At 67.7% G+C, this 790,959-nt stretch carries 726 protein-coding genes, 8 tRNA genes, 2 rRNA genes, 18 pseudogenes, 2 CRISPR repeat arrays and 2 riboswitches; of the genes and pseudogenes, 396 read left to right on the plus strand and 358 right to left on the minus strand.

Annotated features, from left to right (window positions below; all coding sequences use genetic code 11):
* Positions 1–9: 9 nt before the first annotated feature.
* The 3 genes from ACWPN7_RS13740 (at position 10) to ACWPN7_RS13750 (ending at position 3,806) form a co-directional block, all read left to right on the plus strand.
* Positions 10–639 (plus strand): calcium-binding protein, encoded by a 630-nt coding sequence (locus ACWPN7_RS13740; protein ID WP_051657900.1) that lies wholly within the window; start codon positions 10–12, stop codon positions 637–639.
* An 81-nt stretch (positions 640–720) separates the two neighbouring features.
* Positions 721–2,454, plus strand: a complete 1,734-nt coding sequence (locus ACWPN7_RS13745; RefSeq protein WP_492273324.1) for a type I secretion system permease/ATPase — start codon at positions 721–723, stop codon at positions 2,452–2,454.
* Between the two features lie 14 nt (positions 2,455–2,468).
* On the plus strand, positions 2,469–3,806 hold the full coding sequence (locus ACWPN7_RS13750; protein ID WP_459196995.1) for an HlyD family type I secretion periplasmic adaptor subunit: 1,338 nt from the start codon (positions 2,469–2,471) through the stop codon (positions 3,804–3,806).
* A gap of 160 nt (positions 3,807–3,966) precedes the next feature.
* Here the strand turns inward: ACWPN7_RS13750 and ACWPN7_RS13755 are convergent, their stop codons facing one another.
* The 9 genes from ACWPN7_RS13755 to epsC form a co-directional block, all read right to left on the minus strand.
* Positions 3,967–5,664 (minus strand): Calx-beta domain-containing protein, encoded by a 1,698-nt coding sequence (locus ACWPN7_RS13755; RefSeq protein ID WP_492273325.1) that lies wholly within the window; start codon positions 5,662–5,664, stop codon positions 3,967–3,969.
* A 377-nt stretch (positions 5,665–6,041) separates the two neighbouring features.
* Entirely contained in the window at positions 6,042–6,527 is a 486-nt protein-coding gene (locus ACWPN7_RS13760; protein WP_149649526.1) for a hypothetical protein, read from the minus strand.
* 421 nt (positions 6,528–6,948) lie between these two features.
* A tRNA-Met gene (locus ACWPN7_RS13765) sits at positions 6,949–7,023 on the minus strand.
* A 131-nt stretch (positions 7,024–7,154) separates the two neighbouring features.
* A complete protein-coding gene (gene mnmA, locus ACWPN7_RS13770) occupies positions 7,155–8,288 on the minus strand; it encodes a tRNA 2-thiouridine(34) synthase MnmA (protein ID WP_349619447.1) in 1,134 nt (377 codons plus the stop codon).
* A gap of 138 nt (positions 8,289–8,426) precedes the next feature.
* Positions 8,427–8,756 (minus strand): ferredoxin family 2Fe-2S iron-sulfur cluster binding protein, encoded by a 330-nt coding sequence (locus tag ACWPN7_RS13775; RefSeq protein WP_035672428.1) that lies wholly within the window; start codon positions 8,754–8,756, stop codon positions 8,427–8,429.
* Positions 8,757–8,802: 46 nt separating this feature from the next.
* The gene (locus tag ACWPN7_RS13780; RefSeq protein WP_014239838.1) at positions 8,803–9,468 is read right to left on the minus strand and encodes a molecular chaperone DnaJ; all 666 of its coding nucleotides are present in this window, start codon (positions 9,466–9,468) and stop codon (positions 8,803–8,805) included.
* A 144-nt stretch (positions 9,469–9,612) separates the two neighbouring features.
* A complete protein-coding gene (locus ACWPN7_RS13785; RefSeq protein ID WP_459196994.1) occupies positions 9,613–10,725 on the minus strand; it encodes a cysteine desulfurase family protein in 1,113 nt (370 codons plus the stop codon).
* Between the two features lie 27 nt (positions 10,726–10,752).
* Positions 10,753–11,235 (minus strand): Rrf2 family transcriptional regulator, encoded by a 483-nt coding sequence (locus ACWPN7_RS13790; RefSeq protein ID WP_014239836.1) that lies wholly within the window; start codon positions 11,233–11,235, stop codon positions 10,753–10,755.
* Between the two features lie 77 nt (positions 11,236–11,312).
* Entirely contained in the window at positions 11,313–12,086 is a 774-nt protein-coding gene (gene epsC, locus ACWPN7_RS13795) for a serine O-acetyltransferase EpsC (protein ID WP_109138512.1), read from the minus strand.
* Positions 12,087–12,351: 265 nt separating this feature from the next.
* Here epsC and ACWPN7_RS13800 point away from each other — a divergent pair, with 265 nt between their 5' ends.
* Together ACWPN7_RS13800 and ACWPN7_RS13805 are read left to right on the plus strand one after the other, a co-directional pair.
* Entirely contained in the window at positions 12,352–13,014 is a 663-nt protein-coding gene (locus ACWPN7_RS13800) for an alpha/beta hydrolase (protein WP_014239834.1), read from the plus strand.
* A 5-nt stretch (positions 13,015–13,019) separates the two neighbouring features.
* Positions 13,020–13,163, plus strand: a complete 144-nt coding sequence (locus ACWPN7_RS13805) for a hypothetical protein (protein WP_160174813.1) — start codon at positions 13,020–13,022, stop codon at positions 13,161–13,163.
* A 9-nt stretch (positions 13,164–13,172) separates the two neighbouring features.
* On the opposite strand, the gene ACWPN7_RS13810 is transcribed toward ACWPN7_RS13805, so the two are convergent.
* On the minus strand, positions 13,173–14,264 hold the full coding sequence (locus ACWPN7_RS13810; protein ID WP_372684150.1) for an anhydro-N-acetylmuramic acid kinase: 1,092 nt from the start codon (positions 14,262–14,264) through the stop codon (positions 13,173–13,175).
* Positions 14,265–14,357: 93 nt separating this feature from the next.
* Between ACWPN7_RS13810 and tyrS the strand changes: the two genes are divergently transcribed.
* Complete coding sequence (gene tyrS / locus ACWPN7_RS13815; protein WP_459196993.1) at positions 14,358–15,611, plus strand: tyrosine--tRNA ligase; 1,254 nt, start codon at positions 14,358–14,360, stop codon at positions 15,609–15,611.
* 159 nt (positions 15,612–15,770) lie between these two features.
* On the opposite strand, the gene ACWPN7_RS13820 is transcribed toward tyrS, so the two are convergent.
* Positions 15,771–19,403, minus strand: coding sequence for a YhdP family protein (locus ACWPN7_RS13820; protein WP_459196992.1), 3,633 nt, complete (start codon positions 19,401–19,403; stop codon positions 15,771–15,773).
* Positions 19,404–19,505: 102 nt separating this feature from the next.
* On the opposite strand from ACWPN7_RS13820, the gene ACWPN7_RS13825 reads away from it, so the two are divergent.
* From ACWPN7_RS13825 to bcp, 3 genes are read left to right on the plus strand one after another with little or no spacing between them, the layout of a single operon-like run.
* Entirely contained in the window at positions 19,506–19,727 is a 222-nt protein-coding gene (locus tag ACWPN7_RS13825; RefSeq protein ID WP_492273326.1) for a hypothetical protein, read from the plus strand.
* Positions 19,684–22,527 carry a bifunctional [glutamine synthetase] adenylyltransferase/[glutamine synthetase]-adenylyl-L-tyrosine phosphorylase gene (locus tag ACWPN7_RS13830; RefSeq protein ID WP_492273327.1) on the plus strand — a complete coding sequence of 948 codons (2,844 nt, stop codon included), beginning with the start codon at positions 19,684–19,686 and terminating at the stop codon, positions 22,525–22,527. The genes ACWPN7_RS13825 and ACWPN7_RS13830 overlap by 44 nt, the downstream gene beginning before the upstream one ends.
* Entirely contained in the window at positions 22,524–23,009 is a 486-nt protein-coding gene (bcp, locus tag ACWPN7_RS13835) for a thioredoxin-dependent thiol peroxidase (protein ID WP_200776725.1), read from the plus strand. The genes ACWPN7_RS13830 and bcp overlap by 4 nt, the downstream gene beginning before the upstream one ends.
* A gap of 48 nt (positions 23,010–23,057) precedes the next feature.
* Here the strand turns inward: bcp and ACWPN7_RS13840 are convergent, their stop codons facing one another.
* Together ACWPN7_RS13840 and parA are read right to left on the minus strand one after the other, a co-directional pair.
* On the minus strand, positions 23,058–23,771 hold the full coding sequence (locus tag ACWPN7_RS13840; RefSeq protein ID WP_492273328.1) for a glycosyltransferase family 61 protein: 714 nt from the start codon (positions 23,769–23,771) through the stop codon (positions 23,058–23,060).
* Positions 23,772–24,081: 310 nt separating this feature from the next.
* Positions 24,082–24,729 (minus strand): ParA family partition ATPase, encoded by a 648-nt coding sequence (gene parA, locus ACWPN7_RS13845; protein WP_492273489.1) that lies wholly within the window; start codon positions 24,727–24,729, stop codon positions 24,082–24,084.
* 111 nt (positions 24,730–24,840) lie between these two features.
* On the opposite strand from parA, the gene ACWPN7_RS13850 reads away from it, so the two are divergent.
* The 4 genes from ACWPN7_RS13850 to ACWPN7_RS13865 all read left to right on the plus strand — a co-directional run bounded on the left by ACWPN7_RS13850 (position 24,841) and on the right by ACWPN7_RS13865 (position 28,207).
* The gene (locus ACWPN7_RS13850; RefSeq protein WP_459196989.1) at positions 24,841–25,812 is read left to right on the plus strand and encodes an L-threonylcarbamoyladenylate synthase; all 972 of its coding nucleotides are present in this window, start codon (positions 24,841–24,843) and stop codon (positions 25,810–25,812) included.
* Positions 25,813–25,999: 187 nt separating this feature from the next.
* The gene (locus ACWPN7_RS13855) at positions 26,000–27,439 is read left to right on the plus strand and encodes an FAD-binding oxidoreductase (RefSeq protein ID WP_459196988.1); all 1,440 of its coding nucleotides are present in this window, start codon (positions 26,000–26,002) and stop codon (positions 27,437–27,439) included.
* A gap of 103 nt (positions 27,440–27,542) precedes the next feature.
* On the plus strand, positions 27,543–27,989 hold the full coding sequence (locus tag ACWPN7_RS13860) for a hypothetical protein (RefSeq protein WP_492273329.1): 447 nt from the start codon (positions 27,543–27,545) through the stop codon (positions 27,987–27,989).
* A gap of 5 nt (positions 27,990–27,994) precedes the next feature.
* A complete protein-coding gene (locus ACWPN7_RS13865) occupies positions 27,995–28,207 on the plus strand; it encodes a hypothetical protein (RefSeq protein ID WP_492273330.1) in 213 nt (70 codons plus the stop codon).
* 16 nt (positions 28,208–28,223) lie between these two features.
* On the opposite strand, the gene ACWPN7_RS13870 is transcribed toward ACWPN7_RS13865, so the two are convergent.
* Entirely contained in the window at positions 28,224–29,264 is a 1,041-nt protein-coding gene (locus tag ACWPN7_RS13870; RefSeq protein ID WP_459196987.1) for a lysozyme family protein, read from the minus strand.
* A gap of 254 nt (positions 29,265–29,518) precedes the next feature.
* Between ACWPN7_RS13870 and ACWPN7_RS13875 the strand changes: the two genes are divergently transcribed.
* The 3 genes from ACWPN7_RS13875 (at position 29,519) to ACWPN7_RS13885 (ending at position 32,493) form a co-directional block, all read left to right on the plus strand.
* The gene (locus ACWPN7_RS13875; protein WP_459196986.1) at positions 29,519–31,318 is read left to right on the plus strand and encodes an acyl-CoA dehydrogenase; all 1,800 of its coding nucleotides are present in this window, start codon (positions 29,519–29,521) and stop codon (positions 31,316–31,318) included.
* A 135-nt stretch (positions 31,319–31,453) separates the two neighbouring features.
* Positions 31,454–32,131: a hypothetical protein gene (locus ACWPN7_RS13880; protein ID WP_051657908.1), complete on the plus strand. Its 678-nt coding sequence runs from the start codon at positions 31,454–31,456 to the stop codon at positions 32,129–32,131.
* Positions 32,132–32,217: 86 nt separating this feature from the next.
* A complete protein-coding gene (locus tag ACWPN7_RS13885; RefSeq protein WP_200775256.1) occupies positions 32,218–32,493 on the plus strand; it encodes a hypothetical protein in 276 nt (91 codons plus the stop codon).
* Positions 32,494–32,513: 20 nt separating this feature from the next.
* Here ACWPN7_RS13885 and pcsA read toward each other — a convergent pair whose 3' ends face one another.
* From pcsA to ACWPN7_RS13905, 4 genes are all read right to left on the minus strand, one after another.
* On the minus strand, positions 32,514–33,251 hold the full coding sequence (pcsA, locus tag ACWPN7_RS13890) for a phosphatidylcholine synthase (protein WP_407825787.1): 738 nt from the start codon (positions 33,249–33,251) through the stop codon (positions 32,514–32,516).
* Between the two features lie 232 nt (positions 33,252–33,483).
* Positions 33,484–34,830: a glycolate oxidase subunit GlcF gene (glcF, locus tag ACWPN7_RS13895; RefSeq protein WP_459196985.1), complete on the minus strand. Its 1,347-nt coding sequence runs from the start codon at positions 34,828–34,830 to the stop codon at positions 33,484–33,486.
* Positions 34,831–34,837: 7 nt separating this feature from the next.
* A complete protein-coding gene (locus ACWPN7_RS13900; RefSeq protein ID WP_456524953.1) occupies positions 34,838–36,142 on the minus strand; it encodes an FAD-binding protein in 1,305 nt (434 codons plus the stop codon).
* 10 nt (positions 36,143–36,152) lie between these two features.
* Positions 36,153–37,640 carry an FAD-linked oxidase C-terminal domain-containing protein gene (locus ACWPN7_RS13905; protein ID WP_038528913.1) on the minus strand — a complete coding sequence of 496 codons (1,488 nt, stop codon included), beginning with the start codon at positions 37,638–37,640 and terminating at the stop codon, positions 36,153–36,155.
* Between the two features lie 255 nt (positions 37,641–37,895).
* Here ACWPN7_RS13905 and ACWPN7_RS13910 point away from each other — a divergent pair, with 255 nt between their 5' ends.
* Positions 37,896–38,156: a phage tail protein gene (locus ACWPN7_RS13910; protein WP_038528916.1), complete on the plus strand. Its 261-nt coding sequence runs from the start codon at positions 37,896–37,898 to the stop codon at positions 38,154–38,156.
* A 109-nt stretch (positions 38,157–38,265) separates the two neighbouring features.
* On the opposite strand, the gene ykgO is transcribed toward ACWPN7_RS13910, so the two are convergent.
* The 7 genes from ykgO to ACWPN7_RS13945 all read right to left on the minus strand — a co-directional run bounded on the left by ykgO (position 38,266) and on the right by ACWPN7_RS13945 (position 44,370).
* Complete coding sequence (gene ykgO / locus ACWPN7_RS13915; RefSeq protein ID WP_012973122.1) at positions 38,266–38,391, minus strand: type B 50S ribosomal protein L36; 126 nt, start codon at positions 38,389–38,391, stop codon at positions 38,266–38,268.
* A 120-nt stretch (positions 38,392–38,511) separates the two neighbouring features.
* A complete protein-coding gene (locus ACWPN7_RS13920) occupies positions 38,512–39,477 on the minus strand; it encodes an SAM-dependent methyltransferase (RefSeq protein ID WP_038528919.1) in 966 nt (321 codons plus the stop codon).
* A gap of 103 nt (positions 39,478–39,580) precedes the next feature.
* Positions 39,581–40,540, minus strand: a complete 960-nt coding sequence (mepA, locus tag ACWPN7_RS13925; RefSeq protein ID WP_038528922.1) for a penicillin-insensitive murein endopeptidase — start codon at positions 40,538–40,540, stop codon at positions 39,581–39,583.
* Between the two features lie 138 nt (positions 40,541–40,678).
* Positions 40,679–41,812, minus strand: a complete 1,134-nt coding sequence (locus tag ACWPN7_RS13930; protein ID WP_459196984.1) for an ABC transporter permease — start codon at positions 41,810–41,812, stop codon at positions 40,679–40,681.
* Positions 41,813–41,837: 25 nt separating this feature from the next.
* On the minus strand, positions 41,838–42,779 hold the full coding sequence (locus ACWPN7_RS13935; RefSeq protein WP_459196983.1) for an ABC transporter ATP-binding protein: 942 nt from the start codon (positions 42,777–42,779) through the stop codon (positions 41,838–41,840).
* Positions 42,776–43,723 carry an HlyD family secretion protein gene (locus ACWPN7_RS13940; RefSeq protein WP_459196982.1) on the minus strand — a complete coding sequence of 316 codons (948 nt, stop codon included), beginning with the start codon at positions 43,721–43,723 and terminating at the stop codon, positions 42,776–42,778. The genes ACWPN7_RS13935 and ACWPN7_RS13940 overlap by 4 nt, the downstream gene beginning before the upstream one ends.
* Entirely contained in the window at positions 43,720–44,370 is a 651-nt protein-coding gene (locus tag ACWPN7_RS13945; protein WP_349619464.1) for a TetR/AcrR family transcriptional regulator, read from the minus strand. Before ACWPN7_RS13945 ends, ACWPN7_RS13940 begins: the two co-directional genes overlap by 4 nt.
* A 367-nt stretch (positions 44,371–44,737) precedes the next feature.
* Here ACWPN7_RS13945 and nifA point away from each other — a divergent pair, with 367 nt between their 5' ends.
* Positions 44,738–46,612 carry a nif-specific transcriptional activator NifA gene (gene nifA, locus ACWPN7_RS13950; protein ID WP_459196981.1) on the plus strand — a complete coding sequence of 625 codons (1,875 nt, stop codon included), beginning with the start codon at positions 44,738–44,740 and terminating at the stop codon, positions 46,610–46,612.
* Between the two features lie 44 nt (positions 46,613–46,656).
* Here the strand turns inward: nifA and ACWPN7_RS13955 are convergent, their stop codons facing one another.
* The gene (locus ACWPN7_RS13955) at positions 46,657–47,682 is read right to left on the minus strand and encodes a hypothetical protein (RefSeq protein ID WP_459196980.1); all 1,026 of its coding nucleotides are present in this window, start codon (positions 47,680–47,682) and stop codon (positions 46,657–46,659) included.
* Positions 47,683–47,946: 264 nt separating this feature from the next.
* On the opposite strand from ACWPN7_RS13955, the gene ACWPN7_RS13960 reads away from it, so the two are divergent.
* The 12 genes from ACWPN7_RS13960 (at position 47,947) to ACWPN7_RS14015 (ending at position 56,975) form a co-directional block, all read left to right on the plus strand.
* On the plus strand, positions 47,947–48,837 hold the full coding sequence (locus ACWPN7_RS13960; protein ID WP_459196979.1) for an adenylate/guanylate cyclase domain-containing protein: 891 nt from the start codon (positions 47,947–47,949) through the stop codon (positions 48,835–48,837).
* Between the two features lie 379 nt (positions 48,838–49,216).
* Positions 49,217–50,770: a nitrogenase cofactor biosynthesis protein NifB gene (nifB, locus tag ACWPN7_RS13965; RefSeq protein ID WP_459196978.1), complete on the plus strand. Its 1,554-nt coding sequence runs from the start codon at positions 49,217–49,219 to the stop codon at positions 50,768–50,770.
* Between the two features lie 79 nt (positions 50,771–50,849).
* Positions 50,850–51,041 (plus strand): 4Fe-4S binding protein, encoded by a 192-nt coding sequence (locus ACWPN7_RS13970; protein ID WP_014239802.1) that lies wholly within the window; start codon positions 50,850–50,852, stop codon positions 51,039–51,041.
* 44 nt (positions 51,042–51,085) lie between these two features.
* The gene (locus tag ACWPN7_RS13975) at positions 51,086–51,652 is read left to right on the plus strand and encodes a hypothetical protein (RefSeq protein WP_051657910.1); all 567 of its coding nucleotides are present in this window, start codon (positions 51,086–51,088) and stop codon (positions 51,650–51,652) included.
* Positions 51,649–52,422, plus strand: coding sequence for a 4Fe4S-binding leucine-rich repeat protein (locus ACWPN7_RS13980; protein ID WP_459196977.1), 774 nt, complete (start codon positions 51,649–51,651; stop codon positions 52,420–52,422). Before ACWPN7_RS13975 ends, ACWPN7_RS13980 begins: the two co-directional genes overlap by 4 nt.
* 19 nt (positions 52,423–52,441) lie before the next feature.
* Positions 52,442–52,738, plus strand: a complete 297-nt coding sequence (locus ACWPN7_RS13985) for a nitrogen fixation protein NifZ (protein ID WP_038528952.1) — start codon at positions 52,442–52,444, stop codon at positions 52,736–52,738.
* A gap of 23 nt (positions 52,739–52,761) precedes the next feature.
* Entirely contained in the window at positions 52,762–53,073 is a 312-nt protein-coding gene (locus ACWPN7_RS13990) for a nitrogen fixation protein NifZ (RefSeq protein WP_014239798.1), read from the plus strand.
* Between the two features lie 34 nt (positions 53,074–53,107).
* A complete protein-coding gene (locus tag ACWPN7_RS13995) occupies positions 53,108–54,259 on the plus strand; it encodes a cysteine desulfurase family protein (protein WP_459196976.1) in 1,152 nt (383 codons plus the stop codon).
* 38 nt (positions 54,260–54,297) lie between these two features.
* Positions 54,298–54,507 carry a putative nitrogen fixation protein NifT gene (nifT, locus tag ACWPN7_RS14000; RefSeq protein ID WP_035672252.1) on the plus strand — a complete coding sequence of 70 codons (210 nt, stop codon included), beginning with the start codon at positions 54,298–54,300 and terminating at the stop codon, positions 54,505–54,507.
* Positions 54,508–54,512: 5 nt separating this feature from the next.
* On the plus strand, positions 54,513–54,797 hold the full coding sequence (locus ACWPN7_RS14005; RefSeq protein WP_103040295.1) for a DUF6129 family protein: 285 nt from the start codon (positions 54,513–54,515) through the stop codon (positions 54,795–54,797).
* 14 nt (positions 54,798–54,811) lie between these two features.
* Positions 54,812–56,008, plus strand: coding sequence for a DegT/DnrJ/EryC1/StrS family aminotransferase (locus tag ACWPN7_RS14010; RefSeq protein ID WP_349619470.1), 1,197 nt, complete (start codon positions 54,812–54,814; stop codon positions 56,006–56,008).
* Positions 56,009–56,096: 88 nt separating this feature from the next.
* On the plus strand, positions 56,097–56,975 hold the full coding sequence (locus ACWPN7_RS14015; RefSeq protein ID WP_103040297.1) for an SIR2 family protein: 879 nt from the start codon (positions 56,097–56,099) through the stop codon (positions 56,973–56,975).
* Between the two features lie 165 nt (positions 56,976–57,140).
* Here ACWPN7_RS14015 and ACWPN7_RS14020 read toward each other — a convergent pair whose 3' ends face one another.
* From ACWPN7_RS14020 to ACWPN7_RS14040, 5 genes are all read right to left on the minus strand, one after another.
* Positions 57,141–57,767, minus strand: coding sequence for an FMN-dependent NADH-azoreductase (locus tag ACWPN7_RS14020; protein ID WP_014239794.1), 627 nt, complete (start codon positions 57,765–57,767; stop codon positions 57,141–57,143).
* Positions 57,768–57,916: 149 nt separating this feature from the next.
* Positions 57,917–58,684: a class II glutamine amidotransferase gene (locus ACWPN7_RS14025; RefSeq protein ID WP_038528966.1), complete on the minus strand. Its 768-nt coding sequence runs from the start codon at positions 58,682–58,684 to the stop codon at positions 57,917–57,919.
* A gap of 75 nt (positions 58,685–58,759) precedes the next feature.
* A complete protein-coding gene (locus ACWPN7_RS14030; protein WP_038531125.1) occupies positions 58,760–59,188 on the minus strand; it encodes an ArsC/Spx/MgsR family protein in 429 nt (142 codons plus the stop codon).
* Between the two features lie 8 nt (positions 59,189–59,196).
* Positions 59,197–60,090: an ADP-ribosyl-[dinitrogen reductase] hydrolase gene (draG, locus tag ACWPN7_RS14035; RefSeq protein ID WP_014239791.1), complete on the minus strand. Its 894-nt coding sequence runs from the start codon at positions 60,088–60,090 to the stop codon at positions 59,197–59,199.
* Between the two features lie 27 nt (positions 60,091–60,117).
* Positions 60,118–61,005 carry an NAD(+)--dinitrogen-reductase ADP-D-ribosyltransferase gene (locus ACWPN7_RS14040; protein WP_038528972.1) on the minus strand — a complete coding sequence of 296 codons (888 nt, stop codon included), beginning with the start codon at positions 61,003–61,005 and terminating at the stop codon, positions 60,118–60,120.
* Between the two features lie 337 nt (positions 61,006–61,342).
* On the opposite strand from ACWPN7_RS14040, the gene ACWPN7_RS14045 reads away from it, so the two are divergent.
* The 14 genes from ACWPN7_RS14045 (at position 61,343) to ACWPN7_RS14110 (ending at position 76,245) form a co-directional block, all read left to right on the plus strand.
* Positions 61,343–62,599, plus strand: a complete 1,257-nt coding sequence (locus ACWPN7_RS14045; RefSeq protein ID WP_492273331.1) for a hypothetical protein — start codon at positions 61,343–61,345, stop codon at positions 62,597–62,599.
* 272 nt (positions 62,600–62,871) lie between these two features.
* Positions 62,872–63,753 (plus strand): nitrogenase iron protein, encoded by an 882-nt coding sequence (nifH, locus tag ACWPN7_RS14050; protein ID WP_014239786.1) that lies wholly within the window; start codon positions 62,872–62,874, stop codon positions 63,751–63,753.
* A 141-nt stretch (positions 63,754–63,894) separates the two neighbouring features.
* Entirely contained in the window at positions 63,895–65,334 is a 1,440-nt protein-coding gene (gene nifD, locus ACWPN7_RS14055; protein ID WP_014239785.1) for a nitrogenase molybdenum-iron protein alpha chain, read from the plus strand.
* A gap of 30 nt (positions 65,335–65,364) precedes the next feature.
* Positions 65,365–66,924 (plus strand): nitrogenase molybdenum-iron protein subunit beta, encoded by a 1,560-nt coding sequence (gene nifK / locus ACWPN7_RS14060; protein WP_038531127.1) that lies wholly within the window; start codon positions 65,365–65,367, stop codon positions 66,922–66,924.
* 208 nt (positions 66,925–67,132) lie between these two features.
* Positions 67,133–67,663 (plus strand): RrF2 family transcriptional regulator, encoded by a 531-nt coding sequence (locus ACWPN7_RS14065; protein ID WP_349619474.1) that lies wholly within the window; start codon positions 67,133–67,135, stop codon positions 67,661–67,663.
* A gap of 146 nt (positions 67,664–67,809) precedes the next feature.
* Complete coding sequence (locus ACWPN7_RS14070) at positions 67,810–69,018, plus strand: NAD(P)/FAD-dependent oxidoreductase (protein WP_459196974.1); 1,209 nt, start codon at positions 67,810–67,812, stop codon at positions 69,016–69,018.
* Between the two features lie 452 nt (positions 69,019–69,470).
* Entirely contained in the window at positions 69,471–70,958 is a 1,488-nt protein-coding gene (locus ACWPN7_RS14075; protein WP_051657912.1) for a methyl-accepting chemotaxis protein, read from the plus strand.
* A gap of 204 nt (positions 70,959–71,162) precedes the next feature.
* Positions 71,163–72,578: a nitrogenase iron-molybdenum cofactor biosynthesis protein NifE gene (gene nifE, locus ACWPN7_RS14080; protein WP_459196973.1), complete on the plus strand. Its 1,416-nt coding sequence runs from the start codon at positions 71,163–71,165 to the stop codon at positions 72,576–72,578.
* Between the two features lie 5 nt (positions 72,579–72,583).
* On the plus strand, positions 72,584–73,996 hold the full coding sequence (gene nifN / locus ACWPN7_RS14085; protein ID WP_038528995.1) for a nitrogenase iron-molybdenum cofactor biosynthesis protein NifN: 1,413 nt from the start codon (positions 72,584–72,586) through the stop codon (positions 73,994–73,996).
* Between the two features lie 47 nt (positions 73,997–74,043).
* Positions 74,044–74,445 (plus strand): nitrogen fixation protein NifX, encoded by a 402-nt coding sequence (gene nifX / locus ACWPN7_RS14090; protein ID WP_038531130.1) that lies wholly within the window; start codon positions 74,044–74,046, stop codon positions 74,443–74,445.
* A 4-nt stretch (positions 74,446–74,449) separates the two neighbouring features.
* A complete protein-coding gene (locus ACWPN7_RS14095; protein WP_038529001.1) occupies positions 74,450–74,914 on the plus strand; it encodes a NifX-associated nitrogen fixation protein in 465 nt (154 codons plus the stop codon).
* 10 nt (positions 74,915–74,924) lie between these two features.
* Positions 74,925–75,131: a CCE_0567 family metalloprotein gene (locus tag ACWPN7_RS14100; protein WP_149649555.1), complete on the plus strand. Its 207-nt coding sequence runs from the start codon at positions 74,925–74,927 to the stop codon at positions 75,129–75,131.
* A gap of 171 nt (positions 75,132–75,302) precedes the next feature.
* On the plus strand, positions 75,303–75,596 hold the full coding sequence (fdxB, locus tag ACWPN7_RS14105) for a ferredoxin III, nif-specific (protein ID WP_014239775.1): 294 nt from the start codon (positions 75,303–75,305) through the stop codon (positions 75,594–75,596).
* Between the two features lie 58 nt (positions 75,597–75,654).
* Positions 75,655–76,245 carry a nitrogen fixation protein NifQ gene (locus tag ACWPN7_RS14110; RefSeq protein ID WP_407825035.1) on the plus strand — a complete coding sequence of 197 codons (591 nt, stop codon included), beginning with the start codon at positions 75,655–75,657 and terminating at the stop codon, positions 76,243–76,245.
* A 34-nt stretch (positions 76,246–76,279) separates the two neighbouring features.
* On the opposite strand, the gene ACWPN7_RS14115 is transcribed toward ACWPN7_RS14110, so the two are convergent.
* Positions 76,280–76,777: a hypothetical protein gene (locus tag ACWPN7_RS14115; protein WP_103040306.1), complete on the minus strand. Its 498-nt coding sequence runs from the start codon at positions 76,775–76,777 to the stop codon at positions 76,280–76,282.
* A gap of 281 nt (positions 76,778–77,058) precedes the next feature.
* On the opposite strand from ACWPN7_RS14115, the gene ACWPN7_RS14120 reads away from it, so the two are divergent.
* The 12 genes from ACWPN7_RS14120 to ACWPN7_RS14175 all read left to right on the plus strand — a co-directional run bounded on the left by ACWPN7_RS14120 (position 77,059) and on the right by ACWPN7_RS14175 (position 88,915).
* A complete protein-coding gene (locus tag ACWPN7_RS14120) occupies positions 77,059–77,439 on the plus strand; it encodes a HesB/IscA family protein (RefSeq protein WP_014239772.1) in 381 nt (126 codons plus the stop codon).
* 48 nt (positions 77,440–77,487) lie between these two features.
* On the plus strand, positions 77,488–78,405 hold the full coding sequence (gene nifU, locus ACWPN7_RS14125) for a Fe-S cluster assembly protein NifU (protein WP_038529006.1): 918 nt from the start codon (positions 77,488–77,490) through the stop codon (positions 78,403–78,405).
* Between the two features lie 3 nt (positions 78,406–78,408).
* The gene (gene nifS / locus ACWPN7_RS14130; protein WP_145679125.1) at positions 78,409–79,614 is read left to right on the plus strand and encodes a cysteine desulfurase NifS; all 1,206 of its coding nucleotides are present in this window, start codon (positions 78,409–78,411) and stop codon (positions 79,612–79,614) included.
* A 235-nt stretch (positions 79,615–79,849) separates the two neighbouring features.
* The gene (nifV, locus tag ACWPN7_RS14135) at positions 79,850–80,995 is read left to right on the plus strand and encodes a homocitrate synthase (RefSeq protein WP_349596386.1); all 1,146 of its coding nucleotides are present in this window, start codon (positions 79,850–79,852) and stop codon (positions 80,993–80,995) included.
* A gap of 13 nt (positions 80,996–81,008) precedes the next feature.
* The gene (gene cysE, locus ACWPN7_RS14140; protein WP_459196972.1) at positions 81,009–81,878 is read left to right on the plus strand and encodes a serine O-acetyltransferase; all 870 of its coding nucleotides are present in this window, start codon (positions 81,009–81,011) and stop codon (positions 81,876–81,878) included.
* Positions 81,879–81,895: 17 nt separating this feature from the next.
* Positions 81,896–82,219 (plus strand): nitrogenase-stabilizing/protective protein NifW, encoded by a 324-nt coding sequence (gene nifW / locus ACWPN7_RS14145; protein ID WP_035672214.1) that lies wholly within the window; start codon positions 81,896–81,898, stop codon positions 82,217–82,219.
* A 347-nt stretch (positions 82,220–82,566) separates the two neighbouring features.
* Positions 82,567–83,418: an electron transfer flavoprotein subunit beta/FixA family protein gene (locus ACWPN7_RS14150; protein WP_038529018.1), complete on the plus strand. Its 852-nt coding sequence runs from the start codon at positions 82,567–82,569 to the stop codon at positions 83,416–83,418.
* Positions 83,419–83,471: 53 nt separating this feature from the next.
* Positions 83,472–84,551 (plus strand): electron transfer flavoprotein subunit alpha/FixB family protein, encoded by a 1,080-nt coding sequence (locus ACWPN7_RS14155; protein WP_094305905.1) that lies wholly within the window; start codon positions 83,472–83,474, stop codon positions 84,549–84,551.
* A gap of 30 nt (positions 84,552–84,581) precedes the next feature.
* On the plus strand, positions 84,582–85,883 hold the full coding sequence (locus tag ACWPN7_RS14160) for an FAD-dependent oxidoreductase (RefSeq protein ID WP_103040309.1): 1,302 nt from the start codon (positions 84,582–84,584) through the stop codon (positions 85,881–85,883).
* Entirely contained in the window at positions 85,880–86,173 is a 294-nt protein-coding gene (locus ACWPN7_RS14165) for a ferredoxin family protein (protein ID WP_081862943.1), read from the plus strand. The genes ACWPN7_RS14160 and ACWPN7_RS14165 overlap by 4 nt, the downstream gene beginning before the upstream one ends.
* A 223-nt stretch (positions 86,174–86,396) precedes the next feature.
* A complete protein-coding gene (locus ACWPN7_RS14170; RefSeq protein ID WP_038529028.1) occupies positions 86,397–86,696 on the plus strand; it encodes a hypothetical protein in 300 nt (99 codons plus the stop codon).
* A 227-nt stretch (positions 86,697–86,923) separates the two neighbouring features.
* On the plus strand, positions 86,924–88,915 hold the full coding sequence (locus ACWPN7_RS14175; protein WP_459196971.1) for a methyl-accepting chemotaxis protein: 1,992 nt from the start codon (positions 86,924–86,926) through the stop codon (positions 88,913–88,915).
* A gap of 50 nt (positions 88,916–88,965) precedes the next feature.
* Here ACWPN7_RS14175 and ACWPN7_RS14180 read toward each other — a convergent pair whose 3' ends face one another.
* From ACWPN7_RS14180 to recD2, 5 genes are all read right to left on the minus strand, one after another.
* The gene (locus tag ACWPN7_RS14180) at positions 88,966–91,083 is read right to left on the minus strand and encodes a hybrid sensor histidine kinase/response regulator (protein WP_492273490.1); all 2,118 of its coding nucleotides are present in this window, start codon (positions 91,081–91,083) and stop codon (positions 88,966–88,968) included.
* On the minus strand, positions 91,062–91,946 hold the full coding sequence (locus ACWPN7_RS14185; RefSeq protein ID WP_492273332.1) for a DUF3369 domain-containing protein: 885 nt from the start codon (positions 91,944–91,946) through the stop codon (positions 91,062–91,064). Before ACWPN7_RS14185 ends, ACWPN7_RS14180 begins: the two co-directional genes overlap by 22 nt.
* Before the next feature lie 144 nt (positions 91,947–92,090).
* Entirely contained in the window at positions 92,091–92,810 is a 720-nt protein-coding gene (locus ACWPN7_RS14190) for a Crp/Fnr family transcriptional regulator (protein WP_137102554.1), read from the minus strand.
* 209 nt (positions 92,811–93,019) lie between these two features.
* The gene (locus ACWPN7_RS14195) at positions 93,020–93,625 is read right to left on the minus strand and encodes a cold-shock protein (RefSeq protein WP_051657916.1); all 606 of its coding nucleotides are present in this window, start codon (positions 93,623–93,625) and stop codon (positions 93,020–93,022) included.
* A 351-nt stretch (positions 93,626–93,976) separates the two neighbouring features.
* Positions 93,977–96,172, minus strand: a complete 2,196-nt coding sequence (gene recD2 / locus ACWPN7_RS14200; protein ID WP_492273333.1) for an SF1B family DNA helicase RecD2 — start codon at positions 96,170–96,172, stop codon at positions 93,977–93,979.
* Between the two features lie 239 nt (positions 96,173–96,411).
* Between recD2 and ACWPN7_RS14205 the strand changes: the two genes are divergently transcribed.
* Entirely contained in the window at positions 96,412–98,583 is a 2,172-nt protein-coding gene (locus ACWPN7_RS14205; protein WP_459197003.1) for a malate synthase G, read from the plus strand.
* A 156-nt stretch (positions 98,584–98,739) separates the two neighbouring features.
* Here ACWPN7_RS14205 and ACWPN7_RS14210 read toward each other — a convergent pair.
* Positions 98,740–98,814: transfer RNA gene (locus ACWPN7_RS14210), tRNA-Val, on the minus strand.
* Between the two features lie 234 nt (positions 98,815–99,048).
* Between ACWPN7_RS14210 and ACWPN7_RS14215 the strand changes: the two genes are divergently transcribed.
* From ACWPN7_RS14215 to glk, 3 genes are all read left to right on the plus strand, one after another.
* Positions 99,049–99,927, plus strand: a complete 879-nt coding sequence (locus tag ACWPN7_RS14215) for an N-formylglutamate amidohydrolase (RefSeq protein WP_456524938.1) — start codon at positions 99,049–99,051, stop codon at positions 99,925–99,927.
* 463 nt (positions 99,928–100,390) lie between these two features.
* Entirely contained in the window at positions 100,391–101,788 is a 1,398-nt protein-coding gene (otsA, locus tag ACWPN7_RS14220; protein ID WP_038529040.1) for an alpha,alpha-trehalose-phosphate synthase (UDP-forming), read from the plus strand.
* A gap of 10 nt (positions 101,789–101,798) precedes the next feature.
* Positions 101,799–102,773: a glucokinase gene (glk, locus tag ACWPN7_RS14225; RefSeq protein ID WP_456522584.1), complete on the plus strand. Its 975-nt coding sequence runs from the start codon at positions 101,799–101,801 to the stop codon at positions 102,771–102,773.
* Between the two features lie 6 nt (positions 102,774–102,779).
* Here glk and ACWPN7_RS14230 read toward each other — a convergent pair whose 3' ends face one another.
* Positions 102,780–103,373 (minus strand): uracil-DNA glycosylase, encoded by a 594-nt coding sequence (locus ACWPN7_RS14230; protein ID WP_247881563.1) that lies wholly within the window; start codon positions 103,371–103,373, stop codon positions 102,780–102,782.
* Between the two features lie 101 nt (positions 103,374–103,474).
* Between ACWPN7_RS14230 and ACWPN7_RS14235 the strand changes: the two genes are divergently transcribed.
* Positions 103,475–103,876 (plus strand): 4a-hydroxytetrahydrobiopterin dehydratase, encoded by a 402-nt coding sequence (locus ACWPN7_RS14235; RefSeq protein ID WP_149649566.1) that lies wholly within the window; start codon positions 103,475–103,477, stop codon positions 103,874–103,876.
* Positions 103,877–104,042: 166 nt separating this feature from the next.
* Positions 104,043–105,227 (plus strand): glycosyltransferase family 4 protein, encoded by a 1,185-nt coding sequence (locus tag ACWPN7_RS14240; protein ID WP_459196970.1) that lies wholly within the window; start codon positions 104,043–104,045, stop codon positions 105,225–105,227.
* 3 nt (positions 105,228–105,230) lie between these two features.
* Here ACWPN7_RS14240 and ACWPN7_RS14245 read toward each other — a convergent pair whose 3' ends face one another.
* The 10 genes and pseudogenes from ACWPN7_RS14245 to minC form a co-directional block, all read right to left on the minus strand.
* Positions 105,231–106,433: an aminotransferase class V-fold PLP-dependent enzyme gene (locus ACWPN7_RS14245; protein WP_459196969.1), complete on the minus strand. Its 1,203-nt coding sequence runs from the start codon at positions 106,431–106,433 to the stop codon at positions 105,231–105,233.
* Positions 106,434–106,494: 61 nt separating this feature from the next.
* Positions 106,495–106,812, minus strand: a pseudogene (locus ACWPN7_RS14250) (cupin domain-containing protein); the annotation flags it as partial.
* Positions 106,809–107,807 carry an N-acetyl-D-Glu racemase DgcA gene (gene dgcA / locus ACWPN7_RS14255; RefSeq protein ID WP_103040317.1) on the minus strand — a complete coding sequence of 333 codons (999 nt, stop codon included), beginning with the start codon at positions 107,805–107,807 and terminating at the stop codon, positions 106,809–106,811. The gene dgcA and the pseudogene ACWPN7_RS14250, both read right to left, overlap by 4 nt.
* A 79-nt stretch (positions 107,808–107,886) precedes the next feature.
* Positions 107,887–108,993: a methyl-accepting chemotaxis protein gene (locus ACWPN7_RS14260; RefSeq protein WP_038529058.1), complete on the minus strand. Its 1,107-nt coding sequence runs from the start codon at positions 108,991–108,993 to the stop codon at positions 107,887–107,889.
* A 430-nt stretch (positions 108,994–109,423) separates the two neighbouring features.
* Positions 109,424–110,734, minus strand: coding sequence for a methyl-accepting chemotaxis protein (locus tag ACWPN7_RS14265; RefSeq protein ID WP_451991517.1), 1,311 nt, complete (start codon positions 110,732–110,734; stop codon positions 109,424–109,426).
* Positions 110,709–111,257, minus strand: coding sequence for a PAS domain-containing protein (locus ACWPN7_RS14270; protein ID WP_051657919.1), 549 nt, complete (start codon positions 111,255–111,257; stop codon positions 110,709–110,711). The genes ACWPN7_RS14265 and ACWPN7_RS14270 overlap by 26 nt, the downstream gene beginning before the upstream one ends.
* A gap of 278 nt (positions 111,258–111,535) precedes the next feature.
* Positions 111,536–112,939, minus strand: coding sequence for a CRTAC1 family protein (locus tag ACWPN7_RS14275; RefSeq protein WP_137115821.1), 1,404 nt, complete (start codon positions 112,937–112,939; stop codon positions 111,536–111,538).
* 240 nt (positions 112,940–113,179) lie between these two features.
* Positions 113,180–113,575 (minus strand): cell division topological specificity factor MinE, encoded by a 396-nt coding sequence (minE, locus tag ACWPN7_RS14280; RefSeq protein ID WP_014239739.1) that lies wholly within the window; start codon positions 113,573–113,575, stop codon positions 113,180–113,182.
* Positions 113,572–114,387 (minus strand): septum site-determining protein MinD, encoded by an 816-nt coding sequence (gene minD / locus ACWPN7_RS14285; protein ID WP_035672130.1) that lies wholly within the window; start codon positions 114,385–114,387, stop codon positions 113,572–113,574. The genes minE and minD overlap by 4 nt, the downstream gene beginning before the upstream one ends.
* A gap of 141 nt (positions 114,388–114,528) precedes the next feature.
* Positions 114,529–115,287 carry a septum site-determining protein MinC gene (gene minC, locus ACWPN7_RS14290; RefSeq protein WP_038529070.1) on the minus strand — a complete coding sequence of 253 codons (759 nt, stop codon included), beginning with the start codon at positions 115,285–115,287 and terminating at the stop codon, positions 114,529–114,531.
* Positions 115,288–116,028: 741 nt separating this feature from the next.
* Here minC and ACWPN7_RS14295 point away from each other — a divergent pair.
* The 11 genes from ACWPN7_RS14295 (at position 116,029) to ACWPN7_RS14345 (ending at position 126,132) form a co-directional block, all read left to right on the plus strand.
* On the plus strand, positions 116,029–116,766 hold the full coding sequence (locus ACWPN7_RS14295; protein WP_014239734.1) for a PhoH family protein: 738 nt from the start codon (positions 116,029–116,031) through the stop codon (positions 116,764–116,766).
* 288 nt (positions 116,767–117,054) lie between these two features.
* Positions 117,055–119,199, plus strand: coding sequence for a bacteriohemerythrin (locus ACWPN7_RS14300; RefSeq protein ID WP_451991513.1), 2,145 nt, complete (start codon positions 117,055–117,057; stop codon positions 119,197–119,199).
* Between the two features lie 27 nt (positions 119,200–119,226).
* Complete coding sequence (locus ACWPN7_RS14305) at positions 119,227–119,457, plus strand: hypothetical protein (RefSeq protein WP_038529079.1); 231 nt, start codon at positions 119,227–119,229, stop codon at positions 119,455–119,457.
* Between the two features lie 71 nt (positions 119,458–119,528).
* A complete protein-coding gene (locus tag ACWPN7_RS14310; protein ID WP_038529081.1) occupies positions 119,529–120,131 on the plus strand; it encodes an SCO family protein in 603 nt (200 codons plus the stop codon).
* A 176-nt stretch (positions 120,132–120,307) separates the two neighbouring features.
* On the plus strand, positions 120,308–120,670 hold the full coding sequence (locus tag ACWPN7_RS14315) for an AtpZ/AtpI family protein (protein WP_014239729.1): 363 nt from the start codon (positions 120,308–120,310) through the stop codon (positions 120,668–120,670).
* Between the two features lie 12 nt (positions 120,671–120,682).
* Complete coding sequence (locus ACWPN7_RS14320) at positions 120,683–121,426, plus strand: F0F1 ATP synthase subunit A (protein ID WP_035672105.1); 744 nt, start codon at positions 120,683–120,685, stop codon at positions 121,424–121,426.
* A 73-nt stretch (positions 121,427–121,499) separates the two neighbouring features.
* A complete protein-coding gene (locus ACWPN7_RS14325) occupies positions 121,500–121,724 on the plus strand; it encodes an ATP synthase subunit C family protein (RefSeq protein WP_014239727.1) in 225 nt (74 codons plus the stop codon).
* 87 nt (positions 121,725–121,811) lie between these two features.
* Positions 121,812–122,462 (plus strand): F0F1 ATP synthase subunit B family protein, encoded by a 651-nt coding sequence (locus tag ACWPN7_RS14330; RefSeq protein WP_051140136.1) that lies wholly within the window; start codon positions 121,812–121,814, stop codon positions 122,460–122,462.
* A complete protein-coding gene (locus ACWPN7_RS14335; RefSeq protein WP_038529084.1) occupies positions 122,459–122,938 on the plus strand; it encodes a F0F1 ATP synthase subunit B family protein in 480 nt (159 codons plus the stop codon). Before ACWPN7_RS14330 ends, ACWPN7_RS14335 begins: the two co-directional genes overlap by 4 nt.
* A gap of 112 nt (positions 122,939–123,050) precedes the next feature.
* Positions 123,051–123,854, plus strand: coding sequence for a DODA-type extradiol aromatic ring-opening family dioxygenase (locus ACWPN7_RS14340; RefSeq protein WP_459196968.1), 804 nt, complete (start codon positions 123,051–123,053; stop codon positions 123,852–123,854).
* Positions 123,855–124,209: 355 nt separating this feature from the next.
* The gene (locus ACWPN7_RS14345) at positions 124,210–126,132 is read left to right on the plus strand and encodes a sensor histidine kinase (RefSeq protein ID WP_459196967.1); all 1,923 of its coding nucleotides are present in this window, start codon (positions 124,210–124,212) and stop codon (positions 126,130–126,132) included.
* Positions 126,133–126,134: 2 nt separating this feature from the next.
* Here ACWPN7_RS14345 and ACWPN7_RS14350 read toward each other — a convergent pair whose 3' ends face one another.
* From ACWPN7_RS14350 to fdhD, 13 genes are all read right to left on the minus strand, one after another.
* On the minus strand, positions 126,135–126,833 hold the full coding sequence (locus tag ACWPN7_RS14350) for a class II aldolase/adducin family protein (RefSeq protein ID WP_459196966.1): 699 nt from the start codon (positions 126,831–126,833) through the stop codon (positions 126,135–126,137).
* Positions 126,834–127,077: 244 nt separating this feature from the next.
* Entirely contained in the window at positions 127,078–128,082 is a 1,005-nt protein-coding gene (locus ACWPN7_RS14355) for a WD40 repeat domain-containing protein (protein ID WP_459196965.1), read from the minus strand.
* A 115-nt stretch (positions 128,083–128,197) separates the two neighbouring features.
* Positions 128,198–128,575, minus strand: coding sequence for a hypothetical protein (locus ACWPN7_RS14360; RefSeq protein WP_456522590.1), 378 nt, complete (start codon positions 128,573–128,575; stop codon positions 128,198–128,200).
* An 11-nt stretch (positions 128,576–128,586) separates the two neighbouring features.
* Entirely contained in the window at positions 128,587–129,645 is a 1,059-nt protein-coding gene (locus ACWPN7_RS14365) for a formate dehydrogenase subunit gamma (protein ID WP_456522591.1), read from the minus strand.
* Positions 129,646–129,691: 46 nt separating this feature from the next.
* Positions 129,692–129,886 (minus strand): hypothetical protein, encoded by a 195-nt coding sequence (locus tag ACWPN7_RS14370; protein ID WP_456522592.1) that lies wholly within the window; start codon positions 129,884–129,886, stop codon positions 129,692–129,694.
* Complete coding sequence (fdh3B, locus tag ACWPN7_RS14375) at positions 129,883–130,479, minus strand: formate dehydrogenase FDH3 subunit beta (RefSeq protein ID WP_038529096.1); 597 nt, start codon at positions 130,477–130,479, stop codon at positions 129,883–129,885. Before fdh3B ends, ACWPN7_RS14370 begins: the two co-directional genes overlap by 4 nt.
* A gap of 20 nt (positions 130,480–130,499) precedes the next feature.
* Positions 130,500–133,412 (minus strand): formate dehydrogenase subunit alpha, encoded by a 2,913-nt coding sequence (locus tag ACWPN7_RS14380; protein ID WP_492273334.1) that lies wholly within the window; start codon positions 133,410–133,412, stop codon positions 130,500–130,502.
* 15 nt (positions 133,413–133,427) lie between these two features.
* Positions 133,428–133,628 carry a hypothetical protein gene (locus tag ACWPN7_RS14385; RefSeq protein WP_038529100.1) on the minus strand — a complete coding sequence of 67 codons (201 nt, stop codon included), beginning with the start codon at positions 133,626–133,628 and terminating at the stop codon, positions 133,428–133,430.
* Positions 133,629–133,804: 176 nt separating this feature from the next.
* On the minus strand, positions 133,805–134,416 hold the full coding sequence (locus ACWPN7_RS14390) for a TorD/DmsD family molecular chaperone (protein ID WP_149649725.1): 612 nt from the start codon (positions 134,414–134,416) through the stop codon (positions 133,805–133,807).
* Between the two features lie 290 nt (positions 134,417–134,706).
* Positions 134,707–135,297 carry a DUF3306 domain-containing protein gene (locus tag ACWPN7_RS14395; protein WP_149649577.1) on the minus strand — a complete coding sequence of 197 codons (591 nt, stop codon included), beginning with the start codon at positions 135,295–135,297 and terminating at the stop codon, positions 134,707–134,709.
* A 201-nt stretch (positions 135,298–135,498) separates the two neighbouring features.
* The gene (locus ACWPN7_RS14400; RefSeq protein WP_456524925.1) at positions 135,499–135,993 is read right to left on the minus strand and encodes a DUF3305 domain-containing protein; all 495 of its coding nucleotides are present in this window, start codon (positions 135,991–135,993) and stop codon (positions 135,499–135,501) included.
* The gene (gene mobA / locus ACWPN7_RS14405; RefSeq protein WP_459196963.1) at positions 135,990–136,616 is read right to left on the minus strand and encodes a molybdenum cofactor guanylyltransferase MobA; all 627 of its coding nucleotides are present in this window, start codon (positions 136,614–136,616) and stop codon (positions 135,990–135,992) included. Before mobA ends, ACWPN7_RS14400 begins: the two co-directional genes overlap by 4 nt.
* Entirely contained in the window at positions 136,606–137,487 is an 882-nt protein-coding gene (gene fdhD / locus ACWPN7_RS14410; protein ID WP_038529108.1) for a formate dehydrogenase accessory sulfurtransferase FdhD, read from the minus strand. Before fdhD ends, mobA begins: the two co-directional genes overlap by 11 nt.
* A gap of 119 nt (positions 137,488–137,606) precedes the next feature.
* Between fdhD and ACWPN7_RS14415 the strand changes: the two genes are divergently transcribed.
* Positions 137,607–138,302, plus strand: a complete 696-nt coding sequence (locus ACWPN7_RS14415) for an ABC transporter permease (RefSeq protein ID WP_459196962.1) — start codon at positions 137,607–137,609, stop codon at positions 138,300–138,302.
* A gap of 112 nt (positions 138,303–138,414) precedes the next feature.
* Complete coding sequence (locus ACWPN7_RS14420; protein ID WP_081862945.1) at positions 138,415–139,251, plus strand: ABC transporter substrate-binding protein; 837 nt, start codon at positions 138,415–138,417, stop codon at positions 139,249–139,251.
* A gap of 78 nt (positions 139,252–139,329) precedes the next feature.
* Here ACWPN7_RS14420 and ACWPN7_RS14425 read toward each other — a convergent pair whose 3' ends face one another.
* Positions 139,330–140,538: a serine hydrolase gene (locus ACWPN7_RS14425; protein WP_307832911.1), complete on the minus strand. Its 1,209-nt coding sequence runs from the start codon at positions 140,536–140,538 to the stop codon at positions 139,330–139,332.
* 496 nt (positions 140,539–141,034) lie between these two features.
* On the opposite strand from ACWPN7_RS14425, the gene ACWPN7_RS14430 reads away from it, so the two are divergent.
* Complete coding sequence (locus ACWPN7_RS14430) at positions 141,035–141,757, plus strand: hypothetical protein (RefSeq protein WP_247887684.1); 723 nt, start codon at positions 141,035–141,037, stop codon at positions 141,755–141,757.
* Positions 141,758–141,866: 109 nt separating this feature from the next.
* Here ACWPN7_RS14430 and ACWPN7_RS14435 read toward each other — a convergent pair whose 3' ends face one another.
* Positions 141,867–142,628, minus strand: coding sequence for a proteasome-type protease (locus tag ACWPN7_RS14435; RefSeq protein WP_038529116.1), 762 nt, complete (start codon positions 142,626–142,628; stop codon positions 141,867–141,869).
* Between the two features lie 420 nt (positions 142,629–143,048).
* On the opposite strand from ACWPN7_RS14435, the gene ACWPN7_RS14440 reads away from it, so the two are divergent.
* The 4 genes from ACWPN7_RS14440 (at position 143,049) to clpA (ending at position 147,445) form a co-directional block, all read left to right on the plus strand.
* The gene (locus ACWPN7_RS14440) at positions 143,049–143,585 is read left to right on the plus strand and encodes a phasin family protein (protein WP_051657922.1); all 537 of its coding nucleotides are present in this window, start codon (positions 143,049–143,051) and stop codon (positions 143,583–143,585) included.
* Between the two features lie 268 nt (positions 143,586–143,853).
* Positions 143,854–144,339: a phasin family protein gene (locus ACWPN7_RS14445; protein WP_014239701.1), complete on the plus strand. Its 486-nt coding sequence runs from the start codon at positions 143,854–143,856 to the stop codon at positions 144,337–144,339.
* A gap of 455 nt (positions 144,340–144,794) precedes the next feature.
* A complete protein-coding gene (gene clpS, locus ACWPN7_RS14450; RefSeq protein ID WP_038529118.1) occupies positions 144,795–145,121 on the plus strand; it encodes an ATP-dependent Clp protease adapter ClpS in 327 nt (108 codons plus the stop codon).
* 8 nt (positions 145,122–145,129) lie between these two features.
* Complete coding sequence (gene clpA / locus ACWPN7_RS14455; protein ID WP_014239699.1) at positions 145,130–147,445, plus strand: ATP-dependent Clp protease ATP-binding subunit ClpA; 2,316 nt, start codon at positions 145,130–145,132, stop codon at positions 147,443–147,445.
* Between the two features lie 78 nt (positions 147,446–147,523).
* Here clpA and ACWPN7_RS14460 read toward each other — a convergent pair whose 3' ends face one another.
* A complete protein-coding gene (locus tag ACWPN7_RS14460) occupies positions 147,524–147,715 on the minus strand; it encodes a YegP family protein (protein ID WP_038529120.1) in 192 nt (63 codons plus the stop codon).
* Positions 147,716–147,869: 154 nt separating this feature from the next.
* On the opposite strand from ACWPN7_RS14460, the gene ACWPN7_RS14465 reads away from it, so the two are divergent.
* Positions 147,870–148,982: a CaiB/BaiF CoA transferase family protein gene (locus ACWPN7_RS14465; RefSeq protein WP_492273335.1), complete on the plus strand. Its 1,113-nt coding sequence runs from the start codon at positions 147,870–147,872 to the stop codon at positions 148,980–148,982.
* A gap of 3 nt (positions 148,983–148,985) precedes the next feature.
* Here the strand turns inward: ACWPN7_RS14465 and ACWPN7_RS14470 are convergent, their stop codons facing one another.
* The gene (locus ACWPN7_RS14470; RefSeq protein WP_051657923.1) at positions 148,986–150,296 is read right to left on the minus strand and encodes a pentapeptide repeat-containing protein; all 1,311 of its coding nucleotides are present in this window, start codon (positions 150,294–150,296) and stop codon (positions 148,986–148,988) included.
* Positions 150,297–150,475: 179 nt separating this feature from the next.
* Here ACWPN7_RS14470 and ACWPN7_RS14475 point away from each other — a divergent pair, with 179 nt between their 5' ends.
* Positions 150,476–150,952 (plus strand): nucleoside deaminase, encoded by a 477-nt coding sequence (locus ACWPN7_RS14475; protein WP_103040326.1) that lies wholly within the window; start codon positions 150,476–150,478, stop codon positions 150,950–150,952.
* A 21-nt stretch (positions 150,953–150,973) separates the two neighbouring features.
* Here ACWPN7_RS14475 and ACWPN7_RS14480 read toward each other — a convergent pair whose 3' ends face one another.
* On the minus strand, positions 150,974–152,194 hold the full coding sequence (locus ACWPN7_RS14480; RefSeq protein ID WP_459196960.1) for a GNAT family N-acetyltransferase: 1,221 nt from the start codon (positions 152,192–152,194) through the stop codon (positions 150,974–150,976).
* 90 nt (positions 152,195–152,284) lie between these two features.
* A complete protein-coding gene (locus tag ACWPN7_RS14485) occupies positions 152,285–152,752 on the minus strand; it encodes a RidA family protein (RefSeq protein WP_038531171.1) in 468 nt (155 codons plus the stop codon).
* 405 nt (positions 152,753–153,157) lie between these two features.
* Between ACWPN7_RS14485 and ACWPN7_RS14490 the strand changes: the two genes are divergently transcribed.
* Complete coding sequence (locus ACWPN7_RS14490) at positions 153,158–155,023, plus strand: flagellin N-terminal helical domain-containing protein (RefSeq protein ID WP_349619504.1); 1,866 nt, start codon at positions 153,158–153,160, stop codon at positions 155,021–155,023.
* Positions 155,024–155,136: 113 nt separating this feature from the next.
* Here the strand turns inward: ACWPN7_RS14490 and ACWPN7_RS14495 are convergent, their stop codons facing one another.
* Entirely contained in the window at positions 155,137–156,741 is a 1,605-nt protein-coding gene (locus ACWPN7_RS14495; RefSeq protein WP_459196959.1) for a S10 family peptidase, read from the minus strand.
* Positions 156,742–156,952: 211 nt separating this feature from the next.
* Here ACWPN7_RS14495 and ACWPN7_RS14500 point away from each other — a divergent pair, with 211 nt between their 5' ends.
* Positions 156,953–157,435, plus strand: a complete 483-nt coding sequence (locus tag ACWPN7_RS14500) for a bacteriohemerythrin (RefSeq protein WP_103041355.1) — start codon at positions 156,953–156,955, stop codon at positions 157,433–157,435.
* A gap of 124 nt (positions 157,436–157,559) precedes the next feature.
* On the opposite strand, the gene ACWPN7_RS14505 is transcribed toward ACWPN7_RS14500, so the two are convergent.
* Positions 157,560–161,279, minus strand: a complete 3,720-nt coding sequence (locus ACWPN7_RS14505) for a vitamin B12-dependent ribonucleotide reductase (RefSeq protein WP_492273336.1) — start codon at positions 161,277–161,279, stop codon at positions 157,560–157,562.
* A 528-nt stretch (positions 161,280–161,807) separates the two neighbouring features.
* Between ACWPN7_RS14505 and ACWPN7_RS14510 the strand changes: the two genes are divergently transcribed.
* Complete coding sequence (locus ACWPN7_RS14510) at positions 161,808–162,317, plus strand: PRC-barrel domain-containing protein (protein WP_492273337.1); 510 nt, start codon at positions 161,808–161,810, stop codon at positions 162,315–162,317.
* 50 nt (positions 162,318–162,367) lie between these two features.
* On the opposite strand, the gene ACWPN7_RS14515 is transcribed toward ACWPN7_RS14510, so the two are convergent.
* The 3 genes from ACWPN7_RS14515 to ACWPN7_RS14525 all read right to left on the minus strand — a co-directional run bounded on the left by ACWPN7_RS14515 (position 162,368) and on the right by ACWPN7_RS14525 (position 165,007).
* A complete protein-coding gene (locus ACWPN7_RS14515; protein ID WP_175428670.1) occupies positions 162,368–162,832 on the minus strand; it encodes a bacteriohemerythrin in 465 nt (154 codons plus the stop codon).
* A 98-nt stretch (positions 162,833–162,930) separates the two neighbouring features.
* Positions 162,931–163,944: a DUF6352 family protein gene (locus tag ACWPN7_RS14520; protein WP_201043759.1), complete on the minus strand. Its 1,014-nt coding sequence runs from the start codon at positions 163,942–163,944 to the stop codon at positions 162,931–162,933.
* A 121-nt stretch (positions 163,945–164,065) separates the two neighbouring features.
* Positions 164,066–165,007 (minus strand): alpha/beta fold hydrolase, encoded by a 942-nt coding sequence (locus tag ACWPN7_RS14525; protein WP_201043758.1) that lies wholly within the window; start codon positions 165,005–165,007, stop codon positions 164,066–164,068.
* Positions 165,008–165,139: 132 nt separating this feature from the next.
* Here ACWPN7_RS14525 and ACWPN7_RS14530 point away from each other — a divergent pair, with 132 nt between their 5' ends.
* Positions 165,140–165,772, plus strand: a complete 633-nt coding sequence (locus ACWPN7_RS14530) for a septal ring lytic transglycosylase RlpA family protein (RefSeq protein ID WP_038529136.1) — start codon at positions 165,140–165,142, stop codon at positions 165,770–165,772.
* Here the strand turns inward: ACWPN7_RS14530 and ACWPN7_RS14535 are convergent.
* Positions 165,769–166,590 carry an SDR family NAD(P)-dependent oxidoreductase gene (locus ACWPN7_RS14535; RefSeq protein ID WP_201043757.1) on the minus strand — a complete coding sequence of 274 codons (822 nt, stop codon included), beginning with the start codon at positions 166,588–166,590 and terminating at the stop codon, positions 165,769–165,771. The genes ACWPN7_RS14530 and ACWPN7_RS14535 overlap by 4 nt on opposite strands.
* A 353-nt stretch (positions 166,591–166,943) precedes the next feature.
* On the opposite strand from ACWPN7_RS14535, the gene ACWPN7_RS14540 reads away from it, so the two are divergent.
* From ACWPN7_RS14540 to ACWPN7_RS14585, 10 genes are all read left to right on the plus strand, one after another.
* Positions 166,944–167,393 carry a MaoC family dehydratase gene (locus ACWPN7_RS14540; RefSeq protein WP_014239679.1) on the plus strand — a complete coding sequence of 150 codons (450 nt, stop codon included), beginning with the start codon at positions 166,944–166,946 and terminating at the stop codon, positions 167,391–167,393.
* Positions 167,394–167,575: 182 nt separating this feature from the next.
* Positions 167,576–168,532: a bifunctional riboflavin kinase/FAD synthetase gene (locus ACWPN7_RS14545; RefSeq protein WP_200475970.1), complete on the plus strand. Its 957-nt coding sequence runs from the start codon at positions 167,576–167,578 to the stop codon at positions 168,530–168,532.
* Between the two features lie 3 nt (positions 168,533–168,535).
* The gene (locus tag ACWPN7_RS14550) at positions 168,536–168,712 is read left to right on the plus strand and encodes a hypothetical protein (RefSeq protein ID WP_014239676.1); all 177 of its coding nucleotides are present in this window, start codon (positions 168,536–168,538) and stop codon (positions 168,710–168,712) included.
* Between the two features lie 64 nt (positions 168,713–168,776).
* A complete protein-coding gene (locus ACWPN7_RS14555; RefSeq protein ID WP_459196957.1) occupies positions 168,777–169,259 on the plus strand; it encodes a DUF29 domain-containing protein in 483 nt (160 codons plus the stop codon).
* Positions 169,260–169,341: 82 nt separating this feature from the next.
* Positions 169,342–170,049: an orotate phosphoribosyltransferase gene (locus tag ACWPN7_RS14560; RefSeq protein WP_200479574.1), complete on the plus strand. Its 708-nt coding sequence runs from the start codon at positions 169,342–169,344 to the stop codon at positions 170,047–170,049.
* A gap of 207 nt (positions 170,050–170,256) precedes the next feature.
* Positions 170,257–173,112 carry an isoleucine--tRNA ligase gene (ileS, locus tag ACWPN7_RS14565; RefSeq protein ID WP_459196956.1) on the plus strand — a complete coding sequence of 952 codons (2,856 nt, stop codon included), beginning with the start codon at positions 170,257–170,259 and terminating at the stop codon, positions 173,110–173,112.
* Between the two features lie 127 nt (positions 173,113–173,239).
* Positions 173,240–173,743, plus strand: coding sequence for a signal peptidase II (lspA, locus tag ACWPN7_RS14570; protein WP_014239673.1), 504 nt, complete (start codon positions 173,240–173,242; stop codon positions 173,741–173,743).
* An 84-nt stretch (positions 173,744–173,827) separates the two neighbouring features.
* The gene (locus ACWPN7_RS14575; RefSeq protein ID WP_200777075.1) at positions 173,828–174,436 is read left to right on the plus strand and encodes a DUF3035 domain-containing protein; all 609 of its coding nucleotides are present in this window, start codon (positions 173,828–173,830) and stop codon (positions 174,434–174,436) included.
* 139 nt (positions 174,437–174,575) lie between these two features.
* Positions 174,576–175,994, plus strand: coding sequence for a M16 family metallopeptidase (locus ACWPN7_RS14580; RefSeq protein WP_459196955.1), 1,419 nt, complete (start codon positions 174,576–174,578; stop codon positions 175,992–175,994).
* A gap of 1 nt (position 175,995) precedes the next feature.
* Positions 175,996–177,456 (plus strand): M16 family metallopeptidase, encoded by a 1,461-nt coding sequence (locus ACWPN7_RS14585; RefSeq protein ID WP_459196954.1) that lies wholly within the window; start codon positions 175,996–175,998, stop codon positions 177,454–177,456.
* 87 nt (positions 177,457–177,543) lie between these two features.
* Here ACWPN7_RS14585 and ACWPN7_RS14590 read toward each other — a convergent pair whose 3' ends face one another.
* Positions 177,544–177,711, minus strand: a complete 168-nt coding sequence (locus ACWPN7_RS14590) for a hypothetical protein (protein WP_459196953.1) — start codon at positions 177,709–177,711, stop codon at positions 177,544–177,546.
* Between the two features lie 189 nt (positions 177,712–177,900).
* Between ACWPN7_RS14590 and pgi the strand changes: the two genes are divergently transcribed.
* The gene (gene pgi, locus ACWPN7_RS14595) at positions 177,901–179,544 is read left to right on the plus strand and encodes a glucose-6-phosphate isomerase (protein ID WP_149649593.1); all 1,644 of its coding nucleotides are present in this window, start codon (positions 177,901–177,903) and stop codon (positions 179,542–179,544) included.
* Between the two features lie 519 nt (positions 179,545–180,063).
* Here pgi and ACWPN7_RS14600 read toward each other — a convergent pair.
* Positions 180,064–180,405 carry a calcium-binding protein gene (locus ACWPN7_RS14600; protein WP_492273338.1) on the minus strand — a complete coding sequence of 114 codons (342 nt, stop codon included), beginning with the start codon at positions 180,403–180,405 and terminating at the stop codon, positions 180,064–180,066.
* Between the two features lie 467 nt (positions 180,406–180,872).
* Between ACWPN7_RS14600 and ACWPN7_RS14605 the strand changes: the two genes are divergently transcribed.
* On the plus strand, positions 180,873–181,427 hold the full coding sequence (locus ACWPN7_RS14605; RefSeq protein ID WP_492273339.1) for a hypothetical protein: 555 nt from the start codon (positions 180,873–180,875) through the stop codon (positions 181,425–181,427).
* Positions 181,428–181,945: 518 nt separating this feature from the next.
* On the opposite strand, the gene ACWPN7_RS14610 is transcribed toward ACWPN7_RS14605, so the two are convergent.
* Positions 181,946–183,151 (minus strand): hypothetical protein, encoded by a 1,206-nt coding sequence (locus tag ACWPN7_RS14610; RefSeq protein WP_492273340.1) that lies wholly within the window; start codon positions 183,149–183,151, stop codon positions 181,946–181,948.
* A gap of 330 nt (positions 183,152–183,481) precedes the next feature.
* Between ACWPN7_RS14610 and ACWPN7_RS14615 the strand changes: the two genes are divergently transcribed.
* Both ACWPN7_RS14615 and mutL read left to right on the plus strand, forming a co-directional pair.
* Entirely contained in the window at positions 183,482–184,324 is an 843-nt protein-coding gene (locus ACWPN7_RS14615; protein ID WP_459196950.1) for a hypothetical protein, read from the plus strand.
* Positions 184,325–184,400: 76 nt separating this feature from the next.
* Positions 184,401–186,299, plus strand: coding sequence for a DNA mismatch repair endonuclease MutL (gene mutL, locus ACWPN7_RS14620; protein ID WP_137115785.1), 1,899 nt, complete (start codon positions 184,401–184,403; stop codon positions 186,297–186,299).
* Between the two features lie 289 nt (positions 186,300–186,588).
* On the opposite strand, the gene ACWPN7_RS14625 is transcribed toward mutL, so the two are convergent.
* From ACWPN7_RS14625 to ACWPN7_RS14650, 6 genes are all read right to left on the minus strand, one after another.
* Positions 186,589–187,833, minus strand: a complete 1,245-nt coding sequence (locus ACWPN7_RS14625; protein ID WP_459196949.1) for an aminotransferase class V-fold PLP-dependent enzyme — start codon at positions 187,831–187,833, stop codon at positions 186,589–186,591.
* Between the two features lie 92 nt (positions 187,834–187,925).
* On the minus strand, positions 187,926–189,086 hold the full coding sequence (locus ACWPN7_RS14630) for a mandelate racemase/muconate lactonizing enzyme family protein (RefSeq protein WP_459196948.1): 1,161 nt from the start codon (positions 189,084–189,086) through the stop codon (positions 187,926–187,928).
* A 36-nt stretch (positions 189,087–189,122) separates the two neighbouring features.
* Positions 189,123–190,793 carry an ABC transporter ATP-binding protein gene (locus ACWPN7_RS14635; protein ID WP_456531282.1) on the minus strand — a complete coding sequence of 557 codons (1,671 nt, stop codon included), beginning with the start codon at positions 190,791–190,793 and terminating at the stop codon, positions 189,123–189,125.
* Positions 190,790–191,635 carry an ABC transporter permease gene (locus ACWPN7_RS14640; RefSeq protein ID WP_492273341.1) on the minus strand — a complete coding sequence of 282 codons (846 nt, stop codon included), beginning with the start codon at positions 191,633–191,635 and terminating at the stop codon, positions 190,790–190,792. Before ACWPN7_RS14640 ends, ACWPN7_RS14635 begins: the two co-directional genes overlap by 4 nt.
* Entirely contained in the window at positions 191,632–192,585 is a 954-nt protein-coding gene (locus ACWPN7_RS14645) for an ABC transporter permease (protein ID WP_014239631.1), read from the minus strand. Before ACWPN7_RS14645 ends, ACWPN7_RS14640 begins: the two co-directional genes overlap by 4 nt.
* Positions 192,586–192,600: 15 nt before the next feature.
* Positions 192,601–194,166, minus strand: coding sequence for an ABC transporter substrate-binding protein (locus ACWPN7_RS14650; protein ID WP_349619521.1), 1,566 nt, complete (start codon positions 194,164–194,166; stop codon positions 192,601–192,603).
* Positions 194,167–194,318: 152 nt separating this feature from the next.
* Here ACWPN7_RS14650 and ACWPN7_RS14655 point away from each other — a divergent pair, with 152 nt between their 5' ends.
* On the plus strand, positions 194,319–195,272 hold the full coding sequence (locus ACWPN7_RS14655; RefSeq protein WP_349619522.1) for a LysR family transcriptional regulator: 954 nt from the start codon (positions 194,319–194,321) through the stop codon (positions 195,270–195,272).
* Positions 195,273–195,550: 278 nt separating this feature from the next.
* Here ACWPN7_RS14655 and ACWPN7_RS14660 read toward each other — a convergent pair whose 3' ends face one another.
* The 6 genes from ACWPN7_RS14660 to ACWPN7_RS14685 form a co-directional block, all read right to left on the minus strand.
* The gene (locus ACWPN7_RS14660; RefSeq protein WP_451991424.1) at positions 195,551–196,600 is read right to left on the minus strand and encodes a formylglycine-generating enzyme family protein; all 1,050 of its coding nucleotides are present in this window, start codon (positions 196,598–196,600) and stop codon (positions 195,551–195,553) included.
* An 80-nt stretch (positions 196,601–196,680) separates the two neighbouring features.
* The gene (locus tag ACWPN7_RS14665; protein ID WP_451991422.1) at positions 196,681–198,390 is read right to left on the minus strand and encodes an arylsulfatase; all 1,710 of its coding nucleotides are present in this window, start codon (positions 198,388–198,390) and stop codon (positions 196,681–196,683) included.
* A gap of 118 nt (positions 198,391–198,508) precedes the next feature.
* Entirely contained in the window at positions 198,509–199,396 is an 888-nt protein-coding gene (locus ACWPN7_RS14670) for an HpcH/HpaI aldolase/citrate lyase family protein (RefSeq protein WP_459196947.1), read from the minus strand.
* A gap of 126 nt (positions 199,397–199,522) precedes the next feature.
* Positions 199,523–200,794 carry a metal-dependent hydrolase family protein gene (locus ACWPN7_RS14675; protein WP_456531278.1) on the minus strand — a complete coding sequence of 424 codons (1,272 nt, stop codon included), beginning with the start codon at positions 200,792–200,794 and terminating at the stop codon, positions 199,523–199,525.
* A 186-nt stretch (positions 200,795–200,980) separates the two neighbouring features.
* Positions 200,981–201,745, minus strand: a complete 765-nt coding sequence (locus ACWPN7_RS14680) for an alpha/beta fold hydrolase (protein ID WP_349619527.1) — start codon at positions 201,743–201,745, stop codon at positions 200,981–200,983.
* Between the two features lie 42 nt (positions 201,746–201,787).
* Positions 201,788–202,669, minus strand: coding sequence for a fumarylacetoacetate hydrolase family protein (locus ACWPN7_RS14685; RefSeq protein WP_451991414.1), 882 nt, complete (start codon positions 202,667–202,669; stop codon positions 201,788–201,790).
* 244 nt (positions 202,670–202,913) lie between these two features.
* On the opposite strand from ACWPN7_RS14685, the gene ACWPN7_RS14690 reads away from it, so the two are divergent.
* Both ACWPN7_RS14690 and ACWPN7_RS14695 read left to right on the plus strand, forming a co-directional pair.
* On the plus strand, positions 202,914–203,621 hold the full coding sequence (locus ACWPN7_RS14690) for a FadR/GntR family transcriptional regulator (RefSeq protein WP_459196946.1): 708 nt from the start codon (positions 202,914–202,916) through the stop codon (positions 203,619–203,621).
* Between the two features lie 78 nt (positions 203,622–203,699).
* Positions 203,700–203,811, plus strand: a pseudogene (locus tag ACWPN7_RS14695) (IS630 family transposase); the annotation flags it as partial.
* Positions 203,812–204,006: 195 nt separating this feature from the next.
* Here the strand turns inward: ACWPN7_RS14695 and ACWPN7_RS14700 are convergent.
* The 6 genes from ACWPN7_RS14700 to ACWPN7_RS14725 form a co-directional block, all read right to left on the minus strand.
* Positions 204,007–204,792, minus strand: coding sequence for an SDR family NAD(P)-dependent oxidoreductase (locus tag ACWPN7_RS14700; RefSeq protein WP_492273342.1), 786 nt, complete (start codon positions 204,790–204,792; stop codon positions 204,007–204,009).
* A gap of 60 nt (positions 204,793–204,852) precedes the next feature.
* Complete coding sequence (locus ACWPN7_RS14705; protein ID WP_459196944.1) at positions 204,853–205,986, minus strand: acetoin dehydrogenase dihydrolipoyllysine-residue acetyltransferase subunit; 1,134 nt, start codon at positions 205,984–205,986, stop codon at positions 204,853–204,855.
* A gap of 18 nt (positions 205,987–206,004) precedes the next feature.
* Positions 206,005–207,036 carry an alpha-ketoacid dehydrogenase subunit beta gene (locus tag ACWPN7_RS14710; RefSeq protein WP_038529182.1) on the minus strand — a complete coding sequence of 344 codons (1,032 nt, stop codon included), beginning with the start codon at positions 207,034–207,036 and terminating at the stop codon, positions 206,005–206,007.
* 41 nt (positions 207,037–207,077) lie between these two features.
* A complete protein-coding gene (locus ACWPN7_RS14715) occupies positions 207,078–208,061 on the minus strand; it encodes a thiamine pyrophosphate-dependent dehydrogenase E1 component subunit alpha (protein WP_459196942.1) in 984 nt (327 codons plus the stop codon).
* Between the two features lie 54 nt (positions 208,062–208,115).
* A complete protein-coding gene (locus ACWPN7_RS14720; RefSeq protein WP_459196941.1) occupies positions 208,116–209,174 on the minus strand; it encodes an ATP-NAD kinase family protein in 1,059 nt (352 codons plus the stop codon).
* A gap of 175 nt (positions 209,175–209,349) precedes the next feature.
* On the minus strand, positions 209,350–211,284 hold the full coding sequence (locus ACWPN7_RS14725; RefSeq protein ID WP_459196940.1) for a sigma-54-dependent Fis family transcriptional regulator: 1,935 nt from the start codon (positions 211,282–211,284) through the stop codon (positions 209,350–209,352).
* An 878-nt stretch (positions 211,285–212,162) separates the two neighbouring features.
* On the opposite strand from ACWPN7_RS14725, the gene ACWPN7_RS14730 reads away from it, so the two are divergent.
* The 19 genes from ACWPN7_RS14730 to ACWPN7_RS14820 all read left to right on the plus strand — a co-directional run bounded on the left by ACWPN7_RS14730 (position 212,163) and on the right by ACWPN7_RS14820 (position 229,788).
* Positions 212,163–213,971, plus strand: a complete 1,809-nt coding sequence (locus ACWPN7_RS14730; protein WP_492273343.1) for an ABC transporter ATP-binding protein — start codon at positions 212,163–212,165, stop codon at positions 213,969–213,971.
* 349 nt (positions 213,972–214,320) lie between these two features.
* Positions 214,321–215,346 (plus strand): aldo/keto reductase, encoded by a 1,026-nt coding sequence (locus ACWPN7_RS14735; RefSeq protein ID WP_149649620.1) that lies wholly within the window; start codon positions 214,321–214,323, stop codon positions 215,344–215,346.
* Between the two features lie 432 nt (positions 215,347–215,778).
* Positions 215,779–216,225: an excinuclease ABC subunit A gene (locus ACWPN7_RS14740; protein ID WP_349619539.1), complete on the plus strand. Its 447-nt coding sequence runs from the start codon at positions 215,779–215,781 to the stop codon at positions 216,223–216,225.
* A gap of 66 nt (positions 216,226–216,291) precedes the next feature.
* Positions 216,292–217,398, plus strand: coding sequence for an alpha/beta fold hydrolase (locus ACWPN7_RS14745; RefSeq protein ID WP_459196938.1), 1,107 nt, complete (start codon positions 216,292–216,294; stop codon positions 217,396–217,398).
* Between the two features lie 78 nt (positions 217,399–217,476).
* Entirely contained in the window at positions 217,477–217,884 is a 408-nt protein-coding gene (locus ACWPN7_RS14750) for a hypothetical protein (protein ID WP_459196937.1), read from the plus strand.
* A 14-nt stretch (positions 217,885–217,898) separates the two neighbouring features.
* Positions 217,899–218,630, plus strand: coding sequence for a beta-ketoacyl synthase chain length factor (locus tag ACWPN7_RS14755; RefSeq protein ID WP_492273344.1), 732 nt, complete (start codon positions 217,899–217,901; stop codon positions 218,628–218,630).
* Positions 218,620–219,402 carry a lysophospholipid acyltransferase family protein gene (locus ACWPN7_RS14760; RefSeq protein WP_492273345.1) on the plus strand — a complete coding sequence of 261 codons (783 nt, stop codon included), beginning with the start codon at positions 218,620–218,622 and terminating at the stop codon, positions 219,400–219,402. Before ACWPN7_RS14755 ends, ACWPN7_RS14760 begins: the two co-directional genes overlap by 11 nt.
* Complete coding sequence (locus ACWPN7_RS14765) at positions 219,389–219,649, plus strand: phosphopantetheine-binding protein (protein ID WP_014239598.1); 261 nt, start codon at positions 219,389–219,391, stop codon at positions 219,647–219,649. The genes ACWPN7_RS14760 and ACWPN7_RS14765 overlap by 14 nt, the downstream gene beginning before the upstream one ends.
* Before the next feature lie 5 nt (positions 219,650–219,654).
* Positions 219,655–219,903, plus strand: coding sequence for an acyl carrier protein (locus tag ACWPN7_RS14770; RefSeq protein ID WP_014239597.1), 249 nt, complete (start codon positions 219,655–219,657; stop codon positions 219,901–219,903).
* Positions 219,884–220,465, plus strand: coding sequence for a COG4648 family protein (locus tag ACWPN7_RS14775; RefSeq protein ID WP_459196935.1), 582 nt, complete (start codon positions 219,884–219,886; stop codon positions 220,463–220,465). The genes ACWPN7_RS14770 and ACWPN7_RS14775 overlap by 20 nt, the downstream gene beginning before the upstream one ends.
* Positions 220,462–222,165 carry an ApeI family dehydratase gene (locus ACWPN7_RS14780; RefSeq protein ID WP_459196934.1) on the plus strand — a complete coding sequence of 568 codons (1,704 nt, stop codon included), beginning with the start codon at positions 220,462–220,464 and terminating at the stop codon, positions 222,163–222,165. Before ACWPN7_RS14775 ends, ACWPN7_RS14780 begins: the two co-directional genes overlap by 4 nt.
* Positions 222,162–222,569, plus strand: a complete 408-nt coding sequence (locus ACWPN7_RS14785) for an acyl-CoA thioesterase (protein ID WP_038529199.1) — start codon at positions 222,162–222,164, stop codon at positions 222,567–222,569. The genes ACWPN7_RS14780 and ACWPN7_RS14785 overlap by 4 nt, the downstream gene beginning before the upstream one ends.
* Positions 222,566–223,183: a LolA family protein gene (locus ACWPN7_RS14790; protein ID WP_038529201.1), complete on the plus strand. Its 618-nt coding sequence runs from the start codon at positions 222,566–222,568 to the stop codon at positions 223,181–223,183. Before ACWPN7_RS14785 ends, ACWPN7_RS14790 begins: the two co-directional genes overlap by 4 nt.
* Positions 223,180–225,498 carry an MMPL family transporter gene (locus ACWPN7_RS14795; RefSeq protein WP_492273346.1) on the plus strand — a complete coding sequence of 773 codons (2,319 nt, stop codon included), beginning with the start codon at positions 223,180–223,182 and terminating at the stop codon, positions 225,496–225,498. Before ACWPN7_RS14790 ends, ACWPN7_RS14795 begins: the two co-directional genes overlap by 4 nt.
* A 49-nt stretch (positions 225,499–225,547) precedes the next feature.
* Positions 225,548–226,162: a DUF3261 domain-containing protein gene (locus tag ACWPN7_RS14800; protein ID WP_459196932.1), complete on the plus strand. Its 615-nt coding sequence runs from the start codon at positions 225,548–225,550 to the stop codon at positions 226,160–226,162.
* A complete protein-coding gene (locus ACWPN7_RS14805; RefSeq protein ID WP_459196931.1) occupies positions 226,159–227,370 on the plus strand; it encodes a beta-ketoacyl-[acyl-carrier-protein] synthase family protein in 1,212 nt (403 codons plus the stop codon). Before ACWPN7_RS14800 ends, ACWPN7_RS14805 begins: the two co-directional genes overlap by 4 nt.
* On the plus strand, positions 227,367–227,843 hold the full coding sequence (locus ACWPN7_RS14810; RefSeq protein ID WP_038529210.1) for a hotdog family protein: 477 nt from the start codon (positions 227,367–227,369) through the stop codon (positions 227,841–227,843). Before ACWPN7_RS14805 ends, ACWPN7_RS14810 begins: the two co-directional genes overlap by 4 nt.
* Positions 227,840–228,565 (plus strand): 3-ketoacyl-ACP reductase FabG2, encoded by a 726-nt coding sequence (locus ACWPN7_RS14815; RefSeq protein WP_200775137.1) that lies wholly within the window; start codon positions 227,840–227,842, stop codon positions 228,563–228,565. The genes ACWPN7_RS14810 and ACWPN7_RS14815 overlap by 4 nt, the downstream gene beginning before the upstream one ends.
* Positions 228,565–229,788, plus strand: coding sequence for a beta-ketoacyl-ACP synthase (locus tag ACWPN7_RS14820; RefSeq protein WP_459196930.1), 1,224 nt, complete (start codon positions 228,565–228,567; stop codon positions 229,786–229,788). Before ACWPN7_RS14815 ends, ACWPN7_RS14820 begins: the two co-directional genes overlap by 1 nt.
* A gap of 22 nt (positions 229,789–229,810) precedes the next feature.
* Here the strand turns inward: ACWPN7_RS14820 and ACWPN7_RS14825 are convergent, their stop codons facing one another.
* The 3 genes from ACWPN7_RS14825 to ACWPN7_RS14835 all read right to left on the minus strand — a co-directional run bounded on the left by ACWPN7_RS14825 (position 229,811) and on the right by ACWPN7_RS14835 (position 233,655).
* Positions 229,811–231,340, minus strand: a complete 1,530-nt coding sequence (locus ACWPN7_RS14825) for a phytoene desaturase family protein (RefSeq protein ID WP_459196929.1) — start codon at positions 231,338–231,340, stop codon at positions 229,811–229,813.
* A gap of 139 nt (positions 231,341–231,479) precedes the next feature.
* Positions 231,480–233,153, minus strand: a complete 1,674-nt coding sequence (locus ACWPN7_RS14830) for a glycosyltransferase family 2 protein (RefSeq protein WP_459196928.1) — start codon at positions 233,151–233,153, stop codon at positions 231,480–231,482.
* Between the two features lie 76 nt (positions 233,154–233,229).
* Positions 233,230–233,655 (minus strand): hypothetical protein, encoded by a 426-nt coding sequence (locus ACWPN7_RS14835; RefSeq protein WP_459196927.1) that lies wholly within the window; start codon positions 233,653–233,655, stop codon positions 233,230–233,232.
* A 149-nt stretch (positions 233,656–233,804) separates the two neighbouring features.
* Between ACWPN7_RS14835 and ACWPN7_RS14840 the strand changes: the two genes are divergently transcribed.
* From ACWPN7_RS14840 to ACWPN7_RS14865, 6 genes are all read left to right on the plus strand, one after another.
* A complete protein-coding gene (locus ACWPN7_RS14840) occupies positions 233,805–234,392 on the plus strand; it encodes a YajG family lipoprotein (protein WP_459196926.1) in 588 nt (195 codons plus the stop codon).
* Positions 234,393–234,901: 509 nt separating this feature from the next.
* Complete coding sequence (locus ACWPN7_RS14845) at positions 234,902–236,548, plus strand: ABC transporter substrate-binding protein (protein WP_247881569.1); 1,647 nt, start codon at positions 234,902–234,904, stop codon at positions 236,546–236,548.
* Between the two features lie 16 nt (positions 236,549–236,564).
* A complete protein-coding gene (locus ACWPN7_RS14850; RefSeq protein ID WP_459196925.1) occupies positions 236,565–240,245 on the plus strand; it encodes a hybrid sensor histidine kinase/response regulator in 3,681 nt (1,226 codons plus the stop codon).
* Between the two features lie 30 nt (positions 240,246–240,275).
* Entirely contained in the window at positions 240,276–240,695 is a 420-nt protein-coding gene (locus ACWPN7_RS14855; RefSeq protein ID WP_038529223.1) for a response regulator, read from the plus strand.
* Between the two features lie 168 nt (positions 240,696–240,863).
* The gene (locus ACWPN7_RS14860; RefSeq protein WP_456522682.1) at positions 240,864–241,199 is read left to right on the plus strand and encodes an antibiotic biosynthesis monooxygenase family protein; all 336 of its coding nucleotides are present in this window, start codon (positions 240,864–240,866) and stop codon (positions 241,197–241,199) included.
* A 26-nt stretch (positions 241,200–241,225) separates the two neighbouring features.
* Positions 241,226–242,140: a sigma-70 family RNA polymerase sigma factor gene (locus ACWPN7_RS14865; RefSeq protein WP_459196924.1), complete on the plus strand. Its 915-nt coding sequence runs from the start codon at positions 241,226–241,228 to the stop codon at positions 242,138–242,140.
* A gap of 20 nt (positions 242,141–242,160) precedes the next feature.
* On the opposite strand, the gene ACWPN7_RS14870 is transcribed toward ACWPN7_RS14865, so the two are convergent.
* Positions 242,161–242,895, minus strand: a complete 735-nt coding sequence (locus tag ACWPN7_RS14870; RefSeq protein WP_038529227.1) for an SDR family oxidoreductase — start codon at positions 242,893–242,895, stop codon at positions 242,161–242,163.
* Positions 242,896–242,957: 62 nt separating this feature from the next.
* Between ACWPN7_RS14870 and ACWPN7_RS14875 the strand changes: the two genes are divergently transcribed.
* The gene (locus ACWPN7_RS14875; protein WP_459196923.1) at positions 242,958–243,905 is read left to right on the plus strand and encodes an AraC family transcriptional regulator; all 948 of its coding nucleotides are present in this window, start codon (positions 242,958–242,960) and stop codon (positions 243,903–243,905) included.
* Between the two features lie 34 nt (positions 243,906–243,939).
* Here the strand turns inward: ACWPN7_RS14875 and ACWPN7_RS14880 are convergent, their stop codons facing one another.
* Entirely contained in the window at positions 243,940–244,896 is a 957-nt protein-coding gene (locus ACWPN7_RS14880; protein WP_459196922.1) for a LysR family transcriptional regulator, read from the minus strand.
* A gap of 166 nt (positions 244,897–245,062) precedes the next feature.
* On the opposite strand from ACWPN7_RS14880, the gene ACWPN7_RS14885 reads away from it, so the two are divergent.
* From ACWPN7_RS14885 to ACWPN7_RS14980, 20 genes and pseudogenes are all read left to right on the plus strand, one after another.
* Entirely contained in the window at positions 245,063–246,454 is a 1,392-nt protein-coding gene (locus ACWPN7_RS14885; RefSeq protein ID WP_459196921.1) for an MmgE/PrpD family protein, read from the plus strand.
* Positions 246,455–246,776: 322 nt separating this feature from the next.
* On the plus strand, positions 246,777–248,279 hold the full coding sequence (locus ACWPN7_RS14890; RefSeq protein ID WP_103041773.1) for an ABC transporter substrate-binding protein: 1,503 nt from the start codon (positions 246,777–246,779) through the stop codon (positions 248,277–248,279).
* Positions 248,280–248,346: 67 nt separating this feature from the next.
* Positions 248,347–249,303: an ABC transporter permease gene (locus ACWPN7_RS14895; protein ID WP_038529233.1), complete on the plus strand. Its 957-nt coding sequence runs from the start codon at positions 248,347–248,349 to the stop codon at positions 249,301–249,303.
* 1 nt (position 249,304) lies between these two features.
* Entirely contained in the window at positions 249,305–250,183 is an 879-nt protein-coding gene (locus ACWPN7_RS14900) for an ABC transporter permease (protein ID WP_459196920.1), read from the plus strand.
* Positions 250,184–250,187: 4 nt separating this feature from the next.
* Positions 250,188–250,553: pseudogene (locus ACWPN7_RS14905) on the plus strand (ATP-binding cassette domain-containing protein); the annotation flags it as partial.
* A pseudogene (locus tag ACWPN7_RS14910) lies at positions 250,451–252,313 on the plus strand (dipeptide ABC transporter ATP-binding protein); the annotation flags it as partial. The pseudogenes ACWPN7_RS14905 and ACWPN7_RS14910, both read left to right, overlap by 103 nt.
* A gap of 116 nt (positions 252,314–252,429) precedes the next feature.
* Entirely contained in the window at positions 252,430–252,852 is a 423-nt protein-coding gene (locus tag ACWPN7_RS14915; RefSeq protein WP_014199765.1) for a RidA family protein, read from the plus strand.
* 58 nt (positions 252,853–252,910) lie between these two features.
* Positions 252,911–253,870 (plus strand): agmatinase, encoded by a 960-nt coding sequence (locus ACWPN7_RS14920; protein ID WP_014199764.1) that lies wholly within the window; start codon positions 252,911–252,913, stop codon positions 253,868–253,870.
* A gap of 110 nt (positions 253,871–253,980) precedes the next feature.
* A complete protein-coding gene (argE, locus tag ACWPN7_RS14925) occupies positions 253,981–255,129 on the plus strand; it encodes an acetylornithine deacetylase (protein WP_149649640.1) in 1,149 nt (382 codons plus the stop codon).
* Between the two features lie 365 nt (positions 255,130–255,494).
* On the plus strand, positions 255,495–256,154 hold the full coding sequence (locus ACWPN7_RS14930) for a flagellar hook assembly protein FlgD (protein WP_038529240.1): 660 nt from the start codon (positions 255,495–255,497) through the stop codon (positions 256,152–256,154).
* Between the two features lie 58 nt (positions 256,155–256,212).
* A complete protein-coding gene (gene flgE, locus ACWPN7_RS14935) occupies positions 256,213–257,523 on the plus strand; it encodes a flagellar hook protein FlgE (RefSeq protein ID WP_459196918.1) in 1,311 nt (436 codons plus the stop codon).
* A gap of 17 nt (positions 257,524–257,540) precedes the next feature.
* Positions 257,541–257,798, plus strand: a complete 258-nt coding sequence (locus ACWPN7_RS14940; protein ID WP_038529244.1) for a hypothetical protein — start codon at positions 257,541–257,543, stop codon at positions 257,796–257,798.
* 156 nt (positions 257,799–257,954) lie between these two features.
* On the plus strand, positions 257,955–258,431 hold the full coding sequence (locus tag ACWPN7_RS14945; protein ID WP_459196917.1) for a hypothetical protein: 477 nt from the start codon (positions 257,955–257,957) through the stop codon (positions 258,429–258,431).
* A gap of 22 nt (positions 258,432–258,453) precedes the next feature.
* A complete protein-coding gene (flgK, locus tag ACWPN7_RS14950) occupies positions 258,454–260,175 on the plus strand; it encodes a flagellar hook-associated protein FlgK (protein WP_459196916.1) in 1,722 nt (573 codons plus the stop codon).
* Between the two features lie 95 nt (positions 260,176–260,270).
* Positions 260,271–261,176, plus strand: coding sequence for a flagellin (locus ACWPN7_RS14955; protein WP_459196915.1), 906 nt, complete (start codon positions 260,271–260,273; stop codon positions 261,174–261,176).
* A gap of 106 nt (positions 261,177–261,282) precedes the next feature.
* The gene (locus ACWPN7_RS14960) at positions 261,283–262,107 is read left to right on the plus strand and encodes a flagellin (protein WP_038529252.1); all 825 of its coding nucleotides are present in this window, start codon (positions 261,283–261,285) and stop codon (positions 262,105–262,107) included.
* A gap of 120 nt (positions 262,108–262,227) precedes the next feature.
* Positions 262,228–263,925 carry a flagellar filament capping protein FliD gene (gene fliD, locus ACWPN7_RS14965; RefSeq protein WP_492273347.1) on the plus strand — a complete coding sequence of 566 codons (1,698 nt, stop codon included), beginning with the start codon at positions 262,228–262,230 and terminating at the stop codon, positions 263,923–263,925.
* 53 nt (positions 263,926–263,978) lie between these two features.
* Positions 263,979–264,458: a flagellar export chaperone FliS gene (locus ACWPN7_RS14970; RefSeq protein WP_459196914.1), complete on the plus strand. Its 480-nt coding sequence runs from the start codon at positions 263,979–263,981 to the stop codon at positions 264,456–264,458.
* Between the two features lie 52 nt (positions 264,459–264,510).
* Positions 264,511–265,089 (plus strand): RNA polymerase sigma factor, encoded by a 579-nt coding sequence (locus ACWPN7_RS14975; protein WP_041814143.1) that lies wholly within the window; start codon positions 264,511–264,513, stop codon positions 265,087–265,089.
* A 4-nt stretch (positions 265,090–265,093) separates the two neighbouring features.
* A complete protein-coding gene (locus tag ACWPN7_RS14980) occupies positions 265,094–265,390 on the plus strand; it encodes a hypothetical protein (protein WP_459196913.1) in 297 nt (98 codons plus the stop codon).
* 57 nt (positions 265,391–265,447) lie between these two features.
* Here ACWPN7_RS14980 and ACWPN7_RS14985 read toward each other — a convergent pair whose 3' ends face one another.
* The 3 genes from ACWPN7_RS14985 to ACWPN7_RS14995 form a co-directional block, all read right to left on the minus strand.
* On the minus strand, positions 265,448–267,280 hold the full coding sequence (locus ACWPN7_RS14985; RefSeq protein WP_492273348.1) for a tetratricopeptide repeat protein: 1,833 nt from the start codon (positions 267,278–267,280) through the stop codon (positions 265,448–265,450).
* Between the two features lie 191 nt (positions 267,281–267,471).
* Complete coding sequence (locus ACWPN7_RS14990; RefSeq protein WP_247887691.1) at positions 267,472–268,134, minus strand: TetR/AcrR family transcriptional regulator; 663 nt, start codon at positions 268,132–268,134, stop codon at positions 267,472–267,474.
* A 214-nt stretch (positions 268,135–268,348) separates the two neighbouring features.
* Positions 268,349–269,287, minus strand: a complete 939-nt coding sequence (locus ACWPN7_RS14995) for a LysR substrate-binding domain-containing protein (RefSeq protein WP_038529260.1) — start codon at positions 269,285–269,287, stop codon at positions 268,349–268,351.
* Between the two features lie 240 nt (positions 269,288–269,527).
* On the opposite strand from ACWPN7_RS14995, the gene ACWPN7_RS15000 reads away from it, so the two are divergent.
* From ACWPN7_RS15000 to ACWPN7_RS15025, 6 genes are all read left to right on the plus strand, one after another.
* Complete coding sequence (locus ACWPN7_RS15000; protein ID WP_200775870.1) at positions 269,528–270,277, plus strand: SDR family NAD(P)-dependent oxidoreductase; 750 nt, start codon at positions 269,528–269,530, stop codon at positions 270,275–270,277.
* A 25-nt stretch (positions 270,278–270,302) separates the two neighbouring features.
* The gene (locus ACWPN7_RS15005) at positions 270,303–271,148 is read left to right on the plus strand and encodes a transketolase (protein WP_459196911.1); all 846 of its coding nucleotides are present in this window, start codon (positions 270,303–270,305) and stop codon (positions 271,146–271,148) included.
* Positions 271,145–272,170: a transketolase family protein gene (locus ACWPN7_RS15010; protein ID WP_038529267.1), complete on the plus strand. Its 1,026-nt coding sequence runs from the start codon at positions 271,145–271,147 to the stop codon at positions 272,168–272,170. The genes ACWPN7_RS15005 and ACWPN7_RS15010 overlap by 4 nt, the downstream gene beginning before the upstream one ends.
* A gap of 122 nt (positions 272,171–272,292) precedes the next feature.
* Entirely contained in the window at positions 272,293–273,348 is a 1,056-nt protein-coding gene (locus tag ACWPN7_RS15015) for a TRAP transporter substrate-binding protein (protein ID WP_103040199.1), read from the plus strand.
* Positions 273,349–273,461: 113 nt separating this feature from the next.
* A complete protein-coding gene (locus ACWPN7_RS15020) occupies positions 273,462–275,351 on the plus strand; it encodes a TRAP transporter large permease (protein WP_459196910.1) in 1,890 nt (629 codons plus the stop codon).
* 40 nt (positions 275,352–275,391) lie between these two features.
* The gene (locus ACWPN7_RS15025) at positions 275,392–276,321 is read left to right on the plus strand and encodes an NAD(P)-dependent oxidoreductase (protein WP_459197002.1); all 930 of its coding nucleotides are present in this window, start codon (positions 275,392–275,394) and stop codon (positions 276,319–276,321) included.
* A 67-nt stretch (positions 276,322–276,388) separates the two neighbouring features.
* On the opposite strand, the gene ACWPN7_RS15030 is transcribed toward ACWPN7_RS15025, so the two are convergent.
* From ACWPN7_RS15030 to ACWPN7_RS15040, 3 genes are all read right to left on the minus strand, one after another.
* Entirely contained in the window at positions 276,389–277,150 is a 762-nt protein-coding gene (locus ACWPN7_RS15030) for a substrate-binding periplasmic protein (RefSeq protein ID WP_081862962.1), read from the minus strand.
* A 176-nt stretch (positions 277,151–277,326) separates the two neighbouring features.
* Positions 277,327–278,013, minus strand: a complete 687-nt coding sequence (gene ribB, locus ACWPN7_RS15035) for a 3,4-dihydroxy-2-butanone-4-phosphate synthase (protein WP_456530571.1) — start codon at positions 278,011–278,013, stop codon at positions 277,327–277,329.
* Positions 278,014–278,164: 151 nt separating this feature from the next.
* Positions 278,165–278,317: riboswitch (FMN riboswitch) on the minus strand.
* A gap of 63 nt (positions 278,318–278,380) precedes the next feature.
* Positions 278,381–280,069: an alpha-amylase family protein gene (locus tag ACWPN7_RS15040; protein ID WP_456530572.1), complete on the minus strand. Its 1,689-nt coding sequence runs from the start codon at positions 280,067–280,069 to the stop codon at positions 278,381–278,383.
* Positions 280,070–280,264: 195 nt separating this feature from the next.
* Between ACWPN7_RS15040 and ACWPN7_RS15045 the strand changes: the two genes are divergently transcribed.
* Entirely contained in the window at positions 280,265–281,479 is a 1,215-nt protein-coding gene (locus ACWPN7_RS15045) for a calcium-binding protein (RefSeq protein ID WP_456530573.1), read from the plus strand.
* Here the strand turns inward: ACWPN7_RS15045 and rsmD are convergent.
* The 3 genes from rsmD to ACWPN7_RS15060 are packed head-to-tail and all read right to left on the minus strand — an operon-like array spanning position 281,470 to position 283,510.
* The gene (rsmD, locus tag ACWPN7_RS15050) at positions 281,470–282,048 is read right to left on the minus strand and encodes a 16S rRNA (guanine(966)-N(2))-methyltransferase RsmD (RefSeq protein WP_456530574.1); all 579 of its coding nucleotides are present in this window, start codon (positions 282,046–282,048) and stop codon (positions 281,470–281,472) included. The genes ACWPN7_RS15045 and rsmD overlap by 10 nt on opposite strands.
* Positions 282,029–283,240: a pseudouridine synthase gene (locus ACWPN7_RS15055; RefSeq protein ID WP_459196909.1), complete on the minus strand. Its 1,212-nt coding sequence runs from the start codon at positions 283,238–283,240 to the stop codon at positions 282,029–282,031. Before ACWPN7_RS15055 ends, rsmD begins: the two co-directional genes overlap by 20 nt.
* Positions 283,241–283,300: 60 nt before the next feature.
* Entirely contained in the window at positions 283,301–283,510 is a 210-nt protein-coding gene (locus ACWPN7_RS15060) for a dodecin (RefSeq protein WP_014239544.1), read from the minus strand.
* 112 nt (positions 283,511–283,622) lie between these two features.
* Between ACWPN7_RS15060 and ACWPN7_RS15065 the strand changes: the two genes are divergently transcribed.
* On the plus strand, positions 283,623–284,063 hold the full coding sequence (locus ACWPN7_RS15065; protein WP_459197001.1) for a nucleoside deaminase: 441 nt from the start codon (positions 283,623–283,625) through the stop codon (positions 284,061–284,063).
* Positions 284,064–284,082: 19 nt separating this feature from the next.
* Here ACWPN7_RS15065 and ACWPN7_RS15070 read toward each other — a convergent pair whose 3' ends face one another.
* The 4 genes from ACWPN7_RS15070 to purD form a co-directional block, all read right to left on the minus strand.
* Entirely contained in the window at positions 284,083–285,624 is a 1,542-nt protein-coding gene (locus tag ACWPN7_RS15070; RefSeq protein WP_459196908.1) for a M48 family metalloprotease, read from the minus strand.
* Between the two features lie 8 nt (positions 285,625–285,632).
* Complete coding sequence (locus ACWPN7_RS15075) at positions 285,633–286,004, minus strand: hypothetical protein (RefSeq protein ID WP_459196907.1); 372 nt, start codon at positions 286,002–286,004, stop codon at positions 285,633–285,635.
* The gene (locus tag ACWPN7_RS15080) at positions 286,001–287,521 is read right to left on the minus strand and encodes a CHASE2 domain-containing protein (protein ID WP_103040207.1); all 1,521 of its coding nucleotides are present in this window, start codon (positions 287,519–287,521) and stop codon (positions 286,001–286,003) included. The genes ACWPN7_RS15075 and ACWPN7_RS15080 overlap by 4 nt, the downstream gene beginning before the upstream one ends.
* Positions 287,522–287,985: 464 nt before the next feature.
* Positions 287,986–289,272 carry a phosphoribosylamine--glycine ligase gene (gene purD / locus ACWPN7_RS15085; RefSeq protein WP_103040208.1) on the minus strand — a complete coding sequence of 429 codons (1,287 nt, stop codon included), beginning with the start codon at positions 289,270–289,272 and terminating at the stop codon, positions 287,986–287,988.
* A gap of 75 nt (positions 289,273–289,347) precedes the next feature.
* Here purD and xseA point away from each other — a divergent pair, with 75 nt between their 5' ends.
* Complete coding sequence (gene xseA / locus ACWPN7_RS15090; RefSeq protein WP_149649657.1) at positions 289,348–290,961, plus strand: exodeoxyribonuclease VII large subunit; 1,614 nt, start codon at positions 289,348–289,350, stop codon at positions 290,959–290,961.
* A 128-nt stretch (positions 290,962–291,089) separates the two neighbouring features.
* Here xseA and pyrC read toward each other — a convergent pair whose 3' ends face one another.
* Positions 291,090–292,145 carry a dihydroorotase gene (pyrC, locus tag ACWPN7_RS15095; RefSeq protein WP_038529292.1) on the minus strand — a complete coding sequence of 352 codons (1,056 nt, stop codon included), beginning with the start codon at positions 292,143–292,145 and terminating at the stop codon, positions 291,090–291,092.
* Positions 292,146–292,324: 179 nt separating this feature from the next.
* On the opposite strand from pyrC, the gene hisS reads away from it, so the two are divergent.
* The 3 genes from hisS to ACWPN7_RS15110 all read left to right on the plus strand — a co-directional run bounded on the left by hisS (position 292,325) and on the right by ACWPN7_RS15110 (position 298,870).
* Positions 292,325–293,674 carry a histidine--tRNA ligase gene (gene hisS / locus ACWPN7_RS15100; RefSeq protein WP_038529294.1) on the plus strand — a complete coding sequence of 450 codons (1,350 nt, stop codon included), beginning with the start codon at positions 292,325–292,327 and terminating at the stop codon, positions 293,672–293,674.
* 25 nt (positions 293,675–293,699) lie between these two features.
* On the plus strand, positions 293,700–295,625 hold the full coding sequence (locus ACWPN7_RS15105; protein ID WP_051657949.1) for a tetratricopeptide repeat protein: 1,926 nt from the start codon (positions 293,700–293,702) through the stop codon (positions 295,623–295,625).
* A 218-nt stretch (positions 295,626–295,843) separates the two neighbouring features.
* Positions 295,844–298,870 carry a transglycosylase domain-containing protein gene (locus tag ACWPN7_RS15110; protein ID WP_038529297.1) on the plus strand — a complete coding sequence of 1,009 codons (3,027 nt, stop codon included), beginning with the start codon at positions 295,844–295,846 and terminating at the stop codon, positions 298,868–298,870.
* A gap of 99 nt (positions 298,871–298,969) precedes the next feature.
* Here the strand turns inward: ACWPN7_RS15110 and ACWPN7_RS15115 are convergent, their stop codons facing one another.
* From ACWPN7_RS15115 to ACWPN7_RS15125, 3 genes are all read right to left on the minus strand, one after another.
* Positions 298,970–299,239, minus strand: coding sequence for a hypothetical protein (locus tag ACWPN7_RS15115; RefSeq protein WP_038529299.1), 270 nt, complete (start codon positions 299,237–299,239; stop codon positions 298,970–298,972).
* Positions 299,240–299,406: 167 nt separating this feature from the next.
* The gene (gene bfr, locus ACWPN7_RS15120) at positions 299,407–299,883 is read right to left on the minus strand and encodes a bacterioferritin (RefSeq protein WP_038529301.1); all 477 of its coding nucleotides are present in this window, start codon (positions 299,881–299,883) and stop codon (positions 299,407–299,409) included.
* 414 nt (positions 299,884–300,297) lie between these two features.
* A tRNA-Leu gene (locus ACWPN7_RS15125) sits at positions 300,298–300,380 on the minus strand.
* Positions 300,381–300,567: 187 nt separating this feature from the next.
* Here ACWPN7_RS15125 and ACWPN7_RS15130 point away from each other — a divergent pair.
* On the plus strand, positions 300,568–300,735 hold the full coding sequence (locus ACWPN7_RS15130) for a hypothetical protein (protein WP_014239529.1): 168 nt from the start codon (positions 300,568–300,570) through the stop codon (positions 300,733–300,735).
* Between the two features lie 51 nt (positions 300,736–300,786).
* On the opposite strand, the gene ACWPN7_RS15135 is transcribed toward ACWPN7_RS15130, so the two are convergent.
* Together ACWPN7_RS15135 and ACWPN7_RS15140 are read right to left on the minus strand one after the other, a co-directional pair.
* Complete coding sequence (locus ACWPN7_RS15135; RefSeq protein WP_014239528.1) at positions 300,787–301,032, minus strand: hypothetical protein; 246 nt, start codon at positions 301,030–301,032, stop codon at positions 300,787–300,789.
* 100 nt (positions 301,033–301,132) lie between these two features.
* Positions 301,133–301,915, minus strand: coding sequence for a competence/damage-inducible protein A (locus ACWPN7_RS15140; RefSeq protein WP_137115711.1), 783 nt, complete (start codon positions 301,913–301,915; stop codon positions 301,133–301,135).
* 91 nt (positions 301,916–302,006) lie between these two features.
* On the opposite strand from ACWPN7_RS15140, the gene sfsA reads away from it, so the two are divergent.
* From sfsA to ACWPN7_RS15160, 4 genes are all read left to right on the plus strand, one after another.
* Positions 302,007–302,735: a DNA/RNA nuclease SfsA gene (gene sfsA / locus ACWPN7_RS15145; protein ID WP_349619573.1), complete on the plus strand. Its 729-nt coding sequence runs from the start codon at positions 302,007–302,009 to the stop codon at positions 302,733–302,735.
* 85 nt (positions 302,736–302,820) lie between these two features.
* Entirely contained in the window at positions 302,821–303,654 is an 834-nt protein-coding gene (gene map / locus ACWPN7_RS15150; protein ID WP_035671623.1) for a type I methionyl aminopeptidase, read from the plus strand.
* Between the two features lie 55 nt (positions 303,655–303,709).
* The gene (gene radC, locus ACWPN7_RS15155; protein WP_349619574.1) at positions 303,710–304,501 is read left to right on the plus strand and encodes a RadC family protein; all 792 of its coding nucleotides are present in this window, start codon (positions 303,710–303,712) and stop codon (positions 304,499–304,501) included.
* Between the two features lie 84 nt (positions 304,502–304,585).
* A complete protein-coding gene (locus ACWPN7_RS15160) occupies positions 304,586–305,011 on the plus strand; it encodes a tellurite resistance TerB family protein (RefSeq protein WP_038529309.1) in 426 nt (141 codons plus the stop codon).
* A gap of 25 nt (positions 305,012–305,036) precedes the next feature.
* On the opposite strand, the gene ACWPN7_RS15165 is transcribed toward ACWPN7_RS15160, so the two are convergent.
* Positions 305,037–308,291, minus strand: coding sequence for a bifunctional diguanylate cyclase/phosphodiesterase (locus ACWPN7_RS15165; RefSeq protein WP_459196906.1), 3,255 nt, complete (start codon positions 308,289–308,291; stop codon positions 305,037–305,039).
* A 338-nt stretch (positions 308,292–308,629) separates the two neighbouring features.
* On the opposite strand from ACWPN7_RS15165, the gene purB reads away from it, so the two are divergent.
* On the plus strand, positions 308,630–309,925 hold the full coding sequence (gene purB, locus ACWPN7_RS15170; RefSeq protein WP_035671612.1) for an adenylosuccinate lyase: 1,296 nt from the start codon (positions 308,630–308,632) through the stop codon (positions 309,923–309,925).
* 158 nt (positions 309,926–310,083) lie between these two features.
* On the opposite strand, the gene ACWPN7_RS15175 is transcribed toward purB, so the two are convergent.
* Entirely contained in the window at positions 310,084–310,404 is a 321-nt protein-coding gene (locus ACWPN7_RS15175; RefSeq protein ID WP_137102436.1) for a DUF1476 domain-containing protein, read from the minus strand.
* Positions 310,405–310,556: 152 nt separating this feature from the next.
* Between ACWPN7_RS15175 and ACWPN7_RS15180 the strand changes: the two genes are divergently transcribed.
* The 5 genes from ACWPN7_RS15180 (at position 310,557) to ACWPN7_RS15200 (ending at position 313,968) form a co-directional block, all read left to right on the plus strand.
* Positions 310,557–311,351, plus strand: coding sequence for an NRDE family protein (locus ACWPN7_RS15180; protein WP_459196904.1), 795 nt, complete (start codon positions 310,557–310,559; stop codon positions 311,349–311,351).
* Positions 311,352–311,467: 116 nt separating this feature from the next.
* Positions 311,468–312,232, plus strand: coding sequence for a phosphoribosylaminoimidazolesuccinocarboxamide synthase (gene purC / locus ACWPN7_RS15185; protein WP_014239519.1), 765 nt, complete (start codon positions 311,468–311,470; stop codon positions 312,230–312,232).
* Between the two features lie 46 nt (positions 312,233–312,278).
* The gene (purS, locus tag ACWPN7_RS15190; protein WP_038529315.1) at positions 312,279–312,521 is read left to right on the plus strand and encodes a phosphoribosylformylglycinamidine synthase subunit PurS; all 243 of its coding nucleotides are present in this window, start codon (positions 312,279–312,281) and stop codon (positions 312,519–312,521) included.
* Between the two features lie 92 nt (positions 312,522–312,613).
* Positions 312,614–313,282, plus strand: a complete 669-nt coding sequence (locus ACWPN7_RS15195; RefSeq protein WP_459196903.1) for a DNA-3-methyladenine glycosylase family protein — start codon at positions 312,614–312,616, stop codon at positions 313,280–313,282.
* A complete protein-coding gene (locus ACWPN7_RS15200; protein ID WP_459196902.1) occupies positions 313,279–313,968 on the plus strand; it encodes an MOSC domain-containing protein in 690 nt (229 codons plus the stop codon). The genes ACWPN7_RS15195 and ACWPN7_RS15200 overlap by 4 nt, the downstream gene beginning before the upstream one ends.
* Positions 313,969–313,972: 4 nt before the next feature.
* Here ACWPN7_RS15200 and ACWPN7_RS15205 read toward each other — a convergent pair whose 3' ends face one another.
* Positions 313,973–315,148, minus strand: coding sequence for an MFS transporter (locus ACWPN7_RS15205; protein ID WP_459196901.1), 1,176 nt, complete (start codon positions 315,146–315,148; stop codon positions 313,973–313,975).
* Positions 315,149–315,249: 101 nt separating this feature from the next.
* Between ACWPN7_RS15205 and ACWPN7_RS15210 the strand changes: the two genes are divergently transcribed.
* The 7 genes from ACWPN7_RS15210 (at position 315,250) to rarD (ending at position 321,791) form a co-directional block, all read left to right on the plus strand.
* A complete protein-coding gene (locus tag ACWPN7_RS15210; protein ID WP_038529321.1) occupies positions 315,250–316,146 on the plus strand; it encodes a LysR substrate-binding domain-containing protein in 897 nt (298 codons plus the stop codon).
* A 99-nt stretch (positions 316,147–316,245) separates the two neighbouring features.
* On the plus strand, positions 316,246–316,950 hold the full coding sequence (purQ, locus tag ACWPN7_RS15215) for a phosphoribosylformylglycinamidine synthase subunit PurQ (protein ID WP_094303166.1): 705 nt from the start codon (positions 316,246–316,248) through the stop codon (positions 316,948–316,950).
* A 32-nt stretch (positions 316,951–316,982) separates the two neighbouring features.
* Entirely contained in the window at positions 316,983–319,163 is a 2,181-nt protein-coding gene (purL, locus tag ACWPN7_RS15220; RefSeq protein WP_459197000.1) for a phosphoribosylformylglycinamidine synthase subunit PurL, read from the plus strand.
* A gap of 306 nt (positions 319,164–319,469) precedes the next feature.
* The gene (locus ACWPN7_RS15225) at positions 319,470–319,709 is read left to right on the plus strand and encodes a BolA family protein (protein ID WP_014239509.1); all 240 of its coding nucleotides are present in this window, start codon (positions 319,470–319,472) and stop codon (positions 319,707–319,709) included.
* A 47-nt stretch (positions 319,710–319,756) separates the two neighbouring features.
* Positions 319,757–320,098, plus strand: a complete 342-nt coding sequence (grxD, locus tag ACWPN7_RS15230) for a Grx4 family monothiol glutaredoxin (protein WP_014239508.1) — start codon at positions 319,757–319,759, stop codon at positions 320,096–320,098.
* 153 nt (positions 320,099–320,251) lie between these two features.
* Complete coding sequence (locus ACWPN7_RS15235) at positions 320,252–320,686, plus strand: hypothetical protein (RefSeq protein ID WP_014239507.1); 435 nt, start codon at positions 320,252–320,254, stop codon at positions 320,684–320,686.
* A gap of 100 nt (positions 320,687–320,786) precedes the next feature.
* Positions 320,787–321,791 carry an EamA family transporter RarD gene (gene rarD / locus ACWPN7_RS15240; protein WP_051657952.1) on the plus strand — a complete coding sequence of 335 codons (1,005 nt, stop codon included), beginning with the start codon at positions 320,787–320,789 and terminating at the stop codon, positions 321,789–321,791.
* Positions 321,792–321,797: 6 nt separating this feature from the next.
* Here rarD and ACWPN7_RS15245 read toward each other — a convergent pair whose 3' ends face one another.
* The gene (locus tag ACWPN7_RS15245) at positions 321,798–322,469 is read right to left on the minus strand and encodes a TetR/AcrR family transcriptional regulator (protein ID WP_459196900.1); all 672 of its coding nucleotides are present in this window, start codon (positions 322,467–322,469) and stop codon (positions 321,798–321,800) included.
* 206 nt (positions 322,470–322,675) lie between these two features.
* Here ACWPN7_RS15245 and ACWPN7_RS15250 point away from each other — a divergent pair, with 206 nt between their 5' ends.
* Positions 322,676–323,779: an alkene reductase gene (locus ACWPN7_RS15250; RefSeq protein WP_459196899.1), complete on the plus strand. Its 1,104-nt coding sequence runs from the start codon at positions 322,676–322,678 to the stop codon at positions 323,777–323,779.
* A 92-nt stretch (positions 323,780–323,871) separates the two neighbouring features.
* On the opposite strand, the gene ACWPN7_RS15255 is transcribed toward ACWPN7_RS15250, so the two are convergent.
* The 8 genes from ACWPN7_RS15255 to cimA all read right to left on the minus strand — a co-directional run bounded on the left by ACWPN7_RS15255 (position 323,872) and on the right by cimA (position 329,318).
* Positions 323,872–324,207, minus strand: a complete 336-nt coding sequence (locus tag ACWPN7_RS15255; protein ID WP_407823344.1) for a type II toxin-antitoxin system PemK/MazF family toxin — start codon at positions 324,205–324,207, stop codon at positions 323,872–323,874.
* The gene (locus ACWPN7_RS15260) at positions 324,197–324,421 is read right to left on the minus strand and encodes an AbrB/MazE/SpoVT family DNA-binding domain-containing protein (protein WP_407823343.1); all 225 of its coding nucleotides are present in this window, start codon (positions 324,419–324,421) and stop codon (positions 324,197–324,199) included. Before ACWPN7_RS15260 ends, ACWPN7_RS15255 begins: the two co-directional genes overlap by 11 nt.
* Before the next feature lie 119 nt (positions 324,422–324,540).
* A complete protein-coding gene (gene rpsD, locus ACWPN7_RS15265) occupies positions 324,541–325,155 on the minus strand; it encodes a 30S ribosomal protein S4 (protein ID WP_014239501.1) in 615 nt (204 codons plus the stop codon).
* Positions 325,156–325,339: 184 nt separating this feature from the next.
* Positions 325,340–325,636: a N(2)-fixation sustaining protein CowN gene (gene cowN / locus ACWPN7_RS15270; RefSeq protein WP_014239500.1), complete on the minus strand. Its 297-nt coding sequence runs from the start codon at positions 325,634–325,636 to the stop codon at positions 325,340–325,342.
* 154 nt (positions 325,637–325,790) lie between these two features.
* Complete coding sequence (locus tag ACWPN7_RS15275; RefSeq protein WP_038529333.1) at positions 325,791–326,003, minus strand: hypothetical protein; 213 nt, start codon at positions 326,001–326,003, stop codon at positions 325,791–325,793.
* Positions 326,004–326,159: 156 nt separating this feature from the next.
* Entirely contained in the window at positions 326,160–326,852 is a 693-nt protein-coding gene (locus ACWPN7_RS15280; protein WP_459196898.1) for a LytR/AlgR family response regulator transcription factor, read from the minus strand.
* A gap of 74 nt (positions 326,853–326,926) precedes the next feature.
* A complete protein-coding gene (locus ACWPN7_RS15285) occupies positions 326,927–327,697 on the minus strand; it encodes an RNA methyltransferase (RefSeq protein ID WP_451991254.1) in 771 nt (256 codons plus the stop codon).
* A gap of 16 nt (positions 327,698–327,713) precedes the next feature.
* Positions 327,714–329,318: a citramalate synthase gene (gene cimA / locus ACWPN7_RS15290; RefSeq protein WP_459196897.1), complete on the minus strand. Its 1,605-nt coding sequence runs from the start codon at positions 329,316–329,318 to the stop codon at positions 327,714–327,716.
* A 352-nt stretch (positions 329,319–329,670) separates the two neighbouring features.
* On the opposite strand from cimA, the gene ACWPN7_RS15295 reads away from it, so the two are divergent.
* Both ACWPN7_RS15295 and ACWPN7_RS15300 read left to right on the plus strand, forming a co-directional pair.
* Positions 329,671–330,045, plus strand: coding sequence for a response regulator (locus ACWPN7_RS15295; RefSeq protein WP_129557171.1), 375 nt, complete (start codon positions 329,671–329,673; stop codon positions 330,043–330,045).
* Between the two features lie 14 nt (positions 330,046–330,059).
* Positions 330,060–331,916 (plus strand): CHASE domain-containing protein, encoded by a 1,857-nt coding sequence (locus ACWPN7_RS15300; protein ID WP_456524844.1) that lies wholly within the window; start codon positions 330,060–330,062, stop codon positions 331,914–331,916.
* Positions 331,917–332,029: 113 nt separating this feature from the next.
* On the opposite strand, the gene ACWPN7_RS15305 is transcribed toward ACWPN7_RS15300, so the two are convergent.
* On the minus strand, positions 332,030–332,494 hold the full coding sequence (locus tag ACWPN7_RS15305; RefSeq protein WP_038529341.1) for a preQ0 transporter: 465 nt from the start codon (positions 332,492–332,494) through the stop codon (positions 332,030–332,032).
* A 328-nt stretch (positions 332,495–332,822) separates the two neighbouring features.
* On the opposite strand from ACWPN7_RS15305, the gene ACWPN7_RS15310 reads away from it, so the two are divergent.
* The 3 genes from ACWPN7_RS15310 to ACWPN7_RS15320 all read left to right on the plus strand — a co-directional run bounded on the left by ACWPN7_RS15310 (position 332,823) and on the right by ACWPN7_RS15320 (position 338,142).
* The gene (locus ACWPN7_RS15310; RefSeq protein WP_459196896.1) at positions 332,823–334,019 is read left to right on the plus strand and encodes an acyltransferase family protein; all 1,197 of its coding nucleotides are present in this window, start codon (positions 332,823–332,825) and stop codon (positions 334,017–334,019) included.
* A gap of 275 nt (positions 334,020–334,294) precedes the next feature.
* Positions 334,295–335,431, plus strand: coding sequence for a nitric oxide-sensing protein NosP (gene nosP / locus ACWPN7_RS15315; RefSeq protein ID WP_459196895.1), 1,137 nt, complete (start codon positions 334,295–334,297; stop codon positions 335,429–335,431).
* Positions 335,428–338,142, plus strand: coding sequence for a NahK/ErcS family hybrid sensor histidine kinase/response regulator (locus ACWPN7_RS15320; RefSeq protein WP_456524842.1), 2,715 nt, complete (start codon positions 335,428–335,430; stop codon positions 338,140–338,142). Before nosP ends, ACWPN7_RS15320 begins: the two co-directional genes overlap by 4 nt.
* 79 nt (positions 338,143–338,221) lie before the next feature.
* Here ACWPN7_RS15320 and ACWPN7_RS15325 read toward each other — a convergent pair whose 3' ends face one another.
* The 3 genes from ACWPN7_RS15325 to ipdC form a co-directional block, all read right to left on the minus strand.
* Entirely contained in the window at positions 338,222–338,470 is a 249-nt protein-coding gene (locus ACWPN7_RS15325; protein ID WP_459196894.1) for a hypothetical protein, read from the minus strand.
* A 157-nt stretch (positions 338,471–338,627) separates the two neighbouring features.
* Positions 338,628–339,197 (minus strand): hypothetical protein, encoded by a 570-nt coding sequence (locus ACWPN7_RS15330; RefSeq protein WP_038529345.1) that lies wholly within the window; start codon positions 339,195–339,197, stop codon positions 338,628–338,630.
* 206 nt (positions 339,198–339,403) lie between these two features.
* On the minus strand, positions 339,404–341,041 hold the full coding sequence (gene ipdC, locus ACWPN7_RS15335) for an indolepyruvate/phenylpyruvate decarboxylase (RefSeq protein ID WP_149649681.1): 1,638 nt from the start codon (positions 341,039–341,041) through the stop codon (positions 339,404–339,406).
* Positions 341,042–341,442: 401 nt separating this feature from the next.
* Between ipdC and gltX the strand changes: the two genes are divergently transcribed.
* Together gltX and cysS are read left to right on the plus strand one after the other, a co-directional pair.
* Positions 341,443–342,786 (plus strand): glutamate--tRNA ligase, encoded by a 1,344-nt coding sequence (gene gltX, locus ACWPN7_RS15340; protein WP_459196893.1) that lies wholly within the window; start codon positions 341,443–341,445, stop codon positions 342,784–342,786.
* A gap of 35 nt (positions 342,787–342,821) precedes the next feature.
* The gene (gene cysS, locus ACWPN7_RS15345; RefSeq protein WP_038531290.1) at positions 342,822–344,195 is read left to right on the plus strand and encodes a cysteine--tRNA ligase; all 1,374 of its coding nucleotides are present in this window, start codon (positions 342,822–342,824) and stop codon (positions 344,193–344,195) included.
* A 259-nt stretch (positions 344,196–344,454) separates the two neighbouring features.
* On the opposite strand, the gene ACWPN7_RS15350 is transcribed toward cysS, so the two are convergent.
* Both ACWPN7_RS15350 and adh read right to left on the minus strand, forming a co-directional pair.
* A complete protein-coding gene (locus tag ACWPN7_RS15350) occupies positions 344,455–344,838 on the minus strand; it encodes a DUF779 domain-containing protein (protein ID WP_038529350.1) in 384 nt (127 codons plus the stop codon).
* A gap of 98 nt (positions 344,839–344,936) precedes the next feature.
* Entirely contained in the window at positions 344,937–346,457 is a 1,521-nt protein-coding gene (adh, locus tag ACWPN7_RS15355; RefSeq protein ID WP_035679551.1) for an aldehyde dehydrogenase, read from the minus strand.
* A 253-nt stretch (positions 346,458–346,710) separates the two neighbouring features.
* Between adh and ACWPN7_RS15360 the strand changes: the two genes are divergently transcribed.
* From ACWPN7_RS15360 to ACWPN7_RS15385, 6 genes are all read left to right on the plus strand, one after another.
* Positions 346,711–347,118, plus strand: a complete 408-nt coding sequence (locus tag ACWPN7_RS15360; protein ID WP_149649684.1) for a winged helix-turn-helix domain-containing protein — start codon at positions 346,711–346,713, stop codon at positions 347,116–347,118.
* Positions 347,119–347,175: 57 nt separating this feature from the next.
* A complete protein-coding gene (locus ACWPN7_RS15365) occupies positions 347,176–347,571 on the plus strand; it encodes a c-type cytochrome (RefSeq protein WP_038529355.1) in 396 nt (131 codons plus the stop codon).
* A gap of 87 nt (positions 347,572–347,658) precedes the next feature.
* Positions 347,659–347,904, plus strand: a complete 246-nt coding sequence (locus ACWPN7_RS15370) for a hypothetical protein (protein ID WP_038529357.1) — start codon at positions 347,659–347,661, stop codon at positions 347,902–347,904.
* Between the two features lie 109 nt (positions 347,905–348,013).
* A complete protein-coding gene (locus tag ACWPN7_RS15375) occupies positions 348,014–348,592 on the plus strand; it encodes a YqaA family protein (RefSeq protein WP_038529360.1) in 579 nt (192 codons plus the stop codon).
* An 85-nt stretch (positions 348,593–348,677) separates the two neighbouring features.
* A complete protein-coding gene (locus ACWPN7_RS15380; RefSeq protein WP_459196892.1) occupies positions 348,678–349,661 on the plus strand; it encodes an SDR family oxidoreductase in 984 nt (327 codons plus the stop codon).
* A 68-nt stretch (positions 349,662–349,729) separates the two neighbouring features.
* On the plus strand, positions 349,730–350,605 hold the full coding sequence (locus ACWPN7_RS15385) for a TrmH family RNA methyltransferase (RefSeq protein WP_459196891.1): 876 nt from the start codon (positions 349,730–349,732) through the stop codon (positions 350,603–350,605).
* A 12-nt stretch (positions 350,606–350,617) separates the two neighbouring features.
* Here ACWPN7_RS15385 and ACWPN7_RS15390 read toward each other — a convergent pair whose 3' ends face one another.
* Positions 350,618–351,064: an RNA polymerase sigma factor region1.1 domain-containing protein gene (locus ACWPN7_RS15390; protein WP_038529366.1), complete on the minus strand. Its 447-nt coding sequence runs from the start codon at positions 351,062–351,064 to the stop codon at positions 350,618–350,620.
* Between the two features lie 165 nt (positions 351,065–351,229).
* Between ACWPN7_RS15390 and msrA the strand changes: the two genes are divergently transcribed.
* The 4 genes from msrA to ACWPN7_RS15410 all read left to right on the plus strand — a co-directional run bounded on the left by msrA (position 351,230) and on the right by ACWPN7_RS15410 (position 355,484).
* Entirely contained in the window at positions 351,230–351,871 is a 642-nt protein-coding gene (gene msrA / locus ACWPN7_RS15395; protein WP_200776687.1) for a peptide-methionine (S)-S-oxide reductase MsrA, read from the plus strand.
* Positions 351,872–352,076: 205 nt separating this feature from the next.
* Positions 352,077–352,805 carry a PAS domain-containing protein gene (locus ACWPN7_RS15400; RefSeq protein ID WP_459196890.1) on the plus strand — a complete coding sequence of 243 codons (729 nt, stop codon included), beginning with the start codon at positions 352,077–352,079 and terminating at the stop codon, positions 352,803–352,805.
* Positions 352,802–354,862, plus strand: coding sequence for a DNA translocase FtsK (locus ACWPN7_RS15405; protein WP_459196889.1), 2,061 nt, complete (start codon positions 352,802–352,804; stop codon positions 354,860–354,862). Before ACWPN7_RS15400 ends, ACWPN7_RS15405 begins: the two co-directional genes overlap by 4 nt.
* Positions 354,863–354,992: 130 nt before the next feature.
* Positions 354,993–355,484 (plus strand): DinB family protein, encoded by a 492-nt coding sequence (locus ACWPN7_RS15410; RefSeq protein ID WP_103040235.1) that lies wholly within the window; start codon positions 354,993–354,995, stop codon positions 355,482–355,484.
* 26 nt (positions 355,485–355,510) lie between these two features.
* Here ACWPN7_RS15410 and ACWPN7_RS15415 read toward each other — a convergent pair whose 3' ends face one another.
* From ACWPN7_RS15415 to ACWPN7_RS15425, 3 genes are all read right to left on the minus strand, one after another.
* Positions 355,511–356,239, minus strand: coding sequence for an MgtC/SapB family protein (locus ACWPN7_RS15415; RefSeq protein WP_038529375.1), 729 nt, complete (start codon positions 356,237–356,239; stop codon positions 355,511–355,513).
* 72 nt (positions 356,240–356,311) lie between these two features.
* On the minus strand, positions 356,312–356,662 hold the full coding sequence (locus tag ACWPN7_RS15420) for a hypothetical protein (RefSeq protein WP_200776690.1): 351 nt from the start codon (positions 356,660–356,662) through the stop codon (positions 356,312–356,314).
* 47 nt (positions 356,663–356,709) lie between these two features.
* Positions 356,710–357,543, minus strand: a complete 834-nt coding sequence (locus ACWPN7_RS15425) for a PAS domain-containing protein (RefSeq protein WP_038529381.1) — start codon at positions 357,541–357,543, stop codon at positions 356,710–356,712.
* 330 nt (positions 357,544–357,873) lie between these two features.
* On the opposite strand from ACWPN7_RS15425, the gene carB reads away from it, so the two are divergent.
* Together carB and greA are read left to right on the plus strand one after the other, a co-directional pair.
* The gene (gene carB / locus ACWPN7_RS15430) at positions 357,874–361,125 is read left to right on the plus strand and encodes a carbamoyl-phosphate synthase large subunit (protein ID WP_038529384.1); all 3,252 of its coding nucleotides are present in this window, start codon (positions 357,874–357,876) and stop codon (positions 361,123–361,125) included.
* 82 nt (positions 361,126–361,207) lie between these two features.
* Entirely contained in the window at positions 361,208–361,681 is a 474-nt protein-coding gene (greA, locus tag ACWPN7_RS15435) for a transcription elongation factor GreA (protein ID WP_081862970.1), read from the plus strand.
* Between the two features lie 143 nt (positions 361,682–361,824).
* Here greA and ACWPN7_RS15440 read toward each other — a convergent pair whose 3' ends face one another.
* Together ACWPN7_RS15440 and ACWPN7_RS15445 are read right to left on the minus strand one after the other, a co-directional pair.
* Positions 361,825–362,739 carry a dienelactone hydrolase family protein gene (locus ACWPN7_RS15440; protein ID WP_459196888.1) on the minus strand — a complete coding sequence of 305 codons (915 nt, stop codon included), beginning with the start codon at positions 362,737–362,739 and terminating at the stop codon, positions 361,825–361,827.
* Between the two features lie 283 nt (positions 362,740–363,022).
* Positions 363,023–363,529, minus strand: coding sequence for an Lrp/AsnC family transcriptional regulator (locus ACWPN7_RS15445; protein ID WP_492273349.1), 507 nt, complete (start codon positions 363,527–363,529; stop codon positions 363,023–363,025).
* Between the two features lie 176 nt (positions 363,530–363,705).
* On the opposite strand from ACWPN7_RS15445, the gene ACWPN7_RS15450 reads away from it, so the two are divergent.
* From ACWPN7_RS15450 to trxB, 4 genes are all read left to right on the plus strand, one after another.
* Positions 363,706–364,695 carry a mitochondrial fission ELM1 family protein gene (locus ACWPN7_RS15450; RefSeq protein ID WP_038529392.1) on the plus strand — a complete coding sequence of 330 codons (990 nt, stop codon included), beginning with the start codon at positions 363,706–363,708 and terminating at the stop codon, positions 364,693–364,695.
* 164 nt (positions 364,696–364,859) lie between these two features.
* Positions 364,860–365,516: a 2OG-Fe(II) oxygenase gene (locus ACWPN7_RS15455; protein ID WP_149649689.1), complete on the plus strand. Its 657-nt coding sequence runs from the start codon at positions 364,860–364,862 to the stop codon at positions 365,514–365,516.
* A gap of 40 nt (positions 365,517–365,556) precedes the next feature.
* Positions 365,557–366,201 carry a 2OG-Fe(II) oxygenase gene (locus tag ACWPN7_RS15460; protein ID WP_459196887.1) on the plus strand — a complete coding sequence of 215 codons (645 nt, stop codon included), beginning with the start codon at positions 365,557–365,559 and terminating at the stop codon, positions 366,199–366,201.
* A gap of 171 nt (positions 366,202–366,372) precedes the next feature.
* The gene (trxB, locus tag ACWPN7_RS15465; RefSeq protein WP_035675595.1) at positions 366,373–367,359 is read left to right on the plus strand and encodes a thioredoxin-disulfide reductase; all 987 of its coding nucleotides are present in this window, start codon (positions 366,373–366,375) and stop codon (positions 367,357–367,359) included.
* A 36-nt stretch (positions 367,360–367,395) separates the two neighbouring features.
* Here trxB and ACWPN7_RS15470 read toward each other — a convergent pair whose 3' ends face one another.
* The 3 genes from ACWPN7_RS15470 to ACWPN7_RS15480 form a co-directional block, all read right to left on the minus strand.
* Positions 367,396–367,872: a DoxX family protein gene (locus ACWPN7_RS15470; protein ID WP_247891796.1), complete on the minus strand. Its 477-nt coding sequence runs from the start codon at positions 367,870–367,872 to the stop codon at positions 367,396–367,398.
* A 143-nt stretch (positions 367,873–368,015) separates the two neighbouring features.
* Positions 368,016–368,483 (minus strand): Dps family protein, encoded by a 468-nt coding sequence (locus ACWPN7_RS15475; protein ID WP_035675596.1) that lies wholly within the window; start codon positions 368,481–368,483, stop codon positions 368,016–368,018.
* A gap of 252 nt (positions 368,484–368,735) precedes the next feature.
* The gene (locus ACWPN7_RS15480; protein ID WP_247874596.1) at positions 368,736–369,179 is read right to left on the minus strand and encodes a cache domain-containing protein; all 444 of its coding nucleotides are present in this window, start codon (positions 369,177–369,179) and stop codon (positions 368,736–368,738) included.
* 304 nt (positions 369,180–369,483) lie between these two features.
* On the opposite strand from ACWPN7_RS15480, the gene ACWPN7_RS15485 reads away from it, so the two are divergent.
* From ACWPN7_RS15485 to nhaA, 3 genes are all read left to right on the plus strand, one after another.
* Entirely contained in the window at positions 369,484–370,422 is a 939-nt protein-coding gene (locus ACWPN7_RS15485; RefSeq protein ID WP_103040241.1) for a ketopantoate reductase family protein, read from the plus strand.
* 246 nt (positions 370,423–370,668) lie between these two features.
* On the plus strand, positions 370,669–372,708 hold the full coding sequence (locus ACWPN7_RS15490) for an elongation factor G (protein ID WP_456524832.1): 2,040 nt from the start codon (positions 370,669–370,671) through the stop codon (positions 372,706–372,708).
* A gap of 153 nt (positions 372,709–372,861) precedes the next feature.
* Positions 372,862–374,088 (plus strand): Na+/H+ antiporter NhaA, encoded by a 1,227-nt coding sequence (gene nhaA, locus ACWPN7_RS15495; protein ID WP_459196886.1) that lies wholly within the window; start codon positions 372,862–372,864, stop codon positions 374,086–374,088.
* 79 nt (positions 374,089–374,167) lie between these two features.
* On the opposite strand, the gene ACWPN7_RS15500 is transcribed toward nhaA, so the two are convergent.
* Positions 374,168–374,515 (minus strand): hypothetical protein, encoded by a 348-nt coding sequence (locus ACWPN7_RS15500; RefSeq protein ID WP_200775932.1) that lies wholly within the window; start codon positions 374,513–374,515, stop codon positions 374,168–374,170.
* A 180-nt stretch (positions 374,516–374,695) separates the two neighbouring features.
* Positions 374,696–375,901, minus strand: coding sequence for an aspartate transaminase (locus ACWPN7_RS15505; RefSeq protein WP_103040243.1), 1,206 nt, complete (start codon positions 375,899–375,901; stop codon positions 374,696–374,698).
* Between the two features lie 262 nt (positions 375,902–376,163).
* On the opposite strand from ACWPN7_RS15505, the gene ACWPN7_RS15510 reads away from it, so the two are divergent.
* A complete protein-coding gene (locus ACWPN7_RS15510) occupies positions 376,164–376,592 on the plus strand; it encodes a c-type cytochrome (protein WP_038529411.1) in 429 nt (142 codons plus the stop codon).
* Positions 376,593–376,655: 63 nt separating this feature from the next.
* Here the strand turns inward: ACWPN7_RS15510 and ACWPN7_RS15515 are convergent, their stop codons facing one another.
* Complete coding sequence (locus ACWPN7_RS15515; RefSeq protein ID WP_451991210.1) at positions 376,656–377,303, minus strand: cytochrome b/b6 domain-containing protein; 648 nt, start codon at positions 377,301–377,303, stop codon at positions 376,656–376,658.
* 261 nt (positions 377,304–377,564) lie between these two features.
* Here ACWPN7_RS15515 and ACWPN7_RS15520 point away from each other — a divergent pair, with 261 nt between their 5' ends.
* The 13 genes from ACWPN7_RS15520 (at position 377,565) to ACWPN7_RS15580 (ending at position 389,427) form a co-directional block, all read left to right on the plus strand.
* A complete protein-coding gene (locus ACWPN7_RS15520; RefSeq protein WP_014241380.1) occupies positions 377,565–377,804 on the plus strand; it encodes a DUF4170 domain-containing protein in 240 nt (79 codons plus the stop codon).
* Positions 377,805–377,866: 62 nt separating this feature from the next.
* The gene (locus ACWPN7_RS15525) at positions 377,867–378,382 is read left to right on the plus strand and encodes a metallophosphoesterase family protein (RefSeq protein WP_451991208.1); all 516 of its coding nucleotides are present in this window, start codon (positions 377,867–377,869) and stop codon (positions 378,380–378,382) included.
* A 329-nt stretch (positions 378,383–378,711) separates the two neighbouring features.
* Positions 378,712–379,338 (plus strand): malonic semialdehyde reductase, encoded by a 627-nt coding sequence (locus tag ACWPN7_RS15530; protein ID WP_103040247.1) that lies wholly within the window; start codon positions 378,712–378,714, stop codon positions 379,336–379,338.
* Positions 379,339–379,403: 65 nt separating this feature from the next.
* On the plus strand, positions 379,404–380,210 hold the full coding sequence (locus ACWPN7_RS15535) for an HAD family hydrolase (protein ID WP_459196885.1): 807 nt from the start codon (positions 379,404–379,406) through the stop codon (positions 380,208–380,210).
* 17 nt (positions 380,211–380,227) lie between these two features.
* Complete coding sequence (locus ACWPN7_RS15540; protein WP_459196884.1) at positions 380,228–381,130, plus strand: LysR substrate-binding domain-containing protein; 903 nt, start codon at positions 380,228–380,230, stop codon at positions 381,128–381,130.
* 117 nt (positions 381,131–381,247) lie between these two features.
* Positions 381,248–382,057 (plus strand): ABC transporter permease subunit, encoded by an 810-nt coding sequence (locus ACWPN7_RS15545; RefSeq protein WP_459196883.1) that lies wholly within the window; start codon positions 381,248–381,250, stop codon positions 382,055–382,057.
* 6 nt (positions 382,058–382,063) lie between these two features.
* Positions 382,064–382,912 (plus strand): ABC transporter ATP-binding protein, encoded by an 849-nt coding sequence (locus tag ACWPN7_RS15550; RefSeq protein WP_459196882.1) that lies wholly within the window; start codon positions 382,064–382,066, stop codon positions 382,910–382,912.
* Between the two features lie 26 nt (positions 382,913–382,938).
* On the plus strand, positions 382,939–383,973 hold the full coding sequence (locus ACWPN7_RS15555) for an ABC transporter substrate-binding protein (protein WP_459196881.1): 1,035 nt from the start codon (positions 382,939–382,941) through the stop codon (positions 383,971–383,973).
* A gap of 53 nt (positions 383,974–384,026) precedes the next feature.
* Entirely contained in the window at positions 384,027–385,163 is a 1,137-nt protein-coding gene (locus tag ACWPN7_RS15560; protein ID WP_459196880.1) for an LLM class flavin-dependent oxidoreductase, read from the plus strand.
* A 7-nt stretch (positions 385,164–385,170) separates the two neighbouring features.
* Positions 385,171–386,142 (plus strand): D-isomer specific 2-hydroxyacid dehydrogenase family protein, encoded by a 972-nt coding sequence (locus tag ACWPN7_RS15565; protein WP_459196879.1) that lies wholly within the window; start codon positions 385,171–385,173, stop codon positions 386,140–386,142.
* A 28-nt stretch (positions 386,143–386,170) separates the two neighbouring features.
* On the plus strand, positions 386,171–386,956 hold the full coding sequence (locus ACWPN7_RS15570; RefSeq protein ID WP_145702822.1) for a class II aldolase/adducin family protein: 786 nt from the start codon (positions 386,171–386,173) through the stop codon (positions 386,954–386,956).
* Between the two features lie 193 nt (positions 386,957–387,149).
* Positions 387,150–388,154: an ABC transporter substrate-binding protein gene (locus ACWPN7_RS15575; protein ID WP_459196878.1), complete on the plus strand. Its 1,005-nt coding sequence runs from the start codon at positions 387,150–387,152 to the stop codon at positions 388,152–388,154.
* 46 nt (positions 388,155–388,200) lie between these two features.
* Positions 388,201–389,427 (plus strand): acyl-CoA dehydrogenase family protein, encoded by a 1,227-nt coding sequence (locus ACWPN7_RS15580; RefSeq protein WP_459196877.1) that lies wholly within the window; start codon positions 388,201–388,203, stop codon positions 389,425–389,427.
* 64 nt (positions 389,428–389,491) lie between these two features.
* Here the strand turns inward: ACWPN7_RS15580 and ACWPN7_RS15585 are convergent, their stop codons facing one another.
* Positions 389,492–391,297 carry a putative bifunctional diguanylate cyclase/phosphodiesterase gene (locus tag ACWPN7_RS15585; protein ID WP_459196876.1) on the minus strand — a complete coding sequence of 602 codons (1,806 nt, stop codon included), beginning with the start codon at positions 391,295–391,297 and terminating at the stop codon, positions 389,492–389,494.
* A 409-nt stretch (positions 391,298–391,706) separates the two neighbouring features.
* Between ACWPN7_RS15585 and ACWPN7_RS15590 the strand changes: the two genes are divergently transcribed.
* The 4 genes from ACWPN7_RS15590 (at position 391,707) to ACWPN7_RS15605 (ending at position 395,931) form a co-directional block, all read left to right on the plus strand.
* A complete protein-coding gene (locus ACWPN7_RS15590) occupies positions 391,707–392,861 on the plus strand; it encodes a glutathione-independent formaldehyde dehydrogenase (RefSeq protein WP_492273350.1) in 1,155 nt (384 codons plus the stop codon).
* 76 nt (positions 392,862–392,937) lie between these two features.
* Positions 392,938–393,267, plus strand: a complete 330-nt coding sequence (locus tag ACWPN7_RS15595; RefSeq protein ID WP_038529458.1) for an FmdB family zinc ribbon protein — start codon at positions 392,938–392,940, stop codon at positions 393,265–393,267.
* A gap of 61 nt (positions 393,268–393,328) precedes the next feature.
* Positions 393,329–394,564, plus strand: coding sequence for an NADH:flavin oxidoreductase (locus ACWPN7_RS15600; protein ID WP_459196875.1), 1,236 nt, complete (start codon positions 393,329–393,331; stop codon positions 394,562–394,564).
* Between the two features lie 530 nt (positions 394,565–395,094).
* The gene (locus ACWPN7_RS15605; RefSeq protein WP_198129112.1) at positions 395,095–395,931 is read left to right on the plus strand and encodes a DUF4344 domain-containing metallopeptidase; all 837 of its coding nucleotides are present in this window, start codon (positions 395,095–395,097) and stop codon (positions 395,929–395,931) included.
* Between the two features lie 141 nt (positions 395,932–396,072).
* On the opposite strand, the gene ACWPN7_RS15610 is transcribed toward ACWPN7_RS15605, so the two are convergent.
* The 10 genes from ACWPN7_RS15610 to ACWPN7_RS15655 form a co-directional block, all read right to left on the minus strand.
* Positions 396,073–396,252 carry a hypothetical protein gene (locus ACWPN7_RS15610; protein WP_149649706.1) on the minus strand — a complete coding sequence of 60 codons (180 nt, stop codon included), beginning with the start codon at positions 396,250–396,252 and terminating at the stop codon, positions 396,073–396,075.
* Between the two features lie 104 nt (positions 396,253–396,356).
* The gene (locus tag ACWPN7_RS15615) at positions 396,357–396,884 is read right to left on the minus strand and encodes a hypothetical protein (protein WP_149649707.1); all 528 of its coding nucleotides are present in this window, start codon (positions 396,882–396,884) and stop codon (positions 396,357–396,359) included.
* Between the two features lie 99 nt (positions 396,885–396,983).
* Positions 396,984–398,081: an alcohol dehydrogenase AdhP gene (gene adhP / locus ACWPN7_RS15620; protein ID WP_492273351.1), complete on the minus strand. Its 1,098-nt coding sequence runs from the start codon at positions 398,079–398,081 to the stop codon at positions 396,984–396,986.
* Between the two features lie 58 nt (positions 398,082–398,139).
* Positions 398,140–399,363, minus strand: coding sequence for a porin (locus ACWPN7_RS15625; RefSeq protein ID WP_149649708.1), 1,224 nt, complete (start codon positions 399,361–399,363; stop codon positions 398,140–398,142).
* Between the two features lie 104 nt (positions 399,364–399,467).
* On the minus strand, positions 399,468–400,961 hold the full coding sequence (locus ACWPN7_RS15630) for a Na+/H+ antiporter NhaC family protein (protein ID WP_200474730.1): 1,494 nt from the start codon (positions 400,959–400,961) through the stop codon (positions 399,468–399,470).
* A 43-nt stretch (positions 400,962–401,004) separates the two neighbouring features.
* The gene (gene arcC / locus ACWPN7_RS15635) at positions 401,005–401,958 is read right to left on the minus strand and encodes a carbamate kinase (RefSeq protein ID WP_038529466.1); all 954 of its coding nucleotides are present in this window, start codon (positions 401,956–401,958) and stop codon (positions 401,005–401,007) included.
* Positions 401,959–401,962: 4 nt separating this feature from the next.
* Positions 401,963–402,967, minus strand: coding sequence for an ornithine carbamoyltransferase (locus ACWPN7_RS15640; RefSeq protein WP_459196873.1), 1,005 nt, complete (start codon positions 402,965–402,967; stop codon positions 401,963–401,965).
* A gap of 47 nt (positions 402,968–403,014) precedes the next feature.
* Positions 403,015–404,244, minus strand: a complete 1,230-nt coding sequence (locus tag ACWPN7_RS15645) for an arginine deiminase (RefSeq protein ID WP_459196872.1) — start codon at positions 404,242–404,244, stop codon at positions 403,015–403,017.
* A 71-nt stretch (positions 404,245–404,315) separates the two neighbouring features.
* Positions 404,316–405,806, minus strand: a complete 1,491-nt coding sequence (gene arcD, locus ACWPN7_RS15650; protein ID WP_459196871.1) for an arginine-ornithine antiporter — start codon at positions 405,804–405,806, stop codon at positions 404,316–404,318.
* A 449-nt stretch (positions 405,807–406,255) separates the two neighbouring features.
* Positions 406,256–406,564: a hypothetical protein gene (locus tag ACWPN7_RS15655; protein ID WP_145704168.1), complete on the minus strand. Its 309-nt coding sequence runs from the start codon at positions 406,562–406,564 to the stop codon at positions 406,256–406,258.
* A 208-nt stretch (positions 406,565–406,772) separates the two neighbouring features.
* Here ACWPN7_RS15655 and ACWPN7_RS15660 point away from each other — a divergent pair, with 208 nt between their 5' ends.
* From ACWPN7_RS15660 to glgX, 4 genes are all read left to right on the plus strand, one after another.
* On the plus strand, positions 406,773–407,567 hold the full coding sequence (locus tag ACWPN7_RS15660) for a cyclic nucleotide-binding domain-containing protein (protein ID WP_456524815.1): 795 nt from the start codon (positions 406,773–406,775) through the stop codon (positions 407,565–407,567).
* A 226-nt stretch (positions 407,568–407,793) separates the two neighbouring features.
* The gene (locus tag ACWPN7_RS15665) at positions 407,794–410,214 is read left to right on the plus strand and encodes a phosphoketolase family protein (protein WP_459196870.1); all 2,421 of its coding nucleotides are present in this window, start codon (positions 407,794–407,796) and stop codon (positions 410,212–410,214) included.
* Positions 410,215–410,298: 84 nt separating this feature from the next.
* Positions 410,299–412,824, plus strand: coding sequence for a glycogen/starch/alpha-glucan phosphorylase (locus ACWPN7_RS15670; RefSeq protein WP_459196869.1), 2,526 nt, complete (start codon positions 410,299–410,301; stop codon positions 412,822–412,824).
* A complete protein-coding gene (glgX, locus tag ACWPN7_RS15675; protein ID WP_459196868.1) occupies positions 412,809–414,953 on the plus strand; it encodes a glycogen debranching protein GlgX in 2,145 nt (714 codons plus the stop codon). The genes ACWPN7_RS15670 and glgX overlap by 16 nt, the downstream gene beginning before the upstream one ends.
* Before the next feature lie 647 nt (positions 414,954–415,600).
* Here the strand turns inward: glgX and ACWPN7_RS15680 are convergent.
* The 8 genes from ACWPN7_RS15680 to ACWPN7_RS15715 all read right to left on the minus strand — a co-directional run bounded on the left by ACWPN7_RS15680 (position 415,601) and on the right by ACWPN7_RS15715 (position 422,372).
* Complete coding sequence (locus tag ACWPN7_RS15680) at positions 415,601–416,527, minus strand: hypothetical protein (protein WP_456523531.1); 927 nt, start codon at positions 416,525–416,527, stop codon at positions 415,601–415,603.
* 38 nt (positions 416,528–416,565) lie between these two features.
* The gene (locus tag ACWPN7_RS15685) at positions 416,566–417,567 is read right to left on the minus strand and encodes an MlaD family protein (RefSeq protein WP_200776255.1); all 1,002 of its coding nucleotides are present in this window, start codon (positions 417,565–417,567) and stop codon (positions 416,566–416,568) included.
* Positions 417,564–418,229: a P-loop NTPase family protein gene (locus tag ACWPN7_RS15690; RefSeq protein ID WP_456523530.1), complete on the minus strand. Its 666-nt coding sequence runs from the start codon at positions 418,227–418,229 to the stop codon at positions 417,564–417,566. The genes ACWPN7_RS15685 and ACWPN7_RS15690 overlap by 4 nt, the downstream gene beginning before the upstream one ends.
* Positions 418,229–419,059: an ABC transporter permease gene (locus tag ACWPN7_RS15695; protein ID WP_200776254.1), complete on the minus strand. Its 831-nt coding sequence runs from the start codon at positions 419,057–419,059 to the stop codon at positions 418,229–418,231. Before ACWPN7_RS15695 ends, ACWPN7_RS15690 begins: the two co-directional genes overlap by 1 nt.
* A complete protein-coding gene (locus ACWPN7_RS15700; protein WP_492273352.1) occupies positions 419,056–419,733 on the minus strand; it encodes an adenylate/guanylate cyclase domain-containing protein in 678 nt (225 codons plus the stop codon). Before ACWPN7_RS15700 ends, ACWPN7_RS15695 begins: the two co-directional genes overlap by 4 nt.
* Positions 419,730–421,394: a GAF domain-containing protein gene (locus ACWPN7_RS15705; RefSeq protein WP_492273353.1), complete on the minus strand. Its 1,665-nt coding sequence runs from the start codon at positions 421,392–421,394 to the stop codon at positions 419,730–419,732. The genes ACWPN7_RS15700 and ACWPN7_RS15705 overlap by 4 nt, the downstream gene beginning before the upstream one ends.
* 474 nt (positions 421,395–421,868) lie before the next feature.
* Positions 421,869–421,997: a hypothetical protein gene (locus tag ACWPN7_RS15710; protein ID WP_492273354.1), complete on the minus strand. Its 129-nt coding sequence runs from the start codon at positions 421,995–421,997 to the stop codon at positions 421,869–421,871.
* Between the two features lie 132 nt (positions 421,998–422,129).
* Positions 422,130–422,372, minus strand: a complete 243-nt coding sequence (locus ACWPN7_RS15715; RefSeq protein ID WP_349619630.1) for a hypothetical protein — start codon at positions 422,370–422,372, stop codon at positions 422,130–422,132.
* A gap of 395 nt (positions 422,373–422,767) precedes the next feature.
* On the opposite strand from ACWPN7_RS15715, the gene ACWPN7_RS15720 reads away from it, so the two are divergent.
* From ACWPN7_RS15720 to ACWPN7_RS15755, 8 genes are all read left to right on the plus strand, one after another.
* On the plus strand, positions 422,768–423,355 hold the full coding sequence (locus ACWPN7_RS15720) for a tyrosine-type recombinase/integrase (protein WP_459196866.1): 588 nt from the start codon (positions 422,768–422,770) through the stop codon (positions 423,353–423,355).
* A 125-nt stretch (positions 423,356–423,480) separates the two neighbouring features.
* Complete coding sequence (locus ACWPN7_RS15725; RefSeq protein ID WP_459196865.1) at positions 423,481–424,386, plus strand: LysR family transcriptional regulator; 906 nt, start codon at positions 423,481–423,483, stop codon at positions 424,384–424,386.
* A gap of 140 nt (positions 424,387–424,526) precedes the next feature.
* On the plus strand, positions 424,527–424,805 hold the full coding sequence (locus tag ACWPN7_RS15730) for a helix-turn-helix domain-containing protein (protein WP_459196864.1): 279 nt from the start codon (positions 424,527–424,529) through the stop codon (positions 424,803–424,805).
* A gap of 115 nt (positions 424,806–424,920) precedes the next feature.
* Entirely contained in the window at positions 424,921–426,489 is a 1,569-nt protein-coding gene (locus ACWPN7_RS15735) for a recombinase family protein (protein WP_459196863.1), read from the plus strand.
* Positions 426,486–427,403 (plus strand): plasmid partitioning protein RepB C-terminal domain-containing protein, encoded by a 918-nt coding sequence (locus ACWPN7_RS15740; RefSeq protein WP_459196862.1) that lies wholly within the window; start codon positions 426,486–426,488, stop codon positions 427,401–427,403. Before ACWPN7_RS15735 ends, ACWPN7_RS15740 begins: the two co-directional genes overlap by 4 nt.
* Positions 427,400–428,311: a plasmid partitioning protein RepB C-terminal domain-containing protein gene (locus tag ACWPN7_RS15745; protein ID WP_459196861.1), complete on the plus strand. Its 912-nt coding sequence runs from the start codon at positions 427,400–427,402 to the stop codon at positions 428,309–428,311. The genes ACWPN7_RS15740 and ACWPN7_RS15745 overlap by 4 nt, the downstream gene beginning before the upstream one ends.
* A 428-nt stretch (positions 428,312–428,739) precedes the next feature.
* Positions 428,740–429,696: a tyrosine-type recombinase/integrase gene (locus ACWPN7_RS15750; protein ID WP_038529503.1), complete on the plus strand. Its 957-nt coding sequence runs from the start codon at positions 428,740–428,742 to the stop codon at positions 429,694–429,696.
* A 9-nt stretch (positions 429,697–429,705) separates the two neighbouring features.
* Entirely contained in the window at positions 429,706–432,420 is a 2,715-nt protein-coding gene (locus tag ACWPN7_RS15755) for a P-loop NTPase family protein (RefSeq protein WP_459196860.1), read from the plus strand.
* A 9-nt stretch (positions 432,421–432,429) separates the two neighbouring features.
* Here ACWPN7_RS15755 and ACWPN7_RS15760 read toward each other — a convergent pair whose 3' ends face one another.
* The 3 genes from ACWPN7_RS15760 to ACWPN7_RS15770 form a co-directional block, all read right to left on the minus strand.
* On the minus strand, positions 432,430–433,089 hold the full coding sequence (locus ACWPN7_RS15760) for a methyltransferase domain-containing protein (protein WP_174449738.1): 660 nt from the start codon (positions 433,087–433,089) through the stop codon (positions 432,430–432,432).
* Complete coding sequence (locus ACWPN7_RS15765) at positions 433,086–434,324, minus strand: PLP-dependent aminotransferase family protein (RefSeq protein ID WP_459196859.1); 1,239 nt, start codon at positions 434,322–434,324, stop codon at positions 433,086–433,088. The genes ACWPN7_RS15760 and ACWPN7_RS15765 overlap by 4 nt, the downstream gene beginning before the upstream one ends.
* Before the next feature lie 271 nt (positions 434,325–434,595).
* Positions 434,596–434,739 carry a hypothetical protein gene (locus tag ACWPN7_RS15770; protein WP_174449736.1) on the minus strand — a complete coding sequence of 48 codons (144 nt, stop codon included), beginning with the start codon at positions 434,737–434,739 and terminating at the stop codon, positions 434,596–434,598.
* A 243-nt stretch (positions 434,740–434,982) separates the two neighbouring features.
* Here ACWPN7_RS15770 and ACWPN7_RS15775 point away from each other — a divergent pair.
* A pseudogene (locus tag ACWPN7_RS15775) lies at positions 434,983–435,150 on the plus strand (transposase); the annotation flags it as partial.
* Between the two features lie 43 nt (positions 435,151–435,193).
* Positions 435,194–440,077: direct repeats of the CRISPR family, unit length 32 nt; unit sequence GTTTCAATCCACGCCTCCGCGCAGGAGGCGAC.
* A gap of 190 nt (positions 440,078–440,267) precedes the next feature.
* Here the strand turns inward: ACWPN7_RS15775 and cas2 are convergent.
* From cas2 to ACWPN7_RS15830, 11 genes are all read right to left on the minus strand, one after another.
* The gene (cas2, locus tag ACWPN7_RS15780) at positions 440,268–440,558 is read right to left on the minus strand and encodes a CRISPR-associated endonuclease Cas2 (RefSeq protein WP_114859317.1); all 291 of its coding nucleotides are present in this window, start codon (positions 440,556–440,558) and stop codon (positions 440,268–440,270) included.
* Between the two features lie 4 nt (positions 440,559–440,562).
* Positions 440,563–441,588: a type I-C CRISPR-associated endonuclease Cas1c gene (gene cas1c, locus ACWPN7_RS15785; protein ID WP_459196858.1), complete on the minus strand. Its 1,026-nt coding sequence runs from the start codon at positions 441,586–441,588 to the stop codon at positions 440,563–440,565.
* Positions 441,585–442,250 carry a CRISPR-associated protein Cas4 gene (cas4, locus tag ACWPN7_RS15790; RefSeq protein WP_174449731.1) on the minus strand — a complete coding sequence of 222 codons (666 nt, stop codon included), beginning with the start codon at positions 442,248–442,250 and terminating at the stop codon, positions 441,585–441,587. The genes cas1c and cas4 overlap by 4 nt, the downstream gene beginning before the upstream one ends.
* A gap of 4 nt (positions 442,251–442,254) precedes the next feature.
* Entirely contained in the window at positions 442,255–443,136 is an 882-nt protein-coding gene (gene cas7c / locus ACWPN7_RS15795) for a type I-C CRISPR-associated protein Cas7/Csd2 (protein WP_459196857.1), read from the minus strand.
* A gap of 5 nt (positions 443,137–443,141) precedes the next feature.
* Positions 443,142–444,983 (minus strand): type I-C CRISPR-associated protein Cas8c/Csd1, encoded by a 1,842-nt coding sequence (gene cas8c / locus ACWPN7_RS15800; RefSeq protein ID WP_459196856.1) that lies wholly within the window; start codon positions 444,981–444,983, stop codon positions 443,142–443,144.
* Positions 444,980–445,639, minus strand: coding sequence for a type I-C CRISPR-associated protein Cas5c (gene cas5c, locus ACWPN7_RS15805; protein WP_459196855.1), 660 nt, complete (start codon positions 445,637–445,639; stop codon positions 444,980–444,982). Before cas5c (ACWPN7_RS15805) ends, cas8c (ACWPN7_RS15800) begins: the two co-directional genes overlap by 4 nt.
* Positions 445,640–445,909: 270 nt before the next feature.
* A complete protein-coding gene (locus tag ACWPN7_RS15810) occupies positions 445,910–446,095 on the minus strand; it encodes a hypothetical protein (protein WP_459196854.1) in 186 nt (61 codons plus the stop codon).
* 178 nt (positions 446,096–446,273) lie between these two features.
* Entirely contained in the window at positions 446,274–448,520 is a 2,247-nt protein-coding gene (locus ACWPN7_RS15815) for a CRISPR-associated endonuclease Cas3'' (RefSeq protein WP_459196853.1), read from the minus strand.
* A 676-nt stretch (positions 448,521–449,196) separates the two neighbouring features.
* Positions 449,197–449,322 (minus strand): hypothetical protein, encoded by a 126-nt coding sequence (locus tag ACWPN7_RS15820; protein ID WP_459196852.1) that lies wholly within the window; start codon positions 449,320–449,322, stop codon positions 449,197–449,199.
* A 15-nt stretch (positions 449,323–449,337) separates the two neighbouring features.
* Positions 449,338–449,820, minus strand: a complete 483-nt coding sequence (locus ACWPN7_RS15825) for a very short patch repair endonuclease (protein ID WP_459196851.1) — start codon at positions 449,818–449,820, stop codon at positions 449,338–449,340.
* Positions 449,820–451,157: a DUF2357 domain-containing protein gene (locus ACWPN7_RS15830; RefSeq protein ID WP_459196850.1), complete on the minus strand. Its 1,338-nt coding sequence runs from the start codon at positions 451,155–451,157 to the stop codon at positions 449,820–449,822. The genes ACWPN7_RS15825 and ACWPN7_RS15830 overlap by 1 nt, the downstream gene beginning before the upstream one ends.
* Between ACWPN7_RS15830 and ACWPN7_RS15835 the strand changes: the two genes are divergently transcribed.
* Both ACWPN7_RS15835 and ACWPN7_RS15840 read left to right on the plus strand, forming a co-directional pair.
* Positions 451,120–451,590 (plus strand): hypothetical protein, encoded by a 471-nt coding sequence (locus ACWPN7_RS15835; protein ID WP_492273355.1) that lies wholly within the window; start codon positions 451,120–451,122, stop codon positions 451,588–451,590. The genes ACWPN7_RS15830 and ACWPN7_RS15835 overlap by 38 nt on opposite strands.
* Complete coding sequence (locus tag ACWPN7_RS15840) at positions 451,583–451,966, plus strand: hypothetical protein (RefSeq protein WP_492273356.1); 384 nt, start codon at positions 451,583–451,585, stop codon at positions 451,964–451,966. The genes ACWPN7_RS15835 and ACWPN7_RS15840 overlap by 8 nt, the downstream gene beginning before the upstream one ends.
* A 364-nt stretch (positions 451,967–452,330) precedes the next feature.
* Here ACWPN7_RS15840 and ACWPN7_RS15845 read toward each other — a convergent pair.
* Positions 452,331–452,421, minus strand: a tRNA-Ser gene (locus tag ACWPN7_RS15845).
* 120 nt (positions 452,422–452,541) lie between these two features.
* Positions 452,542–453,345 (minus strand): alpha/beta hydrolase, encoded by an 804-nt coding sequence (locus tag ACWPN7_RS15850; protein WP_459196848.1) that lies wholly within the window; start codon positions 453,343–453,345, stop codon positions 452,542–452,544.
* 42 nt (positions 453,346–453,387) lie between these two features.
* On the opposite strand from ACWPN7_RS15850, the gene ACWPN7_RS15855 reads away from it, so the two are divergent.
* Positions 453,388–454,629: a glycosyltransferase family 4 protein gene (locus ACWPN7_RS15855; protein WP_456511955.1), complete on the plus strand. Its 1,242-nt coding sequence runs from the start codon at positions 453,388–453,390 to the stop codon at positions 454,627–454,629.
* 39 nt (positions 454,630–454,668) lie between these two features.
* Positions 454,669–455,544 (plus strand): TIGR01459 family HAD-type hydrolase, encoded by an 876-nt coding sequence (locus ACWPN7_RS15860; RefSeq protein WP_459196847.1) that lies wholly within the window; start codon positions 454,669–454,671, stop codon positions 455,542–455,544.
* Positions 455,545–455,569: 25 nt separating this feature from the next.
* Here the strand turns inward: ACWPN7_RS15860 and ACWPN7_RS15865 are convergent, their stop codons facing one another.
* On the minus strand, positions 455,570–455,947 hold the full coding sequence (locus tag ACWPN7_RS15865; protein WP_247891419.1) for a ribbon-helix-helix domain-containing protein: 378 nt from the start codon (positions 455,945–455,947) through the stop codon (positions 455,570–455,572).
* 212 nt (positions 455,948–456,159) lie between these two features.
* Here ACWPN7_RS15865 and ACWPN7_RS15870 point away from each other — a divergent pair, with 212 nt between their 5' ends.
* The gene (locus ACWPN7_RS15870) at positions 456,160–457,308 is read left to right on the plus strand and encodes a hypothetical protein (RefSeq protein WP_459196846.1); all 1,149 of its coding nucleotides are present in this window, start codon (positions 456,160–456,162) and stop codon (positions 457,306–457,308) included.
* An 8-nt stretch (positions 457,309–457,316) separates the two neighbouring features.
* On the plus strand, positions 457,317–457,976 hold the full coding sequence (locus ACWPN7_RS15875; RefSeq protein WP_459196845.1) for an SH3 domain-containing protein: 660 nt from the start codon (positions 457,317–457,319) through the stop codon (positions 457,974–457,976).
* Here ACWPN7_RS15875 and ACWPN7_RS15880 read toward each other — a convergent pair.
* The 6 genes from ACWPN7_RS15880 to ACWPN7_RS15905 all read right to left on the minus strand — a co-directional run bounded on the left by ACWPN7_RS15880 (position 457,973) and on the right by ACWPN7_RS15905 (position 465,397).
* Entirely contained in the window at positions 457,973–459,814 is a 1,842-nt protein-coding gene (locus tag ACWPN7_RS15880; protein ID WP_492273357.1) for a transglycosylase domain-containing protein, read from the minus strand. The two genes, ACWPN7_RS15875 and ACWPN7_RS15880, sit on opposite strands and share 4 nt — an antisense overlap.
* Positions 459,815–460,014: 200 nt before the next feature.
* Positions 460,015–460,542 (minus strand): translation initiation factor IF-3, encoded by a 528-nt coding sequence (gene infC, locus ACWPN7_RS15885; RefSeq protein WP_038529535.1) that lies wholly within the window; start codon positions 460,540–460,542, stop codon positions 460,015–460,017.
* A gap of 84 nt (positions 460,543–460,626) precedes the next feature.
* Positions 460,627–462,591, minus strand: a complete 1,965-nt coding sequence (gene thrS, locus ACWPN7_RS15890; protein WP_349619639.1) for a threonine--tRNA ligase — start codon at positions 462,589–462,591, stop codon at positions 460,627–460,629.
* Positions 462,592–462,726: 135 nt separating this feature from the next.
* Entirely contained in the window at positions 462,727–463,929 is a 1,203-nt protein-coding gene (locus tag ACWPN7_RS15895) for an EAL domain-containing protein (protein WP_459196843.1), read from the minus strand.
* A 20-nt stretch (positions 463,930–463,949) separates the two neighbouring features.
* Positions 463,950–465,023, minus strand: a complete 1,074-nt coding sequence (locus ACWPN7_RS15900) for a quinone-dependent dihydroorotate dehydrogenase (RefSeq protein WP_103041100.1) — start codon at positions 465,021–465,023, stop codon at positions 463,950–463,952.
* Complete coding sequence (locus tag ACWPN7_RS15905; protein WP_038529543.1) at positions 465,020–465,397, minus strand: DUF952 domain-containing protein; 378 nt, start codon at positions 465,395–465,397, stop codon at positions 465,020–465,022. Before ACWPN7_RS15905 ends, ACWPN7_RS15900 begins: the two co-directional genes overlap by 4 nt.
* A gap of 306 nt (positions 465,398–465,703) precedes the next feature.
* On the opposite strand from ACWPN7_RS15905, the gene ACWPN7_RS15910 reads away from it, so the two are divergent.
* Positions 465,704–465,952 (plus strand): hypothetical protein, encoded by a 249-nt coding sequence (locus tag ACWPN7_RS15910; protein ID WP_456526456.1) that lies wholly within the window; start codon positions 465,704–465,706, stop codon positions 465,950–465,952.
* 97 nt (positions 465,953–466,049) lie between these two features.
* Here the strand turns inward: ACWPN7_RS15910 and ACWPN7_RS15915 are convergent, their stop codons facing one another.
* The 10 genes from ACWPN7_RS15915 to ACWPN7_RS15960 all read right to left on the minus strand — a co-directional run bounded on the left by ACWPN7_RS15915 (position 466,050) and on the right by ACWPN7_RS15960 (position 477,475).
* A complete protein-coding gene (locus ACWPN7_RS15915; RefSeq protein ID WP_149651641.1) occupies positions 466,050–466,532 on the minus strand; it encodes a cell wall hydrolase in 483 nt (160 codons plus the stop codon).
* Positions 466,529–466,864, minus strand: coding sequence for a hypothetical protein (locus tag ACWPN7_RS15920; RefSeq protein WP_051657977.1), 336 nt, complete (start codon positions 466,862–466,864; stop codon positions 466,529–466,531). Before ACWPN7_RS15920 ends, ACWPN7_RS15915 begins: the two co-directional genes overlap by 4 nt.
* Before the next feature lie 105 nt (positions 466,865–466,969).
* Complete coding sequence (locus ACWPN7_RS15925) at positions 466,970–467,602, minus strand: hypothetical protein (protein ID WP_456526457.1); 633 nt, start codon at positions 467,600–467,602, stop codon at positions 466,970–466,972.
* 594 nt (positions 467,603–468,196) lie between these two features.
* Positions 468,197–469,009 carry a TniQ family protein gene (locus tag ACWPN7_RS15930; protein ID WP_459196842.1) on the minus strand — a complete coding sequence of 271 codons (813 nt, stop codon included), beginning with the start codon at positions 469,007–469,009 and terminating at the stop codon, positions 468,197–468,199.
* 167 nt (positions 469,010–469,176) lie between these two features.
* Positions 469,177–470,394, minus strand: coding sequence for a TniB family NTP-binding protein (locus tag ACWPN7_RS15935; protein ID WP_492273358.1), 1,218 nt, complete (start codon positions 470,392–470,394; stop codon positions 469,177–469,179).
* Positions 470,373–472,577 (minus strand): TnsB C-terminal domain-containing protein, encoded by a 2,205-nt coding sequence (locus ACWPN7_RS15940; RefSeq protein ID WP_459196840.1) that lies wholly within the window; start codon positions 472,575–472,577, stop codon positions 470,373–470,375. The genes ACWPN7_RS15935 and ACWPN7_RS15940 overlap by 22 nt, the downstream gene beginning before the upstream one ends.
* Positions 472,578–472,831: 254 nt before the next feature.
* Positions 472,832–473,257: direct repeats of the CRISPR family, unit length 32 nt; unit sequence ATTTCGATCCACGCTCCCGCGTGAGGAGCTAC.
* A gap of 217 nt (positions 473,258–473,474) precedes the next feature.
* Positions 473,475–474,473, minus strand: coding sequence for a type I-C CRISPR-associated protein Cas7/Csd2 (cas7c, locus tag ACWPN7_RS15945; RefSeq protein ID WP_459196839.1), 999 nt, complete (start codon positions 474,471–474,473; stop codon positions 473,475–473,477).
* A 5-nt stretch (positions 474,474–474,478) separates the two neighbouring features.
* On the minus strand, positions 474,479–476,344 hold the full coding sequence (gene cas8c, locus ACWPN7_RS15950; RefSeq protein WP_459196838.1) for a type I-C CRISPR-associated protein Cas8c/Csd1: 1,866 nt from the start codon (positions 476,342–476,344) through the stop codon (positions 474,479–474,481).
* Positions 476,345–476,346: 2 nt separating this feature from the next.
* Positions 476,347–477,081, minus strand: a complete 735-nt coding sequence (gene cas5c, locus ACWPN7_RS15955; protein WP_459196837.1) for a type I-C CRISPR-associated protein Cas5c — start codon at positions 477,079–477,081, stop codon at positions 476,347–476,349.
* A gap of 79 nt (positions 477,082–477,160) precedes the next feature.
* The gene (locus tag ACWPN7_RS15960) at positions 477,161–477,475 is read right to left on the minus strand and encodes a hypothetical protein (protein WP_492273359.1); all 315 of its coding nucleotides are present in this window, start codon (positions 477,473–477,475) and stop codon (positions 477,161–477,163) included.
* A gap of 11 nt (positions 477,476–477,486) precedes the next feature.
* Between ACWPN7_RS15960 and ACWPN7_RS15965 the strand changes: the two genes are divergently transcribed.
* Positions 477,487–478,266 carry an ATP-binding protein gene (locus ACWPN7_RS15965; protein WP_459196835.1) on the plus strand — a complete coding sequence of 260 codons (780 nt, stop codon included), beginning with the start codon at positions 477,487–477,489 and terminating at the stop codon, positions 478,264–478,266.
* Between the two features lie 588 nt (positions 478,267–478,854).
* Here the strand turns inward: ACWPN7_RS15965 and ACWPN7_RS15970 are convergent.
* Positions 478,855–480,051, minus strand: a complete 1,197-nt coding sequence (locus ACWPN7_RS15970; RefSeq protein WP_459196834.1) for an MFS transporter — start codon at positions 480,049–480,051, stop codon at positions 478,855–478,857.
* A 101-nt stretch (positions 480,052–480,152) separates the two neighbouring features.
* Here ACWPN7_RS15970 and ACWPN7_RS15975 point away from each other — a divergent pair, with 101 nt between their 5' ends.
* The gene (locus tag ACWPN7_RS15975) at positions 480,153–481,115 is read left to right on the plus strand and encodes an AraC family transcriptional regulator (protein ID WP_459196833.1); all 963 of its coding nucleotides are present in this window, start codon (positions 480,153–480,155) and stop codon (positions 481,113–481,115) included.
* Between the two features lie 267 nt (positions 481,116–481,382).
* Here ACWPN7_RS15975 and ACWPN7_RS15980 read toward each other — a convergent pair whose 3' ends face one another.
* Positions 481,383–482,015, minus strand: a complete 633-nt coding sequence (locus ACWPN7_RS15980) for a 3'-5' exonuclease (protein WP_459196832.1) — start codon at positions 482,013–482,015, stop codon at positions 481,383–481,385.
* A 248-nt stretch (positions 482,016–482,263) separates the two neighbouring features.
* On the opposite strand from ACWPN7_RS15980, the gene ACWPN7_RS15985 reads away from it, so the two are divergent.
* Positions 482,264–482,632, plus strand: a complete 369-nt coding sequence (locus tag ACWPN7_RS15985) for a DUF427 domain-containing protein (protein WP_459196831.1) — start codon at positions 482,264–482,266, stop codon at positions 482,630–482,632.
* Between the two features lie 430 nt (positions 482,633–483,062).
* Here ACWPN7_RS15985 and ACWPN7_RS15990 read toward each other — a convergent pair whose 3' ends face one another.
* The 13 genes from ACWPN7_RS15990 to ACWPN7_RS16050 form a co-directional block, all read right to left on the minus strand.
* Positions 483,063–484,271 (minus strand): IS91 family transposase, encoded by a 1,209-nt coding sequence (locus tag ACWPN7_RS15990; protein WP_459196830.1) that lies wholly within the window; start codon positions 484,269–484,271, stop codon positions 483,063–483,065.
* Positions 484,272–484,281: 10 nt separating this feature from the next.
* Positions 484,282–485,148: a tyrosine-type recombinase/integrase gene (locus ACWPN7_RS15995; RefSeq protein ID WP_459196829.1), complete on the minus strand. Its 867-nt coding sequence runs from the start codon at positions 485,146–485,148 to the stop codon at positions 484,282–484,284.
* Between the two features lie 455 nt (positions 485,149–485,603).
* Entirely contained in the window at positions 485,604–485,891 is a 288-nt protein-coding gene (locus tag ACWPN7_RS16000) for a hypothetical protein (RefSeq protein WP_459196828.1), read from the minus strand.
* 218 nt (positions 485,892–486,109) lie between these two features.
* Entirely contained in the window at positions 486,110–487,981 is a 1,872-nt protein-coding gene (locus ACWPN7_RS16005) for an ATP-binding protein (RefSeq protein ID WP_492273360.1), read from the minus strand.
* Between the two features lie 228 nt (positions 487,982–488,209).
* A complete protein-coding gene (locus tag ACWPN7_RS16010; protein ID WP_492273361.1) occupies positions 488,210–490,120 on the minus strand; it encodes a UvrD-helicase domain-containing protein in 1,911 nt (636 codons plus the stop codon).
* Positions 490,117–492,513, minus strand: a complete 2,397-nt coding sequence (locus ACWPN7_RS16015; RefSeq protein WP_459196825.1) for an AAA family ATPase — start codon at positions 492,511–492,513, stop codon at positions 490,117–490,119. The genes ACWPN7_RS16010 and ACWPN7_RS16015 overlap by 4 nt, the downstream gene beginning before the upstream one ends.
* Before the next feature lie 270 nt (positions 492,514–492,783).
* Complete coding sequence (locus tag ACWPN7_RS16020; RefSeq protein ID WP_459196824.1) at positions 492,784–493,236, minus strand: DUF1810 domain-containing protein; 453 nt, start codon at positions 493,234–493,236, stop codon at positions 492,784–492,786.
* Between the two features lie 217 nt (positions 493,237–493,453).
* Positions 493,454–494,326, minus strand: a complete 873-nt coding sequence (gene istB, locus ACWPN7_RS16025) for an IS21-like element ISAzs30 family helper ATPase IstB (RefSeq protein WP_456531118.1) — start codon at positions 494,324–494,326, stop codon at positions 493,454–493,456.
* Positions 494,326–495,609 carry an IS21 family transposase gene (gene istA / locus ACWPN7_RS16030; RefSeq protein WP_492273362.1) on the minus strand — a complete coding sequence of 428 codons (1,284 nt, stop codon included), beginning with the start codon at positions 495,607–495,609 and terminating at the stop codon, positions 494,326–494,328. Before istA ends, istB begins: the two co-directional genes overlap by 1 nt.
* Positions 495,610–495,873: 264 nt before the next feature.
* On the minus strand, positions 495,874–496,491 hold the full coding sequence (locus ACWPN7_RS16035) for a recombinase family protein (RefSeq protein WP_459197992.1): 618 nt from the start codon (positions 496,489–496,491) through the stop codon (positions 495,874–495,876).
* Between the two features lie 131 nt (positions 496,492–496,622).
* Complete coding sequence (locus tag ACWPN7_RS16040; RefSeq protein ID WP_459197993.1) at positions 496,623–496,991, minus strand: DUF4186 domain-containing protein; 369 nt, start codon at positions 496,989–496,991, stop codon at positions 496,623–496,625.
* A gap of 48 nt (positions 496,992–497,039) precedes the next feature.
* A complete protein-coding gene (gene tenA, locus ACWPN7_RS16045; protein ID WP_079285244.1) occupies positions 497,040–497,723 on the minus strand; it encodes a thiaminase II in 684 nt (227 codons plus the stop codon).
* Positions 497,724–497,815: 92 nt separating this feature from the next.
* Positions 497,816–498,460 (minus strand): hypothetical protein, encoded by a 645-nt coding sequence (locus tag ACWPN7_RS16050; RefSeq protein WP_459197994.1) that lies wholly within the window; start codon positions 498,458–498,460, stop codon positions 497,816–497,818.
* Positions 498,461–498,734: 274 nt separating this feature from the next.
* Here ACWPN7_RS16050 and ACWPN7_RS16055 point away from each other — a divergent pair, with 274 nt between their 5' ends.
* Positions 498,735–499,385, plus strand: coding sequence for a dioxygenase family protein (locus ACWPN7_RS16055; protein WP_459197995.1), 651 nt, complete (start codon positions 498,735–498,737; stop codon positions 499,383–499,385).
* A 69-nt stretch (positions 499,386–499,454) separates the two neighbouring features.
* Here the strand turns inward: ACWPN7_RS16055 and ACWPN7_RS16060 are convergent, their stop codons facing one another.
* The 6 genes from ACWPN7_RS16060 to ACWPN7_RS16085 all read right to left on the minus strand — a co-directional run bounded on the left by ACWPN7_RS16060 (position 499,455) and on the right by ACWPN7_RS16085 (position 504,980).
* Positions 499,455–500,279, minus strand: coding sequence for a 3'-5' exonuclease (locus tag ACWPN7_RS16060; RefSeq protein ID WP_456511561.1), 825 nt, complete (start codon positions 500,277–500,279; stop codon positions 499,455–499,457).
* Positions 500,280–500,563: 284 nt separating this feature from the next.
* Positions 500,564–500,989, minus strand: coding sequence for a hypothetical protein (locus ACWPN7_RS16065; RefSeq protein WP_459197996.1), 426 nt, complete (start codon positions 500,987–500,989; stop codon positions 500,564–500,566).
* 414 nt (positions 500,990–501,403) lie between these two features.
* Positions 501,404–501,856: a ribbon-helix-helix domain-containing protein gene (locus tag ACWPN7_RS16070; RefSeq protein ID WP_459197997.1), complete on the minus strand. Its 453-nt coding sequence runs from the start codon at positions 501,854–501,856 to the stop codon at positions 501,404–501,406.
* An 82-nt stretch (positions 501,857–501,938) separates the two neighbouring features.
* A complete protein-coding gene (locus tag ACWPN7_RS16075) occupies positions 501,939–503,246 on the minus strand; it encodes an APC family permease (protein ID WP_459197998.1) in 1,308 nt (435 codons plus the stop codon).
* The gene (locus tag ACWPN7_RS16080) at positions 503,233–503,568 is read right to left on the minus strand and encodes a Rieske 2Fe-2S domain-containing protein (RefSeq protein WP_035683850.1); all 336 of its coding nucleotides are present in this window, start codon (positions 503,566–503,568) and stop codon (positions 503,233–503,235) included. Before ACWPN7_RS16080 ends, ACWPN7_RS16075 begins: the two co-directional genes overlap by 14 nt.
* A complete protein-coding gene (locus ACWPN7_RS16085; RefSeq protein ID WP_459197999.1) occupies positions 503,565–504,980 on the minus strand; it encodes an iron-containing redox enzyme family protein in 1,416 nt (471 codons plus the stop codon). The genes ACWPN7_RS16080 and ACWPN7_RS16085 overlap by 4 nt, the downstream gene beginning before the upstream one ends.
* Positions 504,981–505,135: 155 nt before the next feature.
* Here ACWPN7_RS16085 and ACWPN7_RS16090 point away from each other — a divergent pair, with 155 nt between their 5' ends.
* The gene (locus tag ACWPN7_RS16090) at positions 505,136–505,564 is read left to right on the plus strand and encodes an Lrp/AsnC family transcriptional regulator (RefSeq protein WP_051141069.1); all 429 of its coding nucleotides are present in this window, start codon (positions 505,136–505,138) and stop codon (positions 505,562–505,564) included.
* A 10-nt stretch (positions 505,565–505,574) separates the two neighbouring features.
* On the opposite strand, the gene ACWPN7_RS16095 is transcribed toward ACWPN7_RS16090, so the two are convergent.
* On the minus strand, positions 505,575–505,931 hold the full coding sequence (locus ACWPN7_RS16095) for a hypothetical protein (protein ID WP_459198000.1): 357 nt from the start codon (positions 505,929–505,931) through the stop codon (positions 505,575–505,577).
* Between the two features lie 460 nt (positions 505,932–506,391).
* On the opposite strand from ACWPN7_RS16095, the gene ACWPN7_RS16100 reads away from it, so the two are divergent.
* From ACWPN7_RS16100 to ACWPN7_RS16120, 5 genes are all read left to right on the plus strand, one after another.
* Positions 506,392–507,444 (plus strand): DNA/RNA non-specific endonuclease, encoded by a 1,053-nt coding sequence (locus ACWPN7_RS16100; protein ID WP_459198001.1) that lies wholly within the window; start codon positions 506,392–506,394, stop codon positions 507,442–507,444.
* 44 nt (positions 507,445–507,488) lie between these two features.
* Positions 507,489–507,743, plus strand: coding sequence for a hypothetical protein (locus ACWPN7_RS16105; RefSeq protein WP_456511572.1), 255 nt, complete (start codon positions 507,489–507,491; stop codon positions 507,741–507,743).
* A 154-nt stretch (positions 507,744–507,897) separates the two neighbouring features.
* Positions 507,898–508,077: a Fic/DOC family N-terminal domain-containing protein gene (locus tag ACWPN7_RS16110; RefSeq protein WP_459198053.1), complete on the plus strand. Its 180-nt coding sequence runs from the start codon at positions 507,898–507,900 to the stop codon at positions 508,075–508,077.
* 40 nt (positions 508,078–508,117) lie between these two features.
* Positions 508,118–508,426 carry a hypothetical protein gene (locus ACWPN7_RS16115; protein WP_459198002.1) on the plus strand — a complete coding sequence of 103 codons (309 nt, stop codon included), beginning with the start codon at positions 508,118–508,120 and terminating at the stop codon, positions 508,424–508,426.
* 60 nt (positions 508,427–508,486) lie between these two features.
* Complete coding sequence (locus tag ACWPN7_RS16120) at positions 508,487–508,741, plus strand: DUF4167 domain-containing protein (RefSeq protein WP_459198003.1); 255 nt, start codon at positions 508,487–508,489, stop codon at positions 508,739–508,741.
* A 28-nt stretch (positions 508,742–508,769) separates the two neighbouring features.
* Here ACWPN7_RS16120 and ACWPN7_RS16125 read toward each other — a convergent pair.
* Together ACWPN7_RS16125 and ACWPN7_RS16130 are read right to left on the minus strand one after the other, a co-directional pair.
* Positions 508,770–508,943 (minus strand): annotated as a pseudogene (locus ACWPN7_RS16125) (transposase); the annotation flags it as partial.
* 307 nt (positions 508,944–509,250) lie between these two features.
* Positions 509,251–509,745, minus strand: coding sequence for a hypothetical protein (locus ACWPN7_RS16130; protein ID WP_459198004.1), 495 nt, complete (start codon positions 509,743–509,745; stop codon positions 509,251–509,253).
* Positions 509,746–509,795: 50 nt separating this feature from the next.
* Between ACWPN7_RS16130 and ACWPN7_RS16135 the strand changes: the two genes are divergently transcribed.
* Positions 509,796–510,509: an IS6 family transposase gene (locus ACWPN7_RS16135; RefSeq protein ID WP_459198005.1), complete on the plus strand. Its 714-nt coding sequence runs from the start codon at positions 509,796–509,798 to the stop codon at positions 510,507–510,509.
* A gap of 256 nt (positions 510,510–510,765) precedes the next feature.
* On the opposite strand, the gene ACWPN7_RS16140 is transcribed toward ACWPN7_RS16135, so the two are convergent.
* From ACWPN7_RS16140 to ACWPN7_RS16165, 6 genes are all read right to left on the minus strand, one after another.
* Positions 510,766–511,344 (minus strand): GNAT family N-acetyltransferase, encoded by a 579-nt coding sequence (locus tag ACWPN7_RS16140; RefSeq protein ID WP_459198006.1) that lies wholly within the window; start codon positions 511,342–511,344, stop codon positions 510,766–510,768.
* The gene (locus ACWPN7_RS16145; protein WP_459198007.1) at positions 511,344–512,519 is read right to left on the minus strand and encodes a type III PLP-dependent enzyme domain-containing protein; all 1,176 of its coding nucleotides are present in this window, start codon (positions 512,517–512,519) and stop codon (positions 511,344–511,346) included. The genes ACWPN7_RS16140 and ACWPN7_RS16145 overlap by 1 nt, the downstream gene beginning before the upstream one ends.
* Complete coding sequence (locus ACWPN7_RS16150) at positions 512,504–513,277, minus strand: class I SAM-dependent methyltransferase (RefSeq protein WP_459198008.1); 774 nt, start codon at positions 513,275–513,277, stop codon at positions 512,504–512,506. Before ACWPN7_RS16150 ends, ACWPN7_RS16145 begins: the two co-directional genes overlap by 16 nt.
* 11 nt (positions 513,278–513,288) lie before the next feature.
* Positions 513,289–514,326 (minus strand): ThiF family adenylyltransferase, encoded by a 1,038-nt coding sequence (locus ACWPN7_RS16155; RefSeq protein WP_459198009.1) that lies wholly within the window; start codon positions 514,324–514,326, stop codon positions 513,289–513,291.
* Positions 514,327–514,329: 3 nt separating this feature from the next.
* Positions 514,330–514,668, minus strand: a complete 339-nt coding sequence (locus tag ACWPN7_RS16160; RefSeq protein WP_459198010.1) for a hypothetical protein — start codon at positions 514,666–514,668, stop codon at positions 514,330–514,332.
* Positions 514,669–514,919: 251 nt separating this feature from the next.
* A complete protein-coding gene (locus tag ACWPN7_RS16165) occupies positions 514,920–515,273 on the minus strand; it encodes a hypothetical protein (RefSeq protein ID WP_459198054.1) in 354 nt (117 codons plus the stop codon).
* Between ACWPN7_RS16165 and ACWPN7_RS16170 the strand changes: the two are divergent.
* The 5 genes and pseudogenes from ACWPN7_RS16170 to ACWPN7_RS16190 all read left to right on the plus strand — a co-directional run.
* Positions 515,178–515,411, plus strand: a pseudogene (locus ACWPN7_RS16170) (IS6 family transposase); the annotation flags it as partial. The gene ACWPN7_RS16165 and the pseudogene ACWPN7_RS16170 sit on opposite strands and share 96 nt — an antisense overlap.
* Before the next feature lie 58 nt (positions 515,412–515,469).
* Positions 515,470–516,596, plus strand: a protein-coding gene (locus ACWPN7_RS16175) for an IS3 family transposase (protein ID WP_492273363.1) whose coding sequence is annotated in 2 segments (ribosomal slippage) — positions 515,470–515,713 and positions 515,713–516,596 — 1,128 coding nt in all. Because the reading frame shifts where the segments join, the coding sequence is not laid out codon by codon here.
* Between the two features lie 57 nt (positions 516,597–516,653).
* Positions 516,654–517,109, plus strand: a pseudogene (locus ACWPN7_RS16180) (DDE-type integrase/transposase/recombinase); the annotation flags it as partial.
* 246 nt (positions 517,110–517,355) lie between these two features.
* A complete protein-coding gene (locus ACWPN7_RS16185) occupies positions 517,356–518,117 on the plus strand; it encodes an SDR family NAD(P)-dependent oxidoreductase (RefSeq protein ID WP_459198012.1) in 762 nt (253 codons plus the stop codon).
* A gap of 303 nt (positions 518,118–518,420) precedes the next feature.
* Entirely contained in the window at positions 518,421–518,972 is a 552-nt protein-coding gene (locus ACWPN7_RS16190) for a flavin reductase family protein (RefSeq protein ID WP_459198013.1), read from the plus strand.
* Positions 518,973–519,334: 362 nt separating this feature from the next.
* On the opposite strand, the gene lipA is transcribed toward ACWPN7_RS16190, so the two are convergent.
* Genes lipA through ACWPN7_RS16225 form a run of 7 tightly spaced genes read right to left on the minus strand, consistent with a single transcriptional unit; the run spans position 519,335 to position 524,954 of the window.
* Positions 519,335–520,291 carry a lipoyl synthase gene (gene lipA, locus ACWPN7_RS16195; RefSeq protein ID WP_459198014.1) on the minus strand — a complete coding sequence of 319 codons (957 nt, stop codon included), beginning with the start codon at positions 520,289–520,291 and terminating at the stop codon, positions 519,335–519,337.
* The gene (locus tag ACWPN7_RS16200; protein WP_459198015.1) at positions 520,288–520,782 is read right to left on the minus strand and encodes a MaoC family dehydratase; all 495 of its coding nucleotides are present in this window, start codon (positions 520,780–520,782) and stop codon (positions 520,288–520,290) included. Before ACWPN7_RS16200 ends, lipA begins: the two co-directional genes overlap by 4 nt.
* Before the next feature lie 22 nt (positions 520,783–520,804).
* Entirely contained in the window at positions 520,805–521,041 is a 237-nt protein-coding gene (locus tag ACWPN7_RS16205) for a lipoyl domain-containing protein (RefSeq protein ID WP_376999398.1), read from the minus strand.
* A 10-nt stretch (positions 521,042–521,051) separates the two neighbouring features.
* Positions 521,052–521,843 (minus strand): enoyl-CoA hydratase/isomerase family protein, encoded by a 792-nt coding sequence (locus ACWPN7_RS16210; protein ID WP_459198016.1) that lies wholly within the window; start codon positions 521,841–521,843, stop codon positions 521,052–521,054.
* Complete coding sequence (locus ACWPN7_RS16215; protein ID WP_459198017.1) at positions 521,840–522,820, minus strand: alpha-ketoacid dehydrogenase subunit beta; 981 nt, start codon at positions 522,818–522,820, stop codon at positions 521,840–521,842. The genes ACWPN7_RS16210 and ACWPN7_RS16215 overlap by 4 nt, the downstream gene beginning before the upstream one ends.
* A gap of 5 nt (positions 522,821–522,825) precedes the next feature.
* Positions 522,826–523,782 (minus strand): thiamine pyrophosphate-dependent dehydrogenase E1 component subunit alpha, encoded by a 957-nt coding sequence (locus ACWPN7_RS16220; protein ID WP_459198018.1) that lies wholly within the window; start codon positions 523,780–523,782, stop codon positions 522,826–522,828.
* A gap of 20 nt (positions 523,783–523,802) precedes the next feature.
* Complete coding sequence (locus ACWPN7_RS16225; RefSeq protein ID WP_459198019.1) at positions 523,803–524,954, minus strand: acyl-CoA dehydrogenase family protein; 1,152 nt, start codon at positions 524,952–524,954, stop codon at positions 523,803–523,805.
* A 362-nt stretch (positions 524,955–525,316) separates the two neighbouring features.
* Between ACWPN7_RS16225 and ACWPN7_RS16230 the strand changes: the two genes are divergently transcribed.
* From ACWPN7_RS16230 to ACWPN7_RS16245, 4 genes are all read left to right on the plus strand, one after another.
* The gene (locus tag ACWPN7_RS16230) at positions 525,317–526,897 is read left to right on the plus strand and encodes an AMP-binding protein (protein WP_459198020.1); all 1,581 of its coding nucleotides are present in this window, start codon (positions 525,317–525,319) and stop codon (positions 526,895–526,897) included.
* A 31-nt stretch (positions 526,898–526,928) separates the two neighbouring features.
* The gene (locus ACWPN7_RS16235; protein WP_376999410.1) at positions 526,929–527,519 is read left to right on the plus strand and encodes a TetR/AcrR family transcriptional regulator; all 591 of its coding nucleotides are present in this window, start codon (positions 526,929–526,931) and stop codon (positions 527,517–527,519) included.
* Positions 527,520–527,701: 182 nt separating this feature from the next.
* Entirely contained in the window at positions 527,702–528,949 is a 1,248-nt protein-coding gene (locus ACWPN7_RS16240; RefSeq protein ID WP_492273364.1) for a CaiB/BaiF CoA transferase family protein, read from the plus strand.
* Between the two features lie 14 nt (positions 528,950–528,963).
* Positions 528,964–530,559, plus strand: coding sequence for an AMP-binding protein (locus ACWPN7_RS16245; protein ID WP_459198022.1), 1,596 nt, complete (start codon positions 528,964–528,966; stop codon positions 530,557–530,559).
* A gap of 491 nt (positions 530,560–531,050) precedes the next feature.
* On the opposite strand, the gene ACWPN7_RS16250 is transcribed toward ACWPN7_RS16245, so the two are convergent.
* From ACWPN7_RS16250 to ACWPN7_RS16280, 7 genes are all read right to left on the minus strand, one after another.
* Positions 531,051–531,704, minus strand: a complete 654-nt coding sequence (locus ACWPN7_RS16250; RefSeq protein ID WP_459198023.1) for an EthD domain-containing protein — start codon at positions 531,702–531,704, stop codon at positions 531,051–531,053.
* A 33-nt stretch (positions 531,705–531,737) separates the two neighbouring features.
* Positions 531,738–532,919 carry an NADH:flavin oxidoreductase/NADH oxidase gene (locus ACWPN7_RS16255; protein WP_459198024.1) on the minus strand — a complete coding sequence of 394 codons (1,182 nt, stop codon included), beginning with the start codon at positions 532,917–532,919 and terminating at the stop codon, positions 531,738–531,740.
* 35 nt (positions 532,920–532,954) lie between these two features.
* Positions 532,955–533,662, minus strand: a complete 708-nt coding sequence (locus ACWPN7_RS16260) for an ABC transporter ATP-binding protein (RefSeq protein ID WP_459198025.1) — start codon at positions 533,660–533,662, stop codon at positions 532,955–532,957.
* Positions 533,646–534,407 carry an ABC transporter ATP-binding protein gene (locus ACWPN7_RS16265; RefSeq protein ID WP_459198026.1) on the minus strand — a complete coding sequence of 254 codons (762 nt, stop codon included), beginning with the start codon at positions 534,405–534,407 and terminating at the stop codon, positions 533,646–533,648. The genes ACWPN7_RS16260 and ACWPN7_RS16265 overlap by 17 nt, the downstream gene beginning before the upstream one ends.
* Positions 534,408–534,416: 9 nt before the next feature.
* A complete protein-coding gene (locus ACWPN7_RS16270; RefSeq protein ID WP_376999424.1) occupies positions 534,417–535,421 on the minus strand; it encodes a branched-chain amino acid ABC transporter permease in 1,005 nt (334 codons plus the stop codon).
* 8 nt (positions 535,422–535,429) lie between these two features.
* The gene (locus ACWPN7_RS16275; protein WP_376999426.1) at positions 535,430–536,296 is read right to left on the minus strand and encodes a branched-chain amino acid ABC transporter permease; all 867 of its coding nucleotides are present in this window, start codon (positions 536,294–536,296) and stop codon (positions 535,430–535,432) included.
* A 76-nt stretch (positions 536,297–536,372) separates the two neighbouring features.
* Positions 536,373–537,647: an amino acid ABC transporter substrate-binding protein gene (locus ACWPN7_RS16280; protein ID WP_459198027.1), complete on the minus strand. Its 1,275-nt coding sequence runs from the start codon at positions 537,645–537,647 to the stop codon at positions 536,373–536,375.
* Between the two features lie 301 nt (positions 537,648–537,948).
* Between ACWPN7_RS16280 and ACWPN7_RS16285 the strand changes: the two genes are divergently transcribed.
* The 5 genes and pseudogenes from ACWPN7_RS16285 (at position 537,949) to ACWPN7_RS16305 (ending at position 542,349) form a co-directional block, all read left to right on the plus strand.
* A complete protein-coding gene (locus ACWPN7_RS16285; protein WP_459198028.1) occupies positions 537,949–539,115 on the plus strand; it encodes an acetyl-CoA acetyltransferase in 1,167 nt (388 codons plus the stop codon).
* Positions 539,116–539,142: 27 nt separating this feature from the next.
* The gene (locus ACWPN7_RS16290) at positions 539,143–539,892 is read left to right on the plus strand and encodes an electron transfer flavoprotein subunit beta/FixA family protein (RefSeq protein WP_459198029.1); all 750 of its coding nucleotides are present in this window, start codon (positions 539,143–539,145) and stop codon (positions 539,890–539,892) included.
* Between the two features lie 15 nt (positions 539,893–539,907).
* Complete coding sequence (locus tag ACWPN7_RS16295; RefSeq protein WP_459198030.1) at positions 539,908–540,846, plus strand: electron transfer flavoprotein subunit alpha/FixB family protein; 939 nt, start codon at positions 539,908–539,910, stop codon at positions 540,844–540,846.
* A gap of 910 nt (positions 540,847–541,756) precedes the next feature.
* Positions 541,757–541,930 (plus strand): annotated as a pseudogene (locus ACWPN7_RS16300) (NAD(P)-binding domain-containing protein); the annotation flags it as partial.
* A gap of 20 nt (positions 541,931–541,950) precedes the next feature.
* On the plus strand, positions 541,951–542,349 hold the full coding sequence (locus tag ACWPN7_RS16305) for an NADPH-dependent F420 reductase (protein WP_459198055.1): 399 nt from the start codon (positions 541,951–541,953) through the stop codon (positions 542,347–542,349).
* Between the two features lie 62 nt (positions 542,350–542,411).
* Here the strand turns inward: ACWPN7_RS16305 and ACWPN7_RS16310 are convergent, their stop codons facing one another.
* The 7 genes from ACWPN7_RS16310 to ACWPN7_RS16340 form a co-directional block, all read right to left on the minus strand.
* Positions 542,412–543,683 (minus strand): carboxymuconolactone decarboxylase family protein, encoded by a 1,272-nt coding sequence (locus tag ACWPN7_RS16310; RefSeq protein WP_459198031.1) that lies wholly within the window; start codon positions 543,681–543,683, stop codon positions 542,412–542,414.
* 163 nt (positions 543,684–543,846) lie between these two features.
* Positions 543,847–544,752: a LysR family transcriptional regulator gene (locus ACWPN7_RS16315; RefSeq protein WP_459198032.1), complete on the minus strand. Its 906-nt coding sequence runs from the start codon at positions 544,750–544,752 to the stop codon at positions 543,847–543,849.
* Between the two features lie 207 nt (positions 544,753–544,959).
* Positions 544,960–546,098, minus strand: a protein-coding gene (locus tag ACWPN7_RS16320; protein ID WP_459198033.1) for an IS3 family transposase whose coding sequence is annotated in 2 segments (ribosomal slippage) — positions 544,960–545,843 and positions 545,843–546,098 — 1,140 coding nt in all. Because the reading frame shifts where the segments join, the coding sequence is not laid out codon by codon here.
* Positions 546,099–546,526: 428 nt separating this feature from the next.
* Positions 546,527–546,712 carry a hypothetical protein gene (locus ACWPN7_RS16325; protein WP_459198034.1) on the minus strand — a complete coding sequence of 62 codons (186 nt, stop codon included), beginning with the start codon at positions 546,710–546,712 and terminating at the stop codon, positions 546,527–546,529.
* Positions 546,700–546,936 (minus strand): helix-turn-helix domain-containing protein, encoded by a 237-nt coding sequence (locus ACWPN7_RS16330; protein ID WP_459198035.1) that lies wholly within the window; start codon positions 546,934–546,936, stop codon positions 546,700–546,702. The genes ACWPN7_RS16325 and ACWPN7_RS16330 overlap by 13 nt, the downstream gene beginning before the upstream one ends.
* A gap of 40 nt (positions 546,937–546,976) precedes the next feature.
* Positions 546,977–547,885: a recombinase family protein gene (locus tag ACWPN7_RS16335; RefSeq protein WP_459198036.1), complete on the minus strand. Its 909-nt coding sequence runs from the start codon at positions 547,883–547,885 to the stop codon at positions 546,977–546,979.
* A gap of 1,531 nt (positions 547,886–549,416) precedes the next feature.
* Positions 549,417–549,677, minus strand: coding sequence for a hypothetical protein (locus tag ACWPN7_RS16340; protein WP_456526540.1), 261 nt, complete (start codon positions 549,675–549,677; stop codon positions 549,417–549,419).
* Positions 549,678–549,833: 156 nt separating this feature from the next.
* Here ACWPN7_RS16340 and ACWPN7_RS16345 point away from each other — a divergent pair, with 156 nt between their 5' ends.
* Positions 549,834–550,184 carry a helix-turn-helix domain-containing protein gene (locus tag ACWPN7_RS16345; RefSeq protein WP_456526541.1) on the plus strand — a complete coding sequence of 117 codons (351 nt, stop codon included), beginning with the start codon at positions 549,834–549,836 and terminating at the stop codon, positions 550,182–550,184.
* A gap of 177 nt (positions 550,185–550,361) precedes the next feature.
* On the opposite strand, the gene ACWPN7_RS16350 is transcribed toward ACWPN7_RS16345, so the two are convergent.
* The 3 genes and pseudogenes from ACWPN7_RS16350 to ACWPN7_RS16360 all read right to left on the minus strand — a co-directional run.
* A complete protein-coding gene (locus tag ACWPN7_RS16350; protein ID WP_456526542.1) occupies positions 550,362–550,634 on the minus strand; it encodes a hypothetical protein in 273 nt (90 codons plus the stop codon).
* Positions 550,635–550,708: 74 nt separating this feature from the next.
* Positions 550,709–550,876 (minus strand): hypothetical protein, encoded by a 168-nt coding sequence (locus tag ACWPN7_RS16355; protein WP_456526543.1) that lies wholly within the window; start codon positions 550,874–550,876, stop codon positions 550,709–550,711.
* Between the two features lie 316 nt (positions 550,877–551,192).
* Positions 551,193–551,510: pseudogene (locus tag ACWPN7_RS16360) on the minus strand (phage capsid protein); the annotation flags it as partial.
* A 421-nt stretch (positions 551,511–551,931) separates the two neighbouring features.
* Between ACWPN7_RS16360 and ACWPN7_RS16365 the strand changes: the two are divergent.
* Complete coding sequence (locus ACWPN7_RS16365) at positions 551,932–552,369, plus strand: PRC-barrel domain-containing protein (protein WP_109138353.1); 438 nt, start codon at positions 551,932–551,934, stop codon at positions 552,367–552,369.
* A gap of 58 nt (positions 552,370–552,427) precedes the next feature.
* Here the strand turns inward: ACWPN7_RS16365 and ACWPN7_RS16370 are convergent, their stop codons facing one another.
* From ACWPN7_RS16370 to ACWPN7_RS16400, 7 genes are all read right to left on the minus strand, one after another.
* Positions 552,428–554,785, minus strand: coding sequence for a putative bifunctional diguanylate cyclase/phosphodiesterase (locus ACWPN7_RS16370; protein ID WP_459198037.1), 2,358 nt, complete (start codon positions 554,783–554,785; stop codon positions 552,428–552,430).
* 206 nt (positions 554,786–554,991) lie between these two features.
* Positions 554,992–555,711, minus strand: coding sequence for a capsid assembly protein (locus ACWPN7_RS16375; protein ID WP_407825114.1), 720 nt, complete (start codon positions 555,709–555,711; stop codon positions 554,992–554,994).
* Between the two features lie 26 nt (positions 555,712–555,737).
* Positions 555,738–556,010 (minus strand): Bbp19 family protein, encoded by a 273-nt coding sequence (locus tag ACWPN7_RS16380; RefSeq protein ID WP_038529568.1) that lies wholly within the window; start codon positions 556,008–556,010, stop codon positions 555,738–555,740.
* Positions 556,003–557,520, minus strand: a complete 1,518-nt coding sequence (locus ACWPN7_RS16385) for a portal protein (RefSeq protein WP_459198038.1) — start codon at positions 557,518–557,520, stop codon at positions 556,003–556,005. Before ACWPN7_RS16385 ends, ACWPN7_RS16380 begins: the two co-directional genes overlap by 8 nt.
* A 4-nt stretch (positions 557,521–557,524) precedes the next feature.
* Positions 557,525–557,926 (minus strand): hypothetical protein, encoded by a 402-nt coding sequence (locus tag ACWPN7_RS16390; protein ID WP_038529572.1) that lies wholly within the window; start codon positions 557,924–557,926, stop codon positions 557,525–557,527.
* A gap of 83 nt (positions 557,927–558,009) precedes the next feature.
* Positions 558,010–558,408, minus strand: coding sequence for a hypothetical protein (locus ACWPN7_RS16395; RefSeq protein ID WP_459198039.1), 399 nt, complete (start codon positions 558,406–558,408; stop codon positions 558,010–558,012).
* Positions 558,409–558,449: 41 nt separating this feature from the next.
* Entirely contained in the window at positions 558,450–558,815 is a 366-nt protein-coding gene (locus tag ACWPN7_RS16400) for a hypothetical protein (protein WP_038529575.1), read from the minus strand.
* A 196-nt stretch (positions 558,816–559,011) separates the two neighbouring features.
* Here ACWPN7_RS16400 and ACWPN7_RS16405 point away from each other — a divergent pair, with 196 nt between their 5' ends.
* A complete protein-coding gene (locus tag ACWPN7_RS16405) occupies positions 559,012–559,644 on the plus strand; it encodes a S24 family peptidase (RefSeq protein WP_014241596.1) in 633 nt (210 codons plus the stop codon).
* A 74-nt stretch (positions 559,645–559,718) separates the two neighbouring features.
* On the plus strand, positions 559,719–559,985 hold the full coding sequence (locus ACWPN7_RS16410) for a hypothetical protein (protein ID WP_459198040.1): 267 nt from the start codon (positions 559,719–559,721) through the stop codon (positions 559,983–559,985).
* Between the two features lie 60 nt (positions 559,986–560,045).
* Here the strand turns inward: ACWPN7_RS16410 and ACWPN7_RS16415 are convergent, their stop codons facing one another.
* Both ACWPN7_RS16415 and ACWPN7_RS16420 read right to left on the minus strand, forming a co-directional pair.
* On the minus strand, positions 560,046–560,690 hold the full coding sequence (locus tag ACWPN7_RS16415) for a hypothetical protein (RefSeq protein ID WP_038529579.1): 645 nt from the start codon (positions 560,688–560,690) through the stop codon (positions 560,046–560,048).
* A 137-nt stretch (positions 560,691–560,827) separates the two neighbouring features.
* Positions 560,828–561,676 carry a branched-chain amino acid aminotransferase gene (locus ACWPN7_RS16420; RefSeq protein WP_200776213.1) on the minus strand — a complete coding sequence of 283 codons (849 nt, stop codon included), beginning with the start codon at positions 561,674–561,676 and terminating at the stop codon, positions 560,828–560,830.
* A 153-nt stretch (positions 561,677–561,829) separates the two neighbouring features.
* Between ACWPN7_RS16420 and ACWPN7_RS16425 the strand changes: the two genes are divergently transcribed.
* The gene (locus tag ACWPN7_RS16425; protein ID WP_035675800.1) at positions 561,830–562,033 is read left to right on the plus strand and encodes a hypothetical protein; all 204 of its coding nucleotides are present in this window, start codon (positions 561,830–561,832) and stop codon (positions 562,031–562,033) included.
* A gap of 84 nt (positions 562,034–562,117) precedes the next feature.
* Here ACWPN7_RS16425 and ACWPN7_RS16430 read toward each other — a convergent pair whose 3' ends face one another.
* From ACWPN7_RS16430 to ACWPN7_RS16455, 6 genes and pseudogenes are all read right to left on the minus strand, one after another.
* The gene (locus tag ACWPN7_RS16430) at positions 562,118–562,894 is read right to left on the minus strand and encodes a succinate dehydrogenase iron-sulfur subunit (protein WP_459198041.1); all 777 of its coding nucleotides are present in this window, start codon (positions 562,892–562,894) and stop codon (positions 562,118–562,120) included.
* Between the two features lie 30 nt (positions 562,895–562,924).
* Positions 562,925–564,706 (minus strand): succinate dehydrogenase flavoprotein subunit, encoded by a 1,782-nt coding sequence (gene sdhA / locus ACWPN7_RS16435; RefSeq protein ID WP_035675802.1) that lies wholly within the window; start codon positions 564,704–564,706, stop codon positions 562,925–562,927.
* A gap of 6 nt (positions 564,707–564,712) precedes the next feature.
* Complete coding sequence (locus tag ACWPN7_RS16440; protein WP_492273365.1) at positions 564,713–564,895, minus strand: succinate dehydrogenase, hydrophobic membrane anchor protein; 183 nt, start codon at positions 564,893–564,895, stop codon at positions 564,713–564,715.
* A 79-nt stretch (positions 564,896–564,974) separates the two neighbouring features.
* Positions 564,975–565,109: pseudogene (locus tag ACWPN7_RS16445) on the minus strand (succinate dehydrogenase, hydrophobic membrane anchor protein); the annotation flags it as partial.
* Positions 565,110–565,120: 11 nt separating this feature from the next.
* Positions 565,121–565,510 (minus strand): succinate dehydrogenase, cytochrome b556 subunit, encoded by a 390-nt coding sequence (gene sdhC, locus ACWPN7_RS16450; protein ID WP_014241603.1) that lies wholly within the window; start codon positions 565,508–565,510, stop codon positions 565,121–565,123.
* A 248-nt stretch (positions 565,511–565,758) separates the two neighbouring features.
* Positions 565,759–566,022 carry a hypothetical protein gene (locus ACWPN7_RS16455; RefSeq protein WP_014241604.1) on the minus strand — a complete coding sequence of 88 codons (264 nt, stop codon included), beginning with the start codon at positions 566,020–566,022 and terminating at the stop codon, positions 565,759–565,761.
* A gap of 132 nt (positions 566,023–566,154) precedes the next feature.
* On the opposite strand from ACWPN7_RS16455, the gene ACWPN7_RS16460 reads away from it, so the two are divergent.
* Together ACWPN7_RS16460 and ACWPN7_RS16465 are read left to right on the plus strand one after the other, a co-directional pair.
* On the plus strand, positions 566,155–567,174 hold the full coding sequence (locus ACWPN7_RS16460; protein WP_459198042.1) for an aspartate-semialdehyde dehydrogenase: 1,020 nt from the start codon (positions 566,155–566,157) through the stop codon (positions 567,172–567,174).
* Positions 567,171–567,638 (plus strand): acetyltransferase, encoded by a 468-nt coding sequence (locus tag ACWPN7_RS16465; protein WP_459198043.1) that lies wholly within the window; start codon positions 567,171–567,173, stop codon positions 567,636–567,638. Before ACWPN7_RS16460 ends, ACWPN7_RS16465 begins: the two co-directional genes overlap by 4 nt.
* Before the next feature lie 5 nt (positions 567,639–567,643).
* Here ACWPN7_RS16465 and ACWPN7_RS16470 read toward each other — a convergent pair whose 3' ends face one another.
* Positions 567,644–568,528: an NAD(P)-dependent oxidoreductase gene (locus ACWPN7_RS16470; protein ID WP_459198044.1), complete on the minus strand. Its 885-nt coding sequence runs from the start codon at positions 568,526–568,528 to the stop codon at positions 567,644–567,646.
* 26 nt (positions 568,529–568,554) lie between these two features.
* Entirely contained in the window at positions 568,555–568,959 is a 405-nt protein-coding gene (locus ACWPN7_RS16475) for a tellurite resistance TerB family protein (RefSeq protein ID WP_038529588.1), read from the minus strand.
* Between the two features lie 147 nt (positions 568,960–569,106).
* Here ACWPN7_RS16475 and ACWPN7_RS16480 point away from each other — a divergent pair, with 147 nt between their 5' ends.
* The 3 genes from ACWPN7_RS16480 (at position 569,107) to ACWPN7_RS16490 (ending at position 573,176) form a co-directional block, all read left to right on the plus strand.
* On the plus strand, positions 569,107–570,054 hold the full coding sequence (locus ACWPN7_RS16480) for an AEC family transporter (RefSeq protein ID WP_451991109.1): 948 nt from the start codon (positions 569,107–569,109) through the stop codon (positions 570,052–570,054).
* A gap of 255 nt (positions 570,055–570,309) precedes the next feature.
* Positions 570,310–572,001: a methyl-accepting chemotaxis protein gene (locus tag ACWPN7_RS16485; protein ID WP_459198045.1), complete on the plus strand. Its 1,692-nt coding sequence runs from the start codon at positions 570,310–570,312 to the stop codon at positions 571,999–572,001.
* Positions 572,002–572,074: 73 nt separating this feature from the next.
* Positions 572,075–572,179: riboswitch (SAM-I-IV-variant riboswitch) on the plus strand.
* Between the two features lie 49 nt (positions 572,180–572,228).
* Positions 572,229–573,176, plus strand: coding sequence for a homoserine O-succinyltransferase (locus ACWPN7_RS16490; RefSeq protein WP_459198046.1), 948 nt, complete (start codon positions 572,229–572,231; stop codon positions 573,174–573,176).
* Here ACWPN7_RS16490 and ACWPN7_RS16495 read toward each other — a convergent pair.
* On the minus strand, positions 573,163–573,642 hold the full coding sequence (locus ACWPN7_RS16495; protein WP_146041881.1) for a hypothetical protein: 480 nt from the start codon (positions 573,640–573,642) through the stop codon (positions 573,163–573,165). The two genes, ACWPN7_RS16490 and ACWPN7_RS16495, sit on opposite strands and share 14 nt — an antisense overlap.
* 753 nt (positions 573,643–574,395) lie before the next feature.
* On the opposite strand from ACWPN7_RS16495, the gene ACWPN7_RS16500 reads away from it, so the two are divergent.
* Positions 574,396–575,946: a methyl-accepting chemotaxis protein gene (locus tag ACWPN7_RS16500; protein WP_492273366.1), complete on the plus strand. Its 1,551-nt coding sequence runs from the start codon at positions 574,396–574,398 to the stop codon at positions 575,944–575,946.
* A complete protein-coding gene (locus ACWPN7_RS16505) occupies positions 575,922–576,074 on the plus strand; it encodes a hypothetical protein (RefSeq protein WP_459198048.1) in 153 nt (50 codons plus the stop codon). The genes ACWPN7_RS16500 and ACWPN7_RS16505 overlap by 25 nt, the downstream gene beginning before the upstream one ends.
* 25 nt (positions 576,075–576,099) lie before the next feature.
* Here ACWPN7_RS16505 and ACWPN7_RS16510 read toward each other — a convergent pair whose 3' ends face one another.
* Positions 576,100–578,868, minus strand: coding sequence for an ATP-dependent DNA helicase (locus ACWPN7_RS16510; protein ID WP_201044131.1), 2,769 nt, complete (start codon positions 578,866–578,868; stop codon positions 576,100–576,102).
* Positions 578,869–578,986: 118 nt separating this feature from the next.
* On the opposite strand from ACWPN7_RS16510, the gene mtgA reads away from it, so the two are divergent.
* Both mtgA and ACWPN7_RS16520 read left to right on the plus strand, forming a co-directional pair.
* The gene (mtgA, locus tag ACWPN7_RS16515; RefSeq protein ID WP_038529602.1) at positions 578,987–579,673 is read left to right on the plus strand and encodes a monofunctional biosynthetic peptidoglycan transglycosylase; all 687 of its coding nucleotides are present in this window, start codon (positions 578,987–578,989) and stop codon (positions 579,671–579,673) included.
* 335 nt (positions 579,674–580,008) lie between these two features.
* A complete protein-coding gene (locus tag ACWPN7_RS16520; protein WP_459198049.1) occupies positions 580,009–580,656 on the plus strand; it encodes a hypothetical protein in 648 nt (215 codons plus the stop codon).
* Between the two features lie 4 nt (positions 580,657–580,660).
* On the opposite strand, the gene ACWPN7_RS16525 is transcribed toward ACWPN7_RS16520, so the two are convergent.
* Entirely contained in the window at positions 580,661–580,984 is a 324-nt protein-coding gene (locus ACWPN7_RS16525; protein ID WP_038529606.1) for a DMT family transporter, read from the minus strand.
* Positions 580,985–581,127: 143 nt separating this feature from the next.
* Here ACWPN7_RS16525 and ACWPN7_RS16530 point away from each other — a divergent pair, with 143 nt between their 5' ends.
* The 4 genes from ACWPN7_RS16530 (at position 581,128) to ACWPN7_RS16545 (ending at position 584,527) form a co-directional block, all read left to right on the plus strand.
* Entirely contained in the window at positions 581,128–582,696 is a 1,569-nt protein-coding gene (locus ACWPN7_RS16530) for a lysine--tRNA ligase (protein ID WP_459198050.1), read from the plus strand.
* 118 nt (positions 582,697–582,814) lie between these two features.
* The gene (locus ACWPN7_RS16535; protein ID WP_200776564.1) at positions 582,815–583,072 is read left to right on the plus strand and encodes a hypothetical protein; all 258 of its coding nucleotides are present in this window, start codon (positions 582,815–582,817) and stop codon (positions 583,070–583,072) included.
* Positions 583,073–583,298: 226 nt separating this feature from the next.
* Positions 583,299–583,487, plus strand: a complete 189-nt coding sequence (locus tag ACWPN7_RS16540) for a hypothetical protein (protein WP_492273367.1) — start codon at positions 583,299–583,301, stop codon at positions 583,485–583,487.
* A 20-nt stretch (positions 583,488–583,507) separates the two neighbouring features.
* On the plus strand, positions 583,508–584,527 hold the full coding sequence (locus ACWPN7_RS16545) for a DUF2336 domain-containing protein (protein WP_492273368.1): 1,020 nt from the start codon (positions 583,508–583,510) through the stop codon (positions 584,525–584,527).
* Between the two features lie 30 nt (positions 584,528–584,557).
* Here the strand turns inward: ACWPN7_RS16545 and ACWPN7_RS16550 are convergent, their stop codons facing one another.
* The gene (locus ACWPN7_RS16550; RefSeq protein WP_459198052.1) at positions 584,558–585,058 is read right to left on the minus strand and encodes a hypothetical protein; all 501 of its coding nucleotides are present in this window, start codon (positions 585,056–585,058) and stop codon (positions 584,558–584,560) included.
* A 272-nt stretch (positions 585,059–585,330) separates the two neighbouring features.
* Between ACWPN7_RS16550 and mdh the strand changes: the two are divergent.
* The 5 genes and pseudogenes from mdh to odhB all read left to right on the plus strand — a co-directional run bounded on the left by mdh (position 585,331) and on the right by odhB (position 592,989).
* Positions 585,331–586,300: pseudogene (gene mdh, locus ACWPN7_RS16555) on the plus strand (malate dehydrogenase).
* Positions 586,301–586,550: 250 nt separating this feature from the next.
* Complete coding sequence (gene sucC / locus ACWPN7_RS16560; protein ID WP_038529614.1) at positions 586,551–587,747, plus strand: ADP-forming succinate--CoA ligase subunit beta; 1,197 nt, start codon at positions 586,551–586,553, stop codon at positions 587,745–587,747.
* Position 587,748: 1 nt separating this feature from the next.
* A complete protein-coding gene (gene sucD / locus ACWPN7_RS16565) occupies positions 587,749–588,624 on the plus strand; it encodes a succinate--CoA ligase subunit alpha (RefSeq protein WP_014241630.1) in 876 nt (291 codons plus the stop codon).
* Between the two features lie 147 nt (positions 588,625–588,771).
* Entirely contained in the window at positions 588,772–591,696 is a 2,925-nt protein-coding gene (locus ACWPN7_RS16570) for a 2-oxoglutarate dehydrogenase E1 component (protein WP_038529616.1), read from the plus strand.
* Positions 591,697–591,738: 42 nt separating this feature from the next.
* Entirely contained in the window at positions 591,739–592,989 is a 1,251-nt protein-coding gene (gene odhB, locus ACWPN7_RS16575) for a 2-oxoglutarate dehydrogenase complex dihydrolipoyllysine-residue succinyltransferase (protein WP_038529618.1), read from the plus strand.
* Positions 592,990–593,126: 137 nt separating this feature from the next.
* On the opposite strand, the gene ACWPN7_RS16580 is transcribed toward odhB, so the two are convergent.
* Positions 593,127–595,388 (minus strand): ATP-binding protein, encoded by a 2,262-nt coding sequence (locus ACWPN7_RS16580; protein WP_349621999.1) that lies wholly within the window; start codon positions 595,386–595,388, stop codon positions 593,127–593,129.
* A gap of 260 nt (positions 595,389–595,648) precedes the next feature.
* Between ACWPN7_RS16580 and ACWPN7_RS16585 the strand changes: the two genes are divergently transcribed.
* From ACWPN7_RS16585 to ACWPN7_RS16620, 8 genes and pseudogenes are all read left to right on the plus strand, one after another.
* Positions 595,649–597,028: a GGDEF domain-containing protein gene (locus ACWPN7_RS16585; RefSeq protein WP_459197697.1), complete on the plus strand. Its 1,380-nt coding sequence runs from the start codon at positions 595,649–595,651 to the stop codon at positions 597,026–597,028.
* Between the two features lie 101 nt (positions 597,029–597,129).
* Entirely contained in the window at positions 597,130–598,284 is a 1,155-nt protein-coding gene (gene zapE / locus ACWPN7_RS16590) for a cell division protein ZapE (protein ID WP_492273369.1), read from the plus strand.
* A gap of 139 nt (positions 598,285–598,423) precedes the next feature.
* Positions 598,424–599,422, plus strand: a pseudogene (locus ACWPN7_RS16595) (IS630 family transposase); the annotation flags it as partial.
* 177 nt (positions 599,423–599,599) lie between these two features.
* Positions 599,600–600,831, plus strand: a pseudogene (locus ACWPN7_RS16600) (IS3 family transposase).
* 354 nt (positions 600,832–601,185) lie between these two features.
* Positions 601,186–601,943 (plus strand): annotated as a pseudogene (locus ACWPN7_RS16605) (IS5 family transposase).
* Between the two features lie 417 nt (positions 601,944–602,360).
* On the plus strand, positions 602,361–603,599 hold the full coding sequence (locus ACWPN7_RS16610; protein WP_492273370.1) for an AAA family ATPase: 1,239 nt from the start codon (positions 602,361–602,363) through the stop codon (positions 603,597–603,599).
* The gene (locus ACWPN7_RS16615; protein ID WP_492273371.1) at positions 603,574–605,856 is read left to right on the plus strand and encodes a S8 family serine peptidase; all 2,283 of its coding nucleotides are present in this window, start codon (positions 603,574–603,576) and stop codon (positions 605,854–605,856) included. Before ACWPN7_RS16610 ends, ACWPN7_RS16615 begins: the two co-directional genes overlap by 26 nt.
* 39 nt (positions 605,857–605,895) lie before the next feature.
* On the plus strand, positions 605,896–607,455 hold the full coding sequence (locus ACWPN7_RS16620) for a patatin-like phospholipase family protein (RefSeq protein WP_492273372.1): 1,560 nt from the start codon (positions 605,896–605,898) through the stop codon (positions 607,453–607,455).
* Between the two features lie 484 nt (positions 607,456–607,939).
* On the opposite strand, the gene ACWPN7_RS16625 is transcribed toward ACWPN7_RS16620, so the two are convergent.
* A complete protein-coding gene (locus tag ACWPN7_RS16625) occupies positions 607,940–611,557 on the minus strand; it encodes a hypothetical protein (RefSeq protein ID WP_492273373.1) in 3,618 nt (1,205 codons plus the stop codon).
* A 368-nt stretch (positions 611,558–611,925) separates the two neighbouring features.
* Here ACWPN7_RS16625 and ACWPN7_RS16630 point away from each other — a divergent pair, with 368 nt between their 5' ends.
* Entirely contained in the window at positions 611,926–613,044 is a 1,119-nt protein-coding gene (locus ACWPN7_RS16630) for an IS110 family RNA-guided transposase (RefSeq protein WP_492273374.1), read from the plus strand.
* A gap of 442 nt (positions 613,045–613,486) precedes the next feature.
* Here ACWPN7_RS16630 and ACWPN7_RS16635 read toward each other — a convergent pair whose 3' ends face one another.
* Positions 613,487–615,550, minus strand: a complete 2,064-nt coding sequence (locus ACWPN7_RS16635) for a PIN-like domain-containing protein (protein ID WP_492273375.1) — start codon at positions 615,548–615,550, stop codon at positions 613,487–613,489.
* Positions 615,551–616,276: 726 nt separating this feature from the next.
* On the opposite strand from ACWPN7_RS16635, the pseudogene ACWPN7_RS16640 reads away from it, so the two are divergent.
* A pseudogene (locus ACWPN7_RS16640) lies at positions 616,277–617,184 on the plus strand (ISAzo13 family transposase).
* Positions 617,185–617,230: 46 nt separating this feature from the next.
* Here the strand turns inward: ACWPN7_RS16640 and ACWPN7_RS16645 are convergent.
* From ACWPN7_RS16645 to ACWPN7_RS16655, 3 genes and pseudogenes are all read right to left on the minus strand, one after another.
* Positions 617,231–617,564: pseudogene (locus tag ACWPN7_RS16645) on the minus strand (IS110 family transposase); the annotation flags it as partial.
* A 16-nt stretch (positions 617,565–617,580) separates the two neighbouring features.
* The gene (locus ACWPN7_RS16650) at positions 617,581–617,823 is read right to left on the minus strand and encodes a helix-turn-helix transcriptional regulator (RefSeq protein ID WP_492273376.1); all 243 of its coding nucleotides are present in this window, start codon (positions 617,821–617,823) and stop codon (positions 617,581–617,583) included.
* The gene (locus tag ACWPN7_RS16655) at positions 617,792–618,073 is read right to left on the minus strand and encodes a helix-turn-helix domain-containing protein (protein WP_492273377.1); all 282 of its coding nucleotides are present in this window, start codon (positions 618,071–618,073) and stop codon (positions 617,792–617,794) included. The genes ACWPN7_RS16650 and ACWPN7_RS16655 overlap by 32 nt, the downstream gene beginning before the upstream one ends.
* A gap of 109 nt (positions 618,074–618,182) precedes the next feature.
* On the opposite strand from ACWPN7_RS16655, the gene ACWPN7_RS16660 reads away from it, so the two are divergent.
* A complete protein-coding gene (locus ACWPN7_RS16660; RefSeq protein ID WP_492273378.1) occupies positions 618,183–618,365 on the plus strand; it encodes a hypothetical protein in 183 nt (60 codons plus the stop codon).
* A 221-nt stretch (positions 618,366–618,586) separates the two neighbouring features.
* Positions 618,587–619,087: a hypothetical protein gene (locus ACWPN7_RS16665; RefSeq protein ID WP_492273379.1), complete on the plus strand. Its 501-nt coding sequence runs from the start codon at positions 618,587–618,589 to the stop codon at positions 619,085–619,087.
* A 719-nt stretch (positions 619,088–619,806) separates the two neighbouring features.
* Here the strand turns inward: ACWPN7_RS16665 and ACWPN7_RS16670 are convergent.
* From ACWPN7_RS16670 to ACWPN7_RS16680, 3 genes are all read right to left on the minus strand, one after another.
* The gene (locus ACWPN7_RS16670) at positions 619,807–620,058 is read right to left on the minus strand and encodes a hypothetical protein (RefSeq protein ID WP_492273380.1); all 252 of its coding nucleotides are present in this window, start codon (positions 620,056–620,058) and stop codon (positions 619,807–619,809) included.
* On the minus strand, positions 620,055–620,372 hold the full coding sequence (locus ACWPN7_RS16675) for a hypothetical protein (protein WP_237904880.1): 318 nt from the start codon (positions 620,370–620,372) through the stop codon (positions 620,055–620,057). Before ACWPN7_RS16675 ends, ACWPN7_RS16670 begins: the two co-directional genes overlap by 4 nt.
* Positions 620,373–620,827: 455 nt before the next feature.
* A complete protein-coding gene (locus tag ACWPN7_RS16680; RefSeq protein WP_492273381.1) occupies positions 620,828–621,013 on the minus strand; it encodes a hypothetical protein in 186 nt (61 codons plus the stop codon).
* Positions 621,014–621,078: 65 nt separating this feature from the next.
* Here ACWPN7_RS16680 and ACWPN7_RS16685 point away from each other — a divergent pair, with 65 nt between their 5' ends.
* The 6 genes from ACWPN7_RS16685 to ACWPN7_RS16710 all read left to right on the plus strand — a co-directional run bounded on the left by ACWPN7_RS16685 (position 621,079) and on the right by ACWPN7_RS16710 (position 624,713).
* Positions 621,079–621,303: a hypothetical protein gene (locus ACWPN7_RS16685; RefSeq protein ID WP_492273382.1), complete on the plus strand. Its 225-nt coding sequence runs from the start codon at positions 621,079–621,081 to the stop codon at positions 621,301–621,303.
* A complete protein-coding gene (locus tag ACWPN7_RS16690) occupies positions 621,300–621,611 on the plus strand; it encodes a hypothetical protein (protein WP_492273383.1) in 312 nt (103 codons plus the stop codon). The genes ACWPN7_RS16685 and ACWPN7_RS16690 overlap by 4 nt, the downstream gene beginning before the upstream one ends.
* On the plus strand, positions 621,611–623,035 hold the full coding sequence (locus tag ACWPN7_RS16695) for a hypothetical protein (protein ID WP_492273384.1): 1,425 nt from the start codon (positions 621,611–621,613) through the stop codon (positions 623,033–623,035). The genes ACWPN7_RS16690 and ACWPN7_RS16695 overlap by 1 nt, the downstream gene beginning before the upstream one ends.
* Before the next feature lie 52 nt (positions 623,036–623,087).
* A complete protein-coding gene (locus ACWPN7_RS16700) occupies positions 623,088–623,615 on the plus strand; it encodes a hypothetical protein (RefSeq protein ID WP_492273385.1) in 528 nt (175 codons plus the stop codon).
* Between the two features lie 197 nt (positions 623,616–623,812).
* Positions 623,813–624,436, plus strand: coding sequence for a DUF5681 domain-containing protein (locus ACWPN7_RS16705; protein ID WP_492273386.1), 624 nt, complete (start codon positions 623,813–623,815; stop codon positions 624,434–624,436).
* Entirely contained in the window at positions 624,423–624,713 is a 291-nt protein-coding gene (locus ACWPN7_RS16710; RefSeq protein ID WP_492273387.1) for a hypothetical protein, read from the plus strand. Before ACWPN7_RS16705 ends, ACWPN7_RS16710 begins: the two co-directional genes overlap by 14 nt.
* A 92-nt stretch (positions 624,714–624,805) precedes the next feature.
* Here ACWPN7_RS16710 and ACWPN7_RS16715 read toward each other — a convergent pair whose 3' ends face one another.
* The 7 genes from ACWPN7_RS16715 to ACWPN7_RS16745 form a co-directional block, all read right to left on the minus strand.
* Complete coding sequence (locus ACWPN7_RS16715) at positions 624,806–625,639, minus strand: hypothetical protein (RefSeq protein WP_492273388.1); 834 nt, start codon at positions 625,637–625,639, stop codon at positions 624,806–624,808.
* Positions 625,640–627,539: 1,900 nt separating this feature from the next.
* The gene (locus ACWPN7_RS16720; protein WP_492273389.1) at positions 627,540–627,935 is read right to left on the minus strand and encodes a hypothetical protein; all 396 of its coding nucleotides are present in this window, start codon (positions 627,933–627,935) and stop codon (positions 627,540–627,542) included.
* Positions 627,936–628,142: 207 nt separating this feature from the next.
* On the minus strand, positions 628,143–628,442 hold the full coding sequence (locus ACWPN7_RS16725; protein ID WP_492273390.1) for a hypothetical protein: 300 nt from the start codon (positions 628,440–628,442) through the stop codon (positions 628,143–628,145).
* A gap of 355 nt (positions 628,443–628,797) precedes the next feature.
* Positions 628,798–629,346 carry an HD domain-containing protein gene (locus tag ACWPN7_RS16730; protein ID WP_492273391.1) on the minus strand — a complete coding sequence of 183 codons (549 nt, stop codon included), beginning with the start codon at positions 629,344–629,346 and terminating at the stop codon, positions 628,798–628,800.
* A 36-nt stretch (positions 629,347–629,382) separates the two neighbouring features.
* Entirely contained in the window at positions 629,383–630,747 is a 1,365-nt protein-coding gene (locus ACWPN7_RS16735; RefSeq protein WP_492273392.1) for a tyrosine-type recombinase/integrase, read from the minus strand.
* 417 nt (positions 630,748–631,164) lie between these two features.
* Positions 631,165–631,419 (minus strand): helix-turn-helix domain-containing protein, encoded by a 255-nt coding sequence (locus tag ACWPN7_RS16740; RefSeq protein ID WP_247891854.1) that lies wholly within the window; start codon positions 631,417–631,419, stop codon positions 631,165–631,167.
* A gap of 355 nt (positions 631,420–631,774) precedes the next feature.
* Positions 631,775–631,969: a transcriptional regulator gene (locus ACWPN7_RS16745; RefSeq protein WP_247874970.1), complete on the minus strand. Its 195-nt coding sequence runs from the start codon at positions 631,967–631,969 to the stop codon at positions 631,775–631,777.
* Positions 631,970–632,029: 60 nt separating this feature from the next.
* Here ACWPN7_RS16745 and ACWPN7_RS16750 point away from each other — a divergent pair, with 60 nt between their 5' ends.
* On the plus strand, positions 632,030–632,641 hold the full coding sequence (locus ACWPN7_RS16750; protein ID WP_492273393.1) for a hypothetical protein: 612 nt from the start codon (positions 632,030–632,032) through the stop codon (positions 632,639–632,641).
* A gap of 133 nt (positions 632,642–632,774) precedes the next feature.
* Positions 632,775–633,188: a hypothetical protein gene (locus ACWPN7_RS16755; protein WP_038529648.1), complete on the plus strand. Its 414-nt coding sequence runs from the start codon at positions 632,775–632,777 to the stop codon at positions 633,186–633,188.
* A gap of 12 nt (positions 633,189–633,200) precedes the next feature.
* On the opposite strand, the gene ACWPN7_RS16760 is transcribed toward ACWPN7_RS16755, so the two are convergent.
* Positions 633,201–633,779 (minus strand): LOG family protein, encoded by a 579-nt coding sequence (locus tag ACWPN7_RS16760; protein WP_038529650.1) that lies wholly within the window; start codon positions 633,777–633,779, stop codon positions 633,201–633,203.
* A 48-nt stretch (positions 633,780–633,827) separates the two neighbouring features.
* A complete protein-coding gene (gene pdxY / locus ACWPN7_RS16765; RefSeq protein ID WP_407825575.1) occupies positions 633,828–634,688 on the minus strand; it encodes a pyridoxal kinase PdxY in 861 nt (286 codons plus the stop codon).
* Between the two features lie 165 nt (positions 634,689–634,853).
* On the opposite strand from pdxY, the gene ACWPN7_RS16770 reads away from it, so the two are divergent.
* Positions 634,854–635,735 carry an HpcH/HpaI aldolase/citrate lyase family protein gene (locus ACWPN7_RS16770; protein WP_459197699.1) on the plus strand — a complete coding sequence of 294 codons (882 nt, stop codon included), beginning with the start codon at positions 634,854–634,856 and terminating at the stop codon, positions 635,733–635,735.
* A gap of 30 nt (positions 635,736–635,765) precedes the next feature.
* Here the strand turns inward: ACWPN7_RS16770 and ACWPN7_RS16775 are convergent, their stop codons facing one another.
* Positions 635,766–636,284, minus strand: a complete 519-nt coding sequence (locus ACWPN7_RS16775) for a hypothetical protein (protein ID WP_183181398.1) — start codon at positions 636,282–636,284, stop codon at positions 635,766–635,768.
* A gap of 213 nt (positions 636,285–636,497) precedes the next feature.
* Here ACWPN7_RS16775 and ACWPN7_RS16780 point away from each other — a divergent pair, with 213 nt between their 5' ends.
* Positions 636,498–636,818, plus strand: a complete 321-nt coding sequence (locus ACWPN7_RS16780) for a con-10 family general stress protein (RefSeq protein ID WP_079285003.1) — start codon at positions 636,498–636,500, stop codon at positions 636,816–636,818.
* Between the two features lie 103 nt (positions 636,819–636,921).
* On the opposite strand, the gene leuB is transcribed toward ACWPN7_RS16780, so the two are convergent.
* Together leuB and leuD are read right to left on the minus strand one after the other, a co-directional pair.
* Complete coding sequence (gene leuB / locus ACWPN7_RS16785; RefSeq protein ID WP_014241645.1) at positions 636,922–638,037, minus strand: 3-isopropylmalate dehydrogenase; 1,116 nt, start codon at positions 638,035–638,037, stop codon at positions 636,922–636,924.
* Between the two features lie 150 nt (positions 638,038–638,187).
* Entirely contained in the window at positions 638,188–638,799 is a 612-nt protein-coding gene (leuD, locus tag ACWPN7_RS16790) for a 3-isopropylmalate dehydratase small subunit (RefSeq protein ID WP_014241647.1), read from the minus strand.
* Between the two features lie 261 nt (positions 638,800–639,060).
* On the opposite strand from leuD, the gene ACWPN7_RS16795 reads away from it, so the two are divergent.
* The 32 genes from ACWPN7_RS16795 (at position 639,061) to ACWPN7_RS16950 (ending at position 673,370) form a co-directional block, all read left to right on the plus strand.
* Positions 639,061–640,680 carry a hypothetical protein gene (locus ACWPN7_RS16795; RefSeq protein WP_459197700.1) on the plus strand — a complete coding sequence of 540 codons (1,620 nt, stop codon included), beginning with the start codon at positions 639,061–639,063 and terminating at the stop codon, positions 640,678–640,680.
* A 64-nt stretch (positions 640,681–640,744) separates the two neighbouring features.
* Positions 640,745–641,776 carry a glycosyltransferase family 2 protein gene (locus ACWPN7_RS16800; RefSeq protein ID WP_038529663.1) on the plus strand — a complete coding sequence of 344 codons (1,032 nt, stop codon included), beginning with the start codon at positions 640,745–640,747 and terminating at the stop codon, positions 641,774–641,776.
* 2 nt (positions 641,777–641,778) lie between these two features.
* The gene (locus ACWPN7_RS16805; RefSeq protein WP_038529665.1) at positions 641,779–642,237 is read left to right on the plus strand and encodes a GtrA family protein; all 459 of its coding nucleotides are present in this window, start codon (positions 641,779–641,781) and stop codon (positions 642,235–642,237) included.
* A gap of 139 nt (positions 642,238–642,376) precedes the next feature.
* A complete protein-coding gene (locus ACWPN7_RS16810) occupies positions 642,377–642,691 on the plus strand; it encodes a hypothetical protein (RefSeq protein WP_038529667.1) in 315 nt (104 codons plus the stop codon).
* A gap of 75 nt (positions 642,692–642,766) precedes the next feature.
* Positions 642,767–643,603 (plus strand): diaminopimelate epimerase, encoded by an 837-nt coding sequence (gene dapF / locus ACWPN7_RS16815; protein ID WP_038529668.1) that lies wholly within the window; start codon positions 642,767–642,769, stop codon positions 643,601–643,603.
* Positions 643,604–643,648: 45 nt separating this feature from the next.
* A complete protein-coding gene (gene mtaB, locus ACWPN7_RS16820) occupies positions 643,649–644,908 on the plus strand; it encodes a tRNA (N(6)-L-threonylcarbamoyladenosine(37)-C(2))-methylthiotransferase MtaB (protein WP_349621877.1) in 1,260 nt (419 codons plus the stop codon).
* A 16-nt stretch (positions 644,909–644,924) separates the two neighbouring features.
* Entirely contained in the window at positions 644,925–646,199 is a 1,275-nt protein-coding gene (gene ftsY, locus ACWPN7_RS16825) for a signal recognition particle-docking protein FtsY (protein ID WP_459197702.1), read from the plus strand.
* A gap of 76 nt (positions 646,200–646,275) precedes the next feature.
* Positions 646,276–647,805 carry an AMP nucleosidase gene (locus ACWPN7_RS16830; RefSeq protein WP_492273394.1) on the plus strand — a complete coding sequence of 510 codons (1,530 nt, stop codon included), beginning with the start codon at positions 646,276–646,278 and terminating at the stop codon, positions 647,803–647,805.
* A gap of 103 nt (positions 647,806–647,908) precedes the next feature.
* Positions 647,909–648,982 (plus strand): lipid A deacylase LpxR family protein, encoded by a 1,074-nt coding sequence (locus tag ACWPN7_RS16835; protein WP_038529674.1) that lies wholly within the window; start codon positions 647,909–647,911, stop codon positions 648,980–648,982.
* Between the two features lie 140 nt (positions 648,983–649,122).
* A complete protein-coding gene (locus ACWPN7_RS16840) occupies positions 649,123–649,698 on the plus strand; it encodes a septation protein A (RefSeq protein WP_038529677.1) in 576 nt (191 codons plus the stop codon).
* Between the two features lie 34 nt (positions 649,699–649,732).
* Complete coding sequence (gene puuE / locus ACWPN7_RS16845) at positions 649,733–650,671, plus strand: allantoinase PuuE (protein WP_456530895.1); 939 nt, start codon at positions 649,733–649,735, stop codon at positions 650,669–650,671.
* A 183-nt stretch (positions 650,672–650,854) separates the two neighbouring features.
* Positions 650,855–651,997, plus strand: coding sequence for an SPOR domain-containing protein (locus ACWPN7_RS16850; RefSeq protein WP_144243529.1), 1,143 nt, complete (start codon positions 650,855–650,857; stop codon positions 651,995–651,997).
* Between the two features lie 219 nt (positions 651,998–652,216).
* Positions 652,217–652,633, plus strand: a complete 417-nt coding sequence (locus ACWPN7_RS16855; RefSeq protein ID WP_459197704.1) for a response regulator transcription factor — start codon at positions 652,217–652,219, stop codon at positions 652,631–652,633.
* Positions 652,630–654,837, plus strand: coding sequence for a 3'-5' exonuclease (locus ACWPN7_RS16860; protein WP_459197705.1), 2,208 nt, complete (start codon positions 652,630–652,632; stop codon positions 654,835–654,837). Before ACWPN7_RS16855 ends, ACWPN7_RS16860 begins: the two co-directional genes overlap by 4 nt.
* Entirely contained in the window at positions 654,834–655,067 is a 234-nt protein-coding gene (locus ACWPN7_RS16865; RefSeq protein WP_038529684.1) for a hypothetical protein, read from the plus strand. The genes ACWPN7_RS16860 and ACWPN7_RS16865 overlap by 4 nt, the downstream gene beginning before the upstream one ends.
* Position 655,068: 1 nt before the next feature.
* Positions 655,069–657,858, plus strand: a complete 2,790-nt coding sequence (locus ACWPN7_RS16870) for an ATP-binding protein (RefSeq protein ID WP_459197706.1) — start codon at positions 655,069–655,071, stop codon at positions 657,856–657,858.
* 125 nt (positions 657,859–657,983) lie between these two features.
* Entirely contained in the window at positions 657,984–658,295 is a 312-nt protein-coding gene (locus ACWPN7_RS16875; RefSeq protein WP_407824420.1) for an STAS domain-containing protein, read from the plus strand.
* Complete coding sequence (locus ACWPN7_RS16880; RefSeq protein WP_014241666.1) at positions 658,280–658,657, plus strand: response regulator; 378 nt, start codon at positions 658,280–658,282, stop codon at positions 658,655–658,657. Before ACWPN7_RS16875 ends, ACWPN7_RS16880 begins: the two co-directional genes overlap by 16 nt.
* A gap of 30 nt (positions 658,658–658,687) precedes the next feature.
* Entirely contained in the window at positions 658,688–660,922 is a 2,235-nt protein-coding gene (locus ACWPN7_RS16885; protein WP_407824419.1) for a chemotaxis protein CheA, read from the plus strand.
* A 9-nt stretch (positions 660,923–660,931) separates the two neighbouring features.
* Positions 660,932–661,489: a chemotaxis protein CheW gene (locus ACWPN7_RS16890; RefSeq protein WP_014241669.1), complete on the plus strand. Its 558-nt coding sequence runs from the start codon at positions 660,932–660,934 to the stop codon at positions 661,487–661,489.
* Positions 661,490–661,612: 123 nt separating this feature from the next.
* The gene (locus tag ACWPN7_RS16895) at positions 661,613–664,183 is read left to right on the plus strand and encodes a methyl-accepting chemotaxis protein (protein WP_459197707.1); all 2,571 of its coding nucleotides are present in this window, start codon (positions 661,613–661,615) and stop codon (positions 664,181–664,183) included.
* A complete protein-coding gene (locus tag ACWPN7_RS16900) occupies positions 664,180–665,100 on the plus strand; it encodes a CheR family methyltransferase (protein WP_038529694.1) in 921 nt (306 codons plus the stop codon). The genes ACWPN7_RS16895 and ACWPN7_RS16900 overlap by 4 nt, the downstream gene beginning before the upstream one ends.
* Before the next feature lie 3 nt (positions 665,101–665,103).
* Positions 665,104–665,730, plus strand: a complete 627-nt coding sequence (locus ACWPN7_RS16905) for a chemotaxis protein (protein ID WP_014241672.1) — start codon at positions 665,104–665,106, stop codon at positions 665,728–665,730.
* Between the two features lie 3 nt (positions 665,731–665,733).
* Positions 665,734–666,798: a protein-glutamate methylesterase/protein-glutamine glutaminase gene (locus tag ACWPN7_RS16910; RefSeq protein WP_459197708.1), complete on the plus strand. Its 1,065-nt coding sequence runs from the start codon at positions 665,734–665,736 to the stop codon at positions 666,796–666,798.
* 11 nt (positions 666,799–666,809) lie between these two features.
* Positions 666,810–667,976: a methyl-accepting chemotaxis protein gene (locus ACWPN7_RS16915; RefSeq protein ID WP_014241674.1), complete on the plus strand. Its 1,167-nt coding sequence runs from the start codon at positions 666,810–666,812 to the stop codon at positions 667,974–667,976.
* Between the two features lie 112 nt (positions 667,977–668,088).
* The gene (locus ACWPN7_RS16920) at positions 668,089–668,394 is read left to right on the plus strand and encodes an STAS domain-containing protein (RefSeq protein WP_014241675.1); all 306 of its coding nucleotides are present in this window, start codon (positions 668,089–668,091) and stop codon (positions 668,392–668,394) included.
* Positions 668,395–668,399: 5 nt separating this feature from the next.
* Positions 668,400–669,128: an ATP-binding protein gene (locus ACWPN7_RS16925; RefSeq protein ID WP_451991058.1), complete on the plus strand. Its 729-nt coding sequence runs from the start codon at positions 668,400–668,402 to the stop codon at positions 669,126–669,128.
* Complete coding sequence (locus ACWPN7_RS16930) at positions 669,128–670,303, plus strand: response regulator (protein WP_459197709.1); 1,176 nt, start codon at positions 669,128–669,130, stop codon at positions 670,301–670,303. The genes ACWPN7_RS16925 and ACWPN7_RS16930 overlap by 1 nt, the downstream gene beginning before the upstream one ends.
* Positions 670,300–671,502, plus strand: coding sequence for a PP2C family protein-serine/threonine phosphatase (locus tag ACWPN7_RS16935; RefSeq protein ID WP_038529704.1), 1,203 nt, complete (start codon positions 670,300–670,302; stop codon positions 671,500–671,502). Before ACWPN7_RS16930 ends, ACWPN7_RS16935 begins: the two co-directional genes overlap by 4 nt.
* A 24-nt stretch (positions 671,503–671,526) precedes the next feature.
* Positions 671,527–671,979 carry a putative toxin-antitoxin system toxin component, PIN family gene (locus ACWPN7_RS16940; protein ID WP_459197710.1) on the plus strand — a complete coding sequence of 151 codons (453 nt, stop codon included), beginning with the start codon at positions 671,527–671,529 and terminating at the stop codon, positions 671,977–671,979.
* 114 nt (positions 671,980–672,093) lie between these two features.
* The gene (locus ACWPN7_RS16945) at positions 672,094–672,540 is read left to right on the plus strand and encodes a hypothetical protein (RefSeq protein WP_459197711.1); all 447 of its coding nucleotides are present in this window, start codon (positions 672,094–672,096) and stop codon (positions 672,538–672,540) included.
* 254 nt (positions 672,541–672,794) lie between these two features.
* Complete coding sequence (locus ACWPN7_RS16950; protein WP_038531402.1) at positions 672,795–673,370, plus strand: DedA family protein; 576 nt, start codon at positions 672,795–672,797, stop codon at positions 673,368–673,370.
* A 94-nt stretch (positions 673,371–673,464) separates the two neighbouring features.
* Here ACWPN7_RS16950 and ACWPN7_RS16955 read toward each other — a convergent pair whose 3' ends face one another.
* Genes ACWPN7_RS16955 through ACWPN7_RS16965 form a run of 3 tightly spaced genes read right to left on the minus strand, consistent with a single transcriptional unit; the run spans position 673,465 to position 675,737 of the window.
* Positions 673,465–674,622, minus strand: a complete 1,158-nt coding sequence (locus ACWPN7_RS16955; protein WP_038529710.1) for a PP2C family protein-serine/threonine phosphatase — start codon at positions 674,620–674,622, stop codon at positions 673,465–673,467.
* Between the two features lie 19 nt (positions 674,623–674,641).
* Entirely contained in the window at positions 674,642–675,424 is a 783-nt protein-coding gene (locus ACWPN7_RS16960) for an ATP-binding protein (protein WP_038529712.1), read from the minus strand.
* A gap of 7 nt (positions 675,425–675,431) precedes the next feature.
* Positions 675,432–675,737, minus strand: coding sequence for an STAS domain-containing protein (locus ACWPN7_RS16965; protein WP_038529714.1), 306 nt, complete (start codon positions 675,735–675,737; stop codon positions 675,432–675,434).
* A gap of 237 nt (positions 675,738–675,974) precedes the next feature.
* Between ACWPN7_RS16965 and ACWPN7_RS16970 the strand changes: the two genes are divergently transcribed.
* From ACWPN7_RS16970 to ACWPN7_RS16980, 3 genes are all read left to right on the plus strand, one after another.
* Entirely contained in the window at positions 675,975–678,308 is a 2,334-nt protein-coding gene (locus ACWPN7_RS16970; protein ID WP_459197712.1) for a PAS domain-containing sensor histidine kinase, read from the plus strand.
* Between the two features lie 10 nt (positions 678,309–678,318).
* Complete coding sequence (locus ACWPN7_RS16975; protein ID WP_459197713.1) at positions 678,319–681,303, plus strand: hybrid sensor histidine kinase/response regulator; 2,985 nt, start codon at positions 678,319–678,321, stop codon at positions 681,301–681,303.
* An 85-nt stretch (positions 681,304–681,388) separates the two neighbouring features.
* On the plus strand, positions 681,389–682,729 hold the full coding sequence (locus ACWPN7_RS16980; RefSeq protein WP_038529718.1) for a DUF1329 domain-containing protein: 1,341 nt from the start codon (positions 681,389–681,391) through the stop codon (positions 682,727–682,729).
* A gap of 30 nt (positions 682,730–682,759) precedes the next feature.
* Here the strand turns inward: ACWPN7_RS16980 and ACWPN7_RS16985 are convergent, their stop codons facing one another.
* Both ACWPN7_RS16985 and ACWPN7_RS16990 read right to left on the minus strand, forming a co-directional pair.
* Positions 682,760–682,984, minus strand: coding sequence for a hypothetical protein (locus tag ACWPN7_RS16985; protein ID WP_014241688.1), 225 nt, complete (start codon positions 682,982–682,984; stop codon positions 682,760–682,762).
* Entirely contained in the window at positions 682,981–683,451 is a 471-nt protein-coding gene (locus ACWPN7_RS16990; RefSeq protein WP_051657984.1) for a Fur family transcriptional regulator, read from the minus strand. Before ACWPN7_RS16990 ends, ACWPN7_RS16985 begins: the two co-directional genes overlap by 4 nt.
* A gap of 465 nt (positions 683,452–683,916) precedes the next feature.
* Here ACWPN7_RS16990 and ACWPN7_RS16995 point away from each other — a divergent pair, with 465 nt between their 5' ends.
* Positions 683,917–685,353, plus strand: a complete 1,437-nt coding sequence (locus ACWPN7_RS16995) for a DEAD/DEAH box helicase (RefSeq protein ID WP_137115529.1) — start codon at positions 683,917–683,919, stop codon at positions 685,351–685,353.
* A 23-nt stretch (positions 685,354–685,376) separates the two neighbouring features.
* Here ACWPN7_RS16995 and ACWPN7_RS17000 read toward each other — a convergent pair whose 3' ends face one another.
* The 9 genes from ACWPN7_RS17000 to ACWPN7_RS17040 all read right to left on the minus strand — a co-directional run bounded on the left by ACWPN7_RS17000 (position 685,377) and on the right by ACWPN7_RS17040 (position 693,645).
* Positions 685,377–685,886 carry a hypothetical protein gene (locus ACWPN7_RS17000; RefSeq protein WP_459197714.1) on the minus strand — a complete coding sequence of 170 codons (510 nt, stop codon included), beginning with the start codon at positions 685,884–685,886 and terminating at the stop codon, positions 685,377–685,379.
* A gap of 188 nt (positions 685,887–686,074) precedes the next feature.
* On the minus strand, positions 686,075–686,509 hold the full coding sequence (locus ACWPN7_RS17005; protein WP_200775767.1) for a VOC family protein: 435 nt from the start codon (positions 686,507–686,509) through the stop codon (positions 686,075–686,077).
* Between the two features lie 92 nt (positions 686,510–686,601).
* On the minus strand, positions 686,602–687,207 hold the full coding sequence (gstA, locus tag ACWPN7_RS17010) for a glutathione transferase GstA (protein WP_103040402.1): 606 nt from the start codon (positions 687,205–687,207) through the stop codon (positions 686,602–686,604).
* Between the two features lie 86 nt (positions 687,208–687,293).
* The gene (locus ACWPN7_RS17015) at positions 687,294–688,367 is read right to left on the minus strand and encodes a sn-glycerol-3-phosphate import ATP-binding protein UgpC (protein WP_459197715.1); all 1,074 of its coding nucleotides are present in this window, start codon (positions 688,365–688,367) and stop codon (positions 687,294–687,296) included.
* Positions 688,368–688,370: 3 nt separating this feature from the next.
* Entirely contained in the window at positions 688,371–689,243 is an 873-nt protein-coding gene (ugpE, locus tag ACWPN7_RS17020; RefSeq protein ID WP_081862990.1) for a sn-glycerol-3-phosphate ABC transporter permease UgpE, read from the minus strand.
* Positions 689,240–690,124, minus strand: coding sequence for a sn-glycerol-3-phosphate ABC transporter permease UgpA (ugpA, locus tag ACWPN7_RS17025; protein WP_014238552.1), 885 nt, complete (start codon positions 690,122–690,124; stop codon positions 689,240–689,242). Before ugpA ends, ugpE begins: the two co-directional genes overlap by 4 nt.
* Before the next feature lie 139 nt (positions 690,125–690,263).
* On the minus strand, positions 690,264–691,601 hold the full coding sequence (ugpB, locus tag ACWPN7_RS17030; protein WP_200775769.1) for a sn-glycerol-3-phosphate ABC transporter substrate-binding protein UgpB: 1,338 nt from the start codon (positions 691,599–691,601) through the stop codon (positions 690,264–690,266).
* Between the two features lie 314 nt (positions 691,602–691,915).
* Positions 691,916–692,308 (minus strand): hypothetical protein, encoded by a 393-nt coding sequence (locus tag ACWPN7_RS17035; RefSeq protein ID WP_200775770.1) that lies wholly within the window; start codon positions 692,306–692,308, stop codon positions 691,916–691,918.
* 206 nt (positions 692,309–692,514) lie between these two features.
* Positions 692,515–693,645: a PAS domain-containing sensor histidine kinase gene (locus tag ACWPN7_RS17040; RefSeq protein WP_459197716.1), complete on the minus strand. Its 1,131-nt coding sequence runs from the start codon at positions 693,643–693,645 to the stop codon at positions 692,515–692,517.
* A gap of 198 nt (positions 693,646–693,843) precedes the next feature.
* Between ACWPN7_RS17040 and ACWPN7_RS17045 the strand changes: the two genes are divergently transcribed.
* The 3 genes from ACWPN7_RS17045 (at position 693,844) to ACWPN7_RS17055 (ending at position 695,910) form a co-directional block, all read left to right on the plus strand.
* Entirely contained in the window at positions 693,844–694,662 is an 819-nt protein-coding gene (locus ACWPN7_RS17045; RefSeq protein ID WP_103040407.1) for a M48 family metallopeptidase, read from the plus strand.
* Positions 694,663–694,726: 64 nt separating this feature from the next.
* On the plus strand, positions 694,727–695,536 hold the full coding sequence (locus tag ACWPN7_RS17050; protein ID WP_492273395.1) for a multidrug effflux MFS transporter: 810 nt from the start codon (positions 694,727–694,729) through the stop codon (positions 695,534–695,536).
* Entirely contained in the window at positions 695,491–695,910 is a 420-nt protein-coding gene (locus ACWPN7_RS17055; RefSeq protein WP_492273396.1) for an MFS transporter, read from the plus strand. The genes ACWPN7_RS17050 and ACWPN7_RS17055 overlap by 46 nt, the downstream gene beginning before the upstream one ends.
* Here the strand turns inward: ACWPN7_RS17055 and ACWPN7_RS17060 are convergent.
* Positions 695,894–696,421, minus strand: coding sequence for an MgtC/SapB family protein (locus ACWPN7_RS17060; protein WP_149650587.1), 528 nt, complete (start codon positions 696,419–696,421; stop codon positions 695,894–695,896). The genes ACWPN7_RS17055 and ACWPN7_RS17060 overlap by 17 nt on opposite strands.
* Before the next feature lie 442 nt (positions 696,422–696,863).
* On the opposite strand from ACWPN7_RS17060, the gene ACWPN7_RS17065 reads away from it, so the two are divergent.
* The gene (locus ACWPN7_RS17065) at positions 696,864–698,000 is read left to right on the plus strand and encodes a type III PLP-dependent enzyme (protein WP_014238560.1); all 1,137 of its coding nucleotides are present in this window, start codon (positions 696,864–696,866) and stop codon (positions 697,998–698,000) included.
* 165 nt (positions 698,001–698,165) lie between these two features.
* Here the strand turns inward: ACWPN7_RS17065 and ACWPN7_RS17070 are convergent, their stop codons facing one another.
* On the minus strand, positions 698,166–698,384 hold the full coding sequence (locus ACWPN7_RS17070; RefSeq protein ID WP_014238561.1) for a DUF1127 domain-containing protein: 219 nt from the start codon (positions 698,382–698,384) through the stop codon (positions 698,166–698,168).
* Positions 698,385–698,695: 311 nt separating this feature from the next.
* Here ACWPN7_RS17070 and ACWPN7_RS17075 point away from each other — a divergent pair, with 311 nt between their 5' ends.
* Positions 698,696–699,382, plus strand: coding sequence for an HAD family hydrolase (locus ACWPN7_RS17075; protein WP_201043023.1), 687 nt, complete (start codon positions 698,696–698,698; stop codon positions 699,380–699,382).
* A 14-nt stretch (positions 699,383–699,396) separates the two neighbouring features.
* Positions 699,397–699,753 carry a cupin domain-containing protein gene (locus ACWPN7_RS17080; RefSeq protein ID WP_459197717.1) on the plus strand — a complete coding sequence of 119 codons (357 nt, stop codon included), beginning with the start codon at positions 699,397–699,399 and terminating at the stop codon, positions 699,751–699,753.
* A gap of 150 nt (positions 699,754–699,903) precedes the next feature.
* On the opposite strand, the gene ACWPN7_RS17085 is transcribed toward ACWPN7_RS17080, so the two are convergent.
* The 6 genes from ACWPN7_RS17085 to ACWPN7_RS17110 form a co-directional block, all read right to left on the minus strand.
* The gene (locus ACWPN7_RS17085) at positions 699,904–700,293 is read right to left on the minus strand and encodes a hypothetical protein (protein WP_459197718.1); all 390 of its coding nucleotides are present in this window, start codon (positions 700,291–700,293) and stop codon (positions 699,904–699,906) included.
* Between the two features lie 149 nt (positions 700,294–700,442).
* On the minus strand, positions 700,443–700,847 hold the full coding sequence (locus tag ACWPN7_RS17090) for a gamma-butyrobetaine hydroxylase family protein (RefSeq protein ID WP_038529747.1): 405 nt from the start codon (positions 700,845–700,847) through the stop codon (positions 700,443–700,445).
* On the minus strand, positions 700,847–701,083 hold the full coding sequence (locus ACWPN7_RS17095) for a Trm112 family protein (protein ID WP_014238566.1): 237 nt from the start codon (positions 701,081–701,083) through the stop codon (positions 700,847–700,849). Before ACWPN7_RS17095 ends, ACWPN7_RS17090 begins: the two co-directional genes overlap by 1 nt.
* Before the next feature lie 48 nt (positions 701,084–701,131).
* A complete protein-coding gene (locus ACWPN7_RS17100) occupies positions 701,132–701,821 on the minus strand; it encodes an LON peptidase substrate-binding domain-containing protein (RefSeq protein WP_174440763.1) in 690 nt (229 codons plus the stop codon).
* A 127-nt stretch (positions 701,822–701,948) separates the two neighbouring features.
* Entirely contained in the window at positions 701,949–702,899 is a 951-nt protein-coding gene (locus ACWPN7_RS17105; RefSeq protein WP_456530880.1) for a tetratricopeptide repeat protein, read from the minus strand.
* Between the two features lie 54 nt (positions 702,900–702,953).
* Positions 702,954–703,520: a prolyl-tRNA synthetase associated domain-containing protein gene (locus ACWPN7_RS17110; protein ID WP_456530879.1), complete on the minus strand. Its 567-nt coding sequence runs from the start codon at positions 703,518–703,520 to the stop codon at positions 702,954–702,956.
* Positions 703,521–703,669: 149 nt separating this feature from the next.
* Between ACWPN7_RS17110 and ACWPN7_RS17115 the strand changes: the two genes are divergently transcribed.
* The 5 genes from ACWPN7_RS17115 (at position 703,670) to ACWPN7_RS17135 (ending at position 709,501) form a co-directional block, all read left to right on the plus strand.
* A tRNA-Gly gene (locus ACWPN7_RS17115) sits at positions 703,670–703,744 on the plus strand.
* 687 nt (positions 703,745–704,431) lie between these two features.
* Positions 704,432–705,109, plus strand: a complete 678-nt coding sequence (locus ACWPN7_RS17120) for an RraA family protein (protein WP_038529755.1) — start codon at positions 704,432–704,434, stop codon at positions 705,107–705,109.
* A gap of 78 nt (positions 705,110–705,187) precedes the next feature.
* A complete protein-coding gene (locus ACWPN7_RS17125) occupies positions 705,188–706,117 on the plus strand; it encodes an AEC family transporter (RefSeq protein WP_137103977.1) in 930 nt (309 codons plus the stop codon).
* Between the two features lie 546 nt (positions 706,118–706,663).
* Positions 706,664–707,647, plus strand: a complete 984-nt coding sequence (locus ACWPN7_RS17130; RefSeq protein ID WP_038529773.1) for a Bug family tripartite tricarboxylate transporter substrate binding protein — start codon at positions 706,664–706,666, stop codon at positions 707,645–707,647.
* 156 nt (positions 707,648–707,803) lie between these two features.
* Positions 707,804–709,501, plus strand: a complete 1,698-nt coding sequence (locus tag ACWPN7_RS17135) for a methyl-accepting chemotaxis protein (RefSeq protein WP_038529775.1) — start codon at positions 707,804–707,806, stop codon at positions 709,499–709,501.
* Between the two features lie 118 nt (positions 709,502–709,619).
* Here the strand turns inward: ACWPN7_RS17135 and ACWPN7_RS17140 are convergent, their stop codons facing one another.
* Together ACWPN7_RS17140 and ACWPN7_RS17145 are read right to left on the minus strand one after the other, a co-directional pair.
* On the minus strand, positions 709,620–710,552 hold the full coding sequence (locus ACWPN7_RS17140; protein WP_492273397.1) for a tripartite tricarboxylate transporter substrate binding protein: 933 nt from the start codon (positions 710,550–710,552) through the stop codon (positions 709,620–709,622).
* Positions 710,553–710,837: 285 nt separating this feature from the next.
* The gene (locus tag ACWPN7_RS17145; RefSeq protein WP_038529778.1) at positions 710,838–712,505 is read right to left on the minus strand and encodes an HD domain-containing phosphohydrolase; all 1,668 of its coding nucleotides are present in this window, start codon (positions 712,503–712,505) and stop codon (positions 710,838–710,840) included.
* Positions 712,506–712,723: 218 nt separating this feature from the next.
* Here ACWPN7_RS17145 and ACWPN7_RS17150 point away from each other — a divergent pair, with 218 nt between their 5' ends.
* The 5 genes from ACWPN7_RS17150 (at position 712,724) to ACWPN7_RS17170 (ending at position 722,217) form a co-directional block, all read left to right on the plus strand.
* Complete coding sequence (locus ACWPN7_RS17150) at positions 712,724–717,580, plus strand: NAD-glutamate dehydrogenase (protein ID WP_459197720.1); 4,857 nt, start codon at positions 712,724–712,726, stop codon at positions 717,578–717,580.
* Between the two features lie 128 nt (positions 717,581–717,708).
* Positions 717,709–719,343: a tetratricopeptide repeat protein gene (locus ACWPN7_RS17155; RefSeq protein WP_459197721.1), complete on the plus strand. Its 1,635-nt coding sequence runs from the start codon at positions 717,709–717,711 to the stop codon at positions 719,341–719,343.
* A gap of 129 nt (positions 719,344–719,472) precedes the next feature.
* Positions 719,473–720,480, plus strand: a complete 1,008-nt coding sequence (locus ACWPN7_RS17160) for a hypothetical protein (RefSeq protein WP_459197722.1) — start codon at positions 719,473–719,475, stop codon at positions 720,478–720,480.
* A 78-nt stretch (positions 720,481–720,558) separates the two neighbouring features.
* A complete protein-coding gene (locus tag ACWPN7_RS17165; RefSeq protein WP_149650595.1) occupies positions 720,559–721,869 on the plus strand; it encodes an MFS transporter in 1,311 nt (436 codons plus the stop codon).
* Positions 721,870–721,950: 81 nt separating this feature from the next.
* Positions 721,951–722,217 carry a hypothetical protein gene (locus ACWPN7_RS17170; RefSeq protein ID WP_149650596.1) on the plus strand — a complete coding sequence of 89 codons (267 nt, stop codon included), beginning with the start codon at positions 721,951–721,953 and terminating at the stop codon, positions 722,215–722,217.
* A gap of 119 nt (positions 722,218–722,336) precedes the next feature.
* On the opposite strand, the gene purH is transcribed toward ACWPN7_RS17170, so the two are convergent.
* The 6 genes from purH to htpX all read right to left on the minus strand — a co-directional run bounded on the left by purH (position 722,337) and on the right by htpX (position 730,045).
* A complete protein-coding gene (purH, locus tag ACWPN7_RS17175) occupies positions 722,337–723,941 on the minus strand; it encodes a bifunctional phosphoribosylaminoimidazolecarboxamide formyltransferase/IMP cyclohydrolase (RefSeq protein WP_200774794.1) in 1,605 nt (534 codons plus the stop codon).
* Between the two features lie 234 nt (positions 723,942–724,175).
* Positions 724,176–725,807, minus strand: a complete 1,632-nt coding sequence (locus tag ACWPN7_RS17180; RefSeq protein WP_103040417.1) for a heparinase II/III family protein — start codon at positions 725,805–725,807, stop codon at positions 724,176–724,178.
* Between the two features lie 148 nt (positions 725,808–725,955).
* Complete coding sequence (locus tag ACWPN7_RS17185) at positions 725,956–727,272, minus strand: RsmB/NOP family class I SAM-dependent RNA methyltransferase (RefSeq protein ID WP_407824403.1); 1,317 nt, start codon at positions 727,270–727,272, stop codon at positions 725,956–725,958.
* Positions 727,273–727,358: 86 nt separating this feature from the next.
* The gene (locus ACWPN7_RS17190; RefSeq protein ID WP_459197723.1) at positions 727,359–728,120 is read right to left on the minus strand and encodes a hypothetical protein; all 762 of its coding nucleotides are present in this window, start codon (positions 728,118–728,120) and stop codon (positions 727,359–727,361) included.
* Between the two features lie 8 nt (positions 728,121–728,128).
* Positions 728,129–729,061: an exopolyphosphatase gene (locus tag ACWPN7_RS17195; protein ID WP_459197724.1), complete on the minus strand. Its 933-nt coding sequence runs from the start codon at positions 729,059–729,061 to the stop codon at positions 728,129–728,131.
* Between the two features lie 93 nt (positions 729,062–729,154).
* On the minus strand, positions 729,155–730,045 hold the full coding sequence (htpX, locus tag ACWPN7_RS17200) for a zinc metalloprotease HtpX (protein ID WP_038529798.1): 891 nt from the start codon (positions 730,043–730,045) through the stop codon (positions 729,155–729,157).
* A gap of 155 nt (positions 730,046–730,200) precedes the next feature.
* Here htpX and ACWPN7_RS17205 point away from each other — a divergent pair, with 155 nt between their 5' ends.
* The 3 genes from ACWPN7_RS17205 to ACWPN7_RS17215 all read left to right on the plus strand — a co-directional run bounded on the left by ACWPN7_RS17205 (position 730,201) and on the right by ACWPN7_RS17215 (position 731,500).
* Positions 730,201–730,416, plus strand: a complete 216-nt coding sequence (locus tag ACWPN7_RS17205; RefSeq protein WP_137115499.1) for a DUF1674 domain-containing protein — start codon at positions 730,201–730,203, stop codon at positions 730,414–730,416.
* Between the two features lie 162 nt (positions 730,417–730,578).
* Entirely contained in the window at positions 730,579–731,064 is a 486-nt protein-coding gene (locus ACWPN7_RS17210; RefSeq protein ID WP_137103968.1) for a thermonuclease family protein, read from the plus strand.
* 79 nt (positions 731,065–731,143) lie between these two features.
* Positions 731,144–731,500: a hypothetical protein gene (locus ACWPN7_RS17215; RefSeq protein WP_459197725.1), complete on the plus strand. Its 357-nt coding sequence runs from the start codon at positions 731,144–731,146 to the stop codon at positions 731,498–731,500.
* 84 nt (positions 731,501–731,584) lie between these two features.
* Here the strand turns inward: ACWPN7_RS17215 and acs are convergent, their stop codons facing one another.
* The gene (gene acs, locus ACWPN7_RS17220; RefSeq protein WP_014238596.1) at positions 731,585–733,525 is read right to left on the minus strand and encodes an acetate--CoA ligase; all 1,941 of its coding nucleotides are present in this window, start codon (positions 733,523–733,525) and stop codon (positions 731,585–731,587) included.
* A 311-nt stretch (positions 733,526–733,836) separates the two neighbouring features.
* Between acs and ACWPN7_RS17225 the strand changes: the two genes are divergently transcribed.
* Positions 733,837–734,172, plus strand: a complete 336-nt coding sequence (locus tag ACWPN7_RS17225) for a hypothetical protein (RefSeq protein ID WP_103040423.1) — start codon at positions 733,837–733,839, stop codon at positions 734,170–734,172.
* Between the two features lie 45 nt (positions 734,173–734,217).
* Here ACWPN7_RS17225 and ACWPN7_RS17230 read toward each other — a convergent pair whose 3' ends face one another.
* From ACWPN7_RS17230 to tsaD, 5 genes are all read right to left on the minus strand, one after another.
* The gene (locus ACWPN7_RS17230) at positions 734,218–734,631 is read right to left on the minus strand and encodes an EVE domain-containing protein (RefSeq protein WP_035669391.1); all 414 of its coding nucleotides are present in this window, start codon (positions 734,629–734,631) and stop codon (positions 734,218–734,220) included.
* Positions 734,632–734,647: 16 nt separating this feature from the next.
* A complete protein-coding gene (locus ACWPN7_RS17235) occupies positions 734,648–734,932 on the minus strand; it encodes a YciI family protein (protein WP_149650601.1) in 285 nt (94 codons plus the stop codon).
* A 387-nt stretch (positions 734,933–735,319) separates the two neighbouring features.
* A complete protein-coding gene (locus tag ACWPN7_RS17240) occupies positions 735,320–736,330 on the minus strand; it encodes an NAD(P)H-dependent glycerol-3-phosphate dehydrogenase (protein WP_038529806.1) in 1,011 nt (336 codons plus the stop codon).
* 83 nt (positions 736,331–736,413) lie between these two features.
* Complete coding sequence (locus ACWPN7_RS17245) at positions 736,414–736,881, minus strand: GNAT family N-acetyltransferase (RefSeq protein ID WP_459197726.1); 468 nt, start codon at positions 736,879–736,881, stop codon at positions 736,414–736,416.
* A 13-nt stretch (positions 736,882–736,894) separates the two neighbouring features.
* Complete coding sequence (gene tsaD / locus ACWPN7_RS17250) at positions 736,895–737,983, minus strand: tRNA (adenosine(37)-N6)-threonylcarbamoyltransferase complex transferase subunit TsaD (RefSeq protein WP_459197727.1); 1,089 nt, start codon at positions 737,981–737,983, stop codon at positions 736,895–736,897.
* 76 nt (positions 737,984–738,059) lie between these two features.
* Here tsaD and ACWPN7_RS17255 point away from each other — a divergent pair, with 76 nt between their 5' ends.
* The 5 genes from ACWPN7_RS17255 (at position 738,060) to ACWPN7_RS17275 (ending at position 743,977) form a co-directional block, all read left to right on the plus strand.
* Positions 738,060–738,911, plus strand: coding sequence for a class I SAM-dependent methyltransferase (locus ACWPN7_RS17255; RefSeq protein WP_200774804.1), 852 nt, complete (start codon positions 738,060–738,062; stop codon positions 738,909–738,911).
* Between the two features lie 55 nt (positions 738,912–738,966).
* Positions 738,967–739,893 (plus strand): hydroxymethylbilane synthase, encoded by a 927-nt coding sequence (gene hemC / locus ACWPN7_RS17260; RefSeq protein WP_459197728.1) that lies wholly within the window; start codon positions 738,967–738,969, stop codon positions 739,891–739,893.
* A 12-nt stretch (positions 739,894–739,905) separates the two neighbouring features.
* Positions 739,906–740,661: a uroporphyrinogen-III synthase gene (locus ACWPN7_RS17265; protein WP_456522772.1), complete on the plus strand. Its 756-nt coding sequence runs from the start codon at positions 739,906–739,908 to the stop codon at positions 740,659–740,661.
* A 62-nt stretch (positions 740,662–740,723) separates the two neighbouring features.
* Complete coding sequence (locus ACWPN7_RS17270) at positions 740,724–742,571, plus strand: mitofilin family membrane protein (protein WP_459197729.1); 1,848 nt, start codon at positions 740,724–740,726, stop codon at positions 742,569–742,571.
* Complete coding sequence (locus tag ACWPN7_RS17275; protein WP_038529821.1) at positions 742,568–743,977, plus strand: heme biosynthesis protein HemY; 1,410 nt, start codon at positions 742,568–742,570, stop codon at positions 743,975–743,977. Before ACWPN7_RS17270 ends, ACWPN7_RS17275 begins: the two co-directional genes overlap by 4 nt.
* An 86-nt stretch (positions 743,978–744,063) precedes the next feature.
* Here ACWPN7_RS17275 and ACWPN7_RS17280 read toward each other — a convergent pair whose 3' ends face one another.
* Together ACWPN7_RS17280 and ACWPN7_RS17285 are read right to left on the minus strand one after the other, a co-directional pair.
* Positions 744,064–745,302: a pentapeptide repeat-containing protein gene (locus ACWPN7_RS17280; protein WP_247875065.1), complete on the minus strand. Its 1,239-nt coding sequence runs from the start codon at positions 745,300–745,302 to the stop codon at positions 744,064–744,066.
* A gap of 43 nt (positions 745,303–745,345) precedes the next feature.
* Positions 745,346–746,323, minus strand: a complete 978-nt coding sequence (locus ACWPN7_RS17285) for a protein phosphatase CheZ (protein ID WP_149650611.1) — start codon at positions 746,321–746,323, stop codon at positions 745,346–745,348.
* Positions 746,324–746,731: 408 nt separating this feature from the next.
* On the opposite strand from ACWPN7_RS17285, the gene ACWPN7_RS17290 reads away from it, so the two are divergent.
* Positions 746,732–747,847, plus strand: a complete 1,116-nt coding sequence (locus tag ACWPN7_RS17290) for a Do family serine endopeptidase (RefSeq protein WP_492273398.1) — start codon at positions 746,732–746,734, stop codon at positions 747,845–747,847.
* A 34-nt stretch (positions 747,848–747,881) separates the two neighbouring features.
* Complete coding sequence (locus tag ACWPN7_RS17295; protein WP_247894770.1) at positions 747,882–748,619, plus strand: hypothetical protein; 738 nt, start codon at positions 747,882–747,884, stop codon at positions 748,617–748,619.
* 10 nt (positions 748,620–748,629) lie between these two features.
* Here ACWPN7_RS17295 and ACWPN7_RS17300 read toward each other — a convergent pair whose 3' ends face one another.
* Both ACWPN7_RS17300 and ACWPN7_RS17305 read right to left on the minus strand, forming a co-directional pair.
* Complete coding sequence (locus ACWPN7_RS17300) at positions 748,630–748,899, minus strand: DUF2934 domain-containing protein (protein ID WP_014238612.1); 270 nt, start codon at positions 748,897–748,899, stop codon at positions 748,630–748,632.
* 77 nt (positions 748,900–748,976) lie between these two features.
* Positions 748,977–749,642, minus strand: a complete 666-nt coding sequence (locus ACWPN7_RS17305) for an NnrU family protein (RefSeq protein ID WP_459197730.1) — start codon at positions 749,640–749,642, stop codon at positions 748,977–748,979.
* A 219-nt stretch (positions 749,643–749,861) separates the two neighbouring features.
* On the opposite strand from ACWPN7_RS17305, the gene ACWPN7_RS17310 reads away from it, so the two are divergent.
* The 4 genes from ACWPN7_RS17310 to ACWPN7_RS17325 all read left to right on the plus strand — a co-directional run bounded on the left by ACWPN7_RS17310 (position 749,862) and on the right by ACWPN7_RS17325 (position 753,426).
* Positions 749,862–750,386 (plus strand): hypothetical protein, encoded by a 525-nt coding sequence (locus tag ACWPN7_RS17310; protein WP_456522774.1) that lies wholly within the window; start codon positions 749,862–749,864, stop codon positions 750,384–750,386.
* A 229-nt stretch (positions 750,387–750,615) separates the two neighbouring features.
* Entirely contained in the window at positions 750,616–751,077 is a 462-nt protein-coding gene (locus ACWPN7_RS17315) for a DUF4398 domain-containing protein (RefSeq protein ID WP_038529833.1), read from the plus strand.
* Positions 751,077–751,844 (plus strand): OmpA family protein, encoded by a 768-nt coding sequence (locus ACWPN7_RS17320; protein ID WP_459197744.1) that lies wholly within the window; start codon positions 751,077–751,079, stop codon positions 751,842–751,844. Before ACWPN7_RS17315 ends, ACWPN7_RS17320 begins: the two co-directional genes overlap by 1 nt.
* A 274-nt stretch (positions 751,845–752,118) precedes the next feature.
* Positions 752,119–753,426 carry a methyl-accepting chemotaxis protein gene (locus ACWPN7_RS17325; protein WP_247875103.1) on the plus strand — a complete coding sequence of 436 codons (1,308 nt, stop codon included), beginning with the start codon at positions 752,119–752,121 and terminating at the stop codon, positions 753,424–753,426.
* 21 nt (positions 753,427–753,447) lie between these two features.
* On the opposite strand, the gene ACWPN7_RS17330 is transcribed toward ACWPN7_RS17325, so the two are convergent.
* A complete protein-coding gene (locus tag ACWPN7_RS17330; RefSeq protein ID WP_459197731.1) occupies positions 753,448–755,046 on the minus strand; it encodes a phospholipase D-like domain-containing protein in 1,599 nt (532 codons plus the stop codon).
* A gap of 326 nt (positions 755,047–755,372) precedes the next feature.
* Between ACWPN7_RS17330 and ACWPN7_RS17335 the strand changes: the two genes are divergently transcribed.
* Positions 755,373–755,807, plus strand: coding sequence for a hypothetical protein (locus tag ACWPN7_RS17335; protein ID WP_051657996.1), 435 nt, complete (start codon positions 755,373–755,375; stop codon positions 755,805–755,807).
* Between the two features lie 59 nt (positions 755,808–755,866).
* Here ACWPN7_RS17335 and ACWPN7_RS17340 read toward each other — a convergent pair.
* The 4 genes and pseudogenes from ACWPN7_RS17340 to ACWPN7_RS17355 form a co-directional block, all read right to left on the minus strand.
* Positions 755,867–758,148: pseudogene (locus tag ACWPN7_RS17340) on the minus strand (sensor histidine kinase).
* Between the two features lie 189 nt (positions 758,149–758,337).
* Positions 758,338–759,051, minus strand: coding sequence for a gamma-glutamyl-gamma-aminobutyrate hydrolase family protein (locus ACWPN7_RS17345; RefSeq protein ID WP_038529840.1), 714 nt, complete (start codon positions 759,049–759,051; stop codon positions 758,338–758,340).
* 10 nt (positions 759,052–759,061) lie between these two features.
* The gene (locus ACWPN7_RS17350) at positions 759,062–760,060 is read right to left on the minus strand and encodes an amidoligase family protein (protein WP_038529843.1); all 999 of its coding nucleotides are present in this window, start codon (positions 760,058–760,060) and stop codon (positions 759,062–759,064) included.
* 53 nt (positions 760,061–760,113) lie between these two features.
* Positions 760,114–761,787 carry an ATP-binding protein gene (locus tag ACWPN7_RS17355; protein WP_459197732.1) on the minus strand — a complete coding sequence of 558 codons (1,674 nt, stop codon included), beginning with the start codon at positions 761,785–761,787 and terminating at the stop codon, positions 760,114–760,116.
* A gap of 627 nt (positions 761,788–762,414) precedes the next feature.
* On the opposite strand from ACWPN7_RS17355, the gene ACWPN7_RS17360 reads away from it, so the two are divergent.
* On the plus strand, positions 762,415–765,378 hold the full coding sequence (locus ACWPN7_RS17360; protein ID WP_459197733.1) for a PAS domain-containing protein: 2,964 nt from the start codon (positions 762,415–762,417) through the stop codon (positions 765,376–765,378).
* A gap of 43 nt (positions 765,379–765,421) precedes the next feature.
* On the opposite strand, the gene ACWPN7_RS17365 is transcribed toward ACWPN7_RS17360, so the two are convergent.
* Entirely contained in the window at positions 765,422–765,655 is a 234-nt protein-coding gene (locus ACWPN7_RS17365; RefSeq protein ID WP_200775671.1) for a hypothetical protein, read from the minus strand.
* 289 nt (positions 765,656–765,944) lie between these two features.
* Here ACWPN7_RS17365 and ACWPN7_RS17370 point away from each other — a divergent pair, with 289 nt between their 5' ends.
* From ACWPN7_RS17370 to ACWPN7_RS17380, 3 genes are all read left to right on the plus strand, one after another.
* Positions 765,945–766,895, plus strand: a complete 951-nt coding sequence (locus tag ACWPN7_RS17370; RefSeq protein WP_103040433.1) for an ABC transporter substrate-binding protein — start codon at positions 765,945–765,947, stop codon at positions 766,893–766,895.
* Between the two features lie 129 nt (positions 766,896–767,024).
* Positions 767,025–767,813: an ABC transporter permease gene (locus ACWPN7_RS17375; protein WP_038529855.1), complete on the plus strand. Its 789-nt coding sequence runs from the start codon at positions 767,025–767,027 to the stop codon at positions 767,811–767,813.
* A gap of 9 nt (positions 767,814–767,822) precedes the next feature.
* Positions 767,823–768,611 (plus strand): ABC transporter ATP-binding protein, encoded by a 789-nt coding sequence (locus tag ACWPN7_RS17380; protein WP_014238630.1) that lies wholly within the window; start codon positions 767,823–767,825, stop codon positions 768,609–768,611.
* Positions 768,612–768,689: 78 nt separating this feature from the next.
* Here ACWPN7_RS17380 and ACWPN7_RS17385 read toward each other — a convergent pair whose 3' ends face one another.
* The gene (locus tag ACWPN7_RS17385; RefSeq protein WP_459197734.1) at positions 768,690–769,064 is read right to left on the minus strand and encodes a hypothetical protein; all 375 of its coding nucleotides are present in this window, start codon (positions 769,062–769,064) and stop codon (positions 768,690–768,692) included.
* A gap of 417 nt (positions 769,065–769,481) precedes the next feature.
* Between ACWPN7_RS17385 and ACWPN7_RS17390 the strand changes: the two genes are divergently transcribed.
* Positions 769,482–769,709: a YMGG-like glycine zipper-containing protein gene (locus ACWPN7_RS17390; protein ID WP_459197735.1), complete on the plus strand. Its 228-nt coding sequence runs from the start codon at positions 769,482–769,484 to the stop codon at positions 769,707–769,709.
* Between the two features lie 114 nt (positions 769,710–769,823).
* Here ACWPN7_RS17390 and ACWPN7_RS17395 read toward each other — a convergent pair.
* Both ACWPN7_RS17395 and ACWPN7_RS17400 read right to left on the minus strand, forming a co-directional pair.
* Positions 769,824–769,897: transfer RNA gene (locus ACWPN7_RS17395), tRNA-Gly, on the minus strand.
* Positions 769,898–769,932: 35 nt separating this feature from the next.
* Positions 769,933–770,592, minus strand: coding sequence for a GNAT family N-acetyltransferase (locus ACWPN7_RS17400; protein ID WP_456526328.1), 660 nt, complete (start codon positions 770,590–770,592; stop codon positions 769,933–769,935).
* A 417-nt stretch (positions 770,593–771,009) separates the two neighbouring features.
* On the opposite strand from ACWPN7_RS17400, the gene apaG reads away from it, so the two are divergent.
* Positions 771,010–771,402, plus strand: a complete 393-nt coding sequence (apaG, locus tag ACWPN7_RS17405; protein WP_014238636.1) for a Co2+/Mg2+ efflux protein ApaG — start codon at positions 771,010–771,012, stop codon at positions 771,400–771,402.
* A gap of 284 nt (positions 771,403–771,686) precedes the next feature.
* A complete protein-coding gene (folE, locus tag ACWPN7_RS17410; RefSeq protein ID WP_198129123.1) occupies positions 771,687–772,352 on the plus strand; it encodes a GTP cyclohydrolase I FolE in 666 nt (221 codons plus the stop codon).
* Between the two features lie 12 nt (positions 772,353–772,364).
* On the opposite strand, the gene ACWPN7_RS17415 is transcribed toward folE, so the two are convergent.
* Positions 772,365–772,952 carry a helix-turn-helix domain-containing protein gene (locus tag ACWPN7_RS17415; RefSeq protein ID WP_459197736.1) on the minus strand — a complete coding sequence of 196 codons (588 nt, stop codon included), beginning with the start codon at positions 772,950–772,952 and terminating at the stop codon, positions 772,365–772,367.
* A 236-nt stretch (positions 772,953–773,188) separates the two neighbouring features.
* On the opposite strand from ACWPN7_RS17415, the gene ybaK reads away from it, so the two are divergent.
* From ybaK to ACWPN7_RS17430, 3 genes are all read left to right on the plus strand, one after another.
* Entirely contained in the window at positions 773,189–773,671 is a 483-nt protein-coding gene (gene ybaK / locus ACWPN7_RS17420) for a Cys-tRNA(Pro) deacylase (protein WP_459197737.1), read from the plus strand.
* A gap of 123 nt (positions 773,672–773,794) precedes the next feature.
* Positions 773,795–774,706: a DMT family transporter gene (locus tag ACWPN7_RS17425; protein ID WP_014239117.1), complete on the plus strand. Its 912-nt coding sequence runs from the start codon at positions 773,795–773,797 to the stop codon at positions 774,704–774,706.
* A gap of 123 nt (positions 774,707–774,829) precedes the next feature.
* On the plus strand, positions 774,830–775,357 hold the full coding sequence (locus ACWPN7_RS17430) for a MarR family winged helix-turn-helix transcriptional regulator (RefSeq protein WP_456530865.1): 528 nt from the start codon (positions 774,830–774,832) through the stop codon (positions 775,355–775,357).
* Positions 775,358–775,362: 5 nt separating this feature from the next.
* On the opposite strand, the gene ACWPN7_RS17435 is transcribed toward ACWPN7_RS17430, so the two are convergent.
* From ACWPN7_RS17435 to ACWPN7_RS17455, 5 genes are all read right to left on the minus strand, one after another.
* Positions 775,363–776,139: an ABC transporter ATP-binding protein gene (locus tag ACWPN7_RS17435; RefSeq protein ID WP_149651729.1), complete on the minus strand. Its 777-nt coding sequence runs from the start codon at positions 776,137–776,139 to the stop codon at positions 775,363–775,365.
* Positions 776,136–776,984 (minus strand): ABC transporter ATP-binding protein, encoded by an 849-nt coding sequence (locus ACWPN7_RS17440; RefSeq protein ID WP_459197738.1) that lies wholly within the window; start codon positions 776,982–776,984, stop codon positions 776,136–776,138. The genes ACWPN7_RS17435 and ACWPN7_RS17440 overlap by 4 nt, the downstream gene beginning before the upstream one ends.
* Positions 776,985–776,995: 11 nt before the next feature.
* Positions 776,996–777,916 (minus strand): nickel transporter permease, encoded by a 921-nt coding sequence (gene nikC, locus ACWPN7_RS17445; protein ID WP_459197745.1) that lies wholly within the window; start codon positions 777,914–777,916, stop codon positions 776,996–776,998.
* A gap of 10 nt (positions 777,917–777,926) precedes the next feature.
* A complete protein-coding gene (locus tag ACWPN7_RS17450; RefSeq protein ID WP_149651732.1) occupies positions 777,927–778,946 on the minus strand; it encodes an ABC transporter permease in 1,020 nt (339 codons plus the stop codon).
* Positions 778,947–779,136: 190 nt separating this feature from the next.
* Positions 779,137–780,744, minus strand: a complete 1,608-nt coding sequence (locus ACWPN7_RS17455) for an ABC transporter substrate-binding protein (RefSeq protein WP_149651733.1) — start codon at positions 780,742–780,744, stop codon at positions 779,137–779,139.
* A 228-nt stretch (positions 780,745–780,972) separates the two neighbouring features.
* Here ACWPN7_RS17455 and ACWPN7_RS17460 point away from each other — a divergent pair, with 228 nt between their 5' ends.
* Both ACWPN7_RS17460 and ACWPN7_RS17465 read left to right on the plus strand, forming a co-directional pair.
* Complete coding sequence (locus tag ACWPN7_RS17460; RefSeq protein WP_160174824.1) at positions 780,973–781,131, plus strand: hypothetical protein; 159 nt, start codon at positions 780,973–780,975, stop codon at positions 781,129–781,131.
* A 52-nt stretch (positions 781,132–781,183) separates the two neighbouring features.
* The gene (locus tag ACWPN7_RS17465) at positions 781,184–781,411 is read left to right on the plus strand and encodes a hypothetical protein (protein ID WP_247875141.1); all 228 of its coding nucleotides are present in this window, start codon (positions 781,184–781,186) and stop codon (positions 781,409–781,411) included.
* 14 nt (positions 781,412–781,425) lie between these two features.
* Here the strand turns inward: ACWPN7_RS17465 and ACWPN7_RS17470 are convergent, their stop codons facing one another.
* The gene (locus tag ACWPN7_RS17470; protein ID WP_492273399.1) at positions 781,426–783,219 is read right to left on the minus strand and encodes a tetratricopeptide repeat protein; all 1,794 of its coding nucleotides are present in this window, start codon (positions 783,217–783,219) and stop codon (positions 781,426–781,428) included.
* Between the two features lie 81 nt (positions 783,220–783,300).
* On the opposite strand from ACWPN7_RS17470, the gene ACWPN7_RS17475 reads away from it, so the two are divergent.
* The gene (locus ACWPN7_RS17475) at positions 783,301–783,708 is read left to right on the plus strand and encodes a hypothetical protein (RefSeq protein WP_459197741.1); all 408 of its coding nucleotides are present in this window, start codon (positions 783,301–783,303) and stop codon (positions 783,706–783,708) included.
* Between the two features lie 7 nt (positions 783,709–783,715).
* On the opposite strand, the gene ACWPN7_RS17480 is transcribed toward ACWPN7_RS17475, so the two are convergent.
* A complete protein-coding gene (locus ACWPN7_RS17480) occupies positions 783,716–785,278 on the minus strand; it encodes a helicase HerA domain-containing protein (RefSeq protein WP_459197742.1) in 1,563 nt (520 codons plus the stop codon).
* 184 nt (positions 785,279–785,462) lie between these two features.
* Between ACWPN7_RS17480 and ACWPN7_RS17485 the strand changes: the two genes are divergently transcribed.
* Positions 785,463–787,316, plus strand: a complete 1,854-nt coding sequence (locus ACWPN7_RS17485) for a bifunctional diguanylate cyclase/phosphodiesterase (protein ID WP_349621363.1) — start codon at positions 785,463–785,465, stop codon at positions 787,314–787,316.
* 193 nt (positions 787,317–787,509) lie between these two features.
* Here ACWPN7_RS17485 and rrf read toward each other — a convergent pair.
* From rrf to ACWPN7_RS17505, 4 genes are all read right to left on the minus strand, one after another.
* Positions 787,510–787,625 (minus strand): 5S ribosomal RNA (gene rrf, locus ACWPN7_RS17490).
* A gap of 132 nt (positions 787,626–787,757) precedes the next feature.
* A 23S ribosomal RNA gene (locus ACWPN7_RS17495) occupies positions 787,758–790,505 on the minus strand.
* A 254-nt stretch (positions 790,506–790,759) separates the two neighbouring features.
* Positions 790,760–790,835 (minus strand) — tRNA-Ala (locus tag ACWPN7_RS17500).
* A gap of 30 nt (positions 790,836–790,865) precedes the next feature.
* Positions 790,866–790,942: transfer RNA gene (locus tag ACWPN7_RS17505), tRNA-Ile, on the minus strand.
* Positions 790,943–790,959 lie beyond the last annotated feature (17 nt).

Raw genomic sequence — 790,959 nt, forward strand, 5'->3', positions numbered from 1 at the left:
AACGCATCAATGGCAAACGTCTATGGCACCAACAACGCCGACTATCTCGACATGATCAAGTACGGCGTCAGCAATGACTACGTGCAGGGTTACGACGGCAACGACACCATCCTCGGCTGGTCCGGCAACGACACGCTGGACGGCTGGAACGGCAACGACGTGCTGTACGGCGAGTCGGGCAACGACCTGCTGATGGGCTATTACGGCGCCGACACGCTCTATGGCGGCAGCGGCAACGACCAGCTCTACGGCGAGAGCGGGTACGACAAGCTCTACGGCGGCGACGGCAACGACACGCTGAGCGGCGGCGACACCTTCGACGACCTCTACGGCGGCACGGGCAAGGACCAGATGACCGGCGGGGCCGGGGCCGACTGGTTCTTCTTCGAGACTAAGGACAGCGGCGACATCTACGCCGGCAACGCCGACACCATCACCGACTTCAAGGACGAGGACCAGATCTGGCTGAAGGGCAGCTACAGCTACGCCGGCGCGACCAGCGCACCCGCCGACGGCCAATACAGCATCTGGCAGAAGGACGGCTACTACGTCGTCACGTGGAACGCGGCGAACGACACCGGCTATCACGACCTGATCGTGAAGGGCGACAACCCGATGGGCGACATCTCCTTCTACTGATCCGCCTGACCGAGGTCCCGGGCGCGCCGTCCTTCCCGGCGCGCCCCTTTCCCTTCTCCGGACGACAGGAGCGCCCTTCCCATGGCCGCACGGGAAACCCGCCGCAGCCCATCCGCCAGCACGCCGGCCCTGCGCGCGATCCGCCGGCGCATCGCCACCGGCCTCGCCGCCGCGGGCGGATTCAGCGTCTTTCTCGCCCTCATCCAGCTGGCGATGCCGCTCTACACGATGCAGGTCTACGACCGCGTGCTGGGCAGCCGCAGCGTGGAGACTTTGGTGGCCCTGTCGCTGCTGGCGCTGGGCTGCTTCGCCGTGTTCGGGCTGGTCGAGGCGATCCGCGGGCGGCTGACCCAGGCCATGGGCCATCTCGCGGCGCGCAGCCTGACCATGGACGCGCTGGAGGCGTCGATGGGCGGCCTGCTGCGCGGCGGCGCCAGCCGCCCGGCCCAGGTGCTGCGCGATCTCAACGAACTGCGCCAGTTCCTGTCCGGGCCGAGCCTCACCGCACCGCTCGACGCGGCACTCAGCCTCGTCTTCCTGCTGTTCCTGACGCTGATCCACCCGCTCTACGGCCTCGTCTGCGGGGGGAGCATCCTGTGTCTGGTCGGGGTGAGTCTGCTCGGCCGCCTGCTGACCATGCCGGGGGCTGCGGAGGCCAACCGCGCCCTGTGCCGCCACGGCGCCGAGGTCGAGGCGGCGTCGCACGGCGTGGAAGCCGTTGCCGCCATGGGCATGATGGGCAATCTGCGCCGCCGCTGGCAGGCGGTTGAGGACGACCATCTGCGGCTGGTCAACCAGACCGCGGGACGGGCGCAGGCCGTGGCCTCGCTCGCCAAGGTCTGCCGGATGACCGCCCAGGTGGCGATCCTCGCCGCCGGCACGATGCTGGTGTTGGACCGGCAGGTGTCGCCGGGCAGCATGCTGGCCGCCTCCATCCTGATGGGCCGGGCGCTGGCGCCCTTCGAGCAGTTGATCAACTCCTGGCGCAACTGGTCTTCGGCCCGCGAGAGCCTGCGCCGCCTGCGCGGCCTGTTCACGGTGGATGCGGTGCCCGCGCCGGCCGCCCCCCTGCCCCGCCCCAGCGGCTCCCTGCTGCTGGACCGCGTGACCTACGTCCCGCCGGGGTCGGACCGCCCAACTCTGCGTGGCCTCTCCTTCTCGGTGGAGCCGGGCGAGGCGGTGGGCATCGTCGGCCCCTCGGCGGCGGGCAAATCCACGCTGGCCCGGCTGCTGGTCGGCGTGCTGGAGCCGACCCAGGGCGGCGTCTACCTCGACGGCCACAATGTGTGGCGCTGGCACCGCGACGACTGCGGGCGGCATGTCGGCTACCTGCCGCAGGGCGTCGGCCTGCTCGGCGACACGGTGGAGGACGCCATCGCCCGGCTGGGCGATCCCGACCCGGCGCTGGTCACCGCGGCGGCGCGGCGGGCCGGCGTGCATGAGATGATCGGACGGCTCTCCGACGGCTACCGGACGGCGATCGGCGAGGGCGGCGCCCTGCTCTCCGGCGGGCAGCGGCAGCGCATCGCGCTCGCCCGCGCCCTCTACGGCGATCCCCGCCTGCTCGTTCTCGACGAGCCCAACGCCAACCTGGACCAAGCCGGCGAGGCGGCGCTGCTGCGCGCCATCGCCGAGGCCAAGGCCGGCGGTGCCGCAGTGGTGGTGATCGCCCACCGCCGCTGCGTCCTCGACGCGGTGGACCGCATCGTCGTGCTGCGCGACGGCATGATCGACCAGACCGCGACGCGGGCCGAGATGGTCCGGCGCCTGGGGAGCACCACCCCGCAGCCGGTTGCCGCCACCGCCACCCCCTGATTGGAGACATCGAGATGACGACGACCGATACGCTGCTGGGCCGAAGCGCCATCCCGACGGAGCCGCGCCGCACCGAACCTTCCATCGGCGGAGCGGTGCGGGCGGGCTGCGCGGTGATCGCCCTGGCGCTGGGCGCCGGGCTCGGCTGGGGCTTCCTGGCCCCGCTGGACAGCGCCGCCCACGCGCCGGGCACGGTGGTGGTGGACGGCAACCGCAAGACCATCCAGCATCTGGAAGGCGGCATCATCGCCGAACTGGCGGTGCGCGACGGCGACGCGGTGGCCGCTGGCCAGACCCTGCTCCGCCTGGAAGGGACGCAGAGCCGCGCCACCCTGGAGGAGCTGTCCACCGAACAAGCCGCCGCCCTGGTCCGCATGGCCCGCCTGCGCGCCGAATACGCCGGCCAGCGCGCCTTCTCCGTCCCGGCGGAGCTGGTGGATGGGAGCGCTGCCGCCCGGCGCGCAATGGCCGTGCAGCAGCAGCTGTTCGCCGCCCGCTGGACCCGCCATGACGGCGACATGGCCGTGCTGCGCGAGCAGCGCCTCCAGGCCGAACGCGAAGTGACCGCCCACCGCGCCCAGGAGCGTGCGGCGGCCGAGCAGATCGTCTTCATCGAGGAGGAACTGGCCGGCGTGCTCGACCTCTTCAACAAGGGTCTGGAGCGCAAGCTGCGGGTCCTGTCGCTGAAGCGCGCCATGGCCGACCTGGCCGGCACCCGCGATCAGTCCCACGCCCGCGCCCTGCTGGCCGAGCAGGCGGTGACGGTCGCCGACACCCAGCTCCACGCCAAGGAGACGGCCCGCCGGTCCGACATCGCTGCCGAGATGGAGGAGGCGCAGAACGCCCTGGACCAGACCGCCGCCCGCCTGAAGGCCGCCCGCGACGCGGTGGAGCGCACGGAGATCCGCGCCCCGGTTCCAGGCCGCGTGGTCGGGCTGACCGTCTTCACCGTGGGCGGGGTGGTGAAGCCGGGCGAGCCGCTGATGGACATCGTTCCGGACAGCGGCCCGCCAACCATCGAGGCGCGCATCGACCCGCTGGACATCGACGTGGTGAAGGCCGGCCAGACCGCGCAGGTCCGCCTCAGCGCCTTCAAACCCCGCCGTACGCCCTCGATCGACGCCACCGTCGTGGACGTCTCCGCCGATCGCCTGACCGATCCGACGACCCACGCCCCCTACTTCGTGGCCCGCGTCCGCCCCCTGCCCGGCGCGCTGGAGCGCATCGGCCCGGCGGCCCTGCATCCGGGCATGCCCGCCGACGTGCTGATCGCGACGGGCCAGCGCCGGGCGATCGACTATGTGCTGGCGCCGTTGCAGGACGCCATGGCGCACGCGCTGACGGAGGATTGAGGGGCATCGCCGCTTCACATCTCCAACGTCAGCGCTGAGGCGACGAGCGCGCCCCGCCGTGCACCAGGAACACCAATCAAAGTCCCGGTTCGGTCATATCAAGCCATTGGCTTTCCTCAAACCCCGAGTTGATGCCGATCCGCACTCCGAATGGGCATCCTCATTTCAAGGTGATGGCCAGATACGGCGAATCGCCCATTGTCCACGATGCGCTCATCAGCGCCGAAACGGCAACGCCGGCAAAGGTCATGGCGGCATCAATGCTGCCATTGCCGTCCAGGTCACAGAAGGCCGTCGCGCCTTTGAACCCATCGGTTCCCGACATATCCTGCCAAGTCAGCTTCGAGACCCCTTCCCTGAAACCCCAAATCGTCGCCCATTCCCCTTTTTCCAAATCGGTCACCGTCGACCACGTCACCCCGCCGCCGCGACCGTCCACAAAAAAAGTATCCTGCCCCGATCCGCCCGATAGAAAGTTCGATCCGGTCCCGCCATCGAGAACATCGTCACCATCACCGCCGGATGCAGCGTCGTCTCCACCAAACAGATTGATAAAGTCATTGCCGCTTGAACCGGCAATAACTTCACCGCGCTCGTCGCCCAAATGCTGCCACTGCAGATAGGTTACGGGACCTTCATACACACTGGCCGTCACACGATCGGCACGTCCATCTACATAGCGTTCCAATAAAGGCGCAGCGCCAACATGCGGGTTATCGGTAGGGGGTTGTGGTGTTGGGGTGGTTTCGACTGGAGGCGTCGGTTGCACATCATCGTTTCTGATGACAACGTTCACGCTCGATCTTTCCAAGGCAGCTTGGACGGGGCTGGAGAGTACAATCGAGAAGGTCTCATCCGGCTCGTAGTCGATATCACCAGCTATTTGTATGGTAACCGTCTTGGACAACTCACCAGCCGCGAAATGAACGACTCCCGACGGAAACGCATTGCCGACAAAATCGGCCGGATTTGCCGCGGCAGAACCTGACCCGACAACCGTGTAGGCGACGGTGGACACGCCGGAGCTGTCGCCGGTGCGCGTTACCGTGAAGGTGAACGGATTTGCACCAACGCTTCCCTCATCGACAATGGCCGAATCGACGGAAACGGACAACATGCTTGGAGTGTTTGGATCGGGCGCGGTGAGAATGGGATCGACCGATATGAAACCTGTATAGTTCAAGCTGTCGTTCCGGTCCATCACCATGGCGTTGATGATGGCCGGATCAACCGTGCCGAACCAATTGTGGTCAGCAATCATCGCTACGTCGGTAGCTTGATACGCCAGCGCTAACGCCACTTTATCAGTAGATAAAAAACTATTATACTGGACGAGCAATTTTGCCGTGTCATATACGACCAAATTTTCGACAGCATAATAGGTTGTCTGATCGATGAACACATTATTCTTAATGTTTACAGTTTTCCCATTACTAACACCGACAGTGAACCCGCCACTGTTACGAAAAACATTGCGCTCAATGTCAACATCCTGTTTTGGATACAGGACATAAATATAGTTTTGCAGACCGTTCAATTCCGAATCTTTAAGAGAGAAAGAACCGTAACCGGTTCCCATGGCGGGATTCAACATCCCCCCACCGTTCCACAATACATGGGATATATCGATCCTCCCAGGCTGGTCGGAGGTGGTGGTGGACCCATAATTGACATGCACATTATTAAGGGTTACGGGTTGCTCTTCAGAACCAACAATCTGAAGATTACCAAATACCTCAATATATTTGTTGTTTAGAACTGCACCAGGCCCAATAGTTAATGTCGCGCCGGGGGCAATCTGTATTATTGCGTCCGTGAATTGGTTGGAATCCCAGACGGCGTCTTGGGTGATGATCACGTTAGCTCTCCGCTTGTGTTCTTGTTCGTTCCAGAACAGGAGGCGCTATGATCACCGCCCGCTTGCAGCCTGTCCGGAAAAGAAGCGTCCATACAGGCAACGACAGGAAGCAATCGCTATGGATGACCATCCCATTCATAGCATTATCATAGGTCGAAACCATGATAAATTGCAATGAAACATGTATTGCCAAAAAAGCGCCTTAACCGGTGTGTTTCCACGAGAGCCAAGCTGGCTCAAGGCCCATCTGCGGTGTCGTCGCACGGACCGGCCTCGGCGTCGATGCTTGCGCGCGGATCAAAACCCCGCCTTGATGAACTCAAGCCATTGCGCTTGCTTGGCTCGGGAGAGGTTCTGATCGGCTCTCTGAATGGGTTTCAGGCTTTAAGTTCGCTAACCTTCTCCACGGAAGCGCCCGTTGCCCGAACGTTTTCAAGCACAGCGTCAATGGAGCGCTGAATGAATTGACTGCTGTCGCCAACAACAGAGCGGGCGAGATCAGTGCCGATGTTTGCGATACCACCGGACTGAATTGAGAAGCTCGTGAATATATCGAGGCTCACGCCATCTTGGTACGGCCAAAGACACACATAATAACCCGTGCTTTCACCATAACCGGCCATGCTTTTATCAGCGCCAGTGGCGATGTATGGAGCATCCTGGCAACTTGGCACCTGAATGCGGCTTCCCGAAGCCTCGGCAAGCGCACCCAACTTGCTGCCCGAGAATGGGCTTTTCAACTCAAGGCGAGCAGGTTGAGCTGCCAGTTGCGCCGGGGGAAAGCTACGGTCGATCTTAACCGAATCGGCATTCGTCCCTTGAAGCCCCTTCGTTACCGCCGCGGCAACGGCCTCATAGGACACGCCCGCCACTCGATAAGTGGTAAGCGACCGTGTCGTCTGCTGAGTCGGTTTCGTTTGGCACCCGCTCAGAAGCAAAGTGATGGCTGCAGCAGCAGCGAACAAAGAGACACACTTCAACGCCCAACCTCCTTTGGTAGAACAGGAGGTTATGAATACACCAAAATTCAGAAAATGCGAACGATTCGGAGACCAACCGGATGGCGAAAGCCTCAAGCAGAAGAACCACGTGAGGATGCGGCAGTCGAACACCGCGTCAAGGAGACGGAGCGGAAGTGCCGGCGACGTCGCCGATCACCAAACTGGACCGCGCGGAACAGCGGCGGCAGTGATGGTGTCTAACTGGTTGTCTAACTGCTCTCCGCCGAAAGGAGAGCAAAATCATAAAGGCCAGCCAACCCATTGGATTGACTGGCCTTCATGATGGTAGCAGCGGAGGGATTTGAACCCCCGACCAAGGGATTATGATTCCCCTGCTCTACCACTGAGCTACGCTGCCATCGTGCTTACCATCATCTCCCGGCGCGGTCCGTTTCGGTGTTGGCCGCCGCGGTTCGTGCCGGGGCCGCTTATGTATTCCAGGGGGACCGGGGTGTCAACGCTGAAATTTCACTTTTTGCGAAGTTTTCGTCAGGCCCCCGTTCCGGCGATCCAGCCGCCGCCCAGCACCCGGTCGCCCTGGTAAACGACGCAGGCTTGGCCGGGCGCCACGCCGTATTGCGGCTCGTGCAGTTCGGCCTGCGCGGTGCCGTCCGCACCCAGCCGCCACACCGCCGGGGCCGGCGGCTGGGCGGAGCGGAGCTTCACCTCGACCTCCAGCCCCTCGCCGGGGGTCAGGGCGGGGCCGAGCCAGTTGACCTCGCGGATCGTCACCACGCGGCGCGCCAGATCGCGGCGCGAGCCGACGACGACGCGGCGCTGGCCGGGCTCCAGGCGGACGACGAACAGCGGCTCCTCCTCGCCCCGGATGCCGCCAATGCCCAGCCCCTTGCGCTGGCCCACCGTGTAATGGACCACGCCGCGGTGGCGGCCCAGGACGCGCCCGTCGACATGGACGATGTCGCCGGGCTCGACCGAGCCGGGGCGCAGCTTTGCCACCACGTCGGCGTAGGAGCCGTTGGGGACGAAGCAGATGTCCTGGCTGTCCGGCTTGGCCGCCACCTCCAGCCCGTGGCGCTCGGCCAGAGCGCGGGTCTCCGGCTTGGTCAGGCCGCCCAGCGGGAAACGCAGGAACTCCAGCTGCTCGCGGGTCGTGGCGAACAGGAAGTAGCTCTGGTCGCGGCCGGGATCGATGGCGCGGTGCAGCTCCGCCCCCGCCGCCCCCTGGACGCGGCGCACGTAATGGCCGGTCGCCAGCGCGTCGGCGCCGAGGTCGCGGGCGGTGTTCAGCAGGTCGCGGAACTTGACCCGCTGGTTGCAGCGCACGCAGGGGATCGGCGTCTCGCCGCGCAGATAGGTGTCGGCGAAGTCGTCGATCACGTCCTGGGAGAACTTGCCCTCGTAATCCAGCACATAATGCGGGATGCCGATGCGGTCGGCCACCTGACGGGCGTCGTAGATGTCCTGCCCGGCGCAGCAGGCGCCCGGCTTCTGCAGGGCGATGCCGTGGTCGTAGAGCTGAAGCGTGATGCCGACCACGTCGTAGCCCTCCTCCCGCAGGACGGCGGCGGTGACGGAGGAATCGACGCCGCCGGACATGGCGACGACCACGCGGGTGTCCTGGGGACGCTTGGCGATGCCGAGGGAATTGGCGTAGGAGATCATGGCGCCCTATATGGGCTGGTTCCCAAAAAATTCACCACCGGAGAACCGGGGGCGCCGCGCCCGCGAGCGGGCTGGCGCGCCGGTTCCCCGGTGGCGGGTGCAGACCGCGGCGGCCCCGCAAGGCGCTGCGGCGGTGGGTCAGCGCATGGCGTTGTTGGTGCCGCCGGGAAGGCGCACGGCCAGACCGTCCAGTTCCTCGCTGATGATGATCTGGCAGCCCAGGCGCGAGGTCTTGGTCAGGCCGAAGGCGAGGTCGAGCATGTCCTCCTCGTCCTCCGAGGCCTCGTTCAGAACGTCGAACCACTCCGGCTCCACGATGACGTGGCAGGTCGAGCAGGCGAGCGAGCCCTCGCAGGCGCCTTCCAGGTCCAGGCCGTGCTTGTGCGCGACCTCGAGCACGGACAGGCCGAGCGGGGCGTCCACCTCGTGGCGGGTGCCGTTCGGCTCGATGAAGGTCATCTTGGGCATTGGGGTGCTCTCCTGAACAAAGGCGTCGGTGTGCGAGTGGCGATGGTTAGAGTGTCTTCGGAGCAAGGCCGGAGCGCCGCGTCCGGGATTCGGCCGCCAGCGCCTCCAACCGCTCCAGCCGCGCGAGGATGCGCGCGGCGTTGTCGGTCTGCCCGTTGCGGAAGGCAATGGCAAGATACTTGATGCAACTTTCCACGCGCTGCCCGATGTCCTGGGCCAGCCGGTCCACCGCGGCGGCGTCCGGGGCGCCGTTCAGCCGGTCCGCCAGCGCCGTCACCTCCTCGTCCTCCTCCGCGGTCAACGCGGCGGCGGGAGCGTCCAGCAGGTCCAACAGATAGCGGGCGCGGCGCACCGGGTCGCGCAGCGTCTCATGGGCTTCGCCCAGCGCGTCGGCCTGGGCGCGGGCGTTGGCCTGCTGCCGCGCGCCGCGCGCCGCGAAGCGCTCCGGGTCCATGGCGCGGGAGAAGCCGGCGTGCTGGCGGGCCAAAGCCTCCGGCTCGATGTCGAAGCGGCGCTCCAGACCCAGCCGGGAGAAATGGTCGAGCGGGCGCGGCGCCTGCACCGCCCCGCAGGAATGGCAGAACATCGCGCGCGCCGCGACCGAACGGCCGCACAGCCAGCACGGCTCCAGATCGCCGTCGATGGTCCCGGCGATGCCCTTGGGAGACTCTCCCTTGGGAAAGCGCGGCGGGCCGGAATCGGATGTCGTCATGCTTGCCGTCCGTTGAAACGCTGCACAGGTCGGCCGTGAGGGCGGCGGGTCGCCGCCGTCCCTTCGGCCGGGTGATACCCAGAAGCGGGGCGCCGCGCAACCTTACACGGCCCGCGGCGGGAGGTGGAGGTCATGGAGAGGCGATTACGCCGCAGGGGCACGGGCCAGCCTTGCCGCCATCGCGGCGTAGGCGGCGGAGAAACGCTCCACCGCCGCGCCGTCGCTGTCCCAGCCCAGGCTGATCCGGATGGCGCAGGCGGCGTCCCCGGCGCTCTCGCCCATGGCCGCCAGGACGTGGGACGGCTTCACCTTGCCGCTGGAGCAGGCCGAACCGGCGCTGACCGCCACCCCGGCGAGGTCCAGCGCCATCACCTGCGTCTCCCCCGCCACGCCGGGCAGCAGCAGGTTGCTGGTGTTGCCGACCCGCGCCGCGCCGGCCCCCATCACCCGCGCAGCCGGAACGGCGGCGAGCGCCGACGCCTCCAGCGCGTCGCGCAGGGCGGTCAGGCGGGCGCTGTCGGGCAACTCCTCCCGCGCGAGGCGGGCGGCGGCGCCGAAGCCGGCGATGCCGACGACATTCTCGGTCCCGGCGCGGCGGCGCTTCTCCTGCCCGCCGCCGCGGATCAGCGCCTCCGGCTCCAGCCCGTCGGCGAGGATCAGGGCGCCCACGCCGGCGGGGCCGCCGATCTTGTGAGCCGACAGGGTCAGCAGGTCGGCGCCGAGCGTCGCAAGGTCGAGGGGCAACCGCCCGGCGGCCTGCACCGCGTCGCAATGGACCAGCGCGCCACGCGCGTGGGCGATCCGCGCCGCCTCGGCCACCGGCTGGATCACGCCGGTCTCGTTGTTGGCGAGCATCAGGGAAACGAGCACGGGACCGTCTGCGTCGGCGAGCCGGCGGTCGAGCGCGGCCATATCGGCGACGCCGTCGCGGTCCACCGGGACGCGGGCGGCGCCGGGCACCGCCTCCAGCACCGAGTCATGCTCGATCGCTGAGGTGACCACCGTCCGGCCGGGAAAGCCGCGCAGCGCCAGATTGTTGGCTTCCGTCCCGCTTCCGGTGAAGAAGACCTGGGCGGGCCGCACCCCGGCCAGGGCGGCGACCTGGGCGCGCGCCTCCTCCACCGCGCGGCGGACCGTGCGGCCGAAGCCGTGCACCGAGGACGGGTTGCCGGCGAGATCCATGGCCTGGATCATCGCCGTCTTCACCGCCGGCTTCAGAGGCGCCGAGGCGTTGTGGTCGAGATAGACGCGGGTCATCGGAACGAAGGGCCGGAGGGCGCTCCCTTACTCCGCCGCGACCGCAGCGCCCTCGTCCGCCGGCTGCGGGCCGCGGATGGTCAGGCTGCTGGTGCCGATGATCCGCCGCTCCACCACGTCCGCCACGGTGACCGAGCTGAGATACATGTGGATCTGGTTGCCCAGCTCCTCCCACAGGTCGTGGGTCAGGCAGCGCGAGCGGTTGGTGCGGCAACCCTGCGGCGTGCCGTTGGCGCAGCGCGTCGTGCGGATCGGCTCGTCCACCGCCAGGATGATGTCGGACACGCGGGTTGCGTCCGCCGGATGGGCCAGCAGATAACCGCCGCCGGGGCCGCGCACGCTCTTGACCAGACCGCCCTTGCGCAGCTTGGCGAACAGCTGCTCCAGATAGGAGAGCGAAATCTCCTGCCGGTCGGCGATGTCGGCAAGGGCGACGGGGCTCCCCTGGCTGGTGGCAGCAAGATCGACCATGGCCATGACGGCATAGCGTCCCTTGGTGCTGAGTCTCATTTTACCCTCCTTACCCTTCCTTCACCCCGGCCCGACCGTCCAGCGGATCGGCGCCAAGCCTCGTGTTTGTGTTTGGTTCAACAGGACGCCGCCGGACCGCCGTCGACGGACACCGGCTGGCGCACCCCATTGTCGGGCCGGGCGCTCCCGTTGGGAACGCCCGATGTTTCGTATACGGATGAATTATGCGCGTCCCCGCGCTCCGATTCCAGTTCCTCGACGCGCCGGCGCAGGGTCGATACCTGATCGAGCAGGCCGTTCAGCGCGCGCGCCACCGGATCGGGGATGTCGCCACAGGGCGTGCCGTAGGGCATGAACTTCTGCGTCTCGACGCGGTCGCGCGTCACCACCGCCTTGGCCGGGATGCCGACCACCGCGATGCCCGGCGCCACATCCGCCACCACGACGGCGTTGGCGCCGACGCGGGCTCCGCGCCCGATGGTGATGGCGCCCAGCACCTTGGCCCCAGCGCCGACGATCACGCCGCTTTCCAGCGTGGGATGGCGCTTGCCCTGGTTCAGCGAGGTGCCGCCCAGCGTAACCCCATGATAGAGCATCACGTCGTCGCCGATCTCGGCGGTCTCGCCGATGACGACGCCCATGCCGTGGTCGATGAAGAAACGGCGCCCGATGGTGGCGCCCGGATGGATCTCGATGCCGGTCAGCGCGCGGGCGATCTGCGAAACGGCGCGCGCCATCAGGTGCCAGCGGCGATCCCAGCAATAGCGCGCGACGCGGTGCAGGACGATGGCATGGAAGCCCGGATAGCACAACGCGACCTCGGCCCGTGACCGCGCGGCCGGGTCGCGGGCCATGATACCGTCGATCTCTTCGCGAAGATGCTTGAACACCGGAACACCCGCCGTGGTATAGTCCGCCCTCTTGCCGGAAGAGGTGATCTTTCGCAAGAGCCCTCGACCCGTGCCTCGCCGGTCGCGCGGGTTGCCCTGGAAGGACGCATCGACGCATATATGATGACCAAGCAAAACGGTCAAGAATTGTGTGCGAAAAATCCATGCTTGTCCATGGGCAACCACGTCCGCTTGCCGTGGCGTCCGCTCACCGCTCCGCCGGTGGTCCGGATCACCTTATATTCGCGTCAGGATCGCCGTTCCCATGCCTGAAGTGATGATCAACGGTCCGGCCGGACGGCTGGAAGGGCGCTACACACACGGCACGATCCCCAACGCGCCAATGGCCTTGCTGCTGCATCCACACCCGCATCACAACGGGACCATGAACAACAAGGTGGTCTTCACCCTGTTCCAGTCCTTCACGAAGCGCGGCTACTCGGCCCTGCGCTTCAATTTCCGCGGGGTCGGCCGCAGCCAGGGCACCTACGACAAGGGCGAGGGCGAGCTGGCCGATGCGGCGGCGGCGCTGGACTGGCTGCAGACCCACAACCCCAACGCCCCGGTCTGCTGGATCGCCGGGGTCTCCTTCGGGGCCTGGATCGGCATGCAGCTTCTGATGCGCCGCCCGGAGATCGACGGCTTCGTGTCCGTCTCCCCGCCGGCCAACCTGTTCGACTTCTCCTTCCTGGCGCCCTGCCCCTCCTCCGGCCTGATCATCCACGGCGACAAGGACGAGCTGGTTCCGGGGGCGGCGGTGAACAAGCTGGTCACCAAGCTGTCGCACCAGAAGGACATCCGCATCGACCACCGCGTCGTGCCCGGCGCCAACCATTTCTTCGCCAACCGCAGCGACGATCTGGCGGTGCAGGTGGACGACTATCTGGACCGCGCCATGGGCAACCCCGTCGCCGCGGTGGCGGAATGACGGCCATGACCATCCTTCGCCTCGCCATCATGACCGGCCTCGCGGGGGTCCTGCTGTCCGGTTGCAGCAACACCCAGATCGCCAGCGCCTTCGGCAACTGGTGCAAACACGCCGACAATTGCACCGACAACAGCCGGACGCGCCCGTAACCTCCGGCGTCACACCGGGTGGAAGCGCCCGCCGGTCATCGGCCGGGGCGCGCCGGTCGTGGCCGGCAGGCTGAGCGGCAGGCCCTTGCGGCTGCGCACCGCCAGATAGGCGAATGCCTCGGCCTCCAGCGCGTCGCCGTTCCAGCCCACCGCCTCCACCGGATCGACGGGCACGCCCAGCCGGTCGGCCAGCATCCCCATCAGCGTCGCGTTGTGCCGCCCGCCGCCGCAGACCAGCCAGCGCACCGGCGCGTCCGGCAGATGCGGGACAATGCGGGCGACCGACGCGGCGGTGAAGGCGGTCAGGGTCGCCGCCCCATCCTCCACCGACAGGCCGCGGACCGGCGCCGGGTCGAAGGCGTCGCGGTCGAGCGACTTCGGCGCCGGCAGGTCGAAATAGGGATGGGCGAGCAGCGCCGCCAAGGCGCCCTCGTCCACCGTGCCGCGCGCCGCCAGCGCCCCGCCGGAATCGTAGCGGGCGCCCTGGCCGGACAGCACCCAATCGTCCACCAGCGCGTTGCCCGGCCCGGTGTCGCAGGCGATGACCGCGTCCGCACCCTCCCCGATCCAGGTGACGTTGGCGACGCCGCCGATGTTCAGCACGGCCAGCGGGCGCGGCAGGGCGTCGGCCAGCGCGCGGTGGAACAGCGGCACCAGCGGGGCGCCTTGCCCGCCCGCCGCCACGTCCGCCGTGCGGAAGTCGTTGACCACGGCGATGCCGGTCGCCCGCGCCAGCCGCGCGCCGTCGCCGATCTGCCAGGTGCGGCGCTGCGCCGGGTCGTGGAAGATCGTCTGGCCGTGGAAGCCGATCAGGTCCACCGCGGCAGCGTCCGTCCCGGCCTCCGCCAGCAGGCGGCGCACGGCGTCGGCGTGGGCGTCGGTCAGGGCCCGCTCGACCGCCTCCACCGGCCCCTTGCCGCCCAGGCAGGAGCGCAGCTCGGCGCGGAAGCCGTCCGCGTAGGGGATGGTCACGAAGGCCAGCGGCTCCACCCGGCGTTCGCCGTCGGTGCGGACCAGGGCCGCGTCGATCCCGTCCATGGAGGTGCCGCTCATCAGCCCGACGACCGTCTGCATTCCCTGCCTCATTCTATCGGGCCTCATCTCCGATCAAACCGGCCCCGAGAATTGTGGGGCCGCGCGTTCCATGCTAACAGACGCGACCCTGGACCCTACCACGACAGCCGGATCGCGGCCATGACGACGCTGACATCGGATTTCCTCCGCACGCTGCAGGAACGCGGCTTCATCCACCAGTGCACCGACCTCGCCGGGCTCGACGAGCGCGCGGCGAAGGGGCCGATCATCGCCTACATCGGCTTCGACTGCACGGCGGACAGCCTGCATGTGGGCAGCCTGCTGCCGATCATGATGCTGCGCTGGCTGCAGAAGACCGGCCACAAGCCGATCGTCCTGATGGGCGGCGGCACGACCAAGATCGGCGATCCCTCGGGCAAGGACGAGGCGCGCCAGCTCCTCACTGACGAGGCCATCAACGCCAACATGGCGGGCATCAAGCGCATCTTCGGGCGCTACCTGTCCTTCGGTGACGGGCCGACCGACGCGGTGATGGTCAACAACGCCGACTGGCTGGACGAACTGAAATACATCCCGCTGCTGCGCGACATCGGCCGGCACTTCACGATCAACCGCATGATGACCTTCGAATCGGTCAAGCTGCGGCTGGATCGCGAGCAGCCGCTGACCTTCCTGGAATTCAATTACATGATTCTCCAGGCCTATGATTTCGTGGAGCTGTTCCGGCGCGAGAAGTGCATGCTCCAGATGGGTGGGTCGGACCAGTGGGGCAACATCATCAACGGCGTCGAGCTGGGCCGCCGCACCGACGGGGCGGAGCTGTTCGGCCTGACCACCCCGCTGCTGACCACCTCGTCGGGCGCCAAGATGGGCAAGACCGCCGCGGGCGCGGTGTGGCTGACCGCCGACAAGCTCAGCGCCTATGATTTCTGGCAGTACTGGCGCAACACCGAGGACGCCGACGTCGGCCGCTTCCTGCGCCTCTACACCGAGTTGCCGCTGGACGAGGTGGCGCGGCTGGAAGCCCTTGAGGGCGCCGGCATCAACGAGGCCAAGAAGATCCTCGCCCATGAGGTGACCAAGCTTGCCCACGGCGAGGCGGCCGCCCTGGAGGCCGCCGAGACCGCCCGCCGCACCTTCGAGCAGGGCGCTGCGGCCGAGGGCCTACCGACCATCGACGTGCCCCGCGCCGAGCTTGAGGGCGGCGTCGCGGTGGTTGACCTGCTGGTCTCCGCCGGGCTGGCCGCGTCGAAGGGCGAGGCCCGCCGCCTCATCAAGGGCGCCGGCGCCAAGATGAACGACGCCGCCATCCCCGACGAGGCCGCCAAGGCCACCGCCGCCGACCTGAACGCCGACGGCGTCATCAAGCTGAGCGCCGGCAAGAAGCGCCACGCTCTGGTCAAGGCGGTGTGATTTTCCCTTATCGCATCGAATGCGTCCCCTCTCCCCTCCGGGGAGAGGGTTAGGGTGAGGGGGTTGCGCGTGGCGGTACGTCCGGCAAAAGCGCAACCCCCTCACCCGCCCGCTTCGCGGGCACCCTCTCCCCGGAGGGGCGAGGGATGAACAATCCCCCTACTTCTCGAAAGTCCCTGGCGACGGCGCTTCCTTGCCGTCGCCTCCGTCACCCAGGAAGAACAGGTTGCGCAGAAAGCCCGGCGCCAGCATGGCGAGCGGGTTCACCGTCACGTCCGGGTCGGCCAGCGGGCCGCGGACGTGCCAAGTGGCGCTGAAGATGCCCTGCCCCTCGCCACCGCTCAGAGCGTCGCCCAGCAGCGGAATCTGGCCGATCAGCCGGTTCAGCCCGTAGATGGGCACGATGGTGCCGCGCAGGTTGGCGGTGTCGGTCTCGATGTCCACCTCCCCCGTCAGCGTCAGGCCGAGCGCGGAGCCGGAAGTGCGCAGGTCCTTCACGGTCAGCAGGCGCCCGTCCTTGCGGTAGTCGCTGACCGCCCGCCCGAAGCGGATGCCCTTGCCGCCGCCCATCAGCTCGGCGAAGCCGGAGGGGGAAATGGAGTTCAGGATGCGCGCCAGGACCGGCGGGTCGACCAGCGCGTAGTCGGTCAGTTCCATCCGGCCCTCGATGGCGGCGTCGGCCCGCGGCTCCACCGTGCGGCCGGTGATCGCCAGCGCGCCGCCCTGCACCCGGTCGTTGATGTCGAGCGCGCGGAAGGTCGCACCGGCGTCGCTGGCCGAGATGGCCACGTCGTAGAAGCCCTGGGCGCCCGGCAGATAGCGCAGGGACACCGCCCCGTCGCGCCCCGCCTTCGCCGTCACGTCGAGCGCCGTCCAGGACAGGCGGTCGCGCTTGATCCGCCCGGCCACGTCGGACAGATGGCGGCCATCCCCGAAGACGACGCGGTTCAGCTTCAGGTCGAAGTCGAGCGGCAGCGGCTTCTCGTCGGGCGGTCCCTGCTTCTTGCCGCCGGGCGGGTCGGCCTTGCCGGCCAGGACGCGGGCGTCGAGGCTCTGGCCGGTGATGGTCCCGGAATAGCCGCTCTTGCCGCCGTCATGCACCGTCACGTCGGCCTTCAGGTCGGTCTGGCCCACCGACATCTGGCTGACCGCCACCTTGGTGACCGCCATGGTCTGCGGCGCGAGGTCGACGACCGCCTGGGCACGCAGCCCCCCGGCATCGACGGACAGGCCGGTGATGCGGGTCACCCGGTCCTTCTGGAATTCCAGCGCCAGCTTGCCGGTGCCGGGCACGCCGGGCCGCTTCTCCCAGCCCAGCTCGTCGATGCGCAGGTGGGTCTTCTCCAGGTTCAGCCCGGCGGTCAGGCCGAAGCGGCGGCGCTGGTCCACGGTGAACAGCACGTCCGCCCCCAGCGGCCCCGCGACATGCTCGCCGAGGTCGATGCCGTGGCTGCGCAGGTCCTGGGCGTCCACGTCGCCCTTGACGGCGATGCGGGTGCGCGGCCCCTTGGCGGTGGAGGTGAACTGCTCCTTCCAGTCGATGGTGACGGGGATGCCGTCCAGCTTGGTGTTGCCCTTCACCGTCATGGCGTTCATGTCGAGCGCCAGCGTCAGCTCGCCCTCGGTCGCGGTCAGCCCGGCGGCCACCTTCTCCACCCCGACGCCGCGCAGCTTCGCCGCGACGTCCAGGTTCAGCTGCTCCACCTTCAGATCGACCAGCAGCGGGAACTGGAAATGGAGCTGCGCGTCGGCCTGCCCCTGGGTGCGCTTGGGGTCGAGGTCGAGGCGGCTGGGATAACCCAGCGGCGGGCTGTCCAGAACGGTCAGGATGGTGCGCACCGGCCCGCGGACCGGGACGCGGATATCCATGGTCTCCTTGCCGGTGTCCAGGCCGCCGATGACGATCGTGCCCTCGCCGAGCTGGACGTCGTCGATCCGCCCGCCCTTGGTGTGGATGGTGAAGGTCTTGCCGTCGGTGGACACCTCCGCCCCCAAGCCGGTGACCTTGGGCAACGGGTGGAAATAGTCCACCGTCATGTCCTCGGCCCTGATGCCGGCCTGGAAATGCGTCACGTCGATCGCCGCGAGGTCGGACAGCGGCCCGCTGGCCCGGACGGTCGCCGTCGCCTCCGGCACGACGCCGCGCGACAGGTTTGCGGTGACCCACTCCCGCGGGTTCTTCCCCACCCCCAGCGGCCACAACCGGGGCAGCTCGTCCGCTGGCACCCGTTTGGCCTTCACGGCGGCCTCCACCGACAGGCGGGCGTCCGGCGTGCCGAACTGGTCGATGGTGGCGTGCGCCGTTCCCTCCACGGTCGGCCCGCCGAGGTCGATCGCCAGCCGCTCTACATCCAGTTGGCCCGAGGCGCGGTCGCCGGCCACCGTCAGGGCGGCGGAGGCGACGGGCAGCGGCTCCGGGAACAGGTCCGGCCGAACGACGCGCCCGGCGCCGGCCTTCAGCTCCGCCCGGCCGCTGCGCGGCTGCCCGTCGGGGTCCAGCTCCAGGCTGGCCGTGCCGGACAGGGGAAGCTGCGCCGCGGCAAGCGGCGCCAACGCCGGGACGAACCCGGCCAGGACGGCGGGCACCAGCCCGTCGAGCTTCGCGGCCAGCGACGCGCCCTTGTCCCGAACCTGCGTGCCGTCGAGGTCGAGCGAGGCCCGCGTGCCGCCCGCCGTCAGGTCGAGCCGCAGGCTGCCGCTGCGCTGCCCCCCCTGCTCCCGCAGGTCGCCCCGCCCGGCCATCGCCATCCCGTCGAACGCAAGGTCCAGCCGCTCCAGCTCCGCCCGCCGGCCCGGCACGTCCAGCCCGCCGCGCAGCCGCACACGGTCGACACGGTAGGGGTCGGGCCGCAGCGCGGGCAGGCTCACCTCCCCGGCGCCGCCCTGCAGGTCGAAGCTGAAGCGCACCGGCTCGAACCGCGAATCCAGGGTGGCGTCGATGCGCCCGCCAAGGGGAACGGTCACCGCCGACAGCGGCGCCAGCAGCGGGCCGATCTTGGCCAGCGCCGCCGGCTGCAGCCCGTCGAAGCGGGTGGACAGCGCGGTTTCCGCGTCGGCCATGCGATGGACGCCCGACGCCTCCACCGCCGCCATCCGCCCGTCGAGGTCGAGCAGAAGCCGCGCCCCGCCGACGATCTCCGTCCCGTCGCGGGTCAGCACGATGTCGGCGCGGTTGGCGTGCCAGGAGAGCCCCAGCATCCGGTTCGTCACCGTCAGGTCGGCGCCGACGACGGTCAGCCGCCGCAGCAGGCCCAGCGGGCGGGCGATGTCCGGGGGCTGCATCAGGGTGGAGACGATCTCCCCCGCGAAATCGGGGCCGCCGTCCGGCTCGTCCTTCTCCGGCTGGCCGGGAGACGGAATCGAGCGCACGTCGAAATCCAGGCTGCCATCGGCCCGGCGCACCACCTGGAGGCGCGGCCGCACGAGGTCGAGCCGGGTCGGCGACAGCTTGCCCTGGAACAGCGCGCGCACGGAGAAGCCGACGCCCAGCTCCGGCACCGCCGCAAGCTCGTCCCCCTCGGCGTTGACCGCGTGCACGTCGATGGCGCGCAGGTCCAGGCGGGTCAGCCCGTCGCTCTCCTCCTCGTCTACCCAGGACAGGACGAGCTGGCCGACATCGACGCTGTAGCGGCCCTGCGGGTCGCTCAGCGCCCGCTCCACATAGGGGGTCAGCGGGTCGAGGGCGATCGGCCCCTGGGCCAACCGCCACGCGAACAGCCCGCCGGCAGCGCCGACGACGACGACCGCGCCCGCGGTGGTCCAGGCGAGAATCTTCGCGGTGCGCCGGATCACGGTCGGTGTCCCGGCGACGATGCCCGCGCGTTGTCACAGTTGACCGGACCCTCGCGACCGCGCACCTTCCTGCTCAGTTCTTGTGCAGGGATAGCCGCGACCATGACCACCACGCTGCCGAAACCCTTCGACACCGCCCTCGCCGAGCGCGGCCTGGAGCGCTGGCGCGCCGAGGCGGCGAACGCCGCCGACAACGACGGCGACAGCACCGGCGACGCCTTGCGCGCCTGGGCCGAGGCGTACGCCGAATTCGGCCGAGGGCCGGGCGCTGATCGACGCGGTGTGCGGCAACAGCCCGTATCTCGGCCAGATCCTGACGCGTGAGCTGCCCTTCGTCCGCGAGATGGTGACGCGGGGGTACGACGACGCCTTCGCGACGCTGCTGCGCCGGCTGGAGGCGGACTGCGCGGAGGAGCGCAACATCGACCGGCTGATGACCGCCCTGCGCATCGCCAAGCGGCGGGCGGCGCTGCTGATCGCCATCGCCGACATCACCGGCGCGTGGGAGCTGGAGGCCGTCACCGGCGCGCTGTCCGACATCGCCGAGACGTCGGTGCGGATGGCGGCAAACCACCTGCTGCGCCGCGCCGCGGAGGCGGGGACGCTGACGCTGCCGGAACCGCAGCGGCCATGGGTCGGGTCGGGCCTGATCGTGCTTGGCATGGGCAAACTTGGTGCGCGCGAACTCAACTATTCCAGCGATATCGACCTGATCGTCCTGTACGACGACGCCGTCGTTCAAACGCCCCAGCCGGACAACCTCGCCCGCACGTTCATTCGTATCGCGCGCGATCTTGTCCGCATTATGGATGAACGGACCAAGGACGGCTACGTCTTCCGTACAGATCTGCGGCTGCGCCCCGATCCCGGTGCGACGCCGCTCGCGGTGTCCGTCTCGGCGGCCGAAATTTATTACGGCAGCGTCGGGCAGAACTGGGAGCGCGCGGCCATGATCAAGGCCCGCCCCATCGCCGGCGATCCGGAAGCGGGGGCGCATTTCCTGCGTTTCCTCGAACCGTTCGTGTGGCGGCGCCACCTCGACTTCGCGGCCATCCAGGACATCCATTCCATCAAGCGTCAGATCAACGCCCACAAGGGCCATCGTGAAGTGACGGTGAACGGCCACGACATCAAGGTCGGCCGAGGCGGAATCCGCGAGATCGAGTTCTTCGCCCAGACCCAGCAGCTGATCTTCGGCGGGCGCGACATCCGCGTGCGCATCGCCCCCACCCTGCTGGCCAACAAGGCGCTGTGCGCGGTCGGCCGCGTGCCGGAGGCGGCGGTGGAGGAGCTGGAGGAGGCCTACCGCTTCCTGCGCCGGGTCGAGCACCGCATCCAGATGACCGACGACCGCCAGACCCACCAGATCCCGGCGGACGACGAGGGGGTGGCGCATCTCGCGACCTTCCTCGGCTACGAGCGGGTGGAGGATTTCCGCGCCGATCTGCTGGCCCAGCTCGGCCGGGTGGAGGACCGCTACGCCGAGCTGTTCGAGGAGGCGCCGTCGCTGTCCGGCCCCGGCAATCTCGTCTTCACCGGAACCGACGACGACCCCGGCACGGTGAAGACGCTGGCCGGCATGGGCTACCGCGACCCCAGCCGGGTCATCGCCGTGGTCTCCACCTGGCACCGCGGGCGCTACCGCTCCACCCGCTCGGGCCGCGCGCGGGAGCTGCTGACCGAGCTGGTGCCGGCCATGCTGAACGAGCTGGCGAAGACGCCCGCCCCGGACGACGCGCTGGTCAAGTTCGACAGCTTCCTGGAGCGGCTGCCGGCGGGGGTCGGGCTGTTCTCACTGTTCATCGCCAACCCCTGGCTGCTGGCGCTGGTGGCGGAGATCATGGGCACGGCGCCGCAGCTGGCCGAGACGCTGTCGCGCAACCCGTCGCTGCTCGACGCCGTGCTGTCGCCCGACTTCTTCGACCCGCTGCCCGACGCGGCGGGGCTGACGCCGGAGTACCAGCGCTTCATCGCCGGGGCGCACAACTTCGAGGACGTGCTCACCCTGTCGCGGCGCTGGACCAACGACCAGCGCTTCCGCGCCGGGGCGCACATCCTGCGCGGCATCACCGACGGCGACCGCTGCGGCCCCTTCCTCGCCGATCTGGCCGACGTGGTGGTTCCGGAACTGGCCGCCCGCGTCGAGGAGGAGTTCGCCGCCCGCCACGGCCGCATCCCCGGCGGCGCCTGGGTGGTGGTGGCGATGGGCAAGCTGGGCAGCCGGCAGCTCACCATCACCTCCGACATCGACCTGATCGTGGTCTACGAGGTGCCGCCGGGCACCCGCCAGTCGGACGGAGCCAAGCCGCTGGCCCCCAACGAGTATTACATCAAGCTGACGCAGCGCCTGACCAACGCCATCACCGCCCCGATGGCCGACGGGCGGCTGTACGAGGTGGACATGCGGCTGCGCCCGTCGGGCAACGCCGGGCCGCTCGCCACCGCGCTGGACGCCTTCACCGCCTATCAGGCCAAGGACGCCTGGACGTGGGAGCACATGGCCCTGACCCGCGCCCGCGTCATCGGCAGTGATTCCGGCGGCGGCGATCCGGCGCTGGGTCATAAGGTCGAGTCGGCGATCCGCGGCGTGCTGACCGGCCCGCGCGATCCGGCCAAGGTGCTGCGGGACGTCGCCGACATGCGCCGCCGCATCGACAAGGAGTTTGGCACCACCAACCCGTGGAACGTCAAATACGCCCGCGGCGGCCTGATCGACATCGAGTTCACCGCCCAGTATCTCCAGCTCCGCCACGGGCACGCGCATCCGGATATCCTGTCCATCGCCACCAGCCGCGCCCTGCTCAACGCCGCCGCGGCCGGGCTGCTGGCCCCGAAAGTGGCCGAGGAACTGGTGGCGACGCTGAAGCTGTGGCGCCGCGTCCAGGGCTTCCTGCGCCTGACCACCGACGGCGTGCTCGATCCGCAGCAGGTTTCGCCCACCCTGCGCGAGGGCCTGTCCCGCGCCGCCTTCCCGGACGAGGAACCGGCGGTTGACTTCGCCGCGCTCGACAGCAGAATCCGGGACATCGCCGCCCGCGCCCATCGCCATTTCGTGGCGCTGGTCGAGGAGCCGGCGTCAAGGCTGCCTCCCCCAGAGACCAACGAAGAAGCCAGACTCCCATGAGCGAAGCCAACAACGCCGCCCCGATCGAGGCCGGCACCCCGGCCCCGGACTTCACCATGCCGACCGACGGCGGCGGCAGCGTCACGCTGTCCGCCCTGCGGGGCAAGCCGGTGATCCTGTACTTCTACCCGAAGGACGACACCTCGGGCTGCACGTCGGAGGCCTGCGGCTTCCGCGACCAGCTCCCGGATTTCAGCGGGCTCGACGCCGTGATCATCGGCGTGTCCAAGGACAGCGTCGCCAGCCACGACAAGTTCAAGGCGAAGTACGAGCTGCCCTTCACGCTGGCCTCCGACAAGGAGACCGGCGTCGCCGAGGCCTACGGCGTCTGGGTCGAGAAAAGCATGTACGGCCGCAAGTACATGGGCCTGGAGCGCGCGACCTTCCTGATCGACAAGGACGGCATCGTCCGCAACGTCTGGCGCAAGGTGAAGGTCACCGGCCATGTCGCCGCGGTGCTGAAGGCGCTACAGGCGCTGTAAGGCCTTGATGGGCGGCGGGGAAGTCGATTCCCCGCCAATGCCCGAGCCTCAACCGATGCCGGCCCCGGCAAGGCAGTGGCGCAGCGTGTCGAGCGGAACGACATAATCCCGCTCAACGATGTCGGGGTGGCTGTCGGGCAATTCGGGACAGGCCAGATCGACGTGGCGCATCCCCTTCTGCGCGGCGAGGTTCCCGAAGAAGGGCTGCCGAACGCTGTTCCGGAGTTCGATCAGGGTGGAGCCTCCCGGAGCGAACAGGATGTTGGCCAAGGCCGCCCCGTGGCAGCCGACGATCACGTCCGCGTCACGGAACAGGGCGGTCTGCTCGCCGAAGGAAAGGCTTCCCGGATCGATGGCGAGGAACCCCTGCGGCTTCAGCGCCTCCGCCACGTCGTCCTGATTCACGGCGAAACGCTTGGTGGCGTTTGTGCGCAGGATGAACAAGCGCTTCGCCCCGGACGGCGGTGGCAGGACGTCGCGGGCATGGTTCAGAACCACGTTCCAGATCGCCACCGCCTGCGATCGCAACGGCAGCGGCACGAGGCAATCGGAATAGACGCTCCAATCGCCGCGGCTGACATGCAAGTCCAGCGTGTCCAGCCTCAACCCGGCCATGAACAGGCGCAACGAGGCTGCCTGCCACGGGTTGGGCGGACCGTTCATGATGACCCGCCGCTCCGCCCCGTCCGGGGAGAGCATGCCGAACACCAGCCGCGGCAGGAAATCCAGGCACCAATGGTAATAGTTGTCGCTGCCGCCCATCCCCAGATATCTGCCGGGCGGTTCGGGCTGATCGAGAGCCTGGAGGAAAACCGCGGACGGCGCCTGTCCCACCATCCCGTAGACCGCATCCCGGAAGATGCCGAAATCCCGCCGAAAGCAACGCAGATCCGGCGTCACCGGAAACATGAGGTGGTTGTTCAGAACACAGCGGTTGAAGACGGCGCCGACCGGGCTGTCATCGCTGCCGCGCAGAAGGCGGCCACGATGCGGATTGGCCGCCAGATGTTCGACAAGATCAACGCTCTAAATCGTGCCGTCCATGCGACCCCTCCGTGCAATCGCCCCGGACTTATCCGGCGCGGGACAGGATTTCCTCGGCCAGCGCCTGCATCTCCGCCGCCGCCTGGGTCTTGCGCGCCGCCTCGGTCACCGACAGGCCGGACAGCAGGGTCCCGGCGTAGGCGGTGCGGTTGCCGATCTGCAACTCCGCGATGTCCACGGCCGGCGGGTTCACAAGCTCGCGCACCCGCGCGATCAGCTCGTCGGCGATGCGGGCGCGCGGCGGCACGCGGTTCAGCACCAGCAGCAGCCGGCGCTTCTCCTGCGCGGCGAGGTCGAGCGTCGGCTGCACCGCCCACAGGTCCATCGGGCTGGGCTGCACCGGGGCAATGACGAGGCTGGCGGCGCGCACGGCGATGCGCGCCTCCGTCTGGGCGTGGGGCGGGCTGTCGATCAGCACGATGTCGTGGTCGCGGGCCAGCTTCTCGACCTCGGTCTGGGTGCGCCAGCCGGTGATCTGGACATGGGTGAAGCCGGGCGCCCCGCCCGTGGCCTCCGCCCGCACCGCCTGCCAGCGGGTCAGGCTGCCCTGCGGGTCGATGTCCACCGTGGCGACCGAGCGGCCAAGCTGCATCCAGGCAATGGCGAGGTGCGCCACCAGCGTGGTCTTTCCGGCCCCGCCCTTCTGCTGAGCCACGGTGAAGACCTTGCCCGCCATGCCCACACCCATCATTTGGTTGTTTATCGCGCACACCCGTCATAAGGCTTGGACCGAGACGGCGCAACCGCGCGAATTGACTTCATCCTCCCACGCTTTACAAATCGTCCCGTGACCGACAAGCATCCCGACATCATCCCCGCCACGCCCGCCGGCCTCGCCCGCGCCGGCGAGGCCCTGCGCAAAGGCGACTTGGTCGCCTTTCCGACCGAGACCGTCTACGGCCTCGGCGGCGACGCCACCGACGACCGGGCCGTGGCCGCGATCTTCGCCGCCAAGGGCCGCCCGCAGTTCAACCCGCTGATCGCCCATGTGCCGGACCTGGAATCGGCCGAGGCCATCGCCGTGCTCGACGAGCGCGCGGTGGAGCTGGCCCATCAGTTCTGGCCCGGCCCGCTGACCCTGGTCCTGCCCCGCCGGGCCGAGGCCGGGCTGTCGCTGCTGGTGTCCGCCGGGCTGGACAGCGTGGCGGTGCGCGTGCCCGGCCATCCGGTGGCGCAGGCGCTGCTCAAGGCCGCCGGCAAGCCGATCGCCGCACCCAGCGCCAACCGCTCCGGCGCGGTCAGCCCGACCGCCCCGCACCACGTCATCGAGAGCCTGGGCGACCGGGTCAGCATGGTGGTGGCCGGCGGCAAGTGCCAGGTCGGGGTGGAATCCACCGTGCTCGACCTGACCGGCGCGACGCCCGTGCTGCTGCGCCCCGGCGCGGTGCTGCGCGAGGAGATCGAGCGGCTGATCGGCCCCATCCAGGTTTCCGCCGGCAACCCGGACGCCCCGAAGTCGCCCGGCCAGCTGGAAAGCCACTATGCCCCCAACGCCCCGGTGCGGCTGAACGCCACAAGCGCCGAGGAGGACGAGGCGTTCCTGACCTTCGGCCCCGACCGCTTCATCCGCGGCGGCAAGGCCCGGCTGAACCTGAGCCTCCAGGGCGACCTGAACGAGGCGGCGGCGAACCTGTTCGCCCATCTCCGCGCGCTCGACCAGGAGGGTGCCCGCGCCATCGCCGTGATGCCGATCCCGGACGAGGGGCTGGGTATGGCCATCAACGACCGGCTGCGGCGGGCCGCCGCGCCGCGGAGCTAGAATCCCGGCCCGCAAGGCTGTAGAAGTTCTGCGGTTTGCCCCCACCCTCCCGCTCCGCGGGTCCTTCCCTCCCCCGCTGCGCGGGAGAGGGCCGATTTGCAAGGACGGCGGCGGTCCCCTCTCCCGCGCAGCGGGGGAGGGTTAGGGAGGGGGCCCAGCGCTTACACCAGCCTCGGACGCCCTGCCCATGACCTCCGCCAGCCCTGACGCCGCCAGCCTCGCCGCCGCCCTCGACCGGATCCGCGCCATCGTCGGGCCGAACGGCCTTCTCACCGCGCCGGAGGACATGGCCCCCTACCTGTCGGAATGGCGCGGGCGCTTCAAGGGCAACAGCCCGGCGGTGGTCCGCCCGGCCAGCACCGAGGAGGTCGCGGCGGTGGTGAAAATCTGCGCGGAGGCCGGCATCCCGGTCGTCCCGCAGGGTGGCAACACCAGCCTCGTCGGCGGCTCCATCCCCTACGAGGAAGGGCGCGAGATCGTCATCAACCTGTCGCGGATGAACAAAATCCGCGGCATCGACACGCTGAACTACACCATGACGGTGGAGGCCGGCGTCGTGCTGAAGACCGCGCAGGAGGCCGCGAAGGACAAGGACCGCCTGCTGCCGATGAGCCTGGGCGCGGAGGGCACCTGCCAGATCGGCGGGCTGATCTCCACCAACGCCGGTGGCATCAACGTGCTGCGCTACGGCAACATGCGCGACCTCGTGCTGGGCCTTGAGGTCGTGCTGGCCGACGGGCGCGTCTGGAACGGGCTGCGCAGCCTTCGCAAGAACAACACCGGCTACGACCTGAAGCACCTGTTCATCGGGGCGGAGGGCACGCTGGGCATCGTCACCGCCGCGGTGCTGAAGCTCTACCCGCGCCCGCGCCAGGCGGAGACGGCCTTCATCGCCGTGCCCAGCCCCGCCGCCGCCATCGAGCTGCTGGCCCGCCTGCGCGAGGCGTCGGGCGACGCCGTGGCCGCCTTCGAGCTGATGTCGCGCCGCTGCCTGGAATTCGCGCTCAAACACGTCGCCGGCACCATCGATCCACTGTCGGAGCCGTCGCCCTGGTACGTGCTGACCGAGTTGACCGCCGGCACCCAGTCCGACGCCTTCCGCGAGACGGTCGAGGCGGCGCTGGGCGAGGCTTTCGAGGCGGAGTTGGCCACCGACGCCACCATCGCCCAGTCGGAGACCCAGGCCAACCAGCTCTGGTTCATCCGCGAGGCCATCGTCGAGGCGCAGAAGTTCGAGGGCGGCTCGATCAAGAACGACGTGTCGGTCCCGGTGTCGCGCGTCGCCGAGTTCATCGAGCGCGCCGAGGCCGCCGTGGCCGCGGCCTGCCCCGGCATCCGCCCCACCCCCTTCGGCCATGTCGGCGACGGCAACATCCACTTCAACCTCAGCCAGCCGGAAGGCGCCGACACCGCCGCCTATCTCGCCCGCTGGGACGAGATCTGCCACGTCGTGAACGAGGTCATCTTCGACCTGGACGGCTCCATCTCCGCCGAGCACGGCGTGGGCCGCTTCAAGAAGGACGAGATGCCGGTCATCAAGAGCCCGGTCGAGTTCGACCTGCTGCGCGCCATGAAGGCGGCGCTCGACCCCAAGGGCTTGCTGAACCCCGGCAAGATGCTGCCGTAAGGGGCGCCATCCGAAAGAGGTCCCCTGCCCGCCTCGGGCAACCTTTCACGGTTCCGACCTGTTCGTCGTCGTGCAGGTCGGTAACCGCGGAACGGAGGCGGCGATGCTTCTCGCGATGTCGGCGTGGATGCGCCTGATGTTGGGCGAGGCCGAGACGGCGCCGGTGCACGGCACGTCCACCACATGCGCCCTGCCGCCGGAGCGGGAGCGCATCCGGCGGGCGGTGCATGACGCCGTGACCGCCCATCCGCTGCACCGCGAGTTGGTCCACACCCACCGGCTGGGCGGCTGCCAGTATTACGCCTTCGCCGGGGCGATGCTGCTGGAGGCCCTGGGCCACGGCAAAACGGAGGTCGCGCTGGGCCGCGTGGCGTTCCGCAAGTCTGAGGCCCACGGCCGGGGGCGCTGGCTCGGCTATCCGGCGGCGCCCGCCGACGTCCGTCCCCCGATCCGGCGCAACGGCGGCAGGAGGCGGAATCCTTCCCGTTCCACGCCTGGATTCGCCTCACCGGCCCCGGCGGGCGGCGGCTCCTCATCGACTTCGACCTGACCAACGTGCTGCGGGAGGTAAGGCTGCGCGAACCGCGCCATGCCCCGGGCCTGCGCCATCAGCCGCCGGCCTTCTGGGGAAGCGCCGCGGCAGCGCACCGGGCGGGGTTGCGGTTCGAGCCGCACCGCCGGCTGACCGCCGACGCGCTGCTGCCCGGCGACCGCCGGGTCTTCGCGTCCATCGCGGCGGAGGCCTGCGCGCGGCTCAAAGGCGTGTAGCCCGGCGGTTAGCCGGTCAGGCCGCCGTCGCGGTGGTCGTTGTGTCCGTCGCCGCAGTCCCGGCGGCAATCCCCTGGCCGACCACCTTGGACAGGCCCAGCCCGAGGCCCAGCCCGGTGTGCTCGTTCTGATCCGTGCGGACCGGCTGGTCGCGCATGCGGCGGTTGTCCTTGTCCTCGCCGTCCGGGCGGCGGCCGCGGGCGGGTCTGCCGGAGATGCTGTCCACCTCGTCCGGGGTCTCCAGCGCGTTCAGCGCCAGAACATGGTAGATCGACAGCGGCGTGCCGTTCAGCGCCTTCTGCGGCATGCTGGGCACCTGGGTGGTGAAGCCGTCCGGCATGTCCTGGCGGCGCACCCGGTCGATGGCGGTCTGGGCCGGGGCGAAGTCGGCGTTGGGCGACTCCGCGAACTTCGTCGCGAAGCGGTCGTAGATGTCCTTCAGCGACTTGGCCCGGCCGGTGTCCTTGTCGAAGAACACCGCCTTGTTGGCCGAGGCGGCGTCGGGGAACAGCTCCTTGGCGGCGCGGTTGGGGTTGTCCTGCATGGCGTTCAGGAACTTCGACGCCCCGCCCGCCCCGAGGAAATGCGCCATGTAGAGTTCGGTGGACCCGACCTTCCCTTTGACCGTGTCCTCCAGATACTCCTTGTTGTCGCGGGTGTATTCCGCGGCCATCAGGGCCGAGGCGTTGGGGTCCTTGCGCAGGTCCAGGATCTCGCGCTTCAGGTCGGGATCGGTGACGTAGGGGCGCCCGTCGCCGCGCGTCTGGATCGCGTTGGCGTATTTGGCGTAGCCGTGGTCCGCCCCATGGTCGCGCATCGTCGCCAGCCACGTGCTGTCGATGAACTGGTAGAGCCCGGTCGCCGAGGAGGAGGAGGACTTCACGTCCGTCCGGTACCCGCTCTCCACGGCAGCTTTTTCCATGAGGTAGGAAAAATCGACCCCGGTCTTGGCGCTGGCGTTGCGGACCGCCGCCTCGACAGTTTCCGGCCCGCGGCTGGTCTTCGCGGCCTGGATGGCGGATTCGGCCTGACGGGCAAGGGCGGAGGCGATGGTCATGGGAGGAACCCCTGTGAGCGGTGCTGCCTCACTCTTGCAACCGCGATGCCAAGACCGGCGCCCTCTCCTGCGTCGCAGGCGCGCTGTTCGCACCGCAACCCAGATGCCAATATTCATGCCCGACAGCGAGGCTCGCCATGCACCATTCGGTACGGTATGGTGACGCGCACGTAAACCGCCCAAGACGCGTCCACGGACCATCGGGCACGCGCAATCGGGCACGCACAATCGGGTCACGGGAGGCCGCTCCATCCATGATTCCCTACACCGCTCCGGTCGATGACCTCCGCTTTGTCCTGAACGAGGTGGTCGGCCTCGAAACGGTCGCCGCGCTGCCGAACTGCGATTCGGCGGCCCCCGATCTGGTCGACGCCGTGCTGGAGGAAGCCGGCAAGTTCGCCTCCGGCGTGCTCGCCCCGCTGAACCGGGTCGGCGACAAGGAAGGCTCGGTGCTGGAGAACGGCGTGGTCCGCACGCCGACCGGCTGGAAGGACGCCTACACCCAGTTCATCGAGAGCGGCTGGAACAGCCTGCCCTTCGAGCCGGAGTATGGCGGGCAGGGCCTGCCCTGGACCGTCGCCTTCGCGGTGAACGAGATGTGGCAGGCGGCCAACCTGTCCTTCGGCCTGTGCCCCCTGCTGACCCAGGGCGCCGTCGATCTGCTGACCGAGCACGCCAGCGCGGAGCAGAAGGCGCTCTACCTGCCGAAGATGATCGCCGGCGAGTGGAACGGCACCATGAACCTGACGGAGCCGCAGGCCGGCTCCGACCTCGCCGCCGTGCGCACCCGCGCGGTGCGGGCCGACGACGGGACCTACCGCATCACCGGCCAGAAGATCTTCATCACCTACGGCGAGCATGACCTGACGGACAACATCGTCCATCTGGTGCTGGCCCGCCTGCCCGACGCGCCTCCGGGCATCAAGGGCATCAGCCTGTTCATCGTGCCGAAGTTCCTGCCCAACGCGGACGGCACGCCGGGCGCGCGCAACGACCTGCGCTGCGCCAGCCTGGAGCACAAGCTGGGCATCATGGCCAGCCCCACCGCCGTGATGGCCTTCGGCGACGACGGCGGCGCCACCGGCTTCCTGGTCGGCCAGGAGAACCGCGGCATCGAATACATGTTCACCATGATGAACAACGCCCGCCTCGGCGTCGGCATCCAGGGCGTGGCGATCGCCGAGCGCGCCTACCAGCAGGCCCGTGACTACGCCAAGGGCCGCGTGCAGAGCAAGGATCTGGCCGACCCGAAGGGCTCCGGCGTCGCCATCATCCGCCACCCCGACGTGCGCCGAATGCTGCTGGACATGCGCGCCAAGACGGAGGCCGCCCGCGCGCTGGCGCTCTATGCCGGCACCCAGCTCGACGTGTCCCGCCACCACGAGGACGCCGCGGTGCGGGCCGCCGCGACCGCCCGCGTGGACATCCTGACCCCCATCGTGAAGGCGTGGAGCACCGACATCGGCTGCGACGTCGCCTCCACCGGCGTGCAGATCCACGGCGGCATGGGCTTCATCGAGGAGACGGGGGCGGCCCAGCATTACCGCGACGCCCGCATCACCCCGATCTACGAGGGCACCAACGGCATCCACGCCAACGACCTGACCTTCCGCAAGACCGGCCGCGACGGCGGCGAGTCGGCCCGGACCTTCATCGCGGAGATGCGCGCCACGGTGGCGGAGTTGGAGAGCATCCCCGGCGACGACATGGAGGCGATCCGCACCAACCTGTCCGCCGGTCTGGACGCGCTGGAGCAGGCGGTGGCCTGGGTGGTGAAGACCCAGGCCGACGGCGACCTGCGCGCCGCCGCCGCGGGGGCCGTGAACTATCTGAAGCTGTGGGGCACCGTGGCCGGCGGCTGGATGCTCGCCCGGTCCGCCGCCAAGGCGCTGGAGGGGCTGCGCCAGCCCGGCGCCAACGCGCCCTTCCTGGAGGCCAAGCTGGTCACCGCCCGCTTCTACGCCGAGCAGATCCTGGCCCAGGGGCCGGGCCTGCTGCTGCCGATCCTGACCGCCCACCGCACGGTCATGGCACTAAGCGAGGATCAGTTCTGAGCACGCTCAAGACCCATCGCTGTGGCTGTTTGGCCACAGCCAGCTGAAACGCGGCCGGCGCCCCACGCCGGCCGCAACTTTTGCGGTTGGTCCGCGTTCCCCGTTCGATCGAGACGTCTCAAGGGGAAACGCCGCATGCGCACCGCCGCCCTTCTCGCCTTCGCCCTCGCTGCTGCCGGAGCCTCCGCCGCCACCGCCCAGACCATGGATGGTCCGGTCGAGTCTCCCTTCCATGTCGGCGCGCAGGCCAGCACGCTGGGTCTTGGGCTGGAGGCGGGTTACCGGGTGAATCCGATGTTCGGGCTGCGGCTGGGCGGCAACATGTTCACCTTCAGCACCGACCGCGGCATCTCCGGCGTCGATTACGATTTGGATGTGAAACTGCGCAGCTTCGGCGCGGTGCTGGACGTCTATCCGGTCGCCGGCACCGGCTTCCGCATCAGCGGCGGCGCGCGGATCAACTACAACAAGGCCGACCTGACGGGCACCCTGTCCGGCCCGCGCAGCTTCGGCGGGGTGGTGGTCACGCCGCAGCAGGCCGGCCAGCTCGACGGCGAGGCCAAGTTCGACCGCTTCGCCCCCTATGCCGGCATCGGCTACAACGGCACGGTGTTCAGCCCCAACTTCAGCGTCGGCGTGGATCTCGGCGTGCTGTTCCAGGGCAAGCCGCGGGTCAGCCTGAGCGCCCCCGGCGTGGCGACCACGCCGGCCATCGCCGCCGTTCTGGAGGACCAGCGCCGCGAGGTGGAGGATTCGATCCGCGCCGCCCGCTTCTGGCCGGTCGTCGCGATCACCGCCTCCTACCGCTTTTGATGGAGGGCCCGCTTTTGAGGGAAGGCGGGCACCAAACACCCCCGTGAGCCGTTACGCCTCCATGGATCAACTGTGGAGACCAGTCCATGGCTCGTCATAACGGGATTCGCACCGCCGTCCTTGCCCTTCCCCTTCTGGCCCTGCCGCTGCTGGCCGCCTGCGACGACCAGCAGTCGGCGGAAAAGACCGGCCAGGAGATCGGGCGCGCGGTGGATCAGACGGCGGAGCGCGTGGGCGAGGCCGCCAAGGGCATCGGCGCCGAGGCCGGCCGGATGATGCAGGACGCCGGCGCGGCCATCCAGCAGAAGGCCCGCGACGCCAAGGACGACATCAACCGGGAAACCGCCCCCGAAAAGCCCTGAGGGAAGCCCTGAGGCGCGCCTTACGCCTCGACCGGCCCGCGCAGCGTCCGCCACAGGCAGACCGCCGCGTAGTAGGCGCTGCTGGCCAGCCAGACGTACCAGACGGCGTCGGGACGGTCCGGATAGAGGACCACCAGCGCCGCGCTGGAGGCCAGCCACGCCCCGCTGACCAGAAGATTAAGGCGCATCCAGCGGCGCACCCGGAAGGGGTGCAGGAACTTCACCGTCGTGAAGGTCAGCAGGCCGAGGACCAGCACCACCGCGGTGTTGATCCACGGATCGAGCGCCAAAATCCACAGATAAAGCGCGACCACGTTCCAGATCGCCGGGAAGCCGACGAAGTAGTTGTCGCCGCTCTTCATCCCGGTGTTCGAGAAGCAGTAGAGCGACGTCATCATGATGAAGGCGGCCAGCGCGACGCCCAGCCCGTCGGGCAGCAGACCGAAGCGGTACAGGAAGACCGCCGGAACGACGACGTAGGTCAGATAGTCGATCACGAGGTCCAGCGCCGACCCGTCGATGCCCGGCAGCACCTCCTTCACCGAGGCGCGGCGGGCCAGCGTGCCGTCCACCCCGTCGACCACCAGCGCCAGCCCCAGCCAGCCCAGGCACGCCTTGGCCTCGCCATTGACCGCGGCGAGCAGCGCCAGCAACCCCAGCACCACGCCGCTGCCGGTGAAGGCGTGCACCCCCCAGGCCGACAGCCGCCGCACGATCCCGTACCCGCCGTCGCTGTCGTCCTTGAACCCGCTGTCCACTGAGCGCCTCATCGTCCCGTTGGCGCCAACCTAGCCATACGCCGCAAAAAGTCCAAGGGGGTCAGTGGGTCCCCTCGCAAGGAGGCCGGATGAGCCAAAATAGCCCTCTCCCCTCTGGGGAGAGGGTGGCCCGAAGGGCCGGTGAGGGGGTTGTACATGGCGGTACGTCCGGCACAAGCACAACCCCCTCACCCTAACCCTCTCCCCAGAGGGGAGAGGGGATATGGCCGACCTACTCCGCGGCGCGCGGCGCAGCACCCGGCGCCTGGGCAGGACCGGCGAAGGCCGGGCTGTCCCTCAGCGCGTCGGGTTTCGGGCCGCCGGTCGCCCAGTCGAGCAGTTCCACCGTGTGGACGACGGGCAGCCCGGTCCCGGTGGCGATCTGGGTGATGCAGCCAAGGTTGCCGGCGGCAATGGCGGCCGCCTTCGTGCTTTCGATGTTGCGGACCTTGCGGTCGCGCAACTGCACGGCGATCTCCGGCTGAAGCATGTTGTAGGTGCCGGCTGAGCCGCAGCAGAGATGCGCCTCCGGGATCTCCTTCACCTCGAAACCGGCGCCGCGCAGCAGATGGCGCGGCGGGTCCTTGATGCGCTGGCCGTGCTGCATGGAACAGGCGGAATGGTAGGCGATGGCCTGCCCCGTCTCGATCACCGGGGCGGACAGACCGATCTCCGCCAGGAACTCCGTCACGTCGCGGGCGATGGCCGCCACGCGCAGCGCCTTGGGCGCGTATTCCGCGTCCTCGCTGAACTGGAAGGCGTAGTCCTTCACCGTGGTGCCGCAGCCCGAGGTGTTGACGATGATGGCGTCCAGCCCCTCCCCGTCCATTTCGGCGATCCAGGCGTCGATGGTCTTCTTCGCCGCGGCGTCGCTGAGGTCGGTCTTGCCCATGTGATGGGTCAGGGCGCCGCAACAGTCGGCCCCCTTGGCCACCACCACCTCGACCCCGTGGCGGTTCAGCAGGCGGATGGTCGCCTCGTTGATCTGCGGGGCCAGCACCTGCTGGGCGCAGCCGACCAGCAGGGCGGCGCGCTTGCGGCGCGGCCCGACCGCCGGATAGGTGCCCGGACGGTCGCTGTGGCTCGGCCCCGGCACCGACTTCGGGGCCAGCGCCAGCAGCGCTCCCAGCCGACCCGGCAGCAGACCGGCGAAGGGCTTGCCGAACCAGGCGGCGATCAGGGCCAGCCGGAACAGCCGCGGGTTGGGCAGCACGCGGGCCAGCAGATCGCGGATGGCCCGGTCGGCCGGCGGGCGGGCGTGGGTCGACTCGATATGGGCGCGGGCGTGATCGACCAGATGCATGTAATTGACGCCCGACGGGCAGGTCGTCATGCAGGACAGGCAGGAGAGGCAGCGGTCGATGTGCTTCACCTGATGCTCGGTGGGCGGCCCGCCCTTCTCCAGCATGTCCTTGATCTGGTAGATGCGGCCGCGCGGGCTGTCCAGCTCGTCGCCCAGCAGGACGTAGGTCGGACAGGTCGCCGTGCAGAAGCCGCAATGGACGCACTTGCGCAGGATCGCTTCCGAGTTCCGGTAATCGGCGTTGGCGAGCTGGGTGAGCGTGAAGTTGGTCTGCATGGATGCCTTACACTCCCGCGTACATGCGGCCGGGGCTCAGGATGCCGCAGGGGTCGAAGCTCTCCTTCACCCGGCGGCTGAGCGCCATCACCGGATCGGGCAGCGGGTGGAACACCTCCGCCGTGGTCCGCACGTCCTCCGGCGCACGCACCAGAGTCGCGTGGCCGGCGGTGCCAAGCGCGCCACGGATCGCGGAGGCGGCGTCGGGCGTCGGCGCTACCGCCGCCCAGATCAGCCCGCCGCCCCAGTCGAAGTACAGGTCCGCGTCCAGCGCCCAGCGGATCGACTCCGCCACGCGCGCCCCTTCGGAGGGCTGGACGGAGATTTTCCAGACGTGGCGGGAGGAGTGGCGGGAGTCGTCGCCCCCACCCCAGCCCTCCCCCGCTGGGCGGGGGAGGGAGTCAAGTTCCCTCCCCTGCGTCAGCGGGGGAGAGTTAGGGAGGGGACAAAAGAACGCCACGTCCTTGATTTCCCTCCACACCGCCAGCGACTCGTCCCGGTCGAGCACGGCGTCGGCGCCAAGCTCCTCCTTCAGCGCGGCGACGCGGGCGGTGACGGACGGGCCGAAGCCCTCCACCCGCAGCAGCGTGACCGCCCCGCCCACCGCGGCGACCGCCCGCACATGGGACCGCGCCGCCACCGCGGCCGGCAGATGGGCGGCTCCGGACACGTCGTAGGGGCTCTGCAGCGCCGCGGTCAGCGCCGCCACGGCCCCGGCGTCCTCGCGCCCGGCCAGCAGAAGCGTCCGCACGTCTTCCGGCGCCGGCAGCACCTTCACCGTCAGTTCGGTCAGCACGGTCAGCGTGCCAAAGGAGCCGGCCATCAGCTTGGGCACGTCGTAGCCGGTGACGTTCTTCACCACCTTGCCGCCGCCCTTGTAGAGGTCGCCGCGCCCATTCACCCCCTCGATGCCCAGCGTGTGGTCGCGGGCGGAGCCGGCGCTGATGCGCCGCGGCCCAGCCAGCCCGCTGGCCACCACACCGCCCAGCGTCCCCTGCCCCTCCGGCCGGCCGAACAGCGGCCCGAGGTCCTGCGGTTCGAAGGCGAGCTGCTGCCGGCGCTCCGCCAGCATCGGCAGAATCTCGGCCATCGGCGTGCCGGCCCTGGCGGTCAGCACCAGTTCCTCCGCCTCGTAGGCGACGACTCCGGACAGGCCGGAGAGGTCGAGGGTGTAGGCGGTCTGGATCGGGCGCCCGAGGCCGCGCTTGGACCCCGAACCGGCGACGTCCAGCGGCGTCCCTTCCGATAAGGCCCAGCGCACCGCATCGGCGGCCTGGGCCGCCGAGTCGGGCTTGACGGTGGTCACGGTCATGCGGATGGCCTCAAAAGCGGGGGATGTCGGGGAAGCGCAGCTCCCCCTTGTGGATGTGCACGCGGCCCAGCTCGGCGCAGCGGTGCAGCTTGGGGAAGACCTTGCCGGGGTTCAGCAGCCCGTCGGGGTCGAAGGCGCATTTGATCCGCTGCTGCTGGTCGAGATCGACCTCGTCGAACTGGTCGGTCATCAGGTCGCGCTTCTCCACGCCCACGCCATGCTCGCCGGTCAGCACGCCGCCGACTTCCACGCACAGGCGCAGGATGTCGTTGCCGAAGGCCTCCGCCCGCTCCAACTCGCCCGGCTTGTTGGCGTCGTAGAGGATCAGCGGGTGCAGGTTGCCGTCGCCCGCGTGGAAAACGTTGGCGACCCGCAGCGCGTAGCGGTCGGACATCTCCTGCATGCGGTGCAGCACCAGGGGCAGCGCCTTGCGCGGGATGGTGCCGTCCATGCAGTAATAGTCGGGGCTGATGCGCCCCACCGCCGGAAAGGCCGCCTTGCGCCCGGCCCAGAAGGACAGCCGCTCCTCCTCCGAGGTCGAGACTCGGGAGTAGCAGCAGCCCTTGGACCGCGCGATCTCCGCCACCTGCTCAATCAGATGGTCGACCTCCGCCGCCGGGCCGTCCAGCTCGACGATCAGCAGGGCCTCGACGTCCAGCGGGTAGCCGGCGTGGACGAAATCCTCCGCCGCGTGGATGGCCGGCTTGTCCATCATCTCCATGCCGCCGGGGATGATGCCCGCGGCGATGATGGCGGCCACGCAGTCGCCACCCTGCTCGCTGGTCGGGAAGCCGATCAGCACGGCGCGGGCGGTGGCCGGCTTCTTGAGGATGCGCACCGTGACCTCGGTCACCACCCCCAGCAGCCCCTCGGAGCCGGTGACGACGCCCATCAGATCGTAGCCGCCGGCGTCGAGGTGCTTGCCGCCCAGCCGCAGGATGGTGCCGTCCATCAGCACCATCTCCAGGCCCAGCACGTTGTTGGTGGTCAGCCCGTATTTCAGGCAATGCACCCCGCCGGAATTCTCGGCGATGTTGCCGCCGATGGTGCAGGCGATCTGGCTGGAGGGGTCGGGCGCGTAATAGAAGGCCTCATGCGCCACCGCGTTGGAGATGCCGAGGTTGGTCACCCCCGGCTGGGTCACCACGCAGCGGTTGGCGAAGTCGATGTCGAGGATGCGGTTGAACTTGCCCATCCCCAGCAGCACGCCGTCGGCCAGCGGCAGCGCGCCGCCCGACAGGGAGGTGCCGGCGCCACGCGGCACCACCTTCACCCCCATCTCCTTGCAGGTCCTGAGCACCCGGCTCACCTGCTCCGTCGTGCTGGGGAGCACCACGACCATGGGAAGCTGGCGGTAGGCGGTCAGCCCGTCGCATTCATAGGCGCGCAGTTCGCTTTCGTCGACGATCACCCCCTCGCCGGGCACGATGGCCCGCAGCGCTGCGATGATCTCGCGGCGGCGCGCGATGACGCCGTCGTCGGGCGCGGGCATCCGCATGGCCGGCCGTCCTCCCCCATAGTCCGTCGCCCGGATTGTTCCCGCGGCGTTCCCTTCCACAGGTAACATCGGACGGCGGGCGATGCCAGCCCCCTTGCGTTCCGCCCTGCCATAGGCAGGTTTACCTCTTCAACCTTGACGGAAGAACGATGCCCGGATTGCCATTTTTACGGCAGCCAATAAAAAGGGAACCACGGCGCGCCGCCCCGGCGCGCCGGCCACACCTTACGAATGCCACGGAACGGAGATACGCGAATGCACCCCGGCAATCCCGAGATCGATGTCTACATCGGCGAAATCCGCCTGTTCTCCTACGCCCGGCTGCCCCTCGGGTGGTTGCCGGCGGATGGACGCCGGCTCTCGGTCAACCATTTCATCGCGCTTTTCTCGCTGATCGGCACGACCTATGGCGGCGATGGGGAGAAGGAATTCGCTTTGCCGACGCTGGAGTCGCCCGCTCCCGGCCTGCAATACTGCATTGCCGTTGGTGGCGTGTTTCCGCGCCTGCAGGACTGAACGCTTTCCGGACACGCCAAAACGCGACGCCGCGCCGTCCCAAGGGAACGGCGCGGCATCGCGTTCAACAACACAGCACTCGTCGGCCGGGCGGACCCGGCCGCCGGTCTCAGCCCTGACGGGCCTTGAAGCGCGGGTTCTGCTTGTTGATGACGTAGACGCGGCCCTTGCGGCGGATCACGCGGCAGGCCTTGTGGCGCGTCTTCATCGACTTGAGAGAGTTAACGATCTTCATAGTTCTTCATCCTGGTCGGTCGGCGGCTCGATCGAAGGCGCGCACCATAGTGCGGCGCACCCCCGCTGTCAACGGCCCCCGTCGCGGTTGCGTTTCCCGCCGGACGCGGCCGTTTCGACGCTACTCCGCCGGTTTCAGCGCGTAGAAACGGCACACCTTCATGCCCGCCTCGATGGCGGACACGCGGCGGACCCACAGTTCGACCTCGTCCATCACGGCGAGCTTGGTTTCGTGATCCAGATGATGGCGCTCCAGATGCTCGACCAGCCCCTGGATGGCGCTCACGATCAGGCCGCGGTGGGTGTCGGTGATGTCCTCGGCGATTCGCAGGTCCAGGTTCCGCTGGGCGAAGGCGGCGGCCATCTGGTCCTTGGACCACAGATGCGGCTGCATCGGCTCCTTGTCGCACCAGATCTGGACGGCCTTGGCCCCGGCCAGCGCCGGCTCGATCACGTAATCGGTCATCAGCAGGTGGCCGCGCGGCTTCAGCGCCAGTTCCATCCCGTCGAAAAGCTGGTCCTTGCCGCGGACGGAGAACATCCCTTCCTTGTAGACGATGGCGTCCACGCGCTTGGGATAGCTGAAATTCTCCGGGTCGTAGGTTTCGATCGGGGCCTTCTTCTCCAGCCCCTCCTTGAAGGAGCGGATCATCCCCTCCTTCGCCAGAAGCTCCGAGGCCTCCAGGCCGGTGACCCAGCAGCCGTACTTGCTCGCCATGGTGCGGCTGGTGCCACCCAGCCCAGCGGACAGGTCCAGCACGCTCATCGCCGGGTTGAGGCCGAGCGGTTTCACCAGATAGGGGATGTGGTCGTGGCCGCCCGGCGTGTTGAAGCCCTCGCCCCACAGCTTCTCCGCGACCTCGATCCGCGTGGCGCTCCACAGCGGCTTTCCCCAGCGGTTCACGCCGGGGCCATGCCCGCGGGCGGCGGGCTGGGCCGGAGCGGCGCCAGCCTGCGGCTTGCCGTCCCCTTCCCCGCCCCGGCCCTTCAGGCCGGAGAGGTCGTACCCCTCCCACCAGGCGTGAAGGCGGGTCTTGAGCGTGATGCGGGGAGCGCCCGCGTGATCGTGTCCGCTGTTATCGCTCATCGCCTTCGCGCCTGCCCCGTTGCCTGGACCGCCGGACGAATTCATTCCGACTTTCACAGTATCCGGGCGCTCCGTTCGCGCAAGCGCAAAATCCTGCGTCACATTACCGTAGTGCCTTCTCCACGTGCGGATCGTCCATGGCGGCGACCCGCGTCCCGGCGGCGCGCAGCACCGCGGTGCAGGCGGGCGGCATGCTGACGTAGCGCGGCTGCGGCTTGCCGTTGTGCCTCTCCACCACCGGATAGACGGAGCCGAGCCAGGACGCGACCTCGTCGCCGCAGCCATCGCCGTCGGGAATGTCGCGCTGGTCCTCGCACTGCGGGCTTCCCGCCGGGCAGCCCAGGCGGATGTGCATGTGCCCGTCATGGCCATGCCAGGGCCGCAGCTTGCGCAGGAAGGCGCGATCCGGCCAGGAATGGCGGCACATGGCGAGCTTGATCGCCGGGTTGACGAAGATGCGGGTCACCCGAGGGTCGCTGGCGGCGATGCGGACGAGTTGGGCCTGCCGCTCCGACCAGTCCTCGGTGACGCGGACGCGCCCGTAATCGACGTATTTGATCTCGTTCAGGCTTTCCCGCGCGTTGCGCCCCATCGGCGGGTGGTCGAGGCGCAACCAGACGTCGGCGTCGAGCCCGATCTGGTGGCTGGCGTGGCCGAAGCTCATCGGGCCGCCGCGCGCCTGCCCCATGTCGCCGATCAGCGCGGTCCCCAGCCCGGCCGCCGCGACCTTCCGCCCGAAGCCCTTCAGATAGTCGATCAGTTCCGGATGGCCGTAATAGCGCTGGCGGGACATGCGGATCACCTGATAGCCGGTGCCCTCCCCCGGCAGCGCCTGCGCCCCCGTAATGCAGCCCGCGGCGTAGCCGCCGATGGACTGGGCCGGTCCCAGGGCGGGGCCGCTCACCTGACTCCAGGCGATGGAATTGGGAGCCGGCGGTGCGGGCTTCTTCTTCTTGGACGATCCGGCTTCGGCCGGTCCGGCGAGAGCGGCGGCGACCAAGCCGGCTGCGACCAAGGCCGCCGCAAGAATCCCGATCGTCGGGCCAATCGCCAAGCGCCCCATCATCTTCCCCCACGGACCGCCAATCGGGAAAGATTAGAGCCAATGTTCCTTAACGAAATGTGAGGCTCACGCTCATGTCACAGCCGATTTCAACTTGCCGGCTACGATGAAGAGCCGTGCCCGGCCTCCGTTTACTGCTCAGTCCAAGGTCTGCCGGTAGCGCTTCAGCGCGACGACGGTGACCACCGCCAGGAAAATCAGCAGCGCCGCCACCTCCCCCGCGATTTCCGCCGGACCGTTGCCCTTCAGGAGGATGCCGCGGACGATGCGCAGGAAATGGGTCAGCGGCAGCACCTCTCCCACCGCCTGCGCCCAGCCGGGCATGCCGCGGAAGGGGAACATGAAGCCGGACAGCAGCATGGACGGCAGAAAGAAGAAGAAGGACATCTGCATCGCCTGGAGCTGGTTCTTCGCCACGGTGGAGAAGGTGAAGCCCACCGCCAGATTGGCGGCGATGAACAGCACCAGCACGGCGGACAGCAGAGCCAGACTGCCGACGATGGGCACGCCGAACAGCAGCCGGGCGGCCAGGACGATGATGACGACCTGGATGTAGCCGACCAGGATGAAAGGCACGATCTTGCCCAGCATCACCTCGAACGGGCGGACCGGCATCGCCAGCAGGTTCTCCATCGTCCCGCGCTCCCGCTCGCGGGTGACGGCCAGCGCGGTCATCATCACCATGGTCATGGTCAGGACCACGCCCATCAGGCCGGGCACCACGTTGTACTGGGTGATGCCCTCCGGGTTGTAGCGGCGGTGGACCCGCAGCTCGACCGGGTCGGAGGTTGAGCGCAGGGAGGCCAGCGGGCCGGTCAGGTCGGGGTCCAGCGCCTGCCGCGCGAGGGTGGACAGGGCGGCCAGCGCGTTGCTGGTCGCCGCCGGGTCGGTCGCGTCGGCCTCGACCAGCAGCACGGGCCGCTCGCCCCGCTGCAAATCGCGGGAGAATCCGGCGGGAATGGTGACGGCGAACTGCACCCGCCCCTCGGCCAGCAGGCGGTCCAGCTCCGCCGGGCTGCCGGCGGCGCGGGTCACGTCAAAATAGCCGGAATTCGCCATGGCCGACACCAGCGTGCGCGCGAAGGGGCTGGAGTCGGCGGCGTGGACGGCGGTCGGCAGGCTCTTGGGATCGGAGTTGATGGCGAAACCGAACAGTACGAGCTGGAGCACCGGCACCCCCACCATCATGGCGAAGGTCAGCCGGTCGCGCCGCATCTGGATGAACTCCTTCACCATCACCGCGACGAAGCGCGCGAAGGAAAAGTGCGTCATGGCATTCCTCCTTCCACCGGCGCGGTCATGCGAAGTTGTCCGTGCTGCGGTTCATCAGGTGGATGAACACGTCCTCCAAGGTCGGCTCCGTCCGCCGCACCAGCAGGCCCGGGTCGGCGGCCCAGGGGCGCAACGCCTCCTCCAGTTCCGCACCATCGCCGCCGCTGACATGCAGCCGGGCGCCGAAGGCGGCGACCATCTCGACACCCGGACGGTCGCGCAGCGCCGCCGCGACGTGCCCGAGGTCCGGCCCACCACGCCCCCGCGCGCCGACCTCATAGGTGACCAGACCCGAGGTGGCGATCACCTCCTCCACGCTGCCCTGGGTCATCAGCCGGCCGTAGGCGAGGTAAGCGATGGCGTGGCAGCGTTCGGCCTCGTCCATGTAATGGGTGCTGACCAGCACGGTCAGCCCCTCGGCGGCCAGCCGGTGGATTTCGTCCCAGAACTCCCGCCGCGCCTTGGGGTCCACCCCGGCGGTCGGCTCGTCGAGCAGCAGCAGCTTCGGCTCGTGCAGGATGCAGGCGGCCAGCGCCAAGCGCTGCTTCCAGCCGCCGGACAATTCCCCCGCCAGCTGCGCCCGCCGGTTGCCCAGCCCCAGCCGCTCCAGCGCCGCGGCGACCTTCTGCCGCCGGTCCGGCAGCCCGTACATGCGGGCGACGAAATCCAGATTCTCGGCGATGCTCAAATCCTCCCAGAAGCTGAACTTCTGGGTCATGTAGCCGACCTGCCGCTTGATGGCGGCGCTCTGGCGGCGGATGTCGAGCCCGAGGCAGGTCCCCTCCCCCGCGTCGGGAGTCAGCAGCCCGCAGAGCATGCGGATGGTCGTCGTCTTGCCCGACCCGTTCGGCCCCAGGAAACCGTAGATCTGCCCGCGCGCCACCCGGATGGAGAAGCCGTCCACCACCGTCTTGGCGCCGAAGCGCTTGACCAGGCCGCGCACGTCGATGGCGGGCTCCCCGGTCATGGCGGCAGTTCCACATCCACCGGCAAACCGGGGTTGAGCGTCGCCCCGTCCTCCAGCCGCGCCTCGACGCGGAAGACCAGCTTCTCGCGGCTGCCGACGCTGTAGATCACCGGCGGGGTGTATTCCACCCGCGGCGCCACATAGGTCACGCGTGCCGTCAGGCCGGGCGGGCAGCCGTCGCAGCGCACCGTCACCCGGTCGCCCGGACGGACGCGGGTCATCAGCGGTTCCGGAACGAAGACCACCAGCTTCCGCTTCCCCGGCGGCAGCAGCGAGACCACCGGGGCGCCCGCCGGCACCCATTCGCCGGGGTTGAACAACGTGGCCTCGACCAGCGCCGCCTCGGGCGCCGACGGGGCCAGCTCGGCCAAGCGCTTGTCCGCCTGGGCCAGCGCCGCCTCGGCCTGGGCCACGGCGTCCTCGGCGGCGCGGATCTGGTCGGGGCGGGCCGGCAGGTTGGAGACGGCCAATTGCGCGGTCAGCTCCTCCAACCGCGCCCGGTCGCCGTCGCGGCTGGCGCGGGCGGCGTCCAGCCGGTCGTCAGAACTGACCTTGCGCGCCACCAGCGTCTGCTGCCGCGCCAGCTCCGCTTCGGAATAGCGCAGCGCCGCCTCGGCCTGCGCGCGCTGGGCGGCGACCACCGCCAGTTCGTCGGGGCGCCGGCCCGTCCGCAGGTCGGCCAGTTGCGCCCGCGCCTGCCCCAGCGCGGCGGCCAGCCGGTCGCGCTCCGCCCGCGCGCTGGTGCGGTCGAGCGCGAAGAGGGGCGCGCCCGCCTCCACCCGCCCGCCGCGCGTCACCGCCAGCGTGTCGAGCGTCCCGGCCACCGGGGCGGCGATGCGAAGATATTCCCCTTCGGCGTAGCCGTGGGCCAGCGGCACGGCGTCCCCGCCACCCAGCCCGAGGACGGACAGGGCCGCCGCCAGCGTTTCGGCGATCCAGCTCATGACGGCGGCCCTCCCTCCGGAGCGAGGGTCCGGCGCAGCGCGTCGAGATGGGCGGCCAGCAGCGCCGCCACGTCCGGCGGGCGGCCCTCCAGCGCTTCGAAGGAGGAGCGCCACAGCGCGCTCATCAGCATCGGCGCGACGATCAGCCGGACGGTCGAGTCGACGTCCACCGGGCGGAACTCCCCGCGCGCCATGCCGCGCTCCAGCACCGCCGCCAGCAGGGCGAAGGCGCGGCGGATCACCTCGTCGTAATAGAAGCGGGCGAGGTCGGGGAAATTGCCGGCCTCGGCGACGATCAACTTGGGGATGGCGCCGGCACGGGATTTCAGGATGCGCGTCGCGAAGAGCGTCAGCAGAGTTTCCAGCACGGCGAAGCTCGGCCCCTGCGCCCCGGCCAGCAGACGCTCGGCCATGTCCAGGTTGGGCAGGATGGCCTCGCGGACCACCGCCTTGAACAGCTCCTCCTTGTTCGGGAAGTAGAGGTAGAGCGTGCCCTTGCTGACCCCGGCCTGCGCCGCGACGTCGTCCAGCCGGGCCGCCGCGAAGCCGCGCTCGCCGAAGACGGTCAGGGCCGCATCGACGATCTCCCGGGGGCGCGCCTCCTTGCGGCGGCGCCAGCGCGGAACGGCGGGATCATCCTCCGGCATGCCGTCCTCCAGGGTGGAGAAAATATTACTGACCAGTCAGTTATTAGCTGTTTAACGGTAGAAATTCCAGTTTTCTCAAGGGTTGCGCCGTTCTGCCGCAGCCATAAGTCATTGTGCGCCGCAGCAACTGATATGCAAAAGGGCTTGCCTTTCGACCGAGAGTTTCCGAAACTTTCGACAGTCCGCAGCGCGAACGGCTTGTCACGGAAGCACGCGCGGCGGGCGCACCGGTGGTCAAAGGCGCCGATCAGCAACGAGCGCACACCCCACCCCGGGAGGAACGGTTCAAGGCGCCGTGCCGGGATCAATGCGACGAGCGCGCCGGTGCGCGACGTCCGGAGTCCCGGTTGAGCAGGGGGTGTCGATCATGCCGGGTGCAATGCGCCAGTCCACGTCGAACCTGGAACTGCTGACCATCTATGAGGTCAGCAAGATCCTCGGTTCCTCTCTCGACCTCCAGCAGACGTTGCGCGAGGTGCTTCGCGCGCTGGCCTACCAGCTGCAGATGCACCGCGGGCGCGTCTATCTGGTCGGCGAGGACAATGTGCTGCGGCTGGTCGCCGCGAACGGCCTGTCGAACGAGGCCGCGGCGCAGATCGAATTCCGCGACGGGGAAGGCATCACCGGCCGCATCCTGAAGACCGGCATGCCCGCCGTCGTCCCGAACTTGGCGGAGGAACCGTTGTTCCTCAACCGCACCGGCGGGCGCGAGGACCTGGACGAGCAGGTGGCCTCGCTGGTCGGCGTGCCGATCAAGGCGGCGGGGGTGGTCGTCGGCGTGCTGACCATCGACCGCATTTCCGACGAAGGGCCGCAGGGCCATTTCGGCAGCGACGTGCGCTTCCTGACCATGGTCGCCAACCTGATCGGCCAGACCGTGCGGCTGCACCGCACCGTAGCCGAGGAACGCCGCTTCATGATGCGGGAAACCTTCCGCATGCAGAAGGAGCTGCGGCCCGTCGCCGCCCCGATCAACGACGTGGTCTGCACCAGCCCCAACATGCTGGAGGTGATGGCTCAGGTCCACCGGGTGGCGCCCTTCAAGTCCACCGTGCTGATCCGCGGCGAGAGCGGCACCGGCAAGGAATTGATCGCGCGGGCCATCCACAACATGTCGCCGCGCAAGGACGCCCCCTTCATCCGCGTGAACTGCGCCGCCCTGCCCGAATCGCTCCTGGAATCGGAGCTGTTCGGCCACGAGAAGGGCGCCTTCACCGGCGCGCAGAAGGACCACAAGGGCCGGTTCGAGCTGGCGTCGGGCGGCACGCTGTTCCTCGACGAGATCGGCGACATCTCCCCCAACTTCCAGGCCAAGCTGCTGCGCGTGCTGCAGGAGCAGGAGTTCGAGCGGGTCGGCGGGTCCAAGACCATCAAGACCGACGTCCGGCTGATCTGCGCCACCAACCTGAACCTGGAGGAGGCGGTCGGCCACGGCAAGTTCCGTGCCGACCTGTATTTCCGCATCAACGTGGTGACGATCCATCTGCCGCCGCTGCGCGAACGGCGCCAGGACATCGGCCCGCTGGCCCGCCATTTCGTGGCGAAGTTCGCCAAGGACAACGGTATGAATCTCGTCATGGAGGACCAGGCGTTGGAGGTGCTGAACCGCTGCACCTGGCCCGGCAACGTGCGCGAGTTGGAGAACTGTATCGAGCGCGCGGCCACCCAGTCGCGCGACGGCATCATCCGCACCGAGTCCCTATCCTGCAGCCTGAATCTCTGCAACTCCTCGGTGCTGTTCCAGTACCGCACGCTGGGCGCCTCGGTCGGCGGGCTCGCCCCGTCCATGGGGCCAGGGGCCGTCAACCGTGTTCCTCCCGGACGCCCCGGCGGTCCGGCGCCGGCCACCGCGCCGAAGATGCCGGCCCCGGTGCCGGAACCGGCGGGTGCCGGCGGCGGCGCGTGGCCGGCCTGCGCGTCGGGCTGTTCCGCCGGCCCGTCGCCGGTCTGCGGCGCCGCCCAGCCGGTGGTTCCGGTCCCCCTGATCCCGCTGCCCCTGCCCGAGCCGAGCGCGCCCGCCGTCGCGGCTCCCGCACCCGCATCGACGGCCAACGCCGCTCCGCCGCCCGCCGCCGAGGTGCCGCTGGACGAGCCGGAGTCGGGATCGCTGCGCGACCGCCTGCTCTGGGCGATGGAGCGCACCGGCTGGGTGCAGGCCAAGGCCGCCCGCCTTCTCGGCATGACGACCCGTCAAGTGAGCTACGCCTTGCGCAAGTACAACATCGAGATCAAGCGCTTCTGAGGGACGGTGCTCCCCGGCAATTGCGGCCGATCAGGAGCAGCCAATCAATAGCGAACCGCCAGACCGGTTATGTACTTCATGTGCGCCTCCTGCGCCTGGGCATCGGCGGCGCTCGTCGGGGACGGCGCCGGAAGCGAGGGAGGCGTCAGATGGTTGGGCCGGTCGATCTGATAGACCGTGTGGCCCGCCAACGTGCCGGCCTTACGGGTTTCCGCCGAAGAGGCTTGGAGGAATGACCTCAGCTTTTCACCGTAGGTGAGAAGGGCATCCGACGACAAACCGCCCGATGGCACGGTCAGGGGCTTCACCAAGGCGTCGTCCGACGAATAATCCTGATCGGCCGCCACCTTTCGGGATGTCGGCAAACCCGCCCGCTCCGACAGGATGGCAGCGGCGTCCTCTTCGCCGGTCTTGCGCAGTGCCTTGTCGATCGCGTCGAGATCGACGCCCAACGCCTTCAGGCTGTAGGTGGCATCCCCTTGTTTTTTGGTGGAGTTCAGGCGGGAATCGGAAAAGTCTATGGAGAAGAAGCCCGGCATGATGTGCCGTGACATCCCCGTCCGGTCCTTCGCCAGGAGCGGATTCACCGTGCGCGCCGCTAAATCGTTCGACGCCGACGCCCGCTCGTCCTCGCTCATCGCCGCGGTCAGCTTGTCCATCAGCGACGACCGCCGGGCCAGCGTCTGTGACAAAGCACCGCGCAGGTCATCGCTGCTGGTCGTCTCATCGAGGAAAAGGGCGGCGTGATCGTTGTTGTACATGCGCTGCGTCGCGCCCATCGCGCTGACGCGGGCCTGCTTCAACCGCTGTGTGAGGGCATCGTTGACCGTCTCGCCACTGATCTTCCCGCTGTCGACGAGATCGGCCAATTGCTGGCGCTGAGCGTCCGAAAGCGCGCCGAAGGCGGCCAAGCCGTCGCCGCGAAGCGCCCCGCCCAGCCCGCTCAGCGCTACACGATCGGACGCGGCACCGCCACTCGCGGCGGTCGCCCCTGGCGATGCGGGCGCCTCGGTGGATCGGGGCAGGACCGGAAACGACGAAGCCGCCGAGGTCACACCCGATACCGTCATGATCCCCTCCCTGAAAGGCAGGCCGGCGGCGATGCACGTCCAACCGCGGCGAATTCTCTTCGCTGCATCTTATGAGGGAAGAAATAAACGCGCAATATAACCCTTGAGGGCTAATCGGCGATCCGGCTGCGACACGTCAGCCGTGCGGCCTGCTGGTTCCAAGGCCCCTGTAACCGTTACGAACGGTTGTGATATGACAGTGGAACACCGGCTTTACGCTGTGCCCCGCTTCCCGCAACCTCCAGCTTCGGGCCTTTGCACGGGATGGAAAAGCCCCTCGCGCTCCTCTTCGTGGACATCGCCGACAGCACGCTGCTCTATGAATTGGCGGGCGACCGCAAGGCGGCGGCTCTGACCCAGCGGGTGCTGGAGGGCTTGCGCCGGATCGTCGGAGAGAACGACGGCACGGTGGTGAAAAGCCTGGGTGACGGGCTGCTCGCCTGCTTCCCCATGAGCGACGGCGCCACCCGCGCCGCGCTTGCCATGATGGAGCGGCAAGGCGAGTTCGGGCTGCGCCTGCGCGCCGGGCTGCATTTCGGCCCGGTGATCGCCGGCCCCGGCGACCTCTACGGCGACGCCTGCAACGTCGCCGCCCGGCTGGAATCCATCGCCCGCCCCGGCGAGATCCTGGCGACCGACGATCTGGTCGACCGCCTCTCACCGCCGCTGCGGGCGCGGACCCGCCTTCTGAACAGCGTTGCGGTGAAGGGAAAGGCGGCCCCGGTCCGCGTCCACCAGATCCGCGACGGCAGCGCCCCGACGGAGGCCGAGGACAACGCCACCGTCGCCCTGACCACATCGGTTCCCGGCAGCGGGCGCGGCCTGCCGTCCCTGCGCCTGTCCGGGCGCCGCGCCGAGGCGACGCTGACTCCCCTGCTGCCGCGCGTCACGGTGGGGCGCGACGAGGGCTGCGGCCTGCGTATCCCGTCGCGCCGCACCTCGCGCCAGCACGCGGTGATCGACTTCAGCCGCGGCGGCTTCCTGCTGACCGACCATTCGACCAACGGCACCTTCATCCGCACGGGCAAGTCCCCCTCCCTGTTGCTGCGCCGCGATTCGACGAAACTGACCGGCAGCGGGCTGATCGGGTTCGGGGGAGAGCCGCTGCGCCCGGACGAGGACCATGTCCTGACCTTCCAGGTGGGGAGCGCGTGATCAACCCTCTCCCGCCCTGGGAGAGGGAGGGACCCGCCGCGGCAGCGGTGGGAGGGTGAGGGTGCCGGCAAGGATCGAGCCGCTGATCCTCGCACGACCCTCACCCGGCGCCTTCGGCGCCCCCCTCTCCCGAGACGGGAGAGGGAAATCGATGCCAGTCCGTTACCCCATCAGCGCCCCATGTCGGGTCCCCGACAGGCGGCGTGTTTGTCGGCCATTGTTGGGCTTTGTCCGCCTTTGTCGGATTGCCGACATGGCGCACACGCCCGACACATCCCCATAACCCACTGAAACTCCACAATTCACCCGGTTGGCCCCGAACTTGCTTTTAACGACCTGACCAAGGGCGCCGATGGCGCGGCTGGGAAGGGAGTGGACGATGGCCAACGTTATTTCGCTCGACAGCATCCTGGGCGTGGGTGAGCTGAAAGCCGCCGCCGAGGCGCCGCCCGCCGCCTCCGGCTGCGCCTCCTCCTCCTGCGGGTCGTCGGACGGCCCCGCCGACATGGCGCCGGAGGTGTGGGAGAAGGTGAAGAACCATCCCTGCTACTCCGAGGAGGCGCATCACTATTTCGCCCGCATGCACGTCGCCGTGGCGCCGGCCTGCAACATCCAGTGCAACTACTGCAACCGGAAATACGACTGTTCGAACGAGAGCCGGCCGGGCGTGGTCTCCGAGAAGCTGACCCCCGATCAGGCGCTCCGCAAGATCATGGCGGTGGCCAAGGAAATCCCGCAGCTCTCCGTCATCGGCATCGCCGGCCCCGGCGACAGTCTGGCGGCGGGCGGCAAGAACACCTTCAAGACCTTCGAGATGCTGGCGAAGAAGGCGCCGGACCTCAAGCTGTGCCTGTCCACCAACGGTCTGGCCCTGCCCGACCATGTGGACACCATCGCGAACTACAACATCGACCACGTCACGATCACCATCAACATGGTCGATCCCGAGGTCGGGCAGCACATCTACCCCTGGATCTTCCACGACCACAAGCGCTGGACCGGCCTGGACGCCGCCAAGATCCTGCACGAGCGCCAGATGCTCGGGCTGGAGATGCTGACGTCGCGCGGCATCCTGGTGAAGGTGAACTCCGTCATGATCCCGGGGATCAACGACGAGCACCTGATGGACGTGAACAAGGCCGTGAAGTCGCGCGGCGCCTTCCTGCACAACATCATGCCGCTGATCTCCGACCCGGCGCACGGCACGCATTTCGGCCTGACCGGCCAGCGCGGCCCGACCGCGCAGGAGTTGAAGGTCCTGCAGGACCAGTGCGAGGGCGGGGCCAAGCTGATGCGCCACTGCCGCCAGTGCCGCGCCGACGCGGTCGGCCTGCTGGGCGAGGACCGCGGTTCCGAATTCACCATCGACCAGATCGAGGCGATGGGCGAGGTGGAGTACGATCAGGAAGCCGCCCGCACCTACCGCGAGCATGTCGAGGGCGAGCGCGCCGGTCGCCACGCCGCCAAGGCCGCCGCACAGGCCGACGTCGCCGAGACGGTCGGCACCGAGGTGCAGCCGATCCTGATCGCCGTCGCCACCAAGGGCGGCGAGCGCATCAACGAGCATTTCGGCCACGCCAAGGAATTCCAGATCTACGAGGTCGGTCCGAAGGGCGCCAAGTTCGTCGGCCACCGCCGCGTCGACCAGTATTGCGAAGGCGGCTCGGGCGACGAGGACGCGCTCGGCGGCGTGCTGTCGGCGATCAACGACTGCACCGCGGTCTTCGTCGCCAAAATCGGCGGCTGCCCGTCGCAGAATCTCAAGGACGCGGGCATCGAACCGGTTGACCGCTTCGCCTTCGAGTACATCGAGGAGTCGGCATTGACCTACTTCAAGGACTACGCCGAGCGCCTCGGCCAAGGTGCGATCAACGCGCGCGAGGGGCAGGACGCGGTGATCCGCACCGGCGCCTTCACCGCCCTGCGCGCCTGATACCCAAGAGACCGACCAGAACCCACGGATTTACCCGGCGGCCCACCGCAACAGCCGCCCCACCTGCAAGGAGAGTGTCATGGCTTACAAGATCAAGGCTTCCGACTGCACCGCCTGCGGCGCCTGCGAGGCCGAGTGCCCGAACAACGCCATCAGCTTCAAGAAGGGCGCCTACGCCATCAACGCGGACCTGTGCACCGAGTGCAAGGGCCAGTTCTCCAGCCCGCAATGCGCCTCGGTCTGCCCGGCCGATTGCTGCGTCCCGGCCTGATCGCCCGAAACCCCTCTCCCGTCCCATCACGGGAGAGGGTGTCCATGGAGCGCACCGCCATGCTGGACGAGGTGGATGAAGGCTGGCTCAACCGCCGTTACTACGGCGGCGACCTGCCGCCCGAGGCGGAGCGGTTCCTGCATCTCGCCGCCGCCAGCCACGCCGACGCCGAGACGGCGCAGCGTTACCTCGCCCACGCCGCCGAGCTGGCGCCGGGTCATCGGCTGGTCGATCTCGGCCATTACAAGTTCCACTTCTACAAGGCGAACCTGGACACCGCCCTGCTCTACGGCGAGCGGATGCTCGGCCACGCCATGGCGGCCATCGGCCTGAACCACACCGACTGGCGCATGGTCGGCAACAATTCTTCCAAGTCATTGGGGGTCGACTTCGCGGGTCTGGAGCCGGCCCCGCGCCTGTTCCTGTTCGCCCTGACCGCAGTCGGCTACCTGCATCTGCGCCTGGGCCGTCTGGCCGAAGGGCGCGAGGCCCTGAACAAGGTCCGGGAGTTGGACCCGAAGGACCGCTTCGGAACCAGCCGCCTGCTCGCCGCCGCGGACCGTCACGAAGCCGGCCAACACGACGCCGGGCTGGAGGACGACGACGCATGAGCGACGACATCGACAAGGCGCTGGACTGGCTGGGCAACCCCGTCGACTGCGACGGCTGCGCCTACCGCGACCGTCTGGCCGAGGGGCGCTGCGAACCGCTGCGCGCCTGCGTGCAGGACCGCTACGCCAAGCGCATCCAGCGCTTCTTCCAATGGAACGACGATCTGGCGGGCGAGCATCTCGACCACCCCTATTTCGAAGTCCGCGCCAACGCCGCCCGCTTCGCGCCGATCTTCATCGTGCCGCGGCTGATGGACGACCCCGACGAGACGGTGCGCGCCGCCGTCGCCCGCCGCCTGCCCCGCCGCCTGCTGCTGAAGATGCGCGGCGACCCCGACCGCGAGGTGCGCATCGCCGTCGCCTCCCGGCTGGAGGACGCCGACCTCTCGCCGCTGATGCGCGACCCCGACTACTCCGTGCGCCTGCGCGTCGCCCGCCGTGTGCCCGAGGGCATGCTGCCGGCGATGATGCACGACGAGGACCCGGAAATCCGGCTGGAGGTCGCCAACCGCATCGGGCTGGACTGGCTGATGAGCATGGCCTGGGACGACAGCGCCCGCGTGCGCATGGTCGTCGCCCGCCGCCTGCCTCCGGAAAAGCTGGCCGCGCTGATCCGCGACACCGACTGGTGCGTGCGCTTCGTCGTCGCCAGCCGCCTGCCGCCCGAAGACCTCGCCCCGCTGACCGAAGACCCGGTGGACGACGTCCGCACCGTGGCGCAGAAGCGCCGCGCCGGACTGCCCGCCACCGGCGACCTGATCCCCGACTGACCGGAGCAAGGAGCACCGAATGCGCGAGCGCGCCCGCGATCCGAACGAACCGATCGAACTGGAAGACCGCCCCGCCTTCGAGGAGGGCCAGAAGGTCCGCGCGCTTCGCGACGTGCGCAACGACGGCACCTATCCCGGACGCCCGATGGGCGACTTCCTGATCCGCACCGGGGACATCGGCTACGTGAAGTCGATCGGCACCTATCTGCAGATGTATTACATCTACGGCATCGATTTTTACGAGAAGCGCATCATTGTCGGCATGCGCGCCAAGGAACTCGAACTGGTCGACGCCCGCTGCAACGACCCGCAATGACCTTCCCGCCTGAGGAGCACGCGATGAGCGACGCCGTCACCGAAGCGAAGAAACCCGGCTTCATCCCGCCCCGCGAACCGCTCTACGACTGGGGCCTGATGGTCACCGCCGCGGTGGACCTCCACAACGACGGCAGCCACCCCAACGCCGAGGACGGCGCGCTGCTGGCCCCCAAGGGCACGCCCGGCACCATCGTGCGCATCGGCCACGCCGAGGGCACGCAGATCCCCGTCTATCTGGTGGAGTTCCCGGCCGGCGTCGTCGTCGGCTGCCTGGAGGAGGAGATCACGCCCGCCGACGGCCGCCGCCGCGGCGTCCCCGGCGTGATGGACTGACCGCCCCCTCCGTGCCACGGCCTGCGATGGACCCATGATCTATCTCGACAACAACGCGACGACCCCGCTGGCGCCCGAGGTGCGGGAGGCGATGCTGCCGCACCTGTCCGGGGAGTTCGGCAACCCCTCCAGCCCGCACGCCGCCGGCATGGCCGCCAAGCGGGCGGTGGGCGAGGCGCGCGCCCAGGTGGCGGCGCTGGTCGGCGCGAAGGCCGCGGACATGCTGTTCACCGCCAGCGCGACGGAGGCCAACCACACGGCCCTGCTCGGCACCCTGCGCGCCGTCGCGGCGGAGCGTCCGGAGCGCCGCCACCTCGTCACCACGGCGATCGAGCATCCATCGACGCTGATGCTGGCGAAGGATCTGGAACGGCAAGGCTGGAGGGTCACCGTCCTGCCGGTGGACGGCACCGGCACCATCGCGCTCTCCGACCTGCGCGACGCGGTGACGCCCGACACGGCGCTGGTCTCTGTCATGTGGGCGAACAACGAGACCGGGGCGATCCAGCCGGTCGGCGCCGCCGCCGACATCGCCCAGGCGCGCGGCGCCCTGTTCCACACCGACGCGGTGCAGGCCGCCGGGCGGCTGCCCATCAAAGTCGACGCGGTGAACGCCGACCTGCTGACCCTGTCCGCCCACAAGATGCACGGGCCGAAGGGCGTCGGCGCCCTCTTCATCCGCAAGGGCGTGCCCTTCGCCCCGCTGATCCACGGCCATCAGGAGCGCCACCGCCGCGGCGGGACGGAGAATGTGCCGGCCATCGTCGGCTTCGGCGCCGCCGCCAACCGCGCCGCCGCCAGCGTGGCGGAGGCCGGCGGCATGGCGATCCTGCGCGACCGGCTGGAGCGCGGCGTGCTCGCCGCCTGGCCGGGCAGCCGGGTCAACGGCGAGGGAGCGGCCCGGCTGTCCAACACCAGCAACATCCGCTTCGCCGACCCGCAGGGTCGCCCGCTGGACGCGGAGGAGTTGCTGATGCGGCTCGACCGCGCCGGCATCGCCGTCTCCATGGGAGCGGCCTGCGCGTCCGGCGGCAACGAGCCGAGCCACGTCCTGACCGCCATGGGCCTGACCCCGGCGGAGGCCGCGGCCAGCCTGCGCTTCTCCCTCAGCCGCTACAGCACGGCGGAGGAGGTGGAATCGGTCCTCAACGAGTTCCCCGCGCTCTACGCGCGGATCGCGGCCTGACCAAACGACAGCCCAAAACACGACGACTGGAGAGTGACATGAAGGTGATGGTGCGCAAGGCCGGTGAGCAATACACGATCTACGTCGCCAAGAAGGACCTGGAGGAACCCATCACCGAGATGGAGAAGCCGGGCCTGTGGGGCGGCTGGGTCAAGGTCGCCAACGGCTGGACGCTCGACCTGCCGGAGATGCCGGCGGACACCCGCCTGCCCATCACCGTCGAAGCCAAGAAGCGCGGCGCGGAGTGACCGTCATGGCCCTGTCCCCGGAACGGATCGACGCCATCGCCGCCCTGGCCGGCGGCCTCTTCGCGGACGGCACCCGGCTCGACGCCGTGGTCCGCGCCGTTCGCGAGGCGAACCCGGACCTGTCCAACGTCACCGGGGCGCATGCCGCGGTGATGGCGGAGGACGCCTTCCGGGAGGAGCCCGGCTTCAACCTCTACCTCGTGGACGGCACCAACCATTGCTGGCTCATCACCAACAAGCCGGAGACGGCGACCGGCGTGGTGATCGCGCAACGGGACGAGGACGACTGAATAAGGATCGCGGAATGACGATGCCCCCGGACAACTCAGCCGAAGACGACGAAGGCAGCGAACTCGGCGACTACATCCCGCTGATCGACCCGGACATTTCGGAAGCGGAGGTGGCGGTCATCAGCCGCATCCTCACCTCCGGCAGCCTCGGCGACGGGCGGATGACGGAGGGGTTCGAGCAGGCTTTCGCCGCCTGGCTCGGCCGCGCGCACGCGGTCGCGGTGTCCAGCGGCACCATCGCCACGCTGATGGTGCTCAAGGCCTACGGCATCGGACCGGGGGACGAGGTTCTCTGCTCCCCCTTCGGCTGGCATCAGGTGCAGCATGCCATCGCGCTGGCCGGCGCGGAGCCGGTCTTCGTCGACATCGACTACTGGCAGCACACCATCAACCCGGCGAAGGCTGAGGCCAAGATCACGCCGCGGACCAAGGCCATCCTGGCCGGCAACGTCAACGGCCACCCCGCCCATTGGGACGAGCTGCGCGCGCTCGCTACGGACAAGGGGCTGATCCTGATCGAGGATTCGACCGAGGCGATCGGCTCCTCCTACAAGGGGAAGCTGGTCGGCAGTTTCGGCGACTGCGCGGTCTTCGACTTTTCCGAACCCGGCGTGCTGGTAACCGGCGAAGGTGGGATGATCGTCACCGACGACCGCAACCTCGCCCACCAGCTCCGCTACCTGCGCCGGCGCGAGATGGAGCACCGCAACACGGTGGTCATCACCCGCACCATTCCCTTCCAGGCGGGCATGAGCAACCTGACCGCCGCGCTGGGCCTCGTCCAGTTGAAGCGCCTGCCGGAAATCCTGGCGAAGCGCCGGGAGGTGGTCGGCCACTACGAGGCGGCCATGGCCAGTTTCGAGGGCATCAAGCCGCCCTACAAGGGGCCGGGCGCCGACGACGTGCACCCGATGGTCTACGCCGTGCATCTTGGCACCCGCTTCACCGCCTCGGGGCGCAAGGCGGTGCTGGAGGACTTGGCGACGCACGATGTCGAGGCGTCGGACTACGGGCAGGCGCTCTACACCCAGCAATATTACCAGGAGCGCGGCGCCAGCCGGGCCGACTGCCCGGTCTGCCAGAAGACGGTCGACCGCGTGCTGGCCCTGCCGCTGCACCACAAGGTCACCGCCGACGAGGTGCAGTTCATCGTGGACACGCTGAAGGACGCCACCGTCAACACGGGGGCGGGCGCGGCGATCTATTTGTGAAACGCGGCCCTTTCCCGGCGCCATTCCCCTCCCCTGCGCAGCGGGGGAGGGTCAGGGAGGGGGCAACAGCCAGCCGAACGGGGTTAGCATGACCGACACCGCCGTCATCGACAGCACGGACACCGACACCATCATCGCGGAGATCGCCGCGGCGCTGAAGGCGCGGGGCGTGGTGCCCTATCTCGGGCCGGGCGCCTTTGCGCTGCTGCCGGAGGCCGACTGCCCGATCCCGCGCACCTCGCTGGAACTGGCGCAGCGGCTGAACGCCAAGGTCGCCGCACCGGGCCGCATCCGCAGCCAGCTGACCGCCGTCGCCCAATTCATCGAATCGCGGCGCCACCGCAAGACGCTGGACGGCATCCTGAACGAGATCTTCAAGCGCGAGGTTCCGGCCACACCGGTTCACGCGTGGCTGGCCGCCCTGCCCGCACCGCCGATGATCGTCGATGTTTGGTACGACAACACGCTGGAAAGCCTGCTGACCGCCGACACGGGGCGGAGTTGGGGCCAGATCCAGGGCCTGTCCCACCCGCAGGGCGTCGGCGAATGGGTGAAATACTACGCGCCGGGCGGCGCGGAGGTCGAGGCCGCCGCGGCGTCGGGCTGGGAGACCCTGCTCTACAAGCCGTCGGGCAGCGCCGCCCCGGCGGGGAACTACCTGATTTCCGACAGCGACTTCGTCGAAATCCTCACGGAGATCGACATCCAGACGCCGATTCCCGCCATCGTGCAGGAACGACGGGCGGGCCGGAGCTTCCTCTATCTCGGCTGCCGCTTCGATCAGGAAATCCAGCGCACCTTCGCCCGCCAGATCGCCAAGCGCTCGTCAGACAAGCACTGGGCGGTGATCGAGGGCGAGCTGTCGAAGAACGAGGCGCGCTTCCTGGAGCTGCAGAACATCACCCGCCTCGACCTGCCCCTGGACGAGGCGGTCCGGCGGATCAGCGAGGCGATGGGGGCCAATTAAAGCTAGCGCGTCGCGAAGCTCCCCTCTCCCCTCTGGGGAGAGGGTGGCCCGAAGGGCCGGGTGAGGGGGTTGCGCTTGTGCCGGACGGTCCGCCACGCGCAACCCCCTCACCCTAACCCTCTCCCCGGAGGGGAGAGGGGACATCGAGAGGGAACGCGGCGATCTTTACGCCGCGACCGGGGTCGCCAGGGCGTCGATCTCCTGCTGGGCGGCGGCCAGCGCCTTGGCGCGGGCATCCGGACCCATGCCGACGCCCTCGGCGCGGATCACCGTCACGTCGGTGACGCCCAGGAAGCCCAGAACCGTGCGCAGGAAGGCCTCCTGGTGGTCCAGCGCGCTCATCGCGGCGTTGGTCGAGTAGACGCCGCCGCGGGTCGAGGCGATGTAGACCTTCTTGCCGCCGGCCAGACCGACCGGGCCGGTCTCGGTGTAGCGGAAGGTGCGACCCGCCTGGGCGATACGGTCGATCCAGGCCTTGAGCTGGGTCGGGACCGTGAAGTTGTACATCGGGGCGCCGATCACCACGACGTCGGCGGCCAGGAACTCGTCGACCAGCGCGTCGGTCAGGGCCAGCTCCTCCTGCTGGCGGGCGGTCAGGCCCTCCAGGTTGCGGAACTTCACGACCTGCATCAGCTCGCCGGTCAAGTGGTCCGGCGGGGCGACGGTGAGGTCGCGGACGGACACCTCGGCGTCCGGCGTCGCCTGGCGCAGCGCCGCGACGATGGAGGCGGTGAGCTGGCGCGAAACGGAGGCGTCGCCCAGCGGGCTGGAGTCGATGCGAAGGATCTTCATGGTCACGTCTTCCTGTCCGGGAAGCGGGGCGCCGGTCCGGCACCGTCACCGCTTCGGTTTGTCTCGGAAGTGACCATAAGCCCGCTTACGCCAATCGATTGAGCCCCGATTTCGCCAATCTTCGTTGCACGGATCAGAACAATCCCCGGTCAGCGCACCCGATTGCCGCCCTTGAACACGACCATCTCGCCGCCCTTCATGACGGTCCAATCCTCGTCGCGGGTCAGGGGGCGGGTGGCGACCACCGTCACCACGTCGTCGGGCGTCGTCTCCTTGGCGAAATCGACGCTCATGTCCTCGTCGATCAGCGTCGCCGGGCCGAAGGGGGCCTTGCGGGTCAGCCAGGCGAGGTTGGTCGCGCAATGGCACCACAGATACCGCCCGTCACTGAGCAGCATGTTGAAGACGCCCAGCGTGCCGAGGTCGGTGGCGAGGTCGCGGATCAGCCGCATCAGGGCGCCGCTGCTCTTGGGTGGCTCCGGATACTGCATGCGGATCTGGTCGAGCAGCCAGCAGAAGGCGTGCTCGCTGTCCGTCGTCCCGACCGGCTCGTAGAAGGTCAGCGTCCGTTCCTTGATGCCCTTGAGCTGGCCGTTGTGGGCGAAGGTCCAGACGCGGCCCCACAGCTCCCGCGTGAAGGGGTGGGTGTTCTCCAGCGACACCCGGCCGCGGTTGGCGCGGCGGATGTGGGAGATGACCACGCAGGACTTGATGGAATAGCTGCTGACCAGCCGCGCGATCTCCGACTCGCAGCTCGGCGCCGGGTCGTGGAAGGTGCGGCAGCCCTTCCCCTCGTAGAAAGCGATTCCCCAGCCGTCGCGGTGCGGACCGGTCTGCCCGCCGCGGCGCATCAGGCCGCGAAAGCTGAAGCAGATGTCCGTGGGCACGTTGGCGCTCATGCCCAGGAGTTCGCACATGGATCGGCCCCCATCACAGGATTGTCGGGTATCAGACAGGACGGGGGCAAACCTACGACAGTCTGGGTTGTCCCGTCACCCCTTTGCGGGTGGTGGGCAGGGTGGCATCCCGGCGCGGGCGCAGCCTTCCAGCTTGCCCTCCGGCGCTCCGGCGGCCAGCCCGATCCAGGCGTCCACCCGCTCCGCCTCGAAGCCGCAGTCGCGGCGGTCGCCCACCTGCATCAGCGGGCGGCGGATCAGCAGCGGCGTCGTCAGCATCAGCGCCAGGGCGGCGGCCTCGTCCAGCGCGTCCGGATCGACCTCGCCGCTCTTCACCGCGGGGGCGGCGCGATTGAACCACTCGGCCACCGGGCGGTCGCCGAAGAAGGGGCGCAGGCGGTCCGCCGTCCAGGGCTCGGACAGCAGGTCGCGGGCGTGGACGGTGTGCCCGGCCTCCGCCAGCAGCGCCTTCTGGCGGTTGTTGCCGGCGCAGCCGGGCTTTTCGAAGAAGATCACGTCGGCCATGGTCGAAATCACCCCTGCTTGAGCGCCGGGGAGCGGGCGAGCAGCCCGTCCACCTGGGCGCAGATTTCGTTGTAGACGTCGCGGTCGAGCTTGCGCAGCCAGCGCGGCGGGATGGTCTCCACGCCATAAGTGGCGCCGGCCAGCATGCCGGCGATGGCGCCGGTGGTGTCGGCGTCGCCGCCCTGGTTGACGGTCTCGACGACGCAGGATTCCACGGAATCGGTCTGGAAATAATAATGCATGACCGTCTGCATCGTATCGACGATGTAGGCGGTGGCCAGACCCCGGTAGGGCTGGAACTTGAATTGCCGGTGCTGCGCGATGAGCTTGTTCGATTCGTCGCGCACGTCGCGCACGCTGCCGCCCAGCACCAGACGGCGGACCATGTGGCCGAGCGTCAGAGTCGCCGCGTCGGACATCGCGTTGCAGTGGGTGATGTGCGCCTGCTCCACCGTCCAGCGCTCGAAGGCGTCGTCGTCGCCCAGCGTCGCCAGGGCGACCGGCAGGTTGCGCATCGCCGCCCCGTTGCCGGCGTGATACTCGCTCTCCGGCTCCGACAGGGTGCCGTGCATGATGAAGCGGCGGATGCCGCGCCGTGTCGTGTCCCCGACATCGACGGGAACGCCCTTCAGCCAGACGGCGAACTCCTCCGCGGCGCGGCGGGCGTCCCACTCCGGGGCGGCCAGGATGGCGCGGCCGAGATGGATCGACATCTCGGTGTCGTCGGTCACCTGCCCGGCGGGCAGCTTCAGCCAGCCGCCGCCCTTGATGTGCTTGTGCACGCCGTACTGGTGGGCGATCTCGCCCTTTGTCAGAAACTCGACGGTGGCGCCCAGCGCGTCGCCGCAGGCCAGCCCGAGATAGGCGCCCAGCGCGCGTGAGCGGATGGAATGGTCAGTCATGGGCCGGATCTGTCCCGTGATCGGTTGTCAGAGAAGCGACACCCCCACCCTGTAGTCCCCGCCGACGACCAGATACTCGCCCTCCCCTTTGAAGGGGTAGCGGGGCAGGATGTCGCGGAAGAAGACCACCTTGGTGAGCGGCACCCAGGTTTCGAGGATGTAGTCCCCGAACTGGCCGGCAATGTCGCGCTCGATGGAAAAGGAGCTGAGGTTGTTGAGGCGCAGGACCGCCGTGCGCTTGTCGGGGCGCGCGACGATGTGATGCTCCTCGAAGTCGTTGACGCCGCGGTAGAGCCGGATGTGGCTGGCGCGCGATGGCATCGGCGCGTCCGGCCAGCCGCGGCGCATCCACCACTGGCAATACTCGTACAGCAGGTCGAGCTGCAGATTGATGTTGTTGTTGTGGAAGCGGGTGGCGACCTTCTCCTCGCCATAGGTCCGCCACGCGTCGGAGGCGAAACGGAGGATCGGCTCCTTGTGATAGGTGGGCAGCAGGCCGAAGCGGCTCTCCACCCAGCCTTTCAGCACAGCCCCCTCGGCGTTGTTGCTGTCGAACAGCCACCCCTTCAGCAGGCGCAGGTAGCTGGCGCGGTAGCGCCGCCGCCCGTCCGTGCCCTCGGCGCCGGAAAAATCCGGGTTCAACCCGAAGGTGAAGGCCATGTGGTGCTGGAAGATGTCGGCGGCGATCAGGCTGTTCGGGCTCTCGTCGAGCGCTTCGAACAGCACGGCGTGTTCGCTGCGCGTGCCGCCGATGCGCAGGCGCCGCGGCTCGTCGTTGAAGGACTCCGCGCACAGCGCTTCCGCCGTCACGTTCAGCAGGTTGGTGCGATGCGCCTTCAACGCCAGCGGCGAATCCGGATCGATCAGCCGCCCCCGCGCATCCCTCAAGCCACCGCTCGCCGAACCGTCCGCCATCGCGCTCTCAAATCCACAATTCTTTCATGGATACCGCGAACCGGCGCGTCCGCCAAGGGTCCGCGTCATCGCAAGGCGATGTCACCTAGCCCGCAATACATTTCGAATTCGAAAACAATTCTACTAAACAGCCGAAACAACTTTTGGCTTACTCCAAATATCTTAAAAATATCCGTTTGAACGGATGATGAGACGACACCATAGTTGATCGAACGGGATTCAGTGCACCGCAAGACGAGGCAAGGCCATGTGGCCGATGAAGCGTAAGGAACAGGAGACGCGCAACCGGGCGGTACAGCCCCCGCGCGTTCTTCTTCCTTCCGCCGTCTCGGAAAAGATGCCGATGCGCTCGGGACGGGCGCCGGTTCCGCTGCGCGGCGCCAGGGAGGCCCGCGACGCCGTGACGCTCGCCCGGCTGCTGCGCGGCACCATAACCCCGCTGCGCGGCGACGAGGTGCTGGCCCTGCTGGAGCCCCACCGCCCGCGTCTGGTGCCCAAGCCGGTCAACCCGCTGGCCGCCATGCTCGGCCAGCCGCAGGGCCGCCTGCTGGAGGCGCTGCTGCGCCCGACCGCCCCGATCATCCTGGACGTCCTGCTGCCCCGCCTGCGCGACCATCTGATCGACCGCGTCGTCCACAACAAGGGCACCGCCGAGGATGGGCTGCCCGGCGCACTGGAGGTGGCCACCGCCCTGCGCGCCCTGGTCGCCCTGCTGCGCGGCGCCGGGCGCGGCGCCGTGCTGTCGGTAGTCTCGGCCATCGAGGCGGACGCCCGCGCCGACGCCGACCGGCTGGTCCGCGGCGAAGCGCCCGTCGCAACCGCGGAAGACGATCCGGCCGGCGTCGCGGGGGGCGCCACCGCCGGCGCCATGGACAGCCTCGCCCACGCCCTGCTGCGCTTCGAGGCGCGGCGGCTGATGCTGGAGACGCTGGGCGCCACCGTCGCCCTGCGCGACGTCGTCTATCAATCGCGTCGTCTCACCCGCCACGCCTTGCGCCGGGCGGCGGAGGCCATGGACGGCTTCGGCGCCGACCGCGGCATCAAGGCGCTGCACGCCAGCCTCGCCACGCTGGCCTCGGTGGACGGGCTGCTCGTCGTCGCGATGCGGAACCTCGACGACCAGGAGGAGCACCGCGAGGAGGCCAACGCCTTCGTCGAGCCCGCCGACCGCAAGGCGATGAACGACTGTCTGTCGGCAGCGTGGCGGCTTTCCGACACGCTGTTCGATCTTGTCGGAAAGGCCGCCAACGGCGGCGACCTTGACGAGCTGCTGTTCGAGGCGCTGCTGCGCCAGCTCCGCTCCCTGCACCAGTTCTGCACCGACCTCGACCATGCCGGGCGGCCGGCGGTGCTCGACACGCTGGAGCGCCGTCTGGCCGAGCGCAGCCGCGCGCTGGCCGGCATCGCCGGGGAGCGTCTCGTCGGCATCCTGCTGGCCCGCCCCGCCGACCCGGCCAAGGCGCGCCGCCTGCTCGCCCGCGGCCAGTCGCTGGCCCAGCTTCTCTATGACATGGGCCAGGACGGCGACGAGCTGGAGGCGCTGGCGCTGCGCCTCGTGGTCGCCCGCGACGCGCTGAACCACGCCGCCGCCTGACGCCGTCTTCTGACGCTGGCGGACGACATTCGTCCATCCCTTCCTTTTCATTGCGAGAGACCCGACAAAATGTCGGGCTTTGTCGGGTATGTCACAGGCCCGACAAAGCGGACCGCGCTCGTCCGCAATCTAATTTCTTGTTCGTTTTCAACGACTTAAAAATTTTCCGCGAACTGGCACGGGGGATGCAGAGAAGGGGTCGAAGCGGCCGCTGGGCAGGCCGCCCCGGAATTGAAGACACCCTGTAGACCCAAGCAAAGGAGTAACCTCCCATGTCTTTGCGCCAGATTGCGTTCTACGGTAAGGGCGGTATCGGCAAGTCCACCACCTCCCAGAACACCCTGGCCGCGCTGGTCGAGCTGGATCAGAAGATCCTGATCGTCGGCTGCGATCCGAAGGCCGACTCGACCCGCCTGATCCTGCACGCCAAGGCGCAGGACACCGTGCTGCACCTCGCCGCCGAAGCCGGCTCGGTCGAGGATCTGGAACTCGAGGACGTTCTCAAGATCGGCTACAAGGGCATCAAGTGCGTCGAGTCCGGCGGTCCGGAGCCGGGGGTCGGCTGCGCCGGCCGCGGCGTGATCACCTCGATCAACTTCCTCGAAGAGAACGGCGCCTACGACGACGTGGACTACGTCTCCTACGACGTGCTGGGCGACGTGGTGTGCGGCGGTTTCGCCATGCCCATCCGCGAGAACAAGGCCCAGGAAATCTACATCGTCATGTCCGGTGAGATGATGGCGCTCTACGCCGCCAACAACATCGCCAAGGGCATTCTGAAGTACGCGCACAGCGGCGGCGTGCGCCTCGGCGGCCTGATCTGCAACGAGCGCCAGACCGACAAGGAAATCGACCTCGCCTCGGCCCTGGCCGCCCGCCTCGGCACCCAGCTCATCCACTTCGTGCCGCGCGACAACATCGTGCAGCACGCCGAGCTGCGCCGCATGACCGTGATCGAGTACGCGCCGGACAGCCAGCAGGCCCAGGAATACCGCCAGCTCGCCAACAAGGTCCACGCGAACAAGGGCAAGGGTACCATCCCGACCCCGATCACGATGGAAGAGCTGGAAGAGATGCTGATGGACTTCGGCATCATGAAGTCGGAGGAGCAGCAGCTCGCCGAGCTCCAGGCCAAGGAAGCCGCCAAGGCCTGACACCTGGATCCCTGACGGGGCACAGGTCTGAACTGGCCCCCTCCCCAGCCCACCCCGCCATTGTGCGCGGGGTGGGAGAGAGGGGGCTCGGTCCCGCGCTGAAGTGGCGCGGACAATGAGAGCATGCAGGAGACTGGCACCATGAGCCTGTCCGTGAACGAAGGCGTCGACGTCAAGGGTCTCGTCGACAAGGTTCTCGAAGCGTATCCCGAGAAGTCGCGCAAGCGCCGCGCCAAGCACCTGAACGTGCTGGAGGCCGAGGCGAAGGACTGCGGCGTCAAGTCGAACATCAAGTCGATCCCCGGTGTGATGACCATCCGTGGTTGCGCCTACGCCGGTTCCAAGGGCGTGGTGTGGGGTCCGATCAAGGACATGATCCACATCTCCCACGGCCCGGTCGGCTGCGGCTACTACTCCTGGTCCGGCCGCCGCAACTACTATGTCGGCGACACCGGCGTGGACAGCTGGGGCACGATGCACTTCACCTCCGACTTCCAGGAGAAGGACATCGTCTTCGGCGGCGACAAGAAGCTGCACAAGGTGATCGAGGAGATCAACGAGCTGTTCCCGCTCGTCAACGGCATCTCCATCCAGTCCGAGTGCCCGATCGGCCTGATCGGCGACGACATCGAGGCGGTCGCCCGCGCCAAGTCCGAGGAGCTGGGCAAGCCGGTCGTTCCGGTCCGTTGCGAAGGCTTCCGCGGCGTCTCCCAGTCGCTGGGCCACCACATCGCCAACGACGTCATCCGCGACTGGATCTTCGAGAAGACCGAGCCGAAGGAAGGCTTCGTCTCCACCCCGTACGACGTCACCATCATCGGTGACTACAACATCGGTGGCGACGCCTGGGCCAGCCGCATCCTGCTGGAAGAGATCGGCCTGCGCGTGATCGCCCAGTGGTCGGGCGACGGCACCCTCGCCGAGCTGGAGAACACGCCGAAGGCGAAGGTGAACCTCATCCACTGCTACCGCTCGATGAACTACATCGCGCGCCACATGGAAGAGAAGTTCGGTATTCCGTGGATGGAGTACAACTTCTTCGGCCCGTCGCAGATCGCCGAGTCCCTGCGCAAGATCGCCGCTCTCTTCGATGACACCATCAAGGAGAACGCGGAGAAGGTCATCGCCAAGTACCAGCCGATGGTCGACGCCGTCATCGCCAAGTTCAAGCCGCGGCTCGAAGGTAAGAAGGTGATGATCTACGTCGGCGGCCTGCGTCCGCGCCACGTGGTCGACGCCTACCATGACCTGGGCATGGAGATCGTCGGCACGGGTTACGAATTCGCCCACAACGACGACTATCAGCGCACCCAGCACTACGTGAAGGAAGGCACGCTGATCTACGACGACGTCACCGCCTTCGAACTGGAGAAGTTCGTCGAGGTGATGCGTCCGGACCTCGTCGCCTCGGGCATCAAGGAAAAGTACGTCTTCCAGAAGATGGGCCTGCCCTTCCGCCAGATGCACTCCTGGGATTACTCGGGTCCGTATCACGGCTACGACGGCTTCGCGATCTTCGCCCGCGACATGGATCTGGCCATCAACAACCCCGTCTGGGGCATCATGAAGGCTCCGTTCTAAAGCGGCCTCTGGAAGATAGGAGTAATGAGCATGTCCCACCCCGTTTCCCAGAGCGCCGACAAGGTCATCGACCACTTCACGCTCTTCCGTCAGCCCGAATACAAGGAGCTGCTCGAGCGCAAGAAGACGGAGTTCGAGTACGGCCACTCCGACGAAGAGGTCGCCCGGGTTTCCGCGTGGACCAAGACGGAAGAGTACAAGGAAAAGAACTTCGCCCGTGAGGCGGTCGTCATCAACCCGACGAAGGCCTGCCAGCCGATCGGCGCGATGTTCGCGGCCCAGGGCTTCGAGGGCACCCTGCCCTTCGTCCATGGCTCGCAGGGCTGCGTCGCCTACTACCGCACGCACCTCACCCGCCACTTCAAGGAGCCGAACTCCGCGGTCTCCTCGTCGATGACGGAAGACGCGGCGGTGTTCGGCGGCCTGAACAACATGATCGACGGCCTGGCCAACGCCTACGCGCTGTACAAGCCGAAGATGATCGCCGTGATGACCACCTGCATGGCGGAAGTCATCGGCGACGACCTCTCGGGCTTCATCAACAACGCGAAGAACAAGGAAAGCGTCCCGGCGGATTTCCCGGTTCCCTTCGCCCACACCCCGGCCTTCGTCGGCAGCCACATCGTTGGCTACGACAACATGATCAAGGGCGTTCTGACCCACTTCTGGGGCACGTCGGAGAACTTCGACACCCCGAAGAACGAGAAGATCAACCTGATCCCGGGCTTCGACGGCTTCGCGGTCGGCAACAACCGCGAGCTGAAGCGCATCGCCGGCCTGTTCGGTATCGACCTGACGATCCTGTCGGACGTGTCGGACAACTTCGACACCCCGGCCGACGGCGAGTACCGCATGTATGACGGCGGCACCCCGCTGGAGGCCACGAAGGAGGCCGTCCACGCCAAGGCCACCATCTCCATGCAGGAATACTGCACCCCGCAGTCCCTGCAGTTCATCAAGGAGAAGGGCCAGCAGGTCGCCAAGTACAACTACCCGATGGGCGTCACCGGCACCGACGAGCTTCTGATGAAGCTGGCCGAGCTGTCCGGCAAGCCGGTCCCGGCGGAGTTGAAGCTGGAGCGCGGCCGTCTCGTCGACGCCATCGCCGACAGCCACACCCACCTGCACGGCAAGCGCTTCGCCGTGTACGGCGACCCGGACTTTTGCCTGGGCATGTCGAAGTTCCTGATGGAGCTGGGCGCCGAGCCGGTGCACATCCTGTCCACCTCCGGCTCGAAGAAGTGGGAGAAGCAGGTCCAGAAGACGCTCGACGCCTCGCCGTTCGGCAAGTCCGGCAAGGCCTACGGCGGCAAGGACCTCTGGCACCTGCGCTCGCTGCTGTTCACCGACAAGGTCGACTACATCATCGGCAACAGCTACGGCAAGTACCTGGAGCGCGACACCAAGATCCCGCTCATCCGCCTGACCTACCCGATCTTCGACCGCCACCACCATCACCGTTACCCGACCTGGGGCTACCAGGGCGCTCTGAACGTGCTGGTGCGCATCCTGGATCGGATCTTCGAGGATATGGACGCCAACACGAACATCGTCGGCGAGACCGACTACTCGTTCGATCTGGTGCGCTGACCTCCCCCGGCCGGCGCGGGGCCTCCATCCCCCCGCCCGGCCGCTTCCCCGGAGAGCCGGAGTCCACCGCGAGGTGGGCTCCGGCTTTTCCATGTCCGGCCTGCCGCCTCCGTGAACGCGGACAAACGTTATCTGCGTTTTCCGTCTTGCGCCCGATAACGCGGACTGATACGGTCTGTGTTGTCGAGACCGTTGGACGGGCCACGCCATGGCACACCTCACCGCAAGCGTCGAATACGGCATCCACTGCCTGCTCTGGCTGGCCGCCGCCGGCGACACGCCGCTGAGCAGCCGGGATCTGGCGGAGTTGCAGGGCATCTCTCCCTCTTTCCTCGCCAAGATCTTTCCGAAGCTGGAGAAGGCGGGGATCGTCACGGCCAGCGAAGGGGTGCGCGGCGGTTACCGCCTCGCCAAGGCGCCGGAAGACATCAGCTTCCTCGTCATCGTCGACGCCATCGAGGGCGAGAAGCCGCTGTTCGAGTGCCAGGAGATCCGCGGCCGCTGCGCGGTCTTCAATGACAGACCGCCGGATTGGGCAACCTCCGGCGTCTGCGCCATCCACGCCGTGATGCTGAAGGCCGAAAAGGCGATGCGGGACACGCTGGCCAAGGAGACTCTGGCCAGCGTCGGCGAGACCTTCGGGCGCAAGGCCCCGCCGGACTTCCAAGGCGACGTCCAGACCTGGATCGACTCGCGCCTCAGCGCCCGCGCCGCATCACGGACACGGCAGACACCGTAGCTGGCCACCGCAGCCGGCCCGACCACCACGCCTCATCCAATGCCCTGAAACACCTCCCGGACCTCCGCCGGACGGACGGGATGGCTGCCGCGCACCCGCGCGCCAGAACGCTCCCTCCTGTCCGGCTTTCAGAAGGACACAGAGTCATGACCCAACAAATCGTCATCGCCGGTTCCGGTTTCGCCGGATTGTGGGCCGCCCTGTCCGCCGCCCGCGCCGTGGCGCTGGCCGGCCGCGACGGCGACGTCGCGATCACCGTCGTCTCGCCGGCCCCCCAGCTCCACATCCGCCCCCGCCTCTACGAAGCGGTGCTGGAAGGCATGGCGCCGGACCTCGCGGCGCTGTTCGAGGCGGTGGGCGTCCGCCACGTCTCCGGCGTCGTGACAACGATCCACGCCGGCCATCGCGCGGTGGACGTCACCGGCACCGACGGCGCCCGGTTCACCCTGCCCTACGACCGCTTCGTCCTGGCCGCGGGCAGCCGCCTGTTCACCCCGCCCATTCCCGGTCTCGCCGAGCACGCCTTCAACGTCGACCAACTCGACAGCGCGCACGCCCTCGACGCCCATCTGAAGGCCCTGGCCGCCCAGCCGGAGACGGCGGCGCGCAACACCGTGGTGGTGGCCGGCGGCGGCTTCACCGGCATCGAGACGGCGGCGGAGATGCCGGACCGGCTGCGCGCCATCCTGGGCGCGGACGCCAAGGTCCGCGTCGTGGTGGTCGAACAGGCGCCGGCCATCGGCCCGGACCTCGGCCCGGTGCCGCGCCCCGTCATCGAGCAGGCGCTGGCCGAATGCGGCGTGGAGATCGTCGCCGGCACGGCGGTCGCCACCATCGACGCTGGAGGCGTCACCACCTCCACCGGCGAGCGCATCGCCGCCGACACCGTCGTCTGGACGGCGGGCGCCCGCGCCAACCCTCTGGCCGCGCAGATCAGCGGCGAGCATGACCGGTTCGGGCGCGTCCCGGCCGATCCGTTCCTGCAGGCGGTCGGCAGCGACGGGATCTTCGTCACCGGGGACGTGGCGCGGGCCGCCACCGACGACCTCGGCAACGTCGCCGCGATGTCCTGCCAGCACGCCCTCAGCTTGGGCCGCGTCGCCGGCCACAACGCCGCGGCGGAGCTGGTCGGCCTGCCCAGCCACCCCTACAGCCAGCCCAAATACGTGACCTGCCTCGATCTCGGCCCGTGGGGCGCGCTCTTCACCGAAGGCTGGGACCGGCAGGTCCGGCTGACCCGCGAGGAGGGCAAGGCGGTGAAGCGCGAGATCAACACCAAGTGGATCTACCCGCCCCAGCCGGACCGCGACGCCGTCTTCGCGATCGCCAACCCCGATTATGTGATCGTTCCCTGACGATCGTTCCCTGACGATGGCCCTGCGGAACCGCGCCCCTTGCCACCGCAGCGCGCGGTTCCGCACAGGCGTTACTTTCGGTGGAACACTCCGGCAGCGCCAGCCCGCACCCTTTGCAGGCACACCCGCCTCACAGCTTTCCATGGAAAGAGATCGACGGAAAACGGTCTCGTTCGCTTTTGCGAATCCCCTCTTTTGCGCTTGTTGGTTGAATAAACTGGGATCTAAATCTCTGGGCCACGAGCCATCACCACCGGAAGAATGACCACAACATCAACAAAAAATTGCGTACAATTACCTATCTGCGAAACGACATATCTTAGCGAATACAATCATCGCCGAAACGACATGGCACCCCACAACACCGCATGAACGCCAATTAATTGTTTTTTATATAAATTGCCGATAACCTCAAATCATCATTCCCTTTTTGCCCCATAAGGACAATCAACATGCCCTTTAAAACCTTTCTAAGGTCGGCAGACACGGAAGCGACGGAAATAACCACCGCATTAGACAAATCTAATGGCATAATCACCTTTGACACATCTGGCAACATATTGTCGGCGAATGATCAATTTCTCCGATGTATGGGCTACAGCTTTGAGGAAATCAAAGGGAAGCATCACCGGATTTTCGTCGAACCGAACCTTCACGATAGCCTGGATTACAAGAATTTTTGGGAGTGTCTGCGCCGGGGTGAGTTCCAGTCCTCCCTCTACAAACGCATCGGCAAGGGCGGGCGGGAAGTCTGGATCGAGGCGTCCTACAACCCGATCAAGAACCGCCAGGGCGTCACCCACAAGGTGGTCAAGGTGTGCACCGACGTCACCGAGCGCCATCTGGAGCACATCGATCTGCGCGGCAAGGCGGAGGCCATCTCCAAGTCCCAGGCGGTGATCGAATTCACCCCCGATGGCACCGTCATCACCGCCAATGAGAATTTCCTGTCCCTGCTCGGCTACACGCTGCGGGAGATCGAGGGGCGCCATCACAGCACCTTCGTCGATCCGGCGGAGCATGGCGGCGCGGACTACCGGGCCTTCTGGGAGAGCCTGCGGCAGGGCCGTTTCCAGGCCGCCCAGTACAAGCGGATCGGCAAGGGCGGCCGCGTTGTGTGGATTCAGGCGTCCTACAACCCGGTGTTCGACACCAGCAACCGGCTGTCCAAGATCGTCAAGTTCGCCACCGACATCACCCGTCAGGTGGAACTGCTGGACCAGTTGAAGGCGCTGATCGACAACAACTTCACCGAGATCGACGCCGCGCTCTCCGCCGCCGGCCGGCAGGCCGAGGACGCCGCCCAGCGGTCCGGCGCGACGCAAGGCACCGTCCAGACCGTCGCCGCCAGCGCCGAGGAACTCGCCGCGTCGGCCCGCGAGATCGCCGACAGCATGATCCGTTCGCGCCAAGCGGCGAGCACCGCGATGGACGAGACGGGGAACGCCGACCGGGCGGCGGCGCGCCTGACGGAGGTCGCCAAGGCGATGGGCGGCATCGTCGATCTGATCAGCTCCATCGCCAGCCAGATCAACCTGCTGGCGCTCAACGCCACCATCGAGGCGGCGCGGGCCGGCGAGGCGGGGCGCGGCTTTGCGGTTGTCGCCAACGAGGTCAAGAATCTCGCCAACCAATCGGCCAACGCGACCGCCCAGATCTCCAAGGAGATCGAAGGCATGCAGGCCGTCTCGTCCGACGTGGTCGCGTCGCTGGGCAACATCCGTCAGGCCACCAGCAACCTGATGGAGTTCGTCACCGTCTCCGCCGGAGCGGTGGAGGAGCAGAGTGCGGTGACCGGCGACATGTCCACCAACATGCAGAACGCGTCGGCCTCGGTCAGCGCCGTCGACCACAACATCGGCGCCATCAACTCCGCGATCACCCAGATCGCCTCGGCGGTCTCGGAAACCAAGGAAGCCGCCAAGGTTCTGGCCCGTTGAGGGCACGCGCCGTGCGCGTCCGGCCATCGCCCCAGGCTGTGCGATACCCGACAAAGTCCGCGATTGTCGGGTATCGCACACGAGGCCGATCTCCTTAACTTATTGAATATAAACAATTCACAGTCTGGCACACCTCCTGCATATGACTGACTTACAGGCGACTGGCCCACAGGCGCCGATGTCGGCCAATGGCGGGAGAAGGTCATGCTCCAGGAAAAGCTCCAGGACGTCTTCAACGAGCCGGGTTGCTCCACCAACCAAGCCAAGTCGGAGAAGGAGCGGAAGAAGGGTTGCTCCAAGGCTCTGAAGCCGGGAGCCGCCGCCGGAGGCTGCGCCTATGACGGCGCGATGATCGCGCTCCAGCCGATCGCCGACGCCGCCCACCTCGTGCACGGGCCGATCGCCTGCCTCGGCAACTCCTGGGACAACCGCGGCACCAAATCGTCAGGCTCGCAGCTCTACCGCACCGGCTTCACCACGGACATGTCGGAACTCGACATCATCCACGGCGGCGAGAAGAAGCTCTACAAGGCGATCAAGGAGATCGTGCAGCAGTACGATCCGCCGGCCGTCTTCGTCTATCAGACCTGCGTCCCCGCCATGATCGGCGACGACATCGAGGCGGTCTGCAAGTTCGCGGCGAAGAAGCTGGGCAAGCCGGTGATCCCGGTGATGGCGCCGGGCTTCGTCGGGTCGAAGAATCTGGGCAACAAGCTGGCCGGCGAGACGCTGCTCGACCACGTCATCGGCACGGTGGAGCCGGAGGTCACGACCCCGACCGACATCTGCATCGTCGGCGAATACAATCTGGCCGGCGAGCTGTGGCTGGTGAAGCCGCTGCTCGACGAGATCGGCATCCGCATCCTGTCCTGCATCTCCGGCGACGGGCGCTACAACGAGGTGGCGCAGGCCCACCGGGCGCGGCTGACCATGGTGGTCTGCTCGCAGGCGCTGGTGAATGTCGGGCGCAAGATGCAGGAGCGCTGGGGCATCCCCTATTTCGAAGGCTCCTTCTACGGCGTGTCGGACATGTCGGACACGCTGCGCACCATGGCCCGCATGCTGGTGGAGCGCGGCGCCGACAAGGCGATCATCGACCGCACCGAAGGCGTCATCGCCCGCGAGGAAAGCCGCGTCTGGCGGCGTCTGGAACCCTACAAGCCGCGCTTCGACGGCAAGCGCGTCCTGCTGTTCACCGGCGGCGTGAAGAGCTGGTCGATGGTCACCGCGCTGGAAGGCGCCGGGCTCACCATCGTCGGCACCTCCACCAAGAAGTCGACCAAGGAGGACAAGGAGCGCATCAAGAAGATGAAGGGGGAGGAGTTCCACCAGTGGGACGACCTGAAGCCCCGCGACATCTACAAGATGCTGCGCGACAGCGAGGCCGACATCATGATGTCCGGCGGCCGGTCGCAGTTCATCGCGCTGAAGGCCAAGGTGCCGTGGCTCGACCTGAACCAGGAGCGCCACACCCCCTACGCGGGCTATGACGGCATCGTCAATCTGTGTGAGGAAATCGACAAGACACTGTCCAACCCGATCTGGCGGCAGGTGCGTCTGGCCGCCCCCTGGGACTTGAAACCGGATGCCAGGCCGGAAGCCAAGCCGGTGGGAGCGTAATCGCCATGGGCAACATCCAGCGCTTCCCCCACTCCGCCAAGGCGGCCGCCACCAACCCGCTGAAGATGAGCCAGCCGCTGGGCGCGGCGCTCGCCTTCCTCGGCGTGGACCGCTGCATGCCGCTGTTCCACGGCAGCCAGGGCTGCACCGCCTTCGGGCTGGTCCTGCTGGTCCGCCATTTCCGCGAGGCCATCCCGCTCCAGACCACGGCGATGGATCAGGTCTCGACCATCCTCGGCGGCTACGAGAATCTGGAGCAGGCCGTCCGCACCATCCACGAGCGCAACGCGCCCGCCCTGATCGGCGTCGCCACCACCGGCGTGACCGAGACCAAGGGCGAGGACATGGCCGGCCAGTATTCGCTGTTCCGCCAGCGCAACCCCGCCTTGGCCGGCCTGAAGCTGGTCTTCGCCAACACCCCGGACTTCTCCGGCGGGTTCGAGGACGGCTTCTCCGCCGCGGTGACCGGCATCGTCGAGGAGGTCGTCCAGCCGTCCGACAAGACGGTGAAGGGCCAGATCAACGTGCTGGCCGGCAGCCACCTGTCGCCGGGCGACGTGGAAGAGCTGCGCGACATCATCGAGAGTTTCGGCCTGTCGCCGATCTTCCTGCCCGACCTGTCGCTGTCCATGTCGGGCCGCCAGCCCGACGACTTCACGGCGACCTCGCTGGGCGGCGTGACGGTGGAACAGATCGCGTCGATGGGCGCGTCGGAAGCCACGCTGGTGGTCGGCGAGCATATGCGCGTCGCCGCCGCGGCGCTGGAGCTGAAGACCGACGTGCGCAGCCTTTTCTTCGACCGGCTGACCGGGCTGGAGGCGTCGGACCGCCTCGTCCGCACCCTGTCGGAGCTGTCGGGCCGTCCGGTGCCGGCGAAGCTGCGGCGCCAGCGCGAGACGCTGGTGGACGGCATGCTCGACGGGCATTTCTTCTACAGCCGCAAGCGGATCGCCGTGGCGCTGGAGCCGGACCTGCTCTACGCCGTCACCAGCTTCCTGGCCGACATGGGGGCGGAGGTGATCGCCGCCGTCTCCCCCACCCAGACCGCCGTGCTGGAGAAGCTGAAGGCCGCGACCGTCATGGTCGGCGACCATTCCGACGTGGAGACGCTGGCCCGCGACGCCGACCTGATCGTGTCGAACTCCCACGGGCGGCAGGGGGCGGGGCGCATCGGCGTGCCGCTGCACCGCATGGGCCTCCCGATGTTCGACCGGCTGGGCGCCGGGCTGAAGGTCCATATCGGCTATCGCGGCACGCGCGAGCTTCTGTTCGAAATCGGCAACCTGTTCCTGTCCCGCGAGATGGACCACGACGAGCACGGCCACGGCCATGACCACGGTCACGGTCATCGTCATGGGGACGGGCATGAACACGGCCAGCACTGCGGGAGCGGATCATGCGGATGCAGCGCCGGCTGAGTGTGGTGGGCCAAGCCGAGGACGGCCGGCCCCGCAAAGGAGGTTCCATGAAGGTCGCTTTCTGCACCCAGGACATGCAGCACGTCGATGCGCATTTCGGGTGGGCCAAGAACATCGTGGTCTACGAGGTGGACAAGGCCGGCTACACGATGGTCGAGACCTGCCAGTTCGGCGGCTCGATGTTCGAGGACGGCAACGAGGACAAGCTGATCCCGAAGCTGGACGCGCTGGCCGATTGCGCCATCGTCTACCTGTCGGCCATCGGCGCCTCCGCCGCCGCCCGCGTGGTGGCGAAGAAGATCCACCCCGTGAAGGTGGAGGCCACGGACAGCATCACCGCCCTGCTCGACCGTCTGGTCGAAACCATCAACGGCAACCCGCCGCCCTGGCTGCGCAAGGCCCTGAACGCCGGCCAGCCGCAGGAGCTGGCCTTCGACGAGGAGGATTGAGAGCATGACCGACACCACCGTGGCCACCGGGAGCGACCTTTCCGAGGCCTTCCTGAAGACTCTGGTCATGCTGTTCCGCGCCGAAGACAGCTACGGCGCCTGGGAAGGCAAGAGCGATGAGACGATCCTCGCTCCCTTCATCCTCGACAAGGAAGCCCGCGCCGCCATTCCGATCATGGGCGACCCGGACCCCGACACGCTGTGGCGGCTGGAGCTGTTCTACAAGGCCGTCGGCATCACGGTCGAGAAGCAGACCGGCCACATCGCCTCCCCCATCATGAAGATGAGCCACGAGGGCTTCGGCCGCATGGTGCTGACCACGGGCCGGCTGGTCGTGGTGTCGAAGCACCTGCGCGACGTCCACCGCTTCGGCTTCCCGTCGCTGGAGAAGCTGGCCGCCGACGGCGCCAAGATCGTCGAGGAGGCCGTGGCGCTGATCCGCAAATACCCTGACGTCGCCGATCTGTGAGGATTCCGCCATGTCCGACATCGACGCCCTGAAGGACGAGGTCAAGAAGCTCAACGCCCGCGCGACCCAGAAGAAGATGGACCTGCACGACCTGTCGGAGGAACTGCCGCAGAACTGGCAATCCATCCTCCGGGTCGCCCAGGAGACCTACGACGCCTACAAGACCCTGACCGAGAAGCGCGCCGAGCTGAAGGCGCTGGAGACGGCGTCCGCCTGAGCGGCCTGAATGGAAACATTGCCCCCACCCTAACCCTCCCCCGCTTCGCAGGGGAGGGAACTCCGCCGCTTCGCGATCATCTCCCTCCCCTGCGATAGCGGGGGAGGGCCGGGGTGGGGGCAACGCCCATTCCCACCAAACAACACACCAAGCCCGATTGAGGAGCAGACGATGGCTGAGTTCGTGACCGGCACCACCCGCGGCGGCGCCGCCTGGACGCCGAAATTCGTGGAAAGCATCGACCAGAAGATGTGCATCGGCTGCGGCCGCTGCTTCAAGGTCTGCGGCCGCGACGTGCTGGAGCTGATCGGCATCACCGAGGACGGCGACATCGTCGACGCCTTCGACGACGAGGCCGAGAAGAAGGTCATGAGCGTCAAGAACGCCGGCAACTGCATCGGCTGCGAGAGCTGCGGCAAGGTCTGCTCCAAGAACTGCATCACCCACTTGCCCCAGGCGGCCTGACGGTCGCCGACATTGACTTAGGCGGCCTGACGGCCGCCCGCCCCCGGAGGAGGACGCCATGGGCATCCTGCACGCCGCCCCGCCGGGGGTGGGCGACACCACGCGGCTGTACCGTTGGCTGACCGATCGCCAGGGACGCTGCAACGTCTTCGACGCGCATCTGTTCGCCTGCATCCTGTCCCGCCGCTGGCCGGCGGGTCCGGGCGCGTTGGGACTGGATGACCGAGCGCTCGGCCAGCTTCTCGACCGCTATTTCCCTGGCGCCTTCGCGGCCGGCCTGCCGGTTCCCGACAGTTCGCCCACCCCCCTGCCCCCGCTTCTCCAGAGCGAAGCGGACGACATCGCCGCTCTTCTGCTCGCCCACCGCTCGCTGGGCATCGAGGAGGAGGCATGGCTCGCCGCCATCGTGGCTCGGGCCATGCTCGACGAGGGTGAACTGTGGCGGGATCTCGGTCTGGCCGGACCGAGCCATCTCGCGGCGTTGATGGAGCGCCATTTCGACTCGCTGGCCCTGCTGAACGCCACCGGCACCCGCTGGAAGGCTTTTCTCTACCGCTTCCTCTGCGCGCGGGACGGGCTGATCCCCTGCGGCGCCCCGGTCTGCCGCGATTGCGGCGCGGAGGCCGTGTGCTTCGGGTCGGGTGATTGACGAAACCGATCCGTCAATCACCCCTCTTCCCAAGTCACTCCTCCCCCAGACCTTTCGCCAGCGCAGCGATGACGCCGTAGCCGACCCGGTCCTGCGGATCGATGTCCGTCAGCTTCGCGAGGATCACCCTCGCCTCCTCCACCCGCCCGCTGCGCAGGCTGATGAAAGCCAACGCCTTCAAGGTGAAAAGGGTGAAGCGCGGCGGCCCTTCCTTCGCCCAATCGGTGCTGTCCGCGCGCAGGCTCCGCCAGTCGCCGGCATAGCCGCCCTCACGCGCCGCCGCGTCCAGCCCGATCATCGCCACCCGCTCCGCGTCCGCGAAGCGCTTGCGGTTGAAATAGAATTTGTAGAGCGCGTAGAAGACCGGCAGGACGCGCGGCCCCATCCGGTGGGCCTCCCACAGCAGGGCCTCGCAGGCCGCGGCGTCGGGGCGGGCCTTCACCGCCTCCTGCAGTTTCTCGTCGATGTGCTCGGGCACCTCGCCGAAGGCCATCCGCCCGTTGGACATCCGCAGTTCGACCGGCCGCTCCATCACCCGTCCCCTTCCGTTGTTTCGCAAAACCGTGCGCCCGACCGACAATCCTGTATGGGCCGCAAGCCCACTTCGCAAAAGCCCATAATCAAATTGTGCGTCCTTTCGTCGCAGGATGTCGCAAAGCCGACATGGTCCCGACCCGACAATTGTCGGGAAAACACCAGCCGCTTGACCTGACAATTCATCAAAATCAACAACTTAAAAGTTGGCACGCCGCTTGCTGATCCTATGACCAGGAACGGTCGGCATGCCCGACGAAGCATTTGGAGGCGGCAGACATGGTGACCCTGACGGATGCGGCGGTGAACACCCTGGAGCGCGTGCTGGCGAAGTCTGGCGGCGCCGCGGCCGGCCTGCGCATCGCGGTGGCCGACGGCGGCTGCGCCGGCATGAAGTACCAAATGGGGCTGGAGGCCACGGCGGGCGACGAAGACGCCGTGCTGACCTTCGGCCCGGTGACGATCTTCGTCGATCCGACCAGCCAGCCCTTCCTGACCGGCGTGGTGGTCGATTTCGTCGAAGGGGTCGAGGGCGCGGGCTTCAAGTTCGACAACCCCAACGCCACGGGCAGCTGCGGCTGCGGCAAGTCCTTCTCGGCGGGTCCGGGGGGCAGCTGCTCCTCCGCGCCGGCGGCCGGCGGCTGCGGCACCGCCCACTAACCCCGAACACTCTCCCCCCACCCGGTAACGCGGGAAAGGCAAGGCGTCATGTGGAACTACACCGACAAGGTCAAGGAACACTTCTTCAACCCGAAGAACGCCGGCGCGCTGGATGAGGCGAACGCCGTGGGCGAGGTCGGGTCGATCACCTGCGGCGACGCCCTGAAGCTGATGATGAAGGTCAACCCCGACAGCCAGGTCATCGAGGACGCGAAGTTCCAGACCTTCGGCTGCGGCTCGGCCATCGCGTCCTCGTCGGCGCTGACGGAGATGATCATCGGCAAGACGGTGGACGAGGCGCTGGCCGTCACCAACCGCGACATCGCCGAGTATCTGGGCGGCCTGCCGCCGGAGAAGATGCACTGTTCGGTCATGGGCGCCGAGGCGCTCCGCGCCGCCATCGCCAACTTCAAGGGCGAGGAATGGGTCGACGACCACGAGGAAGGCGAGCTGGTCTGCAAGTGCTTCGGCATCGACGCGGCGATGATCGAGCGCGCGGTGACCGTCAACAGCCTGACCACGCTGGAGGAGGTCACCCACTACACCAAGGCCGGCGGCTCCTGCCAGACCTGCCACGAGAAGATCGAGGAGGTGCTGGAGGCCGTGCTCGCCAAGACCGGCGCGCTGGCCCCGCCCAAGCCCCACGCCCCCGGCACGGTCGGGCTGGACGCCATCAAGCCGCTGGCCCCGAAGGCCGAGGCCGCCCCGGCGAAGCTGACCAACGTGCAGCGCATGCAGAAGATCATGTTCGCCATCGAGGAGCTGCGCCCGCAGATCCAGCGCGACGGCGGCGACGTGGAGCTGGTGGACATCGACGGCAAGGACATCTATGTCCGCCTGACCGGCGCCTGCTCCGGCTGTTCGCAGTCCGCCGGCACCATGATGGGCGTGCAGGCCAAGCTGGTCGAGGCGCTGGGCGAGTTCGTCCGCGTCAAGCCCGCCTCCCTCCTGCCGGCGGGGGCCTGAGCCATGACTGCACAGGGAATCTACCTCGACAACAACGCCACCACCCGCGTCGATCCGGAGGTGCTGGCGGAGATGCTGCCGCTGTTCACCGAGCAGTTCGGCAACCCCTCCTCCATGCACGGCTTCGGCGCCGCGGTGGGCGGCAAGATCGAGTGGGCGCGCAAGCAGGTGCAGGCGCTGCTCGGCGCCGCCCATGACAGCGAGATCGTCTTCACCTCCGGCGGCACGGAGAGCGACAACACCGCCATCCTGTCGGTGCTGGAGGCCTATCCGAAGAAGAAGAGCATCGTCACCAGCGTGGTCGAGCATCCCGCCGTCCTTGCGCTGTGCGACTATCTGGAGAAGAAGCGCGGTTACACCGTCCACCGCATCGGCGTGGACAACCGGGGCAACTTGGACCTCGACGCCTACAAGGCGGCGCTGGGGCCGGACGTCGCCATCGTCTCGATCATGTGGGCAAACAACGAGACCGGGACGATCTTCCCGATCGAGGAGCTGGCCCAGCTCGCCAAGGCCGCCGGCGCGGTGTTCCACACCGACGCGGTGCAGGCGGTCGGCAAGATCCCGATGACGCTCGCCACCAGCGCGGTGGACATGCTGTCGCTGTCCGGCCACAAGCTGCACGCGCCCAAAGGCATCGGCGCGCTCTACGTCAAGCGCGGCCTGCGCTTCCGCCCGATGCTGCGCGGCGGCCACCAGGAGCGCTCGCGCCGCGCCGGCACCGAGAACGCGCCGGGCATCGTCGGGCTGGGAGCGGCGGCACAGCTCGCACTCATGCACATGACCGACGAGAACACGCGGGTGAAGGCGCTGCGCGACAAGCTGGAGCAGGCCATCCTGGCCGCCGTTCCCAACTGCTTCGTCACCGGCAACCCGGCCAACCGCCTGCCCAACACCTGCAACGTCGCCTTCGAGTACATCGAGGGCGAGGCGATCCTCCTGCTGCTGAACGAGGCCGGCATCGCCGCCTCCTCAGGGTCGGCCTGCACCTCCGGGTCGCTGGAGCCGAGCCACGTGATGCGGGCGATGGGCGTGCCCTACACCGCCGCCCACGGCGCCACCCGCTTCTCCCTGTCGCGCGAGACGACCGAGGAGGAGATCGACCGGGTGATCGCGGTGGTCCCCGGCATCATCGCGAAGCTGCGCTCGCTGTCGCCCTACTGGTCGCAGGCGGGCGCCCCCAAGGAGTTCGCACCGGTTTACTCGTAACACCGAGATCGCAGGCCGGGCCGGGCCCGCGTCCCGGCAACCCGCCCGACGACACCCGCCGGGACGCGGTTCCCCGGCCCGGTCTGCGACACAACACACCTCCCGGCCCCCTCCCCATCCCTCCCCCGCTGTCGCGGTGGAGGGGGCAGAGCGGCGGCAGTCCCCTCTCCTGCGAAGTGGGGGAGGGTTAGGGAGGGGGCAACCACCGCGACGCATTCGCATCGAGGTTCACGTCATGCCGATGGCCGGTTCCACCATCATCAACGACACGACGCTGCGCGACGGGGAGCAGACGGCGGGGGTTGCCTTCACGCTCGACGAGAAGATCGCCATCGCCCGCGCGCTCGACGAGGCCGGCGTGCCGGAGCTGGAGATCGGCATCCCCGCCATGGGTCCGGAGGAGCGCGAGGGCATCCGCGCCGTGGCCGCGCTGGGGCTGAAGGCCCGGCTGATGGTCTGGTGCCGCATGCACGACACCGACCTGAAGGCGGCGCTGGACTGCAAGGTCGGCACCGTCAACCTGTCGATGCCCGTCTCCGACATCCACATCACCAGGAAGCTGAAGCGCAGCCGCGCCTGGGCCCTGGCGGAGATCGAACGCAAGGTCAAGACGGCCCGCGACCACGGGCTGGAGGTCAGCCTGGGCGGCGAGGACTCCTCGCGCGCCGACATGGATTTCCTGATCGCCGCAGCGACGGTGGCGCAGGAAGCCGGCGCCCGCCGCTTCCGCTTCGCCGACACGCTGGGCGTGCTCGACCCCTTCCAAACGCGCGCCTGCATCGAACGGCTGCGCCGGGCCACCGACCTGGAGATCGAGATCCACGCCCACGACGACCTCGGCCTCGCCAACGCCAACTCGCTGGCCGCCGTGCTGGGCGGAGCGACCCACGTCAACACCACCGTCAACGGGCTGGGCGAACGCGCCGGCAACGCCCCGCTGGAGGAGGTGGTGGTGTCGCTGAAGGTGCTCTACGGGCAGGACTGCGGCGTGGACACCCGCGCGCTGGGGGCGATCTCCGACCTCGTGGAGCGCGCCTCCAACCGGCCGGTGGCGGTCAACAAGTCGATCGTCGGCGACGCCGTCTTCACGCACGAGGCCGGCATCCACGTCGACGGGCTGCTGCGCGACCGCGCCACCTACCAAAATTTCGACCCCGCCGAGGTGGGGCGCGAACACCGCATCGTGCTGGGCAAGCATTCCGGCACGGCTGGGGTGAAGATGGCCTACGGCCAGCTCGGCATCGCCTGCGACGACGCCACCGCCCAGGCGGTGCTGCCGCGGGTCCGCGCCCTCGCCACCCGCGCCAAGCGCGCCCCGACGGCGGAGGAGCTGCGCGCCTTCCACGACGACGCCACCCGCTGGAGCGTCGTCTCTTCGTGATCCGGAGGACCCCATGGCCGCGATCGACGCCCACCCGGACCTCGCCATGAATGAGACCAGCCTGTGGCGGCTGCTGCGCGAGGATGTCGCCTGCGTCTTCGACCGCGACCCAGCGGCACGCAACGTCTTCGACGTGCTCACCTGCTACCCCGGCATCCACGCGCTGGTGGTCCATCGGCTGTCCAACGCCGCGTGGCGGCGGGGTCTGCGCTGGCCGGCGCGTTTCCTGTCCTATCTGGCCCGCGCCCTGACCAACATCGACATCCACCCCGGCGCCACCATCGGCCGCCGCTTCTTCATCGATCACGGGGCCGGCGTCGTCATCGGCGAAACCGCGGAGGTCGGCGACGACGTGACGCTCTATCACGGGGTGACGCTGGGCGGCACCTCCTGGACCAAGGGCAAGCGGCACCCGACGCTGGGCGACGGCGTGCTGGTCGGGTCCGGGGCCAAGATCCTGGGGCCGATCACCATCGGCGCCCACGGCCGCGTCGGCGCCAACTCCGTGGTGACCAAGGACGTGCCGGAGGGCATGACGGTGGTGGGCATCCCCGGCCGCATCGTCCGTCCGGACACCCAGCGCCGGCTGGCCGCCCACGGCATCGACCTCGACCACCATCTGATGCCCGACCCGGTCGGCAAGGCCATCGCCTGCCTGATCGACCACATCAACCGCATCGAGGCCCGGCTGGAAGCCCACGCGGCGGAGGAGGCTACGCGCCCCGCCCCACCGCTAAGCGCGATCCGGCTGGACGATCTGCCGCTCGACGGCATCGTCTGCCGGAGCTGCGGCAACCTGTGCGACCAGGACGCCTGCGGCGACCGCGACCACCACACCCATTCCCCCGTCACCGGCGCGCGCGCCGATCATTACGTCATCTGAACGGAAAGGACCCCGCCATGAGCTTCAAGGACGATCTGGAGGATCTGGAGACCGCGGAGGACTTCCTGCGCTTCCTCGGCGTCACCTACGAGCAGCGCGTGGTGAACGTGAACCGCCTGCACATCCTGCAGCGCTTCCACGACTATCTGTCCGCCGACACCGGCATGGAGGGGCTGGACGACGAAGGCATGGCCGCCCGCTACAGCGCCCATCTGGAGCGCGCCTATCAGGACTTCGTGGCGTCCAACGCCATCGCCGAGAAGACCTTCAAGGTCCACCAGGAGGAGGCGCGCAAGATGGCCGACCGCTTCGTGCCGCTGGACGCCCTGCTGCCGACCTGATCCGTTTCACCCTTCGTTTCCAAGACGGCCTGCGGACCCGCCCCCGGCGAGCGTCCGCGGGCCGTCATGCTTTCCGGCCATCCTCCGCGCCCTGTGCGGCCGTTGTCGGGTTTGTCCGGTAGGCGACAGAGGCCGGATCGGGTTGGGGCGTCGGTCAGGCCGTGACGGAAGCCCCCTGTTGAGAAGCCGACACGTCCGTTCTTTGTCGTTTTTGCGACAATCTCTCAACAGCGATAAAATCATTTAAATACAATATCTTACCGCAGTCGCGTAGAACTGGCACGCCGCTTGCTGGTAGGACCATAGCCACGCCGCGCGACAGGCGGCGGAATGTCAAGGAGACCGGGATGCACATCGTTGTCTGTATCAAACAGGTGCCCGACAGCGCCCAGATCCGCATCCACCCCGTGACGAACACGATCATGCGTCAGGGCGTCCCGGCCATCATCAACCCCTTCGACCTCTTCTCGCTGGAGGAGGCGCTGCGGATCAAGGACAAGGTGGGCGCCCGCGTCACCGTCCTGACCATGGGGCCGCCGATGGCCGAAACCTCGCTGCGCAAGGCGCTGTCGCTGGGCGCCGACGACGCGGTGCTGCTGACCGACCGCAAGTTCGCCGGGTCGGACACGCTGGCGACCTCCTACGCCCTGACCTCCGCCATCAAGAAGCTGTCGGAGGAGGAGACGGTCGATCTGGTCTTCTGCGGCAAGCAGACGGTCGACGGCGACACCGCGCAGGTCGGTCCGGGCATCGCCACGCGGCTGGGCTTCCAGCAGCTCACCTACATCACGAAGATCGAATCGATCGACCAGGGCGCCAAGGAGATCGTCGTGCACCGCCGCTCCGAAGGCGGCGTGCAGGTGCTGAAGACCGCCCTGCCCTGCATGATCACGATGCTGGAGGGCACGAACACCATCCGCTTCGGCAAGATGGACGACATGTTCCGCGCCGCCCGCTACGGCCTGAAGACCTGGAACAAGGACACCACCGGCGCCGAAGAGACGAAGGTCGGGCTGAAGGGCTCGCCCACCGTCGTGTCGAAGGTCTTCGTGCCCAAGCCGCGCGCCCAGAAGGCCACCATGGTCGAGGCCGAGGCCCCCACCGCCGAAGCCCAGGCCGCCGCCGCGGTCGAAGCCATCCTCGGCGCCCAGCCGAAACTCGCCGACGAGCTGCTCGCCCGCGCCGCCGCCGGCCTGTGACGCGCTGGCCTTGACGCGCCGTTCCTGACGAATCCTCCGCCGGAGACATCCCGATGAGCGAACCAAGCAAGCCGCAGGGACGCAAGTTCCAACTGCCCGAGCACCTGAAGGAATACAAGGGCATCTGGGTGATCGTGGAGCAGGAGCGCGGCTCCGTCCATTCCGTGTCGTGGGAGCTGGTGGGCGAGGCCCGCAAGCTCGCCGACAAGCTGGGGGTCGAGGTGGGGGCCGTGGTGCTGGGCGCCGACAGCCCGGAGCTGAACGCCATCTGCGGCGACGCCTTCACCTACGGCGCCGACGTCGTCTACAAGGTGACCGACCCGGTCCTGGCCGACTACCGCACCGATCCCTACACGCGGGTGATGACCGACGTGGTCAACACCTACAAGCCGGAGATCGTGCTGCTGGGCGCCACCACGCTGGGCCGCGACCTCGCCGGCGCCATCGCCACCACGCTCGCCACCGGCCTGACCGCCGACTGCACCGAGCTGGACATCTACATGGACAACCGGTCGCTGGCGGCCACCCGCCCGACCTTCGGCGGCACCCTGCTCTGCACCATCCAGACGCTGGCCTACCGCCCGCAGATGGCCACGGTGCGCCCGCGCGTGATGTCGATGCCCGACCGCGACGACAGCCGCACCGGCCGCGTGGTCGAGGTGTTCCCGAACCTGCGTGAGACCGACGTCATCACCAAGGTGCTGAGCTTCATCGCCGACCGCGAGCAGAACGAGGCGCAGCTCGCCTTCGCCGACATCATCGTCGCGGCGGGCAAGGGGCTGGGCAAGCCGGAGAACCTGAAGCTGGTCTTCGACCTCGCCAGGGTTCTGGGCGGCGAGGTCGGGGTGACCCGTCCGCTGGTCCAGGCCGGCTGGACCGGCTTCGACCGCCAGGTCGGGCAGACCGGCAAGACGGTGCGCCCGAAGCTCTACATCGCCGCCGGCATCTCCGGCGCCATCCAGCACCGGGTCGGCATGGAAAAGTCCGACCTGATCCTGGCCATCAACACCGACCCCAACGCGCCGATCTTCGACTTCGCCCATCTCGGGCTGGTCGGCGACGCGCTGACCATCCTGCCGGCCCTGACCGACGCTTTCGGCAAGCGCCTCTCGGTCAACCGGCTGGCCGGCTAAGCAACCGGACGAACAGGAGCCACAAGGACCATGGTCGAAAAGTTCGACGCCATCGTCATCGGTGCCGGCCCGTCCGGCAACGCGGCGGCCTACACGCTGGCCAAGCAGGGCCTCAACGTTCTCCAGCTCGAGCGCGGGGAATATCCCGGCGCCAAGAACGTCCAGGGCGGCATCATGTACGCCGCCGAGCTGGAAAAGATCATCCCGGACTTCCGCGAGGATTGCCCGACCGAGCGCCACATCATCGAACAGCGCGTCTGGCTGCTCGGCGACGACAACTACATCGGCACCAACTACCGGTCGGACGCCTTCAACAGCGACAAGCCGAACCGCTACACGATCATCCGCGCCAACATCGACAAGTGGTTCTCCGAGAAGATCCGCGAGGCCGGCGGCCTGCAGATCTGCGAGACCACGGTGACGGAGCTGATCCGCGACGCCTCGGGCAAGGTCATCGGCGTGCGCACCGACCGCGAGGGCGGCGAGATCCACGCCGACGTGGTCATCATGGCCGATGGCGTGAACGCCCTGCTCGCCCGCCGCACCGGCTTCCAGCAGGAGCTGGCGCCGCAGAACGTCGCGCTGGCGGTCAAGGAGATCCTGTTCATCGATCCCGAACTGATCCAGCAGCGCTTCGGCCTGAAGGACGAGGAGGGCGTGGTCATCGAGATCATGGGCAAGGTGACCAAGGGCATGGTCGGCACGGCGTTCCTCTACACCAACAAGGAATCGCTGACGATCGGCATCGGCTGCCTGATCTCCGACTTCAAGGAGGGCGCCATCCCGCCCTACAAGATGCTGGAGGACCTGAAGAACCACCCCGTCATCAAGCCGCTCATCGAAGGGGCGGAGATGAAGGAATACGCCGCCCACATGATCCCCGAGGGCGGCTACAAGGCGGTTCCGCAGCTCTACGGCGACGGCTGGATGGTGGTCGGCGACGCCGCCCACTTCAACAACGCCGCCCACCGCGAGGGCTCCAACCTCGCCATGGCGTCGGGCCGCATGGCCGCGGAGACGGTGATCGAGCTGAAGCAGGCCGGCAAGCCCTTCAACGCCGCCAACCTCGCCGCCTACAAGAAGAAGCTGGACGACAGCTTCATCATGAAGGACCTGAAGAAGTACAGGAACCTGCCGGGCATCATGCACGAGAACAAGCAGTTCTTCGGCGCCTATCCCGACACGCTGACCGCCGCCGCCCACAGCTGGTTCACCGTGGACAGCGTCGACAAGAGGACGAAGGAGAAGGAGATCATGAAGTCCTTCGTCAAGAAGCGCTCGATCATGGGTCTGGTCGGCGACGCAATCAAGCTGGTGAGGGCCGTGCGATGAGCATCGTGGTCAAGATCGAAGAGAAGCTGTACCAGAACCGCTACATCGTGGACGAGAGCCGGCCGCACATCCAGATCCGCAACGAGGCGGTCTGCAAATCCTGCGAGTCCCAGGCCTGCACCATCTGCTGCCCGGCGGCCTGCTACAGCAAGAACGAGACGGGCAGCGTGACGCTGGCCACCGACGGCTGCCTGGAATGCGGCACCTGCCGCGTGGTCTGCCAGGACAAGGAAAATATTCAGTGGGACTACCCGCGGGGCGGCTACGGCATCAGTTATAAGTTTGGTTGAGGAACGCACCGGCGGTCCTACGGCCTTCGCCGCTGGTTTGCCGGTCGTCTCCCTCTCCTATCCGCCATGACTGAAACCCCTTCCCGCTCCGCGGGGAGGGGTTTTCTTTGTCGGCGGGGGATCGGCGCTCCCACCCGAATTTTCAACAAATCGGAGGATGCGGAAGGGACGGACGCTGCACATATCCGTTGTATCGAGACCCGCGGAACGAGGGAGACGGAACATGCAGCTTCGTGTCTGCTTCGAGAACATGAAGTCGGTCAACGTCAACGACGCGTCCATGATGCGGCATTATGCCGAAAGCTATCTTGCTGACTTCCGGCCAGAATGGGCGGGCTTCATCATGCTGCCGCACAACGAGACCCAGCGCGCCACGATGGAGCCGGCCTGGCAGATGCTGATCCGCAACGCCACGCCGGATATGGAACGCCGTCTGCTGGAGTATGTCCGGGGCAATCCGATGGCCGCCTACCATGTGCACATCTACCGCCGCGATCACGGGAACGAGGTCAAGGTCCAATGACGCCCGAGGGGTTGGACACGAGTCACCGCTCGTAGACACTCTCCGGCTGTTCGGACGAGGCCCGGATTGCGCGGCCCGCTGTGCAGAGCAGAAACCAGGAATCGCCGTCCGCGCCATCCCGCGGACGGCGATTTTTCGTTCCGTCCACGCCTGACGTCTCCGAAGCCCGCGCCGTCGCACGACGATGGGAAAAGCGGGAGCCTGTCGAAATCCGCGGAAAGCTTGCAATGCGCCTCTCCATCAAAGTCCTTCTTCTCGTGGTTCTGAACCTGCTCGGCGTGCTGCTCGCCGTCAGCGACGTCGTCGGGCTGCGCGCGCTCAACATGGCGAACGCCGACCTGCGGTCGGTGCATGACGACCGGGTGCTGCCGCTGCGCAACCTGAAGATCATCTCGGACGCCTACGCCGTCTTCATCGTCGACGCCTCGCACAAGGCCCGCAACGGCAACTTCACCTGGGACGAAAGCCTGGCATCCGCCCGCAAGGCGAAGGAGGACATCCGGTCGCACTGGTCCGCCTATCTCGCCAACATGCTCAATGACGAGGAGCGGGCCCTTGTCGATCAGGTCAAGCCGGACATGGCCAAGGCCGACATCCTGATCGAGCGGCTGATCGGCATCCTGTCGGACAAGGACAGCCGGGCGCTGGACGGCTTCGTCCGAAAGGAGCTGTACCAGACCATCGACCCCGTCACCGACCGCATCGGCCTGCTGATCGACCTCCAGGTGCGCGTCGCCGGCGAAAGCTACGAGGCCGCCCAGAAGACCCACGACATGGCCAGCACGACCGCCTGGACGCTGCTGGCCGTCGGCATTGCCATGGTGCTGCTGGGCGTGATGGTGGTGGTCCGCCGCGTCGTCGGCCCGGTGGGGCGCCTGACCGCCGCGATGCGGCGGATCGCCGACGGCGACTATGCCGAAGCCGTGCCGGGAAGCGGCGGGCACGACGAGATCGGCGCGATGGCCCGCGCGGTGGAGGTATTCAAGGCCAACGGGCTGGAGAACCAGCGCATGCGCCGGGAGCAGGAGCGCCAGCGCGAGCAGGCCGAGATCGCCAAGCGCGACGCGCTGGAGAACATGGCCCAGACGGTGGAACGGGAAACCCGAAACGCCGTGGACCGGGTCGCCGAGCGCACCGGGCAGATGGAAGGCAACGCCGCGGCCATGGCCCGGTCGGCGGACGCCGTCGGGGCGAACAGCCAGTCGGTGGCCGCCGCCGCGGAGCAGGCCCTGCGCAACGCCCAGACCGTCGCCGCCGCCTCGGAGGAACTGGCCGCCTCGATCCGCGAGATCGGCACCCAGGTGGCGCAGGCCAGCAGCATCACCCGCATCGCCGTGGACAAGGGTGATCAGGCGCGCGGCACCATCCAGTCGCTGTCCGACGCCGTGCAGAAGATCGGCGACGTCGCCCAGCTCATCCAGAACATCGCCAGCCAGACCAACCTGCTGGCGCTGAACGCCACCATCGAGGCGGCACGGGCCGGGGAAGCCGGCAAGGGCTTCGCCGTGGTGGCCAGCGAGGTGAAGAATCTGGCGAACCAGACCGCGCAGGCGACCGAGGACATCGCCACCCAGATCGGCGAGATCCAGGCCGCGACCGGCGGCGCCGTGGCCGCCGTCTCCACCATCACCGAGAGCATCACCGAAGTGGATCAAGTGGCCGCCGCCATCGCCGCCGCGATGGAGGAGCAGGCCGCCGCGACCCAGGAGATCAGCCGGAACGTCAACCAGACCGCCGACGCCGCGCGCGAGGTCTCCCGCCGCATCGCCGAGGTCTCCAGCGAGGCGCAGGCCACCGGCGACCGCGCGTCCGACGTGCGCACCGTCGCCGACGACGTCTCGGGGAGCATCGATGAGCTGCGCGGCATCCTGGTCCGCGTCGTCCGCACCTCGATGAGCGAGGTGGACCGCCGCCGCGAGGCCCGCTACGCGGTGGATCTGCCCGCCCGCGCCGAAACCTCCGCCGGCAACCGGATCTGCCGCCTGCACAACCTGTCCTCCAGCGGTGCTGCGCTGCAGGTCTGGGACGGCGCCACGAACGGCGGGCGCGGCGCGCTGCACATCGACGGCTTCGGCATGCCCCTGCCCTTCACCGTCGTGACGGTCGAGGCCCAGAGCTGCCACGTCCGCTTCGAGTTGCCGGACGAAGCGAAGGCCGGCTTCGAACAGCGGTTCAACACGCTGGTCCGCGACCGTGCCCTGCGGCCGATGGCCGCTTGAGGAACCACTTGGGAACCGCCTGATCGACCGATGGGCATGGCGCCGGCTCGCTAAGCCGGCGCCATGCCATCAATGAAAGCGGCGGCACGGCCAAGCTCATGGTCGGCGCGGGCGACCAGCGCGCCGATGCCGTCCAGCCGCCGGTCCATGCAGGCCAGTTCGATGGCGTCGCTCGCCGCGGCCAGATCGCGCGCGCCCACCGTGCGGGAGGACCCCGCCAGCTTGTGGGCGGCCTGCCGCACGCCGTCCCAATCCTCCGCCGCGTGGGCGGCGACCAGACGGTCGCGGCTGGCGCTGTTGGAGACGATGAACTCCTGCAGCAGTTGCCCGACGAACTCCATATCCCCGTCGAACAGCGTCGCCAGAACGCCCACGTCGATCGGCGGCGCGTCGGAGGCGGAGTCCGGAGCCGCGACGGGTGCGGTGGGAGCGACCTCCGGCTCGGCCCCTGGTTGGGACGGCAGATGGCGCTCCAGCAGGCGGCGCAGCTGGCCGATCTCCACCGGCTTCGACACGGCGTCGTCCATCCCCGCGGACAGGCAGCGCTGGGCCTCGCCGGCCATGGCGTTGGCGGTGACCGCGATGATGGGCAGGCGCGGGCGCCCTTTCGCCGCCTCCTCGGCGCGGATCAGGCGGGTCAGCTCGAAGCCGTCCATTTCCGGCATCTGGCAGTCGGTCAGCAGCAGCGCGTAATCGCCGTCGCGCCACAGGGCCAGCGCCTCGACGCCGTCCTCCGCCATGTCCACCGTATGGCCGAGCAGGGCGAGCTGCCGCTGGATGACCTGCCGGTTGGTCGGATGATCCTCGGCCACCAGAATGCGCGGCGGGGTCGCCGCGCCATCTCCCGCCAGGGACGCTCCGGCCGGGCCGGGATGCCCCGTCTCGGCCTCGACCGCTGGTCCGCGGCCCGCAGCGGCCAGCACGGCGCGCACCAGATGACCGCGGCGCACCGGACGGGCCAGCCCGACCGCGTCGATCAGGGCGCCGCGCCCGCCCAGCAGCACCCGTCCGCGCGCCAGCCCCGGCGCCGCGGCGTCCAACGCCTGCACGTCCGCCTCGGCGGTGGTGAGCACGACGTCACAGGGCGTGCCGGGCGGCAGGGCCCGCATCCCCGCCGCCGCGTCCGGCGCGTCCAGCAGCACGGCACCGTCGGTGTTCAGATAGCGGGCGAGGAAACGCCGTTCCTCCGCGTCGGCGGCCAGGAGCAGCACCGACAGCCCGGCCAGCGGCGGAGCCGCGACGCCCACGGCGTCGCCGTCTGCGGCGAGATCGGCGGTGAAGGTGAACCAGAAGGTCGAGCCGCGGCCGGGCTCGCTCGTCACCCCGACCTCGCCGCCCATCAGCTCGGCGAGACGGCGGCAGATCGACAGCCCCAGCCCGGTGCCGCCGAAGCGCCGCGTAGTCGAGGCTTCCGCCTGGGTGAAGGGGCGGAACAGCTGGGCCTGCGCCTCCGTGGCGATGCCGATGCCGGTGTCGGTCACGGTGATTTGGATGGTCGCCCGCCCGTCCTCGAAGCGCGCCAGCTCGGCGCGGATGCGCACCGAGCCGGAGGGGGTGAACTTCACGGCGTTGCCGGCGATGTTGAACAGCACCTGCCGGATGCGCACCGAATCGCCCATGACCAGCGGCGGCAGGTCGGGATCGACGTAGGTGACCAGCGTCAGGTCCTTCTGCCGCGCCGCCGGGGCCAGCGTCTCGGCCACGCCCTCCACCACCGCGGACAACGACACCGGGGCGTTCTCCAGGTCCAGCCGTCCGGCCTCGATCTTCGAGAAATCCAGGATGTCGTTGATGATGGTCAGCAGCGCCCCCGCCGAATCGCGCACGACGGAGACCAGCTCCTGCTGCTCCGGGGTCAGCGGCGTGTATTCCAGCAGCTCCAGCATGCCCTGGACGCCGTTCATCGGGGTGCGGATCTCGTGGCTCATCGTCGCCAGGAACAGCGACTTGGCCTGATTGGCCGCCTCCGCCTCCGCCCTTGCCGCCTCCGCCGCCTCGGTCGCGGCGACCAGCTCGCGGGTGCGGTCGGCCACCTGGCTTTCCAGGTTGCGGTTCAGCGCGGTCAGCTCCTCGTACAGATGCACGTTGTCGAAGCCGACCGCGACCTTGGAACAGAACACCTCCAGCAGCCGCCGCTCGTCCTCCGTCAGGGGGCGCTGGTGGCTGATGTGGACACCGTGTCGTGGTGCCGCGAGGTGGAGCGGAAGACCAACAAACTGCGCTCCCGCTCATAGCGGTTCCGCCCATCGGCCAGCGCCTGGGTCACCGCCTCCGCCGCCTCCGCCGGCAAGGCGGCGCGCACCGGCTTGCCCTCCGCCGCCGCGTGGATGCCGCCGGCCCCCAGCACCAGCGGGTCGCGCGCGGCACCGCCGGTTTCCTCCTCCGTCCAGCGGCTGCACAGGGCCATGCCGTCGCAGGGCGGGCAGATCTCGGCGATCTTCGACACCGCGCCGCGAACGAACTCCGCCATGGTCCGCTTGTCGAGCAGGGCGGACGAAGCGTCCAGGATGCGCTCCAGCCCCCGGCGGTGGTCCTCGATGGCGGTGATGTCCTGATAGCCGCGCAGGGCGGCAACGACCGAGGTGAACAGCTTCTGCGCCGTCAGCTCCGTCTTCGATTTGTAGTCGTTGATGTCGTAGTTCAGGATGACGTCGCGTTCCGGCGCCTGCCCCGGCTGGCCGGTGCGCAGGATGATGCGCACGCGCCGGTTGTTCAGTTCGCTGCGGATCATGCGCACCAGCCGCAGGCCGGCGTCGTCCGACTCCATGACCACGTCCAGCAGCACCACGGCGATGGCCGGGTTCTGCTCCAGCAGGCTGCGCGCCTCGGCCGCGGTGCCGGCGGACAGGAACTGCGCCGGGCGACCTTCGAAGGTGAAGCCGCGCAGCACCATCTTGGTGGTCGCGTGAATGGCTGGATCGTCATCGACGATCAGGATGATCCAGGGATCGGCAGGCTCCGGCGCCGCTTCCTTCGCCGTCTCGGCCTCGATACCCGGCTCGTCGTCGGCGAAAAGAAACTCGTCGCTCATCGAACTCACTCCGCACCGCCGGCAGCCTCCGGTCGCGGGAGGATATCACAGCGCCGCCGCGCGTGAACATGCCCCTGCACTCCGCCACAACCCTTCATCGGCGGGGCGCCGCGGCCGACGACAACCCAAGACTGCGCCAGCCCGTCAGCCGCGAGAGTCGCCCCCGGAGTCGGCGTTGCAGAAGCGGCGCAGCGCGTCCAGGTCGGCGACGGACACCGTCCCGCCCTGCGTCTCCACCCCGACGCCGCGCAGCTTCGCCAGCGCGCGGGAGAAGGTCTCCGGCTGCATGCCGAGGCGCCGGGCGATCAGCGCCTTGTCGAAGGGCAGAGCGAAGCTGGTGGCGCCGCCTCCCTCCGGGCAGAAGCGCAACAGGAAGCTGCCGACCCGCTGGGCGGTCGGCTGGACCTGCAACTGCTCGATCTGCTGGACGAGGTGGCGCAACCGCACCGACAGCGACCCCAGCATGGCGAAGGCGATCTGCTCGTCCTCGCGCAGGCAGCGGGCGAAGCCTTCCGCCGTCAGGGTCATGACGCGCGAGTCGGCGACCGCCTCCGCGCAGACCGGGAATTTGCCGCTGGCGAACATGGCGGCCTCGGCGAAGGTCTCGCCGGGGGCGACGATGGTCACCACCGCCTCCGCCCCGTCGCGGGTCAGGCGGTAGAGTTTCACCCAGCCGTCGAGCAAAGCGAAGAAGCGGTCGGCGTCCTCGTCCTGAACGAACAGGGTGGTGCCGCGCGGCACCGTGCGCACTTGGGCGGTGCTGACGAGAAGCTCCAGCGACCGATCGGGCAGGCGGCCGAACAGCGCGTTGGACCGCAGCGTCGCGGCGTCCTGGGGCCGATAACCCGGCGGATCGTTCCTCATGCCTACCCTCACCTCGTCACCACAGAACCTCGGCCAATGTCGCAGCTTGCACAAGGTTTGGGCAAGATGGGGAATCGCCGCGACGATGCGGATCCCCCAGCCGTCGGCCTCGGGCCTTGGCGCCGGAGTCCCGAAAACGAACCGGGGCGCCTCCTTGCGGAAGCGCCCCGGCCGTTTTCAAAGTCCGCTCTTCAGAGGCTGAAGACGGCTTAGCGGTACTCGACCTTGCCGGCCTCCGGACCCTTCTGGCCCTGGCGGACGGTCACGCGCACCTGATCGCCTTCCTGGAGCGTCTGCATGCCGGAGCGACGCAGAACGTTCACATGGACGAACACGTCCTTGCCACCGGTGCTCGGCGTGATGAAGCCGAAGCCCTTGTCGGCGTTGAACCACTTGACGGTTCCGTCGACCTCTTCGCCGCCGCCGGCGTCGTTGCCCCAGCCGCCGCGGTCGTAACCGCCGCCGCCGCCGTAGCCGCCACGGTCATAACCGCCGCCGCCAAAGCCACCGGCGCCACCCGTGCGGGCCGGACGGGCCGAACGGGACGCGGTGGAGGTGTCCACGGATTGGATGGAAGCAACCTGCGGACCCTTCGGGCCGCGGGCGAGGTCGCAAACGATGGTCGCGCCTTCGTCGAGCGCGTCATAGCCGGCGGCCTGAACCGCGGAGACGTGCAGGAAGGCGTCGGGCGAACCGTCCTCGGGTGACACGAAGCCGAACCCCTTGGTGGGGTTGAACCACTTCACAGTGGCGGTGACGTTGGCCTTGGTGATCTCGGGAGCGCGGTAGCCCTGGCGGGGCGGGCGGTCGAACATGTGTCTTCAAGCTCATAAAGGATGCCGAATTATCTTTGTCACAGGGTACGAGCCATCCGTCAAGCACGCCAAAGGCCAGACGCCCTTTCCTGCGACATTCGGCCAAGGGGAATGCCGTCCGTTCGGAAGGGGTACCGGTCCCGAAGGCGCCCGGTGCCACCCCCGGCGGACCCTGGGCGCCCACCCCCGCCCCGCCCTTGGGGAGACAGGAGTTTCTTTCGTCAATTGAACAGCTTAGGACATTTTCCACAGCGCGCGATGACGGACGCTGCGCACACCGGGGCAGGCGGCGCAAACCCTGCGCGCATACGTCTGTGACAAAATCCCGACATGGTTGTCCTCCTCCAAGGGTCATAGTGGCGACAGCCACTCCCCCAGCTTCGTCCAGCGCCGCCGTCCCTGGACCCCACGCACCGCCATGGCGAGCGCGCGGCGCTGGCCGAGCATGATCACCAGCCGCTTGCCCCGCGTCACGCCGGTATAGATCAGGTTGCGGTGGAGCATCGTGTAATGCTGGGTCACTACCGGGATCACAACCACCGGGTATTCGGACCCCTGGCTCTTGTGGATCGTCGTCGCGTAGGCCAGGACAATCTCATCCAATTCTCCGAAATCATAGGTCACCGGACGGCCGTCGAAGGTGGCGGTCAGCACACCTTCTTCGGTATCAACGGCGGATACGATGCCGAGATCGCCGTTGTAGACCTCCTTGTCGTAGTTGTTCTCGACCTGCATGACCTTGTCGCCGGGGCCGAAGGTCCAGCCGAATCGCTCGACTCGGAACTCGCCCGGCGGGTTCAGCACTCTCTGCAATTCGATGTTCAGCGACCGCGCGCCGAGGCCCCCGCGGTTCATCGGGCAAAGGATCTGCACGTCGCGCACCGGGTCGGCGCCGAACCGGCGGGGAATGCGGTCGCGGACCATCTCGATCAGCTTCGCCACCCCGGTCTCCGGAGTCGCCGCCTCGACGAAGTAGAAGTCGCTGTCCTCCCCGGCCTTCGGTGTCTCCGGCATCTGGCCGGCGTTGATGCGGTGGGCGTTGACGATGATGCGGCTGGTCGCCGCCTGCCGGAAGATCTCGGTCAGCCGCACCACCGGCACCGCGCCGGAGCCGATCACGTCGCCCAGCACCTGCCCCGGCCCGACCGAGGGCAGCTGGTCCACGTCGCCGACCAGCAAAAGGGCGGCCCGCCCCGGCACGGCGCGCAGCAGGGCGTTCATCAGCGGCACGTCGACCATGCTGGTCTCGTCCACCACCAGCAGGTCGCAGTCCAGCGGGTTGGTCTCGTCGCGCTTGAAGCCGCCGGCCTGCGGATCGGTCTCCAGCAGGCGGTGGATGGTCCGCGCCTCCATGCCGGTGCTCTCGCTCAGCCGCTTGGCGGCGCGGCCGGTGGGGGCGGCCAGCGCGATCGACACGCCCTTGGCCTTCAGCATGGTCAGGATGCTGTTCACCAGCGTCGTCTTGCCGACCCCCGGCCCGCCGGTGATGACCAGCAGCTTCGACGTCGCCGCCTGGCGCAGCGCCTCCCGCTGCCCCTCGGCCAGCGTGATCCCGGCCTTCGCCTCCACCCAGGGAATCGCCTTCTCCGCGTCGATCTCCGGCCAGGGCACGGGACCGCCGGCCAGCCGTCGCAGCCGGTCGGCGATGGCCTGCTCCGCCCGGTGCAGGCTGGCCAGGAACAGGCAGGGCTCGCCGCCTAGGCTGTCGGCGACCACCGCGCCGTCCTGCCGCTCCAGTTCCGCCGCGGTCTCCAGGATGGAAGCGTCGATCTCCAGCAGCTTCACGGCCATGGGGATCAGCTCGGCCACCGGCACGCCGCAATGGCCTTGGTCGGTCGCCTCGGCCAGGGCGTAGCCGATGCCGGCCCGCGCCCGGATCATCGCGGTCTTCTCGATGCCCAGTTTGGCGGCCACCGCGTCCGCCGTCTTGAAGCCGATGCCACGGATGTCGCGAGCCAGCCGGTAGGGATTCTCGGTGATGAGACGGATGGCATCCGGCCCGTAGGTCTTGAAGATGCGCACCGCGCGCGAGGTGCCGACCCCGTGGCTGTGCAGGAAGATCATGATCTCGCGGATCACCTTCTGGTCGGCCCAGCCGGCGATGATGCGCTGCGCCCGCTTCGGCCCGATGCCGGTGACCTGCCGCAGCCGGTCCGGCTCCTGTTCGATCACGTCGAAAACCGCCTCGCCGAAGGCCTTGACCATCTTCTTGGCGTAGACCGGCCCGATGCCGCGGATCAGGCCGGAGCCGAGATACTTCTCGATCCCCTCCACCGTGGTCGGCGGGGTGGCGCGCAGGAAGTCCGCTTTGAACTGAAGCCCGTGGTTGCGGTCGTTCACCCAGGCGCCGCTGGCCTGCACGAACTCCCCGGCGCCGATGGTGGCGGCGTGGCCGACCAGCGTGACGAGGTCGCGCTGCCCGCGCACCTTCAGCCGCAGCACGCAGAATCCCGTCTCCGGGCTGTGGAAGGTCACCCGCTCCACCAGCCCCGACAGCGGTTCCCGCGGGGGTCCCGCCGCGGTGGAGGCATCGCCGGATATGCTCATGCCACCCAACATAGGTGCTGGCGGGCCTTTGGGGGAGTTCCCCGCGCAACCGCTGCATCGCGTCAATTCGGAGGAAGACCGCGGCGCCGCGAATGTGTACCTTGTCGCGCGAACCCCGCGCCGGACACCGGACCGAACGGACCGCGCCGGAGCGGGCTTGCGGTGAAAAAACGTCAGCCAAAGAACGACAAACCGAAAAACCGCGGTGTCTACGACTTCGGAAGGAAAGAGCAGCAATGGTGACGGAACGCATTCAGGTTGGCGGCTTGCAAGTTGCCACGGAGCTTCACCGCTTCATCGAGAACGAAGCCCTGCCGGGCACCGGCGTGACGCCGGAGCAATTCTGGTCGGGCCTTGACGCGATCCTCCACGATCTGGCCCCGCGCAACCGCGCGCTGCTGGCCAAGCGGGACGCGCTCCAGGCCCAGATCGACGAATGGTATCGCAGCCGCCGCGGCCAGCCGCTGGACCGCGCCGCCCACACCGAATTCCTCAAGGAGATCGGCTATCTCCTGCCGGAAGGCCCGGACTTCGCCGTGACGACCGAGAACGTCGATCCGGAGATTTCCACCACCGCCGGCCCGCAGCTCGTCGTGCCGGTGATGAACGCCCGCTACGCGCTGAACGCCGCCAACGCCCGCTGGGGCAGCCTGTACGACGCGCTCTACGGCACCGACGCCATCCCCGACGACGACGGGGCGGAGCGCACCGCCGGCTACAACCCGAAGCGCGGCGAGAAGGTCATCGCCTTCGCCCGCGACGTGCTGGACCGCGCCGCGCCGCTGTCCGACGGGTCGCACGCCGACGCCGCCGGCTACACGGTGGACAACGGCCGCCTCGTCGTCGCGCTGAAGGACGGCCGCAGCACGGGTCTGGCCGAGCCGGAGCGTCTGGTCGGCTACAACGGCGCGCCATCCGCCCCGACCGCCATCCTGCTGGCCGACAACGGCCTGCACATGGAAATCCGCATCGACCGCAGCCACCCGATCGGCAAGACCGACGCGGCCGGGGTCGCCGACCTCGTGCTCGAATCCGCCCTGACCACCATCCAGGACTGCGAGGATTCCGTCGCCGCCGTGGATGCCGAGGACAAGGTGCTGGCCTACCGCAACTGGCTGGGCCTGATGACCGGCAGCCTGACCGCCAGCTTCCCCAAGGGCAGCGGCACGGTGGAGCGCCGGCTGAACCCCGACCGCAGCTACACCAGCCGCAACGGCGAGACGATCACCCTGCCGGGCCGCAGCCTGATGCTGATCCGCAACGTCGGTCACCTGATGACCAACAGCGCGGTTCTGCTGAAGGACGGCAGCGAGGCGCCGGAAGGCATCCTCGACGGCATGATCACCTCGCTGATCGCGCTGCACGACGTCAAGGGCGCCCGCCTCAACAGCCGCGCCGGCTCCGTCTACATCGTGAAGCCGAAGATGCACGGACCGGAGGAGGTCTCCTTCGCGGACGAGCTGTTCGCCCGTGTCGAGGACGCGCTGGGCATCGCGCGCAACACGCTGAAGATGGGCATCATGGACGAGGAGCGCCGCACCACGGTGAACCTCAAGGAGTGCATCCGGGCCGCGGCGGCGCGCGTGGTGTTCATCAACACCGGCTTCCTCGACCGCACCGGCGACGAGATGCACACCGCCATGGAAGCCGGCCCGATGATCCGCAAGAACGACATGAAGTCGTCCGCCTGGATCAAGGCCTACGAGGACTGGAACGTGGACACCGGCCTGCTCTGCGGGCTGAAGGGCCACGCCCAGATCGGCAAGGGCATGTGGGCGATGCCCGACCGCATGGCCGACATGCTGGCCGCCAAGATCGTCCACCCGCAGGCCGGCGCCAACACCGCCTGGGTGCCCTCGCCCACCGCGGCCACGCTGCACGCCCTGCACTACCATCAGGTCAACGTCGCCGCCCGTCAGGAGGAGCTGGCCCGCCGCGAGCGCGCCAGCCTGGACGCCATCCTGACCATCCCGCTGGCCGACCGGCCCAACTGGTCGGAAGAGGAAATCCAGCAGGAGCTGGACAACAACGCCCAGGGCATCCTCGGCTACGTGGTGCGCTGGATCGACCAGGGCGTCGGCTGCTCCAAGGTGCCGGACATCAACAACGTCGGGCTGATGGAGGACCGCGCCACGCTGCGCATCTCCAGCCAGCACATCGCCAACTGGCTGCTCCACGGCATCACCACCGAGGCGCAGGTCATGGAGACGATGAAGCGCATGGCCGCCGTGGTGGACAAGCAGAACGCCGGCGATCCGCTCTACCGCCCGATGGCCGTCGACTTCGACGGCAGCGTCGCCTTCCAGGCCGCCTGCGACCTCGTCTTCAAGGGCCGCGAGCAGCCGAACGGCTACACCGAGCCGGTGCTGCACCGCCGCCGCATCGAGGCCAAGGCGAAGGCCGCCATCTGAGCCGGCCCGCCATCCGGCGCGCATCGAAGGCCCTTCCCCATTCGCGGGGGAGGGCCTTTTTCTTTGCTCAAGGCCAGTGCGCCCGCAGGGTCCAAATGCGGCAAAGCCCAGATATGGCGAAGGCCGGAAACCCGTCTGGGTTCCGGCCTTCGAGGATGGTGGGCGCGACAGGGATTGAACCTGTGACCCCTACGATGTCAACGTAGTGCTCTCCCGCTGAGCTACGCGCCCATCCGTGTCGCCGGTCGGTTCGGGGTTCGGCATCCGTCTTGCGTCCCGTCCGGCGTGGGCGTGGGGTGTACCATCATCCCGGAGGTCTGGCAAGCCTCGATTTCACTTTTTTGCGGCCCGACGACGAACGCCGCCTTTTTTCCCGCCGACGGGACGGCAGGCGCCTCACATCTGTTGGGGCGTGAGCGGGACGGTGCGTGACAGAGCCGTCCAGGTCCACTACATCACAGTGCCATGGATGCTTCCGTCGACGCCGCCACACCGGAGCCGGCCTTCGAACTTCTGGCCCCGGACGAACAGACCAAGCCGCTGGTGCTGGCCTCGCCGCACAGCGGCAACCGCTATCCGGCCGAGTTCCTGGCGGCGGCGCGGCTCGACCCGCGCGCGTTGCGCAAATCGGAAGACTGCTTCGTCGACGAGATTTTCGCGGGCGCCCCGACCCTGGGCATACCGCTGATCCGCGCGCTGTTTCCCCGCGCCTTTCTGGACGTCAACCGCGAAGCCTACGAGCTGGACCCGGAGATGTTCGCCGACCCCCTGCCGCCTTACGTGAACACACGCTCGCCGCGCGTGGCCGCGGGGCTGGGCACCATCGCGCGGGTGGTCGCCAACGGCGAGGACATCTACCGCGGCAAGCTGCGCTTCTCCGAAGCGGTGCGGCGGGTGGAGCAGTGCTACACCCCCTACCACAACGCACTGCGCCGCCTCGTTGAAGACACGCGCGCCCACTTCGGCCACGCGGTGCTGATCGACTGCCATTCCATGCCCTCCCCCGGGCTGGGCGATCGCGACAACCGGCGCAGCGACATCGTGCTGGGGGACTGTTTCGGCAACTCCTGCGCCCCCGCGGTCACCGAGACGGCGGAGCGCTTCCTGCGCGGTCTGGGTTACACGGTCAGCCGCAACGCGCCCTACGCCGGCGGCTACACCACCCGCCATTACGGGCGCCCGCGCCAGGGCATCCACGCGCTTCAGATCGAAATCAGCCGCGACCTCTACATGGACGAGGCCACGCTGTCCCGTCTGCCCTTCCTGACCGTCCTGACCCGGCACATGCACGAGATGGTGGACAACGTCGCCCACCTGCCGTCCACCCCCCTTGCCCCGCGCTGATCAGCCCGTCGCTCGCCGGGCCGCGCACAAAAAAAGGCCGGGGCGAAGGCCCCGGCCCGAGTCTAGGGAGGAAACGCCCAAGAAGTGCGTTACGGCACCGCCCGCATCGCAGACACGATCGATGCCGCACTGCACAATATGATGAAGCCCCGCCCGGGGATCAAGAGGGAAAATGTTTTTTCATGTCATTCAATGGTTTAACCAAAGTTAAGACAAAGCTTCGGCGCAGCGCAAACAGCCGTTTATGCTGCATTGCACACAGAATCCCGGCTCTGCTCCCGCACAATCTGGGGCTGGCGGCGCGTCCGCCAACCCACCCCGGTCCTTCGGCATAACCCATCCGACCGATAGGGAACCAACCCCCCACACGGTCGTTTTGTCCCTGCGCGTTCCGGGGTCTGCCCCGTCACACGCGATTCGGCCGCCGTTTCAAGCGGTCGTCCGGCACCGGAGAACCACCCACGTGAGCAGACTGGTCGTCGTATCCAACCGCGTCGCCCCCATCGACGAAGGCAAGCAGGCCGCCGGGGGCCTCGCCGTGGCCGTGCTGGCCGCGCTGAAGAAGACCGGAGGCATCTGGTTCGGCTGGAGCGGCACGGTGGTCGAGGAGGAGTCGCAGAGCGAACCCCGGCGCACCGACGTCGGGCGCCTGACCTACGCGACGCTGGACCTCAGCCGCCGCGACTTCGAGGAATATTACAACGGCTTCGCCAACCAGACCCTGTGGCCGCTGTTCCATTACCGCGTCGGCCTGATCGAGGTCAGCCGCCGCACGCGCGAGGGTTACAAGCGGGTCAACGGCTATTTCGCGGAGAAGCTCGTCCCGCTGCTGCGTCCCGACGACATGGTGTGGGTCCACGACTACCATCTGATCCCCTTCGGCGAGGAATTGCGCCAGCGCGGCTGCACCCAGCGCATGGGCTTCTTCCTGCATACGCCTTTCCCGGCCCCCGAAATCCTGGTGGCGCTGCCGAATCACCGGGAGTTGATCCGCGAGCTGTGCGCCTACGACCTCGTCGGCTTCCACACCCAGGTGGATCTGCGCAGCTTCGCCGACTACATCCGGCAGGAGCTGAACGGCGAGGTGGAGGACCGCGGCCCCGAGGGCGGCATGCTGATCCACGCCTTCGGGCGCACGCTGCTGGCCCGCGCCTTCCCCATCAGCATCGACACCGAAAATCTGGTGAGCATCGCCGAGACCGCCGTGCGCTCCCGTCACACCGAGCGGCTGAAGGAGAGCCTCGTCGGGCGGCGGCTGATCATCGGGGTGGACCGGCTGGACTATTCGAAGGGCCTGCCGCAGCGCTTCCAGGCCTTCGAACAGCTTCTGGCGGCCTATCCGGAGCATTGCAACCGCGTCTCCTTCCTCCAGGTGGCCCCGCCGAGCCGGGAGGACGTGCCGGAATACATCGCCATCAAGCGCGAGCTGTCGGAGCTGTCGGGCCGCATCAACGGGCGTTTCGCCGAGTTCGACTGGGTGCCGATCCGCTATCTGAACAAGAGCTTCGGACGGCGCGTGCTGGCCGGTTTCTACCGCACCGCCCATGTCGGGCTGGTCACCCCCTTGCGCGACGGCATGAACCTCGTCGCCAAGGAGTATGTCGCCTGCCAGGACGCCGACGACCCCGGCGTGCTGGTGCTGTCCACCTTTGCCGGGGCGGCGCGGGAACTCGATTCGGCGCTGATCGTCAACCCCTTCGACATCGAGGCGGTGGCCGACGCCCTCCAGCGCGCCCTGACCATGTCGCTGCCCGAGCGCAAGGAGCGCCACGCCGCGATGATGCGCATCCTGCGCAGCCACGACATCGGCTGGTGGCGCGAAAGCTACGTCGATGCCTTGACGCGCGCGCCGTACGGGTGAAACTGATGTCATGACCACAGACAGCAATGCCGCTTCCGGCCCCGTCACCCTGGTCGCCGACATCGGCGCCACCAACGCCCGCTTCGGCCTGATCGACGGCACGGGCATCCACGGTTCGCGCGTGCTGCGCTGCGCCGACTTCCCGTCGCTGGAGGCGGCGGCGCTCGCCTATCTGGGCGGCGTGGCGCACGACGCCCGGCCCAGCCGCGGCGCCTTCGCCATCGCCGGTCCGGTGACCGGCGACGCGGTGCTGATGACCAACCGTGGCTGGTCCTTCTCCACGGCCGAGGTGCGCGGCAAGCTGGGGCTGGAGCGGCTGGCTGTCATCAACGACTTCACCGCCGTCGCCCTGTCGGTGCCCCGCCTTACCGCCGCCGATGTGCGCCAGGTGGGCGAGGGAGCGCCGGTGCCGGGCCGCGTCGTCGGCGTGGTCGGGCCGGGCAGCGGGCTGGGCGTGTCGGGGCTGGTGCCCGGCCCCGAGGGCTGGACCGCGCTGGCCGCGGAGGGCGGCCACGTCACCATGGCCCCGGTCAGCGACCGCGAGAGCGCCGTTTTGGCCCAGCTCCGCAAGAGCTTCGACCATGTGTCGGCGGAGCGGGTGCTGTCCGGGCCGGGGCTGGTCAACCTCTATCAGGCGCTGTGCGTCCTCGACCACCAGGAGCCGGAACCCTTCACCCCGGCCCAGGTGTCGGATGCGGCGACCGCCAACACCAATCCCCATTGCGTGGAGGCGGTGGAGATGTTCTGCGCGATGCTCGGCACCGTGGCGGGCAACCTCGCTTTGACGCTGGGTGCGCGCGGCGGCATCTACATCGCGGGCGGCATCGTGCCGAAACTGGGCACCCTGTTCACCCACTCCCGCTTCCGCAAGCGTTTCATGGAGAAGGGCCGGATGCGCGACTTCCTGACCCCCATCCCGACCTACGTCATCACCCACGAGCTTCCCGCCTTCCTCGGTCTGGCCGAGGCCGCGGAGCGGGCGTAAAGGCGCTTACGCCGTCAACCGCGAGACGGCCAGTTTCAGGTCGGCCAGGAAGGTCGGCTGTTCGGCGAGTTGGCCGCGCAGGATGTAGCTGGGGTGGAAGGTCGCCACCACCTCGGCCCCCGGCACGAGACGGCAGGGCTGGACCGTGCCGCGCAGCTGCATGATCCCGTTCAGCCCGGTCAGCGCCCACAGCGGCGTGCGGCCCAGCGCGACGATGACGCGGGGGGCGAAGCCCTCCAGCGTCCGCTGCAGATGCTCGATCTCGCCCGAGAACTCGGCCAGCACCCAGTCGGAGGTGCCGAACGGCCCCCAGCGCTCGTCCAGCGCCCGCCCCTCCTTCTTCGCGCGGGTGCGGGAGGCGAAGAAATGCCCCACCTTGTTGCCCGGCGGCTGGTAACGGAAGACGTTGGCGACGAGGCATTCCGCCCGCTCCACCCCGGCCGCCTTCAGCGTCTCGTCGAGGAGCTGCCCGCTGCGCCCGACGAAGGGAACGCCCCGCCGCGCCTCCTCCGCTCCCGGTGCTTCTCCCACGATGGCGAGGTGCGGCCCGGCGGCGGTCTTCGTGGGCTGTTGGTAATCGGCGAAGGGCAGGTCCGTCATGCGCGCGTCCATTGCTTGTCCTGAGGCTTGCCGCCGCGAGGCTTCGGCCCCAGCATTGTTCGAAACGAGGAGTCCGAACCAACAACACAGGAGGACGCGAGATGGCGACACAACAGGAGCTGGCTGGAAAGAGCTGCGAACCCTGCCGCGGCGGCATCCCGCCGATGGACCGCGCCATGGCCGAAACTTATCTGGTGCAGGTGCCCGGCTGGTCGATCAGGCCGGACCCCGACCGGCTGGAGCGCGACTACCGCTTCTCCAACTTCCGCGAGGCCCAGCATTTCGCGATGCGCGTCGGCGACCTGTGCGAAGCGGAAGGCCACCACGCCGAGATCCTCTATGGCTGGGGCCATTGCACCGTCACCTTCTGGACGCACAAGATCAAGGGCCTGCACGAGAACGACTTCATCATGGCCGCCAAGGTCGAGGGGCTGATGGACGAACCCTACGCCCCGGTGTCGGAATCCATGGGCGACGTCTCCCCCACCGCGCGGCACGGTTGATTTTGCCCTTTCCTCAACTTTTTCCCCTCTCCCCTCCGGGGAGAGGGTTAGGGTGAGGGGGGTTGCGCGTGTCGTTACGTCCGGCACAAGCGCATCCCCCTCACCCGGCCCTCCGGGCCACCCTCTCCCCGGAGGGGCGAGGGAACACCAACCCGGAGCGCATCCCATGCCCACCGCCCAGCCCGCCGTCATCCAATGGGGCCTGTCCAGCTACAGCGGCTGGGGCGTCAACGGGCTGCAACTGGCGCTGAGCTGGACGCGCAGCGGTCGGCTGGTGCCGGTCTGCTCGCTGCCGCTGCGGCTGGAGGACATCGCGCTGTCCCCGCTGGAATGGCGGCGTATGGCCGGCTTCGTCCGCGAGTCCGAGGCGCTCTGCCGGCAGATCGCGCCCCACGCCGGGCAGGAGGTCGGGGTGTCGGTGCCGGTGCTGCGCGGGCTCGGCAACAACCTCGTCGGCAGCCGGTCGGTGGAGGGCGTGACGCTGAAAGGCCAGCCCACCGTCGGCGTCTGCTATCTGGAGGACACCGCCATCGACGCGGAGGGCCGGGCGCGGGCGGAGCAATGCGCGGCCATCGTCGCCGGGTCCAGCTTCGTCGAGCAGGTGCTGACCGGTGCCGGCATCGGACGGGTGCGCACGGTCCTGCAAGGCGTCGATCCCACCCATTTCCATCCGGCGCCGAAAGTCGGCTGGTTCAAGGACCGCTTCGTCGTCTTCTCCGGCGGCAAGCCGGAGTTCCGCAAAGGGCAGGACCTCGCCCTGCTCGGCTTCCGCGCCTTCGCCGAGCGCCATCCCGAGGCGCTGCTGCTGACGGCGTGGCACAACCCCTGGCCGGAGAGCGCCCGCTCGCTGGAGGCCAACCCCGCGGTGGCGCCTGTGCGCTTCCACGAGAACGGGCAGTTCGACGGGGCCGGCTGGGCCGCCGCCAACGGCTTGCGCGCCGATCAGGTGATGGACCTCGGGCCCGTGCCCAACGCCGACATGGCCCGCATCCTGCGCGAGGTCGATGTCGGCCTGTTCCCCAACCGCGGCGAGGGCGGGACCAACCTCGTCGCCATGGAATGCATGGCCTGCGGCGTGCCCGCCATCCTGTCGGCCAACACCGGGCATCTCGACCTGATCGGGGCGGATCGCTGCCTCCCCCTGACCCGGCAACGCGCCATCCAGACCGATTTCGGCACCGACGGCTGGGGCGAGAGCGATGTGGAGGAGATCGTCGCGGCGCTCGAAGGCCTGTGGGCCGACCGCGCCCGCGCCGCGGCCATCGGGCGGGCGGGTGCCGCCTTCCTGGCCGGTCTGACCTGGGACCGCTACGCGGACGGCGTGGCCGACGTCGTGGAGTCGGTGCTGTAACGCCTACAGCGCTTTCACCGCCGCCAGCAGCCGCTCCACCTCCGCCTCGTCGTTGTAGTAGTGGGGGGAGGCGCGGACGACCTCGGTCAGGCCGCGGGCGTCCATGTCGAAGGGGGTTGAGGGCGCGGAGGACACCGACAGGTTGATCCCCTGGCCGCGCAGAGCGGCCTTGATGCCGCGCGGGTCATGGCCGTCCACCGTGAAGGTGACGATGGCGCAGCGCTCCGCCCCGAGATCGCGCACCGTCACGCCGGGAAGCCCGCCCAGACCGTGCCGCAGCCTGTCGGCCAACGCGAAGGCGCGGTCGCGGATCGCCTTCAGCCCCCAGGACAGCGCGTAATCCACCGCCACGCCCAGCCCAAGCCGGGCGGCGGTGTTGCTCTCCCACAGCTCGAAGCGGCGGGCGTCGGGGCGCATGGTGTAGCGGTCCGGCCCTACCAGCGCGCCGCCGCTGTGGTCGAGCGTGTACGGCTCGATGCGGTCGAGCCAATCCTTGCGGACATAGAGGAAGCCGGTGCCCCGCGGCGCGCGCAGGAACTTGCGCCCGGTCGCCGACAGGAAGTCGCAGCCCAGTTCCTCGACGTTCACCGGCATCTGACCCACCGTCTGGCAGGCGTCGAGCAGATAGGGGATGCCGTGCCGCCGAGCCACCCGCCCGATGGCGGCCGCCGGGTTGACCAAGCCGCCGTTGGTCGGGATGTGGGTGATGGCGATCAGCTTGACCGGCCCCTTCCCCGGCTCCCCGATCATCGCCTCCAGCGCCGTGACCGAGGTCTGGCCGGTCTCGTCGCTGGGGATCACCTCGACCACCACGCCGGTGCGCCGGGAGGCTTGCAGGAAGGGGATCAGGTTGGCGGCGTACTCGGCGCGCGCCGTCAGGATGCGGTCGCCGGGCCGGAAGCCCTCCCCCGGCAGGGCGGCCAGCGCGTTGAAAGCCATGCCCCAGCCCACCGTCGCGTTCTCCGCCAGGGCCACCTCCTCCCGCGAGCAGGCGAGCAGGCGGGCCACGGAGTCGTAGACGCCCTCCAGCCGGTCGGCGGCGCGCTCGGCCGCCTCGTAGCCGCCGATGGTGGCCTCCAGCGCCAGATGCGCGGTCACGGCGTCCAGCACCGGCTGCGGCGGCAGGGCGGCCCCGGCGTTGTTGAAATGGGCGACATGCCGGGTCCCCGGCGTCTCCGCGCGGGCGCGCGCGATGTCGATGGTCATGCGGTTTCCCCCTGCCGGATTTTTGCGGCGGTTTTTGTGCGCCGATGTGGACCGCCAGCCAGACGGTCGGGGCGGCGGGATCGGTCCAGGCGACGCGGTGCCGCCGCCGGGCGGGGATCATCATCCAGTCGCCGGGGCCGAGCGCGCGTTCCGCCTCACCCTCGATCTGCAAGCGGGCGCCGCCCAGGACGACGAGCACGAACTCGTCCCAGTCCTGATCGTACCAGAAGCCGTCCGGCGATGCCTGACCGGTGGACAGGATGCGTTCGATCCGCACCGTCCCGGACAACGACGCCGTGTCCGTCAATGTCGTGAAAATCTCGTCCGGCAAGCTCCCGGACGGCAGGCCTGCCAGCAGGTTGCCGGCCGGGACGCTCATCCCCAGAGTTCGGGGGCGGGCGGGAACAGCGTGCCGCCGTCGTAATGAAGGGCCGGCGTGCGGTCCTCGGCCAGCAGCAGCGGCCCGTCGAGGTCGACGTAGCGCGCGCCCTGGGCCAGCAGGACGGCCGGCGCCATGGCCAGCGAGGTGGCGACCATGCAGCCGACCATGATGTCGAAGCCGGACTCCTGCGCCGCCTGTTTCAGCAGCAGCGCCTCGGTCAGGCCACCGGTCTTGTCCAGCTTGATGTTCACAACCCGGTAGATGCCCTTCAGCCGGTCGAGCGAGTCCAGCCCATGGCAGGATTCGTCGGCGCCCAGCGCCACCGGGCAATCGATGCCGCGCAGCGCCTCGTCCTCGCCGGCGGGCAGCGGCTGCTCGATCAGTTCCACCCCGAGATCGGCGAGCACCGGGGCGAAGCGGCGAAGCATCTCCAGCGTCCAGGCCTCGTTGGCGTCGACGATCAGGCGGGTGGTCGGGGCGGCCTCGCGCACCGCGCGCACGCGGTCGAGGTCGCCCTCCCCGGTCAGCTTCATCTTGAGCAGCGGATGGTCCGCCGCCCGCGCCTTGGCGGAGGCGGCCATCGCCGCGGGTTCGTCCACGCTCAGCGTGTAGCAGGTGGTCAGCTTCTTCGGCGCGTCGGGCAAGCCGGCGAGCCGCCACGCCGGTTTGCCCGCCTGTTTGGCCTCCAGGTCCCACAGCGCGCAGTCCAACGCGTTGCGCGCGGCCCCCGGCGGCAGGAGGGTGCGCAGCCGCTCGCGGTCCAGCCCGTCCGCCACCGCCCCGGCCAGGGACTCCAGCGTCTTGACCGTCTCGTCCAGCGACTCCCCGTAGCGGGCGTAGGGCACGCACTCCCCACGGCCCCGCTTGCAGGATTCGACCACCTCGGCGACCACGACCTCGGCCTCGGTCTTGGCGCCGCGCGATATGCGGAAGGTCCCCGCGATGGGGAAGGTATCGCGGCGGACGTAAAGACGGCGGGCGGTGGACGACATGAAACTCTCCAGCAACGCGGCGGACCCGAAGTGTAAGCAAACCCGCCGCGATGACCAGAGCAGGGTGCGAATGCCAGCCTTACCCGTGAAGCCCGGCGCCGTTCATTCCCATTCGCCCACCCATACCAGCGGTTGCAGGCGCCTGCTGCTGGCGCGGGTCCGGGTCCTGCACGATCACCCCGTACCAGCCCAGCCCCTTGTAGGTCTCGTAACCCGGCGTCAGCGCGTAGCCGTAGGTGCGTCCGGACCCGTCGGCGTAATGGCCCATGCTCTCGCCGCTGCGGCGGAGCTGGACGGTCTCGCTGAGGATGCCGCGCCCGTCGGACGAGGCGATCACCCGGTGCCTTGCGTCGAGCAGAAGGCAGCGCGAACGGGCGCGCTCCTCATCCTCCAGCCGCACGCCCTGGACGACGGCGGCGGCCTGCGGCTCCCAGTCGAAGAAGATGCCCAGCACGCCGATGGGATCGCCGTCCGCCTCGCCGCCGCGCCGGATCGCGGTGGCGTAGGTGGCGACCACGCGGTCCTCCAGGCGGCCGTTGCGCGCCACGTCGCCCACCGTGAACTCGCCGCCGTTGCGCGTGGCCAGCGCTTGGCGGAACCACCCCTCGTCCCCCACGCGGGCGCCCTGGGCGCCGGGGTAGCGGCCGGGACGGCCGGTGGCGATCACCTCCCCCTTCAGGTCGGCGATCCACAGGTCGAGATAGACGGTGTAGGACTCCAGGATGACGCTCAGCCGGTGCGAAGCGTGCTCGCGGTTCACCTCCGTCGGGTCGGCGGCGCAGTCCACCACGGCGCTGTCGGTCGCCCACCAGCGCACGTCGCAGGACCGCTCGTACAGGTTCCGGTCGATGATCTCGATCATGTTCAGCGACAGGTCGGCCAGACGCCGCCCGTGCATCTCCTGCACCATGGCGCTGCCCGTGGTCGTCAGGTGATCGACGCGGGAGACGATCTCCGACCGCAACTCCTTGGTGATGGTGTTCACCTGCTTGGAAATCTCGGAGACTTCGTTCGCGACCACCGCGAAGCCCCGCCCGGCGTCGCCGGCCCGCGACGCTTCGATCAGGGCGTTCATCGCCAGCATCTTGGTGCGGCGGGTGATGTCTTCGATCAAAGACACCTTCCGGGAGGCGACATCAAGGACGCCCCGGGAAAGCTCGAACAGTTCGTTTCCGGCCACACTCATCCCGAGCACCTCTGTGAGTTTGGGTGGGATATCTTTTTAGACGTCTAACCATCAAACGCTGTGCCAAACGCCAGCCCGGAACCCTCCGGACGCGCAAAGCCGCGGAACGCCTGCATTTTCGGGCGGCGCCCCGGGTTCAGCCTCAACGTTTCTGAGATGTCAGTTTCGAAATTGTGATGAATTCGGCGTCATATTGGAGTCCGAACAATCACACACGGCACCGGCCTTGCCGCACCGCACCCCGCACACCGCGTGCGCCGCAACAAAAGCAACGGTTTCTCCTAAAAAATGAGGCAAAAGGTCGCAGGACCCCTGCCCGCCGCTCCGACACTGCTTAGCATACAAGCAAATGCCGGGCGTCTAATCAATGCCCGTCTAATGAGCAAGTGCGTTTTTTCAGACAAAAAGCACCAAAATGCACAAAAAAGCGTCAGGCGACCTTGTGCATCTCGTCGAGGAAAAGCTGCACCTCGCGGGTCAGGCGGTCGGCCTGGACGCTCATCCGCTCCGACGCGGCGAAGACCTCGTGGGCGGTGCCGCTGGTGCGTTCGGCCGCGGTGGTGACGTCCTGGATGTCCTCGGTGACGGCGCGGGTGCCGGCGGCGGCCTGATCCATGTTGCTGACGATCGAGCGGATCGCCGAGCCCTGCTGCCCGATGCCCGCGGCGATGCCGCCGGCGATCTGGTTGATGTCCTGGATGGTGTGGCCGATGCCGACGATGGAGGCGACCGCCACGTCGGTGGAGGACTGGATGCCGGCGATCTGTCCGGCGATGTCTCCGGTGGCCTTGGCGGTCTGGTCGGCCAGCCGCTTGACCTCCTGCGCCACCACGGCGAAGCCCTTGCCCGCCTCACCGGCGCGGGCCGCTTCGATGGTGGCGTTCAAGGCCAGCAGATTGGTCTGGCTGGCGATGTCGTTGATCAGGGTGACCACCTCGCCCACCGTCTTGGCGGCGCCCGACAGCTCGGCGATCAGCGTGTTGGAGCGCTCGGCCTCGCCCGCCGCGTTGGCGGCGACCTTGGCGACCTCCTCCACCTGCCGGGCGATCTCCCGGATCGACGCCGACAGCTCCTCCGTCGCGACGGCGACGCTGCCGACCGAGGAGCCGGTCTGCGACGCGGCGGCGGCCACCGAGGAGGCCTTGCCGGTGGCGGTCTGGGCGTCGGTCTCCATGGTGCGGGCGGACATCTCCAGCTGGTGGGCGGTGCCGGACACCTGCTCGCACACCGCGCGGATCTGAGTCTCGAAGCGGTCGGTCACCCCGGCGAAGCCCTTCACCTTGGCGGCGATGGCGTCGGTGGCGGTGTTGATGGTGCGTGACGCGTGCAGGAAGTTGCCCTGCATCCCCTTCAGCACGATCCGCCGAAAATACTTGTTGGCCGACACGTAGCTCATCGAGGCGGTGGCCTCGCGGATGAAGGCGTCGGTGCGGTCGATCGAGTCGTTCAGGGCGTGCATCAGCTCGCCCAGGTCGCCCTTCTCCCGCACGTTGACGACCCGCGCCTCGAAGTCGCCGCGCGACACCGCCTGACAGACGGCCACCGCCTGCCCCACCGCGGCGCGGGCGCGCACCATGCACAGCATGACGCCGACCAGCGCGGCCAGCGCGGCAGCGCCGATCCCGATGCGCAGCGGCGCGCCGCCGACGTCCAGCGCGTCGGTCACCAACAGCGCTGCGACGAGCAGCGCGGCGACCGCCCCCAGCCCGAACGCCTTAGAGAGAGAAGACGAATTCGTCATACCCGATCCCCTTCTCCGTCAGCAGCCCGACAACGGTGGCGAAAGCCTCGTTCATGCCCTGCTTGCGGTCTTCGTGGCGGTTTTCGATGTCCAGAAGCGTGCGGTAGAGCGGCACCACCTTGTCGATGGCGCTGCGGTCCGGGACCCGGCGCGACGAGTGGTAGCCGACGAGCCGACCGTTGACGTCGTAGCTGGGGGTGACGTGGGCGAAGACCCAGTAATGGTCGCCGTTGCGCGCCCGGTTGACGACGTAGGCGAAGATCTCCTGCCCCGCCCCCAGCGTGTCCCACAGCAGCTTGAACACGCAGCGCGGCATGTCCGGATGGCGGACGATGGAGTGCGGAGCGCCCATCAGTTCCGCCTCGCTGTAGCCGGCGACGCGCTGGAACACGCGGTTGGCGTAGGTGATCCGGCCCTTCAGGTCGGTCTTGGAAACGATGACCTCGTCGGCGTCGAAAAACCGCTCGACCCCGGTCAGCGTCCGGTCGCGGGGGCCGGGACTGAGAACGTCGCTGTGTGCCATGTGCCTGCGGTCGCGGGCCGAGAGCCCGGCGCCCCCTTATTGGTTCGCGGTCGGTTACAGGGCGTACATCTCCCCATCCGCGCGTTCCCGTCGGGCACTGGCGGACGCCGCAAAATAAAGACCATGCAGGTTATACAAAAGATTAAATTTGTTGCCGGACGGAAATATGATTCAGCTCAACCGTCCGCCCGACATCGCTCAACCCGCGACATCGCTCAACCGTTGACCGGACGCAACATTGTGCCGCGTCTCACTCCGGCGGCCTCATTCCGGCGGCCTCATTCCGGCGGATAGGGAACGGTCAGCAGCCGGCCGATGGGCGGGTTCTCGACGATGGCCGTCATGCCGTCCGGCCAGCGCACCTCCAGCCGCTCCACCCCGCGGGCGCTGCCCAGCCCGAAATGGGCCACCGGCTCCATCTGGCAGAGATAGCCCGACCCGGCGCAGACGGACCGCACCTGCCGACGCCCGTTGGCCGTACAGGCGACCACAGCGCCGCGGGCCGGTGCGCCGTAGGGGGTCAGCGGCAGCACGCGCAGCCACCCGTTGTGGTTCGCCGCCGTGCGGTAGAGCGACAGGGGCTGCGGCGATCCGCCGCCATGCCCGCCACCATGCCCGGCGCCCACCCCATTGCCATGGGCGATCAGCAGTTCCAGCCGTCCGTCGCCGTCGATGTCGGCCACCGCCGCCCCGGTCCCCAGCCCCTTGGGCTCCAGTGCGTCGCCGATTTCGATGGCCTGCCAGCGGTCGTCGCGCCACCCGAACAGGCGGTTGGGTTCGCCGTGCAGGTTGAAGAACAGCTCCTCGTAGCCGTCGTTGTCGAAATCGGCGGCGATCACGCTGGACACCCGACCCGGAAAGGACATCTCGGGATCGGCCTCGTCCACGAAGCCGCCGCCGGAGCGCTGGACGAACAGGCGCTGCGGCCCCTCCCAGGCGCCGACCAGCAGCCCGAACCCGCCATAGCCCGGCCCGTCCACCGCGGTCACCGCCCGCCCGGCGAATCGCGAATCGGCGACCCCCCGCTCCTCGGCGATTTCCTCGTAGGTGCCGTCGCCGAGGTTGCGGAACAGGAAGTTCGGGCCACCCTCGTTGCAGGCGAACAGGTCGACGCGATCGGACAGGAACGGCAGGGCGAGAAGCCCGCGCCCGGCGCCGATCAGGTCGATGCCCGCGTCCTCGGCCGCGTCCTCCAGCCGCCCGCGCCGGCTCAGCTCGAACAGGCGGAAGGGGCCGCCGTCCGCCGCCACGACGAATCCGTAGCGGCCATGGCCATGCCGGTCCATGGCGATCACCGACCGTCCGGCGACGCGGTTCGCCATGCCGGCGTTCTCCGGCTGGGCCAGCAGGTCGAGCCAGTGCTTGCCGAAGCAGGCGAACAGCCGGTCGCCCATCTCCTTCGGCCCGCTCGCCCGGTCGGAGTTCAGGACATACAGCTCCTCCCGCCCGTCGCCGTCCACATCGGCGGCGGCGATGGCCACCGCGCAGCCCGAGGCGTCGGCCAGCAGCGGCCCGGCGATGTCCACCAGCCGGGAGCCGTCCCATTTGAGGATGAGGTTGTTGGTGGCGTAGCCCGTGACCACCAGTTCGAATGCCCCGTCACCGTCGACGTCGGTCACGGTGATGCCGTTGGACAGGCGCGGCTGGTTGCCGTCGATCAGCCGCGAGCATTCGAAGAACATCGGCCGCCACTCCCTCACTGCCGCGACACGGCCCGGGGAGGGTTTGGCCCGCGAAGGCCGGTCCCTGACGGGCTCTAATCCGTTGATACCTCTTCGAACGGCGGAGGTAAACCCGCACGGAAGTCCAGCCCGCCAGGGAACTGCGGCCTATGACCGCGCGGGAAGCGTCCCGAAGGGCATGAAAAATCCCGCCGCAGCGGGCCGGCTGCGGCGGGATCGGTTCACGGAGCGCAAGGACGCTCAGCGACGCTTCTTGACGCCGCCGTTGGTCAGGGCGCCGCCCGCGGCCATCTTGACCGCATCGGACTCGTCGCCGTCCTTGGCCGCCGGACGGTTGCCGGCCACCGCCAGCTTGGCGCTTTCCTTCAGAGCCTTGGCGGCCGCCTCGCGGGCCGGCAGCTCGATGTTCAGCTCCAGCGTCGAGCAGTCGCCGCCGCGGTCCAGCTTCACCTCGACCTTGTTCTGGTCGATGTCGATGTACTTGGCGATGACCGCCAGCAGCTCCTGCTGGAGCATCGGCAGATAGTCCGGCCCGGTCCGCCCGGCGCGCTCGTGCGCCATGACGATCTGGAGGCGTTCCTTGGCCTGGACCGCCGACGCGCGCGGGGCGGAGCGGAAGAAGCTGAAAATGCTCATGCGGACCTCCGGAGGAGGCGGCTGAACAGACCCTTCTTCTGCGGCGTGACGAAGCGGTGCTCGACGTCTTCGCCCAGGAAGCGGGAGACCGCGTCCAGATAGGCCTGGCCGGCGTTGGACGCCTCGTCGAGGATGACCGGCATGCCGACGTTGGAGGCGCGCAGCACGGCCTGGCTCTCCGGGATCACGCCGAGCAGCTGGATCGCCAGGATCTCCAGAACGTCGTCGACCTTCAGCATCTCGCCGCGCTCCACCCGCTCCGGATCGTAGCGGGTAAGGAGAAGCTGCTGGGTCACCGGCTCCAGCCCCTGCTCCGCCCGGCGCGAGCGCGAGGCCAGCACGCCGAGGATGCGGTCGCTGTCGCGGACCGAGGAGACTTCCGGGTTGGTCACGATCACCGCGTGGTCGGCGAAGTACAGCGCCATCAGCGCGCCCCGCTCGATGCCCGCCGGGCTGTCGCAGACGATGTAGTCGAAGTCCTTGGAGAGTTCGTTCAGAACCTTCTCCACGCCTTCGCGGGTCAGCGCGTCCTTGTCGCGGGTCTGCGAGGTCGGCAGGATCGACAGGTTGTCGATGCGCTTGTCCTTGATCAGCGCCTGGCTCAGCTTCGCTTCGCCGTTGATGACGTTGATGAAGTCGAACACCACGCGCCGCTCGCAGCCCATGATGAGGTCGAGGTTGCGCAGCCCGACGTCGAAATCGATGACGACCGTCTTGAAGCCGCGCAAGGCGAGTCCGGTCGCGAAAGCGGCGGAGGAGGTCGTCTTGCCGACGCCGCCCTTGCCGGAAGTCATGACGATGATCTTGCCCAACGGAGCTTCTCCCACGTTCCTAAATGTTGCCGCCAAGGTCCGGTTACCGGGTTACGCAGATCGGGGCCTGTGCCGGGCACGCTTTGCGTGACACCGTCCTCGCACAGAGGGCCGTTCGACAGAAAGCGCTCAAAAGCGTCATCATTGGGGCTCCATGTGAAGATAGCCGTCGCGCAGGAAGATCTGCACCGGCTTCTTCAGCACGTCGTTCCCGAAATCCTCGCTGACGCGGTACAGCCCGGCCACCGAGACGACCTCGGCCTCCAGGCTGTGGCAGAAGATGCGCGCGTTGGTGTCGCCGGACACGCCGGCCAGCGCCCGGCCGCGCAGCGCGCCGTAGACGTGGATGTTGCCGTCGGCCACCACCTCCGCGCCGGGGGAGACCGGGGCGGTGATGACCAGATCCGTCTTCTCGGCGTAGATCTGCTGGCCGGAGCGCACCGGCTCGGTCACCAGCAGCGCCGGGCGGTAGAGCGGCTCGGGCGGCGGGGCGGGAATCGGGGCGGCGCCGGCCTGCGGGTCGGCAGGGGGGGCGGCGGACTCCAGCTTGGCGGCTCGGCCGGCGGGCATCGGAGTCAGCCCGGCGGCGAGTGCGCCCTCGTGGACCGCGCGTGGCCCGCCCCGGAAGCCGACCGGCAGCAGGTACAGCGCGCGCAGGTTGGTCACCAGGGCGGCGATGTCGAAGCGCGGGGTGTCCTCCGTCAGCTCCTCGAAATCGAGGACGACGGGGGCGTTGCGGAAGAAATTGGGCGCCTGCCGCACCTTGACGGCGAGCTGGGTGAAGAAGTCCGGTGACGCCGGATCATTCACCTTCAGCACCATCATGGTGAAGGAATTGCCCCGCAACTGGAACGGACCGTCCCGATCGGCACCCTGCCTGGCGCTGCTCACCGCTGCCATCCTGCTTGTGTTCCTGCCGAATCCGTGTCGTCCGCATGTCTGGGGCCATCGGCCAGGCACCAGGGCGGAAGGGTCAACCACCCGGGTTCTAGCGGCGCGGACCCCATCCGTTCAAGCCTTTCCCGGCGCCGATGGAGTGACAACCACCGGACACACGCGCCATGGGCCGGAACAGGGGGTCCCCGTCCGGGCTGGAGGTCCATGTGTTGCGTCAGCGGAAGGTCTCACTACAAAGTATGGTAATGGAACTGGATTCGCCGGGCAAAGGGTTTTGCAGGGATATGCCCTTTTCGCGCTGCGGCATCTTTCCCTCGCCGCGACACTCGCAAAGATGGTTCGCGCACCCTCGGCACATCCGCTTGTCGCGGTGGCGGCGGGTTCCCTCCGCCTCTGGCGGTAGTCCGTCGCCGCTGCGCTCCCACCTGCGACTCATCCACAACATCTTGTGTGAATCTTTTGCGATGCCCGCAATTCCGCCTGACGTTCATCGCCGCACGCCCTATGTTTGTGATGTGAGGTTCCTATTCCGACGAAGAGGTTCCGCTTGCACCCTGCTTCGTTCCCGAGCGTCCGAATGTCGCCGGCACCCCATGACGGGCGCAGCCGACGGGACGCACGCCTCGCACCGGCAAGCCAGACTCCGGCCATCCCGTTGCACAGCAGCATCGACGACCTCCCCCTTGCGGGAGGTTTTTTTGTGCCCGGAGCCGCCGCCCACCAACGTGACGTTAGGAGAGCGATATGGCCAAACGCCAGACCAAAGGCAGCGCCGTTTCAGCGTCCGAGTCGACGGTCCACCCACTGTTCCCCGCCGCCGGCTGGGACCCCGTGGGCGGCGACGACCGCCGCGACCAGAGCTATCTCCGCAAGGTCAAGCCCCAGAGCCCCAACCAGAAGCGGCTGATGGAGGCGATCAAGGACCATAACCTCGTTGTGGCGCTCGGCCCCGCCGGCACCGGCAAGACCTATCTGGCGATCTCCTCCGCGGTGGAGGCGCTGGAGGAGGGCAAGGTCGACCGCATCGTGCTGTCCCGCCCGGCCATCGAGGCGGGCGAGAGCATCGGCTATCTGCCGGGCGACATGCACGAGAAGATGGCCCCCTTCCTGCGCCCGCTCTACGACGCGCTGAGCGAACGGCTGGGCGCCAAGCGCCTGCGCGCCCTGATGGCCGACGGCACCATCGAGATCGCGCCCGTCGGCTTCATGCGCGGGCGCACCCTGAACAATGCCTTCGTGGTGATCGACGAGGCTCAGAACTGCACCTACGCCCAGATCAAGATGCTGCTGACCCGTCTGGGCTGGCATTCCACCATGGTCCTGACCGGCGACCCCGACCAGACGGACCTGCTGGACAACCTGTCGGGTCTGGCCGACATCGCGCGCCGGCTGGAGGCGGTGGAGGGCATTTCCGTCGTCCGGCTGAGCGACACCGACATCGTCCGCCACCCTCTGGTCGCCAGCATGCTGACCGTGCTCTGACGCCATCGGCAAACGAAGGGCATCGACGCGCAACCACCCCACCGGTTCGCAACTGCGGGAGGCCTTCGGGCCTCCCTTTTCTTTTTCGCGGCGCTTCGATCCTCCTCTTTCAAACTTCTGCACGGCGGCCCGCGACGTTTTCTCACCCTGGATTGATCCGTCTTGACGACGATCAGATGCGCGGAGCAAAAGTAACAAAAAATTTAGCAGAATTTTCGGACGGTCGCCGCACCGCCCGGAACCGGCGCCGGTGTGCCGGATATAAGGAAGATTCCGGAGGAACGTCAGGTGTTCGAGCGCATCAGCATCAAGGGTAAGATCTCCGTCATCCTGGGCGTCGCGGCCGTCGGCCTCGCCCTGATCGCCGCCGTCAGCCTGTTCGGCCTGCGCGCCGAGATGATGAAGGACCGCCAGGACAAGACCCGCAGCGTGGTGGAGGTCGCGCACAGCCTCGTCGCCCACTACGAGGAGATGGAGCGCAAGGGCGCGCTGACCCGCGACGCCGCCCAGGCGGCGGCCAAGGACGCGCTGCGCCGGTTGCGCTACGCCGGTTCGGAGTATTTCTTCGTCATCGACCGCGCGCAGCGCATGATCATGCACCCGATCCGCCCGGAAATGGACGGGCAGGACCAGTCGCGCACCGCCGACCCGAACGGCAAGCTGCTGTTCGTCGAGATGACCCGCGTCGGCGTCGCGGCGGAGGGCGGCTTCGTCGATTACCTGTGGCCGAAGCCGGGCCAGGCGGAACCGGTGCCGAAGATCTCCTACGTGCGCGGGTTCGAGCCCTGGGGCTGGCTGATCGGTTCGGGCATCTATGTGGACGACGTGGCCGCCGCCTTCCGCGAGGCCGCCCTGTTCCTCGGCGGGCTGGGGCTGCTGATCGCCCTGGCGGCGACGGGCATCGCCCTGCTGGTCAGCCGGGCCATCGTCGGCCCGCTGCACGCCATGACCGGGGTGATGCAGACGCTGGCCGGCGGCGACACGGCGGTGACGGTGTCCGGCACGCGGCGCAGCGACGAGATCGGCGTCATGGCCCGCACCCTGGAAATCTTCCGCAAGAACCAGATCGACCTGCAGCGCCACTGGGAGCGCCAGCAGGTGGAGCATCGCGTGACCGGACAGCGCGCCCGCGCCCTGGAACGGCTGACCGAGCGGTTCGACACCACGGTCAGCGCCATGGTCGGCACGGTCGGGCAGGCGGTGCAGGCGCTGGAGAACACGGCGCGATCCCTGTCCGACACCGCCGACCGCAACATGCGCGAGGCGGCCTCGGTCGCCGGGGCGTCGCAGCAGGCGTCGGTGAACGTGCAGACCGTCGCCGCCGCCGCCGAGGAGCTGAGCAGCGCCATCGCCGAGATCGGCACCCAGGTCGCCACCTCCTCGCACATCTCGCTGGAGGCGGTGACCGCCTCCCGCCAGGCCAGCGAGCGCATCGACGGGCTGGGCCACGCCGCGCAGAAGATCAACGAGGTCGCCGACCTCATCACCAGCATTGCCAGCCAGACCAACCTGCTGGCGCTCAACGCCACCATCGAGGCGGCGCGGGCCGGCGAGATGGGCAAGGGCTTCGCCGTGGTGGCGGGCGAGGTGAAGAACCTCGCTGGCCAGACCGCCAAGGCGACGGAGGAGATCGCCGCCCAGATCAGCGAGGTCCAGTACGCGTCCCACGGCGCCGTCACCGCCATCCGCGAGATCGCCGGGATCATCGCCCGCAGCGACGAGATCGGCACCTCCATCGCCGCCGCGGTCCAGCAGCAGGGTGCGGCGACCGGCGAGATCGCCCGCAGCGCGGGGGAGGCGGCGCAGGGCACGCGGCAGGTCTCCACCAGCATCGACGAGGTTTCGGCCTCCGCCCTGGAGACGGAGAAGGCCGCCAACAGCCTGCTCGACGCCGCCGAAAGCCTCGCGCAGCAGGCCGGCGCCCTGCGCGCCCTGGTCGACGCCTTCCTGGTCAATGTGGAGGCGATCAACAGCGCGGAGCTGGCCACCCTCTTCGCCCCCGCCGGCGAAGAGGTCTTCATGCCCTGGAACGACACTCTGGCCGTCGGGCAGGAGGACATCGACAACGACCACATGATCCTGGTGGCGCTGATCAACCGGGCGGCCCGGCGCATCCGGGGCGGCGAAGTGCCGCAGGCCATCGGGTCGGCCATCGACCAGCTCGTCGCCTACACCGTCCTGCATTTCGAGGAGGAGGAGCGGGTGATGCAGCGGTCGGGCTATCCCGACTTCGTCCAGCACAAGGCGCAGCACGACGCCCTGCGCAAGCGCGTGGCCGAGTTGAAGCAGCGCTTCGCAGCCGGGGAGGCGCGGGTCGGCGACGATCTGCTGGCGCTGTTCCGCGATTGGCTGACCGGCCACATCCAGCGCTTCGACAAGCGCATCGGCGACCATCTGGCCCATTCGGGAGAGCCGGCGCGCAAGGCCGCGTGAGGAGCCGGAAACGGAGCAGGGTCTCAGATGGACTGGGTGATCCATGTGCTGGTACGGCTGATAGCCTGGGCTCTCGTCGGCTTCATAACCTGCAAGCCCCGCCTGACCTGGCTGCTCTTCGGCATTCCGGGAGGTCTCGCCGCCGTTGCGATCTACGCAACGACCGGCACCCTGACCGGCACCACGATCTTCCTGATCGCGCTGGTGACGGTCCCGGCGGCGCTGGCCCTGCGCTGGGCCACCCGGCGCCTCTGGTGAGCGCGCGACGCCCCGCCCTGGGCAGATTGTCCTCTTGACCTGGACCGTGCGCCGCCCCATTCCAGTCGGTCATGAAAGCCCGACTCATCCGCATCGCCGCCGCCTCCGTCGTGGGGCTCGTGATCGCCGCCGGCATCGCCTGGTGGCAGGTCGACAACGCCTCCAGCACGGTGCAGAGCAGCGTGCCCATCGGCGGCCCCTTCACCCTGACCGACCAGGACGGGAAGACGGTCACCGACGCCGACTATCGCGGCAAGTATCTGCTGATCTATTTCGGCTACACCTATTGTCCCGACGTCTGCCCGACGGAGCTGGGCACGATGGCCCGCGCCATGGATCTGCTGGGCGTGCAGGCGGAGAAGGTGCAGCCGATGTTCATCTCCGTCGACCCGGAGCGCGACACGGTGGCGCATCTGAAGGACTATGTCGGGCTGTTCCACCCCAATCTGGTCGGGCTGACCGGCACGCCGGAGCAGGTCAAGGCGGCCGCCAAGGCCTACCGGGTCTATTACGCCAAGGCGCCGCAGGAAGGCGGAAAACCGGAGGATTACTTGATGGATCACTCCAGTTTCCTTTACCTGATGGGCCCCGACGGGCGCTTCCTCGGGGTCTATCCGGCGGGCACCACCGCCGACCGCGTGGCCCAGGATCTGGGCACCCGCATTGCCGGCTGACGGAAAACATGAGCGGAGCCGCGCCTCTTGACCCGGTAATACCAAGGTTTCGGCGCGGTTTTGTTGGGTTTTCAAGCACTTGTATTAAGGGTTTTGCGACTTGACAGGGTTGTGCCCTGTCCGTATGGTCTCGCCGCTTTCGCGTGGCTGCGAGACAACGGGGACAACGAAGCGACATGAGCGACGAAAAGCCCCCGCCGTCTCTGGCAGAGCTTGACGCCCGACTGAAGAAGGCGCGTGAAGGGAAGGAATCGCAGAGCGGTCCGGGGAAATATCACCGGCTGCCGCAGAGTCCTCTCGGCATCGCCTTTCGAATCGGGACCGAGCTGGTCGCTGCCATGATCGTTGGCGTCGGTGGCGGGCTTCTGCTCGACCGCTGGCTCGGAACGGCGCCCTGGGGATTGATCGTCATGTTCTTCCTCGGCGCGGCGGCCGGAATTCTGAATGTCTACCGGGCCATCACCGGGCTCGGATTAGCCCCCGGCTACCGCCGGGCCCGTGAGGATGACAACGAGCGCCCCAACGGCGACGCACACTGAGCGAGGACGACCTTGGATCCGCTGCACCAGTTCCAGATCAACCCGATCCTCCAGATCGTGATCGCCGGGTATGACGTGTCCTTCACGAACTCGGCCTTCTTCATGGTCGTGGCGGTCGCGTTGATCTACGCGCTGCTCGTCTTCGGCATGTCTGGCCGCGCCCTGGTTCCGGGCCGCCTGCAGTCCCTGGCCGAGATCTTCTACGAATTCGTCGCGAACATGGTTCGGGACAACGCCGGGCACGACGCCCGCCCGTACTTCCCATTCGTCTTCGCGATCTTCATGTTCGTGCTGTTCGGCAACCTCGTCGGCATGATCCCGTTCACCTTCACCTTCACCAGCCACATCATCGTGACCTTCACGCTGGCGGCGACGGTGTTCGTGTTCGTGACCGTCCTGGCCCTGATGAAGCACGGCCTGCATTTCTTCAGCTTCTTCATGCCGCACGGCGCGCCGCTGGCGCTCGCCCCGATCCTCATCCCGATCGAGGTGATCTCCTACCTGATGCGCCCCGTCAGCCTGTCGATCCGACTGTTCGCCAACATGATGGCCGGTCACACCATGCTGAAGGTGTTCGCGGGCTTCACGGTTATGATGATCAGCGGCCTGGGTGCCGTCGGCTTCCTCGCCGGCCTCGTCCCGCTGGCCATCAACATCGCGCTGACCGGCTTCGAGTTCCTGGTCGCGTTCCTGCAAGCCTACGTCTTCTCGATCCTGACCTGCCTGTACATCCGCGACGCGCTGGAACTGCACTGAGCACCAGCGCCGACCCGGATCACCTCGTTACCTTTTCCACCACAGTTCACCCTTACCTAGAGGAATGAGTACCATGGAAGCTGAAGCCGCCAAGTACGTCGGTGCCGGTCTGGCCGTTATCGCCCTCGCCGGCGTCGGCCTGGGTATCGGCAACATCTTCTCGACCCTGATCGGTTCGATCGCCCGCAACCCGGCCGTCCAGCCGAAGGTCTTCCCGATCGGCATTCTGGGCTTCGCGCTGACGGAAGCCGTCGCGCTGTTCGCCCTGCTGATCGCCTTCCTGATCCTGTTCGCCTAAGGCCCGAGCGAACTTTCAATTTCGCTCTGACGCGGCGCCGGGCTCTCGAAGTTTCGGCGCCGCATTCTTGCCTAGGGGGACCGATCCATGCCGAACCTGTTGGCCAAGCGACGGCTGGTCCGCTGGTCGGGTGCTGCGGGCGCCTCGCTCGCCACTCTGACCGTGCTTGCCGGTAACGTCCTGGCGGCGACGGCGGAGCACGCGCCGGAAGCCGCCCATGGCGGCGAGCACGCCGCCGGCGGCCTGCCGCAGCTCAATCCCGCCACCTTCCCCACCCAGATCTTCTGGCTGGCGCTGACCTTCATCACCCTCTACTACCTCCTGTCCAAGAAAGCGCTGCCGCGCGTGGCCGAGGTTCTGGAGGAGCGCCAGGAGCGCATTTCGCGCGACCTGAGCAAGGCCGCTTCGCTCAAGGAAGAGGCCGAGGCCGCCATGGCCCAGGTCGATCAGTCCCTCGCCGGGGCCCGTTCCGAAGCCCAGGCCCTGATCGCCCAGGTGGCTGCCGAGATCGACGCGAACAACCACGCCCGTCAGGCCCAGTTGAACGCCGAGAACGCCGAGCGTCTGCGCAGCGCCGAGGCGAACATCGCCGCGGCCAAGGAGCAGGCGATCGCCAATGTCCGCTCCATCTCCGCCGACATCGCCCGTGACGTCGCCGGCCGTCTGGCCGGGCTGAACGTCGACGCGGCCCAGGCCGATGCGGCGGTCGCCGCCGTGATCGAGGAGCGCCGGTCATGAACACGCCTGAAATGTGGGTCGCCATCGCCTTCATCATCTTCGCCGCCCTGGTGTGGAAGAAGGCGTCCGGCGCGATCACCGGCCTTCTCGACGCCCGCGCCGAGAAGATCCGGGCGGAGCTGGACGAGGCCCAGCGCCTGCGTGAAGACGCCCAGGCGCTGCTCGCCAACTACCAGCGCCGTCAGCGCGACGCGCTGAAGGAGGCCGAGGCCATCATCGCCCACGCCCGCGAGGAGGCCGACCGCCTCCGCTCGCAGGCCGGCGCCGATCTCGAAGCGTCGCTGAAGCGCCGCGAGGCCCAGGCCATGGACCGCATCGCCCAGGCGGAAGCCGGGGCGCTGGCCGAGGTCCGCAACCTGACCGTCGACATCGCCATGGACGCCAGCCGCCGCATCCTGGAAACCGGCATCCAGCCGGCCCAGGCGGACAAGCTGATCGAACAGTCGATCGCCGAGCTGCCGAAGCACCTGCACTGATCGCCGATCCCGGCGCATCGTTGCGGAACCGGCAACGGTCTTTCGAAAAACCCCGGCCTAGGCGCCGGGGTTTTTCTTTGGTGGAATGGTCTGGCAACCCGGAGCCCATTCCATGACCACGATCCAGCCGGCCACCGCCCTGCCCTCTTCCGCCTTCCCCAGCGTCTTCGTCTCGCACGGCGCCCCCACCCTCATCATCGAGGATTCGCCGGGCCGCCATTTCCTGGCCGGTCTGGGCACGCGGCTGGGCCGCCCGAGCGCGGTGATCGCGGTGTCGGCCCACTGGACAACCCCGACCCCGGCGATCAGCGGGACGGCTCGACCGGACACCATCCACGACTTCTACGGCTTCCCCCGCGCCCTCTACGCGATGCGCTACGCGGCCCCCGGTGCCCCGGCGCTGGCCGACCGCGTGCGGGCGCTGACCGGCGCCGCGGTGGACCCCAGCCAGGGGCTCGACCACGGTGCCTGGGTGCCGCTGATGCTGATGTACCCGGAGGCCGACATCCCGGTCGCCCAGCTCTCCGTCCAGCCTGGCGCGACCGCCGCCGACCACATCGCGCTGGGCCGCGCCCTGGCGCCCCTGCGGAAAGAGGGCGTGCTGATCCTGGGCAGCGGCGGCGCCGTCCACAATCTCGGCGATTTCCGCTTCGGCGAGCGCGACGTGGCCGGCTGGGCGGAGGACTTCGCCGGCTGGCTCGACGGGGTGCTGACGGCGGGAGACGAGGCGTCGCTGGCAGGCTGGAAGACGCTCTGCCCGCAGGCCAAGGCGGCGCACCCCACCGACGAGCATTTCCTGCCCCTGCCCGTGGCCTTCGGCGCCGCCGGGAGCGCGGTGCGGACGGAGCGGCTCCACACCGGGTTCGAGCATGGCAGCATCGGCATGCAAGCCTACGCCTTCCACGGCACGGTCTGAGACGAAGCCAGAGATGTTCAAAGGGGAGATGTTTAAAGGGGGCTGAACCTTACGCACTTGTCTGTTTGCGCCGTTGCCGCGCCAAGCTACAATCCGCGCCACCCGTCCGTGCACACGGAGGGGTTTCTGACAACGTCGGGCTTTTCCCGCCCGCAACCTTCGGCCGGATCTCGTGGCTTACGAACGACAGCGCGTACGGGACGTGGCGTGACGCGGAACGGAACCCTGCCCCGGTCCGGCGACGCCCCCTCCCCCCGATGCCCCGGCCCGCCTCGCGCGCTCCCTTCCGGGGGTCGGCCTCCTGCGCCACCTGGACGAGCTGACGCTCGCCGCGCGCGTCGGGCTGGGCTTCGGCGTGGTCCTGGCTCTGGTCCTTCTGCTGGCGCTGATCGGTGTGGCCTCGCTCTACGGGGTCAGCCGCGAGGTCGGCACCTTCTCCGGCTACGCCGACGCTTCCCAGACCGCTGCCGACCTGGACATCGGGCTGCGCGACCTGGAGGTCTCCGTCCGCGACCATCTAGCCGAGGGCGACCAGCAGAGCCTGCTCGACGCCGGGCTACGCCGCGACGGCCTGCTGGAGCGGCTGACCGCCCTGGCCGGTATGGTTCAGGACGGTGCCGACCGCCGCTCGGTGGAGGGCGCGCGCACGGCGCTGGACGCCTATTGGAACGGCTTCGAGGCTCTGGTCGCCCTGCGCGGCGAGCGCGCCCGGCTGACCGAGTCGGTGCTGGAGCCGCAGATTTCCCAGATCCGCGCCGGGCTGGGCCGGCTGAAGGACGCGGGCGGCGTCGATTCGGCGGCGCTGGCCGGCGACGCGACCGTCGCCATCCTGATGATGCAGGACCATCTCGGCCGCTACGTGGCGCGGCGCGACGACCGCGACTCGCTGCGCATGCGCGCCGAACTGGGCAACGCCCGCGCCAAGCTTGCGGAGATGAACCGCTATCTCTGGGTTCCCGGCACCCGCCAGACCATCGACGAGGTGGAGGCGGCTCTGGCCGGTATCGACGGGGTGCTGGACAGCATCGAGGCCTCCCTGGCCGACGAGGACGGGCTGCGCGCCGAGCGACTGACGCCCAACGCCGCCGCCGTCGCCGCCCACGCGGCGGACATCCGCCAGCGCAACGACGCCGTGGCGGCGGAGCTGCGCGGCGGTCTGGCCGACCAGTCCTGGCGCACGCTGCGCATCGCCCTGTGGGCGGCGCTGGGGGTGACGCTGGCGGGGCTGGCGATGGTCTGGTTCGTCAACCGCCGGGTCGCCCGCCCGGTCGCCGGCATGGCCGCCGCCGTGACCTCGCTCGCCGCCGGACGGACCGACATCGCCCTGCCGCCGGACGAGGGGGCGGACGAGGTGGCCGCCATGGCCCGCGCCGTCCGCGTCCTGCGCGACAACACCGCGGAGATGGAGCGCCAGCGCCAGGAGGCCGCCGACCGGCACGGCCAGCTGCTGCGCGACAAGGAGCGCGCCGACGCCGCCAACGAGGCGAAGACCCATTTCCTGGTCAACATCGGGCAGGAGCTTCACGCCCCGCTCAACGAGATCGTCGCCTCCAGCCAGTCGCTGATGGGCGAGCTGCACCGGCTGGGCGCCGGGGAACTGGCGACCGACATCGAGCAGATCCAGTGGACCGGCGAGCAGATGCTCACCCTGGTCGACGCGATTCTCGACTACGCCCGCATCGAGGCCGGCAACATGGACGTCGTGCTTCAGGATTTCGACGTGCACCGGCTGCTGATCGAGGCGCGGGAGCGCACGCTGCCCGCCGCCGACCTCAACGGCAACGAGGTGACGCTCCAGGCGGAGGCCGCGGCGCTCGGCCAGATGTATTCGGATTTCGGCAAGGTCCGGCAGGCGCTTCTGAACCTGCTCGACAACGCTTGCAAGTTCACCCAGGGCGGCGCCGTCCGGCTGGCCGCCGAGCGGGTCGAGCGTGATGGCGAGCCCTGGCTGCGCTTCACCGTGACCGACAGCGGCAGCGGTTTCGCCACCAGCCAGACCGCCCGTCTGTTCCAGCCCTTCGTCCAGGGCGGCAGCGGCGCCAAGCGACGCGGTGCCGGGCTCGGCCTGACTCTGGTCGGCCATTACGCCGCCATGCTCGGCGGCGACATCGAGGTGGCGAGCGAGCCCGGTCAGGGCACCCGCGTCACGGTGGCCCTGCCCGCCTACTACCAGCCCCCGGCGGAGGAACGCCCGCTCCAGGTCGGCACCGCCGGGGCTGCCAAGCGTCCGCTGGTTACCGTCGCCCCCCTGCGCCCCGTCGCCCAGCTGGCCTCTTAACGTCAGGCCTCGCGGGGGCGGGCGGTGTCCTCCGGCCCGGCCCCCTCGTCGGGCGGCAGGCCATACTTCATGCGGCGCATCTTCTCGGCGACGAGCGCGATCTCCTCGGGCGGCAGGATGACCGGCTCGCCCAGCAGATGGGCATGGAGATACTGGCGGGCCAGCGCCTCCACCTCCACCGCCAGGCCCAGCGCCCCCTTCAGCGTCTTGCCGAGCACGATCATGCCGTGGTTGGCCAGCAGGCAGGCCAGCCGCCCCTCCAGCGCCGCGACGGCGTGGTCGGACAGCTCCTGCGTCCCGAAGGTGGCGTAGGGCGCGCAGCGGATCGAATCGCCGCCGGCCAGCGCCACCATGTAATGGAAGCTGGGGATGCCCCGGCCATGGACGGCCAGCGCCGTCGCGAAGGTCGAATGGGCGTGCAGCACCACATCCACGTCGGGCCGCGCCTTCAGGATGTCGCGGTGAAAGCGCCATTCCGACGAGGGCCGCCGCCGTCCCACATAGGTCCCGTCGAAGCCCATCTCCACGATGTCCTCGGGCGCCGTCTCGTCGTAAGGCAGGCTGCTCGGTGTGATGAGAAAGCCGCCCTCCACCCGGACGGACAGGTTGCCCGAGGCGCCCTGGTTGACGCCCGCCCCGTTCATGGCGAGGCAGGTGTCGATGATGGCGCGGCGCTGCACCGGGTGGGACAGGCTGGTCATGGGCGGCGGTCTCGATTCTGGGACGACGGAGTACCGAACGGGCCATGGGTGAACAGTGCCTGTCAAGAACGGTCGGAGGCCGAACTGAGGCATGTTCCAATTCCCCTCTCCCCTCCGGGGAGAGGGTCAGGGTGAGGGGGTTTGCGCGTGGCGCCACGTTCGGCACAAGCGCAACCCCCTCACCGGCCCTCTGGGCCACCCTCTCCCCGGAGGGGAGAGGGCTAATCATGCCAGCCGCAAGGCCTCAGGGACGGTCGGCGTCGGCCTTGCTCGTCAGGTCCCAATGGCGGACCACCGCGTCGTAGCCGGCGGACAGGGCGCCCTGCCCGTCCGGGGTGAAGGCGACCGCCAGGACCGGCTTCTCATGGCCGCGGAAGGACGCGAGCTGTCGCCCGGTGGCGGCGTCCCACAGCCGGACGCGCCGATCGCCGCCTCCGCCGGACAGGAGGGTCCTACCATCGGGCGAGACGGCGACGGAGGTGACGAATCCCGTGTGCCCATAGAGCGTGCGCAGGAGCGTGCCACCCTCCAGGTCCCACAGCCGCACCGTCTCGTCGCTGGACGCCGTGGCGGCCAGCCGCCCGTCGGGGGACAGGGCTAGACCGTTGACGCTGCCCTCATGCCCTTCCAAAACGGCTTTCTCCCGCCCAGTCGCGGCGTCCCAGACGCGGATCTGGAAGTCATAGCCGGCGGAGACCAGCCGCCCACCGTCCGGGGTGTAGGCCACGGCGTTCACATTGGCGCCATGCCCTTCCAGCACCCGCAGCGCGGCGCCGCTCTCCGGGTCCCAGACCCGGATGGCGAAGTCCCAGCCCGCGGAGGCGAAGCTTCGGCCGTCCGGCGCCACCGCCAGACCGGCGACGGTGCCGGTGTGGCCTTCGAAACGGCGCAGTGGGCGTCCGCTCTCCAGGTCCCAGAGGATGATGGCGGCGTCGCGGCTGCCGGTCAGGGCGCGCTTGCCGTCCGGCTGAAAGGCCACGGCGGTCACGCCGGCGGCGTGCTCGTGGAAGGAGGCGAGTTGGGAACCGGAGGCGAGGTCCCAAAGGATGGCCGAATAGTCCCAGCTTCCGGTCAGGACGCGGGCGCCGTCGGGTGACACGGCGACGGCGTTCACCATGGCGCCATGGCCGATGAGGTCGGCGGCTCGGGACAGCAGGGGAGCGGTCAGGACGGGTGCAGCCGCGGCCAGCGCGAGCAGCCGGCGGCGGGTGTGGCACGGCGGGTTCCCCGGATGACGCCCTTTCCCCATGCCCGAACCACCTCCCGAAAAGGAAAAGACCGGCGGCCTCTCAGCCGCCGGTCAGGGGTAACAGGTATCAGCGCCGGACGTTCTTGGTGCCCGGTTTTCTCAGCGCCCGGCTATTTCAGCGCCATGTATGCCCGCGGGCGACCGCGGGGTTGTTGGAGGTCCGGTTCGGCTCGTAGCTGCCGCCCTGGGGCAGGCTGTAGCCCGCCGCGTGGTGGCGGAAGGGCGGAAGCGCGAGACCGGTCGCCGCATCGACGGTCAGGGTGTTGACCATGAAGGCGGCGTTGCCGGCGGTCCCCGGCATCATGGCGGCGACCTTGTAGACGGCGGTGCCGTCCCCCAGCGCCGCCTCGGTCACGCGCAGAACCTGCACGTTGTAGGTCTGCTCGACGATCCGCTTCACCTCGTCCGCCGGCTTGGCCGCCGGAGAGGTCTGGGCGGCGGCCGGAGCGGCGAGCGCCCCGGCCAGCAGCAGGCCGATCAGGAAAGAACGCATGGATGGGATCCTCACTCGGCGGGCGCGCGGTGGCGGCCGTGGTGATGGCCCCCATGACGGCCGGGGGTCTCACCCGTGACCTCCTGAACCCACAGCGAATGGTGCTCGCGCGCCCACTGGAGTTCGACGTCGCCCGTGCCCATGGCGTCGAAGGCGCCTTCCATGCCGACCGAGCCGATGTAGATGTGCGCGATGATGACCGCGGTCAGCACCACCGCCACCGCGGCGTGGATCAGCTGGTAGAGCTGCATGTCGGCCATCGAGGCAAAGGAGAAGGGCCAGAGCAGCTGCACGCCCGTGAAGCCCAGCGCCGCGCCGCCCAGCACCGTCGCCCAGAAGATCACCTTCTGGCCGGCGTTGAACTTCTTCGCCGCCGGATGCACGCCCTTGCTGAACAGGCCGCCGGCCTTCAGCGCCCAGGTGATGTCATTGCGCTCCGGGATGTTGTGCTTCACCCACATCACGAAGATGAGGAGGATGCCCAGCATGAAGGCGAAGCCCAGGTAGTTGTGGGCGAACTTGCCGTACTGGGTCATCGTGGCGAACGCCTCCGGCCCCAGCAGCGGCAGGACGGTGTAGCGCCCGTACAGCACGTTCAGCCCAGTGAAGGCCAGGATGACGAAGCTGCCGGCGGTCAGCCAGTGCACGCCCCGCTCGAAAGCGTTGAAGCGCTGGATGGTCCGGCCGGTCTTCTGGCCATCGATCCGGATGCGCCCGCGCACCAGGAAGAACAGGACGAGCAGCCCGATCATGCCGCCCAGCGCCCAGCCGCCGTAGGTGGACAGCGGGCCGTTGCGGACCGACCGCCACAGCTCCCCCTCCGACTGCACCAGCACGCCGGCGCTCTTGTTGGGGATGGAGACATAGCCCTGCTCGCCGGAGCGGATGCCGCGCCACATGTCGGTCTTGGAGGTGCCGTCGGCCGGCTGGCTGGCGACCGGCGGGAACGCCTCGGCCGCCGACGCGGCCGATACGTTGGCCATGACCAGCGTCAGCGCCAGCATGGCGACGCCCAGCAGGACGATGTGCAGTGTCCTGCCGACCCCGCCCTTGGAATGATTCGACGTCATTGCGTCAGCCCTTCCCTTGAGAACAGCGCCCATCGGAAACGCCCTCTCAAAAACGCTGGCCGGCCGAGCGCTGCTGGAGCGCCTGGACCTGATCCGCGGACAGATGCGTGTCCGCGGCGCCGCGGTAGACGCCCTTCTCCATATGGATCGGGCGCGCCTGCTCCTCCTCGTTGCACCCCGCCAGAAGCGGGGTGACGAGAAGGAGCGCCATCGCACAGACGGTGCGGCGAATCACGGTCACGACCCCGCCTTCATCTGATAGGCGGTGCCCCAGCCCCAGGCGCCGGACCCGAAGCCGCGGGCGACCACGCGCTCGCGGTAGATGTCCGACACCTTGTCGCCGTCGCCGGCCAGGAGGGCCTTGGTCGAGCACATCTCGGCACAGAGCGGCAGCTTGCCTTCGGCCAGACGGTTGCGGCCGTACTTCCTGTACTCCGCGTCCGTGTTGTCGGCCTCCGGGCCGCCGGCGCAGAAGGTGCACTTGTCCATCTTGCCGCGGGTGCCGAAGTTGCCGGCCTGCGGGTACTGCGGGGCCCCGAACGGGCAGGCGTAGAAGCAGTAGCCGCAGCCGATGCACAGGTCCTTGTTGTGCAGGACCACGCCCTGCTCGGTCTGGTAGAAGCAGTCGACCGGGCAGACGGCCTTGCAGGGCGCGTCGGAGCAATGCATGCAGGCGACCGAGATCGACCGCTCACCCGGCTTGCCGTCGTTGATGGTGACGACGCGGCGGCGGTTGATGCCCCAGGGCACCTCGTGCTCGTTCTTGCAGGCGGTGACGCAGGCGTTGCATTCGATGCAGCGGTCCGCGTCGCAGAGGAATTTCATGCGGGCCATGGTGATGAACTCCTAGCGTCTCAGGCCGCCGAGATCCGGCAGAGGGTGGTCTTGGTTTCCTGCATCTGCGTGACCGAGTTGTAGCCGTAGGTCGTGGCGGTGTTCGCCGCCTCGCCCAGCACGATCGGGTCGGCGCCCTGCGGGTACTTGGCGCGCAGATCCTGGCCCTGATAATGGCCACCGAAGTGGAAGGGCATGAAGGCGACGCCGCGGCCGACACGTTCGGTCAGCATGGCCTTGACCTTCACCTTGCCCTGCTCCGCACCCTCGACCCAGACCATCTGGCCGTCCTTGATGCCGGCGTTGTTGGCATCGAACGGGTTGATCTCGACGAACATGTCCTGCTGCAGCTCGGCCAGCCAGGGGTTCGACCGGGTCTCGTCGCCGCCGCCCTCATACTCGACCAGACGGCCGGAGGTGAGGATGATCGGGTACTCCTTCGACACGTCGCGGTCCTGGATCGACTTGTAGAGCGTCGGCAGGCGCCAGGACTTGGTGTCCTTGTAGGTCGGGTAGCTGGCGACCAGATCGCGGCGCGGCGTGTAGAGCGGCTCACGGTGCACCGGCACCGGGTCCGGGAAGTTCCAGGCGACGCAGCGGGCCTTGGCGTTGCCCGGCGGGTTCAGGCCGTGCTTGATCGCCACGCGCTGGATGCCGCCCGACAGGTCGGTGGTCCAGGACACGGCGCCGATCTTCTCGCCGCCGATCTTCCGGATGACCGCCATCTCGGCCTCGGTCAGGTCCCCGGTCCAGCCCAGCTTGTCGAGCATGGCATAGGTGACTTCCGGGTAGCCGTCCTTGATCTCCGACCCGACCGGGTAGGAGCCCTCGGCCAGCAGCGTCACGCCGTTGCGCTCGACGCCGAAGCGCGCGCGGAAGGCGCCGCCGCCCTCGGCGACCGGCAGGGAGGTGTCGTAGAGGTTGGCGGTGCCCGGATGCTTCATCTCCGGCGTGCCCCAACAGGGCCACGGCAGGCCGTAATAGTCGCCGTCGCACGGGCCGCCGTTGGCGCGCAGCGTGGTCTTGTCGAAGGTCGCCTGATGCTGCATGTGCAGCTTCAGCCGCTCCGGCGACTGGCCGGTGTAGCCGACCGACCACATGCCGCGGTTCCACTCCCGCGTCGTGTCCTCGATGTCCGGCTCGTTGCCATGGAGCTTGATGTTCTTGAACATCGGCTCGGCGAAACCGAACTTCTTGGCGAACAGGTACATGATCTCATGGTCCGTCTTCGCCTCGAAGAGCGGCTCCATGATCTTGTCGCACCACTGGACGGAACGGTTGGAGGCGGTGCGCGACCCGACGGTCTCGAACTGGGTGGCGGCGGGCAGCAGGTAGAAGTTGTCCTTGCGGTCGGACAGGACGGCGGTCATCGTCGGGAACGGATCGACGACGACCAGCAGCTCCAGCTTCTCCATCGCCTTCTTCATGTCCGGAAGGCGGACTTGGCTGTTCGGCGCGTGACCCCAGAAGACCATGCCCTTGATGCTCTCGGGCTGGTCCATGTTCTCCTTGGCTTCCAGGACGCCGTCGAACCAGCGGGACACCGGGATGCCGGTGGCCTCCATCAGCTTCTTGTCCTTGAAGCGGGCCAGGACCTCGTCATAGGAGACGTCCCAGACGCGCGCCCAGTGGCGCCACGCACCCTCCGCCAGACCGTAGTAGCCGGGCAGCGAGTCCGAGGTGACGCCGAAGTCGGTGGCGCCCTGCACGTTGTCGTGGCCGCGGAAGATGTTGGTGCCGCCGCCCGTCACGCCGACATTGCCCAGCGCCAGCTGGAGCACGCAGTAGGCGCGGGTGTTGTTGTTGCCGATGTGGTGCTGCGTGCCGCCCATGCACCAGACGAGCGTGCCCGGACGGTTGGAGGCCAGCGTGCGGGCGACGCGCTTCAGCTGCGAGCCCGGAACGCCGGTGACCTTCTCGACCTCTTCCGGAGTCCACTTGGCGACCTCGGCGCGGATCTCGTCCATGCCGTAGACGCGCTTGGCGATGTACTCCTTGTCCTCCCAGCCATTCTCGAAGATGTGCCAGAGGATGCCCCAGATCAGGCCGACGTCGGTGCCGGGGCGGAAGCGGATGTACTCGTCGGCCTTGGCCGCGGTGCGGGTGAAGCGCGGATCGGCGACGATCAGCGGGGCGTTGTTCTGCTCCTTGCCCTTCAGGATGTGAAGCATGGAGACCGGGTGGGCCTCCGCGGCGTTGGAGCCGATGAAGAACATCGCGCGCGACTTCTGGATGTCGTTGTACGAGTTCGTCATGGCGCCGTAGCCCCACACGTTCGCCACGCCGGCGACGGTGGTGGAATGGCAGATGCGGGCCTGATGGTCGACGTTGTTCGTGCCCCAGAAGGCGGCGAACTTGCGGATCAGGTAGGCCTGTTCGTTGCTGTGCTTGGCCGAGCCGAGCCAGAAGACCGAATCCGGGCCGGACTTCTCGCGGATCGCCAGCAGCTTGTCGCCGACCTCCTGGATGGCCTGGTCCCAGGAGATCCGGGTCCACTTGCCGTCCACCATCTTCATCGGGTAGCGCAGGCGGCGGTCGCCGTGGGCGTGCTCGCGCACCGCGGCACCCTTGGCGCAATGGGCGCCCAGGTTGATCGGGCTGTCGAAGCTCGGCTCCTGGCCGATCCACACGCCGTTCTGCACCTCGGCGGTGACCGTGCAGCCGACCGAGCAGTGGGTGCAGACGTTCTTGACCAGCTTGACCGGCGCGCCCGCGGCGGGGGTGGCGGTCACCGCTTCGGCCTTCTTCACCATGCCGAAGGGCATGGTGGCGGCAATCGCGGCGCCACCGGCGGCGATGCCCGAGGTGCGGAGGAACGAACGACGGTCGACGGTGTTACCGGTCAGGCCCGAAACCATCTTCGACAGCGAACGGCCGTTGGCCGTGGCGAGCGAACGGCCGCCGGAAGCAGCCGCCTTCTTCTTTGTCAGCATGTGCGGCGGTCCTTCTTAGAAGCGGCTCAGTTCGTAGACCGTCCGGACATGGTCGGTCTCGCGGTAGCCCTGGGCGGGAGCGGGCTCGGCGGCCTGCACCGGCTCCGCGCCCGCCACGGCGCCCACGGCGGCGGCGCCGAGCGCGCCGACGCCCAATCCAGCCGCGCGGAACAGGTCGCGCCGCGCCAGCGTGGTCTTTTCCTTCTTGTCCGTCATAGCTTCACCCTATTCTTCGCGGCTTCCCCGAGACTGAAGACCGATGGGACGCCCGGTTTCCGGGCCTTGTTTTGAGCGTTTCCGGACCGGCCTTGTCGTGGACCGGTCTCGTTGTTTTGCTGTCTGTTCGGCGGCGGTGCCGGTGCGCGGTCGGGCCGCCCCGTCACGCCGCCCGATCACGCCGCCATGTCGAAGGCCTTGCCCTCGACCTCCAGATACCGGTGACCCAGCGTGCCCACCGCGCGGTAGAAGGCGGCGGACGGCGTGGATTCCAGATCGGTGAAGAACCGGCCGGCCCAGGAACCGATGTGGCGGTCGAAGAAGCGGCGTTGCTCCTCCAGATCGGCCGGGGCGTCGAAGGCCCCGGTGATCAGACCCGCCATCATCTCGGCCAAGGCGGCGATGTGGTCTTCGGGTTCCTTCACCTCGTCGGCGCGGGCGATGCCCAGCAGCGCCATGTCGCCGCGCAGTTCGGCCAGCGGCTTTTCGTGAAGGAAACCCGTGAGATAGTAGGAGCCGTAAGGGGACAGGATGCCACCGCCGACACCGATGAAGAGGGTGTTGAACTCCTCCTCCACCGCAGCGGCGTCCGTGCCGCGGGCGGCCTCGGCCAGACCGCGCAGCGCCTGCCCGAGCGGGCTCGCGTCGCCGTCCAGCGCCGACAGAGCGGCCAGAAACTCCCCGCCAGGTGGGCGGGCAAGCAGATGCGCCAGCAGCGCGTAGAGCTGCGCCCGCTGCATCTCCTCCGGCGGCAGGGCCGACGGATCGTGTTCACCGGTCACGGACACGGCGTTCATCCCTCCCGACACGACAAAAGGACCAGATCGGCAAAGCTCCGGCACCCGGCCCCACCCGTCGCGACAACGGCGGCGCATTGGCTCGCCCGCTGCAGTCTCACGGCGTCATGGGCCGGCGCCCGAGACGCCCTGGACCGACAACCTCATATTGCACCCGCGAAAAGCCTCGCCATATCAGGGGCTTAACGTTCAGGATTGGTATATTAAAGGGCAGATTCGCGGTGTTTGTCAACAAAGGTTGACTCAGAAGTGTGCTTACCGCGACTTGGGCTGGATTATCGCTATGCTCTTTTTATCATATCGATACCCGGTTCCTGCGAAGCAGAGGGGACCTGCTCGGGCTCCGCACCTTCGGGAAGCGCCACTATTTCTTTCCCGTCTTCATCGATGTTGCCGTCCGCGGCCGTCCCGCCGGCTCCTTGCTCCGCCTTCTCGGCCGCCTCTTCCGCGGCGTCGAGGAAGCCCTTGCCGACGCGGTAGAGCGTCTTCACCGGCGAGGACCCGGTGAACAGGCTGGCGTAGTCGTCGGCGTAGTCCTTCAACCCGTCATCGTTGGCGAAGATCGGGTCGGAGGTCCACAGCTTGCGCAGCGCCTGCCGGTGCAGGTCGTCCGGGACTTCCGCCCGCAGGAAGGGCGTAAAGTCGGACTCCAGCGTCAGCTCCTCCACCGGGGGGAGGTCCTTCAGCGGGTCATCGGAGTCCGGTGCGGCTTCGGCCGGCTCGGCCGGCTCGGCTGTCGCGTCCACCGGGAGTTGCGCGGTCGGCTCCTCGGCCGGCGGCGGCTGTGCTGGCTCCAGGGCCGGCTCCGGGGCGGGGGCGGCGGGCTGCCGCTTCAGGCGGGACCAGCGGGAGAGGAAGGATTCGTCGGTCATGCTGTGCGTCTCGGGGATTGCCAGACCTTGCCCCCACCCTAACCCTCCCCCGCTGGGCGGGGGAGGGAATCAGCTCCTCCCCCTGCGAAGCTCTCGCGCAAACCAGAGGTTTGCGCTGACGCGGCAGGCGGACCTTCGGTCCGCCGAGAGCGGGGGGAGGCCGGGAGGGGGGCGCGGCGCCGGAGCCCCATCAAGAATTCATCACCCCTGCTTCGGGAAGTGCCGCTTGCGCTCGCGCTTCACGAAGGGGACATCCACATGGTGCTGCTCGGTGAAGTCGCGGACCAGGGCCGTGACCTCCGGCGGCATCGGCACCGTCTCCACCATCTCCACGCCGCTCACCTGATAGGCCTCGCATTCGTGGGCGGAGGCGGTGACGACGAAGGGCACGACGCCCCCCGGCTCCCCCGTCTCGTCCGGGCGCAGCACGACCCAGAGGCGCGGCGGCTCCTGCGACAGGTTCAGCTTGTAGCCTTCGGTGTCGCTGCGGAACAGCTCCAGCGGCAGGGTCGCGGCGTGGAAGTGCGCCCAGCCCTCCCCCTCGCGCAGCAACCTCCAGGGGCCGTCGAGCGGCGGGGCGCCGGGAATCACCGAGACCGGACGCCACGCCCATTCCGCCCAGGCGCTGGTGCCCTTGCGGCGCTCCAGCACGATGCCGAGGGCCATCGTCTCGGTCTTGTTCAGGGTCTCGCTCATCGGACCAGTCCCGCCGCCATCAGCCGTTCCGCCTCCGCCAGATCGTCGGGGCGGTTCGTGTTGAAGAAGGGGTCTACCGGATCGGTGGCGAAGTCGGCAACCGCCAGACGGTACCGGGCCGTCCACGCGTCCACCTTGCGCATGTCCTCCTCCACCATCGCGCGGCGGAGGTCGTCGGCGAGGTCGACCCGCCACAGGCCGAAGACCGGATGCTCCTGCCCGTCGGAGCGGGCGCAGGCGAGGTCGGCGCCCTCGCGCTCCACCGCCGCCGCCAGACGCGCGACCAGATCGCCGGGGATGAAGGGCGCATCGGTGGCGAAGCTGGCCAGCCAGCGGCAGTCCGGCGCGTTGGCCCGCGCCCACTCCATCCCTGTCAGAACTCCGGCCAACGGCCCGGCGAAGCCCTCCACCACGTCCGCGGCCACCGGCAGGCCAAAGGCGGCGAAGCGCGCCGGGTCGCCGTTGGCGTTGAGCACCAGCGGCCCGACCTGCGGGCGCACGGTGGCGACAATGCGCTCCAGGATGCTGCGCCCGCCCAGCGTGCGCAGGCTCTTGTCGCCGCCGCCCATGCGCCGCGACAGGCCGCCGGCCAGCAGCACGCCGGCAATGCCCTCAGTCGTCATCGCGGCTCCCCTTGCGCTGGTGGCGCCCGCCCTCGTCGCCGACCGCGGCCGGATCGGCGTCGAAGTCCAGCCGGTCGGTGCCGGCCAAAGCGAGGAAGCGCTTGCCCTTGGCCCGCCCGACCATGGTCAGGTTGGCCTGCCGTCCCAGCTCCACCCCCCAGGCGGTAAAGCCCGAGCGGGAGATCAGGATCGGGATGCCCATCTGCACCGTCTTGATGACCATCTCCGAGGTCAGGCGCCCCGTCGTGTAGAAGATCTTGTCGTGCGCCGGCACGCCGTGCAGGTGCATGTAGCCCGCCACCTTGTCCACCGCGTTGTGCCGCCCGACGTCCTCCATGTAGACGAGGGGGCGGTCGTCCTGGCAGAGCACGCAGCCGTGGATGGCCCCGGCCTCCAGGTACAGGCTGGGAGTCAGGTTGATCTTCTTCGACAAAGCGTAGATCCAGGAGGTCTTCAGCCGCGCGTCGGGGTTCAGCCGCACCGACTCGAAGGTTTCCATCACGTCGCCGAAGGCGGTGCCCTGGGCGCAACCGGAGGTCAGCGTCTTCTTCTTGAGCTTCTGCTCGTAGTTCGTGGCGCGCTCGGTGCGGACGACGACGGTGTCGATCTCCTCGTCGTAGTCGATGCCGGTGATCCGGTCGTCGCGCTTCAGCATGTTCTGGTTGAGCAGATAGCCCACCGCCAGATAATCGGGGTAGTCGGCGATCGTCATCATGGTGACGATCTCCTGCCCGTTCAGGTACAGCGTCAGCGGCCGTTCCACGGTGACCGACGCCTCCACCGGGCGCCCGTCCTGATCCAGCCCGGAAACGCGCTCCGTCAGCTTGGGATTCGCCGGGTCCGGCCTTATGGTGAATTCCGAGAGGTCCATGACCGGAAGAGTGGGGAAGATTGCGCGCCGGGGCAAGCGGCGGATGATCGGCTCCCGCAAGACGGAAGCGATGCGGCCCCGATTTGACGCGCGAGCGCTTGGTATGCACGAGTACTTTTATGCATGAGTTCGGTCTGGCCTTCGTCACCGCCTTCCACCTGATCGCCGATTTCGACCCCGGTCTGGTGGGGATCGTCGGCCTGTCGCTGCGCGTCAGCCTGACCGCCGTCCTGCTGTCGGCCCTGATCGGCCTGCCGCTGGGCGCCGCCGTCGCCGCCTTCCACTTTCCCGGACGGCGCGTGGTGACCCTGTTCCTGAACACGGCGATGGGGCTGCCGCCGGTGGTGGTGGGGCTGATCGTCTATCTGATCCTGTCGCGCTCCGGTCCGCTGGGGGTGCTGGGGCTGCTGTTCACCCCGACCGCGATGATCGTGGCCCAGACCGTGCTGATCGTCCCCATTGTCGCCGCCCTGACCCGCCAGATCGTCGAGGATCTGCTGATGGAGTATGGCGACCTGTTGCGGGTGATGGGGACCGGGCCGCTGACCACCCTGTTCACCCTGCTGTCGGAGGCGCGCTGGAGCCTGCTGACCATCGTGCTGGCCGGCTTCGGGCGAGCCTCGGCGGAGGTCGGGGCGGTGATGATCGTCGGCGGCAACATCGACCGGGTGACCCGCGTCATGACCACCTCCATCGCGCTGGAGACCAGCAAGGGCGACCTGCCGCTGGCGCTCGGCCTCGGCGTCATCCTGATGACGCTGTCGCTGTCGGTGAACCTCGCCGCCGCCATGGTGCGGGAGACGCGGCGGGCCTGAGCCGCTGTCCGCTCACTGATTCTGGAAAATTTGCAAAGCCGTTCGAAGTTTCCCATAGTCGCCGCCACAGCCCGCAACCAAGGCGGGCAAGAACCTGGAGAGGGATAGTCCGATGCTGCGCCGTTCTTTCGTGCTGGGATGCGCCGCCGCGGCGGCTCTGCTGCTCGGCTCCGTTCAGCCGTCCACCGCCGCCGACCGCTTCATCACCGTGGCCTCCACCACCTCGACCGAGGATTCGGGGCTGTTCAAGTCGATCCTGCCGAAGTTCACCGAGAAGACCGGGATCGAGGTCCGCGTGGTCGCCAAGGGCACCGGCCAAGCCATCGACATCGCCAAGCGCGGCGACGCCGACGTGCTGTTCGTCCATCACAAGCCGTCGGAGGACAAGTTCGTCGCCGAGGGCTTCAGCACCGTGCGCAAGCCGGTCATGTACAACGACTTCGTGATCGTCGGGCCGAAGGCCGACCCGGCCAAGGTCGGCGGCAGCAAGGACGTGTCCGCGGCGCTGAAGAGCATCGCCGCCGCCAAGGCCCCCTTCGTGTCGCGCGGCGACGACAGCGGCACCCACAAGTCGGAGCAGGCGCTGTGGAAGACTGCCGGCGTCGATCCCACGACGGGTGACGGCTGGTACCGCGCCATCGGCCAGGGCATGGGCGCCACGCTGAACACCGCCGCCGCGGTGAACGGCTACGCCATGACCGACCGCGCCACCTGGCTCAGCTTCAAGAACCGCGGCGACCTCGACATCCTGGTGGAGGGCGACAAGCGCCTGTTCAACCAGTATGGCGTCATGCTGGTGAACCCGGCCAAGTTCAGCCACGTCAAGGCCGCCGACGGGCAGGCCTTCGTCGATTGGCTGGTCTCCGCCGAGGGCCAGCAGGCCATCGCTGACTACAAGATCAACGGCAATTCGCTGTTCTTCCCGAACGCCAACGAGCCGGGTGCCTGACCGGCCTCCGCTCCGCGGGCACGAAAAAAGGCGCAGCCCCGCGGCTGCGCCTTTTCTTTTTGGCGGGGAAGAAGCGGCTTACAGCTTCTCGTTCGGTGACACCGTAACGCAGCGGTGGCCGTTGCGGGTCAGCTCCGAGCAGACCTTGCGGGCGGTCCGCTCGTCCAGCCCGACCATGCGGGCGCGGTAGACGGTGGAGCCGTTGGCCTTCACCGGCGTCACCGCCGGCTTGGCGGCGCGCAGCAGAAAGGGCGCCTGCTTGGTCGCCTGGGTCAGCGCCCGGTTGCTGGCCTCCCGCGTGGAGAAGGCGCCGACCTGCACGCCCCACTTCGAGCCGTCGGCCTTCGTGTCGCTGTCCTCGTCGCGGGCGCGGGCCGGCGGGCGGACCGCGGCGGGGGTGGAGACGGTGGAGGCGAGCTGCGCGATGGTCTCCGGCTTGGCCGGCGGCCTGCCCTTGGCGGTGGCGCGCGGCGCGTCCTCGTCCCCGGCGCGGGCGACGACCGGCGCCTCTGAACCGCGACTCGGCTTGTCGAACGCCTTGTCGAGAATCGCCTCCATACGGGCGTCGCGCGAGGCCGCGGACTTGCCGCCCAGCACCACGGCGACCAGCCGCCGCCCGTCGCGCACCGCCGACGCCGCGAGGTTGAAGCCGCTGGCCACGGTGTAGCCGGTCTTGATGCCGTCCATGCCCTCGTAGCGCGACATCAGCCGGTTGTGGTTGTTCAGGCTGCGCCCGCCATAGACGAAGGCGCGGCGGCTGAAATAGGGGTAGTAGCGGGAGTGGTCGGACAGCATCGCCCGCGACAGGATCGAGAAGTCGCGCGCCGTGGTCACCTGCTGCATGTTCGGCAGGCCGTTGGAGTTGCGGAACACCGTGTTGCGCATCCCCAGCTCGCGGGCCTTGCGGGTCATCATCTCGGCGAATTTCGCCTCGCTGCCGCCCAGCGCCTCCGCCAGCACGACCGAGGCGTCGTTGGCCGACTTGGTGACCAACCCGAGGATCGCCTGCTCCACCCGCAGCGTCTTGCCGGCGCGCAGCCCGAGCTTGGTCGGCGACTGCGCCTCCGCCCAGGCCGACACCGGAAGCGCCTGATCCAGCCGCAGCCGCCCCTCGTCGAGCGCGTCGAAGGTCAGATAGAGCGTCATCATCTTGGTCAGCGACGCCGGGTAGGTCAGGGTGTCGGCGTTCTCCTCGTGCAGCACCTCACCGGTGCGCGCGTCCACGACGATCGCCGCGTATTTCGCGGCCAGCGCCGGCAACGGCGCCAGGATGGTCACCGCCAGCACCGCCAGGGCGCCGCACAGGCCCCGGCCGCATAGCCCTCGAACGAAAGGGGTAATGCTGAAGGCACTTCTCAGAGTCGAACGTCCATTCGCCAAACGTTCTGTGGCCTGTTCCCCCTCCGTTTCGCGCCCGCGCCAAGCGAACGCCAAAAGCAGGCTTCGAACGGTCTGGCCCGTTACGTTCATGATGCCCCCGCCAAAGGCTAATACTTGCTGTTTGGCGCAATGGTAAATTCCATGGAAATCAGTGTCTAGCGACAATTCGTTAATTTGCCGCTTCGATTTCTTCGGCGGCGCTGTGACGAAATTGGATGAGGCACGGACCCGTAGGGGGCGAACCGCGTTGAAGGAGCGCGACCGCCGATCCATTTTCCCGGAAGCGCAGGACCATTTCCCTTCCCGACTGGACGCGAGGCACCTCATGACCCGCCCGCCCGTGCGACGCCCGACAATTCCGCGCGCTGCCCCACGGGACGGACGAAGAGGGAGATGCGCCAGGGTGACGGGAATCACGGTGGCTGCGGCGGGTCTTCTCGCCGGCTGCGCCTCGGTCGGGCCGACCGACAACCCGGTGGCGCGCAAGCTCACCTGGGTCAGCTACCTCAACGGCGACGACCTGCGCGCCGCCTGCACCAAGGGGGAGACCGACCGCTACCGGCTGGTCTTCAACGCCGACTATCAGAAGCATGTGCGGACCTACGACATCGTCGGCGACCGCGGCACCGGCGGCGCGATGGTCGAGGCGCGCGTCCTGGAGGCCACCGACCTCGCCCGCATCGATCTGGACGACCCGGCGGCGGTCGCCCGCGGCCCGGTGGCCAAGGCCCAGCTCTCGCCGCGCCAGTTCGCCCTGTTCGTCCTGCGCCTCTACGAGAGCGGCGCCTTCGAGCCGGCGCCGAGCGGGGTGCGCCTGCCGTCCAACGGCGTCTATTGGCTGATCAACGGCTGCCGGCGGGGAAGCTGGTTCTTCAACGCCTACCCCTACCCGTCCGACCGCTTCTCCGACATCCGGTTCGACGGGCCGCTGAAGGAGCTGGATGGCAGCGGCCAGGGGACCGGCGTGCCCTACCCCGTCCTGCCACGCCCGCAGGACGCGCCGCGCACCCTGCCGACCGGCGGACAGGTGGACAGCGCCGGTGTGGTGTTCGAGGTCCAGGTGGGCCGCGACGGGCTGGTCGGACCGACGGCGCCCTTCGGGACGTGGTTGTTCGCCGGGAAGTAGTGGGCAGGGCTGACATTGCCCCCTCCCCCGGCCCTCCCCCGCTTCGCAGGGGAGGGAGAAAAATCCCCTCCACCTCGAAGAGGGGGAGGGTTAGGGAGGGGGCAAGAAACTAGACCACCTCTTCCTCAGCGACATCCGCCCGCGCGCCGGCGGCCAGCAGCGTGTCCACCCACGGGCCGTCGGGCATGCGGCGGGCCAGCTCGGTGATATTCCGGTTCCACCACAGGCGCTGCTCGACCAGATCGTCGTAGTCGAAGTTCGACTGGCGCCACAGCCGTTCCTCGGCGTTGAAGGTCACCATGTCGATGGGGAAGCCGACGTCGTTGGACGAGAAGCGCGTGCTGTCGAAGGACAGGTAGGCGATCTTCAGCGCCGTCCGCATGTCCGTGCTGTAGGACAGCGCGCGGTCCAGGATCGGCTTGCCGTAGGCGGTGGCGCCGATCGACAGGTAGGGGGTGCGCTCGTCCACCTCGATCCAGTTGCCCTCCGGATAGACCAGGAACATGTAGGGCTCGCGGTCCTCGGCAAGCTGGCCGCCGATGATGGCGTGCAGGTTGAAGGCCAGCTTGGACGCCTCCAGCGCCTCCTTGTCCTCCGCCGCCACCTGGCGCAGGCAGGCCGTGAAGGCCGACAGCGCGTCCAGCATGGTCGGGTAGGTCTCGCCGCGGCGGCGGGACATGTCGCGGCGCAGGTAGGCCAGCGTCTTGTCGCGCACGCTGCGCAGGCCGGAATTCAGGATGAAGAAGCGGTCGCCGCCGCTGCCCACCATGGTCACCTTGCGCGCGGACGACAGCTGCGAACCGCTGGTGATGCGCCCGTCGGACAGGCCGATCAGGCCGTCGCGGGTCTTGATGCCGAGGCAATAGGTCATGAAAGAACGTTCCCGAACTGAAAGCTGCGACGTTCCGCCGCGGTTGGTCTGACCTTTGGCCGAAGCGCGTCCCTTCGGCGGGCAGAGTATGATTGGGCAGGATTGGCGGTAAAGCTTTCGTAAAGGCTCCGCCCAGTCGAGCCGAAGTGGATCGGTTTTCCCATGGGGCGGAACGGTGGAGCTTTCGCCGTACCAACCAAGCAAAGGGACCGGGCTCAACTGATATATTGTGCGACGCACAAGATTCTTTGTTGACTCCACGGACATCTGCCCATAGTTTAGCCATTGCTGCACTGCAGCATTTTCGGGCCCGGAGCCGTCCGGGCCTCCCCAACGCAGCCGGTCTGCGCCCCGCAGGCGGACGGTCCGCCGGTCCGGGTTGATGCGCGCCGGGCTTCGACCAAGGAAGGAACGCAAGGCATGACGACCGTGACGAAGGCCAAGCCGGCCCCCGCCCCCACCCAGGCGTTCGAGAACGCCGCCGCCCAGGCCAAGGAGCAGGTCGAGGGCTTCGTCAAGGCCGGCCAGGAGCAGGCCGCGAAGACGTTCGAGCAGACCGCGTCCGCCACCAAGGAGCAGGTCGAGAAGCTGTCCTCCCAGCTTCTGAAGATCTCCGCCGAGCTTCAGGCCCTGAACAAGGCCAACGTGGAAGCGCTGATCCAGAGCGGCAGCATCGCCACCCAGGGTGCGGAAGAGCTGACCCGCGAGGTGACCGCCTACGCCCAGGCGTCCTTCGACAAGTCGGTCACCACCGGCAAGGCCCTGCTGACCGCCAAGTCGCTGAAGGAGGTCGTCGATCTCCAGAGCGAGTATGTGAAGGCCAGCTTCGACGCCTTCGTCGCGGAGTCCTCCCGCCTCCAGGGCATCGGCACCCGCGTCGCCACGGCGGCCCTGACCCCGCTGAAGGACCGCGTGTCGGTCACCGTCAGCACCCTGTCCAAGCCGATCGCGGCCTGATCCGCCCACACGGCGAAACCACGGAGCCCGGCCGTTCCCCGACGGCCGGGCTCCGCGCGTGACGGGGCCGGCCGGGACGCGCAAAAGTTTTTGTGCACCGCACAAAATCCCGTTGACAGGCGCCGGAACCTGCCCTAAGTTTAGTCATGCTGCATTGCAGCATCGACCCGACGCCCGAAGCCACGGGGTCGCTGGTCGGATCATCCGCGCGGTCGCCAATCGGTGGGTCCGGCGCGGGTCAACCCGATGAAATTCGAGGAGCCGTTCCATGACCGACAAGTTCGCCGCCGCCACCAAGACCTTCGAAGACGCCGTGTCCGCCGCCAAGCAGAACGTGGACGGCCTGGTCAAGGCCCAGCAGGAGCAGTTCGAGAAGGCTTCGGCCCAGATCCTGAAGGGCTTCGACGAGCTGACCGCCCTGACCAAGGGCAACGTCGACGCCGTCGTGAAGTCGGGCACCATCGTCGCCAAGGGCGCCGAGGAAGCCGGCAAGCAGGTCGCCTCCTTCACCCAGTCCTCGCTGGAGAAGAGCGCCGCCACCGGCAAGGCCCTGCTGGCCGTCAAGACCGTCCAGGAGCTGGTCGAGCTGCAGAGCAGCTTCGCCAAGGCGAGCTTCGAGACCTTCGTCAAGGAGAGCGCCAAGCTGCAGGAGCTGTCGCTGAAGACCGCCAAGGACGCCTTCGCGCCGATCAACGACCGCCTCCAGGTCACGGTCGAGACGCTGTCCAAGCCGGTCGCGGCGAAGGCCGCCTGATCCAGGCCGGTCCCAGACGTCAGCCTGAGACAAAATGTCCCGGAGCCAGCAATTCCACAGACCCGGCCGCAGGGCCGGGGCGGCTCCCACCTCCGCCGCCCCCGGGACGCTATCGTCCGGGGGTGCGGACGGCGCAAGGCGGTACCGCTTTAAATCCTGCCGCCTCACGGCATTGTGAAGTTCCGGGAAAGCCCGGCGGTGCAGACCGCCGGGCTTGTTTCTTTTGGGCGCGAGGGACATCTACAGGGTGCGGGCCGTGCCATTTTTGGCACGCCGGTGCGGCAGTTCTGCCGCAAAATCAAATGCCTTCCACCAATTCCGGGGTAGCCGGGCAGGTCTTGTTCCGAATGGGCCTCTCCCAAATGGGGACTCACCGAAAACGGCCCCTTCCCACCGCGCCCGGAGTTCTCATATCATTCATGCGACGTACATCGCGATGTTGACCTGTTGAGACCATGGCCGAAAACGACAAGCACGGCGACGAGGGCACCACCACGGGCGTGGTTATCAAAACCAAGCCTAAGACTAAAAAGCCCTCGATGTATAAGGTCTTGATGTTGAACGACGACTACACACCTATGGAATTCGTCGTTCATGTCTTGGAGCGCTTCTTTGCCAAGTCGCGCGAGGAGGCTACGCGGATCATGCTGCATGTGCACCGGCGGGGTGTGGGCTTGTGCGGCGTGTTCACCTACGAGGTGGCGGAGACGAAAGTCACGCAGGTGATGGACTTTGCGCGCCAGCACCAGCACCCGCTGCAATGTACGCTAGAAAAGGATTAAGGCCACAGATGCTGTCGCGTAACTTGGAACAGACGCTGCACCGAGCCCTGGCCCATGCGAACGAGCGCAGGCACGAATACGCGACGCTCGAACACTTGCTGCTCGCATTGACCGAGGATGCCGATGCCATGGCCGTCTTGCGCGCTTGTGGGGTCGATCTGGACCGACTGCGCGCCGAACTCTCGGATTACCTCGACAACGAGCTTGCGAACCTGATCACGAACAGGCCCGATGATGCTAAGCCGACGGCTGGCTTCCAGCGGGTGCTGCAACGCGCGGCCATCCACGTCCAGTCGTCGGGGCGTGAAGAGGTGACGGGAGCAAATGTGCTCGTCGCCCTGTTCTCTGAACGCGAAAGCCACGCGGTCTATTTCCTGCAGGAGCAGGAGATGACCCGTTTCGACGCGGTGAACTACATCTCTCACGGAATCGCGAAGGCCCCGGGCCGCTCGGAAGCGAAGCGCGTTACCGGAGCCGACGAGGACGCGGCGGCGGAGAAGGTCGTGAAGAAAGGCAGCGAAGCCCTAGAGGCTTATTGCGTCAACCTGAACAAGAAGGCGGCCAGCGGGAAGATCGATCCGCTGATCGGACGGGAGCAGGAGGTCGAACGGACCATCCAGATCCTGTGCCGGCGGTCGAAGAACAACCCGCTGTATGTCGGTGACCCCGGTGTCGGCAAGACCGCCATCGCCGAGGGGCTGGCCCGCCGCATCGTCCATGGCGAGGTTCCGGAGGTGCTGAAGGGCGCCACCATCTTCGCGCTCGACATGGGCTCCCTGCTCGCCGGTACGCGGTACCGCGGCGACTTCGAAGAGCGCCTCAAGGCCGTCGTCTCCGAACTGGAGGCCACGGAAGGTGCCGTCCTCTTCATCGACGAGATCCACACGGTCATTGGCGCCGGTGCGACCTCGGGCGGTGCGATGGACGCCTCGAACCTGCTGAAGCCGGCCCTCGCCTCCGGCTCGCTGCGTTGCATCGGTTCGACGACCTACAAGGAATACCGGAACTATTTCGAGAAGGACCGGGCGCTCGTCCGGCGCTTCCAGAAGATCGACGTCAACGAGCCGACGGTCGAGGATGCGATCAAGATCCTCCAGGGGATCAAGACCTACTACGAGAAGCACCACCGGGTGAGCTACACCAACGACGCGATCCGTTCGGCGGTGGAGCTGTCCGCGAAGTACATCGGCGACCGCAAGCTGCCGGACAAGGCCATCGACATCATCGACGAGGTCGGCGCCGCGCAGATGCTGCTGCCGGAGAACAAGCGGAAGAAGAAGATCTCCGTCAAGGACGTGGAGGCGGTGGTCGCCAAGATCGCCCGCATCCCGCCGAAGTCGGTCAGCCGCGACGACAAGGAAACGCTCCTCAACCTGGAGCGCGACCTGAAGACCATGGTCTTCGGCCAGAACAAGGCCATCGACGCGCTGGTCTCCGCCATCAAGCTGGCCCGTGCCGGCCTGCGCGAGCCGGAGAAGCCGATCGGCAACTACCTGTTCACCGGCCCGACCGGCGTCGGCAAGACCGAGGTGGCCCGCCAGCTCTCCCTCACGCTGGGCATCGAGCTGACCCGCTTCGACATGTCGGAGTATATGGAGCGGCACACCGTCTCCCGCCTGATCGGCGCCCCTCCGGGCTATGTCGGGTTCGACCAGGGCGGCCTGCTGACCGACGCCATCGACCAGCATCCGCATTGCGTGCTGCTGCTCGACGAGATCGAGAAGGCCCATCCGGATCTGTTCAACATCCTGTTGCAGATCATGGATCACGGCAAGCTGACCGACCACAACGGCAAGACGGTGGACTTCCGCAACGTCATCCTCATCATGACCTCCAACGCGGGTGCCGCGGACATGGCCAAGCCGGCCATCGGCTTCGAGCGCGAGCGTCGGGTCGGCGAGGACATGGAAGCGGTGGAGAAGCTGTTCACGCCGGAGTTCCGCAACCGCCTGGATGCGATCATCCCCTTCGCGCCGCTGACCCAGGAGGTCATCAACCGCGTGGTGGACAAGTTCATCATGCAGATGGAAGCGCAGCTCGAGGACCGCGGCGTCACGATCGAACTCGACGATCAGGCCCGCGAGTGGCTGGGCAAGAAGGGCTACGACCCGCTCTACGGCGCGCGTCCGCTGGGCCGCGTGATCCAGGAGCACCTGAAGAAGCCGCTGGCGGAAGAGCTGCTGTTCGGCAAGCTCGCCAAGGGCGGTTTGGTCAAGGTCACCGTGAAGGACGACAAGCCCGCCTTCGAGTACACCGAGGGGTCGCGCAAGCGGCGCTCCGGCGACGAGGACGAGGACGAGGTCGTGCACGAACTGGCGGAATGACGCCGCTTCGCACGGAACGCGAAAAGGGGGCCGCAAGGCCCCCTTTCTTTTTGTCCGGTCGGCCGGCTCTTTGAACCATCATTCCTCGACCAGGACGACCGCGTCGTTGGAACTCTTCATCAGGGCGATGCCGTGCAGGCAGTCGCGCTCGGCCGTGTAGCCCTCGCTGCTGACGGCGATGGCCTCGCCGTTGGCGGCGTGGAAGGTCCAGCGCCATTCGTTGCGGTGATCCTTGTAGACCTTGTATTTGGCAGCCTTGCCTGTGGACATGTTTTCCTCCGCGCCATTGGTCTGATACGGACGGCGGAGGCGGCACGACTGTGAAGGGCGGACGGTTGCATTCCCGACGCCGCATCACGGACACTCCTTCCAGGCGGCCCCCCAGAAACGAAGCACGCCGAAACGAAGAATGAGGAAACGCACCATGCCCCTGCCATTCCTGAGCGGACTGCGCGTCATCGACCTCGGCCAGTATCTGCCGGGTCCCTACGCCGCCCAGATGCTGGCTGACCTCGGCGCCGAAGTGGTGAAGGTCGAGGCCCCGAGCGGCGACCCGCTGCGCCAGATGGGCCGCACCGACGCCGACGGCACGACCGCCGCCTACAAGCTGCTGAACGCCGGCAAGACGGTCATCCGCCTGAACCTGAAGGACGAGGGCGACCGCGGCGCCTTCGAGACGCTGATCGCCGGGGCCGACGCCCTGGTGGAAAGCTACCGCCCGGGCGTGCTGGACAAGCTGGGGGTCGGCCACGCCCGGCTGCGCGCGCTGAATCCGCGGCTGGTCCACGCCAGCCTTTCCGGATGGGGCAGCAGCGGTCCTTACGCCCGGCGGGCGGGCCATGACCTCAACTACATGGCGGTCGGCGGCGGCCTGGATTCCTCGGGCATGCCGGACCATCCCTCGATCAGCCACCCGCCGGTCGCCGACTTCGCCTCGGCCCAGCAGGCAGCGCTGGCGGTGGTCGCCGCCCTGTTCGGGCGCCAGCGCAGCGGCGAAGGCTGCTTCCTCGACCTGTCGATCATGGAAACGGTGCTGGGCTGGCAGGGCTTCAACCTGACCGCCGACGCCCGCGGCGAGGTCCCGGCCCGCGGCGAGACGCTGCTGTCCGGCGGGGCCGCCTGCTACCGCATCTACCGCACCGCCGACGGCCGCTTCGCCACCCTGTCGGCGCTGGAGGCCAAGTTCTGGCAAGGCTTCTGCGAGGCGGTGGGACGCCCCGACTGGATCGCCCGGCAGGGCGACCCGCTGCCCCAGGCCGCCCTGATCGCGGAACTGGACGCCCTGTTCGCCACACGCAGCCTCGCCGACTGGAAGGCGCTGCTCGACCCGGTGGACTGCTGCTTCGAGGCACTGCCGACGCTGGCGGAGATGCCGGACCACCCCCACATCGCCGCCCGCGGCCAAGTCCGCGTCACGCCGGGACCGGAGCCGCTGGTGGAGACCCTGATGGGCCTGCGCGTCGATGGCGGAAGTCCGCCCGAGCGCGCGCCCTTGCGCGAGTCCACCGCGGCCGCGGTGCTCGCCGCCTGGACGTGAGGCCTACAGGGCGATGAGGGGCCCGCCGCCGTCGCGCGGCGGCCGCGCGTCCAGCGGGCCGCGGCGGGCGCCCATCAGGCTGGCCTTCGACAGGTTCGCCGCCGCGTCGTCGCAGCCGCGCAGGTCGGCGGAGGCGAGGTTGGCCATCTCGAAACTGGCGCCGGCCAGCTTGGCCCCGGTCAGCCGGGCGCCGCGCAGGTCGGCGGCGGCCAGCGTGGCGTTCGTCAGGTTGGTCGGCCAGCTCCGCCCGGTCGGGGTGCCGTCCGGGTTGCGCAACTCCACCATGCCGAGGTCACCACCGTGGAGGTCCGCCCCGGTCAGGTCGGCCCCGCTCAGGTTCGCCCCGGTCAGCACCGCCTGGTCCAGCCGCACCCGGCGCAGGCTGGCCCCGCCGAAATCGGCCAGCGAGAGCGAGGCGTTGGACAGCCGCGCCTCGTCCAGCTTGGCGTCGCGGAACACCCCGCCCGACAGATCGCAGGCGGTGAGGTCCAGCCCGCGCAGGTCCATCCCGGTGAAGTCCGCCCGCAGCCCGGCCCCGCCGCCGCTGTTGATCCACAGGATATGGGCGTCCAGCACGCTGCGCACCGGCGCCGGCAGGGCGTCGGCGTTCTTCATGTAGACGGCACCGCTGAGGTTGGCGCCCCGCGTGTCCGCCACGGTCAGGTCGACGTTGCGCAGGGTCGCCTCGCGCAGGTCGGCGTTGCGCAGGATGGCGCGGGTCAGGTTGGCGCCGTTCAGCACGGCGCGCTTCATTTTGGCCCCGCTGAAGTTCGCCTCGGTCAGGTCGGCCCCGGCCAGATTGGCGGCGAACAGGTTGGCGTTGCTGAAGTCGCCGCCCGCCGTCGAGGCGTTGGCCAGTTCGGCGTGGCTGAGGTCGGCGCCCTTGAAGTTGACGCCGTCCATCCGCGCGTCCGTCAGGTTGGCGGGCCGCCGCTCCTCCTCGTCCTCGCGCCCGGCGCGGTGGACCATGATCTGGCCGGGGCGCAGATCGGCCCCTTCGAAGTCGGTGCGGGTCAGGTCGGCCTTCAGGAAGTTCGTCCCACGCAGGTCCGCCCGCGCGAAGGAGGAGCCCACCAGCTTCGCCCGGCTGAAATTCGCCCCGAACAGGTCGGACATGGCGAAGCTGACCTCCTCAAGCTGGGCATCGGAAAAGTTGCCCTGGGTGAGGATGGCCGTTTGCAGGTTGAAGCCCTTCAGCCGCAGCCTCGACAGATCGACGCCCTTCGCCTGAAGGCGCACACCGCCCGGCCTCAGTTTGAGATAGAATAGATGGTCCCGCACCTGCTTCAGGAATTCCATGGCGCGGTCGGTCATCGGGCGGGTCCGTCGGTCGGCTGATCCCGCCCACACTACGCATTGCGCATGGGCAGTAAAGGAGAAATCCCCAATCGTCCGCCACCCCTGCAATGCCACGGACGCATGCCGGACCGGGGCCATGGAGCAGTCTTTAAACCATTGAACGACAACGCGGTTAGGGTTGGGAGAGGGAAAGCATGACGAGTTTCGACACGGAGTGCCTGCGCCGCGCCATCGCGCTCAGCCGCACACACATGCAGGGCAACGCCGGCGGCCCCTTCGGCGCGGTCATCGCGCGGGACGGCCGGATCATCGGCGAGGGGTGGAACTGCGTGACCTCCACCAACGACCCGACGGCGCACGCCGAGGTCGTCGCGATCCGCAACGCCTGCCGCGATCTCGGCAGCTTCAGCCTCGCCGGGGCAACCGTCTACACGAGCTGCGAGCCCTGCCCGATGTGCCTGTCGGCGATCTACTGGGCGCGGATCGGGCGCATCGTCTACGCCAACGCGCGCGACGACGCGGCGTCCATCGGTTTCGACGACGCCTTCCTCTACACGGAAATTGCCCTGCCGCTGGAGCAGCGGGCAGTCCCCATGCAGCGTTTGCTGGCCGACGAGGCGCGCGCCGTCTTCGACGAATGGGCTGCCCGGCCCGACCGCGTTCCCTACTGATCTGGCCCTACTGATCCGGCCCTATTGCTCCGGCAGGCCATCCTGGCGGTAGGGTGACAGCTCCATCAGCGCCTCGCGCTCCGCCGCCACGCCGGGCCGCTCGCGGCGCAGGTAATCGGCGATGGCGCGGCGAAAGCCGGGGTCGGCCACCCAGTGGGCGCTGTAGGTCGGCACCGGCAGGTAGCCGCGCTGGATCTTGTGCTCCCCCTGGGCGCCGGCCTCGACCCGGCCGAGGCCGCGCTCGATGGCGAAGTCCAGCGCGCGGTAGTAGCACGCCTCGAAATGCAGGAAACGATAGCTGCCGTCGGAGCCCCAGTTGCGGCCATAGAGGGCGTCGGCCCCGATCAGGTTCAGGGCGCCGGCCACCCACTCCCCGTTGTCCTCGCACATCACCAGCATAACCCGGTCGGCCATGGTCTCGCCCAGAAGCCGGAAGAAGGCGCGGTTCAGATAGCCGCCGCCCCATTTCCGGTCGGCGGTCTCCAGATAGAAGCGGTAGAAGGCGTCCCAATGCTCCGGCTTCAGGTCGGCGCCGGTCAGGCTGTGCAGCCGGACGCTGCTCTCCGCCACTTCGCGCCGCTCCTTGCGGATGGTCTTGCGCTTGCGGCTGTTCAGGGTTCCCAGGAAATCGTCGAAGCTGGCGTAGCCGCGGTTTTCCCAATGATACTGCACGCCTTCGCGGAGCAGCCAGCCGGCCTCGCCGAGGCGGCGCCAATCACCCTCCTCCGGGAAGGTGACGTGGACGGAGGAGACGCCGTAGCGCCGCGCCACCTCCTCCATCCCCTGGATCAGGGCGCCAGCGACCGCCTCCATCCTCTGGGTCGAGGCGCCGGGCCGGACCAGAAGGCGCGGCCCCGGCACCGGGGTGAAGGGCACGGCGCACTGCAGCTTCGGGTAATACTGCCCGCCCGCCCGCTCATAGGCGTGCGCCCAGGCGTGGTCGAAGACATATTCGCCATAGGAATGGTTCTTCAGATAAAGCGGCACCGCGCCCATGATGCGCCCCGCCCCGTCGAGGGCGGCGAGGTGGCTGGGCTGCCAGCCGGTGCGGCCGGTGACCGATCCCGATTCCTCCAGCGCCAGCAGAAAGGCGTGGCTGAGAAACGGGTTGTCCGGCCCGGCGCAGGCGTCCCATTCCTGGGGATCGGCCAGACCGATGCCGGTCAGAACCTTGACGGTGATCGTCCCCCCGGCCTCGGGGTCGGCGCCGGGGGTGGGGCCGCTGTCCTTGCCGTCGGGCATGGTCTCTCCTTCGCGGGTACGCCGAGGGAGGTGGGCGCTTTGCCGCGCCGCGGCAAGAGGCCCGCCCCCTCCCCCGATGCGGAGCCCGGATCAGGCCAGTTCGAGGATGGCGTCCACCTCGACGGCCACGTTGCCGGGCAGCGACGGGGCTCCGACCGCGGCGCGGGCGTGCTTTCCGGCGTCGCCGAACACCTGCATCATCAGTTCCGACGCGCCGTTGATGACCAGCGGATGGTCATGGAAGTCCGGCGTGCCGTTGACGAAGCCGCCCAGCCGCAGCACGCGCACCACCCGGTCGAGATCGCCGCCGCAGGCCGCCTTCGCCTGGGCGATGATGTTCAGGGCGCACAGCCGCGCCGCCTGCTGGCCCTGCTCCACCGTGAAGTCCTGGCCCAGCTTGCCGACGAAGCGGCGCTCGCCGTTCCACACGGTGACCTGCCCCGACACGTAGAGCGTGTTGCCCGACTGGGTGTAGGGCACATAGGCCGCCACCGGGGCCGCCGCCTGCGGCAGCTCGATCCCCAACTCCTTCAGCCGCGCCTCGATGCGTCCGGCCATGCTCATCCCTCCGTCTTCGTTGCGGGCGCCGAGAACGCTCCGATGGGTGGCGCCGCGATGGGTGCGAGACCCCGACGATAGCTCCCTCCTCCGCCGGCACCAAGAGCTTACCGGCACCCGGCGCGCGGCCGACCGGCCGGCCAACTGGGAAGTTTTGTCCCGGAGTCCGGGGCGCAACACCCTTTCTGCCCGGCAAAACTTTCCACCGGCATGGGAAGGACCGTCCGGCCTGCGCGGGCCACCCCATCACGCAAGGCTCCATTATCTCTTTCAGTATCAATGCGTTACCAGATGGCCCGGAAATTGGCACGGGTCTTGATAGAGGAGGACCGCGCAAATGCACGTTGCCTCGCTTCGGTTTCAAGCACCAGCCGCGGGGCGAGCCTCAGAAGGAGACTTGGAACCATGGCCATCAACGACGTCACTCTCACCGCGTCAATGCGCACGAATCTGCTGCAACTGCAGAGCGTGAACGACAAGATCGGTGTCAAACAGAACATCCTCTCGACCGGCAACAAGATCAACTCGGCTCTCGACGGTCCGACGTCGTTCTTCGCAGCGAAGAGCCTGACCCAGCGCGCCGGTGACCTGTCGTCGTTGAAGGACGCCATGGGTCAGTCGATCAGCACCATCAAGGCCGCCGACAAGGGCGTAACCGCGATCGAAAGCATGATCGAGCAGGCGCGCGGCCTGACCACCGCCGCCTATTCCGCGCTCGGCACCGACGCCGGCTCCGTCGCCACCCGCAAGACGCTGGCCTCGCAGTTCAACGCGCTGAAGGAGCAGATCGACAAGCTGGCCGGCGACAGCGGCTATGCCGGCAAGAACCTGCTGGCCGGCGACGGCATGCGCCTGGACTCCACCAGCGAGTCGCGCCGCGCCGTCAACACCATCCAGGGCATCGAGAACGCCCGCGTCACCAACGTGGTGTCGACCGACACCTACACGGTGCGCGTCAAGGGCGACGGCTCCATCGAGGGCGCGGCCGGCGAGATCAACAGCGCCGAAATGGCCCACGGCCTGGTCGGCCTGAAGCTGTCCGGCACGATGGCCACGTCGCTCGGCAGTTTCTCCGACGTGCAGATCGAGGTCCGCGGCGCGAAGGGCCGCGAGCGGTCCTTCATCATCACGGACGGCAACGAGTCGCGCACGATCACCTACTTCGACAACACCCAGACCATGGCCGCCAACACGACGAAGGCGGCGAAGTCGGGCACCGCGCAGCTCACCCAGGTGACGCTGGGCGGCACGATCGAGGCGGGCGACAGCTTCACCATCACCGTCGAAGACCAGACCTTCACCTACATCGCCACCGCCGGTGACGTGGCGACGGGCCAGACCGCCCGCGTCAACATCGCCAAACAGCTTACGGCGTCGATCAACAACGCGCTGGGCGCCAACGGCCGCCTCAGCGGCAAGGACGTCCAGACTGTCACGGTCGAAAACACCGGCACGATCACCCTGTCGGGCGCGACGACGACCAACGCCGCCCGCGAGATGACCGTCAAGGCCACCGCCGAGAACGCCCTGACCAAGCGCATCTCCGAGAGCTTCGCGTCGGGCACCGTGGTGTCCTTCGTGGTGGACCGCAATCTTCTGGAGCAGGCCGCCAACGCCGGCAACGGCATCTCGACCATCGAGAAGAAGGTCGACATCCAGATCCAGGTCAGCAACCTGAGCGGCGCCACGGTGACCCGCGACGGCATGTCCAAGCGCGGCGAGGGCAAGCTGTCGGAAGGCGAGAACGCCTTCGCGTTCGACACCGGCACGGTGCGCTTCAACGTCGACCAGAAGAGCATCAAGCAGGCGGCGGCGGCCAGCTCGGCGGCCAACCTGGTCTCGGTGCAGGTGACCGACGCCAACACCTCCAACGATCTGACGGTGCAGCTCAACGAGCGCAACACCAATGCGATCACGGTGAAGTCGCAGAACCTGAGCACCAGCGGCCAAGGCCTGCGTCTGGACTACGCGCAGAACGACTGGACCGACCGCGCCGACATCGACAAGGCGGTCGCCAGCATCGACTACGCGAAGCAGAGCCTGCGGTCGGCCTCGCAGACGCTGTCGACCAACCTGAACATCATCACGACCCGCGAAACCTTCACCAAGGAGTTCAGCGACGTGCTGGTCGAAGGCGCCAACAAGCTGACGCTGGCCGACCAGAACGAGGAAGGCGCGAGCCTGCTGATGCTGCAGACCCGTCAGCAGCTCGGCACCATCGCCCTCTCGCTGGCCAACCAGTCGCAGCAGTCGATCCTGCGTCTGTTCTAACCGGCAAGGTCCAGCCGGCGACCACAGGCCGAGGCAAGGCATTGCGCAGCAGGCGCCCCCACCGGGGCGCCTGTTTTCTTTTGGCCGCCCATCCGCCCTATCAGAGGCCACCTCTACCGCAAGGCGGCCTCGATCAGGGCCCGCGCGTCGGCGGCCAGCTTCGCGCGCTCGGGCGCGCGCGTGTACATCATGTGGCCGCCCTCGTAGACCGTCACGGCCACCCGGTCGGCCTGCCCGTCCGGCAGCTCCAGGCGGGACGCCACCCAGCGCGACGCCATGTAGGGGGTGATGAGGTCGGTGCGCCCATGGGCGATCAGCACCCGCAGCGCGGGCTGCAGGGTCAGGGCGGCCTGGAGATCGTCCACCGCGCTGGGCTGGCCGGAGCGCGGCCACTCCCAGCCCCGGTTCACCCGGTCGCTGAGCAGATCGAACGGCACCTCCGTCCGCACGCCCAGCCACTCGTGGGCGTAGGCGGCGAAGGCGGTGGTGTAGGTCGGCACCGTGCCCTTCAGGAAAGGATCGAAGGACAGGCGCGCCGCCGACGGGTCGGGATCCGCGGCGGTGAAGGTGCCGTCATAGACGCTGGCGACCTGCCCACGCCCGCGCAGCAGTTCGCGAGCGAAGACGTCGGTGGGAATCTCGCCGCGGAAACGGGTCACCAGCTCCTCGGGCAGGCCGGTGGTGCGCGCCACCTCGGCGAAGAAGTCCCGCGCCGCGCCGGGCCGGCGATAGTCCAGCCCGGCCAGCCCGGTGAGGTAGCCGGTGAAGGCGTAGCGCTCCGCCGCCACGGCCGCCTGCTCCGGGGTGCCGGACGCCAGACCGTTGGCGGCGGCCGAGGCGGCGTAGGAGGGTAGCCGCAGCGCCGGCACCAGAAGCCCGCCGCCGCCGCGGATGGTGGCGAAATCGACCACCGGCGACACCATGATCAGCCCGTTGACCGCGATTCCGGTGTCGTCGATCAGCCGGTTGGCCATCTTGGCGATGCGGAACCCGCCATAGCTTTCCCCCACCAGGAATTTCGGCGACTCCCAGCGCCCGTTGCGGGTCAGCCAGAGCCGGACGATCTCGGCCATGGCCCGGCTGTCGGCGTCGACCGACCAGAAGCGCTTGCCGGGATCCTCGTCCCGCCGCGCGCCGCCGTCCTTCCCGCCGTCGCGCCCGCCGTCGCGTTGGATGCCCCGGCTGTAGCCCGTGCCGACCGGATCGACGAAGACCAGATCGGTGAAGGCCAGCCAGCTGTCCGGGTTGTCGAGCAGCGGGGCCGGCGGGCGGATCAGCGACCCGTCGTCGTTGAAGCCGACCACCTTCGGCCCCAGGGCGCCCAGGTGCAAATAGGCCGAAGAGGCCCCCGGCCCGCCGTTGAACACGAAGGCGACCGGCCGCCGGCCGCGGGACGTCCCGTCCGGCGTGCCTCCATCCAACGTATAGGAGACGGTGAAGACACGGGCCGCCGCCTCCTCGCGCGGGCCGTCGCGCAGCGGCAGGAACTCCGCCACCGCCGTGTAGGCGAGCGGCCCGGACGGCAAGGGCAGCTGGTGCCTGGTCTCGCTGCGCTGGGCGTCGAACCCGCCGGCCCGGTCCGCCGGCTTCGGGGCGCCCTGGTTCTGTTCGTTCCGGGCCGGTGCGCTCTGGGGCGCCACGTCCTGGGCGCTCGCGGCCTGGATCGGCGGCAGCGCCAGCGCGGCGAGCAGTGGCAAAAGGCGGAGGCGGCGGTTCATGGCACGTCGCATGGCGCATCCCGTCGGCTGTGTCGTCACAGCCCCGCATATTGACCCGCAGCCGGTGTCCGGCAAGGACACAGCCCCTCGTCGCGCGTCCCGGATCACCACCGAAACCGCGACAATTTATCTCAATTCAGACCATTGATGCACATACGACCGTGTTTATGATGCGCAGGCTTCCACCACCTTAAGCCGAGTCATCGCGATCATGGACATGCCCGCCGAGAATTTTCAGGATCTCGTCTGGAGCGACGATCTTGCGTTGGGCGTCGAGGACATCGACGAGCAGCACAAGCATTGGATCGAACTGGTCCAGGCGTTCCATGTCGCCGTCGCCGAGGGCCGCTCCCGCGAGGAGGTCTATCGGACGCTGGCCGATGCGGTGGTCTATACGGAGATTCACTTCGCGAGCGAGCAGAAGGTGATGGAGGAGGCCGGCTATCCTTTCCTGGCCGACCATCTGGTCCAGCATTCCCTGGCGTGGGAGCAGTTGCACGCCTTCACCACCGGCAACGTGCCGGAGGAGAACATCGCCGAGTATCTGGCGAGCTTCCTGCCGCAATGGCTGATGCTGCACATCAACTCCGCCGACCGCCAGTTCGCCCGCTGGCTGAAGGAGCGCGACGCCGTCCCGGCGGAGCTGGCCGACGCCCAGCTGTCCGGCCGCGTCTTTCCCAACATTCCGGTCTGAACCCGCCGGAGCGCGCTCTCACCGGAGCCCGCATAAAAGGCCGCCTGATAAAACCGCATTAAAAAAGGGGAGGTCCGAGGACCTCCCCTTTTCCACGCCATGCCGGGGATGGAACCGGCTGGCCTCAGCTGCAGCCCGTGGTGGAGCCGCAGGTGTCGCACTTCAGGCAGGTGCCGTTGCGGACAAGCGTCATGTTGCCGCACTCCCCGCACTGATCCCCCTCGTAACCGCGGGCACGGGCCTCGCGGATGCGGTCGTAGCGCTGGTCGCTGTTGCTGCCGCCGTAGGCCGTGCCGGTGGTGCCGCCGACCGGGGCCGTGCCGCCGGCGTGGACCACCGCGGCGCCGACCGCCGGGCTGGAGGCCACCGCCGCGTGGGCGGCGGACGCCGTGGCCTGGACCGCGGCGCCGGTGGCGGCGAGGGCCGCCGCGGCCGAGGCCCGCTGGGTCTGCCCGCCGTTCAGGACGCGCAGGTTGTTGCGGACATAGCCGGTGGACGCGACCTTGCGGACGATGTCCGACGGCTGGACCGCGCCGGTCTCCGGCAGGTCGCCCTGCTTGTCGCCGCTGCCGACCGTGAAGGGCACCAGATCCTCCGGCGTGGCGTGCGCCAGATCGGTGCGGCCCAGGTAGGAGATGGCGATCTCGCGGAAGATGTAGTCGATGACCGAGGTCGCCATCTTGATGGTGTCGTTGCCGGTCACCATGCCCGACGGCTCGAAGCGGGTGAAGGTGAAGGCCTCCACGAACTCTTCCAGCGGCACGCCGTACTGCAGGCCGATCGACACCGCGATGGCGAAGTTGTTCATCAGCGAGCGGAAGGCGGCGCCCTCCTTGTGCATGTCGATGAAGATCTCGCCGATGCGGCCGTCCTCATACTCGCCGGTGCGCAGGTAGATCTTGTGGCCGCCGACGGTCGCCTTCTGGGTGTAGCCCTTGCGGCGGTGCGGCAGGCGCTCGCGCTCGGTGCGCTTGCGCTCGATGATGCGCTCCACGACCTTCTCGACGATGCGCTCGGACACCATCTGGGTGCGGGTGGCGTTCGCCGCCTCGACGATCTCCTCGACCGCGTCCTCCTCGTCGTCCAGCAGGGCGGCGGAGAGCGGCTGGCTCAGCTTGGAGCCGTCGCGGTACAGCGCGTTGGCCTTGATGCCCAGGCGCCAGGACAGCAGGTAGGCGTCCTTGCACTCCTCGACCGTGGCCGTGTTCGGCATGTTGATGGTCTTGGAGATGGCGCCGGAGATGAAGGGCTGCGAGGCGGCCATCATGGTGATGTGCGATTCCCAGGACAGGAAGCGCTTGCCGATGCGGCCGCAGGGGTTGGCGCAGTCGAACACCGGCAGATGCTCGTCCTTCAGGAAGGGCGCACCCTCCAGCGTCATGGCGCCGCAGCAGAAGGTGTTCGCCGCCTCAAGCTCGGCCTTGGTGAAGCCGAGAGCGGTCAGCAGGTCGAAGCCCGGCGCGTCCATCTGCTCGGCGGGGATGCCCAGCGTGTCGACGATGACGTCGGCGCCGACCGTCCAGCGGTTGAAGGCGAACTTGATGTCGAAGGCGGTGGCGAGGTTGCCCTCCAGCTTCTCCAGCACCTCGGCCGGGAAGCCCTTGGCCGCCAGCGTCTCGTGGTTGACGCCCGGCGCGCCCTTCAGCGTGCCGTGGCCAACCGCGTAGCGCTCGATCGCGGCGATCTCGTCGGCGGTGTAGCCCAGCGTGCGCAGGGCCTCCGGCACCAGACGGTTGACGATCTTGAAGTAGCCGCCGCCGGCCAGCTTCTTGAACTTCACCAGCGCGAAGTCCGGCTCGATGCCCGTGGTGTCGCAATCCATGACCAGACCGATGGTGCCGGTCGGGGCGACCACCGTGGCCTGGGCGTTGCGGAAGCCGTGCTGCTCGCCCAGCTCCAGCGCCATGTCCCAGGCGCGGACGGCGGCCATCGCCAGTTCCTGCTCCGGGCACTCGTCGGCGACGAAGGGCACCGGCTTGACCGACAGGCCCTCGTAATCCTCCATCTCGCCGCAGGCGGCGCGGCGGTGGTTGCGGATGACCCGCAGCATGTGGTCGCGGTTCTGCTCATAGGCCGGGAAGGCGCCCAGCTCCTGCGCCATCTCGGCGGAGGTGGCGTAGGCGACACCGGTCATCACGGCCGAAATGGCGGCGCAGTAGGCGCGGCCTTCCGCCGAGTTGTAAGGCAGGCCGGAGGACATCAGCAGGCCGCCGAGGTTGGCGAAGCCCAGGCCCAGCGTGCGGAACTCATAGGAAAGCTGGGCGATCTCCTTGGACGGGAACTGCGCCATCAGCACGGAGATTTCCAGCACCATGGTCCACAGGCGGCAGGCGTGCTCGAACGCCTCGACGTCGAAGGAGCCGTCCTTCAGACGGAACGACATCAGGTTCAGCGAGGCGAGGTTGCAGGCCGTGTCGTCGAGGAACATGTACTCCGAGCACGGGTTCGAGGCGTTGATGCGCCCCGAGGCCGGGCAGGTGTGCCAGTCGTTGATCGTGGTGTCGAACTGCACGCCCGGATCGGCGCAGGCCCAGGCGGCGTAGCCGACCTTGTCCCACAGGTCGCGGGCGCGGAGCGTGCGATGAACCGTGCCGTCGGTGCGGCGGATCAGCTTCCACTCGTCGTCGTTCAGGACGGCCTGGATGAAGTCGTCGGAGATGCGCACCGAGTTGTTGGAGTTCTGGCCGGCCACCGTCAGGTAGGCGTCCGAGTCCCAATCGGTGTTGTAGGTCTTGAACTCGATGCTGGTGAAGCCCTGGGCGGCGAACTGGATCACCCGCTGAACGTAGTTCTCCGGCACCTGCGCCTTGCGGGCGGCGACGACGGCCTTCTTCAGCTCCTTGTTGACCTTCGGGTCCTGGCCGTCCTGGGCGGCGGCCATGATGGCGGTCAGGTGCTCGCGGCAGATCTTGGAGCCGGTGACGAGGGCGGCGACCTTCTGCTCCTCGGTCACCTTCCAGTCGATGTAGGCCTCGATGTCCGGGTGGTCCATGTCCACCGTGACCATCTTGGCCGCACGGCGGGTGGTGCCGCCCGACTTGATGGCGCCCGCCGCGCGGTCGCCGATCTTCAGGAAGCTCATCAGGCCCGACGACTTGCCGCCGCCGGCCAGCTTCTCACCCTCGCCGCGCAGGCGGGAGAAGTTGGAACCGGTGCCCGAGCCGTACTTGAACAGGCGCGCCTCGCGGACCCACAGGTCCATGATGCCGCCCTCGTTCACCAGATCGTCGGCGACGGACTGGATGAAGCAGGCGTGCGGCTGCGGGTGCTCGTAGGCCGAGGCGGAGGAGGTCAGCAGGCCGGTCTTGAAATCGACGTAGAAGTGGCCCTGGCTCCGGCCGTCGATGCCGTAGGCCCAGTGCAGGCCGGTGTTGAACCACTGCGGGCTGTTCGGAGCCGCCATCTGGGCGGCCAGCATGAAGCGCATCTCGTCGAAGAAGGCGCGGGCGTCGGCCTCGGTGTCGAAATAGCCGCCCTTCCAGCCCCAGTAGGTCCAGGTGCCGGCCAGACGGTCGAAGACCTGCTTGGCCGACTTCTCGCCGGAATAGCGCTTCTCCTTCGGCAGGGCCGCCAGCGCCGCCTCGTCGGCGGTCTTGCGCCACAGCCAGGACGGGACGGTGTTCTCCTCGACCGCCTTCAGGGCGACCGGAACGCCGGCCTTGCGGAAATACTTCTGGGCCAGGATGTCGCTGGCGACCTGGCTGTAATTCTCGGGAACCTCGATGTCCGTCTGCTGGAAGACCACAGAGCCGTCAGGGTTGCGGATCTCGCTCGTCGTGCGGCGGAAGCCGAGAGCGGCGTAAGCATCCTGACCCTCTTTCGTGAAACGACGCTGGACCCGCATGTGACTCGTGCTCCCTCTGGCTGGCGAACAAAGGTGTCGCGCTCCGTGCGGCGCAGCTCGCGCTGGCTGACGAACGCAACACCCTGTATGTTGGTGCGCATCCTAGCCTCAAGCTTTGGGCCAAGCAAGACCCGGCCCAAGATATTGTGTGCTTGACGCGGGCCTACCTCCTAGATATGGCGCATCAGGTCAACGGGCCAAGCCGCCGCCGGTTCCCGGAAAAAATCCGCCCACCCCCACATCTAGTCCTGCACCGAAAGCCTCCGGCGCCTGATTCCTGTAAGGAATCCGTCACTTTCGCGGGGTTGCCGGGCCCCTCCGACCCCAGGAGCCACGGGGGCGAATTGGCGGTACGCCCTTCTCCAGCCCTTCATACCCGCGACCCCACTTTTGCCCGCTGGACCCGCCCCGTGGCGAGGCACCCGGACGGCGCCCCGAGTCGCCCCACGATGTCACAGGCGGCCCCGCGTGACCTTTCCCGCTCCCTCCGGTTGGAAGGGTCGGTTTCGTGCAACGAGGAGAGCTTCCATGCACAAGACGGTGATCGCGACCCTGTCCGCCCTGGCGCTGATGACCGGTGCCGCCGCGGCCCAGACCGGCACCGGCGGCTCCACCCAGGCCCCGAGTTCCCAGGCCCCGAATTCGGTCATCATGGACCAGGGGCAGAGCGCCCGCCCGGCCGGGCCCGCAAGCGGCGCCGCAAGCAACACCACGGGTGGCGCCAGCGTCGAGCATTTGATGAGCCGCACGGTGATCGGCGCCGATGGCGAAAAGGTCGGCAAGGTGTCCGACGTGATCCTCGGCCCGGACGGCAACGCTCAGCTTCTGGTGATCCAGAGCGGCGGCTTCCTCGGCATCGGCGGCAAGGAGATCGCCGCGGACATCGCGCTGGCCGACGTGCTGCCGGGCAACGGCCCGATCACGCTGCGCGACGTCACCCAGGCGAGCGTGCGCGACATGCCGGAGTTCCAGTACAGCGACAGCATGACCTCGCTGAACCGCGGCCCCAAGCACAGCGGCGAGTTGAACAAGCAGTAACCATCAGGGGACAGCGCCCCTCTCCCGCCCTGGGAGAGGGGCTTTGCCCGTTACGCCTCCACCCCGCGCTCGCGCAGGTAGGCACCCAGTTTGGTATCGACGCCCAGGATGTGGCCGGACAGCCATTTGGCGAGAAAGCCGAGCACGAAGGCGCCTTTCTCTCCACCCGCGTCCAGCGCGCTGTTCACGTCGTGAAGCTGGCGGACGAAGCTGTCGTGCAGCGCCTTGTGGGCGGTGTAATCGGGATAGCCGTGCTCGCGCATCAGCGTCTCTTCCCGGTCGAAATGCGTGTCGGTGTAGTCGAGCAGGTCCCTCAGCACGTCCTGAATCTCGCTGTCGGCGCGGAACTCGTTCACCGCGGTGACGAATTCGTTGAACAGCTCGAACAGGCGCTTGTGGTCGGCGTCGATCACGGCGTTCCCGACGCCGAAGCCGTCCTGCCACGCCATCGTTTCCCAGCGCGGGTCGGCAAGGTTCGGCTTCATCGTCTTCGGCTGCGTTGTGTTTAATTGCATGACGTTTCCCCCTTCAGGAAACATCCTTATAATCCGCCGCCCACCCGCAGCCGGGGCGGCAGATGGTCACACTGACAGTATGGTTATAGGATGGCCGGTCAGTTCATCTGCGCCAGAGGCAGATTGACCAGCAGGTTCTGCGGCTTCAGGCGCAGCTTGCGGTCGGCGGTCATCGCCAGGGCCAGATAGACGGGCCGCCCGGCGATGTCGGCGCGCATCACCGCGGGGTCGGCGAACTCCAGCCGGAACAGCGACAGGATGCGGGCCAGCCGCTCCTCCCCCACCTCGGCCCCGTTGTAGAGGTCGTTGAGGATCGCCGTGGCCTCGCCGTCCAGCCCGACATGCCAGACCCAGCGCTCGTCGCTGATCCGCTGCACGGGATGGATCGACACCCCCACCCCCAGGAAATGCTTCACCCAGCCTTCCAGGACGCGGCACAGCGCGTCCAGCCCGGCCGCGGCGAAGGTCACGTCCAGCACGGTATCGTGCCGCGAGTCGCGCTCCCAATAGCGGGGGTGGTTGGTTTCGTCGAGGACGTCGAGGTCGACGGAGCGCGGGGCGGTCCCGGCCTCCACCACCAGCCGGCCCAGGCTGCCGAAGCCACCGGTCGCGGCCAGCATCTCCACCGTCTCGCTGTCGGCCAGCCGGACGCGCCCGTCGTCCACCGACACGGTCTGGGGCCGGAAGAACAGCTCGCCCGCCCGCGCGCGCAGGCCCGACGGCGTGCCATCCAGCAGGTTGCGCAGGATCACATGGGCCATCTGGTCGATGAACAGCCCCGGCACGCCCCGCGCACCCTCGCGGAACAGGCGGAGGTAGCAGCCCTCGACCGTGCCGGCGGCGAGCAGCCGGTCGCGGAAGCCCAGCCAGACCGCCCAGTTCTCCCGCGCGTCCGCGTCGGCCATCGCCTCCACCATGCCCGGCGGAACCGGGCGGGCGGGATCGTCGAGCAGGCCGGCGAACAGCGTGTGCTCGGTCTCGCAGGCGTCCTCGGGCGGGCGCATCTCCGGCCGCATCAGATAGGCGCGCAGGAAGTCCGGTGTGACCGCGAGCCAGCCGTCGGCGTCACGCGTCAGCAGATGGAAGCCGGACTCTTTCCAGAAATCGGACATGGAAGACAGACCCTTGAACAGAAAAGCGGTCGCAAAGCGTCCCTCATGTGGGCGCGCGGGCGCCCGCGCCAAGGATCTAGCACAGCCCGGCCTACAGATGCCCAGTTTAGAGATGCCCGGTTTATAAATGCAGGGCGGCCAGGAAGGCGTCGACGTCAGCCCACACCCGGTCGCGGATCTCGTCGCGCTCCATCAGCAGTTCGTGCTTGGCGTCGGGATGCTCCTTGAGCACGGCGTTGCCCAGCCGGGCGGCGGCCAGCCGGTGCGATTCCGAGCGGACGATGGCATCGGCCGGGGCGCTCAGCAGAAGGATCGGCGTCGTCACCCGCTCCAGCGGGGCGGTGAAGCGGATGTGGTCGGCGGCGCGCAGGGCCGCCCTCACCCAGCCGAAGCTGACCCCGCCCACCCGCAGCTCGGGCCGGTCGCGGAAGGCGTCGTGGTAGGTGGCGTAGCGACGGGGGTCGGAGGTGATCGGGTTGACCGGGGTGAACAGCCCCTCCACCGGGTCGTAATCGTGCTGGCCGAAGGCGTATTCGGCGGCCCGCCCGCGGGCGCACAGGCGTTCGGCCAGCCAGACCGCCATGCGGCGCGGCACCGGGCCGGTGAAGATGTCGAACATCGGCGCCGTCAGCACCGCGGCGTCGCACAGGGCCGGGTTTCGCAGCAGGGCCATCAGGGCGACCAGCCCGCCCATGCTGTGGGCGAGCAGCAGCAGCGGCCCGTGCTGCCGCGGCCTCACCAGCCGCTCCACCACCTCGTCGAGATCGCCGGCCAACGTGTCGAAGCTGTCCAGGTGATGAATTTGGGGGTTGGGCAGGGGGCGGTCGGAGAGGCCCTGGTTGCGCCAGTCGAAGGCGAAGACCTCGAAGCCGCGGGCGAGCATCGCACCCGCCGTCTCGGTGTACTTCTCGATGAACTCCGCCCGACCGGTCAGCAGCAGCGCGGTGCCGCGCGGCGGGGCTTTGGTGGCCATCCAATGGGCGGTGCGCAGCCGGGTCCCATCCCCCATCGTCACCCAGCCGAACCGTGGCCCCACACCCAGATCCGCCACGCTCACGGCCATTCCTGCGCTCTCCCTCGTTGACGGGACGATTGAAGCATCAACGCACGGCGTGGGTCCAGCGTCCGGCGGCCATCCGGTGGAACCCCCGTCCTCCCCCAGGTGTTGTCGAGGTCCATTGGGAGGTACATTCGAATGCACATGGTGCGTACACTGTCCATGGCGCTTTGCGCCCTGTCCCTGACCCTGTCCCCCATGGCCGCCGCCCAGGCCCAGCCTTCCTCAAAAGCGCAAAGCCCCAAGGACGCGTCGGTGCCGCCGATCGCCGTGGAGCGCACGGACGAGGGCGAGCCGGTGATCGTTCATGAGGGCGAGGCGTCTTTCTATGGCGGCTCGTTCCACGGCAAGAAGACGGCCAGCGGCGAGCGCTTCGACCAGAACAAGCCGACCGCCGCCTCGCGCGAACTGCCGCTGGGCAGCAAGGTCACCGTGACCAACCAGGACAACGGCAAGAGCGTCGACGTCATCGTCAACGACCGCGGCCCCTATGTGGACGGGCGGGTCATCGACCTGTCGAAGAAGGCCGCCAAGCAGCTCGACATGATCGAGGACGGCGTGGCCCCCGTGCGCGTCGAGGCCAAGCCGTCCGAACAGCCGACCGAGGCTGTGAAGGAAAAGGTCGAGGCCAAGGCCGAGAAGGCCGACCAGACCCAGGTGGCGGAGCAGCCGGGCTCCCAGAAGAAGGGCAACGGCGCGGCTCTGTCCGGGTCGTCCGGGGCCGGTTCGTCCCGCGCCGATCAACAGAGCGGGTCGGGGTCCGACCGCTAAGCCCCTCCGCGCGGCGGACGGGCGGACCTGCCGGCGCGCTGCCCCCGGTCGAAGGCGGCCAGCAGCGCGCCCAGCCCGTCCGACGCCGCGTGGCGCGACCACAGGAAGGGGCGCAGCATGTTGCGGGTCCCGAAGCCGTGCACATGCACCGTGCGGCGCCCCAGCGCCTGCAACCCCTCCCGCGCCACGTCCATCGGATCGGCGGCCCCTGGCAGGGCATTCAGGGCGAAGCCCGCCCGCTTGCCGAAGGCGGTGCGGGTGGCGCCGGGGCACAGCACCAGCACATCCACCGGCATGCGCTTCAGCTCCGTCGCCAGCGCCTCGCCGTAGGCCAGAACAAAGCTCTTGCTGGCGCAGTAGGTCCCGAGGAACGGGATCGGCTGGAAGGCCGCCGTGCTCGACAGCAGGATCAGCCCGGCCCGCCGGCCGTCGCGGGCCGCCCGCTCGATCATGCCGGGCAGCAGCGCGCGGGTCAGCACCGTGGTCGCCACCACGTTCAGCTCCACCGTCGTCCGCTCCGCCTCCGGGCTGTTGTGGAGCACCGGCCCGAAGGCGCCGGACCCGGCGTTGTTGATGAGCAGATCGATCTCCACCGTCTCCGCTTTCTGGATCAGGGCGTTCCGCCCCGCGTCGGTGGTCAGGTCGGTGGCCAGCACCTCCACCCGGCGTCCGGCGGCCTCCAGCTCCGTCTTTGCGGTGTTGAGGGCCTCGGCGTTGCGGGCGGCCAGCAGGAGGCCGGTGTCGGCGGGCAAGGCGCGGGCGAAGCCGGCGCCGATGCCGGAGGTGCCGCCGGTGACCAGCGCGAAGCGGTGGGGCATGGCTCGGATTCCATCGCGGTTCGGGGGATGAGAGGTGACGGTTGGCCGCGGCGGCGCGAAGTCAAGCCATCCGCCCCCGAGTTGCCGCGCATTCCGCGGTGCAGCAGGCCGAATTGTCAGTGTACATATTAACTGGAGCCGCTCCGGACTTTTACTGTCACGGAACTGAAATCGCCGGACCGGAGGAAATAGGCAGGACGCCTCGACTGCCTCCTCTTTCGAAAGAGGTTAGCGGTTTTTTCACTTTTTCAGGCGAGTTGTGTTGCCATCACGTGGTTGCAGTGCATATATCGCGTTGCACCATACGTGTTGTCGCACCGCTCTGCCGGTGCTTGATGAAAAGGAACCGCGGTATGGATGATGTTCGCCAAGTCCTGAAGGACAACGAGGGCCACTGCATCGAGGATTTGACCGTCGGCATGACGGCGTCCTTCGCGAAGACGGTTACCGAAGCGGACATCGTGCTGTTCGCCGGCATCTCCGGCGACACCAACCCGGTCCATCTGAACCAGGAATACGCCAGCGGCACCATGTTCCAGGGCCGCATCGCCCACGGCATGCTGAGCGTCAGCTTCATCTCCGCCGTTCTCGGCACCAAGCTGCCGGGTCCGGGCGCCATCTACATGAGCCAGACCGTGCGCTTCAAGGCGCCGGTCCGCGCCGGCGACACGGTGACCGCCCGCGCCACCGTCACCGAGATCATCCCGGAGAAGCGCCGCGCCGTCGTCCGCACGGTCTGCACCGTCGGCGAGACGGTGGTGATCGAGGGCGAAGCCCTGCTGATGGTCCCGTCGCGCGGCTGATCCCGCAGGCGAGCCTTCAATACGGGCAAGCCTTTAACAAGTGAAATGACTTGCCGGTCGCCGGTGCGTAGACCACGCGCCGGCTCCGGTCTATATAAGACGCCCATGGCATGGCCCGCCCCGGCGGGCCGCCATCGTTTCCGGGGGCCGTGCGCGGCCCGCAGACCATCAGGGCGTGACGCATGCGATTGTTCCGACACACCGCCGACCTGCCGGAGGACGCCCGTGGGGCCGTCGTCGCCCTGGGCAACTTCGACGGGGTGCACCGCGGCCATCAGGCGGTGATCGCCACCGCCCAGAGGATCGCCCGCGATCTCAGCGCGCCCTCGGCGGTGATGACCTTCGAGCCGCACCCCCGCTCCGTCTTCCGTCCCGACGACGCCCCCTTCCGCCTGTCGCCCTTCCGCGTCAAGGCCCGCCACATCGAGGCGCTGGGCGTCGACCTGCTGTTCGTCTGCCATTTCGACGAGAGCTTCCTGCACAAGACCGCCGACGCCTTCATCCAGGAGGATCTGGTGGCCGGGCTGGGCGTGCGGCACGTCGTCTGCGGCTACGACTTCCTGTTCGGCCACGGCCGCGGCGGCGACCCCGCCCTGCTGCGGCAGGCCGGCGCGGCCCACGGCTTCGGCGTGACCGAGGTCGGCCCGGTGGCCGACGACGCGGACGGCGTCTATTCCTCCACCCGCGTGCGCGACGCGCTGGTCGCCGGCAACCCGCGCGAGGCGGCCCGGCTGCTCGGCTCCCCCTGGGAGATCGAGGGGCGCGTGGAGCATGGCGACCACAAGGGCCGCACCATCGGCTTCCCCACCGCCAACGTCGAGCTTGCCGATTATCTCCGCCCCGCCTTCGGCGTCTACGCGGTGCGCACCGGCGTGGACCAGGGGGCGGGCACGGTGTGGCGCAACGGCGTCGCCAATCTGGGCCGCCGCCCGACCGTGGGCGGAACGGTGGAGCGGCTGGAGACCCACATCCTCGACTTCGACGGCGACCTCTACGGCCAGCATCTGCGCGTCCAGCTCATCGAGTTCCTGCGGCCGGAGCGCAAGTTCGGCAGCTTCAACGAGCTGAAGGACCAGATCGTCCAGGACGCCGCCGCCGCCCGCGCCGTGCTGGCCCGGGAACCGCGGACGGAGGGTTGAGCGATGGACCGCGTCATCCTGTTGCTGTTCATCCTGAACCAGGGCGGCCCGACCACCATCGAGTTCCAGACGATGGAGCAATGCAAGGCCGCCGAGCCCGCCATCGTCCAGGCCTACCGCGAGATGACTGGCAACCCGGTGCTGACCCGCTGCATCGCGCTGGCCCTGCCGGGAAAGTGAGTCCATATGGACCGCCCGCGGTGTCCAGGTTAACCTGACGCACGGATTCCACCGGGAGGGTCCCATGCCCGACGGCCGCCTCTACGACACCGACTGGTACGCCTGGACCTTGGAGCAGGCCGCCGCGCTTCGTCGGATGGCGGAGACGCGCGTCAACTCCGAGTTGGATCTGAAGAATCTGGCGGAGGAGGTCGAGAGCTTGGGCCGCAGCCAGGAAAGCGCGCTGGTCAGCGCCCTCACCCACGTCATCGAACATCTGTTGAAGCTGGAGCATTCGCCCGCCCCGGCGCCACGCAACAAATGGATGCTCAGCGTCGTGGAGCAGCGCGGCCGGGCGGTCTACGCGCTGGAGGACAGCGGCACCTTGGCGCGCAAGGCGCCCGATCTTCTCCCGAAGGCGTGGAAGCAGGGGCACCGGCTGGCGGTCAAGGCTCTGGAGCTGTTCGACGGCGTGGCGCCCGAAGCCCTTCCCACCGATTGCCCCTACAGCCTCGCCCAGATTCTGGACGATGACTTCATCCCGCCCAACCGGCACGGGCTGGGCTGACCGACAAGGTCCGGCCATTGCGATTTGCACGCCGGGGGGCTACACACGGGGCAGTTTGAGCCTCCCTGGGAGCCGTTAGGCCATGACCACCGCCGCTTTGCCCGCCCCTGCCAATGGTGATCGGGCCACGATTGCCGCCACCGCCGCGAAGATCCTGCTGGAAATCAAGGCGCTGCATTTCAACGCCGAGACGCCCTTCATCTTCACCTCCGGCTGGGCGAGCCCGGTCTACACCGACTGCCGGCGCATCGTGTCCTTCCCGCGCGCCCGCAAGGCTCTGATGGACTTCGCCGTCCAGACCATCGAGCGCGAGATCGGCTACGAGAGCATCGACGCGGTGGCCGGCGGCGAGACGGCGGGCATCCCCTTCGCCGCCTGGATCGCCGAGCGGCTGGAACTGCCCATGCAGTATGTCCGCAAGAAGCCGAAGGGCTTCGGGCGCAACGCCCAGATCGAGGGCGTGCTGACCGAGGGGCAGCGGGTCATCCTGGTCGAGGACCTCGCCACCGACGGCAAGAGCAAGGAGAACTTCGTCACGGCGCTGCGCAACGGCGGCGCCACCGTGACCGACAGCTTCGTGATCTTCCATTACGGCATCTTCCCGCAGTCGAAGACCAACATGGACCGCATCGGCGTCCGCCTGCACGAGCTGTGCACTTGGTGGGACGTGCTGAAGGTCGCTCGCGAGAACCAATACTTCGACGAGAACACCCTGTCGGAGGTCGAGAAGTTCCTGAACGACCCGGTCACCTGGTCCGCCGCCCACGGCGGCAAGGCCAGCTTCGACTGACGCACCCGGAGGCGCCGCGCCTTGACCGCACCGCCCACACCGCTAATATCCCGCGCGATGCTGCATCCGGCGTGGGTCATGGCGCGTATGGCGCGAATTACCAACCCGGCCTCCTGAGGGGGGCCGGGACCGCCTCGTTTGTGCGTGCGTCGGGGGCCTGACCGCTGCCGCCCGACGGTTCTGCTTCAGGTTCAGGATATCCCCGACATGACCCGCGACTACAAGTCCACCGTCTTCCTGCCCCGCACCGACTTCCCCATGCGCGGCGGCCTGCCCACCAAGGAGCCGGAGCTGCTGAAGCGCTGGGAGGACATGGGCCTCTTCCAGCGGCTGCGCGAGACGGCGAAGGGCCGTGAGAAGTTCGTCCTGCACGACGGCCCGCCCTACGCCAACGGCAACATCCACATCGGCCACGCCGTCAACAAGGTGCTGAAGGACGTCATCGTCCGCTCGCGCCAGATGCAGGGCTTCGACTCCAACTACGTCCCCGGCTGGGACTGCCACGGCCTGCCCATCGAGTGGAAGATCGAGGAGAAGTACCGCGCCGAGGGCAAGGACAAGGACGAGGTTCCGCTCAACCAGTTCCGCGCCGAGTGCCGCCAGTTCGCCCAGAAATGGGTGGACGTGCAGGCCGGCGAGTTCCGCCGCCTGGGCGTCGAGGGCAACTGGGCTGACCCGTACCTAACCATGACGCTGCCCGCCGAGGCGCAGATCGTCCGCGAGATCCACAAGTTCGCCATGAACGGCGGCCTCTACAAGGGCGCCAAGCCGGTCATGTGGTCGGTGGTGGAGAAGACCGCGCTGGCCGAGGCGGAGATTGAATACCACGACCACACCTCGACCACCGTCTTCGCGCGCTTCGCCATCTGGGGCTCGCCGGCGCCAGAGGTCGACGACGCCAACATCGTCATCTGGACGACCACCCCCTGGACCCTGCCGGGCAACCGCGCCATCGCCTTCGGCGACGAGATCGAATACGCGACCTACAAGGTGCTGGCGGTCGAGGAGGGCAGCCTCGCCGAGGTCGGCGAGCGGCTCGTCGTCGCCACCGCGCTGGCCGAGAGCGTCTTCAAGGAAACCAAGATCGCCGACGCGCGGCTGCTGCACCGCTTCCCCGGCTCGCGTCTGGCCGGCGGCTACTGCCACCACCCGCTGACCCGCAGCGGCTACGACTTCAAGGTGCCGCTGCTGGCCGGCGACTTCGTGACGACCGACGCCGGCACCGGCTTCGTCCACATCGCACCGGGTCACGGCGAGGACGACTTCCACTTGGGTCAGGCCAACGGCATCGAGGTGCCGCAGACGGTCGGCGAGGACGGGCGCTACTACGACCACGTCCCGCTGTTCGCCGGCCTGCGCGTCTACACCGCCGAAGGCAAGCCGGGCGAGGCCAACGGCGCCGTGCTGAAGGCCTTTCAGGAGGTCGGGGCGCTGCTCGCCAAGGGCCGGATCAAGCACAGCTACCCGCACAGCTGGCGCTCGAAGGCGCCGCTGATCTTCCGCACCACGCCGCAGTGGTTCATCTCCATGGAGACGAACGACCTGCGCAAGACGGCGCTGCAGGCGATCTCCGACACGACGTGGTTCCCGGCCCAGGGCGAGAACCGCATCCGCGCGATGATCGAGCAGCGCCCGGACTGGTGCATCAGCCGCCAGCGCGCCTGGGGCGTGCCGATCGCCCTGTTCGTCCGCAAGGACAACGGCGCGATCCTGCGCGACGCCGAGGTGTTCAACCGCATCGCCGACATCTTCGAGAAGGAAGGCTCCGACGCGTGGTTCGCCCGCCCGGCGCAGGACTTCCTCGGCAACGCCTACCGCGCGGACGACTACGAGCAGGTCAAGGACATCGTCGACGTGTGGTTCGAGTCCGGCTCGACCCACGCCTTCGTGCTGGAGCAGCGGCCGGAGCTGAAGTGGCCGGCCTCGTTGTACCTTGAAGGTTCCGACCAGCACCGCGGCTGGTTCCACTCCTCCCTGCTGGAAAGCTGCGGCACGCGCGGCCGGGCGCCCTACGACGCGGTGCTGACGCACGGCTTCACGCTCGACGAGCAGGGCCGCAAGATGTCCAAGTCGCTGGGCAACGTGGTCGCCCCGCAGGAGGTCTGCGACAAGTACGGCGCCGACATCCTGCGCCTCTGGGTGGTCAGCACCGACTACACCGAGGACCAGCGCATCGGTCCGGAGATCATCAAGTACCAGGCCGACCATTACCGCCGCCTGCGCAACACGCTGCGCTACATCCTCGGCGCGCTGGCCGACTACACCCCGGCGGAGCGCATCGCCGTCGCCGAGATGCCGGAGCTGGAGCGCTGGGTCCTGCACCGCCTGTCGGAGCTGGACGCGCTGGTCCGCGCCAAGATCGAGGCCTACGACTTCCACGACCTGTCGGTGGCGATCCACAATTTCTGCGCCGTGGAGCTGTCGGCCTTCTACTTCGACGTCCGCAAGGACAGCCTCTACTGCGACGCGGCCGGTTCGGTCCGCCGCCGTTCGGTCCGCACGGTGATGGAGCACCTGCTCTCCACCCTGACCGCGTGGCTGGCCCCGATCCTCTGCTTCACCGCTGAGGAGGCATGGCTCGCCCGTCCCGAGGGCCTGACCGGCGTCGAGGGCTGGAACGAGGAGAGCGTGCATCTGCGCGTCTTCCCGGCCATCCCGGCGGAGTGGCGCAACGACGGTCTCGCCGCCAAGTGGGAGTCCATCCGCACCGTCCGCCGCACCGTCACCGGCGCGCTGGAGCTGGAGCGGGCCAACAAGAGGATCGGCTCGTCCCTGCAGGCCAACCCGACCGTCTTCGTGGACGCGGCGACCAAGGCGCTGCTCGACGGCGTGGACTTCGCCGAGATCTGCATCACCTCGCAGATCACCGTGGCGGAGGGCACGGCACCCGAGGGGGCGTTCGTCCTGCCCGACGTGGCCGGCATCGCGGTGGTGTCCGGCCTCGCCGAAGGGGGCAAGTGCGAGCGCTGCTGGAAGATCCTTCCGGAGGTCGGCACGAACGCCGCACACCCGACGCTGTGCCTCCGTTGCGCCGAAGCCGTGGACGCGGAACCGGCGTTCTGATTTGCAGCAGGCCCCCTCCCCATCCCTCCCCCGCTTCGCGGGAGAGGGAGCGTGATCCCCTCCCTCGCCGAAGGCGGGGGAGGGTTAGGGAGGGGGCCCGAACGCCTTTCACTCTTCGGAGCACTCCATGAGCAGCCTCTCCACGTCCGGCAGCCGCGGCTACACGGTCTTCGGCCTGTCCGTCGCCGCGCTGGTGGTGGTCCTCGACCAGCTCACCAAATGGTGGATCCTCGACGTGGTCATGCAGCCCTACCCACGGGTCATCGAGGTCACGCCCTTCTTCAATCTCGTGCTGGCCTGGAACACCGGGGTCAGCTTCGGCACCTTCGGCAGCTCCCACGCCTGGATGCCCTACGTCCTGGCCGCGGTGGCCTTCGCCATTGTGGTGGCGCTGCTGCTCTGGCTGCGGCAGGCCGACCGGCGCTACCTCGCGCTGGCGCTGGGGATGGTCATCGGCGGAGCCATCGGAAACGTGATCGACCGGTTCCTCTACGGGGCCGTCGCCGATTTCCTCGATTTCCACATCGGGGGGTGGCATTTCTGGGCCTTCAACGTGGCGGACAGCGGAATCAGCGTCGGCGTGGCGCTTCTCGTGCTGGATGGGCTGTTCGCCGGCCGCGAAAAGTCGTAATAGTTCACGCGACGGAGCCGCTATAAGGGACGCGGCCCGACGACAAGCGGCCTGACGACTAGACGACGGGACTCGAACGTGACCATGCTTTCCTTCGCCTCCTCCATCGCACGGCGCTCCACCCGTTCCCTGGGGCGGGGCCCGCTGCTGGGCTTGGCCCTCGTTGCGCTGGCGCTCACCGGATGCTCCGACGTCCGCCGCTCCATCGGCCTCGACCGCCAGAGCCCGGACGAGTTCACGGTCGTGTCCCGCGCGCCGCTGACCATGCCGCCGAGCCTCGCCCGCCTGCCGGAGCCGCGCCCCGGCGCGGCGCGGCCGCAGGACGCCACGTCGGCCGCGGTGGCCGCCGCCTCCGTCTTCGGCGGCTCCTCGCGCACCGCTGCCACTGCCGCCGCCGCCGGACACACGGCGGGCGAGTCGGCCCTGATCGCCCAGGCCGGCGCCAAGGGCGGCATCGAGCCGGGCATCCGCAACAAGGTCGATCAGGAGACGACCCAGCTCGTCGTCGCCGACAAGAGCTGGATCGACTCCCTGCTGTTCTGGCAGACGCAGGAGCAGCCCTACGAGGTCGTCGACCCGAAGAAGGAGAACCAGCGTCTGCGCGAGGCCCAGGCCACCGGCAAGGCGCTGAATGACGGCACCGTCCCGACCATCGAACGCAAGCGCAAGGCGCCGCTGGAAGGGCTGTTCTAAGCCGCTTCCAGGGTCCGAATTCAGGGCTCCAACTCGGGGCATTGTTCCGGGCGCTTCGCCGCACCAGTATCTAGGGGGCGTTCCCAGACGGGGACGCCCCTTTTGCATTCCCGTCCCCTTCGTTCCCAACGAGAGGCCCATGCTCCCCAACGGCCCCACCGCTCCCCCACCCTGGAAACGGCCCTGGCGCCGGCTCGCCACCGCGGGCGTCCTGGCGTTCGCCCTGACTGGCGCCCTGTCCAGCGCCATCCCCGTCATCACGCCGGCCTTTGCCGCCGAGAAGGGCGTCTTCTTTCCGGAGACCTTCACCCTGTCCAACGGCATGCAGGTCGTGCTGGTGACCAACCAGCGCGTGCCGGTGGTCACCCACATGGTCTGGTACAAGGTGGGCGCGGCGGACGAGCCGCGCGGCGTGTCGGGAATCGCCCATTTCCTGGAACATCTGATGTTCAAGGGGACGGAGGAGGTTCCGCCCGGCGCCTTTTCCCGCATCGTCGCCAAGAACGGCGGGCGCGACAACGCCTTCACTTCCTGGGACTACACGGCCTATTTCCAGAACGTGGCGCGCGACCGGCTGGAGCTGGTGATGAAGATGGAGGCCGACCGCATGTCGAACCTCCGCCTCACCGATCAGGTCGTCTATCCGGAGCGGGACGTCATCATCGAGGAGCGCCGCCAGCGCATCGAGAACGAACCCGCCGACCGCATCGGCGAGCAGATCAACGCCACCCTCTACGTCCACCACCCCTACGGCACGCCGATCATCGGCTGGCCGCAGGAGATGGCCACCCTGACGCGGGAGGAGGCGGAGTCCTTCTACAAGAGCTGGTACGCGCCCAACAACGCCGTGCTGGTGGTGTCCGGCGACGTGACGGCGGAGGAGTTGAAGCCGCTCGCCGAGAAATATTACGGCAGCATCGCCGCCCGCCCGGTGCCGGAGCGCGTCCGCGTGCAGGAGCCGCCGATCAGCGCCGCCCGCCGGGTCATCCTGCGCGACGACGAGGTGCGCCAGCCCTCGATCCGCCGCAACTGGCTCGCCCCCTCCTACCGCACCGACAAGGAGGGCTACGCCTACCCGCTCCAGGTTCTGTCGGAGATCATGAGCGGCGGCCCGACCTCCCGCCTCTACCGCAGCCTCGTCGTCGAGCAGCGCATCGCCACCTCGGCCTGGCTGGGCTACAGCCCGTCGTCCTGGGACATGACCTCGCTGGCGGCGGGTGCCTCGCCGGCCCCCGGCGTGACCATGGAGAAGCTGGAAGCGGCGCTGGAGACCGACATCCGGACGCTCGTCGAAAAGGGCGTGACCGAGGAGGAGGTGGCCACCGCCAAGAAGCGCATGCTGGCCGAGGCCGCCTACGCCCGCGACAGCCTGACCGGCCCGGCCCAGACGCTGGGCGCCGCCATCGCCACCGGCCAGAGCATCGACGACGTGGAGAACTGGCCGGTGCGCATCGACGCGGTGACCGCCGATCAGGTCAACGCCGCGGCCCGCGCCGTTCTGGGCCAGACCAACCACGTCACCGGCCTTCTGCTGCCGCTCCAGGACAAGGGAAGCTGAGATGATCGCACGCATCGTGCCCCCTCCCTCCCGCTCTGCGGGTCCCTCCCTCCCCCGCTCCGCGGTGGAGGGCCTGAGCGCCGAACCGGTCCCCTCCACCTCGAAGAGGGGGAGGGTTAGGGAGGGGGCCATCGTCACCATCCTCACCCTGCTCCTGACCGCCTTCGCTGTCGTCACCCCCGCCGCCGCCATCGAGATCAAGCGGGTGGTCAGCCCCGGCGGGATCGAGGCGTGGCTGGTCGAGGACCACAAGGTCCCCATCATCGCCCTGGAATGGGCCTTCGAGGGGGCCGGGGCGTCCGACCCCAAGGGCAAGGAGGGCCTCGCCAACCTCGCCGCCCGCACGCTGGACGAGGGAGCCGGTCCCTATGACAGCCAGGCCTTCGCCGCGCGGCTCCAGGACAACGCCATCGCGCTGGGCTACGACGCCGGACGCGACGGCTTCGGCGGCAGCCTGCGCACGCTGAGCGACCGCCGCGACGAGGCGTTCGAGCTGACCCGCCTGTCGCTGGCCGAGCCACGCTTCGACGCGGAGGCGGTGGAGCGCATGCGCGCCGCCGTTCTGTCCAGCCTGCGCCGCGATCAGGCCGACCCCAACTACGTCGGACGGCGGCTGTTCTATTCCACCGCCTATCCCGGCCACCCCTACGGCGACGAGATCCGCGGCACGCTGGAGTCGCTGCCGACGATCACCCCGGACGATCTGCGCGGCTTCGTGAAGAACGGCTTCGGGCGCGACCGGTTGGTTGTCGCCGCGGCGGGCGACATCAGCCCGGAGGATCTGGGCCGCGCACTCGACCACGTGTTCGGCGGCCTGCCCGCAACCTCCGCGAACGCCGCCATCCCCGACGTCGAGCCGAAGGGGCTTGGCGAGACGCTGGTCGCCACCCGGCCGACCGCGCAGACCGTCATGCTGATGGGCCAGACCGGGCTCAAGCGCGCCGACCCCGACTGGTACGCGGCGACCGTGATGAACTACGTCCTGGGCGGCGGCGGCTTCGGCTCCCGCCTGATGGAGGAGGTGCGGGAGAAGCGCGGCCTCAGCTACGGCGTCTACAGCTACCTGATCCCGATGGAGCATTCCGCGCTGGTGATGGCCGGCGGCAACACGGTGAACGCCAAGGCCGGTCAGGCGCTGGACATCATGCGCCAGGAATGGAAGCGCATGGCCGACCAGGGCGTGACGGAGGAGGAGTTGGCCGACGCCAAGACCTACCTCACCGGCAGCTTCCCGCTCCAGCTCAGCAGCACCCAGGCGATCGCAGGCATCCTGCTCCAGGTCAAGCGCGACGAGTTGGGCATCGACTATCTCGACCGCCGCGACGCCTTCATCAACGGCGTCACCCAGGCCGACGTGCAGCGCGTCGCCAAGCGGCTGCTCGACCCCAACCGGCTGCTGACCGTGCTGGTCGGCCGTCCGGAAGGCGTGACCGCGACGCGGACGATCGACGGGGGGAGCTGACCGGGGCGTGGTCGCGGCGAGCCCCCACCCAACCCTCCCCCGCTTTGCAGGGGAGGTCGGGAGGGGGGCCCAGCGCGACCACCCCCCTCACGCCAAGTCCGGCTGGCTCCCCGGAAAGCGCGGATCGCCGGGATCAATGGGGCGGCCCGGCACCTTGCCGGGGATGATCCCCACCTGATCGGGCCGCTCGTCCTCGCGGCGTTCCTCATCTGTCGGAACCGGCGGATTCTGTTCGGGTTTGTTCGAATCGCTCATGGTCACCTCCTGTCCCGAAAAGAACACAGGGCGGCGGTTGCCGGTTTCATCCACCGCCCCGCATAGTCCGCTTCACCTAGACCGCTTCACCTAGACCTTTGTGCACGTTGGATGCGCCGCTTTGGCGCGTACCCGGCGCGCACCGATCGGTGCTAGGCTCCGCGCACGCGAGAAGGAGGCAAAATCCCAATGTCAGCGCTCACCCGTTCGCCCGCCTGGGAAGCCCTGGCCCGTCACCGCCAGGACGTTTCGACCCTCCATATGCGCGACCTGTTCGCCGCCGACGCCGACCGCTTCAACCGCTTCTCCCTGGAAGCCTGCGGCCTGCTGTTCGATTATTCGAAGAATCGCATCACCGAGGAGACTCGGACCCTTCTCCTCGACCTCGCCCGCCAGCAGGACGTGGAAGGCTGGCGCGACCGCATGTTCGCCGGGGAGCGGATCAACATCACCGAGGACCGCGCCGTCCTGCACACCGCGCTGCGCAACCGCTCCAACCGCCCGGTCATGGTGGACGGCCAGGACGTCATGCCGGAGGTGAACGCCGTCCTGCACCGCATGGAGCGCTTCGTCCGGCAGGTCCGTGACGGCGCCTGGACCGGCTACACCGGCCACCCGATCACCGACATCGTCAACATCGGCATCGGCGGGTCCGACCTCGGCCCGGTGATGGTGACGGAGGCGCTGACCCCCTACCTGCACCCGCAGATCGGCGTGCATTTCGTTTCCAACGTGGATGGCACCCACATCAGCGAGACGCTGGAATGGCTGGACCCGGAGACGACCCTGTTCGTCATCGCGTCCAAGACCTTCACCACCCAGGAGACGCTGACCAACGCCCACACCGCGCGGCGCTGGTTCCTGGAGAGCGCCGGCGACCCCGCCCATGTCGCCAAGCATTTCGTCGCCGTCTCCACCAACGAGGCGGAGGTGCGCAAGTTCGGCATCGACCCGGCCAACATGTTCGGCTTCTGGGACTGGGTCGGCGGGCGCTATTCGCTGTGGTCGGCGATCGGGCTGTCCATCGCGCTCGGCATCGGCATGGACCGCTTCTATGAGTTGCTGGCCGGCGCCCACGAGATGGACGAGCATTTCCGCACCGCGCCGCTGGACCGCAACATGCCGGTGCTGATGGCGATGCTCGGCGTCTGGTACGTCAATTTCTGGGGCGCCAAGTCGCACGCCGTGCTGCCCTACGACCAGTATCTGCACCGCTTCCCCGCCTATCTCCAGCAGTTGGACATGGAGAGCAACGGCAAGACGGTGGACCGCCAGGGCGCGCGGGTGGATTACGCCACCGGCCCGGTGGTCTTCGGTGAGCCGGGCACCAACGGCCAGCACGCCTTCTACCAGCTGATCCACCAGGGGACGGAGCTGGTGCCCGCCGACTTCCTGGCCCCGGCGGAGACCCACAACCCCATCGGCGACCATCACCGCATCCTGCTGTCGAACTTCTTCGCCCAGCCGGAGGCCCTGATGCGCGGCAAGACCGCCGACGAGGTGCGCGCCGAGATGGCCAAGTCCGGCAAGCCGGCCGAGACCGTCGAGCCGCTGGTCCCCCACCGCGTGTTCGAGGGCAACAAGCCGTCCAACAGCATCCTGTTCAAGAAGCTGGACCCGCGCACGCTGGGCGCCCTGATCGCGCTCTACGAGCACAAGGTGTTCGTCCAGGGCATCGTGTGGGCCATCAACAGCTTCGATCAGTGGGGGGTGGAGTTGGGCAAGCAGTTGGCCGGCAAGATCCTGCCCGAACTCCAGAATGGCCCGACCGCCGCGCTGGGGCACGACAGCTCGACCAATGGGCTGATCGGCTGGTACCGCAAGCACCGCTGAGCGGACCTTTACGGCGAACGAAGGAGAGGCGGAAGAGTGGCAGACAGCCGCTTTCCCGCCTCTCCTTGATTCGCTATGGCGCGATCAGCATCATCAGACAACGCCCAGAAGCGCGGGGAAATTGTAAACCGTACTACCAACCTGAAGCTGCTCGATCGTCGAAATTCCCACAGTGTTGGAATTCGTACGGAAATTCTTGATCAAAACGCCGTTGTCGACTTGGCCGTTATCATTGATATCTGATTTCAAGTAAATCCATAGGTCGTTGTTGTTGACCCAGGTCGCTTGAAGATCGCTCAACGTCGCATTGAGGAAAACAAGCCTATCCGCTGAGCCGGGATTGCTGTCGGCAGTGTCAAAGATGTAGGTATTTCCGCCTAGCAACGGATCGTGGAAGTAGGTGTCGTCACCGGCACCCCCGTAAAGCTCGTCCCACGAGTAAGAGCTCCTATCAAAACCCGTGGAAAGTGGGCTGAAGCCGTTGATTTACCTCAGCCCTACCCGGTTTTGATCCGCACTCTAAGAGCCTCCCCCGATCAGCGTATCGTTTCCCGATGCCGAAGTCGTCCCTCCGTAGATCACATCATATCCGCTGCCACCGTGTAACAGGTCCGCCTCGGTGTCGCCGTTCAGAGTATCGTCGCCATTACCGCCCAGAAGCGTATCGGATCCGCCATGTCCGAACAGGTTATCGTTGCCGTCGCCGCCATCCAGATAATCAGCATAGTAGCCGCCGACGATTGTATCGTTGCCGCCCAGGCCGTAAATCGAGAATTGATCCGTGATGGATCCTGGGTAAGACCCGCTCGGCGCCAAATCATTTCCATTGGTCAGGGCATAGCTATAGTAAGTCACAATCATCCTCCACACATTATATTTGTGCACCCACAATAAATGCACACAAAAACAATTATCACGATTCCGTATAAAGCAAATACATTTTTTATAGATATACGAAATCAAAACATACCATGATATTGCTTAGATGCCTAAGTAATCAAAATCTTACTTTTATGCCGTGACCATTGCTTCAAATGAAAGAATGGGCTATAGAAGGAGAAAGGAATCAGGAACTCAGGAGGATGCAGCTATGGATGTTCAATCGGCCTTGACTGGCGCATATTCGACATCATCAGCCTCCTCCTCAAAAGGCACCACCCAGCTACGCACCGCCGACAACAATCAGATTGGCGGCGCAGCCACCTCGACCGCCGAGAGCACAAAGGACACGTTGTCCCTGAGCACCTTGGCGGCGAGTTCTGAAGGGGCCGTCGCTGGACCTTTTCAACAAGCTGAAGCAGAACGAGCGTGCCCTGCTCGGCGACCTCGTGGACAGCGGCAAGGTCACCGGTGACGATGTGAACAACGCGTTGATGGGCAGCCTGAAGCAAGCGCGCCGCTCCAGCTTCGCGACCGGCAGCATGATGTTCGAAACCCAGAACTCCAACCTCTTCGCCCGCGCCGACAGCGTCACTGCGGATGAAATGCTGAAAGCGACGGACAACACGCTTGCCCGGCGCAAGGAGTTGGTTTCACGATTAGGGGAACTGGAAAAGAATGGCCAGGGCGGTTCGGACGATTACAGCGCAGTCCTGCGCGCTCTTTCCGGAATGGAGCCCGGCGCTGACCCCAGAGGCAGTGGGCGGGTGAACGGTCCGCCCCGCTCGACCCGGATCGTGTCACCCTACACCATGAATCTCGGCGACCAGCGCTTCCAGCAGAGTGGAGCGGAGGAGGCGGCAAGCAACAAGTTGAAAGAGGCCGGCGTGTCCTTGTCAGCCCTGTCGGACGCCGCCCGTGGCATAGCAGAGGACGATGTGGCTGGTATCGTGAAGGAAGAAGCCTCGCGCATGGCCAATGCCATGGGGCGCAACGGCGGCTGAGTCAGCGCAGCGGGGTGCCCCGCCAGGACGTCGTTCCGCCGGTGACCGAGGCGCCGGCCGCAGTAAATCCTTGTGCAGCACATCGATCCGGCGTAGGGTGCAGGCCATGAACCCCGTGCGCCTCACCTCTCCCGCCCTTCTGGGGCGATTTTGGTACCGCTGGTACACACCGGCGGCCTAGGTATCGCACACCCACGATGCATCCAAAGCCGCCCGACCCGAGGCGGCTTTTGTGTTTTCAGCACGCGGTGCACGCAAAATCCTCCCGACGGTCACGGCGGCCTCCCTGACAAACCGGAGGTCCCATCATGTCCGATTTCGATTTCGACGTCGTCACCGGCCCGTCCAGCGCCAGCTGCCCCGCCACTCCCAGCGAACCGGAAACGCAGGAGGACGGCCACCCCGCCGACAAGACCGGCCCGGCGTGACCGCCCCGTGCCTGGAACCGCCCCTCCCTTCCCGCCTCGCCGTGGCGGTACGGGACAGCGGGGCGGTCCCCACGCAGGAACGGCCGCCGCTTACGGCAGCGTGACCGCTGCTGTGGTGGCGAAGCCGAGCTGGCCCAGCTGCGCGTCGAAGAAACAGTTGTAGGCCAGCAGCAGGTTGATGCCCGTGTTGACGAAGGCGATGTCGGCGTTCGGCAGGACCGGTTCCAGCGACGCCGGGGCCGCCGCGGTGGACAGCGCGGCATCGATGGCGAAGATGCCCTTGACCGGGGCCGCGCTCGACATGGCGAAGCTGTAGGTCATCACCGGCTCCGCATCGGGGCTGGACCCGTTCGGCACCGCGATGGTGATCTCCGCCCCGCCGAGATTGGCCGCCCAGTTCTTCACCTGCGGAACGCTCATCATCGCCCCGGTGACCCCGCTGTCGAGCAGCAGCGTGGCGCTCAGCGGCTGCGCGTCGTTGATCGTGCTGATGGTGATGGTCGCCGGACCGGTCAGCCAATAGGGCTGGGCCGGCGCCGCCGGCCAGGAGGTTCCCGACGGCGGGGCACAGTTGCAGCCGTTGGTGACGTTCGGCGTGACCGGCGGCTTGGCCGAGGTCAGCGCGACGGTCTGGCCGTTGAAGGGGGCGGCCGTGAACTCGGCGGTCGTGACGCCCAGCGCTATGCAGCCGCTCGCCCCGCTCCCCGCCGAGGACAGCAGATAGGACGGGTAGAGCGGCTGGCCGTCCACCGACGCCGAGAGGAACGGGTTGCTCAGCGTGTAGACCACCTGATCGGATTGACCGGCGTTCGCGGTGTAGCTCAGCGCCGGGCGGCCAGAGCCGACACCCATCATGCCCATGCCCGGATCGACCGGGTTCTGGACGCCGGGCGTGCCGGTGTTGCCGGCATATTGCGCGCCGAAGACCACCAGCGGCCCGGCCTCGCAGACGGAAACGACCTGCTTCGACTCGTCCAGCGACGCGCCAAGCGCCAAGCTGGGCACGAGATAGAGGCAACCGGCCAGCGTGTTCCCCGACGGGTGATAGGTGATCTGTGCCGGCCCGAGCGACACAACGCCGGCGGCCAGTCCCTTCGACGTGTCGCCGTCAACCATCAGCAACGTTGCGGGGATGACGATGCCGGTCGAACCGGTGTCCACCTGCACCTCGTGCAGCAGGCCGCTCGGCGTGCCAATGGTGATGTTGAGGGAATTGGTCTGGCCCTGCAGATTGAAAGGCTGGCGCACCACCGGGACATCGACCGCCGAGGCGTAAGTGATAGGAGTTTCAGTCATTTCTCTCTCCAAATCATAAGAAAATGAACAAGCACTTTCCTACTTCGACAAGTTCATTTCAAATAAACCGGCAATATGAATTCATTTGTATTTTTCATAGCTTTCTTCACAAGCCAAAAAATAGGCGGCCTTATGTTTTTATTTGTTCACGACAGCGCCGCGTTGATCGTCACGTCGCCTCAGCGCCTGACGAGACGACCCGGCCCGCACAGCCATCATCAGACTGGACACTTCCGCCGCATGGACAACCGGTTTCGTGCGCGGCATCATCACTCACCACCTCGGGATGCATCCCGAAGGCCGCGCCATCGAAAAGCGGGGAAAGCGCGTATGTCCATCACCGACGTCACCAGCAGCACACCCGCCGCTTTCGGCGCCGGCGCCAAGCCGGTCCCGGCCAAGGGACCCGATGCCTCCGCTTCGGGACCCCTCGCTCCCACGATCGGCCGCAACGGCACGGTGGACACGGTCAGCCTGTCCCCCGACGCGGTCCGGGCCATGAAGGCCGGGGCCATCTCCTTCACGGCCCCAAAGGCCGACGAGACGTCGGTGAAGGACCCGGTGGCGGCGGGCGTGGACGCCATGCTCGCGCGTCGCGATTACGACCTCAAGCAGGCCGACTACATGAGGCAGGCGATGGGCATGCTGCGCCAGACGCTCAACCTGCCCGAGGACCAGCCGATCTTTTTGGGTGGCGCTGCGCATGGCCTGCTGGACAAGCTGGCGGCGAAGAACGGCCTCAGCAAACCCGAGATCCCGGACGCTCTGCGCGCCGCCGGAGTGAAGGACCCGTTTGCGGAGGATGCCGACGCCGAGGCCGGCGTGATCGGCATCGGCATGCCCAACAGCGGCAGGGAATTGCAGGTCGTCTTCGACCGGCTCGGCCTCACCAGCCGGTCGAAGACAACGGACGATCCGCTGCGCATGATCGCATTGAAGGACGGGAGCGACCGCGGCAGCCCGCTGCTCGGGGCCATCAAGGGAGGAACGCTGGGACGCCTCACCGACACCCGGCCCGGCCAGGGCGCCAGCCTGTGGGCGGTCACCGACGGTGGCGAGGGGCCGAACACCCGCGTCCTCGCCTCCGTCCGCTCGGTCGGCATGGACGACACCGCTACCGACATGGCCGCCGGCCTGCTGAAAGGGTTGAAGGGGCTGTTCGCCGGGGCCTGAGGACCGCCGCAGCCGTTCGCCGCACACGCCCCCGCTCATGGTGGCATTCCGCGCCTGAGCCTACTATATTTGGCGCATGCCGATCCGCATGTTGCCCGACACGCTCGTCAACCGCATCGCCGCCGGCGAGGTGATCGAGCGGCCCGCCGCCGCCGTCAAGGAACTGGTGGAGAACGCCATCGACGCCGGGGCCACCCGCATCGACGTGGTGGTGCGTGATGGCGGCAAGTCGCTCATCACCATCACCGACGACGGCTGCGGCATGGGGCCGGACGAGCTGGCGCTCGCCGTGGAGCGGCACGCCACCTCCAAGCTCCCGTCCGACGACCTGCTCGACATCCGCTCGCTGGGCTTCCGCGGAGAGGCGCTGCCCTCCATCGGGGCGGTCAGCCGCCTGACCCTGACCAGCCGCCCGCGCGGCGCCGACAGCGCCTGGGCGCTGACCGTGGACGCCGGCCTGAAGGGCGCGCCGCAGCCCGCCGCGCTGGCCCAGGGCACCCGCGTCGAGGTGCGCGACCTGTTCGCCGCCGTGCCCGCCCGCCTGAAGTTCCTGAAGGCCGCCCGGACCGAGTTCGACCACATCGGCGACTGCATCGAACGGCTGGCCATGGCCCATCCCGGCGTGGCCTTCACGCTGGACGGCGACAACCGCTCGACGCTGCGCCTGTCGGCGGCGCAGGGCGACCTGCTCGACGCCCGGCTGACCCGGCTGGGCGCCCTGATGGGCCGCGACTTCCAAGACAACGCCGTGCCTGTGCAGGCGGCGCGCGAGGGGGTGACGCTCGCCGGCTGGATCGGCCTGCCCACCCTGCACCGCCCCACGGCCCGCCACCAGCATCTGTTCGTCAACGGCCGCCCGGTGCGGGACAAGCTGATGGTCGGCGCGGTGCGGGCGGCCTATGCCGATTTCCTGCCGCGCGACCGCCACCCCATGCTGGCGCTGTTCCTCGACCTCGACCCGCAGGAGGTGGACGTCAACGTCCACCCCGCCAAGGCGGAGGTGCGCTTCCGCGACCAGGGCTTGGTGCGCGGGCTGATCGTCGGCGCCCTGAAGCACGCGCTGGCCGAGGCCGGGCACCGCGCCTCGACCACTGTGGGGCTGGCGACCCTGGGTGCGCTGCGCCCGGAGAACAGCGAGCTGGACGCGGACGGAGCCATTCCGTCGCCTTCCCCCCTGCCCTACCGCAGCCCGGGGCACCAGCCGGCGCAATCCTGGGGCGGCAGTTACGGCTCCGTCGTGCCGCGCGGGCTGGCCGACCGGGCGACCGCCTTCCAGGCCCCCCATCAGGCGCCGCTCCCTCCCTTGCAAGGCCGCCTCGCCGGCTGGCAGGCCGCGCCCGCCGCGCGCCCGCCGGACTACTCGGCGCAGGCCGCCGCCGCTCCGCCGTTGGACAGCCACCCGCTGGGCGCGGCCCGCGCCCAAGTCCACAACACCTACATCGTCGCCCAGACCACCGAGGGAATCGTCATCGTCGATCAGCACGCCGCCCATGAGCGGCTGGTCTATGAGCGGATGAAGACCGCCCTCCTGGAGGGCGGCGTGAAGCGGCAGGCCCTGCTGATCCCGGAGCTGGTGGAACTGGACGAGCCGTCCGCCAACCGCCTGCTGGGCCGCGCCGCGGAACTGGCCGAGTTGGGTCTTGCGGTGGAGGGCTTCGGCCCCGGCTGCGTCCTGGTGCGCGAGGTGCCGGCACTGCTGGGTCAGAGTGATGTGAAAAGCCTCGTCCGCGACCTCGCCGAGGAACTGGCAGAGCTGGGCGATGCGCTGTCGCTGAAGGAGCGTCTGGAGCATGTGTGCGGCACCATGGCCTGCCATGGCTCCGTCCGCGCCGGACGCAGCTTGAGCGTGGAAGAGATGAACGCCCTGCTGCGCCAGATGGAGGCCACTCCCCACAGCGGCCAGTGCAACCACGGGCGACCCACCTATGTGGAGTTGAAGCTGTCGGACATCGAGCGGCTGTTCGGGCGCCGTTAGGGTTGTCGGACCACAGTTATGTTGGGCCACAGTTAGACTGACCCTGAACCACAATGGAACTGCCCCGGAGAGGGCCCGCTTCGGCATCGCGCCAGCAATCATCGGCTAGCCGTTGCCCTCTCCCAACCCCCGCTTTCCAGTGACGCGCCACGGAATGGGCACCGTTGCGGAGCGAGGCAAGCGGCCGGGAGAATGATTGACCAACGCCCCTCCAACGTGTGAACCAGCCTGGGGGTCTGACGCCGGTCCGGCCCCGCGCGGTTCCTAAACCATGCGTGGGGACGTGAGATCAGCCATCGCCGTAACGGATCAGGGATTCGGCGAAAGCGACGAGCTGGTCGACGTCCGCCTCGGTGTTGAAGTAGTGCGGGGCAGCGCGAACCAGCGTGGGCAGATGGCGGCGTTCGGCGTCCAGGCGGGTGCTTTCCGGCGACGAGGTGCTGATGGCGATGCCACGGGCTGCAGCTCCGGCGACGATGGTCCGCGGGTCCACGGCATCGGAGCTGAAGCTGACGATGGCACTGGGGCACGCGCCCAGGTCATGAGTCCGGAAGCTGGGCACGCTTGCCAAGCCATCTCGAAGCCGTTGCGCCAAACCGCGGCAGCGGCGCCAGATGCGGTCGATGCCGATTTCCATCGCATAATCGGCGGCCTCGCCCATGCCGAGCCGCGCCATGTGGTTGCTTTCCCAGCTTTCGTAGCGCCGGGCGTCGTCGCGCAGCTCATAGCGGTTGCGCTCCACCCACCGGGCGCCGATGTGATCGATGAAGGGGGGCTCGCACCGATCCAGCATCGCGCGGCGGACATGCAAGAAGCCCGCGCCACGCGGTCCCCGCAGGAACTTGCGCGACGTCGCGGCCAGAAAGTCGCAGCCGAGCGCCTGGACGTCGACCGGCATCTGACCGACCGCTTGGCAGGCATCCAGAAGATAGGGAATGCCGTGCGCGCGGGCGATCTGGCCGACGGCGGCCGCCGGATTGTTCAATCCGCCATTGGTTGGCACCCACGTCAGCGAAATCAGGCGAACCTTCGGATCGATCATCCGCTCAAGCGCCGCCAGATCGACGACGCCTTGCTCATCCGACGGACACACGCGGATGACGACTCCCCGGCGCCGCTGCATCTGGAGCAGGGTCACATAATTGGCGCCGTATTCCGCCTCGGCGGTGATGACCACATCGCCAGGGGCGAAGTCGAGGGAATGGAAAGCCAGCTGCCACGCGACCGTGGCGTTCTCGACGAGAGCGATCTCGGAGGGTGCTGCGTTGATCAACCGGGCAATCGACCCATAAACACGTTCCAAGCGCTCCTCGGAAGCCGCGAAGGCGCCGTATCCGCCCAGCCGGGCTTCCAGGTCCAGGTAGTCGTGCATCCGCTCGACCACGGGGCGTGGCATCAGCGACGCGCCGCAACTCAAGAGGAACGTTTGTCCGGCGAGCCCCGGCGTCTCGGCGCGGAGCGCCTCCAATTCCTCGTCTTGGATGTCGGCAGGCAAAGGGGAGGCGCCGGCCGGACGCAGATCGTTTCCGGTCATAGTCATTGGACTGCTTTGTAACGGCCACCGGGGCAAGGCAGCGCCCTCCCTCGGTGGTCTTGAACATGTGCCGCATCCGCCCGTGGGCGGTCTTAGCGAACCTCGGCCCAGATGTGCTCCCGGACCACGGCATCCTTCAGGGTGACGCCGTAACCCGGCCCGTCCGGAATCTGCAGAGCGCCGTTCTTCAAACGGGTCTCGAAGGGCTCCGTCGCCACTTCGATCCAGCCGGGAATGCGGGCCCAGTAGGGGAAGTGTTCCTGCACGTAGAAGTTCGGGATCACGGCGCTGAGATGGGTGGCGATGCTGGCCGCAACGGAACTGCCGCAGACATGGGGTTGCACCTTGACGCCGTAGGCATCGGCCATGGCAGCAATCTTATGGGTTTCGGCGAACCCGCCGGTGTTGCCGATGTCCGGCTGCAGGATGCCGACGGCCCGACGCTCCAACAGATCGCGGAAGCCGTACCGCAGGTATTGCCGCTCGCCGGTGGCGATCGGAATGTTCGTCTTGGCGGCGACCTGTTCCAGCGCACCCAGGTCTCCCGGATCGCAGATTTCCTCGATGAAGGCGATATCCAGGTCTTCCAGACCATGGACGAAGCGGATGGTATCGCTCACCGAGAAACCACCGGCCAGATCGAGCATGAGCGTGACGTCGGCACCCACGGTGCGCCGGACCTGCGCGACGATATCCAGCGCGGTGTTCACCGCGTCGCGGTCATCCGCGTAGCGGTTGACCGTATGCCGAAGGGTCCCGTTGGGCTGAATCCGCGCCAAGGGGTACATTTTCAGGGCCTTGTGGCCGTCCTTCACGGCCGCCTCCGCTTGGCGCAGCAGATCGGCAACGGAGGTCGCGCCGAAGTACCAGCCATTGGCGTAGTAGGCGAGCGTGTCACGCATCCGTCCGCCGAACAGCTCGTGGACCGGAACGTTCAGCGCCCGTGCCCGAATGTCCCACAGAGCCTGCTCGATGGCACTGAGGCCAGCTCCGGCAATGCCCCCCGGGTTCTTCAGCCAGAAGGACTGATCGTACATCTCGCCGATCAGGCTGTTGATGCGGGTCGGATCGGCGCCGATCACGAACCGTGCGCACAGATCCTGGATCATGCCCGCGGCGCCGGTCCGGCCGCAGCCGTAAGCCGTGGCGACCTCGCCGAGGCCGGATATCCCCTCATCGGTATCGAGCTTGACGATGACGGGTTTGAGGCCCTCGCCGTTGATGACGTAGATCGTGGCTTTGGTGATCTTCATGATGACGCTGTCCGGTGAATGGGATGGGATAGAGGCTCAGGCGCCGAGTTCATCGCGCAGGGACCGGTGGAGCGCGGAAGCCTCCTCCAGCCATCCGAGGCGCATTGCGGCGACCGAGGAGCGCAGCAGCCGGGTGTAGGGATGACGGGGAGCCCCGAGGACCTGCGCCGTGGGGCCTTGTTCGACGACTTCGCCGTTGCGCAGGACCATGATCTTGTCCGACATCGCCGCCACGGCCGAAAGGTCATGGCTGATGAACAGGATGCCGATGTTCAGCTCGCGCTTGAGTTCGTTGATCAGGTCGAGCACCGATGCCGCGACGATGTTGTCGAGCGCCGAGGTGATTTCGTCGCAGATCAGCACGTCCGGCCGGGCGGCGAGAGAGCGGGCCAGGTTGACGCGCTGCTTTTCACCGCCGGACATCTGGCTCGGCTTGCGGTCGACATAGTCGGCGGGCAGATGGACCTGTTCCAGAAGATCGCGTATCCGCTCGGCGCGGCGCTCTTTGGAGCGTTCTCCGAAGAACGTCAACACCTGTCCGAGGATGCGGCCCACGGTGTGGTGGCGGTTCAGGGACGTGTCGGCCGACTGGAAGGTGATCTGGACAGCCCGGCGCATGGGGAGTGGACGCTTGAGCACATCCCGTTCCATAAGCTGTCCGTTGACCAGGACCTCGCCCTGGCTGGGTTGGACCAAGCCGGCGATGGCACGGGCCATGGTGCTCTTGCCCGACCCGGACTCGCCGACCACCGCCATCATCTCGCCGCCGTTCAGGGTCAGCGACGCACCGCTGAGTGCCTTCACCGCGAAACCGCCGGTGCCGTAGCACACGGCCAGATCGCGAACCTCCAGAAGCGGCGGCCGGGCGGGCGGGGACACCGCTGTCGCGCTGGCGGTAGCGGCGACGGTGTCCGCCATGGTCCCGGATTCGGCATCGAAACCGCGATGCATCTCCAGGAGTTGCTGCGTGTACGGGTGTTCGGGATGATGGAGGATTTGCTCGACCGTGCCACGCTCGACCACCTCGCCGTTGCGCATCACCAGGATGTGGGTGGCGACCTGGACCACCTGGGCGATGTCGTGGCCGACCAGGATGGCGGCGGTCCCGCTGGCGCGGATCCCGGTGTCCAGGGCCTTCAGCACCTCAACCTGGGTGGTGGCGTCAAGGGCGCTGGTCGGTTCGTCACAGACCAGGATCTCAGGCATTTCATGCAGGCCCATGGCGATCATGAACCGCTGCAGTTGCCCGCCGGAAACCTCATGGGGGAATCGGTTGTAAAAGGCTTCGCCGGTGGGCAGGTCAAGAGTCCGATAGACCTCACGTGCCCGGGCGTGGGCCGCGTCGGGGGACATGGTGTGATGGATGCGGCTGCTTTCCGTGACCTGGCGGTCCAGCCGGATGCGCGGGTTGAAGGAGACCGCGGCGCTCTGGGCGATGTAGGCCAGCTTGCGGCCACGCAGCTGCGCCAGTGCCCGCCGGCTCATCCGCAGCAGATCCTGGCCTCGGAAGAGCACCTGCCCGGAGACGTGGCGGACGCCCGGCCGCATGTGCCCCAGGGCGGTCAGCGCCAGGGTCGTTTTCCCGGACCCGGATGCCCCGATGAGCGCCAGGATCTGGCCATGTTCCAGGGTCAGCGAGACGTCCCGCAGAATGGGTTTCCCGCTGTCCGCGGACAGGTTCAGATTCCGGATATGGAGAAGCGTCATACCCCGCCCCCCTTCTTTTCACGTTCCTGCAGCCCATCGACGAACAGGTTCAGCAGGACGGAGACGACCGCGATGGAGAGAGCCGGATAGATCGGTGCCCAGGAACCGATTTGCAGGCCGTCCAGATTTTCGCGGACGAGTCCGCCCCAGTCCGCCATCGGCGGCTGCACGCCAAGACCAAGAAAGCTCAGGCCGCTCATGAAGAGGATGGCGAAGCTCAGGCGCAGGGCGAAATCCGCGGTCAACGGCATGACCACATGCGGCAGCATCTCGCCGAACAGAAGCCACCGATTGCCCTCGCCGCGGGCACGGGCCACGGTGATGAAATCCTGTGCGATCAGATCTTGCCCAAGCGCGCGGGCGATCCGGAACACGCCGGCGGCATAGACCACGGCTGTCAGAACCACGATGGCGACGAGGGATGGGCCGGTCACGGCCAGCACGACGAGACCGGCAATGATCTTGGGAACGGACAGAACCACGTCGACGATACGACTGACGACCGCATCGAACCATCCGCCGCGCAACGCCGTCAGCAAACCCAGCGTGTCGCCGATCAGGTGGGCGAGAATGGTGCTGAGCAAGGCCATGCCAAGGGTGACGCGGCCCGAGCTGAGCAGCCGCGCCAGCAGATCGCGGCCGAGGAAGTCGGTGCCCAACCAGTACTCGTCGGACGGCGGAACGAAGCCGTCGCTGCTCAGAAAAGCGTCGGGGTCGTGCAGCGGCAACAGCGGTGCCGCCAGAACGGCGAAGGCGACCAGCAGCAGGAGGGCGACGACAACCGACAGCAGCGTCGGCCGGAACAGGCTTTTGAGCTGGGAGGGTGTCTGGTGCGGCATCATGAGGAAGCCCCCGGTTCCTTGCGGCTGTCGAACAGCTTGGCGACGATGTCGGCGACCATGATCAGGCCGATGTAGGCGGCCGAGAAAATCATTGCGCAGGCCTGGACCACCGGCAGGTCGCGCGCCTGAACCGAATCCGCCATGAGCCGGGCGAGGCCGGGGAAGGCGAAGATGGTTTCGACGATCACCACGCCACTGATGAGGTAGGCGACATTCATCGCGATGATGTTGATCAGCGGGCCGACGGCGTTGCGCAAGGCATGGACCGTGATCACGCGGACCGATCCGGCGCCTTTCAGCCGGGCCGTCTCGACATAAGGCTGCGTCAGGATGTTGCCGACCACCGCGCGAGTCATCCGGGCGAGCTGCGCGGTGACGATGATGGTCATGGTGGCCAACGGCAACAGCATGGATTTGATCAGGGTCAGGACCCCCGAGCCGGGCGTCACGTAAGAGATCGCCGGTAGCCAGCGCAGATGGATCGAGAAGACGAGCACACCCAGCGTGGCGACCAGGAATTCCGGCGTCGCGCACAGACCGACGATGACGATGGTCCCGACCCGGTCCAGACGGGTGCCCTTGTGGACAGCCAGGACCATGCCGATCAGCAAGGCCAGGGGAACCGAGACCAACGTGGTCAGCCCGGCCAGCGTCAACGTGTTGGACAGGCGTTCGGACAACATCACGCTGACGGGTTGGCGGGAGGTCATCGAAACGCCCCAGTCGCCATGAAATATGCCCCACAGCCAAGCCAGATAGCGAACCGGTGCGGGCTGATCCAATCCCAGTTCGGCCCGCAACGCAGCCACGTTCTCGGGGCTGGCCGACTGTCCAAGCATGATTTGCGCCACATCGCCGGGCAACATCTCGCAGCCGACGAAAATGAGCAGGGAGATGACCAGCAGCAGGACGAAGCCTGCTGCCAGCCGCTTGACGATGAATCTGATCACGGCGAGACCTAGCGCTTACGAAAGCCAGACCTGATCGGAGAACCGGAAGCCGGAGAAGTTTCCGATCTGGTTGGGTGTAAGCCCCTGGATGCGGCTTGAAACACCGTCGAGATAGCTCAGGAAGACCGGCATCGTCACCGCACCGCAGTTGTGCAGGATCTCCTGGATCTCATGGTACATGGCGATGCGCTTGTCCACATCCAGAGTGGCCCGAACGCCGTCGATGAGAGAGTCCAGGCGCGGGTTGCCGTAGTGGGAGAAGTTCCACTGCGAGCCGCTCTTCCAGGTCACGTTGAGCAGCAGATGCGGCGTCGGACGGGGGAAGAAGTTGGTTGCGAAGAAGCGGCGCTTGCCGGCGACGGCGGTCCAGTAGCTCTCCGACGGCTCGCGCCGCAAGGTCAGGTTGAGGCCTGCCTGGGCGGCGGAGCGCTGCAGAAGCTGGGCGATTTCGACGCTGTAGACCACCCCATCGCTGACCGAGAGTTCGAGCGGGGTCCGCCCGATTCCCGATTTCTTCAGGTAATGCTTGGCTTTGTCGAGGTCCAGTTCGCGCTGTGGCAGGTTGGCGTTGTAGTAGGGGCTCATCTTGCCGACCGGATGGTCATTGGCGACGGAGCCGTGGCCCTTGAGCACGGTTTCGACGATCTTCGGGCGGTCGAACATGTTGGCGATGGCCAACCCGAGGTTCGGGTCGAAGTTGGTGGCGGCGTCAAACTGATACCCGGCGTAGCGGGTGCTCGGCGTCTCGAAAATCTTCGTGGACGGGTTCGCCGCGACTTGATCGATGCCCGCGCCTTTCAGGTCCGCGGCCATGTCGATGTCGCCGGACAGCAAGGCGCTGACCCGTGCGTTGGCATCGGTGATCGAGATCATCTCGATCTCGTCCAGATAAGGTTGACCGTCCTTCCAGAAATTGGTGTTGCGAGTCAGCACGGTGCGAATGCCGGGCTGAAACTCCGCCATGACGAAGGGGCCCGTGCCGACCGGCTTGGAGAAATCCTCTGTGCCGTCCTTCACCACGCAGAACTGCAGCAGGCCGAGCAGAACGGGCAACTCGACGTCCGCCTCAGCCAAGCGGACCAGAATGGTATCGTCACCTTCCGTGGTCACCGCGGCGATATTGGCCACCAGGGGCTTCGCCGACGAGGCTTTGGCTTCGTTCTTGTGGCGCATGATGGAGAACGCTATGTCCTGAAGCGACAGGGGCTGACCATCGCTGAATTCCACGCCCTTGCGGATCTTGAAGCGCCATTCGGTGGCCAACGGGTTGGCTTCCCAGGACAGGGCCAGTTCCGGTTGCGCCTGGCCCGAGCCGTCGACGCGGGTCAGCGTGTTGAAGACAGCGGACCCGCGGATGTAGTCGTTGGCGTTGGTGAAACGCGCGCTGTCGAAGGTGTCGTTGGTGCTCTGCTGGGCAAGGGCCAGCCGGACGCGCCCCCCCTTCTTCGGCACCATCGCGGAGGGGCTGTTCGTTGTCCCGGCCGCTTGGGCGATGACGGGAATCCCCCCGAGCACAGCCGTCCCCAGAGTGGTTCCGAACAAGGTGTGGAAATCACGTCGGCTGATTTTTGAAAAATTCATTCTCTGCTCTCCCTGTTACTTCCTCCGTGTATGGAGCACGGCGACAGGCCTGGGAAGCGAGTTCGTAACAGACTGATAATAAATGGTTTGTTTGCTTTTGCGGGGTGCGGTATACCGGCGGCATGGGGGTAATCATAACCAGGACGCATGATATGAAGCGGGTTTTGCCGCCAACGAACCTCTTTCTGGCTTTTGAGGCGGCTGCGCGGCACCGGAATTTCTCGCGCGCAGCGGAAGAACTGGGAATTAGCCAGCCTGCTGTCAGCCGGGCTGTGGCGTCCCTGGAAGAGGCCATCGGTGTGAAGCTGTTCTTGCGGTCAGGGCCGCGCGTGCGTCTGACCACGCGCGGCGCCGAGCTGAGCGGGTTGATGTCCAACAGCTTCGACGCCATCGAAAAACTGATTGCGTCGTGGAAGGACAAGGAGAGCGGGCGGAAGCCGGTGCTCTTGTCCATCTCTTCATCGATGGCCGCGCATTGGCTGATTCCGCGGCTGTTCGACTTCCGGCTGGCGTTCCCCGACGTGGACCTGCGCTTCGAGCTGATCGCCGGAGGTGTTGGGCAGAGTCCGGTTCGGGCTGATCTGGGCTTGCGCCGCTTTCCAGAAACGGCCAAGGCTCCTCCGGAGAGCCACTTCCTGGATGAGATCATCCAGCCGGTGGCCGCGTTGGACTACATAAAGCGCATGGGAACGCTCGACCAACCGCGGCGCAACCGGACGCACACCTTGATCACCCTCAGCGATCACTGGTGCGACTGGGATACGTTCGCCCGCCTCGCTGGCTTGGAATTGCCTCCGAACCACAAGACGATGGTTTTCTCCGATTATTCGGTGGCGCTTCAGTCGGCCTTGAACGGGCAAGGGATCGTCCTGGGATGGCTGTCGGTGACGTCCCGATTGCTTCGCTACCGCTCGCTTCTGGCGGCGTCGGACAGGGGGTTCAACACCCGCGCGACATTCAACTTCATACTTGGCGATCAAGCGCAGGCCGGTGGTGTTGCGGGACATGTGCGTGAGTGGTTGTGCGCAGAGGTAGGGAAGGACGTGGCGAAGATCGGTAAAGGAGGACGGCTGCACTCCTTCGAGTGCCATGTTCTAGTCTCCTGATGGGAGATCTATGCGGGAGTTTGAACCGCGCCGGGTTTTTCGGACGCTATGAGGGTCGAGACAGACCAAACAAACGTCTCTCCACCAGCCCACAGCGTTGGCGGTGGACCAACCGCTACGCAGCCTCCCGCGTCTCGTGGCAACCCCTGCCCTTGGCCCGGTCCAGCAAGCTCTTTACTGATGACCGGCTCCAGCGCAGACCGCCGCGCGATGCCATCAAGCGTATGCCGGAGTCGGCCCGCGCCAGCCGTGTGGCGGTTCACGTCCGTGGGCCGCCACTACCTCGTATTCAGCACCGTCCGGAACCCCAGATGGCTTGCTCCGAGGCCGACCTCCTGCGGATGGCGTGACGCCGGCCGGTAGCGCTGGCAGAAGTTCTGCGCGCACAGGAAGGAGCCTCCTTTGATCACCCGGCTGGGGACCCCCGGCTGTCGGGGATCGTAACTGTCCTCCTGCCGGGGCCCGGTCGGGTTGACGTCGCCCAGACCGTCATGCCGCGGCCGATACCAATCCGACGTCCATTCCCAGACATTGCCGATCATATCCCGCAGCCCGTAACCGTTCGCCGTGAAGCAGCCCACGGGGGCGGTCGCCAGATAGCCGTCGCCTCGCGTGTTCTGGATCGGGAAAAACCCCTGCCACGTGTTGGCCATCGCCACGCCCTGCGGTGTGAACTCGCCGCCCCAGGCGTATGGCGCGCCATCCAGCCCGCCCCGGGCCGCGTGTTCCCACTGCGCCTCGGTGGGAAGTTCCCGGCCGAGCCATCGCGCATACGCGATGGCATCGTTGTACGTGACATGCACCACGGGATGGTTCTCGCGGCCCCCGATGTCGCTGCCGGGACCCTCCGGATGGCGCCAGTTCGCTTCGGGAACCAAGTGCCACCACGTGTCGCTCCTCCCGGCCTGGGAGGTCGGATCGACGAAGACCACGGAACCGGAGGGCCGGCGCGCACCGGCGCCGGTTCCGTCGACGACGCGTTCCGCCTCGGTGACATACCCCGTCGCATCGACAAACCGGCGGAACTGGGCGTTCGTGACTTCGGTGCGGTCCATCCAGAAGCCATCGACGCTCACCCGCGTCACCGGCCCTTCCTCGCGGTAATGCTGGTCGGAGCCAATCCGGGTATCGCCCCCCGGAATCCACACCATACCGGGAGGCGCCTCCTTCGTGCCGAGGGGCGCGGCGGAACCGTCGCACAGCGTGTCCTGCGCGACGTTCGGCATGGCTGGGGCCTGGGCAGGCCAGGCGAACATCGCCAGTCCCGCGGCGGCACCAACCCCGGCCGTCACGAGGGCCGTGAAGAAGACTGCACTTTCGTTGGCCATGGGTTCGTCTTTCCTTGCGATCGGCCGCATCCCGGTCGTGGCCGGCGGCCGTCCAAGCCCGGCCGCCGCTGTCGCATCGCTTACCACTCAAGCTCCTGGTAGTAGCGCGTGCCATTGCTGTACTGAAGCTGGCCGGCGATCTTCTCATCGAAGATCACACCGTTCCTTTCCCGGTACTCATCCCACGAGGCCATCATTTCCTTGGCCTTTTCCGGTTGGGCATCGACGAGGTTGCGGGTCTCGCCGGGATCATCGGCGAGATTGAAGAGCTCCCACCCGCCGGTTCCCCACGGCTGGTTCACCCAGACCAGCTTCCAGTCACCCTTCTTGACGGAGGCACGCCCGAACAGCTCCATTCCCAACGCGTAATCCTTCGGGTGGGCGCGATCGGACCGGCCATTCAGATAGGGCCAGAGGGAGGTTCCCTGCATGGGATGGACGGCACGCCCCTTGTGGCTGTTTCCAGGGTGCTTGACCCCGGCGGCCTCAAGAAAGGTCGGCGCCAGATCCATCACCGAGGCGATCTGGCCGTCGATCTTTCCGCGATGCGCCAGCTTGGGGTACGAAATGATGGTCGGCGAACGCACGCCGCCCTCGGTCGGGAACGCCTTGAAAAGGCGGAAGGGGGCGGCGCTCACATGGCCCCACCCCGGCCCATAGCCGACGTAGGAGCCCGGACGCCCGATGTTGTCCAGGCTGTTGTCGAAGGTTTCCTCGACCCACGCGGCGGGGACCAAGTCGAGAATGTCGTTCCCCTCGGCGCCATTGTCGGACAGGAAGACGATGATGGTGTTGTCGAACTCGCCGATCTCCTTCAGGTAGGACACCAGCCGGCCGATGTTCTGGTCCAGGGAATCGACCATGGCCGCGTAAACCGCCATCCGGCGCGCTTCGACATCCTTCTGCTGCTGGGAAAGCTGCTCCCATTTCGGCCAAAACGCGGGCGGCTCGGACGGCGTCATGCTTGCCGGAATCAACCCTGCCGCCTGCATGCGCTTGAAGCGCTCGTTCCGAATGGCCTCGTATCCCGCCTTGTACGTGTCCTTGTACTTCTCGATGAGGTGGTCGGGCGCCTGCAAAGGGAAGTGCGGCGCCGTGTACGCCGCATAGGCAAAGAAGGGCTTCCCATCGGCCTTGTTGCTGCCGATGTATTCGATGACCTTGTCCGTGTAGAAATTCGTCGTGTAGTCGATCTTCGGCAGGTCGACCGGCTTGCCGTTCTCGCGGTAGCGCGCCTTGGTCGTGCCCTTGCCGTCAGGCGGCGGCGCGTTGCCGGTCTGGTCGAAGAACCCCGCCCCGCCCTGGAGCATGGCGTAGGACCGATCGAAGCCGCGCGCCGGAGGGCTGAGTTCCTCCGTCATGCCCAGATGCCACTTGCCGGCCATGTAGGTGTGATAGCCCGCATCGCGCAGCAGTTCCGGGAACGGGACGACGTTGGTGCCGAGGGTGCCCTCGTAGCCCGCTTTTCCTTTCTGCTCCGGCGTCGGCAGTTCCGCCATCGTCCCCAGCCCGGCCACATGGTTGTCGGTGCCGGCCATCAGCATGGCCCGCGTCGGCGAACAGGCCGGCGACACATGGAAGTTGGTCAGTTGGAGACCGGAGCGCGCCAAGGCGTCGAGATTGGGCGTCTGGATCTCGCCTCCGAACGCACCGATGTCCGAATAGCCCAAATCGTCGGCAAGGATCAGCAGGATGTTGGGACGGGTGCCGCCCCCCGACGGGCTGGCACCCGTCCGGACGTCCGCCGCCATGGATGGGCACGCCAGAACGGCGCTGGCGGTCGCTGCCACGATGGCTCCCAGCGCCAGCCTCGTCCGGAATGATGAGTGTCTGCGCATTGCCTTTTCCCCCTCTTTCTGTTTTTAAAAGTCCGCCTTTGCAGGCCGGCTCCAGCCGAGCGCAAGGTCGTCAGGCGGCATCACCCTGCCGCCTCGATGTGGATGCGTGTTCGGCAGCCTGCGCGCGGGCCAGTGTGCGTCGCATGGCGAGCACGATCGGGCGCTCGACCATTTTCCCGTCGACTTGAATGACGCCGTCCGGGGCGTCCCTCCAGGCCGTGACGATCCGTTCGGCGTCGGCGACCTCGTCCGGTGTCGGTGTGTAGGCTTCGTTGATGGTGGCAACCTGACCTGGATGGATGGCCATCTTCGCCGTGAAGCCCAGAGACAGGGCGCGTTGCGCCTCGGCGCGGCACCCGTCGGCGTCGCGCACCGCGACGAAGGGCATGTCGATGGCCGGAATGCCGGACCGCGCGGCGGCGTGGACGACCCGCGATCGGCCGTACAGAAGCCCATCCCAGGACGCCGGGACACCGAGTTCCGCCGCCAGATCCAAGCCTCCGAACATGACGGCGCTCACCCGGCGGGACGCGGCCGTGATGGCGGCGGCCTGATCGACCCCACGCAACGTCTCGATCTGAGCCACCAGGCGAAGATCGAGTCCCGCTTCGGTCAGCAACTGGTCGAGCCAGCAGACCTCCTCGGGCGAGTCGATCTTGGGGACGACCACGGTGCCACCCGAGGGGCGCGCCTCGATGAGAGCGAGCGCATCGCGCATTCCCGCCACGCTGCGCAGCGTGTTGATGCGTATCACGCGGTCGGGACCGCCACTGCCACCGTTGTCGCCATCCACCAGGAAGCGCATGGCCGCGGCACGGGCATCCTGCTTGTGAGCCGGCGCCACGGCGTCTTCCAGATCCACGCAGACCGCATCGGCGCCGGCGGCGATCGCCTTGTCGAAGCGGTCGGGCCGAGATGCCGGGACAAACAGCACGCTGCGCCAGCCGAGATCGTCCATCGCGCGTCCCCCTCCTTTTCATGGCCTGTGCGATGACCCAGCCGCTGCGAGCGTCCATGCTCCCGGAAAGAAGGCGGAGCCTCCGCCGGGAGCGATGCGCTGGGCACGGTCGGGTCCGGATTGGTTTCAGACACGCTCGCGTGGGGCGAGGGCTTCCGGCGCCTTGTGGAAGATGCCGTCCTTCATGATCGCCAGGAGGCGCTTCCGGTCCTGCAGAATGGTGACGTCCGCGAGAGGATCACCGTCAACCAGCAGGAGGTCGGCCAGACAGCCTTCCCGGATCATGCCCAGCTCGTTGCCCATGCCCATGATCTGCCCGGCGGACCGGGTCGCGGACACCAGGGCCTCCATCGGCGTGAAGCCGAGCAGGTTCACGAAGATCTCGAGGTCGCGGGCGTTCGTGCCGTGCGGTTGCCAGGCGAACCCGTAGTCGCCGCCGGGGAGAACCCGGATGCCGCGCTTGTGCATCTTCCTCATGCTGTCGACGGCGATTTCCAGCTCGCGTTCGTACTGCTGGGACAGCGGCGACCCGGGGGCGATGCCATACGCGCCCGCTTCCCGGGCCGTGGTGAGCAGCCACGCCAGACCGGGCGCCACGAAGTGCCGATCCTTCACCGCTTCCAGCATGTCGAGGGCTTCCTCGTCCGCGTAGGAGGCGTGGAAGATGCCTTCGATGCCGAACTCGACGCACAGCTTGACCGACTTGGAGGAGCGCGCGTGCGCGCACAGGGTCTTCCCATGCATCTTGGCTTCGCTCACCGCCACGGCGATCTCTTCGCGCGCCATCGGCGTCACCTCGGCCCCGACCCCGGTGATCTCCTCGCCCGACAGGTTCAGCTTGATGTTGTCGACGCCGTATTTGATGAACTTGCGGACGGCGCGGCGGACCTCCTCCGGCCCGGACACGATCATGCCGAAATTCAGACCCTCATGCTCGATGTGCGGCGGCGACGTGTCGCCAAGCCCGCCGGGCGTGGCGATCTCCTGGCCCGCCGCGCGGTACCGCGGTCCGGGAATCTGGCCCGCGTTGATCGCGTTGCGGATCACCACGTCCAGGCGGGGTTTGGCGGCGGCGGCGCCGAAGCCCGCCGTGAAGCCGGCGTCCAGCACCAGCTTGGCCATGTCGGCGGCGAAGAGGACATGCTCTTCCGGCGGCATCTGCTGAATGGCCGCGAGCGTGGGCTGGTTGTTCCACGACAGGTGCAGGTGCGAGTCGATGAGGCCCGGCATCAGCGTGGCGCCGCCGCCGTCCACATGGCGGTGCGCGTCGCGGGAGATCGTCCCTTCCTGCCTGGAAATCTCGGCGATGCGGTTGCCTTGGACCAGCACTTCGCCGGCGAAAGGCTGCTCGCCGGTGCTGTCGAGGACGCGCACGTTGGTGAAGAGAGTCATTAGCATCGTTTCCTCCTGGTCGATCGGGGATGCCGGTTTGCCGGCTTATTGTCTCGTTCGTGCTGCGGATGGCTTTGCCGGGACCGTGGCTCCGCCATCCGAACGACACCGCCTTCTTTGGTGGGCCGCTTCTTTGGTGGGCCGCGTCCGCGAAGGGAACGCGTCACGGCGATGCGCTTTTCCGCAAGGTGCTCAGGCGACAGAGAACAGGAAGTTGACCAGCGCTTCGTTGACCGCCGCCGGACGCTCGAACGTCGTCCAATGGCCGCAGCGATCGAGAATGCGCAGGTTCGATCCCGGGATCTTCGACGCCAGGGCCCGTACGGCTGGGGGTGGCGCCGTGCCGTCCTCGTCGCCCGCGATGAGCAGCGTCGGACAGGCGATCCGCGCCACGTCGGCGGGTTCGGCGGCGGCCAAGGCCTCGCAGGTGCGGGCATAGCCTTCCGGGTCCTGGCGCATCAGGATCTCGCGCACGAACGCCGCCACTTCCGGCCGGTTGGCCTTGGTGTCGGCCGAGGTGCCGCCCTGAACGACCGCATCGGCGATCCCGACCATGCCTTCGGCGCGCGCCTTGGCGGCACGGTCGCGGAGAGCCGGACGGGCGGCCTCGGGCGGCGCGTGAAGCGGCCCGATCAACGACAGGCTGCGCACCCGTTCCGGCTGGCGGACGGCGAGATGCTGACACACGACGGTGCCGAGCGAATGGCCGACCACATGGGCGCGCTCGATGCCGCGGCCGTCGAGAACGGCCACGACCGCATCGACGAAGCCGGAAATCGACACGTCGTCGGTGACGGCGCTTCGCCCGGAACCGGGAAGGTCGAAGCGCACGCATTGGAAGAACCGCGACAACGCGCCGACCTGCGGGGTGAACACGTTGGAGGTGCCGCCCAGACCATGGACCAGGATCACCGGGTCGCCCGCGCCATGAACCTCGACAGCCGGATGCTGTGCCATAAGGTGTTTCCCTTGTTGCCGTTGCAGAATGGCCGCCCGTGCTCAGTCGAGCACGTTGCTGAGCCGGCCGAGCCCGTCGATCTCGATCGTCACGCGGTCGCCCGGCTTCAGGAACTTCGGCGGGTTGAAGCCGATGCCGACACCGGCCGGCGTGCCGGTGGCGATGATGTCGCCGGGGTAGAGCGTGATTCCGGCCGACAGGGTCTCGATCATGGTCGGAATGTCGAAGATCAGATCGCGCGTGTTGGCGTTCTGGCGCAGTTCGTCGTTCACCCAGCAGCGCAGCGCCAGATTGGCCGCGTCGACCTCGTCGGCCGTCGCCAGCCAGGGGCCCATCGGGCAGAAGGTGTCGAAGCTCTTGCCCAGGAACCACTGCTTGTGGCGCGACTGCCAGTCACGCGCCGTCATGTCGTTGATGATGACGTAGCCGAAGACATGGTCGTAGGCGTCGGCCTTGGTGATCCCGCGGCCACCCTTGCCGATGACCACGCCCAGTTCGGCCTCATAATCGAGGCTGTCGCTGACCCCGTGCGGGTAACGGATTGGATCACCATTGGCGATCACCGTTTCCGGCGGCTTCGTGAAGAAGATCGGCGCTTCCGGGATGGCGTCGGCCGCCACCTTCGACCCGGCGTCGAAACCGCTGCGGGTAAACTCGTGGGCGTGGTCGTGGTAGTTCTTGCCGACACAGAAAATGTTGCGGTCCGGGCGCGGGATCGGCGCGTCGACACGGACGTCGGCCAGCGGAATCCCCACGGAACCAAGCGTCATCTCGCCCTTGGCCGCGTCGTAACGGCGGATGAGATCGAGCATGTCACGGACCGGTTCGCCGAGAACGGATTCGATCGGCCAAACCCGCTGCGTGTCCGGATCGATCACTCCGACCTTGCGGCGTCCATCATGTTGGAAGGTGACGAATCTCATGCTCTGCATCCCCTGATCCAATTATGATCCATTTATAGGACCAATGCGGCGCCATCAGCGCCATCAATGACCCAATATGACGATTACGGCTCATGATTGGTCAAGAATAAAATGCGCTTGGCCCATTTTTTCTGGACAGGTTGTCTGGATCTGAGCGTTGACCACCCTAAAATTGAGATTGCACGGCGGCTGCGGACGCGCCATATTGGATGAAGAATGGAGCAAAAATGCTGGTGGAACGGGTATGGACGCGCTGAATCTCAGGGATCGGGCTGCTTCCGGAGCGAGCGCGGTTGTTGCGTTGATCGAACAAGGCATTGCCGACGGAACCTGGGGTCCGGGCACCAAGCTGCCGACCGAGCGTGAATTGGAGAAGCGCTTCAACGTTTCCCGCAACACGCTGCGCAAGAGCCTTCGCGTGCTTGAGGAGCAAGGCAAGATTGTCCGCCATGTGGGCCGCGGCTCGTTCGTCACGTCGGAGGCAAGGGAGAAGGCCGCGGCCGGGGATCAGAGCCTGACCAGCCGCATCATCGGCGCCAGCCCGGCGGAAGTCATGGAACTGCGCCTGATGGTCGAGCCGCAAGCGGCCGAACTGGCCGCTGGGCGGGCCACCGCGGCGGATCTTCACCGGATGGAGGAATGCCTGGCCCATGCCGAGCGCGCCCAGGACATTCCGGAGTTCGAACATTGGGACGGCATGCTGCACGTGACGATCATCGGCGCGGCCAAGAACGGCTTGCTGGCGGATGTTTATGACGCGATCAACGCCATCCGAAACCAGCCGGAATGGGCGCGCCTAAAGGTGCGCAGCCTCACCCCGGCCCGGCGCGCCGTTTATGAGGAGCAGCACCGGCGCATCGTCAGCGCGCTCAAGGACCGTGACGGGGATCAGGCCCGTGCCGCCCTTCAGGAGCATCTGCTGCAAGTCCGGACTAATCTTCTGGGAAGCTGATGCTGAACCGCACTGGGATTCTCGGCAGCAGTCAGGGCTGAGACCGAGCATGATAATGCTCTTCCCACACCCCCCGCTGTTCGACACACCATCGAAAGAGCCGGGGCGACGGTGATGCTCCCGCCGCCCTACCGCCCCGACTTCAATCCGATCGAGATGGCCTTCTCAAAAATCAAAACACACCTCAGGACCGTCATCGCCCGCACCCTACCCGACCTCTGGAACACCATTCGCGACGCCATCAACGCCATCACATCCAGGGATTGCGGATCCTGCTTCGCAGCCGCTGGCGATGAACCAGAGTGATCGGAATCCGCTCCAATTCTGTCGTTGAGCCTTTTTTTGTTGAGATGGTGCGCGTCGGCTCGACTTCGCCGGCTTGCGGTCAGGTGAAGACCATTCCGCCATCGACCAGCAGGGATTGGCCGGTCATGAAGTCGGAATCGGACGAGGCGAGGAAGCGCGCCACCCCAACCAGATCCTCCGCCGTTGAAGGACGGCCCAGCACGGCGCCGGCCGCGAAACGGTTGAACGCTTCGTCCTCGGCCATCGTCAGACCGGTGTCGCGGAAGCCCTTGTCGATGATCTTCCACATCTCCGTCGCGACGACGCCGGGGCAGATCGCGTTGACGGTGATCCTCTCCTTGCCGAAGGCGCGCGCCGCCGCCTGGGTCAAGGCAACCACCGCGAACTTACTGGCCGAGTAATGGGCGAGCGGTTCGTACCCTTGCTTGCCGGCGATGGAGGCGGTGTTGATGATCTTTCCGCCCCCGCCTTGCGCGCGGAAGGTCTTGATCGCCTCCTGCATGCCGATCAGCACGCCCAGCGCGTTGACGTCAGTGACGAAACGCCAGTCCTCCTCCGTGATGTCGAGGAAGGGCTTGGTCTGGGCGACGCCCGCGTTGTTGAAGAGGACGTCGAGGCGTCCGAAGGAGGAGACGGCTATATCGATCATGCGGCGGACCGCGGCGCGGTCGCGGACGTCCACCGTGACCGCGACGGCGTCGCCACCCCCGGCGCGGATGGACTCCGCCACCGTCCTCGCGTCCTCCTCCGTGCGATCGGCGATGATCAGCCGCGCGCCGTCGGCCGCGAGCGCGCGGGCCATGGTGGCGCCGATTCCGCGGCCGGCACCGGTGACGATGATGTTCTTGTCCTTGAGGTTGGGCATGGTGCGTCTCCAAGGGCCGGCTTGTGAGAGAGCCCCAAGCCGGCCGGACGGGTGGAAAGGTCAGGCGTTTTTCGTGACGTGGTCCTTGATGAGGGCATTGACCGTCCCGGCCGCCTCCATCTGCACCATGTGACCGGCGTTCGGGACCACCTCGACCCGTGCGGCGGAGTCCAGCGCCGTGGCGTGGGCAGCCGGGATGACGCGATCCTCCGCGCCCCACACGACCAGCGTCGGCACCTTCGCGGCCCCGACCGCCTCACCGAGAAGGGCCGTCTGCTCCCCGTTCCCGAACATCGAGGACGCTATGGCCCGAAGCGCACCGTCCACGCCGTCCAGCCGCTTGTACTTCAGCAGGTCGTCGGTCATCTGGCGGTTGACGAGCCCGGCGTCGGCGAACAGGGTCTCCAGAACCGGCTTCAGGTCGCGGCGCGAGGTGGCGTCGATGAAGCCCGTGATGTAGCCCTGGTTGATCTCCCGCCCCAGGCCGGCCGAGCAGATCAGCGACAGCGACGCCACCCGCTCCGGCGCGTCGAGCGCCGTGCGCATGGACACCGCACCGCCCATGGAATGGCCGACCAGATGCGCGGCTCCGATGCCCACCGCGTCCATGAAGTCCCGCACCGCCTTCGACAGGCCGGACAGCGTCGGGTCGGGCAGCGTCTTGGCGGACTGGCCGTGCCCCGGCAGATCCAGCGCGTAGACCGTGGCGCCCTCCGCCAGGGCGTCGATGGTGAACAGCCAGTTGTCGAGGTCGCCGCCGAAGCCGTGGACCAGCAGCACGGTCGTCGCCCCGTCGCCGCGCTTGGCGTAGCGGAGGGTGCCGGCCGCCGTCTCAGCGAACTCGTAGCGTGGGCCGGCATCCGCCCCGCCCTCCTCGCCGTCGGCCGCGGGGACGGCGTAGCCGGCGATGAAGGCGTCGATGTCGCTGTCCGGCACGTCGGGTTCGGCCAGCACGGCGATCAGCGCCTTCACCGGATAGACGGTGCCGGGCTCGCCCAGCACCCGGCGCAGCACGCCGGCCTCGCCGGCCTCGACCACGTTGGTGATCTTGTCGGTCTCGACCTCCAGCAGGTCGTCGCCCAGGTTGACGGTGGCCCCCGGCTGCTTCAGCCAGCCGGTGACCTTGCCCTCCGACATGGACAGGCCCCACTTGGGCATGACGATGGGCTTGATGCGCTCGTTGGGAGTGGTCATGAAAAAGCGGCTCCGGAATCAGGCGGCGAGGGTGCTGCGGGGCGAGGGGGCCATCGTGCGGCGGACGGCGGCGGCGACGGCCTCGGCGCTGGGGATGTAGAGATCCTCCAGCGAGGGCGAGAAGGGCACCGGCGTGTGCGGCGGCGTCACCATCTGGATGCCGGCCTTCAGCGCGCCGAAGGCGTTCTGCGCCACGAAGGCCGAAATGTCGGTGGCGAGGTTGCAGCGCGGGTGCGCCTCGTCCACCACGACCAGCCGGCCGGTGCGCTCCACGCTGTCGATGATGGTGTCCCAGTCGATGGGCGACAGGGTGCGCAGGTCGATCACCTCCGCCTCCACCTTGTCCTTGGCGAGCGCGTCCGCGGCCTCCATGGCGCGGTGGACGGTCAGACCGTAGCTGACGATGGTGACGTGATCGCCGTCGCGGAGCACGTTCGCCTCGCCGAAGGGGATGGCGTAGGACTCGGCCGGCACCTCGGTCTCATGACCGTAGAGGTTCTTGTGCTCGCAGAAGATGACCGGGTCGTTGTCGCGGATCGACTGGATCAGCAGGCCCTTGGCGTCATAGGCGTTCGACGGGCAGACGACCTTCAGCCCCGGAATGTGGGTGAACAGCGGGGTGAGCATCTGCGAATGCTGGGCCGCCGCGCGGAAGCCCGCGCCGACCATGCCGCGGATCACCACCGGCGTCTCCGCCTTGCCCCCGAACATGTAGCGGAACTTGGCCGCCTGGTTGAAGATCTGGTCGAAGCAGACACCCATGAAGTCCATGAACATCAGCTCCGCGACCGGGCGCATGCCGCAGGCGGCGGCGCCGATGGCCGCACCGATGTAGGCGGATTCCGACAGGGGCGTGTCCAGCAGGCGGTCGCCGTGCTTGGCGAACAGACCCTTGGTGACGCCCAGCACGCCGCCCCAGGCGTCGTCCTCGCCGGGCGCGCCGGTGCCGCCGACGATGTCCTCGCCCATGAGGATGACGGTCGGGTCGCGGCGCATTTCGAGGTCCAACGCCTCGTTGATCGCCGTCTTCATGCTGATTTTGCGGGACATGGTGTTTCCTCCGGTGAATGCCGTTTTTTGGCGTGGGCCGCTCAGTAGGCGACGTAGACGTCTTTCAGCAGGTCGGCGGCGACGGGCAGCGGGGCCGCCTTGGCGCAGCGCACGGCGTCCTCGATCAGCGCGTTCACCTCGCGGTCGATGGTTTCCAGCTCGGCGGGGGCGACGGTGCCGGTTTCGGTCAGGCGCTGGGCGAGCAGCTTGATGCAGTCACGGTTGGCGCGCAGGCTCTCCACCTCGCCCTTGGCGCGGTAGGTCTGGGCGTCGCCTTCGAAATGGCCGTAGAAGCGGATCATGTTGCATTCCAGCAGCGCCGGACCGCCGCCTTCGCGGGCGCGCCTGATGATCTCGCCGGCCGCCTCGTGCACCGCGAAGAAGTCGGTGCCGTCCACCGTCACGCCCGGCAGGCCGAAGCCGGTGGCGCGGTCGATGTAGCTGTCGCAGGAGACCGCCCATTCCATGGCGGTGGACTCGGCGTAGCCGTTGTTCTCCACCACGAAGACGACCGGCAGGTTCCACACCGCCGCGAGATTCATGCTCTCCAGGAAGGTGCCCTGGTTCGACGCGCCGTCGCCGACGAAGGTGATGCCGACCCCGCCGTCGCCCCGGAACTTGGCGGCCAGCGCCGCCCCGCAGATCAGCGGCGCGCCGGCGCCCAGGATGCCGTTGGCGCCCATCATGCCCTTCGACAGGTCGGCGATGTGCATCGACCCGCCCTTGCCCCGGCAGGCGCCGGTGGAACGGCCGTAGATCTCCGCCATCATCTCGTGGACATCGACGCCCTTGGCGATGCAATGACCGTGGCCGCGATGGGTCGAGGCGATGCGGTCGTTGTCGTTCAGGTGCATCATGATGCCGGTGGCGCAGGCCTCCTCGCCGGCGTAGAGGTGCACGAAGCCTGGAATGTCGCCCTTGGCGAAGTCGATGTGCAGACGTTCCTCGAACTCGCGGATGGTCCGCATGGTCCGGTAGGCTTGCAGCAGGTCCGCTTTGTCGAGTGGATAAGGATTGTTGGTCACGGACGTTTCTCCCCTGTCAGGTTTTTCAAAGGCAGGTTTTCAAAGGCGGGTTCTTCAAAGCTCGGCCGTGACCGGCGCCGGGGCACCGGTCAGCAGCCTGTATTGGGCGGCGTGCTGCATGCAGCCGCCCACGTTCACGGTGCGGAAGGCGTCGTCCCGGAGCGTCAGGGACACGCGGTCTTGCGCCGAGAACGCGATCTCCCGCTCGCCGTCGAGCGCGATGGAGCCGGCCTTCACCTCCGGCACGAAGGGCACGCCGGCCGGCATGCGGCGCCAATCAGCGACGCCGACCGAGGCCATCAGCCCCGGCGCGATGGGCGCGCGCAGCACCGTCATGCCGGACGCCGCCGTGTTGGACGCCGGTGTGCCGAGGCGCACCATCAGCCCGCCGCTCTCCTCCCGCGTCACGGGCTCCAGCAGGCCGGCGATGGCCGACATGCCGATGACCTCCGGGTCGGCGAAGGTGACGAACAGCTCGCGGAAGCTGTCCGGCTTCCACAGAGCGCGGGCCCCGACGTAGCGCTCGGTCACCAGGGCGACATCGACCAGCGCGATCTCCTCCATCCGGCCGTTGAGCGACACGTCGATGCGCTTGTTGGCCGCGAAGGCGATGTCCGCGGGCACCTGCCCGGTCACGGCCAAGCCGGTCGCCAGCCCGGTGATGGTCGGTTCGCGGTGTTCGGGAAAGGCGTTGTTGGTGCCGGTGGAGATGCCGGCCACGGGCACCGCGCCGCAGTGCGCCACCACGGCGCGGTGCGTGCCGTCGCCGCCCAGAACGACGATGGCGGCGACTCCCGCCCGGCGCATCGCGTCCGCCGCCCGATGGGTGTCGGCGACGGTGCCGGTGACCGGCATGGGCAGCGGGTGAATCGTGGGATAGGGCGCCTCGCCGTGCGCCGCCGCCCGCGACAGCCCGCGCGCCACATGACGCCCGATGCCGCCATTTTCCGGCATCATCAGGACGTCGGTGACCCCACAGGCGCGCAACGCGGCCAGAACGCGCAGGACGATGTTGGCGCGATCCGTGATCTGGAGGTTCGCCGCGTTCGCGACGACCCGGCGGATGTCGCGTGCGGATACTGGATTGGCAATGATGCCGATGACCGGTGCCACGCCCCCTCCCCTTCGCTTCAATGTTTTGAAGGGGGATGTGGCAAGAGCCGTGCCAAATGTGCGTGCAGCTGACTATCGTTGTTCCGCAACAGTTTGCGCGACGAGTGGCGGTGTTGCGATCACCTCACCTGTTGCATGACCTGTTGCAGGGGCGTTGCAACAGGTGTTGCATGCCTCAATCCAGCCGGTGCGGCGGGACGATGCCGAAACGGCGCATCTGGCGGTGGATGGTCGAGCGGTCCACGCCCATGTCCCGCGCCGCCGCCGACACGTTCCAGTGCAGGCGGCGCAGCACCTCGCGCAGGCGGACGGCGGGGTCGGCGCTGTCCGGGGCGGGCGTCGGAGCGCCCGCCGGCCACGCCTCGAACACGCCGCTGCGCTGCACAGGGTCGGGAATGTCCATCAGTTCGATCAGCCCGTCGGTGCAGACGGCGCAGGCGTAGTCGAGCGCGTTCACCAGCTCGCGCACGTTGCCGGGCCAGCCGTGGGCGCGCAGGGCCGCCAGCGCCGGAGCGGCGATGGCGTAGCCGATGCCGTCCCGCTCCGTCCGCTCGGCCAGCAGCCGGTCGATCAGCCAGTCGAGGTCGCCGCGCTGGCGCAGCGGCGGCACGGTGAACACCGCGCCGTTGAGACGGAAATACAGGTCGTCGCGGAACGTCCCGGCCTTGATCAGTTTGACCAGATCGCGGTGGGTCGCGGCGATGACGCGCACGTCCACCGACACCGCCTTGGTGCGGCCGATGGGGGTGACCTCCCGCTCCGCCAGGACGCGCAGCAGGCGCGTCTGCGAGGACAGCGGCATGTCGCCGATCTCGTCCAGGAACAGGGTGCCGCCGTCCGCCTCCAGGATCAGCCCCTTTTTGCCCCGCGACGTGGCTCCGGTGAAGGAGCCGGGCTCATGGCCGAACAGCTCGCTCTCGATCAGCGCCTCCGGCAGCGCGGCGCAGTTCACGGCGACGAAGGGCTTGGCCGCGCGCACGCTCGACTGGTGCAGGGCCTTGGCAAGGTGTTCCTTGCCGGTGCCAGTCTCGCCGTGGATCAGCAGGCTCATCCGCGTGTTCACCAGCTTCGCCGCACGCGTCAGCACCGCTTTCAGCGCCGGATCACCGCCGCACATCGCCTGGAGCGGCTTGGGCAGGCTTCCCTCGTCTCCTTTGCGTGGGCGCGGGACGGCGATGGCCGGCGGCGGCATCGCCTGCGCGAACAGGGGCGTCCCACTGCGCCGCAGGCGGAGGGTCCGCTGGTCGGTGGGCAGAGAGCGCACGAACCGCACCAGATCGTCCACTTGGCAGTCGAACAGATCGGAAAAGGATTGTCCGATGAGTTGCTCCCGGTCTTCCCCCTCGCCGGCCAGCAGTCGACACGCGCGGTGATTGAAGCCGATGATCCGCCCGGCGCCGTCCAGTGCGATCACGAAGTCCGGATCGACTTCCGCGAACTCCTGGGAGGCGGAGAGCTTGACCACCCACTCCCGGCGGAAATTGTTGTAGAGGTTGGCGTTTTCGATCTTGTGCGTGTAGGCCTTGACCAGTTGGAGGGCCAGATACTGGCTGATCTTGGGCTCCGGCGAACGGAGCGCGGAGATGTCCAGCACCGCCGCAAGCCCGCCGCCGCTGTGGAACACCGGAGCCGCCGTGCAGGTAAGGGGAATGTGGGTCGTGTCGAAATGGTCCGTCTGGTGGACGGTCAACGCCTCGCCCGTGGCGATGCAGGTGCCGACCGCGCAGGTGCCGGCCCGTCCCTCGTTCCAGTCCGCGCCGAGATAGAGGCCGGTCCGGCGCAGGTCGTCGTCCGACGCCCGGTCGCCGATGAAGTCGACGGTGACGCCGTTGCTGTCGGTCAGCAGCAGGGCATAGCCCATGCCGGCCACCTGATGATACAGCGCCTCCAGCCCGAAGCGGGCCATGCGCAGGAACTCGTCCATCGCGTCGCGGTGCAGGCACAGACGCTCGTGCGGCAGGATGTAGGCCTCGCGCCGGACGGTCGGATCCAGCTTGTGGTCGGCCACGCACCGGCGCCAGGATTCGGTGATGATGGCGTCACGCTTCGACGCGATCCCCTCCGAGACGCGGACCAATTCGTTGATGTGCGCCGCTTTGGCGTTCTCCATCAGCGTATCCTCCCTGGAGCGCAAGCGCTCTGATCTGGTCAGCCGAATCGGAGCAATATATCAAGCGCCCCGTCGCACCGGCAATTTGTGCAATGGTATTGCCGGCTCTTGCACCGCGGCCCGGAAATGAGCCTCCGGCTGGCCCTGTTCAGGCGGCCGAGGACAGCTCGGCCACGGTCCTCTGTCCAGGCACCGTCGAGGCGGCGTTGAAGAGCCGCGCCGGGACACGTTGGGCTGAGGTCGCCGGCGCGCCGCTGGCCGCGTGGTCGCCCGGTCCGGGGCGTCCATGGGCAATCCGCGTCCTCCCGAACCGCCAGCGGCGACAAAGTAACGGTGCCAGCCGGTGACCTAGGCATCCGGCTTGGCGGTCAGCAGATAGCGGCGCCCATGGACCGTGACGATCTCCACCTCGCTTCCGGCAAGTCGCCAGCGAAGGCGTAACACCAGCACGTCGGCGGTGCGGTCTACAACGGCAATCGCGCGCGCTTCCTGCTCTCACTGCTCGACCGGGCCGCGGACGGTTCCACGACGGTCGCACGTAATTGCGAAGCGGTCCGCAGGATCATTCCAACGGCGCAACCAAACTATAACAAAAGGCGTATTGGCGCATCCCTTGAAGCCTGCTATCTAGGCTATTCGGTTTTTTTCTGCAAGTTGGGAGGCTGCATGCGTACGACCTGCCTGCTGACATCTCCCGCACCGGTCAACCGTTAGGTCGCCCAACCGCAAGGGTGGACCGCGGGCTTTTTGAGCCCGGCAACGGTCATCGATATTCCCATTCATTGGACGGCGCCGCCCGGCCCTGATCGCGCCACAGCCATGGCCGCGTCTTGGGCCGCCCGCCGTGGAGACGGCGCGTTCCCGCGCCGAACGGAGTCATGGCTGTTTTGAAACGCACCGGCCGGACGGACGCAATCCGCGCCGTTCTCGCCTTCACCTTCCGTCACTGGAGCCGCCGGAAGCCGTTGGTGGCCTGGATCGCCGGCACCATCGCACTCGCGACGCTGGCCGACGTCTTCATGCCGCTGTTCGCCGGCCGTCTGGTCGACGCGCTGGCTCTGCTGCCGGACGACCGCGAGACGGCGCGCGACGCCGCCGTCGGCGCCTTCGCCGCCATGGTCGGGCTCGGCGCCGGAATGGTCGTGCTGCGCCACCTCGCCTGGAGCGGCGTCATCCCGTTGACGTTGCGCATCATGGCCGACGTCGGCCAGGACAGCTTCCATCGCGTCCAACGCTTCTCGACCGACTGGCACGCCAACAGCTTCGCCGGCTCCATCGTCCGCAAGATCACGCGCGGCATGTGGGCGCTCGACACACTGAAAGACACGCTGCTGCTGGCGCTGTGGCCGTCGCTGGTCGTGCTGGCCGGAACGATGCTGCTGCTCGGTCTGCAATGGCCGGTGATGGGGCTCGTCATCGCGCTGGGGACGGCGGTCTACATCGGGCTGACCGTGCTCTTCGCGACGCTTTACATCGCCCCGGCGGCGCGGCTGTCCAACGCCTGGGACACGCGGCTCGGCGGCACGCTGGCCGACGCCATCGGCTGCAACGCGGTGGTGAAGGCGTTCGGCGCCGAGCCGCGCGAGGACGAGCGGCTGGCCCAGATCGTCGGGAAATGGAGCCGCCGGACCAGCCGCACCTGGACCCGCCACACCCGCCACAGCACGGCCCAGCTCGTCATCCTGCTGATGATCCGCAGCGGCGTGGTGGCGACCGCCCTGTGGCTGTGGTGGCGGGGGCAGGCGACGCCCGGCGACGTCGCCTATGTGCTGACCACCTATTTCGTCGTCCATGGCTATCTGCGCGACATCGGCATGCACATCAACCATCTCCAGCGCTCGATCAACGAGATGGAGGAGTTGGTGGCCATCCACGCCGAACCGCTGGGGGTGGAGGACCGGCCGGACGCCGTGCCCCTGCGCATCACGGCTGGCGAGGTGCGCTTCGACCGCGTCACCTTCCGGTATGGCGGCCACACGACGCCGCTCTACCGCGACCTGTCGGTGACGATCCGGGCCGGCGAGCGGGTCGGGCTGGTCGGGCCGTCGGGCTCGGGCAAGACAACGTTCGTGAAGCTGATCCAGCGGCTGTACGACGTGACCGGGGGGTGCGTCCGGATCGACGGGCAGGACGTGGCCAGGGCGACGCAGACCTCGCTGCGCTCGCAGATCGCCATCGTCCCGCAGGAGCCGATCCTGTTCCACCGCTCGCTTGCGGAGAACATCGCCTACGGCCGCCCCGGCGCGACCGCGGCGGAGATCGAACGGGCGGCGCGGCTGGCCAACGCGCATGACTTCATCGCGCGCCTGCCCAAGGGCTACGCGACGCTGGTCGGCGAGCGCGGCGTCAAGCTGTCCGGCGGCGAGCGCCAGCGGGTGGCGCTGGCCCGCGCCTTCCTGGCCGACGCGCCGGTCCTGATCCTCGACGAGGCGACCTCCAGCCTGGATTCGGAGTCGGAGGCGCTGATCCAGGAGGCGATGGAACGCCTGATGCAGGGTCGCACGGCCCTCGTCATCGCCCACCGCCTGTCCACCGTGCGCAGCCTGGACCGCATCCTGGTCTTCCACCAGGGCCATATCGTCGAGGAGGGAACCCACGCCGCCCTGCTGCACCGCCCGGCCGGTCTCTACCGCCGCCTGTTCGAGCAGCAGTCGGCACCGGAGTCCAACCGTCGGGTCAGCGGCTGAAAGAGGAGTGCTCGATCGTGCCGCAGCCTCGACGCGAACATTCCAGCCCGTGACCGCTGGGAATGTCGTGGTGCGCGGTTTTATCACCAACCGGATCGCCGGCCGCCGATGAGGGGCGGATCGCCTCCGCCTTTCCTCGGCGGCGCCCCTCTCTTCGACGCTGGCTCCGGCCTGTCATGTGTGGTTCGATCTCAACGGAGCCCGGCTGGCGCGGAACGATCGTTCCACCGAACGTGGGCTTTGGACTCCGTCATCGTCTCGGCAAGCCATTTCCAGGGCAACGCGCATCATCCACAGCCGCGATGGCGGGCCGGGCCGGCCAAGACAGCACAACGGGAGGGTGGCAACGATGGACTACCGCAAGCTCGGCCGCAGTGGCGTGAAGGTGTCGCCGCTGTGCCTTGGCACCATGATGTTCGGCGGCCCCACCGACGAACCGACGGCTGTGCGCATCATCGCGGAAGCCGCGGAGGCCGGCATCAACTTCATCGACAGCGCCGACGTCTACAACGAAGGCCGGTCGGAGGAAATCGTCGGCCGCGCCGTGAAGGGCGACCGCGAGCGCTGGGTGGTGGCGACCAAGGTCGGCAATCCCACGGGACCGGGCCCGAACCAGCGGGGCCTCTCGCGGCGCCGGCTGCACGTGGCGTGCGACGCGAGCCTTCGGCGCCTGGGCACGGATTGGATCGATCTCTACTACCTGCACCGTGAGGACCCCGACACGCCGCTGGAGGAGACCGTTGCCGCGCTGGGCGACCTGATCCGCAGCGGCAAGATCCGCGCGTTCGGCGTGTCGAACTTCCGGTCCTGGCGCATCGCCGAGATCTGCCGTCTGTGCGACCGTCTTGGCATCGACCGGCCGGTGGCCTGCCAGCCCTACTACAACGCCCTCAACCGCATGCCGGAGGTCGAGATCCTGCCCGCCTGCGGCCACTACGGCTTGGGCGTGGTCCCCTACAGCCCGCTCGCCCGCGGCGTGCTCACCGGCAAATATCGCCCCGGGGATGAACCATCCGCCGACACCCGCGCCGGCCGCAAGGACCGGCGCATGATGAACACGGAATGGCGCCCGGAAAGCCTGGACATCGCCCAGGAGATCAAGAGCCATGCCGAATCGCGCGGCATCACGCCGGGACAATTCGCCGTTGCCTGGGTGCTCAACAACCGCCTTGTGACCGCTCCGATCGCCGGGCCGCGCACGGAAGAGCAATGGCGCGCGTACCTCGGCGCGCTGGATTACGCCTTCACCGCCGAGGACGAGGCGCTGATCGACCGGCTGGTGACGACCGGACATCCCTCGTCTCCAGGCTACAACGACCCCGCCTACCCCATCGAAGGGCGTCCCGTGCGAGCCACCTCTCCGGCCGGACCTTAAGGCCACGCCGGAGCACCGTGCCCCATTCCCGAAAGGGCCGTTTCGAACGACCCAGCGCCTTTGCGGCAGCTTGAACCACCCGGCAACGGCCCCTGAGGCGTTTGCGCATAAGGCGAAGACCTGAGCCGGATCGATCTTGCCGTGGAAGCGCCAGAATCAGGTCGGTCTCTCTGTGGCCTGACAGTCGACTCACGGAGGGGGATCCCCGGGGGCGATCCGGGAAGACCTGATCGCCGCCTCGGCTTCCTCATCATCCCCCCTCGTCAGGCTGCTGGGACGACCGTTCGAATCCGCTTGGTTTCGTCGCATGGGTTGCGGCACGTGGCCCAGGCCGGTGCGCTTGCCAACCGGAACCCTTTGAAAGCGGTTGCATAGCCCGCGGCTCTTCCTAAGATGGAACGCCCATGAAAAGCTCCTACCCTGAGAGGATTCGTGAACCGCACCGCCGCATTAACGCTGATTGCCACAATCGTCACTGCCAGTTTTCCGGCACTGGCCCGCGATGAGCGCCTCATGTTCCCGGTGGGGGCTGCCCTCGGCACAGCCGCCGCTCAGGAGAAGTTGGACAGGGGCGTGAAGCTCTATTTCGGTGAGCAGAAGCACCCGAAGCCCGTTGCCAACCTCGGCGAATGGGCGACCAACAAGAAGACCAACGCCTTCAACAAGTCCGATCAGGAAGCCTGCGAGTGGGTCTTCCTCAGCGCCGTTCTGGAACTGCAGGAGCGCGCCCGCAAACAGGGCGGTGATGCGGTGATCAACATCAAAAGCAATTACAAGAACACGGAAACGAACAGCAACACGGAATACATGTGCGGCGCTGGCAACATCATGGCAGGCGTGGCGCTCAAGGGAACCGTGGTCAAATTGGGCACCAAGTAGAGCGGCCGGCATGGGCCTTGCGGCCGCAGCGATGCCTGGACGGATACGGAAGACGAGGAGTGAGCGATGCGGCGTCGGCTGTTGCTGGCGGCGGCCTTTGCGGCGACGGCGCTGACCGGCGCCTGCACCGCCGATCCGCTGCCCCCACCGCCGGTCGTGACCGCCACTCCGGTGCTGACGGACGGGGCGATGATCGCAAATGACGGCGCGCCGATACCGCTTCACACCTGGCAGGCGGAGAGCGCGTTGCGCGCGGTGATCGTCGCCGTCCACGGCATGAACGATTACGGCCTCGCGTTCGACCGGCCGGCGCGGCTGTGGGCGCAGGCGGGCATCGCCACCTACGCCATCGACCAGCGTGGCTTCGGAAAGGCCATGGAGCGCGGTCATTGGTACGGCGGAGAACGCATGGCCGAGGATGTCGTCGCGCTGTCCAGGCTGGCGCGCGAAAGCCATCCCGGCGTGCCCGTCTATCTGCTGGGCGAAAGCATGGGCGGTGCGGTCGTCGTTCTGGCGGCGGCGCGGGCGGAGCGGGGACTGCTGTCCGGCATCGTGCTGTCCGCTCCGGCGGTCTGGGGCACCGGCTTTCGGGCGACGGTGACGCTGGATGCGGCCATGATCCTCGGTTCGCTGGTGCCGGACATGACGGTGCCGCCGCTTCGGGTGGCCACCCCCTCCACCGACGATCCGGTGGTTTTGCGGCGCATGCGCGAGGACCCTCTGATCATCCATCGGACGCGCTTCCAGACGCTGGCCGGCATCGTGGACCTGATGCATGACGCCCGTTTCGAGGCACGCAAGGTGGACGTTCCGGTGCTGCTGATGCTGGGCGACCTGGATGTCCATGTGCCGCGCGACGGGGTGGCGGCATTGGCCAGATCCCTGCCGCCGGACACGCGCATCGCGCTCTATCCGAAAGGGCGGCACCTGCTGATGCGCACGCTGGACGGCGACCGGGTGACGCAGGACGTGGCCTCATGGGTGTCCGACACACGGCGCGCCCTGCCAAGCGGTGCCGACGCGCGCGCCCAGGCATGCCCGGCCCTGATGACCAGACCGCACCGCGGCTGCCCCCCGCCCCGGGCGGTGGCCGCCCCACGCCCTCCCAAGCCGGCCATCGACGGCAAGACCGGCAACCGCCTGCCCACGCCGGCCACCGCACCGCAAAATTGACGCACCCCTCTATCCACAACGTGGCCCTGTCATGATAGGGTCCCGATTCGCCCCCATGGCGTCCGGAAACGGCAGGACATGACTTTGAAGACCGGTATCCGCGCGCTTTTCCTAATTCTCGCGACGGTCGCCGTGCTCGGCGGCTGCAGCCGTCGGCAACCCATCTACAGGGTAACCGACCAGCCCATCCCGGCGGTATCGCGCGACCTGCCCGCCGCGGCGCTCCAACGGACGATCATGGAGGCGGCGACCGACCGCGGCTGGTCCGCGGAGTGGAAGGCGCCCGGTGAGATTCTGGCGACGAAGGCGTGGAAGGACCACGAGGCGGTCGTCGAAATCCGCTATTCGCAGGAAAGTTACACCATCGATCATGTGTCCACGACCAACCTGCGGGAGCATGGTGAAACCGTTCATCAGGCTTACAACAAGTTGGTGCGCGCGTTGCAAGACGAGATCGAACGGCGCCTGCGCCAAGCCAAACACTGAGTCCGGCCCGCATCATGACTGAAACCCTGCGTGTCGCCATCCGCGGCTGGTGTGCCTGGGCACCGGACCGCAGCACCCGGGCCGCGTGGCGGGACTGGGCGGGCGCGCCCGCCATGCCCGACGATGGCCCGCTGCCGGCGCTTCCCATGATGCTGCGCCGTCGTGCCTCGCCCATCGGACAGAAGCTGATCGCCGCCGCGCTGGCCTGCGGCGACGCGGCGCACACGGCGCGCTACGTCCTCGCTTCCGGCCATGGGGAGCTGGCGCGGACCGTCGGCATCATCAACTCGCTGCGGCAGGGCGAATTGCCATCGCCGGCCGAATTCAGCCTGTCCGTGCATCACGGTCTGGCCGGGTTGTTGTCCATCCATACCGGCAACCGCCGCGGCCACACGGCGCTGGCCGCCGGTCCCGACAGCTTCGGCTTCGGGCTCCTGGAAGCCGCCGCCAGCCTGGCCGAAACCCCGTCGGAGCCGGTGCTGCTGCTCTACGCCGACGCGCCGATGCCTGACGAGTACGCGCCGTTCCGCACCGCAGCCGACGAAGCCCTGCCCCTGGTGGTCGCCCTGGCGCTCGGCCCCGCGGATGGTGAGGGCGAAGGGCTTGCGCTGCGGTGCGCGCCGGCGACCGGAGGGCCGCCAGCGGCGTCCACAGCCCTCGACTTCATGCGATTCCTGCTGTCCGGAGCGCCCCGGGCAACCTCGCACGGGGGACGGCTCGACTGGGTGTGGCACCGTGCTGGCTAGCTGTCTGGACAAGCTGTGGCGGCGCGCGGCCACCGGCTTCGCCTTCGCCTTCCTGTTCGGCGGCGGCGCGATCCTGGCGCCCACCGTCTTTCCGCTGGTGGCCCTGACCAGCCCGGCGGGCGCGGTGCGGCGCCAGCGCTGCCAGCACCTCGTCCATCTCATTTTCCGCTTCTACATCCGGATGCTGCGCGTGCTGCGCGTCATCGACGTGGAGGTCGAGGGCGCCGAGCGCCTGCGCGATGGACGTGGCAAGCTGGTGGTGGCGAACCACCCCTCGCTGCTCGACGTGGTGCTTCTGATGGCGCTGATGCCGCGCGCCCAGTGCATCGTGAAGAAGGAACTGTGGGAGAGCCGCTGGCTGGGCGGCATGGTGCGCGGCGCCGGTTACATCCGCAACGACCTCGACCCGGAGGCGCTGCTCGACGCCTGCCGCGCCGCGCTGGAGGCCGGCGACGAACTCATCATCTTCCCCGAAGGCACCCGCACCGTCCCCGGCGAGCCGGTCCGCTTTCGCCGCGGCTTCGCCAATCTGGCGACCCTGCTGGAAGCCGAGGTGCAACCGGTCACGATAACCTGCAATCCGCCCACGCTCATTAAGGGCGAAAAATGGTGGATGATCCCGCCACGCCGACCGATTTTTCGCGTCATGGTAGGGGATCGTCTGGACGTTACCGGGTTGCTCGGCTATCAGTACCGCTCGCTAGCGGCCAGAAAGTTGGTGCGCAGCTTGGAGGATTATTTTGCGGAACGGTTGGCCGATGGAAAAGCTTGAACGTGAGTTGAAGACCTTGATTGTTGACGCGCTCAAGCTGGAAGACATTGCCCCAGAAGAGATTGACAGCGAGGAACCGCTCTTCAACGACGGGCTGGGCCTCGATTCCATCGACGCACTGGAACTGGGCGTCGCACTGCGCAAGGCTTACGGCATCAAGATCGAGTCCGTGACCGACGACGTGAAGCAGCACTTCGCCAACGTGCGCTCTCTCGCCCGCTTTATTCAATCCCAGCGTGCGGAGTAAGGGCCATGCTGACGCAGGATGAAATTTACGCGCGCCTCCAAAGCTATCTCGAAGACATGTTCGAGGTGCCGCCCGAGAAGATTTCCCGCGAGGCGCGACTGTTCGAGGATCTCGACCTCGACAGCATCGACGCGGTCGATCTCGTGGTGAAGTTGCAGGAACTGACCGGCCGCAAGTTCAAGCCCGAGGAGTTCAAGAGCGTCCGTACGGTCGGCGATGTTCTCGACCGCGTGCATGCCCTCCTCCAGGAATAGGCTGCCCCCGTTCGGCGTCGCGGCCCTGGTCGTCGCCGGGGCCTTCTATCCCGTGCTGGTCTATGGCGGGCGGGCTTTGGTGCCGCCGCTGGCCTTCGTGGCGGTGGCCCTGGCGCTGATCGGCGCGCGCTTCGCCATGTGCTCCTCGCCTGCGGCGCGGGTCTGGCGCCTGCCGCTGGCGGCGGCGGCGGCCCTGGTCGGCGTGCTCGCCGCGCTCGATGGCGCGCTGGCGGCCAAGGCCTATCCGGTCGCGCTCAGCCTCGGCACCGCGGCGGTGTTCGGCGCCTCGCTGTTGCGCCCGCCCAGCCTCGTCGAGCGATTCGCCCGTCTTCAGGAGCCCGACCTGCCACCGGCGGGTCAGGCCTATTGCCGCACCGTCACCGTGGTGTGGACCGTCTGGCTGGTGTCGAACGCCGCCGTCGCCGGGGCGCTGGCCCTGTGGGGCAGCGACGAGGCGTGGGCGCTGTGGACCGGCCTCATCGCCTACATCGTCATGGGCCTGTTGTTCGGCGGCGAAGTCCTGGTCCGCCGCTCCATGCGCCGGAGGCACGCCGGGGCATGACCGCCATTCCGCTCTCCCGTCTGCTCGCCGTGGGGCGGCCGGACGACGCGCCGGTTGCCGACGGCGTCACCTTCGCCCGCTTCCGCGCCGACGTGGCCGGCAACGCGGCACGGCTCAAGGGGTGCCGGCGCGGGCTTCTGGTGGCGGCGGACGGCTATTGGGGCGCGGTGGGGTTGTTGGCGCTGCTGCACGCCGGCGCCGAGGTGACGATACCGCCCAACGCCCAGCCGGGAACGCTGGCCTCCCTGACCGCGGACGGGGCCATCCCGGTCGGCGGCGATCTCGGCAGCGATCTCGGCGGCAACCTGGGGCCGGGTGGCGAGGGGATGGCGTTGGCCCCGCTCGACCCCGAGACGCCCTTGACCTTCTTCACCTCCGGCTCGACCGGCGAGCCGAAGCGGGTGGTTCGCACCCTCGGCATGCTGGAGGCCGAAGCGCTGGCGACCGAAGCCGTGCTCGGGCGGCTCGCCGGGCCAACCGCTCGCGTGCACGCCACGGTCCCCCACCAGCACGTCTACGGTCTGAACTTCCGCCTGCTGTGGCCGCTGGTCACCGGCCGCCCCTTCGCCAGCGCCATGCACGAGCTGTGGGAGACGGCGCTGGCCGCGCTCGACGCGGGGTCCGTGCTGGTCACCAGCCCGGCGCACCTGACCCGGCTGGCTGGGATCGCGCCGCTGCCACCGTCGCGGCGTCCGGCGCTGGTGCTGTCGGCCGGAGCCCCTCTCCCGGAGCCCGCTGCGCGGGAGGCGGCGGCCGTCTTCGGCACGCCGGTCACCGAGATCTTCGGCAGCACCGAAACCGGAGCCATCGCCCACCGCCGCCGCGAGGCCGGTGATCCGTCCTGGCGCCCGCTGCCCGGCGTCGTCGCCGGACGCACCCCGGACGGTCGCCTGCGGGTCGGCGCGACGCATGTCGAGGGCCGGAAGCATGTCGGCTCGGACCTCGTGGAGATGGCCGAGGACGGCGGCTTCCGCGTCCTTGGCCGCGCCGACCGGATCGCGAAGGTGGAGGGCAAGCGCGTCAGCCTGCCCGAGGTGGAGGCGCAGCTGCGGCGCTCCCCCCTGGTGGCCGACGCCGCCGTGCTGACGCTGGAGCAGCTCTGCGCCGTCGTGGTGCCGAGCGCCGAGGGCGCGGCGCGCCTGGCGGACATCGGCGCCTTCCGCTTCGGCCGCCTGCTGCGCCGGGAATTGTCCGCCGTTCAGGAACCCGCCGGCCTGCCGCGCCGCTGGCGCTTCGTGAGCCGTCTGCCGGATGGCGCGCTGGGCAAGCGTCGGCATGCCGACATCGCCGCCCTGTTCGAGGAGAGTGCCCTGCCTGAGATCGTCATGCCTGTGATCGCCACACATCGGCCGACCGCTCCCGACGTTCGCGCCGTCCGGCCGCTTGCCGACGGGGTGGAACTGGACCTCTTCATTCCCGGCGACCTTGCGCAGCTCGACGGTCATTTCCCCGGTATGCCGATCGTGCCGGGCGTGGCGCAGATCGATTGGGCGGTGACGTTCGCCAACACGCATCTCGGCCTCGGGATCGAGGCGGCGCAGTCGCTCCAGGTGAAGTTCCGGCGCGTCACCGTTCCGGACACGCTGGTGACGCTGGCGTTGCGCCACGCCCCGGCACGGCGGCGCCTGACCTTCGAGTACCGCTGCGGGGACGAGACGCTGTCCTCCGGCTCCATCGGCGTGGAGGGGATCGCCCCATGATTTCGGCAGAGGTCAGCACCCGCGCGCAGTTCTACGACCTGGACCCCATGCAGGTGGTCTGGCACGGCAACTACGCCCGGTATCTGGAGCAGGCGCGCTGCGCGCTGCTCGACCGCATCGGCTACAATTATCCGGAGATGGCGTCGTCGGGGTACGTGTTCCCCATCGTCGACCTCCATGTGAAGTACGTGCGGCCGATCCGCTTCGGCCAGTCGATCCGGATCACGGCCACTCTGGTCGAGTACGAGAACCGCATCCGCATCGACTACCGCATCCACGACGAGCCGAGCGGCGAATTGCTGACCAAGGCGCGCACCGTGCAGCTTGCGGTGAAGGAGGACGGGGCGGAGCTGTGCTTCGAATGCCCCGCGGTGTTCACGGACAAGGTGAGGGCTCTGCTGTGACGCGCATCGTCGTCTTCCTCCTGGCGCTGCTGGCCGCCTTCCCGGTGCTTGTTGCCGAAACGCTGGCCGCCGAAACACTGAGCGAGGGGCAGGTGCTGCGCGGCGCCTTCGTGCAGGAGCGTTTCCTCAAGGGCTTCCAGGCGCCGCTGAAGAGCGAGGGCCGCTTCGTCCTGGCGCCCGGCCGCGGGCTGATCTGGCGCACCGAAACCCCCTTCGCCGTCACCACCGTCATGAGCCCCGCCGGCCTCGTGCAGGAGGTGAAGGGCAACGAGACCATGCGCCTGCCCGCCGCGCGCCTGCCCTTCATGTCGAAGCTCTACACCATGCTGGGCGGCGCGCTGACCGGAGACTGGAAGGCGCTGGAGGACATGTTCGCGGTGGAGCGCGGGGGCGGCACCGACGCCTGGACCCTCCACCTGACGCCGCGCCGGGCCGACGATCCGACCATGCCGATCCGCGCCATCGACGTGCGCGGCGGGCGCTTCGTGGACGAGGTGGAGATCGTCAAGCCCGACGGCGACCGCGACCGCCTGACCTTCCGCGACCAGATCCTGAAGGCGGAGCCGCCGACGGCGGACGAGGCGGCGCTGCTGGCCTCGGCGGGCCGTCCGTGAGACGGCTGGGGGCGCTGCTCTGGCTCGCGCTCGTCCTGCTGGCCAGCGGCTACCTCGCGCTGCGCCTTCACGACGGGCTGGGCTTCCGCACCGATCTGCTGGCCCTGCTGCCGCGCGAGGAGCAGGACCCCGTCCTGCAGCGCGCCAACGACGCGGTGACCAAGGCGCTGGGTCGCCGGGTGCTGGCGCTGGTCGGGCACGCCGACCGCGAGACCGCCCGCAAGGCGGCGACGACGCTTGGCGACGCCCTTCTGGCCACGGGGCAGGTGGAACGGATCGGCGAGGGCATCGACGTCGACCGGCTGAAGCGGCTGGGGGCTCTCTACTTCCCCCATCGCCAAAGCCTGCTCAGCGATGGCGACCGGGCGCTCCTGGCGGCCGGCAAGGGGGAGGAGGTCGCCACCCGCGCGCTGTCCCAGGCGTTCGGCTTCGCCGAACTCGTCGACGCCGGGCTGCTGCGCACCGACCCGTTCCTGCTGCTGCCTTCCTTCCTCACCAACCTGCCCTTCCCGCTGTCGCGCCTCACCCCCGACGAGGGCATGCTCAGCGTCACCGAGAACGGCACGACCTGGGTGCTGGTCAGCGCCGTGCTCGCCGGCGAACCGTTCGAGCTGGACTTGCAGGACCGGCTGGTTGGCGCCTTCGACGCCGCCGTTCGGGACATGCCGGACGTCACGGTGAAGCGGCTGGGCGCCGTGTTCTTCGCGCACGCCGGCTCCAAGACCGCGATCACCGAGGCGTCCACGCTCGGCACGCTGTCGCTGGTCGGCACCATGCTGCTGGTGGGGCTGGCGTTCCGCCGGCCGGGGCCGCTGCTGCACAATCTGCTGGCCCTGGGCGTCGGAATGACGGTCGGGCTGAGCGGCAGTCTGCTGCTGTTCGGCGAGTTGCATGTGGCGGCGCTGCTGTTCGGGTCCAGCCTGATCGGCGTGGCGGTGGACTACAGCCTGCATTACAGCGCCAGCCTGTTCGACCCCTTGTCGGGAAGCCCGAACGACCGGCTGCGCCACGTGCTGCCGGGCATCGCGCTGGGGCTGGTCACCACGTTGATCGGCTACGCGGCGCTGATGCTGGCGCCCTTTCCGGGGCTCCGGCAGATCGCCGCCTTCTCGATCATCGGGCTGGTGGGCGCCTTCCTGACGGTGGTGCTGTGGCTGCCCTCGCTCGACCGGGCGCGACGGCTGACGCACGGCGCCTTGATGCTGCGCGCCGCGGCGGGCCTGTGGAGCTTCTGGGAGGAGCGGCGCTGGCGTGGCGTGCGCCTCGTTCTCGTGCTGGGCTGCGCGCTGGCCGGAGCGGTCGGGCTGGCGCGGCTGTCGGCGGACGACGACGTCCGGCGGCTGCAGGCGGTCTCGGCGGAGCTGAGGCACGAGCAGGACGAGATCCAACGGCTGATCGGCGCCACCACCGCCGCGCAGTTCCTGCTGGTGCAGGCCGCGGACGACGAGGCGGCGCTGCGGCGGCAGGAGGACCTCGCCGCCACGCTGGCCGGACTGAAGGCGAAGGGAAGCATCGCCGGCTACCAGATGCCGGCCGCCTTCGTGCCGTCCGCCCGGACGCAGCGGGAAAACCGCGCTCTGGTCGCCACGGCGCTCGACGGTCCGCTGCTGGCGGCGCAGCGCGCCAGCCTCGGCCTGCCGCCGGCCGAGCCGAACAAGGCGCCGGAGGGGGTGCTGACTCTCGACGACGCGCTGGCGGCGGACAGCGTGCCGTTCCTGCGCGAGCTCGTGCTCGGGCCGGGACTGCACGTGGTGGCCTTGCAGGGGCTGAGCGATCCGGACGCCGTGCGCGCCGCGGTGGCCGGCACGGCCGGCGTCCGGCTGGTCAATCCGACGGCGGACTTCTCGGCGCTGCTCGCCAAGTACCGGCACCGGGCGCTGCTGCTGACCGGGCTGGCGGGGCTGCTGATGCTGCCCGTGCTGATGTGGCGCTACGGCTGGCGCGGGGGGCTGTGGGCGCTGCTGCCACCCGGGGCGGCGCTCATCCTGGCGCCCGCGGTGGTCGGGCTGATGGGCCAGGACTTCACCTTCTTCCATGCCATGGCGCTGGTTCTGATCCTCTCCATCGGCGTGGACTACGCCGTCTTCTGCGCGGAAAGCGGCGTGGAGCAGCAGCCGGTGACCATGCTGGCGGTGTGGCTGGCGACGCTGACGACCCTGCTGTCCTTCGGGCTGCTGGCCTTCAGCGCCGTTCCGGCGGTGCACAGCTTCGGCGTGACCATGCTGGTCGGAATCTCGATTGCCTTTCTTTTCGCACCACTGGCCGCGCGCGGCACACGCCACAATGAAGCCACAAACAATGCGCGGCTACTCTGATTGGTGTATGCTCTACGTCAAATTCGCTTCTGGGAAATCGCCTCACGTCATGACCATGCATAAGGGGTGGATCGCGCTCCTGTTCCTGCTCGGAGCGTGCGCCTCCGTGCCCGGCGGCGGCCCGGCGGACCCAAGCACGCCGCTGCTCGCCCCCGGCGAGCCGCTGGCCCTGCCGCGCCCGTCCGATCTTGGGCAGAGCGTCGAGGCGGCGCAGCTCATCACCGCCAGCCGCGACGGCCAGACCTTCGTTTTCGAAGGCCGGATCAGCGTCACGCCGAAGCGCTTCCTGCTGGTCGGTGTGGACAGTCTGGGCCGCCGCGCCATGACCGTCACCTGGAGCGATGCCGGGCTGGAGGTTGAGACCGCACCCTGGCTGCCTCCGGCCCTGCGGCCGGGCAGCATGCTGGCCGACATCGTCGTGCTGTACTGGCCCGAAGCGGTCGTGCGGCAGGCGCTCGCCCCCGCGGGCGGCACGCTGAGCGCCGACGCGCACCGGCGCAGCGTGCGCATTGGCGGCAAGGAGGTGCTGCACGCCGAACGCAGCTGGGCCGACGGCGCGCCGTGGACCGGCACGCTGCGCTACGCCAACCTCGCCTGGGGCTACGAGATCGAGGTACAGTCCATGGCAGCATCCACGGCAGCATCCCAGGCGGCGGCGCCATGAGCCGTCCGCTCGGACTTTCCGCCCTGGGCCTCGCCACTCCCATCGGCACCGGAACGGGCGCGGTCGCCGACGCCTTGTTTGTCGGCACCCGCGACGGCCTGCGCCCGCGCTCCGGCTTCGTGCCCGGCCGCGCCGTGCATGTCGGTTCGGTGGACACGCCGCTGCCGCCGGTGCCGGCAGGGCTGGAGACCTATGACTGCCGCAACAACCGCCTGCTGCTGCTGGCCCTGGAGCAGATCCGGGACGCCGTCGAAACGGCGACCGCGCGCCACGGCCGGCACCGGATCGCCGTGATCATCGGCACCAGCACCTCGGGCATGGCCGAGGCCGAGGCCGGCTTCGCGGCGATGCGCCGCGACGGTGCGTGGACGGGTCCGTTCCATTACGACCAGCTCGCCACCGGCGGGCCGGGGGAATTCGCGGCGCGCGCGCTGGACCTGCCGGGGCCGGCCTACACGGTGGCGACGGCCTGCTCCTCCAGCGGCAAGGTGTTCGCATCCGCCCGGCGGCTGATCCGCGCCGGGCTGTGCGACGCCGCTGTCGTCGGTGGGTCCGACACGCTGTGCGGCACCACGCTGGGCGGCTTCAGCGCACTGGAGGCGGTGTCGGCGGGCCTCTGCAATCCCTTCAGCGCCAATCGCGACGGCATCAACATCGGCGAGGCGGCGGCGGTCTTCCTGCTGACCGCGGAGGACGCCCCGGTGCGGCTGCTGGGCGTGGGCGAAAGCTCCGACGCGCACCATGTCAGCGCCCCCGACCCGGAGGGCCACGGCGCCCTCGCCGCCATGCGGGCGGCGCTGGACGACGCCGGGCTGACGCCGTCGGACATCGCCTACGTCAACCTGCACGGCACCGCGACGGCGCTGAACGATTCCATGGAGGGCAAGGCGGTGCACGCGCTGTTCGGCGACGCGACCCCGTGCAGCTCCACCAAGGCGATGACCGGCCACACGCTGGGCGCCGCCGGGGCGTGCGAGGCGGCGTTCCTGTGGCTGACGCTGAACCCCGCCCACAACCCGGACGGCCGGCTGCCCCCGCACCTGTGGGACGGTACGCCCGCCCCGGAGATCCCGCCGCTGAACCTGATCGGCCCCGGCGCCACCTTCTCCGGCGGGCTTCCCGCCGGGCCGGCGGCGATGCTCAGCAACTCCTTCGCGTTCGGCGGCAGCAACGTGGCCCTGGTGCTGGGCCGGGGGGACCGGCGATGAGCGCGTGTCCGTGGCCCATCGAGGATCTGCTGCCCCACGCGCGGCCGATGATCCTGCTGGACGAGGCGGTCGGACGGGTGGACGGCCGCTTCGTGTCGGCGCTGACCGTGCGGGAGGGGGCGCCCTTCGTGGTGACGGGGCGCGGTGCCCCGGCCCATGTCGCCGTGGAGTGGATGGCGCAAACCTGCGGCGCCCAGGTCGGGGCCGAGGCCAGGGAAGCCGGCGGCGACGTCCGTCTCGGGCTGCTGCTGGGCACGCGCGACTTCCGCGCCTCCGTTCCCTGGTTCGCCATCGGCGAGCGGCTGGAGGTGTCGGTGGCGCCGGTCTTCCGGGACGAGAACATCGGGTCTTTCGATTGTGTGGTGACGCGCGCGGGCACCGGGGAGGAGCTGGCGAAGGCCCAGCTCACCGTCTACCAGCCCGAGGACACGGCCGCGCTGCTCGCCAGCCAAGGGGTACAGGTCAAACGATGAAGAAGACGATCCTGGTCACCGGGGCCAGCAAGGGCATCGGCCGCGCGGTCGCGGCACGGCTGGCCGCCGACGGTTTCGCGGTGGTGGTGCATTACGGCCGCGACGCGGCCGGCGGCGAGGCGACGCTGGCCGACGTCCGCAACGCCGGCGGCGAGGGCCGGCTGCTCGCTTTCGACATCGCCGACCGCGACGCCGCCCGCGCCGCGCTGGAGGCCGACATGGAGGCGCACGGCCCCTATTGGGGCGCCGTCCTGAACGCCGGCATTGCCCGCGACGCCGCCTTCCCGGCCATGGCGGACGACGATTGGGATTCGGTCCTCAACACCAACCTCGACGGCTTCTACAACGTGCTGAAGCCGCTGGTGATGCCGATGGTCTCGGCTCGCAGGGGTGGGCGGATCGTGACGCTGTCCTCGGTGTCGGGGCTGATCGGCAACCGCGGGCAGGTCAACTACAGCGCCGCCAAGGCCGGCATCATCGGCGCCACCAAGGCGCTGGCGATCGAGTTGGCGAAACGGAACATCACGGTGAACTGCGTGGCGCCCGGCATCATCGAAACGCAGATGACCGACGGGCTGCCCATGGAGGAAGCCCTGAAGCTGGTCCCCATGCGCCGGGCCGGACAGCCGGAGGAGGTGGCGTCGGTGGTGTCCTTCCTGTGTTCCGACGGGGCGGCGTACGTGACGCGGCAGGTGATCGCGGTGAACGGGGGTATGGTGTGATGCGCAGGGTTGTCGTCACGGGCATGGGCGGGGTGAGCGCGCTGGGCGAGGACTGGCCGACCATCCGCGCCCGCATGGCGAAGGGCGAGACCGCCGTCCGCACCATGGCGGAGTGGGACCGTTTCCACGGGATCAACACGCGCCTCGCCGCCCCGGTGACCGGCTTTTCGGTGGACGACCGCTACCCGCGCAAGAAGACGCGGACCATGGGGCCGGTTTCCCGGATGGCGGTCTACGCCACCGAGAAGGCGCTGAACGACGCGGCCCTGCTGAACGACCCGTTCGTCCGCGGCGGGCGCGTGGGCATCGCCTACGGATCGTCGTTCGGCAGCCCCGCCCCGGTGATCGCCTTCGCCGAGCTGATGACCCAGGGCGCGTCGAAGACCCTCAACGCCACCAGCTACATCCAGATGATGAGCCACACGGCGGCGGTGAACATCGGGTTGTTCTACGGCGTGACCGGCCGCATCATCCCGACCAGCAGCGCCTGCACCTCCGGCAGCCAAGCCATCGGCTACGCCTACGAGGCGATCAAGTGGGGCAAGGCCGACGCCATGATCGCCGGCGGCGCCGAGGAACTGGACGTGACCGAATCGGCGGTCTTCGACACGCTGTTCGCCACCTCCACCCGCAACGACCGACCGCACACCAGCCCCCGCCCCTACGACCGCGACCGCGACGGGCTGGTGATCGGCGAAGGCGCCACCACCCTGATCCTGGAGGAACGCGAGCGCGCTCTCGCCCGTGGCGCCAACATCCACGCGGAGATCGTCGGCTTCGCCTGCAACTCCGACGGCAACCACGTCACCCAGCCGCAGGCCGGGACCATGGAGATCGCCCTGCGCCTAGCCTTGGAGGACGCCGGGGTGTCGGCGGACGCCATCGGCTTCGTCAACGGCCACGGCACGGCCACCGAATGGGGCGACATCGCCGAGACCGCCGCGACCCACGCCGTCTTCGGCCCGCGCGCGCGCATCCATTCGCTGAAGAGCTATTTCGGCCATTCGCTGGGCGCCTGCGGCGCCCTGGAGGCGTGGCTGGGCATCGAGATGATGCGCGAGGGCTGGTTCGCCCCCACCGCCAACCTGGACAATGTGGACGAGCGCTGCGCCGAGTTGGACTACATCATGGGCGAGGGCCGGCGGATCGACACCGAGTTCCTGATGTCCAACAACTTCGCCTTCGGCGGCATCAACACGTCGCTGGTGTTCCGGCGCGGGTAGACGAGCGCAGGTGGACGGGCGCCTACTCCGCCGCCTCGGACTCCGCCGGGGATTCCGCCGGGACCCCCGTTGCCAGGTTCGCCGCGCCCATGCCGGAGATCACCACCGCCTCGACGCCGGGACCGCTTTGGCAGCCGGCGCCGACCAGCATCAGCCCCGGCAGCGGCGTCTTGTTCGGCGGGCACCATTGACCGCGGGCGGCGCCGTAGATGGCGCCGTTGTCGGCGAGCGCGTAGCGGGTGAAGGTCGTCGGGCTGGCCGTCTGGCGGTAGAGGATGCGCCCCCGCAGCCCGGGAAGCACGCTCTCCGCGGCGGCGACCAGACGGTCGGCGAAGGCTTCCTTGCGCTGGCGGTTGGCGGCCTTTCCGGCGGCGAACCATTCGGCGGCCTCCGGTTCGGGCCGCAGGCAGAGCATGGTGACGGCGGCGTGGCCCTCCGGGGCCAGTGATGGATCGACCGCGCTCGGGTTGCCGATTCCGAAATGCAGGCCGTCCGCCCCGACGAACACGCGGGCCGGCAGGTCCGGAACGCCCTCCACGGCGAGGCTGACCAGCACCGCCGTGGGGCCGCGCTTCAGACCCTTCACACGTTGGGCGTAGCGCCTGGGCAGCAGCGCCGGGTCCACCAGACGCGTCAACGTGCCGACCACGTCGGAATTGGCCAGCACCAGTGGCGCCCGGTGCACCGTTCCGTCGGCGGTGGTGATGCCGGCGGCCCGGCCGTCCTCGGTCAGGATGCGTTCGGCGCGGGTGCGCAGAAGGACGGCGCCGCCCCGCTCCCGCACCACCGCGCACAGCAGTTCCGCCAGCCGCTGAGAGCCGCCGGCCGGGTACCAGCCGCCTTCCAGATAGTAGCCGAACAGCGGCGCCATCTCACGCACGGGCAGCAGCTCGGGGCGGTCGGTGACGTACTCGCTGATGGTGGTCAGCAGGGCCTTCAGCCGCGGGTCGCGCAGATGGGTGTCGAGCATCTCGGCGTAGGGGCGGTGCATCCAGCGCCAGGCGTCGGGCCGGCGAGCGATCCAGGACCGCATGGCCTCCAGCGTGGCGGGCGGCATCGGCACGCCGCCGGTCTCGTCCACATCGGCGTAGAGATCGGCGTAGACGCGCCCCATCTCCGCGAAGAAGGCGGCGATCCCCGGCGCTTCTTGAGGGAACAGCGCCTGGAGGCGGGCCACCAGATCCGCCGGCTGGTCCGGTACATCCAGGCACAGGTCGTCCTGCACATAGCGGTGGCGGACCCGGCGCCAGTCCATGCGCTGCGCCACGCCCAGGCCGTCCAGCAGCCGCCGCAGCGGGCCGCGCGGGCCGAGCCCGCTGAAATCCTGCACCCCGGCGTCGAAGATGTAGCGCCCCACCGAGCCGTCCCGGCCGCGGACCTTGCGCAGCCAGGACGAGCAGTAGCCCCCCGGCCGGTCGTGCGCTTCCACCACCAGCACCTTCAGCCCGCGTGCCGCCAGGGTCGCCGCCGCCGACAACCCGCCGATCCCGGCGCCGACCACCACCGCATGATGCTCGTGCGCCCCGGCCGGCCAACCGCCGAACGTCGGCATCGGCCACGCCGAGGACTGACCGGACGAGGGACGATGCGTCATGGAAGGAAAGCCGGCCGGTGCAGGACGAGGGCCACACGCTCCATACGCTTCATCCCACGCGATGCCATCTGAGATTGTATCATTGCGTGGAGGGGTCTCACCGCGGTCCGGCCTTCGGGTCGGCCCAGAAGTCGAAGAAGTTGTACCATTGCAATGGGTCGCGCAAGCAATGGTGTTCCAGCCGTGCGGCGTAGCGTGCGGCGAGCGCGGCGAGCGCCTCGTCCTTCCCGCGCCGCGGCAACTCGATGCGCTCGGCGAAGGGCTCGAAGGTGACACGGTGGCCCTGCCCCTCGCGCAGGCAGAACAGGAGATAGACCGGGCATCCCATCAGCGCCGCCAGCACGTAGGGTCCCTGCGAGAAGGCGGCGTCCCGGCCGAGGAACGGAACCCGGCTGACCCGGCCATTGAACTCCACCGGAGTGCGGTCCCCGGCGATGGCGATCCACTCGCCACGCTCCACCCTCTCCTTGAGATCGATGGCGGTCTGCGGGCCGATGTCGGTGACCTGTATGGTGTGGTCCGCGGCGTCGGGACGGACGGAGCGGATCATCCGGTTGTAGCGGACGGCGTGCCGCGTGTGCAGCAGCACGTTGATATCCTTCTCGAACCGGGTCCCCAGGCGGGCCCGAGACAACTCCGCGTTGCCCAGGTGCGAGACGATCAGCAGCGCCCCCCGCCCCTCCGCGGCGAGACGGCTCAGCGCCTCCGCCCCGTCAACGGCGATGGGGCCGGTGCGCTCCGGGGCGGCCCAGGCGATGAAGGTGTCGAGCGCCTTGACCGCGAAGCTCATGTGGTGACGCAGCCCGTCCCACCAGGAAGGGGCGGGCAGGCCCTTCGCCGCGTTGGCCTGCGCCAGGAAATCCAGCGAATGCCGCCGCCCCGCGGCGTTGGTCGCATAGAAGTAGCTCACCACCGGCCACAGGAGCGCGATGCAGCCCGGCCGGCCGAGCAGCCGGTAGACCAGCGTCACCAGCCTCATGCCCCACCAGGCGCCCCGCTCCCCCACGGTCGACCAGTGCGCGTCGGCTCCCCTTCCTGGCGGGCGGTTGCGCAGCACCGAGGGCAGGCGCAGCAGCATGGTCAGCACGAGGCGCGTGTGCATGCGCGTCAGCAGCACGTTGTCCCGCAGGAGGTTGAAGTTGGAGGTGTTTCCCTCGGGATAGACGACCCGCACGGGGATGTGGATCAGCGGAACGCCACGCCAGAACAGGCGAACGACGATTTCCGGGTCGAAGTCCATGCGGGTGCCGATCCGCTCGCTGTCCAGCACCGCCATGGTGGGGGCCAGCGGGTAGACGCGGAAGCCGCACATGCTGTCCTTCACCCGCAGCGACAGCGTCTCCACCCAAATCCACACATGGGTGGCCCAGCGCGCGATCAGCCGCGAGCGGGGGACGGAGTGGTCATAGACCGGCCGACCGCTGACCAGCGCATTGGGATGCGCCGCCGCGGTGGACAAGAGGTCGGCAACGGCCGCAAGGTCATGCTGTCCGTCGGCGTCCACCTGCACCGCGTGGGTGAAACCGCGCTCATGAGCGCGCCGGAGGCCGGCCATGACGGCGCCGCCCTTGCCCCGGTTCACCTCCAGCCGTTGCACCTCGACCCCGTCCTCAGGGGCGTGCAGCGCCGCGATGGCGGTGCGGGCAGGCTCACCGCTGCCGTCATCGATCAGAATGACCTCCAGCCCATGCCCCCGCAGCGCCGCGACGATTCCGCCGAGCGCCGTGTGGTGGTTGTGGCTGGGGATGATGGCGCAGGCCCGGATGCTCATGCCGTCTCCATGAGGCTTGCCGGTCGGAGAAGCGACCTCCTACCCCTGTTGCAGGAGCAACGTCAAGCGACCGAACTCAGCGGCGGGCGGCGATCTGGTCCAGCCTGGCCGCAATGTCGCGTTCGAGATTGCCGACCCAGCGGTTGTAGGCCCGCTCCACCCCGTCGTTTCTGCGCTCCATGTTCTTTGCGCTGACGTACTGGATGCGGTAGCTCCGGTTCGAGAACAGCACATCGGCCTCGGCCACCCACGGCCACTTGGTGTAGGTGGCGCGGACCTGTCCATCCGCGATGTGCTGGAAATGCCAGCCGCGCTTGGCACCGGCCTCGACGATGGCGAGTTCGATGGCGTTCAGCGGCAGAGCTTGCGCCCCAGGGGGCACAGCGTGTTCCTGAGTCGTCGTGATCGGTCGTGTCTGGCAGGCGGCCAGAAAGAGAATGGCGGCGGCCGCCAGAATGTTGCGCACAGGCCGGTCCTTTTCGGTGTGGTGAAGGTGCGGCATACTTCCTTTTCGGGTGGTCTCCGTCAATGCCCATACTTAAGATTTCAGTTTTTCTCTCCCTGCGCTTCACGTATACGCTCGCCTGAGTGGCGACAGCTTGCGTGAACACGCATGCGACGGCCGATTCACGAACCGAAGGAACCGCAGGGATGCGAAAGGCCGCGCTGGGGGCTCTGATTGCAGCAAGTTTGCTGGGCGCTTGCTCAACGCATCAGGTGCCGATGACTTACAGTCCGGCTGCCGTGCAGAAACCACCGTTGGCGAAGCCGGAGGTCGAGGTGCTCACCGTCACCGACGCGCGCAAGTACACCGGCAAACATCTGGGCGCGATCCGCGGCGGCTATGGCAACGCCTTGAAGACCATCGAAGCGTCAGGCCCGGTCAAGGACGTGGTGCACAAGGCTTTCGAGGACGCTCTCAAGGCACGCGGCCTTCTCGCCGCCAGCAATGGCGGAAGCTACGGCCTGGACATCACGGTCGAGAAGCTCGATTGCAGTCAGTTGGTCCGCAAGGAGGCGCACGCGCGGTTCCGTGTCGCGGTCCTGGATAAGGACACGGGCCAGCCGGTCTACAGCAAGGTCGTGGAAGACAACCGCGAGGATACGGGAAACCCGTTCGCGACCGGCGTCTTCGGCTCGGTGGATGAGCTGACCAAAATGACCAACGACAGCATGCAGGCGGCCATTGACCAAGCCCTCGACAACCCCGCCTTCCTCACCGTTGTCAGGGCACGCTGAACGACTCCGGATATGGCAACGGCCATGAATGGCGCAGCCCCGGACAAATGGCTGCGCCTCAGCAACACAGGTTTTCTTCATTTTTGAAGATGCGATCCGGCTCAGAGGAAATCCTCAAAGGTCGTGGTTCTTCACGCAGGGTCCTGAGCCGGGTCCATCATTCTGTGGAAATGCCGCAAGCCGGGCCGTCTTTCCGTCCCCCGGCATGAGGTGTCGGCCTTGGCGCCGCGCCGGCACTCTTCGAGTGGCCACCGGGCGGCCCTCTCCCACCCTCCTTTCCAGAAACGCGTCATGGAATGGGCAGCGTTGAGAAGGGTCACCCCGCCACCCTTCTCAACGCATCCGGATCGTTACAGAAGATTTCGACGAAGAAGCATTGTTTCCCCGGAGAAACTTAAAGATTGTCTTATGAAAGATATCATCAATTGCAAGTAAGCGTCTTTTGGCTTTAATCTCCGCGAGCCAATTGGGGGGTTCGGGCAGGTGATCGGTCGAAGGAGTACGACGCAGTGAAGGCAGGTTTGTTGAAAAGTGGGTTGGCCCGGCTGGGCGGGGCATTCCCGATCGCGGCCCTGATCGCGGTGGCGGCTCTGGCGGGCACCGGAGCGCTGCAGAAGGCCGAGGCGGCATCGACGCTGGTCTTCTGTTCGGAAGGCAACCCGGACAATCTGGCCCCGGCGCTGGCCCGCACCAACACCAGCTTCGACGCGATCCTGCACGCCTACGACACGCTGGTGCGATTCGATGCGGAGTCGAAGAGCATCGTGCCCGCGCTGGCGGAATCCTGGACCATCTCGCCGGACGGCACCGTCTACACCTTCAAGCTGCGGTCCGGCGTGCGCTTCCACGACACGCCCGGCTACACGCCGACGCGCACGCTGACCTCCGCCGACGTGCTGTTCAGCTTCTTCCGGCAATGGCACAAGGACCATCCGTACCATTCGGTCGGAAACGGGGCCTACAACTACTTCAACGACCTCTCCATGGGGTCGATCCTGAAGTCGATCGAGGCGGTGGACGACCTGACGGTGCGCTTCACCCTCAACCGGCCGCAGGCGCCCTTCCTGGCCAACCTGTCGATGGTCTTCGCCGCCATCACCTCGGCGGAATACGCCGACACCATGACCAAGCGCGGCACGCCGGAGCTGTTCGACCTGGAGCCGGTGGGAACCGGCGCCTTCCAGCTTCTCTCCTACCAGAAGGACAATCTGCTCCAGTACAAGGCGTTCGAGGGGCATTGGGCCGGGCGCCCGCCGCTTGACAACTTGGTCTTCGCCATCACTCCCAACGCCACGGTCCGGCTGAACCGGCTGCAGGCCGGCGAATGCCACGTCATGCCCTATCCCAACCTGACCGACCTGCCGAAGATCCGGAACAGCCCGTCGCTGACCCTGCTGCGGCAGGAGGGCTACAACGTCGCCTTCCTCACCTTCAACGTGGAACGGAAGCCGCTGGACGACGTGCGGGTGCGCCGGGCGCTCAGCATGGCCATCGACAAGGAAACGCTGGTCGACGCGCTCTACGGCGACACCGGGCGCACGGCGAAGAATCCGTTGCCGCCGACGAGCTGGGGCTACAACGACGCCATCGCGGACATTCCCTACGACCCCAAGGGGGCGAGCCAGCTCCTGGCCGAGGCCGGCTACGCCAACGGCTTCGAGATCGAGCTGTGGCACATGCCGGTGGCCCGGCCCTACATGCCCGCCGGCAAGCGGGCGGCGGAAATGATGGCCAACGATCTGGCCCAGGTCGGCGTCAAGGCCACCCTGGTGACCGACGACTGGTCGGTCTACATGAAGCGGCTGATGAACGGCGACCACCAGTTGGGCATGATCGGCTGGACCGGCGACAACAGCGACCCGGACAATTTCCTCTACACGCTGCTGAGCTGCGAGGGAGCCCGCAAGGGCGGCGGCAACATGGGCAAATGGTGCGACCGCAGCTTCGACGACGTCATCATCGAGGCCAAGCAGACCACCGACGTCGCCAAGCGCACCGCCCTGTATCATCGGGCGCAGGAGATCTTCAAGGATCAGGCGCCATGGCTGCCGCTGGCCCATTCCATGGTGTTCATGGTGCTGCGCGAGGAGGTGACGGGCTATCGGATGAATCCCTTCGGCCTGCACCTGTTCCACCACGTCGATCTCGCCCAGTGAGCGGCGGCGCGCGGTGATGACCCGCACCAACATCGCCCAGCGGATCGCCGCGGTCGGCGGCATGCCGGTGCTGGTGGCGGCGGCCATCGCCATCGTCGCGTGGTTCCTGCTCCAGCAATCCGACCGCGCCAACGGTTCGGTGGTCACCGCCGGCACGATCTACCGCGAACTGCTGGGGGCGGAGGCGGCGCGCTCCGACTATCTGAACACCGCGTCCAGCCGGCGGGCGGCGCAGGCCGTCCGTTTCGATGCCCACACCGGCGAGGCGCGCCGCCAGCTGGACGCCCTGGCCGACGCCACCGAGGACGATGCGCTGGAAAGCGCCGTCAGCGAGACGCGGCGGGTTCTGGACCGCTACGCCACGCAGATGGAGGAGCTGAAGGCGGTCACCGAGCGGAACGACGCCCTGATCGGCGCCATGGCCCAGCAGGCGGCCCGGCTGATCGACATCACCGACGCCGCCCGCCAGCGCCAGAACCTCGCCAACCTCGGCTATGCCGAGACGGTGGCGGACTCCGACCGCCGCCTGACCCTGCACCGCGACGTGCTGGACAACGCCCGCAGCATCTACGCCGCGCTGGCCGGTCTGTGGCGGCACGAGGCGGCCCGGCTGTCCCGGGAACACGGTCAGGCTCAAGGCGGCGCCGCCGCCCCCGGCACTTCCGGGGCGCACGACACCGGCGTGCTGATGCTGCGCCTGAGCAACAGCGCGGAAGCGCTGGAGGACGCGCTGGAGCGGGCCGCCGCCGCGGAAGGGCGCGGGAGCCGGGGGCAGAAGCGCATCGTCGCGGCGGTCGCGCAGGTGTCCAGCGCGTTGATGGACGGCGGCGACATCCGGGACAGCGCGCAGGAGCTGGAAAAGCGCATCGACCAGATCCTGAACGTCTACGGCACGGCCTACGCCGCCACGCTGAACGAGGTCACCGAACTCACCGCCCACGCCGTGTCGGCCAACGAGACCGAACAGCAGGCGCAGGGCGTGACCATCGCCGTGCTGAAGCTGGCGCACGCCACCGCCGACGCGGTGAGCCACCGGGACATCGGCGCGACCATCGCGCTGATCGCGGACGGCGCGGCGGTGGAGGAGCAGATCGAGCGGATCGCGCTGCCCCCGCTGGTGCGCGGCGGCATGATGTCCGCCGTGGCCAGCTGGCGGGACAGCCTGGACAAGGTGCGCGAGGGGCTGAGCGTCCAGGACCTGATGATCGCCCAGATGGACGCGGACGCCAAGGAGATGGCGTCGGGCGCCAGCGCGCTGAACGATACGTTCCGCAGCAACGCCGAAACCATCGGGGCCTTCCTGCGGTCCGCCCTCGTGCTCGGGGCCACCGCCGGCCTGCTGCTGGCCATCGCCGGGGCCTTCTTCGCCGCGCGCTCGATCACCCGCCCGCTGGACCGCCTGCAAAGGCAGATGGTCCATCTGGCCGGGAACCCGCTGACCGGCGCCATCGTGGACACCGGACGCCGGGACGAGGTCGGGGCCATGGCCCGCTCGGTGCAGCATTTCGTCACCGAGATTGCCCAGCGGGAAACCGCCCTGCACGAGGCCAAGAACCAGGCGGAGGAGGCGACGCGGGCGAAGTCCTCCTTCCTGGCGGTGATGAGCCACGAGATCCGCACGCCGATGAACGGCGTGACGGCGATGGCCGAGATGCTGGATCAGACCGACCTGACCGAGGAACAGCACGGCATGCTGGGGGTCATCCGGTCGTCGGCCCAGGCGCTTCTCATCATCATCAACGACATCCTCGACTTCTCCAAGATCGAGGCGGGGAAGATGGAGATCGAATCCGTCCCCTTCTCCCCCTTGGAGGTGGTCGAGGAGTCGGCGGAGCTGGTGGCCGGGCGCATCGAGGAAAAGGGGCTTCAGCTGTCCGTCGACGTCGGGCCGGGCGTTCCCGACCGGCTGACCGGCGACCCGACGCGCGTGCGGCAGATCCTCATCAACCTGATGGGCAACGCCGTCAAGTTCACCGAGAAGGGCAGCGTCGCCGTGACGGTCAGCGCCGAACCGCGGTCCGGCACGGATGGCGCCGCGGATGGCCCCGCGGATGGAGGCGTGATGCTGCGCTTCGCCGTGACCGACAGCGGGATCGGCCTGACCGGGGAGCAGCGGGCCAAGCTGTTCCAGCCCTTCCAGCAGGCCGACAGCTCCACGTCGCGCCGCTTCGGCGGCACCGGGCTGGGGCTGACGATCTGCCACAAGCTGTGCACCATGATGGGGGGCGGCATCGGGGTGGACTCGGTGTTCGGCGAGGGCTCCACCTTCTGGTTCGAGCTGCCCTTCGCGGTGGCCGCCCCGACCGCCGACTGCCCGCAGCCCCGGACACCGGCGGCCCCGGCGGTGGCGGTGGACGACGCCCGCGTGGTGGCCGTGGGCTTCGACGGCGACGGGCGTCGGGCGCTGCAAGGCATCCTGGCCGCCGCCGGCATCGCCCCGCTCGGCTGGTACGATCTGACCGGAGGCCTCCAGGCGGTGACCGACACCCAGGCCGGTCCGGAGCGGCTGGTGGTGCTGGTCAACGGCGGGGTGCAATCCGAAGCCGCCATCGCCTGCTGCCGCGCCATCGTGCAGTCCCCCGCCTTCGCCGACGGTCCGGTCCCCGCGGTTATCCTGGCCGTGCCGCGGGCGCTGGCCTCCACCATGTCGGAAGCCGACCGCATCGGACTGCTGTGCGCCGTCAATCTGCCTCTGCGGCGGCGGCGGGTCTGGCTGACCATTGCGGCGGCGCTGGGCCGGGCCAGCCTGGAACGGCGGTCGGAGCCGCGGGAGCACGACGCCACCGGCTGGGAACCGCCGCCCATCGAATCCGCCATCGCGGCCGGGGCGCTGATCCTGGTGGCGGAGGACAACCCGATCAACCAGACGGTGATCCGCCGCATGCTGAACAAGCGCGGCTACGCCATCGAAATGGCCGACAACGGCGCCCGCGCCCTGGAGATGCTGCAGCCGGGACGCTATGGCCTGCTGCTGACCGACTTCCACATGCCGGAGATGGACGGCTTCGGCCTGACCCACGCCATCCGCGCCCGCGAGCGGGAGCTGGCGGAGGCGTTGAGCGGGACGGGGGCGGGCGCCGGGGCGGAGGACCGGCTGCCCATCGTCGCGCTGACCGCCGATGCCCTGCCGGGCACGCAGCAGCGCTGCCTGGAGGCGGGGATGGATGGCTATCTGACGAAGCCCATCGAATCCCGGCTGCTGGCCGAAACGCTGGACCGCTTCCTGCCGCAGGCCCGCTCGCTGCGCCTGCCGGCCCGCCGGACGCCCGCCAAGCCGGAGCCGGCGGCCGTCGCCGAAGCATCCCTCGCGCCGAGCTGGGCGGACGCCGACATCGACCCGCAGATTTTCGACCTCGGCCAGCTGAGCCAGAATTTCGGCCGCGACGACCCGGACGCCATGGTCTTCCTCGGTGATTTCCTGGGCATGGCGCCGGGGCTGATCCAGGCCGCCGTGACGGCGCTGGAGGCCGGAGCCGCCGGCCCGGCCCGCGACGCGGTCCACACGCTGAAGGGGGCGGCCCTGTCGATCGGGGCGGCCCGGCTGGGCCGGCTGGCCGGCGACACCCAGGACCTGCTGGACGCCGGGGACGCGGAGACCGCCGCGCTTCTCGCCAGCATGCTGGACGCCACCCTGGACGAGCTGATCACCGCGACCGCCGCGATGCGGGCGTCGCACAGTCCCGCACCGACGTTTTGAAACCGACGTCTTGAACAAGGTCAGCCCACCATGGCGGTAGATTACTCGAAGCTGAGCATCCTGATCGTCGAGGACGACAACTTCACCCGCGGCCTGATCCGCAAGGTGCTGAAGGAGATCGGCGTCCGCTCGATCCTGGAATCCTCGAACGGCAAGGACGGGCTGATGGAGGTGGTGCGCACACGCCCGGACATCGTCTTCTGCGACATCCACATGGCGCCGATGAACGGCAAGCAATTCCTCCAGGGCGTGCGCGGGATCAAGGTGAAGGACGTGGACAAGACCCCGGTGATCTTCCTGACCGGCGACGCCGACCTCAGCACCGTGCGCTTCGCCAAGGAGCACAACGTCAACGGCTATCTGGTGAAGCCGATCAGCCTCGCCAAGCTGCGCGACAGCATCGACGCGGTGGTGTCCAGCAACGTCGGCATGACGCAATGGCTGACCTGAAGCCAACCTGATTGCGCCATTGCCCCCTGAGAGGACCGCAGGACACGTCGCTCTTCAGCCATGAGCCGATAAACGCCCGGCATTTTTGGTTTTTTCGCCCCGCATGTCACAGTCCGGGGGGTGGGCGTTGTCATCTCCCCCGTGGCTGCACTTTCAAGGGAGACGACGATGGCCAAGCACACAGCGACGATTGATCCCCAGTCCCCGTGCCTGACGCTGATAAACGTTTACGGGGTCGAGCCGGGGACGCAGGCCGACCTGGCGAAGGCGCTGTCGGAAGCGACCGAAAACACCATCCGCCACCAGCCCGGCTTCCTATCGGTCAGCATCCACAGCAGCCTCGACGGGAAGACGGTCGTCAACTACGCTCAATGGGCCTCCAAGGAGCACTTCGAGGGCTTCATGAGTAAGCCCGAGACGCAGGAGCAACTGAAGATGTTCGCGGGTCTCGCGACATCGGTCGCGCCCAGCCTTTATACGGTCAGCGCCGTTCACGCGGATTAACGAAGGCATGGCGAGGCAGCAAGGCCATGAACGACCGCTCCACCGACCCGTCATTCGCCGACATCCGCCCCCGCCTCATCCGCCTCGCCTACCGGATGCTTGGATCGGTGGCGGATGCCGAGGACGTCGTTCAGGATGCCTATCTCCGCTGGCTGTCGACCGACCGTGAGACGGTCCGGCAACCGGCGGCCTTGCTGCACACCATCGTCACGCGCCTCTGCCTGAACGAACTGAAATCGGCACGGCGCCGGCGCGAAACCTACATCGGGCCATGGCTGCCGGAACCGATCGTCGACGCGGGGGAATCGGACGCCATCGACGACATCACGCTTCCCTTGATGATCGCGCTGGAGCGTCTGTCGCCGTTGGAGCGAGCGGCCTTTCTGCTCCACGACGTGTTCGGCATGGGGTTCGACGATGTCGCCAGCGCCATCGGCCGTGAAACAGCGGCCTGTCGCAAACTGGCCAGCCGGGCGCGTGACCACATTCAGGCGGCCCGCCCACGCTTCGCGGTGACGAAGGAGCAAGGGCTGGAGATCGCCGCCGCCTTCTTCACCGCGTCGCGCGAGGGCGACATGGACCGGCTGCGCTTGCTTCTTGCCGATGATGTGACCGCAAGCACGGACGGCGGCGGCAAGGTGCCGGCCTCGCAGCGTCCGCTGATCGGACTCGGCGAGGTGATGGCGCGACACCTCCAGCTTGCGCAGGAGTTCAAGCAGGCTCCATCGCTTCTCATACGCTACGCCGTCATCGACGGGCTCCCCGGCTTCATTTCCGTCGAAGGCGGCGGGATCGTCCAGACCACCGCCCTGCAGATCGAGCAGGGAAAGATCGTCGCGCTCTACATCACCAGAAACCCCGACAAGCTGCGGCGTGTGGACGGTGTTTCGATGCACCGGAAGGCCTCCACCGATGCGACGGCGATGCGCGTCACGGTGTGACGCCCCTGAACAACCGACGCTCAGTCCTGGGCCGTCGGCCGGATAACGATGCTGCCGACATCGACATCATCCGGTTGCTCAATGGCGTAGACGACGCCGCGGGCGATCGCTTCCGGCGGGATCGAGACCGTGGCGGCCCGCTTCGCCATTGCCTCCCGGATGGCGGGGTCGGTCATGGAGGCTGCGAAATCGGTTGCGACGAAGCCCGGAGAAATCTCGGTCACCCGCAGATGCGGTCCGGCCTCCTGACGCAGGGCTTCGGTGGCGGTGCGCACCGCGTTCTTCGTCGCGGCATAGACCCCCATGGTGGGCAGGATCTTGAGGCCGGCGGTCGAAACGATGTTGATGATGTGGCCGGATTTCTGACGCTGGAACAGCGGCAGAACGGCAGCAATGCCATACAGCGTGCCGCGCAGATTGACGTCGATCATCGCGTCCCAATCCTCGACGCGGAGCGCGTCGAAGCGCGAGATCGGACCGATCCCCGCGCTGTTCACCAGGACATCGACCCTGCCGCCCCGCTCGACGGCAAGGGCGACCAGAGCTTCGAGATCGTCGCGCCGGCGAACGTCGGTCACCTTGTGAACGGCCATGCCGCCGGCCGCGGCGATCGCGCCCGACACCTCGGCCAGCGCACTGTCCCGGCGAGCGCCCAGGACCACGAACGCCCCGCGTTCGGCCAGAAGCATCGCTGTGGCGCGGCCGATGCCGCTGCTCGCGCCGGTGATGACCACGACCTTGCCGTCCATGCCCATTGCCTTTCTCCTTCGCACACGCAGTTCAGGCATGGTGCAAGATCATCTGTGAGAGAGGGTCCGTGGTTTTGTCGCGATCGTCTTGTCATGCCGCCGATCCGCTGTCGGACGTCCTGGACGTCCTTGGTCCCCGGGTCAGCCGCCTGACCCGGCTGGAGGCCGCGAACGACTGGGCGCTGGAATTTCCGGCGCTCGACCGCTTGAAGTTCGTGGCGCTGCTGAAGGGCACGAACTGGCTGATCCTCCCGGGTCATCCTCCCTGGTTGATGAGCGCCGGGGATGTCTGCCTCATCGGACGGATACCCTACGCCGTCGCCAGCGATCCGGCCTTGCCCCGCACCGATGGCCAGAGCCTCTTCGGCATGCCCGGGCGCGACACCGTACGGCTTGGCGGAAGCGCCATGATCGCGATCGGCAGCAGCGTCTCCTTCGCCGACGGGAACGCCGATTTCCTGCTCGACATGCTGCCGGAAGCCCTGCTGATCCCGCGGTCCTCCCCCGGATCGGGCCCGGTGTCGACGATCCTCGCCTTGCTGGGGGATGAGATGGAGCGGGCCCCTCTGGGCCACGGGGTCGTGACCGCCCGCCTCGCCGACGTGCTGCTGGTGGAAGCGATCCGCGCCCATGCGGCGCGTGGCGAGGCCGTCGGGATGGGCTGGCTGGGCGCGTTGCCCGACCCCCGCCTCGGCCGGGTGCTGCGCGCCATTCACGGCGACATCGCGCGACCGTGGACCGTGGCGCAACTCGCCGCCGTCGCCGGCATGTCGCGCGCCGCCTTCTCCGCGCAGTTCACCCGCCGGGTGGGGCAGACGCCGCTGGCCTATGTGCGGGCTTGGCGTCTCACCCTCGCGCGCGCCGCCTTGGGGCGACCCGGCGCCGACGTCGCCAGCGTCGCGAGCACGGTCGGGTACAGCTCGCAGAGCGCTTTCAGCCATGCCTTCCGCCGCTCCTTCGGCATCGCGCCCGGGGGCCGGCGCCACGGCGGGAGCCGGCCGCGCGCCGACGGATGAGGCGGGATGAGCGGGGCGGCGGAGGCGCCAGTCGTCAGCGCCCGATCATCGGTTTCAGCCAGGGCGACGAGGCGAACACGTCCGTGAAATAGCCCTGGGTGAGGATGGCGCGGCCAGCCTTGTTGATGCGCGCCGGCAACGACCCCAGCTCGCCCTTGCGGGCGACCACGAAGACGGACCGGCGGAAGCTGGCCGCCGGGAAGGGCAGCACCTTCAGGCGCCCCAGATGCTGGCGGCTTTTCACCAGCGCGGTTGGCGGAAGCAGGCTCCACCCCATCTCTTCGGCCACCATGGCCATCATGGTGTCGACGGCGTCGAAGGCGAAGCTGCGCGGGATCTCCATGCCCAGCCGGCGCAGGTGCTGGTCCACCATCCGGCCCAGGCTGCTGTCCACCGTGTTGCGGATCAGCGGCAAAGCCTGCGAGAGCGCGCGCAGCCCGGCCTCGTCGGCGACATCCGGCGCGCTGCGGGGCACCAGAAGCACGAAGGGCTCGCTGAGCAGCCGGAAGCTGTCCACCTGATCCAGGTCGTCGAAGGACTCGTTGGTGAAGATCACGTCCAGGCGCCGGGCCATGAACTGCTCCCGCAGCTGGCGGCTGAGGCCCGCCGCGATGCTGAAGGACGGCACGCTGTCGCGGAGCTGCTGGAGCAACCGCGGCATGAAGGGGGCGGCCAGCGTGTCGATGCAGCCGAGCCTCAGCTCCGGCACGAAGAGCGCATCCTTGCCGCCGATCACCGCCGGCAATTGGCGGGCGTCGCCGAGGATCCGTTTGCTCCAGTGCCACAGCCGGTGGCCGGAGGCGGTCAGCGCCATCGGCCGGATGCTCCGGTCGAAGAGCTGGGTGGCGAAGGCGGTTTCCAGTTGACGCACCACGTGTGACACGGCCGACTGGGTCAGCCCCAGCTGGCCCGCCGCGCGGGTCATGTTGCCCAGCTCTGCCACCGTCACGAACACTTCAAGGGAATCCAGGTCGAAGTCGCGGTGGCGCATGGGGGTGGCGGGTTCCGTCGGTTGGTGGGCGCGGTGGTGCCCAAGGGGCGCCGCATAATGAATCTGATTCATCCTGACCATGAAAGTCCTTTCTTGGCCTGACGGAGGACGAGGGTCGCTGGCAGCCTTGCCGGATCGTCCGCCCCTGTCCGCGCGAGGTTCCGCCATGACCACCTCTCCCGCTGCCCCTCCCGCTGCCCGGCTCATCGGCCATTGGCTGGCCGGTCTGGAACGGGCCGGCATCCCCGAGGAGGCCGCCGCGGTCGGCCGGGGCTGCATCATCGACACGCTGGGCGTGGCGCTGGCCGGTGCCGGCGCCGATGCCGATGCCGCCCGCATGGCGCGGGAGGAAGCGCTGGACATTTACGCCACCGGTCCATGCACCCTGCTGGGGGGCGGGCGGCTGTGCGCCGAAGGGGCCGCCTTCGCGAACACCGCCGCCGCCCACGCGCTGGATTTCGACGACAATTGCTACGCCGGCTTCGTCCATGGCTCCGCCGTGGTGGTGCCGACCGCCCTGGCCGCGGTGGAGGCCGTCGGCGGAACAGGGGCCGATCTGCTGACCGCGGTGGTGGCCGGGGCGGAGGCGGAATACGCGCTGGCCATCGCCTTCGGCAACGGCGTGTACGAAGCCGGCTGGTGGACCACCGCGCTGTTCGGCACCGTCGGTGCCGCGGCGGCGGCGGCCAAGGCCTTCCGGCTGGACGGCGACCGGGCCGCCGATGCCATCGCCTTCGCGCTCTGCGGGACCGGCGGCCTACGGGCCTGCTTCGGCACGAGCGCCAAGCCGCTGCTGGCCGCCCAGGCCGCCGCGAACGGGCTGCGCGCGGCGCGTCTGGCGATGCGCGGCGGCGCCGTGCCGCACGGCGTGGTCGAGGACCCGCGCGGCTTCGCCCGGTTGGTGGCGCAGGGCCGGTTCGACGCCACGGCGCTGGACGCCCTGGGCCGGCGGTGGCACCTGCTCGACCCCGGCATCGACACCAAGGCCTATCCGGTCTGCCTCTCCTCGCACGCCGCCGCCGACGCGGTGCGCGACCTGATGGCGGAGCACCGGCTGGACCCGTCGGACATCGCGGCGGTGCGCTGCGTCGTGCCGCCGGTGGTGGCCGCCAACCTCACCTACGATCGCCCCGCCACCCCCGGCGAAGCCCGCTTCAGCCTGCCCTTTGCGGTGGCCTGCGTGATGTTGCATGGCGACCTGACGCTGGATCATCTGAGCGGACCGACGCTGGCCGACCCGCGCCTGCGCGCGGCGATGGAGCGTGTGAGCATGCGGTCCGATCCCGGCTGGAACGCCGACCCCGACCGGGCGCGGCTGGCCCCGGAAGGCGCCGACGTGATGGTGGAGACCCGGACGGGGAAAAGCGTCCACCGCTTCTGCGCCTCGGCGCGCGGCACCGTCGCCCGCCCCCTGTCGATGGAGGACCACACCGCGAAGTTCCTCGCCTGCGCCGGCCGCGCCATCGGACCCGCGGCGGCGCAACGGCTCCACCAGCGCCTGTCGGCAATCGACACCCTGCCCGGCCTGGATGGGGTGCTGGACGGCGGCACGGACTGATCCCAGCTCCGGCATCATACGGATGCATTCATGGTGCCGACAAAAAACATTCATGGTACGGGACAAGCGCCGATGAGTGAGCCTAATTTTTAGGCATGATTATCGGCGGGACGAACCAAATCCCGGTGGAGAAATCCAGACTTTGTCTGTGGTCGAAAATCGGGCATCCGGCTCGCATCCGCAAAAATGAGTATTTTTTAGGCATACCCTGAACCACCGGGCGGCGCGTCCTCGGTCGTTCCGTTCATGACACGTCTGTGAGAGCGTCGAGGCAACAGGAACCAAGGTCCACAACGGACCCCGCAAGCAGAGAGGCTTCATCATGGTGAAACGGTTGGTGGCACGGGCTGTGCTCTCGGCTTTCCTCCTCTCCGGCACGGCGCTGGCCGCGCAGGCCGCCGGCACGCTCAAGGTGGCGGTGGATTCGAACCTGAACACCCTCGATCCCGCCAAGATGAAGGGCGGTCAGGAGTATGTGGCCGCCTACCTCCTCTTCAACGGCCTGACGGCGATTGCCGCCGACATGACGCTGAAGCCCGACCTCGCCGAGCGCTGGGAGCACAGCGCCGACCTCAAGACCTGGACCTTCTTCCTGAAGAAGGGCGTGAAGTTCCACAGCGGCCGCGAGATGGACGCCGAGGACGTGCTCGCCACCATCACCCGCATCCAGGACAAGGCGACCGGCTCCACCGCCCGCGTGAACTTCGAGATCGTGGAGTCGATGAAGGCGGTGGATTCCCACACGGTGGAATTCACGCTGAAGTCCCCCTACTCCGGCTTCGCGGAGCTGTTCGGCGAGCGTCAGGCCCGCATCGTGCCGCGCGACGCCCTCGACACGCTGGCCTCCAACCCCGTCGGCACCGGCCCCTTCCAGTTCGTCTCCTTCGCGCCGGGCGACCGCATGGTGGTGAAGCGCAACCCGACCTATTTCGAGGCCGGCCTGCCGAAGCTGGACGAGGTGGTCATCCGCATCCTGCCCGAGACGGCCAGCCAGGTGGCGGCGCTGACCACGGGTGAGTTGGACCTCGCCTGGAACCTGCCTCCGGAGGCGGTGGACAAGGTCAAGGCGACGTCGAACCTGAAGGCCGAAGCCGTGCCGACCTCCACCTGGGACGGCGTGATCATGAACGGCACGACCAAGCCGTTCGACGACGTGCGCGTCCGCCGCGCCGTGGCGACCGCTCTGGACAAGCAGGCGATCACCCAGATCGCCCTGTTCGGCTACGGCACGCCGACCCATTCGCCGATCCCGCCGAGCCACCCCTACTTCAACAAGGACCTGCCGATCGCCAAGGGCGACCCGGCCGCCGCGAAGAAGATGCTGGCCGAGGCGGGCTATCCCAACGGCTTCGAGGTCACGCTCTACACCCCGGCCGGCCGCGCCACCCGCGAGCGTCTGGGGCTGGCGGTCCGCGAACTGCTGAAGCCGGCGGGCATCACCGTCAACGTGCAGCGCGTGCCCTTCGACGTCTTCCTGAAGGACATCGAGGGCAAGGCGGGCTTCTACATCGACGGCTTCTTCAGCCGCCCGACGATCGATACCTCGGTCTACCCCTGGTACCATTCGCGCGGGTCGTGGAACGCCGCGCTGTGGAACTACTCCAACCCGGCGATGGACAAGCTGCTCGACGGCGCCCGTCAGGCGGCCAGCGAGGAGGAGGCCAAGAAGCTCTACGGCGAGGTGCAGGCGCTGGCCGTCCAGGACGCTCCCGGCGTCATCCCCTACGTCATCAACCACGTCAACGGCGTCAGCGCGCGGGTGCAGGGCTTCACCTCCCACCCGATGATGTTCCTCGACCTGCGCAACGTTTCGGTCGGCCAGTAGAGCCGTCGACGGCGTCGGGAGCGCCCGCCGCGCCCCCGACGGCCCCGGGCCAAGGGAAGCTCTCTCCATGCTCCTCTACACACTCACCCGGCTGGCCTATCTGGCGATGGTGCTGGTCGTCATGTCGATCCTCGTCTTCCTGGTGACGCAGGCGATGCCGGGCGACGTCGCGTCGATGATCGCCGGACAGTTCGCCTCGAAGGAGGTGATCGACGCCATCACGGTCAAGCTCGGCCTCGACCAGCCCCTGATCGTGCAGTACGGCCGCTGGGCCGCCGGCATCCTGCAGGGCGATCTCGGCCGCTCGCTGGTGCTGGAGCAGCCGGTCGCGCCGATCCTGATGGAGGCGCTGAGCCGGTCCCTGGTCCTGGCGGTGGTGGCTCTGGCGGTGGTGACGGTGATCGGCATCGGCGCCGGCGTCCTGGCCGCTGTGCGCCGCGGGCGCATGGCCGACCAGATGGTCTCGGGCGTGTCCTATCTCGGCATCGCCGTTCCCGACTTCTTCTGGGCCATCGTCCTGGTGCTGGTCTTCGGCAGCTACCTGAAATGGCTGCCGACCGGCGGCTACGCGCCGCTCGCCGACGGCTTCGTGCCCTGGGCGTCGCATCTGGTCCTGCCGGTCGTCACGCTGGTTCTGATGCTGATCGCCCGCATCGCGCGGCTGACCCGCTCCAGCATGATCGACGTCCTGCAGACCAACTACGTGAAATACGCCCGCGCCAAGGGCCTGCCGGAGAAGGTGGTGATCGTCCGCCACGCCCTGCGCAACGCGCTGCTGCCGACCATCACCGTGCTCGCCATCGACTTCGGCCTGATCCTCGGCGGCGTCGTGGTCATCGAGACGGTGTTCTCCTTCCCCGGCATGGGCCGGCTGCTGCTGTTCGCCATCCAGCGCCACGACCTGCCGCTGATCCAGGCGACCATCCTGATCATCTCGACCGCCTACTGCCTGGCGAACCTGGCGGCCGACCTGCTCTACGCGTTCGTCAACCCTAAGATCCGCCATGGCATGGGGAACGCCTGACATGACCGCCGCGAGCCAAACCCCCGCCGCGCCCCCCCGCTCCGTGCCGCCCCGCTCCGCTTCGAAGCGCTGGCCCACCTCGCTCGTCCTCGGGATCGCGCTGCTGGCGCCGCTGCTGGTGGTCGCCGTGGCCGGCCCATGGCTGGCCCCCTACCCCTACGACGAGATGAACATCATGAGCCGGCTGCAGCCGCCGGGGCCGGACTTCTGGTTCGGCACCGACGAGTACGGCCGCGACGTGTTCAGCCGCACCCTCGTCGGCACGACCAACTCGCTGGTCATGGGCGTCGCCGCCACCGCCATCAGCCTGCTCGTCGGCGTGCCGCTGGGGCTGGTCGCCGGCTACGGCCGGGGCCGGACCGACGAGATCATCATGCGCTGCATGGACGTGCTGATGTCCTTCCCGCCCATCCTGCTGGGCATCCTCGTCCTGGCGGTCACGCCGCCGGCCCTGTGGAAGGCGGTCGTCGCCATCGGCATCGTCTACGTGCCGCAGGTGGTCCGCCTGACCCGCGCCATCACCCTGGAGCTGATGCAGGAGGAGTTCATCACCGCCGCCCGGCTGCGCGGCGAGAGCACCGCCTACATCCTGTTCCACGAGATCCTGCCGAACATCTGGCCGCCGCTGGCGGTCGAGTCCAGCCTGCGCGTCGTCTTCGCCATCCTGCTGGGCGCCGCCCTCAGCTTCATCGGCATGGGCGCCCAGCCGCCCTCCTCCGACTGGGGCCTGATGATCAGCGAGGCCCGGCCTTTCGTCGAGCAAGCGCCGTGGATCGCGCTGTGCCCCGGCCTCGCCATGGGCATCACCGTGATCGGCATCAACCTGCTGGGCGATGGACTGCGCGCCGTGCTGGACCCCCGCAACACGGGAGGACACTGACCCCATGACCGCTCTCGTGCCCCTTTCCGCCGCCGCGTCCCCCGATCCGACCCCGGCCTCCACGACTGCCGCCGCGTCCGCCCTGCTGGAGGTGCGCAACCTCACCATCAACTACGCCAGCCCGCGCGGCACGCTGCGCGCCGCCAGCGACGTCAGCTTCGCGATCCGGCCCGGCGAGGTCATGGGGCTGGTGGGCGAGTCCGGCTCGGGCAAGAGCACCGTCGCCATGGCCATCCTCGACCTGCTGGGCGAGGCCGGGCGCATCGACGGCGGCGAGATTCTGTTCGAGGGGACCGACCTGCGCCGCCTGTCCGCCGCGCACCGCCGGAGCTTGCGCGGCGACCGCATCGCCGCGGTCTTCCAGGACCCATTCACCTCGCTGAACCCGGCGCTGACCGTCGGGCGGCAGATCGCCGAACCGCTGGTCCAGCACAAGGGATTCACCCCCGGCAGGCCGCACCACGGGTGGAAGAGCTGCTGGCCGAGGTCGGCATCCGCGAGCCGCGGCGCATCGCGCAGTCCTACCCGCACCAGCTGTCGGGCGGCATGCAGCAGCGCGTGCTGATCGCCACCGCGCTCGGCTGCGACCCCAAGCTGCTGATTCTCGACGAGCCGACGACGGCGCTCGACGTCACGGTGGAGGCGCGGATCATCGAGCTGCTCGCCGGCCTGTGCGAGAGCCATCATCTGAGCGCCCTGTTCGTCTCGCACAACCTCGGCATCGTCAACCGCATCTGCAATTCGGTCTGCGTCCTCTACGGCAGCGAGGTCGTGGAGACCGGGCGCACCCGCGACGTGCTGGCCCGGCCGGTCCATCCCTACACCAAGGGTCTGGTGGCGGCGCTGCCGCGCATCACCACGGACCGCCGGCACCGCCTGTCCTCAATCCCCGGCACGGTCAGCAAGCTGTCGGGTCCTCCCGACTCCTGCGTCTTCGCGCCGCGCTGTCCGTTCGCCGAGGAGACCTGCCGCCGCCTGCCCCAGGCGCTGCGCGGGGACGCCGCCGGCAACAGCGTGCGCTGCTGGAAGGCCGAGGCCCTGTCCGGCACCCCGTGGCCGGAGGAATCAACCGCGTCCCGGGCGCCGGCGGCACCGCCGACCCGCTCCGCCCCGCTGGTGCAGGTCGATGCCCTGCGCAAGGTTTTCGGCGAGCGCCGGTCGATCCTGCCGTGGCTCCGCCGCGACGGCACGGTGGCGGTCGACGACGTTTCCTTCACCATCCAGCGCGGCGAGGTGCTGGGCGTGGTCGGCGAGAGCGGCAGCGGCAAGAGCACGATCGGCCGTTCGCTGCTGGCCCTGATCGAGCCGACCGCCGGCACGGTGCTGTTCGACGGCGCCGACTTCGTCAAGCAGGCCAAGGAGGGCGACCGCGACCTGCGCCGCCGCGCCCAGCTCGTCTTCCAGAATTCCGCCGCCTCGCTCAACCCGCGCAAGACGGTGGGGGCGGCCATGGAGCGCCCCCTCGTCCTCGCCGGCCGCCAGGGCGAGGCGGAGCGCCGGGAGATGATCGCGGCCCTGCTGACCCGCGTCGGCCTGCCCGCCGCCTACGCCGACCGCTACCCGCACGAGCTGAGCGGCGGCGAGCGCCAGCGCGTGAACATCGCCCGCGCCCTGGCCACCGATCCGGAGTTCGTCGTCTGCGACGAGGCGGTGTCAGCGCTCGACGTCTCGGTGCAGGCGAACATCCTCAATTTGCTCGCCGACCTGCGGGACGAGCTGGGGCTGTCCTACCTGTTCATCACCCACGACATCGCCGTGGTGTCGCACATCGCCGACCGCGTGCTGGTCGTCTATGGCGGCACGATCTGCGAGGAGGGTCCGATCGGCCGGGTTCTGCGCCCGCCCTACCACCCCTACACCGAGGCGCTGCTGTCGGCGGTGCCGCGGCTGAGCGGAACGGAGGACGGGCCGGAGCCCGAGCGCATCCTGCTGGAGGATTCCACCGCACCGCCCGGCGGCGGGGGCTGCGCCTTCCGCGGCCGCTGCCCGCGCAAGCTCGGCGCCATCTGCGACGAGCGCGCGCCGCCGGTGCAGACGGCGGCCGACGGCCACCGCATCGCCTGCCACATCCCGCTGGCCGAGCTGGCGGAACGGGCGTCGGTCTTCCCCGAACTGGCGGCCCTGCACTGACCGACTAATCCGCAGCCAACCCTTTCCGGGCGGCGTGACGGCCGGGACGGCTTCGGCCTCCCGGATACGCCCCAACCATGCCCGGCGCACCCCTTCACCCAAGAGAGAAACGACCCATGACCACCCACACCCGCATCCGCAAGTTCAACACCAAGAAGACCTATCCCGAGCAGGCGCTGGACAACGACCTCTGCCAGACGGTCGTGGCCCGCGGTGCGATGGTCTTCGTGCGCGGCCAGATCGGCCAGAACCTCGACACCAGCGAGAGCGTGGCCATCGGCGACGCCGCCGGCCAGACCGAGCAGGCCATGAGCAACATCAAGATGCTGCTGGACGAGGCCGGCGCGAAGATGGAGCACATCTGCAAGATCACCGTCTACATCACCGACCCGCGCTACCGCGAGCCGGTCTACCGCACCATCGGCAAGTGGCTGAAGGGCGTCCATCCCGTCTCCACCGGCATCGTCGTCAGCGCCCTGGCGCGGCCGGAGTGGGTGGTCGAGGTCGACGCCATCGCCGTGATCCCCGACGCCCCCTGATCCCTTCTCGCATTTCTCAGAAGAAACCTGGCCACAAAAGAGACCTGGAACGCCCGCCATGAGCAGCACCCTGACCAACCCGCCGCGCCGCGAACTGCAGAGCTTCCTCGACTTCCCCATCTGCACGGATCTCGACCAGCTCGACGGCCACATCGGCATCCTCGGCATCCCCTACGGCGATCCCTACTCGATCGACGAGGTGACCAACGACCAGACCAACGCCCCGACCTGGGTCCGCCGCTACACCGAGCGGGCGCTGCGCCAGCTGGAGCGCTGGGACTTCGACATCGGCGGTCCGCTGCTCGGCGGGAAGGACATCAAGGTCGTGGACTGCGGCGACGTGAAGGCGAACCCGCGCGACCTCGACCTGCATTACCGCAACGCCGAGGCGGTGGTGCGGGCGATGCTCGCCAAGGGCATGCTTCCCATCATCATCGGCGGCGACCACGGCATCCCGATCCCGGTGCTGCGCGCCTACGACGATCAGGGTCCGATCACGCTCGTGCACATCGACGCGCACCTCGACTGGCGCGACCATGTGAACGGCGCCCGCGGCGGCTATTCCAGCCCGATCCGCCGCGCCGCGGAGATGGACCATGTCGGCCAGATCTTCCAGATCGGCCTGCGCTCCGCCGGCAGCGCCCGGCCGGAGGAGGTCGAGGCGGCCCAGGCCTACGGCGCCGTGCTGATCCCCGACGTGGAGCTGCAGGACGTCGGCATGAAGGCGGTGCTCGACCGCATTCCCGACGGCGGGCGCTATTACCTGACCATCGACGCCGACGGCATGGACCCGACCATCATGCCGGCCGTCAACGGCCCGGCGCCGGGCGGCGTGACCTATCCCCAGATCCGCACGCTGATCCACGGCCTGGTGAAGAAGGGCCGCGTCGTCGGCATGGACATCGTGGAGATCACGCCCAAGAAGGACGTGAACGGCATCACCGCGATCACCGCCGGCCGCATCATCTGCAACCTGATCGGCAAGACCATCCAGGCCGGCTACTTCGACGCCAAGTGAGCGGCGCGGCCTGACGAGGAGCGGAGGAGGCCGGCCGACGGCCGCCTCCGTCCCGACGGCGCGGAAAAGCCGGGACTGATCGACGATCAAGGAAGAAGGACCATCCCGCCATGGGTGCGACGCTGGACATTCTGGAGCGGCTGGTGGCCTTTCCCACGGTCAGCCGCGACAGCAACCTCGACCTCATCCTCTGGGCGAAGGAGCGGCTGGAGGCGGCCGGCGCCGCCACGCGGCTGGTGCCGAGCGAGGACGGGCGCAAGGCCAACCTCTTCGCCAGCGTCGGCCCGGCCGACCGTCCGGGCATCCTGCTGTCCGGCCACACCGACGTGGTGCCGGTGGACGGGCAGGCCTGGACCTGCGATCCCTTCCGCCTGACCCGCCGGGCCGGCAATCTCTACGGCCGCGGCACCGCCGACATGAAGGGCTTCATCGCCGCGGCGATGGCCCTGGCCGAACGGGCCTCCGGGCGGACGCTCAGCCAGCCGCTTCATCTCGCGCTGTCCTACGACGAGGAGGTCGGCTGCCTGGGCGTGCGGCGCCTGATCGACATGATGGCCGCCCTGCCGGTCCGCCCGCGTTTCTGCATCGTCGGCGAACCCACCCTGATGCAGGTGGTCACCGCCCACAAGGGCAAGACGGCGCTGCGCATCGACTGCCGGGGCGCCGAGTGCCATTCGAGCCTCGCCCCGCAAGGGCTGAACGCCATCCACATGGCCTGCGACATGCTCACCGGCCTGCGCCGCCTTCAGGAGCGGGTGCAGACCGAGGGGGCGCGCGACGCCGGTTACGACGTGCCCTGGACCACCATCCACGCCGGCGTCATCCAGGGCGGGACCGCGCTGAACATCGTGCCCAACCAGTGCCGTCTCGACATGGAGATCCGTCACCTGCCGCAGGACCCGGTGGACCCTCTGCTCGACGCCGTCCGCGCCGAGGCCGAGGCCATGGAGAAGCGTCTGCGGACCGCCTTCCCCGCCGCCGCCGTGGACATCACGGAACTGTCCAGCTACCCCGCCCTCGACACCGACGAGGATGCGGAGGTGGTGTCCTTCGTCAAGGCGCTCACCGGCGGCAACAGCCTGGGCAAGATTTCCTTCGGCACCGAGGGCGGCCTGTTCCAGCGGCGCCTGTCCATTCCCACCGTCGTCTGCGGCCCCGGCAGCATCGGCGAGGCCCACAAGCCGGACGAGTTCGTCGCGGAGGACCAGTTGACCGCCTGCGACCGCATGCTGGATGCGTTGCTCGCCCGGCTGGCCTGACCGCGCCCGCCACAGGGCTGACGTGATTCAAACTTAGCAAACCAAAAAGCGACGATTCCGTTTTCCCCCGTCGCACGATCGGGGCCGATGGTGCGGCGGCACAGCGGCGGCACAGCGCCGTGCACCCCGCCCAGCTCGGCGGACCCATCCTCGACGGCGCGCCCCACGCGGCCTCTCCCGCCGCTTTTCCGCCCGCGCTGAAAAAAGTCCGCCAGCTTTTCCGATCCCCTCCGTGGATAGCCACAGAACGGGACAACGCTCCGCCCTGCGGCGCCTCCTCCCGGACCACACGCTGGATCATCACGCCGAAACGGACGCGGAATCCCCGATTCCCGCGACGGGGAGGCTGCATCCCGGAGGCCGCCATGCAGGTTGACTCGCTCAGCTCCTCGACCGTCACGACCACCTCGTCCGCCAAAAGCTCCTCGGCCTCGCTGGCCGGCAGCTACCAGTCCTTCCTGACGCTGCTGCTGAAGCAGCTTGAGGTGCAGGACCCGACCAACCCGGTGGACACCGCCCAATACACCAGCCAGCTCGTGCAGCTCTCCTCGCTGGAGCAGCAGATGTCCATGAGCGACAAGCTGGACGAGCTGACCTCGGCGGTGCAGGCGCTGGGAACCGGCAGTTCGGCGCTGGGCTATCTCGGGCGGACGGTGACGGCGGAGGGCGACACGACCGCCCTGCAGAACGGCGCGGCCAACTGGGAATATTCGCTGAACAGCGAGGCCGCGTCGGTCACCCTGACGGTGCGCGACGAGGACGGGGCCATCGTCTACCAGGACAGCGGCGCCACCGGCCAGGGCAGCCATTCCTTCACCTGGGACGGCACGGGACGCGACGGCGCGGTCCACACGTCGGGCACCTACAGCCTGACCGTCACCGCGCTGGACTCCAGCAAGGCCGCCATCGCCACCGAGACGCGGATCAAGGGCACGGTCACCTCCGTGGACACCTCCGGCACCAGCGCGGCGCTGGGCATCGGCGGCGTCAGCGTGCCCGCCGACGACGTGCTGTCGCTGAGCTGAGCCGCCCCCTCCCGGCCTCCTCCGCGGTCCCATCCCCTTTCTTGCGACAGGTGCGACGATGAGCATCACCAGCGCGATGTACAGCGCCACGTCCGGCCTGATGGCGCAGAGCAAGGCGCTCGCCTCCATCTCCAGCAACATCGCCAATTCCAGCACGACCGGCTTCAAGAGCACCGGGACGAACTTCAACTCCTACATCAACAAGACCTCGACCATCGACGAGCAGACCGGCGGCGTGCTCGCCACCACCTACCGCAACATCAGCGCGCAGGGCGAGATCCAGTCCTCGTCGGTCTCCACCAACATGGCGATCAACGGCGAGGGCTTCTTCGTGGTGTCGGAGGAGACGGCGGACGGCACCGTCGCCTTCACCCGCAACGGCTCCTTCTCCACCGACGCCCAGGGCTACCTGTCGAACAGCGAGGGCTACTACCTCTACGGCTGGGCGCTGAACGCCAACGGCGCCGTCACCGCCGGCAACAAGGGGTCGGTGGACAGCCTCGTCCCGGTCAACGTCGCCAACATCAAGGGCACGCCCAAGGCGACCTCGACCATGGGCATCGACGCCAACCTGCCCTCGGACGCGGACACCGGCGACAGCTTCACCACCGACATGGAGATGTTCGACAGCCTGGGCGTCAGCCACTCCATCACCCTGAGCTGGACCAAGACCGGCGAGAACACGTGGGAGCTGGACGCCTCCGACCCCGTCATGTCCTCCGACGCCACCCGGACCACCGGGACCATCGCGGGGTTCCCCATCCAGCTCTCCTTCAACACCGACGGCACGCTGGCCTCCGCCGCCACGGTGGCCGCGGACGGCACGACGACCGCCGCCGACCTGTCCGCCCTGTCCTTCACCGTCGACGGATGGACCACCGGGGCCGGCGGCAGCGCGGTCGCGCTGAACCTCGGCACCGCCAACAGCAACAACGGCCTGACCCAGCACGCGTCGGGCGACAGCACGCCCTCGGTCAGCGTCGAGACCACGACGCAGAACGGCTACAAGCCCGGCTCCCTGACCGGCACGACCATCGGCAAGGACGGCATCGTCCGCGCCGTCTTCGACAATGGCGAGACGCGGGCGATCTACCAGATCCCCATCGCCACCTTCGCCAACGCCGACGGGCTGGAAAGCGTCACCGGCACCACCTTCACCCAGACGGCGGCGGCCGGTCAGTACCAGCTCCGCACGGCGGGCGACGCCAAGGCCGGGACGGTGACGGCGGGCGCGCTGGAAAGCTCCACGGTCGAGCTGACCGACGAGTTCAGCCGCATGATCGTCGCCCAGCAGGCCTATTCCGCCGCCTCCAAGGTCATCACGACCTCGCAGGACATGATGGACACGCTGATCGCCATGAAGCGCTGACGGCGGCGGTGACGGCCATGCAGCCCGCGCAACCGCTTCTCGACGGCGAAGCCGCTCTGGACACCGAGTTGCGCCGCCTCGCCCAGCGGGTGGACCATCACCGGTCCCAGCCGGTCCCAGTACCGGCGGAGCGCCTCGCGCTGATCGACGACCTGCTGGGCCTGCGGGCGCGCATCGCCGCGGCACGGGCCGCGGTGCAGGCGGCGATTCGCCAGACCGGCAGCGCCCAGCGCGCCGCCACCGCCTACCGCCGCACCGGCGCCCTGCGCGGCTGACGCCTCGAAGGATGCCCGCATTCGCCCTTCATAGCCCTCTCTCCTCTGGGGAGAGGGTGGCCCGGAGGGCCGGTGAGGGAGTTGCGCATGGCGCTTTGTCCGGCACACGCGCAACCCCCTCCCCCTAACCCTCTCCCCAGAGGGGAGAGGGAACACATGAAGGAGACCGCCATGCTCCCCACCCCGCACAACCCGCCCACATCTCCCAGGCCCGCCTCCCGCCCGGACCCAGTGGCGGTCATCGCCCGCTTCGTCGCGGAGTTGGAAGGGCACGCGGAGCGCGCCGCCAGCGCCGCGCGGGAGGGGCGCGCGGTGGACGCCCTGCGGGCAGCGGGTGCCATGCAGATGCTCCTGCACAGCCAGGCCGGAACGCTGCACGACGCGCTGGCCGCGGCGCAGAGCAAGCGCGTGCCGCTGGAAACCCGGCTGGCCGTGCGCAAGGCGCTGGACGGCGCGCTGGCCCCGCTCGGGCGGTCGGTGCGCGCGCTGGAAGCGCAGGCCAGAGCCCGACAGGCCCGGCAGGCGGCCATCGGCGCTGCGCTGCGCGCCGCCGCCTCCGTGTCCGGCCCGGCGCGCTCCTACGCGGCGCTCGGTCGCGCGGCGGGGGCGAAGCACCTCGCCGTCACCGCCTGACCCGCCGCACAGGAGATCCGTCATGTCCCTGCGCGTCGCCGGCAGCATCGCCACCTCCGCGCTGCGCACCAACGAGGTGGGCATGGCGGTCGCCTCGGCCAACGTCGCCAACGCCGGCACGGAGGGCTACACCCGCAAGACCGCCAAGCCGACGACGAGCGACACCGCCGTCGGCTTCACCGGGGTGGAGGTCGCCGGCATCGGCAGCACGGTGGACCGTTACCTGCTGACGTCGCTGGTGTCGGCGCAGTCCGGGCTGGGTCTCAGCCGGACGGTCAGCGACTATCTGGACCGCTTTCAGGAGCGGCTGGGCGCCACCACCTCCGCGTCCTCGCTGGGCTCGGTCATCGACACGCTGGGCGAGACGCTGGCCACGCTGGCGACCTCCCCGGAGAGCGGCAGCGCCAAGGCGGCGGCGGTGGATGACCTGACCGCGGTGGCGGAGACGCTGCGCTCCACCGCCAAGGCGGTGCAGGAGCTGCGCGGCGAGGCCGACCACGCTATCGCCGACACGGTGACCCGCATCAACGGCACGCTCGACACGCTGAAGGACCTGAACGACCGCATCCAGACCGGCAAGGCGCTCGGCCAGGACACCGGCGACCTGGAGGACCAGCGCAACACCGCCCTGAAGAGCCTCGCCGGAGACATCGACATCCGCTACCAGACCGACGCCAACGGCATGGTCCGGGTCTCCACATCCTCCGGCACGTCGCTGCTGGACTCCGCGGTGCACCGGCTGTCCTACACGCCCGCCACCACGGTCGGCGCCGGGACGAGCTTCAACCCGATCACCATCGACGGCAAGGACGTCACCGGCTCCGTCTCCTCGGGCACGCTGGGCGGGCTGATCCAGGTCCGCGACAAGGACCTGCCGGCGCAGCAGGCCCGGCTGGACGAGCTGGCCCTGACGCTGAAGGACACGCTGAATGTCCTCCACAACCAGGGCACCGCCTTTCCCCCGCCCAACGCGCTGACCGGAACCGCCGGCATGTCGGGCAGCGACGCGCTGAACGGCGGCGGTACGCTGCGCGTCGCCGTCACGGCGGCGGACGGCACGGCGGTGGAGGTTCTGGACCTCGACCTCTCCGCCTACGCCACCGTGCAGGACGCGGTGGACGCCATCGACGCCATGGACTCGCTCTCGGCCCATCTCGACGCGCAGGGGCGGCTGGTCATCCAGGCCGACAACGCCGCGAACGGCGTGGCGCTGGGCGGCGACGGCACCGCGGGGGCGGACGGCAAGGGCTTCTCCGCCCGCTTCGGGCTGAACGACCTGCTGACCGGCACCGGCGCCGCCGACCTCAAGGTGAGCGACGCGATCGCTCAGGACAGCGGGCGTCTGGCGACCGGCGCGCTCTCCACCTCCGCCACGCTGGCCGCCGGCGGATCGGCGCTGTCCGCGGGGGAGGGCTCGGTGGCGCAGGCGCTGAAGACGGCCTTCTCGGGCGCGCAGTCCTTCGACACGGCGGGTGGCCTGTCCGGGAGGACGGGCACCTTCTCCCAGTATGCGGGCGCCATCATCCAGGGGGCGGCGACCGCCGCCTCCCGCGCCGCCACCGCCTACGAGGACCAGGACTCCTACGCCAGCGGGCTGGAGTCGACGATGGCCTCGCAGAGCGGCGTGAACGTCAACGAGGAAACCGCCGCGATCAGCAACCTGCAATCCGCCTATCAGGCCGCCGCCGCGGTCATGAAGGCGGTGCAGGAGATGTTCGACACGGCGTTGAATTTGGTTCGCTAAAGCGGATTGCAATCCGCTTTGGACCGCGACTGCGGTCCCGGCCGCGCATGCGGCCGGAGCCCGCCGGCGCATGAGGCATATGAAAAGGGGCCGGCATGGAACGGATCGCGACCTTCAACCACCAGAACCAGCTCGTCCGCTACATGCTGGCGGCGGAGTCACGGGTGGCCACCGCCCAGGTGCAGGCGGCGACCGGCGAGGCGTCGGTCGATTACAAGGGCATCGCCGGCGACAGCGGGCGCCTCGTCAACCTGGAGAGCCACTACCGCCGCTCCGAGCGCTACGTCGACGAGGGGGAGGTGGTCAACGGGCGCATCCAGACCATGCACGACGCCGTGGGCGGGATGATCGACCTCGCCAACCGGGTGCGCAGCCTCGTCGCCAGCCTCCAGGGGGCGGGCAGCGGCGCCGCGGACGGCATCAGAAGCGAGGCGCAGGCCCTGATGACGGAGTTCGCCGGATTGCTGAACACCCAGCAGGAAGGCCGCCACCTGTTCGCCGGGGGGCGCACCGACCGCGCGGCGGTGTCGCTGGACGGACTGCCGACGGCGACCAGCCCCTCCGCCGCCGACACGACCTATTACAAGGGCGACGGCAGCGTTTCCTACTTCCAGGCCGCCGACGACCTCATCGTCCAGTACGGCGTCACCGCCGATGACCCGTCCATCGAGAAGGCGCTGCGCTCCATCAGCCTGATCGCCAACATGCCGACCAACCCGGTGGACACCGCCCTGGTGGACGAGGCGTCCGACCTCGCCGACGCGGCGGCGGACGGGCTGACCGTGGTGCAGACGAAGCTAGGCTCCGCCTCCGCCACGCTGGAGCGGACCATCGACCGCCACCTGGAACAGCAGCTCGTCCTCCAAACCCACGTCGAGGACATCCGCAACATCGACCTCGCCGAGGCGACGACGCGGCTGTCGCAGCTTCAGGCCAACCTGGAGTCGACCATGAGCCTGATGAAGATCCTCCAGCAGACCAACCTGAACGATTTCCTCTGAGCCAAAGATTCCGCGCCAGCTTTCGCGGCGCCGGCCGTGAGACGCACTGAGGGCTGATGCACAGGCGGCCCCACCATCCGATCAGGCTCCGACCAGGAGGCACATCATGCCCGTCATCTCCACCAACACGGCGGCGAACTCCGCGCTGCGCTACCTGAACATCAACTCCGAGAACCAGTCGAGTTCCGTCTCCAAGATCGCCAGCGGCTCGCGCATCACCAAGGCGTCGGACGACGCGGCGGGCTTGGCCGTCGGCACCTCGCTGACCTCCGACATCACGGTGCTGAAGCAGGCGGCGACCAACGCCTCGCACGGCTCCTCGATCCTCCAGGCGGCGGACGGCGGCATGTCCCGCGTCTCCGACATCGTGCAGCGCATGCGCTCGCTGGCCACCCAGTCGCTGTCCGGCGCCGTCACCGACACCGAGCGCGGCTATCTGGACGCCGAGTTCCAGCAGCTCATCGAGGAGATCGACGGCATCGCGTCGGGCACCCGCTTCAACGACGACCCGCTGCTGGACGGCAACGGCGCCTGGGCCAACGGCGTGGATTTCCGCGTCGGCACGGAAAGCACCGACAAGATCACCGTCACCATCGCCAACGTGAACACCACCGGCCTGTCCATCGGCACGCTGGACGTCGGCACCTCCGCCACGGCGAGCGCCGCGCTGACCGCGCTGGACACGGCAGTGGAAACGCTGTCGAGCGCGCGGGCCGACGTGGGCGCCCTGATCTCCCGCTTCGAGTTCCGCGGCCAGGTGCTCGACACCTCCATCGAGAACACCGAGGCGGCGCAGTCGGCGATCATGGACGTGGACGTCGCCGCGGAGCAGGCGGAGCTGGCCTCGACCAAGGTGCTGACCCAGGCGGCCATCGCCGTGCTGTCCCAGGCCAACGAGATGCCGCAGAACCTGCTGCAGCTGCTGCGGTAAGGCCCGCCATCCCTCTCCTTTCGCCAAGGAGAGGATTAAGGCGAGGGGGGTGGGCCGGCACCGAACGCACCGCCACGCACACACCCCTCGCCCGCCCCTTCCCCTGTGGAACCAACGCCCATGACGACGGTGTCCTCAACCTCATCCTCGACCGCCGCATCGACCGGCAGTTCGTCGCTGATCGCCAGCGGGTCGGGCACGGGCATCGACTATTCGGCGTTGATCGAGGCGTCGGTGCAGAAGCGCCTGTCCCGCGCCGACCGCATCGACACGACGATCACCGCCAACGAGGCCAGGATCGCCGCCTATGAGGACATGCAGTCGCTGCTGCTGGCGGTGAACACGTCGCTGGACGGGCTGCGCAACCGCAGCGTCTCGACCGGCGCCGGCAGCAACCTGTTCGAGGAACGCACCGCCTATCTGTCGGGCGGCGGCTCCACCGCGGCGGGCGACGTGCTGTCGGTGACCGCGGCGGACGGGGCGGAGACCGGCACCTATTCCATCGTCGTGGAGCAGCTCGCCACCCGCCACAAGATCGGTGCCGCGACCACCGCCAGCCAGGGCGCCGCGCTCGGCCAGTCCGGCACCCTCACGCTGGGCGTCGCGGGCGGCACCGCCGTGTCCATCGACGTGGAGGCCGGGGATTCCCTGACCGACATCCGCGACGCCATCAACGCGCGGAAATCCACCAGCGGCGTGACCGCCAGCATCGTGAAGGTGACGGACAGCCAGTACCAGCTGATCCTCACCGCCAACGACACCGGCAAGGCGATCACCCTCGATGACGGCGGCAGCGGCGTCCTGACCGGCCTCGGCCTGACCGACGCCGACGGCGGCTACGCCAACGAGCTGGTGGCAGCACGGAACGCCGTCGTCACCGTGGACGGGGTGCGGGTGGAGCGCAGCAGCAACACCATCGCCGACGCCGTCGACGGGCTGACCTTCGACCTTTACGCCGCCCTGCCCGGCCAGACGATCGGGGTGGAGATCGGCACCGATCTGGCGTCGATCAAAAGTGCGATCACCGGCTTCGTGGACGCCTACAACGCCTTCCGCGCCTTCGCCCAAAGCCATCAGACCGTCGGCAGCAGCGGCACCGCCGACAGCGACGCCACCCTGTTCGCGGACAGCCTGCTGCGGCAGGTCACCAAGACGGTCTACGACGCCCTGAACGCAAAGGTGACGACGGACGACGGCAACACGCTGTCGCTGGCCAGCCTGGGCATCACCTTCGCCAGCGACAACACGCTGAAAGTGGACGAGACGGCGCTGAACGCCGCGCTGACCGGCGACATCGACGCGGTGCGCGCGCTGCTGGGGCTGGAGATGGCCAGCTCCTCCACCGACCTGAAGCTGCTGCGCTACGACCGCAGCCTCGGCCGAACGGACTTTACGCTGGACATCACGGTAGCCGAGGACGGAACCCTGTCCGGCGCGTCGGTGGACGGCGACGCGTCGCTGTTCCGGGTCAGCGGCAACCGCATCATCGGCAACGACGGAACCGCCTTCGCCGGGCTGGTTCTGGTCTACACCGGCCAGACCGGATCGGTGGACGTCGGCTTCTCGCAAGGGCTGGCGGACCGGCTCTACACCACGCTGAACGGCATCGCGGCAAAGGACAGCGGCGACATCGCCCGCATCGTCTCGCAGCTCGACGCCGACAACACCGACATGACCCGACGGTCCGACGACATCAAGACCAAGGCCGAGGACTACCGCACGCGCCTGACCGCCTACTACGCCCGGCTGGAGGCCAAGGCGGAGGCCGCGAACCTCCTGCTCCAGCAGTTGAAATACAAGGAAAGCAGCGACGATTGACGGCGCCGCGCGCCCATCGACGTCCCCGCGTCCCCATTCGGAGAAGCCGTGCCATGCGCAACCCGACCCTGACCAAGGCCCTGTCCGCCTACGCTTCCGCCAACAGCGCGGCGATGCCGCCCCTGGTTGCCGTCGTCCGCCTCTACGAGACGGCAGCGGCGCATCTGCACCAAGCGCGCGACGCCGCGCGGGACGGCCGGTTCGACGCCCATTTCCAGGCCATGGACCGCGCCATCACCATCCTCTTGGGGCTTGATTCCATTCTGAAATTGGATAAAGGTGGGGATGTCGCGGCAACGCTGCGGCGCTTCTACCGGTCCCTGGTCCGGCAGGCCGGTCTGGCCGCTGCGCGCCGGGATCCCGTGGCCGCGACCGAGGCCATCATCCGCCAGCTGTCCTTCATGACGAAGGCGTGGCAGACCATCGCCGCAGAACGCGGCGTGGTCCCCAGCTCAACCGGTGCTTCGGCCAAAGGGTCGCACGCATCCGTGATCGGGAGATCCATGGATCATGCGCGCGGCCTGTTCGGCTGAGAACGGCACACGTCCGTCCGGCACCCTTCACAACTCCATGTCCGGCAGGAGCGTGAGCGGCTTGGCGGCGGAGACCGACGAGGTCCTGATGGCGCGCATCCGTGCCGGGGATCAGGCGGCCTACCGCGCGCTCGTCCACCGCCACCTGAAGCGCGCCTACGCGCTTGCCCGCCGCATGTCCGGCAGCGACGCCGAGGCGGAGGACATCGCCCAGGACGCCTTCCTCCAGGTCTGGCAGCGGCGCGACCACTGGACCGACGAGGGGGCCAAATTCACCACATGGCTCTACCGGGTGGTGCTGAACCGCTGCATCGACCACAAGCGCCGCCCGGCGGGGGAGGATCTGGACTCGGTGCCCGAGCCGCCGGACCACGCCCCCGACGCGGTCACCCACATCCAGCGCCGGCAGGTGGCAGCCCGGCTGCGCGACGCCCAGGACCGGCTGCCGCAGCAGCAGCGCGCCGCCCTCGCCCTTTATTATAACGAGGGCTTGAGCGGCGCCGAGGTTGCGACCATTATGCAAATCAGCGTAACTGCAGTGGAATCGCTGCTGAAACGCGCCCGCCAGCAGCTTCGCACGCTGTTGCGCGCCAGCGCGCAGGCCGCCAGGGATTCGTTCGAAGACGGATGACGCGATGACCGAAGACGAGTTTCGCGAGCTGCTGGACCGCCACGGCGGCGATCTGGAGCGCTGGCCCCGCGCGACGCTGCGGGAGGCGCGCCGCCTCCTCGCCCAATCCGTCGCGGCCCAGGCCATGCTGGACGAACTGGTGGCGGTCGAACTCGCCCTGGCGGAAACCGACGGCGACGCCACGCCCCCCGCCGATCTGGCCGACCGCATCTTTGAACGGGCTTTTGGCACCAGGACGGCGTCCTCCGACGCCCTGGCGCCCGACGCCGCTCCTTTCCCGGGCCTGAATCGTCCGGTCTGATCCCTTATCCTTCAAAAGCGGGAATGCGCGGCGTCGGCAACCTCCGGCCGCTGCGGCTCAATGCCGCCGCAGCGAGGGGGCCTGGGGGTGGACGCGCCGCGCCGGACGGGCGGGAAGACGCGGCCCCGGCGCCTCCGCACCCGCCCGGCGCGCCAGGGCGGCGGCGCGGCGAAGCTCCGCCGCGATGCGCCCCAGCGCCGCGGACAGCGGCTCGCCCGCGCGGGGATGGAAGACCCGCATGGACGGGTACCAGGGGCGTACGCCGCCGCCGAGATGGGTCCAGTCCCGCGCGCCGAAGCGCCAGACCGGCACGCCCAGCGCACCGGCCAGCTCCGCCACCGAATTGGCCGGCGCGATCACCAGATCCAGGTTGGCGGTGAGCGCCGCCGTTCCTTCGAAATCATTCTTCAGGTCGAGCCGCTCCAGCTCGTAGATGGGAACGCCGAAGCGCGCCTCCGCCCGCTGGATCTCGACCTCGCAGTCGTCGTACTGGAGGTTCACGAAGGTCACCCCCGGCACGCCCAGCACCGGCCCCCAGTCTCCGAGCGGCAGATAGGCCCATTGCCGCTCGACGGTCATCAGCTGGCTGCGCCACGCGATGCCGACGCGCAGGTCCCCGCCGATGCCGTCCAGTTGTTGCCGCCGTTCCAGCACCCGCACCGGGTCGGGAAACAGCCAGGAGGATCGCGGCGGGAAGTCCGCCAGCCCACCGCGCAGGTAACGCGGCAGCGAGCCGGCGGGAATGTGCAGGTCGCAGTCCACCGTCTCCACCAGCGCCCGTCCGCGCAGCGGCTGCTCGGCCCGGACGATGGCCTTGGGGAAGGAGCGGGCGAACAGCGGCAGCAGGCGCGGCTCGCACTCGATGACCACCCCCCCGGCCTGCCGGATGGCGTCGGCGTAGCAGGAGGCGAACAGGAACTCGTCCCCCACCCCCTGCTCCCGCCAGATGAACAGCCGTTTGCCGGCCAGCGGCTCACCGCGCCATTCGGGGATGGAGAAGCGCCGCTCCCGTCCGGCGCGACCGGCGGCGAAGCGGCAAGAATAGTTGGCCCAGCCTTCGACGAGCGCGCCGCTCTCCAGCTCCGCCAGACCGCGGTTGAAACGGGCGAGCGGGTGGCCCGGCGACGCCGCCGCGGCCCGGTCGAACCAGCGCAGGGCATCGGCGCCGCCGCGCCGCTGCACCGTCAAGCCGAGCGTGCACAGCGGATCGGCCAGGGCCGGCGCCAGCGCCAGCGCGCGGCGGCAGGCCCGCTCCGCCTCCTCCAGCCGGCCTTCGCCGCTCAGCGCGTAGGCCAGGACGCCGTGAAGCGCCGCGTGCTGCGGCGCCAGCACCAGAGCCCGGCGCAGCAGAACCCGCGCCTCGGCGAAACGGTCCTGGTCGCGCCGCGCGCCGCCCAGATTGCCGAGCGCGTCCGCTTGACCCGGGTCGAGCACCAGAGCCGTCCGCCACGCCGCCGCGGCCTGGACGGTCGCGCCCAGGTCCCGCAGCGCGTTGCCCAGATTGTTCCAGGTCCCGGCCTGCCGCGGATCGAGCGCCAGGGCGCGGCGGAGCCGGCGCACCGCCACCCGCGGGTGACCGGCGGCCCGCTCCAGCACGGCGAGGTTGACCAGAGCCGCGCCATCGGCGGGGGACAGGGCAAGCACCATGGCGAAGGCCGCTGCGGCCTCCTTCCAGCGTCCGGCGCGGCGGCACGCGTCGGCCAACGCCGCCCACACGTCCGCCCAGCCAGGTTGCAGCCGGGCGGCGCGCCGGAACCAGCGGATGGCCGCCTCCATCCGCCCCAGCCGCGCCGCCGCCAGCCCGAGCAGGAAGGCGCCCTCCGCCCGTGCCGGGTCGTAAAGGACCGCCTCCCAAGGCGAGCGGTGCCCGCCGCGCCGGCCTGCCGCCATGCCGATGCCCCCGATTGCCCAAAAATGTTCCCGCCCTTGATACGGGCCGCTCCGCCGCACTCCTGCGCGGGGCCGGAGCAATTTTTGCAGCCGATGACGAAAACAATCGATCGTTCACGGAGACGGCGGTGCGGCGTGAGGGCACCCTCAGCCCTTGAAGAGCCGGAAGGACTTGCGCTCCGCAAGCGAATTCAGCGGGCGGCGGCCGGCAGCGATCGTCCCGCCCCGTGCAGGAACAGGCTCCAGGCCTGATCGAAGAAGCGGTCCCGGGCCTCGGAGGACGCGTAGGTCATGCGGCCCAGCATGACGTCGTTCGACGGCCCGAGCACGATGGAGTGCAGCAGGTGCGCGGCGATCACGCGGGGGTCGTCGCCGCCCAGCATGCCATCCCACTGCGCCGCGGCGACCAGGGCGACCAGCCGGTCGGTGATCGGATCGCTCTCCCACGGGTCCCTCCGGTCCTCGCCGGGGAGGATCGCTTCGCTCAAGGCGATCCGGTTCAGCGCGATCATGTCCGGTTCGAGGCTGACGGCGAGAAACCAGCGGGCGACGCGCTTCAACCGCGACAGCGCGTCACCGTCCGCGGCGCCGATCTCGGCTTCAAGCCCGTCCAGGGTGCGTGCGCGCATGCGCTCGACCACCGCCGCGAAGAGAGCGGCCTTCGACGGAAAGCGACGATGGATCGTCTCCTTCCCCACACCGCAGGTGGAGGCGACCTGCTCGACCGAGGTCGCCGCGAAGCCCTGGGCCGCGAAAAGCCGAGCCGCCGTGTCGATGATCCTGTTGGGGGTTTCGACGTCCTCCTGGGGAGGGTGGCCGACGCGTGCCGTGATGGGCGACGATTCCTTCATCATTCCTCTGCCTGCACCGCCCGGCCATGGACGGACCGGATATAGCAGACGGGCGCCGCACCGCCCACACCTAAAGCGAGCAAGACCAAAGCGCCGCAGCACCGCAGGGGCCGTCGCTCGCCCCGCACAGGACAACGGGGCGGGAGCGGACGGTCGCCTTTCCCATGACGGGCGTGGACGGCGGGACGCCGCGGGTTGCCGGCGCCCCGGGGCGGCCCTACGCGCTCTTGTTCAGTGACGACAGGAACTCCTCCTCCCACTGCCGGCCCGCCTCCAGTTCGCTGAACAGCCACTCGCGGAACAGCCGGATCTTCGGAAGGTTGGCGGTCGATTTCAGCGTGACGAAGCCATGCCCCTGCGCCCGCAGGCCGCGGGTCGGAAAGGGGACGATGAGCCGGCCCGACAGCAATTCCTGCCGGGCCAGCAGCAGGCTGTCCAGGCACACACCCATGCCGTTCGCCGCAGCGTTGATCGCCATGAAGGAGCGGTCGAAGCGCAGGCCACGCTCCATGTCCAGCTCGACGCCGCGGTGCCGGTTCGCCCAGTCGCGCCAGCCGACGATGTTGATTTCCGAATGGATCAGGATGTGCCGGCTGATGTCCGACGGCTTGCGGATCGGGTTCAGCCCGTTCGCCAGCGCCGGGGAGCACATCGGCGCGATGACGTCGTCGGGAAACAGCTCCAGCACGCAGCCGGCCGGTGGCGGGCCGGGGTTGTAACGGATGTCCACATCCACCGCCCCCGTCGTCAGGTCGATGGGCGAGACCGACGCGCGCAGGCGGATGTCGATGGCGGGATGGATCTCCTTCACCCGCCCCAGCCGCGGCATCAGCCATTGCGCGGCGAAGCTGGGCATCGAGCGCACGGTCAGGATCGTCGTGCCGCTGCCCGTCGTCGTAACGTTGCGGGTCGCCGTGTCGATGCGGGCGAAGGCGGCGATGATCTCCGCGGCGTAGGCCCGCCCGTCGTCGGTCAGCGCGACCGACCGGTGCACGCGGTGGAACAGCCGCAGGCCGAGCTGCTCCTCCAGAATCTTCACCTGATGGCTGATCGCCGAGGGCGTCAGGCCGAGATCCTCCGCCGCCGTTGCGAAGGAACCGAGCCGCGCCGCCGCCTCAAAGGCTTGCAAAGCCTTGATGGAAACCCGTTTTCGCATCGCACCATATTCATGAATTCATTTCAGCATTCGGCAATCTTATTCGTTTGTCGAATTCATCTCAAGACCATAGGATTGTTGCAACGATCGGAGGCCCGAACCATCCGCCCTCCGTACCGAAAAATCATCAAAACCGAGCGAAAACGACGCTCCGCCGCGGCATCCCCAGGGCCGCCACGCCCACGGCCGTCACACCCACGGCCGCCATGGCGGAGCCAGCTTCGAACAAAGGGAGCGAGCATGTTGCTGTCCAACAAGGTGTGCGTGATCACCGGAGCGGCGTCCCAGCGCGGCATCGGCCGGGCCACGGCGCGGCTGTTCGCGCTGCACGGCGGGCGGGCGATCATCCTGGATCTCGACGGCGGTCAGGCCGCCGAAGCCGCCGCCGAGCTGGGCGAGGCGCACCGCGGCATCGCCTGCGACGTGACCGACAAGGCCGCCTGCGTCAACGCCGCCGCCCGTGTGGTCGAGGAGTTCGGCCGCATCGACGTGCTGGTCAACAACGCCGGCATCACGCAGCCGCTGAAGTTCATGGACATCGAGCCGAAGAACTACGAGGCGGTGACCGACGTCAGCCTGCGCGGCACGCTCTACATGAGCCAGGCGGTCGTCCCGCACATGCGCGCCCAGAAGTCCGGCTCCATCGTCTGCATCTCCTCGGTGTCGGCGCAGCGCGGCGGCGGCATTTTCGGCGGCCCGCACTACAGCGCCGCCAAGGCCGGCGTTCTCGGCCTCGCCAAGGCGATGGCGCGGGAGCTGGGTCCGGACAACGTCCGCGTCAATTCCGTCACCCCCGGCCTGATCCAGACCGACATCACCGGCGGCAAGCTGACGCCGGAGCTGCGGGCCGAAATCCTCAAGGGCATCCCGCTGAACCGCCTGGGCGACGCCGAGGACGTGGCGCGCTCCTGCCTCTTCCTGGCGTCGGAGCTGTCGTCCTACGTCACGGGCGCCACGCTCGACGTCAACGGCGGCATGCTCATCCACTGATCCCGAAACGCTGGAGACGACTCCCGTGGACACCACCCAACTGGGCCACAACGTTCCCCTGACCGAACGCGCCTACCGCATCCGCCGCAACGCCGTGCTGATGGGCGAGGTGCAGGGCCAGGGCTACATCGGGCAGGCCCTGGACATCGCCGACGTGCTGGCCGTGTCCTACTTCCACGCCATGCGCTACCGGCCGGAGGACCCGCACTGGGAAGGCCGCGACCGCTTCCTGCTGTCCAACGGCCATTACGCCATCGCGCTCTACGCCGCCCTGATCGAGGCCGGCATCGTCCCGACCGACGAGCTGGAGACCTACGGCAGCGACGACAGCCGCCTGCCGATGTCGGGCATGGCCGCCTACACGCCGGGCATGGAGATGTCGGGCGGCTCGCTCGGCCTCGGCCTCAGCATTGCGGTCGGCATCGCGCTGGGCCTGAAGCGCAAGGCGTCGGACAACCGCGTCTACACGCTCTTCTCCGACGGCGAGCTGGACGAGGGCTCGGTCTGGGAGGCCATCATGTCGGCGGCCCATTACAAGCTCGACAACCTGATCGGCATCGTCGACGTCAACAACCAGCAGGCCGACGGCCCCTCCACCCAGGTGATGGCCTTCGAGCCGCTGGTCGACAAGCTGGAGGCCTTCGGCTGGTTCGTCCAGCGGGTGGACGGCAACGACATGGACGCCGTGGTCGCCGCCTTCGACGCCGCCCGCGACCATCCGGAGCCCAAGCCCCGCATGATCGTCTGCGACACCAAGATGGGCAAGGGCGTGCCCTTCCTCGAAGCCCGCGAAAAGAATCACTTCATCCGCGTGGACGCGCACGAGTGGAAGCTCGCTCTCGACGCGCTGGACGCCGGGAGGACCGCATGAGCACCGCCACCGCCTCTGCCGCCAACACTGCTGCCGCCGCCAAGCCGCGCCTGAAGACCTCCGCCATGATCGCCTCGATCGCGGGCGAAGGGCAGCGCACCAAGCCCGCCCCCTTCGGCCACGCGCTGGTCGAACTGGCCAAGGCCCGTCCGGAGATCGTCGGCCTCACCGCCGATCTGGCGAAATACACCGACCTGCACATCTTCGCCCAGGCCAACCCGGACCGCTTCTATCAGATGGGCATGGCCGAGCAGCTGCTGATGGGCGCGGCCTCCGGTCTGGCGCACGAGGGCTTCATGCCCTTCGTCACCACCTACGCGGTCTTCGCCTCGCGCCGGGCCTACGACTTCGTGCACCAGACGATCGCGGAGGAGAACCGCAACGTCAAGATCGCCTGCGCCCTGCCGGGCCTGACCTCGGGCTACGGCCCCAGCCATCAGGCGGCGGAGGATCTGGCCCTGATGCGCGCCATGCCGAACATGGTGGTGATCGACCCCTGCGACGCCCTTGAGATCGAGCAGGCGGTGCCCGCCATGGCCGCCCACCAGGGGCCGGTCTACATGCGCCTGCTGCGCGGCAACGTCCCGCTGGTGCTCGACGAGTACGACTATAAATTCGAACTCGGCAAGGCGAAGCTTCTGCGCGACGGCGCCGACGTGCTGGTCATCTCCTCCGGCATCATGACGATGCGGGCGCTGGAGGTCGCGAAGGCCCTGGAGGCCGACAAGGTGGACGTCGCCGTGCTGCACGTCCCGACCATCAAGCCGCTCGACACCGAGACCATCCTGGCCGAGGCCGGGCGCAGCGGTCGCATGGTCGTCGTCGCCGAGAACCACACGGTCATCGGCGGTCTGGGCGAGGCGGTGGCCGGCACGCTGCTGCGCGCCGGGGTCGTCCCCAGCGCCTTCCGCCAGATCGGCCTGCCCGACGAATTCCTGAAGGCCGGCGCCCTGCCGACTCTGCACGACCTCTACGGCATTTCCACCGATGCCATGGTAACCAGCATCAAGGGGTGGCTGTAAGCCGCCCCTCACCCCCCGTCGCTCACCCCACCCCGGCTGTCGCAGAAGCGAGGACACCTTAAGAACCGCGCCGCGCCCGTTCCCGATACGCTGAACGACAAAAGACCACAGGAGAGGAAACAATGGACAAGAAACCGCCCCAAACCCCCGCTCACTCGACCCTGGGCCTTCTTCGCCCGAGCCGCCGCGCCGTTCTGGCCGCCGCCGCCGCCGTGCCGCTGGTGACCATCCTCAAGCGCCCGGCCAACGCCGCCGAGTTCCAGTTCAAGTACGCCACCGGCCAGGACCCGACCCACCCGGTCAACATCCGCGCGCAGGAGGCCATCGACCGCATCCGCGAGGCGACGTCCGGCCGGCTGGACATCAAGCTGTTCCCGGCCAACCAGCTCGGCAGCGACACCGACCTGCTGGGGCAGGTGCGCAACGGCGGCGTGGAGATCTTCAACCTCTCCTCGCTGATCCTCGCCACCTTCGTCCCGCTGTCCGGCATCACCAGCATGGGCTTCGCCTTCAAGGACTACGACGCGGTCTGGCAGGCGATGGACGGCGAGCTGGGCAAGCATGTCCGGGCGGAGATCGCCAAGACCCCGATCATGACGCTCAGCAAGATCTGGGACAACGGCTTCCGCCACGTCACCTCCTCCACCCGCGTCATCAAGACGCCGGAGGACATCAAAGGCTTCAAGATGCGGGTGCCGCCGGCGCCGGCCCTGACCTCGCTGTTCAAGGCGATCGACGCCGCCCCGGCGCCGATCAACTTCAACGAACTCTACTCGGCCCTGCAGACCACCGTGGTGGAGGGGCAGGAGAACCCACTGGCGATCATCGCCACCGCCCGCCTGTACGAGGTGCAGAAGTCCTGCAGCCTGACCGGCCATGTCTGGGACGGCTATTGGGTGCTCGGCAACAAGCGCGCCTTCGCCCGCCTGCCCGCCGACATCCAGGCCATCGTCACCCGCGAACTGGACCGTTCGGCGGACGACCAGCGGGCCGACATCGCCGCACTCACCGAATCGCTGCAGAAGGACCTGTCCGCCAAGGGGCTGACCTTCCACACCATTGACCGCGAGCCGTTCCGCAAGGTCCTCGCCGGGACGAACTTCTACGCGGAGTGGAAGGAGAAGTACGGGTCCACCGCCTGGGACCTGCTTGAGAAGGTGACCGGCAAGCTGGGCTGACGCGGTCCGCCGACGCGGCCGGCCCTCCGGTTCCCGAAGGACCTGCAGGGCCGGCCGCCTCCCCACAACCGATCGTCCCCACCACCGATCGTTCATGCGAAGGGCTGGTTACCATGAACACTCCCGTCAACACGGCGGACGCCGCCGTTCACGGCGCCGGGCGGCCATCGGGCGCCGGCACCGGCTGGCTCGACCGGCTGGACCGCGGCATCGGGCTGCTGGTCGAGACGCCGGCGGCGCTGCTGGTGCTCGCCGAGGTCGGCGTCCTGCTGGTCGGCGTCATCTGGCGCTACCTCCTGCACAGCCCGATCATCTGGTCGGACGAGCTGGCCTCCATCCTGTTCCTCTGGCTCGCCATGTTCGGCTCCGTCGTGGCGCTGCGCCGGGGCGAGCACATGCGGATGACCGCGATCGTCGGCATGCTCCAGCCCCGCACCCAGGCGTTCCTCGACGTGGTGGCGATCACCGCGGCGCTGGCCTTCCTGCTGCTGATGGCCGAGCCGGCCTACGAGTTCGCGGTGGAGGAGGTGTGGGTCACCACCCCGGCGCTGGACATTCCCAACTCCTGGCGGGCGAGCGCGCTGCCGGTGGGCTTCGTCCTGATGATCGCGGTGGCGCTTCTCCGGCTGGCGCGGCTGGGCCGTCCGTCCGACGTGCTGCGGGCGGTGGTGGCGGTCACGGCGGTGGTCGGCGTCATGGCGCTGGCGGCGCCGCTGTTCGCCGGGCTCGGCAACTACAACCTGCTGCTCTTCTTCGTGGTGGGCGTCGGTGCGATGGTGTTCCTCGGCCTGCCCATCGCCTTCGCCTTCGGTCTGGCGACCTTCGGCTATCTGGCGCTCGCCACCTCGACCCCGGCCATCGTCATGGTGGGCCGCATGGACGAGGGGATGAGCCACCTGATCCTGCTGTCGGTGCCGCTGTTCGTCTTCCTCGGCCAGCTGATCGAGATGACCGGCATGGCCCGCGCCATGGTCGGCTTCCTGGCCAGCCTGCTCGGCCATGTCCGCGGCGGCCTGTCCTACGTGCTGATCGGCGCCATGTACCTCGTCTCGGGCATTTCCGGGTCGAAGGCGGCGGACATGGCGGCGGTCGCCCCGGTGCTGTTCCCCGAGATGAAGGCGCGCGGCGCCAAGCCCGGCGACCTCGTCGCCCTGCTGTCGGCCACCGGCGCCCAGACCGAGACCATCCCGCCGTCGCTGGTCCTCATCACCATCGGCTCGGTCACCGGCGTGTCCATCGCCGCCCTGTTCACCGGCGGCCTGCTGCCGGCCGTCGTCCTGGGCGCGGCGCTGGCGGCGCTGGTGTGGTGGCGCTACCGCCACGAGGACCTGTCGCACGTCCGCCGCGCCAGCAAGGCGGAGATCGGCAGAGCCTTCTTGATCGCGCTGCCGGCCATCGCGCTGCCCTTCATCATCCGCGCCGCGGTGATCGAGGGCGTGGCGACCGCGACCGAGGTCTCGACCATCGGCATCGTCTACGCGGTGGTCGCCGGCCTGCTGATCTACCGCCAGTTCGACTGGCGCCGCATCTACCCGATGCTGGTCGAGACGGCGTCGCTGTCCGGGGCGATCCTGCTGATCATCGGCGCCGCCACCGGCATGGCCTGGGCGCTGACCCAATCCGGCTTCTCCAGCTCGCTGGCCGAGGCGATGCGGGCCCTGCCGGGCGGCGTGCCGGTCTTCATCGTGGTGTCGATCGTCGCCTTCATCATCCTGGGCAGCGTGCTGGAGGGCATCCCCGCCATCGTGCTGTTCGGACCGCTGCTGTTCCCCATCGCCCGCCAGCTCGGCGTGCATGAGGTGCACTACGCGATGATCGTGATCCTCGCCATGGGCATCGGCCTGTTCGCCCCGCCCTTCGGCGTCGGCTACTACGCGGCCTGCGCCATCAGCCGGATCAACCCCGACGAAGGCATGAAGCCGATCATCGGCTACCTCGTGGCGCTGACCATCGGCCTGATCGTCGTCGCGGCGGTGCCCTGGATCTCCATCGGTTTCCTGTGATCCGTCTTCCGGCCCGGTCCCCCGATTTCCCGACGAGTGGATCGGGCCTTCCTCTCCCTTTTCAGTTCAGGAAAGTGATACGGCCATGACGACGGTGGGCTTTATCGGCCTCGGTTCCATGGGCATGCCGATGGCGTGCAACCTGCTGGCCCGCGGTTTCGCGCTGCGCGGCTTCGACGTGCGGCGCGAGAGCGTCGCGGCCCTGGAGGCCCGCGGCGGGCGGGGGGTGGACAGCGCCGCCGCCGCCGCCGACGGGGCCGACGCCCTGGTCCTGATGGTGGTCAACGCCGCCCAGGCCGAGTCCGTCCTGTTCGCTCAGGGCGCGCTGGACAAACTGCCGGAGGGCGCCACGGTGATCCTGATGGCCACCTGTCCGCCGGACGCCGTCGCCGCGCTCGCCGCGCGGGTCGAGGCGGCGGGGCGGCGCTTCGTGGACGCCCCGGTGTCGGGCGGGACGGTCGGGGCGGTGGCCGGAACGCTCTCGATCATGGCGGCGGCCCCGGCCGCGGTGGTGGAGCGGGTCCGCCCGGTCCTGGCGGCGATGGGCGACAAGGTCTTCCACGTCGGCGAGGCGCCGGGGCAAGGCGCTACGGTGAAGACCGTCAACCAGCTGCTGTGCGGCGTCCACATCGCCGTGGTGGCGGAGGCCTTCTCGCTGGCCGCCAAGGCCGGCGTCGATCTGGCGGTCCTGCTGGAGATCATGAGCGGCTCCGCCGCGTCGAGCTGGATGCTGAAGGACCGCGGCCCGCGCATGCTGGAGGCCGAGCCGGGCATCACCAGCGCGGTGGACATTTTCGTCAAGGACCTCGGCATCGTCCTGGAGGCCGGGCGCGGCGCCAAGGCCGCCCTGCCGCTGGCCGCCGTCGCCCACCAGATGTTCCTCTCCGCCTCCGGGCGTGGCGAGGGCACCATGGACGACAGCCAGGTGATCCGCAGCTATCACCTTCTGAACGGCGTCACGCCGGGGTGAGACGGCTCCAACGCCGGCAACCGCAAAGCTGGTCCAGGCGGGACGGGTGTACGGTCATCGGCTCCCCTTACCGTTCCCACCGGCGGACGATGGCGTCGATGGTGCCGTCCCGCTTGAGCTTTTCGTAGGCCGCCTGCAACCGCTCGGCCTTTTCCGCCCGCAGTTTGGGGACGGATATGTAGCGCGGCACCATGGCCAGCGGCTTGGGCAGGATCTTCACCGAACCCGTCCGCCCCTCGCTGTCGGCAAGGTAGCGGAGCACCTGGAGGTCACCGGCGATGGCGTCGACACGGCCGAGAAGCAGGCGGCGGAAGGACACGACGTTGCTGCTGCTGCGGACCCGCTCGAACAGGGGGGATTTGTCGAACTCGGGGGTGTATTCGAACCCGTCGACGACGCCGATCCGCAGACCCTGCAAATCGTCGATGCGCGCGTAGGTGATCTCCGAATTGCTGCGGACCATGAGCACGGTCGCGCCGACACGGTAGGGTCCGACCAGATGCCCCCGCTCCAGACGACGCGGTGACGTGAAGAACTGAAAGGCGACGTCCACCTCGTTCTCATCGTGAGCCCGCACCACCTCCGGCCAGGCCATGGGGCGGTGAACCGGGTAGACGCCGATGTCCTTCAGCATGGCATCAACGATCTCCGTGTCCATTCCCGTCCGCTTGCCGCGCTCGGTGAAATTGTACGGCGGGAAATAGTCCTCGGACGCGACCGTCCAGTTCTCCGCGCGCGCCGGGGCCACGGCCATAAGCAGGGCCAGAACCAAGGCGGCGACCAGCAACCGCGCCACCCCCGCCAAACACGCGCGCACCCTCGTCCTCATCAACCCTCTCCGCTCACATCCCGACATCGCCTGTCGCCGGGCACCGCGTACAGGGCAATCCGGTCGCCCTCAATGGGAAAAGAGCGGGCGGGTGTGATATCGCACCGGAGACGGCGGAGGGGACCGGCCCCACAATGGCCCCCAATGGAGGGAGCCGGTCCCACTCACCACGCCGGTCAGGCGGCGGCACGCAACCGCATCGCCCCGACCAGATCCTCGATGGTCACCACCGGCATGCCCTGGCGCTCGGCGAAGGCGACCAGCTCGGGCAGGCGGGCCATCGTGCCGTCAGGGTTCATCACCTCGCACAGCACCCCCGCCGGACGGCGTCCGGCCAGGGTGGTCAGCTCGATGGTCGCCTCGGTGTGGCCGCGCCGCGCCGCCAAGCCCCCGGCGTGCGCGCGGATCGGGAAGACATGGCCCGGCCGGGCGAGGTCCTCCGGCCGGCAGCCATCGGCGATGGCGGTGCGGATGGTGGTCACCCGGTCCGCCGCCGACACGCCGGTGGACACGCCCTCCCGCGCCTCGATGGAGACGGTGAAGGCGGTGCCGAAGCGCGCCGTGTTGCTGCCGACCATGGGCGGCAGGTCGAGGCGGCGCGCGTCGGCGTCGGTCAGGATCAGGCAGACGATCCCCGACCCTTCGCGGATCAGCAGAGCCATCTGTTCGGCGGTGATGGTTTCGGCGGCGTAGATCACGTCGCCTTCGTTCTCGCGGTCCTCGTCATCCACGACGACGACCCCGCCGCCCTGGCGGATGGCCTCCACGGCGCGCATCACCCGTTCCTCGGCGGTGCCGAAGCGGTCGAGAAGGCCGGTGGAGGACGTGGTAGAAAGCGGGTTGCTGGCAAAGGTCTGATTCATGGTTCTCACTCCGGTTGGGGCGAGCCTGAATCAGGGCGCAAAGAGACATCCGGCGGTGCACGGGATGTCCCGCGCGGACCACCGTCGCAGGCCAGCGCACGCGGACCGCGCCCGACGCCATGCGTTGCGGGCGGACCACGGTCGATGACCGGCTCGTCCTCTTCCATCCGGACTGTTACCGTCGGCTCCGGCCTTGAACCGGATCTGCTGTCCTCCCGGCCTGACGGCCGGGAGCGCTCGCGGGCTCCCCCTCTTGCGAAGGGCTACCGCCGGTCGGGATTTTCACCCTGCCCTGAGAACAAGCGTCTGTTGCGCCGCCCCCGGCTGGGGACGGCACCGCCAGCGTCCCCCAGCGGGCCGGGCAAAGTCAAGACCGCTTCGCCCCGCCCACCGGCCCCTCCGTCCGGCGCAGCAGGTAATCCAGCCCGCCCAGCCGGTACCAGCGGTAGCCGTAGGGCTCCAGCACCAGACGGTGCCGCCCGTCCTCCTCGGGGTCGTTGTGGTCCTCGGCCAGCAGATTGACCAGCCGCGGCGATTCCCCCGTGCCATCGACCGCCAACGCGATCTCGTGGGGACGGTCGTCGAGGTTGTGGACGACGAGCACCGAGTTGTTCCTCCAGTCGTAGCGGATCGCCAGCACCGCGTTCGATCCGGTGGGCAGCACCTGGAAGTCGCCCCAGCCGATTTCCGGGCATTCCTTGCGCATGCGGATGATGCGCTCGGTCCAGTTCAGCAGGGCCGACGGGTCGCGGCGCTGGTGGGCGGCGTTGATCCGCTCATAGCCGTAGGCGCCGCCGCTGATGACCGGGTGCACGGGGTCGGCCGCCTTGGTGAAGCCACCCTGCGGCTCGTCCGACCACTGCATGGGGGTGCGGGCGCACTCGCGCTCCGGCAGGGACAGGTCGTCGCCCATGCCGATCTCGTCGCCGTAGCGCAGCACCGGCGTGCCGGGCAGCGTGAACAGCAGACTGTAGGCCAGCTCCAGCCAGCGCCGGTCGCCGCGCAGCATCGGGGCCAGCCGCCGCCGGATGCCGCGGTCGTAGAGCTGCATGTCCTTGTCCGGTCCGAAGGCGTCGAACACGCGCTTGCGCTGCGCCTCGGTCAGGCGCCCGAGGTCCAGCTCGTCGTGGTTGCGCAGGAACAGGCCCCACTGGTTGGTGCTGGGGCGCGGCACACGGGTGACGTCCAGCGCCTTGGCCAGCGGCCGCGTGTCCGCCGTCGCCAAGGCGTAGAACAGGTTCTGGTTGACCTGGAAATTGAAGACCATCTGCATGCGGTCGCCGTCGTCGCCGAAATACTCCTGATCGACGGTCGGCAGCACGTTGGCCTCGGCCAGCAGCACGGCGTCGCCACACCGCCACTGCACGAACTCCCGGAAGGTGCGGAGCATGTCGAACTGCTGCTTGGGCTTCTTGACCTCCGGCCCCTTGGTCGCGATGACGAAGGGCACGGCGTCCATGCGGAAGCCCGACACGCCCAGCTCGATCCAGAAGCCCATCACCTTCAGCAGCTCGGCCTGCACCTCGGGGTGGGCGGTGTTCAGGTCCGGCTGGAACTCGTAGAAGCGATGGAAGTAGTAGGCGCGGGCCTCCTTGTCCCAGCTCCAGGTCGTCTTCTGCACGCCGGGAAAGACGACGCCCTGGTCGGCGTCGGCCGGCTTCTTGTCCGACCAGACGTACCAGTCCCGGTAAGGGGAGTCCGGGTCCTGGCGCGCCGCCTGGAACCAGGGGTGCTGGTCCGACGTGTGGTTGACCACGAGGTCGATGATGACGCGGATGCCGCGCTGCTTGCAGGCGTGGCTGAACTCCACGAAGTCGCCCAGCGTGCCGTAGCGCGGATCGACGTTGTAATAGTCGGCCACGTCGTAGCCGTGGTCGCGCATCGGCGACGGCTGGAACGGCCCCAGCCAGAGGCAGGTCACGCCCAGCCCCTGCAGATAGTCCAGCCGGCGCTGCAACCCTTGGAAATCGCCGATCCCGTCGCCGTTGGCGTCCATGAAGGTGCCGACCGACAGGTTGTAGATGACCGCGTTCTTGTACCAGAGATCCTTGATCATGGCCCGCCCCGCACAAAACTGCCTAGGCCATAACAGGGCCGACCGGCCGAGGTCCCGCCACTCCGCCGAGCCAACCGTAAGGGGGTGTCCTACGCCCTTAGGAAAAAGGTTAATGTATAGTTAAAGTCACAAGAAAGCCTTCAATCCTGCCCGCATGATGTCCCCCAAGACGCACAGAACCAGGGGAATCGTGCCATGAAGCGTGCCATGCGCCACCACGCCGCCCAGAGCGGGGCCGCCCAGAGCACCGCCGCCCACGGCAGCGCCGCCCAGAGCAGCGCCATCCAGTCCACCACGACGCAGGCCGTCAGCTACACCTACGGGAACGCCGGCGCTCTGGCGGCTCCCGCGGCGCCGGTTCCCACCAGCTTCGCCCCGGTGACCATCAACTACGCGGAGACACGGGCGGATGGCGGCTTCGGCTGGGACGTGAAGTACGACCTCGCCTTCGACGGCACGGCCTTCGTCGTGCAGACCCGCATCCATCTGACCGGCGACGACGCCGGTGCCATGAAGCAGGTCTGGGAGCAGGGAATCGAGGGGATCTGGAGCGACAAATACAGCCTGTCGGACGGCACCAACAGCTACGCCATCCGCTTCGACGTGCAGTTCGTGGCGGCCGGGAACCAGCATTACAACGTGAACGTCAGCAACAGCTACGGGCGCTGCGACATGCTGAACTGGTGCACCCAGACCGACTGGGGACCCGATTACCAGGACGAGCTGGCGGCCCACGAGTTCGGGCACATGATCGGCGCCTTCGACGAGTATGCGGGCGGGGCCACCTACGGCAACTTCGCCGCCACCGGCACCATCATGTCGGACCTGACCCCGACGCTGCGCCCCAACTACATGAACTCCATCGACTATTACGCCGAGCAGTTCACCGGCAAGACCTTCCAGATCGTGGAAATGCCGAAGAACCTGACGCTGACCGGCAACACATGGGCCGACAGCCTCTATGGCGGGGCGGGCAACGACACGCTGAGCGGGCTGAGCGGCAACGACCAGCTCTTTGGCGGCGCCGGCAACGACCTGCTGTGGGGCGACGCCGGAAGCGACACGCTGCGCGGGCAGGCCGGCAACGACGCGCTGCACGGCGGCTCGGGCGCCGATCTGCTGATGGGGGACGAGGGCAACGACACGCTGTGGGGCGATGCCGGAAACGACACGCTGTGGGGCGGCGCCGGGGCGGACCTGTTCGTCTTCACGCGCGGCGGCGGCCAGGACCGCATCGCCGACTTCAGCCGCGCGCAGAACGACCGCATCCAGATCGCCTCCAACATGACCTACCGGCTGGGATCGGACGGCAGCGGCAGCGCCCTGCTCGACTTCGGCGGCGGCGACCGGCTGACCTTGGCCGGCATCGCTCCGAACCAAGTCACCGCAGCCTTCTTCACCTACGGCTGAGGCACCCCGTAGCGCAGGAACTGGACGCGGGTGTCGCCGTAGCGGCGCTCGTCCAGCTCCGCGAAGCCGGGCGGCAGGGGCAGCGGGTCGCGCCCGGCGACCTCGACCACCAGCACGGCGCCGGGGGCCAGCCAGCCGGCCTTCGCCAGCCCGGCCAGCGCCCGCGGCGCCAGATCCTGGCCGTAGGGCGGGTCGAGGAAGGCCAGCGTGCAGGGGCGGCCCGGCGGAGGCGGCGGGCGGGTGGCGTCGGCACGCAGGACCGCGGCGTTCGCCCCCTCCCCCAGCGCCGCGACGTTGGCCCGCACGGCGTCCAGGGCGGCGCGGCCCATGTCGAGGAAGCTGGCGTGGGCGGCCCCGCGGGACAGCGACTCCAGCCCCAGGGCGCCGGTTCCGCAAAAGGCGTCCACGACCACGGCGCCCTCCAGCAGGTCGGTGCCGTCCGGCCCCCAGTCGGCGTGGGACAGGATGTTGAACAGGGATTCGCGGGTGCGGTCGGTGGTCGGCCGCGTATCGCTGCCCCCCGGGGCGGCCAGCCGCCGCCCGCGGTGCTTACCGCCGACGATCCGCACGGGTCCGCTCCGGCCCCCGGCCACCCGAGGCGCCACCGCCCGAAGCACCGCCAGCGCCAGCGCCACCGCGCGGCTTCGGCCCCGGCTTCCCACCACCGCCGGGCTTGCCGCCCTTCAGCGTCAGCGTGCCGGGCTTGCCCGCCGGCTTGCCGTCCGGTTTGTTGGAAGCGGGCTTGCCGGAAGCGTATCCGCCCGAGGCCGGTTTGGCCGGACCACGCCGGTCGGACACGGCCTTCGGCTCCGCCTTGGCCCAGCCGGCCTTGGCGTCGCGCGGCTTGGACGCCTTCGCCGGAGCGGCGGAACGGCCCTTGGCGCCTTCCGTGCCGGCGCTTTCACTCTTGGCGGCGGTCTTGGCGGCAGAGGTCTTGCCCTTGGCCTTGCCCTCCTCCGCCGGATCGGCGCCGGTGAAGAATCGGGACACCTGCTCGCGCACGACGCGCTTCGGCACCTCCTCGACGGCGCTCTCCTCCAGCTTGCCGAGCTGGAAGGGGCCGTAGGCGACGCGAATCAGCCGGTTCACCTGGAGGTCGAGCGCCTCCATCACCTTGCGGATCTCGCGGTTCTTGCCTTCCTTCAGGCTGACGGTCAGCCAGGCGTTGCGGCCCTGGATGCGGTCCAGAACGGCTTCGATGGGACCGTACTTCACCCCCTCGATGGTCGGTCCCTTCGCCAGCTCGGCCAGCTTCACCTCGTTCACCTCGCCGAAGACGCGCACGCGGTAGCGGCGGGTCCAGCCGGTGGCGGGAAGCTCCAGGAAACGGGCCAACTCACCGTCGTTGGTCAGCAGCAGCAGCCCTTCGGTCGTCAGGTCGAGCCGCCCGACCGAGATGACGCGCGGCATGTCCGGCGGCAGCCGTTCGAAGACGGTGGTGCGCCCTTTCTCGTCGCGGGCGGTGGTGACCAGCCCGGACGGCTTGTAATAGCGCCACAGCCGCGCCGGTTCCGGCTCGGGGATGACCTTGCCGTCCACCTGGACGACGTCGCCGGACCGCACGACGCAGGCCGGGCTGTCCAGGGTCGTGCCGTTGACGGCGACGCGGCCGTCGGTGATCCAGCGCTCGGCGTCGCGGCGCGAGCACAGGCCCGCGCGCGCCAGCCGCTTGGCGATGCGCTCGCCGGCATCGGGCTCGCCCGCGTCCGCATCGGCGGCGCCGGGCATGGCTTTGGAATGTTCGAAATCGGGGGTGTCCATGGGCACGGACCATAGGGCTTGCAAGCCCCGCCCGCAACCCACGGCACGGGGTCCCCGCCGTTATTCTTCGAGGCGGAAGCCGACCTTCATCACCACCTGGAAGTGGGCGACCTTTCCACCGCTGACGTGGCCGCGGATCTCGCCCACCTCGAACCAGTCCACGTTCTTCAGCGTCTTGGACGCGCGCTCGATGCCGTTGCGGATGGCGTCGTCGATGGTGGTCTCGGCGGTGCCGACGATTTCCACTTTCTTGTAGACATGGTTGCTCATGACCGTCCTCCCTGTTTCGTCCGATGCTTAACAGCGCCGGAGGACGTTCCGCGGCTTGACGAAAACAGGGACCGCCGGGCAGGGTGCCCCGCATGAGCCGCCCCCCTCCCCCATGGACATTGCCTTCGACGAGGCCGAAGCCGCCGCTTCCCGCGGGGAGGTGCCGGTGGGTGCCGTGCTGGTCGATCCGGCGACCGGCGCCGTGCTGGCCCGCGCCGGCAACCGGACCGAGGAGCTGAACGACCCCACCGCCCACGCCGAGGTGCTGGCGATCCGCGCCGCCTGCGCGGCCTTGGGCGAGCCGCGCCTGCCGGGGCTGGACCTGTATGTGACGCTGGAGCCCTGCGCGCTGTGCGCCGCGGCGATCAGCTTCGCCCGGCTGCGGCGGGTCTATTTCGGCGCCTACGACCCCAAGGGCGGCGGGGTGGAGCACGGCCCCCGTTTCTACCACCAGCCGACCTGCCACCACGCCCCGGACGTCTACGGCGGCATCGACGAGACGCGGGCGGGGGAGATGCTGCGGAAGTTCTTCAGGGGGCGCCGCCCCGGTTGAGTGCCGGGGCGGTGCGCGGTCACCGCGGCGGGGACAGGCTGGCCACCGTCGCCTGACTCCACGCATCCTCGCAATCGCGAACGAGAGGACCCCTCAGGGTGCGGCACTGCTCCATCACGACCCCGGCTTCCGGCGTGCGCCCGGCCTCGACCAGCAATCGGATGCGGAGCGGATAACCCCGCTCAGCCCCGCCGAAGCGCCGGTCCTTGCCATCGAGGACGACCAGCGCCTGCGATGCCCGTCCGCCGGCCCGATGCTCTGCGATCAGGAAATCAAAGGCTTCCGGCGGAGCGGCGGAACTTTTCACGGCGATTTCCATATCTCTGACCGCAAGGTCCGGCCGGTTCTGCTTCAGATGAAGGCGATAGTAGGTCATCCGCAGATAGGGATCAGACTCGAACCCGCCCTTGGCGATCTCCTTCAAGGTGGTCTCCGCCTCGTCGAGGTCCCCGTGTGCGATCAGGCTGTCGGCCCGCTGCATGAGGACGCTCCGCGACAGCGCCTTGAGGGCGGTCCCCTGGAACACAACCTTCTCGTAGGCCGACCGGGACCTCTCCCGAAGAGCCGTCCCGAACAGCTTCTGGCGGGTTATGTAGGCGCTCAGATCCTCCTTCCGCTGTTCCGGGGAATTGTGCCCTGCCTTCAGTTGCTTGCCGAGTTCGTCCAGCATTTTGGCCGGGCCGCTGGCCAGCTCCTTGAAGGCCGCGTTGATCCCGGCACTGTATTGCCCCGACGCCATCATGTTGTTGATCTGGGATTCGAACTGCCGACGCTCGTCCTCGGCCTTGGCCTTCTGCTTCCCGGCGTCGTCGGCGAAGCGCTCCATTGCGTCCTTGTAGACGCGGCCGTTGTAGAGGGCCATTTCAAGCAGATCGAAGCCAAGGAGATCGGCCTCGTCCTCCTGCTGGCGCGTCCAGGACGGTTGCACCACGACATCTTGGAACGTGCGGTAGGAAGCATAGATCAGGGTCGCATCCCTGGCCATCTCCGGATTGGAGCGGGGAACGGCCGACAGGAGAGCCCCCGCGGCGGTGTCCTCAATCGTCTTCTGGGCCGCGTGATGACGGTCGGCGTCCAGGTGATTGAGCAGGATGTGCGACACCTCGTGAGCCAGGATGAAAGCCAACTCGTCCTCGTCCCGCGCATTTATGAACACGCCCTGGGAAATCAGGATGGTGCCGCCCGGAACCGCTTCCGCCACATAGGCGGGGTTGGTGGTGACGACGACGCGAATGGGTGGCTTGGCATGAGGCCACTTCACCAAGAGGCGCGCGAGGATCTGATTCGCATAACGCTGCAGCGGCTCCGCCCCCGCCAGTTCGCGGGTCCCCGGCGGAAGCGGGTCGCGTCCGTCGAACCCTCGTGCCGGCGCGGTGGGTTGCTTCTGAAGCGACGCGGCCAACGCCGTCATGGAGCTGCCCCTAGCATCGGGGACCCGACGTTCCTGCGCGACGTCGATGAAGCGTGACGGGACAGCTTCATAAGTCCGCTTGCCGACCGATGTGCAGCCGCCGGCAAGCAGGCTCAGGACGAGCCCGGTGAGAATGAGGGGGCGACGCATAGCGGGGCTCATCTAGCGGGGCAGTCTTGCGCGCCACGCGCGGAATAGGCCGGGCCGGCCACGCGCTTGGCGGCTTCGCATGGCGTGAGCACCTGCGCCTTGACCGAGACCTCCACCTGGAACGGGCTGAGCCACACCTCCTTCTCACCCGCCATCACCTTCACGAAGCCGGTGTTCCGGTTGTAGGCGATAGCGTCGAGGGGGAGCGTCTTGAATGCATCCTTCGGCAATTCCCCTTGGTCGACGCCCTTCTCGTTGAACACGGCAACCCTGCCGTCGGGGCCAGAGAATATTTTTTCGACCTGCACGGCCTCCTGCGCCGCCACCGCGGCAGCGAACGAACAAAGAGCGGCCAACGCCGCGACAGACGTCTTGATCACGGCTTGTCTCCATTCTTGGAAATTGTCTGTGGTTCCGTCGTCAAGGCTGCGTGCCATGCCCTGGCGACCGCGGAGCGGGCCGGACTCGCGATCACCGCGCCGGCAAGCACAACGCCAATCCAATTTACCGGCTCCAGCCGGCACATCCAAACCAACCCGGCAGAGATCAACAGGCCGCATGCCCATCCGGCGAGCACGAGCACCAGTGTCCAGAGAAGGGCATCGCGCGTCCTCCGCAGGACGATCCGGCGGGAGAGCGCATGGCCGACGGACGCGAACAGGCCCATGGCGGCGAATTCCGCCAGCCCTGACGTGTCGAGCCCGCCGATGCTCCCTTTGGGCCATTCCGTCATGAAGTCCGCGCCGCGGACGATCAGGTTGTCGATCGCCATGGCGTGCAGGAACATCCCGGGGATGTCGCCGAACACGGGAGAGGGCCCGACGTCCGGGATGCCCGCAAGTTTATTGCCCACCACGACGATTCGGCCGGCCAGGAATGCGCGCAGGGCAGATTGATCGACCTCTTGGCGAGGGTCCGGTGCGACCAGCCATTCGGCGCGGATCAACGGGTGATAGGAACACCCCGGCGATTCCTTCGACGGACCTTCGCCCCGGAACGTAAAGAACGTGAAAAACGCATTGCCGAGGGCGGCCAAGGAGGAACGTTTCGGGCAACTTTCGGCAAGGTTCCGATAACCCGCGTGGATGGCCTCGGTGCCGGCCGGCCAGGCACGCCCCCATTCGATGGTCAGCGCCTTGTTCCTGAATGCGTCCTGGTTGACCAACGGGTTGTTCGCGCTCTTCCGGCAAGCGTCATCCTGCTGGCAATAATGCTGGTAGGCGGCCAGGGATGCCGACATCCGCGAGAAGCCGCAATAGTTGTCCAGGAAAAGGTCGACGTGGGTTGCTTGGTCGCGGATCAGCGCATGGGGTTCCCGGGTTGCCGCTTTCTGCAATTCCGGAATGTTCTGAACCCCGTCCGGTCTGCAGCCGGCCTCATTTCCCCTGTCATCGGCAGCCGTCAGGAATACGGGAAAGTTTTCCATGACGGTGGCAAGCCGGTTCAACCCCTCCGGATCTCCGTGCCTGACTTTGCTGATGATCATCAAATCCAAAAGAATACTTTTGGCGCCAGCCGCTTTGATTTCTTCGATAAGGCGAACGTAGAAGTCGAATGACGGCGGGTGAGGCTCTTTGGCGGCGTTGAGCGACCGGTCGTCGATTTGGACCACGGCGATCTTCCGTTGTCCGGTGTCGGGATAGGCACCGGCCGCGATCTGACGGTAGGTGTCGATCGATGTCTGGCTGCTTGAGCTTTTGACACCCAGCGGGTTGACGACGGCGACCAGCACGATGAAAAGCGGCGCGGGGAGAAGCTTCAGCATCCGGCAGGCTCGCGGCTGCCATCCGGCACCCTGTGCACGAAGGAAAACGCCGAAGTTTTGTCGGTGGTTGCGGATGGTTTGCAGGATCTTCGTTGCGTTCCATCCAGACATGATGCTGGCCACCCCGCTCATCGACTGTTCGCAGCTCGAAAAGCCCCCGAACGGCAGAAAATTTCTCTTCACTCGATCGTTTCAATCTTAGTGAGAAATTGCCTGAAAAGCAAAAGCAATATGACGTGCATTGGAATGGATTGCACGCCTCAGAGCGATCGGAAAGAAGCAGGAGCAACCAGAATTCAAAAATCGCCGGATTCGATCAACCGCGGCGGGCGGCGCAAAGGCAAAGCGTCCGCCGCCTTCTTTTCTGGCCATTCCGCGCCTTTTGAAAGCGGGCTCGAACGCGGTGGGCTGGGCTTGACGTGAAAGGCGGCACCCGCCGCGAACGCAGCGGGCGCGCGGCTTGCCTCGCCCCGCCTTGGTGGCCAGAGGTCCCCCGGTTCTCAGAAATCATGAATGGTCCGGCGCGACCGCGCCGGACCGTGAAAGGATGGATGGGGCGGCAACCCCGCCCCTCCGTTGCAAGATTTTCCCCGGTGTCAGCGCCCCACCGCCCGCCAGCCGATGTCACGGCGGCAGAAGCCGTCCGGCCAATCCAGCGCGTCGACACCCTGATAGGCGCGCTTCTGCGCCTCGGCCACGGTCGGCGCCTTGGCGGTCACGCCCAGGACGCGCCCGCCGGTGGACAGCACCCGGCCCTCGGAGAGCTTCGTGCCGGCGTGGAAGACGGTCACGCCCTCCACAGCGTTGGCGGCCTCGAAGCCTTTGATCTCCGTGTTCTTCACGTAATCGCCGGGATAGCCGTTCGCAGCCATGACGACGCACAGCGCCGTCTCGTCATGCCAGCGCAGGTCGATGTTCTTCAACTGGCCGTCCGCCGCCGCGATCAAGGCGGCCAGCGCGTCGGACTTCAGGCGCATCATCAGCGTCTGGCATTCCGGATCGCCGAAGCGGACGTTGAACTCCAGCGTCTTCGGCACCGGCTTGCCGGCGGCGTCCTTGCCGATCATCAGGCCGGCGAACAGCACGCCCTTGAAGGGGCGCCCCTCCGCCGCCATGCCCTTGACGGTCGGCTCGACGATCTCGCGCATCACGCGGGCCTGGAGGTCCGGGGTCAGCGCCGGGGCCGGCGAATAAGCGCCCATGCCGCCGGTGTTCGGGCCGGTGTCGCCGTCGCCCACCGCCTTGTGGTCCTGGGCGGACGCCAGCGGCAGCGCCGATTCGCCGTCGCACAGCGCGAAGAAGCTGACCTCCTCGCCGTCCAGGAACTCCTCGACCACCACCTCGGCCCCGGCGGCGCCGAAGCGACCCTCGACCAGGGCCTCGTCGATGGCGGCGAAGGCCTCCTCCTGGGTGCGGGCGACGGTCACGCCCTTGCCGGCGGCCAGCCCGTCGGCCTTGACCACGATGGGGGCGCCGTTCTTGCGCACGAAGTCCTTGGCGGCCTCGACGTCCTTGAAGCGGCCATAGGCGGCGGTCGGCACGCCGTACTTGGCCAGGATGTCCTTCATGAAGCCCTTGGAGCCCTCAAGCTCCGCCGCCGCGGCGCTGGGGCCGAAGGCCTTGATGCCGAGGGCGATCAGCTTGTCGACGAGGCCGAGCACCAGCGGCCCTTCCGGCCCGACCACCACGAAGTCGATGGCCTTGTCCTGGGCGAAGCGGACCAGGGCGTCCACATCCTCCGCGCCGATGGCGACGCATTCGGCCACGTCCGCGATGCCCGCGTTGCCCGGCGCGCAGTAGAGCGTGTCGCACAGCGGCGAGTTCTGAATGGCCCAGCACAGCGCATGCTCGCGCCCACCCGACCCGACCACCAGGACTTTCATGGCACCTCGTCCTTCCACGCTTGTTGCCGACACCGCGCCTTGTATCATGGTGCCGCCATGACTCAAGACCTTGATATGACCTCTCCGCTGATCGCCCCCGAGCCGCGCCCCGGCTCGAACCTTCCGGAATTCTCGGTGGGCGACCTCGCCCGGCGCCTGAAGCGCAGCATCGAGGAGGAGTTCGGCTTCGTCCGCGTGCGCGGCGAGATCTCCCAGCCCAAGCGCCACAGCTCCGGCCATTGCTACCTGCGTCTGAAGGACGACACGGCGGTGATCGAGGCGGTGTGCTGGCGCGGCACCGCGTCGAAGCTGGCCGTCCAGCCGGCGGAGGGGCTGGAGGTCATCGTCACCGGGCGCATGACGACCTACCCCGGACGCTCGCAATACCAGCTCATCATCGAGTCGATGGAACTGGCCGGCGAGGGCGCCCTCCTGAAGATGCTGGAGGAGCGCAAGAAGCGCCTCGCGGCGGAGGGGCTGTTCGACGCCGGTCGCAAGAAGCCCATCCCCTTCCTGCCCGACGTGATCGGCGTCGTCACCTCCCCCACCGGGGCGGTCATCCGCGACATCCTGCACCGGCTGCACGACCGTTTCCCGCGCCGGGTCCTGCTCTGGCCGGTCGCCGTCCAGGGCGAGCGGGCGGCGGCGGAGGTCACCGCGGCGATCGATGGCTTCAACCGCATCGCCCCCGGCGGCCCTGTGCCGCGCCCCGATTTGCTGATCGTGGCGCGCGGCGGCGGCTCGCTGGAGGACCTGATGGCCTTCAACGAAGAAAACGTCGTCCGCGCGGCGGCGGCCAGCCGCATCCCGCTGATCTCCGCGGTGGGGCACGAGACGGACACCACCCTGATCGACTTCGCGTCCGACCGCCGCGCGCCCACCCCCACGGCGGCGGCGGAGATGGCCGTGCCGGTGCGGGCGGAGCTGCTGGCCCAAGTGCTGGACGACGAGCGGCGCATGGTCGGCGCCGCCACCCGCCTGCTGGCCGAGCGGCGGACGCGGGTGGAGGGGCTGGCCCGCGGCCTCGGCGACCCGCGCGCCCTGCTGGAAAGCCACGCCCAGCGGCTGGACGACCGGGCGGAGCGGCTGGCGCTGGCCGCCGCCTTGCTCCTCGACCGCCGCCGCACGCGCCTGAACGAACTGGGCGCGGCGCTGCGCCACCCGCGCGAGAAGCTAGCGGAGGCCGGGCAGCGGCTGGCCTCGGAATCCCGCGCGCTCGACGGCGCGCTGCGCCACGCCGTCGTCGCCGCGCGCGGCCAGTATGAGCGGGTCAGCGGACGGCTGACGCTCGGCCCCATCCGGGTGAAGTTCGGCGATGGCAGCCGGCGGCTGTCCGACCTGTCGCCGCGCCTGGGCCGCAGCTACGGCAAGGCGGTGGAGGAGCGCGCAGCGAGGCTGACGGCGGTGGGAAAGCTTCTGGAAAGCTACTCCTACAAGGGCGTCCTGGAGCGCGGCTTCGCCCTGGTGCAGTCCGGCGACGGCCGGCCGCTGACCAGCGCCGCCCAGGCCACGCCGGGCTTGGCGGTGTCGCTGGTCTTCGCCGATGGCAAAGCCGCCGCGACGGTGGACGGCGGGCCGCGGGTTGAGGCGCCACCCGCCGCGGCGCCCGAGCCGAAGCCCAAAAGCGCCAGACCAAAGGCGGAGCCGAAGAAACCGAACCGCCCGCCGACCCAGGGGAGCCTGTTCTGAGGGCCGAAGGCGTCGCCCCCACCCCGGCCCTCCCCCGCTCTCGCGGGAGAGGGTGCCTTCCGCAAAGCGGCGGCAGTCCCCTCCACCTCGTCGAGGGGGAGGGTTAGGGAGGGGGCAACGTCAGCCTCTCAAGCCGCGCCGGCGAAGGTCCAGCGGGTCGTCTCGCCGCTGCGGAAGGGCAGCACGGCCTCGCCGTCCGCGGTCAGCACGATGTCCGGCGTCGTGGACGGCGTGCGCTCCAGCACCACCTTGTCCTCGTTGACCGGCAGGCCGTAGAAGCGCGGGCCGTTCAGGCTGGCGAAGGCCTCCAGCTTGTCCAGGGCGCCCGCCTCGTCGAAGGCCTCGGCGTAGAGTTCCATGGCGTTGGCCGCGGTGAAGCAGCCAGCGCAGCCGCAGGCGCTCTCCTTCGCGGTCACCGTGTGCGGGGCGGTGTCGGTGCCCAGGAAGAACGGCCCCTCGCCCGACGTCGCGGCCTCGACCAGCGCCACGCGGTGCGTCTCGCGCTTGGCGATGGGCAGGCAGTAGAGGTGCGGGCGGATGCCGCCGGCGAACAGGTGGCTGCGGTTGATCAGCAGGTGATGCGCCGTGATGGTCGCCCCGACCCGGCCCGAGGCGGCGTGCTCACGCACGAAGGCCACGGCCTCCGCGGTGGTCGCGTGCTCCAGCACCACGCGCAGCGCCGCGTAGCGCTCCAGCAGCGGGCCGAGAGTGCGCTCCAGGAACACCGCCTCGCGGTCGAAGATATCGACATGGGCGTCGGTCACCTCGCCGTGGATCAGCAGCGGCATGCCGATCTCCGCCATGCGCTCCAGCACCGGGGCGATCTTGCCGAGGTCGGTCACGCCGTGGGCGCTGTTGGTGGTGGCGTTGGCCGGATAGAGCTTGGCGGCGGCGAACACGCCGTCCTCGAAGCCCTGGGCCAGATCGTCGGCGTCGGTGCCGTCGGTCAGGTAGGCGGTCATCAGCGGCGTGAAGGCATGGCCCTCCGGCAGGGCGGCCAGGATGCGCTCCCGGTAGGCCACGGCGTCCGCCGTGCGGGTCACCGGCGGCTTCAGGTTCGGCATGATGATGGCGCGGCCGAACTGGTGGGCGGTGAAGGGCAGCACCGCCTTCAGCATGGCGCCGTCGCGCAGGTGCACATGCCAGTCGTCGGGACGGCGGAGGACGAGACGGTCGGTGGGCATGGCGGCTCCGGCACGGATGTATGGGGTTTGCCGGAGTTCTAGCCCCTTACGGTCCCCCGCTCAACGATATCAGGGGGGTATTGGGGCGGTATCCGGCCACTGCAATGGTGACGCGACCGGCGAAAGCCGCTAGAACCCTAGCCGAATCCCTAGGGACATTCGAAGCCGGACCCGCGCCGATGAGCCTGATTACCCCCCGCACCCCGCCCGGAACGATGGAGCTGCTGCCGCGCCAGCAGGTGGCCTTCCAGCGTCTGCTCGACACCATCCGCCGCGGCTACGAGCGGTTCGGCTTCGTGCCGGTGGAAACCCCGGTGTTCGAGACGGTGGACACCCTGCTGACCAAGTCCGGCGGCGAGACCGAGAAGCAGGTCTATTTCGTGCAGTCCACCGGCGCCCTCCAGCAGGGGAACAAGCCGGACATCGCGCTGCGCTTCGACCTGACGGTGCCGCTCGCCCGCTACGTGGCGGAGCATGAGCGCGATCTCGCCTTCCCCTTCCGCCGCTACCAGATCCAGCGCGTCTACCGCGGGGAGCGGGCGCAGCGCGGGCGCTTCCGCGAATTCTACCAGTGCGACATCGACGTGATCGGCAAGGACAGCCTGTCCGCGCATTACGACGCGGAGATCCCGGCGGTCATCTACCACGTCTTCAGCGAGCTGGACTTCGGCGGCTTCACCATCAACGTGAACAACCGCAAGGTCCTGCTCGGCCTGCTCGACGGGCTGGGCGTGGACGACGCGGAGAAGCGCGTCCTGGTCCTGCGCGAGATCGACAAGCTGGACAAGATCGGCCGTGACAAGGTGCGCGACAGCCTGACCGGCCTCGGCATGGCCGCCGACGCCGCGGAAAAGATCCTGTCCCTGATCGACGCCAAGGGCACGAACGAGGAGACGCTCGCCGCGCTGGGCGCGCTGGGCATCGAGAACGAAACCTTCCGCCAGGGCGTCGCGGAGCTGACCACCGTCATCCAGGGGCTGAAGGCCCTCCAGGTGCCGGACGGCGTGGTGCGCATCAACCTCGCCATCGCGCGCGGCCTCGACTACTACACCGGCACGGTTTACGAGACCTTCCTGAACGACCATCCGGGGATCGGCAGCGTGTGCTCCGGGGGGCGCTACGACAACCTCGCCAGCCACTACACCAAGTCGAAGCTGCCGGGTGTGGGCATCTCCATCGGCGCGACGCGGCTGTTCTACCAGCTGATGGAAGCCGGCATCATCAAGGACGGCGGCGCCACCGCCCAGGTCCTGGTGACGCAAATGGACCCGGCCCTGTCCGCCGACTATTATGGCCTCGCGACGGCGCTGCGGTCGGCGGGCATCAACACGGAAATCCAGCTCGACGGCGGCAAGCTTGCCAAGCAGATGAAGTACGCCGACAAGGCGGGCATCCCGCTGGTCGTCCTGATGGGCTCCGACGAGAAGGCCCGCGGCACGGCAACGCTGAAGCATCTGGTGAAGGGCGAGCAGGTCGAAGTCCCGCTGGCCGACCTCGCCGCCAAGGCGAAGGAACTGCTGGGGGCATAGCTCCCCACCACAGAAGGCCCCGCCCATGGCCACCGTCGCCGAAGCCCTCAACCTCGCGCTCGACCATCATCTGTCCGGGCGGCTGGAGGAGGCGCGGCTGCTCTACGGCCGCATCCTGGAGGCGGACCCGGACAACCCCCACGCCCTGCATTTCGCCGGGCTGCTGGCGGCCCAGACCGGCGCGGTGGCAGACGGGGTGGCGATGATCGGCAAGGCGGCGGCCCTCCTGCCGCTCGCCGCCGACATCCACGGCAATCTCGGCAAGGCGCTGATGGCGCTGGGCACGACGAACGGAGCGGCGCAGGCCGCCGCCGCCTTCCGCTGCGTCCTTGCCCTGCAACCCGACGGCGCTGGTGACTGGTTCGCCCTGGGCGGCGCCCTGATCGAGACCGGTGACGGTCCCGCCGCCTTCCGCGCCCTGACCCGCGCCCTGACGGCCAGCGCCGCCACCGACAGCGAGCCGCTGGCCGAGGCGTTCGAGCGGGCCGGCCTGCTGCTCTACGCCGCCGCCGACTGGGCCGGCGCCACCGACGCCTTCCGCAAGGCGCGCGCCCTCGCCCCGCAGCGGGCCGAGGCGCACCGCATGCTCGGCGCCGCGCTGGCTCAGACGGGCGACCCGGAGGGCGCCGTGGCGGCGCTGACCGAGGCGCTGCGGCTCGATCCCACGCTGGCCGAGGCGCAGACCAACCTCGTCCATCTCCTGGTCACGCTGGGCCGTTTCGACGAGGCGGAGCGGGCCGGACGCCGGGCCGTGGCGCTGGACCCCGGCAACGCCGACGCCTACGGCAACATGGCGCCGCTGCTGGAACAGACCCTCCGTGTCGCGGAGGCCTTGCGCCAGTGCGCGCGCGCCACGCGCATCGCCCCGCAGCGGGCCGCCTTCCACCGCAACCGCCTGTCCCTTCTGCTGCATGAAGGCCGCCGCGACGAGGCCGTCGCCGTCGGGCGGGAGGCCATCCGTCTCGCCCCCGCCGACGCCGAGGCCCATCTGGCGCTCGCCGTCGCCCTGCTCGCCTCCGGCCAACTCCGCGAGGGGTGGGAGGAGTTCGAGTGGCGGTGGGAAACCCGGCAACTCGACCCCGTGCACCGCAGCTTCCCCCAGCCGCAATGGACGGGTGCGGAGAATGTGGCGGGCCGGACCATCCTGCTCTACGCCGAGCAGGGACTCGGCGACACGCTGCAATTCGTCCGCTACGCGCCGCTGCTGGCCGCGCGGGGGGCGCGGGTGATCGTCGGCTGCTCCCCCGCCCTGGTGCGGCTGATGGCACGGGTGGACGGCGTGACCGCCGCCATCGCCTGGGGTGACGAGCTTCCGGCCTTCGACCTGCACATCCCGATGATGAGCCTGCCCCGCGCCTTCGGGACGGATCTGGACAGCATCCCGGCCGCGATGCCCTATCTGCGCGCCGATCCCGCCGACGTCGCGGCGTGGCGCGCGCGGGTGCCGGCGGACGGGCGGACGCGGGTCGGGCTCGTCTGGGCCGGGTCGCCGCGCACGGTGCGCGGGGTGGCCAGCCCGATCGACCGGCGGCGCAGCCTGCCGCTGGCCGCCCTGGCCCCCCTGGCCGATGTGCCGGGGGTGCGCTTCGTCAGCCTCCAGATGGGGCCGGGCGCGGCGCAGCTGGTCGAGGCCCCGGCGGGGATGGACATCGAGAACCCCATGGCTGGCGTCCGCGACTTCGCCGACACGGCGGCGCTGGCCGAGACGCTGGACCTCGTCATCACGGTGGACACCTCCGTCTGCCACCTTGCGGGCGGGTTGGGACGGCCGACCTGGACGCTGTCGCGCGCCGACGCCTGCTGGCGCTGGCTGGGCAACCGGGAGGCGAATCCCTGGTACCCGACCATGCGCGTGTTCGGCCAGGACCGCTCCGGCGACTGGTCCGGCGTGGTCGCCCGCCTGCGCGCGGCGTTAACGGATTTCGTGGCGGCGCACGGTCGCGCTTCTTAACCACACAACCGTTGGGCGCATTCGTGGCGCCGGCGCAACGGTCCTCTACGATTTTGAGTTACACCGATTTCGGGGCAAACTCGCACCCTCGAAGGGCGAGGGATTACACCGGTTGTTAACCAAGGCGCCTCTACATTCCGGCCATATCGCTCGGCCATTTTACCGAGCATTTTAACCAATTCGCGGGTCTTGCCCCGCGGTCATGGCTGGAGCCGGACATGACACGGTTGTGGGTGCGACGCGCGATCTGGGGTGTGACGCTGGCGGCGACGCTGGGCGGCGGCGCCCTTCTGGCGCAGGAAGAAATGCGCACGTCGCGGTTGCAGGCCCGCCTGCTCGCCGGCTACGCCAAGGACATGACCTACACGCTGAGTGAGGGGCCGAACCCCGCCGCGCGTCACCCCACCCAGGGTCCCTACAACGAGCGGATGGGCTATGTCGGGCTGCCCGGCTATCTGCGCTCGCTGACCTCGGACATGTACGCGGTGGAGATGCAGGCGCATCTGTCGCCGACGCTCGACCAGTTCATGGCCGCCGGCGGCTTCCCGATCTACCATGAGAAGACGCGCGCCGGCTTGACCCTGCTCGACCGCAACGGCACCGCGCTGTTCTCCGCCCGCTACCCGGAGCGGGTTTTCGCCAAGTTCGAGGATGTGCCGCCGCTGGTCGCCGCCACGCTGCTGTTCATCGAGAACCGCGAGTTGCTGAACACCGACGAGCCGCGCCGCAACCCCGCCGTGGAGTGGGACCGCTTCGCCGGCGCCGTGGCGATGCTGCCGGTGCAGTGGGTCAAGCCCGGCCAGCGCTCCCCCGGGGGCTCGACCCTGGCGACCCAGATCGAGAAGTACCGCCACTCTCCCGACGGCCAGACCAGCGGCGCCACGGAGAAGCTGCGCCAGATGATCTCGGCCAGCACGCGCGCCTATCTGGACGGCGAGGACACCGGTGCCCACCGCCGCCGCATCCTGATCGACTATCTGAACTCCACCCCGCTGACCGGGCGCCCCGGCTTCGGCGAGGTGAACGGGCTGGGCGACGGGCTGTGGGCCTGGTTCGGCACCGACCTCGCCATGGCCGAGAAGGTGCTGTCGGAGGAGCCCGCCGACGCCCGCGCCCTGCAATTGAAGGCGCTGGCCTACAAGCAGGTGCTGAGCCTTCTTCTCGCCCAGCGCCGCCCCTCCTACTATTTGATCCAAGACCGACAGGCGCTGGAGCGGCTGGCCGACAGCCATCTGCGCGTGCTGCACGGCGCGGGCGTCATCGACACCGCGCTGCGCGACGCCGCGCTGGGCCTGACGCTGAAGTTCCGCGAGGACCCGCCGCAGGCCCAGACCGCCAATTTCGTGGAACAGAAGGCCCCCAACGCCATCCGCGCCCGGCTTCTCTCCATGCTCGGCGTGTCCAGCCTCTACCAGCTCGACCGCATCGACCTGACCGCCGAATCGACGCTTGACGCCCCGGCGCAGCAGCGCGTGGTGGAGGTTCTGGGGAAGCTGGGCGACCCGGCCTTCGCCGCGCAGATGGGCCTGACCGGCGAACGGCTGCTCGACACCAAGGGCAGCGACCTGTCCAAGATCATCTATTCGATCACGCTGTACGAGCGCGGGCCGGACGCCAACTACCTGCGCGTCCAGGCCGACAACCTCGACCAGCCGCTGGACATCAACGAGGGCGCCAAGCTCGACCTCGGCTCGACGGCGAAGCTGCGCACGCTGGCGACCTATCTGGAGATCGTGGCGGAACTGCACACCCGCTACGCCCACCTGCCCAAGGACTTCCTCGCCGACGTGGAGGAGGAGGCGTCCGACAACCTGACGCGCTGGGCGGCGAACTGGCTGGCGACCTCCAGCAACCGTGGATTGAGCGCCATGCTCGACGCCGCCATGGAGCGCCGCTACTCGGCGAACCCCGGCGAGGCCTTCTTCACCGGCGGCGGGCTGCACAGCTTCGTGAACTTCAACCCGCGGGACAACGGCAGCATCCTGAGCGTGACCGAGTCGCTGCGCAATTCGGTCAACCTGCCCTTCATCCGCATGATGCGCGACGTCGTGCAGTTTTATCTGTCCGAAGGCGGCGACGACAGCACCGACATCCTGCACAACCCCGACCACCCCGCCCGCCAAGCCTACCTCGCCCGCTTCGCCGACAAGGAAGGCAGCGACTTCCTGAACCGCTTCTACAACAGCTACCGGAAGCACACGCCGGACGCGATGCTGAACATGCTGGCGGCCCGGTCGCGGCCGATGCCGCACCGCCTGTCGGTGATCTTCCGCACCGTGCGCCCGCAAGCCGGGGTGAAGGAGTTCGGCGCCTTCCTGCGCGCCCGCCTGCCCGACGCCAAGCTGGACGACGGGGACATCGCGTCGCTCTACGGCAAATACGGGCCGGACAAGTTCCCGCTGAACGACCTCGGCTATCTGGCGCGCGTCCATCCGCTGGAGCTGTGGCTGGTCTCCTATCTGCAGAAGCGCCCCGACGCCAAGCGGCAGGAGGTGCTGGAGGCCAGCGTGCAGGAGCGCCAGGAAAGCTACCGTTGGCTGTTCAAGAAGGGCCAGTCGGCCCAGAACACCCGCATCCGCATCGGGCTGGAGGAGGAAGCCTTCCAGCGCATCACCGAGCAGTGGCGCAAGCTGGGCTACCCCTTCGAAACGCTCGTCCCGTCCTTCGCCACCGCCATCGGCAGCTCCGCCGACCGCCCGGCGGCGCTGGCCGAGCTGGTCGGCATCATCCAGAACGACGGGGTGCGCCAGCCGACCGTGCGCGTGCGCAAGCTGCATTTCGCCGCCGGTACGCCCTACGAGGCCGTCGTCGGACTGGGCGAGCTGCGCGGCCAGCGCGTGATGAAGGCGGAGGTCGCGGCCACCCTGCGCAAGGCGCTGATGGACGTGGCGCAGAACGGCACGGCCAAGCGCGTCTGGGGCTCCTTCAAGGACTCCTCGGGCGCGGTCATCCCGATCGGCGGCAAGACCGGCACGGGCGACCACCGGCTGGACCGCTACGGCCCCGGCGGGCACCTGATCGAATCGCGGGCGGTGAACCGGACGGCGACCTTCGCCTTCTACATCGGCGACCGCTTCTTCGGCACCATGACCGCCTTCGTCCACGGTCCGGAGGCCGACAACTACCGCTTCACCAGCGCCCTGCCCGCCCAGCTGCTGAAGAGCATCGCCCCGGCGCTGCAGCCCCTCATCGACCCCGGCGTGACCAAGACGGCCGACACCGGCAAGCCGCAGACTGGGCTCTGAACCAGGGGCCTATGGCCCACACCCGGAACTGAAAAGGCCCGCCCCGGGAAACCGGAGCGGGCCTTTTTCATGAACCGGGGAAGGACGGCCGGGCGCGCCTTACGCCAGGGCGGGCTCCTGCGCCGGGGACACGCCTGGGGACACGGCGGCCGGCAGGGAGGCCAGCAGCAATTCCAGCTCCGCCGCGGCGACGTTCAGCGGCAGGCCGGGACGGCAACCACGCAGCGTCTCCAGCGCCCGGTCGAAGGCGCTTTCATGATCGCCCTGATCCAGATCGCTCTCATCCAGCGCCGCCAGATAGGCGTGCGCGACGGCAGCGGTCTCCTCCGGTGTCAGGTCGTCAACCTGCAAGGACGTGTTTGGGAGCATGATGGCGGTTCCCGTACAAACAGAAGCGGAAACCCGCAAGCTACGAGAACATGGTTAACAAGGCGTTGCCGGACCGACGCCATGGCCCTGCGCAAAAGGAGGACACGCCGAGGGGGCACAGCCTGCAGCCACGCCCCCTCCGACCGGTTCCGAGCGGCTTCGAGCGCTCAGCTCTCGCCGTAGATCTGCTCCTGCTGGTAGGCGACGATGCCCACGCGCTGGATCAGGTCGAGCTGCGTCTCGATCCAGTCGATGTGTTCCTCGGTGTCGTCCAGCAACTCGGTGAGCTGCGCGCGCGTCTCGTAGTCGCGGACCTGCTCGCACAGGGTGATGGCATCGATCAGGTCGGTGCGGGCCTTGTGCTCCACCTTCAGATCGTTGCCGAGCATTTCCGGCACGTCCTCACCGATCATCAGCTTGCCCAGATCCTGAAGGTTGGGGAGACCTTCCAGGAACAGGATGCGCTCGATCATCTTGTCGGCGTGCTTCATCTCGTCGATGGATTCTACGTAGATCTTGTGCGCAATGCGCTTCAGGCCCCAGTTCTTCAGCATGCGGGCATGCAGGAAGTACTGGTTGATCGCCGTCAGCTCGTTGGTCAGGATCTTGTTCAAATGGGTGATGACCTGCGGATCGCCCTTCACGTCCTGCCTCCATGCGGTTTGTTTGTCGAATTGCGACGTTTCTGGAATGACCATGCCCCATTTGCGGAGCCTTGGCAACCGGATGAACGGCAGTCGACAAAACAAATTCTCCGCACCACACCAAATCAGCCATCGCAATTGCGAGTGAATATCAAAAACGATTCCAGAGAGACAGGCCGATGGACTTTGAATTACAAAAAATTATGGATGCCTGATGACAGATATATTTCTCCCTTCGGCGATCATGATCCATATTTTCTTGTAACTTTTGAAGTTCCGAATGCCGGTTCTGCAAATGCTCGTGAAGAACAACAATGCTCACGGGAACCTGACGCGGGCCGACCACCAGTCCGCCACCGGTTGGTCCCGCGCCCCTTCGGCGCGAGTTCCCGAACATCGTCATCGTTGGATTTGTGGTGCGGGCGGCGGGACTCGAACCCGCATGCCTAAGCGAAGGATTTTAAGTCCTTTGCGTCTACCGATTCCGCCACGCCCGCGCACCGTCGCGGATCGGCTCGGAGAACGGGTTGCCCCCGCCCGCCGGAGTTGCATATCATTGTATGCAGCCCACCGTTCCGCTGGATTGACTTAGACAATCGGCGGGCGTTTGGTCAAGGATTGAGCGCGTTTCAAGCGCCGGACACGCAAAAATCCCCGCAACCCTGGCGTTCAAGGGAGGTGAGTTTGGAATCGATCAACTGGCTGGGTGTGGTGAGCGTGCTGATGGTCGCCGTGCTGGTCGTCCCGGCGGCCTTGCGGCGCAACCGCAACACTTGGCTGCCCTACGCGGCGGTCTGGGTCGCCGCCATCGTGGCGCTGGTCTGGGCATACGACAGCTTCGGGCCGTTCTGAACGGCCCAGGCCCGGCCGGGTCTCGACCGGGCAGCGTTCATCCCGCGCCGGTCAGGGCCGCGTGTCCTCGTTTAGGGTCATGATGCCGATGCCCATCGCCACGCTGCCGAAGGTGAGGATGAGGCTGGCATACAGCATGATCGCGGCAATAATGCCGTGATCGCTGTTTCCCATCAGGGTCGCCAGATTGGCGACGTCGAGAATCAGAAGGCCCGTCGCCAAGACAACAGCCCCGGCCACGCCGGACGCCAGATGCTTCAGCAAGAACAGGATCGCCGCTTTTTCGAAGGGTTTCATGGCACGACTTTTCATGACCGTCACGTCCCAGTCCTCAACATAGAATTACCCAAGGCGGCGACAATATGACCAAGGATGGCTTGGCGTCCTAGAGACCTCTCTAGCCTTTGGTCCCCACCGTGACGTTCGGCGTACCGCCCAAGCGCAGGACGATGCCCGCCAGCTCCTCCGTGGCCGCCACCACGCGGGTCTCGTCCGTGCCCCGCAGCACGAGGCTGACGCCGAAGAAACCGTTGCGGAAATAGGGATAGCTGCCGATTTCCAGGTCCGCGTAGCGGTCCTGCAGGGCGCCGAGGTCCGCGGCGATCTGCCCCTCGGCCAGTTCGCAGGCCACCGTGCGGGCGTGCAGGTCCGGCCCGCCCTCCAACTGCGGCAGGACGCCGTCGAGCATCGCCTGCATGATGTTGGGCACGCCCGCCATGACGAAGACGTTGCCGATGCGGAAGCCCGGCGCGGCGCTGATCGGGTTGTCGATCAGCGACGCCCCCGCCGGGATGTTGGCCATGCGCAGCCGCGCCTCGTTCAGCTTCGACGGGTCGCCGTAATGGCGCTCCAGCCGGGCCACGGCCTCGGCGTTGCGCTCCAGCGGCACGCCGAAGGCCTTGGCGACGCAGGCCGAGGTGATGTCGTCGTGGGTCGGCCCGATGCCGCCCGTGGTGAAGACGTAGCCGTAGCGGCCGCGCAGGGCGTCCAGCGCCGCGATGATCTCCTCCTCCACGTCCGGGACGACGCGCGCCTCGCGCAGGCGGACGCCGATGCCGGCCAGCTTCTCCGCGATGTGCGGCAGGTTGGCATCCTTGGTGCGGCCCGACAGGATCTCGTTGCCGATGACGAGGACGGCGGCGGTCGGGTTCGGCGTGGCGGAGGAGGCGGGCGAGGACATGCGGAGTCGGCTCCGTTCTCGGTTGATGCGGGGATGGCGGGACCGGCGGGCTTGCCGGACGGCGGGGGCGCGCTTTAACCTAGAGCCCAAGATGCGCTTCCCCACCCCCCTCCTGCAAGGCCGCCTCGTCCGCCGCTACAAGCGGTTCCTCGCCGACGTGGAACTCGACGGCGCCCTGGTCACCGCCCATGTGCCGAACTCGGGCAGCATGATCGGGGTGGACGCCCCCGGCTCCGCCGTCTGGCTGTCACGGTCGGACAACCCCAAGCGCAAGCTCGCCCATACGCTGGAGCTGGTCGAGGCGCTGGACGATCCGGACGCGCCCTGCCTCGTCGGCGTCAACACCTCGCACCCCAACGGGCTGGTCGCCGCCGCCATCGCCGCCGGCACCATCCCGGAGCTGGCCGGCTACGCCCGGCTGCGCCGCGAGGTGAAGTACGGGCGCAATTCCCGCATCGACATCCTGCTGGAGGACGATGCCCGGCCGCCGGCCTATGTCGAGGTCAAGAACGTGCATCTGCGCCGCCCCACGCGGGGCGATGGGCAGGCCGCGGAGTTCCCGGACTGCGTGACCGCCCGCGGTGCCAAGCATCTGGTGGAGATGGCCGAGATGGTCCGCCAGGGCGCGCGGGCGGTCATGGTCTATCTTGTGCAGCGCGCCGACTGCGCCTACTTCCGAGTCGCCGCCGACATCGACCCCGCCTACGCCGCCGGATTGCGCCTCGCGCTCGAATCGGGGGTGGAAGCCGTGTGCTGGTCCTGTAGGATCACCCCACAGGCGATCGAACTGGAACGGCCGCTGCCAATCTGCATGGGCTGATCCGCACGGATTGACCGCGCTCTTTGTTCACCGCCGGGCCTGCCGGCGGGTTTTCCTGGGACCTGATCTGTAGGGGACGATTCTCTTGGACCACGACGACCTCGATTCCCATCGCATCCGGATTCATGGGCCGGAGGATTTCGAGGGCATGCGCAAGGCCGGACGGCTGGCCGCGGCCACGCTCGATTTCATCACGCCCTACGTCCAGCCCGGCGTCACCACCGGCGAGCTGGACCGGCTGCTGGAGCAATACATCCGCGACCATGGCGGCGTCCCGGCCCCGCTCGGCTACCGCGGCTTCCCGAAGGCCAACTGCATCTCCGTCAACCATGTGGTCTGCCACGGCATCCCCGGCGACAAGCGGCTGCAGAACGGCGACATCCTGAACATCGACGTCACCCCCATCCTGGACGGCTGGTACGGCGACAGCAGCCGCATGTATCTGTGCGGCGACGTCGGCGTGAAGGCGAAGAAGCTGGTGGACGTCACCTACGACGCGCTGATGATCGGCATCGCCCAGGTGAAGCCGGGCGCCACGCTGGGCGACGTCGGCCACGCCATCCAGACCTTCGCGGAGGGCCACCGCTACTCGGTCGTCCGCGACTTCTGCGGTCACGGCTTGGGCCGCGTCTTCCACGAGCCGCCGTCGGTCCTGCATTTCGGCAACCCCGGCACCGGCGCCGTCCTGCGCGAGGGCATGATCTTCACCATCGAGCCGATGATCAACGCCGGCCGCTACGACGTGAAGATCCTCGGCGACGGCTGGACCGCGGTGACCAAGGACAAGTCGCTGTCCGCCCAGTTCGAGCACTCCATCGGCGTGACCAAGGACGGCTGCGAGATCTTCACCCTGTCCCCCGCCGGCTTCCACAAGCCCCCCTACGCCGTCCCGGCCGAGGAAGCGACCGCAGCCGTGTGATTTTCGCGCGGAAGAGGTATAGTCCCGACGCACACATTCGTATGGTGGCGTCGGGATGGCGGGACGGAAGAGCGCGAAGCGGTCGGGGAATGCGGAGGAGGCCCAAGGGCTTCCCGGGCTGGAGCCGCCCCCTGACGTCGCCATGGAAGAGGCCCACCACGAGGCCAATCACAAGGGCCACCGCCAGCGTCTCTACACCCGCTTCCTCGATGGCGGGCCGGACGCGCTGCAGGATTACGAGCTGCTGGAGATGATCCTGTTCGCGGTCAACCCGCGCCGCGACGTGAAGCCGCTGGCCAAGGCGCTGATCCGCGATTTCGGCGACCTCTGGAGCGTCGTCAACGCCCCGCCGCCCCGCCTGCGCGGCTATTGCGTGGGGGAGGTCTCGCTGGCCTCCGACAAGGCCGTCGCAATGCTGCGGGCGGTCGGGGCCGCGGCGCTGCGCGGGATGCGGCAGCGGGTGATGGACCGGCCGGTGCTGGCCAACTGGCAGTCGCTGCTGGATTACTGCACCGCCGCCATGGCGCACCAGCCGATGGAGCAGTTCCGCCTGCTCTTCCTCGACCGCAAGAACAAGCTGATCGCTGACGAGGTGCAGCAGACCGGCACGGTGGACCACACCCCGGTCTACCCGCGCGAGGTGGTGCGGCGCGCGCTGGAGCTGTCGGCCAGCGCCATCATCCTGGTGCACAACCACCCCTCCGGCGACCCAACTCCCAGCCGCGCCGACGTGGAGATGACCAAGGAGATTTTGCGCGCCGCCCACAGCCTGGGCATCGCGGTCCACGACCACGTCATCGTCGGCAAGGGCAAGCATGTCAGCTTCAAAGCCCAAGGATTGCTGTAGCCGCAACCCTGTTCTGCAGTCCCATCTTGTTGGCCCGACCGGCGCCCCCATATGTGCGGCGTTCGTCACCACAGAGGTAGCACCATGGGCCTTTTCGACATGTTCAAGGGATCGGCGCCGCTGGATCTCACCCCCCGCCGGACGCTGGTCGTCTCGCTGATCTACTGCATGGGCGCGGACGGCGAGCTGGACCCGGAGGAGGTCGGCCATCTGCTGTCGGTGATGGGCCGCAGCGCCACGCGCGAGGAGCTGGACCGCTGCTTCAAGTACGCGCGCAGCACCCCGCCCGACGCCTTCCTGGCCGCCGCCACGCCGAACCTGAACGAACAGCAACGGCTGTGCATCCTGCTGAACATGATCGACAGCGCCATGGCCGACGGCCAAGCCGAACAGGGCGAGCGTGACCTGATCGCGCGCTTCCAGCAGGCCTTCGGCCTCGACGACGCCAAGCTCGGCCCCTATTTCCAGGCGCTGGTCGCCAAAAACGACCGCAGCGTGCTGGGAGCGTAAGGCCGGCTTCGTGGCGCATCGCCCGTCAGCCGACCGTCTCCCCCACCGCTTCGGGGGCGTCGGCGTGACGGGCGATGAAGGCCACGAAATCGTCGTAGGGCATGGGGCGGCCCAGCAGATAGCCCTGGATCTGGTCGCAGCCCAGCCGCGCGAGCCCGCCGAACTGCTCCTCCGTCTCCACCCCCTCGGCCAGTGTCTGCATGCGCAGCGAGCGCGCCATGCCGATGATCGCCTCGGCGATGGCACCGCCATCGGAGCCGTCGGTCAGGCTGGTCACGAAGGAGCGGTCGATCTTCAGCTTGTCGACGCGGAAGCGCTTCAGATAGCTGAGGCTGGAATAGCCGGTGCCGAAATCGTCGATGGCCAGCGCCACCCCCATCTCGCGCAGCCGGGCGAAGGTGCCGCTCACCATGTCGGACTCGTCCATCAGGACGCTTTCGGTCACCTCCAGTTCCAGGCAGCGGGCCGGCACCTTGTAGGCGTCCAGCCAGAAGGCCACGCGGTCGGCCAGACCGGGGCGGCGCAGTTGCACCGCCGACAGGTTGATGGCGATGAGAAGCGGATGGCCGCGGGCGAGCAGGTCGGCAGCGCGGCGGCAGGCCTCGCCCAGCACCCAGTCGCCGATCGGCTGGATCAGGCCGGTGTCCTCGGCCACCGGGATGAACTGGCCAGGCGGGATCATCGTGCCGTCGCGTCGGCGCCAGCGCAGCAGCCCCTCCGCCCCTACCAGACGGCGGCCGTCCACCGCAAACTGCGGCTGGAAATGCAGCTCCAGCTCGTTGTCGGCCAGGGCGTGGCGCAGGTTGCTTTCCAACCACATCCGCTCCGACGCCCGCTTGTTCAGCTCCGGCGTGAAGAACTGGTGGTTGGCGCGCCCCGCCTCCTTGGCGGCGTACATCGCCATGTCCGCGCATTTCAGAAGCGCGTCGATGGTGGTCGCGTCGTCGGGATAGAGCGCGATGCCGATGGACGGGGAGATTTGCAGCTCGTGCCCGTCCACCGGGAAGGATTCGGTCATCGCCCGCAGCACCTTGCGGGCCACCGAACAGGCCGCGTCGGGACCGTCCAGGTCGTTGACGAGGATGACGAACTCGTCGCCGCCCTGGCGGCTGACGGTGTCGCTGGCCCGCACCGTCCCCAACAGCCGCGCCCCCACCGCACGCAGCAGCCGGTCGCCGACGCCGTGCCCCAGGCTGTCGTTGATGGTCTTGAAGCGGTCGAGATCGACGAACAGCAGCCCCACCTTGGTGCCGTGCCGGTCGGCGGCGAGCATCGCGCGCTCCAGCCGGTCGCGCAGCAGGAAGCGGTTGGGCAGGTCGGTCAGGAAATCATACTGCGCCAGATGCCGGATGCGCTCCTCCTGGGCGCGCTTCTCGGTGATGTCGGAGAAGGCGGCGATGTAGTTGACGGCCTCCCCCGCCTCGTTGCGCACCATCTGGATGCTGAGCCACTCCGGATAGACCTCGCCGGACTTGCGCTTGTTCCAGATTTCGCCGGACCAGTGGCCCTCCTCCTTCAGCTTCACCCACATCGCGGCGTAGAAGGCGCCGTCCTGCCGGCCCGAGGAGAGCATGGCCGGATCGCCGCCGATCACCTCCTCGCGGCTGTAGCCGGTGATGCGGCAGAAGGCGTCGTTGACCGCGACGATGCGGTTCTTCTCGTTGGTGACGACCATGCCTTCGGCGGCGTTGTCGAACACCTTGGCGGACAGCCGAAGCTCCCACTCCGCGCGCTTGCGCTCCGAGATGTCGCGGGCGATGGCGCAGTAGTAGGCGTCGCCTTCGTAGGTGACGCGGCTCGCCGTCACCTCCAGCTCCAGCGCGCGCCCGCCGCGGGTGTGGTACAGCGTCTCGTAATGGGCCGACGCCTCGGACGCCTCGTCGCGGAAGCGTTCCAGAAGGTCGGCGTGCGTGCCGGCCAGCCCGGCCAGCGGGGCGCCCAGCGCGTCGCAGCCGAAGGGGTTGACGTAGGCGATGCGCAGCTCCGCATCCGCCAGCACGACGATCTCGGACACATGGTCCACGAAGAAGTTGGCGAGGTAGAGCTGCCGCGCCCGCTCGCGCAGCATGCTGTCGCTCTCCCGCATGTTGGACTGGTAGCCGCGGACGATGCGGCGGACCCAGCCGGTGACCAGCCAGGACACCCAGGCCGAGGCGCCCAGCGCCAGCGCCAGCACCGTCAGCGTGGTCAGGATGCGCTTCTTCATGCCGGCGCTGATCTCGGCCCGCCGCTGCGCCAGCACGGAATCGATATCGTCGGTGTAGAAGCCGGCGACCAGCACCCACCCCCAGACGTCCGGCGCCGTGGCGTAGGACAGTTTCGGCGCCGGGCGCCCGGTGACCGGATGCACCCAGTCGAAGCGCAGTTCCCCCCCGCCCGTCAGGCCGGCCTCCAGCAGGCGGCTGACCAGATCCCGCTCCGTCTCCCAGGGCAGGTCGCGGGCGTTCTTGCCCTCCGCCGCCGGGGAGGTCGGGGAGAGCAGCACCTCGCCATCCTCCCGCAGCACCGCGATGAAACCCGAATCCCCGAACCGCCGGGCGCGCAGCCGCTCCAGCGTCTCGCGCTGAAGCTTCTCCTCCACCGCCCCGACATAGTCGCCGGTGCCGATCAGCCAGTTGAACGGCTCGAAGCGGCGGACATAGGCGAACTTGTCGGACATGCTGTGCGGGTTGCTTGGCGCGTACCAGCGGTAGCGGGTGAAGCCCTGCATCTCCGGATCGTCCACGGCGCGGATCAGGTTGCGCATGATCGGGCGCCCCTGGTCGTCGCGGTTGTCGAGCAGCGAGCTGCCCTCCCGCTGGGGGGCGGTGGGCAGCAGCACGCAGGTGCCCTGCATGTCGTCGATGAAGTAGTAGCCGCGCCCGCCGAAGAAGCGCAGGGGCCGCAGCGTCTCCTTGATCGACTGCCGGATCGACTCCTCGGGCAGATACTCCTTCTCGCGCTCGTAGATGGTCCAGGCGATGCCGTAGGCCTCATCCACCTTGGCGCGCAGTTCGGCGCGCAGCAGCGGTTCGGTGCGCGACCGCATGTAGGCGAGGTAGGAGCGTGCGTTCTCCAGCTCCTCCTGCAGGGTCTGGCGCTGCACTTCCAGGTAGCGGGCTTCGGTCTGCTTCAGGTCGGCTTCGAAATCCAGCCGGTGCTGCCAGATGAAGTAGGCGCCCAAGCCCCCCACCACCGCCGCGATCAGAAACAGGGACGCCAGGAACTGCAGGCGGTAAAGGCGCCTTTCGTCCGAAGTCCGGGACGGCTCGCGCATCAACTCGGCGATCGGATCGGACAAGGAAAGCCCTCCTGGAACCACGCCCGGCTTAACCCGTCCGCGGCGAACAGAGTAGATCATTAGTGCGCGTGGCGGGGACTCGGCAAGTTCAAGGTGAGGAAACCGGCGCGACGAATCGCCAGTCTTTGCGATTTTTCCGGGAAGACAAGCCTGCCCTCGAAAACCTTATGACGCGCATCCCGTGTCCACCGGGGCTGTGAAGGGGCTTTGCAGCGCCGTCCGGCGCGGTTATGGTCCCGCGCGCGGGCAACAGGGGGCGGTTTCCGCCATGGCAATGGCCCAAACGCATCCCCCGCCCGCCGCCGAAGCGTTCAGGTCCGCCACCCCCGGAGAGTCCGATGATCCCCCGCTACACCCGCCCCGAAATGGCCCGCATCTGGGAGCCGGAGAACCGGTTCCGCATCTGGTTCGAGATCGAGGCGCACGCCTGCGACGCGCAGGCGGAGCTGGGGGTCATCCCGAAGGAGGCGGCCGCCGCCGTGTGGGAGCGCGGCAAGTGGGAGATCGACCGCATCGACGAGATCGAGCGGGAGACCCGCCACGACGTCATCGCCTTCCTGACCAACCTCGCCGAGCATGTCGGGCCGGAGGCGCGCTTCGTCCACCAGGGCATGACCTCGTCGGACGTGCTGGACACCTGCCTCGCCGTGCAGATGACCCAGGCCGCCGACCTGCTGCTCGACGACATGGACAAGCTGCTGGCCGTTCTGAAGCGCCGCGCCTACGAGCACAAGGACACCGTCACCATCGGGCGCAGCCACGGCATTCACGCCGAGCCGACGACCTTCGGCCTGAAGCTGGCCGGCCATTACGCCGCCTTCGCCCGCGGGCGCGAGCGTCTGGTCCAGGCGCGCGCCGACATCGCCACCTGCGCCATCTCGGGCGCCGTCGGCACCTTCGCCAACATCGACCCGCGGGTGGAGCAGCACGTCGCCGCCAAGATGGGGCTGACGCCGGAGCCGGTGTCCACCCAGGTCATCCCGCGCGACCGCCACGCCTTCTACTTCTCGGTGCTCGGCGTCATCGCCTCGTCGATCGAGAATCTGGCCGTGGAGATCCGCCACCTGCAGCGCACCGAGGTGCGCGAGGCGGAGGAATATTTCCATCCGGGCCAGAAGGGCTCCTCGGCGATGCCGCACAAGCGCAACCCGGTGCTGTCGGAGAACCTGACGGGTCTGGCGCGCATCGTCCGCGCCGCCGTCGTCCCGGCGCTCGAGAACGTCGCCCTGTGGCACGAGCGCGACATCTCCCACAGCTCGGTCGAGCGCATGTTCGGCCCCGACGCCACGGTGACGCTGGACTTCGCGCTGGCCCGCCTGACCGGCATGATGGACAAGCTGGTGGTCTATCCAGAGCGCATGCAGAAGAACCTGGACGATCTGGGCGGGCTGGTCTTCTCGCAGCGCGTTCTGCTGGCCCTGACCCAGGCCGGGATGAGCCGCGAGGACAGCTACAAGGCGGTGCAGCGCAACGCCATGCAGGTGTGGGAGAAGGGCGGCAACTTCCTCGACCTGCTGTCGTCGGACGCCGACGTGGCCAAGCACATCTCCCGCGAGACGCTGGCCCCGATGTTCGACATGACCTACCACACGAAGAACGTCGACATGGTGTTCAAGCGCGTGTTCGGGGAGTGAGGGGTCCGGGGGCTTTGGCCGTCGGAGCCCCCACCCTTCCCACGGCTTCGCCGCGGGCCCCTTCCCTCCCCCGCTTCGCAGGAGAGGGAGTTCAATCCCCTCCCCTGCGAGAGCGGGGGAGGGTTAGGGAGGGGGCAACACCTCCCCCCACGAAAACTCTACTCCGCGTGCACCTGCACGCGCGCGACGTCCAGCAGACGAGCCAGTTCCTTCTCCACGCGGTGGTCGGAGATGTCGACGCCCCTGGCATGCAGATCGGCGGCCAGACGGTCACGAACGTCGTGCGGACCGGTGGCGCCGATGTCGGCGTCGATGACCTGACGGACATAGGCGTCGGCCTCGCCCCCGGTCAGGCCCAGCAGGCTCGCCGCCCAGAGTCCCGCCAGCCGGTCGCGGCGCGCGCGAATCCTGAAGAGCAGATCCTGGTCGTGCTGGAACTTGTTCTCGAAGGCCCTCTCGCGCTCGTCGAAGGTCGTCATGGGACCCGGCTCCTTGGATTGGTTTTGCGCTCCCAGATACAAGACTATATAGCCGGTGGAACGGGCGTCGTCATCGCCCCCACCCACCGGCCAATCGGCGAATCCGGCGTGCGGCGACATACCCAAGAGGGAAGCGGAAGGCAAGATTCCCCATGTGCAGCGTGATCCTCCTGCGACGACCGGACGCAACGTGGCCCCTGATCCTGGGCGCCAACCGCGACGAGATGGCTGGACGGCCCTGGAAGGCCCCGGCGCGCCATTGGCCCGACCGCCCCAACGTCGTCGCCGGACTGGACGAGCTGGCCGGCGGCTCCTGGCTGGGCCTGAACGACGAGGGCGTCGTCGCCGCCGTGCTGAACCGCATGGGCACGCTGGGGCCGGAGGCCGGGAAGCGGTCGCGCGGGGAGCTGGTGCTGGACGCGCTGGACTTCGCCGACGCGGCGGAGGCGGCGCTGGCCATGGCGCAGCTCGACACGCGGGCCTACCGCCCCTTCAACCTGCTGATCGCCGACAACCGCGACGCCCGGCTGCTGGTCCACCGCGGCCCCTCCCCGCGCAACCGCCCGGAGATGATCGAGATCCCCGCAGGCGTGCACATGGTTACCGCCAGCGATCTGGACGACGTGGCGGAGGACCCGCGGCAGGCCCAGTATCTCCCCCTCTTCCAGCACGCCGCACCACCCGACCCGGAGCGGGGCGAGGCCGGAAACCTGTGGGGCGGCTGGCCGGAGCTGCTGGCGAGCCGCATCTGGGACGACGGCGAGCGGGGCGAGCGCGGGGCGATGAACTTCCTGCTGCCCAGCGGATTCGGCACGGTGTCGAGCGCGCTGATCGCCCTGCCGGCCGTGGAGCGCCCGGACCTCGACCCCGTCTGGCACTTCGCCGCCGGCCGCCCTCACGAGGCGCCGTGGCAACCCGTCTCGTTGGGGCCCGTCTCGTTGGGGTAGGAGCCGCTGCGGACCCCGCGCATTGTGTTCCCTGGGCCAGCTTGCTATATCACTCGTGCATATCCCCTGGACCGGTCACCCGCCAGTCCAGGCTACACGTTTTTGGACGATCTCTCATGACACGACGTCGGCGCATCTACGAAGGCAAGGCGAAGGTCCTGTTCGAAGGTCCGGAGCCGGGCACGCTGGTGCAGTACTTCAAGGACGACGCGACCGCCTTCAACAACCAGAAGAAGGGCATCATCACCGGCAAGGGGGTGCTGAACAACCGCATCTCCGAGTACCTGATGAGCCGTTTGTCGGAAATCGGCGTGCCGACGCACTTCGTGCGCCGCCTGAACATGCGCGAGCAGCTGGTTCGCGAGGTCGAGATCATCCCCATCGAGCTGGTCGTGCGCAACACCGCCGCCGGCTCGCTGTCCAAGCGCTTCGGCATCCCCGAGGGGACCCCGCTGCCGCGCTCGATCATCGAGTATTATTACAAGTCCGACGAGCTGAACAATCCCATGGTCACCGAGGAGCACATCACGGCCTTCGGCTGGGCGGCTCCGCAGGACCTCGACGACATGGTGGCCCTGTCGCTCCGCGTGAACGACTATCTGTCGGGCCTCTTCCTCGGCATCGGCCTGCGGCTGGTGGACTTCAAGCTGGAGTTCGGCCGGCTCTGGGAGAACGAGGAGATGCGCATCGTCCTGGCCGACGAGATCAGCCCCGACAACTGCCGCCTGTGGGACATCAAGACCAACGAGAAGCTGGACAAGGACCGCTTCCGCCAGGACCTCGGTCAGGTCGAGGAGGCCTACCAGGAGGTCGCCCGGCGCCTCGGCATCCTGCCCGAAGGCGGCCCGGTGGACGTCAAGGGTCCCAAGACCGTCCAATAATCCGTTTTCCCCACCCCATCAGCACCATCAAGCGAGCGGACATCCGATGAAGGCGAAGGTTCACGTCACCCTCAAGCGCGGCGTTCTCGACCCCCAGGGCAAGGCCATCGCGCACGCGCTGCACACGCTGGGCTTCGACGGCGTCGAGGACGTCCGCGCCGGCAAGGTCATCGAGCTTCAGCTCAAGAGCACCGACGAGGCCGCCGCCCGCAAGGAGGTCGAGGCCATGTGCACCAAGCTGCTGGCCAACACCGTGATCGAAGACTACGCGATCGAGCTGGTGGCCTGAGAGTTGATGGCCTAAGGCCGTCCGCGCTCAATCCTGCCTGTCGGAAAATGGGGGATGCGCAACCGCTGCGCATCCCCCATTTTCGTTCGACCATGTCCATCGACCATCTCTCCACGCTCGATCCCATCTTCGCCGAGTCCCTGCGCGTCGGCGGCCCGACGGTGCGCGACTTCCGCCGCCCGGACGGCTTCTCCGGCCTGCTCTGCCTGATCATCGAGCAGCAGCTGTCCACCACGGTCGCCGCGGCGCTGTGGGCCAAGCTCCAGGCCATGGTCGGGGTGGTGACCCCCGACGCCATCCTGGCCCTGCCCGACGAGGATCTGCGGGCCTGCGGCCTGTCGCGCCAGAAGATCGGCTACGCCCGCGGGCTGGCCCAGACCGTTGCGGACGGCCGGCTGGACTTCGACGCCATTCACAAGATGGACGACGAGGAGGCCATCGCCGCCCTGATCGCGCTGAAGGGCATCGGACGCTGGACCGCCGAGATTTACCTGATGATGGCGCTCGGCCGGCCGGACATCTGGCCGGTGGGGGACCTCGCCATCCAGCTCGGCGTGCAGCGGCTGAAGGGATGGGCGGAGAAGCCGACCCAGGCGCAGCTTATCGCCGTCGCCGAGCCCTGGCGCCCGCACCGCAGCCTCGCCGCGCAACTCGTCTGGCACCATTACGTGGCCCTGCAGGAACAGGCCAGGGCCCTGAAACCGGCCAAACAGAGGCCGGCCAAGAGCAAGAAGACGCCCAAAGGAAGGACGACACCGTGACCGAGACCACCATCACCGCCGTCCTCGTCGGCAAGGCCGCCCCCTTCGGCCCGCCGGGGCGCACCAGCGCCATCGCCAAGCTCCCGGTGGACGGCCCGCGCGCGGTCGGCCCCGAAGGCTTCCTGGACGACGAGCAGGCCGATCGCCGCGTCCATGGCGGGCCGGACAAGGCCATCCACCACTACCCGCTGGACCACCACCCGGCGTGGCGGGACGAGCTGGGCGGGGACGTGCCGCTGCTCGGCCAGCCCGGCGCCTTCGGCGAGAACCTCGCGACGCTGGGCCTGACCGAAGCCGATGTCTGCGTCGGCGACCGCTTCCGCGCCGGCACCGCCCTGCTTGAGGTCGCCCAGGCCCGCCAGCCCTGCTGGAAGCTGAACCACCGCTTCGCCGTGCCCGACATGGCCAAGCGCGTCCAGACCACCGGGCGCACCGGCTGGTACTATCGCGTGCCGGAAACCGGCCAAATCGGTCCCGGCGACCGGCTGACCCTGGTCGAACGCCCCTACCCGCAATGGACGCTCGCCCGGCTGCTGCACGTCCTCTACGTGGACACGCAGAACCGCGACGCCCTGGCCGAGATGGCTGCCCTGCCGGTGCTGGCCCAGACGTGGAGGACGCTGGCCGAACGCCGGCTGACCCAGGGCGTCGAGGACTGGACCAAGCGCCTGAACGGCGGCGACTGATCCCTCAGCGGCGGGCGGTCGCCCACAGCACCCCCGCCGCACCCACCGCCACCAGCGCCAGGACGGCGGACAGCAGAAGCGCCGCCGTCTCTCCCGCCCGCTCGATGATGACCGCGTAGCCCATCGGTGCCAGCGCGGCGGCGTAGAAGCTCGGCACCAGCAGCCGCCCGACCGTCCGGCCGTAGCTCTGCGGGTCGAACAGCACCAGCGGCAGCGTGCCGCGCACGATCGTCGCCAGCCCGGCCCCCGCCCCGAACAGCAGGGAGAAGGCGACGCCGGCGGCCAGCACCGCGCCGCTCCACAAGCCGATGATGAAGCCGGGCAGCAGCAGGCCGCAGGCGAGCAGCGCCAGGGCGGTGGGGTGCAGGCGGGACCCCGACAGCACCTCGCACAGCCGGGCCGAGGACTGGCCGACGCCGCGCACCGTGGAAATCCACACCGCCGCCGCGGGCGCCGCCCCCAGCCCGACCAGGATGCCGATCATGTGCGCCGACATGGCCGAGGTCAGCACGCCGACCGCCGTGGTCATCACCATGTAGAACAGCGGCGCCACCCAGGCCCGCCGCCGCGGGTCCGCCGTCCCGGCAGGCTCCGTCCCGGCCGGCACCGGTGGGCGTACGTAGCGGTCGGACGGGATGGCGGCGTGCAGCGGGATCGTCAGAAGCGCGATGACGGCGTAGGCGACCAGAGCGCCGCGCCAGCCCCAGGCGTCGGCCATCGCCTGACCCACCGGCCACAGCACGGTGGAGGCCAGCCCCCCCAGCAGCGTGATCTGCGAGATCGGCACCCGCGCCAGCGGGCCACCCAGCCGGGCCAGGGCGGCGAAGGCCGCCTCGTACAGGCTCGCCCGCATCGCCAGACCCAGCACCAGCCAGGAGGCGTAATAGCTCACCAGCCCGGTGGAGGTGGCCAGCCCCAGGCACCCCGCCGCCGTCAGCAGCGAGCCGATGACCATCACCGGGCGTCCGCCCCAGCGGTCGATGGCCCGCCCGACGCTGCCCGACACCACCCCCATGACCAGCAGCGCCGCCGTGAAGCCGCCGAAGGCCACCGGCAGGCTCAGGCCCAGGTCGGTGGCCATGGGGTTTCCGAAAATGGCGATCAGGTAATAGGAGATCCCCCAGCACAGCAGCTGCGAGACGCCGAGGAACCAGACCAGCCGGCGGGTGATGTGCGACATGACGGACCAGGGGGCGACGGAAAGCGGCAGGCACCCTAGCCAGCCGGTAGGAAACCGACAAACGACTTGTCTTCCGCCGACCGGTGAGAAAAGCTCAACGAATGGCCTCCCGCTTCCCACCGCTGAACGCCCTGCGCGCCTTCGTCGCCGCCGCCCGCCATTCCAGCTTCCGCCTCGCCGCGGAGGAGCTGAACGTCACCCCCGGCGCGGTTAGCCGCCAGATCCGCAGCCTGGAACTCTTTCTCGGCGTTCCCCTGTTCGATCGCAGCCAGCGGCAGGTCCGGCTGACCGAGGCCGGGGCGCGCTACTTCACCCGCATCGCCGACCTGTTCACCGAGATCCAGCAGGCGACCGACACGCTGCTCGACGGCGACGGGCGGCGGACGCTGCGGGTGGACTGCATCCCGACCTTCGCCATGCACTGGCTGCTGCCGCGCCTGCCCCTGTTCCAGCAGCGCTTTCCCGAGCTGGCGGTGTCGCTGTCCACCGCCCCCGGCCCGATCGACATCGGCCGTCCCTTCGACTACGCCATCCGCCGCGACCCCGCCCATTTCGCCGGGCTGAAGCCGCTGCCGCTGATGAGCGAGCATTGCGTGCCGGTGTGCAGCCCCTCCCTGCCGGGGTTGGAGACTCTGCGCAGCCCCGCCGACCTGACCCGCCGGACGGTCATCACCATCCGCGCCCGCGCCGACCTGCTGCCGGCCTGGAGCACGGCCCACGGGCTGGAGCTGGACGCCTTCCGCAACCGGATGGAGGTCGACCACACCTACTTCGCCATCCAGGCGGCGGAGGACGGGCTTGGCGTCGCCATCGTGCCGCGGCTGTTCGTGGAGCGCCCGCTGGAAACCGGGCGGCTGACCGCCCCGCTGGGGGCCGAAGGGGTGGTATCCGGCCACTATTACCTGCTGGAAAGCCGCCAGCGCGGCCACACCGAGGCGCCCGCCTTCCCCGATTGGCTGCGCGAACAGGCCGCCAGCGCGTCAACGCAGGGCCGATAAGGGAGAATGGCGGGGTCCTTGCCCTTGCTTTGCCGGGGCGGGGCCTTTAGTGTCCGGCCTCGAACCGTTCCCCCCACGACGCCGGATTTTCCAAGCCCCATGAAGGCCGCCGTCATCGTTTTCCCCGGCTCCAACCGCGAACGCGACGCCGTCGCCGCGCTGGAGGCCGCCAGCGGAACCAAGCCGCATCTGGTCTGGCACCGCGACACCGAACTGCCCAAGGTCGATCTGATCCTCGTGCCGGGCGGCTTCTCCTATGGCGACTATCTGCGCTCCGGCGCCATGGCGGCGCACTCGCCGATCATGCGCGAGGTCAAGGCGCGGGCCGATCAGGGCGTGCGGGTGCTCGGCATCTGCAACGGCTTCCAGATCATCACCGAGGCGGGACTGCTGCCCGGCGCGCTGATGCGCAACGCCAAGCTGAAGTTCATCTGCCGCACCGTGCACCTGCGGGTGGAGAACACGGACAGCCCCTTCACGGCGAAGTACCGCAAGGGCCAGATCGTCCGCTACCCGGTGGCGCACGGCGACGGCAACTACTGGACCGACGCGGAGACGGTGAAGCGGCTGGACGGCGAGGGCCAGGTGGCCTTCCGCTACGTCAGCGACGAGGGCAGCGCCGACCCGCGCTGGAACCCGACCGACTGGAACCCGAACGGTTCGCTGGACAACATCGCCGGCATCTTCAACGCCAAGCGCACCGTGCTCGGCCTGATGCCGCACCCCGAGGACGCGGTGTCCGCCTTCCATGGCAACACCGACGGCAAGCCCATGTTCGATGGTCTGGTGGAGGCCCTGTCGTGACCACCGCGCAGCAGCCCGCAGTCTCCCTGGAGATGGCCCGCGAGTTCGGCCTGTCCGAAGGGGAATACAACAACGCCCTGGAGATCCTCGGGCGCCAGCCGACCTACACGGAGCTGGGCATCATCTCGGTGATGTGGTCGGAGCATTGCTCCTACAAGTCGTCGAAGAAGTGGCTGATGACGCTGCCGACCACCGGCCCGCAGGTCATCTGCGGCCCCGGCGAGAACGCCGGCGTGGTCGATGCCGGGGACGGCGACGCCATCATCTTCAAGATGGAGAGCCACAACCACCCGTCCTACATCGAGCCCTTCCAGGGTGCGGCGACGGGCGTGGGCGGCATCCTGCGCGACGTGTTCACCATGGGCGCCCGGCCCATCGCGAACATGAACGCGCTGCGCTTCGGCGCGCCCGAGCATCCCAAGACCCGCCATCTGGTGTCGGGCGTGGTCGCCGGCATCGCCCATTACGGCAACTGCGTCGGCGTGCCGACGATCGGCGGCGAGACCAACTTCCACCCGGCCTACAACGGCAACATCCTGGTCAACGCGATGACCGTGGGCGTCGCCAAGGCCGACCGGATCTTCTATTCCGCCGCCGCGGGCGTCGGCAATCCGGTGGTCTATGTCGGCTCCAAGACGGGCCGCGACGGCATTCACGGCGCCACCATGGCGTCGGCCGAGTTCAGCGAGGATTCGGAGGAGAAGCGCCCGACCGTGCAGGTCGGCGACCCCTTCACCGAGAAGCTGCTGATCGAGGCCTGCCTGGAGTTGATGGAGACGGACGCCATCGTCGCCATCCAGGACATGGGTGCGGCCGGCCTCACCTCCTCCTCGGTCGAGATGGCCGGCAAGGGTGGGCTCGGCATCGAGCTGGTGCTCGACGACGTGCCGATGCGCGAGGAGGGGATGACCCCCTACGAGATCATGCTCTCCGAAAGCCAGGAGCGCATGCTGATCATCCTGAAGCCCGGCCGCGAGGAGGTCGCCAAGGCGATCTTCGACAAGTGGGAGCTGGACTTCGCCGTGATCGGCACGCTGACCGACAACGGCAAGCTGGTCATCAAGATGCACGGCCAGACCTGGTGCGACATGCCGATCGCCCCGGTCTCCAACGCCTCGCCGCTCTACGACCGCCCGTGGGAGCCGACCCCGGCCGCCGCGGAGCTGGAGGACGCCGTGCGCGCCCTGCCGGCCGACAAGACGCTGGGCGACATCCTGGAAAAAATCATGTCCTGCCCCGATCAGGCATCCAAGCGCTGGATCTGGGAGCAGTATGACAGCCTCGTGAACGGCGACACCCGCTTCATGTCCGGTCAGGCCGACGCGGGCGTGGTGCGGCTGCCGGGCCAGAGCAAGGGCATCGCCGTCACCACCGACTGCACCCCGCGCTACTGCCTCGCCGACCCGGTGCGCGGCGGCGCCCAGGCGGTGGCCGAGGCCTACCGCAACCTGTCCGCCGTCGGCGCCCTGCCGCTGGCCGTCACCGACAACATGAACTTCGGCAACCCCGAGAAGCCGCGGATCATGGGCCAGTTCGTCGGCGCCATCCAGGGCATGGCCGACGCCTGCCGCGCGCTGGACTTCCCGGTCGTGTCGGGCAACGTGTCGCTTTACAACGAAACCAACGGCGAGGCGATCCTGCCGACCCCGGCCATCGGCGCCGTCGGCCTGCTGCCGGACGCCATGATCGCCGTCGGCATCGCCTTCAAGAACGAGGGCGACACCATCCTGCTCGTCGGCGAGGGCACGGGCCATCTCGGCCAGTCGCTCTACCTTCGGGAGATCCTGGGCCGCGAGGACGGCCCGCCGCCGCCGGTCGATCTGGCGGTGGAGCGCCGCAACGGCGAGTTCGTCCGCGGCCTGATCGCCGAGGGTCTGGTGGTGTCGAGCCACGACATCCAGGACGGCGGCCTGCTCGTCACCGTGGCCGAGATGGCCATGGCCGGCGGCATCGGCGCCACCCTGTCGGGCCTCGACGGCGCCGACGCCGGCACCCTGTTCGGCGAGGACCAGGGCCGCTACGTCCTGGCCGTCCGCGCCGACAAGGCCGCCGCGGTGCAGGAGAAGGCCAAGGCGGCCGGCGTGCCGGTGAGCGTGCTCGGCAAGACCAACGGCACGGCCCTGACCGGCCGCGGCGGCGAGGCGATCACCATCGCCCGCCTGAAGAAGGCCAACGAGGCCTGGCTGCCCGGCTACATGGCCGCCGCCGAGTGATCGGACGCGGCTGAGGGGTCGAAGAACGGAAGGCCGGGCCATCGCCCGGCCTTTTCGTTTTGGGGTGGAGTTTTGCCCCCACCCTTCCCACGGCTTCGCCGCGGGCCCCTTCCCTCCCCCGCTTCGCAAGGGAGGGAATTCCGTCCCCTCCCCCGCCCAGCGGGGGAGGGTTGGGGTGGGGGCCGGTGGCGCGAACCCTTCGCACCGCGGAATGTCGTCTCTTCTCCGGTGACAAACCCGGCCGCTCCGCCTAATTATACGGGCAGCGCCCGCATGGGCAGGGATTGACGGAACAGGATGACGGCCATGGCGATGGAAGCCGCGGTGATCGAGAAGCTCATCAGGGAAGGCATCCCGGACGCGACCGTGGAGATCGCCGACCTGCGCGGCGACGGCGACCATTACGCCGCGCTGGTCACCTCCGCCGCCTTCAAGGGCAAGTCGCGCGTGCAGCAGCACCAGATGGTCTACGCCGCCCTCCAGGGCAAGATGGGCGGGGAGTTGCACGCCCTGGCCCTGACCACCGCCGTGCCGGAAGGCGTGTAGGACGGCATCCCCCAAGTCACGATGACATCGTAAGAAGGCCGAGAGACATGGTTGACCAGAACGTCAAGGATCGCATCGAGCAGGACATCAAGGGCAACGATGTCGTGCTGTACATGAAGGGCACGCCCGTCTTCCCGCAGTGCGGCTTTTCCGCCGCCGTCGTCCAGGTGCTCAGCACCGTCGGCGTGAAGTTCAAGGGCATCAACATCCTGGAGGACCCGGGCCTGCGCCAGGGCCTGAAGGACTACTCGAACTGGCCGACCTTCCCGCAGCTCTACGTCAAGGGCGAGCTGGTCGGCGGCTGCGACATCGTGCGCGAGATGTACGAGTCGGGCGAGCTGCAGTCGCTGCTGGCCGACAAGGGCGTCGCGACGGGCGCCAACGCCTGATCGGCCATCCCCGTCGAAGGGATGTGACAAAGGGCTCCGCCACCGCGGAGCCCTTTTCCTTTGGCGGAACAGGCCTCGGCCCACCCTTGTTTTTCCATCGACGATTCCGCGGAGGTGTCGGCACGGAGAAGACACGGACAAGGAGGCCCGGTCATGGACAGGCGCGTGTTTCCAGCGGCGGCGCTGCTGGCTCTGATGGCTCTTCCCGTTCAGGCGCAGGGCCAGGACGGAACGGTCCCGAAGCAGGAGCGGCTGACCGCCTGCCGGGACGAGGTGTCCCGCTTCTCCGACCTGTTTCTGGGCGACAAGGTGGTGGCCGGCGGGCGCAACCACACCGCCCTGACCGGCGAGCAGAAGGACCGGCTGCGTGGCCTGCTGGGCGAGGCGCGGTCCGCCGCCGGCAAGGGCGATCCGGACGGCTGCGTGGACCGGCTGCGCGAGGCCCGCGCGCTGGTCCGCAACGAGGGCGTCGGCACCAACGTTCCGATCGGCCGGGGCTCGTCGGGATCGTCCGGCGCGATGCCCCGGAACGGAGCGCCCACCGGCAGCGGAAGCGGAAGCGGCACCGCAGGCGGCGGAGGGGGCTGAGCGGGAAAACCCCTGCGCGAAATGCGGCATTCCCGGCGCGCAGTGCGGGCATGAGGGGGCGTTCCTATCGCCCATTTCTTGGGCATGGTAAAGGGGAGCCATGGCCCAGACTCCCTCCCCCTCCTTGCCGCAGGCCGACGGGCGCAACCCCGCCACCCTGGGCTTCGCCGCCGCTCTGACCGCCTTCCTGATCTGGGGGGGGCTGGCGCCGATCTTCTTCAAGCAGCTCGGCAACGTCGGGGCGGTGGAGGTTGTCGCCCACCGGGTGCTGTGGACCGTGGTGCTGGTCGGGCTGTGGCTGGTGCCGACGCGCGGCCTGTCCGGCATCGTGCGCGGGGTGGGAAGCTGGCGGCGCCTGGGCATCTTCCTGGTGACGACGGCGCTGATCGGCAGCAACTGGACCATCTTCATCTGGGCCGTGAACAACGGCCATTTGGTGCAGTCCAGCCTCGGCTACTACATCAACCCGATCATCAACGTGCTGCTCGGTATGGCCTTCCTTCAGGAACGGCTGTCGAAGCGGCAGGGACTGGCGGTTATGATCGCGGCGGCGGGCGTCCTGAGCCTCGTCCTGTCCTACGGGGAGGTTCCCTGGGTGGCGCTGTCGCTGGCCTTGAGCTTCGGCGTCTACGCGCTGGTGCGCAAGAAGGCGGCCATCGACCCGCTGATCGGGCTGCTGGTGGAAACGGTGCTGCTGGTGCCGCCGGCCATCGTCTATCTGCTGTGGCTGAACGCCCAGGGGCTGGGGAGTTTCGGCGCGCACGGGCTGGGCACCGACCTGCTGATCATCCTGACCGGCCCGGTAACCGCCATCCCGCTGGTGCTGTTCATGGTCGGCGCCGCCCGGCTGAAGCTGTCGACCATCGGCATCCTGCAATACATCAGCCCGACCGGGCAGCTCCTGCTCGGCGTGGCGGTCTATGGCGAGGCCTTCACCTCCTCCCACCTCGTGGCCTTCGTCTGCATCTGGGTGGCGCTGGCGCTCTATTCGGCGGACGCGCTGTTCACCCACCGCGCCGCCCGCGCCGAGGCCCGCGCCGAACAAAGCCGGGCGGAACAAAACCGGGCGGAGCAGGCCCGCATCGCTGCCTGCCGCGCCGATTGAGGCGGCTCAGGCCCGCGGCGCAAGGCCGTAGGCCATGGTGTGGGCGAGCGTCTTCACCACCTCGTTGACCCGGTCCGGGCAGCGCCCGAACACCACCTGATCGAGGAAGCCCAGCCCGAAGCTGAGCGTGGCGATGCCCGCCGCGACGTGGGCAAGCTCGGCGTCCGCCGCGATCGCCCCGCGCGCGCGGAAGATTTCCAGCCGGCTGAGCAGGCAGGGGATGCGGCTTTCCGACAGGGTGCGCGCCATCTCGTTCGCGATGTCCGGATCGACCAGCGCGCGCGCCAGCATCACCCGCGTGAAGTCGCGGCACTTCCAGGCGTGGCGGAGCTGGTGCAGCAGGAAGGCCGCCAGATCCTCCTCCAGGTCGTCGCCCGGCGGTGGCATGGCGCAGCCGCTCCCCTCCTCGCGCCCGTAGCGCTCCACGACGGCCAGCAGCAATCCGGCCTTGCCCGAGAAATAGCGCTGGATCAACTGCTCGTTCACACCCGCGCGGCCGGCGATGTCGCGCGTGGTCGCGGCGTCGAAGCCGCGCTCGGCGAACACCATCTTGGCCGCGTCCAGCAGGACGCCCTTGGTCGCCTCGCGGTCGCGCTTGCGCGCGGGCGCGTCGGTCCCGGTGCCGCAACAGCCGTCGTCAGTTGCCGGAGCGGTGGCCGGGGTGTCGGTCTTGTCCACGATTCAGGCCCTCTCACTGGCCGCTGATCCGTGCGGCGGCTGAAATGATAATAGGTATGCACGTGCATACTTGACAAGCCCGGATGGCGCTGGCAAGTATGTACGCGCATACATACCGGGCACCGCCCAACCCGCGGAACCCCGGACACCACTTTGGGACGCCCCAACGTGGGACCCGATTTTTGAATCGAGAGGGCAACCGCATCATGACCACCGCCGATCTGTTCACGCCGCTGCGTCTTGGCTCCATGGAGCTGTCGAACCGCGTCATCATGGCGCCGATGACCCGCAGCCGCGCGGGCGAGGGCAACGTCCCCACTCCGCTGATGGCCGACTATTACGGCCAGCGCGCCTCCGCCGGCCTCATCATCACCGAGGCGACGCAGGTTTCGGCCACCGCCCAGGGCTATCCCAGCACGCCGGGCATCCACACCGACGCGCAGACGCTCGCCTGGCGCCGCATCGCGGAGGAGGTCCACGCCAAGGGTGGCCTGATCGCCGCGCAGCTTTGGCACGTCGGCCGCATCTCCCACACGGAATTCCAGCCGAACGGCGCCCTGCCGGTCGCCCCCTCGGCCATCGCCGCCGCCGGCGAGTCCTACACCAGCAAGGGTCTGGTGCCCTTCCCCACCCCGCGCGCCCTGGAAACCGACGAGATCCCCGGTCTGGTCAAGGCCTTCGCCGACGCCGCCAAGCGCGCGGTGTTCGACGCCGGGCTGGACGGCGTGGAGATCCACGGCGCCAACGGCTATCTGATCGACCAGTTCCTGCGCGACCGCAGCAACAAGCGCACCGACCGCTACGGCGGCGGCGTGGAGAACCGGGCGCGCTTCCTGCTGGAGATTGTGGACGCGGTGACCACCGCCGTCGGCCCGGGCCGGGTCGGCGTCCGGCTGTCGCCCACCGGCACCTTCAATGACATGGCGGACAGCGACCCGCGGGCGCTCTACACCCACGTCACCGAAGCGCTGAACCCCTTCGGCCTCGCCTTCCTGCACGTCATCGAAGGCCAGCCGGGCCACCACATGGCCCCGCCGGAAGGCGCCCCGCACCTCGCGGCGGAGCTGCGCCGGATCTTCAAGGGCCCCTTCATCATCAACGGCGGCTACAGCAAGGAGCAGGCCGAGGCGGCCATCGCCGCCGGCGCGGCGGACGCGGTGAGCTTCGGCGAGCCCTTCATCGCCAACCCGGACCTGCCGGAGCGTTTCCGCCGCAACGCGGCGCTGAACACGCCGGACAAGGCCAGCTACTACGGCGGCGACGCCCGAGGCTACACCGACTATCCGGCGCTGGAAACGGCCGACGCCTGATCCCTCTCCCCCGCGGGGATTGCCCCCGATCCCCGCACCTCAAGGCCGGGACCCGCAAGGGTTCCGGCTTTTTTCTATGAAAGCCGGCAGTTCTATCGCGGAAGAAGCCCGGAGGTCACCGCGGTCACAGCCAGCCGGTCGGCCTCGGCCAGCATGCCGAGCCCATAGAGCACCAGATCATCCTGAAGCGTGAAAAGCTTGCAGCGGAACTTGCAGGGTTTCTTCAGACCAGCCTCGGCATAGGCGGTCAATTCGACATCCGAAGGCCACGCGCTGTGCGCAGCGCTCGTGACCATGCCGCACAGAATGTGGCCATGAGCCTGCTGAAAATCCGCCGACGAGAGAACCAGCGCGGGCCGCCGCTTGGCTGTACCGAGGTCCGTGAAGGGAAAGGGAAGGACCACCACGGACCAGCGGTCAAAGATCATCGAACGCCTCGTCGTCCTCGGGCGAGGCCCATTCCGACAGACCGCCTTCCAGCGCTTTCAGATAAGCGGTATCGACGATGGGCGCCTTGCGGATCACCGCCTGCCCGTCCTTCACGGAAAACAGGATCGGGTCGCCCTCCTTCAAGCCCAAGGCGTCGCGGACGTCCTGAGGAATCAGCGCCCTGTTGTCGGCGGCCAGCCGCGAGATGTGCATTGCCGTCTCCATCGCCCTGTGCATCACGACAGTAGCACCGGCGGCTGCGACCGCCCATCCCAAACGAAAAAGGCCGCGCCCGGAGGCGCGGCCTTTCGCGTGTCGGCTGGGCCGAACGGTCAGCGCGAGTAGAACTCGACGACCAGGTTCGGTTCCATCTGGACCGGGTACGGAATGTCGGCCAGCAGCGGGACGCGGACGAAGCGGCCCTTCAGGGCGCCCGTGTCGACTTCCAGGTAGTCCGGGGTGTCGCGCTCACCCGAGGCGGTGGCCTCGAGGATGAGGGCCATCTGCTTGGACTTGGCGCGCACCTCGATGGTGTCGCCTTCCTTGATCTGGGCCGACGGGATGTTCAGGCGGCGGCCGTTGACCAGGATGTGGCCGTGATTGATGATCTGGCGCGCGGCGAACGGGGTCGGCGCGAACTTCATGCGGTAGACCACCGCGTCCAGGCGGCGCTCCAGCAGGCCCACCAGGTTCTCGCCGGTGTCGCCCTTGCGGCGCACGGCCTCGGCGTAGATGCGGCGGAACTGCTTCTCGCCGATGTTGCCGTAGTAGCCCTTCAGCTTCTGCTTCGCCATGAGCTGCAGGCCGTAGTCGGACGGCTTCTTGCGGCGCTGGCCGTGCTGGCCGGGGCCATACTCACGCTTGTTGATCGGCGACTTGCCACGGCCCCAGAGGTTTACGCCGAGGCGGCGGTCGATCTTGTACTTGGACTGTTGACGCTTGGCCATTTTGGTCCTCGGTGGAACACGAGTTGGTTTTGTCCCGGTAGTTCCGCGGAACAGGCCGCGGACGGGGCGCAAACAAGAGGCACGCCCGCTTTCCCAGGAGTGAAGGCGCGCACTATACGGATTCGGCGCGCCTTGTCAAACCATGAGTCGGGTCAAACCATGAGTCGGGTCAAACCTCGAAGCCTCAGCAGCACTCGTCCTCGAGCTGGCGCAGCATGGCCAGACCTTCCTCGTCCTCATATTCCTCGAACAGGTCGGAGATGTAGTAGACGTTGGCGCAGAGCAGGCACAGCCCGTCCGCCTGACGCTTCAACGGATCGTCGGCCACGGCCAGCTTCGCCCGGAAGCGTTCCCAGAAGGCGTTGGTCTTGGCCGGGTCGTCGATGTGCATGTACAGGCGCTCGATGATGCGGCGGGAGTTGCCCTCGCAGTCGATGCCCTTGAAGGAGACGTAGCGGTCGGGAGTGTCGGTTGCGTCCACGGTCGTGCTTCCTGCGGAAGAGGGTTGTGTTGACATCCCTCATCGCGGAAGGCGGGTCCAGGAACAAGACCCGCTGCACGAACGGCGGGCGGGCGGCGTGAACGGCGGGTGTCCTGCGCGAACGGTTCGCGCTCGTACCATTCAGGGGGCCCACTCAGGCGGCGTGCGACAACTCTTCCTCGGTGAAGTCCAGCAGCGTGTTCAGCCGCTGCGGGGTCAGCGCCTCGATCCCCTCGTGCCACATCACCTCGCCGAACAGCACGTGCAGGGCAGCGAGCCGTTCCGGCGAGAGCGCGGTCAGACGGTCGCCGTAATACTCCACCACGAGCTGGTCCACATAGGCGCGGTCGTCGTCCAGGAAAGCCATGGCCGTATCTCCTCGTCATCGTGGCGCCCACCCGATGCGGGCGCCGGCCATGGCTTTGTTCTACGCCTGCGGCGACACCGGACGATTGAGACGGATCAACCGCCGCCCGAAGTCACAGGCCGGCGGAAACAACCCTGATGCGCGTGAGGGGAAAGGCTAAAGTGCCAACAGCTTCTTCAACTGCTCGATCCGCCCGCGGCTGACCGGTACGCGGGGAGAGCCGGGGGCGGCCATGACGAAGACGGCCCGCCCGTCGCTGCGGTCGATGGCCTGGGCGTGGCGCAGATTGACCAGATAGCGGCGGTGTGCCCGCACGAACTGCCGCACGTCAAGCCGCGCCTCCAACTCCGACAGGGAGAGCGAGCAGAAGAAGGCGCCGTCCGCCGTGTGGACCCGCGTGTAATGGCCGTCGGCCTGCACATAGACCGCGTCGGCGGGGTCGATCAGCACCACGCCCTGGCGCGTCGTGATCGGCAGCTTCACCAGCGGGGTGACCGGCTCGGGCACCGCGTCCGCAACCGGCGGCGGCACCGGCTCGTGAAGCGCCTTCCCGGTCACCTCGAACAGCATCAGGGCCAGCGCCGCCCCGCCGCCCGGCGGCAGGGCGGTGGCCTTCACCACGATGGTCCGCCCCGGCAGGGCCACCATCATGGAGCTGGCCGCCGCCGGGGACTCCGGGTCGTGCGCCGCCGCCAGCAGCAGCTCCACCTTGGCGCGGCTGCCCGGCGGGTGCAGGTCGTGCAGGCTGGCCCCCAGCAGCGGACGGTCGCGCCCCAGCATCCGCGCCACGGACGCGTTGACCGACACCACGCGCCGGTCGCCGTCGAGCAGGACGAGGCCAACGTCCATATGCTGCAAGGTGTATTCCATGGGGCAGTATAGGCAGCGATTGGCCCCGGAAGGGAAGAGGTTAGGAAAGAGGGTTACGGTTCGCCCTTGCGCCGTCCGGTCAGCGCCGCGACGACGCCGTGGAAGGTGCGGACCTCCTGCTCGGTCATCTGCATCCGCTCCAGGGCGTTGCGCAGCGTGCGGACCATGGAGGGGCGCTTCTCCGGCGAGGTGAAGAAGCCGGTGCGGTCGAGGTCGCCTTCCAGATGCTCGAAGAAGTTCACGAGCTCCGCCTTGGTCGCCGGGCGGGTCTGGCCGGTGTGCAGCACGCGGTCCGGCGGGGTCTCGCCGGTCTGGAACCACTCGTAGCCGATCAGCAGGACCGCCTGCGCCAGATTGAGCGAGGAGAAGGCCGGGTTCAGCGGAACGGTGATCAGCGTTGAAGCCAGCGTCAGATCGTCGTTGACCAGACCGGTGCGCTCCGGCCCGAACAGCACGCCGGTCTTGTGCCCGGCGTCGACATGGGCGCGCAGCTCCGTCGCGGCGACGCGCGGGGTGACGAACTCCTGGATCATCCCGCGGGTGCGGACGGTGGTGGCGAAGACCACGTTCAGGTCGGCCACGGCCTCCGCCGTCGTGTCGTAGAGCTTGGCACCGTCCAGCACCGGATCGGCGCCCGACGCCGCGGCCACCGCTTTCTCGTTCGGCCAGCCGTCGCGTGGCTTCACCAGACGCAGCTCGGTCAGGCCGCAGTTGAGCATGGCCCGTGCGCAGGCGCCAATGTTCTCGCCGAGCTGGGGCTGCACGAGGATGATGGTCGGGCCGCCCAGGACGGAGGGCCGGTTGGGGTCTTTGCCGGAGGTCATGATCTGAACTTTGGTCTCAGCTTCGCGGTGTTGCGCCGCCTTTAAACAGCTTGAATGTGTAACTGTCCACCAGCGCCTCCATCGACGCCTCGATGATGTTGGTGGAGACGCCCAGCGTCGACCATTCCTGCCCGTCGCCGTTGCGCGAGCGGATCAGCACGCGCGGCATGGCGCCGGTGCCGTCCTTGGCGGCGAGGATGCGCACGCGGTAGTCGGACAGCTTCACCCCGTCGAGCAGCGGGTAGAGCGGCTCCAGCGCCTTGCGCATCGCGGTGTCCAGCGCGTTCACCGGGCCGTTGCCCGACGCCACCTCGTGATATTCCTTGCCGCCGATCTTCACGCGGACGACCGCCTCGGACTCGACCACCAGCTCGCCCTTGGCGTTGTAGCGGCGCTCGTCGGTGACGTGGAAGCGCTTCAGGGTGAAATAGTCCGGCACCTCGCCCAGCTCGCGGCGGACCAGCAGCTCGAAGCTGGCCTCGGCGGTGTCGTAGGCGTAGCCCTCGGTGTCACGCTGCTTCACGAGGTCGAGCAGGCGGTTCAGCCGCTCGTCCTTCGGGTCCACGGCCATGCCCATCTCGCGCAGCCGTGCGATGACGTTGGCGCGGCCCGCCTGGTCCGACATGACGATCTGGCGGCGGTTGCCGACCGCCTCCGGCTCGACATGCTCGTAGGAGGACGGGTCCTTCTCCACGGCGGAGACGTGCAGCCCGCCCTTGTGGGCGAAGGCGCTGGCGCCGACGTAGGGGGCGTGGCGGTTCGGCGCGCGGTTCAGCCGCTCGTCGAACTTGCGGCTGATCTCGGTCAGCAGCGGCAGGTCGGCGGGCTTGATGCCGACGTCGCAGCCCATCTTCAGCATCAGCGACGGGATCAGCGACACGAGGTTGGCGTTGCCGCAGCGCTCGCCCAGCCCGTTGATCGTCCCCTGCACCATCCGCACCCCGGCGCGCACCGCGGCCAGCGAGTTGGCGACGGCGTTCTCGGTGTCGTTGTGGCAGTGGATGCCCAGCCGGTCGCCGGGGATGCCGTACTCCTCGATCACTTGCCGGACGATCGCGTCGATCTCGTGGGGCAGCGTGCCGCCGTTGGTGTCGCACAGCACGACCCAGCGCGCCCCCGCCCCGTAGGCGGCCTTGATGCAGGAGGCGGTGTAGGCCGGGTTGCGCTTGTAGCCGTCGAAGAAATGCTCGGCGTCGAACAGCGCCTCGCCCTTGGCGGCCTTCAGCGCGGCGATGCTGTCGGCGATCAGTTCGATGTTTTCCTCGCGCGGGATGGCCAGCGCGACATCGACATGAAAATCCCAGGTCTTGCCGACGATGCAGACGGCGCGCGCCTTGGACTGGATCAGGGCGGCGAGCTGCGGGTCGTTCGCGGTGCTGCGGCCGGGACGGCGGGTCATGCCGAAGGCGGTGAAGGTCGAGCGGGCGAGATCCGGCGCCTCGGCGAAGAACTGGTCGTCGGTCGGATTGGCGCCGGGCCAGCCGCCTTCCACATAGTCGATTCCCAGCCGGTCGAGGTCGCGGGCGATGGCGATCTTGTCGGCGACGGAGAAATCCACGTCCTGGGTCTGCGCCCCGTCGCGCAGCGTGGTGTCGTACAGATAGATGCGTTCGCCCGTCATTGCCGCCGCCCGAAGATATTGGTCGCCCGAAGGAAGGTCATAGGACTCTCCGGAGGGCCGGAAGAATGGACGATGCGCTTCGCCAGCTCAATGCTTTTGATCGAACCCGCCAGGAATGCCGGGCTTTGCCGCGCCGGCCATAGGCACGCAATGGAGGTAATAGGACAAATGTACTGACCGAATAAACCATCGTTTGTGCTACACAGCCGCCCCTCTGCATGGCGCCCATCTCACGGGTGCGGTACTCTTTTCTGGCCGGACGCCTGTTGGTCTGTATGATCACCGGCCCTTGTGAACGGATGGATTGGACACAGTGACTCCCGCGGGTGACGACGACCAGGACAAGCTCGTCATGGTGATCGATGACGAGCGGACGGTTCTGCAGGCCCTCAATCTCCTGCTGGAGATGTGGGGGTACCGGGTCGTCACTGCCGAAAGCGAGGGCGAGGCCGTCGACCGCCTGTCCGTCGCCGGGGAAACGCCGCACGCCATCCTGGCCGACTACCGCCTGCGCGAAGGGCGCACCGGCGTCCAGGCCATCGACCGCATCCGGGCGGAGGCCGGTGCCGAGGTGCCGGGCGTCATCATCACCGGCGACACCTCCACCGAAGGGCTGCGCGACGCCCGCGCCCGCGGGTTGACCGTTCTGCAGAAGCCGGTGCTGCCGCCCCATCTCCAGGCGGTGCTGACCAAGGTGCTGCGGGAGCAGCCCGCCGGCACGGCATGACGGGCCGGACCGGCATGGACCTTCCGTTACCACCGGCACCCGCCGCGCCACCCAGGCCAAGGCACAACGAGCCGAAGCGCAAGCGCACCGCCGTTCCCGACGGACGGCTCTTCCGCTCATGGGAAAGCTGGGTGGTCTTCGGGCTGGGGCTGCTGCTGACCGGCCTCGCCTGGTGGTTGCTGACCGAGCAGAACCACCGGCTGGCCGAGGCGCGCTTCCGCGCGCTGGCCCGCGATCTGGCCGGTGACGTCACGGCGCGGCTCGACACCTATGAACAGATGCTGCAGGGCGCCGTGGCGATGGTGGACGCTGGCGGCGGGCAGGTCAGCCGCACGGAATGGCGGGCCTACGTCACCGGCCTGCATGTGGAGGACCGCTATCCCGGCATCCAAGGCATCGGCTACGCCAAGCGCGTGAAGGCGCCCGACCGGGAACAGCACGAGGCGGCGCTGCACGCCGCCGGCTTCTACAGCTACCGCGTGACGCCGGAAGGGGAGCGGCCCGAATATTTCCCCATCATCTACATCGAGCCCTTCGCCAGCCGCAACCTGCGGGCCTTCGGCTTCGACATGCACGCCGAGCCGACCCGCCGCACCGCTATGGAGCGCGCCCGGGGCACCGGCACCGCCGCGGCGACCGCCCGGTTGCGTCTGGTCCAGGAAACCGACGAAGACGTGCAGCCCGGCTTCCTCATCTATGTGCCCGTCTACGACCAGACCCTGCCCCTGACCACCGCGGCCGACCGGCGGGAGGCGCTGCTGGGTTTCGTCTACAGCCCCTTCCGCGCGCACGACCTGATGCGCAGCATCATGGACCAGGGCGCGTCCCAACTGCTGGACATCCGCGTCCATGACGGGACGGAGAGCACCACGGACTCGCTGATGTTCGACTCCGCGACCGCCCGGGACGCCGCTTTTCAGGAGGTTCTCTACGTCGAGGTGTTCGGCCGCCCCTGGACGCTGGTCCTGTCCGGCACCCACGCCTTCGAGGAGAGCGTGGCCAGCGCCACGCCGCGGGCGGTGCTGTTCGCCGGCCTGATCATCACCCTGCTTCTGGTCGCCACCGTCAATTCCGTGCTCCAGGACCGCGACCGCATGGAGGAACTGCGCCGCAGCTACGACGCGCTGGCGCTGGCGCGCGCGGAGGCGGAGCAGGCCAACGCCGCCAAGTCGCGCTTCCTCGCCGCCGCCAGCCACGACCTGCGCCAGCCGCTCCAGACGCTGGGCATTTATCTGCACATGATCGGCGAACAGGCGGACAGCCTCCGGCTGCGCAAGCTGGTGGATGCTGCCCGCGACGGCTTCGAGGCGACCCAGCGCCTGCTGAACTCGCTGATGGACATCGCCACGCTGGAAACCGGCGTGATCAGCCCGCAGCTATCCGAACTGGACCTGCCCGTCTTTCTGGAGCGCATCTGCGAGGAAGGCCGGCTGGAGGCCGCCGGCAAGGGTTTGGGCTTCCGCGTCACCTGCGGCGGCGCCCGCGTGACGACCGACCCGGCGATGCTGGAGCGGATCGTCCGCAACCTGCTGAGCAACGCGCTGAAATACACGCACAGCGGCACCATCCGGGTGACCTGCCGGCAGGCGCGCGGTTTCACCGCCATCAAGGTGCAGGACACCGGCCCCGGCATCCCGCAGGACCGGCTGCATCTGATCTTCGAAGACTTCTATCAGATCGGCAATCCCGAGCGCGACCGGCGCAAGGGCCTCGGTCTCGGCCTCGCCACCGTGGCGCGGCTCAGCCGGCTGCTCGGCTACCGGGTGCGGGTGCTGTCGCGCCCGGGACGCGGCGCCATCTTCCTGGTCGAGATCCCCGACGAGGCGCCCGCCCCCGGCCAGACCACCGAGACCGTGACCTCAGTGGTCTGACGCCCTCCGGTCCTTTTGGCAATCGCCGACGCCGCGGATTTTAGGACTTCTGGGACCAGCCGCGGCGGAACCGGCGGGTCACCGAGTCGGCGATTGCCAAATCCCGGACCGGATCAGGCCGTCGCCGGCCGCGCCGACCGGGCGCGCATCAGCATCCACACCGCCGACACGCCGGCCAGCTTGGACGCGAGGCTGGCCGCCCAGACCGCCGGGTCCCAGATGCCGAGCATGCCGAAGAACAGCGCCGTGTCCACCGGCACCGACAGGGCGGCGCTGATCCACAGCCGGTCGCGCAGCGGGCGGCGGGTGACGGTGAAGACGCCCCAGTCAATCAGCTCCGACACCGCGAAGGCGGTGACGCTGGCCGTCGCGACGAAGGGGTCGGCCAGCAGGAAGGACAGCAGCGTGGCGGCCAGCATGGCGGCCAGCGACCAGTGGCCGTAACGGACCTGGACCATGTCGCGCAGGATGAAGATCAACCCGGCCCAGCAGGACCACACCAGATCCAGATGCGGCGCCAGACTGAAGGCGTAGTTGATGGCGAGTACGCTGCCAATGTAGGCGGCGAGCCAGAGCATGACGGAATCCTCCAAAAGCCACCCGCGGAAATACGGGCGCGAACGACGGCGCCACCCGCGTGAATGCGAGCGCTCCGCAGCGGTCTTGTAGCAGGTTCAGGTCATCGCCGTGAACCCTTGCGCCGTGAACCCTTGCGCCGTGAACCCGCGGCGCGCCGGTGCGGACGGAGCGCAACCGCCAAGAACGGCTTACCCCCACCTCGGTTCCCCGAATGCGCCGCCGCCCCTAGCGCGTCCGGACGATGCCCTGGCGCGTTCGTTCGGAGAGGCGAAACGAAAGAGACCCCGAAAGGTGAGGGCGATGGCGGCGGCGGGCGTATCAATTGGAATGGGCGGCACACGGGATCATTCGCTGGACGCGGCGCGCAGCCTGCTGATGATCCTCGGCGTGCCCTACCACGCGGCGCTGATCTACACGCCGGGCTATGACTGGGTGATGAACTCCCCCGACGGCATCGCCTGGATCGGGCTGTTCGCGGACTTCATCCACAGCTTCCGCATGCCCGCCTTCTTCCTGATCTCCGGCCTGCTGATCACCCACAGCCTGCGCCGCCACGGGCCGCAGGCGACCCTGACCTCGCGCGCCTCGCGGCTGCTGGTGCCACTCGTCGCCATGGCGGCGACGTTGAACGTCGCGCAGTTGTGGATGGAAAGCCGCGCGATCGACCCCGGCCTGACCGCGGGGGAGTTCCTCACCCAGACCATCCCCGCGGCCTTCTGGAGCGGCGGGCTCGTCTATCACCTGTGGTTCCTGGTCGAGCTGTTCATCAGCGTGCTGGCGCTCTGTCTCGCCTACCCGCTGCTGGTCGCGCTGCACCGGCGGCTGGCGGAGCGCGCGCCGGGGCTGGCCCGCTGGCTGGCCGACCCGCCGGACTGGCTGCCGCCGCTCCTGCTCAGCCTCGTCATGATGGGGGTGCTGGGCTTCGACAACATCTCCGACCTTCTGGTGACGCCGCTGGTGCCGACCAACTCGACGGCGGTGAGCATCGTCATCTCGGCGGGCTTCTTCGCGGTCGGCGTGCTGATCGCCCATTGGCCGGGCGGGGCCGCGCGCTACGCCAAGGCGAGCTGGGGCGTGGCGCTGACCTATCTGGCGTGCTTCGCCATCCACATCGGCATGGTCGGCGTCGAGAAGCCCATGCCGGTCCGCTTCCTCGACGAGGCGCTGCGCGCCGTCGCCGCCTGGTCGGCCTTCCGCTTCGTCCTCGGCCTGACGCAGTCCTTCTTCTCGGCGGAGAGCCGCCGGGTCCGGGCGCTGTCGCAGGCCTCGTACACCATCTATCTGCTGCACCATCTGGTGGTCATGGCCGCCGGCTTCGCCCTGCTCGCCGTCACCGCGCCGCCGCTGCTGGAATTCGCCGCGATCACCGCGGTGGGGCTGTTCGTGCCGCTGGCGGTCCATCACGGGCTGGTCCGCCGCTCGCCGACGCTGCGCTTCCTGATGAACGGCGTCCCGCCGGGCGAAGCGAAGAAGCGAAGCACCCCGGCGCGCGGCCGCGAGACGATGGCCCGCCGGACCGGCTGAGAGCGGGCAAAGCCAAGCGTTCTTAGACCATGGTCGCATACCCGCACCCCCGCGCCGGCTTTGCCCGGCGGGCGGCGCTGAAGTAACCTATAGGTCATCCGCCCACGTTTCCCGGCCGGCCTTCCGGCGTCGGGTGGCTGTTTGGGGTGTTGGATGCCATGCCGATGCTTTTCGGGACCCGCATTGTGACCAGACATCCGGCCTCGGACGCTCTCCTCTCCGATGCTCCGCCCAGCGCCCCTGTGCCCAGCCCATCCCTGCCAAGGGCCGTCTCGATGGCGGAGGACGCCCGCACCGCCGCGCGGGACCTTTTCGAGGGGCTGTGCGGGCGGGACCCCGCCGCCGCCGCGGAGCTGGAGATGGTGCTGGTCTTCTGCTCCGCTCACTATGACCAGGCGGAGCTGGCGGCGGCGCTGGCCGAGTTGTTCGGGCCGGTGCCGGTGGTCGGCTGCACCACGGCGGGGGAGATCACGCCCTTCGGCTACGCCGCCGGGTCGCTGGTCGGGATCGGCTTCCCGCGCGCCGACTTCACCATCGCCACCCAGCGCATCGACGATCTCGACCGCTTCTCCATCGCCGAGGCGCCGCGCGTCCTGCGCAGCCTGATGGAGCAGCGCGACGTCGCATTGGCCGCCCGGACCGACGCCTTCCCCGACCATGGCAGTTTCGCCTTCCTGATGATCGACGGCATGTCGCGGGCGGAGGAGATGGTGGTCAGCGCGCTGCACAGCGTGCTGATGGACATCCCGCTGTTCGGCGGCTCCGCCGGGGACGAGCTGCGCTTCGAGCGCACCTTCGTCCTGCACGAGGGGCGGTTCCACACCAACGCGGCCGTGCTGATGCTGGTCACCACGGCGCGCCGCTTCGTGGTCTTCCGGACCGAGCATTTCGTGGCGTCCGACGCCAAGATGGTGGTGACCGGCGCCGACCCGCAGCGCCGCATCGTCACCGAGATCAACGCCGAGCCGGCGGGCCGCGAATACGCCCGCATGGTCGGGCTGGAGGGGGAGCCGCTGACTCCCCTGATCTTCGCCGCCTATCCCGTCGTCGTGCGGGTGGGGGGCGAGTACCATGTCCGCTCCATCCAGAAGGTCAACGACGACGAGAGCCTGACCTTCTACTGCGCCATCGACGAGGGGATCGTGCTGACCGTCGCCCGCGGCGTCGACCCGGTGGAGAATCTGGAGGAGATGATGCGCAAGTTGGCCGCGGAGGTCGGCGGGCCGCCGGACCTCGTGCTCGGCTGCGACTGCATCCTGCGCCGGCTGGAGCTGGAGCAGCGGCAGCTCAAGCACGTCATGTCGGCGGCGCTGGCGCGGCACAACGTCGTTGGCTTCTGCGCCTACGGCGAGCAGTACAACGCCATGCACGTCAACCAGACCTTCACCGGTGTCGCGATAGGTGCGCGATGACGCTCATCTTCGACTGGCGGGAACCGTCCCGTCCACCCGCCGATCCATCGCCCGCCCCCCTCCCGGTCACCGGCGAGGACAAGCGGCTGGAGGCGCTGGAGCGCGAGAACGCCAAGCTCCGCCGCATCAACCAGGTGCTGATGGACCGGGTCGAGCGGTCGATGGACGTGCAGGGGGGTGCCTTCTCCCTGTTCCAGACCGCCATCGTCCTGGAACAGAAGGTGCGCGAGCGCACGCTGGAGCTGGAGCGCGCCCTGCGCGAGCTGGAGGACAGCCACCGCGCGCTGGCCCGCGCCAAGGAGCTGGCCGACACCATGCGCAGCCGCCTGTCGGAGGCCATCGAGTCGGTCAACGAGGGCTTCGCCATCTTCGACGCCGACGACCGGCTGGTGCTGTGCAACAGCAAGTATCTGGCCCTGTGGCCGGAGATCCGCGACCGCATCCTGCCGGGCATCCGTTTCCAGGAGATCGCCGAGCTGGCGGCCTCCTCGCGCACCATCGCCGACGCCTACCCGCGGCCCGACCGCTGGCTGTCGGAGCGGCTGGCCCAGCACCGGGCGCTGAAGGGCCCCTACGTCTACCGGCTGGCCGACGGGCGCTGGGTCCAGGTGAACGAGCGGCGGACCCGCGACGGCGGGGTGGTCGGCGTCTACACCGACATCACCGACATCAAGGAGCATGAGACCCGCCGCCGCGAGCGCGAGCTGGCCGAGAAGTCGGCGCTCCTGCAGGCGACGCTGGACAACATCGCCCAGGGGGTCGGGGTGTACGACCGCGACCAGCGGCTGGTCGCCTGGAACGAGCGCTTCACCGGCCTGCTGCGCCTGCCCGCCAAGGTGGCGGAGCGCGGGGCGGGCTTCGCCGACTTCGTGCTGCACCACGCGGCACTCGGCGACCGCGGCCTGTCGCTGAAGGCGCTGATGATGCCGAGCTGCCTCGTCGAGCAGCCTTGGCTGGACGACACGGTGCTGGAGATCAGCCGCAACCCCATGCCGGGCGGCGGCTTCGTCCTGACCTTCACCGACATCACCGAGCGCAAGCGCGCCGAGCAGGCGCTGCGCGACAGCGAGGAGCGCATCCGGCTGGTCACCGACGCGGTGCCGGCGCTGATCGCTTACGTCGACGCCGAGCAGCGCTTCCGCTTCGTCAACAAGGCCTACGAGGGCTGGTTCAACCGCAAGCGCGAGGAGATCGAGGGGCAGCCCATGTGGGCGGCGCTGGGCGACCTCTATTACGAGGTGCGGCGCTCCTACGTGCTGCGGGCGCTGGCCGGCGAGGAGGTCACCTTCGACCTGGAGCTGCCCGGCGAGAACGGCGCCCCGCGCTACGCCGTCGCCACCTACATCCCGCATTTCGGCGAGCGGCGCGGCGGCGGCAAGCCGGAGGTGTTGGGTTATTTCGGCCTGATCCACGACATCACCGAGCGGCGCATGGCGGCGGAGGCGCTGGCAGACGCCAAGGACAGCCTGGAGCGCCGCGTCGTCGAGCGCACCGCCGAGCTGACCCGGCTCAACGGCCAGCTCCAGCAGGAGATCGCCGAGCGCATCGCCGCGGAGGAGGCGCTGCGGCTCGCCAAGGCGGAGGCGGAGCAGGCCAACCTGTCCAAGACGCGCTTCCTGGCGGCGGCCAGCCACGACCTGCTGCAACCGCTGAACGCCGCACGGCTGTTCGTCTCGGCGCTGGGCGACCTGGAGCAGCCGGAGCCGAACCGCGGGCTGGTCGACAACATCGACGTCGCCCTGGCCTCGGTGGAGGACCTGCTGTCGGCGCTGCTGGACATCTCCAAGCTGGACGCCGGGGCGGTGCGGCCGGAGATCGCCGATTTCCCGATCAAGAGCCTGTTCGGCGCGCTGGCCACCGAATACGCGGCGGTGGCGAAAGAGCGCGGGCTGGACCTCTGCGTCGTTCCCAGCCACGCCGTGGTGCGCAGCGACATCCGGCTGCTGCGCCGGATTTTGCAGAATTTCCTGTCCAACGCTCTGCGCTACACCCAGGCAAAGAGGGGGGCGCGGGGCGGCGCCGGGCGTGTGCTGGTCGGCTGCCGGCGGACCCGCGAGGGCCTGCGGATCGAGGTGTGGGACACCGGCCCCGGCGTGCCCGCCGACAAGCTGGACGAGATCTTCCAGGAGTTCCGCCGCCTCGACACGCCCTGCGCCAACGAGCGGGTGCGCGGTATGGGCCTCGGCCTCGCCATCGTGGAGCGGGTGGCGCGGATGCTCGACCATCCCATCACCGTGCGGTCGCAGCCGGGCCGGGGGTCGGTCTTCGCGGTGACCGTGCCCTTCGGGCGCTACGCCCGCCCGGTGCGCGCTCTGGAGGCGCCGGTGCAGACGGCCTCGAACCGGCTGGCCGGCACGCGGGTGCTGGTGATCGACAACGAGCCGGCGGTGCTGGCCGGGATGCGCGCGCTTCTGGAAGGCTGGGGGTGCAGCGTCGCCACGGCGGCGTCGGGCGACGAGGCGCTGGCCGGGCTGGGGGCGGTGGCGCCGGACGTGCTGTTCGCCGACTACCACCTGGACGACGGGGTGATTGGCTTCACCGAGATCGCGCGGGTGCGCGAGCGCTGCGGGGCGGACCTGCCGTCGGTCCTCATCACCGCCAACCGCACCGCCGAGGTGGTGGAGGAGGCGCAGGCCAAGGGCTGCCATGTGCTGAACAAGCCGGTGCGCCCGGCCCAGCTCCGCGCGGTGATGACGGGCCTGCTGGCGTAAGGGGACGCGATGGGCCTCCACCCCGGCCGTTCCCTGGGAAGCGGAAGCGAAGGGCCGGGGTGGCGGAAGACCCGGAGACTCAGCGCGTCAGGCGGATGATCGTCACCATCATGCCGATCGCGTACAGCTCGGCCAGCGGAACGATCCAGGACGGGTGGAAAATGATCGACAGCGGCATGATCAGCAGAAGGATCAGCGCCGGAAACACGAAGTAAGGCGAATTGCAGTAAGCCGGCAGGCCATGCACCCGGCCAGAGACCCGGCCAGAGACATCACGCGACTCTTCGCCAATCAAACGATTGGCATCACCAACAGTTTGGTCCACCATTCTCTAGCACCCACTGTATTTATGGTCTTTTTCTTCTCCATCTCTGGCGGACGGAGCGCCGTCCCTATAGCACAGTTTGCCGCGATGCAGGCACGACTTCGCGCCGTCTTGCCGGATGGCGAAAACGGCGCGGGAAGTCCTGATTTTTATTGTGGCCTTACGCCGCTTCGGTCAGCGCCAGATGCGGGCGGCGAACCATCGACTGGATGGTGAAGGGCGCGCGCACGCCGCCGCTGAACAGCTCGGCGCATTCCAGCGCCTTCAGCACCCGCTCCTCCGCCGGCAGACCGGCCGTGGAGGCGAGCGAGCCCAGCGCGTAGTCGGACCCGCAGCCGATGGCGTGGTAGCCGCGCACCGCCTCGCCCACCTGATAGTCGGACTGGATGGAGAAGAGGCGTCCCTCGTAGCCGACCATGAAGGTGCCGCCGGTCTCCACGTCGTTGGAGCGGTGGGCGTAGCCGCCGTCCTTCAGGCAACCGCGCACGGCGTCCACGAAATCGACGACCATGTAGCGGAAGACGTCGGCCTCGGGGTCGCGGTGCGGCGGCTCCAGCCGGTAATGCAGAAGCTGGCCCATGCGGAAGCTGCTGGTGAAGCCGATCAGCAGATCGGCGTTGCGGAACACCTTGGTGTCCGCGCGCACGGTGATGTCCAGGCCGTTCACGCCCGCGCTGTCACCGCCCATCCACACACGATCGCCGTCCACCAAGCCAACAATGCAGGTCATCGCCGTCCTCGTCCCTGAATCAATTTCGCCCGAAAGCAGGGACAGGGTGGGCTTTTATGGTTAACGAATTGTTGCGCAGCGGCGGTGCCGAAGGGGGTATTTCGCTTCGGCACCTCACTCCAAGCGCAAGCGCGACAACGGCTTAGCGGGCCAGCCCGATCGGTGGGAGGCTGGCCGCCAGCCTGCGGACGCGGCTCCCCCTGCCCCTACTCCCGGGGCGCCGCGTGCAGGCGCTTCTGCCCCTGGACGAAGCGGGCCAGCGTGTCGGACAGCACGCCGCGCGGGATCATCGCCTCGATCAGCTGGAAGCGCCCGCGCGTGGCGAAGGCCTTGTCCAGCGCCGCCTTCAGCTCCGCCCGCGTGCGCACGCGGACGCCGTCGCCGCCCATGCCCGCCGCCATCTCGGCGAAACGCCAGTCGTCCAGGTCGTTGAAGGCGGATTCGGGCTGGAAGGTGCGCAGCATCTCCCAGCTGGCGTTGTTGAACAGGATCACGATGGGGTCGATGCCAAGGCGTCGGCAGTTGCCAAGCTCCCACCCGGTCATCTGGAAGGCGCCGTCGCCGACCACCGTCAGGATGCGCTTGCCGCCCGACACGCACTGCGCCCCGATGCCTGCCGGCACGCCGAAGCCCATGCCCGCGTAATATCCCGGCGCCATCAGCCCGGCGTCGATCATGTCCATGGCGGTGAACAGGCAGTCGCCCATGTCCGCCGCGATCAGCAGCGGTTCCTGCCCGGCGCGGACACGGTCGTTGACGGCGCGGGCGATGTCCATCGGGGCGATCGGCTCGCCGTCCGCCTGAAGACCGGTCGGGTAGGCGTGGGGTTCCTTGCCGCGGGTCGTGCGGTCGGACGGCGGCAGCCGCTCCAGCAGGGCGTCCACCAGCCCGTCCAGCGGGATGTCGGCGTAGGTGTGATAGCCCAGCGTCACCGCCCGGTCGAAGGCGTGGATGGTCTTGCGCAGGTCGATCTTGCGCTGGGACACCGCGAAGTTGGTGTCGCTGAGGATCGCGCCGAGCAGGAACAGCCCGTCCGACTCCTCGACCAGCCGGGTGATCTCCGCGTCCCCCGCCACGCCGATGTAGGTGCCGAGCGGCGGGGTCGGCGCGTCGGCCAGCAGGCCGCGTCCCATGAAGGTGGTCACCACCGGCACGCCCAGCCGCTGCGCCAGCTCCGCCACCTTGGCCTCCAGCCCGTAGCGGCGGACCTCGACGCAGACCATCAGCACCGGCGACATGGCCGAGCGCATGGCCGCCAGCACCTCGTCCGCGCAGGCGGCCAGCGCGTCGCGGTCCACCGGCCAGGCGGGGTCGTCGCCCACCGGCTCGACCTCGGCGTTGACCATGTTGCGGGGGATTTCCAGATAGACCGGACGCGACAGGGCGCGGGCGGCCCCCAGCACGCGGGCGATCTCCGCCGGGGCCTTAGCCGGGTCGTCCAGCCGCGCCTGGGCGACGGTGATCTCCTTGAACACCTGGAACTGCGTGTCCAGCGTGCGGCCCTGGTGGTGCAGCAGCAGGCCGGCGTTGCCCTCCGTCGTGCCCGGCGCGCCGGAGATGACGACGACCGGCGACTTCTCGGCGTAGGCGCCGGCCACCGCGTTCACCATGTTGAAGGCGCCCGCCCCGTAGGTGACCGCCGCCACCCCCAGCGTCGAACTGTAGCGCGCCGCCGCGTCCGCCGCGAAGCCCACCGCCGGCTCGTGGCTCAGTGTGTGGAGCGGCAGGATTTGCGTCTCCTCCGCCACCTTGAAGAAGGGCAAGGCGAAATCGCCCGGAATCCCGAACATGGCCTGTGCGCCGCGATCCTTCAGCGCGCGCAGCAGGGCTTCGGCCAGCTTCATGGCCGCTCTCCCGTTCCAATAGGTTTCGCGGGCCGAAAACCCGCACAGGGGGACAGCATCGCCTCCGCCACCGCTCCGCGCAAGAATTGTTTCATTCGAAACAATCCATGTGCGCCGGAAATTGTGGAGGGGTGCGGGCGGCAATTAAAATCCCCTCTCCCGCCCCGGGAGAGGGGAGGGGCCCGCGCGCAGCGTGGGAAGGGTGAGGGTGCCGCCAAGGACTGGTGACTTGATCCTCGGACGACCCTCACCCGGCGCCTGCGGCGCCACCCTCTCCCGGGGCGGGAGAGGGGTTGTTCTCCGAACGCGATAGGCCCCGCGGCGCCTGATGGGCGTCTTTCGGACCGGCGCGCGGCGTGCTACGACTGCCGCCCTGTTCCCGACTTTCGAATGATGCCCGCATGTCCGTCGCCGTCCGCTTCGCCCCCAGCCCGACCGGTCTCCTCCACGTCGGCAATGTGCGCCTCGCGCTGGTCAACTGGCTGTTCGCGCGCAAGGCGGGCGGCAATTTCCTGCTACGCCTCGACGACACGGACGAGGAGCGCTCCAAGCCGGAATACGCGGAGGGGATCGAGCGGGACCTGACCTGGCTCGGTCTGACCTGGGACCGCTTCGCGCGGGAAAGCGACCGCTACGGCCGCTATGACGAGGAGGCGGCGGCGCTGAAGGCCAGCGGGCGGCTCTACCCCTGCTACGAGACGCCGGAGGAGCTGAACCTCAAGCGCGCCAGCCTCGTCTCGCAGGGCCGTCCGCCGATCTACGACCGCGCGGCGCTGCGCCTGAGCGACGCCGACCGCGCCCGCCTCGAATCGGAAGGACGCACGCCGCACTGGCGCTTCAAGCTGGAGCATACGCCGGTCGAATGGACCGACCTCGTGCGCGGCCCGGTGCATTTCGAAGGGTCGGCGCTCAGCGATCCCGTGCTGATCCGCGAGGATGGGCGCCCGCTCTACACGCTGACCAGCGTGGTGGACGACGCCGACCTCGCCATCACCCACGTCATCCGCGGCGAGGACCACGTCGCCAACACGGCGGTGCAAATCCAAATCTTCCAGGCGGTTGGCGGGGCCGTCCCGGTCTTCGCCCATCTGCCGCTGCTGACCGACGCGACGGGACAGGGCCTGTCCAAGCGGCTGGGCAGCCTGTCCGTGGCCAGCTTGCGCGAAGAGGAGGGGATCGAGCCGATGGCGCTGGCCAGCCTGCTCGCCAAGCTCGGCACCTCCGACGCCATCGAGCCGCGGCTGACGCTGGACGAGCTGGTGGCCGAGTTCGACATCGCCAAGGTGTCCCGCGCCACCCCGAAGTTCGACCCGGAGGAGCTGCTGCGGCTGAACGCCCGCATCCTCCATCTGCTGCCCTTCGAGCGGGTCGCCGGGGAGCTGGCCGCGCTCGGTCTGGATGATGCCGACGCCGCCTTCTGGGAGGCGGTGCGCCCCAACCTGTCGCGCGTCGCCGAGGTCCGCGACTGGTGGGCGGTGACCCACGCCCCGGTTGCCCCGGTGGCGGACGATCCCGCCTTCCTGGCCGAGGCGGCGGCCCTGCTGCCGGAGGAGCCGTGGGACCTCTCCACCTGGGGCACCTGGACGGGTGCCGTGAAGGCCAGGACGGGGCGGAAGGGCAAGGATTTGTTCCTCCCCCTGCGCCGCGCCCTCACCGGGCGGGACCATGGACCGGAATTGAAGAACCTGCTACCCCTGATCGGCCGAACCCGCGCGCAAAAGCGCCTCGCGGGAGAGACCGCGTAAGCTCTCGAAGACCCTCTCACAGGAGACATGGCGCCGTGCCGCTGGACCTCTACAACACGCTGACCCGCCGCAAGGAACGCTTCGAGCCGATGACTCCGGACCGGGTGGGCATGTATGTGTGTGGACCCACGGTCTACGACACCGCGCACATCGGCAACGCCCGCCCGGTGGTGGTGTTCGACCTGCTGTTCCGGCTGCTGCGGCGGCTGTACCCGGCGGTGACCTACGTCCGCAACATCACAGACGTCGACGACAAGATCATCGACCGCTCGCGCGACAGCGGGGAGCCGATCGAGGCGCTGACCAAGCGCACCGCCGACCTCTACCACGCCGACATGGACGCGCTGAACGCGCTGCGCCCGACCATCGAGCCGCGCGCCACGCACCACATCTCGCACATGGTCGCCCTGATCGGGCTGCTGATCGAGCGCGGCCACGCCTACGCCGCGGAAGGGCACGTGCTGTTTTCCGTGCCGTCAATGGCGGAGTACGGGCAGCTCTCCCGCCGCTCGCTGGACGAGATGATCGCCGGCGCCCGCGTCGAGGTCGCCCCCTACAAGCGCGATTCCTCCGACTTCGTGCTGTGGAAGCCGAGCGCCGCCGACCAGCCCGGCTGGGACAGCCCGTGGGGCCGCGGGCGCCCCGGCTGGCACATCGAATGCTCGGCCATGGCCAAGGAGCATCTGGGCGTCACCTTCGACATCCACGGCGGCGGGCTGGACCTGATCTTCCCGCACCATGAGAACGAGATCGCCCAAAGCCGCTGCGCACACGGCGGCGAGCCGCTGGCCCGCTACTGGGTCCACAACGGCTTCGTGACCGTCGAGGGCGAGAAGATGTCCAAGTCGCTGGGCAACTTCTTCACCGTGCATGATCTGCTGGACGAGTTCCCCGGCGAGGCCATCCGCCTGACGCTGCTGAGCGCCCACTACCGCCAGCCGCTGGACTTCACCCGCGAGGGGCTGAAACAGTCCAAGGCGACGCTCGACCGCTGGTACCAGGCGCTGCGCGGCGAGCCCGCCCCGGTGGACGCCGAACTGCCGTTCGACGTATTGGCCGCGCTGGAGGACGACCTCAACAGCCCGCTCGCCATCTCCCACCTGCACGAGCTGGCCTCAGCCGTGAACAAGGCGACGGGAGACGCCGGAAAGGCCGCCGCCAAGGGCGCGCTGCGCGCCGCCGGTGAGGCGCTGGGCCTGCTCCAGCAGGACCCGGAGACATGGTTCCGCTGGGCGCCGAAGGGGGCCGCCGCCCTGTCCGACGCCGACATCCAGCAGCGCATCGACGACCGCTTGGCCGCCCGCAAGGCCAAGAACTACGCGGAGGCCGACCGCATCCGCAAGGAGCTGGCCGACCTCGGCATCATTCTCGAGGACGGCCCGCAGGGCACGACCTGGAAGCGCGCCTGAACGCCGCGCCGGGGTTCATCGGATGAAGGGGGCCGCGCATGAAGCCGCGGCCTCCGCTCATCCAAAGGTCCAATGGACCGCGTCTTTCCCACGCAACGAAAAAGGCGCCTTCCGCCGTCGCGGAAGGCGCCTGAGTTCGGTTCCATATGCACCACCACGCGGGGGAGCCGGTCTGAACACGGATCAGACCGCCCGGAGGCCGTGCCGACTGGGAAAGTCCCAAAGTCGAATCCTGAATACCGCATTCCATGAAACAGCGCTATGCTTTTTTCGTCATATCGCCCGGATCGGACCGCAACGCCTCCACCTCGCCATCGGAGAACAGGCGCGAGCGGGTTAGAAAGCGCACGCCCTCCGGCGCTTCGAGCGAGAAGCTGGCGCCGCGGCCCGGCACCACGTCGATGATGAGCTGGGTGTGCGACCAGTATTCGAACTGCGCCGCCCCCATGTAGAAGGGACAGCCGCCGATCTCCCCCAGCCGCACGTCCTGCCCGCCGGGTCGGAACTCCCCGTCCATGAAGCACATCGGCGCGCTGCCGTCGCAGCAGCCGCCGGACTGGTGGAAGAACAGCGGCCCGTAGAGCCCGCGCAGCTTTTCGATCAGCGCCAGGGCCGCCGGTGTGGCGACGACTCGTTCGACCATGGGCGGACACTCCTGAATGAATGGCCCGTCGGATGAGAAAAAGGGCCGGAGGCCGAATGGCCGCCGGCCCAAAGGTCGTCAGGGAGGAGACAAAACGCTTAGAAGAAGCCCAGGGCCTTCGGGCTGTAGCTGACCAGCAGGTTCTTGGTCTGCTGGTAGTGGTCGAGCATCATCTTGTGGGTCTCACGGCCGATGCCCGACTGCTTGTAGCCGCCGAAGGCCGCGTGGGCCGGGTAGAGGTGGTAGCAATTGGTCCACACGCGGCCGGCCTGGATGGCCCGGCCCATGCGGAAGGCGCGGTTGCCGTCGCGGCTCCACACGCCGGCGCCCAGGCCGTAGAGCGTGTCGTTGGCGATGGCCAGCGCCTCTTCCTCGGTCTTGAAGGTGGTCACGGACACAACCGGCCCGAAGATCTCCTCCTGGAAGACGCGCATCTTGTTGTGGCCTTCGAAGACCGTCGGCTGGACGTAGTAGCCGCTCTCCAGCTCGCCACCGAGATGGGCGCGCTCGCCGCCAATCAGCACCTTGGCGCCCTCGGCCTTGCCGATGTCGATGTAGGAGAGGATCTTCTCGAGCTGGTCGATGGACGCCTGGGCGCCGATCATCGTCGCGGGGTCGAGCGGGCTGCCCTGCTTGACGGCGGCGACGCGGGCGACGGCCTTCTCCATGAACTTGTCGTAGATCTTCTCCTGCACCAGGACGCGCGACGGGCAGGTGCAGACCTCGCCCTGGTTCAGCGCGAACATGGCGAAGCCTTCCAGCGCCTTGTCCAGGAACTCGTCGTCGTCGGCCATCACGTCGTTGAAGAAGATGTTCGGCGACTTGCCGCCCAGCTCCAGCGTGACCGGGATGATGTTCTCCGCCGCGTACTGCATGATCAGGCGGCCGGTCGTCGTCTCGCCGGTGAAGGCGATCTTGGCGATGCGCGGGCTCTGGGCCAGCGGCTTGCCGGCCTCGATGCCGAAACCGTTGACGACGTTGAGGACGCCGTCGGGCAGCAGGTCGCCGATGATCTCCATCAGCACCATGATGGCCATCGGGGTCTGCTCGGCGGGCTTCAGCACGACGCAGTTGCCGGCGGCCAGCGCCGGGGCCAGCTTCCACACGGCCATCAGCAGCGGGAAGTTCCACGGGATGATCTGGCCGACGACGCCCAGCGGCTCATGGAAATGGTAGGCGTAGGTGGTGTGGTCGATTTCCGCGATGGTGCCTTCCTGGGCGCGGACGCAGCCGGCGAAGTAGCGGAAATGGTCGATGGCGAGCGGCAGGTCGGCGTGGGTCGTCTCGCGGATCGGCTTGCCGTTGTCCAGCGTCTCGGCCAGCGCCAGGACGTCCAGACGCTCCTCCATGCGGTCGGCGATCTTGTTCAGGATGCGCGCGCGCTCCGCCGGAGAGGTGCGGCCCCAGGCGTCCTTGGCCTTGTGGGCGGCGTCCAGCGCCTTCTCGATGTCTTCCGCGGTCGAGCGGGCGACCTCGCACAGCGTCTTGCCGGTGATCGGGGTCAGGTTGGTGAAATACTGTCCCTTCGTCGGCGCCACCCACTGGCCACCGATGAAGTTGTCGTAGCGCGGCCGGATGGCGACCTGCTTGCTGAGCGTTTCCAGGGCCTGATGGATCACGGCGGTTTCCTCCCGAAGCGGATTGCCCGAACTGAATGTCGTGGAATGACGTTTGGCGGGTTGTGCGCCCTGTGTCCGTTCGTCCGATGATCGGTATCCGTCACAGCGCCCCGCCGTTATCGCGGTTTCGGGGAAGGCCGGTAAATTCGACTTTGGTTGCAGACGCGGCCCGCCCCAGATTCGGGACCGACCGTTGGCCGACAGATGATACCTTGGGCGGAGACCCTTCCGTTTCCCGGCGAGACTTCAGGACATGACGACCGACATCCGGCTGCGCTTCCTCCACCCCTCCGGCGCCATCGGACCCGGCAAGGTGTCCCTGCTGGAGGAGATCGACCGCACCGGCTCGATCTCGGCGGCGGCGCGGGCGCTCGGCATGTCCTTCCGCCGCGCGTGGTTCCTGGTGGAAACCATGAACTCCGCCTTCCGCGAGCCGGTGGTGCGCACCAACGTCGGCGGGCGGGAGGGCGGCGGGACCGGCCTGACCGCCTTCGGGCAGGAGGTGATCACCCGCTATCGCCGCATGGAGGAGGAGGCCCGCCGCGCCGCGGCACCCCACCTCGCCTGGCTGGACGAGGCGCTGAAGCCGGAGGCGGCGCCCGAAAAGAGCGCGGACTCCGCTGATCCAAAGTCCAATGGCCCGGACTCCGGCGATCCGTAAAGTCTCCCTCGACGCCGCGACCTTCCGCCGCGGCGAAACGAAGGAGGCCCACGACCCATGCGCACCGCCGCCCGCACCGCCGCCCCTGTAGCCTTGGCCGCCCTGGTCCTTCTCGCCGCGGCGCCGCTCCCGGCCCTGGCCGACGGCGATCCGGCGAACGGCGAGAAGCTGTTCCGCCAGTGCAAGGCCTGCCACACGGTGGAGGCGGGCAAGAACCGCGTCGGCCCGACGCTGCACGGGCTGTTCGGGCGCAAGGCCGGCACCGTGGAAACCTACGCCAACTACTCCGAGGGGCTGAAGGCCTCCGGCATCGCGTGGGACGCCAAGACGCTCGACCCGTATCTCGCCAACCCGAAGGCGGTCATTGCCGACAGCCGCATGGCCTTCGCCGGGGTCGCGAAGCCGGAGGACCGGGCCGACCTGATCGCCTATCTGGAAGCCGCGACCAAGTGAGCGCCGGCGAAACGGAAGCTGGGCGGGGCGGGAACCGCGGCGGCGCTGGCCTGTTGCCCGGTTTCCCCCCGCAGCCGGAGAACGGCCATGGCCGACGACACCGCAGGACAAAAAGGCGCAGAGCCCAAGGACATTCACAAGACCGACATCGGGCGGCTGTGCGACGAGCAGAGCGGCGGCGGCGGGTCCAACCCGGACACGCGCTACCGTGGCATGCCGGGCGGCCATCCCGGCGGTTCCCGCGACGGCGACTGCGATCCGGTGGCGCGCGCCGACCCCGAGCAGGCGGAACCGGACAGCGCCGAATCCGGAAACAGGCCCGCGTCCCGCTAGGCCGATGGCGTAGCCTTTCCGGGGCCGCCCCGAATTGGTCGTAGCCGTTGACACGGTCCCCCGCTAAAACAGGGGCTCCCTCACCGGCACAACACGGGCTGCGACCGGCATGCTGAAGCGCCTTTACGACTGGACGATGGCCAAGGCGGCCTCGAAGAACGCCACCACCTGGCTGGCGGGGGTTTCCTTCGCGGAAAGCTCCTTCTTCCCGATCCCGCCGGACATCCTGATGGTGCCGATGGTGCTCGCCAACCGGCAGGCCGCGTGGCGGATCGCGACGATCTGCACGCTGGCCTCGGTGGTGGGCGGCGTCGCCGGCTACATGATCGGCTTCTTCCTGTACGAGGCCATCGGCAAGGCGGTCATCGACTTCTACCACCTGGAAGCCCAGTTCGAGACGCTGCGCCATACCTTCGTCGAATACGGCGCGGAGATTCTCATCATCAAGGGCATGACGCCCATCCCCTATAAGCTGCTGACCATCACCGCAGGTGTTGCAAAGCTGAACATCTGGGTGTTCATCGGCGCCTCGATCCTGTCGCGCGCCATCCGCTTCTATCTGGTCGCCGCCCTGCTCTACTGGTTCGGCGAGCCGGTGCGCGCCTTCATCGAGAAGCGGCTGACGCTGGTCACCACCGCCTTCGCCGTCGCGCTGATCGGCGGCTTCCTGGCGATCAAGCTGATCTGATCCACGGCAACCCAACCACAGCACCGCGACGCCGGGCCATCCTGTCCTGTTGATGCCGCATCGAGGCATTGACGGGAGAGGATGGATGGACAGCGTGCGCGGGGCCGTGGTGGTCATCACCGGCGCGTCGAGCGGGATCGGGCGGGCCACCGCCCTGACCTTCGCGCGGGAGGGCGCCCGGCTGGTTCTGGCTGCCCGGCGGGAAGCCCTGCTCGGCGAGGTCGCCGAGGAATCCCGGGAACTGGGCGGCGAGGCCGAGGTGGTGCCCACCGACGTCACCGACGCCGAGGCGGTGCGGCGGCTGGCCAACCGGGCGATGCAGCTGTACGGCGGCATCGACGTCTGGGTGAGCAACGCCGGGGTCGGCGCCGTCGGGCGGTTCGAGGAGACGCCGCTGGAGGCGCACCGCCGCGTCGTCGAGACCAACCTGTTCGGCCCGCTGCACGCCGCCCACGCCGTGTTGCCGCTGTTCCGTCGGCAGGGCCATGGGGTGCTCATCAACACCGTGTCAGTCGGGGCCTGGGCGCCCGCCCCCTACGCCGCCGCCTACGCGGCCAGCAAGTTCGGGCTGGAAGGGCTATTAGAGAGCCTGCGGGCGGAGCTGGTCGACGCGCCGGGCGTCCATGTCTGCGGCGTCTATCCCTTCTTCACCGACACGCCGGGCATGTCCCACGGCGCCAACTACACCGGCCACCAGCTGGACGCGGAGAGCCCGTTCTACGACGACCCGCAGGACGTGGCGGACACCGTTCTAGCCGTGGCGCTGCGCCCGCGCGCCCAGGCGATGGTCGGGGCGATGACCCCGCTGACCCGGCTGGGGCACGCGGTGGCGCCGCGCCTGATGGAGAAGATCGCCGGACACGGCGCCCACCGCCATTTCAGCCGGACCCCGCCCGCCGCGGCGAGCGACGGCAACCTGTTCCGTCCGGTGGAGCGCGGCCGCGGCGTCACCGGCGGCTTCCGCACCCCGCCGCCCGCCTGGGTGTCGCCGCTGCTCGTCGCCGGGGTCGCGGCCGCCGCCGCTGCGGCCTACGCCGGCTACGCGCGGAGCAAGAACGGAAACCACTGAGGGCTTTGAGTTCGGGAACGGGTTGGTCCAGAATGCCGGCCCGTTCCCCCAAAGCCCCCGAGTCCATCATGCCGAAGCCGACGACCCCGCGCGGCCGTCCGCCCGTCTCCTCCCCTGCCCGCTCCCCGCGTCCGGGTCCGGCCAACGCCGGCAAGGATCTGCGCCGGGACGGAGCACGCGAGGAGCCGGGCCGGGAAGCGGGAAAACTGTTCCGTGTCGCCGGCCTGTCCGCCGTCTCCGCCCTGTTCGCCCACGACGCGGCGCGGGTTGAGCGGCTGTTCTTCGAGGAGCGGCTGAAGGCGAAGACCGGCGACTTCTGCAAGGCGATGGCCGCGGCGCGCAAGCCCTACCGCATGGTGGAGGCCGACGAGCTGGCGAAGGTCGCCGGAACGGTGCTGCACGGCGGGGTGGTCGCGCTGATCGCGCCGCGTCCGGTGCCCGCCTTCGACGTGGAGGCGGCGAAGCGTTGGGCGGTGGACGGGCAGCCGCTGCTGATCCTCGATGGGGTCGGCAACCCGCACAATCTGGGCGCCATCCTGCGTACCGCCGCCTTCTTCGGCCTGCGGCGCGTCGTGGTGTCGGACCATCCCGGACAGGCCCTGCCGTCGGAGTCCGCCTACCGGGTGGCCGAAGGCGGATTCGAATGGGTGGAGCTGTACCGGGCGGCCAACCTGCCGACGGTCCTGAAGCGGCTGCGCGAGTCCTACCGGGTGGCCGGGACGGCGCTGGGCCGCGGCCGGGCGGTGGTCACCGACCCGGCGGTCCTCACCAAGGGCGAGCGACCCGCCGCCGTCGTGCTGGGCAACGAGGAGGACGGGCTTCCCCCCGCCACCCTCGCCGCCTGCGAGGACATCCTGACCCTGCCGGGCACCGGCCGCATCCAGTCGCTGAACGTCGCGGCGACCGCAGCCATCCTCATCCACGCGCTGGCGAAGCCGGGCTGACGGCTTGGCGGATCAGCCGCCCAGGGCGATGATCAGCACCAGCGCCACCACGATGACCGAGACGACGGGCAGCATGTCCACCCCGCCGCGGTCCCAGGTCGGCGCCCGGCGGGAGCCGTGATGCGCGCCGTGGGCGTGGCCCAGCCCCTCGTCGGCCCAGCCATGTTCGGACGGACGGGCGCCGGGGGCGGAGACGGCGGGCGCCGCAGGGCTGGCGATGGTGACCACCCCGGCCCCGCGCTGGTAGTCGCCACCGCCGCCACGCGGGCGCTTCAGCCGCTCGTCGGTCAGCTCCACGTCGATGCCCGCGGCCTCCAGCTGCTCCACCACCGTGGCGACCTCCTCCGGGGTCATCGTCTCCACCGGCACGTCCTGGCCGAGCTGCTCGACGCTGAGCCGGTTGCCGTGCTGGCGTCCCTTGGCAATCAGGCGCTGGAGGGTGGTGTCATCGATCGTCATGATTCTCTCCCCGCGGTTCCACCTTGGACTGAACATTCCGAAGGGTAAACAGGCGGAGCCGCGGAAGGCTCCCGTACAAAGGCGCCGACTTGCCTCCGGGGCGGGGCGACCCGACATAATCCCCAAATCCCCATTCCCAAATCCTACGCCATCGGAGAGGCCGAGATGCTCGGAATGTTCATGCGCAAGCCCCTGGCGCTGCCCAGCGCGGAGGAGGCCCTGCCCGGACGCGACACGCCGGTTCCCGTGCCGCCGCGCCACCATGTCAACGGCAACCCGCTGACCCCGCCCTATCCGGAGGGGCTGGAGGTCGCCGACTTCGGGCTCGGCTGCTTCTGGGGGGCGGAGCGCAAGTTCTGGAAGGTGCCGGGCGTCTGGTCGACCATGGTCGGCTATCAGGGCGGCCACACCCCCAACCCGACCTATGAGGAGGTCTGCTCCGGCCGCACCGGCCACACCGAGGTAGTGCGCGTCGTCTACGACCCGGCCAAGGTCGGGTTCGAGGAGCTGCTGCGCGTCTTCTGGGAGGCACACGACCCGACCCAGGGCATGCGCCAGGGCAACGATGTCGGCACCCAGTACCGCTCGGCCATCTACACCCACACCGACGCCCAGCGCGCCGCCGCCGAGGCCAGCCGCCAGTCCTATCAGGCCCGCCTGGAGCAGGCGGGGTTCGGCCCGGTGACGACGGAGCTGCGCGAGGCCCCGCCCTTCTATTACGCCGAGGACTATCACCAGCAGTATCTGTCCAAGAATCCCGCGGGCTATTGCGGACTGGGCGGCACCGGGGTGACCTGCGCGGCGTGACGCGGTCTTGCGGTGCGGGGGCTGAACCATGGAGACGGTTCCCGCCCCCCACTGCGGCATCCGGGCGACAGGGTTAAGCCGGCTTGAACGGGGCGGTCCCTTGCGGTTGCGCCTGCCCGTCCCTTCCGGGTATGGTTCCGGCGGTCCATGAAAGCTCCAGGGGGTAGCCCCGCGGGGCGCCGCCCGAGAATTCCGCGCCCAATCCATGATCAAGGAAAGAACCGAGCTGGCGACGCCGCACCTGAGCGGCCTGCTTGACTTCTGGCTCACCAAATGCATCGGCGGGAAGCCGCCGGTGTCCAGCACCGTCGCCCCGGCCGATTTGCGGCCGTGGAAGGATAATATTGTGATTTTCGAGGTCATCGGCGACGACGACTTCGTTTATTCCTATTACGGCCAGTCGCTCGCCGCGGCCTTCGGGCATTCGCGCCTGGGCGCCACGCTGGATGATCTGCCGGAGGAGCAGCGGGCGATCCTGCGCCCCGAATACGCCTCGCTCCTGCGCGAACGGCTGCCGGTCGCCCGTGTCTACACCGCCGACTTCAGCGGCGTGATGCGGACCTGGGAGCGGCTGGCGCTGCCCATGTCCAGCGATGGGGAAACCATCGACAAGATCCTGGTCGCCGCCTACGAACTGCCGCCGGACGAACCGCCCTGCGCCGCGCTCATCCCCGCCGCGACGGGTGAGGAGACGGACGAAGAGGCGGAGCTGGACGTCGACGCGCCGGATGACGATGAACCGAACGGCGGCGAACCGAACGGTGGCGAACCGGACGGCGACGAACCGGATGCGGACGGCACGGCGGCCCCCGATCCCGAGGCTCTTGCGGACGAGGACGCCGAGACCGAGACCGAGACCGACGACGACACCCCCGACGACGCCGAAGACGGCGAGTCCTTCTCCACCGAACAGAAACCGGGAGCCCCGGCATGACGCCGCGCACGCCCCACCTGACCGCGCCCGCGACCCAGTCGGGAGTCGTCACCGCCGACGAGTTCAATCTGTGGTGCGCGCTGAACGGCCGCCCCTTCAACCTGATCCCCAACGCGCGCCCGGACGGGCGGCTGCTGTGGGACGTGGAGGTGCTTCCCGGCACCCCGCGCGCCGGCACGGTCTATTCGACCAACCTCGGCGACGAGGCGCTGGCGGTGGTCGCCGGATTCGCCTTCCTGTCCGGCGTCGAATGGGCCTACGAGGCGCGCGCAGCCGAGACGGCTCCCCCGGCCTTGGCCTCGGATGCGGCCACGGACGCGCCTGCGGACGTGGAGGATGTCCTCATTCCCGACGCCGAGGAGTTGCCCGAGGACGCGGAGTCCGAGGACGCGGCGGACGACACCCTCGCTTATGAGGACGGAGAGACCGAGGACGACGCCGAACCCGTCGCGCTGGACGGGGATGGCCTGGATGACGAGGGCCTGGACGGGGACGAAGCGGACGAGGATGGCGCGGCCTACGGCGAGCCGGCCGGCGAGGACGATCCCTACGCCCTGCCCGGCACCACGCTCCTCCAGAACCCGCCGCCGCGCCCGCCCCAGCAGCATGACGAGACGGTCCTTGCCCGCAACGCGCGGATGCTGGAGACGGTGCTGCGGAACTTCCGCGTCCGCGGCGAGATCATGGACGTGCGCCCCGGCCCCGTCGTGACGCTCTACGAGTTCGAGCCGGCGCCGGGCACCAAGTCGGCCACGGTCATCAACCTGACCGACGACATCGCCCGCTCCATGAGCGTGGTCACCGCCCGCATCGCCATCGTGCCGGGCCGCAGCGTGATCGGCGTCGAGCTGCCGAACCCGGTGCGCGAGATGGTCTATCTGCGCGAGATGTTCGACCACGCGGCCTTCGCCGAGTCGCAGGCCCATCTCGCCATCGCGCTCGGCAAGGACATCAGCGGGGAGCCGGTGGTCGCCGACCTCGCCCGCATGCCGCACCTGCTGGTCGCCGGCACCACCGGCTCGGGCAAGTCGGTGGCGATCAACACGATGATCCTGTCGCTGCTCTACCGGCTGCCGCCGGAGCGCTGCCGCTTCATCATGGTGGACCCGAAGATGCTGGAGCTGTCGGTCTATGACGGCATCCCGCATCTGCTGACACCGGTGGTGACCGACCCGAAGAAGGCGGTGATCGCGCTGCGCTGGGCCGTGCGCGAGATGGAGAGCCGCTACGAGGCGATGTCCAAGCTCGGCGTGCGCAACATCGAGGGCTACAACGCCCGCATCGCCGAGATGATCGCCAACGGCGAGCCGATGCCCCGCCGCCATGTCCCCGGCGAGGCCGAGACCGTCTTCGACCTGACCCCGCAGGAGCCGACGCCGCTCCCCTACATCGTGGTCATCGTGGACGAGATGGCCGACCTGATGCTGGTCGCCGGCAAGGAGATCGAGGCGGCGATCCAGCGCCTCGCCCAGATGGCCCGCGCCGCCGGCATCCACCTGATCATGGCGACGCAACGCCCGTCGGTGGACGTCATCACCGGCACCATCAAGGCCAACTTCCCGACCCGCATCAGCTTCCAGGTCACCTCCAAGATCGACAGCCGCACCATCCTGGGCGAAGCCGGGGCGGAGCAGCTGCTCGGCCAGGGCGACATGCTCTACATGGCCGGCGGCGGCCGCATCACCCGCGTCCACGGCCCCTTCGTCTCCGATTCGGAGGTCGAGGAGATCGTGCAGTTCATCAAGTCGCAGGGCGCCCCCAACTACGTCACCGCCATCACCGAGGAAGAGGATGAGGCGGTCGCCGACGAGGACGACGAGAGCGGCGGCGGCAACTCCGGCGACGACCTCTACATGCAGGCCGTCAACCTCGTGGTGCGCGAGGGCAAGGTGTCGGTCAGCTTCATCCAGCGCCAGCTCCAAATCGGCTACAACCGCGCCGCCCGTCTGGTCGAGCGGATGGAAACGGAGCGCGTGGTCGGCCAAGCCAACCACCAGGGCAAGCGCGAGGTGCTGCTGTCCCCCGCCGGCCTGTCGGCCAAGCGCGCGGGGGTCTAAAGCGGAATGCATTCCGCTCTGGACCGCGACGGCGGTCCCGGCCGCGCATGCGGCCGAAGCCCGGCCGGCGAATGAGGCCATATGAGTCTAAAGCGAATGAAAATTCGCTTTAGGAACAGGGGAGAGGGCGATGAAGGCGCATTTCGAACGGTTCGCGCGCTACAACCGCTGGGCCAACCGCCGACTCTACGCGGTGGCGGCCGAGCTGTCGGACGCCCAGTACCGCGAGGACCGCAGCGCCTTCTTCCGCTCGGTGCGGGGAACGCTGAACCACATCCTGGTGGCCGACCGGGTGTGGCTGCGCCGCATCGAGGGGGACGGGCCGACGCCCTTTGCCCTCGACGAGATCCTTTATGACGGCTTCGACGAGCTGCGCGCCGCCCGCGAAGCGGAGGACGAGCGCATCATCCGCGTCGTGGCGGAGCAGGAAGAGGCGCGCTTCGCCACGGACCTCCACTACCGCTCACTGGCCGGGCAGGCCTTCACCATGCCCTTCTCCGCGGTGCTGGCCCATCTGTTCAACCACCAGACCCACCACCGTGGGCAGGCGCACACGCTGCTGACGCAGTTCGGGCTGGCCGCGCCCAGCATCGACTTCGCCTATTTCCTGCTGGACAAGTAGGCACGCCGGCCTCTCACATCCGCCCCTCACATCCGCGACGGTGACAGGCGGAACTCCACCACCCGGCTGGTGCGGGCCAGCTTGTCGATCAGCTCCATCGGGTCCGGCGTGCCGTTGGCCTGGAGCGTGAGCTGGTATTCCAGATGACCGCTGCCGTTGCGCAGGTGGAAGGCCCAGGACACGATTTCGTAGCCGTGCTCCAGCGCCTTGACGCGAAGCACCTCCGCCGGGGGCGCCTGATCGCGCTCGAAGACGAGCATCACCTGGACCACCGTGTGGTGGGGCAGCACCGCCTCCAGACGTCGGAAGGCGCTCATCACCAGAATGACCAGAAAGGCCAAGCCGATGGCTGCGGCGTAGAAGCCCAGCCCGACGGTCACCCCGATCGCCGCCGCCGTCCAGATCGACGCCGCGGTGGACAGGCCGCGGATGGAGAAGCCCTCCCGCATGATGACCCCGGCGCCGAGGAAGCCGATGCCGGTCACGATGCCCTGGATGACGCGCGTCGGGTCACCGCCCCCGCCGTTTCCGCTTCCGATGCCGCCATACCACAGCCCCGGATAGGCGTTGACCACGGTCAGCGCCGTCGAGGCGAGGCAGACCAGCGCGTAGGTCCGCATCCCCGCCGCCCGCCCGTGGAAGGAGCGCTCGTAGCCCATCAGGATGCCGAGCCCCAGCGCCCCGACCAGATGCAGCAGGATGACCCCGTTGACGGCCAGTTCAGCCGGTGACCAGTAGGCGGACAGGTTCAGCATGACGCCCCTTCCCCCGGGACGACCGGTCCCGGGACGTCCAGTGTAGCGCCGATTGGTTGGCGAAGGATCACCCTACCCCAGCCCGCCCAGAGTCCAGCGGGCGAGAAGCGCCACCAGCATGCCCTCCGCCGTGGCCAGCATCAGCCGCAGCATCAGGCTCACGAGGTCGGTGAAGCGGTCGCGGCGGGGAAACACCTCAGCCAGCATGCCGGCGATGGCGCGGCGCAGGTTCAGGCTGACGAGGCCGATCACCAGCGCCACGACGGCGGTGCCAACCACATAATAGAGCGCGCCCTTCCAGCCGGCGAAGCTCTGCGGATGCTCCAGATAGAAGAGCGTGCCGACGACGATCCAGACGGCGGACGGCCAGACCCCTACCATGTCGGCGCCGCCGGCCGGCTTGCCTTCGCCGGGCATCGGCATCGGAGACTCCGGTGGGGGCTGCGCGCTCCAGGGCACCGCGGCCTCCGTCAGCCCCCCGGCACGTGCCGGAAGGCCAGCACGCGGGCCGGGCGGCCGTCCTCGTCGGACAGCGGCAGCAGCAGTTCGACGAAGCGCGCGCCCGGCAGCATCGGGTCGTCGCGCACCAGAAGGCCACGCGGTTCCCCCGTCTCCAGGCAGGCGCGCAGATCGGCGTTGAAGCGCGCCGCCGCCTCGGCGGGGTGGCAGTCGCTGACCGGGCGCGGCACCGCGCGCTGCCCGATCCGGCGCTGCACCGCCCGCCCGCAGGCGCGGTAGAGGAAATCCTCGCCGCCGCGCAGCGGCTCCATCAGGCACAGGCGCGGCACGCATTCGCGGATCTGCGCGGTGTCGATGTCGCGCGCTTCCGGCATCGGACGCCCGCGGAGGACGCGGCGCCAGTGGACGTAGAGCAGGCTGGCGATCTGTGGGATCTGGTCGAGGTCGAGCGGCTCCGACCGGCAGACCGGCGGTGCGGGCGGCGGCAGCGGAACGGCTGGGGCGGCGGCAACCACGCGCACCGGCGCGGCCGCCGCGACCTCAGGCACCGGCTTGACGGCGGCAGAGGCCATGGCGGAGGCGGGCGCCGGGCGGCTGGCGAAGACCGGCTGGCGCTCCGGCCGGCCGCCATGCTTCTTCAGCATCGGCAGCGGCGCCCAGGTCGGGCAGGTGTGGTAGGAGCGCGTGACCTTCCGGTAATCCTGGCTGGTCGCCGTCCGGCACTCCCCCTCCGCGCTGTAGCGGTCGACATGGACGAGCGTGTTGTCGTCCGACAGGGCGCGGTCGCCCCCCCACGAAACGCAGGCGGCGCAGGCGCGGCTGTCCTTGGCGAAAGCGTGGGTCATCGTCGGGTGCGAACTCCAAGGCCGTCAGGGGCGGCGGTCAGGACGGGTGTGCGGGCTTCTCCCGCTGGTGAAGATCGGAAACGCCGGGTTTCCGGCGCACCCCGATTGATGACGCCCTTTCGGCGCAGGTTCAAGCCTTGCCTCGCCGCCCGCTGGCGATGTTTCAGACATGTGGCCCGCGCATCATCCCACCCCTTCCCCCGCGCCGCCTTGTTCCCTATAAAGGGGCCTCGCAACGACATATTGATCCGTGCCCCCTCACACCCGCGCCCCGAAAGGGGCCAATGGCGCGAGGGGGCTTTTGCTGCACGAACGTCGAGAAGCGGACCCATGCCCAAGCGCACTGATATCAAATCCATCTGCATCATCGGCGCGGGGCCGATCGTCATCGGCCAGGCTTGCGAGTTCGATTACTCCGGCGTCCAGGCGTGCAAGGCGCTGCGCGAGGAAGGCTTCCGCGTCATCCTGGTCAACTCCAACCCGGCCACCATCATGACCGATCCGGGTCTGGCCGACGCCACCTACATCGAGCCGATCACCCCGGCCGTGGTGGCGAAGATCCTGGAGAAGGAGCGCCCCGACGCCCTGCTGCCGACCATGGGCGGCCAGACCGCGCTGAACACCGCCATGGCCCTGTCCGACGACGGCACGCTGGAGCGGCTGGGCGTGGAGATGATCGGCGCCAAGCGCGACGTCATCGCCAAGGCCGAGGACCGCATCCTGTTCCGCGACGCCATGGACAAGCTGGGCCTGGAATCGCCGCGCTCGCGCCTCGTGCGCAACATGCAGGAGGCGACCGAGGCGCTGGAGTTCGTCGGGCTGCCCGCGATCATCCGCCCCAGCTTCACGCTGGCCGGCACCGGCGGCGGCATCGCCTACAACCGCGCCGAGTTCGAGGACATCGTGCGCGGCGGCCTGCGCGCCAGCCCGGTCGGCGAGGTGCTGATCGAGGAATCGGTGCTGGGCTGGAAGGAGTACGAGATGGAGGTCGTCCGCGACAAGGCGGACAACTGCATCATCGTCTGCGCCATCGAGAACATCGACCCGATGGGCGTCCACACCGGCGATTCGATCACCGTCGCCCCGTCGCTGACGCTGACGGACAAGGAATACCAGATCATGCGCAACGCCTCGATCGCGGTGCTGCGCGAGATCGGGGTGGAGACCGGCGGTTCCAACGTCCAGTTCGCGGTGAACCCGGCGAACGGCCGCCTGATCGTCATCGAGATGAACCCGCGCGTGTCGCGCTCCTCCGCCCTGGCCTCGAAGGCCACCGGCTTCCCGATCGCCAAGATCGCCGCGAAGCTGGCCATCGGCTACACGCTGGACGAGCTGACCAACGACATCACCGGCACCACCCCGGCCAGCTTCGAGCCGACGATCGACTACGTCGTCACCAAGATGCCGCGCTTCACCTTCGAGAAGTTCGCCGGCACCGAGCCGCTGCTGACCACCTCGATGAAGTCGGTGGGCGAGGCCATGTCGATCGGCCGCACCTTCCAGGAGTCGGTGCAGAAGGCGCTGCGCTCCATGGAGACCGGCCTGACCGGCTTCAACGAGGTGCGCATTGGCGACAGCGACACGCCGGACGCCGCCGCCATCCGCGGCGCGCTGGCCCGCCCGACGCCGGACCGCCTGCTGGTCATCGCCCAGGCCTTCCGCCACGGCTTCACCGTCGCCGAGGTCCAGCAGGTCTCCAAGTACGACCCGTGGTTCCTGGAGCAGATCAAGGCCATCGTGGACCGCGAGCAGGCGATCCGCAGCGGCGGCCTGCCGACCGACAAGGCCGGCTGGCAGGCGCTGAAGCAGATGGGCTTCTCCGACGCCCGTCTGGCCGAGTTGGCCGGCAAAAGCGAGGGTGAGGTCGCCGAGGCCCGCCGCGCTGCCGGGGTCACGCCGGTCTTCAAGCGTATCGACACCTGTGCGGCCGAGTTCGCCTCCCGCACGCCCTACATGTATTCCACCTACGAGACCGACGGCACGGGTGCCGCCGAGTGCGAATCGGACCCGACCGAGAAGAGGAAGGTGGTCATCCTGGGCGGCGGACCGAACCGCATCGGCCAGGGCATCGAGTTCGACTATTGCTGCGTCCACGCCGTCTACGCCCTGCGCGAGGCCGGCATCGAGACCATCATGGTCAACTGCAACCCGGAGACGGTGTCCACCGACTACGACACCGCCGACCGCCTGTATTTCGAGCCGCTGACCGCCGAGGACGTGATCGAGCTGGTCCGCGTCGAGCAGCGCAACGGCACGGTGCTCGGCTGCATCGTGCAGTTCGGCGGCCAGACCCCGCTGAAGCTGGCCGACGCGCTGGAGAAGGCCGGCATCCCGATCCTCGGGACCTCGCCGGACGCCATCGACCTCGCCGAGGACCGTGAGCGCTTCCAGAAGCTGCTGCACCAGCTCAACCTGCTCCAGCCGGCCAACGGCCTCGCCCGGTCGCTGGAGGAGGCGGAGACGGTCGCCGCGCGGATCGGCTTCCCCGTGGTCATCCGTCCGTCCTACGTGCTGGGCGGCCGCGCCATGGAGATCGTCCACGACATGGCCGGGCTCAAGCGCTACATGGGCAACGCCGTGAAGGTGTCGGGCAAGAACCCGGTGCTGATCGACAGCTACCTGCAGGACGCCATCGAGGTGGACGTGGACGTGGTGGCCGACGCCACCGGCCAAGTCTACATCGCCGGCATCATGGAGCACATCGAGGAGGCCGGCATCCATTCCGGCGACTCGGCCTGCGCCCTGCCGCCCTACTCGCTGCCCGCCGAGACCATCGCCGAGATCGGCCGCCAGGGCGAGGCGCTGGCCCGCGCCCTGCACGTCGTCGGCCTGATGAACGTCCAGTTCGCGGTCAAGGACGGCACGGTCTACATCCTGGAGGTCAACCCGCGCGCCAGCCGCACGGTGCCCTTCGTTGCCAAGGCCACCGGCACCGCCATCGCCAAGGTCGCCGCCCGCGTCATGGCCGGCGAGAAGCTGGCCGACTTCACGCTGAACGGCCCGACCCCGCCGCACACCGCCGTGAAGGAGGCCGTGTTCCCCTTCGCCCGCTTCCCCGGCGTCGACATCGTGCTCGGCCCGGAGATGAAGTCGACGGGCGAGGTGATGGGCCTCGACCACAACTTTGCGCTGGCCTTCGCCAAGTCGCAGCTCGGCGCCGGCGTCACCCTGCCGGTCCAGGGCACCGTCTTCATCTCGGTGAAGGAGCGCGACAAGCCGTCGGCCGTGCAGATCGGGCAGAAGCTGCACGCCATGGGCTTCCGCGTCCTGGCGACCACCGGCACCGCGGCGGCGCTGCGCCAGGCCGGCGTCCCGGCGGAGTCGATCAACAAGGTGGTGGAAGGCCAGCCGCACATCGTCGACGCGATGATCAACGGCGAGGTGCATCTGGTCATCAACACCACGGACGGCGCGCAGGCCCTGTCCGACAGCTTCAGCCTGCGGCGCACGGCGCTGACCTACAACCTGCCCTACTACACCACCATGGCCGGTGCACGCGCGGCGGTGGAAGCGATTGCCGCACTCCGGAACGGCAGCCTTGAAGTCGCGCCGTTGCAGTCGTACCTTAGCGGTTCCTATTAGGACGGTTTACGGCGCGGCGGACCTCCTCCGCCGCGCCGTAACTTTCCCAGGGCGCTGCGTCGGCATGGTGATGGATTGAACGATGGAAAAAGTTCCAATGACTGCGGCGGGATACAACCGCCTGCAAGAGGAGTTGAAGCACCTCAAGACTGTCGAACGGCCCAACGTCATCAAGGCGATCGCCGAGGCGCGTGAGCACGGGGACCTGTCGGAGAACGCCGAATACACCGCCGCGCGTGAACGCCAGAGCTTCATCGAGGGCCGCGTCGCGGAGCTGGAGGACAAGATCAGCCGCGCCGAGGTCATCGACCCGACGAAGCTGTCCGGCAGTGCGGTGAAGTTCGGCGCCACCGTCACGCTCGCGGACGAGGACACCGACGAGGAGATCACCTACCAGATCGTCGGCCAGGACGAGAGCGACATCAAGAACGGCATGCTGTCGATCCAGGCGCCGCTGGCCCGCGCGCTGATCAACAAGTCGGTCGGCGACAGCGTGGAAGTCTCCACGCCGGGCGGCTCCAAGGTCTACGAGATCGTCACCGTCGCCTTCAAGTAAGCGCGGGTTCAAGCTTCAGGGGCCGGTTCGCAAGACACCGCCCCGCCACCGACCGCGAGCCGAAATGAAACGCTCCGCACCGACAGCCGGTGCGGGGCGTTTTGTTCTCACCCATGACCTTGTACCCTTATCCTAGGGCACCCTTATCCCCGCAGCCGCTCCGCCAGGAAGGCGGTGACCCGTTCGATGGCGTCCTTGCGGGCAGACTCGTCGGTGCCGACCATCGCCTCGCCCGCCGGAGCGGTCGCCAGATTGCGGCGCTTGCGCAGCGGCGAATGAGGGGAGTCGAAGCCGTGATGGGCGTCGGGGTAGACCACCACCTCGGTGCGCTCCTTCACCGGCTCGCGGTTCGCCAGTTCCAGGCAGCGCTCCGCCGGGGTCCACTCGTCCTTGCCGCCCAGCAGCATCAGCAGCGGGCCCTCCGGCTGCCAGTCGGCGTCGCCCAGCGGCGTCCGGCAACCGGGATAGAAGGCGATGGCGGCGCGGAAACCGTTCCCCTGCCCGCCCGGCCCATAGGCGGCCAGCACCGTGCCCGCCCCCTGCGACCAGCCCATCAGGGCGATCCGGTCGCTGTCGACGTCGCTGCGCGCGCGCAAATAGGCCAGCGCCGCCCAGGCGTCGCGCTTGCGCTCCTCGGTCGCCCGGACAGGGCGGTCCTTGACCGTGCAGACCTCCGCCACGCCGCGCGGGCCGAAGCTGTCCACCATCAGCACCGCGTAGCCCTGCTCGCGCAGCGTCAGCGCCCAGTCGATGTGCCGGGCCAACACCCGCCCGGTGTTGGCGTAAAGGCCGCTGCAGCCATGCAGCAGGACGACGGTGGGATAGGGGCCGTCGGCCTTGGGACGCAGGAAGCGACCGGTCAGGGCCGTCGGGGCGCCGCTGGTCAGGTCGGCGTCGAGCGAGGGAAAGCGGACGATCTCCTCCGCATGGACGCCCGGCGTGGCCGCCAGGGCCGGCGGGGAGGCGAGCAGAGGCAACAGGACCAAGGCGGCGCCGAGCGCCAGCGTCAGCGGGAGGAGGCGCGGCGGAAGGGCACGGCGGCGGGGTGAGGCCATCATCGTCTCCCGGTCACGGGCAAAGTCGGCGGAGTCGGTTGCGCGAGTTTAGCACCTTCGCCGTGTGGAAGCATCGCACGTGCGAAGACGGGCAGGAATCCATTTTTGGAAACGCTTGGCGTCATAAAATTGCGCGAGGGCCGCGTTCCCGAAACGCAGACAGCCGGCACCACATCCCATAACGCGGGGTGCGGTGCCGGCTGCCTGGGAAAGGTTTTGCGTCCGCGCGGCGCCGCGTCAGCGGCGCGCCACTCGGGTCGAGGACTCGCCCTCGTCCTCCTCGTCGTCATCCTCCAGCGAGTTCGGGAATGTCCGGCGAGTCGACGTCGATCGGCACACCGGGCGTGTGCTTCGACGTGCGGATCGACAGGGCTGACTTCACATGCGACACGTTGGGCGCCGCCGTCAGCTTCGTGGTCAGGAAGCGCTGGTAGTCGTCCCAGTCCTCCGCCACGATCTTCAGCAGGAAATCATACTCGCCGGCCAGCATGTTGCACTCACGCACCATGGGCCAGGAGTTGACGAGTTCCTCGAATTTCTTTAGGTCCACTTCAGCTTGGCTGGACAGGCCAACCTGGGCGAACACGGTGACACCGAACCCGAGCGCGTCGGGATTGATGTCGGCGTGGTAGCCGCGGATGAAGCCCGCCTCTTCCAAGGCGCGGACACGCCGCAAACACGGAGGGGCAGAGATGCCGGCACGCCTCGCGAGTTCTACGTTGGTCATCCGGCCGTCATTTTGCAGGTCGCGCAAAATCCGCCGGTCAATTCGGTCGAGTTTGACCCGCCGCATGGTTTGCTCGGTCGCTCCGGGGGTGATTTGAAGAAAGGATATTACACGGCGCAGCCATCCACGCCAAGCAAGAAACCCGTATCGGCGCCGGTGGAAAAACTTTCTATCGATGTATCCCGCCCCGACGCCCACCCAGGCGCGACAACCAGCCGCACCTCCAAACCATTCGTGTGACGATGCATTCCACCATTTCCGGTTCCCTTACCTGCTGGGTCGTGTCGGACGGCAAGCCCGGCATGGAAAACCAGTGCATCGGCCTTGCCGAGGCGCTGGGCCTCACCCCCGTCGTGAAGCGCGTGCGGCTGCGCAGCCCGTGGCGCCAGCTCAGCCCCTTCCTGCGGTTGGGCAACCGCTTCGCCGCCGGGCCTGAGGGCGATCCGATCCGCGCGCCCTGGCCCGACCTGATGATCGGCTCGGGTCGCCAGGCCATCGCGCCGCTGCTGGCCGCCAGCAAGCAGTCGCGCGGGCGGACCTTCACCGTCTACATCCAGGACCCGCAGATCAACCCGCGGCATTTCGGCCTCGTCGTGGTGCCCCGCCACGACCGGCTGCGCGGCCCCAACGTCATGGCCACCCGCGGCGCCCTGCACCGCGTGACGCCCAAGCTGCTGGCCGAGGCCGCTCAGCGCCACGCCCCCCGGCTCGCCGACCTGCCGCACCCGCGCGTCGCCGTGCTGATCGGCGGCACCAACGGTGTCTATGCCCTGACCCCGACCATCATGGGCGACGTCGCGGAGAAGCTGTCGGAACTGGCCCGCGGCAAGGGGGCCGGGCTGATGGTCACCCCGTCGCGCCGCACCGGCGCCGACAACGAGGCGATCCTGCGCGCCCGCCTGAACGGCCTGCCGGCGGAGGTGTGGGACGGCACGGGGGAGAACCCCTATTTCGCCTATCTCGGCTTGGCCGACGCGGTGGTGGTGACCTGCGACAGCGTGTCCATGACCTCGGAAGCCTGCTCCACCGGAAAGCCGGTCTATGTGATCGAGTTGGAAGGCGGCTCGCCCAAGTTCCGCAGCTTCCACGAAGAACTCTACAAGGAAGGCATCACCCGGCCCTTCACCGGCGCCCTGGAACAGTGGACCTACCCAACGTTGGACGATACCCGGCAAGTCGCCGAAGAGTTGCGCCATCGGCTTCTCGCCCACCGCGCCAAGCACAGCGCCTGAAATCCGGTGTGCATCACACTCCGCAACGCCGCGGCGTATCAAGGTATGCTTATGCTGTTCAGACCGGAATCCTGTCAAAAGGTTCATGAACGCTAATTCATTTAGCGCGTGTGCCGCCCTGTGGTAATTCGCTTTTACCGCCGGGACGCATTGGATCTTTTTGCATGGTTTCGCCTGACGCGGTCCAGGATGCCTTCATCCGCTGCCTGGACAACGCCCCGACCAAGGATGACCCGTATCGCCACTGGCTGTTGTCGCGCGCGCTCACCGACGAGGCCGCGGACGGCATCGCCGCACTGCCCTGGGCGCCGCCGCCGGTCGGCGACACCATGGGCAAGCGGGACACCAACAACGCCACCCGCAGCTATTTCTGCGCCCGCAGCCGGGCCGAGCATCCCGTCTGCGACGCGGTCGCCACGGCCTTCCAGCGCCGGGCGGTGACGGAGGCGATCCGGCGCACCTGCGGCGTCGATCTGGCCGGCACCTCGCTGCGCATCGAATACTGCCAGGACACCGACGGTTTCTGGCTGGAGCCGCACACCGACATCGGCGTGAAGAAGTTCACGATGCTGATCTATCTCTCCAAGGGGCCGGACTGCGCCGACTGGGGCACCGACGTGCTGGACGCCACACGCACCGTCGTCACCCGCGCGCCCTACGCCTTCAACGGGGGGCTGGTCTTCGTTCCCGCGACGAACACGTGGCATGGCTTCGCCCCGCGCCCGATCCGTGGCGTGCGCAAGTCGATCATCGTGAACTATGTCGGCCCTGAATGGCGCGCCCGCCACGAACTGGCCTTCCCCGACACGCCTGTCGCCTGAATTGCCGTGGCCTGAATTGCAGCCGTCTGGAGACCGCCCCATGTCCATGCCCACCTCCATGCTGGATCTGGACCGCTTCCGTGCCACCCCGCTGCAGCACGATCCGTTCGACTTCCTCTGCGTCCCCGGCTTCGTGAAGCGGGAGCATCTGGAGGCGCTGCACCGCGACTACCCCAAGGTGGACAAGCCCGGCTCCATCCCCCTGGGCGTCTTCCCGCAGGGCCCGGCCTTCGACGCCCTGATCGAGGAGCTGCGCGGCGAGGCGGTCTGCCAGGCCTTTTCGGAAAAGTTCGGGCTGGACCTGTCGCGCTACCCGACCATGTTCACCGCCCGTGGCATGTGCCGGGCGACCGACGGCAATATCCACCCCGATTCGGCCAGCAAGATCGTCACCGTCCTGATCTACATGAACCCGCCCTGGGAGGCGTCGGGCGGGCGCCTGCGCGTCCTGCGCAGCCCGAACTTGGAGGATTACGCCGCTGAGGTGCCGCCGGACGAGGGCACGCTGCTGTGCTTCCGCCGCTCCGACACCTCCTGGCACGGGCACCATTCCTTCGAGGGCCGGCGCCGCGCCGTGCAGATGAACTGGGTCCGCAACAGCGTCTACATCTGGCACGAGCAGTGGCGCCACCGCGTCGGCGCTTGGCTGAAGAACCGCAAGGGCGCCGCGCCGGTCCATTATTGAGGGGCATTCCCCGGATGGTCCCCCGGGTGGTCCCCCCAGTGGTCGGGGTGAGGCATCGTCACCATGATGGGCCGGCATGGCAGGCTTTCCGATGACAGCGCGTCGGAACTGGACCATATGTTCGGCGCGGCCCTATGGTCCGCATCAGATCAGATCGTGACGGACAGAGCGATGCCCAGCACCCACCACACCAAGGTTCTCATCATCGGCGCCGGTCCTGCCGGCTACACCGCGGCCATCTACGCGGCGCGCGCCAACCTGCAGCCGCTGATGGTGCAGGGGATGCAGCCGGGCGGCCAGCTCATGATCACCACCGACGTCGAGAATTATCCCGGCTTCGCCGACCCCATCCAGGGGCCGTGGCTGATGGAGCAGATGCAGAAGCAGGCGGAGCATGTCGGGACCAAGATGGTCTTCGACCTGATCACCGACGTCGACTTCAGCCAGCGCCCCTTCGTCTGCAAGGGCGACTCGGGCGACACCTACACCGCCGACAGCGTCATCATCGCGACCGGCGCGCAGGCCCGCTGGCTGGGCATCTCCAGCGAGGAGATCTACCGCGGCTTCGGCGTGTCGGCCTGCGCCACCTGCGACGGCTTCTTCTTCCGCGGCAAGGAGATCGCGGTGATCGGCGGCGGCAACTCCGCGGTGGAGGAGGCGCTGTACCTCACCAACCACGCCTCCAAGGTGACGGTCATCCACCGCCGCGACAGCTTCCGCGCCGAGCGGATCATGCAGGACCGGCTGTTCCGCAACCCCAAGATCGAAGTGGTGTGGGACAGCGTCGTCGAGGAGATCGTCGGCGAGGGCGACGGCTCGCTGGGCAACCCGCGCGGCGTCACCGGCGTGCGCGTGAAGAACGTGAAGTCGGGCGAGGAGCGGGTGATCCCGGTGGCCGGCGTCTTCGTCGCCATCGGCCATGTCCCGGCCACCGCCGTCTTCCAGGGCAAGGTGGAGACCGACTCCGAGGGCTACATCGTCACCGCCCCCGACTCGACGGCCACCAACGTGCCGGGCGTCTTCGCGGCGGGCGACGTGAAGGACAAGATCTACCGGCAGGCCGTCACCGCCGCCGGCATGGGTTGCATGGCCGCCCTGGAGGCCGAGCGCTGGCTGGCTCACCACGAGGGCGAGCCGAGCCCGGCGGGCAACTGGTAAGCCTTTTTTGGCGGGGGCCGGTCGCCCGGCTCCCTCCTACCGCCGGTTCATCAAACCGTCCACGCTGAACCGCCCGGCTCCGGCGGCGATCAGCGCGAGGAAGCCGCCGATGATGGCAAGGTTCTTCATGAACTGGATGCGCTGCATCCCCTGGGCCTCCGGCGGATAGGTCCAGTAGCGGTGGGCGATCAGCGTCGCCATGATGGTGAAGAGCACCACCGCCGCCGCGGCCAGCCGCGTCCATGCCCCCAGCACCACGGCCAGACCGCCGAAGCATTCCACCGCACCGCCCAGCGCGGCCAGCAGCATCGGCATGGGCAGCCCCTGCCCTCCCAGGCTTTCAGCGAAGCCACCGAGATTCATCAGCTTGCCGAAGCCGCTCTGCACGAAAATCGCCCCGATCAGCAGCCTTGCGGCCAGCAGCAGGACATCCTGCCCGCCCGTCGCCGCCCGCTCCGCTCCCCGCGCTCGGTCGTAATTGTAGGAGGCCATGGCGCCCTCTCCCGCGTCCATCGGACATCCAAGGAGAACGCGCGGTCCCGCCCGGTTGTTTCCCCCTGTTGTTGTGTTTGGCCCAAAAAGGACGGGGCGCCGCCCCGAAGGACGGCGCCCCGCCGAATCACAAAGTCGAATCGCGAACCGCTGTTCGGCGCCGACTACTCCAGCATGGAGCGCAGCATCCAGGCGGTCTTCTCGTGGATCTGCAGGCGCTGGGTCAGCAGGTCGGCGGTCGGCTGGTCGTTGGCCTCCTCGGCGGTCGGGAAGACCTTCCGGGCGGTGCGGGCGACGGCCTCGTGCCCCTCGACGAGCTGGCGCAGCATCTCCTGCGCGTTCGGAACGCCCTGCTCCTCCTTGATCGAGGCGAGCTTGGTAAACTGCGAGAAGCTGCCCGGCGCCGGATAGCCAAGGGCGCGGATGCGCTCCGCCACCTCGTCCAGGGCGGTCCACAGCTCCGTGTACTGGGTCATGAACATGGTGTGGAGCGTGTTGAACATCGGCCCCGTGACGTTCCAGTGGAAGGAATGCGTCTTCAGGTACAGGGCGAAGGTGTCGGCGAGCACGTTGTTCAGGCCTTCGGCAATGGCCTTGCGGTCGGCTTCCGCGATCCCGATGTCGATCTGCATGGTTTCCCAATCCTCCGAGGGGTTGTCTTCCATTCGTGGCTGCAATCGAGGCTACGCCCCGCTGCGCCCCGGGTAAAGACCCTACTTTAGAAACTTTCTAAAAAGCAGCCCTGCGCAACCCGCATGCCCCGGCATGCCGTGAAGGCCACCCCGACAAGCTTGGGCGCGCCCGGTGCGGGTCAAGATGTGCGCCGCAACAGCATCCGTATCAAGCATCAGTATCGGGCGCCCCGGACACTTGGCCGCGCGGCGTCAATGGTACAGCCCGACATAGGCGACCAGATCCTGGCCCGGCACCCGCTTCACGAAGGTGGTTTTCGGCTCGATCCGGTCGCTGGCGGGGTTCAACCAGCGGTACTCCACCCAGCCCTCGCCCGAGTCCCGCGCCACCGACAGGATGTCGCGGACGATGTCGCGGCCGTCCGGGTCCTTCACGTTGATCACGCTGACCCCGACCCCGGCGGGCCGGGGCGGATAGACCTTCCACACCCCGGCGAAGTCGATGACCGTGACGTAGAGCGCGCCGTGCCTGAACTCGCCGTCGCGGTTGAACGCCGCCGCCGCCGCCTCCAGCCCCCGGGCGGCGATCAACTCCGCCGCCTTCAGCGCGACGGCGCGGACCTGCTCGCGCTCCGGATCGCCGGGCTGGGCGCGGGCACCCGCGGGGTGGAGCGCTGCGATCAGAAGAGCGGTCAAAAGAACCCATAAGACGCGGAGCGGCGGCACTCGGACGAAGGCGCTGATGACACATCCCATGGCAAATCCCCCGGACCGGCCAATGCGGGAACGTGATGCGGAAAGGGGCGCCGATCGGTTCGCCCACTGTCGAAAGAAAGTCGGCCTCCGGCAATCCGCAATCCTGCGGCCTATTGCCGCAAAGTTCCGCGCGCGCCACACTGTCCCCAGCGTCCGGCACCAAAGGCCCGCCCGGCCTCCGCCGATCGATCGGCTCCATCCAACGGTGCGCGCCGGCCCGGACCGCATTTGGGAGGAGCAACGCATGCGCATCGCAATCATGGGGGCGGGCGCGGTCGGCGGCTATTTCGGCGCACGCCTCGCGGCGACCCACGGAGCCGAGGTGCATTTCATCGCCCGCGGCCGGCATCTGGAAGCCATCCGCCGCGACGGACTGCGCATCGAGAGCGAGGCCGCACCCCTGCATCTGACCGACGTCCGCGCAACCGACGACCCGGCCGAGGTCGGGCCGGTGGACCTCGTGCTGTTCGCCGTCAAACTGTGGGACACCGACCGCGCCGCGGAGGCCTGCCGCCCCCTGGTGAAGCCGGGCACCGTGGTGGTCACCGTGCAGAACGGCGTCACCGGCATGGACACGCTGTGCCAGATCCTGGGGCGGGAGCATGTGGCGGGCGGCGTCGCCCACATCGGCGCCACCATCGCCGCCCCGGGCGTGATCCGCCACACCGGGACGCTGGCCCGCCTGACCTACGGAGAGCTGGACGGGCGCCCCTCGCCCCGGCTGACCGCCTTCCACGCGCTGGCCGAGGCGGCCGGGTTCGAGGCGGTGCTGTCCGCGGCGATCCTGCGCGCGCAGTGGGAGAAATTCGCCTTCCTGGCGCCCTTCAGCGGGGTCACCGCCCTGACCCGCCAGCCCGCCGGGGTGATCCGCCGCGTTCCGGAAAGCCGCGCCCTGTTCCTCGACGCGGTGGCCGAGGTCGCCCGGCTGGCCCGCGCCCGCGACATCGATCTTGGCACCGGCATCGTCGCCCGCGTCGAGGCGCTGCTCGACGGCGTGCCGCCCGCCATGACCTCGTCCATGCTGAACGACCTGATGCGGGGCGGGCGGCTGGAGCTGCCCTGGCTGTCCGGGGCGGTGGTGCAGCTCGGCTCGGAGCTGGGGGTGCCGACGCCCGTCCACCGGGTGGTCGCGGCGGCCCTGGCGCCCTACGCCGATGGTGCCCCTTCAAACAGCCCGCCCTGAGGAATGACACCCCAGCGGGGGCGGCGTGACGTCATGCCGCCCCTTTTTTCCATCGACAGGTCCCCCGCCACGGGTGGACCATAACCTTGAAAAGGCACTGTTTTCAAAGCACCGGACCAGTCCGGCACCCTGTCAGGGCCATGCGCGCCGCCGGTGCTTCCGGCCACAGCGTCCCACCCGGCCCACCCAGGCCACCCGGCGTTCCGGCCGATGCCCACACGGGAAGACGCCATACGGGAGGTGTGCATGCCCCATTCACAGATCCAGACGGCCCGCTGCGCTGCGCTGGTCGGCCCCTATCTCAGCGGCAAGACATCGCTTCTGGAAAGCCTGTTGTCCGCCGCCGGGGCGACCACGCGCAAGGGCAGCGTCCGCGACGGCAACGCGGTCGGCGACAGCTCCCCCGAGGCCAAGGCCCGGCAGATGAGCGTCGAGGTCAACGTCGCCTCCTTCGAGTTCCTGGGCGAACGCTGGAGCGTGCTCGACTGCCCCGGCTCGGTGGAGCTGGCCTGCGAGACGCAAAGCGCCCTGATGGTGGCGGACGTCGCCGTGATCGTGGCGGAGGCCGCACCGGAAAAGGCCGTGCTGCTCGCCCCCCTGTTCAAGTTCCTCGACGACAACCGCATCCCCCACCTGCTGTTCATCAACAAGGTGGACAGCTTGGGCGACCTGCGGGTGCGCGACGTGGTGCAGGCCTATCAGGCGGTGTCGGCGCGCAAGCTGGTGCTGCGCGAGGTGCCGATCCGCGAGGGCGGGAAGATCACCGGCTTCGTCGATCTGGTCAGCGAGCGCGCCTGGCACTTCAACCCGCACAAGCCGTCCAACCTCGTCCAGATCCCCGACAGCCTGAAGGACCGCGAGCACGAGGCGCGGCAGGAGATGCTGGAGGCGGTGGCCGACTATGACGACGCGCTTCTGGAAAAGCTGCTGGAGGACGTCGCCCCCGACACCCAGGAGGTCTACGACCGACTGGCCAGCGAACTGGCCGACGACCTGATCGTGCCGGTCTTCTTCGGCTCGGCGGAGAACGACAACGGCATCCGCCGCCTGCTGAAGGCGCTGCGCCACGAGGGGCCGGACGTCGCCACCTCGGCGGAGCGCGCCGGCATCCCGGCAGACGCCACGGTGGCCGCCCAGGTCTTCAAGACGCTGAACGGCTCGCACGCCGGCAAGATCAGCCTCGTCCGGGTCTGGCGCGGCACGGTCAACGACGGCATGACGCTGGGCGGGGAGCGGGTGTCCGGCGTCTTCCGCATGATGGGCCACAATCAGGAGAAGCTGTCCCAGGCGGCGGCCGGCGAGGTGGTGGCGCTCGGCCGGCTCGACAAGGCGGCGACCGGCGACCTGCTGACCGACAAGGGCAACGCCGGCCGGTCGGCGCTGTGGCCGGAGCTGCCGCCACCCGTCTTCGGCCTCGCCCTGCACGCCCAGAACCGCAACGATGAGGTGAAGCTGACCGCGGCCATCCAGAAGCTGGTCGAGGAGGACCCGTCCCTGCGTCTGGACCAGTCCACCGACACCGGCGAGCTGGTGCTGTGGGGCCAGGGCGACATCCATCTCCAGATCGCCATGGACCGGCTGCGCAACAAGTTCAACGTCACCGTCAAGGGCGTGCCGCCGCAGGTCCCCTACCGCGAGTCGATCCGCAAGGGCACGGCCCACCACGCCCGTTTCAAGCGGCAGACCGGCGGCCACGGCCAGTTCGCCGACATCCATGTCGAGGTCAAGCCGCTGCCCCGCGGCACCGGCTTCCAGTTCGAGGACGGCATCGTCGGCGGCGTCGTGCCGCGCCAGTTCATCCCGGCGGTGGAGACCGGCGTGCGCGACTACGCGGTGCGCGGGCCGCTGGGCTTCCCCGTGGTGGATTTCGCGGTACGGCTGACCGGCGGGCAGTTCCACGCCGTGGACAGCTCCGAGATGGCCTTCAAGACGGTGGCCCGGCAGGCGATGACCGAGGCGCTGCCGGCCTGCGAACCGGTGCTGCTGGAGCCGATCCTGACCGTCTCCATCGCCGTGCCCAGCGACTTCACCTCGAAGGTGCAGCGGCTGGTCAGCGGGCGGCGCGGGCAGATCCTCGGCTACGACGCGCGCCCCGGCTGGCAGGGCTGGGACGAGGTGAAGGCCTATCTGCCGCAGGCCGAGATGCACGACCTGATCGTCGAGCTGCGCTCCCTGTCGCTCGGCGTCGGCACCTTCACCTGGAGCTTCGAACGGCTGCAGGAACTGACCGGCAAGGCCGCCGACAAGGCGGTGGAGATCCGCAAGGAGACGCTGGCCGCGCAATAAATCCTCGAATTCCCTCTCCCGCTCCTTTCCGGGAGCGGGAGAGGGGGTCGTTTTCGGTTCAATCCGGTCGATTCAACCTGTCCGTGGCCCCTCCGCATCCCCACGTGTCAGCCGACCGAATTAATTGACCGTATACGAAAGGAATGGCGCGCCATGGATGCTCACAGGCAACCCGCCGGCCGGCGCCCGGCAGCCTTCATCCGCAACTTCATGAGCAACGAGGCGTCGGGCGGCATCCTGCTGATGGTGGCCGCGGCGCTGGCTCTGGTGGTGGCGAACTCCCCCCTCTCCGCCGCCTATTTCGACACGCTGCACACTTACATCCTCGGGCTCAGCATCGGCCATTGGATCAACGATGGCCTGATGGCGATCTTCTTCCTGCTGGTCGGGCTGGAGATCAAGCGGGAGATGCTCGACGGCCAGCTGTCCACTTGGTCGTGCCGCATCCTGCCGGGCGTCGCCGCGGCGGGGGGCATGCTGGTGCCGGCGCTGGTCTATCTGGCCTTCAACGCCGGCAACCCGGCCACGGTCAACGGCTGGGCCATCCCGGCGGCGACCGACATCGCCTTCGCGCTCGGCGTGCTGTCGCTGCTTGGGCCGCGCGTTCCGGTCTCGCTGAAGATCTTCCTGACCGCCCTGGCGATCATTGACGACCTGGGCGCGGTCATCATCATCGCCCTGTTCTACACCGCCGACCTGTCCCTGCCCGCGCTCGGCGTGGCGGCACTGCTCCTGGTGGCGCTGATCGGCCTGAACCGGTTCGGCGTGCGCAGCCTCGTGCCCTATCTGGTCCTCGGCGCGGGCTTGTGGGGCACGGTTCTGCTGTCGGGCGTGCACGCGACGCTGGCCGGCGTGACCCTGGCCCTGACCATCCCGCTGCGTCCCGCCTCCGGCGCGGCGGCGGACCCGCATGCGCCGCTGCTGCGGCTGGAGCACTGCATCCACCCCTGGGTCGCCTTCCTGATCGTGCCGGTCTTCGGCTTCGCCAACGCGGGCGTGTCCTTCGCCGGGATGGACGCCTCGATCCTCACCGGCCCGCTGCCGCTGGGCATCGCGCTTGGCCTGTTCCTCGGCAAGATGGTCGGCGTGTTCGGCACCGCCTGGCTGACCATCCGGCTGGGCTTCGCCGGCATGCCGGCCGGCGCCACCACCGCGCAGCTCTACGGCGTCGCCCTGCTGTGCGGCATCGGCTTCACCATGAGCCTGTTCATCGGCGCGCTGGCCTTCCCGACCTCGCCGGAGCTGGGCGACGCGGTGAAGGTGGGCGTCTTCGCCGGGTCGATTCTGTCGGCGACGGCGGGCGCCCTGGTCCTGCGGCTGGTCTCGACCAAGGACGCCGCGCCGGCCCTGCACGCCGCGGGGGCCGACCGCCGCGCGTGAGCGGAGGGGCCTCCGGGCCCCCTCGCCTGCCCCCCAACTCGCATCGGCCGTGAAGGTCGGCGCCGTCAGGGGTGGATCATCAAGGGTGATAGTTCTGGTCCGGGGGCTGGCCGGGGGCCATCGCGACGACCGCCCCGGAGGCCTGGGTGCTCCAGTCGTTCAGCTTGGAAATCCAGGCGTTGCCCGCGATCTTGGTCCAGCCATTGCCATTCCATTTGTAGTGGACATGGGCGCGCACCGTGATCGGGTCCGTGCCCTCGACGGCGACGTTCGGCCATTGGATGGTCAGGGTGTATTGGTAGCCCAGCTTGGCCCAGTCCGCCTGTGGCACCTTCACGAAGATGGGATTGCCATCGTCGGGACCCGGATTGGCCAGAAGGGAGGTGGCTGCGGCGGTTTTCCGCCGGGTCGGTGGGACGTAAGGCATCGTCGGGATGCTCCTGATCGTTGTTCTCCAAAGGCGACGCCGGCGATGACGGCGCGGCCCCATACCACAGACGACCACACGCACAAGGCGTGAAAGCCCCTTCGATCCCGCGCACAAGAAAAGGGCCGGGGGCTTTCGCCCCCGGCCCTTTTTCGACGACCGGTCAAATGCCGCCGGAGATCAGTCCCTCAGATTGCCGCAGGCGCGCTGGATGCGCTTGCAGGCCTCTTCCAGGGCCTCGGTGCTGGTCGCGTAGGAGATGCGGAAGTGCGGAGCGAGGCCGAAGGCCGAACCCTGGACGACCGCCACACCTTCCGACTCCAGCAGGTAGGTGACGAAATCCTCGTCGGTCTCGATCACCTTGCCGTCCGGCGTCGTCTTGCCGATGGTGCCGGCGCAGGACGGGTAGACGTAGAAGGCGCCTTCCGGCTTCGGGCAGGAGATGCCCTTGGCCTGGTTCAGCATCGACACCACCAGATCGCGGCGCTGGGCGAACACCGCGGCGCGCTCCGCGATGAAGTCCTGCGGGCCGTTCAGCGCCTCGACGGCGGCGGCCTGGGCGATCGAGGTCGGGTTGGAGGTCGACTGGCTCTGGATCACGCCCATCGCCTTGATCAGCGCCTTCGGGCCGCCGGCGTAGCCGATGCGCCAGCCGGTCATGGCGTAGGACTTCGACACGCCGTTGACGGTCAGCGTGCGGTCATACAGCGCCGGCTCGACCTGGGCCGGGGTCACGAACTCGATGCCGTCGTAGAGCAGGTGCTCATACATGTCGTCGGTCATCACCCAGACCTGCGGGTGCTTCACCAGCACGTCGGTCAGGGCCTTCATCTCGTCGCGCGTGTAGGCCGCGCCCGACGGGTTGGACGGGGAGTTCAGGATCAGCCACTTGGTCTTCGGCGTGATCGCCTTTTCCAGGTCGGCGGGCTGCAGCTTGAAGCCCTGCTCGGCCGGGCAGGAGACGAAGACCGGCGTGCCTTCCGCCAGCTCCACCATGTCCGGGTAGGACACCCAGTAGGGGGCCGGGATGATGACCTCGTCGCCGGCGTTCAGCGTCGCCATCAGGGCGTTGTACAGCACCTGCTTGCCGCCGACGCCGACCGTGATCTGGTCGGGCGCGTAGGTCAGGCCGTTCTCGCGCTCGAACTTGGCGCAGATGGCCTTCTTCAGCGCGGGCGTGCCGTCCACGGCGGTGTACTTGGTGTCGCCGGCCTGGATGGCCTTGATGGCGGCGTCCTTGATGTTGTCGGGGGTGTCGAAGTCCGGCTCGCCGGCGCCGAGGCCGATGACGTCGCGACCGGCCGCCGCAAGCTCGCGGGCTTTCTGGGTGACGGCGATGGTCGGCGAGGGCTTGATGCGCGACAGACGGGACGCGATGATCGACATGGCGTACTGGCCCCTATGACGAAGGTGGCGGAAGGTTGGGGTGAGAACTTGGTATGACCGCGCGAACGCGACGCGGGACCTTACTTCCGCCTTATTGCTCTTGCAAGCCGATCACTCCCCGGCGGGGCGGTTTCCCGGCAGACGGACGCATCGTACGGCGCAAAGGCCGGATGCTGCACCGCACAGGCCCGGCTTGACAGCCCGCGCCGCGGACGGGGTATCTTACCTCTTTCTAATCAAACCCATCATCCGGAGGATCTGCATGCTCACCCGCGTCACGCTGGCCGCCACGGCCGCCCTGCTCCTCGTCGGCGGCACGGCGATGGCCCAGGATTCGATCAAGGCGCGCAAGGACGGTTTCCAGACCAGCAAGAACGCGATGGCCGAGATCAAGGACCTGCTGGGGAGCGACAAGGTCGCCCAGGTCGGCCCGGCCGCCCAGCGCATGAGCGCCTTCGCCGCCCAGATCCCCACCCTGTTCCCGGCGGGCAGCGACAAGGGCGACACCAAGGCCAAGGCCGACATCTGGGCGAACAACGCCGACTTCACCGCCAAGGCCCAGGCCTACGAGGCGGCCGCCAAGGGGCTGGAAGCCGCCGCGGCGTCCGGCGACAAGGCTGCCACCGCCAAGCAGTTCGCCGCCGTGGGCGGCGCCTGCAAGGCCTGCCACGAGCGCTACCGCGCCGACTGATCCGGCCGGTCCGCAAACACGTCCTTCCCCGCCGCTTGCGGGGAAGGACCCTTGCGGCGGGCCTCAGCCCGCCTGCACCACCGCCGCCACCAGCCCGGCCGCCGCGGCCAGCACCGCCAGGGCCAGAGTGGCCGGACGACGCTTCGGCGAATCGACCGGCGCATCCACCGGAATCGCCTTCCGCCCCGTGACCATCGGGCGGATCAGATTGTCCCGCTTGACGACCAGATAGGCCAGCACGGCCAGCACATGCACGCCGATCAGGATTAGGATTCCGTCGGCCAGGATGCGGTGCAGCGTGCTGAACCCCGCCACGACACTCCCCGACGCCAGCGCCACCAGCGGCCCGTCCACCAGGATGTCGTCGGAGGTGAAGAGGCCGGCCACCGCCTGGAGCGTCAGCGCCCCCAGCAGCGCCAGCACCATCAGCCCGCCCATAGGGTTGTGCCCGACGACCGGCTCCGGCTCGGTGCCGCCGCGCCCGGCGCGGAGCATTCCGCAGGCGTAGGCGAGGACGGCGCGCGGCCCCTTCACGAAATGGCTGAAGCGCGCCGTCTGGCTGCCGATCAGCCCCCAGACGAGCCGGAACAGCAGGAGCGCCAGGATCGCCTCCCCCGCCAGCATGTGGATGGTCATGCGGTCGGTCTTGGCGGAGACCACCGCAACCGTCACCAGAAGGACCAGGCTCCAATGAAACAGGCGCGTCGGCAAGTCCCAGACTGCCACCTCGCGCCGGGCCTTCGTCCGATTTGTGGTATTACCAACAACCATGAATCACCCCTCGCTTCGTCTGTTCTTCCTTAGACTATGCCCCAAGGCGGTGCCGTTTGCCCACCTTTCGGAAAAAAAGCGACAATCAGGGGGAAGAGCGGCGGTACAGCACTGTCATTGCACTTGAAGAACCGGGCCGACGACGGATATGACGTACTCAAAAATCCGTCCCAACCCCGTCCAATCAAGGATGCCCGCGTCATGCCCGACAAGCAGCTTCTCCACCTCGTCTTCGGCGGTGAACTCGTCCGTCCCGATTCCGACCAGTTCGTGGACCCGACGAAGGTCCATATCGTGGGCATCTTCCCCAACTACGACGAGGCGTACAAGGCGTGGCGCGGCGCCACCGGGATGACCATCGACGACGCCCACACCCGCTACTTCATCGTGCACCTGCACCGGCTGCTCGATCCGTCGGCGGACGGGCACAAGCACGGTTGACGGACGACCGCAACCGGCGGCGCGGGGAACCCTCTGCGCCGCCGCTGCGTTGAGGCCCCCCGATGGCGGTCTTCTTCACCAGCGACACGCATTTCGGCCACGCCGGCGCGCTCAGCCGCTTCCGCCGCCCCTTCGCGTCGGTCGCGGACATGGACGAGGCCATGGCGGCCAACTGGAACGCCACGGTCGGTCCGGACGACGAGGTCTGGCACCTCGGCGACTTCGCCCTGCACCGCAAGCCGGACGCGATGGCGGCGCTTCTGGAGCGCCTGCACGGCACCAAGCACCTGATCACCGGCAACAACGACGGCCCCGCCACCCTGGCCCTGCCCGGCTGGGCGAGCGTGCAGCCCTACACGGAACTGCTGCTGGACGAGCGGCGGCTGGTGCTGTGCCATTACGCCTTCCGCACCTGGAATGGCATGTACAAGGGTGCGCTGAACCTGCACGGCCACAGCCACGGCCAGCTGAAGGGCATGCCCCGGCAAATCGACGTCGGCGTGGATGTGTGGGATTTCCGCCCGGTCACCGTCCATGAGATCCTGGCCTCGCGGCACCGGACGAAGAAAGGGGAATAGTCCACGCGACACCCGCCGTTGCCGTCCGCAAGGAAAGGCCGACGCAGCGGCTTGTTGAGAAAAGTCGCTCATTCCTGTCCTGCTGCCCTGTCCTCCTGCCCTATCCTGCCGCGATGGCCGCGCCCCGTCCGCGTCGCGGAATTGTCGAAAAAGCTCACCCGGGACGAAGCGCGCGCTTGACGTCGGGCATAAATCCTATTTTTCTATAGGGAATATATATTATAAATACGTCATTGGATTGTTGTTATGAAGCGCCGCAGTCCTCCCGGCGCCGCTGGCCGCTCTGCCCTGACCTGCCCCCCCCTTTCTCCCAGACGGAGCCTCGCTTCATGCCGGACACCCTCGTTTCCGCCGAATCTCCCCTTGCCGGTCTTCCGGACGACCTCGTGCCGGCCGCCGAACGCCTGTTCCTGAACGCCCGCACGCCGCAGTCCTGGTCGGACCGCCCGGTCCCGGTGGAGACGCTGCACCGGCTTTACGAACTGGTCCGGCTGGCACCGACCGCCTTCAACGGCAGTCCGGCGCGTTTCGTCTTCCTGACGACGCCGGAGGCCAAGGAACGACTGCGCCCGGCGCTGAGCCGCGGGAACCTGTCCAAGCTGGCCGCCGGAGTCATTGCCATCGCCGCCTACGACCGCCGCTTCACCGAACATCTGCCGGTGCTGAGCCCGCATTTCGACCCGACGCCGCTGTTCGCCAACGATCCCGCCCTGACGGAGGCAACCGCCTTCCGCAGCGGCACGCTCCAGGCCGGCTACCTGATCCTGGCCGCCCGGCTGCTGGGGCTGGACGCCGGGCCGATGTCGGGGTTCGACGCCGACGCGGTGGACCGGGAGTTCTTCCCCGACGGGCGCCTGCACGCCAACATCCTCGTGGCGCTCGGCCATGCCGAGGGGCCGCCGGCCCGTCCCCGCGCACCGCGCCTGGACCTGTCCCAGGCCGTGACGATCCTGTGAGCCAACCGCGGGACGAGGGCGCACGCCATGACCGTTCCCACCGGGGTGCGGCGCCCGGAGAAGGTGTGAGCCCCCCTGCCGTCTTGCGTCCGCTAGCGCAGGCGCCGGCGGCGGACCTCGCCCGCGTGCGCTTCGTGCTGACCGACATGGACGACACGCTGACCCACCGCGGCCGCCTGTCCGCCCGCACCTACGACGCCATCGAGCGGTTGCGGGACGCCGGGCTTCCGGTGTTGCCGGTGACCGCGGCCCCCGCCGGCTGGGCCGACCAGATGGCCCGCATGTGGCCGGTGGACGGGGTGATCGCCGAGAACGGCGGCCTGTTCCTGCGCCCCACCCCGGACGGCGACGCCGAGCGCCGCTTCTGGCACGGGGAGGCGGAGCGGGCGGCGGCCGCGGAACGGCTCGACCGGCTGTCGCACACCATTCGCGAGGCGTTGCCGGGGGTGGAACCGGCGAGCGACCAGCCCTTCCGCCTGACCAGCCTCGCCTTCCGCGCGCCGGAGGATGCCGGATTGCGGGCGGCCCTGGCCGCACGCTTCCGCGAGGCCGGGGCGGACGTGACGGTCAATTCGCTGTGGGTGCTGGGCTGGATCGGCGGCTACGACAAGCTGACCATGGCCCGTCGTGTGCTGCGCGAGACCCACGGCCTGGACATCGACGCCGCCGCCGATGCGGTCGCCTACGCCGGCGATTCGCTCAACGACGCGCCGATGTTCGCCCATTTCCCGCTGTCGGTCGGCGTCAGCACGGTGGCCGGCATCCTGCCCAAGCTCTCCGCGCCGCCCGCCTGGATCACCCGCGGCCCCGGCGGCGACGGCTTCGTGGAGCTGGCCGACGCGTTGCTGGCCGCCCGCGGCGCGGTCCGCTGACGCGCAGCGGGGTCGCGATGCTTCCCACCAACCTCGACATGGACGTGCTGCGGGCGCTGGTCATCGCCATGGAGCATGGCGGATTCGCCCGCGCCGCCGAGCGGCTGGGCCGCACCCAGTCGGCGATCAGCCTCCAGATGAAGAAGCTGGAGGAGCAGGTCGGCCAGCCGCTGTTCCGCAAGGCGGGCCGCACGGTGGCGCTGACCGACGCCGGGGATCTGCTGCTGGGCTACGCCCGCCGCCTCGTCGCCCTGAACGACGAGGCGCTGTCCGCCGTGCGCGGGCGGGCGATGGACGGCACCGTGCGGGTCGGCTTCCCGCAGGATCTGGCGGAACGCTGGCTGCCCGCCGTGCTTGGCTCCTTCCACCGCGCCCATCCGCGCATCCATGTGGAGGCGCAGGTGGGCCGCGGGCGCGAACTGCGCGAGAGGGTCGCACACGGAGCGCTCGATCTGGCTTTGGCCTTCGGTGAGATCGGCGACACGCCCGGCATTCCCGGTGCGGCGGCGCTCGCCCACCTGCCGGTGGTCTGGGTGGCGCCGAAGGGATTCCGGGGCGATCCGGAAACCTCCCTGCCGCTCGCCCTGCTCGACGCGCCCTGCATGTTCCGCCAGCACGGGATCGAACGGCTGGACGGCGGCGGGCGGCCCTGGCGCATCACCTTCACCAGCCCCAGCCTGTCCGGATTGTGGGCGGCGGTCGAAGCCGGGCTGGGGGTGACCGTCCGCACCCCGCTGGGCCTGCCGGACACGCTGTCGATCCTCGAACCGGACGGAGCATTGCCGGCGCTCGGCACGGTGCCGCTGGAACTGCACCGCGCGCCGTCCGCGGCCAGCCCCGCGGTGGACCGGCTGTGCGGAATTCTCACCGAATCCCTGGGCGCGATGCTGGCCGGCGCCCGATCGAAAAAACAACACTAGACATTCGTTGCTTGAGAATTTCTGAACAATCCTGTTTGTGTTTTTTGTTTTTCCTATTTCCTCAATAGGAATAGGCTTTTCCCGTAGCGCCAACCCTGGCCGGCTTCGGGAGGCATCATGACGGCAGCCACCGTGAAACAGCCGGGACGTTCGTCCCGCGCCGCCGCGTTCGCGGCGGGCCTGCGCCGTTGCGCGGTGCCTCTGGCCCTGCTGGCGCTGTGGCAGACCAGCGTCGGGCTCGGCTGGATTTCCACCCGCTCCATCCCGTCGCCCACCCAGATCCTGCTGGCCTTCTGGGAACTGACGGCCAGCGGCGAGCTGGCGGTTCATCTGCTGGTGTCGCTGGGCCGGGTCAGCGCCGGGCTGGCCATCGGCGTGTCGGTCGGCACGGTTTGCGCCTTGGTTGCCGGTCTGTCGAAGCGGGGAGAGGACGCGCTGGACGCCCTGCTCCAGATGCTGCGCACCTTGCCCCATCTGGCGCTGGTGCCGCTGTTCATCCTGTGGTTCGGCATCGGCGAGGCGCCGAAGATCGCCCTGGTCGCGCTCGGCTCCGCCTTTCCAATCTACCTGAACCTGTTCGCCGGCATCCGCACGGTCGACGCCAAGGTGGTGGAGGCGGTGTCCACCCTCGGCCTCACCCGCCGGGAGCTGATCGCCCTCGTCATCCTGCCGGGGGCGCTGCCCTCCTTCCTGACCGGCCTGCGCTACGCCCTCGGCGTGGCGTGGCTCAGCCTGGTGGTGGGGGAGCAGATCAACGCCTCCAGCGGCATCGGCTATCTGGCGATGACCGCCCGCGACTTCCTGCGCACCGACGTGATCATCGTCGCCCTGATCGTCTACGCCATCCTGGGGCTGCTCGCCGACCTGATCGTCCGGTTGATCGAGCGGTCGGCCCTGGTTTGGCGCCCCGCCTTCATCAAGGAGTGACCCTCCATGAGCCACAGCCTTCCGCAAACCGCCGCTCCCGAGACCGAAGCCGTCGTGACGGTTCGCGGCCTGGTCCGTGGCTTCGGCAACGGCAACGTGCTGGACGGCCTGTCGCTGGATCTTCAGCCGGGGTCCTTCACCGCCCTGCTGGGCCGGTCCGGCTGCGGCAAGTCCACGCTGCTGCGCACGCTGGCGAAGCTGGACCCGGCGCCGCACGGCACGGTCACGCTGCCCGACGAGCGCGCGGTGGTGTTCCAGGAGCCGCGGCTGGTCCCCTGGATGCCGGTTCTGCGCAACGTCACGCTGGGGCTGCGCCATGCCGACGCGGAAGCCCGCGGCCTCGCCGCCCTGGCGGAGGTCGGGCTGTCCCACCGCACCCGCGCCTGGCCGCTGACCCTGTCGGGCGGCGAGGCGCAGCGGGCGGCGCTGGCCCGCGCGCTGGTGCGGGAGCCGCGCCTGCTGCTGCTCGACGAGCCCTTCGCGGCGCTCGACGCGCTGACCCGCCTGCGCATGCAGGGGCTGGTCGAAACGCTGTGGCGCGCCCATGCCCCGGCGATCCTTCTGGTGACCCACGACGTGGACGAGGCGTTGCTGCTGGCCGACCGCGCCCTGGTGATGGCCGACGGCCGGATCGCCGCCGACATCCCGGTCCCGCTCGCCCGCCCGCGCCGCCACGGCAACCCCGGATTCATCGCGCTGCGCAGCCGCCTGCTCTCCGAACTCGGCATCGACGAGGAGCATCTCGCCGGGCAGGAGCCACAGCGCACCGCAACCGATTCCAGATCGGCGGCGCCCGGCGTGGCCGTGGGCGGCTACGCCCTGCCGGCGGGAGCCGTCGCCGCCGCCTCCCACTGACTCCCAAACCGCGGGACTCCCGACCCATGCCGTTCGACCCGACCACCGCTTCCGTTTCCCATTCCCTGTCCGGCGTCGGGCGGCGCAGCCTGCTGCGCGGTGCGGCCGGAGCCTGCGGCGCCCTGGCGCTGGGCGGCCTGCCCGCCCCCTCGCGCGCCGCCTCCGGCCCGACGCCGGAAACCGTGCTCCGCATCGCCGACTACAAGGCGCTGGATGGGCTGGCGCTGGAGGCGTCCGGCCAGTTGCCGACACCCTTCCGGTCGCAGTTCGCCGAGTTCGGCTCCGGCAACCTGATCGTGGAGGCGATCAACGCCGGTTCCATCGACGTGGGGTCGAGCAGCGAGATCCCGCCCGCCTTCGGCATCGCCGCCGGGGCGCGCCTGTCCATCGTCGCCGTCGTCAAGGACGACGTGAACTGGCAGGTGGTGCTGGTTCCGCCAGACAGCCCGATCCGCTCGGTCGCCGATCTGAAGGGCAAGCGCGTCGGCTATGTCCGCGCCACCACCACGCAATATTACCTCGCCAAGATGCTGGGCGAGGTCGGGCTGCGCTTCACCGACATCCAGCCGGTCGCCCTGACCCCGGCGGAAGGACAGGCCGCCTTCGAACAGGGCGCGCTCGATGCCTGGGCGATCTACGGCTATTCCGTGCCCTTCGCCATCAAGAAGGGGGCGCGGGTCCTCGTCACCTCCAACGGCTATCTGTCGGGCAACTACCTGTATCTCGCCTCGCCCGACGCGCTGGCCGAGCCGGGCAAGGCGGCGGCCATCGGGGAGTATTTCCTGCGGCTGCGCCGCGCCTTCGCCTGGCGCGCCGCCAATCTGGAGCGCTGGGCGCAGGTCCATTCCGCGGCCATCGGCGTCTCCGCCGAGATCGACCTGGAAATCCTCCGGAAGAATTCGCGCCAGCGCGACCTCGCGCCGATCACCGACGCCGACGTCGCCTCGGCCCAGAACGTCGCCGACACCTTCCACGAGCTGGGCGTGCTGCCCAGGCGGATCGACATCGCCCCGGCCTTCGACCGCCGCTTCAACGACATCCTGTCGCGTCCGCTCAGCTGACCGGACGCCCCCCAATCCCACCCCATCGCCACGCACTTGAAGGGATCGCCCCCATGACCGTTTCAGCCCCCGCTTCCGCCCACCCGTTGCGCTTCGTCGGCTTCGTCGGCAACCACAATGCGTCGGAGATCATTCCGCGCCAGGGACCGGTGGTCGACCGCGACTACATCGAGACGGTCGCCAAGGCCCATGAGCTGGGCGGCTTCGATGCGGTGCTCCAGGCCTTCCATTCCGACGCGCCGGACAGTCTCCAGGTCAGCCAGCACATCACCGGCGTGACCGACCGGCTGGGCGTGCTGATCGCCCACCGCCCCGGCTTCCAGGCGCCGACCATCCTGGCCCGCCAGTTCGCCACGCTCGACCAGCTGAGCCGGGGCCGCGTCGCCATCAACGTCATCACCGGGGCCGAGCGCAGCGAGCTGGCGCGCGACGGCAACGGCGTGGAGGACAAGGACGACCGCTACGCCCGCACGTCGGAGTTCCTCGACATCGTGCGCGCCGAATGGACCAGCGAGACGCCCTTCGACTACGAGGGCAAATACTACCGCGTCGAGCAGGCCTTCTCGCAGGTGAAGCCCTACAACGCCTCGGGCATCCCGGTGTGGATCGCCGGCGCGTCGCAGGCCGCCATCGACGTGGCGGGGCGCCACGCCGACACCTTCGCCCTGTGGGGAGAGACCCACGAGCAGGTGCGCGAACTGCTGGGCCGCGTGCGCGCCGCCGTCGCCAAGGCGGGCCGTCCGCAGCCGGCCTTCAGCCTGTCGCTGCGCCCGATCCTGGCCGACACCGAGGAGGCCGCCTGGGCCAAGGCCGACGCCATCTATGAGAAGGCCAAGGCGCTGCTGGACAAGACCGGCTTCCGCCGCGGCGAGCTGCCCAACAACGAGGGCGCCCGCCGCCTGATCGCCATCGCCGATGCCGCCGCTGACAAGGGCCACCGCCACGACAAGCGGCTGTGGACCGCCATCGCCGGGCTGACCGGGGCCAAGGGCAACTCCACCTCGCTGGTCGGCACGCCGGATCAGGTGGCCGACGCGCTGCTGGATTATTACGACCTCGGCATCACCACCTTCCTGATCCGCGGCTTTGACCCGCTGCCCGACGCCATCTCCTATGGCCGGGAGCTGCTGCCGCGCGTCCGCCAGCTGGTGGCCGAGCGCCGGCAGGCCCAAGCCGTCGCGGCGGAGTGAGGGTGCGGTGGCGGGCACGGGCCGGTCGCCGGTCGTCCTCAACCAGATCGGCGCCCTGGTGGGGGAGCGGATCGCCGCCCACCCGTCGCGCCCGACGGTGCTGCGGCACGAGGACGGCCGTCCGCCCTGGGACATCCCGGACGGGGTGGAGGTGCTGTTGACGCGCCCGCTGATCGGCTGGGACTCGGCGCCCGCCGCACGCCCCGCCGGCTGGGGGCGGGGGCTGCGCTGGATACAGTCGGGCTCCACCGGCATGGACGTCTATCCGCCCTGGCTGCTGGACGGGGCGCCGCTGGTCACCTGCGCCCGCGGCGTCTCCGCCGTGCCCATCGCCGAATATGCGCTGGCCGCCGTGCTGGCCTTCGAGAAGCGGTTCGACGCCGTGCGCCTGCGCGGACCGGAGGACTGGCGGCGGGAGACGCTGGGCGGCCTGTCGGGCCGGCGGCTGGGGCTGGCCGGCTTCGGCGCCATCGGACAAGCGGTGGCGGAGCGGGCGCGGGCCTTCGGCCTGTCCATCGGCGCCGTGCGGCGGTCCGGCTGGACCGGGTCAGAGACGGAGCCGGAGGTGGAGCCCTTCGACCGGCTCGAAGACCTCATCGCGGTCAGCGACCATCTGGTGCTGGCCCTGCCGCTGACCGCCGCCACCCGCGGCGTGGTCGGCGCCGATCTGCTGGCGCGGGCCAAGCCGGGACTGCATCTGGTCAACGTCGCGCGCGGCGCGCTGGTCGATCAGGAGGCCCTGCTGGCCGCCATCGAGGCGGGGCGGATCGCCGGTGCCACCCTGGACGTGACCGAGCCGGAACCACTGCCCGCCGGCCATCCCTTCTACCGCCATCCGGCCATCCGCCTGACGCCGCATCTGTCCTGGTCCGCCCCGGACGTGGAGCCGCGGCTGGCCGAGCGAATCCTGGCCAACCTGGACGCCTACGCGCGCGGCGCGGCGCTGCGCGACGTGGTGAACGTCCAGGCCGGCTACTGACCCCATTCCCCCGAGGAGCGTCCTTCCGATGACCCACATCCAGCCCCGCCCCCGCAAGTTCTGGCCGCCCGTCGATCCGGTCACCCACACCAGCGTCGAGGAGGAGCGGCAGCACCGCAAGCAGCGGCTGGCCGCCACCTTCCGGCTGTTCGGGCGCTACGGCTACGACAAGGGGCTGGCCGGCCACGTCACCGCCCGCGACCCGGAGCATCACGACCGCTTCTGGATCAACCCGCTGGGCCAGCACTTCAGCACCATCCGGGTGTCCGACCTGCATCTGGTGGACATCGACGGCAACGTCCTGCACGGCGACCGCGCCATCAACCAGGCCGGCTTCACCATCCATTCGGCCATCCACCGCTCCCGCCCCGACGTGGTGGCCGCCGCCCACACCCATTCGACCTACGGCAAGGCGTGGTCGTCGCTCGGGCGGCCGTTGGCCCCGCTGAGCCAGGACGCCGCGGCCTTCTACGAGGATCAGGTGATCTTCGACCCCTACACCGGCGTCGTGCTGACCGAGGGCGAGGGCCGGCGGCTGGTCGAGGCGCTGGGCGACCGCAAGCTGGCGATCCTGAAGAACCACGGCCTGCTCACCCTCGGCCCGAGCGTGGAGGCGGCCGCCTGGTGGTTCATCAGCGCCGAGGACGCCGCCCAAACCCAGCTTCTGGCGGAAGCCGCCGGCACGCCGCAGCCCATCGACCACGAGACCGCCCTGCTGACCCGCTCGCAGGTCGGCACCCAGCAGGGCGGCGCCTACAACTTCCACCCGCTGTGGGAATGGATCGTCGCGGCGGAGCCCGACCTGCTCGACTGACCTTGAGCCCCTCTCCCGCCCCGGGAGAGTGTGCCCGCGAAGCGGGCGGGTGAGGGTCGTCCGAGGAGCAAGACACGTCATCCTCGGCGGCACCCTCACCCTCCCACGCTGACGCGTGGGCCCCTCCCTCTCCCGGGGCGGGAGAGGGGATACCAACCGCCCGCCCCCGTTCCTCCGCAAAGGCTCCCGCACCATGACCGCAAAGCCCGCCTTTCCCCTTCTCAGCCGCCGCGGCGTGATCGCCGCCGGCGCCGTTGGCGCCGTGGCGCTGTCCGCTCCCTTCGTCCTGCGCCGCCGCGCGCTGGCGGCGGAACCGCTCCGCCTGTCCTGGAACGCGGGGGCCGTCTGCTTTTCCGCCGTGCCTCTGGCCTTCAAGCTGGACCTGTTCAGGAAGCACGGGCTGGAGGTCGACCTGATCAACTTCACCGGCTCCACCGACCAGCTTCTGGAGGCCATCGCCACCGCCAAGGCGGACGCCGGGGTCGGCATGGCGCTGCGCTGGCTGAAACCGCTGGAACAGGGCTTCGACGTGAAGATCTCGGCGGGCCTGCATGGCGGCTGCATGCGGCTGATCGGGTCCAGGGCGGCGGGTGTGAACACCGTGCTCGACCTGCCGGGCAAGACCATCGGCGTCAGCGACATGGCCAGCCCGTCGAAGAACTTCTTCTCCATCGTCCTGTCCAAATTCGGCATCGATCCGGCCAAGGACGTCGAATGGCGCCAGTATCCCGCCGACCTGCTGGGGCTGGCGGTGGAGAAGGGCGAGATCCAGGCGCTGGCCGATGGCGACCCGCTGGTCTGGCGCCACACCCAGGACCCCAATCTCGTGGAGATCACCAACAACGTCTGCGGCGAGTACTCCACCCGCACCTGCTGCCTCGTTGGGGTGCGCGGCAGCCTGCTGCGTGACAACCGCCCGGCGGCCAAGGCCCTGACCGCGGCGCTGATCGAGGCGCAGCACGCCGCCTACGCCGACCCGCGGGCCGCCGCCGCGGCCTATGCCCCCTTCGCCCCGAAATTCCCGGCGGAGGATCTGGAGGCGATGCTGCGCAGCCACGCCCACAACGTCACCCCCGTCGGCGACGCGCTGCGCCAGCAGCTTGCCCTCTACACCGACGAGCTGAAGAGCGTCTCGGTCATCAAGCGCGGGACCGACAGCCAGCGCTTCGCCGGACGCATCACGGTGGATCTCGTCTGACCGCCGTCGCCGTCCAGTTTCCCTTCTCGCAGCGGACCGACCCGACATGCCCCCCGACACGCTCCATGCCGACTTTTCCTTCCAGCCCGCGCTACTCGGCGAGGCAGTCCCCGCCCCGGTGGTGGACGAGGCCGAGATTGCGGCGCTGGCCGCCCGCTTCGCCCTTCGCGCCGCGGAGCACGACGCCGCCGCCAGCTTCCCCTTCGAGAATTTCGAATGGCTGCGGGAGGCGGGGCTGCCGGCGCTGATCGTTCCGACGCCGCTGGGCGGCAAGGGCGGCGGGCTGAGGGACGCGTTGGCCGTGGTCGGCGGGCTCGCGCGGGGGGAACCGTCCACCGCCCTGGTGCTGGTGCTGCAATACGCCATCCTCAACCAGATCCAGCGCGGCGCCGGCTGGCCGGAGCCTCTGCGCGACCGCATCCTTCGCAGCGCCGTGACCGAGGGCGCCATCATCAACCTGCTGCGGGTCGAGCCGGAACTGGGCACCCCCCACCGCGGTGGCCTGCCGGCCACCGTGGCGCGCCGGGTGCCGGGGGGCTGGCGGATTTCCGGGACCAAGCTCTACTCCACCGGGCTGCCGGTGCTCTCCTGGCTCGGCGTCTGGGCGCGCACGGACGACGACGAGCCGCTGGTCGGCACCTGGGTGGTGCCGCGCGGCGACGGCCTCGCCGAGCAGGGCATCGAGGTGCGGGAAAGCTGGAACCACATCGGCATGCGGGCCAGCGGCAGCCACGAGGTGATCTTCCACGACACCTTCGTTCCCGACGACCATGTCGGCGAACGGCGCCCCGCCGCCGGCTGGACGATGCCCGACCCGGTCGGCTCCGCCTGGCTGTCCACCCTGTTCAGCGGCGTCTACGACGGCATCGCCCGCTCGGCGCGGGACTGGCTGACCGGCTTCCTGCACGCCCGCAAGCCGACGGCGCTGGGCGGCGCCCCGCTGGCGACCGTGCTCCGCCTTCAGGAGGCGCTGGGTGCCATCGAGGCGCTGCTGCTGACCAACAGGGTGCTTCTGCGCTCGCTGTCGGCCTCGGTGGACGTCGGGACCGTCCCGCCGGCCAGCGACAGCTTCCTGGTCAAACACACGGTGACCAACAACGCGATCGACGCGGTCGCCAAGGCGCTGGAGATCACCGGCAATCCCGGCCTGTCCCGCGACAACCCCCTGGAACGTCACCACCGCGACGTGCTGTGCGCCCGCGTCCATGCCCCCCAGAACGACATGATCCTGACCAGCGCCGGGCGCGCCGCCCTGGCCCGCTCCGCCCCGTGATCCGGTAAAAATGATCCGGTAAAAGATGGGGGGCACGGCCGGGCGCGCCCCCCGGCTCGATTCCTCAGATCACGAAGTCGCCGCGCTCCTTCTGGCGCCGCGCGTGCTCGGCGGCCAGCCGGTCGAGGGTGGCCGCGGCGGCCTGCGGCGCCTCCGGGCGGCCCAGCAGATAGCCCTGGATCAGGGTGCAGCCGTTGGCGGCCAGCCAGGCGAGCTGCTCCGGCGTCTCCACCCCCTCGGCCACCAGGGTCATCGACAGGCTGCGGGCAAGGCCGATGATGGCGCGGGCCACCGCCTGCCCGCTGGCGTTCTCCCGCCCCGCGTCGCCCAGGTTGCGGGTGAAGGAACCGTCCATCTTCAGAATGTCGAAGGGCAGGTTGTTCAGATAGCTGAGGCTGGAGTAGCCGGTGCCGAAATCGTCGAGCGCCAGCCGCACCCCCAGCTCCTTCAAGCGGGTCAGGACCTGGCGACTGAAGGCCATGTCCTCGATCAGCAGCCCTTCGGTGACCTCCAGGACCAGCCGCGACGGTTCGATCCCGGTGGCGGCCAGGACGCCGCGCACGTTGTCGACCAGCGCCGGATCGCGAAGCTGGCGGGGCGACAGGTTGACGGCGAACTCCAGTTCGCCGTGTCCCTCCTCCTGCCATCGGCGCAACTGGCGGCAGGCGGTCTCCAGCACCCAGCGCCCGATGGGAAGGATCAGCCCGCTGTCCTCGCACAGGGGGATGAAGGTGGACGGGGGGACCGGCGCGCCACCGGCGGGGTTCCAGCGCAACAGCGCCTCCACACCCACCGGACGGCCCCCCGCGGCCTCGGTCAGCGGCTGGTAGACCAGATGGAACTCCCCGCGCTCCAACGCCCCGGCCAGCAGGCTGCGCAGCCGCGCCCGTTCCACCGTGGCCGCCATCATCGCCGGGTCGTAGCGGCAGACCGTGCCGCCGCCCTGCTCCTTGGCGCGGTACATCGCCAGATCGGCCATGCGCATCAGCTCCTCCACCCCGTTGCCGTGGTCGGGATGGCGGGCGATGCCGATGCTGACGCTCACGCGATGGCGCACGCCGCCCAGCGGAAAGGGATCGGCGGTGACGCGGGCCATCCGGTCGAGCAGGTCCGTCACCTCGCCGCCGTCGCGCTCCTCCACCAGGATCGCGAACTCGTCGCCTCCCAGGCGGGCGGCGGTGACCATCGGGCCAAGGACAGCGTCGGACAGCGCCTCGCGCAGGCGGCGGGCGATCCCGGCCAGCAACTCGTCCCCCGCGGCGTGGCCGAACTGGTCGTTCACCTCCTTGAAGCCGTCGAAGTCGAGCAGCAGCAGCGACAGGCCACCGCCCGACCGCCGCACGGTCGCCATGGCCCGTTCCAGCGCCTGATGGAACTGCACGCGATTGGGAAAGCCGGTCAGCGGGTCGAAGTGGGCCAGCCAGGCCATGCGGTCCTCCGCCGCCTTGACCTGGGTGATGTCGCGAAAGACCAGCACGCCGCCGACAGAGACTCCGTTCTCCATCAGGGGCCGGGCGTTCACCCGCAGCCACACTCCGGAACCGCCGGGCGGCGGGGCGAGATAGAGGCTTTCCCGCTCCATCGCGCCACCCCGGATGGCGCGGCCCATCGGCCAGGAGGCCGGCGGGCACGGGGTGGTTCCGTCGGCCAGCCGCAGGCGCGGTCCGAACAGCGTGTCGAAGGCCGCACCGGTGAGCGGCCCGAACACCGCCTCCGCCGCCGGGTTGGCGGTGATGATCCGGCCATCCGGACCGGCGACGCACACCCCCTCCGCCATGTTGTCGAGAACGAGGCGCAGGATCGGCATCAGGCCGGCATCTCTTGGCTGCGCCTCATGGATGGAGGCGTATCGTACGGATGTGTGCGGCATGAATCCCACCATTCACGGCTGAATTACACCATTCCGAAGAAGGCAATTATTATCAATGGTGTTTATTCGAATAAAAATACAATAATTATTAGTTCATTTTAGCGATGCGTTGGGATCGACGATTCCGTCGTCGCAAATCGCGTGCCGGATCGGTGGATCGTCCGGAAGATCCGGCAAAAACCGCCGGGATGATTGGGCTCCATCACACCGGAAGCCGCCGCGTTCTTCCACCATCGCCCCGAACGAACGGGGCGCCGGTGCGCTCGCCGAGAAGCCTGTAGCCGCGGGCGGCCTTGCGCACGATCACGCCGCGCTACGGAAATTCCCTCAGGTAACGACCGGGTGGTCCGACGGCAGACCGCACGACACTCTCCTTGTCCACCATGCGGCTTCAGGTCGGGAGAACACGATGAGAGCAGTTGTCTATAACGGACCGCGCGATGTTGCGGTACAGGACGTGCCGGACGCGCGGATCGAGAGACCGACCGACGTGTTGGTGCGGATCACGAGCACCAACATCTGCGGCTCCGACCTGCACATGTATGAGGGCCGGACCGACTTCCCGCGGGGCGGCGTTTTCGGGCACGAGAACCTCGGGCAGGTGGCCGAAGTGGGCGACGCCGTCGATCGGGTGAAGGTCGGGGACTGGGTCGCCATCCCCTTCAACATCGGCTGCGGATTCTGCAAGAACTGCGAGCGCGGCTTGAGCGCGTTCTGCCTGACCACGGCGGATCGAAGCGTCGTGCCGAACATGGCCGGCGCCGCGTACGGCTTCGCCGACATGGGACCATATCGGGGCGGCCAAGCCGACCTCCTGCGCGTTCCCTACGGCGACTACAATTGCCTGAAGCTGCCGCCGGACGCGGAGGAGCGGCAGAACGACTATGTGATGCTGGCCGACATCTTCCCGACCGGCTGGCATGTCACCGAACTCGCCGGACTGCGTCCCGGCGAGTTGGTCGTCATCTACGGGGCCGGGCCGGTCGGCCTCATGGCCGCCCACGCGGCGATGATCAAGGGCGCCTGCATGGTCATGGTCGTCGATCGTCATCCCGACCGCCTGCGCCTTGCCGGCTCGATCGGGGCCCTGCCCATCGACGATTCCAAGGGCTCCCCGGTGGACCAGGTCCTTGAGTTGACGAACGGCATCGGCGCCGACCGCGGCTGCGAGTGCGTCGGCTACCAGGCGCACGACCCGGCGGGCCACGAGCACCCCAACATGACCATGAACAATCTGGTCAAGTCGGTGAAATTCACCGGCGGCATCGGCGTGGTCGGCGTCTACACGCCCCAGGACCCGGCCCCCCAGGACCCGCTCTACAAGCAGGGCGAGATCGTTTTCGACTACGGCCTCTTGTGGTTCAAGGGCCAGACGATCGGCACGGGCCAGTGCAACGTGAAGGCTTACAATCGGCAGCTGCGCGACCTCATTTCGACCGGCCGCGCGAAGCCATCCTTCATCATCTCGCATGAGCTGCCGCTGCGTGAGGCGCCGAACGCCTACCAGCACTTCGACGCGCGCGACGATGGCTGGACCAAGGTGGTCCTCAAGCCCGCCGCGTGACCCGCCCGGCCGGGCGGGCCGTCGCTCGCCCGGCCTCTCCGCCATCCCGCCGGACGGGCCCGAGCGTGAGGACGTCATGCCGATCTACGACTACGAGTGCGAAGCGTGCGGGCCGTTCACGGCGATGCGGCCCATGGCACAGTTCCGGGACCCATGCGCCTGCCCGGAATGCGGGGCCGCGGCACCGCGAACATGCCTCAGCGCACCCGCCATTGCCAGCAGCACCCCGGGTGACCGCATTGCCCGCGATGGCGCCGAGCCGGGCGCGACCCACCCGCACCGGGCTTCGGCTGCGCATCCCGCCGGCTGCGGCTGTTGCGTGCGCCGCTTGCCACTGCCAGGGGTCCTGTCCACGGGCGGACGGGTGTTCACGTCGCACGGGCCGGTCCGACGGAGCGGGCCGTAACCAGGGAAGGGTTGTCCATGGCAAGCGGCATCGTGGCTGCGCAACGCCGCGACATGGCCGATTGCCGATCCTGCACGACATCGCCTGGGCAACAAGCGTCGCGGCGCTCTGTTGGCGAAGACAATCGGCGCAGAGAAAGACCGTGTCCCGGCTTCCACGTCCTCTTTCACAAACCATTGCAGAGGCGATCGTCACCATGAGCGTGGACATCCTCTTCCGCCCGTTTGCCCTGAAGTCGCTGAATTTGAAGAACCGGATCGTCATGGCCCCGATGACCCGCTCCTTTTCGCCGGGCGGCGTGCCGACGGACGATGTGGCCGCCTACTACCGCCGCCGGGCGGAGAACGAGGTCGGCCTGATCCTTTCCGAGGGCACCGTCATCGACCGGCCCAGCTCCTCGAACGATCCCAACGTTCCGCGCTTCCATGGAGAGGATGCGCTGGCCGGATGGAAGAGGGTCATCGACGGCGCGCACGCGGCGGGGGGCGCAATGGCGCCGCAGATCTGGCACATGGGCGTGATGGCCCCGCACCTGTCCGGCTGGATGCCGCCGCAGCCATTCGAAGGCCCCTCGGGCCTTGTTGTGCCGGGCAAGCCCGGCGGCAATGGCATGAGCGAGCAGGACATCGCGGACACCATCGCCGCCTTCGGCCGCGCCGCGGCGGATGCGAAGCGGCTGGGCTTCGATGCGGTCGAGATCCACGGCGCCCACGGCTACCTGATCGACCAGTTCTTCTGGGCCGGAGTGAACAAGCGGACCGACGCCTTCGGCGGCTCCACCCTGCCGGAACGCAGCCGCTTCGCGGTCGAGGTGGTCAAGGCGGTGCGTGCGGCGGTCGGCGAGAACTTCGCCGTGCTCCTCCGCCTCTCGCAGTGGAAGCAGCAGGATTTCGCGGTGCGCCTCGCCAAGACGCCGGAGGAGATGGAAGCGTGGCTGGCTCCGCTGGCCGACGCGGGCGTCGACATCTTCCACTGTTCGCAGCGGCGTTTCTGGCAGCCGGAATTCGAAGGCTCGGACCTGAACTTTGCCGGCTGGGCCAAGAAGCTGACCGGCAAGGCCACGATCACCGTTGGTTCCGTCGGCCTGTCGGGCGAGTTCATCGCTGCCTTCCAGGGCGAGAGTTCGCAGCCCAGCCCTCTGGATGAGTTGCTGCGCCGCTTCGAGCGCGGTGACTTCGACCTCGTCGCCGTCGGCCGGGCCCTGCTCTCCGACCCACAATGGGTCCGGAAGGTTCGCGAAGGGCGCATGGAGGCGTTGCGCGATTTCACCAAGGAAGCGCTTGCCACCCTGGTGTGACGAGCGGGCCGGAAAAGACGCGGCGCCAGACCAGAACAGCGTTGGTTCGGCTTGGAAAATCGCCCGAGCCGCAACTCCGGGGGGGCGGCCCGTACGGCGGCGGCAACCTGTACAAGCAGCGGCGCAACCGCGCCGCCTCGCCCTTCGCCATGACGCCGTGAGCGTCAGATGAAACGCTTCAAATCAGCAGGCCAAGTTCAGCGCTTCCGGTCCATCCGCACCCCCATCGCCAGTTTTTCCAACTCCGTCGCGACCACCACGCCGCCACCGACTTCCGCACTTTCGGGCCCAGGCATTCGCCGTCTGGATCGGTGTCGCCGATGTGCCGTTGATGGAGCACAGCTCTCGGAGCGCGACCAGAACACGCAAGTCCAGGCCATATTGGCACAGGAAACTCCATGCAACGATAATTGCCCCTCATGAGTCTACATTTCCCCCGTCAGGATATCTGTACAGCGGTTCGGAGATCATGTTGGATAACGTCTGTGGGACCGATTAACGTCCCCTTGGCCGGCAGAGGAGCGCGGCCCATGCGTGCTCATTCACGTTGCACCCGTTTCGCTTACAGGTTTTGTGGCGTTCTTCTGATCGCACTGGCGACCGTTGCCATCGCTTGCCCGGCGGGCGCCCGTCCAGGCGATGTCCGGATCGCCTACGCCGTGCCGAAAAACCCTTCACACGAGGCGATTTACCGGACGTTGCAGGACAAGCGCGTGCTGGAACGCATCCGCGACCGCGTCGAGGGAATCGACCTGCCGCGCGTGCTGACCATCAGGACCGAAGGGTGCGACGGTGAGATCAATGCCTCCTACGAGACCTCCGACGCCACACTGAGCATCTGCTACGAGTATCTCGCCTACATCCAGGAACTCGGACAGAACATCCCACCGGCCGGTGTCAGCGAGGGGCTGACGCCTGCGAACTACATCGTCGGCCCCTTTCTGGAGGTCGTGCTTCACGAGCTCGCCCACGCCATTTTTGATCTGAAGAAAGTGCCGATCCTGGGCCGTGAGGAGGATGCCGCCGACCAGATCGCCGCCTACACGCTGCTGCAGTTGGGCAAGGACGAGGCCCGCCGGGTGATCGCCAGCGTTGCCGTGATGTATGCGAGCGAGGCGAAGGAAGCGCCGACGGAATTGAAGGACTTCGCGAACGAGCACAGCTTGCCGGCCCAACGTTTCTACAACCTGATGTGTATCAGCTATGGCTCCGACCGGAAGAGCTTCGGCGATTTCGTGGAGAAGGGCTATCTGCCGGCCGAACGGGCCGAACTGTGCGAAGAGGAGTACCGGCAGGTCAAGTTTGCCTACGAAAAGCTCGTGGCGCCCCATTTGAGGGGGGTGCGGAAGGCGAACCGCTCCGGGTGAGCACCCGCCCCGGCTTTCACGCATTGCAAAGACCAAATGAAGTTTGACCACCCCCGTTTTCCAAGCAGAGGGAATCTGGTCAAATGGACCCAAGAACGCGATGACAAAAAGCAAAAAGTCAATTCCAATGAAAACCCGTCTCTATCGCAGAAGCGGCACGACCATGGGTTTGTTTTCGAGCGGGTGAACATCGTTATTATGTCCAAAAATCAGATACCCTGCGATGGCTATTGCCCCAAAGACAACAATCGTTTTTGCCATCAAGATGATGATGTATTTATATTGGGATTTTTCCATTGGCTTCCTGCGGCTGTGCATCATGTTCATTGCCTCGAGAGAACCGAATGTTATTTGGAACGCAAGGAGCCCGAACGTTCGCAATTTTTCCTGATCTGCGAACGTCGAAATCCGTTTGTTCCATGACGCTAACGCCGACCACCCGACCTACCGCCACCCAGCCTGCCGCCACCAAAGCTGCCGCGATCAAACGAGCCGGTCCGGGCTCCTGCACCACTGCGATCCAGGCCACCGCCGGATCCTGCCGGGAAACGCGATGGCCCGGCCGCGGCAGGCGTCACGGAACGGAGCGTCCCATCGCGGACGCGGGTCTGCATGCTGGAAACCACCTGTTGTCGCCTCTCCGCATCCAAGCCGCTCCATGCTTGTTGCACGCGCGCGCGCTCGTCGGTGCTGAGAGCGTTCCACCGGTCACGAATCTGCTCCTTCTCCTCGGGTGAGAGCGTGTCCCATTTCTGCTTGAGCGCGGCCTTCTGTTCGTCGGTCAGGCCGGCGAGGAAGTCCACGTCACCCTCATCGTAGTAGTAGACCCAATCGTCATCATAGAACGGGTAGCCCCAAGGATCGTTCACATAAGCAACGCTTCCCGATCCGGCACAGCCGGCCAGGACGAAGACCCCCAGTGCTCCCGCCAGAAACCCGCGTCGCGACCACATGCCGATCGTTCCCTTGTTTGCAGGTTGGAACAACGTAAGTCTTGGTCGAAATCACGGGCGTGCTGCTGATCACATGGAGTGGCTGTCATTTGGTGTTTTTTACATCCGCATGACCACCCGCCCGTCGATCTCGTTGTTGCGCATCCGGCTGAACACGTCGTTGATGTTGTCCAAGTGCTCGACCGAATAGTGAACCTTCACCTTGCCGTCGCCGGCGAACTGGAGGCATTCGGCGAGGTCCAACCGGGTGCCGACGATCGATCCGCGGATCGTCTTCCGCATCAGAACCGTGCTGAAAATGTCCAGTTCGAACGATCCGGGCGGCAGGCCGACGAGGGCCATGGTGCCGCGCTTGGCGAGCATGCCGAGAGCTTGGTTGAAGGCATGCCGGGACACGGCGGTGACGAGCACGCCCTGGGCGCCACCGCACAAAGCCTTGACCTCGGCGACCGGATCGGTCGTCTTCGCGTTGATCGCGGCGTCCGCGCCCATGGCACGGGCGAGCGCCAGCTTTTCGTCGGAGATGTCGACGGCGATCACGTCAAGCCCCATGGCCTTCGCGTATTGCACGGCAATGTGGCCGAGTCCGCCGATCCCGGAGATCACGACCGTATCGCCGGGCTTGGTGTCGGTTTCCTTCAGGCCCTTATAGACGGTTACGCCGGCGCAGAGGATCGGGGCGGCCATTTCCCAGTCAAGACTGTCCGGCAGGTGGCCAACATAGCTGGGATCCGCGAGCGTGTACTCCGCAAAGCCGCCGTTGACGGAATAGCCGGTGTTCTGCTGCAAATCGCACAAGGTTTCCCACCCGGCGAGACACTGCCGGCAGTGCCCGCAGGCCGTGTGCAGCCAGGGAACGCCGACCCGGTCGCCCTCCTTCACCGCGGTCACCCCACCGCCCACCGCGGCAACGGTGCCGACGCCTTCATGGCCTGGAATGAAGGGCGGGTTCGGCTTCACCGGCCAGTCGCCGTCGGCCGCGTGCAGGTCGGTGTGGCAGACACCCGAGGCTTCGATCTTGACCAGAATCTGGCCCGGACCGACCTCCGGCACCGGAACCTCTTCGATCGACAGCGGCATTTTGAATTGGCGGACCACCGCCGCTTTCATCGTTTTTGCCATGGTTCTCTTCCTTGCCGTGGCTTCCGTATGGATGTTGACCGTATCCCGCATGGCGGCGACGCCGTTGCCGGGCATTCCGGTGCTTTTCGGTTCAACGTTCCACGCCGGATCAGCTTTTCCATTCCCCTGAAGATCAAAACGCCAGGACCGTGCGAAGCACGATGACGTGCGCCTTGTCATCCGGCGAGCCCGTGGCCGCGGTCTCGGGGCGATCGCTGTTGGAGAGCACATAGTCGTACTGGGCGTTCACGGTCAGGCCCGAAGCGACCGTGTAACCGGCGCCAACTTCGTAGGCCGTCACCCGCCGGCTGCCCGGGTCGAGCATGGAACCGGGGTCAACGCCGTACTTGTAGTTCGCACCCACCACGATGGCTCCGGCGGTGTACTGCACACCCGCGGTCCAATTGTACATGTCGTCCGCGAAGAAACCCGGACGCTTGTTCTGGCCCGATTTGCCGAAGCTGGTGTAACTGCCACCGACGGCGAAGCCGGCATAACCGAGTTGGGCGCCAACCTGCCAAGCGTTCAGGTCACGGAAGGAATCCGCGGCCACCGTGCTGTCCGAGGACGTGCCCCAGAAATAGCCGGCACTGGCCTTGACGTCGAAGCCGAAGACGTTGCCGTCATAGTTCGCTCCGACCTCGACCAGATTGGCGAAGGAGTTGGTGACGCCCTGATTGGCGATCGCCGAAGACGCCTTCAACCGGTTGACGTCCTGATTGAAGGAGTCGTTGCGCGGGGTGTAGCTGGCGCCGAACTGCACGCCGGCAAAGCGTGGGGAGAAGTAGACGATCTTCGTTGCGTTGGCGTCCGGTGTCAGCGACGGCCACAGGATGCTGGCGGCGTTGACGGCTTCGGCGACCCCACCGAGGACGTCGGAGCCCTGATACCGGCCATTCGCCGGGTTGACGGACTGCCCGGCCGTCGTCGGGCCAACCCAGTTCGTCACCTGATCGAGATCGATGATGCTGGTCGGCAGATAGTCGCCCGGCGTCGAGATGAAGGTTTCGTCGTTGAAGGAGTTGGACACGCCGAGGCGCACCTCGCCAAGCCTGCCCTGTGCGAAGATGAAGGCACGGTCGGCGTTGACGCCGGTGTCGGAACCGGAGGCGCGGATGCGGATGCGCCCACCATACTCCAGGCCGTTGTCCGCTTTGGCGACCGGCGTGATGTGCACGCGGAAGCGGTTGCGGAACTCGGTCGAACGTAGGCCGGAGTCGAGGTCCTGATTGACGAAGCCGGCTTCGAAGAAGGCATCGCCACCGATTTTTATCTCGTACTTGGCCTGGGCGTTGGCTTCCCCGGCGCCCATTGCCAGAGCAACGGCAGCGCAGCCCGCCAGAAAACAGCGGTTCATGATCGTCCCCTCCATCCTGGCAGTGATCACTCCACACGTTGAGCCAAATGACGGAACTGCTCCCATCCGCGCTGGGCAGCGGTCGACGCCATGTGCAGGGTTCGTCAGCCTTGCAGCGGCGGTGCGTTGCCCGGAGGCGCGTCGATGGTCGTTCTCCACACCCGCAGACCGGAGACAGCGAAGAGAATCGTCACCAAGGGATTGAGAATGTTGAAGAAGCAATACATGGCGAAGCCGGTCGCCGACACGCCGAGCGCCGCCGCCATATAGGCCCCGCAACTGTTCCAGGGGATCAGCGGTGAGGTGACCGTCGCCGAATCGCCGACCACGCGCGACAGCAGCACGGGAGCAAGGCCCCTCTTCGCGAATTCCGCCTTGAACAACCGGCCCGGCAGGGCGATCGAAATATACTGGTCCGAGGTGACGATGTTGGCGCCGATGCAGGTGGCGACCACGGTCGCCACGAGCCCGCCGACGGACCTCATCCGATGGATCACCGGGTCGATCAGGCGATTGAGGAGCCCGGCGTGCTCCACCGTCGCGCCGAACGACAGCGCGGTGATGATCAGCCACACCGTGTTCATCATGCTGGACATGCCGCCCCGCGTCAGGATGACGTCGAGGGACTCGTTGCCGCTGTGCGCGACGTAACCGTTGGCGAGCGCCATCCACACCCCCTTCAGCATGGCGACAGCGGCCGGCATTTCCGGTGCGGCGGCGAAGGCGACGACGCGTGCCGGCTCCAGGACGACCGCCAGAAGCCCGCCCGCCAGAGCGCCGAAGAAGATCGTGATGAAGGGCGGAAACCGGGCGATCGACAGGCCGAGGACCAGCAGCAACGGCGTGAAGGCCCAGAGCGACACCGTGAAGTGGCTTTCGATGCCGGACATCATGGCGGTCGCGTCGAAATCGCCTGGCGCCCCCAGCATCCCGAACAGAAGGATGGCGACGAGCAGGGCCGGAACCGAGGTAAACAGCGATTCCCGGATGTGCTCGTAAATCCCGGACCCCGTCACCGCGGTCGCCAGATTGGCGGTGTCGGACAGCGGGGAGGCCTTGTCGCCGAAATAGGCGCCGGAGATCACCGCGCCGGCCGTGATTTCCGGCGACAGGTTCATGCTGGCCGCCACCCCCATCAGGCCGATGCCGATGGTGCCCGCCACGGTCCAGGAGCTTCCGATGCTGAAGCCGACCAGGGCGCAGATGATTGCGGTCGTCGCGTAGAAATAGTGGGGACTGAGGATCTGGAGGCCGTAATAGACCATCGCCACGATGGTGCCGCTGAGCGCCCAGGTGCCGATCAGCGCGCCCACCGCCAGCAGGATCATGATGGCCGCGAGCCCGGTGGCGATGCCGTCGACCACGGCTTGGCGCACCCCGTCCCAGGGCATCCCGTTCTTGTAGGCGATCCCCGCCGCGATGATCCCGGAAAACAGCAGCGCCACCTGGTTCGGCCCAGCGGAGGCGTCCTTGCCGAACAGGAGGTAGGACAACGCTAGCAGGGCGATGAGGGCGATCATCGGAAGCAAGGCGTCGAGCAGCGTGGGCCGGCGCGCCTCCCGCTTTTCCTCAGCCGGCATCGAAACGTGGTTCGCCATGGCCGCAGCCCCCTTTTCCGGATCGCCGCCCCAATCAGGCCGCCTACCCGTGCCAACTCGTCGTCGTGAAGGCGTTGTCGATCAGCGTGCCCTTCTCGCCGCGCACGATTGCCGGAATGTCGGCGAGCGCCCCGATCGCCGCGGTTCGCCCCGTCGCCGTCGCGAACCGGCAGGCGGCGTCCACCTTCGGCCCCATGGACCCGGCCGGGAAGCTGTACCTGCCCATCGCGTCGGGGCTCGCGCGGTGGATGGCCCGCGCGTCCGGCGTTCCCCAGCCGAGGAACACGGCCTCGGCGTCGGTCGCCATGATGAGGAGGTCGGCACCCAGCTCGCGCGCCAGCAGCTCCGAGCAGAGGTCCTTGTCGATCACCGCCTCAACGCCGACCAGCGTACGTTCCTTACCCGGCTGGTGCATGGCCGGCTGGTACATGGTGGGTATCCCGCCGCCGCCGGCGCAGATCACGATGGTTCCCTGATCCAGCAGCCAGCGGATCGGCCGGATCTCGAAGATGCGCTTGGGGGCCGGCGACGGCACGACCCGCCGCCAGGACGCGCCGTCCGGCTTGAACACCCACCCCTTCTCGGCCGCGATGCGCTCGGCCTCGGCGGCTCCGTAGACCGGCCCGACGAACTTGGTCGGATCGCCGAAGGCCGGGTCGTCGCCGTCGACCTCCACCATGGTCAGCAGCGTGGCGAAGGGCACCTCGAACGGCAGCAGGTTGCCCAGCTCCTGCTCGATCATGTAGCCGATCATGCCCTCGGTCTCGGCCCCCAGGACGTCCAGCGGATAGGCCTCGTCCGGCCGGTAGGCGGCGCCCTGGAGCGCCAGAAGCCCGACCTGCGGCCCGTTCCCGTGGCTGATCACGAGCTGATGCTCCCGGGCGACCGGGGCCATGGCCTCAGCGGCGATGCGGATGTTGCGGCGCTGCACGTCGGCGGTCATCGGCTCGCCGCGTTTCAACAGAGCGTTGCCCCCCAAAGCGACGACGACGCGCATGGCATCATTCCCCCAGAGTGGCGACGAGAAGCGCCTTGATCGTGTGCATGCGGTTCTCCGCCTGTTCGAAGGCGATGTTCGCTTCCGATTCGAAGACCTCGTTGGTCACCTCGAGCCCGTTGGGCATCCCGTAATCCTCGGCGATCTGCCGGCCGAGCGTCGTCTCGCTGTCGTGGAAGGCCGGCAGGCAGTGCATGAACTTGACCTGCGGGTTGCCGCTTGCCGCCATCAGCTCCGGGTTGACCTGATAGGGCTTCAGCAGCGCGATCCGCTCCCGCCACACGTCCTTGGGCTCGCCCATCGAAACCCAGACGTCGGTGTGGATGAAATCGACCCCGGCCACCGCTTCGGCGGTGTCGCTGGTGATGGTCAGCCGTGCGCCCGAGGCAGCCGCGAGCTTGTGGGCGATGGCGGTGTACTCCTCCGACGGCCACAGGCTCTGCGGCCCGCAGATGCGTACGTCCATGCCCATCAGGCAGCCGACGATCATCAGCGAATGGCCCATGTTGGACCGGGTGTCGCCGACATAGGTGTACGTGATGTCGGTGATCGGCTTGTCGCTGTGCTCGCGCATCGTCATGACGTCGGCGAGCATCTGGGTCGGGTGGTACTCGTCGGTGAGGCCGTTGTAGACCGGCACACCCGCGTACTTCGCCAGCTGCTCCACGCCGCCCTGTGCGGCGCCGCGGTACTCGATGGCATCGTACATCCGGCCGAGGACGCGCGCGGTGTCCTTGAAGGATTCCTTATGGCCGATCTGCGAGCCCGCGGGATCGAGGTAGGTGACGTTGGCGCCCTGGTCGTGGCAGGCGACCTCGAAGGCGCAGCGGGTCCGCGTCGACGTCTTTTCGAAGATCAGACAGATCTCCTTGCCGCGCAGGTGCTGCTGCTCGGTCCTGGCGTACTTCGCACGCTTGAGGTCGCGCGCGAGGTCGAGCACATAGCGGAACTCCCGCGGCGTGTAATCCTGGACGGTGAGCAGCGACCGGTTGCGCAGATTGAAGCTCATCTTTTCCTCCTGGGGTTCCCTCCGGGTTCGCTGTCCGCGGCGGGTCGTCAGTGGGCGGGCTCCCGCCAGATCGGGCAGGTCATGCAGTGGCCGCCGCCCCGTCCGCGGCCGAGTTCGGCCCCGCGGACGGTGATGACCTCGACGCCGGCCTTGCGCAGCAGCGTGTTGGTGTAGGTGTTGCGGTCATAGGCCACGACCACGCCGGGTTCGAGGGCGACGACGTTGTTGCCGTCGTCCCATTGCTCGCGCTCCGCCTCGTAGGCGTTTCCGCCGGTGCCGACGACGCGGAGCCTGGAATAGCCCAGCGCGTCGGCCACGACCTCCAGCAGCGGCCTCGCCTCGGGCCGCACCTCGAAGCGCCCCTCGTCGTCCAGGGGATAGGCGCTGTAACAGCGGATCTGGTCGACGACCTCGCGGAAGACCGTCACCAGATCGCGGTCGCAGAACGAGAACACCGTGTCCAGATGCATCGCCGCGCGGCTTTTCGGCATCAGGCAGGCGATCACCCGGGACGCCGCGTTGTTGCGGAACAGCGCGCGGGTCACCTGACCGACCGCCTGGCGGTTGGTGCGCTCCCCCATGCCGATGAGGACGACGCCCTTGCCGATCGGCATCACGTCGCCGCCCTCCAGGGAGGCGCCGGTGAAGTCCTCGTCGGAATCGCCCCACCAGATCGTGAAGCCGCCGTCCCGGAAGCGGGGGTGGAACTTGTAGACCGCCCGCTGCAGCAGCGTCTCCGGCTTGCGGGCGGGCCAGAACATCGGGTTGCAGGTCACGCCGTTGTAGATCCAGCAGGACGGGTCCCGCTGGAACAGCGTGTTGGGGATCGGCGGCAGCACGAAATCGGTGCCGCCGAACGCCTCGTTCAACAGCACGCTCACGGTGTTGTCCGGCAGGTCCGATATGGCGATGCCGCCGATGAGATGGATGGCGAGTTCCCTGGACGGCATCTCGTCCAGCCAGGGGCGCATGACCTCCACGGCGGCGACCCCGACGGTGTTGGCGGTGACGCGGCGGTCGAGCACGAACCTGCGCGCCTGAGGATCGTCGAGCGTTTGCGCCAGCAGGTCGTGCAGGTCCAGCACCTCGACCCCGCGCTCCTCCATCTTCAGCACGAGGTCGTGGTGGTCCTTCTGCGCCTCGTGCACCCAGATGACGTCATCGAACAGAAGGTCGTGGCAGTTGCCGGGGGTGAGGCGCTGGTGCGCCAGAGACGGCCGGCAAACCAGGACGGTCCGCAGCTTGCCGACTTCCGAATGCACGCCGACTTCAGACATGACGCAACTCCCTGCTTCGATGGCCCGCTATTCCGTGCGGGCCTTGTTGTCGTATGACGGCGCGGCGGCCATCACAGCGGGCTGATCCTGCCGGTCCACATGAGCCAAGCGGCGAGCACGGCGAGGACGGCGATGGCCGCCGCGATGGCCATCTCCACGCTGGTAAAAGTGCGCTCCCCGTGCTCGCGTCGGGCCCGGACATAGACGAGGATTCCCGGGGCGAAGAGGACCGCGCACATCAGCAGGTACTGAAGGCCGGCCGCGTAGACGAGCCAGAGGCCGTAGGCCGTCGCCAAGGCACCGACCAGGATGCCCTTCGTCCGCGATTCGGCACCGTAGCCCTCGCCGGTCAGGGCCAGTTTCAACGCGTAGGCACCGGACAGGACGTAGGGGGGAAGGATCGCGACCGAGGCGATGAAGTAGAAGAACTGGTACGCGCTGCGCGAAAAGAAGCTGAGCGCGAGGAAGAGCTGGATCAGGAGATTGGTTGCCCACAGCGCGTTCACGGGCGACCCGTTGGCGTTCTCCGCGGCGAACCATTTCGGGAAAGTCCCGTCGCGGCCGCAGGTGTAGGGGATCTCCGCGCACAGCAGCGTCCAGGAGAGGAAGGCGCCGCCGACCGAGATCACCAAGCCGATGTTGATGAGGGCTGCGCCCCACGGGCCGACGAGGGATTCGAACACGCCCGCCATCGACGGCACCTTGAGGTCGGCGAGTTCGGGTTGCCGCAGGACGCCCGTCGCCAGCAGCGAGACCAGCACGTAGATTCCCAGCGCGCCGACGAAGCCGATCACGGTCGCCCGCCCGACGTCGGAGCGGCGGGCCGCGCGGGCGGAATAGACGCTGGCGCCTTCGATGCCGATGAACACCCACAGAGTCACCAGCATGGTGCTCTTCACCTGCTCCATGACCGAGCCGAGGCCGCCCGTGCCGGAACCGGCGCCGGTTCCCCAGAAATCCACCGTGAAGAGATCCCAATGGAAGCCGACGATGGCCACCAGGACGAACAGGAACAGCGGCACCAGCTTGGCGATCGAGGTGACGACGTTCACGAAGGCCGCCTGTTTGATGCCGCTGAGCACGAGCGCGTGGATCAGCCACAGGCACAGCGACGCGCCGACGATGGACGGCAGGTTGTTGCCGTCGCCGAAGATGGGGAAGAAGTGGGACAGGGCCGAGAAGATGGCCACCGCGTAGGCCACGTTTCCAAGAAAGGCGCTCAGCCAATAACCCCAGGCGCTGTTGAAGCCGACGAACGGTCCGAAGCCGGCCTTGGCATAGGCATAGGGGCCTGCGTTCAGGTTCGGTTTGCGCACGGCCAGGTTTTGGTACACGAAGGCGAGCATCATCATGCCGATGCCGGTGATCATCCAGCCGATCAGGATGGCGCCGGGCGACGCACCCTTGGACATGTCCGACGGAAGATTGAAAACGCCGCCGCCGATCATCGAGCCGACAACGAGCGCAACGAGTGGGAGCAAGGTCAGCTTGTCCGACTTCTGGGTCTGCGCCACGCCAGCGTTTTTCACCGACACGAGATCGTTCACGTCAGCCGTCGTCATCGCCGTCTCTCCGCTATCCTCGTCTCCCTGCCGTCAGGATTCCCTCCAATGAGGCGGGCCGATGAGGTGGGGCATCTTCCGCTCCAGCGTCCACTGGTCACATTCGTTGAATGTCGTTGAAGGAATGGCGACCAGGAACGGAAGTCCCAAGCTTGACCGCTCGGCGAGCCGTTACATAAGTTCGATACGGTTTCCGCATCGCCTTTGCATCGCCTGCGGCGTTTTATAGGATCCTGGCGATATGGAAAGGGCTTCTGCCGCTCTGAAAATTATCTGGTGTTACGGTATCCCGACCAATGACTTTTATTGAATTAGACAAAAAGATTATTCCTGAATGCGTTTATTTCGCAGTTGCGAATTTGCATCTGCGAAACGGCTTGGCTGCTTGGCTTCGCTTAAGGCCGTGTGATTTTCTTCTTCTTTGGCCATCAAACTGCGATGAATCAGCCTCACCGGCAGGAAGCCGCCCCATAGGACCGCAGCGTTTCGGTGATGACCTGGACGGGCTCGACATCGTACGTCTTGAGCAGCTTGCGTGTCGGCGCACGTCGCCCGTTTGTCGCACCGGTGCCGGACGTACACCCGAGACGCCTGAGCGTGCCGGCGGTCGGATGGCCAAAGTGCAGCCACCATTCCGCGATGGCCTCGTCGCCGACCACAATGCCGGTCGTCGCCCGGATCAGTGCGACCTCGGTAGGCTCAAGTCGGAGCAATGGGACACCCAGCTGCTCGCCGGAAACGGCGGAGTGCGAGATCATGACTATGTTGAGCCGATGGAAAGATCGATGGCCGGACACTCACAGCCATCTTGCCGTACGATGGAACGATGCACCAAAAGAAAGGAGAAGCGGGGCTCCGTCGTGTGCGTCCATTTTCTCGGTGGGTTTCACTTCTGCTTTCATCGTACAGAATTCCCGTCTGTCGTGCCATTGCGACGCACGGCCAAACAGCGGAGAACTTCCGGATATGGCCCAATCCATTCAGTTCAAATCAGGCGATTTGCTGTTCCGGCGGGGGGACGCGAGCGACTGCGTTTTTTGGATCAGGCATGGGGAAATCGAAGTCCTGCGCGAGAATGGAGACAACGCCATCCTGATCGGGCATGTGCGGGGCGGCGAGTGGCTGGGCGAGATGGGCGTCATTGAAGGCCGCAGCCGGAGTGCCACCGCCCGGGCCGTCAGCGATGGCGCCGCGGAAGTTCTCACCCCGCAGGAGTTCCTGGACCGGGTGAGCCGGGACGCATCCCTGGCGCGTGGGTTGATCCAGCGTCTCAGCATCCGCCTGCGGACGATCGAGGACAAGATTGCCGGCGACCTGCTGCTCTCGACGCGCGAGGCGGAACTGGCGGAGAACGGCGCGCCGTCGTCGGAGGCACTTCCCAACGACAACGAACGCATTCTATTGACCGCCGGGTCGGACTCCCTGCGCAGCCGGATCGGTCCAAGCGCAATCCAGGTTGGGCAACTGCCCTTCGTGGTCGGTCGGCTCCCGATCAACGGCGAGGCATCGCCCCCACGGTCACCCGATCTGTCCATCGACGACCAGCCGCCTTTTCGCCTGTCGCGCGATCACTTCATGATCAGCCGCAGCCAGGGCCGGCTGCTCGTGTCCGATCTTGGCAGCACGCTTGGGACGGTCGTCAACGGGCAGCCGATCGGGCATGATTTCATGAGGGACACCGCCCTTCTGAACCACGGTGAGAACCGCGTCGTTGCGGGCGGCTGGGGATCGGCCTTCGAGTTCATCGTTTCCATCGGCTGAAGGGGCGCTGCCGAACAAAAGCGCTTTTTCGCATCCCGCGAAGCGGATGCCGGACCCAGGTCATACACCGATGAGACCAAGACGGAATGGGCGGGCACTGGCACTCTGACCGCTGCCACGCTTGGTGGAATGATGGATGCCGCACACCGACCCGATCCAACGCCGAGAGGTCGGGCGTGGCATCGCAGAGGACCGCGTCACATCACCAGGGCTGCGGGAGGCGGGCATGGCCGAAGCGCTGTCAGTCAAGGAAAAGGCTCTCATCGACGCATACTGGCGGGCAGCCAACTACTTGTCCGTTGGGCAGATTTATCTTTATGACAATCCATTGCTCAAAGTTCCCCTTACCCTCGAACACATAAAGCCGAGGTTGCTGGGGCATTGGGGAACCACGCCCGGCTTGAATTTCATCTATGTCCATCTGAACCGGATGATCCGGCAATTGGATCTGAACATGATCTGTATTGCCGGTCCCGGGCATGGCGGACCGGCCATGGTCGCGAATGCCTATCTTGAGGGAACATACAGCGAAGTCTACCCGAACATTTCGCCGGACCAGGAGGGCATCAAGCGCCTCTTCACGCAATTCTCCTTTCCCGGCGGGATTCCCAGCCACGTGGCGCCGGAGACGCCCGGCTCGATTCATGAAGGCGGCGAACTCGGATACGCCGTGTCCCACGCGTACGGAGCCGCCTTCGACAACCCCGACCTGATCGTCGCCTGCATCGTCGGCGACGGGGAGGCGGAAACCGGACCCCTGGCAACGAGCTGGCATTCCAACAAATTCCTCAACCCGCTCAGCGATGGCGCCGTTCTGCCGATCCTGCACCTCAACGGCTACAAGATCGCCAACCCCACCATTCTCTCCCGGATCAGCCACGAGGAGCTGGAGCAGCTGTTCCGCGGGTATGGATACATCCCCTATTTCGTGGAAGGCCACGAACCGGACGACATGCATGAACGCATGGCCTCCACTCTGGACACGGCCATCGCCGACATCCGGCGGATCAAGGACGACGCGCGCCGAAACGGGGTCACGCAGCGTCCCCGCTGGCCCCTGATCGTGCTCCGCACACCGAAGGGATGGACATGCCCGAAGGAGATCGACGGCAAGCGGGCCGAGGATTTCTGGCGTTCGCATCAGGTTCCGATGGGGGAAATGCATGAGAACCCGGACCATGTGCGTGTTCTCGAAGAGTGGATGAAAAGCTACCGACCCGATGAGCTTTTCGACGAGGAGGGCCGCCTCCGCCCCGACGTCGCCGACCTGGCACCCCGCGGCGTTCGCCGTATGAGCGCCAACCCGCACGCCAACGGCGGCACGCTCCTGCGCGATCTGCGTCTTCCGGATTTCCGCGACTACGCCGTCCCGGTGGAGGCTCCCGGCGTGGCCGTCGCAGAAGCCACCCGCGTGATGGGGCAGTTTCTCCGCGATGTGATGAAGCTGAACCTCGACGCGCGGAACTTCCGGCTCTTCAGTCCCGATGAGAACAACTCCAACCGCTGGCAGGACGTGCTCCAGGTCACGGACCGGACATGGGTTGCCGACACCGTCCCGTGGGACGACCATCTCGCCCCGGACGGCCGGGTCATGGAGATGCTCAGCGAACACCAATGCCAGGGGTGGCTCGAAGGCTATCTGCTGACGGGCCGACATGGATTCTTCTCCTGCTACGAAGCTTTCATCCACATCGTCGATTCGATGTTCAACCAGCACGCCAAGTGGCTGAAGGTCTGCCGGACCATTCCCTGGCGGCGTCCCGTCGCCTCGCTGAACTACCTGCTGTCCAGCCATGTCTGGCGCCAGGACCACAACGGCTTCAGCCACCAGGACCCCGGCTTCATCGACCATGTGGTGAACAAGAAGGCCGACGTCGTCCGGGTCTATCTGCCACCCGATGCCAATTGCCTGCTGTCGGTCACGGACCATTGCCTGCGCAGCCGGAACTGCGTCAACGTCGTCGTCGCCGGGAAGCAACCGGCCCCGCAGTGGTTGACGATGGATGAAGCCATCAGGCATTGCACGGCCGGCCTGGGGATCTGGGAATGGGCCAGCAACGACCGCGGCGGCGAACCCGATGTGGTGATGGCCTGCTGCGGCGACGTGCCGACGCTGGAGACCCTGGCGGCGGTCGATCTCCTGCGCCATTACGCCCCGGACCTGAAGGTCCGCGTCATCAACGTCGTCGACCTCATGACCTTGCAGCCCCCGGGGGAGCATCCGCACGGGCTTCCGGATCGCGACTTCGATGCGCTGTTCACCACCGACAAACCGATCATCTTCGCCTTCCACGGCTATCCCTGGCTCATTCACCGGCTGACGTACCGGCGGGCGGGCCACGGGAACCTGCATGTGCGTGGCTACAAGGAGGAAGGCACCACCAGCACGCCCTTCGACATGTGCGTGCTGAACGATCTCGACCGGTTCCACCTCGTGGGCGACGTGATCGACCGGGTTCCGGCGCTCGGCGCGAGCGCCGCCTACGTCAAGCAGGCCATGCGCGACAAGCTCATCGCGCACAAGGAACACATCCGGCGGTATGGCGACGACATGCCCGAGATCGCGGGATGGATATGGGACCAGACGGGCGCGGGCCAGACGGGAGTGGTTGGAAAAGCCGCCTCGACCGAGGCCGACAATGTCTGAACCATAAGTGTTTGAACCATAAGACGATGGTCGGGCCATCCGTCGGACGGCGCGGCGGCTGCGACCGGGCGAGGAGGAAACGCCATGAGCAGCGACATGACCATGGCCGACGCAACGGCGTCGAACGTCTCCGGATCGACGGATCTGCTCCAGCGATACGGGTGCGGCCCGATCCACTTCACCGGAACGCACGACGCGCTCTACGAGCGGCACCTGATGTTCGACCATGTGGTCGATCCCACATCGGTCGGTCCCCGCGAACGCTACGAGGCGGTCGCCCGCTCCGTGCGCGACGTGCTGTCACAGCGGTGGCTTCGCACCGAGCAGACCTACGAACGCGAGAACCCAAAACGCGTCTATTACCTTTCCCTGGAGTTCCTCATCGGACGCTCCCTGGCCAACAACGTCATGAACCTCCTTCTCGATCCGGTCGTGGCGCGGGTCGCCGACGAGAAGGGGATCGACTGGCTTGCCCTGCTCGACGAGGAGCCCGACGCCGGGCTGGGGAACGGGGGGCTCGGCCGGTTGGCGGCCTGCTTCATCGACTCCATGGCCACGATGCAGATCCCGGCCATGGGATATGGGCTCCGCTACGAATACGGCATTTTCCGGCAGAGCCTGCGGGATGGCTGGCAGCAGGAACAGCCCGACAACTGGCTGCGCCGGCCCGATCCCTGGGAGGTCGCCCGGCCGCAGGAGTCCGTGGAGATCAGGCTCGGCTGCTCGTTCGAGGTGCGCAACGGGACGTTCGCCGCCGTGCCCGGCCGGCCGTCCAGCCTGCTCGGCATTCCGTATGACCGCCCCGTCATCGGATACGGCGGCCGAACGATCAACACGTTGCGGCTTTGGGCGGCGGCGGCACCGCACGCGCTGGACTTCCAGGCGTTCAGCGCCGGCGACTTCGTCAGTGCGCTCGCCGAACGGCTCTCGGCGGAGTCCCTCACACGGGTCCTGTACCCCGACGATTCGACGAGCATGGGTCAGGGCCTGCGCTTCGTGCAGGAGTATTTTCTGGTCGCCTGTTCCCTGGCGGATCTCGTGCGGCGCTTCCGCCGGACCAATCCGGTCGGCAGCCCGACCGATTGGCGGGCGCTCCCCGACAAGGTCGCCGTCCAGCTCAACGACACCCACCCGAGCCTGACGGTGTCCGAACTGATGCGGATCCTGCTCGACGACGCGGGGCTCGGCTGGGAGGAGGCGTGGGATCTCACGCGGCGCACACTCGCCTACACGAATCACACCCTGCTGCCCGAGGCGCTCGAAAAATGGCCGCTGCCCTGGTTCGAGCTTCTGCTGCCGCGCCACCTGGAGATCATCCTGGAGATCAACCGCCGGCTTCTTGACGAAGTGCGGACCCGCTTTCCCGGCGATGAGGGCCGTATCGAGCGTGTGAGCCTGATCGAGGAGGGCGATCCGCGGAAGATCCGGATGGCCAACCTCGCCATCGTCGGATCGCACAGCACCAACGGGGTCGCTGCGATCCATTCCGATCTGCTGCGCACCGTGACGGTCAAGGATCTGGCCGAACTGTATCCCGAGCGCTTCAGCAACAAGACCAACGGCGTGACGCCCCGGCGTTGGCTTCGGCTGGCCAACCCCGCCCTCTCCCGCTGCATCACCGACGCCATTGGAGACGGCTGGATCACCGACCTGTCCCAATTGGCCAAGCTGACGCCGCTTGCCGACGACGGGGCTTTCCAGGACGCCGTGCGGGAGGCAAAGCGCGCCATGAAGCACCGCTTCGTGGCGTGGCTTGCATCGACCAACGGCATCGCCGTCGATCCCGACACGATCTTCGACTGCCAGATCAAACGCATCCACGAATACAAGCGGCAGCTTCTGAACGCGTTGCGGATCGTCGTGCTCTACAACCGGATGCGGCAGAATCCCGACCTCGACATGGCGCCGCGGACCTTCTTCTTCGCGGGAAAGGCGGCTCCCGCCTACCGTCTCGCCAAGGTGATCATCAAATTCCTCAACAACCTCGCGGCCGCCATCGATGACGACCCGGTGGTGCGCGGCCGTCTCAGGGTGGTGTTCCTGCCCGAGTACGGCGTGTCCCTGGCCGAGAAGCTGATTCCCGCCTCCGACGTGTCCAACCAGATCTCGACGGCGGGCTATGAGGCGAGCGGCACCAGCAACATGAAGTTCATGATGAACGGCGCATTGACGATCGGCACGCGCGATGGCGCGACGATCGAGATGGCGCAAGCCGCCGGCGAGGAAAACTTCTTCCTGTTCGGGTTGACGGCGGATCAGGTGGCCAGCAGCGCCGGCTGGTACAGCCCATTCTGGCATCACCACAACGAACCGGAAACCCGCGCCGCGCTGGATCTGGTCTTTTCCGACCATTTCAACCGCAACGAACCGGGCATCTTCGAACCTCTGCGCGACGCGCTGCTGAGGGGCGGGGACCGATTCATGCATCTCGCCGATCTCACGGCTTATCTGGAGGCGGACCGGCGGTTGCTGGCGTCCTACGCGGCCCCGCAGGACTGGACGCGCAAGGTCATCATGAACATCGCCAACTCTGGCCGGTTTTCCAGCGATCGCACCATCGCCGAATACGCCGCCGAGATATGGGATGCGAAGCCGTGCGCGGTGCCGTGAGGGCCGGATCGGCGGTCCAGGTTGACGAGGATGCGGGGCGGTCTGGCACACCCAGTCCTCCCGATCGGGGAGCCGCGGCACCGCTGGGAGCGATCCCCACCGGCCAGGGGACGAACTTCAGCGTGTTTTCGAAGCACGCGACCGGAATCGAGCTGCTGCTTTTCGACCGCGCCGAGGATGCGGAGCCTGCGCGCGTGATCCGCCTCGATCCCTCCACCCATCGCACCTATCATTACTGGCACGTGTTTCTTCCCGGCGTGACGGCCGGCCAAATCTATGGGTATCGCGCCGAGGGGCCATGGGACCCCGCCAACGGCCTGCGCTTCGATCGGGACAAGCTTCTCCTTGATCCCTATGGCCGCGCGGTGGTCGTTCCGGACCGCTACAGCCGCGACGACATCCGCAAACCCGGTGACGATTGCGGCGGCGCCATGAAAAGCGTGGTTGTGGATCCGGGGTCCTACGATTGGGAAGGCGACGCACCGTTGCGCCGGTCGTCCGCGCAGACCATCGTGTATGAGATGCATGTGCGCGGATTCACACGCCATCCCAGTTCCGGCGTCGGCGGGAAGGCCCGCGGCACGTTTGCCGGGCTGATCGAGAAGATTCCGTACCTGCAGAAATTGGGCGTCACCGCGGTGGAACTGCTGCCGGTGTTCCAGTTCGATGCGCAGGATTGCCCGCCGGGAAAGGTCAACTACTGGGGATACGCGCCGGTCTCGTTCTTTGCGCCGCATGCGGCGTACAGTTCGCGTTCCGATCCGCTCGGTCCGCTGTACGAGTTCCGCGACATGGTCAAGGCGCTGCACCGCGGCGGCATCGAGGTCATCCTCGACGTCGTTTTCAACCACACGGCGGAAGGCGACCACAACGGGCCGACCCTGTGTTTCCGAGGGTTGGACAATCCCACCTACTATCTTCTCGAGGACGACCGATCCCGCTACGCCAACTACACGGGCACCGGGAACACCTTGAACGCCAATCACCCTGTCGTCCGGCGCATGATCGTGGACAGCCTTCGATACTGGGTCGAGACGATGCATGTGGACGGCTTCCGCTTCGATCTGGCCTCGGTTCTGTCCCGCGACACATCGGGACATCCGATCCCGAACGCGCCGATCCTGTGGGACATCGAAACGGAACCGGCGCTTGCCGGTACGAAGCTGATCGCCGAGGCTTGGGATGCGGCGGGCCTTTATCAGGTCGGCAGTTTCGTCGGCGACAGCTGGAAGGAATGGAACGGACGGTTCCGTGACGACGTGCGTGCGTTTTTTCGCGGTGAACCGGGATCGGTGACCCAGATCGCGGACCGCATCCTGGGCAGCCCGGAGATCTACGGGCATGAGGAGCGGGAGGCTGAACAAAGCGTCAACTTCGTGACCTGCCATGACGGTTTTACGCTCAACGACGTGGTGTCCTACGACCGCAAGCACAACGAGGCGAACGGGGAGGGCAACCGCGATGGCGCGGACGACAACCGCAGTTGGAACTGCGGCGTCGAAGGCCCGACCGACGATCCGGCAATCGAGCGGTTGAGAAACCGTCAGGTAAAGAATTTCCTGACCGTGACGATGCTATCGCTCGGCATCCCGATGATCACGATGGGCGACGAGGCCCGGCGCACCCAGTCCGGCAACAACAACGCCTACTGCCAGGACAACGAGACCAGCTGGTTTGATTGGACGCTGGTCGAGACGCACACGGACGTGCACCGGTTCGTGACTGTGCTCAACACACGCCGAAGCCTGCGGGACAGGATGTACGAGCGTGTGCCTTTGCGGCAACTGCTCCGGAAGGCGAAGATAACCTGGCACGGCGTGACTCCCGAGCAACCGGATTGGAGCCGCGATTCCCACAGCATCGCCGTCGAAGCGAAGGTGGAGCAGGGCCGGCTTCGCATTTACCTGATTCTGAACTCCTACTGGAAACCGCTTCGCTTTGAACTTCCGCCAGCAAATGACGGCCGTGTTGGGCCATGGCGCCAATGGATCGACACCTCGCTCGACCCCCCATGTGACATCGTCGAGTGGAGCTTGGCGCCGACGCTGAGTGAGTTGTCCTATCTGGTGGAAGCGCGGTCCGTCGTCGTACTGATCCATGACGCTGGCGAACCGACCCAACTGTCATGACCCGTGCCAAGCGTTGGTGTCTGGTTTTGGCGGAGGGAGACCGTGAGCATCACCCGGCACAATGGACACCGGGTTATGCGACCTGCAACTCGGCCTGCTCAGGAGTTCTGTAGCCATCGGCGCATTGCCCCAGCAGTTCCCCTTGCGGCTCATCAACGGCTGGATGCCAACTCCTTGGCGACGTGATCCAGGGACCGGCCACTGCTTTCCAACAGGACCACGGCCTCCCGCTTGCGCTCGTCCGTAACAGCGCCGTGTCGCCGTCATGTCCACCTCTCCGCTCCCAGCGGGAGCTTAACAGAGGTGTCCACCAATCCGGAGGAGGCTCACGATTCCATACAGCAGGATTATAGACATCAAACAGCATGACGGGGTCTCGTTTCCGCATCCATAAGCCCGTATTGCAGGATCATGCAGTTCAAATCCAAGCATGACTCTTTTGGAAGGAGTTCTCCTTTTTCCCGTTTGGCCTTCGGCCGCCGTATTGGGGGTTTCCAATGAGGCTGCATGTTCGGCATCGTGCCGTCTCATGAATCTGGTCGGGGGGAGGTGACTGCAGTTCCGTCTCGAACAACCCGGTCTGAATTTCACCGGCTTCAGCATTACTTTAAGAGCCGCCGAATGCGGGTTGGGTTCGACCAATGGAATCACCAGGCCTGCCGTTCCTCACCATCCGCCGCCCTTCCGAGACGTGGAAGCGCGCGCCGAAGCCGGACAGCCTCCGCGGCAAGCTCGGGCTGGCTGGTCTGGCGGGCGAGTTGTTCAGCGTGGTGCAGCAACGCCGCCGCCTCGTCGCCGCCAGACCCCGCCTGGACGGCGCTTCGGCCAGCCCGGAAGTAAAAGTCGGCCGCTTCCGATCGCCGCCCTCCCTTCTCCGCTGCCTGCGCTGCCGAGGTCAGCGCGCGGGCAACCCCCGCTTCGTCACCGCTGGCGCGCCGTAACCGCTCCTCGGCCGTAAAAGCGTTGAAGGCCGCGCCGGCCTCACCATCCAACAGGGCAAGCCGCCCGGTCAGCGCCAGCCGGTCGGCCGCCAGTTCCGGCTGCTCGGATGCCGGCAATCCCTTGATCGCGATCCGCAGCGCGGTCCTGTCTCCGCGGTCGGCCGCCAGAAGCCCCGTCAGATATGTGGCGCGCGCGGAGATGAGCGGATCCTTGCTGGACTCGATGGCCTCCTGCGCAAGCTGCCACGCCTGCTGCGACTGACCCAGCCGGTAGCGGGCGGTCGCCTCGACCAGGGCCAAGGCCGGGAGACCGGGATGCCCTCGACGTGCGAGGTCGGACCGGGTCCGCGCGGCGACCGCTGCCGCTCTCTCCGCTTTGCCTCTGCGCAGGTCCGAAATCGCCAATTCCTGCCCCGCCAAGGCGATGGCGGCGGCATCGTCGAGTGCATGAGCGCGGTCCAGGGCGCGGGCGTACCCGGCAGCCGCCTGGTCGTATCGGCCCGCGAGGAAGGCATGGCGTGCGGTCTCCAAAATCGACACGGTGTGGGCGTCGTCAACTCCACCGGTGTCGATCACCGCCGATGGCCGTCCGCCACAGCCGACCGGAAGCATCGCGTTGAACACAATCGCCATTAGAGTCGCCACCGCCGCGGAGCCGGTCCGCGGCAGCCTCATGGGCGGACCTCAAGCGGCGAGAGGGGCCTGCGTTGGGCTTGGGGAGCGCCGCCGTTGCCGATCAGCCAATGGCTCTGGAGGGTCACCAGCAGCTTTTCCAACTCGGTCATCGTCGCCTGCGCCTGAGCGATGAACATCGGCACCTCCGCCGTGGCGGAATCGGCCCGGCCGACAAGGCTGCGGAGCTGTGGTGTCAGGCGGTGCAGGTTCTGCAACAGACGGTCGGCCGAAACCAGCAGCGCGTCAACATGGTCGATGGACGGGGGCACCATCCGGGCCGCCGTCATCAGCTCACGGAGCAGGTCCGTGGCCGCGATCAGCGCCGCGTCGGCGTGGCCGATGGACTGGGGCGCCATCCGGGCGGCCTCCTCCAGCCCGAGCGCCACCGTGTCGTCGGCGAGCAGGCGACCAACGGTTCCCTCGCCCCGCTCCAGCCGTTCGGCCAGGGCCGCCAGGGCGGCGACCGCCCGGTCGGTCTTGTCGAGGAGCGGGATCACCCGGGCGCTCAGATCCTGCACCAGCCTCCCAAGATCGTCGGTGGCCGCACGTTCGGTCGTGGCTTCCAGAACCGCGTAATCCCAATCCAGCGGCGCTCCGGCGCCCCGCGAGATGTCCAGAAAGGAGGCCCCGGCGATGCCGAACTGCTTGCGGATCAGGACGCGGGAGTCGCTGCGGATGAAGGGCTGCATGGCATGCTCGATCCGGACGACGGCGTAGAAGCTTGCGTTGGGATCGATGACGATCTCCTCCACCCGGCCGGCGTCGGTGCCCAGCACCTGCACGCCCGATCCGCGGGTGAGGCCGGCAAGGCCGTCGACCGGCAGGACGACGCGGAGCGTCACCGATGGATTCAGCAGCCGCTCCAGCAGGCCCGCCTGGAGCACCCCGGCGACGAACAGGGCGCCGGCCACCAGCACCAGCAGGCCGACGCGCCGGCTGGTCTGCCGGAAGCCGGATTGGACGCCGAATGGGATGGCCGCCTGCCGGTCCGTCGTCATGGCCGGTCCTTCGCCGCTGCGATGACGCCGCCGTGCAGCCGGCAGCGTTGACTGGCTGGAATCGCCTGATCGTGCCACAGCTCCGGGGCGAGGGTAAGCCAGACCACCGAGGTGCCCCGGTCGCGCACCGTGCGGATCCTGTTGACCAGGGCACCGGTCAGATCGCCCGGCGGGCTCTCCAGGATGACCAGTGCCGGCGATCCCATGAAGGCCCGCACCAGACCCGCCCGCGCCAGGTCGCCGGGTCCGCAGTCCGCCGGCAGGCCGGTCGGCACGCCGGGCAGCCCGAAGGCCATCGACAGGCGGACGGCTTCGTTGCGGATGTCGGCATCGGGCCGGGTCGTGTGATGGAGCTGCGCCAGCATGATGTTGTCGAGCACGCTCAGGTAGGAGATCCAGGCGCCCGGCCGGAAACCATGCCCGATGCGGCCGCGCAGCGCGTTGGCAAGATCGGGCGGGAGCCGGCGCCAATCCCGGCCAAGCATGCGCACGGCTCCCCGGACCGGAATGGTCAGGCCACAGGCGGCATCGACCACGGCCCGCTCGTGGGACTCGTCGCCAGGATCGATCAGAGCGAGTTCACCCGCGTGCAGCGCCAAGTCGACCGTGATGCCGTTTTCCAGCGCCGCGCCGTCGAACTCGATCACCGGCGGATCGGCCATCACCGCACCAGGACGCTGATGGTGCCGCTGACCAGAAACATGAGGAACAAGGACCGGAAGAACCCGACAGCCAGCCGTGCGTCGTCACCGCTGCGGTTCGGGTTGCTTGGCTCGGCCATCGCGGTGACGCAGCAAACGGTTCCGATCGCAAAGCCGATGCCCAGGGACTTCAGCGGCAGCACGGCGTACCCCTGCGCACCGATGGTGCTGAGAACGCTGACCAGGACCGCGCTGAACGACAGGTTGGTCACGCCGAGAAGCAAGGCGGTCAGCAGTCCGGCTGCCGGAGCGATCGCCGCGAACAGCATCGTCAGGCAAAACAGGCTCACCGACAGCGCGGCAACCCGCGGCACGACGAACAGGACGAAGGGGTCGATGCCCTGGGAATCAAGTGCCCGCAGTCGCCCATCGGCCCGCATCCGGCTCAGTTCATTCACGATGATCAGCCCGCTGTGGCCGATCGACAGCAGTCCGACCGCCAACGGCGCCACCTCGCGCACCAGGACGGTGTGGATGATGTTTCGGACCGGTTGCCCCTGACCGACCTGCTCCAGCCACCAGAGCCCCTGGAACAGCAGCCCCAAACCGGCAAGGATCGCGGCGATCACGACCGTCGGCACGATGTCCACACCGGCGATGCCCATGAAGTGGACGAACTCGCGCCGCACCGACCGGCGCCACGTGACCGGCCGGACCATATGAATGAGCACCGCAGCCCCGACCGCCGCCGTCTCGACAACCCAACCGTGCCGCCAGGCTCTGGCCGTTCTGCTGCCCGTTCCATCGCCGGCCTGGACCGTTCCGGTTGCCGGGGCGGGTGTGTCGGTCACAGCCGGCCCCGTAGGTAGAAGGTCGTCATCTCGCCCAGCCGCTCCAGATAGAAGGCGCCGCGCGCGCGGAAGGCGAATCCGTCGCGCAGCAGTGCATAGGTGGCCTCCGTCGTCTGGATGGCGCCGCCCGGCGCCGCCACAGCCATGACGCCGGCGACGCGCACCGCCTCACCCCAGAGATTGAACGCCACCTGGCCGAAACCGATGGCCGAGCCCATCACCGGCCCGCTGTCCAAACCCATGGCGTAGCCCGGCGGTCGCCCCAGCCGCGTGAACAGCCCGGCGCATTCGGCGTCGATCTCCAGCGCCAGCGTGGCAAGCCGGGCGGCCGCGGCGATGGGATTTCCGTCGAAGCCTTCCGCCGCGACGATCTGGTCGGTCAGGATCTTCAGGTAGCGGATGCCGTGCCGTTCCGCCGCCTTCTGACAGGCGGCGACGATCTGTCCAATGGCAACGGTTTCCGCCGCGTCGCCGGTCGCCAGGGCGATGTCGTCGGCCATCCGCAGAACCAGCACGGTCACCTGCGGAAACCGCATGGCCTGGACCTGGTCGCTCTGCAATCCCCGCCTCACGATCTCGCGGAGTTGCAGGCGGTTGCGCTCGGATGCAATCGACGCGCTCCGCAACGTCGACGGAGCAAACGGCAGGCCGCCGGCTTCGGCGGCAAGGGTCATGGGCTGTTCCGCGGCGGCGAGCGTATGGTCCCGCGATGCGACGAGCCGGGGGACAGCAGCATGCCCAGGATCCGGGCAAAGCCTTCACCCGCACCGGCGTCGCCGGCCCCGTCTTCGATCCAGAGGCAGCCCAATGTGCGCCCTCCGGCCCGGACCGGCACCGCCAGGAGAGAGCGCCGGCCCGTCGCATCGAGGTACGGGACGAGGCCCGACGTGTGCGGGTCCGACGCGGCGTCGGTGGCCGTCACGATCTCGCCGGCCAACAGATTCTTGCTCAGCAGCGGGCTGCGGTCGAGCGGAATGACCGCCGCCGCGACATGCCCGCCGCTTTCCCGGTCGAACCCATCGGCGCAAATCAACTTATCCCCGTCGATGCGCCACAGGCTGACGCCATCCGCCACCGTGGCATCCGCGGCGATTTCCGTCGCCCGCCGGAGCGCCGTCGCATCGCCGGGATCGGCGATCGTTTCCAACCTGCCCAGTTCGGCCAACGCGGCGCCTTGCCGCTCAAGCTCCCGCTGTCGGCGGCGCATGGCGTGTGCGGCACGGTCGGCGGCATAGGCCTGCCAGGCAAGGAACCCGGCCATGAGCACGGCGAGCAGGACGACCGCCCCGGACAGCAGCAACGTCGTGCGGTTGTTGGCGGCCACGAAGCCGACGAAGTCGCTTTCGGCGGCGACCAGCAACAGCCACCAGTTCCGCCCGAGCGTCTCGCGCAGCACGCGGGCCGACACCACATACCGGTCTCCGTCGATGTCCATCACCCCGCGGGTCTCGCCCGCGATGCGGATCCGGTTGAACGCTTCCTGAATCAACGGGTCGCCCAGTTCCTCGATCCGCGCCGGGCGCAGCGTCTCTCCATCCGGCCGCAGCATGGAACCGACATCCGGCACCGCGACCAGACGGCCGCTGCCGTCGACCAGCACCGCCCTGCCGGATGCCCCGACCTTCAGCCCGCTCAGGACGCCACCGATGTCCGTCAGGTCAAGGTCGGCAGCGGCGACCACACCGGAGCCACCAGAAATGGAGCGGGATACGGTGATGCCCGGCGATTGCCGGGTGAAGAAGACGTAGATATCGCTCCAGACGAATCGGTTCTCGGCGAGCGCTGCGCGAAACCAAGGGCGTGACGCCGGATCAAAGAGGTCGCCGGGGTCTGCCTCGACCGCGCGCACCCTGCCGTCCGCGTCGCGGCGCGTCCAGGCGACGGTTCGTCCTTTCGGCCCGACCGTGATGCGCTTCGTATCCAGCGCCCCAGTCGCAGAGCGTTGGACCATCATGAAGCGGCCGTCCTCCGCCCCGACATACAGGGCGGTGAGATGCGGGCGGGTTCGCATCACGGCGAGCGCAAGCGTTTCCGAGGCCGGAGCCTCGGGACCGCCGTCGACGGAGGACAGGATGCCAACCGCATCGGCGGCGACCTCCAGATAAGTCGAAACCTGACTGGCGAGGCGATGGTCCAGCGCCTCGATCAGATTCTGGGTCAGAAGCAGCGCATCCCGCCGGTTCATGGCGTAGGAGTAAAGCGCTGTTCCGACCAGGGCAGCAGCCATCGCCAAAACCCCGAGGATCGGGACGCCCAAGCGGAAGAACCGGCGGCGGCGACGGCGCCGAACCTCTGCCGGATCAGCATCGACATCAACGATGTCCCACCGTGCCATGCGAGCCTCCGAGCGTCGATCCGTTGCCGCAGGTCATCTTTGTGGCCGACACTGTCAGGACGGGCGTCGGCAACGGTCGGGTGGCCGCAGATCGGAAGGCGACTGCGCCCCGCCCCATCGGGTGATGTGAAGGCAAGCTGTATGGGCATAGGATAGAGCCAGCATGAAATGGTCCGGCGAAGCGCCCTTCCTTATCGTCAAATCCACGCAACACATGGAAGTGCCGTTTTGCAGGATAATTACAAATTATTTCTGGGATCGGGGCCAGTCCAGTGGACAAGAGGAGATGCAACGCGTGGCAATGGCCTCAAATAGGAAGCCTACCGGCCGGCCGACCCCGACGAGCAAATAAAATTCTGTATAGTTTAGTATTTACATCATAAGATGCTTTATTGCGATGGTATCCATAGAGCATCATAATTGATGGTAAAGAAGATATACGCAGACAGATGGCACGATCTCCAAGAAGAATGATTATTCTAAATTCTCGGCGTTTCCGGTGCGGTTGGGTGGCATCAGCGCATTACGAGTTGCCCAAGATGCGGCCATCGCGTTGGCTGCGAAATCGTGCTCCAGCGGTTGGCTGTTGATCTTGAAGGTCACCGGGCCGCACAGCACCGAAGTGGAGGGATCATGCGCGCAAGGCCGAACAGGATGCGCACCGGATTGCCGGTGCGCATCCTGTTCGGATCGTCGCCGTCGCCTCTGCACTGAGCCGGAGCCGCCTGCCCTTCGTCACCGAGCCTTGCGCTCCGCCGCGGCCGCAAGGATGCGGTCGGCCTTGTCGTTGGCGGTCCTGGCCGCGGTGGAGGCCGCCTGCGCCGCGGCAGTGGCCCTGGCGGCCTCGGCCTTGGCATCGCGGGCGTCAGCCTGCGCCTGTTGAAGCATAGCCCGGTCCTCTGAACTCAGCTGGGTGGTGCATCCGGCCAGCAGAATGGGGGCGGCAGCGATGGCGAGAATTGTAAGGAAACGACTCATGACGACCTCCTTTTCCAATCCGGCGTTCATGTTTCATGCAAAACGCTGAAACCGATCCTCAGCAGGAACGGCAGCCCGTCTAGGACGCGAAAGGGAAGCGACTCAGGAGCTTTGATCGAATTCTTCTGCTGTTAAGCAGCACTAGTGTGGTATGCGCCTGCTCCTGGTCCCGTCACAGTGGGATGTAATTCGGCGTGGTGCAATGGCTCTTCTGAGGTGCCACTTTGCATGATTTTGTTCGACGGTTTGAACGTATGATACCAGGGAGCGGAAGTGCTGACTCCCTGAGAGGGATTGAACGAAACCGCTGACGCGGTATAGGGCGATCGAGTTGGATCGACTTCTGTCTGGAGGGTGCGGGCATTTCCGCCCCGTCTCACGACAGGAGCTATCCGATGGCTGAGATGAGCCCTTTGCGCCGCCGCATGATCGAGGACATGACGGTTCGTAATCTATCGCCGGCGACCCAACGGTCCTACGTCCACGCGGTCGCCAAGTTCAGCCGCTTTTTCGGGAGGTCGCCGGAGAGGCTCGGCTTGGACGAGGTCCGCACCTTCCAGGTTCAGCTGATTTCCCAAGGCATTTCCTGGGCCAGCCTCAACCAGACGGTCGCGGCGCTCCGTTTCTTCTATGGCGTCACGCTCGGACAGGCGGAGGTCCCAGAGCGGATCTCCTACGCCCGGGAACCGCGGCGCTTGCCGGTGATGCTCGGCGCCGATGAGGTCGTGCGCTTCCTGGAGGCGGTGCCCAGCCTGAAATGCCGCGCCGCGTTGGCGACAGCCTATGGAGCCGGGCTGCGCGTCTCGGAGGTGATCACGCTGAAGGTCGCCGATATCGACGGCTCCCGCATGCTCATCCGCATCGAGCAGGGTAAGGGGGCAAGGACCGCTACGCGGTGCTATCCGTGCACCCGGCCGCCGCTTGGAGGTCAAAGTGCGTTCTTGAAGAAACGACATCATTTGTTTGCTGCACAAACGAATTAGATTTCCCTGTAGTCAGCCTTCGCGGAATTCGAAGGCGGAAGCGCCGTTGCACCGGTGTCGGGGCTGCTGCACACTGATTGCCTGCGGAATCGGACAAGGCGGCCCGCTGCCGATGGGGGTAGTGGATGGTGCGGCACGATGTCCAGACGTTGCTGCTGTTCCTGCGGGTGTGCGAGACGAAGAGCATCACGCGCGCCGCCAGCCAGTCGAACCTCGCCCTGTCGGCAGCGAGCCGGCCCGTGAAGCTCCTGGAGGACGGCTGCGGCACCGCACTGCTGCACCAGCTGCCCTACAGCGTGGAGCCGACCCCGGCGGGGCTGGCGGTGCTGCGCTACGCGCGCGGGGTGTTGGGGATGAACCAGCAGCTCGACGCCGAACTGGCCGACTACCGTGCCGGCGTACGGGGGTCCGTGCGGGTGTTCGCCAGCAGCTCGGCGCTGGTGCAGCGGCTGGCCGGCGACCTGTCCGCGTTCGCCCGCGCCTTCCCCTCGATCCGTCTGGAACTGCAGGAGCGCCCGAGTGTCGAGATCGTCGAGGCGCTCTACCAGAAGGAAACAGACATCGGCATCATCGTGCGGGGTGGCGACCTGTGGCAACTCCGCACCCGGACGTACGCCGAAGACCGCCTGGCCATCGTCGTGCCGTCCGACCATCCTCTGGCCCATGGCGGCCCGGTCGCCTTCGCGTCGGTTCTCAAGGAAGAACTCGTCACGCTCGACCATGCAACCGCCGTGCACCGGCTTGTGACCGATCAGGCGCGCCGCAGCGGGCAGACCCCGAGGGTGCGCGTGCAAGTCCGCAGTTTCGAGGCCATGTGCCAGATGGTGCTGCACGGGCTGGGGCTGGGCATCCTGCCGGAACTGGCGGCGCAGCCGCTGGTGGCCGCCTTTGGGCTGACGCTCTTGCTGCTCGACGAGCCGTGGGCGCGCCGCGAACTGGCCATCTGCACCCGCGCCGGGGATGAGTTGGACGCGTCGGCCCAGCGCCTGATCGATTTCCTGGTGACCTGCACCCGGGCCGCGGGCAACTGACGGCAACGCCAAGTCCACGGTGGCGGGTTGGAAGGGAGGCGGGTACCCGTGCCGCGTTCGCCCATGATGACGCTGTGAACGTGGCAATTCGGCGTTGTTGTGCCTTGCCTCTTTTCTTTACGCTGAGTAACCTATTGATCATGACCCGAAAGCGCCATCTCGACGACCTGAAGGCCATCGGCAATCGCTTGCGAGCGGCCCGGTTGGCGCTCGGCCTTACCCAGAAGGACCTTTACGAGCCTTTGGGGGTAAAGGCGGCGACATGGAATCACTGGGAAAGCGGCAAACGCCTGCCTGACCCGTTGGTTATGGCGCGACTGAAGGAATTGCACGGGATCACCACCGACTGGATCTTCACCGGCGACGGAGCCGCGCTCCCCTTCTCTTTGGCACGAACACTCCTGAAAGCCGCGTCGTGATCTTACGACCACGTCGCCCTGGGCGATAGGTGGACGCGCTGCGGCTTTGACGCTTGCGTTTATACACTGCGTAAAATAATTTGGAAGGCGACGGTCCTGAAAAGTTGCTTTCGCCATGCGCTCCCTCCGGACGGATGCCGACTCTCCTGATCCTTCCCGCCCGGTGCGGGCGGCTGAGTATGTGCGGATGTCGACGGAACATCAAAAATACTCAACCGAGAATCAGGCCGATGCCATACGACAATACGCTGCCCGACATGGCCTTGAAATCATTCGCACTTATGCTGATGAAGGCAAGAGCGGGCTGGCCATCGATGGCCGCAACGGCCTGAAGCGCCTGATCGACGACGTCCAGAATGGCCGTGCCCACTATTCAGTGATTCTGGCCTACGACGTCAGCCGATGGGGACGTTTCCAAGACGCTGACGAGAGCGCCTATTACGAGTACGTCTGCAAACGCGCGGGTGTAAGGGTCGAGTACTGCGCCGAGTCGTTCGAGAACGACGGCAGCATGGGATCCGACCTTCAAAAGATGATCAAGCGCAAGATGGCTGGGGAGTACAGCCGCGAGCTGTCGCACAAGGTCTTTGCCGGTCAGTGCCGCCTGATCGAGCTGGGTTTTCGTCAGGGCGGGCCGGCCGGCTACGGCTTGCGCCGGCAGATGATCGATCAGGATCGGCGACCCAAGAGCCTGCTGGGCCCCGGTGAGCGCAAGAGCCTTCAGACCGACAGGGTGATCCTCGTTCCTGGTCCAGAGGATGAGATCGAAACCGTACGACGGGTGTATCGCACCTTTGTTGAGGACGGAAAGACCGAGGGAGAGATCGCCGCACTCCTCAACACCGAGGGTAAGCTCACCGATTTCGGCCGCCCCTGGACGCGGGGCAGCGTCCATCAACTGCTCACCAACGAGAAGTACATCGGCACCAACATCTACAACCGGATTTCCTGCAAACTGAAAGGCAAACGCGTGGTCAACCGGTCTGACATGTGGATCAGGGCCGAAGGAGCGTTCGCCCCCATCCTTGATCCGGGGCTGTTCCAGGCCGCACAGGCTCTCATCCTCACGCGCAGCCAACGGCTGTCCGACCCGGAGATGCTGGAGCGGCTGAAGAGCCTGCTGGCGCATCAAGGATACCTTTCCGGTCTCGTCATCGACGAGTGCGAGGGCATGCCCTCCAGCGGCGCCTACCGGCACCGCTTCGGCAGCTTGGTACGAGCCTATTCGCTGATCGGCTATCGGCCCGGACGGGACTACCGCTATATCGAGATCAACCGCCACCTCCGCGATCTCCACCCCCGCCTCGTCGAGGATACCCTCGCCCGCATCCGCCAAGCCGGCGGCCGGGTGGCGATCGATGCACGCACCGACCTTCTGACCGTCAACGAGGAATTCACCGTGTCGCTGGTGTTGAGCCGCTGCCAGGAAACCCCAGCCGGGGCACGGCGCTGGGTGATTCGGCTCGATGCCGGGCTGGTCCCCGACCTGACCGTGGCGGTGCGGATGACGCCCGGCAACGACGATGTCCGTGACTACTATCTGCTTCCCTCCATCGACATGACGGCGCCGAAACTACGGTTGGCGGAGGAGAACGGAGCCGGCATCGACGCCTACCGCTTCGACGGTCTGAGCGCCTTGATGAACATGGCCAAGCGCGTCAGCCTCAAGGAGGTGCCAGGATGAGTTCGAGAAAACAACCCGCCGCACACCATGTCGGCGGGCCTTCGGAAATCCGGTGGATCCCCATCGACCGCATCCGGGTTCTGAACCCACGCAGCCGCAATCAAAAGGTGTTTTCCGGCCTCGTCGAGAGCATCGCCACCGTCGGCCTGAAGCGCCCGGTCACCGTGACTGAAAACGGCGCCGACAGCGAAGGGCCGTTTTACGACTTGGTGTGCGGCCAGGGCCGGATGGAAGCGTTCAAGGCGCTGGGCGAGACTCGGATTCCTGCGATGGTCGTCGAAGCCGGCGAAGCCGACCTCTACCTCATCAGCCTTATCGAGAACCTCGCCCGCCGCAAGCATTCCAATCGGGATCTGCTCACCGCGGTCCGCGTGCTGGAGGAGCGAGGCTACGGTGTGATGAAGATCGCCGAAAAGACCGGCCTTGATCCCAGTTACATCAGTGGCATCCTCGTCCTGCTGAAGGCCGGCGAGGAACGTCTCATCGCCGCCGTCGAGAAGGGTTGGCTGCCCATCAATCTCGCCTCCCAGATCGCCAGGGCGGGCGATGAGGATATCCAGGTTGCGATGATGGAGGCTTACGAGACAGGGCTTCTGCGTGGTGAGCAGTTGATCCAGGTCCGTCGGCTCATCGACCGCCGCCGGGTGCTGGGCAAGCAGTATGGACGTTGGACGCAGAAGATCGACACGGCGATGACCCCGCACAAGTTGCTCCAGACCTATCAGACGGAGGTTCGTCGACGGAGCCTTCTGGTGAAGAAGGCGGAGATCGGCGAGCAACGGCTCCTGTTCGTGACGACCATGCTCCGCCGGCTGCTGGCGGACGAACATTTCCGCACCCTCCTGCGCGCCGAAGGCATCGACGACATGCCCAAGGTGTTGGCTGATCGGTTGTCGGGAGACGCGCGGCCATGATCCACGTTCGGAACGGCTTCGAGAGAGAGACCATCACCGTCCCGGTTGACCATATCCTGCCGACCCGCAAGCTTGGCAAGGACATCCGCCAGTCACCGAAATACCGGACCATTCTCGCCACGATCCGCGAGGTCGGGATCATTGAGCCGCTGGCTGTCCATCCGGAAGGGCGCGGGACCGGTGAGGACGACCGCCACTACATTCTGCTCGACGGACACCTGCGGCTCGAAGCCCTGAAGGAGCTTGGCGGAACGGAAGCGGTCTGCCTTGTTTCCACCGACGATGAGGGCTTTACCTACAACCGGCGGATCAACCGTCTGAGTCCTATCCAGGAGCATGAGATGATCCTGAAAGGGATCGAAATGGGCTTGGCTCCGGAGCGGATCGCGCAGTCCTTCGATATCAATGTCGAACGCATCCGTGAACGCCAGCAATTGCTCAAGGGCATCGCCCCCGAAGTGGTCACGATGCTGAAAGACCGAATGGTGAGCCAAGGCGTGTTCGTCGTTCTGCGTAAGATGAAGCCCATGCGTCAAATTGTGGCGGCCGAGATGATGGTGTCGGCCAGCCGTTTTACGGTCAATTACGCACGCATGATCCTGGCGACGACGCGGCCGGAGCAATTGGTCGATGGCCACAAGCCGAAGCCCGCCGCCGGCGTCACGCCGGAGGACATTGCTCGCATGGAACGCGAGATGGAAAAGCTGCATCAGGATTATCGGGTCGTGGAGGACACGCTCGGCGAGACCATGCTGGTGCTGGTGGTCGCCAAGGGCTTCATGACCAAGTTGCTCAGCAACGCGGCCGTGGCCTCTTACCTCGCCAAACATCATGGCGATATCGTTGGAGAATTGAAGCGCATTATGGAAGCCGTCGCGTCCGACGCGCGCGGACCGGAACGGGAGTAACGGCATCGGATTCGCCGCTTACGCGGCCACACGGAACCAGGATCCGTGAGTGCGCCGGCAACACGCCGTTCCCCTGCTCCCATTGGCGAGCGCAGTACTTTCCGGAGCCACTCCCTTGAATCGGTATCGACTCGATCAAGGCGCTGCAGCGGCGCCGGACGCCGTGTCCACGGAAACGTGGGCGCTGCCGACTTTGGTGAGGGCGTCAAGCCCCAGCTCCAAGTCCTGGTCGGCCATCGACATCCTCGCGCAGCTGATCGTCGCTTTCCTGCTCACGCCCCTTTTTCCGGAACTCTGTCCGACAAGCCTGAATCACTCCGGTTTTTGTTGCCTGACAGCTAACGACGCGAAGGCGAAAGCACCGCGCTTCTCATAAGTGCACAAAAGGAGTATGCATACTTAGGTATGCGACCTACCCCACTGCACCCATGACCCTTGATGAGGCCTGCGTCGCATTCCTGTCCCATTGCCGAGTCAAGAATCTCTCACCTCACAGCATTCGTGCCTACGCCATCGACCTGCGTGAGTTTGAGCGTTTTGCCGGGGCAGCCACACTGGTGACAGCGGTGGACCGCCATCTGCTGCGTCGGTATTTGGCCCACCTGATGGACACCCGAAAGCTGAAAGAGACCAGCGTCAGGCGGCGCATCGCCTGCTTGAAAGTAATGTTTCGCTGGCTGGAGCTGGACGAGGTGATCGAGACCAGCCCCTTCCACCGCCTTGACGCGCGTGTTCGCCTGCCCCGGCGCTTGCCACGCAGCCTGACCAACGACGAGGCGCGGCGCCTGCAAAGTGCCGCCGCCGCCCGCGCTGGCATCACTGGCCGGCTGACTGCGGCAAAGGTGGAGCGCGCCGCGCGCCGCGCCAGTCTGGACGACCTGACAGCACTGCTGGCGGTGGAGGTCCTACTGTGCACCGGATTGCGTGTTGGCGAGTTGGCCTCGGTCACCGTGGACGACATTGACTTGGCGGAGGGGGTGATCACCGTCAACGGCAAGGGCAGCCGTCAGCGCCGGGTTTTCCTACCCGATCCCGAACTGCGGGCTCTGCTCGCCAGCTATCTTGGCGCCCGCGCTCGGACAGCGCATGGCACAGACCACCTCCTCGTCACTGCCCAAGGGGCGGCATTTACTCAACACATCCGCAAACTCGTCCGGGAAACCGCGGAAGCCGCCGCACTTGCCCGCCGCGTAACACCGCACATGCTCCGCCACACCGCGGCGACACAGCTTCTAGAAAACGGCCTGGACATTCGCTTTGTGCAACGCCTTCTCGGCCACCAGAGCATCAGCACGACCGAAGGCTACACCACCGTCACCGACACCAGCCTACGCACCAGCATCACCGAAGCCCGCGCCCGAGCGGCGGGAGGAACGAGACGATAACTACTAATTATGCCGACCGCCGCATTCCGATTTACTGCGCTGCGTCGTTTCTACGACCATGTCGTGGACCATCTGGCCCTGCTGCTGCTTTTCATCGTCGTCGGTGGTCTGGTTGCCGGCTATACCGTCAAAAAGATGCAGGATAGCGCGTCTGAGAATCTTCTCCTGCTGACCGCCCTGGCGGTGGCGGGCGGCAGCGCCATCATCTTGAAATGGAAGAATCTGGCGGAGTTGAAGTGGGCCGTCGAAACGGGCCTGAAGTCTCTCCTCTACAGGTTCGCAAGGATCGGCACGCCTCTCGGCGGCGCCGAGGTGCCGTCCGGTTGGGCTCAACTGCTGGTCAACGAGAACTTCCTCTCCATCTCCTTCAAAAGAGCGGATCAGCGGGACATTGCCGAAAAGGTCGTTGCGGCGCTGGGGAAGGGAAAGAAATTCTTCGTAGTGGAAGGCGAATCGGGTGTCGGGAAAACCGCAACCGCCATCGTGATCATCGATCGACTTTTGTGCGAGCAGGAGTTCTTAAAACTCACGCGAAAAATATATTATCTCGACCTTGCCGTCCATGGTAATAATTTCGATAATCTTCTAAGACAGGCGAACGCCAGCTTCCTGAATCAGGCAAGCCTGATCATCGACAACTTCCACCGGATACCGGCCGACCGGCTGGAAGCGTTCAACCGGTTCATCCGCAGGACGCAATTGCCATGCCAGATGCTGCTGGTCCTGTCGCAGCCGCGCAAGTATTTCACCCTGTGCCCGGAGGACGTGATCGCCCCGTTCCGGCAGGCGGAGGCGGACGACACCTTCTTCGCCCTGGATACGCCCGATCCTATTGCCCTGCGGTCGGTCTTCAAGCCGTCGAACGAGTTCGACGACATCACGCTCAAGCTGAACATGCTGGCGGTTCCGGACAATTCCCCCATCCGCTGGCTGGCGCATGTCAACTGGCAGCGCCTGCACCAAGTAAGTGCCGCCAACATGGATCGGGCGGTGCAGGATCTTCTGCTGATGCGGGACATGAACTCGGATCGACCCGAGGATCGCGACACCCTCAAGGTCCTGGCGACCATCACCGTGCTGTCGATCCATCGCGGCGTGTTCACCGCAGCGGATCTGAAGACCTGTCTGAAGGCCGTTCAGCCCTTCAATCTCTCCGATCCCCTCGAATGGTTCTATCTGAAGAGATGCTTCAACCGGCTGCGGCGGCAGGGGCTGGGGCTGGAAGCGATCGGCCAACGCCGGGTCTACGTGTTCCATCAGGCACTGGCAGAGCATCTGAAGGACCGCCTGAACGCCTCCGGCCAGTTCAGGCGCGCGTTCCAGGCCGCCGGCGAGGCGATGCTGACGGTGCCGTGGGTCGGAAAGGATTCCCTGCTGGCGTGGCTGCTGGCGGTGGAGTTGGGAAAGGACGAGGCCGTGCGGACCGGCTTCCCGGCGGCCATGGTGAGCGGCGCCTTCGGCCTGATGCGGCGGGCCATGCAGCGCAACCCCGCCAACGCCGAGGGGATGCGCCTGACCTATGAACGGGCCCTGCTGGCGGAGCGGGTCGGCGACTGGGCGGACGCGCGCCAGGGCTTGGCCGCCGCCACGCGGGAGCGCGACCGGTCCATGGCCTGGGCCTGGGCCACCATCGCCTCGGTGGAAGCGGAGCATGGCGACGATTCGCTCGATCGGTTGAACGCCGTGCTGAACACGGAGGGCGTCACCGAGCTTGTGAGGGTCGCGGCCCGCTACTGGTGCGCGCATCTGGCTGCCCACCAGGGCCGGTTCGAGGTCGAAATCCTTGCCGATCTCACCCGGATTCTTGAAGAGAACGAAGCGGAATTCACCGCCGAAAGTAAATTCGAATACATCCATATTTCGCGCCGGGTCCTTTTCGATCATGTGCGCTTCCTCTACCTCCTGGGGGAATCATCCGGAGACAATGTCTATTCCTTGTTCAGCCGAAAATTGGCAATCGTCCTGGAAAGGGAGCATCCCTGTTTCACTTCTTACCGTCAGAAATTCCTCGTTTCCCACAGTATTCACTACCAGCATCTCTACGAGCGGGTGGTGCTGAAGAAAAAGCCGTCCTTCAGCAAGCAGACGCTGCTGCTGGCAGGCGTGAGCGGAAAACCCGAACCGGATCGCGATCAGTTGGCGGCGGCGGCGATGGACGCCTATCAGAAGGCCATCGAGGGCTTTGCCGTGTTCGGCGACAAAACCTCGGAATACATAAAGCCACGCCTTCTCGAGGTGCGGCTGGCCCAGCCTGATGTCAAACTGGAGCACATACGGCTGTCGCTCGGCGAATACCGGCAATTCATCGCCAAGACCGGCTTCAAGGATCTGGACGCTTATCCGCATTTGTATGATTTCAAGTATTTCATCCGGAAGGCTGCGTGCATGCTGGTCTCGGGTGGTCCTGCGGGTGACGATGGGCGGCAGGAGCATGACCGCGCCCGCAAGAAGGCGACGGCCGCCTTGATCGAAGCGACCAAGGCGTTTGAGCAGGCCAAGAACGCCTATGGCTTGGCCATGTGCCAGCTCTTCCGGGCCGCCGCGATGCTAGGAAGCCGGGAGACGCAGGCTGAAGCGAAGGCCGTTCTGGAAAGCGTCCGGACGGTCGGGGTCCGGAACGGCTACAAGCGGATCTCCGAAACCGTCGACGTCCTGACGGATCCTGACATCTCAATGGCGGACGTCAACGACGTGATCGCCTATTTCCCGATCATCCACCAGTGATCGCGGCCCTCACTGTGTCAGAACCAGGATTTCCCGGCGTCTCGGCCCGCGGGTGGGGCGGATGTAATGGGCGATGTCCACCGAATGCCGTCGCCATCCGGGCAGGCAGGACGACAGAAGTTGCCAAGCCTCGTCCGCCGGTGGCCGATAGAAGCGCGAACCAGCATGGCCTGTCACGTTCCAGACCGCCTCCTCGCCATCCGCCAATTCATGCGCCATCACGATCCTGGCACCGGGCCCCGCGAATGTTGCCATCGTGGCCGCCAGCCGTTCCACGCCCTGCGGCTGCACCGCCATATGCCCCAGCAGCCCGTCTGCATAGACGAAATCATAAAGCCGGGACGGAACGGGCGGGGCGAGCACGTCCAGGATCTCTGCCTTCAGCCCTTTGCCCGCCGCCAGGGCCACCGCCGCTCCGGCGTAATCCGTCGCCAGCACGTCGAACCTTTCCTGGGACAACTCCAGCTCGACCATGGCGTTGCCGCATCCAAGGCTGAGCAGCGAAGGCGATGCGGATCCGGTCCACAGGCCCTTAAAAAGCCCGACTATTTTCCGTCGATAGGCGGCAGAATGGACTGCGGGCGGCGGCGGCGACGGCTCCCATACGCCTCTCTCCCAGGCGAGCAGGACCGAATCCGCCTCTTGGTAGCGATACGCCTCGTCGGTCATGGCACCCCTCCGAACAGCACGGGTGAAGGCGGCGACGGGCAGCGCAGGTCGTCGCTGTCGGCCATGGCGCTCGCCAGTTCCCGCACGGCGTGCCGCCGCGACAGGGTGAAGCCGCCGGACAGGATGTCGCCGAGTAGTTGGGCCAGCCGTGGCACATGGGTGGGCCTAAGCCCTTGCAGCGTCGCCGCCGTCGTCCCGAGCCGGAGGCCGTAGCCCAGCCCGTAGGGCAGCAGCCGGTAGTTGGAGTGGATGCGGCAGAGTTCCAGCCGGCGGCAGGCTTCATAGGCCGCCTCCGCGCTGTCGAAGCGGATCCACAGATGTTGGGTCGGCGGTGCATCGGCTGCCCGCCGCACCACGTCGATGCCGAGATCCGCCAGGGCCTGCTCCAGGGCAACCGCATTCTCCAGAAACCGGTCCGTGTAGCGCTCCAGCCGTCCCATATCCTCCAGGCCCAAACCGGCCAGATAGGTGGAGCGGACATGGTGGCTGGAAACGAACTGGCTCATCACCCGTTTCACCCGCTCCCAGCGTTCGTCGCGCGTCCGCGTCGCCACCAGCGCCTTCTGGGGGCCGGGAAAGCTCTTGTGCAGAGTCGAGATCAGCAGATCGAAACCCATCGCGAAGGGCGACCGGTAGCGGCCGGTAAGAATGGCCGGCAGATATTGCGAGGCGTCATGCACGCAATAAAGCGCCGGGTTTTCCGTCAGAGGGCCGAAGTCCTCATAGACGAGCCCTTCGCTGCGATCGATGAAGAGAATGCTACCGTCGACTAGCCGCTTTGCCCGCTCCATATCGACGCGATGGCGCTCCAGATCGATCGGCGGTTCGACGACCCTGTAGCCGAGGCGCTCCAGGATTCCGGCGGTCGCAAAATGGCCACCCGCCTTTTCCGGTAGCAGGAAGACCGTTTCTCCCACCCGGCCAAGACCCATGAAGATCGTGGCATGCGCGTGCAGCCCCGACAGCAGCCGCATCGAAAGATCGTCGGCCGCCAACGCTTCCGACCATTGCCGATAAATGGCAGTGATGTCGTGGGACAGGCGACGCCGCCCGGAGAACAAGATCTTGCTCTTCAGATTGTCTTCCAGCCCCCGGGGGCGGTCGGTCGCGTAGAGCCCTTCCAACCTGTCCAGGGCCGCATCGGGAGGATCGTGCAGAGCAAAGGAATCGACGGGCGTGAGAAGGATCGAACCATCCAGAATCCGCGCTTGCCGCGCAACGGAACGACGGAGCAAAGATGGCCTATGCTCATTCATAATTAGTAGTTATCTGACCAAAATGAAGGATATGGGATGCGTGCGGCGTGCCAGCTTCACACATCCCATGACTGTGCCCAGCTTAACGAAAAACCATAAAAAATGCGAGAATATCGTGCGCACTCTCGTACGGGGGGAGATGAAGGATCGCTGAAAAGGTTACGGGCGAGATCGCCTCTGAACTCACTTGCTGGCTGGCGCTTGTCGCGGAGGAGATCATCAACAAGGTGGTCAGTTAGATCAGGCTGTTTCACACGCCATGGCGGCGCGCCACCGCGCCGTGCCCGCCGCGGACTTTGCCGACCAAGCGGATCTCCTCCTCGGCCGAGTAGGTGCTCCACCCACCGGCGCCGGTGATGACCTCAATACGCTGGACCGCCGCGGTGCAAATCACGCTGCGTGCCACGATGCCGAGCCGGCCACGCACAGTGGCGGCGACCTCCAGATTTCAGCACGCCGCCCCCATTCCCACAAGGCAGCCTCAGGACGACGCTTACCTCCATATCGGGGGCAGGGAAGTTGCCCCTTTCGGTACGAGTGAGATCGTCCGCTTTGCGCCGATAGTGTTGAAAAAGTCGGTGTTGCCGACCGCTTGAAGCCCTGATTCAATCCTCCTTGGCAGAAGGAGGACGCAGCCATGATGGGCGAGCGGACGGTGATGCAGGAGGCGCTGTTCTACGAGTTCAGCCTCGAGCGCCACATCCCGTCGGATCATCTGCTTCGCTTGATCGACCGGTTTGTCGATCTGTCCGGCATCCGCGCCCATCTGCGGCCGTTCTACAGCGAGATGGGACGGCCCTCCGTGTAGGAGGCGACCATGCAGCGGCGTCACCGGTGACCTGTTCGGAGTTTCAATCCACGCCTCCGCGCAGGAGGCGACAGCCACCCAGCCGTCATTGTTGATGTCGATGGCGTTTCAATCCACGCCTCCGCGCAGGAGGCGACGCCGGCGATGGCGACCGCTACCAGCGCTGCCCGGATGTTTCAATCCACGCCTCCGCGCAGGAGGCGACAGGCCGAGCGCGGCGTCTCTGGGAAGACCACTGTTTCAATCCACGCCTCCGCGCAGGAGGCGACCGCCGCCGATCTGGCGCACGCCGTCCTTCGCCCGTTTCAATCCACGCCTCCGCGCAGGAGGCGACGATTGCCGCCATCCGGGCGGCGGGGGAAGAGGAGGTTTCAATCCACGCCTCCGCGCAGGAGGCGACGTCGGTCCCCACGATCTTCGAGACCTCCAGGAGTTTCAATCCACGCCTCCGCGCAGGAGGCGACTTCCGCCGTTCGTTCATCCAACTCTCAAGCCAGTTTCAATCCACGCCTCCGCGCAGGAGGCGACGTCGAGCCACCCAGCGCGCCAGCCCCCAGGTTGTTTCAATCCACGCCTCCGCGCAGGAGGCGACCGAGCCTGCGCCGCGTCCCGCGCATCCTGAGGGGGTTTCAATCCACGCCTCCGCGCAGGAGGCGACGGCAGCCTTGAACGCCCGTGGCATTCCGACGCTGTTTCAATCCACGCCTCCGCGCAGGAGGCGACCGGCACCTTCGTCGGCGTCGTGAACAGCAGGTTGTTTCAATCCACGCCTCCGCGCAGGAGGCGACGGGGATCGTCGCGCCAGTGAAAGGTGAAGAGCTTGTTTCAATCCACGCCTCCGCGCAGGAGGCGACCCGCCGGGGCCGACGATGGTCCCCTGGATGCTCAGGTTTCAATCCACGCCTCCGCGCAGGAGGCGACGTCCAGCCCGTCGAAGATCTGCTTCGCCTGCGCGTTTCAATCCACGCCTCCGCGCAGGAGGCGACGCCAGCGAGACCATCACCGGGTCCAAATCCTTGTTTCAATCCACGCCTCCGCGCAGGAGGCGACGTTCCAGACCTGGAGGGATTCCGCCGGCGAACTGTTTCAATCCACGCCTCCGCGCAGGAGGCGACCTGTCCACGGCGCACCCTGGACCAACAACCGAAGTTTCAATCCACGCCTCCGCGCAGGAGGCGACGAGCCCGGACTGGCCGGGAGGTTCGGACGACGGGTTTCAATCCACGCCTCCGCGCAGGAGGCGACCCCGGTCAGGATCACCCCGGCCTTGCTGAACTGGTTTCAATCCACGCCTCCGCGCAGGAGGCGACCTGCACAGAGGTTGTGTCCTGCCCTTGGTGCAGCGTTTCAATCCACGCCTCCGCGCAGGAGGCGACGGCGGACACGATGCTGTTCCCCCGCGGCAAGACGTTTCAATCCACGCCTCCGCGCAGGAGGCGACAAGCTGGCGGTCGGAGACGTTGGCCGGGTCGAAGTTTCAATCCACGCCTCCGCGCAGGAGGCGACCTTGCTGGTTCCGTTATACGTCCAATCTCCGAAGTTTCAATCCACGCCTCCGCGCAGGAGGCGACGTCGCGCATGTCTCCTTGAATGCGAAGTTTCAATCCACGCCTCCGCGCAGGAGGCGACTCCAGCCGGTTGCCCTGCACGTCGCAGAAGCCGACGTTTCAATCCACGCCTCCGCGCAGGAGGCGACTCGTGCAGGGCTCGCAATCGACGGTGTAGCCGATGTTTCAATCCACGCCTCCGCGCAGGAGGCGACTCGCCCTCACGCGCCCGCGCGCCCTCGCCGGTCAGTTTCAATCCACGCCTCCGCGCAGGAGGCGACTCGCGGTGAAGATCGGACATGAATTCCTCCTGGCATGTTTCAATCCACGCCTCCGCGCAGGAGGCGACTGTTGCTCGATGTTGTTGTTCGTCGCCTTGCCGAGTTTCAATCCACGCCTCCGCGCAGGAGGCGACAGTGCGGCGAGCGGCTGAACCCGATGTACGTCCTGTTTCAATCCACGCCTCCGCGCAGGAGGCGACCACGATGATGGCGTCGAGCCGACGCTTGCGGGCGTTTCAATCCACGCCTCCGCGCAGGAGGCGACGCCCTGGTGGGACTGGACGTCGCCGCCCAGGGTCAGGTTTCAATCCACGCCTCCGCGCAGGAGGCGACCACCGCGGACGGGAAAGGAATCGGGTAGGTCCAGGTTTCAATCCACGCCTCCGCGCAGGAGGCGACCTCGTCAGTTCGGCTTCCGCCGCGCTCATGATCTCGTTTCAATCCACGCCTCCGCGCAGGAGGCGACATCGTCGGCCGCGGTGCTGGAGGAGTCCCAGACGTTTCAATCCACGCCTCCGCGCAGGAGGCGACGCGTACGAACTCGCCGCGCAGGTCGGGCAGCTTGTTTCAATCCACGCCTCCGCGCAGGAGGCGACTCGCCGTGACGTCGTCGGAGGGGATGTTGATGTCGTTTCAATCCACGCCTCCGCGCAGGAGGCGACGCGGCACGACCATGGGCGCCGACTGGGACATGATGTTTCAATCCACGCCTCCGCGCAGGAGGCGACCGGCGCGTTGGAAATGGCTGGCCACGCCGAGCCGGTTTCAATCCACGCCTCCGCGCAGGAGGCGACGGGGCGCCAAGTCGAGCGGGGTCGCATCGGTCGTGTTTCAATCCACGCCTCCGCGCAGGAGGCGACGGGACTGCCGAACGATAATCGGCGCCGCCGCGGGTTTCAATCCACGCCTCCGCGCAGGAGGCGACGCGACTACCTGCGCAGCCAGAGCGCCCGCACCGACGTTTCAATCCACGCCTCCGCGCAGGAGGCGACACCCGAGCGCTACGGAGCGTGAACATCTCTTCGGTTTCAATCCACGCCTCCGCGCAGGAGGCGACTGTCCAGTTCAATCTCGGCCGTCAACCTGATCTTGTTTCAATCCACGCCTCCGCGCAGGAGGCGACACGCCCTCCACCTCGTCCCGCATGATCGCGAGCAGGTTTCAATCCACGCCTCCGCGCAGGAGGCGACCCCGCCAGGGTGATGGTCAGGTCGGGATCGCGGCCGTTTCAATCCACGCCTCCGCGCAGGAGGCGACCGGTGATCGCCGGGCCGCCCTCCTTCTGCAGGACGTTTCAATCCACGCCTCCGCGCAGGAGGCGACTCTGAGTTTGCCGAAATCGACGAGCGCCCTATTGTTTCAATCCACGCCTCCGCGCAGGAGGCGACCGGCATCGCCGACGTTGATCTGGTTCGTCCACGCGTTTCAATCCACGCCTCCGCGCAGGAGGCGACGAGAGACGTGATCTCCGTTGCCATCGGCCGCGCTGTTTCAATCCACGCCTCCGCGCAGGAGGCGACGGGGCGCAGGGCCGCTTCGGCGATGATGGTGGCGTTTCAATCCACGCCTCCGCGCAGGAGGCGACTTCGGCCACGACGCCCGGCTGCTGCTTCCACATGTTTCAATCCACGCCTCCGCGCAGGAGGCGACATGCTGGAGCAGTCGGCCTCGACGAACCCGGCGCCGTTTCAATCCACGCCTCCGCGCAGGAGGCGACCGACTCCATAGCCCAGGTCTTCCAGGTCAGCGCGTTTCAATCCACGCCTCCGCGCAGGAGGCGACGAGTTGGCCTGCCGGGAGGCGACCAGTTCGCGGCGTTTCAATCCACGCCTCCGCGCAGGAGGCGACCGCCCATTCCGTCATGCTGGATTTGGACCAATTGTTTCAATCCACGCCTCCGCGCAGGAGGCGACAAGGCGTTGGCGGTGCGCTGCTGCAGCCTTACGCGTTTCAATCCACGCCTCCGCGCAGGAGGCGACGGCATGCCGCTCGTTCTCGACCTGTCGAAGAAGTTTCAATCCACGCCTCCGCGCAGGAGGCGACGACAGGCCAAGGCTTTGCCCCATCCCTGACGTCGCGTTTCAATCCACGCCTCCGCGCAGGAGGCGACCGCCGCCGGTCTCCGGGTCCAGCACCGCCGGATGTTTCAATCCACGCCTCCGCGCAGGAGGCGACTAAGAGCCAGCAGGAGCTAGCCGTGTACACCAAGGTTTCAATCCACGCCTCCGCGCAGGAGGCGACGTCCGCTTGTCGGCGACGGGCGGCGCGCTCCATTCGTTTCAATCCACGCCTCCGCGCAGGAGGCGACGAGCTGGGCGTATCCCTGCGCGGACCAGAACGTGTTTCAATCCACGCCTCCGCGCAGGAGGCGACTGCACGACCTGCAGCACCTTTTCCAGGTTGGGCCGGTTTCAATCCACGCCTCCGCGCAGGAGGCGACGAGCCGGCGTTCTTCACGAAGAAGTCGCCGCTGTTGTTTCAATCCACGCCTCCGCGCAGGAGGCGACCAGCCGACAACAACCCAAGGACACACAGAGCGACGTTTCAATCCACGCCTCCGCGCAGGAGGCGACTTCCGGGCGGGCACGCCGCATCGGGCCGCTCTTGCCGTTTCAATCCACGCCTCCGCGCAGGAGGCGACGCTCGCCGTCCGCCAGCCGCCGCGCATAGCTCTTGTTTCAATCCACGCCTCCGCGCAGGAGGCGACGGTGCTGCGCCCGAGGTCGCGCGCCGCGATGTTGTTTCAATCCACGCCTCCGCGCAGGAGGCGACGGGGCTGCCCGTGCGCTTCGCTTCGCTTTGCAGGTTTCAATCCACGCCTCCGCGCAGGAGGCGACGCCCGTTGTCGTGGTCTTGCCGACGCCTCCCTTAGTTTCAATCCACGCCTCCGCGCAGGAGGCGACCAGCGGCGTCGAGCGGGGCGCCGGGATATACGTGTTTCAATCCACGCCTCCGCGCAGGAGGCGACACGGAAATCTTGCACTCGTAGGCGATCGGCGTGTTTCAATCCACGCCTCCGCGCAGGAGGCGACTCCATCAACCCGTAGCCGGAGGAGGCAAGATTGTTTCAATCCACGCCTCCGCGCAGGAGGCGACGGCCATAGTATAAGCTATTGGCTGTACATGCAAAACGGCAACCAATATGCGAACGAATGTGATTGATGGAAGAGCGACCGTCTCGCATTGCCAGCGTAGGCGCCAAGGCATTCAGAAGCCTTGACTTTTCTGGAGCGCGAATCCTCCCGGAGCATGCATGGGAGCTTGGGGTTCGCACAGGCACTGACAATTACAGAATTAGAGGCCCATCGAGATCGGTCGGTGTGCGAGCGCCGACATGCTCCACCTTGTGCCGCGCCGACGAACCGAGAAGATAGAAGCGCAGACTATCGGTCTGCGGCTCGATCAAGCCGAGTAAGGACGCGCGCAGCGCGGTCCATTGTGCGGGATCGACCGTGCATTCGAACACTGAATATTGAACCCGCACGCCGTGGTCCTGGCAAGCCCTTGCCACACGGCGCAAGCGGCGACGGCCGGCCGGGGTTTCCGTGGAGACATCATAGCAGACCAGGACCAGCACCGCGTCACCGCCAGAGGAAGGGAGGATAAGCGTCCAGGTCGCCGCGCAGGTGCCGCGCCAGCAGACGGGCCTGTGCGTGCCACATCAGGCCGAAGGGCAGCTTCTCGTTCAGGAAGGGGTGGGTCAGTTCCTCCTTTTTGCGCTTCTGGTAGGCGACCAGCACGGCCTTGCGGGCATCGGCGGTGAGGGCAACGGCACCGGTTTCGCCAATCTCGAAATCGTCGAGGCACAACTCCTGCCGGTTAATTAGGGTCAGCACCAGCCGATCGGCGAAGGGGGCCCGGAACTCTTCCAACAGGTCGAGCGCCAGGGACGGTCGCCCCGGGCGATCCGTGTGCAGGAAGCCGACCTGCGGATCCAGCCCAACCGCTTCCAGCGCTCCCCGCACATCGTGGGTCAGCAGGGTGTAGATGAAGGACAGCAACGCGTTGATGCGGTCGAGCGGTGGCCGGCGCGACCGGCCGGCGATCCGCCATTCCGGCTCGCCGCGCCGGATCATGGCGGCGAAGGCGCCGAAATAGCAGGCGGCAGCATCGCCCTCCACCCCGCGCAGGCGGTCGACGTCGAGCGGCCGGTCGAGCTGGGTCAGGGCGCGGCTGATTGCATCTTCGGCCGACGCCAGCGCGCCGGTCGGATCGGTGTGGTCGCGGCGGTGGCGGCGCAGCACCGTCCGCTGGTTGGCCAGCTTGCCGGCCAGAACGCCGCGGGTCACCGAGGCGGCCCGCAGCGGGTTGTCCGCCGCCCGGTACTGCGCGCGACGCAGCAGGACATTGCCCGACACCGGGCCCTCCACCCGCATCAGGAACCGGCCGGTGTCGGAGAGGAAACCGACGCTGATCCCCTTCTCGGCGCAATGGCCGAGCACATGCGGGCTGGCGCCGACGCTGCCGAAGGCGACAAGGCCCTCCAGCGCGATCATCGGCACCATCGTGCGTGCGCCATCCTCGCGCCGCACCTCGATCGCCTCGCCTTCCCTGGACAGGTAACTGCCGGGGGTGGTGACGTAGAGCGTATTCAACAAGCGCTTCATGGCGGATCTTCCTTGGCGGCGCCCTCCGCGGCGTCGGCGCGGAGCATGCGGTCCAGCCAGACGGCGGCGGAACGGGAGCCCGACAGGGTCGGCAGGCAAAACGGTTCCAGCGAGCAGGACCGGCATTTGGGCCCCGGTTCCGGCGGCGGCGTGACGCGGGAGGCCAACAGCGCGTGGAGTTCGCCGGCCAATGCCTCGGTCCGCGCGCGCAAGGCGGCGTCGAAGGCCACCTCCTGCCGCCGCCGGGTTTCCCCGTAGAAGAGCGCGCCGCCCGGCACCTCAAGACCCAGCATCTCCTCCAGGCACAGGCCCTGGGCGCAGAGCTGGACGCGGTCGGCGTCGTGCGGCTTGGCCTTGCCACGCTTGTACTCCACGGGGCAGGGCAGCGGCGGCAGGCCGCGCCGGTTGTGGAACTCCACCACGTCGGCCCGCCCGACCAGCCCAAGCCGCAGATGGCGCAAGGGCACGCCACGCGCGATACGGACCCCGCGCCGCGTTTCGCCGGATGCGTTGTCGACCCGCTCGTGCAGCACCCGGCCCTCGGCGGTCAGCGCGTTCTCCGCCCAGGCGTCTTCCAGATGGATCAGCCCGCACTGACGCGCGCAGAAGGCGAGATGCTGAAGAGCTGACAGCGGGACGAGGGCGGAGTCGTCCGCCTCCATGAGGCTACAGCCACTCCTCGATATCGACCCCTTCGGGCAGGCCGTCCCGGTCGATGCTGACGGTGAAATCGCGGTCGAAGTCGCGCGGGGCGGTCACCCCGTCGTTCATTTCGACGGCCACACGCTTGAACAGTTTCTGCGCCGGCGCCTCGCCGAGGGGGGATTTGTGGCGGAAGGCGATCAGCCGGCGCGCCGCCATCTCGCCGCGTGCGGCTGAGCGGTCCACCTCGAACATGTTCACCAGCGCGCTGCGCAGGATGTCCAGGTCGGCATCCGAAAAGCCGGTCTGCCGCGCCAGATGCGGCGAGAGGAAGCCGTGGGCGCGGTACAGCCCGTAGGGGACGATGTGCTTGCGGCCCATGGTGCGGTTATCGCCGCTCTGCTTGTCGGCCTCGGCCTGGGTGGTCACGGCCATGCGGGTGACCGACAGTTCCGCCGGCACAATGGGGTGCAGGCTTTCCGCGAAGGTGATCTGCACCGGCCCGCGCACCTGCCCGCAGTTGACGCCCGTCGTCATTACCGCCCCGAAGGTCCGCACGTCGAAGAAGGTGTCGCACATCCATTGCGTCACCTTGCGGGCGTCGGCCTCACCCTTCGCCTTGCCCTTGCCCTTGTCCAGTTCGATTCCGTTGGCCTCGTAGGCGCGGGCGTGCTGGTCGTTCAGAATCGCCTTCTCGCGGACATAGATCTCGTAGCCCTGGCGGCCCTCCTGGGTCAGTTGGACGTAATTGCGGATCTTGCGCTTCAGCGAGACGTCGGTGACCAGACCATGACCCGTCTCCGGGTCCAGCCGGGGCATGTTGCCGGCGTCCGGATCGCCGTTCGGGTTGCCGTTGCGGACGTCGAACAGATAAACGAACTCGATGCGGGACTCGTGGATGCCCATGACTGTCACTCCGGAACAATGTTTGGATCGCCCGGTTGGGCGGTTTTCAATGCGTCGCGCTCGGCCTTGGGAAGCCACAGCCAATGTCGCTCGTGGTAGTAGCCGACGAAGAACAGGCCGCGGTCGTCCACGCTCAGCGAATCCTGATAATCGTGGAGATTTTGAGTGATGGCCTGCAGGCGGCTCTCAAGGAAGCGATAGGCTCCTTGATCGTCGCGGCGCAGCTTCTTCAGATGCTGTTGGGCGAGCCTGTTCAGAAAATGGAAGATCAGCTTCGGCGTGGACGATGCACTGCCGATATATTTGTCGCGGATGGTGGCGTTCAGTTCCCGGCCATCGGCGGCCTCCTGCTGGATGCGTTCCAGCACGGCGAACAGGCGGCCGAGAAGGTAACCCGTCTCGGTGCGGGATTCGTCGAGACCCACGAGATTGTTCCCCTCTTCCTGGGCGGCTTGGGCGGTGGTTCCGGCCAGCCGGGAGCGGCGCGTCAGCACCGCCTTGATCAGCGCGACGCGCGGGTGGTTCACGGCATGGTCGGCGCGGATGCGGTCGAGCAACACCGCCAGCAGACTGGCCGGATAGGGCCCGCCGACCAGCACCGCGCGCAGCAGGTCGCCGTTCAGCTTGGCCAGCCCCTTGTCGTTCGGGTCGGGCTTGGCGTTGTCGCCGTCGCCCCGGTATTTGGTTTTGGTCTCCATCGCGAGCGCCCAAAGCGAGGGGTAGCGCGGCTGCCACTCCCACTGCCGGACCAGGTCAATGTCGGACAGGTGTTGGGCCAGGCGGTCGGCCATGACGCCCAGGCTGTCGCTGCTCCAGAACTGCACCGCCAGCCGCGCCGCGTTCGGCGACAGGCCCAGCACGAAGAAGCGGGCACCCGCCTCGCCCGGAGCGAGCGCGTCGCGGCCCTTGGCCAACCGCTCCAGCGCCTCCTTCACCGCCCGGGCGCGGGTTTCGTCCTCGGGCGGGATGTCGGGGCGGGCGGCGACGAGGACGGCGGCGTCTTCGAATTGGGTGGGCCGGTCGGTCCAGAACACCACCGAGACCTCGCCGATGACGAGGTGCCGCTTGTCACGTTGGGACAGCAGATGATTCAGCGCCGCCGTATAGCCGTGCGCCACGCGGGCGGACACCGGGGCGTTGAGGTTCTGGCTCTTGCCGTAGGACTCGTAGGCCTGTGCGTTGAAGGAAACCAGCGCCGCCCCCGCCGTCTGCGCGCCCGGCACGCCGCCGATGGCCGGGTGGATCGGGGCGATGGGCTGGCCGTACCCGCCGGTAACGAGGCACTGGCCAAGGACCGCCGCCTCCGTCTCGGTGTCCATGGCGCGTTCCCAGGCGGCACGGATCTCCGGCGCGTCGTGGACATAATCGTCCTCGTTCATCGCGCGGAAGACGAGCCAGCCGGACAGGATGTCGGGGTCGGCAACCTCCGGCGCGGTGCCCACCGTCCAGGTCTGGAAGAAGGCCAGAACCGCGCGCGCCCAGGGGTGGTTGCTTCCCGCCAGGACAGCTTCGTGGCGGGCGCGGGCAGCGGCGAACTGTTCTTCTGCCCGGCCGGCGCGGCCCTCCGCCGTGCCGAACAGGTAGCCGGCGGAATCGCACAGGAACCCGGCCTTGACGCCGGAGGTCCGGCGCGGCGGCTGCGGCACCTTCACAAGGGACGGGCGCTTGACCGTCTTGTCCTTCTTGCCGATCTTCTCGTCGGCGCGTTCGTCCTGCACGGCGAAGACGCTGCCGTCCGCGCGCAGCACGATGCAGCCGGTCACCTTCTGTTGGGAATAGCCGTAGGGCGGCAGCGTGCCGGCGTCGCGCAGACGTTCGTAGAGGCGGTAAAGCTCGGTAAGGATCATAGGCCGCTCCGCCGCAGGCAATCCTGCACGTCCAGCACCCCGTTCACCAGCGTGGCGCGGAAGAAGCGTGGCGTCATGCCGTCGGCGAAGTCGATGTCGTGCAGCATCCAGCCGAGGTCGCGCGTGCCGCGCAGGTCGTCCGGCGGTTCGGGCAGGATGTCCGGCGGCGGCTCGAAATAGGCCGGGAACTCGCGGCAGCCGAAGCAGGGCTGCCAGACGCATTGCCCCTTGGCGATGCGCCGGCGCGCCATCTCCGCGTGCTTGCCCGGATTGTCCTGCGGTCCGGCCCGGTCGGTCATCTCGAAATGGGCGTCGATGATGTAGTCCACGTCGCGCAGGAAGACACTCGCGCGTTGCTGCCGGTCGTCCTCCGGGTGCAGCGCGAGGTCGCTACCGTTGGCCATCGCCTGCCGCGCCAGACTGTAGGAGGCTTTCGACGCCACCTCGTTGCGGCGGATGGTGTCGAAGCGGATAGGGTTCAGGACGGTGATCCGGTCGATTTCCCAGCGGATCGCCGGCTTCCAATGGATCGCTTCGAGAATGCCGCGCGCCGCCGACGGCGTGATCATGTCGTAGGAGACGCGTTCGGCCTTCATTTCCGGACGGGAAAACAGGGCGCGGGAACCATGGACGCGTAGAGTGATGCCTTGGGACATGTTGGCGCCTTTCGGCTACGGATTCTACCCTTCATGGTAGATTTTTATTGCGAAATCATCAACTTTAAAGACTCGCTCGCGGAGTAAGGTATCCAATGATTTAACAAAAAAGAATGATAAATAAATCGCAATTTGCACAAAATTTATGTTAATAATTCTGCCATACTCTTTCTCTTTGAAATCTGGAAAAGAGCTGATTCATTTCCATCTTTTGATTTTTCGTTTGGTTTCATAAGTAGGTCAATTGGAAAGTTCAATTTGAGAAATTTCTTATTCTTCTTGGGAAACTTCCTTCTCAATCTTGCTATCGCCAAATCCGAAGAAGCTCCCGATGGCGCGGAATTTGCGGTCCCAGAGTGCACCATTAAGAACATCTATATGTCCAGTGTCGAAAAGGAAGCCGCTTTCTTCTGAGTTGCTTCCATCAGTCTTGCTTTTCCACCAACCGAATCGCATGCTATGCCTCCATGAAACGCCTTCCCCCGTGCAGGAGAGAAGGCAACTCACCATCGGTTCCAACAAAAATAATGTTTCAATCCACATTAGCAGTGCTAGGCCCTGTTAACGGACTTCATTATATTTGTAGGAAACCGTGAGTCAATCCGCTCCGGAGAGGCGGTTGTAAAAATTTCCCCTATACCACGTTCTCCACCTCCGTGCGGTCGCGCGGATCGCGGGTTACCAACCCAAGGGCCGTATCGTCGTAGTAGGACAGATCCGTCAGCAGCAGGAATTGCCCGTGCTCCCCGACGGCCTTGATGATCTCAGCGCCCATCAGGCGGGCGAGCGGGCCGCGCGGGATGGTGACGGTGAAGCGTTGCAGCTTGCGGGCGATGGCGCCGGGGCGTTCGGTGCCCCGCAGGGCGTCGGCCCAGCGTTGCGCCTCCTCGGTGTAGGGGACGATCACCGCCGCTTGGTCGTTGTCGATCAGATGGAAGTCGGCGGCCACCCTGCGGAAGGGGATCGCGTCGCACCGGTTGGTGGTGGCGAGGCGGCTCCAGGCTTCGGCCAGATCGTAGGGATCGCCGCCGCTGGCGGTCCGCTTGCGTTTGTCGGCGCTGTAGAGCCGGCGGAAATAGGTGGCGATCACGTCGGGATGCAGGGCCTCGTCCCACGGGCGGCCGTCCATGATCTCCCGCGTGAGGTCGCGGCGGCGGTTGAGGTCGGACAGGCCGTTGCGCCGCGCCGTGTCGAAGACGACGACGCGGCCGAACAGGCCGGGACGGCCCTCGCGGTTGCAGCGGCCGGCGCTCTGGATGATGGAATCCAGCCCGGCCATCGCGCGCAGCACCAGGGGGAAATCCACGTCGACTCCCGCCTCTACGAGCTGCGTGCTGACGACGCGGCAGGGGCGCCCCTCGGCCAGATCCGCACGGATCGCCGCCAGAACGGTGGAGCGGTGCTCGGCGCACATGGCGGCGGACAGGTGGTACAGCCCCTCCACCTCCTGGTCCCTCAGCGCGCGGTAGAGGTCGGCTGCGTGACCGCGCGTGTCCAGCACGCAGAGCGCCTGGGTAGCGTTCCGCATCCGGTCGGCCAACGCCTCGTCGTCGAGCAAGCCGGCGTACTCCACCGTCACGCGCTCCATGGCCTTGTGCAGGGCCGGGGCGCCGTCCTCCGGCATGATGGGGCGGATGCCGGTCAGGCCGAAGGCCAGTGGCCGGTCCCGGTCGAGCGCCGGCTGGGTGGCGGTGCTCAGCAGGATCGTGCAGCCGTAATCCCGCGCCAGCGCGTGGAGCAGAGCGAGGCAGGGCCGCAGATGGGGCAGAGGAAGAAGCTGCGCCTCGTCGAGCACGATGACGGAACGGGCGACGTTGTGCAGCTTGCGGCAGCGCGACGGGCGGGCGGCGAAGAAGGATTCGAAGAACTGGACGGCGGTGGTGACCGTCACCGGGGAATCCCAGTTCTCCGACGCCAGCTTGTGGCGGTCGGGGCCGACGCCCTCCTCGTCCCGGTCGTCGAAGCCGCCGGGCGGGGCGTAGGCGGAATGATGCTCCAGCACGGCGCCGGGCAGGCCGGCGAAGGCGTCCTCGCGGAAGGTTTCGGCGGTCTGCTCGATGATCGACAGATAGGGAATGACGTAGATCACGCGCCGCAGGCCATGGCGTTGCGCGTGCTCCAGCGCGAAGGACAGCGAGGACAGGGTTTTACCGCCACCCGTCGGCACCGCCAGCGAGAAGAGGCCGGGAGGCAGCGCTGCGGCGTCGCGGCAACGTTCCAGAACCTCCGTGCGGATCCGGTTGACGTCGGAGGGGGTGGCCTTTGCCGCCTTGCCGACCAGATGCATCCGCAGGGCGGCGGCCAGCGTCGGCAGGTCCGGCTGTCCGCCGCGCAGGGCCGCCTGCTCCGGGTCGCTGTAGCCCTCGGTCGCCAGGGCGTCGGCGTCGGTCAGGCAGGAGAAGATCATGCGAGCGAAGAGCGCCACGGCGAACCAATCCGCGAAGGTCGGCAACGGCAGTTCGGCGGGCAGCAGCGGCCCGATTTCCCGCAGCACCTCGGCACGGACGGAGTCCGGAAGCTTCGCCTTCCGCAGGCGGACCGTGAGGCTCGCCTCCTCGTTTCCGCCCATCCCGCCGTCTGGCAGCCCGGCATGATGCCCGGCCACCGCATAGGCAAGCAGCCAGCCGACGGGACTGTCCTTGCCGTAACGCTCCAGGGCGAGGACCGCGCCGGCCGTGGAGTGGTCGACCCGAATGTTTTCGCCGTTCAGCAGCCTTTGAAAGGCTTCGGCGTATTTGCCAGCATCGTGCAGCAGGCCGAGTGCCCGCGCCCAGGCGCCCGCCCAGTCGCTTCCAGGAGACAGGACCGCCGCGAATCCCTCCGCCCTTGCCGCGACACGGAGCAGATGCTCACGCAGCGGCTCCCAAGGATCACCCGGCATTTTTGGAGTGTGAGCGTACCAAGCCATCGCTTATTGCCTTCACAACATGAATTCACGATGATTTATCTTACTCAACCAAGCGAATATTGCTCGATAAATAGCCACACCGTTTTCATACCACGCTTTGACTGATTATCAAAATATTCAACCCCTGACGCCTTAGAACCCGTTTGAGAATGCGGAAAATCCGCAGCATATAGGGAAATAACCTCAGACCACCTACTGTATGTTGTGTTCTGCGCTAGTTCTCAAACAGGCTCTTAGCTCTCGATGACTTCCTGGTGCATGACGGGTAACAACACATTATATACAGGTCGTTTTAGAACAGCAATGATTGTGTGGATATCAGGTGTGAATAAACAATCCATGTCGCTCGCGTCCATTGCGCATCCGCAATTTGAACCTGTGATCAACGGCAGTTTTACCCACCCCATCTTCGAAAGCAGACTGTCCACTTTTGGCGGATAGTGCTGAAAAACTCTCGAGCCTGCCGGAGCAAGAAATTTTCCGTCGCTCTATAGGGGTGCCACGCAGCGATATCGCTCTGAAGGCCGGCAGAGTGGATCATTATTGCGTCAAAACGGCTGCGAAGTACTCGTCAGGGAGTTTTTCAACACTATCGGTCAGGACGAGCCGGGAGATGTCTCCGTTGCCGAGAGCACTCCCCCATTGCTCTTCAAATCTCGGTCTGCTCGGCCAGCGCCAGAGCATCCTCGACCTCGATCCCAAGATAGCGGACCGTGCTCTCCAGCTCGGTGTGGCCGAGCAGGAACTGGATAGCACGCAGATGCCGGTTCCCCATGCCAGCGAGCGCACCTCAAGTTTGCTTTGCTGCCCGCACCCGCCCGGCCCAGTCGCCGGTCAGCTCCGCCTGTCCCTCCTCTCCCCGAATGAAATCCGCGCAACGGCGCAGAGCCATGTCCAGCGGCAGACGAGCCGGTCCTTTCAGGCTGCATTCCCAGACAGTCAGAAGCCGCCAGCCGGCAGCGCGCAAGGCTTCGGCAGTGCGCCAGTCACGCGTCCGGTTGCCGTCCAGCTTCGCCGCCCAGAACTCCGGCCGGGTCGCAGGCATCTTGCACATGGGGCAGTCATGGCCATGCCAGAAACAGCCATGGACCAGAACAACCGCCCGGTGCCGCGGAAACACTAGGTCGGGGCGACCGGGCAGGTCCCGCGAGTGCAGGCGAAACCGCAACCCCGCCGCGTGCAGCCCCCGGCGCAGCATTAACTCCAGCTTGGTATCTTTGCCCCGGATCCGGCTCATGTTATGCCGGCGCTGTTCCGGGGTCAGCACGTCCACTAAGGCGATCCTCCTTTGGCATCCGCCACCACCAAGCGCAGTGCCGCCGTGATTTCAGCGGCCGCCATGCCCGGACGCAACGTCACCGCACCGAAACGGAATCCGGCCCGGTAGTCCGGATGAAACGGGCGCCCGGGCAAAGGTGTCTCCTGGTAGCCCGGCTTCAGCACCGGCAGGTGCGGCGTCAGCAGATAGGCCGCCGTGACGATCCCCTCCGCCGCGCCGGACGCGGCCTCGCGCACCAAGGCGTCGCGGTAAGTGTGGATGGAGCCCAGTGCGTCGTTCAGCCCGTCATCGATCCGGTACTTCGCATCCAGCACGATGACGCGGTCGTCGCCACTAAGCGCCGCAGCTTCCTGCGCCACCACCACGTCCGGCGTCATGGTCCGGCTGTAGGAACCTTGTCCGTCCGGCTCGACCCAGAACTCTCGGTACTGCTTCTGGAAGCAAAGCTTCCAGCCACCGCCCACCGGCACGGTGACGGCGCCCGCGGCCAGCGTCACGCCGCCAGCGCTGTCACCGATGAACAGGTCGCAGATATCGAGGCCATCCGGGCCGAACTCCTCCGCTCCGGCCCTTACCAGCCGCAGGAAACACCACAGCTCGTAGAGCTCGAAGGTCCGGGCCAGCGGCAGATTCAGAAAGTCGCCGAACACCGCAGCAATGCCGAGGTTCATGTCCTGCGCGACACGGTAGAACCGACGATAGGCGGGATCGTGGCGGAACACTGAGGACAGGGTCAGACGCGGCGGAGCATCGCCCGCCTCCGCGAACGGGGCCGCAGTGGCAAGGCGTCCGACCCGCCGCGCGAGCCGGCGACACCGCTCCGCCCAGAGCGCCTCCCCCCGGCGCAGCCCGGCATCATCCCCGTGGCGCCCGCTCGCCAGCGTCTCGGCGACCGCGGTCAGCCACGCCGCCCAAGACCGCAGGCAGGCGGCCATCTGCCAGTGCTCCGGCAGATCGAACGAGTTCTGCCGCTGCCGGACACGGATGCGTTCAGGTAGGAAACCCTGCAACGGCACCGGCAGGCGCGAGGGGGCGGCGGTTTCCCGGACAACGCGCCCCGACCGGAAGGACCGCAGGATCTCCGGATCGGTGGCATGGCTTGCACGGTGATAGGGAAGCAGCGCCTCTCCGGCTTTCAGCATGCGGCGCGGGTTGCGCTCGATGGCCGCGACGATGTCTTCCAGCTCTCCGATGCGCGACCGCAGAAATTCCAGCCGGGCGATGGCCGGCGGCCGGTTGCCGGTGCCCTTCGCGATCGCCTTGCGGAAGCTGCTGAGCGCGAACAGGGCGAAGGTGCTGTGGGAGCGGGTGCAGGCGATCCTGGAGGCCAACCGGGTCGAGCGGGAGAACCGCCCCCGCGTTGCCGGCCGGCCGCTGCTGACCGGCCTGATCGTCGATGACCGCGGCAACATGATGAGCCCGTCGCATTGCCTCAAGAAGGGACGGCGCTACCGCTACTACACCAGCCAGGCGGTCCTGCAGCACCGTCCGGTGACGGCCGGCACGCTGACCCGGGTGTCGGCCCCGGCCATCGAACAGCTGGTGGAGGATCGGCTCTGTGCGCTCATGGCCGGTGCCGGGCGACGGGACTGGGAGCGGTTGACGGTGCAGGAGAAGGCACGCCGGCTGGCCGTCCTGGTGCGGCGCATCGAGGTGGGCGCGGAGCGGGTCCGGATCACGCTGCCGCATGGCGAAGGCGTCGATCCGGGGAATGCGCTGCACCTGATGCAGAGGGGCGAGAGTTCTGATCGAGGACGTGGATGAACGGATCCTGGAAATCCCCGTCCGCCTGAAGACGTGGGGCGGCCGGCGGGTGATCGTCGGTCCCGACGGCCAGGACCTGACCGCCCGGCCGCGTGTCGACGAGGCGCTGGTCAAGGCGCTGGCCCGGGCGCATCGCTGGTGCCGGCGACTCGCCTCGGGACAGGTGGCGTCGGTGTCGGAACTGGCCACCGAGGCCGGCTGCACCAAGGCCTACATCCGCCAGATCCTGAGGCTGGCCTTTCTCGCCCCCGACCTCGTCGACGCCATCCTGCGCGGGGAGCAGCCGCGCCGCCTCACCCTGGGCACGATGCTGGAAACCGAAATCCCGCTGGCCTGGAACGAGCAGCGCCGGCTCCTCGGCTTCCCTTCCCGCTGATCATATCCCGATCCGGGAAAGAGCGCGGTGCTCCCTCGGGGCGCCGCGCTCTTTCGTCAGCGTCACTCAGCCAAACCTTGGGCGGCGCTGTCGGGCGATCGTGGTCTTGGCGGGAACGCGACGGTTCCGGTCATGCGTGGAGCTTCCCCAAACCGGCAGACAGCGCCATGGCAGGCGAGTAACCTTTCGCGCCCGAAAGGGAAGTCGGTCACGGACCGGCGGAGAAAAGCGGGCACAGACCGGCCAAACAGCGCGGCTTATGGCCCATTACAGGGTCGATGTCTGGGAAAGTATAAGGCTAACCGCCCGGAAGTACGGCGGTATCTCACTTCTGCTGACGCCACAGCAAAGTCAGCAGGAAAACTGGCGGAGGGAGAGGGATTCGAACCCTCGATACCCTTTTGGGGTATACACACTTTCCAGGCGTGCGCCTTCGACCACTCGGCCACCCCTCCGCAGAGGCCGCGTTTATATCCAGCCCGAAGGCGGTGCGCAAGCCCCTGAAATCACTTTTTGGGAAAAATCTTGCACCGCCTTCTGGATGATCCGCTGGGCGGATCGACGCCTCTCTCTCCTCAACCGAGACCGCGGACCAGATCGGCCACCGTGCGGCACAGCAGGTCGATGTCCTGGTCGCGCGACAGGCGATGGTCGCCGTCCTTCACCAGCGTCACCCGCACGTCCGCGCTGCTCAGACGGTCGGCCAGGGTCAGGCTGACCTGCCAGGGCACGTCGGGGTCGGCCATGCCGTGCAGCAGGCGCACCGGCTTGTCGAAGGCGATCGGCTGGCGCAGCAGCAGGTGGTTGCGCCCGCCCTCGATCAGGGCGCGGGTGATCGGCTGTGGCTCCGGCCCGTAGTCGGACGGGCGCAGCCAGCGGCCCGTCTCCAGGATCTCGCGGCGGACGGACTCGTCGAAGAGGTCCCACATCAGGTCCTCGGTGAAGTCCGGGGCGGCGGCGATGCCGACCAAGCCGGCCACCCGCTCCGGACGGCGCAGCGCGGTCAGCAGCATCATCCAGCCGCCCATCGAGGAGCCGACGAGGATCTGCGGTCCCACCGTGACACGGTCCAGGACGGCCAGCGCGTCGTCGGCCCACAGCCCGATGGTGCCCTCGTCGAACCGCCCGCTGGAGGCGCCGTGCCCCTGATAGTCGAAACGGGTGAAGGACACCCCCTCGCCCGCCGCCCATTCCTCCAGGGCCAGCGCCTTGGTGCCGGTCATGTCCGACATGAAGCCGCCGAGGAACATCACGCCGGGGGCCAGCCCTTCCGGGTCGCGCCCGGGGGTGTGACGATAGGCTATGGTCGCGGCGCCGCGCTTCAGGCTATGGTGCGCGCCGCCCGGCGACGGGACGGGGCCGGCTGCGGGTTCGGTCATATCGGACACCTCTGTGGGCCAGGACTTTAGGAATCTGTGACTATGGACGTCGAATCCCAGCTTAGCACCGGCGAGGACCCGCGCAACCCGGCCGGCGCCTTCGCGAAGGGCGCCTTCGCGGCGGGCGGGCGCCGGCCCGTCGTTCTCCAGGTGCTGCCGGCGCTGGTCACCGGCGGGGCCGAGCGCGGCTGCATCGACGTGGCGCTGGCCCTGGCCCAAGCCGGCGCGCTGCCGCTGGTGGCGTCCGAAGGCGGGCCGATGGCGGCGGAGCTGGACCGCGCCGGCATCCGCCACATCACCCTGCCGCTAGCCTCCAAGAACCCGCTGGTCATCCGCCGCAACGCGCGCAAGCTGGAGGCGATCATCCGCGAGAACGGCGTGGACATCGTGCACGCCCGGTCCCGCGCCCCGGCCTGGAGCGCCTGGCTGGCCTGCCAGGCGACCGGCGCGCGCTACATGACCACCTTCCACGCTCCGTACAATTACAAGAACCGGCTGAAGCGCTGGTACAATTCGGTGATGGCGCGGGGCGAGCGGATCATCGCGATCTCCGATTTCATCCGCCGCCACATCCTGGAGAACTACGCGGTCGATCCGGCGGTCATCCGCACCATTCACCGCGGCATCGACCCGCTGTCCTTCGCACCGGAGCGGGTCAGCTCCGCCCGCATGATCCAGCTCGCCCAGAAATGGCGGCTGCCCGACGATAAGCCGGTGATCCTGCTGCCCGGCCGCCTGACCCGCTGGAAGGGCCAGACGGTGCTGATCGACGCGCTGGCGAAGCTGGGGCGCAAGGACGTCTGCGCGCTGCTGGTCGGGTCCGACCAGGGCCGCACCGGTTACCGGCAGGAGTTGGAGGAGCAGGTGCGCCGCGCCGGGCTGGAGGGCATGGTCAAGATGACCGACCATTGCAACGACATGGCCGCCGCCTACCGGCTGTCCACCGTCGTCGTCTCCGCCTCGCAGGAGCCGGAAGCCTTCGGGCGGGTGATCGCCGAAGCCCAGGCCATGGGCCGCCCGGTGATCGTCTCCGCCATCGGCGCCTATCAGGAAACGGTGATTCCCGGCGAGACCGCCTGGGTGGTGCCGCCCGCCGATCCCGACGCGCTGGCCAAGGCGCTGGACGAGGCGCTGTCGCTGACGACGGAGCAGCGCGACGCCATCGGCGCCCGCGCCCGCGCCTTCGTCGCCGAGCGCTACACCAAGCAGCGCATGTGCGCCGACACGCTGGCCGTCTATGCGGAGCTTCTCGCCGAGCCCAAGCGCGCCCAGCAAGGCCGCTGAGCTACTACCCCTTTCCCGCCCGTCACACCACCGGACCTCATGACCGACATCGTCCAGCTTTCCGGAATCGCCCCCGTCATCGACCGTTACGACGGGGTCATCCTTGACCTGTGGGGCGTTCTGCACGACGGCGAGCGGCCCTATCCCGGCGTGCCGGAGTGCTTGGACCGCCTGCGCACGGCGGGCAAGGTGATCTGCCTGCTGTCCAACGCGCCGCGCCGCACCGGCGGCGTCATCGCCAAGCTGGACGGCATGGGGATCGGGCGCGAGCGCTACCATCACGTCATGACCTCGGGCGAGGCCGCCTACGACGCGCTGCGCGACCGCGACGACCCGTGGCACGCCGCTCTGGGCCGGCGCCTGTACCACATCGGCCCCGACCGCGACATGGACGTGTATGAGGGGCTGGACTACACGCTCGCGGCGTCGCCGGACGAGGCCGATTTCGTCGTGAACACCGGCATCGTCGACTTCGGGGAGTCGCTGTCGGTTTACGAGCCGGCACTGGAGGCCTGCCGCCGCCACAACCTGCCGATGGTCTGCGCCAACCCCGACCTGATCGTGATGGTCGGCGAGCAGATGGTTATCTGCGCCGGCACCCTGGCCCAGCGCTACGAGGCGATGGGCGGCGACGTGTTCTGGCACGGCAAGCCGCACGCCCCGGTCTATGACCGCTGCCTGTCGCTGATGGGCATCAAGGACAAGCGGCGCATCCTGGCGGTGGGCGACAGCCTGCGCACCGACGTGGCCGGCGCCAACGCCGCCCGGATCAACGTGGCGCTGGTCACCTTCGGCATTCATCGGGAGGAGCTGGGCGGCGCCTGGGGTGAGGCGGTGGACCCGGCCAAGCTGGCTGCCGCCGCCGCCGCGTCCGGCCATCAGCCGACTTACGCCTTGCCCAGCCTGCGCTGGTAGGACGGACGGAGGCCCGTCCCTTTGTTCAGTCGAAGGGCGGGATGGCGTCGTCCATGGCCTTGCGCAGAATGCTGGACGGCCCGTCTTCGGAGAAGCCGCGGCTTCCGATGGCGTTGCGGAAATAGCTGACGATGAAGACCCGGATGGAGGCGGTCAAATTCGCTTCCCCGCGCCTTTGATCGATCTGGGTGCAGATATCGTTGAGCGTCAGCCCCTCACGCTCGCAGATTTCCTTCAAGGAGTCCCAAATGTAGGGCTCCATTCGAAGACTGGTGCGTCGACCGGAAACCTTGACATTGCGACAGACCAGGACCGGCCCTTCCTTGTTCCCCTGTCTGTCCGCCATATTGCTGCCCTTGGTCCCCTGCCGTTGCGGAAAGGCGCTCGCGTTTCCGGCGAACATACATTCACTTGTATGATGATATTGCAAGCGGCGTGTGGGCACAAAGCCAATTTCGACCGGGGGTCGCGATCCCGGCCCCGGGTTCACCGTTCCAGCCACCGCGCGGCGCCGGCTCGGGCAAAAGCCGCTTCCCTTCGTTGGCGCCTTCGCTGTACCAGTGCCTGAACGAACCGGCACAAGCTGTAGTGGTCACTTCCGGTGGAGAACGAGCAATGGTGCGACCGGCGGCGTGGGGGATCGCGGTGACGCTGATGGCCGGGCTGGCGCCCGGGTTGGCTCCCGTTCCGACCGCCCGCGCGGCCGAGTTGCCCATCGACCGCATCCGCGCCGAGGTGTCGCGCCTCGTCCCACCCCTCTGGACCGTCGAGGAGATGACCGCGGACCCGATTCCCGTCCCGGCACCCGACGGCAAGGCCGCCGCGAAAACCGTCGAGTCGCGGACCGCCGTCCGGATCGCGGTCAAGCTGCGGCTGGCCAAGCCGACCTACGCGGTGGACAGCCGCGACGGCGCCGTGACCTTCATCCGCCCCGTCGCCGAGGCCGGGTTGGAGAAGACACTCACCGCCACCGCGCTCGCCACGCTCGGCCCCAATGGCTGGAGCGCGCGCATCGAGTTGCGCAACCCGGAGGTGCTGGAGGGCATCGGCCAGCCGCTGGAGGAGCTTCCCGGCCGTCCGGTGCTGGCCGGTTCCGCCGAGGCCAACCGCCTGCGCGACCAGATCGCCCGCGACGCCGAGGCCCGCGGCGCCGAGGAGGACGCCCGCCGCCGCCGCGAGGAGGACCTGCTCGCCCGGCAGGCCGCTGCAACCAAGGCCGAAGAGGAGCGCGCCGCCGCCGAACGGCGGCAGGAGGACGCCCGCGCCGCGCGGATCGCCGAGCTGCGCGCCCGCATTCAGGGCGCCGACCGCCCGGCGCGGATCGCCGCCTACGAGGCGGCGCTGGGCGGCAACGACCCGGCGCTGCGCCAGATCGCCCTGGAGGCGGCGTTGCAGAGCCGCGACCCGGTGCTGGGCAATCTGGCGCTGAAGGACTGGATCGCCCGCCGCAAGGCGGTGCCGGTGCAGCTCTACGCGACGAAGGAGGACCCGCATTCGGAAACGGTGCTGAACAATCTGGGGCCGCTGACGCTGGAGATCGACTCCGTCAACCCGGTCAACGGCGCACTCGCCGGACGGCTGGGGGCCCCAGGCTACAGCATCGCCAAGCCTTCCGCCGCCGTTGGCGCGCTGGCACAGACCACCCTGACGGTGAACGCCTACGGCTGCGCCTTGTCGCTGCGCCTGACCGAGCAGCAGACCTTGGACGGGCTGTTCCGCTGCCAGACCCTGCCCGCGCTCATCGCCCGCGTCACCGTGGATTGAGGCGGCGGATGCGCCGGCTCGCCCTTTCCCTCCTCGCCTTGCTGGCGTTGTTCGGCACCCCCTCGGCGCGGGCGGACGAGGCCGAGCCGACCTTCACGCCGCGCCCGCCGCCGACCGCCGTTCTGCCCCGGCTGACTCCGTTGGGCCAGACGGGAAAGGCAACTGCGCAGGGCTTGGCGCCGTTGCTTCCGTTGCCGGTGCTGACCGAGCCATTGACAGCGGCGGAACCGGCCACCGCCGCTGCTCCCGCGGCGGAGCCTCCAGCTCAGGCCGCCACCGATACCCTTGCCGCCCCGCTGCCGACCCGCAAGCCCTCCGGCCCGGCCCCCGCGACGGTCGCGGAAAGCGCGCCGGCAAACCGTTTCAAAGGCGGCTACGCCAAGGCATCGAAGGAGGATCGCGGCTGCGCCCTGCCCGGTCCCATCGCCGAGGAACGCAGCGCCGATACGCGCCGCCCGGCCATCGCCGTGGGGACGCGGGTGCGCGTCCGCGCCGCCGCGAACCTGCGTGTCGCCCCCTTCTGCGACGCCAAGGTGGCGGACGTCCTGGAGCGGGGGGAGACGGTCACCGTGATGGCCGCCTTCGGGTCCTGGTATGAGGTCGGGCGGAACGGGCGGGCGTTGGGCTTCGTCGGGGCCTCCCTGCTCGCCGGGGCGAAGGGTCGCTAACCCTTCACCCGGGCCGCCTCGACCATGAAACGGCGCCAGATTTCCGCCGGGACGGAGCCGCCGGTCACCCCCTTCATGGGCGTGTTGCCATCGTTGCCGACCCACACCCCCACCGTCAGCCCGCGCCCGGCCACGCCGTCGGCGAAGCCGATGAACCAGGCGTCCCGGTAATCGTTGGTGGTGCCGGTCTTGCCGCCCGCCCCACGCTTGGCGAGCGCTTCCGGCAGGCGGGCCGTCCTGCCGGTGCCGTCCCGCATCACCTCGCCCAGCATCGCCTTCAGGGTGGCGGCGGCCTGCGGGTCGATCACCCGGTCCGCTTTCGGCGGGGTGTAGCTGTAGATCGTCCGCCCGGCGGGATCGCCGATGCGCTGGAACAGATGGCCGCTGACCTTGCTGCCGCCGTTGGCGACCACCGCGTAGGCCTGGGTGATCTCCAGCAGCGACACCTCGCTGACTCCCAGCGCGAGGCCGAGATCCGGCTCCAACGGCAACTCGACGCCGAGGCGGCGGGCGGCGGCGGCGATCTCCTCCGCATGGCCGCGGGTCAGCCTGGCCGAGGCCGTGTTGGTGGAATGGGTGAAGGCGTCGGCCAGCGTCACCGAGGACGGGTAGCGGTTGTCGAAATTGCGGATGGCCCGCCCGTCCGTGAACTCCATGCGCGAGCCGTCGACGCGGGAGTCCGGGGTCAGCCCGCGCTCCAGCGCCGCCAGGAAGACGAACAGCTTGAAGGCCGAGCCGGGCTGGCGGCGGGCTTGGAGCGCGCGGTTGAAGTGGTCGCGCCGGGCCGCCGCGTCGCGCCCGCCGATCATCGCCAAAATCGCCCCATCGCCGTCCAGCGCCACCAGGGCGACTTCCGCGTCGCCCAGACTCTTGGCGTGGCGCTTCAGGGTGGTTTCCACGCTGCGCAGGGCGGCAGCCTGAAGGTCGCGGTCGAGCGTTGTGCGCGCGGTGAAGGTCGGCCCTGGAAGATCGCCGCCGTAGCGGTCGGCGGCAAAACGGTCGAAGCGGGCCTTGGCCGTCTCGCGGAAATGACCGGTGGACAGCACCGCCGCCTTGTTGGCCGCGGCCAGCAACGGGCGCTGGCGCTTGGTCTGCTCCGCCGTGCGTTCGGTGATGAAGCCGGCGTCGGCCATGGCGTCGAGCACCAGGGCGGCCTTGGCCTCCGCCTTCTCCAGATCGGCAAAAGGGTTCAGGCGGGAGGGGGCGGGCAGCGCGCCGACGAGCATCGCCGACTCCTTCAGCGACAGCTTGCCCGCCGGCTTGCCGAAGAAGACGCGGGCGGCGGCGTCCACCCCGTACGCGCCGAAACCGAAATAGGCGCGGTTGAGGTACAGATACAGGACGTTCTTCTTGCCGAGCTGTTCCTCGAAATCGCTGGCGCTGTACAGCTCGTACGCCTTGCGGGACCAACGGTTGTAGCGGTTGAGGAAGATCAGCTTCATCGTCTGCTGGGTCAGCGTGCTGCCGCCCTGGCTGAAGCGGCCGGAGGTCACCGCCACGGCCAGGGCGCGGGCCAGACCTTGGAAGTCGATGCCGTCATGCTCCAGATAGCGCCGGTCCTCCTTGGCGATCAGCGCCTGGATCAGGTGCTTCGGCAGCTTCTCCAGGGTCAGCGTGTCGCCGTACGTCTCGCCGATGGAGCCGATGAAGCGGCCCTGCCGGTCGAGGAAGCGCACGCCGTGGCCGCGGTTGTACGCCAGCACATCGTCGACGGTGCGGAACTCGTCCCCGAACAGATCCATCGCCTGGGCGGGGGGCGGCGCGGACAGGCCGGACAGCAGCGGCAGCGCGAGCGTCAAAGCCAGGGCGGCGCGGCGGAACAGGGGTGGTCGGGGCATAGGCCGGATGTTGGAGGCGGGATGAGCCTCACGTCGGCGCGCCGCCCCGCTTCCGCAATGCCGCTACCCCGTAATTGCGAAGCGGCGCAACGGTCCCGCCGCCCAACAAAAAAGCCCGCCGGAACCGGCGGGCCTTTTTGGGATGCGTGTGCTCTGCCGAAGGCGGTCGGGCCTTCGCACCGAAGGGTCACCTCGGCGCCTTATCTTGGCGCCAGGACCATGACCATCTGGCGGCCTTCGAGCTTCGGCATCTGTTCGACCTTTGCCAACTCGTCCAGCTCGTTGCGCACGCGGACCAGCACGTTCATGCCAAGATCCTGGTGCGCCATCTCGCGCCCGCGGAAGCGCATGGTCACCTTGACCTTGTCGCCTTCCTCAAGGAAACGTCGGGCCGAGCGCATCTTCACGTCGTAATCGTTGTCATCGATGTTGGGTCGGAGCTTGATCTCCTTCACCTCGATGATCTTCTGCTTCTTGCGCGCCTCGGCAGCCTTCTTCTGCGCCTCGTACTTGTACTTGCCATAGTCGAGGATCTTGCAGACAGGAGGCTCTGCCTGAGGGGCGATCTCGACGAGGTCGAGACCCGCATCCTCAGCGGCCAGCAGCGCATCGCGCAGCGAAACGACGCCCACCATCTCGCCGTCGGCACCGACGAGACGGATCGAGCGAGCCGTGATCTCCCGGTTTACCCGCGGTCCATCGCGGGTCGGAGCGGCTTCGGACGGTATCCTGGCTATGGACGCTTCTCCATGACTGGAAACCCACCGGGGCGCGACCTCCCGGAGGGAAGCCCGCCCGAACGGTGCGGTCGGTTAAAACGGCGAATCGAAGGCGGCGGCGCCCGCGGGGGACCTTGCCTCCTCACTCAGTTTATTGAGCGCCGCGTCGAGGGCAAGAACTTCCTGATCCTTACCACCGAGGGTACGGAGGGCGACCGTCCGCTCCTCCGCCTCGCGCTTGCCCACAACCACCAGGACGGGAACCTTCTGAAGGCTGTGTTCGCGGACCTTCAGGTTGATCTTCTCGTTCCGGGTGTCGAGTTCGGCGCGGATGCCATGGCGCTTGAGCAGGCTGACGACCTCCTGCCCGTAGCCATCGGCCTCGTTGGTGATGGTGCAGACCACCGCCTGGACCGGGGAGAGCCACATCGGGAACTTGCCGGCGTAATGCTCGATCAGCATGCCGATGAAGCGTTCCAGCGACCCCAGGATGGCCCGGTGCAGCATCACCGGACGGTGGCGGGCGCCGTCCTCGCCGATGTAGGAGGCGTCCAGCCGCTCGGGAAGGTTGGGATCGTACTGGAGCGTGCCGCACTGCCAGGTGCGCCCGATGGCGTCGGTCAGGTGGAATTCCACCTTCGGCCCGTAGAAGGCGCCCTCGCCCGGCAGGTCCTCATACTCCAGCCCGGCGGCGTCGAGCGCTTGGCGCAGCGCGCCCTCCGCCCGGTCCCACAGGTCGTCGGAGCCGGTGCGCACGTCGGGACGCAGCGCCAGCTTCACCGCGATCTTGTCGAAGCCCAGATCCCGGTACACGCCGAGCTGCAGCTTGAAATACTCCGCCGCTTCGCTCGCCACCTGATCTTCGGTGCAGAAGATGTGGGCGTCGTCCTGGGTGAAGGCGCGCACGCGCAGGATGCCGTGCAGCGCGCCCGACGGCTCGTTGCGGTGGCAGGCCCCGAACTCCGCCATGCGGATCGGCAGGTCGCGGTAGGAGCGCAGCCCGTGCTTGAAGATCTGCACATGGCCCGGACAGTTCATCGGCTTGATGCCGAGCATCTTCTCGCCGTCGTCCGCCGAGACCTTGAACATGTTGTCGCCATACATGTCCCAGTGGCCCGACGCCTTGAACAGCGAGCTGTCGATCAGCTGCGGCGTCTTGACCTCGACGTAGTCCGCCTGGCTCAGCTTGGTGCGGATGTAGGTCTCCAGCGTGCGGAACAGCGTCCAGCCCTTCGGATGCCAGAAGACCGAGCCGACGGCCTCCTCCTGCACGTGGAACAGGTCCAACTCCTTGCCCAGCCGGCGGTGGTCGCGCTTCTCCGCCTCCTCGAGCTGGTGCAGGTAGGCCTTCAGCTCCTTCTCGTCGCGCCACGCGGTGCCGTAGATGCGCTGGAGCATGGGGTTGCGGCTGTCGCCGCGCCAGTAGGCGCCGGCCACCTTCATCAGCTTGAAGCCGTTGCCGACCTTGCCGGTCGTCGGGGCGTGCGGGCCGCGGCACAGGTCCAGCCAGTCGTCCTGGCGATAGACGCTGATGTCCTGGTCCGCCGGGATCGCCTCGATCAGCTCGGCCTTGTAATGCTCGCCGAGCTTCTTGAAGTAGGCGACCGCATCGTCGCGGGTCCAGACCTCGCGGACGATGGGAACGTCCTTGGCGACGATCTCGCGCATCTTCGCCTCGATCTTCTGCAGATCGTCGGGCGTGAAGGGTTCCTCGCGCGCGAAGTCATAATAGAAGCCGTTGGCGATCGCCGGACCGATGGTCACCTGCGTGCCCGGATAGAGCTTCTGCACGGCGTCGGCGAGGACGTGGGCGGCGTCGTGACGGATGACCTCGAGCGCGTCGGGATGACTGCGCGTGACGATCTCGATCTTGGCGTTGGTGGTGACGGTGGTGGTGAGGTCCTTCACCTCGCCGTCGAGCTTGACGGCAAGCGCATCCTTGGCAAGGCGCGGCCCGATGGACTGGGCAATCTCAAGCCCCGTCACCGGCCGGTCGAACTCCCGCACGCTACCATCGGGCAGCGTGATGGCGATGTTGGACGTCACCGAAGTCACCATTTGACTGTTTGCATCGCACCCGGCGGATGCCGGGAGGCGAAATCTCTAATGCGGGTGGGCTTTCTGTCAAGGGTGCCGGGAGCCTTTCCGGCCTGAATTCGCCGCCCGAATGGCGAATTTCCTTGCAAAATTATTTCACGGCGCTTTGCGCGCGGGCCTCGGTTCGCCGAACCGGTAGCCCTGGCCGAAATCGATGCCGCTGCGCAGGATCGCGTCGAGCTGTGTCTCCGTCTCGATCTTCTCGGCGATGAGGTCGATCCCCGTGCCGTCCAGGCGGCGGCGCAGCGCCTCGACGCGCGGCGCCAGGGCGGGGTCGAGCAGCAGGGCGCAGTCCAGCTTCAGATAGCGGATGTCGTGGCGCAGCAGCGCGTCCACGTCGATGTCCAGATCGCTCACCCGGTCCATGGAGAAGCGGAAGCCGATGCGGGACAGCTGCGACAGAATGCCCATCGTCACCGCCCCGCCCGCCCGCAGTTCCTGTTGGCTCAACTCGAACACCAGCTTGGGCACCAGCGTCTGGTTCCGGGCCAACAGGTCGAGGAACTGCCGCATGAATTCCGCGTCGCTGAGCGTGGCGGCGGACATGTTGCAGAAGAAGCCGATGGCGTGCTGGCGCCGCTCCGTCTCGCGGATCAGCTGGATGCAGCGGACCAGCAGGAGATTGTCGATGGTGGCCATCAGCCCCGCGCGCTCCGCGATCTCCAGATAGCGGTCCGGCAGGATCAGCGCCCCGTCGGCCGCGCGCACCCGCGAGAACACCTCGAAGAAGCGGTGCTTGCGCTGGGGCAGGCTGACGATCGGCTGGAGGTGGACGTCGATCCGGTCGGCGGCCAGCGCGTCGCGCACCGCTTCCAGAACGGCGGCGTCGTCCAGCGGCGGGGCCGCGACGCTGGACGGGGACCGCAGGTCCGGCGGACGCGGGGCCTGGAACGCCGCACGGGACGGGTGGGACGGCCGCGGCGGTTCGGGGGCCTCGGGCGGCCAGGATTCGCCGAGCCGGGCGACCAGCGCGTGCAGGAGCTTGACCTCCTGAAGGACGGCCTCGTGAGCGGCGGCGGAGTCGACGGCTTGAGCCGGCGCGGTCCGCCGGTCCAGCCGTTCGGCCAGCGCATCCACACTCTTCTGAAGACGGTCCAACCGGCCCAGGGCTTCACGCTCCCGGCAGGCCAGCCGGCGGTGCAGATCCACGACGAGGCCCGCCAGAAGGATCAGCCCGCCACCAAGCCACCCCACCGCCGGGTCGGTGCCCGGCGACAGGTCCGGCAGGCCGAGGACGACCGAGGCCGCCGCGGCGACGGCCACCCCATGGATCAAGGCCGACTTGATCAGGGCCGCCATGCGCCGGTCCCCCGCCCCGCTCAGCGGTGATCCGCCCCCACGGCGTCGCTCAACGAGGCGAAGCCGTCGCGGCGCAGCAGGGCGGCGAGGTCGCGGCGGATCGCCAGCACCAGCGCCGGCCCGGCATAGACCAGCGCGGAGTAGAACTGCACCAGCGAGGCGCCGGCGCGGATCTTGGCGTAGGCGTCGGCGCCCGACGCGATGCCGCCGACCCCGACCAGCGGCACCTTGCCGCCGGTCAGCCCGTACATCTCGCGCAGGACGGCGGTGGAAGGCGCGAAGAGCGGCCTGCCGGACAGGCCGCCGGTTTCCGCGCGCAGCGGTTCCGGGATCTCCGCCGGCCGGGCGATGGTGGTGTTGGACACGATCAGCCCGTCGATGCCCGTTTCCAGCGCGACCGCGGCGATGTCGGCCTTGTCCTCGTCCGTCAGGTCGGGGGCGATCTTCAGCAGGACGGGCGGCGCCTTGGCCAGCTTGCAGGCGGACCGGGCGTCGAGAACGCGGCCCAGAAGGGTGCGCAGCGGGTCGCGCCCCTGGAGCGCGCGCAGGCCCGGCGTGTTGGGGGAGGACACGTTGACGACCAGATAATCGACCAGCGCCGCCACCCGGGTCACGCCGAGGACGTAATCGTCCGCGGCCTCCACCGTATCCTTGTTCTTGCCGAGGTTGGCCCCGACGATTCCCGGCGCCTTGCGGCCACCGGACAGCCGCCGCTCCAGCCGCTGGGCGAAGGGCTCCAGCCCCTCGTTGTTGAAGCCCAGGCGGTTGATGACGGCGCCCTGCTCCGGCGCGCGGAACAGGCGAGGCTTGGGGTTGCCAGGCTGCGGGCGGGGGGTGACGCTGCCCGCCTCGACGAAGCCGAAGCCCAGACGCAGCATGGCGTCGACCACCTCGGCGTTCTTGTCGAAACCGGCGGCGAGGCCGACCGGGTTGGCGAAGTCCAGCCCCATCACCGTGGTCCGCAGGATGGGGTCGTCCTTTTCCCGCACCGGCGGCATCAGCCCGCTCGACAGGGCCTTGATGGTCAGCCCGTGCGCCGTCTCCGGATCGAAGCTGCGCAGGACGGGGCCGACGATGGGAAACAGGTCGATCACGGTGTGGTGTCCTTGAAGGCGGCGTCCTTGAAGGTCGCCGGAAAGAGGTGGCGGCCGTCCGGCCCCAGTGGCAGCGGATCGGCGCGCAGCACCGCCGCGGGCGGCAGCGGGCCGTAGAGATGGGGGAAGAGTTGGCCGCCGCGCGACGGCTCCCAGCGGAGCGCGTCGCCCAGCGCGGCGCCGTCCACCGTCAGCAGGACGAGGCCGTCCTGACCGGCACGGTGCTTGGCCGCGCTTTCCTCGACCTGGGCGCCGGTGGAGAAGTGGATGAAGCCGTCCGCCGCGTCCTGCGACGAGCCGTGGTAGGCCCCGGCGGCGAGCGCCCGTTCCCACTCCGCGGCGCGGCACATATGAAAGATGATCCGTTCAGTCATGGCACGGCGACCTTAGCGCAAAACCGGCCGCCGAAGCCAGCCGTGGCAAATTCGGGAGGACCGGCGGACCGTTGATAACTTCAGAATGGGACGTTGCGCTGTTTGCTTCGCAATTTGCAAATGTGGCTTTGGGAATCCCGCAGCATTTTGCAGAAGGAAAATTCCCCATTCCGCCGGATCGTACCCCGGCGACCACACGGAAAAGCAGCAGAATCAAGGATTCTCCGGAACATCCGCCGCTTCGGCGGCAACTTTCCGGAACTGGCATCGGGATTGCTGAGAGATGGGCAAGCAAGGAGATGCCCCATGAACGCGATTGCGATGAATGTTGTGAAGGAACGGCACCCGGTGGAACACGCGCTCGATTCGCGCATCCATGGGGTGATCATGTCCAGCGTGGAGGGCGCCGCCCTGGCCGCCACCGTCGAGCCCAGCAGCACGCCCGTTCCGCTGAAGCCCTCGGCGGCGATGCTGGCCGCCGGGTCGCGCGCCGGCGGCGTCTCGGTCGAGACGGCCTGGAAGATCTATCTGGCGATGATCAAGGAAGCCGCCTGACCGGTCCGCTCCACCCTCTCCTTCCGCGGCGGCGGTCCGGACCCGGATGTCCGGCCCGCCGGAACGCGTCGGGGGGACGCCGGTGCCGCACGAGGCGTCATTCGACGTCGTTGTAGAACTGGATCCCGCCGATCTCGGCACAGACGCTGCGCCCTTGCGCCCATTGCGGGTTTTCACCCGCCCGGTGCAGGTGAGTCGCGCCTCCGGTCGGATCGTCGAGCAGACCGGCCACCGCGCGGCGGGCGATCCGCCGGGCCGCGGCGAAGACCGGGTCAGCGGCAGTCACCGACAGCAGCCCGAGCCGCCCCGGCGCGTCCGGGTCCCAGCAGGGAAATTGCCCCGGCAGACGGCAGACGGCGACGACGTCATTGCCCCACCACCACCCTCCATGGTCGCGCGCCCGGCCGACGCGGTTCATCACGACCGCCGCCACCGCCTCCATGGCCCGCACGGATTCGCCGCGCGCCTCCCCCCACAGGGTGCGGGCGAGCGTGTCGATGGCTTGGCCGGGCGTGTCGGCGGACGGCCCCCGCGGGGGAGCCGCCGGTCCGGGTTCCGGTTTCAGGACGCGCCCCCTCATCGGCGGCCTCCGTCGCCGTAGGGCGGAACGTAGGGCTGGGCGAACGGCGCGCAGCCGTTTTCCAGCTTGGTCTCGATGCGCAGCAGATGGTCGGTCAGCCGCCGCTCCACATCCTTCAGCGTCGCGACCGAGACGTAGGTCTTGGCGACCTCCAGCTTGTAGGCGGCCAAGCTCTCGCGGACCTGCGCCTGGGCGGTCTCGGCGCGCGCCCGCACCGTCTCCAGCGCGGCTTCCGCATCCCGGCGCAGCCGGGCGATCAGCCAGAACAGCCCGCCCATGACCGGCAACTCGACCGCCGTGATCCACCAGGACAGGTCGATGGACTCCTGCATCTCCGTTCTCCAAAAAAAGCAAAAAGAAAGGGCCGCCCTCCGGTCAGGGAAGGCGGCCCGTCGAACCATGGGACTTCGCGGGCCCGCGGGACTTCGCGTGCATGGTCACACGCCCCAGTCCTCCACCGGGGGCAACGCCGCCGCGGCGCGCCAGTCCGGCTTGCGCCCCGGCGCCGGCTGGCGGTCGAAGCGGAACGGCTCGCAGGACAGGGCGCCGGCCACCGCGTCCAGCCCGTCGTCGCGGCCCGTATAGCGCCCGTCCGGCGACCATTCGCGCATCTCGCGGATGAAGGGTGTCTCCCACACCGCGGCGTGGGCGAGCAGCCGGCGGTCGGCCAGCAGGGCGTCGAACGCCTCGCGGATGCGCAGCGCCTTGGCGCGGCGGCTGGCCTCCTCGACCACGGCGGCGCCGACCTTCTCCGTGCGCAGCGCCTTGCGCAGCAGGCCGGGCAGGAAGCGCCCGATGCCGTTGATCTCCACATGCACCGCCGGCAGGTGATGCCGCTCCAGGAAGCGGGCGACCTGGAGGCACTGCTGCTCCGCCTCGGTGTCCGGATCGCCGGGGTCCACCGACAGGTAGAGCACGCGGTGCAGGTAGAAGCGCCCGTCCGCCCCGCCGAACACCGCGGCGACGACGCTGGAGTCGCCCGGCTTGCCGCCCTCCGCCGCCGGTCGCGCGAAGGCCGGGTCCCACCAGCAGGAGGCGGAGGCCATGCGCAGGCCGTTGAGCGTCAGCACCGCCCGCCCCGCCGACTCCCGGTATTCCAGTTCGCCGTCGTAGCGGCTCTGGAGGGAACCATAAACTCAAACGAGGGATGTTGGAATCATTGAGAAATTTGGATTATCGGGAACCATAAAGCTCATCGCGGGAACCACAAATTTGTACCACGAGGCACTCTAGGAACCATAAAGCTGTTCGCACTTGGCCGCGCCTTGGCTTGCAGGACATCGCCGACCTGATCGGCCTGTCCGGCAAAGATCGGCAGCCATGGCAGCGAGTGGCCGATATGATGGCGCGCGGCGAGTTGGAGTAGGTGCGGGCCGACTGCGAGTCGGAAGTGTTGCTCCCTGACCCGGCTGGGCACAGCGCCAGCGTCGACAGCCTCGAGGAGTGCCTGGCCCGCGAGCGGACAACCCGCCCCCGCCTGGGGGCCTTCCGCGACCGGTGGCAGGCCTCAAAGCGGCCAGCCCCGATGCATGTCCCATTGCCTCACCCCACGCTGGCTTCGGAGTCGCCGCACCTTGCTAGCGAATACGTTCTCTGATGGACGTGAAGCTTATCCGTGCCGCCTTATCCGAGCATCCCAGCCGAACCGACCATGGGACGCATGCTCACCGAGAGGACTCGCTCGTGCGAAAGCCGAGGGATGCCATTCGTGCTTGTATTGCGGGTTCGACGTTGTCCCCTTTCTTCGACAGCCCCCTCGCTCCCGCCAACGTAACCCTCCCGATTCGCAGCATCGCTAAAGCCGCAGTCTGAAAGGGCATGCGATCGAGCAACGGATGCCCGACCCGATCGACGCCGCCCAAACGCCCAACCAGATAGCGATCGGCCACGAGGTCCGACGGCTCAAGGGAAACCGATCCTTGATCGGCCAAGTCACACCCACAACGGCAGAACCGAGGAGAAGCTTGTCTTCGCGCGAGTTGGACGCCACACGCGGGACATGCATCAATCAGCAGTAGGCCGTGTAGCGGGCATGATGTTACCGCCGTCAAGCCCCACCACGTTCTCCGGTGGGGCCGGCACGCCATCGGTCCGGCGCGTTCCTTGAGATCGACTCTTAGACAGTCGGGACAGACACGACCGGCACCGCAAGATATGCGATTGGACACCCTTGCGCTGATCAACTCGCTACCGATGGACATAGCGCCGTTCTCGTCAACACACAGCGTCGATGCGCGAATGCGGGTTTCGGGGACGCCACTGAGAAGCGCGAGTTCAACCAAGCGGCGTCCGTTTTCGATCTCATGCACGAAATTGGGGATTCCGATTGCCATCTCAGAAATGAACTCACTGGTCGATGTGTGGCCGTGCCGAACCGCCACGCGTCCAAGGAGTCCATACGCAGGCTCAAAGGGTACAGGCCTCACCCTTAACGGCAACCTCCCGAGAGCGCTGAAGCTTCTGATTGGTTTGTCCATCGAAGGTCAACCCCTGCAAGCCTTTCCGACACAGGCCCCTGGGTTTGCGGCGCAGCATCAGTCAGCGATTTGCCGCCAGGAATCGTGCACGCTCGTGCACGCGCTTGACCAGATGCAAACTCACGCCACTCAATCATCCGCTCTTGGACGCGTGGAGGGGAGCGGCATCAGGATCGGGTAAAGGGGGTGAAGGGCTGGCGCCCCTTCGCCTTGAGTTTGGTCTGGCGCGAGCCGTCTTTGCCGGAGTTCATCACTGTCACTCCCGATAAGCCGTCAGCGGCTAGCCGCGACTCGATCCACAATTCCTTCAATCGGGCTTCGTCGCACAGGAAAGGATTGCTGTCGCGCGATGCCTCGGTAGCCTTCTTCGCTGCTTCGTCCTCATCAAGAATAATATCGAAGTCCACTATCTCGTCCTGATCGTAGGTCCGGTTCCAACTCGAATGGACGTCGGCCATCAATTCCAAGCTGAGGGATGGAAGGTTGTGTTCTTTGGCCAGGGAAAGGGCTTCGCTCGCGTACTTCCACACGATGCCGATCTCCCCGCCGGTGGCGACGTACCATCGCCGAGCGACGTCGTGCCCTGATAAGCCGGATGGTTCGGGCAAACCGAGCATTCTCTCGACCGTCCCCAGAATGCTGCAAAACGCAATACGCCCTTGCTTAGTTGTCCAGTCGTATGGCCTTAGCACCATCGCAGGCTGCAAGCGTCGGCGAAGCTGTCCATAACGAGTGATTTTCAGGAGTTCCGGCAGGCCAGTGATGACGATTTGCCTCTTTGTCCGATTTAGAAGCGATTTTATGAATTCAGATACATCCTCGGTCGCATCGTCGTCCCTTTGCTGAACGAAGTGGTGTCCTTCATCAATAAAGAACATTTCCGTGCCCATCTGATCGGCGTAAAACTCAATTTTTTCAATAATATCGTTGGTGTTCCATTGCTCACGCGCCTTGTAGCCAAAGGCACCCAAAAGAGCGGCCACGAGCGCGCGCTGGGTTGTTTTCTTCGCCGCCTCGACATATACGATCCGACGAATATCGCCATCCTGCAATGTCTCGACCCTTGCAGCATCCACGGCTCCAGAGGTGCTCCATGAGGAGACACTCTCGAGTGTAAGATCGGGACAACCCCGCATATAATCCTCAAGAGCCGTCGTTTTGCCTGACCCCGTTGCTCCGACAACGAGCAGAGCTCTGGCTTTGAGCCGTTTGCCACCCGGCGGTTTGTAACGGGCGTGAAGTCGACCGATGGCCGCCTTCGCTTGGACATGATTGGGATGCGGCACCACCAGGGATTCGAAATCGAGGATGGGATCCGCCAAGTGCGCCATGGCGCCGGCTGGTTGACCATTGGCGCCCACGCTCACTTCATCTCGTTCACCCATTGCTCCACCATCCTTTCGATGTCGTCGTCGAAGTTTTGCCTTTCCGGACGTCCGGGAGACGATGCCGGCGTGGATGTGCCGTCAGCAGGCGGCAACGCGTCGGCCAGGGCCGCTGTTTTCAGGTCGGGTGCCGACGGCGGAGACGAATCAGTGTCCTGTGGCGGCAGTTGCGGGTCTGCCGTTATCGCGCCATTGAGCAGAGGGCTGAATGGCTGACCATTCGCCGCGTAACGGGCGGCCTTAGCGGCGGTGGCCGTTGCTGCACCATTTTCGAAAAGAACCTGCACGGTTTCCTCTGCCAGGGCCTTTGCCTTTTCAAGATGCTTGACGGTGATCGGCGTTCCCGGCGGGAGATTGTGTTTTGCAATCAGCAAATGGACTTTGTGCTGGTACCTGGAAACATTGCGCGAAATTGTTTGGTCCGTACAGGGCAGCACGTACCACCGGCCGACATGGTCGTCCAAGATCCAGACCTCTCCATAATCATAAGGATCAACGCGGATGATCCACTTTTTTTTGAGACCTCCCCGACGCGCTCTGAGTTCCTCGAGCACTTTCCGATCGGAGTAGAGTAGGCCCTTGTAATGAACGCCAACGTTCGATATTGATTGTTCGATGACTTCTCCGGTCATGCGAATTATGTGATCGAAGTCGGGAACTGGACGAACTGGGTAGAGTTCCGTAAGATGCCGCCACTTTTCTATAGGGCGGCATTTGATCGTGGGATGGACGGTCTCGTGATAATCATCAACAATCCATTTTAGTATTTTTTGGCTGACTTCGGCCAAAGTTAGCCGAGCACGAGCAACAGGATCATAAAAGTCCTTTGTCCGCGAGAGGATCGCACCTTCTTCATGGCTGAACACCTGAACGCCGATGCTGCCAAACAGCCGCTCAATTGCCCCTTTCAGCCAGGGCGTCTTCCTGGGCAAGTTGACAACGGCGAAATTCAGCATGGTTTCCGTCAGGCGCAGGCTTTTCGACCGAAGTTCCTTGCCGTTGTCGCAGAAGACCCACTCGGGAATGCCATGGCAGGGCCAGTCGTGCTCGAGACCATTGATTCCAGAAAGGTCCTTTTTCCAAAACGCATGCGCCAACGCCCGCTGTAGGGACGCGTAGGATGGCACCTCAAAGCTCAAATGGGCTCCAAGGATGACGCGTGTCGCACGATCAAGAATGACCGTGAGCCATGGCCGCCCAAGAGGCCGCCCAGTGAGTGGATGAACAACAATGAGATCGATCAAACAATGGTCAACTTCGACCTCTTCGAGTGGTCGCTCTGGCGGTGTTGTGCGCTCGAAAATACCGTACTTCAAATAGGCGGCGCGCCGACCATAGCGACTCTCAAACTCAGCCCGTTCCGTATAGTTCCTGTCGATGAATAGACGAAAAGAGCGAAAACTAACATATGGAAGTTTTCTGTCCTCACAAAGCTCCTTGTATTTGCTATAAGCGTAATTTCTCCGCTTGCGCGGCATGCGCATGTAGTAATCTTCGACCGCAGCAGCCATAACCTTATAGGTGTCCGGTGCGTCATCCCATCGACGACAGTAACGTGCTTGGCGGTTGCCCCGCAGATGACAATGTGGGATCAGCAGGCGTATGTCGCGCCCGTATTGACTCCAAGGAATGTACCACGACCGGATGGTGTAAGGGCTTGGCTTCCGGACAGGCGACGTGCTGACGGGTTGAGCATCGGAATGCCGCGGCTTTCTTCTGCGTCTTAGGACCGCATCCTCGGCAGCACGCCTAATCGCCAGTTCAGTATCTTCCGCCTTCCACTCCTCACAATGAGCGGTGTAAACGGCCTCGGCAGCTGCAGCGTAGGCTTCCATTCGGACCGGATATGCGTCGATAAGGGCGTCGACCTTGGCCACATAGACAGCTCGCCGCTCTGCGTGCCGCCTGGCCTCCTCCGGCCAGTAATCCCAAGTTTTCTCGAGAATATCCGCTATGTTCTTCGATAACCCTTGAACGTTGCATGGGAAATGGTTGAGCCGGCGCGCCCCGTAGGCGCTATCAATCTCGTCGTCGCTCCAGGTCCGCGGGTCAGAACCATTGAAAGGTCTGAGCAAATAACCCCCGCGCTTGCGTTCGACGATCCCCCACAGCTCTGTAGCGCCGGTGGCGTTACGGAATGCTAGCGTATCGCCAGGCTGGAACTTGAGCGGAGTGGCGGCCATGCATTTCCTCCAATGCGCGAATGGATCAGCGTGACCATGCACCTTGTTTCTGCTATTACTGAGCATGGATCTGTTCACATTATAGATGATCTCAGAAAATAATCTTCGCTTTCTGTTCGAGCGCTCACTCCGACAATGTTTTCATTTCGAAAATACGTTGGCGATTGGATTGACCGACTCGAAGAGCTGTTTCGATCCACGCTCCTGCGAAGACCTGACGACAAGTTCATCAGCCATATGCTGCTGCGTCCCGTGTTTCGATCCACGCTCCCGCATGAGGAGCAACCGAGGCCGGCGGGTCGAGGGCGAGGCTGCCCTGATTTCGATCCACGCTCCCGCGTGAGGAGCAACTGGAGAGGTCGGCGGCGAGGGCGCGGCCATAGGGATTTCGATCCACGCTCCCGCGTGAGGAGCTACAGCCATCCGCCGGGCGGCGCGGGCGAAGGCGGGCATTTCGATCCACGCTCCCGCGTGAGGAGCTACCCTTGTCCGTGCCCTGGAAGCGGTAGGTGGTCGGATTTCGATCCACGCTCCCGCGTGAGGAGCTACTGACCAACGCCTACAAGTTGATCGCGGCATCCGATTTCGATCCACGCTCCCGCGTGAGGAGCTACTCGCGCGCGGCTGGCTCCAGACCTTCGGAATCACATTTCGATCCACGCTCCCGCGTGAGGAGCTACTGCCTTCTCTTAAGGTGTTGGCAGGTAAGTCAAAATACCGACAAATGCGCGAACCGCTTGCGACCGGCACAGCACGTTAGGGAATGTCCGCAACCCATGAGGACAATCCAGTGACACACAACGTTTATACCTACCCGCTACCCCATCGAGCTTACGTGCGCGCTTCGGGTTCGCGCAGTTGCACACGGCGACAACTCTGCATCTCCGAACTGCCCAATCAGAACCTTTCGATGATCGTAATTCCTGCCGGCAGGGCCGTATGATCCACGCTGATTACATAGTCCTCAAAACGACGGGCTGGCGCCAGCCGGTGCAAGTCGGCGCTCGTCAGGTCATAGGAAACTCCTTCGAAATGGCGTTTGACGGTGACGCGCCGGAACAATGCCGAGGCCGGCGCATTGCCGAGTGTGCTATCGTGGCGGAACAAAACCAATCGACGGCTGGCCATTTCGCCGCGCCCGGCGGAGCGGTCATGGTCGAACATGTGTTCGAGCGCCGTCCACAACAGCTCCAAATCATTGTCGTCAAAGCCACTCCCTTCGGCTTTCCGTGGCTTGTTCCCCGGAGCGGTTCGCTCGGCCAGTTTGGCCGAAATGTAGCCATGGGCGCGGTACAAGGCGTATGGAACGATGTGTTTTCGCCCCATGGTGCGGTTTTCGCGACGATCGTCTTCATCCGCCGTGTCTTCTCCCGCCGCACGATCCTTGCCCTCCTTCTCCGTCGTGGCGGCCATACGGGTCAATGTGATCTCCAGAGGCAGGATCGGCTCCAACGATTGGGCAAAGGACAACTGCACCGGCCCACGGACCTGACCGCAGTTAACGCCGGTGCTCATCACCGCGCCGAACGTCCGCACATCGAAAAAGTTGTCGCACATGAAACGACGGATTGCGGCTTCCTCGTCTTCATTCTTGGGGGACAATTTGGATGCCGTGGTCACCGCGTCGTTGCTGGGACGCACCGCTTTGTAGGCTGTGCGGTGCTTCTGGTTGAGAATGGCTCCGTCCTGCACGTAAATGCCAAAACGCGGGTCGCCGTCATGAACGAGATTGACATAGTTGCGGACTTTGCGCTTGAGGCAGACGTCGGTGACGAGCCCTTGACTGGTTTCCGGGTCTTGACGCGGCAGGTTGCCGGCGTCCGGATCGCCGTTGGGGTTGCCGTTCGTCACATCGAACAGAAAAACAAACTCGTAGCGGTTGGTGATGGGAGGCATGGGTTTCACTCCTCGCCGGTGGGCAGATCGGGTGCAGCGGTGTCCGCTCCAGTTGCATCCGGCGCGGGCTTTCGCGCGTAGCGCTGATGATAGTAGCCAACGACAAAACGGCCCTGGCTTTCCTGGTGCAGATGGCGCGGCAGGTTGATGTCCAAGCCGGCCATAACCTCGTTCATTTCGCGTTCGAACCAAACGGCCAAACCCCCTGTGCCACTCTTTCGGCGCAGCACCGCCAGATGGTGGGTGGTGTTGCGCAGCAGCAGCGGGAAGACGCTGGCCGGCGTTGCCGAGGCGGCTCCGAAGTAGCGGTCGCGGATGTTGGCGTTCACGCGCCCAAGCGCGGCGCGTTGAACATTTTCCAGAAGGGCGAATAGCCGCCCCAACCGGTAGGCAGGGTCTGCTTCCTGGCGGTCGAGGCTCACGGGAACCTCCATTCCTGTGATGAACGAGGGACCAGCCTGCTTCCCGCGTCCGCGGTGGCGGACATCGCGCTGGAGCACGGCTCGGATGAGAGCGGCGCGCGGACCGGTGACCGGCTCACCCGCTCGCAGGCGCTGAATAACCGCGGTCAGCAGGACACGCGGATAGCGGTCGCCGGTGAGAATCGCGCGCATCACTTCGCCGCCCAGCACCGGCGGGACGGCTTCCGGATCGCCCCGACGCGCCACGGGTTGAAGCAGAGCCAAGGGGGAGGGAGGCCGATGCCAGGCGCGCGGCTCAATCCGCAGATCCTCCCAATGCTCCGCCAAACGGGCGAGCAGCATGTCCAACGTTGTCTCGCGCCACAGGCGCACCGACAGACGGGAGCCATTCGGTGAAAGGCCCAGGATGTGGATCCGGGTGCCGGGGTCGAGGTCAGCGTCGATCCGCTCCAGCGCACGGCGGATATCGATCGATTCGGGGAACTTACCCCCTCCTCCCCAGCCGCCCTTAAAAGCTGCGGTGTAGGCTGCGGATGCCCGCGAAACTCCTAGCGCACAGGCAACCACCGCCTCGACCTTGCGGACTGACGTTTCGCCACACGCAGAAGCATCGGCCCAGAACACCGCCGTGGTGTCCCCGAATCGGATCTTGGTGCCGCTGTTGCGCGCCAGCAGCGCGTTTAGAGCGGCGCTGTAATTCGACGCGGCAGCCTCTGAAACGGGGGCGTTGTCGCCCTGCTCCTTGCCGTATGAGGCAAAGGCGTTGCGGTTGAACGAGACCAGCGAGGCCCCGGACTTTCGCGCTCCCGCAACGCCCTTGATCAGGGGATGCAGGCGCGCCACCGGCGCGATGCGTCCGGTGACTAGACACACCGCCGATGGCCGGCCGCTTTCGCCCACCTGCCGTTCCCACACGGCGCGGGACGCCGGACGATCGTGCACGAACCGGGCATGACCGTCGGCGTCCACGTCTCCGTCGAGTTGAAAGACGAGGTTTCGGTCCAGAAGAGCCGACGCAAGCTGGTGCTGTCCGAACCGACTCGGTGTCCAGGTGCGCAGAAAGCGAAGCACGGCCAGCAGACCAGGATCGGCCGCACCATCCAGCAGCCGTTCATGCGTCTCGCGAAAAGCGGCGGCATGGGCGGCGTAGGTCGTGCCCCCAGGCAAGCCCGTTCCGTTTCCAAGCCCCAGCACGAACTTGCTGTTGTCCCAGAGAAAGAAAGCCCGCGGCGTCGTGCCTGACCGTTTGGACGATCGCGGCACGGTCAATGGACGATCGACTGGCCGGCGTCCGGTGTGGTCACGCAGATCGCGGCAGGAGTTCAACCCTCCATCCGGAGCGAGCACGAGGGCGAAGGCGATGCTCTCCGTCGAAAAGCCGAAGGGGGCGACGCCGCCGCAGCGCTCAAGGCGTCCGTAATGGGTGTTGAGCGCCGACAGAATCGTCATGCTCACACCTCCGACGACGAGCGCGGCGGTACCACCAGAACGCCATCGCACAGAACGGCATGAAAGAACAGGGAAGAGCGACCGTTGCTGTGGTCAATGTCCAGCAGCATCGAACCGAGGTCCAAATTGCGCTGCTCGCCCGGCAGGGCGTGCACGGGCACTGGACCTTCCCAGTGTTCGAAGTCGGCGTGAAACTCGCGGGTTCCAAGGCAGGGCTGATGAAAGCACTGCCCACGCCGTGCGCGGCGGGTGAACATCGTGAGGTGCGTGCCAATGGTGTCATTAACACTGGCCTCTTTGGTCAGGGTGGCGTGCGCCTCAATCACGTAATCGACGTCGACGAGGATAATGGCGGCGCGTTGCTGCCGGTCATGGGCAGCGATTTGCCGCAGCTCTGTGATGTCATTGCCGCGCATCGCGTGACGGACGGTGGCGACCGGCACCTTGTGGCCGACCTCGTTGCGGCGAAGCGATTGGAAGCGGATGGGCTTCAGCACGTGGATGCGGTCGATGGTCCAAGCGATCGCTGGCGTCCAGTGAACCGCCTCCAGAATACCGCGCGCAGCGGATGGTGTGATCACGTCATACGATACTCGTTCAACTTTGGTTTCAGGACGAGTGAAGCAGGCTCTCGGGCCTGACACCCGAAGTTTAATGCCGTATGACATGAAGGCGCCCCTATTCAAAATTCGAATAAGGAAGGTAGTCAAAAATTTTTTATTGTGAAAGCCCTTCATACGAAGTTACCTTAAGGCACATAATCTATCCGCTATTTAAACTGCGCAATTTTGCGAAATGGCCACTCGACTACCAGCGTTATACAGGCGACTCTTCACTGCCATGTGTTTTTGAAAATTGATACAAATAAATCAGCGCAATGACGAAATTCCGAATCACCAGTACCCAATACAGTATGGCGACTTCCTCAATGATCGCGGACAGAAGACGCTGACCATGCTGGAGCGCGGCCTGGACACGCTGAAGGCGCTGCTCGAAAGCCTTTTCGACGTCTCCCGCCTGGACGCGGGCGTGATCCATCCGGAGATCGCCACGGTGCCGCTCGGCCGGATCGTCGAGGACATCGAGACCGCCTACGAGCCGGTCGCCCGCGCGAAGGGACTGAGTCTGCACGCGGAGCGGTCGTGCGGGGTCGCCGTCCGCTCCGACCCGATGCTGCTCGGACGGATGCTCCGCAACCTCGTCGAAACGCGCTCCGCTATACCGAGCAGGGCGAGATCCGCCTCGGGTGCGAGGTGTCCGACGGCACCGTGCGGATCTCAGTGGGCGACACCGGCATCGGCATCCCACCGGAGCACCTGGAGCGCATCTTCGAGGAGTTCCACCAGGTCGCCAACCCCGAGCGCGACCGCTCGCAGGGTCTCGGCCTCGGGCTGGCCATCGTGAAGCGCCTGTCCAAACTCCTGAACCACCCGGTCTGGGTGCGTTCGGAACCCGGCAAGGGGTCGGTGTTCGCCATCGACGTGCCGCTCGGGTCGGTCGAGGCGGTCCCGGCCGAGGCGCTGTGCACTCCCGCCGCGGCGGCGGGGCCTGGCCTTGTCGCCCTGGTCGTCGACGACGACGCCATGGTGCTGACCGGGCTGCGGACGGTGCTGGAGGGATGGGGATACCAAGTGCTCATCGCCGGGTCCGGCGACGAAGCCCTGGAGATCCTGCGCGATGCCGGGCGGGCGCCGGACGTCGTCGTCGACTATCGCCTGCGCGAGGGCGAGGTCGAAGCGGCGGTCGTCCGACGCATCCGCGAGTTCGTCGGCCGCGTGGTGCCCGGAGTCCTATTGACCGGAGAGACCGGCTCCGAAAACCAGCAGGAGGCGGCGGAGAACGAACTGGACCTCGCCCACAAGCCGCTGACGCCGCCGCAGCTTCATAGCGCGTTGGAGCGGCAGATGCGTGTGGTCGAGTAGGTCCGCTCCGCACTCCCAGCGCCCGTTGGCTGAACCGCCGGATATCGGGGTGACGCATGGCCACGCGCGCAGCCTCACGTCACGACTGCCGCCAACGGGCGCCGTGCCCTCTCGTCCCGGAAGGTGTCGGCGAGGAAGGCGACGCCGCCCATCGCTGCCAGTCCGGCGTGACGGGCCGGAGTTTCTTGTGGCACCGGGCGCGGGCGCGGCCGTCCCCTTTCACCACACCAATGCCAGCGGCTTTTGACCCGATGCGGACCGTCGCTTACGACCGCATTGCGCCAGGAGATGAAGTTGGTTGGCTGCTATAAAGCGGAGCGAACGGGCACGCCGACCGCGGAAGGAATCCCGCTCCCAGCAGTACGGAACCACCACCGAGAGCTTGGCGCCTAACCCACAACACTGAACCGAGCCCGAGGGTCTAAACTTCCTTGTGTCGACAATCACGAAGGATTGCTGTCGCGGGTATTGACCTGAGCGAGAGGCGGTTTTCCGGGTACGATGCGGTGCTGGTGGCATGGGGGCCCACCGTCCTGGAAACGGAGCACGACAGCGGCCGGTCCATCCGCAGGCGTCTGACGGAGGTGATCAGGAGGCGACAGCGACTGCCCGCGCGCGCATGCCTCCCAGCACGACCAGGGCGGCCAGCAGCAGCACGATTCCGCTGGCGCCGAAGACCCCCCCGGCGCCGCTGACGCCGAAGATGGCGCCACCCACTGCCGCACCGGTGGCGATGGCGAGTTGCACCGCCGCGACGAAGAGGCCGCCAGCGCTTTCCGCCTCGTCCGGCACGGTGCGGGTGATCCAGGTGGACCAGGCCACCGGCACGGCGCCGAAGGCGACGCCCCACAGCGCGATCAGCACCGAGGCCACGGTCGGCGACCCGCCCAGCGCGGCCAGCCCGAGCCCAAGCAGCCCCATGGTCAGCGGCATGACCGTCAGGGTCAGTCGCATGCTGCGCGCCAGCAGCGCGCCGCCGAGATAGGTGCCGGCAAAGTTCGCCATGCCGAAGCCCAGCAGGATGCCCGACACGCCGCTGACGCCGACGCCGGTCACCGTCTCCAGGAACGGCCGGACATAGGTGAACAGCGCGAAATGCCCGGTAAAGACCAGGAGGATCGACACCATGCCGATCCCGACCCCAGGCCGCGCCATCACCTCGCCCAGGGTGCGAAGGCTGGTGTGGCCGTTCGGCGCCATGCGTGGCAGCGTCAGAACCTGCGCCACCAAAGCCGCCAGCCCGAGCCCGCCGGCCATCAGGAACACCGCGCGCCAGCCGAGCAGGTCGCCCAGATAGCTTCCGACCGGGGCCGCAAAGACGGTGGCGGCGGACACGCCGCTGAAGATCATCGACAAGGCCCGCGGAATCATCGGCTCCGGCACCAGCCGCATGGCGATCGCGGCCGACATGGCCCAGAAACCGCCGAGCGCCACCCCCAGCAGCACCCGCCCGACCAGCAGCGACAGCAGGTCGGGGGCGAAGGCGACCGCCAGGTTGGACACCAGCAGCAGCGCCGAAAAGGCGAGCAGCACATGGCGTCGGTCGATCCGGCGGGTCGCGGCGGAGATCAGCAGGCTGGCGACCAGCGCCACCGCGGCAGTCGCGGTGACGGCCTGGCCGGCCATCGCCTCGGTCACATGCAGGTCGGCCGCCATCGGCGTCAGCAGGCTGGCCGGCAGAAACTCCGCCGTCACCAGTCCGAACACGCCGAGCGTCAGGGAGAAGACGGCACCCCAGGCGGGCTCCGCCGGCGCGGCGCCGGCCTGCCTCACAGGTTCCATCATGGTCTGTCCTCGCAGGAAGATTATGCTGCGACGCAGGATAGAATGGAGTTTCTGGACGATCCATGCCATAACGTCCGCATCTTTTGATCGATAGTCCGGATATGCCCGACTCATCCCGTCTCCCTCCCGCCACCGACCTCGTCAGCGAGCTTCTGCTCGGCATGCGGCTGACCGGCGTGCAGTACCGCCGCATGCAGGTCGCCCCTCCCTTCGGCATCGGTTTCGGGACGGTGGAGGGGCGGGCGCAATTCCATTTCATCGCCCGCGGGCCGGTCGTGCTGAGGCTGCTCGCCGGCGGTACCTTCACGCTGGACACCGGCGATGCGGTGCTGCTGCCGCGCGGCGGCGCGCACGAACTGCTGTCGGCGCCGGAACTGCCGGCCCGCGACGTCGCCAGCTTCGCGACGGCGCCGCTGTGCGGCAATGTCGGTGCGCTCGAATCCTGCCCGCCGGAAAGCTGCCGAACGAAGGATGCGGTGATCTTCAGCGGCTGCATGGAGTTCGACCTCGGCGCCATGCAGCCGCTGGTCGGCCTGATGCCCGAGGTGATGCAGGTCGGCACCCTGCTCGACCGCTACCCCGAAATCCTGCCGATGCTGGAAGCGATGGAGCGGGAGGCGCGGGCGGAGCGCGCCGGCTATGCCGACATCCTGGCGCGGCTGGCCGACGTGGTGTCCGCCTCCATCGTGCGGGGCTGGGTCGAATGCGGTTGCGGCGATGCGCGCGGCTGGATCGACGCTTTGCGCGACCCGCGGCTCGGCCGCGTCATTACCGCGCTGCATCGCGATCCCGGCCGCAACTGGACCGTGGCGGAACTGGCCGCGGAGATGGGCGCCTCGCGTTCGGTCTTCGCGGAGCGCTTCCTGGAGGTGACCGGCGTGACCCCGGTCCGCTACGTGACGGAGCTGCGGATGCGGCTTGCCGCCCAGTGGATCGGCCGGGAGCGTCTGCCGATCGAAACCGCCGCGCATCGGCTCGGCTACGGCTCGCAGGCCGCCTTCAGCCGTGCCTTCAAGCGCATCATGGGCTATTCGCCCGGCGCCTCACGCAGTGCGGAATCATAGCACCGGCACGATTAGGACCAAGTGGGGGGCAGGTCCTTTCACAAGCCGGTCCCGCCCGTCCTCGCGGGTGACCTGACCAACTGTCAGCGCGTAAAGTTCGGCGACACCTTGCCCGACAGCGCGAGATCGGTTTGCCAGGCGCCGGACTGTCGACTCTGCGCCATGAGCAGCCAGCACCGTTCAGCGCAAGCTGCCCCGATACGCGACCTTGACGCCTTCCGCACGTCAGGGCGCGCGGCACGATATCCGGATGCCCGGCGCCGTGCCTCACTCATACACGGCGTCGCGCGGGCCGGTATCTCCCAACGCCATTTTGACGAAGGCATCAGCCGTCAGGTCTGCGTCGAGCAGCGCGCCATGGTGGGCGAAGCGATCACTCCGGTCGAGCCACAGCCGATCACACAGCGCATCGAGCGAGCCGGAAGCACCGGGGAAGACCGTGTGCGACATCTCCTTGGTACAGATGAACCGGTCCGCCGAGAACGTGTCGGCACCCCATGCGGCGCGTCCGCAGCGCGCGAACTCGTAGTTCAGGAAGTCCATCTCGTTCTCATAGGCATGCGCCACCAGAAGGTCCTCGCCCAGAAAGGCGAGAAGCGCGTCGGCCACCTCGGGAAAGCGGGGCGCCACCTTCAGGTCGGCGGGCTTGATGCCGTGCACCTTGATGGCGTCGGGATGGAGAGGGGCGTCGGGGTTGACCCGCGACTCCCAGCTGCGCGCTTTCCTCCAGCCATCGCCCTCACGGATGATCTCAAGACACCCGATTTCGATGATGATGCCGGGCTGACGCAGGCCCTTGGGCGCCTTCCTGATGTCCTGGAGGCTCGGCAGGCGCCGTCCGGTCGTCTCGATGTCGATCGCGACCAGCCGGTCACGGCCTTCCCACGGCTGCATGCTCATTGATATCCAATCTTTCATCGGTGGAGCCACCTGTGGCACGGATGTGAAACAAGGACAACGCTCCGTCACGCCGCCCAGAGTAGCATGGCGAAAGCGCCGGCCGCCGATCAGCGACACCACGGTCACAAGCGGCCGGCCCATGCCGTCGAGGCTCTTGATCCTGATGGGTCAGGATCAAGAGTCGCTGGTATAAGGCATGACGACCGCGCCATGACCGGCGCGACTACCGGTGAGCAAGGAGTATCGCTGTGAAAATTCCCGGCCCCGAGCATCCCATCACGATCATCCCCAACCCGAATCGGATTCGTGTCGTCTTCGCCAGCCGGGTCGTCGCCGACACGGCACGCGCCCTGACGCTGACGGAGGCGAAGTTGCCCGTGGTCCAATATATTCCCCGCGCGGATGCCGACATGACGGCCTTCGAGCGCACGGCGCACACGACGCATTGCCCTTACAAGGGCGATGCCACTTACTACAACCTGCGCGTGGGTGATCGCATCGCGATCAACGCTGTCTGGACCTACGAGACTCCCTATCCAGCCGTGGCCGCCATCCGCGAACATTTGGCGTTTTATCCGGAACGCGTCGATTGCATCGAAGAGCACGCGGCCACATAGCGGCAGCCGGCGGAAGGCTCCGCATGCGGTGTGGCTCTCATCGCAATGCCAGCTCCGTCTGCTCCTGTTAAGGGTTGTCGGATGCCTGCCAGCATATCTGGACCTTGCGGATGCCGCACCGGCAGGCGTCCGACAAGCCTCAGGGGAGGAAACCGCGTGCCATTCGGCGTGTTGCCGGAGGGGAATCCTTATGGGGTTTTGGTCATTGTGGGTCGCCTGCAGACCGACTGTTCGAAGGGCGCCGGTGCTGGAATGGCGGCGGCGCTGTTGGCGAGGCCGGCGCCTGGAAGGGACATCGGGCTCATCTTGGCGGCATCGCGTGCGGGCAGCATGGCCGGGCGATGATCGCAGGCCAAGCGCGACGGTGATCGGCCAAGGCGCCGACCGCGGGTCTGAACAAGCTGTGGGCGCTGGGGATGGGGGGCAACGGTCATGAGCTGTCGATCCGATCCGGTGGCGCCGGCTGATGGCGGGGCAGACAGCCGCGCTCGAACGTCTCGATGACGATCAGACGTCCGCCGCAGCATGGGCAAGGGGTTCGGGATGTATGCGGCTCGTCGGCGTCCGGACCCTCGACCTCGGTGGGGTGATGGTACGGTTCGGACGCATGAAGCAATTCACGGGCCCGGGCGATGTTCGCGGCCCGTCCGGCGTTGGCGAACAGGCCATAATGGCGGATGCGGTGGAACCCGCTGGGCAGCACATGGATCAGGAAGCGGCGGATGAACTCGTCGACGGCCAGCGTCATCACCTTGGCCCGGTCACGCTCGTTGGCGCGATAGTCCTTCCAGGTGAAGGTGACACCGGTGTCGTCGAAGGCGAGGAGACGGCTGTTGGCGATGGCGACCCGGTGGGTGTAGCGCGCCAAGTAGGCGAGCACCGCCTCGGGGCCGCCGAACGGCTTCTTCGCGTAGACCACCCACTCGGTCCGCCGCAATGGAACGAGCCAGTTTTCGAACGCCTTGGGATCGTTCAGGGCGCTTTGGTCGCCGAAAAACCGCAAGCGCCCGGCGTGGCGGGCTGCCGTGAGCTTGTCCAGGAACAGCCGGCGGAACAGCCGCGACAGCACGCGGACGGGAAGGAAGAAGCCGGCCCGTGCGGATATCCAGCGCTGCCCGTCCAACGAGATGCCGCCGCCCGGCACGATGATGTGGACGTGCGGGTGATGGGTCAGCGCCGAGCCCCAACTGTGGAGCACGGCGGTCAGCCCAATGCGGGCCCCCAGGTGCTTGGGATCGGCGGCGATGGTGATGAGGGTCTCGGCCGCGGCCTTGAACAGCAGGTCGTAGAGCACGGCCTTGTTCTGGTAGGCGATGTCGGCCACCGGCGACGGCAGGGAGAACACGACGTGGAAGTAGGGCACGGGCAGCAACTCGGCTTCCCGCTCGGCAAGCCAGTCCCTGGCGGCGATGGCTTGGCATTTCGGGCAGTGACGGTTGCGGCAGGAGTTGTAGGTGATCTGCACGTGCGAGCAGGCCTCGCAACGTTCGACATGCCCGCCCAGGGCCGCCGTGCGGCAGGTCTCGATGGCCGCCATGACCTTCAACTGGCCAAGGTTGACCCGTCCGGCGTTGGCGTTGCGCCAAGCCGGTCCATGACGGCGGAAGATGTCCGCCACCTCGATCGCCGGGTGCGACACCGGGGGGCGCTCAGGCCGGTGGCTTCCCTCCGGTGAGCAGCCGGTCGAGCGGGCTGGTCACCTCCCCGATCGCCTTGATGGCGACGCGGGTGTACAGCGCGGTGGTGTCGAGCTTCTTGTGGCCGAGCAACACCTGGATGACGCGGATGTCGGTGTTGCGCTCGAGGAGATGCGTGGCGAAGCTGTGCCGCAGGGTGTGCAGGCCGACGCGCTTGTCGATCCCGGCCCGCTGCGCCGCCACATGGACGGCGCGGTTGAGTTGCCGGGTGGTGAGCGGTTCGCCGGGAACGCCGCCGGGAAACAGCCAGGCCGTGGGCCGGGCGATCCGCCACCACTGCCGCAGCAGGTCGAGCAGGTGCGGCGACAGCATCACGTACCGGTCCTTGCGGCCCTTGCCCTGATCGACCCGGATGACCATCCGGGCGCTGTCGATGTCGGCGACCTTGAGCGAGATGACCTCGGAGGCCCGCAGGCCGGCTCCGTAGGCGATGCTCAAGGCCGCCTTGTACTTGATCCCGGGAGCCGCCGCCAGCAGCCGCGCCACCTCCTCGGGACTCAGCACAACCGGCAACCGCCGCGGTTCGCGGACAAAGGCGATGTCCTCCGAGACGCTGCCCTTGCGCAAGGTGATCTTGAAGAAAAAACGCAGCGCCGTCATGGTGGCGTTGATGCTTGGAACGCCAAGGCCGCTCGAGGCGAGGCTCAGCTGATAACGGCGGATGTCCTCGAAGGTCGCTCTGGCCGGCGAATGCCCAAGGAAGTCGGAGAAGTTCTTGACGGCCCGGATATAGCCGTGCTGCGTCCTCGGCGCGAAGTTGCGGATCGTCATGTCTTTGATCATGCGCCGGCGCAGTGGGCTGATGATCTCCTCGCTCATGGTGGTGCTCCTGTCCTGGATGAGGAAACGAACCCCCCATCTCAAAACACGACACCCGATTCATCCGGTCGCCCGGACGGTATCCATGAAACAGCTTCCTCTACCGCGTGAGCGGTTTAGTCCCCTGGCGCAAAGCGGACCATCAGGGGCTTCGAACTTGGTGCCCTCTTTCACCACACGGCGAACGGCTGGGTGAAGCTGCTGGTCCGAAGACCTACGGCTGTCGCCGCGGCGTGCCCCGTTACAGCGCTGTCGGGATTTCGACCGGGACGGGGCAAGCCCCTCTACCCGCACAGCCCCAGCACGCAAGATGATGACCCTGAACATGCGTGTTGGCAAGGGAGTGGCTTCTCGGGGCAGGTTCCCCTTTCATCACACCGGGAAGGGTATCCGTTGGCAGCAAGTGCCGCTCCTTAAGGCTGCCGAGCAAGCTTCACGCTGCCCACCAGAGCCCATTAGGCGGCTTGGTCACACTGGTGTCGCCGTACGGTCTCCAGGTCCCACGCGGAACCCCGCAGGGTTGCCCGACGCTCCGGAGTGAGATCACCGGTAAACACTGGGTAATGGGCAACGTTGCCCATGCTTCGGCGCAACCGTCGCGCCGCCAGCGACATGGTCGGCATGTCGCTGGCCTCGACCAGGAACTCGACCGGTTGGTCATCGCCCAGCGGCAGGATGACGCGGGCGGATATGCCAGCTGCATGCAGCGCTTCCAGCCCGGCGATGATCCGTTGGAAAACCATCCGGCGCCGCTCCCGTAACCGTTGACGCCGTGTTGTGTGATGCTCCGATGGAGACGCTTGCATAGCTACCTCCCGCTGACTTGACGTCCGGTCCCTGTTCCTCGTCAACAGCCCTTGCTGTTGGGCAGCACGAGGCTACTGATGTTGGTGCGCGGCTCCCAATCAACACCAAGCGACTTCGTTCCCGATCGATTGTTCCGCGGTCAGATGCGCCCCTGTCACGGCACCGATGATGACGTGCGTGGAAAATTCAGAACAAAGCAAACTCCGGCATTCGGCGTGCTGGTTGCCGTGATACTGCCGCCCATGCGCCGGACCGCCAGGTTATGCGCAATATGCAAACCCAACCCGGTGCAACCTCGAGCACGCCCTGTTGTGAAGAACGGATCAAAAATGGAGGGGAGGTGCTCGGTGGGGATGCCTTGCCCATTGTCGCTGTAGACGATGTCAAGGGTACCTGCCGTAGGCTCGGTCACAGTGATAGCGATCCGGCCGGCCTGACCGGGCTTGAAACCGTGGATAAGCGAGTTGGTGATGAGGTTGGTCAAGATCTGTGCCAGCGCCCCGGGGTAGCCATCGACCTCGATCCCCGAGGGACAGCTGACGGTGAGCGTGTGCCCCGCCTTTTGCCATAATGGGCTCAAACTCCGCGCGATGTCATCAAGGCACTCGTCGAGGGTGAAGCGGCGCCGCTCATCGCTGGTTTGGTCGGCTGCTACCAGCTTGAAGCTGTGTACGAGATCGGCAGCGCGACGGAGATTGGCCAGCAGCAGGTCGGTGGCCTCCGTGGCTGCGGCGGTGTAGTCGTCGAACACTGCGCGGCGCAACTGCCCGGCTCTGGCCAGCACACGTATCTGTTCCGTTTCATCGGATAGGTAAGACGCCGCCGTCAGCGCCACTCCCAAGGGGCTGTTGATCTCATGGGCGATGCCGGCCACCAGCTGTCCGAGCGCCGCGAACTTCTCCGCCTCGATTAGCTGCTGCTGGGTTTCCTGGAGCCGGGTGTGGGCTGCACTGACATCTTCGAGCGTTTGGCGCAAAGCCTGTGATTGGTCGTACAAGACTTGGTTTGCAGACCGGAGCGCTTGATTGGCGGTGGACAGCTCGCGTGTGCGGGCATCGACCGTGGCTGCCAGATTTCCAATGGTTTGCGCGCGGTCGGTCGCCATGGCCCCAAGGATCAAGGTCGTGGCGGAGATCCCCAGCATCAGGCTCTGCAACTCGGGAAGGGCGATGGGCGTGCCGAAAAGTGTCGCCACGGCCACATTGCCGACGTTCAATGTCGAGGTTGCGAGAAGAGCCGAGGGCAAGCCTTTGGCCAGGGCGATCCAGATCGCTGGGATGAACAGCAGGTGCCAGAGCCGCGCGTCCATACTCAGCGCGTGCGGCAGGGCGTACACCGCGATCAGGGCAAGGAGCAAGGCCGCAGTGTGCAGCAGCACTTCGCGAATGCTCGGCAGCGGCGCAAGCCGCAACCAAGGCAGCTGACGGCGCGTCTCCTCAGGGAACAGTGCGGCGCATGCCAGCAGTGCGGCCGGGGTTACGGTGAAGATACCCACCAGGTCACCGACCCAGATGAGGCTGGCGTGATGCAGAGCGTCAGCAGCGTGAGTTGCGCCGGTAGCGTAATACGCGACGCCCATCAGGGTGGCGTTGCCGAAGACGGTCAGCGGTGCTACCGCGCATAACCAGCAGATCACCAGCGTCCTCGAGGGATTGGAAAACCGCGCCATGCGCCAGCGATACCAGCCGATACCGCAGCCATACCCCACACCAACGGCCGTGGCCGTGGCAATCCAAGTCAGCGGGCGGTCGGGCAGCCAATACGGCACTCCGGCGATGAAGGAAGCCAGGATGAGGGCGGGCACGACGCGCGGCCCGAACAGCAGGAGAAAGGCAACATTTAAACCAGCAGGCAAGAAGAAGACGCTGGCATAGGTGGTGACCCCGAACACTGCCGCCGCTTGGAAGAGGGCTTGCCACACCACTAGAAAGGCGAACCCACCAACGGTGCGTGCGCCCCAAATGGAACGCGAGCGCGGCGACACGCCAAACGCGCTTCGATGATGTGAAGTGTTCTGGAGCTCCATGCCCTTCGGTATGCCTGCTGTTCACAAGAACGGACAGACATAGCATGTCACGGATCGGGGTACGGGAGTAGTATGTGCGCTTCCCCTTTTGCCACACTGCTCCGGCTCACCCATCACTCGGGGACCGGAGCATGTTTGACAGATGTCCCCTTGGGACTTTTCGTGCCATGGTCGGAGGAACCGTTGGATGGCCCGAGTCAGCATCCTCCGCGTGCTCCGGCATGGCTCTTACCCGATGAACTCGATCTCATCAGGCTCGAACCAGCCCTGCCTGATCATTGAATCGCGCGCGAGCGCAGGGTCGGCCGTGTAGTAAACCACCGCAAGGCTCTCCTCGGCACGACTGCAGGTCACATAGAAAAGGCGACGCGTCCGATCGATCGTGGTTTCCTTACCAGCCGCTTCATTTTCAAGATCGGTCTTGCTCTTTTCCCTCGCCCCAAATAGTTTGTCGTAGGCGAACATAAAGCCGCGCGCTTCGTCATCGCTAACGATGACCATCACGCGAGGGAACTCCAGCCCCTTGACGCCTTGGTGAGTATCGAACTGTGAGGCACCTCGAACATAGCGGTCGTACTTCTCGATTTGATCGAACGGCGCGTCAAGCGCCAACCGCCAGCCGCCTAACTCGCTCTTACGATTGACCTCTTGTTCCTCGCTAGCTTCTTCGCCAGCCTCTCCTTCGGCATCGCCCTCGGGCGCAACTTCATCGGCGACAGTGAACGGAGCCAGCACGTCAGGAATTGTGAAGAGGCCGGTCTCGGCGACATAACGTAGCACTGCACGTGCCGTCGGTTTCTCATTGGCCGAGACCAGCGCCAGGAGGCCATCGCAAGCCGCCCTGGCCTTGCCGAGAATCTCGGCCTGCTTGTTGCCGGCTGCTTCGAGCGCCTTACGTTCAAGCAGCGGCGAGGTGCGCCGCACGACAGCCGCGGCGGCAAACCGATCCGACGCGCGCATCGAAGTCACGAGCGGCAGTATCTCGCGGGTGAATAGCCCGATGCCGGCCCCGGTTCCCTCAAGGAAACTCGTCCGGATGCGTTCGACCGCATAGAGCGGCTCGAAGAACTGCTCGAAGCCGAAGCGGCGGGCGGACATCATATGCTCCAAGGCAAGCGTCTTGATCGCCTCTGAGCCTGCGGCCCAGTTCTGGTCGCCCGTGATCTCGCCCATTCTCGCCGCGATAGCGGCCTCGGCCACGGCCTTGTCAGCGATCGACTGCGGCACAACGAACAGCCGGACAACACCTGGGCCAGCGTCGCTTCGAGGCTGCTGCTCCTCACCATCCTCATCACGACGAATCTTGTTGATGAGCGCAATGACCCGGGTCGGGCATCGATGGTTCATCCTTTTGCGCGGCTTCGCCCAGGCGTCGGGAATCGCCTCGGCAAGGCGATCCTTCCCGTCGGCATAGATGCGCTGCATCGTGTCGCCGAGAAGACCAAGGCAAAAGGCGTCGCGGTATGCCGCCTCTACGTCGAGTAGCGCATCCATAAGTCTGCGGCTCGTGTCCTGGCTTTCGTCAATGAGTAGGATTGGAAAGCGGGTAATCAGAAGGCGGCGTAGACCAGGCTTTGTGCCTAGGAAATCGGTGGTCATCGCGATGACCTCGGCATGGCTGAGGGCATCGCGGGTCCGGTTATCTCCAGTCGGGCTGTAAACGAAGCGCGTGATACTGTCGAGGCCTGCATACCGGCGCAGCTTGCTCTCGATTGAGCGGGCGCGGTCCGTTGCGGCTTTGCTGTTTCGCCGCCCCTTAGCCTGAGCCTCCTCCAGCTCGGCGACATCTTGGAGGAGTCTCGCGGCAAGCCATTGCCGGATATCCGCATCATAGCCGGCGATTAGCGACCAAGCGAAAGCATGGATGGTCGACACCTCAACACGGGGGTCGAACTCAAGTCGCTGCTTGATCTCGTCGCAGGCGGCATTGGTATAGGTGATGACGCCGATTTTCTGACCAGTCAGCGACAATCGCCGCCCTTGTTCTCGGCAGACTTTTCGGATCGCCTCAACAAGCGACCGCGTCTTTCCTGATCCCGCACCGGCATATAGAAAAAAGCTTTTCGGCTTCTCCAAATTGAGGCAGGCATGAATAATCTCGTCGGCCTCGGCATCGAACTGATCGTCGGCGACGCTCATGCTTCGACCTTTTCGGCTTCGAGCCGTTCGGCGCCGACATATTCGGCTTCGAACTGCTCAGTGTTTTTGGCTTCTGGCTGGTCGGTCTGTGCCACCTGTGGCAAAATCTCGATCTGCTTTTTCTTAAGCTGAGCGAGGAGCCATTCGAGCCCTTCAGCGATGTAACGGGGGACGACGATGTCCTCAAATTTTTTCACTTCAATGACATCGAGAGCAAACTCGGCTTTTTTACCGCTCCTGAGGGCGAAATACATCCGCTCGCCGATCGCAGCTACGCCGCCTCCGTTCGTGATCGCGTCTCGGAACTTGTGCACCAACCCTGTGCCCTTGAGTTCCGCGAAGAAGACGAGATTCTCGAATGCGAGCGCGTCCTCGAAAGTATAGGGGTATGCGACCTCTGGCCCTACGACGCCGGGTGATGTGACCCCTACCGGCGTTTGATACGCGGCACGCACCGCGAACAATGGGTCGCCATCCTCGCGAGCTGTCTTGGCGCCACTGTCGGCGTTCATCAGCTCGTCGACGTCATCGAGCCTAGGAACCCAAGTTTTAAGCGTTGCATTGTTGGTCTTCTGGCCAGTACCTTTTGCCGGCTGCACCGATGCACCGCCGGTGCTGTCGAGCGTGTCCAAGTCGGTAATGATCAGCGTTAGCAGCCCGAGATGCTCAATCAGCGGCTTGAGACGATGGGCGTGGCTCCCCCCAATTTCGAGTAGCGTTATGTAGCACTGGTTCAGTTCGTCATAGTGGGCACGGATGAAGTTAGGAACAAGCATCCGCTCGGCTGGTCCTTCGACCAATATCGCTGCGTCGGCGAAGAACAGATCGGCATGCTGCGCGCGCAGGTAACGTGTGACGAATCGCTCGGTCTCACTGCTTGAGCCAAATACCTCAGACAGATTGATAACCGTCGAGACGGGCACCTTGGCAACCATACCTGCCGGCAACCTGCGAAAATAGCGTAAGCAGGAAAAGGAGGTCTCATGCGCGACGTGGCTCGAGTGGGTACTGACCACGAGCTGGGTACGCAACTTCTCACTCTCGCCCAAGTCTTCATGTGCGCGGAGCACAGCATAAGCCTTCTTTATGAAGACTTGCTGCACCTGAGCATGAAGATGGGCCTCCGGCTCCTCAACTAACACTAGGTGAAGCGGTTCGGTTTTGGTGATCGCCGCACCTTTCGACGCTTTGCCGACACGCATCCACGCGTCGCGAAAGCTCATCAGGCGAAAGATCATCGAAATTAGATTCTGGTAGCCCAACCCGTTATTTGCCTCAGGCAATCGTAGGACGGGCGTTGTCGCGCCATTTTCCGCAATCACGTCAACTTCGAAGCTGATTGCTGCATTATGGTTGAGGCCGTCGATCGGCTTTAACCGTGTCGACACGCGCGGACGCGGGTCGGTTACACCCGGGTATCCCATCCCCTCGACCTCAGTAAAGGCAGCCTTGAAACTCTCCGTCAGCCGCTTGTCGAAGGCATCTTGAGCGGCCTCGATTGCCTGGAGAGCCCCAAGGTCCTTGGGATCAGGCCCCTTCGTCGGGTCGAGATGTTTAGCATAATAACTTCTTAGCTGGTCTGATAGCCGGCTGCCTGCGGCCGCTGCTGGCGCGTCGTCATCGTCGTGCACCTGCTGCTCTTCGCCAAACCCACGTTGCGCGGGAATGTCGTGGACGCGGATCAGACCGCTCAACGGATCGCCTTCGATCGGCAGCGAGCTGACCGGCAGCGCTTGCGGCTTTGCTTGAGACTTGACGGGCGCTACAAGTTGAGCAGGGTTCAGCGAATAGGCGCGAATTGTGAAATGCGTCGAAAGCCGCTTGCTGAGAAAATCCATAAGATTCTCAGGCCATACCGTGAGCTTTGGCGGTTCCAGCAGTGGATCTGCATTAGTGTTTTCTGCTGCCATTGCAGCAGTTGCAGCCGCCTTCATTGTCTCAGCGTCGGTGACCGCGCCCATAAAGTCTTTATAAAGAAGCCCAAGGTCCTTCGGCTCGTAGCGCAACCGGACGCCGAGCTGCCCACCCTCCCAATCGAGCGTTGGGATCAGATCGCGGACATGGTGCATCTCGCCGGTCTCAACATGCAGCCACAGGTCCAGTGTCGGCAAGGTGCTGACCCATGGATCGATGACTAGGTTGACGACCTCCTCAGCGTTGCGCGCGGCGATCCAAATTTCGCCGAGCGCGATTATTGTCGGCCAATGGCATAGAGTAATATCGTGTATTTCGAATGGACAGCGGCGCGGTGAAAGGAAGCGACGCAGCGCCAGCATGGCCGACGTCTTTCCACTATTGTTTGCACCGACGAATAGAGTGGTTGAGGTCGAAAGATCGACGCGCGTCGACAGCAGTTTTCTAAAATTTGCGATCTCAATGAATTCGATGTGCACGGAACGCCCCCAACCGCGATACCAAAGAGCGCCGGTCGATTCGCGCTACATAAGCGCCACCAACGCCTGATGAGGCTTATCAGTAGCATGAGGAAAAGAAAAGAGTGCTTTAAGGACGTCATAGAGTCGCCTGCCGTTCCCCAGTTGAACCGTACCGAGGCAGATCTCTTTAGCGCCTAACGGCACTGATCAGCAGAGGGAGGCGATTTTCGAAATGTGATCGGAGAGCGAAGCTGTCCGATCTGCGGCTCTGGAGCCATTCACCCCCTTTTAAGACATGGGCCCGGCCGCTCCCCGCAGCAGCGCCAGCGTCGCCTCGTCCATTCGGCCATTGCTGTAGCGCGTGAGCGCCTCCTGGTAGAGGGTCGCGGCCTCTTCTGCGGCAAAGGCAAACAGGGTCATGGAGGAGTGGAACTTCATATCGTCCGGAGAACCGAAGATCCCATGAAGCGTTCCCCCCTGGACCGCCAGCACGGCGCGCGTCGCTTTTTCCAATCGTGGGCCGAGCGTCGGATGTGCCAGATAGGCGCGCGCCTCGTTGAGGGAGTCGATGCCATAGAACTCGGCTGTGGCCGAGCGGCCAAGGCCGCGCAGTTGCGGGAAAATGAACCACATCCAATGGCTCTGCTTGCGCCCTTTTTGCAATTCCTCAAGCACAGTCGCGAAGACCCGCTCCTGCGCGTTCACGAACCGCTGGAGATCGAAAGGGTCATCCATCTTCATTCCACAGCTCCTGATCGAGGCTCTTGGTCGCGAGTTCGCTGTACATCGTTCTTTTACTAGGTTCTGTCGCCAAAGGGACTTGCGCAGAGCCGATCTGATCGCATTTGGTCCGAGTGCCGATCAGAACCATGGTGACCGACGCGATGTGGCGTCTGTAAAGGCCGAATGAAGCTTCCCCAGAAGGGTCGGTCGAAAAATCCCCAGATGGCTTGAATGGCTATGGATTGGCTTCGGTGTCGGCGCTCCTCGCTTTTGGTGGCCGGCCTCGGCGCCGTGGTGCCGGTAACGGGGTGGTGATCGGCCTGCTGCGGTTGTTGTCCGGTATCAGTTCGGCGTGGCGGCGCAGGCGGTAGCTGGCGCCTTCGATCTGCACCACCACGGCATGGTGCAGCAGGCGGTCCAGCAGGGCTGAAGCGACGACGGTGCCGCCGAAGACATCGCCCCATTCGGAAAAGCCGCGGTTGGAGGTCAGGATCATGGCGCCGCGTTCATAGCGGGCGTTGACCAGCTGGAAGAACAGGTTGCCGCCGCCGGGGATCACCGGCAGGTAACCGATCTCGTCGACGATCAGCAGCTGTGGCCGGCACAGGAAGCGCAGGCGTTCCCGCAAGGTCCCTTCGCGTTCGGCCTTGGCCAGCGAGCTTACGATGTCGGCCAGGGTGGCGAAGTAGACCGAGCGGCCAGCCTTGACGGCCTCCACCCCAAGAGCAAGCGCCAGGTGCGTCTTGCCGCAGCCGGGTTGGCCGAGGAAATGGACCACCTCGTGCCGGTCGACGAAGTCGAGCTGCGCCAAGGTCATGATCCGATCGCGGTCGAGCGAGGGCTGGAAGGAGAAGTCGAAGCCGGTGAGCGTCTTGATGGAGAGAAGCCGGCCCATCTTCAGGGCGGCCTTGATGCGGCGACCCTCGCGCAGCGTCAGCTCCTCGCCCAGCAGGGCGTCGATGGCCTCCAGGGCGGAGAGTTCGCCCCGTTCCAGCCGGCGCAGGATGTGCTCCAGCGCCTCCAAGGCGCGCGGCATCTTCAGCCCAACCAGGTACTGGCGAATGCGGTCGAGGGTGGCAGGTCCGGCCTCCAGCGACGTGGCGCTCATCACGGACTCCCCGGCTGGTTGGCCAAGTGGCGGCCAATGGTGTCGTAGATGGCCAGCGAGCGTGGCGTGATGGTACCGCCCTGCAGCGGTGGTGCCGGGGGCGAGGCCGCCTCCCTGGGCGTTTGGCTGTTGGGCGGTGGAGGCTGGGTCCGATGGCCGGTGGCAATGCGCCGCTGGCCTCGTCCTTCCAGCGCCGGGTGGGATGCGACGGCTATGCCGTCCTCCAGGATGGTGACGGTGCCGGCGGTGACCTGCACCTCCACCGTCCGCCGGCGGGTGCAATCCGGCACGGAGTAGAGGTTGCCGCCGACCGACACCATGCCGTCGCGGGTGACGCGGCGTTCCAGGGCCAGCACGCTGTTGAAGGGGCCGGCCGGCAGCGGCTTGAGGTGGGGGCGCTCATCGGCGAAATGCTCGGCGACGATGCGCTGGGTGGTGGCGTGCCGACGGCGGTTGGCGAGTTGATCCAACCACTGTGTGAACTGGACGTTCAGATCCTCGAGATTGCGGAAGCTGCGGGCCAGGAAGAAGTCTTCGCGCACGTAGCGGAAGGGCCGTTCGACTTTTCCCTTGGTCTTGGCTCGGTACGGCTTGCAGGCCTTCGGCAGGAAACCGTAGTGGCTGGCCAGAGAGAGGAGCTTGGGATTGTAGGCAATGCCTTGGGTCGGCTGATCGGGTTCTTCGATCTCGCCCAGCACGGCGGTCTTCATGCGGTCGTAGAGGATCTGTTCCGGCACGCCGCCCAAGCTGTCGAAGGCGGCGATGTGGCAGCGGAGCACGGTTTGCAGGTCCTGGCGGGCGACGAAGCGGGCCCACATCATACGGCTGTGGCCGAGCACCATGGAGAACAGCCAGACGATCCGCTCCGCCTCAGGTTCGTCGGTGAAGGTCGTCTTGAAGAAAGCGAAGTCGACCTGGGCCTGCTTGCCGGGTGGTGTCTCGAAGCGACGCTCGAAGGACAGTGGCGGCGTGGGACGGATGGCGCGAACCACTGCTTTCAGGATGGTGTAGCCGCCGGTGTAACCGCGCTCCTTGAGTTCCCGCAGCAGGCGACGGGCGCTGAGGTCAGGAAAGGCTTGCAGGCGGTCACGCAGATAGGGCTCGAAGGGCGTGAGCAGCGTCGGCCGAGCTGGCCGAGGGGTGTAGGCCGGCGCCTCCAGTCCACGGGCGATGTATTTGCGGATGGTCTTGCGATCCAGGCCGGTGCGGCGTGCGATCGCCGACACCGACAGGCCCTCGCGGGCGAGATCGAGAATCATGACAAGTTCCCCAAGTCTGACCACCGGCCCTCTCCCTCCGCCTCGGAGGGTGATCATGGGCGACGGGCGGCCGCAGGGCTCCGGGGCATACGCCCCGGAGCCCTGCCGTTGCGTTAGCCTGGGGAGTTTTCAGCCGCCCTTTCCGGGGAGTATCCAGCCGACGCCACATCGCGTCGGTCACCATGGTTCTGATCGGCACTCGGACCAAATGCGATCAGATCGGCTCTGCGCAAGTCCCTTTGGCGACAGAACCTAATAAACGAAGCAATCGCGGCTGACGCCCACCTTTCACGCCCTGCCCATACGAGTGCGGTGTTCTCGCAAAGCACGGTACATGGTCGTACGCTCCACCCCGAACTGTTCGGCAATCTGCCGCGCCGTCTGACCACCATGGCGATTCCTGAGCAGGGTCTCGATCATCGCGCACTGCTTGTCGGTCAACTTTCGAGGTCGGCCGAGGTGAACGCCGCGGCTCCTCGCCGCCTCCATCCCAGCAATGGTTCGCTCCGAGATCATCGTGGCTTCAATTTCAGCAACGGCAGCGAGTATCGCGAAGACCAGAGCCCCCGCCGGGCCGCCGGTGTCGATGCCCTGCGTCAAGCTGCGTAGACCGACGTCCTTGCGTTTGAGCTGGTCCGCGATCTTCAGCAACTCCAAGGTCGAACGGGCCAAGCGATCGAACTTCCACACCACCAGCACGTTGCCAGGCTGCACCGCCTTCAGCACGCCGGCCAAGCCGGGCCGCGCGACCGTCAGGCCGGACGCGGTGTCGGTCCAGATATCCTCGGGTTCTACCCCCGCCTTGGTCAGGGCATCGATCTGCAGGTCCAACCGCTGATCATCGGTAGACACTCGGGCATACCCGATCAGGCGTGACGTGGTACGTGTGGCAGCGGCCTTTCCCATGCCCTTTCACCACTGAGTTTTGCCACGACTTTTGCAACACGACTCTGGGCGCGGGGGTTCCGAGTCGCCGGTGTGGCAAAAGGCGGCCTTTCTGCCGTGGCGGCAGCACCGTCCAATCGACGGCGCCGGCGTCACGTCTCCGCGGCATTCTCCCGCAGCCAACGCTCAATCGCCGCAGCCACATGGGAGCGTTCTTCCGCGTTCAGGGCCTGTCCGCGGCGAATGCCGTGCCACTTCTCCAGGCAGTTCCGGCAGCATGTTGCCGTGGCGTGCTGCGCGATGAACACCGGATGCCCACGGAACGGCGTCTGTTTTCCGTCGTTGACGGGTTCCGCTGGCACAAGCCGCTTGTCGATGAAGTCCCGTGCGTGATCCAGCACCGTCGGAAACCCCTTGTCCCGCAGGTAGGCCTGCTCGCGGACCCCCAGCTGGAAGCGTTGACGGAAAGAAGAGCGGGCCAGTCCCGAAAACACCTGATCCAAATCCCTGATCGCGCCCATCGCCACTCCATGGAAATGCCATCTAGTAACCACCCTCCGGCCGGGACCTCAGTCTGCACGCGTCAACCCCATCTGCCAGAAATCCGCTTCCAGGCGGCAGGCCTGCCGGAAGGTCGTCAGCAGCTGCGGGAACCGCTGCTCGGTCATGCCGCGTGCGGCCAAGCGGTCCAACGTGGCACGCGCGCCAGCCGCCACCTCCTGGTAGGTGTCGCCCGAGTACTCGGCGATCCAGGAACGATAAGGATTGCCGGCTGCTAAACCCGATGGGCTGGCGGCGAGGCGCGTGCCGATCTCGGCATAGCCCACGACGCAGGGAGCAAGGGCAACGTGCAGATCGAGCAGGTCACCGCGCAGCCCCGTCTCGAGCACATACCGCGTGTAGGCCAGCGTCGCCTTGGCCTCCGGCGCCCATTCCAGCTCCGCGGCGGACAGGCCCCAGCCGGCACAGAGCCGAACGTGCAGGTCCATCTCCACGTCGAGAATGGCCTTCAGCCCGCCGAAGGCGGCGTGCATGTCGTCGAGCGACTGGCCCTTGTAGACGGCCAGAGCATAGGCGCGGGCAAAGTGGATGAGGAACAGGTAGTCCTGCACCAGGTAGTGGCGAAAGGAGGCCACCGGCAGCGTCCCCCGTCCCATTTGCTGGACGAACGTGTGGTCGACGTAAGCCGCCCATTCGTCGGCGGCCTCCGTGGCCAAACGGTCGAACAGGTCCACGGCGCTGCTCACCGTCATCGATCGGGTCCTCCAGGTTCTGATGTGTGGACTTGGCAATGCCGCCAGTGGCGTATTGTGGAGCGTCACGTCAGCAGGGGCAACGAAACGCGCTACTCCCGGATCTCCTGCTCGTCTTGATCGAGCGCACGGATCCGCCGTTTTCGATTGCTCTGAAGGCGGGGCGCGGCCCGGACGCCAGCCGGACTGGCCACCCGGTTCCAAGTGTCCCGAACAGCCGCAAAGCGCGGCGCCGCGGCGGCCAACGCCGCCTCCAAGGCACCGTAACGCCACAGCCGATCGTCGGCCTGCCGCACCGCCAGGGGATTGGGCGCCATGATCCCATCGCGGTCCAGCCGGAGCAGCCGCTGCACCGCCTCGGCTTCGCGGCCGGGGCCGAGCTCGTCGGCGAGAACCGCCAGGGCCAACGCCGGGGACAGGCTTCGCCCGTGTTCACACTGGATGGCCAGCGTGGCGTCGGGCTGGCCAGCACGGATCGCCCGCGCGAAATCGATCACGGTGGCGATCTGCTCGTCCGTTGGCCCGCGCTGCGCCCCCAGCCGCGGCACGCCGATGTCGTCGGAGCGCAGGACCAGCATGGCGTCCACGTCGCCCAGGACAGCCTGCGCCATCGCGGTGTCGAGGGTTTCGAACGATCCGCGATCGGCCTGCATCCGCACCGAGATAACGGCATCGGCGCCTTCCGCGGCCCCGTCCTCGATTTCGGCGCGCGACCACACGAACACCTTCATCGCCATATTCCGCTCCACTCCGCACGCGCCCGCGGTTTCCATTCTCCAGCTGTCGGCCGACCCCTTCGAGAACCGAGCGAAGGCAGCGCACCAGGAAAGCGACGATACGGCACTTGCCGGATGTTCTCAATGCGTTCGCATTCCCGCCCATCGCCGCTGGAATTCGCCGCTGGAATTCGCCTTAGATCCCCTCTCACCGGCAGCGCGTCCGCGCCCCATATGACGTGGGCAGGATTGCCCGCCGCCGGCGTGCATCCGGAACGCAGAACGGGAGGCGGCCATGCCGGAACACCGCAGCGTCAGCCGCCGCACCCTGATGGTGGGCATGGCCACGCTGAGCACCACAGCCCTGCTCTCCAGACCGGCCCGCGCCACGCCCCTCGTCCCGACGCCCGGCCAGACGGAAGGCCCGTTCTATCCGACCAGCCTGCCCGCGGACGTCGACCACGACCTCGTCCGGGTTCATGGGGCCGCCGCCCAGGCACTGGGCACCGTCGCCCACATCGGAGGGCGGATCCTCGACCGCGCCGGGCGGCCGGTCTCCGGCGCGGTGGTCGAAATCTGGCAGTGCGACGCCCAGGGGATCTACCGGCATCCGCGCGCACCCGGTCACGACCGGTTCGACGGAAACTTCCAGGGCTACGGGCGGGCGGCGGTGGCCTCGGACGGAGCCTATCGGTTCCGGACGATCAAGCCGGTGCCCTATCCCGGCCGCACGCCGCACATCCATTACGCGGTGATCGTGCCCGGCACCGGGCGGTTCGTGACGCAGATGTACGTCGCAGGAGAACCGCTGAACGCCCGCGACGGCCTGCTGAACGCCATCCGCGACCCGCAGGCGCGCCGCAGCGTGATCATCCCGTTGACCGCGGCGGACGGCCTCGAGGCGGGCGCCGTCCAAGGCACCTTCGACATCGTCCTCGACCTTTGAACTTCCGTGAAGGATCGGTGTCGGCTCTCCACACCGGTGAGCGGCCCGATCCACCAAGCCGACACCGCCTCAGAGGACGTGTTCGCTCGGCAGATGCGGCGGTTCGGCGACCGGCGCGGGGCGCGGCACGGGCACATGCATCGGGGCGGGCCGTGTCGAGGCCTGCCACAGGTCGAGGAATGTTCCGAGATGTGGCCGGTCGGCGCGCTCGCGCACGAGGCACTCCACCAAGCTGTCGACGCTGGCGTTGTGCCCGGCCGGGTCGGTGCGTCCGGTGAGCAGCGCCCAGCGGACATAGGCGGCGTAGAGGGTCAGCACGTCCGACTCGCAGTAGGCCCGAACCTTTTCCAGCTCGCCGCGCGCCATCATGTCGGCCACCTCGCTGCCGTGGCCGCCGATCTTGCCGGGCAGGCCGATCAGGTCGGCGATGTCCTGCAGACCGATGCGCTGTGAGGCGCCGTAGTCGGCGACCTGCTCCATCAGGTCGCAGTTGAAGTCGGGCTGGTAGCGCTGGGTGTAGCCGTTCCATTTGTCGCCGGTTTGGAACCACGCCGGCACCGGCACGCCGTAGACCATCGCGCGCAGGCGCAGCACCGGCAGGTCGAAGCCGCGCCCGTTCCAGGTGACCACGCGCGGCAGCGTCCGGGCGAAGTGCTTCCAGAAGCCGCGGATCAGCCGCTCCTCGTCATAGTCGAGGTCGCCGCCGGAGCGGCACTCGGTGACACGGTAGCGCTCCACCCCGGAGGACCGGTCGATGGCCGCCTCGACGAAGCTGATCGCCACGATCTGATGGCAATGCGGCGGCGGGAACTTCTCCGCCGGCCAGTCCGCCGGAAGGATCTGGCGGTCCGGCATCGTCTCGATGTCGAGGCAGAGCAGCGTGTCGTGGTGCATGGAACCTCCGGGGTGCGGCGGCGCCATGCTCCTCAAACGATCGGGGAAGCACAACGGACAAATGACCGCTCCGCGTCGCTGCGGGGTTGGCGCTGCGTGGACGGCACACCGCGACGTTCACCAGCGGAGCGGGCCGCCCGATGGTGCCGCCGAAGGCCCCGATGCGATGCTGCGTCGATTGGGGCTGGCTCCGCGGTGCGGCCATTGCGGAATGAGGCTTGGTCCTCATAGAACTCGTCTGACGGAGCCGCGTCAGCCGGCTCCGGATGCAAAACGCTGCCGTGTCAACGGGCACACCAATCGCGGCGCGGCGTGCCGTCCGCAGGCTGGGTCAACGCCGCATCGACCAGGATACGCTGCAGGTCGACGCCATCGATGAGCACGACGGCCTCGACGTCATTGGCGTCGACATCTCGTGGGGCGCAGAAGGCCACCAGCCGGGCGTTCCGCAGGGTGAGCACGATCGTGGTCTGAGCCAAGCGGGCGAGGAACCGCTCGGTGGAACACTGGCCATCGGGCTGGGGTCCTTCGACACCGCGCGGGTGAACGCTCACCCAGCCCCGGTCCGGAACGAAGGCGGGGATCCGGCCGTCGCTCGTGACGTCGATGGGCTGGTGCCGCCAGGACTGGCACGTGATGACCTCCCGGCCCATTGCGGGAGCGGCGGTCGTGAGCCCCAGAACGGCAAGGCACAAAAGGCGGCGGTTCATCAGCGGCACCGATCACCATCAACGACGCGGAGCGGCATCCGCAAGATGGGGCTGGATGCATCCCCTTCTTCCCATCGTAAGCCATACGGGAAAAAGCGTCTCCGCCGAATCCATCTGCGGGCGCGCGGTGTGAAGGGCATGTCGGCGCCGGGCACAACGTCGGCGACCCGCTATCCGGCACGGCGGACATGCCGGAGCCTGTGGCCGGGACATCCGAACGATCCGGCGCACGGGAAACCGCGGTCCCCGCGGCGACTTCACAATGAAGATCGCAGGACGTTCGATGGGGGAACGGATGGAAGGGCGGCCGTCGCCCTCCGAGAAAGGTTGATCCCACCACCCACCGTCCAGCACCGAGTCCGGCGTGAGGGCCGACGGAACGGGTCTCGACACCGCAACCGGCACCCCATCGGTCTATCGCCCGTTCCAATCCTTGCCCACCCTCGTCCTGTCGAACGGGACGTCCGTCCCCGGCGCTTCGGTTTCGAGGGGATCATCGTTGGCGGCCTCACGGAAATACTGCGTGATGAACAGCCGAATCGCGGCGCTGACCGACAAACCCGCCGGACGCTTCCGGGCGGCCTCGGTGCAGAGGCTGTCGACGCCTTGGCGCTCCCGTTTGGAGATTTCCAGCAGCGCATCCCAGAGCGCATCCTGAAGACGGATGGTGGTTCGCCGGCCGCCGATCCTGATGCTGCGGCCCGGCGTAAGGGCAACGCCCCGGTCCACCTGCCCAAGCGCCGCCTTCATCATCGGCGACTGCGTCTTGCCGACCCGCTGGGACGGCTCGCTCCTCCGGCGGTTCGCTTTCTTCCCGGTCCCGTCCCGGTCGTCGTTGCCGGGTGCGGTCAACATCTCATCGTTCATGGCTCGGCCCTTGGTAGGCGAAGACGCGACAGGTCGGCACCGTGGCGGCTTGCGGCCGCTGCGGTGCCTGCCCCGTGTGGAGTCAGGGACCGGTCGGCGCATCGGCGCCGGCCGTCCGGGATGGACGGAAGATCCTTTTTGCGAGATAGGGGACGCTGAACACGATCACCGCGTAGACGAGCCCCCACCCGTAGGCCTTGGCGAACAGCAGGCATCCCATGACCGCCAGGCCACCGAAAATCCGGCTTGCGGCGGAGCGCCCGAGGGCCACGTAGACTGCACCGCTGGCTAGATACAGCAGGAAGAAGTTCTGCCCCGCCGTCATCAGCAGCGTTTCGAGCGAGACGATCCCCGCGGCCTGCGCGACCAGCACCGACCCGAAGATCAGCGCCATTCCGCCGACAGCGGCCCGCGGCGTCCCGCTTCCATTCACCGTGCCCAGGCGGAGCGAGGCCGGCGCCCATCCGCGGCGGCCGATGTCGAACAGCAGGCGCGACGCCGCCCAGCAGGCCCCGTTCAGGTTCACCACGATGATGCCGGTCACCAGAACCGCGACCGCCACGCCCGGGACACGCCCGCCCGCCAGGTTCTCCACCACCGCGAGGAACGGCGCGCCGGCGAGTTGTGGGCTGTCGAGCGGAACGAGGGCCTGCACCGCCGCCGAGATGCCGAGGTAGAGCCCGGTCACCACCACGAAGCTGAGGACCACGGCGATGGGGAAGTCGCGCTTGGGGTTCTTGAACTCCTCCGCGGTGAAGGCGAGCATCTCCCACCCCGTGAAGGCGAAGAAGGCCAGGGCCGCCCCGCCCCAGAGGCCAGACAGCGACGGCGAGCCCGCGCGGAAGTCGATGGCGCTCCAATGCGGGACCGCGCCCAAGGTCACCGCGATCAGGCAGGCGGCCAGCACCATGACCACAATGTCCTGAAGGCGGCCGGCGAACTTCGCGCCGGCCCAGGTGGCGAGGAGACCGGTGCCGAGCAGGACCGCTCCCACCGCGGCGGTCAGCGCCGGCGCGGTGGCGGAGTCGGTCCCGAGGCCCTGGACGATGTAGGTGGCGCCGGTCAGAGCGATGGCCGGGATGCCCAGCGCGAAGGTGCCCAGCAGCAGGTAGGACGTGCCGATGGCCGCCCAGGGAAAGGCCTCCGCGACGAAACCCGACACGCCGCCGGCGGACGGGAAGCGTCGACCAAGGCTGGCGAAGACCACCAGGAGTGGGGCGACCACCACCGCGTCCAGGCACCACGACCAGAGGGCCCACCCTCCGGCCTGCTGATAGACCAGGCCGGGGAGCGCCAGCATGCCGGCGCCCACCACGATGCCGATCGCCAGCGTCACCGCGCCGAAGAGGCTGATGGTCGGCCGCAAGGCGTTGGCGTCAGGAGCGCTCATTGGCGATGATCCTCTCGTGGTGGAAGGGGGCCAGACCGGCATCCTCGGGAACGTCGAAGACGGCGGTCACCCGGTTGCCCACGATCACGGTCGGGACGCTCTGCCGTTCCAGGATCGCGCGGGGAAAGGTCGTCTCGTGCCAGGGGCATTTGATCGAGCCGGTCTTGTGGTTGCCGGTGCCCAGGAAAAGCGGGCCGCCGCGGTGGGGGCACTTGCCGCTGCACAGCAACGGCTTGTGCCCTTCGTGAGCGAGCAGGAAGTAGTGGGTCTCGTCCACGAGCACGCCGTTGTGTTGCGTGCGGTCGAATTCGACGACTCTCATGCGGCCAGCCCCAGGCCGGCGGCCTTGCGGATGCGGTAGGAGCAGGCGTCGGAAAGCACCCTGGTGCCGTGCAGGCGGCCGCCGGGAATGACGATGGATTGCCCCGCCGCCAGTTCGATCGAGTGCAGGGGGCCGACGGTGAACTCGACCGCACCCTCGGTGACCTGGAAAAGCTCGGCCTGGTCGTGGATGTGCAGCACCGAAACCTCGCCCTTCGGCTCGGTGAACGTCAGCACGTCGGGGCCGGACCACATGTCGGGATGCGAGGAGCAGAAGTCGCCGGCCATGGGCGCCTTGAACAGCCGATCGCCGAACGCGAGCTGGTCCATCAGATCCTTGTCCGCGAGCGCCTGGAGCAGCTTGAACTCCTCGAAGCCCCGCACGACGTCCGCCAGGATCCAGTCGCCGACCCGCTCGACCAACGGCGCGATCACCCGTTCCATCGCCATGCGGCCGTGGTGGACGTCGATCTCGTGGTGTTCGTCAAAATAGCGGGTGTCCACCTCGGCGCCGAAGATCCGGCGCAGCATCTCGGACTGCTGGCGGTTCGCTTCGGCAAGCGTCGCCTCCGTGTAGAGAAGAGCACCGACATAGCGGCCGAAATGCTTGTGGTTGCGCGACACGAGGTGGAAGTAGTTCACCAGCGCCAGCGACGACGGCAGGAAGAACTGCCAGTAGGCGTGGGGCCGGTGATCCAGCCCGCGGCTCTTCAGGGTGGTCTCGAAGATGGTGGAGTGCTTCGACGCCGACACCCCATAGCCGTACTCGTCGATCAGGATCGTGAAGAGCCCCGACTGCGCCGGCCCGTAATTCCCCAGGACATTGCGGGCCATGGCCGAAGCCTCGGTGATGAAGTCGGACGAGAGCTGCACCAGGAACTCGTCGGCGGCCGCGGCCGGGTTGCGCGCCTCGAGGATGGCGCGCACGACCGCGCTTTCGCCGGTGTTGGCTTGCGCCAGAGCATGCTCCGCGTAGGCGCGGAACGACGGCATGGTCCAATGGCCGGAGGTTTCGATCTCGTCGTCCAGAAAGCCGAACAGCTGGTGCTCCAGCCCGGGCCGAAGCCGTTCGCCAAGGCACTTCAGATCGTCGTCATAGAAGGCGGCGAACGCCTCGCGGCGAGGCCGGTCCATGGTTTCCGGCAGGAACAGCAGTTCGGCCTCGTAGATCGTGGTGAGCAGGCGCTGCCCGAACAGCGCGGCGTTGGTGGCAATCTGCGACGGGGCGAGCTTGACGGTCAGGTCGATGGTCGCGGCGTCCTGCCGGCGGAGCGGACGGAGAAATGGGTTGTCCTCGTTCAGGAAGGACATCGGCTGGCCGAACAGGGGATGGGACGAAAACAGCGTGGCGAGACCGTTCAGATCAGCGCGCGAAACCTCGTGGCGCCGGCAGACGACAGCATTACCAGACATTGCGGACTACCCTTCGTCATGGTCGCGATGACGAGGAGGCTACAAATCGTATTGTCCAGTTTGACCCATCAATACGTCCAGCGGTAACGTCGATTTGTCGGAATATGTCCAGCGGTGCGGAGTCGATGGTGGGGCAACAGCCTGGAGATGTGGATATGGTGGACGAACTGATTCTGTGCCACCTCGAAGCGGACGGCCGCCAATCCGTTCAGGAACTGGCGCGCAAGGTCAACCTCTCGCGCAGCGCCGTCTACGCCCGCATCCAGCGCCTGGTCAAAGCCGGCGTGATCGCCGGCTTTACGATCCGGCGCGGCGTCCCCGTGCCCAAGCCGGTCGTATCGGCTTATATGATCCTGTATCTGACGGGCCCCATCTGCGAGAAGGTCGCGAAGGAGATCGAGAAAATACCGCAGGTCAAGCTCAGCCAGTCCATCGGCGGAGAGATCGACATGATCCTGACCGTGGAAACCGGCAGCCTCGAGGATCTCAACGACGTAAGGGGCCGGATCGAGGCGATCAAGGGCGTGGTGCGGGTAAACACGTGCGTCATTCTGAAGGAACGCTTCAACCGTCTCCGACGCTGACCCCGGCCCGTCAGTTTACACGCGATGTAGTGATTACGAACTTCGGCTTAATCTGCTCTTGATCGTTATCCTCACGTTGGATCGGCGCGACGGCCTGCCGGTTGTAGGCGACGACGAACACTTCGGCGGCCCTGCCCAGGGTCCTGGCGCGGGTGGACCGGCAGCGATCCGCAAGCATCTCGAACGTCTCGTGCAGGCTTAGGCCCTCCAATCGACAGATTTCCTCCAAGATCACCCATACCGTACGGTTCAACTCCACTTTTCGGACGGTTTTACCAATACGGATTGGGCGAATTTCACGACCCACCAGCCAAGAAGCTTCGTCCGTTAACTCCAACTCTGAATCTTGAGTGGGCTTCACTGCCATATAGGATCGCTTCCCCTTGGAAACTGCGCTCGCACCATAGCGCGACAGCATATGGGCAATCTACCATACCGCGATGAAATGGCAATATCACGCAATTCGGTTGATTTCAAAAAAACAAAAGTTCTTGAGATTGAATATGTTGTGGATTTTGCCCACGTAACGTCCTCTTTGCTGTCCAATTCAGCAACGCCGACCGCTGCAGGATTATCCCGCAGGGGCGTCTGCGGTCGCTGCGGGCCGCTTTCATTGAATGGTCCAAGCCTGCGAGCGGCCAGCCATGCCGCATCCCGACGAATTGAACGACCGCCGACACGCGCAACACAAATCCTTTTTTTGACAGACACTTACACCATACGGACGCCGCAGCTTCTGGGTTTCTTTGGACGTCCCACCCGCTTCAGGTCGGATGACGGCGGCGGTCGTTCCGCATGGTGCTGCAGGAGCATGGGCACGAAACGGGATGCAGGCACCGGTCAACTCTCGAACGAGGCACTCCTGGATCTCGAAGTCGGTCGGCGCGGCGACGCGCGCCAAGGCGGAGGCCGCTCCGACGATCGGCGGGAACCGCCGCAGCCATGGATGGATGATCGGCCGTATCCGTCACCTCGGATCGCCGACGGAAGCCACGGCATGCTGCGGCATTCGCCTCAACGGGGTGTTTGCAGCCAACCGCGGCGGCGCGACATACTGCCGCTCCGTCCACGCCTCGCCGGAAAGTCGCCCGATGTTCCCCCGCACCGCCGCCGTCCTGGCACTCGGCGTTCTCGCCTTTGCCGGCGCTGTTCCGCCGGCCGCGGCGGCACCCACCGCGTGCCCACAGCACTTCGTCGCCGGACAGGCGCCGGATCTGACGCGGCAAAGCCTGGCGGCCAAGACGCGCCCGCTTTGCTACGATGGCTACGCCCTGCTGCATTCCGGGATCAGCCGCACGCCGCTGTGGACGGCCGAGCACCTGACCACGGAGCGACTCGCCGCGGCGCGGGGGCTGAAGCGCAAGAACAGGTTCCATGCCGATCCCAACCTGCCGGCGGACGAGCGGGCCGAACTCGACGACTACAAAGGGTCGGGGTTCGATCGTGGGCATATGGCTCCCTCCGGTGACATGCCGACAGCGGCTGCGCAGGAGCAGAGCTTCAGCCTCGCCAACATGATTCCGCAAAGCCCCAAGATGAACCAGCTCATCTGGGAATGGATCGAGAGCGGCATCCGTGACCTCGCGGAACGGCAGGGCGAACTGTACGTCGTCACCGGGCCGGTCTTCCAGGGGCAGAGCCTGCAGCGGATCAACGGCCGCATCCTCGTGCCCAGCCACGCCTTCAAGGCGGTCTACGATCCGCAGCGGCGCCAGGCGGCCGCCTACCTCGTGGAGAACGTCACCACGAAGGCCCATCGGGTGTTGTCGATCGCCGAGTTGGAACAGCTGACCGGGGTTGCGGTGTTTCCTGGACTCCCGGAAGCGGTCAGAGCGATCGCGATGCCGTTGCCCGAACCCAAACCGCGCCGGCGGTCGTGACCATGACCGGCGCCTCCACACACCGCCCAGCTGACGAGGCTCCGATGCCGTCGCCGATAACGCCCTTCGCCGATGAGGCCGACTCGCTGCAGATCGACGATCTGACGGTCGAAAACCGCACCGACCGCGTGTCCCTCTACGGCAGTGTCGCGCTCACCAAGGACCGCGCAGGCCTGGAGCACGCCCGCGCGCTGAAGACCATCCTGGACGCGGTGATTGCCGCCTTGGAAGACGAGGAGAACCTGCCCGAGGCGGTCGCGACGAAGCCGCCGGACCAAGTGCCGAACCCGTTCGGCTGAGCGCCGTACGGCTGGTTGAGGACCGACGTCACCGCGTTTCATCCGAAGGCCGATCCGCGGCCCCAACGGCTTCCGGGGTCCCGCTGGGGCCGGTTCTCGCACGCAGCGAGGGGACCAACCGAGCCCTCGCCCGCATTGACGCGCTTGCGGACGCCTGCGAGATCCGTACCTGCTGAGCCGTGTCCTGACCAGGCGTGAGGCCGTATCGAGTTCCGGGATCGAGGGCACGCATTCGACTCTCGACGAACGGCTTGTCGTCGAGGATACCGAAGTCGATCACTTCGCTCCCCCGACAAGCCGCCATATTCCCTGGGGAGGATTGGCTGAAACCTGATAGGTTATGCGAGGCTTCAACCGGTGAAGGGGTGTCTTGGATGCCGCTGACGGAAAGGACCGCCCAGGGCGATCAATACGTCCTTCCCGGCGCGGAACGCCGGACCGAGCCCGGCCTGCCCTATGCCGCCGAACCCGACGGCCAGCTCGCCCTGCATTTCTACGAACCTCCCCGTGCCGACGAGCGGGACCCCGGCAAGCCGCCCCCTGTGTCGCGTCCCCTCCCCCGCCCCACGCCGATCGATGACGGTCCGCTCGCCGGCCGCGTTGCGTTCTTCCCGCAGGTCATGAATGATGTGACCGAAGCTTTCCGTGCGTTTTCCGGCGTGACGAAAGAACGCCGGGATTAAGTGTTCCAAAATCATCATTCGCTCCTGATCGTGGTCCACTGCCCCCGAGGAACAACGTTCATGCCTTTCGACAATCCGGCGGGCGACCGAGCCCGTCGGCAGCCACGGTTCGGCAAAACGGCCCAACGGCAAGCCGTGCAGGGAGCTCCGGCGCGAGCACACCCGAAGGTCAATGGTTCCGCCCAGCAGAAGCACGCCCAATGGCTCGCCCGCGCCGGCGATGCCGAGCGATCCGGCGATGCCGTCGAAGCCGAAACCTGCCGTCAGCACGCTGAGCACTGGTTCCGTGTGGCCCACGGCCGCAACGATCCCTGACCCGCCAACGGTCCCCTCGGGCCGTAGCGGCGTGACTCAAGCGCAATGCGCCCTGGGAAACCCGAAGCGGTTCGTTCCACCGGAAGAACGTCGCCTCGCTGATCCCGTGCTTGCGGCAGACCTCCGCCGTTGGCCTGCCGGCTTCCTTCTCGCGCAGGACTCCAATGATCTGTTCCTCGCTGAAACGGTGAGGTGAGGTGATGGAAGGGCCGTCCACCACATCACTTCAGGCGGGCGCGTCAAACTGTCGGTGTTCCATGCAGAGCCTCATCTGGCGGTCGGTGATGTGCGGGCCCGGCAAGGTCGGGGTTCGTTCCTCATTGGTGTGAAGACCCTCGATCCCGACCGCGGCCACCGCTTCCGCCAGCCGGCGCCTGTTCCATCGAACGGACGCCAACGCCGCCGTCGCACCTACGGCCGGTTACGCCCGACCTCCGTCGCAACGGCGGCGTCCTTCATCCTCATTCAGATTGACCCAGTTCTCATCGTGATTACTGCGCTTCCTCGTCCTACGTCTGCTCCGGTCGCTCCGCCGGCCGCCGCCCTTTCAGCCACTCCGCCATGCCTTGGTCCTCCAGGGCATACTGCCCGCGCGCCGAGCGCCAGATCAGGTTGTCACGACGCAGTGCCTCGATGGCAGCCTGGACGGACGGCACCTCGACAGGCTCGCCGACGGCTGACGAGTAGACCGCGAGCGTGGCCGCCGAGAACGGGGTAAACTGCGCCTCTTCGGTGACCAGGCGCTTGATGACGGCCTGCTGCAACGGGGTAAGCGACGACCAAGCGCTCTCGTAGTCCTGCCAAAGCCGACCGCGCAGCGTCTCCGCTCCGGTGCTCAACGCCTTGCGGAGTTCGCCCGCGCCGTCGTCGAGCGCGATGTCCTTGAGGATCTGCGCGAGGATCTCGGGACGCCTACCCACGACGTCGAACGCGGCGAACACGTCCGCCGGTTCGAAGCGGTTGTCGGCAGCCAGGCGCTTGTTGAGCCACGCCGGCACCGTCAAGTTGGCGGGGATGCCATTGTCTGGGGAGCGGAGGCGGAGTATGGGACGGCATGACGACGCGCCCCGATCCCCGCTATGCCGGCTATCGCTTTCCCGCCGAGGTCATCGCGACGGCGGTGTGGCTGTACTTCCGCTTCCCGCTCAGCCTACGCATGGTGGAGGAAATGCTGACGGCCCGCGGTATCGTCGTCAGCCACGAGACGGTGCGGCAGTGGGGCCTGACGTTTGGCCGCGAGATCGCGGATCGGTTGCGCCGACGGGCGCCGCGCCGGGGCGACAAGTGGCATTTGGATGAGGTGGTCCTGACGATCGCTGGCAAGAAGCACTACCTGTGGCGGGCGGTCGACCGCGACGGCTTCGTGCTCGACGTGCTGGTCCAGAGCCGCCGCGACGCCAAGGCGGCCAAGCGATTGCTGCGCAAGCTGCTGAAGAAGCAGGGCTGGGTCCCGCGGGTGATGGTGACCGATAAGCTGAAGTCGTACGCCGCGGCCAAGCGGGACGTCATGCCCGGGGTCGAGCACCGCCAACACAAGGGGCTCAACAACCGGGCCGAGAACTCGCATCAACCGACCCGCCGTCGAGAAAGGCAGATGAAACGCTTCAAGTCTGCCCGCCAAGTCCAACGCTTCCTGTCCATCCACGATCCGATCGCCAACCTCTTCCACCTCCGCCGCGACCACCGTCCCGCTTCCAACTACCGCGCCGCCCGCGCCCAAGCCTTCATTGCCTGGGCCGAGGTCGCCGGTGCACCGCTGGCCGCATGAGCCCCCGGTTTCTGGACATCCGTGGCCGAACTGCGCTCTCCCGAACTGCCAACTTCAATAACTTGACGGTGCCGCTTGACAGCCCCGAAAACCCCATACAAGCAGTTACCACCAGAGCTTTCCGACATCATGGTGAGGCGGGCCCGTCCCGACTTCGGAAAGAACCACAGAGCCGACAGGTCATCTCATCAACGCCGTTGCCGATGATCCTTCTTTAGAGGGCTTGCATCCCGTGCCCGCAATCAATGAACCGAAATCAACGCGAGAGCCATTCCTCGGCCAGAATGGCGTAAAGGTAGGAGTTCCGCCACGTACCTTTTACTAGCTTGTCGGCGCGGAACTCACCCTCACGGCGCATGCCGAGCTTTTCCATCACTCGCCAAGAAGCTACGTTCCTGACATCGCAGGTGGCATAGACCCGGTGGAGCCTGAGTCTCTCAAATGCTACAGACAGCAGCGCACCGGCCGCTTCGGTCGCGTATCCGTGGCCCCAGTATGATCTTCCCAAGCAGTAGCCGATGTCGGCTGTCGCCCCGTGCTCGTCCAAAATGCTGAGTCGGATACCACCGATTAGTGTGCCCTGCGCCCGCAGTTCGATACCCAACTCTACCGAGCGACGAGGCCAAGTTTGGTACTCCTGCAGCCAAGCCTGCAGCACCTTGGCAGTCATGGCAGGCGTATTCGGCCCCCATTCCATGTATTGGGCCACTTTGGGATCGCCAGCGTATGCTTGAATAGCCTCGGCGTCGCCGGCCGTAAAAGGCCGAAGCAGGAGGCGCTTAGTCCCCAAAGGGTACCATGGTCTACGTGCGGAGGCTCTCTGCGACCGTTTCATTAGCTCGACGGAGTCACAGACGGGTTCGCAACTCGTGCTTGTAAAAATACGAGTGGGATAGGAGCATCTGTCCAGGGGAAGGCAGTCGACCAGTCGTAAGCTCCAACATTGCCGATCACCAGAAGATCTCCGGGACGGGGTGACTCCGGTCCAGCAGCCCAATCACATAGAAGATCGCTTTCGAAGCAGTTGCGACCGTAAACCGCGAACCGCTGCGTCAGCGCGCAGCAGCGCAGCCAGTGAATCGGATGAAAGTGGGTCCCAGCGGATGGGATCAGATTGCGTCCGGCGTCTAAGACAAGCGCGTCAACTGGATCGCGATGCTTGCGCGCGACAAATTGCGTCAACAGGTATCCTGCTCCCTCCGTTAAAATTCTGCCAGGCTCAGCGAAGACCGGTAGCTCGTTGAGCGAGGATGGCCACGTTTTTAGGGCAGCCTTCGCCGCAAGTATGTAAGCGCGAAAAGTCTGCGGACCTGATCGGTGCGCGGCAGACGGTCCGGGGAAGCCGCCGCCAATGTCGATCCACTCCGGAGCCGCACATGAGCTTTCGACCACGGCCTGTGCCGCAGTGGAAGCGTCGCGGATTGCTAGGGCTAGGAGTTCGGGACTTTTAAGGTTCGATCCCGCGTGAAGGTGGAGACCACGCACTAGAAGCTCCTCGCGATGGATCAACTGAAGTGCGTCCATTAATTCCAGCCGGCTTAGGCCAAAGCGCGACCAACTCTGCGGCGCACTTCCCTTCAAAGTCGCAATTCGCAGACCCAGGCGTGCTCGCGGCCCAGGCCGTAGACTTGCGATTAAGCGTAGTTCGTCGAGGCTGTCCACATGAATGGTGACGCCTTCCTGAATTGCAAGTTGCAACTCATCCCGCCGCTTCAAAGGTCCATTGAAGATTATTTTCGATGGAAGAAAGCCGTGACTGAGGGCAAGTTTTAACTCTCTTCCTGAAACAACTTCCGCGCCATAACCAAGTTCTCGGAGAACCGAAACGATTTTTTTATCTGAATTTGTCTTAAAAGAGTAGAAAAGATCGCCACATGGAAAGGACGCCCGCTGAACAGCAATGATGCGGCCGGCCACGTCTTTTAAATGCTCCAGGTCAAATACAAAGCAGGGTGTACCCTGCTCGGCAGCAATCTCTTTAAGGAGTGCGCGATTTATTCGCGGCGCCATATCGACACCAAAAGGCTTTGGTAGGCCCTATGTTCATTGAGGAGCAGCCGAGTTATTTTGAATCGTTCGACCGCCAGTTCGCGCACGTTTGGCTTTTCCTGCATAACACCGGAAAATAGAGTATCGAAATGTTGATCGATTACGGACAGCACCAGGTCGTTCGCTAGAACCTCTAGCGGCTGGACGCGACAGTGGCACTGTTTGAATACTGACGAATAAAAATCCATCCAGTAGCTCTCTGTCCAATCGGGTGATGGACGAAAGCCAATAGCGTCTGCAACGGCTGTTAAAAGAGCTTCTTCGGGCGGGTTATGGTAAAAGAAGTCCGCAGCGACCAGCATCCCGCCGCGTGCGAGGACCCGCGCACACTCACCGAGGGCTCGCCATCGGGGCTGGATGAACGCGAAGTTGCAGCCTGCCAGCACGTGAGTAAAAGCACTATTCTTGAATGGCAGCGCGGCCGCGTCGCCGACGAGGAAGGCAACCCCTGCATTTTGTGACGTGGTGAGGGCCAGCGCACTTTTAATCGCCGCCTGTGAGATGTCCAAACCAACGCAACAGGCTGCTGTCCACTGCTCAACCCGTCTCGTAGCGTATCCCGTGGAGCACGCAAGATCAAGCACTTGGGAGTGCTTATCCAATCGCGACTGCAGAATCCATTCGGAAATGGTCGCGTCACCTCCAGGCGGCAAGTTCTCATGGCCCAAGCGCGCGATGAAGTCGGGATATGAGAGTTCCATAAGTTCGGTGCCTAACACGCAGGCGCCTCCTACACAGAAATTGCGGGTGGGCAGGTATGCTGGCACATGGACGTGACGAGCACCTCCTCAGCCTCAAAGTTTGTCATCAGCATAATTCGTCGTTTCCCAAGCAATGGCGAGGGCCGATCAGGAAACCCTAAGAATAGTATTATCTCCTGCGCAATCATGGCTGATGCAAGAGCATTAATGACACTGCCTGAGCAATTAACTGAGTTGTTAGAAGGCTTTTTGGCTTCATCTGATAAATATTCTTCAGATACAAATAGGTGGCGGAAGCATTCATAACAGACAGTTCCTCGCTCTGGAGAAAGTGTTGGCCCCACTTCCGCCCATTCTGCTCGGTAGCCAGCGATAGTAACGGCACCCGTATGGGCGTATGGAATTCTTGGATGGTGAGGGGTAGCGTCCGCTGTTAATAAGGTCATGTCAGCTGAAGTGGAGAACGGCCAGTCTATGCTGCCTAAAATGTCTTCCGAACAGATCTCTATTCGTACATCTGGTGAAATTGCTTGTAAACGGCTCCGCGCAACGGCGACCTTCAACTCACCCTCATCATCAGGAGTAAATAGTGTTTGTCGATTTAGGTTGGTGCGTTCCACGCGGTCGATGTCGTTCAAGAACAAATGGCGCACACCTGCGCGCACCAGAGTTTCGGATACCCTACAGCCAATGCCTCCTACTCCTAGAATTGCTATACGAGCGTTCTGTAATCGGCTTAGAGCGGTGTCCGGATATATGCGATCGAGGGCGGCGAAGGCTGACAGTTCACGACTGTATGGATCGTTAGCGCTCACGGCGCTGCGGAGCACGATCAGCAAACGCTCGTCCTTCAGTGTCTGCAGGCACGCCACTTCAAAGCCAAGCGCTAGCACCTCAGTAACTCGACGGGTTCCATCGAGATTCGCTAGCAGTCGTCGGAAGTACTCGGCGGGATGGAGTGTATAAATCTTCGCGCCGGCGCTAACCAGTAGCCCTGGAGCGCTGGAGGGCAAAATGCGCGCCCAAGGGGCAAACCACAGAAAGGGGTTATCATCGAACAGATGCATGGTTCAGTTCGTCACCATCTGGCCGAGGCGTTGCAAGTCGTACGTGCGAATCTTAAGGCTATCCACGTTCTGGCCCGTTTCCTTGGCGATCGCGGCTCTTTGAGCTTTGGTAAGATTGATCTCAACTTCGTGCCATTGGCCTCCAGCCACAGGCGCTTCAGCAGGCGGAGCCTCCACTCGCTTCACCTTCACTTCACCGGAGGCCCCAACCTCACCCGATCCTCCCGGATTCACTTGTTGAGCGAGTGCCTTATTGTTCACCGACACTGCTGCAATCGCACTCACAATTAGCGATCTCCGCAGCATTTTGCGACGCGCAATACCGGAATTTTCATTTGTCATGTCGATCTCCCCGCTTCTGGTTTATTGGGAGGGCACAGAAGCTCAGCCGTGCCGCAAAGCATATTGAAATCACATATTCTAAGTTTCGTCAATGTATAGGTGGATGGAACTGCATAAATTTTCACAGCCAATACTTTTTTGGTGTCAGACCGTCACTCAACGAGCGCATCTGTATATGACACTAACGGCTGAGTCTCTTGTTATAATCTCTCATTGGAAGTTACTTTTACCACTAAATATATGAATACATATTATCGTATGCAGCGTTGAAGAAGAAAATTGTTGCGAAACATAAATATCGAGATATTGGAGTTTTCGCTCAAATACCGTAATGCGTGCTCCACGTTACTGGAAACGTCGCATGTTCCACGCATCAGACCTTGAAGAATGTTTTCAGAACTCCATTCAGAAGCCTCTGTTGCAAAGTTTGCCAGGAGGCAGCGGAATGGCTGGAATTTGGAAGGAGCCAAGCTGTGTCGGACTTCAAAGGTCGCCACTTCGAGGGTGAGATCGTGCTCTGGGCGGTGCGCTGGTACTGCCGATATGGCATCAGCTACCGCGACCTTGAGCAGATGCTGGCCGAGCGCGGCGTTTCGGTCGATCATTCAACGATCTACCGCTGGGTGCAGAAGTATGCGCCGGAGATCGAGAAGCGGCTACGCTGGCAGTGGCGCTGTCCCCGGTCGCCCAGCTGGCGGGTTGACGAGACCTACGTGAAGGTGGGCGGCAAGTGGGCCTACCTCGGGTCCGTCCAAGATACGTGTAAAAATAGGTCACAAGGCGGTTGGCCGCTCCGAGCGGATGCGCTTGGTAATCTTTCCGACGATGCCGCGGCTGGCGCTGGAGGCGATCCGGGGCGAGTTGACGGTGGCGCAACTGGTGGCCAAGCATGGCGTGCACCAGACAGTGATCAACGCCTGGAAGAAGCAGGCCGTCGATGGGATGGCCGGGGTGTTCTCCGGCAAAGCCGAGGCGGCCGAGGCGGCGCACGGGGGTGAGGTCGAGAAGCTGCACGCGATGATCGGGCAACTGGTGGTGGAGCGGGATTTTTTGCGCAAGGCCTCCGGTCGATGAGCGTCGGCCAGAGGCGGGAGATGATCGATCCGCAGCATCCGCGGCTGTCGATTGTTCAGCAGTGCGCGTTGGTGTCGCTCAGCCGCTCCAGCTACTACGGGCCGAGGGTGGGCGAAACGACCGAAAACCTCGAACTGATGCGGGTGATCGACGAGCAATTCCTGGAGACGCCGTGGTACGGCAGTCGGCAGATGATGCGTCATCTTCGTCGGCAGGGGCATGCGGTCAATCGTAAGCGGGTGCGCCGCCTGATGGCGATCATCGGACTCCAGGCGGTCTACCAACGTCCGAAGACGACGGTGCCGCATCCCGAGCACAAGATCTGGCCGTACCTGCTGCGAAACCTGACCATCGACCGGCCCAATCAGGTCTGGTGCACCGATATTACGTACATTCCGATGCGCCGGGGCTTCTTGTACTTGGTGGCGGTGATGGACTGGGCGTCGCGCCGGGTGTTGGCGTGGCGGTTGTCGAACACGATGGACGTCGAGTTCTGCCTCGAGGCGCTGGAGGAGGCGATGGCCTGCCACGGGCGGCCGGAGATCTTCAACACCGACCAAGGCAGCCAATTCACCAGCCCACGCTTCACCCAGGTCTTGACCGATGCCGGTATTCGGGTGTCGATGGACGGGCGCGGGCGGTGGATGGACAACGTGTTCATCGAGCGGCTGTGGCGTTCTTTGAAGTACGAGTGCGTCTACCTCCAGGCCTTCGACACCGGCAGCGAAGCCAGGGCCGGGATTGGCCGCTGGATCGACTATTACAACACCGAACGGCCGCATTCGGCGTTCGGTGGCAAAACCCCGACCGAGGTCCACCAGGGCTACCCGGACGGTATCAAAATGGCGGCGTGAGATAGACCTGAACCAAGCTTAACCCAGCCGCAAAACTGTCCGGCAGATGGGGACCAGCTCACTCCCACGCGCAACACCGCCGCCGCCAAGCGCTTCCTGTCCAAGGCGTTGAACGGCTTGAAGGAGTGGGAGACGCCGACGGTCATCAACACCGACAAGGCGCCAACTTATGGGCCGGCCTTGGCGGAGCTGAAGGCTGAGGGCAAATGTCCCGAGGAGACCGAGCACCGGCAGGTCAAATATCTGAACAACGTGGTGGAGGCCGATCATGGCAAGCTGAAGCAGCTGATCCGCCCGGTGCGAGGCTTCAAGACCCTGAAGACGGCCTACGCAACGATTAAGGGTTTTGAGGTGATGCGGGCGCTCCGCAAGGGCCAAGCGTCCAGCTTCAACATCACCCGCGACATGCGGGGCGAGGCGCGCCTCGTCGAACGCGCCTTCAACATCGGACCCTGCATGCTCACCGAGGCCGTACAGTTCATCAGCCAGCAGCTCGAACCCCAGGACGCATAGCGTCGGCGGTGATGCCCGTAATCATCATCTCGCGCCTGCCGACAAACTTTGCAACAGAGCCATCCTCCCCCCAGGTTTGAGACGGTTTCCGATGCAAAAAGGTACATGGCTTCTACTGATTCTGTCGCGAAACCTAAACACCCTTTTCGGCAATCGGCCGATTAACCCGACCGCCCGGTCCCGCTAGCTTTTCGGACAACGCCGGCCCGATCGCCGGCGCATTCCAACCACAAGAGGGACCCGATCATGACCAACATCGTTCCGACCGTAAACGAAGTCGAAGGCAAGGTCGCCATCGTGACCGGAGCCGCGAGCGGCATCGGGCGGGCCATCGCCGATCTCCTGCACGCCCGTGGCGCCAAGGTCGTCGCCGAGGACATCGACCCGGCGGTCCAGGAGATGGCCCGCGATGGACTCGTCCCATTCGTCGCCGACGTGACCCAGGACGGCAGCGCGGAGAAGGCGGTGGCCCTGGCGGTCGAACGCTTCGGCCGGCTCGACATCCTCGTGAACAACGCCGGACGAATTCTGTACAAGCCGCTGGTCGAAATGACGCGCGAGGATTGGAACTGGCAAATGGAAACCAACCTCACCGGCGCCTTTCTGCACTCGCGCGAGGCGATGAAGGCCATGATGCCGAACAAGGCGGGCGCGATCGTCAACATCGCGTCCTACGCCTCCTACTTCGCGTTTCCCGGCATTTCGGCCTACACGGCCTCCAAAGGCGCTCTGGCCCAATTGACCCGCACGCAGGCGCTGGAAGCGATCGAGCACGGCATCCGCGTGAACGCCATCGGGGTCGGCGATGTGGTCACCAACCTGCTGAACCACTTCATGGAGGACGGTCGCGGCTTCCTCGCGGAGCATGGCAGAAAAGCCCCGATCGGCCGGGCCGCCGATCCGCTGGAAATTGCCGAAATCGTCGCCTTTCTCGCCTCGGACCGCGCGAGCTTCATGGTCGGATCGGTCGTGATGGCCGACGGCGGCATGAGCGTGCCGGTGGGCTGACGGACGGGCTGACGAACAGCCTCGGCGCGGCTCCGATTCATCACGAAGGCGATCGAACACGCACGTTCTGACGAAGGTGACATTCTTCGTCGCCAATCCAGGAGAAGGTGAGGCGCTTGGCGCCCGCCTTCTTTGCACCAGCGGCGTCACGACACACAGCGGTTATCGCCGGGCGTCCGACTCCGAACCGCGCGGACCTCCGTCCGGAGCTTGTCGCCATGGCTGCGGATGGCGGCCGCGTCCGGTCCGTCATCCGCGTCACTCCACCTCCGACAGGGACACAACTCGTTCAGGAGATTGCGCATGCAGTCCATACCGGTCGACAAGGCCAACCGGTTTCTCGAACCCGGCCCGATCGTCCTGGTCACCACCACGGACGGCGGCCAGCCGAACATCATGACCATGGGCTTCCACATGATGGTGCAACACGATCCGCCGTTGGTCGGCTGCGTCATCGGCCCGTGGGATCACAGTTATGACGCGCTGCGCCGCAGCGGCGAGTGCGTCATCGCCGTTCCGACCGTCGATCTCGCCCGCACCGTCGTCGACATCGGCAACTGCTCCGGCGCCACCGTCGACAAGTTCCAGGCCTTTGGGCTGACGCCGCTGCCGGCCCGCAAGGTGGCGCCGCCACTGATCGGCGAATGCCTCGCCAATCTCGAATGCCGCGTCGCCGACGATCGTCTGGTCGATGACCACAGCCTGTTCATCCTCGAGGTGGTCGCCATCTCGAACGATCCCGAACGCCGGGAACGGCGGACGCTGCACCACCGCGGCGATGGCTCCTTCGTCGTCGGTGGCGATACCATCGATCTTCGCGACCGCATGGTGAAATGGCGGCACCTGCAGGACTGATCCCAGGGGTTGGCGGTTCAGTGCTGGACATTATCTTCCAAGGAGGTTGGGCGAATCGAGACGATGCTTTGCTCGGCCGCTGCTCACGCGACGCGGACGGACTTCGGGCGTCCAAATCGAGCATGCGGTTGAAGACCTCGACGCCGACCGCGATTCTCGGTGGCCTGCGCCCGATCTTGGCCTCCACCAGCGCGCAAAAATCACATCGGCTGTCGCGTTGTATCGGTGCGGTTCCGGCGGTGTCGCTGAGCACGGCGCCGACGCAGGCTGGAACTTGCCGCCGTCTCCATCCTGTCACGCTGCTTGAAGTGCCTAGCAACCGAGAACGGCAGAGCCTAACATCCACGAACAGATTCTTGGGGTCAGAATTGGTTTCGGTTGGCGCGCCGCAGCCGCTGCAGCTTTTCGAAATCCGCACCCGCGTGGTAGGACGAGCGGGTGAGCGGCGTCGAGGCCACCATCAGGAAACCCTTGCCGCGGCCAAGTGTTGCGTAGCTCTCGAATTCGTCGGGAGTCACGAACCGGTCCACCGCCGCGTGCTTGGGCGTCGGCTGGAGGTACTGGCCGATCGTCATGAAGTCAACATCGGCGGCGCGCAGGTCGTCCATGACCTGCCCGACCTCCTCCTTCGTCTCGCCCAAGCCGACCATGATGCCGGACTTGGTGAAGATCGTCGGGTCCAGCTCCTTCACCCGCGACAGCAGTTGCAGCGAGGTGAAGTAGCGGGCCCCCGGGCGGATCGTCGGGTAGAGGCGCGGCGCCGTTTCCAGATTGTGGTTGAAGACGTCGGGCTTGGCCTCGACCACCACCTCAAGCGCGCCCTTCTTCTTCTGGAAGTCGGGGGTGAGGATCTCGATGGTCGTACCGGGGGACGCCGCGCGGATGGCGCGGATGGTCCGCGCGAAGTGCTCCGCCCCGCCGTCTGCCAAGTCGTCGCGGTCGACGGAGGTCACCACGACGTGGCTGAGCTTCAGCTGCGCCACGGCCTCGCCGACGTTGTCGGGCTCGTGCGGGTCCAGCTGGTCCGGCCGGCCGGTCTCGACGTTGCAGAAGGCGCAGCCGCGCGTGCAGATCGAGCCCAGGATCATGAAGGTGGCGTGCTTGCGCGTCCAGCACTCCCCGATGTTCGGGCAGGCCGCCTCCTCGCACACGGTGTTCAGTTTCAGCCCGCGCATCAGCTGGCGGGTCTCGTCGTACTCCTGGCCGGTCGGCGCCTTCACCCGGATCCAGCCCGGCTTGCGCTGGATGGAGTTGTCCGGCTTGTGGGCCTTTTCGGGGTGGCGAGGCTTTGCCGGTGAACCGATGGCGAAAGCTGTCATGGCCGCCGGACTCCGCATGAACGGGCTCCACCGTTGGCCGGCCCGTCGGGGCGCCGGGCGACAAGGGCCGACAACCCCATGGTGAGCACCGTCTCGCCACCATGATTTTTGGTTTCAAGGCGGCAGGTGACGACTCCACGATCCGGTCTGCTCGATGGCTTCAGTTTGGCGACAGTCACGTCGACATACAGCGTATCGCCCGGCCGGACCGGCTTCAGAAAGCGGACGTCGTCGATGCCGAGCCCGGCCAGCGCCGTTCCCTCCAGCAGCGCCAGCTGGAAGTACATCCGGTAGGTGAGCAGGATCGTCTGAAGGCCGCTGGAAATCAGCGAACCGAACATCGACGTCGCCGCTGCTTCCCGATCCACATGGAACGGCTGCGCGTCCCATTCCAACGCAAAGCGGATGACGGACTCCTCCGTCACCGTCACGCCAGCCGACCGGTAGTGGGCGCCCTCCTCAAGCTCCTCGAAGAACATACCGCGGGTCATCACCGCTTCTCCGGTTGTCGCCTCAGGCATCGATGACCGCGAGTTCAGCCCCGATGGGAAGCACCGTTCCCGGTTCGGCCGCGCGGGCGATCAGACGCCCGGTGGTTGGAGCGACGATCTCGTACGTCGCCTTGTCGGCCTCGACGGTCGCAATGACGGCGCCCGCTTCGACGGTTGCGCCCAGCTCGGCTTCCCACGCCGCGAGCGTCACCTCTTCAATGGTCAGCCCGAGCTTCGGGACCTTGACACGCACCTTCATGGCTTTCCCCTCACATTCCACGGTAAATCGGATTGCGCTTCTCCAGGAAGGCGCGCATGCCTTCCTTCTGGTCCGCGGTCGCGAACAGACGCAGGAACTCCTGGAGTTCATATTCGAGCGCCGCGTCGAAGCCGGAGTCGGCGCCGACGTTGACGCTGGCCTTGGCTGCGCCGAGAGCCAGCGGCGCCTTCGTGGCCAGCTCGTCTGCCAACGCCTGGGCCGCTTCGCGCAGTTCACCCGGCGGCACGCAGCGGTTGGCCAGCTGCAACTCCACCGCCTCCCGCCCCTCGACGAGCCGGCCGAGCATCAGCAGTTCCTTGGCCTTCAGCCGGCCGAGCCAGCGGGTCAGCCGCACCGCCGCCCCCGCACCCGGAATGACCCCGATGTTGATCTCCGCCAGCCCGAAGCGGGCGGCCTCCGTGCACAACACGAAGTCGCAGGCGAGCGACAGCTCGGTGCCGCCGCCGGTGGCCCAGCCGTGCACCGCGGCGATGACCGGCTTCCGGCACATCTCGATGTCGCGGAACAGGCCGAGCCACCCCCGGTTGTACGTCAGCATCTTGTTGGGGCCGTAGTCCACCATCTCCGAGATGTCGGCCCCGGCGGTGAAGGCGCGGGCGCCGGCGCCGGTGAAGACGATGCTGCGCACCGCCGGGTCGGCCCCGGCTTCCTCCACGGCTTGCCGGCATTCGCGGATGCACTGGCTGTTCATCGCGTTGTGGACGCGCGGGCGCGACAGCGTGATCCAGCGCGCGGCGCCGCGGGTGTCCACAGCGATGGTTTCATACGCCGGCCCGCTCATGACGCCAGCATCCCCTGCACGGCCTCGGCGATGGAGGCGGGGGTGGGCAGGTAAAGCGATTCCAGCCCTGGGGCGAAGGGGCTGGGCGCGAAGGGCGGCGTGACGCGGCGGGGCGGCGCCTTCAGCAGCGGCAAGCCGCGCTCGACCACCGACGTGATGATCTCCGCGCCCAGCCCGCAGGGCGCGTGCCCCTCATGGACGACGCACAGCCGTCCGGTGCGCTCCACGGAGGACAGGATGGTGGCGACGTCCAGCGGGCTCACCGTCCGGGGATCGACCACCTCCGCGTCGATACGCTGTTCGGCGAGCAGGGCGGCGGCCTGGAGCGCCGTGCCGACCATCTGGCCCAGCGCGACGATGGTCACGTCGCGGCCGGGCCGCTTCACCTCCGCCACGCCCAGCGGCAGCAGCGCGTCCTCGCCGTCCGACACCTCGCCGGACATGCCGATCAGCTTCTTGCTGAGCAGGCAGAGCACCGGGTTGTCGTCGCGGATGCCGGCCTTGACCAGCCCCAGCACGTCGGCCGGCGTCGCCGGGGTAACGACCTTCAGCCCCGGCACATGCGCGAACCAGGCGGCGAAGCTCTGCGAATGCTGCGGCCCGGCGTTCACCCCGCCCCCGCCGAAGGTGTAGAGCAGCAGCGGCACGCCGACCTGCCCGCCGAGCATGTAGCGCAGCTTGGCCGCCTGGTTGACCAGCGGATCCATGCAGCAGGTCAGGAAGTCCTCGAAGCCGATCTCCACCACCGGGCGCAGGCCGGTCATGGCGGCCCCTACCGCCGCCGAGACGAAGCCGTTCTCGGCGATCGGCGTGTCACGCACGCGGTCGGCGCCGAACTGCTGGTAGAGCCCTCGCGTCTGGGCGAAGATGCCGCCGCTGGCGCCCACGTCCTCGCCCATCAGGATGACGCGCTCGTCGTGCGCCATCTCCTCGCGCAACGCGCGGGTCAGGGCCTGGTAATATTTGATGCGAGCCATATCCTTCACCCCGCGTAGACGTCTTCGCCGATGGCCGAGGCCGGCGGGCTTTGCAGGCCGGCGGCCCACTCCGCGGCTTCGCGGATGCGCGCCTCCGCCTCGACGCGCAGGCCGGACAGCGCGTCGGCCGGCAGCCCGCCCGCCCCCTGCCGCTCGAAGCGCAGGATCGGGTCGAAGTCCGTGCCGGTGTCGCGCTCCGCCTGCGTTTTGTAGACCTGCGGGTCGCCCTCGTAGTGGCCATGCCAGCGGTAGGTCCTGGCCTCGATCAGCGTCGCCCCCCCTCCGGCGCGGGCCCGCTCCGCGGCTTCCGTGACGGCGGCGTGCACCGCCAGCACGTCCTCGCCGTCCACCGTCACGCCGGGGAAGCCATAGGCCGCGGCGCGGTCGGCGATGCGCTCGACCGAGACGTGCACCGCGTAGGGCGACAGCTCGGCATAGCGGTTGGCCTCGCAGAAGAAGACGATGGGCAGCTTCCAAATCGCCGCCATGTTCATCGCCTCGTGCGCGATGCCGGTGCCCGATGCCCCTTCCCCGAAGAAGGCGACGACGCAGTGGGGTTCTTTGCGGATTTGCAGCGACAGCGCCGCGCCGGTGCCGAGCCCGAGCGACTGGCCGACGATGCCGTTGGCGCCCAGCACGCCCATCGCCACGTCGGCGATGTGCATCGAGCCGCCGCGGCCCTTGCCGTAGCCGGCCGACTTGGCGAACAGTTCCGCCATCATCAGCCTGGGGTCGGCGCCCTTGGCGAGGCAATGGCCGTGGCCGCGGTGGGTGCTGGTGATGAAGTCGCCCGCGCCGAGCGCCGCGCAGGCACCGACGGCGCAGGCCTCCTGCCCGAGCGAGAGGTGGATGAAGCCGGGCAGATCCCCCTCCCGGTAGCGGTCGGCGGCGATCAGTTCGAAGGTCCGCACCTCCCACATCAGGCGGTACAGCCGGGCGGCCAGTTCAGTCGAGACGGTCATGGCGTCCATCCCCTTTCCGATCAGCAGCCGAGCGCGCGGGCGATGAGGATCTGCTGGATCTCGCTGGTGCCCTCGCCGATCTCCAGGATCTGCGCCTCGCGGTAGAGGCGGTTGACGCGGTAGTCGTGCATGAAGCCGTAGCCGCCGTGGATCTGGTAGGCGTCCTGCGCGGCCTGGACGGCCAGCCGCGTGCCCATCAGCTTCACCATCGCCGCCTCGGTGTGGCACTCGCGCCCCTGCGCGTGCAGCCAGGCGACGTAATGGGCGAAGCGGCGCGTCCCCTCGGCGTGCGTCGCCATGTTGGCGAGCTTGGCCTGGGTGAGCTGGAAGGCGCTCAGCGGCTGCCCGAACTGCTTGCGGTCCTTGGCATAGGCCAGCGCCTCCTCCAAGCAGGCGCGGGTCAGCGCGCAGCCCAGCGTGCCGAAGACGATGCGGCCCAGGTTCAGCCCGGCCAGCGCCTGCTTCAGCCCGGCGCCCTCGCGGCCGAGCAGGTGGTCGGCCGGAACGCGGCAATCCTCGAACACCAGTTCGCGGTTGTCCATGCCGTGCCAGGCCATCTTGTCGAAGGACTGGCCGAGCTGATAGCCGGGCGTGCCAGTCGGGATGATAAAGGAGGAGATCGCCTTGCGGCCGTTCGGCTGCTCACCGGTCACCGCCATCACCACGGTGCCGTCGCTGATCGCCGTCCCGGCGTTGCTGATGAAGATCTTGTTGCCGTTGATCACCCACCCGTCGCCGCCGCCGTCGCGCACGGCGCGGGTGCGCAGGCCGCCGGCGTCCGAACCGGCGCCCGGCTCGGTCAGCGCGATGGCGCCCAGCTTGTCGCCGCGGGCAAAGGGCGGTAGCCAACGTTCCTTCTGCTCCGGCGTGCCGAGCTGCACGTACATGTTCGCGACCAGCACGTGCACCTGCCAGATCAGCGCGAAGGTTTGGCTGACCGTCCCCATCTCCTCCATCGCGATGATGTAGCTGAGCGAGTCGAGGCCGCTTCCGCCGTATTCCGGCGGGATCATGATCCCGGCCATGCCGAGGTCGCTCCACTTGCGCCAGAGTTCGTAGGGGAACTCGTGGTCGGCCTCCATGCGGGCCTGGACCGGCGCGACTTCCGCCTGCGCGAAGTCGCGCACCATGCGCTGCAGCTCGATCTGCTCGGGGGCAAGTTCGAAGTCCATCTTTCCCTTCCTTCTCCTCGCGGAACAAAAATCAAACGATTGTTTGCTTTTTTGGGTGAGGTTGCCCCCGGTGGGGCGCATTGGGTTCGAGACCGGCGGGTTCGAGACCGGCACCGTGCCGGAGCAGAGCCGTGCACGTTCGTCGCACCGATGCGTGCCCCAACCCGACCAGCCTCTTGTCTTCCGCGGCGGCGTTTCCGACTGTGGTCCGGCTCCATCATACACAGCGCCGATCATCAATCAAATGGTTGTTTGATTTTTTCGGCAGGCCGCGAGCGAGGGCGCTGAAAGCCGTTGCAATGGCGCCAGCCCCGGCTTATTGATGGAACCACAAGCAAACAAGCGTTCGACAAGGAGGGGAGATGTCCAGCCATAACCGGATCCGCAGCTTGCCGCGCACCCTGCACAGCCTGCTGGAGATGCGGGCCAGCGAGCGTCCGGACCACCCGTTCCTCATGGCGTCTGGACAGACCTGGACCTTTGCCGAACTCGACCGGCACGCGAGCCGCCTGGCTCATGGACTGAAGCGGCGTGGCGTCGGCAAGGGCGACCATGTCCTTGTGATGATGGCCGGATCGCCCGCCTATCTCGCCCTGTGGTTTGCCGTGTCCAAGCTGGGCGCCGTCGAGGTTCCGGTGAACGGCGCCTACCGCGGCGCGATGCTGCGGCACGTTCTCCAGACCGCCCAGGTTCGGCTCGCCATCGTCGAGGACGCCCACCGCGCCGTGTTCCTTGAGGCGTCCGACGGGCTGGTCGATCCCGCGGCCGTGCTGGATCCCGACGCTCTGTTCACTGAGTCCGACGAAGACGGTCCGTTCGCCAGCGCCGATGTGGCCGCCGGGGACCCGGCCGGCATCATCTTCACCTCCGGCACGACCGGGCCGTCGAAGGGCGTGGTGATGAGCCACCGCCACCAGATGTCCTTCGGGCTGTTCTTCTCCGAGATCACGGGATTCCGGGCCGACGACGTCGCCTACAACTACCTGCCCTTCTTTCACATCGCCGCCAAGTTCCTCACCCTCGGCACCATGCTGGCCGGCGGACGGATGGCCTTGCGGCCGGTGTTCAGCCTGTCGCGCTTCTGGAGCGACGTGCACGAGTACGGCGTCACGGTGTGCGTCGCGGTCGGCGGTCTCTGCCACCTGCTGAACAGCGCCCCGGAACGCCCGACCGACGCGGAGAACCCGCTGCGGCTGATCTATGCGGTGCCCGTCCCCTGGGAGTTCAAGGAGCGCTTCGAGGCGCGCTTCGGACTGGAGCTGGTGGAAGGCTATGGCGGGACCGAGAGCAACCTCGTGGCCTACAGCCGCCTTGGCGAGGACACGCCGCAGGGCTCCTGCGGCCGGCCGAGCGACCATTTCGAGGTCGTGATCCTCGACGAGGACGGCCACGAGGTGCCGCGCGGCGAAGCTGGGGAGATCTGCGTCCGGCCGCGCCATCCGCGCACCGTGATGACCGGCTATCTCGGGTTGCCTGAGAAAACGCTGGAGGCGTTCGACGGCTGCTGGTTCCACACGGGGGACCGTGCCTATATGAACGAGGACGGCTATGTGTTCTTCCTCGACCGCATGAAGGACGCCATCCGGCGCCGGGGCGAGAACATCTCGTCCTTCGAGGTCGAGCGCATGCTGAATGCCCACCCGGACGTCGCGGAATCGGCGGTCGTGCCCGTGCCGTCGGAGGTCGGCGAGGACGAGGTGAAGGCCATCGTCGTGCTGCGCGAGGGCTCGCGCCTGACGCCCGAGGCGCTGCTGCGTTTCGCCGTGGAGACCATGCCCTACTTCATGGTACCCCGGTTCGTCGAGTTCCGCGCCGAGCTGCCGCGCACACCGACCATGAAGGTTCGCAAGGTCGAGCTGCGGAGCGAAGGCCGGACGGACGGCACATGGGATTGCGAACAAGCGGGCCTGCGCATCACCCGGCGCGGGCTCGAACCGTTATAGAGTTTCGGTGAGCGTTGGAGAAACAGGAAGCATGGCATACACCAAGGCCGATCCCGGCAGCCGCCGGGATGCCATCATCGAGGCCGCCGCGCGGCAGTTCGCCAAGGCTGGCTACGACGCCACGACCATGCGCGACATTGCTTCGCTGACGGGCATGCTCCCCGGTTCTCTCTATTACCATTTCCGGTCGAAGGAAGAACTGTTCGCGGCGGTGCATGAAGAGGCGATCCAGAAGATCTGCGACAGCGTGGTCCGTGCCATCGACCCGGCGGCCGACCCATGGACCCGTCTGGAGCAGGCGGCATCCGGCTATCTGGAAAGCATGCTGATGCACGATTCCGTGTATGCGGGCATCATCGTCACTGAATTTCCGCGGCGCCGATCGCGCAACCTGCGCGAACAGCTGATCAGCCACCGCCAGCGCTTCGAACGCCTGTTCGCCGACATCGTCGACGAATTGCCGCTGAAGGACGGAGTCGACCGAAGCTATTGGCGTCTGGCGCTGCTGGGCATGCTGGCCTGGACCTATGTCTGGTACCGTCCGGGCGGCGACCCGCCGAAGGTCATCGCGCAGACCATGGTCAGGATGCTGAGGAACGACACCGCACAGGCCGACTCCTAATCTTCAAGCGCGAGCTTCCCCTCTCTCGCGGCCCCGCCGGAAGAGAGGGGCTCAAGGTCAGCACCGATGGGCGCCACGGGGAGTGCGGGCGCCGCATGACGAGACGCCGAAGCCGGCGTTCCTTGGGGCCTCGGCCGGCTGAATTACCAAACATACGTTTGTTTTAAGGGGACGAGACGCCCATGACCATCGATGCCGGGAGGGCCACAACCGTGGACGACCGCAGCAAATCCGCAGCAGAGGCCGCAAGCCCGGCCGGACCCTTGATGGGAGTCCGGGTGCTGGACCTGACCCGCCTGCTGCCTGGTGCCTACTGCACGCAAATGCTTGCCGACCTCGGCGCCGACGTCATCAAGGTCGAGCAGCCGGGCCGCGGCGATTACTGGCGCTGGTCGCCGCCCACCGTGCGCACGCAGGGGGCCCAATTCCTGGCGCTCAACCGCGGCAAGCGCAGCGTCACGCTGGACCTGAAGACCGACGGCGGACGCGAAGCCCTGCTCCGACTGTGCGCCACGGCGGACGTCCTGATCGAGGGGTTCCGGCCGGGGGTCATGGGCCGGCTTGGGCTCAGCCCCGAGGCGCTGCACGCCAGAAACCCGAAGCTGGTGGTCTGCGCGCTGACCGGCTTCGGCCAGGACGGCCCCTGGGCGCAAGTCGCGGCCCACGACCTGAACTATGTCGGCATGACCGGCCTGCTCCAACTCGTCAATGGCCGTTCCGCCGCGCCGCGGGCCACAGGCCTGCCGATCGGCGACATCGGCGCGGGCGCGCTGATGGCCATCGGCGGCATCCTCGCCGCGCTGGTCGACGCGCGGAGCAGCGGACGCGGGCGGTTCGTCGACGTCTCGGTAGCCGACGGGCTCTATTCCTGGGTCGGCTTCATGACGGCCTGCTGGAACGTTCCGGGCATGGAGGGCGTCGACGTGCCCTTCGACGCCCCGTTCGACAAGCCCTTCTACAGCGTCTACGAGACGGCCGACGGCCGGCATCTGGTCGTCGGCGCCTACGAGGAAAAATTCTGGCAGACGCTCTGCGCCGCGCTGGACCTGCCGGAGTGGCTCGATCGGCAGTGGTGCGGGGGTGAGGAGGAGGACCGCCTGCGCGCGGCGATCGCCGCCGCCTTCAAGCGCAGGACGCTCGATGACTGGCTCGCCGTCTTTGCCGAGCACGAGGCCTGCGTCACCCCGGTGCTGACCACCCGCGAAGCCCTGGAGAGCCCGCACGCCAAGGCGCGCGGCTCCGTGATCACCGTGGACGACCCTGTGGAAGGACCGCTGCGGCACGTTGGCAACCCGTTGCGCTTCGACGGGCACGCCTTCAACGCCCTGGCCCCGGCCCCCCGGCTCGGCGCCGACGGCGAGGCGCTGCTGCGCGAGGTCGGCTACACGGCCGCGGACATCGAAGACTTGCGCGCGAACGGCGCGATGTGAGTGGGAGGAGAGCCGTGCAGGACATCGCCTTGGAAGACCGGGTCGTCAGCCTTCAGCTGCGCCGCGCCGCCGAACGGACGCCGGACTCCGTCTTTCTGCAGTTCCCGTCGACCGCTTTCACCTACGGCAGCTTCGAGCTGCGCACCAACGCCGTCGCCAATTCCCTGACCCAACTCGGCCTGGGCAAGGGCGGCCGGCTGGCCATCTTCGGCCGCAACTCGCCGGAGTTCCTGGAGGCGTGGTTCAGCGCGGCGAAGCTCGGCGCGCTCTATGTGCCGATCAACACGGAATACCGCGGCGAGGTGCTGCGCCACCAGCTCGACAACGCCGAGGTCACGCACATCGTCGTCGATCCCGAATATCTGGACCGCCTCGACGCGGTGATCGACACCCTGCCCCGCCTCCGCCACGTGCTGGTCACGCAAGCCGCCGAGGCACCGGAACGGCTGGCGCGGCTGACCACGGTGCAACCGTTCGACAGCCTGCGCGCCGGGAGCCAGAGCGACCCCGGCGTGACCGTCGCCTTCGACGAGCCGCACGCCATCAGCTTCACCTCGGGCACGACCGGCCCGTCCAAGGGGGTGCTGGCGCTCAACGCGCACGTCGTGCGGTTCGGCCACGACTGGGGCCGCTCGCTCGCCTACCAGCCTCATGAAGCGGTCTACACGCCCCTGCCCCTCTTCCACGCCATCGCCGCTTGGCTGGGCGTGATCCCGACCCTGCTCAACGGCGCCCGCATCGCCATCGCGCCGCGCTTCTCCGCCTCGACCTACTGGGACGAAGTGCGCGCGGCGAAGGCGGACATCGCCCACGGCATCTTCTCCATGGTGCCGATCCTGCTGAAGCAGCCGCCGCGTCCCGACGACGCCGACCAGCCGGCCCGCGCCTTCTACAACGCCAACGAGAACCCGGCCTTCGAGGAGCGGTTCCGCTGCCGCATCGTCGAGGCCTATGGCGCGACCGAAACCGGAATTGTCGCCTCCACGGCGATCGGCGAGGCGCGCGTGCCGAAATCCTGCGGCCGGCCCAACACGGAGACCTTCGAGGTCGCCATCGTCGACGATCTCGACCGGCCCGTGCCGCCGGGCACGGTCGGCGAGATTCTCGTCCGCCCGAAGGAGCCTTTCAGCATGTTCCGGGAATATCACGGCCGCCCCGACGCGACGCGCGACGCCTTCCGCAATCTGTGGTTCCACACCGGCGACAATGGGAAGATCGACGGCGACGGCTACCTGTACTTCATCGACCGCAAGAAGGACGCGATCCGCCGGCGCGGCGAGAACATTTCCTCCTACGAACTGGAGTTCGCGGTCAACCAGCATCCCGACGTTCTGGAATGCGCCGCCGTGTCGGTGCTGTCCGACCTCGGCGAGGATGAGGTGAAGGTGGTGATCGTGCCGAAGCCCGGCAGCGCGATCACCGCCGAGGCGTTCTGGGACTTCTGCGACCGGACCATGCCGCGCTTCTGGGTTCCCAGCTTCCTGGAGATCCGGGACGCCCTGCCGAAGACCGCCAACGGCAAGGTCCAGAAGCAGTTCCTGAAGCCCCACGACGCCGGGCACTCCCTGTACGCCCGCGACTGGAAGTCCGGCGCGATCCGGAAGGTCTGAGGGGCGCGCCTATTCGCCTCCGCGAGGGATGGCAGCCGGTCGCCATCTCCCGCGATCTCGCCGTCATCCCAGCGAAGGCTCTAGAGTATGCACACATTTCGCGAGTGCTGTAAGGGACTGAGATACCTGAAAAAACCCCTCTTCCTTGAGGGGGTGATGCTGAAGGAGGCCGCAGGCGTCCGTAAGCTTCACGGGTTGGGGTGAGGGTGGCGCCGGCCTATGGCCGGCCGGAAGCATCTGAACGCGACCAAGAACACGGCTTGTTCTGGGCTGCCGCCCGTAACGACCCCTCACCCCAACCCCTTTCCCCAAGGGTAGAGGGACCTTTTATCGCATTCTCAATAACTTACAACATACGCGAGATGTGTGCATACTTTAGAGCATTCGCTGGAGTGACGGCCGGAAAACGTGTTTGAATCATAACCATCCATGCGGACGCGCCCTCCGGCCCATGGGGACCGGAGGGCGCGTCATCGCAGCGGCTGGCGACGTCAGGCGGCGCCCGTGTCCACCACCTCGCGCGTGATGATGATCGGCAGATGCCCGTCGGGGAGGAAGTTCACCTCGTCCGCGCGGGTCACCTCGTATTCCGGCGTTTCGGCGCCGCGGCGCATCTCGGCCGTCGAGGCGAACCAAGTGATCGCCAGCCCGTCGAAGAGCGGCGCCGTGCCGTCCGTGTATTCGCCGGCGTGCAGATGGTTCTGCTCGTAACGCAGGATGGTGGCAATTTTCGCTCCGATCGGGCCGTGCACCTCGCGCCAATAGCGGCGGAACGGCTCCAGCGCCATGCCGGGGCGGCGGTTGACGAACTCGATGTTCTTCACCGCCCCCACCGGGACCGCGCCGGGCTTGGCGACGTGGACGTCGACCAGCATGTGCACCGTGCGCGCTGGGTCGGCCAACGGCACGTCGACCGCGTTCCGGCGGGCGTCCCTGGCGGCCTCCAGCGTGTCGAAGGTCCATTCGCTCACGCCGTCGAACAGCAGTTCGCCACGCTTGTAGCCCTGCACCAACGTGTGGGACTGCACGTAGCGCACCGCACCGGCCGCCCCCTGCATCGCGTCGGCCAGCCCGAGCAGGTGGGCGTGGAAGTCCTCCACCGCCACGTCGGGACGCCGCTTGTAGAGCGACACCAGCTTCACCATCGTCGTTTCCTTCCTGTGCCAATCAGCGTTGGTTCAGCCCTGGTGCCGCGGCACCGGCTTGTTGAAGCTCTCGCCCTGCTGCCGGGCGCGGCGTTGCAGCCACCAGCCGAACTGCTCCGGCCAGTCCCCCCACCCCGCGTCGCCGCCGAGCGCCAGCGCCGCCTGCGCCGCCCAGTTCGGCTGCACCAGCGCTTCGCGGGCGACGGCGATCAGATCGACGTCGCCGGCCCGCAGCACGGCGTCGGCGTGTTCCGGGTCGCGGATCAGGCCGACCGCCACTGTCGCGATCCCCACCTCGCGCCGCACGCGGGCGGCGAAGGGCACTTGGAAGCCGGGAACCCGCGAGATCAGCATCTGTTGGCGCGTCAGCCGCTGGCCGCCCGACGAGCAATCGACCGCGTCGATCCCGCGTGCGCGCAGTTCCCTGGCGAAGGCGACGGTGTCGTCCATCACCCAGCCGACGTCCACGCCGTCCACCGCCGACACCCGGACGAACAGCGGCTTGTCCGCCGGCCATGCCTTGCGCACAGCCTCGGCGACGCGCAACGGGTAGCGCATCCGGCCCGTCAGGTCGCCGCCCCAGCCGTCGGTGCGCGTGTTGGTGATCGGCGACAGGAAGGAGTGCAGCAGGTAGCCGTGCGCGCAATGCAGCTCGACCACGTCGAACCCGGCCTCGTCGGCCCGCCGTGCGGCCGCCACGAAGTCGGCCTCCACCGCCTCCAGATCCTCGTCCGTCATGGCGTGCGGCGCGGGCCAGCCGGCGTCGAACGGCTCCGCCGTGACGCTGGCGGTTTCCCACGCCTGTGGCCCGGACAGCGGCTTGCCACCCTCCCACGGGCGCTGCGAGGAGCCCTTGTGGCCGCTGTGGCAGAGCTGGATCCCGGCGGCGGCCCCGAAACGGTGCAGGAACTCGGCGATCCGCCGCACGCCGGGAATCTGGGCGTCGAACCACAGTCCGGCGCAGCCTTGCGTGATGCGTCCCTGCCGGCTGACCGCGGCGGCCTCCATGAATACCAAGCCGGCACCGCCGAGCGCGAAACGCCCGAGATGGACGAGGTGGAAGTCGTCGACGAAGCCGTCCTGCGCGCTGTACATCGCCATGGGCGAGACCATGATGCGGTTCTTCAGCGTCAGCCCGCGCAGGGTCAGCGGCTGCCAAAGCAGCGCCGGACCGTTTGCGTCACCCGTGTCGTCGTTCCTGTTTGCGCAATCCACGAAACACCTCCGAAAACTCAGGAAAGCCCCCAGGCTCAGGAAAGCCCAAGGAAGGACTCGCGCACGCGCGGATCCGCCAGCAGCTCGCGGCTGGGACCGGACAGCGTCGCGCGGCCCTTTTCGATGACGACCGCCTGCTCGCTGACCTCCAGCCCGCGGCCGACGTCCTGCTCGACCAGCAGCACCTGGACGCCTTCCTGGGTCAGGCGGGGGATCAGCTCGAAGATCTGGTCCACGATGATCGGGGCCAGACCCTGCGACGGCTCGTCGAGGATCAGCACGCGCGGGTCGCTCATCATCGCCCGCGCGATGGCCAGCATCTGCTGCTCGCCACCCGACATCATGCCGGCGATCTGGCCGCGCCGCTCGCGCAGGCGCGGGAAGCGGTTGAACTCGCGCTCCAGCCGGGTCGCCAGCACCGCGGCGGACAGGCCGTAGCCGCCGACCTTCAGGTTCTCCTCCACCGTCAGGGTCGGGAAGGTGCCGCGTCCCTCCGACACCATGCGCACGCCAAGCCGCGCGATGTCGTGCGGGGCGAGGCGGTCGACCCGCTCGCCGTTCAGCACCACCTCGCCCGTGCACCAGGGCAACAGGCCGCAGATGCCGCGCAGGAAGCTGGTCTTGCCGGCGCCGTTGGACCCCAGGATGCTGGTCACCGCGCTCTGGCGCAGGTCGATCTGCAGCCCGTCGACCACGGCCACGCCTTTGCGGTAGCCGCCGCGGAAGTTAGACACCTTGAGCATAACGCCCTCCGAGATAGACGGAGATGACCTCAGGCATGCGCGCCACGGCGTCGGGCTCGCCCTCGGCGAGTTTGCGGCCCTGCGCGATGACCACCACGCGGTCGCTGATCCGCATCACCGAGCGCACGTCGTGCTCGACGAAGATGATGCTGATGCCTTCCCGCTTGAGCCCCTGAAGCATCTGCAGGATGCCCTCGCTGTCCGCCGCGTTGAGGCCGGCGAGGATCTCGTCGGTCATCAGCAGCTTCGGCCCGGTCGCCATGGCGCGGGCGATCTCCACCCGCTTCTGGTCGCCGATGGACAGCGTCTCCGCGATCTCGTCGCGGCAGTCCTCCAGGCCGCAGAAGGCCAGCGCGCGGCGGGTGCAGGCCGCGGCGGACTCGGTCCGGGCGCGCTCGGCCGGGCGGAACAGGCTGGCGACGTGGACGTTGTCCCACACCGTCATGCCGGACAGCAGCGATGCGGACTGGAAGGTCCGCACGGCGCCCAGCGCGCAGATCTCGTCCGGGCGCAGGCCGCCGATGGAGCGGCCGCAGAAGGTGATGGTGCCTCCGGACGGCGGCAGCAGCCCGGAGATGACGTTGAACAGCGTGGTCTTGCCGGCCCCGTTCGGGCCGATCAGCCCGACGACCTCGCCCGGATAAACCTCGAAGCCGACGCCGTTCAGCGCGGTGACTCCGCCGAAGACCTTGGACAGGTTCTCCACCCGCAACAGCGGGGGCGGTGGGGGGGATGCGGTTGCCATCGTGCTCTCCTAGGCGCGGACGTGGGCGGACGGCCGGGGTACCGGCTTGGCGGCGGCGCGGCGGCGCTCGACCCAGGCCCAGAAGACGCTGGCCAGCCCGCCGGGGTGCAGCGTGGTGATCGCGACGATCAGCGCGCCGTAGATCAGCCGGTGGTATTCCAGGAAGTTGCCCCAGGCGATCTGGTCGATGACGCTGAGCGCGATGCCGCCGATGATCGGGCCGATCACCGTGCCGGCGCCGCCGAAGATGGTGATCAGGATCATGTTCAGCGTGATCGAGACGTCGAAGACGCTCTGCACCGAGACGTAAGCGAGGAACGGCGCGAAGGCCGCGCCCAGAACGCCCGGCCACGCCGCGCTGATCATGAAGGCGATGGCCTTGTAGGTGGTGGTGCGCACGCCGATGCTGGAGGCCAGCACCTCGTCCTTGCGGATCGCGTGGAGCGCGTAGCCGATCTTCGAGCGGACGACCACGATGATCGACCCAACGATCAGGCCCAGCAGCCCGAGGAACAGGTAGAAGAATCCTTCCAGCGGCAGCGACGGCGCCAACGTCCAGCCGAGGTCGTGGGAGCGCAGGCCGCGGGTGAAGGTCCAGCGCTGCAGCACCGTCTCGAACACCAGCATGACGGCCAGCGTGGACAGCGCGAAATACAGGCCCTTCTGCTTGAACACCGGCACGAAGAGCGCCGCCAGCGCCGCCGCCAGCACCCCGCCGATCATCATGACGACGGGCAGGGGCAGGCCGTAGCGCACCATGCCCACCGCGCCCGCGAAGGCGCCGATGCCGAAGAAGACGCCGTGCCCGAAGCTCGCGTAGCCGCCGAAGCCGCCGATCAGGTTCCACGAACTCGCCAACCCGATGTTGACGAACACGAAGATCATCAGGCGCAGCCAGTAATCGTTCATGACCAGCGGGCAAAGGGCCACCACCAGCAGGAACACCGCCAAGCAGAGCAGCTGGTTGCGCACCGGCCCGGTGCGGATGGCGTAAGCCATGGAGACGAAGTTCATGGGAATGCTCACTTCCTGATGGCGGGGCCGGCCCCGAGCAGGCCTTGCGGCCGGAAGACGAGGAAGACCAGCAGCACGCCGAAGGTGATCGCCGGCGCGATGGTCGGCGCATAGAAGGACGCCCCGAAGCTGAGAACGCCGAAGATCAGCCCGCCGACGAGCGCGCCCAGCATGCTGCCGAGCCCGCCGATGGTGATGACGAGGAAGGAATCCACCGTCCACGTGAAATGCATGTACGGGGCCACGGGGCTGAGCGTCACGAACATGGCGCCAGCAAGGCCCGCCCAGGTCCCGGAAAGGAACATCGTCTTCTCGAAGGTCCGTCCGAGGTTGATGCCGCTGAGCTGCGCTGACTCCCGGTTGTCGCGGCAGGCGCGGATCGCCCGCCCGAACTCCGTCCGGCCCAGCACAAAGAACAGCACGGCGGCCGACATCAGGCTGACCGCGAAGACGACAAGGTCGAAGGAGGGCACGAAGGTGTTGCCAAGCTCGAAGCCCGGCGGCAGGCCGGTCTTCAGGCGCAGCATGCGCTCCTCGCTGCCCCAGCCCAGCGTGCCCAGTTCGGTCACCACGGTGGCGATGCCGAAGGTCTGCACCAGCACCATCAGCGGTTCGAGCTTGAACGTCCGGGCGATGAACAGGCGCTGGATGACGGCGCCGAGCAGTCCGGTCCCGAGCGCACCGCCGACCACCGCGGCGGCGTAGGGCACCCCGAACTTTATGGCGAGGTATTGTGTGAGCAGGCCGCCGAACACCACCAGGGCGCCGTGCGCGAAGTTGACAATTCCGATCACCCCCAGCACCAAACTGAAACCGAAGGCCGCCAGGGCGTAGATGCCGCCCCGCAACAGCCCGTACACGAGCACGTCTTCCATGACCTGATCCCATCTGTGCACGTCGCGCCGGACGCCGGGGCTTGGAGCCCCGGTGTGGCCGGCGCGCCGCGGCTGCTCACCACGCCGGCTTGGGATAGACCCCCGCCGTTTCCGCCATGTCGGCCGGCGCCACGATGGCCGCGGCGACCGGGTCGCCCGTCCATTGCACGGCGGGGGCGGAATCGCGGCGGATGCGCCCGCGCTCATCGAACGACACCGGGCCCCAGATCGTGTCCTTCAGGTCAAGCCGGCTCAGCCGCTCGCGCAGCGTCTTGGGGTTGAACGGGTCCTGCGGATCGGCATCGCGCAGGGCCTGCTGGTAGATGTATGGCAGGATGTAGGAGAAGGCCGCCTGGTAGGTCGGCATGTAGCCGTAGGTCGCCTTGAACCTGTCCGCGAACTCCTGCGCCGAAGCGTGCTTCTCGTCACGGTACTTGAACTGCGGCAGCCAGACGGTAGAGCCGATGATGCCCTGCATCTTGGGGCCCAGCGTGTCCTTGACCGCCGGGCTGGTGGTCAGGTGCCCGCCGACGAACGCCTTCGGGTTCACGCCGATGGCCGACATCTCCTCGGCCAGCTTGATGCAGATGACGTCCCAGCCGGTGTTGTAGATGATGTCGAGCTGGCCCGCCCCGCGCAGTTTCAGCGCCGTCGGCCGCAGGTCCTGCACGTTCATCGGCAGCACCACCTCGGTCACCACGTCGATGCCGTGCTGCTTGCACTTGTCTTTCACGCCCTGGCCGATCTCGTGGTAGACGGGGTCGTCCATGATCACGAGCCCGAGCTTCTTCGGCTTGGGCGTCCGGGACGCCAGGAAGTCCATGGCGCCGGTGCAGTAGGTGCCGACGCGGCCGTTGGCGGTGAAGGCGGTGTGGCCGCCGAGTTCCTCGTCCACGCGGATCGACGACGCGCCGGACTGCACGAAGACATGACCGTGCTTGCGGACGATGGCGCCTTGGGCCAGCACAGTGTCGGTTCCGTAGGTGCCGACGATGAGGTCGACCTTGTCGTCGCTGATCAGCTTTTCCGTGAGCTGTGCCGCACGCGAGGCGTTGTTCTCGTCGTCGTAAATGGTCCATTTGACCGCGCGCTCGCGCCCGGCGACGACCATCTTGCCGTCGTAGGTGCGGGTCCAGAAATCGAAGGCGTCCTTGCAGATCCGGGACACCTTCTCGTACGGACCGGTGAGCGGCAGCGAGGCCCCGATGTGCACGACGCCGTCGGCGCCACCCGCCGCGCCGGCGAAGCGTGGCAGAGTGACCCCGACCGCCAGGGCCCCGGCCCCGAGAATGCCCCCCTTGAGAACGGCGCGCCGCGACGGACGGCGCGGATTCGCGGCTCGATCGAGCATGCTCCCCCTTATTGATGATTTGCGGCGCCGCAGGGCTGCGGCTCAACAACCAAACGATAGTTCAAATTGGGTCGCGTGGTCAACGGGGATGATTTGTTGACCAAGCAAACGCCGGAAGACCGCTCAATCAGGCTATTTCGGCGTATTATCGGGGGGGACCTCCGGATCTTTAATGGGGCGGCCGTCCGCATCCGCTCCCTACCAGAACGCTCGTCGTCACGCGGTTACCAAACAACTGTTTGAACAACGTTCCGAGTTCGCGTATAGAGCGCTCCATCCGGTGACAAGGAGAACAGCACCCATGAGCGCTTGCATCGTTGGTTGGGCTCACACGCCATTCGGAAAGCTCGAAGAAGAAACTCTGGAAAGCCTGATTGTTCGCGTCGCTTCCGATGCCCTCGCCCACGCCGGAATCGCGGCACAGGACGTCGACGAGATTTTCATCGGTCATTTCAACGCTGGCTTCTCGCAACAGGATTTCACCGCATCACTGGTCCTTCAGGCGAGCGATGCGTTCCGCTTCAAACCCGCCACCCGTGTCGAGAACGCCTGCGCCACCGGCTCTGCCGCCGTGCACCAAGCCGTCCACGCCGTGCAATCCAAGCGCGCCCGCACCGTCCTCGTGGTCGGTGTCGAACAGATGACCACGACGCCCGGCGCCGAGGTTGGCCGAAACCTGCTCAAGGCGTCGTACCTGCCGGAAGACGCAAACACGCCGGCCGGCTTCGCGGGCGTGTTCGGCCGGATTGCCGATCTGTATTTCCAACGTCACGGTGATCAATCCGATGCGCTGGCGAGCATCGCGGCCAAGAATCACGCCAACGGGGTCGCCAACCCCTACGCGCAGATGCGCAAGGATCTCGGCTTTGAATTCTGCCGCCGGGAAAGCGAGAAGAACCCGCAGGTCGCCGGGCCGCTGAAGCGGACCGACTGCTCGCTGGTGTCCGACGGGGCGGCCGCGTTGGTCATCGCCCGGAACGATCTCGCGACCCGCATGCCGCGCGCGGTTGCCTTCCGGGCGGCCGTCCACGTGCAGGATTTCCTGCCAATGTCGAAACGCGACATCATCCGCTTCGAAGGATGCACCAGGGCATGGGACCGGGCGCTGATGCAGGCCGGTCTCTGGCTCTCGGACCTGTCCTTCGTCGAAACACACGACTGCTTCACCATCGCCGAACTGATCGAGTACGAAGCCATGGGACTTGTGGCGGAAGGGCAAGGCGCCGTCGCGGTGCTGGAGGGGTGGACGCACAAGGACGGCAAGCTGCCGGTCAATCCATCCGGCGGCCTGAAGGCGAAAGGCCATCCCATCGGCGCCACCGGCGTGTCGATGCACGCGCTCGCCGCTATGCAGCTGTGCGGTGAGGCCGGGGACATGCAGGTCAGGAATCCGGAGTTCGCCGGCATCTTCAACATGGGCGGGGCGGCGGTCGCCAACTACGTCAGCATCCTCGAACGCACTGCCTGACCGCAACGAGAGCCAGGATCAAACCCCATGAAAATCCTCGTCCCGGTCAAGCGGGTGGTCGATTACAACGTCAAGGTCCGCGTGAAGGCGGACGGCTCGGGCGTTGAGACCGCCAACGTGAAGATGAGCATGAATCCCTTCGACGAGATCGCCGTCGAGGAGGCCGTCCGCCTGAAGGAAGCCGGCAAGGCGACCGAGGTCATCGTGGTCACCGTCGGCCCGGCAGCATCCCAGGAAACCCTGCGCACCGCGCTGGCCATGGGCGCCGACCGCGGCATCCTGGTGCAGACGGGATCCGAGACGCAGCCGCTGGCCGTCGCCAAGGTGCTCAAGGCACTGGTCGACAAGGAGGGCCCGACTTTGGTCATCCTCGGCAAGCAGGCGATCGACGACGACTGCAACCAGACCGGCCAGATGCTCGCCGCCCTGCTGGGCTGGCCGCAGGGCACCTTCGCCTCCAAGGTCACGCCGGGCGAGGGCGCGGTGACCGTCACCCGCGAGATCGACGGTGGCCTGGAGACGGTGGAGCTGACGCTCCCCGCTGTGGTCACCGCGGATCTCCGCCTGAACGAGCCGCGCTACGCCTCGCTGCCCAACATCATGAAGGCCAAGAAGAAGCCCATCGACACCGTCACGCCCGGCAGCCTGGGCGTGGACGTCGCGCCGCGGCTGAAGACGCTGAGGGTCGCCGAGCCGGCCAAGCGCAAGGCCGGCGTGAAGGTGGCCGACGTCGCCGCCCTGGTCGACAAGCTGAAGAACGATGCCCGAGCCATCTAAGGGGGGTGATCTGATATGGCCATTCTCGTCATTGCCGAACACGACAACGCCGCGCTGAAGCCCGCCACGCTGAACACGGTCACCGCCGCCGCCAAGATTGCCAACGCTCTTGGGGACGACATCTACCTGCTGGTCGCCGGCCAGGGCGCACAAGCCGTCGCCGACGCCGCGTCCAAGGTTGCCGGCGTGTCCAAGGTGTTACTGGCCGACAACGCGGCTTACGCGCACCCCCTGCCGGAGAACCTGGCCCCGCTGGTCGTCGGCCTCGCCAAGTCCTACGGCCACGTGCTGGCCGCGGCGACCTCGGAGGGCAAGAACCTTCTGCCGCGCGTGGCGGCCCTGCTGGACGTCGCGGCGATCTCCGACATCACCGGGGTCGTTTCCGCCGACACCTTCGAGCGGCCGATCTACGCCGGCAACGCCATCGCGACCGTGCAGTCGTCGGACGCCATCAAGGTGATCACCGTGCGCACCACCGCCTTCGAGGCGGCGGCGGCCGGCGGTTCGGCGGCGGTGGAGACCGTCGCCGGGACGGGCGACGCGGGTTCCGCCAAGCTCTTAGGCCAGGAGCTGACGAAGTCGGAGCGGCCGGAGCTGACGCAGGCCAAGATCGTCGTCTCGGGCGGGCGCGGCATGCAGTCGGGCGAGAACTTCAAGCTCCTGGAATCGCTGGCCGACAAGCTGGGCGCGGCGGTCGGCGCCAGCCGGGCGGCGGTCGACGCGGGCTTCGTGCCCAACGACTACCAGGTCGGGCAAACCGGCAAGATCGTGGCGCCGGAGCTGTACATCGCCGTCGGCATTTCGGGGGCCATCCAGCATCTCGCGGGCATGAAGGACTCGAAAGTCATCGTCGCGATTAACAAGGATGAGGAAGCGCCCATCTTCCAAGTGGCGGACTACGGTCTGGTCGCCGATCTCTTCAAGGCGGTGCCGGAACTGACAAACATCGTTTGATCCTTCCCATGTTCCTCCGCGCGCCGGTGCGCTTCGACAGAGTGCGAAACTTGCGCTGGGCACTTATCACCCAGCGCCCTTCCTGATTTGGTTAAATCGGTAGCGCTGTGTCGCACCCGGATTCTTCCCTGGCTGAGTGCGAGACTTGGGCCGGGCGTTAACTGCCCGGCTTCTTTCTCAGCAAAATTGTTGCAGATTGACGATGAAGACGCTCGGGATCCTCGACGCTGACCAGACAGGTCGCGTTGTCTGTGTCTGCGCAAAGGCGGGTTGTGAGCTCATCGTTCCCAACAACACGGTCAGCTTATGCCAGTCGATTGCTGCAAGCCCAGACATCGACGGGTGACAATAACGCAACGCCGATCTCACCTGAACCGCGCCGGGTTTGTCGGAGGCCCCGTATCGACCCTGCGGGTATTGCCGGTGCGCTCATAGTGCTCGGGCTTTCCCGCAAGGCAGCGTTTTGTCCGGCGCTGTAAACGCCCGGACCGTCTTCCGCTATCGTTCCTGGCCGAACGGCCGGATGCGGAGCGATACGAACGGATCATATACGCTCGCATATTGCCAGACCGGATAATGGCCCCTCGTATAATCGAAGGCCAATGATGAATGAGGCATGCTCCCTCTATCAAAGTCAACGCGCAAGCAGAGTAGAATAATCTGTGATGCGCCTACGATGGGAGAAAGGTTCGCCGCTCTCGTTCGCCTTCCTCTATGATTTCGACAAAAACAAGCTTAGACCAATTCTTTAAATATTCCATTTTCTTCAGGTCTGCTTTCCTGAAGATCTTGCGATCTCAACCATACCCTTTCGAACGTTCAATGTGGAGTCCGTCGAATCCCATCGACCCGCTGCCGCAAGGCCGTGAAACAGCACCGCAGCCCGCCGCCACTCGGAGAAACCATCATCATGTCCTACGCCATCATCGGTTCGGGCGCCATCGGCGCCGCGCTGGCCCGCCAGTTCGCCCGCCAGGGCCTCGCGGTCCAAATCGCCAACAGCCGCGGTCCGGAGTCGCTGGCCGCCTTGGCGGATGAACTGGGCGCCAGTGTCGTTCCCGCCACGCTGCCGGACGCCCTTCGGGCCGAGGTCGTATCCTGGCCGTGCCCTTCGGCGCGGTGCCCGACGCGGTGCGCGGCGCCGCCGACTGGACGGGCCGCATCGTCGTGGACGCCACCAACGCCATCGACTTCCCCGCCTTCACGCCCAAGGACCTGGGCGGGCGCCTGTCCAGCGAGGTCGTCGCCGACGCCGTGCCCGGCGCCCGCGTCGTCAAGGCCTTCAACACCCTGCCCGCCGCCGTGCTGGCCAAGGACCCGAACGACGGCGGCCGCCGCGTCCTGTTCCTGTCCGGCAACGACGCCGCCGCCAAAGCCGCGGTCGCCGGCCTGATCTGCCGGCTCGGCTTCGCCCCCATCGACCTCGGCCCGCTCGCCGCCGGCGGCCGCCTGCAGCAATTCGGCAACGCCGTGATGGTGCACAGCCTCATCAAGCAGGCCTGACGGGCCACACACACGGAGCGGCCGTCGGCGCTCTGCCCGGCAGCCGCTCCGGTCTGGCGGTCTCACGGCCGGATGGCGGCGAACTCCTCACCGGCAAGGATCATGGCTTGCCGGATGGCGGGATAACCGCTGTAGGGCAGCATGTTCAGAAGGGTTTCGACGACCTCCTCCTTCCGGGCGCCGGCCTTGATCGCGGCGCGGATGTGGACACGCAGCGGCGTGGCGTCGGTCGCGGCGCCACGGGCCGCCAGCGCCGCACAGGCGGTCAGCTCCCGTGTCTTCGCGTCGATGCCAAAGCGATGAAAGATGTCTCCGTAGCAAAACTCGACGATCATGCGACCGATTTCCGGTGCGATGTCGTCGAAGCTGTGCACCACCGCTTCGCCGGACGCGCTCGACGTCGCCGCCAGCGCCGCCAAGCCGCGGCTCCGGCGGGCCTGCCGGCTCTCGGACGCCGCGTCGTCCGCCATGGGTGCGGGATGGGAGGCGGCGGTGGTCCGGTGCTCATCCGGCAGGTCCTCAAGCACCGCGCCCAGGAGAGCAAAGCCGTTCAGCGCGGCCGGAAAGCCGGCATAGACGCTGAGCTGCATGATGGCCTCGGCAAGGGTCGCGGGGGCGACGCCGCCATCGTTCGCGGCCCGGAGATGCAGCCGAAGCAACTCCGAACGGTTGCCCGTCGCCCCCAGCATGCTGATGATCGCCAGATGTTTGTCTTGGTTCGTCAGTCCGTCACGCGACATCACGTCGCCGAAGACGAATTCCAGGGACCAGCGGGCCAGTTCGGGAGACATTTGGGCGACACCGGCGGAGAACGTCGAAGGATCCATTCCCATGAGGTCACGGAATGTGCCGAGGCTGCGCCGGTACCGGTCTGTCCCATCGCCGTCCTCCGGCTCCCTCGGACCATAGGCAAGGCCACGTTCCCTGAAAATGTCCCTCACGATACCGATGGAGTCGATCGCGATGGGAAAGCCGAGCATGGCGGTCGAAAGGAACAGCAGTTCGACGAGGTCGTCCGGCGTCCCTCCGACGTTGAGCAGACCTTCCATGTGAAATTTCAGCTGCGGTTGCAGGGATGCCTGCGCCATCAGGGCGCTGACGGTGCAGATTTGGCGCAGGCGCAGATCAAGCCCGGGGCGGGACAGAACGTCGTCGTAAGGGTATTCGACCGTGAAGCGGGCCATGTCCTTCGACAACCCGCTCAGCCGGTTGATCGGTCCGTCGAAATCGGCGCCGCCAATGCGTTGCAGAAGGAGCATGCCGCGCCTGAAGCGTTCCGCCGGCTCCTGGCTGTGCTCCGTCTCGGGGGAACTCGCATGTTCGGTCGTTGGCATTCTCGCTTCCTTTTCCCCGTCCGGCGGGGCGGTGCCCGCCGCGATGGAAGGAAAGCTGGGCACGCCGGGCCTGGCCGATAATCGGGCGGAAACCGCATGGGCTTTTCAGCACAGCTGAACAATCGCCGCCCGAAACGCCGCCACCAAACCTCCACGGCTGCGCTCATCCGGGCTCTGCGGCCTTGGCCTTGACGAAATTGATGAAGGCGCGCAGCGCCGGGGCCATCTGCCGCTGCTGCGGGTAGCAGAGGTAGAAGCCGGGGAACGGGGCCGACCACTCCTCCAGCAGCGGGACGAGCAAGCCCTTCGCGATCAGGGGCTGCAGCTCGTGCTCCATCCAGAACGCGATGCCGATGCCGTCCACCGCGGCGTCGATCGTCATGCTCTGCTCGCTTAATACCAGCGGACCCTTGACGTCCACCTCGAACCAGGCACCGTCGGCGAAGAACTCCCAGTTGTAGGGGGTGGTCCGCCCCGGCCAGCGCCAGCGGATGCAGGTGTGCGACAGCAGGTCCTTCGGCGTCTCCGGCCGGCCGTGGCGGGCGATGTAGGCGGGGGAGGCCACTGCGATCTGCCGGATGTCGCCACCCAGCCGCAGGACGACCATGTCCTTCTCGATCACCTCCCCCAGCGTGAAGCCGACGTCGAAGCCGGACGCCACTAGATCGACCACCGCGTCGTCGACCAGGATGTCGAGCGTGACGTCCGGGTAGGCCTCTCGAAAAGCCGCGAGGTTCGGCGCGACGTAAGTGCGGAAGGCCGCGCGCAGGCAGCGCACGCGCACCACCCCGGCCGGCCGCGCGCGCAGCTGCCCGACATCGTCCAGCGCCGCGTCCAGTTCCTCCAGCGCCGGGCGGACGCGCAGCAGAAGCCGTTCGCCCGCGTCCGTCAGGGCGACGCTGCGCGTCGTCCGGTGCAGCAGGCGCACGCCCAGCCGCTCCTCGAAAGCGCGGATGATCTGGCTGAGCGAGGAGGGCGACAGGCCCAACTGCTCCGCCGCTTTGGAGAAACTGCCCTGCTCGGCCACCGCGACGAAGGCGCGAAGGTCGGTGTTCCCGCTGGCCCGCATTCAAGAAATTCCCATGGCTGACGCCGATTCTGTCGCGAAACCTAAACACCCTTTTCGGCAATCGGCCGATTAACCCGACCGCCCGGTCCCTCTAGCTTTTCGGACAACGCAGGCCCGATCGCCAGCGCATTCCAACCGCAAGAGGGTGAGGTGGTCCCCGTTCCCCGGACAGATTTGCGGCTTTGCTAAGCTTGGTTCAGGTCCGTGTCATGCCGCCAATCTGATCCCAATCGGGGCGCCCTGGTGGGCTTCGGCCGGGGTTCGGCCGCCGAGCGCGGAGTGCGGTCGGTCGGCGTTGTAATACTCAATCCACTGGCCAATTCCGGCCCGCGCCTCGCTGCCGAACTCGAAGGCATGCAGGTAGACGCATTCGTATTTCAGCGATCGCCAGAGCCGTTCGATGAACACGTTGTCCATCCAGCGGCCCCGCCCGTCCATCGACACCCGAATGCCGGCCGCGGTCAAGAGGCCGGTGAAGCGCGGGCTGGTGAACTGGCTGCCCTGATCGGTGTTGAAGATCTCCGGGCGGCCGTGCCGCGCCATCGCCTCCTCCACCGCCTCAATGCAGAACTCAACGTCCATGGTGTTCGACAGTCGCCACGCCAGCACCCGACGTGTCGCCCAGTCCATCACGGCGACCAAGTACAGGAAGCCACGGCGCATGGGAATGTACGTGATATCAGCGCACCACACCTGGTTCGGACGGTCGATGACCATGTCCCGCAGCAGGTACGGCCAAATTTTGTGCTCCGGATGAGGCACCGTCGTCTTTGGACGCTGGTAGACCGCCTGCAAGCCCATCCGCAGCATCAGACGGCGGACCCGCTTGCGGTTGACCTCCTGCCCCTGGCGCCGGAGATGACGGGTCATCTGCCGACTGCCGTACCAGGGCGTCTCCAAAAACTGCGCGTCGATCCGCCGCATCAGCTCCAGGTTCTCGGCCGGCTCGCCCTTCACCGGCTCGTAATAGCTGGAGCGGCTGAGCGACACCAGCGCGCACTGTCGCGTGATCGACAGGCGCGGATGCTCCGGCTCGATCATCTCCCGCCTCCGGCCGACGCTCATCGGCCGGAGGCCTTGCGCAAAAAATCGCGTTCCACGACCAGTTGCCCGATCATGGCGTGCAGCTTTTCCACCTCACCCTGATGGCTGGCCTCAGCAGCCTCCGCCTTGCCGGAGAACACCCCGGCCATCCCCTCGACGGCCTGCTTCTTCCAGGCGTTGATCAGCGTCTGGTGCACCCCGTGCTTGGCCACGAGTTGCGACACCGTCAGCTCGCCCCGGATCGCCTCCAGCGCCACCTTCGCCTTGAACTCCGCCGAATACCGTTTCCTGTTCCCCGTCATCGGGTCCGTCCTTCCTGATGGGCGAACCAAGCTTAGAGTGCGGATCAAAACCGGGTAGGGCTGAGGTAAATCAACGGCTTCAGCCCACTTTCCACGGGTTTTGATAGGAGCTCTTATCCGACTGTCCGGGGAACGGGGACCACCTCAGCCCGAAAACGCCGGACGGAGAGGACAGCTATGTGCTGTGCGAGATCAACGTCAGCTGCGTCGTCCCATTTCCCCTGACCGCGGTCCCGATGATCGCCAGGGTCGCCGACGAGAGTGTCGCCCTGTTTCGAACGTAACGGCGCGTTCCGAGGGCCTGACAGTTTCCGCTGGCGATGATCAATCCGTGCTCGCGCTTCACCCAGCCAACCTTGCCCTGCTCCCGGAATGGTGCGTAGGGCAAGGCGGGTTCATGAGGCATGAGCTTACCGATCAGAATCCTCCTACAGCCGACGTGGCAGTGACAGGGAGGCGGGCCGCCAACGGACGATGCTGCGCACCGCGTACAGAGCATTCTGATTGTCCTCAATGGAAAAGTAGCGGCGCAGTTCAACAACGGCCGCCCACTCGCCGCCCTCCTCATAGGCCCGGCAGATTGCCGCGCGTTCATCCTCGCTCACCGTGAACATGCCGCATCCTCCGCTTCGTTGCCGTCGTCGGCCGGGATGGCTTCCGCATTCACCCCGGCCTCGGCGAAGGCGCGGCGGAGGGAGGCGAGAACCGCCGCACTGGCGGGCTTCTTGCCGCGCTCGAACTCACCAACGACCGTGTGGCTGCGCAAGGCTCGATGGGCCAACTCCTCGATGGACCAGCCAAGCCTCTGGCGGGCGGCTTTGCACTGCAAAGGGGTCATGAAAGCACTTCCGATCAGGATCACTGTCCAACATGTGAGGCTATTTCGCCGCCGCTCGCTGCTCACGGTCCAATAGGCCTTGAACCCGAGCCCGATCCAGCAAGCTCTTGACCGAGGCCGCCGCCCAGGTGCGTCCCCCCCGTGGCGTGGTTTCCCGCATGGCCTCCAGTTGGGCGCCGATGGCCCGCAGCGACAGCTTGGGGTTTGCCCGGGCGATGCCGGCCACCAGCACCATGAGCCGGTCGTCACCGCGGACGGATGGCACCTTGTCCAACAGCGCCCGGTCGGCCAGCCCCTCGGCGACGAAGGCACGGACGGCCCGGCGCAACCGCTCGGCGGTCCAGTGCCGACCCGGCGGCAGCTTGGCGTTGACGGCGCGGGTCACCACCGCCCACGAGCGCGCCGGCCGGAGGCGCCGCACGGTGGGCAGCCACTCCTCGGCCGTGCGGGTCAGCTCCAGCAGGTAGAGTTGGCGCTGCCGGTCGGCGAGGCGCTGCGCGGTCGCTGCGTCGCCCTGCTTCAGCTTGGGATTGCCGCCGACCCGGCCGCGCGCCTTGGCCGCCGCGAGCCCGGCCCGCGTGCGTTCGCGGATCAGCGAGCGCTCGTACTCCGCCACGGCGCCGAGCATCTGCAGCACCAGCGTGCCGTGTGGGCTGGCGGTGTCGATCGGGCTGGTCAGACAGCGGAAGTGGCAGCCGCGGCCACGCAGATCTTCGATCACCTCCAGCAGGTGGGCCAGCGAGCGGCCGAGACGGTCGAGCTTCCAAATCACCAGCGTGTCGCCGCGGGCGATGCGGGTGAGCGCCCGCGCCAACTCAGGCCGGGCCCGGGCCGCGCCTGACGCCTTCTCCTCGAAGACCTCGGCGCAGCCGGCGGCGCGCAGCGCGTCCAGCTGGCCGGCGGTGGTCTGCTCGTCGGTCGAGACGCGCGCGTAGCCGATGAGGGCCATACCCCTTCTCCCAAGCCGAAAAAAGCCTCCAGACTCCCCCTTTGTAAAGTTATGGAGAATAAGAGTAAACGACCGTTTTGGAGCGCGCCAATTCCTTTACAGCGACCGCGCGGGCGGCGGTCCCGTGATCGGGAGCGTCCCGGAGGAGATCTGCGACGTGGGTCAGGGCGCCGGACCGCGGACCGCAAAATCGGGCTGCGGACATTGGCGGAATGGCTTGGCGATCCAGCTGAAGTTGAGCGCCCTGGCGCGCTTGGAGCGGCCGATCTCGGCGGCGGCCCGGTTCTAAACCGATCCACTCTCTTCTAAACGGATCTGATCTGCAAAACGGCAGCCGGGCCGGGGCGGAAGCCGCGGAAAGCCGGCTTCTAAACTGATCCACCCAACAACGACACAGGGCGTTGAAACCCCTGGAATCCGGCTTTTCACACGAACCACCCGACAACGACAACGACAACGACAAACGCCTCGATAAGTATCCATATCGGGGGGTTATCGCACGCGCGTCCGCCGCGAACTTCCAGTCGCGGAAGTCTTGACCACTTTTCCTACAATTACACACCTAACGCGCCTGCGCTTTCGGTTTCTGGAACTCGAACGGAGCTCGGCGGGGCAATTCTGCGCACCCGCACAACGAGCGACGGCGAAAAAGTGACAACGCATTAGCTCATCTCCGGCTGCGCATGTATATACGAGAGCCCCAGGGTCGCGTCGTTCACTGGTGTGACGCAGCTACTAGCGCGGAGCCAAGGTTTGGCAACCCCCGACTCGCGTAATTTTCTTAGGTCGTCATCAGTGTGCACTGGGCCGGGCGCAAAAGACGCTAAAGCCTTCGGCCGGCGCCCATCTGACAGATGCTCAGAAACGTGGGCGACTGGTGTAAGGCCGCGAACAGCGCGAGTGCTCACTGACCTTCAAGAACTCAGTTCATAATGACGGTGTTTCGTAGCGATCCGTCCTCTGTTACTGTCGAATTTCCTGCATCCGCGGCGCCACTCCTATCAAGCCTGCTGCCGAAGCGGACGGCGGAGGCGCGGAAAAGCTGGGAACGGCAGCACGGCATACGTGTCGCGGAAACGCAGCTGAAACGGCTCAAGCCGGTGTCCTCGGATGCGCCGGCCAATCCCTGGGCTGGGCGATCCACGGAGAAGCACGGGACGGCCCTGGACTCGAGCCAGTTCCAATATACGTCGGAAGCGACGACGCGGAACGCGGCTGGGCACGCTGGTGACCAGCCGGCTCGCTGAATAGGCCAGAACGCTTTCTTGCGCGGTGGTGCGCGTCAAAATAAGCCCCAGATATGCCGACAGGGACAAACCGTGCTGGTGGGCGTCTTGAAGCCAGCGGTCACGCTCGACAGCATCGGCCTTGGCGGTTGCCAAGCGGTGGATGACTGGGCGTATAGGCATACCACTCATTTACACTCTCCTCCAGAAACGTTGGCTGCAGCCGACGCCTGCCGGGCTTGCGACGCCCACAGACAAGTGCCGATGACCGGGCAAAAATCGCTGGTTTGAGCACGCTCCTACAGTCACTCGATCGCGCGAACCGCCGCGGACAGACTCTCCGGGCAACCTAAGGTCAGCAGTTTGTCCAGCCACGCTTGTTGCGCCTCACGCCACTCCCGTTCATTGGTGTCAACCGATTGGGCGATCAGGCGCCAATTGAATTTGACTCCAGCCCGCTGCATTAGCAGACCGACCTCATACCCGTCCCAAGCTGGCCGGTCGCAACTCTTCAGCCATTCAAGCGTTTGGTCCCACGCCACCTTAAACTGTTCCGCTGCCACCATTTTGTCGACCCTGTGCTCCTGTGCGGGCAAACGGAACGGTCTGGCGCATGCAACGCTCAGCAAGTCCGGTAGCCCGACATTGAATTTCGGGTTTCAGACATAAGCCGAAATCTTACCCTATGGTCAAGCCGTTTGCCCGAAAGGACAGTTCGGGACATGGCATATGACCTGAAACACACCATCGGATTGCGGGTGCGTGCGCGCCGGCTGGCGCTGAACCTCACGCAGGAGCAGGTCGCAGAAGCCATTGACCGGACCGTTGAGACGGTCTCAAACATTGAGCGCGGAAAAGCTTTCCCCGGCCTGGACACACTGGAGCAGATCAGTCGGGTTCTGAACTTACCGCTTGATGCATTGTTCGGAAGTATGGACATGGTCGCATCGCCACGCCGGGCAGAACTACGGGCGCGTTTACTCGTCGTCGCCGACGCTCTTACGGACATCGATCTGGAGATTGCCCTTCGCCAAATGGAAGCCTTGGCGCAGGGCCGTGAGCGGCGCGGCTGATGAAGGCCGGTCCTGAGGTTGGCCTCATTCCACGTCACTGTAGAACAGCAGGACCCAGATCTCGGCGCTGAAGTAGCGGCAACGCGCCCAGTCGGGGTTGGACCTGTGCCATGCTCGCCGCTATGCCCGCCGCCATACCGGTTCTGGACTCCGGCTCCGACTTCAGGACGCGGCCGCTTATCGCTGGCGCCCGTCGGAGAAGCACCCGCTTTCCAGCTTGGCCTCGATGCGCAGCAGATGGTCGGCCAGCCGCTGCTCCACGTCCCTCAGCATGGCGAAGGAGACGTAGGTCTTGGCGACCTCCAGCTTGTAGGCGGCCAAGCTCTCGCGCACCTTGGCCTGCGCGGCCTCTGAATCGTTTCGCAGCCGAGTGATCAGCCAAAATAGCCCGCCCATCACGGGCAGTTCCACGGCCGAGATCCACCAGACCAGATCGACGGTATCATGCATTAGATTTCTCCGGTGCAAGTGAAAGAAAAAGGCCGCCTCCTGGGTGGGACACGGCCTTGCGGTGTCGGGTTGCGTCACACCTCCCACCCCGACGACGGCGCCACCACCGGCGCCGTGCCGCGCCAGTCGGACTGGTGCTCGGGCGCGGTGGAGCGGAAAGGCTCGCAGGACAGGGCGCCGGCGACGGCGTCCAGCCTGTCGTCCCGGCCCTTATAGTCGGCGTCCGGCGACCAGTCCCGCATCTCGCGGACGAAGGCGGTCTCCTAGACGCGGGCGTGGGCCAGCAGGCGTTCGCCGACCAGCAGGGCGTCGAACGCCTGCTGGATGCGGACAGCCTTGCTGCGGGTGCTGCTCCACCTCTGTCTCCGCATCTCCGGGTCCACCGTCAGATAGAACACCCGGCGCAGGTAGCGGCACCCCTGATTTCCGCCACGGCTTCGCCCGCCATTGTCACTGCAGTTGGTACCTCAGAACGCGCCTCGAATCACTAGCGAACAAATTTATGGTTCCTGCGATGAGGTTTTATGGGTGCTCTCGCGGAACATTATGGTTCCCTCCAGAGCCGGCGCTGGCGATGATCTGCCGTTCGTCGATGTTGGTCTTCAGCTCGTCCAGCCGATCGACCCAGTCGCCGGCGTAGAAGTCGTAGAGGGTGCATTCGACCGGCGTGTGGTCCAGGTTCATCACCGGAACCGCGCCGTGGCGCGCCTTGGTCGAGGCGGTGCCCTTGCCGACCTTCTGGAAGACGGTGGAGGCGCCCTGGACGTTGTTCTTGGTGCGCACCGTGTTGCGCAGCTTGGAGCCCATGCGCTGGTAGGCGTCGTGCACTTCGCGTTCGAACTGCTTGACGAAAGCCTGGGCGACCGAGGTGGACATTGGATTGTATTCCTTTCGCGTTCTGCGGGGGTTCCGTCCGGCGGGAAGCATTCCGCCACCCGGTTGTCAGGCGCGCCCGATCCCGGAACAGGACGAGGGGACGCGCGCCCGGCCGCGGGCGAAGCGCGAAAAAAAGAAAGGGGCTGGCCGGGCCTTTCGGTTGTCCGGTCAGCCCCTTTCAGGACAGGCATGGAGGGAGGTTCGGGATGCCGCGGCCCATCGCGTGAGGGGACGCACGACGGGCGTTGGCAAGAGTGTTTCTAGGACACGCGCCCTTTCGTGTCAAGAATATTTTCCTTTATCGAACAATCACCCCCTTGGCGCGGTACTCCCTTGGGGCATGGAATATCCCCCGGAGCCACGCTGTTGAATGGTTGGCCTCAACGGCCCGAAAACACGGCATAAAAAAGGAATACGCTTCATGAAGACGATCATCACCGCCTGTGGCGTCGCCGCGCTTCTGCTCGCCACGCCGGCCTTGGCCGAAAGCACGTCCGGAACCACCGCCAAGGAGGTCCCGAGCAACAAGGCGACCGGGCAGGTCGCCGCCACCCATGGCTCGCTCGACCCGGCGGTCGCGAAGATGACCGCGGCCCAGCTCAAGGGGAAGGACGTCTACGGCAGCGACGGCAAGGACATCGCCGAGATCGAGGGCATCGTCCGCAAGGGCGGCCAGACCTTCGCGGTGATCGATGTCGATCACATCGCCGACTTCAGCGACAAGGACGTCGTCCTGCCGCTGGAACGGCTGCACATGAAGGGCAAGCGCCTGACCGTCGACATGACGGAGAACGACCTCAAGGGCCTGGAGTCCTGGCAGAAGGACAAGTACGAGGACGTCAAGGGCGCGCTGCGCTGACGTCAGGGCCGAATCGGGAGGACGGACCGGGGGCGACGGCCCCCGGTTCTTCCGGATCTCACGCCGACCGGCGCAGGCGCATGGCCAGCAGGTCGGCGGCCTGACTGGCGGGAACCGGGCGCCCGGTCAGCCAGCCCTGGACCAGGGTGCAATTGTGGTGGCGCAGGAAATTGGCCTGCTCCTGCTTCTCCACCCCCTCCGCCACCACGTCCAGCCCCAGCATGTCGGCCATGGCGATGATGGTGGAGACGATGCCGTTGTCCTCCCGCTCGCTCGGCACGCCGTTCACGAAGGAGCGGTCGATCTTCAGCGTCGTCACCGGCAGCCGCTTCAGGTAGCTCAGCGAGGAGTGGCCGGTGCCGAAATCGTCCACCGCCACGCGGATGCCCATGGCCTTCAGCGCCGCCAGGACGGACAGAGCGTGGTCCATGTCCTGCATCACCGCGCCCTCCGTGATCTCCAGCTCGACGAGATCGGGCGACAGGCGGTGGCGGTCGATGATGCGGCGGAAATCCTCGGCGGAGCGCTGGCGCAGGTGGCGCGGCGAGATGTTGACGGCCACCGGCACCGGCTCCAGCCCGCGGTCGATCCACTCACGCAACTGGCGGCAGGCCTCGTCGAGCACCCAGTCGCCGAGCGGCACGATGAAGCCGGTGTCCTCGGCGACCGGAATGAACTCGCCGGGTGAAATCATGCCGAAGCCGGGCTTGTCCCAGCGCAGAAGCGCCTCGAACCCCTCCAGCGACTGGTCGATCAGCGAAACCTTGGGCTGATAGTGGAGCTGGAACTCCCCGCGCGCCAGCGCCGCCCGCAGGTCGCGGTCCAGCGCCAGATGGCGGTGCGCCTGGTCGGCCAGCTCCTTGCGGAAGAAGGCGTGGCGCTTGCCGCCGGCCCGCTTGGCCGCATAGAGCGCCGTGTCGGCGGAGCGGATGAGTTCCTGCGCGCTATCGGCATGGTCGGGGAACAGGGCGATGCCGATCGACGGGCGGACGTAATGCTCCGTCCCCATCAGCAGCACCGGCTCGTCGAAGGCGGCCAGGATGCGCTGGGCGGCGATCTCCGCCTCCTTCGCCTCGCCCACCTCGTCCAGGATCACCGCGAAGTCGTCGGTGCCGATGCGCCCCACCGTGTCGCTGGCCCGCACCGTGACGACGATCCGCGAGGCCACCTCCTGCAGCAGCAGATCCCCGGCGTGGTGGCCCAGCGTGTCGGTGATCAGCTTGAAGCGCGACAGGTCCAGGCACAGCACCGCGAAGCCCCGGCCATGGCGGCGCGCCCGCTCGATCGAGGTGTCGAGCAGCGATTCGATGAGGGCGCGGTTCGGCAGGCCGGTCAGCCGGTCCCGCGTGGCCAGCCGCAGAAGCTCCCGCTCGTGGCGCAGCCGCTCCGTCATGTCGGCCAGCGCGCAGACGTAGCTGCGCCGCCCCTGCACGTCCAGGCAGGACAGGGAGAGCGAGGCGTCGATCCGCCCATCCGCCCGCTCGATCACCAGCTCCTCGGCGCGCTCCGTGCGGCCGCCGGTCCCCGGTCCTGCCGCACCGTCCCCGCCCGGCGCTCCCAGCCCGAGCAGCCGGGCGACCCGCTCGCGGTCCTCCTCGGCGAACAGGTCGGCGAAGCGATGGCCGTCGAGCCGCTCCGCGGGCACGCCGAACAGCGCGACGGCGGCGGGGTTGTGCTCCTCGACCACCCCGTCCTCGCCGACCAGCACGATGGCTTCGCCGATGTTGTTCATGATGCCGAACAGCCGCTCGTCGCGCACGATCAACGCCTCGGCGGCCTGCCGGAAATAATCCATGGCGCGGGCCATGGCGCCGAACTCGTCCTTGCGGTCGCGGCCGGGGATGTCGATGCCGGTCTGCCCTTCGGTCAGCCGCTCCATCCGCTCCGACAGCGCCTCGATGGGGCCCAGCACATGCTGCGACAGGAACACCGACAGCGGCCAGCTCAGCACCAGCAGAACGGTGATGAACAGGACGAAGGCCAGGGCCTCCATGGCGAACTCACGGTCGAGGTCGTCAGTCCCGCTGGCCGCCGCGATGGCCCAGCCCCAGGGCTCGAAGGTCAGGCTGGCCCGGACCGAATGCCCCTCACCCATCCAGCCCTCGGGCACGCGCCCGTCGGTGAACACGCTGACATGGAAGGGATCGCGCCCCAGCGCCCGCAGCGCCAGCCGCGCCTGCCCCTGGCCCTCGTCCCGCGCCAAGGCGCCCGCCTCGATGGACGCGTTGATCTCGCCAAGCATGGCGTGGGCCGAGCCAACCAACGCGTGGGTCAGCCGTCCCCGCTCCGTGATCAAACCGCTGCGCAGCAGGTAAAGCGCCGGGATTGCCGCCATCAGGCAGCCGATCAGGCCGATCCAGGTCAGCCAGCGGATCTTGCGGCGCAGCGTCATCACGGTCCCGACGGCAATCGTCACACCCGGCTGCTTCCGGGCGGTTGTCATTCTGCGCGAAAGCGTCGCTTTTTTATTTCAAACACGCAACGGTCAAGTTGCCCGCCCCGGTCCCCCTTCGTCCTTTTCAAACCGGCTGCGACATTTCGCCCATCCGGCGCGGCGTGGGTTCGCAGGCCCCACCATGGCTCCTCCCGCGAAGCACGCCGCGCCGCCGGTCCGGTGACTGATCAGGCGGTCGGATACAGGCGCCGGAACCCGTCGGTCACCTTCGACACCACCGCCGGGTCGCGGTCCCGCCAATAGCGGGGGTCGCGCATCAGCGCCTGCAATTCCGCCTCCCCGCCAGCGGACGGCGCGCCGGCCGGCATCGACAGGGCGGCGGGCTCGCCGCCGGTCATCATCCGGTGAAGCGCCATCACCCCCTCATAGGTGGTCGACAGGCCCTCCACCGCGGCGGGCGGCAGGTTCTTCACCGCCCAGGCGTGGAGCTGCCGCGACACCTCCCGCCAGCGCTCGGCCCCGCCGAACTGGGCGGACAGCCGCTCGACCTCGCGTTCCGCCTGGAACTCGGCGGCCAGCTCCTGAATCAGCGGGACCAGACGCTCGGCGGCGAGGTCGTAGACGAGCTGCGCCTGGTCCGGCGTGAAGCCGGCGCCGTGCAGGCGGCCGTTGATCGCCGGGTCCGGCTCGAACAGCCCGTGGTCGCAGGCAATGCAATAGCCCTCCGGCCCATCGGGCACGCCCGGCGCCGCCAGCAGGTCGGGCCGCTCACCGCTGTCGTGGGGGTGGTCGGGGGCCGGGGCGGGAGCGGACAGCTTGCGCTCCAGCTCCAGATACGACTTCAGCAGCGCCTCCACGCGCACCGCGCCGGTTTCCGGATCGCGGAACTTCTCGGGCACCGCGGGCGGGGCGCCGGGAACGGTCGACGTCAGCAGGTTCTCGGCCATGGATAGCTCCTTATCGATGAAAGACTTTAGGCGCCCTGCCCACGGGCGGTCAGGGCGAGGATGAGGGCGACCAGACGGCGCTGGCCCTCCAGGTCGCGCAGCGCGGCGTCGGAGGCGTCGGGGCCGAGCGTGCGTTCGAGCGTCATCGCCTTCAGCGTGTCCAGCACCCGCTCCCCGTCCGGCCCGGCGAAGCAGCGGGCGAAGCTGGACGCCGGATCGCCGGCCGGAACCGCCTCGGCGGGCGAGGCTCCATCCAGCCAAGCCCAGCCGCCGTTGTTCCACTCCGCCGGATCAGCCATGGGGCGCCTCCGCCCGCACCAGCTTGGCGGGCACGCCGAAGGCCTCGCCCAGCCAGCGCGCGGTCGCCGCGACGTCCACCGCGGACAGCGCCTCCGGGCCGAGCTGGCGGGCGGTGTCCAGCCAGCGCAGCGTCGCCTGGACGTCGCGCTGCGCCTGCGCCTGGGCCAGCGGGGAACGGTGCTGCAGCGCGACCGTGCGCCCGTCCACCGCGATGTCCGGGATCTCGCCGCGGCGGCGCAGGATGCCGACGGCGCGCAGCACCAGCGGGGTCAGCAGCTCCGCCTGGAGCCGCCCGTAGGTCGCGCCGAGCAGCCGGGCCATCTCGGCGGAGCGTTCGATCACCTCGGTCGCGGTCATGCGCGGCTGGTCCAGCGGCCCCAGCCGGTCGGCCAGCAGCGCGTGGCGGATGCGCGCCCGCAGGTCGTCGAGCACGAGCTGCGACACGTCGAACCGGCCGGGGTTGGCGAGCGGCGTCAGCCCGGCCGACCCCACCGCCTTGGGGATGATCGTCCCCGGCACCAGCCGGATGGTCGCGGGGTTCAGCACCCCGTCGTCGTCGGCCTGCCAGATGCCGGTGACGGCGACGGAGGCGTTCTTCAGCACCAGCTCGACCACCTTGTTGGCGGTCTTGATGTCGGGCAGCGCCTTCATGACCGGCGACCGGCCATAGGTCTCCCCCGGTGCCTTCAACCAGCGGAAGTTGATGAACGGCGATTGCGCGAAGCGCCCCTCGGCCAGTGTGGCGGGATCGGCCAGTCCGCTGTCCAGCACCACCGTCCAGCGGTAGGCCAGCCCGTCCGGCAGCACCGCCTCGACCAGCGGAAAGCGGCTGTCCGGCTCCGCGGCTCCGCGTTCCCGCACCGCGTCCGGGATGGTCACGCCGGGAAAGCGGCGCTCGATCTGGGCCAGCGTCGCCTCGCTGCGCCGGAAGGTGCCGTCCAGCCGCCCGTCCGCCCCCTCCTCCAGCACCGCCTCGGCCAGCGGCACCGCGGTGAAGCGCAGGCTGGAGGCGCCGCCGGGCGGGGCCTCCTCCATCAGCAGGCAGGCGGTGCCCACCGTCACGAGGTCAAGGAAGGCCTGATGGATCTCCACCGCGAAGTTGGAGCGGTCGACATGCGCCTGCACGATGCCGGCGGCGCGGTCGAGCATCGGGGCCACGCGGTCGCGCTCCCCCTCCGGCAGCGACGGACCCGGTTGCAGCCCGAACCAGCACGACCAGGGCGGGGTCAGCTCGGCCAGCAGGCTGGCGGCGAGCTGTTCCACGGCGTCCGGCGCGGTGCCGTCGAACAGCCGGTCCACCCGCCGTTCGCCGGGGGTGCCGCCGCCGCGGAAGGGCTGCCCGTTGGGCAGGGCGTGGTCGTAGCAGTCCTGCCAATGGCTTTCCCAGACCGACCGGCGCTCCCGCGCCGCCCGGTAGCGCTCCAGCAGACGCTCCGGCCCGTTCGGCGACGTGGATGCGGCATCCCCCTTGCGGCCCCCTTGGGAAGTGCCGTGCGTGGTGTCCTTCATGGCCTCACTCCCCCAACAGGCGCTTGCGCAGCGGCACCAGCGCGCCGACGTCCAGCGCACCCCGCCAGGACGTCTGGACCGTCCCCGCCCGTCCCCGGTTGCGCCGCTGGATCAGCGCCTCCGCGGCCTTGGCCGGGTCCTTCTCCTCCTCCGTCGCCGGAGCCGGGCCGGCGGCGGGCGGATCGCCGGCGGGTGAGGCCACGGGAGCGGAAGCCTCCACCGCCGGGGCGGCGGGTTCGGGAAGCGGGTCCGGAGGCGCATTCCACCAGGGCGTCGTGGCGGGAGCCGGCTCCGGGACCGCCACGGGCACCGGAGCCGGCTCGGGGGCGGGCGTCGGCGTGGGTTGAGGATCCGGCGCGGGCGCAGGCGGCGGCGCCGGCCGGGGCGCCTTGAACAGGTTCGCCATGGGCGGGGGGTCCTTGTCCGTGATGCGAAAACAGGCCCTTGTATGAAAGGGCGTCGGGAAGGCGGACGGGCCGGCGGCGCGGATCAGGCCGCGGGGACGGGCCTCGCCAGATGCCGGTAGAGCTGCCAGGGCGTCACGATGCCGGGCGCGTGCAGCCCCAGCAGGCGCTTGATCGCCTCGACGCAGGTGAAGGGAGCCCAGGGGGCCGGACGATTCAGGCCGCGCCGCACCGTCGCCGGGGTCACCGCCATGCCCATCCCGTGGTACCAGCCCGGCAGGTCGAAGGCCGCGGGCAGATCGAGGACCGACACGTCGGTGAAGGACGAGAGCGGATCGACGATCACCCAGTGGTGCCCATCGTGCAGCAGCGCGAAGCAGTGGCGGAACCCCGGCTTCAGCAGACGCAGCCACCACAGCTCCGCCTCGCCCCGGAAGACCACCCAGGCATGCGGCGCGTCCGCTCCCTCCCGGCAGGGTATCACTTGGCAGGAATCCATCTGGCAAGGCTGAGGCAGCGGCGTGCTCACTGAACGATGCCCTTCTCGCGCAGCACCGGGCGGAGCCGGTCGAACGCCTCCCGCCACAGGGTGTGGGCGCGCTGCTCGCGGTAACGCGCCGGGTCCGGCGCCATCAGGCGGCGCCCGTAATGGACCAGCACGTGCAGATGGTCGCGGATCAGCAGGCGACGGCGGTACAGCCGGTCCACCGCGCACAGCACGTCGCCGGGCTCGCACGGGCGCTGGATCAGCCCGCGACCGGCGGCGATGCGCGCGCCGGCGGCCTTGGCGTCCTGCGCCTGGACCGACCAGAACCACGCCTCCTCCGCGCTGCCGAACGGTTCCCCGGCGGCGTCGGACAGAACCATGAACGTGTTGCGGTGCTGGACCATGCGTGAGGTCTCCCTGGAAATTGCAGCTTCTGGGTTCGCGGGCGCAGCTTCGCTCTCGGGCGGAGCGCCGGATGGGCCGCGGCACGCGCGGCTGGCGAACACATGTTCACGTTATGTACTGATTAAAGTCCTTCGTCAAGGAAAATATGAATAGGTTCCTAGGGACGGGCTGGTTCGTTTATGTGATTATCCTCCCATGCTCAAACATGCGGACATTTGGCGGGCGATCGACCGCCTCGCGGCCCAGCACGGGCTGTCGGCTTCCGGACTCGCGCGGCGCGCGGGGCTGGACCCGACGACCTTCAACAAGAGCAAGCGGACCACCGGCGACGGCAAGCTCCGCTGGCCCTCGACGGAGAGCGTGTCCAAGGTTCTGGAGGCGACCGGCGCGTCGCTGTCGGAGTTCGTCAGCCTCGTCGGCGATGCCGCGGGCGCCGGCTCGCTCCAGCGGGTGCCGGTCATCGGCTATGCGCAGGCGGGCAACGCGGGTTTCTTCGACGACGCCGGCTTTCCCTCGGGTGTGGGCTGGGACGAGCTTCTGTTTCCCAGCATCGGAGATCCCCACGCCTACGCTCTGGAGATCGCCGGGGACAGCATGGACCCCGTCTACCGCGACGGCGACACCATCATCGTCTCGCCTGCCGCACAGATCCGGCGCAACGACCGTGTCGTCGTCCGCACCAAGGGCGGCGAGGTGATGGCGAAGCAACTCCTTCGCGAAACCGCCACCAAGATCGAGCTGATTTCCATCAACCGCGCCCACCCGGACCGCAGCATCCCGCGCGCCGAGGTCGCCTGGATGGCGCGCATCGTCTGGGCGAGCCAGTAAGCGTCAGCCCTGCGGCACTCTGTCCTAGGACAAATATCCTTTACTGCGTCATCGGAAGAGCTTATCGTCCGGCCATGACCGGACTCTGCGGAACGCCTCGGCGTTCATCCCTTCTGGAAGAGCTTGAACGCCGCCACGACGACGCGCCGCCCCGCAGCGCGGTGCGGACGGCGCTTCTGGAGGGGGCGGAGCGTCACGCCGCCCTCGCCCGCGCCGCCGCTCTTCGCCTGCACGACCGGCTGGCCGCCGAGGCCGCCGGGGCTCCGCGCAACGGCGCCGCTCCCTGCCCGCAGACCGCACGGGCGGCGATGCCTGGCTGTCCCGCCTCACCGGCGCACTGACTCACCACCGCAACGCCGCCAGCGCGCTGATCCGCGAAGGCAGTTGACTCGATCCGACCGTCAGGCGGCGGGAGAGGAGCCGGCACTGCCGGAGTCGGAGGACGTCCCCTCAGCGGCCACGGCGGTGGCGGGCGCGGTCCGCGCCTTCCTTGCGCGCGGTTTGCGAACCGGTGCCGCGGGGGACGGTGCGGCCGCCGGCTCGGCCGCGCCGTCCACGGTCAAAGACACGGATGGCGTCGGCGCCTCCGTCTTCGCCGTGGCCTTCTTCTCAGCGGCTTTCTCTGGGGCCTTCTCTGGGGCCTTGTCCCGGTCGACGGCCTTCTTCAGCACCTTGCTCTTTGAAAAGCCGGCCTCACGCAAGGCCGTCTTCAAATCCTCCCACGCCAAGCGGATTTCCGTCGCGAAGGCCCGCGCGTCGTCGTCACGGTGGGTGCGGAAATACTCCGCCGCCTCCCGCATCTGGGCCGGCAGGGTTTCCGCCCCGGCGCGCACCGCCTCGTTGCGCAGGCGGTTGTGGCGGTCGTCCAGATAGGTGAGGATCTCCGACAACTCCTCCGGCGTGCAGCTTTTCTGAAGCCTGTCGGTGACCACGGGCGCGGCCTTGTCGATCTTCCCGACCAGTTCCGACCGACCGCGCTTCAGGTCCGGATCGTAGACGGTGCGGATCACCTGGATCACGCGGCGGCGTTCGCGGAATTGCATCATCTCCCCCCTCGACAGCGTCCTTCGACGGACCGATTCACCGCTTGGGAGGAATCATGCCGCGGAACCGGCCATCTATCAAGCCGGCTTTCGGGCCGCATACCGCCCGAAAACCGGCATTCCGAGTCAGCCGAAGCGGATCAGCGGAAGGCGAACTCCCAATAGAGCCCGCGCGCGCGCGCCGCCAGGGGGCCGGGTTGCAAGGCGCGCTCCTCGACGCGGGTGACCGGCACCACCTTCGCGTAATTGCCGGTCGAGAAGACCTCGTCCGCCTCCAGCACGTCGCGGGGGCTCAGGGTAGCCTCCTCCACCGCCACGCCGTCGTCGCGCAGCAGGGCGATCACGCGCTGGCGGGTGATGCCGTTGAGGAAGGTCCCGTTGTGCACCGGCGTGCGCACCACCCCGTCCTTGGCGATGAACAGGTTGGCCGTCGCGAACTCCGCCACGCTGCCGATGGGGTCGAGCATGATGGCGTTGTCGAAGCCGCGCTCCCGCGCCTCCTTCAGCGCCAGCCCGGCGTTGGGGTAAAGGCAGGCGGCCTTGGCCTCGGTCGGCGCCATGTCCGGCACCGGGCGGCGGCGGCTGGACAGGCAGGCGGTGAAGCCGGCGGCGCTGGGCAATGGCGCCTCGTAGACCGACAGGACGAAGCGCGTGCTCTCGGCGTCGGGCGCGACGAAGCCCTCCTCCGCGTAGAACATCGGCCGGATGTACAGCTCGGCCTCCTTGGGGAAGCGACGGATGCCGTCCCAGCACAGCTCCTCGATCTCCCCGGCGGTCAGCATGGGGGCGAGGCCCATCACCTGGGCCGAGCGCACGACGCGGGCGCAGTGGCGGTCGAGGTCGGGGGCCACGCCCTGGAAGGCGCGGGCGCCGTCAAAAACGACCGAAGACAGCCAGAGCGCGTGAGTCATCGGGCCGACGATGGCGGGGTTGCCCGCGATCCATTCGCCCTGAATGTAGCTCAACGCCTGACCGGCCGTGCTGCCCATGATCTTCTCCCTTTTTGGCTTCGGGTTGGTTCTATCCGGATGGTTCGCTCCCTCGAAAAGCATACCCCCTCATCGCCGCCGGTCAACCTGCGCAGACGGGCCAGCCGGACGGTTGATGCAGGACACCCTCACCACACCGGGAGCGACCGACCCATGGGCTGGACCTATTCGAGCGCCTTTCCGCAGCCGCTGCGCGCGGCCCCGCCCTTCCCGCCGCCGGGCCAGGACGTTCCCACCCCGGGCCCCCTGACCGACAACCCGGACCTGCCGACCCCCGGCCCGCAGGAGGACATGCCCTCCCCCCTGCCCAACGACGACCTGCCGCCGTCCCGGCCCACCGATCCCGACTTCGCATAAGCGCAGACGCTGAACGGCCAAAGAAAACGGGGCGCCCCCTTGCGGAGGCGCCCCGTTCTTCATCGGTGAACCGAAACGGACGGATCAGCGGCGCTGAACCATCAGCTTCTTGATCTCGGCGATGGCCTTGGCCGGGTTGAGGCCCTTCGGGCACGCCTTGGTGCAGTTCATGATGGTGTGACAGCGGTAGAGGCGGAACGGGTCCTCGAGGTTGTCGAGGCGCTCGCCCGTCATCTCGTCGCGGCTGTCGACGATCCAGCGGTAGGCCTGGAGCAGGATCGACGGGCCGAGGTAGCGGTCGCCGTTCCACCAGTAGCTGGGGCAGGAGGTCGAGCAGCAGAAGCACAGGATGCACTCGTAGAGGCCGTCCAGCTTGGCGCGGTCCTCCGGCGACTGCAGGCGCTCGCGGCTCGGGGCCGGCGACTGCGACTGCAGCCACGGCTTGATCGAGGCGAGCTGGGCGTAGATGTGCTTCAGGTCGGGGACGAGATCCTTGACCACCGGCATGTGCGGCAGCGGGTAGATCTTGACGTCACCCTTCACCTCCTCGATGGCCTTCAGGCAGGCCAGCGTGTTGGTGCCGTCGATGTTCATCGCGCAGGACCCGCAGATGCCCTCGCGGCAGGAGCGCCGGAAGGTCAGGGTCGAGTCGATGTTGTTCTTGATGTAGATGATCGCGTCCAGGATCATCGGGCCGAACTTGTCCAGGTCGACGACATAGGTGTCGACCCGCGGGTTCTGCCCGTCATCCGGCGACCAGCGGTAGATCTTGAAGGTCTTCGCCCGCTTGGCGCCGCTGGCGGTGTTGATGGTCTTGCCGACGCCGACCTTGGAATTGGCGGGCAGGTTGAATTCGACCATGGTTCGTATCCTTGCCTTGCTCTTGCCGCCTTAGTAGACGCGGGCCTTGGGCGGGAACACCTGCACCTCGTCGGTCAGGGTGTAGAGATGGACCGGGCGGTACCCGATCTTCGTCTCGCCCTTGTCCGACACCTCGATGACGGTGTGCTTCATCCAGTTCTCGTCGTCGCGGTCCGGATAGTCCTCGCGGGCGTGGGCGCCGCGGCTCTCCGGCCGGTTCTTCGCCGAGTGGAGCGTGGCGACCGCCTGGTACAGCAGGTTGTCCAGCTCGATGGCTTCGACGAGGTCGGAGTTCCAGACCAGCGAACGGTCGCTGATCGCCATGTCGCTCTTCTTCGCGAAGGTCTGGTCAATGAGCTTGACGCCCTCCTCCAGCACCTCGCCGGTGCGGAAGACCGCGCAGTTGTTCTGCATGGTCCGCTGCATTTCCAGGCGAAGCTCCGACGACTTGATGGAGCCCTTGGCGTTGCGGATGCGGTCGAAGCGCTCCAGGGCGACGTCGGTCGCGGCGGCGGACGACGACACCGACTTGCCCTTCTCGACGATCTCGGCAGCGCGGATGGCCGCCGAACGGCCGAACACCACGAGGTCGAGCAGCGAGTTGGAGCCCAGGCGGTTCGCGCCGTGCACCGACACGCAGGCCGCCTCGCCGATGGCCATCAGGCCGGGCACCACGCGATCCGGGTCCTCGGCGGTCGGGTTGACCACCTCGCACCGGAAGTTGGTGGGGATGCCGCCCATGTTGTAGTGCACCGTCGGTAGAACCGGGATCGGTTCCTTGGTGACGTCCACGCCGGCGAAGATCTTGGCCGTCTCGGCGATGCCGGGCAGGCGCTGGTGGATGATCTCCGGCGGGAGATGCTCCAGGTGCAGGTGGATGTGGTCCTTGTGCTCACCGACGCCGCGGCCCTCGCGAATCTCGATGGTCATCGAGCGGGACACCACATCGCGCGAGGCGAGGTCCTTGGCCGACGGCGCGTAGCGCTCCATGAAGCGTTCGCCGTTGGAGTTGGTGAGGTAGCCGCCCTCGCCGCGCACGCCCTCGGTGATGAGGCAGCCGGAGCCGTAGATGCCGGTCGGGTGGAACTGCACGAACTCCATGTCCTGCAGCGGCAGGCCGGCGCGCAGCACCATGCCGCCGCCGTCGCCCGTGCAGGTGTGGGCCGAGGTGGCGGAGAAGTAGGCGCGGCCGTAGCCGCCCGTCGCCAGAACGACGAGCTGGGCGCGGAAGCGGTGGATGGTGCCGTCGTCGAGGTTCCAGGCCACCACGCCCTTGCAGACGCCGTCCTCCATGATGAGGTCCAGCGCGAAATACTCGACGAAGAACTCCGCCTCGTGCTTCAGCGACTGCTGGTAGAGGGTGTGCAGGATGGCGTGGCCGGTGCGGTCGGCGGCGGCGCAGGTGCGGTAGGCCTGCTGCTTGCCGTAATGGGCGGTCATGCCGCCGAAGGCGCGCTGGTAGATCTTGCCTTCCGGCGTGCGCGAGAAGGGCACGCCGTAGTGCTCCAGCTCGATGATCGCCGGGATGGCCTCGCGGCACATGTACTCGATGGCGTCCTGGTCGCCCAGCCAGTCCGACCCCTTGACGGTGTCGTACATGTGGAAGCGCCAGTCGTCCTCGCTCATGTTGCCGAGCGCCGCCGAGATGCCGCCCTGGGCGGCCACGGTGTGCGAGCGGGTCGGGAAGACCTTGGTGATGCACGCCGTCTTCAGGCCCTTCTCGGCCATGCCGAAGGTGGCGCGCAGGCCCGCACCGCCGGCACCGACGACGACGACGTCATAGGAATGATCGATAATATCGTAGGCGGCCATGGCTCGTCAGGCTCCGAACGAAATCTTGAGGACGGCGATGACGCAGGCGGCACCCAGCACGAAGCACAGGGCTTTCACGGCCAGGATGCTCAGGATCTTCGCCATCTCGTTGTGCACGTAGTCCTCGATCACCACCTGCAGCCCGGCCTGGGCGTGGTGGAAGGTGACCACGGCGGTCAGCACCATCATCAGCGCCGAGAAGGGCGAACTCCAGCCACGCGACGAAGGCCGCGTGGTCGGCGCCCAGATGGCGGATCACGCCGAAGACGAACCAGATGGTCAGCGGAACCAGGGCGATGGCGGTGACGCGCTGGTGCCACCAATGCTCGGTGCCGTGCTTGGCGGAGCCCAGGCCGCGCGCGATCTGCAGCGGCGAGCGGAGGGTCTTGCTGTTGGACGCCATGTCTTCTCTCCTCACCACACGGCCAGGCCGATGATCCAGGTCAGCACGGTCAGCACGGCCGCCGCACCGATGACGATCTGGTTGCCGCGGTCCGCCTCGCTCAGCTCGAACGCCTTGCCGGCGTCCCACACCAGATGCCGGATGCCGTTGCACAGGTGATAGTAGAGCGCCAGCGACCAGCCGAACATCAGCAGCAGCCCGAAGAAGGAGCCGATGAAGTGCTGCGCGCGCTCGTACGCGGCGGGGCTGGTGGCGGCGGCGACCAGCCACCAAGTCAGCAGAAGGGTACCGACGGCCAGCCCCACGCCCGTGATGCGGTGCGTGATGGACAGGAGCGCGGTCCTGGGGAGTTTGTAGACTTGCAGATGCGGAGAGAGCGGCCGACCGCTGCCGTTTGCCATTGCGTCGTCCTCAGTTCGGCGACCGGTCGCGGCAAGGAGGGCTGTTGCCGCGACGGCGGGTGATGCGAGACCGAAAGTTTTAAGCCCTGCTGTGTTTGGCGATTGAATTACGCCTCTACCGCACACGAGTTAACGGCAGGGACTTGGCCGTGGCCAAAATGGCGCACCGCGGGAAGTGCCTGAAAACTAACGGGCTTTGCTGCAGCTGGTATTACCAGGGCCGAAACCCGGTTTCGCCGTTCAGCCTATTACTTGTCGAAGCGGCGAACATTCTCCACCATCATCGAATACATCTGGGTAATCAGCTCCGCCGGACGCAGCCGGCCGAAGGGGATGTTCTCCTTGGCCCATTCCACCAGCCCCTCGGGCGGGCGGACCGGAGCGACCTCATACCCGGCCTTCTTCAGCGCGTTCATCACCGAACGCGCCTGCTTGGTGTAGTCCTCGTTGAAGAAGGACTTGTCCGCGTCCTTGATCGCCTTGGCGATGATGTCTTCGAGCGGAGTGGCCATGCCCCGGTGTGCCGGTCGCGGTCGTTCGTGATAGGGCGGACACGGTGTCACAACGCGGGCGCTGTTGCAATTCCATTAGGAACCGCATACCTCAAGCCCTCTTCGCACCGCATATCACAGGGATTAACCGCCATGGGCTACACAGTCGCGGTCGTCGGCGCCACCGGCAACGTCGGACGGGAAATGCTGACCACCCTCGCCGACCGCCGGTTCCCGGCCGACGCGGTGATCGCCCTGGCCGTCGACAGCGCGGTCGGCAAGGAGGTGTCCTTCGGCGAGGACGCGGTGCTGAAGGTCGAGGACGTCGCCCGCTTCGACTTCAAGGGCGTGGACATCGCGCTGTTCGCCGCGGACGCCAAGGTTTCGGCGGCCCACGCGCCGCGCGCCGCCGCGGCGGGCGCCGTGGTGATCGACGCCAGCCCGCAGTTCCGCATGGACCCCGACGTCCCGCTGGTGGTCCCGGAGGTCAACGCCGACGCGCTCGCCGGCCACGCGAAGAAGAACATCGTCGCCAGCCCCGGCGGTGCTGCCATCCTGCTGGCCATGGCGCTGAAGCCCCTGCACGAGCAGGTCACGGTGAGCCGCGTCGTCGTCTCCACCTACCAGGCGGCCTCGGACGCCGGCAAGGAGGGCATGGACGAGCTGTTCGGCCAGACCCGCGCCATCTACGTCAACGATCCGGTGCAGAAGTCCGTCTTCTCCAAGCAGATCGCCTTCAACGTCATCCCGCACATCGGCCCCTTCATGGAGGATGGCGCGACGCGGGACGAGTGGGCGCTGAACGTCGAGACGAAGAAGATCCTCGACCCCAAGATCAAGGTGAGCGCGACCTGCGTCCGCGTCCCCGTCTTCATCGGCCATGCCGCCGCCATCACCATCGAGTGCGTGGAGCCGGTGACCGCCGAGGAGGCGCGCCAGATCCTGCGCAAGGCGCCGGGTATGCAGGTCATCGACCAGCACGACAACGAGGGCTACATCACCCCGGTCGAGGTCGCCGGCGACGACCCGGTCTTCGTCAGCCGCATCCGCGAGGACTACACGGTGGACAACGGCCTGTCCTTCTGGGCCGCCACCGACAACCTGCGCAAGGGCGCCGCGCTCAACGCCGTGCAGATCGCCGAGCTGCTGGTGAAGGAGTATCTCGACGCGTGATCCCCATCCGTCCCTCCCGCCCGGACGACGCCCCGGCGCTGTTCGCCGTCTGGCTCGCCGCGGTGCGCAGCACGCACGATTTCCTGAGCGAGGAGGACATCGGCTTCTACGCCGACCTCGTGCGCGACCAGTATCTTCCGGCGGCGGCGCTGCTGGTCGCGGTGGACGGTGACGACCGGCCGGTGGGCTTCCTGGGCATGACCGGGCGCAAGATCGACACGCTGTTCGTCGATCCGGCGTGGCACGGCCGGGGGATCGGCCGCGCCCTGGTCGCCCGCGCCCTGGAGGGTGGGCCGGAGCTGACGGTCGACGTGAACGAGCAGAACAGCGCCGCACGGGCCTTCTATCAGCGTCTCGGCTTCCGGGAGGTCGGGCGCTCCGCGCTGGACGACAGTGGCCGCCCGTTCCCCTTGCTGCATCTCGCCCTCGACGGCTCCGGCCAGGGCGGCCCGACCAGAGCCTGAAGGGCTTACTTGACGAACAGCCGGTACAGGGCGGAATGGTCCAGCCCGCCGTCGCCCTGTTCGGCCAGCAGCTCGAACAGCTCCAGGCTGAGGCCCAGCGCGGGAAGCTGGATGCCGGACTGCTCCGCCAGCTCCTCCGCCTGTTTCAGGTCCTTGATCTGGGTGACCACACGGCCGCCCGGCGTGAAGTCGCCGGAGACCATGCGCTGGCCGTGCAGCTCCAGGATGCGCGACTCGGCGAAGCCGCCGCGAATGGCGTCGCGGACCTTGCCCGGCTCCACGCCCGCCGCCTTGGCCAGCGCCAGCGCCTCGGCCACCGCGCCGATGCTCAGCGCGACGATCACCTGATTGGCCATCTTGGCGACCTGCCCGGCCCCGCTGTCACCGACATGGGTGATGCGCTGGCCCATCGCCTGGAACAGCGGCAAGGTGCGGACGAAGGCCTCCTCCGTGCCGCCAGCCATGATGGTCAGGGTACCGGCCTCCGCCGCCACCGTGCCGCCCGACACCGGGGCGTCCACCCAGTCGGCGCCCTTGGCGCGGACGGCCTCGGCCAGCTTGCGGGTCGCCCCGACCGCCGTGGTGCCCATGTCGATGACGAGATGGCCGGGCCGCAGCGCGTCCATCAGCGCGGCGGCCACCGCCTCGACCGCCACGGTGTCCGACAGCATCAGCACGATGGAGTCGGCGCGGGCGGCGACCTCCGCGGGTCCGGCGGCCGGGCTCATGCCCTCGGCCGCCAGTTCTTCGACCGGGCCGGGGCTGCGGCTGCTGATCACCAGGGCCGCACCGGCCTTCGCCAGATTGCGGGCCATCGGCCGGCCCATCAGGCCCAGCCCGATGAAGCCGACTGTATGGTCCTTGAGGCCCGCCATGTTCCCAGCTGCCATGTCCCTGGCCGTCATGTCACCGGCCGTCACAGGCGGGTGTGGCGCGCCCGCGCGCCGCGTTCGATCGCGGCGGCGCACAGCCGGTCCACGCCCAGCTTGTGCCGGATCAGTTCCAGCATCCGCAGCTCCTCCTGCGAGGCCGCCGGGTCCGCCGCGGCGATGTCGCAGGCGAGCGCGTAGGCGGTCTCGGACAGCTTGGACGGAATGGCCTCCTTGACGATCTGGAGCGTCGTCTCCAGCCCGTCGGCGTCGGCCAGCAGACCGGAGCATTCGCGGGTCACGTCGGTCAGCCGGTCGATGTCGAAATCCTTGAAGATCGGCAGATAGCGGACGTTCTCGCCGATGGCCTCAAGCTCCGCGTCCGTCATGTCGCCGTCGCACGCCGACACCAGCACCATGACGTAGATGAGCGCGCTGTGATGGTTGATCATCGAAACTCCTGCGGAAAAAGGGCCCCGCCCAATCTTGCCCGCCCCCCGCGCGCCGTCAAGGGAGGGAGCGCCGTCAAGGGAGCTATGCCCGGGATGGACGGGTGGGTCCCTCGACAGGGGACGGGTTGCCCCTTAAGGTCGGCCCCCATGTCGGTGGTCTTCAACGTGGCGCTCCCGGTCTTCGCCATCATCCTGGCGGGCGTCCTTTCCGGTAAGGCGAAGCTTCTCGGTCCCGCCTCGTCGGAGGCGCTGAACAAGTTCGTCTACTGGATGGCCCTGCCGCCGGTGCTGTTCCTCGGCACGGCCAAGCGCTCGCTGCCGGAGATCTTCAACGGCCCCTTCATCGGCGCCTTCCTCGGCTCGATGCTGGCGGTCTACGCGCTGGGCGCCCTGCTCGGCTGGCTGATCCACCGCGAGCGCACGCAGATCCAGTGCATGCAGGGGCTGAACGCCTGCTTCTCCAACACCGGCTACATGGGCATCCCGCTGTTCCTGGCGGCCTTCGGCCCGGACCGTCTGGCCCCGGCCATCCTCGCCACCGTCATCATGAGCGCGATCATGGTCGGCATCGCGGTGATCTGGCTGGAGTTCGCCAACAGCCAGGGCGGCGGCATCGGCAAGGCGCTGCGCGACGTCGGCCGGGCGCTGGTCAAGAACCCGCTGATCATCTCCACGGCCCTTGGGCTCGCCTGGTCGGTCTTCCTGTCCGGCGTGCCGGTGCCGCGCCCGATCGCCATCTACTGCGACCTGATGGGCGCCTCCGCCGGTCCCTGCGCCCTGTTCGCCATCGGCCTGTTTCTGGCGACCCAGAGCCTGAAGGCCAACCTGCTGGAGGCCGGCTGGATCAGCGCCCTGAAGCTGGTGGTGCAGCCGGCGCTGGCTTGGTTCCTCATCCAGACCCTGTTCCCGCTGGACCCCTTCTGGGCCGGGTCGGCCATCATCCTCGCCGGCCTGCCCACCGGCGCCCTGACCTTCGTGGTGGCCAGCCAGTACCGCATCTATGTGGAGCGCACCTCCGCCGCGATCCTGATGTCCACCATCGCCAGCGTGGTCACCCTGTCCGTCCTGCTGGCCACCTACGCGCCACCCGCCTGAACCTTGGCTTGCGGTCGCCCGGTCGTGCTCGCCTCTTCGGCTGCTCATCTTTCCTGACACAAAGACATCATTGAACAAGTGTCGCGCAGAACACGCCGCGCCGGTTTTGCATATTTTTTAATAATTGCCGCTCCATCATTTGACACAGGCAAGTCCAACGCCCCACGCATGGACGTCTGGACTGCCAAATACTTTCGTTCAGACTCATAACAATCGACCGCCGCCGCATCGTTTCGGGGGAAAGAGATACGCGCCATGTCCATGCTGAGTTCCATGACCATCCGGACCAAGGTGGTCGCCGCCACCGTCTGTGTCCTGCTGATGTCGGTCGCCCTGGGACTGTTCGCCGTTGACCGGCTGAGCACCGTCAACCACGCCGCTGAGGAAATCCGCTCCAACTGGCTGCCCAGCGTCACCGCCATCGGAGAGATTGACGGTGCGGCCAACGATTACCGCATCCTGGAGGCGTCCCACATCCTGGCGCTCCACCCCGCGGAAATGGCCGAGGTTGAAAAGGAAATGACCACGGTTCTTAACCGCTTGGCGGAGGCCCGGCGGAAGTATGAACCGCTGTTGGCACCCGGTTGGGAAACCCAGACCTTCAAGCGCTGGGAGGCGGCCTGGGACAGCTATCTCAAGATCAGCCAAGGCAAGCTGCTTACCTCCTCCCGGGCCAACGAGAACGAGAAGGCCACCGGCATCTACCGGGAGGAGTCACGCAAGGCGTTCGACGGATGCTCCGCGCTCATCAACGAGCTGACCGCCTCCAACGTCCAGAACGCCACGAAGGCGGCGGACAGGGGGCGGGCCACCTATGTCGGGGCGCAGAGCTGGATTCTGGGCGCCATCGCCTTCGTGGCGGTCCTCTGCCTGTTTGCCGGCATCGCCATGACGAAGTCGGTCGCCCGGCCCATCATCGCCCTGACCTCCATCATGGACCGTCTGGCCAAGCGCGACCTCGGCGTCGCGGTGGAAGGCGGCGCCCGCCGGGACGAGATCGGCGCCATGGCGCGGGCGGTGCAAGTCTTCAAGGACGGCCTGATCGAGGCGGAGCGCCTGACCGCCGCCCAGGCCGCCGAGGAGGAGAACAAGCGCCGCCGCACCGAGCGGATCGATTCGCTGATCCGCAACTTCGACGGCGCGGTGCACAGCGTCCTGCAGACCGTGGGCGCCGCGGCGTCGCAGCTCGACACCACCGCCCGCAGCATGACCGACATCGCCGAGCACACGCGGGCCGAGGCCGGCAGCGCGGCGTCCGCGGCCGAACTGACCTCCGCCAATGTGCAGACCGTCGCCGCCGCGTCGGAGGAGATGGCCGCCTCCATCACCGAGATCTCCCAGCAGGTGTCGCAGTCGGCCGGCATCGCCGGCAAGGCGGTGGACGAGGCCGACCGCACCAACGCCACCGTGCAGGGGCTGTCGGAAGCGGCCCAGCGCATCGGCGACGTGGTTGACCTGATCCAGAACATCGCCGCCCAGACCAACCTGCTGGCGCTCAACGCCACCATCGAGGCGGCCCGCGCCGGCGAGGCCGGCAAGGGCTTCGCCGTCGTGGCGAGCGAGGTCAAGAGCCTCGCCAACCAGACCTCCAAGGCGACGGAGGAGATCGCCCAGCAGATCGGCGCCATCCAGGCGGCCACCGGCGGGGCGGTCGGCGCCATCCGCGGGATCGGGGCGACCATCTCGTCGATCAACGACATCTCCTCCTCCATCGCCGCCGCCATCGAGGAGCAGGGTGCGGCAACCCAGGAGATCAGCCGCAACGTCCAGCAGGCGGCGCAGAGCACTCAGGAGGTGACCAGCAACATTGGCCGCGTGTCGCAGGCCGCGACCGAAACCGGAAGCGCCGCGACCCAGGTGATGTCGGCCTCCGGCGACCTGAACCAGGGAGCGATGCGTCTGAAGAGCGAGGTGGAGAACTTCCTCGTCGCCATCAAGGCGGCGTAAGGATCGGCTGACCGGGGCCGCCCACCAGCGGTCCCGCGGCTGTTGCCAAGCCGCCGCTGCCCGTATAATGTGCACCGCGCATCAAGAGTTGAGCGGACGCTCAACGCCAACCTGCTTTCCCGAGCAAGGTGGCGTCCCGAAGGGGGATGTGGCCGGACCGGCAAACAAACGGGGTTCGCCATGACGTCTGTTCCGACCGATGCACCGACAGCGGAGCCGGACGAGTCATGCCCATCAAGATACCCAACGATCTTCCCGCCTTTACCGCCCTCCAGGCCGAGGGCGTCATGGTCATGCAGGAGGCCGACGCCATCCGGCAGGACATCCGGCCCCTGCGCTTCGGCCTGCTCAACCTGATGCCCGACAAGATCCGGACCGAGACGCAGATCGCGCGCCTTCTCGGCAGCACGCCGCTTCAGGTCGAGCTGTCGCTGATCCGGATCACCAACCATGTGCCGCGCAACACCGCGGCCGACCATATGAGCGCCTTCTACCGGTCGTGGGAGGACGCGCGCCGCGAGAAATTCGACGGTTTCATCGTCACCGGCGCCCCGGTCGAGACGATGCCCTTCGAGGAGGTGTCCTATTGGGACGAGTTGTGTTCGGTCTTCGACTGGACGCAGAGCCACGTCCATTCCTGCCTGAACATCTGCTGGGCGGCGCAGGCCGCCGTTCATCATTTCCACGGGGTGCCGAAGCATCTTCTGCCGCGCAAGGCGTCCGGCGTGTACCGGCACCGCAACCGCGCCCCCGCCTCGCCCTATCTGTGCGGCCTGTCCGACGGCGTGCCCATTCCGGTCTCGCGCTGGACCGAGGTGCGCGAGGAGGACATCCCTTCCGGAAGCGGCCTGCGCGTGCTCCTGGATTCCCCGGAGACCGGCCCCTGCCTGCTGGAGGACGCCGCCCGCCGGTCGCTGCACATGTTCAACCATGTCGAGTACGACACCGACACCCTGCGCAACGAGTATGTCCGGGACGTCGCCAAGGACCCGGCCACGCCGGTTCCCCACGGCTATTTCCCAGACGACGACCCGAATCTCCCGCCCGAAAACCAGTGGCGGAGCCACGCCCATCTGCTGTTCGCGAACTGGATCAACCGGATCTACCAGACGACGCCCTTCGATCTCGCCCGCATCGGCACGGCAGAAGGGTCAGCCGTCCTCACGGCGGCCTGACCGCCCCGTCACCCTCCTCCACCGGCCGCACCGCGTCGTCCATCTGCAAGGCGAGCCAGAGCAGATGCGCCGCGGCGGACGGGCTGGCGCGCGGCGGACGGGAGCCGCTCCCGCCGCCGTCCTCCCCCGCCAACGCCAGACCGTACAGGGCCGCCACAAGATTGCCCTTGGCGCGGGACGACAGGCGCCGGCCCCGGTCGTCCAGCCCCTGCTCCACGAGGGCAATCGCCTCGCTCAACAGCGCGAGGTCGAGCACCGATCCGGACTCCCGCGGCGAGAGCGCAAGCGCGCCGTCGCCGGACTCCGGCTGGCCGGCCGCCATCCGCATGCTGCCCCGGCCGGTCAGCAGCCAGTTCATGTCAATGCCGAGGGCGGCCAGTTCCGACAGGGTCTCTCCCTTCGGGAGCTTGCCGTTCAACTCGTACGACTGCCACGTGTTCTCCCCGAGGCAGAACCGGCGTGACATTGTTTTTTGTGTCTCACCGAGAAATTCGCGCACGACCTTGAGCCGATCCCCAAGCTGCACCATGCCGGTTTCTCCCGAGCCCGGAGAGGAATCCCCCATTTCCAAGGTGACTTTGCTTCCCACGGCGCCCCGTGCACGGCGGGGCCAATCGTCGGTTGCACGCTTTCTCATGTTGCGACGATACATATTATCGTGTAAGAAACGTTGGGATACGCGGTGCGCAGCACTTTTACGCATGGATACGACATGGCCATTCTCGGTGTGCGCTCCATTTATTCCGCCTTCGGTCCAGGCTCCGCGGGGCCGCCGGCCAAGGCCCGCACGCGACACTAGAAACCGTGCCCCCCTGAAGGGCGTCCAGGTTCTGCACCGGTAGAGTAGCGAAGTCTCCTTCACCGCTCGCGGGAGCACGGCGGCCATGATGATTATGGGACGCCAGTTTCTTCCGGACCGACGTCTTCGGAAGCGTCCCACGAATCTCTCCGCATGGCCGCCCCTCGGCCACCGACCAATCCTTCAACTTATCGCAGAACATGTAGGTTTTTGCATTGCCCATCCGCTCACCCATGCGGCCGGGTGTGCGGAAGCATGTGCGGCATTTCCTCACTGTCACACAATGAACGATTTTGCCGCAACCGGTTCATTGCAAAATTGATCGTTTTCAACGAAGAAAAACAAAAATACAAAAATGCTCCTTTGGTGAAAGCGCGAGGAAGCCGACCACCGACACGACAGAAAAGAGAAAAACAAACCATGAATGACATCAGCGTCAGAACAAAGACTTTCGCCGTTTTTGCGTTTCTATCCCTGCTTCTCGCTGGAATTGGCGCTCTTGGAATCAACCGGCTGTCGGTGGTGAACGACAGCTCGACGGAAATCGCCACCTTCTGGATGCCGCGGGTCGTGCAGGTCAACACGGTGAACGACGCGGTGTCGAACTTCCGCATCCTGCAAAGCGCCCACATCCTCAGCACCAGCGAGCCGGAAATGGCCGCGGCGGAAAAGAGGATGGACGAGATGGAAGCCAACATCGCCAACGCCCGCCGGACCTACGAGGCGACGCTGCGCACCGCCGAAGGGCGCGCTCTGTTCACCCAGTTCGAGCAGCAATGGGCGCAGTATCTGACGCTGCAGCGTCAAATCACCGCCCTGTCGCGGCGCAACGAGAACGCCGCCGCCAACGCCCTGTTCCGCGATGCGGCCGACAAAGGCTTTCAGGAGGTCGGGCGGACTCTCGACGCCATGATCGACCACAACAACCGCGGGGCCGCCAAGGCGAGCGACGACGCCGACGCCGTCTACGCCCAATCCAGCACGATGCTCATCGTCGCTCTGCTCCTCGGCATCGCCGTCTGCCTGGGCGGCGCGCTGATGATGATCCGCGGCGTCTCGGCGCCGATCGGCGCGATGACCGAGGCGATGCGCCGGCTGGCCGGCGGCGACAAGACGACGGCGATTCCCTTCGCCAGCCGGGGCGACGAGATCGGCGCCATGGCCACCGCGGTCCAGGTCTTCAAGGACGGGCTGATCGAGGCCGACCGGCTGGCCGCCGAGCAGGCCGCCGAGCAGGCTGCCAAGCTGCGGCGGACCGAGGCGGTCGAGCGGCTGATCGCCTCCTTCGAGGAGCAGGTCGCCGACGCGCTGCGCAACGTCGCCGCCGCCGCGACCGAGCTGGACACCACCGCCCAGAGCATGGCGGCCACCGCCCGCCAGACCAACGACCAGGCGGCCAACGCCGCCGCCGCCGCGGAGCAGACCAGCGCCAACGTGCAGACGGTCGCCAGCGCCGCGGAGGAGATGTCCAGCTCCATCGGGGAGATCGGCTCGCAGGTCACCCGCTCCACCGGCATCGCCGGACAGGCGGTGCAGGAGGCCGGGCGCACCACCGACTCCGTGCGCGGGCTGGCCGACGCCGCGCACCGCATCGGCGCCGTCGTGCAGCTCATCACCAACATCGCCGGCCAGACCAACCTGCTGGCGCTCAACGCGACCATCGAGGCGGCCCGCGCGGGCGAGGCCGGGAAGGGCTTCGCCGTCGTGGCGTCGGAGGTGAGCAGCTCGCCAACCAGACCGCCCGCGCGACGGACGAGATCGCCTCGCAGATCCAGGCGATTCAGGAAGCCACCGCCGGCTCGGTCGGCGCCATCGAGGGGATCGGCCGCACCATCGCGGCGATCAACGAGATCTCCACCTCCATCGCCGCCGCGATCGAGGAGCAGGCCGCGGCGACCAACGAGATCTCGCGCAACGTCCAGCAGGCGGCGATCGGCACGCGCGAGGTGTCCAGCAACATCGCCCAGGTGACCGAGGCCGCCGGCACCACCGGGGCCGCCGCCCATCAGGTGCTGGGTGCGGCCGGCGGGCTGGCGTCGCAGGCGGAGAACCTGCGCCGCGACGTGGAGAGCTTCCTGGCGGCGATCCGCGCCGCCTGAGGCGCTGTCCGGTTCCTGCGGGGTCTCACCAGCCCCGCAGGAATTCCGCCGTCGCCTCCACCGCCTCCTTGATGCCGACGCGGCGGACCTCCACGCCCTCGGGGAAGGCGCCGAACAGGCGGCTCGGCATCATCGGGTCGAGCAGAACGAACACCCCGGTGTCGTCGGCCCGCCGCACCAGCCGGCCGAAGGCCTGCTTCAGCCGCAACCGCGCGATCATGTCCTCGTAGCGCCGCCGTCCGAAGGCGTCGCGCCGGGCGCGGTGCAGAATGTCGGGGCGCGGCCAGGGCACCCGGTCGAACACGATCAGCCGCAAGCTGCGGCCCGGCACGTCCACCCCGTCACGCACCGCGTCGGTGCCGAGCAGGCAGGCGTGCTCCTCCCCCCGGAAGATGTCGATCAGGGTCGCCACGTCCAGCGGGTCGACATGCTGGGCGTAGAGCGGGATGCCGGTGGCGTCCAGCGGCTCCACGATGCGGTCATAGACGGCGCGCAGCCGGCTGATCGCGGTGAACAGCCCCAAGCCCCCGCCGCCCGCCGCCTGGAACAGCGTGCGGTAGGCCGACGCCACCTGCCCCAGATCGTCCTTGCGCACGTCGGTGACCACCATCACCCGCGTGCGGTTGGGATAGTCGAAGGGCGACGGCACCTGGGCGCGCAGCGCCGGCTTCGGCAAATGGCTGGCGCCGCAGCGGTCCTCCGCCGCCTGCCAGTCCATGGCGGTGTCGCCGGTGCCGTCGGTCAGCGTGGCGGAGGTGACCACCATGCCGTGCGCCGGCCCGGCCAGCGCCTCGGCAAAGGGCACGGTCGGGTCGATCCAGTGGCGGTAGAGCCCGACGTCGACGTCGCGCCCGTCGATCCGCTCCACCGCGAACCAGTCCACGAACTGCGCCGGCGTCTCCACCGGCAGGGTCTTCAGCATGGCCCGCCACGCCTCGACCGTCAGGACGCCGCGCCGGGTCAGGCTGCGCGCCATGGCGTCGATTCGCCGCCGCTGGTCGCTGTCCAGCTCCGCCGTCTCGTCCTCCAGCCTTGCCGCCAGCCGCTTGGCCAGCCCGGCCAGCGGCTCCGCCAGCCGGACCAGCGCCGCCTCCAATGCCTCCGCGGCGTCGAGCAGCCCGTCCACCGGGTAGGCCTTGTCGGCCTCCAGGCTGTAGGGGCCGCCCTGCCCCGCCGTGCGCGAATAGACCTGCCGCCGCGCGGCGAGCAGGAAGGCCTCGGTCGGCCCCTGCGGGTTGTCGGCGGACAGCCGCGCCGCCCAACCCTCCGCCGGCAGGACGCGGGCGCCCAGCATCACCGCGTCCATCAGCTCCTGCGCCGGTTCGTCGCTGGCGACCAGATCCTCGATGCGGCGCTTCAGCCCGCGGGCGCGGCTGCGCCCCGTCTCCTCGGCGCCCAGCAGCCAGCGCCGCAGCTCCTGGGTCTCGCGCCCGGTCAGATGCCCGGCGAAGGCGCTGTCCGCCGCGTCGAAGACATGGTGCCCCTCGTCGAAGACGTAGCGCGTGGGCAGGGTCGGCTCCTCGCCGCCGCCGAGGGCCGCCTGCACCATGACCAGCGCGTGGTTGGCGATCACCACGTCGGCCTTGCGGGCGCGGCGCACGCTCTTCTCGATGTAGCAGCGGGCGTAATGGTCGCAGGCGGAGTAGATGCACTCGCCCCGCCGGTCGGCGAGGCCCAGCGTCCGCCCGCGCCCGGCGATGTCGACCAGCCAGCCGGGAAAGTCGCCGCCGGTCAGGTCGCCGTCGCGGGTCGCCGCGGCCCAGCGCGCCATCAGCCCCACGCCGATGGCGTGGTGCGGCTGCATCGGCATGCCGCGCACCGCCTCCTCCAGGTTCAGCAGGCACAGGTAATTTTCCCGGCCCTTGCGCAGCACGACCTTGCGCGCCTTGGTCGCCGGCTCGGGGTAGAGGCGGTCCAGCTCCGCGTCGATCTGGTGCTGGAGGTTGCGGGTGTAGGTGGAGATCCACACTGTGCCGCCGTTCTTCTCCGCCCACACCGTGGCCGGCGCCAGATAGCCCAGCGTCTTGCCGACGCCCGTTCCGGCCTCCGCCAGCACGACGTTCGGCGTGTCGGGGGCGGGGCGCGGGGCGAAGGCGGCGGACACCGCGCTGGCGTAGTCGGCCTGCTGCGGGCGCGGCTCGGCCACCTTGCCGGGCACGCTGGCCGCCAGCATCACCGACAGCCGGCGGCGCGCCTCGTCCGGCTCCACCGGGTGGTGGGCGGGCGGCGGCTCGGGCGGGCCGTCCTGCCACTCCTTGATGCGGGTCCAGACGCGCAGGCCGGCGCGGGCGGCGCCCTTTTCCGGCCCGTCCGGCTTGCCCAGCGCGGCCAGAACGGCGGGCGCCCACAGCCAGCCGGCGCGCCCCATCTCCCAGGCGAAGGCCACGGGGTCGGACGCCTCCTCCCGCCCCGGCGCGCCCAGCAGGCCAAGCAGCTTGCGCACCGCCCGGTGCAGGGCCAGCGCGTCGTCCTCCAGCCCGTCGGGGATCGGCAGGTCCAGCGCCTCGGCCAGACCGCGCGGGGTCGGCACGCAGAAGCGGGCGGGCAGGACGAAGGCGAACAGCTCCAGCAGGTCGAAGGCGGCGAAGGGCTCCGTCCCCAGCCGCCGCGCCATCGCCCGCGCGTGGCAGACCAGCGGCGGCTGGCGGCGCGCCCGCTTCGCCGCGGCGGCGGGCGGCAATTCCTCCACCTCGCCGTCACCGGTCAGCAGGACCACGCGCCGCGCGCCGGCGACCAGGGCCGGCGCGTCATCGAGGCTGAAGGACGGGAGGGAAGGCGCCGAGGTCAGATCCATGGCGCGCAGTATAGTGGTCCCCGCCGCCGCAATGCGAGCAAACCCGTGTTGACCGATCGGCCCGCCCCCTCGAAAGTGCTCCCCCGTCCTTGAGCGTCGCAGAGGAGAGGTCGAGCGCATGCGGTTTCCGGTCCGGCGTCTGCTGAGACTCCTGATGGCCCTGGCCGTCGCCCTGGTGGCCTTCAGCGTCGGCTGGGTGGCGCTCTACCGCGTGGTGCCGGTGCCGGCCACGCCCCTGATGCTGATCCGCGCCGCCGGAGGGTCCGGGCTGGCGCACGACTGGGTGCCCCTGTCGCAGATGTCTCCCCACCTCGCCCGCGCGGTCATCGCGTCGGAGGACACGCTGTTCTGCGGCCATGGCGGCTTCGACTGGGCGGCCATCGAAGGCGCCTTCGAAGACAACGAGGAGGGCCGGCGCCTGCGCGGCGGCAGCACGATCAGCCAGCAGACCGCCAAGAACGCCTTCCTCTGGCCGGACCGCAGTTGGACCCGCAAGGGCATCGAGGCGTGGTTCACCCTGCTGATCGAGACGCTGTGGCCGAAGAGCCGCATCCTGGAGGTCTATTTGAACATCGTGGAGTGGGGCGACGGCGTCTACGGCGCCGAGGCCGCCGCCCGCCACCATTTCAAGAAGCCGGCATCGGCCCTGACCCGCCGCGAGGCCGCCCTGCTGGCCGTCGTCCTGCCCAATCCGCGCAACTGGTCCCCGAACCCGCCCGGCGCCTACGTGGCGCGGCGGGCGGGGGTCATCGAACGGCGCATGGCGGTGGTGGAGCGGGACGGGCTGGCCGATTGCGCGCGCTAATCTTAGACTGCCGCATTTCAACCTGAAAACTTGCTTGTCGACCACAAATACAGCCGGTGGTAATCTGATCTGAATGCCATGCCGGGCGACGGAGTGATTCGGCTAACCGACATTCTTCGATCGTTGGCAAACCTCGGCAACGGGAGAGCCGTCAGATGAACGTCATGGAGCCATCGGTGGGTGCGGTCCGGCAACCAGCCCCTCTGTCCACCACGACATCGTCCGCTCCCAAGCACGCGGCGGAAGCGAAAGAAGCAACCGTCGGCCCCCCCTCCGACGGCGCGCGCGATACCGCTGCGGTCGTTACGCTGTCGGAGACGGCTCAGGCGTCCCTGGTGACCCAGACGGCGACCCAGACCGCGGGAAAGAAAGATTTCGCGACCGTCGCCAAGGACACGCGGGCGGCCATCGACGCCAAATACGCGGAATTGGCCGCGAACGGCAAGCCGATGGACTACATGCACGCCACTCAGGAAAGCTGGGACACCGTCTATGGCGGGCTCGACCGTCGCGCCCTCTTCGCCATCGCCAGCAACAGCGACGGCAGCTTCTCCAAAGACGAGCAGGACACCGCCCAATCCATCATGTCGCAGCAGCAGGGGCAGGCCATGATGGCCGCGGACCCGACAGGCAACGATCTCGCCGCCCGCTTCCGAGCCGGTGTCGCCTTCCTGGAGGGCGTCAGCGACGAGGAGAAGGGCTCGGCCAACTGGGCGGTCCAACGCGCCGCCAACCAGTTCGGCTACGAGCAGACGATGCGGAGCAGCGGCCGGGAACCGGACGATCTCGACAGCGAGAACCCGCTGGTCGCCATGATCAAGGGCGCGATGGACCGCCTCAAGGACAAGTCGCCCGAGTCCGTCGCCACCGGCGGCTATGTCAAGGATCTGAAGGACATGCCTTTGTTCCGCGACGGCGTGCCGGCGGTCGCGGCCGGCCCCGGCCCGTCTCCCCAGATCAGGGCGCTCGACATCCGGGCATGAGGATCTACGCCCCGCCCCCCGACATCCGGAGGCTCACCACCCCAGCGACGATCAGCAATATCCCCGCCAGCTTCAGGAAGTTCAGCGACTCGCCGAACACCCAAATCCCGATCGCCGCGATGGCCGCGGTGCCGACCGCCGACCAGATGGCGTAGGCCACGCCCACCTCGATCTCGCGCAGCGCCTGGGCCAGCATCGCGAAGGCCACCAGATAGCAGGCCACCACCGCCAGGCTGGGCCACAGGCGGGTCATGCCGTCGGACATCTTCATGGCGACGGTGCCCACGATCTCGAAGGCGATGGCGACGGACAGAAACAGCCAGCTCATGCGGGTCCTCGACGGATGATCATCTTCCAGAAATGCGCGCAAACCGTAGGACGGACAAGCGCGGCGCCCGTTGACGGACGGCGCGCTGCGCCCTAGGGTCGCTGCCTTTCTACACTTCCGTCGAGTTTTGAAGGGGCTCTACCATGACCGGCGAGCGGGAATTGGCGTTGCAGGCGAAGGCGTGGCCGTTCGAGGAGGCGCGCAAACTGGTCGCGCGCTTCGCGAAAGAGCCGCCGGCCAAAGGCTACGTCCTGTTCGAGACCGGCTACGGTCCGTCGGGCCTGCCGCACATCGGCACCTTCGGCGAGGTGGCGCGCACCACCATGGTCCGTCAGGCCTTCCAGCGGATGAGCGACATCCCGACGAAGCTGTTCTGCTTCTCCGACGACATGGACGGGCTGCGCAAGGTCCCGGACAACATCCCGAACAAGGAACTGGTGGCCGCCAGCCTCGGCAAGCCGCTGACCCAGGTCCCGGACCCGTTCGGCACGCACGACAGCTTCGGCGCGCACAACAACGCGCGGCTGCGCGCCTTCCTCGACAGCTTCGGCTTCGAGTACGAGTTCCAGTCCTCCACCGACTGGTACAAGTCGGGCCGCTTCGACGAGGCGCTGCTCGGCGTGCTGCGGCGCTATGACGAGATCATGGCCGTCATGCTGCCGACCCTGGGCGAGGAGCGCCAGCAGACCTACAGCCCGTTCCTGCCCGTCTCCCCCTCCACGGGGCGCGTGCTGCAGGTCCCGGTGCTGGAGCGCGACGTGGACGCCGGCACCATCGTCTTCCAGGACGAGGACGGCAAAAAGGTCGAGGTCCCCGTCACCGGCGGCCATGTGAAGCTCCAGTGGAAGCCCGACTGGGGCATGCGCTGGTACGCGCTGGGCGTCGATTACGAGATGTACGGCAAGGACCTGATCCCGTCGGCCGAGTTGGCCGGGAAGATCGTCAACATCCTCGGCGGCACCCCGCCGCAGGGCTTCAATTACGAGCTGTTCCTGGATGACAAGGGACAGAAGATCTCCAAGTCCAAGGGCAACGGCCTGACCATGGAGGAGTGGCTGGCCTACGCCCCGCCGGAGAGCCTCGCCCTCTACATGTTCCAGAAGCCGAAGTCGGCCAAGCGCCTGTATTTCGACGTGATCCCGCGGGCGGTGGACGAGTATCTGGCCTTCGTCGCCAAGCTGCCGGTGGAGGAGCCGGCCAAGGCGCTGGAGAACCCGGCCTGGCACATCCACAACGGCACGGCCCCGGCGGTGCGCTCGGACGTGTCCTTCAACCTGCTGCTCAACCTCGCCGGGGCGGCGAACGCCGAGACCAAGGACGTGATGTGGGGCTTCATCAGCCGCTACGCGCCCGAGGCGACGCCGGAGAACAGCCCCTTCCTGGACAAGCTGGTCGGCTACGCCGTCCGCTACTACCAGGATCAGGTGAAGCCGACAAAACGCTTCCGCGCCCCCACCGACGCCGAGCGCGCCGCGCTGGAGGACCTGCTGAAGCGTCTGGACACCATCCCCGCCGACGCGGCGGGCGACGTCATCCAGAACGAGGTCTTCGCCGTCGGCAAGGAGCATGGCTTCACCGAGCTGCGCGCCTGGTTCCAGGCGCTCTACGAGGTGCTGCTCGGCCAGACCACCGGCCCGCGCATGGGCTCCTTCATCCAGCTCTACGGCCTGGACGAAACCAAGACCCTGATCCGCGAGAAGCTGGCCGCCTGAGCACCGTCTTCTTTTCCCCTCCCCCGCGCCGCGGACCGCCGCGGGGGAGGGCTTTCCCAGCGGCCCGGCAATCTCACGAACAATTCGTCGAACGCACAAACCGCGCCCAAGGGAGGCGGTGTTCCACAGCGTGCCCGGATGGATGTCGCTCAGCATTCGGCGAGACTTCACCCGTTACCGTTCCGGTCCCAAACAATATTCCCGGTCTGATCGTTTGCATTTCCATCATCCGGCCATGCGGCTCGAATGTGTGCAAACGGTCGAAATCCTGCCCACCCGCTGGGCAAACAACATTTTAATCCCGCATCGCCATGCGCACGCCGCACCGCACCAATACCAACTTGGTATTACCATCCGCCAAGGTCAAAGCCTATGATCCGCCCCGTTACTGCTTTTGCAGTGCGTTTCCTCCCTAAACTCTTCAAGGCCGCATCCCAACCGGGTTGCGGCCCTTTTTCTTTTCCACCTCGGCCTTTCGACGCTTTGACATGGCTGGCCGCCGGCATGGCTGGCGGCGCAGGGTATGGTTGCGCAGGGCGGGCGCCGATGACAAGTTCGGCTCCATTAGCGGCCCGTTAACCGGCGCGTCGTTGGATATCCGGATGCAGCCACGTCAGGCCCCCCACTCCGATCAAGAGGACGACCGTCCCGGCGCGGCCCGCTCGGCGCCGCGGGAAGACTCCTCCGCGGACAACGGGGTGGACCCGGAGCTGCTCGGCTATCTGTTCGACGATTCTCCCCCGCTCCTCCTGCGCCGGAACCGGCCCGCCGCCGCGTCGGCACGGCGCTGATCGAATCGCGGCGGGCCGGGATGGGCGATGCCGGAGTCCGCGCGCATCTGGCGCGCAAGCTGTGCCGGCTGCTGCCCGACCTGCCCCCGGACCGCCAGGACAAGGCCACCGCCACCGCCCTGCGGACGCTGGAGCGACTGGCCCGCGATCATGCGGCCCATGTGCGGACGGCGCTGGCCGGGGCTCTGAAGGACGTCGCCTGCGCCCCGCCCGCCGTGGCGCGCACGCTGGCCCGCGATGTCGAACGCTCGGTGGCGGAGCCGATCCTCCATTGCTGCGCCACCCTGACCGACGACGACCTGCTGGAGATCATCGCCAGCCACCCCGCGGGCTGGGCGCTGTCGGCCATCGCGCGGCGGCCGGCGGTCAGCGCGCCGCTGTCCTGCGCCATCGTCGACACGGGCGATGCGGAGGCCACGGGCGTCCTGCTGGACAACGACGGCGCGGTCATCCCCGAAGACCGGCTGGAGGATCTGGTGGAGCGGTCGGGCGGCCATCCAGACTGGCAGGCCAAGCTGGCCAGCCGCCCCGCCCTGTCGCAACGGCTGGCCCTGCGGCTGGCGGAGTTCGTCGACAACTCGGTGGCCGACCTGCTGCGCCGCCGCACCGATCTGGACGCGGTCACCGCGGCGGAGGTCGCCGCCGTGACCCGCCGCCGCGTCGCCTGGATCGAAGGGCGCGATCCCGCCGAGTCGCCGGGGCGCCGCGCCGTCCGCCTGCACCGGCAGGGCGCCTTGGACGAGACGGCGCTGGGCGACGCCCTGTCCTGGGAGGAAACGGACTTCGTCCGCGCCGCCCTGGCCCTGCGCGCCGCCGTCCATCCGGGAATCGTGGACGACATCCTGCGGTCCGGCGATGCCCGCGCCGTTACCGCCCTGGTCTGGCGCGCGGGCTATTCGATGCGTTGCGCCATGCGGGTGCAGGTCCGTGCCGCCGGCATCCCGCCGCGCGCCGTGCTGAACGCCCGCCAGGGCACTGACTACCCGCTGCCCGCGGCGGACATGACCCGTCACCTCGCGCTCTACGGCGTCCGTTCCTGACGCCGCGGAGCGCTGTCCCCGAAATGTCCCTTACTGGATTTCCAGCGGCCGGCGGGCCGGGGCGCGCCGCGTGTCGGGCGCCAGCGTCGGATCGTTCTGATACAGCGGGCGCGACGGGTCGGTGTCGATCAACTGCGGCGGGGTGACGATCTCCTCGCCCGACCCGGAATCGAACTGGATCACCGCCATCCGGCGCACGGTCTCGCACAGGGCGCGCTTGCGCAGGGTCGCCGGGTCGGCAGGCCCGTCGAAGGCCACCAAGGGCACCACGATGCCGCTGCGCTCCCCCGGTGGAACGGAGGTGTACACATAGTTCGACACGGGCCGGCAATACAGGATGTCGGTGGCCGACGGGGTATCCGCCGCAGTGGCCGCCGGAGCGCCGGCCGCCGCCTCGTTCAACGGCGCACTGGCCAACGGAGCCTTGGCCAGAGCGGCCTCATAGTCTGCGACGGTTTGTCCCAAGGCCGCGCCACCGCTTCCCAGGGCCAGCGTCACGGTCAGGCAAAATGCCGGTGCAAAGCGAATCATGGTTCTTCCCCCCATCCCGAACGGCCTTGAAAACCTATCCAAAGAATAGTGCGCCGCACCCGGAACGCCAAATTCCTGTTTGCCGTTCCGGCCATTCGCCGTAATCGATTGCACAGTTCCGTGCCCCGTGCTTGCGGTCACGCTTGCTCTCGGGCCGGAATCGCGCTAGGAACCGCCCTCGAAATCTCAGGGCGCTGGACCCCTAGGACGCTACACTCAATCGGTTCTGTCCTCCGCTGAATGGGGGACGCTCACGCTTAGGGAAACGCTCCATGGCTCGCAAGAAGATTGCGCTCGTCGGCGCCGGCCAGATTGGCGGCACGCTGGCTCTGCTCGCTGCCCAGAAGGAACTCGGCGACGTCGTCCTGTTCGACATCGCTGAAGGCATGCCGGAGGGCAAGGCCCTCGACCTGGCTGAGACCTCGCCGGTCGAAGGCTTCAACGCCAAGCTCAGCGGCGGCAACGACTATTCGGTCATCGAAGGCGCCGACGTGGTGATCGTCACCGCCGGCGTGCCGCGCAAGCCGGGCATGAGCCGCGACGACCTGATCGGCATCAACACCGGCGTCTGCCAGACTGTCGGCGAGAACATCAAGAAGTACGCCCCGAACGCCTTCGTCATCGTCATCACGAACCCGCTGGACGTGATGGTGTGGGTGCTCCAGCAGGCCTCCGGCCTCCCGCCGGAGCGCGTCGTCGGCATGGCCGGCGTGCTCGAACTCGGCCCGCTTCCGCTACTTCCTGGCCGACGAGTTCAAGGTGTCGGTTGAGGACGTCACCGCCTTCGTGCTGGGCGGCCACGGCGACACCATGGTCCCGCTCGTGCGCTACTCGACCGTCGCCGGCATCCCGCTGCCGGATCTGGTCAAGATGGGCTGGACCACGCAGGAGAAGCTGGACGCCATCGTGCAGCGCACCCGCGACGGAGGTGCGGAGATCGTCAAGCTGCTGAAGACCGGCTCGGCCTTCTACGCCCCGGCCGCCTCCGCCATCCAGATGGCCGAGTCCTACCTGAAGGACCAGAAGCGCGTCGTTCCGGTCGCCGCCTACCTGACCGGCCAGTACGGCCAGAACGACCTCTACGTCGGCGTCCCGACGATCATCGGCGCCGGTGGCGTCGAGAAGATCATCGAGATCGATCTCTCCGAGGAAGAGAAGAAGATGTTCGATCACTCGGTCGACGCTGTGAAGCAGCTCGTCGAGGTGGTCAAGAAGCAGCAGGCTGAGAAGGCCGCCTCCTAAGGCGGCCTGTTTTTTGCCTGCGCGACGGCCTGCGGCCCTGTCGCCCCGGCGCGGACGGTTGAACCGTCCGCGCCGGGTGGTACAGTGACCGCGGACGTTCGCGCCAGCCGGCGTAAGGCTTCCTGAAGGACTCGTTCTCACGAAGACTTGTGCCCTGGCGCGTCCGCCAGCAGGAAACGCCTGCCCGATCTTCGCCCATCGTCAGCCGACCACACTCTGTCAGCCGACCATAAAAACAGATGGACGCCCGATGAACATCCATGAGTATCAGGCCAAAGGCCTGCTGAAGAAGTACGGCGTCGCGGTGCCCCGCGGCGGCGTCGCCTACACCCCGCAGGAAGCCGAGACCGTCGCCCGCGAGCTGGGCGGCCCGGTGTGGGTCGTGAAGTCGCAGATCCACGCGGGCGGCCGCGGCGCCGGCCGCTTCAAGGACAACCCCGAGGGCAAGGGCGGCGTCCGCGTCGTCAAGTCCATCGAGGAGGTCGGCAAGAACGCCGGCGAGATGCTGAACCACGTGCTGGTCACCAAGCAGACCGGGCCGGAAGGCCGCGAGGTCAAGCGCCTCTACGTCGAGGAAGGCGCCGACATCAAGCGCGAGCTGTATCTCGGCATGCTGACCGACCGCGCCACCGGCCGCGTCACCATCATGGCGTCCACCGAGGGCGGCATGGAGATCGAGGAGGTCGCCCACAACACGCCGGAGAAGATCGTCAAGGTCGCCATCGACCCGGCCACCGGCATCCAGGGCTACCACACCCGCAAGGTCGCCTTCGCGCTGGGCCTCGAGGGCAAGCAGGTCTCCGCCGCCGCCAAGTTCATCGTCGCCGCCTATCAGGCCTTCGTTGACCTGGACTGCGCGATCGTCGAGATCAACCCGCTGATCGTCACCGGCTCGGGCGAGATCCTGGCGCTCGACGCCAAGATGAGCTTCGACGACAACGCCCTGTTCCGTCACAAGGACGTCGAGGAGCTGCGCGACGAGGCCGAGGAAGATCCGGCCGAGATCGAGGCGGCCAAGCACAGCCTCAACTACGTCAAGCTGGACGGCAACATCGGCTGCATGGTCAACGGCGCCGGCCTGGCGATGGCGACCATGGACATCATCAAGCTGTACGGCGGCGAGCCGGCCAACTTCCTCGATGTCGGCGGCGGCGCCACGAAGGAGCGCGTCACCGCGGCCTTCAAGCTGATCCTCTCCGACCCGAACGTCGAAGGCATCCTGGTCAACATCTTCGGCGGCATCATGCGTTGCGACGTCATCGCCGAAGGCGTGGTCGCGGCGGCCCGCGAGGTGCACCTGCACGTTCCGCTGGTCGTCCGTCTGGAAGGCACGAACGTCGAGCTGGGCAAGAAGATCCTCAGCGAGTCCGGTCTGCCGATCCTCTCGGCCGACAACCTCGCCGACGCCGCCGACAAGGTGGTCAAGGCCGTGAAGGAGGCCGCGTAAGATGGCTGTTCTCGTCGATAAGAACACGAAGGTGATCTGCCAGGGCTTCACCGGCGCCCAGGGCACCTTCCATTCCGAGCAGGCGATCGCCTACGGCACCAAGATGGTCGGCGGCGTCACCCCGGGCAAGGGCGGCACCAAGCACCTCGACCTGCCGGTCTTCGACACGGTGGCCGACGCGGTCGAGAAGACCGGCGCCAACGCCAGCGTCATCTACGTGCCGCCGCCCTTCGCCGCCGACGCCATCCTGGAGGCGATCGACGCCGAGATCCCGCTGGTGGTGTGCATCACCGAGGGCATCCCGGTGCTCGACATGGTGCGCGTCAAGCGGGCGCTGGGCAACTCCAAGACCCGGCTGATCGGGCCGAACTGCCCGGGCATCATCACGCCCGACGAGTGCAAGATCGGCATCATGCCGGGCCACATCCACAAGCGCGGCAAGATCGGCATCGTCTCGCGCTCGGGGACGCTGACCTACGAGGCGGTGGCGCAGACCACCGCGGCGGGGCTGGGCCAGACGACCTGCATCGGCATCGGCGGCGACCCGGTGAACGGGACGAACTTCGTGGACAGCCTGGAGCTGTTCCTGAAGGACCCGGAGACCGAGGGCATCATCATGATCGGCGAGATCGGCGGCGACGCCGAGGTCAAGGGCGCGGAGTTCATCCGCGACTCCGGGACCAAGAAGCCGGTCGTCGGCTTCATCGCCGGACGCACCGCGCCTCCGGGCCGCCGCATGGGCCACGCCGGCGCGGTGATCTCCGGCGGCAACGACACCGCGGACTTCAAGATCGAGTTCATGAAGTCCGTCGGCATCGCCGTCGCCGACAGCCCCGCGAGCCTGGGTTCCACCATGCTCAAGGTCTTCAAGGGCTGATAAAGCGGGGGCGGGACCCCATATTCCCGCCCACTGCCGAAGGACCGGCGGCCCCGTGTCTCCTTCCGGAGATCCGGGGCCGCTCGGAGCCCAGCGACAAGCAAAAAAACTCTCTGAGGGAACCGGGCAAACGCCCGAGGCAAACATATGTCCGCTAATCTGGAGAAGACCTCGTTCCTGTTCGGCTCGAACGCCGAATATGTCGCGGAGTTGTACGCGCGCTTCCTGAAGGACCCCTCCTCGGTGGATTCGAGCTGGAACGGCTTCTTCAGGGAGCTGGACGACGACTCCCGCGCCGTCCTGAACGAGCTGAACGGCCCGTCCTGGAGCCTGGAGGAGGGCACGCTCGCCAACGGCGCGCTCGACCCCATCGCCGCCTCGCTGGAAAGCATCGGCGCCCCGGCCGCGACCAACGGCAACGGCGGCCTCGTCGCCCACGCCCAGCAGGTCTATGGCGGCATCAGCCACCAGCAGCTGCGCGCCGCGACGCTCGACAGCATCCGCGCGCTGATGCTCATCCGCGTCTACCGCGTGCGCGGCCACATGAACGCGCATTTCGACCCGCTGGGTCTCGAGAAGCGCGAGCCGCACCCGGAACTCGATCCGGCGACCTACGGCTTCGGCCCGGGCGACATGGACCGCCCGATCTTCCTGAACTATTCGCTGGGCCTGGAGACGGCGTCGCTGCGCCAGATCCTGGAGATCCTGCAGAAGACCTACTGCGGGAACATCGGCGTCGAGTTCATGCACATCCAGGACCCCGAAGAGAAGGCGTGGATCCAGGAGCGCATCGAGGGTGGGCGCAACCACACCGACTTCACGGTGAACGGCAAGCGCGCCATCTACGAGCGCCTGATCGCCGCCGAGGGCTTCGAGAAGTTCCTGCAGCTCAAGTACACCGGCACCAAGCGCTTCGGCCTTGAGGGCGGCGAGTCGATGATCCCCGCGCTGGAGCAGATCCTGAAGCGCGGCGGCCAGCTCGGCCTCAAGGAGGTCGTCGTTGGCATGGCCCACCGCGGCCGGCTGAACATGCTGACCAACTTCATGGGCAAGCCCTTCGCCGCGGTCTTCTCGGAGTTCCAGGGCAACCCGTCCAGCCCGCAGGACGTGCAGGGCTCGGGCGACGTGAAGTACCATCTGGGCACCTCGTCGGACCGCGACTTCAACGGCAACATCGTCCACCTGTCGCTGACCGCCAACCCGTCCCACCTGGAATGGGTGAACCCGGTCGTGCTGGGCAAGGTGCGCGCCAAGCAGGCGCAGCGCAACGACCTGGAGCGCGAGCAGGTCATGGGCGTGCTGATCCACGGCGACGCCGCCTTCGCCGGCCAGGGCATCGTGGCCGAGACGCTGGGCCTGTCGGAGCTGCGCGGCTACCGCACCGGCGGCACCGTGCACTTCATCATCAACAACCAGATCGGCTTCACCACGAACCCGACCTATTCGCGGTCCGGCGTCTACTGCTCGGACATGGCGAAGATGGTCCAGGCGCCGATCTTCCACGTCAACGGCGACGACCCCGAGTCCGTCGTCCACATCAGCCGCATCGCCGCCGAATTCCGCCAGAAGTTCAAGCGGGACGTGGTGATCGACATGGTCTGCTACCGCCGCCACGGCCACAACGAGGGCGACGAGCCGGGCTTCACCCAGCCGCTGATGTACAAGAAGATCCGCGCCCACGGGACCACGCGGGAGCTGTACGGCAAGCAGCTCGTCGAGGAGAACGTCCTCACCCAGGCCGAGTCCGATCAGATGATCCAGGACTTCATGAAGAAGCTGGAGGGTGAGTTCGAGGCCGCCAACTCCTTCAAGCCGAACAAGGCCGACTGGCTGGAAGGCAAGTGGTCGGGCCTGGAGGCCGCGAAGACCGACGACGAGCGCAAGGGCAACACCGGCGTGGCGATCGACGTGCTGCGCGAGGTTGGCAACAAGCTCTGCGAGTATCCGAAGGACTTCGCGATCAACTCGAAGATCGCCCGTCAGCTCGAGGCCAAGAAGAAGTCGCTGGAGACCGGCGAGGGGATCGACTGGGCGACGGCGGAAGCGCTCGCCTACGGCACGCTGCTGGTCGAGGGCAACGGCGTCCGCCTGTCGGGCCAGGACTCGGGCCGCGGCACCTTCTCGCACCGCCACGCGGTGATGTACGACCAGAACAACGAGAACAAGTACATCCCGCTGAACCACCTGCGCCCCGACCAGGGCCCGTTCGAGGTCCATGACAGCCCGCTGTCCGAGGCGGCCGTGGTCGGCTTCGAATACGGCTACTCGCTGGCCGAGCCGCACAGCCTGACCCTGTGGGAAGCGCAGTTCGGCGACTTCGCCAACACCGCCCAGACCATCATCGACCAGTTCCTCTCGTCGGGCGAGTCGAAGTGGCTGCGCATGTCCGGCCTCGTGCTGCTGCTGCCGCACGGCTACGAGGGCCAGGGTCCGGAGCACTCCTCGGCCCGTCCGGAGCGCTTCCTGCAGATGTCCGCCGAGGACAACTGGCAGATCTGCAACCTGACGACCCCGGCGAACCTGTTCCACGCCTTCCGCCGCCAGATGCGCCGGCCCTTCCGCAAGCCGCTGGTGCTGTTCACGCCGAAGTCGCTGCTGCGCCACAAGCTGTGCATCTCCAGCCTGTCGGAGCTGGCCGAGGGCACGAACTTCCGCCGCGTGCTCGGCGAGACGGCGACCGACCTGCTGCCGAACGAGCAGATCCGCCGCATCGTGGTCTGCACCGGCAAGGTCTATTACGACCTGCTGCAGGAGCGCACCGCGCGCGGCATCAAGGACGTGGCGCTGGTCCGGCTGGAGCAGCTCTACCCGTTCCCCCGCTCCGCCCTGACCGAGGAGTTCGCCCGCTACCCGAACGCCGAGGTGGTGTGGTGCCAGGAGGAGCCGGAGAACCAGGGCTACTGGGCCTTCGTCGACCGCCGTCTGGAAGGCGCCCTCACCTCGATCGAGCACAAGGCCTCGCGCCCCAGCTACGTCGGCCGTCCGGCCTCCGCGTCGCCGGCCACCGGCCTGCTCAAGCGTCACAACCAGGAGCAGGCGAAGCTTCTGGAAGACGCGCTCGTCATCCGCTGACTCGACGCCCAGGCGTAGAACAAGAAAGTACGAGAGGAACTTATGGCTACCGAAATCAAGGTCCCCACCCTGGGCGAGTCCGTCTCCGAGGCGACCGTTGCCCGCTGGCTGAAGAAGGTCGGCGACGCGGTCGCCGCCGACGAGGCGCTGGTCGAGCTGGAGACCGACAAGGTCACGCTTGAGGTGAACGCCCCATCCGCCGGCACGCTGGCGGAGATCGTCGCCGCCGACGGCGCCAACGTCGGCGTCGGCGCCCTGCTGGGCGTGCTGGGCGAGGCCGGTGCTGCCGTGGCCGCCCCGGCCAAGGCCGCCGCTCCCGCCGCAGCTCCGGCTCCGGCGGCTGCCCCGGCCGCCGCTCCGGCCCCGGCGGGCAACGCCGCCCTGGCCGACGCCGGCCCGGCCGCCCGCAAGCTGGTCGCCGAGAAGGGCCTCGACGCTGCGCAGATCGCCGGCACGGGCAAGGACGGGCGCATCACCAAGGGCGACGTGATCGACCACGCCGCCAAGCCGGCCGCGGCCCCCTCCGCCGCTCCGGCCGCCGCGCCGCAGAAGTACCAGTGGACCGCCGGCACCGCGGGCGACCGTCCGCGCGCCGCGCAGGAGGAGCGGGTCCGCATGACCCGTCTGCGCCAGCGCATCGCCGAGCGTCTGAAGGAGGCCCAGAACAGCGCCGCCATGCTGACCACCTTCAACGAGGTGGACATGACCAACGTCATGGCGCTGCGCAACGAGTACAAGGACTTCTTCGAGAAGCGCCACAAGGTGCGTCTCGGCTTCATGTCCTTCTTCGTGAAGGCCGCCATCCAGGCGCTGAAGGAAATCCCGGCCGTCAACGCCGAGATCGACGGCACGGACCTCGTCTACAAGAACTACTACGACATCGGCGTCGCCGTCGGCACGCCGCAGGGTCTGGTGGTTCCGATCGTCCGCGACGCCGACAAGCTCGGCTTCGCCCAGATCGAGGGCAAGATCGGCGAGCTGGGCAAGAAGGGCCGCGACGGCAAGCTGTCGATGGACGAGCTGACCGGCGGCACCTTCACCATCTCCAACGGCGGCGTCTACGGCTCGCTGATGTCCACCCCGATCATCAACCCGCCGCAGTCGGCCATCCTGGGCATGCACAAGACCCAGGAGCGTCCGGTCGTCGTGAACGGGAAGATCGAAATCCGCCCGATGATGTATCTGGCCCTGTCTTACGACCACCGCATCATCGACGGCAAGGAGGCGGTGACCTTCCTCGTCCGCATCAAGGAAAACATTGAGGACCCGCGGCGCCTGCTGCTGGACGTCTGAGATTCCGACAAAGGGAATGCGGGGGCACCGTCCTCCGCACCCGCCACCGGGGGCTTCGGTCCCCGGACCTCAAAAAAGGCGCCTCGCGGCGCCTTTTTCTTTGCCATCCGGGTGCCGGGCGCCTGCCTTCGCAGGCATCACACCAGCGCGGCGGCGATCCGGGCGGCGGTATCCTCCGGCTTCATCACCCGCTCGGCGGGCAGGCGCAAGGTCATGACGGTCCCGGCGCCGAGCGTGCTGTCGCAGGTCAGTGAGCCGCCGTGCAGCTCCATGAAGTTCTTGGAGATCGACAGCCCCAGCCCGGTGCCCTCGAACTGGCGGCTGGCCGAGTTGTCGGCCTGCCGGAAGGGCTGGAACAGATGCTCCATGAACGCCTTCGGGATGCCGATCCCGGTGTCGGCCACCGAGAGGGCGAGGGCACCGTCCTCCTCGACGCGGGCGGCCAGGGTGACGCTGCCACCGTCGGGCGTGAACTTCACCGCGTTGGACAACAGGTTCAGCAGCACTTGCTTGAAGGCGCGGCGGTCGACCCAGATGGCGGGAAGGCCGCCGGACACGCCGTTGCGCAGGTCCACCCCGCTGTCGGCGGCGCGGTCGCGGACCATGGTTAGGCACTGGGCCACCGCTTCGCAGGGGTCGATCACCTCCTCGGACAGCTCGTAGCGGCCCGCCTCGATCTTCGACATGTCGAGCACGGCGTTCACGATGTCGAGCAGATGCTTGCCGCTGTCGTGAATGTCCTTGGCGCAGGACTTCTGGCGCTCGTTCAACGAGCCGAAGAATTCGCTGTCGAGGATTTCCGAGAAGCCGATGATGGCGTTCAACGGCGTGCGCAGCTCGTGGCTCATGTTGGCCAGGAACTCGGACTTGGCGCGGTTGGCCATTTCCGCCTGGCTCTTGGAGGCGAGAAGCTCGGCCTCCTGCTGCCGGCGCTTGGTGACGTCGCGGATGACGCCGACGAAGACGCGCCGCGGTGCGCCATTCTCCTCCGGCCCGCCCTCGCCGTCCGGCCCGCCCAGCCGCAACGCGCTGACCGCCAGATTCATCGGGAAGGTGCTGCCGTCGCGGCGCAGCGCCAGAACCTCGCGGTCGTTGCCGATGATGCGCGAGCCGGCGTTCGGGCGATACTCGGCCATCGAACGGTCGTGGCCGGCGCGGAAGCCTTCCGGCAGCAGGATGTTGACGCTCTGCCCCACCACCTCCGCCTCGGCATAGCCGAACATGCGCTCCGCCGCGGGATTGAAGGTCTCGATGATGCCGCGCGAGTCGATGGTCACCACGGCGTCCACCATGGATTCCAGGATGCCGCGGATGCGACGGGAGGCGCGCTCCAGCCGGTTCTGGTCCTGCTCCCGCCGGGACTGCTGCCGCTCCACGTACCAGGTGAGCAGGGCGATCACCACCGACATGGCAAGGCCCATGGCGATCCACACCGCGCTGTCGCGCTTCCATTCGCCCAGCGCCTCGGCCTTCGGCAGGGTGGCGGCGACGGTGAAGGGATAGTCGGCGACGCGGCGGACGCTGGCGATGCTGGGGCGCCCATCGGTGGGCAGCACGGTGTCCAGCGTCGCCGCGTCCCGCGTGCGCAGCGCGGCGTCGACCTCCGGCCAATCGGCCAGCGTGGCGAGGCGCCGGCGGCCCTCGTCCCACGGGCGGTGGATCAGCACCGTGCCGTCGGCCAGCGCCAGGGTGACCGTGCCCTCCAGCCCCAGCCGCAGCCCCTCGAATCCGGCTCCCAGCCGCAGCGGGTTGATCATGGCGACGACCACCCCGGCGAAACTGCCGTCCGGGTGGGACCAGCGGCGGCTCATCGGAATGACGTAGGTGCCGGGGAAGGCCATGCTGGGGATCGGCACGCCGACGTGAAGCCCACCGTCCGACGCGCCCTCGTCCCGGTGGGCCGCGAAATAGGGGCGGCTGGTCAAATCGAAGGCCGGCGGGCTGCTGTCGGCGGAGTGGTGCAGGACGCGGCCCTGCTCGTCCACCACGATCAAGCCGGAGATCGGGCCGATGGCATCGCGGCGGTTGCGCAGAAGGGCGTTCACCGACGGCGCCGCCACAGTGCGCGCCTGCGGGTGGGTGTCCAGGACGGTGACCAGATCGGACAGCAGCAGGTCCACGCTGAACACCGTACGGACGGCCTGCTCCTCCAGGATGCGGGCGAGGTTGCGGGTCGAACGCTCGGCCCCTTGCACCGCCTCGGTGTGGCGCTGCCAGACGCCGTAGGCGATCATCGCGTTGACCACGACGATGAAGGCCACGCCCGACGCCCTCATCAGGAAGCGCACCGACCCCAGCACCTCGAACAGCCGCTCCCCCAATCCGGAGGGGGGCAACCCGGCGGGTCCCTTTCCAGAGGGCGGCAAGGTCGCGTCGCGAACCGGATTGCGGCTGGCCATGGCTGTAAACAATTCTCCGCACGCAGTCCAAGGAGGCCGGCCAAGGGGGCCGGTGAGGGACCGTCCGCGTGGCATTGCCCAACGTAAGACGGTACCGCCACCGGCCACCGCCAATCTCGCGCGAAAACCATAATGGAAGTTTAACCTTAATGCACCAATGAACCCGATCGGCCGAACGAGCGATTGCCGCTTTGCCTGACGGTCTCCGGGCGTTAAGAATTCGAACGGGTCGGGCACGGTTGCGCAAAGGAACAGGGACGATGGACAGCCAGAAAGACCGCAAAGCCGCGATCCTTGCCGCCACGCTGTCGTCGCTGTGGACCGACACCGAACCCGCCGTGCGCGAGCGCGTGACGGCCATCGCGCTCGCCGAGGCCGAGGCGATTTCAAAGGTCTTCTACGCGATCCTGCTGGACCGTCCGGACAGCAACACCTTCCTCAGCCATACGCTGGTCCAGGAACGGCTGCGCCCCTCGCTGGCGCGCTGGATCAAGGCGCTCCTCACCGCCTCCACCGACACGGCCATCGCGGCGGTTCTGGAGCAGAATTACCAGGTCGGGCTGATCCACGCCCGCATCAACATCCCGCTGACGCTGGTCAACGCCGGGATGCGGATCGTCAAGAAGGAGCTGTCCGCCCGCCTGCTCGCCGCCGACCTCAGCCGCGCCCAGACCGCGTCCGCCATCCTGTTCGTCGGCGAGCTGCTGGACACCGTGCTGGACAACATGCACGAGGCCTATCTGGGCGACCTGCTGGGCAACGTCCGCCACCAGCAATCCCTCAAGATGTTCATGAGCGGCCCCAATCTGGCGCTGGAGGGCGAGCGGCTGAAGTCCTCGCTGTTCGACTGGCTGCGCAACACGGTGGTGTCCTTCTACGCGCATGAGGACAGCAACCACGCCAGCCCGCCCGCCATCGAGTCCTCCGATTTCGGCCTGTGGCTGAACCACAAGGCGGAGCTGACCTTCGGCCGGGTGACCGAGCTGGACCTCATCCGCGACCGCACCAACCGCATCAGCGCCAAGGTGTCCGCGGCGGTGGAGGGCGGCTGGGTCACGCCCGCCTTCGTGAAGGAGCTGAACAACGACGTCACGGAGATCGCCTACGTCCTCGGCACCATCATCGAGAAGGCGATGGAGATCGAAAGCGGGCGCGACCCGCTGACCCGCCTGCTGACGCGGCGTTTCATGCCGGCGATCTTCCAGCGCGAGGTCGCCATCAGCCTGCGCCACGGCAAGCCCTTCGCCGTGCTGCTGATGGACGCCGACCATTTCAAGACGATCAACGACACGCTGGGCCATCAGGCCGGCGATTCCGTCCTGTCGGACATGGCGGAGCTGCTGCACACCCACGTCCGGGCCGGCGATTTCGTCTTCCGCTACGGCGGAGAGGAGTTTCTCATCCTGCTGACCGAGATGGACGAGGCGGCGCTGCGCGTGAAGGCCGACCAGCTGCGCCGCATGGTCGAGGAGCACCGTTTTCCCGGCGCCGGGGGTGCCGGGAACGGGCTGCGGGTCACCGCCTCGATCGGGGCGGCCCTGCACGAGGGGCACCCGGATTACGAACACACCGTCCGCCGGGCCGACGCCGCCCTCTACGAAGCCAAGCGCCAGGGACGCAACCGCGTGGTGGTTGCCTGAATGGTGGGCGCCTGAGCGCATCTGCATCCCGGCATCGGGCGTTGCCCCGCGGGGACGCATCGGCTACGTAAGACCTTTCCCTGCCGAGACCCGCGAATTCCATGTCTGACGGACCGCTTTCGCTCTACCGGGCCCGCCGCGGCACCGGAACGCTGCGCCCCGACCCCGACCAGGAGCTGGCCGCCGAGAAGCTCCAGAGCCTCTACAAGGCGCTGAAGGGCTACAGCCCGCAGCCGGCCGGGAAGGCCGGCGGGGCGAAGGCCGGCTGGCTGGAGCGGTTCGGGCTGGGCCGCCCGCGCTCCGAACCGGCGGAGGCGCCGCAGGGTCTCTACATGTACGGCGGCGTCGGGCGCGGCAAGTCGATGCTGATGGACCTGTTCTTCGACACCGCCCCGGTGGAAAAGAAGCGCCGCGTCCATTTCCACGAATTCATGCTGGAGGTGCACGAGCGCATCCACCAGCACCGCCAGTCGGGCAAGAGCAAGGGCAAGGACGCGGACGACGCCCTGCCCGAACTGGCCCGCGCACTCGCCGACGAGGCATGGCTGCTCTGCTTCGACGAGTTCCACGTCACCAACGTCGTGGACGCGATGATCCTGGGCCGGCTGTTCACCAGCCTGTTCGACCTGGGCGTGGTGGTGGTCGCGACCTCCAACTGGCCGCCGGACATGCTCTACAAGGACGGGCTCCAGCGCGAGCTGTTCCTGCCCTTCATCGCGCTGCTCAAGGAAAAGCTCGACGTTCTGGCGCTGGAAGGGCCGACCGACTATCGGCTGGACCGGCTCCAGGGCAAGCCCGTCTATTTCTGGCCGCTCGGCCCGGAGAGCGACGCCAAGATCCGCCAGACCTTCGCGACGTTGACCGACGGCGCCCGGGGCGAACCGACCCATCTGTCGGTCCAGGGCCGGAAGGTGGAGATCGCCTGCGCCGCCAAATGCGTCGCGCTGGTGGATTTCTGGAGCCTGTGCGGCAAGCCGCTGGGCGCCGCCGACTACATCGCCATCGCCACGCACTTCCACACCGTGCTGATCCACGGCGTGCCGACGATGAAGGACGAGCTGCGCAACGAGGCCAAGCGCTTCATGACGCTGATCGACGCGCTCTACGAGCACAAGGTCAACCTCGTGGTCGCCGCCGAAGGCCCACCGGAACGGCTGTACCCCGAGGGCACCCACGCCTTCGAATTCGAACGCACGGTCAGCCGCCTGATGGAGATGCAGTCCGAGAACTATTTGAAATTCCCGCACTTGACATAGCTAGGAACCGCGGTATGCGCGCTTGTGTCACGGTCGTGTCACATCGATTAGCCCCTAATGCTGTGACGCAGACAGTGGGTTCACAATTAGCCGTCGGCGTGTGACTCTGGCGGCATGGCCGAGCCCCCCTGCGTCATCGTTGAACCGAAGGACCGCGCGTTTAGCCGCGCTCATCGGTAACCGGAACCGCCCGTAGAAGCATGTGCAGCGGGCCAACATCATTCTGCTCTCGGCCGAGTGGCGGCCCGTGCTGGAGGTGGCCGGTCGGGCCGGCGTCAGTCGCCCGACGGTCTGGCGGTGGCAGGTGCGCTACGCCGAACAGGGCGTGGACGGGCTGTTGCGCGACAAGACCCGCAAACCCGGCCGGGCGCCGCTGCCGACCAGCACGGTCGCCAAGGTGCTGGCCCTGACCTGCTCGGAACCGCCCGGCGCGGTGACGCACTGGACTGGCCGGGCGGTCGCCAAAGCCGTCGGCATCAGCTTGCGCGCGGTGCAGCGCATCTGGGAGGCCAATCGCCTCCAGCCACATCGGTTGCGCACCTTCAAGCGCTCCACTGATCCTGCCTTCGCCAGCAAGGTGGAGGACATCGTCGGCTTGTACATGGACCCACCTTGCCACGCGGTGGTGCTGTCCATCGACGAGAAGAGCCAGATCCAGGCCCTCGACCGCACCCAGCCCGGTCTGCCGTTGAAACCCGGCAAGTGCGGGACGATGACGCATGATTACAAGCGCAACGGCACCACCACGCTGTTCGCCGCCCTCAACACGTTGGATGGCACGGTGGTCGGGCGCTGACTACCCAAGCACACCCACAAGGAGTTCATCACGTTCCTCAACGCCGTGGAACGGGCGGTGCCGGCGGGCAAGGTGATCCACGCCATCGTCGATAATTACGCCACCCACAAACATCCCAAGGTCCTAGCCTGGCTGGCCAATCACCCACGCTGGGTCTTCCACTTCACGCCCACATCGGCCTCGTGGATCAACGCCGTCGAGGGCTTCTTCTCCATCATCACCCGCCGGCGCATCCGGCGCGGCGTCTTCAGGTCCATGGCCGACCTGCAGGAGGCCATCGCCCGCTACATCCGCGAGCACAACAAGACGTCCAAGCCTTTCGTCTGGACCAAGCCCGCCAATGCAACTGCCCACACACCCACCCAGATCGAGCACAGTTGGGGCGCGGCACGGTTCGATGAGACACCCGTCTGCGGTAGATTGAACCGCAACCGGAGGTGTTTGAAATGGACAAGGAACAGGGGCGTAAGCCCGAGGGGGGTGCCGGAGCGCGCCCACCACGCTGGCGCAGGCGCTCCCTTGGGCGCCGACGCCAGCACGCCCCAACGCTTCTCCGCGGCCCGCAAGGTGGCGGCGGTCACGCGCCTGCTGCGCGGCGAGCCGCTCGAGGTCGTCGCCCGCGAGCTGAACGTCACCGTGGCCCGCCTGTCGCAATGGCGTGAGCGCGCCCTGGCTGGGGCGGCGTCCGCCATGAAGGAACGGGAACGCGACGAGCGCGATGAGGAGATCGCGCGCTTGAAGGCCAAGGTTGGCGAGATCACCATGGCCAACGAGCTGCTGGAGGAGAAGATCGCCGCGCTGGAGGGCCGTCACCCTTTGGCCCGGCGGAGGTCGAGACGATGAGCCGGACCACCTCACCCTCCACCGGTCGCCCCTACGGTCTGGCCCGTGTCGCCCGGATCTGGCGGGTGTCGCGCGCCACTATGTATCGCCACCGGGTGGCCGGCCCGACACCGATGCCCCGGCGACGCGGCCCACCCGGCCCCTGTGCGGATGCCGAACTGGTCGCGCACATCCGCCAGCAGATCCTCGCCTCGCGCTTCCATGGCGAGGGCTATCGGAAAATCTGGGCACGCCTGCGTCATGCGGGCGTGCGCACCTCGCCCCGCCGGGTGCGGCGGCTGATGGGCGCGCACGGGCTGCTGGCGCCGCATCGGGTCGGGCGGCCGCGCACACGAGCGCACGACGGCACCATCGTGACCGAGACGGTGAACATGATGTGGGGCACCGACATGACCGAGACGAACACCGTGGCCGAGGGCGTGGCGCGCGTCTTCATCGCGGTGGATCACGCCAACTCCGAGGTGGTGGGCATCCACGCCTCCAAGAACGGCAACCGCTTCGAGGCGCTGGAGCCGGTCCGCCAGGGCGTGCTGCGCCACTTCGGCGCCATCGGCCCGGGCGTCGCCGCCGGGCTGAAGCTGCGTCACGATCACGGCTCCAATTACATGTCCGGCGACTTCCAAGCCGAGATCAAGTGCTTGGGTATCACCAGCTCACCATCCTTCGTGCGTGAGCCGGAGGGCAACGGCGTGGCCGAGCGCTTCATCCGGACGCTCAAGGAGAATTTCCTGTGGGTCCACACCTTCGACACCATCGAGGAGTTGCGCCGCGCTCTGGTCGAGTTCGCCCGCCATTACAACGAAACCTGGCTCGTCGCCCGACATGGACACCGCACCCCAGCCCAGGTGCGCGCTGACCAACTTCGGGTTGATCGGCTGCCCGTGGCCGAGCTACCCTTGGCCGCCTGAACAAGCCCAGACGGGTGTCTCATTCCCGGGCCGCAGTTCACAGATCGAGCACAGTCTCAGCGCCGCAGAATGAGCCTACGAGGACATCTCTGGACCCAACTTAAACAGTTGAGCCACACACCGTAGCTGCGGCTCTTTGATTTCATTGAGATTTTACGCGCGATTTTCTGGATCGACTACAAAACCTGGTGCCACGCCACCGCTTGTGAGCCCCATAGATCTTGGCTTCCCACCTGCTACGCTGGTGTCCTTGTGGTGGTCGAAACGCTGGGAGAGCAGCCTAGGGCCGGGACCCATAAACGGATTCCCACGGTGGCGTCAGTGTGATTCATAGCCTCCGAAGGGAGGCTGTTTATGGATCAGGACTTTTTCTGGCTGAGCGACGCTCAGGTCTCTCGGCTTGAGCCGTTTCTGCCACGGGACACGCGGGGGAAGCCACGGGTCGATGACCGTCGGGTGATCAGCGGGATCATTCATGTGCTGATCTCCGGCTGCCGGTGGAAGGACGCTCCTGCCGTCTACGGCCCCCGTAAGACCTTGTACAACCGCTTTCAGCGGTGGGCAGCCAAAGGCATTTGGGCCACCATGTTCCACGCGTTGGCCAGTGTGGGCGGCCCACCGGCCGAGCTTCTGATCGACAGTTCAGCCGTGAAAGCACACCGCTGTGCCTCCGGCGGAAAAGGGGGGAGCGCTGCCAAGCGATCGGGAGGTCCCGCGGCGGGCGGACGACAAAAATCCACGCCCTGACCGACACCGCCTGCCGCCCCATCGCATTCCTGCTGACAGGTGGGCAGGTCGCGGACTGCACAGCCGCCGACCAATTGCTGGACCAGTTGACCGCCGCCGATCTGGTGCATGGAGACAAGGGCTACGACACCAACGCCGTGCGCCGGAAGATCGAGGCCAAGGGGGCCGCCCCCAACATCCCGCCCAAGGTCAACCGCCGTTGGAAGAGTTGCTTCTCTCCCTACCTGTACCGCAACCGTAATGCCATCGAGCGCATGTTCAACCGGTTGAAGGATTTTCGCCGTATCGCCACCCGTTACGATCGCCTCGCCGTCAACTTTCTGGCGGCCGTCCAGATCGCTGCTCTCGTCAGCTACTGGTTATGAGTCCCAGCCCTAGGGCACGGCAGGGAACTACGTGCCCTAGCGGTCCGCAACGAAGGAATGATCCGGGTCGCAATGCCCCCATTGCGACACAGGAGGCGTCGAAAAATGTTCACCGCATCCGGTTCATGGGCGACTTTACCGCCTTAAGGTAGAGGGCCCACATCGCAGCGCAGCAGGTAGCCGCTTGCGATCGTGGCATGGTGCCACGGGCCCCCGAATTTCACGAAAAATACCGCCAAGTCAAAGCTTTGGCTAATTGCCGCATTCAAGTCGGGCTGGGGTGCATTCCGAAAAGTTTTCCTACGCCCTATGCTCCTATTGCACAACTCGATATCGAACGGCATAAATCGTCCAATAGCCCTTGCCAGATAGCGCGATTTCATTGCGCAAAGGGCCATTACATGTTGCGGCGGGAAGATGAAAAAATCAGAGTTGAAGCAGGGTACAGAGCCTCAAGCGGAGCTGTTTGACGGCATTGCTCAGGCGGACGCGGATTCCATTCTTGAGCTTGTTGAAGCGGCAATGAATGCGGATTTTACCAGTCTGCGTCGTGCAGGTTCGCAATTGGTCCGACGACTCGCTGACATGGGCAAGGCCGAGCACGCAAGCCGCCTACGCAGTCTCCTGCGGCAACGCGCAGCTCCTTTGCGTACTTCTGGCTATGTAGAAGAACTGCCGGTTGATGGGCGCAGTCGCTTGCCTCTTGTTGACGAAATACCGCTCCCTAATACTCCAATTCTGATGGAGAGTACAACTGAGGCAGTGGTCGGGCGGTTCATCGACGATGCCATTAATGCTGAGAAGCTGGCTCAGGCTGGAATTGAGTCAGGGCTGAAGCTGATGCTTTCCGGCCCACCGGGCACAGGCAAAACTTTGCTCGCGGGACATATCGCCGCCCGACTTGGAAAACCATTTCACGTGGCCCGGCTCGATGCCACCATTTCCTCGATGCTGGGGGAAACGGCAAAGAACATTAGGAGTATATTTGACTATGTATCAGCTCACTCGGGCTTCATATTCCTCGATGAGATCGACGCAGTTGCAAAGATGCGTGACGATAGCCGCGAAATTGGTGAGCTAAAACGGGTCGTAAACACACTAATTCAGGGCCTCGATGACCTTGATGATAAAACCATTGTGCTGGCTGCAACCAATCACCCACAGCTTCTGGATCCGGCAATTTGGCGTCGATTTCCTTATAGAACGGAAATGAGTTTACCAAGTAGAGATCTTCGATCAGACTTGTGGCGCTTGTTCTTGGCGGATAATAACCTTAAGCCGCTCTATGAACTGCTCGGGGCGGTGTCGGAGGGCTTGTCGCCAGCGGACATTCGCGAACTCGCTTTCGCCGCTCGGCGGGCTGCAATCCTCGGCGAGAGGCCAGTCGCTATCGATGACCTTGCTCGAAGCGCTATTCTAAGCGCCGGTACAACCCTCATCCTTCCGACGGGAAAACCTTTGACCGGGGATGAGCGTCGCGCATTGACTGAAAGGTTGCTTCCGTTCAATATGGCGCGCTCTCAGATAGCAAGCCTTGTCGGCGTTTCGCGCCAAAGGGTGGACGAATATGTGCGGTCCCTTGCGGCTCATGCCTTAGAGGCACGGGCAGCAGAGAATTTGGAGACACCTAGTGGCGACGCGTCGACCAATTCTTAATCCCCTTCTTACGCTGGTTTCTGCTCCGCAGCCGAAGGCAGCGCCAGGAGGTGGAAAGAGTGCTAAAGACATTCGCCATGAGTATCTCACACAGCGCCGCAAGATGCTTGTGCAGCGCTTTTCTGAGCTGTCACATGATCCGCAACTCAAAAAGTCAGCTAAGGCTGGTCGCACGCTGCTTCGAGTTGTGATGGACGACAAATCTGCTGCGCCGAGCTATGTGCCGCGTGATGTTTTTGCATCTGAACTTGGAGCCGAACTCGTTGCTCCGTGGAGAAATGGCTATGTGGCAGAGGTGGATTCTGATGCATTGAAGCGGATGGCGCAACGCTTAAGGGCAGATCGCATTCCTATTGCGACTCAGGTTGATGTGTCGCGCATTTCATCTGTGTCATTGCTGGTTACCGACCTTCTTGAGCAGAATTTTGAGCAAATTTGGTCCAGGGCCACCGTCCTGAACGGCGACTCCCGTTTATTCATTGGTGCGCCGGCGCCATTTCGGACAGTAGCGGCGCGGAAAGAGCTTGCTGAGGAATTGATGCGTGAAGCGATCTACGAACGCCTGCGTTATGAAGAAGGAGGTGAAGAGGGCTTCGACCTAGTTGGCGAGAGCGACACTGAGGAAGCGACAACGCACGCCGTGGTGCCGGGATTTCCAGCGCAGGGGGGAGCAATAGAGGCGCTTGCTGCCGATCGAGTGCCCTTTCTTACGATTGTCTGCTCATCAGTTGCAATGCTACGACAACTGATCGCATCTGGCTCGATCGTGAAGTGGGATCCTGTTCAACCGCTTACTCCAACCCGAGCAGCTCAAATCGACTTGCCAAGGCGCCCAGTTCCAGAACTTCAGAATGCCCCTGTTGTGGGCGTCATCGATGGCGGCCTTCTTCCTGGTCGATACGAGAATGCAGTTGCTTGGAGTGAGAAGCCTTTCGTTCCTAACCGCTATGCCGCGCGGGAGCATGGAACGCACGTGGCCTCCCTTATTGTTGAGGCGGAACGCTGGGGCAATGGCCTTCAGATTCCCTCATTGCCCTGCCGCGTTGGCGTAGTACAAGCGATCGCGAATGACACTACAACGTTTCCATTCGTGCCAGAAGCCTTTCTAAGACATGTCGCTCACGCTATGGAAGCCCACCCCGAGACCCGAGTCTGGAACTTATCGGCCAACCTCGAAGGACCATGTGATCCGTTTGACGTGAGCCCCTTTGCTCATTCGCTTGCCCAGATTACTCGACGCTATGGCAATATACTGGTCATATCTGCGGGCAACCGTGCGTCAAATCATAGCTCGGATTGTCGGCTATCCGTACCCGGCGACTGTGAGGCGGCTATCGTTGTAACAGGCCGCCTTCACGACGACGGCGGCAATATTGCTCATGCGTGTCTAGACTCTCGCACTGGGCTAGGTCCGGATGGCATGCTCAAACCTGAAATGAGCTGGTTCTCGAACCACGCATTACCAGGTGGGGCTGTTCTAGTTGGAACAAGTTATGCGGCGCCATTGGTGTCGCGTGTCGCTGCGCACACGTGGAATAACCTCCGGAATCCAACTGCAGACCTAGTCAAGGCCGTGTTGATCGGTGCCAGTGATCTGGGGATATTCACACATGAGCTTGGATTCGGCAGCCCTGTTGCTCCTCATACTCCTTGGGAGTGCCCACCGGGCAATATTGTCCTAGCATGGAATGCGCAACTGGAGACGGGTGCCAGCTACTATTGGAGAGATATCGCGCTGCCTGATACCATGATTGAGGACGGTTACCTGGTCGGGCGAGTTCGGCTGACAGCAGTCTTATCTCCTGACACAACGCCACTCGGTAGTAGCAATTATTTCGCCAGCCGGCTTCAAACCAGCTTGCAATTTGAAACATTAAAAGGGGGGTGGAAAAGGCTCATTGGTGGCCTGCCAGTTGAGACAGCCGAAGGGATTGCTCGCGCTGAAGACTCGAAGTGGCAGCCTACCCGCTGCTACGAAGGGCGGTTTGTACACCCTGATGACCGACGACCTAAGGATGGGCTGATGTCGGCCCATCTCGGCGGATCACATCTCCGCGTTTTTGCGCGGGTTTTTGAAAGGGACAATTTCGCTCGAATGGGAGCATGGTCTCGCCAAGGCCGTCTTCATGAGGCAGCCTTCGTTCTGACATTTGAGGACTCCCGCGGCAATCCAGGAACCTTTGATACCTTTATCCGTGCAATGGGCAACCGCGTTGAGAGCGCGGTCATTGATCAGGATATTTCGTTGGGCGCGTAAGGACAATCCGCTTGGGTATAGCGTGTTTAGAGGAAAACCATGAAGGCGTATGCAGTTCTCGACGGGGGTGGTGTTAAAGGAGCCGCCCTTGCTGGTTGTTTGAAAGGCGCAGAAGAGTCCGGAGTTGAGTTTCTCGGCTATGGCGGAACTTCTGCTGGAAGCATTGTAGCACTTCTATCTAGTATTGGTTATACGCCAGACGAGTTGCTCGGCGTGATGTGCGACGAGCTAAACTTTGCCGATTTGCTCGATGATCAAGGCGCAGAGCTTGGCCTTTGGAGCGGCGTTATTGACGAGGTTGCGGCCGCAGAGACGAAGTTTGGCCGATACTGTGCGGCTGGAAAAATTTGGTGGGGCTATCGGAGCCGTTTGAGAGATTTGCTAAATGCCCAAGGTGTATACTCTGGGGATAAGCTGGAAACGAAGCTTCGCGAGTTGATAATTCGGAAGCATCGGTCACTAGAGAATGCGCGCGAAATTACTTTCAACCACTTGACAAAGGTCGGCTGCGCCCCCCTTAAGGTGGTAGCAGCCAATCTCCAGACACGGCGCAGCGTCGTTATGTACGATGGAGTGGAGAGTCCAACCACCAATGTTCTAACAGCGGTTAGGGCATCCTGCTCCTATCCGCTGCTGTTTAAGCCAGTAATGCTGCATAGGGCACCGTTGGTTGATGGTGGTGTTGCAAGCAACCTTCCCGTTTGGCTTTTCGATGATGAGCGTGACCGCAACGGGCTCCCTTTGGTTGCATTCGATCTGACAACGGGGTTGACCCCTAGCGCTGCGGTGCCGACAACCTACGGGCCGCGCGAGTTTCTAGTAGATATGTTAGAGACGGCCCTCGAAAGCGGCGATGCTCTCATACGGCGGAGTTCGAGTCGGCTCTTTCATATTGAAGTTCCGATCCCTCCAGAAATCCGTACCCTTGATTTCAATATAACCTCTGCGAAGCGTCGCACACTATATAATGATGGAAAGCGAGAAACGCTCTCGTTTTTTGTTCGCCGTTACGGGGTATCGCAGCCGCAAACGCTACTTCAGGATCCGGCTGAGCAGCTTGTGGCAGTGTATGGAGATAAAAATGTCTTTCTGACGGTTCTATCCGGTTTCTTACAAGAGATCAAACTGGCGTTTCCGACATCGAAATCCCTGCGCTGTAATGTCATGCTGCCTTACGGGAACAATGGCCACCGGGTGATTGTTTATCAAGTTGGCATGGATGATGATGCGGATGTCGACCTAGTGCTGGAACAAGGTGCAGGGCCCTCTGGCGACGCTATGGGGGCTGAGCGGCCAATTGTCACGGATTGGGATAAGGTGCGCGCGAAACCTGATGCGTCCAACATGACTCGGGGGCAAATTAACAAGGTCCCGAACACTCGACGTGCGGTTGCGAGCATCCCAGTTTTCGATCTCCGTCGTGCTTCGGTTGTCGTGGATGGCGTTATCACTGGATTAACGCTCGCCGGTGCATTATCTATAGACTCGGAGTTGCCGCCTAACGAGGCCGGGTGGGCTGATGAAGCAGGAATCCCGAACCATGAGTTCGTGCAGATTTTGAAACGGTGGTCCGACGTCGTCGGTCGCGTACTGAACTGAGAGAGTGCAATGGTCCCCAGCGGTATCAAACGTGACGCGAAAACGCCCTTCCGCACGCGTACTCTGGCGAATGGTACTGTCGTCGTTGAGGACGCGTACGAAGGCCGGTACGCTTATTTTAATAAGCGCATCCCTGACCCAGAAATCAAAGGAGTTCAGGTGAACTCCACAACCAGTAGCAAAACTGACCCGACCAGCCGATAACTCTTATCGGAATTGTTGGTACGGCTGGCGGCTATACATAGTCGCCAGCCGTAGTAGTTTTTGGGCGACTACACCTTTCGCGGCACTTCACGTGATGCGCGATTAGATTGCGCTATTGTGCACTCAAGAGCAGGCCGAGCGTGGGAAAGCGCGATGAACCCGCCGTAGATGGCGTGGGCGGCTCATGCGCTCAGTCAACTGTGCAACATCGAATTGCTCGCCCCGGCGGATACCGCGAACAACGTTCCGTCATCACATAACTAAGCCGGTGGACAACGCATTATATAGCGCAGTCACATACGGCTTCCAAATCCTCCAGAAGGGTGTTCGGGTTCATCGCCACCGCGTGACGCACCTTGGCCTCGTAATCGCCGACCAGCAGTGCTAGCACCCATGCTGGCGTCGCATTATTCCTCGCCACCGCCTCGCGCACTTTGAGATGGTTGTCGCCGACAAGCTGTAGGAGCACTGGTATTGGTGTCGCGCCGTTTTTCGCCACCGCCGCGCGCACGTCGGCATCGTGATCATTGGACAGCTGTGCTAGCACCGATGCTGGCGTTACATTGTTCCTCGCCACCGCCTCGCGCACCATGAGGTGGTTGTCGCTGGCCAGCTGTACCAACACTGGCTCCGGCGTCGCGCCGTTTCTCGCTACCGCCACGCGTACGTCAGCATCGTGATCATTAGCCAGCAGCGCCAGTACCCGCATCGGCGTTGTGCCGTTCTCCGCTACCAACTCGCGCACGCCATCGTCGAGGTCACCAGACAGCTGTACCAGTACCGGCACCGGCGCCGCATTGTTCCCCGCTACAGCCTGCCGCACCTTGGCATCAAGGTTACCGGCCAACCGTTCCAGCACCGGCGTTGGTGTCGCGCCGTTCTGTGCCACCGCCCAGCATACAAAGTCATCACAGTCTTCGGCCAGCTGTGCCAATATCGGTGCCGGAGTCGCACCGTTTCTCGCCACTGCCCATTGCACCTCCACCTTGTGGTCACCGGCTAGCCGCTCCAGCACCGGCGTGGGCGTCGCGCCGTTCTGCGCCACCGCCCAGCGTACCCAGTCATCACGATCGTCGGCCAGCTGTGCCAATAACGGTGACGGAGTCACACTACTTCTCGCCACTGCCTGGCGCACATTGGCATCACGGTCTCCGGCAAGCAGCATCAACGCCGGCACCGGCACCACGGCGTTCTTCGCTACTGCTTCGCGCACCACGGGCTCAGGGTCACTGACCAACATCTCCAGCACCGGCACTGGTGTCGCGTGGTTCTCCGCTACCGAACGACGCATCCAGGGCTCGGGATCACCGGCCAGCCGCTCCAGCATCAGCGCCGACGCTGCGCTGTTTCGCACCACCGCCCATTGCACCTCCGCCTTATGGTCGCCGGCTAGTCGCTCCAGTGCCGGCGTAGGCGTGGAGTCGTTCTGCGCCACCGCCCAGCGTACGAGGTCGTCACGGTCGCAGGCCAGCAATTCGAGCACAGGCGTCGGCGTCGCGCCATTCTCCGCCAGCGCATAGCGCATACCGGCGTTGAAGTTTCCGGCCAATCGCTTGAGCAAGAACGATGGAGTGAGGTTATCACTGGCCAGGGCCAAAGCCCGTAGTCCGTCTCTACCAATGTCCTCCTCCAGCTTCTGCGCGACCTCTCCCAGGTCTCCGACGGCTAGTCCGGCCCGGGTGACCAGATGCAGGGCAACCCGCATAGGACTGCGTCCTAGCCGGTGCAGCAGGGTCCGCTTGGTGGCATGGTCGCGGCCAAACCGGACAAGCCAGAGCAGGCACGCCGCGACCTCCCCCGTGCGCCCTTCGGAAGTCAACCGCGCCAACAGCAGTGCCAGCGCTTCGTCGTAACACGGGTTTTGCCAGTAGCTCTCAATCGCTTCTACCGCCCCACGCTCTGCCAGTGCAGCCGACAGAAAATATTCCTGGAAGGTCGGGTGTAGGAATGACACCATCTCACGACCGTCATCAATGGCGAGCACGCCGCTTCGGCGCAATCCGGCCAGGAGGGAATGTGGCTCCGCCACACCCGCCCCCTGTATGGACGCAGTCAGGAAGCTGGCAGGCGCTTCAACCCGCCCCAGTCCCATGCGCGCCGCAAGCGCCTGCAGCACCCGATCGCGGGCCTCGATTTCGCCGAATCTTGCCTCTGGAACCCGCTGGCTCCAAAGTGTCGCAACCGCCCTCCGGTAGAATTCAGCACGCGAGACCGGAAGCACGCCAGGATTCTCGCTCCAGACCAACGCCGCCAACCTCAGCAACAGCGGGTTACCCACGAGCGGCGCGAGCGCAGCATAACGCTCCAGGATTGCTGAGACGCGGTCGCTCTCCGTTCCCAGCCAAGACTCCAAAAGCGCGGCGCGGTCAGCGCTGGTGAGCGGTAGAATCGTTTCCTCACTGATAATCCCTATGTCGCGTAGCGCGCCGCGCCGCGCCTCCCAGACCGCCGTACGGCAGGTCATTACCACATCACCCGGCAGCGCCGCCAAACAGTGCAGCCAGTCTGCAGGAGAAACAGTGTCGGGCAATTCGTCCAGTCCGTCGAGCAGCCAGACGGGCCGGTACACGAGCTCCCCCTGGTAGATGCTCGCAGCGGCCGGGCAATGAACGTGGACATCGGTTTTGGCAAGGTTCCACAAGCAGTTGAGCAGCCCGTCCGCGTCTAACGGGGTGGCGTCTAAATTCCGCAGACGGACCAGCACTGGGACGCGGAGGTCCTCAGCTGGAGTGATATGGGACTCGCCCCACCAGCGACGAAACCATTCAATTAACAGACGTGTTTTTCCTGCACCCGGCTCCCCGAGTATCACTTGGCGATTTCTCCACCGGCCCCCTCGCCGCATCTCCTCGAAGGCCTCGCCCTCTGACCGCTCGCGCCAACGCAGATTTTTGTAGCTGAAGGTCTCGCGCCAAGCCTCGCAACCCACCTGCCGTCGTCCTTGGCCATCTTCGGAGCCCCTGCCACAGACTTCCGTTGGCACCACACGCGTGCCAAGCCTAGCAGGCCGATACGGTACAGGACTGGAGTTGGCGGGGCGGTAATTAATTGCAGTACTTGCCAACTCGTTATCGTTCCTGCGTGACGGTATGCCGCCTCCCATCGTCCTCTGCGTGACGTCTGATCCGTCGACAAAAGCGAACCTGCCGCCCAACTCCTCGACCAGTGCGGCTCGGTTGGCACTGCCCGCAGCCGCCATCATGGCCTCTGCCTTGACAATCAGCGCATCCCAGAGTTCGGGAGCGCGGCTGGCATGTTGCGGCGTCAAGACTTGCCTAAGACTAGTGATAACGTGACGACGGTCCCGCGACGTCGTCACGTGCTCGAAGTCGAAGTGAAGAAGGACAAAATGCCTGAGGAAACGCCAACAGGTGTCGTCGTCGATAGCTGCACTGGCTGCCGTTTCCAACGACGCTCGAATAGCTGCGACAAATTCTCGCATATTAGCATTGCCGACTCCGGCAATCTGGAGCTTACTGAAGAAGTCGCCTGCATCCGAAGTCTGCTGTGCCCAATTAAGCACAGTAAGTCGATCATTGTCCGCGCTCGTAACGGAGCCGACGGCAGGGCCAAGGCGGTCCCGCCCATGTCGGAAGGTATCTGCCGAGAACGTGTCCCAGCACTGCCTCATGACATCGCAGAAATTAGGGTTGTTACCGAACGCGAGAGTCCGCTTAACCTGGAGACTAAGGGTAGCCGGGCCCCTTGCCCCCTCGGCATCGACGATGATGTCGTCCAGGGCTTGCCCTTCGTAGGAGCGCTGAAGCCGCACCACCCGGGCAACACAATCCAGAAGCCCACGGACCTCGCCGCCAACCAGCATGTAAGCAAGGTAGTCGGCAGCGACGCGGCTCTCAAGATGGGTTCCGGCGCCGCCGGTGGCCAATGGGCTTGGCATGATTTGCTCTACGAGGTAACACGTCGGCGGTCGCCGATGCACGATGCATACAGTACCGAGCTCCTGCCTTCCTCGCCACAACCATCGCGGTCGAGCCGCTGTCGATCGAACTTCTCTGCTTTCATACGAATTTCTCTACTTTCATACCAAGACTCATGGATCATGACCGATGCGTCCAGTCTCGCATGCCGATGGAAATGATGGTCCAGGGCTGCTCGACGAGGATGTTCCAAGCGACGCAGCAGCGGTCGAGGATGCCCTAGACCCCATGTCCCTGCCGAGCTGAAGGTGGCTCGTCTCACGTTCTGTCGTCACCGAGGGTTGCGCCGGGTAGGCCGGCGCCGTGCCTCAGACAGAGGCGACGAGCCATGGAGCAGGATACAGCGGCGTTTGTTGCCATGGACACGCACAAAGAGACGATCGCTGTCGCGGTAGCCGAAGCTGGCCGTTCGGGAGAGGTGCGCTTCGTGGGGGAGATCCCCAATCGTGCCGACGCGGTGCGCCGGCTGATCGACAAGTTGGCCAGCAAGTATGGCCAGTTGAGCGTCTGCTACGAGGCTGGCCCGTGCAGCTACGGGCTGCATCGGCAGATCACCGAGCTGGGCCATGTCTGCATCGTGGCGGCGCCCTCGCTCATTCCGGTGCGCAGCGGCGATCGCGTCAAGACCGACCGGCGGGACGCTGTTACCCTGGCGCGGCGGCATCGCGCCGGTGAACTTACCGCCGTCTGGGTGCCCGACGCGGCGCACGAGGCCACGCGGGATCTGGTGCGTGCCCGCACGGCGGCCATGCAGGCGGTGCGCCGGGCACGCCAGCAACTTCAGGGCTTTTTGCTGCGCCACAACCGCCTCTTCACCGGGCGACGGACCTGGACGGCGGCGCATCGCCGCTGGTTGGCCGCTCAGCGGTTCGAGCATCCCGCTCAGCAGATCGTCCTGCAGGAGCTGATCGATACCATCACCGACGCCGAGCAGCGCCGCGATCGGCTCGATCGGCAGATCGAAGAGCTGGCGAGCACCTGGGCGCTACGGCCACTGATCGAGGCTCTGCAGGCCATGCGGGGCATCGCCTTCCTCTCGGCGGTGGTGCTGGTGGCCGAGATCGGCGACTTCCGCCGCTTTGCCAATCCCCGCCAGCTCATGGCCTACCTGGGCCTGGTGCCATCCGAGCATTCCAGCGGCCGCAAGGTCCAGCGCACTGGCATCACCAAGGCCGGCAACACGCGCGTGCGGCGCATTCTGGTCGAGGGCGCGTGGAGCTACCGTTGGCCGGCGCGAGTAACCAAAGAGATCCGACCGCGACTGGAAGCGCTGCCCAAGGCGGTGCGGGCCATCGCGTGGAAGGCTCAGATACGGTTGTGTGCGCAGTTCCGCCGGCTCACCGCCACAGGCAAGAACCGCAACGTGGTGATCACCGCGATCGCCCGGGAGATGGTGGCCTTTGCCTGGGCGATTGCCCGCGAAGTGCAGTCGGCCGGGGCCGCCTAAACACTTGGAGGTGAAGAGCAGACGCGCAGAGGAGGACAGATCGGCTTAGCACCATAAGACTGCCGCGTATGGTTGGAGGCGGAGCTCGCCAGGGGAGCCCTCGTGACCTACTCTGTGGCCGCTTTGCGACGCCCGCTCCCAGACCGAGGCAGCCCTGAGACGGAACACGGTCCGGTAGCCAACCCGCGCATCAGAGTTTGATCAGCCGCCGTCTCGACCGCTCCGCCTTCTGCCATGCGCGCCAGCTTCCGGGCCTTGGCCGGTCACCGGAGACGAGCGCCTGTGCCTACACTCTTGAAACGGGACCTGAGAGTGCTCAGACACATTCGAAAGATTCACCGAACTGCACTCTGCAGGAGCCTCATAGCAGTCAACGGTCAAGTCAAACGCAGAGCCTACGCTGCATCTTCTGAAAGCGTCTGAGCAGCAAATTCTGTGCTCATCACAAAAATTTCATCTCTGTACCAATCCCCCAATTCTTGAGCTGCAGATCGGCAACGCGCCGGGAGCCTAGGTAATTGGGGGATAAATGTATCTGCTCCTGCGGCACAACAAAATAGTGTGACAGTCTGCTCTTCAAACGATCATAGGATATCTTCTCGGGAAGAGCCTCCGCATTCAATGCTTCGTCACATCGTTCGGTCAGAAGAATATCGCCGATGCGCAGCGCCGTGACAGACTCATCTTCAGAGAAGTCGATGTTGATTGCCCGCGCAACGGGCTGCTTAGATGGGATAGCCATATAATAATCCTTATAGGGTGAAAGGCAATCGCGAATAAACGCTATTGAAGCGTGAAGACGCGACTCATACTGAACCCTGAACAGATCGGATATTCTCTCGCTTTTTGGTCTATGCCTTATCTGGCCAGTTTTATCAAAATATGCCTCGAAAAGTGCGCCCGCGCAGACTGCAACAGCAAGGTCTACATTCACGTTGCGTGTCTCGTAACCGATGTTCTGGATGATCTCGATCGGTTTACTGGCACTTCCACAAGCGGCTTGATATAAATTCCGGCCATAGAGAAAAGCTTGGAGCATGCTTGATTCACCCCGCCTCAAGCACTTGAGCCCCACGCCAGACGCAGGGTTTTGTATATACCAGTTATAGGACTTCAGATCACTTATGGCGACATCCATTTCCTTGAAGCCGTCTGGGTCACCAGAGTAAATGGAATCCGCTTTTGCCTGATCCGGTAGGTATTGTAAAAACTCTGGAACTTCTTCCTGGTTCAAAGGCAACGGAACGTCGGTACTCGGCGCCTTCTCCGCCTCAAGTTCTTTTTCTTTGTCTTCTGCTGGCCGTTGCGCTCTGTCACGGTCGTGATCTGCATTGTCTCGTACATCGTCGTGTCGATTGATTTCTGATCGTTCAAGCATCTCTTCCGGCCGACGATCTCCATCGGTCGAGTCCGCTGCGCTCTCAGCTATGGCCTCCACAACCGCTTCTGTTTCCGCAGCTTCCAATGCCGCCGTTTCCTCAATTTGAATAGCGCGCGCCAGTTCAGTAAGGGTAAACCCCAAAGGTTGTTTGCTCGCTAACCAAGCCAGTTGCGGAATCGTGAGTATATGAAAACTTTCGACGCCCGCACGTTTGACGGCCTCGTGCACGAGAAGAGGGTGCGCTACCGTTACCCGGAGATCACCTTTTTCCAAGTGCTTCGTCTCGTTTGGCTTGATCTTGCCATCTATGTCTTTGACTTTCAGCGGGGTGTACGACCAATCAATCTTTTGGTCGTGCGTCAGCATGATGACGGCTTTGATGTCCTGGACGGCGCCCACAGGTTTGGTGCAGTAGGCGAGGATTTCCTCCCAAATGATGAAGTCGCCGAACCGATTGGCTCCGGAAAGCTCAGCGGCCCTGACATCCTCATCCTCATCCGGTGAGGATCGGTCGCCAGAGCGCTTCTCCTTTGTCAGATCCTTGAATCCGGGTGGCATGCGTGCCTCGGCGCGCGCATTGAATTCTCGCTGGAGCTGCATCATGTCGCGATAGATATCGGTGTCTATCGTTAGTTCATTGAATATCGGAATTAGCTCGGCATCTAGATCTTCCACACTGGTCTGCTTAGAAATGGGCTTTATAACGCGATCCATGCTGTTTAGTGCGTCTCCTAGAGTAGCTAAGTACTCCGCGCGCGAAGCAAAGCCATTTGCTTTTGCCAGGGCATCATCGCTTAAGAGGTAGGCCCATGACTTCACCTGCCTAAGCAAAGAAGGAAGAGATCTCAGTTGATGACGGTTGGGCAACAGGGCGGCAGTGTCCCGGCGATGCTTTGAGAACTCATGAATAACGCGCCGCGGAATATGGATTTTTCCCGCCTGAGGGCCACCTCTTATCCAGTCGATGACCTCTTTCCGCGCTGCTTTGTGCAAACGGTACAGCCAAATCAGCGTTGAGGTGTCAAGAAAAATGCGGGTTTGTGGAGATTTAAGGGCGGAAGCGACAGAATTATTAAGCTCTCCCCTATCGAAAGGCTCCACGATTAGAGGCACTGCAGGCACCATAACTTACCACTCCCTTGCCTATCGAAATCAACCATCGTCCGATCAAACAGGAACAGTTGACCTTATCTCTGTGTCCGCCATGATCCACCTGGATACACAGCGCATCATAACCGTGTCCGATCGAAACGATTACGGTGATAATCGGGATCTGTCAAAAGGGTTAATATTAATCTTAAAGCGATTGGCGCAAATGGAAGCGTCCTCAGGGAGATTCAAGCCGCGCCCCGGCGACGTAGGAACTGCGCACCCGAAGGGCGTTATCTCGCGAACGGATTAGGGCACGGCAGGGAACTATCTGCCCGGACTGAAAGTGGTTTGGAGGCAACCACGCTGCCCCAGCAGTGATTGGAGCTGCCAATGTCCTCTTTTGCTGTCCATCCGTGTGGCTGTCCGCGCTGCCGGGCCGGTGAGCCGCACCGGGATCGTGCCCTTCACGAGCACATCAACGTGCTGATCAGTCGTCTGGATGAGCAGCAGCGCCGCTGGTTCGTCGCGCTCGAAGCCGAGCGCCTCGGCCGCGGCGGGGAGATGCTGCTGGCCCAGATCACCGGTCTGAACCGGCGGACCATTCGGCGCGGCCGCCGCGAACTTGCAGCCGGATTGGCCGAGCGCCCAACCGAGCGCGTCCGCGCCCCTGGTGGCGGGCGTCCGGCGCGGAAGGTGCAGGATCCGGAGCTTGTTCCGGCTCTGGAGACGCTACTCGGCCCCGAGACCGCCGGTGCCCCCATGGGCCGCCGGGCCAAGGGCAAGCGCAGCTCCCTACGGCACCTGAGCGCCGCGCTGAGTGCGGCCGGGCACCCGGCGAGCCGGCCGACGGTGGCGCGCCTGCTGCGTCAGCTCGGCTACTCGCCCAAGATCAACGCTCGGCGCACGGAAGCCCGCAGTTCGCCTCCCGAGCGCGACGCCCAGTTCCAGCACATTGCCGAGCAACGGGCGCAGTTCCAAGCCGCCGGCGAGCCGATCATCAGTGTTGATACGAAAAAAAGGAGTTGATCGGTAATTACAAGAACGCCGGCCGTGCTTGGTGCCGGACGGCCGAGGGCGTGCTGGTGCATGACTGGCCGCAGGATGCCGTCAGTCAAGCGATCTCCTACGGCATTTTCGATCGGACGAGCAATCGCGGCTTCGTGTGCATCGGTGACTGTTTCGATACACCGCGCTTTGCGGTCGAGGCGATCGGGGACTGGTGGGCCAATGAAGGCAGCCACCGCTTCCCACAGGCCGAGCGCCTGCTGATCCTGGCCGACGCCGGCGGTTCAAACAGCTGCCGCTCGCGCGTCTGGAAAGCGCAACTCCAGGAACAGCTCTGCGATCCCTGCGGGCTGGAGGTCACGGTGTGCCACTATCCCAGCGGCTGCTCGAAGTGGAACCCGATCGAGCATCGGCTCTTCAGCTTCATCAGTCTGAACTGGGCCGGTGTCCCGTTGCGCACCTTCGACACCGTCGTGCGCTACATCGCTGGAACTGTTACCGCCGCCGGGCTGCGCGTGACGGCCCTTCTCAAGCGCGGTGGCAACGAGACCGGGGAGCGCGTCTCCGACGAGGACATGCGACAGCTCCGCTTGGCGCCGCACACCGTCTGCCCGGCGTGGAACTACACCCTATCGCCACGAACCAACGGGGATGATGAATGAGCAGATAGTTCCCTGCCGTGCCCTAGTTCGAAATGCGCCTCATCGCCTTGGATGAAATGAAGCGGGACGGGTTGTCGACCGTCGCGATGAAGATCACCACGGCCGGCGGCCCCACGCCGGGCAAGGCCATAAACCGCCGACAGACCGCATTGGTGCGCACGATCGCCAGCATCTTGCGATGCAGGCGCGTGAACTCGCTGTGCAATCCTGCCCTGGCCGTCAGCATGGCGCCAACGACCTCCTCCAGCATAGCATGCGCCCTTGACCAGTTCCTCAACCCGGGCGGAAGAGCGCCCCTTGCTGTCCTCGCCGACCTTCAGCCCAAAGCCGCGCAGGAGGCCGCGGATGCTGAACTCCACGTCGCGCAGCTTAACCTGTATTCCTGGATCATAGAGGTCAGCTCATCTCATTAATCCCATAAACTCTGTGCGCCATAATCCAATAATCAATATCGGATCGGTCGTAAACTATCCGGCGAGCGCCCAAGCGAATGAAGGCTGGACCTTCCCCATTTTGGCGAAGCCGCTGCAACGTCCGAGTGCTTAGTCTAGTAAATTCGGCCACCTCTCGCTCGGTTAGATAGCGCTTCTCTTCAATATTCGTATCGTCACTGTTCATTTGCATTGAACTCCGACGCATTCTGCCGGTCGTCCCGGCGTTGACGGAACCTCACCCCTTCGCCCCCGCCGTTCTCCGGGATGAACTCGATCCCGGCAGCGCCGAGCGCCTTCTGGATCACTTCAACGGTGGAGGCCATGGCGGATACCTTGCCGCGGACCTTCTCCAGGCGCTTCACGGTTTCGAGGGACACGCCTGCGGCAGCAGCCAATTCCTTCTGTTCCCAGCGCAAAAGTGCGCGGGCGGCTCTAATCTGCTCCCCAGTCAACATGACGAATTACCCCTCAGGTGTATTACATTGCACCTCAGGTGTTGACTTCTGAGGTATCGCGGCTTACACCTCAGGGGTATCCCGAACCACCTAGAAGGTCAATACGATCATGCAGCAGATTTGCAACGCACCTGTTGGGCGCGAACAGTCGAAACTTGCCGATTCTCCCCGCCTCGATGACCGCCTGATCGCCTTTGGCCTGCTTTGGGAAGATGCCAATGCCCAAATCGAGATGCTGGAGCGACAGGGCGCCGCCCAGCAGACGGTATCTACAACGCCATGCAGGGCCTGACGCTGGACGGTGACCACCTGACCGGCTGGGGCAAGCGGCAGCGTTGCAGTGACGATGTCGCAGCAAGGGTGAAACAGCACCGCGAGCGGACGAAACAGGAGCGTAACGTTACACCCGCCGAAGGTAACGTTACAGGAACGGATTTCCCTCTGCGCGCGCAGACTCCAGATTCAGAACATATACAGATTCCTCCGCCGCCAAGTGCAGAAACCTCTGTGCGCGTGAAGGGCGCTGATGGGGCGGCGGCGGTGGCCAATCGCTTCCTGGAACTGCGTGAGGAGCGTTGGCCGAACGACACGCGCTTTCCTGCCCCGCTGATCACGCTGCGCACCGAGGCGCAGCAATTCCTGGACAGCGGTGGCACGGTCGAGCTGCTGGGTGAGGTTTTGGAGCGTGGCATGGCGACCTGGAAAAGCCCGTCGCCCCCACGCAGCCTCCGTGCCTTCGCCGACTCCGTCGCCGACCGTGTCGCCGAGTTCAAACGCGCCTCCGAACAGCCCGTTGCCCGTCCGGCGAACAAATCCGTCGCAATCATGGCGCCCGGCATCATCGACCGCATGACCCGCATCCGCGGCCGGCTGCGCCTCTACCGCGATACCGGCAAGTGGGACTACGGCAGCGACCCGGCGCCGACGCACCCGCGCTGCGGCATTCCCCTCCAGGTCCTTGAGGAGGAGCTGGGCCAGGATTTCGTGGACAAGCATCACCGCGGCGCGGCGTGACCGAAACCGAGAAATGGGAAACCGTGAAAGTGGGAGAACCAAAAATGGGAGAGCCCAAAATGGGAAGCGATCGGGAGAATCAAAATTCCGAGCCCGCGCTGATCTCGACCAAACAGAGTGCTGCGCTGGAAGTGTTTTTCGCTCAGCCCGTCGATGGTGCCCGCTACACCAGTCCGCCGCCTACCCGCACAAACGTGCAAGCCCCAAGCCGTTTCCTCAGGTCCGTGATGTACCGAGTCACAGGCTCGAGAATGGCGAGTTCATCGAGCGAGCCAGTGATCTCAGAGATTCATCGACGGCGCAATTCGGTACATCACCAACCCCAACTCGGTATAACGCGGACCTCACGCTTTGGAACATCGTTCCTGCGCGTGGTCGAGCGCGCCGGCGGACCGTAGTTCGTCGCGGTGGCGGGGTGCCGCTGGGCCCGTGGGCACAATCACCGTGAGGTCCGCGATGTACCGAGTTGAGGTTAGCGAAATACCGAGTCACAGTCTCAGAGATGGCGGTTCCGTTCGGCATGCCGGCGTGTCTGCTAATGGCCAATATCCCTGTTCGGTACATCGCCAACCTCAACTCGGTATATCGCGGACCTCAAAAGGTAGGCCGGCCTTCAGGACGAGGCTACCATGCGCAGGGACTGTCGGCACGGTTCTGTGAGCCGCCAACCCCGAGGCAGTCCAGTTTCTCACGCATGAAGTGGCGTTTGGCGGATGGGGTCAGAAGGACGCTGCGCCGACGGTGACGATGACCACGAGCGCTGGATTGGTCGGCGTCGGCGTCGGATTGAGCGCGCACCGGAGCAGCCGCTTTCCGGTCTCTCGATTGACCACCCCACACCCGCAAATCGGGTCGGGCCGGCCGGCGGACTCGGCTCCGCAGGTTGCGCACAGAAACGTGCCGGCGCTCTCCAGGACCCGGCTCAGGCAAAACCGGCAGGCGTGATCCGTGAGGGCAAAACCGCCGGTCATGGCTCCACCCCGGGGCGGCCGAAGGCGACGGGTCCGGCCGCCGACTTGGCCAGGATCATCATGGCCTCCAAGGCGCCGGCCACGTCGGCAACGTGCTCGCGCTGCGCAGCACCATCTCGGGTGACGACGAGGCCCACCGTGTGGAGCTGAAGGCGCGGCTGGCTGCCCTTGGCGTTGCGCCCGATTCGGACTTCCCGCGTCCTATTCCAGCAACTCGGACAGTAGCGCCGCGGGCCAATCCGCCGGCTGGAGAGGCGCAGGCACCGTGGGCAGACGCAGAGGAGGGCATCCGCAACCGCCGCAGCCGTGTCCATCGGTTTGCCGGCATTCGCCGCGCCGACGGGGCAACTCCGGCAGTGCCAGAGCCCGTCCCAAGGCTCCGGCCGACGCCGCTGCGCGGCATTCCACGAGGTCGCGCAGCTCGTCACAGACAGCGAACAGGACCGCCGTTCACAGCGGAAGGAGGAAACTTCGAAGTTGGCCATGGCCTTCCCGGTCACATTGCGACACAGGGCGCCATCAAGCCGTCACGACCGATTTCCGGGAATCACGACGAAGTGGCCGGCAACGCCCAATGCAAAGGAGGGCATGGCGCTGCGGAGGTCGTGACGGGAATCTCCCACAAGGCGGGGTTAATCCCCCATCAAGCCAAGGGGGCGTGAAGTTGAGGAAAAATGAGTTCCAACTGCTTGTCGAGGAACTGGTCGCTTACAAGCGGAAGCGCGACTCACAGATGGCCAAGGCGCTGCGAGCGCCAAAGATCACCCGCCTAGACGGGTCCGATATCCAGGGCATGTTCAGGCTCACCAAGGCACGGAAGGAGCAGGCCGAGCGCGAACGGCTGGAACGACACCGGGCCCAGCGGGCGCAGGAAGCGCAGGCGCGCCGGCAGCGGTTCACGGAGACCCTCACCAAGGCGCACCTCGCGCTGCGCTCCGAAGTTCTTGCTGGTCATGTCTCGGCTCACGAAGCCGCCAAGGGGGAAGCGACGCTTCACCGGCTCGCTGGGAGGCTATGACAATGACCGTCGAAACCAATCCTCTGATCCGGCTGTCCGTGGCCCAGCTCGCCCAGGAAAAGGCCCTCTGGGAAGCTCTCCAGGCCAACGATGAAGCTGCAATCGAGGCGGCGTCCGAGAAGCTTCTCCAGATCGCATCGCAGGTCATTGCCGAGTTGGAGCGCATGAAGGAGCTTTTCGCCACCTATGCGCTGATGCTTCCGGGGAACCGGAGGGCCGACGCATGAGCCAGAACCACACCCTGGAGAAGACTTACGCCGCCCTAGCAGCCCAGATCGAAACCGCCCAGGCAGAGCTTCGGCGGGCCCTCATCGAGGCCGGCGACACGGTCACCGCACGCGCCCGGTTGCGGGGCTTGGAACAGAGAGCAGCGGCCGTTGCTCGGGAGTTGGCCGACCTGGACGCCGCGGCGGAACAGGAAGTCCACCGACAAATCCAACAGACCGCCGACGCCATGGCCACCGCCGCCGGCCGCCGACTGGAAGATCGCCTTGCCGCGTTGCAGCCGCCTGTTCAGCCCTTGGGAACCCGCTGATGGCCATCAAAACCTACCACCCAAAAATCGAGGTTCGGCTGATCAAGCTGGTCGCGCGCAAGAGCGGCGTGTCGGCGCGCTACCAAGCCAACCCGCGCGACGTCGATCTAACCCCGTACCTCGGCGAGGCTGGGGCGGTTCGGACGGTTAAGGGCCTGTCCGAACCGGCCGGCGGCTTCACCGTGTCCTTCGCCGACCAGTCGCGCGGCGGCCTGGACTCGGTCTACAGCCTGGTCGAGCCGATGGACATGATCGAGATCCGCGGCGCCCGGGAGCCGCACCGCCATGCCGGCGGCAAGCTGCCGCTGCTGATGCGCGGCTACGTGTCCACGGTGCACCGCTCGGAAACGATGGGGGCGAACGGGGAACCCGACCGCGTGGTGACGATCGCTGGCCAGGACTCCGCCAAGCTGCTGCTGATCCACCAAATCAACTTCGAGCTGGGGTGGATCATGGAGACGCCCTACCTGACCAAGTACCAGCTCCAGGCGCAGACGGGCATGGTCGCCGGCGTGGTCCGGGTGAAGGACTACGTCACCGACGTGGTCAAGGCGGTCGCGAATAAGAAGCTGGAGGAGCTGGCCGGCTACTCCTGCCGCCTGATGTTGCCCTTCGACGTGAAGGCGACGGTGCCTGACGGTTCGCTGACGCCCGGCTCCATCGCCCCGCTGCAAGGATCAATCTGGAACCTGCTGGAGGCGCACGCCGATCGGCCCTGGAACGAGCTATTCGTGGAGGACATGGAGGAAGGGCCGGTGGTGGTGTTCCGTCCGGCGCCCTTCAAGGACCTCGCCGGCACCCTAATCCTCCCCGGGGCGGCGGCGCCGGACGTGGTCGAGCTGGACACCGCCGCGGTGCAGTCGCTGGCGATGGCCCGCTCCGACAGCCGTGTGGGCAACTGGTTCTGGGTGCCGCCCGGCACCTCCACGTTGGACAGTTCCGGATGGATCAACAGGGGCACGCTGCACGACGGCAGCCAGCTCGATTTCGAGCACGGCAACAACAAGCCGGACCTGTACGGCGTTAAGCGCGTCCAGCATAAGACGACGCTGATGCCTGACCTGGACCGGCCGCTGCCGCAGGCTCCGCCGGACCAACAGGCGGCGGGCAACAGCGCCTACGTCACCTGGCACATTCGGCGTGCTCAACAGCTCCGCGAACTGAACCGCGATAACGTCGTCTTCGAGGAGGGCAGCGCCACGGTGTGCGGCTCGGAGGATCTGAAGTCCGGGCGCTACCTCCGCCTCACGCGCGGCGACCAGACCAGCGAGAGCTACATCAGCCGTGTCGAGCACAGCTTTTCGCCGCTGCGGTCCTGGACCACGAAGCTGCGCCTGGAGCGCGGCACCGGCTTCCTGGAGCGCAGCAAGGCCACGCAGAACCCGTACTTCACGGAAGGTCGCCGCGGCCCCTATTCGCTGTGAAGGCGCCTTTCCCTTCGATTTCCTGTTTCCCTCCCACTCTATGAGACACCAGATGAACGTAAATTCCGCTATCCACGCCGTCGCTCTCCAACTCGCACAAACTGAGGCATGGGTGGAGCGCACCGCTGAACCGCTTGCTGCGGCCAACAAAAAATACGAGCGCATCCAGATCAGGATGGCCGATCTGGACCGTCAGCGTGCCGACCTGATCGCGCGCCGGCAACGCGGTGAACAGCACCCCGATGACGCCGCGAACATGACGCTGATCGACGCGGACCGCGAAGGCGTAGCTGCCCTCCTGGAGGAGGCGAGTGCCGCTGTCGCCGCTGCCCGCAAGCCCCACGAAGACGCCAAGCGTGCCGTTGACGTCGCCCGTCGTCAGCTTCAACGCACGGAGAACGAAGGTGTGGAGGAGTCCCTGATCGAGCATGCGAGCAAGCTGGACGAACTCCTGCTGACCACGGTGAAGCAACTCGATGAGGTGAGGAAGCGGTTGGGGGGCGGTCGGCCGACCTGGTCCCCATCGAACGCCCTCATGAACGAGTTCAACCGTCTCCGCCTCCAGCGGGGTGCGATGTGAGCCCCGCAAACGGCAAGCGCCGTTCCGGTCCTCCCGGCCCGCAGCCGCTGTCGGTGACTACCCGACATCGGCTCCTTCGCCAACTCCTGGACCTGGCCGAAGGAGGGGATGCAGTTGCCGCGGCGGAACTGGTCCGGTTGTCCTGGGAAGCCGAGCGCCTGACGAAAGCGCCGGCTGAGGCGGCCTGATGCACGCCGATGACGCCAAAATCCGGCGGTGCGTGCTGCCGGATCACCGGGCCAATCCAAACGGCGCCGCGGGTGACCGCGCCATCAAGGGGTGCGCGGGGGAATCCCGCGCTGCCGACCACCCGGACTCGGACCACAACATCAGGGTCGCGGCAGGGCGGCATTCCCTGTTTTTTCCCTGTTAATTACAGGAGACGAGTCACCGTGAGCCGATTTTCACAAGGTCAATCCGGGAACCCGAAAGGAAGGCCGAAAGGGTCGAAGGATTGGCGCGCCGAGATGCGCACCATGATCGAGGCGAAGGCTCCTGAGATCGTCGAGGACCTGTTGCGCCGTGCCGTCGTTCAAAAGAACCTCAAGGTCCAGCTCGCTCTCCTCGACAAGGTCGTTCCGCCGGCGAAGTCGATGCCGATCAGCACCAGCTTGAAGCTGGCTGGAGGACCGGGCGAGCAGGCGGACGCCATTGTTGCTGCGCTTGCCGCCGGCCGTCTCACGCTCGATGACGCCAAGGCGCTGCTGGACGCCATCAAGGCTGCCATGGAGATCCGGGACGCCGCCGCGTTGGCCGATCGGATCGCGGAACTGGAGCGCAAAATTGCCGCTTTCGGAGGTGGTGGCCATGACCGCTCGTAAACAAGCCCTGCGCCGTCGGCTGGAGGAGGTTGAGTTCGCAGCTCACGAACTCTGGCTCGAACGCTTCTATGCAGAGCTGCGACGGATGCTGATGGACCGCCCCCAGGACACCCGGCAGCGGATTGTTGTCGCCCTGCGAGCCTTCCATACTGCTCTCAGCGGATGGCCGCCGACGACCACGACGTTCGACATCGAGACAGGCATCCTCTCCGCCGTAGAAGGCATTGATCCGGACATCGGTGCCGAGTTGCGCCGGCACATGGACGGGGCGGCGTAGCGGCGGACCAGTAGCGGGCATGCCGGCCGCTGCTGGTAGATTCCACTGAGACATTGGATTTGTGCCGGTAATGTGCTGACCGTGGCCTACCTTCAGCAGGTTCCGGTGATGGTGCAGGCTCCCTGGACCGGCCCAATGTTCCGGACGCTCGGCGCCGCAGACGCAGGATCGGACTCTCGTGGGATACTTGCTGGAGCCTTCTGGGGTTGGGGCTTCGCCGCGTCGGCGGTCTGTTCGCTGCACTGCTTCGAGCGGGGCTTGGCCCTTTCGAGGATTCCGTCGATGGCGTAGGCCCGTTCCGGCCCGCCAAGCGCGGCCAACCTTGCGTCCAGATCTCGTATGGTGGACTCGATGCCGTCCAATTGTCTGTACACCTCCGTGTTGGCGGCATCCCAATTGCGCACGTCACGCGCCGCCTGAACACCGGGGAACTTGGGGAGTTTGTCGATGAGATCCTTCGATTTCATATCGACGACGTAATCCGTTTCGCGTCTGGCTTTTTCCAGTTCTCTTCTACCCTTGGACACGTGCTTGAGGATTTTTTTCTGCATGCCGCCTTTCTTGGGCTGCGTCATCATCGCCACTTTGGGGTCGAACACGCTGGACATATAGCCCACCAAGTCTGTGGTTTCGCGGACGACCATGGCGATAGCGATGGAGGCACTCTTGCCGCTGCCAGGCGTGCCGACAGACTGTGCCTGGTCCTGTTTCAATTGTGCTCGGATAGATCTGAGATCCTGCATCCCTTCTTCCAGGGCGAATTTCTTGTCGGAGAGGACGTCTTCCCAGGCCCGCTCATAGTCGGCGCGGCTTGGAACGGTTTCACACCGTTGGCCACGTGTCTGAGCCTGTGCAGGGCTTACCAGAAGCAAGCCGATAAGGCTGGCGCTGAAAAGCACCCCGGCGTGCAAATGAGAGTTGTTCATGTTTGTCTTCCCTACGACCGGAGAAGTCCAGGGCCGCACCGTTACAAAGTCACGGGACAAGGGAATTGTAAGCCATGCGGCCCATAAGCACGCTGGTGCATGCCAGCCCGCAGATACATCAACAGGTTCCGGTGATGGTACAGGCACCGCTCACCGGTGGCGGACCTTGGACCGTTCCGCGTGGTCTATATTGCGGCGGTTGGGGGGTGTCCACTGTTGGCGGGTACTGGGCGGCGGGTGGATATGCCCCCGTTTGCGATTTGGAAGACGAACTGAATGAGGGGTGCTGCGGACGTGGGCTATTTTTACTTTGCGAGGAAAGCTCTTTCACACACTCATTGTTGTAGTTGTCAGGCATCCAGCGGGAATTGACACAACGGTAGGGGCCGGGCTTGTTCAGAGACTCAACGTAAGGAGACGCCGCTTTCAAGCAGATGGCTGCCCCCTCGGCGTACGCATTGAGCCGGGTCGTCATCTCCGTCTCCACCTTAGGCGGAAGGGTGGGATCGGGGCACCCGGCGGAGGCGTGGGCAGGCACGAGGGCAGCGACAAGACCCATCAAAACCAGTGAGCGATGGAGCATGATCGGATCCTCATGGTGTTTTGGTCAAAGCCTCAGCCATGCTCAGCGCTGAGGACGCACGCTCGTCCTACCAGCCGCAATTTCCTCTCCAGTCGCCAGACGACATGCTTTGTGAAGACCGTTTTGCCCCTTCGGCAGATTGGAGCAACGCTTCATACTGCTGGTAAAGCTGCGCCGCGCAGTCGGGACGCCCCGCTGCTTCCATATCCTTAGCACATGCGAGGTTCGCGTCGGCGCTGACCATTTGGACACAGTAAGCCCCTGCTCCCGCCATGGCGGCCACACCGCCGCCACCTGAAGCCGCTATTTGCATTTCGGACATTTTCTTTCTGCCATAAGTCTCTGCCCGAGCACCGACTTCTTTGCATCGGGGCGTTGGTACGCAGGCACCTGCACCGCCACTCTGCGCCCACTGCTGTTGTTGCGTCCCGTCGCCTGGCAGAGTCTCAGCGCGTGGAGTGCGCGTGGCACCTGGCGGGGGGTTGTCGTACGTCCACTGATCAGGAAGAGCTACAGGTGGGATGCCTGGGGTGCGCGTGATGCCCGGTGGGGGGGTGTCGTACGTCCGCTGATCAGGAAGAGCTATGTGTGGGCTGCTCGGCGATGAGGGATAGGACTGCGCTCCAATGGCGGACGACCCGTAAGAGGGCGATCCGTATGTTGGTGCTTCGTATGATGGTGTCCCGAATGATGGCATCGGAACTGGTGGCACGCCTGACTGGCTGCTCAGGGACTGGTTTGCCGCGCCCATGATCCCGGACATCATGGACAGGGTTTGCATCGTCTGTGCCTGGGATTGAGCGACTTCTCCTGCGTAGTCGTCGCAGTTCAGGCCACGGCGTTTGATCTCTGCCTTTACTTTGCCATAGCCGATCATGCCGTCGTCGGTGGAACATAAATCAACGTTGGAAGAAGATCTAAGCTGTTCTGCACTTTTCATAAAAGTTGGCGCGCAACCGGCAATTACGATGACGCCTGCAATGGCTAAGCGCGGCACATTCATGGCCCCACCTTTCATCTTGCTTCGGATTGGGAGCATTCCCTTATTACGAGTATCAAATAGAAAATCTAAGAAGCATTGAAATTAAGAGATTTTCATATAACCATTTGGTGAACATGCTAATCGCACAGAAGGAAATAGTAACTAAATTTACTTAGGGATTTATGTAGCTACGGCGGTGCCTGGGTTCGCAACACTGACTTCGCAAATTTAAGTGCTTCTTAGCCGGGAGATACCGGATCAGTCACAATTGCTCACTGGTGAGTAATTTCACAGGAGGTATTTTACATGCCCAGCCAGGGCATTAATCCCGGCGATCAGCAGCTATAGCTGTCTGGACCGGCCGGCAGGCTCGCCGCGATGCCATCCTTCCACCGGGTGTGGTGGTCGTAGCTGGCCGGGTCGTAGACTACCCAGCGGTGGTGCTCGTGGCGGACGTCGGTGGCGTCCCAGTAAGCCAGAACGGCTTTCTCGTTGCCCCAGTCCTCGTATCCCTTGTCGGTCGCGTGGTCGACCAGAATCTCATCAGCGTCGCGCCGCGCCGCTTCGAGGAACGTCACCGGGTCAAGGTGGCCACGGGCGAACATCGAGTGCAGCAGGCCGTCGTGCCAGAACAGTGGCTGCGCGGTCAGCGCCGGGGTCGGGGCGGCGAGGCTGGCCAGCGACGTCGTAGTCGTGGCGAACAGCGCCGCAGCGGCGGTGCCGCGCAGCAAGGTGCGGCGGGACAGTCGGGATAAGGCGCAGAAAGGAGCGCTGGAGCGCGGCTAAGCTCACGCTCATGCCGTGTTCTCACATCCCGGACAATTTACCCACTTTCGTGTAGTGATCCCATCTAGTCTGCGCGCTATCCGGTGGGATCCAGAAAGACCAGCGGGCTCCAGGCCTCTACCGGCTTGCACACCATGCATTTTGACGCTGGATCAACCGTATCCCCACTCCTCGATGCGGAGCCGTATTTGTGCCGTTGGCGGTTTCAGTAGCTCGTCAAGGTCCAGCTCGACCCCACTCAACCCGACGAGTTGCCCCTTGCCGTAGCGCTCCCGCAGGGCAGTCACCTCATCCACCGACAGAACGCCTTCCCACGCTGGCCAGGGATCGGCCGGTACAAGGCGGGTTTCGAACGCTTCCTTGATCTTCCAAGCGTCCCAAAGCCGCGGAAGGAAATTCCAAAGTTCGGCTCCAGTGGCATCCATCCCGGACAGGCTGACATCAAGGGCCATAGCTATGGCCCCCAACGCAGGGGCCCAGAGGCCTTGTTCGGTCCGCCGCTCCAGTAGGAGCCCCCGCGAATGTGCCAGGGCGCCGTGTCGACGTAGGCCGCCGCCGCCTCCGGCGTGATCCGGCTGGCGGTAGCCTCGGTGATCGGTGTCTCGGCCCATCGGCCGGAGCCCGAAAAGCCTTCGTACTCGACCTGGTAGCGCAGCCAGAGCCGGCCACATGCCGAGCAGCGCCGGACAGTCACATCCGCGTACCGGCCATTGGTGTCATCCGTGCCGACATGGCGGACCGGTGTGCCCATGCTGGGGCCTTGCGACAGGCACTCGCAATCGCCTGACATTTCCGAAGACTTTTCCATCATGGCTTGGCCGCATAGGCGGTATCGAACGCAGATTCCAGAGCTGGCAAAGTGCCTCTCATCTGGTCGACCACCGTCTTGGCCCACTCAAAGTATTCCCGCTTGCGCTCGATCGGCCAGTCCGCCGGCGGAGAAGCGGCGATGTCCCGCAGATTGCAAACTTTATCGGCGATCTTGATCAGCTTCGCCTTGGAACTGATGCCAGCGGCGTGTTCGACCTGGAGGCGCTTCCGTTCCGCCTTCGGCAGGACCTTGTCGTCGGTCACTTCACCAACGATTCGGGCCACCTCTTCACCGAACCGTTCGCGCAGCTCCGCAGGGGTTGTCTGGGTGTCTTCGATGGTGTCGTGCAGCAGCGCCGCACACAGCACGGCCGAGTCCGTGATCCCGACATCTGCGAGCACCTTGGCCAAGCCGATCGGATGGTTGATGTAGGGCGATGCCTCAGCATCTTTCCGACGCTGGTCCCGGTGCTTGTGAGCGGCGAAGGCTAGCGCGTCGAAGATCACCGGTAGGGTGGTCAGCGGTTCCGATAGCTGGGCCATCATGCTCTTTTCCTTGTTTAATTAGGGCGCCCTAGCAGCTCATATCGTGCTGCTCGTATCCGGACTCATCGCCGTCCATCGAGAGGGACGGCTAGAACCGCACCTGAAGCTTTGCCCGCTCGCCCTAGAACCCACGCTTCGACTGCCCGAAGCGCGTCCTGCATCTGCTTGAGGCGCTTGCTGCGGTCGTAGACGCGAACTCGTGACGTCTGCCCCCGCATGGCCAAGGATACGCTTTTGAACCGCCTCAACGGTATCCAGTTCGCCGAGAATGCTGGCCAGCGTTCGGCGCAGGTCATGAGGTGTCCAGTACCTCCCCTCCGCATCTCGGTGCCTGAGCTTTGTCGCCAGTTGCTTTGCGGCAACGCCAAGAGCGCCAACGGACAGACCGTCACGCGTTTTTCCGCTTGGGCTTGGAAACAGCAAGTCGCCCCGGACGGCCTGCTGCCGACGGCGGGCGATCGCAAGAGCCAACGGCGGAAGGGGAATATCACGCCGCGCCGCCGCGGTCTTTCCCCCACGCGAGGCGATTCGGAGAGTTGTCATGTTGGTTTCGGCATCCTCCACGACGTCGTCACGCCGAAGTGCCGTGATCTCGCCCCCACGCAATCCCAAAAGCAATGCCAGGGCTAGGGCGTCCAACGTCCCCTTGTCAGGTGGTCGAAGACCGCTGTTCTCGCGATCATAGACGGTCTTCCCGTCTAGCAAGCCAAGAGCTAAAGCAACCTCTCCCAACTCCAGGTCCGTAAGCGTACGGTCCCGTGTCTGTTCCGCCGCCACCGATACCAGCAACCGATCCGCTTCGCCGCGGCGTGTGATCCAGCCTTTATCTTCAAGGAAACGCCACATCGCTGTCACAACACTAGCGAGACGGCGCGCCTGAACACCCTTCTGCTTCGCCTTGGCCTGTCGCTTTGTCTCTCGGTCGACGATCGCAGAAAGCATTGCGCGGTCAACATCGTCGATGGAAAGGCTACCCACGGCCGGCAAGAAGAGGCGGCTCAGGAGTCGATTACGCTCCGTGTGGTAGCTCTCAGCCCGCCCAGCGGCTTTGAGATGGTCGATGTAACAGTCCGCTGCTTCTGTCACAGTCCTAGGTTTGCCCGTCCCCAAGGCGGCCCGAACTTCAACAGCCTTTGGATCGCGTCCAGAGCGTGCGGCCGAAACGATCTGTGCCGCCTCCCGACGAGCGTCGGCCAAGGACACTGCGGGGTAGGCTCCCAGCGAGACACGGCGCTGAACGCCTTCTCCGCCATCTTTCCGCCGCACTCGCGCCCGGACATACCAAGTTTTCGATCCGTTCGGGGTGATCTGCAATTCCAACCCGGCGCCGTCCCGCAGTACTCGACGCTTTTCACCGTCCGCTCTTGCGCGCCGGATCATGGTGTCGGTCAGCGTTCCCATTCACACCTCAACTTCAGCTTTGGCGACATGGCTCATCTGGTGTCACGGCCGGTGTCACGCCCACGCAAGACAAAAGCAAACAACTCTTGGCGACTCCTTGCCGCTGTATGCCGGTTATGTCCGAGCAATCACCACACTGTCAAGTGTCTCGATTTTCTTTGAAAGCGCTGATATTACTGGACTTCGTGACCCAATGTGAGTTCCCATCTCCAGAGCTATCACCACAAATCCGCGTGGCGTTCCGGATGAGGTGGAGCATAGGAAAAAACTGATGGAGATGCAGTCCGAGGACTACCTGCGCCAGCAGCACCTGACCTAATTTCCCTCCTTTTATGCTCCCATGATCGACTCCCGCCCTCACGCCGTGGGCGGGTTTCTCCGGATTTCAGTCCGGAACAAGGGGATTGGGAAGAGCGGTCAGGTTTCTTCCGGTTCGCGCAGGCGCACACCGGGACCGCCGATGCGCTGTTCGCCAGCCGACAGGAAGATGATGCCGGCATCCTCAAGCGCTCGCTGAACGGCCGCCAGGGTCGGCCCATGCGAAGCCTCGCCAGCTTCGATCCGGGCAATGGTGTTCCGGTGCACACCCGCCTTGGCGGCCAGTTCACGCACGGTCCAATCCAACGCCGCCCGCGCCATACGAAATTGTGCACTTGTCACATCAATATGCATGTTTCATATATGCCTTTGTCCTCTTCATGTGACTTTAGCACAAGGAGGAGCAGCATGAACGCGGCTTCGACATCCGCGGTGCGCTCACATGCGCGTCAGTGCCCGGATAACTGTGCTCCGGCCGCTTCCCGCCACACGTTCCTGGCCGGAGGACTTGCCGCCACATCAATGGTGGCGCCGGCAACCAGCGCAGGGCAAACCCATCTTTTTCTCAGCATTCGGCCCGGACAGCGATGCCAATGTCCGTTGGGCCTTCGAGACGCCGACCAACAACTCCAGGGGCAGCCGAGTCATCTTGTGGCCCGGGGCCGGCGGGTGAAGCTGGAAGCCGGAACAAGGGGATCAGGAAGAACGGTCAGGTTTCTTCCGGTTCGCGCAGGCGCACACCGGGGCCGCCGATGCGTTGTTCACCATCGGCCAGGAACACGACACCTGCGGCTTCCAAGGCAAGACGGACAGCCTCCACATTCTCGGCCAAACTCTTGCTCGGCCCTTTCGCCCCTTCCATGCGCCGGATTGTTGGCCCGGACACGCCGGATTCCTCAGCCAAGCGGTCTTGTCTCCAGTCGAGCAAAGCACGTGCTGCCCTGATTTGTGCCCCCGTCAACATATGGCTTTCCTTTTTCGATCATGCGAGATCGTTTTTCGTCGACGCAATTCAATCATCCGTGATCGTAAAACGATCACGGATGAGGTGAAAGGGAATCTCATGGCCGATACGCACGACTTATGTCCATGCCCAAGAACTTCCGTCGATGTTCCTCCGCTCTCCCGCCGGGAACTGCTGGCCGGTGTCGTAGCGTCCTCAGCCCTCGCGCCTTCGGTCATGTCATCGGGATCCGATCCCATCCTCCCGCTCCGGCAGGAATGGCAGGCCGGCATCGTGCAAGCCGAGGTTCTGCGCAGTGAGTGGAGCCGCCTGGAGCAGCGGCTCCTCCAATGCGTCGGAGCGAACCGCTTCGAGGAGATCATGAGCGCAGGCGGTCCGGGAGCAGGCGACCTGCTGGACATCGAAGCGCGCCAATTGGAGCTGGACCGCAGCCTTGATGCCTTGATCAGGAGGATCATCGACCAGCCGTCGCAGACTTGCGTTGGCATAGCCACCAAGCTGGCCCTGGCTGTCGAACTTACCGACCCGATCGAACGCGCAGATCCACCCTGGCAACTCGTCCAAGCCGCCCTGAATGAGTTGAGTACAGCTGGGCAAACTTGCCCGGCATGAATGGCCGAGGCGCCGCGCCTCCGCCCGTGTTACCACGGCGATGCCGCCCTACTCCCGTTTCGCGCCGAAGATAAAGGGGCGCCCGACGTTGTATTGCTGAACGTCGGTCTAATGGCGAGGGAGAGGGCAAAGCATGCCTTGGCGGTCCCAGTGCGGTGCACTGACGCTGGCGCTTTTTCTGACGGCACCGATCCAGTCCGCCCCCGCCGCCGGGGCGGGCAGCGTCGATTGCTGGCTGCTCGACGGGGAGGCGCTGACCCAGGCACGTGAAAGCGGCTGGTGCAAGGACGCCTTTTCCCGGAATTCGCAGACCGGGGCGGCCCCCGCCGTCACGGTCACCGCAGCCCCCCTGCCCGCCCGCAAGCCCGACCCGCCCCCGAAGAAGCGGGTCGTCACAGTCCAGCGCAAGGCGAAGGCGCAGCCGGACTCCCAGGCGGCGGCCATCGTCCGGCCCGCGGGCCGGAGCGGAACGGTCGCCGAGGTGGATTTCGGCACCCAGTTCAAGCGCGACTGGAACGCCCTGATGAAGAAGCTGCTTGAGCCGTAAGGCCCCGTCGGGTCAGGTGCGGGCCTCGTCCAGCCACTTCCGCACCGCGGGCGGCTCGTAGGCGGCGAAGGCGTCCAGGATGCCCGGCGCGGTGTCGCGGACGATCAGCATGTCGCGGTGCTTGGGCTGCATGAAGCGCTCCCCCGCCACATGGTCGAGGAAGCCGGCCAGCCCGTCGTAGAAGCCGGAGGCGTTGAGCAGGCCGCAAGGCTTGTCGTGGCGGCCGAGCTGCGCCCAGGTCCACACCTCGAACAGCTCCTCCAGCGTGCCGATGCCGCCGGGCAGCGCGATAAAGCCGTCCGACAGCTCGGCCATCAGGGCCTTGCGCTCGTGCATGGTGTCGACGATCCGCAGTTCCTGGAGGCCCGGGTGGCCGACCTCCTTGTCCATCAGGAATTGCGGGATGATGCCGGTGACCGTGCCGCCCGCCGCCAGGACCGAGTCGGCAATCCGCCCCATCAGGCCGGTCCGCCCGCCGCCGTAGACGAGGCCGATGCCACGCTCCGCCATGTGGCGGCCAAGCTGCTCCGCGGCCTCGCCATAGGCCGGGTTGGTGCCGGGGTTGGACCCGGCATAGACGCAAATCCGCATGTCGTTCCTCTGTGCGCGCCGTCTCGTGGGCGCGTGGTCGTAAGGGGCTTACCGGACGCGGGTGGCCGTGAAGCGCTGGCTGGGGTTCACGAACTCGTCCTGCGCCGCGATCAGTTGCAGCTCCCGCGTGCCCATCCGGCGGGTGGTCTGGAAGATGGCGTAGATGGCCGCCGCCGCCTGCTCCAGCGCCTCGGCCGGATCGAAGGCCTTCAGGTAATGAGCCAGGAACAGGGCGGCCACCGCGTCGCCCGACCCATTGGGCGGCGGGTCCAGCGGCAGGCGCGGGGTGGAGACCAGCCACGCGCCGTCGCGGTCGTCGGCCAGCATCTCGATGTGGCCGGGATCGGCGTCCTTGCGGGTCAGGCTGGTCACCAGGACCAGCCGCGGCCCGCGCTCCCGCAGGGCGGCGGTGGCGGCCAGCGCGTCGTCCAGCGTCTCCACCGTCCGGCCGGTCAGATACTCCAGCTCGAACTGGTTGGGCGTCATCAGGTCGGCGGCGGGGACGGCGTGGTCGCGGATGAACTCCGGCAGACCGGGGCGCACGAAGAAGCCGCGCCCGACGTCGCCCATCACCGGGTCGCAGGCGTAGACGGCGCGCGGATTGGCGGCCTTCAGCCGGGCCGCCGTCTCGACGATCACCCGACCCAGCCCGACGTCGCCCATGTAGCCGGAGAGCAGCGCGTCGCAGATGGGCAGGACGCCGCGCGCGGCGACGCCGTCCATCAGGTCGGCCACATGCTCCGCCGTGAAGACCTGTCCGGTCCATTCGCCGTAGCCGGTGTGGTTGGAGAACTGCACCGTGTTCACCGCGATGGCGTCGCAGCCCAGCCGTTGCAGCGGGAACACCGCGGCGCGGTTGCCGACATAGCCGTAAGCGACGTGGGACTGGATCGAAATGACGGTCTTCATGGGCGGACGATCCGAAAGGTTGGGGGCGCATCCTAAACCGTCCGCGCCACACGCTGGGGATGTTTCCATGCAGACCAGAGTTTCACGCCTTACGCGCCGCATGGACAGGGGGATCGGACGCGGCTAATCCTGCGGCAACGACACAAGAACGCCTGAGGGAATGCCATGGCCGCCACCGCCCGCCCGCGCCGCAGCGTGCTCTACATGCCCGGCTCCAACGCCCGCGCCCTGGAGAAGGGGCGCAGCCTGCCCGCCGACGGGCTGATCCTCGACCTGGAGGACGCCGTCGCTCCCGACGCCAAGGCGGAGGCCCGCGCCACGATCAAGGCGTCCATCGCCGCCGGCGGCTATGGCGGGCGGGAGCTGGTGGTCCGCACCAACGGGCTGAACACCCCCTGGGGCTACGACGACCTCGTGATGGCGGCCTCCAGCGGGGCCGACGCGGTGCTGCTGCCGAAGGTGGAGAGCCCCGACATGGTCCGCCAGGCCGAGGCGGTGCTGCGCGCCAACGGCTCGCCGGAGGGACAGACCATCTGGTGCATGATGGAGACGCCGCTCGGGATGCTCAACGCCAAGGAGATCGCCGGGGCCAGCCCGAAGCTGGGCGGGCTGGTGATGGGCACCTCCGACCTCGCCAAGGATCTGCACGCGGCGCACACGCGCGACCGGTTGCCGATGCTGACCAGCCTGGGCCTCTGCCTGCTGGCGGCGCGGGCCTACGGCCTCGCCATCCTGGACGGGGTGCATCTCGACCTGAACGACGACGCGGGCTTTGGCGAGTCCTGCGTCCAGGGGCGGGAGCTTGGGTTCGACGGCAAGACCCTGATCCACCCCAAGACCATCGCCGCCTGCAACACCGCCTTCGCCCCGGGCGAGGAGGAGGTCGCCCAGGCCCACCGCACCATCCAGGCTCACGCCGAGGCCGTTGCCCAGGGCAAAGGCGTGGTGCTGGTGGATGGGCGGCTGGTGGAGAACCTGCACGTCGAGAACGCCCGGCGCCTCGTCGCGATGGCCGAGGCGATCCGGGCGCTGGAGGCGGCGGGCTGATACCCACCGCCCCTCTCATGGACTGGGCGCTCAGGAATCGCGGCGCGCCTGCGCGTCCTTCACGAACTGCGACACCCGCCCGATCTCGCGCGGATCGGTTTCGACCGTCCGGCGCCCGCTGGGGATCGGGCGCATGCCCTTGCGGGGGGTGCGTCCGGGGGACGGGTGCTGGGGCTCCGCGTCCTTCCTGCGCTTCAAGGCGTCCTGAAGGTTGGCCTGGATGATCTCCCGCCGCCGCTCGGCGCGGAACCGCTCCAGCCGCCCGTTCACCCGTTTCAAGGCCCGCGCGTAGACCTGCTTCTTGGCGGACAGGCCGCGTTCGCTGGCGTCGGCCGATTGCTGGCCGGTGCCGCTGGCCTTGCCCCGCCGTCCGCGGCGGCGCGAGGCGATGATGTCGCGCGCCCGGTCGCGCTCCCCGCGCAGCCAGCGGGCGAGCGTCAGGGTTTCGTCGGGGGGCAAGCCCTCCAGCTCCGGGTAATGGCTGCGGCGGACCTGCTCGAATTCCTTTTCGGACAACAGCCGTCGTTCGGCCGTGAGTTCGACTCCCATCGTTCAACCTCTCTGCTTATGGCGCTCTGCTTCGTGGTCCCGCTTCGGCTTACCCCCGTCCGCTCAACCGATCGGGAGGCGAAGCGTTCCCGGATGCAGTCCAATGGATTCCGATGCCACTTAGGGGTGCCAAAGGAATCGGAATCACGACCTCCCCGGAACCAAGTCGCCCCCCATTGGTTTTCCGACATGTGGCAGAGGTGGAGGTTGAAGATGGCCTCGAAAGACAACGGCCAAGACGAAGTCCAATCCGGGAGCGGTCGCACATCGAACCGCGGCTTCGCGTCGATGGACCGTGACCGGCAACGCCAGATCGCCAGCAAGGGCGGGGAAAGCGTGCCAGCCGACAAGCGCAGCTTCTCCAAGAACCCGGAACTCGCCGCGGAGGCGGGGCGGAAGGGGGGCCGGAGCGTACCGGCGTCCTCCCGCAGCTTCTCCAAGAACCCATCCCTGGCCGCCGAAGCGGGGCGGAAGGGCGGGCAGGCGAGCCATGGCGGACGCGGGGCCGCCCTGCGTCCGGGCGAAGGCGACTGACGGCACCAACGAGAAAAGCCCCTCTCCGGAACCGGAGAGGGGCTTTCTTTTCGTCGCCCGCTGGTCAGCGTCCTCCAGCCCGTCGGGCCGGAGGCGCAACCGGTCAGGAGGCCAGCTTGTCCAGCTCGCGCAGGATCGAGTCGCCCATGACGGTCGTGGAGCAGCGGGCCATGCCCGGCGCCATGATGTCCGCCGTGCGCATGCCGCCCGACAGCACGTTCTGCACGGCCTTTTCCAGCATCTTCGCCTCCTCGTCCATGTTGAACGAGTAGCGCAGGCACATGGCGAAGGACAGCAGCGTCGCGCAGGGGTTGGCGAGGTCGCGGCCGGCGATGTCCGGAGCGGAGCCATGCACCGGCTCGTAAAGCGCCTTGCGCTGGCCGTTGGCGTCCGGGGCGCCGAGCGAGGCCGACGGCAGCATGCCGAGCGAGCCGGTCATCATCGCCGCCTCGTCCGACAGGATGTCGCCGAACAGGTTGTCGGTGACGATCACGTCGAACTGCTTCGGGTTCTTCAGCAGCTGCATGGCGCCGTTGTCGGCGTACATGTGCTCCAGCGTGACGTCGGAGAACTCCTCCTGATGGAGCTTCGTGACTTCCTGGCGCCACAGGAGGCCCGATTCCATCACGTTGGCCTTCTCCATCGAATGGAGCTTGTTGCCGCGCTTGCGCGCCAGCTCGAAGGCGACGCGGGCGACGCGGCGGATCTCGCTGGTCGTGTAGACCTGGGTGTTGACGCCGCGGCGCTCGCCGTTGCCGATGTCGGTGATGCCGCGCGGCTCACCGAAATAGACGCCGCCGGTCAGCTCGCGGACGATCAGGATGTCCAGGCCCTTGATGACGTCGGCCTTGAGGGTCGACGCATCGACCAGGGCGTCGAACACCACCGCCGGGCGCAGGTTGGCGAACAGGTTCAGCTCCTTGCGGAGCGACAGCAGGCCGGCTTCCGGACGCTTGGTGTAGTCGGTGGGGTTGTCCCACTTCGGGCCGCCGACGGCGCCCAGCATCACCGCGTCCGCCGCCAGGGCGTCGGCCAGCGTCTCGTCCTTCAGGGGAACGCCGTAGGCGTCGATCGCCGCACCGCCGACCAGCCCTTCGGTGACGTCGAAGGTGACGTTGCGCTTGCGGTCGAGCCAGTCGATGACCCGGCGCACCTGGCGCATGACCTCCGGACCGATCCCGTCGCCGGGCAAAAACAGAAGCTTCTTGTTGGCGGGCATGGCGCACGCACTCCCCATTGGAGACTTTATCAGTGTTGACTAATCCGCGGACCGACAGGCCGGAAGGTGGGTCCACCCCCGCCGGTCCGCAAGGCCGTCATGGCCCGATGCCATTGGGCCTGTATCGGTTGGCCCTCACAGCCGGGTTGGTCAGCCCCACAGCCAGGGCTGGCCACCGCGCTGCTTGCCTTCATACTGGTCGATGAAGGCGGCCTGCTGCATGGTCAGGCCGATGTCGTCCAGCCCGTTCAGCAGGCAATGCTTGCGGAAGGGATCGACCTCAAAGCTGATCTTGCCGCCGTCCGGACCGGTGATCTCCTGTTTCTCCAGATCCACCGAAACGATGGCGTTCGACCCGCGCGACGCGTCGTCGAGCAGCAGGTCGACCTGTTCCTTCGGCAGCTTGATCGGCAGGATGCCGTTCTTGAAGCAGTTGTTGAAGAAGATGTCCGCGAAGCTCGGCGCGATGATGCAGCGGATGCCGAAGTCGGCCAGCGCCCACGGCGCATGCTCACGCGAGGAGCCGCAGCCGAAATTGTCGCCCGAAACGAGGATCTTGGCGCTGCGGTAGGCCGGCTTGTTGAGGACGAATTCCGCGACCTCGGCGCCGTCCGGGGTGTAGCGCATCTCGTCGAAAAGATGCTTGCCCAGCCCGGTCCGCTTGATGGTCTTCAGGAATTGCTTGGGAATGATCATGTCGGTGTCGACGTTGATCATCGGCAGCGGCGCCGCAACACCGGTGAGAACCGTAAACTTTTCCATCGCCAGAATCCTGTCGCGCAAAAGAGGCGCAAGCGTGTGCATGCGGAGTTCGGTGAATAGCAGACCCGTCCCGCCATTGCCAGAGGAAGCTTGCCGCAAATGCCGCTCGCGGCGCGCGATTCCGCATCCCGGAACACAGCCGGACGCAACGAAATTGCTCCCAAATTCCCTCCGCCGCCACCAGCCCGGCATCCCGTCCTTGCTGCGGGGCGCTCCCTCGCCTACCAAGGGGCGGACGTTTCCCTGGGTTCCGCAACATCCATGACGCTCCTTCCCGCCGCCCGCCGTCCGCGCACCGCGGCGCTCGCCATGCTGCTGCTGGCCCCGCCGCTCTACGGCCTGCTCGGGCTGGCGCTCGGTATGGACGCCAACTGGGACCTGCGGAACTACCATTGGTACAACGCCTACGCCCTGCTGACCGGGCGGCTGGGCATGGACATGCTGCCGGCGCAGATGCCCAGCTTCTACAACCCCCTGCTCGACGTGCCCTTCTATCTGCTCGCCACCCACCTGCCGGCACGCGCGGCGGGCTTCGTCTGGGGGACGCTGCACGGGGTGAACCTGTCGCTGATGCTCCTGCTGGCCCACGCCACGCTGCGCATCGGGACGCCCTGGCGGCGCCTGGCGCTGGCCGGCGGCTTGGCGGCCATGGCCGGCTTCGGGGGCGGCACGCTGGGGCTGCTCGGCACCACCTTCCACGACAACATGGTCAGCCTGGGCGTGCTCGGCGCGCTGGTCGTGGTCGCCGGATCGCTGCCGCGGCTGATCGACGGGCCGGCGCCCGGCGCCCTGGCGCGGGCGGCCGCGGCGGGTCTGATGGCCGGGGCGGCGATGGGGACGAAGAACCCCACGGTGATCTACGCGGTCGGGCTCTGCCTCGCCTTCCTGGCGCTGCCGGCGCGGCCCTGGCGGCGGCTGGGACTGTCCGTCGCCTTCGGCGTCGGGGTGCTCGGCGGGCTGGCGCTGTGCGGCGGCTTCTGGATGGCCCATCTGTGGGTGGAGTACGGGAATCCCGTCTTCCCGCACATGAACCAGATCTTCAAGTCGCCCTTCGCCGCGCTGTCCGGCTACGTCAACGTTGGCTTCTTTCCGGACTCGCGGCTGGAACGGCTGTTCTTCCCGTTCGTCTTCACCTTCGCCCCGCTGAAGGTCGGAGAGGTGCCCTTCTTCGACCTGCGCGTCCTTGTCCTGTTCCTTCTCGTGCCCGTCGCCACCGCGCTGGCTCTGCTCGGGCGGGCCTTCCACCGACCGCCGGCGGAGTTGACCGAGAAAGCCGCCACCCGCTACCTGCTGACCGCCATGGCGGTGACCTACGCGCTGTGGGTGGGGATGTTCTGCATCTACCGGTATCTGGTGCCGCTGGAGATGCTGGCGCCGCTGGCCATCGTCATGGCGGCGGGCCTGCTGCCGGTGCCGCGCCGCGCCGCGCTCCTCCTGGCGGCGGCGCTCCTGCTGCTGGTCCAGGCTACCGCCCGGCCCGCCGACTGGGGCCGCGTGCCGTGGAGCGACCGCTGGGTGGAGGCCGCCGTTCCGCCCATCGAGGACCCGGACGGCACGATGGTGCTGATGGCCGGCTATTGGGCGATCTCCCACGTCATCCCCGCCTTCCCGCCGCGCATCCCCTTCGTGCGCATCCAGTCCAACTTCCTCCAGCCGGATTCGGTCGGCAACGGCTATCTCGCCCTGATGCAGGACAAGGTGGCGGCGCACCGCGGGCCCTTCCTGATGCTCAGCACCATCCCCGATACGCCCGGCGCCGCCAAGGCCGCCGCCCTTCTGGGGTTGCGGGTGGAGCAGGACGACTGCCGCGTCATCCCCAACAATCTGGGCGAACCCTTGAACCTGTGCAGCGTGCAGCGGACGGAGAACCTTAAAAGGTGAGTGGATTAAATTCGGCGACTGTGCTGTTTAACTCCGCATCGGCACCGTTTCGAAGCGCACCGTCATGACCCTCTCCACCATCGACCGCCCGGCCGGCCCCCAGTCCGACCGTTCCTCAGCCCCAGCCAAGGAGCCGGGTCCGGACGCGGCGCCCGTCGTCGCGGTTCTGATCCCCTGCTACAACGAGGAGGCGGCGATCGCCGCCGTGGTGCGCGACTTCCAGGCCGCGCTGCCCGACGCCACGGTCTACGTCTACGACAACAACTCGTCGGACCGCACGGTGGAGGTGGCGAAGGCCGCCGGCGCGGTGGTCCGCCACGAGCCGTTGCAGGGCAAGGGCAACGTCATGCGCCGCATGTTCTCGGACATCGAGGCGGACGTCTACGTGCTGGTGGACGGCGACGACACCTACCACGCCCCGTCCGCCCCGCTGATGGTCAAGCGGCTGTGGGACGACCAACTCGACATGGTCAACGGCGCGCGGGTCACCGACATCGTCAAGGCCTACCGGCCCGGCCACCGCTTCGGCAACAAGCTGCTGACCGGCATGGTCGCCCGCATCTTCGGCAACCGCATCCAGGACATGCTGTCGGGCTACCGCGTCTTCTCGCGGCGCTTCATCAAGTCCTTCCCGGCGCTCGCCAGCGGTTTCGAGACGGAGACGGAGCTGACCGTCCACGCGCTGGAGCTGCGCATGCCCATCGCCGAGATCAAGACGCCCTACAAGGACCGCCCGCCCGGCTCGCACAGCAAGCTGAACACCATCCGCGACGGCATCCGCATCCTGCGCACCATCATAAACCTGGTGAAGGAGGAGCGCCCGCTGCCCTTCTTCGGCATCCTCGCCGCGCTGCTGGCCGTGGTCGCGCTCATCCTCGCAGTGCCGTTGCTCGCCACCTACCTGCACACCGGCGCGGTCCCCCGCCTGCCCACCGCCGTCCTGTCCACCGGCCTGATGCTGCTCGCCTTCCTCAGCCTGACCTGCGGCCTCGTCCTCGACACCGTCACGCTGGGGCGCCGCGAGGCCAAGCGCATGCGCTACCTCGCCATCCCGGCGCCGGGACCCCATCCGGTTCGCAAGGCCGGCGGGTCCTGACCATGGGCGGTCCCATCGACGGCTCCGTGGACGGCCCCGTGGACGGGCTGGCCGACAGCCGGCTGCGGCGGCTGGCCGTGCAGTTCGGCAAGTTCGGCCTCGTCGGCGTGGTCGGTCTGGTGGTGGACACGGCGGTCGTCTACGCGCTGGTGTTCGGCGCCGGGCTGGAATTCTTCGCCGCCCGCGTTCCCGCCTATCTGGCCGCCGCCACGACGACCTTCGCCCTGAACCGCGCCTTCACCTTCCGCGGCGCCGCCGACGCGCCGCTGCACATCCAGTGGGCGAAGTTCCTGGCCGCCAACGCTTTCGGCGGGGTGGTGAACTACGGCGTCTCGGTCGGGCTGGAGGCCGCCCTGCCGGTGGCCGAGGCCCATCCGGTGCTGGCCGTCGCCGCCGGCTCGCTGTCCGGCATGGTCCTGAACTTCGCCGCCTCCAAGCATCTGGTCTTCAAGGGCGCCTGAACAGATCCCCCTCCCCTTCCGGATAGCGCCGGAAGTCCCATTGTGCGCCGCCGCAGACACCCGAAGTCCATGGGAATGGGGCGCATCCGACAGGAATGGCCCCGGCACCGCCCTGCGCTGCAGGAGTCGGGAGGTAGCCATGAACAACAGCGACGTGCTGTGGGCTTGGGTGGCTGGAGTCGCCGTGTCCATTGCTCTGCTGGTCGGGCTGTCCCGCGCGGACGGACCGCAGACCCACGCCATGGACGGGCATTTCACGCTGCCCGACATGGCGATGGGGGCCGCGGGCTGGGATTACGAGGCGTGGGAGCGCACCGGCGGAACGCCGCCGCGGCCCGAGTCGGAGGACACCCTCGCCCGGATGCTCGACCTGCTGGAAGGCATCCCCCCCGCATCGGGCGCCACCCTGCCCGACGGGGATACGGCCGACACCGGCGGAGCCGAAACCCAGTGACTCCGTGAACTGTTTGCCACGACCACCCCGTGCAGCCATGGACTCCGCAGGCCCGGTCGCCATATAACGGCGGTCATGACGCGCGAATTCCTGAAGATGCACGGGCTCGGCAACGACTTTGTCGTGATCGACGCCCGCAAAACGCCGTACGCACCGGCCGAGGCCGAGGTGCGTGCCATCGCCGACCGCAAGACCGGGGTGGGCTGCGATCAGTTCATCGTGATCGAACCGGCGAAAACGGACGGCACGGCGGGCTTCATGCGCATCCGCAACGCCGACGGCGGCGAGGTGTCGGCCTGCGGCAACGCCTCGCGCTGCGTCGGCTGGCTGCTGATGGAGGAGGCGGGGGCGGAGCGCGTCGCCTTCGAGACCAACGCCGGCATCCTGCAGGCCAGCCGCGCCGACAACGGGCGCATCACCGTGGACATGGGTCAGGCCAATCTGGACTGGGCGCAGATCCCGCTGGCGGAACCGGCGGACACGCTGCGCCTCGACGCGGTGTCGCACGGCGGCTTCGCCGGCCCCACCGCGGTCAGCATGGGCAACCCGCACGCCGTCTTCTTCGTGGACGACGCCGAGGCGGTGCCGCTGGCCGAGGTTGGTCCGGTGTTCGAGAACCACCCGGCCTTCCCCCAGCGCACCAACGTCGAATTCGTCCAGGTGCTGTCCCCCACCGCCGTCCGCATGCGGGTGTGGGAGCGCGGGGCCGGCGTCACCCAGGCCTGCGGCACCGGCGCCTGCGCCACCGCGGTCGCCGCGATCCGCCGCGGGCTGACCAACCGCAAGGTCGATGTGATCCTGGACGGCGGCACCCTGACCATCGAATGGCGTGAGGACGGCCGCGTCCTGATGACCGGCCCGGTCGCCCTCAGCTACACCGGGCGGCTGTCTCCGGAGCTGGTGGCCGTCTGAGCGGTCTCCATTGAAGCGTAGGGCCGCCCGTTAGGCTGAAAGAGCATGAGCGACACTGTGACCAACGAGCCGGAGATCGTCACCTTCGGCTGCCGCCTGAACACCTACGAATCCGAGGTGATGCGCACCCACGCCCGCAACGCCGGGCTGGGGGACGTCGTCATCGTCAACACCTGCGCGGTGACCTCGGAAGCGGAACGGCAGGCCCGCCAGACCATCCGCAAGCTGCGCCGCGAGCGCCCGAACGCCCGCATCGTGGTGACCGGCTGCGCCGCCCAGATCGACCCGCAGCGCTACGGCGCCATGCCGGAGGTCGATCAGGTGCTGGGCAACCAGGAGAAGCTGCAGCCGGAAAGCTGGGGCCTGGCCCCGGCGGAGAAGGTCCTGGTCAACGACATCATGTCGGTCAAGGAGACCGCCGGCCATCTGATCGGCGGGTTCGAGGACCGCGCGCGCGCCTTCGTCCAGGTCCAGCAGGGCTGCGACCACCGCTGCACCTTCTGCATCATCCCCTACGGCCGCGGCCCGTCGCGCTCCGTCCCCATCGGGGCGGTGGTGGAGCAGGTGCAGGCGCTGGTGAAGGCCGGCTACAACGAGGTCGTCCTGTCCGGCGTGGACATCACCAGCTTCGGCCCCGACCTGCCGGGCACGCCGACCCTGGGGCAGATGGTGCGCCGCCTGCTCGCCCTGGTGCCGGAGCTGCCGCGGCTGCGCCTGTCCTCGCTCGACTGCATCGAGATCGACGACGACCTGTGGCGGCTGATCGAGACGGAGCCGCGGCTGATGCCGCACCTCCACCTGTCGCTCCAGGCCGGCGACGACATGATCCTGAAGCGCATGAAGCGCCGCCACAGCCGCGCCGACGCCATCGCCTTCTGCGAGCGCGTGCGCTCCCTGCGTCCCGACATGGTGTTCGGCGCCGACTTCATCGCCGGCTTCCCCACGGAAACCGACGAGATGTTCGAGAACACGCTGCGGCTGGTCGAGGAGTGCGGCCTGACCTGGCTGCATGTCTTCCCCTACAGCCCACGCCCCGGCACCCCGGCCGCCCGCATGCCGCAGGTCGACGGCGGCCTCCGCAAGGAACGCGCGGCCCGTCTGCGCGGGCGCGGCGCCGAGGCGGAAGCCCGCACCCTGGCCTCCCTGGTCGGTCGTGAGGTGTCCGTTCTGGTCGAGAAGGACGATCTCGGCCGCACCCAGCATTTCGCCGAAATCCGCCTCGGCACGCCCCGGCCCCCCGGCTCCGTCCTGCGCGCCACGGTCACCGGCGTGGCCGGCGGCGCGCTGACCGGCACCCCCCTTTGAGAACAGTGGACACGCCATGATCCTGCGTTGGTTCGGCCGCAAGAAGCCCGAAGAGCAAGCCCGCAAGGACGAGACGACCGCCCCGCTCCCGGAAGCGGTCCCCGCCGAGCCTGCGCCCGCGGAGCCGGTCGCCGAAGAGCTGATCAAGGAGCCGCCGGTCCAGGAGCCGCCTGTCCCGGAACCGGTCGCCGAGGAACCGCCGGTCCCCGAGCCGGTGCCGGAACCCGAGTTGCCGCCCCCGCCCGCGGTCGAGACCCCGCCCCCGCCGCCCATCGCCCCGCCGTCCGGGCCGGAGGAGCGCGAGGACACGCCGGAGATCGTTCGCGACGACCTCCCCGCGGCCCTGACGGCCGAGGAGGAGAAGCCCAAGAAGGGTTGGTTCGCCCGGCTGAAGGATGGCCTGTCCAAGTCCTCGTCCAAGCTGACCGAGGGCATCTCCGGCATCTTCACCAAGCGCAAGCTCGACGATGAGGCGCTGGAGGAACTGGAAGAACTGCTCATCACCGCCGACCTCGGCCCGACCACGGCGGCCAAAGTGACGGCGGAGTTGGCGCGCACCCGCTTCGGCAAGGAAGTCAGCCCGGAGGAGGTCAAGGCCACGCTGGCCGCCGAGGTGGCGAAGATCGTCGGCCCGGTCGCCAAGCCGCTGGAGATCGACGCCGCGCTGAAGCCGCACGTCATCCTGGTGGTCGGCGTCAACGGCACCGGCAAGACGACGACCATCGGCAAGCTCGCCCGCCAGTTCCGCGCCGAGGGCAAGACGGTGATGCTGGCCGCCGGCGACACCTTCCGCGCCGCCGCGGTCAGCCAGTTGAAGATCTGGGGCGAGCGCACCGGCTGCCCGGTGATCGCCCGCGACACCGGCGCCGACGCCGCCGGCCTCGCCTTCGACGCGCTGGAGGAGGCGCGGCGCCAGGGCGTGGACATCCTGCTGATCGACACCGCCGGCCGCCTGCAGAACAAGGCCGGCCTGATGGAGGAGCTGCGCAAGATCGTCCGCGTCATCAAGAAGGTGGACGAGAGCGCGCCGCACACCACCCTGCTGACGCTGGACGCCACCACCGGCCAGAACGCGCACAATCAGGTGGAGGTGTTCCGCGACATGGTGAACGTCTCCGGCCTGATCCTGACCAAGCTGGACGGCTCGGCGCGCGGCGGCGTGCTGGTCTCGCTGGCCGAGCGGTTCAAGCTGCCGGTGCACGCCATCGGCATCGGCGAGGGCGTCTACGACCTGCGCCCCTTCGACGCCGACCAGTTCGCCAAGTCGCTGATGGGGCTGCCGTCGCAATAACGGCGCCCCCGCGCGGGCCGGGGGCGGGACAAGAAAAGGGCTTCCGGCCGCCACGCCCAAGCCCTATCTGAAGACTATGACGGCTGCCAAGACCTCCCCCTCCCCCGTGCCCCCCGGTCCTGTCGAGCGCTTCACCGACGCGGACGCCGCCCTGGCCCTCGTCAAGGAGCTCTACGACCGCAACACCGCCTATCTGCGCGACCGCTTCGCCGCCTTCACCCGCGGCGAGGACGGCGGACGGCGGGAGCAGGCCCACTACCCCTATGTCCGCCTCTCCACCGCCTCGGCGGCCACGGTGGACACGCGGCTGGCCTACGGATTCGTCGAGGGGCCGGGCACCTACTCCACGACGCTGACCCGTCCCGACCTGTTCGACCGCTATTACCGCGAACAGCTCTCGCTCCTGCTGCGCAACCACCATGTTCCGCTGGAGGTCGGCGTCAGCGACGAGGCGATCCCCATCCATTTCGCCTTCCCCCAGGGCATGCATGTCGAGGGCGACCTGACACCGGAGCGGCTGGCCGGACTGCCCGATCTGTTCGACCTGCCCGACCTCGCCCGCATGGACGACACCATCGTCAACGGCACCTACGAGGAGTCGCTGGACGCGGTGAAGCCGCTGGCCCTGTTCACCGCGCCGCGGGTGGATTTCTCGCTGCACCGGCTGCGCCACTACACGGCGACGGCGCCGGAGGATTTCCAGAACTTCGTCCTGTTCACGAACTACCAGTTCTACGTGGACGAGTTCATCCGCATGGCCCGCGAGATCATGGAGCCGGCCGCCGACCCTGAACTGGCGGCCTACCGCAGCCAGTACGACCGCTTCGTCGAGCCCGGCGGCGTCATTGTTCACAACGCCAATCTTGGGGGCAACCCCGGTGAGGCGCCGACGAACGGCGCGCGGCTGCTCCGCCTGCCGCAGATGCCCGCCTACCACCTGACCCGCCCGGACGGCAACGGCATCACGCTGGTCAACATCGGCGTCGGCCCGTCCAACGCCAAGACGATCACCGACCACATCGCCGTGCTGCGCCCGCACGCCTGGATCATGCTGGGCCACTGCGCCGGGCTGCGCAGCACGCAGCGGCTGGGTGACGATGTGCTGGCCCACGGCTATGTCCGCGACGACCATGTGCTGGACGCCGACCTGCCGACCTGGGTGCCCGTCCCGGCGCTGGCCGAGGTGCAGCGCGCCCTGGAGACGGCGGTGGAGCGGGTGACCGGCCTGTCCGGCTACGCGCTGAAGAGCATCATGCGCACCGGCACGGTGGCGACCATCGACAACCGCAACTGGGAACTGCGTGACCACCGCGAGCCGCTGATGCGCTTCAGCCAGAGCCGCGCCGTCGCGCTGGACATGGAAAGCGCCACCATCGCCGCCAACGGCTTCCGTTTCCGCGTTCCCTACGGCACGCTGCTCTGCGTCTCCGACAAGCCGATGCACGGCCAGTTGAAGCTGCCGGGCATGGCCGACCGCTTCTACCGCGAGCGGGTGGACCAGCATTTGAAGATCGGCGTGCTGGCCATGGAGCTTCTGCGCGAGCACGGCATGGAAACCCTGCATTCCCGCAAGCTGCGCAGCTTCGCCGAGGCGGCCTTCCAGTAAGCCGCCCTTCCGAAAGCCATCTTGCCTCACCCGAAAGTGCAGGCGCCAAAGGGCGCCTGCACCTTATCTTAGGGTGCTTGGCAACGAAGGGAATTCAACCATTATGGCCGTGCGTGCAGGTTGGAGCGTGATCGCCGCCCTTTCTCTCGGGCTGGCGACGGGGCCGGTGCTGGCCCAAAGCGCACCAGAGGCGGACAATGTTCCAAACACGGACACCGTTCCGCCGGCGGAAACCACGCCCCGGTCCGGCCCGTCCATCGGCGCCTGGGTCGACAACGACCTGTTCGGCGGCGGAACGGACCGTTACTACACGAACGGAGTCCAGTTCTACTACGTCTCCGGCGACCGCCCGACCTACGGCAACATCGACTGGCTGGCCAACCTCGTCCCGTGGATCGGCGAGCATGGGGTGCGGCGCTACGGCATCGCCTTCGGCCAGAACATGTACACCCCCAGCGACATCACCAAGCCGATCCCCGACCCCACCGACCGCCCCTACGCCGGCTGGCTGTACGGCCGCCTGTCGGTGATCTCGGAGGAGACGCGGCAGGTGGACCGCATCGACCTGGACCTCGGCATGGTCGGCCCGGCCTCGCTGGCGGAGCAGACCCAGAAGGCGGTGCACCGCATCGTCCCCGGCGCCCGCTGGCCGGAAGGCTGGGACTACCAGCTCAAGAACGAGCCGGGGATCATCCTCAGCTACGAGCATGTCTGGCGCGCCGAGCGCCCGGCCCGCATCGGCCCCTTCGAGGCGGACATCAGCCCCCACGTCGCCGGCAGCGTCGGCAACGTCCTGACCTTCGGCGGGGCGGGTTTCACCATGCGGCTGGGCGGCAACATGGCGCCGCCGGTCGGCGCGCTGATCCTCCGCCCGACCGCCAGTATTCCTTACCAGGACAGCGTGGCCGCGGGAGCGCCGCGTCCGCCCTTCTCCTGGTACGTCTACGCCGGGGCGGAGGGGCGCGCCGTCGCCCGCAACATCTTCCTCGACGGCAACAGCTTCCGTGACAGCCGGTCGGTGGACAAGCACAACTTCGTCGCCGCCTTCCAGCTCGGCGTGGCGCTGCGCTACGGCCCGTTCGGCATCTCCTACGCCCAGAACTTCCTGTCGCCGGAGTTCGAGGGGCAGAAATCCTACACCAACTACGGCTCGATCCGCGCCTCCTACCGGTTCTGACCAGACGCGGGGGCGTCCCCCCGCTTCCCTCGAAACCCAATTGAAGTTCCCTCTCCCCAGAGGGGAGAGGGCTATGAAGGCCAACGGCGTCCCCTCGCTTCCCTCTTTATCCCAGGCCCGGTTCGGTCTATGTGAGGATCATGAACCAATACGCCCGACTGCTGATCGAAGCCGGCCCGCTGGCGGCCTTCTTCATCGCCAACTCCCAGGCCGGCATCATGATCGGCACCGCCGTCTTCATGGTGGCGATCAGCATCTCCGTGCTGGTCTCCTGGCGGTTCGAACGCAAGGTGCCGGTAATGCCGGTGGTCGGGGCGGGCTTCGTCCTGCTGTTCGGCGGGCTGACGCTGTGGCTCCAGGACGATCTGTTCATCAAAATCAAGCCGACGCTGGTCAACCTGCTGTTCGCCGCGGTCCTGTTCGCGGCGCACCTGACGCGGCGCAACGTGCTGAAGCATGTCCTGGGGTCGGTGCTGAACCTGTCCGACGCCGGCTGGCGGACGCTGGCGATCCGCTGGGCGTGGTTCTTCCTGCTGCTGGCCGCGCTGAACGAGGTGGTGTGGCGCACCATGACCACCGACGCCTGGGTGAACTTCAAGGTGTTCGGCATCATGCCGCTGACCCTGCTGTTCAGCGCCCTCCAGGCCCCGCTGATCCTGCGCCATCAGGTGCCGGAGGAGCAGTCGGCCGAAAAGTCCTCGTCCTCCGCCTCCTGACCGTCCCCCTCCTCCCTGACGGAGCGCCCCCACCATGTCCCAGGATTACCCGCGCGACCTGATCGGCTACGGGTCCCGTCCGCCGCATCCCTACTGGCCGGGCGGGGCGCGGGTGGCGGTGCAGTTCGTCATCAACTACGAAGAGGGCGGGGAGAACTGCGTCCTGCACGGCGACGCCGCGTCGGAAGCCTTCCTGTCGGAGATCGTCGGCGCCCAGCCCATCGTCGGCATGCGGCACATGAACATGGAGTCGATCTACGAGTACGGGTCCCGCGCCGGCTTCTGGCGGCTGCACCGGATGTTCACGCAGCGCGGCCTGCCGGTGACCGTCTACGGCGTCGCCATGGCGCTGGAGCGCAACCCGGACGCCGTCCGCGCCATGCAGGACGCCGGGTGGGAGATCGCCACCCACGGCTACCGCTGGATCGACTACCAGCATCTGCCGGAGGAGGTGGAGCGCGAGCACATGCTGCGCGCCATCGAGGTCCACACCCGCGTGACCGGCTCCCGCCCGCTCGGCTGGTATCTCGGGCGGTGCAGCCCCAACACCTGGAAGCTGGTGTCGGAGGAGGGCGGCTTCCTCTACAACGCCGACAGCTACGCCGACGACCTGCCCTACTGGGACGACCGCTTCGGCCGGCCGCAATTGATCGTGCCCTACACGCTCGACGCCAACGACATGCGCTTCGCAACCAACCAGGGCTTCAACACCGGCGAGCAGTTCTTCACCTACCTGAAGGACAGCTTCGACGTGCTCTACGCCGAAGGGGAAGACCAGCCGAAGATGATGTCGATCGGGCTGCACTGCCGTCTGGTCGGGCGCCCGGGGCGCGCCGCGGCGCTGGCCCGCTTCCTCGACTATGTGCGGAGCCACGACAAGGCGTGGGTCGCCACCCGGCTGGACATCGCCCGTCACTGGATGGCCGAGCATCCCTACCGCCCGCCTATCGCCCAACGGCCTGAACCGGCCTGAACCGGAAAAAAGCGACCCGGGCGCGCGTCCGCGCCCAACTTTCTCACGCCAATTCGTCGCATCGGCGTTTGAACGAACGTCGAAATACAGTAGAAGGTCTTTGGATCGCGGCGCGGCCCTTTCGTGCCTGTGGTCCCGTGACTGCCGATTCCTTGCGATCTTCAACTGGGTGCGCACGCCGCCGTGACGTTCAAGGATGAGATGAAGGCCGCCGGTCAGACGGCGGATCACAAGGCGCGCCCCATGGCCGACGTCCCCGCCGACGATGGCGGGGAGGCCCGGGACGACATCGCCCGCCTTCTGCGCGCCCTCAACGACGACCTGAAGGCCGACCCGGCGGAGGAGGACGATCTCCTGTCCCCGGACGCCGGGCGGAAGGCGGAGCGGCACCTGCCCATCGGCAAGATCGCCGCGGCGCTGGCCGCCGCCATCGGCATCGGCGCGGTCGTCGTGATGCTGGACCAGGGTGGGGAGGCGCCGTCCGCGCCCCCGGCACCGCTCATCACCGCCGTCCCCAGCGCCCCGCCCCCCGGCGGCGCCTCGCCCGGCGGCGTGGCTCCGGCTCAAGCTCAGGCCAAACCGGAACCGCTCATCACCCGCGCGGCCCCCACCCCGACCCAACAGCCGCCGATGCAGACGCAAACCGTCGTCGCTCCGGCCGCACCGGCGCCCGCCGTGGTCCCGCCGCCCATGGCGCTGCCGCAGATCCCGCCGCCCGCCATGAAGGTGCCGGAACCGCCGGCCCTGCCGTCGCCCGCCCCCACAGCCGCCAAGCCGGCCGACCCCGCGCCGCACCCCGTGGAAACGGCGGAGAGCGCGAGGGCCCCGGCGCATCCGCCGGCTTCGACCCTCACGACGCCCCCGGCCGAGCCCGCCAAGGCCCCGACCTCCGCGAAGACCACGGAAACGGCGGAGCTTCAGGCCATGCTGTCGGCCCCGCCCCCGCCGGCCGCGGCCCAGCGCCAAGCCGCCGCGGCGCGCCCGGCGCCGCAGCCCGCCAAGCCGGCGCCCAAGACCGCCACCACGGCACCCGCCACGGCGCCCTCGTCGGGCGTGCTGACGACGCCAGCGTCCGCCGCCGTTCCGGATGGGCGCTACACCGTGCAGGTCGGGTCCTTCCAGCAGGCCGACAACGCCGAAGGGCTGGTTCGCCGCCTGCGCGGTCTCGGCTTCAACGCCTACGCGCTGGACTGGACCGACGCCGAGCAGCGGTCCTGGCATGTCGTCCGTGTCGGCGGCTATGCCGACACCGCCGCCGCCCGTCAGGCCGCCGCATCGCTGAAGGGCAAGGTGGAAGCGCAGCCCATCGTCGTCTCGACGCGCTGACCGCAGGCAACGGCGACAGCGCGACAAACTGTCGCTCCCCTCTATTCCGCTTCTTTCCTTTGCAAAAGCCCGTCCGCAATTTCGGTATTGCGGGCGGGCTTCGTCTTGATCTGTCCTTCTCCTTGCCGCTAACATGGGATTGAACAGGCACGCATATTAGAACAAGCGCAGCCGCAAGAAGCCGGCGCATCAGACCGGCGAACCGGAGGAAACCCTGGTATGAAGCCGACGATCCTGGTCGCCGACGATGAGCCCAGCATCGTCCTCTCCCTGCAGGTCCTGTTGCAGAAGGCGGGCTTCGCCGTGCGCGTTGCCCGCAATGGTGAGGAAGCCCTTGAATCGGTTGCGGAAAGCACGCCCGACCTGATCCTGCTGGACGCTATGATGCCGCGGCGCGACGGGTTCGACGTCTGCCAGTCGCTGCGCGCCAACCCCGCCTACCAGTCGCTGCCCATCATCATGCTGACGGCCAAGAGCCGCGACGTGGAGCGGCAGAAGGGCATGGCGCTGGGCGCCACCGACTACATCACCAAGCCCTTCTCGACCCGTGACCTCGTCACCACCGTCCGCAAGTACCTGACCCCCGAGAACGACCCGGGCGAAACCCAGGGCGGAACCGCGGAGCCTCAGCCATGAGCGCCCCGGCGACCACCGGAAGTGCCGGAACCGCCGCTCCGGCAACCACCCCGGCGGAGCCGCGCCGGATCGTCCCGCTGGCCTTCCGCGCCGCCGGCGTCGGCCTGCCCCTGCTGTCGGTGGGCGCCGCGGTCGGCTTCGGCGCGAACAACGACCCGAACACCTTCGTCACCTACGCCGTCACCATGACCGCCGCCGTCACCGCCGCGGTCTGGGGGCTGTGGGGGCTGGTCGACCGGCGGCTGCTGCGCGCCTCGGAAACGCTGAGCCGCGAGGCCGGGCTGATCGCCCATGGCACGGCGGACGGCAAGACCGGCGCGCGCATCCCGTTGGCCCGCTACGGCGACCTCACCCCGGTGGCCAAGGCGGTCAACGAGCTGTCGGACAAGCTGGCGGCCGCCCGCCGTGACACCGCCCGCACCGTCGCGGAGTCGACCGCCAAGGCGGAGGAGCAGAAGACGCGGCTGGCCGCCGTCCTGCGCGACCTGCACGAAGGCGTCCTGGTCTGCAACCTGAAGCACCAGATCCTGCTCTACAACCAGACGGCGCTCGACATCCTGCATCTGGCCGGCGACCTCGGGCTGGGCCGCTCGCTGCTGCATTTCGTGGTGGCGGAGCCGGTCATCCACACGCTGGAGCGGCTGACGCTCCGCGTGCGCGAGGGGCGGCACGTCAACCACGAGCACGGCACCACCGCTCAGTTCGTCGGCGCCACCACCGACGGGCACATCCTGCTGGCCGGACGCATGAGCGCCATTTTGCAGGACCCGCCGGAGGGCTCGGACGAGTTGCCGACCATCACCGGCTACGTCATCACCCTGTCCGACGCGACCAGCGATCTGGCCGCGCTCGGCCAGCGCGACGCCCTGCTGCGCGAGGCGACGGAAGGCTTCTGCACCCCCATCGCAAACCTGCGCGCCGTGCTGGAGACGCTGGACGACACGCCGGAGTTGGGGCCGGAGGAACGCGCCGCCTTCCAGGCCGCGCTGATGGAGTCGTCCAACACCCTGTCGGAGCGGCTGGCCCGCGTCACCAACGCGTACCGCAGCGTCGTCACCGGCTCCTGGCCGATGAGCGACATCCACTCCACCAACCTCATCAACCTGATCCGCCACCGCGTGGGGCCGGACGCCCAGTACGGCGTGACGCTGACCGGGCTGCCGCAATGGGTGCACGGCGACAGCTACAGCCTCGTCATCCTGTTCGGCTATCTGATCGAATACGTCTACGCGCTGACCGGGGTCCCTGCCTACGACCTGTCGGTGGAGCCGGGGGACAGCTGGGTCTATCTGGACATCACCTGGCGCGGCCCGTCCGTGCCCAGCGGCATCGTGGACAGCTGGCTCGACCACCCGCTGCCCGACGCGCTGGGCGGCCTGACGGTCGGCGACGTGCTCCAGCACCACAAGAGCACGATGTGGAGCGAGCCGGTGAAGGGGCCGGGATCGGAAGGCGAGCTGCTGTCGCGCCTGCGCGTGCCGCTGCCGCCCGCGCTGAAGCCGCCCTCCGCCCACACCGCGTCGCGCGGCGGGGCGCGGCCGGAGTTCTTCGACTTCAACCTGCTGCACCAGCCGCTGGCCACCAGCGAGCTTGGCCGCACGCCGCTCGACCAGCTCCATTACGTGGTCTTCGACACCGAGACGACGGGCCTGTCGCCCAGCACCGGCGACGAGATCATCCAGATCGCCGCCGTGCGCGTCGTCGGCGGGCGCATCCTGACCGGCGAGACCTTCAACACGCTGGTCAACCCGAAGCGGAGCATCCCGGCGGAATCGATCCCCTTCCACGGCATCACCGACGCGATGGTCGCCGACAAGCCGACCATCGACAAGGTGCTGCCGCAATTCCGCGGCTTCGTGTCGGGTGCCGTGCTGATCGCCCACAACGCCGCCTTCGACCTGAAATTCCTGAAGATGAAGGAACGGGCCTCGGGCGTGCGGTTCGACAGCCCGGTTCTCGACACCATGCTGCTGTCGCGGATGCTGCTCGGCGAGGGCGGCGACCACACGCTGGACGGCATCGCCGAGCGGCTGGGAATCGAGGTGGTGGACCGCCACACGGCGCTGGGCGACAGCCTCGTCACCGCCGCGGTCTTCCTGCGCATGGTCGAGATGCTCAAGGAACGCGACGTCCGCACGCTCGACGACGCCATCCGCGGCGCCAACATCATCGTCGAGCTGGCAGCGCGGGAGCGCGCCTTTTGACCGGGGGCCCCGCCCCGCAACCCGCACCCTCTCCACCGCGCCGGGCGGGCGCCGACCGCCTGATCGCGCTGTTCCTGTTCGGCGTGGTCGCCTTCAACCCGCCGCTGCTGCGCGTCTTCGGCGCCGGCGACACGCTGTTCGGCCTGCCCCTGCTGTACGTGTACGCCGTGGGGGTGTGGGGCGGGGTGATCGCGCTGTCGGCGGTGCTTCTGGAACGCAGGGGGCGTTGAGATGCCCTGGCCCACCATCGTCGCCGCCAGCTTCGCCTATCTGCTTCTCCTCTTCGCCATCGCCTGGTGGGCGGACCGGCGGGCGGACGGCGGGCGCAGCGTCATCGCGTCGCCGTACGTGTACGCGCTCTCACTGGCGGTGTACTGCACGACCTGGACCTTCTACGGCTCGGTCGGGCGGGCGGCGTCGCTGGGCATCGGCTTCCTGCCGATCTATCTCGGCCCGACCCTGCTGATGCTGCTGGGGCCGCTGGTGCTGCGCAAGATCCTGCGCATCGCCAAGGCGCAACGCATCACCTCCATCGCCGACTTCATCGCCTCCCGCTACGGGCGCAGCCAGGGGCTGGGCGGGCTGGTGGCGCTGACCGCGGTGATCGGGGTGACGCCCTACATCGCGTTGCAGCTCAAGGCCGTGGCGGTCAGCTTCGACGTGCTGTGGGGCACCGACCCGTCCGGCGCCACCGGCGGCCTCTCCCTGCCCGTCGTCCTGGACAACGCCTTCTACGTGGCGGTGGTCATGGCGGCCTTCGCCATCATCTTCGGCACGCGGCACATCGACGCGGCGGAGCATCACGAGGGCATGGTGGCGGCCATCGCTTTCGAGTCGGTGGTCAAACTGGTCGCCTTCCTGGCGGTCGGCGCGGCGGTGGTCTGGGGGCTGCACGACGGCCCGACCGAGCTGTTCGCCACGGCCGGGGAGCATCCGGAGATCCGCAACCTCTTCACCTCCACCCCGGCGCTGGCCGACGGGTCATGGCTGACCATGACGCTGCTGGCGATGGCGGCGGTGCTCTGCCTGCCCCGCCAGTTCCAGGTGACGGTGATCGAGAATGTGGACGAGCGGCACCTGACCCGCGCCCTGTGGCTGTTCCCGCTCTACATGCTGCTGATCAACCTGTTCGTGCTGCCGGTGGCGGTGGCCGGGCTGATGCGCTTTCCCGACCGGGCGGTGGATCCGGACATGTTCGTGGTGGCGCTGCCGCTGGCCGCCGGAAACGAGTGGCTGGCCCTTCTCGCCTTCATCGGCGGTCTGTCGGCGGCCACCGGCATGATCGTGGTCGAGGCCATCGCGCTCTCCACCATGGTGTGCAACGACATCGTGATGCCGTTGCTGCTGCGCGCCCGCAGCGCCCGGCTGGAGCGGCTGCACGACCTGTCGCCGCTGCTGCTTATCATCCGGCGCGCCGCCATCGTGGCGATCCTGCTGCTCGGCTACCTGTATTTCCGCATCGCCGGCTCGGCCTACGCGCTGAGCGCCATCGGGCTGATCTCCTTCACGGCGGTGGCGCAGTTCGCCCCGGCGCTGATCGGCGGCGTCTACTGGGCGGGGGCGACCCGGCGCGGCGCGCTGGCCGGCCTCAGCGCCGGCATCCTGACCTGGGCTTACACACTGCTGCTGCCCAGCTTCGCGCGGTCCGGCTGGCTGCCCGCCTCCTTCATCGACCAGGGGCCGTGGGGCGTCGCCCTGCTGCGGCCCTACGCCCTGTTCGGGCTGGACGGCATGGACCCGCTGACCCACGCCCTGTTCTGGAGCATGCTGCTCAACATCGGCCTCTACGTCGTGGTCTCCCTGCTCGACCGGCCCGGCCTGGGCGAGCGGGCGCAGGCCACCGCCTTCGTCGAGGTGTTCCAGCACCGCGACACCCCCCTGCCGACGGGCGCCTGGCGCGGCACCGCCACGGTCGGCGACCTGCAACGGATCGTCGCGCGCTTCCTCGGTCCGCAGCGGGCGGAGGCCGCCTTCGCCCAGCATGTCCGCCGCAACGGGCCGCTGGAGCCGGACCGCCGGGCCGGGGCGGAGCTGGTGCGCTTCGCCGAGCGGCTGCTCGCCGGGGCGATCGGCGCCGCCTCGGCGCGGGTGGCGCTCGCCTCCGCGGTGGAGGGCGGCGAGGTCAGCTACCCCGAGCTGATGCGGATGCTCGACGAGACCAGCCACGTCATCGAGTACAGCCGCCAACTCGAACACAGGACGGCGGAGCTGCAGCGCGCGTCGGCCGCGCTGCGCGCCGCCAACTTGCGGCTGACGGAGCTGGACCGGCTGAAGGACGAGTTCCTGTCCACCGTGACGCACGAGCTGCGCACGCCGTTGACCTCCATCCGCGCCCTGACCGAGGTGCTGCACGACAACCCCGACATCGAGCTGGAGCAGCGGCAGGAGTTCCTGGGCCTCGTCATCACCGAGAGCGAGCGGCTGACCCGCCTGATCAACCAGGTCCTCGACATGGCCAAGATCGAGGCCGGGGAGATCGACTGGCAGGTCCGCCCGATGGACCTGGGGGCCGCGCTGGAACAGGCGGCGGCGGCCACCGCCCGGCTGTTCCACGAGCGCGGCATCGCGCTGGTCGTCACCATCCCGCACGGCCTGCCGGCGGTGCGCGGCGACCACGACCGGCTGGTGCAGGTGGCGGTGAACCTGCTCTCCAACGCCGCGAAATTCACCCCGGCGGGCGGGCGGGCCTCGCTGTCCGTCGCGGCGGAGGGCGAGGACCTGCGCGTGTCCGTCACCGACAGCGGCCCCGGCATCGCCGCGGAGCATCAGGCCATCGTCTTCGACCGCTTCCGGCAGGTCGGCGACACCATGACCGACAAGCCGCCGGGCACCGGGCTGGGGCTGGCCATCAGCAAACGCATCGTCGAGCATCTCGGTGGCCGCATCCGGGTGGACAGCGCCCCCGGCAAGGGCGCCACATTCGCCTTCACCGTTCCTTTGGCGACAGCGGCAACAGCCGTGTCACAAAACGATCAAACCGCGAAAGAACCGGACCGCACAGCCGGAACGCGCTCCGGTTGACACAGGTCAGTCCAGTTGCCTTAACGAATCCTTATACGTGTTTCAGGCAGGTTTTTTACCAAATGCCGGACATGATCAGTCTTCCGGACGGGGCATTGCCCGGTCGGGTTGCAAGGAGACGGGCGGTGACTTTGATCAAGTGGAGCGACGAAGGAGGAACGGTGCGGCTGGGCCTGCCCAGCGACCTCGACCTCGCCATGGCGCAGCCCCTGCTGGAGAGCCTGCGCGCCGGCTTCGCCGCGTCCCAAACCGTCATCGCCGAGGCCGCAGCCGTGGAGCGGGTCAGCACCGCCTGCGTCCAGGCGCTCCTGGTCGCCTCCCGGCACGCCGCCGAACAGAACCGTACGTTCGCCATCTCCCAGCCGTCCGAGGTCCTGGCGGAAGCCTGCGAGGATCTGGGGCTGGACGGCTGGTTGAAGCAATGGAGCCAAGCGTGAAGAAGAAGGTACTCACCGTCGACGATTCGCGGACCATGCGGGACATGGTCTCCTTCACGCTGAAGGGCGCCGGCTACGACGTGGTGGAGGCCGCCGACGGCCAGCAGGCGCTGGGCGTCATCGGCGCCAACAAGGTGGACCTCGTCATCACCGACCTGAACATGCCGGTGATGGACGGGCTGACCCTGATCCGCCGCCTGCGCGCCACCCCGGCGCACCGCACGCTGCCCATCCTGATGCTGACCACCGAGGCCGACGAGAAGAAGAAGTCCGAAGGCCGGGCGGTGGGGGCGACCGGCTGGATCGTGAAGCCCTTCAACCCGGAGAAGCTGATCTCCGTCGTGCAGAAGGTGTGCGGCTGACGCCGCGTCCTGGCTTGTGAGGGGGCGCCCGTGGAAGACCTGAGCCGGTTCAAGCAAACCTATTTCGACGAAAGCGCGGAGCTGCTGGAGGTCGCCGAGAGCGGCCTGCTGCGGCTGACGCCGGGCGAGGTCGATTCCGACGAGGTCAACGCCATCTTCCGCGCCGTCCATTCCATCAAGGGCGGCGGCGGCGCCTTCGGCTTCACCGAGCTGGTCGCCTTCGCGCACGAGTTCGAGACGGTGATGGACGGGGTGCGCAACAACACCGTCCCCGTCACGACCGAGCTGGTGGACACGCTGATCCGCGCCAACGACCTGCTGGGCCAGATGCTGGCCTACGCGCGCGAGGGCGACCCCGCCCCGGCGGGGACCACCGACGGCACCGTGGCCGCCCTGCGCCGCCATCTCTCGGGCGGCACTCCACAGGTCCAGGCTCCGGCGGCCGCTCCCGCCGCTCCGGCGCCCGCCCCTGCCCCTGTCTACGCCGACGACGAGGACGACGAGGCCGGGCTGTTCGGCGACGCCATGGCCGCCATCGCCGCCGCCCGCGCGGAGGAGGACCCGGTTCCCTCCGGCAAGCTGCGCTGGACCATCGTCTTCCGGCCGCGGTCCGACCTGCTGATGTCGGGCAACGAGCCGGCCTTCATGCTGCGCGCGCTGCGCCGGCTGGGCGACGCCACCGTCGAATGCCACACCGACGCCCTGCCCAATCTCCAGGACCTGGAGGCGGAGCTTCTCCACCTCTCCTGGACGGTCACGCTGATCGCCGACGCGGACGTCGATCTGGACAAGATCAACGACGTCTTCGAGTTCGTGGCCGACGACTGCGACATCCGCATCACCGCGGAGGCCCCGCCGCCAGCCGCCGAGGCGGCGCCGCCCGTCACCGATCCGGTGCCCGTCGTCGCCGCGGCCCCATCGGCGGTCGCTGTCGCAATCCCCGAAGCGCCAAAGGTTGAGCCCCCGAAGGCCGAAGCCGCCCGTCCGCGCCCCAACGGCGGCGGCGCGGAGCATGCCGGGCTGACCAGCCACACCATCCGCGTCGATCTCGACAAGATCGACCGGCTGGTCAACATGGTCGGCGAGATGGTCATCACCCAGGCGATGATCGCCGAGCATGTGCGCGAGCTGCCCCCCGGCGAGTTCCAGGAGCTTCTGGAAGGGCTGGAGCAGCTGGCCCAGCACACCCGCGAGCTGCGCGAGAGCGTGATGTCGATCCGCGCCCAGCCGGTGTCGAGCGTTTTCTCCCGCATGCCGCGGCTGGTCCGCGAGTGCGCCGCCACCACGGGCAAAGAGGTCCAGCTCGTCACCAGCGGCGAGACGACCGAGGTGGACAAGACAGTGGTGGAGAACCTCGTCGATCCGCTGACCCACATGATCCGCAACTCCATCGACCACGGGCTGGAAGGGCCGGAGGAACGGGAGCGCGTCGGCAAGCCGCGCGCCGGCACCGTGCACCTGTCGGCGCAGCACCGCTCGGGCCGCATCGTCATCGAGATCACCGACGACGGGCGCGGCATCAACCGGCCCAAGGTGCTGTCCAAGGCCATCGAGAAGGGGCTCGTCCAGCCGGGGGCCACCCTGTCGGACGAGGAGATCGACAACCTGATCTTCCTGCCCGGCTTCTCCACCGCCGATCAGGTGTCCAACCTGTCGGGCCGCGGCGTCGGCATGGATGTGGTGCGGCGGAACATCACCTCGCTCGGCGGGCGCATCGGCGTCTACTCCACGCCAGGCGAGGGCTCGCGCTTCGTGCTGTCGCTGCCGCTGACCCTGGCGGTGCTCGACGGCATGGTGATCTCGGTCGGCGAGGAGCGCTTCGTCCTGCCGCTGACCAACATCGTGGAGAGCCTGCGCCCCAAGGCGGCGGACCTGCACGGGCTGGTCGGCAAGTGCGACGTGATGATGGCCCGCGGCGAGTATGTGCGGCTGGTCTACCTGCACCAGCTGTTCGGCATCCCCGGCGCCGTCGCCGACCCCACCCGCGCCCTGGTCGTGCTGGTGGAGACGGAGGACGGCTCCCGCCTCGGTCTCGTCGTGGACGAGGTGCTGGGCCAGCAGCAGGTCGTCATCAAGAGCCTGGAAGCGAACTTCCGCCGCCTCGACGGCGTGGCCGCCGCGACCATCCTGGGCGACGGGCGCGTCGCCCTGATCCTGGACGTCGCCGGCCTGCGCGAGATGAGCCGGCACATGGATTCCAGGGCGCCGCGTCCGCCGTCTTCGCCGGTGGCCGCGCTGCCCGCACCCGCACTCGAACCGGTCTGAGGCCAAGCGATGAGCAGTTCCACCGCGCTCGCCACCGTCGGCGGTAGCCGCACCGACGCCCGAAACGACGTCATGGCGGTCAACGCCGCCGAGGAGCAGTACGTCACCTTCACCGTCGGCAGCGAGGAGTACGGCGTCAACATCCTGTCGGTCCGCGAGATCCGCGGCTGGACGCCGGAAAGCCGCCTGCCGAATCTGCCGGACTACGTGCGGGGCGTCATCAACCTGCGCGGCATCATCATCCCCATCTTCGACCTGCGCGCCCGCTTCGGCGGCGGCGCCACGTCGGTCACCAAGCGCCACGTCGTGGTGGTGATCCAGGTGGGGGAACGCACCCGCGGCATCCTGGTCGACGCCATCTCCGACATCCTGGCGATCGGCCACGACGCCATCAAGCCGCCGCCCGACGTGGACGGCGGCATGGTCGACGCCGAGTATCTCAGCGGCCTCTACACCGCCGACGACCGCATGGTCACACTGCTGAGCGTCGAGAAGCTGTTCTCCGTCGAGAACAGCGAGCTGGACTCGGCGACCAAGGCCCTGCCAGCGCTGGAGCGGGCGTCCTGAACAGCGCCCCACGGAGGTGCCCGCACAGGCGCCGACGGGGGTGCGTCATGTCGCGGCTTTTCACACGGGTTTGTTTCAAATAAGGGCTAACGCCGGTACGACGCGGCGGGCAAGGGGGATGGCATGGCGAAAGGGGTCGGTTCGTTCGTTGGGGCGATGGGCATCTCGAAGCGGCTGTGGCTGGCCTTCGCGCTCCTGCTCGCCCTGCTGGCCGCCCAGGTCGCCGCCAGCCTGCTGAGCATCCGCAGCCTGAACGGCAGCGTCGACGCGGTGCTCTCCAGCGGCGAACTCGCCACCTTCGCCAAGGACCTGTCGGCCCGGCTCGCCAACCAGCGCATCCACGGGCGCGACTATCTGGTGTCCGGCGACCCCGCCGCGCTCAACCGCCAGCGCGCGCTGCGCACCGAGTTCGATCAGGCGCTGGCCGCCCACGGCGCGGCCATCCAGCGCTCCAGCCAGGCGGCGGCCTTCGCCGAGCTGGCGCGGCTGCACACCGAGTACCACACCCAGTTCGAGGCGATCCGCGTCGTCCGCGACCGCTACGACGCGGCCATCCACCAGACCATGGACCCGCTGGGCACCCAGATCACCGAGACGCTGGAGCGCATCGTCGAGGGCGCCCAGGCCACCGGCGACAAGGACGCCGCCCTGGTCGGGGAGGAGATGGAGAAGCACTGGGTGCTGAGCCGCCTCTTCGCCAACCGCGCGCTCGGCATGCGCGACGCCGCCGCCGCGGCGCCGATGGAAAAGAACCTGGACGAGATGCTGGAGCATGTGCGCGAGGCGCAGGCCCTGCTGACCGAACCCGGCGTGGCGGCGCTGCTGCGCGAGGTGGCGGAACGGGCGCCGGGCTACCGCGCCGCCTTCCGCGACGCCGTCGCCGCCGACAAGGAGATCGACCGCCTGCGCGCCGAGATCGTCGCCAAGATCGTCACCGCCCTGACCGCGACGCTGGATTCCATCGCCACCACCATCCACGCCGAGCAGAAGGGAATCGAGACCCGTGCCGAAACCGAGGTGGAGAACAGTGTCCTGCTGGCCCTGGTGCTGGGCGGCCTGTCGCTGCTGCTGGGCATCGGCGCCGCCCAGGTCATCGCCCGTTCGATCACCGGCCCGGTCCAGGGCATCCGCAAGGTGATGACCGACCTCAGCGACGGCCATCTGTCGGTCACCGTCCCCCACACCGACGGGCGCGACGAGCTGGGCGCGATGGCCCGCGCCGTCGCCGCCTTCAAGGAGGACGCGGTGACCGCCGTGCGGGCGGGGATCGCGCTCGACCGCGTGTCGTCCTGCATCATGACGGTGGGCGAGGACGGGACCGTCACCTACTGCAACGCCGCCGCCCTGGCGATGTTCAAGGCCGCCGAGAGCGACCTGCGCCAAGCCCTGCCCGCCTTCGACGCCGCCGGGCTGATCGGGACGACCCTTGACGCGCTGGACACTGAGGCCCCGCGCCTGCGCTCCAGCCTGACCGGCCTCGCCAGCCCCCACAAGGGCATGGTCAAGGCGGGCCGCCGCAGCTTCGAGATCACCGCCAGCCCGGTCGCCGGGCGCCACGGCGAGAAGCTGGGCCTCGTCGTCGAATGGCGCGACCTGACCGCCGAACTGTCCATCGAGGCGGAAATCGCCGCCATGGTGGACAGCGCCGTGCGCGGCGACTTCTCGCAGCGGATCGCGCTGGACGGCAAGACCGGCTTCTTCCGGCTGGTCAGCGAGGGCATGAACCAGCTGGCCCGCAACGTCTCCGGCGTGACCGAGGATCTGGCCGCCATGCTGGAATCGCTGTCGCAGGGCGACCTGTCGCGGCGCATCGACAAGCCGTACGAGGGGGTGTTCCTGCGTCTGAAGGACGATTTCAACGGCACGGCGGAAAAGCTGTCGGAGATCGTCCGCCGCATCAACGGCGCCGCCGAATCCATCGCCGCGGCCAGCCGCGAGATCGCCGACGGCAGCCTCGACCTGTCCGAGCGCACCGAGCAGCAGGCCTCCTCGCTGGAGGAGACGGCGGCGAGCATGGAGGAGCTGGCGGCCACCGTCCGCTCCAACGCCGACAACGCCCAGCAGGTCAACAGCTTTGCCAACGACGCCCGCCGCGCCGCCGAGAAGGGCGGTCAGGTCGCCGCCAGCGCCGTGGAGGCGATGCGTGGGATCGAGCGCTCATCGCAGAAGATTTCCGACATCATCGGGGTGATCGACGAGATCGCCTTCCAGACCAACCTGCTGGCGCTGAACGCGGCGGTCGAGGCGGCGCGAGCCGGCGACGCCGGGCGCGGCTTCGCGGTGGTGGCGCAGGAGGTGCGCAACCTCGCCCAGCGCTCCGCCCAGGCGTCCAAGGAGATCAAGACGCTGATCCTCGACAGCGGGGCGCAGGTCAAGGACGGGGTGGAGCTGGTCCGCTCCGCCGGCTCCTCGCTGACCGACATCGTGGCGGGCATCGCGCGGGTCGCCGACCTCGTGTCGGAGATCGCCCGCGCCACCGCCGAGCAGGCGTCCGGCCTGGACGAGGTCAACACCGCCGTCGCCCAGATGGACGAGATGACCCAGAAAAACGCCGCGCTGGTCGAGGAAAGCACCGCCGCCGCCCGCTCGCTGGAGGAACAGGCCGGGCAGCTCCGCCAGCAGATGGCCTTCTTCTCGCTGGACGCCGGCCACGCCCACGGTGGGTCCGAGCTGCCCCGCGGACGGGCGGCATGACCACCGCCCCCAGCCCTTCCCCCGCCTTCGACTCGGCCCCGGCCGACCGCGGCGCCGTCCCCGCGGCGACGTCGGGCCGGCGGGAGTTCCCGTTCGAGCGGCGGCACTTCGACTTCATCGCCCACATGCTCTACCAGCTCGCTGGGATCGCGCTGGCCCCGCACAAGATCGAGATGGTCTATTCCCGCCTCGCCCGGCGGCTGCGCGACTTGCGCCTGAGCGACTTCGACAGCTACTGCGCCTTGCTGGAGAGCGAGGAGGGGGCGAACGAGGTCGGCTTCCTGGTCAACGCCCTGACCACCAACCTGACCAGCTTCTTCCGCGAATCGCACCATTTCGACTTCCTGGCGAAGACCGCGGTGCCGGAAATGCGCGCCCGCCACGCCGGGGAGTCCTCCCACCCGCGGCTGCGCATCTGGTCCGCCGGCTGCTCCTCCGGGCAGGAGCCCTACACCATCGCCATGGTTCTGGCCTCCAGCTTCGGGCCGGAGCTGCGGCGCTGGGACGCGAAGATCCTGGCGACCGACATCGACACCCACATGGTCGACACCGCCCGGCGCGGCGTCTATCCCGCCGATCTGGCGAACAGCATCCCGGCCCCTCTGCGCGACCGCTTCACCCGGCGCCAGCGCGAGGGCGGCGAGCCGATGGTGGCCATGGAGGAGGAGCTGAAGCGGCTGATCACCTTCAAGCCGCTGAACCTGCTGGAGCACTGGCCCATGAAGGGGCCGTTCGACGCGATCTTCTGCCGCAACGTGCTGATCTATTTCGACCGCGTCGGGCGGACCCAGGTCATCGGCAACTTCGCCCGCATGCTGGAGCCCGGCGGCTGCCTGTTCCTCGGCCATTCGGAAAGCCTGTACGGCGTGTCGGACCGCTTCCGCCAGACCGGCCCCACCATCTACCGGAGGCTGTGACGCATGACCGCATTCGCAAGCCGCCGTGCGGCGGAGGCCCGGCAGACCGGCGGCTACTTCCACCCGCAGTTCCGTGCCCACACGATGAAGGTCTTCCTGGGCCATCATCTGGTCAGCGACCGCTCGGACGTGATGATGGTGACGACGCTGGGCTCCTGCGTGGCCGCCTGCGTCCACGACCCGGCGACGGCGATCGGCGGCATGAACCATTTCCTGCTGCCCGAGGTCCCGGAGTCCGAGGACGCCGGCACGGGGGCGGCGGCGCGCTACGGCTCGGTCGCCATGGAGCGGCTGATCAACGACCTGCTGGCCCGCGGCGCCCAGCGCGGGCGGCTGGAGGTCAAGCTGTTCGGCGGCGCCCGCGTCATCGATTCCAGCTTCGACGTCGGCCAGCGCAACGCCGCCTTCGCGCTCGACTATGTCCGGCGGGAGGGGCTGAAGCTGATGGGCCAGGATCTCGGCGGCGCCTCGGCCCGGCGCATCCACTATTTTCCCCACACCGGCAAGGCGATGCGCAAGATGCTGCGGCCGGAAGCCCTGTCGGAGACGGCGAACCAGGAACTGCATTTCCGCTCCAGCCTGCGGCACCAGCCGATCGAGGGCGACGTGGAACTGTTCGGGGAGGACTGAGCCATGACACGCTCCATCCGCGTCGTGATCGTGGACGACAGCAGCCTGATGCGGGAGATGCTGAAGGCCGTCATCTCGGACGAGCCCGGCATCGAGGTGGTCGGCGTCGCCCGCGACCCCTACGAGGCGCGCGACGTCATGAAGCGGACCAACCCGGACGTCGTCACGCTGGACGTCGAGATGCCGCGGATGGACGGGCTGTCCTTCCTGGAGAAGATCATGACGCTGCGTCCGACGCCGGTCGTCATGGTCTCCTCCCTGACCCAGGAAGGGTCGGAGGCGACGATCCGCGCGCTGGAGATCGGCGCGGTGGACTGCGTGGCCAAGCCCGACGGCTCCGAGGGCCACGGCTTCGAGGCGATGGCCCACGAGCTGGTCGGCAAGATCCGCATCGCCGCCACTGCCCGCCTGTCGATGCGGCGGCCCAAACCCGCGAGTTCCCCCCTCCAGACGCCGCGCCGCGCCGGGTCGGGCACCCGCCTCATCGCCATCGGCGCCTCGACCGGCGGGGTGGAGCGCATCCGCGACGTGCTGGCGGTCATGCCCGCCGACTGCCCGCCCATCGTCATCACCCAGCATATGGGTCCCAGCTACGTCCCCAGCTTCGCCGCCCGGCTCGACCGCATCTCGCCGCCGTCGGTGGAGGTCGCCACCCAGGGCGCCCGGCTGGTCCAGGGCAAGGTCTACATCGCCCCCGGCGACCGTCATCTGGTGATCATCCGCGACCCCCAGGGCTATTCCTGCCACATCCAGGACGGGCCGGCGGTCAGCGGCCACCGCCCGTCGGTGGACGTGCTGTTCTCGTCCGTCGCCAAGGCGGCGGGGGCGAACGCGGTGGGGGTGATCCTGTCCGGCATGGGCCGCGACGGGGCGTCGGGCATGCTGGCGATGCACGACGCGGGGGCCTATACCATCGGCGAACAGGAATCGAGCTGCGTCGTCTACGGCATGCCGCGCGCCGCCCGGGAAGCCGGGGCGGTCGCCGTCGAACTGCCGCTGGCGCAGATACCGGCCGAGATGCTGCGCGCGTTCGACGCCATCGGCGAACACCGCGCGCGCGCGAACTGAGGAGCAGCACCATGTCTTTCTACGGCCGCGCGCCCCGCCTGGAAGCCGGACCGGAACCGGAGAAGCCGGACCTTCCCGACGATGGCGCTCCCGTGCACAGCCTGCCCGAGATCGGCGAGAAGATTCCGGTGACCGGCGAGCTTCTGGCGACCTGGATGGGCTACGCCGACATCCAGCGCCGCACGCTGGAGGCGGTGCAGAACGAGCTGACCCGCACCTCCGCGACGGTCGAGGACGCCACGCTGGACCTCTCCTCCCGCTTCCGCGAGCTGGCCGAGAAGGCCATGCAGCAGTCGGAGCGGGTGGAGGAGATCGTCGGCATGGCCGGCTCCGTCTCCATCGACGGGGAGCGGGTGCCGATGGACCAGCTGGTCACCGGCATGCAGCAGATGATCGCGGACATGATCTCCAACATCGTCATGCTGTCCCGCCACGCCATGAGCATGGTCTATCTCCTCGACGACGTGCAGAAGGACGTGGCGGAGCTGGAGAAGTCGATCGGCGACATCGACGCCATCAACCGCCAGACCAACTTCCTGGCGCTGAACGCCACCATCGAGGCGAGCCGCGCCGGCGAGGCCGGCCGCACCTTCGCGGTGGTCGCTCAGGAGGTGCGCCACCTCTCCCGCAACACCGGGGCGCTGGCCGACCGCATGCGCTCCAAGGTCACCGCGGTGGTCAAGGGCGTCCGCAACGGCCACGACATCCTGCGCCAGATCGCCGACACCGACATGTCCCCCCAGATGCTCGCCAAGGAGCGGGTGGACAAGACCATGGACAGCCTGGTCGACCAGACCAACCACTTCCAGGCGGTGCTGGAGACGGCGGCGACCGTGTCGTCGGACATGTCCGCCACCATCAGCCGCATGGTCACCGGAATGCAGTTCCAGGACCTGACCAAGCAGCGGCTGGAGGCCATCAACGACAGCCTCGCCATCATGGCGGAAGGGCTGAACGAGCTGGAAAACCGCACCCGCGTCGAAATGCCCGCTTCCTTGGGGCCGCAGGTTCCGCAGGAATGGCTCGACGAACTGCTGGGCCGCTTCAAGCTGAGCGAGATGCGCCAGCGCTTCGTGCGCCGTCTGCTGCTGGAAGGGACGGCGCTGGACGAGCATGGCGTCCTTGACGTCGATGCCGGCCAGGACGACAGTTCCGGCGGCGACATCGAACTTTTCTGAAGCCGAGGGATTCTCTGGAACCCCCGGCCTGTCTTGCTCCATTCTGGCGTGGTCCGCAAAGGCCACCCGCCCCAATGCCCCTTCAGGAACACCCTTCAGGAACACCGGACCGATGGACTACGGAATTGAGGACAAGGAGCAGGAGACCCTGGTTCGGTTGCGCGGTCGCCTGACCTTCAACGACCACGCCAAGCTGCGCGCCCTGATCCGGGAGATGCTGCAGAACAAGGCCAAACGTCAGGTGCTCGACCTCTCCACGCTGGAATTCGTCGATTCGGCGGGAATCGGCATGCTGCTGATCGCGCGGGAGGAAATGGCGAACGCCGACAAGCAGCTCGTCCTGCGCTCCGCCGCCGGACAGGTCAAGCGCGTGCTGACCGTGGCCCAGCTCAACAAGATCGTCACGATCGAGGACTGACCCCCTTGGTCCCCTCCCCCACCCGCGTCGCCGCCCTGCAAGGCCTGGGCGTGCCGGCCGACCGGCTGGACCGGCTGTCGGCGGCGCTTCGGCTTCCGCCCCGGCGGCCCGGCTCCCCGGCGGGGGAGGAGTTCGGCGCCTCCGTTCTGCTTCTGGTGGGCGATGCCGCCGCCGTGGAGGCGCCGGAGTTCTGGCAGCGCCCCTATGGCGCCTGGATCGAGATCGCCGGCCTGTCCGACGCCCGGATCGTCGAGGCCGCCCACCGCGCCGCCCGCGCCGACCTGTTCGCCTGCGTGACGACGGTGACCGCCAACCGGCTGCATCTGGCCGGGCGCATCCTGACCGGGCTGGCCGCTCTGCACCCCATGCCGGAAGCCCAGCGCGACGACATGGAGCTGGCGCTGCACGAGGCCATCAGCAACGCGGTGGTCCACGGCAACCTTCAGGTCGAAGGCATGAAGGGGCTGAGCGTGGAGGCGCTGGAGCGCTTCTCCCACGATCTGGCGGCACGCATGGCCGACCCCGCCTTCGCCGACCGCCGGATCGAGGTCGCCGCCTGGCTGGAAAGCGCTTGCGCGGTGGTCGAGGTCGCCGACGAGGGAACCGGCTTCGCCCGGCCGGAGCGCATCGACTACGGCGCCTCGGGCCGCGGGCTGGACCTGATCGCCGCCATCGTGGAAGAGCTTCAGCTTCTCGACGGCGGGCGGCGCATCCGCATGAGGTTTCCCCTCTGATGGACGACGCCATCGCCGCCTGCCGCATCCTGGTGGTGGATGATACCGACTTCAACCGCACACTGATCGGCGCCCTGCTCGGCGAAGCCGGCTTCCAGAACGTCGTCTACGCCAAGGACGGCTTCGACGCGCTCGCCCAGATCGCCGCGGAGGCGCCGGACCTGCTGATCCTCGACATCATGATGCCGGGGATGGACGGGTTCGAGGTGTGCCGCCGCCTGCGCGACGACCACGCCTACGCCGACCTGCCGGTGCTGGTGCAGACCGCCCTGTCGTCCAGCGACGACCGCAACCGCGCCTTCGCCGCCGGCACCACCGACCTGATCTCCAAGCCGCTGGACCGGACCGAGCTGGTCGCCCGCGTGCGCATCCACCTGGAGAACCGGGTGCTGATCCGCGACCTGCAGACCTACCGGGCGCGGGTCGAGGGGGAGCTGGCGATGGCCCGCTCCATGTACGACCATCTCCTGCCCTCCGCGGCGCTGTGCGCCACCCAGACGGACCGCGCCGGGGTGACGCTGCGCTCGCACACGGCGCTGTCCTCCGACCTGGGCGGCGACCTCTGGGGGGTGCTGCCGCTGGCCGGCGGGCGGTTCGGTCTGTTCCTGCTGGACATGGCCGGGCGCGGCGTGTCTGCGGCGCTGAACGCCTTCCGCATGCACACGCTGATCCACGAGCTGGCCCCCCATCTCGGCGAACGGCCCGCCGCCTTCCTGACCGAACTGAACGAACGGGCCGTCTGCCTGCTGGAGCTTGGCCAGCACGCCACGGTGATCTACGGCGTGGTGGACGGCGCGGCGGAGCGCTTCACCTACGCGGCGGCGGCGGCGGCCCCGCCGGTCCTGGTGCCGCCGGACGGCGCGGCGCTGGTCTTCGGCGAAGGGTCCGGCCAGCCGGTGGGCATCGCCGCCGGCACCCGCTACGAGGAACGCAGCCTGCCCTTCCCGCCGGACTCGGCGTTGGTCCTGCACTCCACCGCCGTGCTGGAGGCGCTGGGCGGGCGCAACGGCGGCTTGGCCGCCCTGCTGCAGAGCCCCGCCGTCCGGAACGCCCTGGCCGCCGGCGATGGCGGCGGTGCCTTCACCGCGGTGACCGCGGCGCTCGCCGAGGCCCAGGGCGACGTGCCGCTCGACGACCACACGCTGGTGTGGATCGGGCGCGAGGGGGCGCGATGAACAAGCTGCCGGAGGTTCCGGGGCTGGAAACGGCCCGCGTCCTGGTGGTGGACGACAACCGCGTGAACCGCCACCTGCTCCAGGCCCTGCTGGAACGCGGCGGCGTCACCCGCATCGAGATGGCGGAGGACGGCAACGACGCGCTGGCCCGGCTGGACGCCTTCCGGCCCGACCTGATCCTGCTCGACCTGATGATGCCGAACCTGGACGGGTTCGAGATGTGCCGCCGCCTGCGCGCGCTTCCCGCCTGGAAGGATCTGCCGGTCCTCGTGCAATCCAGCCTGAACCGGGCGGAGGACCGCGCCAAGGCCTTCGCCGCCGGTGCCACCGATTACGTGACCAAGCCGATCAACGCGGTCGAGCTGCTGGCCCGCGTGCGCATCCACCTGCAGAACCGGGCGCTGCTCCACGACCTCCAGTGTTTCCGCGAGCGGACGGAGAGCGAGCTGTCGCTCGCCCGCAAGATGCAGGAGCGGCTGATGCCCTCGCCGGAGCGGCTGGCCGAGGTGGAGGCCGCGGCCGGGGTGGGCATCGCCGCCCATTTCGCCCCCTCGTCGGAGCTGGGCGGCGACTTCTGGGACCTGCGCCACAACGCCGGTGAGCGGGGCCAGGGTCAGGGCCAGGGACAAGGCCGGACCATGCTCTACATGGTCGATTTCTCCGGCCATGGCGTCGGGGCGGCGCTGAACACCTTCCGCCTGCACGCGATCTGCCAGCAAATGGACATGTCTGGCCTGACCCCGGGCGCGCTCCTGTCCACCGTCAACCGGCGGCTGTGCGCGCTGCTTCCCAACGGGCAGTTCGCCACCATGCTGGCCGGGGTGGTCGAGCCGGCGGAGAACCGCTTCGTCTACGCCTCCGCCGGATCGACGCGCCCGATGGTCTGGGCACCGGGCGATGCCGAACCGCTGCTGGGCGACAGCGCGGGCCTGCCGCTCGGCCTGCTCGCCTCGGCGGAGTATGAGGAGCGCTCCCTCCCCCTGCCCCCCGGCGGGCGCCTGTTCCTCTATTCGGACGGCGCCATCGAAATCCCGGTTGGCAATGACGTCCTGGACGAGCCGGGCCTCGCCGCCCTGGTCGCCGAGCGGATGGACGAGACCGACGGCGACCGCTTCCTGGACGGGTTGCTGGACCGCCTGCGCGCCATCGGCCCGATCGACGACGACCTGACCGCGTTGCTGCTGACCCGCAAGGGCTGAACGAGCCTTGGAACCGACGGGCGCATGACCGCCAGCCCCCACCACGCCGCCCCCATCCGGGTCGTTCTGGACACCAACATCCTCGTCGGCTACGCCCTGCTCGGCGCCGAGGTGCCTCGCCGCAGCCTGGCCATCCAGCGCAGCGTCGAGGCGGTGCGGGCGCAGGGAGCCGCCTTCGTCTCCGACGCCACGCTGGCGGAGCTGCGCGGGGTGCTGATGCGCCCGGACTTCGACCGCTACCGCCCGGCCGTGGAGCGCGCCGCCTTCCTGGCCGCCTTCGCCGCGGAGGCCCGGCGGGTCGAGCCCGCTCCGGTGGAACGGCTGTGCCGCGATCCCGACGACGACATGTTCCTGGCCGTGGCGCTGGCCGCCGACGCCGACTGGCTGGTGACGGTGGACCGGCAGCTTCTGTCGGTGCGCCGGGTGGGCCGCACCCGCATCCTGCGCCCCGAGCGGTTCCTCGACGCGATCGCCTGACTCCGCGTCTCACGCTTCGGCCCCAAAAGTTTCCACTCGACTTCCGGCCTTCGTTCTCTAGAATGAAAAGAGAACACTTCGCAAACTAGCGGTGAACGGATCGCGGGTGACCGGATGAGCACGCAACCTCTCCTGTTCGACAGCCTGCCCGAGACGGAGCGGGCGCGCAAACCGGCGCGCCGGTCCCGCGCCACCACCGTGGCGGCGCCGGTGGCCGTTGACGTGGTGCGGGAGGACGTTCCGTCACCGTCGTCGGCGCCGCCACCGATGACCCTCGCGCTCGTCCCGCCGCCGCCCGTCCCGATGGCGCCGCGCGCCGACTTCGACCCGGCCGCCCTGACCAACGCCGAGCTGCGGGCGCTGGCCCAGGCGCTGCCCGACCACAAGCTGGCCCATCTGCTGATCGAAGCCGCACGCGAGTTGAAGCGCCGCGCCACTCCGGGAGCCGCCTCGGGCGCCTGGGAAGAAGACGAGGGAGAGGGCGGCCCGTCCGAACCGAATCCCCTGCTGCTGCGCGCCGCCCGGCAGGCGGTCGGCGAATTGTCGGGCGAGGATGGCTGACCAAGTCACGAACACTGACCGATTCACAGAATACGTGTCCGGAAACAAAATAATCCCGCCGCAATAGATCGTTTCTTACCCCAACTTTGTACGGGCTCCTCCCCCCGATTCGGGAATGATTGCGCGACAAGACACGCACTTATGTGCAATGATGTGTCCGTAGCCTGACCAATGGCCGCGCCTGCGTTTCCCTGGCGCATCGCCTGCGGTCCGGACCGAAAGGAACGACCCGCGGGGAGGGTGATTTGGACTGGATGACCTGGCTCCAGGATTGGGGCGATGCCTTCTATCCCCTGGCCTTCATATGGGCCTTTTTCGAAGGCGAGACCTTCGTGATCTTCGGTGGGATGGGCGCGCATCTGGGGATCATCAACCTATACTGGTTGGTTGCCGCCGTCTGGATCGGCAGTTTCATGGGCGACCAGTGTTATTTCTGGATCGGCCGCAAATGGGGCGCCAAGGCGCTGGCCCGTTTCCCGGCGGCGGAGGCCCGCGCGTCCCGCGTGCTGTACTGGCTGGAAACCTACGGCGTCGGCTTCATCCTGGCCTTCCGCTTCCTCTACGGGGTGCGCAACATCGCCTCGGTCGCCGTCGGCACATCCCGAATGCCCTGGCGCAAGTTCCTGTTCTGGAACTTCATCGCCGCCGGTATCTGGGCCTGGAGCTTCGCCGGGGCCGGCTACATGTTCGGCGAGGCCGCCGCCGCCATCGGCGAGAACGGTCCGAAGATCCTCCTGCTCATCGCGCTGGGCATCGGCGTCACCATCTTCGCCGTGAAGAGTGTGATGTGGGTCCGCCGCCGCTACGCCGCGTCCGAGACCCAGGCGTAACGGCGCCCCTCCCCCCGAGACTCAGGCAGAAGGGCCGCCGCGGACAACCGCGGCGGCCTTTCTCGTTTCCACACTGTGATGTCCGGGCCTGCCCTCACGCCCGGCGGGCGATCCATACGGCGGTCAGGTCGTCGCGCAGCGGCAGGCTGGTGCGGGCGTAGAAGCGCTCCAGCAACGGCCCCAGCGGGCGGGCGCGGTTGGCGGCGATGGCGCCGCGCAGCAGGCCGGGGACCCCGTCCTGGCCGATCGGCTCGTTGTCCGGACCGCTGCATTCGATCAGCGCGTCGCTGTAGAGGAACAGGCAGCTTCCGCGCGGCAGGCGCAGGCTGCGGTCGGCGTAGACGGCGCGACGCGACGCGCCCAGCACCAGCCCCGCCGAATCGAGCAGCCGAAGCTCCCCCGCGATCCCCACCACCGGATTCGGCGCCCCGGCCGAGGCGTAGGTCAGCGTGTCGGTGTGCAGGTCCAGGATGCCGAAGAAGGCGGTGGCGAACTGGCCGACCGGCAGCACCTCCTTCAGCGCCCGGTTCAGCCCGGCCAGCCATTCCGAGGGCGGCACATGCTGCATGGGAAAGCGGTCGATCAGCGTGTGCAGGCGGAAGGTGTTGATGGCGGCGGTGATGCCGTGCCCGGCGAAATCGACCAGCAGGAAGGCAACGCGGTGGCTGTCCAGCGGGTAGACGTTCCAGAAGTCGCCGCCCAGCTCCGACGAGGTTTCGAAATGGGCGTCCAGCACCAGCTCGTACCGCTCGGCGACGGCCTCCAGCTCCCTTGGCTCGGGCAGCAGGGACAGTTGCATCGCCTTGGCGTGCTTCAGCTCCCGCTCCACCCGCGCGCGGAAATTGGCGAGGTCGGTGAACAGCTTGCGCTTTTCGAGCTGGTGGCGGACGCGGGCGACGCACTCGCCGGGCTTGATCGGCTTGGAGATGAAGTCGCTGCCCCCGGCCTCGAAGCAGCGGACCTGCTCCTCGTCGCTGTCCAGCGCGGTCTGGAACAGGATCGGCAATTCCTCGTGGGTCAGCCGCTCGCGCAGGCGCCGGCACATCTCCAGCCCGTCCATCACCGGCATGCTGACGTCAAGCAGCACCAGATCGGGGCGGAAGCTCTCCACCTTGCGCAGCCCCTCCACACCGTTCTCGGCGACCTCGATCTGGGTCAGCCCGGCGCGGCGGATCATCAGAGCCAGCGACTTCCTGTTGAATTCGTTGTCGTCGACGATCAGGACGCGGCTGGCGGCGAGTGAGATGGGCATGCGCGGTCCCGCCCGTCCGTCACAGGTCGAACTGCAGCAGGGTGCAGCGCCCGCCGTCGGTCACGTGGATGCGCCGGGCCAGCGCCCGCATGAACACGAAGCCGCGGCCGGAATGGGCGCCGCTGTCGGTGTCCTGCGGCAGGGCCGCGGCGTCGAACCCGTTGCCCTGGTCGACCACCGCGATGGACAGGCTGTCGGCGGTCCAGCGCGCGAAGATGTCGATCCGTCGCTGCCGCACGGTCCCGTCGCCCAGCCGCTCGCGGAGCAGCCGGCTGAACAGCCGGTAGCCCTCCGGCTGCTCCTTGGTCGCGCTGGGAATGCCCAGATTGCCATGGACGATGGCGTTGGCGATGGCCTCGTGCAGGCACAGCTCGACGTTGCCGCGCCGCTCCGGCGCCAGCACGCCGCGCCGGGTCAGCTCGTCGCAGACCAGAACCGCGCATTGCAGGCCATAGGCCGTGCCGGTGGTCAGCGACAGGTAGAATCCCTGCTCCACCGGCGGGGCGCCCAGCCAGTCGGCGTCGATGGCGCCGGTCCCCTCCTCCCGCTCCGTCAGTTCCACCGTCAGGAAACGGTTGAGCCCGAAGGCGCCGCGCAGGATGTCGCGGTCGGCCTGGGCCAGCAGCACCGCGGCGGCGGCCCGGCCATCAAGGGCGTCTCCGACGCCTGCAGCGGCCTCGTTCAGGCCGAGGCGCGCGGCGACCCGCGCGGCGATCTCCGCCGGCACGCGATCCCGCACGACGCTGAAGGGGCGCACGGCGCCGGCCGGACCGGGGGGAAGACAGGCGGGGGAACCGTCCATTGCCCGCTCACCGCTCGATGGCGACGACTTCGCCGATCCGCGCGAGGTCGATGGATCGCAGCACATCGCCCTGCAGCTTGCGGAGGATCAGCTTGATGTTGCGCTGCTCCGCCTCGTCCTGAAGGATCAGCAGCATGCCGATCCCCGCGGAATCGATGAAGGTCAGCCCGTCCATGTCCAGGATGAAGCGGCGCGTGCCCTCGCCGTTGAGCAGCTCCACGATGTCGGGAAGGCTGTCATGGTCGGTGAACTCCAACCGGCCGCTCAGCAGCACCTCAATGGTTTCAGAGGACCGGCGCACCTGGAAATTCATGACATCCTCTTGTGTTGCACCGCGCAAGCGGCTCCCGCGAACAGTAGTGCAAGGCCGATCCCCCCTCAAGCTTCAAGTATACATTCCGTCAATTTTATCGACCATAGGAAGAATTTTCACGCTTCACACGCCGTAGACGGACGGCATCGGTTGATAGTACAACCACATGGCCGGTGAAGGCGGCGCCGTGCCGCCGCTCCGCCCCGGTCATGCGACCCCGCAGCGGGATACCCCTTCATGACGGTGATCGAGCAGGCGTGGAAGACGGTGCCGACGGTGTCGGCGAAATTCCTGCTGATCCTGATTCCCATCCTGCTCCTGACCACGCTCGGCTTCTCCTCGATCTTCTTCTACGGCAAGTACAAGGATCTGCGCGGCGCCCTGCGCGACCGGATCGAGGCGGTGGCGGAGATCAACGCCGTCGCCCTGTCCTCCAGCCTGTGGGCCGTGGACGTGCCGGCCATCCGCAACATCATCCAGGCGATCTCCGTCAACCGCGAGCTTCTGTGCATCGAGGTGGCGGACGAGCTGGCGGACGGCCGTTTCGCATGGCCGGACGCCGATTGCCGTCCCGTCGCCGGCCGCGAGACGGTGCGCCGGCCGATCCAGGTGCAGAACCGGCGGCTCGGCACGCTGACGCTCCATTTCAGCTACGCCTCGGTGGACGAACAGATCCGGCAGGAGATGGTCAACACGCTGTGGCTCGTGCTGCTGATGCTGGTCGGCACGCTGGTCACCGCCCTGACCGCGCACCGGCTGACCATCGGCGTGCCGCTGGGCCGGCTGATCGCCTCGATCCGCACCGCGGAGCAGGAGCATCTGCGCCAGCCCGTGCACTGGTCGTCGGCCGACGAGCTGGGGCGGGTGATCGCCGCCTACAACGGCATGCTGACCCGGCTGGACGAGGAGGAGGCCGCCCTGCGCCAGAGCGAGGAGCGGCTGGGGCTGGCCATCACCGCGACCCGTTCCTCGGTCTGGGACTACGACCTGCGGACCGGCCAGTACTGGTGGTCGAAGGAGTTTCCCGCCTTGCTCGGCTACGGCCCGGCGGAACTGGAGATGACCGCGCGGACCTGGGAATCGCTGATCCACCCGGAGGAGCGGCGGCGGGTCATCGCGGAGTCCCGCAGCCGGGTGCGCGACAAGGACAGCGCCTACGCCACCGTCTACCGCATGCGCCGCCGCGACGGCGGCTGGAGCTGGATCGAGGATCGGGCGACCGCCCTGCGCGACGGCGAGGGAACGGCCGTCCGCCTGACCGGCACCATGTCCGACGTGACGGAGCGCATGCAGGCCGAACGGGATCTGGCGCGCGAGCGGAACGTCCTTCAGATCACGCTCGACAACACCGACCAGGGCATCATCATGGTGGACCGCAACCTGCGGGTCGTCATGTCCAACCGCCGCGCCGCGGAGCTTCTCGACGTGCCGGCGGCCTTCCTGGCCGGCAACCCGCTGTTCCCCGAGATCATCCAGCGTCAGCGCGCCCAGGGCGCCTTCGAGGACTTCAGCATCGATCCCGACCTGGAGCTGGACGAGACCGCGGTGGTCCCCGACCTGCCCTTCGCCTTCAAGCGGCGGCGGCCCGACGGCACGATCATCGAGGTGCGCTCCAATCCCCTGCCGGAGGGCGGCTTCGTCCGCACCTTCACCGACGTGACGGTGGAGGCGCGCTCCGCCGAAGAGGTGTTCCACGCCATGGAGGCGCTGGAGACCGCCTACGCCGACCTCAAGGAGACCCAGGACAGCCTCGTCCAGGCGGAGAAGATGGCCTCGCTCGCCCTGCTGGTGGCCGGCGTCGCGCATGAGATCAACACGCCGGTGGGCATCGCCTACAGCTGCTCCACCCATCTGGCCTCGAAGACGCGGACGCTGACCGAGGCCTTCGCGACGGGCAGCCTGAAGAAATCCGACCTGACCGGCTATGTGGCGGCGGCGGGCGAGGCCTCCCGCCTGATCGAGCAGAACCTGACCCGCGCGGCGGAACTGATCCAGAGCTTCAAGCGCGTCGCCGTCGACCAGACCAGCCAGGAGCGCCGCCGCTTCGACCTGCGCTCCTATCTGGACGAGATCATCACCTCGCTGGGACCGCGCCTGCGCAAGAGCCCGCACCGGATGACCGTCGCCTGCCCGGACGGCATCACCATGGACGGCTATCCCGGCGCGCTCAGCCAAGTCATCACCAATCTGGTCATCAACGCGCTGACCCACGCCTTCCCCGATGGGCGGGAGGGGACGATGGCGCTGACCGTGGAGGCGTTGCCGGACGGCGAGCTGGACATCCGCTTCGCCGACGACGGGGTCGGCATCGCCCCGGACAATCTGCCCAAGGTGTTCGAACCCTTCTTCACGACCAAGCGCGGCACCGGGGGCAGCGGGCTCGGCCTTCACATCGTCTTCAACCTGGTGACGCAATCGCTGGGCGGCCGGATCTCGGTGGAGAGCCCGCGCCCCGCCCTGCCCACCTCCGACACCCCCGGCGGAGGCACCAGCTTCCTCCTGCGGATTCCTGTAACCGCCCCCCGGACGGCCGGCGCCGTCGGAAAGGGTCCGGCAACCGATGCAGCATGACGGACGCAGCATGACCGACGAGCTGATCATGCCCGACACCGACCCCAACTCGGACCCCAACCCGGACGACGACATCCTGTTCGCCGACGAGGACGGCGGGGACGGCGACGGGGCCCTGCCCTGGCCCGTCCTGGTGGTGGACGACGAGGACGACGTCCATGCCATGACCGCCCTTCTGCTGGACGACGTCGCGTTCCAGGGCCGCCGGCTGGAGCTGATCGGCTGCCGCTCCGCCGCCGAGGCCCGCGCCGTGCTGCGCAACCGGCGGGACATCGCCGTCATCCTGCTCGATGTGGTGATGGAGGAGGAGGACGCCGGTCTGACGCTGGTGCGCTGGATCCGCGGCACGCTGGGAAATCTGGACGTCCGCATCATCCTGCGCACCGGCCAGCCGGGGCAGGCGCCGCAGCGCGACGTGATCGTCGGCTGCGACATCAACGACTACAAGTCGAAGGCCGACCTGTCGGCGGAGGGGCTGTTCACCGCGGTGATCGCGGCGCTGCGCGCCTACGACCACATCCGCTTCATCGAGACCAAGGTGGCCGAGCGCACGCAGGAGCTGCGGCAGAGCCGCGAGCAGATGCGCGCCATCCTGGAATCGAGCCCGGTCGGCGTCTGCGCCTACACCCACGACGGCGTCCTCGTGATGTGCAACGACCGGCTGGTCCATCTGCTGGGCGTGCCGAAGGAGCGGCTGGTCGGCGTCTCCATCGCCGACCTGTTCATCAAGCCGGACAACACCGAGGCGCACGAGACGCACTGGACCTTCTTCCGCCGCTCGCTGCGCGACGCCGAGGTGCGGGTGCGGCGGGCCGACGGCTCCATCTTCTGGGCGCTGGTGTCGGTGGACCCCACGCTGCTCGACGGCCGCCCGGTCCATCTCGCCTGGGTCTACGACATCACCCGGCGCAAGCTGGCCGAACACCAGATGGAACGCGCCAAGGAGCAGGCGGAGCAGACGACCGCCGCCAAGTCCGCCTTCCTCGCCACCATGAGCCACGAGATCCGCACGCCCATGAACGGCGTGCTGGGCATGCTGGAGCTGCTGGAGCGCACGCCGCTGGACGGCGGGCAGCGCGACACCGTGGCGACCATGCGGGAGTCGGCGACCTCGCTGCTGCGGATCATCGACGACATCCTCGACTTCTCGAAGATCGAGGCCGGCAAGATGGACCTGGAGCAGGTGCCCGTCTCCATCCCCGCCCTGGTCGAAGGGGTGGCCGACACGCTGGCCCCGGCGGCGCGGGCCAAGGGGCTGGCGCTGCTGACCTACGTGGACCCGGCGCTCCCGCCGGCGCTGACCGGCGATCCGGTGCGGCTGCGCCAGATCCTGTTCAACCTGTGCGGCAACGCCATCAAGTTCACCGAGCGCGGGCGCATCCTCGTGCAGGCCACCCTGGCGGCGCGGACGGGCGAGGACGCCTGTAGCGGCACCCGGCTGCGCATCGAGGTGGCGGACACCGGCATCGGCATTTCCGAGACGGCGCGCCGCCAGCTCTTCCAGCCCTTCACCCAGGCGGAAAGCTCGACCGCCCGGCGCTTCGGCGGCACCGGGCTGGGCCTGTCGATCTGCCGGCGGCTGGTCGCGCTGATGGGCGGGGCGATCGGGGTGGACAGCGCGCCGGGGGCGGGCTCGACCTTCTGGGTGGAGCTGACGCTGGACGCCGCGGCGGCCATCGCCTCGCCCGCCGCCCCGACGGCGACGGCCCCCCTGGCGATGGCGGAGCCGGACCTTGCCGGCCTGACCGTCCTGGTCGGTCTGCCGGAGACGGTGGAGCGCCGGATCGTCGCCGATTATCTGGAGGCCGCCGGGGCGCGGGTGCTGGCCGCCGGGGAGCCGGGCGCCCTGGCCGAACAGGCCCGGACGGCCTGCGAAGCCAGCGGCGCGCTGAACGTCGTGGTGGTCGACGAGGCGCTGCACACCCCCGCCGCCGCCCAGGCGCCGCAGCTGCTGGGCCGCCGCATCGGCGAACCGCGGGTGCCGACGGTTCTGCTGCAGGACCCGGCGGCACCTGTGGTTCCCCGATGCGGCAACCGCCCCGCCGACGGATCGGTCCCGGTGAGCCGCCCGGTCCGCCGCACCCCGCTGGTGCGCGCGGTGGCGGAGGCCGCCGGGCGCACCGTGCCGGACGCCCCACCAGCCGCAGGCCCGCCGCCCGACGCGCCCTGCGCCCCGGCCCCTCTGAGCCCGGAGCGCGTCATCGCCGAGGCCGAAGCCCGCGGGCGGCTGATCCTGGTGGCGGAGGACAACGCCATCAACCGCAAGGTCCTGCAGATGCAGCTCACCTCGCTGGGCCACACGGCGGAGCTGACCAACGGCGGTGCGGAGGCCCTGGCCGCGCTGGGGCGGCGGCGCTACGCCCTGCTGCTGACCGACATCCAGATGCCCGAGGTGGACGGGTTCGAGCTGACCCGGCGCATCCGCGCGGCGGAGCGCGCGACCGGCGCCCATCTGCCGATTGTCGCCCTGACCGCCAACGCCGCCCCGGCGGACATCGAGAGTTACCGCGCGGCCGGCATGGACGAGGCGTTGAGCAAGCCCCTGGACTTGATGAAACTCGACGCGGCGCTGTCCCGCTTCCTGCCGCCTTCCGTATCGGACCCGGCAGCGCCGCGCCTTTCCTCTCAGCCACCGGAGAACCCGCCGATGGACCTGCCCCCCGTCAACGCGGATGTGCTGCGCCGGCTCTGCGACGACGACCGGGCGCTGATGGACGAGTTGCTGAACGATTTCGTCAGCATTGGCCGCCACATCACCGATGAGGTCGTCGCCGCCGTCGCCGCGCGGAACGGAACGGCGATCCGCGCCGGCGCCCACAATCTGAAGGGATGCGCCCGCAATGCCGGGGCGACGCCCCTCGGCGACGCGGCGCAGGCGCTGGAGCAGGCGGTGATGCAGGACGCCCCCTGGGAGCGGGTGACCGCGCTGGCCGCAACGCTGGAGCAGGCGATGCGGGAGGTCGAACGCTTCATCGCCGCGGCACCGCCTTCCTGAACGGCCACCCGAACCCCCTTTGTCCGTTCGAACCGGCGTCCGATTGGGGTATCGTCCCGGCAACCCGCCACGCCGCGAGACGCGCATGAACCGCCGCCAGTTCTCCAGCCTGCTGCTCTCCCTGCCGGTGCTTCCCTATGCGGCCCCGCTCGCCGCGCAGGAGAAGGTTCCCGCCCTGGGGGAGGAGCTGACCCCCTTCGGCGCGGTGCGCGACGCCAGCCGGACGCGGGCCATTCCGGCCTGGAAGGGCGGGCTGACCCAAGCCCCCGGCGGCTGGAAGCCGGGCACCCCGTTGCCCGATCCCTACGACGAGGATGGGCGCTGGTTCACTGTGGGACCGGCGGACATCGACCGCTACAAGGTCCGCCTGTCCGCCGGCCTCCAAGAGATGCTGACCAAGTATCCGTCCTTCGAGATTCCGGTCTTCCCCAGCCGCCGCAGCGCCGCCGCCCCCCAGCGCGTCTACGACGAATCGATCGAGAACGCCAAGCGCGCCCGGCTGGGCGAGAACGGTCTGGCGCTGAGCGGGGCGCGGGTGGGCGTGCCCTTCCCCATCCCGGCCAACGGCGTGCAGGCGATGTGGAACCACATCCTGCGCTGGCGCGGCAATTTCTTCAGCCGCACCGGCGCCACCATCCTGCCGGAATCCGGCGGCATCCACACCGCGGCGGTCTACCGCGAGGACTGGCAGTCCAGCTACGCCGCCGGGATCGACGGCGGCCGCCCCTTCCACTACCGCCGCACCACCCTGATGCCCAAGGCGGAGGCCGGAACCACCCTGCTGCTGCACGGCACGCTGAACCCGATCCAGTCCGGCTTCGCCGCCTGGTTCCGCCAGGGGGAGACCGGCAAGCCCGTCCGCGCGCCCGACTTCGTCTACGACACGCCGGACCCGGCCAGCGGCGGCATCCGCACCGCCGACATGCTGGACATGTTCAGCGGCCCGCTCGACCGCTTCGACTTCGCGCTGGTGACGCGGCGGGAGATGTATGTGCCCTACAACGCCAACCGGATGAACACGCCCGGCCTGGCGCCGGTGGATTTCCTGTGGCTGGGCCACCCCAACCCGCAATTCATGCGCTACGAGATGCACCGGGTGTGGATCGTCGAGGCGCGGGTGAAGCCCAACTTCCGCCACGCCCTGCCGGAGCGCACCTATTATCTGGACGAGGACACCTGGCAGATCGTCATGGCCGACCATTACGACGCCAAGGGCGATCTGGTCCGCTACGCGGAAGCGCACGGGATCGCCTATCCCCAACTGCCCGTCTTCGCCCCGGCGCTGGAGATCACCTACGATCTCACGGGCGACCGCTATGTGGTGAGCGGCCTCGACAACCAACTCGCCCCGCCGGACTTCGCCAAGACCCTGCGGCCCGAGGACTTCGCCCCCGACACGCTGGAGCGCAAGCGGCGGCGCTGGTGAGGCGGCTCGGGTGAGGCGGCCGGCGGGAGGTCAGTGCCGGACCGGGCCGGCCACCCACTGGCTGACGATGGTTTCGGCCTGGAAGGGCGGGGTTTCGGGATGGTGGTAGCGGAAGACGGTCACCGCCGCCTCCAGCGCGTAGCGCTCCGGCTGGCCGCAGTCGCACAGGCCGGCGTAGCAGCGCTGGACCGCGTCGCGGCAATTCAGGCTCACCGCCGGGTAGGGGTCGATCGTCAGCCAGCGCATGCTCTTCATCGACGCTCCCCGCCTTGCCCAGAGTTGCCGTCCAGCGCGTCGCCGCCGTCGAGAGACACGCTGTCGAGCGGAACGCCGTAGATTTCCAGCCGGTGACCGACGATGCGGTAGCCCAGCTCCCGAGCGATGCGCTCCTTCAGCGCCTCCAGCTCCGGGCTGGCGAATTCGATGATCCGCCCGCTGCGCGTGTCGATCAGGTGGTGGTGATGGTCGGTAGACGCCTCTTCATAGCGGGCGCGGCCATCGCCCAGGTCCACCTTCTCGATCACCTGCGCGTCTTCAAGAAGGCGCATGGTGCGGTAAACCGTGGCGATGGAGATGCGCGGGTCGATCAGGACGGCGCGGCGGTGGACCTCCTCCACGTCGGGATGGTCCTCCGACTCCGACAGGACCTGGGAGATGACCCGGCGCTGGCCGGTCATCTTCAGTCCCTTTTCCAGGCACAAGGATTCGAGACGCGACGTCATTGCCCCACCGCCTTTGCCATCCGTTGCGGCGCCGTATCCCGTGATCCGGGGCGCCATGCTGCAGCGCGCATCATAATACTGAAATTCATTCGCAATCCTATACCCCGTTTTTTTGTCCGGGAATTAACGCGGCAAAAGGCCGCACGCCCGGTGCGACGGCGCCACCCTCCCCTCACTGTCTCCCGCCAAGGACGGCCGACATAGGGACATTTCCGGTCCGGAACGCGGCCAAGGCCCTTGTTTGCTTGCCAAAAGCCGCCCCACCGCCTATGTGTGTCCGGTCGATTTTGCTTTGGGGCTGCCGGCTCCTTGTCGTCCCGGTACCGGCGCCACTTGCGCCTTCCCACGGTGAATTGATGGCTCCGCGCACTCCCGCGGCGGAGCGCCCCAAGCCACGCCGCCCCCGGCAGAGTCCGGGCACGGCCCAGGTGCAGCCTCTGTTCACGTGACCAGGACCCTCCCCGTATGACCGAATTCAGTGGCCTCGGCCTGATCGAGCCCCTTCTGCGCGCCGTCGCCGAAGAGGGTTACCAGACCGCCACGCCGATCCAGGCCGGCGCCATCCCCGTTCTTCTGGAGGGCCGCGACGTGCTCGGCCTCGCCCAGACCGGCACCGGCAAGACCGCCGCCTTCACCCTGCCGATCCTGCAGCGGCTGTTCCAGAACAAGAAGCGTGTGCAGGCCAAGGCGCCGCGCACGCTGATCCTGACGCCGACGCGCGAGCTGGCGCTGCAGATCGGCGAGAGCTTCCGCACTTACGGCCGGCACCTGCCGATCCGCCGCACGGTGATCCACGGCGGCGTCGGGCAGAGCCCGCAGGTCGCCGCTCTGGCCCGCGGCACCGACGTGCTGGTGGCGACCCCGGGCCGCCTGCTGGACCTGATGGCCCAGAAGCAGTGCGTGCTCGATCAGGTCGAGATCTTCGTCCTGGACGAGGCCGACCGCATGCTCGACATGGGCTTCATCCGCGACGTGCGGAAGGTGGTCGCGGTCCTGCCGAAGCAGCGCCAGACCCTGCTGTTCTCCGCCACCATGCCGGAAGCCGTGGTCGAGCTGGCGCACAGCATCCTGACCGACGCCGAGCGGATCGAGGTGGCGCCGCAGTCCACCACGGTGGAGCGCATCGCCCAGCGCGTGCTGTTCGTGGACCGCGCCGACAAGCGCCGCCTGCTCGCCGACCTCCTCCAGGAGGGCGCCATGGAGCGGACGATCGTCTTCGCCCGCACCAAGCACGGCGCCGACCGCATCGCCGACCATCTGAAGAAGGCCGGCGTCCCGGCCGACGCGATCCACGGCGACAAGTCGCAGTCGGCCCGCGTGCGTGCGCTGGAATCCTTCCGCAGCGGCGACCTGAAGGCGCTGGTGGCGACTGACATCGCGGCGCGCGGCATCGACATCGACGGCATCACGCACGTCATCAACTTCGACCTGCCGAACGAGCCGGAGAGCTACGTCCACCGCATCGGCCGCACCGCCCGCGCCGGCACCGACGGCAGCGCGGTATCCTTCTGCGACGCCGAGGAGGTGGCCTATCTGAAGGCCATCGAAAAGACCATCCGCCAGCCGGTTCCGGCGGACCACGACCATCCCTACCACGCGTCGGTGGTGGCGGCGATCCACGCCTCCTCCGCCAAGCCGCCGAAGCCGGCGCCCAAGCAGCCGCGTCCGGGCCGCGGTCAGCCGCAGCAGCAGGCCGGCGGCAACAAGCCGCAGGGCCAGAAGCCTCAGGCACCGAAGGCCCACGGCGCGAAGCCGCCGGCGCCGCAGGGCGCGCGGGTTGCCGGCGCCACCGGCGACCAGCCGCTGAAGGCCAAGGTGTCGGCCAACCAGCAGAACCGCCACAACCGCCGCCCCGCTCCGCACGGCGGTCAGCCGGGCGGGAACAAGCGGTCCGCGGCCTGAAGTCTGTCGGGTGCGCGGCGGGCTCACCGCCCGTCGCGCACCGCCCGGTTTGCCACAGCCTGCTCGTCGATCACCGCGCCACGGGTCGGCGCGGCACCGCTGTCGCCGTAGCGCTGGACCTGGATGCCCCCGCCGAGCTGTTTCGTGATGGCCGCGGCGATCACGTCCCGCCGCTGCGCGTCGGACAGGGCGGCGGTCTGCCGCTCCAGCGCGCTCCAGTCCAGCCGCGCCGCAAGCCCGTTGCTCATTTGCGTCTGCCCATCCCGCCAGACGGCGGCGACGACCTGGCCGCCCTGCCGGAACACGGTGTGGGCCTGCACGGCGCGGCCGCGCACTGCAACCGCCGGGTCCACGGCGTTCGGGTCCGCCGCGATCCTCATCTGCTGCTGAAAGGCGGAATTGCCGACCCCGACGCGCGCCATCATCTCCGGACTGGCCTTGGTCGCCGCGGAGAAGCGGGTGCCCACGCCGCCGTTCTGCGCGTACGCTCTTGATGATTCAAATCCCGGCGCGGCGGCGGGCAGGCTGCTCATGGGACACCTCACGGTTGACCGGAAAAATTGCTTCGGCAATTTTCCATTAGCAGCTTCCATGCCATTCCGATGACGCGGAAACATGGGCTTTCGCCGAGGTGAGGGGAAAAACGGACCGTCGGCCTGGGCCGGATCTTCCCTTCCGGGGTGAAGGAAATGCCGATGGCGTCAAAGCATTGATGCCGGAGTCACCGCGCGAAAATTTGTCCCATGTCCTGGAAGCTCTTGAACTCCAGGGCGTTCCCGCTCGGGTCGAGGAAGAACATGGTGGCCTGCTCGCCCACCTGACCCTTGAAGCGGATCTGCGGCTCGATGAGGAAGCGCAAGCCTTCGGCCTTCAGCTTGTCGGCCAGCGCGTGCCAGTCGTCCCAATCCAGGATCACGCCGAAATGGCTGGCCGGCACGTCCTCGCCGTCGACTGGGTTGGTGGCGCGGGTCCCGGCCTCCTCCGTCACATGCGCCACCACCTGATGGCCGTAGAGGTCGAAGTCGATCCAGCGGTCGGACTCACGCCCCACCCCGCAGCCCAGCAGGCCGGCGTAGAAAGCGCGCGCCTCCTCCTTGTCGCGGACTGGGAAGGCGAGGTGGAAGGGCGGAACGGGTTTGCGGTCGGTTGCGCTCATGCTCGTCGGGGTCTTCGCCCCCTCCCTGCTGGTGATTGCCCGAGCAGTCTACTCGGGCAATCACCAGCCTGTCTCGGGATCGAACAGGTGAGTCAGGCGATCCCTTCGGCCGCCAGCGCCGCAGCCACCGCCGGGCGCGCGGCGACGCGGGCCATGTAGGCGGTGATGTTCGGGCAACCGTCCAGCGGCAGGCCGACCCGCGGCGCCCAGCGCAGCACCGTAAAGCAATAGGCGTCGGCCACCGTGAAGCGGTCGCCCGTCAGGTAATCCTGACCGGCCAGCCCGGCCTCCACCACCGCGAACTTGGCGGTCAGCGTCTGCTTGACGATGTCCTTGAAGGCGTCCGGCGTGGTCGGGCGGAACAGCGGGCTGAAGGTCTTGTGCAGCTCCGTGCCGATGAAGTTCAGCCACTCCAGCACGCGGTAGCGCTCCATCGTCCCGACGGCCGGCAGCAGACCGCTCTCCGGCACACGGTCGGCGATGCACTGAACGATGGCGGCGCCCTCGGTCAGGACGGCGCCGTCGTCGAAGGCCAGCGTCGGCACTTGGCCCTTCGGGTTGACGGCCAGGAAATCGCTGCCGTCCTCCAGTTTCTTGGCGACGAGGTCGACGGCCGCGACGTCGAAGGCCAGGCCGCTTTCGCGCAGGACGATGTGCGGCGACAGCGAGCAGGCGCCCGGCTTCAGGTAGAGCTTCATGACGTTTCTTATCCTTGTTTCCGGCGGGACATGACGGATCGACAGTGGGACACGGGGCACCGGCGATTGCAACCGCCCCACCCCGTTCAATCCGCCAGACGCCGTCCGTTCTCCGAGTCGAACAGGTGCAGGGCGTCGGGCGGCGCGCCGACGCGCAGGGTTTCGCCCTCGCGGCAGGCCGGCAGGCCGGCGACTCGGACCACCAGCGCTTCACCGTCCGGCAGGCGGCCGTAGACCACCGTGTCGGCGCCCAGCGCCTCCACCAGATCGACCGTGACGATCAGCGGCCCGTCGCCGGGCGTGACGGCGAGATGCTCAGGGCGCACGCCCAGCTTGACCGGCCGTCCGGCCATGTCGGGGCGTGGGCGCGGCAGGAGGAAGGCGGTGCCGCCGGGCAGCGCCACCGCCTGCCCGGCACCGTCGAAGCGCGCGTCCAGCACGTTCATCGGCGGCGACCCGATGAAGCCCGCCACGAACAGGCTGGCCGGGCGCTGGTAGACCTCCAGCGGCGTGCCGACCTGCTCGGCCACCCCGTGGTTCATGACCAGGATGCGGTCGGCGAGCGTCATCGCCTCCACCTGATCGTGCGTCACATAGAGGCTGGTGATGCCCAGCCGATCCTGGAGCCGCTTGATCTCGACGCGCATCTGGGTGCGCAGCTTGGCGTCCAGGTTGGACAGCGGCTCGTCGAACAGGAAGGCGGCGGGCTCGCGCACGATGGCGCGGCCCATGGCGACGCGCTGCCGCTGTCCGCCGGACAACTGGCTGGGCCGGCGGTCGAGGAAGCGGCCAAGCTCCAGGATTTCCGCGGCCTTGGCGACGCGCGCCTGGATCTCCGCCTTGGGCAGGCCGCGGATCTTCAGCCCGTAGGCCATGTTGTCGAACACGCTCATGTGCGGGTAGAGCGCGTAGTTCTGGAACACCATGGCGATGTCGCGGTCCTTGGGCTCAAGCCCGTTGACCACCCGCCCACCGATGGCGATCTCGCCGCCGGTGATGCTCTCCAGCCCGGCGACCATGCGCAGCAGCGTGGACTTGCCGCAGCCCGACGGGCCGAGCAGCACGAGGAACTCCCCGTCCGCGACGCTGATGTCGATGCCCTTGATGGCCTCGACGGCGCCGTAGGACTTGCGGACCCGATTCAGATCGACCGTTGCCATTTCTTATTTCTCGCTGTCCACAAGGCCTTTGACGAACCAGCGCTGCATCAGCACGACCACCGCCACCGGCGGCAGCATGGCCAGCACCGTCGTCGCCATGATGAGGTTCCAGTCGGTCGCGGCCTCGCCGTTGCCGATCATCTTGGTGATGCCGATGACCACCGTCTCCATCTCCGCGCTGTTGGTGATCAGCAGCGGCCAGAGATACTGGTTCCAGCCGTAGATGAAGAGGATGACGAACAGCGCCGCGATGTTGGTGCGCGACAGGGGCAGCACCACGTCCAGGAAGAAGCGCAGCGCCCCCGCCCCGTCGATCTTGGCGGCCTCCACCAGCTCGTCCGGGATGGTCAGGAAGAACTGCCGGAACAGCAGCGTCGCCGTGGCCGAGGCGATCAGCGGGATGGTCAGCCCGGCGTAGCTGTCGATCAGGCCGAGGTTCGCCACCACCTCGTAGGTCGGGATGATGCGCACCTCCACCGGCAGCATCAGCGTGATGAAGATCATCCAGAAGAAGACCATGCGCAGCGGGAAACGGAAGAAGGCCACCGCGTAGGCCGAGATGATCGAGATGGCGATCTTGCCCAGCGCGATGACCAGCGCCATGACCAGGCTGTTCCACATCATGATGCGCACGGGCGTGTGCATGACGCGGTTGCCCTGCGACTCGCTCCAGGCCGAGGCGTAGTTGTTCAGCATCTCCCCGCCGGGCGTCAGCGGCAGGTTGCCGCGCCCGATGGTGGCGGCGTCCCAGGTCGAGCCGATGATCGTCACGTAGATCGGGAAGGCAAAGATCAGGACGCCCAGCATCAGGATCAGGTGCGGAACCATGTCCATCAGGCGCCCGCCGGAGCGCGGGGTGTCGCGGTCGCGGGTCATGAATAATGCACCTTGCGCTCGACGAAGCGGAACTGGATGGCGGTCAGCGCGATGACGATGACCATCAGGATCACCGACTGCGCCGAGGAGCCGCCCAGGTCGTGGTTGACCACACCGTCCTGGTAGACGCGGAAGATCAGCGTCTCCGTGGCCTTGCCCGGCCCGCCATGGGTCAGGGCGTGGATCGTGCCGAAGGTCTCGAAGAAGGCGTAGACGATGTTCACCACCAGCAGGAAGAAGGTGGTCGGCGACAGCAGCGGGAAGGTGATCGTCCAGAAGCGGCGCACCGCCCCCGCCCCGTCGATGCTCGCCGCCTCAAGGACGGAGCGCGGGATGGCCTGCAGCCCGGCCAGGAAGAAGATGAAGTTGTAGGAGACCTGCTTCCAGCTCGCCGCCAGGATGACCATGGTCAGCGCCTGCCCGTCGTTCAGCCGGTAGTCCCAGGCGTAGCCGAGGTTGTTCAGCGCGCGGCCCAGGATGCCGATGTCCGGGTTGAAGATGAACATCCACAGCACCGCCGCCACCGCGGGGGCCAGCGCGTAGGGCCAGATCAGCAGCGTCTTGTAGGCCGACGCCGCCCGGATCTTCGAATCGGCCATCACCGCCAGCCCCAGCGCGGAGGCCAGCGACAGGACGGTCACCGACGCGCTGAAGACGATGGTGGTCTTGACCGTCTCCAGATAGTTCGGGTCGCTCAGCACCGCCTGGAAATTCTCCAGCCCGACGAACTGGCTGCGCAGCCCGAAGGCGTCCTGGAGATGCACCGACTGCCACAGCGCCTGCGCCGCCGGCCAGATGAAGAAGATCAGCGTCACCGCCACCTGCGGCGCCAGCAGCAGGTAGGGCAGCGCCCTGTTGTCGAAAATCACGCGACGTTGCATGGAATCCCTTTCAACCCTCTCCCCTCCGGGGAGAGGGTGGCCCGGAGGGCCAGTGAGGGGGTTGCGCATCGCGGAGCGTCCGGCACAAGCGCATCCCCCTCACCCCTGCCCTCTCCCCAGAGGGGAGAGGGAGTTACGCTCAGTTCTTGTTGGCGCGCTCGAAGTTGCGCAGGACCGTGTCGCCGCGCTTCACAGCGTTGTCCAGCGCCTGCTGGGCGGTCTGCTGGCCCTGGAACGCCTTCTCCATCTCCTCCTGGATGATGTTGCGGATTTCCGGCAGGTTGCCCAGCCGCAGCCCCATGGTGTTCTCCGTGGTGGCGGTGCGGGTCAGCTGCTCCGCCGGCACCTCGGCGCCGGGGTTCTTGTCGTAGAAGCCTTCCTTCTTCGCCAGCTCGAAGCCCTGGAGTGTCACCGGGACGTAGCCGGTGTCCATGTGCCACTTGGCGTCCACCTCCGGACGGGCGAGGTAGCTGAAGAAGGCGGCGACGGCCTTGTACTCGTCGGCGGTGCGCTTGGGCGAGGTCATCACCCAGAAGGCGGCGCCGCCGATGATCGAATTCTTCGGCGAGGAGATGGCGTCCGGCCAGTAGGGCAGCGGCGCGGCGCCCCAGTTGAACTTGGCCTCCTTGATGATGCGCCCGCGCAGGCCGGACGACGCCTGGATCATCGCGCATTCGCCCGACGGGAACAGCGAGTCCGCGGCGTTGTCGCGACCGCCGTAGCGCAGCGCGCCCTCCTTCTGCAGGTCGATCAGCGTCTGGAGATGCTTCACGAAGAACGGGTTGTTGATCTTCAGCGTGGCGTTCAGCCCGCCGAAGCCGTTGGCCTCCGACGCGAAGGGCTTGTCGTGGAGCGCGCCGACCTGTTCGAACTGCGTCCAGGTTGGCCAGGAGAAGGTCATCGGGCAGGTCACGCCCGCCGCCTTCAGCTTGCGCGCCGCATCGGCCACCTCCGGCCAGGTCGCCGGCGGCTTGTTGGGGTCGAGCCCGGCCTTCTGGAAGGCGTCCTTGTTGTAGAAGGTGATGGTGGTGGAGCTGTTGAACGGCAGGGCCATCATCTTGCCGTCCTTGGAGCTGTAATAGCCCCGGACCGCCGGGATGTAGGCCGCGGCGTCGAAGCCCGACCCCGTCTCGCTCATCAACTGGTGCACCGGCTTGATGGCCGGGCCGGCGGACAGCATGGTGGCGGTGCCCACCTCGAACATCTGCACGACGTGCGGGGCGTTGCCGGCGCGGAAGGCGGCGATGGCCGCCTGCATCGTCTCCGGATAGCTGCCCTTGAAGGTCGGGTTGACCTGGATCTTGTCCTGGCTGTCGTTGAAGCCCTTCACCACCTGCTCGAGCTGGCCGCCGAGCGGCTGGGGCAGGCCGTGCCAGAATTCGACGACGGTCTTCTGCTGGGCGTAGGCGGCACCGGTGAAACCGGCGGCGAGCGCGAAGGCGGCCGTCGAGACGGCGAGCTTGCGGCGGGTCAGCATGGTGGTCTCTCCCTGGAACCAATCGATTGCGTGATGTGCTGACATGCAGGGCGCGGGTTGCGGTCCCGCGACGGTCTTGTGAAGATTTGGTGACGTGTCCGGAACACGCGCGCAGGGGCGCGCCGCATCCGCTCCTCGCGGTTGCAACGTCGGTCCTGCGTAAGGCATGGAACGGGACTTAAGGCGGTGATGGATGCTGCGCCGGCATCTATGGTTTTCCTCCCCGCATGCGTGTTTCTTTTTTGCAAGCCTTAAGGATAGAGGGGGAGGCTGTCAATCAGCCGTACGTATCAGTACGGACTATCACCCTTACGTCATCTCTCGGGGTGCCGTGTTTGGGCGAGCGCCCACAGCGCGGTATCGTCCCGGCACAGCGACCCGGCCAGTTGCGACAGGCTGTCCCCCATCAGGCCGGAGGAGCGCAGCAGGCAGTAGGACCGGCTCGGCGCCGACAGATAGTGCGACGCCGTCGGGGCCGCGACCGGCGGCGCGGGATACAGCGCGGCGGGCGGCGGGCAGTAATAGGGCTGCGCACCGGGGTTGTAGCCGGGCACCAGCCGGTCCAGGCCGGGCCGGGGACCGAAGACGCAGCCGCGCTGGTCCCAGTCCAAACTCGTCGTCTGCGCGGCGGCGGGCAGGACGACGAAGGCGGCCATCGTCATCCCCGCCAGACAACCGGCCAGCCGGCACCCTGCTTTGCGATGCATGCTCCCCTCCGATCCCAGGCCGCGCCCATGGCGCACCCAGACCATGACGTCGGGGCCGGCGGGCCGTGAACGGCCCCGGCCTTCGGAGGAAGTATGCGCGCTCCATCGACGCCCGGCGCGGCGCCGATGGACGGGTCGGCAAGCGCAAGCGAGGACGGCGCTCTCTGTTCGTTCGGTGGGAGGGAGGAAACGCGCCCCCCGCCCCGTCACGCTGCGCTGCTGCTCTCGACCGGCAGTTCCGCGGCGCTCGCCGCCGCCAGCGGGACGTCCACCGCGAAGACGGAGCCCTTGCCGGGCACCGAGCGCAGCGAAACCGGCAGGCCCAGCAGCGTCGACAGACGCCGCACGATGGCGAGGCCGAGCCCCAGCCCGTGCCGGCGGTCGCGGTTCGGGTTGCCGAGCTGGCGGAAGTCGTCGAAAATCGCCGACTGGTCGGCGGGGGCGATGCCGAGGCCGGTGTCCCACACCTCGATGCGCAACGCGCCGCCGCGCCGCCGCGCCGCCAGCAGCACGCCGCCCGATTCGGTGAAGCGCAGGGCGTTGGACAGGATCGGGCGCAGAAGCTGCTCCAGCAGCACCGGGTCGGTGCTCACCTCCGCGTCCGCGGGACGGACGTTGAAGCGCAGAGCCTTGGCGTCGGCCTCCGGCGCGAACTCGTTGAGCAGGCGGCCCAGCGTCTCGTCGATGGGGAAGGTCTGCTCCTGCATCCGGACCAGCCCGGCCTCCAGCTTCGACACGTCCAGCAAAGCGCGCAGAAGCCCCTCCGCCGCCTCGATCGACATTTCCAGCTTCTCGCCGAGATCGCGCGCGCCGGGATCGGTCAGGCGGCTCATCAGCAGATGGTGGAACAGGTGCATGGCCTGGAAAGGCTGGCGCAGGTCGTGGCTGGCCGCCGACAGGAAGCGCCCGATGGCGGTGCGTCCCGTCTCGGCCTCCTGGCGGACCCGCTCGGTCTCGGCCTTCGCGCACTCGGCCTCGGCGCGGGCGGCGGCCAGAGCGGCGGCGTTGGTGTCGGCGATGGCGGCGACCGCGGTGACGACCCCGTCCGCATCGCGCACCGGGCTCAGCACCATTTCGCCCCGAGGCAGCAGGCCGAAGGCCGACACCGGGGTCCCGGTGAGGACGACACGGCGGACCTGCGCCTCCACCTGGGATACGATGGCCGCCGGAACGCCCAGCTCGGTCAGCTCCTTGCCGTCCGCCTCTTCCGGCAGGCAGCCGAAGGCCGCGGCAAAAGCTTGGTTGACCACGAGAAGCCGCGCGTCCAGCCCAAGCAGAGCGTGAGCAGCGCCGTTGGCGGAGACCAGAGCCTCAAGCCAGATCGCACGATCAGTCATATGACCTTCGGTTGAGTTCTTCTGGATATACTCGACCACAACTTCACCGCAAAAACTGAGATTGCAGCACACTTATCCGGCCACTTGGGCATCGGAGTCAAATATCACATGCAAAACTCACTTGGGACAAATTCCGTTTGAATGTGAAGGACAACGCCCCCATTGGCCCGAGCCGGCCGCGCGGGCTATAAGTCAGGTATGCTCTTCCGCCGCAAATCCCACCCCTCCAAAGCCCAGGCCAAAACCCAGGCTCCACGCCCGAAGGCACCGCGCGCCCTGGCGGTCGCCGGCCTGCCCGCGCCGCTGGAGTTGCGGGAAAGCGCCCGCGCCCGCCGGATGACCCTGCGGGTGGACGCCGGACGCGGGCTGATCCAGGTGGTGATCCCGGTGGGCGTCCCGGAGGCCGAGGCGCTGCGCTTCGTCGGGCGGCACGACGGCTGGGTCCGGGCGCGGCTGGCCGCCCTGCCGCCGCAGCTTCCCTTCGCCGACGGGGCGGTGGTGCCTTATCTGGGGGTCGACCACGTCATCCGGCACAGCCCGGACCTGCGCGGAGCGACCCGGCGCGAGAACGGCGCGATCCTGGTCGGCGGCCGGGCGGAGCATGTCGCCCGCCGGGTGCGCGACTTCCTGATGGCGGAGGCGCGGCGCGAGCTGGCCGAGCGGTCGCGCGCCAAGGCCGCGCTGATCGGCGCGCGGGTCGCCGCGGTCACCGTGCGCGACACCAAGAGCCGCTGGGGAAGCTGCTCGGCCACCGGACGCCTCTCCTTCTCCTGGCGGCTGATCCTGACCCCGGAGTCCGTGCTGGATTACGTGGTGGGGCACGAGGTGGCGCATCTGCGCGAGATGAACCACTCCCAGCGCTTCTGGACGCTGTGCGCGCAGTTGACCGGCGACGTGCGCACGCCGCGCCTCTGGCTGAAGGCCAACGGCGGGCGGCTGTTGCGCTATGGCGAAGGGGGCGGCGAGGGGGTGGAAATGGTTTCACCCGAAAATGACGGTCATGCCGAAACGCCGTGACGGGGTCGCGCCAAGCCTCTGCTAGAGTGCGCCCCTCCCTCCGTCCCCCGGCCCGACCTCCTCCATGCCCCGTCCCGATTCCCTGACCGTCCGCGTGCTGCTGACGGCGCTCGTCGCCTTCGGCCCGCTGTCCACCGACCTCTACCTGCCCTCCCTGCCGACGCTGGTCACCGTGTTCGACACGGACATCGCCACGGTGCAGCTGACCCTGTCGGTCTTCCTCGCCGGCTTCGCGGTGTCGCAGCTCGTCTACGGGCCGGTGTCCGACCGCTTCGGGCGGCGGCCCGCCCTGCTCGGCGGCATCCTCATCTATCTGGTGGCGAGCGCCGCCTGCGCGCTGACCGACGACATCGAAACCCTGATCGTCGCCCGCTTCTTCCAGGCGCTGGGCGCCTGCTGCGGCCCGGTGGTGGCGCGGGCGGTGGTGCGCGATGTCTTCGGACGCGACCGGGCGGCAACCGTGCTGGCCTACATGGCGATGGCCATGACCCTGGCCCCCGCCGCCGGCCCCATCCTGGGCGGCGTCCTGACGGAGTGGTTCGGCTGGCGGAGCAACTTCCTGCTGCTGACCGGCTTCGCCGCGCTGATCCTGGCCGCCACCTGGACCCTGATGGGCGAGACCAACGCCAACCGCGACGAGACGGCGCTGCAGCCCGGCCGGCTGCTCGCCAACTACGCGCTGCTGCTGCGCGACCGCGGCTTCGTCGGGCAGATGCTGACGGTGGCCTTCGCCTACAGCGGCATCTTCGCCTTCATTTCCGGGTCCAGCTTCGTGCTGATCGGGCGGCTGCACCTGACGCCCGCGCAGTTCGGGGAAGCTTCGCCGCGGTGGTGCTGGGCTACGCGGTGGGATCCTTCCTGGCCGGGCGGCTGAGCGCGCGGCTGGGCGGGCCGCGGATGATCCGCACCGGCACGGCGGTCTCGCTGGCCGGCGGGCTGCTGGGGGTGGGTCTGGCGTTGGGCGGGGTGCTGCATCTGGCGGCGGTGGTGGCGCCGGTCTTCCTTTTCATGCTGGGCGCCGGGCTGACCCTGCCCAACGCCATGGCCGGGGCGGTCGGCCCCTACCCGATGATGGCCGGGCTGGCCTCCTCGCTCGTCGGCTTCGTGCAGATGACCGTGGCGGCGCTGATCGGCGTGGTGCTCGGCCACACCCACGCGGACAGCCAGCTTCCCATGATGACGGCCATCGGGCTGGTCGCGCTGGGGGCGGCGCTGGCCCACCGGCTCCTGGTCAGTCCTCGGGCTTGATGGAATTGGCGGGCTTGATGGAATTGGCGGGCTTGATGGAATTGGCGGGCTTGGCGGGCTCCGGCATCCAGCGCAGGGCGTAGGAGAAGACGATCGTCACGGCGAGGCAGAGCGCCAGCGCCATTCCCGCCAGCACGTAGAATCCGGCGCCGCAGGCGATGCCCAGCGCGCCGGCCATCCAGATCAGCGCCGCGGTGGTCGCCCCGCGCACCGTGGTCCCGGCGCGGAACATCACCCCGGCGCTGATGAAGCCGATGGCCTGGGCGATGCCCTGGATGACGCGGGTAGGGTCCATGTCGCCCCCGCCGGTCCCCTTCCCGGCCATGCCCCAGTAAAGCTCCAGCGCAACCAGGGTCGTCACCGCCGCGCTGATGGCCACCAACGTGTGGGTGCGCAGCCCCGCCGCCTTGCCCCGGATCTCGCGGTCGAGTCCCAGCGCCGCCCCGCAAACCGCCGCCGCGGCCAGCCGGGCCGCGATGTCCCAGACCGGAATGGCCGTACTCAAGTCCATGTTATTCCTCCCTATTTTTACCTTTGCGTAACGCTTGCTACTTTTTTGCGCCCGGTCGCATTTTTCACTTTAAAAGGCGGCCCGTTCGATCTATGTAACCGCAACTCGCAAGCGCACGTGCCGCTGGCCCGCCCCTCGTCCTTTTCGAGATGTGGTTATGCAACGACGTAACGCGTGATCCCCGACCGTCCCTTAAGCAAGGCGGCGTCTTGGAGGTTACGATGGTTCATGTTGTTGTGGGTGGGCACCGGCTCACCCGTCTCCGACTCTTTCCGGTTCTGTCCAGTCCGGTCCTTCCCCGCAAGGCAACACGGCAGTCCAGTATGGGCGGCCTGAGCGCCTGACCGTCTTTTCTTTCTGACCGGTCAGCAGCGCGCGGCCGCTCCGCCCCTGCTTTTTCACAATTCGTCCGACACCTTCATCTTGCGTCCGGGAGACTGAGATGACCGATAAGATTGCGCGCTTTTTCGAAGAGCAGCGTCCGCAGACCCCGTGCCTCGTCGTCGATCTGGACGTCGTGGAAGCGAACTATCACGACCTGGAGGAAGCGCTCCCGGACGCCAAGATCTTCTACGCCGTGAAGGCCAATCCGGCGCCGGAGATCCTCGGCCTGCTGACCCGTCTGGGTTCCGCCTTCGACACCGCCAGCGTCCCGGAAATCCAGATGGTTCTGGCCGCCGGCTGCGCGCCGGAGCGCATCTCCTACGGCAACACCATCAAGAAGGAAGCGGACATCCGCCGCGCCTTCGAGCTGGGCGTGCGCCTGTTCGCCTTCGACAGCGAGGCGGAGCTGGAGAAGATCGCCCGCGCCGCCCCCGGCGCCCGCGTCTTCTGCCGCATCCTGACCTCCGGCGAGGGCGCCGAGTGGCCGCTGTCGCGCAAGTTCGGCTGCGACCTCGCCATGGCGCGCGAGCTGCTGCTGAAGGCCAAGGGCATGAACGTCGTTCCCTACGGCGTGTCCTTCCACGTCGGCTCGCAGCAGAAGGACCTGATGCAGTGGGACCACGCCATCTTCCAGGTGGCGCAGCTGTTCCGCGAGCTTGAGGTGCTGGGCGTCGACCTCGGCATGATCAATCTGGGCGGCGGCTTCCCGACCCGCTACCGCACCGACGTGCCGGAGACCACCGCCTACGGCCAGGCCATCTTCGAGTCCCTGCGCACCCACTTCGGCAACCGCCTGCCGGAAGCCATCGTGGAGCCGGGCCGCAGCATGGTCGGCAACGCCGGCATCATCGAGAGCGAGGTCGTCCTCGTCTCCCGCAAGTCGGCCAACGACGTGAAGCGCTGGGTCTATCTGGACATCGGCAAGTTCAGCGGTCTCGCCGAGACGATGGACGAGGCGATCCAGTACCCGATCCAGGTGATGGGGGACGACGGCGAAGGCGACAGCGAGGCGGTCGTGCTGGCCGGCCCAACCTGCGACAGCGCCGACGTGCTCTACGAGCGCGCCGAGTACAAGCTGCCGATGGACCTGAAGGCCGGCGACCGCGTGCGCATCCACGCCACGGGCGCCTACACGACCACCTACTCGGCGGTCTGCTTCAACGGCTTCGCCCCGCTCCAGCAGATCTGCATCTGATCGGGCGGCGTTTCGGCCAAGAAAAAGGCCACTCTTCCTTCGGGAAGAGTGGCCTTTTCTTTTGACCGCTTGCGGAAAACCCCAAGACCCGAATGCGAAAAGGGCCGCTCCCTTACACGGGGGCGGCCCTTTTCCTTGCGGTCTCCCGCAGCCGTGACAGCGGCATTACGCCTTCCAGAACGGCTTGCTGATCTCGCCTTCGACGTCGATCTGGGAGATGCCGATGTCGTGCAGCATCCGGTCGTCCAGCCGAGCCAGCTCGCGGCGGGTGATGGTGCGCTGCCGCCACAGGGCGAACGTGTCCAGAACGCTGTCCAGCACATACGCCACCGGAGCAGGGCGCAGGGTACGGCCGGCGGGGGCCGTGCGCAGAGCGATTGCCATGGTGGTCATCCTATCTTTGAAGGTCCCGAGGGGGCCTGCCGGAAGTGGCCGCCGCACCCTCGCTTTGTGAGAAAGAATATTGCTCATCCCGCGCAAACCCGCCACCGCCATGTGGGTATGCGAGCCGTGAGCTTTCTCGATAGCTGTCGTAGGAATATCACCGATGCAAGAATAATGGACGAATGCACAGCTTTTGGGCGTCACAAATTGTGCAGTTCACCAACAAACCGGGTTTGAAACGGAGCGCTGGACAGCCGCCGCAGGGCGTCCTACCTGTGATCCCGACCGTCGTCCGACACCGAGTTTTTCCCATGATCGACACCATCGCCTTCGACGGCGACGACACGCTGTGGCACAACGAATCCCTGTTCTCGATGACGCAGGACCGCTTCCGCGCGCTGCTCGCCAACCATCTGGCCGATCCCGCGGACATCGACCGGCGCCTGTTGCAGGCCGAGCGCGAGAACCTTCGCGTCTACGGCTACGGCATCAAGGGCTTCGTCCTGTCGATGATCGAGACGGCGGTGGACCTGACCGACGGGCACATCGGCGGGCGCGACATCCAGAGCCTCGTCGAGTTCGGCAAGGCCATGCTGGAGCACCCGGTCGACCTGCTCGACGGGGTGCAGGAGGTGGTGGAGGGGCTGTCCGGCCGCTACCGGCTGCTGCTCGTCACCAAGGGCGACCTGTTCGACCAGGAAAGCAAGATCGCCCGCTCCGGCCTCGCCGGGCGCTTCGACGCCATCGAGATCGTCAGCGAGAAGGACCCGGCCACCTACCGCCGCCTGCTCGACCGCCACGGGGTGGACCCGGCGCGCTTCGTCATGGTGGGCAATTCCGTGCGGTCGGACATCCTGCCCGTGCTGGCCGTGGGCGGCCACGCCGTCCATGTGCCGTACCACGTCACCTGGGCGCACGAGGTGGCCGAGCCGCCCACCGAGAATTACCGCCGCATCGACAGCCTGCACGGCCTGCCGCCGCTGCTCGCCGCCTGGTGAATGGGAGACGTGTGATGAGCTTCGCCCTGCTGACCGACCCCGCCCGCCCCACTGTGGAACCCGAGACCGGCGGCCCGGCCACCGACCGCATCCTGTCCGGCGCCCCGGTCTTCACCACCTGGAACGAGTACGAATCGGCGGACGGCAAACGCTTCGCCGGGGTCTGGCGCTCCACCCCCGGCTCCTGGCGGATCGTCTACGACGAGTGGGAGTATTGCGAGATCCTGGAAGGGAGCAGCGCCATCAGCCACGCCGACGGGCGCCGCTGGATGGTCGGCCCCGGCGACCGCTTCACGCTGGAACCCGGCTTCGACGGCGTGTGGGAGGTGCTGGAGACCACGACGAAACGCTACGTGGTCATTCTTCCCTGAGGAGATCACGCCATCCTCAGCCTTCTCCCCTCCGGGGAGAGGGTGCCCCAAAGGGCCGGTGAGGGGGTGTTCATGGCGGTTACGTTCGGCACAAGCGCAACCCCCTCACCCTAACCCTCTCCCCAGAGGGGAGAGGGAACATCAAGCGCTTCAGTCGCGCTGCCCGAACAGATGGACGGCACCGAGGTCGGCGCGGTTCAGCACGACCACCGCCTTGCGCCCGATCTCCACGGCCAGCGCGGCGAGCGCCATGATCGACACCACCAGGACGATCCGCGCGATGTCGCGCGCCCAGGCGCGCCGCTTGCGCCGCCGGGCCGCCAAATGGGTGGCCAGCTTCTGCCGCAACGCGCTGCCGCGCCGCCCATAGCCGCGCGTCCATCCACCCCACCCCCGCTCCACGGGCGGCGGGTCATCGGGCGGATCGTTCGGCGTGGGCGTGGTGGGAACGGGCAGTCCGGCGCCGTTCGCAGGTGGCGAACCGGTGTTGGGCGCGGCGGTTTGGCTGGCGGTCGCGCCGGGCGGGTCGGTCGCGGTCACGGCGGTCATCCTGCGGCGGAGGAACGGTCGATGAGCCGTTATCTACGCCCTTTTCATGAAAGCGCAACACACCGCGCCCCGGCGCCCGGAAAGGCCACACGGAAACCAGCGGGGCCGCGACCGGATGCCGCACCCCGCCTTCGGTCTCCTCAGCGCCGGCCGCGCGGATCGCGGCTCAGGCCCTTGGCTTCCAGCTCCGCCAGATACTCCGCCCACAGGCGATCCTGGTCCTCGCCCAGCTCGTACAGCAGCTTCCAGGAGTAGATGCCGCTGTCGTGCAGGTCGTCGAAGACGATCCGCAGGGCGTAATGGCCGATGGCCTCCAGGCTCATGATGCCGACATGGCGGCGGGCCGAGACGGTCTGCTTCTGGCCGGGACCGTGGCCCTGCACCTCGGCGCTGGGGCTATGGACGCGCAGGAACTCCGCCGGGTAGGAGAAGGTTTGGCCGTTGTCGAAATCGACCTCCAGCCGCTTCTCCTCCTTCTTCAGCCGGACTTCCACCGGCCAGTGCTTGGTGCCGAAGGCGTCCGACGCGAATTGCTCGTCGGACATCAGGCGGCCCCCGGCTTCCCGTCGAGGCTGCGGGCCTCGTCGATCAGCATGATCGGAATGCCGTCGCGGATCGGGTAGGCCAGCCCGGCGCGGTCGCTGATAAGCTCGGCGCGCTCGGCGTCGTAGCGCAACGGCCCCTTGGTCAGCGGGCAGACGAGGATCTCCAGAAGCTTCGGATCGACGCGCGCCTGCGTCTTGCCGTCGGCGGGCGTGTCGTCGTGGGGGTGGGCGCTCATGGATCGGGCCTCGCAGTCGGAAAGTGCGGTATCGGTCGAAGGAAACGGTCAGTGACGCAGCGCGTTGCCGCCGTCGCCCTCATGGCCGTCGAGAATGGCCATCTCGACCAGGGCGATCAAGAGCTTCGCGCGCTCCGGCAGGTCCGGCGTCTCCAGAAGGGCCTGCTTTTCGCTGGGCGAGAAGGGGCAGATCATCGCCAGCGAGGTGACCAACCGCTCGTCCGGCGTGCCGTCGATGGCCTTCCAGTCCACCGACAGCCCCTGCATCTTGAAATAGCCCTTCAGCCCGGCCAGCAGACGCGCGCGGTCGAGCCCGCAACCGTCGGCCCCGCCGCGCTCCAGCGGGTCGATCAGGTCGCCCGAAAAGCGGTCCCAGTCCGCGGCGACGCGGCGGTAGCCGCGCTGGCCCTCCAGCTCCCGCATGATGGCGAAGCGGCTGACCCCGGTCAGGGTGATGATGTAGCGGCCGTCCTCGGTCTCGGCGAAGCTGGTGATGCGCCCGGCACAGCCGGTGCCGTAGACCGCCGGCTCGCGCAGGCGGCAGGCCGGATCGGTCGGCTGGACCATGCCGATCATGCGGTCGCCGGCCAGCGCGTCCTCGACCATCGCGAGGTAGCGCGGCTCGAAGATGTTCAACGGCAGACGCCCGCGCGGCAGCAGCAGAACCCCCGCGAGCGGGAAGATCGGGAGCTGCCGCGGGAAGCGGTCCGGTGACGGGTCGATGGGGTTCCGGCTCATGCGACGAATATAGAACCCCCGGACACGGCGAACAGAGCAACCGCGAACGAAGCGGCCTCCAACGAAACGGACTCGAACGAAACAGACTCGCGGCCCGGAGTCGCCCCCGGGCCGCAAGTCCCCGTGATCAGCGGAACAGGATCGAGGACAGGCGGCGGCGGCTCTGCACCGTCAGCGGGTCGGTCGGGCCGAAGGCCTCGAAGAACTTGACGAGCTGCTTGCGGGCGGCCTCGTCGTTCCAGGCGCGGTCGCGGCGCACCAGCTCCAGAAGCTCGTCCACCGCGGCCTCGCGCCGGCCGGCGGCGAACAGCGCGAGCGCGAGGTCGAAGCGGGCCTCGTGGTCGTCCTCGTTGCGAGCGACCTTTTCCGTCAGCTCCGGGATCGGGCCGGCGTTGGCGGCCTGCTCGGCGACCTCCAGCGCGCTGCGCGCCGCGGCGATCTCCTTGTCCTTGGCGATCTGCTCGGGCACCTTGTCGAGCATCTGCTTGGCGCGGGCCAACTCGTCGTTGACGATCAGGCAGCGGACCAGCCCGGCGTAGGCCACGGCGTTCAGGTTCTCCGGATCGGCCTGCAGGATCTCGCCGTAGATCTCCGACGCGGTCTGGGTGTCGCCGGCCTCCAGAGCCTCCTTGGCCTGGGCCAGCGCCTCCTCCAGGATGTCGCCCTCGCCGCCGCCCGCGGCGCCGGCCAGCTTCAGCAGCTTCTCCACGAAGGCCTTCACCTGCGACTCCGGCAGGGCGCCCATGAAGCCATCCACCGGACGCCCCTGGAAGAAGGCGTAGACCGCCGGGATCGACTGCACGCGGAGCTGCGAGGCGATCATCGGGTCCTTGTCGGTGTCGATCTTGACCAGCCGCACCTTGCCCTTCGCGGCCAGTACCGTCTTTTCCAGGATCGGGCCGAGCTGCTTGCACGGGCCGCACCAGGGCGCCCAGAAATCGACGATCACCGGCACGGACTGCGACGCCTCGATGACGTCGGCCATGAAGGCGCGGTCGCTGCTGTCCTTGATCAGGTCACCGGCGGCAGGAGCGGCACCGGCGGCGACGGGCTTGTTGGCGGGCGGAATGGAGAACATGGCGGTCACGTATCCCTTTGCGATCTCGCGTGATAGATGAGCGCACGGGGCGCGTTAAGCAAGCGTCGGCTGAGAGTCCGGCGGCTCCTTGCCGAAGGGCACGATCAGCGGCTCGTGCCCGCCGGCCCGCAGGAAGCGCAGCAGGTCCGCGGCGGCGATGGCCGTGGTGCGGTCGTTCAGCAGCGGGTGGTAGTTCAGCGGGTCATGGGCCAGCATCTGCTCCTGCAGCACCACCCTCACCCGCCGCTCGCGGTCGTTGACCACGGAGAAGGGCGTGACCGAGCCGGGCCGCACGCCAAGATGCCGCCACAGCCGGTCGGCCGAGGCGAAGGACAGCCGCGCCGACCCGATCACCTTGTCGAAGCGGTTCAGCTCGACCCGCGCGTCCTCCAGAGCGACGACCAGCCAGTGCTGCTCCTTCTTGTCCTTCAGGAACAGGTTCTTGCAATGGCCGCCGGGCAGCGCGCCGCGCAGCGCCTTGCTCTCCTCCACCGTGTGCAGCGGCGGGTGGCGGTGGGTCACGGTGCGGATGCCGAGCGCCGCGAGATGCTCCAGGAGCTGCTCCGGGCTCGTCGGCAGCGGCTCCTCGGCCCTGCCCTCGGGGGTGTCGCGGGTGTCCATGGAGCCATCTTTAGCGGTGCGGGGAAAATCTGTCGAGGCGCCCGAGAAAAGTGAAACATGACGCTTGCATTGCGCCGATCCATGAGTATAGTCCGCCGCACGCCGCCGGACGGCACCGAACAAGGGTCCGAACGGCAGCGAAACGGAGCGCGGGCGTAGCTCAGGGGTAGAGCACAACCTTGCCAAGGTTGGGGTCGAGGGTTCGAATCCCTTCGCCCGCTCCATTCTCCCGGCGGGGACGATGGTCCTTCGAAGGGAAACAGGACGGTTGATGGAAAGGCTGGACCTTCGGGTGCCGGCCTTTTTCGTTTTTCCCCTCCCGGCCGGCCCCCTCCTCCGCGCGTTGCGATTCCGCAACCGGCGCCTTCGTTTTTGAACCCGAGTCTGCGCCGACCTCTTCCATCGGCCGTGACCGGCGCCTCGCCCCCCGACCGACCCGCCCCCGGACCAGCGCAGCCATACAGCGCGCGCCCTGCCGAAAGGCGCAATTTAAAGGCGCGCAATCCGGTCAATGACATGCCTTTGTAGGTCATTCCCCGCGCACATACCGCATATGAAGGCGTGAACAAATTTACTTGTTGGCAACCTACTTGCGTATGACCTCCGGAATGACTAAGCTTCAAAGACGAAACAAATAGAACTTTTATCCGATTAGGGTTGTATGCACCATGGATGGTCTGGTTGCGTCGGACGGGCCGAGCCCGTGACTTTCCCGGACAGGATGTTCCTGTCCGGCCGGCGTCCGCCGCTCCGGCAACACCGGCCCTCCCCCGCCTGATCGTCATCGGCTCCGCTGTCGTCGCGCTGCGACCGGCGGTGCCGCTGGTCGCGCTTCCAAGCCCCGCTTCGTACAGCCCAGACGATAAGCCAGCCCAGACGGCAATCCATCCAGACGACGAGAGGTCCCTCCCATGGCCATGCAACGCTACATCGTGAATTTTCCGCGCCTGTCCCCGGACATGCTGGACATCTGGAAGACGGTCCCCAGCAGCATCGCGTCCGACGTGCAGAACCGCTGCCAGAGCATGGACGCCCGGATCAAGCCCTGCGCCCCGGGCATGCGCATCTGCGGGCAGGCCCGCACCGCCGTGTCGATGCCCGGCGACAACAGCATGCTGCTGACCGCCTGCAGCCTGGCCGAGCCGGGCGAGGTGGTGGTGGTCGCCGGCGCCGGCCTGGAAGAGGTGGCGCTGGCCGGCGAATGGGTGGTCCGCGGCTGCAAGTCGCGCGGCCTGGGCGGTCTGGTGATCGACGGCTCCGTCCGCGACCTTCAGGAAATCCGGACCATCGGCTTCCCGGTCTTCGCCAAGGGCTCGGTGCCGCGCGGCCCGCACAAGGCCTTCGGCGGCAAGATGGACGTCCCGGCCGGCGTCGGCGGCATGGTGGTCAACCCGGGCGACCTGATCATCGGCGACGATGACGGGGTGACCGTGGTGCCGCTGGCCGTGATGGACGAGGTGCTGCGGCGCTGCCTGGAGCTGATGGCCAAGGAGAAGATCTGGTCGCAGCAGCTCGACGCCGGCAAGTCGCTGATGGAGGTGCTGGGCGTGCCGGAACCGGAAATCGTCGAGACCCCCACCCTGCGCTGACCCCCGGCATCCGCCGGACCACGCGCGCCGGCGACCCGCACAGCCCTTCGAGCCGCCCCAAGACCGGTTTCCGCCGCCATGACGCTCATCTTTCAAATCGTGCTGCCGATGTTCGTCCTGGTCGCGCTCGGCTTCTACGCCGGGAAATCGGGCAATTTCAGCAACACGGCGGCTCAGGGGCTGTCGCGCTTTCTCGGCATCTACGCCCTGCCGGCATTGCTGTTCGCGGCGATGGCGAAAGCGAAGATCCCCGATCCCATCGAATGGGGGTTCGTGGCGTCCTTCTTCGTCGCGGCGTTCATCATCTTCGCGCTGGGCGCCGCCTGGATGCTGTCCATCCGGCGGCGGGACGAGGCGGCCATCGGCGGCTTCGCCCCCTCCTTCTCCTCCATCGGCCTGCTCGGCGCGCCGATCCTGATGGACGCCTACGGATCGTCGGTGGCCATCCCGGTGATGCTGCTGATCCTGTTCCAGTCGCCGCTCCTCTTCACCACCGCGACGATGATCGCCGAGGCGCAGCGGACGGCGGGCGGACGGCCGGTCGCCGCCGCGGTCAACGCCGTCAAGGCAACCCTGCTCAGCCCGATGATCCTGTCGATCGTCGTCGGCATGGGCTTCAACCTGAGCGGCGTCCATGTGCCGGACGCGGTCATGAAGGCGGCGGACTACGCCGCGGCCACCGTCCTGCCCTGCGCCTGCTTCACGCTGGGCACCGCGCTGTCCTTCGGGAAGCTGTCGGGCAAGTTCGGCCAGGCGCTGGTCCTGGCGGTGATGAAGACGGTCCTGCACCCGGTGCTGACCTGGGTGCTGGCGGTGGAGGTCTTCCACCTGCCGCCGGACTGGCTGGCCCCCGCCGTGACCGCGGCGGCGCTGCCCATCGGCGTCAACGTCTACGCCTTCGCCGAGCGCTACCAGACGGGGCGGGAACTGGTGTCGATGTCGCTGCTGCTGTCCACCCTGATGTCCCCGATCTCGATTTCCGTCGCCTTCATGGTGGCGATGGGCTGACGCGGTCATTTCGACGCAGGCGACTTTCATTGTGCGTCCATTTGACGCTTTCCACGCAGGCCTGAGCGCGCGGAACTCCAGGGGACCACGTCAGATAGAAAGCATTCGACGTAAATCGCTGTGATTTCCGGATACTCGGTTCGGTTAGCACGATTGATACACGAATAGAGACACTGTATCTTCCACTTTGAAGCGTCAAAACCGCTTTCACCGGGTCGATTTGACAGCGTTGGGTCTATGAACCGCTCTTTTTCGCGAGAAAGACGACCGAACTCCGCCGCCGCTGCGGCGAAGGGACCGGCCACCCACGAAGACAGACATACTGAAGTATGCACCCATCCTGAACAAAATCAGAATGGCTCTTCGTTTCGTTCATGACCCGATAATCCAATGTTGTCGAAATCAATGACCATCGATCTTTACGAGAATTTCAGAAAAGGAGGCCCAGCCTGTGTCCGCATCGGGACGGGCGGGATCTCCCGGGACCCCACCACGTCCGCGGCCAAGGGGGTCTTCCGCAATAACGCAGGAAAGAAGGGCATCCAGATGATCATTCGCAGCAAGTTCCTGGCGCTGGCGACCGGGACCCTGGCGCTGGCCATGTCGACGACCGCTCTGTCGACGGCCCAGGCCGCCTACCCCGAGAAGCCGATCACCGTGGTCGTCGCCTACGACGCCGGCGGTTCGACCGACGTGACCGCGCGCCTGCTGGCCCCCTTCATCGAGAAGCATCTGGGCGGCACCCGGATCGAAGTGGTGAACAAGCCGGGCGCCGGCGGCGAGATCGGCTTCGCGGCCATCGCCGACGCCGCGCCGGACGGCTACTCCATCGGCTTCTGCAACACGCCGAACATGGTCTCGATCCCGATCGAGCGTCAGGCCCGCTTCTCGGCGGACCGGCTGGACGCGCTGGTCAACGTCGTCGACGATCCCGGCGTGTGGAGCGTTCCCGGCGACAGCACCTTCAAGACGCTGAAGGACGTCGTGGAGCACGCCAAGGCCAACCCGAACACCGTCACCGTCGGCACCACCGGCGTGGGCTCGGACGACCAGCTCGCCATGCTGCTGGTGCAGCGCCAGGCGGGCGTGCAGTTCACCCATGTGCCCTTCTCCGGCTCCGCCGCCAACTACAAGGCGATGCTCGCCAAGAAGATCCAGATCAGCGGCCAGAACCTGGGCGAGGGGCTGCGCGGTCAGGCCTCCGACCAGATCCGCGTGCTGGGCGTGATGAGCAAGGAGCGCTGGAAGGCCGCCCCGGACATCCCGACCTTCGCGGAGCAGGGCTACCCGGTGCTGATGGCCTCGCTGCGCGGCGTCTGCGCGCCGAAGGGCCTGCCCGCCGACGTCCGCGCCAAGCTGGTGGACGCCGTCACCAAGGCCGCGACCGATCCGGAGTTCGTGGCGAAGGCCGAGGCCAAGGAGACCTTCCAGCCGCTGCGCGTCCTCGGCCCCGACGCCTTCGCGGCGGAGCTGAAGCAGCTCGACACCGAGCTGAAGTCGCTGTGGCAGTCGTCGCCCTGGCTGAAGTGATCCGGGGCTGACGCGACCCGGGCGGGCTGGTCCGTCCGGGTCCGGCCCATCCGCGAAACCACCCGCCGCCGGCCGACCGGCCTGCGTCGGGTGCGGTTCAAGCCCCCCTGACCATCCGGCGCCAACGGACCGGCCAATGGTTGAAGCAGGTGCTCCATGACTTTCCTCAATCACCTCCACATTCCCACCAAAATGGGAATCCCGGCGGCGACAGCGATTCTGGGCATGCTTGCCATCGCGTTGCTCGGCGGCTCCGCCATCACGGAACAGTCACGCCTGCTGGACACGCTGTTCAACCGCTCCTTCACGCGGGAAGCGGACGTCCAGGCGTTGACCGACACGCTGACCGTCGCCCACGCCGGCCTCTACCGGACGGTGATCCTCAGCACCGCCAACGCCTCCCCCAAGGCGGTCGAGGATGAATCGAAGGCCCTGACCGAACAGATCACCAAGCTGAAGAGTCAGGCGGACAAGATGAAGGGCCAGTCCGCCGCGACCGAGGAGGAGGGCCAGATCCTCCAGCGCTTCGGCTCCGACACCGCGGCCTATCAGGCGAAGGTCACCAGCTTCCTCGACCTGCTGAAGATGGGCGTCGATCCGCTCGACTTCCTGCAGGAGGTCCAGGCGGCCTACGGGCGCCTGAACGGCACCGCCCGCGACTACCTGACCTACCAGCGCCAGCAGTCGGCCGACGCCTACGCCAACGTGAACGCGTCGGTCGACGCGACCACCCAGGCCTTCATCGCCTCGGCGATCGTCGCCCTGCTGATCACGGTGGGCGTCGCGCTGTTCATCGGCTTCAACATCGCCCGTCCGGTGGTCCGCCTGACCACGGTGATGGAACGGCTGGCCCAGGGCCGGCTGGAGGACGAGGTGCCCGCCGCCGAGCGCGGCGACGAGATCGGCCAGATGGCCCGCACCGTCCGCGTCTTCAAGGAGAACGCGCTGCGCGTCCAGGAGATGGCGCGCGAGCAGGAGGCCATGCGCGCCCGCGCCATGGAGGAGCAGCGGCGGGCCATGAACAGCCTCGCCGCCGACCTGGAGGCGTCGGTCAAGGCGATGATGGGCGAGGTGGTGCGCTCCGCCGACTCCATGCGCGGCGAAGCCAACGTCATGCTGGAGAACGCCCGCCAGACCAGCCACCACAGCGATTCGGTCGCCCACGCCGTGCAGGAGGCGACGAGCGAGGTGGAGAGCGTGGCCGCCGGCGCCGAGCAGCTCCGCGCCTCCATCGACGAGATCACCCGGTCCATCACCCAGTCGACCCAGCTCGCCCGCGGCGCGGTGGACGAGGCCGGGCGGACCGACTCCATCGTCCAGGGTCTCAGCGAGGCCAGCCGGAAGATCGAGGAGGTGGTCGGCCTCATCAACAACATCGCCGGCCAGACCAACCTGCTGGCGCTGAACGCCACCATCGAGGCGGCGCGCGCGGGCGAGGCCGGCAAGGGCTTCGCCGTGGTGGCGCAGGAGGTCAAGAGCCTTGCCAACCAGACCGCCAAGGCCACCGACGAGATCGGCGCGGAAATCGCGGCGGTGCAGGCGGCGACCACCGCGGCGGTCAACGCCATCCGCGCCATCGTCAACACCATCCGGCAGGTGGACGAATCGCTCAGCACCGTCGCCGCGGCGGTGGAGGAGCAGGACGCCGCCACCCGCGACATCAGCGAGCGCTCGCAGCGCGCCGCCACCGACACGGTGGCCGTGCTCCAGGAGATGCGGCTGGTGCAGCAGGCGGCGGAAACCACCGGCCATTCCGCCGGCGCCGTCCAGACCACGACGGAGGAGCTGTCGCGCAGCTTCAACCGGCTGGACAACGAGATCGAAGCCTTCATCACCCGCATCACCGCGGCCTGACCCGGCCCGATGCGGGGAGGACGCCGTGGCGTCCTCCAGCTCCGCCCATGAAAAAGGCCCCTCTTCCATGTGGAAGAGGGGCCTTTCCTATGCGGCCTGTCCGGTCCGCCTCACCCGATCACTTCAACCAGGGGAACTCGCGCCACAGGTTGCGGAAATCGCCGTCCAGCTCCTTCAACTCCGCGGTGAAGGCCTCCGAATCGAGGATTCGCAGCGGCTGGTAGGTGTCGCGGGCCTTGCTCTGGAAGTCCGGGTCGTTGGCGGCCTTGGTCACCGCGTCGATCAGCTTGGCGCGGATCTCCGGCGGCAGCCCCTTCGGCGCGCCGACGCCGCGCAGCGACGCCATGGTGATGTTGTAGCCCAGTTCCTTGAAGGTCGGCAGGTCGGGCGCCATGTCCCAGCGCTGCGTGCTCATCACACCGAGGATGCGGATGTTGTCGCCGCCGGCCTTGCCGCGCAGCCCTTCGCCGAGATTCTGGCCGCAGATCTGGGTGTGGCGGCCGAGCATGGAGCGGTAGTTCTCCGCGCTGCCGGGAAAGGGCACATGGGTGAAGCGGACATTGGCCTGCCGCTGGAGCAGCAGCATGGCCAGATGGTCGTCCGACCCGACGCCGGTGGAGCCCAGCGTGATGGTGTTCGGGTTGGCCTTGGCCTGGGCGACCAGATCCTCCACCGTCTTGTAGGGGCTGTCGCCGTGGACGGTCATGATGCCCGGATCGTCGACGACGTTGACCAGCGGGTCCAGCCGGTCGAGCGTGAAGCGGGCGTTGCGCTCGATCGGGATCGTGACGACGTTCGGCGTGTTGATGAAGCCGATGGTGTAGCCGTCCGGCGTGGCATCGGCGATGGCCGCGAAGCCGATCTCCCCCCGGCGCCGCCGCGGTTCATCACCACGATCCGCGCGCCGCCGCCCAGATATTTTTCGATGAAGGGCGCCAGCATGCGCGCGGTCACGTCGGTCGATCCGCCCGCCCCATAGGCGACGATCATGGTGATCGGCTTCTCCGGGTAGGCGGCCTGGGCCGCCGTCGCGCCCAACAGCAGGGCGCAAGAGGTCAGCAGGCTTGAAAAGAAATGTCTGGCTTTCATGGTCGGCTCCGCCAAATGCTGCCGCCCGATTACCACAACGGAGCGCCGCCAAGGAGCGCGCCCGCGGCATCGGTTGCACAATTCATAGTAACACGATTTTTTGTACACTATAGTATTTATGGCGCAACCATAATGAGAGCATTGGACACAGCGTCGCACCGTCTGGCATCAGCGCAGGGCGACGGCGAAACGGCCCTTCCACTTGGGAAAGGCCGTTCGGTCCGGTTCCGTCATACGGAGACGGGGATCAGTTGATCGGTTCGGCGCGGTTGCCGAACAGGCCGCGCAGCTTGCGCCCGATCGCCGCCACCAGCAGGCCCTGGTTGCCGCCCTCCGGCCTGGGGAACCAGTCCGGCTCCTCGGCCTGGATGCGGCGGACCACCGTCAGGAACGCCTCGACCACCAGCGGGTCGAAGTCCTTGCCCGCCCGCTCGGCGATCCAGGTGATGGCGTGCTCCACCCCCCAGGCCTTGCGGTACTGGCGGTCGGTGATGAGGGCGTCGAACACGTCGGCCACGGCCATGATCCGCGCCGACACCGGGATCGCCCCGCCGCGCAGCCCTTCCATGTAGCCCGACCCGTCGTAGCGCTCGTGGTGGTAGCGGGCGATCTCCGCGGCGATCGACAGCAGGCTGCGCCCGCGCAGGGGCAGCGCCGCCTCGCTGAGGATGCGGTGGCCGATCAGCGTGTGGCGCTGGATGGCGGCCATGTCGTTGTTCGCCAGCTCGCCGGGAATGCCCAGCGTCTCGTCCGACACGCTCAGCATGCCGACGTCGTGCAGCAGGGCGGCCAGCCCGACCTTCTCCGCCAGCTCCTCGTCCAGCTCGTCGGCGAAACGTCCGTGGACGCGCAGCTCGTGGGCGATGTCGCCGACCAGCCGCTCGATGCGCTGGAGATGGCCGGCGGCGGCGTTGTCCTTGTATTCGGCGAGCGACCCCATGGCCAGGACGGTGGCCTTCTGGGCGGTGTTCAGCTCCTCGAACAGCAGGGCGTTCTCGAAGGCGATGGAGCATTTGTTGCGGAACAGCTCCAGCAGTTGCCACTCGCGCGCGGTGCCCTCGTTGTTGTGGCCCTCGACGTAGATCATGCCGATGATCCCGCCATGGGCGCGCAGCCGCAGGGCGCAATAGCCCGGCTCCACGATGGTCTCGGAACTCGGGCTCAGCCGCTCCAGCGCGGCGGCCACGTTTGGCTCGCCCAGCTCGGTGACGTCCACGTCCTTCCACTTGGCGAAGCGCCCGGTGGAGGCGCGCACGCGGATGCGGCGGTCGCGCGGCAGCGTATCGCCCTGGATGCACAGCAGGGCGTGCCGCCCGATGCCCAGCAGCCCGACGACGCGCGGCAGGATATTGGGGAACAGCACGTCCGGGGTGCGCATCTCCAGCAGGCCGGTGGTCGCCACCAGCATGCGGGCCAGCGCCTTGCGCCCGGCCGCCTGGGTCTGCAGGTTGAGGAAGGCGCGCAGCCGCGGGACCACCGCGGTGCGCAGCGTGCGCGCCGTCAGCCCGTCTTTCAGGCGGTAGTCGCTGACGTCATGGCCCTCCACCACCTCCTCCTCCGGCGCCCGCTCGGGGTGGGCGGTGCAGACCAGGATGCGGACGCGGCTGTTCCCAAGATCCTTGCGGATGTGGTCGATGAGGCCGAGCCCTTCCGGCACCCCATCCGCCGCGGGGTCCAGCACCGGCTCCAGCAGGACGGCGGCGGTGCCGGGGTTGCGGTACAGCGCCTCGCGCGCCTCGGCGGCGGTGGCGGCGGTCAGCACCGTCACCGGCGCCCCGTCCAGCGCGAAGCCGTCGAGCGCGGCGCGCGTCAGCCCGGCCAACGCCGGATCGGGGTCGACCACGAGAACGTGCAGGCGGGGCTTGGCGGGCGGAACCGGGGTGGCCTCCGGCGGGCGGGCGTCGTCGTGGGGCATAACCGTCTCGATGGTTGCGCGCGGTGCGCGCGCCTGCACAAAAAATACGCCCACTTCCTGATTCATTCAACTTTCATCGGTTTGGACACGAAGGGCTTCTCCGTAATAACCGCCTCTTCCGGTTACGCCCCTCCGCCTGTTGCCTGTCGCGGCAAATCGGCTACCCTCTGCCTACAACGGCGGCAAACCGCCGCAAAAATCAGGGAAGGATTGGAGCGATGGCTCTCAGGGCCGAACAGCTCAAGGACGAGCTGACCGAAGAGGTCGTGCGGCAGGTTCGCGAGCGGCTGGGCCGCAGCCGCGCGGCACCGGCGGAGCGCTTCGTACGGCAGTTCTACGACAACGTCCCGCCCGACGACATCATCCAGGCTCCGGCGGAGCAGCTTTACGGCGCTGCCCTCGCCATGTGGCAATGGGGCCAGCAGCGCGAGGCGACCGACCGCGCCAAAGTCCGCGTCTACAATCCCCGGGTCGAGGAGCATGGCTGGCAGTCCCACCGCACGGTGGTGGAGATCGTCAACGACGACATGCCCTTCCTCGTCGACTCGGTGACCGCGGAGCTGAACCGCCAGGGACTGACCGTCCATCTGGTCATCCACCCCGTGGTGCGGGTCAAGCGCGACGCCGACGGCCAGCTCGTGGAGCTGTACGAGCCCGCGGCGGCCCCCACCGACGCCGCCCCCGAATCCTTCATGCATGTCGAGGTCGGCGCGGTCACCGGCGCCGCCGCTCTGGATCAGGCCCGCGAGGGGCTGGAGCGCGTGCTGGCCGACGTGCGCGCCGCCGTCGCCGACTGGCGGGCCATGCGCCAGCAGGTGCGCGCCGCCATCCTGGAGGCCGACTGCGCCCGCGCCGCCGTCCCGGCCATCATCCCCGACGACGAGGTGGACGAGGCCAAGGCCTTCCTCTCCTGGGCCGACGACGACCATTTCACCTTCCTCGGCTACCGCGAGTACCGCTTCGAGAGCGGCGCCGACGGCGCGGACTCCTCGCTGGGGCTGGTCGCCGGCAGCGGCCTGGGCATCCTGCGCGACGACTCCGTCACCGTCTTCGACGGGCTGCGCAACTACGCCACCCTGCCGCCCGACGTGCGCGACTTCCTGCGCAACCCGCGCGTCCTGATGGTGACCAAGGGCAACCGCCCCTCCCCCGTGCACCGCGCGGTGCCGATGGACGCCTTCCTCATCAAGCGCTTCGACGCCGAGGGGCGGATCATCGGCGAGCGGCTGGTCGCCGGCCTCTTCACCTCCGTCGCCTACAACCGCAGCCCGCGCGAGATCCCCTACCTCCGCCGCAAGGTCGCCGAGGTGATGGAGCTGGCCGGCTTCGACCCGCAGGGCCATGACGGCAAGGCGCTGCTGCACATCCTGGAGACCTACCCGCGCGACGAGCTGTTCCAGATCCAGGTGCCGGAGCTGCTGGACATCGCCGTCGGCATCCTGCACCTGCAGGAACGCCAGCGGCTGGCCCTGTTCGTGCGCAAGGACCCGTTCGAGCGCTTCGCCTCCTGCCTCGTCTACGTGCCGCGCGACCGCTACGACACCACGCTGCGCCGGCGCATCCAGTCCATCCTGGAGGCCGCCTACGACGGCACCTGCACCGGCTTCACCACGCAGCTGACCGAAAGCGTGCTGGCCCGCCTGCATTTCATCATCCGGACCGAGCCGGGGCGCGTGCCCACCGTCGACGCCACCGACCTGGAGGCGCGGCTGGTCCAGGCGTCGCGCGGCTGGGACGACCATCTGCGCGACGCGCTGGTCGAGGCCCATGGCGAGGAGCAGGGACGCACCCTGTTCCGCCGCTACGCCGACGCCTTCCCCACCGCCTACCGCGAGGAGTTCAACGCGGAGGCCGCGGTCTTCGACATCGAGCGGATCGAGAAGGCGACGGCCCAGGGCACGCTGGGCATCAACCTCTACCGCCCGCTGGAGGCGGAAGGGGACGAGCTGCACGTCAAGATCTACCACGAAGGCCGCCCGGTGCCGCTGTCCGACGTGCTTCCCATGCTGGAGCACATGGACCTGAAGGTGATCACCGAGGCGCCCTTCGAGATCGCCATCGCCGGCCACGCCGCCCCGGTGTGGATCCACGACTTCACCGCGCGCTCCCAGAACGGGCTGCCCATCGACTGCGCGATGGTCAAGGAGAAGTTCCAGGACGCCTTCGCCGCCGTCTGGGACGGCCGGATGGAGGATGACGGCTTCAACCGCCTCGTCCTTCGCGCCGGCCTGACCGCGCGGGAGGTGACGGTGCTGCGCGCCTACGCCAAGTATCTGCGCCAAGCCCGCATCCCCTACGGGCAGGACGTGGTGGAAAGCACGCTGGCCGGCCATCCGGCCATCGCGCGCAAGCTGGTCGCCCTGTTCCACAGCCGCTTCGACCCGGCCCGCCGTTCACAGAACGATCCAGGGCTGGCCGCGGAGATCCAACGCGCGCTCGACGGGGTGAAGAACCTGGACGAGGACCGCATCCTGCGGCGCTTCCTCAACCTGCTGTGCAACACGCTGCGGACCAACGCCTATCAGAACGGCGCGGACGGACGGCCCAAGACCTACCTCTCCTTCAAGATCGACAGCCGCCACATCGACGACCTGCCGCTGCCCCGCCCGATGGTCGAGGTGTTCGTCTACAGCCCGCGGATGGAGGGCGTCCATCTGCGCGGCGGCAAGGTGGCGCGCGGCGGCATCCGCTGGTCCGACCGCCGCGAGGATTTCCGCACGGAGATCCTCGGCCTGATGAAGGCCCAGATGGTCAAGAACACCGTCATCGTCCCGGTCGGCTCCAAAGGCGGCTTCGTGGTCAAGCGTCCGCCGCCGCCGTCCGCCGGGCGCGAGGCTCAGCTGGCCGAAGGCATCGAGTGCTACAAGACGCTGATGCGCGGCCTGCTCGACATCACCGACAACCTCGACGCCGGCGGCGCGGTGGTGCCGCCGCCCGAAGTGGTCCGCCACGACGAGGACGACCCCTATCTGGTGGTCGCCGCCGACAAGGGCACGGCGACCTTCTCCGACATCGCCAACTCGGTGTCGGTGGACCACGGCTTCTGGCTGGGCGACGCCTTCGCGTCGGGCGGCTCCGCCGGCTACGACCACAAGAAGATGGGCATCACCGCCCGCGGTGCCTGGGAATCGGTGAAGCGCCATTTCCGCGAGCTGGGGCACGACACCCAGACGCAGGACTTCACCGTCGTCGGCGTCGGCGACATGTCGGGCGACGTGTTCGGCAACGGCATGCTGCTGTCGAAGCACATCCGCCTGCTCGCCGCCTTCGACCACCGGCACATCTTCATCGATCCCGACCCCGACGCTGCGCGGAGCTGGGAGGAGCGGCAGCGCCTGTTCGACCTGCCCCGCTCCTCCTGGGCGGACTACGACGCGTCGCTGCTGTCCGCGGGCGGCCGCGTCTTCGACCGCTCGGCCAAGTCGCTGGAGCTGACGCCGGAAATCCGCCAGCGCTTCGGCATCGCCAAGGACCACGTCACCCCGCTGGAGCTGATGCAGACCCTGCTGAAGGCCGAGGTGGACCTGCTGTGGTTCGGCGGCATCGGCACCTACCTGAAGGCGGCGGAGGAGACCAACGCCGAGGTCGGCGACAAGGCCAACGACGCGCTGCGCATCGACGGGCGCGACGTGCGGGCCAAGGTGATCGGCGAGGGCGCCAACCTGGGCGTCACCCAGCGCGGCCGCATCGAGGCGGCGCAGCACGGGGTGCGGCTGAACACCGACGCCATCGACAATTCGGCGGGCGTGGACACCTCCGACCATGAGGTGAACATCAAGATCCTGCTGAACGACGTGGTCGTCCGCGGCGACATGACGCTGAAGCAGCGCGACCAGCTGCTCGCCGCCATGACCGACGAGGTGGCCGGTCTGGTGCTGGCCGACAACTACCTGCAGAGCCAGGCGCTGACCGTCGCCCGCGCCCAGGGTCCCGACGCGCTGGAGGCGCAGGCCCGGCTGATCCGCTCGCTGGAGAAGGCGGGGCGGCTCAACCGCGCCATCGAGTATCTGCCCGACGAGGAGGAGCTGTCCGCCCGCATGGCCAACCGCGAAGGGCTGACCCGGCCCGAGCTGGCCGTGCTGCTGGCCTACGCCAAGATCACGCTCTACGACGATCTGCTGGCGTCGGACCTGCCGGACGATCCCTTCATGGCCGACGACCTCACCCGCTACTTCCCCAAGCCGCTGCGCAAGGCCCACGCGGAGGCGGTGGGGCGGCACCGGCTGCGGCGGGAGATCATCGCGACCAGCGTCACCAACAGCCTCGTCAACCGCACCGGCCCGACCTTCGTCAAGGAGATGATGGAGAAGACCGGCATGGGGCCGGCGGACGTCGCCCGCGCCTACACCATCGTGCGCGACGCCTTCGGCCTGCGCTCGCTGTGGACGGGGATCGAGGACCTCGACACCGTCGTCCCGGCCGCGCTCCAGACCAGCATGATCCTGGAGACGGTCCGTCATATGGAGCGTGCCGCCGCCTGGTTCCTGGCGAGCTGCCAGCAGCCGCTGGACATCGCCCGCGAGACGGAGGCCTTCCGGCCCGGCATCGAGACGCTTCTGGCCGGTCTCGACAACGTGCTGGACGCCGAGGAGACGGCCCGGCTGACCGCCCGCGTCGCCTCCTACCAGGAGCAGGGCGTTCCCGCCGAGCTGGCCCGCCGCATGGCGGCGCTGCCGGTGCTGGCCGCCGCCCCCGACCTCGTCCGCATCGCCGGGCGCACCGGGCGCGGGGTCGCGGACGTCGCCGCGGTCTACTTCATGCTGGGCCGCCGCTTCGGCCTGGAGTGGCTGCGCGACAAGGCCGCCGCGGCGAAGGCGGAGAACCACTGGCAGAAACAGGCGGTGGCCGCCCTGGTGGACGACCTGTTCGCCCACCAGACCGCGCTGACCACCCGCGTGCTGGAGTCGGTGGACCAGCTTCCCGCGGAAGCCCCCGTGGAGGCCTGGATCGCCAACCGCCGCCCGGTGGTGGAGCGGGTGGAACAGCTGCTGTCCGAGCTGCGCACCCAGCCCAACGTCGACCTGTCGATGCTGGCGGTGGCGAACCGGCAGCTCCGCGGCCTGACGGCGGGGTAAAGGGCGTGAAAACCCCTCGTCCGGCCCCCTTCGGGCGGGTCCGGACGAGGGTTTCCCATGCGTCCCGCCCGCTTTCCGGCTATGGTGCGGCCATTCCAAGGAATGTCCGCCCAACCGGAGCCGCCGCGATGACCGACCCCCAGCCGACCCTGAACGACGCCATCCGCCTGCTGCGGACGAACGATCTGGGCGGGGCGGAGGCGGCCTGCCGGGCGATCCTGGCGACCGACCCGCACAACGCGCAGGCCCTGCACCTGCTGGGCGTCGTCGCCGCCCACACCGGCCATCCCGACGGCGCGCTCGACCTCTTCACGCACGCCATCGCCGAGGACGGCAAGGACCCGTCCTTCCACAACAGCCGCGGCAGCCTGCTCTTCCAGCTTGGCCGCGCCGCGGAGGCGGAAGAGGCGTTCCGCGCCGGCATCGCCCTCAACGACCGCCTGCCGGAGCTTCACGGCAACCTGGGCAACGCGCTGAAGGCGCTAGGCCGGCTGGAGGACGCCGAGGGCGCCTTCCGCGCCGCCCTGGCGCTGCGCGGCGACGCGCCGGAGATGCACAATTTCCTGGGCACCACCCTGCGCGAGCTGGGCCGGCTGGACGAGGCGGAGGCCGCCTTCCGCGCCGCGCTGGAACGGGCGCCGGAGTATCTGGAGGCCCGCTACAACCTCGCCGAGGCGCTGAGCACGCGCGGCGCCCTGGAGGAGGCGGTGGAGGCCTTCCGCGTGGTGATCGCGGCGGCGCCCCGCTTCGTCCCCGCCCATGTCGGCCTCGCCCACACGCTGCAGAGCCTCGACCGCGCCAACGAGGCGGTGGAGGCCATCGAGGCCGCCCGCGCCATCGCGCCGGACCACCCGCTGGTGCAGTTCACCCGCCGGCTGATCTATTCCAACGCCGTCCCCGGCTGGCACCTGCCGATGATCAACGATTTCGAGCGCAACGACGCCTACGAGGCGGCGCTGAAGCGCGCGGTGACCCCGGACTCGCTGGTCCTGGAGATCGGCACCGGCTCGGGCATCGTCGCCATGATGGCCGCGCGCGCCGGGGCGCGGAAGGTGGTGACCTGCGAGGTGAACCCGATCCTCGCCCGCATCGCCCGCGAGACCGTCGCCAACAACGGCTACGCCGACCGCATCGACGTGGTGCCGAAGCTGTCCACCCGCCTGTCGGTGGGTGAGGGCGGCGACCTGCCGGAGAAGGCCGACGTCTTCGTGTCGGAACTCATCAACATCGGCATGCTGGCGCCGCGCATGCTGTCGGTCCTTCAGCACGCGCGCACCCATCTGGTGAAGCCCGGCGGCGCGATCATCCCGCGCGCCTCCACCGTCTACGCCATGCTGGTGGAAACGCCGGAGCTGGCCCGCATCAACCCGGTGAAGCGCATCGGCGGCTTCGACATGTCGACCTTCGACGTATTCCGCTCCCCCGGCTACCAGCAGATCGACCTCGGCGCCGAAACCCACACGCCGCTGTCGGCCGCCTTCACCGCGCTCGATTTCGACTTCACCCGCAACATGCCGGAGGAGGGCGGTCGCGAGATCGCCGTGGAGATCACGGCGGAGGGCACCTGCCACGGCGTGGCCTTCTGGTTCGACCTTCATATGGACGAGGAGGTCACCTACCGCTCCGAAAGCCGGGCGCGGACGAACCACTGGAAGCAGGCGATGACCTATCTGGAGACGCCGATCCGCGTGCGCCCCGGCGACCGGCTGACCATCGTCGCCCGCTACGACAACAACCAGATTTCGTTCGGCGTGGGCGGTTGAGGCGGCGCTCCTTCGCCGCAGGGGACGCAACGACCGGTTTTTGACAACCCGAGCCTGAACGCTGTAGGCTGCTGTCAACGATTGGCGGCAGCGGCAGGACGCCCGCCTGGATGGCCGGGAGGGTCCTCGATGTCGATCACGGCGACGAACGTGCAGGCGTCCGGCTTCAGTCTCAAGGCGGCCTTGACCGTGTTGGGAACCGACAAGGGCACCTCTGCGAAGACCGCCGCCGGCCAAGCGGCGTCGACCTCCGGCGGTTCGGCCGTCTTCGTCACCCTGTCCGTCGAAGCCCAGGCCTTCATGGCCACCACCACCGTCTCCAAGGCCGGCAAGACCGCAAGCGGTGCGGCCGGGCCCTACACCGCCTATTTCCCGACGCGCGACGGCAAACCCGCCACGGCGCTGGCCAAGGCGGTGTCCGATCCGGGCGCGGTGTCCAGTTCGGCGGGCCTGAGCGGGCCGGACATCGCTAAGGACGCCCGCGCCCGCATGGACGCGCAGTACGAGGCCATGAAGGCGAGCGGCAAGCCCTTCGACTTCGACAGCTTCGAGGGCCGGGACTGGTACTCCCTGATGGGCGATCTCGACCGCCGCTCGCTGGAGGCGGTCCGCAGCAACGCCGGCGGCCAATTCTCCAAGCAGGAGCAGGACATCGCCCAATCGATCATGGCGCAGCAGGAAGGGCTGGCCATGGGCCTCTACAACGGCCCGATCAGCCAGGAGGCCAGCTTCACCGATCCGTTCCGCGGCGACGAGGCCGCGAGGATGAAGGCGAACCTCACCTTCCTGGACGCCGTCGGCCCCGAGGAGAAGACCTCGACCGAATGGGCGACACGCCGGGCGTCGGCGCAGGTGTCCTACGAAATCCACACGAGGGAGAAGGGCGATGAACCGGAAAAGCTCGACAGCGACAACCCGCTCGCGACCCTGATCAAGCAGGCGATGGACCGGTCGCAGTCCGACCCGCTGCGGCACATCCCCAAGACACCGGACGAGTTGAAGACACAGGCGTGGTTCAAGGGCTTCGAGTCCCAACTGGACGCCACCGCCGCCCGAAACGTGGCGCAAGGCATCGCCCAGGGCATCGCGCTGGCGAAAGCCACCACGCCGGCGGCGGACTCCGCCAAACCGGCGTAGCTCTGTCCCCGGGTTGGCATTCCCGGCCGCTTTGCCTAGAGTGGGCCATCCCGGACAACAGACGGCCGATCCTTCAGCATGCCCCACACCGCCGAGGCGCCGAGCCGCCGTGCCATCGCGTCCTGGTGCCTCTACGACTGGGCGAACTCGTCGTACAACACCATCATCACGACCTTCATCTTCTCGGTCTATTTCGCCCGCGGCGTGGTCGGGGATGAGGTGGCGGGCGCCTCGCGCTGGAGCGCGGCGCTGACCGTCGCCGGGCTGCTGATCGCCCTGCTCAGCCCCGTGCTGGGCGCGGTGGCCGACCGGACGGGGCGGCGCAAGCCGTGGATGGCGCTGTTCACCGCTCTGACCGTGGTCTTCTGCGCCGCTCTGTGGTGGGTGAAGCCCGACCCGTCCCACGCGCTGTTCGCCCTGGTCTGCGTGGTCATCGGCACCGTCGCCTTCGAATTGGCGAACGTCTTCTACAACGCCAGCCTGACCGCGCTGGCGCCGCCGCGGATGCTCGGACGGATCTCCGGCTGGGGCTGGGGCATCGGCTATTTCGGCGGGCTGGCCTGTCTGGTGGTCGCCCTGTTCGTCTTCGTGAAGTCGCCCGCTCCGCTGTTCGGCCTGCTCGACACGGCGGAGCAGGCGCCGGTGCGCGCCACCGCCCTGCTCGCCGCCGCCTGGTACGGGCTGTTCGCCCTGCCCTTCTTCCTGTTCGTGCCGGACGTGCCGGCAACCGGGCTGGGCATCCGGCAGGCCGCGCGGGAGGGCATGACGACGTTGCGCCGGACGCTGGCCGAGACGCGCAAGTACCGCAACACGCTGCGCTTCCTGATCGCCAGCGCGATCTACCGTGACGGCATCAACACCATCACCGCCTTCGGCGGCATCTTCGCCGCCCACGCCTTCGGCATGAGCTTCGAGGAGATCCTGCTCTTCGCCATCGCGCTGAACGTGGTGGCCGGCGTCGGGGCCATCGGCTTCGCCTGGGTGGACGACCGGATGGGGGCCAAGCCGACCATCCTGGTCAGCCTGATCGGCCTGACCGCCTTCGGCGTGCCGCTGCTGCTGGCGACGGAGAAGGCGTGGTTCTGGGTGCTGGCCCTGGGGCTGGGCGCCTTCTTCGGGCCGGCGCAGGCCGCCGGGCGATCGATGATGGCGCGGTTGGCCCCGCCGGGCATGGTGGGCGAGATGTTCGGGCTTTACAGCCTGACCGGCCGCATGGCCGGCTTCGTCGGGCCGCTCGCCTTCGGGCTGGCGACCGCGCTGTTCGAGAGCCAGCGGGCCGGCATGGCGAGCGTTGTGGCTTTCTTCGTCATCGGTTTTGGGCTTATGCTAGCGGTTCGGGAGCCGGCACCGGGCGATGCGAATACGGTGCGACAGTCCGCCGCGGCATGACGGCGGATTCACCCAGCGGAAGCTGCTAACTTGCCTTTTGCTGCGACGCACAACGAATTTTGCGCGGAGGGCGGAACGGACATGTTGCACATCAAGGACATCGAGGCCTTCGCGCACATCAACGAGGCGCTGGCCCGCGACCACGCCGCGGCGCGTGGGGAAGACGATTCGACGGGGCACCCGCCGGGGCATCATCCCGCGCCCCATCATCCCGCGATGCATCCGGCGATGCTGATCGCCATGGCGGCGACCGGGCGCCTGAAGCCGGAAGACGGTGCGGACGGGAAAACGTCGCAAACCGAAGCCGCCGCCTTGCTGGCGCGGCTGATGGGGGCGCGGCGGGGGTAGAAAGTGCATTGCCCCCTCCCCCGGCCCTCCCCCGCTCCGCGGTGGAGGGGGTTGGTCCCCTCCCTCGCCGAAGGCGGGGGAGGGTTAGGGAGGGGGCAAAAGCTCGCGAACGCAGATGCTCAGTGCCGGAAGTGGCGCATCCCCGTCAGCACCATCGCCAGCCCCTTCTCATCGGCGGCGGCGATGACGTCGTTGTCGCGGATCGAGCCGCCGGGCTGGATCACCGCCGTCACGCCGGCCTCCGCCGCGGCCAGCAGGCCGTCCGCGAAGGGGAAGAAGGCGTCCGAGGCGACCACCGACCCCTTGGTCAGCGGCTCCGACAGGCCGGCGGCCTTGGCGGCCTCCGCCGACTTGATGGCGGCAATGCGCGCCGAGTCGACGCGGCTCATCTGGCCGGCACCGACGCCCACCGTGGCGCCGTTCTTGGCGTACACGATGGCGTTCGACTTCACATGCTTGGCGACGCGGAAGGCGAAGAGCAGGTCGGCCAGCTCCTGATCCGTCGGGGCGCGCTTGGTCACCACCTTGAGGTCGTCCAGCGTGATGCGGCCGTTGTCGCGGTTCTGCAGGAGGAAGCCGCCGGACAACTGCTTCACCATCATCCCCGGCTCGGCCGGGTTCGGCACGTCCTTGGTCAGCAGGACGCGCAGGTTCTTCTTGGTGGCGAGCAGGGCGCGGGCCGCGTCATCGGCGTCCGGGGCGATCACCACCTCGGCGAACAGCTTGGCAATCTCCTCCGCCGTGGCGGCGTCCAGCGGGCGGTTGACGGCGATGATGCCGCCGAAAGCGCTGACCGGGTCGCACAGCAGGGCCTGCTTGTAGGCGTCGAGCAGGTTCGCCCCCTCGGCCACGCCGCAGGGGTTGGCGTGCTTGATGATGGCGACGGCCGGACGCTCGAACTCGGCGACCAGCTCGAAGGCGGCGTCGGTGTCGTTCAGGTTGTTGTAGGACAGCTCCTTGCCCTGAAGCTGGATGGCCGTCGCCACACCCGGACGCTGCTCGCCGGTGACGTAGAAGGCCGCCTGCTGGTGCGGGTTCTCGCCGTAGCGCAGGGTCTGGCTGAGCTTGCCCGACAGGGTGGTGCGCGGCGGGAAGGTCTCTCCGAGCTGGCCGGCCAGCCAGGAGGAGATGGCCGCGTCGTAGGACGCCGTGCGGGCGTAGGCGCGCTGGGCCAGCGTGCGGCGGAGCGTCAGCGTGACGGCGCCGTCATGGGTCGCCAGCTCGTCCAGCACCGCCTCGTAATCCTCCGGATCGGTGACGACGGTGACGAAGTCATGGTTCTTGGCCGCGGCGCGGATCATCGCCGGGCCGCCGATGTCGATGTTCTCCACGCAGTTGGCGTAATCTGCCCCCTTCGACACCGTCGCCTCGAACGGGTAGAGGTTCACCACCACGAGGTCGATCGGCGGAATGTCGTGGGTGGTCATCGCCTCGGCGTGGATGTCGCGGCGGGCCAGGATGCCGCCGTGAACGCGCGGGTGCAGCGTCTTGACGCGCCCGTCCATGATCTCCGGGAAGCCGGTGTGGTCGGAGACCTCCTTCACCGGAATGCCGGCCTCGGCCAGCCGCTGGGCGGAGCCGCCGGTGGACAGGATTTCCACGCCCTTGGCCGCCAGCGCCTGACCGAGCGCGACGAGGCCCGTCTTGTCGGACACGGAGATCAGCGCGCGCGTGATGCGGACGAGATCGGGGGCGGGCGAGTGGGCGACGTTCGGCGGGCTCATCGGGGCATCCTGGCTGTCATGGAACCGGCTGCGGCGGGCAGGGCTTGGGAAGACGGCGCATGGGAAGACGGGACCTGAGCCGTCGGTTGCCTGACCGATCCGGAAAAGCGAAACACCCCGCTTCGTCACCCCCGCCCGGGCGGGGATCACGGTCGCAGGGCGAACACTCCACAGACTCTCGAAACAGGCACCGATCCGTATTCCCACGGCCTGTCCGCCGCGGATGCGCGCGGTTTACCCCCCCTTGCGCTCGCGGCGCAAGGCCCATTTCACCGTCTTGATGGCGGGGCCGGTATGTCCGGAGACGGCGATCTGGGTGGTCCGCCGCGGCTCGTCGCCGCTGCCCAGATAAATGCTCTCCTCCAGTTCCAGCGTGGCGCCCGACGCGCGAAGCCGCCAAGCGGCCCCGCTCGGCAGTTTCAACTGGACCTGCCCGCCCTGGACAAGGCTCGCCTGGACCGCGGGGTGCAGGTGGAAGCGGATGGTGAAGGGCCGCGGCTCCGGCGTGGCGCCGATCACCGGCTCCAGCATGTCCTCGCCACGCAGGTCCTCGCCGTTCTCCGCCAGATAGACGCGGCGGCGATGCAGGTAACCGAAGTTGCGGCTGTAACCGTTGTGGGTGGCGACGACCAGCACCGCCCCGTCGTTCTCCTGCCGCTCGCAGCCGACATGGGAGGGGCGGCGGCCCAGCCCGCCCGCCTCGATCACCTCCGACGAGTTGGTCTCGGCCAGCACGACGGTGGAATGGGCGGCGGTGCCGGCCAGCGCGGCGCGCCAGGGGCCGGTCTTCACCGGATGGGCGCCGCAATTGACGATCAGCCGTTCCTTGCCGACGGACATCTCCAGCGACAGCGTGCCGGCGTGGGCGGTGGCGTCCAGCCCGGTGACCGGCGGCACGCCGGTGTCCATCAGCACCATGGTCCGCCCGGCGATCAGCCGTTCGAAGCCGGTGTGCGGCGCGCTCTTCAGCGGGCGCCCGCGGGCGTCGGCCTGGGCCAGCACCGTGTCGACCAGCGCCGCGTCCTCCTCCCGCCCGCCGTTGAACAGGGCGAGGCCACCGTCGCCATGGCGGAAGAAGCGCAGGGCCGGGGTCATGCGGTCGATGGCGTGTTGCAGCGCCTCCGGCACGTCGGCGCGGGCGGTGCGCAGGACCGACCGCATGTCGATCAGGTCGCGCAGGATGCGCAGCTGCACCGAGGGGCAGCGCTCGATATGGCCGCCGTCCGGCAGGATCTGGCGCGGCAATTCCCGCTCCAGCAGCTTCAGCGCGTCCTGGCCGATCCGCTCATGCTCCGGCAGGCAGAAGCCGCCATAGACGAGGCCCTTGGCCGCGGTGACCAGCGCCTTGCCGTCCAGCGCGCCGGGCACCACGCGGGTCAGATGCTTGACCTGCCGGGCGAGGCTGTCGAAGACCGCGGCGCGGAACTCGTCGTCGGCGGAGGCGCAGTAGAAGTCGTGCAGGCCGATCCAGGCGGCGATGCGGGCGCCCAGCACCTCCGGCGCCCAGGTCTGGGCGTTCCAGCTTCCGTTGTTGTCCAGCCAGGACAGCACCAGCGCGCGGGCGCGCCGCCGCGCCGTGTCGCCGCCGACCGCGCGCAGGTCGCGCAGCCATTCGAAGCCGTGCAGGGCGTCCTGCCAGACGGCGCTGCCGGCCCGCCAGTTCGGCGCGCCGTGGGCGTCGGCCGCCGCGGCCTGCCCGCCGAAGCGGAAGACGCCGGCCAGGATCGCCGAGCCGTCCCCGGCGTCGCCCGGCCAGGGGTCCGGCGGCACGGCGGACAGGGCGGTCGGCGCGCGGCCGCCCAAGGTCAGCTTGTAGATCGGGTTGCCGAAGGCGATCTGCGCGACGCCGTCCCGCAAGCGGCCCATTTTCCCACGCCCGGCGCTCATCGGCTCACCCCGTCACACGGCAGGGGGAGGCGATGGCCGGCGCTTCGCTGAAGGCATTCGGGCGATCGGGGGGATGCATCCTGTTGTCGTATCAAATTCGCCTCGACCCCCGCAAGCCGGTGGTGCCCTAATCGTGCAACCGTCGCAGCCGTGCCACGAAGAACCCGTCGATGCCGCCGAGGTCCCCAAGCATGCCCGGCAGGGATCGTACCTCACCACGCTCGTTGATCAACTCGGCCAAATTGCCATCCCCCGCATGGCCGCCACCCAGATCAACCGGTGTGATGGGCAGGCGCTCGACCCGCTTGTCGCGGGCCAGGATGCGGTCGATCTGCGCCTCGCCCTCCTCCGGCTGGATGGAGCAGGTGCAGTAGACCAGCGTGCCGCCCGGCTTCACCAGATCGACGGCGTGGGCCAGCAGGCGGCTCTGCGCCTTGGCCAGCTTGCCGATGTCCTCCGGCGTCTTGACGCGCAGGATGTCGGGATGGCGGCGGATCGCCCCGGTGGCCGAGCAGGGGGCGTCGAGCAGCACCGCGTCGGCCGGCTGATCGGGGGTCCAGGTGGCGGCGTCGGTCGCCAGCACCTCCGCCGACAGGTTGAGGCGGGCCAGATTCTCCCGCACCCGCTCCAGCCGCTTGGCGGAGCGGTCGACCGCCGTCACCTGCGCGCCCTGCGCGACGAGCTGCGCGGTCTTGCCGCCGGGCGCCGCGCACAGGTCGTAGACGCGCTTGCCCGCCAGATCGCCGAACAGCTTGGCCGGCAGCGAGGCGGCGAGGTCCTGCACCCACCAGGCGCCCTCGGCGAAGCCCGGCAGCTCCGTCAGGTTGCCGCCGGCGGCGCGGCGCAGCGTGCCGGTGGGCAGCAGCCTGGCCTCCAGCCGATCCGCCCAGGCCGCGGGGTCGGCCTTGACGGTGATGTCCAGCGGCGCCTCGTGCAGGTGCGCCTCGACGATGCCGCGGGTGCGCCCGATGCCGTAGGCCTGCCGCCAGGCCAGCCACAGCCAGTCCGGGGTGTTCAAGCGACCGGCGTCCTGCTGGGCGGCCAGTTCCGCCCCCTCGCGGCCGATGCGGCGCAGGACGGCGTTGATCAGGCCCTTGTAGGGTTCGGCCCCCTTGGCCGCGGCCAGCTCCACCGCCGTGTCGACGGCGGCGTGGGCGGGCGTGCCGAGGAAGACGAGCTGGGCCGCGCCCAGCCGCAGGATGTCGTGCACGGTGGCCTTGGGCAGGCCCGGCTTGGCGAGGCTGCCCTGGATCAGCGCGTCGATCTGGCCGAGCCGGCGCAGCACGGTGGCGGTCAGCAGCCGCACGAAGCCGCGGTCGCGCGGGTCGAGCCCGCGCAACTCCGGATGCGCGTCGAACGCATCGTCGAAGGGGATGGACTTGCGCAGCACATCGCGCAGAAGGTCGAGCGCGGCGGAGCGCGCGGCAAGGGAGGCGTCGGACATGCCGCTGGATGTAGCGCGCCGGACGGCGGGTGTCGAGTAGCCGCAGCGCGGGGCCGAACGGATTCGGACTCTTCTCGGCAGGGGCCTCAGCGGGCGAGCGCGCCCCGCCGTCCGCCTTCGTGGTCGGGATAGGGGCCGACGTCCTCGACGACGAAGCAGGCGACGCCCCGCAGCTCGCCCCGACGCAGGATGAAGCGGTTGCCGTTGCCGGCCTTCATCCCCCACAGCGCCGTCCTCTCCAGCCCTGCCCCCTCAAGCGGGCTCAGCTCCAGCTCCGGCGGCACCGGGTCCTCGCCCAGCCGCTTGAGGAAACGGTCGGCGCGGACGCGGTCGTCCGGCGGCAGGCTGCGCGCGGCGCGGGCGTCGTAGCGGTCGCTCTTGACGTAGCGGGTCCCCGTGCCCTGGATGGGGCTGGACGGCCCCCCGGGGTCGGTGGTGGCGCGCTCCAGCATCAGCGCCCAGCGGGCGTCCCGCGCAACGGCCAGCGCGCGGCGGTGGATGGCGCGGCAATGCTCGGCCAGCTCGTGGAAGCGGGGCATCAGGTCGCGCTTGCGGAAGCCGACCTCCATCATGACTCGCTCCACCGCCCCGTCTGCCGCGGTGCCGGACGCCGGGATGCCGCGCGTCTCCAGCGCCAGCAGGGCGTCGATGCGCCGGTCGCGGTCCACCGCACCGGATGCCGGAATTCCGCCCTGGGTCAGCGTCCGTCCGAGTTGCTCCAGCGCCGCCTCGGCGCGGCGTTCGGCCTCGGCGATGCGCAGGAGCACGTCATCCCGGCTGGTGGCGGTGGAAACGCTCAGCCACCGCGCCTCGAACAGCGGGGTCTTGTCGAGAAACAGGTCCGGCACGATTCCCGTCAGCCGTCGGCGCGCATGCGCCCGACGATCTCCTCCAGCACCGCTTCGGCCTTGTCGTTGTCCACTTGGCAGGTGCCCGCCGCCTCGTGCCCGCCACCGCCGTATTCCAGCATCAGCGGGCCGATGTTGGTCTTGGAGCTGCGGTTGATGATCGACTTGCCGCAGGCCAGCACCGTGTTCTGCTGCTTCAGACCCCACAGGACGTGGATCGACACGTTCGCTTCCGGATACATCGCGTAGATCATGAAGCGGTTGCCGGCGTAGATGGTTTCCTCCCGCCGCAGGTCGACGACCACGACGTTGCCGCGGATCGTGCTACAGCGGGCGAGCTGGTCGGAGAACTTCGCCTCATGCTCGGTGTAGAGGTCCACCCGCTCCTTCACGTCGGGCAGGGCGAGGATCTCGTCGATGCCGTGGCTGCGGCAATAGTCGATCAGCTCCATCATCAGCTGATAGTTGGAGATGCGGAAATCGCGGAAGCGGCCGAGGCCGGTCCGCGCGTCCATGATGAAGTTCAGCAGCGCCCAACCCTGCGGCTTCAGGATGTCCTCAATGCCGTACTGGGCGGAGTCGGCCTGATCGACCGCGGCCATCATCGCGTCGGAGATGGTCGGGAAGCGCTCCTTGCCGCCGTAGTAATTGTAGACGACGCGGGCGGCGGAGGGGGCGTCGGCCTCGATGATGTGGTTGTCGCGCTTGCCGACGCGGATCGTCTCCGACAGATGGTGGTCGAAGGCGAGATGGACGCCAGGCACATAGGGCAGATTGGTGGTGATGTCGCGGTCGGAAATCTCGACCTTGCCGTCCTGCATGTCCTTGGGATGCACGAACTTGATCTCGTCGAGGATGCCCAGCTCCTTCAGGAGCACGGCGCAGACCAGCCCGTCGAAATCGGACCGGGTGACGAGGCGGTATTTCGTGACGTCGGACATGCGGTTTTCCCCCTGAGCGCCCCACAATCGGCAAGCGGAGGGAAGGTAGACGTACGTCTTTCGGCGTGCAACCGCGAACCGAGCCGTCTCCGCTCACCCCCAGGGGCTGCGCGGCATGAAAGAGGGGCCGGCCATGCCGCGCAGGCGGCGGACCCGTTCCTCCATGTTCGGATGGGTGGAGAACAGGCTGTCGAGGCTGCGCCCGTGCAGCGGGTTGGCGATGAACAGATGCGCCGTGGCCGGGTTGGATTCCGCCGCGTAATTGGGGATCTGGTGGGCGTAGTTGTGGATGCGGGTCAGCGCGTCGGCCAGCCACAGCGGGCGCCCGCAGATCTCCGCGCCGATGCGGTCGGCCTCGTACTCGCGGGTGCGGCTGATCGCCATCTGGACGATCATCGCGGCGAAGGGGGCCAGGACGGCAACCAGGATGCCGCCGATCAGCCCCAGCGGGTTGCCGCCCTGCCCGTTCTGGCTGTTGCCCTGCGACGCGCCGAAGAACATGCCGAAGTTGGCGAGCATGGAAATGGCGCCCGCGATGGTCGCAGTGATCGTCATGATCAGCGTGTCGCGGTTCTTCACATGGGCCAGCTCATGGGCCATGACGCCGGCGATCTCCTCCGGGCTCAGCAGACGCAGCAGGCCGGTGGTGGCGGCGACCGCGGCGTTCTCCGGGTTGCGCCCGGTGGCGAAGGCGTTGGGCTGGTCGTTCTCCATGATGTAGACGCGCGGCATCGGCAGGCCGGCGCGCTCGGCCAGTTGCTGGACGATGCCGTAATATTCGGGAGCGGTGTAGGCGTCGACCTCCCGCGCGCCGTACATGGACAGCACCATGTCGCCGGAGTTCCAGTAGCTGAACAGGTTCATGCCCAGCGCCATGAAGAAGGCGATCATCATGCCGCCCTTGCCGCCGATCAGATAGCCGATGCCCATGAACAGGGCGGTCAGGCCGGCGAGGAGGATGGTGGTCTTCACATAGCTGGTCATGGCGGTGTTTCCGGGCAATCTTCTGGACGGTTTCACTGTTGGTTGGACGAGACGGCCCCGGCGGGGCTTTCCGCCGGGCCTGTCTGGTGATATGGGCTTGGCGGAAGGCATCGTTCAAGATGGCCAAGCACCGCACCCGATCCCAGAGGACGGCCATGACCGAGACGAAGACCACCGGCCCGGCACCGGAAGACGTTGCGAACCCCGCCTCCCCGGCGACGAAAGCGGACGAGGCCCGAACCCCGGACGCCAAGGCCGGGGAGGGGGCGAAGGGACCCGAGCAGATGCCCGGCGAGATCGGTGGTCCGCAAGGACCGGAGCCGACCCGCTTCGGCGATTGGGAGTTCAAGGGCCGCTGCTCGGACTTCTAAGCCGATGCCTCTAGGATCGATTGCCTGAACACCCCTGCGTTGAAATTGAATACATAAGCAACCAGGATAGAATACCTAGGTTGTGCTTGATGCGTTCCTGTTCGCGCGTTATTCTGTGACCGGTTCGCCCTTTCGCGAACCGGTGCCCGGAGAGGCCGCGCCATGGGTTCGCCCAAGTCCATCACCCCCTGCCCGCCCCGCTCCGCCGGGATATGGCTGGCGTTTCTCTCCACACTGCTGGCCGGCACCGTCCAGGCCGCTCCGCCCGCTCTGCCCGGCCCGATCCCGGCGGAGGTGCTGGAGGTTCTGGACGGCGACACGCTGCTGGTGCGCGCCACCATCTGGCTGGGGCAGGTGGTCGAAACCCATGTCCGGGTGGACGGGCTGGACGCGCCGGAGATGCGCGCCCGCTGCCCCCATGAGCGGGAGTTGGCGGAGACCGCCCGCGACCACGCGCGCCGTCTGATCGGGGCCGCCCCGGTGCGGCTGCTCGACGTCCAGCCCGACAAGTACGGCGGGCGGGTGCGCGCCCGCGTGCTGACCGGCGGAGGCACCGACCTGTCGGCCGCGCTGATCGAGGCGGGGCTCGCCCGCCCCTATCACGGCGAACGGCGCCAGCCCTGGTGCGACGGGACGGGCATGGGCTAACCCGTTCTACCAAAGGACGAATCGGGAACCCGCCGTCTCGCTCCGCTGTTGCCCCTCCCACCAAGGAGGAGAGCGAACCATGACGACCCAGGCCTCGTCTTACGTCCCCGGCGCCATCGCCTTGCTGGCCGCCAGCCTCGCCCTGACCGGTGCCGCCGTGGCGCAGGACGCCAAGACGATGGAGGGCGGACTCGGCGCCGCACCGCCGTCCCAGGGCGAAGCCTGGATGGAATCGACCGGCGCCCAGGACCCGACTCTGGGCGAGCGCCGCACCGAGAAGCAGAAGAACGCGGCGGAGACCCGCGCGCAGGGCCGCATCGGCTCCGTCCCCGACGCGGCGAGCGGCGAGTCCGGCCTGAAGCCCGGCACCGCCGAAGCCGTGAAGACCCAATCCGGCAGCGGCGCCTCCGGCGGATCGGACACCGCTCCCAAATAACGGCCCCAAAACGAAACCGGCCAAAACGAAACCGGGGGCCACGAAGGCCCCCGGTCCGCAGACAACCCCCGATGAACGCCGCGGTCAGGCGTTGTTCATGCGGTTCTCGATCAGGTCGGTCACGACGGTCGGATCCGCCAGCGTCGAGGTATCGCCCAGGCTGTCGTGCTCGTTCGCGGCGATCTTGCGCAGGATGCGACGCATGATCTTGCCCGAACGGGTCTTCGGCAGGCCCGGCGACCACTGGATCAGGTCCGGCGAGGCGATCGGGCCGATCTCCTTGCGCACCCAGGCCACCAGCTCCTTGCGCAGCTCCTCGGTCGGGCTTTCCCCGGCGTTGAGCGTGACGTAGGCGTAGATGCCCTGGCCCTTGAGGTCGTGCGGGTAGCCGACGACGGCGGCCTCGGCCACCTTCGGGTGGGCGACCAGCGCGCTTTCCACTTCCGCCGTGCCCATGCGGTGACCCGACACGTTGATCACGTCGTCCACGCGGCCGGTGATCCAGTAATAGCCGTCCGCGTCGCGGCGGCAGCCGTCACCGGTGAAGTAGTAGCCCGCGAAGGTCGAGAAGTAGGTCTGGACGAAGCGCTCGTGGTCGCCGAACACCGTGCGCATCTGGCCCGGCCAGCTGTCGGCGATGCACAGGTTGCCTTCGGTCTCGCCCTCCAGCTCCTTGCCGTCGTTGTCCACGACGACCGGCTTGACGCCGAAGAAGGGCTTGGTCGCCGAACCCGGCTTCTGGCCGATGGCGCCCGGCAGCGGGGTGATCAGGATGCCGCCGGTCTCGGTCTGCCACCAGGTGTCGACGATCGGGCAACGGCCATCGCCGACCACGTTGTAGTACCACAGCCAGGCTTCCGGGTTGATCGGCTCGCCCACCGAACCCAGGATGCGCAGCGAGGACCGGGAGGTCTTCTTCACCGGCCCCTCACCCTCGCGCATCAGCGAGCGGATGGCGGTCGGGGCGGTGTAGAAGATGTTGACCTTGTGCTTGTCCACCACCTGCCAGAAGCGGGAGATGTCCGGATAGGTCGGCACGCCTTCGAACATCAGCGTGGTCGCGCCGTTGGCCAGCGGGCCGTAGACGATGTAGCTGTGGCCGGTGACCCAGCCCACGTCCGCCGTGCACCAGTAGACCTCGCCGTCCTTGTAGTCGAAGACGTACTGGTGGGTCATCGACGCGTAGACGAGATAGCCGCCGGTGGTGTGCAGCACGCCCTTCGGCTTGCCGGTCGAACCCGAGGTGTAGAGGATGAACAGCGGGTCCTCCGCGCTCATCTCCTCCGGCGGGCAGTCGGCGGAGACCGACGCGATCTCCTCGTGGTACCAGAGGTCGCGGCCCTCGGTCCAGGCGACGTTGCCGCCGGTGTGCTTGACGACCAGCACGTGCTTGACGCCCGGCGCCGCGGCGACGGCCTTGTCGGCGTTCGCCTTCAGCGGAACCTTGCGGCCGCCGCGCAGACCCTCGTCGGAGGTGATGACGAAGTGGCTGTCGCAGTCGACGATGCGGTCCTTCAGGCTGTCCGGCGAGAAGCCGCCGAACACGATGGAGTGGATGGCGCCGACGCGCGCGCAGGCCAGCATGGCGTAGGCGGCCTCGGGGATCATCGGCAGGTAGATGGTGACGCGGTCGCCCTTCTTGACGCCGTTCTTCTTCAGAACGTTGGCGAGGCGGCAGACCTGCTCGTGCAGTTCCTTGTAGGTGATGTGCTTGGAAACGCCCGGATCGTCGCCTTCGAAGATGATGGCGGTCTGGTCGCCGCGCGTCGCGAGGTGGCGGTCGACGCAGTTGGCGGACACGTTCAGCGTGCCGTCGTAGAACCACTTGATGTGGACGTCGCCGGTGTAGCTGACGTCCTTCACCTTGCTGTAGGGCTTGATCCAGTCGATGCGCTTGCCCTGCTCGCCCCAGAAGGCTTCCGGATCGTTGATCGATTGCTCGTACAGGCGGGCGTAGGCGGCTTCGTCCACGTAAGCGGTCTTGGCGATTTCCTGCTTAACAGGAAAAAACGAATTGTCGGACATTGGCTCGCGATTCCCCCGTAGTGCTTCTGGTTACGCCCTGAAGGGCTGTTGGGGAGCGGTTTCCGGCCGCTCCTGTTGCGGGACATTATCCACACAAGTTCCCGTCACCACAAGCAGAACGGCTGATTGTCCGTCCTCTCCATCGGGGCTTTCGGTTCCACTTTGTTGCAGCGCACCGCCCATTCTTTTGAATTCACCGGCATCCGCGACGACACGACAGCGCGACTATTTGTCGCGCATAATACGAAAGCATGATGACGGCCTGCGGGCGGCCGCTTAACCCGGTCTTAACCGTCGCATCGTTAGCGTGCATGGTGTTCACCCAACAGCAGGGCACCGGCATGGCCAGCACGACCAGCGCGGACGGCACCACAGGGAACGGCACGACTGGCGGCGGTGCCGGACAGGGCATGGAACTGGCCGGGCGCCTGTCGGAGATGGGCAGCCGCACCAGCCTGATGGTGATCGACGCCGCCCTGCGCACGGCGTCTCTGGCCGAACTGGATGCGTCCGGCTCCGCCGCCCTGGCGCCGTTCGGGGAAGACGCGGGCTTCGCCGGAGCTGCGGCGGAGATGCAGGCGCTGGCCCGCCGGATGCTTCAGGCCACGCAGGATTTCCAGGCGGCCATCTGCGAACCGGCGGACTGATCCACCGCCGCAGACGGCCGCGCTCTCAACACGTCCGAAGCACCGTCACGCCTCGATCCCGGCCAGCGCGCAGACATGCGCCCATTCGGCGTCCGACACCGGGCAGACCGACAGGCGCGACTGCTTGACCAGGGCCATGCCCTGAAGCAGCGGGTCGGCCTTCATCGTCTTCAGCGTGACCGGCGTCTTCACGGGCAGCAGCGCCCGCACGTCGACCATGCCGAAGCGGCCCGCCTCGTCGCTCGGGTCCGGGTAGTATTCCCGCGCGATCTCGACGACGCCGACCACCTCCAGCCCCTCGTTCGAGTGATAGAAGAAGGCCCGGTCGCCGACCTTCATGGCCTTCAGGTTGTTCGAGGCCTGATGGTTGCGCACGCCGTCCCAATGGGTGGTGCCGTCGGCGACCATGCGCTCCCACGAATATTTGAAGGGCTCCGACTTCAGAAGCCAGCGGGCCATCGCCGTCCGCCCCCGCTCAGGACTTCGGGTAGACCCGGCGCCACGCCCGGATCTCCACGCTCTTGAACAGCCCGGCCTGGGCGTAGGGGTCGTTGGCGGCGAAGTCCTTCGCGGCGGCCTCGTCGGCGCACTCCACGATCAGCAGGCTGCCGGCCATGCCCTGGCCGTCGTCGGACAGCAGCGGACCGGCGGCGAACAGACGGTCGGCGTGCGCTTCCAGATAGGCCAGATGGGCCGGGCGGTTGTCGGCCCGCACCTGGGCGGCGCCGGCCTTGTCGGTGCAATGGAACATGTACAGCATGGGGAACCCCTTCCGTTCGGTCGGGCGGGAGCCTAGCGCAGCCGCGACCGCCGCGGAAGGTGCCGCGACGCGCGGCCTTCCGCGGACGGGGAGGAGTCAGCGGTGCAGCCAAAGAAAGGGCGCGCGCAGCGGCGGCGGGCGCCCGGGACGCGCAGGGCCGGTGTTGCGGCGGTTTCGCTCAGGCGCCGCGCTGTTTTCGCCCGTCCCCGCTCCTTCGGGCGGCGATCATCCGCCCGGCATCCAGCAATGCGGCGGCGCGAAGCGCCAGCAGGGCGACCGGGTGCAGCGGGGCAAACATGGGAACGGACTCCGAATGTGAAGGTGCGAAGCCTCGCATAACCCATCCGACCTTGCAACCATTCCCAATGCGGCCAAACCGCCGGTCCCTCAGCGCCCCTCTTCGCGAAACGGCCGTGACAGCAGCCCATCGATCGTCGCGTCCAGCCCGGCGCCGCGGTTCAGGATGGCATCCACGGCCGCGCACAGCGGCATGTCCACGCCCTTCTTCCCGGCCAGCCCGACCACCGCGGCGGCGGTGTAGACGCCCTCGGCGACGGAGCGGCGCTCCGCCAGCACCTCGGCCAGCGTCCGGCCGGCGCCCAGGGCGGCGCCCAGCGACATGTTGCGCGATTGCAGGCTGGAGCAGGTCAGCGTCAGGTCACCCAGCCCGGACAGCCCCATCAGCGTCTCCGGCCGGCCGCCAAGCGCCAGGGCCAGCCGGGTGATCTCCGCCAGCCCGCGGGTGATCAGCGCCGCCCGCGCGTTGTCGCCCAGCTTGCGGCCCTCCACCACGCCGCAGGCGATGGCCAGCACGTTCTTCACCGCCCCGCCGATCTGCGAGCCGACCACATCGTCGGACAGGTAGGGGCGGAAGGTGCGGCTGCCCAGCGCCTCGACCAGCCGGGCGCCCAGCGCGGCGTCGGCGCAGGCGAGCGTCACCGCGGTCGGCAGGCCACGCGCCACCTCCGCCGCGAAAGTCGGGCCGGACAGCACGGCCAGCGGGGTCCCCACCGGCAGCGCCGCCGCGGCGGCCTCGCTCATCAGCGCGTGGCTGTCCAGCTCGATCCCCTTGGCGCAGACGACCAGCGGGGTGCCCGTCCGCAGATGGGCGGCGAGGCCGGCGCAGGCGCTGCGCAGATGCTGGGCCGGGGTGACGAGCAGGATGGCGTCGCAGGCGGCAACCTCGGCCAGATCGCCGGTCGCGCGCAACGCGGCGGGCAGGGTCACGCCCGGCAGGAAGTCGCGGTTCTCGCGCGCGGCGTTGACCGACTCGACCACCGCCGGCTCGCGCGCCCACAGCAGGGCCTCCCGCCCGGCGCGCAGGGCGGCCAGAGCCAGCGCCGTGCCCCAGGCCCCGCCGCCGATCACGCCGATGCGCCGGAAGTCCGTTGCCGCCATGGATGCCCCCTGTTTTTAGAATTTGGCCTGAAGGATTTGGCCGACTGTTTAGGCGGAGCGTTCCCGGTCCGCAACCCGAACGGTCAAGTCTCCGGTGTCAGCATAAGCTTCATCCCGACATGGCTCGCCCGGAAGCCCAGCCGCTCGTAGAAGCGGTGGGCGTCGGTGCGCCGGGTCTGGCTGGTCAGCTGCACCATCACGCAGCCCTCGGCGCGGGCCAGCGCGATGGCGTGCCGCATCATGGCGCTGCCGATCCCCTGGCCGCGCAGCGCGCTGTCCACCTTCACCGCCTCCACCGTTGCCCGCGCCGCCCCCCGGCGGGCCAGCCCGTGGGTGACGGTGAACTGGAAGCAGCCGACGATCCGCCCGTCCCGCTCCGCCAGCACGATGGAATTGTCCGGCTGGGCCCCCATGCGGTCGAAGGCGTCCCAATAGAGCGGGTCCAGCGGCTCGCTGTAGACATCGCCGGCCGTGGACAGGGCGTCGTCGGCGGTCAGCCGGACGATCGCCGGCACGTCGTCGCGCCCGGCGGTGCGGAAGGTCAAAGCCATGCCGGACTCACCCTCACGCCTTCACGCCGGAGCCGACCCCGGCCTTGCCGATGGCCGGCTTCGCGCTGGGGTCGAGCGGCCAGCGCGGGCGCGGGGCGAAGTCCAGCGGGTCGGTCTGGCCCAGCCGCAAGCGCTCGATCCCCGCCCAGGCGATCATTGCCGCGTTGTCGGTGCACAGCCGCAGCGGAGGCGCCACGAAGGGCATGCCCTCGCGGTCGGCCAGCTTTTGCAGGCGGGCGCGCAGCGTCTTGTTGGCCGCCACGCCGCCGGCCACCACCAGGGCGCCGCCCTGCGGGTGCATCTCCTTGAACTGGCGCATGGCGCGGGCGCAGCGGTCGGCCATCACCTCGGCCACCGTGTTCTGGAAGGCGGCGGCGAGGTCGGCCTGATCCTCCCCTGACAATGCCTCCCCCGACAGCGGCGTCCCCAGCTCCTCGACGTGGCGCCGCACCGCGGTCTTCAGGCCGGAGAAGGAGAAATCGCAGCCGGGGCGCCCGACCATCGGGCGCGGCAGGTCGAAGCGGCCTGGGTTCGTCGCCTGCGCCGCCGCCTTCTCCAGCAGCGGCCCGCCGGGATAGCCGAGACCAAGCAGCTTGGCCGTCTTGTCGAACGCCTCCCCCACCGCGTCGTCGATGGTGGTGCCGAGCCGCCGGTATCGGCCCACCCCCTCGACCACCAGCAGCTGGCAATGCCCGCCGGACACCAGCAGCAGCAGGTAGGGGAAGGGCACATCGTCGGTCAGCCGGGCGGTCAGCGCGTGGCCTTCCAGATGGTTCACCGCGACGAAGGGCAGCCCGCGCGCCGCGGCGATGGCCTTGGCGGTCATCACCCCGACGATCACCCCGCCGATCAGCCCCGGCCCGCCGGTGGCCGCCACGGCGTCGATGTCGGCGAAGCCCAGCCCGGACTCCGCCATGGCGCGGCGGATCAGCCCGTCCAGATGCTCCAGATGGGCGCGCGCGGCGATTTCCGGCACCACCCCGCCATAGGGCGTGTGGTCGTCCAGCTGCGAGAGCACCACGTCGGCGCGGATCTCCCGCGCGTCGGTCACGATGGCCGCCGCCGTCTCGTCGCAGCTCGTTTCGATTCCAAGAACGATCATGATGGCCGTCAAACTAGCCGTCTCCACCGCTCTGGTATAGGGTCTTGACCCGGATTCTTCAGGACTTTCCCTTTCCATGAACAAGGACGTCCCCGACCACGACGCCAGCATCGTCTATTACGACGGCGATTACCCGTCGCTGGAGATCGGCGAAGCGCGGGCGGAAAACGCCGCGACGCTCGCCCGGCTCGGCATGCTGGGCGACGTGCCCTTCTATACGGAGCGCGCGGCGGAGACCGGCGGCCCGATCCTGGAGATCGGCTGCGGCACCGGACGCCTGACCATCCCGCTGGCCCGCGCCGGGCACGCGGTGTGGGCGGTGGACGTCTCCGACGCCATGCTCGACCAGCTTCGCGCCAAGCTGGCGCGCGAGGCGCCGGAGGTGCAGGCCCGCGTCCATCCGGTGCGGCAGGACGCCGCGGCGCTGGACCTGCCGGTGCGGGACTTCCGGCTGGCCATCATCCCCTTCAACGTGCTGATGCTGATCCCCGACCTGCCGGGGGAGCGCCGCGCGCTGGCCGCCGCCGCCGCCCATTTGGCGCCGGGCGGCGTGTTGGCGCTGGACGTGATGAACCCGCTGACCCTGCCGATGGACGCCGAGACCAAGCCCAGCCCGTCGGAGCCGCGGCGCAACCCGCACAGCGGCAACCGCTACATCCGCAACAGTCTGGCCACCCGCCTGGACGAGGGGCAATGCCAGCGCATTTACGGCTGGTACGACGAGCTGTTGCCGGACGGCAAGATCGCGGTGACCGAGTACGGCTTCACTTGGCGGATGATCTTCCGCTACGAGTTGGAGCTGATGCTGGAGAGCGCCGGATTCACCATCGAACGGCTGGCCGGCGATTTCGAGGACACCCCCTGGACGGTGGACAGCCGGCGCATGGTGGTCACGGCGCGCCTCGCCTCCCCTTTCACCAAAGAGTAGCACGCCCGTCACCAAGGCTTGCAAACCGCGGTGGATCGCCTAGAACACTGGCCTCATGACCCAACCGCTCCGCATCGGCACGCGCGGCAGCCCGCTGGCGCTGGCGCAGGCCCACGAGACCCGCGACCGGCTGATCGCGGCGCACCCGCATCTGGCCGCCCCCGGCGCCATCGAGATCGTCGTCTTCAAGACGACCGGCGACCGCATCCTGGACCGCACGCTGGCCGAGGCCGGCGGCAAGGGCCTGTTCACCAAGGAACTGGAGGACGCGCTGCTCGACGGCCGCGCCGACCTCGCCGTCCATTCGATGAAGGACGTGCCGACCTGGATGCCGGACGGGCTGGAGATTTCCACGCTCCTGCCGCGCGAGGACACGCGCGACGCCTTCTTCTCGCGCGGCGGTCACACGGTGGACACGCTGCCCGCCGGCTCCGTCGTCGGCACCGCGGGCCTGCGCCGTCAGGCCCAGATCCTGGAGCGGCGGCCCGACCTGACCGTCGTGCCCTTCCGCGGCAACGTGCAGAGCCGCCTCGCCAAGCTGGAGGCCGGGGAGGTGGACGCCACCCTGCTGGCGCTCGCCGGGCTGCGCCGCCTCGGCCTGACCGACCGCATCACCGCCGTGCTGGAGCACGAGGAGATGCTGCCCGCCGTCGCCCAGGGCGCCATCGGCATCGAGATCCGCAGCGCCGACGACGCCACCCGCGCCCTGCTCGCCCCGCTGAACTGCGCGGCCACCACGGCCCGCGTGACGGCGGAGCGCGCGCTGCTCGCCATGCTCGACGGCTCCTGCCGCACCCCCATCGCCGGGCTGGCCACGCTGGACGGCGACCGGCTGCATCTGAAGGCCAAGGTGCTGTCCAACGACGGGCGGCAGGTCTTCCGGGCCGAGCGCAACGGCAGCGTCGGCGACGCCGCGGCGATCGGCGCCGACGCCGGAGCGGAGATCAAGGCGGTTCTGCCGCCCGACTTCTTCAAGAGCTGACGGCGGCCGGCGATGGCGGCCCCTCACATCCTGGTCACCCGTCCGGCGGAGGATTCCGAGCCTCTGACGGCCCGTCTGCGCGCGCTGGGCTTCGCCGTGTCGGCGGAGCCGATGCTGGAGATCCGCTGGCTGGACGGGCCGGAGCCGGACGTCGGGAACGTACAGGCCCTCCTCTTCACCAGCGCAAACGGCGTACGGGGCTACACCAGACGTACGAGCCGACTTGACCGTCCGGTCTATGCGGTCGGCGACGCCACCGCGACCGCCGCCCGCGCGGCCGGTTTCACGCGGGTGGAAAGCGCGTCCGGCGACGTGTACGCGCTGGCCGATCTGGTGCGCCGACGCTGCACCGCAGCGGCGGGTCCGCTACTTCATGTCGCAGGAACCAAGCTCGCCGGCGACCTGTCGGCCATGCTGGGCGAGTCCGGATTTTCCATCCTGCGGGAAACGCTGTACGACGCCGTTCCGAGCGCACGGCTGTCGGATGGCACGGCGGCGCTGTTGCGTACGGGAACACTGGACGCCGTGTTGTTTTTCTCTCCCCGTACCGCCCGTTCGTTTGTTAGGCTTGTCGCCGAGGCCGGGCTCATCGACCGCTGTCGTACAGTGGACGCGCTCTGCCTCAGCCCCGCGGTCGCGGAGGCTGCCCGCGCGTACGGTGAGCTGGGAGTGACACCGTGGCAGAACGTACGGGTGGCGCCACGGCCGGAGCAGGACTCTCTGCTCGGCCTGCTGCCGGAACCGTCCGGCGGCACGGGCCGGGCTTGAGCGCATCCGCTTGGGGGTTTGTGTGGCGTTCGTTGAGAACAACTGCGACCAGAAGGCACCCAATGACCTCTCGCCCAGGCTCCGAACACGAGGCTGACCCGAACGGCCACACGCCGTCCGACCAGAACCAGACGCCCCAGAACCAGATGGCCGACCAGAACCAAGTGTCCGGCGGCCCCGCCGTCGAACGCATCATCGAACGCTTCGGCGGCATCCGCCCCATGGCCCACAAGCTGGACATCCCGGTCACCACGGTGCAGGGCTGGAAGAAGCGCGGCGCCATTCCGCTGGCCCGCCACGCCGACCTCCGCGCCTCCGCCGCCAAGCATCGGATCAAGCTGAGCGAAGCCGACCTGGAAGCCGCCACGCCGAGCGAGGACCGCAGCGCTCCCGACGCCGCCGGGTCGGTGATCCCGCTGCCGCCGGACGCCCCTGTCATCGCGTCGACCGCTCCCCTCTCCGAAAGTGCCGAGCCCGTCAAGGCCGAGGACACCCTGCCGGGCGCCGACACGCTGCCGGGCGGTGGCCCGGTGCCGGCCACGGACCTGCCGCCCTCCACCCTGCCGCCCGCCGCGGACACTCTGCCGCCCTCCACTTTGCCGGGCGCCGACACGCTGCCCGGCGACGGCGTGAAGGCCGAGACGATCAAGGGCGAGGAGATCCGCTCCGAAGAGATCAAGGTCGAGGAGACCCGGATCGAGGAGGCCAAGGCCGACCCCTTCAAGACCGATACGATCAAGAGCGAGACGCCGCCGCCGGTGGAGCCCCCCGCCCCCGCCTACACCACCTCCTCCTACGAGCCGCCGCGTTACGAGGCGCCGCGCGAGGAGCGCAAGTCCGGCGCCGGCTTCGCCACCGCCGTCTCGCTGATCGCCCTGCTGGTCGGCGCCGCCGCCCTGTCGCAGCCCTGGTGGGGCCCGCGCGTCCCCGGCTGGCCCACCGCCGGCGGCCCCGCCGCTCCGGTTGCCACGGCGCCCGCGCCGCAGCCCGACCCGGCCCTGCGCAACCAGATCCAGCAGCTGTCCGAGCGCCTCGCCAAGCTGGAGCAGCGCCCCGCCGCCGCCCCGGCCGAGGGCAACGCGGCCGCCGCCGGCATCGACCAGCAGACGCTGGACAACGCCGTCGGCCAGCTCACCGCCCGCATCCAGCAGCTTGAGGAGCGTCCGCAGGCCGCCGCCCCGGCCGAGCCCGACCCGCGCGTCGCCCAGCTGACCGAGCAGCTCGGCCAGGTCCAGCAGCGCGTCGAGGCCGTGGGCAACGAGGCCCAGGCCGCCGGGCAGATCCGCCAGGATGTGGACGCGCTGAAGCAGGAGTTGGCCGCCGTCAACCAGGCGGTGGAAACCCGCCGCGACGCCGCCACCGCCGCCCAGACGCTGGTGCTCGCCGCCGGGCAGCTCCGCTCCGCCCTGGCCGCCGGGCAGCCGTTCCAGCAGGAACTCCAGGCCGTCCGCGCCGTGGCTTCGGGCGACGCCCAGGTGACGCAGCCGCTGGAGGCCGTGGCCGGCTACGCCGCCAAGGGCGTGCCGACGCAGCCGCAGCTCACCGACCGCTTCTCCGCCATGGCGTCCGACATCGTGCGCGCCGACAACCAGGGCGAGGGCAACGACTGGGTGGAGCAGGTCACCGGCAAGATCGCCACGCTGGTCACCGTCCGCCGCTCGGGCGGCGACGCGGTCGGCGACGGCGCCTCGGCGGTGGTCGCCCGCGCCGAGGCCGCCCTGCAGGCCGGCAATCTCGGCGGCGCGGTCAACGAGCTGGCCGCCCTGAAGGGCCCGGCGGCGCAGGTCGCCGCCCCGTGGATCGCCGACGCCAAGGCCCGTCTGGCCGCCAACGAGGCCGGCCAGCAGCTCACCAACCGCGCCATCGGCCTGCTGTCGCAGTCCGCCGGGGTCAAGGGAGCGGCCCAATGACACGCGCCATCTGGTTCATCATCAAGGTCGCCATCGTCGTCGCGATCGCGGTCTGGCTGGCCAACCACCCCGGAACCCTCGCCATCAACTGGCAGGGCTACGTCGTCGAGACCGGCATCGGCATCGCCATCCTGATCGGCGTGGCGGCTCTGGCGGCGGGCATCGTCCTGTACCGGCTGGCCCGCGCCATCCTCGGCGCGCCGCGCAACTACGGCCGCTACCGCCGGTCGCGCCGGCGCGAGCGCGGCTATCAGGCGCTGACCCGCGGCATGGTCGCCGTCGCCGCCGGCGACGCCACGACCGCCCGCAAGATGGCGCGCAAGGCCGACGGGCTGCTCAACGAGCCGCCGCTGACCATGCTGCTGTCGGCCCAGGCCGCCCAGCTCCAGGGCGACGACCGCGCGGCGAAGGAATACTTCACCGCCATGCTCGACCGGCCGGAGACCGCCTTCCTCGGCCTGCGCGGCCTGCTGACGCAGTCGCTGAAGGCCGGCGACCGGGTGGAGGCGCTGCAGCTCGCCCGCCGCGCCCAGTCGCTTCAGCCCAACACGCCCTGGCTGCTCGGCACGCTGTACGACCTGGAAGCCCGTTCGGGCGAATGGGCAGCGGCGGAAGGCACGCTGCAGCAGGCCGTGCAGGCCGGCGCCATCAACCCCGACGACGGCCGCCGCCACCGCGCCACCCTGCTTCTGGAGCGCAGCTTCGAGGCGGAGCGCCGCGGCCGGTCCGATTCGGCCCTGTCGCACGCCCAGGCGGCGCACGACCTGCTGTCCGGCTTCGTCCCGGCGGCGGCCCGCGCGGCCCGGCTGCAAATGGCCATCGGCAAGCACAAAAACGCCGCCAAGACCATCGAACGCTGCTGGCGCGTCAACCCGCACCCGGACCTGACCTCGGCATACCGCGAGGTGGTGTCGAGCTACGACCCGATGACCCGCGTCAAGCTGTTCGAGAAGCTGCGCAACCACGCGCCCAACGACGTCGAGTCGCTGCTCGCCGTGGCCCGCGCCGCCCTCGACGCCCAGCTCTGGGGCGAGGCCCGCGCCCATCTGACCAAGGCCCTGGAGATGCGGCCCTCCCGCCGCGTCTTCCAACTCCTGGCCGAGCTGGAGCGGGCGGAGCGGCAGGACGAGGAGGCGGCGCGCGCCTGGCTGGCCCAGGCGGCCAACGCCCCGGCGGACGCGGCCTGGACCTGCAGCGCCTGCAACGCGGTCAGCCCGAGCTGGGGCGGCCTGTGCGGCCATTGCGGCGCCTTCGACAGCCTGGAATGGAAGACTCCGACCGTCAGCATGTCGCTGATGAGCCCGGAGTCGGCGCCGGCGGCCATCACCCATCAGGTGACGGAGCCGGTCACCGGCCAGCCGGGCGTCGCACCGGGAGGCCAGATCGCTCCTCAGGGAGCGACCTAGCCGCGCGTCGGTCGCAGCAAGAAAAAAGCCCCTTCCCGGTCCGCCGGGGAGGGGCTTTTTCTTTGCGGTGAATCGGCCCTGAACCCTTACGCGCTGCCCAGCCGGGCGCCGTCCAGGATGGCCTCGTCGAAGATCGCGCCGCTGCGGTCGCAGCCGGTCAGGTCGGCCAGCGTCAGGTCGCAACCCTTCATGTTCGTGGCGCTGAGCGAGGCGCCGGCCATGCGGGCGCGCACCAGCGAGGCGCGCATCACCTTCGCCCCGGCGCTGATCAGCAGCATCCCCAGATTGGCCCCGTCCAGGCAGCCGTCGATCAGGATCGCGCGGTCCAGCTTCGCGCCGCGCAGGTCGGCGCCGCGCAGGTCGGCGGAGCGCAGATCGGCGCCGTCGAACTGGGCCGCCTGGAGCTGCGCGCCGTTCAGCCGGGCGTGGCGCAGCCGCACGCCGGAGCCCTTGGCGAGCGTCAGCACCTTGCCCGACAGGTCCGCTCCGTCGAGGTTGAGGCCGGTCAGGTCGAGCTGGCGCCCCTTCTGGCCGCTGGTGCCGAGCCACAGCAGGTGCTGGTGCAGCAGAACCTCGATGTCCGCCGCCGCGATCGCCGGGCGGGCGGGCTCCGCCGCCGGGTCCTCGTCCGGCTCCAGAAGCGGTTGCGGCGCCTGGGCGGCGGCCACGGCCTCCTCGTCGGTGCGGATGGAGGTGACGAGGTCCAGCTCCGACACCTTGGCGCCGTCCAGGATGGCGCCGCGCAGGTCGGCGCCGTTCAGGTCGGCCCCCTGGAGGTCGGCGCCGGAGAAGTTGCAGTCGCGCAGATCGGTGCGCTGGAGCCGCGCCCCCGAGAGGCGGGAGTTGGTGAAGTCGGCCGCCCGCGCGAAGCTGCCCGACAGCTTGGCCCGCGCCATGTCGGCGTTGGTCAGCTTGGCCGAGGCCATGTCCGCCGGTCCCGGCTCGAACCCGACCACCTTCAGCTCGCCGGACGCGCTGCGGTTGGCGACGCTGCCGTCGCGCAGGTCGACCTCCACCATCACCGCGCCGTCCAGGATGGCGCCGCGCACGTTGGCGCCGCGCATGTCGGTGCGGTAGAGCCGCGCTTCCGACAGGTCGGCGCCGCGCAGGTCCGCGCCGTAGAGGTCGGCGTGGTCCAGGATGGTTCCCTGCATCCGGGCGTCGCGCAGGATGGCGCCGGACAGATGCGCGCCGGTCAGGTTGCGGCCCGACAGGTCGAGCCCGGTCAGGTCGAAGAAGGGAAGGTTGGCGCGGGCGCCGTTGGGCCGCCCCTCGGTGAAGCGGACATGGCGCTCGCACACCCGGTCCAGCTGCTCCTGGCTCAAGCGTATCCGGGACTTGTGGGAACCGTCGTTCGCCATCGGCGCCTCAGGCGAACAGCGCGTCGATGTCGGCCTGCGAAATCTCGCTGCCGCCGCCCGACGGTTCGGGCGCCGGGGCGGCGGGTCGCGGAGCCGGCTTCGCAGCGGCGGGAGGCGGAGACGGAGGCGGTGGGGGCGGTGCCGGCGCCTCGGCCGGCTCGGCCCGCTCCAGCACCTGGGGGATCTGGGTGGCCAGCGTGTCGAACAGGGCGTCGATGTCGTCCTGGCTGACCTCCGGCCCGCCGAGTTGCGGGCCGTTCAGCAGATGCGCGTCGGGCCGGGTGTCGCCCAGCTTGCGGTGGGACGCCCCCTCGCCCATGGACGCGGTTTCCGTGGCGGAGGCGATGCGGTCGACGCCCCAGATCTCGATCATCGTGTTCACGCGCTGTTCGATGTAGCGCAGCGTGTTGACCACCTTGGTGGTGCGCTGACCGGTGATGTCCTGGAAGGCGCAGGCGGTCATGATCTCGATGCTCCAGGCGTCGATGGCGTCGACCATCTCCGCGATGTCGGGATCGGTGCGCGGGATGCCCTGGGTGATCTCCTGGATCTTCTCGGTGGCGTTCAGGATGTCGGTGGTCGCCCGCTCCGTCGCCGCAACGATCTCGTCCAGCTCGCCGGTCGCCGCCTCGATGCGGTTCGACCCGGTGTCGGCGGGGCGCAGCGCGGCGATGTCGCTGCGCGTCTCGCGCACCACCTGGGTGATCGACATCAGCTCCTGCTGAAGCTGCAGGCCGTCGCCCAGGCCGCTGCCCATCCCGCCGCCCGGCACCGGACGGGACAAGGCGCCGGGGTCCACCCCGCGCAGCCGGTTGACCTGCTGCTCCAGCGCGCCGGTCAGCCGGTGGAACTCGTCCACCGCGACCACGCGGGATCGTCGGTCGCGCATGCGCAGGAACGCGCGGCCGCGCGCGGTCTGCGACAGCGCCTCCTCCATCTGGAGGTAGTCATGCTCGGTCAGTTCCATCAGAGGAACATCGCTCATCGTCGTCACCGTCGGCGGGCCGCTGTTTGAGAATCCGCCATGGAGGAAAGCACGTCTTAGGAAAACTGAGGTTACACCAGACATGGCCTGGATTTCAGGCAAATCCCGCACATCTCTGCCTCGCAGATCCCGCTGAACAAAGTCTTAATGAACTCATGGGCGGTGCGCGATGACGCACCCCCTCGTCATGCAACCAATCATGGAAGCCGATCACCGGGGCGGAATCGGGAAAGAGGGCGGTGCCGCGGCATTGAGGATTCTCCCGCCGCCGCCGCTGCCCTATACTCCTCTGCCCCTGCGCGGAGGGCGGTGGCGCAAAGGGCGCACAGGCTTGACCCAAGGGCGCCGTTCGCCCACATCAGCCGCGCCAACGCGGTTCGGAACAACAGGAACGGGGACAAGATGCCGATGACGACGACGCTTCGGTTCGGGGCGCTTCGGTTCGCGGCGCTTCGGTTTGCTGGAGCGATGTGCGTGGCCGGGCTTTTGGGGATCGGCGTTCCGGGCGCGGCCCCCGCACCCGCCGCCGCAGCCCTGCCCGCCGGGGTCACCGGGGTGACGACCATCGCGCCGATGCTGGAACAGGTGACCCCCGCCGTCGTCAACATCGCCGTCCTGTCGCGGGCGCCGCAGGCCGAGAACCCGCTGCTCCGCGACCCCTTCTTCCGCCGTTTCTTCAACGTCCCCGAGCAGCAGGCCCGCCCGCAGGTCAGCGCCGGGTCGGGCGTGATCGTGGACGCGCGGCGCGGCTACGTCATCACCAACGCCCATGTGGTGGAGAACGCGCAGGAGATCGCCGTCACCCTGAAGGACCGCCGCCGCCTGCGCGCCAAGCTGGTCGGGCGGGACGCGGCGACCGACATCGCGCTGCTGAAGATCGAGGCGGAGAAGCTGACCGCCCTGCCCTGGGGCGATTCGGACCAGCTCAAGGTCGGCGATTTCCTGGTCGCCATCGGCAACCCCTTCGGGCTGGGCCAGACGGTGACCTCCGGCATCGTCTCGGCGCTCGGCCGCAGCGGGCTGAAGATCGAGGGGTACGAGGACTTCATCCAGACCGACGCTTCCATCAATCCCGGCAATTCCGGCGGCGCGCTGGTGAACTTCAACGGCGAGCTGGTCGGCATCAACACCGCCATCATCGGGCCAGCGGGCGGGTCGGTCGGCATCGGCTTCGCCGTCCCGGTCAGCATCGTCCGCTCGGTGATGGAGCAGCTGGTCGAGTATGGCGAGGTGCGGCGCGGCCGGCTGGGGGTCTCCATCCAGGACCTGACCCCCGATCTGGCCGACAGCATGAATCTGGCCGGCGACGCCGGGGCGGTCATCGCCCAGGTGGAGCGCGGATCGGCCGCCGAGCGCGCCGGCTTCCGCAGCGGCGACGTGGTGACCGCGGTGAACGGGCGCCCGGTGCGCAGCGCCACCGACTTCCGCAACCGCATGGGTCTGGTGCGGGCCGGCACGCCGCTTCAGGTGACCGTCCTGCGCGGCGGCAGCGAACGGGTGCTGAACGTCCGCACGGCGAACTAGACCCGGCGAACCGGATCGGGATAACCATGGTCTGATGATCGGCCGCCCCTCCCCTCCCCGCCGGCAGGCACCGCCCGCCCCCATGGTCAGCGCGGCCCAGCGCCAGCGCGAAGTCGCCCGCATGCTGATGCGGCTCGACGACATGCTGAAGAAGTGCGCGGATCTGGCGGCGGCGGCGCGGGAGCGCGTGTCGGTCGGCGGGATGGGCCGCTACCGCAAATTCTCCCGCAAGGTGCGCGACTTCTTCTCGCTGGCGGCGGTGACCCAGGAACGGCTGGACGCCGCCCCATCGGAGATGGAGGAGCTGATCGGCCCGATGACCACCGCGCTGGAACGCCTGCACGCCCGCATGGTGATCCTGTTCGTGGAGGAGAGCCTGGGCTTCTTCAACACCTTCGCGCGGGTCAAGGCGCTGCCCATCGGCACCCACGAAACGGTGGGGGTGGAGTTCCGCGCGCTGATGGAGATCCGCAAGTTCCTCGACGACCCGCTCTACGACGGGGAGCGCGGGCAGGGCCTGCGCAAGCAGACGGACCGCGTGGCCGTGCTGATGCGCGCGGTGATGGACCGCTGCCCGCCCCTGCCCGACTTCGGCGACGAGCCAAGCATCGGGCCGCGCGGGACGGTGAACAAGCCGCTGCGCCCGCCGCGCGCCGCCGCGCCTCCTGCCGCAGGCCGGGCGGCGGAGCCGCGCCCGCTGCCGCAGCCCGATTCCCAACGGCCCGATCCCCGACTGGAAGTCCGTCAACTGTCCCTGGACGACGAGGACTGACGGCCCGCCGTCAGCCTTCCGCCGGCGACGACTGGCGGTGGTGGCTGTGCGCGTCCACGCCGCGCAGATGCTCGGCGGCCTCGTGCAGAGCGCGCTCGCTGGCGCTGTCGGGGGTTTGCAGCCCCGCCTCCGGACCGGGGACGGCGTCCTCCTCGGCGATCTCGCGGGCGGCCTGCTGCCAATGCTCGATGTGGCGCCCCTCGGGACGGCCCTCCCGCTCCCAGATGGCGTGGGCGCGCTCGCGGACGCGGGGGTCGTCGGGGCCGGTGTGATGCTCCATGGCGCTGTTCCTCCTCGGCGGTCTGTTGTCATGACCGTCAACAGGCGGACCGCACCGGCGTGCCGCAGACCTTTCCGCTACAGCCAATAGAGCGGACTGACCCCGAACAGCCAGGGATGCACCGCGATCATCGCGGCGTAGGCGGCCGGCGCGCCCAGCACACGGCCCCAGCCGATCTCGCCGGGACGGAAGCGCTGGCGTCCGGCCAGGATGGCGGCGAAGGGCAGCGCCGAGGTCTCCGCCCGGTAGGCCCGCCCGGCCGCGCTGCGGCGCAGCAGCCAGTCGTTCTTGACCATGGCGAACAGGGCGATGGCCGCCATCGCGACGAACAGCACAACCCGCCGCCCGTCCCCGGTGGCTTGCAGGTGCAGCAGCGCCCACAGGAGCAGCCCCATGGAGCCGGGAAAGCGGGTGATCCGGTAGATGCCCCGCGGCGGGTTTGGGGCGTCGGGCTCGCCAACCTTGCTGGTGACGCGGGCGGCGATCAGCAGGAAGGACAGCGGCATCAGCGCGACGACCAGCGGCGCCGCCCAGCCGGCGGGAACGAACAGCGGTTCCCCGCCACCGGCCTCGCGGTAGGCCCAGACGAACAGCCCAAGCGCCAGCAGCGAACCCAGCGAATGCAGGGCGACGAACCCGCCCCGCCCAAGCCGGGCGATCAGCCACGGCCGCACCCCCGGCCAGGACGGCACGGCGTGGGTGGCGAACAGGAACAGGGCGGCGAGAAGAAGATCGGTGGTCATGGGATGCGAGGAAACACCGCTTTGCCGGGCGGAGTCTTGATGAACGTCAAACTTGGAGCCGCGAAGGCAAACCGCGTCCAAGTGTGGCGCAGGCCACAGCGGGGATGGGCGGCGGGGCGTAGTGTCTGGTCATCGGACAGGCCGGGCCCCGACGCAGACGGAACCGGCAGACAAATCCCCCAGACACCAACTCCCCAGACACCGGAAGGAAACCACACCATGCGCCGCACCACCCTGATCGCCGCCGCCGTCGCCGTCCTGTGCTCCGCCCCGGCCTTCGCCGGCGACCTGATGACCGGCGGCATCCCGCTCGGCAACGCCAGCAACCTGGGGGTCATCTCCAACACCGCCGCGGGCATCCAGAACAAGGCGCAGCAGCAGGTGATGGGTGTCCAGGCCGGCGGCGGGCTGGCCGGTCCCTTCGGCACCGCCTCCAACCTGGGCAACGTCTCCAACCTCGCCGCCGGCGTCGGCAACAAGGCCAAGCAGCAGGTGGTTGGCGTGCAGGCCGGCGGGATGGGCGGCGGTGTGAAGACGCCCTTCGCTCTGGGCGGCTTCAACAGCAACGCCGGCACCGTCAGCAACAGCGCGGTCGGCATCGGCAACACCGCCCAGCAGCAGGTCAAGGCCATGCAGTTCGGTGCGCCGGGCGCCCTGTTCAACCAGAACCTCGGCACCGTCTCCAACCTCTCCGCCGGCATCGGCAACAAGGCGCAGCAGCAGGTCATCGGCATCCAGAAGTAACCACCTCCCCATCCACCCTCCCATCCAGGCAGACCTTGCGGCCGGGGCACTCCCCCGGCCGTCTTTTTGCGCGCAGGCGGGGCGTTTCCCGGCGCGGATGTGCGGAGAAGGAACCTTCCACCCGACGGCGCGTTGGAGCGGCGAACACTCTCCCGCGGCCGTGCGCCGCGGTCATTCGGGAAGCCGCAGCATGAACCGCAACAGCAATTCGACATTGGGATGGCCCAGGGTGGGATGGAGGGCCGCGACCATCCTGTCGGCGTCGCTCGGGCTGGCCGCCTGCGCCGGCAGCGTGCCGCCGCCGACCGCCCAGCTCGGCGCGTCGGCGCAGGCCATTCAGCAGGCCGAACGGGCCGGCGCCCTCGAACACGCCCCCGCGGAGTTCCAGTCCGCCCGCGAGAAGCTGGCCGCCGCCGACGCCGCCATGCGCGAGGACGAGCGGACCAAGGCCCGCCGCCTCGCCGAGCAGGCGCAGGCCGACGCCGAACTCGCCACTGTGCGTTCGCAGCGCGCGACGGCGCAGCAGGCCGCCAGCGCCGTGCGCACGCTCGCCAACCCCAAGGCCGGTATGCCGGGCGCTCCGCTTCCGGGCCGGGCGCCCGCCGCTTCCGCGGCCGCTCCCCTGGCCCCGTCGGGCATGAGCGGGACCTCGACCTGGGATTCCCCGCGCACGCTGGAGGGCACGCCGTGATGCACACCACAAAGAAATCCCAAACGGCGCGGAAAAGTCTGGCCCTGGCGTCGCTGGGCGTCGTCGCCCTGTCGCTCGGTGCCTGCGCCACCCCGGACGACACGCCGGCGCTGGCCCAGGCGCGCCAGTCCTATGCCGGCGCCGCCGCCAACCCGCAGCTGGCCAGCAACGCCACGCTGGAGCTGCGCCGCGCCGAAGAGGCGCTGCAGCGCGGCGAGCGGGCGCGCAGCGACGGCAACTCCACGGAGATGGACCATCAGGCCTATCTCGCCAACCGGCAGCTCCAGATCGCCCAGGACGTGGCGGCGATGAAGGGCGCGCAGCAGGTCGTCGCCAACGCCGAGACCTACCGCCTCCAGGACCAGATCCGCGCCCTTCAGGCGGAGCGGACGGAGCGCGGTCTGGTGATGTCGCTGGGCGACGTGCTGTTCGCCGCCGGCAGCGCCCGTCTGACGCCGGGCGCCGACGCGCGTCTGAGCGAACTCGCCAACTTCCTCCAGCGCAATCCGGAACGGACCGTGCGGATCGAGGGCTACACCGACACCACCGGTTCGTCGGCCACCAACCTGCGCCTGTCGGAGGAGCGGGCCATGGCGGTGCGCGACGCGCTGACCGCGCGCGGCGTCAACCCCAGCCGCATCGCCGCCCAGGGCCTGGGGTCGGCCCAGCCGGTCGCCTCCAACAGCACGGAGTCGGGACGCCAGCAGAACCGCCGCGTCGACATCGTGATTTCCGAGCCGGGCTCGGTGGCGGAGACGCGCTCCTGACGGGCCATGCTGCCATTTGACGCACATTGCGCTTGAACAAGAACGGGCGGGCCGGAAACGGCTCGCCCGCTTCGATTCCGGCCCGATTTCCGGCCGTTTTTCCCGCTCCGACTTGCCCGTCCCGCTCCGCCACTGCGCCGGACGCGCGGTCATTCGGAAAAATTGTCTCGAATGCAGGGCAAAATCAATGCTTCTTTACCTTTTAAGGTGTGTGGTTTTACGATGCGCGAACATGAGGGACCACGGCGTCCTTTTGATTGCGCGGGGATTCGGAATGACCACTGGACAGGGTGACGAGGGAGCGATGCTCAGCAGGGGATTTTTGAAGGCGCAGGCTCTGCTTCTCCTCATCATCGGCCTGCCGGTGATCGTGGTGGTGGTTCTCCTCAACCCGCTGTGGAACGCCACGCTGCACCGCTTCGGCGTGCCGGAGGGGCCGGCGGCGGCGCTCGGCATGATCGTCACCATCATGGTGGTGATGGTCGTGCAATATTGGGTTCTGGAAACGCGGCGGACCATGGTTACGTCGCTGTTCAACTTCATCCCGCACGAACAACTGACCTTCGACGGCGAGACGCTGACGACGGACGAGGCCAACCGCCTGTTCGTCACCCTGCACCGGGATTCGGAGGAGTGGCGCCGCCTGCTGCGCGACAACGGCATGGACGGCCCGCTGGACGAGTTCGGCAGCCTGTGCGCCGCCCGGCTGGCCTTCGCGCGCCGCCCCCAGGGCATCCCACCGGAGGCGGAGCGCGCCATCGCCGAGGTGCCGCAGGCGGTGGAACTGGCCAAGGCCCGCGTCGGCGGGGCGCTTGATCAGGCGGAGCGGGAGGTGCAGGCCCTGCGCGCCCGCCTGTCCGACACGCAGGACGCGGTGGCCTCCCTGGTCGGCTTCATCCGCGACAGCGGGGTGCAGATCGCCGGCCGCCACGACGACGCCCAGCGCCGCGCGACGGAGAACCACACGCTTCTCGCCAGCCTCCAGGAGCATCTCGACCGCCGCCGGGCGGAGGCGACCTCCGACCTGACGCGGTTCGAGCAGATCGTCGCGGAGTCCCGCGCGCTTGAGGATTCGGTCAACGCCATCACCCGCATCATGTCCGCCACCAACATGCTGGCGCTGAACGCCGCCATCGAGGCGACGCGGGCCGGGGAATACGGCCACGGCTTCCGCGTGGTGGCGAACGAGGTGCGCGATCTGGCCCGCCAGTCGAACGAGGCCATCCAGGTGATCCAGAAGGGCATCGACCGCATGCAGCAGGCGATCGCCCAGCAGATCGCCGGGCAGGACGCCCAGGCCAAGGTGGCCGCCGAGCACGCGCTGCTGTCCGATCTGGCCGACCGCCTGCAAAGCCTCAGCGCCGGCCAGCAGGACGTCGCCGGGCACGAGCGGCGGCTGATGGGTGAGCTGGACCGGCTGGGCGATTCCCTGACCGACACGCTGGCCGGTTTCGCCGGGGACCTGCGCGTTCCCGAGGGGCTGCGGCGGGAGTTGGACGCGATCAGTGGCGGGCTGGCCCGGCTGAACGGTCTGGAGGAGGATCTGCGCGGCCTGTCCGGCGTCCGGAAGCGCGCCGCCTGACCGACCTGCGCGCCGCGCCGCTCAGCGGTCGCCGCGCTCGGTCTCGACCATCGCCCGCGCCACCGCGTAGACCCCGGCGATCGCCCCGGCGGTGAACAGGGCCGCCCCCACCGCGCGGGTCAGGGAGCGGGCCGGCGCCGGGGCCGGGGGCATGCGCTTCCACACGGCCCAGGCTTCCTCCGGGCGGTCGGGGTCGGCGATGCGCAGGGCGGCGAAAGCCTGCTCCGTCAGGCCGGGGTCGGTGTCGGGCAGCGGCGCCAAGCGGCGTCCGGACGGCTTGTTCAACCGGTCGATGGCGGCCACCAGACTTCCCGTGGCGCGGACGGCGGCGGTCATCTCCGACGGGTCCACACCCAGATGCTCGGCCAGCAGGCGGTTGCGCACCGCGGCGATGGCGTTGCCGGTGCTGCGGTTGGCGTCGCTGCGGTCGCCCGGCGGTGCCTCCACCGCCAGATCGCATTCGGTGTCGTAGCCCATGGAGCGGTTGTTCAGGTTGCTCGACCCGATGCGCAGCAGCCGGTCATCCACCACCATCAGCTTGGAATGCACGACGATGCCGTTGCCGCCCTCGGTCAGCGGGGTCATGGCGCGCAGGCGCCCGTGGCGGTCGGCGGCGCGCAGCTCCTGAAGCACGACGCCGCGCGGCGTGTCCATGGCCATGCGGTCGAACCAGCTCGGGCTTTCCATGGGAACGACGACCACCACCTCCGGCCCGTCCGGCTCGCGCAGCCGCCGGGCCAGCGCCTCGGCCACGCGGAAGGAGGCGAAATACTGGTTCTCCAGATAGATGCTGTGGCGCGCCTCGGCGATGGCGGCGAAGGTCAGCGCCTCGTTCTCGCGAACCGGACGGCCGACCAGACAGTCGGGAAGCGTGCGGGCGATGCCCACATCCGCGTCGGTGATCAGCGGGTGCAGCCCCTCCGGCCAGGGGTCGGCGGCGCCCGCGAGAAACCCCTCCGGCGGCGGGGGCGGCAGCGCCTGCCCGGTGGCGTGGCTCCACCGTTCGCGCGCCATCAGCCCCAGCGCGCGGGCGGCGGGGCCGTCCACCGCCATCATCACGTCGTGGCGCGGGGCGTGAAGCTCCCCGGTCGGCCAGCGGCGGCGCGGGTCGTTGTCGCGATGCTCCGGCGTGTCCCAGCGGTCGCCGGCCAGATCGATGCCGCCGCAGAAGGCCAGCGCATCGTCCACCACCACCAGCTTCTGGTGCTGCGCCGCGCCCACGGGCAGGGCGTCGTCCAGCTCCAGCGTCAGCCGCGGGCCGGTGCGGCGGTTCAGCCGCTCCAGCGGCCCATGCGGATGCTCCAGCGAGATGGGAAACGGCATGTCCCACTTCAGCGCGTGGATCTGCAGCGACGGGTGGTGGCGGATCAGGCGGGCGAGGAAATCGCCCAGCGTTTCCGGGTCGTGGGGGTCGAGGCGCATCCGCGGATCGATGTCCCAGCCGAGCAGGATCACCGACCGCCGCGCCCGCAGCAGGGCGGCGCGCACCGCCGCGAAGAAGGCGGCGCCATCGACCAGCACCGCCACCCGGTCCGCGCGCTCGGTCCGCCAGCAGGTGGCGCCGGGGCGCAGGATGGGCCGCCCCCCGGCATGGTCCGCCGCATCCCGATGATCGCTCATTCCTGCCTCGACGTGCCGTAACGGTGCTTGCGTCAACTCTTCCGGCGGCGGCCTGTTCCGCAAGGCGACCGGCTGCTCCGGAATCGCCCGGCATCCGCATCTGGGTGGGGGAGGACGGAACGCCCGGACGGCGGGTGGCTCGCCAAAAGATCGGACCAAAAGATTGGATGACCGTCCGGTTTCTCCGCAACGATGCGCCGGGCCTTCTGTTGGGAGTGGCGAATGGGGGACGGGCGCGCCGCAGGGCGCCGGACTGAATCCCCGCCCGAACCCCCGCCAGGAAGGCGCCCGGCCAAAGGGCGCCGCCACCAGATGGAGAGATGAGGATGCGTACCCTGTTGATCGCCGCCGCGTCGGCCCTCGCCCTGATGGCCGGCTCCGCCGTCGCCCAGTCGGGCGGCACCGCCGTGAGCCCGACCGTTCCCAGCACCACGACCTCGCCGTCCACCGGCCTGAGCACCTCCGGCCCGGGCTCCACCCCGGGCAGCGTCACCACGCCGGGCACCGCCGGCTCGACCGGCACCATGAACTCGCCGGGGACCACCGTGCCCGGTTCGTCGGGCAGCACCATGGGCAATGGCACCATGGGCAGCGGCACCATGGGCAGCGGCTCGTCGGGCGGCACCTGGCAGGGCCAGACCACGGCGCCGTCGGGCCTGGGCAGCGCCACCAGCAGCAACCCGGCCCGCGACAACCAGACCGCGACCGGCACCCATTGCCCGCCGGGCACCCCGAACTGCGGCCCGGACGGCAGCAAGTAACGACCTTCAAGGTTTGCAGCGAAGGGCGCGCCGGGATCTCCGGCGCGCCCTTTTCCGTTTCAGCTCACCGGCTCCGCCCTGACCGCCGCCGGTTCACCGGAGTCCACCGCGGGGGGAGCCTCGGCGGGGAAGCGCAGGACGAAGCAGGTGCCTCCACCCTCTTGGCCGCCCTCCCGGCCCTCCACCCGGCTTTCGACCCGGATGCTGCCGCGCAGGCGGGTGGTCACGATGTTGTAGACGATGTGCAGGCCAAGCCCGCTCCCCCCTCGCCGCGCCGCGTCGTGAAGAAGGGGTCGAAGACGCGCCCCAGATGGGCGGCGGGAATGCCGCAGCCGTCGTCGCAGAAGCGCAGTTCGACCTCCTGCGGGTTGGGGCGGGTCGCGGCGACGGTCAGCGTGCCGGCCCGCCCGTCCGGATAGGCGTGGACCACCGCGTTCATGGTCAGGTTGGTCAGCACCTGGAACAGCGCGCCGGGATAGCTGTCCACCCACAGGCCCGCCGGACAGTCGATCACCACGCGGTGGGGGGTCTGCTTCAGACGCGGGCGCAGGCTGGTCAGCACGTCGTCCAGATAGGCGGCCAGATCGACGCGGCGCCGCTCCTCGCTGGTCTGGTCCACCGCGGTCTGCTTGAAGCTCTGGATCAGCTCGGCGGCTCGGTTCAGGTTGGTTTCGATCAGCCGGCAGGCCTCCCCGGCGGTGGTCAGATAACCGGTGAAGTCGGCGCGGCGCAGCGTGTTGGCCTCGACCCCGCGGACCACCTTGCGGGTCTGGTCGGCCAAGTGGGTGATGCCGGTCAGGGCGATGCCCACCGGCGTGTTCACCTCGTGCGCCACCCCCGCCACCATCCCGCCAAGCGAGGCCATCTTCTCCGCCTGGATCAGGTGGGCCTGGGTGTCGCGCAGATCGGCCAGGGCGCTCTCGGCGCGCTGCTTGGCGGCCTCCGTCTCCTCCTCCGACCGCTTGCGCAGGGTGATGTCGTTGACGGCGATGAGGATGGCCGGCTCGTCCACGTCATGGATCTCCACGGCGGAGATCATCGCCCAGAAGGGCCGCCCCCCGGCGGTGCGCATCTCCATCTCCAGATCGCTCGCCGCCCCCTGCTCGGCCACCAGACGGGACAGCCGGGCGGCGTCGGACGGGTAAACGAAGAAGCGCGCGTTGCGCGTCAGCGCCAGCCGCTCCCCCTCGGTCCCGAACAGCGCCTCGGCCTGCGGGTTGGCGAACAGGACGGCGTCGTCCGACCGCCGGGCGATCACGATGGGAAAGGGCGAGGCTGCCAGGATCGCGCGCATCCGCTCCTCCCCCGCCTTCAGCGCCTCGGCGTAGGCGTGGGTCTCCACCAGCGCCGTGCCGAACCGCTCGACGCTGGTGGAGATGGCCTGAAGCTCGGCGAACAGGGCGGGCGGCAGACGGACGGTGCGGCGCGCCTTCTGAACCATAGCCAGCGCCTGCGAGGCGCGGCGGATCGGGCGGACCACATGGACGCGCAGCAGCACGTAGAGCAGCGTCTGCACCGCCGAGGCGATGCCCAGCCCGACCAGCACGATCCACAGACCGCTGCGCGCCTGATCGGTCAAGGTGTCGGCGATGCGCCGCGTGTTGGTCGCGGCGGCGTCGGTCAGGCTGCCGCTGAGGTCGTTCAGCACGCCGTGGGCGATCTCCGTCTCCAGCCCCATCAGACCCGCCTCCGCCAGGATGGTCCGGCGCAGGGTGAACAGCGCGCCCAGCCCGTCGAGGTCGCGCGCGGTGCGGGCCAGCGGCGCCCGCTCTCCCGGCTCCAGCGGGATCAGCGCGTTCACCACCGCGGCGGCGTGCTCGTGGAAGCGGGCGACCTCGGCGGCGAGCTGCTCCGTGTCCGTCGCGATCAGCCCGGCGGCCAGCGCCTCCAGCGCGCGGTGGTAGGGCTCCTGCACCGCCAGGGGGGCGCCGGAGCGCAGCAGGCTCAGGAACGCCTCGTCCCCCTTTCGCTGCAAAGTGATGGCTTGGGCCGCCAGGGCGTCGATGGCATCGGCCCGCTCGGCCGTGCGGCGCACCGCCTGGATGGCCGTTTCGAGCCGCTGGAGAAGCTCCGGAGCCGCCGCGTCCGCCGCGAAGCGCTGCGACACGCCTTCCACCTCGGCCAGGGCACCGGCGCGCTCCTCCGGCGAGCGCGAGCGCAGGACGGCCTCGGCGAGCTGGCCCATGCGGGCGGCGAAGACGGCGTATTGGTGCTGGCGGGCGATCTGGGGAACGATGGCGCGGTCCGCCTCCTCCGCGAGGTCGAGCACCCGGACGAAGGCGCCGCCCACCCCAAGCGTCAGCCCGGCCATCAGAAACGCCGTGGCCAGCGCGGTGATCATCGTCACCGTGTGCAGCCGCAGCCGCCGGCCCGCCTGTTTCTCCGTCACGCCCTTGCCCCTCCGCCGTTGCGGCGGCCCGATCGCCAAGCCCCGATCATTCGGCCCGATCGTTAGGATAGCCGCTTCCGCGCGCGAGGGAAATGGTGGCACAACGAACAGTTAGGGAGCGATCACACGGGTGAGGAGCGATCACAAGGCGGCGGCGTCCTCCAGGCTGGCGGTTCCGGCGGCGGTGGCGGCCAGGGTGCGGAACAGCGCCTGCTGGCGCTGGTCGGCAACCAGATATTCGGGATGCCACTGCACCCCGATCAGGAAGGGGTGGTGGACCGCCTCGATCCCCTGGACGATCCCCACCGTCTCGCGCGCCACCACGCGCAGGCCGTCGCCCAGCCGGTCCACCGCCTGATGGTGCAGCGCGTTGACCCGGCATTCGGCGATGCCCAGGATGCGGTATAGATGGCTGCGCGGGTCGATGCGGATGCGCTTGCGCGGCAGCACGGTGCGCAGGCGCGGCGCCTCCTCGTACACTTCGTGGATGTCGGTGAGCAGCGAGCCGCCGCGGTGCACGTTGATCATCTGCGAACCCCGGCAGATGCCCAGAACGGGAAGCCGCCGCGCCGCCGCGCCGTCCAGCGCGCACAGCTCCAGCCGGTCGCGCTCCGGGTCGATGCGCATCTTCGGGAGGGCGGTCTCGCCGTAGAGGGCGGCGTCGATGTCGTCGCCGCCGCCGACCACCAGACCGTCCAGCCGCTCGATGGGAAAGGGATCGCGCGCCGTGATGCGCACCGCCCGCGCCCCGGCGCGGCGCAACGCAAGCCGGTTCGCCCACCAGGCGATGCGGCTGCCGTGAACCGACGCGGTGACTCCGATCAGGGGGCGTCCCCGTGCGATGAAGGCGGCCATGTCGCCCCCGTCAGACGGCGAGCCGCCGGCCCGCCTCGGCGGCCCAGCCGTCCAGCGCCTCGCGCGCGGCGAAGGCGCGGAAGTCCGTCCCCAGGGCGTCGAGCCGATCGCGGTCCGCCGCCAGCTCCTCCACCGCCACCCAACGGTTCCAGTCCTGAGCCAGGCTCCAGTCCGGGTCGCCCAGCCGGGCGTTCGGCAGGCGGTAATGGAAGGTCGGGCGGGGCCGCACATGCGGGTCGCTCAGCTTGGCCGCCATCGTCTCCGGGGCGAGATGGGCGAACAGCGGGAACAGGTCCAGCTCGCGGTTGCGCGTCGGGTTGGCCTCAAGATAGTCGCCGACCAGCCCGTCGAGGTCGGGACGGTAGGCGGGATCGACGACCTTCACCGCGTAGTCCACCGGAAAGGCGGCGATGAAGCCGGTCAGGCGCCGGGTCGGGTCGACGCGGATCTCGCGGCGCAGCCAGGGGGCCAGCAGCAGGAAGGCCTTCAGATGGTCCAGCACATAGTCGCCGTCGGTGCGCGCCACCTGCGGATTCAGGTGCAGGCCGAAGGCGAACAGCGGGCTGGCGTCCGTGCCGGCGGCTCCCTGGGCGCTCAGGGCGGCGAACAGGGGCTCCAGCTCGGCCAGCCGGTCGATGGGAATGGGCGGGGCGGCGATCTCGAACGGCATGACGAGGCTGCCGATGTTGCCCCACCAGGGCCGCAGCGCCTCCACCACGCCATCCACCGCCTTGCCCACCGCTTTTCCCAGCGGGCCGGCGTCGCTCTCCTCCGTCTTGCCCGGATGGGCGGAGCGCATGTCCAGCTCCACCGCGAAGTCGCCCAGCCGCGTGCCGGTCACCCGGCAGCGGTGCGGGTCCTCCGGCTCCAGCGCGCCCCCGTACAGGCTGCGCACCACGGCCGCCGCCGACGGGGCGTCGAGATTGGCGAATTCGACCTCCACGCCGACCGTGCGCGGGGCGCCGTCCGTCGTGGTGGAATGGGGGGGCGTGCGGAATGCTGTGTCCATGGCGCCCGTTCAACACGGCGCGCGGCACGGCGGTTCCCCGGCCGCCGACCTGTTCAGCCGGGGATGTCGCCCGCCGCCCGCGGCAGATAGAGCGTCACGGTGGTGCCGGCCCCGACCGTGCTGGTCACGGTGACCGTCCCGCCCGACTGCCGGGCGAAGCCGAAGACCTGGCTGAGCCCCAGCCCGGTTCCCTTGCCATCCGGCTTGGTGGTGAAGAAGGGTTCGAAGATGCGGCGCAGATGATCAGGCGGGATGCCGGTTCCGGTGTCGCGGACGGCCAGCGCCACGAAATCGCCGGTCAGGCCGGTGTCGTCGCTCCGCCGCCCCGGCAGGGCGCGGTTTTCCGCCATGACGGTCAGCGTTCCGCCCTCCGGCATGGCGTCGCGGGCGTTCACCGCCAGATTGAGCAGCGCCACCTCCATGGCGTCCGGATCGGCGATGATGGGCCAGAGGTCGTCCGGAACGATCAGGGCGGTGTCCACCGCGCTGCCGGCGGAGCGCGCCAGCAGGGCCTCCAGCGCCGCCTTGCGGCTCTGAAGGCGGAAGGGCACCGGTTCGTAGACGCTGCGGCGGCCGAAGGCGGCCATCTGCCGCATCAGCGCCTGCCCGCGCGCCACGGCACCCTCGATCTCGGGCAGCACGCGGGTGATGCGCTCGGCGTCGTTGGGACGGCTGCGGATGGCGGCGATGCCGCTCATCACGACGGTCAGCAGATTGGCGATGTCGTGGGCGACGCCACCGGTCATGCGGCCAAGGGCCTCCAGCCGCAGGCTTTCCTCCCGCGCCGCCTCCTGGCGGCGGCGCAGCCGCAATTCGCGGGCGAGGAGCCACAGGAAGGCACCGGCCATCAGCAGGCTGGCCAACGCCCCCACCCCGGCCAGCCAGACCGCGTTGGAGACCGGTGCCCGATAGGCGTCCTGCGGGATGGCGAAGTGAACCGACCATCCGTAATCGGGCAGCGTGCGGAAGGCGACCACCGTCGGCGTGCCCTCCAGGCTCATCCCGTCATAGACGCCGCTGCCGGCGGCGCGGCGGGCGCGAAGCGCGTTTTCGCTGGCGTGGCGCCCGATCATGTCCGGCTCTCCGCCGGCCCGTGCCACCAGACGTCCCTCGGCGTCGATGACCGCGGCGATCCAGCCCGGCGGCAGGCGGTTGCCGAACAGCAGGCTCTGGAAGCCCTCCGGCATCACCACCGCCGACAGGACGGCGACCGGCGCGCCGTTGCGCGTCACCGGAACGCGGATGGGGAAGGCGTAATTGCCGCGCGGTCCGCGCAGGATCGTGCCGACCGCCGGCTGGCCCGTCTCCACCACGCGCCGGTGGCTGTCCATGTCCAGCACCCTGCCCCGGACACCGCCCACCAGGAAGGGAGCGTCGACCAGCCGGTTCCCCTCGACGTCGCTGAGGACGATGGTCGTCCACAGGGGAAGCGCGCTCTGCACCCGCTCGGCGTATTCGAAGAAGGTCACGGCGTCGAGTTCGCGGCCCGCGGCGAGACCGTCCAGCAGGGGCGACGCCGCCACCGCCTTCAGCGCGTCCATCTGCGCGGACAGCTCGCGGTCCACCAGGGCCGACAACCGGTCCACCCGCGCGATGGCGTTGGCCTCCATCGCGCTCTGCTGCCCGCGCAGCCAGGCGCCGCCGAGAACCGCCGACAGGACAACCAGAGGCAGCAGCGCGGCCAGCACCAGAAGGACCAGCGGACGATGATGGGACTTCAACGGCAAGCGGGTCTTCCGGATCGGCGGGGCGTGTACTGTACCACGCCTGTCCTCCGCTGAAAGCGGATGATCCGGTTCAGGAATGCTGCGCATCCCGGATTTACCATGGGTTGCAACGGCTTCGCTCATCCACCCATGGTAACCGCAGGACAAAAGGTTGCAGACACCTATTTTGCTGAGACGACGCAGGAGCCGCCGCAGAGGTGCGATCAAGCTGGTCTCCACAACCTTACCGTACAGGCTGGACTCCGCCCACACCGCGGAGGGCGGAACGGGACGAAGGAGAGCGACACATCCATTTCAAGCGGGACGTCATCAGCCACATCCGGCATCGCCCAGCAATGGCCCGCCCACAGCAACGGCCGCCCATTGATCGAAAGGGGTGATGATTACCTCTTCCGATAAAAATAAATCCGAAAATTTTAGGAGAAATACAGAAGTAAATCTTCAACCTCACCCTTCCGTATACCCCTTTATTTCCACCAAGAATCCCGCGGGTTGCCGATCCGTAAGAAAATAAATCCCCTCCATTAACTGCGATTTAACCATGCAAAGGTTATTCGGAACACAGGCGAAACGATAGCGGACTTTCGGTTCCGACTGCTTTCCCGCCCGATGGGAGCCTGTGACACGATGACCTTGCTGGCCCGCCTTTTCCTGCTGGTGCTTCTGGCCGTTCTGCCGGCCCTGGGCATCCAGGCCTACAGCGTGTTCCAGTTCCGTGCGGAACGCGCCGAGGAGGTTGCGGCCCAGGCCGAGCGGCTGCTGCATCTGGTCGAAGGGGAGCAGGCCCGGATCGTCGATGGCGCGCGCTTGATGGTCACCTCCATCGCGGAATCGGCCACCCTGCGATCCGGCGACTACGCCCAATGCCAGGCCCATCTGATCCGGCTCGCCCAACGCGCCCCCGAATACCGCAACCTGTCCGTCCTCGACCGCGACGGCACCGTTCTGTGCAGCGCCGCGCTCGACCATGGCGCCAACCGTACCGCCGCCGACCGTCCCTACATCCGCCGCGCGCTGGAGGAAGGCCGCTTCGTCGTCGGCGAATGGACGACCCCCGGCCCGGCGGCGGAACCCGGCACCGCCATGCTGCCCTTCGCGGTTCCCTTCCGCGACGAGGCCGGCACGGTCGCCGGCGTGGTGACGCTCGGCCTCGACCTGCCCTGGCTGGCCACCAACTTCGCGGCGCGCCCGCTGCCCGAGAACGCCAGCCTGCTGGTCACCGACCGCAACGGCACCATCCTGGTCAAGCTGCCCAACGGCATCGCCCAGCGCGGCGAGCGCGTGCCGCAGCCCTATCTGGACCTGCTGGGCGAAAAGCGCGGCGGCGTCACCACCCTGCCGGGGATGGACGGGGTGGCGCGGGTGCTGGCCTATTCGCCGTCCCGCCAGGGCACGCGCGACCTGTTCATCAGCGTTGGGCTCGACCACACCGCCGTGGCCGGCACCATCGACCGCGCCACCCGCCAGGGCCTGCTGATGACGCTGACCGGGCTGCTGGTCGCCATCCTGGCCGCCTGGATCGGCGGCACCCTGTTCATCCGCCGCCCGGTCGAGGCGCTGATCCGCGCCACCCAGGGCTGGAGCGCCGGCAATTCCAGCGCGCGGGCCGGTCTGGTGGACCGCAAGTCGGAGATCGGCCAGCTCGGCCGCGCCTTCGACGCGATGGCCGAGACGCTGGAGGCCCGCGAGCGCGCGCTGCGCGGCTCGGAGGAGCATCTGCGCGCCGTCCTGGACACCCTGCCCACCTTCATCGGCGTGCTCAGCCCGGTGGGCGACGTGCTTCAGGTCAACCAAACCGCCGTCCAGGCGTCCGGCCTGCCGGTCGAGCAGATCGTCGGCCACCCCTTCCACGAGGCCTGCCGGCGCGCCTTCGCCGGGGCCGCGGGCGACCGCCTGCGCACGGCGGTGGAGCGCGCCGCCCACGGCGACTCCGCGCGCTTCGACGCGCCGGTGCGCATCGCCGGGGACCGCGCTGCGATCATGGAGATGCGGGTCACGTCGATGCGCGGTCCCGACGGGCGGATCACCCACCTGATCGTTTCCGGCATCGACATCACCGAGCGCAAGTCCACCGAGGAGGCGCTGCGCGTCGCCAACGAGCGCTTCCGCACGGCGCTGCGCAACTCCGGCGTCGTGGTCTTCAACCAGGATTGCGCGCTGCGCTACACCTGGATGCACAACCCCGCCCTCGGCTTCACGGCGGACCGCGTCGTCGGCAAGACCGATGCCGAGGTGTTCGAGGACGCCGCCGACGCCGAGGTCGTGACCGCCATCAAGCGCCGCGCGCTGGAGACCGGCGAGGGCGTGCGCGAGGAGGTCCGCATCCGCCAAGCCGGGCAGGACCATTTCTACGACATGACCATCGACCCGCTGCGCGGCCCCGACGGCGCGCTGGCCGGCATCACCTGCGCCGCCGTCGACGTGACCGGCCGCAAGCAGGCCGAGGCCGACCTGCGCCGCGCGCGGGAGGCGGCGGAGCACGCCGCCGCCGGCAAGTCCAAGTTCCTGGCCGTCGCCAGCCACGACCTGCGCCAGCCCGTGCAGTCGCTCTACCTCTTCGCCGCCGCGCTGGGCGACCGCCTGCAGGGCCACCCCAGCCTGCCGCTGCTCGACAACATGCGTCAGGCGCTGGACACGCTGAAGGGCCTGCTGGACGGTCTGCTCGACATGTCGCGGCTGGAATCCGGCAAGATCGCCGCCAACCCGGCGGAGGTCCGGCTGGGCCAGGTGCTGGGCCGTCTGGTCGCCGAATACGCGCCGCGCGCCGCCCAGAAGGGGCTGGAGCTGCGCGCCGTCCCGACGCGGGCCTGGGTGCGCACCGACCCGTCGCATCTGGAGCGCATCCTGCGCAATCTGATCGAGAACGCGCTGCGCTACACCCGCCAGGGCCGCATCCTGATCGGCTGCCGCCGCAGCGGCCCCGACCGGCTGCGCGTCGAGGTGTGGGACAGCGGCGTCGGCATCCCCGCCGACCGGCTGGAGGACATCTTCGAGGAGTTCACCCAGATCCAGGGCAGCGGCGACCGCGGGCTGGGCCTCGGCCTCGCCATCATCAAGCGCCTGTCGAAGCTGCTCGACCACCGCGTCCGCGTGCGCTCGAAGGAGGGCATCGGATCCGTCTTCTCGGTGGAGATGCCGCGCGTCGTCGTGGAGAAGCCCCGCGCCGCCGTGCCGCCGCCCGCCATGGACCTCTTCCGGCAGGCCGCCAACGACTGCGCGACCAAGGGCATGGTGCTGGTCATCGACGACGAGGCGATCATCCTGCTCGGCCTGAAGGCGATGCTGGAGGGCTGGGGTTACAGCGTGCTGACCGCGCGCTCGGGCGACCAGGCGCTGGAACGGCTGCGCGCCGACGGTCGGCGTCCGCAGATCGTGCTGGCCGACTATCAACTCCAGCAGGGGCGGACCGGGCCGGAAGCCCTGGCCGCGGTGCAGGGTCTGGTCGGCAAGGACGTGCCGGGCATCATCCTGACCGGCGACACCGCCCCGGAACGGCTGGACGAGGCCCGCCGCAACGGCTTCAGCATCCTGCACAAGCCGGTCTTCCCCAACGATCTGCGCAAGATGATGGCGAATGCCGGGGCGGCGTAAACGGGCTGGGGCGGTGTAAACGGAAGGAAAGCGTCCGGCGGCGTCAGCGCCGCCGGACGATCCGCCGCCACAGCGGCACCGGGCGCTCCTCCGCAGCCTTCTCAGCCAGCCACTGGTCGGCCAGCTCGCGCACTTGCCAGCCGCCCAGGTAACGGTCGCAGTCGATGGCGCTGTACAGCCGCACCTTGTCCCGGCCGAGTCGTTCGAAATAGTCCAGCGTCCGCTGGCGGTCCGTCGCGTTCATCGGCGGGTTCGTTGGCGGCTTCATCGGGTCCATGGAGCGCATCCTGTCCGGCCTCCCCTATGTGATGCCCAAAAGAACGGCATACACCCGTCGCAGTTTGTTCAGTTGGTATATGGATTGGGCACGCAAGCATCCCAATAAGCCTTTGGTTGCAAGAGCTTCCTTCCGGCCCTTCCAACGAAGGTCAGGCTTGCGCGGCCGCAGCCGCCCATCCCTTCCCACCCGCCCCGCGCGCGTGCACAATGCGGCACACGGATGCGTGGGCGGCGGGTCGCCGCCCGACGCGATCAAAAGACACCTTCAGAACCGGGAGCGGGGGATCATGAGGAAGACGTCGTGGATGGCCGGAGCCCTGGCGGCGGCCGTCGCCGGGCTGTGCGCGGTTTCGGCCTCGGCGCAGACCAAGGTGACCGTGGCGATGAGCGGCTGGACCGGCTTCGCGCCGATCACGCTGGCTAAGGAAACCGGCATCTTCAAGAAGAACGGCATCGAGGTCGAGATCAAGAAGATGCCGACCTCCAACCGCCACCAGGCGATGGCGGCGGGCGAGGTGCAGGCGATCACCACCACGGTGGACACGCACCTGCTCTACGCCTCCTCCGGCGTGGACGTGACGCAGGTGCTGGTGCTCGACAGCTCGCACGGCGGCGACGGCATCGTCGTGCGCGACGCGGTCAACAGCCTCGCCGACCTGAAGGGCAAGCAGGTGGCCGTGCAGTATGGCGGCGTGCCACAGTTCTGGCTGGCCTATGTGCTGAAGAAGAACGGCCTGTCGATCGGCGAGGTGCAGACCGTCAACCTCCAGCCGTCCGACGCCGCCAACGCCTTCGTCGCCGGCCAGTTCGACGCCGCCGTGACCTATGAGCCGTACCTGTCCAAGGTGCGCGAGGCCAACGGCAAGATCATCGTCACGTCGGACCAGACGCCGGGCGTCATCATCGACACGCTGGCCTTCCAGCCCGACTACATCCAGAAGAACCCGAAGGTCGTGAAGGCCTTCGTCGACAGCTGGTTCGAGGCGCTGGACGAGATCAAGAAGGACGAGAAGAAGGCCTTCGAGATCATGGCCCGCGACGTCAACCAGACGCCGGAACAGTTCGCCACCTCCGCCAAGACCGTGCTCTGGTACGACAAGGCCGGCAACATCGAGTATCTGACCAAGACCATGCCGACCTTCATCAAGGAGGTCCAGGACGTGATGCTGGAGGCCAAGCTGATCCGCAAGGCCCCGCCGAGCCTGGACAGCATGACCGACACGTCCTTCGTTAAGTAAGCTCTTGCCCCCTCCCCAGCCCTCCCCCGCTTCGCGGGAGAGGGGGTTAAGTTCCCTCCCTCGCCGAAGGCGGGGGAGGGTTAGGGAGGGGGCGCCGCCTTCCAAACCCGACAACGGTCCGCCAATCCCATGTCCCCCCTCTTCACTCCGCTGAAGCCGGTCGCTCCGGCGCTGCGCACGGTGCTGGGCATCGCCTGTTTCGTGCTGTTCTTCCTGGGCTGGGGCATCGCCACCTACGGCGGCTTCGTGAAGCCGCTGTTCCTGGCCTCGCCCGGCGACACGCTGACGGCGGGCATCGCGCTGTTCCGGGAGTTCGGCTTCGCCGAGGACATCGCCGTCACGGTCTGGCGCGTCTTCGCCGGCTTCGTCATGGCCGCCGCCCTGGCGGTGCCGCTGGGCATCCTGATGGGGGCCTTCAAGCCGGTGGAGGCCTTCTTCGAAGCCTTCGTGTCCTTCGCCCGCTATCTGCCGGCCTCGGCCTTCATCCCGCTGCTGATCCTGTGGGCCGGCGTGGGCGAGCTGCAGAAGATCCTGGTCATCTTCATCGGCTCGGTCTTCCAGCTCATCATCATGGTGACGGTCATCGTGTCGGGCATCCGCAGCGATCTGGTGGAGGCCGCCTACACGCTGGGCGCCAAGCGCGACGGCGTGGTGCTGCGCGTCCTGCTGCCCGCCGCCTCGCCGCAAATCTTCGAGGCGCTGCGCCTCGTGCTCGGCTGGGCCTGGACTTACGTGATCGTGGCGGAGCTGGTGGGCGCGTCGCGCGGCATCGGCCACATGATCATCGACGCCCAGCGCTTCCTCGACACCGGGCAGATGATCTTCGGCATCTTCATCATCGGCGTGATCGGCCTGATCACCGACCTGCTGTTCCGGGCGCTCAACGCCCGTCTCTTCCCGTGGGCCAAAGGACGATAAGCGCCGGCCATGAGCAAGCTGTCCATCCGCAACGTCGAGAAGACCTTCCCCGGCCGCAACAGCACGGCGCCGACACGCGCGCTGGTGCCGACGAGCCTGGAGGTCGCCGACAACGACTTCATCACCATCCTGGGGCCGTCGGGCTGCGGCAAGTCCACGCTGCTGCGCATCGTCGCCGGTCTGGAGACGCCCACCGCCGGCGAGGTGCTGCTGGAGGGCAAGGCGGTGTCCGGCCCCGGCCCCGACCGCGGCATGGTCTTCCAGTCCTACACGCTGTTCCCCTGGCTGACCGTGCGCGACAACGTCTGCTTCGGCCTGCGCGAGCGCGGCCTGCCGCGGGCGGAGCAGTTGGCGATCGCCGACCGCTTCCTGGCCCAGGTCGGGCTCAAGGGCTTCGAGAACCACCACCCCGCCCAGCTCTCCGGCGGCATGCAGCAGCGCACGGCGCTGGCCCGCGCGCTGGCCAACGACCCGAAGATGCTGCTGCTCGACGAGCCCTTCGGCGCGCTGGACCACCAGACGCGCGAGCTGATGCAGGAGCTGCTTCTGGGCATCTGGGAGGCCGACCGCAAGACGGTGATGTTCGTCACCCACGACATCGACGAGGCCATCTTCATGGCCAGTCGCGTGGTGGTGATGTCGGCCCGCCCCGGCCGCATCAAGTGCGACATCCCCATCGATCTGCCGCACCCCCGTTCCTACAAGGTCAAGACCACCCCGGAATTCGCCGCCTACAAGGAACGGCTGACCGAGGAGATCCGCGTCGAGACCATCAAGGCTGTGACGATGGAGCGCTGACCAACGCTCCCCACCGGACCCGAGAACACCAGGGAGCGGCGCCGGCGGGCGCCGCTCCTTTCTTTTTCCACCACCGGATCAGAGCTGGTGACCGGTGTTCACGACCAGATCGGACAGGACGACGCCGGCGCGCTCGGCGTCCGACGCGAGCGTGCGCGGGCAGTTCCAGTGCAGCCGCCCGTCGATTTCAAGCATCCGGCCATGGCGCTTCACCACCCACACGCCGGTTGTCGCCAAGCGGATGACACGGGCCAGCGGTTCCCCCCCAGCGCGAACCAGGGATGTGGATTGGCCTACGGCCGGAACCGCTGGATGGATCGCCGCATCCGAGCGCTCGAAGGCCGGCGCGCAGGGATGGGCGCTGACCGGCTGCAACGGATGCCGTTCACGGCGGTCACTCGGGCGGCTCGCCGGGAGTGCGGCAAGCGCCTGCGGTCGGGAAAGATGCAGCATGGTGGGCATCCTGGGACGTTTCCGATGAGCCTGCGTCCTCAATGTCGCGCAGGTCGTTAGGACACTGAACGTTCCACGCGCCCTGAATGAAGTAAAGAGGAAACACCCCCGAATCAGTGCAACCATTCGACGCGGGACAATGGTAAAAAAGCAATAACCAGATTATTTTTATAGTTATTGACTGTTCACCAAACACCGCTCCCCCTGGCTTTGCAGAGCGCTTGCGGACTCCTATTTCGAGGGAGGGTGAGGAGTCAGGCCCACTCTCTTAGGGGTGAAAAGGATGGCTTTCTGCCCCGGAATAGTCACACGCAAAAGCGTGTTCATTCCGTAAGCATGCGACTCAAGCGCAGGCTTGGCCGCTGGCTTCCGAGGCTGGCGGCACCTAAGAATGCAGGGAAGAAAACGGGTAGGATCATGGTGAAGAAACTGGCAGTAATCGTGGTTGGCGGCCTTGTTCTGACGGGTTGCTCGAACCTCAGCCACCGCGAACAGCGCACGCTGTCGGGTGGCGCCATCGGCGCCGCGGGCGGTGCCGCGGTCGGCGCCCTGACGGGGGGCAGCGCCGTGATGGGTGGCGTGATCGGCGGCGCGGCCGGCGCCGCGGTGGGCGCCTTGAGCTCCAACAACGGCAAACACCGGTAAACACCGGTTTCACAACGGGAATCAGGCCGCCGGACCAATGTCCGCGGCCACCCCGCACGCCTGCGCGCCCTCAATGTCAGGGCTTCAGCAGACGTCTGATTTTCAGGGAGATGTTGGAGCGGGTGAAGGGAATCGAACCCTCGTCGTAAGCTTGGGAAGCTTCTGCTCTACCATTGAGCTACACCCGCGCGCCGCATGTTTATAGGCGACGCTTTCGCCGCTTTCAAGCGGTTCGAGCATGCCACAGGCGGGATTCGGAAAGTTCCCGCGGGGACGCGGCGAAAACCGACACCAGCGGCGAGATCAGTCGCGGAAACAAGGCGGTGCCGCCGGCCTCCTGCCGAACGTCTTCGTTCGCGGGCACGCCGTAGCCCTCGTCCACCGTCGGGACGGTCACCATTCCGGCGGCGCCGGCCAAGGCGCCGGGGACCAGTTCCAGGCCGAGGAAGCGGTCGAGATCCACCGGTCCCGGCAGGGCCATGTCCAGTGTCAGCTCCCGCGTGAAGCCGAACCGCGCGTAATAGGGCGCGTCGCCGACCAGGATCACCGCCCGGTGCCCCAGTGCCGCCGCCTTGTTCAGGCTCATCCGGATCAGCTTGCTGCCGAGCCCGCCGCCCTGCAGCCGGTCCGACACCGCGATCGGGCCGAGCAGGAGCGCCGGCACCGTGCCGCCGATGGTCACCGGCCAGTAGCGGATCGTGCCCTCCAGAATCTCGTTGCCCAGCTCGTCATGCTCGATGGCGACGAAGCCGAGCTCTGGGATCGGGGCCACGCCCTCCCGCAGCTTGTAGGCGGTCTTCTTGAAACGATCCGGGCCGAAGGACCGGTCGAGCAGGGCTGCGATCGCCGCGTCGTGCCGCGGCTCTTCCAGGGAGATCATCATGTCAAAGGGCTTCCCGGCAGAAAGACTGTAGTCGGAGGCGGATCGCGCCGCCGCGCCGGGGGAGCGCCGGATCAGTGCCGGCGGAGACCCGAAGCGTCCGCACGCGACCCAAGGACGGCCGCACCCGCGCGCAGCGCGGCGTGGCGTCGTCGTCGGATGCTGATGCTGTGCGGACGAGACATGGGCAAGGCTCTTCGGCCGTTGCAGGGACCTCGCATATAACACCAGTGGACAGGGGGTTCAAGCGATCGTGAAAGGGCCGGAACCGGCCCGTTGCGCATGGCTTCCCGGTGTGTCCTGCATGCATCGCCGCGGCACCCGTCCCGTCGCTTCCGGGCATCCGGAGGGGGTGTCCCCCGCTCCGCCACTGGACAGGCGCTTTCCCCCGCCCCTATTCTCAGTGCCGGGAGTGCCGCCATGTACACGAAAGTCACCCGCGCGATCCGCGTCACCGTCCAGCCGGTCTTTCTCGACGAGCAGTCCATGCCCGCCGAAAGCCGCTATGTCTGGGCCTATCACGTCCGGATCGAGAACGAAGGCCAGGAAACCGTCCGGCTGCGCACACGCTATTGGCACATCACCGACGCGCTGGGGCGCGTGCAGGAGGTCCGCGGGCCGGGCGTGGTGGGCGAACAGCCGGTGCTGGAACCCGGCGGCAGCTTCGAATACACCAGCGGAACGCCGCTTCCCACGCCATCCGGGATCATGGTCGGTTCCTACCGCTTCGAAACGGGGGGCGGCGAGGCCTTCGACGTGGCGGTCCCCGCCTTCTCGCTGGACAGCCCGCACCAGCCCCGCCAGCTGAACTGACGCCCGCCGTGCGACGGCCGGCATTGAAAAACCACCGGGCGCGTGCAACCAATCGCCGCAGCGCGGGCTGAAAGACCGAACCCGGCGCCTTGACTGTGGGGCCTTCGAACCCACTTGCGCCATACTCCGCCCTACTGCCTGCCGGCTTTCTCGAAAGTCCCGGTGAACCGGGCGAGCTGTGGGCCGTACTCATACCTGACTTGCCGGCTCCGGCATTGTGTGCCGCGGCGACGGCCCGCATGTGATCAGAACCTGTTTGACCAGGAATCGAAAGGCTTCGCCCCGTGACGGCTTCCAAGACTCCGCACGCCGACAACGTCCTCCGCGGCCCCGGCCACCCCGCCGACACCGGCCATGGCGAGATCGTGCGCCCCACCCGTGCCGAGGCCGAGGACGCCGTCCGCACGCTGATCCGCTGGGCCGGCGACGATCCGTCGCGCGAGGGTCTGGTCGGCACGCCCGACCGGGTGGTTCGCTCCTACGAGGAGTTCTTCGCCGGCTACGCCATCGATCCGGAGGAGATCCTCGCGCGCACCTTCGAGGAGACCGACGGCTACGACGAGATGGTCGTCCTGCGCGACATCCGTCTGGAGTCCTACTGCGAGCACCACATGGTGCCGATCATCGGCAAGGCCCACGTCGCCTATCTGCCCCGCCAGCGCGTCGTCGGCATCTCCAAGCTGGCGCGTCTCGTCGAGGCCTACGCCAAGCGCCTGCAAATCCAGGAGAAGATGACGGCGCAGATCGCCAACGCCATCGATCAGGTGCTCCAGCCCGAAGGCGTCGCCGTGGTGATCGAGGCGCAGCACCAGTGCATGACCACCCGCGGCGTGCACAAGACCGGCGTCACCATGGTGACCAGCCGGATGCTGGGCGCCTTCCGCAGCGACCCGTCCACCCGGCGGGAGTTCCTGTCGATGATCGGCAATCCCGGCTCGCGCGCGGAATAGGTCGGGTCGGCCCTAATCGGCGCGGATGCCGTGCTGGCGCAGCAGGCTGTAGAGCGTCGGACGGCTGACCCCGAGCAGGCGCGCCGTCGCCGACAGGTTGCCGCCGGAGCGGGCCAGCGAATCGAGCAGGGCGCGCCGCTCCGTCTCGTCGCGCAGGACGCGCAGGGTCGGCGGGGCGTCCCCGGTGGCCAGCCGGCGCCCCTCCAGCTCCAGGTCGGCGCGCTGGAAGGCGCGCTGCACCACCCCGGCCAGCTCCTGCGCGTCGATCGGCTTGCCGCACACCTCGTGGGCGCCGCGGGCCACCGCTCGCACCGCCAGCACCCGCTGGTCGTATGGGGCGAGCGCGATGACCTTGATTGACGGCGCCTCGCCCAGGATCAGCGACAGGGCGTCCAGGCCATCGCCGCTTCCGTTCGGCGATTCCGCCAGCTGGGCCAGATCGACCGACAGGGCCACCACCGGGGGCCGGTACGCCCGCACCGCCTCCAGCGCGTCCGCCACGCCGCCCGCGGCGACGATCCGGCACGCCGGCAGGGCGTCCTGGACCCGGCCTTCCAGGGTGGGATCGTCATCGACGACAAGCAGCGTGCGTGGAACCATGATTCTCCAACTCTCCGACCGGGAAACGGGCCGGCGCTCAGAATCGCGGCAGGCGGCCCGTCTGTCCAAGGCGCGTTGGCATGAACACGGGCGCAATTTGGGCAAAATTGCATCGTCGAAAGGGGTGCACCGCGGCGTTGCGCCCTCCCCTCCGGCCCCCTCTCCCCCTCGCCCGAGCGGTCTGCTAAGCTCCCGACGCACAAGGGCGAATCCGCGCCCGGGGGAGCAAGGTCATCATGGCGGCGAAGGTCACACCGGCAGTGAACGCGGCGAAGGCGGCGGGGATGGCCCACCGCCTGATGGAGTATGAGTACGACCCCTCGGCGGACGCCATCGGCCTGCACGCCGCGGCGGCGATGGGACTGGACCCGGCGGTGGTCTACAAGACGCTGATCGTCCAGCTGGAGCCGAAGGCGCTGGCCTGCGTCGTCATCCCCGTCGCGGCGAAGCTGGACCTGAAGGCGCTGGCCGCCGCCGCGGGAGCCAAGAAGGCCGATCTCGCCGACCCCGCCCTGGCGGAGCGCACCACCGGCTACATGGTCGGCGGCATCAGCCCGCTGGGCCAGCGCAAGGCGCTGCCCACCTTCATCGACTCCAGCGCCGAGGCCCTGCCGGAGATGGTCGTCAACGGCGGGCGCCGCGGCCTGCAGATCGCCTTGGCCCCGGCGGATCTGGCCCGCGCCACCAAGGCCGTGGTGCGGCGGATCGTGGTGCAGTAGGCAAACCGCCCGCCCACACCCCCGCCATGCCACCGCCGCGCTACCGTCGCGGCCGGGTTCCGGATAGGGTGCCGGCACGATGTCCCACTCTGCGCCCCACCCCGCCCTTGCGAAGCTCCCGCCATGCTGACCGCCAACCTCGCCGCCCTGGGGGCCGCGCTCTGCTGGGCGGCCAGCGGGCTGATCGCCATCGGCCCGGTGCGGGCCATCGGCTCGGTCGCCTTCAACCGCCTGCGCATGAGCATCGTCTTCGTCGGCACGGCGCTGGCCGCGACGCTGCTCGGCGGCTGGCAGACTCTCGACCTGCAGGGGGCGGCGATCCTGGCGCTGTCCGGCGCGGTCGGCATCGTGATGGGCGACACCGCGCTGTTCTGGGCGCTGGGGCGCATCGGCCCGCGCCGCAACTCGGTCATCTACGCCACCAACGCGCCGATCACCGCGCTGCTCGCCTGGGCCGTGCTGGGGGAGGCGCTGGGGCCATGGACGGCGGTCGGCATCGCGCTGGTCACCGCCGGGGTGATGCTGGCGATCTTCTTCCGCGCCAGCCCGGTCCCGAACGGCACCGGCACCGTTCCCCATGACTGGGAGTCGGTGCGGGGGCGCCTGCTGGTCGGCGTCGGCGCCTGCCTGATCGCCGCCGTCTGCCAGGCCGCCGGCTCGGTCATCGCCCGGCCGGTGATGGCGGCGGGCGCCGACCCCATCGCGGCGGCGGCGGTGCGCGTCGGCATGTCGGGGCTGCTGCTGTTCGCGGGCGGGCTGCTGCCCGGCCAGCGCTTCGGCTTCGGCCCCGGCCTGACGCCGCGCATCTTTGCCCAGATAGTGGTGAACGGCTTCATCGGGCTGGGGCTGGGCATGACGCTGCTGCTGATCGGGCTGGCCCACGGCAACGCCGGCGTGGTCGCCACCCTGTCGGCCACCAGCCCGGTGCTGATCCTGCCCATGCTGTGGGTCTGGACCCGCCAGCGTCCGGGGGCCGGAGCCTGGGCAGGCGCCATCGTGGCGGTGCTGGGGGTGGCGCTGATCGTCAACCGCTGAGGCTGTCCGGCAAATTCCCGGCGGCTGAAAAATTTTATCTGAAACGGTTGCGTCCGCCAATTTCCGGGGCAGGATGGAGAAACCGTCTCCAGGTTCCCGCATTCCGATAAGGCGCGACACCCCATGGCCTCCCCCCGCCGCAAGCGTTCCGGCGCCGATTCCGCCGCGCCGCTGCTGCATCTGATCCGCTTCCTGCCCTACCGCCTGGCGGTGCTGTCCAACACGGTCAGCCACACGGTGGCGAAGCTGTACGAGAAGCGATTCGGCATCACCATCCCGGAATGGCGGGTCATCGCCGTGCTGGGCGGCGGCGAGACGCTGAGCGCGGGGGAGATCGCCCAGCGCACCGCCATGGACAAGGTGCAGGTCAGCCGGGCGATCAGCCGGATGCTCGATTCGGGTCTGATCCTGCGCGAATCGGGCGCCACCGACCGCCGCAAGGCGCAGCTGACCCTGACGCCGAAGGCGCTGGCGATCTACACGGAGATCGTCCCCCTCGCCCTGGACTACGAGCGGGAGCTGACCGGCGCCCTGACGGAGGAGGAGATGGGCCAGCTCGACGGCCTGCTGGCCAAGCTCCAGGCCCGGGCCGACGCGCTGGCCACCCGGCCCGCCGCGCCGCCCAGCTCTCAGGCTCCGGGCGCGGACTGATCGCTTCAGGCGAAGTCCTTGAAGCTGTCCGCCACCGCCCGGTCGTAGCCCTGGCTGGCGCGCAGGAGCTGCCGCGTGTAGTCCTCCCGCGCCGCGCCACGGCGCAGGGCCTCCACGTCCATCTCCTCGACGATGCGGCCGCGGTTCATCACGGCCAGCCGGTCGCACATGGTGGCGACGACCGCCAGATTGTGGCTGACCAGCACGTAGGTCAGCGCGTGCTCCGCCCGCAGCCGCTTCAGCAGGTTGAGGATTTCCGCCTGCACCGACACGTCGAGCGCCGAGGTCGGCTCGTCCAGCAGCAGCACGCGCGGCTCCAGCACCAGGGCGCGGGCGATGGCGACGCGCTGGCGCTGCCCGCCGGAGAGCTGATGCGGGTAGCGGAAGCGGAACTGCGGCCCCAGCCCGACGTCGCGCAGCACCCGGTCGATCCGCGCGTCGGCGTCGCGCAAGCCATGGATGGCGATGGGCTCGGCCAGGATGCGGTCGATGGTGTGGCGCGGGTGCAGCGAGCCGTAGGGGTCCTGGAAGACCATCTGGCAGGACTTGAAGAAGCCCTTCTCACGACGACGGCCTTGCGCCGCGCCGGCCACGGCGATGGACCCGGTCCAGTCGTGGTTCAGCCCGACGACGGCGCGCAGCACCGTCGATTTGCCCGACCCCGATTCGCCGACCAGCCCGAAGCTCTCGCCCTCCCGCACGGTGAAGGACACCCCCTGCACGGCGGCCACCGCGTCGGCGCCATGGCCGAAGGTGACGCGCAGATCCTTGACGTCGATCATCGCCCGCCCTCCAGCCAGGACGGGTCGCGCGCCAGCACCGGCAGCTCCGCCCGCGTGTCGTCCAGGCGCGGCAGGCTGTCGAGCAGGCCGCGGGTGTAGGGATGCTTGGCCGCGTGCAGCTCCGACGCGCGGCAGGTCTCGACCACCCGGCCGGCGTACATGATCAGGATGCGGTCGCAGAAGGACGCCACGAGGTTCAGGTCGTGGCTGACGAAGATCATTCCCATGCCGCGGCTGGAACACAGCTCGTCCATGATTGCCAGCACCTGCATCTGCACCGTGACGTCGAGCGCCGAGGTCGGCTCGTCGGCGATCAGCAGGTCGGGGTTGGGGATCAGCATCATGGCGATCATGATGCGCTGGCCCATGCCGCCCGACACCTCATGCGGGTAGAGGCCGTAGACGCGCTCCGGGTTGCGGATGCGCACGGCCTCCAGCATTTCCAGCGCGCGCCGCTTCGCCTCCACCGTGCCGGCGCTGGAATGGACGCGGTAGGCCTCGGCGATTTGGGCGCCGATGGTCATCACCGGGTTCAGCGAGAATTTCGGGTCCTGCATGACCATGGAGATGCGCCGGCCGCGGATGCCACGCAGCCGCTTCTCCGGCAGGGTCATCAGGTCCTCGCCCTGGAAGCTCAGCCGGTCGGCGGTGACGACGCCGGGCGCCGGGACCAGCCGCAGGATGGCCCGCCCGGTCATCGACTTGCCGGAGCCGGATTCGCCGACGATGCCCAGCTTTTCCCGCCCGACGGTGAAGGAGACGCCGCGCACCGCCTGCGTCACGCCCGTCCGGGTGGGGAAGGAGATGCGGAGGTTCTCGACCTCCAGCAGAAGTGTCTCGCTCATTGACGGTTGGGTCATTGGCCTTTCGGGTCCAGAACGTCGCGCAGGCCGTCGCCCAGCAGGTTGAAGCCCAGGCTGACCACGAAGATGGCGATGCCGGGCATGGTGGCGACCCACCACTGCTCCAGCACATACTGCCGCCCGGTGGCGATCATCGCGCCCCATTCCGGGGCGGGCGGCTGCGCGCCGAGGCCGAGGAAGCCCAGCCCCGCCGCCGTCAGGATGATCCCCGCCATGTCCAGCGTCACCCGCACGATCAGCGAGGAGGAGCAGAGCGGCACCACATGGCCGAGGATGATCCGCGGCGTCGAGGCGCCCTGGAGCCGGGCCGCGCTGATGAAGTCGCTCTTGCGGATGGTGATCGTCTCGGCCCGCGCGATGCGGGCGTAGGGCGGCCAGCTGGTGATCGCGATGGCGATGATGGCGTTCTCGATGCCCGGCCCCAACGCCGAGACGAAGGCCAGCGCCAGGATCAGCTTCGGAAAGGCCAGGAAGATGTCGGTGACGCGCATCAGCACCGCGTCCACCCAGCCGCCGAGATAGCCCGCCACCGTCCCGATCAGCAGCCCGGCCACCGGCGCGGTCACCGCGACCAGCGCCACGATCATCAGCGTCAGGCGGGAGCCGTAGAGGATGCGCGACAGGATGTCCCGCCCGAAGGCATCGGTGCCCAGCCAGTGCGCCGCGCTGGGCGGCAGCAGCCGCTGCGACAGGTCCTGCGTGTAGGGGTCGTAGGGGGCGAGCAGCGGGGCCAGCGCCGCCATCAGCACCAGCAGCAGCACGATGCCCAGCCCGATCATCGCCAGCCGGTTGCGCGCGAAGGCCAGCCAGCCCAGATAGACCCGGCCCATCCGGGCCTGCCCGCGGGACTGCGGCGTCTCGGCGGTCAGCCACGCCCGCAGCCCGCCTTCGGTCGAATGAGTCTGTGCGGTCATCATGCCCCCCTCATCGCGCACGGGGATCGAGCAGGCGGTACAGCAGGTCGGACAGCAGGTTCAGGCCGATGAAGACCGCCCCCACCACCAGCGTGCCGCCCAGCACCGCGTTCATGTCCGCCGACAGCAGCGAGTTGGTGATGTAGAGCCCCAGCCCCGGCCAGGCGAACACCGTCTCGGTCAGCACCGACCCCTCCAGCAGCGACGCGTAGGACAGCGCCACCACCGTGGTCAGCGGCACCGCGATGTTGCCCAGCGCGTGGCGCCAGATCACCCGCGCCTCCGACATACCCTTGACGCGGGCCGTCGTGATGTATTCCTGGCGAAGCTGGTCCAGCATGAAGCTGCGCGTCATGCGCGCGATGTAGGCGACGCTGTAGAGGCCGAGGATGCCCGCCGGCAGCACCAGATGGTGCAGCGCGTTCCAGAACACGTCGGTCTCGCCGGCCAGCAATGCGTCCACCGTGATGATCCCGGTCACCGGATCGACCAGCCCCTCGTAGAAGACGTCCACCCGCCCCGGCCCCGGCGCCCAGTCGAGCCGCGCGTAGAAGACCAGAAGCGCCATCAGCCCCAGCCAGAAGATCGGGATGGAATGGCCGATCAGCCCGATCACCCGGATCAGATGGTCCGGCCAGCGCCCGCGATGGACGGCGGCCATCACCCCCGCCGGGATGCCCAGCAGCACGCCGACGACCAGCGCGGCGGTGGCCAGCTCCAGCGTCGCCGGGAAGACGCGCAGGATGTCCTCCAGCACCGGGCGGGAGGTCAACACCGAGGTGCCGAAATCGCCCTGGAGCACGTCGCCGACGTAGCGCAGGAACTGCTGCCACAGCGGCAGGTCCAGCCCCAGCTCCTGCCGGACGCGGGCGTAGGTATCGGCGGACACGCGGTCGCCGACCACGGCGATCACCGGGTCGATGGGCACCACGCGCCCGATCAGGAAGGTGACGAGCAGGAGGCCGAGGACGGTCAGCGCCACCGAGACGAGCAGCCCCGCCCCGCGAATCGCATGACGCCGCCCCGGCATCCCCGGTCGTTTCAAGATAGCGGCCAAGTTTCACCCTAACGCAACGTCAAAAAAACCCTCTCCCCTCTGGGGAGAGGGGAGGGTGAGGGGGTCTCGCGACTCCTGTACGTCCGGCAAAAGCCCATCCCCCTCACCCTAACCCTCTCCCCGGAGGGGAGAGGGAACGAAGCGCTGGGGAAGAACACGCTCCTTACTTCTTGCTGACCTTCCAATAATAGTTGCTGTCGAAGCTCGGGCCCCAGACCAGCCCCTCGACGTTGCTGCGCTCCGCGATCACCTCGGTCTGCTGGAACATGATGACGAAGGGCGAGGTCTCCAGCACCTCGCGCTGAAGCTCCTGGTACATCGCGGCGCGCTTGGCGGTGTCGCGCTCCTCGACCGCGGCGGCGGTCTTCTTGGTCAGCTCAGGGATGTCCCAGGCGTTGCGCCAGGACAGCGGCTTGGCCTTCGCGTCGTCGGCGTTGTCCGGGTTGGCGGCGAAGGTGTCGGCGTTGGTGTTCGGGTCCTGGTAGTCGGCGCCCCACTGGTAGAGCAGCGCCTCGTGGTTGCGGGCGCGGTATTTGGTCACCACCTGCTTGCCGTCCGCCGGCAGCAGCTTGACCGTGATGCCCGCCGCCGCCGCGCTGCCCTGGATGGCCTGGGCCATGTCCATGCTGGGCGAGGTGTTGCGGACGTCCATGGTCACTGTGATGCCGTCCGGATAGCCGGCCTGCTTGAGCAGTTCCTTCGCCTTGGCCGGATCGTACGTGTACGGGTTCTCCTCCAGCGCGCCGAGGAAGCCCTTGGGCAGGAAGGCCTGATGCACGGTGCCGAGACCGTTCATGATGGTCTTCGCCATGCCGTCGTAATCCACGGCGTACTTGAAGGCCTTGCGCACGTCGGGCTTGGCCAGCACCTCGTTCTTCTGGTTCAGGCCGAAGTAATAGAGCGTGCCCTTGGGCGCCTGGACGATGCGGATCTTGTCGTTGCCGCGCAGCGGTTCGAACTGCTCCGGCTTCAGGTTGCGGGCCACGTCGACGTCGCCCTTCTCCAGCAGCAGGCGCTGGGTCGCCGGCTCGGCGATGTGGCGGATCAGCACGCGCTTCACCGCCGGGGCGCCGCCCCAGTAGTTGGCGTTGGCCTCCAGCGACAGAAGCTCGCTGGCCTTCCACTGGCGCAGCACGAAGGGGCCGGACCCGGCGGAGTTGGCCTTGAGGAAGGCGGCGCCGAAGTCGCCGTTGACCTCCTTGCTCTTGACCAGCTTGGCATCGACCACGCCGGAGACGTCGGCGGTCAGGCAATAGAGCACGAAGGTCGGGGCGTAGGTCTTGTCCGTCTCGAACACCAGGGTGCGCGGGTCGGTGGCGCGGACCTTCTGGTCGACGTTCTCCGGCGTCAGGCCGAACTGGGTGAGGATGAAGGCCGGCCCCTTGTTCATCTTCACGGCGCGCTGGAGCGAGTAGGCCACGTCCTCCGCCGTCAGCGGGTTGCCGGAGTGGAACTTGATCCCGTCGCGGATGGTGAAGGTGAAGGTCTTGCCGTCTTCGGAGACGGTCCAGCTTTCCGCGACCTGCCCGTAAATCTTGCTGACGTCGTTGACGTCGAAGCGGATCAGCCGGTCATAGACCTGGGCGCCGTATTCGGCCCCCGACAACTCGAAGATCTCGCCGGGATCGAGCGTCACGATGTCGTCGAACTGCCAGGCCATGACCAGCGTGTCCTTCGGCGTGTCGGCCAGGACCGGCGTGGCCGCAAGGCCGAAGGAAAGACCGGCGGACAGAAGGGCGGCACCGGCCAGACGGCGCGCGAGCGTGTTCATGGTTCCCATACTCCCTGCGTGATCCCGGAACGACCCCGGACGGGGCGAATTCTCTTTGGAATTCTTAGCGGTTAACGGCCGGATGATCCGGCGGCGCGGGTTCGCCTGTCAAGCGGGCGGCGGTCATAGCGGCCCCCGTGATCGAACGCGAACGCCTTAACCCGGTCCGCAACAGGCTTGCCGATCCCGCCCTTCCGTCCACATCGCTGGCAAAGCGATGGAGGACCCATGGACCAGGACCGCGAGAACGGCCAGTCGCGCGTGCCCAAGCCGCCGAGCCGCGACGAGGTGGAGAAGATCAGCGACGCGCAGCGCTTCATCACCGACGACTGGACCGGCGACGGCGGGAAACCGGCGGACCAGTCCACGGACAATAGCGAACGTTGAGTCCGGCACCGTCCCCGCGTAGCCTCGTCCCTCAAGGACCACACACGCGGGGATGACCATGATCGGAAACGACGGAAAGCCGGTGTCGAAGGAGGGCCTGCGCCAGCACCTCGCCGCCTACAACACGCAGTCGCGCGGCTCAAAGGAGTTCGCGGCCATCCCGCGCGCGCTGGTCACCGTCTGCGACAATCTGAAGGCCGGCAAGACCACCTACGTGAAGTGCCTGGACGGCCAGTTGCAGCTGTCCCGGCGCAAGGACAACAGCGTCCAGGCGGCGTAGCGGCCCCTTCCCCTTCACCCCTCGCCCTTTGCCGGAAAATCGAACCAGGGCAGGCGCAGGAACTCATGCTCCCGCAGCCGCAGTGCCCGCCCGCGCCGCATCCAGTCGTGGAGGGCGGCGTAGGGCGCCGCCTGATCCAGCGTCCAGGCCGCCCCGCCCCGGTCGAAGAACCAGCCGATGTAGGCGCCGACGAGCCCGAGGAACTCCCGCCCCGCCGCGGTCGGCGCGATGCCGAGGAAGCTGACGATGAGGTCGTCGAACGGCCCGCGGGCGCGGCGGTCGCGCATGATCGTCAGGTCCCAGCCCGACCCGTCGCGCAGATCCGACGGAAGAGGAGCCGTGCAGCGGGCGTCGATGTCGGTGATGAAGACCGGCGCCCCCGTCTGGTCCAGCAGGTCCAGGGCCACGAAGAAGCGCGCGCAGGCGTAATAGGTCGTCTCCGCCCCCGGCGCGTGGGCGGACAGGTCGATGCGCTCCAGCGACCAGGACAGCCGCCCCGCCTGGGCGGCACAGCGGCGGTCCAAGTCGGCACAATCCTCCGCACCGGGGTTCACGACATGGACATGCACGCGGTCGCCCGCCGGGTCCTTCAGCGCATGGGAGAGGAACCAGCCGCCGAAGCGTCGCCAGTAGCCGGAATCGACGCTGACCAACAGGATCGCCCCGCCTTCGGCCGCGGGCGGAACCGGCATCGACCGCTCCCCCACCTCGGCGATGCGCGGCCGGTACCCGGCGAGCGCGGCGAGGAAGACCGGGCGCGCATCGACCTGCCGCCATTTCGCCGCCTGCGGGTCGGCGCGGATCGCCTCCTCCGACCAGCCGCGCAGACAGCGACGGACGAGACGCGAGGCGGTCACCAGCCGCCCCCGGCGGTAAAGCCCGTGGGCGATGCAGGCCGCCGCCGCGCCATCCCCCGGCGCGCGCCGCAGCCGGTCCCGCGCCCGTCGGGCGATCCGCTCCAGCCGCGTGTCGTCCATCATGCCGCGGTGGATGGTCAGAACGGCGGTGCGGAACAGCGCCGCCTCCGCCACCTCCCCCGCCCCGCGCTCCAGCGCCGCCAGGAACAGGTCGAGGGCGCGGGCGAGCGGTTCGGCCCAGCTTGCCTCCGGGCGGTCAGCGCGGGGAAACTCCGGCAGGGCGCCGCTCGCCTGCAAGACCGCCATGGCGAGGTTGCTCAGCGCCGCACCGTCGTCCGGACGCAGCCGCGCCGCCCTGCCATAGCCCGTCACCGCCCCATCAGCTTCCCCCGCCGCCAGCCGTGCACGTCCTACGGCCGCCCAGGCGTCGGCGCTGTCCGGCGCCAAGGACAGCGCATGGGCCAGCCAGCGCCCCGCCGCCAGCGGTTCCGGCCCACCGGCCAACAGCCGCCCCGCCGCCAGCGCCGCCGCCCCATAGCCGGGATCGATGCGGAGCGCGGCGCGGAAGCATCCGAGCGCCTCTTCCATCTGCCCTAGGTCGCCGAGCGCCAGCCCTCGGTTGAAGGCCGCCTTGGCCCGCGCCGGCTCCAGCGCCAGGGCGCGCGCGTGCTGCGCGGCCGCCCGCGCCACATCACCGCCACCGCGGCGCAGACTGCCCAGATTGTCGTGATAGTCCGCCGCCTCCGGGTCCAGCGCGATGGCCTGGGCGATCAGCGACAGCGCCTCCTCGTTCCGCCCGGTCTGGCCCGCCAGGACACCCAGCAGATGCAGCGCGTCGGCCTGCCGCGGGTCGGCGTCGAGGATCGCCCGGTAGACCCCGGCGGCCTCGCCCATCCGTCCGGCCCGGTGGTGACCGACGGCGATGGCGTAGGCTTCGGACAAGCTGACCATGACGACTCCGGGAACGTTCAGGGGGGCTTGCGACATCGCGCCCGCTTGCGGAGGCGCACCGTCCCTCTACCATCGCGGGCCATGAGAACCGATCCCGACGGCCTTCCCCATCATGACGACCGCCGCGCCCTGGCGGAAGCCCTGCGCGCCGCTCTGACGCAGCGCTGTCCGGACGCCGACGGCGATCTGGTCGCGGCCATCGGGGCCATGGCGGCCAGCCGCTTCTTCGGGGTGCGCTTCCGCGCCGAAGGGAACGCCGCCCGCGCCTGGGTCGCCCGCCGCCCCAACCCCGACGTGTTCGAGGTCTGGGACCCCGCCACCGGCGCCTGGGATTTCGTCGAACGCCTGCCCGATCCGGCGCTTTACCAGCCGACGCCGGAGGGCACCGCGCGCATCGCCGCCAAGGCGCAGGAGGCCATGGCCGCGGTCGCCGCCGCCGGACGTCTGGCCCACGCCCTGGCCGCCGGGATCGAGCCGGACGACGAGTAAAGAAAAATCAGACGGTGGCGAACAGCCCGCCGTCCTCCGGCCCGTCGGACCCATCCTCGGCGTTCGGATCGCCCAGCGCGGTTTCCCAGCCCAGCGCCGGCAGGGCGATGCTGCGCGTGTTGCCCAGCCCGCTGCGCGTGGCGACGAAGCCGCGCTGCTCCATGTAGGTCAGCAGGCGCCGCGCCCGCCCGCGCGACCGGCTGCCGCAGGCGCGGGCCACGTCGGCGTCGGATGGGCAGGGCAGATGGTCCAGCGCCGCGCGGGCCAGCAGCAGGAAGACGACCTGGATGTCCTCCGGCAGGGTCGCCGCGACCTGGGTCGCCTTCGCCCAGGCGGGATTCTCCTCGGTGCCGTCCCCCGCCCCGGCGCGGGCCGCCGCCAGCTTGCGCCGGAAGGCCGGCAACTCCAGAAGCTCGCCCCGCACCCCCTGCGTCCGGCAGCGCACCAGGAAATCCTGATAGAGCACGGCGATGGAGCGGTAGGGCGCCTCCGGATCGGCCAGCACCTCGCGCAGGATCGCCTCATAGGCGGCTTTGCGCTCCGCCGCCTGCTCCGGCGTTTCCGGTTCCTCCATGGGCAGCGCGGGGGCTCCGTCCTCGCTCTCCGGCTCCACCGGCAAGGGGCGCGGGCGGGAGAGCTGGGCCAGCAGGTCGGCGCTGGCGCTGGTCGAGGGGCGGCGCACCGGCAGGCGCGGCGGCTCCGGCTCACCCGGCTTGAAGATCAGCTCCCGCGCGTCCTCCAGCGGGGTGTCGGGCAGCGGCATCAGCTTCGGGCTGCCGGCCCGCCCCTGCGTCTCGACGGTACCGATGCGCAGCGGCAGCGGGCGGCGCGAGATGGCCGGGCCGAGCGCGATGAAGTGCCCGCGCTCCAGATCGCGGAACATCTCGGCGGTGCGGCGCTCCATGCCCAGCAGATCCGCGGCGCGGGCCATGTCGATGTCGAGGAAGGTGCGGCCCATCAGGAAGTTGGAGGCCTCCGCCGCCACGTTCTTGGCGAGCTTGGCAAGGCGCTGCGTCGCGATCACCCCGGCCAGCCCGCGCTTGCGCCCGCGGCACATCAGGTTGGTCATGGCGCCCAGCGAGACCTTGCGCGCCTCGTCCGACACCTCGCCGGCGGCCGACGGGGCGAAGAGCTGCGCCTCGTCCACCACCACCAGCATGGGGTACCAGTGATCGCGGTCGGCGTCGAACAGCCCCCCCAGGAAGGCCGCGGCGTGGCGCATCTGCATGTCCGCGTCCAGCCCCTCCAGGTTCAGCACGACGGAGACGCGGTGTTGGCGCACGCGGGCGGCGACGCTCTGCAGGGCGGCCTCGCTGTGCTCGTCGGCGTTCACCACGATGTGGCCGAAGCGCTCGGCCAGGGTCACGAAGTCGCCCTCGGGGTCGATCACCGCCTGCTGCACCCAACGCGCGCTCTGCTCGATCAGGCGGCGCAGCAGGTGCGACTTGCCGGAACCGGAGTTGCCCTGCACCAGCAGGCGGGTCGCCAGCAGTTCCTCAAGATCCAGCATCGCCGACGCCCCCGTCGCGCCAGCCGTCATGGCCGCCCCCATGTCGATGCCGACCTTCATGCCCCGCCGCCCCCCAGATCCATCATCGTCTGCGTTGAAGCGCACCCCTATAGCGCAAAGCGGGGCCGCGGTGCGAAGGGCATTTTGGATCGCCCGCCCCAGGCAAAGCTTGGATGTGTCACGAAATCGAAAAGATCATCCGCTACAAGATGGGCTTGCCCGCGACGAACATGGACAGCCGGCGGTGGACGAAGCCATGGCCTCGGTGCCTGCACAGGAAACGGACAACGGCTTCGGCGCCCCGGCGGGGAGCGCCCGCAAGGCCGCGCTGCCGGCCGAATGGACCCGTCTTCTGGCCGGGCTGTCGGTCGCCTTCCAGCCCATCGTGCAGATGCGCACCGGGCGCTGCCACGGCATGGAGGCGCTGTTGCGCGGCCTGGAGCGCAGCCCCTTCGCCAGCCCCAACGACCTGCTGGACGCCGCCTGCATGCAGGGCCTGCTGGCGGAGGTCGAATGCGCCCTGCACGCCAAGGCGGTGGCGGCCTTCCGCGCGCTGGACCACTGGCCGAACGCCAAGCTGTTCCTGAACATTGACGCGCGGGTGGTCGGGGTGGCCGGCTCGCCCTGGCTGGCCCCCGTCGCGCTGGCCCCCTTCGCAATGAACGGCGGCGCGCCCGACCCGAGCCTGACCATCAGCCTGGAAATCTCCGAGCGGCGGGAATTGCGTCCCGACCACAGCATCGAGCAGGCCATTGACCGCTACCGCCAAGCGGGCATCGGGGTGGCGCTGGACGATTTCGGCGTCGGCTTCGCCGGGCTGCGGCTGCTCTACGAATCCAAGCCCGACTATCTCAAGATCGACCGCTATTTCATCGACGGCATCGACCAGGACACGCGCAAGCGGGCCATCGCCCACGCGCTGGTCGGCTACGCCCACGCGCTCGGCATCCTCATCATCGCCGAGGGGGTGGAGACGGAGAAGGAATTCTACACCTGCCGCGATCTCGGCTGCGACTTCGCCCAAGGCTATCTGATCGCCCGGCCGAGCCTGGAGCTGCGCGCCGTGCCCGAGCGCTACGGCATCGTCGAGGAGTTGAACCACCGGGACCGGCGCAAGCCGAACGAGGCCCGCCTGCGCCTGTCCGAGGTGATCGAGCGGCAGCCGCCGCTCGCCGTCAACTCCCCGAAGACGGAGCTTCTGGAATATTTCCGCGGCGACAACAGCCCGTCCATCGCCCCCATTGTCGACCGCCAGCAGCGCCCGCTGGGGCTGATCCGCGAGCGCGACCTGAAGCGCTTCGTCTATTCCCGCTTCGGCAGCGAGCTTCTGCGCAACAAGGGGCTGGGCGACACGCTGCTGGATCTGGTGGTGAAGAGTCCGGTCTGCGACATCTCCACGCCGCTCGACCAAGTGATCGAAGCCTTCTCGGCGGAGGAGGCCAGCGACGGCATCATCATCATCGAAGGCGGCGAGTATGCCGGTTTCCTGTCCAGCGGCGCGCTGATCCGGCTGGTGCACGAGCGCAACCTCGCCATGGCCGCCGACCAGAACCCGCTGACCCGCCTGCCCGGCAACGCCGCCATCGTGCGCCACATCGAGCGCGCCCTTCAGGAGCAGGACCGCAAGCACGTCCTGGCCTATCTCGACTTCGACAACTTCAAGCCCTTCAACGACCGTTTCGGTTTCCGCCAGGGGGACCGCGCCATTCTGATGTTCAGCGAGCGGCTGAAGGCCTGGGCCTCGGGCAACGGCGGCTTCGCCGGCCACATCGGCGGCGACGATTTCTTCGTCGCCCTCAGCGGCACTGAGGACGAGGATGCGCTCGCCCGCGTGGCGGACCTCGTCGCGCAGTTCCGCTCCGACGCGGAGAGCCTCTACGATCCGGAGGCGCGGGAGGCTGGCTGCTTCGAAGGCAAGGACCGCTACGGTGCGCTGCGGCGTTTCCCGCTTCTGTCGGCCAGTGGCGTCGCCGTGGTGATCGCTCCCGGCCCGCACCGCCTGACCCCCGACGCGATCAACACCGCCATCGCCGGCCACAAGGCCATCGCCAAGGAAAGCCCCGACAAGCTCTGCACCGTCCGCCTCCCACCCCCATAATCCCCTCCCCCGCGGAGCGGGGGAGGGTTAGGGAGGGGGCCCGCAGCGACACCTTTGGCACAACAGACACAACGAAAAACCGGCGCTTCCCCCAGGGGAAAGCGCCGGCCTTGCCGTTCATGAAGCCGATTGTCAAGTGTGTCTGAAGCCTTGCTGCGTCCACGTCCGTGTTGGTTTGGCGTGTGCCGTGGTGACCTGGCGGCGACCTACTCTCCCACGTCTTAAGACGCAGTACCATCGGCGCTGAGGCGTTTCACGGCCGAGTTCGGAATGGGATCGGGTGTTGGGAGCCCCGCCATGACCACCAGGTCACCAAGGCACACGCGAACCATCCGGACTGGACGGCAGAGGTTTGGTTTGAGCGAGGACGTTTGCTCTTGTTCTTGCGGTGTTGGCTCGTGCGCCCAGGGCTTGCCGCTGCGCGCGGGCCGCCTGCTGGAAAGGATCAAGCCGATCGAGCGATTAGTAAGGCTCAGCTTCAGGCGTTGCCGCCCGTCCACATGCCTCCTATCGACGTGATGGTCTGTCACGGCTCTCAAGGGAGTTCTGGTTTAGAGGTGGGTTTCCCGCTTAGATGCTTTCAGCGGTTATCCCGTCCATACTTAGCTACCCGGCCATGCCACTGGCGTGACAACCGGTGCACCAGAGGTATGTCCATCCCGGTCCTCTCGTACTAGGGACAGATCCTCGCAAAACTCCGACACCCACGGCAGATAGGGACCGAACTGTCTCACGACGTTCTAAACCCAGCTCACGTACCACTTTAATCGGCGAACAGCCGAACCCTTGGGACCTGCTCCAGCCCCAGGATGTGATGAGCCGACATCGAGGTGCCAAACGACTCCGTCGATATGGACTCTTGGGAGTCATCAGCCTGTTATCCCCGGCGTACCTTTTATCCGTTGAGCGATGGCCCGTCCACATGGAACCACCGGATCACTATGGCCGACTTTCGTCTCTGCTCGACTTGTCTGTCTTGCAGTCAGGCGGGCTTATGCCATTGCACTCGACGAGCGATTTCCGACCGCTCTGAGCCCACCATCGCGCGCCTCCGTTACACTTTGGGAGGCGACCGCCCCAGTCAAACTACCCGCCATGCAGGGTCCCGGCTCCGGATGAACGGAGCGCGGTTAGATGCCAGAGACCTCAAGGGTGGTATTTCAAGGATGGCTCCACCCGAGCTGGCGCCCGGGCTTCCTAGCCTCCCACCTATCCTACACATGAGATCCCTAGCACCACTGCAAAGCTGTAGTAAAGGTGCACGGGGTCTTTCCGTCTGACCGCGGGTACTCCGCATCTTCACGGAGAGTTCAATTTCGCTGAGTTGGTGTTGGAGACAGCGGGGAAGTCGTTACGCCATTCGTGCAGGTCGGAACTTACCCGACAAGGAATTTCGCTACCTTAGGACCGTTATAGTTACGGCCGCCGTTTACCGGGGCTTCAATTCGGAGCGTGAACCCCTCCTCTTAACCTTCCGGCACCGGGCAGGCGTCAGACCCTATACGTCGCCTTGTACGGCTTCGCAGAGCCCTGTGTTTTTAGTAAACAGTCGCCACCCCCTGGTCTGTGCCCCCCGCCATGGCTTGCGCCACAACGGGGCCCTCTTCTTCCGAAGTTACGAGGGCAATTTGCCGAGTTCCTTCAACACCATTCTCTCAAGCGCCTGGGTATACTCTACCAGTCCACCTGTGTCGGTTTGGGGTACGGTCTGATGCGGGGGCTGTTTCCTGGAACGGGTCCCCAGCCGGGCCAATCCGATAAGGCCCGACACGCTTTCCCATTCGTCACACACCCGCTGGCCCACGAATATTAACGTGGTTCCCATCGACTACGCCTTTCGGCCTCGCCTTAGGGGCCGGCTCACCCTGCGTGGATTAACCTTGCGCAGGAACCCTTGGACTTTCGGCGACAGTGTTTCTCACACTGTTTGTCGCTACTCATGTCAGCATTCTCACTTCCGATACCTCCAGGCACCCTCGCGGGGACCCTTCGCAGGCTTACGGAACGCTCCGCTACCACGTGATCCAAAGATCACATCCGCAGCTTCGGTACACGGCTTGAGCCCCGATACATTTTCGGCGCAGGCCGGCTTAACTAGACCAGTGAGCTATTACGCTTTCTTTAAAGGATGGCTGCTTCTAAGCCAACCTCCTGGTTGTCATGGCCTTCCCACATCCTTTCCCACTTAGCCGTGATTTGGGGACCTTAGCTGGCGGTCTGGGCTGTTTCCCTCTCGACGATGGACCTTAGCACCCACCGTCTGTCTGCCGGGCTGTGCTCCACGGTATTCGGAGTTTGGTTAGGTTTGGTAAGCCGCGAGGCCCCCTAGCCCATCCAGTGCTCTACCCCCGTGGGCAATCGCCCGACGCGCTACCTAAATAGCTTTCGCGGAGAACCAGCTATTTCCCGGTTTGATTGGCCTTTCACCCCTAGCCACAGGTCATCTCCGACTTTTTCAACAGGCGTGAGTTCGGTCCTCCAGTGCGTGTTACCGCACCTTCAACCTGCCCATGGCTAGATCACCGGGTTTCGGGTCTACAGCAAGCAACTCAAGCGCCCTCTTCAGACTCGCTTTCGCTGCGCCTCCGGCTATCGCCTTAAGCTCGCTGCTTACTGTAAGTCGCTGACCCATTATACAAAAGGTACGCCGTCACGGTGCAAGACCGCTCCGACTGCTTGTAGGCATCCGGTTTCAGGAACTGTTTCACTCCCCTCGTCGGGGTGCTTTTCACCTTTCCCTCACGGTACTGGTGCACTATCGGTCACTGAGGAGTACTTAGGCTTGGAGGGTGGTCCCCCCATGTTCGGACAGGGTTTCACGTGCCCCGCCCTACTCGAGCATTCAGTCCGGTTTACCCGTACGGGGCTATCACCCGCTCTGGCCCGCCTTTCCAGACGGTTCCGGTTATGTAGACTGAATGACTGGCCTGGTCCGCGTTCGCTCGCCACTACTAGCGGAGTCTCGGTTGATGTCCTTTCCTCCGGCTACTTAGATGTTTCAGTTCGCCGGGTTCGCCTCCCATGCCTATGAATTCAGCATGGGATACCGCTTGCGCGGTGGGTTGCCCCATTCGGAAATCCACGGATCAAAGCCTGCTCGCGGCTCCCCATGGCTTATCGCAACGTGCTGCGTCCTTCATCGCCTCTCAGTGCCAAGGCATCCACCAGATGCCCTTCAGACGCTTGATCCTAAACTCAGCGGTTGCGCCACGCGCAGGGGCAAGCCCAGACGCACGCACAACGCCGCAAGATGCATTGACCATCGAACCAACCCCATCAGGAGCCGGCCCGAGGTCCGTCCTCGGTCACTTAACAATCGTCTTCACACTGTCCATGATCCCGCTCCAGTCCCCTCGATGAGGAGCCCGAAGCTCACGTTTCCGTGTTGCGTTTCCTTCTGACGGATCTCTGCCGGAACCTGAAAGCCTCGACACCAGAGAAACTGGTGGAGGCAGACGGGATCGAACCGACGACCTCCTGCTTGCAAAGCAGGCGCTCTCCCAACTGAGCTATGCCCCCGTTTGGCGTCAAGCGATACGGCCTGATGGGTGGTGGGCCAGGGAGGATTTGAACCTCCGACCTCACGCTTATCAAGCGCGCGCTCTAACCAACTGAGCTACTAGCCCCTCGTCGCGATTAAGCA

This window comes from Azospirillum sp. UENF 312511 (assembly GCF_058780635.1).

Bases quoted from the DNA above. Each gene is read 5' to 3' on its own strand.
- ACWPN7_RS15715 (WP_349619630.1), bottom strand. From the start codon at position 422,372: ATGAGTCGTTTCCTTACAATTCTCGCCATCGCTGCCGCCCCCATTCTG.
- ACWPN7_RS15255 (WP_407823344.1), bottom strand. From the start codon at position 324,207: ATGATCTTTGACCGCTGGTCCGTGGTGGTCCTTCCCTTTCCCTTCACG.
- ACWPN7_RS14170 (WP_038529028.1), top strand. From the start codon at position 86,397: ATGCAGCTTCGTGTCTGCTTCGAGAACATGAAGTCGGTCAACGTCAAC.
- ACWPN7_RS16455 (WP_014241604.1), bottom strand. From the start codon at position 566,022: ATGGCCACTCCGCTCGAAGACATCATCGCCAAGGCGATCAAGGACGCG.
- ACWPN7_RS14335 (WP_038529084.1), top strand. From the start codon at position 122,459: ATGAACACGCCTGAAATGTGGGTCGCCATCGCCTTCATCATCTTCGCC.
- ACWPN7_RS15375 (WP_038529360.1), top strand. From the start codon at position 348,014: ATGCTGAAGCGCCTTTACGACTGGACGATGGCCAAGGCGGCCTCGAAG.
- ACWPN7_RS16345 (WP_456526541.1), top strand. From the start codon at position 549,834: ATGGCATATGACCTGAAACACACCATCGGATTGCGGGTGCGTGCGCGC.
- ACWPN7_RS14165 (WP_081862943.1), top strand. From the start codon at position 85,880: ATGAGCATCGTGGTCAAGATCGAAGAGAAGCTGTACCAGAACCGCTAC.
- ACWPN7_RS14075 (WP_051657912.1), top strand. From the start codon at position 69,471: ATGCCCTTTAAAACCTTTCTAAGGTCGGCAGACACGGAAGCGACGGAA.
- nifH (WP_014239786.1), top strand. From the start codon at position 62,872: ATGTCTTTGCGCCAGATTGCGTTCTACGGTAAGGGCGGTATCGGCAAG.
- ACWPN7_RS17335 (WP_051657996.1), top strand. From the start codon at position 755,373: ATGCGTACCCTGTTGATCGCCGCCGCGTCGGCCCTCGCCCTGATGGCC.
- ACWPN7_RS15020 (WP_459196910.1), top strand. From the start codon at position 273,462: ATGAACACTCCCGTCAACACGGCGGACGCCGCCGTTCACGGCGCCGGG.
- ACWPN7_RS14160 (WP_103040309.1), top strand. From the start codon at position 84,582: ATGGTCGAAAAGTTCGACGCCATCGTCATCGGTGCCGGCCCGTCCGGC.
- ACWPN7_RS16060 (WP_456511561.1), bottom strand. From the start codon at position 500,279: ATGCACCACGACACGCTGCTCTGCCTCGACATCGAGACGATGCCGGAC.
- minC (WP_038529070.1), bottom strand. From the start codon at position 115,287: ATGGCAGCGGTGAGCAGCGCCAGGCAGGGTGCCGATCGGGACGGTCCG.
- ACWPN7_RS16375 (WP_407825114.1), bottom strand. From the start codon at position 555,711: ATGGCCGAGAACCTGCTGACGTCGACCGTTCCCGGCGCCCCGCCCGCG.
- ACWPN7_RS17180 (WP_103040417.1), bottom strand. From the start codon at position 725,807: ATGGGCCGCTTGCGGGACGGCGTCGCGCAGATCGCCTTCGGCAACCCG.
- ACWPN7_RS17480 (WP_459197742.1), bottom strand. From the start codon at position 785,278: ATGAAGGTCGGCATCGACATGGGGGCGGCCATGACGGCTGGCGCGACG.
- nifE (WP_459196973.1), top strand. From the start codon at position 71,163: ATGCTCCAGGAAAAGCTCCAGGACGTCTTCAACGAGCCGGGTTGCTCC.
- trxB (WP_035675595.1), top strand. From the start codon at position 366,373: ATGCCCAGCACCCACCACACCAAGGTTCTCATCATCGGCGCCGGTCCT.
- ykgO (WP_012973122.1), bottom strand. From the start codon at position 38,391: ATGAAGATCGTTAACTCTCTCAAGTCGATGAAGACGCGCCACAAGGCC.
- ACWPN7_RS13975 (WP_051657910.1), top strand. From the start codon at position 51,086: ATGGAGCGCACCGCCATGCTGGACGAGGTGGATGAAGGCTGGCTCAAC.
- nifT (WP_035672252.1), top strand. From the start codon at position 54,298: ATGAAGGTGATGGTGCGCAAGGCCGGTGAGCAATACACGATCTACGTC.
- ACWPN7_RS14520 (WP_201043759.1), bottom strand. From the start codon at position 163,944: ATGTCCGATTTCTGGAAAGAGTCCGGCTTCCATCTGCTGACGCGTGAC.
- ugpE (WP_081862990.1), bottom strand. From the start codon at position 689,243: ATGACCCGCGACCGCGACACCCCGCGCTCCGGCGGGCGCCTGATGGAC.
- ACWPN7_RS15530 (WP_103040247.1), top strand. From the start codon at position 378,712: ATGCCGGACACCCTCGTTTCCGCCGAATCTCCCCTTGCCGGTCTTCCG.
- purC (WP_014239519.1), top strand. From the start codon at position 311,468: ATGACACGACGTCGGCGCATCTACGAAGGCAAGGCGAAGGTCCTGTTC.
- ACWPN7_RS16625 (WP_492273373.1), bottom strand. From the start codon at position 611,557: ATGCCAAGCCCATTGGCCACCGGCGGCGCCGGAACCCATCTTGAGAGC.
- ACWPN7_RS17060 (WP_149650587.1), bottom strand. From the start codon at position 696,421: ATGGACTTGAGTACGGCCATTCCGGTCTGGGACATCGCGGCCCGGCTG.
- ACWPN7_RS13745 (WP_492273324.1), top strand. From the start codon at position 721: ATGGCCGCACGGGAAACCCGCCGCAGCCCATCCGCCAGCACGCCGGCC.
- ACWPN7_RS16210 (WP_459198016.1), bottom strand. From the start codon at position 521,843: ATGAGCGGGCCGGCGTATGAAACCATCGCTGTGGACACCCGCGGCGCC.
- ACWPN7_RS16480 (WP_451991109.1), top strand. From the start codon at position 569,107: ATGTCGGTGGTCTTCAACGTGGCGCTCCCGGTCTTCGCCATCATCCTG.
- ACWPN7_RS15015 (WP_103040199.1), top strand. From the start codon at position 272,293: ATGGACAAGAAACCGCCCCAAACCCCCGCTCACTCGACCCTGGGCCTT.
- ACWPN7_RS17290 (WP_492273398.1), top strand. From the start codon at position 746,732: ATGACGACGACGCTTCGGTTCGGGGCGCTTCGGTTCGCGGCGCTTCGG.
- ACWPN7_RS16190 (WP_459198013.1), top strand. From the start codon at position 518,421: ATGCAGTCCATACCGGTCGACAAGGCCAACCGGTTTCTCGAACCCGGC.
- ACWPN7_RS14525 (WP_201043758.1), bottom strand. From the start codon at position 165,007: ATGGCCGTGAGCGTGGCGGATCTGGGTGTGGGGCCACGGTTCGGCTGG.
- ACWPN7_RS15920 (WP_051657977.1), bottom strand. From the start codon at position 466,864: ATGCAGGAGTCCATCGACCTGTCCTGGTGGATCACGGCGGTCGAGTTG.
- ACWPN7_RS15680 (WP_456523531.1), bottom strand. From the start codon at position 416,527: ATGGCGATTGTGTTCAACGCGATGCTTCCGGTCGGCTGTGGCGGACGG.
- nosP (WP_459196895.1), top strand. From the start codon at position 334,295: ATGGCGGAGGACGCCCGCACCGCCGCGCGGGACCTTTTCGAGGGGCTG.
- ACWPN7_RS15995 (WP_459196829.1), bottom strand. From the start codon at position 485,148: ATGAGCGAGGAGATCATCAGCCCACTGCGCCGGCGCATGATCAAAGAC.
- ACWPN7_RS17135 (WP_038529775.1), top strand. From the start codon at position 707,804: ATGACTTTCCTCAATCACCTCCACATTCCCACCAAAATGGGAATCCCG.
- ACWPN7_RS13990 (WP_014239798.1), top strand. From the start codon at position 52,762: ATGAGCGACGCCGTCACCGAAGCGAAGAAACCCGGCTTCATCCCGCCC.
- apaG (WP_014238636.1), top strand. From the start codon at position 771,010: ATGTACACGAAAGTCACCCGCGCGATCCGCGTCACCGTCCAGCCGGTC.
- ACWPN7_RS16265 (WP_459198026.1), bottom strand. From the start codon at position 534,407: ATGGCAACCGCATCCCCCCCACCGCCCCCGCTGTTGCGGGTGGAGAAC.
- ACWPN7_RS15670 (WP_459196869.1), top strand. From the start codon at position 410,299: ATGAGCAGCGACATGACCATGGCCGACGCAACGGCGTCGAACGTCTCC.
- mtgA (WP_038529602.1), top strand. From the start codon at position 578,987: ATGCGGTTTCCGGTCCGGCGTCTGCTGAGACTCCTGATGGCCCTGGCC.
- ACWPN7_RS15520 (WP_014241380.1), top strand. From the start codon at position 377,565: ATGCCCGACAAGCAGCTTCTCCACCTCGTCTTCGGCGGTGAACTCGTC.
- ACWPN7_RS15850 (WP_459196848.1), bottom strand. From the start codon at position 453,345: ATGACCGAACCCGCAGCCGGCCCCGTCCCGTCGCCGGGCGGCGCGCAC.
- ACWPN7_RS15250 (WP_459196899.1), top strand. From the start codon at position 322,676: ATGACCACCGCCGATCTGTTCACGCCGCTGCGTCTTGGCTCCATGGAG.
- ACWPN7_RS16870 (WP_459197706.1), top strand. From the start codon at position 655,069: ATGCCCTGGCCCACCATCGTCGCCGCCAGCTTCGCCTATCTGCTTCTC.
- ACWPN7_RS14315 (WP_014239729.1), top strand. From the start codon at position 120,308: ATGAGCGACGAAAAGCCCCCGCCGTCTCTGGCAGAGCTTGACGCCCGA.
- ACWPN7_RS13910 (WP_038528916.1), top strand. From the start codon at position 37,896: ATGCACCCCGGCAATCCCGAGATCGATGTCTACATCGGCGAAATCCGC.
- ACWPN7_RS14350 (WP_459196966.1), bottom strand. From the start codon at position 126,833: ATGACCAGCCTGTCCCACCCGGTGCAGCGCCGCGCCATCATCGACACC.
- nifU (WP_038529006.1), top strand. From the start codon at position 77,488: ATGTGGAACTACACCGACAAGGTCAAGGAACACTTCTTCAACCCGAAG.
- arcD (WP_459196871.1), bottom strand. From the start codon at position 405,806: ATGACGACGGCTGACGTGAACGATCTCGTGTCGGTGAAAAACGCTGGC.
- ACWPN7_RS14485 (WP_038531171.1), bottom strand. From the start codon at position 152,752: ATGGCCGGACGCATCGAGGCGCGGCTGAAGGAGTTGGGGATCGAGCTG.
- cas1c (WP_459196858.1), bottom strand. From the start codon at position 441,588: ATGAAGCGCTTGTTGAATACGCTCTACGTCACCACCCCCGGCAGTTAC.
- ACWPN7_RS14820 (WP_459196930.1), top strand. From the start codon at position 228,565: ATGCGCAGGGTTGTCGTCACGGGCATGGGCGGGGTGAGCGCGCTGGGC.
- ACWPN7_RS14955 (WP_459196915.1), top strand. From the start codon at position 260,271: ATGGAACGGATCGCGACCTTCAACCACCAGAACCAGCTCGTCCGCTAC.
- sfsA (WP_349619573.1), top strand. From the start codon at position 302,007: ATGCGCTTCCCCACCCCCCTCCTGCAAGGCCGCCTCGTCCGCCGCTAC.
- ACWPN7_RS15935 (WP_492273358.1), bottom strand. From the start codon at position 470,394: ATGGGTGAACGAGATGAAGTGAGCGTGGGCGCCAATGGTCAACCAGCC.
- ACWPN7_RS16705 (WP_492273386.1), top strand. From the start codon at position 623,813: ATGACGCCAAAATCCGGCGGTGCGTGCTGCCGGATCACCGGGCCAATC.
- ACWPN7_RS15080 (WP_103040207.1), bottom strand. From the start codon at position 287,521: ATGAGCGGGGTGGCCAGCATCATGTCTGGATGGAACGCAACGAAGATC.
- ACWPN7_RS16800 (WP_038529663.1), top strand. From the start codon at position 640,745: ATGACCCTCTCCACCATCGACCGCCCGGCCGGCCCCCAGTCCGACCGT.
- nifA (WP_459196981.1), top strand. From the start codon at position 44,738: ATGCCGGGTGCAATGCGCCAGTCCACGTCGAACCTGGAACTGCTGACC.
- ACWPN7_RS14575 (WP_200777075.1), top strand. From the start codon at position 173,828: ATGCTTTCCTTCGCCTCCTCCATCGCACGGCGCTCCACCCGTTCCCTG.
- ACWPN7_RS16890 (WP_014241669.1), top strand. From the start codon at position 660,932: ATGAGCAGTTCCACCGCGCTCGCCACCGTCGGCGGTAGCCGCACCGAC.
- ACWPN7_RS16670 (WP_492273380.1), bottom strand. From the start codon at position 620,058: ATGACCGGCGGTTTTGCCCTCACGGATCACGCCTGCCGGTTTTGCCTG.
- clpS (WP_038529118.1), top strand. From the start codon at position 144,795: ATGGCCGAAAACGACAAGCACGGCGACGAGGGCACCACCACGGGCGTG.
- ACWPN7_RS13995 (WP_459196976.1), top strand. From the start codon at position 53,108: ATGATCTATCTCGACAACAACGCGACGACCCCGCTGGCGCCCGAGGTG.
- ACWPN7_RS16905 (WP_014241672.1), top strand. From the start codon at position 665,104: ATGACCGCATTCGCAAGCCGCCGTGCGGCGGAGGCCCGGCAGACCGGC.
- ACWPN7_RS16760 (WP_038529650.1), bottom strand. From the start codon at position 633,779: ATGCGGATTTGCGTCTATGCCGGGTCCAACCCCGGCACCAACCCGGCC.
- ACWPN7_RS15000 (WP_200775870.1), top strand. From the start codon at position 269,528: ATGTTGCTGTCCAACAAGGTGTGCGTGATCACCGGAGCGGCGTCCCAG.
- ACWPN7_RS16055 (WP_459197995.1), top strand. From the start codon at position 498,735: ATGCCGGAACACCGCAGCGTCAGCCGCCGCACCCTGATGGTGGGCATG.
- ACWPN7_RS13785 (WP_459196994.1), bottom strand. From the start codon at position 10,725: ATGACCCGCGTCTATCTCGACCACAACGCCTCGGCGCCTCTGAAGCCG.
- ACWPN7_RS15905 (WP_038529543.1), bottom strand. From the start codon at position 465,397: ATGACTGAACGGATCATCTTTCATATGTGCCGCGCCGCGGAGTGGGAA.
- ACWPN7_RS16585 (WP_459197697.1), top strand. From the start codon at position 595,649: ATGGACAGCCAGAAAGACCGCAAAGCCGCGATCCTTGCCGCCACGCTG.
- ACWPN7_RS15460 (WP_459196887.1), top strand. From the start codon at position 365,557: ATGTCCATGCCCACCTCCATGCTGGATCTGGACCGCTTCCGTGCCACC.
- ACWPN7_RS14785 (WP_038529199.1), top strand. From the start codon at position 222,162: ATGATTTCGGCAGAGGTCAGCACCCGCGCGCAGTTCTACGACCTGGAC.
- ACWPN7_RS14750 (WP_459196937.1), top strand. From the start codon at position 217,477: ATGACTTTGAAGACCGGTATCCGCGCGCTTTTCCTAATTCTCGCGACG.
- ACWPN7_RS17100 (WP_174440763.1), bottom strand. From the start codon at position 701,821: ATGAGCCGGAACCCCATCGACCCGTCACCGGACCGCTTCCCGCGGCAG.
- ACWPN7_RS14675 (WP_456531278.1), bottom strand. From the start codon at position 200,794: ATGCTAATGACTCTCTTCACCAACGTGCGCGTCCTCGACAGCACCGGC.
- arcC (WP_038529466.1), bottom strand. From the start codon at position 401,958: ATGCGCGTCGTCGTCGCTTTGGGGGGCAACGCTCTGTTGAAACGCGGC.
- ACWPN7_RS14920 (WP_014199764.1), top strand. From the start codon at position 252,911: ATGAGCAGCACCCTGACCAACCCGCCGCGCCGCGAACTGCAGAGCTTC.
- ACWPN7_RS16405 (WP_014241596.1), top strand. From the start codon at position 559,012: ATGCTCAAACATGCGGACATTTGGCGGGCGATCGACCGCCTCGCGGCC.
- ACWPN7_RS15630 (WP_200474730.1), bottom strand. From the start codon at position 400,961: ATGGCGAACCACGTTTCGATGCCGGCTGAGGAAAAGCGGGAGGCGCGC.
- ACWPN7_RS14435 (WP_038529116.1), bottom strand. From the start codon at position 142,628: ATGACCTATTGCCTCGGCATCAAGACCCGCGACGGCCTGATCGGCCTG.
- ACWPN7_RS15400 (WP_459196890.1), top strand. From the start codon at position 352,077: ATGATCAAGGAAAGAACCGAGCTGGCGACGCCGCACCTGAGCGGCCTG.
- ACWPN7_RS17390 (WP_459197735.1), top strand. From the start codon at position 769,482: ATGGTGAAGAAACTGGCAGTAATCGTGGTTGGCGGCCTTGTTCTGACG.
- mutL (WP_137115785.1), top strand. From the start codon at position 184,401: ATGCCGATCCGCATGTTGCCCGACACGCTCGTCAACCGCATCGCCGCC.
- ACWPN7_RS14775 (WP_459196935.1), top strand. From the start codon at position 219,884: ATGCCCTCCTCCAGGAATAGGCTGCCCCCGTTCGGCGTCGCGGCCCTG.
- ACWPN7_RS15610 (WP_149649706.1), bottom strand. From the start codon at position 396,252: ATGATGCACAGCCGCAGGAAGCCAATGGAAAAATCCCAATATAAATAC.
- ACWPN7_RS15380 (WP_459196892.1), top strand. From the start codon at position 348,678: ATGGACAGCGTGCGCGGGGCCGTGGTGGTCATCACCGGCGCGTCGAGC.
- thrS (WP_349619639.1), bottom strand. From the start codon at position 462,591: ATGGTGACTTCGGTGACGTCCAACATCGCCATCACGCTGCCCGATGGT.
- ACWPN7_RS14020 (WP_014239794.1), bottom strand. From the start codon at position 57,767: ATGAAGATCCTTCGCATCGACTCCAGCCCGCTGGGCGACGCCTCCGTT.
- ACWPN7_RS16365 (WP_109138353.1), top strand. From the start codon at position 551,932: ATGAAGACGATCATCACCGCCTGTGGCGTCGCCGCGCTTCTGCTCGCC.
- ACWPN7_RS15720 (WP_459196866.1), top strand. From the start codon at position 422,768: ATGGCTGAGATGAGCCCTTTGCGCCGCCGCATGATCGAGGACATGACG.
- ACWPN7_RS14995 (WP_038529260.1), bottom strand. From the start codon at position 269,287: ATGCGAAAACGGGTTTCCATCAAGGCTTTGCAAGCCTTTGAGGCGGCG.
- ACWPN7_RS15660 (WP_456524815.1), top strand. From the start codon at position 406,773: ATGGCCCAATCCATTCAGTTCAAATCAGGCGATTTGCTGTTCCGGCGG.
- ACWPN7_RS14580 (WP_459196955.1), top strand. From the start codon at position 174,576: ATGCTCCCCAACGGCCCCACCGCTCCCCCACCCTGGAAACGGCCCTGG.
- ACWPN7_RS17450 (WP_149651732.1), bottom strand. From the start codon at position 778,946: ATGCCGGGGCGGCGTCATGCGATTCGCGGGGCGGGGCTGCTCGTCTCG.
- ACWPN7_RS14940 (WP_038529244.1), top strand. From the start codon at position 257,541: ATGCAGCCCGCGCAACCGCTTCTCGACGGCGAAGCCGCTCTGGACACC.
- ACWPN7_RS14515 (WP_175428670.1), bottom strand. From the start codon at position 162,832: ATGCAATTAAACACAACGCAGCCGAAGACGATGAAGCCGAACCTTGCC.
- ACWPN7_RS15580 (WP_459196877.1), top strand. From the start codon at position 388,201: ATGCCCCCCGACACGCTCCATGCCGACTTTTCCTTCCAGCCCGCGCTA.
- ACWPN7_RS13805 (WP_160174813.1), top strand. From the start codon at position 13,020: ATGACCATCCTTCGCCTCGCCATCATGACCGGCCTCGCGGGGGTCCTG.
- ACWPN7_RS14800 (WP_459196932.1), top strand. From the start codon at position 225,548: ATGACCATGCATAAGGGGTGGATCGCGCTCCTGTTCCTGCTCGGAGCG.
- puuE (WP_456530895.1), top strand. From the start codon at position 649,733: ATGTCCCAGGATTACCCGCGCGACCTGATCGGCTACGGGTCCCGTCCG.
- ACWPN7_RS16770 (WP_459197699.1), top strand. From the start codon at position 634,854: ATGGCCGCCACCGCCCGCCCGCGCCGCAGCGTGCTCTACATGCCCGGC.
- ACWPN7_RS14495 (WP_459196959.1), bottom strand. From the start codon at position 156,741: ATGAACCGCCGCCTCCGCCTTTTGCCACTGCTCGCCGCGCTGGCGCTG.
- ACWPN7_RS16335 (WP_459198036.1), bottom strand. From the start codon at position 547,885: ATGGCCCTCATCGGCTACGCGCGCGTCTCGACCGACGAGCAGACCACC.
- ACWPN7_RS13900 (WP_456524953.1), bottom strand. From the start codon at position 36,142: ATGACCGTGACCACCGTCAAGCCCGACTCGGCGGCCCAGGCCGCCGAT.
- ACWPN7_RS15010 (WP_038529267.1), top strand. From the start codon at position 271,145: ATGAGCACCGCCACCGCCTCTGCCGCCAACACTGCTGCCGCCGCCAAG.
- ACWPN7_RS14040 (WP_038528972.1), bottom strand. From the start codon at position 61,005: ATGGCGGACGGTTCGGCGAGCGGTGGCTTGAGGGATGCGCGGGGGCGG.
- ACWPN7_RS17040 (WP_459197716.1), bottom strand. From the start codon at position 693,645: ATGACTGATCGTGCGATCTGGCTTGAGGCTCTGGTCTCCGCCAACGGC.
- nifD (WP_014239785.1), top strand. From the start codon at position 63,895: ATGAGCCTGTCCGTGAACGAAGGCGTCGACGTCAAGGGTCTCGTCGAC.
- ACWPN7_RS16215 (WP_459198017.1), bottom strand. From the start codon at position 522,820: ATGGCTCGCATCAAATATTACCAGGCCCTGACCCGCGCGTTGCGCGAG.
- ACWPN7_RS16220 (WP_459198018.1), bottom strand. From the start codon at position 523,782: ATGACCGTCTCGACTGAACTGGCCGCCCGGCTGTACCGCCTGATGTGG.
- ACWPN7_RS16400 (WP_038529575.1), bottom strand. From the start codon at position 558,815: ATGGTCCAGCACCGCAACACGTTCATGGTTCTGTCCGACGCCGCCGGG.
- ACWPN7_RS17155 (WP_459197721.1), top strand. From the start codon at position 717,709: ATGACCGACCCCCAGCCGACCCTGAACGACGCCATCCGCCTGCTGCGG.
- ACWPN7_RS16910 (WP_459197708.1), top strand. From the start codon at position 665,734: ATGACACGCTCCATCCGCGTCGTGATCGTGGACGACAGCAGCCTGATG.
- ACWPN7_RS14025 (WP_038528966.1), bottom strand. From the start codon at position 58,684: ATGTGCGAACTCCTGGGCATGAGCGCCAACGTGCCCACGGACATCTGC.
- ACWPN7_RS16285 (WP_459198028.1), top strand. From the start codon at position 537,949: ATGAGCGCTTGCATCGTTGGTTGGGCTCACACGCCATTCGGAAAGCTC.
- ACWPN7_RS15975 (WP_459196833.1), top strand. From the start codon at position 480,153: ATGCCCGACTCATCCCGTCTCCCTCCCGCCACCGACCTCGTCAGCGAG.
- ACWPN7_RS16020 (WP_459196824.1), bottom strand. From the start codon at position 493,236: ATGAAGATGGATGACCCTTTCGATCTCCAGCGGTTCGTGAACGCGCAG.
- ACWPN7_RS14045 (WP_492273331.1), top strand. From the start codon at position 61,343: ATGCCGATGCGCTCGGGACGGGCGCCGGTTCCGCTGCGCGGCGCCAGG.
- ACWPN7_RS16750 (WP_492273393.1), top strand. From the start codon at position 632,030: ATGGCTTTCCTTTTTCGATCATGCGAGATCGTTTTTCGTCGACGCAAT.
- ACWPN7_RS13985 (WP_038528952.1), top strand. From the start codon at position 52,442: ATGCGCGAGCGCGCCCGCGATCCGAACGAACCGATCGAACTGGAAGAC.
- fdhD (WP_038529108.1), bottom strand. From the start codon at position 137,487: ATGGACCTCTCGGAATTCACCATAAGGCCGGACCCGGCGAATCCCAAG.
- ACWPN7_RS15685 (WP_200776255.1), bottom strand. From the start codon at position 417,567: ATGACGACGGACCGGCAGGCGGCCATCCCATTCGGCGTCCAATCCGGC.
- ACWPN7_RS16340 (WP_456526540.1), bottom strand. From the start codon at position 549,677: ATGGTGGCAGCGGAACAGTTTAAGGTGGCGTGGGACCAAACGCTTGAA.
- ACWPN7_RS14770 (WP_014239597.1), top strand. From the start codon at position 219,655: ATGCTGACGCAGGATGAAATTTACGCGCGCCTCCAAAGCTATCTCGAA.
- ACWPN7_RS13930 (WP_459196984.1), bottom strand. From the start codon at position 41,812: ATGACGCACTTTTCCTTCGCGCGCTTCGTCGCGGTGATGGTGAAGGAG.
- ACWPN7_RS17295 (WP_247894770.1), top strand. From the start codon at position 747,882: ATGATCGGCCGCCCCTCCCCTCCCCGCCGGCAGGCACCGCCCGCCCCC.
- ACWPN7_RS16005 (WP_492273360.1), bottom strand. From the start codon at position 487,981: ATGGAGCTCCAGAACACTTCACATCATCGAAGCGCGTTTGGCGTGTCG.
- fdh3B (WP_038529096.1), bottom strand. From the start codon at position 130,479: ATGGCCCGCATGAAATTCCTCTGCGACGCGGACCGCTGCATCGAATGC.
- ACWPN7_RS16955 (WP_038529710.1), bottom strand. From the start codon at position 674,622: ATGCCCATCTCACTCGCCGCCAGCCGCGTCCTGATCGTCGACGACAAC.
- ACWPN7_RS16900 (WP_038529694.1), top strand. From the start codon at position 664,180: ATGACCACCGCCCCCAGCCCTTCCCCCGCCTTCGACTCGGCCCCGGCC.
- ACWPN7_RS14500 (WP_103041355.1), top strand. From the start codon at position 156,953: ATGGACATGCCCGCCGAGAATTTTCAGGATCTCGTCTGGAGCGACGAT.
- ACWPN7_RS15745 (WP_459196861.1), top strand. From the start codon at position 427,400: ATGATCCACGTTCGGAACGGCTTCGAGAGAGAGACCATCACCGTCCCG.
- ACWPN7_RS13945 (WP_349619464.1), bottom strand. From the start codon at position 44,370: ATGCCGGAGGATGATCCCGCCGTTCCGCGCTGGCGCCGCCGCAAGGAG.
- ACWPN7_RS13860 (WP_492273329.1), top strand. From the start codon at position 27,543: ATGCTTCTCGCGATGTCGGCGTGGATGCGCCTGATGTTGGGCGAGGCC.
- ACWPN7_RS16895 (WP_459197707.1), top strand. From the start codon at position 661,613: ATGGCGAAAGGGGTCGGTTCGTTCGTTGGGGCGATGGGCATCTCGAAG.
- glk (WP_456522584.1), top strand. From the start codon at position 101,799: ATGACCACAGACAGCAATGCCGCTTCCGGCCCCGTCACCCTGGTCGCC.
- ACWPN7_RS17070 (WP_014238561.1), bottom strand. From the start codon at position 698,384: ATGGCAATCGCTCTGCGCACGGCCCCCGCCGGCCGTACCCTGCGCCCT.
- ACWPN7_RS17130 (WP_038529773.1), top strand. From the start codon at position 706,664: ATGATCATTCGCAGCAAGTTCCTGGCGCTGGCGACCGGGACCCTGGCG.
- ACWPN7_RS17035 (WP_200775770.1), bottom strand. From the start codon at position 692,308: ATGCATCGCAAAGCAGGGTGCCGGCTGGCCGGTTGTCTGGCGGGGATG.
- ACWPN7_RS17310 (WP_456522774.1), top strand. From the start codon at position 749,862: ATGCGCCGCACCACCCTGATCGCCGCCGCCGTCGCCGTCCTGTGCTCC.
- gltX (WP_459196893.1), top strand. From the start codon at position 341,443: ATGTCCGTCGCCGTCCGCTTCGCCCCCAGCCCGACCGGTCTCCTCCAC.
- ACWPN7_RS14585 (WP_459196954.1), top strand. From the start codon at position 175,996: ATGATCGCACGCATCGTGCCCCCTCCCTCCCGCTCTGCGGGTCCCTCC.
- ACWPN7_RS16580 (WP_349621999.1), bottom strand. From the start codon at position 595,388: ATGGCCAGCCGCAATCCGGTTCGCGACGCGACCTTGCCGCCCTCTGGA.
- ACWPN7_RS17370 (WP_103040433.1), top strand. From the start codon at position 765,945: ATGAGGAAGACGTCGTGGATGGCCGGAGCCCTGGCGGCGGCCGTCGCC.
- nifS (WP_145679125.1), top strand. From the start codon at position 78,409: ATGACTGCACAGGGAATCTACCTCGACAACAACGCCACCACCCGCGTC.
- mtaB (WP_349621877.1), top strand. From the start codon at position 643,649: ATGAGCGACACTGTGACCAACGAGCCGGAGATCGTCACCTTCGGCTGC.
- ACWPN7_RS15325 (WP_459196894.1), bottom strand. From the start codon at position 338,470: ATGGTGGACCAAACTGTTGGTGATGCCAATCGTTTGATTGGCGAAGAG.
- ACWPN7_RS16530 (WP_459198050.1), top strand. From the start codon at position 581,128: ATGACCGGCGAGCGGGAATTGGCGTTGCAGGCGAAGGCGTGGCCGTTC.
- ACWPN7_RS15225 (WP_014239509.1), top strand. From the start codon at position 319,470: ATGGCGATGGAAGCCGCGGTGATCGAGAAGCTCATCAGGGAAGGCATC.
- ACWPN7_RS13870 (WP_459196987.1), bottom strand. From the start codon at position 29,264: ATGACCATCGCCTCCGCCCTTGCCCGTCAGGCCGAATCCGCCATCCAG.
- ACWPN7_RS16160 (WP_459198010.1), bottom strand. From the start codon at position 514,668: ATGACAAATGAAAATTCCGGTATTGCGCGTCGCAAAATGCTGCGGAGA.
- leuB (WP_014241645.1), bottom strand. From the start codon at position 638,037: ATGCCCGCCAACAAGAAGCTTCTGTTTTTGCCCGGCGACGGGATCGGT.
- ACWPN7_RS14230 (WP_247881563.1), bottom strand. From the start codon at position 103,373: ATGACGGACCTGCCCTTCGCCGATTACCAACAGCCCACGAAGACCGCC.
- sucC (WP_038529614.1), top strand. From the start codon at position 586,551: ATGAACATCCATGAGTATCAGGCCAAAGGCCTGCTGAAGAAGTACGGC.
- ACWPN7_RS15980 (WP_459196832.1), bottom strand. From the start codon at position 482,015: ATGAGCATGCAGCCGTGGGAAGGCCGTGACCGGCTGGTCGCGATCGAC.
- ACWPN7_RS16260 (WP_459198025.1), bottom strand. From the start codon at position 533,662: ATGCTCAAGGTGTCTAACTTCCGCGGCGGCTACCGCAAAGGCGTGGCC.
- carB (WP_038529384.1), top strand. From the start codon at position 357,874: ATGCCCAAGCGCACTGATATCAAATCCATCTGCATCATCGGCGCGGGG.
- ACWPN7_RS17320 (WP_459197744.1), top strand. From the start codon at position 751,077: ATGCACACCACAAAGAAATCCCAAACGGCGCGGAAAAGTCTGGCCCTG.
- ACWPN7_RS17440 (WP_459197738.1), bottom strand. From the start codon at position 776,984: ATGAGCGAGACACTTCTGCTGGAGGTCGAGAACCTCCGCATCTCCTTC.
- ACWPN7_RS16050 (WP_459197994.1), bottom strand. From the start codon at position 498,460: ATGGCGATGAAGGTGTTCGTGTGGTCGCGCGCCGAAATCGAGGACGGG.
- ACWPN7_RS16475 (WP_038529588.1), bottom strand. From the start codon at position 568,959: ATGATCAACCATCACAGCGCGCTCATCTACGTCATGGTGCTGGTGTCG.
- ACWPN7_RS17460 (WP_160174824.1), top strand. From the start codon at position 780,973: ATGGACCAGGACCGCGAGAACGGCCAGTCGCGCGTGCCCAAGCCGCCG.
- ACWPN7_RS14305 (WP_038529079.1), top strand. From the start codon at position 119,227: ATGGACTGGGTGATCCATGTGCTGGTACGGCTGATAGCCTGGGCTCTC.
- ACWPN7_RS14505 (WP_492273336.1), bottom strand. From the start codon at position 161,279: ATGCGGGTCCAGCGTCGTTTCACGAAAGAGGGTCAGGATGCTTACGCC.
- ACWPN7_RS17075 (WP_201043023.1), top strand. From the start codon at position 698,696: ATGATCGACACCATCGCCTTCGACGGCGACGACACGCTGTGGCACAAC.
- ACWPN7_RS14830 (WP_459196928.1), bottom strand. From the start codon at position 233,153: ATGAGCATCCGGGCCTGCGCCATCATCCCCAGCCACAACCACCACACG.
- ACWPN7_RS15040 (WP_456530572.1), bottom strand. From the start codon at position 280,069: ATGATCAAGGATCTCTGGTACAAGAACGCGGTCATCTACAACCTGTCG.
- bcp (WP_200776725.1), top strand. From the start codon at position 22,524: ATGAGCGAAGCCAACAACGCCGCCCCGATCGAGGCCGGCACCCCGGCC.
- ACWPN7_RS16185 (WP_459198012.1), top strand. From the start codon at position 517,356: ATGACCAACATCGTTCCGACCGTAAACGAAGTCGAAGGCAAGGTCGCC.
- ACWPN7_RS14960 (WP_038529252.1), top strand. From the start codon at position 261,283: ATGCCCGTCATCTCCACCAACACGGCGGCGAACTCCGCGCTGCGCTAC.
- ACWPN7_RS15725 (WP_459196865.1), top strand. From the start codon at position 423,481: ATGGTGCGGCACGATGTCCAGACGTTGCTGCTGTTCCTGCGGGTGTGC.
- nhaA (WP_459196886.1), top strand. From the start codon at position 372,862: ATGGATGCTCACAGGCAACCCGCCGGCCGGCGCCCGGCAGCCTTCATC.
- ACWPN7_RS14680 (WP_349619527.1), bottom strand. From the start codon at position 201,745: ATGGCACAGCATCCGGCTGTCGAGGTTCATGGCGCGGGCGACCCGGTG.
- ACWPN7_RS15585 (WP_459196876.1), bottom strand. From the start codon at position 391,297: ATGCCGCACACATCCGTACGATACGCCTCCATCCATGAGGCGCAGCCA.
- purS (WP_038529315.1), top strand. From the start codon at position 312,279: ATGAAGGCGAAGGTTCACGTCACCCTCAAGCGCGGCGTTCTCGACCCC.
- ACWPN7_RS13855 (WP_459196988.1), top strand. From the start codon at position 26,000: ATGACCTCCGCCAGCCCTGACGCCGCCAGCCTCGCCGCCGCCCTCGAC.
- ACWPN7_RS16975 (WP_459197713.1), top strand. From the start codon at position 678,319: ATGACCGACGAGCTGATCATGCCCGACACCGACCCCAACTCGGACCCC.
- ACWPN7_RS15195 (WP_459196903.1), top strand. From the start codon at position 312,614: ATGTCCATCGACCATCTCTCCACGCTCGATCCCATCTTCGCCGAGTCC.
- ACWPN7_RS13970 (WP_014239802.1), top strand. From the start codon at position 50,850: ATGGCTTACAAGATCAAGGCTTCCGACTGCACCGCCTGCGGCGCCTGC.
- ACWPN7_RS14275 (WP_137115821.1), bottom strand. From the start codon at position 112,939: ATGTTCTTCGAATGCTCGCGGCTGATCGACGGCAACCAGCCGCGCCTG.
- ACWPN7_RS15045 (WP_456530573.1), top strand. From the start codon at position 280,265: ATGAAGCGTGCCATGCGCCACCACGCCGCCCAGAGCGGGGCCGCCCAG.
- ACWPN7_RS15820 (WP_459196852.1), bottom strand. From the start codon at position 449,322: ATGGGGAACCGGCATCTGCGTGCTATCCAGTTCCTGCTCGGCCACACC.
- ACWPN7_RS14985 (WP_492273348.1), bottom strand. From the start codon at position 267,280: ATGGCGGCAGGCCGGCGCGGCGGGCACCGCTCGCCTTGGGAGGCGGTC.
- ACWPN7_RS15405 (WP_459196889.1), top strand. From the start codon at position 352,802: ATGACGCCGCGCACGCCCCACCTGACCGCGCCCGCGACCCAGTCGGGA.
- ACWPN7_RS15070 (WP_459196908.1), bottom strand. From the start codon at position 285,624: ATGCGTCGCCCCCTCATTCTCACCGGGCTCGTCCTGAGCCTGCTTGCC.
- ACWPN7_RS14510 (WP_492273337.1), top strand. From the start codon at position 161,808: ATGCACAAGACGGTGATCGCGACCCTGTCCGCCCTGGCGCTGATGACC.
- ACWPN7_RS16275 (WP_376999426.1), bottom strand. From the start codon at position 536,296: ATGGAAGACGTGCTCGTGTACGGGCTGTTGCGGGGCGGCATCTACGCC.
- cysE (WP_459196972.1), top strand. From the start codon at position 81,009: ATGGCCGCGATCGACGCCCACCCGGACCTCGCCATGAATGAGACCAGC.
- ACWPN7_RS16960 (WP_038529712.1), bottom strand. From the start codon at position 675,424: ATGGACGGTTCCCCCGCCTGTCTTCCCCCCGGTCCGGCCGGCGCCGTG.
- ACWPN7_RS16070 (WP_459197997.1), bottom strand. From the start codon at position 501,856: ATGAACGATGAGATGTTGACCGCACCCGGCAACGACGACCGGGACGGG.
- mnmA (WP_349619447.1), bottom strand. From the start codon at position 8,288: ATGATCTCCTACGCCAATTCCCTCGGCATCGCCAAGCGTCCCCAGGAC.
- sucD (WP_014241630.1), top strand. From the start codon at position 587,749: ATGGCTGTTCTCGTCGATAAGAACACGAAGGTGATCTGCCAGGGCTTC.
- ACWPN7_RS14100 (WP_149649555.1), top strand. From the start codon at position 74,925: ATGTCCGACATCGACGCCCTGAAGGACGAGGTCAAGAAGCTCAACGCC.
- ACWPN7_RS16675 (WP_237904880.1), bottom strand. From the start codon at position 620,372: ATGGACACGGCTGCGGCGGTTGCGGATGCCCTCCTCTGCGTCTGCCCA.
- ACWPN7_RS16805 (WP_038529665.1), top strand. From the start codon at position 641,779: ATGGGCGGTCCCATCGACGGCTCCGTGGACGGCCCCGTGGACGGGCTG.
- ACWPN7_RS15655 (WP_145704168.1), bottom strand. From the start codon at position 406,564: ATGATCTCGCACTCCGCCGTTTCCGGCGAGCAGCTGGGTGTCCCATTG.
- ACWPN7_RS15275 (WP_038529333.1), bottom strand. From the start codon at position 326,003: ATGGCTTTCCTGGACGACGACCGCGCCTATGTGGACCAGCTCGTGGTG.
- ACWPN7_RS14690 (WP_459196946.1), top strand. From the start codon at position 202,914: ATGGACGCGCTGAATCTCAGGGATCGGGCTGCTTCCGGAGCGAGCGCG.
- ACWPN7_RS15865 (WP_247891419.1), bottom strand. From the start codon at position 455,947: ATGTTCGCCGGAAACGCGAGCGCCTTTCCGCAACGGCAGGGGACCAAG.
- hemC (WP_459197728.1), top strand. From the start codon at position 738,967: ATGACCCAACCGCTCCGCATCGGCACGCGCGGCAGCCCGCTGGCGCTG.
- ribB (WP_456530571.1), bottom strand. From the start codon at position 278,013: ATGAATCAGACCTTTGCCAGCAACCCGCTTTCTACCACGTCCTCCACC.
- ACWPN7_RS14630 (WP_459196948.1), bottom strand. From the start codon at position 189,086: ATGAAGATCACCAAAGCCACGATCTACGTCATCAACGGCGAGGGCCTC.
- ACWPN7_RS14765 (WP_014239598.1), top strand. From the start codon at position 219,389: ATGGAAAAGCTTGAACGTGAGTTGAAGACCTTGATTGTTGACGCGCTC.
- ACWPN7_RS17015 (WP_459197715.1), bottom strand. From the start codon at position 688,367: ATGGCAACGGTCGATCTGAATCGGGTCCGCAAGTCCTACGGCGCCGTC.
- mepA (WP_038528922.1), bottom strand. From the start codon at position 40,540: ATGGGGCGCTTGGCGATTGGCCCGACGATCGGGATTCTTGCGGCGGCC.
- ACWPN7_RS16145 (WP_459198007.1), bottom strand. From the start codon at position 512,519: ATGGCGCCGCGAATAAATCGCGCACTCCTTAAAGAGATTGCTGCCGAG.
- nifB (WP_459196978.1), top strand. From the start codon at position 49,217: ATGGCCAACGTTATTTCGCTCGACAGCATCCTGGGCGTGGGTGAGCTG.
- ACWPN7_RS14600 (WP_492273338.1), bottom strand. From the start codon at position 180,405: ATGATTGTGACTTACTATAGCTATGCCCTGACCAATGGAAATGATTTG.
- ugpA (WP_014238552.1), bottom strand. From the start codon at position 690,124: ATGCAACGTCGCGTGATTTTCGACAACAGGGCGCTGCCCTACCTGCTG.
- ACWPN7_RS16420 (WP_200776213.1), bottom strand. From the start codon at position 561,676: ATGGGCAGCACGGCCGGTCAGGCGTTGAGCTACATTCAGGGCGAATGG.
- flgE (WP_459196918.1), top strand. From the start codon at position 256,213: ATGAGCATCACCAGCGCGATGTACAGCGCCACGTCCGGCCTGATGGCG.
- ACWPN7_RS16775 (WP_183181398.1), bottom strand. From the start codon at position 636,284: ATGGGAGTCGAACTCACGGCCGAACGACGGCTGTTGTCCGAAAAGGAA.
- ACWPN7_RS15615 (WP_149649707.1), bottom strand. From the start codon at position 396,884: ATGTGGTCGCGACGCGGGTTTCTGGCGGGAGCACTGGGGGTCTTCGTC.
- ACWPN7_RS17210 (WP_137103968.1), top strand. From the start codon at position 730,579: ATGGGTTCGCCCAAGTCCATCACCCCCTGCCCGCCCCGCTCCGCCGGG.
- ACWPN7_RS17455 (WP_149651733.1), bottom strand. From the start codon at position 780,744: ATGAACACGCTCGCGCGCCGTCTGGCCGGTGCCGCCCTTCTGTCCGCC.
- ACWPN7_RS16240 (WP_492273364.1), top strand. From the start codon at position 527,702: ATGACCATCGATGCCGGGAGGGCCACAACCGTGGACGACCGCAGCAAA.
- ACWPN7_RS15360 (WP_149649684.1), top strand. From the start codon at position 346,711: ATGACGACCGACATCCGGCTGCGCTTCCTCCACCCCTCCGGCGCCATC.
- ACWPN7_RS14850 (WP_459196925.1), top strand. From the start codon at position 236,565: ATGACCCGCACCAACATCGCCCAGCGGATCGCCGCGGTCGGCGGCATG.
- ACWPN7_RS16915 (WP_014241674.1), top strand. From the start codon at position 666,810: ATGTCTTTCTACGGCCGCGCGCCCCGCCTGGAAGCCGGACCGGAACCG.
- purQ (WP_094303166.1), top strand. From the start codon at position 316,246: ATGAAGGCCGCCGTCATCGTTTTCCCCGGCTCCAACCGCGAACGCGAC.
- ACWPN7_RS13955 (WP_459196980.1), bottom strand. From the start codon at position 47,682: ATGACGGTATCGGGTGTGACCTCGGCGGCTTCGTCGTTTCCGGTCCTG.
- ACWPN7_RS17435 (WP_149651729.1), bottom strand. From the start codon at position 776,139: ATGATCGACGTCAAGGATCTGCGCGTCACCTTCGGCCATGGCGCCGAC.
- greA (WP_081862970.1), top strand. From the start codon at position 361,208: ATGGAAAAAGTTCCAATGACTGCGGCGGGATACAACCGCCTGCAAGAG.
- ACWPN7_RS16620 (WP_492273372.1), top strand. From the start codon at position 605,896: ATGAAGGCGTATGCAGTTCTCGACGGGGGTGGTGTTAAAGGAGCCGCC.
- ACWPN7_RS15295 (WP_129557171.1), top strand. From the start codon at position 329,671: ATGGTGATCGATGACGAGCGGACGGTTCTGCAGGCCCTCAATCTCCTG.
- ACWPN7_RS14855 (WP_038529223.1), top strand. From the start codon at position 240,276: ATGGCGGTAGATTACTCGAAGCTGAGCATCCTGATCGTCGAGGACGAC.
- ACWPN7_RS16085 (WP_459197999.1), bottom strand. From the start codon at position 504,980: ATGTCTGGTAATGCTGTCGTCTGCCGGCGCCACGAGGTTTCGCGCGCT.
- ACWPN7_RS14705 (WP_459196944.1), bottom strand. From the start codon at position 205,986: ATGACCACTCCCAACGAGCGCATCAAGCCCATCGTCATGCCCAAGTGG.
- ACWPN7_RS15470 (WP_247891796.1), bottom strand. From the start codon at position 367,872: ATGGACGCGGGAGAGGGCGCCATGGCCTCCTACAATTACGACCGAGCG.
- ACWPN7_RS14885 (WP_459196921.1), top strand. From the start codon at position 245,063: ATGACCACCTCTCCCGCTGCCCCTCCCGCTGCCCGGCTCATCGGCCAT.
- ACWPN7_RS16685 (WP_492273382.1), top strand. From the start codon at position 621,079: ATGACCGTCGAAACCAATCCTCTGATCCGGCTGTCCGTGGCCCAGCTC.
- ACWPN7_RS17245 (WP_459197726.1), bottom strand. From the start codon at position 736,881: ATGGCTTTGACCTTCCGCACCGCCGGGCGCGACGACGTGCCGGCGATC.
- nifW (WP_035672214.1), top strand. From the start codon at position 81,896: ATGAGCTTCAAGGACGATCTGGAGGATCTGGAGACCGCGGAGGACTTC.
- ACWPN7_RS15320 (WP_456524842.1), top strand. From the start codon at position 335,428: ATGACGCTCATCTTCGACTGGCGGGAACCGTCCCGTCCACCCGCCGAT.
- ACWPN7_RS16780 (WP_079285003.1), top strand. From the start codon at position 636,498: ATGGCCTCGAAAGACAACGGCCAAGACGAAGTCCAATCCGGGAGCGGT.
- ACWPN7_RS17195 (WP_459197724.1), bottom strand. From the start codon at position 729,061: ATGTCCGACGTCACGAAATACCGCCTCGTCACCCGGTCCGATTTCGAC.
- ACWPN7_RS15260 (WP_407823343.1), bottom strand. From the start codon at position 324,421: ATGCACATCTCGCGGCTGGCCGCCGACAACAGGGCGCTGATTCCTCAG.
- ACWPN7_RS13840 (WP_492273328.1), bottom strand. From the start codon at position 23,771: ATGGGCGGCAGCGACAACTATTACCATTGGTGCCTGGATTTCCTGCCG.
- ACWPN7_RS16440 (WP_492273365.1), bottom strand. From the start codon at position 564,895: ATGATGGTGCTGACCGCCGTGGTCACCTTCCACCACGCCCAGGCCGGG.
- ACWPN7_RS17045 (WP_103040407.1), top strand. From the start codon at position 693,844: ATGCTCTTCCGCCGCAAATCCCACCCCTCCAAAGCCCAGGCCAAAACC.
- ACWPN7_RS16795 (WP_459197700.1), top strand. From the start codon at position 639,061: ATGACGCTCCTTCCCGCCGCCCGCCGTCCGCGCACCGCGGCGCTCGCC.
- ACWPN7_RS14440 (WP_051657922.1), top strand. From the start codon at position 143,049: ATGACGACCGTGACGAAGGCCAAGCCGGCCCCCGCCCCCACCCAGGCG.
- ACWPN7_RS16545 (WP_492273368.1), top strand. From the start codon at position 583,508: ATGGGCGATGCCGGAGTCCGCGCGCATCTGGCGCGCAAGCTGTGCCGG.
- ACWPN7_RS13920 (WP_038528919.1), bottom strand. From the start codon at position 39,477: ATGAGCGATAACAGCGGACACGATCACGCGGGCGCTCCCCGCATCACG.
- ACWPN7_RS17235 (WP_149650601.1), bottom strand. From the start codon at position 734,932: ATGCTGTACATGTTCCATTGCACCGACAAGGCCGGCGCCGCCCAGGTG.
- ACWPN7_RS16010 (WP_492273361.1), bottom strand. From the start codon at position 490,120: ATGAGCGTCGCCGACGATCAGTTCGATGCCGAGGCCGACGAGATTATT.
- ACWPN7_RS16425 (WP_035675800.1), top strand. From the start codon at position 561,830: ATGGGCTGGACCTATTCGAGCGCCTTTCCGCAGCCGCTGCGCGCGGCC.
- ACWPN7_RS16330 (WP_459198035.1), bottom strand. From the start codon at position 546,936: ATGACCCCTTTGCAGTGCAAAGCCGCCCGCCAGAGGCTTGGCTGGTCC.
- ACWPN7_RS15410 (WP_103040235.1), top strand. From the start codon at position 354,993: ATGAAGGCGCATTTCGAACGGTTCGCGCGCTACAACCGCTGGGCCAAC.
- ACWPN7_RS17380 (WP_014238630.1), top strand. From the start codon at position 767,823: ATGAGCAAGCTGTCCATCCGCAACGTCGAGAAGACCTTCCCCGGCCGC.
- ACWPN7_RS14535 (WP_201043757.1), bottom strand. From the start codon at position 166,590: ATGCCCCACCGCTTCGCGCTGGTCACCGGCGGCACCTCCGGCATCGGC.
- ACWPN7_RS14460 (WP_038529120.1), bottom strand. From the start codon at position 147,715: ATGTCCACAGGCAAGGCTGCCAAATACAAGGTCTACAAGGATCACCGC.
- ACWPN7_RS13875 (WP_459196986.1), top strand. From the start codon at position 29,519: ATGATTCCCTACACCGCTCCGGTCGATGACCTCCGCTTTGTCCTGAAC.
- ACWPN7_RS15700 (WP_492273352.1), bottom strand. From the start codon at position 419,733: ATGACCCTTGCCGCCGAAGCCGGCGGCCTGCCGTTTGCTCCGTCGACG.
- ACWPN7_RS15645 (WP_459196872.1), bottom strand. From the start codon at position 404,244: ATGTCTGAAGTCGGCGTGCATTCGGAAGTCGGCAAGCTGCGGACCGTC.
- ACWPN7_RS16165 (WP_459198054.1), bottom strand. From the start codon at position 515,273: ATGATCGACCGAAACGCCGCGCTCGGCCAGCATCTGCTCAAGGTCGCG.
- ACWPN7_RS17375 (WP_038529855.1), top strand. From the start codon at position 767,025: ATGTCCCCCCTCTTCACTCCGCTGAAGCCGGTCGCTCCGGCGCTGCGC.
- ACWPN7_RS16970 (WP_459197712.1), top strand. From the start codon at position 675,975: ATGACGGTGATCGAGCAGGCGTGGAAGACGGTGCCGACGGTGTCGGCG.
- ACWPN7_RS17185 (WP_407824403.1), bottom strand. From the start codon at position 727,272: ATGTCCGACGCCTCCCTTGCCGCGCGCTCCGCCGCGCTCGACCTTCTG.
- ACWPN7_RS17365 (WP_200775671.1), bottom strand. From the start codon at position 765,655: ATGGACCCGATGAAGCCGCCAACGAACCCGCCGATGAACGCGACGGAC.
- sdhC (WP_014241603.1), bottom strand. From the start codon at position 565,510: ATGGCAAACGGCAGCGGTCGGCCGCTCTCTCCGCATCTGCAAGTCTAC.
- cas7c (WP_459196857.1), bottom strand. From the start codon at position 443,136: ATGGGCATCCACGAGTCCCGCATCGAGTTCGTTTATCTGTTCGACGTC.
- ACWPN7_RS15425 (WP_038529381.1), bottom strand. From the start codon at position 357,543: ATGACCCACGCTTTCGCCAAGGACAGCCGCGCCTGCGCCGCCTGCGTT.
- ACWPN7_RS15970 (WP_459196834.1), bottom strand. From the start codon at position 480,051: ATGATGGAACCTGTGAGGCAGGCCGGCGCCGCGCCGGCGGAGCCCGCC.
- ACWPN7_RS14120 (WP_014239772.1), top strand. From the start codon at position 77,059: ATGGTGACCCTGACGGATGCGGCGGTGAACACCCTGGAGCGCGTGCTG.
- ACWPN7_RS14550 (WP_014239676.1), top strand. From the start codon at position 168,536: ATGGACCGCGTCATCCTGTTGCTGTTCATCCTGAACCAGGGCGGCCCG.
- ACWPN7_RS14730 (WP_492273343.1), top strand. From the start codon at position 212,163: ATGGCTGTTTTGAAACGCACCGGCCGGACGGACGCAATCCGCGCCGTT.
- ACWPN7_RS14900 (WP_459196920.1), top strand. From the start codon at position 249,305: ATGACCGCCGCGAGCCAAACCCCCGCCGCGCCCCCCCGCTCCGTGCCG.
- ACWPN7_RS16550 (WP_459198052.1), bottom strand. From the start codon at position 585,058: ATGATTCGCTTTGCACCGGCATTTTGCCTGACCGTGACGCTGGCCCTG.
- ACWPN7_RS16810 (WP_038529667.1), top strand. From the start codon at position 642,377: ATGAACAACAGCGACGTGCTGTGGGCTTGGGTGGCTGGAGTCGCCGTG.
- ACWPN7_RS15880 (WP_492273357.1), bottom strand. From the start codon at position 459,814: ATGCCCCGACCACCCCTGTTCCGCCGCGCCGCCCTGGCTTTGACGCTC.
- ACWPN7_RS14465 (WP_492273335.1), top strand. From the start codon at position 147,870: ATGCCCCTGCCATTCCTGAGCGGACTGCGCGTCATCGACCTCGGCCAG.
- ACWPN7_RS14555 (WP_459196957.1), top strand. From the start codon at position 168,777: ATGCCCGACGGCCGCCTCTACGACACCGACTGGTACGCCTGGACCTTG.
- ACWPN7_RS15870 (WP_459196846.1), top strand. From the start codon at position 456,160: ATGGTGCGACCGGCGGCGTGGGGGATCGCGGTGACGCTGATGGCCGGG.
- ACWPN7_RS15625 (WP_149649708.1), bottom strand. From the start codon at position 399,363: ATGAACCGCTGTTTTCTGGCGGGCTGCGCTGCCGTTGCTCTGGCAATG.
- ACWPN7_RS14490 (WP_349619504.1), top strand. From the start codon at position 153,158: ATGGCCATCAACGACGTCACTCTCACCGCGTCAATGCGCACGAATCTG.
- fdxB (WP_014239775.1), top strand. From the start codon at position 75,303: ATGGCTGAGTTCGTGACCGGCACCACCCGCGGCGGCGCCGCCTGGACG.
- acs (WP_014238596.1), bottom strand. From the start codon at position 733,525: ATGTCCGACAATTCGTTTTTTCCTGTTAAGCAGGAAATCGCCAAGACC.
- adhP (WP_492273351.1), bottom strand. From the start codon at position 398,081: ATGCCCGGCAACGGCGTCGCCGCCATGCGGGATACGGTCAACATCCAT.
- ACWPN7_RS16380 (WP_038529568.1), bottom strand. From the start codon at position 556,010: ATGGCTGATCCGGCGGAGTGGAACAACGGCGGCTGGGCTTGGCTGGAT.
- htpX (WP_038529798.1), bottom strand. From the start codon at position 730,045: ATGACCAGCTATGTGAAGACCACCATCCTCCTCGCCGGCCTGACCGCC.
- odhB (WP_038529618.1), top strand. From the start codon at position 591,739: ATGGCTACCGAAATCAAGGTCCCCACCCTGGGCGAGTCCGTCTCCGAG.
- ACWPN7_RS15300 (WP_456524844.1), top strand. From the start codon at position 330,060: ATGGACCTTCCGTTACCACCGGCACCCGCCGCGCCACCCAGGCCAAGG.
- ACWPN7_RS14640 (WP_492273341.1), bottom strand. From the start codon at position 191,635: ATGATGCCGCACCAGACACCCTCCCAGCTCAAAAGCCTGTTCCGGCCG.
- ACWPN7_RS14155 (WP_094305905.1), top strand. From the start codon at position 83,472: ATGAGCGAACCAAGCAAGCCGCAGGGACGCAAGTTCCAACTGCCCGAG.
- ACWPN7_RS16740 (WP_247891854.1), bottom strand. From the start codon at position 631,419: ATGCATATTGATGTGACAAGTGCACAATTTCGTATGGCGCGGGCGGCG.
- ACWPN7_RS14635 (WP_456531282.1), bottom strand. From the start codon at position 190,793: ATGACGCTTCTCCATATCCGGAATCTGAACCTGTCCGCGGACAGCGGG.
- zapE (WP_492273369.1), top strand. From the start codon at position 597,130: ATGTCTGACGGACCGCTTTCGCTCTACCGGGCCCGCCGCGGCACCGGA.
- ACWPN7_RS14540 (WP_014239679.1), top strand. From the start codon at position 166,944: ATGGATGATGTTCGCCAAGTCCTGAAGGACAACGAGGGCCACTGCATC.
- ACWPN7_RS15545 (WP_459196883.1), top strand. From the start codon at position 381,248: ATGACGGCAGCCACCGTGAAACAGCCGGGACGTTCGTCCCGCGCCGCC.
- ACWPN7_RS16630 (WP_492273374.1), top strand. From the start codon at position 611,926: ATGGAGCAGGATACAGCGGCGTTTGTTGCCATGGACACGCACAAAGAG.
- ACWPN7_RS15455 (WP_149649689.1), top strand. From the start codon at position 364,860: ATGGTTTCGCCTGACGCGGTCCAGGATGCCTTCATCCGCTGCCTGGAC.
- ACWPN7_RS15910 (WP_456526456.1), top strand. From the start codon at position 465,704: ATGAACGCGATTGCGATGAATGTTGTGAAGGAACGGCACCCGGTGGAA.
- ACWPN7_RS14980 (WP_459196913.1), top strand. From the start codon at position 265,094: ATGACCGAAGACGAGTTTCGCGAGCTGCTGGACCGCCACGGCGGCGAT.
- ACWPN7_RS14095 (WP_038529001.1), top strand. From the start codon at position 74,450: ATGACCGACACCACCGTGGCCACCGGGAGCGACCTTTCCGAGGCCTTC.
- nifX (WP_038531130.1), top strand. From the start codon at position 74,044: ATGAAGGTCGCTTTCTGCACCCAGGACATGCAGCACGTCGATGCGCAT.
- ACWPN7_RS15485 (WP_103040241.1), top strand. From the start codon at position 369,484: ATGCGCATCGCAATCATGGGGGCGGGCGCGGTCGGCGGCTATTTCGGC.
- ACWPN7_RS16000 (WP_459196828.1), bottom strand. From the start codon at position 485,891: ATGGTTTTCCAACGGATCATCGCCGGGCTGGAAGCGCTGCATGCAGCT.
- ACWPN7_RS16295 (WP_459198030.1), top strand. From the start codon at position 539,908: ATGGCCATTCTCGTCATTGCCGAACACGACAACGCCGCGCTGAAGCCC.
- ACWPN7_RS13790 (WP_014239836.1), bottom strand. From the start codon at position 11,235: ATGAGACTCAGCACCAAGGGACGCTATGCCGTCATGGCCATGGTCGAT.
- xseA (WP_149649657.1), top strand. From the start codon at position 289,348: ATGACCTCTCCGCTGATCGCCCCCGAGCCGCGCCCCGGCTCGAACCTT.
- ACWPN7_RS16680 (WP_492273381.1), bottom strand. From the start codon at position 621,013: ATGACCAGCAAGAACTTCGGAGCGCAGCGCGAGGTGCGCCTTGGTGAG.
- ACWPN7_RS14185 (WP_492273332.1), bottom strand. From the start codon at position 91,946: ATGAGCGACGAGTTTCTTTTCGCCGACGACGAGCCGGGTATCGAGGCC.
- ACWPN7_RS16735 (WP_492273392.1), bottom strand. From the start codon at position 630,747: ATGGGAACGCTGACCGACACCATGATCCGGCGCGCAAGAGCGGACGGT.
- ACWPN7_RS15595 (WP_038529458.1), top strand. From the start codon at position 392,938: ATGCCGATCTACGACTACGAGTGCGAAGCGTGCGGGCCGTTCACGGCG.
- ACWPN7_RS14330 (WP_051140136.1), top strand. From the start codon at position 121,812: ATGCCGAACCTGTTGGCCAAGCGACGGCTGGTCCGCTGGTCGGGTGCT.
- ACWPN7_RS14650 (WP_349619521.1), bottom strand. From the start codon at position 194,166: ATGAATTTTTCAAAAATCAGCCGACGTGATTTCCACACCTTGTTCGGA.
- ACWPN7_RS15065 (WP_459197001.1), top strand. From the start codon at position 283,623: ATGGACATTGCCTTCGACGAGGCCGAAGCCGCCGCTTCCCGCGGGGAG.
- ACWPN7_RS14415 (WP_459196962.1), top strand. From the start codon at position 137,607: ATGCATGAGTTCGGTCTGGCCTTCGTCACCGCCTTCCACCTGATCGCC.
- ACWPN7_RS15365 (WP_038529355.1), top strand. From the start codon at position 347,176: ATGCGCACCGCCGCCCGCACCGCCGCCCCTGTAGCCTTGGCCGCCCTG.
- ACWPN7_RS14360 (WP_456522590.1), bottom strand. From the start codon at position 128,575: ATGCGTTCTTTCCTGATCGGCCTGCTGCTGGCCGGGGCGCTCGCCGCT.
- minE (WP_014239739.1), bottom strand. From the start codon at position 113,575: ATGAGCATTTTCAGCTTCTTCCGCTCCGCCCCGCGCGCGTCGGCGGTC.
- ACWPN7_RS15690 (WP_456523530.1), bottom strand. From the start codon at position 418,229: ATGGCCGATCCGCCGGTGATCGAGTTCGACGGCGCGGCGCTGGAAAAC.
- ACWPN7_RS15285 (WP_451991254.1), bottom strand. From the start codon at position 327,697: ATGACCTCCGGCAAAGACCCCAACCGGCCCTCCGTCCTGGGCGGCCCG.
- ACWPN7_RS16460 (WP_459198042.1), top strand. From the start codon at position 566,155: ATGGGCTACACAGTCGCGGTCGTCGGCGCCACCGGCAACGTCGGACGG.
- ACWPN7_RS14395 (WP_149649577.1), bottom strand. From the start codon at position 135,297: ATGACCGACGAATCCTTCCTCTCCCGCTGGTCCCGCCTGAAGCGGCAG.
- ACWPN7_RS14530 (WP_038529136.1), top strand. From the start codon at position 165,140: ATGCACATGGTGCGTACACTGTCCATGGCGCTTTGCGCCCTGTCCCTG.
- ACWPN7_RS14825 (WP_459196929.1), bottom strand. From the start codon at position 231,340: ATGCCGACGTTCGGCGGTTGGCCGGCCGGGGCGCACGAGCATCATGCG.
- ACWPN7_RS14610 (WP_492273340.1), bottom strand. From the start codon at position 183,151: ATGACTGAAACTCCTATCACTTACGCCTCGGCGGTCGATGTCCCGGTG.
- ACWPN7_RS16945 (WP_459197711.1), top strand. From the start codon at position 672,094: ATGAGCACGCAACCTCTCCTGTTCGACAGCCTGCCCGAGACGGAGCGG.
- ACWPN7_RS15310 (WP_459196896.1), top strand. From the start codon at position 332,823: ATGGGCGGCACACGGGATCATTCGCTGGACGCGGCGCGCAGCCTGCTG.
- ACWPN7_RS15735 (WP_459196863.1), top strand. From the start codon at position 424,921: ATGCGCTCCCTCCGGACGGATGCCGACTCTCCTGATCCTTCCCGCCCG.
- ACWPN7_RS13775 (WP_035672428.1), bottom strand. From the start codon at position 8,756: ATGCCCAAGATGACCTTCATCGAGCCGAACGGCACCCGCCACGAGGTG.
- ACWPN7_RS16290 (WP_459198029.1), top strand. From the start codon at position 539,143: ATGAAAATCCTCGTCCCGGTCAAGCGGGTGGTCGATTACAACGTCAAG.
- ACWPN7_RS16155 (WP_459198009.1), bottom strand. From the start codon at position 514,326: ATGCATCTGTTCGATGATAACCCCTTTCTGTGGTTTGCCCCTTGGGCG.
- ACWPN7_RS16135 (WP_459198005.1), top strand. From the start codon at position 509,796: ATGACGACGCGCCCCGATCCCCGCTATGCCGGCTATCGCTTTCCCGCC.
- mobA (WP_459196963.1), bottom strand. From the start codon at position 136,616: ATGACGACTGAGGGCATTGCCGGCGTGCTGCTGGCCGGCGGCCTGTCG.
- ACWPN7_RS16755 (WP_038529648.1), top strand. From the start codon at position 632,775: ATGCCTTGGCGGTCCCAGTGCGGTGCACTGACGCTGGCGCTTTTTCTG.
- ACWPN7_RS14355 (WP_459196965.1), bottom strand. From the start codon at position 128,082: ATGGGGAAAGGGCGTCATCCGGGGAACCCGCCGTGCCACACCCGCCGC.
- ACWPN7_RS15505 (WP_103040243.1), bottom strand. From the start codon at position 375,901: ATGTCGATCATCGCGTCCCGTCTGTCGCGCATCAAGCCCTCGCCGACC.
- ACWPN7_RS17080 (WP_459197717.1), top strand. From the start codon at position 699,397: ATGAGCTTCGCCCTGCTGACCGACCCCGCCCGCCCCACTGTGGAACCC.
- ACWPN7_RS16080 (WP_035683850.1), bottom strand. From the start codon at position 503,568: ATGAGAGTCGTCGAATTCGACCGCACGCAACACAACGGCGTGCTCGTG.
- ACWPN7_RS15235 (WP_014239507.1), top strand. From the start codon at position 320,252: ATGGACAGGCGCGTGTTTCCAGCGGCGGCGCTGCTGGCTCTGATGGCT.
- ACWPN7_RS14590 (WP_459196953.1), bottom strand. From the start codon at position 177,711: ATGAGCGATTCGAACAAACCCGAACAGAATCCGCCGGTTCCGACAGAT.
- ACWPN7_RS14215 (WP_456524938.1), top strand. From the start codon at position 99,049: ATGGATGCTTCCGTCGACGCCGCCACACCGGAGCCGGCCTTCGAACTT.
- ACWPN7_RS16920 (WP_014241675.1), top strand. From the start codon at position 668,089: ATGGACTACGGAATTGAGGACAAGGAGCAGGAGACCCTGGTTCGGTTG.
- ACWPN7_RS15420 (WP_200776690.1), bottom strand. From the start codon at position 356,662: ATGCCGATGCCCGGCGAAGGCAAGCCGGCCGGCGGCGCCGACATGGTA.
- ACWPN7_RS16115 (WP_459198002.1), top strand. From the start codon at position 508,118: ATGCCGCTGACGGAAAGGACCGCCCAGGGCGATCAATACGTCCTTCCC.
- ACWPN7_RS17160 (WP_459197722.1), top strand. From the start codon at position 719,473: ATGTCGATCACGGCGACGAACGTGCAGGCGTCCGGCTTCAGTCTCAAG.
- ACWPN7_RS15570 (WP_145702822.1), top strand. From the start codon at position 386,171: ATGACCCACATCCAGCCCCGCCCCCGCAAGTTCTGGCCGCCCGTCGAT.
- ACWPN7_RS14805 (WP_459196931.1), top strand. From the start codon at position 226,159: ATGAGCCGTCCGCTCGGACTTTCCGCCCTGGGCCTCGCCACTCCCATC.
- ACWPN7_RS16950 (WP_038531402.1), top strand. From the start codon at position 672,795: ATGACCTGGCTCCAGGATTGGGGCGATGCCTTCTATCCCCTGGCCTTC.
- ACWPN7_RS16855 (WP_459197704.1), top strand. From the start codon at position 652,217: ATGAAGCCGACGATCCTGGTCGCCGACGATGAGCCCAGCATCGTCCTC.
- ACWPN7_RS14365 (WP_456522591.1), bottom strand. From the start codon at position 129,645: ATGACGTCGAATCATTCCAAGGGCGGGGTCGGCAGGACACTGCACATC.
- ACWPN7_RS17145 (WP_038529778.1), bottom strand. From the start codon at position 712,505: ATGCCCCACGACGACGCCCGCCCGCCGGAGGCCACCCCGGTTCCGCCC.
- purH (WP_200774794.1), bottom strand. From the start codon at position 723,941: ATGAGCCCGCCGAACGTCGCCCACTCGCCCGCCCCCGATCTCGTCCGC.
- ACWPN7_RS16270 (WP_376999424.1), bottom strand. From the start codon at position 535,421: ATGAACTTCGTCTCCATGGCTTACGCCATCCGCACCGGGCCGGTGCGC.
- ACWPN7_RS17125 (WP_137103977.1), top strand. From the start codon at position 705,188: ATGACGCTCATCTTTCAAATCGTGCTGCCGATGTTCGTCCTGGTCGCG.
- ACWPN7_RS15740 (WP_459196862.1), top strand. From the start codon at position 426,486: ATGAGTTCGAGAAAACAACCCGCCGCACACCATGTCGGCGGGCCTTCG.
- ACWPN7_RS14860 (WP_456522682.1), top strand. From the start codon at position 240,864: ATGGCCAAGCACACAGCGACGATTGATCCCCAGTCCCCGTGCCTGACG.
- ACWPN7_RS14400 (WP_456524925.1), bottom strand. From the start codon at position 135,993: ATGAGCGAGACCCTGAACAAGACCGAGACGATGGCCCTCGGCATCGTG.
- ACWPN7_RS16120 (WP_459198003.1), top strand. From the start codon at position 508,487: ATGCCTTTCGACAATCCGGCGGGCGACCGAGCCCGTCGGCAGCCACGG.
- ACWPN7_RS14340 (WP_459196968.1), top strand. From the start codon at position 123,051: ATGACCACGATCCAGCCGGCCACCGCCCTGCCCTCTTCCGCCTTCCCC.
- dgcA (WP_103040317.1), bottom strand. From the start codon at position 107,807: ATGTCGTCCACCGCCCGCCGTCTTTACGTCCGCCGCGATACCTTCCCC.
- msrA (WP_200776687.1), top strand. From the start codon at position 351,230: ATGCTCGGAATGTTCATGCGCAAGCCCCTGGCGCTGCCCAGCGCGGAG.
- parA (WP_492273489.1), bottom strand. From the start codon at position 24,729: ATGGCGGGCAAGGTCTTCACCGTGGCTCAGCAGAAGGGCGGGGCCGGA.
- tyrS (WP_459196993.1), top strand. From the start codon at position 14,358: ATGACGACGCTGACATCGGATTTCCTCCGCACGCTGCAGGAACGCGGC.
- purB (WP_035671612.1), top strand. From the start codon at position 308,630: ATGATCCCCCGCTACACCCGCCCCGAAATGGCCCGCATCTGGGAGCCG.
- ACWPN7_RS16860 (WP_459197705.1), top strand. From the start codon at position 652,630: ATGAGCGCCCCGGCGACCACCGGAAGTGCCGGAACCGCCGCTCCGGCA.
- ACWPN7_RS16500 (WP_492273366.1), top strand. From the start codon at position 574,396: ATGAATGACATCAGCGTCAGAACAAAGACTTTCGCCGTTTTTGCGTTT.
- ACWPN7_RS16980 (WP_038529718.1), top strand. From the start codon at position 681,389: ATGAACCGCCGCCAGTTCTCCAGCCTGCTGCTCTCCCTGCCGGTGCTT.
- ACWPN7_RS14700 (WP_492273342.1), bottom strand. From the start codon at position 204,792: ATGCCCAACCTCAAGGACAAGAACATCATCGTCACCGGTGCCGGCCGC.
- ACWPN7_RS16390 (WP_038529572.1), bottom strand. From the start codon at position 557,926: ATGGCGAACCTGTTCAAGGCGCCCCGGCCGGCGCCGCCGCCTGCGCCC.
- ACWPN7_RS16385 (WP_459198038.1), bottom strand. From the start codon at position 557,520: ATGAAGGACACCACGCACGGCACTTCCCAAGGGGGCCGCAAGGGGGAT.
- ACWPN7_RS15160 (WP_038529309.1), top strand. From the start codon at position 304,586: ATGGGCCTTTTCGACATGTTCAAGGGATCGGCGCCGCTGGATCTCACC.
- ACWPN7_RS14780 (WP_459196934.1), top strand. From the start codon at position 220,462: ATGACCGCCATTCCGCTCTCCCGTCTGCTCGCCGTGGGGCGGCCGGAC.
- ACWPN7_RS16315 (WP_459198032.1), bottom strand. From the start codon at position 544,752: ATGCGGGCCAGCGGGAACACCGACCTTCGCGCCTTCGTCGCGGTGGCC.
- ACWPN7_RS15755 (WP_459196860.1), top strand. From the start codon at position 429,706: ATGCCGACCGCCGCATTCCGATTTACTGCGCTGCGTCGTTTCTACGAC.
- ACWPN7_RS15750 (WP_038529503.1), top strand. From the start codon at position 428,740: ATGACCCTTGATGAGGCCTGCGTCGCATTCCTGTCCCATTGCCGAGTC.
- ACWPN7_RS17285 (WP_149650611.1), bottom strand. From the start codon at position 746,323: ATGAGCGATGTTCCTCTGATGGAACTGACCGAGCATGACTACCTCCAG.
- ACWPN7_RS14615 (WP_459196950.1), top strand. From the start codon at position 183,482: ATGTCCATCACCGACGTCACCAGCAGCACACCCGCCGCTTTCGGCGCC.
- ACWPN7_RS17225 (WP_103040423.1), top strand. From the start codon at position 733,837: ATGGTGTTCACCCAACAGCAGGGCACCGGCATGGCCAGCACGACCAGC.
- cimA (WP_459196897.1), bottom strand. From the start codon at position 329,318: ATGACGGGCGAACGCATCTATCTGTACGACACCACGCTGCGCGACGGG.
- ACWPN7_RS17470 (WP_492273399.1), bottom strand. From the start codon at position 783,219: ATGGTCAGCTTGTCCGAAGCCTACGCCATCGCCGTCGGTCACCACCGG.
- ACWPN7_RS17165 (WP_149650595.1), top strand. From the start codon at position 720,559: ATGCCCCACACCGCCGAGGCGCCGAGCCGCCGTGCCATCGCGTCCTGG.
- ACWPN7_RS15450 (WP_038529392.1), top strand. From the start codon at position 363,706: ATGCATTCCACCATTTCCGGTTCCCTTACCTGCTGGGTCGTGTCGGAC.
- ACWPN7_RS13800 (WP_014239834.1), top strand. From the start codon at position 12,352: ATGCCTGAAGTGATGATCAACGGTCCGGCCGGACGGCTGGAAGGGCGC.
- ACWPN7_RS16095 (WP_459198000.1), bottom strand. From the start codon at position 505,931: ATGGCAGTGAAGCCCACTCAAGATTCAGAGTTGGAGTTAACGGACGAA.
- ACWPN7_RS16965 (WP_038529714.1), bottom strand. From the start codon at position 675,737: ATGAATTTCCAGGTGCGCCGGTCCTCTGAAACCATTGAGGTGCTGCTG.
- ACWPN7_RS13935 (WP_459196983.1), bottom strand. From the start codon at position 42,779: ATGACCGGGGAGCCCGCCATCGACGTGCGCGGCCTGGTCAAGCGCTTC.
- ACWPN7_RS17265 (WP_456522772.1), top strand. From the start codon at position 739,906: ATGGCGGCCCCTCACATCCTGGTCACCCGTCCGGCGGAGGATTCCGAG.
- ACWPN7_RS16510 (WP_201044131.1), bottom strand. From the start codon at position 578,868: ATGGATCTGACCTCGGCGCCTTCCCTCCCGTCCTTCAGCCTCGATGAC.
- ACWPN7_RS17095 (WP_014238566.1), bottom strand. From the start codon at position 701,083: ATGAGCGCCCACCCCCACGACGACACGCCCGCCGACGGCAAGACGCAG.
- ACWPN7_RS17465 (WP_247875141.1), top strand. From the start codon at position 781,184: ATGACCATGATCGGAAACGACGGAAAGCCGGTGTCGAAGGAGGGCCTG.
- ACWPN7_RS17415 (WP_459197736.1), bottom strand. From the start codon at position 772,952: ATGGTTCCACGCACGCTGCTTGTCGTCGATGACGATCCCACCCTGGAA.
- ACWPN7_RS13780 (WP_014239838.1), bottom strand. From the start codon at position 9,468: ATGACGACATCCGATTCCGGCCCGCCGCGCTTTCCCAAGGGAGAGTCT.
- ACWPN7_RS16485 (WP_459198045.1), top strand. From the start codon at position 570,310: ATGTCCATGCTGAGTTCCATGACCATCCGGACCAAGGTGGTCGCCGCC.
- radC (WP_349619574.1), top strand. From the start codon at position 303,710: ATGGCGGGACGGAAGAGCGCGAAGCGGTCGGGGAATGCGGAGGAGGCC.
- ACWPN7_RS15640 (WP_459196873.1), bottom strand. From the start codon at position 402,967: ATGAGCTTCAATCTGCGCAACCGGTCGCTGCTCACCGTCCAGGATTAC.
- ACWPN7_RS17425 (WP_014239117.1), top strand. From the start codon at position 773,795: ATGCTGACCGCCAACCTCGCCGCCCTGGGGGCCGCGCTCTGCTGGGCG.
- purL (WP_459197000.1), top strand. From the start codon at position 316,983: ATGGCCCGCGAGTTCGGCCTGTCCGAAGGGGAATACAACAACGCCCTG.
- ACWPN7_RS14245 (WP_459196969.1), bottom strand. From the start codon at position 106,433: ATGACCATCGACATCGCGCGCGCCCGCGCGGAGACGCCGGGGACCCGG.
- ACWPN7_RS16930 (WP_459197709.1), top strand. From the start codon at position 669,128: ATGGACGACGCCATCGCCGCCTGCCGCATCCTGGTGGTGGATGATACC.
- ACWPN7_RS16250 (WP_459198023.1), bottom strand. From the start codon at position 531,704: ATGGTGAAGCTGGTGTCGCTCTACAAGCGGCGTCCCGACGTGGCGGTG.
- ACWPN7_RS14840 (WP_459196926.1), top strand. From the start codon at position 233,805: ATGCGAAAGGCCGCGCTGGGGGCTCTGATTGCAGCAAGTTTGCTGGGC.
- ACWPN7_RS14545 (WP_200475970.1), top strand. From the start codon at position 167,576: ATGCGATTGTTCCGACACACCGCCGACCTGCCGGAGGACGCCCGTGGG.
- ACWPN7_RS15385 (WP_459196891.1), top strand. From the start codon at position 349,730: ATGCCGAAGCCGACGACCCCGCGCGGCCGTCCGCCCGTCTCCTCCCCT.
- ACWPN7_RS13905 (WP_038528913.1), bottom strand. From the start codon at position 37,640: ATGCGGATGCCCGCGCCCGACGACGGCGTCATCGCGCGCCGCCGCGAG.
- ACWPN7_RS14890 (WP_103041773.1), top strand. From the start codon at position 246,777: ATGGTGAAACGGTTGGTGGCACGGGCTGTGCTCTCGGCTTTCCTCCTC.
- ACWPN7_RS16635 (WP_492273375.1), bottom strand. From the start codon at position 615,550: ATGGTGCCTGCAGTGCCTCTAATCGTGGAGCCTTTCGATAGGGGAGAG.
- ACWPN7_RS17120 (WP_038529755.1), top strand. From the start codon at position 704,432: ATGGCCATGCAACGCTACATCGTGAATTTTCCGCGCCTGTCCCCGGAC.
- sdhA (WP_035675802.1), bottom strand. From the start codon at position 564,706: ATGGCCGCCTACGATATTATCGATCATTCCTATGACGTCGTCGTCGTC.
- ACWPN7_RS15575 (WP_459196878.1), top strand. From the start codon at position 387,150: ATGACCGCAAAGCCCGCCTTTCCCCTTCTCAGCCGCCGCGGCGTGATC.
- ACWPN7_RS14065 (WP_349619474.1), top strand. From the start codon at position 67,133: ATGGCACACCTCACCGCAAGCGTCGAATACGGCATCCACTGCCTGCTC.
- ACWPN7_RS14270 (WP_051657919.1), bottom strand. From the start codon at position 111,257: ATGGCACACAGCGACGTTCTCAGTCCCGGCCCCCGCGACCGGACGCTG.
- cas7c (WP_459196839.1), bottom strand. From the start codon at position 474,473: ATGCCTCCCATCACCAACCGCTACGAGTTTGTTTTTCTGTTCGATGTG.
- ybaK (WP_459197737.1), top strand. From the start codon at position 773,189: ATGGCGGCGAAGGTCACACCGGCAGTGAACGCGGCGAAGGCGGCGGGG.
- ACWPN7_RS16310 (WP_459198031.1), bottom strand. From the start codon at position 543,683: ATGCCAACGACCGAACATGCGAGTTCCCCCGAGACGGAGCACAGCCAG.
- ACWPN7_RS16700 (WP_492273385.1), top strand. From the start codon at position 623,088: ATGAACGTAAATTCCGCTATCCACGCCGTCGCTCTCCAACTCGCACAA.
- ACWPN7_RS17050 (WP_492273395.1), top strand. From the start codon at position 694,727: ATGCCCCGTCCCGATTCCCTGACCGTCCGCGTGCTGCTGACGGCGCTC.
- ACWPN7_RS13880 (WP_051657908.1), top strand. From the start codon at position 31,454: ATGCGCACCGCCGCCCTTCTCGCCTTCGCCCTCGCTGCTGCCGGAGCC.
- ACWPN7_RS17090 (WP_038529747.1), bottom strand. From the start codon at position 700,847: ATGTCCGACGAGCAATTCGCGTCGGACGCCTTCGGCACCAAGCACTGG.
- ACWPN7_RS13960 (WP_459196979.1), top strand. From the start codon at position 47,947: ATGGAAAAGCCCCTCGCGCTCCTCTTCGTGGACATCGCCGACAGCACG.
- ACWPN7_RS15280 (WP_459196898.1), bottom strand. From the start codon at position 326,852: ATGGACGTTGGCCTCGTCCTGCTCGACGGCGACCGGCGCGTGGTGTCG.
- ACWPN7_RS14970 (WP_459196914.1), top strand. From the start codon at position 263,979: ATGCGCAACCCGACCCTGACCAAGGCCCTGTCCGCCTACGCTTCCGCC.
- ACWPN7_RS16430 (WP_459198041.1), bottom strand. From the start codon at position 562,894: ATGGTCGAATTCAACCTGCCCGCCAATTCCAAGGTCGGCGTCGGCAAG.
- ACWPN7_RS13750 (WP_459196995.1), top strand. From the start codon at position 2,469: ATGACGACGACCGATACGCTGCTGGGCCGAAGCGCCATCCCGACGGAG.
- cas5c (WP_459196855.1), bottom strand. From the start codon at position 445,639: ATGTCCCAAGGCATCACTCTACGCGTCCATGGTTCCCGCGCCCTGTTT.
- ACWPN7_RS14745 (WP_459196938.1), top strand. From the start codon at position 216,292: ATGCGGCGTCGGCTGTTGCTGGCGGCGGCCTTTGCGGCGACGGCGCTG.
- ACWPN7_RS14945 (WP_459196917.1), top strand. From the start codon at position 257,955: ATGAAGGAGACCGCCATGCTCCCCACCCCGCACAACCCGCCCACATCT.
- grxD (WP_014239508.1), top strand. From the start codon at position 319,757: ATGGTTGACCAGAACGTCAAGGATCGCATCGAGCAGGACATCAAGGGC.
- ACWPN7_RS16935 (WP_038529704.1), top strand. From the start codon at position 670,300: ATGAACAAGCTGCCGGAGGTTCCGGGGCTGGAAACGGCCCGCGTCCTG.
- ACWPN7_RS16075 (WP_459197998.1), bottom strand. From the start codon at position 503,246: ATGAGCGCTCCTGACGCCAACGCCTTGCGGCCGACCATCAGCCTCTTC.
- ACWPN7_RS16280 (WP_459198027.1), bottom strand. From the start codon at position 537,647: ATGCTCGATCGAGCCGCGAATCCGCGCCGTCCGTCGCGGCGCGCCGTT.
- ACWPN7_RS16225 (WP_459198019.1), bottom strand. From the start codon at position 524,954: ATGGACTTCGAACTTGCCCCCGAGCAGATCGAGCTGCAGCGCATGGTG.
- ACWPN7_RS15860 (WP_459196847.1), top strand. From the start codon at position 454,669: ATGACCGACATCGTCCAGCTTTCCGGAATCGCCCCCGTCATCGACCGT.
- ACWPN7_RS17170 (WP_149650596.1), top strand. From the start codon at position 721,951: ATGTTGCACATCAAGGACATCGAGGCCTTCGCGCACATCAACGAGGCG.
- ACWPN7_RS15445 (WP_492273349.1), bottom strand. From the start codon at position 363,529: ATGCGGCGGGTCAAACTCGACCGAATTGACCGGCGGATTTTGCGCGAC.
- ACWPN7_RS16200 (WP_459198015.1), bottom strand. From the start codon at position 520,782: ATGACCCGCGGTATGTTCTTCGAGGAGCTTGAGGAGGGCGCCCACTAC.
- ACWPN7_RS14240 (WP_459196970.1), top strand. From the start codon at position 104,043: ATGCCCACCGCCCAGCCCGCCGTCATCCAATGGGGCCTGTCCAGCTAC.
- ACWPN7_RS16730 (WP_492273391.1), bottom strand. From the start codon at position 629,346: ATGATGGCCCAGCTATCGGAACCGCTGACCACCCTACCGGTGATCTTC.
- ACWPN7_RS15730 (WP_459196864.1), top strand. From the start codon at position 424,527: ATGACCCGAAAGCGCCATCTCGACGACCTGAAGGCCATCGGCAATCGC.
- ACWPN7_RS16940 (WP_459197710.1), top strand. From the start codon at position 671,527: ATGACCGCCAGCCCCCACCACGCCGCCCCCATCCGGGTCGTTCTGGAC.
- ACWPN7_RS15590 (WP_492273350.1), top strand. From the start codon at position 391,707: ATGAGAGCAGTTGTCTATAACGGACCGCGCGATGTTGCGGTACAGGAC.
- ACWPN7_RS14625 (WP_459196949.1), bottom strand. From the start codon at position 187,833: ATGACCGGAAACGATCTGCGTCCGGCCGGCGCCTCCCCTTTGCCTGCC.
- ACWPN7_RS14670 (WP_459196947.1), bottom strand. From the start codon at position 199,396: ATGGACGATCTCGGCTGGCGCAGCGTGCTGTTTGTCCCGGCATCTCGG.
- ACWPN7_RS13885 (WP_200775256.1), top strand. From the start codon at position 32,218: ATGGCTCGTCATAACGGGATTCGCACCGCCGTCCTTGCCCTTCCCCTT.
- ACWPN7_RS17270 (WP_459197729.1), top strand. From the start codon at position 740,724: ATGACCTCTCGCCCAGGCTCCGAACACGAGGCTGACCCGAACGGCCAC.
- ACWPN7_RS14325 (WP_014239727.1), top strand. From the start codon at position 121,500: ATGGAAGCTGAAGCCGCCAAGTACGTCGGTGCCGGTCTGGCCGTTATC.
- ACWPN7_RS15500 (WP_200775932.1), bottom strand. From the start codon at position 374,515: ATGCCTTACGTCCCACCGACCCGGCGGAAAACCGCCGCAGCCACCTCC.
- ACWPN7_RS16350 (WP_456526542.1), bottom strand. From the start codon at position 550,634: ATGCATGATACCGTCGATCTGGTCTGGTGGATCTCGGCCGTGGAACTG.
- ACWPN7_RS15875 (WP_459196845.1), top strand. From the start codon at position 457,317: ATGCGCCGGCTCGCCCTTTCCCTCCTCGCCTTGCTGGCGTTGTTCGGC.
- ACWPN7_RS14480 (WP_459196960.1), bottom strand. From the start codon at position 152,194: ATGCCCGACGGCAAGGACAGCGGCCCCACCCCCGGCGCCGACCCCGAG.
- ACWPN7_RS14870 (WP_038529227.1), bottom strand. From the start codon at position 242,895: ATGGGCATGGACGGCAAGGTCGTGGTCATCACCGGCGCGAGCAGCGGC.
- nifN (WP_038528995.1), top strand. From the start codon at position 72,584: ATGGGCAACATCCAGCGCTTCCCCCACTCCGCCAAGGCGGCCGCCACC.
- ACWPN7_RS14755 (WP_492273344.1), top strand. From the start codon at position 217,899: ATGACTGAAACCCTGCGTGTCGCCATCCGCGGCTGGTGTGCCTGGGCA.
- ACWPN7_RS16995 (WP_137115529.1), top strand. From the start codon at position 683,917: ATGACCGAATTCAGTGGCCTCGGCCTGATCGAGCCCCTTCTGCGCGCC.
- ACWPN7_RS16140 (WP_459198006.1), bottom strand. From the start codon at position 511,344: ATGAAACGGTCGCAGAGAGCCTCCGCACGTAGACCATGGTACCCTTTG.
- ACWPN7_RS16725 (WP_492273390.1), bottom strand. From the start codon at position 628,442: ATGGCCCTTGATGTCAGCCTGTCCGGGATGGATGCCACTGGAGCCGAA.
- clpA (WP_014239699.1), top strand. From the start codon at position 145,130: ATGCTGTCGCGTAACTTGGAACAGACGCTGCACCGAGCCCTGGCCCAT.
- pgi (WP_149649593.1), top strand. From the start codon at position 177,901: ATGTCAGCGCTCACCCGTTCGCCCGCCTGGGAAGCCCTGGCCCGTCAC.
- ACWPN7_RS17255 (WP_200774804.1), top strand. From the start codon at position 738,060: ATGAACAAGGACGTCCCCGACCACGACGCCAGCATCGTCTATTACGAC.
- nifV (WP_349596386.1), top strand. From the start codon at position 79,850: ATGCCGATGGCCGGTTCCACCATCATCAACGACACGACGCTGCGCGAC.
- ACWPN7_RS14835 (WP_459196927.1), bottom strand. From the start codon at position 233,655: ATGCCGCACCTTCACCACACCGAAAAGGACCGGCCTGTGCGCAACATT.
- ACWPN7_RS14015 (WP_103040297.1), top strand. From the start codon at position 56,097: ATGACCGACACCGCCGTCATCGACAGCACGGACACCGACACCATCATC.
- ACWPN7_RS17360 (WP_459197733.1), top strand. From the start codon at position 762,415: ATGACCTTGCTGGCCCGCCTTTTCCTGCTGGTGCTTCTGGCCGTTCTG.
- gstA (WP_103040402.1), bottom strand. From the start codon at position 687,207: ATGAAGCTCTACCTGAAGCCGGGCGCCTGCTCGCTGTCGCCGCACATC.
- ACWPN7_RS16490 (WP_459198046.1), top strand. From the start codon at position 572,229: ATGCCCATCAAGATACCCAACGATCTTCCCGCCTTTACCGCCCTCCAG.
- ACWPN7_RS14420 (WP_081862945.1), top strand. From the start codon at position 138,415: ATGCTGCGCCGTTCTTTCGTGCTGGGATGCGCCGCCGCGGCGGCTCTG.
- lspA (WP_014239673.1), top strand. From the start codon at position 173,240: ATGAGCAGCCTCTCCACGTCCGGCAGCCGCGGCTACACGGTCTTCGGC.
- nikC (WP_459197745.1), bottom strand. From the start codon at position 777,916: ATGACCGCACAGACTCATTCGACCGAAGGCGGGCTGCGGGCGTGGCTG.
- purD (WP_103040208.1), bottom strand. From the start codon at position 289,272: ATGAAAGTCCTGGTGGTCGGGTCGGGTGGGCGCGAGCATGCGCTGTGC.
- ACWPN7_RS14115 (WP_103040306.1), bottom strand. From the start codon at position 76,777: ATGGAGCGGCCGGTCGAACTGCGGATGTCCAACGGGCGGATGGCCTTC.
- ACWPN7_RS16035 (WP_459197992.1), bottom strand. From the start codon at position 496,491: ATGGGAAAGGCCGCTGCCACACGTACCACGTCACGCCTGATCGGGTAT.
- ACWPN7_RS15510 (WP_038529411.1), top strand. From the start codon at position 376,164: ATGCTCACCCGCGTCACGCTGGCCGCCACGGCCGCCCTGCTCCTCGTC.
- fliD (WP_492273347.1), top strand. From the start codon at position 262,228: ATGACGACGGTGTCCTCAACCTCATCCTCGACCGCCGCATCGACCGGC.
- ACWPN7_RS15105 (WP_051657949.1), top strand. From the start codon at position 293,700: ATGGCCACCGTCGCCGAAGCCCTCAACCTCGCGCTCGACCATCATCTG.
- ACWPN7_RS17385 (WP_459197734.1), bottom strand. From the start codon at position 769,064: ATGCTGCATCTTTCCCGACCGCAGGCGCTTGCCGCACTCCCGGCGAGC.
- ACWPN7_RS17325 (WP_247875103.1), top strand. From the start codon at position 752,119: ATGACCACTGGACAGGGTGACGAGGGAGCGATGCTCAGCAGGGGATTT.
- ACWPN7_RS14735 (WP_149649620.1), top strand. From the start codon at position 214,321: ATGGACTACCGCAAGCTCGGCCGCAGTGGCGTGAAGGTGTCGCCGCTG.
- ACWPN7_RS15525 (WP_451991208.1), top strand. From the start codon at position 377,867: ATGGCGGTCTTCTTCACCAGCGACACGCATTTCGGCCACGCCGGCGCG.
- pyrC (WP_038529292.1), bottom strand. From the start codon at position 292,145: ATGCCCACCGACCGTCTCGTCCTCCGCCGTCCCGACGACTGGCATGTG.
- ipdC (WP_149649681.1), bottom strand. From the start codon at position 341,041: ATGAAGCTGGCCGAAGCCCTGCTGCGCGCGCTGAAGGATCGCGGCGCA.
- ACWPN7_RS14915 (WP_014199765.1), top strand. From the start codon at position 252,430: ATGACCACCCACACCCGCATCCGCAAGTTCAACACCAAGAAGACCTAT.
- ACWPN7_RS15110 (WP_038529297.1), top strand. From the start codon at position 295,844: ATGACACGGTTGTGGGTGCGACGCGCGATCTGGGGTGTGACGCTGGCG.
- ACWPN7_RS14685 (WP_451991414.1), bottom strand. From the start codon at position 202,669: ATGAGATTCGTCACCTTCCAACATGATGGACGCCGCAAGGTCGGAGTG.
- ACWPN7_RS13980 (WP_459196977.1), top strand. From the start codon at position 51,649: ATGAGCGACGACATCGACAAGGCGCTGGACTGGCTGGGCAACCCCGTC.
- ACWPN7_RS15705 (WP_492273353.1), bottom strand. From the start codon at position 421,394: ATGGCACGGTGGGACATCGTTGATGTCGATGCTGATCCGGCAGAGGTT.
- rarD (WP_051657952.1), top strand. From the start codon at position 320,787: ATGGCCCAGACTCCCTCCCCCTCCTTGCCGCAGGCCGACGGGCGCAAC.
- ACWPN7_RS17215 (WP_459197725.1), top strand. From the start codon at position 731,144: ATGACGACCCAGGCCTCGTCTTACGTCCCCGGCGCCATCGCCTTGCTG.
- ACWPN7_RS16650 (WP_492273376.1), bottom strand. From the start codon at position 617,823: ATGCGTCGGAGTTCAATGCAAATGAACAGTGACGATACGAATATTGAA.
- ACWPN7_RS15205 (WP_459196901.1), bottom strand. From the start codon at position 315,148: ATGTCGCACATCACCCGCCGGCTGGTCTGGTTCCTCGGCGTCTCGCAG.
- ACWPN7_RS15555 (WP_459196881.1), top strand. From the start codon at position 382,939: ATGCCGTTCGACCCGACCACCGCTTCCGTTTCCCATTCCCTGTCCGGC.
- pdxY (WP_407825575.1), bottom strand. From the start codon at position 634,688: ATGAAGACCGTCATTTCGATCCAGTCCCACGTCGCTTACGGCTATGTC.
- ACWPN7_RS16040 (WP_459197993.1), bottom strand. From the start codon at position 496,991: ATGGGCGCGATCAGGGATTTGGATCAGGTGTTTTCGGGACTGGCCCGC.
- ACWPN7_RS14815 (WP_200775137.1), top strand. From the start codon at position 227,840: ATGAAGAAGACGATCCTGGTCACCGGGGCCAGCAAGGGCATCGGCCGC.
- ACWPN7_RS15810 (WP_459196854.1), bottom strand. From the start codon at position 446,095: ATGCGATTCGGTTGGTGGAAAAGCAAGACTGATGGAAGCAACTCAGAA.
- ACWPN7_RS16830 (WP_492273394.1), top strand. From the start codon at position 646,276: ATGACGGCTGCCAAGACCTCCCCCTCCCCCGTGCCCCCCGGTCCTGTC.
- ACWPN7_RS15415 (WP_038529375.1), bottom strand. From the start codon at position 356,239: ATGCTGAACCTGTCCGCCTACTGGTCACCGGCTGAACTGGCCGTCAAC.
- ACWPN7_RS16100 (WP_459198001.1), top strand. From the start codon at position 506,392: ATGCAGGCACCGGTCAACTCTCGAACGAGGCACTCCTGGATCTCGAAG.
- ACWPN7_RS17240 (WP_038529806.1), bottom strand. From the start codon at position 736,330: ATGGCGGCAACGGACTTCCGGCGCATCGGCGTGATCGGCGGCGGGGCC.
- ACWPN7_RS15915 (WP_149651641.1), bottom strand. From the start codon at position 466,532: ATGAGGGGGCGCGTCCTGAAACCGGAACCCGGACCGGCGGCTCCCCCG.
- ACWPN7_RS16235 (WP_376999410.1), top strand. From the start codon at position 526,929: ATGGCATACACCAAGGCCGATCCCGGCAGCCGCCGGGATGCCATCATC.
- ACWPN7_RS15560 (WP_459196880.1), top strand. From the start codon at position 384,027: ATGACCGTTTCAGCCCCCGCTTCCGCCCACCCGTTGCGCTTCGTCGGC.
- cas4 (WP_174449731.1), bottom strand. From the start codon at position 442,250: ATGGAGGCGGACGACTCCGCCCTCGTCCCGCTGTCAGCTCTTCAGCAT.
- ACWPN7_RS13740 (WP_051657900.1), top strand. From the start codon at position 10: ATGGCAAACGTCTATGGCACCAACAACGCCGACTATCTCGACATGATC.
- ACWPN7_RS15330 (WP_038529345.1), bottom strand. From the start codon at position 339,197: ATGACCTGCATTGTTGGCTTGGTGGACGGCGATCGTGTGTGGATGGGC.
- ACWPN7_RS17305 (WP_459197730.1), bottom strand. From the start codon at position 749,642: ATGACCACCGATCTTCTTCTCGCCGCCCTGTTCCTGTTCGCCACCCAC.
- ACWPN7_RS16610 (WP_492273370.1), top strand. From the start codon at position 602,361: ATGAAAAAATCAGAGTTGAAGCAGGGTACAGAGCCTCAAGCGGAGCTG.
- ACWPN7_RS17300 (WP_014238612.1), bottom strand. From the start codon at position 748,899: ATGGAGCATCACACCGGCCCCGACGACCCCCGCGTCCGCGAGCGCGCC.
- ACWPN7_RS15060 (WP_014239544.1), bottom strand. From the start codon at position 283,510: ATGAGCAACCATGTCTACAAGAAAGTGGAAATCGTCGGCACCGCCGAG.
- ACWPN7_RS15030 (WP_081862962.1), bottom strand. From the start codon at position 277,150: ATGAGGACGAGGGTGCGCGCGTGTTTGGCGGGGGTGGCGCGGTTGCTG.
- ACWPN7_RS16540 (WP_492273367.1), top strand. From the start codon at position 583,299: ATGCAGCCACGTCAGGCCCCCCACTCCGATCAAGAGGACGACCGTCCC.
- ACWPN7_RS14195 (WP_051657916.1), bottom strand. From the start codon at position 93,625: ATGTTCGACCGCCCGCCCCGCCAGGGCTACCGCGCTCCCGAGATCACC.
- ACWPN7_RS14895 (WP_038529233.1), top strand. From the start codon at position 248,347: ATGCTCCTCTACACACTCACCCGGCTGGCCTATCTGGCGATGGTGCTG.
- ACWPN7_RS16690 (WP_492273383.1), top strand. From the start codon at position 621,300: ATGAGCCAGAACCACACCCTGGAGAAGACTTACGCCGCCCTAGCAGCC.
- cas8c (WP_459196838.1), bottom strand. From the start codon at position 476,344: ATGACGATTCTGTCGGCGCTCAACACCCATTACGGACGCCTTGAGCGC.
- ACWPN7_RS17430 (WP_456530865.1), top strand. From the start codon at position 774,830: ATGGCCTCCCCCCGCCGCAAGCGTTCCGGCGCCGATTCCGCCGCGCCG.
- ugpB (WP_200775769.1), bottom strand. From the start codon at position 691,601: ATGCTGACCCGCCGCAAGCTCGCCGTCTCGACGGCCGCCTTCGCGCTC.
- ACWPN7_RS16410 (WP_459198040.1), top strand. From the start codon at position 559,719: ATGACCGGACTCTGCGGAACGCCTCGGCGTTCATCCCTTCTGGAAGAG.
- ACWPN7_RS14005 (WP_103040295.1), top strand. From the start codon at position 54,513: ATGGCCCTGTCCCCGGAACGGATCGACGCCATCGCCGCCCTGGCCGGC.
- ACWPN7_RS15370 (WP_038529357.1), top strand. From the start codon at position 347,659: ATGGCCGACGACACCGCAGGACAAAAAGGCGCAGAGCCCAAGGACATT.
- argE (WP_149649640.1), top strand. From the start codon at position 253,981: ATGGGTGCGACGCTGGACATTCTGGAGCGGCTGGTGGCCTTTCCCACG.
- ACWPN7_RS15305 (WP_038529341.1), bottom strand. From the start codon at position 332,494: ATGCTCTGGCTCGCCGCCTACATTGGCAGCGTACTCGCCATCAACTAC.
- ACWPN7_RS14010 (WP_349619470.1), top strand. From the start codon at position 54,812: ATGACGATGCCCCCGGACAACTCAGCCGAAGACGACGAAGGCAGCGAA.
- ACWPN7_RS14475 (WP_103040326.1), top strand. From the start codon at position 150,476: ATGACGAGTTTCGACACGGAGTGCCTGCGCCGCGCCATCGCGCTCAGC.
- ftsY (WP_459197702.1), top strand. From the start codon at position 644,925: ATGATCCTGCGTTGGTTCGGCCGCAAGAAGCCCGAAGAGCAAGCCCGC.
- ACWPN7_RS14725 (WP_459196940.1), bottom strand. From the start codon at position 211,284: ATGGAGAACGCCAAAGCGGCGCACATCAACGAATTGGTCCGCGTCTCG.
- ACWPN7_RS17110 (WP_456530879.1), bottom strand. From the start codon at position 703,520: ATGGACACCCGCGACACCCCCGAGGGCAGGGCCGAGGAGCCGCTGCCG.
- ACWPN7_RS14295 (WP_014239734.1), top strand. From the start codon at position 116,029: ATGGCCAAACGCCAGACCAAAGGCAGCGCCGTTTCAGCGTCCGAGTCG.
- ACWPN7_RS14710 (WP_038529182.1), bottom strand. From the start codon at position 207,036: ATGTCCCGCAAAATCAGCATGAAGACGGCGATCAACGAGGCGTTGGAC.
- ACWPN7_RS15855 (WP_456511955.1), top strand. From the start codon at position 453,388: ATGGACGTCGAATCCCAGCTTAGCACCGGCGAGGACCCGCGCAACCCG.
- ACWPN7_RS14190 (WP_137102554.1), bottom strand. From the start codon at position 92,810: ATGAGGAACGATCCGCCGGGTTATCGGCCCCAGGACGCCGCGACGCTG.
- ACWPN7_RS14470 (WP_051657923.1), bottom strand. From the start codon at position 150,296: ATGACCGACCGCGCCATGGAATTCCTGAAGCAGGTGCGGGACCATCTA.
- ACWPN7_RS16205 (WP_376999398.1), bottom strand. From the start codon at position 521,041: ATGAAGGTGCGTGTCAAGGTCCCGAAGCTCGGGCTGACCATTGAAGAG.
- ACWPN7_RS14235 (WP_149649566.1), top strand. From the start codon at position 103,475: ATGGCGACACAACAGGAGCTGGCTGGAAAGAGCTGCGAACCCTGCCGC.
- ACWPN7_RS14655 (WP_349619522.1), top strand. From the start codon at position 194,319: ATGAAGCGGGTTTTGCCGCCAACGAACCTCTTTCTGGCTTTTGAGGCG.
- rpsD (WP_014239501.1), bottom strand. From the start codon at position 325,155: ATGGCCAAGCGTCAACAGTCCAAGTACAAGATCGACCGCCGCCTCGGC.
- ACWPN7_RS17065 (WP_014238560.1), top strand. From the start codon at position 696,864: ATGACCGATAAGATTGCGCGCTTTTTCGAAGAGCAGCGTCCGCAGACC.
- ACWPN7_RS14445 (WP_014239701.1), top strand. From the start codon at position 143,854: ATGACCGACAAGTTCGCCGCCGCCACCAAGACCTTCGAAGACGCCGTG.
- recD2 (WP_492273333.1), bottom strand. From the start codon at position 96,172: ATGAGCATATCCGGCGATGCCTCCACCGCGGCGGGACCCCCGCGGGAA.
- ACWPN7_RS15055 (WP_459196909.1), bottom strand. From the start codon at position 283,240: ATGGACACCCCCGATTTCGAACATTCCAAAGCCATGCCCGGCGCCGCC.
- ACWPN7_RS15550 (WP_459196882.1), top strand. From the start codon at position 382,064: ATGAGCCACAGCCTTCCGCAAACCGCCGCTCCCGAGACCGAAGCCGTC.
- dapF (WP_038529668.1), top strand. From the start codon at position 642,767: ATGACGCGCGAATTCCTGAAGATGCACGGGCTCGGCAACGACTTTGTC.
- ACWPN7_RS15175 (WP_137102436.1), bottom strand. From the start codon at position 310,404: ATGACGACCTTCGACGAGCGCGAGAGGGCCTTCGAGAACAAGTTCCAG.
- ACWPN7_RS16660 (WP_492273378.1), top strand. From the start codon at position 618,183: ATGCAGCAGATTTGCAACGCACCTGTTGGGCGCGAACAGTCGAAACTT.
- ACWPN7_RS17475 (WP_459197741.1), top strand. From the start codon at position 783,301: ATGAGAACCGATCCCGACGGCCTTCCCCATCATGACGACCGCCGCGCC.
- ACWPN7_RS15895 (WP_459196843.1), bottom strand. From the start codon at position 463,929: ATGGCGGCCCTGATCAAGTCGGCCTTGATCCATGGGGTGGCCGTCGCC.
- ACWPN7_RS13940 (WP_459196982.1), bottom strand. From the start codon at position 43,723: ATGAGCTGGATCGCCGAAACGCTGGCGGCGGCCCTGTCCGTCCTCGGG.
- ACWPN7_RS17150 (WP_459197720.1), top strand. From the start codon at position 712,724: ATGGCTCTCAGGGCCGAACAGCTCAAGGACGAGCTGACCGAAGAGGTC.
- ileS (WP_459196956.1), top strand. From the start codon at position 170,257: ATGACCCGCGACTACAAGTCCACCGTCTTCCTGCCCCGCACCGACTTC.
- ACWPN7_RS15180 (WP_459196904.1), top strand. From the start codon at position 310,557: ATGTGCAGCGTGATCCTCCTGCGACGACCGGACGCAACGTGGCCCCTG.
- ACWPN7_RS16230 (WP_459198020.1), top strand. From the start codon at position 525,317: ATGTCCAGCCATAACCGGATCCGCAGCTTGCCGCGCACCCTGCACAGC.
- ACWPN7_RS16570 (WP_038529616.1), top strand. From the start codon at position 588,772: ATGTCCGCTAATCTGGAGAAGACCTCGTTCCTGTTCGGCTCGAACGCC.
- ACWPN7_RS14380 (WP_492273334.1), bottom strand. From the start codon at position 133,412: ATGCTGACAAAGAAGAAGGCGGCTGCTTCCGGCGGCCGTTCGCTCGCC.
- ACWPN7_RS14175 (WP_459196971.1), top strand. From the start codon at position 86,924: ATGCGCCTCTCCATCAAAGTCCTTCTTCTCGTGGTTCTGAACCTGCTC.
- ACWPN7_RS16715 (WP_492273388.1), bottom strand. From the start codon at position 625,639: ATGAACAACTCTCATTTGCACGCCGGGGTGCTTTTCAGCGCCAGCCTT.
- ACWPN7_RS16840 (WP_038529677.1), top strand. From the start codon at position 649,123: ATGAACCAATACGCCCGACTGCTGATCGAAGCCGGCCCGCTGGCGGCC.
- cas8c (WP_459196856.1), bottom strand. From the start codon at position 444,983: ATGATCCTTACCGAGCTTTACCGCCTCTACGAACGTCTGCGCGACGCC.
- ACWPN7_RS16985 (WP_014241688.1), bottom strand. From the start codon at position 682,984: ATGAAGAGCATGCGCTGGCTGACGATCGACCCCTACCCGGCGGTGAGC.
- ACWPN7_RS14385 (WP_038529100.1), bottom strand. From the start codon at position 133,628: ATGACGGACAAGAAGGAAAAGACCACGCTGGCGCGGCGCGACCTGTTC.
- ACWPN7_RS16525 (WP_038529606.1), bottom strand. From the start codon at position 580,984: ATGAGCTGGCTGTTTCTGTCCGTCGCCATCGCCTTCGAGATCGTGGGC.
- cas5c (WP_459196837.1), bottom strand. From the start codon at position 477,081: ATGAAGGGCTTTCACAATAAAAAATTTTTGACTACCTTCCTTATTCGA.
- ACWPN7_RS16470 (WP_459198044.1), bottom strand. From the start codon at position 568,528: ATGGCAGCTGGGAACATGGCGGGCCTCAAGGACCATACAGTCGGCTTC.
- ACWPN7_RS15760 (WP_174449738.1), bottom strand. From the start codon at position 433,089: ATGACCGACGAGGCGTATCGCTACCAAGAGGCGGATTCGGTCCTGCTC.
- hisS (WP_038529294.1), top strand. From the start codon at position 292,325: ATGAGCCTGATTACCCCCCGCACCCCGCCCGGAACGATGGAGCTGCTG.
- ACWPN7_RS15930 (WP_459196842.1), bottom strand. From the start codon at position 469,009: ATGGACAAACCAATCAGAAGCTTCAGCGCTCTCGGGAGGTTGCCGTTA.
- ACWPN7_RS13825 (WP_492273326.1), top strand. From the start codon at position 19,506: ATGACCACCACGCTGCCGAAACCCTTCGACACCGCCCTCGCCGAGCGC.
- ACWPN7_RS16990 (WP_051657984.1), bottom strand. From the start codon at position 683,451: ATGACGTCGCGTCTCGAATCCTTGTGCCTGGAAAAGGGACTGAAGATG.
- leuD (WP_014241647.1), bottom strand. From the start codon at position 638,799: ATGGAAAAGTTTACGGTTCTCACCGGTGTTGCGGCGCCGCTGCCGATG.
- ACWPN7_RS13810 (WP_372684150.1), bottom strand. From the start codon at position 14,264: ATGAGGCCCGATAGAATGAGGCAGGGAATGCAGACGGTCGTCGGGCTG.
- ACWPN7_RS15490 (WP_456524832.1), top strand. From the start codon at position 370,669: ATGCCCCATTCACAGATCCAGACGGCCCGCTGCGCTGCGCTGGTCGGC.
- tenA (WP_079285244.1), bottom strand. From the start codon at position 497,723: ATGACGGTGAGCAGCGCCGTGGACCTGTTCGACCGTTTGGCCACGGAG.
- ACWPN7_RS14810 (WP_038529210.1), top strand. From the start codon at position 227,367: ATGAGCGCGTGTCCGTGGCCCATCGAGGATCTGCTGCCCCACGCGCGG.
- ACWPN7_RS15135 (WP_014239528.1), bottom strand. From the start codon at position 301,032: ATGAAACCCTTCGAAAAAGCGGCGATCCTGTTCTTGCTGAAGCATCTG.
- ACWPN7_RS14030 (WP_038531125.1), bottom strand. From the start codon at position 59,188: ATGGCCGACGTGATCTTCTTCGAAAAGCCCGGCTGCGCCGGCAACAAC.
- ACWPN7_RS16710 (WP_492273387.1), top strand. From the start codon at position 624,423: ATGACCGCTCGTAAACAAGCCCTGCGCCGTCGGCTGGAGGAGGTTGAG.
- tsaD (WP_459197727.1), bottom strand. From the start codon at position 737,983: ATGATCGTTCTTGGAATCGAAACGAGCTGCGACGAGACGGCGGCGGCC.
- ACWPN7_RS14265 (WP_451991517.1), bottom strand. From the start codon at position 110,734: ATGACGAATTCGTCTTCTCTCTCTAAGGCGTTCGGGCTGGGGGCGGTC.
- ACWPN7_RS14150 (WP_038529018.1), top strand. From the start codon at position 82,567: ATGCACATCGTTGTCTGTATCAAACAGGTGCCCGACAGCGCCCAGATC.
- flgK (WP_459196916.1), top strand. From the start codon at position 258,454: ATGTCCCTGCGCGTCGCCGGCAGCATCGCCACCTCCGCGCTGCGCACC.
- ACWPN7_RS16090 (WP_051141069.1), top strand. From the start codon at position 505,136: ATGGTGGACGAACTGATTCTGTGCCACCTCGAAGCGGACGGCCGCCAA.
- ACWPN7_RS16355 (WP_456526543.1), bottom strand. From the start codon at position 550,876: ATGCGGGACTGGTCGCCGGACGCCGACTATAAGGGCCGGGACGACAGG.
- ACWPN7_RS15440 (WP_459196888.1), bottom strand. From the start codon at position 362,739: ATGATGGCCTCACCCCGCCGCCGTGCCCTTCCGCCGCGCCTCCTCCCG.
- ACWPN7_RS15540 (WP_459196884.1), top strand. From the start codon at position 380,228: ATGCTTCCCACCAACCTCGACATGGACGTGCTGCGGGCGCTGGTCATC.
- draG (WP_014239791.1), bottom strand. From the start codon at position 60,090: ATGACTGACCATTCCATCCGCTCACGCGCGCTGGGCGCCTATCTCGGG.
- ACWPN7_RS14880 (WP_459196922.1), bottom strand. From the start codon at position 244,896: ATGCGCCACCGCGACTTCGACCTGGATTCCCTTGAAGTGTTCGTGACG.
- ACWPN7_RS14260 (WP_038529058.1), bottom strand. From the start codon at position 108,993: ATGAGTGTGGCCGGAAACGAACTGTTCGAGCTTTCCCGGGGCGTCCTT.
- ACWPN7_RS16325 (WP_459198034.1), bottom strand. From the start codon at position 546,712: ATGTTCACGGTGAGCGAGGATGAACGCGCGGCAATCTGCCGGGCCTAT.
- ACWPN7_RS17000 (WP_459197714.1), bottom strand. From the start codon at position 685,886: ATGAGCAGCCTGCCCGCCGCCGCGCCGGGATTTGAATCATCAAGAGCG.
- ACWPN7_RS15815 (WP_459196853.1), bottom strand. From the start codon at position 448,520: ATGCCGGGTGATCCTTGGGAGCCGCTGCGTGAGCATCTGCTCCGTGTC.
- ACWPN7_RS15390 (WP_038529366.1), bottom strand. From the start codon at position 351,064: ATGACGATCGATGACACCACCCTCCAGCGCCTGATTGCCAAGGGACGC.
- ACWPN7_RS17205 (WP_137115499.1), top strand. From the start codon at position 730,201: ATGACCGAGACGAAGACCACCGGCCCGGCACCGGAAGACGTTGCGAAC.
- lipA (WP_459198014.1), bottom strand. From the start codon at position 520,291: ATGACAGCTTTCGCCATCGGTTCACCGGCAAAGCCTCGCCACCCCGAA.
- ACWPN7_RS17345 (WP_038529840.1), bottom strand. From the start codon at position 759,051: ATGGCCGCCTTCATCGCACGGGGACGCCCCCTGATCGGAGTCACCGCG.
- ACWPN7_RS17230 (WP_035669391.1), bottom strand. From the start codon at position 734,631: ATGGCCCGCTGGCTTCTGAAGTCGGAGCCCTTCAAATATTCGTGGGAG.
- ACWPN7_RS17005 (WP_200775767.1), bottom strand. From the start codon at position 686,509: ATGAGCGCAACCGACCGCAAACCCGTTCCGCCCTTCCACCTCGCCTTC.
- ACWPN7_RS16105 (WP_456511572.1), top strand. From the start codon at position 507,489: ATGCCGTCGCCGATAACGCCCTTCGCCGATGAGGCCGACTCGCTGCAG.
- ACWPN7_RS17400 (WP_456526328.1), bottom strand. From the start codon at position 770,592: ATGATGATCTCCCTGGAAGAGCCGCGGCACGACGCGGCGATCGCAGCC.
- ACWPN7_RS17330 (WP_459197731.1), bottom strand. From the start codon at position 755,046: ATGAGCGATCATCGGGATGCGGCGGACCATGCCGGGGGGCGGCCCATC.
- ACWPN7_RS15605 (WP_198129112.1), top strand. From the start codon at position 395,095: ATGCGTGCTCATTCACGTTGCACCCGTTTCGCTTACAGGTTTTGTGGC.
- ACWPN7_RS14865 (WP_459196924.1), top strand. From the start codon at position 241,226: ATGAACGACCGCTCCACCGACCCGTCATTCGCCGACATCCGCCCCCGC.
- ACWPN7_RS15140 (WP_137115711.1), bottom strand. From the start codon at position 301,915: ATGTCCTCGCCCGCCTCCTCCGCCACGCCGAACCCGACCGCCGCCGTC.
- ACWPN7_RS14660 (WP_451991424.1), bottom strand. From the start codon at position 196,600: ATGGCCAACGAAAGTGCAGTCTTCTTCACGGCCCTCGTGACGGCCGGG.
- ACWPN7_RS17350 (WP_038529843.1), bottom strand. From the start codon at position 760,060: ATGGACACAGCATTCCGCACGCCCCCCCATTCCACCACGACGGACGGC.
- ACWPN7_RS14990 (WP_247887691.1), bottom strand. From the start codon at position 268,134: ATGATGAAGGAATCGTCGCCCATCACGGCACGCGTCGGCCACCCTCCC.
- ACWPN7_RS17275 (WP_038529821.1), top strand. From the start codon at position 742,568: ATGACACGCGCCATCTGGTTCATCATCAAGGTCGCCATCGTCGTCGCG.
- ACWPN7_RS14310 (WP_038529081.1), top strand. From the start codon at position 119,529: ATGAAAGCCCGACTCATCCGCATCGCCGCCGCCTCCGTCGTGGGGCTC.
- ACWPN7_RS15350 (WP_038529350.1), bottom strand. From the start codon at position 344,838: ATGGTCGAACGAGTCGTCGCCACACCGGCGGCCCTGGCGCTGATCGAA.
- ACWPN7_RS14070 (WP_459196974.1), top strand. From the start codon at position 67,810: ATGACCCAACAAATCGTCATCGCCGGTTCCGGTTTCGCCGGATTGTGG.
- ACWPN7_RS16065 (WP_459197996.1), bottom strand. From the start codon at position 500,989: ATGAACCGCCGCCTTTTGTGCCTTGCCGTTCTGGGGCTCACGACCGCC.
- ACWPN7_RS16880 (WP_014241666.1), top strand. From the start codon at position 658,280: ATGGAGCCAAGCGTGAAGAAGAAGGTACTCACCGTCGACGATTCGCGG.
- istB (WP_456531118.1), bottom strand. From the start codon at position 494,326: ATGAGCGCCACGTCGCTGGAGGCCGGACCTGCCACCCTCGACCGCATT.
- ACWPN7_RS17105 (WP_456530880.1), bottom strand. From the start codon at position 702,899: ATGTTCTCCATTCCGCCCGCCAACAAGCCCGTCGCCGCCGGTGCCGCT.
- ACWPN7_RS15210 (WP_038529321.1), top strand. From the start codon at position 315,250: ATGGCCTCCCGCTTCCCACCGCTGAACGCCCTGCGCGCCTTCGTCGCC.
- ACWPN7_RS16695 (WP_492273384.1), top strand. From the start codon at position 621,611: ATGGCCATCAAAACCTACCACCCAAAAATCGAGGTTCGGCTGATCAAG.
- ACWPN7_RS14110 (WP_407825035.1), top strand. From the start codon at position 75,655: ATGGGCATCCTGCACGCCGCCCCGCCGGGGGTGGGCGACACCACGCGG.
- nifK (WP_038531127.1), top strand. From the start codon at position 65,365: ATGTCCCACCCCGTTTCCCAGAGCGCCGACAAGGTCATCGACCACTTC.
- ACWPN7_RS16835 (WP_038529674.1), top strand. From the start codon at position 647,909: ATGGCCGTGCGTGCAGGTTGGAGCGTGATCGCCGCCCTTTCTCTCGGG.
- ACWPN7_RS15940 (WP_459196840.1), bottom strand. From the start codon at position 472,577: ATGGCCGCCACTCCGCTCAAGTTCCAGCCTGGCGATACGCTAGCATTC.
- ACWPN7_RS16655 (WP_492273377.1), bottom strand. From the start codon at position 618,073: ATGTTGACTGGGGAGCAGATTAGAGCCGCCCGCGCACTTTTGCGCTGG.
- glcF (WP_459196985.1), bottom strand. From the start codon at position 34,830: ATGCAGACCAACTTCACGCTCACCCAGCTCGCCAACGCCGATTACCGG.
- ACWPN7_RS14560 (WP_200479574.1), top strand. From the start codon at position 169,342: ATGACCACCGCCGCTTTGCCCGCCCCTGCCAATGGTGATCGGGCCACG.
- ACWPN7_RS16495 (WP_146041881.1), bottom strand. From the start codon at position 573,642: ATGTCACGCCGGTTCTGCCTCGGGGAGAACACGTGGCAGTCGTACGAG.
- ACWPN7_RS15665 (WP_459196870.1), top strand. From the start codon at position 407,794: ATGGCCGAAGCGCTGTCAGTCAAGGAAAAGGCTCTCATCGACGCATAC.
- ACWPN7_RS16415 (WP_038529579.1), bottom strand. From the start codon at position 560,690: ATGATGCAATTCCGCGAACGCCGCCGCGTGATCCAGGTGATCCGCACC.
- ACWPN7_RS14930 (WP_038529240.1), top strand. From the start codon at position 255,495: ATGCAGGTTGACTCGCTCAGCTCCTCGACCGTCACGACCACCTCGTCC.
- ACWPN7_RS15475 (WP_035675596.1), bottom strand. From the start codon at position 368,483: ATGCAGATCGACATCGGGATCGCGGAAGCCGACCGCAAGGCCATTGCC.
- ACWPN7_RS15115 (WP_038529299.1), bottom strand. From the start codon at position 299,239: ATGCTCCCAAACACGTCCTTGCAGGTTGACGACCTGACACCGGAGGAG.